Origin of the sequence: Erwinia sp. E_sp_B01_1 (assembly GCF_036865545.1) — a bacterium.
Taxonomy (GTDB): domain Bacteria; phylum Pseudomonadota; class Gammaproteobacteria; order Enterobacterales; family Enterobacteriaceae; genus Erwinia.
In genome coordinates this window covers 2,986,012-3,908,757 of sequence record NZ_CP142208.1, presented here as the reverse complement: position 1 = coordinate 3,908,757, position 922,746 = coordinate 2,986,012, and the positions used below count along the sequence as shown (strand labels likewise).

Here is a 922,746-nt window from a genome sequence, read left to right as displayed (position 1 = left end):
ATGCTGGCCGGTGCGAAACTCAACAAAGAGTGGCACTTCCCGGCCACGCCGTCAGGTTTACCGTCCGACCTGCTGACCCGTCGCCCGGACATTCTCTCGGCAGAACATGAGCTGAAAGCGGCGAATGCCAATATTGGTGCGGCGCGTGCGGCCTTTTTCCCCAGCATCAGCCTCACCGCATCCGGTGGTTCCACTTCCAGCAGCCTTGGGCATTTGCTTGAAGGGGGCACAGCAGCCTGGTCATTCGGTCCCAGCATTAACCTGCCCATTTTTGATGGCGGCGTAAACTCGGCAAATCTGGATATCGCTCATCTGCAAAAGCGCATTGAAATAGCCGACTATGAGAAGGCGATTCAGACCGCCTTTAAAGAAGTGGGGGATGCGCTGGCGGGCCAGGATACTTACAAAGAGGAGCTGACGGCGCGCGAGCTGGATGAAAAAGCGAATCAGCGCAACTACGATTTTGCGCACATCCGTTATCAGCAGGGGGTGGATAACTACCTCAACGTGCTGGTGGCGCAGAGATCGCTGTATACGGCGCAGCAATCCCTGATAACCACTCAGTTAGGCCGGTTAAACCAGCAAATTACCCTGTATAAAGCGCTTGGAGGGGGATGGAAATCATGATTTTCCGGAATTCCTTACGCAATCCTTACGCGCTGAGGATGGAATGTAATCAGCCCACTCGCTCATAATAGCGGCAGGCCAGCGACCCTGGCCTGATTCTTTTCCAGGCGAGGGCAAAAGCCCCCGTTGAACCCTTTGTCCGATTTGATTCCACAGAGCCCCATGACCCCAACGACTAATAAAGCGGCATCCTCCCGACGTAAAAAATTCCTTTTAGCGATCCTGGTCATTCTCGTTGCGCTGCTGGTCTGGCGCTTCTGGCCCCAGGGTGCCGGGCCCGCGGGTGGCCCCGGAGGCATGGGGGGACCTGGCGGGCCGGGGATGATGTCGGGGGCTGTCACGCCGGTTCATGCCGGAAAGGTGACCACGGCTGACGTGCCGGTCTATCTGACCGCGCTGGGGACGGTTATTCCCAACGCTACGGTGACGGTCACCAGCAGGGTCGACGGACAGCTGACTAAAGTTATGTTCACCGAAGGGCAAAAAGTCGAAGCGGGGCAGGTACTGGCGCAGATCGATCCGCGCAGCTATCAGGCGACGCTGGCGCAGTATCAGGGCGATCTTAATCAGAACCAGGCGCTGCTGAAAAGTGCCCAGCTGACGCTGGCCCGTTACCGCACACTCTTTGCTCAGGACTCGCTGTCGCGTCAGGACCTGGACAGCCAGGTGGCCACCGTGGGTCAGTACAGTGGTGCTGTTAAAGGCGATGAGGCGCAGATTGCCTCCGCAAAACTGAACATTGAGTTTTCGAAGATTACCTCGCCGATTGCGGGTCGCGCCGGGTTACGCCTGGTGGATGCCGGCAACATGGTTCACAGCACCGACACCACCGGTATCGTCACCATTACCCAGACACAGCCTGCTGCCGTAACCTTCAGCGTGCCACAGAATAATATTCCCACGCTGCTGAAAGCGCTGCACAACGGCCAGAGCCTTCCGGCTACCGCCTTCGATCAGAACGGTGACAGCCAGCTGGCGCAGGGTGACGTGCAGTTTATCAGTAACCAGATCGACACCAGCACCGGCTCGGTAGAGCTGAAAGCGCTGTTTGCTAACCAGGATGAGGCGCTCTATCCGAATCAGTTCGTTAACCTGCGTTTGCAGACCGGCACGCTGAAACAGGCCACGGTTATCCCTGCTCAGGCGCTGCAGCTCAGCAGCGATGGCAGCTTTGTCTATGTGATCAATCAGGATAAAACCGTCACGCGTAAACAGGTGAAAACCGGCCCGACGCTGGGTGAAACGCTGCAGGCCATTCTCTCCGGCGTGAGCGCAGGCGAGCAGGTGGTGACCGAAGGCATTGACCGTCTCAGCAATGGCAGCAAAGTTTCCGTTGTCAGCGACTCTGATACCAAAGCAGCCAGCGGGAGCGCGAAAGCGCAATGAATCCTTCGCGCATCTTTATCGAACGTCCGGTAGCCACCATCCTGCTGATGGTCGCCGTTTTGCTCTCCGGGATCTTCGCTTACCGCTTTCTCTCCACTTCGGCGCTGCCGCAGGTGGACTATCCGACCATTCAGGTCAGCACCCTCTATCCCGGCGCCAGCCCGGATGTGATGGCCTCCTCGGTAACCGCGCCGCTGGAACGCCAGCTGGGACAGATGGCCGGCCTGAGCCAGATGGCGTCCAGCAGCTCAAGCGGCTCTTCGGTTATCACCCTGAAGTTCTCTCTCGATCTGTCGCTGGATGTGGCCGAGCAGGAAGTGCAGGCGGCGATCAATGCCGCTGACAGCCTGCTTCCAACAGATTTACCCAATCCGCCAACCTACAAAAAGGTCAATCCAGCGGATACCGCAGTGATTACTCTGGCAGCGAGTTCCGACACCCTGCCGCTGATCAAAGTGCAGGATCTGGTTAACACCCGTATCGCGCTGAAGCTGTCGCAAATATCCGGTGTGGGAATGGTGACGCTGGCGGGCGGGCATCAGCCTGCCATCCGCGTGCAGATGGACCCCAAAGCGCTGGCGGCCCACGGTTTAACCCTGGAAGACGTCAACACCCTGATCGGCAACAGCAACGTCAACGGCTCGAAAGGGGGCTTTGACGGCCAGTATCACTCGGTGACCATTGATGCCAACGATCAGCTTCGCACCGCCGAAGAGTACGGTAACCTGATCCTCACTTATCAGAACGGCGCGGCGCTGAGGCTGCACGATATCGCCCATATTCAGGAGGCGGCGGAAAACACTTACCAGTCCGCCTGGGCCAATAACGCCCCGGCGATTGTGATCGGCGTGCAGCGCCAGCCCGGCGCTAATGTGATTTCGGTGGTGGATGCGATCAAAGCCCAGCTGCCGACCCTGCAGGCGGCTTTGCCGGACGGCGTCAAAGTGCAGATCCTCTCAGACCGCACGCAAACCATCCGCGCCTCAATCAGCGATGTACAGTTTGAGCTGATGCTGTCGATTGCGCTGGTAGTGATGGTGACATTCCTGTTCCTGCGAAACGTGGCGGCGACCCTGATCCCCAGCATTGCCGTTCCGCTCTCGCTGGTGGGAACCTTTGGCGTGATGTACCTCGCTGACTTCAGCCTTAACAACCTGTCGCTGATGGCGCTGACCATCGCCACCGGGTTCGTTATTGATGATGCCATTGTGGTAGTGGAGAACATTTCGCGCAGGCTGGAGCAGGGTGAAACGCCGATGCAGGCGGCGCTGAAAGGATCGGCACAGATCGGTTTTACCATCATCTCCCTGACCTTCTCGCTGATTGCCGTGCTGATCCCGCTGCTGTTTATGGGCGATGTGGTGGGGCGGCTGTTCCGCGAATTTGCGATCACCCTGGCGGTGTCGATACTGGTGTCGATGGTGGTATCGCTGACCCTGACGCCGATGCTGTGTGCTTATCTGCTGCGCCATATTCCCGAAGAGCGCCAGAGCCGTTTTTACCGTAAAGGTGGAGAGTTTTTCGACAGGCTGGTGGCCGGTTACGATCGCCTGCTGACGATAGTCCTGAATCATCAACGGCTGACCCTGCTGGTGGCACTGGCCACGCTGGTGTTTACCGGCCTGCTCTACGTGGTGATCCCTAAAGGATTCTTTCCGTCGCAGGATACCGGGCTGATCCAGGGCGTGACCGTGGCGTCTCAGGATGTCTCCTTCAGCGAAATGGCGAAACGGCAGCAGCAGCTGGCGGAAATCGTGCTGAAGAATCCGGCCGTGGAGAGCCTCTCTTCCACTATCGGTATTGATGGTACTAATACCAGCCTGAACAGCGGGCGATTACAGATTAACCTTAAGTCGTTCGATGAGCGTGATGAACGGGCAGCTTCGGTGATTTCCGAACTGAAGCAGGCCACGCAAAATGTGCCGGGCATTCAGCTCTATATGCAGGCCTCGCAGGACCTGACGGTCAACGATCAGGTTACGCCGGATCAGTACCAGTTCTCACTGGATGACGCCGACAGTGAAAATCTGGTCACCTGGTCACCCAAACTGGTGGATGCCCTGAAAAAACGGCCTGAGTTCAGTTCGGTGGTGAGCAATCTTCAGGATCAGGGGCAGGTGGCCTACGTTGAACTTAACCGGGATGCGGCGGCGCGCTATGGCATTACCGCCTCAGATGTCGATACCGCGCTGTATAACGCTTTTGGTCAGCGGCTGGTTTCCACCATTTTCACCCAGTCCAATCAGTACCGTGTGGTGCTGGAAGTGGCACCAAAGTATCAGCAGTCTCCGGCCTCGTTTGATGATATTTATCTGGCGCCTTCCGGCAGCACGGCCTCCACGTCGGATTCAACCTCCGGCAGCTCTTCGGACAGCAGCACTTCCACCGACAGCAGCACAACAGGCATGGTCAGGCTGACCTCAATCGCGAAAATCCATCAGCGCATCGGTTCGCTGACGCATATGCGGCTGAATCAGTTCCCGGCGGTAACGGTCTCCTTTAACCTCGCTGACGGTTACTCGCTGGACGATGCGCAAAAAGCGATTACTGAAACTCAGGAAAGCCTGACGTTGCCTTCAAGTATCACGCTGCGTTACCAGGGCGAAACCGCCGCGTTCCAGAGCGCTACCAGCAATACGCTGTGGTTGATCCTCGCAGCCCTGCTGACCATGTATGTGGTGCTGGGGATCCTCTACGAGAGCTTTATTCACCCGGTGACTATTCTCTCCACCTTGCCTTCAGCGGCAGTGGGCGCACTCCTGACCCTGCTGCTGGCGGGTACGGAGTTCAGCCTGATAGCGCTGATTGGGGTGATTTTGCTGATCGGCATCGTGAAAAAGAACGCCATTATGATGATCGACTTTGCGCTGGAGGCGGAAAAAAACCAGCATCTCAGCCCGCGCGAAGCGATACATCAGGCCTGTCTGCTGCGCTTCCGGCCAATTATGATGACCACCATGGCCGCGCTGCTGGGCGCATTGCCGCTGATGCTGGCCTCGGGTTCCGGCGCTGAACTGCGTCAGCCGCTGGGGCTGGTCATCGTCGGAGGACTCATTTTCAGTCAGGTGCTGACGCTGTTCTCCACGCCGGTGATCTACCTGCTGTTTGACCGGCTGGCAGAACGGGGCCGCCGCAGATTGCGTAAGGCTCGTGGATGAATATTACCCGTCTGTTTATCTTCCGGCCGGTGACCACCCTGCTGCTGACGTTTGCGCTGCTGTTGCTGGGCGCGCTGGGCTATCGCCTGCTGCCGGTAGCCCCGCTGCCGCAGGTGGATTTCCCCACCATCATGGTTTCCGCCAGCCTGGCCGGTGCCAGCCCGGAAACTATGGCGGCTACGGTTGCCACCCCGCTGGAACGCTCGCTGGGGCAGATCGCCGGCATCACCGAAATGACCTCCAGCAGTTCACAGGGGTCGAGCAACATCATCCTGCAGTTTGACCTGAACCGCGATATCAACGGCGCGGCCCGTGATGTGCAGGCGGCGATCAACGCCGCACGGAGCCTGTTGCCCAGCAGCATGGCGTCGCTGCCTACCTACCGTAAGGCGAACCCTTCGGACGCGCCAATTGTGATGCTGGCGCTGACCTCCACCACCCGTTCCAAGGGGGAACTCTACGATATTGCCGAGAGCAAAATCGATCAGAAGATTGCTCAGGTGCAGGGGGTAGGGGATGTTTCGCTGCGGGGCAGTGCACTGCCAGCGGTGCGTATCGATCTGCAACCGCAGATGCTGACCCACTTTGGCGTGTCGCTGGATACCGTCCGGGAAGCGATTGCCAACAGCACCACCAATCTGCCCAAAGGCCTGTTACAGGGAGAGCATCAGTCGTGGGTAGTGGACAGCAACGGCCAGCTTGAACAGGCCAGCCAGTACCGCAATCTGGTGGTGAGTTATCAGGATGGCAAAGCGATCCATCTCAGTGATGTGGCTACGGTTTATGACTCTGTTGAGGACAAGTACAACGTCGGCTACTTCAATCAGACGCCTTCAGTGATGATCGGTGTAACCCGTCAGGCGGGCGCCAACATGCTGGAAACCATTGATGCGATCAAAGCCACGTTGCCCGCGCTGGAGAAAGATCTGCCTGCCGATGTGGCGCTGAAAATCGTGGTCGACCGTTCACCCAATGTCCGCTCTTCACTTTACGACACCGAAGAGACGTTGCTGATTGCCGTCCTGCTGGTAATAGCCGTGGTGTTTGTCTTCCTGCGGAATATTCAGGCGGTGCTAATCCCCGCGCTGGCGCTGCCGGTGTCGCTGATTGGCACCTGCGCGGTGATGTACCTGCTGGGATACAGCCTGGATAATCTGTCGCTGATGGCGCTGATTATCGCCACCGGGTTTGTGGTGGATGATGCGATCGTGGTGCTGGAAAACATCACACGCTATATCGAAGAGGGGCTTAGCCCGGTGCGGGCCTCGCTGAAGGGCGCGCATGAGGTCAGTTTTACCGTGCTGTCTATGACCCTGTCGCTGGTGGCGGTGTTCATTCCGATCCTGCTGATGGGCAGTATCGTGGGCCGCCTGTTCCGTGAGTTTGCCGTCACGCTGACGGTATCGCTGATCATTTCGATGCTGGTTTCGCTGAGCCTTACGCCGATGCTTTGCTCGCGTTTGCTCAGGCGTAAACCCAAAGTCACCACCCGTCCGCACCCGGTCTATCAGTGGATTGAAAATGGCCTCAACTGTTTGCTGGCGGCTTATGCTTCGGCGCTGAACTGGGTGATGCGCCATCAGCGGCTGACGCTGTTCAGCCTGATCCTGACGGTGATCCTCAATCTGTTTCTCTATTCGGTGGTGCAGAAGGGCTTCTTCCCGAACCAGGATACCGGACTGTTGATGGGCATGCTGCGTGCCGATCAGAACGTCTCCTTCCAGGCAATGGAGCCGAAACTGCAGCAGTTTGCCAAAATGATTGAGCAGGATCCGGCGGTCGATGGAGTGATGTCTTCAATGGGCAGCGGAGCGTTTGGATCCCGCAACACCGCGAACTTCTTTGTGCACCTGAAAGATCTCGATCGGCGTGATGCCACGGCAACAGAAGTGGCCAACCGGCTCAGTGGCAAAACCCGCGATATTCCCGGTGTGGAGCTGTTTCTGATGGCGGCCCAGGATATTCATATCGGGGGCCGCAGCGCCAATGCCTCTTATCAGTACAGCCTGCAGGCCGACGATCTGGATACCCTGCGGATCTGGACGCCTAAGGTGAAGGCGGCGCTGGAGGCGATCCCGCAGCTGACCAGCGTGGATTCGGATGCCCAGACCGGCGGCCAGGAAGTGATGATCGACATCGATCGCGACCGGGCGAAGCAGCTCGGTGTGGATGTGAATATGCTGGATACGCTGCTGAACAATGCCTTTGCTCAGCGTCAGGTAGCCACCCTGTATAAAACGTTGAATCAGTATCATGTGGTGATGTCGCTACAGGATGCCTATACCCGCGATCCGGCGATGCTGCAAAAAATGTACGTGGTGAACGATCAGGGCGCTCAGGTCCCCATTTCGGCCTTTGCCCGTTTCAGCGGCGCTAACGCGCCTCTTTCTGTAGCTCATCAGGGGCAGTCGGCCACCAGCACTGTAGCCTTTAACCTGGCCGATGGCGTGTCGCTGGAGCAGGCGCAGGCGCTGATTAAAACGGCAATGGCGAAGATCGCCCTGCCGGATACCATTCAGGCAGGCTTCCAGGGCACCGCGAAAGCTTTTGCCGATCTCTCCGCCTCCATGCCGTGGCTGATCCTTGCCGCGCTTGCCGCCGTCTATATCGTGTTGGGCATGCTGTATGAAAGCTATATCCATCCGCTGACTATCCTCTCCACGCTGCCTTCTGCCGGAGTTGGGGCGTTGCTGCTGCTGTTGCTGACCAATACTCAACTCACGGTGATCGCCCTGATTGGCATCCTGCTGTTGATTGGCATTGTGAAAAAGAACGCGATTATGATGATCGATTTTGCGCTGGCCGCCGAGCGTAATCAGGGCATGACGCCCCAGCAGGCGATCACCCAGGCCTGCCTGATGCGTTTCCGTCCGATTATGATGACCACGCTGGCGGCCTTCTTTGGCGCCTTGCCGCTGGCGCTGGGCAGCGGGGGGATGCCGACCTGCGCAGTCCGCTCGGGCTGGCCATTGCCGGTGGCCTGGCACTGAGCCAGCTTTTAACCTTATTCACCACGCCGGTGGTGTACCTCTATCTTGATCGCGTCAGCCGTGCCACGAAACGCCAGTGGGCACGCCTGCGTCATGCTGAATAAATGTGATAAAAATGATTAAACTGACACCCGTTTTGCTGGCGCTGTTGATCGCCGGTTGTGCCGTTGGGCCTGACTACCATCGTCCTGCGACCAGCGTGCCTGCCCAGTACAAAGAAGCCAAAGGCTGGCAGCAGGCTAAGCCGCAGGATGCGGTAAGCAAAGGAGAGTGGTGGGCGGTCTACCATGACGAGACGCTCTCCGGGCTGTTGCGGCAGGTGTCCATCTCTAACCAGAACGTCGCGCAGTATGAAGCTCAGTACCGTCAGGCAAAAGCCCTTGTCTCTGGATCCCGCGCCGATCTGTTCCCGAGCGTAACCGGAACCGGCTCCTCCACGCGCAGTGGCAGTGCAGGCAGCACCACGGCTGGCACAGGCCGCACCACCAGTAACAGCCAGTCGCTGCAGGCCAGTGCCAGCTGGGAGCTGGATATCTGGGGCAAGCTGCGCCGCACGCTGGAAGAGAACAACGCCAGCGCCCAGGCCAGTGCGGCAGAGTTGGCGAATATCACGCTCAGCGCGCAGTCTGAACTGGCGCAGGACTATTTTCAGCTGCGGATTATGGATCAGCAGATCGCCCTGTATCAGCAGAGCGTCGATGCCTATCAGCGTTATCTGACCGTCATCACCAATAAATATCAGGCCGGCAGTGAGTCACGCGGCACGCTGGCTCAGGCCCAGGCGCAACTGGAAAGCGCCCGCGCTTCAGCGCTGGATCTCAGCTGGCAGCGCGCACAGACGGAGCACGCCATCGCCATGCTGATGGGAAAAACGCCCGCTGAATTCAGCCTTCCTGCTGCAACGATGACGGCTACCCTGCCAGCCATCCCCCCTCGCTGCCTTCAGAGCTGCTCCAGCGCCGCCCTGATATCGCCTGGGCCGAACGCACCCTGGCTTCGGCAAACGCCGCCGTGGGCGTCGCCATTGCCGGTTACTATCCTGACCTGACGCTCAGCGCCACCGGTGGCTTCTCCAGCTCCACGCTGCATAACCTGATCTCACTGCCGAACCGCGTCTGGTCGCTGGGGCCGGAACTCAGTGGCACATTACTGGATTTCGGCGCGACCTCTGCCAAAGTTGAACAGGCCCGCGCGGCCTATGATGCGGATGTTGCCAGCTACCGTCAGTCGGTTCTGGAAGGCTTCCAGGAAGTGGAAGACTATCTGGTTGAGCTGAATACCCTGCAACAGGAGATGCTGGCGCAGCAGCGGGCGACGGAGGCGGCGAAGGAGTCTGCCCGGGTCACCTATAACCAGTATCAGGCGGGCATGATTGACTATCTGGATGTGGCCACCACCGAGAACACCAGCCTCAGTTCACAGCAGAGCCTGCTGTCACTGCAAAGCACCCAGTGGACCGCCAGCGTTGCGCTGATAGCCGCACTGGGTGGCGGCTGGCAGGCAACCTCGCTTTAGCGGCTGGCCGTCACTGGAGAACGAGCCAGATCGCATTTCTGCGGTGAAACGCAGAAATGCAGCGGCGAAGGCGACTAAAATCAAGGCTATTTCCTTCATCAGCATTGAGTTGTTGCGCCATATCCTGCATCGTTATAGCCAACTTTTTTATGCTAAGGAGTTGGCATGTTATTTTCCATTTTACGACTACTGTTTCAGGGCTGCTTCCGCACGCGACTGAAGGGCGATCTTTCTGGTTTATACAAAGAAAAAGTGCTGATCGTCCCAAACCATATGTCGTTTATCGACGGGATATTGCTGGCGGTGTTTTTGCCCGTTAAGCCGGTATTTGCCGTCTACTCCTCCATCAGCGACCAGTGGTACATGCGCTGGGTCAGTAAAGTGGTCGACTTTGTTCCCCTGGATCCGACCAAACCGATGTCCGTGAAGCATCTGGTGAAGCTGATCGGTCAGGGCCGCCCGGTGGTGATTTTCCCGGAAGGGCGCATCACCGTCACTGGCTCGCTGATGAAAATTTATGACGGGGCGGGTTTTGTCGCGGCCAAATCTGGCGCGACCCTTGTGCCCGTGCGCATTGAAGGGGCGGAATTTTCCCCCTACGGCCGTCTGGCCGGGGTCTTCAAGCGTCGCCTGTTCCCGCGTATCAGCCTGACCGTGCTGCCTGCCACGCATATCCCGATGCCCGAAGCGCCAAAAGCGCGCGACCGCCGCAAGCTGGCGGGTGAGCACCTGCACCATATTATGATGGAAGCCCGCATGGCGGTGCGCCCGCGGGAAACGCTCTATCAGGCGTTTCTGGCTGCGCGCACGCGTTACGGCCTGTTCAAACCCTGTATTGAAGATGTGAATTTCAAACCCGACAGCTACACCGGCCTGCTGAAAAAATCACTGGGCGTCGGCAGGATCCTGGAACGCTACACCGCACCTGGCGAATATATCGGCCTGCTGCTGCCCAATGCCACGGTCACGGCGGCGGCTATTCTGGGTGCATCAATGCGCGGGCGTATCCCGGCGATGCTGAACTACACCGCAGGGGTAAAAGGCGTCAGAAGCGCATTAAAAGCTGCCCAGGTTAAAACGGTCTTTACCTCGCGTCAGTTTCTGGACAAGGGCAAGCTCTGGCATCTGCCGGAAGAAGTCACCCAGGTTAAATGGATCTTCCTTGAGGATCTGAAAGAGACGGTAACCACCCAGGACAAGCTCTGGATCCTGGGGCATCTTCTGCTGCCGCGCCTTGCGGAAGTCCGCCAGCAACCCGAAGATGCCGCGATGGTGTTGTTTACCTCAGGGTCGGAAGGCAATCCCAAAGGTGTGGTGCACTCCCATAAGAGCCTGATGGCCAACGTTGAGCAGATCAGAACGGTGGCCGACTTCACCCCGCGCGATCGCTTTATGTCTGCGCTGCCGCTGTTCCACGCTTTTGGTCTGACTGTGGGGCTGTTCACGCCGCTGATGACCGGTGCGCAGGTCTTTCTTTATCCAAGTCCGCTGCATTACCGTATCGTGCCGGAGCTGGTTTATGACCGGAACTGCACCGTGCTGTTTGGTACCTCTACTTTCCTCGGTAACTATGCCCGGTTTGCCAACCCTTATGATTTTGGCCGCCTGCGCTACGTCGTGGCCGGGGCGGAGAAATTACAGGAGGCCACGCGACAGACCTGGATGGACAAGTTTGGTATCCGCATCCTTGAGGGCTACGGCGTCACCGAGTGTGCGCCCGTGGTCGCTATCAATGTGCCGATGGCCGCCAGGAACCATACCGTTGGCCGCATTCTGCCGGGAATGGATTCACGCCTTATTTCGGTACCCGGCATTGAACAGGGCGGCCTGCTGCAACTGCGTGGTCCGAACATCATGAAAGGCTATCTGCGTGTTGAAAACCCGGGCGTGCTTGAAGCGCCGCAGGCGGACAATGGGGAAGGACAGATGGAGGCGGGCTGGTATGACACCGGGGATATCGTCAGCTTCGATGACCAGGGGTTCTGCCAGATACAGGGTCGCGTGAAGCGCTTTGCCAAAATTGCCGGTGAAATGGTGTCGCTGGAAACGGTAGAGCAAATCGCCCTTACAGCGTCGGCAGAGAAGCAACATGCCGCCTCAATAAAGCCCGACGGCAACCGGGGCGAGGCGCTGGTGCTGTTTACCACCGACAGCGAGCTGACCCGTGACCAGTTGCAGAAAGCGGCCCGCGAACTGGGGAGCCCTGAGCTGGCCATACCCCGGGCTATTCGTTTTATGAAGCAACTGCCTCTGCTGGGCAGCGGCAAACCGGATTTTGTTACCTTACGCAGTCTGGCTGAAAATCCGGAGAAAACTGATGAATAATTCTGCCAGCCCTCAGGGGCTGTTATCCCGGGGGATGCTGGCGGTTATTGCCGCACAGTTCCTCTCGGCATTTGGTGACAATGCGCTGCTGTTTGCTACCCTGGCGGTCCTGAAGCAGCAGGTTTATCCCGACTGGAGCCAGCCGGTACTGCAGATGGTGTTCGTTGCCACCTATATCATTCTGGCCCCCTTTGTCGGGCAGGTTGCCGACAGCTTTGCCAAAGGCCGGGTGATGATGTTTGCCAACGGCCTGAAGCTGCTGGGCGCGCTGACCATCTGTTTTGGCTTCAATCCTTTTATCGGCTACAGCCTGGTAGGGGTGGGAGCCGCAGCTTACTCGCCAGCGAAATATGGCATCCTGGGGGAAATCTCGGGGGGTGACACGCTGGTGAAAGCCAATGGTTTGATGGAGGCCTCCACCATCGCTGCGATCCTTTTAGGCTCGGTTGCCGGTGGGGTGCTGGCAGACTGGAATCTGCTGGCAGCGCTGATCGCCTGCGTGGTGGCTTACGGGCTGGCGGTGGGCGCCAATGTGCTGATCCCTAAGCTTGCTGCGGCAAGGCCGGGACAGCCGTGGCATCCGGGCAAAATGTCAGCCAGCTTCTTCAGTGCGTGCCGCGTATTGTGGCGGGATGGAGAAACCCGCTTCTCACTGGTCGGCACCAGCCTGTTCTGGGGCGCAGGCGTCACGCTGCGCTTCCTGCTGGTGCTCTGGGTACCGGTTGCGCTGGGCATCACCGATAACAAAACGCCCACCTTGCTGAATGCGATGGTAGCGATCGGGATTGTATTTGGAGCAGGTGCTGCGGCTAAGCTGGTCACGCTGAAAACGGTGGGCCGCTGTATGCCTGCTGGCGTGCTGATTGGCATCGCCGTGGTGTTCTTCTCGTTACAGCACACCACCACGGGCGCTTATGCGTTACTGATAGCCATCGGTATGCTTGGCGGTTTCTTTGTGGTGCCGCTGAATGCCCTGCTGCAAATGCGGGGCAAAGAGAGCGTCGGGGCTGGGAATGCGATAGCGGTTCAGAACCTGGGCGAAAATGGCGCAATGCTGTTGATGCTGGGGCTCTATTCGCTGGCCATCAAACTAGGGGCGCCACCGGTTGCCACTGGTGTGGGGTTTGGCGCATTGTTTGCCCTGGCGATAGCGATTCTGTGGGGCTGGCAGCTGGCGCAAAAACGCAGCCGGGCCTTGAGCTAAGCCTCTTCAGGCATGAAACGACGCGGCCGCGTCGTTTCTCACCACTATTAAGGTGCAGGGAAAGTGTAGCGACGATGAATCGCTTCCAGCCCCTGCATCACTTCTTCATCCAGCGTCAGGTTATAGCTGTCGATATTGATCTGTAGCTGCTCCAGCGTGGTGGCACCCAGCAGGGTACTGGCTACAAAGGGCTGCTGTCGCACAAAGGCCAGCGCCATTTGTGACGGATCCAGACCGTGTTTCTGGGCCAGCGCCACATATTCCGCAATCGCCAGCTGAGCCTGTTCGCCACTGTAACGGGTAAAGCGGCTGAACAGCGTATTACGCGCGCCCTCCGGCTTCGCCCCGTTCAGGTATTTCCCGCTCAGCGTACCGAAAGCCAGGCTTGAATAGGCCAGCAACTCCACGCCTTCAAGATGACTGATCTCCGCCAGACCAACTTCAAAACTGCGGTTCAGCAGGCTGTAGGGATTCTGGATGCTGACAATGCGGGGCAGTTCGTGCTTTTCTGCCAGTTGCAGATAGCGCATCACGCCGTAAGGGGTTTCGTTTGAGACGCCAATGTAACGAATTTTACCGGCACGAACCTGCTCATTCAGCGCTTCCAGCGTCTCCAGCAGCGTCACTGCGGCGGTCGTTTCGGCGTATTCGTAATTCAGCTTGCCGAAATAGTTAGTCTGGCGCTGTGGCCAGTGGAGCTGATAGAGATCGAGATAATCGGTATTCAGACGTTTCAGGCTGGCATCCAGCGCTTCACGAATGTTTTTACGATCCAGCGCCTGATTAGGGCGGATAGAAGCGTCCGCGCCCCGAACCGGGCCGGCGATTTTGGAAGCAAGAATGATTTTTTCACGATTGCCGCGGGCTTTCAGCCAGCTGCCAATGTATTTTTCGGTTAATCCCTGGGTTTCCGGACGTGGAGGCACCGGATACATTTCTGCGGTATCAATGAGGTTAATACCGGAACGAAGTGCTAAATCCAACTGTGCATGGGCGTCGGCTTCGCTGTTTTGCTCACCAAACGTCATGGTTCCCAGCCCCAGACTGCTGACTTCCAGGGTGCTGTGGGGGATACGGTGATAGTGCATTTGCCGGCTTCCTTTATCGTTTTTAAAAGGTCTGGAACCTGTAGGACGCCCTGCAATGAGGTGCATAGCCCCGCGGTGCGTGCTCAGGTCCGGCATTTGACTATAGCTGTCGATTGCAGCAGGGGGAAGAGGGGATTTATCGGGAAATGCGGACTTAGCCACCCGCTGACTGCTAAAGGGTGGCCTGCGTCATTTTAGCGCTCAACGATGGAGGAAACATCATCACCGTTGATTTGAATCTCATGGCCAGAACGGTCGGTATATTTCACCAGTCCTGTCTCTTTATCAACCTCAGGTTTGCCCTGAGTCATGATCATTTTGCCTTCTTTGGTCGCCATTACATAATCACTGCTGCACCCACTGACCAGCGTGGCCAACATAAGCGCCGCTGCGCCCAACACATACTTCATACTCTGCTCCCTTAAAATGGCCGGATACTGGTATGACTAGTAATAACCCATTTCGCCTGGAGCGTCAGCAGTAGAAATCCTAAAATGTGGAGCAAGCACGTCGGGCCATTGACATTATTGGTAAGTTGATATTACAGCGGGAGGAACTGGCCGGCGATGCCGGCCAGAACAGAGTCAGGCGGTTGTCTTTTTACTGCGCATCAGATTGAGGCATTCCACGGCCATTGAGAAGAACATGGCGAAATAGATATAGCCTTTAGGAACGTGCACATTAAAGCTTTCCAGGATCAGCGTGAAGCCGACCAGAATAAGGAAAGCCAGCGCCAGCATTTTCACTGACGGATGACGTTCAACAAATTCGCCAATCGATCTGGCTGCAAACATCATCACGCCCACGGAGATCACTACTGCCGCCATCATAATAATCAGATGATCGGAGAGCCCTACCGCGGTGATAACCGAGTCCAGACTGAAAATAATATCCAGCAGCATGATCTGCACGATGGCGCCAAGAAAGGAGTGCACATTGCTGCTGTGCTCCTCACTGCCACCTTCAATGGTTTCGTGGATCTCCATACTGGATTTCCAGAGCAGGAACAGGCCACCAAACAGCAGGATCAGGTCACGTGCCGAGAAGCTGTGATCCATCAGGGTAAACAGCGGGGTGGTCAGACGAATAACCCAGGCAATCGACGCCAACAGCCCCAGACGCATCAACATGGCACCTGCCAGCCCAATACGCCTCGCACTATGTTGCTGATTTTTAGGGAGTTTGGCGACTACCAGAGAGAGGAAAATAATATTATCTATACCCAGCACGATCTCCAGAATCGTCAGCGTGCCCAGGGCAAGCCACGCATTGGGATCTGCAATCCAGTCAAACATACGAACATCGCATCCTAAACGAAAAGTAAACGAGGAGTATACGCAACCGGCCGCGAACCTGCTATCTCCAGTTCCGGCTAATCTTATCTGTAGTAAAGGACTAGAGTAAAAAGTGGCGGGCGAGCAGGGGGCCGGTAAAGGTCTTCTTCAGATAGAAGCCGCGCGGCAGGGTCATAATCGGCTGGCCGTTTATCCCAATACCCTGCGTCAGGGCTTTACTGTTGGCTGCTTTGGGGCGGATTTGCAGGACCTGACCGTGACGGGCGGTAATGCGTTCCACCTGACCCAACACAATCATATCCATCAGCTCTTCCCAGTCATGTTGTAGCAGCGCTTCTTCTTCTTCACTGGCACTCCACAGCAGGGGAGCGCCCACCCGGCGTTCAGCCAGCGGAATGGCCCGATCGCCCTCTACAGGAACCCAAAGCACTCTGGCCAGTTTGTGACGTACATGGCTGGTCTGCCAGACAAGGCCGCTGTTGCCTGTCAGGGGAGCTACGCAAACAAAGGTGGTTTCCAACGGACGGCCCTGCGCATCTACCGGAATGGTTTTCAGCTCCACGCCAATCTCTGCGAAATCCTGCTCGGGCTTACTGCCGGCACTGGCACCCAGATAGCGTTCCAGCAACATCCCCACCCACCCTTTATCTCTCCTCAGATCCTGCGGGATCCTCAGGTTGGCATTTTCAGCAAGTTCGCCCAGCGTAAAACCCGCGAGCTGTTGGGCGCGCCTGAGCAGGACGTTCTCATTTTCAGGAGGCGGGACAAATTCAGGACACATGAAACCCTCTGTTGCTGTACAAAAAATAACCACTCTGGTGCCGGCCATATCCGCTGGCTAAAAAGATTGTGCACAACAGCAATAATAGCATGATAAATCATGATTTTTTATGCGCAGTTTTACCGGTGCAGCGGGCGCTCTGAAAGGTTATGCCCGACTTGTCACCGGCAATGAACAGGTTCTCACCCCCTGTTATCCACAGAAAAATGGGATAAGTCGACTTCCGGGCGAACACTGTTTCCATTTACAGGCTTGACTGAGCGAGTTATACCAATTTCTGCACGATTTTTGCCTGTCTTACCAGCATATCCTGTGGATAAAAAGCCTGTTGCTTGATCTTTCACCAGTGGCTGAACAAAGGCTTGTGACAGGAAGATGAAAGCCACATTTAAATGCTGATATCAGGATAATTCCTATTAGTAACAGGCAATTAATCAGAGGGTATAAAATGCGGTTCAACGGGCCCAAAAAAGTTTTCCCCAAATGTTAATCGAGTTCTGCACAAAGCTATCCACAGAAAAGGTGAATAAGATCGCCCTTTTATGGCCAATTCTGTTTATAACTTCTGCCAGACCTGAGAGTTATCCCGCATTTACCGCGTGCAGAGGGCGAAAAGGAGTGGTTTACCACCTGTAAGGAGTATGAAACAATCAGAACATCCGAGTTTTAGTTTGAGGTAGTCCAGTGATCGATGATGATGGCTACCGCCCGAATGTTGGTATCGTAATTTGTAACAGGCAGGGACAAGTGCTGTGGGCCAGAAGGTTTGGCCAGCACTCCTGGCAGTTTCCTCAGGGGGGAATTAATCCTGGTGAAACGCCGGAACAGGCAATGTACCGAGAACTTTTCGAAGAAGTCGGTTTGCACCGCAAAGATGTGCGCATCCTTGCCTCTACCCGTAACTGGTTACGCTACAAGTTGCCAAAACGTTTGGTGCGTTGGGACACAAAGCCGGTTTGTATCGGCCAGAAACAGAAGTGGTTTCTTCTGCAATTATTGTGCAATGACGCGGATATCAATATGCAAACCAGCAGCACGCCGGAATTTGACGGCTGGCGCTGGGTCAGCTTCTGGTATCCGGTTCGCCAGGTAGTCTCGTTCAAGCGCGATGTTTATCGTCGTGTAATGAAAGAGTTTGCCAGCGTGGTAATGCCACTGCAGGAGAGCAGCGTACAGCGAAATATGCCTGCTTATCGACGGAAGAGAGGTTAAGCTACCTGGATTATGCTTATACAGCTGCGCGAAATAGTGGAAAAAGTGGCAGGAGCGCCCCGGCTCACCGAGGCGCTTGATATTCTTGTCAATGAAATCTGCCTGGCAATGGATACCGAAGTTTGTTCGGTCTACCTTGCCGATCACGATCGCCGCTGCTATTACCTGATGGCGACCCGCGGTCTGAAAAAACCGCGTGGTCGTACCGTCGCGCTAGCTTTTGACGAAGGCATTGTCGGGCTGGTGGGGCGGCTGGCTGAGCCAATCAACCTGGCTGATGCGCAAAGTCACCCCAGTTTTAAATACATCCCTTCGGTAAAAGAAGAGCGCTTCCGCTCTTTCATGGGCGTTCCCATCATCAGCCGGCGTCAGCTCCTTGGCGTGCTGGTTGTACAACAGCGTGAACACCGCCAGTTCGACGAAAGCGAAGAGTCTTTCCTGGTTACCCTGGCTACCCAGATGGCGACCATACTGTCGCAATCCCAGCTTAATGCCCTGTTCGGCCAGTATCGTCAGACACGTATCCGTGCGCTGGCGGCGGCACCAGGCGTGGCCGTGGCTGAGGGATGGGTCGATACCACCCAGCCGTCACTGGAAAACATTTTTGCTGCCTCCACGCTGGATACGTTCCGGGAACGGGAGCGCCTTTCTCTGGCAATGGATGAAGCCTCCAGCGAGTTTCGCCGTTACAGCAAACGCTTCACCGCCAGCGTGCATAAAGAAAGCGCAGCCATTTTCGATCTTTACTCCCACCTGCTCAGTGATAACCGGCTGAAGAAAGATCTCTATGAAGAGATTGACGCCGGATCGGTAGCCGAGTGGGCAGTAAAAAAAGTGATTGAGAAGTTTGCCGCTCAGTTTGCCAGCCTGCAGGACAGCTATCTGCGTGAGCGTTCCGGCGATCTACGCGTGCTGGGGCAGCGCCTGCTGTTCCACCTCGACGATACCGTGCAGGGCACCAATACCTGGCCCGAGCGGTTTGTGCTGGTGGCCGATGAGCTGACGGCAACCACGCTTGCCGAGTTACCGCACGACAGATTATCCGGTGTGGTGGTCAGAGACGGCGCGGCTAACTCCCATGCCGCCATTATGGTCCGCGCGATGGGCATCCCGACGGTAATGGGCGCGGATATCCAGCCGGAGCTGCTGAATGGTCGTTTACTGATTGTGGACGGCTATCGCGGTGAGTTACTGGTAGATCCTGAACCGGTGCTGGTGCAGGAATATCAGCGGCTGATTAGTGAAGAAAACGAGCTGAGCAAACTGGCCGAGGATGTGGTCGATCAGCCTGCCGCACTGAAAAGCGGCGAGCCGGTTAAAGTGATGCTTAATGCGGGTCTCAGCGCAGAACATGAGAAAACGCTGGGTACCAGGGTTGATGGCGTGGGGCTTTACCGCACCGAAATTCCTTTTATGCTGCAAAATGGCTTCCCTTCAGAAGAGGAGCAGGTGGCGCAATATCAGGGCATGCTGCAGCTGTTCCTGGACAAGCCGGTCACGCTGCGAACCCTGGATATAGGCGCAGATAAGCAGCTGCCCTATATGCCGATCAGCGAGGAAAATCCCTGTCTGGGCTGGCGAGGCATTCGCCTGACTCTGGATCAGCCGGAAATCTTTCTGGTGCAGGTGCGCGCCATGCTTCGTGCCAACGTTGCCAGCGATAACCTCAGCATCCTGCTGCCAATGATCACCAGCATCGACGAGATTGATGAAGCTAAGCGGCTGATCGATCGTGCCGGACGCGAAGTCGAAGAGATGTTGGGTTATCCCATTCCCAAACCCAGGATCGGGGTGATGATTGAGGTGCCTTCGATGATCTTTATGATCGGGCATCTTGCAGAGCGTGTCGATTTCATCTCGGTGGGCACCAACGATCTCACGCAATATTTGCTGGCTGTGGATCGCAATAATACGCGGGTTGCTAACTTGTATGACAGCCTGCATCCGGCTGTCTTGCGTGGACTGAAAACCATTGCCCTGGAAGCTGAACGGGCGGGTATTGAACTTTGTCTGTGCGGTGAGATGGCTGGCGATCCGATTTGCGTAGCGGTGCTGATTGGGCTGGGCTACCACCATCTGAGCATGAACGGGCGTAACGTGGCGCGGGTGAAATACCTGTTGCATCATATTGATTATGAAGAAGCCACCCGCCTTGCCGATCAAAGCCTTCAGGCCATGCTGGCTACCGACGTTCGTCAACTCGTTGCCTCCTTTATGGAGCGACGAGGCCTGGGCGGTTTGATCCGCGGCGGACGCTAAGGCTCTATAACAAAGTTTACAGTTCCTCCAGGTCGCAACAATTCGGGCTGTGCTATTATGCGCGCCTTAATGCAGCGCCCTGCGCGCACTGGTTTACTCATTCCGTCGCCTGCTAACCAGCACCGACTTTAAAAATGGTGAAAGATGAACAACGGCTATCTGGCTTTCCCTCAATTTGATCCGGTAATTTTCTCCATCGGGCCAATCTCGCTGCACTGGTACGGTCTGATGTATCTGGTCGGCTTTATTTTTGCCATGTGGCTGGCGGTTCGTCGCGCCAACAAGCCGGGCAGTGGCTGGAAAAAAGAAGAAGTTGAGAACCTGTTATATGCAGGTTTCCTCGGTGTCTTCCTGGGTGGGCGTATTGGCTATGTGCTGTTTTACAACCTCCCCCTGTTCCTCGATAACCCTCTCTACCTGTTCAAAGTCTGGGATGGCGGCATGTCATTCCACGGTGGGTTGATCGGGGTGATCTGTGTGATGCTGTGGTTTGCCCGACGCACTAAACGTAACTTCTTCCAGGTTTCTGATTTTATTGCCCCACTGATCCCGTTTGGCCTGGGTGCCGGGCGTCTGGGCAACTTTATCAACGGCGAGCTGTGGGGGCGTGTGGCACCCGATTTATCATGGGCGATGCTGTTCCCTGGCTCACGCAGCGAAGATGTGGCGCTGGCAGCGACTCACCCGGAATGGCAGTCACTGCTGGCCACCTACGGCGTGTTGCCGCGTCACCCTTCGCAGGTTTATGAGCTGCTGCTGGAAGGTGTGGTGCTGTTCATCATTCTCAATGTCTTTATCCGCAAAAATCGCCCGATGGGTGCGGTTTCCGGCCTGTTCCTGATTGGTTACGGCGCCTTCCGCATCATCGTTGAATTCTTCCGCCAGCCCGATGCGCAGCTCGGCCTGTTCGACAATGCCATCAGCATGGGACAGATCCTGTCGCTGCCGATGATCCTGGCGGGAGTGATTATGATGGTTTGGGCTTATCGTCGCCAAAACACGCAGCAATTACGTGAGGGAAAATGAAACAGTATCTGGAGTTAATGAACAAAGTGCTGAAGGAAGGCACGCCGAAGAATGACCGTACCGGCACCGGTACGCTGTCGATTTTTGGCCATCAGATGCGTTTCAATCTGCAGGATGGTTTTCCGTTAGTCACCACCAAAAAGTGTCATCTGCGCTCCATTATTCATGAGCTGCTCTGGTTCCTGAATGGCGATACCAATACGGCTTATCTGCGGGAAAACAAAGTCTCTATCTGGGACGAGTGGGCAGATGAAAATGGCGATCTCGGCCCGGTATATGGCAAGCAGTGGCGTAGCTGGGGGGCGGCTGATGGTCGCGAAATCGACCAGCTCAGCAATGTTCTGAAGCAGCTGAAAAGCGATCCGGATTCCCGCCGTATTATTGTCTCCGCCTGGAACGTGGGTGAGCTGGATCAGATGGCGCTGGCGCCTTGCCACGCTTTCTTCCAGTTCTACGTGGCAGACGGCAAACTCTCCTGTCAGCTTTACCAGCGCTCGTGCGATATCTTCCTGGGCCTGCCGTTTAACATCGCCAGCTATGCCCTGCTGGTGCACATGGTGGCGCAGCAGTGTGACCTGGAAGTGGGAGACTTTGTCTGGACGGGCGGTGACACGCATCTCTACAGCAACCACCTTGAGCAGACCGAACTGCAACTGACTCGCGATCCGCGTCCGTTACCCAAATTGATTATCAAACGTAAGCCTGATTCCCTGTTTGATTATCGCTTTGAAGATTTCGAGATCGAAGGATATGACCCGCATCCGCCTATTAAGGCACCGGTCGCTATCTGAGTGTTATCAGGAGCGGATCTCTCCGCTCCTGCGCTTCCTGCCATTCTGATTTACGAGCCTCTTCTCAAAAAAAGTCCTTTCACCGCAACAGCTGAATCGTGCTGGAAAATGCTTCACGCTCTGCTGATCCCTCGCTGGACGTCATCTCTTCAGGTAGCAAAATAGCTGCCATGAACAGGATGCGCGGATTTACCTTAACTGAACTTTTAATCGTGATGATGATTGCCAGTATGCTTACGCTGGGCGCTTTTAGCGGCTGGCAAAGCTGGCAACAACTGCAACGATTGAATGACAGCGCACGCCAGATCCAGCATTTTTTGTTGAGGCTGCGGGGGAAGCCAATGAGCATAATAGCTCGCTGCTGTTGTGGTACAGCAAGGATCAACTGTGGTGCATTGGCAGCGGCGCGCCCTCGCACTGTGCCCCTCAATCCCGCCGGATGCTTCCGGCACCCTGGCCGGAGATTGTTCTGCTGTCGCTGACGGAGGGAATGGGTTTTTATGGCCGGCACAACGTGGCCAGACCCGGCCGCATCGTGATTGCCGGCAAGGCGGGAGAGCGTCATATCATTGTCTCATCGCGGGGCCGCGTGCGGATTTGTGAGGATGCATGTCCATGAGGCAGGCAGGGTTCAGCCTGCCGGAAATGCTGATAGCGCTGGCAATTGGCAGCGTGCTGCTGCTGGGGGCTGCCAGAATGCTTCCTTTGCTGCAATACAATAACCTGCAGACTCTGATGCGGTTTCAACTGCAGGAGGAGCTTCAGTTGATCGCCACCACGCTGGAGAAAGCTGTTCGTCGGGCAGGATACTGTAAGGGGGAGTGTGCCGGAAAAGCATTGAGTATCGGAGAAAGCGGGCACTGTCTGCTGGTGCGCTGGGACGGGAACAACAACGGCAGGTGGGAAGGGGGGAGAATGCGGAGAGCGATCTTTATGGCTACCGGCTTCGCGAAGGAAGCCTTGAAATACAGCGCGGCGTGGATAGCTGTTCCGGAGGCGGCTGGGAGAAAGTCAGCGATCCCGCTACGGTGCTGGTTGAAGATTTTCTGGTGACCCGCAATGAAAAGCAGATCAGGCTGAGGATCGCCGCTTCGGCCAAGGCTTTTCCGCAACAGAAAATCGCCCTGGAACGCTGGATAACGGCAGGAAATTTATGAGCCAGGTGAAGAATAACCCACCCCTTACTCAACACCGCCAGTGGGGCCAGAGCCTTTCAGCGTTAACGCTCTCTTCCGGTTTAAGGCTGGCACGACAACGCGGTAGCGGGGCACTGATTATGGTGATCCTCCTGCTGGCTTTATCCGCTGCTTTGCTCAATGCGACCCGTAAACAACTGGATGATGGGTTGAGCCGGGTTGCTGACGAAAAGGTGTTCCTGCAACAGACCAGTCTGGCCATGTCTGCCCTGAGTTGGGGGGTCCGACAAGCATGGCCAGTCACCAAAGGGTGGCAGTGTAAGCATGACGTGCTGGCGGGGTGGCGAGCCTGCCTGACTGCGGTTGACAGTGTGGGCGTATTGCTCCGCGGTGACAGTGGTGAAGGGACGGTAGCCCATTATCAATGGGGGGTAAGAAGTGGAGAAAGGACAAAAATTAATGTGCAGCCTCATGGCTGGCTGGATTACTGCCCGCTGGCGGAGGAGCAACAGTGCGGGGCCGGGGAAGCTACAGCAGGGTTTTAGCCTGCCGGAGATGCTGGTTGCGCTGGCGTTGTTCAGCAGCAGCTTAACGGCGCTGATGCAGTATCATCTGGCGCTGGCTGAGGGATTCCAGCGGCAGGCGCAGCAGCGTGAGGCCTGGCATTATGCGCTGCAACGTTTTGAAGGATACCAGCCCGCGGGGTGGCTGACGACGCTTGTGCAACTGCCCGGCGCGGCGGGGTGTCCGTTGTTTACCGCCACGGTAAAAAGTCCGCTGGGGCGTAAGGCGCAGTTGACGCTGTTACGCTGCCCATCAGAGATCCCCTGAAAAGTGCTACGATGTGCAACAGCCTCAGGACCGGGTAAAGTGTCCGCGCAACGCGATATTCCGCAACAGGAGCAGACATGTTTACCGTTTACCACTCAAATCAGCTGGATTTATTAAAGACGCTGGCGGCCTGGCAGATTGAAAATCAACCGCTGCGCGATCCTTTCCAGTCTGAAGTGGTGCTGGTGCAAAGCCCGGGCATGGCTCAGTGGTTACAGATGTCCCTGGCGGAGCAGTTCGGTATCGCGGCCAATATTACGTTCCCACTCCCTGCCTCCTTTATCTGGGATATGTTTGTTCGCGTTTTGCCAGGGATCCCGAAGGAGAGTGCTTTTAACAAAGCGAGCATGAGCTGGAAGCTGATGGCGCTGCTGCCTGAAATGCTTCCCCGTGAGGAATTCACCCTGCTGCAGAATTATCTGACGGATGATGAGGACAAGCGAAAGCTGTTTCAGCTGGCGTCCAGAGTGGCGGATCTCTTTGACCAGTATCTGGTCTATCGTTCTGAATGGCTTAATTCCTGGGAGCAAGGCCAGCCTGTAGAAGGCCTGGGGGAGGCGCAGCGCTGGCAGGCACCTCTGTGGGCCGCGCTGGTGAAATACACGCGCGAACTGGGACAGCCAGAGTGGCACCGTGCCAATCTTTATGCCCGCTTTATTCATACGCTGGAGAAGAGCAGCGAGCGTCCGCCAAACCTGCCAGACAGGGTGTTTATCTGTGGCATCTCAGCCCTGCCACCCGTTTATCTTCAGGCTTTGCAGGCGCTGGGCAGGCACATTGATATTCATCTGTTATTTACCAATCCCTGCCGTCATTACTGGGGCGATATTCAGGACTATGCGTTCCTGGCAAAGCTCCAGAGCCGCCGCCGGCAACATTATGAGCACCAGCGGGAGAGCTCGCTGTTTCGTCATGAGGATGCTTCGGGTTTATTCAACGACGTGGGAGAGCAGCAGCTGAGTAATCCTCTGCTGGCCTCGTGGGGGAAACTGGGCCGGGATAATCTGTTCCTGCTGGCGCAGATGGAGTGTCGGGAAATTGATGCGTTTGTTGATATTGAGCCTGGCACGCTGTTGCAAACCTTGCAGCGTGACCTGCTGGAGCTGGAAGATAATGCCGTATTAGGCCTGCAGCAGCAGGAGTGGGAAACCAGCGTCGGTAAGCGATTGCTGGATCCCGCAGACAGGTCCGTCAGTATCCATCTTTGCCACAGTCCTCAGCGTGAGGTTGAAGTGTTGCAGGATCGGCTGCTGCAAATGATGGCGAGCGATCCGACGCTTTCCCCACGCGACATCATTGTGATGGTGGCGGATATTGATGCCTATACGCCCTTTATCCAGGCGGTATTTGGCAATGCGCCTTCAGACCGCTATCTGCCTTTCTCTATTTCTGACCGCCGTGCCAGCCAGGCCCATCCTGCGCTGCAGGCGTTTATTTCCCTGTTGAGCTTGCCCGACAGCCGCTTCACCTCCGAAGAGGTGCTGGCACTGCTCGAGGTGCCAGCACTGGCTAACCGGTTTGCCATAGACGAAGAAGGGCTGAAACGCCTGCGCCACTGGGTGGAAGAGTCCGGGATCCGCTGGGGGCTGGACGATGAGACCCTCCGCGATCTGGATCTTCCGCCCACCGGGCAGCATACCTGGCATTTTGGCCTGACAAGGATGCTGCTGGGTTATGCCATGACCAGCGACAGCGGGCACTGGCAGGGCGTTCTACCCTATGACGAATCCAGCGGGCTGATAGCCGAACTGGCGGGTAATCTGGCTGAACTGTTGATGCGCCTGCGTCACTGGCGGGCACTGTTAACCTCTGTCAGACCGCTGGAGGAGTGGCTGCCTCTTTGTCGGGCACTGCTTAATGATTTCTTTGCCGGGGATGCCGATACCGAAGCCGCGATGGCATTGATTGAGGAGCAGTGGAACCAGGCAATTAACCACGGCATTCAGGCGCAGTATCAGCAGGCGATCCCGCTTTCACTCCTGCGTGATGAACTGGCATCGCGTCTGGATCAGGAGAGGATCAGCCAGCGCTTTCTTGCCGGCCCGGTAAACTTTTGTACATTAATGCCGATGCGTTCTGTCCCTTTTAAAGTGGTTTGTCTGCTGGGGATGAATGACGGGGTTTACCCACGAACGCTTCCGCCGCTGGGCTTTGACCTGATGAGCCTGCAACCCAAAAAAGGCGATCGTAGCCGTCGTGATGACGACCGCTATCTGTTCCTGGAAGCCATTAACTCGGCGCAGCAGCAGCTCTATATCAGCTATATCGGGCGCACTATTCAGGATAACTCGGAACGATTTCCTTCCGTGCTGGTCAGTGAACTGGTGGAATACATCAGTCAGAGCTTCTGCCTGCCGGACGACCGGCTGCGGGATGTGGACAGCAGCGCGGAAGGGGTGTTAAAGCATATTCACCATCTGCACAGCCGCATGCCTTTTGCCGCCGAGAATTTCTCGTCGCTGTCGGAGTACCGAAGTTTTGCCAGTGAGTGGTTACCCGCTGCCAGCGCCAGCGGCGTACCGCATCCTGCCTTTATGCAGCCGCTGCCGTTACAGGAGCTGGAGGAGCTTAACTTTGATCAGCTGGTGCGCTTCTGGCGGCATCCGGTCCGCGCCTTCTTCAGTCAGCGGCTTGGCGTGAGCTTTATGCTGGAAGAGACAGGTCTGCCTGATGCGGAGCCGTTCGCGCTGGATAATCTCAGCCGTTATCAGGTAAACATGCAGTTGCTCAATACGCTGATTGATGAACAGCCCAGCGAGCCTCTGTATGACAGACAGCGCGCGGCGGGAAATCTTCCCTTTGGGGCTTATGGCGAACTTTTTTGGCAGGAGCAGCAGGATGAGATGGCGGAGCTGGCCAGCCGCGTGCGTGAACAGCGTAAAGAGTCCGTCAGCCGCGAAATTAACCTGCATGTGGCGGGTATTCAGCTCAGCGGCTGGTTGCCACAGGTGCAGGACGATGGCTTGCTACGCTGGCGACCAGGACATTTGAACTACACCGACGGGCTCTCTTTGTGGCTTGAGCATCTGGTTTACTGCATGCTGGGCGGGCAGGGTGAAAGCAGGATGTACGGGCGGAAAGAGAGTCAGTGGCGCTTCCCGCCCCTGCCGGGTGAGCAGGCCAGAGAATGGCTTGAGCGCTACATTGAGGGTTACAGGCAGGGGATGTGTTCGCCACTGCTGCTGCTGTTGCGGAGCGGGGGGCCTGGCTTGAGGCCTCCTATGATAAAAAATCCGGGCTGGTGTTGCAGGATGACAGCACTCAGGGCAAAGCCCGTATTAAATTGTTGCAGGCCTGGCAGGGAAATATGCAGATTGAGGGGGAAGTAAGCGATCCCTATCTGGCGCGTCTGTTCCGCACGCTCGACGACGAAACAATGCAGCAAATCGCGCAGAACGCAGAGATCTGGTTACTGCCGCTGCTGCAGATGAATGACATGCAGTAAGACATCCTGTAGTGTTACTTTATAACCCTTTGCCGTTTTTTAGATTTTTGCTCCCTTTCGTCCACAGCCGGAAGGGGAACTATCCAGGTTAAACCTCTGTTGCTGAACGTTAAGTCTCTGTCAGCCAGAAGATTAGATCGTCGAGGAGTATGAATGCGTCGTTATGCAGTCTGGTTCACCCCGCTTTTCCTGCTGTTTACCTTCTGGAGTTCACTGACTCAGGCGCAACCAGGATGGAAGCTTATCCCTGACGCTATCCGCAAAAGTGAAAAAGATCCCCGTGAGTATCAGGCGATCAAACTGGACAATGGCATGACGGTGCTGCTGGTGTCCGATCCTCAGGCGACAAAATCGCTTTCGGCGCTGACGATCCCGGTGGGCTCTCTGGATAACCCCCGCAACCAGCAGGGGCTGGCGCACTACCTTGAACACATGCTGCTGATGGGTTCAAAACGCTACCCTTCGCCTGATAATCTGGCGGAGTATCTTAAGCGTCACGGTGGCAGCCATAACGCCAGTACCGCCTCCTATCGCACCGCTTTCTACCTTGAAGTGGAAAATGATGCGCTGGAACCCGCCGTGGATCGGCTGGCCGATGCTATTGCGGAACCTCTGCTCGACCCGGTCAATGCCGAGCGCGAACGTCATGCGGTGAATGCTGAACTGACTATGGCCCGCTCACGCGACGGGTTACGCATGGCGCAGGTTGGGGCCGAAACGCTGAACCCTGACCACCCCAGCTCCCTGTTCTCCGGCGGCAATCTTGAGACGTTGAAAGACAAACCTGACAGCAAGTTGCACGATGCGCTGACCGCGTTCTATCAGCGCTACTACTCTGCCAACCTGATGAAAGCGGTGATTTACAGCAACAAGCCGCTGGGTGAGTTGCAGACCCTTGCGGCTAAAACCTTTGGTCGGGTGGAGAATCGCAATGCCACAGTGCCTGCTATCACTGCGCCGGTGGTGACTGACAAGCAGAAAGGTATTCTGATCCACTACGTGCCGGCACAGCCCCGCAAGCAGTTAAAAATTGAATTCCGTATCGACAACAACAGCGACAAATTCCGCAGCAAAACCGATACGCTGATTGCTTATCTGATCGGCAACCGCAGTAAAAACACCCTGTCAGACTGGCTGCAAAGTCAGGGGCTGGCGGATTCCATCACTGCCGGCGCGGACCCGATGGTTGACCGCAACGGCGGCGTGTTCTCAATTTCCGTGTCACTGACCGATAAAGGGCAGGCAAACCGGGATGAGGTGATAGCCGCAATCTTCAGCTATCTCAATAAACTGCGTAACGGCGGCATCGATAAACGCTATTTCGATGAAGTGGCTAACGTGCTGAATCTTGATTTCCGCTATCCGTCGATCACCAGGGATATGGATTATATCGAATGGCTGGCCGACACCATGCTGCGCGTACCTGTAGCCGACACGCTGGATGCTTCTTATATTGCCGATCGTTACGATCCGCAGGCCATCAAAGATCGCCTTGAAGGGATGACGCTGCAGAATGCCCGTATCTGGTATATCAGTCCCGATGAGCCACACAATAAAATGGCTTACTTTGTAGACGCGCCTTACCAGGTCGATACCCTGACTGCGGCGCAATTTACCCGCTGGCAGGCAGCCAGCGAAAAAATCGATCTGTCGCTGCCGGTGCTGAATCCCTATATCCCGGATGATTTCACCTTAATTAAGCCTGAGCACAAATACGAACATCCTGCTGAAGTGATTAACCAGTCAGGCCTGCGGGTGTTCTATATGCCCAGCCAGTTCTATGCCGACGATCCTAAAGCCAGCATCACTCTGGCCTTGCGTAACAAAGAGGCGATGAGCACGGCAAAAAACCAGGTGCTTTACGGCCTGAACGATTACCTCTCCGGGCTGGCGCTGGATGAGCTGAACTCCCAGGCGTCGGTGGCGGGGATCAGCTTCTCCACGGGCGAAGACGATGGCGTGACCTTTAACGCCAGTGGCTTTACGCAGCATCTGCCGGAACTGATGAAACAGCTACTGAAGAACTATGCCAGCTATCAGCCCGATCAACAGTTGCTGGATCAGGCGAAGTCCTGGTATCTGGAGCGTCTGGCTTCCGCGGAGAAGGGCAAAGCTTTTGAACTGGCGATTCAACCTGCCCAGATGCTTTCACAGTTGCCTTACACTCAGCGCAGCGAACGTCGGGCGCTGGTGGCGGGTATCACGCTTGAAGATTTGGCTGCCTATCGCAAAATGCTGCTGGAGAAATCCACGCCAGAGCTGATGGTGGTGGGTAACATCAGCGAAGAGAACGCCAAATCACTGGCGACGGATCTTCACTCCCAGCTAAGTTGTGAAGGTCAGAGCTGGTGGCACAGCCAGTATCTGGTTATCGACAAAAAAACGTCCGCTAATCTGCAGCAGGCCGGAAGCAGCACCGATTCGGCTCTCGCCGCGCTGTATGTCCCGCTGGGATATCCGGAATATGAAAGTATCGCCAGCAGCGCGCTGCTCAGCCAGATCATCCAGCCCTGGTTCTATAACCAACTGCGTACCGAAGAGCAGCTTGGTTATGCGGTCTTCACCTTCCAGATGCCAGTGGGCAGACAGTGGGGGATCGGTTTCCTGCTGCAAAGTAATGTGAAGCAACCGGCTTATCTGTTAACCCGTTTTCAGGCTTTCTATCCGACAGCGGAAAAAAGGCTGCGGGAGATGAGCAAAGAGGATTTTGCTCAGTATCAGATGGCGATGATCAACGAGCTGAAACAGCGCCCTCAAACCCTGGATGAAGAGGCCGGACGCTTCAGTAAAGATTTCAACCGGGAAAACTATAAGTTTGATACCCGTGAGAAAGTGATTGCGCAGATCCAGGCACTGACGCCCGCCAAAATGGCGACGTTTTTCCATGATGCGGTAATGCAACCGCAGGGGCTGGCGCTGTTATCACAAATTTCAGGCAGCCAGCATGAGAAAGCAGATTATGCGAAGCCGGAAGGCTTTACCAACTGGGAAGAAGTGTCCAGACTGCAGCAATCCTTCCCGGTAAAAAGCGATAAACCATGATGCAATATGCCCAGCCTCTTGATCCCTTAACGCTGCCTTTGCAGGGCGAAAGGCTTATTGAGGCCTCGGCAGGCACGGGTAAAACGTTCACTATCGGGCTGCTTTACCTGCGCCTGCTGCTGGGGCTGGGGGGCGAAGCGGCTTATTCCCGTCCCCTTCCGGTGGAAGAAATTCTGGTGGTGACTTTTACCGAAGCCGCCACAGCAGAACTGCGTGGCCGCATCCGCGAGAATATCCACAGGCTGCGTATTGCCTGCGTCCGGGGTCAGACTTCCGATCCGATGCTTGCCCGGTTGCTGGATCAAATCCCTGATAAGACTCAGGCGGCTGCCCGGTTGCTGGCGGCTGAGAGGCAAATGGATGATGCAGGCATTTTCACCATCCACGGTTTTTGCCAGCGAATGCTCAACCTCAACGCCTTCGAGTCCGGCATGTTGTTTGAACAGCAACTGATCGAGGATGAGCTCCCGCTGCGCCGTCAGGCAGCGGCGGACTTCTGGCGTCGTCATTGCCATCCTTTGCCACTGCCGATCGCCAGGGTGATGTCTCAGCTCTGGCAGGGGCCGGAACCCTTACTGACCACGCTCTCTCCGTGGCTCAGCGGTGAAGCGCCTGCGCTGAAGAACCCGCCCAACCTGGAAGAAACCTTCACCGAACGGCACGAAAAAATCATCGCCGAAATTCTGCGGATAAAAGCCGCGTGGCTTGCTGCCGGAAATTTGCACGATCTCATCGCGCAGTCCGGTGTGGATAAGCGCAGTTACAGCAGTAAGCATTTACCAGCCTGGCTGGATAAACTGACGCAGTGGGCTTCAGAAGAGACCGAAGATTACAGTTTTCCCAAAGAGCTTGAACGCTTTGGGCAGAACGTCTTACTGGATAAAACCAAAAAAGGCGAGGCGCCTCAGCATCCGCTGTTTACTGAAATTGACCGCTTTCTGGCGGAACCGCTCTCGCTGCGTGAGCTGGTGATAGCGCGGGCGTTGAGCGAAATCCGTTTCGTCACGCAGAAAGAGAAGCGGTTGAATGCGCTGCTGGGCTTTGATGACCTGCTGGGCGGGCTGGATGCCGCATTGCAGCAACCTACCGGTGAGGCGCTGGCGCTGGCGATTCGATCCCGCTATCCGGTTGCGCTGATTGATGAATTCCAGGACACCGATCCTCAGCAATACCGTATTTTCCGCACGCTGTATGTCGGGCAACCGGAGCACGCGTTGCTGCTGATTGGCGATCCCAAACAGGCGATCTACGCTTTTCGCGGGGCGGATATTTTCACCTATATGAAGGCGCGTAACGAAGTCAGCGCCCACTATACGCTGGATACTAACTGGCGCTCTTCCCCTGGCATGGTGAACAGCGTAAATCAGCTGTTTTCGCAGCAGCAGCACCCTTTTCTGTTCAGTGATATTCCTTTTCTGGCCGTACAGCCTGCGGCCCCCAATGCGGCGCTCAGCTTTACCCTGGAGGGGCAAGAGCAGCCCGCCTTACGCTTCTGGCTACAGCCGGGGGACGGCGTTGGCGTGACGGATTATCAACAGTTTATGGCACGTCAGTGCGCTGCCGATATCTGCCACTGGCTGACCGCAGGTCAGCAGGGCACCGCGCTGCTGGGTAAGGGTGAACAACAGCGCCCCGTGCAGGCTTCGGATATCACTATTCTGGTTCGTAGCCGCGGGGAAGCCGCGGTAATGAGGGAAGCCCTGAACAGCCTGGCTATTCCCTCCGTTTACCTCTCAAACCGTGACAGCGTTTTCACCACGCCCGAAGCCCGTGAAATGCTATGGCTGCTGCAGGCCGTTCTGGCGCCTGAACAGGAGCGGGTGCTGCGCAGTGCGCTGGCGACCAGTATTTTTGGTCTGGATGCGCCCACGCTGGATGCCCTGAACCAGGATGAGCGCGCCTGGGATGCGTTGGTGGATGAGTTTGACCGCTACCGCCAGCGCTGGCTTAAACGTGGCGTTCTGCCGATGCTGCGTGAGCTGATGGTGAACCGGCATATTGCAGAAAACCTGCTGGCCTCAGAGAGCGGCGAACGGCGGCTGACCGACCTTCTTCATCTTGGCGAACTGTTGCAGGAAGCCTCAGCCCAACTGGACAGCGAATATGCGCTGGTCCGCTGGCTGGCGCAGGAAGTCGCGCAGCCCAACGGACAGTCTTCCAGCCAGCAGCTAAGGCTGGAGAGCGATCGTCACCTGGTGCAGATTGTCACTATTCACAAATCCAAAGGGCTACAGTATCCGCTGGTCTGGCTGCCGTTTGCCGCTAATTATCGTGAGGCAGGCCAGGGCATCTACCACGATCGCGAAAGTTTTCAGGCGTTTCTTGACCTGTACAACGATGAAGAGAGCGTGGAACTGGCGGAACAGGAGCGTCTGGCTGAGGATCTGCGGCTGCTCTATGTTGCCCTGACCCGCTCAGTCTGGCATTGCAGCGTCGGCATTGCACCGCTGGTGAAAGGCAACCGCAAGAAAGAGGGCAGCAGCGACCTGCACCACAGCGCACTGGGCTATCTGGTGCAAAAGGGGGAAGCGGCGGATGCCAGCCAACTGCGTGACCAGCTTCAGGCTTTGAAAAGTGCTGCTTCGGATATCGTCATTGCCGGAGCACCGGATACCACCCCGTGGCGGCCTCAGCAGGCGGCAGAGCAAACGCTCACCAGCCAGCAAATCACCCGTTCGCTGCGTGATGAATGGCGCGTTACCAGCTATTCCGGGCTCCAGCAGCATGGCCACTCGGCCGCCTTTGATCTTCTTCCCCGGCTGGATGTGGACGCAGCAGGCGAAAGCCAGGCTCAGAGGGTGGCGGAACTCACGCCGCACAGCTTCCCCCGTGGGGCTGCGCCGGGCACATTTCTGCACAGCTTGTTTGAGGGGCTGGATTTCACTCAGCCGGTTGATGAGGAGTGGTTGAGTGAGCAGTTGCTGGCTCAGGGGCATGATATTGCCTGGCTGCCGGTAATGAAGCAGTGGCTGGAGTGTATTCTGCAAACGCCGCTGGATGAAACGGGTGTCAGCCTGAGCCAGCTGCCCGCCGACAAACGCCAGGTAGAATTACAGTTTTACCTTCCCATCAGGCAGATGCTTTCAGCCAGCAGCCTGGACTCCCTGATCCGTCAGCATGATGAGCTGTCGGCAACCTGCCCGCCGCTGAATTTTCAGCAGGTGCAGGGGATGCTTAAAGGCTTTATTGACCTGGTATTCTGCTGGCAGGGGAAATACTACCTGCTGGATTATAAATCTAACTGGCTGGGTGCCTCGGCAGAGGATTACACCCCGCAAGCGATGGCCCACGCAATGCAGGCCCATCGTTATGACCTGCAGTACCAGCTTTACAGCCTGGCGCTTCACCGTTATCTGTGCCACCGACTGGCTGATTATGACTATCAGCAGCACTTTGGTGGCGTATTCTATCTGTTTTTACGCGGTATCGACGGTTCAGCCGGCGGGAACGGGATCTACCGGACCCGGCCAGATGCGGCCTTCATCGCATCGCTGGATGCCCTGTTTGCCGGGAAAGAGCATGAGGATTTATGTCAGGAATAATTGCCCTGCTGCAGCAGGGCTGCGAACAACGGCTGTTTCGTTCTCTGGACGTTCAGTTTGCCGGTATGGTGGCCAGCGAAGAGCAGCCCTGGCTGATGCTGGCGGCGGCCTGTGTCAGTGCAGAAGCGGGGGAAGGACACGTTTGCCTGCCGCTGGTGCAGCTTACCGAGCAGTCGCTGTTTGATGGACGCCATCCTGAATTTGCCCGTCAACTCTGGCAGGCAGCCGGAGAGCCGGACTGGCTGGCTCTGCTGCAGGGCTCCCATGCGGTAGGTGATGGAACAACGGCCACGCCGCTGGTGCTGCATCAACAGCGTCTCTACCTGCACCGTATGTGGCAGTCTGAGGGCCATGTGGCGCAGTTTATTGTCCGTGAGTCTCCTGTTGCTGCGTTTGATCGTTCGCTGGTGCGGGCCGCGCTGGATAAGCAGTTTGGTCTGCAGCCGGATAACTGGCAGAAAATTGCGGCGGCGGTCGCCATCACCCGGCAAATCGCGGTGATCTCTGGCGGACCGGGAACCGGGAAAACCACGACGGTAGCAAAATTACTGGCGACAATGCTGGCGCTGTCTGAAGGTGCGATGCGTATCCGCCTCGCCGCCCCTACGGGCAAAGCTGCCGCAAGGCTGACCGAATCACTGGGGAAAGCGCTGCAACAGCTGGATGTCAGCGACGAAGAGAAACAGCGCTTCCCGGCCGAAGCGACCACGCTGCACCGACTGATGGGCGCGGTACCTGGCAGCCAGAGAATGCGCTATCACGCCGGTAATCCTTTGCACCTGGATTTGTTGGTGGTCGATGAAGCCTCAATGGTGGATTTGCCGATGATGGCGAACCTGATTGCTGCTTTACCGCCACACGCGAGGGTCATTTTCCTTGGCGATCGCGATCAACTGGCTTCAGTAGAAGCCGGGGCCGTGCTGGGCGATATCTGCCGCTGTGCGGAAGCGGGCTACAGCCCTGAACGGGCGGCGGAGCTCTCTGAACTCACCGGCTACGCAGTCGAAGGAAATAATGACGCTCAGGCTCCTCTGGTGCGCGACAGTATTTGCCTGCTGCGTAAAAGCTACCGTTTTGATGCCTCTTCCGGTATTGGTCAGCTTGCACTGGCGGTGAATGCCGGGGAAACGCGGCAGGTGGAAAAGGTTTTTGATAGCGGATTTACCGATATCGAGCGCTTCTCACTGAACAGCAGCGAGGCTTATCAGCATCTTCTTTCTGCGGGCGTTGTGGGCTACCGGCACTACCTTAGCTGCCTGGCAGAGGGCGCTGAACCTCAGGAAGTGTTAAAAGCTTTTGGCCGTTTCCAGCTGCTGTGCGCCCTACGCGAAGGGCCATTTGGCGTGATGGGGCTTAACGAGCGCATCGAAGTTTCTCTGCTCAGGGCGGGACTGATTCGCCGCTCACCAGGACCGGCCGGGAAATGGTATGTGGGCCGTCCGGTGATGATTGCCCGCAACGACAGCACGCTGGGGCTGTTTAACGGCGATATTGGTATCGCCATGCCGGATGAGGAAGGGGCACTTAAGGTCTTCTTCCCGTTGCCCGATGGCAGTATCAAAGCGGTGCTGCCCAGCCGGTTGCCGCCGCATGATACAGCCTGGGCCATGACCGTACACAAATCGCAGGGTTCAGAGTTTGAGCATACGCTGCTGGTCCTGCCCGTACAGTACACCCCGGTACTGACCCGTGAGCTGGTCTATACCGCCATCACCAGGGCCAAACAGCGTCTGACGCTTTATGCAGAAACACCTGTGCTGCACAGCGCGGTTAAAATGCGCACCCTGAGGCGAAGTGGGCTGGTAGAGAGGCTGGTGGAGTAACCGCCCGGCAGTTTTTTCAGTCGGGGCAGGGATAAGCGCGCAGGTGAGCCACGTCAGTTGAGGCGAGAACGCAAAAACGCCCGGTGATCTTCACCGGGCGTTTTGCTTTTTATCGGGCAGCAATAGTTCGTTAAGCTTTTTCCTGTCCCTCAACAGCAGCGGTAGGACAGTTTTCTTCCACGCGTCAGGCCATCAGGCGGGCGTGGCGCAGATCGGCCATCAGCACTTTGGAACGGCGCTGATAGTTGTACATCTCTTTTTTACTTTCCGGCAGCACTTCAATATCCACCGGCGTAAAGCCACGCTCCTGGAACCAGTGGATGCTGCGGGTAGTCAGCACGAACAATTTATTCAGCCCCATCTGACGAGCCTGTAACGCTACTCGCTCCAGCAGCGCCTCGCCGCGGGATGAGCTGCGGTAATCCGGATGAACGGCGACGCAGGCCATTTCACCAATCTGTTCTTCCGGGAAGGGGTAGAGCGCCGCACAGCCGATAGTCAGGTTGTCACGCTCAATAATGGTGAACTTATCGATTTCCATCTCCAGTTGCTCACGCGAGCGGCGAACCAGAATACCCTGTTGCTCAAGCGGCCGGATCAACTCCAGAATGCCGCCAATGTCGTTGATGGTGGCGCGACGGATCTGCTCTGCACTTTCCATCACAATCTGCGTGCCTATACCGTCACGAGAGAAGAGCTCCTGCAGCAGGGCCCCATCCTCCTGATAACTGATCAGGTGACTGCGCCGGACGCCGCTGCGGCAGGCTTTTACTGCACCGCGCAGGAAACGAACCGTACCCGACAGGTAATCATCTTCTTTTTCCAGATCTTCAATACGCTGTTGGGCATCGTTGGGGAACAGTTCAGAGATAACGTTGCCTTCGCTGTTCGTCACGCCCTGCTCTGAACAGAAGCCGATCATTTTTTCCGCTTTAAGCTTGATAGCCAGCTGCGTGGCGACTTCTTCAGAGGTGAGGTTAAAGCTCTCGCCAGTGACGGAAACGGCCACCGGCCCCATCAGTACGATGGCACCGCTGTCGAGTTGCCGGTGGATCGCCTCTTCATCAATGCGCCGGATGCGTCCACTGTGACAGTAGTCAACGCCATCATCCACGCCCAGCGGCTGAGCAATGATGAAGTTGCCGCTGACCACATTGATATGCGCACCCTGCAGCGGCGTGTTATTCAGGCTCATAGAGAGGCGGGCAGTAATATCTAACTGCAGACGACCGGCAGCTTGCTTGACCAGTTCAAGCGATTGCGCGTCCGTGACTCGTGTATGCTTGTGATAAATGGGTTCCAGCTGATGTTCAGCCAGATTAGCGTCAATCTGAGGCCGGGCGCCGTACACCACCACCAGGCGAATGCCGAGGCTGTGCAGCAGGCCAATATCATTGACGATGCTTGAGAAGTTCTCGTGTTCAATGGCTTCGCCACCGAGCATGATGACAAACGTTTTACCACGGTGGGCATTGATATAGGGGACGGTATGACGAAATCCCTGAACCAGCTCGGTACTACGTTCCTTCACGGCAAACCCTCTATGAATTATTATTCGCTAAAAGTGTATTTTTATTCTTTTAGAGGCCAGGCGCAAGGGGCAATTTTGCCGGGTTTTTCCGCTTTAGTGGCCACCCGAACGGCTAATGCACTGCATTATATCGATTTTTTCGGGTGACACTGCCAAAGGGATTCGCTAAAGTTTTTGCACCTTGTAGTCATTTGGCTTTTTTTCAGACACAAAACAGTAATGGAAGTGGAGCAGCATGTCCGATTTACCCTCTCCTGGCAGACGCCGGTTGTTAAAAAGCGCAGGAGCCGTCTTGCTGCTCAGCGTCAGTAAGGTGGGCCTGGCTGCCAGCAGTCATGCGGTGGCTATCCGTATCTGGCCTTCTTCTACCTACTCCCGCTTAACGCTGGAATCTGACCGGCCCCTTAAATATAAACAGTTTGCGCTCAGCCATCCTGAACGGGTGGTTGTGGATATTAAAAATATCCATCTCAATCATGTTCTGAAAGGGGTGGGTAATCTGGTCCGCAGCGACGATCCCTATATTAAAAATGCGCGTGTAGGCCAGTTTGATGCCCACACTGTACGGCTGGTGCTGGAACTTAAGCAGAACGTCACGCCGCGTGTTTTCACCCTGGATCCGGTGGCGGGGATTAAAAACCGGCTGGTGATGGATCTCTATCCCGCCAAAGGCAGCAGCTACGATCATGCCGACGACCCCCTGCTGGCGTTAATGGAGGATTACAACAAAGGTAATCTGGAGAGCAGCCAGCCTGCGACGGCTCCTTTACCCGGTAAAGCGGGAAGGGACCGTCCAATAGTGATCATGCTTGATCCGGGGCATGGCGGGGAAGATACCGGGGCGATTGGCAAACACAAAACCCGTGAAAAAGATATCGTACTGAAGATTGCCCGGCGGCTGAAATCGCTGATCGATAAAGAGCCCAATATGCGTGCCCATATGACCCGCAATGAGGATGTCTTTATTCCCCTGAAAGTCAGGGTCGCTAAAGCGCGTAAACAACGTGCGGATCTGTTTGTGTCGATTCATGCGGATGCCTTCACCAGCCGTGCTGCCCGGGGCTCTTCGGTGTTTGCCCTGTCCACCAAAGGGGCGACCAGTACCGCTGCCCGCTATCTTGCACAGACTCAGAACGAATCGGATCTGATTGGGGGTGTCAGTATGAGCGGGGACCGCTATCTCGATCACACCATGTTCGATATGGTGCAAAGCCTGACGGTTAATGACAGCCTTAAATTTGGTAAAGAGGTGCTGTCCCGCATGGGCAAAGTCAATCACCTGCATAAGAAGACGGTAGATCAGGCTGGGTTTGCGGTACTTAAAGCGCCAGATATCCCTTCTATCCTGGTAGAGACGGCGTTTATCAGTAATCTGGAAGAAGAGCGTAAGCTGCGCACCACGCGGTTCCAGCATCAGGTTGCGGATTCCATTCTGGCGGGGATAAAAGCTTACTTCGCAAGCGGGGCATCATTAGCACCAAGGAAATAGTCAGTAGAGCGGGGTGGGGTAGTGCTCACCCTGAAAATCAGGTTTGAAAGAAAAGGGAGAGTTTACAGGGGAAGAAAAAGGATTTTCAAAAGCCAGAAACAAAAAAACACCCGTTAAGGTGTTAAATTGGTTGCGGGAGCCGGATTTGAACCGACGACCTTCGGGTTATGAGCCCGACGAGCTACCAGGCTGCTCCATCCCGCGTCCGATATGCTGTTGCTTCCGTCACAACAGGTCTTACTGTACTGCACACTTCCGTGAAGAAGTGGTTGCGGGAGCCGGATTTGAACCGACGACCTTCGGGTTATGAGCCCGACGAGCTACCAGGCTGCTCCATCCCGCGTCCGATATACTGTTGCTTCCGTCACAACAGGTCCTGCTGTTCACAGACATTTCAGAAGAAATGGTTGCGGGAGCCGGATTTGAACCGACGACCTTCGGGTTATGAGCCCGACGAGCTACCAGGCTGCTCCATCCCGCGTCTGTGGAAGCGCACTATACTCTGAGTGAGTCTGGTTGCAACCCCTTTTTGCAACAAACCCATCAATTTAACGCTTCCTGCTTAATTCTTCCCCATCTTCTGTAGAGTTATCCATCAAACCCCTATCTTTACCCTTGTCCCGTTTAATTCTCCCGGTGCCTTTGCTATCTTCGGCGAGGAATTCCGCTGAATGGGCAACAAGATAATGAAAGGTAGTTGGGCTAAGTATGCAGTAACCGGGGCGTTGATTGCCCTGCTGGCGGGATGTTCTTCCAAACCGACGGATCGTGGCCAGCAATATAAAGATGGCAAGCTTGAGCAGCCACTGGGTCTGGTGAATCAGCCCAATGCCAAAGGGCGGCCTGTCAATGGTAAAGATTTTGGCGATCAGGTCAGCGAAATTCAGTTCGCTTCACCCGCCATATATTCGCGCCAGACCAACACCTTCAGTTCTGTTAAGGCCTGGCTGATGGCAGGAGGCGATACCCGTCAGCTACGCCAGTTCGGCCTGGATGCTTACCAGATGGAAGGCACAGACAATTACGGCAACGTGCAGTTTACGGGCTACTATACGCCGGTGATCCATGCGCGTTATACCCGTCAGGGCGAGTTCCAGTACCCTCTTTATCGTATGCCGCCGCGCCCTAAAGGCCGCCGTCTGCCAAGCCGTGCCGAGATTTACAGCGGCGCGCTGAGCGATCGCTATGTTGTGGGCTACAGCAACTCCCTGATGGATAACTTCATTATGGATGTACAGGGCAGCGGCTACGTGGACTATGGCGATGGCCGTCCGTTGACCTTCTTTGGTTACGGTGGCAAGAACGGTCATGGTTATTACAGCATCGGTAAAGTGCTGATCGATCGTGGCGAAGTGAAGCGTGAAGATATGTCGATGCAGGCGATCCGCAAGTGGGGTGAGGAACACAGCCCGGCTGAGGTGCGTGAGCTGCTGGAGCAGAATCCTTCCTTTGTTTTCTTCAAGCCGGAAAACTTTGCTCCTGTTCGCGGTGCGAGCGCGGTGCCGCTGGTGGCTAAAGCCTCGGTAGCCTCTGACCGCTCCCTGATCCCACCTGGCACCGCGCTGCTGGCTGAAGTTCCGGTACTGGACAACAACGGTAAATTTACCGGAAAATATGAGATGCGCATGATGGTCTCGCTGGATGTGGGCGGGGCTATTAAAGGCCAGCACTTTGATATCTATCAGGGCATCGGTGAGCAGGCCGGTCATATGGCAGGATGGTTTAACCACTATGGTCGCGTTTGGGTGCTGAAAGCGGCACCTGGCGCGGGCACTCCTCTGTTCTCTTCTGCACAAAATAGCACTGGCGGCTCCGCACTGGTCACCCAGTAGCCGCCCCTTTACGGGCTGGTTCGCCAGCCCGTTACTGATTCTGAGGTAATGCATGACTTCTCTTTCTGACGCCTGGCTGCAACGCTTTGGCGGCACAGCGCGTTTGTATGGGCAGCCAGCGCTACAGCTGTTTGCCGAAGCGCATATTTGCGTGGTAGGGATTGGCGGCGTGGGATCCTGGGCCGCCGAAGCACTGGCGCGCACCGGAATAGGCGCGATCACGCTGATTGATATGGATGATGTCTGCATCACCAATACCAACAGACAGATTCATGCGTTAAAACAGACGGTGGGTCAGGCAAAAACGGAGGTGATGGCGGAACGCATTCTGGCGATCAACCCGGAGTGTAAAGTCACCTGCGTGGATGACTTTATTACCGCTGAAAACACCGCTGAGCTGATGAGTCCGGGTTTTACCTACGTGATTGATGCTATCGACAGCGTGCGGCCAAAAGCGGCGCTGCTGGCCTGGTGTCGCCGCAATAAAATTCCGCTGGTCACCACCGGTGGCGCTGGCGGGCAAATCGATCCCACTCAGATCCAGGTTGCCGATCTGGCAAAGACTATTCAGGATCCGCTGGCGGCTAAATTACGTGAGCGTCTGAAAAGTGATTTTAAAATTGTTAAAAACAGCAAAGGCAAGCTGGGGATTGACTGCGTATTTTCTACCGAAGCCCTGATGTACCCGCAGCCTGATGGCTCCGTATGTGCTTCCCGCAGTACGGCAGAAGGACCCAAGAAAATGGACTGCGCGTCAGGATTTGGCGCGGCGACCATGGTGACCGCCACCTTTGGTTTTATCGCTGTTTCACATGTGCTGAAAAAAATGATGGCGAAGGCTTCACGTACCTGAAGGATCGCCGGGCACCTTCCCGGCGCTTCCCGGAGAAAAGATCAGTCCGCTTTTCCAGCGGCTTTCAACACCGCGTCAGCCAGCGCGCTTAACCCGGCACTGCGTGAGGAACTGAGCTGCGAGCGCAGGCCAAGTTCGTCAAATAATGCCAGCGGATCGCTGTTGCGCAGGGTTTCGGGCTGTTGACCCTCCACTGCGGTTAACAAGACCGCCAGTAAACCACGTACGATCCTTCCTTCACTGTCGCCGTAGAAATGCAGGCTGCCATCCGCCAGGGTTTGATGCCCCAGCCAGACACGATTTTCGCAGCCGGCAAGTTCAATCTCAGCCGTTTTCAGCTCATCGGGCAGCGCGGGAAGCTGTTTCCCCATCAGGATAAGCTGACGATAGCGATCCTCCCACTGGGTAAAAGCAGCAAATTTATGTTTTAGCCCGTCAACGGTAATCAGGTCGCCAAACGGGTGAGGTGCCAATAAAGTCGTCATGATCAATCTGCCAGTAGCTCCAGGGCGGTGGTCATCCCTCTGACCAGCGCATCCACATCGTTAAGGGTATTATAGGGCGCAAATGAGGCGCGCAAAGTGCCGCTGAGCCCTAAAGCCTGTAATAAAGGCTGGGCGCAATGCTGACCGGCTCGCAGCGCAATGCCGCTCTCCGCCAGCAGAGTGACCACATCGCTGTGATGCACACCGGCAATGTCAAATGAAAGCAGGCTTGAACGACTTGCCCGGTAGCTGCGGAACCCCGGCAGGGCAGAAAGGCGCTCTTCAGCCACATCTGCCAGACCACAACTCCAGCGTTCAGCGGCTTGCAGATCCACGCTTTCCAGCCAGCTCAGCGCGGCGCTCAACCCAATCACACCGGCCACGTTGGGGGTGCCCGCCTCAAAACGCCAGGGCACAGGCTGAGGAGTAAAACCGTCAAAGTTCACGTTGCTCAGCATTTTGCCGCCACCCTGCCAGGGCTGCATCTCTTCCAGCAGGCTGGTTTTGCCATACAGCGCCCCGATGCCCATCGGGCCATAAAGTTTATGTGCGGAAAAAGCATAGAAATCGATGTCGAGCTTCTGCACATTTGCCGGGGCATGAACCACGCCCTGGGCGCCATCAATCATCACTTTCGCCCCCATCGCGTGGGCCAGCTTAATGGTCTGAGCCAGTTCGGGGCAGCCTCCGGTAACGTTGGACATCTGCCCCAGTGCCAGCACTTTGGTCTGCGGAGAAAGCAGGCCGGGTAATAAAGCACAGTCTGGTAGCAAATCACTGCCCAGGGGCCATTTCACCACTTTTGCCCCGGTCTGCGAGGCGACCATCAGCCAGGGAACCAGATTGGCATGATGCTCTGCTTCACTGACCAGGATCTCGTCACCGGGCTGTAATCGGGGCCGGAAATAGCTCTGGGCCACCAGGTTGATCGCTTCAGTAGTGCCTTTCGTCCAGACAATATTATGCGCGTCTGGCGCCTGTAACAGGCGTGCCACCTGGCCGCGTGCCTCTTCATATCTCTCCGTCAACCGACGTGCGGCGGCAAACTGACTGCGGTGCACGGTACCTGCGCTCAGACTGTAAAATTGCTGAGTTGCCTCAATGACCGCCGCCGGTTTCAGCGTGGTGGCCGCGCTGTCCAGATAGACACCAGCATCAGCCAGCGCCGGAAAATGCTGGCGAAAGTGGGCGGGGGAGAAAGTCATAGGATCCTCGGGATTTTGATGAATTGGTGCGGTTCCTGTCAGGGCCAGTCTGAATTCAGGGCATTTACCTGGCAATGTTTAAAAAGCGGGTTATGCTGATTTATGCAAGGTTTAAACTATTACCCGCATTTAAGCGACGCTGAGGCAGGCAATTTACCCGCTTTTTTTCTCAGGTCCTGCTCATCGGGTGGTTTATCGCATTACAGTCTGCAATGGAGAGATAAAGATGAAAAAATTTGCTGCAATTATGGCTGCCTGTGCCATGACTTTTACCCTGGCCGCTTGTTCAAGCAATTACGTTATGCACACTAATGATGGTCGCACTATTGTCGCCGATGGTAAACCTGTGGTTGATGACGATACAGGCATGATCAGCTATCAGGATGCGAATGGCAACAAGCAGCAGATTAACCGCTCTGATGTGAAAGAAATGGTTGAGATGGGTCAGTAAGCTGCAGGCAAAAAAAAGCACCGCAATTTGCGGTGCTACTAATCACTATGGACAGACAGGGTAAATCTACAGGAATAAAAAGGTAGCCAGGCTACCAGATCTGAAAAAGTCAGATCAATTGCAAACACAACATCACGACCACAAGCCAAAAGCCTTTCAAAACTCTGCGTTTCCGCCTGAATTTCAACCTGCTTTTCGTTCCGGCTCAGGAAGTGCGGCAACTATAGGTATTTGCTGGTGCATCCTCAACGGACAAATTATAATGTCTCGGATAAAAAAAACTAATACGTAAAGCTCCGTCAGGAGTGTTACTTCCGATGTTGTCATAATCTATCCGGTAATCATGTCAAAACGTCTTCCACCGTTAAACGCGCTGCGTGTTTTTGATGCCGCTGCCCGTCATCTCAGTTTCACCAAAGCCGCTGAAGAATTGTTCGTGACTCAGGCCGCCGTCAGCCATCAGATTAAGTCATTAGAGGACTTTCTGGGCCTCAAGCTGTTCCGGCGTCGTAATCGCTCGTTGCTATTGACCGAAGAGGGTCAGAGTTATTACCTCGACATTAAAGAGATTTTCACCGCGCTCAATGACGCCACGCGTAAGCTCCAGGCACGTAGTGCAAAAGGTGCCCTGACGGTCAGTTTGTTGCCCAGTTTTGCCATTCAGTGGCTGGTGCCGAGACTGACCAGCTTTAACTCAGCTTATCCGGGCATCGATGTGCGCATCCAGGCGGTGGACCGTGAAGAAGAGAAACTGGCAGACGATGTGGACGTGGCGATATTTTATGGTCGCGGCAACTGGCCGGGGCTGAGAGTGGAGAAACTCTACGCCGAATATCTGCTGCCGGTGTGTTCACCTTTATTGCTGACCGGCGAGAAAGCGCTAAAAAAACCTGAAGACCTGATAAATCACACGCTGCTGCATGATGCTTCCCGGCGGGACTGGCAGGCCTACACCCGCCAGCTGGGCGTGGGGCATATTAATGTTCAGCAGGGGCCGATCTTCAGCCACAGTGCGATGGTGCTGCAGGCGGCTATCCACGGTCAGGGCGTGGCGCTGGCCAACAACGTGATGGCGCAAACCGAGATTGAAGCCGGGCGACTGGCCTGCCCGTTCAATGATGTTTTAGTCAGTAAAAATGCTTTTTATCTGGTTTGTCATGACAGCCAGGCAGAACTGGGTAAAATAGCCGCCTTCCGGCAGTGGATCCTGGCAAAAGCTGCCAGCGAGCAGGAAAAATTTCGTTTTCGTTATGAAAGCTGAGAGAGATGAAACTTATTTCGACGCGTGGCCTGAGGGCGGCGCGTGTTACCCCTGAGGATAAAGGAAATGTCGAGTCGTGCGATGCTGATTTTTTCAGCAATAAGCGGGTTTGTCTATGTCATGCTGGGTGCCTTTGGCGCCCACGTGCTGAGTAAGTCGCTGGGGCCGGGCGAAATGGCGTGGATGAAAACCGGCCTGGATTATCAGGCTTTTCACACGCTGGCGATCCTGGGTATGGCCGCCGCGATGCTGCGCCGGGCCAATATCTGGTTTTACTGGAGCAGTGCGCTGATGGCGCTGGGAACGGTGTTGTTCAGCGGCAGTCTGTATTGCCTTGCGCTCTCCCACCTTAAGCTGTGGGTTTATATAACGCCGGTGGGAGGCACCTGCTTCCTTGCTGGCTGGGTTTTGATGTTGATTGGCGCGCTGCGTCTGAAAAAAGGGCAGAACGCCATGAATAAAGTATTACTCTATTGCCGCCAGGGATTTGAGAAAGAGTGTGCGGCAGAGATTACCGCTAAAGCCGCAGCCCGCGAAGTGTTCGGGTTTGCGCGCGTTAAAGAGGACTCAGGCTATGTGCTTTTTGAGTGCTATCAGGCGGAAGAAGCGGAGAAGCTGATCGCTGAGCTGCCTTTCAGCGAGTTGATTTTCTCACGCCAGATGATCGTGGTGGGCGAACTACTGCGCGATCTTCCACAGGAAGACCGCGTAACGCCGGTAACGGGCATGCTGACCGGCTTCGTTGAGAAGGGCGGCGAGCTGCGTGTTGAAGTACCGGACACCAACGAGAGCAAAGAGCTGCTTAAGTTCTGCCGAAAATTCACCGTGCCGCTGCGGTCAAGCCTGCGCTCGGCAGGTATTCTGCTGAAATACGAGACTAACAAGCGTCCTGTGGTGCATGTGTTCTTTATTGCGCCGGGCTACTGCTACGTTGGCTACTCTCTGCCGCAGAACAACTCGCCGTTCTTTATGGGCATTCCCCGCCTGAAATTTCCTTCCGATGCGCCAAGCCGCTCAACGCTTAAACTGGAAGAGGCATTCCATGTCTTTATTCCTGCGGAGGAGTGGGATGAGCGTCTGGGCAGCGGCATGTTTGCCGTCGATCTGGGAGCCTGTCCGGGAGGATGGACGTATCAGCTGGTGCAACGCAGCATGATGGTTCACGCCGTGGACAATGGCCCTATGGCCCCAAGCCTGATGGATACCGGGCAGGTTTTCCACCACCGTGAAGATGGCTTTAAATACCGTCCTACGCGCAGCAATATCTACTGGGTAGTCTGCGATATGGTAGAAAAACCGGTAAGGGTGGCAAACCTGATGGCAGACTGGCTGGTGAATGGCTGGGCACGAGAGGCGATCTTTAACCTCAAGCTGCCGATGAAAAAGCGTTATGAGGAAGTGTCGCAGAACCTGGCGATGATTGATGAAAAGCTCAAGGCTAACGGCATCAATGCTCAGATTCAGGCGCGCCAGCTCTACCACGATCGTGAGGAAGTCACGGTGCACATCCGCCGGATCTGGAGTGCAACGCCAGGACGCCGCGACGAACGCTAGTCAGCCGCTTAAACCGGGTATGCCTTCAGGGACGATCGGGCAGCCTTAACTCCCTGAGGTTGCCCTCCAGCAGCAGGTCTGTCTTCAGCGTGGCGACCTGCCTGCAAATCTGCGCCATCTCCCGATGCTCGCTGAGCTTCTTCTGCCACTTCGGTGGCACCGCAGCGAGCTGCTGATAAATGGCCTCAAGCGAGCCAAATTCCTGCAGTAATTCTGCCGCGCTTTTGGCGCCAATTCCGGCAACGCCGGGAATTTTACTGCTGCTAATCCCCGCCAGCCCCCAGTAATCCGTCAGTTGTGATGGCTTAACGCCAAATTCGGCCTCAATAAAGGGCATATCCAGCCAGCGTTTCTGAAAGTAGTCGCGGATTTGAATCGACGGTGCCAGTAGCTGGCAGTAACCCTTATCGGTAGAGACGATGGTAGCCTGGTGGCCACCAGCGGCCACTTTGGCGGCCAGCGTTGCGGCAAGATCGTCCGCTTCTTCTCCGGCTGCCTGCCAGCAGGCCACGCCAGCCGCTTCAAACGCGGTCCGCAGCAACGGCATTTCGTCATGCAGATTCTCCGGCATCGGCGAGCGCCCCGCTTTGTAACCCGGTAACAGTTGATGTCGCCAGCCTTCGTGGCGTTCATCATCGTCAAAGACCGCCACGGCATGAGTGGGGGTACTGTGGCGGATGAGTTGCTGGAGCGCGTGGACGCAGGTTTCCTGGCAGGGGGAACCCTGCACAGCGTGGATACGGCGGATCAGATTGAGGGCATCAACAATCAGTAAATGAATAGTCATAATTACCACGAAAGCGGAGCGACACGGGAGCCGCTCCGGCTGAAGATTATTTTATGATTTCGTAGCAGGGGATGTAAGCCGTTCCCGGCAGCTTCATACGGTGTTGAGCCACAAATCCCTGTAACAAGTCATCCATGCGGCGCATTATTTCCGGATCGCCGTGCAGTTTGTATGGACCTTTCTCTTTGATCGCTTTGATCCCCACATCCTTAACATTACCGGCGACAATACCTGAGAAGGCCCGGCGCAGCGAGGCAGCCAGCTTTTCGGCAGGCTGGTCAGGATGAAGATTAAGGTTTGCCATATTTTCGTGAGTGGGCATAAACGGCACCTGCAGATCCTTATCGATGCGAATCGACCAGTTGAAACTGTAGGCATCGCCGGTTTCACGCCGGTACTCTTTCACCTGAGGCATGGCTTTTTTCATCTGGCGCGCCACTTCCGCTGCATCATCAATAATGATGGTGTAGTGCTGGCGTGCAGCTTCACCCAGCGTGCTGACGATGAACTCATCCAGCACATGGAAATAGTCGGCGCTCTCTTTGGGGCCGGTCAGGATTAGCGGCAACACCTGATCCTGATTGTGCGGACTCATCAGAATGCCCAGCAGGTAGAGCAGTTCTTCAGCCGTACCCACACCGCCAGGGAAGATAATGATGCCGTGCGCGATACGCACAAAGGCTTCCAGGCGCTTTTCGATATCCGGCATGATGATCAGTTCATTGACCAGCGGATTAGGCGGCTCAGCAGCGATGATCGACGGCTCTGTCAGCCCGATAAACCGGCCTTCTTTATACCGTTGCTGCGCGTGGCCTACGGCAGCGCCTTTCATTGGTGCTTCCATAACGCCTGGCCCGCATCCTGTGCAGATGTTCAGCTCACGCAGGCCAAGTTGCGATCCAACGTTGCGGCAATACTGATATTCCACAGCATTGATTGAGTGACCGCCCCAGCACACTACGGTGTTCGGCTCTTCACCAATGTGCAGCGCACGGGCGTTACGCAGAATGGAGAATACCAGGTTGCTGATATGTACGGAGTCTTCGATGTTCAGGTGCTGAAAGCGCCCGGCACTGTCAATCTGGCCGTTAACAAACAGAATATCGCGCAGCACCGCAAACAGGTTGGCCTGCAGGGAGCGAATGATCCGGCCATCAACAAAAGCTTCTTCCGGCGGATTAATCAGCTCCAGCTTTACGCCACGCTCACGGCGCAGCACGTTGATAGCAAAATTTTCAAAGCGGGAGAGCAGTTCCTGGCTACTGTCGGTCTGACTTCCGGAGTTAAGTACGGCAAGAGAACAGTTGCGAAACAGCTGGTAAAGGTCGCTGCTGGCGGTCTGCTTCAGCATATCGACTTCCAGTTGAGACAGCAGGTCCATTGAGCCTAAGGGGCTGACATGTGTAATCAAATTAACTCCTTTACACCCATCCGGGTGGTAGTCACTCCTGGGCAGGCCCGCTGCGGGGCAACTTACCTGCCGGGGAGAGGAAATTCCCTGGGCCAGGTGGTTACCTGCGCCCACACCAGAGTAGCCTTGTCTGCGGGGATTTAACAAGGCCTCCCGCTTTGCTTATGCGGCGTGACGCGCAAAAGAGGGGATTACTGACGGACGAGGCGGGAATGGCCAGGTCTGAAATTACCGTTGCTGCGCCAGGGATTAATATCCAGCCCTCCCCGACGAGTGTAGCGCGCATAAACGCTCAACTGCTCTGGCTTACAGAAGCGCAGGATGTCGTTGAAGATACGCTCCACGCACTGCTCATGGAATTCGTTGTGGTGGCGGAAAGAGACCAGATAACGTAGCAGAGCTTCCCGCTGGATGCGCGGGCCACGGTAGCTAATCTGTACGGAGCCCCAGTCCGGCTGATTGGTGATCAGGCAGTTGGATTTCAACAGGTGGCTGACCAACTGCTCTTCCACAATTTCAGCCTGTGTGGCATTTTCCAGATAATCGGTAGTGAACTGGTAGTTATCGATTTCGATATCCTGTTCATCAATGCAGTAACCGGCAAAATGGCCAATCGGCTGGCCTTCCACTTCCTGAAGCCGGAACAGCGCAACGCTGACTTCACCCTGGGCACAGGCGCTGAGGTCGCGCTCCAGCGTGGCCCGGACATCGCCCCAGTCAGTGAATTTCGTCTGGTTAAAACTGTTGAGATAAAGCTTAAAGCTTTTGGATTCAATCAGATTATGGCTGTTCGCATTCAGGGTAACTTCACCGACAGCGACCTGAGGCAACCCTTTTTCATTCAGCCATGAGAGCTCGTAGAGCGTCCAGATATCGCCGCCGTGAAAAGGCAGGTTATCAGGAAAAAGCCCCAGCGGTTCCCGGTTCATGCTGCGCGGAACGGCTTGCAGTAAAGAGGGTTGATACTTATCGTGGTACTCTGTGGGTTTTCCCAGTGTCAGGTCAGTTAATGCCTGATGCGGATCCTTCGAAGACATCGTAATTACCTTATGGCCTGCAATGGCCGACAGTACATAGTGCAGATAGCCCTAGTGTAACTCAGGCTACAGAGAGTGAAAAAAGAATGATTGAAGAAACCACCCGTGCATTGACGGATTTTACCCAAAAATATTGTGACGACTGGATCCGCGAATGCGGCCACCCCCCGGCCAGCCGCGAGCTGCTCGGTGTCCCGTCCCCCTGCGTACAGGAAAGTGGGGAGGACGAGGTCTTCTGGCTGCCACAACCTTTCACCCTTGCGCAAAACCTGGAAGCGGTAGAGCGTGCGATCGAATTTCGTATCCAGCCCTCTGTCGTAGCCTGGTACAGCACGCAGTTCGCTGGCGATATGACAGCAACCTTTGGTGGCCAGGCCTGTACGCTGCTGCAAACGTGGAGTGAGGAAGACTTTCTACGCGTACAGGAAAATCTCATTGGTCATCTGGTGATGAAACGCCGGTTAAAACAGTCGCCAACTCTGTTTATCGCCACCACAGAATCTGAACTGGAAGTGATTTCGGTCTGCAATTTAAGCGGAGAAGTGGTTCTGGAGCAGTTGGGTACAAAAAAACGCACCGTGCTGGCACCAGACCTTGAACAATTTATCGGTGAGCTTCAGGTATCGCTGCCGGTAGAGTACAGACGCTGATATCGCTGTGAGAGATGTCGTACAAAAGCTGTAGGAGATCGCCAGAAAGTAACCTTTAATAAGATAAGGTTATTTTTATGCTCTTTTTAAAATCAATAAGTTGCATACAGAGAATCCGCTTTGCTGGCTTTTAAGACTCACTTTTCAGTCTTCGCCATATTGTTTGCTTATGATAATCCTGCAGAATACCTGCATCGGAACGGATTCTGTGGCTTATGGAATGAGTCAGGACACCTCGGGACGAGGATGCAGGGAAAGTCTTCAGGATGAAGATCAGGGATGTCTCAGGATGAGATAAGGGACACCTCCAGGATGGAGAAAGACAGCCGTCATTGAAGACAGCGAGCAGGACGCCAGGGACAACACCAGTAAGGTGATTTGAAGGGAAAACTCCAGGACAAAGTTATCACGGACGAGCAGGGAGCATAAGCGTGGCGGGATAGCTGCAAACGAACCGGGAGCACTGTTTATACAGTGCTCCTTTTTTTATGCATACTTTTCCCAGGACCGCGTGCCGGTGGTATGCTTGCGGACTTTTGAAAACGGCATAACGGGGATTTTCAATGAGCCGCGAAACACAGGTTTTGCATCGCCTTCAGGCGATTGAACAACAAGTCAGGAAGGCAGGGCTGTGGCAGTCCTGCGCACCAGACAGCGAAGCGTTTAACAGCCAGGAACCGTTCTGCATGAATACCCTGGCCCCGCTGGAATGGCTGCAGTGGGTCTTCCTGCCCCGAATGCAGGCCTTGCTGGATGCGGGTGCGCCCTTGCCGGTAAAGCTGGCCATCGCCCCCTATTATGAAATCGCGCTTGAAGCGGACCTGCCCGGACGCGAGCCCTTGCTGCAGGCCCTGAAGCAGTTTGACGATCTGTTTGAGCATGACAATTAATGCTGGAAATTATTTATCAGGACCAGTGGCTGATAGCCGTCAATAAACCTGCCGGATGGCTGGTGCACCGTAGCTGGCTCGATCGCCATGAAACCGTCTTTGTGATGCAAACGCTGCGCGATCAGATTGGCCAGCATGTTTTTACCGTGCATCGTCTCGATCGCCCCACTTCAGGCGTGCTGCTGCTGGCCTTATCAAGCGAAGTTGCCCGGCTGCTGTCGCAGCAGTTTGAACAGCATGCTCTGCAAAAAACCTATCATGCGGTGGTCAGGGGCTGGCTGGAAGGGGAAGATACCCTGGACTATGCGCTGACCGAGGAGCTGGATAAGATCGCTGATAAATTCAGCAATCCGGAAAAAGCGGCACAACCTGCGGTAACGCACTGGAAAGCCCTGGCCAAAGCTGAACTGCCGGTGGCGGTAAGTCGCTATGAAAGTTCACGTTTCAGTCTGGTTGAGCTGAAGCCCGAAACCGGCCGTAAACACCAGTTGCGCAGGCACCTGCGCCATCTTCGCCATCCTATTATTGGCGACAGCGCCCACGGCGATCTCAAGCAGAACCGCAGTGCAGCAGCCCATTTCGGCATGAAGCGCCTGATGCTCCATGCCAGCGAACTGACCCTGTCGCATCCCATGACTGGCGAACCTTTAACGCTGCGGGCCGGCCTGGATCCGATCTGGCAGGGCTGTATGACGACCTTTGGCTGGGAGCAGTCTCTCCCTGATATTCCCAGGGTTGAGTTTGTCGCGGCGAACCCTCAGGATAGGGCTTCAGATTAAGCGCCAGGAATGGAGAAAAGCATGGCTCAGGTGGGAATTTTTGTTGGCACCGTTTACGGAAACGCGCTGTTAGTGGCAGAAGAGGCAGAGCCTTTACTGGCCGATCTGGGGCACCAGGTCAAAATCTTCGAAGATCCAACGCTGGATGACTGGCAACGCTATGCTGACCAGGTGGCTCTGATCATCACCTCCACGACCGGGCAGGGCGATTTACCGGACAGCATCGCGCCGCTGTTTCATGCCATTAAGGATAAGCTCGGCCACCAGCCAGCGCTGCATTACGGCGTGATTGCGCTGGGCGACAGTAGCTATGATGATTTTTGTGGCGGAGGCAAAAAGTTTGATGCCCTGCTTCAGGAGCACAGCGCGCAACGGATTGGCGAGGTATTGATGATTGATGCTGCCGAAAACCCGGAGCCTGAAGAGATCGCGTCTCCCTGGGTAGAGGAGTGGGCTAAGAATCTCAGCTGAGCGCGTCGCTTTTTCCGTCGGCAGGCGCAGCGCTGGCTCGAGGTGGTTTCATTCATTCAGCCAGTTTGCTGAACAGGCAGGCGCGATCTGGTCTCAGCCTGTTTGCTGGTTTAGCGATGGCACGAGCGCATCTCAGCATTATGCTTGCTTCTGAGGTGCGCTCGCCTGGCGGTGACAGGTGAGGATCAGGTTACCGGGGCAGGATTAAAAACAGCCAGCGCATTGTGGATGCCCCAGCGATCTGACCAGGTCTGCTTCTCTCCGCTGGCAATGTCCAGAATCAGTTCAAACAACCTCCAGCCAACCTGTTCGATACTCTCTTCACCGGTAGCGATGGTGCCCGCATTGATATCCATCAGATCGTGCCAGCGGTCAGCCAGCGCGTTACGGGTTGCCATCTTAATCACCGGAATGGCGGCCAGGCCATAAGGTGTTCCCCGTCCCGTGGTGAAAACCTGGAGCGTAATCCCGGAAGCCATTTGCTGCGTACCGCAGACAAAATCACTGGCCGGAGTAGCGGCATAAATCAGCCCGCGTTTTGTGGGACGCTGGCCCGGAGAGAGCACTTCAACAATCGCGCTGCGGCCTGATTTGGCTATTGAACCCAGTGCTTTTTCCACCACGTTAGCCAGACCCCCCTTTTTGTTGCCGGGCGAAGGATTGGCGCTGCGGTCCGTTTTCCCCATGTTCAGGTAATCATCATACCAGGCCATTTCTTCCAGCAGGCGTTTTCCCACGGCTTCGCTGGCAACGCGAGGCGTAAGCAAATGCACGGCATCACGCACCTCGGTGACTTCAGAAAACATCACCGTTGCCCCACAGCGTACCAGCAGATCGGAAGCAAAGCCCACTGCCGGGTTTGCCGTCACGCCGGAAAAAGCATCACTGCCCCCGCACTGCATACCCACAATAAGTTCGGCAGCCGGTACGGTTTCGCGCTGGCGCTGGTTCAGACGCTGCAAATGCCTTTCCGCAACCTGCAGGATATCGCTGACCATCGATTCAAAACCGACGTGCTTCTCATCCTGAAGCCGTACGACATCTTCTTCGCCAAGAGAGATAGTCTGCACATCAGGTGTGCCTTCAAGTAAGCGTTCCGGCTGAAGCTTTTCGCAGCCAAGCCCGACCACCATCACCTCTCCGCCAAAATTCGCGTTCAGCGCCAGATTGTGGATGGTGCGAATGGGCACCACGGCGGCGGGTGCGTTGATCGCCACGCCACAGCCATACAAATGATTCAGCGCCACAACGCCATCGACGTTCGGGTACTTCGGTAACAGCTCGCGCTCAATAATCCGCACCACGTAATCAACCACGCCTGCCACGCAGTGAACGCTGGTGGTAATGGCGAGCAGATTACGGGTGCCAACGCTGCCATCGGCATTGCGGTAACCCTTGAAGGTATACCCTTCCAGCGGGGGTAAATCTGGCGGGATATTGCTGGCAAGTGGCAGGCTGGAAAGCTCCGGGGCTTCGGGTAGCACAACCAGAGATTCATCAATCCAGCTACCGCGTAAAATATCACGCAGTGCATAACCAATAACTTCACCATAGCGAACAATATCTTCGCCTTTCGCAATATCACTGAGGGCAACTTTATGCCCCTGAGGGATATGTTCTTTTAATACCAGTCCGCACGGAAATTCGGTTCCCGCCACCAGACCATTATTATTAACCACAATGGCCACGTTATCGTTTTCATGCACTTTTATATAAAGAGCTGGGTCGTTCACGGGTTTGTTCATTGCTCGACAAGTCCTGAAAGTGGGAATGAAAAGGCATTTTGGCGCTGCCTGAGAAATGATGAGTCCGGCTGTGGGTAATAAGTATTCTGCTGCGGACCAGTATAAAAGCCCGCTTCAGGAAAAACATTATGCAGATGTCTGACATAGTGCGCCGTTAAGCCGCTTGTTTTAAGGCATACGTACAGATATCAGTGAGAACGCTCACAAAGGCAAGGGGTAACGCACCGGACTGTGATGGCCTCCGCAGAACGGTGATGTTCCGTGAGCCAGAGCGCAGGCGGTTGTGCATACGCCATAAGAATGCGTGTTATTAAGTTATTTTCCAGGGCTGATGACCGATGTGTTCTGCCCGCGCTGTTCCTATAATTTTTACCGAACAGAACGATAATGTTTCCACGCTGCCTGTTAAGTCTTCTGCAAAATAATCGCTGTGTTTAACTTAACGTCATTCTGATACCCAACGCGATGTGTATGCATTTCAGAGTGAGTTTGCCTGACCGCAATATTTCAGGAGTGCATCATGAATTCAATCAGCAGTACTGTGAGCGACGTGCAAAAAAGAACTAAAGCTCGCTACTGGATAGTGGTGATGTTATTTATCGTCACCTCTTTCAACTACGGGGACCGCGCCACCATAGCGATTGCCGGTTCTGCAATGTCCAAAGATATTGGCCTGGATGCGGTAGGGTTGGGCTATATCTTCTCCGCGTTCTCCTGGGCCTATGTGATTGGCCAAATTCCCGGCGGCTGGCTGTTGGACCGCTTCGGATCCAAACGTGTCTACTTCTGGAGTATTTTCCTCTGGTCGCTGTTTACGCTGCTGCAGGGTTTTGTGGATGTGTTCAGCGGCGCAGCCGTTATCGTCACGCTGTTTATGCTGCGCTTTATGGTCGGGCTGGCAGAAGCGCCCTCTTTCCCGGGTAACAGTCGCATTGTCGCCGCCTGGTTCCCCGCGCAGGAGCGTGGTACTGCGGTGGCTATCTTTAACTCCGCACAGTATTTCGCCACGGTTATCTTCGCGCCAATTATGGGCTGGCTGGTATCGGAAGTGGGCTGGGCTCACGTGTTCTGGTTTATGGGCGGGCTGGGGATCATCATCAGCTTTATCTGGCTGAAAGTGATCCACGATCCCAACGATCATCCGGGCGTGAACAAAGCTGAACTGGAATACATGGAACAGGGCGGCGCGCTGATCAACATGGATCAGAAGAAATCAGAGCGAAAAGTCAGCTGGGCTGAGAAAAAATTCCAGATCAAACAGTTAGTCACGTCACGAATGATGCTGGGGATCTATCTGGGGCAGTACTGCATCAACGCTTTAACCTACTTCTTTATTACCTGGTTCCCGGTTTATCTGGTTCAGGCCAGGGGGATGTCCATTCTCAAGGCGGGCATCATCGCCTCTGTTCCGGCGATCTGCGGCTTCCTCGGCGGCGTGCTGGGCGGGATTATCTCTGACTGGCTGATGCGTAAAACCGGCTCACTGAATATCGCCCGTAAAACCCCGATCGTACTGGGTATGCTGCTCTCCATCTCTATGGTGTTCTGTAATTACACCGAAACCGAATGGGTGGTGGTGTTCTTTATGGCGCTGGCGTTCTTCGGCAAAGGCGTGGGTGCGCTGGGCTGGGCAGTCATGGCCGATACCGCACCGAAAGAGATCAGTGGGCTGAGCGGGGGACTGTTCAATATGTTCGGCAACATCTCCGGCATCGTAACGCCTATCGCCATCGGCTACATCATCGCCTCCACGGGCTCCTATAACGGCGCGCTGATTTATGTCGGTATCCATGCCTTTGTAGCCGTGCTCAGCTACCTGGTGCTGGTTAAAGATATCAAACGCATTGAACTGAAACATCTGTAAGGACGAGATATGACGACGCAAAGCAGTCCGGTCATTACTGATATGAAAGTTATCCCTGTGGCAGGCCATGACAGCATGTTGCTGAATATTGGCGGCGCACATGGTGCCTACTTCACCCGGAACATTGTTGTGCTGACCGACAGCGCCGGGCATACCGGCGTGGGGGAAGCGCCGGGCGGCGAGACCATTTATCAGACGCTGATGGATGCCATCCCTCAGGTTAAAGGTCGGGAAGTGGCGAGGATGAACCGCCTGGTGCAGGAAGTGCACCAGGGGAATCAGTCCGCCGACTTCGATACTTTTGGTAAAGGGGCCTGGACGTTTGAGCTGCGGGTTAATGCAGTGGCCGCACTGGAAGCCGCGCTGCTGGATCTGCTCGGCCAGTGTCTGAATGTGCCGGTAGCGGAACTGCTGGGGCCGGGTAAACAGCGCGATGAAGTCACCGTGCTGGGCTACCTGTTTTATATCGGCGACCGTGAAAAAACCGATCTTCCTTACCTGACGGGTGAGAAGGCCGGGCACGACTGGTATCACCTGCGCCATCAGAAAGCGATGGACAGTGCTGCCGTGGTTCGCCTGGCGGAAGCCGCCCAGGATAAATATGGCTTCAAAGACTTCAAGCTCAAAGGCGGCGTTCTGCCCGGCGAGCAGGAGATTGAGGCCATCAGGGAGATGAAGAAGCGATTCCCTGACGCCAGGATAACCGTCGATCCCAACGGGGCCTGGTTGCTGGATGAAGCCATCGCACTGTGCAAAGACATGCAGGGCATTCTGACCTATGCCGAAGACCCCTGTGGCGCAGAGCAGGGCTATTCAGGCCGCGAAGTGATGGCCGAATTCCGGCGCGCGACTGGCCTGCCCGTGGCGACCAATATGATCGCCACTAACTGGCGCGAGATGAATCATGCAGTGATGCTTAATGCTGTCGATATCCCGCTGGCAGACCCGCATTTCTGGACCCTCAGTGGCGCTGTTCGTGTGGCGCAACTCTGTGACGACTGGGGGCTGACCTGGGGCTGTCACTCCAACAATCACTTCGATATTTCTCTGGCGATGTTCACCCACGTTGGCGCAGCGGCACCGGGTAAACCCACCGCGATTGATACGCACTGGATCTGGCAGGAAGGCGATCAGCGTCTGACCAAAAATCCGCTGCAAATCCGTAACGGCAAAATTGCCGTGCCGGATGCGCCAGGCCTGGGTGTCGAGCTGGACTGGGCACAGATTGAAAAAGCCCACGCGCTCTATAAATCGCTGCCGGGTGGCTCCCGTAATGACGCCGCTTCAATGCAATACCTGGTCCCCGGCTGGACTTTCGATCGTAAACGCCCGGCCTTTGGACGCTGAACCCTAATCCGGTAGAAGGAAGACGTATGACTTCGATTACAGGCACCCCCGTAGTGACGGAAATGCAGGTTATCCCTGTGGCTGGTCACGACAGCATGTTGCTTAATCTCAGCGGTGCCCATGCGCCGTTTTTCACCCGCAACATTGTCATCATCAAAGACAATTCCGGGCATACCGGCGTCGGTGAAATTCCCGGCGGCGAAAAAATTCGCAAGACGCTGGAAGAGGCGGCTTCGCTGATTACCGGCCATGGGCTGGGCGAGTATAAAAACCTGCTGAGCCTGGTTCGCCAGACATTTGCTGACCGCGACGCAACTGGCCGGGGAAACCAGACCTTTGATTTACGCACCACTATTCATGTCGTCACCGGCATTGAAGCGGCGCTGCTGGATCTGCTGGGCCAGCATCTGGGTGTGAACGTGGCATCGCTGCTGGGCGATGGCCAACAGCGCGATCGGGTCGAGATGCTGGGCTACCTGTTTTACGTTGGCGACCGTCGCAAGACGGATTTGCCCTATCAGAGCCAGCCGGATGAAAGCTGCGACTGGTATCGCCTGCGCCATGAAGAGGCGTTAACACCTGATGCGGTAGTCCGCCTGGCTGAAGCTGCTTACGAAAAATATGGTTTTAACGACTTCAAACTCAAAGGCGGCGTGCTGGCGGGCAGTGAAGAAGCCGAAGCGGTCACTGCCCTGCATAAACGTTTCCCGGAAGCCCGAATTACCCTGGATCCTAACGGTGCCTGGTCGCTGAACGAAGCCATCGGGCTGGGCAAACAGCTGAAAGGCGTGCTCGCTTACGCTGAGGATCCCTGTGGTGCAGAGCAGGGATATTCTGGCCGTGAAGTGATGGCCGAATTCCGCCGGGCGACCGGCCTGCCTACCGCGACCAATATGATTGCCACTGACTGGCGACAGATGGGCCATACTTTGTCTTTGCAATCGGTCGATATCCCGCTGGCCGACCCGCACTTCTGGACCATGCAGGGCTCTGTCCGCGTGGCGCAGATGTGCCATGACTTTGGCCTCACCTGGGGTTCACACTCCAATAACCATTTCGATATTTCGCTGGCGATGTTCACCCATGTGGCCGCCGCTGCGCCTGGCAAAATCACCGCCATTGATACCCACTGGATCTGGCAGGAAGGCAATCAGGGGCTGAGCCGTGAACCGCTGCAAATCAAAGGTGGCATGGTACAGGTTCCGCAGACGCCGGGACTGGGTGTGGAGCTGGATATGGACAAAGTGATGCGGGCCCACGAGCTCTATCTTAAGCACGGACTGGGCGCGCGCGATGATGCGCAGGCCATGCAGTTCCTGATCCCGAACTGGACTTTTGATAACAAACGCCCCTGCCTGGTGCGCTGATTCTACTTCACAGGAGTTTATGATGAGCTATCTGAATAACCCCAACAGCTTTCGTCAGCGCCTGCTGGCCGGAGAAACGTTGATTGGCAGCTGGTGCGCCCTGGCTAACCCGCTGACCACCGAAGTCCTGGGACTGGCAGGCTTTGACTGGCTGGTGCTGGACGGCGAGCACGCCCCTAATGACATCACCACTTTTGTGCCGCAGCTGATGGCACTGAAAGGCAGCGTCAGCGCGCCGGTCGTTCGTCCACCCACCAATGAGCCGGTGATCATCAAGCGCCTGCTGGACATTGGCTTCTCGAATTTCCTGGTGCCTTTCGTAGAGACCGAAGCAGAAGCGATCCGCGCGGTGGCTTCAACCCGTTATCCTCCTGCGGGCATCCGCGGGGTGTCCGTTTCACATCGCAGCAACATGTACGGCACGGTCCCTGACTACAACAACACCGTTAACGACAACATCACGGTGTTGGTGCAGATCGAAACGCAGCAGGGCGTCGACAATATTGATGCCATAGCCGCTGTTGATGGTGTGGACGGGATATTTGTCGGGCCAGGCGATTTGTCTGCGGCCCTGGGCTATCTCGGCCAGCCCGCCCATCCGGAAGTGCTCAAAGTGATCAAATACCTGTTCGAGCGGGCAAAAGCCGCAGGAAAACCCAGCGGTATTCTGGCTCCGGTGGAAGCCGATGCCCGTCGCTATCTGGAGTGGGGTGCCGGATTTGTTGCCGTCGGCAGCGATCTGGGCGTTTTCCGGGGTGCCACTCAGGCACTGTGCGACCGCTTCAAAAATAACCCACCTGAACTGGAGAATTTAAAATGAAAATTGGCTTTATTGGTCTGGGCATCATGGGCAAACCCATGAGCAAAAATCTGGTTAAAGCGGGTTACACCCTGATTGTGCGCGATCACAATCAGGAAAACGAAGCCGAGCTGGTCAGCGTGGGTGCCACGGTTGCGGGCAGTGCAAAAGAGGTGGCGGAGCAGAGTGATGTGATCATCACCATGCTGCCTAACTCCCCCCAGGTAAAAGAGGCATTGCTGGGTGAGAACAGCGTGATTCAGGGCGCGAAGCCTGGCACCATCGTGATTGATATGAGTTCCATCGCCCCCCTGGCCAGCCGCGAAATTCATGATGAGCTGGCGAAGAAAGATATCGCCCTGCTGGATGCCCCGGTCAGCGGCGGGGAGCCTAAAGCTATCGAAGGCACGCTGTCGGTGATGGTGGGCGGTGATAAAGAGTTGTTTGATAAGTGTTTCGACATCATGAAAGCGATGGCCGGATCGGTGGTCCATACCGGTGACATCGGTGCCGGTAACGTGACCAAGCTGGCGAATCAGGTCATTGTGGCGCTGAACATTGCCGCGATGTCAGAAGCGCTGACCCTGGCAACCAAAGCCGGCGTCAATCCCGACCTGGTTTATCAGGCTATCCGTGGCGGGCTGGCGGGCAGCACGGTGCTGGATGCCAAAGCGCCAATGGTGATGGATCGTAATTTCAAACCGGGCTTCCGCATCGATCTGCATATCAAAGATTTAGCTAACGCGCTGGACACCTCACACGGTGTGGGTGCGCAGTTGCCACTAACGGCGGCGGTGATGGAGATGATGCAGGCACTGCGAGCCGATGGGCTGGGCACGGCCGACCACAGCGCGCTGGCTTGCTATTATGAGAAGTTAGCGCAGGTGGAAATCCGCAAATAGCTTTGTGTTCCGGCTTGTCCGCAGGCCGGCATCTGCACATTTGGTTGAGGCCAGATCAACGCGCCGGGATACCGTATGAAAATAGTAATCGCACCGGATTCATATAAAGAGAGCCTGTCGGCTCAGCAGGTCGCCACACAGATCGAGCTGGGATTTCGCGAGATTTTTCCCGACGCGCACTACGTCAAGCTGCCGGTGGCAGATGGCGGAGAGGGAACTGTTGAAGCGATGGTGGCGGCTACCGATGGCAAAATTGTCAGGCTTGATGTCACCGGCCCGCTGGGCGACACCGTTAACGCCTTTTATGGCCTGTCAGGCGATGAAAGCTGTGCCTATATCGAAATGGCGGCAGCCAGCGGACTGGAACTGGTGCCTGCTGCACAGCGCGATCCTTTGATCACCACCTCTTACGGCACCGGAGAACTGATCCGTAATGCCCTGGATAAAGGTGTGGAGCATTTCATCATCGGTATTGGCGGCAGCGCCACCAACGATGGCGGCTCAGGGATGGTTCAGGCGCTGGGCGCTCAACTGCTGAATAAAGAAGGCAGGCAGATTGGCTATGGCGGTGGACAATTGCCAGAATTGGCCAGCATTGATATGAGCCAGTTCGATCCGCGTATTAAACACTGTCGCTTTGAAGTGGCCTGTGATGTGACCAATCCACTGCTGGGCGAGGAGGGGGCTTCTGCGGTATTCGGGCCGCAAAAAGGGGCTACTGCTGAGCTGGTTAAGCAACTTGATAATGCGCTGGCCCACTATGCTGAAGTGATCCGTCGCGATCTGGATATTGATGTGCTTTCGATCGCCGGTGGCGGAGCGGCTGGCGGTATGGGCGTGGCTTTACATGCTTTTTGCCAGGCTGAACTGCGTCGGGGGATTGAGATTGTCACGGAGGCGCTGGGGCTGGACGAACTGGTCAAAGATGCGACGCTGGTTATTACCGGCGAAGGCCGGATTGACAGTCAGACCATTCACGGCAAAGTGCCGATTGGCGTGGCTAAAGTGGCTAAGCGCTACAACAAACCGGTTATTGGCATTGCTGGCAGCCTGACAAAGGATGTGGGGGTGGTGCATCAGCACGGTCTGGATGCGGTGTTCAGCGTGCTTTATACCATCTGCACGCTGGAAGAGGCGCTGGATAACGCCGCAGAAAATGTTCGCCTCAGCGCGCGCAATATTGCTGCAACCCTGGCGATGGGGCAATCTCTCCACTCTTCCTGAAGGCTGGCCTGTTCTTCGCCGCTCTCCCGGCGGCGAAGCGCCCGGTTTGTGACCGCTCAGGATCTCTGGCCAGCCAAAAACATCCGCATTATTCGTCAGCATCCTTAGCGGATTAACGGCAGTCAGCCACGTTGCCGGATAACCTGCCATCTTCCACATCGCCGGATTCTCATCCATCAACAGCCGGTGTCCGTTATAACTCCAGCCTGATTTTTGCCAGTTTCGCGACGTTTTCCATCTCGTCCAGCAGCTCAAACAGCTCCGGCTCGACGGCAGCAATGCTGTTCTCACTGCGCAGCCCCTGCTCCAGTTGCTGGCAAAGCTGCTTCAGCCTTGGCACGCCGCTGTAACTGGCGCTGCCGTGCAGTTTGTGAATAATATCGCGCAGCGCCAGGGTATTACCGGAAGCGATGTGGCTCTCCACCAGCGTATGCACTTCCGGCAGGAAGTCGACCAGCATCTGCAGCAGGTCCCGCGCCAGGTCTGGCTTGTTCGCCGCCTGACGCAGCGCCAGTTGCCAGTCCAGCGAGGCCGGGACATCCTGTAGTTTTGCCGCTACCGCCTGCAAGCCCGGCGTGTAGCGCGCCAGCAGATGACGCAGGCGGGTCTCGTCAATTGGCTTGGCGAGATAGTCGGTCATTCCCGCTTTGATCAGGTGCTCCCGCTCGCCATCCAGCGCATGAGCCGTTACCGCTACTATCGGGGTGGCGTTATGCTGCGGGTAGGTACGGATAATCTCGCTGGCGCGGATGCCGTCGATATCCGGCATCTGGATATCCATCAGAATAATATCCAGCTCACGGGCCTTTGCCTGCTGAATTGCCGCCTGACCGCTGTCGCACAGAACAATACTGTCCACCTGCTCTTCCAGCAGGGCACCAATCAGTTTGAGATTCGCCGGATTATCATCCACGGCCATCACCGTCAGGGGCAGCCGGTGATGAGCCGGGCGATAATCTGTCTCACGCGTGTGGTTTTCAATCAGCACCGGTAACAGGCGGGTGAGGCTGACCGGTTTGATCAGGCAGGCACTGACACCGCGTGACTTCAACTCTTCCGCATAAATCTGCATCTGGCAGGGGAGCGCCATAATCAGGCTGTCTGCCCGCTTAAGCGCTGGCAGCAGCAGTTCGGAAGATATCTCCTGGTCGGTGGCTTTGGTGACCGGCAGGCCCATCAGCAGCGCGTCATAATGCTGTTCTGGTAATCCATCCAGCGTGGTGCTGTAGCTGACATCCATCTGCGTCGCGCCCAGCATCTCCAGCGTGGCTTTCGCCGCACCGCTGTTTGCCTCCACATAAGCCAGGCGTTTGCCCGTGAGGCACTCTGCCGCCAGTGGATAGCTGGCCGCATTGGGGTTCAGGGACAGATTGACGTTGAACCAGAAAGTTGAACCTTCGTTCAGGCGGCTGTGAAGGGATATTTCTCCCCCCATTTCATTGACCAGTTTCTGGGTGATGACCAGCCCCAAACCGGTGCCACCGTGACGGCGGGAGATGCTGGCATCCGCCTGACGGAAAGCCTGAAAAAGCTGTGACTGCTGCTTGCCGGAGATACCAATGCCGGTGTCGTGGATCTGCACCTCCAGATTGACGCGATTGGTACTCAGCGAACGCATCTCAATACGCACATCAATATTGCCGCGTTCGGTAAATTTGATCGCATTGCCCAGCAGGTTAATGATGATTTGCTGAATACGTAGCGGATCGCCAATCGCATTATCCGGCACGTCCGGCTGGATACAGAGCGTCAGTTCAAGCCCTTTTTCATGTGCGGACTGGGCCAGCAACACGGCCACTTCATCCAGCGTGGCACGAAGCGGGAAGGGAATGTTTTCCAGCACCAGCTTGCCCGCTTCCAGCTTGGAGAAGTCCAGTACGTCGTTGATGATGCTTAACAGATTGTTGGCCGACCGTTCGATGGTATGCAGGTAGTCGCGTTGAGTAATATTCAGTGAGGTCTTCAGCGTCTGACGGGTAAAGCCAATGACCCCGTTCAGCGGCGTGCGCAGCTCGTGGGACATATTGGCAAGGAATTCGGATTTAATCCTGGCGGCTTCCTGCGCGCGTTTTTTGGCTAAATCCAGCTCTACGTTCTGGATCTCCATCTGCTCAAGAGTTTCGCGCAGGTCGGAAGTCGCCTGATCGATATTCTGCTGCATCTCTTCGTGGTAGGCCGTTAACGACATCGCCATCGAGTTGATGCCGTTTTTGAGCATGTCCAGCTCGCCCAGCATATGGCCGGTGACCCGGCTGTCGAGCTGGCCTCGCCGGATGCGGTCAACCGTGCTGACCATATCCCGGATGGGGCCGGTCACATCACGCATCAGGCGGTAAGCAAATACCATCGCCAGACAGAGACAGAACAGCAGCAGCAGAGTGGAAATAAAGACTTCTTTATACTGCTGCAACCGGACGGATTGCAGATCTAATTCTATCGCCACATAGCCCAGCGGATTGCCATTGGGTTTGGCATCTTCCCCCGGCGACTCATCCGGATAATAGCTTTCGGAAACAATCGGCGTGCGCAGGATCACCGAATTGCCTTCGCGTTGATAGGTGAAGGAGACAGGCAGTTTCTGGCCCGTCGGCATCTGCAGTTTTTCGGCGTTGATATGATAGTTCGAGGTGACGAAAAGCTGGTTCTGCGCATCAAAAATAGAGATGGAGCGCACAATATCAGAGTGGCGGCGGTGCAGGAGACTGACCAGCTGGCGAACCGACTCTTTGCTGTGGAAAGTCATGCCATATTCACTGGAGACGGCCAGAGGTTCAATGATATTGGCGCCGGCATCCACCAGCTGGCGTTGCAGTTCGTTATAGCGGTGCACGATAAAAAAGGTGCTCAGCATCAGTCCAATCATCAGCGTGGGAGCCAGAATCAAAATCATCATACGCGCCCGCAGGCTGTATTTGGTCATAATCTTCCTGTAACGAATCGCTCTGTGGCGCGGGTCGAAATAATGCGGGTGCTGATGCAGACCACGCAGATTGACGGGTTGCTGACACCCTGACTACTTTTGGGGAGTTCCGGATTACGGCGCAATTCTACCCTGCAAAACGGCGCATGACGACCCGGCTTTTATCGCTCCCTTGCCCTGTATTGAAGCCCGAACTTAATGCGTTGCCCCCGATCAGCATTCGTTACTGTTTATAAAACAGGCAGTTGTCAGTTGGGGCAGGATAAGCAGATCCTGACCCTTCAAGGCTGGCTGCTGATATTATGCTACTTGCCTTTTAATTTCTGAGAAGAGAAAAAACTGGAACGCTTTTCGCATAAGCATCAGTTGAAATTATATTTTAATCGCCGAATCTGTTTTTCAGCCTGTAAAGCTTCACACTTTTATTAAGAAAATGCGTAGAAAAATGTAACAGGTGCGGAGGCAATAACGCATTAACGTTAAAGGATGCGTATAATGCCGCTCTGAATAATCTTAATAACGCAGCGTTTTTCCGACACGGCTTTGCGCAAGGCGTTGCGTGGCAGACTTTGCTGCATAAGGGTTTAACAAGGTGTTACTGGATTCGGCCCGCGCCGGGGCCGCAGGAGTAATGGCTCAGGCTGGTAAACTTGCACCAAAACGCGTGGTCTATCTTTCCTGTAACCCGACTACACTTGCCCAGGACAGTCAGAAACGTCTGACATCCGGCTACCAATTGGAAAGGGTAATGCTGCCTGATGTGTTTCGCATTTCAGGCTCGTGGGATCCAGGGTGTTATTTAGCCGAAAACGGGCTTCCTGAAGGGAGCCGAGCCAGGAGAGGATATGGTTGCGGTAAGAAGTGCACATTTGAATACGGCTGGCGAGTTTGCTCTCGACCAATGGATCACCAGTTTGGGGATCTCAAACCAGCAGTCATGTGAACGTCTGGCCGCGACCTGGCGCTACTGTGAGGAAGCGACCAGGGACCACCCTGACGCCGCGCTTTTGCTGTGGCGAGGGGTGGAGATGGTCGAAATCCTCTCAATGCTCAGCATGGACAGCGAAAGTCTGCGTGCCGCCCTGCTTTTCCCGCTGGCTAATGCCAACGTGGTCTCCGAAGCGGTTCTGGAAGAGCAATATGGCAAAGCCATCGTCTCGCTGGTTCATGGCGTGCGCGATATGGATGCCATACGCCAGCTGAAAGCCACGCACAATGACTCTATGGCCTCCGAACAGGTCGATAACGTTCGCCGTATGCTGCTGGCAATGGTGGAAGATTTCCGCTGTGTGGTGATCAAGCTGGCCGAGCGTATTGCTCACCTGCGTGAAGTGAAAGACGCGCCGGAAGATGAGCGCGTTCTGGCGGCCAAAGAGTGTACCAATATCTATGCTCCGCTGGCCAACCGCCTGGGGATTGGTCAGCTCAAGTGGGAGCTGGAAGATTTCTGCTTCCGCTATCTGCACCCTGATGAATACAAACATATTGCAAAATTGCTGCATGAGCGGCGTATCGATCGTGAACAGTACATCGATACCTTTGTGCAATCGCTGCGCACCGAAATTGTCAAAGAGGGCGTTAAGGCCGAGGTGTATGGCCGTCCCAAGCATATCTACAGCATCTGGCGCAAAATGCAGAAGAAGGCACTGACCTTTGATGAGCTGTTTGACGTGCGTGCCGTGCGTATCGTTGCCGAGCGTCTGCAGGATTGCTACGGTGCCCTGGGCATTGTGCATACGCTTTATCGCCATCTGCCCAGCGAATTCGATGACTACGTCGCCAACCCCAAACCCAATGGTTATCAGTCGATCCACACGGTGGTGCTGGGGCCAAAAGGGAAAACCGTAGAGATTCAAATCCGTACCCGCCAGATGCATGAAGATGCCGAACTGGGCGTAGCCGCGCACTGGAAATACAAAGAGGGCGGACCCACAGGCAGCGCGCGGGGTGCTTCAGGCCATGAAGAGCGGATTGCCTGGCTGCGTAAGCTGATTGCCTGGCAGGAAGAGATGGCGGATTCCGGCGACATGCTGGATGAAGTGCGTAGCCAGGTGTTCGATGACCGGGTTTATGTCTTTACGCCAAAAGGCGATGTGGTTGACCTGCCAGCCGGTTCCACGCCGCTGGATTTTGCCTATCACATTCACAGTGATATCGGACACCGCTGCATCGGCGCCAAAATTGGTGGCCGTATTGTGCCCTTTACCTATCAGCTGCAAATGGGCGACCAGATCGACATCATTACCCAGAAGCAGCCAAACCCAAGCCGCGACTGGCTGAACCCGAATCTGGGCTACGTGAATACCAGCCGGGGTCGCTCGAAAATCAACGCCTGGTTCCGCAAGCAGGATCGCGACAAAAATATCGTTGCCGGGCGTCAGATCCTCGACAGTGAGCTGGATCATCTGGATATCAGCCTCAGGGAAGCGGAGAAATTGCTGCTGCCGCGCTACAACGTCAATACGCTGGAAGAGTTGCTGGCGTCTATTGGCGGCGGGGACATTCGTCTGAATCAGATGAGCAACTTCCTGCAGTCGAAGCTTAACAAGCCGAGTGCAGAAGAAGAAGATCGAGAGGCATTACGCCAGCTGACGCAGAAGTCTGCCGCACCCCGCAGCAAAGAGAGTGGCCGCGTGGTGGTCGAGGGCGTAGGCAATCTGATGCACCATATCGCCCGCTGCTGCCAGCCGATACCGGGCGACGAAATCGTTGGATTTATCACCCAGGGACGCGGTATTTCCATCCACCGTGCGGACTGCGATCAGCTTACCGAGCTGATGTCACATGCGCCGGAACGTATTGTGGATGCGGTCTGGGGCGAGAGTTATTCCAGCGGCTATTCGCTGGTGGTGCGGGTGACGGCCAACGATCGCAGCGGTTTGCTGCGCGACATCACCACCATTCTGGCCAACGAAAAAGTCAACGTGCTTGGCGTCTCCAGCCGGAGCGACACCAAAAAGCAGTTGGCCACCATTGATATGGATATTGAGATCTACAATCAGCAGGTGCTGGGCAGGGTGATAGCGAGGCTGAATCAGGTGCCGGACATCATCGATGCCAGACGTTTACACTAGTTCACTTAAAGGCCGCGAGAGCGGCCTTTAAAACAATTCTGCATGAGTACCGATATCTATTATTTCTCAAATTTATTGTGCAGTTCTTATATAAAAGCCCCTATTTGCAAATTTCAGGATTCAACTATGTCCGCAGTTCAGCGTCTGATAACCATCATGAAAACCCTGCGCGATCCCCAGAACGGATGCCCGTGGGATCGCGAGCAGACTTACGCCACTATTGCGCCTTACACCCTCGAAGAAACCTATGAAGTACTGGATGCCATCAGCCGGGAAGATTTTGACGATCTCCGGGGTGAACTGGGTGATTTGCTGTTTCAGGTGGTGTTCTACGCGCAGATGGCTGACGAGGAAGGGCGCTTTAATTTTGACGATGTCTGTAACGCCATCAGTGACAAGCTGGAGCGTCGTCATCCCCACATTTTTGATGACGTAAAAGTCAGCGGCAGCAAGGAAGTGCTGGCAAACTGGGAGCAGATTAAAACCAGCGAGCGGGCTGAAAAAGCTCAGCACTCCGCGCTTGATGATATCCCGCGTGCGATGCCAGCGCTGATGCGCTCACACAAGATTCAGAAGCGTTGCAGCAGCGTGGGGTTTGACTGGCACACGCTGGGGCCGGTGCTGGACAAAGTGTATGAAGAGATTGATGAGGTCATGCACGAAGCAAAGCAGGCTGTGATTGATCAACAGAAGCTGGAAGAGGAAATTGGCGATCTGCTGTTTGCCACCGTGAACCTTTCACGCCATCTCGGCAGCAAAGCCGAAGTGGCCCTGCAAAAAGCCAACGACAAATTCGAACGTCGCTTCCGCCAGGTTGAGCAGATTATTGCCAGCCAAGGGTTGGAAATGCAGGACGCCACCCTCGATCAGATGGAAGCCGCCTGGCAACAAATCAAGGCAAAGGAATAGCTGACTCGATTCAACAAAAGTGTGACACACGTCAACCTCCATCGCCGTCAGATCGGGTAAGATTTTGGCGGTCAACACGATGGCAGAGAGATAACCAGAAACGTTTAATTGTGGCACTGCAGGGATTCGGGTAGACTGTTTTCCCGTCCTGGTTATTCCATCGTCTTTAAACCTACTTTCTCAGGTTCAGCATGACAACGAACTATATTTTTGTGACCGGCGGGGTCGTATCCTCTCTGGGTAAAGGCATTGCCGCAGCCTCCCTGGCCGCCATTCTCGAAGCACGTGGTCTTAATGTGACCATCATGAAACTGGACCCGTACATCAACGTGGATCCGGGTACCATGAGTCCTACTCAGCACGGCGAAGTGTACGTCACCGATGACGGCGCTGAAACCGATCTGGATTTGGGTCATTACGAACGTTTCATCCGTACCAAGATGAGCCGTCGTAACAACTTCACCACGGGTCGTATCTACTCAGAAGTCCTGCGCAAAGAGCGCCGTGGCGACTATCTGGGTGCCACCATCCAGGTTATTCCGCACATTACCAACGCCATCAAAGAGCGCATCATCGAAGGCGGCGAAGGCCACGATGTTGTGCTGGTTGAAATCGGCGGAACTGTGGGTGATATCGAATCCCTGCCGTTCCTCGAAGCTATACGCCAGATGGCGGTTCAGGTTGGTCGCGAGCATACCCTGTATATGCACCTGACGCTGGTGCCGTACATGGCTGCAGCGGGTGAAGTGAAAACCAAACCTACTCAGCACTCCGTTAAAGAACTGCTTTCCATCGGTATTCAGCCTGATGTGCTGATTTGCCGTTCCGATCGCGCGGTTCCGGCCAACGAGCGGGCGAAAATTGCCCTGTTCTGTAACGTGCCAGAAAAAGCCGTTATCTCGCTGAAAGACGTTGATTCCATTTATAAGATTCCTGGCATGTTGAAATCTCAGGGTCTGGATGATTTTATCTGCAAGCGTTTCAACCTCAATGCTCCGGAAGCGAACCTGGCCGAATGGGAACAGGTCATCTACGAAGAAGCCAATCCTGGCGGCGAAATCACCATTGGTATGGTGGGCAAGTATGTTGAACTGCCGGATGCCTATAAGTCAGTGATTGAAGCATTGAAACACGGCGGCCTGAAAAACCGTGTGACGGTCAATATCAAGCTGATCGACTCGCAGGATGTGGAAACACGCGGCGTCGAATTGCTGAAAGATTTGGATGCTATTCTTATCCCTGGCGGCTTCGGTTACCGTGGTGTGGAAGGCAAGCTGATGACCGCCCGTTACGCGCGTGAGAACAAAGTGCCTTATCTGGGTATCTGCCTGGGTATGCAGGTTGCGCTGATGGAATTCGCCCGTAACGTAGCCGGTATGGAAGACGCAAACTCCACGGAATTTGTGCCAGACTGTAAGTATCCGGTTGTGGCGTTGATCACCGAATGGCGTGATGAAGAAGGCAATGTTGAACAGCGCACCGAGCAGAGCGATCTGGGCGGCACCATGCGTCTGGGCAGCCAGCAGTGCCAGCTGACCACCGACAGCCTGGTTCATCAGCTGTATGGCTCAGAGACCATTGTTGAGCGTCATCGCCATCGCTATGAAGTCAACAATATGCTGTTGAAGCAGATTGAAGCGGCTGGATTACGTGTGGCAGGCCGCTCCGGGGATGACCAGCTGGTGGAGATCATTGAGATCCCTAACCACCCATGGTTTGTTGCGTGTCAGTTCCATCCGGAATTCACCTCAACCCCTCGTGACGGTCACCCGCTGTTTGCTGGCTTTGTAAAAGCCGCCAGCGACTACCAGAAGCGTTTGGCAAACTAAGTATTTTCATAACCACGCCCGAACTTATCGGGCGTTGTTTGTCTGAGTTTAAGTTAACTTGTACTGAGGAAAAACTAATGTCCAAAATCGTTAAAGTCATCGGTCGCGAAATCATCGACTCACGCGGAAACCCGACCGTTGAAGCTGAAGTGCACCTGGAAGGCGGTTTCGTCGGTATGGCTGCTGCACCATCAGGCGCTTCTACCGGTTCCCGCGAAGCGCTGGAACTGCGTGACGGTGACAAAGCTCGTTTCCTGGGTAAAGGCGTGACCAAAGCAGTGGCTGCGGTTAACGGCCCTATCGCTGACGCGGTAACTGGTAAAGATGCGAAAGACCAGGCAAACATCGACAAGGTCATGATCGATCTTGATGGCACCGAGAACAAATCCAAGTTTGGCGCAAACGCCATCCTGGCCGTCTCTCTGGCTGCTGCTAAAGCTGCTGCTGCTTCAAAAGGCATGCCTCTGTATGAGCACATCGCTGAGCTGAACGGCACCCCTGGCAAATTCTCTATGCCACTGCCTATGATGAACATCATCAACGGTGGTGAGCACGCCGACAACAACGTCGACATCCAGGAATTCATGATCCAGCCTGTGGGCGCTAAAACCCTGAAAGAAGCCATCCGTATGGGTTCTGAAGTGTTCCACACCCTGGCAAAAGTGCTGAAATCCAAAGGTATGGGTACTGCAGTCGGTGACGAAGGTGGCTATGCGCCTAACCTGGGTTCCAACGCAGAAGCACTGGCTGTTATCGCTGAAGCGGTAAAAGCAGCAGGCTACGAGCTGGGCAAAGACATCACCCTGGCGATGGACTGTGCAGCTTCTGAATTCTACAAAGACGGCAAATATGTGCTGGCTGGCGAAGGCAACAAAGCCTTTACCTCTGAAGAGTTCACTCACTTCCTGGAAGACCTGACCAAAGAATACCCAATCGTCTCTATCGAAGACGGTCTGGACGAATCTGACTGGGATGGCTTTGCTTACCAGACCAAAGTGCTGGGCGACAAAATCCAGCTGGTGGGTGACGATCTGTTCGTAACCAACACCAAAATCCTGAAAGAAGGTATCGACAAAGGCATCGCTAACTCCATCCTGATCAAATTCAACCAGATCGGTTCTCTGACCGAAACCCTGGCTGCGATCAAAATGGCGAAAGATGCTGGTTATACCGCAGTGATCTCTCACCGTTCAGGTGAAACCGAAGATGCTACTATCGCAGACCTGGCGGTAGGTACTGCAGCGGGCCAGATCAAAACCGGTTCTATGAGCCGTTCTGACCGTGTTGCCAAGTACAACCAGCTGATCCGTATCGAAGAAGCGCTGGGAAGCCGTGCGCCATTCAACGGTCTGAAAGAAGTTAAAGGTCAGTAATGATCTGACTTCCCCGCCCCTGCGGGCTGAGGATTTTCAGCTGAATAAGAGCCGGGCCTGTGTCATACAGGCCCGGTTTTTTTATGCAGGCAGCACAAGCCTGCAGGTGGGATGCGCGCTTATATTTTTCTGACCCCACCCGCTACCAGCCTGCCCTGATGGAAGGTGGCACTCACCTCCGGAACGCGCGCTACCGCTTCGGCTGAACAGCTTGCCGCAACCAGAATCATCTCTGCGGCATCATTCACGGCAGGCCACTGGCGCTCCCCCTTAGCACTTAATGGCAGAATATTGCCTGTAGCAATCGCCAGCGAACGGGTCAGGCCAAACTCGTCGGAATTGCCATAAAGCTGAGCATAAAGATTGGCTTTCTCCAGCATGCTTCCGGTACCAAAAGGCGACCAGTGATCGATAACGCTGTCGGTCCCGGTCATTACGAAAACGCCTTTATCACTCAACTGCGGCAAAGGCATTGAGCGTTTGCCAATCGGTACGGTAGAGGCCACCGTAAATTGCTGCGCTGCCAGACCGTTGATCACCTCTTCCAGCTCATTCCCTTCCATTACCGAGAGTGCAAAGCCGTGGCTCAGGGTCACTTTGCCAACCAGCTGTGGATTCTGCTCTACGGTTTTGATCATATATTTCACGGCAGCGATACCAGCCGGGGTGGTTTCGTGCAGATGAATATCCACGCCCTTATGGCTGTCCAGCGCAATCTGAAACATCGTATCAAGCGATTTCTCCATCGCACCGTCGACGTTGGTCGGGTCCAGGCCGCCGACATACTGCACGCCCATCTGCATCGCTTCTCGCATCAGACCCTCAACTTTTGAGTGCAGCAGGCCGTGCTGTGGGAAGGCGACAATCTCGCAACTGAAATCCTGCTGGTGTTTCTGCAGGGCGGTTTGCAGATGCTCCAGGCTTTTCAGGCCGCTGACCGGATCGATATTGCAGTGGCTGCGGGCAACGGTGGTGCCTTTGGCCTGCAGCAGCGCGATGATCGCTTCCGCATGTTGAACAGAGTGCGGCAGCAGACGGGGAATAATGGTTTGCTCGCGGGCAATCATATCCATAATGGTTTTGCCTTTACGGGGGCGGGGCGCTTCCCACGGGCCGCCGTAAAAGGTTTTATCCAGATGGATATGCATATCGCGGGTGGCAGGCAGCAGCAGCAGTCCGTTAGCATCAAAGGCCTGAAGTGGGCTGGGGGAACGATTTTTCGCTGGCTGTATGGCGGTAATTTTACCCTTGTTGATTTCCAGGTCGTACAGCATAGTTTTTGTACCGACCACGATGCCGCCTTGCTGCTCAAAGCCTTCCTCCAGACGAACGTTGCGTAACTGATAGTGGGTCGCCGTGATGGACTTCGTCACTGAATCCTCCTCGCAGGAGAGTTTACTTGAAGCAGGGGCGGTCGTAGCGGCTCCAGCCATGCCAGAGGCAAGAAGAGCGCCACCGGCAGTCATTCTGGCGCTGTGGGAAAGAAAGTGTCTGCGACTTTGATGAGAGTGCACTGCGGTTTCCTTGTTCCTGTGACTGAAGCGAATCATAACCAATTATAGATTGCTAGCAATCTTCACCTTGTCTGTTTGCGGGCTGACCGACAATTTTTTCACAGAGATGCCTGCATAAAGCGATTTAGTTAACCTTGTGAACGAAGAAGGTGAGACGTGAAAAGAGGGGGAGAGAACGGAGAAGACAGCATGGCCCCCAACCGGGGACCATTAACGGACAGTTATTCTTTACCAACCGATGCACGGAGAAGGTGAGAGAAGATTGTGTTCACCCAAATATTGCCAGTAAATATTGCTGTTTGCGCCGGATGGGTAAGCTTTTCTCCAGGAGTCGGCCTGCTTCGCTTTAAAAAAGCGGACGTTTTCGGGCGATTTCCGTGTCCAGCCCTGGCTGACTTTCCAGGCTTTATACTGGTTGAACATTTCATACCCTGGAGTGGTGTACAGACGATTGCCATTGCCATCAAGGACGCGATTAGTTGCGCGATTAACCAGCATCATTTCTCCCCGCTCAGTTTTGATCGGACGCCATTGCTGATAATAGTTATTTGCGGTGGCGGGCTTGGTGTAGACAGCCCCACTGGCATTACTGTCCAGCACCCGTCCTGTCGCTCTTTGACGGATCAGGTACCAGGCGTTGTATTCCGGCATCTCATTTCCGTACATCCTCTCAAAAGCCCACATCTGGTAAGGGTTGCCCGCATTCCAGGGGCGCATATAACCACTTCCTGACTTGCTGGCATCAACATTGTTTCCGGACCTTAATACCTGGTTAAGATTCCACTCCGCTTTTGCCGGCATAAAGGGACTCATATAGATATCTCCTTTGTAACCGAATATGCCTGTCATTTTACAAACCGGCGTGGGGGTGGGCACTTTCTCGGTATAAGTCTTCAGCTCTACGGGCGTCCCTGTTATGCCATCCATCTCCCTGATAGTTAACGTCCGGGATACTTCGTTAAAGTTAACCTGATGGAATTTTCCGTCAAAAGCGGCTCCTGTAGTGTAAACAGGCGTGTTACCGTAAAAAGGGTGGTTACTGTGGGCGTCACGATCAAACATGTGCGTGTGGCCAACAAAAACGGCCAGAGGCTTATAGGTCAACATAATTGCCTGAAACTGCCTGCGGGCATAGTCACTTGAGTTTCTGCGGAAATCGTCACCCTCCTCATGCATATTAAGAATGACATTACTCACTCCTCTGAATCTGGCCTTCCGGAGATCGTCACCCAGCCAGGTTAGCGAGGGGATAATGTCATATTTCGGCTTTTGCAACGAAGAGTTCAGCTTAACTGAATAGTCAGGGTGGAGATTTAACTGCACAAAGTGGACATGTTTATAATCCCAGGAGTAGGCCAGACTGCCTTTATCAGCGGTCATATCACTGGAGAAATTTGTGATCCCCTGCTGTTTTTTTATGACCGATCCAAAAGCAGACTGATTCAGTCGGGAGGAAAGTTCTATTGCAGCCTGATGTTTTATAAGTTTCTGCACCGAGTCGATGGCACATCCGTCCATGGAGAACCAGTAAGCTGTCCAGCAGTCATTTTTATTATTTTGATAATCGTGATTCCCCAGCCCGAAATAATAAGGAAACCTGAGCTTATCAAAGATGCCAGACACAGCATCCCATGAGGAAGTTCGCCCAAACTCCGTTATGTCTCCGTTGATAATACCAAAGGAAATGTCAGGTACTTTATTCGCCGCAGAAACTAAATTTTTGTTAATCCTGTGCCATTCAGCGCCATTTTGGCTTTTGCTATTGGGATCGCCCCCTTTTTTTAAACGAAATGCCTGAGGGTCTGCGAAAACGGCAAAGGAAAAATTTTCTTTAGTGGGGATTGATGAAGTCCCAGGCGAGATGGGCGCTGTGTAAGCACACTGTGACATAAGTGAAGTGAATAAAGTTATATTGAGTATGAATGTTGTCTTTTTCATTATTTGATTTGTCCCTTTGTAATCCATCTGTGAAAATCCATGTAAGAAATCAAATTTAATATTCCGATTATTCCTAATTAAGCGAAAGGTTAATTTCGTAATGAATGAATGTCAATTTGATCAATACGCTCTTAAATGTTTGCAGAGTTTTTAAAGCACAAAGTTGTTTGCCATTAGCACAAAGCGATTTGGCTATGCAGAGCCAATCTGCCATACTCTGCGCCCTTAAATTCACAGAGAGTCGAGATGGTAATGCAGTACCCGATTAATGAAATGTTCCAGACGTTGCAGGGCGAAGGTTTTTATACCGGCGTTCCGGCAATTTTTATCCGCCTGCAGGGATGCCCGGTGGGCTGCAGCTGGTGTGATACCAAACACACCTGGGATAAGCTGGCCGATCGGGAAACCTCGCTGGGTGATATCCTGCTGAAAACCATAGAGACGGATGCCTGGGGGGCAGCGGATGCGCAGGCATTGCTGGCGGTGATTGCCAGCCACGGCTGGACTGCACGCCATGTGGTGATCACCGGCGGAGAACCCTGCATCCATGATCTGACACCGCTGACAGAAACGCTGGAGCAGCACGGATTCAGTTGCCAGATTGAAACCAGCGGCACGCACGAAGTCCATTGCAGCGAAAAAACCTGGGTAACCGTTTCACCGAAAGTGAATATGCGTGGGGGATATGATGTGCTGAACCAGGCGCTGGTGCGGGCAGATGAAGTGAAGCACCCGGTAGCCCGTCAGCGGGATGTTGAAGCTTTGCAGGCTCTGCTGGCAACGCTGAGCGATGACAAGGCCCGGATCATCGCGTTGCAGCCAATCAGCCAGAAAGATGATGCCACCAAACTCTGTATTGAAACCTGTATCCGTTATAACTGGCGATTGTCGATGCAGACGCATAAATACCTGAATATCGCCTGACAGGTTGCCAGAGGCTGTTTCATTCAGAACAGGCTGATTCGGGCGGCATGATCGCCGCCCGAGAGTGACCGCTATGAAAGAGAGGGAGCCTCTCCGGTCAGGGCATGAAGTTTACTCTGCTTTGGCAGGCTTAGATTTCCATGCCTCGAAGGCGGATTTGATCTCCGTCTTAGCCGCTGCCGCATCGCCAAAACCATTCAGTTCGACCTTCTTACGCCCATCCGGCAACTGCTTATAAACGCGGAAGAACGCTTCCAGGCGTTTCACTTCCATTTTTGGCAGATCGTCCATCGAGTGAATATCATCATAAGTTGGATCGATTTTACTGGCCGGAACGGCCACGATCTTGTCATCTGATTCCCCGCCATCGATCATCTTCAGTACGCCAATCGGACGCAGTTTGATCAGCGTACCCGGTGCCATTGGCGCACGGGTGTAAAAAATTACATCCAGCGGATCGTTATCCCCACCCAGAGACTGGGTCAGGGAGCCATAGTTTGCGGGGTAGGCCACCGGCATGGACTGGAAACGATCGGCGACAATAAAGCCGGTTTTCGCATCAGTTTCATATTTGATCATGCTGCCTGCCGGAATTTCGGTCAGCGCATAGAATTCGTCAGGGTTATTTTCAGGTTGGGGAAAGTCCAGGATATTCATGGCACTGGCCTGGGAGCAGGCAACCACAAGTACGGCAACAGCAGACAATTTTTTGACCAGATTCATTGTTGATTCTCTCGATCTTTAATGAAGGAGCCAACAACGTAGAGAAGCGGGGTGACAGAAAGATGACAGTGGATAAGAACGGATCGGCCAGAGCCGATCCGGACAGGCATTAACCTTTGTAGACGCAGCCTGCTGTACAGGTCTCTTTGATCATCACCGCGCTCAGTTGCGGAAGCACAGGCTTCATCTGATCCCAGATCCATCTGGAGAGCACTTCACTGGTCGGGTTTTCAAGACCAGGAATATCATTGAGATAATAGTGATCCAGACGATCGTAGACAGGTTTGAAAGCGGCTTTCAGCTCGGAGAAGTCCATGATCCAGCCGGTATGCGCGTCCACTTCGCCGGTAATTTCGAGCCGCACCATGAAGGAGTGGCCATGCAGGCGGCCGCATTTGTGCCCGGCCGGTACGTTAGGCAGATGGTGAGCAGCCTCGAAGATGAAATCTTTAAACAGCGTGGTAGGCATTTGACAGTCTCAGTATGCATTTCTTGAAAAAACCGGCCAAGTCTACCCGAAAAAGCCTTTTTTCGCATCCGTTTCCCGGCTGATTCATCTGGCTCCGTGTGCGGGGCAGAACGACATTTAGTAACCTGCTGATTAGTAATGATTTAATTAACCTGTTTTGCCACTATCCCTTACCCGTAAAACCGTTTAGTCATTTTGGTTATTTATTATTACCAACCCTTATTTAATGGTTATTATGCTTGTCGTTAACCTACTCTCATCTTGCTGTTTTTACGGCCCGGACCACCGATACTGGAACCTTCAACCCAATGACGACTCAGGCACCTTCAAGCTCTCTGCTTCCGTTGAATCCGGAACAACTCGCCCGTTTGCAGGCGGCCACCGGGGATTTCTCCACCACGCAGATGGCGTGGCTCTCCGGCTATTTCTGGGGCATGGTCAATCAGACCCCCGGAGCGGCTGCTGTCAGCGCGCCTGCGCCAGCCGACGTGCCGACCATCACGCTGCTCTCCGCTTCCCAGACCGGCAATGCCCGCCGCCTCTCTGAGCAACTTCGCGATGATCTGCTGGCGGCGAAGCTGAATGTGAATCTGGTCAATGCGGGTGACTACAAGTTTAAGCAGATAGCTCAGGAAAAACTGCTGATTGTGATGACTTCGACGCAGGGAGAGGGTGAACCACCGGAAGAAGCTGTCGCGCTGCATAAATTCCTGATGTCGAAGAAGGCGCCGAAACTCGACAATACCGCTTTTGCGGTCTTTGGGCTTGGCGATACCTCCTACGAATTTTTCAGCCAGGCCGGTAAAGATTTCGATGGCAAGCTGGCTGAAATGGGCGGTGAGCGCCTGCTTGATCGCGTGGATGCCGATGTGGAATATGCGGCTGAAGCCGAAAAATGGCGTAAGCAGATTGTTGAAGTGCTGAAAGCACGGGTACCTGCTGAAGCGCCAGCCGCCGCGGCGGTGACGGCAACAGGTGTGGTCAACGAAGTCTTCAGCAGTCCTTACACTAAAGAAGAGCCGCTGACCGCCAGCTTTGCGGTCAATCAGAAAATCACCGGGCGCAATTCTGATAAAGATGTGCGCCACATCGAGATCGATCTGGGTGATTCTGGTCTGCGTTATCAGCCGGGCGATGCGCTGGGCGTCTGGTTCGAGAATGATCCGGCTCTGGTGCAGGAACTGGTTGAGCTGCTGTGGCTGAAGGGCGATGAGAGCGTGACGGTCAATGGTCAGACGCTGACGCTGACGGAAGCGCTGCAAAAGCATTTTGAACTGACGGTGAACACCCCACAGATCGTGGAGCAGTACGGTAAACTTTGCCGCGATGAGACGCTGCTGGGCCTGATCGGTGAGAAGCCGAAGCTGCAGCATTACGCGCAGAGCACGCCGATTGTGGATATGGTACGCCGGGCGCCGGTAGAAGTGACTGCCGATCAGCTGATCGCCATACTGCGTCCACTGACGCCGCGTCTTTACTCGATCGCCTCTTCGCAGGCCGAGAGTGAAAGCGAAGTGCATATCACCGTGGGGGCGGTGCGCTACGACATTGACGGCCGTGAGCGGGCTGGCGGCGCATCCAGCTTCCTGGCCGACAGGCTGGAAGAAGATGGCGAGATCCGCGTGTTTATCGAACACAACGATAACTTCCGGTTACCGGAAAATCCGCAAACGCCAGTCATTATGATTGGCCCAGGCACCGGTATTGCCCCGTTCCGCGCCTTTATGCAGCAGCGTGACAACGACGGCGCAGAAGGTAAAAACTGGCTGTTCTTTGGCAACCCGCACTTTACCGAAGATTTTCTTTATCAGGTCGAATGGCAGCGTTACGTGAAAGATGGGCTGCTGACCAACATCGACCTGGCCTGGTCCCGCGACCAGCAGCAGAAGGTCTATGTGCAGGATAAGATCCGCGCTAAGGGCGCTGAAGTGTGGAGCTGGATCCAACAGGGCGCGCATATTTATGTCTGTGGCGACGCTAATCGCATGGCGAAGGATGTGGAGCAGGTGCTGCTGGAGCTGGTGGCCGAGCACGGTGGAATGGATACCGAGACCGCCGACGAATATTTGAGTGAGCTGCGCATTGAGCGCCGTTATCAGCGGGATGTTTACTAGGCTGCCTGAATAATAAGAGCCAGAATAACCCCGCGCCTTGCCGGTGGGACATCTCCCTCCGGCGGCACAAACAAACATTTGAGAGATACTGCCTCATGAGCAATGAAAAACATCCCGGACCGCTGGTCGTTGAAGGCAAACTCACCGACGCAGAGCGCCTGAAAAAAGAGAGTAATTATCTCCGTGGCACCATCACTGAAGATCTGCAGGATGGTCTGACCGGCGGATTTACCGGCGATAACTTTTTGCTGATCCGCTTTCACGGCATGTATCAGCAGGATGACCGCGATATCCGTGCTGAGCGTGCAGAGCAGAAGCTGGAGCCGCGCCATGCCATGATGCTGCGTTGCCGTCTGCCTGGCGGCATCATGACGCCAAAGCAGTGGCTGGGCATCGACAAATTTGCGGAACAGAACACCCTTTATGGCAGCATCCGTCTGACTAACCGTCAGACCTTCCAGTTCCACGGCATTCTGAAAGGCAACGTGAAGCCTGCGCACCAGATGCTGAGTGAAGTGGGTCTGGATGCACTGGCCACGGCTAACGATGTCAACCGTAACGTTTTGTGCAGCTCAAACCCGGTTGAGTCGGAACTGCATCAGGAAGCTTACGAGTGGGCGAAGAAACTTTCCGAGCATCTGCTGCCGCAAACGCGCGCTTATGCTGAGATCTGGTTAGATCAGGAGAAAGTAGCCACCACTGATAAAGAGCCGATTCTGGGCGAAACTTATCTGCCGCGTAAGTTCAAAACCACCGTAGTGGTGCCGCCGCATAATGATGTGGATTTGCACGCCAACGATATGAACTTTATTGCTATCGCTGAGAACGGCAAGCTGATCGGCTTTAACCTGCTGGTAGGGGGCGGACTCTCCATCGATCACGGCAATAAAGCGACCTATGCACGTCTGGCCAGCGAGTTTGGCTTCCTGCCGCTGGATAAAACGCTGGCCGTTGCGGAAGCGGTAGTCACTACCCAGCGCGACTGGGGCAACCGTACCGATCGTAAAAATGCCAAAACCAAATATACCCTTGAGCGCGTAGGCGTTGAGACGTTTAAAGCGGAAGTTGAGCGCCGTGCGGGGATCACATTTGAGCCGATTCGCCCCTATGAATTCACCACCCGTGGCGATCGTATTGGCTGGGTGAAAGGCATTGATGATAAATGGCACCTGACGCTGTTTATTGAGAATGGTCGTCTGCTGGATTATCCGGGCCGTCCGCTGAAAACCGGCCTGGCTGAGATTGCCAAAATTCATCAGGGTGATTTCCGCCTGACGGCTAACCAGAATCTGATTGTGGCTGGCGTGCCGGAAGCGGAGAAACCGCGGATTGAAGCGCTGGCTCGTGAGCACGGTTTGATGGAGAGCGTCACCGCACAGCGTGAAAATTCCATGGCCTGCGTCGCTTTCCCGACCTGTCCACTGGCGATGGCCGAAGCCGAACGCTTCCTGCCAGAATTTGTGACCCGCGTGGAGGAGCTGATGACGTCGCACGGCGTGGGCGATGAGCACATTGTGCTGCGCGTGACCGGTTGCCCGAACGGCTGTGGCCGCGCGCTGCTGGCTGAGATAGGGTTGGTGGGCAAGGCTCCAGGCCGTTATAACCTGCATCTGGGCGGTAACCGGATTGGAACGCGCATCCCAAGGATGTACCGTGAGAACATCACTGAAGATGAAATTTTGTCTACCCTTGATGCTTTACTGGGTCGCTGGTCAAAAGAGCGTGAAGCCGGTGAAGGCTTTGGTGATTTCACTATCCGTATGGGTGTGGTGAAGCCGGTTGTTGATCCGGCCCGTGATTTTTGGGCATAAAGGAGGCGTGATATGTCTGTACTCGATCTCTCAGCACTGAATGATTTACCGAAAGTAGAGCGCGTGATGGCGCTCGCCGAGATTAATACCAAACTGGACAAGCTTTCTGCGCAGGAGCGCGTGCTCTGGGCGCTGGAGAATTTGCCCGGTGAGGCGGTGCTCTCTTCCAGCTTTGGCATTCAGGCGGCGGTCAGTCTGCATCTGGTGACGCAGGCTAAGCCGGATATTCCGGTGATCCTGACCGATACCGGCTATCTGTTCCCGGAGACCTATCAGTTTATCGATCGGCTCACTGATAAGCTGAAGCTTAACCTGCAGGTGTACCGTGCGGAGCAAAGCGCGGCCTGGCAGGAGGCGCGTTACGGCAAGCTGTGGGAGCAGGGCGTTGAGGGTATTGAGCGCTACAACGAGATCAACAAAGTAGAGCCGATGAACCGGGCAATGGAGAGTTTGCAGGCGCAGACCTGGTTTGCCGGTTTGCGCCGCGATCAGTCCAGCAGTCGGGCTCATCTTCCGGTGCTGGCTATTCAGCGCGGGGTCTTTAAAGTTCTGCCGATCATCGACTGGGATAACCGTCAGGTGCATCAGTATTTGCAGGACAACGATCTGGACTATCACCCGCTGCGTGAGCAGGGTTATCTTTCAGTAGGGGATACGCACACTACCCGTAAATGGGAGCCAGGCATGGCGGAAGAAGAGACGCGTTTCTTCGGGCTGAAGCGCGAGTGCGGTTTGCACGAATAGCTACGGCTGAGGTGGGGTCTTTACACTAAAGCATCCCCTGTGCAGGCTGTACTCTGCGCAGGGGATAGAGATTAAAAACAGGCGTTGCAGATTAAAAAACAGGTGGCCTGTATGTCATGTATTCTGCGCAGGGATAGAGATTAAAAAACAGGTGTGGCCTGTATGTCATGTATTCCGCGCAGGGGATACAGGCCGCTCAGAAAGACGCAAAAAGCCTCATCCATGACAGCTCGGCTCGCACCGTCCATGGCGCGAGACGCTTTCCGATCGGCCTGCATCCCCCACGCCTCAATGGTTAGTGTTGTCTGAATGAATCAAGTTCAGCATTATCTGTCTTCCTCACACCCTGAACCTTTACTCTTTTCTGGGTAATTCATCTTCTGAATTTCAGCGTTGTCTGTCTGAATCAAGCTTCAGCTATCAGATCCCAACCAGCGCGTTAAACTCATTGGTGCTGCGGGTTACGTTCACCTTTGTCACTTCATACTCTGCCACGGCCTGGAAAGGATCTTCCGACAGGATGACGTTCAGCCGTTCACGGTCGATATCTTTCACCATCACCATACCGCCGGTACGGGGATCTTTTCGGCCTGCCGCAATAAAGACGCCAGCGTCAAAATATTTGTTCAGCCAGAGAACGTGCGCATCCAGCACGGCTTCAACCTCTTCCATAGGGCGGCTATATTTCAGATAAACGATATACATGGCAATAACTCCTGTTTCAGCTTGTGGGGTTCGCCAGCCCGGAAATCAGCGGCAGTAGAATCTTTACGGTAGTACGTGTGCGTTGGGTGATGCGTCCGGGTAGCCAGCGATCGAGATAAGTCAGATTATCCAGTGAGGCCTGATAACGGCTGGTTCCCTGTGGAAAATGGTGGCTGAGCGTGCGCTGTTGCTGCCCATCCTTTTTTCCCAGATCCCAGTTGGTGGCACGAATGCTCAGCAGCGGAAAACCGGCTTTATCAAATTCATCATCCGCAGGGTGTTTTTTTACCGCTTTACCGTTGGTGGCGGCGGCCAGCCCATGCTGACGGGCAATGGCCAGCGCACGGTCCCTGGTCTGGCGTGCCACGGCATCCGGCGTGTTGCTGCCGCTGTCAAAATAAAGTTTATCGCCAACTATCAGGCTGTCCAGGTTGATCACCAGCAGCGTGTTTTTCTTCTCTTCCGGTTTCATTCTGGCGAGATAATCTTTTTCACCCTGATGGCCGCTCTCTTCACCGCTCAGTGCCACGAAGCGCAGGCTGTAGTGCAGGGGAACTTTGCTTAACCGTTGGGCCAGTTCCAGCATGACGCCGAGGCCGGAAGCGTTATCGTCCGCCCCCTGAAGCGTCAGGCCACCCAGGTTTTTTTGCCGATCGCCATCGCTTACCGGCATATAGGTATCCGCATGGGTGACGATCAAAATCTGTTGGGGAACTTCTCCGGCACGGGCGGCAATAACGGATGTGGCCGTGACGTTATGCGGTGTAGTGTGGCCGTCCTGCGACTGATAAGGGTAGTCTGCGGAGAAATTCCGCTTGTTGGTTTCATAGCCCAGCTCGCTGAACTGATGGTGCAGATAATCTGCCGTCAGCATCTCGGCAGGGCTGCCAGCCATACGGCCTGGAAAATAGGTGGCAATGTGGCGAAGCTGCTGCTCAGCAAAATGCCCCATCTGCTGGCTGGCTGCCTGCAGGGGGAAAACAGCACCGCAACTGAGTAAAGCGGCCAGCGCGCTCAGGCGGAGTCGGGAAAACATGTCAGATCCTTAGTCGTCATCAATGACAATCTTACGAGGTTTTTTTACCCGCACAGTATGAAAGTGTGACGCGGATTGCACAATTTCATTCTCTCTGAAATGCCCTAATTATCATCCGTTAAGCACATTTTGTGCGGAGCTATGCCAGAACGTTATTCCATTCAGTAACTACTCATTCCAATTAGTAATTTCATAAGCCTCAAGCCAGGGCCGTATAGTCGCGTTAACTTTGTGTAAATAACGAAAAAGGCCGACGTGGACTATCTCCCGATTTTTGCTGACATCCGAAACAAACCGGTGCTGATTGTGGGCGGCGGAGACGTTGCTGCCCGCAAAATTGATCTGCTGCGTCGTGCGGGTGCCGATGTGCAAATCGCCGCGCATGCGTTGTGTGAGGAGTTAACGGAGCTGGAAAGCAACGGCGCCGTGCGTTGGATCGCCAGAGAGTATCAGAGCACCCAGCTCGACAGCGTCTTTCTGGTGATCGCCGCCACCGATAACGTGGAGCTTAACGCCCGCGTGTTCACCGATGCGCATGAGCGTCACCTGTTTGCCAACGTGGTGGACGATCAGCCTAAGTGCTCCTTTATCTTCCCTTCTATCGTTGACCGCTCTCCGCTGGTGGTGGCTATCTCTTCCAGCGGCACGGCGCCGGTTCTGGCCAGGCTGCTGCGTGAGAAGCTGGAAGCCTTGTTGCCAGCAAATCTTGGGCAGATGGCTGAGATCGCCGGACAGTGGCGTAATAAAGTCAAACAGCGCTTCAGCAAGATGTCTGAGCGTCGCCGCTTCTGGGAGGCCGCCTTCAATGGCCTGTTCGCCAGCCAGGTCGCTTCCGGTAACGTTGAAGGGGCAAAACGCACGCTGGATCAGCAGCTCGACGATCCGGATGCCGGTGAGGGCGAAATCATTCTGGTCGGTGCAGGCCCCGGCGATCCCGGCTTGCTGACGCTGCGTGGCTTGCAGGTCATGCAGCAGGCCGACGTGGTGCTCTATGACCATCTGGTCAGTGATGAAGTTCTGGATCTGGTGCGCCGTGATGCAGACCGCATCTGCGTAGGCAAGCGTGCCAATGCTCACTCTATCCCGCAGGAAGAGACCAACCGCATGCTGGTGGAGCTCGCTAAAAAGGGTAAACGTGTGGTGCGCCTCAAGGGCGGCGATCCCTTTATTTTTGGTCGCGGCGGCGAAGAGCTACAGGCAGCCGTGGAGGCGGGCATTCCTTTTCAGGTGGTGCCTGGCGTTACCGCAGCAGCAGGCGCAACTGCCTATGCCGGTATTCCGCTGACTCACCGCGATTATGCGCAAAGCGCGATGTTCATTACCGGCCATTGCCGGGCTGACGGCGAGGGAATGGACTGGGCTTCACTGGCCCGCGCCCGTCAGACACTGGCTATCTATATGGGCACTATGAAAGCTGGCGAAATTTCCGCGCAGCTCATCGCTCATGGCCGCGATTCACAAACGCCTGTGGCCGTTATTGGCCGTGGGACCAGACAGGATCAGCAGGTGCTGACTGGCACCCTGGAAGAATTAGAAGTATTAGCGCAACGCGCACCGACGCCGGCATTGCTGGTGATAGGGGAAGTAGTCAACCTGCATCAGCAACTGGCATGGTTTCAACATTCAGCGCAGCGGGCGTCCACCGTTGTAAATTTGGCTTGAGGAAAAGTTATGGATCAAAAACGACTCACTCACCTGCGTCAACTGGAAGCGGAAAGTATCCATATCATCCGTGAAGTGGCAGCAGAGTTTGGCAACCCGGTGATGATGTACTCCATCGGCAAGGACTCCTCTGTGATGCTGCACCTGGCGCGCAAGGCGTTCTATCCGGGAACGCTGCCGTTCCCGCTGCTGCATGTGGACACCGGCTGGAAATTCCGTGAAATGTACGAGTTCCGCGATCGCACGGTGAAAAACATCGGTGCTGAGCTGCTGGTGCACAAAAACCCGGAAGGCGTGGCGATGGGCATCAACCCCTTTGTTCACGGCAGTGCCAAACACACCGACATCATGAAAACCGAAGGCCTGAAGCAGGCACTGAACAAGTACGGCTTTGATGCCGCGTTCGGGGGTGCCCGTCGTGATGAAGAAAAATCCCGTGCCAAAGAGCGTATCTACTCCTTCCGCGACCGTTTCCATCGCTGGGATCCAAAAAACCAGCGCCCTGAGCTGTGGCATAACTACAACGGCCAGATCAACAAAGGCGAAAGCATCCGCGTATTCCCGCTTTCCAACTGGACCGAACTGGATATCTGGCAGTATATCTTCCTGGAAAACATCGACATTGTTCCTCTGTATCTGGCCGCACCGCGTCCGGTACTGGAACGTGACGGCATGCTGATGATGATCGACGATGATCGTATCGACCTGCAGCCTGGCGAAGTGATTAAGCAGAAAATGGTGCGCTTCCGTACGCTTGGCTGCTGGCCGCTGACCGGCGCAGTGGAATCCGAAGCGCAGACGCTGCCGGAAATCATTGAAGAGATGCTGGTTTCCACCACCAGCGAACGTCAGGGCCGCGTGATTGACCGCGACCAGTCAGGCTCGATGGAGCTGAAAAAACGCCAGGGTTACTTCTAAGGAGCCAGCATGAATACCGTTATTGCACAACAAATTGCTGAACAGGGTGGCGTTGAAGCCTGGCTGCACGCCCAGCAACACAAAAGCCTGCTGCGTTTCCTGACCTGCGGCAGCGTCGACGATGGCAAGAGCACGCTGATTGGTCGCCTGCTTCATGACACCCGTCAGATTTATGAAGATCAGCTCTCCTCGCTGCACAACGACAGCAAACGTCACGGCACCCAGGGCGAGAAACTGGACCTGGCGCTGCTGGTGGATGGCTTGCAGGCCGAGCGTGAGCAGGGCATCACCATTGATGTGGCTTACCGCTATTTCTCTACCGAGAAGCGCAAATTTATTATCGCCGATACGCCGGGACACGAGCAGTACACCCGCAATATGGCTACCGGCGCGTCAACCTGTGACCTGGCCATTCTGCTGATCGATGCGCGTAAAGGCGTGCTGGATCAGACCCGTCGTCACAGCTTTATCTCCACGCTGTTGGGCATTAAACACCTGATCGTGGCGATCAATAAAATGGATCTGGTTGAATACAGCCAGGAGACGTTTGAGCAGATCAAACAGGACTACCTGGATTTTGCCGGCCAGCTGCCTGCGGATCTGGATATCCGCTTTGTTCCTCTTTCCGCGCTGGAAGGCGAGAACGTTGCTTCCCCAAGCGAAGCGATGAACTGGTACAGCGGCCCGACGCTGCTGGACGTGCTGGAAACGGTGGAGGTGAAACGTATCGTTGAGCAGCAGCCAATGCGTTTCCCGGTGCAATACGTTAACCGTCCTAACCTGGATTTCCGTGGCTATGCGGGAACCCTGGCGTCCGGTTCCGTCACCGTGGGGCAGCGTGTGAAAGTGCTTCCCTCTGGCGTGGAATCTTCTGTGGCTCGCATCGTTACCTTTGATGGCGACCTGGAAGTTGCACAGGCGGGCGAAGCGATCACTCTGGTGCTGAAAGATGAGATTGATATCAGCCGTGGCGATCTGCTGGTGGCGGTTGATGCCACGCTGAAGCCGGTTCAGGCTGCTTCTGTTGATGTGGTCTGGATGGCGGAACAACCGCTGGTGCCGGGTCAGAGCTTCGATATTAAAATCGCCGGTAAGAAAACCCGTGCCCGCGTTGAGAAGATTGAGTATCAGGTTGAAATTAACAGCCTTGCTAAACACGATGTGGACACCCTGCCGCTGAACGGCATTGGGCTGGTTGATCTGACCTTTGATGAGCCGATGGTGCTGGATAACTACCAGCAGAATCCGGTTACAGGCGGGATGATCTTTATCGATCGCCTGAGCAACGTCACCGTGGGCGCAGGGATGATCCGCGAGCCGCTGGAAGATGTGGTGAAAAATCAGGGCGATTTCAGCGCGTTTGAGCTGGAACTGAACGCGCTGGTTCGTCGTCATTTCCCACACTGGGGCGCACGCGATCTGCTGGGCGGCAAATAATATGGCCGCAGAGCATGATGAAAACGTCATCTGGCATTCGCACGCGGTAACGCGTGCGGAACGTGAGCAGCAGCATGGCCATCAGGGCGTGCTGTTATGGTTTACCGGCCTTTCGGGGTCGGGGAAATCCACGGTAGCCGGTGCGGTGGAGCAGGCGCTTCACCAGCTCGGGGTCAGCACTTATCTGCTGGATGGCGACAATGTTCGTCACGGATTGTGTCGCGATCTGGGATTCAGCGATGAGGATCGTAAAGAGAATATCCGTCGGGTGGGTGAAGTAGCCAGACTGATGGTGGATGCCGGGCTTATCGTACTCAGCGCCTTTATCTCTCCGCACCGTGCTGAACGCCAGATGGTACGCGACATGCTGGGGGAAGGGCGCTTTATCGAAGTGTTCGTGGATACCCCGCTCGCTATCTGTGAAGCCCGCGATCCTAAAGGACTCTATAAGAAAGCCCGTGCTGGTGAACTGCGTAATTTCACCGGCATTGATGCGGTTTACGAAGCGCCAGAACAGGCTGAAATCCATCTTGATGGAGAACAATTGGTAACAAAATTACTGGTTCAAGTGTTAGATCTGCTGCGCGACCGCGATATCATCAAGCCCTGAGATAGTTACGGCAAAACGCCTGAGAGCGGGCCGTATTACGCGTCAACAGGATACTTATGCATAACGTTACGCCCATATCAGTCCGTAAAGATGATCGGGACCAGGAAGAGCCCTCCTGGTCATTCCCCGGTGGAGTCATCGGCTTCGTTGCCTGGTGGCTCGCACTGGCGATCCCTTTTGTGCTGTATGGTTCTAATACGCTGTTCTTCTTCCTCTACACCTGGCCTTTCTTCCTGGCGCTGTTGCCGGTTTCCGTGCTGGCTGGTATCGCCACCAATGTGATGATGCGCGGTAAACTGATCTGGACTATCCTGGTAACGATTGTGGTCGTCGTCTGCCTGTTCTGGCTGCTTTACACGCTGTTGACCGGTTGGTAACCGGCCTCTTACTCAGAGTTCAGCCCGGAGTACTGGCTGGATCTGATGTCTGAATCCCCACTGCGGTTACAAAATTTTGCTTACAAACCCTGATTTCAGGGTGAAGAACGGTCACTGTTCCACCAATGCGGGGTTAAATCACCGCTAAAGTGGAGTCAGATGAAAAGTTATGGGATGATTGAGCCGTTTTTCAGGGGGCGGGGATGGGTAAACTTACGCTGCTGTTACTTGTGTTACTCGGCTGGCTGCAATATTCGCTCTGGCTGGGCAAGAACGGCATACATGACTATACGCGCGTTAACGACGATGTTGCTGTGCAACAGGGCGGTAATGCCAAACTAAAAGCGCGAAACGATCAGCTGTTTGCAGAAATCGACGACCTTAACGGCGGTTCTGAAGCAATTGAGGAACGCGCACGCAACGAACTGGGGATGATTAAACCCGGTGAGACCTTCTATCGCCTTGTGCCGGATCAGAACAAACGAAACGCGCAGCAGGGTGCATACACCAGTCAGCAACGATAACTCATGAACATTGCACGGCCCTTTCCGGACGTCATTGCTGTCGTTCCTGCTGCCGGCATCGGCAGTCGGATGCAATCAGAGTGTCCAAAACAATATCTTTCCATAGGCGGTAAAACGCTGCTGGAGCATGCGCTCAACAGCTTGGTGGCGCACCCGGCGGTCAGCCGCATCATTGTCGCTATCAGCCCCGAAGACCCTTACTTTTCCACGCTTCCCATAGCCAGCGATCCCCGGATAATGGTGGTGAAGGGCGGGAAAGAGCGTGCAGATTCGGTGCTCGCCGGGCTTAAAGCCGTCTCCTCCGCCCGTTGGGTGCTGGTGCATGATGCGGCGCGCCCCTGTCTGCACATTGACGACCTCAGCCGTCTGTTAGCGATCGCCGCCACCAGCACGGTGGGCGGGATTCTGGCTGCGCCGGTGCGTGACACCATGAAGCGGGCAGAGCCAGGCAAACAGGCAATTGCACATACCGTCGATCGTGAAGCGTTGTGGCATGCCCTGACGCCCCAGTTGTTCCCGCTGGAATTATTGCGCAACTGTCTGGTACGGGCATTAAATGAAGGGGCCACCATCACCGACGAAGCTTCGGCGCTGGAGTACTGTGGTTTTCATCCTGAGCTTGTCATGGGCCGCAGCGACAATATCAAGGTAACCAGACCAGAAGATCTCGCACTGGCGGCATTTTACCTGACTCAATCATCTAATAAGGAGAGCGCATAATGCGTATCGGCCACGGTTTTGATGTTCACGCGTTTGGCGGCGAAGGCCCGCTGATTATTGGCGGCGTGCGGATCCCTTATGAAAAAGGATTACTGGCCCATTCCGATGGCGATGTGGCCCTGCATGCCCTGACCGATGCCCTGCTGGGCGCGGCGGCACTGGGCGATATCGGCAAACTCTTCCCGGACACGGATGCTGCTTATAAAGGGGCAGACAGCCGCGAACTGCTGCGGGAAGCCTGGCGTCAGATTCAGAAAAAAGGCTATCGCCTGGGAAATGTGGACGTCACTATTATTGCTCAGGCACCGAAAATGCTGCCGCATGTTCCGCAGATGCGCATCAACATCGCAGAAGATCTGGGCATTCATATGGATGACGTCAATGTCAAAGCGACCACTACCGAAAAGCTGGGCTTTACCGGGCGCGGTGAAGGTATTGCCTGTGAAGCCGTGGCGCTGATCTTTAAGGCGGACGCGTAATGGCAGTGGAAGAGCTGAGCTGGCTGCACGGTAAACCCACCGCTACTGGCGTGGTGAAAGCCAGCCCGGAAGATTTTGTGGTGATTGAAGACCTGGGTTACCGGCCGGATGGCGACGGTGAGCAGGTGCTGGTCCGGATCCGCAAAACGGGCTGCAATACCCGCTTTGTAGCCGAGGCGCTGGCAAAATTTGCCGGCATTCATCCGCGTGATGTCAGCTTTGCCGGCATGAAAGATCGCCATGCGGTAACCGAACAGTGGTTCTGCCTGCGCATTCCCGGCAAAGAGACGCCAGATTTATCTGCATTTGCGCTTGAAGGCTGCGAGGTACTGGAAAGTGCCCGCCATCGTCGTAAACTGCGTACTGGTGCTTTGCAGGGCAACGCCTTTACCCTGATTTTGCGGCAGATTTCCGATCGTGAAGCGGTTGAGCAACGGCTTCAGCAGATCGCCCTGTCTGGCGTACCCAATTATTTCGGCGAGCAGCGTTTTGGCCATGAAGGCAATAACCTGCTGATGGCCCGTCGCTGGGCAGCCAATGACATCCGCGTGAAAGAGCGTAACAAACGCAGCTTCCTGCTTTCGGCTGCCCGCAGCGCGATGTTTAATCAGGTGGCGAGTGACCGACTGGCGCAGAGTGGTCTGACTACAGTGATGGCCGGTGACGCTTTACAGCTCACCGGGCGCGGTAGCTGGTTTGTGGCTGAAGAGGCAGAGCTGGCGACGTTGCAGGCCCGTGTCGACAATGACGAGCTGCGAGTGACCGCACCGCTGCCCGGCAGCGGTGCCTGGGGAACTCAGGGCAGCGCGCTGGCTTTTGAACAACAAAGCCTGGCAGCCGAAGCAGAATTGATTACACTGCTTGAGCGTGAAAAAGTCGATGCGGCCCGTCGTGCGCTGCTGGTGAAACCGCGAGATCTGCGCTGGAACTGGTGGGATGACGCCACCGTAGAGCTGAATTTCTGGCTTCCGGCAGGCAGTTTTGCCACCACTCTGGTGCGCGAAGTTCTTCAACAAGAAGGTGATGATGCGAATATTGCTGAGTAACGATGACGGTATTCATGCGCCTGGCATTCAGACGCTGGCCACCGCGCTGCGTGAGTTTGCTGAAGTGCAGGTTGTTGCTCCCGATCGCAATCGCAGTGGGGCGTCAAATTCCCTGTCGCTGGAAACCCCATTACGTACCTTCACCTATCCCAATGGCGATATCGCTGTGCAGATGGGCACCCCGACCGACTGTGTCTATCTGGGCGTCAACGCATTGATGAAACCCAAGCCCGATATTGTGGTTTCCGGCATCAACGCCGGCCCCAACCTGGGTGATGACGTTATTTACTCGGGTACCGTAGCTGCCGCGATGGAGGGCCGCCATCTGGGGCTGCCAGCGCTGGCCGTTTCGCTGGATGGGCACAAACATTATGACACCGCTGCGGCAGTGACCTGCTCCCTGCTGCGCGCTTTGCTGCGTGAACCGCTGCGCACCGGACGTATCCTCAACGTTAACGTTCCGGATTTACCGCTGTCAGAAATCAAAGGCATTCGCGTCACCCGTTGCGGCAGTCGGCATCCCAGCGACCAGGCTATACCGCAGCAGGATCCGCGCGGCAATACGCTCTACTGGATTGGCCCGCCCGGCGACAAACTGGATGCCGGCCCGGATACCGACTTTGCCGCCGTGGACCAGGGCTACGTTTCTGTCACCGCGCTGCACGTCGACTTAACAGCCCATGCCGCGCAGGACGTGGTGGCGTCATGGCTCACAAGCGTTGAGGTCAGTAGCGAATGGTGATCCGCCGCATTGATACGCTTCTGGCGCAGTTGCGCCAGCAGGGCATTGACGATGAACGGTTGCTGAAAGCGATTGAAGATGTGCCGCGCGAGCGGTTTGTGGATGAAGCGTTCGAACATAAAGCCTGGGAAAATACGGCGTTGCCTATCGGCTCCGGCCAGACCATCTCCCAGCCTTATATTGTGGCGAAAATGACCTCGCTGCTTGAGCTGACGCCAGCTTCACGCGTATTAGAGATTGGCACAGGATCGGGCTATCAGACCGCCATCCTGGCCCATCTGGTAGAGCATGTTTACTCGGTTGAGCGGATTAAAGGGCTGCAATGGCAGGCCAAGCGTCGACTGAAACAGCTTGATTTGCATAATGTTTCGACGCGTCACGGCGATGGCTGGCAGGGCTGGCCTTCACGTGGCCCGTTTGATGCGATCATCGTCACCGCCGCACCGCCTGAAATTCCTGTAGAGCTGATGTCTCAGCTTGATGAAGGCGGGATTCTGGTGTTACCGGTGGGTGAGGAGCATCAGGAATTAAAACGTATCCGCCGTAAGGGTGGGGAGTTTGTGGTTGAGATTGTAGAGCCAGTGCGTTTTGTTCCGCTGGTCAAAGGCGATTTAGCCTGAGACGTTAGTATTTACACACATCTGTAAATGGCACCGGAGTAACGATATTGTTACTATTCCGGTGAATCAATGATTTAGTCTTGCTGGAAAGCCAGGGGCATCCCGGCACCAGACACAGTTTTGCCGTCACGGGGGATATAAATGAGCACAGGAAGCCCAGTATTTAAGTTGCGCCGGATTGCGGCCGTTTCACTTGTCAGTTTTTGGTTAGCTGGCTGTTCCAGCGATAATACACAGGCTCCTATCAGCTCCGTTGGCGGCGGTGGCGGTGGTAACAACTCTGGCATGCTCAGTGGTGGTCAGGTCAGCAGCAACGCCGGGAATGCCAATAGCGGTAACGGCGGCTACGTCTCGCCTCCTTCGTCTATCTCTGCAAATTCCCAGAATGTGGTGAGCGCGCCGCAGAACATTAGTACGACAAGTAACACGGCTGACAGCAACGTGGTAACCGAGAATGGCCATATCGTCTACAACCGTTCGTATGGGAATATTCCTAAAGGTAGCTACAGCGGTGAAACGTATACCGTTAAAAGAGGCGATACGCTGTTCTATATTGCCTGGATTACGGGCAATGATTTCCGTGATTTAGCCCAACGAAATAACGTTGCTGCACCTTACGGCCTCAATGTGGGCCAGCAGTTGCAGGTTAGTAACTCCTCCGGTGGCACCTTAACGGGTGGCAATGCGATCACCGCTGCAGATGCCAGTGCAGGGGGCGTTCCGGCTCAACCTGCTGCTACACAAATCAAAGGCGGAGCGGTTGCACAGCAGCCGGTTATTACGTATTCTGAGGATTCAGGTAAACCAAGTGAAGGCAAAATGTTGCCATCATCCGGTACTAATACCGTTGCAACGACAACGGCACCGGTTACTGCTCCGACCGTCAGCAGCACAACAAACAGCGCTACCCCTGTGGGAAACTGGCGCTGGCCAACTGACGGTAAGATTATCGATAACTTCTCTGCTTCCGAAGGGGGCAATAAAGGCGTCGATATCGCGGGATCGCGAGGACAACCCGTCATTTCAACCGCTTCCGGGCGTGTTGTGTATGCAGGGAATGCACTCCGCGGTTACGGTAACTTGATTATCATCAAACATAATGATGACTACCTGAGTGCATATGCCCATAACGATACGATGCTGGTCCGCGAGCAACAAGAAGTTAAAGCGGGGCAGAAGATAGCTACCATGGGTAGTACCGGCACAAGTTCGGTTAGATTGCATTTTGAAATTCGTTACAAGGGGAAATCCGTAAACCCGCTGCGTTATTTACCGCAGCGATAAATCCGGCAGAACCTTGGTGTTCTGCCCTGGGATCACGGGTAGGAGCCGCTAATGAGCCAGAATACGCTGAAAGTTAATGAGTTACATGAAGACGCGGAATTCGACGAAAACGGAGCTGAAGTTTTTGATGAGAAGGCTCTCGTCGGAAATGAACCTGCTGATAACGAAATAGCTGAAGATGAGCTGTTGTCACAAGGCGCTACGCAACGAGTTTTGGACGCGACGCAGCTCTACCTGGGAGAGATTGGTTATTCTCCCCTGTTAACGGCAGAGGAAGAGGTCTTCTTCGCTCGTCGTGCCCTGCGTGGTGATGTTCCATCCCGTCGCCGCATGATTGAAAGTAACTTACGCCTGGTAGTAAAGATTGCCCGCCGTTACAGCAATCGTGGTCTGGCTTTGCTGGATCTGATTGAGGAAGGTAACCTTGGGTTAATCCGCGCGGTAGAGAAATTTGACCCTGAAAGAGGGTTCCGCTTCTCTACTTACGCTACCTGGTGGATTCGTCAAACGATTGAACGGGCTATCATGAACCAAACCCGTACCATCCGTTTGCCAATCCACATTGTTAAAGAGCTGAACGTTTATCTGCGTACGGCACGTGAACTGACCCACAAGTTAGATCATGAGCCAAGTGCAGAAGAAATTGCCGAGCAGCTTGATAAACCCGTTGAAGATGTCAGCCGTATGCTGCGCCTCAACGAACGCATTACGTCAGTTGATACGCCACTAGGCGGTGATTCTGAGAAAGCGCTGCTGGATATCCTGGCCGACGAAAAAGATAACGGTCCGGAAGATACTACCCAGGACGATGACATGAAGCAGAGCATCGTCAAATGGCTGTTCGAACTGAACGCCAAACAGCGTGAAGTGCTGGCGCGTCGTTTCGGCCTGTTAGGCTATGAAGCGGCCACGTTAGAAGATGTGGGTCGCGAAATTGGTCTGACCCGTGAACGTGTTCGCCAGATTCAGGTTGAAGGTCTTCGTCGTCTGCGTGAAATTCTGCAGACACAGGGACTGAATATTGAAGCCTTGTTTCGCGAGTAACTCAGGCACTTAAGATGTGAATGCGAAAAGCGGTGGTGAAAACCACCGCTTTTTTATTGCCTGTCGATCAGACGATGTCCTTGATTTTGTCTTTGGTATCAGACTTCACATCCTGCATGGCATAGGTATCCATCGCTGCGCCTTTATAGGCACTCAGCAGCATCTGGACTGGGTTAAGCCTTCCTTTGCCTAGTCCCTCCACCACGCCTTTTATCGCATCCACAGCCGTTTTAACGCCGCCTTCTATCCCGCCTTTGATCACATCCCACGGATTGGTGCTTTCAGATTTGCCCATGCCCATCAGCACGTTGCTCAGCCCTGGAATAAAGGCCAGAGCACGGCCCACTTTCAGGCAGATCCCCTGAAAGCCGCTTTTGTTGGTCCCGTTCATATTGACCATTTCATCGTTGGTCTGAGTCAGCTTACCGTCTTTCGGGAACATCTTATCCAGCCCCTGTTCCGCAACATCTTTGACGATGGCGGCTTCCGTGCCGTGACGGGCATCACCGCTTTTAGTCAGCCCTTCGATTTTGCCGTTGGTTGAGATATCGCCACGATCGCCCCCTTCGCGGTTATCCAGTGCTTTGACGTTATTAAGGAAGTACGACATGTTTTTTGCCGCCAGCGCGCGGCTCTTTTCGTCAGGGTTGTTGGAGGTCCAGTCACCGAACTGCTTCTTCAGATCTTCCTGTTTGATATCCTTCTGATTGCCCAGGTTTTTCAACACCGGATTGTCATTGATAATCTGATCCGCTGAGCGGTTGTCACCGTCCATACTTTTGAACAGGGTATCGCTGGAAGGGGCAACGCTGGTGTCTTTCTCATCTTTTGGCATCGCCGGGCCGGTGGATGCCGCATCACCTGTAGTGGGGGCTCCCGCGGCACCGGAAGTAGCCTGACTACCCAGTGAGCCAAGCAACTCTTTAAGCTGCGACATAACATTACTAAGCTGGGCATCAGTTGAGCTGTTGCCGGATGAAGAGGATTGCTGGCTCTGCTGGCTCTGTTTAAGCAGCTTAGTAATGCTGTCGAGCAGCATCTGCAACTGCGACATCTGTGAGCTGGATGAGGAGGTAGAGGTTCCCTGATTTCCGGTAGAGGTGGAAGAGGACTGTTGCGCCAGTTGTTCCTTTAATTTTGATAATTCAGCCTGACCCTGTTTGATCAGCGAGTCGATAGTAGCTTTATAATCACTGCTGAGGGAAGAGGTGGACATTTTTTCACTGGTAGTGCCTGCCGCGCCGCCATACTGCAAGGGAGTGGATTTGCCCGCCAGAGCACTGGCATCGCCACTTTTCCCCGCCTGGCTGATATTGAAGCGGGAGGTAAGCTGCGCGGAATTCTTCACCGCTTCGTTTACCATCCCTCCGGGATTGACTCTCATATTCATGATTTTCTCCACTGTACCGGGTTAACAGACATGGATAAAACGGCCGGATGCTGTGCTTAATCGGGCGACAGCATGACCTGAATGAACGCTTTATCTCAGTCATTACGTGGCTGAACGGTGGGGATAGTTCCATTGATGGCCGGAGGGGAGGGGCTGGCCTGCTGTGAAAGCAGGCCAGACTGGCATCAGAGCATGGTTTTCAGACGATAAATCCACTCCAGCGCCTGACGAGGCGAGAGCGAGTCTGCGTCCAGCGCCTCAAGGGCTTCCACCGCTGGGGACGTTTCTTCCACTAACAGCGGAAGCTGCGGGCCATCGGCTGTGGTATTGGCTGCGCTGCCTGACAGCGTTTCCAGCTCCCTGAGTTTTTGGCGCGCGCGCTTAATCACATCTTTAGGCACGCCAGCCAGGGCAGCCACGGCGAGACCGTAACTTTTGCTTGCGGCACCTTCCTGAACGCTGTGCATAAAGGCGATGGTGTCGCCGTGTTCAATGGCGTCCAGATGAACATTAGCCACGCCTTCCATTTTCTCGGGTAGCGTTGTCAGCTCAAAGTAGTGTGTGGCAAACAGCGTCATGGCTTTGATGCGGCTTGCCAGGCTTTCTGCGCAGGCCCAGGCCAGTGAAAGCCCGTCATAGGTTGAGGTGCCACGTCCAATTTCATCCATCAGCACCAGGCTTTGTTCCGTGGCATTGTGCAGGATATTGGCCGTTTCGGTCATCTCGACCATAAAGGTCGATCGGCCAGAGGCCAGATCGTCCGCAGCCCCTACGCGGGTAAAGATGCGGTCTACCGGACCGATGATGGCCTGTTCAGCCGGGACGTAACTGCCAATATAAGCCAGCAGGGTAATCAATGCCGCCTGACGCATATAGGTACTTTTACCGCCCATGTTCGGGCCAGTGATCACCAGCATGCGGCGCTGCGGAGAGAGTGCAAGAGGGTTGGCAATAAAAGGCTCTTTAAGCACCTGCTCAACGACCGGATGGCGGGCACCGGTCAGTTTAATGCCCGGCTTGTCGGTCAGCATCGGGCAGTTATAGTTCAGCGTCCAGGCGCGTTCCGCAAGGTTAACCAATACGTCCAGTTCAGCCAGCGCAGCGGCGCTGAGCTGTAACGCCTCAAGATGAGGCAGTAACAGATCGAATAACTGCTCGTAAAGCGACTTCTCCAGCGCCAGCGCTTTCCCTTTCGAGGTCAGCACTTTGTCTTCGTACTCTTTCAGTTCGGGAATAATGTAACGCTCGACGTTTTTCAGCGTCTGACGACGGACATAGTTGATAGGGACGCGATGACTTTGCCCACGGCTGACCTGAATGTAATAACCATGAACGGCGTTGAACCCCACCTTCAGCGTATCCAGCCCCAGATTCTCGCGCTCGCGTATTTCCAGTCGGTCCAGATAATCCGTAGCGCCGTCCGCCAGCGCACGCCACTCGTCCAGCTCTGCGTGGTAACCCGGGGCGATCACGCCGCCATCTCGTACCAGCACCGGCGGTGACTCGATAATGGCTTTCTCCAGCAGCTCGCGCAGCTCGTCAAACTGCCCCATATTTTTGCGCAGGGTCTGAAGGTGCGGCGTGTCGACATCCGCCAGCAGCGCATCAAGCTCAGGCAGTTGCTGGAAGGCATGTCGCATACGGGCCAGATCGCGGGGACGGGCGGTTCTCAATGCCAGACGGGCAAGAATACGTTCAAGATCGCCGACCTGACGAAGCAGAGGGGAGACCTCAGCGGTGAAATCCTGCAGCACGCCAATAGATTGCTGGCGGTTTTCCAGAGTTTTAATTTCACGCACCGGCATGTGCAGCCAGCGCTTAAGCATACGGCTGCCCATCGGAGTCACGGTTTTATCCAGTACCGAGGCCAGCGTGTTTTCAATGCCTCCCGCCAGGTTTTGTGTGATCTCAAGGTTACGGCGGGTGGCCGCATCCATGATGATGCCATCCTGCTGGCGCTCCATAGTCAGCGAGCGTATGTGAGGCAGAGAAGTGCGCTGGGTGTCCTTAACATATTGCAGCAGGCAGCCGGCGGCACGCAGTGCATGGTGAGCCTGGTCTACGCCAAATCCACTGAGATCGCGGGTGCCAAACTGCATGTTGAGCTGCTGGCGGGCGGTTTCAACCTCAAACTCCCACAGAGGGCGACGGCGAAGGCCACGCCGGTTTTCAATCAGCGACATCGCTGAGAAATCTTCGGAATAGAGGAGTTCAGCAGGATTGGAACGGGTCAGCTCGGCGGCCATGGTCTCCAGGTCTGTCGGCTCAGCCAGACGGAAGCGGCCGGAGCTGATATCCAGCGTGGCAAATCCGAAGCCACGCGGCCCCTGCCAGGCAGCAGCCAGCAGGTTATCCTGGCGCTCATTCAGCAGGGCTTCATCACTGATGGTGCCCGGTGTGACAATACGGACCACTTTACGCTCGACCGGTCCTTTGCTCAGCGCCGGATCGCCAATCTGTTCGCAGATAGCGACAGATTCACCGAGGCTGACCAGCTTAGCCAGGTAGTTTTCTACCGCATGATAAGGCACGCCAGCCATTGGGATAGGTTCACCGGCGGAAGCGCCACGTTTGGTCAGTGAAATTTCCAGCAGCTGCGAGGCACGTTTCGCATCGTCATAGAACAACTCATAGAAATCCCCCATCCGGTAGAACAGCAGAATTTCCGGATGATCTGCCTTCAGGCGAAGGTACTGCTGCATCATCGGGGTGTGGCCTGATAGGTCCCTGTCAATTGACTGATTCATATTGATTTTACTCATTTTTTAATTCTTTCAAGTGCTTATGTGGCCCGAAGTGAAACCCCTTTAAACCCACATTAACCGATAAATTTGTCGCTCATTTGTAGTCAGGAACGTGGCAGGTTGCCCTCTAAACACTAACGGACTCCAAATGGGGTGTTACTTTGAAAACAACTCTCATGGAGTCTTTTATTATCAATAAGTTAACTATCAATGTTTAGCCAGAACTCAGGCGTTCTGGAAAAGTTGTTTTCGAACCTCACCCACAGCAGAAACCCTGGGTTGTTTTTAACCATCACCGCGATTCACGAGTTGGCTTCAGTGTGAAGGCAGTTTGACGAAAAAAACCTCTCTGATCCAGCGAAGAGTAGCTTTGTCAGATCCTAATGTCAGCAGGGTAAGAAGCCAAGCCTGTGCTGAAAGTAAAAGTTAGAAATGTGTCGGGTTTTCCAGATATCGATGAAGCAAGCAAAGGCACCCGACAGTTAATTCAGATGACGATCGCAACAAAGAGAAATCCCCCCAGGATAAAAAATTTTAGAGGAAAATGCTGTTGAGAAAGCGAAACTAACTCGTTTTTTATAAGGGGAAAGTAAAGGTATTTATAAATAAGCTAACTCCTTTTTTTGATAAATAATATTTTAATGACAGCTTTCTCTTTATAAGCTGTTAATAATATCATGATTTAATCATTTTGATGTAATTTTACCATCAGATGAAAACTGTTAGATCTTTAAAGAACGAACCATATAATGATGATTTGGTATCTGAATGTCTGAGAATCGCAAAGGTTTCAGACGTTAGCGACAGGCAAAGTAAAAACAATTAGCAAGGTAATCATCCTGAGATGTCACTTTTATGCAAAATAAAATTAACTGTAATGAAAGCAGCCAGACCAGGCTTCCTCGATGAATTGATTAAAAATAAAGCTAAAGCGGGTCATTAAAGTTAATTTTCCCTCTTAATTAAGCGCGGATTAATTGTAAGGGAAGTTGTTTTGGCTACTATAACTGCCTGTCCGGTAAGAGAGTAGTAGAGTTATTTATTAGGGTGTTGTGTTAATTTTCACTCATAACCAAAATCGCCAGATTATTTTACATAATTTATCATAAAAAATTAACTAACGAATTGTAAAACATAACTATCGCTTCTCATAATAATTGTGACGCTAATAATTTACGCCGAAAGAGAATCTTCAGGATGTTTATAAATAGGTGGGATCTCTTTCTAAGAAGTCCGTGCGGTGATTTTCTGACGTCAGTCACCGCATGCCTGCCAAAGCCAGACGCATTCATCAAACAGGATGATTAAGCTACTGGTTTTTGAAACGTTATAAAATGTAAAGGGAGTCTTACATTGAAAAAATCATTTTTAGCCTTACTGGTCGGTTCGGCATTATTCACGCAGCCCATTCTGGCTGCTGATACCCCTGCCGCCAACCAAACGGTCAGCTATCTGACCTCCTGGGGTTTAACTGACGGTGATGCCGCAGTTATACAAAATTCTAAAATAGATACTTTCCTGCTGGCTTTTGCGAAATGGGATGCCAATGGCGTTATTGAAACCTCAGATGGCATTGCCACAGTGCCCGACTATGACCCCTGGTGGATGCCAACATCTTATATCACCTGGACTCAGGCCAAACATGCCAACCCTAAAAAGAAAATGATGTTAGCTTTTGGCGGGCAAAGTTATGAGGAGATGTGGTCACACATTGATACGCCTGAAAAACGCGAGAAAGTGGCACAGAATTTAGTCAAACTGCTGGATATACCTTTCCCCGTTTATAAGAAGAATTTAAAGCCCTATGAAAAAATTGGCGAATGCCTGAACTATAACTGGAACCATACCGTCTGTGATATGACCACTTATCAACAGGCCGGGATTGTTTTCCTTGATGGGATCGATTTCGACTTTGAAAAAGGCGCGCGTCTGACGGAAAAAGAGAGTGACGATCTCCTTAAGCTGGTTACCCGTATCCGTGAACTTACAGCCCATGAAAAAGTTGAATATTATAAGTTAAGTCTGACCACCTATCACGTCGGGGCCGATCCAAAAGAATGTTCTGACAATACCGTGTTCGAAGGCTGTTCCTTCACGGAGAGTAAGCGTTCGGAACACAATGGTGAAGTCACCGAACTGCTGAAAAAAGGGAAAAATCTTTTTGATTCCTTTAACGTCATGACCTATGACGCAGGCCCGAATTTTAAATATCAGACTGCAATGGCCAATTATGCTAAAGCAGTAGGGGATGCCTCAAAAGTTTTGCTGGGTAATACCATTAACTCGCAATGGGGGCCGGATGCCAACTTTGTTGAAACATGGAGGAATAACATCAGCAGAAGTGAGTGGCAGGCTCAGAAGGGGTATGGTGGCCTCTTTGTCTGGACTGTAGGGGCAAATTCTGAGCAAAAGAGTGTGGCTGAACAAGTTACCTATATTGAGCAGATGCGTGAAGCGGCCCAGCGTGCCGCTGAGGGCGGGGCGATCATCAGCAGCCTCTCCGTTACTCCCGGTACGGTAATGGTCAATATTCCAGATGAAGTCTTTAAAAGTGAAAATCGCATTATTGTTAAAAAGAACGGTAACTACCTGGGCGAAATTTATGCCGGCAAAAGTTACTATTCGGCTAAAACCACTAATGCTGCGGAAGCTGCTGCAGGGGATGTTGCAATCAGTTTCACCACTGACCTCAAAGCAAGGGATGTGATAACCGTTGACCTCCATAAGGGGCAACCGGGAAACACGATAGTAATGAATACCCTTCGTAACCTGGCCAAATTGACAGTCACTGAGAAGATGATAAAAGTGCCGGATATCAATCTGAACAGTGTGAAAGTCACTGCAGAAGGCGTGACGGTCACGCTGCCTGAATCCGTGTATAAAGGGAAAAACCGCATCATTATCAGGAAGAATGATACCTATATTGGTGAATCCTATAACGGTGTGCATTACTACTCTTATAATGTGAACACTACCGCCGGACAAAAAGCCTTTATGATGAAAACGCCAGTGAAGAGTGGCGACAAAATTGAGGTCAGTCTGGTTAGTGGTGCACCTGGTACCAGTTACGGTAATCAGCTTAAGCAACTTTATCTGAAGAAAGCCGCATTTTAATCAGTTAGTTTGATCTGGCAGGAGGCCTCATCGCAGACCTCCTGCTATTTTATTGCCGGGATGAAAGTTATTGATGTTACAGGGAGGTCAATTGAATAAGCGTAACTTTAATATTGTGTTCTGTTTGTTGATCTCTTTAGTGGTAACGCTGACAGGAGCGATCTTTTTTCGCCCTTTCAGCACCCTTATAAAGGATCAACCAGAAAGTCATATGTCAAAGGCGCAAAAGGCCGTGGCGACAGGTCACTCTGTTAACCTGAGTGAACTCAGGGTAATCAAAGAGGCAACAATAAAAGTCCCCAGCCCGTGGAAAGTTGGCGCAGAAGTCCCCGCAGAGCAGATTCTGATTCAGGCTCCGGAAAGTCATTCAGCCGATCGGCTGATGGGGACATTAAGTGGGGAAGGGTGTAAAAACGCGATTGCCGTGGTCATGGTGGATAATCAGCAGCAGAGTTATCGTTGTGGTGATTACATTGAGCAAAACAAGATAAAAATAGTTAAGATTTTTCGCGATGTGGTCGTTATTAATAACAGTGGCTATTACGAAACCTTGCATATTAAAGAATAGCTAATATTTCACCTGACCCGGATGGGGCAGGTGAATCAGGGAAATGAACTCAGGATGAGGGCGTGTAGTTGAACTTTTGTGTTGGTTTATTAAAGATAAAATACCCTTTCAGAGTGCTGACGCTCGTGTCAACGCTGACCTTTTCACTGTTTTCACCAGCCGTTTCCGCGGAAGGCCTTTCAGCGAACTTTAAAAATACCGACATCCAGGAGTTTATTGATACCGTAAGTAAAAACCTCGATAAAACAATCATTCTCGATCCTTCGGTAACGGGCGCCATTAGCGTCCGGAGCTATGAAGAGATGGATAACGAGCAGTACTACCAGTTTTTTCTCAGCGTTCTGAATGTTTATGGTTATGCGGTGATGACGACGCCGGGTGGCGCACTCAAAGTGATCCCCGAACATAATGCCAAATCCGCCGGGATGCATCTGGCCACCGGTAATGACGTTCCCGACGGTGATGAGATCATTGTCAGAATTACTCCCCTGCATAATGTTTCAGGTCGTGAGCTGGCCCCCTTGTTACGCCAACTCAACAACGCGGCTGAAGGCAGTATTATTCACTACGATCCCGCCAACGTTATCCTGATGACCGGCCGCGCTGCCGTTGTTAATCAACTGGTCGCGCTTATCGAAAATGTGGACGCCCAGGCGGATTTTCAGGTTGAAACCCTCCATCTTAACAATGCTTCCGCTGCTGAAGTGGCTAACCTGGCTTCATCGTTACAGGGCAATAATTCTGGCGGTGGGAATACTCAGGGTGGGCGAATTTATGCAACTGCGGTGGCAGATGAAAGAACCAACTCGATCCTGGTCACCGGCGACGATCAGTCCAGAGCCAGAATGATCAAAACGCTGAAAAAGCTGGATCAGCAACGAGGCGCATCTCAATCAGGTAACACCCGCGTTATCTATCTTGAATATGCTAAAGCAAAGAACCTGTTAAATGTTCTCACCGGGATTACCAGCAGCAAACCGGTAACGCCCAATGAAAACTCTCCCGTGGTTATCAATTCGGTGGCCAGTAGCGAGCTGACAATCAAAGCTGATGAAGAGACTAACGCACTGATTATCACCGGTCCCCAGCACCTTTTAAAAGATATGGAGTCCGTTATCGCCAAACTGGATATCCGGCGGGCACAGGTTCTGGTGGAAGCGGTGATTGTTGAAGTTTCAGATGCTGAAGGGCTGAACTTTGGTATTCAGTGGATGAATACGCACGGCGGTGGGACTAATTTCGCGGCTACCGGCAGCTCAGTGACCACCATTCCCGGCAAGGGAATGGTCAACGCCCTCTCGGGGATGTCAGGACTGGCAGCCGGTTTTTATCGCGGAAACTGGGCCGGATTGCTTTCGGCTCTGCAAACCAACAGCCAGAATAATATCCTGGCCACCCCCAGTATTGTGACGCTGGATAATATTGAAGCGGAATTCACCGTCGGCCAGGAAGTGCCGGTGCTCACCGGCTCTCAGACCACCTCCGGCGATAATGTTTACAACACCGTTGAAAGGAAGAGCGTCGGGATTAAGTTAAAAGTGACGCCCCAAATTAACAAGGGTGACTCTGTGATGCTGAATATCGAACAGGAGGTTTCCAGCGTTTCTGAAACCGGGATCAGCAGCGACCTGGGCCCGACATTTGATACCCGTGTAGTGCGAAATGCGGTGCTGGTGGGGACGGGCAATACCGTTGTGGTGGGCGGTTTACTGGATACCAGTAACAACAATTCAAATAATAAAGTCCCGGTTTTGGGCAATATTCCCATTTTGAAATATCTGTTTGGCGCGACGACTAAAAAGGTCTCCAAACGTAATCTGATGCTGTTTATTCGCCCGACCATTATCCGTGAGCAAGGGGAATACAGCCGCATAAGTCAGCAATCCCGCAGTAAATTCAATCAGCAGGATTTGAAGTCGGTAGCCGACCAAAAAATTCAGCAGTCGGTTGATGAAGAAACGGGGCTGATGGGCGACGGAGCAGGGCTTGAGCAGATCCTGGCAAATATCGACGACTTTTATGCCGGACGGCCACAATGAGTGCCGGGCTGTTTCCCTTTGCTCAGGTACAAAGATCCGGGGTTTTTTACTCACCTGAAAACGGAGGCTGGCTCTTTTTTCGCCAGCAGGCCAGCGCCCGGGCGATAGAAGAAGCGGTAAGAATCGCGCCATCCTGTTCACTGCAACGGTTAACGGATGAAGAATTTACCCGGCGGATTATTGAGGCCTATCAGCAGGATGCTTCACAGACACGGCAGATGATTGAAAATCTCGGCAATGATGTGGATTTCTTCCAGCTTGCTGAATCCCTGCCGGAGGATGAAGATCTGCTCGACTGTGATGATGGTGCCCCGGTGATTCGCTTTATCAATGCCATGCTGGGTGAAGCGATTAAAGAGGGGGCCTCAGATATTCACGTTGAGCCTGGTGAACGTAAGTTGACGATCCGTTTTCGGGTCGATGGTGTTTTACGGCCTGTCCTGACGCCTCCCCGCCAGCTAACTGCGGTGCTGATCTCAAGGATCAAGGTTATGGCCAGACTGGACATTGCCGAGAAACGCCTGCCGCAGGACGGACGTATCGCCTTGCGTATCGGGGGGCGTTCCGTCGATGTCCGTGTTTCCACTTTGCCTTCACGGCATGGCGAACGGCTGGTGCTGCGAGTCCTGGATAAAAATGCCGTTCAGCTTGAACTGGCTCAGCTTGGCATGGACGCGCCGAAGCGCGAAAGCATGGCTGACTTACTTAAGAGCCCCCACGGCATACTCCTGGTCACTGGCCCTACCGGGTCGGGAAAAAGCACCACGCTCTATGCCGCATTAAGCCAGATTAACTCCCAGGATCGCAACATTATGACCGTTGAAGATCCGATCGAATATGAGCTCGAAGGGATCGGGCAGACTCAGGTGAATACTAAAGTGGATATGACCTTTGCCCGCGGGTTAAGGGCCATTTTACGGCAGGATCCTGACGTAGTGATGATTGGCGAAATCCGCGATACCGAAACAGCCAAAATTGCCGTACAGGCTTCCCTGACCGGACATCTGGTGTTATCCACGCTGCACACCAACACCGCCATTGGGGCTATTGGCCGACTGCGGGATATGGGCGTGGAGTCTTTTCTGCTGGCCAGTTCACTCTCCGGGATTCTGGCACAGCGTCTGGTCAGAACATTATGCCCCCACTGCCGGCAGCCGGTTGACCTTACCCCTGAACAGATCCATCAGTTGGGGTTCCCCTGCCATACAGACGGGCTCGTGCGGGTTTATCAGCCGGCAGGCTGTGAAGCCTGTAATCAGGGAGGGTATCGGGGACGAACGGGCATTCACGAGCTGGTGCTGATCGATACCAAACTCCGGCAGGCCATTGCGCAGGAAAAAAGTGAGGATTGCCTCGAAGTGCTTCTTCGTGATTCAACATCCCCGATCCGGCACGACGGCTGGCAGAAGGTGCTGGCCGGGATCACTTCGCTGGAAGAAGTGAGCCGCGTTACGAGGCTGGATTAAGCGATGAAATACCGCTATGTCGCTGTAGATCATCAGGGGAAAAAAACGCGGGGCTACCTTGAGGGCCAGTCGCAACGCGCGGCGCGTCAGGCGTTGCAGGAACGCAATCTGGTGGTGACGGCGATAAAAGAGGTGCGCGAGCCTCGCCCCCGACCCTTCTGTACCAGGGGAGCCGCCTTGCGGGGAAGCGATTTAGTCCTGATCACCCGACAGCTGGCTACTCTGCTGGGAGCCTCATTGCCGCTGGAAGATGCTTTACTGGCGCTTTCACAACAGTGTGAAAAGCCCTCCCACAGCAGGATCGTTCAGCAGCTCCGCCAGCATGTGCTGGAAGGACTCTCCTTTTACGAGGCGCTGAAATTTCAGCCAAAGACCTTCAGCGCCTTTTTCTGCGCGCTGGTGGCAGCGGGGGAGTCGTCAGGAAAACTCCCGCTGGTGCTGGCGCGCCTCGCGGATCACGCGGAACAAAGCCAGAAAATCAAAAGCAAATTAACTCAGGCGCTGATCTATCCGCTGATGCTGACCCTGGTCGCTATGGGGGTTATCGCCATTTTGCTGACCTCGGTGGTGCCCAAAGTCATTGAGCAATTCGTTTATCTGCAGTCTGAATTACCTCTGACCACCCGTATTTTGATGTGCATAAGTGAAGGTGTGCAGGCAGGAGGCGGCTGGTTCCTGGCGATTGCTGCAACGCTTGGGCTGGTGGCTAAACACCTGCTCAAAGATCCTGAATACCGCGAGCGCTGGGATCGTGCCTCTCTGCGTATTCCGCTAATGGGAAAAATTGCGCTGAGTCTGAATATGGCCCGCTATGCCAAAACGCTCAGCATACTCAGCGCCAGTGCGGTGCCCCTGCTTGAGGCGATGCAGATCAGCGCCAGCGTGGTCGGCAACCGTTATGCCAGCAGGCAGTTACAACAGGCAGAAGCGCGCGTGCGGGAGGGATCGGATTTATCAGGCTCGCTTTCACAGACGGGCCTGCTGTCGCCCATGATGCGGCATATGATCGCTTCAGGTGAGAGCAGCGGCGAACTGGATGCGATGCTGGGGCATGCGGCCGATATTCAGGAGCAGGCATTACTGACGCAGATAACCACTCTGGTCAGTCTGTTAACTCCGCTGCTGGTTATCACTATGGCAGGGATGGTTTTTTTTATCGTACTGTCGATTTTGCAACCAATAATGCAGTTAAACAGTTTAATGGGATAGTTTTTTCAAAGGATGAAGAGATGCAGCAGAGAAAGCAAAATCAGAGAGGCTTCACGCTTCTTGAAATAATGATCGTCGTAGTGATTTTAGGCGTGCTGGCCAGCCTGATGCTTCCCAGCTTAATGGGGAATAAGGACAAAGCCGACAGGCAAAAAGCGCTCAGCGACATTGTCACGCTGGAAAATGCCCTGGAGATGTACCGGCTGGACAATAATATCTATCCCTCCACTGCGCAGGGCTTGAAGGCGTTGGTGAAAAAACCTGAGATTGCCCCCATTCCGCGGAATTACCGCGATGACGGCTATGTTCGTCGCCTGCCTAAAGATCCCTGGGGAAATCCTTACCAACTCAAAAGCCCGGGACAGCACGGCACGCTGGATATTTACTCTTTTGGGCCTGGGGGCGTTGAAGGTGAGGATAACATCGCCAACTGGCAGCTGGATGAGTAACAGCCCTGTAGCGATGGACCGCAGGGGCAAAGGCTTCACGCTACTGGAGCTGATGCTGGTGATGCTGCTGCTCGCCGGCGTCGCCTCCCTGGTCATGCTCACCCGTCCGGGCCTGAATCCTCACCGTACGGGGGACAAGCTGGCGCTGGAATTGCGATCGATATCCCAGCGCGCCGTGCTGGAAGGGCGGGTGTATGCCGCAGTGGTTTACAGCAACGGCCTGCGGATGGTGGAGCTGGCCCGGAACGCGCCGCAGGGCGTGCAGAGCGAAATATGGCCAGGCTATGCGTGGCACCAGGTCAGCTATCTGAAGCGCAGGCTGTTCTTTACTCTGCCAGAGGAAATAAGCCTGCGGCTTAGCGTGGAAAACAATGCGCTGATGCTGAATCCGGTGGAGGCCAGTCGTGGTGAGGAGCCTCAGCTTATTTTTCTTCCCGGCGGGGAAAAGAGTGATTTCACCCTTGGCCTATTTTATCGCGGGGAGAAAAGCGGTGCGGTTATTTACCGGCACGGAAAAACTGAATTTGTCCCGGCGGGAAAAGGAGATAAGTCACCATGAACTCGCGTGGGATGACCCTGCTTGAAACGATGATCGCAATGGTGATTCTGGCGGTGGCAGGCATCGCTTTACTGAACAGCGGCACAGAAAAACTCCGTAACCTTAGCCGACTGGAAGAGCAACAGTTCGCAGCATGGATGGCGGAGAATCTTGCTGTGCAAATCAGAATGGGATCGCTGCAATCAAAGGGATCAGCACAGGAAAAAATCAGTGAGGCTGGAAACCGACAGTTTTCTCTGCGCTGGCAGAGTTATGCCACCAGCTATGAAGGCATTCAGCGGGTGCAGATTGACGTTTCGCCGGTGGAAAAGCGGCAAACAATCCTCTTCTCACTGAATTTTTTGCAGGTTTCTTTATGAGCAATCAACAGCATAAAGGATTCACCCTGCTTGAAATGATGGTGGCGCTGATGGTCTTTTCGTTGATTGCGATCGCCGGCATTGAGCTGATTCAGGGGGGCTGCGGGGGAAAGAGCAACTGCAGGAAAAGGCGGAAGCCTTCACTGCATTACAACGGGCAGTAGCATTGCTGGATCAGGATTTCGGCCAGGCCATAGCCCGCAGGCGGGCAGGTGAGAACCGCAATCCGCCGGCAGAATTCAGCAGTGGCCCACAGAGGGGGAGCAACAGCTTTATCACGCTGTTACGGGCAAACAAAATTAATCCGGGAGGTTATCTTGCCCGTTCCTCGCTGGAGTGGGTTGCCTGGCAGGTGAAAAACAACAAATTACTGCGTACAACTTCCGCTTTTGAACGCCAGGTGGGGACAGCACAGCCTTTCAGCGAGGAGATCATCTTTGAACCTGTCAGCGAATTTAATCTGAGATTCGGCAGTAACAGGGAATGGCATACCGGCTGGTCTTCTGCGGATACTTTGCCTGAAGCGGTGGAAATCACCCTGGTCACGCCACAGTACGGCAGGCTGCAACGCATTATTCCGATCGCGGGGGAGAGGTGAAAACAAGGAAACAGCAGGGGATGGCACTCTTAATGGTGCTGCTGATGATAGCGACCCTGGCCACGATAGTCGTGGCCACCCAGGAGCAGTGGTTCCACGTTTTCAGCCGCAGCCGCACCCTGCAACAGCAATTAAAGGACAAATGGCTGCTGCTGAGTGCGGAATCCGTCATGGTGCACCATTATTCCGCGCTGCTTTCTGCCCCGGTGATGGCTCCTTCACTGGCAGGAAGACAGCCCGATTTACAGTCTGATGGCCACACATTCACCGTTGTGATCCGGGATCTGCAGGCCTGTTTTAATCTCAATTCGCTGTTTTATCTTGCTGAGAAAAAAGAAGCGCGAGAAAAAGAGAGGAGGGGGAGGCGCAGGATGCCGACCAGCCCCCCGGCCTTTTCCGGAACAGATCTTCCTGCGTTTACTGATCGCTACCGGCAGTGATGAAACCGTAGCGGAGCAAATTCTCAGTGAGATCAAAGAGAGTGCGCAAATCAGCGGGCGAATGTTTGCCGATATCAGCGAGCTACGGGCAATGAAATCCCTTAATCGTCAGCAGTGGCAGGCTTTAGCCGGTCAGCTTTGCGCGCTGCCCGATACCCGCCTGCGGATCAACGTCAACGGCCTTCAGCCTTCTCAGGCACTGCTGCTTTCCGCCCTGCTTAACCTTCCACTGAGCGCTGAGGAAGTGAAAAACCTGCTGGATACCCGGCCAAAGGCGGGATGGGCGACGCTGGAAGCGCTGAAAAAAGGTCAGTCACCCCAGGGGGTAGGCGCTCAGATGGTAAAAGCACAAGCGTATCTCGCTCTGAACACCGAATTCTTTGAAATAAAAATTGAGCGCCACGGCAGGCAACTTTACCCACTACGCAGTTGGGTACGCCGTTCTGAAGAGAAATTTAACGTCTTCCGACGTCAGTTCGGCATGAGTGATTAAAGGAGAGAATTCCAAATTGAGTAAAACAAACCTTAAGGGAAGTCTTGTTTTAAGGGCGGCCCATGAGAAAGGTGTGGCCTTCTCATGGGCTTATCGTTCCCGTTCCGGCCACTATTCACAGGGCCGGATGGGCACAGACACGTTGCCGCTGGCGACGGAGCATTGCCAGATCACTTTTCTTATTCCGGCAAGCCGCGTGCTGTTCGCGCGGATAGTGCCAGCCACCAGATTAAAAAAGCCCTCTGCTCACACCTTACTCTGGCAGATTGAAGGGGAGTTATTCACCGAGGTGGAGTCCCTTCATGCCGTTATCCTGTCCCAGGATGAAGAGGGATACAGCGTTGCTGCGGTGGATAAATCACTGCTGGCTGACTGGCTGCAGCAGCTACAGGCGGCGGGAATAATGCCTGATGCTGTTCACCCTGATGTGATGGCCATTCCCTGCCGGACAGCGGTAAAGTTTGAGCATGAATGGCTGGTCAGACACCGCACTGGCGCGGGTTTTTGTGCCCGCGAAGAGAACCTGGAAGTGATATGGCAGGCCGTTGCCAGCGGGGAATCGGTGCACTGTTGCAGCGCTCCGGTGCCGGACATTGCAGGCTGGCAGGCGGCGCCTGAAAAACCTGTGATGGCTCTTCTGCTGGACAATCCGCCCCAGTCACCCTCTTTTCTGAGCGGAAGCTTTCAACCCAGAGTGGTGGTCACGGGCTTATTAGGGTTTAAAGCCCTGGTGATGACTTCACTGGTCTCCCTGCTGCTGCTCACCGGTTTGCCATTTTTTCAAGGCTATTATCAGCAGTTACAGGCGCAAAATTTAACGGCCATCAGCCGTCAGCTGATTCGTGAATATCTTCTTGATATCCCTGATGATGCGCCCCCCAGCGCTGGCTGCAGGAGAGGCTTTCCGGCACATTTCCCGCTTCATCATCCCGCGGGCTATCCGCCATTCTGGAAGAGAGTCATGCCTTTCTGAAGGGGATTCAGCAGGGCAATATTACCCGTTTCAACTGGGATGGAAATCGGCAGCAATTATCACTGATTATTGAAAATGCCCCTGAGAATCTGAGGATGCTTGCTGATGAATATGCTACGGAAAGTCTGATCATTACTGCAGAGCAGGGTGACGAAATAAACACCGTACAGGTGGTTATCACAAGGAGGGAAAATGAATAATAAACCCGTCAGAGTCTGGTGGCACTCACGTAATAAGCGGGAAAAAGCGCTGTTAATTATGCTGGTTATCATCCTTCTGGCGTTGACAGGAAAATGGGGGGTATTTGAACCTCTGGTTAACTATCAAATGCAAAGCCAGCAGAAACTGTTTAAAGCAGAACGGGAGTTGCGTTGGGTGGAGAGCCGTCGTCCGGATCTTGAGGCGACGGGTTTCAGGCAGAGCAAAAAAGAAGGTTCGCTGATTCAGCGCATTCAGACCCAACTTCCGGAGCCGCTCTCAATCATTGCCAGTCAGGATCTCGGGGCGGGACGGCTGGCACTGACAACGGGCGAACAATCTTTATATCCGCTGATCGCCTGGCTGGTGGGGCTGGAAACTCAGCAGAACATTTTGGTTGAGAAAGTGGTGTTTAATCCGGAAGAGAAAAATATTCAGATCTTGCTGCGGGAAACAGACTAATGGAAGACTGGTGGTATTTCCCGGTGAATACTTTCGCCCTGAGTTATCTACTGGTCGCTTTTTTGGGTGCCAGTATCGGCAGTTTTCTCACGGTTCTCATTCACCGTGTGCCGCTGATGGTTATCAATGATAATCATCATCAGTACAATCTTTTCCTGCCCCATTCGCAGTGTCCGGAATGTCATACATCCCTGCGCTGGTATCATAACGTCCCCGTTATCAGCTGGCTGGCGCTGCGAGGGAGGTGTCATTTTTGCCAGGCTGAAATCAGCTGCCGCTATCCGCTTACTGAAACCCTGTTTATGCTGTTGGCGGTAGTGATGGCATATTTTAATGCAGATTTATTCACCCTCTGCTTCTCGCTGTTTTTCTGTGGGATGCTGTTTGCGCTTACGCTGATTGACCTGCGTTATATGCTGCTGCCAGATATGCTGACTCTGTCCCTGCTCTGGGGCGGCCTGCTGTTTCATGCCCTTGCCGGAGAAGGAGAGCAGGGCCTGAAAGAGGCCCTCTATGGCGCGATGGCGGGTTACCTTTCTCTGTGGGTGCTTTACTGGGTTTTTTATGGCCTTACGGGGCGGGAGGGGCTGGGCGGCGGAGATTTAAAACTGCTGGCGGCACTGGGTGCCTGGTCCGGATGGTCTCAACTACCCGCTATTTTACTGCTGTCCGCCAGCCTTGGCATTCTGGGAACCCTGGCAGTCAGGCTGATCGGGAAAAAATCGCTCAGTGATGAGCTGCCATTTGGCCCCTGTCTGGCAGTGGCGGGTCTGATCTTCCATTTTGTCTGACTGCCGGGCTCCCCCTTAGGGGAACCCGATCTCTTCAGGAGCGTTGCTGGGAGCCGGCAACGAACCTGGCTAATGCAGCCTGCAATTTCTGACATTTCTCGCGGGGTTGCGTGCGGTCATTTACGATCAGCGCTTTCTTTTGCCCGATTGCCACCATGAGTTCTTTATATTCCGGCGCCCGAGTATTCCAGCCTTTTTTACCGGCCTGGCTGAAGGCATTCGAAAGTAATATTCCATCCGCAGGAATATCATTTCTTCCACACTCTTCCCGCAGATAATGACTGCCCGCAACCAGCGAAGATATCTGATCAATCTGTGTTGCGGGATCCGGATCTTTTCTTGATGTTTGCTGACATCCACTGAGTAGGGTGGCGAGCGTAATAAGGATTATTGTGGGGAGAGTCCCTGGCTGAATTTTCATAATGATCTTCCTGATCTGAATATATTTTATCGCCCGATGCGCGGGGTAATAGTAATTTATTACTCTGAAAAACTAAAAGCTTTTTCCATTAATGCCCGCTCTGTAAAGCCCAGACCGCCGCTTCCACCCGCGATTTCAGTTTCATTTTCTTCAGCAGGTGTTTTACGTGAACTTTTACGGTGCTTTCGGTAATAGAAAGCTTACGGGCGATCGCTTTATTGGTCATTCCCTGCGTGATTAATTTAAGAATATCGCGCTCGCGGCGGGTGAGTTGCTCAATATCGCGCTCCTCGGCCGGACGGTTTTCCCGCAGGCTGGCGACCAGCACATTGGTCAGCGTTTCACTGAGCACCATCTGCCCGGCAGCGGCCTGATGCAGCGATTTAAGTAACTCTTCAGGCTCCATATCTTTCAGCAGATAACCATCAGCGCCGCGCTTGAGGGCGTTCACCACATCATCTTCATGGTTTGAGACGCTGAATACCACGATACGGCCCGACAGCTCGATGGTGCGTAGCTGCACCAGCGTATCCAGCCCGTTCATACCCGGCATATTCAAATCCAGCAGAATCAAATCAGGATCATGCTCCTCTGCCAGTGCCACACCCAGGGTGCCATTGCCTGCTTCCGCAACGACCTCTAACCGATCGTCCAGCTCAATCAGTTGTTTCACGCCGTTGCGCAGCATCGGGTGATCATCAATCAGGAGTATGGTGGCGGCTGTTTCATTCACGGCTGAGATCCTTTCTGTATCGGTAACGGAGTAGGGAGTGCAGTATCAGGCCGGTATTTTACGGATGGAATAAATTATCCCTATACCACTTAAGGGGTAACTCCTAATTTCCCACCGCAATAACTGGTTAAGTATAGTGCAGATCAAAGGGGCCAAAAACGATGATTAACAGCAGGTTATTTTCGGATAAAGTCCTACCTCTTTTGGAGACGCCAGGCTCAAAGTCTTAAGAACTACCTGATGACTCGTTGATTTGCATCAACCTCACGAAGAGAGGGGATAAGCAGGATGTCCGAAATTTTCCCTCTGATGACGAGAATATTATGTCGCAAATCACTTCTTTGCCCCCCGTTAAAGGCGGCGGGGTTATTCAGGACTGGCAGCCTGAGGATGCCGAATTCTGGCAGCAGCGTGGCCGGCGTATTGCCAGCCGCAATCTGTGGATTTCCGTGTTCTGTCTGCTGCTCGCTTTCTGCGTCTGGATGCTGTTCAGTGCCATCACCGTTAACCTGAATAAGGTGGGCTTTCATTTTACCACCGAACAGCTGTTTCTTCTGACGGCTGTGCCTTCCATAGCCTGTGCGCTGCTGCGGGTGCCTTACTCTTTTGTTATCCCGATCTTTGGTGGCCGTCGCTGGACAGCATTCAGTACCGCTATTCTGCTGGTTCCCTGCCTGTGGCTGGGCTTTGCCGTACAGGATCCGGCAACGTCATTTTCCACTTTCATCGTGATCGCGCTGCTGTGCGGGTGTGCCGGGGCAAACTTTGCTTCCAGCATGGGCAATATCAGCTTCTTTTTCCCAAAGGCTAAGCAGGGAAGTGCGCTGGGTATCAACGGCGGGTTAGGTAACCTGGGCGTCAGCGTGATGCAGTTCTTTGCCCCGCTGGCCGTCTCTTTCGGCATCTTCAGCCTGTTCGGCGGTGGCTCTCAGGTTACGGCCAACGGTGAAGCTATCTGGCTGGAGAATGCTGCCTGGATCTGGGTGCCCTTCCTGATTGCCGGAACGCTGTTAGCCTGGTTCGGGATGAATGACCTGGCCTCTTCAAAATCCTCCCTGCGTGAGCAGTTGCCGGTGCTTAAACGCGGCCATCTGTGGATTCTGGCAGTGTTGTACCTGGCGACCTTTGGCTCTTTTATCGGCTTTTCCGCCGGTTTTGCCATGCTCTCCAAAACCCAGTTCCCGGATGTGGTGATCCTGAAATATGCCTTCTTTGGTCCTTTCCTGGGGGCGCTGGCCCGTTCAGTTGGCGGCATGCTTTCGGACCGGTTTGGTGGCGTACGCGTCACGCTGATCAATTTCGTGGTGATGGCGATCTTCAGCGGCCTGCTGTTTATGACTCTGCCAGGCGAAGGCCAGCCAGGCTCGTTTATCGCCTTCTACAGCATTTTCATGGTGCTGTTTGTCAATGCCGGGCTGGGTAGCGGATCGACTTTCCAGATGATCGCGGTGATCTTCCGCAAAAACACGCTGGAACGGGTAAAAGCGCAGGGCGGCAGTGACGAGCTGGCGCAGCGCGAAGCCGTTACTGAAACCTCTGCCGCGCTGGGGTTCATTTCAGCCATTGGTGCCGCTGGCGGTTTCTTTATCCCACAGATGTTTGGCATGTCGCTGGCAATGACCGGTTCACCCGCTGGCGCGATGAAAATGTTCCTGGCGTTTTACGTGCTTTGCGTGGTGATCACCTGGGTGGTGTATGGGCGCAGAAAGGCGGGCTGAGAGCAGGTAACGCGACTTTTAAGAGAGCTCTGAAGCGGTTTCAGGCGTTTCTACTCCTAAAGAGCCGGGTAATGCTGAGTAAGGCAGGAAAGTTGTCAGGGAAGACGATTTTTCTGTTTCAAAACAAACAATTGCCTGGCAGTTTTTCACTCCTCCTTTAGGGGTATTCCGACTAAAACACTCAGGTTCAGGACCGTTATCTGTTGATCGTTATCAATCTGCGGCTGGTCGGGCCTCAGTACCCTGCTCGCAGATTAAGCAATGTCGTGGTTTCACACCTAATAATAGTAAGCCTTCAGGAGAATTCCGGATGAGCAAGTTTCTGGATCGGTTCCGCTACTTCAAACAGGTAGCAGAACCATTTGCTGGCACTCATGGCCAGACACTCAACACCAACCGTGACTGGGAAGATGGCTACCGCAGCCGCTGGCAGCATGACAAAATTGTGCGCTCCACGCACGGCGTGAACTGCACCGGCTCCTGTAGCTGGAAGATTTACGTGAAAAATGGTCTGGTCACCTGGGAAACCCAGCAGACAGACTATCCCCGCACCCGCCCGGATTTACCCAACCATGAGCCACGCGGCTGCCCACGCGGCGCCAGCTACTCCTGGTATCTCTACAGCGCCAACCGCCTGAAGTATCCGCTGATGCGTAAAAAGCTGATCAAACTCTGGCGCGAAGCGAAGACGCAGCACAGCGATCCGGTTGATGCATGGGGTTCAATCGTCAGCAATCCAGAGAAAGCGAAAAGCTACAAGGTGGCTCGTGGCCGCGGCGGTTTTGTCCGCTCCAGCTGGCAGGAAGTCAATGAGCTGATCGCCGCTTCAAACATCTACACCGCCAAAACCTTTGGTCCGGACCGTATCATGGGCTTCTCGCCGATCCCGGCGATGTCGATGGTTTCCTACGCCGCAGGTGCCCGCTACCTTTCGCTGATTGGCGGGGCCTGCCTGAGCTTCTATGACTGGTATTGCGACCTGCCGCCCGCTTCCCCGATGACCTGGGGTGAGCAGACGGACGTGCCGGAGTCGGCAGACTGGTACAACTCCTCCTACATTATTGCCTGGGGTTCTAACGTGCCTCAGACCCGTACGCCGGATGCCCACTTCTTTACGGAAGTGCGCTACAAAGGCACGAAAACGGTAGCGATCACCCCGGACTATGCGGAAGTCGCCAAGCTTTGTGACCAGTGGCTGAATCCGAAACAGGGCACGGACAGCGCTATGGCGCTGGCGATGGGCCATGTGATGCTGAAAGAGTTCCACCTTGACCGTGAAGTGGGCTATTTCCGCGACTACGTCAGGCGCTACACCGATATGCCAATGCTGGTATTGCTGGAACCGCGTGAAGGAGGCCATTACGCCGCCGGTCGCCAGTTACGCGCCAGTGATTTGGTGGATGGTCTGGGTCAGGAAAATAACCCTGAATGGAAAACCATCGCCATAAATCAGGCGGATGGCGAGCTGGTGGCCCCGCAGGGATCGATTGGCTTCCGCTGGGGCGAAAAAGGCAAATGGAACCTGGAGTCCCGCGAAGGCAAAATGCAGCAGGAAGTCGAGCTGCAGCTCAGCCTGCTGGGCAGCCACGATGAGGTGGTCGAGGTGGGCTTCCCGTACTTCGGCGGCATCACCAGTGAGAATTTCAACAGCGTGGCGCTGGAAGAGATCCTGCTGCACAAGCTGCCGGTTAAACGGCTGCAGCTGGCCGACGGCAGTGAAGGACTGGTCACCAGCGTTTACGATCTGACGCTGGCGAACTACGGGCTGGATCGCGGCCTGAACGACGACAATTGCGCGAACAGTTATGACGAAGTGAAAGCTTACAGCCCGGCCTGGGCAGAGCAGATCACCGGCGTGTCGCGCCAGAACATCATCCGTATTGCCCGTGAGTTTGCCGAAAACGCCGAAAAAACCCGTGGTCGTTCGATGATCATCGTCGGTGCCGGGATGAACCACTGGTATCACATGGACATGAACTACCGGGGTCTGATCAACATGCTGGTGTTCTGCGGTTGCGTAGGGCAGAGCGGCGGCGGCTGGGCGCACTATGTGGGCCAGGAAAAGCTGCGACCGCAAACCGGCTGGACGCCGCTGGCGTTTGCGCTGGACTGGCAGCGTCCCCCGCGCCATATGAACAGCACCTCCTTCTTCTATAACCACTCCAGCCAGTGGCGTTATGAAACGGTCACCACCGATGAGCTGCTTTCTCCGCTGGCGGATAAAACCCGCTACAGCGGCAGCCTGATTGATTTCAACGTTCGCTCCGAACGGATGGGCTGGCTGCCTTCCGCCCCTCAGCTGGACACTAACCCGCTGCACATTGCTGCTCAGGCGAAAGCTGCAGGCCTGTCTCCGGTTGATTACACCGTCGAAAACCTGAAGCAGGGTACGCTGCGCTTTGCCGCAGAGCAGCCGGACGATCCGAAAAACTTCCCAAGAAACCTGTTTGTCTGGCGCTCCAACCTGCTCGGCTCCTCCGGTAAAGGGCATGAGTACATGCTGAAATACCTGCTGGGCACCGAGAATGGCATTCAGGGTAAAGACCTGGGTGCGCAGGGGAGCGTGAAGCCGGAAGAAGTGGAGTGGCAGGATCAGGGCGGTGAAGGAAAACTGGATCTGGTCGTGACGCTGGATTTCCGTATGTCCAGCACCTGTCTCTACTCCGATATCGTGCTGCCTACCGCCACCTGGTATGAAAAAGACGATATGAATACCTCGGATATGCATCCGTTTATTCATCCGCTCTCCGCTGCGGTTGATCCAGCCTGGGAGTCAAAAAGCGACTGGGAAATCTATAAAGGGATTGCCAAAACCTTCTCTGAACTGTGCGTGGGTCATCTGGGGCAGGAAACCGATGTGGTGACGCTGCCGGTGCAGCATGACTCTCCGGCGGAACTCGCTCAGGCTTTTGATGTGAAAGACTGGAAGAAAGGCGAATGTGAGCTGATCCCGGGGAAAACCGCGCCGCACATTATCGTGGTTGAGCGTGACTATCCGGCCACCTATGAGCGCTTCACCTCTCTGGGGCCTTTAATGGACAAGCTGGGCAACGGCGGGAAAGGCATCGGCTGGAATACCCAGACCGAAGTCGACTTCCTGAAGCAGCTTAACTACGTCAAAGCCGATGGCCCGGCAGCCGGACGCCCTAATATCGACAGCGCCATTGATGCGGCCGAAGTGATCCTTTCTCTGGCCCCGGAAACTAATGGTCAGGTAGCGGTGAAAGCCTGGCAGGCCCTGAGCGAAATTACCGGGCGCGACCACACTCATCTGGCACTGAATAAAGAAGATGAAAAAATCCGCTTCCGCGATATTCAGGCGCAGCCACGCAAAATCATCTCAAGCCCGACCTGGTCTGGCCTGGAAGATGAACACGTCTCCTATAACGCCTGCTACACCAACGTGCACGAGCTGATCCCCTGGCGCACGCTGAGCGGCCGCCAGCAGCTTTATCAGGATCACGAATGGATGCGTGCCTTCGGCGAAAGCCTGCTGGTGTACCGTCCACCGATTGATACCCGCGCGGCAAAACCGCTGCTGAATCAGAAGCCCAACGGCAATCCTGAGAAGGCGCTGAACTTCCTGACGCCGCACCAGAAATGGGGCATCCACTCAACCTACAGCGACAACCTGCTGATGCTGACGCTGTCGCGTGGTGGGCCGATTGTCTGGATGAGTGAAGATGATGCGAAAGAGCTGGGGATTGAGGACAACGACTGGATTGAAGCCTTCAACGCCAACGGCGCACTGACGGCTCGTGCGGTGGTCAGCCAGCGTGTTCCCGCCGGGATGACGATGATGTATCACGCCCAGGAACGTATTGTGAATATTCCGGGATCGGAAATCACCAGCCAGCGCGGCGGCATCCATAACTCGGTGACGCGCACCTGTCCTAAACCGACCCATATGATCGGCGGCTATGCGCAGCAGTCCTATGGCTTCAACTATTACGGCACCGTAGGGTCCAACCGCGACGAGTTCGTGGTGGTCAGAAAAATGAACAACATCGACTGGTTAGACGGTGAAGGCACCGACGATTGCCAGGGCAGCCAGCAGGAGAGTAAGGCATGAAAATTCGTTCGCAAGTCGGCATGGTGCTGAACCTGGACAAATGCATCGGATGCCACACCTGTTCGGTCACCTGTAAAAACGTCTGGACCAGTCGTGAAGGCATGGAATATGCCTGGTTCAACAACGTAGAAAGCAAGCCTGGCGTGGGTTATCCCCATGCCTGGGAAGACCAGCAGAAGTGGAAAGGCGGCTGGATCCGCAAGATCAACGGCAAGCTGGAGCCGCGTATGGGCAGCCGCATCGGCCTGTTGTCCAAAATCTTTGCTAACCCCGATGTCCCGGCGCTGGATGACTATTACGAGCCGTTTGATTTTGATTACCAGAATCTGCACACGGCACCGGCAGGGAAACACCAGCCGATCGCCCGTCCCCGGTCGTTGATCACCGGTAAGCGGATGAAGAAGATCGAAAACGGCCCCAACTGGGAAGAGATCCTGGGCGGTGAGTTCTCCAAACGCTCCGCAGACAAGAATTTCGATAATATCCAGAAAGAGATGTACGGCCAGTTTGAAAACACTTTCATGATGTATCTGCCGCGCCTTTGCGAGCATTGCCTTAATCCGGCGTGCGTGGCGACCTGTCCAAGTGGCGCTATCTACAAGCGTGGCGAAGATGGCATCGTGCTGATCGATCAGGACAAATGCCGTGGCTGGCGGATGTGCCTGACCGGCTGCCCGTATAAAAAAATCTACTTTAACTGGAAGAGCGGCAAGTCTGAGAAATGCATCTTCTGCTATCCCCGCATTGAAGCAGGCCAGCCAACGGTCTGTTCCGAAACCTGCGTGGGCCGTATTCGTTATCTGGGCGTGCTGCTGTATGACGCCGATCGTATCGAGCAGGCGGCTTCGGCAGAGAACGAGAAAGATCTCTATCAGCGCCAGCTGGATATCTTCCTGGATCCCAACGATCCGGCGGTGATTGAGCAGGCGCTGGCCGACGGTATCCCGCACAGCGTGATTGATGCCGCTCAGCGTTCGCCGGTGTACAAAATGGCGATGGACTGGAAGCTGGCGCTGCCGCTGCATCCTGAATACCGCACGCTGCCAATGGTGTGGTACGTGCCACCGCTGTCGCCAATTCAGTCCGTGGCCGATGCGGGTGAGCTGGGGCACAGCGGTGTGCTGCCAGACGTCGGGAGCCTGCGTATTCCGGTGCAGTATCTGGCGAACCTGCTGACCGCTGGCGATACCGCCCCGGTGCTGCTGGCTCTGAAACGTATGCTGGCGATGCGTCACTACAAACGTGCGGAAACTGTCGACGGCGAAGTGGATACCCGCGCGCTGGAACAGGTAGGGCTGACAGAGGCACAGGCGCAGGAGATGTACCGCTATCTGGCCATTGCTAACTACGAAGATCGCTTCGTGGTGCCTTCCAGCCACCGTGAACTGGCCCGTGAAGCCTTCCCGGAAAGCAAGAGCTGCGGCTTCAGCTTCGGCGACGGCTGCCACGGCAGCGACAGCAAATTCAACCTGTTCAACAGCCGCCGTATTGATGCCATCGATGTGGGCCGTAAAACGCCGCCGCAGGAGGATCGCTCATGATCACCTTACGCGCAATCGGTCGCCTGCTGGATTATCCGGATCGGGATCTGTTCGATCATTATCAGGATGTCATTGAGGCGCTGGAGCAGGCGGCGGAACTGGATCAGCCACACCTTTCAGGGCTGGTAAAGTTCATTACCGATTTCTGCACCCGTCCGTTGCTGGATGTGCAGGCGGACTACTGCGAGCTGTTCGATCGTGGCCGGGCTACCTCGCTGCTGCTGTTTGAACATGTGCACGGCGAGTCACGCGATCGCGGCCAGGCAATGGTTGATCTGCTGGACCAGTACCGGGCGGATGGCCTGGAGCTGGATTCAAAAGAGCTGCCGGATTATCTGCCGCTCTACCTGGAGTATCTGGGGAATGGTTCCACCGAACGTGCCCGCGGTGGGTTGCAGGATATTGCGCCGATTCTGGCCCTGCTGGCCGCGCGCTTACTCCAGCGCGAAAGCCCTTATGCGCTGTTATTTGACGCGTTGCTGTCGCTTTCCCACTCCGGTATCAGGGCAGAAGCCCTTGAGTCTCAGGTTGGGAAAGAAGCCCGCGATGATACCCCCGCCGCGCTGGATGCCGTCTGGGAAGAGGAGCAGGTCAGGTTCCTTGGTGAGCAGGGATGCGCCTCTGCACAGCAGTCTGCGCACCAGCGACGTTTTGCCGGGGCGGTAGCACCCCAGTATCTGGATGTGGCGCAGGCCACTTCACGATCCACAGGACATTAATCATGCACTATTTATCTCAGTTCTTTTTCGACATCTATCCCTATCTGGCGGGAGCCGTTTTCCTGATCGGTAGCTGGCTGCGTTACGACTACGGTCAGTACAGCTGGCGGGCAGGTTCAAGCCAGATGCTGGATAAAAAAGGGATGCGCCTGGCCTCGAATCTGTTCCATATCGGCATCATTGGCATCTTCTTCGGGCACATTGTGGGCATGCTGACGCCACACTGGATGTACCAAGCCTTCCTGCCGATTGATGTGAAACAGAAGCTGGCGATGATCGCCGGTGGAATTTGTGGCTTGCTGACGCTGGTGGGTGGGGCTTTGTTGTTAAAACGTCGCCTGTTTAATCCCCGCATCAGAGCCACCAGTAGCTTCGGCGATATTTTGATTATGACGCTGCTGGTGGTTCAGGTCACTCTGGGACTGCTGACCATCCCGTTCTCCGCCCAGCATCTGGACGGCAGCGAGATGATGAAGCTGGTGGCCTGGGCGCAGGCGGTGGTGACTTTCCACGGCGGTGCTTCTCAGCATCTTGAAGGCGTGGCACCAATATTTCGCCTGCATATGGTACTGGGCATGACGCTGTTCCTGCTGTTCCCGTTCTGCCGTCTGGTGCATATCTGGAGCGCGCCGGTGGAATATCTGACCCGCCGTTATCAGCTGGTGCGTAACCGCCGCTAGGTGACCGCTGAAAAACATCACGATCGGTCGTACAGTATTTCGCTGGTGATACATAAAGTCTGAACAGCCGGAGAATGAAGGCGTGCTTTGAGCGTGCAGGACAGAGCCTGTCACGCCAGGCAGGGGGATTACCTGTCATGCGCCGCACTCATTTTTCCGGCTATTTTTTATCCCCGCCCGAAAATCTCAATCACTGCATCCAGGTGATCCTTCATCGCTTTTTTAGCCGCTCGCGGATCGCGGGCTTTCAGCGCCTGCAGGATCGCCAGATGTTCGGTTTCAGAACGGTGGGGCATATCCTGCGGGGTGTAATGCTGTTGCAGGCTGCGGAACATGCTGCCATAGCGGTGGCCCAGCAGATGCGCAATCACAAAAGCATAGGCTGGATTGCCGCTGGCCTGCGCAATACGAATATGGAAAAGCCTGTCACCCGGATGCGTCGCTGAACCCTGACGGTTATCCCTGCAGTTCTGCTGATAAGCCTGTTCAATCAACGCCAGTTCAGCTTCTGAAGCGTGGCGCGCAGCCAGGGCAGCAGTTTCAGGTTCAATCAGTCTGCGGGTTTGCAGCAGAGAAAAGGGCGGCAGCTCCGCACTGAAATCCAGCTGGATATCCAGTTCATCATCCACATCTGCCCACTGATCGCGGCCTGCCTGCATCATCACCGGCTCTTCTGAAGGCGGTGAAGCGATATCGCAGACAATCACGCCGTTGCCTACCCGCACATCCACCAGCCCTATCACCTCCAGCGCAATTAAAGCTTCGCGCACCGAAGCCCGGCTGACCTGTAACTGACTGGCCAGATCGCGTTCTGCCGGAAGCTTGCTGCCGGGAGGGAATTCACCGCTGGCAATCAGCATTTTTAGCTGATCGGCAATCTGTCGGTAAATTCTTGGATTTTCTAATTTTTTTATCGGCATGGGTCAGCAGATGCCCTTTTAGGTTAAGCGATTCAGCCAGCACTTACGGGAAATTGCTCTTGCTGCTTTGTTTTTAAAATGTGAAAAACTAGTTAACAAGAATGCGTTTTAAGCTCTGTATGCCCTGAATGATAGCAAAAGGGCCCCGCTTAAAACGTTTTTTTTCACCGTTAATGGCCTGACCATTAGTCCTTTGAAACCAGGGAGACGTTATGGATCTTGAGGGTAAAAAAGTCCTGATCACCGCTGCAGGGCAGGGGATTGGGCTTAATACGGCCCAACTTTTTGCCAGCGCAGGGGCAGAAGTGATAGCGACCGATATCAATGTTGCAAATTTGCAGGGTATTTCCGGCGTAACGGCACGGATTCTGGATGTGACCGATGCGCAGGCGATCCACGCGCTGGCAGAAGAGATCGGCACCCTTGATGTGTTGTTCAACTGTGCAGGCGTGGTGCACAGCGGGGATATCCTGAGCTGCACTGAACAGGAGTGGCAATTTGCCCTGGATCTGAACGTCACGGCGATGTTCCACACCATCCGGGCTTTTCTTCCTGCCATGCTGGCGCAGCAAAAAGGGTCGATCATCAATATGTCTTCGGTCGCATCCAGCATTAAAGGGGTGCCCAACCGTTTTGCCTACAGCGCCTCCAAGGCGGCGGTGATTGGCCTGACCCGTTCCGTAGCGGCGGATTACGTCGCAAAAGGGATCCGCTGCAATGCTATCTGCCCTGGCACCGTTGAATCTCCCTCTTTGCATCAGCGCATCGCCGAACAGGCACTCGCTGAAGGGCGCAGCGTGGAAGAGGTTTATCAGGCTTTCGTGGCCCGCCAGCCGATCGGGCGCATTGGTAAAACTCAGGAGATCGCCCAGCTGGCGTTATACCTGGCTTCAGATGCCAGCGCCTACACCACAGGCACGGTACAGATTATTGATGGTGGCTGGAGCAACTGAGCCGCCACTTTTAACCAAAAGGATCAGAGATGAAATTATTACGTTATGGTCAGCCCGGAGAAGAGCGTCCGGCCATGCTGGATGCGCAGGGCAAACTCCGCGATCTCTCCGGGGTGATTGAAGATCTTTCTGATAATGCCCTGCTCCCGGCCTCGCTGGATAAGCTTCGCAAGCTCAATACTGACGCTTTACCGCTGGTGGAAGGCAATCCAAGAATTGCAGCCTGTGTGGGCAATGTGGGCAAGTTTATCTGCATCGGCCTGAATTATGCCGATCACGCCGCAGAGACCGGGGCTGAAATTCCAAAGCAACCGGTGGTATTCAGTAAATGGACCAGCGCTATCGTGGGGCCGAATGACGCGGTCGAAATTCCCCGTGACTCACAAAAGACCGACTGGGAAGTGGAGCTTGGCGTGGTGATTGGCAAAGGGGGCCGCTATATCAGCGAGGCGGAGGCACTTTCCCATGTTGCCGGTTATTGCGTGATCAACGATGTCTCTGAACGTGAGTTTCAGATCGAGCGGGGCGGCACCTGGGATAAAGGCAAAGGTTGCGACACCTTTGGGCCACTCGGGCCGTGGCTGGTGACGACCGATGAGATAGCGGATCCGAATCAGCTGCATCTCTGGCTGGAGGTGGACGGCAAACGCTATCAGGACGGTAACACCAGCACCATGATCTTTAAAATTCCGGAAATCATCAGTTATCTCAGCCGTTTTATGAGCCTGCAACCCGGCGATGTTATCTCTACCGGCACGCCGCCAGGCGTGGGTATGGGCCAGAAGCCACCGGTCTACTTACGGGCCGGGCAAGAGATTCGTCTGGGGATTGAAGGGCTGGGCGAACAGTGTCAAATCACCACTCAGGCATAAGTCAGCACTGAAAAGGAAGCTCGTATGACCACGATTACGGCACTGCGCGTTGAAGATATCCGTTTCCCGACCTCTCTCTCGCTGGATGGATCGGACGCCATGAATCCGGACCCGGATTATTCAGCGGCTTATGTGATTTTAGAAACGGACAACCCGGCTCTTAGCGGACACGGGCTGACATTTACTATTGGCCGGGGGAATGAAATTTGTTGTGCAGCGATCCGCGCGCTTGAGCATCTGGTAACGGGGCGTGAACTGGCAGCCATTACTGCCGATATGGGCGCATTCTGGCGCTCCTTTACCAGCGACAGCCAGCTACGCTGGATTGGGCCGGATAAGGGCGCGATCCACCTGGCGACCGGGGCGGTGATCAACGCCGTGTGGGATCTGTGGAGTAAGGCAGAGGGGAAACCGCTGTGGCGACTGGTAGCGGAAATGTCGCCAGAGGAGCTGGTGCGCTGTGTGGATTTCCGCTACATCACCGACTGTATAACCCCGGAGGAGGCGCTGACTCTGCTTCGTCAGCAGGCGGATAACAAAGAGCAGCGTCTGCAAACGCTGATGAAAGAGGGCTATCCCTGCTACACCACTTCTGCGGGCTGGCTGGGCTATCCCGATGACAAACTTCGCCGCCTGTGTCAGGAAGCGGTGGATGCCGGGTTCGACTATCTGAAGCTGAAAGTAGGCCGGGATCTGGAAGATGATATTCGTCGGGTCACCATCGCGCGTGAAGTGATCGGCCCGGATCGTAAGCTGATGATTGATGCTAATCAGGTCTGGGAAACCAATGAGGCTATTCCCTGGGTCAATAAACTGGCCTTTGCTAATCCGTGGTTCATTGAAGAGCCCACCAGCCCGGATGACATCGAGGGCCACCGTCGTATCCGCGAGGGGATTGCCCCGGTCAAAGTCGCTACCGGAGAGATGTGCCAGAACCGCATTATGTTCAAACAGTTCATTATGCGGGGTGCCATCGATGTGGTGCAGATTGATGCCTGCCGCATGGGCGGCGTAAATGAAATCCTCGCCGTGATGCTGATGGCCGCGAAATACAATCTGCCAGTCTGCCCCCATGCGGGAGGAGTAGGGCTGTGTGAATACGTGCAGCATCTGTCGATGATTGATTTTCTCTGTATAGCCGGAACGCACGAGGGCCGGGTCATTGAATATGTGGACCATCTGCACGAACACTTTGTCCATCCCTGCGTGATCAAAGGAGCGGCCTATATGCCACCGGAGCACGCTGGTTTTTCCATCGAAATGTTCCCGGCTTCGATCGAACAGTACCGTTTTCGTGCCCGTGACCTGGAGCCAGCCTGATGACGCGGCGAATTGATGCCCATCAGCACTTCTGGCGCTATCAGCCGCAGCAGTATGGCTGGATCGGCGAAGAGATGGGGCGGCTGAAACAGGATTTTATGCCGGAGCATCTGACCGGGAAGCTGGCCTCTGAAGGCATTGCGGGCAGCGTGCTGGTGCAGGCGCGACAAACGGCGGAAGAGACCCGCTGGCTGCTTGAGGTGGCAAAACAGACACCGGAGGTGAAAGCGGTGGTGGGCTGGATCGATATGCAGAGCAACGATATTGGACAGCAACTGGAGGCTTTTCAGGATCGGCCAGAGCTACGCGGATTCCGCCATCAGATTCAGGATGAAGCCGCACCGGCTCACTGGATGGAACTGCAAAGCGTCAGTCACTCAATGCATCTTGTTCAACAGCGGGGCTATGTCTGGGATCTGCTGGTGACGCACCGCCATCTGGCTGAAGCCGCCGGGTTTGCCGCACGCCACGACCGGCATCACCTGGTGCTGGATCATCTTGGCAAGCCTGACCTGGCTTTGGGAGCGCGACACTGGGCAAAACAGATTGCCCCGCTCGCCGCCTTACCGCATGTCAGCTGCAAACTTTCCGGGCTGTTAACGGAGCCTCGTCCGGCGGGGTTTACCCTCAACGACCTGCTGCCCTTTATCGATGCCGCGCTGGAGGCGTTTGGCAGCGACAGGCTTATGGCGGGGTCGGACTGGCCAGTGTGTTTGCTGGCGGGCGAGTATGAGGATGCCTGGCAGGGGGTTCAGCGGGCTATTTCCAGTCTGTCTGTGAGCGAGCAGCAAGCCATCTCCGGTGGCAATGCCTGCCGGATTTACCGAATAGAGGACGTTGAAGCATGAATCTGCATCTGCAAAACAAAGTGGTGATTGTCACCGGTGGCGGCTCAGGTATCGGTGCGGCTATTTCCCTGACGCTGGCGGAGGAGGGCGCCATTCCAGTGATTATCAGCAACAGCGAACCTTCAGCAGAGTTAATGGAGCAGCTTAAACAGTCACAGCCTGCCACCCTTTTTGTACTGGCAGAGTTGCAGGACGAAGCCAGCTGTGTTCAGGCGGTGGAGCAGGTGAAGCAGCAGTTTGGCCGTATTGACGGCCTGGTTAACAACGCCGGCGTAAATGACAGCGTGGGGCTTGAGGCGGGCAGAGAAGCCTTTGTACGCTCCCTGGAGAAAAACCTGATCCATTACTATCTGATGGCACACCTGTGCCTGGACGCTCTGCGGGCGACGCAAGGAGCCATCGTCAATATCAGCTCTAAAACGGCGCTTACCGGGCAGGGTAATACCAGCGGGTATGCCTCTGCAAAAGGCGGCGTGCTGGCGCTGACCCGCGAATGGGCTGCCTCGCTTTTAAAGGATGGCATCCGCGTTAATGCAGTGATCCCGGCAGAAGTGATGACCCCGCTGTATGAACGCTGGATCAAAAGCTTCTCCCAGCCCGACGAAAAGCTGCAACAGATCACCCGGCATATTCCTCTGGGGCAGAGAATGACCACCCCACAGGAAATCGCTGATACCGCGGTGTTTCTTCTTTCAACGCGGGCATCCCATACCACCGGACAATGGCTGTCGGTAGACGGAGGCTATTCGCATCTGGACAGGGCACTGACATGACCGGTTCTCAACGTTATTGCCAGGCGCTGGACCTGGCGGACGATCCTCAACTGATCGCCGAATACTGTCAGCTTCATCAACAGATCTGGCCCGAGATTGCGCAGCACCTGCGCCGGTATGGCATTACCAGTATGGAGATCTTCCTGCTGGGTACCCGCCTGGTGATGATCGTGGAAACAGGACCTGAATTTGACGCGGAGCAGTTTGCCCGGCAGAGCGCGCAGGATCCTAAAGTGGGCGAATGGGAAGCCCTGATGTGGAAGTATCAACGGCCCACACCCTGGACGCCGCCGGGAGAAAAATGGGTCAGGATGGCAAGGATTTTTTCTCTGCAGGAGCAGCACTGAGTTCACCGACGGGGCCTTTCCGGTACCCACCCTATATGCTGCCGGTGTTTTTCGCTGTACTGGCCACAGTTACCAGGAACGACAACATGTTAATCAATAAAACTACTGTCCCGGCTTATCGCGATCGGCAGGCGGCATCACATTACCGGATGGCTTTTATTCTGGTGACCGCATTGTTCTTTATGTGGGGGCTCTCCTATGGCCTGCTGGACGTGCTGAACAAGCATTTTCAGGAGGTTCTGCATGTGAGTAAGGCGCAGTCCGGCCTGCTCCAGGCTGCCTATTTTGGCGCTTACTTTGTGGTGGCGTTGCCTGCAGGCTTCTTTATGGATCGTTTCGGCTATAAAGCCGGTGTGCTGGTTGGCCTGTGCCTTTATGCGCTGGGTGCCCTGCTGTTTGTACCTGCGGCAGGTGCAGGCAGTTTTGAGATGTTCCTCCTCGCGCTGTTTGTGATTGCGCTGGGGCTGGGGTGCCTTGAGACAGCAGCTAATCCTTACGCGACGGTGCTGGGCGATCCCGCTGGAGCTGAACGTCGTCTGAATCTCTCTCAATCTTTTAATGGCCTGGGGCAGTTTGTCGGGCCGGTGATTGGCGGCTCGCTGTTCTTTTCTGCCACTCAGGGCACCACCACTGACGGCCTGGCTTCGGTAAAAATGACCTATGTGGCGCTTGCGGCACTGGTGCTGGTGATCGCTTTTATCTTCTGGCGAACCCGCATGCCGGACATCAAAGCCCAGGAAGAACAGCAAAGCAGCGGGGATAGCAGAAGCCTCTGGCAACATGGGCATTTTACCGGTGGCGTGATTGCGCAGTTCTTTTACGTGGCGGCGCAGGTAGGCGTGGGCGCCTTCTTCATCAACTATGTTACCGAACACTGGGCAAACATCTCTAACCAGAGCGCTTCTTATCTGCTCTCCGTAGGCATGATCAGCTTTATGCTGGGCCGCTTTTTCAGCACCTGGCTGATGGGGCGCGTTCGTCCGGTGACCTTGCTGATGGTCTATGCCGCCATCAATATTTTCCTCTGTGGCGTGGTAGTCTCGGGCGTTGAAACGCTCTCTGTAATTGCGCTGGTTGCGGTGTTTTTCTTTATGTCGATTATGTTCCCTACGCTGTTTGCCATGGGCGTAAAGAATATGGGCAAGCAGACCCGAAGGGCGAGTTCACTGATGATTATGGCCATTGTGGGCGGCGCAATTATGCCGTATCTGATGGGGGCGGTGGCTGACCATTACAGCACTGCCACTGCGTACACTTTACCTTTGCTCTGTTTTGCTGTGGTGCTGGTCTATGCGCTGCGTCAGCGGGCTAAGGCCTCCCCGGTTTAAGGTGAACCAGGATTTTAAAAGTCGCTAAACAGGGGCCATCTCCGCGCGGGATGGCCTTTTCTTTACATAACATCTGCTTTTCTTCGCGCCAGCCAATGCTTTACCATGTTGCAACTCCTTCGCATCATACTATGGATACTCAATGCGTTATCTGGCCACACTTCTTCCCGCTCTGGTGTTACTGACCGCCTGTAGCAGCCACAAACAGCCTGAAGCAGTTGAACCACAGGGAAATCCTTTTGGCGGCGGTTTCAAGCTGGAACCTTCGCATGATTATCATCCGCTGATGGGTGATTTTGCCAACAATGCCGCTACCGAGCGCTTCGTGGATAAAATGGTCCGTGAGCATGGCTTCCAGCGTCAGCAACTGCATGATGTGCTGGCCCAGGCAAAAAATCTGGATTGGGTGGTACGGCTGATGGATCGTCAGGCGCCCGTCTCGCAAGGGCCGACCGGACCCAATGGCGCGTGGGTACGTTATCGCGCCAAATTTATTACCCCTTCGAATGTGCAGAACGGTGTGGCCTTCTGGGATCAATATCAGGACGCCCTTCAGCGTGCTTACCAGACTTACGGCGTGCCGCCGGAAATTATCGTAGGCATTATTGGGGTGGAAACCCGCTGGGGCAGAGTGATGGGGAAAACCCGCATCATTGACGCACTCGCCACGCTGGCCTTTAACTATCCCCGCCGGGCAGATTTTTTCAGCGCTGAACTCGAAACCTTCCTGCTGATGGCAAGAGAAGAGGGGGATGATCCGCTGGATCTGCGCGGTTCTTATGCTGGGGCGATGGGCTACGGCCAGTTCATGCCTTCATCCTTTAAAAGCTATGCGGTCGATTTCAACGGCGATGGCCACATCAACCTGTGGGATCCGGTGGATGCTATTGGCAGCGTTGCTCACTACTTCAATGCGCACGGCTGGGTGAAAAATGGCACTGTAGCGGTACCGGCAACCGGGCCTTCAACCACGTGGGAAACCGGGTTTAAAACCCGTTATTCGGTCTCCTCGCTGGCCGCAGCTGGCTTCCAGCCGCAGATCAGGCTGGACGGCGATCAAAAAGTCAGCCTGCTGCGTTTTGACATGGGCACCAGCTACCAGTATTGGTATGGGTTACCCAACTTCTATGCCATCACCCGCTATAATCATAGCAACCACTATGCTATGGCAGTCTGGCAGCTGGGGCTGGCGGTACGTGATGCCCGCTAAAGGGCAGTAGCGAAAAGAGGCCTGAATCCGGGCCTCCCGCCAGCCCGGTCAGAGCCGATCGTTTTGATGAGGAAGAGATGAAAGACTGGAACCCGGATCTTTACCGCCAGTTCGAAGCTGAGCGGACGCGTCCCGCCACCGAACTGCTCTCCCGAATCCCCCTTCGTCAGGTCAGCCGCGCCACCGATCTGGGCTGCGGACCGGGTAACAGTACCGAATTGCTCTGTCAGGCCTGGCCTGACGCCCACATCACCGGTCTGGACAGCTCTCAGGCGATGCTTGAACAGGCATTAAAACGTCTGCCGCACTGCCAGTTTATTCAGGCTGATATCCGTCTCTGGCAGGCCGAAATCCCGCAGCATGTGATTTACGCCAATGCTTCATTACAGTGGCTGACCGATCATCAGCAGCTGTTGCCGCATCTGGCCGATCAACTTGCCGCTGGTGGCGTGCTTGCGATACAGATGCCCGATAATCTTGATCAGCCAACTCATAGCCTGATGCGTAAAGTGGCAGAGCGTGCGCAGTGGTCAGCAAAGATTGGCCCAGGCGCGGCGGAGCGTAAAAAATTACTCAGCACTGAAGCTTATTATGACCTGCTGAGCGGGGTGGGGTGCAGAGTCGATATCTGGCGCACCACTTACTTTCACGTTATGCCTTGCCATCAGGCGATGGTGGACTGGCTTAAAGCAACGGGACTGCGGCCTTTTCTTGCGCCGTTAGATGAGCAGGAGCAGCAGGATTATTTGTCACAGTATCTGGAGGAGCTGACCGGAGCCTGTTCTGTCCGACAGGATGGCAATGTGCTGATGGCCTTCCCAAGACTGTTTATAGTGGCGCAGAAGGCCTGATCTTCAACGATTTCCTGTTGGAATACCGCTCGCAAACCGGCATTTTTCAACTTTCGTACTGGCGAATCAATGCTACTCTTCTGCACTGTAATCCGGGAAGGAGAAGGTTACGATGACTGATGTTGAGTTAATGCAATTGAGTACGGAAGTGGGCCAGCATTTGTCCAGGCTTAAGGCCACTGTCACCACCGCAGAGTCCTGTACCGGCGGCTGGATTGCTAAAGTGCTTACCGATATTTCCGGCAGTTCCCAGTGGTTTGAGCGGGGGTTCGTTACCTACAGCAATCAGGCTAAACAGGAATTAGTAGGCGTCACGGCTTCCTCTCTGGAAAATTACGGCGCAGTCAGTGAACAAGTGGTGCGGGAAATGGCAGAGGGCGCTCTTCTGCAGGCTAAAGCTGATTTTGCTGTTTCGGTAAGCGGCATTGCCGGGCCGGATGGCGGAACAGCTGAAAAGCCGGTGGGCACGGTGTGGTTTGGTTTTGCTGTTTCGGGAAAGGAGACGCTGGCTGTACGGCAGGTTTTCTCTGGTGACAGGGAGGCGGTACGTCGTCAGGCTACAGCCTGGGCGTTGCTCCGTCTGCGCGATCATTTTATCTAAAATTAAGCTTGATACTGTATGAGCATACAGTATAATCAGCCCCAGTGAATTAATGCAGAGCCGCGTTTACGTGTGCTTTACCCCGCGTGATTAGGAGTAGAAATGGCTATTGACGAAAACAAGCAAAAAGCACTGGCAGCAGCGCTGGGCCAGATTGAAAAGCAATTTGGTAAAGGTTCCATCATGCGCCTGGGTGAAGACCGTACCATGGACGTGGAGACCATCTCTACCGGTTCCCTGTCGCTGGATATCGCACTGGGTGCGGGCGGCCTGCCGATGGGACGTATTGTTGAAATATATGGCCCGGAATCTTCAGGTAAAACCACGCTGACTCTGCAGGTGATTGCTTCAGCTCAGCGTAAAGGTAAAACCTGTGCGTTTATCGATGCTGAGCATGCGCTTGATCCTGTGTATGCCAAGAAACTTGGCGTGGACATCGACAACCTGCTTTGCTCGCAGCCGGATACCGGTGAGCAGGCGCTGGAAATCTGTGATGCGTTAGCCCGTTCAGGCGCTGTAGACGTGATCATCGTGGATTCCGTGGCGGCACTGACGCCTAAAGCGGAAATCGAAGGTGAGATTGGTGATTCTCATATGGGCCTCGCGGCACGTATGATGAGCCAGGCGATGCGTAAGCTGGCCGGTAACCTGAAAAACTCCAATACCCTGCTGATCTTCATTAACCAGATCCGTATGAAAATTGGTGTGATGTTTGGTAACCCGGAAACCACTACCGGCGGTAACGCACTGAAATTCTACGCCTCCGTTCGTCTTGATATCCGCCGTATCGGTGCGATTAAAGAAGGTGACGAAGTGGTAGGTAGCGAAACCCGCGTGAAAGTGGTGAAGAACAAAATCGCTGCGCCATTTAAGCAGGCCGAGTTCCAGATCATGTACGGTGAAGGCATCAACATCTACGGTGAGCTGGTGGATCTGGGCGTGAAGCACAAGCTGATTGAAAAAGCGGGTGCCTGGTACAGCTACAACGGCGACAAAATTGGTCAGGGTAAAGCGAACTCAGGTAACTTCCTGAAAGAGAACCCGGCAATTGCCAACGAAATTGAAGCGAAACTGCGCGCCACGCTGATGAGCACCGGCGACAGCAAGCCTGATTTTGTAGCCACGGCAGAAGAAATTGACGAAGGCAGCGAAACCAGCGATAAATTCTGATATCGCGCCTGATAGTGAATCAATGCTGTCAAAAGGATAAAAAAGGAATGGGATAAAACCCGTTCCTTTTTTCATTTCTGCCGCCTGAACATTTCTCTGATGCAGGACGTTGCCGGAAGCACACCGACACCGCTGACAGGAGAAACAGCCTTTGTATCTCCTGATAATCCTCGCTACCTTTAACCTCTGTCCTTTCTGTAAATGGGGAGTCAAGATGTCTGACGCAACCGAACGAAGCCAGTTTACCCGCCTGCTGGATCGCGCCATGCGCATCCTGGCGATGCGCGATCACAGCGAGGTTGAGTTTCGTCGCAAACTGGCATTGTCTGCCGAGCGCGCGGCGATGTTCGCAAAAAGTAAATCACAGGAGCCGGAAACGGTCTCGCCCGAACAGATCGATCGGGTGGTAGCCTGGTGTTACGAAAATCGTTATCTCGATGATGCACATTTTGCCGAACGCTTTGTAGCCAGCCGCAGCCGTAAGGGTTATGGCCCTCAACGTATCCGTATGGAGCTGGGGCAAAAGGGCATTGAAAAAGCGCTTATTGACGAAGTGATGAGCAGTACAGAAATCGACTGGACGCAAAAAGCCTTTGAGGTGGCAGAGCGTAAATTTGGCCTGCCGCTGCCCACTGAATGGAAAGAGAAATCTAAAGTACAACGCTATCTGATGACGAAAGGCTTCTTTTCCGAAGATATTCGCGCCATTTTTACAAATTTTGATGAATGACCCCCGATGGGATTTTACTTCGCATCGAAGAAATTTTATCTTATTCACCACTTTTTGTTCGTGAGGAGTCAGCAGGGAGGATCCCTCTGACACAGTAAAGCTCACGAGACATTCGCCAGCATAAGTTCAGGACAATTATGAGCAAGAGCACTGCGGAGATTCGCCAGGCGTTTCTCGACTTTTTCCAGAGCAAGGGACACCAGGTTGTAGCCAGTAGCTCCCTCGTCCCGAATAACGACCCTACGTTGCTGTTTACCAACGCGGGGATGAACCAGTTTAAAGATGTTTTCCTGGGCCAGGATAAACGTAACTATTCGCGTGCCACTACCTCCCAGCGCTGCGTTCGTGCAGGCGGCAAGCATAACGATCTGGAAAACGTCGGTTATACCGCCCGTCACCACACGTTCTTCGAAATGTTGGGTAACTTCAGCTTCGGTGACTATTTCAAGCGTGAGGCCATTGGCTTTGCATGGGAACTGCTGACCGGTAAGCAGTGGTTTAACCTGCCTGAAGAAAAGCTGTGGGTGACCGTTTACGAGACGGATGACGAAGCCTTCGACATCTGGGAGAAAGAAATAGGGGTGCCGCGCGAGCGCATTATCCGTATCGGTGACAACAAGGGCAGTGCTTACGCTTCTGATAACTTCTGGCAGATGGGCGATACCGGCCCTTGCGGTCCCTGCTCCGAGATTTTCTTCGATCATGGCGATCATATCTGGGGTGGGCCTCCGGGCAGCCCAGAAGAAGACGGCGATCGCTACATTGAGATCTGGAACATCGTCTTTATGCAGTTCAACCGTCAGCCTGACGGCACCATGCTGCCATTGCCTAAGCCTTCTGTAGATACGGGTATGGGGCTTGAGCGTATTACGGCGGTGCTGCAACACGTTAATTCAAACTACGAAATCGATCTGTTCGACAAACTGATCAAGTCCGTGGCTGAAGTCACTGGCGCAACCGATCTGAACAGCAAATCACTGCGCGTCATTGCCGACCATATTCGCTCCTGTGCCTTCCTGATTGCCGATGGTGTTATCCCGTCGAATGAGAACCGTGGCTACGTGCTGCGTCGTATCATCCGCCGCGCTATCCGTCATGGCAACATGCTGGGCGCGCAGGGAACCTTCTTCTGGAAACTGGTTGGGCCTTTGATCTCCGTGATGGATGCGGCTGGCGATGAGCTTAAAAAACAGCAATCCCAGGTTGAGCAGGTGCTGAAAACGGAAGAAGAGCAGTTTGCCAAAACGCTTGAGCGTGGCCTGGCTCTGCTGGATGAAGAGCTTGAAAATTTGCAGGGCGATACGCTGGACGGTGAAACGGTTTTCCGTCTGTATGATACCTTCGGCTTCCCGGCTGACCTGACGGCTGATGTCTGCCGTGAGCGCAATTTGAAAATCGATGAGGCGGGCTTCGAAAAAGCCATGGAGCAGCAGCGTCAGCGTGCGCGTGAAGCCAGTGGCTTCGGTGCCGATTATACCAACGTCATTCAGATTGATGCTGCTTCATCCTTCAAAGGCTATGAGCAGCTTGAACTCAATGCTGAGGTCACTGCCATCTTCGTTGAAGGTAAACCTGCTGGTGAAATCACTGCCGGCCAGGAAGGGGTGATTGTGCTGAATGAGACGCCATTCTATGGCGAGTCTGGCGGTCAGGTGGGCGATACCGGTGAACTCAAAGGCGAAAATGCGCTGTTCAGCGTTACAGACACCCAGAAATATGGTCAGGCAATTGGTCACACAGGCAAGCTGAGTACAGGCCAGATCCGCATTGGCGATCGTCTGGCGGCGCAGGTTGATCAAGCCCGCCGTGCCCGTATTCGTCTGAATCACTCAGCAACACACCTGCTGCATGCTGCATTACGTCAGGTTCTGGGGCATCATGTAGCTCAGAAAGGTTCACTGGTGAATGACAAATACCTGCGCTTTGACTTCTCACATTTTGAAGCGATGAAGCCGCAGGAAATTCGTCAGGTTGAAGAGATTGTGAATGCTCAAATCCGTCGCAATCTGGCGGTAGAGACCAATATCATGGAGCTGGAGGCGGCAAAAGCCCACGGGGCCATGGCGCTGTTTGGTGAGAAGTATGACGATCATGTTCGCGTGTTGAGCATGGGCGACTTCTCAACCGAGCTGTGTGGCGGTACGCACGCCAGCCGCACCGGTGACATTGGCCTGTTCCGTATTCTTTCGGAGTCGGGCACTGCTGCAGGCGTTCGTCGTATTGAAGCGGTGACTGGCGAAGGCGCATTGGGTCAGATGTATGCCCAGAGCGAGCAGCTGCAGGATATTGCTCACCTGATCAAAGCCAACAACAGTAATCTGAATGAAAAAGTGCGGGCAATGATTGACCATGTGCGCGGTCTTGAAAAGGAGCTTCAGCAGCTGAAAGATCAGCAGGCCGCACAGGAGAGCGCATCACTGAGCAGCAAGGCCATTGAGATCAAAGGCACGCGGCTGCTGGTGAGCGAGCTGAGCAATGTTGAGCCTAAGATGCTGCGGACAATGGTTGATGATTTGAAGAATCAGCTAAAGTCAGCGGTTATCGTACTGGCTACCGTGGTGGATGGGAAAGTCTCCCTGATTGCCGGGGTAACCAAAGATTTGACCGATCGGGTTAAAGCCGGTGAGCTGGTGGGTGAACTGGCCCAACAGGTTGGCGGGAAGGGCGGTGGACGTCCTGATATGGCTCAGGCTGGCGGCAGTGATGCTCAGGCGCTGCCAGCGGCACTGGCTGGCGTTGAGTCATGGGTTTCTGCAAAACTGTAACACTATAAAAAATGCACGCTGAAGGCGCTATGGGGCTTAACCCGTAGCGTTTTCCAATCGGTGCGCGCTTAAAAAACACAAAGTCAGGTTAGCAGTGGGTATTTCGGCTAAACTAAGTATCAGCAGAATGTATTGGTATGAGCGTGCACTTTACGTGTATTTGTCATAGTCTACATTTAGCGTTATATGATGGATAATGCCGGGGACAGTTAACCCGACTCTTTTAATCTTTCAAGGAGCAAAGAATGCTTATTCTAACTCGTCGAGTTGGTGAAACCCTCATGATTGGCGATGAGGTGACTGTAACGGTGCTGGGAGTTAAAGGGAACCAGGTTCGCATTGGTGTGAACGCCCCTAAAGAAGTTTCGGTTCATCGCGAAGAGATCTATCAGCGAATCCAGGCCGAAAAAACTCAGCAAACGAGTTACTAACGGATCCAGCGTCTCGCTCTATAGCGAGGCGCTACCGATTTCCTGCCTGCCTCGTACCCCTCTTTTGCTTCTCCTCCATTCCGACCTTCTTAATGACCCTTTGTATCACTTGCTGTCTACCGCTTCTTCTCTCTGTTTGCTGACTCCGCAACTGGCTGTTATCGCGTCTGCGTCCTGCTCTGATCTGCTTTATGATGGCTACTCAAAGCTGTTTTATCCTTTCTGTATCCCGATCTGACCTGCTCCATAACTGCTGCACTGAGCTTTTATTATCACTTCCGTTATCTGCAAGCCCATTTTGACCTGCGTTTTGACGGCAGGAACCTTCTTTTATCCTGCCTCAATCTTCTGATTTACCTGTGAACGACCTGTTTTCAGCGCTCCGGCTGCCGTTTATTGCATCCTTCCGCAATTTTCCTCAGCAACGTTAATGCGGCAGGTCACCTGAATCGCTGTTGATAATTCAACCTTTTTGTCGTCAAATTGCCCGGATTGCGTGTGAAGTGTGCAATTAAACACGCAGGGGGAAAAATTGTTTGACTTATAAGTCCGCCAAAGTAATATGTGCGCCACGCAGTGCCGATGAGCGGTTATCAAGTTCTGAAGCACAACTCGCAAGAGTGCGTATGGTGAGGTGGCCGAGAGGCTGAAGGCGCTCCCCTGCTAAGGGAGTATGCGGTCAAAAGCTGCATCCGGGGTTCGAATCCCCGCCTCACCGCCATTTGCATCCATAGCTCAGCTGGATAGAGTACTCGGCTACGAACCGAGCGGTCGGAGGTTCGAATCCTCCTGGATGCACCATTTTCGAAGAGGTTGGTCGCAACACAATTCTGGCAAGGCAGTAAGATATCAACGCCAGCACTAAGGATGATAACGTTGCTTTAGCAGCGGCCCGTAAGGGTGAGGCAGTAGCCGAATAATCCTCCTGGATGCACCATCTTTAGCAGAATGAGGGTACCACTGGTTTCAGGGGTTCCTTGTTTTGTAAGTAGTGATACAGTGTTGCAGCCTGTATTAAAGGTGAGTCGTTAGCACCCTGCGTTATACCAGAATTTGAAATGCATCCATAGCTCAGCTGGATAGAGTACTCGGCTACGAACCGAGCGGTCGGAGGTTCGAATCCTCCTGGATGCACCATTTTCTGAGAAGTTGGTAGTGTCGCAATTCCGGAGAAAAATCAGTGATTTTTTCCGGCATGTAAGTGAACGTCATCATCCTCTACAGTATCTCCTCAGGTTTCTCGCGTTATCCCCAAAAGTTTTCCAATGCATCCATAGCTCAGCTGGATAGAGTACTCGGCTACGAACCGAGCGGTCGGAGGTTCGAATCCTCCTGGATGCACCATATTTTGAAAATCTGATAGCTATCCAGTACTGGCAAATAAATACGTTGTTACCGCCAGCACCAGGGATGATAACGTTGCTTCAGCAACGGCCCGACAGGGTGAAGCATAGCTTCATAATCCTCCTGGATGCACCATATTTTGGAATCTGGTCGTTTTAATCCTGACAGTTGCTGATTTGTCCTCTCACATTTCAGTCTGCATCAGAGATAATCAAAGCAGCACACCTAAGCTTTAAAGCACTTCCCAATGCATCCATAGCTCAGCTGGATAGAGTACTCGGCTACGAACCGAGCGGTCGGAGGTTCGAATCCTCCTGGATGCACCATATTTTGAAAATCTGATAGCTATCCAGTACTGGCAAATAAATACGTTGTTACCGCCAGCACCAGGGATGATAACGTTGCTTCAGCAACGGCCCGACAGGGTGAAGCATGGCTTCATAATCCTCCTGGATGCACCATATTTAAAACATCCTTCAGTCATTTCTGTCTTGCATAGCACTCCTTTGCTCCAGCCAGCACAAAGGATGATAACCTGTGCTCCACGGCCCCCCCTGTTTTATAAATCCTCCTTAATGCATCATTCTTTCTGAAGTCTGTCTGAATTATCCTTCGTCTGGCATTCCTTCTATCCTGTCGTACCCTGATTATTAACCTGCTGTTTATACAGATAAAAACATTTTATTTGTGCGAAAAATCATCCTGAGCTTATTCTCACGCCTTATTCTGATAATAAAAATCCCTATATAATTCAAGGCATTTGCTGATCCATGCTGACAGCGACAAGTGCACGGCTTTAAGCTAAAGTAATTGCTCGTCTTAACAGGGATGGAGAGAAGAATGTACGACGGATATCAGGGCTTAATATTCGATATGGATGGCACCATTTTGGATACTGAACCCACGCACCGTAAAGCCTGGCATGAAGTGCTGGCGCGTTATGGTATGCAGTTTGATGAAAGTGCGGTCATTGGCCTGAATGGCTCACCAACATGGCGAATTGCCGAGGTGATCATTGCCAGTCATCAGAGCAACCTGGATCCTTTTGTGCTGTCGCAGGAAAAAACTGCCGTGCTGAAGGAGATGCTGTTTGATACTGTGCGTCCTCTTCCGCTGATCGAGGTGGTTAAAGCGTACAAAGGGCGCCGACCTATGGCAGTGGGAACCGGCAGTGAACATGCGATGGCAGAAGCCTTGCTGCAGCATCTGGGGCTGAGAGATCACTTTGATGCCATCGTAGGCGCTGATGACGTTACACGGCATAAACCGGAGCCCGATACTTTTCTCCGCTGTGCAGCGCTGCTGAATGTGGCCCCTGCGCGATGCGTGGTCTTTGAAGACGCTGATTTTGGCATTCAGGCGGCCGTTGCTGCTGGAATGGATTTTGTAGATGTACGCCTGCTGTGAGTGACTGGCTTGCTTATGGGTCAATGTTTGCCAGCAGTTTTCTCAGTGCGACCTTGCTGCCAGGCAGTTCAGAAGTGTTACTGGCGGGCCTGCTGATAGCAGGAAAGGTCTCATTGAGTGGAATTATCGCTATTGCCGCACTTGGGAACACGCTGGGCGGCATCACTAACATTATCATTGGTCGCTGCCTGCCGGTAAAACAGCAGGGGCGATGGCATTACACAGCAACGGCGTGGTTACACCGGTTGGGGCCGGCTGCGCTGCTATTTAGCTGGTTGCCAGTGATTGGCGACCTGCTATGCGTTCTCGCTGGCTGGCTTCGTTTTGCCTGGCTCCCCACGGTGTTCTTTCTCGCCGTTGGTAAGACCTTGCGCTATGTGGCGCTGGCGTACGCAACACTACAGGGCATGGAATGGTGGCATTGATTCGTGAATAATCTACGCTACGGTTAACATTATGCTAAACAATAATAAATTTTTCTCCGAGCGGGAGGTCAATTTGATCCCGGACGTATCACAGGCGCTTTCCTGGCTGGAAGCTAATCCTGACGCTTTAAAAGGTATTGGTCGCGGTATTGAACGCGAAACGCTGCGTGTCAAACCTGATGGGCATCTGGCCACCACCGGGCACCCTGAGTCTCTTGGGTCAGCATTAACGCATAAGTGGATCACCACCGATTTTGCGGAGACGCTGCTCGAATTCATTACGCCTGTAGAACAGAACATCGACAATCTGCTGGCATTCCTGCGTGATATCCATCGTCATGTCTCTCGCGATCTTGGCGATGAGCGCATGTGGCCCATGAGTATGCCCTGTCTGATTGAAGACAGTCAGGCTATCGAACTGGCGCAGTACGGCAGCTCTAACATTGGTAAGATGAAAACGCTGTACCGTGAAGGCCTGAAAAACCGCTACGGTGCGCTGATGCAGGTTATCTCTGGCGTGCATTACAACTTCTCTCTGCCGCTGTCATTCTGGCAGGCATGGGCAGAGGTAAAAGATGAGAAAAGTGGTCAGGAAGCGATTTCAGAAGGGTACTTACGGCTGATTCGTAACTATTACCGCTTTGGCTGGATCATTCCTTATCTGTTCGGTGCCTCTCCGGCGATCTGTTCCTCTTTCCTGCAGGGTAAAGAGACTAAATTGCCTTTCGAACGCACGGAAACAGGCATGCTTTATCTGCCTTATGCCACCTCATTACGTTTAAGCGATCTGGGTTACACCAATAAATCGCAGAACGGACTTGGCATCACCTTCAATAATCTGCCGGATTATGTCACGGCTCTGAAAGCGGCAATTAAAACGCCTTCTGAAGAGTATGCCCGCATGGGTGTGAAGGATGAGCAGGATAACTGGCTGCAACTCAACACTAACGTGCTGCAGATTGAGAATGAGCTCTATGCGCCCATTCGTCCTAAACGTGTTACCCGTTCCGGAGAGAACCCCTCGGATGCGCTGCTGCGTGGTGGGATTGAGTATATCGAAGTGCGGTCGCTGGATATTAACCCGTTCTCGCCGATTGGCGTGGACGAGAATCAGGTACGCTTCCTCGATCTGTTCCTGATCTGGTGTACGCTGGCCGATGCGCCGGAGATGAGCAGTGATGAACTGCTGTGTACACGGACCAACTGGAACAGAGTCATTCTCGAAGGTCGTAAGCCTGGCCTGAAGTTAGGTATGGGCTGCGGTGAAGCTGAGCACCTTCTGGCCGACGTAGGCAAAACGCTGTTTGCAGATCTCCGTCGTGTTGCTGAAACGCTGGACAGCCAGCAGGGCAATCATCTGTATCAGGAAGTGTGCGACCGTCTGGTAGCCTCTTTCGACGATCCGGATTTGACCTATTCGGCACGCTTCCTTACGGCTCTAAAAGAAAATGGGATTGCAGGGACAGGACTGGCGCTTGCCGAGCAGTATCGTCATCAGTTAGCGGATGAGCATCTGGAGATTTTGACTGAGACTAAGTTTGAGCAGGAAGCTATACGTTCAAACGATAAACAGCGGGAAATCGAAGATAGTGATACGCTTAGCTTCGAAGACTTTTTGAAAGGTCGGAGTTAGAAAAAGAAAATGGCCACATTGCTGTGGCCAAAATAACATCTCTGTTGTCAGGGATGATGATAACAAAATGCGCGTCTTTCAAAGATTCAGACCGGGCATGACAGAGAAAGTTTCACTGTTTTAAAAAATAAATTCATTTGTTGAGGTAACAATATGCCATTGCTGGATAGCTTTACCGTCGATCACACCATCATGGCGGCTCCTGCGGTTCGTGTCGCTAAGACCATGAACACTCCTCATGGCGACACCATTACCGTTTTTGACCTGCGCTTCTGCAAGCCAAATAAAGAAGTGATGCCTGAGCGTGGGATCCACACCCTTGAGCACCTGTTTGCTGGTTTCATGCGTAACCACCTGAACGGTGATGGCGTTGAAATTATCGACATCTCGCCAATGGGCTGCCGCACAGGATTCTATATGAGCCTGATCGGAACGCCTGACGAGCAGCGCGTAGCAACAGCCTGGAAAGGGGCAATGCAGGACGTACTTAAAGTCACTGACCAGCGCAAAATCCCTGAGCTGAACGAATATCAGTGCGGCACGTATGAGATGCACTCATTAGATGAAGCGCAGGACATTGCGCGTCATATTATCGACAACGACATTCGCGTGAACCATAACGACGAACTGGCGCTGCCGAAAGACAAACTGCAGGAACTGCACATCTAGTTTGTCTGAGGGGCGAAGCGATTCGCCCCTTAATCTTTAGCCGGGAAGAAAACGCTTCCGCCCGTCATCAACCCTTTAAGAACCGACAGATTCCTTCAATGACTGACGTGGTGTAATCCGCACCTGCTTAATCATATTCTCCTGAACATCAAGAATATCAACCGCATAAAGTCCTACCTGCACTGTGGTGTTGGGCAGAGGGATATCCTGTATGGCTTCCAGGATCATGCCGTTAACGGTGCGGGCTTCATCTTCTGGCAATGACCAGTTAAAGACCTTGTTCAGTTCACGAATGTTGGCGCTGCCTTCGATAAGCACGGAGCCATCGTTCTGCGGCACCACTTCCTCGGCAAGCGTAGGTGACATTGAGGTAGTGAAATCGCCTACGATCTCTTCAAGGATATCCTCAATGGTGACCAGCCCCTTGATATCACCGTACTCGTCAACAACCATGCCCACCTTCTTCTTGTTTCGCTGAAACTTAACCAGCTGAACATTGAGCGGAGTGCCTTCCGGAACGTAATAAATCTCATCTGCTGCCCGCAGCATCACCTCTTTAGTGAACTCTTTTTTCTCGGTCATCAGGCGGTAGGCTTCGCGTACGCGCAACATACTGATGGTGTCATCCAGTGAGTCACGGTACAGCACGATGCGGCCATGCGGGGAGTGGGTTAACTGACGGACAATCGATTTCCAGTCATCATTGATATTGATACCCACAATCTCGTTACGCGGCACCATGATGTCATCAACGTTGACCTTTTCCAGATCCAGAACGGAGAGCAGCATATCCTGATTACGTCGTGACATCAGCGAGCGGGATTCATAAACGATGGTACGCAGCTCCTCCTTGCTCAGCGCTGAGTTAGCTGAACTTTCGGTTTTCATACCAACCAGCCGCATCAGGAGACGGGTGATCGTATTCAGCAACCAGACCAGCGGCATCATCACTATCTGCAAGGGACCCAGCAGAATGCTGCTCGGGAAGGCGACTTTTTCCGGATAGAGCGCTGCGATAGTTTTGGGTAAAACTTCGGCAAAGACCAGCACGCAGAAGGTCAGAATACCCGTCGCAATCGCCACGCCTTCATCACCATGCAGGCGCATCCCAACGATGGTTGCCAGCGCTGAAGCCAAAATATTGACAAGGTTATTGCCGATCAGCACCAGGCTGAGTAAACGGTCGGGGCGGCGCAGCAGTTTTTCCACGCGGCGGGCTGCCCGGTTGCCGTGCTTGGCCTGATGGCGCAATTTATAGCGGTTAAGCGTCATCATGCCGGTTTCGGAACCTGCGAACCAGGCCGAAACCAGAATCATAATGACCAGCGTGATGATTAACGAGGTAGTTGAAACACTTTCCAACAGAAGAATTCCTTGTAGTGAAGGGTCATGAGGTCAGGAAGTGCTGCAACATCCGGCTACCGAAGTAGGCCATGGTCAGCAGAAATGCCCCACCGCAGTTGAACCAGGCCACGCGGCGACCGCGCCATCCTTCGTGATAATGACCCCAGAGCAAAACGATATAAACAAACCAGGCGAGAATTGATAAAACAGCTTTATCAATATTCTCACGGCTGAAAAGATCGTCCATATAAAACAGGCCGGTACAGAGCACCAGCGTCAGAAGCACCACACCAACCTGAGTGATGTGGAACATTTTACGTTCAATAGTCATCAGGGGAGGGATGTCGTTATTGAACGCCAGCTTCTTGTTCTTTAGCAGATAGTCTATCCACGCCAGCTGCAACGCATACAGCGCGGCAATAATCAGGGTGGCATAGGCAAATAGCGCAAGGCCAATATGCACCATCATCCCGGGTGTGGTTTCAAGGTGAGTGATGAACGCATTGGGCACGAACGTGGCGAAGGCCAGGTTAATCAGCGCAAAGCTGTAGACAATCGGCAGCAGCATCCACCCCCGATTGCGCGAGGCCACAATAGTCATAATGGCGCAAATCAGCAGGCTGACCAGCGAGCCAATATTCAGCAGGCTGAGATTCTGACCGCTGTCGATGGCAAAAATACGCTGTTGCAGGGCCACAGCGTGACAAACCAGCGCAATAACCGCAGAAATCACCGCCAGACGACGCCAGGCACTTTGTTTGCGCAGCAGGCTGGGAATGATTAAAGCAAGGCTGAAGGAGTAGGCGAGTAGCGCCAGGATCGCAAAAACGGACATAAATGTTGTCAGGTACCAGCCAGAGAAGGAAAAAATCAGTATAGCGCCAGCGGCTGCTGGCTCCAAACGATCTCAACGCAGATGGCTGAGATCGCAGCGGCTTCATGTTATAATCCGTCCCATTGTGTCGCCTGGCGACCTCTCATTACGTTGAGCGAGAGACGATGTTTGATAATTTAACCGACAGATTGTCGCAATCCCTGCGCAATATCAGTGGCCGTGGACGGCTGACAGAAGACAACATTAAGGACACCCTGCGTGAAGTGCGCATGGCGCTGCTTGAGGCAGACGTTGCGCTGCCGGTGGTGCGTGACTTTATCAACCGCGTAAAAGAGCGGGCGGTAGGGCAGGATGTGAACAAGAGTCTGACCCCGGGTCAGGAGTTCGTTAAGATTGTGCAGAACGAACTGGTTGTGGCAATGGGGGCGGAAAATAATACGCTCAACCTGGCCGCTCAACCTCCTGCTGTAGTTCTGATGGCGGGTCTGCAGGGTGCAGGTAAAACCACCAGCGTTGGTAAGCTGGGTAAATTCCTGCGTGAAAAGCACAAGAAAAAAGTTCTGGTGGTCTCTGCGGACGTTTATCGCCCGGCAGCGATTAAACAGCTGGAAACCCTCGCGGAACAGGTTGGAGTGGATTTCTGCCCGTCCGATCTCAGCCAGAAACCCGTTGATATAGTAAAAAATGCCTTACAGATGGCAAAGCTGAAGTTCTACGATGTGCTGCTGGTGGATACCGCCGGTCGTCTGCACGTAGACGAAGCGATGATGGACGAAATCAAACAGGTTCATGCCGCGATCAATCCGGTTGAAACGCTGTTTGTAGTGGATGCCATGACCGGTCAGGATGCCGCAAATACTGCGAAGGCGTTCAACGAAGCGCTGCCGCTGACAGGTGTGGTGCTGACCAAAGTGGATGGTGATGCCCGTGGCGGTGCTGCGTTGTCGATTCGCCATATCACCGGTAAGCCAATTAAATTTATGGGCGTCGGTGAAAAAACCGAAGCCCTGGAGCCGTTTTACCCGGACCGTATTGCTTCCCGTATCTTAGGCATGGGCGATGTCCTGTCGCTGATCGAAGATATTGAGAGCAAAGTTGACCGTGCTCAGGCCGAAAAGCTGGCCAGCAAGCTCAAGAAAGGTGACGGCTTTGATCTCAATGACTTCCTGGATCAGCTGAAGCAGATGCGCAACATGGGTGGCATGGCCAGCCTGATGGGTAAACTGCCGGGTATGGGTCAGTTACCCGATAACGTGAAGTCGCAGATGGACGATAAAGTGCTGGTGCGGATGGAAGCGATGATCAACTCCATGACGCGCAAAGAGCGCGAAAAGCCGGAGATCATCAAAGGCTCGCGCAAGCGCCGCATTGCAACAGGTTCTGGCATGCAGGTGCAGGACGTTAACCGCTTACTCAAGCAGTTTGACGACATGCAGCGCATGATGAAGAAGATGAAGAAGGGCGGTATGGCGAAGATGATGCGCGGCATGAAAGGTATGATGCCGCCGGGCTTCCCTGGCCGTTAAGCCAGTCCGGAAAGCGTTTGGCGAATTAGATTGCTTTTTGCGCCAAAATGAGTAAAATTTTCGGGCTTTTTATATTGCAGCCGGGGCCCGTTCCCTCAATGGGACCCGGCTGTTTTATTAACTAAAGAGGATGTTATGGTAACAATTCGTTTGGCACGTCACGGCGCTAAAAAGCGTCCGTTCTATCAGGTAGTCGTAACTGACAGCCGTAATGCTCGCAACGGTCGCTTCATCGAGCGCGTTGGTTTCTTCAACCCGATCGCATCTGGTCAGGCTGAAGCACTGCGTCTGGATCTGGATCGCATTGAGCACTGGGTTGGCCAGGGCGCTACTGTTTCTGACCGCGTTAGCGCGCTGGTCAAAGAAGCTAAGAAAGCAGCTTAATCTGTCACGGTGGTCAACATGAGCAAGCAACACGCCGCGCAGCCTCCTGCTAACCCGTTAATTCTGGGTAAGATGGGATCGGCCTACGGTATCCGTGGTTGGCTCAAAGTGTTTTCCTCCACCGAAGATGCCGAAAGCATTTTTGACTATCAGCCGTGGTTAATTCAACGCGCGGGTCAATGGCAGCTTGTCGAGCTGGAAGGCTGGAAGCGCCACAATCAGGACATGATCATCAAAGTCAAAGGCATTGACGATCGTGATGCTGCCGGTCTGCTGACTAATTGCGAAATTGTCGTGGACTCAGAGCAGTTGCCAGTCCTTGAAGGCGGTGATTACTACTGGAAAGACCTTATTGGTTGCCAGGTTGTCACCACTGAAGGATATGAGCTGGGGAAAGTCACTGAGATGATGGAAACCGGTTCAAACGACGTTCTCGTCGTCAGGGCAAACCTGAAGGATGCATTCGGTGCGAAGGAGCGGCTGGTTCCGTTCCTTGATGGACAGGTTATCAAGAATGTCGATCTCACTACCGGCACTATTGAAGTAGATTGGGATCCTGGTTTTTGAGCTCCGGACAAGACGGTATGACCCCAGCGTCATCGATGTGGATTGGCATTATCAGCCTGTTCCCTGAGATGTTTAGCGCGATTACCGATTACGGAGTAACCGGCCGGGCAGTAAAAAGTGGCCTGCTCAGCATTCAGAGCTGGAGTCCTCGTGACTTCGCTCATGACCGGCACCGTACCGTGGATGAACGTCCTTACGGCGGCGGACCGGGAATGCTAATGATGGTTCAACCCTTACGGGATGCCATCCACGCAGCAAAAGCAGCGGCAGGAGAAGGCGTTAAGGTGATTTATCTTTCACCTCAGGGCCGCAAACTCGATCAAGATGGAGTTTGCGAGCTGGCGACTAATCAGAAAATTATTCTGGTATGTGGTCGCTATGAAGGGATAGATGAGCGCGTAATCAAAACCGAAATCGATGAAGAATGGTCGATAGGCGATTACGTTCTCAGCGGTGGGGAGCTGCCAGCGATGACGCTGATTGACTCTGTCTCCAGGTTTATCCCTGGTGTACTGGGCAAGCAGGCGTCGGCTGAAGAAGATTCGTTTTCTGATGGCCTGCTGGACTGCCCGCACTACACCCGCCCTGAAGTGTTAGAAGGGATGGAAGTTCCGCCAGTTTTGCTGTCGGGCAACCATGCCGAAATTCGCCGTTGGCGTTTGAAACAGTCGCTGGGCCGTACCTGGCTAAGAAGACCTGAACTTCTGGAAAACCTGGCTCTGACTGAAGAGCAAGCAAAGTTGCTCAGAGAATTCCAAAAGGAATTCAACCAGCAACATAACGATGATGGGCATGCACGGCTGTAGCCGGCGCCTGAATATCAGTTTACCCAGGATAAGAGATTTAATTATGAGCAACATTATTAAGCAAATTGAACAAGAGCAGATGAAACAGGACGTACCTTCATTCCGTCCGGGTGATTCCGTGGAAGTGAAAGTATGGGTCGTTGAAGGTTCTAAGAAACGTCTGCAGGCATTCGAGGGCGTGGTTATCGCTATTCGTAACCGCGGTCTGCACTCTGCATTCACTGTTCGTAAAATTTCTAACGGCGAAGGTGTTGAGCGTGTATTCCAGACTCACTCACCAGTAATTGACAGCATTGCTGTTAAACGTCGTGGTGCCGTACGTAAGGCCAAACTGTACTACCTGCGTGAGCGTACCGGTAAGTCTGCACGTATCAAAGAACGTCTGGGCGCTAAAGCAGCATCCTAAGTTAATAGTGAATAAGGGGCTGACCGAAAGGTTAGCCCCTTTTTTTGCCTGCTATCGCCTTTGCTACCCCAGGCAGCGGACTTAACAAATTAACAGCGCGATCGGACCGTTATTGTGGCCGCAGGAAGTGATAGACCGCCGTATTAACCGGACCGCTGTCCAGGACGATCAGTCCATACTGAATCCCCATAAAATCAGCGCCACATTTTACTGCCACACCACGGCTGGCGATATTTTCCTCCACGGCAAGAATTTCTACCCTGTTTCTGCCCGGGCTTTGCCATGCCAGTTCAACCAGGTGCCTGACGGCAGCGCTGGCAATCCCCTGACGTTGTTCACTGCTGCGAACCCAATAGCCTATTGAGCAGTGGTCAGGCTGATCCCGTGAAAAGCGTAAGCCCGCTCCGCCCAACAATCTGCCATCTTCGGCAAACAATCCCAGTTCAGTGGCGTCCCTTGTTATGCGCTGCAAATGCGTGATGGCAAACCACTGGCGTGCATCAGCTTCAGTAAAATCCTGATGTGCCCAAAGTAACCAGGGAAGCAGCGTATCCAGAGAGTCGTTAACAGCTGCAGCAAAGGCGGGCGCATCGCCATTGTGCCAGGGGCGGAAAGTGATTTGCATGTTGTTTCTCCATGATCATGCCGTTTGGACTAAAAAGGGAAGCGGGTCTGAAGGGTTTTAACAATGGTCAGCAGCCTGGCAGAGTAAAATCAGTCCCGGTTCACCTCATCACTTTTATAGCAGGATCTTACTTAAACTGGCACCCGGAAAGTTTATCTGTGGAATCAGTGTCATAAGCTGAGCCGAATCAACCTGAGATGAAAGAGCACTGTCACAATCAGAGGGTTACCTTGCAATGATTACACTTTTTTGGAGTAGATAGTGCATTGCATATGTAAATTTATATGTACACTTTAGGTTTGCAGTTAAGGTCAGTTTCTTATCATTAAGAGTATTTATATCAATGTATTATGTTTTATTTTTGGCGTTACTTACCTGTAGTGGTAATAAATATGTACAGTGGTATTTGAGTTCTGTACCACTTCTGATACATTAATTGCCTACCCGCAGAGGGCGGACTTTAGCAAAACGAGAGATACAGAGAGACCATCATGCAAAAAGACGCGCTGAACAATGTCCATATCGCTGGCGAACAGATTCTGATCACGCCGGAAGAGTTGAAAAAACAGTTTCCGCTGAATGCAGCCCTGGAAGCCCAGATCGCCGCTTCCCGTCAGACTATTGCCGATATCACCAGTGGGAAAGATCACCGCCTGCTGGTCGTTTGTGGTCCCTGTTCAATTCACGATACTGAAGCCGCTCTTGAATATGCCCGCCATCTTAAGGCTCTCTCTGATCAACTGAAGGATCAGTTGTATATCGTTATGCGCGTCTATTTTGAAAAACCCCGCACTACCGTAGGCTGGAAAGGGTTGATCAACGATCCTTACATGGATAATTCTTTTGATATGGAAGCCGGTTTGCATATCGCACGCCGTCTTCTGCTGGACCTGGTTGAAATGGGCCTCCCGCTGGCTACTGAAGCGCTGGACCCTAACAGTCCGCAATACCTGGGCGACCTGTTCAGCTGGTCAGCGATTGGTGCACGGACTACAGAATCCCAGACTCACCGTGAGATGGCCTCAGGTTTGTCCATGCCGGTAGGGTTTAAAAACGGCACGGATGGCAGCCTGGGTACCGCCATCAATGCGATGCGCGCTGCTGCTATGCCTCACCGCTTTGTGGGGATTAATCAGAGTGGCCAGGTTTGCCTGCTGCAGACCCAGGGAAATCCTGATGGACACGTGATTTTGCGTGGCGGTAAAAGTCCAAATTACGGCCCGGAAGACGTTGCGCAGTGTGAAAAAGAGATGCTTAAGGCAGGACTCCGTCCCTCCTTGATGATAGATTGCAGCCATGGCAATTCTAACAAAGATTTTCGTCGTCAGTCCGGCGTGGCTGAATCTGCAGTAGCGCAGATCAAAGACGGCAACCGTTCTATTATGGGTCTGATGCTGGAAAGCAATATTCATGAAGGCAACCAGACTTCCGAGCAGCCGCGCAGTGAGATGCGCTACGGTGTTTCTGTGACTGATGCCTGCATCAACTGGGAAACAACCGAAACCCTGCTGCGTGAAATCCATCAGGACCTGAACGGAGTGCTGGCGGCGCGACTGTCGCAAGAGGATTAATTATGGTGGCTGAACTAACCGCGCTTCGCGATCAAATAGATGAAGTCGATAAAGCGTTGCTCGATTTGCTGGCCAAACGTCTTAACCTCGTCGCTGAAGTCGGCGAGGTCAAGAGCCGTTATGGATTACCGATTTATGTGCCTGAGCGCGAAGCTTCAATGCTGGCTTCACGGCGGAAAGAAGCGGAACTGCTCGGCGTCCCGCCAGATTTGATCGAAGACGTGCTTCGCCGGGTAATGCGGGAATCTTACTCCAGTGAAAATGATAAAGGCTTCAAAACGCTGAATCCTGACCTTCGTCCAGTGGTCATTGTCGGTGGTAAAGGCCAGATGGGGCGTCTGTTTGAGAAGATGCTGACCTTGTCTGGTTACCAGGTGAAAATCCTTGATAAAGAGGACTGGGAACAGGCTGGAAGTCTGTTGTCTGATGCTGGCATGGTGATTATCAGCGTGCCTATTCATCTGACGGAAAAGGTGATAGCGGAACTGCCGCCGTTACCTGATGACTGTATTCTGGTCGATCTGGCCTCGGTTAAAAACAGCCCGCTTCAGGCGATGCTGGCTGCGCACAACGGCCCGGTTCTGGGGCTGCATCCCATGTTTGGTCCGGACAGCGGCAGCCTGGCGAAGCAGGTTGTGGTCTGGTGTGATGGCCGTCAGCCAGAAGCTTATCAATGGCTGCTGGAACAGATTCAGGTCTGGGGGGCAAGACTGCACCGCATCAGCGCGGTTGAGCATGATCAGAATATGGCCTTTATCCAGGCACTGCGACATTTTGCTACTTTTGCCTATGGCCTGCATCTGGCGGAAGAGAACGTCCAGCTTGAACAGTTACTGGCGCTCTCATCGCCCATTTACCGTCTGGAACTGGCGATGGTGGGCAGGCTGTTTGCTCAGGATCCCCAGTTGTACGCAGACATCATCATGTCCTCTGAGAGTAATCTTGCGCTTATCAAACGGTATTATCAGCGGTTTGGTGAGGCGATAAAGCTACTGGAACAGGGTGACAAGCAGGCGTTTATTGACAGTTTCCGTAAAGTTGAGCACTGGTTTGGCGATTATGCCCAGCGCTTTATGCTGGAGAGCAGAACCTTACTCCGGCAGGCTAACGACAACAGACAGTAAGTTTTTAAAGGCCGGAAACGGCCTTTTTCATTAGCGGCTGAAACCCGCCTCCTGCAATATCCTCTGAGCCTTTGCTGATAACAAAAATCCAGCCAGCGGCCTGGCACTTGCTGTACAGCAGGCAAATGCATAGTCAGCCTGAACCTGCCACGGAGCAGCGATGGGCAACGCCACCACTCTTCCTGTAGCATTAAGCAATGAGGCATAACTTTGATAGCCGATAAACATATCGGCCTGACCCGAGTTAAGCAACCAGCTTGCAGCAAGCTCCCCGGCCGGGACAGTAAGCGTTTCAGGCCCACCGACCAGCGGCATTGCGCGTCGTTTCAAAGCTTCCCCCTCTCTGTGATGGGAGGCTTCTATGCGATCAAACAACTGCCAGGTATAGTCACCGGAAGGATCGCTTAAGGGCGTAGAAGTGGCAAGGCGTAATGTGGGATCAAGCAGCAATTCCAACCAGCTGCGATTTTGCTTCGCCAGTTCAGGCGTAATGCTCAGGCAAAGCTGGTTGCGCGTAAAAATCCCCATGCTCTGAGCGACACCTTTATTCAGCAAGGCTTGAGGATGACTTGTGTTGGCTGAGGCAAAAAGGTCGCAGCGTTCACCCTGCTGAATACGTTGCAGAAGCAGCCCGGCAGGAGCGAAATCTGTTTTAACGGGATCCCCACCCTGTTGTTCAAATGCCGCCATCAAAGCTGGCCAGACAATCCGCAGGCTACCTGCTGCCAGTACCGTTATCCCCTGCATCAGTTATTGCCCTTGTAATGCGTACGGTAGAAACGCTGATACCAGCTATCTGCTTTTTTCTGCATATCCACATCGCTGAATTTCTCAGGATATAACTTTTTCGCCATCCACAATTCACCCAGCGCCAGCGCTTCCGGCATCGGATAACCCCATGCTTTGGCATATTCCGGCATCAAATAAACCCGATGGTTTTTTACGGCATCAACCGCCTGCCAGGCTGGCTGCTGGTTAATCTCATCAATAACGCGGGGGTATCGATCCTGCACAAAAATAACCTGCGGATTCCAGGCAATAATCTGCTCCATTGAGACTTGTTTATAGCCTTTCACCGTTGCGGCTGCGACATTCAGCGCACCGGCATGGGCCATCATCAGTCCGGTGTATTTACCGGAGCCATAGGTGGTCAGATCGGGATTTGCCATATAGGCGCGTATGCGTTGCCCTGCAGGGATCTCGTTAAGCCGTGCCGCTGTTTGCTGACGCTCTTCGAAGGTTGCTTTGATCAGGGCATCGGCCTGTTTCTGATGATTTACCACCTCGCCAATCAGCCTGATCCCCTGCTGCAGGCCCTGGCTATAAGCCTGGTCTTCGTTCAGCAAGTCCGGGTTCAGTTTACCCTGCTGTTTCTCATCACCGCTGCGAAGAGAGATCGCAATGACGGCAATACCCAGATTTTGGATCTGGTCGATCATTTCCTGAGGCGCGTAGTTAGTGACAAAAACCACCTGTGGATGCAGCGCGACAAGTTTTTCCAGATCCACATGGGTCAAATCGCCCAGGGCAGGGATTCGGGTCAGTTCTGGCGCCAGCCGCTGATAGCCATCGCCCAACTGCTGTTTCCAGTTCCCCAGAATCCCCACCATCGTGCTGGTGGCATCCAACTGCACCAAAAGGTTGAGGGTTTGATGCTGCAATACCACCACGCGGTCGACCCGATCCGGAATTGTGACCTGACGGTCAAGCTGATCGGTCACCTGACGGGCAGCCTGAGAGCTAAAGGGCAGAAGGCCGAGTAAAACAGTTAAGGCGGAAAGTCTGAGAAGGCGGAGCATAGGGAGTCCTGAATTTCGTTGTATACGTAATGATATAGCGATAATGGCACAGCAGTAAATGATCCTGAGCAGGTAAGAGAGGCCAAAATCAGGTGTTTCCGGGTTTTGATATAAGGGAAAGGGAGAGGGGGAGGGTGGAAAACTCACTGTTGATGTCAGCCGCCCAAATGGCGGCTGACGGAAAAACCAGGGTCAGTTATTGAGGTTCGACCGGAATGACATTCTCGCTTGGGTAGCAGCCCAGAACTTTAAGCGAGCGGGTGATAAGCGTCAGCTCTTTCACTGCCTGCTGAACATCATCGGAACGCAAATTCCCCTGAAAATCGATATAAAACATCTCTTGCCATGGATTGCCATTAATCGGGCGGGATTCCAGTTTGCTCATCACCAGATTGTGTTTGCGCAGCACCAGTAAAGCCTCAACCAATGCACCAGCCTGCTGGCCTGTAGCCATAATCAGCGTGGTTTTAGCAGGAACCTGCTCCGTCACTTCAACAGCTTTACGTGCAAGGATGACAAACCGGGTAATGTTCTGTTTCTGATTGGCAAGATTGCGTTCAAGTACCTGAAGCCCGTAAAGGTCGCCGCCAGCTTCGCTGCCAATTGCCGCCACTTTAGGAGAGTTCATTGCCGCGACTCTCTCCATGGCTGCAGCTGTACTTTCGGTGTATTCAATCTTCCAGTGTGGATAGCGGTTAATGAACTGGCTGCATTGCTGGAAAGGTTGAGGATGGCTGTAGACCGTTTCGATTTGCTGCAAATCAGTGCTGCCATTGACCAGTACGCAGTGGTCGATAGGGATAGTCATCTCCCCCACGATCGAAAGGCTGGTGGACTGCAACAGATCATATACATCATTGATAGAACCAGAACTGGTGTTCTCAATCGGCAGCACGGCGTAATCCGCCTGGCCGGTCTCAACCTGATTGAAGATGTCCTGAAACTTCAGGCAGCCGCTCTCAATAAAAGTCTCAAAATGCCGTGCGGCGTAATTACGGGCAGCCAGGTGAGAGTAAGAGCCTTTCGGGCCGAGGAACGCAATCCGGGCTGACTGTGCAGTGGTATTGTTCAGATGCTTTTGCAACAGCGCCTGCTGGGTAAGCACCGAGTCTTCAATGATTAGCTGAAAGAGCCGCGTTATATAGTGAGCATCGAGCTTATGGTTTTTGCCCAGCGTAATCAGATGCTCAAGAAGATCGCGCTCGCGATCTATGTCGCGGATCGGACGATGAGTTGCCATTTTTGCTGTGGCAACCTCTGTTGCCAGAGCGCGGCGTTGTGCCAGCAGGTTCAGTAACTCTTCATCTAACGCACTGATCTTAGTGCGAAGGCCCAGCAGGGGATTTTCAGCGGTCATCGGGTTACCTGTCAGATGGTGATAAAAAAAAGCCTCCCGGTGGGGGAGGCCTGGTAGTTCGTCTTCGCATTCATTCTCACACGACGAATTGCCTCCCAGTCAGGGGAAGGTAAAAAAGAAGGCGAAGAAAAACGGTACGGTTGTCATTTGGGATGTCCGAAATCAGCAAGCTAGTAAAGTAACCGCTGTAATTAATTGCTGTCAACGTAAAATGCGCCGGCAGCAGGAAACACAAGGTAGTAAATCCAGTCAGTTCCTTAGTGCGTTCCCTTTTGCTACATCAACCACCAGGCTTCAAACATCAAACATCAAACATCAAACATCAAACATCAAACGCCAGATACAAAAAACGCGCCCGGTGGGCGCGTCAGAAACAAACTTAATAATTCACTTACTCTTCATCAACCACGCTTAGATCTTTCACACTGGCATTAGCGCGACGGGCTTCACCCTTGTGCTGAACTTTATTCAGCTGGCGCTCCAGTTTTGCAATAAGGTCGTTGATGGCGGTGTACATATCATCATGCTTTGCGCTGGCTACCAAAGGGCCATTTGGCGTATGGATGGTGGCATCAGCGACAAATTCCTTCGGCTCCTTTGAAAGAACGATATGGGGTTTTATCAGGTCAGTTTGCCATTTTTCGAGCTTGGCGAGACGGTCTTCGACATGTTGGCGGATAGCCGGAGTGATGTCCATGTGCTTGCTGGTAATGTTCAGAACCATAGTGCTTACCTCTCTGTCATTTCCGTCGAATGTAGATCCAGCATACCTCTAAAAAGGGGTTGTTGCGTGATTCAAATCACGTTTTTTTGTCACTTTTTGTCAAGGCTAACAAATTTGTGAGATGGGGGGATAAATGTTCAAAAGGGGGTTGAAGAGGGAAAATTTAGCGGGCATGATTGACTGGATAACTCAGAACACATCGCGCCACAACGCTGCGATTCTGAGCAAAAAAATGGCAGCCCATCGGCTGCCATTTTTCGTTTTTAACGCTTAAGCCTGATTTGCGGCAATCAGTTTCGCGACTTTATCTGCTTCAGCTGTTAACTGGAGATGACGGTATGCATTCTCCATCAGCGGCAGAGCGGTACGGGTAGCCTGAGTGTCCGGATAATCTTTCATCATTTGCTCAACGCGGTTAACTACTGCGACATATGCTTCGCGCTTAGTGTAGAATTGAGCAACGGATAATTCATATTTCGCCAGACGATCTTTCAGATACACCAGACGCTTTCTTGCATCTGTTGCGTACTGGCTGTTCGGGTAACCGCGCAGCAGCTGAGAGAAGTCATGGAAGGCGTCACGCGCATGCGTGGGATCGCGGTCAGAGCGGTCGATGCCGAAAAAGCCCTGCAGTGCGCTGTCGTCCAGCGCCATATCCGTCAGACCACGCATATAAATCACGTAATCAATATTCGGGTGGGTTGGATTCAGACGCATGAAGCGGTCAATCGCGGCCTGCGCCAGCGGCAAATCGGCATTTTTGTAGTAAGCGTAGATCAGGTCCAACTGAACTTGCTGGGAGTAAGGCCCGAACGGATAGCGGTTATCAAGCGCTTCCAGTTGCGTTATCGCTCCTTTAAAGTTACCGTCCTGCAGTTTTTGCTGGGCTGTGGCATAGATCTCAGCAGGCGGATTGTCGGGCACCGTCTCCTTCGAGCCGGAACAACCCGCCAATGCCAGGCTCAACGTGGCTGCAGCCACCAGATATTTCATACGCGTCATGACGATTTGATTATCCTCAGAGTGTTATTCAGGAAGCTGTCCATGTAGCTCCCGATAGTGACCAGGTACAATAGCACATTATATTAAACGGCATCGCCGTGAAAACCCAACGTTAACGAAGAAGCTGTTTATGGCACAACAAGTAAAACTCAACGCAACGGTATCCGAATCACAACTCGGACAACGCTTAGATCAGGCTTTGGCCGAATTGTTCCCTGATTATTCTCGATCTCGCATAAAAGAGTGGATTCTCGACCGTCGCGTCACCGTCAATGGCGTAATCATCGACAAACCGAAAGAAAAAGTGCTTGGCAGCGAACAAATCGCTATTGATGCAGAAATTGAAGAAGAAGCGCGCTGGGAAGCGCAGGATATCCCGCTAGACATTGTCTATGAGGATGACGATATTCTGGTGATCAACAAACCGCGCGGTTTGGTTGTCCACCCTGGCGCCGGCAATCCGGATGGAACGGTATTAAATGCGCTGCTGCATCATTTCCCGGCCATCATTGATGTACCGCGTGCGGGGATTGTTCACCGTCTGGACAAAGACACTACTGGTTTAATGGTAGTGGCTAAAACTGTACCGGCTCAGACGCACCTGGTTGAATCTCTGCAATTAAGAGAGATTACCCGTGAGTATGAAGCGGTAGCCATCGGCAGAATGACCGCGGGCGGAACAGTGGATGAGCCTATCAGCCGTCACTCTACCAAACGCACGCATATGGCTGTGCACCCAATGGGGAAACCTGCCACTACGCACTACCGCATCATGGAGCATTTCCGTGCCCATACGCGTATGCGTCTGCGTCTGGAAACGGGCCGTACACACCAAATCCGTGTGCATATGTCTTACATCAACCATCCGCTGGTGGGGGATCCTTTATACGGTGGCCGTCCACGTCCGCCTAAAGGTGCCTCAGAGGCCTTCATTTCTACCCTGCGCCAGTTTGATCGCCAGGCTCTGCATGCCACCATGCTGCGCCTGTACCATCCGATCAGTGGTATTGAGATGGAATGGCATGCGCCGCTGCCTCAGGATATGGTCGATCTGATCGCCGCTATGAAAGCGGACACGGAAGAGTTTAAAGACCAGATGGACTGGTAATGAGCTTTATTAAGCCGGACTGGACGCTGCCAAAGAGTGTGCGGGCAGTGAGTTCGACCAGAGTGGGTGGCGTCAGCTGCCCGCCCTGGGATTCACTGAATCTGGGGGCGCATGTGGGTGATGACTCCTGTCATGTGTTGGCAAATCGTCAACATCTGGTTGAACAGGGTGATTTACCGGCTATGCCGTACTGGCTTGAGCAGGTACATGGTACTGAGGTGCTTCAGCTTGACGGCAACCGGCCTGTAACGTTGCGCGCCGATGCTGCATACACTCGCCAGCGTGGGGTTCCCTGCGCAATCATGACGGCGGATTGTCTGCCTGTTCTTTTTTGCTCTGTGGATGGTAAAGAAGTTGCTGCTGCTCATGCAGGCTGGCGGGGTCTTTGTCAGGGGATACTTGAGGCGACTCTCGCTGCATTTCTTGCCCCTCCGGAAGAGATACTGGTGTGGCTGGGACCGGCAATTGGTCCGGATGCTTTTGAGATCGGTCCTGAGGTTCGCGAGGCCTTTTTAGCGCAAAGTTTGCACAATGATGCAGCTTTTCGTCCCGCAGGTGAAAAATTTTATGCGGATATTTGGCAACTGGCCCGACAGCGTTTAGTCCACAGCGGAGTGCGCCACATCACGGGTGGCGAGCTTTGTACCCATTCCGATCCTGCCCAATTCTTCTCTTTTCGACGAGATGGGGTAACAGGCCGTATGGCAAGTTTGATCTGGCTGATATAACCTAGCGCCATAAGACGGTCCAGATTGATGTATTTTTCACCAAAATATTTGGGTCATTAAACTTGAAAATTTGAGGGATGACCTCATTTAATCTCCAGTAGCAATTTGACCTGAATGGGGGAATTATGCGTCTGGATCGTCTTACTAACAAATTCCAATTAGCTCTCGCCGATGCCCAGTCTTTAGCCCTGGGACGCGATAATCAATTCATCGAACCTCTCCACTTAATGAGCGCCTTGCTGACTCAGGAAGGGGGATCCGTTCGTCCTTTACTGACCACCGCCGGTGTTGATGTTGCTGCATTACGCAGTAGCGTTGAACAGGCTATCGGCCGTCTGCCGCAGGTCGAAGGCACAGAGGGCGATGTTCAGCCTTCTGCCGACCTTGTCCGTGTCCTGAACCTCTGTGACAAGCTGGCACAAAAACGCGCTGATAATTTCATCTCATCCGAACTGTTTGTTCTGGCTGCTCTCGATTCACGTGGGTCACTGGCTGATTTAATGAAATCCGCCGGAGCGACCAGTGAAAAGCTGAGTAAAGCAATTGACCAGATGCGTGGAGGCGAAAACGTGAACGATCAAGGGGCTGAAGATCAGCGCCAGGCATTGAAGAAATACACCATCGATCTTACTGAGCGTGCAGAGTCAGGCAAATTAGATCCGGTAATTGGCCGTGATGAAGAGATTCGTCGCACCATTCAGGTCTTGCAGCGCCGGACCAAGAATAACCCTGTACTGATCGGTGAACCCGGCGTAGGTAAAACGGCTATTGTTGAAGGACTGGCTCAGCGGATTATCAATGGAGAAGTGCCGGAAGGTCTTAAAGGCCGCCGTGTCCTTGCCCTTGATATGGGTGCGCTGGTGGCTGGAGCAAAATATCGGGGCGAGTTTGAAGAGCGTCTGAAAGCCGTTCTGAACGATCTCTCCAAACAGGAAGGCAATGTCATTCTGTTTATCGATGAGCTGCACACTATGGTCGGCGCAGGTAAAGCTGACGGCGCAATGGATGCGGGTAACATGCTTAAACCCGCTCTGGCGCGTGGGGAACTGCACTGCGTAGGGGCGACCACGCTGGATGAGTATCGCCAGTACATTGAAAAAGATGCTGCGCTTGAGCGTCGTTTTCAGAAGGTGTTGGTGGCTGAACCGAGCGTGGAAGATACCATCGCTATACTGCGTGGCCTTAAAGAACGCTATGAGCTTCATCACCATGTGCAGATCACTGACCCGGCAATTGTTGCAGCATCAACACTGTCTCACCGCTACATTGCCGATCGTCAGCTTCCGGATAAAGCCATCGACCTTATAGATGAAGCGGCTTCCAGTATCCGTATGCAGATAGATTCCAAACCAGAATCGCTGGATCGTCTGGAGCGTCGCATCATTCAGTTAAAGCTGGAACAGCAGGCGCTGAAAAAAGAGTCTGACGATGCCAGCATCAAGCGGCTGGAGATGCTGGAAGACGAGCTGAATCAAAAAGAGCGTGATTACTCGGTTCTGGAAGAGGAGTGGAAAGCAGAGAAAGCTTCCCTTTCAGGTACGCAGACTATTAAGGCGGAGCTGGAACAGGCCAAGCTCTCAATGGAACAGGCACGTCGTCTTGGTGACCTGGCACAAATGTCGGAGCTGCAATATGGCAAGATTCCCGAGCTGGAAAAACAGCTTGAGATAGCTACGCAGTCTGAAGGTAAGACCATGCGTCTGCTACGCAACCGCGTGACGGAAGTTGAGATTGCTGACGTGCTGGCACGCTGGACCGGGATCCCTGTCGCCAGGATGATGGAAGGGGAGCGGGAAAAACTGCTGCGCATGGAGCAAGACCTTCATCAGCGCGTTATCGGACAGAATGAAGCTGTGGAAGCAGTATCGAATGCCATCCGGCGTAGCCGGGCAGGCCTGGCCGATCCGAATCGCCCGATTGGTTCATTCCTGTTCCTTGGACCTACCGGGGTAGGTAAGACCGAGTTGTGTAAAGCGTTGGCCAACTTTATGTTCGACAGCGATGACGCGATGGTTCGCCTTGATATGTCCGAATTCATGGAGAAGCATTCGGTCTCACGGCTGGTCGGTGCGCCTCCGGGCTATGTAGGTTATGAAGAAGGGGGATATCTGACTGAAGCGGTCCGTCGTCGTCCTTATTCTGTAATCCTGCTGGATGAGGTGGAAAAAGCGCATCCGGATGTGTTCAACATTTTACTGCAGGTGCTGGACGATGGTCGTCTGACCGACGGACAGGGCAGGACAGTCGATTTCCGTAATACGGTAGTGATCATGACTTCCAACCTTGGCTCTGATTTGATTCAGGAACGGTTTGGCGCCCTGAGCTATCCGGAAATGAAAGAAGTGGTCATGACTGTTGTAGGACAGCATTTCCGTCCCGAGTTCATCAACCGTATAGATGAGCTGGTGGTCTTCCATCCATTGGGCGAGAAACATATTGCTTCTATTGCGAAGATTCAGCTGCAGCGTCTTTATGACCGCCTTGCCGATCGTGGGTTTGAACTGAACATTTCGGAAGCGGCATTACAGTTGCTGGGTGAAAATGGTTACGACCCGGTTTACGGTGCAAGGCCGCTTAAACGTGCAATCCAGCAACAGATTGAAAATCCGCTGGCTCAACAGATACTCTCTGGCGCACTAATACCCGGAAAAATGATTGAAATGGATGTAAAAGACGGAAGGATTGTTGCTCAGCAATAATATTCTGCATAGAAAAATGGGCCTTCGGGCCCATTTTTGTTTATTAAAGCGGCAGAAAGAGGCCCTTTTCAGGTCTTTGGGTTAAAATGTGAGCGGTTGAGCGGATTTTTGCATTTTGGGGGTTGCGGGCTTCCAAAAATTCCCTATAATGCGCCTCCACTGACCCGGAACAACGACTTAACGGTCGCCGCATCAGAGGTTCAGGAAGCTGAACCGCCGGAGAAAAACTTCTGAAAAAGACGTTGACTCTGAAGGAGGATAGCGTAGTATACGCCACCTCGCAGTAAGTCGCCACGGCGCTTACCGCACCGCTCTTTAACAATTTATCAGACAATCTGTGTGGGCACTCGCAGGATTGATATCAGCGTCTTTGGACGCAAAAAAATATCAAGCCTTAAGAGTGAACACATAATGAAATTCATTATGACGTTTTACACTTGAGCATCGCTGCACTTGTTGCAGCAAATCGAACTTTTAATTGAAGAGTTTGATCATGGCTCAGATTGAACGCTGGCGGCAGGCCTAACACATGCAAGTCGAACGGTAGCACAGAGAGCTTGCTCTTGGGTGACGAGTGGCGGACGGGTGAGTAATGTCTGGGAAACTGCCTGATGGAGGGGGATAACTACTGGAAACGGTAGCTAATACCGCATAACGTCTTCGGACCAAAGTGGGGGACCTTCGGGCCTCACGCCATCGGATGTGCCCAGATGGGATTAGCTAGTAGGTGGGGTAATGGCTCACCTAGGCGACGATCCCTAGCTGGTCTGAGAGGATGACCAGCCACACTGGAACTGAGACACGGTCCAGACTCCTACGGGAGGCAGCAGTGGGGAATATTGCACAATGGGCGCAAGCCTGATGCAGCCATGCCGCGTGTATGAAGAAGGCCTTCGGGTTGTAAAGTACTTTCAGCGGGGAGGAAGGCGATAAGGTTAATAACCTTGTTGATTGACGTTACCCGCAAAAGAAGCACCGGCTAACTCCGTGCCAGCAGCCGCGGTAATACGGAGGGTGCAAGCGTTAATCGGAATTACTGGGCGTAAAGCGCACGCAGGCGGTCTGTCAAGTCAGATGTGAAATCCCCGGGCTTAACCTGGGAACTGCATTTGAAACTGGCAGGCTAGAGTCTTGTAGAGGGGGGTAGAATTCCAGGTGTAGCGGTGAAATGCGTAGAGATCTGGAGGAATACCGGTGGCGAAGGCGGCCCCCTGGACAAAGACTGACGCTCAGGTGCGAAAGCGTGGGGAGCAAACAGGATTAGATACCCTGGTAGTCCACGCCGTAAACGATGTCGACTTGGAGGTTGTGCCCTTGAGGCGTGGCTTCCGGAGCTAACGCGTTAAGTCGACCGCCTGGGGAGTACGGCCGCAAGGTTAAAACTCAAATGAATTGACGGGGGCCCGCACAAGCGGTGGAGCATGTGGTTTAATTCGATGCAACGCGAAGAACCTTACCTGGCCTTGACATCCACGGAATTTGGCAGAGATGCCTTAGTGCCTTCGGGAACCGTGAGACAGGTGCTGCATGGCTGTCGTCAGCTCGTGTTGTGAAATGTTGGGTTAAGTCCCGCAACGAGCGCAACCCTTATCCTTTGTTGCCAGCGAGTAATGTCGGGAACTCAAAGGAGACTGCCGGTGACAAACCGGAGGAAGGTGGGGATGACGTCAAGTCATCATGGCCCTTACGGCCAGGGCTACACACGTGCTACAATGGCGCATACAAAGAGAAGCGACCTCGCGAGAGCAAGCGGACCTCATAAAGTGCGTCGTAGTCCGGATCGGAGTCTGCAACTCGACTCCGTGAAGTCGGAATCGCTAGTAATCGTAGATCAGAATGCTACGGTGAATACGTTCCCGGGCCTTGTACACACCGCCCGTCACACCATGGGAGTGGGTTGCAAAAGAAGTAGGTAGCTTAACCTTCGGGAGGGCGCTTACCACTTTGTGATTCATGACTGGGGTGAAGTCGTAACAAGGTAACCGTAGGGGAACCTGCGGTTGGATCACCTCCTTACCTGAAGATACTTTCCCGCGTAGTGTCCACACAGATTGTCTGATAGAAGTAATGAGCAAAGAACGAACCAGAGTCCCCATCGTCTAGAGGCCCAGGACACTGCCCTTTCACGGCTGTAACAGGGGTTCGAATCCCCTTGGGGACGCCATCTCCTGATAATGAGTGAAAGACATTATCAACCAGTATCTCAAAACTGATTATGCCGCGAGGCGAGTCACGTTTGAGATATTTGCTCTTTAACAATCCGGAACAAGCTGAAAATTGAAACGACGCGTCGTTTTCATTCTCCGTAATAAGAATGAAATTTACGACGCGGTCGAGTCTCTCAAATGCTCGCAACAGCTCGTGTCCTCCGGGACGCTTGTGGGTTGTGAGGTTAAGTGACTAAGCGTACACGGTGGATGCCTAGGCAGTCAGAGGCGATGAAGGGCGTGCTAATCTGCGATAAGCGTCGGTAAGGTGATATGAACCGTTATAACCGACGATACCCGAATGGGGAAACCCGGTGCACCTTGGTGCATCATTGCATGGTGAATACATAGCCATGCAAGGCGAACCTGGGGAACTGAAACATCTAAGTACCCAGAGGAAAAGAAATCAACCGAGATTCCCCCAGTAGCGGCGAGCGAACGGGGAACAGCCCAGAACCTGAATCAGTTTGTGCATCAGTGGAAGCGTCTGGAAAGTCGCAGGGTACAGGGTGATACTCCCGTACACGAAGATGCACTTGCTGTGAGTTCGATGAGTAGGGCGGGACACGTGACATCCTGTCTGAATATGGGGGGACCATCCTCCAAGGCTAAATACTCCTGACTGACCGATAGTGAACCAGTACCGTGAGGGAAAGGCGAAAAGAACCCCGGCGAGGGGAGTGAAACAGAACCTGAAACCGTGTACGTACAAGCAGTGGGAGCACCTTCGTGGTGTGACTGCGTACCTTTTGTATAATGGGTCAGCGACTTATATTCTGTAGCAAGGTTAACCGTATAGGGGAGCCGCAGGGAAACCGAGTCTTAACTGGGCGTTAAGTTGCAGGGTATAGACCCGAAACCCGGTGATCTAGCCATGGGCAGGTTGAAGGTTGGGTAACACTAACTGGAGGACCGAACCGACTAATGTTGAAAAATTAGCGGATGACTTGTGGCTGGGGGTGAAAGGCCAATCAAACCGGGAGATAGCTGGTTCTCCCCGAAAGCTATTTAGGTAGCGCCTCGTGAATTCATCTCCGGGGGTAGAGCACTGTTTCGGCTAGGGGGCCATCCCGGCTTACCAACCCGATGCAAACTGCGAATACCGGAGAATGTTATCACGGGAGACACACGGCGGGTGCTAACGTCCGTCGTGAAGAGGGAAACAACCCAGACCGCCAGCTAAGGTCCCAAAGTCATGGTTAAGTGGGAAACGATGTGGGAAGGCACAGACAGCCAGGATGTTGGCTTAGAAGCAGCCATCATTTAAAGAAAGCGTAATAGCTCACTGGTCGAGTCGGCCTGCGCGGAAGATGTAACGGGGCTAAACCATGCACCGAAGCTGCGGCAGCGACGCGTATGCGTTGTTGGGTAGGGGAGCGTTCTGTAAGCCGTCGAAGGTGGACTGTGAGGTCTGCTGGAGGTATCAGAAGTGCGAATGCTGACATAAGTAACGATAAAGCGGGTGAAAAGCCCGCTCGCCGGAAGACCAAGGGTTCCTGTCCAACGTTAATCGGGGCAGGGTGAGTCGACCCCTAAGGCGAGGCCGAAAGGCGTAGTCGATGGGAAACAGGTTAATATTCCTGTACTCGGTGTTACTGCGAAGGGGGGACGGAGAAGGCTATGTTGGCCGGGCGACGGTTGTCCCGGTTTAAGCGTGTAGGCTTGAGTTCCAGGCAAATCCGGAACTCTTTAAGGCTGAGGCGTGATGACGAGGCACCACGGTGCTGAAGCAACAAATGCCCTGCTTCCAGGAAAAGCCTCTAAGCATCAGGTAACACAGAATCGTACCCCAAACCGACACAGGTGGTCAGGTAGAGAATACCAAGGCGCTTGAGAGAACTCGGGTGAAGGAACTAGGCAAAATGGTGCCGTAACTTCGGGAGAAGGCACGCTGGCGCGTAGGTGATGGGACTTGCTCCCGGAGCTGAAGCCAGTCGAAGATACCAGCTGGCTGCAACTGTTTATTAAAAACACAGCACTGTGCAAACACGAAAGTGGACGTATACGGTGTGACGCCTGCCCGGTGCCGGAAGGTTAATTGATGGGGTTATCCGCAAGGAGAAGCTCTTGATCGAAGCCCCGGTAAACGGCGGCCGTAACTATAACGGTCCTAAGGTAGCGAAATTCCTTGTCGGGTAAGTTCCGACCTGCACGAATGGCGTAATGATGGCCAGGCTGTCTCCACCCGAGACTCAGTGAAATTGAACTCGCTGTGAAGATGCAGTGTACCCGCGGCAAGACGGAAAGACCCCGTGAACCTTTACTACAGCTTGACACTGAACATTGAGCCTTGATGTGTAGGATAGGTGGGAGGCTTTGAAGCGTGGACGCCAGTCTGCGTGGAGCCAACCTTGAAATACCACCCTTTAACGTTTGATGTTCTAACCTGGCGCCGTAATCCGGCGTGGGGACAGTGTCTGGTGGGTAGTTTGACTGGGGCGGTCTCCTCCTAAAGAGTAACGGAGGAGCACGAAGGTTAGCTAATCACGGTCGGACATCGTGAGGTTAGTGCAATGGCATAAGCTAGCTTGACTGCGAGAGTGACGGCTCGAGCAGGTGCGAAAGCAGGTCATAGTGATCCGGTGGTTCTGAATGGAAGGGCCATCGCTCAACGGATAAAAGGTACTCCGGGGATAACAGGCTGATACCGCCCAAGAGTTCATATCGACGGCGGTGTTTGGCACCTCGATGTCGGCTCATCACATCCTGGGGCTGAAGTAGGTCCCAAGGGTACGGCTGTTCGCCGTTTAAAGTGGTACGCGAGCTGGGTTTAGAACGTCGTGAGACAGTTCGGTCCCTATCTGCCGTGGGCGCTGGAAGATTGAGAGGGGTTGCTCCTAGTACGAGAGGACCGGAGTGAACGCACCACTGGTGTTCGGGTTGTCATGCCAATGGCATTGCCCGGTAGCTAAGTGCGGAAAAGATAAGCGCTGAAAGCATCTAAGCGCGAAACTTGCCTCGAGATGAATCTTCCCTGGGCCTTTAAGGCCCCTGAAGGGACGTTGAAGACTACGACGTTGATAGGCCGGGTGTGTAAGCGCAGCGATGCGTTGAGCTAACCGGTACTAATGACCCGTGAGGCTTAACCTTACAACACCAGAAGCGTTCTGGTGGGCGTCTGAGAGACGCAACGATTTTCAGCCTGTTCGATAACGGATTGATTTGCGTGGCCTGCGAGGGCGGCGTGAACAACAGAATTTGCCTGGCGGCTTTAGCGCGGTGGTCCCACCTGACCCCATGCCGAACTCAGAAGTGAAACGCCGTAGCGCCGATGGTAGTGTGGGGTCTCCCCATGCGAGAGTAGGGAACTGCCAGGCATCAAACAAGCAATAACCCCGACCGCAAGGCCGGGGTTTTTTGCGTCTGCAGGATATGAAAAAACACCGTATTTTTGGGCTGAATGCTCGCTTTGCCAGTGAAGATCGGCATCATTTTTGAGAAAAACACCCTCTGGCGTTCCTGTAAACATCCTCTATAATCCACTCTGCTTCATAGTTCAGTAACATCAAAGCTAAAAATAATTCAATAAGTTCTGGCCGGTGAGGTTTACTGCTGGTTATTGTTTCACTTCTGAGGCTAATTATTAGCAAGGAAAAAATTAAGAGGTTAATTCTATGACAGATGCCACATCAGAACGGCAGCCTGAGGCTACGGCCGAGACGATCACCACCCGTCAGCGGATCTGGGCGATTGTTGGCGCATCATCCGGCAATCTGGTCGAATGGTTTGATTTTTATGTTTATTCCTTCTGCTCACTCTATTTCGCGCATGTCTTTTTCCCCAGCGGAAATCCCACAACTCAACTTCTGCAAACCGCAGGCGTATTCGCAGCCGGTTTTTTGATGCGTCCTATTGGCGGCTGGATGTTTGGCTATATCGGCGATAAGCATGGTCGTAAAAAATCCATGCTGATTTCAGTGTGCATGATGTGTTTTGGCTCCCTGGTAATTGCCTGCCTTCCGGGTTATGAAACTATCGGTGTCTGGGCACCCGCGCTGTTACTGTTGGCACGCCTGTTCCAGGGATTATCGGTAGGCGGAGAATATGGCACCAGTGCAACCTATATGAGTGAAGTGGCTGTGGAAGGCAAAAAGGGTTTTTACGCTTCCTTCCAGTATGTCACCCTGATTGGTGGCCAGCTGATGGCACTGCTTACGGTTGTAGTTTTACAACAGATTCTGAGTGATGAAGAACTTCGCGCATGGGGCTGGCGCATTCCTTTTGCGCTGGGTGCGGTATTAGCTGTCGTCGCTCTTTATCTTCGACGCTCGCTGAATGAAACTTCAGATCGTAAAACTCGCGAACATAAAGATGCAGGATCCCTGAGAGGGCTGTGGAAGCATCGCCGCGCCTTTATCATGGTGCTGGGTTTCACTGCGGGTGGTTCGCTGAGCTTTTATACCTTCACAACCTATATGCAAAAGTATCTGGTCAACACTTCAGGTATGGATACCCGAACAGCAAGCATATTGATGACAGCCGCGCTGTTTATTTTTATGCTGATTCAACCATTAGTCGGGGCTCTGTCCGATAAAATAGGCCGTCGCAGTTCAATGCTTATTTTTGGGGGATTAGCTGCGATCTGTACTGTTCCCGTACTGACAATGCTGCAAAACGTCACCAGCCCGTGGATCGCCTTTATCCTGGTGATGATCTCGTTGCTGATCACCAGCTTCTATACGTCGATCAGTGGGATCCTTAAAGCAGAAATGTTCCCGCCGGAAGTACGGGCATTAGGGGTTGGATTATCTTACGCGGTAGCCAATGCCCTGTTTGGTGGATCGGCTGAATATGTGGCGCTTTCACTGAAGGCTGCCGGAAGTGAAACCAGCTTCTTCTGGTATGTCTCCGCGATGGGAGCTGTGGCATTCGCTGTGTCACTGATGCTGCATCGCAGAGGGAACGGTATCAGGCTTTAACTGAACAGCCGGTGGCGACACCGGCTAAATTTCGACATTCATCCTTTTCTTTTCCCCGGTTTCCTTCCCGTTCCAGTCAAAATTTTCCACATCAATTACAACTCGCACTTTCGTTCTAACTCCAGTCCGCTGCTTCCTGTCGGCGACTCCCCCGGAATGGCAGAAAACCGCGAGCGGTGGGGTTGTGAACAACCTGCTTTACAGAATGCGGCTAATCAGCCTGTCGATACGGATACGACGAAGGCGACGTATCAGCTTACGCACCTTCTGCGGATAATCAGCGATGCTTTCCAAATCCCGGTAGTGCTGGACCACCGTAGTGTTCTGGCGGATCAAATCTAGCTCGTGGCGGCTTTGATCAACCAGCTGCTGGAGAGGATCGTGGATCAGGATCGCATTCTCCAGATCCAGACGCCAGGCGCGTGGATTGAGGTTATTACCGGTAATCAGCATCCATTCTTCATCCACCCACATGCCTTTGAGGTGATAGCTGTTTTCGCCATCTTTCCACAGGCGCACCGTCAGCTGACCGTTAGTGACATAGTATTGCAGCCGACTGAGGAAGCGACGAAGATTGATTTCATAGAGATAAGGTAGCGCGCCGATGATTTTAAACGGCTGATCTTCAGGGATATAGAAATCGTTGGCCGTTTTATCACCGACAATGATTTCCACTTCTCTTCCCTGACGCAGTAACCAGATGATGTTACGTACCAGGATGGCCGGCATATTAAAATAGGGCGTGCAAAGCGTCAGCTTTTGCTCAGCGCAGGGCATCAGATGAAAGATGGTTTTGTTCAGCAGACTGCGTTTACCCAAACCTACTAACGGCGTAACGGAGAGCTGTTCATTGTTGGCATCGCCTTTGAATTCATAATCAAATCCACGCAAATCCTGACGGAACTGACGGGTTTCATTTTTGATTTCCGGACTTTTAGGCCGCTGATGCTGGTCCAGACGATGCACGGCTTCAGCCTGGATAAGGTTGGTTTCTATCCAGGTAAACATTGTGTCAGCCAGGGTGGCGTTGTTGATCAGCTGGTAGCGGTCATAACGGTATCTGTCGTGCTGATGCAGGTAAACATCATTGAGGCTGGCACCGGTATAGAAAACGGTGTCATCAATAATCGAGCCTTTGAGGTGCAAAACACCCAGGGCCTCGCGGGTGTTAACCGGCACGCCGTAAACGGTGATGTTAATCTCAGGGTGATTATCTGCCAGTTCGCAGTACCAGTCCGCATTGGTTGCCCCACGGGCTCCGCCGATACGACCTCGCTGGGCGCGATGCCAGTCGACAAGGATGCGGACATCCAGCTCAGGGCGTAAACGCTTTGCTTCATAAAGCGCATTGAGTACGCTGCGACCGCCGTCATCATTCTCCAGATAGAGTGCCACAATACAGATGCGCCGTGTGGCATCTGCTATTTTCTGCAGCAAAGTCTGACGGAAATCAGCCGCTGAATAGAGCGTGGTGAAATCAGCAGCTGACTGAGACAATTTTGGCAGTTGCGCAAGGTGCTGTTGGTGTTTATTACGTTTGAATTTAGACAACATCACAGTGCGTTTCTTCTCTGTTCATGGAATGGCCTTTTGCCATAAAATCATCACCCTAACCCCGAATAATACCAAAAGTTTACGGCGATGGTTTTAGTTTTACGTTTCCAGACGTTTTCAGGGGGCCAGCAGGGGCAGTGAAAGCGTGACAATGCCGTCTTCTAATTGCACATCTACTGTAAACCCCAGCTTTCGTGCCAGGGTTACCATTCCCTGGTTGCCTGGCATAGTAATGCCGTTTAGCTGCTGCAACCCATGTTGACGGGTATAGATAATCATCTTCTCAAGCAGCCTCCGACCCAGGCCCAGCCCTTTGAGATCGGAACGTACCAGCACGGAAAACTCCGCGTCGATGTTGTCGGCATCTGAAATAGCCCGCGTTACGCCAATAATCTCGTCGCGTCCGTTATGCTTACGCACAGCAACTATCGCCATCTCTCGATCGTAGTCGATTTGCGTCATGTTAGCCAAATCATCGTGAGTGAACTCATTGATCTCACTGAAATAGCGATAGTAAAGATCCTCTTTAGTCACCTGCTCAATAAATTGCCTTAATAACGGCTCATCTTCAGGCAGGATAGGACGGAACAGGCAACTCTCGTTATTTTTGAGCGCCACATGTTCTTCTAATGCGTGAGGATAGGGACGGATAGCAAGCCGTGCTTCAGGGTCGCCCACAAAATCTGCCAGTTGCAGGGTGACATCCAGCAGCGAAAATTCATTGCCTGCTGCCAGCAATGGGTGAACGTCCAGCCTGACAATCTCCGGACAATCTACTATCAGGTTCGATACCTTGACCAGCACTTCGCTGACGCCGGCGATATCCAGAGGCTGAAGGGCACTGCGGCTGCGAATTTTTCCACTCTTTATGGCCTGGATCACCAGATAGCGGGCCAGGGTCATATTCAGTGGAGGCAGGGCGACCACCGCCTGTTTATCCGCCTGCCATTCGATGCCGCCTTCCCCCAGCATAATCATCGGGCCAAAGACCGGATCCTGCTCTACCACAATGCGTAATTCCTGTGCGCCGGCCCGGTTAGCCATGCTCTGAACCAGCAGGCCATGAATCCGCGCCTGCGGCCAGGCTGATTTTACCCGATCGAAAATGGCTTCAGCCGCCTGCTGGACCTCACTGGCCGTGCGGAGGTAGAGCATCACCCCCTGAACTTCAGATTTATGGGGAATATCGGGAGAGCGTAATTTCAGGGCGACAGGATAGCCAATCTGACCGGCGATATGCACGGCCTCTGCACTGTCGCTGGCGATCCAGGTGGGTAGGGTGTTGAGCTCGTAAGCACGCAAAATAGCCTGAACTTCATGGGTGTCCAGACTGGTGGCGCCCTCATCCAGCGCCTGGCGAATAAGGTCATGCGCCTCGCCGGTATTTGCCGATAAATTTGGCGGCAGCGCCGGGGTTTCGCGCAGCTGCTTTTGATTTCGCCGATATTCCACCATATGCATAAAGGCGGTTACCGTTCCCTCAGGCGTCCGGTAAGTAGGGATGCCAGCCTCACTGAACAGTCGTCGGGCATCAGCAGATGAAAACTCTCCACACCAGTTTGTCAGCAGCGAGAGCTGTCTGGCTCGCGGATGTTTTAAGATCGTCTCAATCAGGCGTTGTGCGGTCAGGGTTGCAGGCGCAACGGCACTGGGCGCATGGATAATCATTAATGCATCAATATCCGTACTGTCCATCAGGCGCGAGACGACCTGCAGATAACGCTCAGGCGTGGCATCATCTTTTAAATCCAGCGGATTCCCTGCAACACTCTCTTCCGGCAGCAGGCTTTGCAGGTCAGTAAGTAACCCCTCACTTACTTTCGCAAGCTTGCCATTCCTGGCTTCCAGCGCATCCAGTGCCAGCGCTGCCGGGGCGGCACCGTTGCTGACTATCATTAACCTTTCCCCACGTAGTGGGCGCATATGGCTTAGTGTCTCTACGGCGGAAAATAACTCGTGTGTATCCTGCACTCGCAGCAGACCGGCTCGCTGGATAGCGGCATCCCAGGCAGCATCCAGCCCCGCATGGGTTTTCAGTAATTGTTGTGCCTGCTGACTGCGGCCACTTTTGATCACCAGAATGGGCTTATTTCGTGAAGCACTTCGCGCCGCCGAGACAAACCGGCGGGCATCACTCAGATGTTCCAGATAAAGAAGGATGGCGCTGGTCTTGCCATCCCTGGCCAGAAAATCCAGCAGATCGTCAGCATCAATATCCAGACTGTCGCCCAGGGCGATAAACCACGAGAATCCAAGCTGTCTTTGTTGTGCCCAGTCCAGAATAGTATTAGAGACCGCCGCGGACTGGGAGATAAAGGCCAGCTTGCCCTGCTGAATCGGCACCGGTGAAAAGCTGGCGTTCAGCCCCTGCCACGGGGCAAGCAGCCCAAGGCTGTTAGGGCCGAGCAGACGGATCTGCCACTCGCTCGCACACTGTTTAAGTTCATCGGCCTGGCTGGCCGGTGAAGAGAGAATGATGCAGGCTTTACAGCCTCGTTCGCCCAATGCGCGCAGAAGTTCGGGGTTGCGGCTGGCATGGGTGCAGAGAATAGCGAGGTCCGGGGAGAGGGGCAGGCTGGCGATATCCGGCCAGGTCAGTACGCCGCAAACGGCTTTATACTTCGGGTTCACCGGCAGGACCGGGCCGTTGAATCCGCCCGCAAGCAGGTTGCGCATCATCAGATAGCCCGCGCGTTCCGGCCGCGAGGAGGCACCAATAACCGCGATCGATTTTGGGCGTAACAGGGCTTCTAATCCGCGCTGGCTCATTTCCACTCCCTTCGAAAGATTCATCCTGATTCTAACGCGTTCTGAATAATTTGCAGAACACCTGGGGTCTTAAGAATACGCGCTCAGGGAAGAAGTTCTTCGAACGGTGCCGCATTTTGGTGAACTGGATGGTGCGGTTTACCAGCCAGATAGCGGTGACGGAAGAGATCGAAATGCCGGAACAAAGCCTCACCTGCCGCGGTATCACCGGCCTGTAAAAGCAATTCAGCAGCCACTTCTGCCGTACAGTGCTGGCCCTCTGCGTGTACTTCCCGCAGCTGATAGTTCGACGGCCTGGTCAGGGTCAGTGACATTACGGGGAGCTGATCCAGCCAGGGACTTTTACGAAACATTTTACGTGCTTCAGTCCAGGTGCCATCAAGCATGATAAACAAAGGGGGTTTGCCGCTTTGGGGCGGCACATTGATCACCGGACGACCCGGATCGGCATAAGATTCGGGAAAAACCACCACAGGCTGCAATGCCGGATTTTGCACGGCGGCCAGTAATGCCGGGTCGGGTTCCGTCCGCGACCAGCCAAAGGCCTGGGTATCCGGCAGAATATCGGCAATCAGTCGGCCCGTGTTGCTGGGCTTCATCGGCTCGGTGTCAAACATTACCAGACAGAAACGGCTGCGGGCCTGCTGCGGTTGCAGTGTCGCGCACAAACAGTTTTTGCCGGGAAGCAGGCAGCGCTGACAGCGGGAAATACGGTTGCCTCTGGCCAGGAAAGGGCGTGTGGCACGGGCAAGACGTTCGGCGCGCAGGCGCAGGACAGCGTTTTCAGTCATGAGTAATGGTCTGGGAAAAATGCCAGTCTAACGGAAACGGCTCCACAGAAGTAGGGGGCAGATGAGCCTGCCCCTGCGGGGATCAGATATTTTCGTCCAGCCACTCATTGAAGGGGGCTTTGGGCATAGCACCGCTAAGCATATCGACCATCTTGCCCTGCTTAAACACCATAATGGTTGGAATACTGCGGATGCGAAAACGCGCGCTGAGCTCAGGTTCAGCTTCTGTGTTTACCTTAATGAAGCGCACTTTATCACTGCGTTCTTCAGCCACGTTTTCATAAACCGGGGCAAAGTTGACGCACGGACCACACCAGGGCGCCCAGAAGTCGATGACTACGGGAAGGTCATCCTGCAGATATTTATCCAGCGTTTCAGCAGTGGCATTGATCACTTCACCGCTAAACAATCCGGTGCCGCAACGGCCGCATTTTGCGCCGTCAGTGATACGTTCTGGCGGAAGGCGGTTGGTCGCCTGGCATGAAGCACAAACCGTATTCATTGATTCACCTCGGTCATGATTGAGGGTAAGTGTTTACTTACCGCATTCCTGAGTAAAACTGCGAATAATTATGCGTGCCCTTCACCCGGGCAACAAAATGATTTATTCAATGGGTATAATAGGCTGTAACTTGCAGCATTTTTATACCGGGTAAAACTACCGGCTACCCGGATAACATGCTTAACGCGGTTTTAGTGGAAGTTAATAGCTAAGCGCCGCCACATCAGGTACTCTGCGCGCTTCGCGCTCAGCCGGGTGGAGGGAAAATGAACGACGAATTTAAAGGTAAAAGCGGAAAAGTCAAAGTGATGTATGTCCGTGGTGAAGAAGAGAGTAACAAAGGCGGACAAAATCCGCGCACTGGTAAAGGTGGGCCTCGTCCCGACAGCCGTCGTCCATCACGCGATGGTGACAGCAAACCGCGTGGACGCGATGCCGACAACAGGCCGCGTGGACGTGACGGTGACAGCAAGCCACGTGGCGGGCGCGATCGCGACGTAGCACCAGGTGAATCGCCATGGCGTACGGTTTCACGCGCGCCATCTGCAACCGATGAGAGCAAACCGGATCACGGCGGCATCAGCGGTAAAAGCTATATCGACCCGGAGCAGATCCGTCGTCAGCGTAATGAAGAGACGCGTGTGTATGGCGAAAACGCCTGCCAGGCGCTGTTCCAGAGCCGTCCGGATTGCATCGTGCGTGCATGGTTCATTCAGGAAGTTACCCCGCGTTTCCGCGAGGCGCTGAAATGGATGGCCGCTAACCGTAAAGCTTATCATGTGGTCGATGAAGACGAACTGATCAAAGCGTCTGGCACTGAGCATCATGGCGGCGTCTGCTTCCTGATCAAAAAGCGTGTGGGAATGCCGGTCACCGAATGGCTTGCCAACGCGGGCGAGAAAGATTGCGTGGTAGCGCTGGAACAGATTGGTAACCCACACAACCTGGGCGGCATGATGCGCAGCTGTGCGCATTTTGGTGCGAAAGGGTTGCTGGTGGATGATGCTTCTTTGCTGGAGTCCGGTGCCGCAGTGCGCACGGCAGAAGGCGGAGCAGAGCATGTTCAGGCGATCAGCGGCGAAAGTTTTGCAGCCGGCCTGAACGCTTTCCGTAAAGCGGGCTACACCATCGTGACGACCTCAAGCCACAAAGGAACCCCTCTGGCGCAGGCAGAATTGCCGGCCAAAACGGTTCTGGTTCTGGGACAGGAACGCGATGGTTTGTCAGACAGCACCTGGCAACAGGGCGATCTGAGCGTTTCCATCGGCGGTACCGGCAATGTTGAAAGCCTCAACGTTTCGGTTGCCACCGGCATTCTGCTTGCAGAGTGGTGGCGTCAGAACGCGTAATCTGTTGCTGATATAAAAAACGGGCCTCTCAGAGGCCCGTTTTTTTTGGCTAAAACCGGTCAGTGCGCACCGCCGCCACCGCCGCCAGCCCCAAACGGAGGGCGGGCAAACCAGATCAACACCAGCAGGAACAGGAACACCCCAGCGGATGCCCAGAAGATCTCATTGGCGGAGATAATCAGCCCCTGATTAGTGATCTGCTGAGCTATCCATGAGGAGGCCTGGTCATGCGTCATGCCCATCTGTTCCAGCTTGTTGTACATCTCCTGCGAGTTAACATTGTAAGCGTTCACTGACTCGCTAAGGTAGCTGTGGTGCATCGATTCCCTGTTTGTCCACATAGTGGTGGTGATCGATGTGCCGATTGAACCGGCCAGCGTTCGCGTAAAGTTCGACAGGCTGGACGCGGCCGCCATACGTTCCGGTGGCAGACCAGACAGGGTGATAGTGGTGAGTGGCATAAAGAAGCAGGCCACCGCAAACCCCTGGATAAACTGCGGCCAGGCAGAAGCCCCAAAATCCATCCCCGGCTCAAACGTGTAGGCTCGCCAGTAGAAGCAGACGGCGTACATGATAAAGCTGAAGGTCACCAGCTTTCGCATATCCAGCTTATGGGCAAACCGGCCGATAATGGGCGACAGGATCACCGGTAATATTCCTACCGGTGCGGAAGCCAGCCCGGCCCAGGTGGCGGTATAGCCATAGACCTCCTGCAGCAACTGCGGCAGCAGGACTATTGAGCCAAAGTAGAGCATATAGGCCAGGCTTATCGACAGGCAGCCGATGGTGAAGTTTCGCGATTTAAACAGCGACAGATCCACTATCGGATGGTCGTCCGTTAACTCCCACACCAGCAGTACAAGGAGCGAGATGACGGCCACCACCATCAACACCACAATTTCAGGCGAACTGAACCAGTCCAGCTCTTTACCCCGATCCAGCATTACCTGCAGACAACCTATCCCGACCACCAGCAGTACCAGTCCGACAGTGTCAATCGGTCTGATTACGGTAGGCGTTTCCCTGTTACGCAGCGTCTGAAGCGTCAGCATCACGACCACAACGCCAATCGGCACGTTGATGAAGAAGATCCAGCCCCAGTGATAATTATCACTGATCCAGCCGCCAAGGATGGGCCCACAGATCGGCGCAACGATCACCGTCATCGCCCATAACGACAGGGCGACACTTCGCTTGGCTGGTGGGTAATTGTTGAGCAGTAAGCTTTGCGAGAGCGGAATAAGCGGGCCTGCCACCACACCCTGAACCACGCGGAAGAAGATCAGCATAGTCAGGCTGTCGGACATGCCGCACAGCCATGAGGCCACGGCAAACGCCGCCGTGGACCACAGGAACAGCTTAACTTCGCCTACGCGCTTAGCCAGCCAGCCGGTTATCGGGATTGAAATGGCGTTAGCCACCCCAAATGAGGTGATAACCCAGGTGCCCTGGGAGTTTGAAGCCCCAAGATTCCCGGCGATAGTCGGAATAGCCACGTTAGCGATGGTGGAGTCCAGCACCTGCATAAACGTGGCCAGCGACAGCGCGATGGTCATCAGAACAAGCTGGGTACCCTCAAGCGGTTTTTGTGCCATAACAGCCTCCCGCGTTATCAGCCTGCATTGGCGCGGATGATTTCGGCGATCATCTGGTTAGCCGGGGCTAAATCCAGCGCCAGCGCATCGGTTTCATAAGCCGGAGCAGAACGGACGCTGGTAGCCAGGACGCCGCCATCGGTGTTGTCCGTGTCAATACTTACCAGCGTTGAGAGGCCGATACGCAGCGGATGCTTAGCCACTTCCTGCGGATCCAGTTCAATACGCACCGGCAGGCGCTGTACGACTTTGATCCAGTTGCCCGTGGCATTCTGAGCCGGAAGCAGAGAAAACGCGCTGCCGGTGCCCATATCCAGCCCGACGACTTTGCCGTGATAAACCACGTCGTCACCGTAGATGTCACTGGTCACCGTTGCTGGCTGGCCAATGCGCACGCCGGCAAGCTGTGTCTCTTTGAAGTTGGCATCAACCCACAGATTAGTCGAGGGGACGATGGCCAGCAGCGGGGTAGTGGAGGTGATTTGCGAACCCACCTGCACGCTGCGGCGGGAGACAAACCCGTCTACAGGGCTGACCACTTCGGTACGCTGAAGCGCAAGCCAGGCATCACGCAGTTCAGCCGCGCTTTGTTTTACCGCAGGCTGGTTTTCCAGCGAGGTATTGAGGACCATCGCCTGGTTAGCGTTGTATTGTTGCAGAGCGACATCCAGTTGGGCTTTTGCGGTCGCGACAGCATCACGTGCGTGTTGCAAATCTTCACGGCCAATCAAATTAGCGGCGCCCAAAGGCTCACGGCGTTTGAGATCGGACTGAGCCTGTTCAAGCGCTGTTTTTTGCAGATCAATCGTGGCCTGATATTGCCGGCCATTGATGATCAGCTGATGGGTCTGACGAACGGTGGTGGCAAGTGCCGTTTGCGCCTTTTCAAACGCCTGTTCTGCGTCTGTTTTATCCAGCGTTACCAGCACATCGCCTTTTTTGACAAAATCAGTGTCGTCGAACCACACCTTATTGACGCTGCCAGAGACCTGCGCCATGACCTGCGCCTGGTTTCCTGCCACGTAAGCATCGTCGGTTTCCTGATAGTGGCGCAGCACCATAAACCAGTACACCAGATACGCAATCCCGATAAGAATGAACAGCACAGCCAGAAAAATTAACGCTGTTTTACGTTTTTTCTTTTTATTAGCTGGCGGTTGCGGGTTTTGGATCTCCGCATTTGCACTCATGATTTCTCCACTTATCCATGCCAACCGGGCATGACTGAAATAGCCAGGCCCGGAGTCTAAAATGCCAGCGGGTTAGCGCTGGCATAAGTCAAAATTTGCGGACTAAAATAGCGGTTACTGGCAGGCAGGTTGTCGCACAATATGCTATTGCTCAAAAGGTCAGCGTGAAAGTGCAGTAACCACTTCCTCTTCGTCCATTTGATCCAGACGAGTCAGTAACTTACGTGTAATGCCTTCCAGCTGACTTTTTTCAGATGCGCTCAGTGCAGACCACAGCAGTTGCAGGCACTGATGCTGAGGTGGGAGCAGCTGGCGCAGAAACTCATGACCTTTATCTGTCAGATGCAGATGCAGGCAGCGGCGGTCGTGATCGCTTTCGCGGCGTTCAATCCAGCCACGTTTTTCCAGCTCATCGGCGATGCGGGTAGCGTTGGTACGGGATGAACCCAGCGCAGCGCTAAGTTCAGAAGGCTGAATGCTGTGATTTTCCTGAGCATCAAGCGTGATCAATGCCATGAATAACGTCTCGTTAATCCCCTGAGCCTTGAGCATTTTGTTGCGATTTTCCAGCAGCTTGCTCTGCATATGCATGCACAGACGTGTCAGCATGATTTCCTGCAAAGGGAAATCCTTCTGGCGGTTAGCACGGAAATTTAGCATCTGTTCAATGGGGGTAAACGAACTTTCCATCTGGGAACCTCTTAAGTTGCAACTGGTATCGTAACGATGGTGATAAGTAAAAAGGTCATCCCTGCCGGCAGGGTCAAATCACACTCCGGCGGACACCATCAGTAATTTCCAGGTCACTCCATAACCCAGGGCGCTCAGCAGCGTTGAAAGAATGATGCTGCTGGTTTTATAAAAGGTAATACCTAATAAGCCAAAGCCCATAAGGGTAGGCCAAAGTCGTTCATGATGCTGAAGAATCTCCGGTACGCTCGACACCACCAGCAGTGCGCAGATGGAGGCGAGGCCGATGCTGTCCAGCAACAGACCGGTAATACCCCGCTTAACCGGCGGGATAGCTTTATTGGCGTGCAATCGTAATGGCAGATAGCGAAACAAAAAGTTAACGCCCCCTACCAGCACACCCAGTAACAAGACTTGCGTGTTCATTGTGGCTGCTTCTGTTTTGGTGGCGGGATAAGGGCAGCCAGGCAACCTGCAGCGATACCTGCCAGAATAGCCACAGGGATCGAGAATAAGGTGAGCCCGAGCAGCGCGCCCGCCAGCGCAGCAACAACGGTGTAACTTTGACGGCGCTGACAGGAAGCGAGCAAAAAACTCAGGAACAGGGCAGGCAACATAAAGGTCAGCGCTGCTTCCACTGCCGGATAATTCTCCAGCAGGCCATTGCCGGACCAGGCGCCTGCCGCGGTTCCAATGACCCACGAGAGCCAGGAGCTGGCAGCGATACCCAGCATCCAGTTTTCACTCCAGCTTCGCCGATCGCGATTGAGCTTTGCGGTGGCGGCAGCGAAGACTTCATCAGTGAGTCCGAAAGCCCAGAAAGGGGTTTTACGCGGGTTTAAAGCCTGCAGGCAGCGTTGGCGCAGTGATGGGCCATAGAGAACATGGCGCACATCCATAGCCATTACGGTCAGTGCGGCCACCCAGAGTGAGGCACCAGCGCTGAGTAAAGCCGTGATGACAAACTGGCTGGCTCCGGCATAAATCACGCAGGAAAAGAAGATCGCTTCCAGAGGGGTAAAGCCGAGCCTGGTTGCATTCAGGCCAAAAGCGAAAGCAACAGGCAGATAACCTATGACAATCGGCAGACTGTCAACCAGGCCTTCGCCCCAGGTTGCCTGCCGTTGGTTGGAGGCGATCTCTTCGTTTGAGTGCTCAGTCATTCTGAACCCGTTCCTGCCTGTTACTTAATAGTTTCATGCGAAAAAATAACCAACCTGAATAAGTACAGGCTTACCATACCAGACTGTGTAAACGCTTAACAGGCCAGTGGCGCTGAAATGTCCTTAATTTACTATTTGCAGGCTAAGGAACAGACAACTCATTGCGCGCGCCCCGCCACCAGTTCAACAGATTAAGTAAAGTTAAGATAGCCCCGGCAATACACACGCCATGCCAGCCAGCGTGTTGATAAGCCGTTGCGGAGAGTAGTGAACCTAAAGCGCCACCAATAAAGTAACTGGTCATATAACCTGAGGTGAGTCGGTTACGGGCTTCAGGCAGGCTGCGATAGATAACGCTCTGATTTGTAATGTGAACGCCCTGAACCGCCAGATCCAGCAGAAGGATACCGACGATCAGTGCAATCAGCGAATGGCTCCCCATTGCGGTGATGCCCCAGGAGACCAGCATGATCAGTAAACCGGCGGTAGTGGTAAGCCGTGCTTTTCCTTTATCGGCCAGCGAACCCGCCTGTCGGGCAGCCAGCGCACCGGCAGCACCCACCAGACCCAGCAGACCGATGGTGCCTTCAGAATAACCGTAAGGCGGCGAGGCCAGTAAAAAGGCCATTGATGTCCAGAGCACGCTGAAATTAGCAAAAGCGAGGCAGCCAGTGATTGCCCGCGTTCTGAGCACCGGCGTGGTGGCATAGAGGCTGAAAATGGATTTAAGAAGCTGGCCATAGTTCAGCGAAACTGATTGCTTATAGCGCGGTAGCAACCGCCACAGCGCGACAGCCATTAGTACCATCAGCACGCTGGCAACCCAGTAAACGGTTCGCCAGCCACCCAGTTGCGCCAGACCGCCAGCAACGGTACGGGCTAACAGGATCCCAAGCAGCAGACCGCTCATCACGGTCCCCACCACTTTGCCGCGTTTTTCCGGGGCTGCAAGCGTGGCAGCCAGCGGCACCAGAATTTGCGCCACCACCGAGAACAGGCCGGTTAACACCGTGCCGAGCAGCATGACCGGAAGGGTGGGCGAGAGGGCCGTGATGACCATGCCACCCGCTGCCAGCAGGCTCATGATGACGATCAGGCCACGGCGCTCAAGCATGTCGCCTAATGGCACCAGTAACAGCAGTCCGGCGGCATAGCCAAGTTGGGCCGTCGTAACGATAAAACCGGCCTGATTGACCGAGAGATGGAAGGTGCGGGCGACCGTTTCCAGCAGCGGCTGTACGTAATAGTTACAGGCTACAGAAAGGCCCGTTGCCACGGACATCAGGGCAACCAGGAAAGGAGTGAGGCCAGCTTGCGGGGATTTCATCGCGCTCAGTAAAGTTATCTGTTTGTTTAACAGAGGGTAACCTGAATGATTATCTCACTCACTATTTAATTGCCTGACAAAGGCAGACAAAAAAAGGATGACGCCAGCGCCATCCTTTAAAGTTATTGACTAAGTGCAGGCTCAGGGAGCATATGCCTCTCACAAAGAAGCGAAAAGCGCTATCCGTGGCAGCTCAGCACGGGCCGTCCATGGCCCGTGATGCTTTGTTCAAGGCATTTGCTCCCATCGCTTCAGGTTCGTTAGCCTCAAACCGTCAATTATTTAGCGGCGGCCATGGCATCTTTTACCCAGCCATCAAACTGAGCCTGGTGGGCTTTGATCCAGCCATCAACGTGAGCGTTGATATCGGCTTCTGAAGACTGACCATCATGCATACGGGAGTTCTGGGCATTGATATCCGCAATCGGCAGTTTCATCTCTGAGAACAGTTTAGCGGCTGCCGGGTTTTTCTCAGCCCAGGCTTTGTTAGCCACGATATGCATGGTGTTCACCGGGAAACCATAGTTCGCGCCGTTAGGCAGTTTGGTTTCGACATCCTTCTGTGCGCCAGGCATAGAAGTGAACGGCACCTGCAGCCAGACCACATCACGGCCCGGAACCAGCACATCACTCACCCAGTAAGGGGTCCAGGTGTAATAGAGGATCGGTTTGCCTTCTTTAAAGCGGGTGATGGTATCGGCAATCATTGCCGAGTAGTTACCCTGGTTATGCTCAACTGTTTTACTCAGGTCGAACGCTTTCAGCTGGTGGTTGATCACCGCTTCACAGCCCCAGCCTGGCGTACAGCCCGTCATGTCAGCTTTACCGTCATCGTTGGTGTCGAACAGCTTCGCCAGCTTGGGATCTTTCAGCTGGTCGATACGGGTGATGTGATATTTCTCAGCCGTTTTTTTGTCGATCAGGTAACCCTGAGCCGCGCCCTGAACATAGGTTCCTTCGCGGTAAAACTTCTTGTCGCCACCGGCCGCGTTGTACATGTCATCGTGCAGAGGCTTCCAGTTAGCCGCGACAAACGTGCCGTCACCAGAAGCGATTGAGGTATAAGCCACGTTGTAATCGACTTCGCTTGGGTCTTCAACGGTATAACCCAGTTTTTCCAGCGCGCGGCTGACCAGCAGGGTCTGGAAAGTTTCTTCGGTAATGGTGCTCTGAACCGGCTTAACGGTGATGCCTTTACCCGGCAAATCGGCAGCGGAAACCTGAGTGATGGCCAGTGTAGTGAATGCAGCGGCTAACAATGCTGTCTTACGCATGGAATATCCTCTTTTTGATTATCTTATTTTGGCGGCTGGCAGCGCTCAACACGCCCCAGCCGCAGAAAGGTGTTACTTGATAAACGGACGGGTAAACAGGCCCAGAGGGCCGGTGGCGTACCAGTGACGGTTACCACGGCTGCGGCTGTCACGGCCCAGTGACTGCGTCAGACGATCCAGGATGATGGCAAGGATGACAATCCCCACTCCCCCCACGGTCGCCAGGCCCATATCCAGGCGGCCAATCCCGCGCAGTACCATCTGGCCCAGACCGCCCACGGCAATCATCGAGGCGATAACCACCATCGACAGCGCCAGCATCAGTGTCTGGTTTACACCGGCCATAATGGTCGGCATCGCCAGCGGTAACTGAACTTTGAACAGCATCTGGCGCGGGCTGGCACCGAAGGACTCACCGGCTTCGATAAGATCTGCGGGAACCTGCTTAATGCCCAGAATGGTCAGGCGGACAATCGGTGGCAGGGCAAAGATAATTGTCACCACCACGCCCGGCACGTTACCGATACCAAACAGCATCACGATAGGAACCAGATAGACGAAGGCTGGCGTGGTCTGCATTGCATCCAGCAGCGGACGGATAATTTTGGCGGCGCGTTGGGATCTTGCCAGCCAGATGCCTAGCGGCAGGCCTATCAGGATACAGAACAGCAGGGCCGTCAGTACCAGAGCCAGCGTAACCATCGCCTGTGACCAGGCACCGATGGCACCGATGATAATCAGCGAGACCAGCGTGGCGACTCCCATGCTCAGGCTGGACATCTGCCAGGCAATCAGCGCAAACACCAGGATCGCTACCGGCGCAGGCATCCCCAACAGTAACTGCTGGAAAGCGCTGAGGATGTAATCCACCGGCACGCGAATGCCCTGGAACAGCGGCCTGAAGTGAGAGACGATCCAGTCGATACCGGTAGTCACCCAGCTGTCCAGTGGGATCAGCGTTTTATGGAACGGGTCCAGAATGGAGAAGTGCTCTGCCTGCGGTGCTGGCGCGCTGTTTAACCAGTCGCTGCCGCTGGCCGCTGCGGCATCATGGCCACCCGCAGGAGAACCCCATGCATCACCACCGCTCGCAGGCGCAGCATCCGCTGGCGCAGCAGAGGTGCCGCCGTCAGCCGGGGCAGCGGAAGTTGACCAGGGATCGCTGCTTCCGGCTGCTGGCGTAGTGGTTGCTGACTGCGCACTGTCTGTTGCAGGTGCACTGGTGGACTGGCTTGAGGCCGCCCATGGATCGGTTGCGGTTGTCTGTTCACTCACTGGTAGCCCCCTCGCGGTCTAATGCCTGTAATAACGTGCCTTTGGAAATAATCCCGATGTACTGATTGTCTTCACCGATAACCGGCACGGCACAAGGTGCCTGCGCAACGTGAGACAACAAATCGTTCAGCGAGGTATCGCCAGGCATGGCGACAGGAGAAGAGAGAAGAGCACCATCAAGACCTTCACCGGAAGCCAAAGCAGCCTTCAGTGAGTCAGTGGATACCACCCCAATAAACCGTTGTTTCTCCAGAATGTAGCCATATTCGCGGTCATCATCCTGCAGCAGCTTCAGTGCAGAGCGCGGGCCAAAACCTGGTGCTTTACGCATCAGTGAACCGGCACCACGGCGGGCAATATCTTTCGCGCTGAATACGTGGCTGATATCCACGCCCCGGAAGAAGGTGCGCACATAATCATTGGCCGGATTATTCAGGATCTCATCTGGCGTACCCACCTGAATAACTTCACCGCCCTGCATGATGGCAATGCGATCGCCGATACGCATGGCTTCATCCAGATCGTGGGAAATAAATACGATGGTGCGCTGATGACGGGATTGCAGCTTAACCAGTTCGTCCTGCATTTCGGTACGAATTAAAGGATCAAGTGCTGAGAATGCTTCATCCATCAATAATATGTCCGGATTAATGGCCAGTGCGCGGGCTAATCCAACGCGCTGACGCATCCCGCCAGATAATTCATCCGGATAAGCGTGGGCATAATTATCGAGGCCAACCTGGCGCAGCGCATCCAGCGCTTTTTCCTGACGTTCCTGTAGTGGAATTCCCGCTAATTCCATGCCGAAAGCGGCATTATTTAATACCGTCATATGCGGCATTAATGCGAAGGACTGGAACACCATGCTGATTTTATTTCTGCGGACTTCACGCAGTTCGCTGTCAGATATTTTGGCTATATCAACGCCATCAATAATAACCTGACCACGAGTAGGTTCTATCAGACGATTGAGAAGGCGAACCATGGTGGATTTTCCTGAGCCGGACAACCCCATGATCACAAATATCTCGCCTTCTTCAATGGCCAGACTGGCATCTTTCACCCCGAGAGAGAGTCCTGTTTTCTCGAGCAGCGCCTCTTTACCGATCCCTTTCTCGATATGCTTAAAAGCACGATCGGGATTTTCCCCAAATACTTTATATAAGTTCTTCACTTCAAGTTTAATTGCCATGCAATTATTGTCTTCCTTATTAGTGGTTATTTTTTATTATTCTTCTTTACCCAGATTAAATATTAGCGGCACATACCCTCGCACATTTACCTGACTGAGACAACCCTTGGGGCGCCTTGAGAAAATTACACCTGAGACAGGGATCTCCGGAAATTCCAGTGAGGGTAAGGGATTGCAGGGAATTTCACCCTGTGAAAAAAAATGAATATTTCGCCCGGAATTAGTCAGAAAAGCGCTGAATTATTGCTTCAGGAAGGGAGGTTTTAGCCAAAATAAGGCACAATAAACTGTCAGAAAAAGGCCAGATATTTTTTATTGAACGACTGATTAATAAAAAAATATTGGCGGGGCCTTGCATGAAAGGTGGCTGCCGTCAGCAGCCACCAGAAAAGCGGTCAAAAATTCCAGTCTTCGTCTTCGGTATCGACCGCTTTCCCCATTACATACGAAGAGCCAGAGCCGGAAAAGAAATCGTGGTTTTCATCCGCGTTGGGGGATAACGCGGAGAGGATCGCCGGATTGACGTCAGTGAGTTCTGCCGGAAACAGCGCGTCATACCCCAGGTTCATCAGCGCTTTGTTGGCGTTATAGTGAAGGAACTTCGTCACTTCTTCGCCCCAGCCCACCTCATCATACAGGGCCGCCGTGTAGGCCAGTTCATTCTCGTAAAGCGCCAGTAACAGCTCCACTGCAAACTGCTGAAGTTCCTCCCTGCGAGCCTGGCTCTCTTTTTCCAGCGCCTTCTGGTATTTGTAGCCAATGTAATAGCCATGTACCGCCTCATCTTTGATGATCAGACGGATTAAATCGGCGGTATTGGTCAGCTTGCCACGGCTGGACCAGTACATCGGCAGATAAAAGCCGGAATAGAAAAGGAAAGATTCCAGGAACACGCTGGCGATTTTCTTTTTCAGCGGATCGTCATGATGATAGTGCTCAAGGATAATCTCTGCTTTACGCTGTAACGGCTGATTATCTTCGCTCCAGGCATAGGCCGCATCCACATCCGTGGTATGACAAAGCGTGGAGAATATAGAGCTGTAGGAGCGGGCATGAACAGCTTCCATAAAGCTGATATTAGACATTACCGCTTCTTCATGGGGCGTGACGGCATCCGCCATCAGCGCGGGCGCTCCAACACTGTTCTGAATGGTATCAAGCAGGGTCAGCCCGGTGAAAACACGGATTGTCAGACGTTGTTCTTCAGCATTCAGGCTGTTCCACGCGGGGATATCATTAGAGAGGGGAATCTTCTCCGGCAGCCAGAAATTGGCTGTAAGGCGGTTCCAGACTTCCAGATCTTTATCATCTTCAATCTGGTTCCAGTTAATAGCGTGCACACGTTTTAGTTTCATCATTTTCTTTATCCGGGGGCGTAATTTCCGCCCCGCGTTGTGAGCTTACAGCGAGCAGGAAACGCAGCCTTCCACTTCAGTGCCCAGAAGGGCCATCTGGCGCAGGCGAATGTAATAGAGGGTTTTGATCCCTTTCTTCCAGGCATAAATCTGCGCCTTATTGATATCGCGAGTGGTGGCGGTATCGCGGAAGAACAGCGTCAGAGAAAGCCCCTGATCGACATGGCGCGTGGCTTCGGCATAGGTATTGATGATCGCTTCCGGCCCGATATCATAGGCGTCGCGGTAGAACTCCTGATTCACGTTATTCATAAACGGCGCAGGGTAATAGACGCGGCCCGTTTTCCCCTCTTTGCGGATCTCAATCCGGGAAACGATAGGGTGAATACTGGATGTCGCATGGTTGATGTAGGAGATGGAGCCGGTTGGGGGGATCGCCTGCAAATTCTGATTATAAATCCCGTGCTTCATCACCGCATCGCGCAGATCTTTCCAGGCCTGCCGATCGGGTAACGCAATACCGGCGCCTGCAAACAGCGCAGCCACTTCAGCCGTGCGGGGCTGCCAGTTTTGCTCCACATATTGGGTAAAATACTCGCCGGTGGCATAACGCGACGCTTCAAAACCGGCAAAACGTTCTCCACGCTCCTGCGCAATCAGGTTCGATGTGCGCAATGCATGATAGGTGATGGCATAGAAATAGAGGTTGGTGAAATCCAGGGCCGCCTCAGAACCATAATGAATGCCTTCGCGCGCCAGATAGCCATGCAGGTTCATCTGCCCCAGGCCGATAGCGTGTGACTGAGCATTGCCTCTCTCAATGGAAGGAACAGAGTGGATATGACTCTGATCGGATACCGCTGTCAGCCCTCTGACGGCAATTTCTACCGAGCGGGCGAAATCAGGCGAATCCATAGTATGAGCAATATTCAGCGAGCCCAGATTGCAGGAGATATCCTTGCCGATCCGGTTGTAGCTCAGATCATCGTTGTATTCAGTGGGGGTATTGACCTGCAGGATCTCTGAGCAGAGGTTGCTCATGTTGATCCGTCCCTGAATCGGATTAGCGCGGTTCACCGTATCTTCAAACATGATGTAGGGATAGCCAGACTCAAACTGGATTTCTGCCAGCGTCTGGAAAAACTCGCGTGGATTAATAAAGGTCCGTGTTATGCGCTCATCTGCCAGCATCTCATGATATTTTTCACTGATGCTGATATCGGCAAACGGCAGACCGTAAATGCGTTCCACATCGTAGGGTGAAAACAACGCCATGGGCTGATGGGTTTTAGCCAGCTGGAAAGTGATATCCGGAATGACCACGCCCAGCGACAGCGTTTTGATGCGAATTTTTTCATCCGCGTTTTCACGCTTGGTATCCAGGAAACGCAGGATATCCGGATGATGCGCATGCAGATAAACGGCACCGGCTCCCTGGCGCGCGCCGAGCTGATTGGCATAGGAAAAGGCATCTTCCAGCATTTTCATCACCGGGATCACCCCGGAAGACTGGTTTTCAATGCGCTTAATCGGCGCACCGGCTTCACGCAGATTCGACAGCAGAAACGCCACGCCGCCGCCGCGCTTGGAGAGCTGAAGGGCGGAGTTCACCGAGCGGCCGATGGATTCCATATTGTCTTCAATACGCAGCAGGAAACATGACACCAGCTCGCCACGTTGCTGTTTCCCACAGTTGAGGAAAGTGGGGGTGGCAGGCTGGAAGCGTCCGGAAAGCATCTCTTCCATCAGCGACAGGGCTAAAGCCTGATCTCCTTTGGCCAGCGTCAGCGCCACCATACAGACACGTTCAGTAAAGCCTTCAAGATAGCGTTTGCCGTCAAAGGTTTTCAGCGTGTAGCTGGTATAAAACTTCCACGCGCCCAGGAAGGTCTGAAAGCGAAAGCGGCGTTGATAAGCCTGCTCAAACAGCGTGGTGACAAAAGCAAACGGATAGGCGTTCAGTACCTCTGCTTCGTAATAGCCTTCGGACACCAGATATTGTAAGCGCTCACCCACTGAATCAAACTTCACCGTATTGGGCAGGACATGCTGCAGGAAGTACTGGCGTGTCGCTTCCTTATCTTTCTCAAACTGAATATTGCCTTCAGCATCATAGAGATTCAGCATCGCATTCAGCGAATGATAATCCAGACAGGCTGTGGGGGTTAAGAGGGTACTCTCTGTCGCTGCCAAAATTGGGTTACTCCCTGATAAACGTTGGCGATGTCGTCGGCGGTGCCCAGTAATTCAAACCGGTAGAGGCAGGGCACCTGGCATTTCTGCGCAATGATGCTGCCTGCCAGGCAGTACGCCTCGCCAAAATTGCGGTTACCTGAGGCGATAACACCCCGGATAAGCTGGCGGTTACTGACATCGTTCAAAAACTGGATGACTTGCTTAGGCACCGCACCCCTGCTGGTGCCGCCGCCGTAGCTGGGTACCACCAGGATATAAGGCTGGTCGACCTGCAAACGCTGCGCGATATCCAGCGGGATACGACGGGCGGGCAGGCCGGTTCGCATAACAAAGCGGTGAGTGTTTTCAGACTGGCTGGAGAAATAGACCAGTGTGAACATCCTCTCAGCCCTGCATCGCCGTAAGCTGACCGAGAGCGGATATTTTATCCGGACGGAAACCGCTCCAGTGATCTTCTTCCGCCATCACCACCGGCACCTGACGGTAGCCCAGAGATTTCAGGGTCTCGATCGCGGCCGGTTCCTGGTCGAGGTTAACCAGCTTGTAATCGATCCCCTGCTTATCCATCGCGTTTTTAGTTGCATTGCACTGGACACAGTTGTTCTTTGTGTAAATAATAATGCGCATGATTCGTATTTACCTTATAGGCTGGTTTTCGTCTCATCTGGCACGCATCTTGCTGGTGTCTGGTGCCGGTGAATAACCACATATTGTGTTTGTGTTGATGCATTAATACTAGATATAGCGTTGTGAGAATGCAACCACGCATTGTGCAAGCCTATGTGCGTTTTTCGGATAATCGCGGCTGGAAGCCTTGTCAGTCAGGGAATGCGGGGAAAAGGGCGGGGCAAAAAAATCCCTGCGGCGCAAACAGCAGGGATTTGGATGAAGATGATAAATTAGTTACGTGGCGTTGTAGTCGTTGCAATCAGGGCCCCAACCAAAATACCTACCGCTGCACCGATGCCCACGCCGTGCCAGGGTTTATCACGAACATAGGAGTCCACCTGCACACCGGCATCCTTTGCCACCTGAGTGACACGGTTTTTGCCGTTAAGCTTAGCGCGGGTCTCTTTCAGTAAAGCCTCTGCGCGTGAGCGGGCACCATCCACTTCATCTTTGGTTTTGCTACCGTAAGATTTCAGCAAATCGTCGAGAGTATCGGCCAGTTGAGACACGTCCTGATTAATATCAATGTCATCATTTTTTGTTTTCCGGTTAAACATATTTATCTCCCTTAGAAATGAAATGTACTATTAACTGTAGACCATCACGCAGATTTTTAGTGACCCGGACCCCGAACCCGCGCCTTTATGGATTATTCCGAAAGCGCTCAACCTTCACGCTGATGTAAAGTTGCAGGGTTGGCACGATTAGAGGAATCAGCATGTACTTACGCCCTGATGAGGTCGCTCGCGTACTGGAAGGTGCGGGATTTGAAATGGACGCGGTGACACCAAAAGCCTATGGTTATCGCCGCGGCGATAACTATGTTTATGTTAATCGTGAAGCGCGTATGGGTCGTACCGCACTGGTTATTCACCCTACGCTGAAAGAGAAAAGCCACGGCTATGCCCACCCGGCTTCAGAGATGAAGTCCTGTGATGAATATGTGCAGTTCCCAATGTATCTGGCGGGAGAGAATCAGGATCACTACGGCATCCCTCATGGATTCAGCTCCCGGGCTGCCCTGGAACGTTATATTGTGAATATGTTTGGTTAATCATTCCGTCCTGTGAGTTTTCGGCGCGCGCCAGCGCTGAAAACCCTGCCTCCCGGCCCATCCCCCACATTCAGTAACGTTGCTTTCAGAAGCCAGAATCGGTATAACGCTGACCCCATGTGGAAGTTTAGACGTCTATATGGATAAGTCCGTGATGCAGCAAAGTAACCCCGACACAACGCAACAATTTAAGCGCAGCATGAAAGCCCGCCACCTGGTGATGCTCTCCTTAGGCGGCGTAATTGGCACCGGCCTGTTCTTCAACACCGGCTATATCATCTCCACTACTGGCGCGGCAGGCACGCTTTTGGCCTATCTGATCGGTGCGCTGGTGGTTTATCTGGTGATGCTCAGCCTGGGGGAACTCTCTGTTGCGATGCCGGAAACCGGTGCTTTTCATGTTTATGCTGCACGCTATCTCGGCCCTGCGACAGGCTATACGGTGGCCTGGCTCTACTGGCTGACCTGGACAGTGGCGCTGGGATCCAGCCTGACAGCCGCCGGATTCTGTATGCAATACTGGTTCCCGGACTCGCCCGTCTGGCTATGGTGCTCACTGTTCTGCGGGCTAATCTTTCTGCTGAATGTGGTCTCCTCGCGCTTCTTCGCGGAGGGGGAGTTCTGGTTCTCTGTGATCAAAGTGATCACCATCCTGGCTTTTATTATTCTGGGCGGTGCAGCCATGTTCGGCTTTATCCCGCTGAAAGATGGCAGCAGCGCCCCGTTTTTCCACAATCTGACGGCTTCGGGCTGGTTGCCGCACGGTGGGCTGCCTATTCTGATGACCATGGTTGCCGTGAACTTCGCTTTCTCCGGCACTGAGCTGATTGGCATTGCCGCCGGTGAAACGGAAAACCCGCATAAGGTTCTGCCACTGGCGATCCGGACTACCGTAGCCCGCCTGATCATCTTCTTTATTGGCACCGTGCTGATCCTGGCGGCGCTGATCCCGATGGATCAGGCCGGGATCGTCAAAAGCCCGTTTGTACTGGTCTTTGAAAAGATCGGTATTCCCTATGCAGCCGACATTTTCAACTTTGTGATCCTGACGGCGATCCTTTCTGCGGCAAACTCCGGGCTTTATGCTTCTGGCCGCATGCTCTGGTCGCTCTCTAATCAGCAAACGTTGCCACGCTGTTTCGCAAGGCTGACCCCTCGCGGTATCCCGTTGATGGCCATTTCGGTCAGCATGCTGGGTGGTTTGCTGGCGCTTTTTTCCAGCGTGATCGCGCCGGATACCGTATTTGTGGCGCTTTCAGCCATCTCCGGTTTTGCGGTAGTGGCTGTCTGGCTGAGTATCTGCGCCTCACACTTTTTCTTCCGTCGTGCACATCTGCGTGCAGGTAAACCGCTTTCGGAACTCAAATATCGCGCTCCGTGGTTCCCTGTCACCCCGATTGTGGGCTTCCTGCTCTGTCTGCTGGCCTGTGTAGGGCTGGCCTTCGATCCTGAACAACGCATTGCGTTATACTGCGGCCTGCCCTTTGTAGCGCTGTGCTACGGGGCTTTCTATCTGACTCAGCTGCTGAAAAAGCGCGAAAAGGCTAAGGAGGCTTTGCGTGTTACCGAATAATATCCCTGTTGAAAAACGGGTTGCCGCAGGTCTGGTACTGGATGGCGCGATGGCTACCGAACTGGAAGCACGCGGCTGTGATCTGACCGATGCTTTATGGTCAGCGAAAGTGCTGATTGAAAACCCTGAGCTTATTTACCAGGTGCATTACGACTATTTCAACGCTGGCGCTCAGGTTGCCATTACCGCCAGCTATCAGGCTACCCCGCAGGGATTTGCAAAACGGGGGCTGGATGAACCAAAGTCGCTGGCACTGATTGCCAGAAGCGTGGAGCTGGCAAGTCGTGCCAGAGCCGATTATCAGGCAGCGAATCCGCAGGCAGTTAATCTGTTGATTGCAGGATCTGTCGGGCCCTACGGCGCGTATCTGGCGGATGGCTCGGAATACCGGGGTGATTACTCCCTGCCGCAACCAGCAATGATGGATTTCCATCGTCCCCGCATTCGGGCGCTGGTGGAGGCCGGGGCGGATATCCTGGCCTGTGAAACGCTGCCCTCCTTTGCTGAAATTCAGGCTCTGGTCGCTGTGCTGGCTGAATTCCCCGACACCCCCGCCTGGTTTTCCTTCACGCTGCGTGATAGTGAGCACCTCAGCGACGGTACGTCACTGAGCGAAGTCGTGGCCCTGCTGGATAACTGCCCTCAGGCCGTGGCGCTGGGCCTTAACTGTATCGCTCTGGATCAGGTCACTGCGGCTCTTCAGGCGCTCTCCGCCCTGACCAGCAAGCCGCTGGTGGTTTACCCAAACTCAGGCGAGCAGTACGACGCCACCAGCAAAACCTGGCACAGTGATGCCTCTGGCTGCACGCTAACCGACAATCTCTCCGCCTGGCAGGCTGCCGGAGCAAAACTGATTGGAGGCTGCTGCCGGACCACGCCTGCAGATATCTCAGCCATCGCAAAACGGCATTCAAGATAACCCCCTGAAAATTTCCCTTATTACGCCCGTATTCGCCGGGCGTTATTAATGAAAACCCGGCAGACTCCGCTTAGACTATTCTGAATATTTACTCTGGCAGGAACATTTATGACAAGGCTTTTACTGGCGCTGACTGCAGCGTGGTTACTGAGTGGCTGTGCCACAATCGTGGGTGACAAAGCCCAGGACGTCTCAATTCAGACCTGGCCTCAGGGCGTCAAATTTGTGGTGCAGGATGAAACAGGGCGGGCAGTGGCAGAAGGCGTGACGCCGCAAACGGTTTCTCTGCTGAAATCGGATGGCAGCTATTTCGGTAAGAAAAAGTACCGACTGATGCTGGAGCGGGCAGGCTACGTGCCGCAGACCATTCCGCTGGAAGAGAGGCCAAACCTCTGGTACATCCTGGGGAATATTCCACTGGGCGGCTTCCCTGGCTGGCTGCTTGTCGATCCTTTCAACGGTGGGATGTATAACATCGAGCCGGAAAGAGTGCATACCATCATGAATCCGGTAGGCGCGCGCGGGTAATATAGTCCCGGACGCTGCGATTCAGGGGCAGAAACAACAACGCCAGCGCTGTTTAAGGCGCTGGCGTTGAGAGAGCGCGTTCAACGCATCAGAAGTTGTAACCCACCACCAGGTAGTAACCCCAGCCGGTCGATTTCACTTCAAACGGACCGTTACCAAAGTTCAGCTCCTGGCCATCGGCCCACTGTCCGCCGTTGTGGAAATAACGCGCCACAACCGAGTAGTGCCAGTGATCATAGCCCAGAGAGAGGATATGGCTGGAGGCGATAGAGTTGCTGGTACGGGATGCATCAGACTTATCACGCAGGTCGGAACCCCAGTCAAAGTTAGTGAAACCAACATAGCCCAGATTACCGCCCCACAGGGTGGTAATAGGCACGAAGTATTTCACCTTGAAGCGGTAACCATCCCAGCTGTTTTCATTGGCTGCGCCGTAGTTTTCCCACTGGTATTTGGCATAAACGTTCAGCGAGAGTCCGATATCAGAATGCGTATCGATATCGGTGCCCAGACCCATATACCAGGTGTTCTGACGGTTATCACTGTTGTGACCCATATCGTAGATATAGTTGTTCGCGAAGTACCACTCTTTGAACGGACCAAAGCTCAAATCGGTATTGGTCAGCTTGTCGATGGAGAAGCGGGGTTCGATCTCCATAAACAGCGGGGAGCCGTGATCGAAAATACCGTTGGCGTTGGAGTTGCCCACGCCAAAGAAGTTGGTGGCATCCAGGTAGCCGTAGAAATCGAACCAGTCTTTTTTAGCAAAGGCTTCGTATTCGAGATAGACGTCATTATTGAACTGAGGTCCGAAACGGGTGTGGGTGCTGCCCACCACGTTAACGCTCTGGTGCCACCAGTCGGAAACGTATTCCGGTGCATCAGTAGCCGCCGTTGAAGAGACACTATAAGAGAGCGCCGCAAGTGCGCCAGCCATCAGAATTTTATATTTCATTATATTACCACATGCTTAATGACCATTTTCTGCAGCCACTGCGATGGTCTTGTTAAGTCGTCGACAGCCAGGAGAAGGGTGGCTGTATTCACAGCAAAAAACACCCGTATTGAATGCTGCGGCAGTGTGCCGCTATCCGGGCTTAAGGAAATAGAGATTGCTCACACTTGTCAAACTCTGTTTCATTTCACTTTAATTAAAGTGTGATGTGCATCACAAAATAATTCCAGTGCAGGGTTTTTGACCGGCAGGCAGGCTGCAATGGACATTATTGGGGGAGTAATCGTTTGCCTCGCGATTTAAAGCCTGATGGCATGACAGTCCCCTCCATCTGGCCATGATTATGTCTTCCGGTTGGGGGTGAGTGTGATAAGGGAAACTTATGATTCAGGCCCCCTGACAGGGGCCGATTTTATAAGCGTCCCGGTTAAAAGCGGGTTACATCAGGCGTCGATAGCCTCAGCATGCTTTAACAAATATTGCTCGGCCTCGGCTGACCATAATCCCTGATGGCGGTCCAGGATGGCGCGCAGTTCAGGATTTTCAATTTTTTTCAACGAAGTCAGCGGCAGATTTTTACCGGTGTAAACCAGTTTTTTACCGCCTACGATGGCCGGAAGATCAAGGGTGGCTTCACCTGCTGCGTTCAGCCCGAGAATATGCGTCACTACCTTTGCAGCCTGAACTTTTTTCTCCTCAATCAGCTTCACGGCGTTGAGCATATCCTCTGTATTGCCACCAGAAGTGCCAACATAGTGGGTGAAAGAGTAATGCACGTCATAGAAATTGATGGGCGCGCTGAACTGCCTGTTCTGGGGGCCGGCAAAGAAATTGACACAGCCATCCGGGGCAAGCAGCGAGGAAGCCTGGGTCACCAGCGCTTCATTCGGAACAAACACAAAAATATCGTCATAGCCTTCACCATCGCTCAATGCCATCAGATTTTCATCAGAGGCCTCCAGTTTGTTCAGGTAATGAATCTTCGTCTGAGGCCCGGAAGGATAGTGCAGACGCGCGTAATTGAGCTTTTCGTCATGGTTATCGGTGACAACCAGCAGGGCGGGATTGACGGGACCATGAAGGGCGTAATCTGTCGCCAGTAATCCCATTGGACCAGTCCCGCCAAGGATCAGGGTGCGTCCCTGTGGGCGGATCCCCATTTTGTGGTTATAGCTACCCTCCTGAAGATGGTAATTCGCATTAAAAGCGCCAATCACGCAGGAAAGCGGTTCAACCAGCGAGCCTTCAAAATAGGTCTCACCCTTATAAGCCAGCAGGCAATTCTGCTCCATCACCTCATTGGGAATGACAATATGCGTGGCTTCACCGCCGATCCAGGGGAAAGAGTAACCGGGGCAGTCAGGGCGATCCGGCAGTTGCAGATTGGCCTGAATCACATAGCGTTGCCCGGCCTGAAACTGATGCTGCCATTTTTTTCCAACGGCAAGAATATCTCCGCAGAATTCATGGCCGATGATCACCGGATGGGTGGCAACATCATCAGGCACCTTCTTGTGATCCTTACCCTGATTCGCCTCTTTCCAGGAGGAGAGGCACAGGCTGTCCGTGACCACCGTTGCCAGAATTTCATCTTCCTTCATCGGTGGAAGGTCAAAGGTTTCCAGGCGTAAATCACGTTTACCATACAGACGCAGAGCTGTTGTTTTCATAGTTAACCCCCTCATAATAGTGAGTAACCCCGGTCTGAACCGGGGCGGAAGATCAGGACAGGAAGCCTGATGCGTTACCGATAATCCCCAGACCAAACAGGCCAAAAATCAGCCAGACGGGATTAATCTTCTTATTCAGCAGACGTACCATCAGCAGGGTCAGGCCCAGCGCCAGCAAGCCAGGGCAGAGCTGATCGAGAATGTTTTGCACGGTCATGGTGACGGTGGTGCCCTCCGCCCCCGGAGTGTGTGAAATGACCAAGGGCACGTTGATACGGGTCCATTTGGTAACCAGCACGCCCATGACAAACAGCCCCAGGATGGAAGCGCCTTCGGTGAGTTTTTGCAGCACATTTCCACCCATATCGCTGACAATATTCACTCCTTTCTTAAACCCGTACTGCAGGCCATACCATTTCAGCGCCAGACGCGCGGCATTGAAGAGGATGAAGAAAAGCAGCGGGCCCAGTATATTTCCGGACAAGGCCAGAGAAGCCCCCAGCGCCGCAGTGACCGGTCGCAGGGTTCCCCAGACCAGCGGGTCGCCCACACCTGCCAGTGGCCCCATCAGACCGACCTTAATACTGTTGATCGCGCCATCGTCGATCTCTGCGCCGTTAGCCCGCGCCTCTTCCATCGCGGCAGTGACGCCCAGAACCGGGCCGCACACCGCAGGCGTGGTGTTGAAGAACACCAGATGACGCTTCAGTGCCGCAATCTGATCTTCCTTGCGTGGATACAAACGTTTGATCGCGGGGATCATGTCGTAACAAAAACCCAGCGCATGAATGCGTTCGTAATTAAACGAGGCCTGTTGCAGATTTGACCGGACAAACATACTGAACAGGTCGGATCGGGTAAGTTTCTTCTGTTCCATGAAAGGCTCCATTAATCATCAAGTTGATCGAGGGCAGAGGCGGAGTGAACCTGGGCACCGGGTTTACGCCATTGCGGATTCAGCTGGACATACACCAGGGCGATGATCATGCCCACGCAACCAAAAGCCAGCAGGCTGAAATTGAGGTAGCCGCCAACAAGGAAACCGAGGAAAAAGAAGGGCATCAGGTACTTCACGCCCATCATGCGCAGCACCATGGCATAGCCCACCACCACGATGAACCCTCCGGCAATTTGCAGGCCCTGGGTCACGAATACCGGAATGGCATTAAGCATATGGCTGACCATATCCGCGCTGACGAACAGGGAGACAACCAGAGCGGGTACAGCAACGCGCAATGCCTGAACGCCAAGAGCGGAAACATGCAGGATATCGATAGTGCGGAATCTCGCCTGTTCTGCGGCTTTGTCCGCTGCGTGCTGGAAGACTACGGTGAGGGTACGGGCAAGAACGGTCAGTACCTGACCTGCTGCGGCCACAGGAAGGGCAATGGCGATACCCGTGGCAATACTTTGCTGTCCTACTATGACCAGAATGGCGGAAATAATACTGGCGAGGGCGGAATCCGGAGATTGCGCCGCACCGACATTCATCCATCCCAGCGCAATAAGCTCCAGCGTTCCCCCGAGCATAATTCCGGTCTTCAGGTCACCGAGTATTAAACCAATCAGAGTACAGGCGATTAATGGCCGATGAGTCTGAAATTCATCCAGAACACTGCCCATGCCCGCGATACAGGAAAAGATAAATATGGCTATTATTTGTAGCGTACTGATTTCCATGAGTGTCACCTTTAGAGTATAAATATCCCTGCCGGTAAAGGCATTAAACTGCTGGTGAGGCTTTTTAATTAAAACGAGGTTTTTATTTTATCAATTATATTCACTGAAGGATCTGAAGCGACGACCCGCAAATCCAGTTTTACGCCAATTTCATCCAGAGCCTTAAAGGCCGTAATATCTTCATCAGCTAAAGAGACAGCTTTAGTTAACTGTTGTCTGCCTGGCCGCCATGCCATACCGCCTATGTTAACGGTGTCTATTTTTACACCGAGGTTAACCATTTTTAATACATCCTGCGGGTTAGTAAACAGATAAAATACATTTTCTCCCTGATATTGTGGGTTGTGATAAACCGCAACGGCTTTTTCAATATTCACCACATTGACTTTGATGCCCGGCGGGGCTGCCTGGCGTAATAAAGTGCGACGAACTTCATCATTAAATACTTCATCATTACAGATAATAATGCGCTGTGCGTTGGCGATTTTAGACCAGACTGTCGTGACCTGGCCGTGAATCAGCCTGTCATCTATTCGGGCGAGCGTAATGTTCATCAGAAATCCTCCTCAGCGATTTCCAGAGGTTGCCAGACCACACAGGTTTGAAGTGCGATCTTAGTGAGATGATTACAGAGCTCATCAATATTCATACTGTTCTGGTTATCCACTAACTCCAGCGCCAGGGGTAATGAAAGCCCACTGATGACTCTTAGACGTGCATTATGCATTGCCAGCGAGGCGGCGGCATTCCAGGGGCTTCCGCACTGTAAATCCACTGCAATTAACCACTCTGCTTCCCTGTTCAGGCTGATTAACTGTTCCAGCTTTGCCACAATATCGCTGGCGTTTTCACCGGGGACAAACTCCACTGCCTGTACGCTGGTGGTGCCATAAACCATCTGCACCGACTCCAGCATGGCACTGGCGAGTTTGCCGTGCGCGCAAAATAGTGCATTAACCATAGAGGCTCCTCAGCCGCGGGTTTTACCGCCTGCAATATTCGTGGTTACACCGGTTATGTAGCTGGCCCGTTCTGAAAGCAGAAAACTGACGTAATCAGCCACTTCTGTCAGGCGGCCCGCACGACCAATCGGGATTGAATTTTTGGTGTAACCTTCACGTAGCTGCTCAACGGTTATATTGCGTGTCCATGCCAGCGCCTCTTCATATTCCGGCGTGCGCAGCCCGGTTTTTTCCAGGATGCCAGGCGCCACGCCCACGACCCGGATGCCATGTTTGCCCAATTCTTTGGACCATGAGCGGGTAAAACTGTTGAGTGCGGCCTTGGTTGCGGCATAACAACTCTGACCTTCTGAGCCTTCCAGGCCGCTTTCCGAAGAGACATTAACAATCGTGCCGCTGCGCTGTTTTACCATCTGGCGTGCTACAGCTTGCGACATCATAAAGACGCCTTTCTGATTAATATTGACCATCTTCTCAAAAACGGCTTCATTTAATTCATACCGTCCCGAAGGGGACTTCTCATCAACCAGCAAACGGGGGAGGTTAACTCCAGCATTATTGACCAGACCATCAATACGGCCAAAGTGTTGAATAATCTCTTCAACAGTGTTTTTAACCTGACTGAAACTGGAAATATCCGTTGGCCAGAATCGGTAAAGACGGCCATCCCGATGTTCACTCTTGTCGCCGCTGATGTCTGCCATCTGGACATTCGCGCCTTGTTCAAGTAATTCCTCTACTATTGCCAGACCTATTCCTGAGGCGCCGCCGGTGACAATAATGATCTTGTCCTGTAAGTTTAACCATGTTTTCATTATCAACTCCTGATTTTGATACAAGGAGGTCTGAACAATGAATATTGCCCAATTCTCCTTTATGGATAAAAATAATGTGTTTAATTTCAGTATGTGTGTTTTGTTTTTATGGCTCCTGAATTCCCGGTTATCTCCTTATGAACTTTGGTTTAGTAGTAATTCAGCTATTTCCCGGTTACTGATCAGGCAATTGATATATTTCCCCTTCAATGCGCCCAGAATGCCGCTGTATTTATTTTCCCCCAGGGCGATTCCGACTGAATAACGGGCCCGTTTTAACTTGTGCATTTCAATGGAAAGTGTTTTTTCACTCATGCTGGTTTCCATCGCCTTGCCCTCAATATCGTAAAATCGTGAGCAGATATCTCCTGCGACCTTGCGGGCGTGCAAATCCTCACTGGCTTCATCGCCATAGAAGGCGTGCCAGTTTGCCCCATTGCTGATGGCGGGAGAGCCAATCCCCACCAATGCAATGTCCAGATTTTCCCAGTACCCGGAAATCGATTTGAAGTGGCCTGACTGCATAATACCGTTACGGATTAACGGGTTATCCAGCAGGGCGGGAAAGTCAGCAAGATAAGATTCAGCTTTCAGTTTTGCTGCCGCGGCATAAGCCAAAGTGTTCACGTGGTAACGACTTTCCAGCTTGCCTGAAGGTCCACCAATCACAGGGACACAGATAAGCTGGCGAGACTGGCTGAACTGTGGCAGGTTTTCGACCAGTGCATGAACCGCACGCCCCCATGAAAAACCAATAATGTCGCCAGGCTTGAGTAACCGCTCCAGCATCTGAGCACCCTGTAAACCCATAAGATTGAGCTGTACCTCTTCCGGAGCGTTTTTACCGCTGATCACCACGGCCTCTTTCAGATCGAACTTCTGCTTAAGCTGCTGCTCCAGCCACAGGTTATCGTTGTAATCGTAGTTGATGGCAATAGTGACGATGCCCTGCTCACGACTCCGCTTCAAAAGCCGACTGATGGTGGTACGATAAATCCCCAGTTCCCGCGCAATCTGTGCCTGGGTCATATCTTGCTCATAATAGAGTTGTGCGATTTTTACCATCAGCCGAAGGTCGTCGCTGTTATCTGTGGTCATCTTTTTCCTCTGAATCGTACCGGGCAATCTCATTGGCCGGAGAGAGCGTGATGGACCTGAACACTCACCCTCTGCACATTTGTGCAAACTCCATTGCTCCGTTCATGTGCTGATTTACGCCTATCCAGACCGATTTTCAAAGTAATAATCTGCTGAATCATCAGGCAGAATTCCGCGATTATCTTGCACAATTGTCCATAAGATGTGCGTGCTGTGGCACATTTGTGCATCCGGACGTAACACATTGATTAGTGAGTTATTAATAAGGAAAAGTTGCGGCTTTAAAGGCAGCGCACTTTTGTAGTGAAATGATAAGGGGATCACACAAGATTGAGGAGTGGGGCATCAGGCGAATGGCTGGAGGAATAAAAAAACAGAAGGTAACTGAAAAGTTGGGAAGTAAAAAAGCAGAGGCGTCACGGGAAAAATGTGCAGGTGAAAATAACTGAACGCCCGGAGCCAGCAGGACACAAAAAAGCCCACCAGTGTTCTGCAAGTGGGCTTCCAGCTTTCCTGAAGAGGACGGAGAACTGTCGTAATTCTAAAGATACTGAACTGATTTACGCTCCCCGAGGCGGGAAACCTTTCTGACAGGTTCCCTGTGTCGAAAATATCCTGTTAATGACTTATCCCGGTCCGGCATTTACTCATCGTCGCGCTCTTTAATGGCCCGCTGGCGATCATAATATTCATCTTCTGCTGAAATGATTTCATCCATCAGCGAGCCCATATCCACTTCATGGTTATCTTCTACAAACAGACCGGTCAGCGGCGTTTCTGGCGTTAATTTTCCATCTTCATATAACAGCCAGATCTCTTTTGCATAACGTGTCTGCAAGAGTTGCGGGGCAAACTGACCGTAGTAAGCCGTGATGTTATTAACGTCACGTTCAAACATGGAAGCGGCAAGATTATTGGCGGCAGCATCTACAGCCTGTGGCAGGTCGATAATCACCGGTCCCTGCGCATCAAGCAGCACGTTAAACTCTGACAAATCACCATGGACAATGCCGGCACATAACATGCGTACGATATTGCGGATCATCGTATGGAAATCAGCAACGGCACTTTCTTCGGATAAGATCACATCACCAAGGCGTGGAGCAACCGCGCCATCAGCGTCCGTGACCAGCTCCATCAGCAACACACCATCAACACAGATGTAAGGCTGGGGCACGCGGACTCCGGCATCAGCCAGACGGAACAACGCGTTGACTTCCGCCATTTGCCAGGACTCTTCCTGTTGCTTGCGTCCAAATTTCGAGCCTTTTTGCATCGCACGGGTGTTGCGGGAATTACGGTTTTTACGTCCTTCCTGATACTGCACCGCCTGCTTGAAGCTGCGCTGCGTAGCTTCTTTGTACACCTTGGCACACTGGATCTTGTCGCCACATAAAACGGTGTACACATCTGCTTCTTTACCGCTTTTGAGTCGCTGAAGCACTTCATCTATCAGGCCATCGTCGACCAGAGGCTGGATTCTGTTTGGGATTTTCATGCGGCTTTTATACCTTATTTCAGCCGCTTTTCGTATCAATACCAGAGAGGACGATAGTGAAAAAATTGGCAGAGTTTGAACAATGGAAGCAATCTTACCGAAAAATTGCGGGGATTTTCGAGAAATTACAGGCATAAAAAACCCCGCCAGGTTTTCACCCTGTGCGCCAGAAAGGCCTGACTGTATGGGGGTGAGGGGAATAGCGGTGGCAAAGTCCGTGTTGATTTTTTAATTTATTGTTTATAGGGACTTTTTTAGAGCGAAACTTGTTTTTATCCCTGAGTTTGTATCAATACCCTGGCGTCTTGCAGCTTTGCCGCCTGTTCTGGCGATATGAAATAAGTCTGTAGATTGCCTTAACGACTATCATTTGCTCTGGCTGGTGGAGGGTTAGCGGAGATATCGATGTATTTTCTTAATCCCACTGGACGGCTTACACCGCGAGGATCGGAGAAGGGTAGCCGTAACGATGGGGTTGGCAAGACTCTCACGGTCCAGGTTGTATCGCCGATAAAGCTGAAGCTTGCTAAATGGGGCAGGACCTTTAAATCTTCAAAGCAGCCTGAATTGTAAGCACTTCCGATAACCAATTTATCTACTATGCCTCGAGAAAGATCGAGTAGCAGGATCGTCAGCATCTCTTCATAAATAATGTCATCAGTAACAAACATCAGAAAGCGGCGCTCATCGACTCTTAGCGCGGCTTCAAGCAACACTCCGTCAATCACGAAGCCTGTTGGATTTCCTTCAAAAAAGATGGCTGCCTGAGCCGGGGCGTTACCTACCTGGGCCTTAACCGGTGAGAGCGATAGTTCAAGCGTTTTATCCATCAACTGTTACACCTGTTCAGTTTTTTCTATGCCTTTAAGTATGCGCAGGAGCAATTTGTACATCTGCTATCGTTTAAGTAATTAGGCAGTTATAAACAATAGACGGAAATTTTAGCACGGCAAAGTTCACTGATTGTATGGTTGACCTGCTCCCTAATGATTAGTACACCGTGATGTTAGTAATGTCTTCATTATCAAAGTGAGGGAATCCCATGAAGAAGTGTTTCTCTGACGATCAAATCATCAGTATTATCCGCGAAGCCTAAACGAGTATTTTCGCTCGCGAACTTTGCCGTAAAAATGCGATCTCTGATGTTACCCTTCGGGGCATTAAGTGGTCGCAGTGAGCAGCGGATCCAACCACGTAAATCAACATTATGGAAGGTAACAAGATATGGATAAGGGTATCGATATCCTGCTGTATGTGGCTCTAAGCGAGGAGTTTGATGTTGTCATAGAGATGCTAGGGCCTGATTTTAAATCACAAGAGCAGATAGATGTTGCTCTGACAGGTTTCTTTGGCAAAATCGCCTCGCCTACTCTTAACAGAAACTTCGAAGTGGCAGTGTTCGCAGCTGGGAAGATGGGCAACACCCGATCCGCTAGTCTTACTTCAGCACTTATCGAGAAGCTGAATCCTGCCAATATCGTGGTGCTGGGCATAGCAGGATCACTGGTAAACGACATGGAGCCCGGCGATGTATTTATTCCGGACACTGTGAATGAGTACATGGCAAATTCTGCAACCCTTGGGGAGGGTAAGAACTGGAGCTTTACCACTTCAGGTAACCAATTTCAAAGCTCGTTGAGGCTACTCAATAGGTTTCAATTCTTCGCACACACTAACAGAGACTATTACAAGCGGTGGCAGCAAGACACGCAAAATTTCAGGGCTGAGCTCATCTCAGAAGAGATAAAGCTCGCCCTTGCTAGTAAAGACCTGATCCTGCGCGGTAGCTGCAAGCTATTTGCCGGTGATGATCGCAAGTTGGCCAGCGGCCCAGTAGTAGGTAAGGGCACAGGGTTTGTGGATTGGATCATCCGCGAACATGATCGTAAGGTTGCGGCGCTAGAAATGGAGTCGGCAGGAGTGCATGATGCTGCGACTGTTCGTACTCCAGCCCCGCGGGCCGTGGCCATTCGCGGCATTTCTGACTACGCGGACACAAGAAAAGAAAAAATTGAGGACGCCGCGAAAGGTAAGTTTCGAGATTTGTCCGCAAGGAACGCTGTTTCGTTTTTTATTCACACGGTTCGAGCTGGATTGTTCGGATCAGAGGCAGAATTGGTGCAAGTCGCGCCTTCTTCAGAGTCGGATGTTCCGCTTGATTCTCGGGTGAAATCTGTATTCGTCATAGGTGGTCACACCGGTGAGACCGCTGATGCTGATGCTGAACTTCCACGTTTGCACAAGGTGTCGTTGACCCTTGGCCATGTTCTCGCGAAAGCAGGAGTGCAGCTACTTATATGTAGCCCGTTTCCTGATTCGGTCGACTACTACGCAGCAATGGGCTATGCGGACGCTAAGTGTGGTGGTGTAATCCAGTTCCATAGTCCCACCCATTCAACGGTTGAGGAAAAGCGATGCCTTCTACGCAAAACACTCGGACGGCCTGGGCTCGTAATCCAGGATTGGAACTACCCTGGCCCAGAGGGCAATGAGGAAGATGTATGGTTCCAGTCTTGGTTTTTGGCCCAGATTCAGGCACTGGAGAAGGCTGACGTGGTTGTTGCTCTTGGAGGGAAGGTTTCGCAAACGGCTAGTACACTTTTGCATCTTGCTGAGGCCAAAGGTCTTCCAATCATTCCGTTCGCATTTCTTGGTGGAGTGGCGCAGCGCTCATACGAGCGCCGGGATTGGTCGCGACTTAATCCGGGATTTGACTCAAGCATTTTGTGCGACATTGATGGCGTTGAACATACGATTGAGATCGCTAATAGGCTTATGTTAGATCGAATGCAGTCGAGTCCCTGCCCAGAGAGACCGAAAGTGGTCTTCGTAAGTTTTGCTCATCAGGACTCAGCAATGGCGAATGCACTGCGTGCTGCCCTATTAAAAGAGGGTATTGAGGTCTTGGTTGGTGACGAGGAAATCAGGCCAGATCAGATGATCACAGCAACCATCGAGCAAGCGGTTCTCCGCAGCGATGTTTGTGCTATTCTTTGGAGCCGCCAGTATGCCCAGAGTCCGTGGTGCTATGACGAAATGAGTCTAGCAATAAACCAGCAGGAATATGGCAAGATCAAGGTATGGCTTTTTAATCTAGACGATTCTCCGATTGTCCCGGCTCAGGCGCGCAAGCTGCCTGCTATCTCTGTTAGGAGCGGTCATGCGATGCACCATTGTGTGGGTGAGCTTTTGGGCAAGTCGTAGGTGGGCTGGCAGATGGCGAGCTGATATTTTTCGCCACATCCACCATCGGTACCACCGCCAGCAATCGCGCAGGCTTCCAAGTGGAGGCCACCCTTGGTTTCGATTGCACGCATCAGCTTTATCAGTATCTCTTAACCAGGTTCGAGAGAAATCTCTATTTCCTAGTTACATTGGTGAACGTTGTTCACGGCGGGAAGTTTAGCGCCCCCCGGCAAGTCGGCCTATATTTCGTGGGAATATGTAGCTGTTAAGCTAAGGTGGTTGTTTTATGGAGGATAATGGTGCTATGACGGTTTCTGTCATTCCGCAGTACAAACCTTTAATCGCGGAATTTAAAGACATTGATAATCTTTCCTCTTCGGACTTTGAAATTTTCGTTCGCGATTTGTTTGTTGCATCGGGATGGACCGATGCCGAAATTACCCAAACAGGCAAAGAATTCAAACACGGTGATGGCGGGGTCGATATTTTCGCCTGGAAAGGGAGGCGAAAGTTTGCCATTGAGGTGAAACAGCGCCAACTGGGTACGACAGTAGATGTGAAGGCTCTTAATCAACTAGTTACCGGCGCCACGCTGGCAAATGTTACCTATAAAATTTTAGTTACCAACTCCTGGTTTACCTCTGAAGTGAAGGCGCGGGCGTTACGACTCGGCGTTGAGTTGATAGACAGGGATGAGTTGCAAAATCTGTGGGTCATTAAGCATTCCGAGATTGGCCGTGACATTAAGCCACGAACTTACCAGCAGGATGTGATTAACGAAGCCCTTGCACTTCATGCGGCAGGAAAGTCAAAACTGCTGATTGAAATGGCGACGGGATTAGGCAAAACCTATACCGTTGCCCACTTAATTAAGCGCTTAATCCAACAAAATAGCCGCAGGCCAAGAGTGCTATTTCTGGCACATCAGGTCGAGATTTTACTGCAATCTGTTACCGCATTTAAAAACGTTTTGGGCATTGGTAACTACAGTTTTTCTGCCTGTTTCGGCGGCACACATCCCGAAGAGACAGATTTCGTCTTTGCGTCATTTGATACGCTCTATAGCAAACTCGATGCGTTATCTGCAGGGGCATTTGATTACGTCATTGTCGATGAAGCCCACCATACGCTGGCAAAAACCTATTCTGCGGTGGTGTCGCTTTTCCAGCCGCAACTCCTGATTGGCCTAACCGCGACCCCGTACCGGACGGATAATCGCGATGTAGTGAGTTTCTTTGGTGGCGCCGATGGGCATATCGGTAAATTCGATCTGGTTTGGGCACTCAAAAATAAAAAACTGGCATTCCCCAAATATCTTGTCCTGCTTGACGATCTGGATCAGGATAAGATCGACCAGCTTGAGAGCGGTCTTTCTCTATCCGATATCGATAAACTGCTTTTTTTGCATAAAAAAGATCATGAGATTGTCCGCCTCATCGACAAAACAGTGACTGAGCAGGGGATAGAGGACGTAAAAGGGATCATCTTTTGCCGGAATATCCAGCATATGAATCATCTTATTGCGTTCTTTGAGCCCGGCACGGCTACCCTTGTACACTCAAAAATGTATGACCAGGAACGGCGAGAAAATATTCGATTGTTCAGGGAAGGGGATTATAAATACATTTTGGTTTGCGACCTTTTCAATGAAGGTATTGATATTCCCGAAACCAACCTATTGATCTTTATGCGTTATACCGGGTCACGTACAATCTGGTTACAGCAGTTAGGACGTGGGTTGCGCAAAACGCCAAATAAAGAGTTTGTTCATGTCTTAGATTTTGTTGGATCCCTTGAGCGGTTGAATGAGATTAAGGGCCTAGCAAAAGAGATTGAACAGCAGCCAAGGTATCACGACAGCACTATTGATGATCCGGAGGAGATGGACGCGCCCGGGGTTTACCATGATACTTCACTGGAGGTGCAATTCAGCGCAGAGGCGGCGAAAGTACTGGCTCTGCTGGAAGACATGAAAATGCAGCTTAATAGCCGCGATGTACTGCTGGATAAGTTGCGCCGATATCGCGAAAAAAATGACGAGTTGCCCTCCATTGCAGAACTGGAACAAGAGTTAGATGACGTTAGCTTTGATCAAATTGCCACCCATTTCGGCTCATATTTGAGCTACCTGACAGCCGCATTCAATGAAGACGTGGATATTCCTTCCATGCGCACGAGACTGATTGAATTTCTCGATACCTTTATCGGGGAGAACAATATGGCACCAAGTTTTTACACGATTTCATTGAATTTCGGCGTGAACCCGTTGTACGAATTCAGCGAAAAAGAGACTCAACAGCTTCTGCCAGATTACGACAACCTTGTCAGTGCCCGAATTAAAGTGACAGCCCCGCAGGACGTGAGTGATATGCCGGTGAAGGAAGTGGAAGTTTGCCCGTGGATCGAAACGTACCGGGGACAGCCTTTGAACCTTGTCAGCTTTAAGCAATTACCGTCGGATGTGCAGGAACAGATTAAGAACAAATATCAATCGGCATTCGTGTTTCTCAAAAAGCTAAAAGACGCGCTTTAATATGGAAAAAATTGACATCGTTGCAGATCAACTTCAGCTCGACCGAGCTCTCAATAAACTCATCCATAACCTGGTCGAAGAAAGTCAGCTCACGCCCGGAGAAACGCTCAGTGCCTGGGAGCTCTGTGAAAAACTCAGCATGCAGCAATTCATGGCATTGAAGAAAAATGTCTATTTTGCGGATTTGCTGCGAGCAGTAGAGATTTCGCTCCCCCTCGGGCAGACGCCTCACGTATATGGCGCGGAAATCAGGCAGGTTGAAACTGAGTTTGAGGAAAAGCCCGAGGTAGCACGTGATGAACCGATGATGGAATGCCTGCGGATCCCCGCCTTATCCACCTCGCTGGAGACGATTCAATTGCCTGAACGATTTATGAAATTAATCAAGCGATTGAAAAACATTCAACTGATAAACCCAGATTTTGTGCCTGGTGAAACCTTCGGAGAACTCATCACGTTGTCAGTCAACGAGCTGGCTGAACAGCCTGGCGTCGGTGTGCTGTATATTGATACTTTTAAAGAATTGCAACAGTTGGCTCAGTCTGCACCTGCCGTTGAGGCTATCGACACTGCTAATATGGGCATTGATTTCGCGAAGGTGGATATCAGCCAGATGCGGTTGAGCCTTGCGGGCGTGGAAACCAAATATACGAAAGCACTGGAAAAATTTGGTCGCTATCTTAAAACGGAAGATATGGGCGAGATGTTGCAGGCTATTCTGCATGCCGAATATGAGCAATTAGTAGCCATTCCGACCTGGGGAAAAGGAAGTATCACACAGTTATTGGCATTCAGAGACAGGTTACGGGAAGAGATCATCGCCATTCAGAATGGTGACATTGACTACCTAGCGCTTGAATCCGTCTTGATCGTTCCAAAACGGCTTATAAACTGCCCATTGAATAAACTTGAAGCCGTTTTACTGGAAGATATCGAATCTTACTTCGATAAAAGCAGTGAAATGAAGGTCGACATTGCCCAACGCCGCTGGGGGTTCGTCGAAGAAAAAAGACCCTCGAAGAGATCGGGGCCGATTACGTCGTATCGAGAGAGCGCATTCGCCAGATTCAGGCCGATATAAGACAAGAATTTCTTGGGCATATGCGGGTCAGTCAACCATTGGTTTGGGAGGCACTGGAGCCTGAGATATCGCCGGACCTTAGTGTGAAAATGCAGACGCTTTTTTCCTGTTTCTCCTCTGAACGTAACTTCTTCGAATTTCTGGATATGGTGTCAGGGCAGACAGAGCTTATCGCTCATGTCTATCCCGAGATTGATAAAGCGATCCTGAATACCTACTTTGCCGAGAATGGCGCACCAATCCACCTTGACGACATCCGGGAGTTTATTCCCTCCGTCTGCAGCATCGAAATACCCTACGTTGACAATGCGATTCGTCATCTTGCGCACCAAGGCGTCATCCAGCTTAAAGATGAGAACGTCTACCCCCTGCAACTGAAGAAAGCTGAAGCCAGCGCCTGCGTGCTGATTAAACACGAAAAAGGTCTGCCTTGGCTGGATATTGCGAAATTAATCAATGGGAATAATTATTCGCGCAGCCCTGTTTACGAGGACCGTCTGGATCACGAAGCGTTTAACCAGCCTGAATATATCTACCTGTCCGGCAAGGGTACCTATAAGCACACCTGTTTTATCGATGTCGATGCAGCGCTGATAGACGACATTTTTCTGGAAATGATGGAATACGCCGAGAAAAATTCCCGTCCGGTGTTCCACCTGAATGAGTGTTACCAGGCCTCGCGCAATCTGAAAAAGCATGATTACTATGTCATTCGCCATTTTGTGAAACATTTCGGCGAGGATTACGGTTTTTACTTCGACGGAAAATCTCAGGCGGATTCGATCGGGCTGGAGAAAGGCTTTAAGAACATCACGCAAAAGGACGTCATTGTCGAAGCGATGAACAACAGTGATAAACCGCTAACGAAACCTGAAATTGCCAACTTGCTGAAGAGTAAAAGCCGAGCACATGCGTCGTTTTATCTGGATGACCTGATTGAGCGAGGAAGTGTTGTTCAGGTGGACCACATGCTATACACCACACCTGCCTGCGCCTATAAAAATATCGTCATCGACGACTATGTCGCGGCCCTTCATGCATTGCTTCTGCATTTTGGAAAGCCAGTAGAGCCCTCCATTTTTAAAGCACAACTGAACATGCAATTTGAGCGAAGCTACTCGAAATTTTTCTATGCTTCTCTTGCCCGGTTGAATGCCAAAGCACAGGGCTGGCACCGAAAACATGGCCTATATTCGGCCACGGAGATTCCTTTTAACAATATATCATCGGCAATGGACATGCTCTGCGATTCTGGGGCTCCCTTGCAGCAGAATATTGATGCCCTGCAAGAAAATATCGCCATTACACGTGAAACGGCTGCTATTGCCATTCAAAACTGGCGCATAGTACGATCTATGGTCAACGGCTAACAAAGCGAGAGGGGCCTAGGGTATCCTTCCTGTTCAGGATACCTGTTGTATATTTCGGTAAAACAAATTGCCACAGACTTAACAGTAGTGGCGATCAACTTGGCTAGGGGCTCAAAAGTGCGTGAAACTAAAAGGGAGACTATTTAAAATTCCAGATGGATTAGAACGACGGGGATAATGCGGATATTAGCATCAGCCTGCAGCTCATCGCGCGCGCATGTCAGGGATGAACACAGCACGCTGTACGTCAGCTATGCTCCTGAGCCGCTATTGCTAGTACCAGTGGCACGACCGACTATGCTGTATATCAATGGCGAGCTGGTGAGCAAATGGGATGAATGACTTTAACCCTTCTGACGATAAGCTGGCTGGGTTGATTGGGGCGCTGTCACCGGCGAGGCGGCGACAGCAAAAAATGCCTTATGGGACGCCCTATCAGGTGCGAAAGCGCCATCCTCTCAGGGCAAAAAAGGGCCAATCAAAACGGCGATGTTTCAGAAGCTGCAAACTATAATCAGGGTGTGAATTCATCAAGATCCGAGAAGACCGTAACAGATTTAGCCCCCCTGGAGAGCGCAACATACAAATCACTTGCCCCCATATTGCCCACATTCAGTATCAGCGCATGATCACATTCCAGTCCTTTAAGAAGAAGAGTTGAACCTATTGAACGGTGCGATACGCGTCCTTCACCCTGATATCTGCGTTGTTCACGAATGACAGAAGCTGACTTACGAATGCTTTTTTCGGGTGAGCTAATGGACAGGTTTATTGCATCTTTTAGAACCTGTAAAGCACCGGCCCTGAATACGCGAGTCTCGTCCTTCTCTTCGAGCAAGAGAAGCGTTGTTCGCATATTATGTCGGGTAGGTACCAAAGCAAGCTCTACTAATGCATTTTCAAGCGAAGAAGGGAGTGTTCTGTTTCGCCCGGCCTGAATAGAAGCAATTCTGCGTAGGGTTGCGCTAATACCAACATTTGTCATCAGCTCAGCTGCAGCCTGCAATAGATTTGGCATTACGTTGGCAGCATTAGCCTCATCAAGGGATGTGGCCATTCTCATCACGTCACTCAGATCCACGGGTTCGACAACATCAAGTCCATTGATTCGTTGTGCAAATTGATGCCTAGATGACGCTCTTCGTGAATCACCCATGACTAAGACTGAATCGTCGGGAAACTGGCGCAGCAGCGAGTAATATTCGCGCTGCTGGCGCTGGATATTGTCATTGTGATTTCGTGAAAGAGGATGAAAACGGACATAGTCAGGACAGGATCTCAAGTCGATACGCTCCCGGCGAAGTAAGCGATGTCTTTGTTCAAGGATCCATTGACCCAAATCTGGCGTTTGTGCATTGTTCCAGCGCCAGGGCGTTTGTAAGGTTGCCAGAGTAGGGAAAAAAGTTTCAACTGTCCGGTTCCAGTCTGGCATAGGGCCGCTGAAGCTGAAGATACACTGCATCGGGTCACCAAAGACTATCGTTGGTAGCAAACGTGAAAGCGCACAAGTCAGTTCATGTTGCTCGCTATTGCAGTCCTGGTATTCATCGACCAGCAAACGCGAATAAGTAGCTGTGATGATTTCGCTAATATTACCGTTAACAACCAGATTCCGTACGGCACGGCGAAGAGAAGGGTAGAAAACGGTTGGATTTTCAGAACCCACATCAAGCGGACACAATCCCGGAAAGCAGCCGGCTATTTTCAGAGCCCATCCATCGATTGTTGTCACAACATAGTTCCGCGGAGGAATTGCAAAACGGCTCAGTCGCTTTTTGAGTGCCGTTACACCTGCGGTTGTGTGAGTCAGCACGAGATACGGCTTACTTTGCGCAAAACCAAGAGCTTCAATAATCAGGTGGGTTTTGCCGCATCCCGCTGGCGCTACAATCAGACCTTTACTGGCGTTTAAAACGGCATCCACACTCATCGTGGGTCACCGTTTTCCGCAGCCCATGCCAGCAGATCTCTTATAATTGTTTTGAATGGTAGCGAAAACTGATTGATGACCGGACCCACGATATTCTCCGCTAGATCCTCAGCCTTCCCGATCGTTTTAAACCAGCCATATTTGCCTGCAGCGTGAGCCACTGGCGTTCTCATTTCTTCTGTTGGTTCACCTGTGCATGTGTCAAAGTTATAAGCCCCCTGGGAGCAGTTCTGAATGTGCTGATCCACCTGTTGTTGGCTGTTCAGAGCCGCAGCAAGAAGAACGATGTCACGGATAGTCTCAGCAGGGCACCAGGCTAGCAGGGCACCCTCTGTTGAAAAATCATTACCCCATTCAAAAATGGTCACGCCACTGGCCCGGCAGTGTTCTGTCTGTTGCCTGTGTGCAGGTGTGGTGATATCTGAATCTTTTAATAAGGCAGTACGATATCCCAGTTGTGCAAAAACCTCGGCGCGTTTGAAATAATTGTCCCCGCCGCCACCATCTGTAGCAAAGGCCCCCTGATCCTGAAAGCCTGTTCTTCTCCTGCATTGTCTGGACAAGTCCAGCCCTCTGATAAAACCAACCTCAGTTCCACCTTCGCCCACAATTACGGCTTTGCTGAAAAAGGCTTCAGCGCAGGCCCTTAAGGTAGCTTGTTCCTGATCGTCTCCACTTAGTGTCAGAAAATTGTGTGAAGGCTCTGGGGCTGGTTGTTCTAGTTTTCGCAACACACAGAGCTGGGTTGCCTTGAGTTCCCTGAGAACATATGGGGAATGGGTGGTGATGAACACCTGCGAAGCGGGTTCATCATCACGAGACCCCAGTTGATGCAAGAGTCGGCTGATTCTGTAAGGCTCCAGCCCGTACTCTGCTTCATCAACCAGTATGATCCCCGGACTTCCGACAGCTTTTTGTAAGCCGCTCACCAGCAATCGGGTTGATCCTGTTCCAAGCATTCTCAGTGGCGTGTTATCACTGTTATGCAGGCTGATTGCGCTGTTAGAAAGGGAGACGCCATTCACGTCCAGCAACGCTTTAAGTTCTCCGACCTGAACGCCTAACTCATTTGCAATGGTTCTGACCTCGGTCAGGATGTTATCCAACTGCGGTAGTTGCCGGGCAGCAAAGTTGTGTCGCGTCTGTCGGGACAGTTCTGCCAACGTTGAACTGATATCAAAATCTTCTGCAGATAATTTATTCAGCACTGAGCGGTTGCCCCATGCCAGATGATGATGCGAGGTAGCCCCAAGACGAGTAGGGCTTAACTGCTCCCGGTGCTTCCACAGTAATCTCTTCTCCAGCCCTTCCGCTGTTGCTCGTTCTGAAAATAAGCACCAGTCTGGTTCGAGATCTGCACCGACGACCATTCTCAATGTGAGTACCGTTTCATCTCCTCCCTGAGGTTCATCATGGATTTCCTTCGTTTCGCTGTTGAAGCCACGAAGATAACGCCCATAGGTCTCGAGATTCCGAAGTCCGTCATCAAGCTGTCCGAGAGTTACACTGATGCAGACTGGTATGGCCGAATTCATGAGATGAAAATCGGCATCACTGAATGTGAACGATCTTCGCGCTCCGAGCACCAAGTCAATAGCGTCAACGAGGGTCGATTTTCCAGAATCTCCGGGGCCAATCAGGCAGTTCAGTCCTGGACCAGGAAACCATTCAGCCTGCCGTATGGCGCGAAAATTTTGAATGCTGATGTGGCGGATAACAGCCATGTGTCGTTCCCTCGTAATCCACTAATGTTGTATTTGCGTCGAAATGGCAGGAATTATGATACACCCTTTCTGATTTAATTGTGATGCAGTGGGTATCCTGGTTTGGTTGAAGAAACATTAAGATGAGGTACGCAAGCCTCTCCACCTGACTGCCCACATGGTGAATGACAATCAACCTGGAGGCGATGGGCTTGGTGCATCCATGAGCAACAACACGAGGTACCACTAAATGAGCTGCGAACATTCTCAGGAACTGTGCGAGAAATACGTTATCCGGGCACCAGATCAACTACGAAAAGCAATTCGTATTGCCAGAAACGCTGAATGAAGGAACGCTGTCCGAAATTGAAACGACAAATGGCTGGAATCAATATAGCTTCCACGAGTGTGCTGAGAAGATGGTGTGGGGCGATATAGTTGATTATCATTTCGTATGTAACTATTGCCGAACTCAGTTCGTTCTTGCCGCAGAAACCTATCATGGCAGCGGTGGCTACTGGTCACCCGAAAATGAAAAGCCATCTGAAATAATAGACTGCTCGCAATAACAGTAAGCAGATACACCAGCGAGTACGGAAGACAAAAAACCATGAATCCATCACTTTTGACTCATTTTACCGAAAATCATTGTCCGAACTGGGCATGTCCATCCTGTCACTCAACTTCTCTGGCCATACAGGAAGGTACTTTTCATTACGCAGCGCTTCCGGAGTCTGTCGCTCGTTGGAAAGAACCTGAGGGGGAATACGAGGACATTTATCTTGTCTTCAGCTGCCTGCTGAAATGTGAACGTGCCCGTTGTGAAACGGTTGTCGCTGTCAGTGGCAGCGGTGGTGTTCATCAAAATTACGGAGAAGACGGTGATGAGCCACATTACGAGCTATTCCAGGCCAGACATTTTATTCCGCCGCTACCGGCCTTTGCTGTTCCGCCACATTGTCCGGAAAATGTGGCTCAGCCCTTGATGCAGTCATTCGGGTTGTTTCTGAGCGCTCCTAATGCGGCTGCAAATGCGATACGCATTGCTCTCGAAGAGTTGATGACTGCGTTAGGTGTACCGGTAATGCGTTCGCTCCACAGAAGGATTGAAGCACTCCCTGAACAGTTCAGTGAACATAAAGCGGCTCTGATGGCGATTAAATGGCTGGGTAATGCGGGAAGTCATGAGCTGGACCGCGTCAATGCTTTTGATATCGACCAAGCCTATCGGATTATTGAGTTTGTTCTCAGTAAGCTTTACGCAGGTTCAACGAAGAGTATTAAACAGCTGGCGGCCGATCTGGATAAGCGTTTTCGTCCGGAGCAAGGGAACTGAATCGGGTCAGGTCATTGGCCGCAAATAGACTGTAACATCTGTATCATCCGGCGCTGTCTTTTATTTGTATTCATAAATCGGGAGTATAAGAAGAAATGTATGTGAATCAACCGGTCTCAGCTTGGCAGTCACTGACGAAAAGCTGGTGCCTTGGACCAACTTAATGGTTCTATTCTTTCGATGGCTATTATCCAGATTGGGTAAATATGATGTTCTGATCCTCGGTTGGGCACCGATAGCAGAAATTCATAATGATTTTTTTAAATATTAAAATCAATGAATTAGTGGTGTTTTTGGTGGGGGCGCTGAAGAAGTCGTGATAAACGGATGGGCGCTCAGTGAGCCGATGTCTCCGCCAGTTCTCATGTTGTGGTCTCAGGACGAGCGAGATGAAATCGTTTTGGCCTGTGGAAATCACCGGTTTAATGTTGCTATTTTCTAGCTGGAGGAAAACATATTCTCTTCCTGGCCATAAATAGTCATAAAGCGGGTCTTACAGCACTCTTGCCGTCGGTCGTGTGGTTGCCTTAAGCTGACAGAATGATTTGGTAGAGAAAATATTGTGGCGCTTCCCGCTAATCCAGAGTTGCAGGAGTTGCATTAGCTAGTCTTCTCAATGAGAGGACAATTATCGGCAATCCTGGGATGTTTTTTCATTACGAATTTTTCGTGAAAGGCACGCACTGTGTTGGCTTATGGATTAAAACCTAGTTTTAAGTCATGATTTGAAACACCTTTGTAAGTTAATCTGAAAACACACACCATCGTTGGGAACTCTGCTATGGCTGGCGTTAACAAAACTCATCTGACCGAAACGGACATCATCACAAGATTCATCCTGCCTGCAATTCAACAAGCGGGTTGGGATGTGATGACGCAGATTCGCCAGGAGGTAAAACTTCGCGATGGGAAAGTCGTGGTGCGCGGAAAGCTGGCGGCACGCCTGACTGTGAAGTCCGCTGATATCGTGCTTTACCACAAGCCCGGATTGCCGCTTGCGGTTGTAGAAGCTAAGGCCAATAAGTATGAGATGGGTAAAGGCATGCAGCAAGGGCTGAATTACGCTCGTTTGCTTGATGTGCCTTTTGTGTTTGCTTCCAACGGCGATGGTTTTATTTTTCACGACAAAACCAATCCCTCACAGCTTGAGTCTGAAATATCGCTCGCCGATTTCCCGGCACCACAACAGCTTTGGGAAAAATATTGCGTATGGAAAGGATTTACCGCTGAGCAACTACCGGTCATTAGTCAGGATTATTACGATGACAGCACCGGTAAATCACCGCGTTATTATCAGCTTCAGGCCATCAACAAAACGATTGCTGCCGTCTCTGCCGGACAAAAGCGGGTACTGCTGGTGATGGCGACCGGTACCGGTAAAACCTACACCGCGTTTCAAATTATCTGGCGTTTATGGAAGGCAAAAAATAAGAAACGCATTTTGTTCCTTGCCGACCGTAATATCCTCGTCGATCAGTCAAAGAATAATGATTTCCAGCCTTTTGGCACCGCGATGGCAAAAGTTACCGGAAGGAATATCGATCCGGCATATGAAATTCAGCTGGCGCTTTATCAGGCCATTACCGGGCCGGAAGAACATCAGAAAGCTTACAAACAGGTCGCTCCTGATTTCTTCGATTTGATTGTCATTGACGAATGTCATCGTGGCAGCGCGTCGGAAGACAGCGCCTGGCGCGAAATTCTTGATTATTTCAGCAGCGCCACGCAGATCGGCCTGACGGCAACCCCGAAAGAAACAGATGAGGTCTCCAACACCGATTATTTCGGCGAACCGGTTTATACCTATTCTCTAAAAGAAGGGATTGAAGACGGGTTTCTGGCGCCCTACAAAGTGGTCCGTGTGGATATCAATGTGGACGTACAGGGCTGGCGGCCTATTAAAGGGCAGTTGGATAAATATGGTCAAGCCATTGAGGATCGTATTTATAACATCAAGGATTTTGACCGTAACTTGGTCATTGAAGAACGCACAATGCTGGTGGCGCAAACTATCACCGACTACTTAAAACGCACTAACCCGATGGATAAAACTATCGTTTTTTGTAACGACATCGACCACGCGGACAGGATGCGCCACGCGCTGGTGATCCTCAACGCGGAGCGGGTGTTGGAAAATGAAAAGTATGTAATGAAAATTACGGGTGATGATGCTATTGGCAAGGCACAGCTGGATAACTTCATCAATCCGAAAAAGCCGTATCCGGTTATCGCCACCACCTCCGAGCTAATGAGTACTGGAGTCGATGCCCAAACCTGCAAGCTGGTAGTGCTGGACCAAAACATTCAGTCCATGACCAAATTCAAACAGATCATCGGGCGCGGTACGCGTATCAACGAGAAATTTGGCAAACTGTGGTTCACCATTCTCGACTTCAAAAAAGCCACGGAACTGTTTGCCGATGAACGTTTTGATGGCGTGCCGGAAAAAGTGATCCGCACCACGCCGGAGGATATCTCCGATCCGGATTCTGAGTTTGATGAAATGCTGGAAGATGAATCTACGGATGAAACACCGCTTCCTGATGTCTTCGCAGCACACGAAACACCGGGGGAATATAACGTTACGCCCGATCCGGATTTCGCGCCTTTTGAAGAAGATGAAGAACGTCCAATCCGTAAATTCTACGTGAATGGCGTGACGGTTAAAGTGCTGGCAAAACGCGTTCAGTATTACGATGCGGACGGGAAACTGGTCACCGAATCCTTCCAGGATTACACCCGCAAAACCCTGCTGAAAGACAAAGACTACGCATCACTTGATGATTTTACCCGTAAGTGGCAGTCTGCCACCCGCAAACAGGTGATCATCGATGAACTGAAGGAACTGGGCATTTTGTGGGAAGTACTGGCGGAAGAAGTGGGTAAAGATCTCGACCCGTTTGATCTACTCTGCCACGTGGTTTACGGCCAGCCACCGCTGACGCGTCGTGAACGCGCGGACAACGTGCGTAAGCGTAATTATTTCACCAAATATTCCGCCCCCGCACAGAACGTTTTGAATACGCTGCTGGACAAATATGCCGATCAGGGTGTACACGAAATTGAAGATATTCAGGTGCTAAAACTGAAACCTTTCGATACTCTTGGCCGCCCGTTAGAGATCATCAAAAACAGCTTTGGCGATAAAAAATCCTATGAGAACGCCGTGAACGAACTGGAAAACGAAATCTACCAGCCGTCGCCACGCTCCGCCTGATTGCACGACACTTTTCTGCCACCGGGAGCTAAGGCTTCCGGTGGCATCATTTTTTGAAGTATGGAAACCACTATGTCTATTAGCTCCGTCATTAAATCCCTGCAGGACATCATGCGTAAAGACGCCGGTGTCGATGGTGATGCTCAACGTCTTGGTCAGCTTTCATGGCTGCTGTTCCTGAAGATTTTCGATACCCAGGAAGAAGAGCTGGAACTGGAGCAGGATGATTACCGTCTGCCGATCCCACAGCGTTATCTGTGGCGCACCTGGGCGGCCAATAATGAAGGGATCACCGGCGATGCGTTGATGGAGTTTGTTAACGACGATCTGTTCCCGGCACTGAAAAACCTGACTGCGCCGCTCGATATTAATCCGCGCGGTTTTGTGGTGAAGCAGGCCTTCAGTGATGCCTACAACTACATGAAAAACGGTACGTTGCTGCGTCAGGTGATCAATAAACTGAATGAAATTGATTTTAGCAACAGCAATGAACGCCACCTGTTTGGGGATATCTACGAACAAATCCTGCGTGATTTACAAAGCGCCGGTAACGCCGGTGAGTTCTATACCCCGCGCGCCGTAACGCGTTTTATGGTCAACCGCATCGACCCGAAACTGGGCGAATCGATTATGGACCCGGCCTGCGGCACCGGCGGTTTTCTGGCCTGTGCCTTTGACCACGTCAAAGAGCATTACGTCAAAACCACCGAAGACCATCAGATACTACAAAAGCAGATTTTCGGCGTCGAAAAAAAGCAGCTTCCACATCTGTTGTGTACCACCAACATGTTGCTGCACGGTATAGAAGTGCCGGTGCAAATCCGCCACGACAACACGCTGAGTAAGCCGCTCTCCTCATGGGATGAGCAGCTAGACGTGATTGTTACCAACCCGCCGTTTGGTGGCACCGAAGAAGACGGCATCGAGAAGAATTTCCCGGCCGAAATGCAGACCCGCGAGACTGCCGATCTGTTCCTGCAACTGATCGTCGAAGTGCTGGCTGATAAAGGTCGCGCCGCCGTGGTACTGCCTGACGGCACCTTATTTGGTGAAGGTGTAAAAACCAAAATCAAAAAGATGCTGACCGAAGAGTGTAACTTGCACACCATCGTGCGCCTGCCGAACGGCGTGTTTAGCCCGTACACCGGCATTAAAACCAATATTCTGTTCTTCACCAAAGGCCAGCCGACCAAAGACATCTGGTTCTACGAACATCCGTATCCGGCAGGAGTGAAGAACTACAACAAAACCCGCCCGATGAAATTTGAAGAATTCCAGACAGAAATCGACTGGTGGGGCGATGAAGCCGATGGTTTTGCCAGCCGCGAAGAAAGCCATCAGGCCTGGAAAGTGGGCATCGACGAGATCATTACCCGCAACTTCAACCTCGACATTAAAAACCCGTATCAGGGCGAAACCATCAGCCATGATCCGGATGAACTGCTAAGTCAGTATCAGCAGCAACAAACAGAAATCAGCGTATTGCGCAACCAGCTGCGCGACATCCTCGGCGCTGCGCTGGCCGGTAAAGGAGCGAACTGATGGCTGTCGAACAACTGATCACCCATCATATCGATACCTGGACGTCTGCCCTGCGTACCCGCTCCACTGCCGGGCGCGGAACTTCTGGCAAGATTGAGCTGTACGGCATTAAAAAGCTGCGCGAGCTGATCCTCGAACTGGCTGTGCGCGGCAAACTGGTACGGCAGGATCCGAATGATGAACCGGCTTCTGAATTGCTGAAACGTATTGCGGCTGAAAAAGCGGAGCTGGTGAAGCAGGGGAAAATTAAAAAGCAGAAGCCTTTGCCGGAAATTAGCGAGGATGAGAAGCCGTTCGAATTGCCGCAGGGGTGGGAGTGGGCAAGAATTTCTGAAATAGGCCACGATTGGGGCCAAAAAACACCCGATTGTGAATTTACCTACATTGATGTTGGATCAATTAATAAAGAATTAGGGATCATTCAAGAACCTGAAACCATTTTCGCAAAAGATGCACCTTCGCGAGCAAAAAAAATTGTAAAAAAAGGGACGGTTATCTACTCAACTGTAAGACCGTATTTATTAAACATTGCAATAATTGAGCAAGAATTTTCCCCAGAGCCCATTGCCAGCACTGCATTTGCTATTATTAATCCGTTTTCTGGGATGTTTTCAAACTACATTTATTATTATCTTCGCTCTCCAACGTTTATAAAATATGTAGAAGGTTGCCAAACCGGTATTGCTTATCCAGCAATTAATGATAAACAATTTTTCACAGGTCTAATTGCTATACCACCTTCTGGTGAGCAAGATCTCATTGTAAATAAGGTTGGCGAACTCATGTCCCTCTGCGATCAACTTGAACAGCAATCCCTGACCAGTCTGGAAGCGCATTCTCAATTGGTTGAAACGCTACTGTCCACGCTGACCGCCAGCCAAAATGCCGAAGATCTCGCCGAAAACTGGGCACGAATCAGCCAGTATTTCGACACGCTGTTTACCACCGAAGCCAGTATCGACGCGCTTAAGCAAACTATTCTGCAACTGGCGGTGATGGGTAAACTGGTGCCGCAAGATCCGAACGATGAGCCCGCTAATATTCTTCTGTCACGATTACGTTTATCACGACAGTCAAAACTCGAGGAATTAAAATCTAAAGATAAAGAGGCTGAAACCATGCTTCGAAAATTAGGTAAGCTACCAAACACTAAAGAACCCTTCAAAATTCCTGAATCTTGGGATGTTGCACATTTAATCGATCTTTCCGAAGTGCTGGTGGATTGTCACAATAAAACAGCTCCGTATCAGGAACATGGGATTCCAATTATCAGGACAACTAATATTCGTGATCGAGCGTTCATTTCATCAGATTTGAAATTTGTGGATCAAAAGACATATGAATTTTGGTCAAAAAGATGTCCTCCGCAACAGGGAGATATAATTTTTACCCGTGAGGCACCAATGGGAGAAGCGTTAATTATTCCTGAGGATGCTAAATGGTGTTTAGGTCAGAGGACAATGCTTATTCGGGTGATGAATGAGTTTATAAGCAATGAGTACATCCTTCTTGCACTTACGGAACCACATTTGCTGGCTCGTGCGGCGGAAACAGCCGTAGGATTAACAGTTAAGCATCTTAGGGTCGGTGATGTAGAAAATCTGAACATTCCAGTTCCTCCTTTATACGAACAAATGCAGATCGTTTCAAAAGTTAAAAACCTTTTCGCCCTCTGCGAACAACTCAAATCCCGCCTGCAATCAGCCCAGCAAACCCAACTTCACTTGGCGGACGCCCTCACAGACGCAGCATTAAACTAAGGAACAGACGATGCCGGTTCATCATGCTATCTGGCGGGTGGGGGACAACCCTCAGCCATTGACCATCAGCAAACTGGTCAGTGAGCAGTTGCTCGAGAGGATGATCTTAAATGATCCTACCATCCTCTCTGACCAGTGGATGATTATTGGTCATCAGGAAAATACACTCGATAAAGGGCGTATCGACCTGCTGGCGATTGCGCCGGATGCCTCGCTGATTCTGATTGAGCTTAAACGCGACCGCACACCGCGCGAAGTGGTGGCGCAGGCACTGGATTACGCTTCGTGGGTGGATGATTTAACCGCAGAACGCCTGTCACAGATTTATGAAAAATTCTCCGGCGGCGGCAATCTGGGTGACGCGTTTAAGCAACGTTTCAATACCGAGCTGGAAGAAGAGTCCATCAACCAGTCGCATCAAATCATCATTGTGGCAGCTGAACTTGATCCTTCAACGGAACGCATCGTGGACTATCTGAGTAAGAATGGTATTTCGATCAACGTTCTGTTCTTTAAAGTATTTCAGCACGGTGAAGAACAGTTCTTAAGCCGTGCCTGGCTTATTGACCCAAGCGAAACGCAAACCAACGCCGTACAAGCCACCGCAGGGGCAAGTGCCAAAACCAAGGAACCCTGGAACGGGGAGTTCTATGTCTCTTTTGGTGATCCAAACAGCCGGAACTGGGAAGAGGCCCGCCGCTATGGTTTCATCAACGCAGGCGGTGGAAGCTGGTACAGCCAGACCTTAAAACAGCTTCAGCCGGGTGATCGTGTTTGGGTAAAAATCCCGGCAACGGGTTATGTCGGCGTCGGCATTGTGCAGAGCGCCGTTGAGCCTGCCAGCAGTTTTACGCTTAACACTGAAGACGGCGAAAAACTCGCGTTGGACGTGCTTAAGCATGGCGAACTGTATCGTCAGAACGCGGATGATCCCGATAAGTCAGAGTATTTCGTCCCGGTGAAATGGCTTGAAACCCGCAGCGAACATGAAGCTGTGAATGAGGTTGGATTCTTCGGTAACCAAAACACCGTCTGCAAACCTACTACGCCAAAATGGCGACATACGGTTGAAAAATTGATGCGTCATTTCAAAAACTGGGATACGGAACTGTAAGATCCCGTTATAGCTAAAAGGCCTGGCATGGCCTTTTAGCATATTTATGATTACTGAATGAATTGTATCGAGACGCGCAAGGGACTATCGCGCCAGTCGATTACAGTCATTCACAGTGGTAGCGGTGAGGCTTGAACATAAAGCACGGGGGTTGCTCAATGAAGAGCTGACTCATGAACGGGCGCTTATTCATGACCAGATGCCTAAATGTACAACGCTTGTAAAACTAGAAAGTGCCTATCAGATCAACCCTGAAAATGATATCAGAACTGCTGAACAGGCATTAGAAAAAACGATTCCAATGTTAAATTTACCCTACGAAAAAGTTAGCTAGAGTCACGCCGCAACGTTTTTGCCTCAATAATTTTATTTTTAGCCGCGTTCAAATTACCACCTTCACACCTTTGATAAAAATATGAGTGAAGGTGGTAATTATTAAGTTCCAACGAGCCGTAATCCTTTAATACCACCTTCAATTATACTTCCGCTATCAGCCGCACTTATAAAATCAGCCCACCATTGCATCATGGGACGGCGTTGCTCCAGGTAGTCACTGCGGTTATAGGCGCGGCGTACCTCATTTTTGTCCACATGAGCTAGCGCGGCCTCTATGACATCCGGTGAAAAACCTTGTTCATTAAGTGCTGTGCTGGCAATAGACCGCAGACCATGCGAGACCAGTACCCCGCCTAATCCGGCACGTTTAAGCGCCGCATTCACCGTTTGGCTGTTCATTGACTGAGTTGGTTTGATGCGACTTGGGAATACATACTCCCTAGCACCGTTCAGAGACTTCATCATCTCCAGAATGGCTAAAGCCTCATCTGATAAGGGGACGATATGTTCCCTGTTCATCTTCATTCTTGCAGCAGGGATTTTCCATTCTTTGGTGTCGAGGTTAATTTCATCCCAGCGGGCTTCTGAGGCCTCGGCAGGACGCGTTATGGTGAGTAACTGCCACATGAACAGGCAGCGTGTTGAAAGTCCAATGTTAGCCGTGCGCATTGTCTGCATTAGCTGGGGCAATTGGTCAGGACGAATACTTGGCATATTCTTCTTTTGAGGCTTTTCAAAGGCTTTACCGATATTAACGCTCGGAACGGCGTCAATGAGCCCGGTATTTTGGGCGTATACCATCACCTCATTGATGCGCTGGCATAAGCGCCTGACCGTTTCCAGGGCCCCTCTCGCTTGAACCGGCTGTATGGCTTTGACCAGAGTATGAGCTTTGATGTCGGTAATGCAGATTTCACCAATAACAGGAAAAACGTCTCTCTCCAAAGATCGCCAGATATCTTCAGCATAATTTTCAGTCACGCTGGTTTTCTTCACGTTCCACCAACGTTCGGCAATCAATTTGAAAGTATTGGTTTTGGCTTCTTGTGAAGACCGGAGCTGCTCTTTCTGATGTTCAAGAGGATCGATCTGCTTTGCAAGTAACACACGCGATTCTGCTCTCAGTTTCCGTGCGTCAGAAAGCGTGACCGAGGGGTAGGCTCCAAAACTCTGCTTAGTACGTTGTTTGGTAAAAGGGCGATAGTAGCGAAATTGCCAGAGTTTACTGCCGCTCGATTTGATTAGCAGTGAGAGGCCATCTCCGTCATAGAGAAGGTAATCTGCGTCTTTGGATTTTGCTGCTTTGATTTCCGTATCGGTCAACGGCTTGGTTTGTCTTGCCATGATCAGTCTCCTCTCTTGTAGGCCCAACGAAAGCCATAATAGTTTTCATTGGGCCTATCAATGGGCCCAAAAGGATTGGATTTAATTAGGTGACTTCAGACTCGAGAGGATACAAAAAAGCCCGCAGGGCTTGCGCCATGCGGGCTTCTAGGACTTCGTTGGATGGCTCTGGTAACCATCAACCAAGAATTTGGTGGAGCTGGCGGGAGTTGAACCCGCGTCCAGAATTACTACACCGTCGGCACTACATGCTTAGTCCAGTCTTTACATTCGCCGGTTAGCTGCGAACGGACACGCCACTAACCAACTAGCCTGATTGGATTTAATGCTTCAGCCCCAGGCAGGACATCCACACGATCTCTTTTGTGTTTGACCTCTCTTGATCCCCGTCCTAAGAGCGGAGGCTAGGGAGAGAGGGCTCTGAGCAGGTTATTAAGCTGCTAAAGCGTAGTTTTCGTCGTTTGCAACTATTTTTTTGCGGCTTTTAACGAGGCAAACCGCCCCTCGGCATGCTCCTAGGGCTTCGCAAATCCTGTCGAATCCAGAATCAGCCCCAAGTACTGTTCAGCAGTATATCAGAAAAACCCGTCGCTGCGCCAGAGGCTTAGCGATTAGCGTGTTTCATAATACGTGCTTTGTCGGTCTTCCATTCACGATCTTTAATGTCATCGCGCTTGTCGTGCTCTCTCTTACCTTTAGCTACGCCAATTTTCAGTTTAGCCCAGGCATTTTTCCAGTACATGGAAAGCGCCACGATGGTGTAACCATCACGGTTAGCTTTACCAAACAGGGTCGACAGCTCACGCTCTTTGAGTAAAAGCTTGCGAGTACGGGTGGGATCACAGACTACATGCGTAGAAGCACCGATCAGCGGCTGGAAGGTGGCACCAAACAGGAAAGCTTCACCATCGCGCAGCATAATATAGCTTTCGCTGATGTTGGCTTTACCTGCACGGAGAGCTTTGACTTCCCATCCCTGGAGCGACAGTCCCGCTTCGAATTCCTCTTCAATGGAGTATTCATGGCGGGCCCGTTTGTTCATGGCAATGGTAGCGGAACCGGGTTTATGTGCTTTTTTCTTAGTCATAGTGCCACTTAGTTTACATGAAGCAGTGATTGAAGGCATCCCCTGTAACAAACGAGACGGGGAAAAGCGCTATTTTAGCAGAAGGCTCGCGGCTGAGAATTTTTGTTTGCCTGCCTGCGATGTTATTATTGGAAAGTTGAAGATTAACAGGAAACGTTATGTCCCAGATTAGCCGCTCTGCGCTGGTGCCCTACAGTGCTGAGCAGATGTTCCGGTTGGTAAACGATGTGGATGCCTATCCGGAATTTCTTCCAGGGTGTACCGGCAGCCGTATTTTGGATGCCACTGAACAACAGATGACCGCTTCGGTCGATGTCTCCAAAGCTGGGATCAGCAAAACGTTCGTCACGCGTAATACGCTGACTGACAATCAGAGCATTCATATGCAACTGGTCGATGGTCCGTTCCGTAAGCTTACCGGTGGCTGGCAGTTTATCCCGCTCGGTGATGATGCCTGTAAGGTTGAACTGAATCTGGATTTTGAATTCACCAATATGCTGGTGGAACTGGCTTTTGGTCGTATCTTCAAAGAGCTGGCAAGCAGTATGGTTCAGGCATTTACCAAACGTGCGAAAGAGGTCTACAGTGCCTGATATCGCTGTTGAAGTGGTCTATGCGCTACCGGAAAAACAGTATCTCTATACCGTCAGTGTGGCAGAGGGCTGTACTGTGGAAGAGGCGATTAAGGCATCCGGCATTTTGGAAATAAGAAGTGATATCGATCTCGCCAGCAATAAAGTTGGCGTTTTCAGTCGCCCGGTTAAGTTGGGTGATGAGGTACATAGCGGTGACAGGATTGAGATTTACCGTCCTTTGCTGGCCGATCCCAAAGAGCTTCGTCGTCAGCGTGCTGAACGGGCAGCAAAAAAATAAGGCGCCTCAGCGCCTTAGGATGCAGAACAAACCTGAAATTAATCGCTTTTCTTGCTGGTCAGATTCGGTTTGTTATCAATATTGGTCAGTGTGCCGTTGCTGTCAAAGGTCAGCGTCAGCGTCTGCTGGGTCACCGGCTCATGGCCTGGCTCCTGACGGAACACGTAATACCAGACGTTACTGCCAAACGGGTCGCGCATCATTGGCGTGCCCAGAGTGTAAGCCACCTGCTGTTGCGTCATGCCGGTGTGAATTTTAGAAACGTCATTCGCAACCAGATAGTTACCCTGGTTGATATCCGGCCGGTAAACCACTCGCTCCAGAGTGGAACATCCAGCGGTCGTCATCAAGAGAACCACCGCAGCAGCAGTCAGCGTTTTACAGCGCATAAGTATCTTTATTCCTTTTCGGGCCAACAATCTGGCTGCATCGAACACTTGCGACGATTACAGCGTAAGAAGACGATGATAATAAACCTTTCCGCAGTTTGAAACCTCTACGAAGCAAGGATATGACCACAGCAGGCCAAAAAAGTGCGGCAATCAGGCAGCTAATAGCTCCTTTGCGTTGGCCAGCGTATTGCGGGTTACTTCACTACCGCCCAGCAGACGGGCCAGCTCCTGCAGGCGCGCACGTTTATCCAGTGGCTGCATATGCGTTTCAGTCATTTCGCCATCGGTCTCTTTACTGACGTAGAAGTGATGATTACCACAACCTGCCACCTGCGGCAGGTGAGTCACACACATAACCTGTGTGGATTCCCCTAACTGACGCAGCATCTTGCCTACTACAGCAGCTGTTGGTCCGCTGATACCGACATCAACCTCATCGAAAATCAGCGCCGGCGTATCCATTTTACGGGCGGTAATCACCTGAATGGCCAGCGCGATACGCGAAAGTTCACCACCAGAGGCCACTTTTGAGAGCGGTTGCAGGGGCTGACCAGGGTTAGTAGTGACACGGAAATCGATGCGATCCGCCCCTTCAGCTGTCAGGTGGTCGCCATTGAACTGTACTTCAATACCCAGGCGGCCATGCGGCATCGAAAGTGCGTGCATGCTCTCACCAATAAGGTGGCTCAGCTCTTCAGCAAAATGTACACGGCGCTGGTGAAGCTGTTCCGCCGTGGTCATTGCAGCGCGGTGGTGGCGGGAAACGGTCAGGGCCAGCTCATCCTGATCGCTCTCCTGCTGGTCCAGCAACCTTTGCTCTTCAAGCAGTTGTTGATGAAATACCGGCAGTTCTTCAGGAGAAATATGGTGTTTACGGGCCAGCGCAATCTGGCGGGATAAACGCTGTTCCAGTTCATACAGGCGGTTAGGATCAAGATCCAGACGCTCACAGTAGTGACGGAGTTCATCACTGGCTTCGCTGATCTGAATAGAGGCTTCTTCCAGCAATTTGTAGATGCCGGTAAGTTTATCATCCATGGTCAGCAGTTCAGTGAGGAGCTGTTGCGCGGTATAGAGCTGATTTTGCAGCGTAGTGTCTTCACCATCCGCCAGCAGCATCAACGCCTGCTGACTGGTAGAGAGCAGCTGACCGCTGTTAGCCAGACGTTTGTACTCTTCATCAATCGCTTCATATTCGCCCGTTACAGGAGCAAATTCGTTGAGCTCTTTAAGTTGATACTGCAGCAGCTCACGGCGCGCTTCACGCTCCTGAGAAAGCTGTTGATGATGTGCCAGCACGCGGCAGCTTTGATGCCATGCACGATAGTGAGTAGCCATCTCCTGCATCAGTCCCGTTTCACCTGCATAGCCATCAAGCAGGGATTTCTGATGGTCTGACTTAAGCAGGAGTTGATGGGCATGCTGACCGTGGATTTGAATCAGCAACTGACCGAGATCCCGTAACTGGGACAAAGGCACGGCAGTACCATTGATAAAGCCGCGTGAGCGACCGTCGCTGCTGATAACGCGACGCAGCAGGCACTCATTGCCTTCATCGAGCTGATTAGTCTCCAGCCAGGCTCGGGCAGAAGGGGTGTCTTTCAGGGAGAAGCGGGCGCAGATATCCGCGCGGGCAGCTCCCTGTCGGATCATATCAGCTTCTGCACGACCGCCCAGGCACAAGCCAAGCGCATCAATAGCAATGGATTTACCCGCGCCGGTTTCCCCGGTGATGGCGGTCATTCCGCGTTGAAAATCGATTTCAAGTTCACGAACAATCGCAAAGTTACTGATGGTCAGTTGTGCCAGCATAATTAACGTTCCTGTATGAAAACACAGATATGGTTTTTCATACAGTATATACTGGTTTTATAACCAGTAAAGTAGCTGGCGCTGGAAATTAAAACAATTTTTTCGACCAGGCGAGCTTTGAACTCAATGTATTGAAGTAATTATAGTTTTGCGGATGAATCAGATTGAGGTGATCGTCATTGCGTCGGATCAGGACATCCTCCCCCTCCTGAATAGGTAGTGCAATCTGGCTGTCGCAACTCACTTCCAGATCGCCGCGCATATGGGAAAAACGCAGGCGGATAGTGCTGCTGCTGTTGATCACCAAAGGGCGGGCAGAGAGGGTATGCGGGAACATAGGCACTATGGCAATAGCATCCAGCGAAGGCGTGAGAATAGGGCCACCCGCAGAGAGTGAGTAGGCTGTTGATCCGGTAGGTGTGGAAATGATCAGCCCGTCTGAACGTTGGGAAAAGGCAAACGTCTCATCAATATAGACTTCAAATTCAATCATATGGGCCACTTTACCCGGATGCAGCACCACTTCATTGATTGCCGTTCCAATACGGGGTTCACGACCCTGTCGGCAAACCTGCGCCTCCAGCAAAAAACGGCTTTCGGTAATATATTTGCCTTCAAGCACATCGGCTAATTGCTGCTGAGCGTTATCCGGATCCAGATCGGTCAGAAAGCCCAGGTTACCACGGTTTATCCCAATCACTTTGATATCGTAACGGGCAAGGACGCGGGCGGCACCCAGCATGTTGCCATCACCGCCGACCACTACCGCCAGATCGGCCCGCTGTCCGATTTCGGACATTGACCCGGTTTCGACATCAGAGAGATTCAGCTCGCGTGCAATCTGCTGCTCGATAATCACCTCATAGCCTTTTGCCGTCAGCCAGCGATAGAGCATCTCGTGCGTCGTCAGCGCGGTAGGATGGCGCGGATGGCCTACAATACCGATGCAGTTGAAATGTTTGTTCATGATGCTGGCGTTCCTCATGAGGTAAACTACCTCAGACAATGTGACGGGTTCCCTTGAAACCGCAATTCTGATCCCCATAATAAGCGAACCAGCGAAATGAATGTGCATAAACGCGGAGAAATTCATGAGTAGTAAAGAGCAGAACACCCCAAACGAGCAAGTCTCAGACGATATCGAGATGGAACAGGCCCAAACCCAGGACGCAGATACCGCTGAAGAAGTGGATGCGCGTGATGAGCGTATTGCCGAGCTGGAAGTCCAGCTGGCACAGTCTCAGGGTGGCGTACGTGAAGCGCAAATCCGTGCTCAGGCAGAAATTGAAAACATCCGTCGTCGTGCAGAACAGGACGTGGAAAAAGCGCATAAATTTGCGCTGGAAAAGTTTACCAATGAACTGCTGCCAGTGATTGACAGCCTTGAGCGCGCACTGGAAGTGGCTGATAAATCCAATCCTGAGCTGACCTCAATGGTTGAAGGGATTGAGTTGACCCTGAAGTCCCTGCTGGGTGCCGTGCGTAAATTCGGCGTGGAAGTGATTGGCGACGTGAACGTGCCCTTCAATCCTGAACTGCATCAGGCGATGTCGATGATGGAATCTGAGGATGTGGCGCCTAACCACGTTATGATGGTGATGCAGCGTGGTTATACGTTGAATGGCCGTCTGCTTCGTCCGGCGATGGTTGCTGTAGCGAAAGCCAAAGCCTGACAGTCAGGTAATAAAAAAAGCACCTCAGGGTGCTTTTTTTATGCGTTTATTCCGGCAATACCGGCTGCCAGTCAATCGGCCTGTCGCCCTGTTTTTCAAGCAACTCATTGGTGCGTGAAAAATGGCTGCAACCAAAAAATCCCCGATGGGCAGAAAGAGGGGAAGGGTGGGGTGCCTGTAATACATGGTGGCGATTGCGGTCAATAATAGTGCCTTTCTTCTGCGCGTGAGAGCCCCAGAGCAGGAAAACCACCCCTTCGCGATGCTCGTTGATCGCCGCAATTACCCGATCGGTAAAAGTTTCCCAGCCAAATTTTGCATGAGAGTGGGCATTGCCTGCGGTGACAGTTAACACCGTGTTCAGCAGCATAACGCCCTGACGTGCCCAACTTTCCAGGAAGCCATGAGCAGGACGCTGAAACCCCGGAATATCCGTCACCAGCTCTTTGTACATATTGACCAGCGAAGGCGGCACGGCTACGCCGGGCAGTACAGAGAATGCCAGACCATGAGCCTGATTGGGCCCGTGGTAGGGATCCTGTCCAAGGATAACGACCTTTACATCGCCCAGCTCTGTCAGACGGAACGCATTGAAGACATCTTTTTGAGGCGGATACACAGTCTTGCCTGACGCACGTTCGTTAGCCACTTTCGTGAGCGTTTCGATAAAATAGGGCTTCTCTTTTTCCTCTGCCAGCACATCGTGCCAGGTCAATGCATTGACCATATTCGCCTCCTTTAAAGTTGTGTCACGTAGCTTAACGCGGATCCGTGGTGGGTAAAACTTAAAATATTGTTGATATTTGACGAAAAGATATGAAATCACGGTGAGCTAAAATTGAGCTAAATCATAAAGTTGCTCAGGGGTGTATTTCCGGCGAAAGACGATTATTGATTCTGGTCAAAGAACGGGCGACTCGGGGCTGTTATACCAGCCAGATACGTTTTAAGAGTCTTAGCTTATTTTCCGCTGATGAATATCAGCCCGTACTGCCTGGAGGCAACACCATGATTACCGGAATTCAAATTACTAAAGCAGCTAACGCCGGATTGCTGAACTCATTCTGGCTGTTAGACGACGAAAAAGCGGAAGCACGCTGCGTATGTGCGCATGAAGGTTACAGTGAAGATCAGATTGTACCGGTAAGCGCTCTGGGTCAGATTGAATACCGCGAAATTCCACTGGAAGTGCAGCCCCAGGTGCGGGTTGAAGGGGGGCAGCATCTTAACGTTAATGTCCTTCGTCGTGAGACATTGCAGGATGCAGTTGAACATCCTGAAAAATATCCACAGTTGACTATCAGGGTTTCAGGCTACGCTGTGCGTTTTAACTCTTTGACGCCAGAACAGCAGCGCGATGTTATTGCCCGTACCTTTACTGAAAGTCTGTGATTGCAGTGAAATACTGCCCTGTAAATCCTGAGATAAACGAGTGAGCGTTGAAAAGTGCATCACTCGCTGTCTCTCTTCAATGCGATGAAAGTAAAAGGAAATATTAATTTGTTGCGTGAAGGTTAATTTAGATTTTACAGGAAACCCGTATTTCAACCCGAAACAGCTTCAGATGGCTAACTTTTCTGAAGAATCGGCATAAAAAAACCGCCTGATGCAGGCGGTTTTTTGTAGTGCGGTGCAATTATTCAGCACCGTCCGTTTTGGTCACGCTCGCCTTGCGTCGTTTACCAATATTTTTGGTATCACGATGACGCTCTTTCGCGCGTGGCTTACTCTCTTTCTGCTCGTTCTCTTTTTTCTCCTGGCGTTTAGCCAGCACTTTCTTCGACGGTTTGCCGCTCAGCTTCTCGCTGGGCGCACGAGTTGTCGGGCGCAGCTCATCAATGGTGCGCGATTTCAATGGCTCTTTGATGTAACGGGTAACTTTACCCAGCAGCACATTGTCGTGCGCTTCAACCAGCGAGATCGCCACGCCTTTTTTGCCTGCACGGCCTGTACGGCCAATACGGTGCAGATAGGTATCAGAAGTCCGCGGCATGTCGAAGTTAAACACGTGGCTGACGTCATCAATATCAATACCACGGGCGGCAACGTCGGTAGCCACCAGCACGTTTACCCGGCCCTCAACCACGCGTTTGATCGCTTCATTACGTTTGAACTGCTCAAGCTCGCCTTCAAGATAGCTGGTATTGATACCGGCTTCACGCAACCAGCCACACAGCTCGTGCACACGCTCGCGCTTGCGAACAAATACCACTGACCGGGTTACTTCAGGCTGTTTCAGCATGTGGATCAGCAGGGCAGTTTTATGTTTCACATCATCAGCACGGTAGTACCACTGCTGAATTTTTTTACGCTCTCGACGCGCCGGGTCAGCTTCAATTTCTTCCGGCTCGTTCAGCAGGCGTTCAGAGAAGTCTTTAATGGCATCGCCTTCCAGCGTGGCGGAGAACAGTAAGGTCTGATTGCGCCAGCGTGTTTCAGCCGCAATGGTTTCGATATCCTGGGCAAAGCCCATATCCAGCATACGGTCAGCTTCATCAAGGATCAGCGATTCAACCGCGCGGCAGTCAAAGTTCTCTTCTTTGATGTACTGCAGCAGGCGACCGGTAGTGGCTACCACCAGGTCCTGATTCTCGCTGAAGACTTCCGCGTGGTTCATATAGGCCACGCCGCCGGTGATGGTGGCGATATCCAGATGCGTATATTTCGCCAGCTCACGTGCCTGGTCAGCTACCTGCATCGCCAGTTCACGGGTCGGGGTCAGGATAAGCACACGCGGCGGGCCGGATTTCTTACGGGGAAAGTCGAGCAAATGCTGAAGCACGGGCAGCAGATAAGCCGCCGTTTTGCCTGTACCGGTTGGTGCCGAACCCAGAACGTCACGACCCTCCAGTGCAGGCGGGATCGCAGCGGCCTGGATAGCCGTAGGGCGTGTATAGCCCTTTTCCTGCAAGGCTTTCAGCAGGCTTTCATCTAGTTCGAGTTCGGAAAATGTGGTTACAGTCATGGTCTACCTCAGTTTGGGGCGCTGATTATAGACAGATTGAACATGATCTTCATCTGTTTGTGTGGTCTGAATGACTTTTCCTCAGCTCTTTATTGCCCTATGCTAGCGCCGTTTCCCTTTCAGGTCAGTCAAATGTCTCAACAAAAACCGGTTCTGCGTGCCAATGGATTCACCTTTAAGCAGTTTTTTATTGCTCACGATCGCTGTGCGATGAAGGTGGGGACCGACGGCGTTTTGCTGGGGGCCTGGGCGCCGGTTGCCAGCGCACAACGGGTGCTGGATATTGGCACAGGAAGCGGGCTGATTGCGCTGATGCTCGCACAGCGGACCGGGCAGGACGTTCAGGTCGATGCTGTAGAACTGGATGAGCAGGCTGCTGGCCAGGCGAAGGAAAATGCCGCCGCTTCCCCCTGGGCTGACCGAATTCATATCTGGCAGGATGATATTTGTCGCTGGTCTGAAAAGGCAAAACAGCGTTACTCTCTGATCGTCAGCAATCCCCCCTATTTTACCCCCGGCGTGGAGTGTGCCAGCCCGGAGCGTGCTTCCGCCCGCTATACCTCTGGGTTAACTCACGATGTGCTGCTTGCCTGCGCGGAAGAGTTGATCACCGAAGAGGGTTTCTTCTGCGTGGTCTTGCCTGCCGCGGCAGGGGACAAACTGATTGAGCTGGCCTTACAGCGGGGCTGGCATCTGCATTACCGCACGGATATCTCCGATACGGAGGTGCGTCCTCCTAATCGTGTTCTGTTGGCACTCTCGCCGACAGCAGGCGAACTCTTTGTCGATCGTATGACCATCCGTGGGCCAGATCACAATTATTCTGAAGCGCATTGCAGCCTCACCCGCGAATTTTACCTTTTCCGCTAACTACGGCTTAAGAATGGTCGGTTGCGGATCCTCAATTTGCTCTGGATAGTCGAGCGTAAAATGCAGGCCGCGGCTCTCTTTTCTCTCCATGGCGCAGCGCACAATCAACTCGGCCACCTGCACCAGATTACGCAGCTCAAGCAGGTTATTAGAGATGCGGAAATTGGCATAATACTCATCGATTTCCTGCTGAAGCATGGTGATACGTCGCCGCGCCCGTTCAAGCCGTTTCGTGGTGCGGACGATGCCCACATAGTCCCACATCAGCAGTCGCAGTTCGTGCCAGTTATGCTGAATGACCACGCGTTCGTCTGAATCATCCACCCGGCTTTCATCCCATTGCGGCAATGTGTCCGGCATGGTGGCTTGCTGCAAATGAAGATGGATATCCTCTGCTGCCGACCAGCCATAAACCAGGCACTCCAGCAGGGAGTTAGAAGCCAGGCGATTGGCACCATGCAGCCCGGTATAGCTGACTTCACCGATGGCATAAAGTCCGGGGATATCCGTACGTCCCTGCCGGTCAACCACCACGCCGCCACAGGTGTAGTGGGCAGCCGGGACGACAGGGATCGCCTCTTTGGTCAGATCAAAACCCAGCGTCTGCAATTTCTCATCAATCATGGGAAAATGTGCGTGGATAAAATCAGCCGGCTTGTGGCTGATATCCAGATACATGCAGTCGGCCCCGAGACGTTTCATCTCGTGATCGATGGCGCGAGCCACTATATCTCTTGGAGCCAGTTCAGCACGCTCGTCGAAATCGGGCATGAAACGGCTGCCATCAGGACGCCGGAGGATTGCGCCTTCACCCCGTAAGGCTTCAGTCAGCAAGAAATTTCGTGCATCAGGATGAAAAAGGCAGGTCGGGTGGAACTGATTGAACTCGAGGTTGGCCACCCGGCAGCCTGCACGCCAGGCCATAGCGATCCCATCGCCAGAGGCCACGTCCGGATTGGTCGTGTACTGATACACTTTAGCTGCCCCACCGGTAGCCAGAACCACCGAGCGTGCACGGCAGGTTTCCACCTTTTCCCGTTTGCGATTCCAGATATAAGCGCCAACCACACGTCGTTCGCCAGGAAGCCCTATTTTATCAGAGACAATCAAATCGACGGCGTTGCTGCGTTCAATGATGCGGATATTTGGATGACTTAATGCCTGGCTGACCAGCGTAGTTTCAACCGCGCGGCCTGTGGCATCGGCGCTGTGCAGGATCCTCCGGTGGCTGTGCCCCCTTCACGCGTCAAATGATAACGCGCTTCAGTAGCCTCCGGGTTTTCTTTGTCAAACAACATCCCATTATCAATAAGCCACTGTACGCAATGCCGGGCATTACTGGCGATAAACGAAACCGCCTCGCGATCGCAAAGCCCGCCGCCTGCAATCAGAGTGTCTTCTACATGAGATTCAATGCTGTCAGCCTCATCGAATACGGCGGCAATCCCGCCCTGAGCGTAGAAGGTTGATCCTTCGCTAACCGGTCCCTTACTTAATACGGTGACCTGATGCTTTTCAGCCAGGCGTAAAGCAAGGGTCAATCCTGCAGCGCCGCTACCGATAATCAGAACGTCACAGCTGTACTCGGAGGATGAAGTCATTGTGTTTAATTTACTAAACAGGTTGTTTGCTGAGCATAACACTCAATTTGATGACAAAAAAAGCAATTTTGGTCGTTAACAGACAGAGTGTGACCTGCCAGAGTTTTCTGGGGTGATGCTTAAGGCAAGCCCTGAAGATAAAATCTGAAAAGGTTTAATATGGCGAACAGCTCCGGATTCCCACGATTTAAAGGTGTAAAAACGGCCTTCATGCGTTACTCTGCGGCGTTGACGGGACTCTTTTGCCAACAGGCCTGAGAGTAAAGGGGGCAGTGGCTGCTTTAATCAGTCAGAAATCATAAAAATGATCGCTGATTATCCTTTCCGTCATGACATCACAAATATAACGACGCAACGGAACTTTACTCATGATGACCACTCAAAGCGCATGCTTGCTCAAACAGGAGTTATTGCGGGTAGTTCAGATATGCGTGGAAACAGATTTGGGGAGACATTACCTCGGATGAGCGAGCAGTTAACGGATCAGGTTCTCGTTGAACGAGTACAGAAGGGAGATCAGAAGGCGTTTAACTTGCTGGTGGTTCGCTATCAGCACAAAGTGGCGAGTCTGGTTTCACGCTATGTTCCTTCAGGAGATGTCCCTGACGTAGTGCAGGAGTCTTTTATAAAAGCCTATCGCGCGCTGGAGTCTTTCCGCGGTGACAGTGCTTTTTATACCTGGCTCTACAGGATCGCCGTCAATACGGCCAAAAATTACTTAGTTGCTCAGGGGCGTCGTCCGCCAGCCAGCGATGTGGATGCGATCGACGCAGAAAACTTCGAAAGTGCCGGTGCGTTGAAAGAAATTTCGAACCCTGAGAACTTAATGTTGTCTGAAGAACTGAAACAAATCGTTTTTCGTACCATAGAAACGCTTCCGGAAGATCTCCGTATGGCGATTACGCTAAGGGAGCTGGATGGTTTAAGCTATGAAGAGATAGCCGCCATCATGGAGTGCCCGGTGGGGACAGTTCGTTCCCGTATTTTCCGCGCACGAGAAGCAATAGATAATAAAATTCAACCGCTTATCCAGCGCTAGTTACAGCGCATACAGGAAGGGTACTGAGGCATGCAGAAAGAACAACTTTCCGCTTTAATGGATGGTGAGACTTTAGATAATGAAGTTTTGTCCGCATTGTCTGAAGACGCTATGCTGCAAAAAGATTGGGAAAGCTATCACCTGATCCGCGATACCCTGCGTGGTGATGTCGGTCAGGTTATGCATTTCGATATTGCCGCGCGCGTTGCTGCCGCCATTAAACTTGAGCCGGTTTACAATACATCGCCGCTGATCCCTGAAGCACAGCCAAAACCAGAGCGCTACGAAACTATGCCATTCTGGCAAAAAGTGCGTCCCTGGGCGGCACAGATTACTCAGGTTGGTGTTGCAGCCTGTGTGTCGCTGGCAGTGATTGTCGGTGTACAGCATTACAACCAACCACAACCAGGCGAAACCCAGTCTGATTCGCCGGTCTTTAACACATTACCGATGATGGGCCAGGCTTCACCAGTGAGCCTTGGCGTGCCTTCTGAAAATGCGACAACGACAACCAACGCCACTCAACAGGTGCAGGATTCCCGTCGTCGCGTAAATGCCATGCTGCAGGATTATGAATTGCAGCGTCGTTTGCATTCCGATCAGCTCCAGTTTGAACAGGCTCCCGATCAGCAGGCAGCCGTTCAGGTTCCGGGCAATCAGTCGTTAGGAATTCAGCAGCAGTAATGAAGCAACTTTGGTGCGCCGTCAGCCTTATGGCTGGCAGCCTGATGTACTCCAGTGTCGCCCCGGCGGAAACAACCACCTCCGGGGCGCTGTTGCAACAGATGGAGCAGGCCAGCCAGTCCCTCAGTTATGAACTTGCCTATATCAACGTTTCAAGGCTGGGGATCGAGTCCCTGCGCTATCGTCATGCCCTGCTGGATAACAAAGTGTTTGCCCAGCTGTTGCAGATGGATGGCCCACGCCGTGAGATCATTCAGCGAGGGAGCGAAGTCAGTTACTTTGAACCGGGTCTGGAGCCATTTACTCTGGCCGGGGATCATATTGTCGATTCTCTTCCTTCTCTGGTTTATGCAGACTTCGGCAAGCTGGCAGAAAACTATGATTTTGTGCCTGTAGGGCGAACCCGTATTGCCGACCAAATGTGCGAAGTTATCCGCATTGTGGCCCGCGACGGGACGCGTTACAGCTACATAGTCTGGCTGGATAACGAGACGAAGTTGCCGCTAAGGATCGATTTACTGGACCGTGATGGCGAGACGCTGGAGCAGTACAGAGTGATCAGCTTTGCTGTGGATGATGGGGTGCGTAACATCATGCAGGGCCTGGTAAAAGCGACTTTGCCACCTTCATTATCCGTGCCCAAAAGCGGAAAAGCCGCCCTCAAGTGGCAGGCGGGTTGGTTACCTTCGGGTATGAAACAAGTCACTGAGAGTCGCCGACAAATCCCTTCGCTGAACAAACCGGTCGAATCAAGACTTTACTCAGATGGCCTGTTCAGCTTCTCCATCAACGTCAGTGCGGCTGATAAAAACAGTGTGCATCAGCTAATGCGCACTGGGCGTCGTACGGTGCAGACAGAAATACGTGATAATACGGAAATTACTGTGGTGGGCGAATTGCCTCCCTCAACCGCCAAGCGTATTGCAGACGCGATCAATTTAGGATCGACACCATGATGAGAGAATGGGCCACGGTGGTTTCATGGCAAAACGGCGTAGCAACGCTGCATTCAGAAATGAAAACTTCCTGCAGTAGTTGCTCTGCTCGTAAGGGCTGTGGCAGCCATATGCTCAACAAGCTCGGGCCAAAAAATTCACATGTGATGAAAGTGGCGAGTGCACAACCGCTTGAAGCCGGTCAGCGTATTGAGCTGGGTATTGCAGAGAAAAGCCTGCTGAGTTCTGCACTGCTGGTCTATATGACCCCGCTGCTGGGCCTGTTTATCGTGGCTGGTCTGTTTCAGATGCTGTTCCACAGCGATCTTGCGGCTGCATCCGGCGCGCTGCTGGGGGGCATTGGAGGCTTCATTGTAGCGAAAGGTATTTCGGCGTTTCTGGGTAAGTCGGCTTCTTTCCAGCCCGTTATCTTAAGCGTTGGATTGCCGGCAGATGCTCTTCGTGTAGAAACTGACGCCTGATCGGCGCTGAAGGTCGCTGAGACCTGCTACTGAACACCGTAAAACCATCCTGAGAGGCCGCTGAGCGGCCTTTTTTATTACCTGAACCGGTAAGGCCTTTTACCGAAATAAACAGAGCATAATCGGTGGCGATTTTGCAGCGAAATGACATCCCTCGTTGCGAATTTGATGCCTGGCTATGTATGTGAATTCTTTCGTGCAGAGGGCTAACAGTGTAAGATGCGTGCTCATTGATGGCGGGTAGATTGCAGTTAGTGTTGATAGCGCTGTCCCCCGCGAGAGTTAAACCGAACGTTTAAGCGAAAAAATTCATATAAATGAAGCATATAAGAAACTTTTCTGTCATCGCTCATATCGACCACGGCAAATCAACGCTGTCAGACCGGCTGATTCAGATTTGTGGTGGCCTGACTGAACGTGAAATGGCTGCGCAGGTACTGGATTCAATGGATCTGGAACGCGAACGTGGCATTACTATCAAGGCGCAGAGCGTAACGCTCGCCTACCATGCGCCGGACGGTGAAACTTACCAGCTCAATTTTATCGACACCCCAGGCCATGTGGACTTCTCTTATGAGGTCTCCCGCTCGCTGGCGGCTTGTGAAGGTGCATTGCTGGTGGTGGATGCCGGGCAGGGCGTTGAAGCTCAGACCCTGGCAAACTGCTATACCGCGATGGAAATGGATCTGGAAGTGGTACCGGTGCTGAACAAGATCGATCTCCCTGCGGCGGATCCGGATCGTGTTGCTCAGGAAATTGAAGACATCGTCGGCATTGATGCCACTGATGCCGTGCGCTGCTCGGCTAAAACGGGCGTTGGCGTACCGGATGTTCTTGAACGTTTAGTGCGGGATATTCCCCCACCAGAAGGCGATCCGGAAGGCCCCCTGCAGGCGCTGATCATCGACTCCTGGTTCGATAACTACCTTGGCGTAGTTTCTCTGATAAGGGTGAAAAACGGCACGCTGCGCAAAGGCGAGAAAGTCAAAGTCATGAGCACCGGTCAGACCTATAACGCTGACCGTCTGGGTATCTTCACGCCCAAGCGTGTGGATCGTGATGCACTGCATTGCGGCGAAGTGGGCTGGCTGGTTTGTGCCATCAAAGACATTCTGGGCGCGCCGGTTGGCGATACCCTGACGCTTTCCCGTAATCCGGCTGATAAAGCGCTGCCGGGCTTTAAAAAAGTGAAGCCTCAGGTTTATGCCGGGCTGTTCCCAATCAGCTCCGACGATTACGAAGCCTTCCGCGATGCATTGGGCAAGCTGAGCCTGAACGATGCTTCCCTGTTCTATGAGCCAGAAAGTTCGACGGCGCTGGGCTTCGGCTTCCGCTGTGGCTTCCTGGGTCTGCTGCACATGGAGATTATTCAGGAGCGTCTGGAGCGTGAATACGATCTGGAGCTGATCACCACGGCACCAACGGTAGTGTACGAAGTGATCACCACCTCAGCTGAAACCGTCTATGTAGACAGCCCAGGCAAACTGCCTGCGCTGAACAACATTGAAGAGCTGCGTGAGCCTATCGCCGAGTGTCACATGCTGTTGCCACAGGAATATCTGGGTAACGTGATCACGCTGTGCATCGAGAAACGTGGCGTGCAGACCAACATGGTTTACCACGGTAATCAGGTTGCGCTGACTTACGAAATCCCGATGGCTGAAGTGGTCCTCGACTTCTTCGACCGTCTGAAGTCTACCTCTCGTGGCTACGCCTCGCTGGATTACAACTTCAAACGCTTCCAGACTTCCGACATGGTGCGCGTGGACGTGCTGATTAATGCCGAGCGGGTTGATGCGCTTGCCCTGATCACTCACCGTGATAATGCGCCGTACCGTGGTCGCGATCTGGTCGAGAAGATGAAAGAACTGATCCCTCGTCAGCAGTTTGATATTGCTATTCAGGCGGCGATTGGAACCCATATCATTGCCCGTTCTACCGTGAAACAGCTGCGTAAAAACGTCCTGGCGAAATGCTACGGCGGTGACGTCAGCCGTAAGAAGAAACTGTTGCAGAAACAGAAAGACGGTAAGAAACGTATGAAGCAGGTGGGTAACGTTGAGCTACCACAGGAAGCGTTCCTTGCCATTCTCCATGTTGGTAAAGACAGTAAATAAAGCCTGAAGGCTAAGAGGGAACTGGAATGGCTAATATGTTCGCCCTGATTTTGGTGATAGCGACGCTACTCACCGGGATTATCTGGTGTATTGATAAATTCAAATGGGCACCGGCCCGCAAAGCCAGACTGGCAGAAGCGGACGCACAGGCGGGCAATACTGTTCAGTCTGAAAAAGCGGCCAAACAACCAGGCTGGGTCGAAACTGCGGCATCAGTCTTTCCTGTGTTGCTGTTGGTGCTGGTGGTGCGTTCATTTATCTACGAACCTTTCCAGATCCCTTCTGGTTCAATGATGCCAACGCTGCTGATCGGTGATTTCATCCTGGTGGAGAAATTTGCCTATGGAATTAAAGATCCGATCACCCAGACCACGCTGATCCCAACCGGCCATCCAAAGCGCGGCGATATCGTGGTATTTAAATACCCGAAAGATCCAAGCATGGATTATATCAAGCGTGCTGTCGGCTTGCCGGGCGACCGGGTGACTTACGATCCTCAGAGCAAAACGGTCACAATCAATCCGGGCTGCAGCGGTCAGACCTGCGATAAAGCGCTGCCAGTGACTTACACTGATGTTCAGCCAAGCGACTTTATCCAGACTTTCAGCGGCTTTGATGGCAATGAAGTGGGCAACGGCTTCTATCAGATGCCGCAGAGTGACTCTATGCGCGGTGGCCTGCGTCTGGCGACCCGTAATGAAACGCTGGGTGATGTCACTCACTCGATTCTGCTGGTCACTCAGGCACAAAGTCAGGCCAGCTCGTACTATCAGCAGCCTGGTCAGCCTCAGTCCAGCTGGGTTGTGCCTGCCGGAATGTATTTCATGATGGGCGATAACCGTGATAACAGCGCTGACAGCCGTTACTGGGGATTTGTGCCTGAAAGAAATCTGGTTGGTAAGGCCACTGCCATCTGGATGAGTTTTGAAAAGCAGGAAGGGCAATGGCCAACCGGCGTTCGCCTGAGCCGCATCGGCGGTATTCACTGACAGCCCCGGCGGGCTGAAGTGATAAAACGGATGGTTGCCCTAAGGGGCAGCCACTGCACACGAAACAGTTCCGTGTTGGCCTGGCCAGCCCTGTTCCCTGTGCAGAATACTTGACGCATTCAGATATTGGTAACACATGAACCCCATAGTAATAACCAGGCTCCAGCGAAAGTTGGGCTACACTTTTACCCATCAGGAACTGTTGCAGCAGGCGCTCACTCATCGCAGCGCCAGCAGTAAACATAACGAAAGACTGGAATTTCTGGGCGACTCGATCCTCAGCTACGTGATTGCCAATGCGCTCTATCATCGTTTTCCTCGTGTTGACGAAGGGGATATGAGCCGTATGCGCGCCACGCTGGTTCGCGGTAATACGCTGGCAGAGATGGCCCGGGAATTTGATTTAGGCGAATGTCTGCGTCTTGGACCGGGCGAGCTGAAAAGCGGCGGTTATCGTCGTGAATCGATCCTTGCCGATACCGTTGAAGCGCTGATTGGTGGCGTTTTCCTGGATAGCGATATCCAGACGGTAGAAAAACTGATCCTTGACTGGTACGCCAGCCGCCTTGAGCAGATCAGCCCGGGCGACAAACAGAAAGATCCAAAAACGCGTCTGCAGGAGTATCTGCAGGGTCGCCATTTGCCGCTGCCCTCCTATCTGGTGGTGCAGGTGCGTGGTGAAGCGCATGACCAGGAATTTACTATTCACTGCCAGGTAAGCGGCATGGCAGAACCGGTTGTTGGAACCGGCTCCAGCCGTCGTAAAGCTGAGCAGGCGGCTGCCGAACAGGCGCTGATTAAGCTAGGACTTGAATGAGCGAACAAACTACCCATTGCGGCTTTATTGCTATTGTAGGCCGCCCGAACGTCGGGAAATCCACCTTACTGAACCAGCTTCTGGGACAGAAGATCTCGATCACCTCGCGCAAGCCACAAACTACGCGTCACCGCATTATGGGCATCCATACCGAAGGTCCTTATCAGGCCATTTACGTGGATACCCCGGGCCTGCACATGGAAGAGAAGCGGGCGATCAACCGTCTGATGAACCGTGCAGCCAGCAGCTCTATCGGCGATGTTGAGCTGGTCATCTTTGTGGTTGAAGGAACTAAGTGGACCGCTGACGATGAGATGGTCGTCAACAAGCTGAAGGATAACCGGGTGCCGGTTCTGCTGGCCATCAATAAAGTGGACAACATCACTGACAAAAGTATCCTGCTGCCGCATATGCAGTTCCTCAGCGAACAGATGAACTTTATGGATGTGGTGCCAATCTCTGCCGAAAGCGGCAAGAATGTGGATACCATCGCCAGCATAGTGCGTAAGCGCCTGCCTGAAGCCGTGCACCACTTCCCGGAAGATCATATCACTGACCGTTCTCAGCGCTTTATGGCGTCAGAGATCATCCGTGAAAAACTGATGCGTTTCTTGGGCGCGGAATTGCCTTACTCGGTAACGGTTGAGATTGAGCAATTCGTGACTAACGAGCGCGGTGGCTACAACATTCATGGTCTGATCCTTGTTGAACGTGAAGGGCAGAAGAAGATGGTGATTGGCAACAAAGGGGCCAAGATCAAAGTCATCGGCACTGAAGCACGTAAAGACATGGAAGAGATGTTCGAAATGAAAGTGCATCTTGAGCTGTGGGTTAAAGTGAAGTCTGGCTGGGCAGATGATGAACGTGCTCTGCGTAGCCTGGGCTACACTGACGACCTCTGATCCCTATGGAAGGCTGGCAGCGCGCATTCGTCCTGCATGGACGCCCCTACAGCGAAACCAGTCTTCTGCTCGACCTGTTTTCTGAGAATTATGGCCGTATCCGGGTGCTGGCAAAAGGTGCCCGTGGCAAACGTTCCAGCCTGAAAGGCGCTCTGCAACCTTTCACTCCCTTACTGGTACGTTGGGGCGGGCGTGGCGAAGTAAAAACCCTTCGCAGCGCTGAGCCCATCTCCCTGGCACTTCCCCTCTCCGGTATCACGCTCTACTGTGGGCTCTACGTTAATGAGTTGCTTTCCCGCGTGCTGGAACAGGAAACGGCTTTCACCGAACTCTTCTTTGATTACCTCTATTGTATTCAGGCGCTTGCAGGAGTGGAAGGTTCACCTGAACCGGTACTGAGACGTTTTGAGCTGGCGATGCTGGGCCACCTGGGTTATGGGGTGGATTTTCTTCATTGCGCAGGCAGCGGCGAAGAAGTGGCGGATGAGATGACCTATACCTATCGTCAGGAAAAGGGGTTTATCGCCAGTCTGGTGATGAACAACAATACCTTTACCGGGCGCCAGATGCGGGCGCTGGAAGAGCGACAATTCCCGGATATCGATACCCTGCGTGCGGCCAAACGCTTCACGCGTATTGCACTGAAACCCTATCTGGGCGGAAAGCCGTTAAAAAGTCAGGAACTGTTTCGCCAGTTTGTGCCGAAAAAACGCGCAGACGTGCCGCCGGAAGCAGAGTAAAGCGACCCGACCGTTCCAGTCAGCGTGCTGAACGTTGTACACTGCTGTCACTCTTTGCAAAATTCCGGGGAATGTCATGGCTGAATTATTGTTAGGCGTCAATATCGATCACGTTGCGACCGTGCGTAATGCGCGGGGCACCAATTATCCCGATCCGGTTCAGGCGGCGTTCGTCTCCGAGCAGGCCGGAGCCGATGGCATTACGGTACATCTGCGTGAGGATCGCCGTCATATTACCGATCGTGACGTGCGTATTCTGCGGCAGACCATTCAGACCCGCATGAATCTGGAAATGGCCGTGACCGATGAGATGGTCGATATCGCCTGCGAGATCAAACCGCATTTCTGTTGTCTGGTGCCGGAAAAACGTGAAGAGGTAACCACCGAAGGTGGCCTGGACGTAGCCGGCCAGCTTGAGAAAATCACCTACGCGGTGACCCGACTCACTGAAGCGGGCATTCTGGTGTCGCTGTTTATCGATGCCGACCACCGTCAGATTGATGCCGCTATGGCAGCCGGCGCGCCCTATATTGAAATTCATACCGGTGCCTATGCTGAGGCGGAAGAGGGGCGTGAGCGTCATGCCGAGTTTGTCCGGATCAGGGATGCGGCGGCGTATGCTGCGGGTAAAGGGCTGAAGGTGAATGCAGGGCATGGCCTCACTTACCATAACGTCCAGCCCATTGCGGCACTGCCTCAGATGCACGAATTGAACATCGGCCACGCCATTATTGGACGTGCCGTGATGAGCGGTCTGGCGGATGCGGTAAAAGAGATGAAAGAGCTGATGCGGGAAGCGCGTCGCTAATGGCTATTCTTGGCCTCGGTACCGACATCGTGGAGATTGCCCGTATAGAAGGGGTGATTTCCCGCTCTGGCGACAGGCTGGCAAAACGCGTGCTGAGTGAAAATGAGTGGGCACAGTATCAGGCGCATCAGCAGCCGGTGCGTTTCCTGGCCAAACGTTTCGCCGTGAAGGAAGCGGCGGCAAAAGCTTTTGGCACCGGTATTCGCGGTGGTCTGGCTTTTAATCAGTTTGAAGTTTACAACGACGAACTGGGTAAACCGGGGCTGCGCTTCTTCCAGCATGCAAAGGAAGTGGCCAACCAGCTTGGTGTGTTATATGTGCATGTCACCCTGGCTGATGAGCGGCATTACGCCTGTGCCACGGTGATTATCGAGAAGTGATCGGGTCGGGCAGGCGTCTCGCTGCCCGGCACTTTTTATGCCTGTTGCCCGTAGTGAATGACAGTTCCCCCTCTTTAACGCCTGTTTTCTATCTTCATACCTGTTCGTGATGCATCACGACAAACTTCTCCCACAGCATCTCTTTGCTTTCAACATGCGCAGGATCGGTAATGATGGTATTCACAATCGGGCAGACCTGCTGACAGGTAGGTGTCTCGTAGTGCCCCACGCATTCGGTGCAGCGCCCGGCATCAATCTCGTAAAAGGCTTCGCCCATTGAGATCGCCTGGTTGGGGCATTCAGGCTCGCACATATCGCAATTGATACATTTCGTTGTGATAAGCAGGGCCATAGGGTCTCAATCAGTAACAGGATAAAGTGCGCGGGTATTATACGCTTCCCGGTGGGTGAAACCAGACCTTTCAGGGGAGTGGCCTGCACAAGATTGATTTTCAGTCTACCCTGTGCCAGCCCAGCCAGTGTGGGAGGGTGGCAACCCTGGCGTTAGCCGGGTACACTAACGAAGAGCAGGAATAGAGAATATTTTTTCAGCATATGCAGACAAAGCCATAGAGTGGCAGTAAAAGGGATTCTGAATTGAATAGTGTCTTGAAAAAAACCTTCCCGTCGATGAAAGCCTTTCATTACCTGACGATATTAATGCTGGTACTAATATTACCCGCCTCCTTCCTTCATGAAAAAACAGCCAGGGTTATTTTCTACTGGTGCGGTTATATATCCCTGCTTGGCTGCCTGATTGAATGGAGAGGGATAAAATCAGCTGGCAGGCAATTCGAATTATATTATCCTCTTTTATTGATCGGTCTGGTCTATCTTCTCTGGTCGTTCTATGCAAAGTCGCAATTGCCTGAAGGAATGAAAAGTGAATTTCTTTTCACCTCAGCAAAAAGATTTATATTGTCTTTTGTGGTGTGCTTATACGCTTTCTATGTTTTTAATGCAGGGCTGGTAAGTAAGAGAGGGGTAAAAAAACTGGCTCAGGCTTCCATTGCGTGCGCCTTCGTGTTTGCCACTCTTTTTGCTCTCTTTCAGGAGTTTACCTCCACCGAGCGCGTAGTGCTTGGAATCAATCGCGCTACAATGACGGCCTATGCTTATTCTGCTCTGACCATGTGTCTGTTAATCATCATGTTGAATACGGAAACCTTTAAGCTGAAGGGCGTATTGATTTTTCTGATCCCCCCCGTTTCCCTTTATGTGATTTTGTTGACGGAAACCAGAGCGGCGATGGCCATCCATCTCTTTCTTCTTGCTGCAATTTTAGTGAAGTGCCTCAGAAGCCATCACCAGCTCAAACTTGTCTATCTGATCCCGGCTATTGTCGCCTTCGTCATGTGCCTCTTTTTTGCAAAGAAGATCATCGAAGTGCGTGTTTCTTCCACGGTGAATGAGATTCATCTCTACCAGAAAGGCAACGATCACAGCTCTCTGGGTTCCAGATTCACCATGTGGAAAACGGGGTTGATTGCCTTCAAACATGCGCCATTCGGAGAGACTGAACAAGCCAGAAATACTTATATCAAAAAATACCTGGCAGAGCATGGAATGCCCCGGTCTTATGCCATTAGTTTTCTGGATGTCCATCTTCATAATGAAATGATTCAGTATGCCTCCATCTTTGGTGTGGCCGGTATTGTGGTGCTGCTGTATTTTTATATCACTATGATTTTCAGTAACGGATTAAAAGGTTATGTGCTCAATCCGGTATCGATGATTGTTATCTCAACACTGTTATATGGCCTGACGGATGTTTTACTGACCTCAGTAGAATACATAGTCATGCTGGCGGTGATGATTGTGTTATCAAAAATGATCATGCAGCCTGACGAAGAGAGGGAAGCCTTAGTGGTTTCCTGAGGGACTATTTTTCGGCTTGTGTTGAGTGAATAAATTCAGGTCAATGGGCTGGCAACCATTGACCTTATCAAACTGGGGTAATCCTTTCTCACTTCCACCGGCGTAAAAAGATTCAGACCAGCTTTTTCACCAGCGCTTCGCTGTGGCGGATATGGCTGGATGCCCGCTCCGGATCCCGTTGAATCATCGCCATAAACAGCAGGTCGGTCAGCGTCAGTTGCGCCGCCGTGGATGAGATGGCCGCGCTACGCGTAGTTTGTTCTTCGGCTACGGTGTAGAGGCAATGGGTGGCACATTGTTGCAGCGTATTCGGGGTAAAACCGGTAAACGCCAGCACATTGGCCCCTGCGCGTTGTGCTTCCTGAGCGGCAAGATTAATTTCACGACGCTCGCCGGTATAGGAAATGGCTAACAGCAGATCGCCGGGATGTAATGCCTGCACGCTGGCCAGCAGCGCGTGCATATCCTGTTCTGCCACGGCATTAATGCCAATCTTCATCAGCTTCCATGAAAAGTCTTTGGCTACCAGCCCTGAAGCGCCGATACCCACCAATACGATACGATTGGCAGAGCGAATCAGCCGCAGCGTTTCCAGCAGCATCTCTTCGCTGTTGATATCCAGCGTTGCGCGGATAGCGGAGTGCTTTTCGGAAAGCAATTTTTCACCGACGATTTTCAACGGATCATCACTGAGGATCTGGTTATGCACGGTGATGGCATCTTTATCCGCCAGCGACTCGCTTAGCGCCAGCTTAAGGGCGGGAAACCCTTTGTAACCCAGTTTCTGCGCAAACTTCACCACGCTGGACTGGCTGACGCCAGACTCTTCAGCCAGTTTTTGCGAACTGAGGTGGCGGGCACGGTCTGGCTGAGATAACAGAAAATCGGCCAGTCGGCGTTCATTCATTGCCAGTGCCGGGTATAACTGACGAATGCGCAGCAGTGAACTCATCGTTCTCTCTCCAGTTGTCGAGCCAACAGCTTGAATTATCAGGACAGATAATAGCTTGCTGCGCGACAGGCAGTAAGTTTATCGCCGCATTTATCACATTCCATGATTAAAATTAGGTAAATTCTGGTTCGCTGGGAATATAATATTCTCAAATTTATCTATTGATAAGAATTAAAAATTCAAAGACGAGGATGATATGGATCTGGGTGCACTGGTTTCAGAAACGCGAAATGGCGACACAATGGATCTGGACAATTTGTCCACCCTTGAGATGGTAACGAAGTTCAACCAGCAGGATGCGACGGTAGCGGAAGCTGTCCGCCTGACGCTGCCCGAGGTGGCCAGAGCCGTTGATGCCGCTGCCGCCTCACTGATGGCGGGTGGCAGGCTGATTTATATGGGAGCAGGCACCAGCGGACGGCTTGGCGTGCTGGATGCTTCAGAATGTCCTCCCACTTTTGGTGTGCCGCACGGTGTCGTGGTGGGACTGATTGCTGGTGGGCCTGGCGCGCTGCTGAAAGCCGTGGAAGGAGCTGAAGACAATCAGGAACTCGGCATCAGCGATCTGCGGGCGATAAACCTGAAACCCGAAGATATGGTTGTGGGCATTGCTGCTTCAGGCCGAACCCCTTACGTTATCGGTGCTTTGCGCTTTGCCCGGCAGTTGGGGTGCCGTACAGCTGCTCTCTCCTGTAATCCCGGCTCACCCATTGCGCATGAAGCTGAAATCGCTATCTCTCCTGTTGTGGGACCCGAAGCGCTGACCGGTTCAACGCGGCTCAAGTCTGGCACCGCGCAAAAGCTGGTGCTGAATATGATTTCAACCGGTGCCATGGTCAGGACTGGCAAGGTTTATCAGAATCTGATGGTGGATATGCAGGCAACCAACATTAAGCTGGTGGATCGCGCCTGCAGAATGGTTTGTCAGGCTACAGGCTGTCTGCCTGAGGAAGCGGAAACGGCATTAAAGCAGACCCACTATGAGGTCAAAACGGCCATTCTGATGGTATTGAGTGGTTATACGGCTGAGAAAGCTAAAGAAAAACTGGCTGAACATCAGGGATTTTTGCGCGCAGCGCTTGAAGACAGAGGGTAATCCATGGAAAAGGCGAACCGGCTTGCTGGCGAATTATTACAGGGTATAGGCGGGGCGGAAAATATTGTCCGTCTGGAAAATTGTATGACCCGGGTGCGGGTAGAGGTCAATGACGATGATCGACTTGTCCCTGGCCAGCTACGCCAGCTTGAGGGGATAAAGGGGTACGTCAGGCAGGGAAACCAGCACCAGTTTATTGTCGGACCGGGAGCCGCAGCTAAAGTGGTCGAAGCCATGCGTACGCTTCTTGCCTCGCCCGCTACAGCTTCACCCTCCATCAGCCAGATGAGATCGCAGACTAAACAGAAATACAAAGCGCCAATGAGCGATGCCCTGCGCCAGTTAGCTAACGTATTTATTCCCCTCATCCCGGCTTTTATCGCTTCCGGGCTGATTACCGGGATCATCAATATTCTCAAGCGTCCTGATATCGTCGGTGACTTTGCCACTCAGTACCCCAATCTTCTTGGGCTGGCAGCCATTTTTGGTAGCGCTATTTTTACTATCATGAATATTCTGGTGGGGGTGAATACGGCGCGAGTTTTTGGCGGGTCGATCGCCCTGGGCGGGGTGATGGCTGGCATTCTTTCCAGTCCGGCGCTGGCGCAAATCACCCTGTTTGGTGAAAAGCTGCAGCCGGGAAGAGGTGGCGTTATTGCGGTGCTGCTGGTGGTCGTGTTGATGTGCTGGATTGAAAAAAGGCTGCGTCAGTGGCTGCCAGAGTCAGTTGAGCTGATCCTTAACCCGCTTCTGACTACACTTATAACTGCTTCGCTTGCCATAGTGGCGTTGCAACCTCTGGGCGGCCTCATATCGGAGGCCATTGCACAGGGGGCAACGCTGGCAATCGATCGGGGTGGAATGGTGGTGGGGGCCGTGCTTGCGGGGACGTTTTTGCCACTGGTATTAACGGGGTTGCATCAGGGGATGGTGCCTATTCACGTCGAGTTGGTGCAGGCACATGGTAATAACGCGCTGCTGCCCATTCTGGCGATGGCTGGCGTGGGGCAGGTCGGCGCTTCGCTGGCGGTATTGCTGAAAACGCGCAATGCCCGTCTGAAAAAGTTGGTGAAGGGAGCACTGCCCGTGGGTATCCTGGGCGTTGGCGAACCGCTGATATTCGGCGTAACGCTGCCGCTGGGACGGCCTTTTATTGCAGCCTGCCTTGGTGGGGCAGTGGGTGGGGCGGTAATCGGATACGCAAAAGTGGCCACCGTGATCACTTTTGGCATTTCCGGACTGCCGCTGGCGCTCACTATCATCTCTGGTAAGGTAATGCTCTATCTGGCAGGGTGGCTGACTGCGGTAGTCTGCGGTTTTCTCTTTGCCTGGTTTATGGGATTCAATGACCCTGAGGAGTAATTTTTGATAACTGGTCAGGAACGACGCGTGGTGTTTTTCGATCTGGACGGCACGCTGCATCAGCAGGATATGTTCGGCACTTTTATGCGCTATTTACTGTGGCGTCAGCCGCTGAACCTGCTTTTAGTGGTGCCGTTGCTGCCGGTGATTGGCGCAGGTTTACTGATTAAAGGCAGGGCCGCCAGGTGGCCGATGAGCCTGCTGTTATGGTCCATCACCTTTGGTCACAGCGAAAACAGCCTGAGGGCGCGCGAGAAAAACTTTGCCGAATGGTTCCGCAAGCGGGTCACCGCATTCCCTGTGGTTCAGCAACGCCTTACGGACTACCTGAACAGTTCGGATGCTGACGTCTGGTTAATTACCGGATCGCCTGAATCACTGGTTCAGCAGGTCTATTTTGATTCGGCATTTTTGCCCAAGGTAAAACTGATCGCCAGCCAGATGAGCCGGGGTTACGGTGGAAGAGTGCTGGCTATGCGCTGCCTGGGACATGAGAAAGTCGCCCGTCTGGAAGAGCAGATTGGCACGCCTCTTCAGCTTTACAGCGGTTACAGCGACAGTAAGCAGGATAACCCGCTGCTCTTTTTCTGCCAGCATCGCTGGCGCGTCACGCCACAGGGCGAACTGCAACAGCTTGAGTAACAGGGTATACTGTGCCGCTTTTTTTGGCTGGAGACTCAGGTGATAGCAAGTGATGAATTCTGGATGCGCCACGCTCTGATGCTGGCGCGTCGGGCCTGGGAAGAGGGTGAGGTCCCCGTGGGTGCCGTGCTGGTTCAGGGTGACAGAGTGATTGGTGAGGGGTGGAACCGCCCTATTGGTCATCATGATCCTACCGCTCATGCTGAAATTATGGCGCTGCGGCAGGGAGGAAAAGTGCTGGAGAATTATCGCCTGCTGGATACCACACTTTATGTCACGCTGGAGCCTTGTGTGATGTGTGCCGGAGCGATGATCCACGGGCGTATCGACCGTCTGGTCTTTGGCGCTAAAGATGAGAAAACCGGTGCTGCCGGTTCCCTGATCGATGTACTGGGTCATCCGGGCATGAATCATCAGGTGAAGATTGAGCAGGGCGTGCTGGCAGAAGAGTGCGCAGGCATCATCAGTGATTTCTTCCGTCACCGCCGTGCTGAAAAAAAGGCGTTGCGCGATCTGCTGCGTGGGCATGCAGAAGAGAAGTAGATCTGAGCGGGCGAAAGCGAAAGGCTTCCGCCCGTTTTTATTGCATTAATTCAGGGCAATTTTTGGCGCCACGACCGGATAGCCTTCACCCATCTCAGCTTCATACGCCGCACGCTGGGCCAGTTTACGTTCCTGGTCCTGCAGATAGCCAACCAGGCTCATCTGATAGAGGCGGATATTCTCCACGTAGTTATAGGCTTCCTGACCCCGTGCATAGCCGTAGTTGGTCTGGCTGTAGTAACGCTTCTGGCTCAGCATCGGCAGACGCTGCTTCACATCCGCCCAGCTGTCCGGGTTGCCTTTTTGCTTCTCTGTCAGCTTGCGGGCATCCAGCATATGGGCATAACCCATGTTGTACGCCGCCAGCGCAAACCAGATACGCTCATCTTCCGGGATGGTTGGTGGCACTTTTTCCATCATTCGCGTCAGGTACTGGCTGCCGCCACGGATACTCTGCTCAGGATCGGTTCTGTCGCTGACGTTGAGGCTTTCCGCAGTATTGCGCGTCAGCATCATCATGCCCCGTACCCCGGTCGGCGACGTTGCCTGAGGATTCCAGTGCGACTCCTGATAGGAAATTGCCGCCAGCAACCGCCAGTCTATCTCGCTGGCATATTTTTCAAACAGAGGGCGAATATCCGGCAACGTCCCATCAATTGCCCGCAGGAAAGTGCGCGTATCGACATAATCAAAGGTGCCCACATGACCGAGATACTTCTCGTCCAGCCGTGCCATCGCCCCTTCTTCACCCATCTGGTTGAAGTAGTCGAGCAGAGCCGCGTTCAGGCTGTCATCCTGATCGCGCTGCATATACCAGGTGATGGGCTCTTCATCGGTGATATCAAAAGCCACGGCCAGCTGTGGGTGGATGCGTTGCAGCAGGGCTATGGAAACTGAATCACCCACGGTGTAGTCCAGTTTTCCATCGGCCACAGCTTCAAGCAGCGAGGTAGGGCTCTGATCGGTGGAAATAGCCCAGTCCAGGTCGGGATACTGGTTCTGCTTGATACCGCGCAGCGTGGCGAGATAGGCAGAATCAGAAGCCACGGTCAGGCGGCCATGAATATCCCCCAGGCTTTTAGGCCGGGGTTTCCCCATCCGGTAAACCAGCTGTTGGGAGACAGAGTAATAAGTAGGGCCAGTGCGGAAATGAGAAAAGCGATCGTTGTTGTAAATTAATCCTGCTGCCAGAACGTCCGCCTTATCATCTTCCAGATCGTCAAACAGGTCGCTGAGGTTCTGGCGCACGGTGATTTTCAGTTTCACCCCCAGATAATCGGCGAAGCGTTTCGCCAGCTCATAATCCATTCCCGCTGGGGCTTTATTGATTGTGTAGTAAGTCAGCGGGGAGTTCAGGGTGCTGACACGTAGCACTCCCCGTGATTTTATCTGTTCTATCTGGTCCTGCTGTCCCCCATACCAGGGGATGGCAGGCCACAGTGCCAGCGCAAGCAGCACGGTAACCAGACCGATAAACAGATAATTAAATTTAAGGCGTTTCAAATGGTTATCTCTCGATGTCTCTCAGGTTCTGTCTGTAACGGCAGTATTTGATGTCTATAATGGATCCTGAGCCTGAGGCATTCTGCGCAACTCGGTGGTCCTGCGCAACTGAATTCAAAGTGGATTGGGTGAAATTCATCCAATTGCCTGGACCGATAAATTCTGCGCAAACGGTTTCGTAATGGGTGGGGATTCTCTATAATACCGCCCGTTTTCCCTGTTGCGCCCAAAGAAGCGTCGCCCGGCGCTTCCAGACGAGAGATCTTTATTGATGGAAATTCTGCGTGGTTCGCCCGCTCTGTCGGCATTTCGTATTACCAAACTGCTGGCTCGCTTTCAGGACGCTCACCTGCCGGTGAGTGATATTTACGCTGAGTACGTCCATTTCGCCGACGTCAGCACGCCTCTTAACGCGGATGAAAAAGCCCGTTTACAGCGCCTGCTGAAATACGGTCCCTCTCTCGCCGAACATACTCCGGAAGGGCGCCTGATTCTGGTCACGCCTCGTCCTGGAACGATTTCGCCGTGGTCTTCTAAAGCGACCGACATCGCACACAACTGCGATTTACCTCAGGTACTTCGTCTTGAGCGTGGTCTGGCCTTCTATGTAAAAGCGCCACAGCTGACTGAAGCACAGTGGTCACAGCTGGCCGCTCTGCTGCACGATCGCATGATGGAAATCGTTCTCAGTGAACTCAGCCAGGCTGAGCAATTATTTGCTCACCACCAGCCCGCTCCGCTGCAGAGTGTTGATGTGCTGGGCGAAGGCCGTGAAGCGCTGGATAAAGCCAACCGTAAACTGGGTCTGGCGCTGGCCGATGATGAGATCGACTATCTGCTGGCAGCGTTTGAAAAACTGGGGCGCAACCCGAACGACATTGAGCTGTACATGTTTGCTCAGGCCAACTCTGAGCACTGCCGCCACAAGATCTTCAACGCCGACTGGGTGATTGATGGCGAGCAACAGCCTAAATCGCTGTTCAAAATGATCAAAAACACCTTTGAGAAAACGCCGGACCACGTGCTGTCTGCCTATAAAGACAACGCCGCGGTAATGGAAGGCTCTCAGGTTGGTCGCTTCTACGCTGACGCAGAGAAGGGCCAGTATGATTTCCATCAGGAAGAAGCGCATATCCTGATGAAAGTTGAAACGCACAACCACCCAACGGCAATCTCCCCCTGGCCGGGTGCGGCTACCGGTTCAGGTGGCGAAATCCGTGATGAGGGTGCAACCGGTCGCGGCGCAAAACCTAAAGCGGGCCTGGTGGGTTTCTCCGTTTCTAACCTGCGTATTCCTGGCTTTGAACAGCCGTGGGAAGAAGATTTTGGGAAGCCAGACCGCATTGTTACCGCGCTGGATATCATGACCGAAGGTCCACTGGGCGGAGCAGCCTTTAACAACGAATTTGGCCGTCCTGCCCTGAATGGCTACTTCCGTACCTACGAAGAGCAGGTCAACAGCCACAATGGCGTTGAGCTACGTGGCTACCACAAGCCGATCATGCTGGCAGGCGGGATTGGCAACATCCGTGCCGATCACGTGCAGAAAGGTGAAATCACCGTCGGCGCCAAACTGATTGTGCTGGGTGGCCCGGCGATGAATATCGGTCTGGGCGGCGGCGCAGCTTCTTCAATGGCCTCCGGCCAGTCCGATGCCGATCTGGATTTCGCTTCAGTACAGCGTGACAACCCGGAAATGGAGCGTCGCTGTCAGGAAGTGATTGACCGTTGCTGGGAGCTGGGCCAGGACAACCCGATTCTGTTCATCCATGACGTAGGTGCGGGCGGGCTCTCTAACGCCATGCCGGAACTGGTCAGTGATGGCGAGCGCGGTGGCCGTTTCAACCTGCGTGATATCCTGAACGATGAGCAGGGCATGAGCCCGCTGGAAGTCTGGTGTAATGAATCTCAGGAACGTTACGTCATGGCCGTGGCTCCCGAGAAGCTGGCACAGTTCGATGCACTCTGTAAGCGTGAACGTGCGCCTTATGCGGTGATCGGCGAAGCTACTGAAGAGATGCACCTGTCCCTTTCTGACAGCCACTTCGATAACAAACCTATTGATATGCCGCTGGACGTGCTGCTGGGTAAAACGCCTAAAATGACCCGCGATGTCACCACGCTTAAGGCGCAGGGTGAGGCTCTGGTCCGTGAAGGCATTACCGTCGCTGACGCCGTGAATCGCGTACTGCACCTGCCTGCTGTGGCGGAAAAAACGTTCCTCGTGACCATCGGCGACCGTTCCGTTACCGGGATGGTCGCTCGTGACCAGATGGTCGGACCCTGGCAGATCCCGGTAGCTAACTGTGCAGTGACCACTGCCAGCCTCGACAGCTACTACGGCGAAGCGATGGCGCTGGGCGAACGTGCACCGGTTGCCCTGCTGGACTTCGCAGCCTCTGGCCGTCTGGCCGTGGGCGAAGCGATCACCAACATCGCGGCAACGCAGATTGGATCGCTCAAGCGTATCAAGCTCTCTGCTAACTGGATGGCCGCTGCCGGTCACCCTGGTGAAGATGCTGGCTTATATGAAGCGGTTAAAGCCGTGGGTGAAGAGCTTTGTCCGGCGCTGGGGATTACTATCCCGGTCGGCAAAGATTCCATGTCGATGAAAACCCGCTGGCAGCACGGCACCGAACAGCGCGAGATGACCTCTCCGATGTCGCTGGTGATCACCGCCTTTGCCCGTGTTGAAGATGTTCGCCGCACGGTAATTCCTCAGCTGCAACCTCAGCAGGACAATGCGCTGTTGCTGATCGACCTCGGCCAGGGCGTAAATGCGCTGGGCGCGACCGCTCTGTCACAGGTTTACCGTCAGTTGGGTGACAAGCCTGCCGATGTGCGTGATGCGCAGCAGCTGGCTGGCTTCTTCAACGCCATGCAGGCGCTGGTTGCCGAAGGCAAACTGCTGGCCTATCACGACCGTTCAGACGGTGGACTGCTGGTCACGCTGGCCGAGATGGCCTTCACCGGGCATTGCGGCATCGAAGCGGATATCGCCTCGCTGGGCAGCGATGCTCTTGCTGCCCTGTTTAATGAAGAACTGGGTGCAGTGATTCAGGTCGCTGCTGCCGACCGTGCTCACGTTGAGCAGGTGTTTGCAGATCAGGGTCTGGGTAAATGTGTTCACTTCCTGGGCAAGGCGCTGCAGGGCGACCGTTTTGTCATCACTTCGGGTGACTCAGCAGTCTACAGCGAAAGCCGTACCACACTGCGTACCTGGTGGGCTGAAACCACCTGGCAGATGCAGCGTCTGCGCGACAACCCTGAATGTGCCGATCAGGAACATGAAGCCAAGAAGAACGACCTTGATCCGGGCCTGAACGTAGATCTGACGTTTAAGCCGGAAGAAGATATCGCGGCACCTTACATTGCTACCGGCGCACGTCCTAAAGTTGCCGTGCTGCGTGAGCAGGGCGTGAACTCTCACATTGAAATGGCCGCGGCATTCCATCGCGCCGGTTTCGATGCGGTAGATGTGCATATGAGCGATCTGCTGGCAGGACGTCGTGGCCTGGAAGATTTCCAGACGCTGGTGGCCTGTGGCGGCTTCTCCTACGGTGACGTGCTGGGCGCTGGGGAAGGCTGGGCGAAATCCATTCTCTTCAATACCCGCGTGCGTGATGAGTTTGAAACCTTCTTCCACCGTCCGCAAACGCTGGCGCTGGGCGTCTGTAACGGTTGCCAGATGATGTCGAATCTGCGTGAACTGATCCCTGGCAGCGAAGCCTGGCCACGCTTTGTGCGCAACCAGTCCGAGCGTTTCGAAGCGCGCTTCAGCCTGGTGGAAGTGGCCGCAAGCCCTTCACTGATGCTGGATGGCATGGTGGGATCGCGGATGCCAATCGCCGTTTCTCACGGGGAAGGTTTTGTTGAGGTGCGTGATAATTCGCATCTGGCCACGCTGGAGAGTAAAGGTCTGGTGGCGCTGCGTTTCGTTGACCACTTCGGCAAGGTTACCCAGCACTATCCGGCGAACCCTAACGGTTCACCGAATGGTATCACCGCCGTAACCAACGAAAGTGGTCGTGTGACCATCATGATGCCGCATCCGGAACGTGTGTTCCGTACCGTCAGCAACTCCTGGCATCCGGCAGAGTGGGGCGAAGACAGCCCGTGGATGCGTATCTTCCGCAATGCGCGTAAACAGCTTGGTTAAGTAGTTCAAAGGGCAACCCTGATACGGTTGCCCTTTTATCTTTAAAGGTGTGTTGCAATATTGCGACAGAAGCGCTCAGAAGGTGTCGCCGATAGGTGACATATAACCTGTTGATTTAGTTGCACCAATGCGATTTATCCTAAGACCGTTTCCAATTGGCGACAGTTCTTTTGACCAGCCAGTCCGAAACGCATACCCCTGTTAAAACCACGTCTAAATAAATTCTTTTTATTCATGCAGTTAAAAAAAATTTAAACATCTGGCACGCTTGTTGCTATAGTCTCTGCAGTGGCTCATTCACCTGGTTACGACAGCCCTGCGAAAGCGGACAAGCGCTTCATAACAACCCGAATGACGCACAATACGGTGCCTGCCGTCCACCAAACCGATAACAGACCACTTTGTGGCTTTATCAAACTTCGGACGCAACGTTGAGTTAGGCACCACCTATTTTCTGTGATGATCACTTCGTCACAGCGGCAATGGCAGATTCCTGGAATCTGCCATTTTTCGTTTGGGATACAGGGCTTTCCTCAGGGGCGTTACTCAGCTAGCATCGAAACAGCGCGTAACCTGAGAGACTCTTGTGAAAAAATGGCGTTTATTCCCCCGTTCCCTGCGTCAGCTTGTACTGATGGCCTTCCTGCTGGTATTACTGCCGCTGCTAGTGCTTGCCTGGCAGGCGTGGGAGAGTCTTTCAGCCCTCAGTGAACGAGCGGCCGATACCAACCGCACAACCCTGACCGACGTCCGTCGCAGCGAAGCTATGGCGCGAACTGCGCTGGAGCTGGAACGCAGCTACCGGCAATACTGTGTGCTTGACGATGCCATGCTGGCCAATCTCTATCAGACTCAGCGTACCAAATACAGCCAGATGCTTGATGAACAAGCTTCCGTACTGCCTGGCAGTCAAATCACTGATACCCTCCACCGTTCACTCAGCCAGCTGAACAAAATCAGCTGTGATAACAGTAGTCCTGTTAAAACCTCCGCCGCCGCACTGGAAGCGTTCTCGCAGGCAAATGCCCAACTGGTGCAGTCCACCCGTGAAGTGGTGTTTTCACGCGGTCTTCAACTTCAGCGTGAAATAGCCGAGCGCGGCCAGTATTTTGGCTGGCAGGCGCTGATCCTCTTCCTGCTCAGCCTGGGTCTGGTTCTGCTGTTTACCCGGATGATTATCGGGCCAGTGAAAGCGGTGGAGAAGATGATCAACCGGTTAGGGGAGGGCAGGCCGCTGAGCCATAATCTGGCCTATAAAGGCCCGCGTGAGTTACGCTCCCTCGGGCAACGGATCCTCTGGCTCAGTGAGCGACTGGCGTGGCTGGAATCCCAGCGCCATGAGTTTCTGCGTCATATCTCCCATGAGCTGAAAACGCCGCTCGCCAGTATGCGTGAAGGAACGGCACTGCTGGCGGATGAGGTGGTAGGCAAGCTGACGCCCGATCAGCAGGAAGTGGTCAGCATCCTGGATCAAAGCAGCCGGCATCTGCAGCGGCTGATTGAACAGCTGCTGGATTACAACCGCAAACTCTCCGAAGCGCCCGTGGCTATGGGCGAGGTGCAGCTTGAGCCGCTGATAAACAGCATTGTCAGCTCCCACAGCCTGACGGCACGCGCTAAAATGATGCAGACGGAAGTGACGCTTCCGGTCAGTGCCTGTCGGGCCGATGCCACGCTTCTGACGCGGGCCATCGATAATCTCTATTCGAATGCGATACACTATGGCGGCGAATCCGGTACCATCTGGATCCGCAGTCGCCAGCAGGGGCGGAAAGTGCTGATTGAGGTAGCCAATACCGGTACGCCAATTCCTGAAACTGAGAAAAAAATGATTTTTGAGCCTTTCTTTCAGGGCAACCAGCAGCGCAAGGGTGCCGTGAAAGGTAGCGGGCTTGGCCTCAGCATAGCCAGAGACTGTATTCATCGTCTGCAGGGCGATCTGCAACTGGTGAGCAGTGAAAAGGCCGACGTCTGTTTTCGTATCGAACTCAACGCCATAGTCGGGAAGGCATAATAATGAGAACGCTCCCCTTTTCCGCTGCTTTGACCGTGCTGGCCATGATGCTGGCGGCCTGTAGCAGTAAACATCCCGACCCGGCAATGACCGTCAACGGTAAACCCCTGGCTGAACCTGAAATTAAAATTGTCGATTTTCAACTGGTGGACTGTGGCCATGTCTGGGACATCGACAATGACAAAGCGATGACCAATTCGCTCTACTGGCTGCGGGCCATGGATTGCGCGTTACGTCTCTCGCCTGCCGAGGCGCGTGCCGAAGCACGACGCTGGCCTGCGGTTAACTGGGAAAATGCGTTTAAACAGGGCGTATTGCTGGCGAACGGCAACGTCACTCCCGTTGAGCGGCGACAATTTATGCTGCGGCTGGATGCCTTCAGCTCAGACTTTCCCTCCTCAGCAAGGCCATTAATTCAGCTGTGGCGCGACGATCAGATGGGGCTGCTGCAGCTTTCTGAAGAGCGCACGCGCTATCATCATTTGCAGCAGAGCCACGATGCGGAGCTGGATGCCCTGCGTCATCAGCAGGTCAACCTGACCAAAGAGCTCAGCGTCACCCGCCGTAAGCTGGAGTCCCTGACCGATATCGAAAGGCAGCTCTCTTCCCGCCGCTCTCCGGATGCCTCCGATTCCGGCCACGCTGAAAAAAACGGTCAGCCAGAGAGTAAGGCACCGGCTACAGACCCAGAGGAAACAGCCCAGCCATGATCAAAAAATCCGCTAATTTACTGCTGGTGGATGACGATCCCAGCCTGTTAAAGCTGTTAGGCATGCGTCTGAGCAGCGAAGGTTTCAGCGTTCAGACCGCCGGTAGTGGGCCGGAAGCGCTGCGTCTGTTGCAGCGTGAGAAGATCGATCTGGTGATCAGCGATCTGCGGATGGATGAAATGAATGGCCTTGCGCTGTTCAGCGAAGTGCAGAAACAGCAGCCTGGAATGCCGGTAATTATTCTGACGGCGCATGGCTCAATCCCTGAGGCCGTCTCCGCTACCCAGCAGGGCGTCTTCAGCTTTCTGACCAAACCCGTTGACCGCGATGCCTTATACAGCGCTATCGATCAGGCCCTTGCGCACCGTGCTCCGGCCAGTGATGACGCCTGGCGTGAAAGTATTGTCACCCGTAGCCCGATCATGCTGCGCCTGCTGGAGCAGGCAAGGATGGTGGCGCAGTCTGACGTCAGCGTACTGATCAACGGGCAGAGCGGGACGGGGAAGGAAATTCTGGCGCAGGCCATCCATGCTGCCAGCCCTCGCGCAGACCATGCGTTTATTGCCATTAACTGCGGCGCGTTGCCTGAACAACTGCTTGAATCAGAACTGTTTGGTCATGCCAGGGGCGCTTTTACCGGCGCCGTGAGCCATCGTGAAGGGTTGTTCCAGGCGGCAGAAGGAGGAACCCTGTTCCTCGATGAGATTGGCGATATGCCTCAGGCGCTTCAGGTCAAGCTGCTACGCGTGTTGCAGGAGCGTAAAGTTCGTCCGTTAGGCAGCAACCACGACCAGGATATCAATGTTCGTATCCTCTCTGCTACCCATCGCGATCTGCCTAAAGCTATGGAGAAGAAAGAGTTTCGCGAAGATCTTTTCTACCGCCTGAACGTGGTCAATCTGAAGATCCCGGCGCTGCATGAACGGGCAGAAGACATTCCTTTGCTGGCCAACCATCTGCTGAAGCAGTCGGCCGAGCGGCATAAACCCTTTGTCCGCAGTTTTTCTACCGACGCCATGAAGCGTCTGATAGCGGCGAGCTGGCCGGGAAATGTTCGTCAACTGGTTAACGTGATTGAGCAGTGTGTGGCACTGAGTTCCGCTCCGGTGATTGGCGAGGCGCTGGTGGAGCAAGCGCTGGTAGGGGAAAACACCGCATTGCCGACATTTGTGGAAGCCCGTAATCAGTTTGAACTCAACTATTTACGCAAGCTGTTACAGATGACCAAAGGCAACGTGACCCATGCCGCACGCCTTGCCGGACGTAACCGCACGGAATTCTATAAGCTACTTTCACGCCACGAGCTGGATGCGTCTGATTTTAAAGAGTAGTTTTCTGTGCCGCTTCGGTGCCGGGATATGATAGCTTAGCAAGCTGAAAAAGAGTCATACCGCACAGCGGGGCCTCACTTATACTGAACAGAGAAGACTCTCCGGCCACGGAGGGAATAAAAAGGGTCTGCCATGAAAAAAATCGATGCGATTATCAAACCGTTCAAGCTGGACGACGTGCGTGAAGCGCTGGCCGAAGTCGGCATTACCGGGATGACCGTAACCGAAGTAAAAGGCTTTGGTCGTCAGAAAGGGCACACCGAACTTTACCGTGGCGCTGAGTACATGGTGGATTTTCTGCCGAAGGTAAAGATTGAGCTGGTGATAGCTGACGATATCGTTGATACTTGTGTGGAAGCTATCATGCGCACCGCGCAAACCGGTAAAATTGGCGATGGCAAAATTTTCGTCTTTGATGTGGCACGCGTAGTGCGCATCCGTACCGGTGAGGAAGACGAAGAGGCGATCTGAGTTCCTGCCCCTTCTCCTGCCGGTCAATATCGCCGTCCTTTACAGGGCGGCGATAGCATTTCTGGCCCGGTTACAACACCTTGTGTGGGCCAAAAACTTCATAATGAATACGGTCATCCTCAATGCCCACCTTCACCAACTGCGCGGCAATCTGCTGCATAAAGCCCAGCGGGCCACACAGATAGTAGTGCGTCGCCGGGTCACTTAGCTGGCTCTCCAGCGGCAGCAAATCCATCAGTCCTTTACTGTCATAGTGCCCATCATCCTGCTCAAGAGGTTCGCGGTACCAGATATGTTGTGAAAAGAGCGGCAGTTTTTTCGCCGACGTCACCACTTCTTCGCGGAAGGCATGGCGCTTGCCGTTGTCTGCGGCGTGGAACCATTGCACGCGTGAAGGGTGCGGTTGAGCAGCCAGCACATCCAGCATAGCCAGCATCGGCGTCTGGCCCACCCCAGCCGAAATCAAAGTGACCGGAGTTTCCGGGTTCAGGGTCAGGAAAAAGTCCCCGGCCGGTGCTGCAAGCTGAATTTCATCACCCACCTGTGCGTGCTGATGCAGCCAGCCTGAGACGGTGCCGCCCGGCTCGTGGCGTACGGCAATGCGATAATCTTTTTTGTTTGGCGCGCGCGTCAGTGAATACTGGCGGATCTCCTGATTAGCGAAGGTTTTATTACGCACCCAGACGCCCAGATACTGCCCCGGCTGATAATCCGCCACGGGCTGGCCATCTGTAGGGGTAAGAATAAAGCTTTTGATGATTTCACTTTGTGAGGCGATCTCGCTGATACGAAACGTTCTCGGGGTACGCCATCCTCCCGCCTTTTGTTCCGCCTGCTCATACAACTGCTCTTCACGCTGGATAAAAACACCGGCCAGCACGCCGTAAGCTTTGCCCCAGGCATCCAGAACTTCCTGACCAGGGCTGAGTAATTCATCCAGCGTGGCCAGCAGGTGGGTACCGACAACCTGATATTGCTCAGGCTTTACAGCAAAGCTGGTATGTTTTTGGGCGATTTTTTCTACGGCGGGTAACAGGGCGGCCAGATTTTCAATATTGCTGGCATAAGCGCAAATGGCATTAAACAACGCTTCGCGCTGATTGCCGTTACGCTGATTACTCATATTGAAAATGTCTTTCAGCTCTGGATTATGGGCAAACATCCGATCGTAAAAATGGGCGGTAAGTCTGGGACCAGTAGCAACAAGGGCAGGGATAGAAGCTTTTACGGTGGCGATAGTTTTTGCGTCTAACATAGGTGACTCCTGGAGGATGCTTAAAGTTGCATTTTAAATGCATCTTATAACCCCTTCTGCGGCGTGTAAATAGACCCTTCAGGCGCAGGGGCATTTTTTGGTAACGCTTTCACTCACAACCTGGCAATTCTGCTGCGCCAGAATCAGAAGATTTACAGGATTAACCGCTTGCAAAAACTGTAATCAACCCTTGCCACTGCTGTAGCCAATCGTTTGCGGAAAAAGCGCGCTTTGTGGCTACCCCTCAGCAGGCAAAACAGTTTACACTGTTGGCCTTCGCCCATACGGGTCGTTAAATATCGATTATTTGTTAGCTGAGTCAGGAGATGCGGATGTTAAAGCGTGATATGAATATTGCCGATTATGATGCCGAGTTATGGCAGGCAATGGAGCAGGAAAAAGTGCGTCAGGAAGAGCACATTGAACTGATTGCTTCTGAAAACTACACCAGTCCGCGCGTCATGCAGGCACAGGGATCTCAGCTGACTAACAAATATGCTGAAGGCTATCCGGGCAAGCGTTACTACGGCGGCTGTGAGTATGTGGACATCGTTGAGCAACTGGCTATCGACCGTGCAAAAGAGCTGTTCGGCGCAGATTACGCTAACGTGCAGCCTCACTCAGGTTCTCAGGCTAACTTCGCTGTTTACACCGCGCTGCTGCAACCGGGCGACACCATTCTGGGGATGAACCTGGCGCACGGTGGTCACCTGACCCACGGTTCTCCAGTCAACCTGTCCGGTAAACTCTACAATGTCGTGCCTTATGGTATTGATGAGACCGGTAAAATTGATTACGAAGATCTGGCGGCACAGGCTCAGAAGCACAAGCCTAAAATGATCATCGGCGGTTTCTCTGCTTATTCCGGCATCTGTGACTGGGCTAAAATGCGTGAAATCGCTGACAGCATCGGGGCTTACCTGTTTGTTGATATGGCGCACGTGGCAGGTTTGATCGCGGCTGACGTCTATCCAAACCCGGTTCCTCATGCCCATATCGTTACCACCACCACCCACAAAACCCTGGCAGGTCCGCGTGGCGGCCTGATCCTGGCAAAAGGCGGTGATGAAGATCTCTATAAAAAGCTGAATTCTGCGGTGTTCCCTGGCGGCCAGGGCGGCCCGCTGATGCACGTGATTGCCGGTAAAGCGGTAGCGCTGAAAGAAGCGATGGAGCCTGAGTTCAAGGTGTACCAGCAGCAGGTTGCTAAAAACGCCAAAGCGATGGTGGAAGTGTTCCTGGAGCGCGGCTACAAAGTGGTTTCCGGTGGCACCCATAACCACCTGTTCCTGCTGGATCTGGTTGATAAAAACCTGACCGGTAAAGAAGCAGACGCAGCACTGGGTCGCGCTAACATTACCGTGAATAAAAACAGCGTACCTAACGATCCTAAGAGCCCGTTTGTGACTTCTGGCATCCGTATCGGTTCTCCGGCTGTTACCCGTCGTGGTTTCAAAGAAGCTGAAGTTCGCGAGCTGGCTGGCTGGATCAGCGATATTCTCGACAATATCGCTGATGAAGGCACGCAGGAACGCGTGAAGAAGCAGGTGCTGGAAATCTGCGCCCGCTTCCCGGTATACGCATAATATTGCGTAGCTCCTCCGGTTAAAAGAGGGGCTGGAAGCAAACAGCCGGGATGCATATCCTGTTATGCTGGCTAAAGAACCCCACGTTTTCACGTGGGGTTTTTCTTTTTTAAGGCGGGGCTTATTCTTGCGTCTATTTAAACCACTGAAATCTCAACTTAAACCCTGAGTAGTGGCATTCAGCGACTCAGGACTCCAGCAGCATACGGATGCGGTGCTGTTGATGAGACTGCAGTGGTAACTCAGCATGGATTAATGGCGGAGAGTAGAGCGGCAGGGGGGTGGCGTAGGGGGTGATGACCAGGGCGATGCCTTTAGGTGCGCTGTGGTGCTGATACTCGGCCACATCCAGATATTTGATATTGAGTGGCAGTAATGTCAGCTCACGGACCTGTTGCTCGACTTCCTGCTCAAGCTGCGGATTTTTTCCGGTCAGTAGCAGCACCTGCTTCTCCTGCAGGGCATTTTCCTGCATCAGCCAGCCACCGAAAATAATCGCAATAAGGCCCATTTCCTCCTCAGAAAAGGTCAGCGCATACTCTTGCTCAAAATCAGACACGGCTGCTTTAGTCGTGCGCAATAATTTTGGATAGAGGCGGGTCACTTCTTCCGTCAGATTATTATCGATCCCGACCCCAAACAGAGAGCGTTCCAGCGCCTGAGCCAGATGGGTATAGAGCTGGCTGCACAGCCCCTGTTCGTTACTGAAACGCATGCCGGAAAGCAACTGAAAGCGCGTAATCATCAACTGCACGGCCTGCAACAACTGGTGTTCGTAATCATGCCGGACATCCTGCGCATTGGGCGCGTGCATCTGGCAGAACAGCAGGGCGAAAAGCAGCGACTCACTGCTGTCAGGCGCGTTTTTGCAGCGTTTTTGCCAGTGCCGGACCACCTCTTCAGCTACCCGATGTTCCGTTCTGGCGAGTAGCCATTCCCTTTGTGATTCGGTGAAAGTGGTGCTGGCCTGTCGGCACAATGAGTGCTGCATAAACAGCTGCAGGAAATGCCGATCTCTCTGGGTAAAGTCGCGGGCCAGCCCCAGTGCACAATGTTGCACCAGCGCATGAAGATTACGCTCATCATAGAGCGCTTTTTCAATCTGCCTGGTCTTAAGCTGTTGCTTAACCTGCGGCGCAAAATGCTGCTGCACAAAATCAGGCGCCAGCCGCAACGCACGGCGCAGCCAGTAGAACAGGCACAGCCTCTGATCCAGTTCCGCTCCGCTAATCCGGTAGTTCCCTTCAGTATCCTGCTGCAGGGCAAGCCGGTGATAGCGCTGGATTTCTGCCTCCACCTCCGCTATATCTTGCCGGGTAACCGACCGATCAACCCTGTTAATCTGAGACATACTGTCGAGGGTCACGGAAAGCTCAGGGAGATAAAGTAGCAAAAGCAGATGGCAATGACGCTGCGGACTGGAGAGGGCAGAAGGCTCTGGTGAGGATAAACTCATCGTCTGCAATCTCAGTGAAAAGTAACCTCGCTAAGCATAGCGTGCCTGGCTTTCGGGCAGTTAAAAGAGGCCAGATTTATTTATAGCTTTCAGGGCAGGTCACAGAATTTTTGATCAAAAAAGGGAAGGGAACTGAATTTGTTACGTTATAACATGTCTGTTAAGCTATTGTTGCTGGCGTCAACGCTGACGTTATCACCGGTAGCCTGGTCCCATCCGCACAGCTTTATTGATATGCAGGCGACGCTGGTGCACAAAGACAATCAGATCACCGGGCTGAAAATGCACTGGGTGATGGATGAAATCACCTCAGCCGATCTGCTTTACGATGCCGGTGATGCAAAACCCGATTCCGTTGTCTGGAAAAAGCTGGCGGCTGAAGTGATGGCAAACGTGCTGGGGCAACACTACTTTAGTGAGTTCTGGCACCAGGGAAAGCCGGTAAAGTTCGATAATTTACCCCCTGAGTACCATCTTTCACGTCAGGGGCATCAGGCAGTGCTGGATTTTGTTTTACCCCTGGGGGAGCCGCAGCCTCTGGCGGGTCAGCGCTATGTATTCTCCACTTTCGATCCAACTTATTTTGTTGATATGTATTACGATTCTGAAAAATCACTGCACATACCGGCTGAACTGGCTCAGCAATGCAAATTCACGCTGAAAACGCCGAAGCCGGATTCATCCATGCAGGCTTATGCGCTGTCGCTGGATAAAGCCGACGCGCCACCGGAAGATATGGATCTGGGCCGGCAGTTTGCTCAAACGGTAACCCTGACATGTCAGTAAATTCTTTTCCACGTCGTTCAGGACGCAGCTGGCTCCAGGCCTGGCCGCTGTATGTGATGGTCCTGCTGTTTGCCGCCGCCGGGAGTGCGGTCTGGCAGCACTGGCCGCAGATCCTGCTGCAAAGTATTCTCTGGCAGAAAACCCTGCATCAGCAGATGACGGTGTTGCTTCAGCAGGTTGCCACGCATCCTCATAAGGCAGGCCTGACTCTGATGGGCTTTAGTCTGCTTTATGGCGTGCTGCACGCACTGGGGCCCGGCCACGGTAAAGTGGTGATCGCGACTTTTCTGGCAACTCATCCGACGAAAGTCAGAACCAGTCTGCAACTGACGCTGGCTGCGTCCGTGGTGCAGGGGGGCGTGGCCATTTTGCTGGTGACGCTGATGCTGGTGGTGCTTGGCCTCTCATCCCGACAACTGCACCTCAGCAGTTACTGGCTGGAGAAGGGGAGTTACCTGCTGGTGGTGGGTCTGGGACTCTGGCTCTGCTGGCGCGCTATACGTAACATTGTGCAGGCGCTGCGTCCTGCACCGGCAATGAAAATCCTGCGGATTGCACCCGACCATCAGCACAGTGAAAACTGTGGTTGTGGGCATCAACACGTGCCGGATAATCAGATGCTGGAGACGGCGGTTAGCGGCAAAACCAAAGCGATGGTGGTGCTGTCAATGGGGCTTCGGCCCTGTTCCGGAGCGATCATGATGCTGCTGTTTTCGAAAGTGATCGGTGTTTATGGTTGGGGAGTGCTTTCGGCGCTGGCAATGGCAGTGGGGACGGCGATGACCGTTTCGGCCATGGCTTTGCTGGTTCAGCTTTCCCGCGCGCTGGCGTTGAAACTAAGCAAAGGAACCTCTCCGGCCGGTTGGCAGAAAGTAGGCTGGTCAGGATTATCGCTGACAGGGGGAGTGCTGCTGGTAGCCGTCGGGCTGATGTTATGGTTCAGCGCCCAGCCGGCGATGTCCGGAGGGATAAGACCGATGTTTCTGCGGTAAGCAGTCCGGAGGGATAATACCGATGTTTCTGCGGTAAGCAGTCCGGAAGGATAAGCTCGATATTTCTGCGGTAAGCAGAACGAATAAAGGCGGAGTGATAAACTCCGCCTTTATTTATCTGAATGACCCGCGAGGGATTAGCGCTTCAGCGCTTCACTCAGTTCTTCACGCATGCTAGCCAGCATGGCTTTTACCACACGTGGATTGCCGGCAACGATATTACCTGAAGTCAGATAGCCATGTGCGCCCACAAAGTCGGTCACCAGGCCGCCAGCTTCACGCACCAGCAGTTCACCGGCAGCGAAATCCCAGGGTTTCAGACCAATTTCAAAGTAGCCATCAACGCGGCCAGCAGCGACATAAGCCAGGTCCAGCGCAGCGGAACCGGTGCGGCGGAAATCAGCACACTGAGTAAACAGTTTGCCTACGATGTTGATGTAAGGGGTAGCGTGCTGCTTGAGTTTGAACGGGAAGCCGGTAGCCAGGATGGTGCCATCCAGGTCGCGGGCAGTGCTGCCGCGCAGACGGTAACCATTCAGCTGGGTACCCTGACCACGAACCGCGCTGAACAGCTCATTGCGCATTGGATCGTAAACCACAGCGACTTCAGTACGGCCTTTGATGCGCACGGCGATAGAAACGGAGAAGTGAGGCAGACGCTTGATGAAGTTAGTGGTGCCATCCAGTGGATCGATAACCCATTGTACATCCTGGTCTTCTCCGGGTAATTCACCACTCTCTTCGGTAATAATGGTGTGCTTCGGATAGGACTTACGAATCACCTCAATAATCAGGCGCTCGGCGTCGCGGTCAACATTAGTTACGAAGTCGTTGCTGCCTTTCTGGCTGGCTTCGACGGCGTCCGGGGTTTCATAATTCTTGGCAATTAAATTTCCGGCCTTGCGCGCAGCGCGCACGGCAATGTTGAGCATTGGATGCATCGTTATCTCTCACTGGATGTTAAAGAACAGGAAAACGGCGCGGATTATAGCAGGGAGATCGTAAAATGTCCTGAAAATATGATAGCATCCACAAATAATCTCACAGACCTGAATCCTTATGCTGCAAAACATCCGTATTGTGCTGGTTGAAACCTCTCACACCGGCAACATGGGTTCCGTCGCTCGCGCGATGAAAACCATGGGCCTGACCAACCTTTATCTGGTTAACCCTCTGGTTAAGCCTGACTCTCAGGCCATCGCTCTGGCTGCGGGCGCCAGCGATGTCATTGGTGAAGCGAAGATTGTCGATACCCTCGATGAAGCCCTGACAGGTTGTAGTCTGGTGGTGGGAACAAGTGCCCGCTCCCGTTCACTGCCCTGGCCGATGCTCGATCCTCGCGAGTGCGGGATCAAGAGCGTGCAGGAAGGGCAGCAGGCGCCAGTTGCACTGGTGTTTGGCCGCGAGCGCGTGGGGCTGACTAACGAAGAACTGCAGAAGTGTCATTATCATGTGGCAATCGCTGCTAACCCGGAATACAGCTCGCTGAACCTGGCGATGGCGGTTCAGATTATCGCTTATGAAGTGCGTATGGCGTTTCTGCAGTCGCAGGAGACCGCGCAGCAGGACTACGAAGAGTCACCTTATCCCCTGGTTGACGATCTCGAGCGCTTCTACCAGCACATGGAACAGATGATGGTAAACAGCGGCTTTATCCGTGAAGGCAGCCCGGGGCAGGTGATGAGCAAAATGCGCCGCCTTTACACCCGGGCACGTCCGGAGCGTGATGAACTGAACATTCTGCGTGGAATGCTCTCTTCGCTGGAAAAGCCCAAAGGCGAAAAGTAACCCCATTCAGCCCGTTCGATAAGGTTAATACTTGAGTAAAACACTTGGTTAAATAGTTGAGTGTTTTACTAGGTTAAATACTTGACCAATTTACTCGGGAATGTCAGACTTGCGACCATCTTTTTGTTAACACCCACCCAGGGTTCTACTGAGGTCGTTTACGCCATGAGACTGACATCCAAAGGCCGTTATGCTGTTACTGCTATGCTCGACGTTGCACTTCACTCTCACGAAGGGCCGGTGCCGTTAGCTGATATTTCAGAGCGCCAGGGCATCTCTCTCTCTTATCTGGAGCAGCTGTTCTCACGCCTGCGTAAAAACGGTCTAGTAGCCAGCGTTCGTGGTCCGGGTGGTGGTTATCTGTTGGGTAAAAGCTCTGATGCGATTGCTGTCGGCGCGGTAATTACCGCTGTTGATGAGTCTGTGGATGCGACTAAATGTCAGGGCAAAGAAGGCTGCCAGGGCGGCGAGCGCTGCCTGACGCACGTGCTGTGGCGTGACCTGAGTGAGCGTATCAGCGACTTCCTGAATAACATTACGCTGGCAGAGCTGGTGAACAACCAGGAGATCCTGGATGTGGCCGACCGTCAGAACAATACTGAGAAAGCCCGCGTCTCTTCTGGCCGCGTGCATGAAACCATTAACGTCAATCTGCGTGCCTGATTGTCGCTAACCGTTGCCCACTGGCTCAGCGTGCCATAAGCCGGTGGTGGCAGGATAATTTAAGATCGGTACGCATTGAATGACTTACATTTTGCTGATGTATGGAGTTCGAGAGCAATGAAAGTACCGATCTACTTCGATTACGCCGCAACAACTCCTGCCGATCCTCGCGTAGCCGCGCAAATGATCAAGTGCCTGACCTTGGACGGCACCTTTGGCAATCCCGCTTCCCGCTCACACCGGTTTGGCTGGCAGGCCGAAGAAGCTGTGGATATTGCCCGTAATCAGGTCGCTGAGCTTATCGGGGCCGATCCCCGTGAAATAGTGTTTACCTCCGGCGCAACCGAATCCGATAATCTCGCCATAAAAGGCGCTGCCCACTTCTACCGTGAGAAGGGCAGGCATATCATCACCAGTCAGACTGAACATAAAGCGGTTCTGGATACCTGTATTCAGCTGGAGCGTGAAGGCTTTGAGGTAACTTACCTTGCGCCGCAAAGCAACGGCGTCATTGACCTTGATAAATTGCAGGCCGCCATGCGCGACGACACGATTCTGGTTTCCATCATGCATGTGAACAATGAAACGGGTGTGGTGCAGGATATCGCTAAAATTGCGGAAATCTGCCAGTCGCGCGGGATCCTCTTCCATGTTGATGCCACGCAAAGCGTCGGAAAATTACCCTTTGATGTCAGTCAACTGCCGGTAGATCTCGCCTCTTTTTCCGCCCACAAAATTTACGGCCCCAAAGGGATTGGTGGATTATATGTGCGTCGTAAGCCGCGGATCCGTCTGGAAGCTCAGATTCACGGTGGCGGGCACGAGCGCGGCATGCGTTCCGGCACGCTGCCGGTGCATCAGATTGTCGGGATGGGCGAAGCCTTTCGTATAGCAAAAGCAGAGATGGCGGAAGAAATGGCCAGGCTTAGTGCGCTGCGAAATAAGCTGTGGACCGGCTTCAGTGCTATTGAGGAAGTCTACCTTAATGGCGATCTTGTGGCAGGCGCGCCCAATATTCTTAACATCAGCTTCAACTACGTTGACGGTGAATCCCTGATCATGACGCTGAAGGATCTGGCTCTCTCCTCCGGGTCTGCCTGTACCTCCGCCAGTCTTGAACCCTCCTACGTCCTGCGGGCATTGGGGCTGAACGATGAGCTGGCACACAGTTCTTTGCGTTTCTCTTTAGGGCGTTTTACCACCGAAGAGGAGATCGATTACGCCATTCAACTGGTACAGAAGTCGATTGCCCGTCTGCGCGAGCTCTCCCCGGAATGGCTGGCGTTCAAAAAATCCGGTCTTAAAGCCGCCACCCATTCCTGAGCCTTCGGGCTTATGACCGCAGAATGACCCCACGGGCTGAATCCACATTCAGCCCGTTTTACATGATTTCTGTTAGTCTGGTTAGACGAAAGCCAATAAAGGTTTATTGTAGTGACCGACCGTTTTCAGGACGGAGCACTTTTTTACCTACTAAAGGAGCCAGTCGATGACAACCACACCAATGAAAATAACGCTGTCAACGGCAGCGGCAGACGCACGTTGGGGCGAAAAAGCGACCCTGACCAGCAACAACAGCGGCATGACTATTCATCTGACCGGCGGCGATGCTTTGACCACTATTCAGCGTGCCGCGCGAAAAATTGATGCACAAGGCATCCGTCATGTCAGCCTGAGCGGCGACTGGGACTTAGAAAAAAGCTGGGCATTCTGGCAGGGCTATCGCAGCCCGAAAGGCGAGCGCACCGTGGAGTGGGCACCTTTGAATGACAGCGACCGCGCTGAGTTCGACAGCCGGATGAAGATCATCAACTGGGTGCGCGACACCATCAACCTTCCGGCAGAAGATCTGAGCCCGGAACAACTGGCGCAGCGTGCGGTAGATTTGCTGAGTGGCGTGGGCAGTAACAACGTCAGCTACCGTATCACCAAAGGCGAAGATCTGCGTAAGCAGGGCTATATGGGCCTGCATACCGTTGGCCGGGGTTCAACCCGCAGCCCGGCTCTGCTCGCGCTGGATTTCAACCCTACCGGAGATGAAAAAGCGCCGGTGTTTGCCTGCCTTGTTGGCAAAGGCATCACCTTCGATACCGGTGGTTACAGCCTGAAACCCAGCGGCTCAATGGACTCCATGAAGTCAGATATGGGCGGTGCCGCCACGCTGACCGGCTCCCTGGCTCTGGCTATCAGCCGTGGACTGACCAAACGCGTTAAACTGTACCTCTGCTGCGCCGACAATATGGTCAGCGGCAATGCTTTCCGTCTGGGCGATATCATCAGCTACCGTAATGGCAAAACCGTGGAAGTGATGAACACGGATGCGGAAGGCCGCCTGGTGCTGGCTGATGGTCTGATTGATGCCAGCGAGCAGAACCCTGAGCTGCTGATTGATGCGGCCACTCTGACCGGTGCGGCTAAAACGGCACTGGGGAATGATTACCATGCGCTGTTCAGTTTTGATGACGAACTGGCCCAGTCGCTGATGAGCAGTGCCACCGGTGAAAACGAACCTTTCTGGCGTCTGCCACTGGCGGAATTCCACCGCAGCTATCTGCCGTCGAATTTTGCCGATCTGAACAACATCGCTGCGCCTTCCCACACCGCCGGAGCCAGTTCCGCAGCAGCCTTCCTCTCCCATTTTGTGAAAAATTATCAGAAGGGCTGGCTGCATATCGACTGCTCTGCGACCTACCGTAAAGGCGCTGTGGATCAGTGGTCTGCCGGGGCTACAGGCCTGGGAGTGCGTACCGTAGCCAATATGCTGCTGAAATAGCAGCAGAATTATGTCGGGGGCAGATGGTGCGATTGTCCTCAGAGGCGGGGTAAGCCCGCCTGATTTTGTGAAGCGGATCGAGCTGATGAACGAAACCAACCAGCGCCTTGAAGAGGTGCTAAAACTGGCGGCCACTGAGCCTGCCCATCGTCCTGAATTTTTCACTCTGCTGCTGGAATCCAGCGTTTGGGTGCCGGGTGAAAGCCCTGAACAACAGCCGGTAACGGCAGAAACCCAGGTAGATTTACAGCACTGGGAGAAAGATGATGGCACCAGCATCATCCCTTTCTTTACCTCTTTCACTGCGCTGGAACAGGCAGTTACCGGGGAACAACCCTTCCTTGTTATGCCCGTGCGCACTTTGTTTGAAATGACGATGGGAGAAACGCTGTTTCTGAACCCTAAACTTGAGTCAGGTAAAGAGTTCTCACCGCGTGAAATAACCAGTCTGTTAGGCGAAGGAGCCAGTGCATTGAGCCAGCAGACGGTACTGGAAGGGGGAACGTCACTCCTGCTGTCAGAAATTGCAGAGCCACCTGCTCAGATGATCGCTTCGCTGACCCAATTGTTTGCCAAATACAAGCAGGTTCGCCGGGCTTATGTTGCGCATATCAAAGAATCCGCTGAAGAGCAGCCCAACCTGCTGATAGGCATAGAGGCTGACAGTGATATTGATGCAATCATTCAGGCGGCAGGCAGCGTGGCTACGGATACGCTACTGGAAGATGAACCGGTGGATATTTGCGAAGTGGTGGAAAACGACAAGGGCATCAGCCACTTTTTTACCGCTCATATCACCCCGTTTTACGAGCGTAAGTGGGGCAGTTTCCTGCGAGAGTTCAAGGCTACGGATAAGCCTTCCTGAATTTAGCCAGGCAGCAAAACCTCTGTAAGCCTGGATACTCTTCACAAAGCCACGTAGCTGGTTAAATCTACGCCCCGGATGTCAGACTTTGCCCTGACATCCGGAGGCGCAGACAACGGGGGATCACGAAGCCCTGAAGCAGCCCGGCATGACTTTGTTTTGCCTGCCTTTCTCAGCCCACCGCAATCGGCAAATCATCACGACTTCCCCATTCTCCCCATGAGCCGTCATACAGCCTGACGTTTTCAATTCCCAACGTGGTCAGCGCCAGAATTACCACCACCGCAGTGACGCCAGAGCCACAACTGGTCACGATCGGTTTGGTCAGATCAACACCTTGTGCGCTGAATATAGCTTTTAGCTGTTCAGACGATTTAAGCTGGCCCTCATCCACCAGCGTATTCCAGGGCACATTCAGGCTGCCAGGAATACGTCCACGATGTAAGCCCGGGCGTGGCTCATCGACTTCTCCTTTAAAGCGGTTAGCCGCTCTGGCATCTACAATCTGCGCGCCACCTTCGTGGCTGATCAGCAGAACATCCGTCAGGCGTTTGACGACCTGCGTATCAAAATGCGCTTCAAACTCGGCTTCCGGCAGCGTTACCGCACCACTTTCCAGCTCAAACCCTGCCTCTTCCCACCCTTTCAGGCCGCCAGCAAGAATAGAAACCTTTGCCGCGCCAAACTCGCGCAGCATCCACCAGGCTCGTGGGGCAGAGAACAGATTGCCTTCGTCATAAACCACCAGATGTTTATCGCTGCTGATACCCAGTTCACGCATCGCTACGGCAAATGTCTCTGCCCTGGGCAGCATATGGGGGTAAGCGCTGGTGTGGTCGGACAGCGCTTCGATATCAAAAAAGGGTGCGCCTGGTAGATGTTTTGCCTGGTATTCCGCCTGGATGTCACGCTGATTTTCCTGACCTGGCGGCAACATGCGGGCATCCACAACCTGCAAATCTGGATCGGAGAGATGCTCTGCCAGCCAGTCGGCAGTAACGAAAAAAGAGGAAGTCATAACGGCCTCGCTAGGGGCAATAAAGGATCTGAAGTTCAGTGTAACGCGCTCTCCAGCCATCACAAGATGTTCTGCACTATGCAAATGATATTACGTGAGATTCTGAAGACGTTTCGCAGTGGAATGTAACGTCATGAACGAAGCTTAAAAAGATTGCGAAACGTTACCAGAAATGAATGCAGAGGCTTTTTTTACAGCTATTCCCGTCATACTATGCTGCATAATTTTCTGGCACTGGCCATGGAGTGATAATGAACGTTAACAGGACGCTATTCAGCCTTGCGGCGCTATTTTCGCTGATTTTGCTGAGCGGTTGCGATGATAAAGATAAAATTTCGTCTGCAAAACCCAGCCAGAGCGCTTCCGCTCCCGCCAGCGCCAGCAAACCCCCGGCACTCACTGAAGCGCAGCGTTCAGCAGCGGCAAAGCGGGATGCCGGCAAACCCGTAACCATTCTTGATGCTTCCGAAGTTCAGTTGGACGGCGCAGCAACGCTGGTACTGACCTTTTCTGTGGCGCTGGATGATCAGCAAAACTATGCCAGTCAGCTGCATCTTATTGACAGTAAAAGCGGGGCTGTTGAAGGGGGATGGGAGCTGTCAGCCAATCGCAGAGAACTTCGTTTTCGTCATCTTGAGCCTGCCCGTGAGCTGATTGTCTCGGTGGACAGTGGCCTGAAGGCAGCAAATGGCGCCACGCTGGAACAAAGCTTTCAGCAAAAAATCGACACGCGTGATATCCAGCCGATGGTGGGATTTGCCAGTCGGGGTTCTTTACTGCCTGCGCGAATCACTCAGGGTTTGCCTGTCCTGGCCCTGAATATTAACAGCATCGATGTCGACTTTTTCCGGGTTAAACCGGCCTCGCTGCCTTCATTTCTCGCCTCGTGGCAGTACAGCACTCAGCTCTCTACCTGGCAGTCAACCGAAGTGATGAGCAAAGCTGAGCTGGTATATAGCGGCCGTTTTGATCTCAATCCCCAGCGCAATACACGTGAAAAATTGCAGTTGCCAATCGGCACTGTTGAGGCGCTTAAGCAGCCTGGTGTTTATCTGGCGGTGATGAAGCAGGCTGGCTCCTATAATTACAGCAACCCTGCGACCCTGTTTACGCTGAGCGATATTGGTCTCTCCCTGCACCAGTTCCCTGAAAAACTCTCACTGTTTGCGCAAAGTCTGGAGAACGGTTCGGCCCTGTCCGGCACCCTGCTTTCACTACTGGATGAAAAAGGCCAGATACTGGCAGAAACCCGTACGGATGCTCAGGGGCATGCTGATTTTGCCGCGTTTTCCAAAGCCAGATTAGTGCTCGCAAAGCAGGGTGAACAAACCACACTCCTTGATCTGACCCGTCCGGCACTGGATCTGGCTGAATTTGCCGTCGCCGGGCCGGAAGGTTATGACAAACAGGTATTTATATTTGGCCCACGCGATCTCTACCGGCCAGGTGAAACAGTGGTGATAAATGCCCTGATGCGTGATGCCGATGGTCAGCCTTTGCCGCCGCAACCCGTGAAGCTGGAAGTGGTTAAACCAGATGGTGAAGTTGCGCGTACGCTGGTCTTGCAGCCCGAAAACGGCCTGTATCAATATCGTTTCGCCCTGCCTGAATCCGCTTCAACCGGGAAATGGTCTTTCCGTATGGACACGGGCGATGGCCATAAACGGAGCTGGGCTTTCAATGTAGAAGACTTCATGCCAGAGCGGATGGCATTGAGCCTGAAAACCGTCCCAACACCTCTGGCAATGGATGAGGATGCCACCTTCCAGGTTAATGGCCGCTATCTCTACGGCGCTCCTGCCGCCGGAAATAGCTTACAGGGCCAGCTGTTCATTCGTCCCCTCAGAGAGGCCGTAGCCAGTTTGCCAGGCTACCAGTTTGGCGACATTAATGAGGCCGATCTCAAACGCAACCTGGATGAAGTTGACCTCAAGCTGGATGCTAAGGGTAACAGCAGTTTAATCGCTGAATCTTCCTGGAAAGATGCGCATTCCCCACTGAATGTCATCCTTCAGGCCAGCCTGCTGGAAACCGGTGGGCGACCCGTCACTCGTCGCGCCACACAGGCTGTCTGGCCAGCAGAAGCCCTGGCCGGGATTCGTCCTTTGTTTGGCAACAAGGAGGTGTATGACTACCGCAGCGACAGTTATCACAGTCAGCCAATGGTTGAAGAGGGCAGTACAGCCGCTTTTGACCTGATCTTCACCAACAGCAAGGGAAAAAAGCTGGCGGCAGAAAACCTTGATGTGCGTCTGATCCATGAGCGGCGGGATTACTACTGGAGTTTCTCAGACAGCGAAGGCTGGCAGTCTCGTTTTGAGCAGAAAGATCTGGTTGAGGACGAGCGTAGCGTGTCGATTACCGCAGAGGGTACGGCGCGGGTTGAGTATCCGGTGGACTGGGGCTCTTACCGCCTGGAAGTCCGTTCTAAGGAAAACAGCGCCGTCAGCAGCGTGCGATTCTGGGCCGGATACAGCTGGCAGGATAATACCGACGGCTCGGGAGCATTGCGCCCCGACCAGGTGAAGCTGAAGCTGAACAAGCCCTCGTATCAGCCCGGAGAAAAAGCTACCGTTCACGTTGAATCACCTGCGCCAGGTAAAGGCTATCTGATGGTGGAATCCAGCAACGGCCCACTGTGGTGGAAAGAAATTACGGTTCCCGAAGGTGGGGTCGACGTTGACGTTCCGGTGGAGAGTGACTGGAAACGTCACGATCTCTATCTCAGTGCTTTGGTTATCCGCCCCGGAGATAAATCGCAGGCGAGCACGCCGAAACGTGCCGTAGGATTATTGCATCTGCCTTTGGCGCAGGAAAACCGCCGTCTGACTCTTAGCCTTGAGGCCACTGACAAAGTCCGGCCACAGCAGACGCTGAAAGTGAAGGTTAAGGCCGCGACAGAGAATGGGCCGGTTCCGGCAAAAATCACGGTGCTGCTCTCCGCAGTAGACAGCGGCGTATTGAGTATTACTGATTATAAAACGCCCGATCCCTGGGGGGCGTTCTTTGGCCGTAAGCGCTATAACGCCGATCAGTACGATGTCTATGGGCAACTGATCGAAGGCAGTGGACGGTTAGCAACGCTACGTTATGGCGGTGACGGTGATGAAGATCCCCTGGCCCGGGGCGGTAAAAAACCGGTGACGCAGGTCAATATTGTGGCGCAGCAGCTTCAGGCCGTGACGCTTGATGCTAACGGGGAAGGAACGCTCGACCTGCAGGTACCCGAGTTTAATGGCGAATTGCGACTGATGGCGCAGGCCTGGAGTGACAGCAGCTTTGGCTCGGCGGAGAAAAAAGTGGTGGTGGCCGCCCCGCTGGTCAGTGAACTCGCCACGCCGCGCTTTATGGCTGGCGGTGACAGTGCAAGGCTGGCAATGGATGTGACTAACCTGACGCCTCAACCACAAACTCTGCAAATTGCCGCCAGGGCTTCCGGCCTGGTTAATCTGGTTGATGCGCAGACGCATTCTCTGATCCTGCAGGCCGGGGAGCGTAAAACCCTGTTCCTGCCAATCGAGGCAGCGGAAGGGTTTGGCGAGGGAGAGATCGGCACGGAAATCACCGGCCTCTCACTGCCGGGTGAAACCCTGCCGCCACTGAAACAGCAGTGGAAAATTGGGGTACGGCCTGCCTGGCCGGCAGAGACCAGAAGCTTTACGCCGGTACTCCATACAAACCTTCCCTGGAGCCTGCCAGGTGAAGCTGTAAACGGCCTTGTGCCGCAGACGTTGCAAGGCCAGCTGGTGCTCAGCAATAAGCCCCCGTTGAATATAGCCCGCTATATCTCCGGGCTGTATGCCTATCCCTATGGTTGCCTTGAGCAGACAACCAGCGGCCTCTATCCTTCGCTGTTCACCAATCAGATGCAGCTGAAAGCGCTGGGCATCAGGAGCAGTACGGATGCTGCACGACGGGCATCCATTGATGTTGGCATCGACAGACTGGCAGGAATGCAGCGAGCGAACGGCGGCTTTGGCCTGTGGAGTAAAGAGAGTCCGGAAGAGTTCTGGCTGACCGCTTATGTCACGGACTTCCTGGTGCGCGCCAACGAGCAGGGTTATGGCGTCGAAAAATCCGTGATTGAGAATGCCAGTCAACGGTTGCTGCGTTATTTGCAGGATCCCAGCCAGATCGATGTTTATTACGGCGAACCCACGGCTGTGCGTTTTGGCGTTCAGGCCTATGCCGGTCTGGTGCTGGCCCGCCAGCAAAAGGCCCCGCTGGGGGCACTGCGCGCGTTGTTCGACAAAAACGACCAGGCTAAAACCGGCCTCTCGCTGGTGCAACTCGGCGTAGCGCTGAAACTGATGGGGGATGAGCCTCGGGCAAATCAGGCGCTGGCTAAAGGAGTGGCAACTGCCCGCAGCGCGCAGGCAGCGGGGCTTGAAGACTATGGCAGCGTAATCCGTGATAAGGCGATGATGTACGTATTGCTGTCAGAAAATCACCTGCTCCCAGAGGCTCAGGATCGGTTGCTGTTGAGTCTGACACAGCAGCTTAACGGTCAGCGCTGGCTCTCGACGCAGGAAAATAATGCGTTGTTCCTGGTAGCAAGAACGTTGAATGAGGCCACAGGCAGTGAGTGGCAGGTAGATACGAACGAGGGCATGGGCCCACTTCGTGGAAAGGGTCCGGTCACAACGCCACTGACTCCGCAGCAGTTATCGAACGGTTTCCAGCTGCAAAACAATGGGGTGGATGCAGTATACGGACGAGTGGATGTGGTGGGTTATCCCGCTACAACGCCCGAGCCTTACAACCATGTTCTGCAGATTTCACGTAAATACATGGACATTCAGGGCAAAGAGATCTCTCTGATGAACCTGAAAAGCGGTGATCTGGTGCTGGTCAGTCTCAAAGTCTGGGCCGATCGACGTGTACCGGATGCGCTGGTGGTCGATCTGCTTCCTGCAGGGCTGGAGCTGGAAAATCAGAATCTGGCTAACAGCAGCGCCAGCCTGCAGGAGAGTGCCGCAGCCGTTCAGGAGCTGATGGGGGATATGCAGCAGGCTAACATCAAACATATCGAGTTCCGGGACGACCGTTTTGTAGCCGCCGTAGATGTTGATGGCTACCGTCCCGTGAGCCTGTTGTATCTGGCCAGGGCGGTCACGCCAGGGCAATACCGGATGCCACCCCCGCAGGTGGAATCGATGTATGTTCCTGACTGGCGGGCGCTGGGGATTACGCCTGCCAGCCTGACTATTCACTGAGTGAATGTGCCCGGTGGCCGGGCACAACTGAATGATGATGACTCTATGGCGTTATGCCCGTTGGCTGTCTATCCCGCTTTTTATGGCGCTGCTTTTATTGCTGGCAGACCGCCAGTGGCCGCTGCCCCTTAGAGAGTTGCAGCCAGCGCGTGTGGTGGTAGCCGAAGATGGCACCCCACTGTGGCGGTTTGCGGATGCGCAGGGGGTCTGGCGCTATCCTGTTACGCCTGAAGAGGTTTCCCCATCTTACCTCCAGGCTTTGCTGACTTATGAGGATCGCTGGTTCTGGTATCACCCAGGCATCAATCCTCTCTCGATTGTTCGCGCTGCCTGGCAGGATTTGTGGGGTAGAGAGATTGTTTCAGGGGGCAGCACCTTAACTATGCAGGTTGCCCGCCTTATCGATCCCCGGCCAAGAACCTTTACCGCCAAGCTCTGGCAGGCATGGCGTGCTGTCCAGCTTGAATGGCACCTCTCCAAGCGCGAAATCCTGACGCTCTATCTGAACCGTGCCCCTTTTGGCGGAACGGTAGAAGGGGTGGGAGCAGCAAGCTGGACCTGGCTGGGGAAACCGCCTTCACAGCTGACGCGGAGTGAAGCCGCCTTGCTGGCCGTGCTGCCTCAGGCGCCCAGTTGGTTACGGCCAGATCGCTGGCCGGAGAGGGCGCAGGCTGCGCGGAATAAAGTGCTTGAACGCATGGTCTCTCTGGGCGTCTGGCCTGAAGAGCAGGTTAAAGAAATCTATCAGGAACCTGTCTGGCTGGCTCCCCGGCAGATGCCGCAGCTGGCGCCACTGTTTTCCCGGCGGCTGCTGACTATGTCCGGTCAGCAGAAAGTGGTTTCAACCCTGGATGCCTCAATGCAACGCCAGATTGAGGCGCTGGCCGCTGGCTGGAAAAACCAGCTACCTCCCCGAACATCAATGGCCATTCTGGTTGTGGATCACGCCACCATGAAAGTCAGGGCTTATCTGGGGTCAGTAGATCTTGATGATGACTCCCGGTTTGGTCATGTAGATATGATCGGCAGTATCCGTTCTCCCGGCTCGATACTAAAACCCTTCGTCTACGGCATGGCTCTGGATCAGGGGCTGATCGCTGCTGAATCCTTGCTGCAGGATGTTCCGCGTCGCTTTGGAGATTACCGTCCCGGCAACTTTGATTCCGGTTTTCACGGGCCTGTCAGCGCCAGCGAAGCCTTAACCCGTTCGCTTAATCTTCCTGCTGTACAGCTGCTGGAAGCTCTGGGGCCAAAATATTTAACCGCCAGACTGCGCAATGTCGGGTTGAGGTTACGTTTCCCACCGGCCGCAGAGCCTAATCTTTCTCTGGTGCTGGGAGGAACCGGCGCAAGAATGGATGAAATTGTCGCGGCCTACAGTGCTTTTGCCCGTAAAGGGCAGGCTACTGGTTTGCGTTTTATGCCGCAGCAACCGCTGATGGAAAGGCCCTTACTTTCGCCCGGCTCGGCATGGATTATTCGCCGCATTCTGGCCGGTGAGGCAAAACCCGTGAGTGATGACCTTTTACCTGGCGTAGCGCCACTGGCGGTGAAAACGGGCACCAGTTATGGCTATCGTGATGCCTGGGCGGTAGGTATTACGCCCCGGTATGTCATTGGTGTCTGGGTCGGAAGGCCTGATGGAACGCCGGTTGCCGGGCAGTATGGTTTTGCAAGCGCCGTCCCCGTGCTTAATCAAATCAATAACATGGTAGCGACATCTCCGGGTGTTCGGGGCAACTGGCTTCCGGCCGATCCACGTCCTGCTTCGGTAACGGCTGCTTCTTTGTGCTGGCCAGGCGGGCAGGCTCTGGAGCAGGGGGACAACAACTGCCGTCAGCGGAGAAAAAGCTGGCTGTTGGAGGGCACAGCACCCCCTACATTACTGGCAACGGGCCAGGAGAATCTCGCGGGTTTGCGTCAGCCTGTCTGGGTTAATAAGGCGGGATTGCGGGTTGCTGCGGATTGCCCGCAGGCCAGGTTAGAAAGCCGCGTCCTGTGGCCTCTGCCACTCGAACCCTGGCTTCCCCGTGCGGAAAGAAGAGCCCAGCGGTTACCCGCAGTTGATCCAGAGTGTCCGCCGCTGGAAATTGGCAATGCGGTACCGCTGGTTTTAACCGGTGTGCGTGAGGGACAACTCTTTCACCGGCTACCGGGTAAAAGCGCGCTCGAAACTGAGGCCAGTGTTCAGGGAGGCCAGGGAACTCAACGCTGGTGGTTCCTTGACGGCAAACCGCTTGCGTCTGAAAAGTCCCAAAACAGGATGAGTTTATCGCTGTCCAAAGCCGGAAGTTACCAGTTAACGGTGCTGGATGAAGGTGGGCAAGTCGCCGCAGCCACTTTTACTTTGGAGTGATTGTGAGTTTGGTAAACAAAACCGCTGTAAAATTGTGGATTTAAAGATCGGCTTTTTTTAGTAATTTGTTGAATCTCCGATAGGCAAGGGCGGCGATGCCCCCTATAATCGGCGCCATTTTCCAGGCCGGGGAGCCTTTCCACCGGCCAAATTCGACATCAAACAGGGGTCCATATGACTATCGAACGTACTTTTTCTATCGTAAAACCGAACGCGGTGGCAAAAAACGTTATTGGTGCCATCTTCAACCGTTTTGAAAGCGCTGGCTTCAAAATTGTAGGCAGCAAAATGCTGCACCTGAGCAAAGAGCAGGCTGAAGGTTTCTACGCTGAGCACCAGGGCAAGCCGTTCTTCGACGGTCTGGTAGAGTTCATGACTTCTGGCCCGGTTGTAGTTTCCGTACTGGAAGGCGAGAACGCCGTTCAGCGTCACCGTGACCTGATGGGCGCAACTAACCCGGCTAACGCTCTGGCGGGTACTCTGCGTGCAGATTACGCTGACAGCTTCACCGAGAACGCGACCCACGGTTCTGACTCTGCTGAGTCTGCTGCCCGTGAAATCGCTTACTTCTTCGGCGAAGGCGAAGTTTGCCCACGCACCCGTTAATACCCGGCACGGGAAGCAGGGCGTTTACAATTTATTTCCGTAACGCACTTTAACCTGCTGCCTCACGCTAGTATTATAATGCGCCCCTGATATGAGCCTGCTCATCAGGGGCGCTTCTTTACCTGAGGTCGTTCAATTTGCCGGTGAGTTGGTTGCGCTCACTTACCCAAAGGTTTACTAAACTTATTGGGAGCCACACCGTTGCCAATGCCATGCAGTCTGATGTCCCAAGGGTAACTACTTTTCGTCCCCCAGAGCCATAACGTGTAATAACGAGGCCAGAGAATATTATGTCTGAACAAATTTTGACTCCGTCGTCCGCATCACCCGTCATCACCACGCCAAACAAAGAAAAAATCAACCTGCTCGATCTGAATCGTCAGCAAATGCGCGAGTTTTTTGCCAGTCTGGGCGAGAAACCTTTCCGTGCCGATCAGGTGATGAAGTGGATGTATCATTACTGCAGTGATGATTTTGATGAGATGACCGACATCAATAAAGTTTTCCGCGGCAAGCTGAAAGAGCTGGCCGAAATCCGCGCACCGGAAGTGTCTGAAGAACATCGCTCAACCGATGGCACCATCAAATGGGTCATTAACGTGGGCGGTCAACAGGTTGAAACCGTATACATCCCTGAGAAAGATCGTGCCACTCTCTGCGTCTCTTCGCAGGTTGGCTGCGCACTGGAATGTAAGTTCTGTTCCACGGCTCAGCAAGGATTTAACCGTAACCTGCGTGTTTCCGAAATTATTGGTCAGGTCTGGCGTGCAGCAAAAATCATAGGGGCTTCTAAAGTCACTGGTCAGCGGCCAATCACTAACGTGGTCATGATGGGCATGGGCGAGCCTCTGCTCAATCTGAAGAATGTTGTACCAGCGATGGAAATCATGCTGGATGACTTTGGGTTTGGCCTGTCTAAACGCCGAGTTACGCTTTCAACTTCTGGCGTGGTCCCTGCGCTGGATAAACTGGGCGACATGATTGACGTTGCGCTGGCAATCTCACTGCATGCACCGAATGACGCGATCCGTGACGAAATTGTGCCGATCAATAAAAAGTACAATATCGAGACGTTCCTGGGCGCGGTCAGCCGTTACATTGCAAAATCTAACGCCAATCAGGGCCGGGTTACGATTGAGTACGTTATGCTGGATCATGTGAATGACAGCACGGACAATGCTCATGAGCTCGCGGAACTGTTAAAGAACACCCCGTGCAAAATCAACCTGATCCCGTGGAACCCCTTCCCGGGGGCACCTTATGGTCGCAGTTCGAACAGTCGCATCGACCGCTTTTCTAAAGTGTTGATGGATTACGGTTTTACCACTATTGTGCGTAAGACGCGTGGCGACGATATCGATGCCGCCTGTGGGCAGCTGGCCGGGGAAGTGATTGACCGTACCAAACGGACATTGCGTAAAAAAATGGCCGGTGAATCCATTTCTGTGAAAGCGCTCTGAAACCTGAGCGTCAACGCTGGCAGTCGCTGTCAGCCCTGATTTGAAAGGCGTACTATATCGCCTGACGCAAATCAGGAGGCAACATGGGCAAAGGATTCCCACTCTGGCTGGCACTTCTGTTACTCACAGGTTGCCAGCAGACTCAGTACCCTGGCGAACTGACTCAGATCCGGCTGCAGCTGGGGCTTGATTATCTGGCAAGGGATAATTTGCCCGCCGCTCAGCGTAATCTGCAGCAGGCAGTGACCTTATCGCCGCAGGATTATCGTACTCATCTGGCGTTGGCGCGGTTTTACCAGCGTTCAGAGGACAGAGGGGCTGCCAGCGAGCATTACCGGAAGGCGCTGCTGCTGGCGGGACAAAACCGCGACGTAATCAATAATTACGGTGCGTTTCTCTGTAGTTTAGGGCAGTATGATGCGGCTCAACAGCAGTTCAGCAAAGCCGCTGAACTCCCTGAAAACGGCGTACGTGCCGATGCAAGGGAAAATGCCGGCTACTGTTATCTGCAGGCCGGAGAGCAGGATAAGGCACGTATCGCGCTGACTGAGGCGACACAAAACGCTGTGGACAAAGGCAGAGTTTTGCTGGCAGAAGCCGAAAGGCGATTTGGAAAGAATGAGCACGAAATATCGCGGCTCCTTTTAGATGTTTATCACCATAATTTTTCTGCTTCGGCAGAGAGTCTGTGGTTAGAGATTCGCTTCGCCGCGCTGGCGCAGCACCCCGAACGCATTAAGCAGGCGGGGCAGCAGCTGGCGCGAAATTTTCCACAATCGAAACAGCATCTGCATTATTTAGCTAATGAATACTGAAGCCACTCAAGATAAATCAGCAGTAAATTCAACAGGCGAGCGCCTGCGCAGTGCCCGTGAGCAAATGGGACTGACCCAGCAGAATGTTGCTGAGCGCCTCTGCCTGAAACTTTCCACCGTCCGGGATCTCGAAGAGGACAAGGCGCCTGCCGATCTGGCATCGACCTTCCTGCGTGGTTATATCCGTTCTTATGCCCGTCTGGTGCATGTGCCAGAAGAGGAACTGCTGCCGATGATGGCTAAGCAGGCGCCTGTTCGTGCCGCAAAAGTGGAGCCGATGCAGAGCTTTTCACTGGGAAAACGCCGTAAAAAGCGTGACGGCTGGTTAATGATCTTCACCTGGCTGGTACTGTTCGTCGTAGTTGGACTGACAGGCGCCTGGTGGTGGCAAAACCACAAGGCGGCTCAGGATGACCTGGTATCAATGGCCGATCAAAACTCGGTCTCCAGCGGGGATAACAGCCAGTCTATCCCGCTGGGTGATAACAGCAATGACAGCACGCCGGCAGACAATACGTCTGCCCAGAGCGTGCCGGTTGATACAGGTGCTCAGGCACCTGTTGAAAATTCTGCTCCTGTGGCGTCGAACACCCCAGCAGCGCCATCGGCCCCGGCGACTAATGCCGCAGCTAACACGCAGCCCGTAGCCGTGTCGCCTTCACAGGCGCCCGTGGACAATACGGCTAACAGCCAGATGCCTACCGGTTCTGCAGGCGTTAGCGCGCCTGCCGTTGACCCTAATGCGCTGGTGATGAATTTTAATAAAGATTGCTGGCTGGAAGTTACCGATGCTACAGGTAAAAAACTGTTCAGCGGAATGCAGCGCAGCGGTGGTAAGCTCAGTCTGGCCGGCACAGCCCCTTACCGCCTGAAAATTGGCGCGCCGGGCGCAGTACAAATCCAGTACCAGGGACAGCCAGTAGATCTGAGCCGTTTCATTCGTTCCAACCAGGTTGCTCGCCTGTCAGTCGGTGCGCAATAACGCATTCGATCGCGAGGAATTGTGGAGAAAGACTATGCATAACCAAGCACCCATTACCCGTCGCAAATCAACGCGCATTTACGTCGGCAAGGTGCCAGTGGGCGACGGCGCACCAATAGCCGTGCAGTCCATGACGAATACGCGAACTACAGATGTGGCCGCGACCGTCAATCAAATCAAAGCGCTTGAGCGTGTCGGTGTCGATATTGTTCGCGTTTCCGTTCCTACCATGGATGCCGCAGAAGCTTTCCGCCTGATCAAGCAGCAGGTCGATGTTCCGCTGGTGGCTGATATCCATTTCGATTACCGCATTGCACTGAAAGTTGCCGAGTACGGCGTTGACTGCCTGCGTATCAACCCCGGTAATATCGGCAATGAAGAACGTATCCGCCAGGTGGTGGATTGCGCGCGTCATTACAATATTCCTATCCGCATCGGCGTTAACGCCGGATCGCTGGAAAAAGATCTGCAGGAAAAATTCGGCGAGCCTACTCCTCAGGCGCTGCTGGAATCCGCTATGCGCCATGTGGATCATCTCGATCGTCTCAACTTCGATCAGTTCAAAGTCAGCGTAAAGGCTTCCGATGTCTTCCTGGCCGTGGAATCTTATCGCCTGCTGGCTAAGCAGATCGATCAACCTCTGCACCTCGGGATCACTGAAGCTGGTGGCGCGCGCGCGGGATCGGTTAAATCTGCCATCGGGCTGGGTCTGCTGCTTTCTGAAGGCATCGGCGATACCCTGCGTATCTCACTGGCCGCCGATCCGGTAGAAGAAGTGAAGGTCGGCTTTGATATCCTGAAGTCGTTGCGCATTCGCTCACGCGGCATCAACTTTATTGCCTGTCCAACCTGTTCACGTCAGGAATTTGATGTGATCGGAACAGTCAACGCGCTGGAGCAGCGTCTGGAGGATATTGTCACCCCGATGGATATTTCCATTATCGGCTGCGTGGTCAATGGTCCCGGTGAAGCGCTGGTTTCCACCTTAGGTGTGACCGGAAGCAATAAGAAAAGCGGTTTCTATGAAGACGGTGTGCGCCTGCGCGAGCGTCTGGATAATGACGACATGATCGACCAGCTTGAGGCCCGTATTCGTGCCAAAGCGTCAATGATGGACGAAAGCCGCCGTATTGAAATTCAGCAGGTTGAAAAATAAATCGTATTTTGGGCTGGTATAACGGCTACTGTGATGACCGCTGTCAGGTTATCGGGCGGGCATTTATCCAGCCCCTGAGTTAATAAGAGAATAAAAAGTGGCGAAGAATATCCAGGCTATCCGCGGTATGAATGATTACCTTCCTGCGGAAACCGTAGTATGGCAACGCATTGAGCAGATCCTCAAACAGGTGCTGGCCAGCTATGGCTACAGTGAAATCCGCCTGCCGATTGTAGAGCAGACCCCGTTATTCAAACGCGCTATCGGTGAAGTCACCGACGTGGTTGAAAAAGAGATGTACACCTTTGACGACCGTAACGGCGAAAGCCTGACGCTGCGTCCGGAAGGAACGGCAGGCTGCGTGCGTGCCGGTATCGAACACGGTCTGCTGTACAATCAGGAACAGCGTCTCTGGTACGTTGGCCCCATGTTCCGCTACGAGCGTCCGCAGAAAGGGCGCTATCGCCAGTTCCATCAGATGGGTGTTGAAGTGTTTGGCCTGCAGGGGCCGGACATCGATGCTGAACTGATCATGATGACTGCCCGCTGGTGGAAGGCGCTGGGCATTGCCGACCACGTAAGCCTGGAATTGAACTCCATCGGCTCACTGGAAGCGCGTGCAAATTACCGTGATGCGCTGATCGCCTTCCTTGAGCAGCATCAGGATGTGCTGGACGAAGATTGCAAGCGTCGCATGTACACCAATCCGCTGCGGGTGCTGGACAGCAAAAATCCTGAGGTTCAGGCGCTGCTGAATTCTGCGCCGGAACTCAGTGACTATCTGGACACCGAGTCGCGTGAACATTTTGCGGGCATGTGTCAGTTGCTGGATGCGGCGGGTATCGCTTACAAAGTTAATCAGCGCCTGGTGCGCGGTCTGGATTATTACAACCGTACGGTCTTTGAGTGGGTAACCACCAGCCTGGGTTCACAGGGCACCGTATGTGGCGGAGGCCGTTACGATGGTCTGGTTGAGCAACTCGGTGGCCGTGCCACGCCAGGCGTTGGTTTCGCCATGGGCCTCGAACGTCTGGTGCTGCTGGTTCAGGCAGTTAACCCGGAATTTGAACCGACGCGCATTGTCGATGTCTATGTTATCGCTTCGGGGCAGGGCGTGCAGTCTGCGGCCATGTTGCTGGCCGAACAGGTTCGCGATATGGACCCCTCACTGAAACTGATGACCAACTTTGGCGGCGGTAACTTCAAGAAGCAGTTTGCCCGTGCAGACAAGTGGGGCGCTCGCGTGGCACTGATGCTGGGTGAAGATGAAGTGGCCAAAGACCAGGTAACAATTAAAGATTTGCGCAATGGCGAGCAACAGACGCTGGCGCAGCGTGATGCTGCAGCAACACTGGCAGCGATGTTGAAATAAGCCTTAGCGGTATCGCGGTTTTAAAGGAGAAGGTTTGCGTGGAAGTCTATAGCAACGAAAACGAACAGGTAGATGCGTTACGCGGCTTTTTTGCCCAGAACGGTAAAGCGCTGGTGGTCGGCGTGATTATTGGGATTGGCGCACTGACGGGCTGGCACTACTGGAGCAGCCATCAGGATGGCAGCAGCCGTGAAGCCTCTGCGGCTTATCAGCAAGTCTCAGGCGCGCTGGACAGCAGCAAGCCAGCCACGCTGGAAGCAGCGGCGAAATTTGCCAGTGAAAACAGCAACACCTATGGTGCGCTGGCTTCTCTGGATTTGGCTAAGCGTTATGTCGACAGCAACCAGCTCGATAAAGCGGCCAGCCAGCTGCAAAGCGGTCTGAAAGATACTAAAGACGCTAACCTGCAAGCCGTACTGAATCTGCGCCTGGCGCGTATTCAGGTTCAGCAGAAAAAAGCTGACGAGGCGGTGAAAACCCTCGATGCCATCAAAGGTGATGGCTGGACGGCAATCGTAGCGGACGTACGCGGAGAAGCCCTGCTCAGCAAGGGCGACGCGAAGGGCGCGCGCGAGGCCTGGAGTAAAGGCATCGCTTCTGACGCGTCTCCGGCGCTGAAAGAGATGCTGCAGATGAAAATGAATAATCTACCCGGTTAAATTCCGCGGTATAAAATTGCCTCCACAGGCTCAAGAGGGATTTCATGGAATTGCGTAAGATACTTCTGCCGGGACTGATTTCAGTCACTTTACTCAGCGGATGTTCATGGTTCAGCGGCGAAGAAGACGTGGTTAAAATGTCACCGCTGCCAAAAGTCGAAAATCAGTTTACCCCGGAAAAAGTCTGGAGCACCTCAGTAGGGGATGGTGTGGGTGATTACTACTCAAACCTGCATCCGGCCTGGGCAGAAAGTACCGTTTATGCCGCCGATCGTCATGGCATCGTGAAAGCCCTGAATGCGGGCGACGGGAAAGAGCAGTGGAAAGTGGATCTCTCTGAGAAAACGGGCTTCTTCTCCCGCAACCGTCCTGCGCTGCTTTCGGGTGGCGTAACCGTTGATGCAAGTCAGATCTACATTGGCAGCGAACGTGGTCAGGTTTATGCATTGAGCACCAGTGATGGTTCCGTTACCTGGCAGACTAAAGCTGCCGGTGAAGTGCTTTCCCGTCCGGTCGTCAGCGATGGCCTGGTGCTGGTTCATACCAGTAACGGCATGCTGCAGGGTCTGGATCAAACCAGCGGCGTGGTGAAGTGGTCGGTAAATCTGGATGTGCCTGCGCTGTCACTGCGTGGCGAATCGGCCCCTACCGCAGCCTTTGGTGCCGCTATTGTGGGTGGTGATAATGGCCGCGTCAGTGCGGTAATGATGAACCAGGGCCAGATTATCTGGCAGCAGCGTATTTCTCAGCCTAGCGGCGCAACAGAGATCGATCGCCTCTCGGACGTGGATACCACGCCGGTAGTGGTTAACGGTGTTGTTTATGCCCTGGCTTACAATGGCAACCTGACCGCGATGGATCTGCGTTCTGGTCAGATTCTGTGGAAGCGTGAAATCGGTTCTGTTCACGATCTGATCGTAGACGGTGGACGTATCTACCTGATCGATCAGGATGACCGCGTAGTGGCCCTGAATACGGAAGGTGGCGTGACCATCTGGCGCCAGAGCGATCTGCTGCACCGTAACCTGACTTCACCGGTGCTTTATAATGGCTACCTGGTTGTAGGTGATGCCGAAGGTTATCTGCACTGGATCAATACTGACGATGGTCGCTTTGTTGCTCAGCAGGATGTGGACAGCTCAGGCTTCCAGACCGAGCCAGTGGTAGCCAGTGACAAGTTGTTAATTCAGGCAAAGGGTGGCGAAGTTTACGCGTTCACCCGCTAATTTCACCGCTCTGACTTTGCTCTGCAACGGCTCCTGATTCGTCAGGGGCCGTTTCGTTTTTCTCCGGGCGTGGTATTCTTACGCCTTCAGCGCGTGCATCAGCACTTTATTTGTCATACATGTCTATTCTGTATGAGGCGCTTAATTTTTTGTAATGAGGCTTCAATATGGTACCTGTGGTCGCGCTTGTCGGGCGTCCCAATGTGGGAAAATCCACCCTGTTTAACCGTTTAACGCGCACCCGAGATGCGCTGGTGGCGGATTTTCCTGGGCTAACGCGTGACCGCAAGTATGGTCGTGCGGAAGTTGAAGGGCAGGAGTTTATTTGCATCGATACCGGCGGTATTGATGGCAACGAAGAAGGCGTGGAAACGCGCATGGCTACCCAGTCTCTGCTGGCAATTGAAGAAGCGGATATTGTGCTGTTTATGGTCGATGCCCGTGCCGGCCTGATGCCTGCTGATAAAGCTATTGCCCAGCATCTGCGCTCGCGTGAGAAACCCACCTTCCTGGTGGCGAATAAAACCGACGGCATGGATCCTGATTCTGCCGTAGTCGATTTTTATTCCCTGGGCCTGGGCGAGATTCATGCGATTGCTGCTTCTCATGGCCGTGGCGTCACCAGCCTGCTGGAAGAAGTTCTACTGCCATATCGGGAAGATGAAGCAGAAGCGGTACCTCTCACAGATGAAGAAGCTAACGCGGCCTACTGGGCTGAGTTAGAGGCGGAAGAGAAGGACGAAGCAGAAGCGGCGCAAGCCGAAGATGACTTCAACCCGCTGGATCTGCCGATCAAACTGGCGATTGTGGGTCGTCCAAATGTGGGTAAATCCACGCTGACCAACCGCATTCTGGGTGAAGATCGTGTGGTGGTATTTGATGCCCCCGGCACCACCCGTGACAGTATCTATATCCCGATGGAACGCGACGATCGCGAGTACATCCTGATTGATACGGCCGGTGTGCGTAAGCGCGGCAAGGTTACCGAAACCGTTGAAAAATTCTCGGTGATCAAAACGCTGCAGGCTATTGAAGATGCAAACGTGGTGATGCTGGTGATTGATGCCCGTGAAGGCATCTCCGATCAGGATCTGTCACTGCTGGGCTTTATCCTCAACAGCGGACGTTCGCTGGTGATTGTGGTTAACAAATGGGATGGCCTGTCGCAGGAAGTACGTGACGAAGTGAAAGAGACGCTGGACTTCCGTCTGGGCTTTATCGACTTCGCCCGTATTCACTTCATCTCTGCCCTGCATGGCAGCGGCGTGGGTAATCTGTTTGAATCGGTAACCGAAGCTTATGACTGCTCAACGCGTCGTGTCAGCACCTCTCTGTTGACCCGCATCATGCACATGGCCGCGGATGACCATCAGCCGCCGCTGGTTCGTGGTCGCCGCGTGAAGCTGAAATATGCCCACGCTGGTGGATACAACCCACCTATCGTGGTTATCCATGGTAATCAGGTGAAAGATTTGGCGGATTCTTACAAACGCTACCTGATGAACTATTTCCGTCGTTCACTGGAAGTGATGGGTACGCCTATCCGCATCCAGTTTAAGGAAGGGGATAACCCGTATGAAGGGAAACGCAACCTGCTGACCCCGAACCAGCAGCGTAAGCGCCAGCGTTTGATGAGTCATTTAAAGAAAAACAAACGTTAATACCTGAGGGGCCTGATGGCCCCTTTTGTTTATTCCATTCATGCAGATATAAGCCGCTTTATTTATTCCTTCTATTATTATTACTCCTGCTCTTTGACGTTTTTCTTCGCGTTTTACCTCTCTTTTTTCATCGTTAAATTCCTTTCTTTGTATCAGCTACAATGAATAATTGTGAACCTGAACTATTCACAGGCGTTTTTACCCTGCCCGGTAAAAAGGCTGGAAGTGTGAAGTTTGTTAAGTTTGTGTTTATTTATTTACGAACCACATGGTACACTTTTTCGGTTATCTGCGGGCCTCAGTCGCGTTAAAGTGGCGTCAGCCCTGGCCTAAGGTGACAAATGACGGGAGCAGCCCGTATCGAATTGTTAATGAGTGTAGTGACTTAAGTAGATTGATCATTTCTCTCAGATCCAGAAGCCAGCCGGTTTCAGGGGGCAGAGAAAATGAAGTTCGTGCTTAAGCCCTATTTTATTCAGGAGTATTTTTACCATGTCTCAAACGAATGCCCGGCCGTCAAAATGGCTGAGCTTGTGGTGCGTTGTGCTGGGCTTAGTATTACTGGCGACCGGCCTTTTCTTTGTGATTGGTGGTGGGAAACTGGTTTCACTGGGCGGCAGCTGGTATTTCGTGATTGCCGGCGTGTTCACCGTCCTTTCCGCTATTCAATTCTTCCGCCGCAAATCCTCCGCCGTGATTATTTTTGCGCTGGTGTTTATCGGCTCGGCCATCTGGGCCGTGCAGGATGCCGGCATCGATTTCTGGCCGCTGGTATCACGTCTGATGACCCTGGCAGGTTTACTGCTGCTGGCGCTGATTACCCTGCCTGCCTTGCGCAAGCGTGAAGGTAAATCTTCTGCTGCCAAACCCGCTTACGCCGTTTCCGTGGTACTGGTTGCTGGCCTGCTGGTGACGCTGTTCCAGATGTTCCAGCCTCACCCAACCGTGGCTGACGGTCAGGAATTGCCTCTGGTGCCGGTTGCAAAAGACCAGCAGCAGAAAAACTGGGATAACTACGGCAACACGCCGGAAGGTAGCCGTTTTGTGGCACTGGATCAGATTACCCGCGATAACGTGAAAGATCTGAAAGTAGCCTGGACTTTCCATACCGGAGACATTCCTGAAAGCCCAACCGGCAACGGTGCGGAAGATCAGCAAACGCCTTTGCAAATTGGCAACGTGCTCTATCTGTGTACGCCGCACAATAACGTGATCGCGGTTCAAGCCGATACGGGTAAAAAGATTTGGGAACACGTGGTCAATGCACAGGCAGAAGTCTGGAACCGTTGTCGTGGTCTGGCCTATTTCGATGCCACTAAACCGCTGACTCAGCCTTCCGCTCCTGGTTCTACACCAGTGCCGCAGGCGACGCTGGCCGCTGGTGACACCTGTCAGCGCCGTTTGCTGATGAATACCATCGATGCGCGCCTGATGGCGATCAATGCCGATAATGGCGAGCTGTGCCAGAACTTCGGCGACCACGGCGTGGTTGACCTGAAAGCGGGCCTGGGCGAAGCGCAGGATCCAAAATATCAGCTGACCTCTGCGCCAACCCTGGCTGGAACTACCGTGGTAATTGGTGGCCGCGTAGCGGATAACGTCCAGACCGATATGCCTGGCGGCGTGATTCGCGGTTTCGACGTGATCACCGGACAGATGCGTTGGGCATTTGATACGGGCAACGACGATCCGAATGCAAAATTGCAGCCGGGCCAGGACTATGCCCGCAGTACGCCTAACTCCTGGGCTCCGATGTCCTACGATCCATCCATGAACACCGTGTTTATGCCAATGGGAAGCTCTTCGGTAGACCTGTATGGCGCAACGCGTACCGCGCTGAACCATAAATATGGCGCTTCTGTCCTGGCTGTTGATGCGACTACCGGTAAAGAGAAGTGGGTTTATCAGACCGTCCATAACGATCTGTGGGACTTTGACCTGCCGATGCAGCCAAGTCTGATCGACTTCCCGATGAAAGACGGCACCAGCAAGCCAGCCGTGGTCATCGGCACCAAAGCGGGGCAGATTTTCGTGCTGGATCGTATGACCGGCAAGCCGCTGACCGAAGTCAAAGAAGTTCCGGTCAAAAAAGGCAACATCCCGGACGAGCAGTACACCCCAACGCAGCCTAAGTCTGTAGGTATGCCGCAGATTGGCGCAGAAACGCTGAAAGAGTCTGATATGTGGGGCGCGACGCCGTTCGATCAGCTCGCCTGCCGTGTGGCCTTTAAATCGATGCGTTATGACGGTTTGTATACCGTACCGGGCACTGATAAGGCGCTGAGTTTCCCAGGCTCGCTGGGTGGTATGAACTGGGGCAGCCTCTCTACCGATCCGAACAATCACTATATCTTCGTTAACGATATGCGTCTTGGCCTGTGGGTGCAGATGATCCCGGCTAATACTGGCGCTATCGCACGCGGCAGTAATGGTGGTGAAGCTATCAATACCGGTATGGGCGCTGTGCCGTTAAAAGGGACGCCTTTTGCCGTCAACAAAAACCGCTTTATGTCTCCGCTGGGCATCCCTTGCCAGAAGCCGCCGTTTGGTACGCTTTCTGCCATCGATCTGAAAACGCAGAAGATGGTGTGGCAGGTTCCGGTTGGCACCGTGCAGGATACCGGTCCTTTTGGTATCAAAATGCGTGCGCAGATGCCGGTTGGTATGCCTACGCTGGGCGGTACGCTGGCAACTCAGGGCGGACTGGTGTTTATCGCGGGAACGCAGGACTACTACCTGCGCGCCTTCGATACCTCTACCGGTAAAGAAGTCTGGAAAGCCCGTCTGCCAGTAGGTAGCCAGGGCGGCCCAATCAGCTACGTTTCTCCAAAAAATGGTAAGCAGTACATCCTGATCAGTGCTGGCGGCGCACGTCAGTCACCGGATCGTGGTGACTACGTGATTGCTTTCTCACTGGATAAATAAGCTTTGAGGGGAAACCCTGACGTCTGACAGCTAAGCCCCTCAGCAACGGAGGGGCTTAGATTACTGACAAAGTGCAGACTCCCACCGCTTCGGAGTTTGTAAATAGTCTGAGCCCCTTCGGCAATGAAGGGGCTTTTTTTATGGTTTGTTCCCGCCGGGTGACAGGGCAGGTGATGCTAATGATTCAGGATGCGTCTGATGCAGAAGGCGCTACTGCCCCTCCTTCCACAACTCAACCAGCTCTGGTGGAGCCTGCTCCTCAGGAATAATCAGCACGATATTGCCCACCTGCTGCGAGGTGGCATAGCTGATCTCAATACGAAAATAACGTTGATCGCCCTGGCCTGCGCGGTTATCCGCTCCTGGAGGTTCGCCCAGTGAGATCGCCTGACGCAACACGCTACAGACATGTTCACGCTGAGGCAGGCTGAGCTGCGCCAGGGCGATCCTTCTGGGGCCAGAGAGTTTGGGGATATAGGCAAACCCACCTTCGCGCGCCACGTCGATAACCGCATCGTCGCTGAGTTCCGGTAATGCGTTCATGATAATACGCCGACCTCTCTCCAGGCATCCTCTATGGCCTGTCCAACCGCCTTATTAAACCGCTTCTGTCCGTGTTGTATCGTAAACCCGGCAAAGGTTTTGAAGTCGGCATCCTGCGGCAGCGTTTTATCGCAAACGGTGTCGTACCAGGCGTAGCCCGCCAGTTCCCAGGCATAACCGCCCAGCGCTTTCGCAGCGAGATAAAAGGCATGATTGGGAATACCAGAATTGAGGTGAACGCCGCCATTATCTTCGCGGGTCTGGATATAGTCCTGCATAGTCGCAGGTTGAGGATCTTTGCCCAGCAGGGGATCGTCGTAAGCGGTGCCGGGGGCTGACATCGAACGCAGCCCTATACCGTTGATGCCTTCAGCCAGCAGCCCTTCACCAATGATCCAGTCAGCCTGGTCGGCAGTCTGTTTCAGGTGGAACTGCTTCACCAGTGAGCCAAAGACATCCGACAGCGATTCATTGAGCGCGCCAGCCTGTTCGAAGTAGATAAGTCCCGCTTCGGTCTCTGTGACGCCATGCGCCAGCTCATGGCCCACCACATCCATCGCAATGGTAAAGCGGTTAAAGATTTCGCCATCGCCATCCCCGAAGACCATCTGCTGACCGTTCCAGAAAGCATTCTGATACTCCTTGCCGTAATGCACTGTTCCTTTCAGCGGCAAGCCTTTGTTGTCCAGGGAGTTGCGTTGGTATACCTGCCAGAAGAGATCGTAAGTGAAGCCTAAATAGTCATAGGCTTCGGTGACTGCCACATCGTTATTGTCGGGCTGGCCTTCACTGCGCACCAGCGTTCCCGGCAGGTTCTGGGTCTGAGCCGAGTCGTAAATTTCCCGCTGCACAACACCCGGCACGGTGGTTGGGGCGGCTTCGGGTTTTATCAAGCTCTCAGCCATCAGCGACTGGACATGCGTCAGGGTTTGCAGCGCACAACTTTGCTGATGGCCGGAACCGTTATCAACAATATTGCGCAGTATATAGGGGGGAATGATGCCATAGCGCATAACAGGCTCCCTGGTCTTGGGTAAGTGTCAGGGAAGTATAGTCGCCATCAAGCGGAAGGGCAGGGATTAAACCCTTACTTTCCAGGTGGTCAAATTGTCATTCAGAGTTGCCATACTTCGGCCTGACGGGGAGGGAGAGGATCGTCAGGCCGTGAGGAGTTAATCAGAGCTCTTTTTACTCGCGCGTGTTTTTTTAACTGGCGTGATCGCGGTCACTTCACTCTCTACCCAGCCATCGTCCAGACGGGTTTTCAGCGTATCCCCGGTCTGCAACTGACGGGTCTTTTTCACCACCTGACCATCTGCCGCCGTAGTCACGCTGAATCCTCGTGCCAGGGTAGCCAAAGGACTGACGCCTTCCAGCTGGGCGGTCAGGGTGGAAAATTGCTGTTTACCGCCGTTGAGCTGCGTCTGCATTGCCTGCTGCAAACGATATTGCCATTGCTGCAGTTGCTGCTGTGAGCGGTGAATGCGGGTCTGCGGCTGAATCGCGCTCAGACGCTGCTCAGCGCGTTCCTGCCGATGAGTAGCCTGACGCACCCTTAGCTGGATTGCGTCGTCCAGGCGGCGTTGCAGGCGCATCAGCGAGGTCTGCTGCCGTGCCAGGCGTAACTGAGGGTGTTGCTGCTGAAGGCGATGCTGCAAACGGGTGTAAATGCGGTTCTTCTGGGCGAGGAAATAATCCATCGCCATCTCCAGCCGGGTTTGCTGTGACTGCAACTGGCGCAGCAGCTCAATCTGGTTGCGGCTGACCAGTTCCGCAGCGGCTGAGGGGGTAGGCGCACGCAGATCGGCAACAAAATCGGCAATGGTCACATCCGTCTCATGCCCTACGGCGCTGACGATGGGGATGCGGCTGGCATAAATGGCGCGGGCGACGCGCTCATCGTTAAAGCTCCAGAGATCTTCCAGCGAACCACCGCCACGGCCTACAATCAGCACGTCGCACTCGCCACGGGCGTTAGCCACTTCAATTGCGCGGACAATGCTTGCCGGAGCATCAACACCCTGAACCGGGGTAGGGTAAATAATGACAGGCAATGAGGGATCGCGGCGGTGCAATACGCGCAGCACGTCATGCAGGGCTGCACCGGTGGAGGAGGTGATGACCCCAACCTGATGCGCCGGATCGGGAAGCGCCTGCTTGTGACTCTGTTCAAAAAGACCTTCACCCTGCAACTTCTGCTTGAGCTGCTCAAACTGCTGTTGCAGCAACCCTTCACCAGCCGGGTGCATACTCTCGGCAATCAGCTGGTAATCCCCCCGCGGTTCGTACAGCGTAATGGTCGCCCTGACCAGAATCTGCTGCCCGTTTTGCGGACGGAAAGAGACCCGGCGATTGCTGTTGCGGAACATCGCGCAACGCACCTGGGCGCCGTCATCTTTTAAGGTGAAATACCAGTGGCCGGAAGAGGGCTGGGAGAAGTTGGAGATTTCAGCACTCAGCCAGACCTGGCCCATTTCCATCTCCAGCAGCTTTCGCACTGTGGTGTTCAGACGGCTGACGGTAAAAATATTGGCATTTGGCGGTAGCGACATGTGATGAAGATCAAACTTTAAATCAGAGGGTTAATTGACCGATACTACAGTCCTTACTGGAGGGATCAAGAACTTTTCGTAAATAATGCTGGGCGCAATCGATTACGGCCTGTATAATGCCGCGGCAATATTTTACAAGTTCTCATTCACCCTGAGGTTGAGATATTGCCATGCTAAGAATCGCTAAAGAAGCCCTGACATTTGACGACGTTCTGCTCGTTCCTGCACATTCCACTGTGTTACCCAACACGGCTGACCTCAGCACCCAGCTTACCAAAAACATCCGACTGAACATTCCTATGCTCTCTGCTGCCATGGATACCGTGACCGATTCACGCCTGGCTATCGCACTGGCGCAGGAAGGCGGCATGGGCTTTATCCACAAAAACATGTCTATCGAACACCAGGCAGAAGAAGTTCGCCGGGTGAAGAAGCATGAAAGTGGAGTGGTTACCGATCCGCAGACCGTTCTGCCGACCACCGCCCTGAGCGATGTGAAAGCGCTGACCGAACGTAACGGCTTTGCCGGTTACCCGGTCGTTAACGGCGAAAACGAACTGGTCGGGATCATCACCGGCCGTGACGTGCGCTTTGTGACCGACCTGAGCCTGCCTGTTTCTGCCGTAATGACGCCTAAAGATCGTCTGGTTACCGTGCGTGAAGGTGAAGCCCGCGAAGTCGTGCTGCACAAGATGCACGAAAAGCGTGTGGAAAAAGCGCTGGTGGTGGATGACAGTTTCCATCTGCTGGGCATGATCACCGTTAAAGACTTCCAGAAAGCCGAGCGTAAACCTAACGCCTGTAAAGACGAGCATGGCCGTCTGCGTGTGGGTGCTGCTGTAGGCGCTGGCGCGGGTAACGAAACGCGTGTGGATGCGCTGGTCGCTGCGGGCGTTGACGTGCTGTTGATCGACTCTTCACATGGCCATTCCGAAGGCGTTCTGCAACGTATTCGTGAAACCCGTGCTAAATATCCTGACCTGCAAATCGTGGGCGGCAACGTCGCTACTGGCGCTGGTGCTCTGGCACTGGTTGAAGCGGGCGTGAGCGCAGTGAAAGTCGGTATCGGCCCAGGCTCAATCTGTACTACCCGTATCGTAACTGGCGTTGGTGTTCCACAAATCACCGCAGTCTCTGATGCAGTAGCGGCGCTGGAAGGCACCGGTATCCCGGTTATCGCTGATGGCGGCATCCGCTTCTCTGGCGATATCGCTAAAGCTATCGCGGCTGGTGCTTCCGCCGTGATGGTCGGTTCTATGCTGGCTGGTACCGATGAATCTCCTGGCGAAATCGAACTCTACCAGGGTCGCTCTTTCAAATCCTACCGTGGCATGGGTTCTCTGGGCGCGATGTCCAAAGGCTCTTCAGACCGCTACTTCCAGACCGATAACGCAGCAGACAAACTGGTGCCGGAAGGGATTGAAGGTCGCGTGGCTTACAAAGGCCTGCTGAAAGAGATTGTTCACCAGCAGATGGGCGGCCTGCGCTCCTGTATGGGTCTGACCGGCTGTGCTACTATCGACGACCTGCGCACCAAAGCGGAATTTGTCCGCATCAGCGGCGCCGGTATTTCGGAAAGTCACGTTCACGATGTGACCATCACTAAAGAATCCCCGAACTACCGCATGGGTTCGTAATACCCCAGCATTATCCGCCCGGCTCAGCCGGGCGTTTTACTCCTTCTCCCTGAATTTGATATATCGCTCTGGAATAGCCCAATGACGACGGAAAATATTCATAAACATCGCATTCTGATCCTTGATTTCGGCTCGCAGTATACGCAGCTGGTGGCACGCCGCGTGCGTGAACTGGGCGTCTACTGTGAACTCTGGGCGTGGGATGTCACCGAAGAGCAGATCCGTGGGTTCAACCCGAACGGCATCATCCTGTCAGGTGGCCCGGAAAGTACCACTGAACACGCCAGCCCGCGTGCGCCAGATTACGTCTTTAACGCCGGTGTTCCAGTGCTGGGTGTGTGCTACGGTATGCAGACTATGGCTATGCAGCTGGGCGGCAAAGTGGAAGGCTCTAACGAGCGTGAATTCGGTTATGCGCAGGTTGAAGTGGCAGTGAAAAGTGCCCTGACCCGCGATATCGAAGACTCACTGAGTGCAGAGGGTAAACCCTTGCTGGATGTGTGGATGAGCCACGGCGACAAAGTGTCGGCTATCCCGTCTGACTTTGTTACCGTAGCCAGCACCGAAAGCTGCCCGTTTGCGATTATCGCCAATGAAGAAAAACGTTTCTACGGCGTGCAGTTCCACCCGGAAGTGACCCACACCCGTCAGGGTCTGCGTCTGCTTGAGCGTTTTATCCGTGATATCTGCCAGTGCGAAGCGCTGTGGACGCCTGCGAAAATCATTGAAGATACCGTTGAACGTCTGCGTGAGCAGGTAGGCAACGACAAAGTGATTCTGGGCCTCTCTGGCGGCGTGGACTCTTCCGTGACCGCGATGCTGCTGCACCGTGCAATTGGCGACCGTCTGACCTGCGTATTTGTGGACAACGGCCTGCTGCGTCTGAACGAAGCTACCCAGGTTATGGACATGTTTGGCGACCACTTCGGCCTGAACATCATCCATGTGGAAGCGGAAGCTCGTTTCCTGGATGCGCTGGCGGGTGAAGCAGAGCCGGAAGCAAAACGTAAAATCATTGGTCGCGTCTTTGTGGAAGTGTTCGACGAGCACGCTACGGCTCTGCCAGGCGTGAAATGGCTGGCACAGGGCACCATCTATCCGGATGTGATTGAATCTGCCGCTTCTGCCACCGGCAAAGCGCACGTGATCAAATCACACCACAACGTGGGTGGCCTGCCGAAAGAGATGAAGCTGGGTCTGGTTGAGCCGCTGAAAGAGCTGTTCAAAGACGAAGTGCGTAAAATCGGTCTGGAACTGGGTCTGCCGCACGACATGCTGTTCCGTCACCCGTTCCCGGGTCCGGGTCTGGGCGTGCGCGTACTGGGTGAAGTGAAGAAAGAGTACTGCGATCTGCTGCGCCGTGCTGATGCAATCTTCATTGAAGAACTGCACAAAGCCGACCTGTACAACAAAGTCAGCCAGGCCTTCACCGTGTTCCTGCCAGTGCGTTCTGTAGGCGTGATGGGCGATGGCCGTAAATACGACTGGGTTGTTTCACTGCGTGCAGTGGAAACCATCGACTTTATGACCGCACACTGGGCGCACCTGCCATATGAATTCCTGGGCCGCGTCTCTAACCGCATCATCAACGAGATCAACGGCATCTCCCGCGTGGTTTACGATATCTCCGGTAAACCACCAGCGACGATTGAGTGGGAATGATTTTGCTGCCGGGTTAGCCTGGCAGTAATAGGTTCAGGGTGGAAACAATCAGGCTGGCCCGGTATGAACCAGTAAGTCACCTTCTGAAGCCCGCTTTAAGAACTGTACCCCAAAAGTTGGAAACCCAACTGAGTAAGGTGCAGTTTTTTTGGGGTGGTATTGGCTATAAGCAATTGGGAACGGCAGGCTGGTAGGTCACGGCGGTCAGTTATTAGCTTCTCAAGTAATAGCAACAACCATCGTGAAACATGCCAGGGGCACCTATGCATGGAGAACATTATATGGTGCAAGAGCCAGTTTCACACTCAGTGCCGGGATGTGGCAGGGATTAATTGAAGAAGCCGCATTAGCAAGCCGCAGGATGAAGAATCATTACCCGGTAATCTACTGGAAAGTGCAGCGCGAAGGACTGGACATGGTTTACTTTGTTGTAGAAGACCAGCTAAAACCCTATCTGGAATTCATCAGCAGCCAACCAGAAATGTGCAAAAGGATTAATAATGAAATTTGTAACATGGCTGAGTAAAGCCCTTGGTTGGTTTTTTGCTCATGCATTACAAGGAACTGTAACAGTAGTAATGAGCTTTATTGCGATTTTTTCTTTATTTATATTCGACAATATTGCTTTGAAGTTTACTGCTTTTATCGGATCTTTCGCCATTGTATATCTCGTAAGTTACTTTTTGGGAAAGGTTCGAGGTGAACACAAGTAATGCCTCCTCTCAAAGAACCCTTCGATATGATTAGTCCTGAAGAGCAGGTGGAACTGCACCCCAAAAGTTGGAAACCCAACTGAGTAAGGTGCAGTTTTTTTATTTCAGTTTAAAACCGCGCGATTCTACTGTGTCACGCAGCTTTTCCCTGCCGCCCATGTAATCCATGCTGGTGGCCGATTCATGGACAGCATCCTGCCAGGTCCTGGGATTCATATTCTGTGTGGTGCGGAAATCGAGAAAAGCTTGTTCAAAACCTGCCAGATAATCACGATAACGCCTGGGATCGTACTGATTGTAATGCAGAACCACAGGCTGAGCCGGACGGGGGCGAATGCTGCTGGTACGGGTACTGTCGGGTTTTCCTACCACCATACCAAAAGTGACAAAGCTGTGTTGTGGCAGATTGATCAGCTCTGCCACTTCTCTTGCAGCATTTCGCATCAGTCCCATATAGACAATCCCAAGCCCCATAGACTCAGCGGCCAAGGCTGCGTTTTGTGAGGCAAGGGACGCATCTACTGACGCCATTAAAAAGGAATCGAGGTAGTCAAATACGATCGGTTCTTCACCTCTCTCCCTGGTGATATCCGCTCCACGGGATAAGTCTGCAACCCAGAGCAGCAGCACGGGGGCTTCCTCAAGATAGGGGATACGGTCAGTAGGTACGGTACGTGCAACGGTATCAGCAATTTTCTGTTTCAGTTGCTTATCCGTTACCGCTACCAGGCTCCACTGATGAAGTCCCGATGAATTAGATGCAGACTGCGCTGCGGCAACCATCGTTTCGATCGCACCATCCGGAAGGGCATCCGGCAGAAAGGTACGAACGGATTTATGCCTCAGCATGGCTTCTACCTGAGGGGTAAGGATAATATTTTCGGGCTTTTGCTGGGCTGCACCGTAACGTTGGTCAAGCAGCGCTGCCAGCTTATCTTCAGACAGGGGCATAGATCTTATCTCCAGAGTTGTGGCTTAATGACTGAAGAATACCGGGGATTCGCAGCCAGATAATCCCCGCTTTTCTGCCTTCTGTTTCCATACAGATGCACAATAACCAAGAAGGAGATGCAGAGGTATGGATCATCTAATTGCTATACGTACGTTTCAGCGCATTGTTGAAACGCGCTCTTTTACAAAGGCTGCGGCTCACCTCGGTATGCCTCGCTCAACCGTCAGTAAAGCTTTACGGGATCTTGAGGCCCATCTGGGCATCAGGCTGATACAGCGAACAACCCGATCCGTGATCCTGACGACGGAAGGCGCGGAGTATTACCGCCGGATAAGCAGGCTTGTTACAAAAATTGATGAAACCGAAGCGGCGATGCGCGATATGGGCACAGCCGCAAAAGGGCGGCTGCGCATAGATCTGCATTCTTCAATGGCGAGCTTCGTATTAATCCCCATGCTGGGAGAGTTCCGGGAACGTTATCCGGATATACAATTGGCATTCGGCGTCGGTGACAGGCCGGTCAATCTTATTAAAGAGGGCGTTGATTGCGTGATACGTGCCGGAGAATTGGCTGACTCTTCGCTGAAAGCAAAAACGCTCTACAAGGATCGGCTGATAACCTGTGCAAGTCCGGGTTATCTTGAACGTTATGGCATTCCAGAAAGTCTGACAGATCTTGAGAGCAACCATAAAATCATAGGTTATTTCAGCGCTGCAACGGGGGAGGTCTGGCCGCTCCGTTTCCGTAACCGGGGCGCGGAAAAATTTCTGGTTCGCTTTGATATAGCCGCCAATGACAGCGCATCGCAGATAAATATGCTCGTCAACGGTCTGGGCGTTGGACAAACGCACGCATCAGTGGCCGCCCGGTTCATCCGGTCAGGGGAGCTGGTTACCGTAATGGATGATATGACCAACTTACGCATCCCGATTTCTGTTATCTATCCCCCCACCAGGCAGCTTAATGTCCGGCTCAGGCTGTTTATCGACTGGCTCGCTGAACGGTTTTCTGAATACCAGGAGCCTTAAATATTCAACGGGAAGGTGAGTCATTCTGGAAGCGCGCTTTCAAGCATTTTTCAGCTGGATCATTGTCGCCCGATCATGAGTATCATCTGTCACCTCAAATCAGACCATTAATCCAGATCCATAAAGGGAGCGTAGCCATCGACAGCAGGGTGGTAAGGCAGATGGCTGAACTGGTTCTCTGGGTGTCCTGCAGCGAGCGGGAAAAACCCAGCACGTTGATGCCAGAGGGATTGGCCGCCATCAGGACCAGGATCGCGCGCGGCATCCCGTCGATCTCCAGTAGCAGGCAGGCCAGCAAAACCAGCAGCGGCATCACGGCCAGCTTGGCGACAGTAACAGCCACTACATATCCGTCCGGACGCAGTTTGTAACCGGAGAGATTCGCCCCCAAAACAATCAGCGCGCAGGGCAGTGCGGCCTGTGCCAGCCAGGTGGCCAGTTTCATACTCCAGTCCGGCAGGCCAATTCCCGCAAGATTCACCGCTGTACCCAGCAGCAGCCCGATAATCATGGGATTAGCCAGGCTTGCCAGTAATACGCTGGGTTTGAAGGGTTCGCTACTGGTCAGGCAGCTATACAGACTCTGGAAGCTGAACAACATCAGGCTGTGTACCGCCAGCACGGTAAACAGCAGCACTAATCCCGCATCCCCGTACAGCCCGGCAACCATAGCCAGACCGATCAGCACGTTGTTAGAAAACGAAGCGGTCAGGCCAAAGGGAGTGGGGTGCTTCAGGCTGCGGTGGGTGAAAAAGTTCACTACGGCAAAAATGATCAGCGCGGGAACAAAGTAGGCCACCAGATTGCGTATGTTCAATCCGTTGTGCAGCGGCGCATTCACCATTCCCGTAAACAATACCATCGGCATAAACAGCTTAAATGCCAGACCTCCCAGCGCTTTGTTGGCGTGTGGATCCAGTGCACCCCGTCGGGCCAGAACATAACCCAGAATGATCAACAGGAAAATGGGCAGGATGGTTTGGGGAACGCTCACGATGACAACTCCGGCATTAACAGGCGAATTTCATTATTACTGAAGCCTTGCCCTCTGTCAGGGGGAATTTGCCCACGCGGAACGGCCTGGGGGACATGATGAAAATCAAAATCCAGCGTGATGCCCTCAGCATTTTTTTTGTCTCCCTCCTCACAATTCTTCTTCAAATATCACGGGAACAGCTATCAATTACATAGGGTGATTCAAATGTGACCCGCACGGTTCTGCGTATAAAGTAGCTGTCAAACTACATAACAGGAGTGTGAGCATGAGCAGTTCTATTGATGAAGAAGCAAACGATGCAAGACCTATAGTGGAAGCAGACAGAGAAGCCGATGTGGCTAAATGTCCTTTCCATAGGGGAAGCAGCAACAAAGCGTCTGGTGGCGGTCGGGGTAACCGGGACTGGTGGCCTAACCAACTGAGAGTTGATCTGCTGAATCAGCATTCGGCACGCTCCAATCCGCTGGGCGAAGCTTTTGATTATCGCAAAGAATTCGCCAAACTTGACTACTCTGCACTCAAAGCCGATCTGAAAGCCTTGCTCACTGAATCGCAGCCCTGGTGGCCAGCCGACTGGGGCAGCTACATTGGCCTGTTCATCCGTATGGCGTGGCACAGCGCCGGGACTTACCGCTCTGTTGATGGCCGTGGTGGATCGGGTCGCGGTCAGCAACGTTTCGCTCCTCTGAATTCCTGGCCAGATAACGTCAGCCTTGATAAGGCACGCCGTTTATTGTGGCCGGTGAAACAGCAATATGGTCAGAAAATTTCCTGGGCTGACCTGTATATTCTTGCAGGCAACGTTGCGCTGGAAAATGCCGGCTTCCGCACCTTTGGTTTTGGCGCCGGGCGTGAAGACGTCTGGGAACCTGACCTGGACGTGAACTGGGGCGATGAGGCCACCTGGCTGGAACACCGTCACCCTGAATCTCTGGCGGAGTCACCGTTAGGTGCCACTGAAATGGGGCTGATCTACGTCAACCCTGAAGGCCCCGAACACAGCGGTGACCCGGCTTCGGCCGCCCCGGCTATCCGTGCCACCTTCGGCAACATGGGGATGAACGATGAAGAGATCGTTGCGTTAATTGCCGGCGGCCATACGCTGGGGAAAACGCATGGGGCTGGGCCCGCCAGCCATGTGGGCGTTGATCCTGAAACCGCGCCGCTTGAAGCGCAGGGGCTGGGCTGGGCGAGCAGTCACGGAACCGGTGTGGGCGCTGATTCCATCACCTCCGGGCTTGAAGTCATCTGGTCACAGACGCCGACCCAGTGGAGCAATTATTTCTTCGAAAACCTGTTCAAATATGAGTGGGTTCAGACACGCAGCCCTGCCGGAGCGATCCAGTTTGAGGCGGTCAATGCACCGGACATTATTCCCGATCCATTTGATGCTGCGAAAAAACGCAAGCCGACCATGCTGGTTACCGATCTGACGCTGCGTTTCGACCCGGAATTTGAAAAAATCTCGCGTCGTTTCCATAACGATCCTCAGGCTTTTAACGAAGCCTTTGCCAGAGCCTGGTACAAACTGACCCACAGAGATATGGGGCCAAAAGCGCGTTATATCGGCCCGGAAGTGCCAAAAGAAGATTTAATCTGGCAGGACCCCTTGCCGGTGCCGGTTTATCACCCGACGGTGGCTGATATTGCCCAATTGAAAGAAAAAATCCTGGCTATCGGACTGACGGTTGGCGAACTGACTTCCGTGGCCTGGGCTTCGGCTTCCACCTTCCGTGGGGGTGACAAACGTGGTGGCGCAAACGGTGCACGTCTGGCGTTGCAACCGCAAAGAGGCTGGGAAGTGAACGCCATTGCCGCCCGCGTGTTGCCAACCCTGGAATCTGTTCAGCAATCCTTCCCGAAAGCCTCTCTTGCAGATGTGATTGTGCTGGCTGGCGTGGTGGGCGTTGAGCAGGCGGCGAAAGCGGTCGGTGCAGAGATTGAGGTGCCTTTCACACCGGGGCGTGTTGATGCACGTCAGGATCAGACGGACAGCGACTCTTTTGAATGGCTGAAGCCTGAAGCAGACGGATTCCGTAACTATCGCGGGGCTTCTGCCAGAACCTCGACAGAAAATCTTCTGATCGACAAAGCTCAGCAACTGACGCTCACCGTGCCGGAGTTAACGGTACTGGTCGGCGGGTTACGCGCTTTGGGTGCAAATTACGACAGCGGTCAGCAGGGCGTTCTCACGGACAAAGTTGGGGAACTCAACACCGACTTCTTCGTTAATCTGCTTGATATGCGCACGGAATGGAAAGCAACAGATCCTTCCGGAGAACGCTTTGAAGGACGGGACCGGATAACAGGCGAAGTTAAATTCACCGCTACCCGTGCCGACCTGGTGTTTGGTTCAAACGCCGTACTGCGCGCCAGCGCTGAGGTGTATGCCAGCGGCGACGCCAAAGAGAAGTTTGTGAAAGACTTTGTGGCAGCCTGGACCAAAGTCATGAACCTGGACAGGTTTGATCTCTGACAGGTTTTAGCCGCTGTTACGGGCGGCTGAAAATTTTGAGTTCGGAAACCTGAAACCTGAAACCTGATATTCAGAGTTCTGAAAGTAAAAAGCCCGCTCAGGAAACTGAGCGGGCTTTTTTTATCGACAAAGTGCAGGCTCAGGGAGCAGGGTGGAGCACCTGTTATTTCTTCTTATTAAGCATCGACTTTAAATCGGCGAACGGGTTATAGGTTGCTTCACCAACATCTTTTTGCGCATCCTCACCCGCCACAACGTTTGTGCCGTACTGGTCAGCTTCAGTGTACTTCGAGTGTTCGTGATCATGGCAATAGAGACACAACAGCTCCCAGTTACTGCCATCTGCCGGGTTATTGGTGTGGTCATGATCGATGTGGTGGACCGTTAATTCACGCAGGTTTGAATAAACAAACTCCCGCGAGCAGCGTCCACATACCCACGGATAGATTTTGAGTGCTTTCTCACGGTAGCCGCTTTCCAGCCGCGCATAGTTTTTCGGGATCAGAGCCATTGCCGTTGTTACCTGTTACAAAGAGAAAATTTGACGATAATGCCCTTAATATATCCCATATTGGAACAGAAGGAGAGATGAAACAGGGGCATCCGCAACAGCGGACTTTTGTGCCGGAAAGCGGGTGTACAACGCCTGCTCACTCTCTGTTTTGTGCCAGAAGTGGACGTTGATCACAAAGATGCTATTGCAACGTCGACCTGATGTGCGCCCTGAGCAACCTTCATTCATTTAAGAATGAATTAACCGCGGTGGAAAATTTTTCTGGCTGATCAAGCATAACAAAGTGAAAACTATTATCGATCCGCGTGAAATGGATATCCGGTGCAGAGGCATAGGCTTGACGATACATCGCCTCAACGTTGGCTAAAGGTACCCCGAATAAATAATCATACGCGTACACGACCTCAATCGGCGCTCTGATGTGGCTAAGATCGGGACGCAAATCGGTAATCATCAATTCATAAACTGCATCAGCCACGGTTTTGCGATCGGAATTGATCCCTGCAGCCACCAGAGCAGGTCTTACCGCCTCGGTCTTGGCTAAACGGTCTACGGATGTCTTCTGAAACTCTACAAATTGCTCCTGCGACTGTCCCAGTAGCCAGTCCCGCATGGTAGTAGCGCGCCGGGCAGCAGTTTTGCTGGTCGCCGCAGGGTCAATCATCAGCGTATAGAACGGCAAAGCATCGACGATCATCAAGCGACCGACCTGGTCGGGATGACGTGCCCCAAGCATCAATGCAATCTCCCCCCCAAGAGAATGGCCAATGATCACGGGTGCCTTGATGTGCTGGTTGCGGATATATTCAGCGATGGCGTCAACTGCCGGAGCGATGACCCTCCCGTCCGGGTTGGAGATGGCAGGTGTACTCGCAAAGCCGGCAAGTTCTATAAGATGAATGCGGTGGCTCTTACGTAAACCTGATGCTAAATCGACCCAAACTTCGCGAGACGACGCCAGCCCGGGAATCAAAATGACATCCGTTCCTGAGCCTTGCGTCTGTACAGAGATACGCTGCGAGTTCGGATGTTCTGAAGGTACAGACTGAGCTGCGAACGCCGGGACTAAGACTGACATTAATAAAAGAGTCCCTCTAATCAACGCACGGATATTTTCGGTATGCATCAGATTTCCTTGCTTAAGCTGAGCGGTTTGAGATTAGCGTTCGGTCGCGAGAATAGAAAGTGATGCGCTTACCCACGAATTAACAACAAAAAATCTGCCGCATCCCTTTCAAGAATAATCGGCCTGTACCCGACCAGAATGAAATAATAGTTTGATGGATATTTTAACAGTCCACTATTCGCTCCTGGCGGATCATCTGCTTGTGTCTGATTTTTTTGTCCCAAAAGCAGAAACTATGCATCCCCTGGTGGCTAAGGAAGCTCAAAAACACCGGCTCCCCAATATCCTTTTCCGGCACGGGTGCGCTCTTTCCAACCCAGCGATGTTAACTCTTTTGCTATGAGCCGGTTCATAATGCCATGTCCCATCATGAGCACGGGCCCATTATGCTCTCTGGCATTTTTTAACAGTATGCCTGCAGCTCGTCGGGCACGACTTTTTGCCATCGTAAAAGACTCAGTTTTTTTCGACATGCCGCAAAGCCACATCAGACGAAATAAAATAACCCAGCTGAAGGGGGATAACTTAACGACAGGGATAAGATATACCGGCAGCTCCGCCTCTCTGAATACCCTGTCAATTATTTCTGGCTCCAGATTAAGATTGCGTGCAGACGAAATTGCTCTGGGCAGGGGGCTGCTTATAACCATCAGCACACTGCGCGCCAGCTCCCGGCTGGCTTCAGGTGGTTGGTCATCGCCAATACCAGACAGATCATATTGGTTAATCCAACCCGCCATTTCATGAGCAGCGACTTTTTGCGCACCAGCAAAGCCCGGTTTACCGTGGCGCATCAGAATAATTTCCATATTTTGGCTTGTCCTCCTTATTCACTTCTGGTCAGAGCATACTGTTTTTACAGGTGAATCTTGATGTTAAACCCTTCGGGCAGCAACTTTATCGTGCGCAGCCATATTATCTGCAGATGACGTGGCTAACGACTTACTGTGATTTTACTTCACTATTCAGTCCGGCAGCCGCGTTTAACGCGTCTTCATCCATAACGTAAGGTATCCACTTACTATCAGGACAACCGCCATGCTTTTTGTAAAAGGTCTCCGCTTTCTGATTTCCGGCCAGCACGTCCCATTTTAGTCGTCCGCCGCCTTCAGAGAGAGCCCAGGCAACCACGTGGCGAAAAAGCGCAGAACCGACGCCTTGTCCCCGGTAACCTGAATCCACAAAAAACTCTTTTAAGACCAGCGTATTTTTTAAATCGTAAGTGAAGGGAATAACCAACCCTACTGCATAACCAATAATGCCATCGCTGCACTCTGCGACAAAAATATGGCATTCAGGCTGAGGCCCAAATGCGCGCGCTAACAGCGATTTTTCATCGACAGTAAAGTCGTTAATATAATGCTCGAAATCCGCCAGTGAACGCATATGCCTGAGCAAATCAGGCACATCTCCGGGCAACGCTGCCCGGAGAGTAATGGCGGGATTTAACATTCGCAGGAGAATCCATTGGCAGGGGCGGGAACATGTTCTCCCTGCAGGGGAAGCCCTTCGTCAACCCAGCCGGTCAGGCCCCCAATCATCTCTTTAACCGAAAAACCCAGACCCGCCAGACGGACTGCGGCACGGTGTACGCCGTTACAGTGGGGGCCGGCACAGTAAACCACAAACAGTGTATCGCGTGGGTACGCGGACATCCGCTCTTCGGTGATAGAGCGCGTCGGGAGAGTGATCGCCCCAGGGACATGCACTTTTGAATAAGCCTCACTGCTCCTGACATCCACTAACACATAGTCTGCATGGCCTGTTTTCTGGCTCTGGTAAACATCGGAGCAATCGGTCTCAAAAGCTAAACGGCGGCTGAAGTGCTGCAGGGATTCAGCAGGGGATGCCGGTGGAATGTCTCTGATTAAACTTGGCATGAGTACCATCTCCTTTGTAAGTGTCTGATGATTGTAAGAAGCAGCATCAAACTGATAAAGTGGCGGCCCTGACAATAACTGGTAGTTTTCCGCCAATGTTAAAACATCCGGGTCTGGTCGCCATTCTGGCTTATGACGGGCTGTGTGCATTTGAATTTGGGATCGCTATGGAGGTTTTTGGCCTTTATCGCCCTGAGTTTGATTTCCCCTGGTATCAGCACCGGATAGTGTCGGTCGATCCTTCCCCAATACAGGTGTCAGAGGGGATCCAGATTGTTTCACATTATGGGCTGGCATCGCTCAGCGAGGCGCAGACCATCATTATCCCCGGCTGGCGTAACCGCGATGAAAAGCCACCCCAGGCACTGCTGGACGCATTGTGTGATGCCTCTGACCGCGGGGCGCGCTTACTCTCTATCTGTTCAGGCGTGTTTGTCCTTGCGGCGGCAGGGCTACTGAACGGGAAACGTGCGACAACCCACTGGCGTTATACCAGCGAGCTTGCGGCGCGTTATGCCGAAATCACGGTTGACCCGAATGTGCTTTATGTCGATAACGGGCAAATCATTACCTCAGCGGGAAGCGCGGCGGGAATTGATGCCTGTCTTCATCTGATTTCCCGTGATTATGGCGTGCATATCGCCAACATCGTGGCGAGACGTTTAGTGATGGCGCCGCAACGTTCTGGCGGACAAATTCAGTTTATTCCTTCTCCTGTGGCACAGAAGCCGCGTGATGAGATTGCTCCGGTGGTTGAGTGGGCGCTTCAGAATCTTGGCAGTGCGCTGTCAGTCGGGCAACTGGCCGGCCGGGCGTTAATGTCAGAGCGGACGTTTTTGAGGCGTTTCAGGGAGGCAATGGGGACAACACCCAAAGCCTGGTTGCTTCAGGCCAGAATGAATCTTGCCCGCGAGTTACTTGAAGATAATCACCTGCTTAACGAACAGGTGATGGAGTATTGTGGGTTCTCGTCCATAGAGAGTTTCCGGGCCGCATTCCGTAAATCTGTGGGAATCTCACTCTCATCCTACCGTAAGATGTTTGGCAGTAAGACTTCGGCAAGTGCAAACACTGGCGCATTCGGCTGATAACAACGATGCGCCAGGAACCCGGATGGGTATACCGTCTCTTGATCAGAATCCATTACCGGGAGAGTTAGCCGATAAATTCCAGGCTACAGAGGCGGTGGCTTGTTCCGGTATATGTGACAAGATTATCTGACACGGCGAAGGTCCGTTATTTAATCAGCAATACCCAAAAGCTGTTTAACCAGATAGCGCAAATCGTCTTTCGCCTCCAGAAAGCCCCTCTCTGTGGGACTGACGCTAAGAATATCTGCATAGCCATTCACAGCGCCGCCAATAATGCGGGCGATGCGCGCAACATCGACTTGCCGGTAAAGCCCCTGGCTAATGCCAGACGCAACGATACTTTCTAAAAGGCTGAACCATCTGTTCATATTGTTGATTGCCAAATCGGCATAGGCCCGATCGTGCTGAGCCTGCGTCCAGACCGAATTATATAACAGCCAGTCAGCATCATTGGTTGCCGGCAGACTGGTAATAAAAGTATCAAGCGCCACATCAGGAGTTAAATCGGCGATAGCGTTTTTAAAAGCATCAAGATCGGCCTGCATGAACCGTTCAACCGCCTCCAGTCTGAGCGCTCCCCAGTCGCGGAAATAATGATAGATGTGGCTACGTGAAATACCGACATGTTCGGTCAGTTCCCGGGTGGTCACCTTATCAATGCCCTTATCAATAAAGAGCGCTATTGCACCGTCAAGGATTTTTGCCCGAAGGTTTTCAGCTGGCATAGTTTTCATCAGTTCCCTGCATTGACTTTGAGCAACCGCTCAAATAGACTCATTTCGATCTTGAGCAACCGCTCAAGAACCTTATAACCAGAAGTTAAACATGCATATATTCAAAACGCCAGCGGCACCTGTGCCTGCCCGCAGCGCCCTTCAGACCCTGAAAATGCTGGGGCGCCGGCATTATAAAAAACTGCTGCTCACTTTTGTGCTGGTGATTGCCGAGAACGTCATGTATCTGCTCTACCCGCTACTGGCGGGATTTGCTATCAATGCCATTCTTTCGGGGCAGGCGCTGCACGCTATGTTATACGCCGGCATGGTGTTGATCATGTGGGCGATTGGCGCTGCGCGCCGCAGCGTTGATACCCGCACTTTTGCCCGTATTTACGCCGAACTGGCGGTACCGGTCATTCTGACTCAGCGCAGCGAAAATCATGGCGCATCAACCATTGTGGCGCGCGTGACGCTGTCGCGCGAATTCGTGGATTTTTTCGAAAAGCATCTGCCGGTGCTTATCACCTCCGTGGCGTCTATCACGGGGGCTGCCGTGATGCTGCTGGCAATTGAGTTCTGGACCGGCATAACCTGTATCGCCATCCTTGTTTTCTTCGGCTGTTTTCTGCCCGGCTTCACGCGTAAAAACGAAGCGCTGTTTGTGCGGCTGAATAACCGGCTCGAAAGGGAAGTGGGCCTTGTCAGCACGGCCAGAGCACCTTCGCTGGCGAAGCATTACGGCGTGCTGGCAGGTTTGCGTATCCGCCTTTCCGATCGTGAAGCAACAGGTTATCTGGCAATTGGGTGCGTGACCGCGATGCTGTTCGCCATGACCATTCTCTCCATGACGCTAAACGGTGTTCGCGATGCCGGTCATATCTATTCGGTCATGACCTATATGTGGATGTTTGCCATGAGCCTGGATGACGGTCCGCAGCTGCTGGAAAAATACTCTCAGCTGAAAGATATCGGCCGCCGCGTCAACACCGGGCAAATCTGAGCTTAACGCACCTGTTTAATCTTCCCGTTTAACCACCGGGCCGCGTTATGCTGATTTATGCAGCCTATTCGGCGTGGAAGCTCAAATTGACGTCCGGATTGCAGACACACCACCACGGACGTTGACGTTTCCGCTATTTAATGGATGCGCAGTTGAACATTTATTCTAAAGGTAAGGGGGGAGCAGTGGTGCCTGCAACCTGGTACATCCCTGCAAATTACAGGTATAATCACCCAAATTTTTAACTGGTTCAGAAACGAAAATGACAAAACTTACCTTACAAGAGCAGATGCTGAAAGCTGGATTAGTCACCAGCAAAAAGATGGACAAGGTTCAGAGAACGGCTAAAAAATCACGTGTCCAGGCTCGTGAGGCAAGGGCGGCTGTGGAAGAAAATAAAAAAGCCCAGCTTGAGCGTGATAAGCAGTTGAGCGAACAACAAAAACAGGCGGCCTTATCTAAAGAGTACAGGGCTCAGGTAAAGCAACTTATCGAGATGAACAGAATCGATATTACAAGAGGAAATATTGATTTCAATTTCACTGATAATAATCTAATCAAAAAAATAGCCGTGGATAAGGCTACGCAATCTCAGCTGATTAATGGCCGTCTTGCTATTGCTCGTCTGGTTGATGATAACAATGGCGAAAGTAAATACGCTATTATCCCCGCAAGCGTGGCCGATAAGATCGCGCAGCGAGATGCGAACAGTATTGTATTAAACAGTACGCTCAGTCAGGAAGAGCAGGATGAAGAAGATCCCTATGCCGATTTCAAAGTGCCCGATGATTTGATGTGGTAATTAAGTCAGCAGAGAGATTCTGAGCTGTCAGAACGGGCTGGCATGATGAGCTTTGATCCGTTCTTCACTGACCGGATGCACAAAATGCAGCTCACTGGCGTGCAGCATCAACCGTGGAGTCCGTTCGGTGCCAGGCCTCAGGCGACCGCCATACAGGTCGCAGCCCAAAATGGGGTGGCCCAGATGCTGACAGTGGATACGAAGTTGATGAGTGCGCCCGGTTTCCGGCGTCAGCTCTACCCTTGTCACCGGCAACAGCTTCCCGTCTTCTGACTCACGATAAAAGCGCTCAACCACACGATAGTGGGAGCGAGCAGGCTTGCCGTTGATGGCGCAAATCGACATCAGTGGAAACAACGCCGGGTCTTTGGCAATCGCTGCGTCTGTAACCCCACTCTCCTGATCCAGATGCCCGCAGAGCAGGGCGCTGTACACTTTGGTCACCGTGCGCTGGCTGAACTGCTGGCAGAGTGCGGCATTGATCGCCTTATTGCGGGCAATCACCATCAGTCCGGAGGTGCCGAAATCCAGGCGGTGGATCAGGGTGCAGCCGGGGAATATTTGCACCAGCCGGTGATGCACCGAATCCAGATTGAGCGGATTTTTTCCCGAGAGGCTTAGCAGCCCGCCCGGCTTATTGATAATTGCCAGGTGATCGTCCTGATAGAGAATTTCGATCTTTTCATGGCACGGCGGAGCGATAAAGGTATCGATAATCACAGACATCAGGCTATCCGGGTAGAGAAGGGGAGCGGATGATAACGAATTTCAAACCAGCTGGCGAATCTGCTACTTCGCCGCATCAAGCGACTTAACGCAGCATGTCATTCTCCCTGGCTATTGCCTGCATCCAATCGCCATCTTCTCGCGTACCAGGGATTTATCACCCAGACTTAAACCAAAGGCGTAGTTTGCGCAGGCATTGTGCTTTACACTGCGCGCTGCAAAAATTGAGCAAATACACTAGCAGGCGGTAATGGCGATGAACGGAACGATCACAACCTGGTTTAAAGATAAAGGTTTTGGATTTATCAAAGATGAAAACGGTGATAACCGGTATTTTCATGTGATTAAGGTCGCCAACCCTGAGCTGATCAAGAAAGATGCGGCGGTGACTTTCGAACCCACCACCAACAACAAGGGCTTGTCCGCTTTTGATGTGAAAGTCGCACCGGAAAGTAAATACATCTATATCGCGGGCGAACGCCTTAAGCTGACTTCGATCAGGTCTTTCCTGGTCTACAGCGAAGAAGTGCCTGCCGAAACCCGCATTGATAAAGAAAATGCGGTGCTGTCTGTAGGGGTACTGATGAGCAGCATCAGACCAAAAACCTCCGTTGAGCCCGGTGAAATGCGCTCGCTGAAAAAACTGGCGATCACCACCTTCCAGGGGACGACGCTCATCTTCTCGGAAGATGAGATAGACGTGGAAGCCACGGTGAAACTGCTCAAAGTCTGATCATCCCGAGCCAGAATCCTGCACTGTTTACAGGCAGGAGCCAGGCATCGCTTACTGACATCAGCGTGCTGTGCTTTTTCATAAATTTAGCCAGCAAGGCCCTGAAGCAAACATTAACCCCCGGGGGAAAATTATGAACAACGAGATACCACTTAAATATTATGACATGGTGGATGAGTACACGACGGAAACTGCACAGCCGGTAGCTGAGGCAGAACGTGATCCCCTGGCGCTTTATTTCCAGCTGCTGCTCACCCGCTTAATGAACAATGAAGAAATCAGTGAAGAGGCGCAGAAAGAGATGGCCAGCGAGGCCGGTATCAGCGAACTGCGTATTGATGATGTCGCAAATTTCCTGAACCAGTGGGGCAATGAGTAACGTCTGACGTTAAATGCTGCCCACATTCAGGGCGGCATCCTCAGGCATAAAAAAAGAGCGAAAAAATTCGCTCTTTGATCCCACCCGGTCAATTCACTCTTCAGTGCAGCAGGAAGATTGTGGCCAGCCCCAGGAAAATAAAGAATCCACCGGTATCGGTTAATGCCGTTATCAGCACGCTTGATCCCACTGCCGGATCCCGTTTCATTTTGGTCATAATCAGCGGGATTAACACCCCCATCAATGCGGCAAGCAGCAGGTTGAGTACCATCGCCAGCATCATCACGCCACCCAGTGCGGGATTGCCATACATCGCCCAGGTAATGCCACCCATTATGCCGCCCCAGCAAAGTCCGTTAATCAGCGCAACGCCAAGCTCACGGCCTATCAGGAAGGAGAAGTTGCCCGGTTCAACCTGATGCAGCGCCAGAGCGCGAACAATCATAGTGATGGTCTGGTTCCCGGTATTCCCGCCAATGCCGGCAACGATAGGCATAAGTGCGGCCAGGGCCACAATCTGCGAGATAGTTCCTTCAAATAATCCAATCACGCGTGACGCCACAAACGCAGTACACAGGTTAACCGCCAGCCATGTCCAGCGTGTACGTACCGCTTTTCTGACCGGGGCAAACACATCCTCGTCCGGGTTTACGCCGCCCATTTTACGGATGTTGCTGTCGTTCTCTTCGTTAACCAGATCGATGACATCTTCAATGGTCACACGGCCCATCAGTTTGCCTTTGGCATCAATAACGGCAGCGGATATCAGGTTATAACGTTCGAACGCTCCGGCCGCATCTTCCGCTTTATCATCAATGCGGAAAGTTGTTGGCTTGTCATTCATTACCTCAAAAACCATTCTTTTGGGTTTGTTCAGCAGAATATCGGTCAGGGTTAGCTCACCCAGAAGCGTATTATTTTCATCGGTGATAAAAAGTTTATCTGTGCCCTCGGGAATCGCTTTTTTACGTCTGAGATAGCGCTGTACGGTGGCAAGCGTAACGTCAGCCGGCATGGTGATCAGCTTAAAGTCCATGATCCGACCCACACGATCGCGGTCGAAATCCATCACTTCCAGCACGCGGGAGCGCTGTGCAGGATCCAGCGAGGTCAGCAGGCGTCCGGTCAAATCCCGTGAAAGGTATTTTGCCAGGTGAACCTGATCATCAATATCCAGCGGTTCGATGGCGCGCAACAGGTCGCGATCGCTCATCTCCTCGATCAGGCTCTCCCAGACGCTCTCGGAAGCTTCAACCAGCACCATCCCGCGACGGTCTGTATCGATCAGGTGCCACAGCGCCAGACGTTCATCTTCGGGCAGGGCTTCCAGCAAATCCGCAATATCCGCGGCGTGCATCAGAGGGACGTAGTCTCTGATCTCCTTCGCCTGTTCCTGGTGCGCTCTGGCTTCGGCGGGCGTTTCATTCAGTGGGCGTTCAAGAAGCGTATCCACCAGATCGCCATCATTAAGCAGCAGATTCAGGATACGACTACGAATTTCAGCAAGTTGCTGAGCATGTGATAAGGCTACAGACATAAAAATTCCCTTGTGTCTGGCAAAAGAGGGGCAATCCGTTAAGTATTGCTCAAATCAGGCAAAAGAGGGAGGTAAGTCGCATATTTCAGGCAACTGTCTGGAGGAACACGCCCTGAGTTCAGATTATTTAGTGACAACCGTCGGTACAGCAACGTCCTGTTTTTTCTGTTGATGGTGCTCGATTGCGCCGGGGACGACGTAGATCAAGCGGCCCACTAAGATAATAAAACTCACCAGCAGCACAATACGGGTCATACGGCTGGTTTTCTGACGTTTTCTAAATGACATAGCGCTGTTCACGCAGAGTATCCTGAGGTAAGCCCGAAGGCGATGGTGCAATTTTAGACACAGCAAGGTTAGCAGGTCAATGCCTGTACTCTGTGAACCTGTCTTTGCCCGGAAATACGGTTATCGGGAGTTTTGATTTAATGGCGGGAAATGATTTTTAATCAATACCGTAAATTTGAATGAAGTTGATGCATATCAAACCATCAAAAACAGTTATGCATACTATGGCGTGAATTTCCCCTCTGCATCGGGCAGTGCCTGAAGCAGCAGCTCACAGCCACTGCAAAACGATTAAGCCTCATGAGACTCATAACCTGCTTTGCCCGCTTTCGCCAAAGCCCCTTCAGTGCGCTGGTATTGCCGGTTATATTGCCCTTTCTGCTGATGCCTCTTGCTACTGAATTATCTGTCCGTCTGTTAAGAGAAGAGGGATACGTCTATCTGATCTATCTGCCGCTGGCGATGTATATTGGCATGCTGCTGGTGTTTGACTGGCTGGCAATACCCGGTATTTTTCTGGTGCTGTGTCTGTACTATTTCCCGCGATACGATCATTTTCAGGCGGTGGTGATTATCAGTGCGACCCTGCTTGCAGTGTCACTCGGGTGGAAAGGGTACAAAGTGCATGCCGGGAAGCGCTGGCGGGCCAACTACGGTGGGCTGAGCCTGATGCAGGTTCGCCTGTTATGGCTGGCTTTTCTGACCTCAACAATCTTCATTTTGATCATGCAGCTGGTCGCCTGGTCCGGGATAATTGCCAGTGAGGGAACCGTATTTCCCTCCGGGCTTTTTACCCTCAACACACTGCTGAATTTTCAGTCGCTGTTTCTGTCCTGCGTCACCATGATTCAGGTCTTTTACTACGCCATCCGCTGCATGCGTAAACCCCGTTTTGCCAGAGTAGTCTGGAGCAGAATGAAAAAGCAGGCGGCGGCGGTAAGCGGATATGAGCTGATGGTCTGGTCAGTATTGCTGATTACGTTGTTGGTCGTGCTGACGATTTCCCATAAAGATAAAGAAAGTCTGCTGGTCAGTGACTACGGTATGCCGCTGATGTTGCCCCTGATGCTCTGGTCGGCGATGCGCTTTGGCCATCTTTTTACCTCTTTTTTCTGGGCTCTGCTGCTGATCCTGCTTTATCAGCTTCGCGATCGCTTTCTGAGCCCCGGTATCGAGCCTCACCATCTGGCCATCATATCGGCAAACCTGCTGGTGTTCAGCCTGACCATTCTGATGATGGCGGCGATCAGTACCCGCCAGCGGCGAACGCTGTTCAAGGCGAAACTGGCAGCGCTTAGCGATCCTGTTTTTCATCTGCCTAATCTGCGCGCCCTGAGTGCGGATCTGAGTGAAACGCCGTTGACGATCCTCTGCTTCCTGAGCATTCCGGATCTGGATCGTCTCAGCCGGATCTATGGCTTACGCCTGCGTATCCAGTACAAGCGCAGTCTTGCGCTGCATCTGGTGCCGGATCTCGAACCGGGGGAAGAGGTCTATCAGCTGCCGGGCTTTGATCTGGCTATCAGGCTCAACTACGTGGGACATCAGGCCAGAATTGAAAACATAGCCGCCAGGCTAAAAGATTACCATCTTCACTGGGACGGGCTTCCCCTCCATCCGGGCATTGGGCTGAGTTACTGTAGCGTGCGGCGGCCGGTCACCCATCTGTATGAATTGCTTGGCGAGATGAGCGCCATGGCCGATCGGTCGCTAAAGACGGGTCTGACAGTCAATTCGCAAAAGAACCACAGCCTGCCCGTTCAGCGCCGGGTGGCGGAGAAGGTTGCCATGCTGAATGAAATCAGAGCCACACTGCGTGAGCAGGGCTATCCGCTTTGGGTACAGCGGGTGAAAGGGGTCAGGGGCGACGATTACTTTGAAATTCAGCTGAAGATGCATGAGGGTACAGGTGAACCGCTGCCGGAAGAGAGGCTGGAAGAGCTGGGGTTAACCTGGGAAGTGGATCGCTGGATGATTGAGAAGACGCTGGAGTTTGTCAGTCAGCATTTACCCGGTAGCCGGTTTGCGCTGACGTTATGTAACTCCAGCCTTTGTCGCCCGAAGCTGGCTGATGAAATTGCAGCCTGCCTGGCCCTGTACGATCTCGAAACCTGGCAACTGATCGTTCAGGTGCCGGATTCGCCCGCGATTGGTCACTCCAGTTGGGGAAATCGTTCCATCCTGCAGCTTCTTCAGCTGGGTTGCAGGGTAACGATCACTGATTTCGGCAGTGAGTTCGCCAGCTACGCCCGGCTGGACAAGCTGCATGGCGATATGTTGAAGATCGATCGCCGGTATATCGATAAGATGCTGCATTCCAGCCTGGATTATCAGATTGTTGCGGCGGTCTGTGCGCTGGCCAGCAGTAAGCGGATGCGGGTGGTAGCCTGCGGTGTGGATTCTGTTGAGGTTGAGGAGGCGCTGCGCCTGTCAGGCGTGGACTATCTTCAGGGCGAGCTGAGCGGGGCCGCTCAGCCGCTTGAGCATCTGATTAAGGCCAGGGGACAGCCTTAATCATGCTAATCCTTAGTGATCTCTTTCTGCGCCAGCAGGGTGGCGAAGCGCAGAGAGATACGATTTCCCTGCTCGTCGGTACGGTGTAGCTGACCAACATGCTCGTTGTATTTCAGAATATGCCATTTACGGTAGTAATCGCTGAGCTCGCCTGACTTAAAGGCAAAAGGGAACCCCTGGTCACAGGGATAATCTTCCGTATCCATAGCCGCGACAATCAGGTTATAACCGCCTTTAACCGTACTGGCCTGCATATCGGCAATCAGTTGCGGAATGGTTTCCGGCTGCAGAAACATCATCACTACGGTCGACAGCACGAAATCCCAGGCACCGTTGAAGCGCAGATCGTTGAGATCTTTCTCCGCCGTTTCGATCCCTTTCAGTCCCTCGTCGGAGATAATCTGGTTGAGCCGGGCCAGGCTGGCGGGATTGTTATCCCAGCCTGTGACCTCAAACCCTTTCAGATTCAGAAACAGCGAGTTCCTGCCATTGCCGCACCCCACGTCCAACGCCCGGCCGGGTGCGATCAGCTTTGCAGCTTCCACCACCTCAGAATGGGTGGCGGAAAGCTGGTATTTTTCAGTGTAAAAATTGTCGGGTCTGATAATCATTGCCTGGTTTCTTCCTGAATGTTGAGCTGCCAGCCAGTCACCTCTTTCCAGTAGCTTTGCTCACGTTCCAAATCGAGCTGGACCAGGGTGTTCTGGCTGAAATAATCAACCGGGAAAGTCAGCGTCCAGTGGCCATCATCGGTTTCAAGCTTGAGCAAATCAGGCATGTTAGTGGCCTGGCGCTGATTATTCAGCAGTGCGGCAAGGCGCAACAGGAACACTAAGGGCAGGAATTGTTTCTTCTTAAACAGCGTCAGGCGCGGCAGGTCATCTACTTTTACGGCTTTGCGGTGGAAGCGTACCAGCGTGGCCAGCAGCGTTTGTTGATCCTGATTAAACCCCGGCAAATTGGTGTTTTGCAGGATATAAGAGGAGTGCCGCTGCATGCCGCTGTGGTTAATGGTCAGCCCCACTTCGTGCAGCATCGCCGCCCATTTCAACATCGCTGAAAGCTGAGGATTGGTCAGCTTGGGATTCTGATCGCGCCATTGCAGGTAAAGCTGCTCTGTGGTCTCCAGCACGCGGCGGGCCTGATCGCTGTCGATGGCATAGTGATTGGCCAGGCTTTGCGCTGTGCGGCTGCGGATATCCTGATGGCGGAACCGGCCTTCCATCTCATACAGCACGCCCTCACGCAGCGCACCGTCAGAGAGACGCAGTTCACGGATAGCCAGCGCATCAAAGACCCCACACAGGATAGCCAGCCCCGGCACAAATACCGCTTTGCGCTCTTCAGAGAGACCAGGCAGGCTCAGGGCATCAAAAGATTTATGTTTGATCACCTCGTCATAAAGCATCTCCAGACGCTCCGGGGTGATCAGCTTCTCCTTCTCGCCCATCGCCAGCAGCACTTCACAGGCGGCTTTGATACTGCCTGAAGCCCCGAGGGCATACTGCCAGCCGGTCAGCCGATATTGCCAGGCCATGGTTTCCAGCTTTTGCGCGGCCGCCAGGCGGGCACGACGGAAATTCTCTTTGCTGATGATGCGGCCAGGGAAGTAGAGATTGGCAAAGCTGACGCAGCCCATGCGGCGGCTCTCTACCAGCTTTGGCTCGAAATCCTCGCCGATCACCATCTCTGTTGAGCCGCCGCCAATGTCGATCACCAGCTTGCGGCCTTTTTCAGGCTGCGTGTGCTCCACGCCCATAAAAATCAGACGGGCTTCTTCGTTGCCCGAAATCACTTCGATAGGGTAGGGGATGACATCAGCAGCCCGGCGCAGAAAATCTTCCGCATTCACTGCTTCGCGTAGGGTGTGAGTCCCCACAATGGTGACGTTGGCGGGGCTGAAGCCCTGCAGGCGTTCTGCAAACAGCGCCAGACAACCCAGTCCCCGTTGAATGGCGTCTTCACCCAGCACATTATTGTGATCCAGACCGTCAGCAAGATGGACGCGCTGTTTCAACCTGCCGAGCACCTGCATGGCGCCATCCACCACGCGGGCAATCACCATATGAAAACTGTTTGAGCCCAGGTCAATGGCAGCAAACTCCTGCGGTTTGGGCGTATTTTTATGGGAAATTGGCATAGTGAGTTAGTCAGGTTGTTCCAGAGATTTAATGTAATCGTAGATAGACAGTTGGGCGCGCACTTTGCGGCGATTGCCGCGCGGAACATACCGGTTACTGAGCTCTTTGTCTACGAAGCGCGCCTTAAGCGTATCACTGAACAGGATGCCAATAATATCCAGCACCCGCTGTTTCAGAATAGGGTCAAGAATGGAGACGGCAACCTCGATACGATAATCAATATTACGGGTCATCCAGTCTGCGGATGAGAGGAACACTTTTTTATCGCCGCCGTTATCAAAAATATAGACGCGATCGTGCTCAAGATAACGGTCAACAATGCTGATGACGCGAATATTTTCGCTGATCCCTTCAAGATTAGGGATCAGGGAACACATACCGCGTACTAACAGGTTCACCTTTACGCCCACGCTGGAGGCGGTATAAAGCCTGTCTACCAGCCCCTTATCCACCAGATTATTGATTTTAAGCGTGATACCGGCAGGTATGCCGTTTTGCGCATTGGCGATCTCATTATCAATCAGCTGATAAAGCATCTGACGGGAGTTCTGCGGTGACACCATCAGGTGTTCGAAGCTCACCGGGCGATAGGGGTTTTCAATAAAGTTAAAGACCCGACGCACCTCATTAGTAATGCGCGCATCAGCGGTTAAGAGAGAATAATCGGTATAGATACGGGCGGTTTTCTCGTTGAAATTGCCGGTGCCGATATGGGCATACCTGGCAATCTCGCCGTTTTCCCGGCGCGAGATCAAAAACAGCTTGGCGTGGATCTTGAGTCCAGGTGCAGAGAAAATAACATGCACGCCAGCTTCCGTAAGCCGCTTGGCCCAGTGAATGTTCGCCGCTTCATCAAAGCGTGCCTGCAACTCCACCACCACGGTGACTTTTTTACCGTTGTAGGCGGCGTGGATCATCGCATCAATGATGCGGGAGTTTTTGGCCACCCGATAAATATTGATTTTGATAGCCAGTACGGCCGGGTCGAACGAGGCCTGACGCAGTAACTCAAGCACATGCTCAAAGGTGTGATAAGGGTAATAGAGCAGCACATCACGATTGCGGATGGCGTCAAACCCATTACGGAAACGGTCAAACCAGATGTGACGTAGCTGCGGCAGCGGTTTGTTAACCAGATTTGCCTTGCCGACGTTAGGGAAGCCAATAAAATCTTTAAAGTTATGGTAACGCCCGCCGGGAACGATGGAGTCATAGTTGGTGATGTTGAGCTTTTTACCCAGCATCTCCACCATCGCATCTGGCATGTCGCGTTGATAGACAAACCGCACCGGTTCAGCCGTTAGTCGCTGCTTAAGGCTGGAGGACATCAGTTCCAGCAGGCTGGATTCCATCTCCGTGACCAGATCATATTCTGCATCACGGGTCATCTTCATCGAGTAGGCATTCAGCGCATCGTAATCAAAGAAGCCACGGAAAATATCGCCCAGGCAGTAACGCAGGATATTGTCCAGCAGGATCATCGGCTTGCGGCGGCGCGGCGTTTCCGGTGGCAGATTTACAAAGCGCGGCACCTTGTCGGAGGGGATCTCCAGCAGGGCGTAGCTGATTTGAGCGCCACGAATAATCTCCACCGCCAGGTAGGTGTAATCATCCTTCAGGAATTCAATCAGGTCGGTGTCGTGGTTCACCAGAATCGGCGTGATGTGCTGGCGCAGCTGGTGTTTGAAATAGTGACGAAGCCAGCTTTGCTGGTTAGGGGAGAGTTGACGCTCGTTAATCAGGAAAATCTGGTTACGCGCCATCTCCAACAGCAAATCGTTATACAGACCATCAAACTCCTGATCTGCCTTTAATACCCGTGCCTGAATTTTTTTTAAAAGGTGGCGTGGGGTGGAAGGCGAACCTTGCTCTTCACCGATCAGAATACGGCGTTTTAAGTCGGCAAAGCGTACTTTATAGAACTCTTCCAGATTATTAGAGTAAATTCCCAGAAAACGCATGCGTTCAATCAGGGGATTGGTCTTATCCGCCGCTTCCTGAAGGACACGTTCGTTGAACGATAACCAGCTTAGTTCTTTCTCTATATAGAGCTTTTCCTGACCCATTTTTACTCCGTCTTAAGATCCTGCCTGTGACCGGCCATTGTCTCACCTCATTATGGCGAGAGTATGGCAGCAAAGTCCAACGGACATTGTTGATTGTCTTATTAATCACATAAGGGCAACATAGCGACTTCAATGCCACTGGAAAACCGATAAAGCATGAGTTCAACCCCCATCCCAGCCCAGTTTAATGACCGGCGCCGTCAATTTATTGACCGGCTGACTCGCCGTGTGGTCAGGGTTTGCGGGCTGGCGATCCTGCTGGTGATGCTGCTGCTTTTTGTCTGGTTGCTGTGGGTAGTGGTACCGCTATTTTCCTCGCCCTCGTTGCGCAGCGGCCAGATGATTGAACTGCCCGCTTCTCAGCCCGCGGTGGCACTGGGTATGGATGCACAGCAAAAATGGGGCTGGCGTATCGACGACCAGGGGAAAGGCTTCTTTATTCCGCTTAATGCTCAACCGGTTTCTGCGCCTTACCCACTGACCAAAGAGCCGGTCACTGCCGTCTCAACCTCCGATAACGTCAGCATCCTGCTGCACAGCAGCAGCGGGATCACCCTGGTTCAGCCCAGGTTCAATGGCTCAGAAGGCGAGCCGGACTGGAAATTCCCGCTGGGCGATAAGCCGCTGGCGGGCAGTGATGATGCCGCCACCGTCATGAGCATTGCCCAGGTGAATGACCGGCACTGGCTCGTGGCTCAGGCCAGCCCCGGGGGTATCACCCTGCTGAATTACCAGGCCGGTAACGTGCCTGAAGCCTTTACCCTGGAAATGCCGGACGTGAATTTGCTGCAACTCTCGCCGGATGGGCAACTGCTCTTCGGCGTGTCGGGTTCGATTCTTCGGGTGTGGCGCATCACCGCCTCCGGCCCCGTGCTGCGCGATACGCAGACCTTAACCTCAGCGCCAACCCGCCTCGCCCTGATGAGCGGAGGCAGTTCGCTGCTGGTGGCAGATGATAAGGGGATTGCGCAGTGGTTTGATATCGCCAGTGAATCCGGGCCGCATCTGCGCTATATCCGCCAGTTTGACGGGGCAAGCGCGCAGGCAGTGCTGATCGCTGAGGCTCATCGCCGCGTGTTCGCCACCCTCAGCGCTTCAGGTGAACTGATGCTGTTTGCCAGCAAACAGCAGGGCGCAATTTTAACCCATCAGCTCCCGTCGGGCGTCCGGAGTGCAGCTTTTGCGCCTCAGGGGGATGGTCTGGTGACGGAAAGCGACGGGCAGTGGATGCACTTCAGGATCGATAACCCCTGGCCCGACATCAGCTGGCGCAATCTCTGGCAAAAAGTCTGGTATGAACACTACCCCTCACCGGACTATGTCTGGCAGTCCACTTCGGCTAACGACGAGTATCAGGGGAAATTCAGCCTGGTGCCGATGGTGGCAGGCACGCTGAAAGCGGCCGGGCTGGCTATGCTGTTTGCCACTCCGCTGGCGCTGGCGGCGGCGATGTACACGGCCTGGTTTATGGCACCGGGTCTGCGGCGCTGGGTGAAACCGGCCATCGAAATGATGGGCGCGCTGCCCAGCGTGGTAATAGGCCTGATTGCCGGATTGTGGCTGGCACCGCAACTGGCGGACCGCTTACTGGGCGTGCTTTTACTGCCGCTGATGCTGGCAGGCGTTTTACTGTTATGCAGTTGGGGGACGCTGAAATTGCCCCCGGCCTGGCGCAAGCGTCTGTGTGGCGAAGGGCGTGAAATCTGGATGTTGCTGCCGCTGCTGCTGCTGACCCTGGTCTTTTGTCTCTGGCTGGTGCCGGTCATTGAACACCGGCTGGGTACAGGCCTGGCCGAACGCTTCAGCGAGGGGTATCAGCAGCGTAATTTACTGATTGCCGGGGTGGCAATGGGCTTTGCTCTGGTGCCGCTGATCTTTACCCTGGCAGAAGATGCCATTTTCAGCGTGCCGGCCTCGCTGGGGCAGGGATCGCTGGCGTTAGGTGCCACGCCGTGGCAAACGCTGACCCGCGTGGTGGTGCCTGGCGCCTCATCCGGCATTTTTGCCGCGCTGATGATCGGCTTTGGTCGGGCACTGGGGGAAACCATGATTGTGTTGATGGCCACGGGAAATACTCCGGTAACAGAGGGCGGCCTGCTTCAGGGGGTGCGAAGCCTGGCGGCCAACGTAGCGATTGAGATGCCGGAAGCGGCGGCGGGCAGCGGGCATTACCGTATTCTGTTCCTGAGCGCGCTGGTGCTGCTGGTCTTCACCCTGATTGTGAACACCTTTGCTGAACTGATCCGTCAGCGATTACGCCAGCGTTACAGTCAGCAGGAGGGGCAGTCATGAGTGCCGTGATGAGTAACCACCGCTGGCGCTGGTTAACCGGTGGGGCGGTGGCGGTGAGTCTGCTGGCCTTTATCCTGCTTATTGCTCTTCTCGCCTGGCAGGGATTACGCTACTTCTGGCCGCAGCCCGTCACCTTGTATACCGTTCAGCAAACCCTGGGCACCACGCAGATACTGGGGGAAGTCGCCCAGTCGCAAACCGTCTCACGGCAGCAGCTTGAGGCAAGCGGAAGGAAAATACCGGACAACCTGCCGGAGGAAGTGACGCGCTATCTGATTAAAACCGGCAACCGCGATTTCTCCGCTTCAGATTTTCAAAACATTCTGAGCAGCCAGATCGTCTCCAGTGAGGCGCCAACAGGGGTGATTGCCCTGCAACGCAGGACGGGCGGCATGGCTTACGGCTGGTTTGACGGACTGCTGGAGAACGGCCAGCCGCTGGTGGCGCGCAATATGATGCGCACTCTGCAACAGCGGATAAAACAGTCTCAGCAGCATATGTCCCAGGCAGAAAGCCTGCGCCGGGTCAGTATGGCGAAGCTCAACAGCGAGCTGGAGAGGCTGGCCCAGCGGCAGCGCCGTTTACAGCAGGATAACAGGTACACCGCTCAGGCTCAGTCCATCCATCAGGCCGACAGCGCGGAACTCCAGCGCCAGTTCTCACTGAAAGCGCAGCAGCTCGGTGAACTGACCAGCGAAAGCAACAGTACAGTGTTGATCCTGCGTGATGCGCAGGGGCAACAGCACCGCATCCCGATGAACCAGATCCTTTCGGCCTGGTATCCTAACGCCATGACTTACGGTGAAAAATGGCTGCAATTTGGCTGGCAGGTGTGGCATTTTGTCAGCGGTACTCAGGGCGATACCCTGGGCGAGGGGGGCGTTTTCCCGGCAATATTTGGCACCGTTTTAATGGTGCTGTTGATGTCGGTGGTCGTGATGCCGCTCGGCGTTATTGCGGCAATCTGGCTGCATGAATATGCCGGAAACAGCCTGATGACCCGGCTGGTCCGCATCGCCGTGGTTAATCTCGCCGGTGTACCCTCAATTGTTTACGGCGTGTTCGGGCTCGGCTTTTTTGTCTGGCTGGTGGGCGGAAGTCTCGATAAAGTGCTTTTCGCCGATGCCCTGCCCGCACCGACCTTTGGCACGCCAGGCCTGCTCTGGGCTTCCCTGACGCTGGCCCTGCTGACGCTGCCGGTGGTGATTGTAGCCACGGAAGAGGGGCTGTCACGCATTCCTGCGTCCCTGCGACAGGGTTCGCTGGCCCTGGGGGCGACACAAGCCGAAACCCTGTGGCATGTGACCCTGCCGCTGGCCGTTCCGGCTATGCTGACCGGGCTGATTCTGGCAGTAGCGCGGGCAGCAGGCGAAACCGCGCCGTTGATGCTGGTTGGCGTAGTGAAGATGGTGCCGGAGTTGCCCATTGATGCCGTGTTCCCTTATCTGCACCTGGATCGTAAATTTATGCACCTTGGCTTCCAGATTTACGATCTGGCTTTCCAGAGCCCCAATGCCCAGGCCGATCGCCCGCTGGTCTTTGCCACCGCCCTGTTGCTGGTGACCATTATCCTGGCGCTGAATGTGCTGGCAATGGCTTTACGCCACCGCCTGCGTGAACGCTATCGCGCGCTGATGAACTGATTGTGAGAGAAAAATTGTGATGGCTGATGAGCTGGAAACCACGCTTGAGCTGGAAAATTTTTCGCTGTGGTATGGCGAAAAACAGGCGTTGAATGAGATCGCCCTGCGCATTCCTAAAAATCGCATTACCGCCCTGATTGGCCCCTCCGGCTGCGGCAAATCCACGCTGCTGCGGAGCCTAAACCGGATGAACGAGCTGATCGACGGCTGTCGTACCGAAGGCGATATCCGGATCAACCAGCAGTCGATTTTATCGGGCAGTCAGGATCTCTCCGCGCTGCGCAGAAGAGTTGGCATGGTGTTCCAGCGACCGAACCCGTTTCCTAAAACTATCTATGAAAATGTGGTTTATGGACTGCGCCTGCAGGGCGTGCGCGATCGTCGGGTGCTGGATGAGGCGGTAGAGCGGGCGCTGCGTGCTGCTGCGCTGTGGAGCGAAGTCAAAGATAACCTCTGGCAGAACGCGCTGACGCTCTCCAGCGGTCAGCAGCAGCGGCTGGTGATTGCCCGCGCGATCGCTATTGAGCCGGAGATACTGCTGCTGGATGAACCTACCTCGGCGCTGGACCCCATCTCCACGCTGGTCATCGAAGAGCTGATGAGCACGCTCCGGCAGCACTTCACGCTGATCCTCGTCACCCATAACATGCAGCAGGCCGCGCGTGTCTCTGACTTCACGGCCTTTATGCATCAGGGAAGCGTGGTGGAGTTTGGTGAAACGGACGAACTTTTCACAACGCCGCGCCAGCGTCGTACCGAGGATTATATTACCGGGCGCTACGGCTGAGTTTTCTGAATTCTGCCCGGCAAAAAGGGGCTTTCGCCCCTTTTGATATTCAGCTTCGCGCACCTGTCCGGTCAGTCGAACGCGTGACCTTCCAGCGGTAACTTCTCGCCATCCAGCCAGGCTGCGTCATCCTTCATCTCCAGACGACCCTCAACAAACCAGCTCACCACCAACGGATAAATGGCGTGTTCCTGATGCTGAACGCGTGCATTTACCTCATCCTCAGTATCGCCAGCAAAAACCGGCACCTTCGCCTGAAGGATCACCGGGCCGCCATCCAACTGTTCAGTGACAAAATGCACCGATGTTCCGTGCTCTTCATCACCGTTCTCAATGGCCTGGCGATGCGTATGCAATCCGGGATATTTAGGCAGCAGGGAGGGGTGGATATTCAGCATTCGTCCGGCATAGTGCTGAACAAACTGCGGACTGAGAATGCGCATATAACCGGCCAGCACTACCAGATCGGGTGCATAAGCGTCGATTTCCAGCATCAGCTGATTATCAAACGCCTCACGATCGGCAAACTGAGAGGCCGCCAGCGCATGGGCAGGCACCCCGGCCTCACGCGCTCGCGTCAGACCGTAAGCTTCCGATTTGTTGCTGAACACGGCAGCCACGCTGCCGTGGATCTGGCCCTGCTGACAGCCATCCAGGATTGCCTGAAGATTGCTCCCCTGGCCGGATACCAGCACGACTAGCCGTTTCATGCGTTAATGACCACACGTTCTTCAGAATCGGAAGCCTTGATCACCCCGATTTTCCAGGCTTTCTCGCCCGCATCGGTCATCAACTGCACCGCTTTGTCCGCTTCTTCTGCGCTCAGGGCAATCAACATGCCTACGCCACAGTTAAAGGTGCGGTACATCTCAAAGCGGCTCACGTTGCCCGCTTCCTGCATCCAGCCAAACACAGCAGGCCACTGCCAGCTTGACTCATCAATCACCGCCTGGGTGTTGTCAGGCAGCACGCGTGGGATATTTTCCCAGAAGCCGCCGCCGGTCAGGTGAGCAACAGCATGAACATCAACCTGTTCAATCAGGCTCAGGATGTTCTTCACGTAGATGCGGGTTGGGGCCAGCAGATGATCGGCCAGAGGCTTGCCTTCCAGCTGAGTGGTTTCCGGATCGGTGTTGCTGTGTTCCAGAATCTTACGCACCAGCGAATAGCCGTTGGAGTGCGGGCCGCTGGAACCGAGAGCAATCAGCACGTCGCCGTCCTGAACTTTGCTGCCGTCGATAATTTCTGATTTTTCGACCACGCCGACACAGAAGCCAGCCACGTCGTAATCTTCGCCATGATACATGCCCGGCATTTCAGCGGTCTCGCCGCCTACCAATGCACAGCCTGACTGTGAACAGCCTTCAGCAATCCCGGTGATCACACTGGCTGCGATCTCCACATCCAGTTTGCCGGTGGCATAGTAATCCAGGAAGAACAGGGGTTCGGCTCCCGAAACCACCAAATCATTCACGCACATCGCGACCAGATCGATTCCGATGGAATCGTGGCGTTTAAGGTCCATCGCCAGACGCAGCTTGGTGCCGACGCCGTCAGTGCCGGAAACCAGAATCGGTTCGCGGTATTTTTGCGGCAGTGCACAAAGGGCACCGAAACCGCCCAGCCCACCCATGACTTCCGGGCGACGGGTCTTTTTCACTACGCCTTTAATACGATCGACTAAAGCATTACCAGCATCGATATCTACGCCGGCGTCTTTATAGCTGAGAGAGGTTTTGTCGGTCACTGCGAATCCCCACGCGGTTTGCGGTTGGTGGTTGGAAAATAAAGCGCGGCAATTCTAACAGCGCAGGCAAACGTTTGCGAGTGCCATCTTCGACGCGTTGCGGATATCTGAATTTTAGCCAATTCTTAACAGAGCGCGAAGGAATTGGCAGAAGTTGCATTAAGTCATATGGCGCAGCGCGTAAATGGCGCTATAATCTCGCGATTTTTTTTGCAGCTTAACACTCCGGGAGTACAACAATGAAGATCGTGGAAGTCAAACACCCGCTGGTCAAACATAAACTGGGTCTGATGCGTGAACATGACGTAAGCACCAAACGTTTTCGTGAACTCGCCTCAGAAGTGGGAAGTCTGCTGACTTATGAAGCCACCTCTGATTTAGCCACCGAAACGGTCACTATCGAAGGCTGGAATGGCCCGGTTGAGATCGAGCAAATCAAAGGCAAAAAAATTACCGTGGTGCCGATCCTGCGTGCAGGTCTTGGCATGATGGAAGGGGTGCTTGAACATGTTCCCAGCGCCCGTATCAGCGTTGTGGGCGTCTACCGCGATGAAGAAACGCTGGAGCCGGTGCCTTATTTCCAGAAGCTGGTCTCCAACATTGAAGAGCGTATGGCACTGGTTGTTGACCCGATGCTGGCAACCGGCGGTTCCATGATCGCCACCATCGACCTGCTGAAAAAAGCGGGCTGCACCAGTATCAAAGTGCTGGTGCTGGTTGCCGCCCCAGAAGGCCTCGCGGCGCTGGAGAAAGCACACCCGGATGTTGAGCTGTATACCGCGTCAGTGGATCAGGGACTGAACGAGAAGGGCTATATCATTCCAGGCCTGGGCGACGCAGGCGATAAGATTTTTGGTACCAAATAGCTAAAAGATAATTTCCAAGCCGACCGCAGAGTCGGCTTTTTATTGGGTAAAACAAAGGGTATCACTATGACTCGTCGTGCAATTGGCGTCAGCGAGCGGCCACCGCTGCTGCAAACCATTCCCCTCAGCTTCCAGCACCTGTTCGCGATGTTTGGCGCCACGGTACTGGTACCGATCCTGTTCCATATCAATCCGGCCACCGTGCTGCTGTTTAACGGTCTGGGTACCTTGCTCTATCTCTTTATCTGTAAGGGAAAAATCCCGGCTTATCTGGGATCGAGCTTTGCGTTTATCTCACCGGTGCTGCTGCTGCTGCCGCTGGGGTATGAAGTGGCGCTGGGCGGATTTATTTTGTGCGGCGTGCTGTTTTGTCTGGTGGCGTTGATCGTCAAAAAAGCCGGAACCGGCTGGCTGGATGTGATGTTTCCTCCGGCGGCAATGGGGGCGATAGTTGCGGTCATTGGTCTGGAGCTGGCTGGCGTGGCGGCGAACATGGCCGGGCTGCTGCCTGCCAACGGCGCTTCAGTCGACAGCAAAACCATTATCATCTCCATGGTGACGCTGGCCGTAACGGTATTCGGGTCAGTCCTGTTTCGTGGCTTTATGGCGATCATCCCGATTCTGATTGGCGTGATCGTTGGCTATGCGCTCTCATCCGCGATGGGCATCGTTAACTGGGCTCCCGTCGAAGCGGCTCCGTGGTTCGCGCTGCCAACCTTCTACACCCCGCGTTTCGAATGGTATGCGATGCTGACCATCCTGCCTGCCGCGCTGGTGGTGATTGCCGAACACGTTGGACATCTGGTGGTAACGGCCAATATCGTGAAAAAGGATTTGCTGAAAGATCCAGGACTGCATCGCTCAATGTTTGCCAACGGTATTTCCACGGTCTTCTCTGGCTTCTTTGGCTCCACGCCCAATACCACCTACGGCGAAAATATTGGCGTGATGGCTATCACCCGTGTCTACAGCACCTGGGTGATCGGCGGGGCGGCAATCCTGGCGATCCTGCTCTCCTGCGTGGGTAAACTGGCAGCGATTATTCAGGCTATCCCCGTGCCGGTAATGGGCGGCGTTTCGCTGCTGCTTTACGGCGTGATTGGAGCCTCGGGTATCCGCGTGCTGATTGAGTCAAAAGTGGATTACAACAAAGCGCAGAACCTGATCCTGACCTCGGTGATCCTGATTATCGGCGTCAGTGGCGCCACCGTGCATATTGGCGCGGCGGAGCTGAAAGGCATGGCGCTGGCGACCATTGTCGGCATTCTGCTGAGCCTGATCTTCAAACTTATCAGCGTGGTTCGTCCTGAAGAAGTGATCCTGGATCCGCAGGACAGCGATCGTCCATAAGCCAGGAGAGATCCGGCTGCGTTTATTAACAGAAGAAAGTTGTGATAAACTCCAGCCGGATTTTGCCCGATCAACACGAGGTGCTTCTGAACACACCGGCACAGCTCTCATTGCCACTCTATTTGCCCGATGACGAAACTTTCGCCAGCTTCTGGCCGGGAGAGAACCCGTCGCTGATTGCCGCGCTGCAAAGTGCGCTGCAACAGGAGCATGGCAGCTATTTCTATTTCTGGTCGCGTGAAGGGGGAGGCCGCAGTCATTTACTGCACGCCGCCTGTGCTGAACTCTCCGCCCGTGGTGAGGCCGTCGGCTATGTGCCGCTGGATAAGCGAACCTGGTTTGTGCCGGAAGTGCTGGACGGTATGGAGCAGTTACCGCTGATCTGTATCGACAATATCGAATGCATTGCCGGGGATGAACCCTGGGAAATGGCGATTTTCGATCTCTATAACCGCATTCTCGAAACGGGCAGAACCCGTCTGCTGATCACCGCCGATCGTCCTCCAAGACAGTTAAACCTCAAGCTGGCCGATCTCGCTTCACGTCTCGACTGGGGGCAGATTTACCGGCTCCAGCCGTTGTCTGATGAAGACAAGGTTCAGGCGCTGCAGCTGCGTGCAAAGCTGCGCGGATTTGAGCTGCCGGAAGACGTGGGCCGTTTTCTGCTGAAAAGGCTGGATCGTGAAATGCGGACGCTGTTTGTTACCCTGGATAAGCTGGATCGTGCTTCCATCAGCGCCCAGCGCAAGTTAACCATTCCCTTTGTGAAGGAAGCGCTGGGGCTGTGAAGCTTTGGCGCGGCTCCTGCTGCCCTGTGCCTGCCGGTATCTGTACTGACTCCCCAATACCCTTAAGATTTTTGATACTTACGGAAACGTTCCTGTAACTGGCGTAGCTGATCGATGCGTGCATCGTATCTCGCCTGCTTAAGGCTGCCTAACGGTACGCCCGCGCTGGCACTGCTCAGGCTGCGAATGGCCTGATCGAGCTGGCCATTCAGCGCCAGGCTTTCCGCTCTCGCCGCCTGCTCTTCATCCGTCAGCCCCTGATCGGCACTGGCCTGCGCCAGCAAATCCCAGCCGTTGGGATCATCTTTATGGGCCCAGGTATACTTGTAGAGGATTTTGCTGGCGTTAGCGGGCTGTCTGGCTTCCACGTAGGCATTCGCCAGGTTCAGCTGCACCACCGGGCTTGCCGCGGATTTTTTCGCTGCCAGCAGCAGGCTAATCGCCTGTTGTGGCCGATCCAGCCCGATATCAATATCGCTCATAATATCCAGATACCAGACGTTATCAGGCTGCTTATCGAGCAGTGGTGCGATGATTTTTTGGGCGTTGGCAAAGCTTTTAGCCTGAAGAAACTGCACGGCTTTTCCATACTGAGCTGCCGCCTGTTCGCGGTTATTCCCTTTAGTCAGCGCATCCAGAATGTCATCAGTCAGCTGGTTTTTTCCCGTAGAGTACATGCCCAGCGCACGCACTTTTGCCATGTAGTAGTCCTGAGAGGATTGCACCACCACCGGTTTCATCTGGTTGGCACGGTTACGGGAATCAGAGAGACGGCTGTCGGGTAAGGGGTGAGTTAACAAAATTTCCGGCGGTTTTGAAGAGAAGCGCGACTGGTCGGCCAGCTTTTGCAGGAAATTGGGCATCGCTTCCGGATCGAAGCCTGCCCGTTGCAGCACCTGAATGCCGATACGATCGGCTTCCTGCTCGTTCTGTTGGGTAAAGCTGATCACGCCCTGTTGCGTACCGGCCAGCGTGCCGCTAAGGGCGGCCATTCCGGCCTGGGGATTGGCCATTGCCAGCAGAATTGACCCCAGCGCGCCCACCCAGGTCAGCGGCGCATTACGCTGCTGCTCTTCCATGGCGCGTGCCAGATGGCGCTGAGTGACGTGAGAAATTTCATGCGCCATCACCGAGGCCAGCTGGCTTTCGTTTTCTGTGTAGCGGAACAGGGCGGAATGCAGCACCACATTTCCGCCGAAGAAGGCGAAGGCATTGATCTCATCATTACGAATTAAATAGAAGTGAAACGGGGTTTTTACCGACCAGGCATGGTTAACCAGGCGCTGGCCCAGCTGATTGATGTAATCATTCAGCAAAGGATCGTTGATCAGAGGGGCGCTGGCCCGCAGCTGCCTGACGTAAAAATCGCCCATCGCCAGTTCCTGATTGATGGACAATGTGTTCCCCGCTGTTGTGCCAATATCGGGCAGGGTATCGGTAATGTCTGCCTTCGCTGGCAGCGACGTCGCTGTCAGTGTGATGATAAGCGATGCCAGTGCACACTTCTTCATTTGTTTAATCATGCTGAGTCCCATTCTGATGATATCCCTTTCGACCGGAAGACAGACAAAATGTTCTGCCTGGTTTGGCTGTCCACGCATTCTGGCAGGATATAGTAATCAGAATCATCAGAGAAGAAAAAGGCCCTGTCCGGCTCAACGTGAAAGAAATTCTGCATAATGACCCTGTTTGACTTAAAAAACTGAACGTCCGTAAATACTCTGACAGGCAGCAATGAGACGCTAATAAAACAGATAAAGCCATGAAACAGCATTTTAGTGAAAGATTATCTCTCTGAACGGCTACCGATCCTTTGTCTCCTGTTACCAGTGTTAATTAAAGTTAAGTAAATTTATTCAATTAAACTGATGATGGCATGGAATTTGGCTGGGTTTAATCTTAAAAACAGGGGATTACCGATGATGGAAAATGAGGGTGAAGGTTAAGTTTTCTTTTTAATAACGTAATGTTATTTGTTTTTAACAGGTCCGGTAATTATTTTATTAATGACATAATCAGAGCCAATTTATTTTATGGTTTATTTTGTTTAGACCTGACTAACCAATAATCATAATTTAGTTAAAAATTTAAAGGCTCACTAATGGATGGGATGTATTTCTGTTATGTGCGGATTGCAATTATGCAAAATAAATGAATACTGATTTATTACAATGATTTTGCTGCTAAATTAATAAGGCATTCCTCATTTTTTCCCTCCGGATCATTTCCGCAAAGCTATGGTATATCTCATTCGCTCGCCACGATGTGTGAGCCTCTAAACATTTTTCGTGTTCCCTCTGACTCATTGCCCTGTTGCGGAGAGCATTCTATGCGTCCAGTAGTCTCTTATCTATTAATCGCCGTAGTAGCGGGTTTTGTGGGGGCCAGTTTTTCTCAGGCTCCCGATATTGTCGCTAAAGTCAGCGAGCGTTTCGGTAATAAAGCCAGCGATCCTGAAGGTTTCTGGTCCACCCCCGCTATCGAAGGCTATGGCAAAATGCATTACGAGCCGAACGTGGCTTACCGGCCAGCCGTCGGCGACAGTAATAAAATTGTTTTTCAGATTACCAAAGCTGAAAACAGCCCCAAAGATCCTAATCTGGGCCTGGAACGTGTGGCCCGCGTGGTGAACTTGTATGTGGCTTCAGGGGTGCCGGTTGATCAGTTAAAATTTGTGGTTTCCGTCACGGGTGATGGCACACCAGCGATGTTGAATAACGAGCAGTATAAAAAAATGTTTGGCATCGATAACCCCAGCCTGAAGCTGATCGGCCAGCTGCGGGCGAAAGGTGTGGATGTGTCAGTATGCGATCAGTCCGTTGCTTTCCACCATTTCCAGCATGACTGGATTGATCAATCCGTTACCCACGCCCTGTCCAGCTCCACTACGGTTTCCACCCTGGAAAACCAGGGATATGCTTTCCTCGCTATGTAATCTGCAGTGCCTTTAGTGTGCGGGTCACTGACCCGCTTACCTGAGCGTTCACTGATGCGTCAGACGCTGAACATGGCCGCTGTGGCGTTCCCCCCGCAGGGTAGCCATTTTTGACACTTCTTATCCCTTCTGCGATCCCCACGCACTCACCGATTAAATCAAATTTTTATTGGTCTCATTCCTTCCGAATTATTCCCAAAATGCACAGGACGTGTACAATCAGCGCGTGCTTCACCAGGGCACATCACGCACTTATTAAACGCGCACATAAAATTATAAGGCGCTACAAGATGAAACGTCGCACCAAGGTGGGTCCATGTTGAGGCTACGTCGCCCCAAAACGGACCTGCGCACGCTTATTACATTATTAGCCGTGGCCAGCATTGTGATTACGCTGGCTAACTCCCTGTACGCCACCTGGCGGGTACAGCGTGAGGTGCTGATCGCTAACACGCTGGAATCCAATCGCGTTTACGCCACCAAACTCGCCTCCACCACGGAAATGTTCTTCCAGCTGGCGCAGTCACAGCTGGGGTACAGCGCCAAAGTGCTGAGCGAAGGCATGGATAATGAAACCGCGCTACAGAGTGAAGTGGAGCGCCTTCGCGAACAGACCAACAGCTTTAACTCTGTGGTGATTGTCGATGCCAACGGCTGGGTAAAGGCGATCTCGCCAGAATCGCTGATGCTCAAGGGGATGCACCTGACCACCAGTTCCACCAGGCAGGCCCTGGCAGAGCGCAAGCCGCTGATCGGCAAGCCGGGTATTTCTGCTGCTAATAATCTGATGGTGTTTGTCTCTTATCCTGTCTGGTCGAAAACCGGCAGCTATCTGGGCTTTGTCGGCGGCACTATCTACCTTAAGAAGAAAAGTATCCTCAATGAATTGCTCGGCGAGCAGTTCTACCGCGACGGCTCTTCTCTGTATGTGGTGGACAGCGATAACCGGGTTCTCTATCACCAGAACGGCAAACTGGTCGGGCAAAAAATTACTCCTCTCATCGGCGAAGACGCCAGGAAGAATAAAAACAACGGGTATCAGCAAGTCCCGGCACAGAACGGTGAGCCGATGCTGGCAGGTTATGCCACTGTGGCAACGCCTGGCTGGACTATCGTTGCCCTGAAACCGACTCAGACCACCCTGGAACCGCTGACCAGCCTGTTACTTAAAGTGCTTCAACACTCGGTGCCTTTTGCGCTGCTGACGCTGATTTTTGCCTGGATCCTTGCGCGGCTGATTGCGTTACCGCTCTGGCAACTGGCCCGTAAGGCCAGCCAGATGGATGCACCCGGCGTGTCGAAAGAGCTCAATGGCATCCACTCCTGGTATTATGAAGCTCTGCAGATCAAACGCGCCATGCTCAGCGGCATCGCGCTGCTACAGGATAAAATTGGCCGGCTGAATTTTGAAGTACAGACCGATCCGCTGACCGAATTGCTCAATCGCCGTGGCCTGAATGCCGTGCTGGAGTATTTTCTGGCTACCCGTCAGCCTTTTGCGGTGCTGGCGCTGGATATTGACCACTTCAAACGGGTCAATGACACCTGGGGCCACGACGTGGGCGACAGCGTGATCAAAACCGTGGCGCATCAGTTGGGGAAAAGCTCCCGCCAGACTGATGTGGTCTGCCGCAACGGCGGGGAGGAGTTTCTGATGATCCTGCCGGGAGCCGAACGTGATGTCGCGGTAGCCATTGCTGAGCGCGTACGTAAAAAGATCGAACAGCAGGAGCTTCCTGTGGTGGGGCATATCTCTATTTCCATAGGTGTAGCCTTCTGGTCTGCCGATGAAATGCCGATGGAGAAGGTCTTCAAGCAGGCTGATGACGCGTTGTATCAGGCGAAAAATGCCGGACGTAACCGGGTCGTGACCACCCCGCCTGATGCCGCTGTGCCTCTGCAACCCCAACGCCATACCGGCTGATTTTATGCTGTCCGGCGCGACGTAATGTCGGGCCGGGCAGTCACGCGACAGCAGCTTATCCTTTCAGGTAGACTGGTTTCCCCCTTTGCACCAAGGAAGTTTTTCATGTTGGACCTCTTGATACAGTGGTATCGCCGCCGCTTCAGCGATCCTCAGGCAATTGCCCTGCTGGCCATCCTGCTTGCAGCCTTCTGTATTCTCTTTTTCTTTAATGGTCTGCTGGCGCCGCTGCTGGTGGCTCTGGTGGTCGCCTATCTGCTGGAGTGGCCCACCGTAAGGCTGGAGCGTCTGGGGTGTTCACGTACCTGGGCCACCACCATTATCCTGATCCTCTTCGCTTCTTTATTACTGGTATTAGTGCTGGTGGTGGCGCCTGTTGCCTGGCAGCAGGGGATCAATCTGGCCCATGAGCTGCCCACCATGCTCAACAGGCTCTATCAATTTGCCACCCGTCTGCCGGAGCGCTTCCCTACGTTAATGGATGTGGGCATCGTGGATATCGTGGTGGAGAATCTGCGCAGCAGGCTTAGCGGCATGGGCGATCAGCTGGTGAAATACTCTCTGGCTTCGCTGGTGGGCATTATGACGCTGGCGATCTATCTGGTGCTGGTGCCGTTGATGGTGTTCTTCCTGCTGAAGGACAAAGCGCAGATGCTGGCTGCCATCAGTCGCGTCCTGCCACGCAATCGCGGCCTGGCAGGGCAGGTATGGGTGGAGATGAATCAGCAGGTCTCTAACTACATTCGCGGCAAGGTGCTGGAGATGGTAGTGGTAGGCATTGCCACCTGGATCGGTTTCTGGGCAATCGGCATGAACTATGCGCTGTTGCTGGCAGTGCTGGTGGGCTTTTCTGTGCTGATCCCCTATGTTGGCGCGCTGGCGGTGACTATCCCGGTTATTGGAGTAGGCCTGGCGCAGTGGGGGTTAGGCGGCGATTTCTGGACGATGATTATCGTTTACCTGATTATTCAGGGGCTGGACGGCAATATTCTGGTGCCGGTGCTGTTTTCAGAGGCGGTTAATCTTCACCCGCTGGTGATCATTCTTTCCGTGGTGATTTTTGGTGGGCTGTGGGGCTTCTGGGGCGTGTTCTTTGCTATCCCGCTGGCCACGCTGATCAAAGCGGTGGTCCATGCCTGGCCGGATGAACTGAATCTGGAGCAGAAGAGGCTGAAATAGCGGCGGGCAGGGAGAGCTTCGGGCCTGAATACGAGAGAATAAACCCTGAAAAACTGCACCTCAACATGGCATAACAATCGCCAACCTTTGAGGTGCAGTTCAGAATGTCAGATCCTGTCCACCCTGATTTCTGGCGATCAGGCTGACTTCAGGTAATCCATCACGATGTCATGGTGGTTTGCCGTTTTGAAGTCGTCAAACACCTTCTCAACCTTGCCATCCGTGCCAATCAGGAAGCTGATGCGGTGAATACCGTCATAGGTTTTGCCCATGAAGGATTTTTCTCCCCAGATACCAAATTGCTCACAAACCTGATGGTCTTCATCAGAGAGCAGCGTAAAGTTCAGCAGCTCTTTCTCAACAAATCGCGACAGTTTCTCAGGTTTATCAGTACTGACACCCAGCACCTCAACGCCTGCTTTTTTCAGCTCATCCATGCTGTCACGCAAACCGCAAGCCTGTACGGTGCAGCCTGGTGTCATCGCTTTCGGGTAGAAATAAACCAGAACGCGCTGTCCCTGGAAGTCGGTCAAATTTACTTGCTCGCCATCCTGATCGGGCAGACTAAATTTCGGTGCTGTATCACCGGCTTTCAGTGGATTCATCACTACTCTCCATTTTTTCATCATGCTGTGGATACTGGACGACGTTAATAGTGCCCTGCGCCTGCAATTCTGTACAGAGCCGGTTGAAGGCCTGAGTGATAAATGATTCATCCTGGCTGGCGGGGCTGTGCGCGGTAATCTGAATATAGAGCAACGTGGGCTGATTTTCTTGCGCGGGCTGCGTGCGGGACACCAGTTCGGCAATATTCATCTGATGAGAATCAAACAGATCGGTGAAACGCTCAACGATATGGGGGGAGTCCTTGACCTCAACCTGGACCCATACGGTGGCAGGCATGGGAGGACGCTCACGGAAGGTTGTGCGTTTCATTACGATCAGCAATTCCAGTTCCGCGCCCTTAAGGGGCAGGGTAGATTCAATCAGCGTGATCGCATTCCAACTGCCGGAAAGCAGCATTATAAAGCTGAATTCTTCCCCCAGCATGGCCAGGCGGCTATCTTCGATATTGCAACCGCAGCTGCTTACGTGACGGGTGATGGTGTTAACGATCCCCGGACGGTCAACCCCCAGTGCGGTGATAACCAGATGATGTTGCTGTGACTGCGGCAAAATGATGCTTCCTGTGCGTCTCAGTGATTAGCAATTGTGATAACTCTAAGGTAAACATAAAAAAACCCTCTGCCAAGGGGCTGGAGGCCTTGCCCGCTTGCTTTTAGAGTGTCGTAAACCTTACCATGAAGCACTTGTTTGGGGAGGGGATGGCTAATGTTCACGGGAAGTATTGTTGCACTCATCACGCCGATGGATGACAAAGGGTATGTCTGCCGTGCGAGTTTAAAAAAACTGATTGATTATCACGTTGCCAGCGGAACAGCGGCAATTGTCTCGGTAGGGACTACCGGCGAATCAGCCACGCTGAGCCATGATGAACATGGGGATGTGGTGATGATGACCCTGGAGCTGGCCGACGGACGCATTCCGGTGATCGCCGGAACCGGTGCCAACGCGACTGCGGAAGGCATCGCGCTGACCAGACGCTTTGAGAAATCTGGCGTGGTGGGTTGCCTGACCGTCACCCCTTACTACAACCGTCCAACTCAGGAAGGGCTTTATCAGCACTTTAAGGCCATTGCTGAAAGCACTGACCTGCCGCAAATGCTGTATAATGTGCCGTCCCGTACTGGCTGTGACATGCTGCCAGAAACGGTGGGTCGCCTGGCGAAAATAAAAAATATTATCGGAATCAAAGAGGCGACCGGGAACTTATCGCGGGTAAGTCAGATCCAAGAGCTGGTTGATGAAGATTTCATTCTGGTCAGTGGCGATGATGCCACTTCCCTCGACTTCATGCAGCTGGGCGGACAGGGAGTGATCTCTGTGACGGCAAATATTGCCGCGCGCGAAATGGTGGAACTCTGCAATCTTGCCAAACAGGGTAATTTTGCAGAAGCGCGACGCCTTAATCAGCGCCTGATGCACCTGCATCAGAAGCTATTCATTGAGCCTAATCCTGTCCCGGTCAAATGGGCTGCCAAACAGTTAGGATTAATTGCAACCGACACGCTGCGTCTGCCAATGACGCCGATGACTGATGCCGGTCGTCCGGTTGTTGAGCAGGCACTGAAAAATGCAGGTCTGCTGTAAATTTAGGGAGTTTTAATGGCTTATTCAGTACAAAAGTCCAGGGTAGCAACAGTGGTGGGGCTTTCTCTGGTGATGCTGCTGTCAGCATGTTCCAGCGATCAGCGCTATAAGCGTCAGGTCAGCGGCGATGAGTCTTATCTGCAGGCGGCTGATGTCAGCGATCTGCATGCACCAGCAGGGATGGTGCTGCCGCTGCAGAATGGCGATTATGATATCCCATCCGCCAGCAGCAAAGGTGCCGTGGGCAAGCAGCTGGACATCCGTCCACCGGCTCAGCCGCTGGCATTAATGAACGGGACCCGTACCCAGTTCGCCGGTAACTCAGGCGTGCTGCTGCTGGATAACGCTCGTGCCGGTACCCTGTGGCCGCAGGTTGTTGATGTGGTGCAGGCGAAGAACTTCCCGGTTGCCAGCCGCAATGATGCTAACCAGACGCTGACCACCGACTGGGTCCAGTGGAACCGTGCTGATGAAGATCACCAGTACCGTGGCCGCTACCAGATCAGCGTTCAGCAGCAGGGCTATCAGCAGGCGCTCTCTGTAAAACTGCTGGAATTGCAGCAGGAAAACACCGGCGTGAACTCGCCTGTTCAGCTGCAGCGTTACACTGCACAGATGCTGAATGAGCTGAGCAGCGGTCTGGATAAAATCGAAACCACCCGTGAAAATGCCGCGGCACAACGCAGCGCGACACAGATCGATGTGCAGAGCGGGGCTGATGATACCGGCCTGCCAGATCTGATCGTACGTGCGCCGTTCAACACTGTCTGGGATCGTCTGCCAGCAGCCCTTGAGCGCGTAGGCATGAAAGTTACGGATAAAAACCGTTCTCAGGGCAGCCTGAACGTGACCTATAAAGCCCCGGGCAGCAGTGACTGGGATGAAATAGGCGCGAAAGATCCGGGCCTGGCAAATGGCGATTATAAAATTCAGGTCGGCGATCTGGATAACCGCAGTAGCCTGCAGCTCCTGGATCCTAAAGGCCACACGCTGACCCAGTCGCAAAACGACTCGCTGGTTGCCGTGTTTAACGCCGCTTTCAGTAAGTAATACCTTAAGGCCGGACCCTTCCGGCCTTTTTTATTTTCCGCGACGAAAACGATTGCTTCGATTTTTTCGTCACAGCGAATAAACTGGTCACAGCACAAAAATTTTTCCGTTCTATTTCTGGAGTTAAACAAGATGCAAAAGCAAGCTGAGTTGTATCGCGGCAAAGCGAAAACCGTTTACAGCACCGAAAACCCGGATCTGTTGGTACTCGAATTCCGCAATGATACGTCAGCACTGGACGGTGAGCGTATCGAACAGTTTGATCGCAAGGGCATGATTAACAATAAGTTCAATCATTTCATTATGACTAAATTGCAGGAAGCGGGCATCCCAACCCAGCTGGAAGCGCTGCTGTCTGATAATGAATCTCTGGTGAAAAAGCTGGATATGGTGCCGGTTGAGTGTGTGGTGCGTAACCGTGCGGCAGGCTCACTGGTGAAGCGTCTGGGCGTGGAAGAGGGCATGATCCTCAATCCACCGCTGTTTGACCTGTTCCTGAAAGATGATGCCAAACATGATCCTATGGTCAACGAATCCTACTGCGAAACCTTTGGCTGGGTAAATAAAGAGAATCTGGCCCGTATGCGTGAGCTGACTTACAAAGCCAACGACGTACTGAGCAAGCTGTTCTCCGATGCCGGGCTGATTCTGGTGGACTTCAAGCTGGAGTTTGGCCTGTTCAACGGCGAAGTGGTGCTGGGCGATGAGTTTTCGCCAGACGGTGCCCGCCTGTGGGACAAAGAAACCCTGGAAAAGATGGACAAAGATCGTTACCGCCAGAGCATGGGCGGCCTGATCGAAGCCTATGAAGAAGTGGCTAATCGTCTTGGCGTTAAGCTGGACTGATTTTTCGGGCTGCGGCACGCTGTCGCAGCCTTCTCTCTTTAAGTTTTCTCCTGCCCTGGTTAAACCCGTCTCTGCCTGCTGTGCCTCACTTTTCTGTTCTGCCCAATCTTTGCTCACTGACTCCGCATAATCCCCTGAATGCTGGTGTTACCCGTGACAGCCGACTAAAATCAATGCATCAGCCGCGAAGTGATAATAACGAGAGGTAATTTATGCGTTGGCAAGGGCGCCGTGAGAGCGACAATGTGGACGATCGCCGTAATGAATCCGGTACTGTTGGCAGCGGCAGAATGCGTATTCCAAGGGGCAAAGGGGGCATCATCCTGCTGATTGTGGTGGTGGTCGCCAGCTACTATGGCTATGACCTCAGCCCGCTGCTGACGGGGGAATCGACCTCTGTCAGCCAGCCAGCTTCACAACGTCAGGGTATCAATCCTGAACAGGATGAAGCCGCCAAATTTACCTCGGTGATTCTGGCAACGACTGAAGATACCTGGCAGCAGCTGTTCCAGAAAATGGGCAAAACCTATACTGCACCCAAAATGGTGATGTACCGGGGTGCCACCCGCACAGGATGTGGCACAGGCCAGTCGGTGATGGGGCCGTTTTACTGCCCGGCAGACAGCACGGTCTATATCGACCTCTCTTTCTATGACGAAATGAAAAACAAGCTGGGCGCGGATGGCGACTTTGCTCAGGGCTATGTTATTGCCCATGAGGTGGGCCACCACGTGCAGAAACTGCTGGGGATTGAGCCTAAGGTTCGCCAGATGCAGCAGGGCGCAAGCGAGGCGCAGGTGAATCAGCTGTCGGTAAAAATGGAGTTGCAGGCCGACTGTTTTGCAGGCGTGTGGGGCTACTACATGCAAAAACAGAATGTACTTGAGCCTGGCGACCTGCAGGAGGCCCTGAATGCGGCAGAAGCCATAGGTGACGATCGTTTGCAGCAACGCAGTCAGGGGCGGGTAGTGCCGGACAGCTTTACGCACGGTACTTCTGAGCAGCGTTACAGCTGGTTTAAAAAAGGGTTTGATGGCGGTAATCCGGGCCAGTGCGACACCTTCAGTCGCTGATCATGGCAGAGACAGAGGCGCTCCTCAGGCACAGCGAACAGCTTAAGCGCCAGGGACAACGGCAGATTCTGGTCGTAAGCGGCGAGGCAGGCTGGTGTCAGCAGCAGGCAGAGCAGTGGATGGCGTGGCTTCCCGGCGACTGGATGTGGCTTGGCGATGCGCCCGGTAGCCCGTTGAACTGTGCACCCGCCGCGGCCAGAACTTTGCTGGGCCGGGAGTTTCTTCACGCGGTGTTTGACGCCCGTAGCGGTTTTCATGCTGAGGCGCTGGCGGCGCTTTCCGGTACGCTTAAGGCGGGAAGCTGGCTGCTGATGCTGGTGCCCGACTGGGATAGCTGGTCAATGCTGCCGGATACCGACACCCTGCGCTGGAGTGAGCAGCCTTCGGCTATAGCTTCTGGTCATTTTATTCTGCGTCTTCAGCAGCTTATTCAGCAGGACAAAGAGGTTGCGGTGCTTCGGCAGCAGCAGCCTTTTACGCTTCCCCTGCTGGCAGAGCTACCCGAATGGCAACCCGCAGAGAGTGCGGAACAGCAGGCGGTGCTGGATGCGCTATTAATCAGCAAGCCGGGTATTTCAGTGCTGACAGCCCCAAGAGGAAGGGGAAAGTCAGCCCTGGCCGGAAAGCTGGCCGCGCGCTGGCCCGGTCGCTGCCTGATCACCGCACCGGCAAAAATGGCCACGGATGTGCTGGCAGAGTTTGCTGGCGAGGCATTCGACTTTATTTCTCCGGACAGGCTACTGGCCCTTGATCCGGAGCAGCGCCCTCAGAACGTTGACTGGCTGCTGATTGATGAAGCTGCCGCAATCCCGACGCCAATCCTTCATCAACTGGTCACTCTCTGTCCCCGTGTGCTGCTGACCTCCACGCTACAGGGCTATGAGGGAACCGGGCGGGGATTTATGCTCAAGTTCTGCGCCAGTTTGCCAGAGGTCACTCTGCTCAAGCTGGATCGACCGCTACGCTGGTCGGCACGGGACCCGCTGGAGCGGTTTATCAATCAGGCGCTGCTGTTTGCAGAGGCTGAGCCCGAACGCAGCGACCGGCCTTTGCAGTTCGCTTTTCCCGAACAGTCTGCGTGGCTGGACCAGCCTGAACGCTTGTCGGCCATGTACCAGTTGCTGACCAGCGCGCATTACCGCACTTCACCGCTGGATTTACGGCGGATGATGGATGCGCCAGGGATGCATTTCAGTCTGGCCTTGCAGGGGGAAGTGGTGCAGGGCGCAGCATGGCTGGTGGATGAAGGTGGCCTCTCTGCCGAACTCGCCAGTGCCGTGTGGGCCGGGTTTCGTCGTCCCAGAGGCAACCTGGTGGCTCAGTCACTGGCTGCCCACGGCGGCTGGCCTGAAGCTGCGCAAATGCACTCCCGTAGGATTAGCCGCATCGCTATTGCCCCGGCCTGCCGCCGCAAGGGCGTGGGGCGTCATATGGTGGAACAGAGTCTGGCAGCGGCCGGGGGGCTGGATTTTCTGTCGGTGAGTTTTGGCTATACTGAAGATCTGTGGCGCTTCTGGCAGGCCTGTGGTTTCAGGCTGGTGCGTTTTGGCAGCCAGCGTGAAGCAAGCAGCGGATGCTATACCGCGATGGCTGTTCTGCCGCTCAGCGAGCAGGCTGAGGCGCTGGCTCAACGCGCATCCCGACAAATGCAGCGGGACTGGCCGTGGTTACAGCGGCTGATCCCGGATGCCGGGCTTGCTATTCCTGCCAGCGAAGAGCAGAAACTGGAAGATGATGACTGGCGGGAACTGGCGGGTTATGCCTGGGGACATCGCCCGTTTGAATCCAGCGTTGGTGCCCTGGCCCGGCTGCTCAGGGAAGCTACGGGTGAATATCCTCTTCTGAACGGGGCCATCTTTGGCGGGCTGTCTGCCGCAGAGCTCTGCCAGCAATTTGGGTTAACAGGCCGGAAAGCGGTGCAGGCAGGCTGGCGTCAGGAAGCCCAACGGGCGATGACCATGCTGGATCACCTGCGTAGCGCCAGCTGGCAGGCTTACCTCAAGTCATTGAATTAAATCCACCGTGCAGGTCAAACATTCTCAATATTCTTCGGCGGGCGCATTGCCTGTAGTCGGAGCTGTCTGTTGTGAGGAAGAAATCATGAAACACGAGCACTTTGTCGTCCGTCAACCTTCTGGCATTCCCGCCCAGTTGTTTTTGCTGTTCCACGGCGCAGGCGATAACCCGGTTGCTATGGGACAAATTGGCAACTGGTTTGCCGACTCATTTCCGCAGGCGCTGGTGGTCAGCATTGGCGCACCGGATGCCGGTGGCGAGCAGGGCCGTCAGTGGTACCCGACAGAGGATCTCACCGAAGAGAACCAACAGTCCCGGATCGATGCGGTCATGGCAAACTTTGTTGGCACCATCAATCACTGGCAGCAGCAGAGTGGAATCAAAGCAGAAGCCACGGCGCTGATTGGATTCTCTCAGGGTAGCATCATGGCGCTGGAGGCGAGCAAAGCTCAGCCTGGGCTGGCGGGCAGAGTGGTCGCTTTTGCCGGGCGATTTGCCACGCTACCTGAAAAGGCGACCCGCCAGACTACAATCCATCTGATCCACGGCGATGAGGACGATCGTGTTCCGCTGGGGCACTCGGTGGAAGCCGAAGAGGCGTTAATGGCACTGGGAGGGGATGTGACGCTGAATATTGTGGAGGGTCTGCCCCATGCAATTGATGACCGTGCCATGCAGGCCGCGCTGGATCATCTGCACTACACCGTTCCGTGCCGCTATTTTGACGAAGCGCTGAGCGGGAGTAAACCGGGTGATGACGTGATCGCTCTGATGTAAAACGAAGCAGGGGCGGGTGCCCCTGCTGAAACTCATTTCTTTTTCGGCATATCGTCTTCGTCATCCCACTTATCGTTAAAATCACGATGCGGGGGCAGTTCCGGTTTGTTGTCGAGAAACTTTTTATGATCGATGCGCTTCAGGTCTTTATAGACGTTCATCAACACGCCCACCATCAGCACAATCACCAACAGCCACCAGTAATCTTTAAGCCATTCCATTTTCTTTCCTTATTAAGCGATCAGCTGTTCCATAATCCGCTGGTACATGCGGCTCAACAGCTGCAGGTCGGCGGCCTTAACACACTCATTGATTTTATGAATGGTGGCGTTCACCGGGCCTAATTCCACCACCTGGGCTCCCATGCGGGCGATAAACCGTCCGTCTGAAGTGCCGCCGGTAGTTAACAGCTGCGGTTTTATTTCATTATAGTGCGCAACGGCATTCACTACCGCATCCACCAGCTTACCGCGTGACGTCAGGAAAGGCTGGCCGGAAATTTTCCATTCCAGCGTGTAGCGTAACTGATGGCGGTCCAGCAGTTCCTGAACCTGCTGCTGGATCATCTGGTCAGTGAGTTCCGTGCTGAAACGGAAGTTAAACTGCACAAAGAACTCGCCGGGAATAACATTGTTGCTCCCCGTTCCAGCCTGAACGTTAGCGATTTGCATACTGGTAGGCGGGAAGAATTCGTTGCCCTGATCCCACTCTCTCGCCACCAGTTCATTCAGGGCTGGCAGGGCGCGATGCACCGGATTATCAGCCAGGTGAGGATAGGCGACATGGCCCTGGACCCCATGCAGGGTCAGATTGGCGGTCATGGAGCCACGGCGGCCATTTTTTACCACATCCCCAACAATTTCAGTGCTGGAAGGTTCGCCGACCAGACAGTAATCCATCCGCTCGTTGCGCGCCATCAGCGCTTCCACCACTTTTACCGTGCCGTTTGTGGCGTTGGCTTCTTCGTCTGAGGTGATCAGAAAAGCCAGACGGCCTTTATGGTTGGGATTGCTGATAACAAAGCGCTCAGCGGCGACAATCATCGCCGCCAGAGAGCCTTTCATATCAGCCGCACCGCGACCATAAAGCATGCCGTCACGAATGGTGGGTTCAAAGGGCGGGTTGATCCAGCGGCTTGCATCGCCAGTAGGCACCACATCGGTATGCCCGGCAAAGGCCAGCGTTTCGCCCTGGCCGCGCCAGGCCCAGAAATTCAGGGTATCGCCAATGTGCATCGGCTCAATGGTAAAGCCCAGCGCCTTCAGACGATCGATCATAATAGCCTGACAACCGGCATCATCCGGGCTGAGGGAAGGACGACGTATAAGCTGCTGCGTCAGCTCAATGACCGGACAAAACATAATCAGGACTTCTCCGCAATAAATGGCTGGTAAGTAGTTTCACTAAAGCCCAGCAGCATAGAGCCGTCGGCGCTGCAGAGCAACGGGCGTTTGATAATTGCAGGCTGTTCCAGCATTAATTTATGTGCGGCAGCGGCGGTATTAACCTCATTACGCGTCTCTTCACTGAGTTTACGCCAGGTGGTACCGCGGGTGTTCAGCAGCGCTTCCCATCCCAGTTGATCAATAAATTTTTGCAGCAGGGCACCGTCCAGTCCGTCCGCACGGTAGTCATGGAACTGATAAACCACGTCGTTCGCTTCCAGATACCTGCGCGCTTTCTTAATAGTGTCGCAATTTTTAATGCCGTACAGGGTAAACTGGCGATCTGTCTTATTTTTCATGGGGTTTCCTGAATTTTTCCTGATGGTTTGTAGCATACCTGCTATTTCAATACTTGAAAATAATGGGGCGATTTGTCGTGGTCATACCCTTTACGGTCAAAAGGATTCTATCTCTCAAAATCAAATAGACAATCTGGATAGCCTGAAAAGCAACCTGTACCATAACCACACATCATAAAAGGATATTGGGTGGTTTATGGCTCTACATGGAAAGTTTGTAATCAACGACGCGCATTACTCTCCGTTATCGTTCCCTGGAGTAGGCACGTTTTTAGCGTTCTCTGGAGATGGGGTTTATCGCAATCGGGGGGCTTGTGGAATGAAGCCAACTGTCGGCCCGATTCCGGCTGGTACGTATTGGATTGTTGACCGTCCAGAAGGTGGACTAAGATCGCAAGTTAATGCAGGTGTCCGGGATATTTATAACAACATAGTTAAAGGCGCGACGTTCAGACATAACGAATGGTTTGCCCTGTGGCGGGACGACTGGGGAATTGACGATTACACCTGGATTGAGGGCATCAAGCGCGGTAATTTCCGTTTGCATCCAGGCACTCTGTCAGAAGGTTGTATCACTCTTCCGCATGATTCAGATTTTGCCATGTTACGTAATGCACTTCTGAGAACGCCGCAAATGGATGTTCCTTGCATGAGGAACTTAAAGGCATACGGCACTATTGAGGTGATCGCCAATGGTAAAATGTGTCCTTAGTTTGGTGCTCAAGATTACTTTGTTCGCTGCGATTATGCTGATGGTGGCAAAAACACTGAATTATGATGATTTAGTAGGTAGTTTCGTAAGCCAACATGTCAGCTTTGAGGATGCGGATAAAATCGGGAGAATGGTATCAGGTGAGCCTGATCCTGAACCCACTGAGTCAATTCGTTTCTATATTAGTATTCTAATCAACACTCTGATCAGTGTTCCAATCCTTAGCGCAATATTTACCGCTTATAAAGGTGTTACACACAAATTGAGCCCTGCTTCTCTCCATAAAGAATGGGCTTTCTCCTCATTGAGACGATTTGCAAAAATATTCGTTTTCACCTTTCTGTTTTGGGCGCTGTTCCGCTTTCTGCCTTATCAACTCGTGTTTTCGGGCAATCAAACATATTCAGCTTTCGCTATGGCGGCGATTGTGGGTTTTATCCTACTAATAACGATTTTTTGTTATTGGTTAATCACGAAGAAAATCATAATCAAAAGGAGTTTGTAAAATGCCCATTCCAGCATACATGTGGCTTAAAGACGATGGTGGCGCAGACATCAAGGGATCGGTAGACGTCCGGGATCGTGAAGGGAGTATTGAAATTATAGGTTTTAGTCACGGTTTGAATATCCCGGTAGACAGTGCCAACGGTAAGATCACCGGCAAACGTTCGCACTCCCCAATGATGATTGAAAAAGAGTTTGATAGTTCCAGCCCGTATCTCTATAAAGCTGTTGCCACTGGGCAGACGCTGAAAAGTGCGGAGATTCGCTGGTACCGAATCGACTACGCTGGGCAAGAAGAATGCTACTTCGTTATGACCATTGAGGGTGTGAAGATTACAGGTGTAAATCCTGGAATGCCAAACGCTAAAATGGCTGGAAACTCGCAGATCAATCACATGGAATCCATCGCTCTTATGTACGAGAGAATCACATGGCGATATGTCGATGGTAACGTGCAGTATTCAGACGACTGGAATGTAAGAGCGTAACCAACAGAAAGGGGGCATTACGCCCCTTTAGGGTAGAAGGCCCAGTAAATCGTTAAGAGTGGAAATACTCAAGCCACCATATCAAAGCCTCTTTATCAAAGCCCCCAAAATGCTGTTAAGGTTCTTATAACAAAAACAGCTCGCAATTTTTAATGCCGTACAGGGTCATCATCTCAGGTTCCCTTCTGTTTTCTGTGGGTTTCAACTATATTCGATACTGTTCAGGCGGTTAGTCTACAACGGAAGCGCCTGCGAGGCAGCAGGGAAGGCTATAAGATCACTATCCAGACAAAGACTTAGCATAAGGAGGGACAATATGAACTATATGAAAGCGTCTTCCGCTCATACGGTTGAAGAGACACAATCGATGATTGTGATCCTCAGGAAGAAAAACAGTCGTTGTGACGAATTCAATCACGTTGTTGAGGCGGTTCTGGCCGAACACCCCGATGCCAAAACGCATATCGACAGTGAAAGCGGCGGTTACGATAAAGTGATAGTACTGAAATAACCAGGCTGTGTCCGGGGGGCGGCCCGCCCCCAGGGATGCACCGGCAAACTTCTTCCGGTCAATATCCGCGCCCGCTTATTTTTGTGAAACTCTTTCCAGCCAGCCAGCCAGCCACTCACTCACTCACTCACTCACTCACTCACTCATTCATTTATTCAGCTACTCAACCAGTCACCCAGCTATCCGGTCATCCCCTCTGTCCGCTGGCTATTTATCGCTGAATTCCGGGTTTGGCTTTCAAATGATAATCACGCCAACGGTTACGGGCGGGATTATCACTAAAGAACTGTGGCCTGCCACGCAAAACCGGGTTTTGAATGAAATCGTGGTACTTTAAGTGAGCGAAAGCTGTTCACTTTTCCTTAGGATTAATCCTATAATGCAGCCACAAGAACAGCGAGGTGATATATGATCGAATTAGAACTGGGGAACTGGAAAGACTTTATTGAAGCGATGTTATCTCGTAAATAACAGATTCTTAAAGAATAAGTTTTGAGATTTCCTTAACAGCGCCATCCACAGCTTCACCCTTTTAAAAGGCAGCCCTCCGGGCTGCCTTTATTCGTTATGTGACAGGCTTCTCATTTACCGGGAAGCGGCGTCGTACCAGCACAAAGAACAGGGGCACAAAGAAGATCGCCAGAATAGTGGCTGAAATCATCCCGCCCATCACGCCGGTACCCACCGCGTGCTGGCTACTTGAACCTGCGCCATTACTGATCACCATAGGCAGCACGCCAAAAATAAACGCCAGTGAGGTCATCAGAATCGGGCGCAGGCGCTGCCGGGAAGCCTCCAGCGTCGCTTCCATCAAATCCCGTCCTTTGCTGTTGATTTCATTGGCAAACTCGACAATCAGAATGGCATTTTTCGCCGACAGGCCAATCACCGTTAACAGCCCGACCTGGAAATAAACATCGTTTTCCAGCCCGCGCATCCAGGTGGCAATCAGGGCGCCAATCACCCCCAGCGGTACTACCAGCATCACTGAGAACGGGATCGACCAGCTTTCATAAAGCGCCGCCAGGCACAGGAACACCACCAGCAATGAGATGGCATAAAGCGCCGGTGCCTGCGATCCGGTCAGCCGCTCCTGATAGGAAGCCCCGGTCCATTGCAGCCCGAAGCCCGTAGGGAGTTTACTGACCAGATTTTCCATCACGTCCATGGCGGTGCCGGTACTGACGCCCTGAGCGGCTTCACCCACAATCTCTACCGCTGAATAACCGTTATAGCGTTCAAGTCGTGGAGAACCCGTCTCCCAATGGGTGCTGGCAAAGGCGGTAAAGGGCACCATGCCTCCGCTGCTGTTACGGACGTACCACTTGCTGATGTCATCCGGCAGCATACGGAACTGGGCGGCGGCCTGAACATAAACTTTTTTAACCCGCCCCCGATCCAGGAAATCATTCACATAGGTCGATCCCCATCCCGTTTGCAGCGTGTTGTTAATGTCGTCGATTGAGACGCCCAGCGCCTGGGCCTTATGCTGATCAACGTCAATACGCAACTGAGGCGTATCGTCCAGGCCGTTATGCCGCACCCTCGCCAGCGAAGCATTACCCTCTGTCGCGGCCAGCAGCTGGTCACGGGCCTGCATCAGCGCATCGTGGCCCTGTCCGGCATGATCCTGTAACTCCATATCAAAACCGGCTGAATTACCCATACCCGTGATGGCCGGAGGGCTGCTGGCTATAACACGCCCCTCTTTAATTGAGCGGAACGCTTTGGTGGCCCGTTCGATAATGGCAAACGAGGTATTACCGGAACCCGGACGATCCTGCCAGTCCTTAAGCCGCACAAACATACGGGCCACGTTCTGCCCGTTACCACCAGGACCTGCACCAATGGTGGAGAAGACCGACAGCACGTTGTTTTTCTCTTTGGTCAGGTAATACTGCTCGACCTGGTTGACGACTTTATTGGTTTGTTGCAGCGTCGATCCCGGAGGAAGCTGAACCTGAGTGGTGAATACCCCCCGATCCTCCAGCGGCAGAAAAGAGGTCGGCAGACGCATAAACAGCACTGCCATCGCGGCAATCAGCAGCATATAAAGCACCAGCCAGCGCCCGGCCTTCGCCAGAATTTTACCCACACCCCGTTCGTACCGTTCGGCGTTGCTGTTGAACATCCGGTTAAACCAGCCGAAGAAGCCCCGGCGGTCATGATGATGCCCTTGCTGAACCGGCTTCAGAAGCGTGGCGCACAGGGCAGGGGTCAGGATCATGGCTACCAGCACCGAGAGCACCATTGCGGAGACGATGGTGACTGAGAACTGGCGATAGATAGCACCGGTAGTCCCGCCGAAAAAGGCCATCGGGATAAACACCGCAGAGAGCACCAGCGCAATACCCACCAGGGCACCCTGGATCTGCCCCATCGATTTTCGCGTTGCGTCTCTGGGTGAAAGCCCTTCCTCACTCATTATTCGCTCAACGTTTTCCACCACCACAATGGCATCGTCTACCAGCAGCCCGATAGCCAGCACCATGGCAAACATGGTCAGGGTATTGATGCTGAATCCACAGGCAGAGAGAACGGTAAAGGTGCCCAGCAACACAACCGGCACGGCGAGGGTGGGGATTAAGGTGGCGCGGAAGTTCTGCATAAACAGATACATCACCACAAACACCAGCAGGATGGCTTCCAGCAGCGTCTTGACCACGTCCTCAATTGAAGCTTTAACAAAAGGGGTGGTCTCGTAGGCAATCTCGGCTTTCAGTCCCCGGGGGAAATAGTGTGAAAGCTCATCAATACGCGCGCGTACCAGCTGGTCGGTTTGCAGCTCGTTGGCGCCGGACGCCAGCTTTATTCCCAGACCCGAAGCGGGCTGACCGTTGTACTGGCTCAGGAAGTCATATTTTTCGGCACCAAGAGCGATATCCGCCACATCCCCAAGTCTGACCTCTGAGCCATCCTGATTGACCCGCAGCGTAATATTGCGGAACTGTGCCGGCGTAGTCAGCAGAGACTGGGAATTGATAGTGGCATTCAGTGCCTGACGGTCCACCGAGGGCAGGCCGCCCAGTTGTCCCACCGCCACCTGGCTGTTTTGAGACTCAATCGCGGTAACAATATCGGCAGTGGTCAGGGCGTAATTGATCATTTTGTTCGGGTCGAGCCAGATACGCATAGCATACTGCGATCCGTAAGCATCCACCTGGCCCACGCCATCAATACGGCTCAGGGGATCCTGCACGTTACTGGCCACGTAGTCAGAAATATCCTGCTTATCCATACTGCCATCGGTCGACACGAACGCCACCATCAGGATATTGGTATCGCCGGTTTTGGTCACCGTCACCCCCTGAGACTGAACATCCTGAGGCAGTTTTCGCAAGGCGGATTGCAGCTGATTCTGCACCTGCTGGCGCGCTTCATCAGGATTAGTGCCGGCGACAAAAGTCAGGGTGATGGTGGCCTGGCCGGTATTACTGCTCTGGGAGGACATATACATCAGGTTATCGATACCCGTCATATTCTGTTCGATAACCTGGGTAACCGTATTCTCCAGCGTTTCAGCGGAGGCGCCAGGGTAGTTGGCAGTAATACGGACATTGGGGGGAGCAAGTTCAGGGTACTGCTCAACGGGAAGGGAAAAGATCGCCAGTGTGCCGGTCAGGCAAAGTAAAATCGCTATCACCCAGGCAAAAATGGGGCGATCGATAAAAAAATTCGCCATTGAAAAGCGCTCCAGGCAAGTAAACAGGTGAGGTGCGCCTGCCTTTTCCCTGGGGCGCGGGATTGTCCAGCCCGTCGCAAATTTTATAATTGATTCAATAAGCTTTGGCCTGTCTTCACTTTACCCTCCGGCTTGTGAAGAATCGTGGAGAAAATGAGGAGAAAGTGTAAATTATCGTGCGAAATCGTCCGCTAAAGTGAGCCTGCAGGCCGGGTGTATTCAGGCTTTTGACTGGCGGTGGGCTTATGTGGGGAATTGCAGCGAGACTGTAGTGCCGCTGTCAGCCGAAGAGAGAATAGTCAGCCGCCCCTGCAGACTGTTAGCCCGTTCCTGCATGATGGACAAACCATAGTGCCCCGGCGGCGAGGTTTCCCCGTCCAGGCCAACGCCGTCATCCTGAATTTCAATCAGATTTTCGCCTGGCCCGGGACTGCTGCAGCGGATTTCAATATGGGATGCCTGCGCATGACGAATCGCATTCAGTAAGGCTTCACGCACTATCTGCAGGACATGAACCTGCTTCTGGACTTCAAGGTGGCGTTCAAAGGGCTCGCTTTTGAGCCGGATCTCCGCCGTGGTTTGATTGCACAAAGTGGCAACCACCTGGCGAAGCGCCGTGGCCAAATCGGCTGGCTCTATGGTCAGCCGGAAGGTGGTCAGCAGTTCGCGGAGCTGAAGATTGGCGTCGGTCAGGGCTAAATCAATCTCGCTGACGATCGCCTGGGCTGACGTAGCGTTGCTGTCTACCGTGCGTCTTAACCGGGCAAGCTGAATACGCAGATAGGCCAGCGACTGGGCAAGCGAATCATGGAGCTCACGGGCAATGGTGGCACGCTCTTCCATCACCAGCAGATGGCGAACTTTTTGCTGAGCACGATCCAGTTGCAGCGCCCGGTCCAGCATAGTTGCCACGCCCAGCATCAGCTGCGGCTCACTCTCCTGCGCCTGCCAGCGCAATTCGGCAGGGTGCAGGTCAGCCACCGCATCCAGTGAAAGCGTTAACCAGGGCAGATCGGCCTGCGGCTCCCCCTTGCTGATTTTTCCGTGAGACGGGGCTGAAAGCTCAATGGCGCAAAAATTTTCATGTTCAGAGATTTTTTGCAGAACTTCCGGCAGTGCCTCAGAGAGATCGGTATGACGGTTCAGCACGGCTGAGCAGTCATAAAGCACGGCGAGGCGCCGATTAGCCTGACGCAGGTCACTGGTTTTCTCTTTTACCCTCAGTTCCAGGCTGAGGTACTGTTTCTCCAGTTCAGTCGACATGCGGGTAAACGCCCGGGCCAGCACGCCCAGTTCGTTGGGCAGGTCTGTATTCAGCGGAGCATAGTGAAAATGAGCGTGTTCGATCTCGTTACTGGCCCTGACCAGCTGATTCAGCGGTGAGACCACCTGGCGCTTAACCTGTCGTAAGGTCCAGAAGACCACCAGAGCGATGGCGAGAAATCCCAGCAGGCTGGCCCCGGCTGCCAGTTTCATTTTCAGCTCGGCCCAGTGCTGGAGTGCCAGGACAAAACGGTCAATCTGCGCCACATAGAGGGAGAGGTTTTGCTGATAGTGACGGGTATTGCCAGCCAGCAGCTCGGGCTGCAGAGTGCGCCAGGATAGCAGGAGTTCGTGATATCGGGCTCTGACAGCTTCAGGGACCCAGGCCCGGTCCAGAGCCTCCAGCGCAGGCGCATAAACGGATTGCTGATAAGCTTGAATATCTTTGGTGAAACCGGAGGAGAGGCTGGTGGCATCCCTGGCCAGCCGGTAGCTCTGCATCCGCAGCGAACCGGCAATATTAATGGCTTCGGCATCACGTAAGCTGGTGGAGAGCGTCAGCAGGGCCAGACCGGAAGAGAGCACTGACAGTAACACGATAGCAAACAGGGAACGGGCCAGGCTGCTGGTGACAGAACGTGTAAACATCCATCGCTTCCTTATCAAAAGAGGACCGCAGTATAACGTCAAAATCGGGCTGAAAAACTGACCTGCACGGGGATAAAATCCGAATGTTCAAAACGTGCGGTATATCGCTTGCCGCGTGGCAGCATCCCGGATACAGTGAATTCAGCACGAAAAAAAATGTTCAAAATGTATCAGCCAGCGGTTTTAAGAAATATTATTTTACACCGGCTGTAAAGTGTCACTCTTATTGACGCTTCTTTGGATAAATTCGTACTCCTTCCAAAATCCTTAAGCCATTTTACTGTGCGCACACCCTGATTTTCATTAGCTTGTTCATAATTTATCCCGTTGCAACTATCACTTCTGACGAATGATGACTTTCGACGAGGAAAAAAATATGAACATGAAATTACCGACTCTGATCGCTGTCACGCTCTTTGCCGCCACCTCATTTTCAGCGCTGGCTGCCACTCAGGTAGATGAAGCTCAGAGCCAGAATTTACAGCCAATGGGCAACGTTTCGGTGTCCGGAGTTAACGGGACGCTGGACGATGCCAGCCGCCAGCTCTCACAGAAAGCCAGTGAGATGGGCGCCTCCCATTACCGGATTATTGGTGCTCAAAACCCTGGTGATTCCAGCAAGTGGAGCGGAAACGCAGAGATTTACCGTTAAGTTTTACCCTTCCCGTGTAGCCTTAGTGACCTCACTGAACCGACCGCCGATTGCGGTCGGTTTTTTTTGCGTTACCCTTCAAAAATTACAAAAGCTCACGATTTCCCGATCGGATCTTTTGCGTCAGCTTTGCAGAACGGTTAGGATGCATCGCCGCAAATTTCCCGCTTCCGTCAAGAATATAACTACAGGAACCCGGGTTTTGCCCAGACTTTTATGCTGTGTACGCAATCGTTTGGTTGGCGACAGACATCAGGATACCTGGGACGGGTATCCGTAATACTGTGGACAGGATAACAGGATAAAAAATGAAAGCTGATAAAACAGCGGTTGCAGACAAGCGCGCCGCAAGAAGACGTTGGTTAAATTCTCATGATTCCGGCTATCACAAAGCCATGGACAATCGTCACGTTCAGATGATTGCGATTGGGGGAGCGATTGGAACGGGGCTGTTTCTTGGTGCGGGGGCGCGTCTGCAGATTGCCGGGCCTGCGCTGGCAATAGTCTATTTAGTGTGTGGCATCTTCTCCTTCTTTATCCTGCGAGCGCTGGGTGAGTTGGTTCTTCACCGTCCCTCCAGCGGCAGCTTTGTCTCCTATGCCCGTGAATTTCTGGGTGAGAAAGCCTCCTACGTGGCGGGCTGGATGTACTTCGTTAACTGGGCGATGACCGGTATCGTGGATATCACCGCAGTCGCGCTCTATATGCATTACTGGGGCGCGTTTGGCGATGTTCCGCAGTGGGTGTTCGCGCTGGGGGCGCTGGCAATTGTCGGCACCATGAACATGATCGGCGTGAAGTGGTTTGCGGAGATGGAGTTCTGGTTTGCGCTGATTAAAGTGCTGGCGATCGCCATCTTCCTGATTGTCGGCGTGGTGTTTTTGGGCACCGGAAAACCGCTGGATGGCAATGCTACCGGCTTCCATCTGATCAGTGATAACGGCGGCTTCTTCCCGCACGGTTTGTTACCGGCCCTGGTGCTGGTGCAGGGGGTGGTATTCGCCTTCGCCTCTATCGAACTGGTAGGCACGGCGGCAGGCGAGTGTAAAGACCCTAAAACGATGCTGCCTAAAGCGATCAACAGCGTGATCTGGCGTATCGGCCTGTTCTACGTGGGTTCGGTGGTGCTGCTGGTTCTGTTACTGCCGTGGAACGCGTATCAGGCAGGGCAGAGTCCGTTTGTGACCTTCTTCTCAAAGCTGGGCGTCCCTTACGTCGGCAGCATTATGAACATCGTGGTACTGAGCGCGGCGCTTTCCAGCCTTAACTCCGGTCTTTACTCCACGGGTCGTATTCTGCGGTCAATGTCGATGGGTGGGTCCGCGCCGAAATTCATGTCAAAAATGAGTGGTCAGCAGGTGCCTTATATGGGGATCCTGGTCACTATCGGCGTCTATATCATCGGGGTTTACCTCAACTACATTGTGCCTTCACGGGTGTTTGAGATTGTGCTGAACATCGCTTCACTGGGCATCATCTCTTCATGGGGCTTTATCGTGGTCTGCCAGATGCGTCTGCGTAAAGCGATCAGGGAAGGTAAAGCGGAAGAAGTGAACTTCAAGCTGCCGTGGGCACCTTTCACCTCATGGCTGACGCTGCTGTTCCTCGCCAGCGTGCTGGTACTGATGGCGTTTGATTATCCTAACGGGACTTACACCATTGCCGCTGTTCCACTGATTGCGGTAATTCTGGTGCTGGGCTGGTTTGGCGTACGCAAACGCGTGCATGCCGTCGCCCAGACTGAACATGCTCCGGAGACAGAAAACAACGCAGGCTAATCCCCGCTGATTTTCTGAAAGGCGGCCTGTTTAAGGCCGCCTTTTTTATGGTATGAACAGGCACCTGCCGATTGCAGTCTGAAGCCATGATGCAGGCGATGACCTGCCGGAGCTGCGCGCAACAGGCTCAGAATTAAGATAGTTTTCTGACCGGGGTGGCTTTATGATGACAGGCTCCCGAGAATCGCAACGGAGCCTGTATGTCAGCCAAAATCGACGTTATCAAGAATAAAATCCTGTCAGAAAACTGGTTCGTCCTGCGTAATTTTACTTACGATCTTACCGCCAGTGATGGCTCAACGATCCGCCACAAGCGCGAAGTCTACGATCGCGGCAATGGCGCGACAATCCTGTTATACAACCGTGAAAAAAACAGCGTAATCCTGACCCGTCAGTTTCGCATCGCCACCTGGGTGAACGGTAACGAGAGCGGGCAACTGATAGAAGCCTGCGCCGGGCTGCTGGATAACGACTCCCCGGAAGATTGCATCCGTAAGGAAGCCATCGAAGAGACGGGCTATGCGGTGGGCAAAGTCGAAAAACTCTATGAGATGTATATGTCTCCGGGCGGCGTGACAGAGTTGATCCACTTCTTTGCCGCAGAATATAACGACTCGCTGCGCGCCAATGCGGGCGGCGGCGTCGAGGACGAAGATATCGCCGTGCTGGAAATTCCCTTCCCTCAGGCGTGGGCGATGATCAAAGAGGGCCGCATCAAAGATGGCAAAACGGTGATGCTGCTTCAGCACGCCCTGCTGGAAGGCTGGCTGAAGCTCTGATCATGTCAACCGCTCAGGCTGTAGCGTCCTGATAGCCACTTCCGGAAAAGCCTGCATACGTTCAATGGCCTCCGCATAAAGCGGCATTGAATGGGCGGCTCCGGCACGTTCAACGCAGAGGGAAGCATAGGCCGCTGCGAACAACGCGGCCTGCTCCAGCGTTTCTCCTGCCCCCAGCCTTGCCGCCAGCGCCCCGTTAAACGCATCTCCCGCGCCAGTGCTGTCTTTGGGCTGCGCCGGGTAAACCGGGATCAATGAAAACTGTTCCCCATCAGAGAGCAGCGCACCCTGGGTGCCCAGCGTGATAATCAGTTGCCGCACGCCTTTACGGTGCAGAATCTCCGCTGCCTGCCTCGCGCTGGCCATATCCCTGACCTGCACGCCGCTGAGCAGTGAAGCTTCGGTGCTGTTGGGCGTCAGCAGGTCGACTTTACTCAACAGCGCATCGCTGACTTTCTGCCAGGGGGCCGGGTTAAGGATCAGAAAAGTGCCTGAAGCCCGTGCGCTCTCCATCATGCGCTGGATGGCGCTGAGATTATTCTCCAGCTGCATCAGCATGATATCCGCAGCCGCAACGGTGGGCTGGCAACGGGCCACTTCCTGAGCGGTCACCGTGAGGTTGGCGCCGGGATAAACAGAGATCATGTTCTCGGCCTCATCGCCCGCCACGTAAATCAACGCATTGCCGGTGGGTTTCTCTTTACAGGTGAAAAGGGTGATGGCATCAAAGCCGGTTTTTTCCAGATGACGACGGGCAAAGCTGCCAAAATCATCGCTGCCAATCTTGCCGATGTAATGGACTCTGGCCCCGGCCCGCAACGCGGCGGTGGCCTGGTTCGCTCCCTTGCCGCCCGGCCCCATCATGCTGCTTTGCGCAATCAGCGACTCTCCCGGCAGCGGGAAGCGGGTCATTTTTGAAACGATGTCCAGGTTAAAAGAGCCAAATACGCACACCTTTCCTTTCATGCTGTTTCTCCAAAATGGCGTTCGGCAGCCAGACAGGCCCCGCGACAGCCAGTGCGGTCGGTGGCCTCGCTGAAAACAATCTTCAGCCCGCTGCGGGTCACCGGAGACCTGAGATGCTGCTGAATAAGCTGGCGCAGTTCAGCCAGGGGGAAATCCGCCATCGCCAGCACGCCGCCGCCGAGGATCAATATCTCCGGATCGAGAATGTTCATTTCGGTAGCGATGGTTTTCGCCAGCCGATGGACAAAGGCCTGTAGCTCCGGATCGGCGTGATGACGGGTAAACAGATGGGACATCGGCGTCTCCGGCTGCTCGCTCGCCGCCCAACCGCTGAGCCAGTGGCCGGAAACCAGCGTCTCTGCGCAGCCAAGATTGCCACAGGGGCAGGGCAGGGCATTATCAGCCAGTGGAATATGCCCAAGCTCGCCTGCGCCGCCATGCTCACCATGATAAAACTCACCGTTAAGCCAGAGGCTGTTGCCCATCCCGGTACCCAGATAGAGGCCCACGGCATTGCGCGGCAGCACCGGCAGTTGCCGGAGGTCCCACAGCATCAGATGGTTAACATCTTTGTCCATTGCTACCGGCACGCCGAGTTTCTCCGTCAGGATCTGCGCCACCGGCTGGTTATCCAGCGCCTGAATAAACGGCAGGGATAAAACCTGCTGGCGATCGCGGCTTAAAATGCCGGGTAACCCCAGCATAATGCCGTCGACCGGCTGTTTCTCCAGCACCTGGTCAATCAGCGCTGCCAGCGAGGCCAGCGCATCCGGCGTCTCTGCCCAGCTTGCCGTTGCCACCTTGTGAAAATCCAGCCACTGGCCCTGCCGCAATGTCATCAGCCGGGTGCTGGTCCCGCCTGTATCCACACCCAGCCATGTCATGCGGATGCCCTCGCCCGGTCCGCAATGTTCTGCGTCATCCTGTCCCAGGCTTTTGCCAGGTCATCATCCAGGTTAAACAGGCCGGAGGTGCCGACAATCAGCACTTCTGCACCCGCATCCAGCAGGGTGGAATAGGTGTTCTGATTACAGGAGCCATCGATCTCAATCAGATAGTGATAGCCATGCTGCTGCTTAAGCGCCTGAAGTTCGGCAATCTTCTTTACCATCTCCGGAATAAAAGGCTGCCCGGCGTAGCCCGGATCCACGGTCATCACCGTGATCTTATCCAGCAGATGAATGTAATGATGAATAAAGGAAACCGGGGTGGCCGGATTCAACACCACGCCAACTTTTTTATGCAGCGAGCGGATTTGATTTATAACGCGAAACGCATCCCGGTTAATGGTTTCGGCATGTGGGCAAATATAATCGGCCCCGGCTTTTGCTACGGCCTCAATAAAATGCGTGGGCTCTTCCACCATTAAATGCACATCAATAGCCACCGGCGTGTAAGGGCGGATTTGCTCAATAAAGAATGGCGAAAGGGTAATATTTTTCACGTAGTGGCCATCCATAATGTCCACGTGGAGAAAATCAGCGCGGGTATTCAGTACCGCCAGTTGCTGCTTGATTTCCATCAGGTTCATGCACATCAGCGAAGGGGAGATTTTAGGGCGCATCAGATTTCCTTTTTAGTTAAATTGGCGCGCAGGGCGCTAAGGCGAACGGCGCAGTATTCCGCATGTCGGGCGTTAAAGAATTTCACAGCCAGCACGATAATCAGCACGGCACCCCACATCGCCAGGCTGAAATGCTGGCTGATGTTCATCAGATTGAAGCCGGTGGAGAGGGTTTGCAGCGCGATCAGCGAGAGCACCACGCCGCTGACGCGACCAAAGCCGCCGTTGGGATCGGTGCCGCCCAGAATGATCGCCAGCACGGTTAACAGCAGATAGGAGTCGCCATAGCCGATGCGGGCAGAATTAAAGCGGGCCATCATCACCAGGCCGGCCAGCACGCAGAGCAGGCTGGAGAGGATATAGACCAGCATCAGCATACGGTGGGTATTGATGCCGCTGAACCAGGTGGCATTGATATTGCTGCCGCCCATATAGATGCATTTTCCTGCGCGGGTTTTGCCCAGGAAGAGTGCCATACCGGCAGCGGCGGCTAAAAATACCCACATAGGCAACGGCACGCCAAGCAGCGTTCCGGAACCAAGAACCCTCAGTACCTCCGGCATGCCGCTGACGGCGGAACCGTGCGTCAGCCAGATGCCAATCCCGTTCACCGTCATCATTGTCGCCAGCGTCACCAGAATCGGATGGGCACCAACCCTGGTCACCATCAGGCCGGTGATGGCCCCGATCACCACTGCGATAGCTGCCGCACCCAACAGACCCAGTGCCAGCCAGAAAAGCTGTAAAGCAATGCCCGCTCCCGCCGGCAGGAAATGCAGCAGCAGCCAGGCGATAAACAGGCTGGTGAGGTTAGCGGTGGCGATAATGCACAGGTTAAGGCCACCGCTGAGAATGGCGATAAACATCGCCAGCGTCAGCAGGCCCAGCTCCGGAAGCTGAAAGGCCATGCTCATAAAAGTGCCGCCGGTGAGAAAGCGCCCCGGCATCAGCCAGGAGAAGAGGGCGACAGCCAGCAGGATCAGCGTCAGCAGTCCGCTGGTCACGCCGTCCGGTTTAGCCCATTGCAGTGATTTCATCATCTCTCCTCGCGTCAGACGAAGCTGACGTCGGTCTCTTTGCGTTTTTTGTAATGGGTCACGGCGATAGCCACCATGATCACCGCGCCAATCACGATATTCATGAAGTAGTCCGACACCCCTAGCAGGTTGAGGCCGTTTTTCAGGATGGCGATCAGAAAGACGCCCATCAGCGTACCGGTAACCGTGCCTTTGCCGCCCATCAGGCTGGCGCCCCCCAGTACCGTGGCGGCGAGCACATCCAGTTCCCGGCCTACCAGCGCATTCGGCACCACTTCGCCCATCCGGTAGACCTGTACCAGACCACCGATTGCGGCCAGCGCGCCCAGGTAGCCATAGGCCAGCAGATGGATCAGCCCCACGCGGATGCCCATCCGGCGGGCAGATTCCTGATCCCCGCCCGTGGCGTAGAGCTGCCGGCCAAGGTGGGTTTTGTTCAGCAGCAGCCAGGTGATAACCGCCAGAACCAGCATCACCGCCAGCGGCAGGCCAATCTGGAAAGGCTGACCCTGCCACTCAAATGGCAGCACGCTGCGGAGCTGTATCCACCAGTCGGGCAGGTTGTAGAGGCTTTTGCCGTTGGTCAGCCACATCAGCAGGCCGAACAGCAGCGACTGCATGCTGATGGTGATGATGATCGAGACGATCCGCAGCGAGTAGATCAGCACCGCGTTGATCATCCCAAACAGCGTGCCGCAGGCGATGGCTAACAGAATGCTTAACAGCGCGTTGTCGAACTGGAACTGGATAAACAGCGTGGCGATCAGGTATTGCACCACCGACGCTACCGCAGCGAAGGAGATATCAATGCCCCCGGTCACCAGCACCACAAACAGCCCAAGCGCGAAGATGCCGGTAACGGCGTAGCTTTCTGCCAGATCTAACAAATTCTGTACGCTGAGGAACTGCTCGCTGCTGACGGCGAAAATCGTCACGCTGAACAGCAGCACCCAGGCCAGCCAGCCCTGGCTGGAGTGGGGTTTAAACCAGGATAAATCAGGCATTGATCACCTCCGCCAGCGCCTGCTGTTCAACCGCTGCAGGCTGATATTCAGCATAAATTTGCCCGTCCCGGAAATGCAGGATGCGGTCGCAGTTGTAGTACACCTCCGGCACCTCGTCCGAAATCAAAATGATCGCCAGACCTTCTTCCGCCAGCTGGTGGATCAGCCGGTAAATACTGGCTTTGGCCCCGACATCCACGCCAACCGTCGGCGAGTCGAGGATCAGGATTTTTGGCTGGGTGAGGACCCATTTCGCCAGCACAATTTTTTGCTGATTGCCGCCGGAAAGGGTGGAGATGGCCTGATCGGGGTTGGCTACGCGCACGCCAAGCTGGTTGATCCACTGATGAATCAGCCTGGTCTTGCGATAGTTATCTATCAGATGGAAGCGATTACTGAGCTTGTCGAGGATCGGCAGCACCATGTTGTCCGCCACCGATTGCTGCTGCACCAGGCCCAGCGTCAGCCGGTCTTCGGAGACGTAGCCAATACCGGCTTTGATCGCATCCTGATGGCTGCGAAAACGCACGGGTTTACTGTCCAGCCAGATCTTTCCGCTGTCAGGCCGGGTCATACCGAACAGGGATAACGCCAGTTCCGTGCGTCCTGATCCCAGCAGCCCGCACAGGCCCAACACTTCACCTTCCCATAGCCTGAAGCTGACATCCTGATACTGACCGGCACGGGAGAGCTTTTCGACCTCCAGCAGCGTGCGGGCATCCTCTCTGAAAGGCGGTTTAAGCTGATAGTCGAGCTTGAGTCCGGTCATCAGTTCCGTCAGGTGATGGCTGTCGATTTCGCTGGCGGGCCAGGTGCCCATTTTGCGGCCATCGCGGATCACCGTCACGCGGTCAGAAATCTCCAGCACCTCATCCAGACGGTGGCTGACGAACACCACGCAGAGGTTTTTCTCTTTCAGATAGCGAACCGTTTTCAGGAGCTGATTGACTTCGGTACGGGTCAGGGATGCGGTTGGCTCATCCATAATCACCAGTCGCGCCTCGCCGACCAGCGCACGACAAATTGCCACCTGCTGACGTTGGGCGATAGAGAGCGAGGCCACTTTGTCATCCAGTCGCAGGGAGAAATTCAGCTCGCTGATAATCCGCTGCGCCGTCTTGCGCAGCTTGCCTGCGCTGTACCAGCCCATCAGCCCGTGGAGGTTATGTTCAAAGGCGATATTCTCGGCCACGCTGAGATTAGGAAACAGCGACAGATCCTGGTAGATCACCTGAATGCCAAACTGCCGGGCCTGCTCTGGCGTCAGACGGGGAAAAGTCTCCCCGTTTTCCAGCGTGATGGTGCTGCCGCTGTCCGGCGCATGGACGCCGGAGATCACTTTGATCAGCGTGCTCTTGCCACAGCCGTTAGTGCCAGCGAGGCAGTGAACTTCGCCTGCCATCAGCGACAGCGAAATTTCACTGAGTGCGCGGTTACCGCCAAAGGTTTTCGACAGGTTAGCCAGCTCAATCAGCCGGTGTGGTTCGATTAGCTTCATGATTACAGCCCCAGTTTGACCAGCTTCGGCAGGTTAGCCTTGTCCAGGCTTTCGGTGTTGTTGCCCAGCAGGGTGTGGTTCTGCTCGTCAACGTTGACTTTACCCAGGCCTTCAATGGTCATGCCGTTGGTGAAGGGTTCATTCTTCTCCATCATGTCCGCGACGCGGACAAATACTTCGCCTGCGGTCATCGGGTTCCAGATATAGCCGCCTTTGATAGCGCCCCGGTTAACCAGCGATGCCCCCTGGCCGGGACTGAAGGCGCCAATCACGCAAATCTGGCTGCTTTTCTGTCGGTTCATCACCGCGCGTCCCGCCCCGATCGGCCCCTGCGAACCGAAAGCCATGATCCCTTTCAGATCGGGGTATTTCGACATCAGCTCGTTGGTGGTGCGGATGGAATCATCCAGCGATTCACCCACGCCAAATCTGTCAGAGACTATCTGCATCTTTGGGTAGTGCGCTTTTTGATAGTTAAGGGCGGCGTCGGTCCATTGCTGGTGTAAAGGCACGGTCAGACTGCCGACGTACATCGCATATTTGCCCTCTTCATGCATGCACTGGGCGAGGGCTTTCATATGGTTAATACCGTGTGTGTCCGCATCCACCAGCTCGAAATCCCAGTTGGCGTATTGCTGCCCCGGGGATTCGTGAGTGATTACTTTGATCCCGGCTTCACGGGCGCGCTTCAGCACCGGCTCAAGCACTTTCGGGTCGTTCGGCACCACGCCGATGATGTCGACCTTCTGAGCAATCAAATCTTCAATAGCGCGTACCTGCAGTGCCGGGTCAGCCGAAGTCGGCCCCACCTGCCAGGCATCAATGCCGCGTTTGGCCGCCTCACTTTTAATCCCGGCCTCCATGGCATTAAACCAGGGAATTCCTCCTACCTTGACCACAATACCCATCCGAATCTTGTCGGCGGCGTGCAGGGAATGGCTGGTTAACAGCGCAAAAAGGGTACAGGCGATAAATGTCTTTTTCATTTTCACTCCGTGATTTATTTCCCTGCTAATTCGGGCTGCATTTGCGTTGACGGCAATCCGAATTATTTGGGTTTTTTTAAAGTTAAAAGTTTATTAATTGCATCGCGCTCTGCCGCTGAGAACAGTCAATAATATTGACGCCGTTCCACGCGAGTTCCTGCTGCAATTCTTTATCTTTAAGCGTGTCGGTAATTAAAATATCCACGTCCCTGTAATGACAAATACGGGCAAAAGAAGGTTTCAGAAATTTACTGGCATCCATCAGTAAAAACTTTCTTTCTGAAGCCAGCAGCATTTGCTGTTTCAGGTGAGCGTGATTTTCATTTCCTTCCCGCAGATAGCCATCATTTCCCAGGCTGCTACAGGAGAAGAAAATCTTATTAATAAGGAACTCCTTTAACGGTTGTTCTGCCACCACCCCTTTAAAATCTTCATAGCGCGAAGAGTATTCACCGCCCAGACAGATGGTGCGGATGTTTCCTCTGGCTGCCAGAGTTTGTACCGTTCTCAGCGAATTAGTGATCACCGTTAATTCGATATCCGGTAACTGCCTGGCTAAAAACCAACAGGTGCTGCTGCTGTCGAGCAAGACACAGTCACCAGGGGTGATAAACTCCAGCGCCCGCTTGGCAATCAACATCTTTTGCGTCACGTTCTCGTTAATTCGCTGACTGAATGCCAGTTCATGTTCGCTCAGGTCCGCTTTGCCGGTGGAGGATGCCCCTGGGCTGCGGGGGGTAATTACTGCACCTCCGTGACTGCGTTGTAAAATCCCTTTCTTTTCCAGCGCGCTTAAGTCGCGGCGAATTGTTTCCTGGGATACCTGACATAAATTAACCAGCTCCGTGACTAAAACCCGACCCTGGTGAGTTAATTGCTCGATAATTTGCCGCTGGCGTTCAATCGGCATCATGATGACCTCCGGTGTTTATAAAAGTAATGGATAGCAGGATCGCAAAATGTGCCCTGGACGAGGGTCCAGGACCTGAAAGGGCACGCTGCTGATTAAAGCGATCCTGATCAAATATCTGATTGGAGATGTAAGTCGTTACATTGATTAATTTGAGCTAAGTCACATTAATACGGCTTTTTACCGGCGGGTTATTCAATATTGGCTGCACTAACCTTTACCGGGAAATCAGAATAACATGCCCGTTTTTGACCGAATGTGGGGATTTGACTGATTTAACGTTTTATTAACCTTGTCCGACTAATCTGATTGAGCTGATTACCTGTCGGGGTCATAATAATGGCTAAAGTGTTATTACGTTAATCCGCTGGGAATCAGGGATTTCATGGTGAAATAGTGCGTTAAAATTAACTCTTCGCTGATAAAACTCTGCCGAAGGTCAACCTTTACGCTATTCTTACAATACAAGTGACCCTGGGATAACCGTTTTCAATGCCTTACTGGATGAAATTACCTTTTGCCCTGCTGCTGTTTGCCGCTTCGCTTCACGCTGAGCCGCTGCAAAAAGTCTTTTCTGACTGGCAGATAACCTGCAATAACCTCAACAGTTGTGTGGTGCGTAATTTTCCGGGCGATAACGGTCTGGTGATGAGTGTCAGCCGTAATGCCGGCGTCAGCGATCGTCCGCTGCTGCGGATTGATTACGGCAACCGTTATACCGGCGAGCTTAAAGGCGGCCCACTGAAGGACAATTTATTGCTCGACGGTCAGCGCCTGAAACCCGATCTCAAACACTGGGAGGTTGAGCCTCACCATCTCACCACGGACAACTCAATTTCCATTGATGAGTTTCTGGCGCAGGTGATGGATGCCGACAATATCCAACTGCTCTACAAGCCCTCTGCCACGCTCTCGCTGCACGGTCTGAAAGCGGCGCTGTTGCTGATGGATGAAGTGCAGGGCAGGGTTAACAACATGAGTGCCTGGGTGAAACGCGGCAGCCGCGCAGCGATGGATGTGCCACCTGAACCCGCCGTGCCGCTGATCACGCCACCCCAAACGCCGCCTTCGCCGCTGACACGCGATGAAACTACCGGGCTGATCGATTTTGGCACCTGGCGGGTTAATACCGACGAGTGTTCATTAGACCCGCAACGCCGGGAAGTCAGCGTGGCTCCTCTCTCGGATGATAAGGCGTTGCTGTTAATCAGCTGTGAAATGGGTGCCTATAACGTCATTGACCTCGCCTTTGAGGTCAGCCGCACGCAGCCCTACGTGGCGAAGGGACTGTCACTGGCTCTGCCGTTTGTTCCCCCCGGGCACGGTGATAAACAGCTTGAACTGATCAATGCCGAATATGATGCCAACACCGGTGAGCTGATGACCTACAGCAAAGGCCGTGGGCTTGGCGACTGTGGCAATGCCAGCCGCTGGCAGTTTACCGGCAACCAGTTTGTGCTGGCGGATTATGCCGAAGAGGGCACCTGCGATGCCTGGCACGGCAGCGATGACTGGCCTGCGCTGTGGACCAGTCATACTCTGTCCACGCCCTCCAACGCCAGCGTTGAAATGACTGCGCAATAATATCCGCATGACTTCAGGCATAAAAAAGCCCGGCAATGGCCGGGCTTTTTGCTCTCTGCGGTAACCCCGCCGGTCAGGCGGGGAGTAACGCATCAGGCTTAGTGAGGTTTCAGCAGGGACTCTGCGTGGCTGACGATATTCTCAACCGTGAAGCCAAACTCGTTGAACAGCTTATCGGCTGGTGCTGACTCACCAAAGGTAGTCATCCCCACGATAGCACCGTTCAGGCCAACATATTTATACCAGTAGTCGGCGATACCAGCTTCCACGGCCACACGGGCGGTAACGGTAGAAGGCAGAACCGATTCACGGTAGGCAACATCCTGCTTATCAAACAGATCGGTTGACGGCATGGAAACCACGCGAACCTTGTGAGCGCTGCGGGTCAGCTTCTCAGCGGCGCCCAGGGTGATTTCCAGTTCAGAACCGGTAGCAATCAGAATCACATCTGGCGTGCCGTCACAGTCTTTAAGTACATAAGCGCCGCGGGAGATATTATCCAGCTGCTCTTTAGTACGCTCAGGCTGCATCAGGTTCTGGCGGGAGAGGATCAGCGCCGTTGGGCCATTATGACGCTCAACAGCATGTTTCCACGCTACCGCGGTCTCAACCTGGTCACACGGACGCCATACGCTCATGTTTGGCGTAACGCGCAGGCTGGCAAGCTGCTCAACCGGCTGGTGCGTCGGGCCATCTTCGCCCAGACCGATGGAGTCATGGGTATAGACCATGATCTGACGGGCTTTCATCAGCGCCGCCATACGTACCGCATTACGCGCGTATTCCACAAACATCAGGAATGTCGCGGTGTAAGGCACGAAGCCGCCGTGATGGGCGATACCGTTAGCAATGGCCGTCATGCCAAATTCGCGCACGCCATAGTGGATATAGTTACCGGCCAGATCCTCTTTAATCGATTTGGAACCAGACCAGATGGTGAGGTTACTCGGCGCGAGGTCGGCAGAGCCGCCCAGGAATTCCGGCAGGATTTTACCCCAGGCTTCCAGCGTGTTTTGCGACGCTTTACGGCTGGCGATTTTTTGTGGATTAGCCTGCAGTTGCTCAATAAACTTCTGCGTTTCCTGCTCCCAGTTCTCCGGCATACCGCCATTCATACGGCGGCTGTACTCTTTAGCCAGTTCCGGATGGGCGGCTTTATAAGCGGTGAACTTCTCGTTCCACTCCTGCTCGTACTTATTACCGGCTTCTTTGGCATCCCACTGAGCATAGATATCATCAGGGATTTCAAACGCCGGATAGTTCCAGTTCAGCTGCTTGCGGGTCAGGGCGATTTCATCCGCACCCAGCGCGGCACCATGAGCTTCTTCTTTACCTGCTTTATTTGGCGAGCCAAAACCGATGATGGTTTTGCAGATCAGCAGAGAAGGCTTATCGGTAACGCTTTGTGCTTCTTTGATAGCTTTGGAGACCGCTTCTGCATCGTGACCGTCAATGTCACGGATCACATGCCAGTTATAGGCTTCGAAACGCTTCGCCGTATCATCGCTGAACCAGCCTTCCACTTCGCCATCAATCGAGATGCCGTTGTGGTCATAGAAGCCGATCAGTTTACCCAGACCCAGGGTTCCAGCCAGCGAACAGACTTCGTGCGAAATCCCTTCCATCAGGCAGCCATCGCCCATAAAGACATAGGTATGGTGATCGACGATGTCGTGGCCAGGACGGTTAAACTGCGCGCCCAGCGTGCGTTCGGCAATCGCCAGACCCACGGCGTTAGCCAGGCCCTGACCCAGCGGACCGGTAGTGGTTTCCACGCCCGGCGTGTAACCAATTTCCGGGTGGCCAGGCGTTTTCGAGTGCAGCTGGCGGAAGTTTTTCAGCTCTTCAATCGGTAAGTCATAGCCGGAAAGGTGCAGCAGGCTGTACAACAGCATGGAGCCGTGACCGTTAGAAAGGATAAAACGGTCACGATCGGCCCAGGCGGGATTCGTCGGGTTGTGATGCAGGTAGTCGCGCCACAACACTTCAGCAATATCTGCCATGCCCATTGGGGCACCCGGGTGACCGGAATTGGCTTTCTGCACCGCATCCATACTCAATGCACGGATGGCATTAGCCAGTTCTCTACGTGAAGACATGTTTTTCTCCCTGATTGTTGGGGGGATGAAATGGGCGGATAAAATATGAAAGGGCGAAGGTTCTGAGGTCGGGGTTTCCCCGGCGGTCAGAACCTCTCGCCCATTTTAATTACAGTCTTGCAGACAGTACGTCTTCCAGTTCCTGCTGATCTTTAGCAAACTGACGGATACCTTCGGCCAGTTTTTCAACCGCCATCGCATCCTGGTTGTGCTCCCAGCGGAACTCCTGCTCAGACAGCGGAGCTGGCTGATGGAAAGCTTCGGTAGAAGGGGCCAGCTTGCGTTCTACAGGGGCATCGCTGGCCTGCAACTCTTCCAGCAGGTTAGGGGAAATGGTCAGACGATCGCAGCCTGCCAGCGCCAGGATCTGTTCCGTTTTACGGAAGCTGGCCCCCATGATCACCGTGTTATAACGGTGCTGTTTGTAGTATTCGTAGATGTTGCGAACAGACACCACGCCCGGATCCTGATCCACTACATAAGGGTCCATAGGTTTGCGGGTGTTGTACCAGTCATAGATACGTCCTACGAACGGAGAAACCAGGAAGACGCCCGCTTCGGCACAGGCGCGGGCCTGAGCAAAGGAGAACAGCAGGGTCAGATTGCAGTTGATGCCATTCTTCTCAAGTTCTTCCGCTGCGCGGATACCTTCCCAGGTGGACGCCAGTTTGATCAAAATGCGTGAACGGTCGATACCGTGATCTTCATACATTCTGACCAGCTTTTCTGCTTTGGTCACACACATGCCGCGGTCGAACGAGAGGCGGGCATCCACTTCGGTGGAAACGCGTCCGGGAACGCTTTTCAGAATTTCCATTCCGAGGTTAACGGCGACTTTATCGCTGGCATTGATAATTTGGGTTTCTTTGCTGCCGCCCTGTTTTTTGGCGTAGTCGATAGCGTCGGTAATCAGGTGCTTGTAAGAGTCGAGGCTGGAGGCTTTCAGGATCAGAGACGGGTTGGTGGTGGCATCTTCCGGGTGATAGTTACGGATGGATTCAATATCGCCACTGTCAGCCACCACGGTGGTGTATTGTTTCAGTGCGTCTAGCTGGTTCATCTCTTGGCTCCTTGATGTGCAATCTGCATAACGAAGTTAACCTGACGGGCAGAGGGGCTCGAGGCCAACGATGCAGCCTTGAATCTTCTCTAAGGGGAATTTTCAGGGGGGCTAACATCGAGTCTACCCGACATGGCTTTCTGTTCTCAGGCCAAACATTGCATCAGACGTCCTGTAATGAAAATGCGTTTTCTCTGATTGTTGCAATGGGTTCGCCCAATGGTTGGGTCGCGGGCACCTAAAAAATGCCGCACTTTTCAGTGTAGCACCTCTGCAGAATTCTGTGATGGCGCGCAGGGGTGCGCGCCACGAATGGCTTATTTCCCGCCGGCATTCTGCTCGTAATAGCTGATCTTATCGACTTTCGCCGATGAGCCGCCCGCTTCAAATTCTGACTCCAGCCAGCTGTTCACTATCGAACGCGCCAGTTCAGGACCGATAACCCGTGCGCCCATAGTCATAACCTGTGCGTTGTTACTTTTACGGGCACGCTCTGCGGAATAAGTGTCGTGACATTGAGCGGCACGAATGCCGGTGACTTTATTCGCCACAATCGCCATGCCAATGCCCGTGCCGCAGATCAGGATACCGCGTTCATGCTGGCCATCTTTAATGGCGTTCGCCAGGGACCAGGCAATGTCCGGATAGAGCGGACGATCGTTTTGCGCGTCATTACTGTAGTCGGTGACTTCGATATTTTTGTCCTGAAGATGCTGTTTAATCAGGTTTTTTAATTCCAGTGCCGCGTCATCGGCACCAATCGCGATAGAAGACATAGGTTTCTCCACAGGTAAGAGGGCCGAGAGGCATCCCGATGTCAGGAAGCCGGTCTGCGGCGAACTGTCACTACCCTCGCATAAAGTCGTACATATGTTCAAGTGGTGTTCTTTTGTTTTTTTTAACCTCCTCACAAATTGTACAGGTATGGTGATGAAGGTCGCTTTATTGCGTCTTTATGACCGCAATTCATAAAAAATGAAAGGTTTTGAGATCGGTCACACTTTTATGATTGGGGCATGGGCAATGAACATTGTTGCAGGTAATGTTCATATGTTCACGCATTGATGCAATGCCCGGGAAGACCCACAGAGGACTCAAACCATGCGTCAAATTGACTTTCAACCAGGTCCATCGCCCTACAAGCTGGCCGTTTTCACTTCTGAACCTACCGAAGAGGAAAGGGTATGAGTACGCACCTGCAATCCGCCGTCGAAAAATCAGCTATCCGCAAGGTTTCCCTGCGCTTAGTCCCCTTTGTTGCCCTGATGTTCTTTATCAACTTCCTCGACCGCACGGCGATCTCTTTCGCCGGTCCTAACGGGATGAGCGAAGACCTGGGGCTACAGGCCGCGCAGTTTGGTCTGGCCTCAGGCATCTTCTTTATTGGTTATATCCTGCTGGAAGTTCCCAGCAACCTTGCCCTGCATCGCTTTGGTGCCCGTAAATGGCTGGCAAGGATCATGGTCAGCTGGGGCATTGTCTCGCTGCTCTTTACCTGGGTCAGCAGTGTGGAAGGGCTTTATACCCTGCGCCTGTTGCTGGGTGTGGCAGAAGCCGGCTTCTTCCCCGGGGCGATCCTGTTCCTGAGCATGTGGGTTCCGGCACGCCATCGCAGCAAGGTGCTGTCGCTGTTCTACCTGGCGCAGCCGCTGACCGTCGTTTTTGGTGCCCCTCTGGCCGCCGCACTGATCGAACAGCACGGGCTTTTTGGACTTTCAGGCTGGCGCGTTATGTTCCTCGGCGTCTCTATTCCAGCCATCGTGGTCGGCATCATCACCTGGTTCTACCTGGCAGATTCACCGCGTGAGGCCAAATGGCTGAACGAAGAGGAGAAACAGTGGCTCAGCACCGAGCTGGAAAAAGAGCGCGACCAGAAGCAGGGCAACATGCATCCGGGCCTGCGTACCGTGATGTTTAATGGCCGTGTCTGGATGCTGTGCCTGATCTATTTCGGTTTCATCTACGGTCTGTATGCGCTGGCCTTCTTCCTGCCTACCATCATTGCCGGCTTCCAGCAGCAGTTCGGCACCTCCTTTAATGTGATTGAGAAGGGGCTGATTACCGGTGTGCCTTACCTCTTCGCCGCCGTAGTGATGTTCTTCTGGTCACGGGATGCCTCGCGCCGGGGCTGCAAAACCTGGCACATCGCGCTGCCAGCCCTGACCGGGGCAGTCAGCGTGCCGCTGGCCCTTTATATGGACTCGCCAATGGCTACCATCCTGGTGATCTCCATTACCGCCAGCTCCATTTTTGCTGCCTTACCTAACTTCTGGACTTTACCTACGCAGTTCCTGACCGGCGCTTCTGCCGCGGCGGCTATTGCGCTGATCAATACGCTGGGTAACGTCGCCGGCTTCTCGGCAGGCTACCTGACCGGCATGCTGAAAGACGCCACCGGAGGCTACACCGTTTCAATGATGGTGGTGGGGGGCTTCATGTTGCTCTCCGCAATACTGATGCTGTTACTCAACGCCAGACGTCCAGGAATCCAGTCTGGCCGCCTTCCTAAGGAGCACACGCAATGACCTATTTATTCAACCAACCTTCAGCCTTCGCCAGCGAACTGATTGAAGGGTTTGTAGCGGCCAACGCGGATAAAGTGCGTCAGGTGCCGGGCGGCGTGGTACGCAGTACCCGCAGCGCACCAGGCAGCGTGGCGATTGTTATTGGCGGCGGCTCCGGCCACTACCCGGCTTTCTCCGGTTTAGTCGGGCAGGGGATGGCTCACGGTGCCGCGATGGGCAATCTGTTTGCCTCGCCTTCTGCCCAGCAAATTTATAACGTGGCCCGTGCGGCAGAAAACGGCGGCGGTGTGCTGCTGGCCTTTGGTAACTATGCCGGGGATGTGCTGCATTTTGGTCAGGCCTGCGAGCGCCTGAAATCCGAAGGGATCCCCTGTGAAGTGCTGGCCGTCACCGACGATATCTCCAGCGCTTCGCTCGCGGAACAGGAAAAACGCCGCGGCGTTGCGGGAGATTTAGCGGTGTTCAAAGCGGCCTCTGCGGCGGCAGAAGCGGGATATTCGCTGGAGGAGGTGGTCCGTCTTGCCCGTCATGCCAATCATCGCACCCGTTCTCTGGGCGTCGCTTTCTCCGGTTGTACGCTGCCCGGAGCCACCCATCCTCTGTTTGAGGTGGCGCACGGCACTATGGCGCTGGGTATGGGCATCCACGGCGAGCCGGGGATCAGCGAATGCGCCATTCCCCCTGCGGATGCGCTGGCCGATCTGTTTGTGGAAAGCCTGCTGAAAGAGTGCCCGCAGGAGATTAGCCAGCCTCGCGGTCAGCGGGTAGCGGCGATCCTCAACGGCCTGGGCTCGGTGAAATATGAAGAGCTGTTTGTGGTCTATCGCCGCGTGGCACAACGTCTGCAGGAGGCCGGGCTGGAAGTGGTGGACCCGGAAGTCGGTGAATTCGTTACCAGCTTCAACATGGCTGGAGCTTCCCTGACCCTGATGTGGCTGGATGAGGAGCTGGAAAGTTTCTGGCGTGCTCCGGCTAATGCGCCGGCCTTCCGTAAAGGGAGCGTCATCGTGGCTGAAGCCCTGAGCGAGGCTGAGCTGATCGTGCCGGAAGTGGATGAGGTTCCCGCTGCCACTAAAGCTTCGCAACATTCTGCAGGCTGCGTGCTGGCTGTAGTCAACGCCATTGCACAGGTTATTGAAGAAAACGAAGAAGAACTGGGCCGTATTGATGCGGTTGCCGGTGACGGCGACCACGGCATCGGCATGGCTCGCGGAGTGAAAGGCGCGCAGGAAAAAGCGCTGGAAATGCAGCAGCGTCAGGCTGGGGCAGGCACCTTGCTGTGCCGGGCCGCCGATGCCTGGGCTGACAAAGCCGGTGGCACTTCGGGCGCATTATGGGGCGTGGCGTTAACCGCCATCGGCACCGCGCTGGGGGACAGTGAAGCGCCTGATGCTCAGCGCGTGGCTCTCGGCGTACAGCATGCCAAAGAGGGCATCATGCACTTTGGCAAAGCCAGACCGGGCGACAAAACCATGGTCGACGTGCTGGTGCCATTCAGTGAAACGCTGAGCGCCCGCGTGCAGGCCGGGGATTCGCTGGTGGAAGCCTGGGCAGCGGCTGCACAGCAGGCTACGCTGAGTGCTGAAGCCACGGCTAACCTGGTGCCAAAAATGGGCCGTGCCCGTCCGCTGGCCGAAAAGAGCATGGGCACCCCGGATGCGGGCGCTGTCTCTCTGGCGCTGATCGTTAATAAAGTGCTGGAGCAGCTTCGCCAGACGGCCCCGGCCACTGAAAATCGCCTGCAGGAGACAAACTGATGACACAGCCGCGGATTACGCTGGGCGTTAGCCTGAAAATGTATTTCAGCTATCAGCAAACGCTGGCATGGAGTAAGGAAGTCGCTGCTATAGCCCGGTCTCATCCGGCCATCGTCAGTGGCGAGGTGGGGCTGTTTGTCCTGCCCTCGTTTCCCACGCTGCCGCGGGTGCTGGAGGCTTTTGCCGACACTAACGCGGTGGTGGGCGCGCAGGATCTTTGCCCGGAAGATAACGGAGCATGGACCGGAGAGGTCAGCGGCACTCTGCTGGCAGAGATGGGCTGTGGCTATGCGGAAGTCGGCCATGCCGAACGCCGCCGCTATTTTCACGAAGACGACGAAATGATTGCCCGCAAGCTGGCCGCTTCGCTGCGCAACGGCCTGACACCGGTGCTTTGTCTGGGGGAGCCAGAACAGGGCGAAAGTCAGGACGCCATTGCGTTGTGCCGTCAGCAGCTGGATGCCTCGTTGCAGGTGGCTCGTCAGCAACAGCTTTCCGGCCACATTATCCTGGCCTATGAACCGCAGTGGGCTATCGGCGCGGCGACCTCTGCACCGGACGATTTCATTGCTGAAGTCTGTCACGGGCTGCGTCAGATTCACGGGCTGGGTAATTTCACCTTCAGCGTGATTTATGGCGGCAGCGCAGGTCCCGGCCTGCTTAACCGCCTGGGCAACCGCGTCGGCGGACTGTTCCTGGGGCGCTTTGCCCATCAGCCTTCCGCGCTGGCGGCAATCATTGATGAAGCCGCAGCACTGGCTAAAGCGCAGGGGGCCGTATGAGCACAGGGTTAAGCACTTACGCTTATTTCTGGCGCATGTCAGAAAAGGTTCCTGCGCCGATGAGCCTGCAACAGGTGCTGCAGCACACGGCGGAGATGGGCGTTTCTGTTTTCCAGATTTGCGATTATCCGCAGATTGAGGGCTGGAGTTCATTACAACTTCAGGCCTTGCGTCAGCAGGCTGACCAGTTGGGTATGAGCCTGGAGCTGGGTACCCGTGGCCTGATGGCAGAACACCTCCAGCGTTATCTTGAGCTTGCAGACGCGCTCGAAGTGACGGTGCTGCGTTCGATGTTTAACAGCGCCACCTCGCGCCCGACGCTTGATGAAGCGTCATCGATGATTGAAAGGGTGCTGCCAAAATTTGAACAGCAGCAGCTTAAGCTGTGCCTGGAAACTTATGAGCAGGTTCGCAGCGCTGACATGATGTCGGTGATTAACCGGTTTGACTCTCCGTCACTGGGCGTTTGCCTGGATCCGGCTAACTGCGTGGCGGCGCTGGAGTTGCCTGAGCAGGTAATTGAAAACACTGTGGATCGCGTCCTCAATCTGCACATCAAAGATTTCGCGTTTTCCCGTCAGGATGGCTGGGTTGGCTTTACGCTGGCTGGCGCACCTATGGGGGAAGGCTTACTCAATTATGACCTGTTGATCGACCGGGTTCAGCCTGATCTTAAAGGCATAAACCAGATTGTCGAACACTGGCTGCCCTGGCAGCAGGAGGCTGAACGCACCTGCCAGCTCGAACAGCAGTGGACTCAACAAAGCGTCGACTATTTACGTAAACATCAATTTCAGGAGTGATTTATGAGCACACAATTAAAAACAATTACCGTTATCGGCGCAGGCGGCAAAATGGGCATGCGTATCTCTGCCAACCTGCAAAAAAGTGACTATCAGGTCTTTTATTGTGAAAGCGCCCCTCAGGCTCAGGCCCAGGTGACCGCGCAGGGCCGTGAACTCTCTGACGCTGCCTCCGTGGTGCCAGCCAGTGACGTGGTGATCCTGGCCGTGCCGGATATCGTTCTGGGTAAAGTTTCTGAAATTGTTGTGCCACAGATGAAAACCGGAGCGATCCTGTTAACGCTGGACCCGGCTGCGGCCTACGCCAACCTCATCGCCCTGCGCGACGGCATTGAGTATGCCGTGGCTCACCCTTGCCATCCTTCGGTATTCCTTGAGCGCTACACCAAAGAAGAGCATGCCGATGCCTTTGGTGGCGTGGCTGCGGTTCAGCACATCGCCGCTTCTTATGAAACCGGCAGCGATGAGCAGAAAGCCGAGCTGAGCAAAGTCGTCAGCGTGATGTACGGTCCGGTTGAAGCAGTGCACTGGGTGACCGTGAAGCAGCTGGCCTACCTGGAACCCACCCTGGTGGAAACCGTGGCCTGTATGGTCGGTGCTTTTATGAAGGAAGCGCTGGACGAAACCGTTAAACACTCCGGCGTGCCGGAAGAAGCGGCTAAAGCGATGCTTTATGGCCATATTCAGATTGCCCTTGCCGTGGCTTTCCGCGCGACCAACCCCTTCTCGGATGCCTGCATGATCGCTATGGAATATGGCCGTGAGAAAATCGTTAAGCCGGACTGGAAGCAAATTTTCGACGAGAAAGAGCTGGATATCGTCATCGCCCGCATGCTGAAAATCGACAAAATCCGCCGTTAATTTGACCGGCCTCCGGCCCAGGGTGGGCAATCATTGGCCCACCCTGGGGGAAAATGGTATAAATCCGGTATTGCCGTGCCGGCGGTCATCAGACCGCCCTGCACGCACCGACTTATCTCCAGCTCAAGAGAACCCGGATGGAAAAGAGTACGCCTTCTCAGGACACCGAACTGCTGACGGAAATTGCCGTCGCCTATTATCAGGATGAAATTACCCAGGAAGAGATCGCGCGCAAGTTTGGCATTTCCCGTATCAAAGTAGGACGGCTGCTGAAAAGAGCCAAAGAGGAGGGCATCGTTGAGATCAACGTACGCTATCATCCGGTCTTCAGTACCCGTCTTGAACAGCAACTGCTGGCGCGTTTTCCCCTGCAGCGGGCGCTGATAGCGCTGGATTATCAGGACGAGGATGAGCAGCGACGTCAGGTCGCTTCGCTGGTGGCCACGCATCTCGCGCAGACGCTGAAAGACAATGCCGTGGTGGCCGTAGGGCAGGGCAGAAACATCGCTGCAGTAGCCGATCATCCCGGTAATGTTCCCCTGCGTAACTGCCATTTTATCAGCGGCATTGGGGGGACTCACCGCCCCGGTGATGCGATCAACGCTGACCATATCAGCCGCCGCCTGGCGAGAAAGTTTGGCGGCATCAGCGAAACGCTCTATGCCCCGGCCTATGTTGAGAACCGGGCGTTGAAAGAGTCTTTCATGCAAAACGGCACCATTAAGGAGACGCTCGATCGCGCGCGTAAAGCCGATGTGGCGCTGGTGGGCATCGGGGATATGAATGAGAACAGCTACATGGTGAAGCTGGGCTGGTTTACGCCTCATGAGATCATTGATGCCAGCCTGAATCAGGGCGTAACCGGCGACGTGGCCGGGTATGATTTTTTTAATGCGCAGGGCCAGCATGTGGACACGGTGATGAATGACCGGGTCATTGGCCTGAGCATTGATGAGCTGCGCAAAATCCCCTGCGTCATCGCCATTGCCTCAGAAAATACCAAGGCGATGGCGATCCTCGGTGCGCTCCGGACCGGCGCAATAGATATTATTGCCAGCTCCGCACAGAACATCCGCACGCTGTTAAATATGACCAAATAACGTCGGAGAAGGGTGCGGATCTTCGCCGCGCTCTTGAGGTTATTCTCTCTGTTTTATGGTTTGCTTCAAGTTTTTCTCTTCTCTGCCCCTTTTATACTGATGCGTTTGACCCCGCTGAAAAATGAAAGGACCCTGATAATGGACGACCAACTGAAGCAGAGTGCGCTCGATTTTCATCAGTTCCCGATCCCGGGAAAAATTCAGGTTTCACCCACCAAACCCCTGGCAACCCAACGCGATCTTGCCCTGGCCTATTCGCCAGGCGTGGCTGCTCCCTGTCTGGAGATTGCCGCCGATCCGCTGGCTGCCCATAAATACACGGCACGAGGCAACCTTGTGGCGGTGATCTCCAACGGCACGGCGGTGCTGGGATTGGGAAACATCGGCGCGCTGGCGGGAAAGCCAGTGATGGAAGGCAAAGGCGTACTGTTCAAAAAATTTGCCGGAATCGACGTGTTTGATATCGAAATAGATGAGAGCGACCCCGACAAATTGATCAATGTCATCGCGGCGCTGGAGCCGACGTTTGGCGGCATTAATCTGGAAGACATCAAGGCACCGGAGTGTTTCTACATCGAGAAAACGCTGCGTGAACGCATGAACATTCCGGTGTTCCACGACGATCAGCACGGCACCGCAATCATCTGTACCGCGGCGGTGTTAAACGGTTTAAGAGTGGTGGAAAAAGCCATTTCTGATGTCCGGCTGGTGGTTTCCGGGGCCGGTGCTTCGGCTATCGCCTGTATGAATCTGCTGGTGGCGCTCGGTATGCAGAAGCACAACATCGTGGTCTGCGATTCGAAAGGGGTGATTTATCAGGGCCGCGAGGAGAACATGGCCGAAACCAAAGCCGCCTATGCGGTGCAGGACAGCGGCAAACGGACGCTGGATGAGGTGATAGCCGGTGCCGATATTTTCCTCGGCTGTTCCGGGCCTGGCGTGATGAAGCCGGAGATGGTGAAAAAAATGGCGCGCGATCCGCTGATCCTCGCGCTTGCCAACCCGGAACCGGAAATTCTGCCGCCGCTGGCGAAAGAGGTTCGCCCGGATGCGATTATCTGTACCGGCCGATCCGATTACCCCAACCAGGTTAACAATGTCCTCTGCTTCCCGTTTATCTTTCGTGGCGCGCTGGATGTGGGGGCCACGGCGATCAATGAAGAGATGAAACTGGCCGCGGTGCACGCCATCGCAGAGCTGGCGCTGGCGGAACAGAGTGACGTGGTGGCCTCCGCCTATGGCGATCAGGAACTCACTTTCGGCCCCGATTACCTGATCCCTAAACCTTTCGATCCGCGCCTGATCGTACAGATCGCGCCAGCGGTAGCTAAGGCCGCTATGGATTCCGGTGTGGCTACCCGGCCCATTGAGGATCTGGATGCCTACCGCGAAAAGCTGACCGAATTCGTCTATAAAACCAACCTGTTTATGAAGCCGATCTTCTCGCAGGCGCGCAAAGATCCCAAACGCATCGTGATGGCTGAAGGGGAAGAGGCGCGAGTGCTTCATGCCACGCAGGAGCTGATTTCGCTGGGCCTGGCAAAGCCGATCCTGATTGGCCGCCCCAGCGTAATAGAGATGCGGCTGAAAAAGCTGGGGCTGAAAATCGAGGCGGGTAAAGATTTTGAGGTGGTCAATAATGAATCGGATCCGCGCTTTAAAGCCTACTGGGGAGAGTATTACCAGATCATGAAGCGCCGTGGCGTTTCGCCTGAACAGGCACAGCGTGCGGTGATCGGCAACCCGACGCTGATTGGCGCAATCATGGTGCATCGCGGTGAGGCTGACGCCTTAATCTGCGGCACCATCGGCGATTACAAAGAGCATTACGAGGTGATCGAAAAGCTGTTTGGCTTCCGGGAGGATGTGAAGGTGGCTGGAGCGATGAATGCGTTGCTGCTGCCCAGCGGCAACACCTTTATTGCGGATACCTATGTCAACGAAGATCCCACGCCGGATCAGCTGGCCGAGCTGACGCTGATGGCTGCAGAAACCGTACGGCGCTTTGGTATTGAACCGAAAGTAGCGCTGCTTTCCCATTCCAGTTTTGGCACCTCAAACGCCCCGGCAGCCCGTAAAATGCGGGAAACGCTGGCGCTGGTGAAGGCCCGCGCGCCGGATTTGGAAATCGACGGCGAGATGCACGGTGATGCCGCGCTGGTGGAGAGTATCCGTCAGGATTTGATGCCTGACAGCCCGCTGAAAGGCTCAGCCAATATCCTGATCATGCCCAATGTAGAGGCTGCGAGGATCAGCTATAACCTGCTGCGCGTCTCCTGTTCGGAAGGGGTCACCGTGGGGCCGGTACTGATGGGCATTGCAAAGCCGGTACATGTTCTGACGCCGGTTGCTTCGGTCAGACGCATCGTCAATATGGTGGCGCTGGCGGTAGTGGAGGCGCAAACGGCACCGCTGTAACCCTCTGCGGTTTGGCAAGGGCAATGGCAATGAAGAGCTGCTCTTGAGGTTAATGACACAGTGCAGGCTCAGGGAGCCTGTGCCTCTCACAAAGACGCAAAAAGCGCCGTCCGTGGCAGCTCAGCACGGGCCATCCGTGGCCCGTGATGCTTTGTTCAGGGCACAGGCTCCCATCGCTTTGGGTTCGTTAGCCGTCTGAAGGGATGGATTTAAATCCACTCCCTGACCGGCAGGAAATCGGTATAGAGTGCGGCTTCCGGCGAGCCAGGCTGCGGGCTGTAATCATATTCCCAGCGCACCAGCGGCGGCATCGACATCAGAATGGATTCGGTACGGCCACCGGTTTGCAGCCCGAACAGGGTTCCGCGATCCCACACCAGATTGAATTCCACATAACGCCCACGACGATAGAGCTGGAAATCGCGTTCACGCTCGCCCCACGGCAAGGCTTTACGGCGTTCGATGATCGGCAGATAAGCTTTCAGGAAGCCTTCCCCCACGGCCTGGGTGAACCGGAAACAGTGGTCGAAATCTGGCGTATTCAGATCGTCAAAAAACAGGCCGCCGATGCCACGCTGTTCGTTACGGTGTTTGATAAAGAAGTAGTCGTCGCACCATTTTTTATAGCGCGGATAAACCTCTTCGCCAAAGGGCTGACAGAGGTCTGAAGCGGTCTGGTGCCAGTGCACCGCATCTTCGGCAAAGCCGTAGTAGGGGGTCATATCAAACCCACCGCCAAACCACCATACGGGATCGGCACCCGGTTTTTCAGCGATAAAAAAGCGCACGTTGGCATGACTGGTCGGCAGATAAGGGTTTTCCGGGTGGATCACCAGCGAAACGCCCATCGCCTCAAAGCTGCGGCCCGCCAGTTCCGGCCGGTGCGCGGTGGCGGAGGCAGGCATCATATCGCCATGAACATGGGAGAAGTTAACCCCGGCCTGCTCAAAAATAGCGCCTTTACGCAGTACGCGACTACGGCCACCCCCACCGCCTTCGCGGGTCCAGCTGTCTTCTTCAAAGCTTGCTCCGCCGTCAGCCTGGGCTAACTGCTGGCAAATGGAGTCCTGCAGGGTGAGCAAAAACTGCTTCACTTTGGCGAGGTCGGGTGCGTTCATGGCTTACCTTACTGACGAAAAATGACGCGCGGAGTATACGCCAAAAATCAGCTGTTGCGCCGGTTATTGGCATCGAACTCGTCAAAGTAGCTGACCACGCCGCCCACAATGGCGGTGGCAATCTTCTTTCTGAAGGCGGTGGTACCCAGCAAACGCTCTTCCGATGGATTGGTAATAAAGGAGGTTTCCACCAGCACGGAGGGAATAGAAGGGGATTTCAGCACGGCGAACGCCGCCTGTTCCGTATGCTGGCTGTGCAGGTGATGAACAGGGCGGATCTGGCTCAGGAGATGCTTGCCCAGCGTCAGGCTGTTTTTGATGGTATCGGTCTGCACCAGATCGAACAGCACCTGTTGCAGATAGTGATCTTTCTGCGCGGCTTTCACGCCGCCCACATCATCAGCGGCGTTTTCGCGTTGAGAAAGATATCGCGCCATGCTGCTGCTTGCCCCACGATTTGAGAGCGCAAATACCGATGCGCCGTTGGCATCCGGGCTGGTGAAGCCGTCAGCATGAATCGACATAAACAGGCTGGCACCGTGCTGATGGGCAATCTCAACCCGCTCGCCCAGCGGAATAAAGTGATCCGTCTCGCGCGTCAGTCGCGCCTCAATATGCGGATGTTCACTGAGCATATCGCGAATATGGCCGGCAATTTCCAGCACTACATGCTTCTCCTCTGAGCCCTCTTCGCCGACCGCGCCGGAATCAATCCCACCGTGACCGGGATCGATCATCACGATTTTTTTACCGCCGGACGAAGGTTGGGGTGGCGTCATGGCTTTTTTGCGCAGGGAGGCGATCTCCGGCGTGGCCTGCTCCTGTTTAGCCCGCACGGGTTTACTGGCCAGAAACGCCAGCGCCAGACCAGAAAGCAGTAGCTGGCGGCGGGTTGTTAACGGGGTCATGCGGCCAAACTTTTTCATCAAATCCTCCTCAGGGCACAAAGTGCTTAGTGTTATATCGTAACAACGGGGGCAGTGCGAGGAGGGAACTATTTCAACGTCTTACTTTTTATTTCAGCAGGCTAACAGGGTATCGTACTGTTTTTTCCAGTTTAATCCCTGATGAAGCTTGCACCGGCGAAAGAAAGCGTGATAATCAGCAAATTGTGGTTAACATCAGGGGCAACGCCGTGGAAATTCGCGTTTTTAGCCAGACCGATTTTGAAGAAGTGATCACCTTATGGGAGCGTTGCGATTTGTTACGCCCCTGGAACGATCCGGAAATGGATATTGAACGTAAGCTGAATCATGACCCGGACCTGTTTCTGGTCGCGGTAGTGGGCGGAGAAATTGTTGGCACCCTGATGGGCGGCTACGATGGGCACCGTGGATCGGCTTATTATCTGGGCGTGCATCCTGATTATCAGGGACGCGGATTCGCTAACGCGCTGATCAACCGCCTGGAGAAAAAACTTATTGCACGCGGCTGTCCTAAAATTAATGTGATGGTGCGTGAAGAGAATTATGCGGTACTCGGCTTTTATGAAAAGCTCGATTATGAAATGCAGGACAGTGCCTTGTTGGGTAAACGCCTGATCGAAGATCGCGAATATTAATAAATTGGGTGGCGCTGTGCCGCCCATCGCTCCCGCCAGTGATGTGATGAATCTGATATTTTCCCCTGATGATTACGACGCCAAAGGCCAGCTGAAATTACCGCTGTGCTTCTGGGCTGTTTTGCTGTTGCAGGCCCGGACCTGGGTGCTGTTTGTCATGGCCGGGGCGTCGCGGCAGCAGGGAACCTCGCTGCTGGAGTTGTTCTACCCCGATACTCAGGCTTTCTGGATTGGCCTGGGGCTGGGGGTTCCTGCGGCGCTGGGCTTTCTGCTGACCGGCTATCGCCAGCGCCTTCCCCGGTTGTGGCAGGCGTGGCGCTGGGTTTTGATGCTGATGCTGGTGGCCATGCTGCTGTTGCAGACATTTACCCTGTGGCAGGGCGACGACCAGGCTTCCCCGGTAGCGATCCTGTTTACCGGTTTCGACCTGCTGGCGCTGGGCTGGCTGGGCTTAAGTCGCCGCCTGCGGGCCTGTTTTGATCCTGCCCGCAACGCCGGATAAAACTTTTTCGCGGATTGGCACTCCAATCTGTCTGGTTGTCTTTAGTTAATCAGGAGTTGCAATGAAATCTGTTCGCCCGGCACTGATTGCCGTCGCTTTACTGCTGACCGGCTGTGCCAGTTCCGGCCCCTCAACAGAAGCCAGCAGTGGAGCCACCTGGTGGAATCCGCTGACTTATTCCTGGTCCAGCCTCTCGCCGTGGCACTGGTTTGGTTCCTCCCTGACCGTGTCTGAACAGGGCGTGGGAGAGTTGAACAACGGCACGGCCATGAACGAAAGCGCCATTGATGATGCCCTGAAGGGTGACTATCAGGTGCGAAAAGGGATGCGAAGCGAGAACGGCGGCGTGGTGACCTTCTTCCAGGCGGTGAAGGATAAGCAGGTTAAAGTGGAAGTCACCGGGCAGACCACCGTGGATCGCATTGACGTCATGGACAGCGAAATTCCCGCAGCAAACGGTGTCAAACTGGGCACGCCGTTCAGCGATCTCTACAGCAAAGCATTTGGTGCCTGTCAGAAAGCCACCGGCAGCGACAGCGAGGGCGTGGAGTGCAAGGCACCGGGAAGCCAGCATATCAGCTACGTCTTCAGCGGCGACTGGCACGGCCCCGAAGGTCTGCTGCCTTCCGACGAAACGCTGAAAAAATGGACTCTGAGCAAGATCATCTGGCGTAAATAATAGTTTTCAGGCCGCCGTTCTGGCGGCCTCTTTAGAGCCTGGGCTCCCATTATATTTTGGTGGTATGTAAATCATGATTGAATATGAACATCTCAGCGCGACACAGGCCCGTCAACTCCTTCCCGATTTAGGTAACGTATTACAGGCGTGTGTCCAGGATGGCGCAAGCGTAGGTTTTACCGACCCTGCCGATCGTCTGGCGATTGATAACTTCTGGAAAGATAAAATCCACAGTCTTGCCAGTCAGGATAGTGATTTGCTCATAGCTCGCGATCGTGGTGTTTTGGTTGCAACCATTATGATTAATTATTGCGGCATACCTAATGGTCGCCATCGTGCTGAGATTTCTAAATTACTTGTCCACCCACAGGCGCGCCGTCAGGGTATTGCCAGGCAATTAATGAATCAGGCTGAACAAACGGCCTGGAAAAAGGGGATCGCCTTACTCGTGCTTGATACCAGGAGCGGCGACGTTGCCAGCGACCTGTATCTCTCTCTGGGCTGGCAGATAGCGGGATCTATTCCGTTTTACGCCCGGTCGATTGAAAATAAGTTAGATGCCACGACGTATATGTACAAAGCCAATAGTGCATCAACTTAGTGACACTGACAGGGATAACTGAAATTAGTTTTTCGTCAGTTCTCTAAAAATGAAGGTTTTGGATTACAGGAAAATTAGTTTTCAAGTGCAGCAAGAATTGCGGCTTCCATTTTCTCCGGGGTGGAAATCGGTGCAAAACGTTTGAGCGGTTTGCCGTCGCGTCCGATCAGGAACTTAGTGAAGTTCCATTTGATCCGCCCACCCAGCGCACCCGGCAATTCGTGTTTCAGATAACGAAACACCGGGTGCGCTGCGGTTCCGTTGACCTCCACTTTTCCGAACATCGGGAAGCTCACACCGTAGTTGATGTGACAGGTTCGCGCGATTTCGTCGGCGCCGCCGGGTTCCTGCTTACCAAACTGGTTGCACGGGAAACCCAACACCACCAGACCCCGGGCGCTGTACTTTTTGTAGAGCGCTTCAAGGCCTGCGTATTGTGGCGTGAAACCACAATGGCTGGCGGTATTAACCACCAGAACCAGCTTGCCAGCGTAGTCGGCCATAGAGATAAGCTGGCCATCCAGGCTGGTAGCCGTAAGTTGATGAAAGGTCGTCATATCAGAATCCTTAAAGCAGAGCCAGTTTGAAATCGACATTGCCACGTTGCGATACGTTTGAACTTACTGGGTGATTTCGTTCGGTTAAGCTCCCCAGGATTTCGTGCATGGCCAGACGTATCCACCCGGAACGAACGGCATTTCGTTTTTCAGATAACGAAACGCCGGGGCGGTGTGCTTCCTGTAGAATGTTTAATTACTTAACTTCCGGACTTTCAGAACCGGTATCGGTAAGCGTAGCTCTTACGTGAGGAAGGCACTGAGGATAATTTTTCTGAATAAACTCAATCATTTTTTCCCGCACGTGACAGCGCAAATCCCATGCAATAGGGGAATTCTGTGCCGTCATCAGTAATCTGATAGTCATGGTTTTTTCAGTGGTATCGGTAACCTGAAGTACCTGGGTTTGTTGATCCCAGAGTTTTGTTTCACTGAGGACTTTTTCAAAATGCTCACGCAGAGGATCTAATGGCATGGAATAATCAAGGTAAAGAAAAACAGAACCTAAAATTTGCGCATTATTACGCGTCCAGTTTTGGAACGGATTTTCTGTAAAGTAAGTAATAGGCAAGACCAGCCTGCGCAGGTCCCAGATACGCACCACAACATAAGTCAGGTTTATCTCCTCAATCCAGCCCCATTCCTTTTCAACGACGACAGCATCATCAATTTTTATCGGTTGCGTAAAGGCTATCTGAATGCCGGCAAACAAGTTGACAAGCGACTTCTGTAGAGCAAATCCAATTATTATTCCGGCAACACCGGCACCTGCCAGGATAGTCGTACCGAATTTTCGGACACCAGGGAAACTCAGAAGGATCAGAGAAAGGCAGAATGTCACAAGTACTACGATAGCGACTTTTTTTACATACATGATCTGAGTGCGAATTTTGCGGGCACGCAAATTATTGGAGAGATTAATGTCATAGCGTATAAAAAGCATATCCTGGACAACATTAGTCAATCGAATTAAAATCGAGCAGATTGATAATATAATAAATACATTAATAGTTGTTGTAATAAACTCAAGGGATTCAGGTTGAACATTGACATAATTAACCCCTAAACTCATAAACATTAAGGGGATAAAAAGAAACATTGATCCACGAAGGTGCTTTTCAAGGGATTTGAACAGCTTTCTGTCACGACTCTGCCAGTAGCGGATAAATCTGATAATGATAAATCGCGTCAGAAAACCCAGTGCGAGTGAAAGAGTGACGAGCAATACAGCAGGTACCCACGATGGAGCGCCAGATAACTCACCAAATATCAATGGCATTATTTTTCCTTATATTCAGCCAACAACCTTTAGTTGTCAGGCAAATCAAAAAATCAGTAACCTCTATCTTACAGGTTAGCTGCGGATTACCTAATTTACGTCCATTAGTATATGAAAAATGATATGAATTGAGTTTTTCAGGAGGTAAAAAACATCTGGAAATGTTGAGTGAACTCTTTCTGCATCCAGCACGATGTGCTGATCCACATTCACTTTTTCCGCCATGATGTCAAGAGCTGCTGAGCATGTTTAGCGAGTTGGAAAACAAGTTTGATGCCATGCTGCGCTTTGCCAAACCCGTCAGGCTGGCTATTTCTACGCGCCTCACTCAGGCAACTTCGCAACATCTGCGCCTGAATAATGCCTGCCATCACAGCAGGCTGGTCCTGAGGCCTGATTTTTCAGGCTGGCGACACAATCCGGTTACTCATCAGACATCAAAGGCTTCAGGGCCTGATAAAGTTGCCGGAACTTTACTCTGCCTGCGGCATAATCCTGATGGCGTTGCTCGTTGGGAAGGTGCCGTTGCTCCAGCGGCAATTCGGGTAACAGTTCGCTTAACGGCTTTTCAGGATTGAGGGCAATCTGTGCCAGTCTGGCAGCCCCTAATGCTGGACCCACATCTCCTCCCGTGCGGTACTCAAGCGTTTGCCCACTGATATCCGCCAACATTTGCCGCCAGTAAGCGCTCCTTGCGCCACCGCCAATCAGGATGATGCTTTGCGGTTTTACGCCGCTGGCATGCAGCGCATCCATGCCGTCAGCCAGAGCAAAACCTACCCCTTCAAGCACCGCCTGAGCAAGATGTCCGGCGTCATGCTGGTGGTTAAGCCCGAAAAATACCCCTTTGGCATGAGGATTGTTGTGCGGTGTGCGTTCACCGGAAAGATAGGGCAGGAACAGCACCGGGCTCTCTGCCGGTGTAGCCTGTTCTGCCTGGCGTAACAGGTCTGGCACATCGGCCATATTCGTCAGTTTGCAGGCCCACTCCAGACAGGATGCAGCGCTGAGTATCACCGACATCACATGCCAGCTTTGCGGTAAGGCGTGGCAGAAACTGTGAACGGCACTTTCTGTATTGCTGTGGAAACCGTCACTAACCGCGAAGTAAACGCCTGAAGTGCCCAGCGACAGCATCGCCTGACCGGTCTGATAAAGCCCGACGCCGACAGCCCCTGCGGCGTTATCGCCTCCACCCGCCACCACGGCCACATTTTCCGGCAATCCCCAACGCTGCGCCAGCGACGGCTTGAGGCTGCCGGTAATCTGATTGCCCTCAAACAGTGTTGGCATCTGGCTGCGGCCCAGGCCACAGGCCGCAAGCAGTGTATCGCTCCAGTCACGCCGTCCCACATCCAGCCACATCGTGCCTGCTGCATCCGACATATCACTGGCAAACTCGCCGGTCAGACACCAGCGCAGGTAATCTTTCGGCAGCAGCACCTTGTCGATCTGGCTGAAAATGTCGGGCTCATGCTGCTTCACCCACAGCAGTTTGGGGGCAGTGAATCCAGGCATCATCACGTTACCGGTGATGGCACGGGAATCCGGCACGTTCTCTTCCAGAGTGCGGCATTGCTCTGCGCTGCGACCGTCGTTCCACAGAATGGCCGGGCGTAAAACCTTCTGTTGGCTGTCCAGCAGCGTTGCGCCATGCATCTGTCCAGTCAGGCCCATTGCCCTGACCTCCTTCAGGCTCTGTTTTTCAGCCAGCGCCAGCAGGGCTTTATCGGTGGCCTGCCACCACTCAAACGGCGATTGCTCAGACCATAGTGGATGAGGGCGGGACAGGGTAAGCGGTTCACTGTGACTGGCAACGGGATGCCCGTTTTCACTCAGCAAAACGACTTTTACCCCGGAAGTCCCCAGATCAATGCCGATATACATAGGCGCTTTTCCTTTCTCTTGTGCGGAGGGATCACCAGCCAGGCGGCAAGCTTCCGGCCGCCCGGGGCGTTTAGCCAAATAAATAGCGATTCACCAGATTTTCCAGTTTCTCCTGATGCCCGCTTTGATGAACCGGCGCCAGGTTATGCTGCTGAGCATAGTTTGCCAGCGCTTCCAGTGACAGCTTGCCCTGCAGGATCTGCTGGCCAAACTCGCTGTTCCAGTCGGCATAGCGCTGCGCTACCGACTGCTGCATTTCGCCCTGTTCCAGCATCTTTGCTGCCACTTTCAGCGCCAGCGCCATCGTATCCATGCCGCCGATATGACCATAGAAGAGATCGTATTTATCGGTGCTCTGACGCCGTACTTTGGCATCAAAGTTCAGACCGCCGGTAGTGAAACCGCCCGCCTTAAGGATCTCAAACATCACTAAAGCATTCTCTTCCACGCTGTTAGGGAACTGATCGGTATCCCAACCCAGTTGTGGATCGCCCCGGTTAGCATCCACCGAACCGAAGATGCCCAGGGCAATCGCGGTGGCAATTTCATGGTGGAAAGAGTGGCCGCCCAGGGTGGCGTGGTTGGCTTCAATATTCACTTTGATCTCTTTTTCCAGACCAAACTGTTTCAGGAAGCCATAAACGGTGGCTACATCATAATCATACTGGTGCTTGGTGGGTTCCTGCGGTTTAGGTTCGATCAGCAGCGAGCCCTGAAAACCAATTTTATGTTTGTGTTCCACTACCATCTGCATAAACCGGCCAATTTGCTCGCGTTCCTGACGTAAATCGGTATTGAGCAGGGTTTCATACCCTTCGCGGCCGCCCCACAGGACATAGTTCTCACCCCCCAGTTTTTGCGTGGCGTTCATGGCGGTAAAGACCTGAGTAGCAGCCCAGCTAAAGACCTCAGGATCCGGACTTGTGGCGGCGCCTGCGCCATAACGTGGATGGGTGAAGCAGTTTGCGGTGCCCCACAAGAGTTTTACGCCCGTGGTCTGCTGTTTCTCCGCCAGCACATCGCTCATTACCGCGAAATTATTCAGGTACTCTTTGAGTGAGGCCCCTTCCGGCGACACATCCACATCGTGGAAGCAGTAGTAGGGTACATTCAGTTTCTGGAAAAATTCGAACGCAACATCCGCTTTGCGTTTGGCCAGCGCCAGTTCGTCTCCCGCCTGTTGCCAGGGGCGTTCAAAAGCCCCCACGCCAAACATATCCGCCCCGGTCCAGCAGAAGGTGTGCCAGTAGCAGGCGGCGAACCGCAGATGCTCCTCCATGCGTTTGCCAAGGATGATTTCATCAGGATTGTAATGGCGAAACGCCAGCGGGTTTTTACTGCCGGTCCCTTCATAACGAACTTGCTCAAGCTGATCAAAATAGGGTTGCATTGTCGACTCCTTAATAGCTGGCCCGATTGTCGGGATACCCCCTATTTTCAAATTTTGGAAAGCAAGGCTCAATTACGTTATTTCACACTCAAACTCAGAGAATTATTATTTGTGCGCGGGATCTCATTATTAACCCGCGAAAAGTCTGAATGCATAGCGCATTTAATATTTCCGCAAATGATGTTGCAAATGGAAAGCATGATCGCGGTCATAAAATCAAAATTAAACAAAAAAACGTAATGAATCGGTTAAATTCTGTAATTGCCGTACCCTGAATAATTGACAACAATTCGCCGGACGTTTCGCTATTTATATTGCCACTGAATGTTTAATGAAAAAGGGATATAAAATGAAATTAAAGCCACTCTTTCTCACTGCCTGCGCGCTGTTAATGCTGACCAGCCACAGCGGCTTCAGTAAAGAAATCAAAATCGGCATGGCTATCGACGATCTGCGTCTGGAGCGCTGGCAAAAAGATCGCGATATTTTCGTCAAAAAAGCCAAAGAGCTCGGTGCCGATGTCTTTGTGCAGTCTGCCAACGGCAACGAAGAAACCCAGATGGCCCAGATCGAAAATATGATCAATCGGGGCGTGGATGTGCTGGTGATCATCCCTTACAACGGTGAGGTGTTAAGTAACGTCATCGCGGAAGCAAAGCGCGAAGGGATTAAAGTGCTGGCTTACGATCGTATGATCAATAACGCCGATATCGATTTTTATATCTCATTCGATAACGAAAAAGTGGGCGAAATGCAGGCCGAAAGCCTGGTGCAGCGGGTGCCTCAGGGCAACTACTTCCTGATGGGGGGCTCGCCGGTAGATAACAACGCAAAATTGTTCCGGGCCGGGCAGATGAAAGTCCTTAATCCTCTGATTAAAGAGGGCAAAATTAAAGTGGTTGGCGATCAATGGGCGGACGGCTGGCTGCCAGAAAACGCCCTGAAAATCATGGAGAACGCGCTGACAGCCAATAACAACCACATTGATGCCGTTGTCGCCTCCAATGATGCCACCGCCGGTGGGGCAATTCAGGCATTAGCGGCTCAGGGCCTGGCCGGAAAAGTGGCTATATCCGGCCAGGATGCGGATCTGGCGGCCGTGAAGCGTATCAACGCAGGCACGCAAACCATGACCGTCTACAAACCCATTACTAAACTGGCCGACGAAGCGGCAAAAATTGCCGTGCAGTTAGGCTCGGATCAACAGCCTGAATCCAATGCCACATTAAATAATGGCACTAAAGACGTTAAATCATGGCTGTTAACACCCGTTCAGGTCGATAAAGCGAATATCGACAGCACCATTGTGGCTGATGGTTTCCATAAAAAAAGCGAGATTAATTAATCGCCCGGAGTTAACGATGCCCAGCCTGTTGGAAATGCGAAATATCACCAAGCTATTTGGCTCGGTCACTGCGGTGGATAATATCAGCCTGTCCCTGGAAGCGGGGCAGGTTGTCTCACTGTGTGGCGAAAATGGCTCAGGAAAATCAACGCTGATGAAAGTGCTTTGCGGCATTTATCCACACGGCACTTATCAGGGTGAAATCTATTTTTCGGGCGATCTTATTACCGCCAGAACTATCCGCGATACCGAACAAAAAGGCATTGCCATTATTCATCAGGAGCTGGCGCTGGTGAAACAAATGACCGTGCTGGAAAACCTGTTTCTGGGCAATGAATGGCAACGTTTTGGCCTGCTGGACTATGAGGCGATGTATCTGCGCTGCCAGACCATGCTGGCGCAGGTCAGGTTGAATGTCGATCCCAATACGCCTGTTGGCGAGCTGGGGCTGGGTCAGCAGCAGCTGGTTGAAATCGCCAAGGCGCTGAACAAACAGGTGCGCCTGCTGGTGCTGGATGAACCCACGGCTTCGCTGACCGAAAGTGAGACAGGAACCTTGCTGGAGATCATCGCCGATCTTCGCGATCACGGTATTGCCTGCATCTATATTTCGCACAAGCTCAATGAAGTGAAAGCAATATCCGATTTGATCTGTGTGATCCGCGATGGACAGCATATCGCCACGCGTGCCGCAGAAGAGGTCAGCGAAGAAGATATTATCGCCATGATGGTGGGGCGGGAGCTGACTGAGCTTTACCCGAATGCCCCCCATCAGCCCGGCGAAGTCCTTCTTCAGGTAGAAAATCTTACCGCCTGGCATCCGGTTAACCGGCATATCCGCCGGGTAGACGATGTCTCATTTACCTTACGAAAGGGGGAAATCCTCGGTGTGGCCGGGCTGGTAGGATCGGGAAGAACGGAAACCATGCAGTGTATTTTTGGCGTCTATCCCGGACGCTGGCAGGGACGCCTGATGCTGAATAACAAGGAGGTAACGTTCAGACACTGCCGTGACGCCATGACTCATGGGCTGGCGATGGTGCCAGAAGATCGCAAACGTGATGGCATCGTGCCGGTAATGAGTGTGGGAGCCAATATTACGCTGGCGTCACTCGATAACTACGCCGGGCCCTTAAGCCTGTTAGATGAAGCAGGGGAACAGTCAGGCATCCGGCAGGCGCTGGCCAGGTTAAAAGTGAAAACTTCTTCACCTTCTCTGGCTATTGGTCGCCTCAGCGGCGGCAATCAGCAAAAAGCTATCCTGGCCCGCTGCCTGCTGCTGAACCCACAAATCCTGATTCTGGATGAACCTACCCGTGGCATTGATATTGGCGCGAAACAGGAAATTTACAGGCTGATCAATCAGCTGGTTCAGCAGGGAATTGCCGTGATTGTGGTCTCCTCTGAACTGCCCGAAGTGTTAGGGCTCAGCGATCGGGTGCTGGTGATGCATGAAGGGCGGATCAAGGCCGATCTGGTGAACAAGAACCTGACTCAGGAACAGATAATGGAAGCGGCGTTAAGGAGTGAAACCCATGCTTAAAAACTCGCAGTCTGAAATAAGTTTATCCCCGCCCGGGCCTGTTAAGAAGCGGTTTTCTGGCGAATCATTCAACCTGCAAATGCTGGTGATGCTTGCTGCCATCCTGGTGATCATGCTCTTTTTCACCTTCAGTACCGAAGGGGCTTACCTCAGCCCACGCAATATCTCCAACCTGCTGAGGCAGACTTCCATCACCGGCATTCTGGCCGTGGGTATGGTGTTTGTCATTATCTCTGCGGAGATCGATCTCTCGGTGGGCTCAATGATGGGGCTGCTGGGCGGCGCAGCGGCAATTTTTGATGTCTGGCTTGGCTGGCCTTTGCCTCTGACTATTGTGGTTACCCTGCTGGGCGGTCTGCTGTTGGGGGCCTGGAACGGATGGTGGGTTGCCTATCGCAAGGTGCCTTCGTTTATTGTTACCCTGGCAGGCATGCTGGCCTTTCGTGGCATTTTAATTGGCATCACTAATGGCACCACCGTGGCGCCCACCAGCAGCTCAATGTCGCTGATCGGGCAAAGTTACCTGCCTGGCAGCGCCGGATTTACCCTGGGGGCTGTGGGGCTGATGGTATTTATTGGCTGGCAATGGAAGCGCCGTGCCCGTCGTGCGGAGCTGGGCCTGCCGGTGGCCAGGGCTGGCGGTGATGTGGTGCGGCAAAGCATCACGGCGGTGCTGGTGCTGGGGGCGGTATACCTGCTGAACGATTATCGTGGTGTGCCAACGCCGGTGCTGGTGCTGACGGCGCTGATGCTTGCCGGTATTTTTATGGCTTCCCGCACCGCTTTTGGCCGGCGCATTTACGCCATCGGCGGCAACATCGATGCGGCACGCCTCTCTGGCGTAAACGTGGAGCGGACTAAGCTGGCAGTATTTGCCATCAACGGCCTGATGGTGGCGATTGCGGGTTTGATCCTCAGTTCAAGATTAGGCGCAGGATCCCCTTCTGCGGGCAATATTGCTGAGCTGGATGCTATTGCCGCTTGTGTTATTGGCGGTACCAGCCTTGCGGGCGGAACAGGCCGGGTAGCGGGGGCGGTAATGGGAGCCTTTATCATGGCTTCGCTGGATAACGGCATGAGCATGCTGGATGTGCCCACTTTCTGGCAATACATCGTTAAGGGCGGGATCCTGCTGCTGGCAGTATGGATGGACTCGGCAACCAGACGCAGAAGCTGAGGCGTGAAGACCGCAAAGGCTGAGGCTTAACGGAGGCGAAGGCTGGCGATTTTCAGGCGCAGCGGCCGGGGCGTAACACACGAAGCAGGCCCGGTATCTCAGCAGGTTAAGCGCCATATCACAGAATCAGCTCTATTTTTCCTGCTCTCCTGACGGCTGTGCTATCAGGAGAGCAGTGTCATTTCAGGGGATCCTCTATGTCCGGCAAACGTTACCGCATCACGTTGTTGTTCAATGCCAACAAAGTTTATGACCGTCAGGTGGTGGAAGGGGTGGGGGAATACCTCCAGGCCTCGCAGTGTGACTGGGATATTTTTATTGAGGACGATTTCCGCTGCCGGATTGATAACATTAAAAATTCACTGGGCGACGGCGTTATTGCTGATTTCGATGACGGTGAAATTGAACAATCACTGAGTCACGTCACGGTGCCGATAGTGGGCGTCGGCGGCTCTTACCTCAACAGTCATGATTATCCTGGGGTGCATTACATTGCCACCGATAACCATGCGCTGGTTGAAGCGGCCTTTTTGCACCTCAAGGAAAAAGGGCTGAACCGCTTTGCCTTTTATGGTCTGCCACCGGAAGGAGGAAAACGCTGGGCGCAGGAGCGTGAACAGGCTTTCCGGCAACTGGTGTCGGCAGAGCAGTATCAGGGCGTGGTCTATCAGGGGCTGGAGACGGCGCCGGAAAACTGGCAGTACGCGCAGAACCGTCTGGCAGACTGGGTGCAGACGCTGCCGCATCAGACCGGGATTATCGCCGTCACCGACGCCCGCGCCCGCCATCTTTTGCAGGTCTGTGAGCATCTGGACATTGCGGTGCCGGATAAGCTCAGCATCATTGGCATTGATAATGAAGAGTTAACGCGCTACTTATCACGGGTAGCCCTATCTTCCGTGGCACAGGGCACCCGGCAAATGGGATACCGTGCAGCAAAATTACTGCATCAGGTGCTGGATCAGCGGGTTATGCCTCTGCAACGTATCCTGGTGCCACCGGTGAAAGTGGTGGCCCGGCGCTCAACAGATTTTCGTTCACTGCGTGATCCTTCAGTGATTCAGGCTATGCATTACATCCGGCATCATGCCTGTCGCGGCATCAAGGTCGAGCAGGTTCTCGAGGCGGTGGGGATGTCACGTTCAAATCTTGAGAAGCGCTTTAAAGATGAAACCGGGCAGACCATCCATAACGCAATTCACAGCGAGAAGCTGGAGAGAGCCAGCAATTTACTGATTTCCAGCTCTTTGTCGGTCAATGAAATTTCGCAGATGTGTGGCTATCCTTCGATCCAATATTTCTATTCGGTGTTTCGCAAAGACTACGATATGACGCCTAAAGAGCACCGGGAGAAGTATGGTGAAGCGCTTTACTGACGCTTCATCGGGCCAGCCGATTTAATGGCGTTGGGATGCTAAAGAGTGCCCGCTGTTCCTGCCAGCGGGCAGACCCTTATCCCTGAAAGATACGTATCCGGGCCTGATTTACCGAGCCCTGACAACAGTGTGGTACTGTTTTTATCTGGGGCGGCTACCTCAGCCTGTCCTCTTTCCCACCTTCTGCATAAACAATTCCATTCGCTTATAGCGTTTTAAACTTCCAAAGCACCAAACGGTATATAAAACCGTTACTGCTTTTAGTGTGGTTATAAATAAACTGGGAACAATTCAGGGCGCGAGCCGGGCTGTATCCAGGGTGCAAAATGACGTTACCGACAGTAAAAAAAATAATCAGCGGTGCCGCTTTCTCGTTGCTGGTAGCCGGGTCAGCCCAGGCTACCGGGCTACTGAACAGCTCCTACGACGTGTCTCGCGAGCTGTTTGTCGCCCTGAATCCGCCTTTTGAGAAACAGTGGGCAGAGCAGAACAACGGCGACAAGCTGACCATTAAGCAGTCGCATGCCGGTTCTTCAAAGCAGGCGCTGGCCATCTTGCAGGGTCTGAAAGCCGATGTGGTGACTTATAACCAGGTGACTGACGTGCAGATTCTGCACGATCGCGGCAATCTGATCCCGGCTGACTGGCAAAAACGACTGCCCAATAACAGCTCGCCATTCTATTCCACTATGGGCTTCCTGGTGCGTAAGGGTAATCCAAAGAACATTCACGACTGGAGCGATCTGGTCAGAAGTGATGTGAAGCTGGTGTTCCCTAACCCGAAAACCTCTGGCAATGGCCGTTATACCTACCTGGCTGCCTGGGGCGCTGCGGATAAAGCGGACGGCAAGGATCGGGCTAAAACCGAAAAGTTTATGACTCAGTTCCTGAAAAACGTCGAAGTATTTGATACCGGCGGGCGGGGTGCCACCACCACGTTTGTGGAGCGTGGGCTGGGCGACGTGCTGATCAGCTTTGAATCTGAAGTGAATAACATCCGTAATCAGTACCCTAAAGACGGCTACGAAGTTGTGGTGCCAAAAACCAATATTCTGGCTGAATTTCCGGTGACCTGGGTGGACAAAAGTGTGCAGGCCAATGACACCGAAAAAGCGGCTAAAGCCTATCTGAATTACCTCTATACGCCACAGGCGCAGAAAATTATTACTCAGTATTACTACCGGGTGAACAATCCTGAGCTGATGGTGCAGCAGAAAGACCGTTTCCCTTCCACCGAGCTGTTCCGGGTTGAAGATGCCTTTGGCGGCTGGGAGCAGGTGATGAAAACCCAGTTTGCCAGCGGTGGCGAGCTGGATAAATTGTTAGCAGCAGGACATCAGTAATGTTTGCCACTAAAAGTAAGCGCGTGCTCCCCGGCTTTGGTATCAGTCTTGGTAGCAGCCTGTTTTTCACCTGCCTGATCCTGTTGTTGCCGATCAGTGCGTTGCTGATGCAACTCTCGCAGATGACGCTGGGCCAGTACTGGGAAGTGGTGACTAACCCTCAGGTGATGGCAGCCTATAAAGTGACGCTGATTTCAGCCGGTGTGGCCTCTCTGTTTAATGCCGTTTTTGGCATGCTGATGGCGTGGATCCTGACCCGTTACCGTTTCCCCGGACGCACCCTGTTAGACGGACTGATGGATCTGCCGTTTGCTTTGCCGACCGCCGTAGCGGGCCTGACGCTGGCTGGTCTGTTCTCAGTCAACGGCTGGTATGGTCAGTGGCTGGCGCAGTTTGATATCAAAGTGTCTTACACCTGGCTCGGCATTGCTGTTGCCATGGCGTTTACCAGCATTCCGTTTGTAGTGCGCACCGTGCAGCCGGTCCTTGAAGAGCTGGGGCCGGAATATGAAGAAGCGGCTAAAACCCTGGGGGCCAGCCCGTGGCAGAGTTTCCGTCGCGTGGTGCTGCCAGAGGTGGCTCCGGCTCTGCTGGCAGGCACGGCACTGTCGTTTACCCGTAGTCTGGGCGAGTTTGGCGCGGTAATTTTCATTGCCGGTAATATCGCCTGGAAAACGGAAGTGACCTCGCTGATGATTTTTGTGAAATTGCAGGAGTTTGATTATCCCGCCGCCAGTGCCATCGCCTCGGTGATTTTAGCGGCTTCCCTGCTGTTACTGTTTGCGATTAACACCCTACAGAGCCGCTTTGGCCGTCGTATTGGAGGTCACTAATGGCTGATGTAACCACTTTGAACGGTGTCGGACGCAGCCGCGTCAACTGGGGAAAATGGGTGCTGATTGCCCTGGGGATAGCGATCTCCATCGGGCTGCTGGTGGTGCCAATGATCGCCATTTTCGCCAGCGCTTTAGAGAACGGTGTTGTGGCGATGTTCAGCAACCTGAAAGATGGCGATATGCTCCACTCCATATGGCTGACGGTGCTGATGGCGTTGATTACCGTGCCGGTGAACCTGGTGTTCGGTACGCTGCTGGCCTGGCTGGTGACGCGTTTTGAGTTCCCGGGCCGTCAGCTGCTGCTGACCCTGTTCGATATTCCTTTTGCCGTGTCGCCGGTGGTGGCAGGGCTGATGTATCTGCTGTTCTGGGGCGTGAATGGCCCGGCAGGCGGCTGGCTGGATGCGCATAACATCCAGCTGATGTTCTCCTGGCCAGGCATGGCGATGGTCACCATCTTCGTTACCTGTCCGTTTGTGGTGCGCGAGCTGGTGCCGGTGATGCTGAGCCAGGGCAGCAATGAAGATGAAGCAGCGGTGCTGCTGGGTGCCTCAGGCTGGAAAATGTTCTGGCGTGTCACCCTGCCAAATATCCGCTGGGCGCTGTTGTACGGGCTGGTGCTGACCAACGCCCGTGCCATTGGCGAGTTTGGTGCGGTCTCGGTGGTATCGGGATCGATTCGCGGCGAGACCTACACGCTGCCATTACAAGTCGAATTACTGCATCAGGATTACAACACCGTCGGCGCGTTTACCGCAGCCGGCCTGCTGACCCTGATGGCAATAGTCACGCTGTTTCTGAAAAGCGCGCTGCAGTGGCGGTTAGAGCACCAGCAGAAGCGTTTGCAACAGGAGGGGAACCATGAGCATTGATATCAGCAGCATCAACAAATCTTTCGGCCGGACTAAGGTCCTGAACGATATTTCACTGGATATCCCTTCCGGACAGATGGTGGCGCTGCTTGGGCCTTCCGGCTCGGGAAAAACCACGCTTCTGCGTATTATTGCCGGGCTGGAAAGCCAGAGCAGCGGGAACCTGAGCTTCCACGGCAAAGATGTGACGCAGTTGCATGCCCGCGATCGCCAGGTTGGTTTTGTGTTCCAGCACTACGCGCTGTTCCGTCATATGACGGTGTTCGATAACATCGCTTTTGGTCTGACCGTGCTGCCACGCCGTGAACGTCCTTCTGCTGCGGCTATCAAACAAAAGGTCACCAAACTGCTGGAGATGGTGCAGCTGAGCCACCTTGCCGCGCGTTTCCCCGCCCAGTTGTCCGGCGGTCAGAAACAGCGTGTGGCGCTGGCCCGTGCGCTGGCGGTTGAGCCGCAAATCCTGCTGCTGGATGAGCCTTTTGGCGCGCTGGATGCCCAGGTACGTAAAGAGTTGCGCCGCTGGCTGCGTCAGCTGCATGAAGAGCTGAAATTCACCAGCGTTTTCGTGACGCACGATCAGGAAGAAGCCATGGAAGTGGCGGACAGCGTGGTGGTGATGAGCCAGGGGAATATTGAACAGGTAGGCACGCCGGATGAAGTCTGGCGCGATCCGGCTACGCGCTTCGTGCTGGAGTTTCTTGGCGAAGTGAACCGTTTTGATGCTGAAGTCCACGGTTCACAGTTCCACGTGGGCGCGCACCACTGGCCGCTGGGATATACCCCGGCGCATCAGGGTGCCGTTGAGCTTTTCCTGCGTCCATGGGAAATCGACGTCAGCCGCCAGAGCAGCCTGGCAACACCGCTGCCGGTTCAGGTTGTGGAAGTCAGCCCTCGTGGGCACTACTGGCAGCTGGTTGCTCAGCCAGCAGGCTGGAGCCACGACCCGATCACCCTGGTGGTTGAAGGAGACCAGGTTGCTCCGGTTCGCGGTGAATCCCTGTTTGTTGGCCTGCAGCAGGCCCGCCTCTATAAAGGGGACACGCCGCTGCGGCAGGTTGCCTTTGCCCAAAGCGCCTGATATTTTCTTCTGAAGCAGGGTCAGGTCAGCCTGACCCTTTTTTTGCCTGCTTTTCTGGCTTCCTCCCGGGACTCGCACAGTGACTACTTTAGAAAATACCATCGGTAATACGCCGCTGATTAAGTTACAGCGGCTGACGCCAGATAATGGCAGCGAAATCTGGCTGAAGCTGGAAGGAAACAATCCGGCTGGCTCGGTAAAGGATCGTGCGGCTTACTCCATGATCCAACGGGCTGAACAGCGGGGTGACATTGTTCCCGGCGACGTGCTGATAGAGGCGACCAGCGGCAACACCGGTATTGCGCTGGCGATGATCGCCGCGATGAAAGGCTATGCGCTGAAACTGCTGATGCCGGAAAACATGAGCGTTGAACGCCAGGCGGCAATGCAGGCCTATGGTGCAGAGTTAATTCTCATCAGCCGCGAACTGGGAATGGAAGGCGCACGCGATCTGGCGAAAGAGATGGAAGCCAGGGGCGAAGGGAAAGTGCTGGACCAGTTCAACAATCCCGACAATCCGCTGGGCCATTACACCACTACCGGGCCGGAAATCTGGCAGCAGTCTGCCGGACGACTGACACATTTCGTCTCCAGCATGGGGACCACCGGCACCATTACCGGGGTAGGGCGCTTTTTGAAAGAGCAGAACAGGCAGGTTGAGATTGTCGGCCTGCAACCGGCGGAAGGCAGCAGTATCCCGGGTATCCGCCGCTGGCCTGAGGCCTATATGCCGGGCATTTATCAGCCCGAACTGGTGGACAGGGTAATGGACATGTCGCAGCAGGAAGCTGAACAAACCATGCGCTTGCTGGCGAGACGTGAAGGGATCTTTTGCGGCGTCAGTTCTGGTGGTGCGGTTGCCGGTGCGCTGCGAATTGCAGAGGAACAGCCAGGCAGCATCGTTGTGGCTATCATCTGCGACCGTGGCGATCGCTATTTATCCACCGGGGTTTATTAATCTGGCCTGCACGCCGCTTCCATCGGGCCGATTCTTTTCGGCCCTCGCTTTCAAGAGCTTATCTTTCCCGCCATTTCCTCCGCGCTATTTTTAAGCTGATACACTGTAAGGATTGGGTAAAACCTGCTGCTATTGTTTTGCCAACAGGTGAAAATAGCGGCTGATTCTTTGAGAGACGCAGCATGAAAATTTTACTGGTCGACGATGACCTCGAACTGGGCACCATGCTCAGTCAGTATCTGATAGCGGAAGGATTTGATGCCTCGCTGGTTCTTACCGGCAAGGCTGGGGTCGAAGGCGCCCTGTCCGGCGACTACAACGCGATGATTCTGGATATTATGCTGCCCGATATGAGCGGCATTGATGTGCTCCGCCAGGTGCGGCAGAACAGCCGTTTACCGGTAATTATGCTCACGGCCAAAGGCGATAACATCGATCGGGTGATCGGGCTGGAGATGGGCGCGGATGACTATGTGCCCAAGCCCTGCTACCCGCGTGAGCTGGTCGCCAGGCTGCGTGCCGTGCTGCGGCGTGTGGAAGAGCAACCTGTAGTCATCGAGAGCAAAGAGCTGGCGACCTGGGGTGAACTGACGCTTAACCCGGCCACGCGCGTCAGCGAATGGAAAAAAGAGGCGTTTGATTTAACCGCTTCAGAATTCAATCTTCTCGATCTGCTGTTACGCTCGCCCGAACGCGTCGTTTCCAAAGATGAACTGTCAGAAAAAGGGTTGGGGCGTCCTCGTGAAGCTTACGATCGCAGCGTGGATGTGCATATCAGTAATATCCGGCAAAAGCTTGCGGCCTTAACCAACGAGACGATCAATATCGAAACCGTGCGCAGCATAGGCTACCGAATCCGATGAAAGCCGGGTTTCGTGGGCTGTTGTTCTGGAAGATTTTACTGGGTTTCTGGCTTACCTTTCTGTTTATGAGCCAGCTGCTCTGGCTGAGCTTTTCTCTTTACGGCAAACATCACGAACCACCGGAAAACCTGGCAGCGCGGCGTATCGTTAATCTGCAAATGACCTCCGCCGTATCGGTGCTGCAACGTGGAGGGCTGGACGCCCTCAACGATATGATGGCTGACTGGTCAGACAGCGACCGGCGCTTCTTCTCTGTACAGATGATGCAAAAACCTCCTCAGGAGATCCCTCGTGGCGATTTAAGTCGTGACCTGCGCCCCGGTGAGTTCCCGAAAGAAGTGATTGAGTGGGTTACCGGCGCAGACGGCAAGCAGTATCAGCTCCGTTATGATGTGCAGGGGCTGCGTGAAGACAGCAGAATGGGCCATCCCCGCAGCTTCCTGAACGTGCCGGAACCCATGCTCTTTATGGCTGGCGGTGGCGGTTTGCTTTTCAGTCTGCTGCTTGCCTGGAATCTGACGCGCCCGATGCGCCAGCTTCGTGCCGGCTTTACCCGCGTCTCGAAAGGCGACCTCTCAGTGCGGCTTTATCCTGTGATGCGCCGCCGGCACGATGAACTCTCCGTGGTGGCAAAGGATTTTGATGCCATGGTCGAACGCCTGTCTGTGCTGGTTAAGGCGCGAGAAGAGTTGCTGCATGATGTCTCGCATGAACTGCGTTCTCCTCTCGCCAGGCTGCAACTGGCAACCGGGCTGGCTCGTCAGACGCCAGAATCCGTCGGGCAGTCGCTGGATCGCATTGATGAAGAAGCGCGACGTCTGGACAAGATGATTGGTGAACTGTTGACACTCTCCCGCGCTGAGAAGGAGAGCTTGCAGGACGAACAGTATTTCGATCTGCTGGGCCTGTTGGAAGCTGTAGCTAACGATGCGCGCTATGAAGCGCAAATCCCAGGCGTGGAGATCCTGCTGTTTGCTGACAAGGCCGGGGATTATACGGTGAAAGGGGATGCCAAGCTGATCCGCTCGGCGGTGGAAAATGTGATCCGTAATGCACTGCGCTTCTCATTGCAGGGGCAGCGGGTCACTATAAATCTGCGGCAGGAGCAGGATTGGCTGACCCTCAGCGTGGCCGATCAGGGGCCTGGTGTGGACGCCAGTAAGCTTTCCAGCATCTTTGATCCCTTTGTCCGGGTCAATTCACCGCTGTCGGGTAAGGGCTACGGACTGGGGTTATCCATCGTCCGCAAAGTGCTGATTGCTCATCAGGGTGAAGTGAGTGCTGTGAATGGCAAAAACGGCGGGCTGGAACTGACGCTTCGCCTGCCACACTGGGTAGTTTAAGTACGCCGCAGGGTGCTATGATTGTCGACCAGAATCGTTAGCGATCACGTTATGAGGTAAGGGATGAGTAAAGTTGCGACCAGCAAGCAACAGGAAGTTCAGCGTATCGTTGACGCGCTGTCTGTTGCCATCGCCCAGCACCGGTTAAAGCCGGGAATGCGGCTGGTGGAGGCGCAAATTGTTGATGTGCTGGAGGCTAACCGTAATCACGTGCAGTCTGCTTTACAACGGATGGCGCTCCAGCACATTGTGACTATCGAGCCTAACCGGGGTGCCATGGTGGCGCAGCCGGAAGCCCGCGAAGCCCGCGAAATTTTTACCGCCCGCCGTGCCATCGAAAGCGCCATTATTGCCTGCATCACGCCAGAGAAGATGGCCGCCCATCGGGCCGAACTTGAAGCGCAGCAGCAGGCTGAACAAACTGCCGCCAGTGATGACGATCGTCGTGAGATTATCCGCGAGCTGAGCGAGTTTCATCTGCTGTTGGGCAAAATCAGCGACAACATCGTGCTGAGTGAAATCCTCGCCAACCTGATGGTGCGCAGTTCACTGATAGTGGCACTCTACCAGCGTAACGACGTCCCCTCCTGCCAGTGCAATGAGCATTCGGCTATTGTTTCTGCGTTGAAACAGGGTGATGTGAACCGTGCTCAGACGATCATGGCCGGGCACCTGGACGAACTTGAGCAGCAGTTAGATCTTAATGAGGCCCCGGCCGACACCCTCAGCCTTCGTCAGGCGTTGATTCTTTCCTCATAGTCATCTTTCATCAGGCATAAAAAAAGCCCCCTGAACAGCTCAGGGGGCTTTATTACAGACGCAATGGCCGGTTATTTACGGATACGAATTACAGGTGTTTCACCCACAACTACAGAACCCGTCAGCTTAACCAGCTCCTTGATCTCATCCATGTTGGAGATGACGACCGGCGTCAGCGTGGATTTCGCTTTTTCTTCCAGCAGTGGCAGGTCGAACTCAATAACGACGTCGCCTTTCTTCACTTTCTGGCCTTCTTCAGCGATGCGCTTGAAGCCTTCACCTTTCAGTTCGACCGTATCAATTCCGAAGTGGACGAACAGCTCGATGCCGTTGTCCGACTCAATGGAAAATGCATGATTGGTTTCGAAAATCTTACCGATGGTGCCATCAACCGGCGCTACCATTTTATTGCCAGTAGGTTTGATAGCGATACCGTCGCCAACAATTTTCTCCGCAAACACCACGTCCGGCACGTCTTCGATATTGACGATTTCACCTGACAAGGGTGCTACGATCTCAATGGCTCCAGATGCGGTATCTGACTTATCGCCAAAAAGTTTTGAAAACAAACCCATGATCTTCTCCTAAGCAGTAATATTTGGCCAGCGTCTCAAGGTCTCTCAGCAGAGTGTTTTTTCTTCAATGAACTTGTTGACCAGGTTCATCAACTCGTCCGCTGTCGGTTGAGCCAGAGCCTGCTCTGCTAATGCCTTCGCATCTTCAAAATTCGTATTACGAATAATTTTTTTGATGCGCGGGATAGAAATGGCACTCATGCTGAATTCATCCAGCCCCATTCCCAGTAACAACAGTGTAGCACGTTCATCGCCAGCCAGCTCACCACACATCCCGGTCCATTTGCCTTCAGCATGAGACGCATCAATAACTTGCTTAATAAGCGTCAGTACGGAAGGGGTCATCGGATTGTAGAGATGAGAAATCAGATCGTTACCACGGTCCACCGCTAACGTGTACTGCGTAAGGTCATTGGTGCCGATACTGAAGAAATCGACTTCTTTAGCCAGATGGTGAGCAATTGCGGCTGAAGCTGGTGTTTCCACCATAATGCCGGTCTCAATAGTCTCATCAAAGGCTTTGCCTTCTTCACGCAGCTGCGCTTTCAGCTTGTCCAGTTCGGCATTCAGCGTCCGGACTTCTTCTACTGAGATGATCATCGGGAACATGATGCGCAGCTTACCGAACGCCGAGGCGCGCAGGATGGCGCGTAGCTGGGCATGCAGAATTTCAGGACGGTCCATCGCGATACGGATCGCGCGCCAGCCCAGGAATGGGTTGTCTTCTTTAGGCAGATTCATGTACGGCAGGTCTTTATCGCCGCCGATGTCCATGGTCCGCACGATCACCGCCTGTGCGCCTACTGCTTCAGCCACGGCTTTATAAGCCTGGAATTGCTCTTCTTCGCTTGGCAGAGAGTCACGGTCCATAAACAGGAACTCGGTGCGGTACAGACCAACGCCTTCAGCACCATTACGCTCTGCACCAGCCACGTCACGCACCGTACCGATGTTGGCACAGACTTCAACCTGATGACCATCAAGAGTGATGGCAGGCAGGTCTTTCAGCTTGGCCAGATCGTTCTTTTCGGTGACATACTGATTGTGAATCGCCTTAAGCTCTTCAATCTGTTCTGCCGTCGGGTTCACGTAGATCTGGTTGTTCACGCCGTCCAGAATCAGATAATCATCATTTTTCACCAGCGTGGTCACGTTGCCGGTTCCGACGATGGCTGGCAGCTCCAGAGAGCGCGCCATGATCGAGGTGTGGGATGTGCGTCCACCCAGATCGGTAATAAAGCCCAGCACTTTGTTGAGGTTCAGCTGTGCCGTTTCTGACGGGGTCAGATCTTTGGCGACCAGCAGCACTTCATCAGCGATAGCGCTGAGATCAACAATATGCAGACCCAGAATATTCTGCAGCAGACGTTTACCAATGTCGCGCACGTCAGCCGCACGCTCTTTCAGGTACTCGTCATCCAGCTCTTCTAACGCTTTAGCCTGGCCCTCAATCACCGAGAATGCAGCTGCATCAGCAGAAGCCAGATCGTCTTTAATCAGGGCTATGATTTCCTGCTCCAGCTCTTCATCTTCCAGCAACATAATGTGGCCTTCGAAGATCGCTTCTTTCTCTTCACCGAATGTCTCACCGGCTTTGATTTTGATCGCTTCCAGCTGAGTGGCTGCCTTGGTGCGACCATCAAGAAAACGCTGAACTTCCTGCTCAACCTGGTCGGCAGCGATTTTTTTCCGGTTGATGACTATCTCATCTTCTTTCAGCAGAAGCGCTTTGCCAAAAGCGATACCCGGTGATGCTAAAATACCTGAAATCATAACCCTACCTTTTTAATATCTAGTTATCACCCGGGAGGGTTAATCCGGTAACTGTGGATTAACCTCCTCAGCGAGCCAGCATTGGACAACAGCGGAAGTACGCTGGGGCCCCTCGTTGGACTGGGGGGACTTTACGAAAGCAACAACGCGGACATGCTGTCCGCGATCAAAATGTTTGCAATCATCGTGCTGGCCCGGCGTTAAATCAGGCGCTTATTCGAGCTCTGCCATCAGCTTAACCAGATGCTCAACCGCTTTCTGCTCATCTTCACCTTCAGCAGCCAGGATCACTACAGTCCCCTGGGTCAGACCCAGCGTCTGCAATTTGAACAGGCTTTTAGCGCTGGCTGATTTACCGTTGGAAGTAACAGTGATATCTGAAACAAAGGCTTTTGCTTCTTTTACGAACTGTGCTGCAGGGCGGGTATGAAGGCCGTTAGGTGCTGTGATAGTAACTTCTTGCTGGAACATTCGTTTTCCCCAATTCGATTTAGTTAGATGTTATCGACCTAAAGTCTAGCCTGGCGACAGAACTTTAGCCTGGATGAGTCGCGCTGGCTTGCGTACGAAGACGCGCCACAAAATGCGCTGTTAAGGGTAGGGAGGAGGTGGGAGCCAGTCAGTCACTCTCGTCTCGCTTTCCTTCCCCCATTATGCCGTGAATTCCCCTGTCGCGCCAAACCAGTAAATCGATTCAGCTTGATCCATCTCACGCGCATGATTAATTTTGTGGATCGAAATAATGGCAGCTTAGATACCAGACACTCAAGGGTAAAAGCAATCTACAGGGTGGCAAAAGTTTGACGTGCTCCACAAAAAAGCACCCGTCCGGGTGCTTTTTTAGACAAATCCGCCGCTGTGACCTTACTACTGCAACTCTTTCTCGGTGAAGAGATCGGCAAACAGCGCGGTACTTAAATAACGCTCGCCGGAAGAGGGCAGGATCACCACGATATTCTTGTTGGCGTAGGCTTCTTCTTCCTGCAATTTCAGCGCGGCAGCAACCGCAGCACCGGAGGAGATCCCCGCCAGAATACCTTCTTCTTCCATCAAACGACGGGCTGTAGAGATAGATTCTTCATTGGTGATGGCGACCACGCGGTCAATCAGGCTCAGTTCAAGATTGCCTGGAATAAAGCCTGCGCCGATACCCTGGATTTTATGCGGGCCCGGTTTGAGCTCTTCGCCAGCCAGCGCCTGAGCGATAACCGGAGAATCAGTAGGTTCAACGGCGACGGTAATTAACTCTTTTTTACCTTTGGTGTTTTTCAGATAACGGCTAACGCCGGTCAGCGTTCCACCGGTGCCCACACCTGAGATAAAGACATCCACGTTGCCATCTGTATCTTCCCAAATCTCCGGGCCAGTGGTCTTTTCATGGATTTCCGGGTTCGCCGGGTTGCTGAACTGCTGAAGCAGCACAAATTTATCAGGATTGCTGGCAACAACTTCTTCTGCCTTAGCAATCGCGCCTTTCATGCCTTTGGCGCCTTCGGTCAGAATCAGATTAGCGCCCAGAGCCTTCAGCAGCTTGCGGCGTTCCACGCTCATGGTTTCAGGCATGGTCAGCGTCAGTTTGTAGCCGCGAGCCGCCGCTACATACGCCAGGGCGATCCCGGTGTTACCGCTGGTGGGTTCAACCAGCTCCACGCCCGGCTTCAGGATGCCGCGTTTTTCCGCGTCCCAAATCATATTGGCACCGATACGGCATTTGACGCTGAAGCTTGGGTTACGGGACTCCACTTTTGCCAGAATGCGACCGTTACCGATGCGGTTCAGTCGAACCAACGGCGTATGACCGATAGTCAGCGAGTTGTCTTCATAGATCTTACTCATAGCCCGTCCTTAACTGTATGAAATATTGGGAACGCTGAAAGCATACCCGGTTCAGTTTCTCAAGGAAGTGATGAAATCGTATATATATATGTTAAGCAGCAATAAGGCCTGTGAAAAATGCATAAGGCGTTAATTTACCCGCCCCAGAGCCGCGCGATAGCGGTCAACCCACATTGCTGTTGCGCCGCAAACGGCTACCGGCATGATCGCTAAATTCAGAACAGGGACCATAGTGAACAGGCTTACCAGCGCACCGAATTGCATATTGTCCGTCTTGTTCCGGCGCAGCGCTGAGCGCATATTCGCAAAACTCACTTTGTGATTATCAAAGGGGTAATCGCAGTACTGGATGGAGAGCATCCAGGCGCTGAACAGGAACCACAGCACTGGCGCTACAGTCTGACCAAAGCCAGGCACGAAGTAGAGGATCAGCAGCACTATTGCGCGCGGGAGATAGTAAGCCAGCTTTTGCCACTCACGTTTCATGATGCGTGGCAGGTCTTTAATCATCCCGGCCCAACCACTGTCAGGCAGCGGTTTTCCGGTCAACCGGGCTTCGAGCTGTTCTGCCAGCAGGCCACAGAAGGGCGCCGCTATCCAGTTAGCTATCGTGGAGAAGAAGTAGCTGAAAACCAGCAAAATGGAAATGACCGTCAGGGGCCACAAAAGGTAGCTTAACCACTGAAGCCAGTCAGGGACTTTTGCCATCAGAGCCGGCAGCCACTGGCCCAGTTGCCAGAAAAGCCAGACAAAAGCGCCACCCATCAGTAAAAAATTAACCAGCAGGGGAATAATCACAAAGCGCCGGATCCCTGGAAGCCGGATCAGTCTCCAGCCTTGTGCAAAATAGTGTATTCCATTGCCTGGCTTACCGGTGTTATTGAGGGACATGAGGTAAATTTCTCCTTACAGACTCTGTTGCAGCGCGATCATAACCTGGCTGTTTGCGCTGACCAGTGCACTTTTGATTGAAAAAACAGCAAAAAACCGTGCTGATGTACGCTTATTTGTCAGAAAATACTGCACGGACTTGCACTTGTTATCCTGGGCAAATACAGTTAGAGGATAAAGTTTGCCGCGGTGGCAAGGTATTGGAACAACAGAGAATACAATGATGCAGGATTTGCGTCTGATATTAATCGTTGTTGGCGCGATCGCCATAATAGCCCTCTTACTTCACGGTCTCTGGACTAGCCGTAAAGAGCGTTCATCCGTTTTTCGCGATCGCCCTCACAAGCGTTTAAAACAGCAAAGAGAAGAAGAACTCGATGACGCCGATGATGGCGTTGGCGAAGTGCGCGTAAAACGGTCCCAGGCTGAGGATGAAGAGGAAAATGCTTCTCCTCTCTTTGGTACTGATCAAGCGCCGCCGCGTCCAGTTCGCGCCCAGCCTGAACCGGTGCGTCATCAGACGCCCGTCGATGAACAGCCGGAGTTGGATCCGCTGTTTGGTGGAGAGCTGCCACACGCGCCTGAACCTGAATTTGATTACGATGATCAACCAGCCGCTGAGCCGGAAGCTCCTCGTCAGCCAGAAGCGCCACGTCAGCAGGAAGCACCACGTCAGCCTGTGCAACCGGCAGCGACCAGGCCAGAAACAGCCGCACCAGCTTCTCCTGCAACTCCGGCAGCCCGTGAAGAGGCCCCTGTTGCAGCGCCAAAACCGGAACGTGTTAAAGAGACGGTGCTGGTTCTGAATGTGGGTGCCCATGCGGGCGGCGTGCTGAATGGTGAAGCCCTGCTGCAGGGGGTGCTTCAGGCGGGCTTCCAGTTTGGTGAAATGAACATTTTCCACCGTCATCTCAGCCCGGCAGGCAGCGGCCCTGTGCTGTTCAGCCTCGCGAACATGGTTAAGCCAGGATCGTTTAATCCGGACAATATGTCCGATTTCTCCACTCCCGGGATCACCATCTTTATGATGGTGCCTTCCTACGGTGACGCGAATCAGAACTTCAAACTGATGCTGCAGTCGGCTCAGCGTATTGCTGATGACGTAGGTGGAGTGGTGCTGGATGATGAGCGCCGTATGATGACGCCGCAAAAGCTGGAAACTTATAAGAACCGAATCCGTGACGTCATTGAGGCAAACTCCTGACGCTAAGGCTCCCGGCCTGATTCTTCGTTGACCAGAACCCCCGCCAGTCGGGGGTTTTTTATCGCTATGGTGCCGCTATGGAATCCGTACAAGAAAAAATTATTCAGCTGCAAACCACCCTTCGTCATCATGAATTTCAGTATCACGTCATGGACGCACCCGAAGTGCCGGATGCGGAATATGACCGGCTGATGCGCGAGCTACGCGAACTTGAGCAGGCTCATCCGGAGCTGATCACACCTGATTCACCTACCCAACGCGTTGGTGCTGCGCCGTTAAGCGCTTTCGAACAGGTACGCCATGAAGTGCCGATGCTCTCGCTGGATAACGCTTTTGATGAAGAGAGCTACCTGGCGTTTTATAAGCGCGTGAAGGACAGGCTCAAAAACAGTGATGACATCACCTTCTGCTGCGAGCTTAAGCTGGATGGCCTGGCGGTCAGCCTGCTTTATGAGGAGGGCCTGCTGGTTCGGGCGGCAACACGAGGTGACGGAACCACGGGTGAAAATATCACCGTCAACGTACGCACTATCCGGGCCATTCCGCTGAAACTTAAGGGTGACAATATTCCTTCGCGGGTGGAAATCCGTGGGGAAGTCTTTATGCCTCAGGCGGGATTTGAAGCACTGAATGAAGAAGCTCGCCGTACGGGCAGTAAAGTCTTTGCCAATCCCCGTAATGCTGCGGCTGGCTCACTTCGTCAGCTTGATCCCCGTATCACTGCTAAACGTCCGCTGACCTTCTTCTGCTACGGTTCAGGCCTGCTGGAAGGGGGGAACTGCCACCCAGCCATATGGCACGCCTGCAGCAGTTTAAAGCCTGGGGTCTGCCCGTCAGCGACCGGATCCGTCTTTGTCATACTGCCGATGAAGTGCTGGCCTTCTACCGCCAGGTTGAACAGGACCGTGCGACTCTGGGCTTTGATATTGATGGCGTGGTAATCAAAGTTGATTCACAGGAATTGCAGGAGCGGCTCGGCTTTGTTGCCCGTGCGCCTCGTTGGGCAGTGGCCTACAAGTTCCCGGCCCAGGAGCAGATGACCACCGTTCGCGACGTTGAGTTTCAGGTCGGACGTACCGGCGCTATTACGCCGGTTGCCAGACTGGAACCGGTGCAGGTTGCTGGCGTGGTGGTCAGTAATGCCACGCTGCACAATGCCGATGAGATAGAACGGCTGGGGCTGCGTATAGGTGACCGTGTGGTGATTCGTCGTGCGGGAGACGTTATCCCTCAGGTTGTTGGCGTGGTGGAGTCAGAACGTCCTGAGAATGCCAGAGAAGTCGTTTTTCCGACTCACTGCCCCGTCTGTGGTTCCGATGTGGAACGCGTGGAAGGGGAAGTGGTGGCACGCTGTACCGGCGGGTTGATTTGCGGTGCCCAGCGAAAAGGGGCACTCAAGCACTTTGTCTCACGTCGTGCGATGGATGTGGACGGCATGGGCGACAAGATTATCGATCAGCTGGTGGAAAAAGAGTACGTCAAAACTCCGGCAGATCTCTTCACCCTTACCGCAGGTAAACTCACCGGTCTGGACCGCATGGGGCCAAAATCGGCGGTGAATGTGGTGAACGCGCTGGAAAAAGCTAAAAAGACTACGCTGGCCCGTTTCCTCTACTCGCTGGGCATTTCCGAAGTCGGCGAGGCTACGGCGGCTAACCTGGCTGCGCATTTTGGCTCGCTGGACAACATCATTAAAGCCGACCTGAACGCATTGATTGCGGTGCAGGACGTGGGCACGGTGGTCGCAAGCCATGTGCGTAACTTTATGGATGAAGAGAGCAACCGCGAAGTCATTCGCCAGCTGGTTGAGGAAGCTGGTATTACCTGGCCTGCGGTGGAAGTGGTCAACGTCGAAGAAATTGACAGCCCGTTTGCCGGCAAGACGGTAGTCCTGACCGGCTCGCTGACTATTCTGTCGCGTGATGAAGCTAAAGACCGTCTGACGGCGCTTGGAGCAAAAGTCAGCGGCAGCGTATCAAAGAAAACCGATCTGGTGATTGCTGGTGAAGCCGCAGGTTCGAAGCTGGCGAAAGCCCAGGAGCTGGGCATTGACGTTATTGATGAAGCGGAGATGATCCGTTTACTGGGTGACTGAGATGGAAAAAGAGCACCTGGTTGAGATCGCTAATACTGTGATGCCCTTTGGTAAGTACAAAGGGCTGGTGCTGATCGATTTACCGGAACCTTATCTGTTGTGGTTCGCCCGCAAGGGGGAGTTTCCCGCAGGCCATTTGGGTGAGCTGTTGCAGCTCACCCTGGCGATCAAAGTTGAAGGGCTTGAGGGCCTGGTTAAACCGCTGAAGCGGAGCTAAGCCGGGGCTATTTCTGTGATTCAACCACCGCTGTTTTAGCTTCCTGCTGCTGTTTTAACGCCCGCTTCTCGCCCGCTTTTTTATAGCGCTGGGCCAGCATCGAACAGACCATCAGCTGCACCTGATGGAAAATCATCAGCGGCAGCACAATGATCCCGACCGAGGCCGAAGGGAACAGAATGTTTGCCATCGGCACGCCGTTCGCCAGGCTCTTCTTCGAACCGCAGAACAGGATGGTGATCTCGTCAGGACGGTTAAAGCCGAACAGGCGTGCAGCCAGCAGATTGATAAGCAGTGCCACAAACAAAATCCCCAGGCTACCGGCCACGATGTAGAGCAGGGTGGAAGCGCCCACACGATGCCAGATCCCATTCACTACCGCTTCACTGAAGGCCGAGTACACCACCAGCAGGATGGAGGCCTGGTCAGTTTTGCCGATTAGCCCACGGTGTCTTTCTACCCAGCCCGCAATCCAGCGACGGGACAGATGTCCCAGCACAAATGGCACCAGCAGTTGCAGCATAATTTTGCCGATCTGCTCGAAGTTACCGCTGGCAGCATCGTTGTGCACATTCATCACCAGACCCACCAGCAGCGGGGAGATAAAGACCCCTAACAGGCTGGACGCCGAGGCGCTGCAAACCGCAGCAGCAACGTTACCCCCAGCCAGCGAAGTCAGCGCAATAGCGGACTGCACGGTGGCTGGAAGAATGCAGAGATAGAGGAAACCGGTATAAATTTCCGCGCTGACCGGCAGCGGGTGCCACCAGACAAACAGCAAGCCCAGGAGGGGAAACAGCACAAATGTACTGCACATCACCCAGAGGTGCAGACGCCAGTGGCCGCCCCCGGCAATAATCTTCTCTTTAGAGAGTTTGGCCCCGTGCATAAAGAACAGCAGCGCAATGGCCGCAGTGGTCAGCCATTCAAAAAACTCCACGAAATGACCGCGCGCAGGCAGAAAAGTCGCCAGCAGGACGGTAATAATCAGTTTTAACATCAAAGGATCGATACGGAAAAAACGCATTGTTAATGCCTGGTTAAAAAAATGATGGGGCTATTGTGCGCCGGACGGGTTTAGAAATAAAATTGATTTATTGAATGCATATATGAATTGGACAAATGAATTATACCCTTCGTCAACTCCGTGTGTTTGTCGCCGTTACCCAGCAGGGGAGCTTTAGTCAGGCAGGTCAGGTGATTGGGCTGAGCCAGTCTGCTGTCAGCCACAGTATCAAAGAGCTTGAGGGGGAGATGGGTATCCGTCTGCTCGACCGCACTACGCGGGAAGTGCAGTTGACGGAAGCCGGTGAACAGCTTGCCAGTCGACTTGAGCGCCTGCTGGAGGAGCTGAATACAACCTTGCTGGACGTGCGCAGCTACGGTAAACAGCGAAGCGGGACGGTACGGGTGGCGGCAAGCCAGACCATCTCGGCGCATCTGATGCCACAATGCCTGGCTTCTGGTCAGCTGAATTTTCCGGAGATCAAAGTGATGTTGCGCGATCGCGCGCAGCAGTGGGTGTTGCAGAGCGTCCGCAATGCAGAGGTCGACTTTGGCATTGTTGTCGGCCCGCTGCCGGTGGACGATCTGGAGTGTGAAGCCATTCTGGATGAGCCATTTTTGCTGCTGTGTCGTCAGGATGATCCGCTGGCCACGCAGCAAAAAGTGAGCTGGCACATGTTAAACCACCGGCAGCTGGTTCTTCAGGATTACTCTTCCGGTAGCCGGGCGCTGATTGATGAGGCCTTGCGGGTACAGCAGGTTAACGCAGAAATTGTGCAGGAAATTGGTCATCCCGTAACGCTTTACCCGATGGTGGAGGCGGGGATTGGCATCAGCATTCTGCCCGCGCTGGCATTGCCGTTGCCGCAGGGAAGGCCATTGCTGGTCAAACGTATGGAGCCGGAGATAAACCGGACTATCGTGCTGGTAAGGCGAAAAAACCGTTCGCTGACGCCTGCCGCAGAGGCTATCTGGCAGGAGGTGCGCCAGCAGGCAGCCCTGCTGACGCAACAACGGCAAACTACCCCTGAATTTTAGATATAAACATTCAGTTTGTTGCTTTCTGTCGGGCGGTTCACGCCATCGGCAACCTTAGTCGATTGCTGTTGTTCATCAGTTTTGGCCTGCTGTTCTTTCTTGGCCTGTGCCTGCTCAAGTTGAGCAAGCTGAGCCTGAAGAAGCTTAATCTGGTTCTGAATCGACTCTTCCTGTTTTGCGGTGTCCTCGGAAGAAGAGGAGTCACCTGAAGTCAGTTTTTTCAAATCCTCCTGCAGGCTGGCGATTTGCTTGGTGATGCTGGCAATACTTGCAGAACTGCTGTCTGAACCTGATGAACTGCCTGAACTTACTGAACTCGTGCTGGTGCTGATCGTTGTCATCGCTGTCTCCTTAGTAATTAACATAACGGTTATCGGAGCCAGAGCTGAATAGCTTGACGATAAAAAGCGTAAAAGAAGTGATAAGAAATCGAAAAGAGAAGGGGCAGGGCAGAAGAAGGTTTAAATCCGAACCTGCTGCAGGTTCAAATCCTTCACAAATTGCGCATAGCAAAAAGGCGCCTTTAGGGCGCCTTCTTAACATTGGTGGGTCGTGCAGGATAACCCGGCAATGCCTCGCCCTGACGGGTCGTTGCTTCTGGCAACGCTGTCTCACTTCGTTCGACCCGAACCTGCTGCAGGTTCAAATCCTTCACAAATTGCGCATAGCAAAAAGGCGCCTTTAGGGCGCCTTCTTAACATTGGTGGGTCGTGCAGGATTCGAACCTGCGACCAATTGATTAAAAGTCAACTGCTCTACCAACTGAGCTAACGACCCGAAGTGGTGGGTGATGACGGGCTCGAACCGCCGACCCCCTCCGTGTAAAGGAGATGCTCTACCAACTGAGCTAATCACCCACTTCGGTACTTCACAACAATTCTCTGAGATGGTGGGTGATGACGGGCTCGAACCGCCGACCCCCTCCGTGTAAAGGAGATGCTCTACCAACTGAGCTAATCACCCATCTCTGAGTCTGTCTTACTTCCCACTGCGGAGCCACCGTTTAGAGTGGTGGGTGATGACGGGCTCGAACCGCCGACCCCCTCCGTGTAAAGGAGATGCTCTACCAACTGAGCTAATCACCCCCGCTGTGTGGAGTCGCATTATAGGGATCGCGGGAAATGAGTCAACGCTTTTTAAAACGAAAATGTGCGTTCGTCTTAAAATTAATCAAGATGTTGGCCTTTTAGACAAAAAACCTTCCGGGGCGCTGACTTTTCCGGCAAAGGCCTCTGAGCGACGTGGGAATGCCGTTGAGGAATCGCCCTCAGATGATAGAATGTTGCCCACTTTCTGTTGGTCTCTTCAGACCTCACCCGGCAATGGCCGGATTTGATAGCGTAATAAGGCAGCTGTTAATGAAAATCAAAACTCGCTTCGCTCCCAGCCCTACTGGCTACCTGCATGTTGGCGGCGCTCGTACCGCGCTTTATTCCTGGCTGTTTGCCCGCCATCAGGAGGGCGAGTTTGTGCTGCGCATCGAAGATACCGATCTCGAACGCTCAACGCAGCAGGCTATCGACGCGATTATGGATGGCATGAACTGGCTGAACCTCGACTGGGATGAAGGCCCGTATTACCAGACCAAACGTTTTGATCGCTATAACGCCGTGATCGACCAGATGCTGGAAGCGGGTACGGCCTATAAATGCTACTGCTCCAGAGAGCGCCTGGATGCGCTGCGTGAAAAGCAGATGGAAAATCATGAAAAGCCACGTTATGACGGTCATTGCCGCGACAGCCACGAACATCATGCTGATGATGAACCTTGTGTGGTGCGTTTCCGTAATCCGCTTGAGGGATCGGTGATCTTTGATGACCAGATCCGCGGGCCGATTGAATTCAGCAATCAGGAACTGGACGATCTGATCATTCGCCGTACCGACGGCGCGCCGACCTATAACTTCTGCGTAGTGATCGACGACTGGGATATGGAAATCACCCACGTAATCCGTGGTGAAGACCACATCAATAATACCCCGCGTCAGATCAACATTCTGAAAGCGATTGGCGCTCACGTGCCTGTGTATGCCCATGTATCGATGATCCTGGGTGACGACGGTAAAAAACTCTCTAAACGCCACGGTGCAGTAGGCGTTATGCAGTACCGTGATGATGGCTATCTGCCGGAAGCGCTGCTGAACTACCTGGTGCGTCTGGGCTGGTCCCATGGCGATCAGGAGATCTTCTCTATTGATGAGATGAAGAAACTGTTCGATCTGGCTGCCGTTAACAAATCTGCCAGCGCCTTTAACACCGAGAAGCTGCAGTGGCTGAATCATCATTACATCACCACGCTGGCCCCGGAATATGTGGCAACGCACCTGCAATGGCATATCGAGCAGGAAAACATTGATACCCGCACCGGTCCGGAACTGGCTCAGCTGGTGAAACTGTTAGGCGAGCGCTGCAAAACGCTGAAAGAGATGGCGGCTTCCTGCCGTTACTTCTATGAAGATTTTGCTGAGTTCGATGCGGATGCGGCGAAAAAGCATCTGCGTCCGGTTGCCCGCCAGCCGCTGGAAGTGGTGCGAGACAAACTGGCCGCCCTGACTGACTGGACGGCAGAGAGCGTGCATCAGGCTATTCAGGCAACTGCCGATGAGCTGGAAGTGGGTATGGGCAAGGTAGGTATGCCACTGCGCGTTGCCGTGACCGGCGCGGGTCAGTCACCTGCACTGGACGTGACCGTTCAGGCCATTGGCAAATCCCGTTCTGTGGCTCGTATCGACCAGGCGCTGGGTTATATTGCAGAGCGTGAAGCCCAGCAGTAATCCTCGCTCCTGATGACAAAAAACCGGCCAGCGGCCGGTTTTTTTATGCCTGACTGGAGCTGATATCCAGTCGGCGCAGGACACCTTGTATCCCTTCACGTAACAGCATCGCGTAAAGCTGATCCTGCTCATCGTTATTCATCTGTTGCATTGATGTCATCAGCAGAGAAAAGAGAGAGTTCGGGGGAACACGATACGTTGCCGTAGGTTCAGCGGCATGTCGGGTTGACTTGAGGAAGGCTTTGACGCGCTCATCCACATGGATCATCCGGGCCTTACCGCCTTGTACACCGGGCTTCGGCTTGGTGGTCCACGCTTCTTTTTTCACCCATTTGTTGATGGTCTGCCGACTGAAACCTGTGTCTCTGGCCAGCTCTTCAGGTGTTAACCATTCCTTTTTCATTCTGCAATTCCTCTTTGCGTGGTTAGATTGGGTCAATATATTACAGGATTCTGATGCGTGAACAACTAACGGGAACCGGTAATAGAAAGGGGAATAAGCCGCCATTGCCTGAAATGAGAAGCGTTATGCAGAATTAAGCTTCCACGATCGGCCCGCTTAAAATCAGAAATCGTGATGTTCCAGGCTGGGAGCAGGGCGGGAAAGGAGGCACCCTCTGCCACAGGGACAGAGGGAAAAAATCCGTAGAGTCTTAAGCTTTGGCAGATTCGGTTTGTGGGCGGTAAGCCATGTAATAAGCGAGGCCTACAAACACAGCACCTCCCACCGTATTGCCAAGGAACACGGCAACAAAGTTAGGCAGGTACTCAATCCAGCTCAGCTGACCGGCAAAAATGGCCGCAGGGACAATAAACATATTGGCTACCACGTGCTGGAAACCGATCGCCACAAAGGCCATAACCGGGAACCACATACCAAAGATTTTGCCGACCACATCTTTACTGGCAAATGCCAGCCAGGTTGCCAGGCAGACCAGCCAGTTACAGCCGATGCCGGAGATAAAAGCATGGGTGAAATCGGCATTAACCTTAGCGGTAGCAATAGCGACGGTCTTCTTCAGGTAGTCGCCTTCGGTCATGCCCAGCATATGGCCAAAGAACCAGGCCACGGCGATGCTGCCAATGAAGTTGGCAATAGTGACCCAGAACCAGTTACGCAGCACGCTGTAACCGCTGATCTGACGCGCAAACCACGCCACAGGCATGGTCATCATGTTGCCCGTCAGCAGTTCCCCACCGGCCAGCACGGTCAGGATAATCCCCACAGGGAATACTGCCGCACCCAACAAACCGCTGAACGAACCCCATTCAGCAGGCAGGGAGTTAATGACATGGATATCCAGCAGGAAGCCCAGGGCAATAAATGCGCCGGCCAGGAAGCCAAGGATCAGTAAAGTGGAGACGGAAGAATGGCTTTTAGCCACGCCGGATTGAATAGCAACCGCTGCGATTTCTTTAGGTGAATGCAAGGACATAATAGCTCTGAGTCTGGTGTAGTTAAGGAAATATGGCCGGATCCGCCGCGTCGGGAAACGCGCGCATCCAGCGCTGAAAGGGGTCCGGTCTTCGAAAGCGCGGGCAGTTTTGCACGAGAAATTAACAAAAACAAGAACAATTAGGTGGCTAATTAACGCGTTGTTTACATGATTGGCTGAGCAAAACAGTGACTGCAGAAAGAACAGCAGGAAATTGCACTCTCTGCATTATATTGTGGCCCTGAGGGTATATTTGGCGGCGATTTCTGCTGGGTAAACCGGACGTCAACAAGGTGTTTATTAAGCAGGTTGACGGCTTTTTCAGCGATCAACCACATAATGGCAATTTGCCGTTGACACCATCAGCGCTGTTTCATATCATCCCCGCCGTTGAGACGACATGGTTGTCCAACGAGGTTATCCGGTTTGGGGGTATAGCTCAGCTGGGAGAGCGCTTGCATGGCATGCAAGAGGTCAGCGGTTCGATCCCGCTTATCTCCACCAAATCTACACCAGCAGATTTGGCACCGGTTAACAGATTGAATGTAGTGGGGGTATAGCTCAGCTGGGAGAGCGCTTGCATGGCATGCAAGAGGTCAGCGGTTCGATCCCGCTTATCTCCACCAATCAATCTACTCACTTCAGAACATCCCTGTTCAATATCTGCTTTTATTATCTCGCTCTGATTTCTGCCTCCGCATCATATTTCGTTGTTTCCAGCTCCAGCACCCTGAATCCGTGGGTTCCGTCGCGATCCAACTGCGCAATCAGACCAAATTCCCAGTCGAGATAGGCCTGCATCGCTTCGGGTGAGTTATCTGTTCCTTCATAAGGACGGCGATAGCGATCGTTTCTCGGCTGCAAAAGCAGGCTCTCTCCCTGGGCCACAGGTAATCCCGCGGCTCTCCATGCGGCGTTACCCCCCTTCAGGACGCTGACCGGTTTTCCGGTGAGTTCCCGCAGTTCAGCCACAGCGTAGCGGGCCAGCAGGCTACTGCCGCAGGTCACCACATAATGTTGTGCTTCCGGCAGCGCATATTTTCCTTCCAGCGACAGCAAACTGCGCTGAAGCCAGGCCGCACCGGGAATGTGGCCGGCAACGTAATTGGCGCTGGTCGTGAAATCCAGTACCTGCACATCGTCACCGTTAAGCCACTCTGCTAGCTGATCTGGTGAAACGCTCTCAAGCTCTGGCAGTTCAGGGACTCTCGCGACCCAGGGGCCTTTTTCACTGAAATCACGTTCGTTAAGATCGTCCAGCACCGAGACATGCCATCCCATCTGTGCCAGCCAGGAGGCGCTCATATTGGCCCGCGCGCCGTCATTATCCACCAGTACGATGCGTGCTCCACGCACGCTGGCGTAATGGTCCGTCTCCTGTACCAGTTGCCCGCCAGGCACATGGCGTGCACCCGGAAGATGCCCGGCGACATACTCATCCTGCTCACGCACGTCGAAAAGATAGACCGTGTGCTCCAGATATTCCTTCTGCAACTGCGCCAGCGTAACGCGCTTAACACCGGCCCGGTCAGCCACATTACGGGCGCTGCGTGCGGCCTGAATTTTTGCCGTTTCACTGCTTTCAACATAGCGACGGGATTGCCCATGCTCCAGCTCAAGCCCGGCCAGCGTCCAGCCGATGGTGCCGTTTCTCAACGCATAAACGGGATTACGGATCCCGGCATTCACCAGCGACTGCGTACCGATGATGCTGCGGGTTCTGCCTGCGCAGTTAACAATCACTGTAGTGGTGGGCGAGGGGACTAAATCACGCACCCGCAGCACCAGTTCTGCGCCAGGTACGCTGATTCCGCCAGGAATACTCATGGTCTGATATTCATCAAACCGCCGGCTGTCCAGCACCACCACTGGCTCGCCACTTTTCAACAGCGCCCGGACTTCTTCCGCCGGTAAGGAGGGCGTATGGGCACGGCTCTCCACCAGCTCACCAAAAGCCTTGCCCGGCGAATTTACATCGATAAACAGCTCGCCTCCGGCTTGCTGCCACCCCTCCAGCCCCCCTTCAAGAAGTGCCACGTCCGAATACCCCAACGTTTTTAAACGCCCGGCGGCAAGTGCAGCCAGACCCTCACCGTTATCATAAAGAGTCACGGCCGTATCGAAACGGGGAACCCGGTTAAGAATTTCTATTTCCAGTTTTGAAAGCGGAATGTTCACCGCAAACAGCGGATGACCTTCGGCATAGGCTGCTTCTTCGCGCACATCTATCAGTGCCAGTTCCTGCTGCTGTAACAGCGCCTGGCGGATGTCACCATAGCGACGGCTGTGGGTATGATTAACCATGTGAGAGATCCCAGATGTTGGGTAAAAATGCGTTGTTATAGCCGGAGATAAACGGTTTTTCTTCGCCAGTTTCGCTGTAGACTGCGCGCCTGACTGCACCGATATTCCCACCATAAACATGAATACTGATTGAGGTCTGGTCGCTAAAGGCATTGCTGACCCGGTGAATATCCCCGACCTGAGGAGAAACAGCCTCAACGGTGCCGGGGTCAAGCCGGATGGGGTCGCCTTCTGGCTGCAAAATACCCGTATCAAGCCGGTAGTTTTGTGAAACTTCTGCGCCCCGCAGCATCCCTATCAGCCCCCAGACACGGTGATCGTGAACCGGAGTAGACTGTCCCGGCCCCCAGACAAAGCTCACTACCGAGAATTGCTGCCGGGCATCGGCATGCAGCAGATATTGCTGATAGCGTGCCGGGTCAGGCTGGGCAAACTCGTCGGGCAGCCAGTCGTCATGCCGGATCAGTTCCTGCAACAACAGGCTGCCACGGCTGAGAATTTCAGCCTCAGGGGGCTGACTGTGCAGCAAACCTGCCAGCTCACCGACGAAATGGCGCAGGCGATGGTGCTGTATTTCACTCATGGGCTTTTCCCTCGCTGAGAGCCACCTGATTGGCCTGATTTGCCAGGCTGTAGTCAAAGGCTTTGTGAACATCGACCGACTTTGGCAGTACATGATTTTTGTAGAAAAAATCTGCGGACTGCTGTAGCGCATCGGCCAGTTTCGGAGTGAATTCCACCGGTTGGATCTGTGCGCTGGCTATCCAGCGTTGAGTGATTTTTTCCGGCATGCCGAGCGAACCAGAGAGGGCTTTGGCAAACTGCTCAGGATGCTGCTGTGCCCAGATTTGTGCCTTTGCCAGGCGGGCCTGGAGATCGGCAATCGCTTCACGTTTAGCCGGATCTTTCAGCGCTTCTTCACGCGCCAGAGAATAGGAGTAGCCAGAGAGGATCGCTTTGCCGCCGCCCTGAGGCACCAGCACATCCTGATCCACCACCAGCGCAGAAGAGACATAAGGTTCCCAGGTCGCCCAGGCATCAACGGAATGGCTGGCGAGCGCGGCGCGGCCATCAACCGGCCCCAGAAAACGCAGCGTCACATCGGAAGGTTTCAGTCCTGCCCGATCCAGCAGGCCAAGGATCAGATAATGTCCCCAGCCGCCCCGGTTCACCGCAATCTGCTTGCCCTTCAAATCTTTCAGGCTGTGAATACCGGTATCCGCACGGGTCAACAACGCAATACTGTCCGGGTTGTTCTGCCAGGCGCCCACAGCCTTAACCGGTGCGCCTGCCGCGTAAACAAACAGAAAGGGCAGGTCGCCGGTAAATCCGACATCCAGCGCACCGGCATTCAGCGCTTCCTGCACTGGCGCACCTGATTCAAAGGAGGTCAGCTTCAGATCGTAAGGCAGGTCTTTCAGCTGGCCTGACTCACGCAATGAGATAAAACGGTCGCCCTTTACATCACCTAATCGCAACGTCACTTTGTCTGCTGCCAGCGCAGAGGTGGCGATGGCCGACAGCATCACGGCCAGTAAAAGTGAAAACCGCATCAGGCACTCCTTGCGATCTTGCGGGAAGCCACTTTCTCACGCGTCAGCGGGATCAGCTCTTTGCCATACTCCAGCGCATCGTTCAGCGGATCAAAACCCCGGATCAATACGCTTTCAATGCCCAGATCGTAATACTTCAATAAAGCGTCCGAGACCTGATCCGGTGTCCCCACCAGTGAGGTGGAGTTGTAGCCCCCACCGACCAGCTTAGCGATGCCGGTCCACAGGGATTTGTCCAGGCGTTCTCCCTCATTGGCGGCGGCCAGTAAACGCGCTGCCCCTACGCTCTGAGGTTTAGGCAAGCCGAAGTCATGACCGGACTCAACCAATTTTGTGCGGGCAATCTCGCGAATATGTTCGGCTTTCTCCCACGCTTCTTTCTCAGTGGCGGCGATGATCGGGCGGAAGGAGATATTAAAACCTATCTGGCGACCATGTCTGGCGGCCTCAGCGCGAACGGTGCGGACTGTCTCTGCCGCACCAGCCAGTGGCTCTCCCCACAGGGCGAACACATCAGCATGACGCCCGGCGACGCTAATGGCCTCTGGCGAGGAGCCGCCAAAATAGACCGGCAGGGTGCGCTGAACGGGTTTCACCGCCGAGAATGCCTGTTCGGCCTGATAGTACTCGCCCTGATGATCGTAGGGAGTGTCCGAAGAGAGGCTCTGGCGCAACACGCTGAGGAAATCATCAGTGCGTTCATAGCGCTGCGTCTTGTTCAGAAAGTCACCGTCGCGTCGCTGCTCAACATCGCTGCCGCCACTGATGATATGCACCGCCAGGCGGCCATCGGTAAGCTGATCGAGCGTGGCAAGCTTGCGGGCAGCAAGCGTAGGAGAAACAAACCCCGGACGATGTGCCAGCAGGAATTTCAGGGTAGAGGTGTTAGCCGCCGCATGCGCCGTGACCAGAAAGCCGTCCGGTTGATCTGACCAGTAGCCCACCAGCACCCGATCAAAACCAGCCTGCTCATGAGCCCGGGCAAAATCTGCGATGTACTGTTTGTTAAAAAGCGGGCCGCTGGCAGGAATGATTTCAGACGCAAGGCGATGACCAATCATGCCGAGGAATTGAATGCTCATGAGTCTCTCTCCGTGGTGAGGGCCGGAAAATGCCGGCAGAAAGAAAACCCTATAGTCGAAAGCGGGGGCTGTGAAATTCATAAATCTGCGAAGCTATGCGCAAATTCTGCATTCAAACGCCTGAAATCAGCGAGGTTGCTTATGTATTTATTGCATAAATATCACGCAATATACGCATTTAAATTCTAAAAACCCCAGTGCTAGTCTCAGGTTTTCTCCTTATTGAGACACCAGATGAAAACCTCTCCTTTATCCTCTTTCGCTTTATTGATTGCCGCTTTCGCTTCCCCTGTCTGGGCGACATCTACGCTCTCCGTGGGCGATCAGCGCGGCAATGCCCGTGCCATCCTTGAAGCCTCAGGCGAACTGAACAACCTCCCTTACACGCTCAGCTGGCATGAGTTTGCTAACGCTGCGCCGTTGCTGGAAGCGATGCGCGCCGGGTCGATTGATGCCGGATCGGTAGGGGATGCACCACTGACGTTTGCCGTTGCGGCGGGGCTGGATGCCAAAGGGATTCTGGCGACCCGCTATGCCGGGAACGCCATCATTGTTAAAAAAGGCAGCCCAATCCACAGCGTCAGAGAGCTGGCAGGCAAGCGCATTGCCACTGTTAAAGGATCTTCCGGCCACAATCTGGCTTTGCAGGCGCTGCAAAAAGCTGGGGTAGATCCTAAAGAGGTGAATTTTGTTTTTACCACACCAGCTGAAGCCACGCTGGTTCTGGATCAGGGCGGCGTGGATGCCGTATCCACCTGGGAACCCTACGTCTCTTTCGCCACGCATCAGTCCGGCGCGGAAATTCTGGCCGATGGCAAAGCTTACCCGGCACTGAATTATCTGGTTGCCAGCAATGTTGCGATAAGCAGTAAACAATCGGAGCTGGCGGATTTTACTCAGCGACTGACGCGTGCCAGGGCCTGGGGCGAGCAGCATCCGGAAGCTTATGCGGCTTCGATCGGCAAGCTGCTGCGTATTCCACAGGATGTGGCGTTGGCGAAGGTGAAGCGTGAAATCAACACCGTGGATAGCAATTCGCAGGAAGTGCTGGCTATCCAGCAAAACACCGCAGATTTTTACGTGAAAAACGGTCTGATCCCCAAACCGCTGAAGGCCGCCTCGTTTATCGATCTCAGCCTGTCACAGGGGAAATAGCATGCATCTGGCCCTTTACCTGAGTGATACCGGGCTGCATGCCGGGGGATGGCGACATCCTGAGGCGCAGAACCACGATCCTATGCTGGTGGAAACCTGGCTGAGGCTGGTGAAAAAAGCGGAGGAAGCGAAATTCGACTTTGCCTTTATTGCCGACAAGCTGTCGGTTGATGATATTTACGGTAACGACATAGCCACCACGGTGCAGTACAGGCCTGGCTATGCCCGACCGGAGCCTATGGCTTTACTGACCGCATTAAGTTTGCTGACTGAACGCATCGGGCTTGGGGGAACGCTCTCCACTACCTATAGCGAACCTTTCCACGCGGCCCGCACCATCGCCACCATTGATCATTTCAGCGCCGGAAGAATGGCCTGGAACGCGGTGACCTCTACTAACGACGGTGAAGCCCGTAATTTCAGCAAGCTGCAGCATCCCGGGCATTATCAACGCTATCAGCGCGCAGGGGAGTTTATTGATGCTGTCCATGCCTTGCTGGCAAGCTGGCAGCCGGGTGCGCTGGTGGCCGACAAAGCGAGCGGCGTTTATGTCGATCCGGCAAAGGTCAGCTATACCCATTTTCAGGGCGAGCATTTTCAGATTAAAGGTCCGCTGACCGTGGCCGCCTCGCCGCAGGGCAGGCCGGTGCAGATACTGGCCGGCGTCTCTGAGGATTTTAAACAGGTCGCAGCCAGGGTAGGGGAAGTGATCTTCACCGTCCAGCCTGACCGAAAGCGGGCTAAGCATTTTTATCAACAGTTTAAACAGGAAATGGCTGGGTTTGGTCGTGCGCCTCAGGCCTGCAAAGTGCTGCCAGGCATTATGCCGATTGTAGGGGCGACTCAGCAGGAAGCAGAGGAGAAGCGCAGGCAGCTTGATGCCCTGGTAGATCATCAGGCGGGGCTGAGCTTTATGTCGGCCAGCATGAATTATGACCTGTCGCAGCATGAGCCGGATGAACTTTTCCCGGATATCTTTGATCGGATCAGTGGCAGTAAAGGGCGCTTTGAGTATGTCATCTCGCAGGCGAGAAAAGAGGGGAAAACGCTGGCTCAGGTAGCGAAAGCCTATGCTGCCAGCGCCTCGTTTCTGGTGATTGCCGGAACAGCAGAACAGATTGCCGATGAGATGGTCGCCTGGGTGGAAGATAAAGCCTGTGACGGTTTTGTGTTAATGCCTGCCGATATGCCAGCCTCGCTGAACAACTTTGCCGACTACGTGATCCCGGAACTGCAAAAACGCGGCGTTTTCAGAAAGGAGTACAGTGGCAGGACGTTGCGGGAGCATCTGGGAATATCCGTAGAAGACTGATTAAAAGTTGTTTATCAGGAGCGATGGTTATTACAGCGTTCCTGATAATTTATTGCGCGGGGATATGCTTCATTTAGGATAAGTCATAGAAGTGCGTTGATGAAGTGGTTTTTTTGCCAGAACTTCCGGCGCTGATAGTGCAGATGATTATTTGCCATGCAGCCCGCAAAATTACAAAAAAACAATAAAGCTTATTGCTGATATTTTTCGGGAGAAGATTGTTTAATATTCTTTGCCAGGGTTTTGCAAGGTTGATATTTGTTTGTGTTAAATATGAGTGGATGAATCTTAAGTGATGCGTATTACTTTCTTAAAAAAACGCAATGAAGTGCCAGGCTGGCACCATTATCCGGAATCTGTACATTAATATCATGTTAATGTATGGTTTCTTTTTAGCATTGAATCACCCTTAGTTTTCAAATCCTGAAGATGTATTTTAACCCTCATTTCTTTCGCGTTACTATCACCTCCAATCCTTTAGTAACATTTGTTTACATAGATCTCCTTTATTTTCATTTTTTCTGGTCAGATATTGGCAAGGGATTTTAAAGGTGGTTTTTCAGGAATGGTTAAAGGGGTTGTAGGTGGCGCTATAACCGGGCAATGTTTATCTGGTGGTGGAAATAATGGTGGGAATAGTAATGCTGCTGGCTCCAGTCATTGCTCTGGTAATAGTGCTACAGGAAGTTGTCATCGATAAAATAAAATAATCAATCCACGGAGGGTTCCATCGTGTTAGCAAATGCTATATTTGGTATAGCAAAGTTAATTATTAGCTTTGTTTGTATTATGGCCGGTTATGCGTTGTTGAGTGGCGCCTCCGTAATTGAAACCTTTTATTTTTCTTTTCCTGAAAACTTCTCGAAATTTACAGTTTTGATTTTAGTGATTGGTTTATTCGCCAGGTTGTCTCATAAAATTAATTGTCTTCTTTTTAAGAAAAACAGGCGTACTTTATGAAAGAAGCTACTTTAATCCATTTTTCACATAAAAAAAGAGATGCCTGGTTACTTTTATTTTTCTGGTGCAAATTTTTTCCCTTCTGTCGAGAATTGATGTTGTTCGCTCTCACACGTTACCCTTTAGTCCAGGGCTGATACTGATCCTTGTCATTATCGTTCCATTTTATGAAGAAGTATTCTTCAGAGGGTGTCTCTTTGGTGGCATATGCTCGTTTTACAAGAAAGGGATTCTTTTTCCATCTGCCTCCGCAGATCGGGTTTTATGCCTTGAAAACGGAAGTCTTAGAGAATTGAACCGGCCTCCAGAGCCCGTGAACAAGTAAATAATCTTTCCATACGCTAATTAAGGTCAAGGTCGACGTACTTATAGAGACACCTCTAAAAAAAACGCATAAAAAAAGGCGAACCCGCAGGTTCGCCTTTCTGATTCTGACTGGTGCCGGAAGCCTTAAGCCAGCACTAAACCTGCAATAGATGCCGACAGAACGCTAACCAGCGTTGAGCCGTACAGCAGTTTCAGGCCGAAGCGCGACACTACGTTACCTTGCTCTTCGTGCAGCCCTTTAATGGCGCCCGCTACAATCCCGATTGAGGAGAAGTTAGCAAAGGAGACCAGGAACACAGAGAGGATGCCCACACCGCGCGGTGAGAGTTCACCGGCCACTTTCTGCAGATCCATCATCGCGACAAACTCATTGGAGACCAGTTTAGTTGCCATGATGCTGCCCACCTGTAACGCCTCATTAGCTGGCACGCCCATCACCCAGGCAAACGGGTAGAAGACATAGCCCAGCACGCCCTGGAAGCTGATACCGAAGACAAAATCAAACAGGGCGTTAATGGCAGAGATCAGCGCGATAAAGCCGATCAGCATCGCCGCCACGATCACCGCGACTTTGAAACCGGCCAGGATATATTCACCCAGCATTTCAAAGAAGCTCTGGCCCTTGTGCAGATCGTTCAGCGTCAGTTCTTCTTCGTGCTCAACGTTATAAGGGTTGATCAGCGACAGCACGATAAAGGTACTGAACATATTCAGCACTAAAGCGGCTACCACATATTTCGGGTCAATCATGGTCATATAAGCGCCGACGATGGACATCGACACGGTAGACATCGCCGTAGCAGCCATGGTGTACATGCGACGCTGGGACATCCTGCCGAGGATATCTTTGTAGGCAATAAAGTTTTCAGACTGGCCCAGAATCAGCGAGCTGACGGCGTTAAACGACTCCAGCTTGCCCATACCGTTGACTTTGGAGAGCACGGTTCCGATAGCGCGAATGACAATTGGCAGAATGCGGAAGTGCTGCAAAATCCCGATCAGTGCGGAGATAAACACGATAGGGCAGAGAACGTTCAGCCAGAAGAAAGCCAATCCTTTGTCGCTCATGTTGCCAAACACGAAGCTGGTTCCCTGCCCGGCATAGCTCAGCAGTTTGTCGAACAGACCAGCAAAGCCTTTAACAAATCCCAGGCCGGCTTCAGAGTTAAGGAAGAACCACGCAAGCAGTACCTCTATGACCAGAAGCTGTATAATAAAACGTACGCGGATGTTTTTCCGATCTGTACTCACCAGCAAGGCCAGCACGGTTACCATCACCAGCGCCAAAGCAAAATGGAAAATGCCTGACATGTCTGCTCCAATTTGAAGGATGTTATATTTCGCTGCACATTCTATGTAACAAGAAGCCGAAAAACGAGATCTGGAACACAATATAACAATTACCTATCACCCATTCCGACAGAATCCTCTTCCTGGTCACATACTGACACTGTTTAAAAAAACACCCCAGCAAAATGATGGGTATTCTTTAACGGGTTTCCAACAGCTTTCCAACAACCGCACAAATTGTGATTGCTCATTTTTTAGCTATGGCGTAATTTGTGTTCAAGTATAGCCTTTGCTATATTTCTTAGTACGGGCTATCACAGCGATAACGAAAACCCATTCAAATGCGCTTGATAATCATTATCATTTAAAAGAAAATGACCTTTTCAGGTGCTTAGCAGGGGATAACTATGTTTGAAGGCCGCACAGCAGAGCAAACCGTCCGGGGTGCACGCAAAATTAAATTTGCGTTGATGGGGCCTGCCTTTATTGCGGCTATCGGCTATATCGACCCCGGCAACTTCGCCACCAATATTCAGGCTGGTGCCTCCTATGGCTACCAGCTGTTGTGGGTTGTGGTCTGGGCGAACATTATGGCAATGGTCATCCAACTAATGTCAGCCAAGCTGGGCATTGCAACCGGCAAGAACCTGGCTGAACACATCCGTGACCGCTTCCCCCGTCCTGCCGTCTGGTTCTACTGGGTACAGGCAGAAATCATTGCGATGGCGACCGATCTGGCGGAGTTCATTGGCGCCGCGATTGGCTTTAAGCTGATTTTTGGCGTCAGCCTGTTGCAGGGAGCCGTGCTTACCGGGGTGGTAACTTTCCTGATCCTGATGCTGCAAAGCCGCGGGCAGAAACCGCTGGAGCTGGTGATTGGCGGGCTGCTGCTGTTTGTGGCGGCGGCATATGTGATTGAGCTCTTTTTCTCACAGCCTAAAATTGCCGATCTGGTTCAGGGCATTTCTGTACCTTCCCTGCCTACCGCCGATGCCGTATTGCTGGCTGCCGGTGTGCTGGGGGCAACCATTATGCCGCACGTCATCTATCTGCACTCCTCTCTGACACAAAGCCCGGACGGCGGCACTCGTGAGCAGCGCTACTCTTCAACCAAGCTGGATGTGGCCATTGCCATGACCATCGCCGGTTTCGTCAACCTGGCGATGATGGCGACGGCAGCAGCAGCCTTCCACTTCAGCGGACATACCGGCATCGCCGATCTCGACCAGGCTTATCTGACGCTTGACCCTCTGCTGGGCCGTGCGGCTGCGCTGGTGTTTGGCCTGAGCCTGCTGGCAGCAGGACTCTCCTCTACCGTGGTGGGAACCATGGCCGGACAGGTGGTGATGCAGGGCTTTATTCACGTCCACATTCCGCTGCTGGTGCGTCGGGTGATCACCATGCTCCCTTCTTTTATTGTCATTATGGCCGGATGGGAACCTACCCGGATTCTGGTGATGAGCCAGGTCCTGCTCAGCTTTGGTATTGCCCTGGCGCTGGTGCCGTTGCTGACCTTCACCGGCAACCGCGAGCTGATGGGAGATATGGTTAACTCCCGTGGGATGCAGTGGGCAGGCAAAGTGATAGTAGTGATTGTGGTGGCGCTGAACCTCTATTTGCTGGTTGCGATGGCGATGGGAATATAGGGCTCGCACCTGAAGCTTCTGTCACGGGCAACAAGATAGCTGCCTGGCTGCAAGCCGCATAAAAAAGCCGACCTTCTGGTCGGCTTTTTTGATCAGTGACGATCGTGGTCGTGATGACGTTCTCGTTCATGATGGCGTTCGCGTTCGTGGTGACGCCATTCGCGTTGACGTTCACGGTCATGCCAGCGTCGTTCACGCTCCCATTCATGACGTCGGCGCATCTCCTGATGCCTGCGCCACTGTTCGTGACGCCACCAGCGGCCCTCATCGTAACGATAGTTGTTGTGCCAGTAACGGTCATCGCGCCAGCGACCGCCATCCCAGTAGTTTCCGCGACGATCGCGGTCTCCAAGATGCAGCGAAACGCCAGGTGCTAAGGTAATGGTGGCGCTGTCGGCCTGCGCTGTGTGCATCGCCAACGGGGATAAACTTGCCAGTAAAGTGGCAACAAGCAATAAACGTTTCATTGGATCTCCTTATCAACGGTTCTGCTGCTCCGTTGTTGGCCAAGATTATAAAGAGTTTGCTGCGGTTACGCCTGGGAGATTCTGAAAAATGGCCTGAAAAGGAGATTTGAGATTTATCCGGGAATATCCCGCCGCAGGGCGCGGCGGGACAGGGTTTAGCCAAGAATAGCGTCAATTTTTTCCAGCTCGGCCGCGCTGAATTCACGCGTTTGCAGCATGCCCACCGCATCGTCGATCTGAGCCGTTTTACTGGCCCCAATCAGCACGGAAGTTACGCGGTTTCCGCGTAATACCCAGGCCAGCGCCATCTGTGAAAGCTTCTGCCCTCGTTGCTGCGCAATGGCATTAAGCTGACGAACTTTATCCATTTTTTCCGGCGTCAGCTGGTCGCTGTTCAGGAACTGGCTGCCGCTTGCCGCACGCGAATCCTCAGGAATACCGTTCAGGTAGCGATCGGTCAGCACGCCGCCCGCTAAAGGCGAGAAAGCGATGCTGCCCACTCCCTCTTTAGCCAGCACATCCAGCAGCCCCCGATCCGGTGCCCGTTCAAACATGGAGTATTTAGGCTGGTGGATCAGGCATGGGGTGCCGAGCTGTTTCAGAATAGCGATAGCTTCTGCCGCAAGGTCAGCCGGGTAGTTGGAGAGCGCGATATAGAGCGCTTTACCCTGACGGACAATATGATCCAGGGCGGTCATGGTCTCTTCCAGCGGCGTTTCCGGATCCGGGCGGTGATGATAGAAGATATCCACATAATCCAGGCCCATGCGTTTCAGGCTCTGATTCAGGCTGGCAACCAGGTATTTGCGGGAACCCCAGTCGCCGTACGGGCCATCCCACATGGTGTAGCCAGCTTTGGAAGAGATGATCAACTCATCGCGGTAAGGAGCAAAATCCTCACGCAGGATACGGCCAAAGTTCTCTTCAGCCGAGCCGGGAGGTGGGCCATAGTTGTTGGCGAGATCGAAATGGGTGATCCCGTTATCAAAAGCATGGCGCAGCAGTGCCCGGCTGTTATCCACGCGCGTGCTGTCACCAAAGTTATGCCAGAGCCCTAAAGAGATGGCGGGCAATTTCAGCCCGCTGCGCCCGCAACGGTGGTAGGTCATTTTCTGATAACGTTCTGCATCTGCCTGATAAACCATGAGTTAATCCTGTTAGATTGGGTCAGTGTCCGGAAAAGCATAACAGTGTATACGGTTACACCGAACCGGTAAGCGCGGCAGATCCCAACTTGCAGATAATTCCGGAGCGTAACGCTGGCTTGCCACCCGTCGGCGAAATCTTCGCTAATGTGGTGAAAAATATCGGCAATACTCAGGTAAGGACTCATGAGGAGAAAACCATGCAAAGTCTTACCGTTGGGCAGTATCTGCTGTGTCGTTTACATGAGGCCGGAATTGGACATCTGTTCGGCGTTCCGGGCGATTACAATTTGCAGTTTCTTGATGAGGTGATTAACAGTCCTGATATTGGCTGGACAGGCTGCGCCAATGAGTTAAATGCGGCCTATGCCGCGGACGGTTATGCACGTTGCCGGGGTGCGGCAGCGCTGTTAACGACTTTCGGCGTGGGAGAACTCAGCGCGCTGAACGGAATTGCAGGCAGCTATGCTGAGTATCTGCCGGTGTTCCATATCGTGGGGGCGCCCTCCAGCTCCGCGCAGCGCGAAGGGCTGCTGCTTCATCACACGCTGGGGGACGGGGACTATCATCACTTTCTGCGCATGTCACAGGAAGTGACCGTAGCCCAGGCAGTGCTGACTCCGGAGAATGCCGCAGGGGAAATTGATCGTCTGCTGGTGACTGCGCTGCGGGAACATCGCCCGGTTTATCTCTATCTCCCGACAGATGTGGCGGTTGCCAAAATCTCACCACCCGCCGCACCTTTAAATACCCAACACACTTATGATGCCGGATCAAAGTCAGCCTTTGCCGATGCGGCTGGACACCTGCTTTCATCGGCGGGCAGCGTGGCTTTGCTGGCGGATTTTCTGGCTGACCGGGCGCGGCAGCACGCCACTTTGCAGCGGCTGCTGGAAGAAGCCCCGATGCCGTTTGCCACCTTACTGATGGGTAAAAGCGTGCTGCCGGAGCAGCTTGATGGGTTTGCAGGAACCTATGCCGGTGCGGCAAGCGCAGGCGATACGCAGCAGACTATTGAACAGAGTGAAGTGATTATCACCGTTGGCGTGCTGTACACCGACACTATTACTGCCGGTTTTACGCAAAATATCAACAGCCAGAAGACGCTCGCTATCGGGCTGCACAGCAGCTGTATCGGCGGAAAAGTTTTCCCGCAGTTACCGATGGAGGAGGCCCTCGATGCCTTACTACCGTTAATGAAACGTTATGCCCCACAGTGGAGCCAAAAGCGGGCTTCTGCTCCGGCGCTGAAAGAGGAGCCCTCAGACTCCCTGACACAGAATACTTTCTGGCAGGCGATACAGGATTTTCTGCAGCCCGGCGACATTGTGCTGGCAGATCAGGGCACCGCGGCCTTTGGTGCTGCGGCCCTGAGGTTACCGGCAGGCGTCACCTTTATCAGCCAGCCTCTGTGGGGATCGATTGGCTTTACCCTGCCTGCGGCCTACGGCGCGCAGATTGCCTGTCCGGAGCGTCGCGTGGTGCTGCTGAGCGGAGACGGTTCTGCTCAGTTGACCATTCAGGAACTGGGTTCGATGCTGCGCGATGGCATGAAGCCGGTAATATTTGTGTTGAATAATGCAGGTTATACTGTCGAACGTGCGATCCACGGTGAACATCAGCGCTACAATGATATTGCAGCCTGGAACTGGACACTGTTGCCTCAGGCGCTGAGCCTGAACTGTCAGGCACAGAGCTGGCAGGTCTCTGAAACCGTCCAACTCACTGAAGTCATGAAACTAATTGGGCAAACCAGCCGCCTGTCGCTGGTGGAAGTCATACTGCCCCGGCTGGATGTTCCACCGCTGTTGCAGGCGGTCTGCGCCGCGCTTAACCAGCGAAATTCCGCATAATGTTACAGAATTCAGATTGATGCCCGTGGGCAAGGACGCCGCGTGCAGGTAAGGTAGGCGATTAGCGTGATTCGCGTGCCCCTTTCGACGGGCGGGCGTTGTTGTTTGAGTGGGGGAAATTTATAGTGTGTATAAATGACGTAAGCGGAGCAAAACAATAATGACTAAGTATGCTTTGGTAGGTGATGTTGGCGGTACAAATGCCCGCCTGGCGCTGTGTGAAGTAGAAAACGGTGCCATTTCACAAGCCAAAACTTTCTCCACAGCAGATTACGACAGCCTTGAAGCGGTGATCCGCTTTTATCTGGATGAGCAGCAGCAGGAGATTACCGATGGCTGTATCGCCATTGCCTGCCCAATCACCGACGACTGGGTTGAGATGACCAACCATGACTGGGCTTTCTCCACCAGCAAAATGAAAGCCAGCCTGGGTTTTGAGCACCTTGAGATCATCAATGATTTCACTGCGGTTTCCATGGCTATCCCCATGCTGACGGACCAGGATGTCATGCAGTTCGGCGGTGGCTCAGCGGTGAAAGATAAACCTGTTGCTGTCTACGGAGCCGGAACTGGCCTGGGCGTTGCGCATCTGGTGCATGTGGATAAACGTTGGGTAAGCCTGCCGGGCGAGGGCGGTCATGTTGATTTTGCCGCCAACAGCGAAGAAGAAGATCTTATCCTTGAAGTGCTGCGTGCCGAACTGGGCCATGTTTCTGCGGAACGCGTGCTCTCCGGCGCTGGCCTGGTAAACCTTTATCGGGCGATTGTTAAATCAGATGACCGGGAACCGGAAAACCTGAAGCCGAAGGATGTCTCTCAGCGTGCGCTGGAGGACAGCTGCACCGATTGCCGCCGGGCGCTGGCGATGTTCTGCGTGATCATGGGCCGCTTTGGCGGTAACCTGGCGCTGAACATGGGCACCTTTGGTGGCGTCTATATCGCGGGTGGCATAGTGCCGCGCTTCCTGGAGTTCTTCAAATCCTCCGGTTTCCGCGCTGCGTTCGAAGATAAAGGCCGCTTCAAAGATTACGTTCAGGGCATTCCTGTCTATCTGATCACCCACGACAAGCCTGGCCTGCTGGGTGCCGGTGCGCATCTTCGCCAGACGCTGGGCAGCATCCTTTAAGCTCTCTTAACGGGGCCGGGATTCCGGCCCTGTTCTTTCCCCTTCTGCTATAACCTCATCAACTGACGAAACTCTTTTACTTTACTCCGGCTCACCGGCACCTGGAATTCCAGATCCCGCAGCTTGAGCATATAAGTATTGTTAAACCAGGGTTCGATCTCGCGGATTTTATTCAGGTTGACGCAATAAGAGCGGTGGCAGCGGAAAAAATACTCATCCGGCAACCGGCTACAGAATTCGGTAATGTTCATCGACATCACATACTCTTCGCGCCGGGTATAGACAAAAGTCATCTTCTCATGGGCTTCGGCATAATAAATATCGTTGATATCAGTAACGATGATCCGTTCATCTTTCACCAGGTTGATGGTGTGCACCGGATGGCGCGGCGACTCCGGATTTTCCGCCTGAGGAGCCTGCTGCAGCGTATTTTCAACTTTACGCAGCATGGTGATAATGCGCATCTCATGATAAGGCTTGAGTATGTAGTCGAAAGCTTCCAGCTCAAAGGCATCCACCGCGTGCTCCTTACAGGCGGTGATAAACACGATCAGCGGCTTTTGCGCAAACTTGCTGATGTTTTGCGCCAGCAACACGCCATCCAGCGAGGGGATATTGATATCCAGAAAGATCACATCCACCTGATGAGTTTGCAGATATTTCAGCACGTCCAGACCGTCATCAAAGGTGGCTTCAATGGTTAGCTGACTGTGCTGTCGGATCAGCCAGCTCAGCTCCTGCTGTGCCAGAAATTCATCTTCTACAATTATCGCTTTCACAGCATTTTCCCGGAGTTAGCAGGGGGTTAAACCCTTAAAGAGACGCTTTCACTGGCCGGCAGCGCAGACCCGTTTTTACTGATATAAAACGCGATTTCCGTGCCAGGATTGCGCCGGTGGATATGCAGGCCTTCGCCGTAAAGCAGTTTTACCCGGTGATGAACGTTAAGCAGGCCAATTTTATTGCCCGGCATCTCATTGTTTTCGACCCTGGCCATCACCTCTTCGCTGATGCCGTTGCCGGTATCCCGCACCGCAATCCTTATTCTGTCGCCCTGATCCTTCAGGCTCAGCGTCACCACGCCTTTCCCCCGGCAGGGATGAATACCATGCACGATAGCGTTCTCCACCAGCGGCTGGATCAGCAGGCTGGGCAGCGAGCAGTTCACCTCTTCGTCAATGTCATAGATAACGGTCAGCTTATCGCCAAAGCGGGCCTGCTCAATCGCAATGTAATCCTTGATTTGATACAGCTCTTTTTTGATATCAATGATCTCATCGTCATTCAGCTCTAGGTTGTAGCGCAGATAGCGCGCCAGATTGGTGATCAACTGGCGGGCAGTGTCCGGATTGATGCGAATGGAAGAGGAGATAGCGTTCAGCGCGTTAAACAAAAAATGGGGGTTAATTTTACTCTGCAGGGCACGTAACTCCGCTTTGTTTGCCATTTCGCGCAGTTGTTCAGCACGGGAAACCTCAAGCTGGGTGGAGATAATCTGCGAAAGGCCCACCGCCATCTCTTTCAGCGACCAGGTGATGCGGTGCGCATGGCGATAGTAAATCTTCAGCGTGCCGGTGACTTCCCCTTTCTCCCACAGCGGGATCACTATCATTGAGTGAATCTCCGGCGTCCGGTGCGCTTCATCGTTATTCTTGATGATGATTTCGCCGTTGGCGATCGAGCGGGCGGTGGTTGGGCTGATATCATCATCGCCATGCTGATAATTCGTTTCCCCCACGCCAACATAGGCGAGGATCTGATTTTTATTGGTAATGGCTACGGCATCTGCGTTGATATCACTGCGGATAATGTTGCAGACCTGCCGCAACGACTGGCTGTTAACCTGCCTGAACAGGGGCAAGGTTTTATTGGCGATATCCAGCGCCAGCTTGGCTTGTCTGGCCGCAATGGCCTCTTTTTCCCCCTCCACGCTCTGGATCAGCAGCACAATCAGGCCGATGCTCACCGCGCCCAGAATCATCGGTACGGCAATCTCCGAGACAATATCCAGCCCCAGCGCCGTGGGTTTGGCCCAGACCAGAATCAGCACCATGGTCAGGGATTCACACAGCATGCCGCCGATGATCCCCACGCTCCAGCGTTTCTCTTTCACTACTTTGAGATTGATATAGCCAGAGACAACACCCGCAATAATGCTGGTAATCAGGCAGGGCACTGAGGTTACGCCGTGCACATCAATCAGGAAGCGGTGCAGGCCCGCCACGCCACCGGTGATGATGCCTACCCAGGGGCCAAACAGAATGCCGCCGGACATAATGGCAATGGTGCGCACGTTAACCAGTGAGCCATCAACGTTAATGCCGCTCCAGGTGCCGAACAGCGCAAACAGGGAAAAAATCACCGTCACCGCTATCAGTTCCTGACGGGAGTGCTCATCTTTTTGCAGTAGCTGGCGGAAGTGACGCGTGCGGGTCATGAAAAACAGGCAGATCAGCATCAGCGCAGCGCGATCCAGCACGGCCAGCAACATATCAAACATCGAGTGCACGGGCGCCTCGGCAACAGTCAGGAGGAAAGCGTTATGATAGGGAAAGCGGACGGGATGTGCCAGGCATCGACGCAATGATTTGTGCCGGTGCCTGTTCAGATCAATTTTTCATTAAAAGCGCCATAAGTGACTTTTCCGTTGCAGAGCAATTCCTCAGCAAGGATTACTGCATCTGCGATTTGCCGAGCGGGGTCAGTGAGGCTTCTGTTGCCCGACCCTGAAAGTCGACTTCAAAATCATCGGCGGCAAAATCTGGCGGAGAACGCCCCTCAACAAAAGCGGGCCACTGGCGCTGAAGGTAGGCGGCATTTTTTTCACACCAGGGGGCGGAGGAGATGTACATCACGTTGCTGTCAAACTCACCCTGATGTTCATTTTCTACCGAATGAATCACATCACAGTGCCAGAACACCGCATCTCCCGCTTCCATATCGGGTATTGCGGAAATCCCTTCCAGTAAAAGGGGATGCCACTGCTCGCTGATGGACAAGGCCCGACCCGGTGCGGCTCCGCAAAGATCGTCTTCAGGCACGTCGTCCTGCAAGGCGCGTAACAGTATCCATGCCATCACGTTAGCAATGGGTAGCAGCTTCAGCGTGCCGGCATTTTTGCGCTGCGGGGAGAGCGCCGTCCAGCCCTGAAAAGTCCGGAACATTGAGCACACGGCGGGTGAGGCGAACTCCCGCACCTCTGTGCGCATCTCGCCATCGAATGGGTTATATTGCTGCCAGTTACCACTGAAAACATGACGATAGACGTGGCGGAAATTGTTATCCAGCCAGCGCTCCAGCGAGCCGCCATCAATGTGTGGCGAAAGCCCCAGCGATCCCGAATTGGGCGGGCGACGACGGGTACGGTCGGCATAACTGACTATCCGGCTGGGATCGAAATGCTGTTTGCCCTGACTTTCGTTTTGCCACAGGGTATTAAGGAAAACCTGCACCGCGTTCATGCGCTGATGCTGGCGGGCTTCGACCTGAGGCCCGGACCAGTAAATACCGTATATCTGTGGTTTACCCTGTTTCAGATCGCCAAAGTAGTTGTCTTCTGCCGCATTTTTCAGGCGCTCAACGAAGTTATTTCGCGCCAGATAATGGCCGATTTCTTCGTTCCATGCGCGGGCAGTCTCCTGCGGGAACACGCCGTGGATCACACAGCAGCCGCGTTGCAGTATCTGCGCTTTTTGCTGTGCGGTAACCTTGTTCTGCAGGATCTCTTCGGCGTGAAGTTGAGGAACCGGATTGACCCCTTGCTGTTGCAAAGCGTTGAGGCCGGCAATCTGCTGGCGGATGTCCGCATCCACCTCCTGAAACACTGCAGCGTAGTCAGGTAGCGCTTCGCGGAGCTGATATTTGATCTGGCGGATCGCCTCAGGGATATTTTCGATATTCAGGGAAGACATAGGGTGACTCCTGTAACTATATCGTTGTGTTTATGTAGGGTGCGTGTTAATTAAAACCTTCAAAAGCGGAAATAAAAAGGGGCGAAGATTGGACAAGCGTTCCCCTTTTGTGAGGAGACTATGCAACTGACTACCGAACGGCTGCAGCTGAAAAGTTTGCAGGCTGAGGACTGGCCGCTTTTTCATAAGGTTCATACTGATATCACCAGCATGGAATTTATCAGCGCTGTGCCGCAGCTGGCCGATATCCGCCAGCGGTTTAACGATCGTCTGGCTCCCTGGCAGGTCACCAGCTTCCATATGCTCTGCCTGACGGTGAAACTGAAAAGCAGCGGCGAAACCATAGGGCTGATCGGGGCGAACGCAGAGTGGGCGCCCTATCGCCAGGCGGAGGTTGGCTACTCTTTTCTCAGCGGTTACTTCGGTAAGGGGTATGCCAGCGAGGCACTGGACGCGCTGGCAACCTGGCTTTTTGAGCATTGTGAGTTTCATAAGCTCAAGGCGCAGGTGGTGGAGGGGAACTGGGCATCAAGGCGCGTGCTGGAGAAAAACGGTTTCAGGCTGGAGGGCACGTTACGTGATAATTATCTGCTGCGCGGGCAGTGGGTGAACGATTGGGTGTTCGGACGGCTGAAAAACGACGCGTAAAAAATATCTGTGCCCCCCTCGACAGGTCCGGGGACTCTACGTTATGTTCATTGTTCGACCAGTTTCTGGTCAGCGTCGCTCGGACGGTCCGGGCGCTAACGTAAATCAGAGGATCCTATGGCTGACATCAGCTCCGCACGTCGTTTTTCGCGCATTGAACGTCTTCCCCCGTACGTATTCAACATCACCGCCGAACTCAAAATGGCTGCACGCCGCCGTGGTGAAGATATTATTGATTTCAGCATGGGTAACCCGGACGGCCCGACACCGCCACATATTGTGGAAAAACTCTGTGCCGTGGCACAGCGTGATGACACGCACGGCTACTCCACCTCGCGCGGCATTCCACGCCTGCGTCGGGCAATTTCCCGCTGGTATGCCGACCGCTATCAGGTGGAGATCGATCCGGAATCCGAAGCCATCGTCACCATAGGTTCTAAAGAGGGGCTGGCGCACCTGATGCTGGCTACGCTGGATCATGGCGATACGGTGCTGGTGCCCAATCCCAGCTATCCGATTCATATTTACGGCGCGGTGATTGCCGGGGCGCAGGTCCGTTCTGTTCCGCTGGTTGCGGGTGTTGATTTCTTTAATGAGCTGGAGCGGGCGATCCGCGAAAGCTATCCCAAACCCAAGATGATGATCCTCGGCTTCCCCTCCAATCCTACAGCGCAGTGCGTGGAGCTGGACTTTTTCGAGCGGGTGATTGCGCTGGCGAAGCAGTACAACATCCTGGTTATCCACGATCTGGCCTATGCCGATATCGTTTATGACGGCTGGAAAGCCCCGTCAATTATGGAAGTGCCGGGCGCGCGCGATGTGGCGGTAGAGTTTTTCACCCTCTCTAAAAGCTACAATATGGCTGGCTGGCGCATCGGCTTTATGGTCGGGAATAAAGAGTTAGTAGCGGCACTGGCGCGAATCAAAAGCTATCACGATTACGGGACCTTTACGCCGTTGCAGGTGGCGGCCATCGCCGCGCTGGAAGGCGATCAGCAGTGCGTAAGGGATATTGCTGAGCAGTATAAACGTCGTCGTGATGTGCTGGTAAAAGGGCTGCATGAAGCGGGCTGGATGGTGGACATCCCTAAAGCCTCAATGTATGTCTGGGCCAAAATCCCGGACCACTATGCACCGATGGGGTCGCTGGAGTTTGCCAAACATATGCTGCAGGAAGCTAAGGTTTGTGTTTCTCCCGGCATCGGCTTTGGCGACTATGGTGATACGCATGTTCGCTTTGCGCTGATTGAGAACAGCGATCGTATTCGTCAGGCAGTCAGAGGGATTAAATCGATGTTCCGTGCGGACGGTATTTTGCCGGGGTCGGCTAAACTCAACGAAGAAGAAGTGTGAAGAACGGGGTCAGGCCGCCAGGCCTGACCCACTGAATTTTGTCTGGCGGGCTACAGCATCAGATAGAAGGTGCCAATCCAAAGGACCATGAAAAAAGAGATTCCCATCAAAGCATATTTCACCGGACAACTCCTCTGAGCACCAGAGAGTGGAGCGCTCCCGGGGCTGTGTAATACTAACGAATGTGAAACGGCACGCCTTGCCGAATCAGGTAGCCATAAAATGCTTATGGCAGGATCGTCCGCTAATTTACCCGCTCTGTCCGGCAAAATAAAGCCGCTAACGCTAAGAATTTACTGAGTTAAGGTGTTTCTATCTCTGGCACTACCGACATACCCACCCGCAGGCGAGCCAGATCGGTCTGGCCTGGCTCAAGCACAATTTTCACCGGCAAACGCTGCACCACTTTGGTGTAATTGCCCGTGGCATTGTCGGCGGTAATGGCGGCAAATGTTGAACCGGTTGCCGGGGCAATGCTGTCCACGTGGCCGTGTAGCGTCACGCCGGGTAAGGCATCCACTTCCACAGTGACACCCTGACCCGGTTTCACGTTTGCCAGCTGCGTCTCCAGGAAATTTGCCACTACATAGGTTTGATGTAACGGCACAACAGCCAGCAGACGAGTTCCGGCAGCCACCCAGGCGCCTTCACGCACTGAACGTTGCCCGACTGAACCAGCGATCGGCGCTTTAATAATGGTGTAAGAGAGATTCAGGCGCGCCTGATCCACGCTGGCGGTTGAAGCAGCAATATCGGCCTGCGCCTGTTTGATGCTCGCCTCAAGGATCCCGACCTGCTTACGCGCGGAGAGGGCCGCGGCCTGGCTCTGACGAAGCTGGGCAGAAGCTTCACGCATGGAAGCGTTGGTTTTTTGCTGTTCATCGGCAGTGGTGGTGCCCGTTTTCAGCAGGCGGCGATAACGCTCAGCATTTTGTCCGGCATAGTTCAGGGTGGCTTCGCTGGCACTCACTGCCGCATCAGACTGCGCGATGGAGGCCTGCTGTTGATCAAGCTGCGCTTCAGCACTGGTAAGTTTGGCCTTGCTGACCTGGAGATTGGCTTCGGCAGTCTCCAGCGCAACCCGGTAATCACGGTCGTCGATAACAGCCAGCGTGTCACCCGCTTTCACCAGCTGGTTATCACTGACGTTCACGGTGCGAATATAGCCGGACACTTTAGGGGCAACCAGCGTGTAGTCTGCCGTGACCACGGCATCATCCGTGCGGGCCTGATGGCGTCCCATCGCTGACCAGACAAAGAAGGCTATCCCCAGCAGGATCAATAACAGCACCACTAACATTAACGTTCTTTTTGCAGGTGTGAAGCTCATAGTCTTATCTCGTTGCTTTTACGGCGTGTTGAAGAAGAGTTTGTGGCGGATAAACGCGTTTTGGCAGCCAGGCTGTCAGCAATACCAGCAGCAGAGCAAAGCCAACGATCAGCATATAGGCATCGCTGATGCTCAGAATGACTGCCTGATGCTTAAGCAGCGTGGCAAAGTGGCTCAGATTTTCTGTAGAGCTGGCGCTGCCATCTGGCAGAAGAGGGGTCAGGCTGCTGGCACTGGCCGACGTATCGGCGGTCATCAGCCAGGGACGGTTTCCAAGGTTATCCACCAGCGTATGGGAATGAAATTTCTCGCGGTGGGTGAGAAAGTTCTCCACCAGACAACCGGCAGCCACGCTGGAAAAGCCGCGTACGGTATTAAACATGGCCGAGGCATACGGGCCTTCGGGGGCTGCACCACGCTGGTCGCACTCATCAGTACCGGCAGGATCAGCATGGGCTGACCAAAAGCCTGCAACAGCTGAATGATCCAGAAGTTTTGCCGCGCCCACTCTCCGGTCAGCTGCATGCCCATCAGGCAGCTGACGCAAAGTAACCCGGCCCCACAGGTCAGCATCCAGCGGCAGTCGATCCAGCGGATATTCAGCAGGGCAGCCATCAAAGGCGCGATTATCAGTTGAGGCAGGCCAATCGTCAGCGCCAGAGGCGCAAACTGCAGGGTGCGGAATCCTTCCACCTGACCGAAATAGGCAGAGGGCAGGGCAGAACCCGAGAGGCCAACCATCAGTACGCCGGCGAGCACCAGTAAACCATGGGTAAGATTCTTACGCTCAAGCATCTGTAATTTGAACAGCGGCAGCGGGTGAAACCACTCGTTAATAAAGAAGACCGTCAGCAGGGCAAAAGAGGCCAGCAACATGCCAGCAATCAGTGGCGAAGCAAACCAGTCCAGCCGCTCGCCCTGGGTAAGCCCAAGAATTAACAGGGCAATTCCGCTACAGCCCGTCAGCATGCCAAAAAGATCGATCTGTCTGAACCGCTCGAAACGCGTCGGATCCTGAGGGATCCCCCAGCCAATCAGCAGGGTAGCTATCAGGATCAGCGGCACCACCTGCCAGAAAACAAACTGCCAGCCAACAGAGTCGGTCCAGAAGGCGGCCAGCGAAGCTGCAATATTGGGGCCGAACGTCGCCGTCAGGGCGTAGGCGGCCAGGCCATAAAGTTTTATGGTCGGTGGCAGAAAACGTAGCGCAACCGTCATCAACATCGGCGGCATCGCCCCCCCAAAGATCCCCTGAATCACTCGCAGCGCGATAAACAGCGAAGGCGTAGCAGCAAAAGGTTGCAGGGCACCCGCCACGGCAAAACCTGTGGCGACAGTTAAGGTAAAACGCCGCAGTGAAAAGGTGACGGCAAACCAGGGGGCAATCATCATGGCGGCCACTTCAGCCGCCTGGTAAGCGGAGGTAATCCAACTCGCCTGGTCAAAGCTAAAGCCTGTTGCCGCCCGCACGTCAGACAGCGCTAAATCGGTTACACGATCGTTTAATCCCGAGGTCAGCGCAGCAATCAGCACGCCCACCAGTCCCAGCGCCAGGCGCAGGGTAAAAGGATGGGCAGCAGGTGGGGCTGCGGGGGGAACAGTCATAGCGGGGCTCCGTAAAATGCCAGGAATAAATCGTGATGCACTGTATTGCATTGTGGTACATTTCCCGGCGATATTACAGGGTGATTAGGTGTATTGCAATGTGATACAGCCTGCCGGTAACAGTAAAAAAGTGCTAAAGTATCGACATCCAGCAAGGAGCAAAAGCTTATGTCTGACCCTACACTGCGTGAAGATGAGCGAACGGGTGGAATCCAGGTGATCTCACGTGCAGCAAAGATTTTGAATGCCCTGGGCGACAGGCCTGATGGCATGAGCCTGGGCGAAATTGCTCAGGTGGTCGATTTGCCCCGTTCGACGGTACAACGCATTGTCGCTGCTCTGGATTCGGTGCAGCTGGTGCGCAGCCCCGGAGCGGGCGGGGTGCGGTTGGGGCCAGCCTTACTGCGGCTGATTGCTACCCTGCATACCGATGTGGTGGCGATTGCTCAACCCTGGCTACAGGCGTTGTGCGATGCCACCGGCGAAACGGTCTCGCTGGCCCGTGCCAGCGGTGTACAGCTGGCCATCGTCCATTATGTTGTGGCAGATCGTGAGCTACGGGTGGTACCCCGCATCGGCCTGAATTTGCCGCTGTACAGCACATCCGGTGGCAAAGCGCTGCTGGCGCTTGAGAGTGATGAAATGGCCCGGGCGCTGGTAGGCGATGCCTATGAAGCGATGACCGATCTGACCGTAAAGGCGTTTCCTGAGCTGCTTGAACGATTAAAGGAGATCCGCCGTACCGGTCTCTCTTACGATCGCGGCGAAACGCTGGAAGGGATCTCCACCATGGCGGTGGCGATTGATACCATTCTGGGACGCTTTTCCATCAGCTTGCTGGTTCCTTCTACCCGTTTTCAGAAGCATGAGGCGCTCTACCGACAGGAGATCCTCAAATGCAAAGAAGCGCTGGTGGATGAGATAGGCAAAGCGGCCTTACGTGACTGACAGGAGAGGGAAATGAAAACGCTTTTAGTCGCTGTTGATAATTCAGCTATTGCCCGCAAAGTGATCTCGCTGGCGGCCGAACAGGCCCGCGCGCAGGATGCTGATGTGGTGGTGTTGTGTTGTGTCGATGCCAGTTACGCCAGCACGGTGGGGACTTACGTTATTGAAGCCGGGGAAGATCCCAGCGACTTTGGCTGCGCGCTGGATGAGCAAAATACCGCCGAAGGTGCTGTACGTCAGGCACTGGCGGAACTGCATCGCGCCGGAGTCCGTTCTACAGGGCGTGTGGTAGCCGGTGAGTCCGCTGAAACCATCGTCTCTCAGGCTAACGATCTGCAGGCGGCAATGATTATCATGGGTCGCCGCCATCTCTCTTCCTTTAACCGACTGTTAAAAGGTTCGGTCAGCGCTGCCGTTATTGAACGGGCCAGCTGTCCGGTACTGGTCGACGTCCGCATTGACTGACTCTGCTTTTCGGGGCCGCTGAATGCGGCCCGCTCATTCAGGTACGTATTTACATGTCTTACGCCACGCTTATTTCACTTCTTGCAGGCCTCGCGGTCATTTTTCTCTCTCCTGGCTGAACAAACGCGGCAAGATCGGTAACGGAACGGCTGTGCTTGCCAGTTTTGTCCTGATTGCTGCCGGTAATTTCTACTACTTTGGCTATGTGGCTCCCCTGCAACAGCAGCAGGCCCGCCTGGCAGAGGCGGAACAAAGGCTGGCTACGATGCCCGTCTACCGCACCATCAAAATTCAGCAGCCGGTACTCTATCAGAAGCTTCATCAGGAATTTATGCATGCGCTGGAGCAGGGCAGCAATGAGTCTCAGGCTCTGGAGCATCTGCGCCCGATGCTGGCCGATCTGCTTAATCAGCGTATCAGCCGGGCAGGTAATCAGCAGCTACATGACTACATGGCCGTGGCGCTGGAAGAGATGAAAGTGTTGAGGCAAAAAGACGCTGAGCTCTGTTTCAGATACCTGTTTCCACAGATTGAAGGCGGCGTGAATACCGCAGAATTTCTGCCCAGGGCGTTGACCGACAGAGAGATGGCCACGCTGGATGACTTTCTGCTGCACAGCCATGGAGCGGAGCAGCCGGTGAATGTGGCTAAAGGGCGGGAAGAGTTACAGGCCATTGTGCGAACGTTGTATGGCAAGTGGGGGAGCGCCCTGCAGACGCTGAATGCCCCGACAGAACCGGATGCCGATAAAGGCAAACTGTGCGATATGACGATTGACCTGTATCAGTCCGTTCTGGCACTCCCGGTTAATAATTCGGCGGAAGTCCTGCGTATAATTCTTGACGGTAATGCCAGTTAAGGCAAAAAAAAGCCCGCTCGCCGCGGGCATAACATATTGTTATTCTAAGTAATACAGGTGTTGGCAGACATCAAATGGTGTCCGGGTTGATCATCGCACCCCTTTACAATTAGTGCCAGAAGGCTTTCCTAATCGAATCAATTGGTAAAAGAGTGCAATTGCCGGGTAAATAAAGTGCAAATGCAGGCTTTTCCGATGGTGATGGAAAGCCGGGCTGGTATTATGCCGCACCAACGGAAGGAGCTAAAAATGAACAAAATTGTCACTGGCGCACTATTTGTCGCCCTGTTTGCCCTGGCTGGATGTACTTCCAGTAAGCCCGGAGCCTATGAAAAAATTGATGAGGATCCTGCGGTCAATGCTGTGCAGTATCGCTTCAATCCCACTACCGTAAATAGAACCGCGCTGGATGAGGATGTGGAACATTACTGTTCAGAGCGTGGGTTTGATAAAGTTGAGCCTATTAAACCGCAGGAGAGCCGGCTGCCGGGATTAATGAAGGCCTGGTATCAGTGCAACTACAGCATTAAAAGCTAAATGAAAAAAGGGCGGAGAAAAATTCCCGCCCAATATTTTTCACTATTTTCTTTTTTTATTGCCGTGTGCAGGCTTTGCCCGCTTGAGGGTAAATAATTTTACCCTCTTATAATTCTTAGTTACCAGCCTCTGTGGTGGCCACGATCGTGGTGACCGCCGCCATGATAGCCGCCGCCGTGATGTCCCCCACGATAGCCGTCATGTACTATACAGCCATTCAGCATCAACATCACGCCCAGAACCGTTATTACTTTCATCATTGTTTTCATTATGAATACTCCTTCACTTTTCCTTGAAGACAACTTTACGGGATAAAAGTGGAGGAATGATGCCACTATTGTAGAGTTATTTAGGCAAATATTTCAAAATAATTCCATCACATAAAGCATGGCATCTGTAAAATAATCATAAATAAGATAAGCCCTAAAAAAAGCTTTTCGTTCAGGAATGCTCTCAATTTAATCTTTGAGCATCATAACCTTAATAAGAATCAATTTCACCTTAATGCTCGCTCAGCCCGGATTATGCAGTAGACTTAAGGCAAACCCCTATTAAGGAAATACTATGCGATATCAGGTTGAAAACGTACTGTCAGCTCAGGCAGAACTGGGAGAATGCCCGGTGTGGTCGGTCAGCGAACAGGTACTCTATTTTGTGGATATTCTCGCGCCAGCGCTGCACCGTTTTAATCCGCAAACGGGGGAACACCGTGTCTTTCCCGTAGCTGAACATATCGGTTGTTATGGCCTGAATGCTCAGGGCGGGTTTATCGCTGCACTGCGTAGCGGAGTCTGTATGCTGGACAATCAGGGGCAGATCGTTGAACGCATCGCACCGAATCCGGGCGAGGCCGAACTCAGCCGTTTCAATGACGGACGTGTGGACCGGCACGGCCGCTTCTGGTGTGGTTCCTTATGGGAGCCACAGGACCGCAACGGCGGACTGCTCTGCCGCGTTGATGAACATCTGAACCTTACCGTGCAGGCCGATGACATCAAGATTTCAAACGGCCTGGCGTTCTCGCCGGACAACCGCTGGATGTATCAGACCGACACCCCTAATGGCCTTCTCTGGCGCTATCCCATGGATGAACAGGGCGAAATCGGTCCCCGTGAAGTGCTGCAGAGGTTTGTACAGGAAGAGGGCGGGTTACCGGATGGCGCAGCGGTAGACAGTGAAGGGTTCTACTGGGCAGCCATGTTTGATGGTTCGCGAATTATTCGCCTCGATCCTTCTGACGGCCGGATAGTTGATGAAATCCCGCTACCGGTGCGCTGGCCGACGATGGTGGCTTTTGGCGGTGAAGATCTGAAAACACTTTATATCACCAGCTCACGCGAAGACCGCACGCCAGAGGAACTGGCGCAGTATCCGCAGTCAGGGGATCTCTTTGCAGTAAGAGTAGAGGTGGCGGGAATTGCCGAACCGCTGTTTCAGGCAGTCGCTGGCCGGTAAAAAAAGGGCGGGAATTCTCCCGCCCTACAGACTGCTAACAAGACCTGAAGCGATGGGAGCCTGGGCCTTGAACAAAGCATCACGGGCCCTGGACGGCCCGTGATGCGCTGCTACACGGAGGGCGGTTTTTGCGTCTTTGTGAGAGGCATAGGCTCCCTGAGCCTGCACTTTGTCAATACCCTCAGGGCGGCTCAACCCTGGCTTTTTTATCAGGCGTGCTGCAATCTTTTCTCTTCTTCCAGCGGACGATGCGGTAACCGGATAGTGGCTGACATAATCAGTGAAATTACCAGCAGCGCCATAATCAGGCTGAAGGTAATGGTGAAGCCACCAAACAGTGATGCAATCAGCGACCCCATCACGCTGCCAATACCAAAGCCGAGATAAATCAGGCCGTAGTTTTTGGTGAGATTGTTCAGCCCGAAGAAATCGCTGACCAGTGAAGGGTAGACGGTGATGGTGCCGCCGAAGCTGAAGGCAACGCAGGCAATGGAGATAAAGAAGGTGGTTTCATTCATATGGGTAAACAGCAGGATGCTCATCCCGACCAGTGAGACAACCTGAGCCAGAGTAATCACCCGGATACGGGCCATTTTATCGGACATCACGCCCAGGATGAGGCGACCACTCAGGTTAGCGATGGCAATGATTGTCACGGCATTGGCGGCCGTCTGGGTCGACAGGTTTACCAGGCCTTCACCGATATCTTTTGCCACGCCAATCACATACAGGCCGCTCATACAGGCGGTCAGGAACATCAGGGCCAGCATCCAGTATTGTGGCATGCGCACCGCTTCAGCCAGCGAGAAATCCCGCGTTGCAGTTTTGCTTGTCCCGGCATTCGCCTGCCGGACTGGCGCTTCCTTCATAAACAGCGCTCCGGTGATGATCATCACCATCGCCAGCCCCCCAAATCATAAAGGTATTTTCCAGGCTGTAGACGCTCAACAGGTAGCCGCAAATAAACTTGAAGCCCAGGCTGCCCAGACCATAAGCCCCAATTGCGCAGGCTGAGATTAATCCTTTGCGCTCCGGGAACCACTTCACGCAGTTAGACAGCGTCATCAGATAACCTGCCCCATCCGCCAGACCTACCAGCACCCCGGCACTCAGATAAAGCATAAAGAGATTGCTGGAGTGAGCGGTCAGATAGAAGCCGATCGCCATCAGCACGCCTGCACCGATAGTGACATTACGGACACCAAACTTTTCCTGCAGTTTGCCAGCCAACGAAGAGGCAACGGCCAGCCCCAGGCTCAGTAAACCAAAGGAGAAGGCGACCTGGCCGATCGGAGCATCCAGCTTATGCGATAACTGCCCGTTGAACAGGCTCCAGGTATAGACGGAACCCAGCGCAAACTGAGTAATGATGGTACCAAAGAGGGTTAACCAGCGGGTACGGTTAACGCTTTTGTTGGCGGGTTGTGTGCTCATCAGAAGCTCCCGGGGGAAAGTTAAGAAATTAAGCACATCATAAAACGGGTCTTTCGCGCGCGGGGAGATAAGGGCATGAACTGCCGTCAGTGCGGAATGAAATGCCTGTCAGGGGGTATGAATGGCGGCAACGGCTGGAGAAAAAACAGTCCTCAGGGCGATTTCATATCCACGGAATATCACACCTCTCTGCCACGACTCCTGCCTCCGGCTAAGGTTTCCCTGTACCAGGTCGATAACACTTACAGATGATGGTTAACAATCATCGGGTGTCATTTCTTACCCCTGATTATCTCTGCAATTACTACCGCCTGTTTCATATATGAAGGAATTCACTATGCCGGGGATCCCAGTTCGTCTGTCAGGGAAATTGACGCTAGGTGGCATTTCGATGCTGCTGCTTATTACATTAATTGTCTGGCTCGCGATCTCTTTGCGTGGTCAACCCAGGGTTATCGAAGCCAGTAACAGCCTGATCCAGCAAACCGGGGAGAATATCGTCGGTCAGCTTAATCAACAACTTACACGTATTGAAGGGGAAGTGGTGAGCATGGCCCGCCTGGCCGAAGTGCTGCCTCATCAGGACGATCTGTTTAAAAGCGTGCTGCCGCAGATTATCGACAGCAAAGGTGACAAAAGTATTGCAGGCGGTGGCATCTGGCCGGAACCGAATGCCTTTACAGAGGGGGTGGCTCGCCGCAGCTTCTTCTGGTCACGCGGCGCCAGTGGTTCACTGGACTACTCTGATGGCTATAATGATGCCAACGGGGCGGGGTATCACAATGAAAGCTGGTATACCTCCAGTAAAGAGGCTTCCCGCAGCAAATGTAGCTGGTCAGAAGTTTACCAGGATCCTGTTTCTAACGTGAATATGGTGACCTGTAGCGTGCCTTATACCCAGGGTGACAAGTTTGCGGGCGTGGCCACCTTTGATGTTCTGCTGGATAACCTTTCCGGCTTTATGGTGAAGAATGGCAACCTGACCGGAGGTTACGCCTTTGCGCTGGACCAGGCTGGCAACGTGCTCTATTTCCCGGGCAGTAAAGATAAAACCCTGAAGAAATTCACCGCACTGGCGGCTGAGCAGAAGTGGCTTGAACCGGTGGCAAAGGGGATTGCTGCCGCCTCAACGCAGCCGGGGAGCGTCACGCTGAACGATGTGCAGGATGAGTATCTGCATACTGCTGCTCAGGTAACATTGTTCGAAATGCCGGATACTGGCTGGGTGATTGGCCTGGTCACACCGCAAGCCAGAGTAACCGCGCTGGCCAGTAATATCATGCAGGATATTTTTGTGGTACTGATCCCGGCACTGTTAATCCTGTTGTCAGGCGCCTGGCTCTTTACCCGAAGTATGACGGCGCGTCTGGAATCCACCCGTGCGGCGCTGGATGAGATAGCCAATGGCGATGGCGACCTGACCCGTCGACTGGATGCTACAGGCAAAGATGAGATCTCTGACATTGCAGTGTCGTTTAATCAGTTTGTCGACAAGATTGCCGGTGTTATCACCAGCGTTCAGGCCAGCGGCGTGAACGTCGCGGCTAACGCTTCCTACCTCGCGGAAGGCAATCAGGCATTGTCTGCAAAAATAGGCGATCAGGCTGCGGCGCTGGAACAGAGTGCCGCCGCTATGGAGCAGTTAAACGCCACCGTGCAGCAGAATGCGGAAAATACTCGCCTTGCCGATGCCTTTACCGAGCAGACGGCACAGATTGCCCGAAGCAGCAGTGAAGTAATGCATAAGGTGATTGATACCATGGCGACAATCAAAACCTCATCAAGCCGTGTGGGCGAGATCCTCAGCGTGATTGATGGTATCGCCTTCCAGACCAATATCCTTGCGCTTAACGCCGCAGTTGAAGCGGCAAGAGCGGGTGAGCAGGGACGCGGCTTCGCGGTGGTGGCTTCTGAAGTGCGGGCGCTGGCACAGCGCAGCGCCAATGCGGCCCAGGAGATCAAAACCCTGATTAGCCAGTCTGATACTACCGTTCTGGCCGGCAGCAAGCTGGTGGAAGGGGCGGGTGAACAGCTGGAAAGTCTGGTGAATGACGTGCTGAAAGTGAAGCAGGTTGTTGGTGAGATTCGGGTCGCCGGTGATGAGCAGAGTAAAGGCATTGGTGAAGTGACGCTGGCGGTTTCGCAGATGGAACGCAGTATTCAGCAAAACCTGTTGCTGGTAAACCAGACCGCTGAAAATACCCAGGCTCTGCGTGCGGAAGCTTCGCAGCTGGCTAAGGATATCTCTTCGTTCAAGGTGGCTGCTTCTTAAAGAAGCCGCCTCTGAATCATCGGGGGACAGCCGAAAAATAAACAAGGGGACAGCTGGCTGTCCCCTTTGTTTTTACTGCTTCACGTAACTGCGGATGGCGTCGGCAATCGCCTTATTGGCGTGACGGTCATCGCGGTGCTCGGCATCATCGGCCACTTTCAGCAGATATTTATTCAGTTTTCCGCCGGTAGGTACGTTGCCGTAAGCAATCAGCATCTGCACGATATGCCTCAGGGCAAGCACTTCCACGGTGAGACGCTCAACAATAGGATCTTTTTCTGACATCGGGTACTCCAACCTGCTCTTAATTGACCTTTCGCCAGCATAGCGACAAGGGCAAAAATCAATCAGCGGAATACAACCCTCTTAGGGCGGTAAATCACCAGCCGGACTGCTCACGACCGGCCGCGACCCCAGGAAGGATGCCGTTTGGTTCTACCGGAGGAGTCATCAGATGGGCAGCTTGAGTCCGCCAGCAACCTCAGGAAAGATGCAGTACGGCTCCGGGCATCTTCAGCAGAGTAAATAATTCTGTGGAAGGGCTGGCGGTCAGATCTTTATGCAGGCAGGGATTGTGGTAATCGATCCGGACGATCTTTTTTAACTGGTGCCAGACCATAATGGCTGAGAGGGCCAGCGAGCAGGTCTCATCACTTTGCTGGCAGAGCAGGGTGTAATGCCACTCTTCATCCAGCTCATTGCAGAAAAATTGCAACGACTCTGACGGAAGCAGCGCCTTGAGATCCGCCAGCAAAACATCACTGACGGGATGCGTCATACGCAGTGTAAAGATGGCTGATATCAAATCTTTCTCCTTGTTTTGATTAACCCCGGTCTTCACTTGTGTGGAACTTATCCCGCTGAATCATACCAGCCTGGCTATCGATATGCTTACCCTGCATACTCAGTAAACAGGTAAAGCCTGAGCCATCAGGAACGGTTTTTACCCCTTTACAGATTTATTTATCGTTCTCTTTCAACCCTGAACAGGTTTCCATCATGATGAGAAAAATTTTGGCGTTATCAGCAATGATGGCAGTGACCACGCCGGTTCTGGCCGCTGTGCAATGTGGCCCTTTCCATCTGGAAAAACACCAGGATGGCACGCTCTATGTTAATGAAGCCAGACCCAAAACGCAGAAAGTCACTTTTACCGGTAAAAAAGGCGATTACGATAATGTGAAGTACCATCTGGTGGTGAAAAATACCCGAGCGCCAGGAATGCTGGCCATGGATAACCTCTATCAGGACGGCAAAGCCAGTTTAAAGGTTGAAGTTGTCCGGACTTCCGCCAGCCAGATTCGGTTATCCGGTTCTTATGATTGCGATAAAGTGGATTAATGCGTCACGGCCCCCCAGCTCAGGTGTTTATAAATGAAAAGTAAAATGATGTTATCTGCAGGCCTGCTGCTGATCCTTGCGGGCTGCACCTCCTCCTCAGGCGAGAACTTTGATGATGCCAGCCTGGCAAAAATCCATTACGGCCAGACCACCCGACAGCAACTGATCTCACTGTTTGGCCAACCCACTACTGAAACCCCCTATCCGGAAGGCCATCTTCTGATGATGTGGAGCTACAGCCAGGCCAATGCACTTAGCACCACCGAAGGGAAAACTCTGACGGTGCAACTGGATGACAACAAAGTGAAAAGTTATACCCTGAATAAAACCTGAGACTAGGGTAATACCCCGCCATCCTGCTCGCTATCGCGCTGATCATCTGGCGCTGGCGACAAAAAAAACGGCTTGGGCTTAAAACGACTAATCCTGCTTAGCAGGTCAGCAGGTCAGCAGGTCAGCAGGTCAGCAGGTCAGCAGGTCAGCAGGTCAGCAAAACTGCTGATTAAACTATCAGATTATCTTTACATCAGTAGTGTGAAGCTGAGCATCTTTTAAACATTTCCAGCTTCTATCCTTAGTGGACCCACATGGGTGAATGGAGGTGCATATGTCTGAACGTCCTGATGACCTGGAACCACTCCCTGATGATGCAGAATTTCCCGAAAGTGAAGATGACGATGAGGATGTCAATGATTTGCCTTTAGGTTCTGATGAGGATGCAATTCCCCTCGATGAAGACGAAGATGAAGATGATATAGACAGGCCTCTCTGATCCACAGCAAGCTAAACATTGTTCTAACCGCCTACGGGCGGTTTTTTTCTGTCCGCTAATAATTTTGTCAGTGAGTTAATTTTAAGCTGGGCCAGCTAAACAGTGTCCCTGATCCAGACTGGTAGCCTGATGAGCAGTAAGGAGCAGAATAGCAATCTTGTCCATTTTATTTGTAGGTGTATTATTCGCTGTGAATGAGCACAGTTTAAGCATTGAAAAGGAATGATTCATATGAAAGGAAGCTCTTACCTCATGAAGGACAGATAACCTTTGATGCCTAAGGATCGGAATATATCACCGCCGTCGAACCTTTCCGGCAGCACCGGCACCCCCATTTTTCCCGCATTCTGCACTGGCCTGAAGGGTTATCCGGTGTCACGCTGGGCAGTTTGTCAGGGTATACGGACCCCCTTGTGGAAGAAATCACCCATCAGCATAAAAATAAAAACAGTGTTTCTGAGATCAATCGCTATCTTTGTGTTTACCCATTCGTGGATAAATTCTCATTTTACAAAAAATTAAAAAAATAATATTTTCTATACAACCTGTCGCGTTTTGGATGATTTTTAGCTTTAAGTCAAATTGATGATTCCAGGTACACCCCTATCCCATAAGGCCTGTGTGGTTTTTTAGGAAAAGTTCTTAAAAATCATATCTGTGATGCATTTTTGTTAAATTTGCCTATTGTAATATTAAGTTACATATTACCATTTCCAATGGCCTGCCTGAGGTTTCTACACTGCGCCCACAGGCACTTATCCGAAATTTCTAACTTCGGAAAAATGCCCGAAAAAAGTGTCAGTCGGCTGGTGAAGGGAATGTGCTCGCTTTTGACTCCGGTATTTCAATTCACATTGGATGATGTGAACAGGAAAGTTTTTCTGGCAGGGTAAGCCGTTCTTATTAATTTCTCACTGGCATTGACCGTTTCTATTACTCCATAGAACAGGGACAGCCATGTCTAATTCTTATCAGTCCGAAATTCCCAAGGCCCGTATTAATCTAAAATTAGATCTACATACGGGGGGAGCTACCAAGAAAACCGAGCTTCCCCTGAAACTGATGGTGGCGGGCAATTACAGCAACGGGGCCGAACAGCGTCCTGTGTCAGAGCGTGAGCCAGTCAGCGTCAATAAAAATAATTTTGATGCAGTGTTAGCCGAATTTTCTCCCTCCGTAAACCTGTCCGTCGAAAATACCCTGGCCGGCGACGGCAGTGCAGACAATATCAATCTGACATTCCAGAGCATGAAAGATTTTTCGCCAGAACAAGTGGCGGCCAGCATACCGCAACTGAAGGCGATGCTCGCCATGCGTAACCTGCTCCGTGACCTCAAGGCCAACCTTCTGGACAACCAGACCTTCCGTAAATCGCTGGAACACATTTTGCTCGATTCGGCATTAAGCGCAGAACTCAGAGCCGAATTGTCAGCTCTGGCTCCTAAACAGCCATAACGGTCACGATGATTTAACGGATTAATAAGGAAGATGTTGATGTCTGTAAAAAATGAGAATGCCGCGGGTGGCGAGAGTGTGGTGCTTGAACGTCCTGCAGCAGGTGGAGTTTACGCGTCCCTGTTTAAAAAAATCAATCTGAACCCGGTGTCTGAGCTGAGCGCACTGGATATCTGGCAGGACGCGCAGGCGATGTCAGATGCGACCGCTGATGAACGTTTAACTGCCGGGATGCAGGTATTTCTGGAATGCCTGACCAAATCGGATTCTAAAGTCGAAAAACTCGATAAGACGCTGATTGACCATCATATCGCTGAACTGGACTACCAGATTAGTCGCCAACTGGATGCGGTGATGCACCATGAGGAGTTTCAGGCGGTAGAGAGTTTGTGGTGTGGGCTGAAGTCGCTGGTTGATAAAACCGATTTCCGTCAGAACGTCAAAATCGAGTTGCTTGACCTGTCGAAGGACGACCTACGTCAGGATTTTGAAGACGCGCCGGAGATTATTCAGAGCGGATTATACCAGCATACGTACACGGCAGAATACGATTCTCCGGGTGGAGAGCCGATTGCCGCGCTCATTTCCGCTTACGAGTTTGATGCCTCTGCGCAGGATGTTGCCCTGCTGCGTAATATTTCAAAAGTGTCTGCCGCAGCGCACATGCCGTTTATCGGCTCAGCAGGCCCGAAATTCTTCCTGAAAGAGAGCATGGAGGATGTGGCGGCCATCAAAGATATCGGCAACTATTTCGATCGTGCTGAATATATCAAGTGGAAATCCTTCCGTGAAACGGACGACTCCCGTTATATCGGTCTGGTCATGCCGCGCGTACTGGGCCGCCTGCCGTATGGCCCGGACACCGTGCCGGTGCGCAGCTTCAACTATGTCGAAGAAGTTAAAGGCCCGGATCACGATAAATACCTGTGGACTAACGCGTCCTTTGCCTTTGCGGCCAATATGGTGCGCAGCTTCATCAACAACGGCTGGTGCGTACAAATCCGTGGCCCGCAGGCCGGCGGTGCCGTTCAGGACCTGCCTATCCATTTGTACGACCTCGGCACCGGTAATCAGGTGAAGATCCCGTCTGAGGTGATGATCCCCGAAACCCGCGAGTTTGAATTTGCCAATCTGGGCTTTATTCCACTGTCGTACTACAAGAATCGTGACTTTGCAGCGTTCTTCAGCGCTAACTCTACCCAGAAACCGGCGATTTACGACACCGCCGATGCCACTGCTAACAGCCGTATCAACTCACGTCTACCTTACATCTTCCTGCTGTCACGTATTGCCCATTACCTGAAGCTTATACAGCGTGAAAATATCGGGACCACTAAAGACCGTCGTTTGCTCGAGCTCGAGCTCAACACCTGGGTGCGCGGTCTGGTGACAGAAATGACCGATCCGGGCGATGAACTGCAGGCGTCACACCCGCTTCGCGATGCGAAAGTGATTGTGGAAGATATCGAAGACAACCCGGGCTTCTTCCGCGTGAAACTCTATGCCGTGCCGCACTTCCAGGTGGAAGGGATGGACGTCAACCTGTCACTGGTTTCCCAGATGCCGAAAGCCAAATCCTAAGGCGAGGGGAAATCAGGGATGAAAATTTTTCGCCCACTTTGGGAAGACGGCGCCGCGCTGGCCCCGCAACAGTTTCAGCAGCAGGTCCGTTGGGGAGAACATCTGACCAGTACGCTTGCCGGGATGGGGGTTGCACATACCTGGGGGCTTGCGGTCGCCGAGTTTGATGATGCGGCGCTTGCGCTGTCCCGCCTGAATGCAACTCGCCTGGTCGTGTGTTTTCAGGATGGCACGCTGGTCGATACCGATCTCGCCGATACCCTCCCGCCAGTCTGTGACCTGTCATCGGCATCAGGCAATGATGCCGTGGAGGTGATGGTGGCGCTCCCGCTGCTGAATGCCGGCGGGGGAAATCTGGATAATGGTCAGGACAACGAACGGCCACGGCGCTGGAAAATGGAGAGAGTGACCGTACAGGAGCTGGCGGGTCATGAAAGCGGTGAGCTTGCCATCCTGCGTCACGCCATCACACTGCGCCTGTCCACGCAGGAGAATACCGCTTATCTGACCTGTCCGGTTGCCCGTCTGGTACGTAATGCCCAGGGCCAGTGGAGCCGCGATGCATCATTTATTCCGCCGATGCTCGCAGTGTCTGCCAGCCCGCTTCTGGTCAAGGAAACCGCTGACCTGCTGGTTCGTTTGCAGGCCCGGCGGCGCCGTCTGATGGCGATGCGTCGTGAAAGCAATGAGCGGATGGCTGATTTTGCCGTCGCGGATGTGTCCCTTTTTTGGCTGCTTAACGCCCTGAACAGCGCCGAACCTGTGCTAACAGAACTGTTGCTGACACCTTCCCGACATCCGGAACTGCTGTACCGCGAACTGGCACGTCTTGCTGGCAGTCTGATGACGTTCTCACTGGAACATGATGCCGCTGATATTCCTGTTTACCGGCATGAAGCGCCGGAGCAGGTATTCCCGCCGTTGCTGACGCTGCTCGATAAGCTGCTGGAGGCCAGTCTGCCATCACGGGTGGTCAGCATTGCGCTCGAGCATGCCGATCAGATCTGGAAAGGCTCTCTGCACGATGCGCGTCTGCGCGAAGGGGCGGATTTCTATCTCTCAGTGCGTTCCTCCATGCCAAACCATGAGCTGCAAATTAAATTTCCTCAGCTCTGTAAGGCGGGCAGCTTTGACGATGTCTCAGACGTGGTGAACGTTGCGTTAAGTGGCATGGTCATTAAACCGCTGACCCATGTGCCTGCAGCGATCCCGTTGCGTCTGGAGAACCAGTATTTTTCACTGGATCTGAGTTCAGATGCCGCACGGGAGATGCTGGAAATGGGCAACTGTACGTTCTACACCCCACGTTCACTGGGAGAGGTGAAACTTGAACTCTTTGCGGTGCTGCGGACATGAATAAAGCCGAAACCAGCAATATCGAACGTATCTTTTATCCCGGCTGGCTGATGGCAAGCCAGCTACGGGGCGGCCAGGAAGTCCGGGACGGGAAAGGGCTTTATCGTCGTGCCTGTCGTCTGGTGCAGGATGCACGTTCCGCACTGACCGGGGCGGGTTACAGTGATACCAGCCGTGATCACATGGTGTACGCCCTGTGTGCATTGCTGGATGAGAGTGTGATGAACCGGGGAAGCACAGATGATGGTTATCTGACCTGGCGTCGTGATCCGTTGCAGGCGCATTTTTTTGGCACCCTGAATGCCGGTGAGGAGCTTTGGGAGCGCATCCGCAACCTGTTGAAAGAAACTGCTCCGGATCCTGCGGTGCTGACCTGTCTGTATCGTACCCTGCAACTGGGGTTTGTGGGCCAGTACCGCGCACAGGATGATGAGCGCCGCGAGGATGTGGTCAGGACGCTGGGAGAAAGAGTGCCCGCGTTTCAGCTCGCTCAGGAGGCATCGGTTATCGCGAGGGCATCACGCCTGCGCAGTGGCCGACGCGGGTACTGGTTATCCTGGATTGCCGGTGCTGCGGTGCTGGTGGTTCTGTGGTTCTTCCTTTCATCTTCCCTCACCGACCTGGTGAGCCAGATCGTCAGGCCGGAGTAAGCCATGCGTGATGTTTACCGGAGTCTGTTAACGGCTTTCGGGGCGCTTCTGGCGCTGTGGCTCATCCTGGGGTTCTGGCCGTTGTCGGTAACCAGTTGTGTCGTGCTCTGCCTGCTGATTGTCCTGGTGTCTGTTTTTTTACTCTGGCGGCAGTGGCGGGTAGTGCATGCGCGTACCGAAGCCGTCAGAGAGATAGTGGATGACAGCCTGCCGCCGGAGGATTTTCAGGGAGCCCTCATTCTGGTCTGTGGCGATAACACCGCTCTGTTCCCACCACAAACCCGCCATCGTGAAACCCGCCAGGGCTGGTATCTGTGGGTGAAAGATGCAGAGCAGCTGCCGTTACTGGTGCAATTCCTGGGGCAGGTGCGTCCGGCGCTGGTCTCTCAGCTCTCGGTGTTGCTGGCGGTTTTACCTGAGTCCCACACCTCCGCAGACGATTTTACCCAGCGTCTGCGGGGCTGGCAGCGTGGGATCGTACAGTGCCGTTCCACCCCTGGCTGTCTTCTCCCAATGTGGACGGTGACCTGGGTGTCTCCGCCTGCGGCCTGCACGACGGCTGAGCCTGTCTGGTTTACCACGGTCAGCCAGCGTACGGGTATGCAGGTTCACCAGCCTGGGCAGGGTAGCCTGTCACTGGCTGAGTGGGCCTGTGAACCGGATGCAGGTGAACGTCTCTTCCGTCTGAGTCAGGGGCTGTGGCTTGACAGTGTGCTTGCCTGGCAGGATGCCGCGGTCAACAGCCTGTTGTCGGTCCGCCACGGTGAGTTGCCCGAAATGAAACCCTGCGCATTGGGGGTCTGTATGGTGCCGGTGAGGGGTCAGCCAGATAATCTCTGGCAGCAGTATATTGGCTCCGTGACCGCATTGCCGCCTGACGCGGCCTGTACCGATGAGCCCTTACCGCTGCCAGAACTGCTGTTGTCGGCGCTGCCGCGCCGCCGGGGAGTCAGCAGTCGGATGGTATTCTGGCGTTATGCCGGCCTGCTGGGCGGGGTATTTCTGGCCCTGGCGATGCTGGCTTCCTGGGTCAATAACCAGCGCCTCATTCGCAATGTCAGTGACCACCTTGCACAGTATCACCACCTGTCGGGCCAGCCAGCCGCCCCCAGGCTTCGGGCGCAACAGCGCCTCAGGGCCGATGGTGCTCTGCTGGATGACTGGGCGCGCCGGGGTGAACCACTGCGCTACCGGCTGGGGCTTTATCAGGGGCTGCGTCTGGTGCCGCCGGTGGAAGCGGCCGTCAGTGACTGGGCTCCACCTCCGCCACCTCCTCCGGTTATCAAAAAAATCATTCAGGGACCGAAGACCCTTCGCCTCGACAGCATGTCGCTGTTTGATTCCGGAAAATCTGACCTGAAGGCCGGCTCCACGAAAATGCTCATTAATTCTCTTGTTGGCATCAAGGCGAAGCCGGGCTGGCTGATTGTGGTCAGTGGACATACCGACAATACCGGCAACCTGAAACTCAATCAGACGCTCTCCCTGAAACGTGCTGAAGCGGTACGTGACTGGATGAGGGATACCGGTGATGTACCGGAAAGCTGTTTTGCGGTGCAGGGCTATGGCGCAGGCCGCCCGGTCGCAACCAACGATACGCCGGTTGGCCGTGCGCAGAACCGCCGTGTCGAAATCAGTCTGGTACCGCAGGCCGACGCCTGTCAGATACCGGGTAACACTCAGGCGTCATCGGATGATGGCGCAGATACCAATGAAATGGAGTAAATCATGGCAATTCCTGTTTATCTTTGGCTGAAAGACGATGGCGGCGCGGACATTAAAGGGTCTGTGGACGTTCAGGATCGTGAAGGCAGCATCGAACTGGTGGCGCAGGAGCATAACCTGTACATCCCGACCGATAACAACACCGGCAAACTGACCGGCACGCGTATTCACACGCCGTTCAAATTCACCAAGGAAATCGACTCCTCCAGCCCGTATCTGTACAAAGCGGTCACCACCGGTCAGACCCTGAAGTCTGCTGAATTCAAGTGGTACAAAATCGACGACGCCGGTCAGGAAGTAGAGTACTTCAACACCAAACTTGAGAACGTGAAGGTGGTGAAGGTGAACCCGGTGATGCACGACATCAAGGATCCTTCTTTCGAGAAGCATAACCACCTTGAGCAGATTGAACTGCGCTACGAAAAAATCACCTGGACTTACAAAGACGGCAACATCATTCATTCCGATTCCTGGAACGAACGCGCCACCGCGTAAGTCACAAGCGGGCAGAGCTTCTCTGTCCGCTTTTTTTTGCTAAGTATCTGTTATTACGGGCGCTCAGCAAAAACACACACAATCTGCTTGCCCGGCCATATACGCTTTGGTCCCCTTAATGGGAAACAGCGAAGGGCGGTAGCGTGCCCGGAAGCCATCAAGAGAGAGAAAAATGGAAAACCCAGCCATCCTGTTACGTCGTCTGAATCCGTACTGTGCCCGCGCGATGGAAGGGGCAGCCTCGCTCTGTCTGACCCGCGCCCATGCGGAAATTCTTCCGGAGCACTGGCTGCTGAAACTACTGGAGCAGGGCGAAGGTGACCTGACTGTGCTGGCGCGTCGTTACGAGTGGGATATGGACAGCATCTGGCAGGATTTGCTCGGCTGGCTCGATAAACAACCGCGCTCAGTACGCCACCGTCCACAGCTCTCGGAAAACATCCAGATGCTGATGCAGGAAGCCTGGCTGATTGCCTCGCTTACGGGTGAAGAACAGATCCGAAGTCATCATCTGCTGATGGCGCTGGTCGGGAAACAAAACCTGGTGCGCTGTGATGGCCTATGGCCTTTGCTGACACTGGGGCAGAGCCAACTGGAACGCCTGCGTCCGTTACTGGATGCCCAGTCAGACGAACGGCCGGAAGTACAGCAGGAAGCCGAACTGGCGCAGAACCATGGCGGAAAAGTGGAGTTTGTCGGTCGCCCGGTTGGTGCAGAGCTGAAAGAGGGTGAGCTGACCCCGGCGCTGCAGAACGCACTGGATAAATTCACCCTCGACGTCACCGCCAAAGCGAAAGAGGGCAACATCGATCCGGTGTTTGGTCGTGACACGGAAATCCGTCAGATGGTGGACATTCTCTCCCGTCGTCGTAAGAACAACCCGATTCTGGTCGGTGAACCAGGAGTCGGTAAAACGGCACTGGTCGAAGGTCTGGCGTTGCGTATTACTGAAGGTAACGTACCAGAATCTCTCAAGCCTGTTGTTCTGCGCACACTCGACCTCGGTCTGTTACAGGCAGGCGCAGGCGTGAAAGGTGAGTTCGAACAGCGGCTGAAAAACGTTATTGATGCGGTACAGCAGTCACCTGTCCCTATTCTGCTGTTTATCGATGAAGCGCACACTATTATCGGGGCTGGTAACTCTGCGGGCGGCGCAGATGCAGCCAACCTTCTAAAGCCCGCGCTGGCGCGTGGCGAACTGCGCACCATCGCCGCCACCACCTGGAGCGAGTACAAACAGTATTTTGAACGCGATGCGGCACTTGAGCGCCGTTTCCAGATGGTGAAAGTCGACGAACCGGACGACGACACTGCCTGCCTGATGCTGCGCGGTTTAAAATCCCGCTACGCCGAACACCACAGCGTGCACATCACCGACGATGCGGTTCGCGCGGCGGTCACCCTGTCCCGACGCTACCTCACCGGACGCCAGCTGCCGGATAAAGCTGTCGACCTGCTTGATACCGCTGCGGCCCGCGTACGCATGAGCCTCGACACCGTGCCTGAAGCGCTGACCGAGTTTCGGGCGAAACTCACCGCGTTCGATTTTGAAAAACAGGCGCTGCTGGAAGATATCGCGCTGGGCGGCCGCGAGCACGGCGAACGACTGGCGGTCATTGAGCAACAGCAGATTGCGCTGGTTGTTGAGCTGGACGAGCGGGAAACCCAATACGCTCAGGAGCTGGCGCTGACGAGACAGCTGCTGGACGTGCGTCAGGACATCAGCCGTCAGGAGGAGATCGCGGTACTGCAACAGCAACTCTCCAGTCTACAGGGCAACGCGCCGCTGCTGACCGCGGACGTCGATACTCGCACGGTGGCCAACGTGATTGCCGACTGGACCGGCGTACCACTCTCCTCATTAATGAAGGACGAACAGACCGAGTTGCTGAATATAGAAGGTGAAATTGGCAAGCGCGTCGTAGGCCAGGATGTGGCGCTCAACGCCATCGCCCAGCGCCTGCGAGCGGCGAAAACGGGTCTCACCTCCGAGAACGGCCCGCAGGGTGTATTTCTGTTGGTTGGCCCGAGTGGCGTGGGAAAAACCGAAACCGCACTGGCGCTGGCTGATGTGCTGTACGGTGGCGAAAAATCGCTCATCACCATCAACCTGTCCGAGTACCAGGAGCCGCACACCGTATCACAGCTGAAGGGCTCCCCGCCGGGCTATGTCGGCTATGGTCAGGGCGGGATCCTCACCGAAGCTGTGCGCAAGCGCCCGTACAGCGTGGTGCTGCTGGATGAAGTGGAAAAAGCGCACCGTGACGTCATGAACCTGTTCTATCAGGTCTTCGACCGCGGCTTTATGCGTGACGGCGAAGGGCGCGAAATCGACTTCCGCAATACGGTAATTCTGATGACCTCCAATCTTGGTAGCGATCCTCTCATGCAATTGCTGGGTGAGCAGCCGGAGGCCAGCGAAAGCGATTTGCAGGAATTGCTGCGCCCTGTCCTGCGTGACCACTTCCAGCCGGCACTGCTGGCCCGCTTTCAGACCGTGATTTACCGCCCGCTGGCGGAAGCTGCGATGCGTACCATCGTGGAAATGAAACTCAACCAGGTGGGCAAGCGCTTACAACGCCACTACGGCCTGAGCACCCACATTGACGAGAGCCTGTACGACACCCTGACCGCAGCCTGCCTGCTGCCGGATACCGGCGCACGTAACGTCGATAGCCTGCTCAATCAGCAAATCCTGCCAGTACTGAGTCAGCAGTTGCTTACTCACATGGCCGCCAAACAGAAACCACAGTTGTTACGCCTTAGCTGGAGTGAGGAAGAGGGCATAGGGCTGGAGTTTGCACATGACTGAAGAAACTCAGGAACAACTGAAAATTAAAGAAGGCGGACTCAGATTGCTGACGACAGGTGAAATAAAACTGGCGCAATCTGTTTTTTTATCAACTATTGATTATTCGAAGGTATGGATCCACAGAGAAAGTTATCTTCCTTTCAATTTACAGGATAATAATACGGCGATGACACCAAACGGAGAGATTTATTTTCGCGATCAATACAGTGATGATTTCTCCCGGGAAACAGATAATGTTCAGCATATGTTTATCCATGAAATGGGGCATGTCTGGCAACGTGAAAAAGGAATGAATGTACTCTTTAGAGGACTGGTTAGCTGGATGGTAAGTTATCGTTACACGCTTGATGGTCGTTTGTTGAGTGAATATCCGATGGAACAACAGGCACAGATTATTGCAGATGATTTTGTCCTCCAGGTATTTGGATATGATGCATGGAATTATCTTGAAATTAAAAAATACCCCGTTATTACGCTTGATGGCAATACATCGGAATCGTTAATAAGAGAACAATATCGAAATGCATTGCGGGGATTTCCATGGTGAGGAAACTATCGATAATGCTTTTACTCTGTGGGTGCCTGATGATGCTTACAGGATGTCCTGGCCCAGGAGACAGAATGGTACCGGACGAAACCTCGTTAGCCACCTGGAAGGGAGATAAGGTATGTGTTGAGATCAAGGATGCGCAGGATTATCAACCTGTTGCTATTGCCATCAATTTGCGCGGAACACCCTCGAAGGAAAAAAAATATAACTTCTCTCCTAATCTCATCGTGTTAGATGGAGAGCTCTGTATTCCGTCTTCTTATTATGAATTTATAAATGGCAATAAATATGTTGTCGAGTTTATATTGCATTCGACCAGAAGTGATAATAGCTCAAGGGGGTTTGTTGTTGGTGTGGGGGTTAATAATAATCAAGTGTATAATTTCCCTTTGACCGACCGAGAGTTTGCAAGGCCATATGGCTCAATTGAAGTTTCTGAATAGTGTCCAGATATAAAGTAATAAAAGTTTTTGTTTTTATAACTTTATTTATGTCGGGAGTGTCATTTTTTTCGGATGCCTGTTTTTACACATTCGTTAAGCACTTTATCCCCATTAGTGGTGATAGTGAATACGGCATGAGCAATTTTGAAATGACCGTGTTGCTGATTAAAAGCCTCGCCTGCGCCCCCGGAGTTGCAGCCGTAATCACTCTTTTTCGTACTTGCTGAGCACCCTGATTAAGCCTGTTATTTGCCCGTCGGCAAGAAAGTCATGGACAGCAGGTCATCCCTTGGAGTCAATATCATGAGTCTGACAGATACGCTTAAGAACACCCTGTCTGCGCTAACTGAAAGCGGATTGAACCGCTACCGCCTGAATATTCCGTCCTGTACCGCCTCGCTGGATGTGGAGACGTTCAGCGGTAAAGAGTTTATGAGTGAGCTTTATTACTACCAGGTTATTTTTACCAGCAGCGATCAGAATATCAGTTCAGCGCAACTGTTGACCAGGCCTGCCACGCTGACTATGGGAACAGGGCCGCTGATGGGGCAGAACGGGCAGAAAGTGGTGCATGGCGTGGTGACGCATTTTAAGCGTATCAGTGGTTCACGCGACCAGGCGATGTACCAGATTATTATTGAGCCGTTCCTGTCTCTGCTACGCAGGCAATTCCGTACCCACCGCTTTTTTGTCAATAAGTCGGTACCGGAAGTCGTCACTGAAGTATTGCAGGAGCATGGCCTGAAAGGCTGGGAGTATGAGTTTACTCTTAAAGCTGACTATCCAAAGCGTGAACAGATTAACCAGTACAAGGAAAATGACCTCGCCTTCATTGAGCGTCTGCTGGCCGAAGTGGGGATTTTCTACTTCTTTACCCTGCAGCCCGACACCCGGACCGAAGTGGTGCATTTCGCAGACAGGCAGAGTGCATGGACGTTCGGTAAGTCTCTGCCGCTCAGCAGCCCATCGGGAATGAGTGATAATGCAGCGGACTCGGTATGGGGGGTTAACGTCCGACAGAACGTGGTTGAGCGCACTGTCACCGCCAGTGATTACAATCACCGTGAAGCTCAGAATATCCTGACCTCTGTACCGGCGGACATGACCCGTGGCGACGGTGACGGTTTTACCTACGGTGAGGTTTATCATTACCTGCCACGTCATCTTGAGCGTGGCGACAAAATCACGCCTTCAGCGGAAACTGGCAACTTCTGGGCGCGCCTTGAGCATGAACGTTTTCTGTCCGGACAGACGACTATCAGTGGCAGCAGTAATGATGCCCTGCTTTCTCCGGCACAGGTGCTGACCATAAGTGAACTGGCTGTACCGCCGACCCTGCCGTCAGAAACAGAAAACGGCGTTATCATTACCCGCACGGGCTATATCGCCAGCCGCAGGAATGCCCTGGTCGTGATGTGGGAGGCAATGCCTTATTACGAAAATCGCTGTTGGCGCCCGGCGGCTAAAAAGCGTCCGGTGGTCAGCGGTACGCTGATGGCCCGCGTCACCAGCGCCAAAGACAACGACATCTACGCCTGGCAGGATGCTTCTGGCCAGTACCGGGTGAAGTTCGACGCCGACCGGGACGACAAGCGTCAGGGTATGGAAAGTATGCCGGTGCGCTTTGCCAAACCTTACGGCGGAGACAAATACGGCTTCCACTTCCCATTGATACAGGGGACTGAAGTGGCGATTGCCTTCCATGAAGGTGACCCCGACCGGCCGTATATCGCGCACGCGTTGCATGACTCCCGCCACGTTGACCACGTTACCGAACTGAACAGCACACGCAATGTCATGCGCACAGCGGGTCTGAACAAACTGCGGATGGAAGACAAGCGCGGCGAGGAGCACGTTAAGCTCAGTACCGAATACGGAGGCAAGACGCAGCTTAATCTGGGTCACAATGTCGACGCATCCAGAGCGCTGCGTGGTGAAGGTGCTGAACTACGTACTGACAAACACGTCGTGATTCGCGGCGGTGACGGGGTCTTCATCACGGCAGATAAGCAGCCCGCAGCTGGTGACAAAATGCTCTCGATGCAGGAAGCGATCGCTCAGCTGGAAAATGCACTGAGTATTGCCCGCAGCCTGTCTGAAGCGTCAGAAAGTGCACAGGCCCTGCCTGTTGATCTCCAGAGTCAGGTACAACTGACTGACGCACTGAAAGAACTGATCAAACCCGGGATGGTACTGAATGCACCTGAAGGTGTAAGCATCTCCAGTCCTCAGGCTGTCCGGGTCTCCTCCGGCAGCGCCAGTGTGGGCATTATGTCACAGCAAAACACCGACATTGGTGCGCTGAAGCGCTTTACAGTGGCGGCGGGGGAAGCCATCAGTATGCTGGCCCAGAAGGCCGGTATGAAACTCTTTGCCGCAAAAGGGAAGGTGGAAATCCAGGCGCAGGGTGATGCGCTGGAGATGCTGGCCAAACAGGATGTTACCGTGACCAGCACGGAAGGGCGGATGGAACTGACCGCCGCCAAAGATATCGTTCTGAAAAATAACGATGGCTCATTTATCCAGCTACAGGGCAAAAATATCATTCTGGGCTGCGAAGGTAATGTTCTGTGGAAATGTGCCAATGCCCAGAAGATGGGACCTGCCACGTTAAGTTCACCGCCTCATACCTTCCCGAAAGGATATGGCGGTGTTTATACACTGCAAGATAATGAAGGGAAACTCATCCCGAAGACGGAATATAAAGTAACCACTGCCGATGGTCAGATATTTAGCGGTATTTCGGATGAGAATGGAAAAACACTACCTATTTATACTTCAATGCCCGGTAAGCTAAATATTGAAATTCTGGGAACCGGTAACTCATCCACAGGGAATAACTAAGCATGACCGACTATCACGCATGGGAAGCCAGTGACTGTGAACATTTCACTGATGTCAATATTTCCGAAAAAACTATTATCTGTAAACGCAAACCTGTTCCGGGGATAACTATCACCATTGGTATGTTTTTTGATGGTACAGGGAATAATGCGTTTAATACCCAGAACCGCCTTTTGGAATCCTGTACTCATCTTGATGTAGGAATGAAGACGGAAGACGCCGAAGCCTGTGCAAAAAAAATAGGGAAAAAACTTGATGATGCAGGAAGCTATATTGGATATTATTCTAACATCCACTGGCTCAATACACTTTATGTAACCAATGATCAAGTAATTGAGGGACAAACAGTTTATCAACGCGCAGCCTATGTACAGGGAATTGGTACCGATAAAGGTAATGGCGATAGCACGATAAGTATGGGGACGGGCGGCTGGTTTTACGGCGTCGTTGATAAATCTGATGAAGGCGTCGGTCTTATTGCTGAACAAATATCGCAATTCTTGGCTCTTAACCAGGGAATAAATTTTGCAATTGAGAAAATTCAGTTCGATGTTTTTGGATTTAGCCGTGGAGCGGCAGCAGCTCGCCACTTTGTTAACCGTGTAAGAAATAATGATAAAGCCATACAGCAGGCCATAACTAAAGGGCTTGGTGGACGAAATCAACATGGTAAACCTGCAGGTGCAACCCGCTTTCTTGGGTTATTTGATACGGTGTGTGCGGTAGGTACAGTAAGTAATTTATTTGATGTTCATAGTGGTGTGAACCCTGGTGTTGAGCTGGATCTCCCACTTGATATTGCACAGAAAGTCTTTCAGATAGCGGCAATGCATGAGTGCCGATACAACTTCAGCCTGAACAGTATCAAGGAATCCTGGCCGGAATTGCCTCTACCGGGAGCACATTCCGATATCGGCGGTGGCTATAATCCTAAGGAAAAGGAGTATCTTTTCCTGACCCAGCCCCAAAATGAAACTGTTAGTGAAAGTATTCCTTCTGAAGTGACCGACATCTACCGACGTTCAGCGGCGGAAATTCCTGACCTAAAGAGTCTGCCAGCGTTAAGTACGATAATTCCGAGCGGCGAAATAAAGACAGAGACCTGGTATGACTATCTGGTTAACGATGATAAAAAACGTGGTGGCATCACACAAAAACGTGTTGGGGCGGCAGTAACTATTGAGAGAGTGGTGACTAATGATTGGAGCAAAGTTAGTTTACGGGTAATGCTGGATGCGGCTCAGGAGGCTGGAGGGTTATTTAATGAGATTCTCCCCAAGGATGAGAATTTATCTTTACCGCCTGAGCTGGAATCTTTATGTCAAAAAGTAATTGACCAGGGAAAGGCGGTGAGAAGTGGTGGTGTGCCGGCGCCTTTTATCTCACCGGAATTACAGTTGATTGGCAAATATATTCACTGCTCCGCTCACTGGAATCCTGTGGTAGTTAAAGAGGTCTGGCTGGATGGGGATAAAGTGAAAACTATTTATGGGGCAGTCAAATCGTCTAATTTGCTTTGTTTTATCAATCGCCCAAACCCCGGTTGGATTCGTGCTGTCTGGAATATGCAAGGAGGAAAATCATGACAACAATCACCAGAATTATTTCACTTTTATTACTTGTGGGCTCTGTTAGTGCCCGTGCCAGTGAGCAACTAGACAGTTTCAAAACTCCCTGGGACAAATGGTACTTTGCTTTTACTACCCCCAAAGCTTTGCCTGCTCAGGTTACATTGTTAAAACTGTTGGATGTAGATGGTTATGGATCGATATATCGGACTATTGATCAGCCACAAGGCATAAGTGTAGGGCGATGGAGTGAACGGAACTCAGCAGGGAATACACAGTTTAATAAAGCTGACAGGTTGCCGCAAATAATGATATTTTGCTGGGACTCAATCATTGATAAAAAAATTTATCAGTCCACTTTATTCTTCACTCAAGATACGTGGAATAAAATGATTAGCCCTTACCCTGATGTCTTAGAACCTGGAAAAAATGCATACCGACAAACCATGCTGATAGGTCTAGCTCCTGAAGGGAAGGTAAAAATCTGGCTAAGACAATATGGTCATTCAGATATTCCATTAAATGATGCAAGAATAACGACAGTATCAGGGAAGGAACTGGATATGTGTAAAAATGAAACTAACTTTCCTAATGGATATGAATATAGTGAGGGGATGAAAAAGTTCATAAAAGATAAGAAATATCCTTATGGAACTTGGTGAGTCATTATATTTTAAAGTCGGCCGCCAGAAAATATCCAAATTTCTTGTGATTTTTCTGCAATAGAGGGTTTTATGAAATCACTGTTCTACTTATTTTTGCTGTCTATCTCTATCCCTGCTTTTTCTCAAAAAATCGTTATCGATCCTACGTCAACAACTAAAGCGGATGATGCAAACACAATAGCCAATATGTACCGTATGGGCATGGGGGTTCCGAAGGATATGAAAAAAGCATTTGAACTCTATCAGATCGCTGCTGAACTCGGAAACACGGATGCTCAGGTCGATTTAGGTGATATGTATTATTCCGGAAAAGAAACTGCGCAAAGCTACGAAAAGGCCAATTACTGGTATGAGAAGGCAGCGAATAAAAGCAATGCCAAGGCGCAAATGTATCTAGGCTATGCATATTTGTATGGTAAAGGAGTTACTGTCGATTACAGTAAAGCAAAATACTGGCTCGAGCTTGCGGTTAAACAAAGTGAGCCTTCGGCAATGAATCATTTGGCCACAATGTATTTTGACGGCAAAGGCGTACCTAAAGATGAAGTTAAAGCAAAGGCGCTATATCAAAAAAGCTGCTCCGAAGGTGAGCCTAATGCGTGTGAGAAGCTAAAGGAAATTGCACATAAAAAATAGTAACGCCATAGGAATATTTCTGTAAATATTTTTATATGAATTCAGGAAGGGATTATGTCTAAAGGTTTTGTATTGCTCGGTGATAAAACTACACATGGCGGTGAGGTCATATCTGCCTCATCCACAATGATAGTTAACGGCAAAAAAGTAGCATTGATTGGCGACGAAATTAATTGCCCGGTAGAAGGTCACGGGATCAATGCCATCATTGAGGGCTCATCTGAGTGGATCTCTGATGGTAAAGAAGTTGTCGTGGATGGTTGTCATTGTGAATGTGGTTGCCAGGTGATCTCCAGTGCACCGGATTGTTCAGTAGGATAAATGATGAGCTGGGAGCGACAGAAATCAACAATATCTGAAGAGCCGGAAGAGCCTTCATCCACTCTGTGGTTAATGCTGGGCGTCGTTTCTTTAGTCGTGAGCGTATTGCTGTTTGTCATTCACGCCAACAAGCTGGCGGGACCATTGCAGGAATTCAATATCTGGATCGTCGCAGCAGCTCCGCTTGTGGCCTGGTTTATTTTCCTCTGTTTAAGGGGTTGGTTGTACAACGAAGCGTGCGACAAACATCAGTTCGATTCAGACGAAGCGGACTATGCGCAGCAGAAATGGACGACCTGGGCCGGGCGACATATTGCGGTTCTTCACAGTGGTGTCATGTTACCGGATAGCCTGGCACCGGCTTTATTGCTGACAGCGCCTCCGGTCCTTGAACAGAATATCCGTCTGACAAAGCGCATCAGATTGCCTGCCGGTAAAGACCCTTTCTCGGTTTTGCTGACCGGGATGGGTAATGTTCTGGCAAAGTTACCTGCAGATCTTCCTTTTACTGTCACTCTGCTGACAGACACTGGTGAAGATCCTGCAACATTACAAACAACATTTGCAAAAGTCTGGCAGGCTAACATTTCGCTTCGCCCGGTTCCTGCTCTTATCTGTTGTGATTCAAAATCGTTTCTTTCTGTTGAAGAGCGAATCAAATTCCCGACCCTGAATGTTGAACTGCTGCTGGTTCATCAGATGCAGGGAGGAGAAATCTATAGCGATGCGCTCGCGGCCTTACTGCTGACATCTGATGATGTGGCGACAAAATACCAGTTAGGCCATCGTGCCCGGTTGCTTCGCCCAATGTTACTCGATCCGACACAAGAACTGCACACAGAGCTCGACACCTTTTTCTCCACCCAGTCACAGGCCAATACAACCGATGCCATTGTGGGAGACGCTATGGCATGGGGAAATCTGTTTTCCACTCTGTTGGCCAGCACCAAAGAATATAACGGCAACTGGAAACCGGAGCAGTGCCACTGGCTGGAAAAATATGCGGGACTGAGCGGGCCTTTTTCACCGTGGATAATGGCGGCTGTCGTTAGCGACATCGTTGCGCTGACGCAGTCAGATTGCCTGATGCTTTCTGAAGACAACGATCATCGATTTATTAATACCATAACAACAGGGGATCCGGTTAATGGCCAAGGATAGTTCAAGGTGGCGTGGTAACTGGGGACGCCTCAGTATCACCGGACTGATTGCTGCTGCAGTTGCATTGGCCATCTGGAAAAAGGGTGATGCCATCGGGCTGGATAGCAAAGGACTGAAGGTGCTGGGGTTTGTGGTGGCAATGATTTTGTTGCTGCTTTTCCGCCACGGCAAAGCCATAGGACTTGCGATTAATCAACGCTGGTCACGTTTTAAGGCACAGCGAAAAAATGAACTGCCGAATGACGAAGGGCGCCTCAAACAGACCGCCCCCCGCAATGTCACAGTCACCTCTATTCGTGAAGCTATGCGTAATCTGTACGGTCGCCGCTGGGGCCGCAATGTCCGTATCCTGCTGGTCACCGGGACGGTTGCGGAGGTTGAACAACTGACCCCTGGCCTGACCGGGCAGTTCTGGCAGGAAGACCAGGGAACGTTGTTGTTGTGGGGCGGCGACCTTAATTCGCCCACAGACAATGCCTGGCTAACGGCGCTGCGCAAACTGCGCCGCCGTCCGGTAGATGGTCCGGTGTGGGTGACCTCCGCTTTCGATCGGTTATCTGTTCCCTGGCAGGAGCAGCCGCTGCCGTCTGAAAGCACCACGGATCCCCTGTCTCATGCCATCAGCACTCGTATGAACACGCTGGATTGGAAACTCCCTCTGTATGTCTGGTCCCTGCATCCGTGTGCCTGTAAGCCGGAAGGTCGCATCGCTGACGCTCGGCTGGGATGATGAAGAAGAAATTGTGAGAGAATTTACTTATGGTTAAGAAAAACACGGATAAGGCGGATAAGTACAACGTAAAAGAAGGTGGCCTCCGATTGCTCACTGCAGGCGAAATACAGCTGGCACAGTCAGTTTTTGCTTCGACCATTGAATATTCCAAAGTCTGGATCCACAGAGACAGCTACCTGCCGTTTAATCTACAGTATGAAGATACGGCGATGACGCCAAATGGTGAGCTTTATTTTCGTAATACTTACCGTGATGATTTTTCGCAGTCGACAGATAACTTCCAGTATCTGTTCATTCATGAAATGAGCCACGTTTGGCAACGGGAAAGAGGAATGAATGTTATTGGGAGAGGGCTTGTTAGCTGGCTTGTTAGCTATCGCTATACGCTTGATGGTCGTCTGCTGCATGAATATCAGATGGAACAGCAGGCGCAAATTATTGCCGATAATTTTGTTTTACAGACATTTGGTTATGAAATCTGGTGCCACCTTGAAAATAAAAAATATCCCGACATTACACTTGATGGTGACACTTCTGAGGCAGTAATACGGGAGGGGTATAAAAATTCTCTGAGAGGTTTCCCATGGTGAGCGTGAACCATTTTCGAAAAATTTTCTTTATCATTCCATTAGGCATTTCATCGTTGGTCCTGACAGGCTGCCCGGGGCCTGGCGACAGAATAAACTTGGATGAAACTGCGCAGGTCAACAGGAAAGGTAATGATATTTGTATGAGTATTAATGATGCGCAAGATTATCAGCCTGTAGACATGGGTATTAATCTTCGGGGAACGCCACCTAAAGAGAAAAAATTCAACTTCTCGCCGGGTCTTAAGATTGTTGATGGCGCATTGTGTATTCCTTCTTCTTACTACCATTTCATGGATGGTAATAAATATATTGTTGAATTCGTACTTCATTCAGCCACCAACAATAACGCCCCCCGGAGTTTTGTTTCCGGAATAGGTGTTGATAATAATCAGGTGTATAACTTCCCTTTGACTGATCGCGAAATGTCAAGGCCTTATGGTTCAATTGAGATTTCTGAATAGCATCCCGGTATAAAGTATTGGGGTTTTTATCTTTATATTTTTAGTTATAGCGGGAGTGCTGTTTCTTCCTGATGCTTATTTTTACAGATTTGTTAATCGCTTTATCTACATTAGCGGCGATAGTGAATACGGCATGAGCAATTTTAAATAACCCTATTGCTGAATTGCTGATTAAAACTCTTGTCTGTGCCCCCGTTGCTGGAGCTGTAATCACTCTTTTTCGTACTTGCTGAGTACCCTGATTAAGCCTGTTATTTGCCCGTCGGCAAGAAAGTCATGGACAGCAGGTCATCCCATGGAGTCAATATCATGAGTCTGACCGATACGCTTAAAAATACATTGTCTGCGCTAACTGAAGGCGGGTTGAACCGCTATCGTCTGGATATTCCGTCCTGTACGGCATCGCTGGATGTGGAAGAATTCAGCGGTCAAGAGTTTATGAGCGAGCTGTACCACTACACTGTGTTGTTCACCAGTGGTGACAGAAACATTGATGCTACACAGCTGCTGAGCAAACCCGCCACCTTTACCATGGGAACCGGCCCGTTGATGGGCCTGACCGGGCAGAAAGTGGTACATGGTGTGGTGACGCATTTTAAGCGTATCAGCGGCTCGAATGACCAGGCGACATACCAGATTATTATCGAACCGTTTCTGTCTCTGCTGCGCAAGCAATTCCGCACCCACCGCTTTTTTGTCAATAAGTCGGTGCCGGAAGTCGTGACTGAGGTCCTTCAGGACCATGGTCTGAAAGGCTGGGAATATGAGTTCACTCTTAAGGCTGATTATCCGAAACGTGAACAAATTAACCAGTATCAGGAAAGTGATCTGGCATTTATTGAACGTCTGCTCTCTGAAGTGGGGATATTTTATTTCTTCACCCTGCAGCCTGACACCCAGACTGAAGTGGTGCACTTCGCGGACAAGCAGAGTGCCTGGACATTCGGTAAAACCCTGCCACTCAACAGCCCGTCGGGCATGAGTGATAATGCAGCGGACTCGGTGTGGGGGGTTAACGTCCGACAAAACGTGGTTGAGCGCTCTGTCATCGCCAGTGATTACAATCACCGCGAAGCGCAAAACATCCTGACCTCGGTACCGGCGGATATGACCCGGGGCGACGGAGAGGGGACGACGTACGGTGATGTGTATCACTACCGCCCGCGGCACCTTGAGCGTGGTGACAAAATTACACCGTCAGCAGAAACCGGGAACTTCTGGGCGCGCCTTGAGCATGAACGTTTTCTGTCCGGACAGACGACTATCAGTGGCAGCAGTAATGATGCCCTGCTTTCTCCGGCACAGGTGCTGACCATAAGTGAACTGGCTGTACCGCCGACCCTGCCGTCAGAAACAGAAAACGGCGTTATCATTACCCGCACGGGCTATATCGCCAGCCGCAGGAATGCCCTGGTCGTGATGTGGGAGGCAATGCCTTATTACGAAAATCGCTGCTGGCGCCCGGCGGCTAAAAAGCGTCCGGTGGTCAGCGGCACGCTGATGGCCCGCGTCACCAGCGCCAAAGACAACGATATCTACGCCTGGCAGGATGCATCCGGCCAGTATCGGGTCAAGTTTGATGCTGACCGGGACGACAAGCGTCAGGGCATGGAAAGTATGCCGGTACGCTTTGCCAAACCTTACGGGGGAGACAAATACGGCTTCCACTTTCCACTGATACAGGGTACTGAAGTCGCCATTGCGTTCCACGAAGGGGATCCGGACCGCCCGTATATAGCCCACGCGCTGCATGACTCCCGCCACGTTGACCACGTTACCGAACTGAACAGCACTCGCAATGTGATGCGCACAGCAGGTCTGAACAAACTGCGGATGGAAGACAAGCGCGGCGAGGAGCACGTTAAGCTCAGTACGGAGTACGGAGGCAAGACGCAGCTTAATTTAGGACACAATGTCAATGCTTCCAGGGCACTTCGTGGTGAAGGTGCGGAACTGCGTACTGATCGACACGTTTCCATTCGCGGTGGGGCCGGTGTATTTATCACAGCAGATAAGCAAACGCTCGCCGGGGACAAGATGCTCTCGATGAAAGAGGCTATTGCCCAGCTGGAAAATGCTCTGACGATAGCAAAAAGTTTGTCATCTGCTGCTGAAGGGGCTGATGCCCTACCAGCAGATACTGCAAGCCAGCAGACGCTTAACGCAGCTCTCAAAGAGCTTGCTAAACCAGGGATCATATTGAATGCACCTGAAGGCGTGAGCATCACCAGCCCACAGGCGGTTCGCATGGCGTCGGGTAGTGCCAGCGTAGGGATCATGTCCCAGCAAAATACTGATATCAGCGCGCTTAAGCGTTTTACTGTGGCTGCGGGTGAAGCTGTGAGTGTGCTGGCCCGAAAGGCCGGAATGAAACTTTTTGCCGCTAAGGGAAAAGTTGAAATTCAGGCACAGGATGATGCGCTTGAGGCTATTGCGAAAAAAGACGTCACGGTGACCAGTGTGGAAGGCAAAGTAGTCATCACGGGTGCAACAGAGCTGGTTGTTAACTGTGACGGTGCATTTATGAAGCTGGCAGGTGGAAATATGGAGCTTGGGGCCCCGGGAAATATTTTACTGAAGTGTGCCAACGTTCAGAAAATGGGAAGTGCGGACTATGACGCACCTAAACCGAAACTTCCGCAAGGGTATAGTGAGAACTTTATTGCACAGGATAAGGAGTCTGGCGATATCCTGGCTAACACGCGATACCGGATAACTACTGCTGATGGTTCTGTTTATGAAGGACGCACTGACAGTGAAGGTAAGACAGCAGAAATATTCGGTGCGGCAAAAAGCAAAATCAATATTGAACTGCTCGGTGGTTAATTCAGGGAGTTAGATAATGACTAAAGGTACACAGCAAAGTAGTCTGGATAATGTGAGTAAAAACACTGTCGTCAACGGAGAGCATGGCCCTCAGGTTTATTTTCACCCGGGCAGTGCAACGTTACTTTGCGTTGATGCAAAAGATAACCGTTTACTCATACAGGAACAGCTGAAAATGACAGCGTTACTGGAAAATCAGAAGAAAGCGCAGATTGCTCTGGATGAACTCAATTTCGAAATGTTGACTCAGGCAGGTAAGCAACCACAACGTGTTTATGACAGCAAACTTCAGAGTACCTATCAACAACTCAATGATGCTAATAAACAATTAAAGGCAGAACTTAAAACACTTACTGCAAAGATTCCCGAGGGGGAACTGCTTGATGAGAACTCCAAGGGCTCCGCGATAGGCCTTATGGAGTTGATTCCTCTCCAGAAGACTGCCGGGTTTAAGAGTACTTATGTCCGCTCCGACAAAATTCGCAGCCACTGGCGGAAGTACAAACTTAGTGAGGTAGATAAGGAAAGCGGTGAGGCCAGCTTCATTAAATATACAGATAAAGAAGTTACGGATGTTGATGCTAATGGGAATGAAACGAAAAAAAAGTTCGATCGGGAAAGGTTGATGCCGAAGAGTTAATAAAACAATTAAAAGAAGCGTCAGCCAGCCTTAAGTTTGAAGATGAATTATTAGAAGACAGTAATGTTGTTCTTACTGACTGGGCGAAAAAAATGAATAAAGGGCTTACCTGGCCCAAAGAAAATGATAAGCCTGACGATGAGTCTACTTATCATCAGTACGTCGACATCAGCGCACAGGCACAGCTGATGCGCTATAGCCAGGGGGCCGGGCTGTCTGCTGAATTTAACCCTTTAGAAAAGAAAGCCTCCGCGAAGATGGAAGGCCACTCAAGTTTTGCACTGGGTGAGGCGAAAGCATCGACTGAACTATTTATTCCCGATCGACTTGGTATTGCATTGTTGTTTCCTGCCAAAGCATCTGCGGGGTTAGCGGGTGATGTCTGTAACATGGGTGCTATCCGCTACACGATAAATGCGGTGTTATCCGGTAATGTCGGGGCAAGCCTGGGGATTGAGCTGGGTGTGGAAGCTGATTTTAGTGGAGAAATGGCAAAGGGCTATGGGATTAAGGGAAGGCCTGCGAAACTTGCACCTCCGCCACCTCCAGGTCAGAGGAAGATTAATTTGACGATTCCGCTGCCGGATGTCCGGGCTGGTGGAGAAATTGGCGCTTTTGCTGGCGTTCAGGCGGGTGGCAATGTCAGCGGTGCTATTGAATGGTTTGATCCGCATCCTGATGACGACAAGCAAATTGCCCACGATAGTAACAAGAAAATTGTTGCTAAAGAGAAAAAATTCACAGCGATTGCCAAACTGTCTCTTGGTGTAACTGCTCAGGCTGGGGCTGGCGGATCCGCAGTTTTTTACGTGACGTATATTAACAGTCGCTTCAGAATTTATTGTAAGGCAGCACTTTGCTGGGGTGTTGGTGCCAAGGGGTCTTTAGGCTTTGAAGTTGACGGTAATTCATTTTCTGCATTTATGAAGAGTTTTATGTATATGCTCAGAAATGTGGACTATCAGAAGCTTGAACAAATGATGGCTGGAGACTCTTTTCGTTCTTTGTGTGCGATACCTTTGATCATGGCTGCTCAAGGTGTACAGGCCGTAGATGCGATGTATGCCGAAACGCTTGATGTATTAAATGCACTTAAACAAGAACTTCTGAATGAAAATTCACGAGTAAAATTAATGAATAGTATTTTGAGCAATCCTGATCAACTCAAATATACACCTCCTGAAACAAAAGGGGCATTAATTGCAATGCTTATTGATAATACTTGGGTTGATTGGGCAGATCCAAGAAATCAAAATAATGATTTTTTCTCGATAAATAGCTGGAAGATTGGCCCTTTAAAAAAGCGAAAACAAGCTGTATTTATGGCAATGAAGTGGATACAAAGCCAGGCTGATTATCGAAATGTGATGCAGCATTTAAGTTCATTACCTGGTGGCAAGAAAGGAAATGAACAGCTTAATGAACAGAGAGTCATTAAGTTTCTTTCTTTAGGTGAGCATGAGTTTCCCTTTTTTACCAATTATGGGGAAAAACTTACATTGTTGCATGATAACTTACCCCTCTCTGTCGATCCTGATGATCCCTTTGTCTCAATATCTGACCATCAAATGGCTCAGTACCTCGCTATGGTTGATGAGCAACACCCAACAAACACAATGACGGCTTGATTAATAATTGAGTGTTAAAATGAATAAAATATTTATTATTATCTCCACCGCTCCATTCTTACTGATAGGTTGTGACCAGAAAATTTCATCCGCGAATGAACAGCTTGCAAAAACTCTTGTTGATGAGTCCATATCAAATATGGTTCCTGTGCAAGGTGGGGAATTCTTAATGGGGGATTTTGGCCCATTGGTAGGTGAGAAACTTCCATTTAGCATTAACCAAGATGATAAAAAATTACATAAGGTTGTTTTAGGTGACTTTTCAATTTCAAAATTCAAGGTCACGAATGCTAATTATCTTGTCTATTTGAATGCGACTGGGAAAGAAAAACCACCAGTTAACATTTTTGTTAAGGATTATCCCTCTTTAGCTGGAGGTGATTATTCTGCCAGTGTCACTTGGCAACAGGCCAAAGATTATTGCCAATGGTTAGGCCATACGTCAGGTAAGAATATTGATTTACCTACGGAAGCTCAATGGGAGTATGCCGCGAGATCTCGAGGCCAATATCTGCCGTTTGCAACCAATAATGGTAAGTTTGAGAAAGGTAAAAATATACCAAGCGATGATGAGCTAGATAAGTTTACTGATGGGTTTGGTTTTCCATTTTACCCCATAGGTAAATTTCCACCAAATCCTCTTGGTCTTTATGATATGGGGCTAAGTGGCTCAGAGTGGACTAATGATTGGTATTCGGCTGATTACTATGAACATTCTTCTGAGAAGGATCCGCAAGGACCGGAGACTGGGACAAAAAAAGTGCTGAGAGGAGCTGTTGGAAGTAACCCCCAATATTCATTAACTATGTTCAGACAATCGAAATTACCCATTCCAAAAATCAATGCTAATGATGATTATGAAAAATACGGTGTGGGTCCGCAGTATGTTTTTCGTTGTGTTATGAACAAGTAATATATTTTGGTTGTTGCACCGTATATCAAAAAATATTTTTAACGAGAACAGTATATGTCTAAAGGATTCGTATTGCTCGGTGATAAAACTACACATGGGGGACAGGTGCTTTCTGCATCCTCGACCATGATTGTTAATGGCAAAAAGGTTGCTCTGATCGGAGATAAAGTTAGCTGTCCGAAAGAAGGTCATGGTGTTAATGCCATTATTGAAGGTTCGCCTGAATGGTCCTCAGACGGTAAAGTGATTGCTGTGGATGGTTGCCGCTGTGAATGTGGTTGTCAGCTGATATCCAGCGCACCGGATTGTGTAATAGGATAATTAATGAGCTGGGAGCGTGAGAAATCAACGGTATCCAAGAAGCCTGAAGAGCCTTCTTTTGTTCTTTGGCTTATGTTGGGAGTTGTCGCAGTTGTAGGGAGTGTGGTGCTGTTCGTCCTGCATGCTAATAAGCTTTCAGGGCCTTTACAGGCATTTAATATTTGGGTCGTCACAGCAAGCCCCATAGTTATCTGGTTTTTCTTCCTGTGCCTGCGGGGTTGGCTCTTCAATAGTGCATTTGATAAGCACGAGTTCGAGGCTAATGAGGCTGATTACGCCCAGCAACAATGGACTGAATGGGCCGGCAGAAACATTGCAGTGCTCCATAGCAGTGTCATTTTTCCGGAAGCCCTGACGCCATTTCGTTTTTTGCAGGCCTCAACTGAGCAGATGCAGCGCACAACATTGACGCAGTATTTTGATCACTCAACTCCAGAAAACTGTTTTTCACAACTACTTGAATGTGTCAGTGATGCCCTGGTCTGGGTTCCATCAGACTTACCCCTTAGTGCCACTTTGCTGACGGATTGGCAGGAAGATCCTCTGATACTTCAGGACGAATTTGCAAAGGTCTGGCAGGACACTGTTCCTTTTCGGCCAGTCCCTGTTTTGAATATACAGACCGCGAAGAACTTTATCTGGCTGGAAGAACGAATCAAATCGCCAACGCTGGATGTGGGTTTTATTCTGGTGCATCAGACCCAAGGGAAAGGGTGTTATAGCGACGCTCTGGCCTCTTTGTTGCTGACATCAGATGATGTCGCCACAAAATATCAACTTACACATGATGCCTGCCTGCTACGGCCAATGTCGTTAGATATGGGTGATATCAATAAATCACTGGATACGTTTTTCTCAACGCAAACTCAGGCCTGTTCCACAGAAAATATCATAGGCGATCAGGCTGCCTGGGGCGATTCATTTGCTGACCTGCTTGAAGCAGCTGCCGTATACACAGGGCACTGGAAACCTGAACAGCTCCACTGGCTGGAAAAATATGCCGGGCTCAGTGGCCCCTTCTCTCCATGGATAATGGCCGCAGTAGCCAGCGATATCGTGAATATACAAAAAGCAGACTGTCTGATGCTTTCTACAGATGGCGAGCAGAAATTTATTAATACAGTGCAAACAGGGAACAGAAATAATGACAACAGGTAATTTGTCATGGCGTGGAAGGTGGGGGCGGCTGGGGTTCTCTGCCCTCATAGCAGGGGGGATTGCCTGGTTAATCTGGCATTTTGGCGATCAGATTGGGCTGCACACTACGCTCACGAAAAGCCTGGCGTTTGCCGGTGCTTTATTCCTGTTACTGATGTTTCGTCATGGCAAAACAATTAGCCTTGCCATCAGGCAGGGCTGGCATCGTTTCCAGTCCAGGAGAACGAATGTCCTGCCTGCCGATGAAGGCCGCGTCAAACAGACCGCCCCCCGCAATGTCACCGTCACCTCTATTCGTGAAGCGATGCGTAATCTGTACGGTCGCCGCTGGGGCCGCAATGTCCGTATCCTGCTGGTCACCGGGACGGTTGCGGAGGTTGAACAACTGACCCCTGGCCTGACCGGGCAGTTCTGGCAGGAAGACCAGGGAACGTTGTTGTTGTGGGGCGGCGACCTTAATTCGACCACAGACAATGCCTGGCTAACGGCGCTGCGCAAACTGCGCCGCCGTCCCGTGGACGGTATGGTTTGGGTGACCTCAGCCTTCGACCAGCTTTCTGCTCCGGGTTTGTCTGAGCCGCTGCCTGTTCCATCTTCCAGCACAATGGACGCACTCGCGCATGCCATCAGCGGCCGTATGTCGTCGCTGGGCTGGAAACTGCCACTCTACGTCTGGTCCCTGCACCTTCGTGCCGGTAAACCGGAAGCTCGCGCTGTCCGGGCAACAGGCTGTCTGCTGCCGGCAAAATGCCGTGCTGAACAGCTGACAGAACAGCTGGCAGCCCTGACGCCTTCGCTGATCACACAGGGGGTACTGCAAACCTGTGATGACATAAAACACAATTTTCTGCTGGCCCTGGCTGACCAGCTTATCCGTGAGCCGCAAAGCGTGGCAGAGCCGCTGTCGGTGATGCTCAATCCCTACCGCCCGCTGCCGCTGGCGGGCGTGGTGTTCAGCCAGCCATCGGCGGGTACGGAGCGCAGCGTTCAGCATCACTGGGGCATGGACCGGCGCTGGGAGGTGTTACCCGATTCTGTACGCTCCCTGCCTGCGGCACTGCGCCCGCATAAACCGGGCCTTCCGTGGGGCAAAATGTTCGCCTCCGTTGCCGCACTGCTGATGGTGGCGTGGGCGGTCTGGATGGGAGTGGCGTATGTCACTAACCGCAGCCAGATTGACAGTGCCAATGCGCAGGCCCGACTTGCCACCCGGCAAAACCAGCCACTGGCTGCACGCCTGCATGCGTTGTCAGAACTGCAGAAAACCCTGGCCCGTCTGCAGTACCGCTCTGAACATGGTGTGCCGTGGTATGAGCGCGCCGGGCTGAGCCAGAATAACGCCCTGCTGGTGGCTCTCTGGCCTCGTTACCAGGACAGTGCATTGCCTCTGCTGCGTGATGCGGCAGCCGGTCATTTACAGCGCCAACTGAATACCTTTAATGCCCTGCCGCCGGGTAGCCCGCTGCGTGAACAGATGGCCAAAGCCACCTATGGCCAGCTGAAGCTCTACCTGATGCTGGCCCGTCCCGGGCATATGGACGCGGCCTGGTTCAGTACCGCACTGATAAAGGACTGGTCGAAACGTGACGGGATTAAAGACGCTGAGTGGCAGGGTATAGCCCCGTCACTGCTTGATTTTTATGCCGCCAGCCTGACCACTCATCCGCAGTGGTGTCTGCCAGACGATGAGAATATGGTCAGCCAGTCCCGCTCACTGCTGGTCCGACTGATGGGGATGCGCAACAGTGAATCCACTCTGTACCAGAAGATGCTCTCTCAGGTGGCCCATCTGTATGTCGATATGCGCCTGGAAGACATGACCGGGGATACCGATGCTTCCCGCCTGTTCACCACCACCGAAATCGTGCCGGGGATGTTCACCCGCCAGGCCTGGGAACAGTCGATACAGCCCGCGATTGAGAAAGTGGTGAAAGAGCGTCGCGATGAGCTCGACTGGGTGCTGACGGACAGCAAGCGTCAGACGCAGCCACAGGATGACACCTCACCGGAAGCGCTGAAAAAGCGGCTGACGGAGCGTTACTTCGCTGACTTTGGTGGGGCGTGGCTGGAATTTCTCAACAGTCTGCGCTGGAATCGTGCAGCTACCCTGTCCGATTCCATTGACCAGTTGACCTTGATGGCCGATGTGCGCCAGTCGCCCCTGGTGGCGCTGATGAATACGCTTAACGTGCAGGGGCGTACCGGCCAGACTGGCGAGGCAATCTCTGACTCTCTGGTGAAATCGGCGAAAAATCTGCTCGGTGGTGACAACAAAGATGCCATTGACCAGAGTGCCGGCGTTCACGGTCCGCTGGATGCGACCTTTGGTCCGGTGCTGGCACTGATGCACATAAACCGTACCGGGACACAGGCCCAGAGCCTGCAGTCATATCTGACCCGGGTGACCCAGGTCCGTCTGCGTCTGCAGCAGGTGACCAACGCCGCCGACCCGCAGGCGATGACCCAGACCATCGCCCAGACGGTATTCCAGGGCAAAGCCGTGGACCTGACAGAAACCCGCGATTACGGCAGCCTGATGGCCGCCGGCCTTGGTCAGGAGTGGAGTGGTTTTGGCCGGACGGTGTTTGTTCAGCCGATGGAACAGGCCTGGCAACAGGTGCTGACACCGGCAGCCGAGAGCTTCAATACCCAGTGGCAACAGGCCGTGGTTGCTGAGTGGAACTCCGCCTTTGGCGGTCGTTATCCGTTTAACAACTCCAACAGTGATGTGTCCCTGCCGTTGCTTGCCAAATACCTTAATGCCGATTCCGGGCGTATTTCGCAGTTCCTGCAGACCCGCCTGAAAGGGGTTCTGCACAAGGAAGGCAATCACTGGGTGCCGGACAGCATTAACTCACAGGGACTGGTTTTTAACCCGGCGTTCCTCAATGCCATCAATAGTCTGAGCCTCATTTCGGATGTGGCCTTTACCGAAGGCAATGCGGGCATCAGCTTCGAGCTGCGTCCGGGTACCGCCGACGGCGTGATGCAGACCGACATGATTATCGATAGCCAGAAGCTGACCTACGTCAACCAGCTACCGGCATGGAAACGCTTCACCTGGCCTGCCGATACCGAAGCCCCGGGTGCGAACCTGAGCTGGATAAGCACCCAGGCCGGCACCCGTCAGTATGCGGATATTCCGGGTAGCTGGGGTCTGATACGCCTGCTCGATAAAGCTACGGTGAAAGCCTATCCGGGCGTGGGCAGCAGCTACAGCCTGAGCTGGAAGGCACAGGATGGTCGTGCACTGAACTATACCCTGCGTACCGAAGCGGGAGAGGGGCCTCTTGTGCTGCTGAAGCTGCGTAATTTCCGGCTACCGGAAACCATCTTCAGTACCAGCGTTGCGTCTTCTGACCTGACCTCAGCCGACAATGCAGACACTGCGGAGGTGTATTGATGAGTACGCTTGATGCCTTACTCAACACCTGTCAGGTCGAAAGAGAAACGCTCTCTGCTTCCACCCGTACACGCGTAGCGCTTTGGGATAGCTGGTTACAGCCCGTCTCAGCAGACGCGCCGGCAGGTGATGACCCGGGCTATGATGATGACTTCCAGCAGATGCGCGAAGAGGTCAACAAACTCTCCGGAGCAGACACCGGGCTTATCTGCCATCTGGCGGAGAAGTTGCTGACCACTACCGCCAAAGATATCCGTACGGTGACGTACTACTGCTGGGCAAAGTTGCACCGCGAGGGTGAGCAGGGGCTGGCAGAAGGCCTTGAATTGCTGGCTGGTCTGCTTGAACGTTTCGGTTCGCAGCTGCATCCACAGCGTGACCGCAGCCGCAAGGCGGCGCTGGAGTGGCTGGCTGGTTCGCGCATGACCGATTCACTCTCACTGTATCCGGAAGTGGTCAGGGAAGACGCGATGCGTACCGCCGGGGCGCTGCTGCTGATAGCCGGGCTTACCGAAAACGAGCCGGATGAAACCCGTCCAGAGCTGAACGCGCTGTATGGCGCTTTGGAAAGCCGTCTGCAGAAAGCGGGTGGTGTGGATGCAGTCGTTCCGCAGAACGCAAGTACCAGCGAAATACCTTCGACTGCCAGTCACAACGATGCCCCGGTTATCGGACGCATCACCTCCGGTCAGGATTTGCTGACCCAGGCCCGCATTCTGGCCGATTATCTGCGTGAGCAGCCAGGAGGCTGGCTGCCCGCTCATCATTTGATGAAAAGCCTGCGTCACGACACTTTGCGGGCCATCCCGGGCCCGGATGCGCAGGGCCGTACCCGCATCGAACCGCCAAGGGCAGATCAGCGTGCGTTACTCAAACGCCTCTACCTGCAGCAGAACTGGACTGAGATGCGGGAAACGGCAGACAGCACCTTCTCCCGCGGTGCCAATCACCTGTGGCTGGATTTGCAGTGGTACATCCACCAGTCCCTTGTAAAATCCGGGCAGGACGCACTGGCCGACATTATTGCCGCCGACCTGAAAGGACTGCTGACGCGTCTGTCCGGCCTCGAAACCCTGGCGTTCAGCGACGGGACCCCCTTTGCAGATGAAGTAACCCTGAACTGGATCCGACAGCATGTTCTGGACACGGCCAATGGGTGGGGCGATAAAACACCTGCAGCACAAATGGCAGGACAGGATGATGACATTCTCACACTTGAGCCGGAAGCGGTCGCGCTGGCGGATAGCGAAGGCCCGGATGTCGCACTGAACTGGTTACAGAGTCGTTCCGATGTCACGACGACGCGTCAGCGATGGCTGCTGCGTCTGCTGATGGGGCGGATTGCAGAGCAGTACGGAAAAAATGAGCTGGCGGTGCATCTGTTTGCAGAGCTGGGCGAACGGGCCAGCAGCGTTACGCTGAACGACTGGGAGCCGGAACTGTTGTTTGAAGTCAGGGCCCGCCATCTGAAATTGCTCAGAGTCAAAGCCGGGCGCAGCGAGGCTGATAAAGCACGCCTCAGCCCGCTAATGGACCAGCTGCTGGCCGGGCTGATAGGCCTTAACCCGGCCCGTGCTGCCGTGTTGTGCGGCTGATATTCACAGGAAGATGATAACAAATGGACGATTTAACCCTGCGCCATTACGAGGCGGAATTACGCTACCTCCGTGAAGCCGCAAAAGAGTTTGCCCAGACCCACCCTGACCGGGCGGCGATGCTCGATCTGGATAAAGCCGGGACACCTGACCCGTATGTGGAACGCCTGTTCGAAGGGTTTGCCTTCTCGATGGGACGCCTGCGTGAAAAAATTGACGACGACCTGCCGGAGCTGACTGAAGGGCTGGTCAGTATGCTCTGGCCACATTATCTGCAGACCATTCCGTCACTCTCCGTCGTCGCCTTCACCCCGGGGCTGCATGCGGTGAAAATGGCCGAGCGGGTACCCGCAGGCCTTGAGGTCTGGTCCCGTCCGGTGGGACCGAAACATACCGTCTGCCGCTACCGTACCACCCGGGATATGATGCTTAACCCGCTGAATATTTCCGGTATCACCATGACCACCGAGCCAGATGGCCGCTCGTTATTGCGCATGCGTTTTGCCTGCAGCAGCCAGGCGGACTGGTCACAGGCCGACCTCAGTCGCCTGAGCCTCTACCTGGGGGCCGATGCTCCGGTCAGCAGCCAGTTGCACCTGATGCTGACGAAGCGTCAGGCTGCCCTGTCTATGCGCCTGCCCGGGCAGACCGACCGCATCCGGCTGGACGGGCATTTTTCGCCGGGTGGATTTCGTGACGAAGACAGCCTGTGGCCCAAAGGGGGCACCGCGTTCAGTGGCTACCAGCTGTTGCTGGAATACTTCACCTTCCGCGAAAAGTTTATGTTTGTTCACCTCAACGGCCTTGAGGGCATTACACCGCCGGCAGGGGCTGAGTATTTTGATATTGAAGTGGTATTCAGCAGCGTCTGGCCATCCGACCTGCCGGTGACGAATGGCGACATTCGCCTCCACTGTGTGCCGGTGATAAACCTGTTTACCCTGGAGGCCGACCCGCTCACCATTTCAGGTCTTGAAAGTGAATACCTGTTACGCCCCAAACGTCTGCAGGACGGTCATACTGAGATTTATGCTGTGGATTCGGTAACCGGTTCAAACCGCACTCATGATGCAGAGTACGTGCCGTTCAGCAGCTTCCGTCACAAGGGCGGGATGATGCGCCGCCAGGCACCACCGCGTTACTACCACACTCGCGTGAAACGGGGCGTCACCGGGCTGTATGACACCTGGCTTATTCTCGGGGGGCATCAGTGGGAAGACGATCGGCTCATCGAACGTGAAGCGGTATCGCTGCAAATTACCGGTACTAACGGTCAGCTACCGCGCCGGGCGCTCCAGAGTACGCTGCTTGACCGCTGCGAACAGGTGGTACAGACCGGGCTGTCGGTGAAAAACCTCTGCAAACCCACGCTGCCGGTGTACCCGCCTGCGGAAGACCGGTTTCACTGGCGTGTACTGGGCCATCTGGGGACCCGTTTTCTGAACATGATGGACAACGCTGAAGTGCTGCGTAACACCCTGGCTCTCTACAACTGGCTGGAGGACGAACTCAATACCCGCCGTCTGGAGGCCATCTTGCAGGTGGAGCACCATCGTCTTCACCGTTTTGAGCAGGGATTTCTGCTGCAGGGGCTCGATATTGAGGTCACTCTCGACAGTAACGGATTCACGGGCGAGGGCGATATCCATCTGTTCGGTGAGATGCTGAACCGCTTCTTTGCCCTGTATGCCGACATGAACCAGTTTAACCAGCTCACGTTTATCGTTCAGCCAGAAGGAAAATGCATCCGGTGGAAAGAGAATCACAGTCCGCGCCTGCCAGGTTGATGGCGCAGCTGGGTGACCGGCTACCGTATATCAATTTTTACCGCTTCTGCCAGCTCCTGGATCAGTGTGAGCCTGATAAACCTGTCACAGGCAGCAGCTGGCAGGTTCGTCATGAACCGGTACGCTTCCGACCGCATCCGGGGATGGGCTTTCCAGCTTCAGAAATCAAATGCCTGGAGCCGCCTGAACACCCGCATCTACCGCCCACTGTCCGCATCACCTTTACGGGGCTCTATGGCGTGGAGTCGCCGCTGCCCACGCACTTTATCGATGACATCACCCAGCGCCGGGAAGGGTATGAAGCGACGGCCGATTTTCTGGATATCTTCAACCACCGGCTGATTAGCCAGTATTACCTTATCTGGCGGAAATATAACTGGCCGGGTTCGTTTGAAGCAGGAGGTAAGGACAATATTTCTCAGTACCTGCTGGGGCTGGCAGGGCTCGGTATTGACGGCTGTGCGGAGAATATTGCCACCCCGGCCTCACGTTTTCTGGCACTGCTGCCGGTGATGCTGTTGCCGGGACGCACCGCAGAGGGACTGGCCTCGCTGGTTCATCTGCTGGCCCCCAGTACAGGGGCAAAAATCTGGCACCACGACAAACGTCGTGTCCCGCTCAAAAAGCCTCTGACCATCAGCGTCAGTCAGCCGGTCACCCTGAATAATCGACCGGTGATGGGCAACTATGCCACGGAGGCGAACAGTCAGGTACTGATGCAATTGACCACCAACGATCCGCAGGATGTGCAGGGCTGGCTCCCCGGTGGCGAACTGCACGGCGATTTACTGGCGCTGCTGCATGTGTATCTCGGCTCACATCTGAGCGTGCGTCTGCAGTTGTGTGTGGAGCGTCGTTTTCTTCCCGATGCGACAATGAGCAGCCAGCCCCGGGCAGGGGCCGTGCAACTGGGACGAACCGCCGTGATGCGACCGCTGAACCCGGCCAGCACCACGACACACTCCAAAATTATTACCATCAGTCTGGGCCGCTATGAGCGGGTTCAGGAAAATATTCATCGTAGGGAGACGGATGAACATGGCGACTACCGCGACTAAAACCTCACTGGCCACGCTGGCCGTGGTTATCCCGATGCTGCTGGGTGGCTGCGGGCTGATCCAGAGCGTTGCAGATGGCACAAAGTCTGTGACCAAATCGATTTTTTACAAGCAGGTGAAGACCCTGCATCTGGATATTCGGGCCCGTGAGGCCATCAATAAAAATGCCGGCGGCGTGGCATTGTCCACGGTAGTACGGGTCTGTCAGCTTAAAGACCGTAAGACGTTCGACAGTACGGACTATCCGTCGCTGTTTGCGAATGACAGCCAGGCCATCAAAGCTGACCTGCTGGCAGAGAAAGATTTTCGCCTGCAGCCGGGTGGCGCGGTGACGGTGGACATGCCGATGGACGAAAATGCGCAATATGTGGCGGTGACGGGGATGTTTATGTCACCAGACCAGGTGAACAATACCTGGCGGGTAGTGCTGAGTCGTGACGATTTGGATCCGGATAAGGCACGCGTTATTGAGGCCGCCAATAACCGGCTGACACTGAAGGCGCTGAAAGATGAATAATAATACGCCGCGCTCGTCGCTGTACGAAACCCTGTTTGGCAACTTTAGCGGCGGTCTGGACCTGCATCAGGTCAGTGAAGAAAATCAGGCCATCCTTTCGGTGCTGGATAATATGCAGCGTATTCTTAACTGCCGTGCGGGCACGCTCGCACACTTGCCGGACTATGGTCTGCCTGATATGACGACGATTATTCAGGGGTTACCCGGTACCGGGCACACTCTGATTGAAACCCTCGCGGCCGTGCTGCTGAAGTACGAACCCCGTCTGAAAAGTATTCAGGTAGTACTGCTTGATCAGACGATACCTGGCGAACTGCGCTACGCCATCGACGCAGAACTCAAGGGTATGGGTCTGGTCCGCTACGGTACCGAGTTTATGCCGGAAGGGAAAATCCTTATCCGGCACCTCAAACAGCAGCAGTACCTTGAGGCGCTGGCGGCAATATAACGCCCACGCCAGCGCTGTTTTACTCCCCCTTTTACAGAAATCATCATGACGACAACTTCTTCCAAACGCCATCTGAAAACAGGTGGTGATCCGCGCACGCTGCCAGATTATGCCGCCCTGTGCGAAGAACTGAGTAAACTGACACACCCGGCTCGTCCGGATGTGAACTGGCGTTATGCCGAAAAACTTTGTCTTTCGCTGTTTGAGCAAAATGGTGTGGAGCTGCAGACGGTGGCCTGGTATACGCTGGCACGTACCCAAGTGGCCGGGTTGTTTGGTCTGAATGAAGGATTATCCCTGCTGGAGGCCATGATAAGCCATCAGTGGGGCGCGCTGTGGCCGCAGCCGGTACATGCCCGCATAGAAATCCTCAGTGCTCTGAGCCAGCGCCTGCAACAACGGATGCGCACTCTTCGCCTGAATTACAGCGAGCTCAGTCAGATTTACCTTGCAGAACAGCAGCTTGTCAGCCTGGGCGCGGTGTTACAGCGTCTGGAGCTTAAACACCTGAGCCAGTTTGACACGTTATGTACCCTGATGCATAACAGTGCCGTCCGGCTTGAGAACAGTGAGGGTGCATTGGATGCTGGTGCGGTAATTCAATCCGGCATGGTGCTGCCCGCTACGGTAATGCATGGTGTGGCAACATCAACTGATGCCTTAGAGGGTATCAGGGCTGCAGAGAAAAACGTGCTGAACAACGCGGTGAAGTGGGTATATGTAGTGCAGCCGGAACATCAGCCGGATGTGGAAGTATTGTCGGCAATAACTGCACCGCAAAAAAAGTGGAAATCCTTTACTGCAGGAATGGTCACCATGCTGGTGATAAGCGTGTCCGCAGTGTGGGGCTGGCAGTATCTGCACCGTACGGACCCGCTACAGACTCAGCTTGTTGCATCTCTGGCCCCGTTACCCTCTACAATCTCCCTGGGCAGATGGAAACATTGCGTCAACAATCTCCTTTACCACAAACCTTTATTACACAAACACAGCAGCAGCTTGCCCGCCTGGAACAGTTACCACCTGACTGGAATATTGATTATGGTCGTCAACTGGTCGAACAGGCTAAGGTGCTGTGGCCAGAGCAGACCAACTCCCTGATACTTGCCTGGAAGCAACGACTTAACGCTACCGCGATGCCAGCAGAAAACCTGAATGGCTGGCATCAGGGGATGACCAGGCTACAACAACTGAGCGACCAGCTGAGTGGGTTGGATGAGCAGAAGGGAAAGTACATGACGATCAGTGAACTGAAATCGGTAGTTTTTTCCACCATGCAGTCATTTAATCAGACCATACCAGTTGAAGAACAACTGCGAGTACTGTCGCAACACCCGGACGGAAAGCCTTTACCTGCCGGTGCAAGAGCCCAGACGCAAATGCATCTGAAACAGCTTACCGCCCGTTACGCTTTACTGACTCAGTATGGAGAGCGGGACTCACTGATCCAGCAAAAGAAAATTGTAGTGGCACGCTGAATGCGTCCACCTGAACAGTTCATGTTAACCGGGTAACTCAGAGTAAATTGTTCAGTGCTTAGATTTCCGTTGCGCCATCAGCCAGCTTATAAGGCTTATCTTTTTGCGCTGATAGTACTGGGGTTTGGCGAACTATTGCGGAGGGTGGCGAACTGGATAATGGTGTCCCCTGCAGGAATCGAACCTGCAACTAGCCCTTAGGAGGGGCTCGTTATATCCATTTAACTAAGGAGACAGCGGCGGGGAGTATAGCGCGATTTAAGCCGCAGATTAAGCACTTACCCATCCGACTGCTGGTTTTGTCGCCAGTCAGCGATTTTTAACAGGCTCATCAGCGGCCAGAATTGATGTAAACGTGCTGAATGCAGCTTGAATCTTTCCAGTAAAATGCCAGAAGTTGCGTTGGATCAAGATCTGCCCCGGCGCGGGGGACTAGTGTAAAGCAAAGTAAATCCACTGCTGTTGCTTATCTCCTGAAGAGGTACGACTATGTCTCTTAAACTTTCCCTTGGGGTTGTTTCACTGATTTGGCTGGCTTATGTCATATTCGCTGGAAGCTTTTATGCAAATACCTGGGCACTGTTCAGTTAGTGCCAGATAAGGCAGCAGAAATCCCTCTTTGCTGCCTTAGTTTCATCAGGCCTCCCGGAACCACTATCTCAGTTCTTCCAGACCCCATAACCTTGCTCCATTAAATTGCGTGCAGAGGTTCATCGCGTGACAGATAGCCTCGTTTCCGGACCGGCTTATCAGAGCTTACTCAACATGCCGCTCTTTCTCGTTCTCACTCTCTTCTCCGCCTTTTTTCTCTTTCTTTTCTCTGGCTTTTGCCTCGGCTTTGGCCCTGGCTTTTGCTTCAGTATTCATGTCATTGCGGATTTGCGCATGACTGATTAGCGCGAAGATAAAGGTGCCGCCGATGATATTACCCGCCAGCGTTGGCAGGGCGAACGGCCAGAGGAACTCCTGCCAGCTGACGACGCCGTTAAAGACCAGATAAAGTATCTCGACCGAACCCACGACGATATGCGCCAGATCGCCCAGCGCGACCAGCCAGGTCATCAGGATGATCACCCAGATTTTCGCTGCACCGGAGGAAGGGAACATCCATACCATAGTGGCGATAATCCAGCCTGAGATCACGGCATTGGCAAACATTTCGCCCGGCGTGTTCTCCATCACTTTTTGACTGATAGCAACAAAGGCTTCCCTGGTGGCATCGTCAAAAATGGGCATATGAGTAAAGGCCAGCGAAGCCATGCCTGTGCCAATCAGGTTGCCCAGCAGCACCAGTCCCCACAGGCGCAGTAGCAGTAACAAATTACTGCCGGTTGGCTTGTGCATAATGGGCAATACGGCTGTTACCGTGTTTTCTGTAAATAGCTGCTGTCGCGCCATAATGACGATGATAAAGCCGAAGGTATAACCCAGGTTTTCCAGAAGAAATGCACCCGGCACGCCCTCAAGATTGACCTGAAAAATGCCCTTGGCCATTAAAGAAGCCCCCATCGACAGGCCCGCAGCGATGGCAGAAAACAGCAGAGCCAGGCCGTCACGCTCCAGCTCTTTTTCACCTTCCTGACGGATTTGCTCATGGACGGCAGCAGCGCGGGAAGGCAATACCTCCTCGTCTACTTCAATCTCTTTGTCCTGCTCGCTCTCTTCGCTTTCTACTTCGCCATCATCATGTTTCTTATTCATTATTGTCGTTCCCAGTGGTGTGATCTCCTTAAGCGTAGCGGGTTTTTTGCGGGATGAAATGTAACGAAATATCAGGAGAAGCGTAACAAACCTTTAACCGCAAGGTTTTTTTACGCAAAATGTGAGGTGTAACAGGCATAATGCTGTTCGCTGGCACTCTGCCGGCTGAGTGCAGGCTGCGATGAACTGATTGCCTGTGGTACTATTTCGCCCCCTTGACTAAGCGCGACTTTATCAGATGCTGGAAGCCAACAACCTGACCTGCGTACGCGACGAACGCACGCTGTTCAGCGACCTCTGTTTTACCGTTTCAGCGGGCGATATTGTCCAGATTGAAGGGGCCAATGGCGCAGGAAAAACGTCACTGCTGCGTATTCTTGCCGGGCTGAGCCGGGCAGAGCAGGGGGATGTTCTGTGGCAGCAGCAACCGATCCACCGCCAGCGTGAAACCTGGCACAGGGCCCTGCTTTATCTTGGGCATCAGCCCGGTGTAAAAGCGGTGCTGACCGCGCGTGAAAATTTGCATTTTTATCATGCCAGTCAGTCCGAAGCTTCGCTGATGGCGGCGCTGGAAGAAGTGGATCTGGTGGGATTTGAGGATGTTGCCGTGGCCCAACTCTCCGCGGGACAGCAGCGGCGGGTGGCGCTGGCGCGGTTATGGTTGAGCCGCTCGCCGCTATGGATCCTTGATGAGCCATTAACCGCCATAGATAAATCTGGCGTAGCGAAATTAATGGCGCTGTTCAGCCACCATGCTGAGAATGGCGGCGCGGTGATCCTCACCACCCATCAGGAATTACCGGAAGCACAGCGCACAGTTCGCAAACTTCGTCTTACCTCTCAGGAGGTAATCTGATGTTCTGGCGTGTGCTTAAACGCGAACTGCGCATCGCATTCCGCAGCGGTTCGGAAATTATCAATCCGCTGTGGTTTTTTCTGATTGTTATCACTCTGTTTCCGCTGGGAATAGGTCCGGAACCTGGATTGCTGGCGCGCATTGCCCCCGGAATTGTCTGGGTCGCCGCTTTGCTCTCTTCGTTGCTGGCGCTTGAGCGCCTGTTCCGTGATGACTTTCTCGACGGCTCGCTGGAGCAACTTCTGTTGTTACCCACGCCGCTGCCGATAACGGTATTAGGCAAAGTGGCCGCTCACTGGGTTGTAACCGGATTGCCGCTGTTGCTGCTTTCTCCTCTGGCTGCCTTGCTGCTTTCGCTGGACTTTGCGAGCTGGCGCGCCATTGCCCTGACATTATTGCTGGGCACTCCAACCCTGAGTTTCCTGGGGGCGATTGGGGTAGGGCTGACGGTAGGGTTGCGCCGGGGCGGTGTGTTACTGAGTTTACTGGTGTTGCCACTGGCAGTGCCGGTACTGATTTTTGCCAGCGCAGCCATAGATGCTGCCGGCATGGGATTACCGATTGACGGCTACCTGGCAATTTTAGGTGCCCTGTTAGCAGGCAGCGCGACCCTTGCGCCGTTCGCCACTGCCGCCGCGTTGCGGGTCAGCGTGCACTAAATATTTTAATAAAAACACCAGAACGCTTTTTCTATTTATGTGAGCAAAATAATAATGTGGAAATGGTTACATCAACTCGGTAAGCCCGACCGGCTCTACCGGTTATGCGGTCGCTGGATACCCTGGTTAGCCGTACCGGGCATCGCCAGCCTGATCCTGGGCTGGGTCTGGGGATTTGGTTTCGCTCCTGCCGATTATCAGCAGGGAGACAGCTACCGCATCATGTATATCCATGTCCCGGCCGCCATGTGGTCTATGGGCATTTATGGATCGATGGCCATTGCGGCCTTTATTGGCCTTGTCTGGCAGTGGAAATCAGCCGATTTGGCCGCCGCAGCAATGGCTCCCGTCGGAGCGGTATTTACCTTTATCGCGCTGATCACCGGGTCTGCCTGGGGCAAGCCGATGTGGGGAACCTGGTGGATATGGGATGCCCGTCTGACCTCAGAACTGGTGCTTCTCTTCCTCTATATGGGGGTTATCGCCCTCTATAACGCTTTTGACGATCGCAGAATGGCGGGACGCGCCGCCGGGATACTGATCCTGGTGGGCGTGGTCAATCTGCCGATTATCCATTACTCGGTGCAGTGGTGGAATACCCTGCATCAGGGCTCATCCGGGATGCTACAACAGGCTATCGACCCCAGCATGCGTAGCCCGCTGCGCTGGTCAATCCTTGGTTATCTGTTGATATTCCTCTCCCTGACGCTGATGCGTCTGCGCAATCTGATCCTGTTCACAGAGCGCCACCGTCCCTGGGTGGCAGAACTTGCAGCCAAAGGAGGGCGCAAAGCATGAAGCCCGCTTTCTCATCCTGGCCGGATTTTTTCGCCATGGGCGGATACGCCTTTTATGTCTGGCTGGCAGTAGCCTGCACGCTGATCCCGCTTGCCGGGCTGGTGCTGCATACGCTCATCCAGCGCCATCGTCTGCTGAATGATATTCGTCAGCGTCAGTCTCGCGAACGTCGCATTCTGACAGCCAAACAAAAAAAAGCTGCCAGTGAAGCCGCAGGAGAAATGCAGTGAATCCGCGTCGTAAGAGTCGCCTGATCATGGTGACAGTCATACTGGCAGGTCTCGGCCTGGCCACCGCCCTGGTGATGTACGCGCTGCGTTCCAACATCGACCTTTTTTACACGCCCAGCGAAATTCTTGATGGTAAAGGTGAAGCACACGTAAAACCTGAACCGGGCCAGCGATTGCGGGTTGGCGGCATGGTGATGCCGGGAAGCGTAAAGCGCGATCCCGATACCCTGCAGGTCTCCTTCAAACTGTATGACGCCCGTGGCGTGATTGGGGTCAGCTACCTCGGTATCCTGCCCGACCTGTTCCGCGAAGGGCAGGGCGTAGTCGCCCAGGGCGTGCTGGAAGATGGCAACCTGGTCAATGCGAAAGAGGTGCTGGCGAAGCACGATGAGAAATATACGCCGCCAGAAATTGAGGATGCGATGAAAACCAATCATAAAGAGGCACAGGCCTGGCAGACTTCCGGGAAAGGGGGCCAGTCATGATGCCGGAAATCGGCAGTTTTCTGCTCTGTCTGGCGCTGGCAATCTCTCTGCTGTTGAGCATTTATCCGCTCTGGGGGGCGGCACGTCAGGATCGTCGTCTGATGGGGCTGGCACGGCCGCTCAGCTATGCGCTCTTTGTCTGCATTCTTGGTGCCTTTGTGGTGCTGGTCCATGCGTTTGTAGTGAATGATTTTAGCGTGGCCTATGTGGCCACCAACTCCAATACGCTGCTGCCGGTCTACTACCGTATCGCCGCCACCTGGGGGGCACACGAAGGTTCGCTGCTGCTCTGGCTGCTGCTGTTAAGCACCTGGACGCTGGCCGTGGCGCTGTTCAGCCGGGGAATGCCGCAGGATTCCATCGCCCGTGTGCTGGCGGTGATGGGGATGATTAACCTGGGCTTTCTGCTGTTTATCACCCTGACCTCCAATCCCTTTACCCGGACGCTGCCGGACTTCCCGATAGACGGCAGCGATCTTAATCCGATGCTGCAGGACATTGGCCTGATTTTCCATCCGCCGTTGTTATATATGGGATATGTGGGCTTTTCTGTCGCCTTCGCCTTTGCGATCGCCTCGTTGATGGCCGGCAGGCTGGATACGGCCTGGGCGCGCTGGTCGCGTCCCTGGACCACCGCTGCCTGGGTTTTCCTGACCATCGGCATCGTGCTCGGTTCGGCCTGGGCCTATTATGAACTGGGCTGGGGCGGCTGGTGGTTCTGGGATCCGGTAGAAAACGCTTCCTTTATGCCGTGGCTTGCAGGGACAGCGCTGATCCACTCGCTGGCCGTGACCGAAAAACGCGGTACTTTCAAAGCCTGGACCGTGCTGCTGGCGATTACCGCCTTCTCGCTGAGCCTGCTGGGGACGTTCCTGGTGCGTTCCGGCGTGCTGGTTTCGGTTCACTCATTCGCTTCCGATCCGGCGCGCGGCATGTTTATCCTCGCTTTCCTGGTGATCGTCATCGGCAGCTCGCTGCTGCTGTATGCGGTGAAGGGCAGCAAAGTGCGCAGCCGGGTGCAGAACGAAGTCTGGTCGCGTGAATCTTTCCTGCTGGGCAACAACGTGCTGCTGATTGCCGCGATGCTGGTGGTATTGCTGGGCACGTTGCTGCCCCTGGTACACAAGCAGCTTGGCCTGGGCAGCATCTCGATTGGCGAACCCTTCTTTAATACGCTGTTTACCTGGCTGATGGCTCCGCTGGCGCTGATGCTCGGTATCGGGCCGCTGGTTCGCTGGCGTCGTGATGAACCGCAGAAGCTCTGGAAACGTCTGGCAATCGCCGTGGTTGGCACTCTGGTGCTCTCTGTCCTGCTGCCGTGGCTGATGCAGGATCGCATCGAAGCGATGGCGGTAGTTGGTTTGCTGATGTCGATCTGGGTGATCTTCCTGACGCTGATGGAACTGCACGAGCGCGCCACCCATCGTCATGGCTTCTTTAAAGGACTGACGCATCTCTCCCGCAGCCACTGGGGCATGGTGCTGGGGCATCTGGGCGTGGCCGTCACGGTGATCGGTATCGCCTTCAGCCAGAATTACAGCGTGGAACGTGATGTGCGGATGCGCGCCGGGGATACGGTCGATATCCACGATTATCATTTTACCTTCCGTGATGTTCACAACCTGCAGGGCCCCAATTTTACCGGTGGCGTGGGGATTATTGATGTGACCCGCAACGGCAGACATGAGGCGACGCTGCGTGCTGAGAAACGCTACTACAGCGTGGCCCGCACCATGATGACCGAGGCGGCGATAAACGGTGGATTCACCCGCGATCTCTATGCGGCGCTGGGTGAAGAGCTGGGCGATAACTCCTGGGCCGTGCGCATCTACTACAAACCTTTTGTTCGCTGGATCTGGTTTGGCGGCTTGTTTATGGCTGTGGGCGGCATCTTCTGCCTGTGCGATCCCCGTTACCGTTCGCGCAAAAAAGCGCAGAAGGAGCTGGCATGAGTAAGAAAGTGCTTTATATCCCGCTGGTGCTGTTCCTGCTGCTGGCAGCCGCGCTGATGTGGCAGTTGAACCGCAATGCGAATGGAGACGATCCCACGCTGCTGGAATCGGCCCTGGTGGGGAAACCCGTACCGGTGTTTAAGCTGGAGTCGCTGGATAAACCGGGTAAAACGTACGATCAGTCGGTACTGACGGATGGCAAACCTGTTCTGCTCAATGTCTGGGCTACCTGGTGTCCTACCTGCCGTGCTGAGCATCAGTATCTCAACACGCTGGCCGCTAAAGGCGTGCGCGTGGTGGGACTGAACTACAAAGACGATCGCGGGAAAGCGGTCAACTGGCTGAATACGCTGGGCAACCCCTATGCGCTGAGCCTGTACGACGGCAATGGCATGCTGGGTCTGGATTTAGGCGTGTATGGCGCGCCAGAAACCTTTCTGATCGATGGCAAAGGGATCATCCGCTATCGCCATGCCGGCGATTTGAACGACGACGTATGGATGCGTGAAGTGAAACCCTTATGGGAAAAATACAGCAAGGAGGCTGGAGCATGAAACAGTGGATTTTACTTCTGGCGCTGTTTATCAGCGCCGGAGCGCTGGCAGACAATATTGATACTTATAAATTCTCGTCGGTGGATCAGGAGCAGCAATATCGTCACCTGACCGAGTCGCTGCGCTGTCCGAAATGCCAGAATAACAGCATTGCGGACTCCAACGCGATGATCGCCAGCGACATGAGGCTGAAGGTTTATGAGCTGCTGAAAAACGGGCAAACGCCCGAACAGGTTAAGCAGTATATGGTCGCGCGCTACGGCAATTTTGTCACCTATCAGCCTCCCGTAATGCCCTCCACCATTATCCTGTGGGCTGGCCCGGCACTGTTTGTCCTTATCGGCGCGCTGGTGATTGTGTTACGCAGCAGAAAACGCTCTCCTGATAATGAGATGGACGCAGAACAGCAACAGCGCCTGAATGCGCTTTTAAAGACTAACAGGAAGCAATAATGGCTGGATTCTGGTTAACCCTTCTGGGACTGCTGATTGCGTCAGTTGCGCTGCTGCTGATTGCCGGAGGCCGTAAACATCGCCCGGTGGCTATCGAGCGGGATGCACTGAATAAAGCTTTTTATCATCAGCGGCTGAAAGAGCTGGAAGAAGATGAAGAGCAGGGCGTCGTGGGCGAACGGCCAGAAATGGTCCGTGAACTGCAACAGACCCTGCTGCTTGATATCCCGAATGATGAGCAGATTGTCGAGCGCAGCGTCAGCCGCTGGGTGCTGCTGCCGGGCGTGCTGGTGCTGATCTTCGTCAGTCTGGGCTTTTATTTTAAAACCGGGGGCTTTGCGCAGGTGATGTCGTGGCAACAGGTGCAGAACGATCTGCCTGCACTGCGGGCCCAGGTAATGAACCCTGACGCCAAACCGCTAACGATGGAAGAGCTGGCCCGACTGGGACTGGGGATCCGCACCTCACTGCAACAGGATCCGCAAAACGTGAATGACTGGCTGATGCTGGGACGCATCGGTATGGTGCTGAACAATGCCACTACCGCTACGCAGGCATTCCAGCATGCGATGCAGCTGGCGCCAGAGAACCAGGAAGTCAAACTCAGCTATGCCGATGTGCTGACCCGCTCACCGGATCCGCAGGATAACCGTCAGGCCGGAGAAATGCTCAATGAGATGCTTAAAACGGATAGCAACAATTTGCGGATACTGAGCCTGTTGGCATTTAATGCTTTCAGCCAGCAACACTACCCTGAGGCGATAGCCAGCTGGCAAAAGATGTTACAATTGTTACCGGCTGACGATCAACGCAGGGTAATGATCCAGCGCAGTATTGAGCAGGCGAAAACGGAATCTGGTAAGCAAAACAGCCAGCTGGCGCTGTCAGTAACCCTGACGCCGGCCGCAGAAAAAATGTTACCGGCTGACGGAGTGTTGTATATTTCCGTGGCAGATGGTGTTTCTCCCGTCCCGGTGGCGGTGAAAAAAATGCCTTTAAGCCGTTTTCCTTTATCGCTGACGCTGGATGACAGCAATGCCATGATGCCGGAGCGTTTACTATCTGCTCAGCATCAGGTTCAGGTACGCGTGCGTATCTCGCGTGATGGCAGCGCCAATCCGCAGCCGGGCGACTGGTTCGGTAGCAGTGCCGTGACGCCCTTTACAGGTCACCAGCAACTGGCTGTTGAGATCGACCGGCAGCAGCCTTAAAAGCGGTATTCTATTGATAACAGGGAGAAAGATATGAGCTACCGCGTGACGGGCGTAGCGCTGGCCAGCGTGCTACTGTTGGGATGTGCAAGTTCCAAAACGGCGGACCAGCCTCAGCAAAGATCGGATCCGTTTGAAGGATTCAACCGGACCATGTTCAACTTCAACTACAATGTGTTGGATCCCTACGTGGTACGCCCTGCGGCGGTAGCCTGGCGTGATTACGTCCCCATGCCTGCCCGCACCGGACTCAGCAACTTTTTGGGTAACCTCAGTGAACCCTCAACGATGGTGAACTACTTTATTGAGGGCAAACCTTATAAAGCGATGATCCACTTCAACCGCTTCTTCCTGAACACCGTTCTGGGAATGGGGGGCTTCATTGATGTGGCCGGTATGGCTAACCCAAAACTTGCGAAAGAAGAGCCGCGTGGGTTTGGCAGCACCTTAGGCAATTATGGTGTGGGTTACGGACCCTACGTTGAAGTACCTGCCTATGGCAGCTTTACGCCGCGTGAGGATATTGGCGGGCTAGTGGATGATCTCTATGCGCCACTGAGCTGGCTGACCTGGTGGATGACTGCCGGCAAGTGGGTTGTGGAAGGGGTTGAAACACGAGCGCAGCTGCTGGACTCAGATGCGATCCTGCATAATTCACAGGATCCTTATGCCTTTATCAGAGCAGCCTATTTCCAGCGTCATGACTTCCTGGCCAGCGATGGCAAATTGATCCCGCAGGAAAACCCGAATGCGTCGGCGATCCAGGACGAGCTGAACGATATCGATGCAAACTAGTTTCTGCAGCCATAAAAAAGGCCTGTCATGCGACAGGCCTTTTTTGTTTCTGGCAGAGGATCAGAACTTATAGTTAAAGTTCGCGCCATACAGCCAGGCTTTACCGGTTGAGTTAAAGGTGTAATCACCTTCCTGAATGGTCACGTGCTGACCATGCATATAGGAAACACCTACGTCGACAGAGGCATCCTGGTTAAATGCATAGGAGGCACCGGCGCTCAGCCACAGACGATCCTGGTCCGGGATAGAGATGGAACGGTTTTCAGCTGGAACCGGGCTGTCATCAAAGGCGATACCGGTACGGAAAGTCCAGTTCTCATCATAGAAGTAGGAGGTTCCCAGCGCGATGCGGTAGGCATCTTTGAAGCTTTCATCTTTCTGGAACAGCGTCTGACCATTACTGCCCGTGGCTTTCAGCTCCTGGAACTGGCTCCAGCTGGTATAGGCCAGGCTGTAGTGGACAGCCCACTGCGGTGCCACTTTATGGTAGCCGGAGAGTTCCCACATTTCAGGCAGGTTCAGGGTCAGTGCACCCGGAATGGTGTTGCCATCGGTACCGTACGGCAGGCCAAGATTGGCTGCCTGATTAATCGGGTTAATATAGCCCGGTATGCTGCTCTTATAGTCGCCGTCAAAGTCGATTTTTACTTCAGAACGATAGGAGAGGCCGAAGCGGTTGTTCTCATCCACCTCGTACAGGATACCGGCGTTCCAGCCATAGCCCCACTCATCCCCTTTCAGGTGAGCAATCTGGGTATCTGCCGGCAGGCCCAGCGCCTGACCGGATTCACCCGCATAACGTTCAATTTTGGCACGGGCATAAACGGCATCAAACCCAACACCAAAACTGAAATGCTGATTAAGACGGTAGGCCGTACTTAAATTAAGGTTGAGGGTTTGCAGATCGGTTTTACCGGCATAAGGTCCAGCGGCATAGCTGTTATTAAACTCAGTAGCCAGACCATAATTTGAGGTTGCCGATGCGCCAAGCCACCACTGGTCGTTAATTGGCTGGACGTAATGAATATTGGGCACCCACTCAGCGGGCGCAATATTATTCGCATCCAGACTCTGGCCAGACGGACTGTCACCGCTGATATCCACGTCAGGGTCGATAAATACTGCACCAACAGAGAACATCGGGCGATCCATCAACGCCATAGTGGCAGGGTTGCGGCTGGCAGAAGCCGCCGTATCACCCATCGCACCTTCACCGGAATAGGCACGGCCCAGTCCGATAGAGGAAAATTCATTAAGCTGAAAGCCGGCCGCATAAACGTTCGAAGAGACAATCGCCACTGCAACAGCAAGTGCAGACTTCGCAAACAGGTTCTTATGGTTCATGACCACAACCTCATCTATCTGATTATTATTAAACTCTGTTACATAACGTAACCAGGGATCGCGGATATTAGGGACCGATCTACGGCTAACAAATCAGACCAGTGGCCCCAGTATAGGTCTGACCTGTGATGGTGTTGCAATATTGTTTTATAAATATTTCCGAATTGATCCACAAAAAGAGATCTGCTTAACAAAAACCTGTGGGTATCAAATCACCGCCCTGAGTCTGGCCTGTTTCAGATCAATTTTAACTGTGATTTTCATCACTTAATGGCCCTTTTTCGGTGAATTGACGGACAACGTTTTACGGTAAGCGTAGAGTAGTTGCCAGACATTTCACCTTCTTCCGCCTTCCACAGGCTAACCGGAGACCCCCATGACCCATGCCATTAAAAAATGCAGCGCCACTGAAACGGCCGCCTGCTGCTGTGTAGATGTTGGTACCATCATGGATAACACCGACTGTACCGCAAGCTGGAGCCAGCTGTATGAAACCCGCCAACAGGCAGAAGCGATGCTGGCGCAGCTCACCGAAAAAGCCCGTCAGGTTGAATCCGATCCCTGCGTGATTGATGCCCGCTACAGCGAACAGCCTGATGGCGTGCTGCTGGCAGCGGACTTCACCTTCAGCTGCCAGGCTGAAACGATGATTTTCCAGCTCGGCCTGCGTTAATCTTCCGTGCCGGACAATGAGTGGCAAATCACCGCTCATTGTTCCTTAAAGCGTGTGTGCTCTCGCAATTTTTCTTCAATTCCCGTGCAGATTCATCGAATCCGGTTAACCTTAGAGGTCTGACCTCTTTGGCAATGATGCCGCACAGGATTTTAAGGGTGACCAGAATGAGCACAGCGCTTCCCTTGCTGACGCGTCAGGGCGATCGCATCGCGATCGCTCACGGACTCCGCACACCTTTTGCCCGCCAGGCTACCGCGCTGCACGGCGTTCCGGCCATTGAGCTGGGACGAATGGTCGTCAGCGAACTGCTGGCACGCAGTGAATTGCCACCGGAAGCCATAGAGCAACTGATATTTGGTCAGGTGATACAAATGCCTGAAGCGCCGAATATCGCCCGTGAAATCGTGCTGGGCAGCGGCCTGAGTGTGCATACCGATGCCTATAGCGTCAGCCGGGCCTGTGCCACCAGTTTCCAGGCGGTGGCTAATCTGGCGGAGAGTCTGATGGCCGGAACGGTGCAGGCTGGCATTGCAGGTGGGGCTGACTCCTCCTCAGTTCTGCCGATTGGCGTCAGTAAAAAGCTCGGACGGGTGCTGGTCGATCTCAATAAAGCCAAAACCTTCTCGCAGAAAATGAAGCTGTTCAGCCAGCTTCGCCCGCGAGATTTGCTGCCTGTGCCTCCCGCCGTGGCAGAATATTCCACCGGCCTGCGGATGGGCGACACGGCAGAGCAAATGGCGAAAAGCCACGGTATCTCACGCCTGCAACAGGATGCTTTCGCGCATCGCTCCCATCAGCGTGCTGCCAGAGCCTGGGAATCCGGCAAGCTGACCGGAGAGGTGATGACCGCTTTTGTGCCTCCGTGGCGTAAAGCTTTTGAGCAGGACAACACTATCCGCCTGCAATCCACCCTGGAAGATTACGCCCGGCTTCGTCCGGCGTTCGATCGTAAGCATGGCACAGTAACCGCTGCTAACAGCACGCCTCTGACCGACGGAGCCGCCGCGGTGGTATTGATGACGGAATCGCGTGCCAGAGAGTTGGGGATCGTGCCGCTGGGCTACCTCAGGAGCTACGCCTTCACGGCCATTGATGTCTGGCAGGATATGCTGCTCGGCCCCTCTTATGCATCGCCGCTGGCGCTGGATCGGGCCGGGATTACCCTTAACGATCTGACGCTGATAGATATGCATGAAGCCTTTGCCTCGCAGACGCTGGCCAACCTCAAGATGTTTGCCAGTGAGCGTTTTGCCCGTGAGGTGCTGAACCGGCCCCATGCGCTGGGTGAGGTAAATGAAGAAAAATTCAACGTGCTGGGCGGCTCCATAGCCTACGGGCACCCTTTTGCCGCGACCGGGGCGAGGATGATCACCCAGACGCTCAATGAACTGCGACGCCGCGGCGGTGGGCTGGGCCTGGTTACCGCCTGCGCCGCAGGTGGTTTAGGGGCTGCAATGGTTCTGGAGGCGGAATAAGATGGAAAACACCACGGCTTTTACCCTGGCGATGAGGCTGGATAACGTTGGCGTCATAACTATTAATGTGCCTGGCGAGAAGATGAACACGCTGAAGGCGGAGTTTGCCGACCAGATTCGGGAGGTGATTGCCAAAGCACGAAGTCATCAGCGTCTTGCCGGGCTGGTGTTGATTTCAGGCAAACCGGACTCCTTTATAGCCGGAGCGGATATTTCGATGATTGCCGCCTGCAAAACGGCGGCGGAAGCGGAAGCCCTGGCGCTACAGGGACAAAAAGTCATGGCCGAAATCGCCTCGTTGTCAGTCCCGGTAGTGGCAGCCATTCACGGAGCCTGCCTCGGTGGTGGGCTTGAGCTGGCGTTAGCCTGCAATCAGCGGGTCTGCACGCTGGATGATAAAACCCGCCTGGGGCTGCCGGAAGTGCAGCTGGGCCTGCTGCCGGGGTCCGGTGGCACTCAACGTTTGCCGCGTCTGATTGGCGCCTCCCGCGCGCTGGATCTGATACTGACCGGTAAAACGCTGCGCGCGAAGCAGGCGCTGAAACTGGGCCTGGTGGAAGAAGCTGTTCCGGAAACAATTTTACTGGAAACGGCGGTAAAAATGGCGCTGAATGGCCGTAAGCCCCGCAAAACGCTGCCGCTGCGCGAGCGTCTGCTTAATGCCCCTGCCGGGCGGGCGCTGTTATTTGCCCTGGCTGCCCGGCAGACCCAGACTAAAACCCAGGGAAATTATCCCGCCACCCGCAAAATTCTCTCAGTTGTACGAACCGGCCTGCAGCAGGGCAGCAGCAGCGGTTATGCCGCTGAAGCAAAAGCGTTTGGTGAACTGGCAATGACGCCCCAGTCTGTCGCGCTGCGCAGCATTTTCTTTGCCACCACAGAGATGAAGAAAGACCGGGGGGCGAATGCTGATCCTCATGACATTAAATCCGTCGGTGTACTGGGGGGCGGTTTGATGGGCGGTGGCATCGCCTTTGTTACGGCCAGCCGCGGCGGGCTACCGGTGCGGATCAAAGACATCAAACCGGATGGCATCAACCATGCGATGAAATACAGCTGGGATCTGCTGAGTAAAAGCGTTAACCGGCGTCATATGCGTCCGGCTGAACGCCAACGTCAAATGGCGCTGATTGGCGGCGGCACCGACTATCAGGGTTTCCATCATCGTGAGGTGATTATTGAGGCCGTGTTTGAAGATCTGGTGCTGAAACAGAAGATGGTGGCCGAAGTTGAAGCCAACACTTCATCAGCCACTATTTTTGCCTCAAATACCTCCTCGCTGCCGATTGGCGATATTGCGGCTAACGCCCTGCGTCCGGAAAACGTTATCGGGCTGCACTATTTCAGTCCGGTCGACAAAATGCCCCTGGTGGAAGTGATCCCTCATGCGACCACCTCTGATGAAACTATCGCCACGGTAGTGGCACTGGCGAAGAAGCAGGGCAAAACACCGATTGTGGTGGCAGACCGTGCCGGATTCTTTGTAAACCGCATTCTGGCGCCCTATATAAATGAAGCGATGCGCTGCCTGCTGGAAGGCGAGCCCATTGAGCATATCGACCGGGCGCTGGTGAAATTCGGTTTTCCGGTCGGGCCGATTCAACTGCTGGATGAGGTGGGCATAGATGTGGGGACACATATTATGCCCGTGCTGGAGAAAGCCTGGGGGGAACGTTTCAAAGCGCCTGAGGAATTTGAAGCAGTACTGAATGACAACCGTAAAGGCCGCAAAAATGGCCGGGGGTTTTATCAGTATGGCCGGAAAAACTTCCTCAGCGGTAAAACCGTGGATAAGAGCCTCTACAAGCTTCTTAATCTGACGCCAAAAGCGCACCAGAGCGCAGAGTCGATTGCGGACCGTTGCGTCATGATGATGTTGAATGAAGCAGCCCGAACGCTGGATGAAGGCGTGATACGCTCGGCGAAAGAGGGCGATATTGGCGCAGTATTTGGCATAGGTTTTCCGCCATTTTTAGGCGGACCTTTCCGCTATATCGATCGCCTGGGCGCCATCACGGTGGTCAACACATTAGAGCGACTGAAGCAGGCGCATGGCGAACGTTTTGCGCCTTGCGAAGCTTTACAATGGCAGGCCAGCTCCGGGGAAAAGTTCTTTGACAGCAAGGTGAAATTGAATAGCCATGCGGATTCAGCGGGTTAGATTTTTGCCTCAGAATCGCGCCTTCTGGCACTGTTCTGGAAAGCGCTCATTTAGTAAACAATCGGTTGACTATACTCAAGGCATTAGGGTACAACACAGCGTTCATTCACTGAATGAAGAGTCGGGAAGCGGTTTTTTTCCGGCGTTTATGTTTAACAACAGCGGTGCATTATGCAAGTTTTCATTATGCGTCACGGCGATGCGGCATTAGATGCAGCTAGTGATTCTGTAAGACCCCTGACTCATTGCGGATGTGATGAATCACGCCAGATGGCGAACTGGCTTAACAGCCAGAAAGTGGATATCGAACGTGTATTAGTCAGCCCGTATCTGCGTGCTGAACAGACGCTTTCAACGGTACGTGAAGGCCTGACGCTGCCGGAAGGGCAGGAAGTGCTGCCTGAACTGACTCCTGGCGGCGATCCCGCGCTGGTGGCCTGCTATCTGCAGGTGCTGGCTAAAGAAGGGGTGAAGTCCGTGCTGGTGATTTCCCACCTGCCTCTGGTGGGTTACCTGGTGTCTGAACTCTGCCCGCAGGAAGCGCCGCCGATGTTTGCCACCTCTGCCATTGCCCGTATCGAATTTGATGCTGACAACAGTAGCGGCACGCTGGAGTGGCAGGTCAGCCCGTCCAGGTTGAAAAAAGCGATATAATATTGATGGGGCAGTGCTGTCCCGTCTGCCCGGAAAGGTGGTAACCCACTGGAAAGGGATATTCTGGAAGGCCGTGATCAACGGCCTTTCGCGATCTCAGGGCAGTTCAGGCGGCTGCCACTCTTCAACCTCAATCAGCACCAGCAGCGCGGCATCCCCGCCAAACAGCTTGGGCGCCTGATGAAACGCCATCACCACAGGATGCTGTGCCAGCCATAATGGCGTCTGCTGTTTCAGCACATGCTTGCCGTGCCCGTGCATCACGCTGGCGCAAAAAATATGTTCACGGCGGCAGGCTGCAATCAATGCACCCAGCTCCTCTTTTGCCTGCTTCTGCGTCAGCCCGTGCAAATCGAGAAAAATGTCCGGCGTGTAATCGCCACGGCGCAGCTTTTTCAACTCGTAATGACTGACATCACTGCGCACATAGCGCGTCGGGCCTTCTTCCGCCAGCAGCGGCTGGAACTCATCAGAAAAATAGTGGCTGGCGTCCATCTGCTCAGAAATCAGCTTTTTCTGCGGCACTTCGGTGATCTTTTTACGCGGCGGTTTGTGCACGATGGTGTCCTGTGCCAGTTTCCGGGTGCCGGTCATCAATCCGCGAAACAGCGCCTGATCTTCGGCGCTGAGGGGCTGTTTTTTACTCATCTGATTCTCATTGTCGGGCTTTAATGACGCAAAACGCCACGCATTGTCGTCTTGATTGCCCACAGTCTACCCTGAGTTGTGCACTCAAAAAACAAATGTCAGCTTTTTCACCCCGCCGCGCTGAATTATCGCCAGCTTCATGGCAAACTAGCTGCCGAGTTTTAGTAAGGCCTGTGGAGGGCACATTGGACAAAATTTTCGTTGATGAAGCAGTCAGTGAGTTGCATACCATTCAGGATATGATCCGCTGGTCGGTCAGCCGCTTTTCCGCCGCTGAGCTATGGTATGGACACGGCACCGACAATCCCTGGGACGAAGCTGTTCAGCTGGTGTTGCCCACCCTCTGGCTGCCGCTGGATATTCCTGAAGATATGCGCAGTGCGCGCCTGACTTCCAGCGAACGTCACCGTATTGTCGAGCGAGTCATTCGCCGCATCAACGAACGTATCCCGGTCGCTTACCTGACCAATAAAGCCTGGTTCTGTGGTCATGAGTTTTACGTTGATGAGCGCGTGCTGGTGCCCCGTTCCCCCATTGGTGAACTGATTAACGATCGTTTTGAAGCCCTGATCCCCCACGAGCCAAAGTACATTCTGGATATGTGTACCGGCAGCGGATGTATCGCTGTTGCCTGCGCCTATGCCTTCCCGGATGCGGAAGTGGACGCGGTGGATATCTCGTTTGATGCACTGGCGGTTGCTGAGCAAAACATTGAGGCCCACGGTCTGGTGCATAACGTCACGCCTATTCGCGCCGATCTGTTCCGCGAGCTGCCAAAAACCCCTTACGACCTGATTGTCACCAATCCCCCTTATGTGGATGAAGAGGATATGGACGATCTGCCGAACGAATACCAGCATGAGCCGGAGCTTGGCCTGGCCGCGGGCCGTGATGGGCTGAAGCTGGCGCGTCGCATTCTGGCCAATGCGCCGGATTATCTGAGCGAGCAGGGCGTACTGATTTGTGAAGTGGGCAACAGCATGGTGCATATGATCGAGCAGTACCCTGACGTGCCGTTCACCTGGCTGGAATTTGCCAACGGCGGCGACGGCGTCTTCATGCTTACCCGTCAGCAGATTGTTGATGCACAGCACCACTTTGGTATTTTCAAAGATTAAAGAAGAATAAAGAGGGCATCATGGCTGGTAACACTATTGGACAACTCTTTCGCGTCACCACTTTCGGTGAGTCTCACGGACTGGCGCTCGGCTGTATTGTTGACGGCGTGCCTCCGGGGATCCCGCTGACGGAGGTCGATTTGCAGCACGATCTGGATCGTCGTCGTCCGGGGACTTCCCGCTATACGACGCAGCGTCGCGAACCGGATCGGGTAAAAATCCTCTCAGGTGTTTTTGAAGGGGTGACCACCGGTACCAGTATCGGCCTGCTGATTGAAAATACTGACCAGCGTTCGCAGGATTACAGCGCTATCAAAGACGTGTTTCGTCCTGGTCACGCTGACTACACCTATGAGCAGAAATATGGCCTGCGGGACTATCGTGGTGGCGGGCGCTCTTCCGCCCGTGAAACCGCGATGCGCGTGGCTGCCGGAGCGATTGCTAAAAAGTATCTCGCCCTGAAGTACGGCATTAAAGTGCGTGGCTATCTGGCGCAGATTGGTGATGTTGCCTGCGAGCTGAAAGACTGGGATCAGGTAGAACAAAATCCGTTCTTCTGTCCGGATCCCGATAAAATCGAGGCGCTGGATGAACTGATGCGCGCTCTGAAAAAAGAGGGAGACTCGATTGGTGCGAAGGTTTCAGTCATGGCTGAAAACGTGCCGGTCGGTCTGGGTGAGCCGGTGTTCGATCGTCTGGATGCCGATCTGGCCCACGCGCTGATGAGCATCAACGCGGTGAAAGGCGTGGAGATTGGGGATGGTTTCGCGGTTGTCAGCCAGCGTGGCAGCGAGCACCGGGATGAGATCCGTGCCGGGGGTTTCCAGAGCAACCATGCGGGCGGTATTCTCGGTGGTATCAGCAGCGGGCAGCCGATTCTGGCTAACCTGGCGATGAAACCGACCTCAAGCATTACCGTACCGGGTAAAACCATTAACCGCTTTGGTGAAGAAGTGGAGATGATCACCAAAGGCCGTCACGATCCCTGCGTAGGGATCCGCGCAGTGCCGATCGCCGAAGCGATGATGGCGATCGTCCTGATGGATCATTTACTGCGTCAGCGCGCTCAGAACGCTGATGTCCATACGGATATCCCCCGCTGGTAACCCGATGAAAAAGACGCTGATTGCTCTTTGCGCGCTGCTGGTCAGCGCGTCCAGTTTCGCCGTAACGCCCTGGCAGTCCATTCGCCAGCCGATAAGCGGTGCACCCCAGTCTATCGGGCAGTTTGCCAATGGCTGTATTGTGGGCGCACAGGCACTGCCGCTTGAGGCGCCTGAGTATCAGGTGATGCGACAGGATCAGCGTCGTTATTACGGCCATCCGGATTTAATTCTGTTTATTCAGCGCCTGAGTACCCAGGTTCATAACCTGCAGCTTGGCGAAGTGCTGATTGGCGATATGGGCATGGCTGCGGGCGGGCGTTTCAGTAGCGGTCACGCCAGTCATCAGTCCGGCCTGGATGTGGATATCTGGCTTCAGCTCCCTGCCACGCGCTGGACGTCCCAAATGTTGTTGAAGCCACAGCCGCTGGATTTAGTCGCGGCGAATGGAAAAAATGTGGTGGCACGCCACTGGCAGCCTGAGATTGACAGCCTGATTAAGTTGGCGGCGAAAGACAACGACGTCACGCGTATCTTCGTCAATCCTGCAATTAAAAAGCAGCTTTGTGCTGATGCGGGTGTGGATCGTGACTGGCTGCGTAAAGTCCGGCCCTGGTTTGGTCATCGCGCCCATATGCACGTGCGTCTGCGTTGCCCTACAGGCAGCATGGAGTGTCAGGACCAGCCTGCGCCTCCGGCCGGTGATGGCTGTGGTGCTGAGCTGGAAAGCTGGTTCCTGCCTGCAAAACCAGGCACGGGCGCGCCAGTGAAGCGTGAGCCACCACCGTTACCGCCTTCCTGTCAGGCACTGCTGGATAAACATTTGCTCTAGGGATCAAAGATGGATTGGTTTGTAATCAGCCCGCTGCTGGTTGGGCTGCTGTTTTTTGTTGCCATGCTGGCAGGTTTTATCGATTCGATTGCGGGCGGTGGGGGATTGTTAACGGTTCCTGCGCTGATGTCTGTTGGCCTCTCTCCGGCTCAGGCTATTGCCACCAACAAATTGCAGTCGGTAGGCGGATCCTTTTCCGCCAGCCTCTATTTTGTCCGCCGAAAAGCGGTCAATCTTGCTGAGCAGAAGCTCAACATTGCCATGACCTTTATCGGTGCGGTGACCGGGGCGATTCTGATCCAGCATATTCAGGCTGAGATCCTGCGCCAGGTTCTGCCGCTGCTGCTGATTACTATCGGGCTCTATTTTCTGCTGATGCCGAAAATCGGCGAAGAAGATCGTCAGCGCCGGCTTCACGGTCTGCCTTTTGCGCTGGTGGCCGGGGGCTGCGTCGGATTTTATGACGGCTTCTTTGGCCCCGGTGCCGGCTCTTTTTATGCGCTGGCCTTTGTCACCCTGTGCGGCTTTAATCTGGCGAAATCCACCGCGCACGCCAAAGTGCTGAACTTCACGTCCAATTTTGGCGGCCTGCTGTTCTTTATGTTCGGCGGCAAAGTGGTGTGGGGAACCGGTCTGGTGATGCTGGTAGGCGCAATTTGCGGCGCGCGGATGGGCGCACGCATGGTCCTGAGCCGTGGCCAGACGCTGATCCGCCCGATGGTGGTCATCGTCTCAGCGGTAATGAGTGCCAAACTGCTGTACGACAGCCACGGTGCGGCAATTGCCGCCTGGTGTCGCCATCTCTTTGGCTGACGGTGGCTGGCAGAAGGATCTGCCCAATTTCTCTGGTGCAGGCAGGTAAAACGAGTCAGAACTCTCAGAAGATAAGTAAAATGAACGCGACCCACCACTATCCCCAGCTGATCGACATCTTCGATCGCTGCTTTTTTAATGATTTTCAGACACGCCTGATTAAAGGCGATGACGAACCCATCTATCTTCCTGCCGATGAAGAAGTGGATTACCACCGCGTGGTGTTTGCCCACGGTTATTACGCCAGCGCGCTGCATGAAATTTCGCACTGGTGTATTGCCGGAGCAGAGCGGCGTAAGCAGGTCGATTTTGGCTACTGGTATTGCCCGGACGGGCGCGATGCCATGACGCAAAACCAGTTCGAAGCGGTGGAAGTGAAACCGCAATCGCTGGAGTGGATGTTTTGTGTTGCGGCGGGGTTTCCCTTCAATGTAAGTTGTGACAATCTCAACGGGGATTGTGAGCCGGATCGCATCGCGTTTCAGCGTAAAGTCCATGCTCAGGTAATGACGCATCTGGAACAGGGCCTTGCTGCCCGTCCAGCCCGTTTTATTGCTGAACTCTGCTCGTATTACTCAACGCCCCCGCTGACGGCGGCACAGTTTCCCTGGCCGGAAGATCTGTGACGGACGGGGAAGGAACGGATAAGGAATTGTATGATCGATGAATTTGAGGCGCGTATCCTGGCCCTGATCGACGACATGGTGGAAAGCGCCAGTGACGACGAGCTGTTTGCCAGTGGTTATCTGCGTGGGCACCTGACGCTGGCCGTGGCGGAAATCGAGCTGACGGGCGAACACACGGCAGAAGCTTTGCAGATTCAGGTGCAGAAAAGCCTGCAAAATGCCATTCAGGCGGGTGAACTCTCACCGCGTGACCAGGCGCTGGTAATCGGTATGTGGGACAACCTGTTCCTGCAGGCCCGTCAGTCAGCCTGAAAACCAGGCGGCCATCGTGTCGCCTGGCTTTATTTCACCGGCTTATTTCACCGCTTTTCCCTTGAGTAACTTTCTGACCCAGTAACGATTTGGATGCATCGCGCCCAGCGTATCAGCATCAAGCGGGATCGGTTCGCCACACAGTTCTGCCGCCAGCACTTCTGCTGCCAGCGGGCCACTGCATAATCCCCTTGAACCCAGAGCACCCAGCACAAACACGCCTCTGTGCACCGGGGCAGGCTGCGCGCCCTCTTTTTCCTGTGAGAGGCTGGCATACTGTTCCAGCGTTTGCTGATAATCCGGCAGCGGGCCAAACATCGGCAAATGATCGCGGGAAGCACAACGAACGCCACAGCGGGCATCCCCGGCGCTGACATCCACCTCTTTCGCCCAGTCTGCATCCGGCAGGCAGCGTATCAGCCGCTCACGGTTCTCCTGCTGATCCTCTTCGCGGTAAGCCGCAGAGCTGTCAGCACGGTGATAGCTGGCGCCGATACAGTGATGCAGATTGTGGGGATTGACCGGCGTCAGGTAACCGTCATAGCACAGCACCTGCTTAAGCTGTCCCAGCGCTGGCGCTGTAGGAATATGGCTGACCTGACCGCCGACCGCATAGGCCGGCAGTTTTTCACTCTGCGCAAACGAGGCCAGCGTATGGCCGGTGGCCAGCACAACATTGGCATGTTCACGGCTGGGCTGCCCCTCGAACAGCAATTGCCAGCGATGATTCAACTCAACGTTGGGTGACGTTCCCCGCGCCTCTTCAGGCAGGTCGCCTGAAGGCAACATTGACTCTGATTCCCCTTCAGGCAGATCGCCTGAAGGCAATGTTGCTTCTGATTCCCCTTCAGTCTGAACCTGTAGAGGAACATCAGCGGGCTCAAACGCAGTCAATTTGTGCGACCAGTGGATCTCCAGCCCCTGCTGACAGGCCAGTTCAAACAGCGCAGGGGTCAACTGGCCCGGAGAGAGCCAGCCGCCCAGCGGATAGGTTATACCGCCACAGCCCGTTTCAACCCCACACAGGGCTTCTGCTTCCGCCGTCGACACTTCACGGGCTATCGCTTCCGGCAGGCCCATCGCCAGCAGGCGGCCAATTTTTTCGCTGCTTTTCTCATCCCAGCCCAGCTGGGTCACGCCGCACCAGTCATGGTCAAATTTCACGGTCAGGCTGTCATAAAGCCGGCGGGCAAAGGTAAATGCGCTGGGGAAAAAACGCGCCAGCGCCGGATCGTGCTGATTAATCAGCGGATAGAGCGCGCCCTGGCGGTTGCCCGAAGCGCCTTGCGCAGGCTGAGCATCCGCACAATATAAGGTCACTTTTTTGCCGCGACGCAGTAATGCCAGCGCCAGAAGGGCGCTGGCAATGCCTCCGCCAATCAGGGCAATATCCTCACCCTGAGCTGCGGGACGGGAATACCAGGGCATATGTGCCGGGTTGTTGATCTCGTCGTCCAGCGAGCCGCACAGCATCTCGCGCTTAGGACCAAAGCCTTTACTACGGATCACGGTAAAGCCCGCTTCTTTTAGCCCACGACGAACAAAACCGGCAGCGGTGAAGGTTGCAAAGGTGCAACCTTTACGGGCGAGCTTTGCCATACAGGCGAAAAGTTCCGGCGTCCACATGTCGGGATTTTTTGAAGGGGCGAAACCATCCAGGAACCAGGCATCCACCTGGTGGCGCAGAGTGTCATCAAAAGTGTGGATCAGCTGATTAATATCGCCAAACCACAGGTCGAGCGTAATACGACCCCCGTCGAGCAATACCCTGTGACAGCCGGGCAGGGCAACCGGCCACTGCGCCTGTAACGCCGCTGCATAATCCGCCAGTTCAGGCCAGTGGGCCTGGGCGCTGGCTAAATCCGTGACATTTAAAGGATATTTCTCACAGCTGATAAAGTGTAAACGCTGTAACTTAGCTTCGGGGTGTGTTTCACGAAAACGATCAAACGTCTGCCACAGGGTTAAAAAATTCAGCCCGGTGCCAAATCCCGTCTCGGCGACGATAAATAAATCGCGCGGATGGTGAGCAAAACGATCGGGCAGTTGATTGCCGCCCAGGAACACATGGCGGGTTTCTTCCAGCCCATTCTCGTTTGAAAAATAGACGTCGCCAAAAGCTCGGGATACAGGTGTACCCTGTTCATTCCAGCTTAGTTCGGCATGCTCGATCGGGGTCGTTTTCAAGGTAAAAGCTCAGTTATCAGGGATGACGCGATTGTAACGGTGTGAGCTGGCCCACGCAAATTTACAAAAGTTAAGCGCTGATCGGACTTGTTCGGCGTACAACTGTAAGCTAAAGTGCCTGTCGAATCCTAATATAAGCAGTGAATGAGGTATTGAATGAAACGTGCAGTGATTACTGGCCTGGGTATCGTTTCCAGCATAGGTAATAACCAGGAAGAAGTTCTGGCGTCTTTGCGTGAAGGTCGTTCCGGCATTACCTTTTCTCAGGAGCTGAAAGATTCCGGTATGCGTAGTCACGTCTGGGGTAACGTCAAGCTGACTAAAGACGAAATCTCCAGTGTCATCGATCGCAAAATTTTGCGTTTTATGAGCGATGCGTCCATTTATGCCTACATCTCTATGCTGGAAGCGGTTAAAGATTCCGGCCTGACCGTTGAGCAGTATCAGAACAACCCACGCGTGGGTCTGGTAGCAGGTTCCGGCGGCGGTTCACCTTTCTATCAGGCTGCCAGCGTTGACGGAATGCGTGCAAAAGGTCTGCGCGGCGTTGGCCCTTATATGGTCACCAAAGCTATGGCTTCTGGCGTTTCTGCCTGCCTGGCAACTCCGTTTAAAATTCACGGCGTGAACTACTCCATCAGCTCCGCCTGTGCGACTTCCGCTCACTGTATCGGTAACGCAGTAGAGCAGATCCAGCTTGGCAAACAGGATGTGGTGTTTGCTGGCGGCGGCGAAGAGCTGTGCTGGGAAATGTCCTGTGAGTTCGACGCGATGGGCGCGCTGTCCACCAAGTATAATGAATCACCGGAAAAAGCTTCCCGTACTTACGATACCAGCCGTGACGGCTTTGTTATCGCTGGCGGCGGCGGCATGGTGGTGGTTGAAGAGCTGGAACACGCTCTGGCACGTGGCGCACACATCTATGCAGAAGTGGTTGGCTACGGCGCAACGTCTGACGGCGCGGACATGGTTGCACCATCGGGCGAAGGTGCCATGCGCTGTATGCGTCTGGCTATGGCCGATGTGGACACCCCAATCGACTACCTGAACACCCACGGCACCTCCACGCCGGTGGGCGATGTGAAGGAGCTGGGTGCTATCCGTGAAGTGTTCAAAGACACCACTCCGGCAATGTCTGCTACCAAAGCCATGACCGGTCACTCTCTGGGTGCCGCTGGCGTGCAGGAAGCCATCTACTCACTGCTGATGCTGGAGCATGGATTTATCGCCCCAAGCATCAACATCGATGAGCTGGATGCGGCTGCAGAAGGGCTGAACATCGTGACCAAACCGACCGAGCAGAAGCTGACTACTGTGATGTCTAACAGCTTCGGTTTCGGCGGCACCAACGCCACGCTGGTGATGCGCAAGCTGGCTTAACGGCTGATTGCTGCTGTTGCCTGTGGTTCAAACGCCTGATGATTTTCATCAGGCGTTTTTGTTTTTGGCAGCGTTAAAAAAACGGTGGATTTGCCATACAGCAGGCGCTGTTGCCAACGGCTTCATCCGGAAAATTTATTTGCTGGTTTCTTCGCGCTTATGCATTGGCCGCCGCTTTTTCGGCAACCCGGCGACCACCAGATCGTAAGACTCTTCCACCAGCTGCCGCACCAGTCCTTCGGTGATTTGCTCACCTGCATAGATTGAGATCCAGTGGCGCTTATTCATATGGTATGCCGCGTGAATACTGTCGTAGATCACCCGGTGCAGTTCGCCATCCTGAGGGCGGCATTTAAGGTTAACTATCCTCTCGCCGCGCACCTGCGCCAGCAGCGCAAACATTTTGCCACGCACCTTAAACACCTCATACTCCGGCCCGAACGGATAGCAAAGTTCCGCTGCCGGTAACGCCGCAGCGATCTTAATTGCTGCCTGCTGAATCTGTTTTCCGTCCATCGTCGTCCTCTCTTAATTGTTTCCCTACATTTCCACCCGGATGCACCTTCAGCAATATATCAGTGTTAAAGCCGCTGTGGGTCATCAGTGCCGCGATCATAGCGTCGAACACCGCCAGCACGCTGATAATTGAGGTGGTGGCCAGCATTTTTAGTGGATCGATCTCCTGAGTTTTCGGCATCAGCAGCAGCAGGTCTGCGGCCTGCGCAATGGCGGAAGCCGCATTTTCGGTGACGCTGACAAGCGTGGTGCCTTTGCTTTTCAGCGTCGGCAGCAGCCGCGTAAGCTCGTCGGAGTTGCCGCCGCGTGACAGCATAATCAGCACATCGTCAGCCCGCAGAAAGCCGATATCCCCGTGGGCGGCATCGGCCGCGCTGAGCCAGATGGCGGGATGCTCAATACAGGCCAGCATATGAGCAATTTTTCGCGCCGCGATACCAGAAGTGCCGATGCCGGTAACGGCAATTTTTCCCCGACAGGTTGCCAGCACGTTGAGGATCGCCAGCCACTGCTGGCGGTCGAGCTGGCGCTCCAGGTCACTCAACGCCCGGCGATAAACTTCCCAGCCGCCGGTGGCCTGTTGCCAGCTCTGTTCCGCGTCCATCAGGCCTCCTGCATCATATGGCGATATTTCATATGGTCGTGGTACATCTCGCGGAATACCCGGTACTTCTGATCGTAATAGCGCTTGATCTCATTGGTTTGCGGCGTGACGGTTTTACCGATGCGGCTCATGGCATTCATCGCTTCAGGCAGAGAGTCATAGGCTCCGGCAGCCACGGTACCCATCATGGCGCTACCCAGCAGCATAGCTTCGCTCTCTTCCGGTAGCAGCATGGCGCAGCCGGTCGCATTGGCATGTTCCTGCACAAACAGCGGATTTTTAGTGCCGCCGCCGCTGGCCATGATGGTATCAATGCTGTAACCGGTCTGATTCATGGTTTCAATGATGTGCCTTGCGCCCAGCGCGATGGCCTGAAGGGTAGCCAGATAATGCAGTGCCATATCTTCAGGCGTGCGGGAAAGCTTAAGCCCGGTGAGGATCCCGGTCAGATTGGGATTCGCCCTTGGCGAGCGGTTGCCGTGGAAGTAGGGCAGCATATGAATATCCCGGGTCAGGAAAGCAATCTTCTCCGGTTCGCCCGCCATTTTTCTCAGCAGGTTGTTCAGCACTTCATAGATCGTTTTGCCCTGTGCTGTGCCCCGATCGCGTAGCGTGGCGTAGCAGGGATGAGACTGGATCATATGATCTATCAGCGCACCCGTGGCCGACTGTCCGCCTTCATTCAGCCAGAAGTCCGGCAGAATGGCCGAGTAGTAGGGGCCCCAGACGCCTTTAATGAACCTTGGCTCTTTTGAGATAGCCATATGGCCGGTGGAGGTACCGCCAATCAGCGCGATCCTCCGGTCAAAATCGGCATGTTCTCCGGAAGCACCTGCCGCGCCCAGCGTGCCCAGGCTTCCTGCATGGGCATCAATTATCGACACGCTGACGGCGGTGCCGGGCAGCAGGCCCAGCTCGGTGGCGGCGCGCTGCGTCAGACCCTGACCCAGGGGTTCGCCCATGGTTTTCACGTCGCGGCCAATCTTTGCCGCATCATGTTCAAGCAGATCTTCCAGACCAGCCTGGCGGAAGTAGCTCTCATCCCAGCGATTTTCATGGCCCATGTAGGTCCATTTACAGACCAGGGAACAGAGCGAGCGGGTTTCATCCTGCGTGGCGCGCCAGGTCAGGAAGTCCGGCAAATCAAACAGGTGGCCGATATTCTGCCAGCTGTTTGGCATATGCTGCTTCAGCCAGAGTAGCTTTGGGGTCTGCATCTCAGGGGAGATTACGCCGCCCACATAATCGAGCACCCGGTGTTGCAGCGCATTGAGCCGTTCAGCCTGAGAAATGGCGCGGTGATCCATCCAGACAATAATATTTTGTTCACTGCGTCCGGAAGGACTGACCGTCAGCGGCTTGCCCTCTTTATCCAGCACCACCAGCGAGCAGGTGGCATCAAAACCGATCCCTTTAATCTGCACCGGATTGATGTTGCTCTGATTCACGGCGTCCCGTACCGCCTGGCAAACCGCCTGCCAGATATTGTCTGAAGACTGCTCCACAAAGTCGGCCTGCGGGCGAAAAAGTTCAATCTCCCGGCTGGCCTGACCCATCATCCTGCCCCTGAGATCGAAAATACCCGCTCTCGCGCTGCCGGTCCCCACATCCACACCCAGATAGTAACTTGTCATTGTCAGCCTCGGCCTCTGCGATTCTGTAACGCAATAAACAGGATAAGTACGCCGCCCCAGAGCGCCATCGTCAGATAGCTGCTCACGCCCAGCAGATTCAGCCCACTTTCCAGCATTTGTAAGACGATCAGCGCCAGCACCAGCCCGATCACCCGGCCAAATCCGCCCTCCGGATTCACGCCGCCCAGCACCGAAGCCAGGATGGTCACCAGCAGCCAGGATTCGCCATAGCCCGCTTTGGCGGAGTTAAACATCGACATCATCAGTAAAGCCGCCCCCCAGCTTAAAAGAGCGGAGAAAATGTAGACAATGATCTGCACCTTTGCGGTGTTCACTCCGCTGAAGCGCGTGGCCTGTTCGTTAGATCCCAGCAGGTAGATGCTGCGGCCCAGCGTAGTCTGCTCCAGTAAAACCCACAGCCCGAAAGCCACCAGCAGGAACAGCAGCAGGGCAAAGGGCACGCCAAAAATATCCCCGTTGCCGAGAAACTGAATCAGCGGGGGGAAGCCTGAAATCACCGCGCCGTTGGACAGCAGAATATTCAGCCCGGCGATCAGCGTCATGGTGCCCAGCGTGGCAAGAATAGGCGACACGCCGACTACCGCGATCAGCAGGCCGTTCAGCGTGCCTATCAGCACCGCCAGCAGCGCACCGGCAATCAGCGCCAGCAGCAGAAACAGCGGCTGGCCGGGATGCGCAACGATAATTGCCCCCATCAACAGCGAACAGGCATTGGCGCTGGCGATGATCGACAAATTAATCCCACCGGTCAGCATGGTCAGTCCCATACCCAGTGCCAGCAGGCCCAGCACCGGCAACTGCGTGGCGATCGACTGGAAGTTGCCGGTGCTGAAGAACCGGCCACCAAGCGTGAAGGAGAACAGGACCAGCACTATCACCATCATCAACAGTTGCAGGCGAATAATGCGGTCACCGGGTAACATTTTGTTCAGGGTGTTCATATCAGATCCCCTTCGCCAGTTTGCGCTTTTCGTTCCACGCGGTGGCGCTGACGCTGACCAGAATAATCAGGCCGCTGAATACCATATGCCAGTAGGAAGAGACGGCCAGCAAGGTCAGGCCATTTTGCAGGAAGGCCAACAGCAAAACCCCCAGCAGCGTCCCGATCAGCGTACCGCGCCCTCCGGTCATGCTGGTGCCTCCAAGCACTACGGCTGCCAGTACGGTCAGCTCATAACCGACCAGTGAATTAGGCGCCACGGATTGGGTCGTCTGCGCCTGAACCACGGCTGCCACACCAGCCAGCAGGCCCATATAGCCATAGACGTAAAAATGCAGCGTCAGCAGGTTCATTCCAAGACGGGAGGCAGACTCACGGTTTCCCCCCATCGCGTAGATTTGCCTGCCGAGCCGCGTATAACGCATCAGCACACCGGTCAGCACAAACACCGCCAGCAGGCAGAGCAGCGGTAACGTCAGCCCATATTCATAGCCGTCAGCAGCGGTAAAGGAGAACCAGTTAATACCGTTCATAAACCAGTCAGGGAAACCGTAGAGCCAGGTGCCGTTGGTGAACCAGACCAGCAGGCCGTAGAACAGGTTCAGGGTGGCGATGGTGATAATAATGGCGGGTACACGCAGGAAATAAACCAGCGCGCCATTGATCAGGCCCAGCACCAGCCCGCAGCCCGTGGCGACAGCAAAAATCATCAGGAAGTTGCCGCCGTGTGCCAGCAGCGTGCTGGCCATCACATACTGTGCAATCGCCGTCATCGCCGGGAAGGAGATATCGATGCCTCCGGCGATCAGCACCACAAACAGCCCACAGGCAAGAATGCCCAGAATGGCATAGCTGGTGGCCACATCGGTCAGGTTACCCAGGGTTAAAAATTCGCTGGTACGCAGGCTCAGACCCAGGCCCAGCAGCAGGATTAGCATCCCCAGCCAGAACTCATGGTGGCCGATAAGATGACGCAATTTGTTATTCATTCACCACCTCTGCAATCTCCTCTTCCCGGCACTGATGTGGTGCGAAACTGGCGACCAGTTCCCCTTTGCGCATCACTAACACGCGATGGCTGTTGTAATAGGCTTCCGGGATTTCATCGCAAATCATCAGCACCGCCATCCCGGACTCCGCCAGGTCGCGGGCAATACGGTAAATTCCCTCTTTATTGGCGATATCCACGCCCACGGTAGGGGAGTCCAGAATCAGTACCCTGGGTTCAGTAGCGACCCATTTGGCAATGGCAACACGCTGCGCGTTGCCACCGGAAAGCGTCTGGACCGGCAGCTGGCTGTCTGAGACTTTGATATTCAGTTTACGGATCAGACTGGCGACCTGATGGCGGGCTTTGGCTTTATCCATCAGCCCGGCCCGGTTGTGAAGGCGATTAAAAACGGGCACCAGCATGTTGTCGAAAATCGACTGCTGCATCACCAGGCCCTGGCTCTGACGGTCTTCTGAGACATAAGCAATGCCCTGACGGATCGCTTCCCGGTTGCTGTGCAGCCTGACGGTCTGGCCCTCAACGCTGATCTCGCCGCTGTCCGGCTGAGTCATGCCAAACAGCGACAGGCAAAGTTCTGTCCGTCCCGCGCCCAGCAGCCCCACGATGGAGGTAATCTCACCGCGGCGCAGGCTAAGGTTGATGGCGTGATACTGGCCTTTACGCGACAGATTGCGCACTTCCAGCAGCGGCGTTTCGCTTTTGTCTGCCCGCTCCGGCAGGTGGCTGAAGGCAAAGCGCTGGCCGGTCATCAGGAACGCCAGCTCATCGCTGTTGAGATCCTGGGCTTGCCAGGTGCCAACCAGCTTGCCGTCGCGCATCACGCTGATGCGATCGGCCACTTCCATCACTTCATCCAGCTTGTGGCTGACAAAGACCACACAGATGCCGGCAGCCTTCAGTTCACTGACTACCCGCAGCAGGCCATTGACCTCATGACGGGTCAGCGAGGCGGTAGGTTCATCCATGATCACCAGGCTGGCATCCGCAGCCAGCGCCCGGCAGATAGCCACTAACTGACGATCGGCAATCGAGAGCTTCTCCACTTTTCTGTCCGGATCCAGCGTCACGCCGATGCGTTTAAGGGTATCCACGGCCAGCTTGCGCATCGCCCCACGGTTAACCCAGAATCCGCCGCCGGGCAGATAGCGGTGAACGGCAATGTTCTCCGCCACCGTGAGATTGGGGAACAGCGACAGGTCCTGGTAAATGACCTGCACGCCGTAAAAAGCAGAAAGTGAAGGGGTGAGATGGCCGAACAGCTTGCCATCAATCCCAATGTGCGATCCTTTGTCGGGATGGTAGACCCCGGAGATCACTTTGATCAGCGTACTTTTTCCACAGCCGTTTTGCCCGGCCAGGCAGTGAACTTCGCCTTTATTCAGGGTCAGGCTGACGCTATCCAGTGCCCGGACGCCGGGAAAGGATTTGCTGATTTTTTCAAGCGAGAGAAAGGTTTGCGACATAGATTACCCCAGGAATATCACCAGGCAGTCTGGTTGCCGGTCAGCGCATGACCGGCAGGACAGGACTCTCAGAAGCCAAGCGTTTTGGCGTTATCTTTGGTCACTTCCAGAATGCGGTTAAAGCGGATCACATGGGTTTTCATATCCACATCGGCTTTCCCCAGGCCATCAATGGTCAAGTCGCTGGTGACCTGTTTGCCGTCAAGAAGTTGATCGGCAAGGCTGACCAGCGCAAAACCGGCATCTTTCGGATCCCACAACAGCACTTTCTTGATATCACCGGTAGCCAGGTAAGGCGCAGCCTGAGCAGGCATGGCGATGCCGACCACGGCAATTTTGTTTTTCGCCCGTTTGCTTTTCACTGCCTGACCGGCACCAACAGGGCCAAGGGAACCGAAGCCGATAATGCCTTTCAGATCCGGATAGGTACGCATCAGGTCGAGGGTGGTGGCGTAGGATTTATCGATGCTCTCGGCCACCGGCAGGCGCGAGGTGACTTCATGCATTTCCGGATATTTTGTTTTCTGGTATTTGATGGCGGCATCAGCCCAGGCGTTATGCAGGGGCACAGTCAGCGAACCAACGTAAATGGCATAACCACCTTTTCCACCCATGGCGCTGGCCAGCTCATCCATGTTCTTCTCGGCATATTTCTGGCTGTCGATGGTTTCCACATCCCACTGGGCAATCTGCTGATCCGGTGATTCATGGCTCAGCACCACGATACCCTGAGCGCGGGCCTTCTTCAGCACGGGTTCCAGCACTTTGGCATCGTTGGGCACCACAATAATGGCATCCACTTTTTTGGCGATCAGGTCTTCAATCACCTTGACCTGCTGGGCCGGATCGGGCGTGGAGCCGCCCACCTGGTAGGCGTTTACGTCCAGTTTGGTCGCCGCCTCTTTCACACCCACTTCCATACGGGTAAACCACGGAATACCGGTTACTTTAGCCACCACGGCAATATCATGTTTTTCAGCGGAAAAAGAGGGTGTTGTAAACAGCATGCAGGCAGAAACAACACATGCATTGAGTAATGCGACGTTGAATTTCATAGCAATACCTTATTGTAGGGGCGGATTGTCCGCTGATTGCCCGCCTGGCGCAGGCTTATAATGGCCGGATGTCACTGACACCACGAAAGCAAGATAGCAAGCAGCCAGGCCGGATCGGGCAAGCCGCAGCTGGAAATGTGATCGGCGATGTTTTTAGTTAAATTTTATCTGCTTTTATGTTAATTTAAGGTTAATTAAATTATTTTGTAGTAAAAGTACGATTTTTTTATGTTTATTAATTGTTAATTATTGGTTTATTTTTATCTAATATTTAACATCAAAAGAGGCTTGCTGCGGTAAAGCCTCCAAAAACTTCACAAATGGCAGAACCGGCAAAACTGGCATATCAAATTTGTGAAGAGTCCCGCAACTGAGTGGTCCTGAAGCCGCCCCGCAAGGGAATATGTCAGGTAATAAGCAACGTAACCTGGTTACAAAGGGCGGGTTTACGTTATTGACGGCGGCCCGGCAATGATCCAAACTTTTGCCACAAATTCCCTTTCAACGTCGTCATGATGTTGCGTAAGCGTTCAACGTTAATCAACGCGTCCTGACCCTGCTCCGGCAAGGGTCCCATCGGGCGCGCGCAGTAAGACGTGCCCTTACGTAGTCACAAGGAGAACCTGACGTCATGTCGACAACTCTTGAAGGTCGCCAGAGCAATCCAACTGCCTCACTGGCGAGCATCTCATTTGCCGTGTTTTTAACTTATCTGACTGCCGGCCTGGCGCTGCCCGTTATCCCCTTGTTTGTTCATCAGGAATTGGGGTTGAACAATGTCATGGTCGGGATTGCGGTCGGGATTCAGTTTTTCGCCACCTTACTGACTCGTGGCTATGCCGGGCGTCTGGCCGATCGGCACGGTGCAAAGCGTTCGGTGCTTCAGGGCATGCTGGCCTGCACGCTGGTGGGGCTGGCCTATGTGCTTGCGGCGCTGCTTCCCCTGCCGGTGATGGGCAAATTTGCCTTGCTGGTGGTGGGGCGTCTGCTGCTGGGCTTTGGCGAAAGTCAGCTTCTGACTGGAAATCTTACCTGGGGAATGGGGCTGGTGGGGCCGAAACGATCCGGACAGGTGATGTCCTGGAACGGTATGGCCATTTATGGCGCGCTGGCCGCCGGGGCGCCTCTGGGGCTGATGCTGCATAACCAGTGGGGCTTTATGGCGATGGGGATTACCACCATGATCCTGCCGGTATTTGCCCTGTTGTTTAATTTCTGGGTTAAACCGGTTCCCACGCATGATGGGGAGCGTCCTTCGTTATGGAAAGTGGTGGGACAAATCCTTTCACCCGGTTGTGGGCTGGCGTTGCAGGGCGTCGGCTTTGCGGTAATCGGAACCTTCACTTCCCTCTATTTTGCCAGCCAGCAATGGGGTAACGCCGGTTTTGCCATGACCGCTTTTGGGCTCTCCTTCGTGCTGATGCGTATCCTGTTTGGCTGGATGCCTGACCGGTTAGGCGGCATCAAAGTGGCGCTGGTTTCGCTGGCGGTGGAAGCCGTGGGTTTGCTGGTGCTGGGTTTTTCCACCTCCGGCTGGATGGCGCTGGCTGGCGCCGCGCTGACCGGGTGCGGCTGCTCGCTGATTTTTCCTGCGCTGGGCGTGGAGGTGGTCAAACGTGTTGCTCCACAGGTGCGCGGCACGGCACTGGGCGGGTTCTCCGCATTTCAGGACATTGCCTACGGAGCCAGCGGCCCGCTCACCGGTATCCTCGCCACCTCGCTGGGTTATGGATCGGTTTATCTCGCCGGAGCCGTCTGTGCCGTGCTGGGTATCGCCGTCACCTTTAACTTCGCCAGAAGTCAGTAGGGAAAGGCTGACGCCGGTGGACTGGATTTCTGGCTTCGCGACGGTCACCCGGTCATTCAGGGGGGAAAGCAGGCGAATGGCCTGCCCGGAGGAAACCGGAAGAGTGTGGCTGTTAAGGCCTCAGAGGAAAATCCACATCAGGAAACCGAGCAGGACCAGCACCGCAAAAGTGGTGAAGACGGGACGGTTAACCACAGGCTGCAGTACAGGCGGCACATAGCCAAACAGCGGAGCCACAATGGGTTGCGGATGGATTTCGCTGTCGGCAACCTGTTGTTCGCGTAAGCGCTCCGCACGGCGGGCAAACAGCAGGTTCATCAGATCCTGCGCCTGAGCGGCAGTCAGAACCGCCAGGGGCGGCTGCTGGAAGCGTTGCTGGCTGGCGTCTTCCAGCATACGCTGCTCTGCCGGCTCCGGCGGAACTTTCAACGAAGCGAGCAGCATCGGCAGTGTTGGCGCCGTGTGCTGGCTCAGCGTATGGCTGACCTGAAGATACTGCGTTAACAGCGGATAAAGCCTGGAGGGGATAGGATCGCCGCTGTGCAGATTCACCATCTTCATGACGGAAGCCCAGAGCTTAACAGGCTGTTCTCCCGTTGCTGCTGCAAGCCGGGAGATCTGCTGATTCAGCGTGTGGTGCTCTGCAGGAAGCAGCGTCCGGTCGGAAATACGGTTCTGCTGTGGCTGTGGGATCGCCATCTGACCGTTTTGTAACATGGTCAGCACCTGGCGCAACTGGTCCGGATTCAGGGAGCTGAGCACCGTATGACCAAATTGCTGACGGATAAAGTCGCTCACTGCCTGGCGGTTATTGCCCTGAGGCAGCAGGTCGGTCAGCTGCTGGAAAAGCTGGCGGGTAGCGTGAGTATTCTGCACCTGAGACAGGCGGTTATTCAGAAACTGTTCAGCAGCAGGAAAATGGCGCGCCAGCAGACCCCCGTCGTTTTTCACCCCCACCTCATGACGCATCCCGGCCCACAGTTCAGGCGACTTCAGCGAACTCAGCGACATGATTTTAACGATCAGCCTTTCCAGCGTGGTGCGCTGAGCAGGTGTCAGCGGTTGATCTCCCGGGCCAGGGCGGGTGGTGCCAGTTTTGGCATCGACCGTCGTACGATCGCCAGGGATCGGCGCACCGGGGCCGCTAAGAGGTTGCATGACAAAATCCTTAACTCAATCAATATCCGGGGCCGCCGGAGAAAGGGGGATTCACTATGATAACAATCCCGCCCTGCGATAGGTAGTGGCGCAGGCCGGGTGGGGGGAAATATATTGCTCTCAGCCCGGGTTTCAGGTGGAACTGAAGTTTATGCTGCCGATCCTGTCTCTTTTTTGGGCGTTTTTTTTAACCGCAGGGGCGTGCGAAGACGCTGCGCAAGGAAAACCCCCAGCAGGGTGATGCCGCCGCCGATAAAATGATAGCTGTGCAGGGTTTCATGCAGAAACAGCACGGCGATAATGGCGGTGAAGATCGGTGCAAGGTTCATAAAGATGGTCGCAGTATTGGCTCCCATCCTCATCACGCCCTGAATCCACAGGAAGGGGGCAATAATTGAAGCCGGGATCCCGGCGAACAGCACCAGCGGAATATTATGCGCGTTAAGCGAGACATCCTGCGCCAGTAAAAAGTTGGGTAACAGCAGCAGAACGCCAAAAACAATCTGCACATAGAGACTCTGCCAGTTGGGCAGTGGGATCGCCCAGCGTTTGGTCAGTACGCCATACAGCGCGTAGGAGGTTGAAGCGGCAAACATCATCAGCTCGCCTTTCCCCATGCCCTGTGACAACAGCTGCTGCGGATTGCCCTGGCTCACCAGCCAGACCAGCCCGCAGAATGACATCAGGCTGCCGATCACAATGCCCAGCGTCGGTGCCAGTCGCAATACCACGAGGCTTATCAGCACGGTCAGCAGCGGGATCAGAGCGTTCAGGATACCCATAAACAGTGCGGTCACGCTGTGGGCGGCGTAGTAAGCCAGGCTCTGATAAAGCACCATCCCCAGCAGTCCCAGAATCAGCAGTTTCCACCATACCCTGCCAATTTGCTGACGATTGCGCCAGACGGCTGGCAACACAAAGGGTGTCAGAGTCAGCAGAGCCAGAAGCCAGCGGTAAAAAGAGATAGCGGCAGGATCGATTGCCCCGGCAGAGACTTTGCTGACAATGGCATTCACTGACCAGATCAGCACGGCCATCAGGGGAAACATAAAATTCATCGGGAAGCCAGATTAGGAAAAACGTGAAGATAGCTTACGCCTCTCCTGGCAAAGACCGCCAGGGATTATCAGACGGGTAATGATTCGTCCAGGCGGTTTGTGGCAGAATGTCGCCCACAAGTTATCTGGCAGGAACACCATTGTGAAAATCCTTGTTGATGAAAATATGCCTTATGCCCGCGAGCTGTTCAGCCGCACAGGCGATGTGGTTGCGGTTCCCGGACGGCCAGTACCTCAGGCAGAGCTGGACAATGCCGATGGTCTGATGGTTCGGTCGGTCACTAAAGTGAATGCGGAACTGCTCAGCGGCAAACCGGTAAAATTCGTTGGCACGGCCACGGCCGGAACCGATCATATTGATGAAGATTATCTGCGGGAGCAGGGGATCGCCTTCTCAGCCGCGCCAGGCTGTAACGCTATCGCGGTGGTGGAGTATGTCTTCTCTTCGCTGCTGCTGCTGGCCGAGCGTGATAGTTTCCTGTTAACAGACCGCACCGTCGGCATCGTGGGCGTGGGTAACGTAGGCGGACGCCTGCAGGCGCGGCTGGAAGCTTTGGGTATCAAAACCCTGCTTTGCGATCCCCCGCGTGCCGATCGGGGCGATGAAGGCGAGTTCCTGCCGTTGTCCAGGCTGGTGGCGGAAGCGGATATCCTGACGTTCCACACGCCGCTGTTTAAACAGGGCGAGTATAAAACGTTGCATCTGGCCGATGAAGCGCTGCTGATGGCGCTGAAGCCCGGCACCATTCTGATCAACGCCTGCCGTGGCGCGGTGGTGGATAATGCCGCGCTGCTTAACGTGCTGCAAAAGCGCGATGACCTGAGCGTGGTGCTGGACGTCTGGGAGCCGGAACCCGAGCTTTCCCTGCCGCTGCTGGATAAAGTGGATATCGCTACCGCACACATTGCGGGCTACACCCTGGAGGGCAAAGCACGCGGCACCACCCAGGTATTTGAAGCCTGGACGCAATTTCTGGGACAGCCGCAGCAGGTAGCATTAGATACGCTGCTTCCCGCCCCGGAATTTGGGCGAATTACCCTGCACGGTGAGCTGGATCAGCCAACGCTGAAAAGACTGGTGCATCTGGTGTATGATGTGCGCCGCGATGATGCCCCGCTGCGTGCGGTGGCCGCGGTGCCTGGCGAATTTGACCGCCTGCGCAAGAATTATCTGGAGCGTCGCGAATGGTCTTCACTGCTGGTGCAGTGCGATTCGGAACAGGCGGCGACCCTGCTGAAAAAACTAGGATTTAACGCCGTTTTTCATCCGGCCTCCTGAGGGTAAGATACGCCCCGGTTGATAATCTGCTTCCCCGGGCGGTGCGATAGCCGCCTTCTTTTTTTGTAGTCTTTTCTGGAGTTAACCAACATGTCTGACGGCTGGAACATTGCGCTATTAGGCGCGACAGGCGCAGTAGGGCAAGCTGTACTGGAACTGCTGGCAGAACGTCAGTTCCCGGTTGGTGATTTATATGCGCTGGCGAGCGAACGCAGCGCGGGTGAAACCCTGCGTTTTGATGGCAAATCGGTGCTGGTTACCGATGCGAGTACCTTCGACTGGTCTCAGGTGCAGCTGGCATTCTTCACCGCCGGGCGTGAAGCCTCTGCGCGCTATGCCGACGAGGCTGCCAACTCCGGCTGCCTGGTCATCGACAGCAGCGATCTGTTCGCGCTGGAGCCGGACGTGCCTCTGGTCGTGCCGGACGTTAATCCGCAGGCACTGGGTGATTACCGTAACCGCAATATCATCAGCGTGGCGGACAGCGTCACCAGCCAGCTGCTTTGCGCCATCAAGCCGCTGGTCGATCAGGCTGGCCTTGGTCGCCTGCAGGTCACCAGTCTGATTGCCGCATCCGCACACGGCAAAGCTGCCGTGGACTCTCTGGCCGGTGAAAGCGCACGTCTGCTTAACGGCCTGCCGGCGGAAAAGGGCTTCTTTGACCGCCAGCTGGCGTTCAACATGCTGCCGCTCCTGGCGGATGCTGAAGGCAGCGTGCTGCAGGAGCGTCGTCTGGTGGATCAGGTCCGTAAAGTGCTGCAGGACGAAGGATTGCCGATTTCTGTCTCAACCGTGCAGGCCCCGGTGTTCTATGGCAATGCGCAGATCGTGCATATCGAGAATCTGCGTCCGATGTCAGCAGAAGAAGCGCGAGAAGTGTTCTTGCAGACCGAAGATATCCGCCTCTCTGACGAAGACGATTACCCCACTCAGGTTGGCGACGCGTCGGGCAACGATGTGCTGAGCCTGGGCTGCGTGCGCACCGACTATGGCGTGCCTGAGATGTTGCAGTTCTGGTCGGTGGCCGACAACGTTCGCTTTGGCGGCGCGTTGATGGCGGTGAAAACCGCTGAGAAGCTGATCCAGGAGTATATGTACTGATGTCTGAAGTGGGTTTGCCTGAGCAAAAGCAGAAGCTGGCGCTCGGCATTGAATATGATGGCAGCCGTTACTATGGCTGGCAGCGTCAGCAGGAAGTGCGCAGCGTACAGGAAAAGCTTGAAAAAGCGTTGTCGAAAGTCGCTAACCATCCGGTCAGCGTCTATTGCGCAGGCAGGACTGATGCCGGGGTTCACGGTACCGGTCAGGTGGTGCATTTTGAGACCACTTCCCTGCGTAAGGATGCCGCCTGGACGCTGGGGGTTAATGCTAATTTACCCGATGATATCGCGGTGCGCTGGGTGAAACCTGTCGCGGATGATTTTCATGCCCGTTTTAGCGCCACCGCGCGCCGCTACCGGTATGTTATCTATAACCGCCGCCTGCGCCCGGCGATTTTGCATGGTGGCGTTACGCACTTTTATCATCCGCTGGATGTGGAAAAAATGCAGCGTGCAGGACAGCTTCTGTTGGGTGAGAACGACTTTACGTCGTTCCGCGCCGTACAGTGCCAGTCCCGTACGCCCTGGCGCAACGTGATCCATCTCAACGTCAGCCGCTTCGGCGCTTACGTGATTGTGGACATCAAGGCCAATGCGTTTGTCCACCATATGGTACGCAACATTGTAGGGAGCCTGATGGAAGTAGGCTGTGGCAATCAGCAGGAAAGCTGGATCGCAGAGCTGCTGGCGGCGAAAGATCGCACGCTGGCAGCAGCCACTGCACGGGCCGAAGGACTGTACCTGGTCTCGGTCGATTATCCGCAACACTATGATTTACCACGTCCGCCGATGGGACCACTGTTCCTCGAGGATTAAATGAAGCCTGGAGAATTAAGGAAACGTGTATGGAACTGATTCGTTTTGTTGTCGACTTCATCCTGCATATTGATGTCCATCTGGCGGAGCTGGTAGCGCAGTATGGCATGTGGGTTTATGCCATTCTGTTTCTGATCCTGTTTTGCGAAACCGGACTGGTAGTGACCCCGTTCCTGCCGGGGGATTCCCTGCTGTTTGTGGCCGGTGCGCTGGCTGCTTTGCCCACTAACGATCTGAATATTCATGTGATGGTCACCCTGATGTCGGTGGCAGCCATCGTGGGGGATGCGGTGAACTACACCATCGGGCGGCTTTTTGGCGACAAATTGTTCAGCAACCCGAATTCGAAGATCTTCCGTCGCAGCCACCTCGATAAAACCCATCAATTTTACGAGCGTCACGGCGGGAAAACGATTATTCTTGCGCGCTTCGTGCCGATCGTCCGGACTTTTGCGCCGTTTGTCGCCGGGATGGGGAAAATGTCCTACCGCCACTTTGCCCTGTATAACATTTCGGGCGGGTTGCTGTGGGTACTGCTGTTCTCCTACGCGGGCTACCTGTTTGGCGACTTGCCGGTAGTGCAGGAGAATCTGAAACTGCTGATCGTGGCGATTATCTTACTTTCAATTCTGCCTGGCATCATTGAAGTCTGGCGCCATCGCCGCGCCGCGCGTCAGCAGAAATCGCAGTAAAACCTCGCTAAACTGCCGCCTGATGACCAGATTTTTATCCACAGCATCGGGCGGTTATGGTTTAATGAGCGACATTATGGTCTGCGCTGCCGTGCGGCGTGGTAAAAGAAAACTGGTTTCACCAGGTTCAAACAGAAAGGTCCTCAATGAGCTGGATTGAACGAATTCTCAATAAAAGCACCATCACTCCCTCGCGCAAAGCCAGTATCCCTGAAGGGGTCTGGACCAAGTGCGACAGCTGCGGCCAGGTTCTGTACCGCGCCGAGCTGGAGCGCAATCTGGAAGTTTGCCCGAAATGCGATCACCACATGCGTATGCATGGCCGTGAGCGTCTGCACAGCGTGCTGGACGAAGGCTCGTTAATCGAGCTGGGCAGCGAGCTGGAGCCAAAAGATCTGCTGAAGTTTAAAGACTCCAAAAAATACAAAGATCGTCTGGTGGCTGCGCAAAAAGAGACCGACGAAAAAGACGCGCTGATCGTGATGAAAGGCACGCTGCACGGTATGCCTGTTGTGGCTGCGGCCTTTGAGTTCTCCTTTATGGGCGGCTCTATGGGCTCCGTCGTGGGCGCGCGCTTCGTTCGTGCTGTTGAGCAGGCGCTGGAAGACAACTGTCCGATGATCTGCTTCTCCGCTTCTGGTGGTGCCCGTATGCAGGAAGCGCTGATGTCGCTGATGCAGATGGCGAAAACCAGTGCGGCACTGGCTAAAATGCAGGAACGCGGTCTGCCTTATATCTCCGTGCTGACTGACCCTACCATGGGCGGCGTTTCCGCCAGCTTCGCCATGCTGGGCGATCTGAACATTGCTGAACCTAAAGCGTTGATCGGCTTTGCCGGCCCACGCGTTATCGAGCAGACAGTGCGTGAGAAACTGCCACCGGGCTTCCAGCGCAGTGAATTCCTGATTGAGAAGGGCGCGATCGACATGATCATCCGTCGCCCGGTCATGCGCTTTAAGCTGGCAAGCATTCTGGCCAAAATGATGAATCTGCCTGCACCGCAGGAAGAGGCTCAGGCAGAAGTTGCCGGGGACGAACCCCAGGGCGAAGAAGCCTGACTGATGACAGAAAGGGGCGTAATGCCCCTTTTACCAATGAACCGTAACGCTGTGAACGGGACAAATGGATAATCTTCCTCAAGCCACGTCACCTCTGGTCACGTGGCTTCATTATCTTGAGAATCTCCACTCTCAGGCTATTGAACTCGGACTGGCACGCGTACAACGCGTGGCTACTTCGCTCGACCTGTTAACCCCTGCTCCCGTCGTGTTTACCGTCGCGGGGACCAACGGCAAGGGCACTACCTGCAGAACGCTTGAAACCCTGCTGATTGCAGCGGGCTACCGGGTTGGTGTCTTCAGCTCTCCCCATTTGTTGCGCTATACCGAACGGGTGCGCATTCAGGGTGAAGAGTTGCCGGAAGCGGATCACACAGCCTCCTTTGCCGATATTGAAGCCGGAAGGGGCGATACCTCACTGACCTATTTTGAATACGGCACGCTCTCTGCGCTGTGGCTGTTTAAACGCGCGAAGCTTGATGTGGTTATTCTGGAAGTGGGGCTTGGCGGGCGTCTGGATGCCACTAATATTGTGGATGCCGACGTTGCCGTGATAACCAGTATTGCCCTGGACCATACCGACTGGCTGGGGCCCGATCGTGAAAGCATTGGCCGTGAAAAAGCCGGGGTATTTCGTGGCGGCAAACCGGCGGTCGTCGGTGAGCCTGATATGCCCCACACCATAGCTGAAGTGGCGGATAATCTGGGTGCCCATCTGCTTAAGTGCGGGCGTGACTGGCACTACAGCGTCTCTGAGGAGAGCTGGTCATTTACTGATGCTCAGGGTGCGCTTCAGGGCCTGCCGTTGCCGCAGGTGCCGATGCCCAATGCGGCCACTGCACTTGCTGCGCTGCGTGCCTCACCGCTACACGTTGATGAAGCGATCGTTTATCAGTGGCTGGATAAGGCAATTCTGCCTGGCCGTTTTCAGACAGTTGCCGAAGCCCCGCGAGTGATTCTTGATGTGGCGCATAATCCCCACGCCGCCAGCTATCTGGCAGGGCGCCTGCGCGATCTGCCGAAAACCGGTAAGGTTCACGCCGTAGTAGGGATGCTGCATGACAAAGATATCGCCGGCACCCTGGCCTGTCTGAAACCTGAGGTTGACTACTGGTACTGCGCGCCACTTGAAGGGCCGCGCGGCGCAAACGCCGGGGAGTTGCAGGCACATTTGCCTGAGGCTCAGGCCTTTGTCTCCGTCGCTGATGCTTATCATCAGGCGCTTAAGCAGGCAGCAGAGCAGGATATTGTGCTGGTGTGTGGCTCTTTCCACACCGTGGCACACGTAATGGAAACGAGGGAAGCGGAGAACGGCAGTGGCCAGTAAGTTTCAAAACCGTTTAGTCGGGACCGTCATTATAGTAGCACTGGGCGTCATCATTCTGCCGGGTTTGCTCGACGGCAAAAAAAAGCACTATAAAGAAGAGTTTGCGGCGATACCGCTGGTGCCGAAACCTGGCGATCAGCAGGAGAATGACCTGGTACCGCCAGTCACTCAACCGCTGCCTTCGCAGCCGCCGGAAGGGGCAACGGCGGAAGGTAAAGCCGCCAGCAACACTTCACAGGCCGAAAGCGGCTCCACAGCGCCGCAATCCAGCAATCATCCAAGCGTCGTGGCTCCTCCACCTGTGGTGGAATCAAAGCCGGTGACCAGACCGGTAGAGAAGCCTAAGCCTAAACCGGTAGAGAAACCGGCGGAAAAACCGGTTGAAAAGCCTAAGCCACAACCTAAACCAGAAGCTCAGCCTGCCGAACCTGCGCAGCAGAGCGCACCTTCCGGTCAGGCTTATGTTGTTCAGCTGGGCGCGTTGAAAAACGCCAGCAAGGTCAATGAAGTTGTCGCGCAGCTCCGTCTTTCTGGTTATCGCGCCTTTACCGTGCCATCCACACCGGTACAGGGCGAGATAACCCGAATCTACGTCGGACCGGACGCCTCTAAAGCGAAGATGCAGGCGGCGGTTAGCGAACTGAAAGGCATTTCCGGACTCGGTGGGGTAGTTAAACCTTACAGTGCCCGTTAGGTTTTTCAGGGGATGTACTGCGGCCGCCGGGCCACTTAACAGGGTGGAGTGATTCCACCCTGTATTACGTTAGTCTGGCGCTATTAATGTAAGAGCCTGAGCCTTTTAAAATCGCAGGATTTCTGCCGTTTCGCTGTTTGCTGACGCCGTGGTAATTGTCTTTAAGTGGTTAAAAGTCAGTCTGTTACATAAGCAGGCTTGCCGGGTGTGACCGCAAGCCGCCAGCAGGCATGATGGCTGGTTTTTTTACACATGGCATTAATTAAACTGGCACAGGAAAACGCTACGCAAACGTTTTCTTTTTCTGTTAGAATTCGCCCCGAACTGGATGCAGGGGCACAGTCGCTGGAAGAGTTCATGGTCTGGATAGATTACGTCATTATTGCGGTTATTGGTTTTTCGGCTCTTGTCAGCCTGATCCGTGGGTTTGTTCGGGAAGCCTTATCTCTCGTCACCTGGGGTTGCGCATTTTTTGTCGCCAGTCATTACTACTCCTACCTTGCCGTCTGGTTTACCGGTTTTGAAGACGAACTGGTTCGAAATGGAATCGCCATTGGGGTGTTGTTCGTGGCCACGCTGTTAGTGGGAGCCATCGTCAACTTCGTCATTGGTTCGCTGGTTGAAAAAACCGGCCTGTCGGGTACCGACAGAGTGTTGGGCGTCTGTTTCGGGGCATTACGTGGTGTGCTGATCGTGTCAGCTATTCTGTTTTTCCTCGATACCTTCACCGGCTTTTCAAAAAGCCCTGACTGGCAACAGTCCCAGCTGGTTCCCCAGTTTAGTTACGTCATCAGGTGGTTCTTTGATTACCTGAAGAGTACGTCGAGTTTTTTGCCCCGGTAATAGAACCGGGGTTACGGCTTATGAGGAAATAACCACATGTGCGGTATTGTCGGGATCGCCGGATTCATGCCGGTCAACCAGTCGATTTATGACGCGTTAACGGTGCTCCAGCACCGTGGGCAGGATGCCGCAGGCATCGTAACCATTGATGCATTAAAATGCTTCCGCCTGCGTAAAGCAAACGGCCTGGTCAGCGATGTATTTGAAGCCCGCCATATGCAGCGTCTGCAGGGCAACATGGGTATCGGCCACGTCCGTTATCCGACAGCGGGAAGCTCCAGCGCTTCTGAAGCTCAGCCTTTCTACGTGAACTCGCCTTACGGCATCACGCTTGCGCACAATGGTAACCTGACCAACGCTCACGAACTGCGTAAGCAGCTGTTTGAAAGCGGTCGTCGTCACGTTAACACCACCTCAGATTCTGAGATCCTGCTGAACATTTTTGCTCAGGAGCTGGATCGTTTTCAGCACTATCCGCTGGAAGCCGATAACATCTTTGCCGCTGTGACTGCCGTGCACAAGAGCGTCCGTGGCGCCTATGCCTGTGTGGCAATGATCATCGGTCATGGCCTTGTCGCTTTCCGCGATCCCAACGGGATTCGCCCACTGGTGATCGGCAAGCGCAGTATGCCGGATGGCCGTAACGAATATATGGTCGCCTCCGAAAGCGTGGCAATGGATACCCTGGGCTTCGAATTCCTGCGGGATGTGGCGCCAGGTGAAGCGGTTTATGTCACTGATAAAGGTCAGTTGTTTACCCGTCAGTGTGCAGAGAACCCGAAATTCAATCCTTGCCTGTTCGAATACGTCTATTTTGCCCGCCCGGACTCGTTCCTGGACAAAATCTCTGTCTACAGCGCCCGTGTTCGTATGGGCACCAAGCTGGGTGAGAAAATTGCCCGTGAGTGGGAAGACCTGGACATCGATGTGGTCATTCCCATCCCGGAAACATCATGTGATATCGCGCTGGAAATGGCCCGTATCCTGGATAAGCCGTATCGCCAGGGGTTTGTGAAAAACCGCTACGTAGGCCGTACGTTTATTATGCCAGGTCAGCATCAGCGTCGCAGTGCGGTTCGCCGTAAGCTGAACGCTAACCGGGCTGAATTCCGCGGCAAAAACGTGCTGCTGGTAGATGACTCTATTGTTCGCGGTACCACCTGCGAACAGATCATCGAAATGGCCCGTGAAGCGGGCGCGAAGAAAGTCTACCTGGCTTCTGCGGCACCGGAAATCCGTTTCCCGAACGTCTATGGCATCGATATGCCGAGCGCGACGGAGCTGATTGCTCATGGCCGTGAAGTGGAAGAGATCCGCCAGCTGATTGGTGCTGATGGCCTGATCTTCCAGGACCTGGACGATCTGATTGAAGCCGTAAGGGAAGAAAACCCGGATATCGCGCAGTTCGAGTGCTCGGTATTTAACGGAATCTACGTCACCAAAGATGTCGATCAGCAATATCTGGAGTACCTCCAGTCGCTGCGTAATGATGATGCCAAAGCCATGGCCCGTCAGAACGAAGTGGAAAACCTGGAAATGCACAACGAAGGCTAATACCCTGAGTAGTGACAGCAGGTAAAAGTGGGCCGGAAGCGATTCCGGCCCATTTCTTTTTTGGCGCTCAGGTGTCATACTTTGATTTTCAGCCCGGCAGGATATTTATGAAAAGACTCATTATTGGCATTTCAGGTGCCAGCGGCGTGATTTATGGCGTCCGTGCGCTGCAGATTTTGCAGCAGGTCAGCGAGGTGGAAACCCATCTGGTGATGAGTCAGGCTGCCCGGCAGACGCTGGCACTGGAAAGCGACTATTCGGTACGCGATGTTCAGGCACTGGCCGATGTGGTGCATGACGTGCGGGATATTGCTGCCAGCATCTCTTCCGGTTCGTTTAAAACCGATGGCATGGTCATCCTGCCCTGTTCGATGAAAACCCTTTCAGGGATTGTCCACAGCTACACCGATGGCCTGCTGACGCGTGCGGCCGATGTAGTGCTGAAAGAGCGCCGTAAACTGGTTCTCTGCGTACGTGAAACCCCCCTACATCTTGGCCACCTGCGGATGATGACCACGGCGGCTGAACTGGGGGCAATTATTATGCCACCGGTACCGGCCTTCTATCATCGCCCTGAAAATATTATGGATATTGTTGATCAGACGGTGAATCGCGTTCTCGATCAATTTGATATCACGCTTGATAAAGATCTCTTCACGCGCTGGCAGGGTGCATAACCCTGCTTTTATGCACCATTTGAGTGCGTAGCCAGGTGCTGAATCGCTTTTTGTGCATTCAGTGCACCAAAATGCAACATTGTTCGCCCTGTCTTTCCACAAACCTGTTATATATTTCCCCACAATCAAGGCGTTTGCGCTGTTATACGGCGAAACAAGCTGATTGCGCAGCAATGGGGCAGGTGAAGGCAAAACTGGCATGAAATCTGCAAAAGAGATGTGTTCTGACTGCGCTAACAACATCACGATCGACATAATAAAAGACCATATTCGAGGGTAATCTATGAAAAAGCAGGTCCTGGCTCTTTCTCTTCTGCTGGCTCTTTCCAGCGCCAGCAGCGCGTTTGCTGCCGCGCCGAAGACGCTGCGCATTGGCACCGATCCAACCTACGCGCCTTTTGAATCTAAAAATGCACAAGGTCAACTGGCTGGCTTCGATATCGATCTGGCTAATGAAATCTGTAAACGTATGGCGACTAAATGTACCTACGTTGAAAGCGATTTCGATGCGTTAATCCCCTCGCTGAAAGCGAAGAAAATTGATGCCATCATCTCTTCGCTCTCCATTACCGAAAAGCGTCAGCAGGAGATCGCTTTCTCGGAAAAACTCTACGCAGCTAACGCCCGTCTGATTGCGCCAAAAGGCTCAAAAATCCTGCCTACCCTTGAGTCGCTGAAAGGCAAAACCATCGGTCTGCTGCAGGGCACCACCCAGGAAACCTACGCCAATGAAAACTGGCGTCCAAAAGGCATCAACGTGACGCCTTATGCCAATCAGGATCTGGTTTATCAGGATCTGACTGCCGGCCGTATCGATGCAGCCTTCCAGGATGAAGTCGCTGCCAGCGAAGGTTTCCTGAAACAGCCAGCCGGGAAAGATTACGCTTTCGCTGGTCCTGCGGTGAAAGATGAAAAAATCTTTGGTGTGGGTACCGGTATGGGCATGCGTAAAGATGATACCGAGCTGAAAGCGGCCATCGACAAAGCGTTTGATGAAATTCGCAAAGATGGCACCTACGACAAGTTAGCTAAAAAATATTTCGACTTTGACGTGTACGGCGGTTAAGTAAAACCTGTCATGGGGGCCCGCCAGTCTGCGGACTGCGGCCCCTGTTTTGTACGCCACAGGCGGATGAAACGCGAAGTTAAAACAAAGGCAGGCCTATGCTGTATGGATATTCTGAAGTAATTTTTAAAGGGGCGCTGGTCACGCTTGAGCTGGCACTCAGCTCGGTGTTGCTTGCCGTTATCCTTGGTTTAGTTGGCGCCGGGGCCAAACTTTCTCATAATCGTCTGTTGCGGATGATTTTCGAAGGCTATACCACGCTGATCCGTGGCGTGCCCGATCTGGTATTGATGCTGCTGATTTTCTACGGTCTGCAGATAGCCCTGAACCAGTTTACCGATATGCTTGGCGTCGATCAGTTCGATATTGATCCTATGGTTGCCGGTATCATCACTCTTGGCTTTATCTATGGCGCATACTTCACTGAAACTTTTCGGGGTGCCTATATGGCGGTGCCGAGAGGGCAGATTGAAGCTGCGACAGCGTTCGGCTTTACCTCCTCACAGACCTTTCGCCGCATTCTTTTCCCGGGCATGATGCGCTTTGCGCTGCCGGGCATTGGCAATAACTGGCAGGTTATCCTCAAGGCAACCGCGCTGGTTTCGCTACTGGGGCTGGAAGATGTGGTTAAAGCGACCCAGCTGGCCGGGAAAAGTACCTGGCAACCTTTCTATTTTGCGGTTGTCGCCGGGGTGATCTACCTGGTGTTTACCACGCTTTCCAACGGCGTGCTGATGTGGCTTGAGCGCCGTTATTCGGTGGGCGTAAGAAGGGCTGATTTATGATTGATATTATTCAGGAATACTGGAAAGCCCTGTTGTGGACGGACGGTTATCGTTTCTCTGGCGTAGCCATCACTCTCTGGCTGCTGGTGATTTCCGTGGTGCTGGGCGGCTGCCTGGCCGTGCTGCTCTCCATCGCCCGCGTTTCCTCCATCACCGCTGTGCGTTTCCCTGTATGGCTGTTTACTTACGTCTTCCGTGGCACGCCGCTGTATGTTCAGCTGCTGATCTTCTACTCCGGGATGTACACGCTGGAAATCGTCAAGGGCAACGATTTGCTGAATGCGTTCTTCCGCAGCGGCCTTAACTGTACGCTGCTGGCGCTGACGCTGAATACCTGTGCTTACACCACGGAAATTTTCGCCGGTGCCATCCGGTCGGTTCCTCACGGTGAAATTGAAGCCGCACGCGCTTATGGATTTTCCACCTTCAAACTTTACCGGTGCATCATCATGCCTTCGGCTTTGCGCACGGCACTGCCTGCCTACAGCAATGAAGTGATTTTGATGCTGCACTCTACGGCGCTGGCCTTTACCGCAACGGTGCCGGATCTGTTGAAAGTCGCCCGCGATATCAACTCCGCCACCTATCAGCCCTTTATCGCTTTTGGCATTGCGGCGGTGCTCTACCTGATAATCTCGTATGTGTTGATTAGTCTGTTCCGCAAGGCGGAAAAACGCTGGCTGGCGCACGTTAAACCTTCATCAACTCATTGAGCAGAATTATGGCCGACAATAAATTAAACGTAACTGAACTGCATAAACGTTATGGCGAACATGAGGTGCTGAAGGGCGTGTCACTGCAGGCAAATGCCGGTGACGTGATCAGCATCATAGGGTCTTCCGGATCGGGAAAAAGCACCTTCCTGCGCTGTATCAACTTCCTTGAGAAGCCGAGCGAAGGCACGATTTCGGTCAACAACCAGAATATTCATCTGGTGCGTGATACCGATGGCCAGCTCAAGGTGTCCGATAAAGAGCAACTGCGAGCGCTGCGTACCAGCCTGACTATGGTGTTCCAGCACTTCAACCTGTGGAGCCACCTGACGGTTTTACAGAATGTGATGGAGGCGCCCATTCAGGTGCTGGGGCTCAGCAAAGCGGAAGCTCAGGCTCGTGCGGTGAAATATCTGGATAAAGTGGGCATTGATGAGCGTGCCCGCGGCAAATATCCGGTAAACCTGTCCGGTGGTCAGCAGCAGCGTGTTTCTATTGCCCGTGCGCTGGCGATGGAGCCTGAGGTACTGCTGTTTGATGAACCGACTTCAGCGCTGGATCCAGAGCTGGTGGGTGAAGTGCTGAAGATCATGCAGAAGCTGGCGGAAGAGGGCAAAACTATGGTGGTGGTTACCCACGAGATGGAGTTCGCCCGCCATGTCTCCAGCCATGTGATTTTCCTGCATCAGGGTAAAATTGAGGAAGAGGGGCGTCCTGAAGATGTGTTCACTAATCCGAAAAGTACCCGCCTGCAGCAGTTCCTTTCAGGCGCGCTGAAATAATTTTGACGGCGGTCAGGAGATTTCTGCCCGCTAAAGCGTTTACTGTTTTCAGCAAGGGCCAGATTCGTTCTGCCCTTGCTGAGAGCTCATTGCCTGATTCCCTGCTTTTGTTCTCCTTCTGAAGCACCATGCTGGTTTAACCGCATACTGCTAAACCACATCCTGCAGCGCTTCATCCAGCTGATACCAGCGGAAAGCGAACCCGGACTCTTCCAGCCGCTTAGGCAGCACATGCTGACCGCCCAGCACCAGAACCGAGGATTCCCCCATCATCAGCTTAATGGCCGCCGCAGGCGTGCGCATAAAGGCCGGACGGTGCATGGCGTGCCCAAGCGTGGCGGCAAACTGCTCGTTGCGAACTGCATAGGGCGCAACCAGATTGAAAGGCCCGCTCAGCGTTGGCCCATCCAGCAGCCACAGAATCGCGCTGAGCATGTCGTCAAGATGGATCCACGGCATATATTGCTTGCCGCTGCCAATGGGGCCGCCAATCCCCAGCTTAAACGGCAGCTTCATTTTGCTCAGTGCGCCGCCTTCTTTCGCCAGCACAACGCCAGTGCGTATCAGGCAGACCCGCGTTTGCTCGCTTTCTGCTGCTTTTGCCAGGGTTTCCCAGTGGGCGCAGAGCTGGTGGGTAAATTCATCCTGCCCGGGATCGTCTTCGGTGAGCACCAGATCGCCCGTATCACCGTAAAAGCCGGTAGCCGATCCTGAAATCAGCACCGAGGGTGGGGTGGCGCTGGCATTGATCAGCGTCGCCAGCTGCTCGGTGATCCGCCACCGGCTTTCACAAAGGTGACGCTTTTGCTGCTCCGTCCAGCGTTTATCCGCAATAGGTTCGCCCGCCAGGTTAATGACCGCATCCACTTCGTTCAGATTGCGTTGCTGATCCAGCCCTGACCAGAAGTTTACCGCCTCGCCAAGCTTGCTGCGCGCGGCAGCCACATCGCGGGTCACTACGCTTACCTGGTAGCCCCTTTGCAGCAGAAGGGGGATCAGGTGGCTGCCAATCAGGCCGGTGCCGCCCGTCAGTAAAATATGCATGCTGTCTGTCCTTAATCTGAGAAATAAAATATCCAACAGCCTGCTTTCAGCTTAGGTGAAGTTTGGGGGATTGCCTTTCTGCAAAAAAATGGGTAAACAGGATGCAGACGCCGACTAGTAAGGATCTCAGGATGAATTACCCCACAGTTACGCTCTGGTCTGATGCCTGTTTTTTTAGTCCCTATGTGATGTCTGTCTTTGTTTCTCTGACGGAGAAAGGTGTGCCGTTTTCCCTGCAGCATATCGACCTCTCCAGCAGCGAACACCTGCAGAAAGCCTACGGGGAGATCTCCCTGACCCGCCGCGTGCCAACGTTACAGGTCGGGGATTTCCTGCTTTCTGAATCTTCTGCCATCGCCGAGTATCTTGAGGAACGGTTTGCTCCTCCGGAATATGAGCGTCTTTATCCCCGCGATATTGAGAAACGGGCGAAGGCGAGGGAGGTTCAGGCATGGTTGCGAAGTGATTTTATGCCGCTGCGTCAGGAACGTCCCACTGAAGTGTTGTTTGCCGGTGAAAAATTCCTGCCCTTAAGCGAGCACGCGCAGGCCTCGGCTGAGAAGCTGTTTAACGGTGTCGATCGGCTGCTTAAACTGGGTCAACAGAATCTGTTTGGCGAGTGGTCGATTGCCGATACCGATCTGGCCGTGATGATCAATCGTCTGGCGCTGCATGGCGATGCTGTGCCGGAGCGCATCGCAGATTATGCGCATTTTCAGTGGCAGCGTGCCTCTGTACAGTTGTGGCTCTCAGAAACCTCCAGGACCGCCTGTTAATAACACGGGTGGGTTATAATTTTTCAGCGGTCCGTGGCAAACTGTGCGGGCAAGAGTCAACGTGCGCTGATGCGCCAGAACAAATAAGGGTTACGGATGGTGGAGCAAGAGAGCGGCACGGAGTGGGTGGATATCGTTAACGAGGATAACGAGGTCGTCGCACAGTCCAGCCGTGCGCAAATGCGGGCACAGTGTTTGCGCCATCGCGCAACCTACATCGTGGTTCACGATGGCAGGGGTAAAATTCTGGTACAGCGTCGTACCACGACCAAAGACTTTATGCCCGGCATGCTGGATGCCACCGCCGGAGGCGTGGTGCAAAGCGGTGAGGATTTACTCGAATCAGCCCGCCGGGAAGCGGAAGAAGAGCTGGGCATTGCCGCCGTGCCTTTTGCCGAACACGGGCTGTTTTACTTTGAAGATCAGCACTGCCGTGTCTGGGGCGGGCTGTTCAGCTGCCTTTCGCACGGCCCGTTTGCCATGCAGGAAGAAGAAGTGGATGAAGTGTTCTGGATGACCCCGGAAGAGATCACCGCCCGTTGTGATGAGTTTACCGACGACTCCCTGAAGGCGCTCTCACTTTGGCTCAGCCGTAATAATGAGCAGTCGCGTTTAACCGCTTCCCAGGCTTAGCCCGGTATGAATAACGGATTGCTGCCACCCTTATCATCAGGGCACCCGGCTGATACCCGTTATTGAAAATGCACTGTCCGGGCTACGGATAGCCCGAAAAAAATAAGGCCGCTTCCGCGGCCTTAGTCTTATTTTCAAGCCTTAACCATTAACGAACAACTTTCTGTACGGGCTGAGTTTTGCGGCCTAATTTGCCCATCGCGCCAGCGATAGCGGCTTCAACCAGCAGCACGACCAGCAGCATCCAGCTGGCTTTAGCAGTAGCCGCAGCGGCCTGTTCAGCAGCTTCACGGGCTTTCTGCTCGGCTTCAGCTTTCAACTGTTGATATTGCTTGCGTGCCTCATCATAACTTTTCTGCGTCTGGGCAACGATCTGGTCAACTTCCTGATCGCTTTTACCGGTACGCGCTTTGATGATATTTTTCAGGGCATCCATATCGGCAGCCTGCAGCGTATCCTGATTGCGTGACAGTACGCCTTTGAACCAGTTTGCCAGATCTGTATCAGCTGACTGAGGATTACTGGCGGTATTTTGCGCCTGATTTTTGGCGTTGTCGGTTTCTTTATTGGCATCATTTTGCAGATTCTGCGGTTGCAGTTCTGGCTTACCGGTCTGACGCAGCGTCGTCTCCAGTTCATTCTGCATGTTGCCCAAATCGATATTATTTTCCTTGAGTTTCTCTTTCGCCGTATCCGCCAGCGAGGGAGCAACTGCGGAAATGCCATTGCCCAGCATGCTGAAACCAGAACCTATTACACTGGCTGTGCCGCTGACAGCGCTGCTGATAATCATAATCGCCAGCCACAGGCAGATAAGCGTATTCACTGCCCACATCAGTAATCCATGCAGGGCGCCTTCACGCTGAGCCAGACGGCCGGTGATAAATGCGCCGGCGGCAACAGAAATCAACATGCTCAGCCCTGTCCAGATAGCGGCACCTGTCCCCAGTCCGTCCACGGGATTTTGTTCTTTCAACGGATCAATGGTGGTGGCACCAATCGCCGTGCCCAGAATAGCGAGCAGCAAATAAATAACGGTGGAAATAATGACGCCTGCAAATACGGCGCTCCAGGAAATGCGCTTCAGAGGAAGACCATTATTTATTTCACTGTAAACCGGATGAATGTGATTATCGCTCATGGGGGTTCTCCCTTTACCTGTTTATTTATCGCCACTGCAAAGCAGCATAATTATTAAGAACATACTCACTCTTTGTTCCTTGCCTGTCTAAGACTAGTCTCAGACTCCCGTTTATTCCATAAAATAATAAACCAGTAAAATGGTGCATTAATTTCAATGGATTAGCGGTTCCTGATGGCAAGGCTTATATAAAAAAAGTCGGGTAGAATAGAATCTGCGTAAAGTCATTATTCAGAGCAAAAAAATGCTTTATGCAGGGTTATTTATTCAGGCTGTGAGAGAGATAAAAGAAATAAAAAAAAGGCGAATCCTGAGATTCGCCTTTTTAGCCGGATGATGTCTTAACTTTCCGCTTGTTTAGACTGAATAGCCGTCAGAGCGATGGTGTAAACGATGTCGTCAACTAATGCACCACGTGACAGATCGTTCACCGGTTTGCGCATACCCTGCAGCATAGGCCCGATTGAGATCAGGTCAGCAGAGCGCTGTACGGCTTTGTAGGTGGTGTTACCGGTGTTCAGGTCCGGGAAGATGAACACGGTGGCGCGGCCCGCAACCGGGGAGTCTGGGGCTTTAGACTTGGCCACGTCGGCCATGATCGCGGCGTCATACTGCAGCGGGCCATCGATAACCAGATCCGGACGCTTTTCCTTGGCGATACGGGTCGCTTCACGCACTTTTTCGACATCACTACCGGCACCGGACGTGCCGGTTGAGTAGGAGATCATCGCTACGCGAGGCTCAATACCAAACGCCGTGGCCGAATCCGCAGACTGGATTGCAATTTCTGCCAGCTGCTCCGGATTCGGATCCGGGTTGATGGCGCAGTCACCGTAAACCAGCACCTGCTCAGGCAGCAGCATAAAGAACACGGAGGAGACCAGCGAACTGTTTGGCGCCGTTTTGATCAGCTGTAACGGGGGACGAATGGTGTTGGCAGTGGTGTGAACCGCACCCGAAACCAGGCCGTCGACTTCGCCACGCTCCAGCATCATAGTGCCCAGCATCACGTTATCTTCCAGCTGCTCCTTCGCCACCACTTCGGTCATGCCTTTGCTCTTACGCAGTTCAACCAAACGGGCAACATAGTTTTCGCGGGCCACTTCCGGATCCACAATCTCAATGCCTTTACCCAGCTCAACGCCCTGAACCGCTGCAACACGCTGGATTTCGTCAGGATTGCCCAACAGGATACAGGTGGCAATGCCACGCTCAGCACAGATAGCAGCTGCTTTGATGGTGCGGGGCTCATCACCTTCCGGCAGTACGATGCGCTTACCAGCTTTGCGCGCCAGTTCTGTCAGCTGATAGCGGAAGGCTGGTGGTGACAGGCGGCGGCTGCGTTCTGATGCCGCGGTCAGGGATTCAACCCAGTCAGAGTCGATATAACTGGCCACGTATTCCTGGACGCGCTCAATACGCTGGGTATCGTCGCTGGGGACTTCCAGATTGAAGCTCTGCAGGCTTAACGAGGTTTGCCAGGTATTGGTTTTCACCATAAATACCGGCAGGCCGGTAGCAAAAGCACGTTCGCACAGCTTGCGGATAGGCTCATCGATCTGATAACCGCCGGTCAGCAGTACGGCACCAATCTCCACGCCGTTCATTGCAGCCAGACAGGCCGCCACGATGACATCCGGACGGTCGGCTGAGGTGACCAGCAACGACCCCGGACGGAAATGCTCCAGCATATGGGGAATGCTGCGCGCGCAGAAGGTCACAGACTTCACGCGGCGGGTATTGATATCCCCTTCGTTGATCACTTCAGCATTCAGGTGGCGACACATATCGATGGCGCGGGTAGCAATCAGCTCAAAGCTCCACGGCACACAACCCAGCACCGGCAGCGGGCTGTTGGCAAAGAGCTGCTTGGGATCAATATTGGCAACATTAGCTTTAGTGGAGTCATCGAAGATTTCTGACAAATCCGGACGGGTGCGGCCCTGTTCGTCTACCGGTGCGTTCAGTTTGTTAATGATTACGCCGGTGATATTTTTATTTTTGCTGCCGCCGAAGCTGCTCTGGGTCAGCTCAATACGCTCTTTCAACTGAGCCGGTGAGTCCATCCCCAGCGAGGTGACGAAGACGATTTCGGCATTCAGCGTTTTGGCAATTTCGTAGTTCAGCGCGGAAGCAAACTGGTGCTTGCGGGTAGGGACCAGGCCCTCTACCAGCACCACTTCAGCATCTTTGGTGTTTTCGTGGTAGCGCGCGATGATCTCTTCCATCAGCACATCCTGCTGGTTGGCTCCCAGCAGAGATTCCACACGGCTCATTTGCAGCGGCTCGGCGGCTGGAATGGAGGAGTTCTTACGGATGATAGTGGTGGTCTGATCCGGCGAATCGCCACCGGCACGCGGCTGAGCAATAGGTTTGAAGACGCTGAGACGCACGCCTTTACGCTCCATGGCGCGGATCACACCCAGGCTGATACTGGTCAGGCCGACGCTGGTGCCGGTAGGAATTAACATAATAGTACGGGACACGGTTAACCTCTCAAAAGCTACTGGTGTCAGAAACAACTTCGCCAGCCGGGGCTGACGGAGGAAAAGACTCAGGCGGTCAGGCGGCTGGCGTCCTGCGCAATGACCAACTCTTCGTTGGTTGGAATGACCAGAGCCGGGCGGGTGCCCTCTTTATTGATATAGCCGGATTTGCCAAAGCGGGCGGCCAGGTTGCGTTCATGGTCGACTTCAAAGCCCAGCAGGGCCAGTTTGCCCAGAGAGAGTTCACGGACCATCGCCGCATTCTCGCCAATGCCACCGGTGAAAATCACGGCGTCAAGACGGCCATCCATCAGTGCGGTATAGGAGGCGATGTATTTTGCCAGGCGGTGGCAATAAACATCCATCGCGCGTTTGGCATCTTCTTTAGTGGTGTAGTTGTCTTCAACGTAACGGCAGTCGCTGGTGACGCCGGTCAGGCCCAGCAGGCCGGACTCTTTGGTCAACATTTTATTGATCGCATCCACGCTCATGCCCAGGGTGTCATGCAGGAAGAACACCACCGCAGGGTCGATATCGCCTGAACGGGTGCCCATCACCAGACCTTCCAGCGGCGTCAGCCCCATAGAAGTATCCACACACTCTCCATTACGGATAGCGGCAACCGAGCCACCGTTGCCCAGATGGCAGGTGATGATATTCAGCTCTTCCACCGGCTTATTCAGCACTTTGGCGGCTTCGTGGGTGACATAGAAGTGGCTGGTACCGTGCGCGCCATAGCGACGAACGCCATGCTCACGGTAAAGTTTGTACGGCAGAGCATAAAGATATGACTCTTCCGGCATAGTCTGATGGAAAGCCGTGTCGAAAACCGCCACATTCTTATCAGACAGGTGAGGGAAGTTTTTCATCGCTTCATCAATGCCGATCAGGTGCGCCGGGTTATGCAGCGGAGCGAAAGAGGAGGCATCCTTGATGCCCTGAATCACATCCTGATTGATAATGACTGACTGGGTCAGCTTCTCGCCACCGTGAACAATGCGATGACCAATTGAAGTGATAAGTGCAGACAGCTCTGGTTTTTGTGCCAGAATAGTTTTAACGATGAAGTTAAGAGCTTCGCTGTGTGCGGAACCGGCTCCTAATGCCTCTTCGTGTTTAGCCCCTTCCATTTTCCACTTGATACGTGCTTCAGGCAGGTGGAAACATTCGGCTAAACCGGAGAGGTATTCTTCGCCGTTTGCCGGATCGATAATGGCAAATTTCAGGGAAGAACTGCCGCAGTTCAGAACCAAAACTAACTTACTCGACATGGAAGGTCCTATTGGTTAAAAGTGGCGAAAAAAAACTCAATCCGACTATCAGCGTAGCGCATGAAAGCTGGTACATTAATGATGAACGTCATGCTCACGGTAAATTTTGTTCAAAAGCAAAAAAACTTTATAAATTTTACGTGATTTTTTGAATTATACGCGATTAACACAGGTCTACATGCAGAGTGATAGCAACCCTGTAACAGCCATTCAACAAACGCGCACAGGATAACCAGAGTGTTGCGTAAAGACAAAATATTTTGAAAGATGTCAGGTAAAGTTGGTGAGTTGTACGTTCTTTTTAATTTTTATATATGAAGTTGAGGTCTGCCATGTCTGATGAATCCGGCACCGTCGGTTGGTTTAAACTGTTCCAGCGTGGACAGCACTATATGAAGACATGGCCTGTCGATAAGCGTCTGGCACCCATGTTCCCGGAAAATCGTGTCTCCAGAGCCACGCGTTTTGCTATCCGTTTTATGCCGCCACTGGCCGTCTTCTCGCTGACCTGGCAAATTGCGCTGGGTGGGCAACTCGGCCCGGCAGTAGCAACAGCGCTGTTTGCCTGTAGCCTGCCGATGCAGGGATTATGGTGGCTCGGCAAGCGTTCAGTAACGCCGTTGCCTCCCACGCTGCTTGACTGGTTCCATGAAGTGCGTGAAAAGCTACAGGCAGCAGGCCAGGCGATAGCGCCGGTAGAAGGTAAACCTACCTATCAGTCGCTGGCTGACGTGCTGAAGCGCGCCTTCAGTCAGCTTGATAAAACCTTCCTGGACGATCTTTAATCCTCTGGCCGGGGGGCTGCTCAGGCAAAACCCGGCCTGGATCAAAGAAGCGTCTGCTTGTCATTCCGCGCTGTAACGGCTTATGCCATCCTCAGTCATCCCCTTCAGGTTTCATTATGCCCACCGCGGCACAGGAGTGAATGATGGAAATGACCAATGCCCAGCGTCTGATCCTCTCTAACCAGTATCGAATGATGACGATGCTCGATCCCGATAATGCCGAACGCTATCGCCGTCAGCAGACCATTATTGAGCGCGGTTATGGCTTGCAGATGCGTGAACTGGATCGTGAATTTGGCGAGCTGACCGAAGAAGTCTGTCGGTCAATTATTGATGTGATGGAGCTGCACCACGCGCTGCACGTCTCCTGGACCAACCTGAAAGAACCCTGTGCCATTGAAGAGCGTCGCCTGACATTTCTGGGATTTGATGCCGCTACAGAAGCGCGTTATCTTGGCTACGTGCGGTTTATGGTTAATGTGGAAGGGCGCTACACCCACTTTGATTCCGGCACGCACGGTTTTAATGCGCAGACCCCGATGTGGGAAAAGTATCAACGCATGCTGACTGTGTGGCACACTTGCCCCAGGCAGTACCATCTGAGTGCGAATGAGATCGCGCAAATTATCAACGCCTGAGAAGGAAAAGCGTAGTGAAGTGTAAAGGTTTTCTGTTTGATCTGGACGGCACGCTGGTAGATTCTTTACCGGTGGTCGAACGCGCCTGGGCGAACTGGGCATCACGACACGGCATTGCCGCCGATGAAGTGCTGAACTTCATTCACGGTAAGCAGGCTATTACCTCACTGCGTCATTTTATGGCTGGTTCCTCTGAAGAGGAGATCCAGCAGGAGTTCCTGGCTCTGGAAAAGATTGAAGCAGAGGATACCGACGGGATTGTGGCTTTGCCCGGTGCGCTGCAGCTGCTTGCCACTCTCGATGAACTGAATATCCCCTGGGCGATTGTGACCTCGGGATCATTCCCTGTAGCTTCAGCTCGTCGTAAAACAGGCGGTTTGCCGGAGCCAGAAGTGATGGTAACTGCGGAACGCGTGCAAAATGGTAAGCCAGAGCCGGATGCTTATCTGCTCGGCGCGCAGCTGCTGGAACTTGAGCCGGAAGAGTGCGTGGTGGTTGAAGATGCCGCCGCCGGGATCCTCTCTGGCCTGGCGGCTGGTTGCCACGTAGTGGCGGTCAATGCTCCTGCGGGTTCATCAAGACTGGACGATGTGGATATGCTGCTCAACTCCCTTGAGGAGCTGATCGTCCATAAAAATCCTGATGGCACCCTTGATGTGCACCGAAAGCATTAAGATATGATTTGACCCCGCTATAGCGGGGTTTATTTTATGCGATGATCTGTACGGTCTTTCCCCTGAGTACAGAGTTCCACGTGAATAAAGAGCTTATCTGGGTTATCTCCCTCCTGCTGATTACCATCCTGTTGTTTATCTCCGGCAAGTTACGTATGGACGTAATTGCGCTGCTGGTGATTATTCTCTTTGTGCTCAGCGGAACCCTGACTCTGCAGGAAGCCACCCTCGGCTTCAGCGATCCTAACGTTATTCTGATTGCGGCTTTATTTGTCATCGGCGAAGGGCTGGTACGCACCGGCGTGGCGCTGAGCATGGGAGAGTGGCTGATCAGGATGGCGGGCAGCAGCGAAACCAAAATGCTGGTGTTGCTGATGTTAACGGTAGCGGGTCTGGGCGCTTTTATGAGCTCCACCGGCGTGGTGGCCATTTTTATTCCCGTGGTGCTCAGCGTGGCGGCGAAAATGGGCAGTTCACCGGGGCGGCTGATGATGCCATTGAGCTTTGCCGGGCTGATCAGCGGCATGATGACCCTGGTAGCCACGCCGCCCAATCTGGTGGTTAACAGTGAACTTCTGCGAGAGGGGCTGAAAGGCTTCAGTTTTTTTGACGTAACGCCGGTAGGGATCGTCGCGCTGATTTCAGGGATTGGCTATATGCTGGTGGCGCGCTTCTGGCTGGTTACGCCAGAGGGAGAGCAGGGGAGCAAACAACCGCGACGCAGAACCTATCGCGATCTGATCCGAGACTACAGGCTGAGCGGCAGGGCCAGGCGTCTGGGGCTCAGAGCGGGATCACCGCTGATTGGCAAGCGACTGGACGATCTGCAACTCCGCGAGCGTTTTGGCATCAACGTGGTCGGGCTTGAGCGCTGGCGCAAGTTTCGCCGGGTGATGGTGCCGGTGACCGGGACAACGGAGTTCCGCGTACGGGATGTGCTGCTGATAGATATGTCCGCTGCGGGCGTAGATTTACGCAAATTTTGCAGTCAGCATCTGCTGGAGCCGATGATCCTGCGGGGGGAATATTTTTCCGATCGCGCGCGGGACGTGGGAATGGCAGAAGCGGTGATCATCCCGGATTCTGAATTGCTGGGGAAAACGCTGCGGGAAATCGCCTTTCGTACACGTTTCGACACCAGCGTTGTGGGTATCCGGCGGCGCGGCGAAGTGCTGGAAGGGGTGTTAACTGACCCGCCGCTGGAAATGGGCGATACGCTGCTGGTGATTGGCGACTGGAAAAAAATTCGCGCCATGCAGCAGCAGAAACGCGATCTGATTTTACTGAATCTGCCTGCCGAAGTGGATGATGTGGCCCCCGCGACCAGTCAGGCTCCTCACGCAATTTTTTGTCTGGCCCTGATGGTGGCGATGATGCTCACTAATGCCATCCCCAATCCGGTAGCCGCGTTAATTGCCTGCCTGTTAATGGGCAAGTTTCGCTGTATCGATATGGAAAGCGCTTACCGTGCCATCCACTGGCCGGGTCTGATACTGATTGTCGGGATGATGCCGTTTGCTCTGGCTTTGCAGAAGACAGGCGGGGTGGATCTTATTGTCAGCGGACTGATGGATGTGGCGGGGGAAGAAGTCCGCACGTCATGCTGCTCTGCCTGTTTATTCTGTGCGCCACCATTGGCCTGTTTATATCCAATACGGCCACGGCAGTACTGATGGCGCCGATTGGCGTGGCCGCCGCCCATCAGATGGGCCTGTCGCCTTACCCCTTTACCATGATTGTGGCAGTGGCGGCTTCAGCGGCCTTTATGACGCCGGTCTCTTCACCGGTTAACACACTGGTACTGGGCCCCGGAGGCTACCGGTTCAGTGACTTTGTGAAAATTGGCGTGCCGTTCACGCTGATTATCATGGTAGTCAGCGTGCTGCTGGTGCCGGTGCTGTTTCCGTTCTGAGGCTACAGCGACTGCTGACTGATTTCATCCAGTGACAGGCTGAAGCTGGGCACAAATACCTCAACAAAGTAGTCCATCTCAGGGCTGTGGCGCTCGGTCAGGGTTTTTTCCAGCCGGACTTTAGCCAGTTGAAACTCATGGTTTCCGGCGGAGAGTTCTTCCAGGCATTTCAGGTAGGCGCACAGCGCATCGGCTTGTTTAACGATCGCCTTTTCGCCTTCATCATGCATCTGCTCATCAATCAACGGACGCCAGGCACTGCGTAACTCTTCCGGCAGCATGTCGATGAGCTTTGACTGCGCAATCTTCTCAATCTTTTTATATTCATGCGCAATCTGGGCATTGTAGTACTTTACCGGCGTAGGCAAATCGCCGGTCAGCACTTCACTGGCATCATGGTACATCGCCATCAGGGCGATGCGCTCAGCATTGAGGTTGCCATTGAATTTTTGATTTTTGATCACTGCAAGCGCATGGGCAACCATTGCAACCTGCAAACTGTGCTCTGACACATTTTCGGTGCGCACGTTGCGCATCAATGGCCAGCGGTTGATCAGCTTAAGGCGGGAGAGGTGGGCGAAGAAATGACTCTGATTCATGGGATGCTTTTCCTGTAACCTGGCCACGGGGAACGGACGGCTCCGCTCCCCCAGGCCCCACAGTATAGCCCTATCCTGGCGCTATTCCTGTGCTGTTTTGCTACAGACTACTGACGGTAACCTTCAAGGAAGCGGCCAAACTTGCCGATTGCCATTTCCAGTTCATTAACGTGGGGCAGGGTGACGATGCGTACATGGTCCGGATAAGGCCAGTTAAACGCCGATCCCTGCACCAGCAGCACTTTCTCCTGCAGCAGGAAGTCGAGCACCATTTTCTGGTCATCCTGCAGATTGAATTTTTTGGCGTCAATCTTAGGGAACATATAGAGCGCGCCGTCCGGCTTCACGCAGCTGACGCCGGGAATATCGTTGATCAATTCCCAGGCGCGGTTGCGCTGTTCATACAGCCTGCCGCCCGGTGCGATAAACTCGCTGATGCTTTGATAGCCACCCAGCGCGGTCTGAATGGCATGCTGAGCCGGTACATTGGCACACAGGCGCATAGAGGCGAGCATTTCCAGCCCCTCAATATAGCCTTTAGCATGTTTTTTCGGGCCATTAAGCACCATCCATCCCTGACGGAAACCGGCCACGCGGTAGGTTTTGGAGAGCCCGTTAAAGGTGATGGTCAGCAGATCCGGCGCCAGCGCGGCAATGGAGTGATGCTGAGCTGCGTCATAAAGGATCTTGTCGTAGATTTCATCAGCGAAAATAATCAAATTATGCTGGCGGGCCAGCTCAACCACTTCCAGCAGCAGCTCTTTGCTGTAGACCGCGCCGGTCGGGTTGTTAGGATTGATAATCACGATGCCGCGAGTGCGCGGGGTGATTTTACTGCGAATGTCGTCCAGATCCGGGAACCAGCCTGCCGACTCATCGCAGAGATAATGCACCGCTTTACCGCTGGACAGGGAAACGGCAGCGGTCCACAGGGGGTAATCCGGAGCCGGCACCAGCATCTCATCGCCCATGTTCAGTAACGCCTGCATGGACTGCACGATCAGTTCGGATACGCCATTGCCGATATAAACATCTTCCACGGTCATGTCACGCATGCCGCGGGCCTGATAATGCTGAACAATCGCTTTACGCGCAGAGTACAGGCCTTTGGAGTCGCAATAGCCCTGCGCGCTGGGCAGGTTACGGATCACGTCTACCAGAATTTCATCCGGGGCTTCAAAACCAAACGGAGCCGGATTGCCGATGTTCAGCTTGAGAACTTTATTACCTTCTTCCTCAAGACGCTTTGCTTCTTTTAACACCGGGCCACGAATGTCGTAACATACGTTATCCAGTTTGCCTGATTTTTCAATTGGATTCATTTTTCGCCTTTGACTTTCCTGCCATGGAAAACTAACCCGCACAATGTACTCCTCTCTGATGCACTTTTGAAGAGCCACGTCGGGCTTTGAAAAGGCGCTGCAACGCACTTTCTTGTAAGCATTTGGTAAATTCAGATGGATTGATGAACTCTGGAACTGTCAAAAATGTCTTATTTGAGTGGTGGGAAAATAACCGGTTTGAGTTAGGGCCAACAGCAGGGTATTCCCCCCGGAATCCCCCCTTTACCAGGGCGATGACGGCAGACGTGACACGGAATGATAAATTTTCGTGGCGAAACACTGACTGGGCGGGGGTTAGCCAATAAAATGTTACTTTACTGATAAGAATTACAGGATTAGGGCTTAAAAAATAATCGACAGTATGTCAGGATAATAGCCAGAGGACTTTGTGCCCCGCGCGCAAGTTTCTCAGGTGATATTAAGCACCATACTCTCACCGGCAAGCTTAAATGATTCTTATCATTATTCCGCTGTTCCCACAGCGTTCTGGTCGTTCAATTTTACATGGTTGTAACACGTTATCAGCACCCTAGTCAGACAATATAGTCAGGCTTGCGGCGTTGATATACCAGATAAGCGCCGCTCTCTGCCCCTTATGAGTTAGTGCTGCGTGCAGTAGTGATATATCAGACGGAACACTTTGTCATCAGTTCCACCTGCGGTGAAAGCCGGGGATATTTGGGCTGTGGAGAGGTTCAGGTCTGCAAAGAAAAGTAATGCAGAGCGCCTTTTCGCTCAAAGCATTACGCATTGGTTATCGCGGTGTCCTTTTGATACGGCGGTAATAACACCAGGGTAGCTGTTCTTAAAAATCTTATAAAGTGAAGAAAACATGACTAATGCAAATCGTCCGATTCTTAATCTAGACCTCGATCTGCTGAGAACATTTGTTGCGGTTGCCGATCTGAACACCTTTGCTGCCGCAGCAGCAGCGGTATGCAGAACGCAATCGGCTGTAAGCCAGCAGATGCAGCGTCTCGAACAATTGGTAGGCAAAGAGCTGTTTGCCAGACATGGACGCAACAAGTTATTGACGGAGCATGGTATTCAGCTGCTCGGCTATGCCAGAAAAATTCTGCGCTTCAATGACGAAGCCTGTACTTCTCTGATGTACAGCAATATCCAGGGCGTGCTGACTATTGGCGCTTCTGATGACACGTCCGACACTATTTTGCCTTTCCTGCTGAACCGGGTCACGTCTGTTTATCCCAAGCTGGCAATTGATGTACGCGTGAAACGCAATCCTTTCATGATGGAGATGTTGAATCAGGGAGAAGTGGATTTAGTTGTCACCACCTCCAGCCCGATGAACTTCACCTGGCAGGTATTGCGTACTTCTCCAACGCTTTGGTATTGCGCGGCGGATTACATCTTCCAGCGCGGGGAAGCGATTCCTCTGGTGCTGTTGGATGAGCCGAGCCCTTATCGCGATATGGCTATTGACCACCTCAACGAGGCGGGCATTCCATGGCGCATCTCCTACGTGGCTTCCACCCTTGCAGCGGTTCGTGCAGCGGTTAAAGCGGGTCTGGGTGTCACTGCCCGTCCGGTAGAGATGATGAGCCCTGAGCTTCGCGTGATGGGTGCGGCTGAAGGTCTGCCGGTATTACCAGATACGGAATACCTGCTGTGCCGTAATCCGGAAAGCGACAATGAGCTCGCCCTGGCGATCTTTAACGCGATGGAATCAAGCAACGATCCTTATAACCTGACGGCATCAGGTCAGGACAGCACTTCATTCCCGGATGAAGACGAATAAAATTAAGTTTCTTTACTGCTGAACTTATTTGTTAATTTTTAACGAATAATAAGAGCAGATTTAATGAAATAAGCCCTTCAATGCAATCAGGCATTGAGGGGCTTTTTTATTGGATTTTTCTCAGGAAAATGATGCCTTTTTTTGCCGGGAAATTTCTCTGGCGATGAATAATGCTCCAGACCTGAATCGACGGTTAAAGTTAACAATCTGTGCGGTGTAATGGTCTTATCGTAATGATTTTGCGAAGAGAAAGTTGCTGGTTTTTGCATCAAAAAACATGAAACTGTGCGCTGGATCAAAAAAATAGCCCCATAAAGGGGAAGGAAAGCAGGGCGATTCCTGCCAAAATAGAGATTGTTAAATCCGCGATCCGTACAGGGAATTACCCGCTACACTTGATCAGGCACCCCGGACTGACTCGATTTAGCTCATTTTCTGCGCATAAAATGTTAAAAAAATGATGCGGGTGTAAATTAATGTGCGGATACTTTTGTCAAAGTTGACAGAAGGTTATAGAAAGGAGTAAAAAACCACATAAAATCGCTGCCTAATCAAAAAAGACAGCAAAATTTATAAGGTTTTTTATTTTTCCCCTGAATCGATGGGGTAGGTTAACTGCCGGTTACAGAGCAGAACGCCTGACACCCCTTGTTGAGTAAAGCAGAGCGTATGTCTACAACTACAGAAGTTATCGCCCATAACTGGGCATTTGCTGTATTCCTGATCGTCGCTATCGGCCTTTGTTGTGCAATGCTGGCCGGAGCATGGTTTTTAGGCGGGAAAGCCCGTGGAAGATACACTAACACCCCTTTCGAATCCGGTGCGCCTGCGGTAGGAACAACCCATCTTCGGATGTCCGCCAAGTTCTATCTGGTGGCCATGTTCTTCGTCATCTTCGACGTTGAAGCCCTCTATTTATACGCCTGGTCGACCGCAATCCGCGAAAGCGGCTGGGTCGGCTTCGTGGAAGCCACCATTTTCATTTTGGTACTGCTTGCTGGACTGGTTTATCTGGTGCGTATTCGCGCGCTGGACTGGGCGCCTGCACCTCGTCGTGTCGTCGTCAAGCCAACCACTATCTCGCATTCCAACCGTCATACGCAGTAAAAGCGAGGCTTAAAGATGGACTATACGCTCACCCGCGCGGACCCGAACGGCGAGAATGACCGTTACCCATTACAGAAACAGGAGATCGTGACCGATCCCCTGGAAAAGCACGTTCACCAGAATGTCTATATGGGCAAGCTGGAGCATGCCATGCACGATATGGTGAACTGGGGGCGCAAAAACTCTTTATGGCCGTTTAACTTCGGCCTTTCCTGCTGCTACGTAGAGATGACCACCTCGTTCACTTCGGTGCACGACGTGGCTCGTTTTGGGTCGGAAGTTATCCGTGCCTCGCCTCGCCAGGCGGATTTCATGGTGGTGGCCGGAACCTGTTTCACCAAGATGGCGCCGGTTATTCAGCGTTTGTATGACCAGATGCTGGAGCCGAAATGGGTGATCTCCATGGGTGCCTGCGCTAACTCCGGCGGGATGTATGACATCTATTCGGTGGTGCAGGGCGTGGATAAATTCCTGCCTGTTGACGTCTATATCCCTGGCTGCCCACCGCGTCCGGAAGCCTATATGCAGGCGCTGCTGCTGCTGCAGGAATCGATCGGTAAAGAGCGTCGTCCGCTCTCATGGGTCGTAGGCGATCAGGGTGTCTATCGCGCCAATATGCAGTCAGAGCGCGAAAGAAAGCAGGGTGAACGCATTGCCGTTACTAACCTGCGCACCCCGGACGAAATTTAACCGCTACCCGCGATAATGGCGTTGCTTCCGGTCGCACGACAGGGGCAGCGTCAGAGAAAAGAACAGGTAGAACAGTTTATGGATGGCCTGACTGACAGCGCATAAAAAACAGAACACGCGCAGGCCCCGCCAATACTGAGTGCCTGCCTGCAGGCCCACATGGTGAACAACTTATGACAGATTTGACCACGCAAGATCTCGCTCAGCCAGAATGGCAAACCCGTGATCACCAGGATGACCCGGTGATCGGCGAGCTGCGTAACCGTTTTGGGCCAGATGCCTTTACCGTTCAACCGACCCGTACCGGCGTACCGGTTGTCTGGGTGAGGCGTGAACAGCTTCTTGAGATTACTGAGTTCCTGCGCAAGCTGCCTAAACCTTACGTGATGCTCTACGACCTTCACGGAATGGATGAGCGTCTGCGTACTCACCGCGACGGTTTACCCGCTGCGGATTTTTCCGTTTTCTATCACTTTATCTCTATTGAACGTAACCGCGACATTATGCTCAAGGTGGCGTTATCTGAAAAAGATCTGCACGTCCCCACCGTCACCAAAATTTTCGCCAATGCCAACTGGTATGAGCGCGAGACCTGGGAGATGTTCGGTATCACCTTCGATGGTCACCCGCACCTGACGCGCATTATGATGCCGCAGGACTGGGAAGGGCACCCGCTGCGCAAAGATTACCCGGCGCGTGCTACCGAGTTCGACCCGTTTGAGCTGACCAAAAAAACCGAAGATCTGGCGATGGAGCAGATGACCTTCAAGCCTGAAGACTGGGGCATGAAGCGCGGCACCTCCACCGAGGACTTTATGTTCCTCAACCTCGGGCCTAACCACCCCTCGGCGCACGGTGCTTTCCGCATCATTCTGCAGCTGGACGGTGAAGAGATTGTCGACTGCGTGCCGGATGTGGGTTACCACCACCGTGGTGCGGAGAAGATGGGCGAGCGTCAGTCCTGGCACAGCTACATTCCGTACACCGACCGCATCGAATACCTTGGCGGCTGCGTTAACGAAATGCCTTACGTGCTGGCCGTTGAAAAACTGGCCGGTATCAAGGTGCCAGAGCGCGTTGACGTTATCCGCGTGATGCTGTCAGAGCTGTTCCGTATTAACAGCCACCTGCTCTATATCTCCACCTTTATTCAGGACGTTGGGGCGATGTCCCCGGTGTTCTTTGCCTTTACCGACCGCCAGAAAATTTACGATGTGGTTGAAGCGATCACCGGTTTCCGTATGCACCCGGCCTGGTTCCGCATTGGCGGCGTGGCGCATGACCTGCCGAGAGGCTGGGATGGATTGCTGCGTGATTTCATCAACTGGCTGCCAAAACGTCTGAAAGCTTATGAGCAAACGGCGCTGAAAAACTCGGTGCTGGTAGGCCGTTCGAAAGGCGTCTCCGCCTATAACCTGGAAGAGGCGCTGGCATGGGGAACCACCGGTGCCGGCCTGCGCGCTACCGGACTGGATTTTGACGTGCGTAAATGGCGTCCGTACTCCGGCTATGAAAACTTCGATTTTGAGATCCCGATTGGTGATGGCATCAGCTGTGCTTACACCCGTGTGATGCTGAAGATGGAAGAGATGCGCCAGAGTCTGCGTATTCTTGAGCAGTGTCTGAACAACATGCCGGAAGGCCCGTTCAAGGCGGATCACCCGCTGACCACGCCGCCGCCAAAAGAGCGCACGCTGCAGCATATCGAAACGCTGATCACTCACTTCCTGCAGGTCTCGTGGGGCCCGGTTATGCCGGCTAACGAATCTTTCCAGATGATTGAGGCGACCAAAGGGATCAACAGTTACTACCTGACCAGCGATGGCAGCACCATGAGCTACCGCACCCGTGTGCGTACGCCAAGCTTCCCACACCTGCAGCAGATTCCGTCAGTGATCAACGGCAGCCTGGTATCCGACCTGATCGTATACCTCGGTAGTATCGATTTTGTTATGTCAGACGTGGACCGCTAATTATGCACGATCAACGAATTGCGATCGAAACGATCGAAGAGACCAAAGCTTTTGAGCTGAGCGCGTTTGAACATGACGCTATCGAGCATGAAAAGCACCACTACGAAGATGCCCGTGCGGCGTCAATCGAAGCACTGAAAATTGTGCAGAAACAGCGTGGCTGGGTGCCGGATGGCGCGATCAATGCTATCGCGGACGTGCTGGGGATCCCGGCCAGCGATGTGGAAGGGGTGGCAACATTTTACAGCCAGATCTTCCGTCAGCCGGTTGGCCGTCATGTGATCCGCTACTGCGACAGCGTGGTCTGTCACATCACCGGTTTCCAGGGGATTCAGGCTGCATTAGAAGAGAATCTCAACATCAAACCAGGCCAGACCACGCCGGATGGCCGCTTCACGCTGCTGCCAACCTGCTGCCTTGGTAACTGTGACAAAGGGCCGACCATGATGGTGGACGAAGATACTCACGTACACCTGACGCCGGAAAATGTCGTCAATTTACTGGAGCAGTATCAATGACAATCAAACAGATCATTCGTACTGCTGAAATGCATCCGCTGACCTGGCGTATGCGTGATGATAAGCAGCCGGTGTTCTTTGATGAATACCGCAGCACCGGCGGCTATGCCGGTGCGGACAAAGCCCTGAAAACGATGTCGCAGGACGAAATTGTCGCAGCCGTTAAAGATTCGGGTCTGAAAGGGCGCGGCGGTGCGGGCTTCTCGACAGGCCTGAAGTGGAGCCTGATGCCAAAAGACGAATCCATGAACATCCGTTACCTGCTGTGTAACGCCGATGAGATGGAGCCGGGCACCTATAAAGACCGCCTGTTGATGGAGCAGATGCCTCATCAGCTGGTGGAAGGCATGTTGATCAGCGCCTTTGCGCTGAAAGCCTACCGTGGCTACATCTTCCTGCGCGGCGAATACATTGAGGCCGCCGTGAACCTGCGCCGGGCAATTGTCGAAGCTACTGAAGCGGGTTACCTGGGAAAAAATATCCTGGGTACGGGCTTTGACTTCGAACTGATTGTTCACACCGGCGCGGGCCGCTACATCTGTGGTGAAGAGACCGCGTTGATTAACTCGCTGGAAGGACGCCGTGCTAACCCACGCTCCAAGCCGCCGTTCCCTGCTTCCGCAGGCGCATGGGGCAAGCCGACCTGCGTGAACAACGTGGAAACCCTGTCGAACGTTCCGGCAATTCTGGCGAACGGCGTCGACTGGTACAAAGGCATCTCCACCAGTGATGACACCGGCACCAAAATGATGGGCTTCTCCGGTCGCGTTAAAAACCCTGGCGTCTGGGAACTGCCTTTTGGTACTACGGCCCGCGAAATCCTGGAAGATTATGCCGGTGGTATGCGTGACGGACTGAAATTTAAAGCCTGGCAGCCGGGCGGTGCGGGAACAGATTTCCTGACCGAATCACACCTCGATTTGCCGATGGAGTTCGCCAGCATCGGTAAGGCCGGCAGTCGTCTTGGTACCGCACTGGCTATGGCTGTGGATCATGAAATCGGAATGGTTTCGCTGGTGCGCAACCTGGAAGAGTTCTTTTCCCGAGAATCCTGCGGCTGGTGTACGCCATGCCGTGATGGCCTGCCGTGGAGTGTGAAAATCCTCCGCGCGCTGGAGCGCAAAGAGGGGCAGCCGGGCGATATTGAAACCCTGCTGCAGCTTTGCCGCCAGCTTGGTCCGGGTAAAACTTTCTGTGCACACGCGCCGGGAGCAGTAGAGCCACTGCAGAGCGCCATTAAATATTTCCGTGAAGAGTTTGAGGCCGGTATTGCGCCTCAGGTCTTCAGCAACGCGCACGCAATTGCCGGTATCCAGCCAAACCTGTTAAAGGCCCGCTGGTAAAGCTTCGGATAAAATCCGGAAAAAAATTTAATAATTTATCCAGTAAATTTCGGGCCGTTGTTAACGCGGCGGTCAGGAAGATAAAGGATGAACTTACGGAAGCATGTTCACTATGGCTACAATTCATGTAGACGGTAAAGAATATGATGTTGATGGTGCGGACAACCTGCTGCAGGCCTGCCTCTCCCTCGGCTTAGATATTCCTTATTTTTGCTGGCACCCGGCGCTCGGTAGCGTAGGTGCCTGCCGCCAGTGTGCGGTGAAGCAATTCCAGAATGCCGAAGATACCCGTGGCCGCCTGGTGATGTCCTGTATGACACCAGCGTCTGACGGCACCTTTATCTCTATTGATGATGGTGAAGCGAAAGAGTTCCGTGAAAGCGTGGTGGAGTGGCTGATGACCAACCACCCGCACGATTGTCCGGTCTGTGAAGAGGGCGGTAACTGCCATCTGCAGGATATGACCGTGATGACCGGCCACAGCTTCCGCCGTTATCGCTTCACCAAACGTACTCACCGTAATCAGGATCTCGGGCCTTTCATCTCTCACGAAATGAACCGCTGTATCGCCTGCTATCGTTGCGTGCGTTACTACAAAGATTATGCGGACGGTACCGACCTGGGTGTTTACGGTGCGCACGACAACGTCTACTTCGGTCGCCCGGAAGATGGCACGCTGGAAAGCGAATTCTCCGGTAACCTGGTAGAAGTTTGCCCGACGGGCGTGTTCACCGATAAAACGCACTCCGAGCGCTATAACCGTAAATGGGACATGCAGTATGCGCCAAGCATCTGCCAGCAGTGCAGCATCGGCTGTAACACCAGTCCTGGTGAGCGTTATGGTGAAATCCGTCGTATCGAGAACCGTTATAACGGCGAGATCAACCACTACTTCCTGTGTGACCGTGGCCGCTTTGGTTATGGCTACGTCAACCTCAAGGATCGTCCGCGCCAGCCAATGCAGCGCCGTGGCAATGACTGGATCGCGTTGAACGCGGATCAGGCTATGCAGGGTGCCGCAGACGTCTTGCGTCAGGCGAAAAAAGTGATCGGGATTGGTTCTCCGCGCGCCAGCGTGGAAAGCAACTTTGCCCTGCGTGACCTGGTAGGTGCGGAAAACTTTTCAACCGGGATCCCGGCGGCCGAGCAGGCGCGTCTGGAGCTGATGCTGAGCGTACTGCGTGACAGTGGTGTCCACACCCCGGCGCTGCGCGAAATTGAAAGCTACGATGCCGTGCTGGTGCTGGGCGAAGATCTGACCCAGGTCGGCGCACGCGTTGCGCTCTCTGTGCGTCAGGCGGTAAAAGGCAAATCCCGCGAAATGGCTGCCGCCCAGAAAGTGGCAGACTGGCAGATTGCGGCGATCCTCAATATCGGTCAGAACGCCAAACATCCGCTGTTCATCACCAACGTCGATAAAACCCGTATGGATGATATCGCCGCCTGGAGCTATCGCGCTCCGGTTGAAGATCAGGCGCGTTTAGGTTTCGCCATCGCTAATGCGCTGGATGAAACCGCGCCAGCCGTTGAAGGTATCGATCGTGCGCTGGCAGGCAAAATTGATGTGATCGTTCAGGCGCTGGCCGGTGCAAGAAAGCCGCTGATTATTTCCGGCGTGCATGCGGGCAGCGAAGCGATGATTCAGGCTGCGGCTAACGTAGCGAAAGCCCTGAAAGGACGCGGATCTGATGTGGGTATTACCCTGCTGGCCGGTGCGGCTAACAGCGTGGGGCTGGGAATGATTGGCGGACATCCGCTGGAAACCGCCCTGGACGAGCTGGAAAGCGGCAAAGCCGATGCGGTGATCGTGCTGGAAAACGATCTCTATCGTCACGCCCCGAAAGCCAAAGTGGATGCGGCGCTGAGCAATGCTTCCAACGTGATTGTTATCGATCACCAGCGTACAGCCACCACCGAAAAAGCCGGTCTGATCCTCTCCACCGCCAGCTTTGCTGAAAGTGATGGCACACTGGTGAACCAGGAAGGTCGCGCACAGCGTTTCTTCCAGGTTTACGATCCGGCTTACTACGACCAAAACGTTGAAATGCTGGAAAGCTGGCGCTGGCTGCACTCCTTGTCCAGCACCATCACCAGCCGTGAGCCAGACTGGACCCAGCTTGATCATGTCATCGACGCCTGTATTGCGGCCCTGCCACAGTTAGCGGGGATTAAAGAGGCGGCACCGGATGCCAGCTTCCGTATTCGCGGTCAGAAACTGGCGCGTTCTCCCATTCGCTCCAGTGGACGCACCGCCATGCGCGCCAACATCAGCGTACATGAACCGCGTCAGCCTCAGGATAAAGACACCATGTTTGCCTTCTCTATGGAAGGGAACAACCAGCCGTCGGCAGCGCGTTCGCAGATTCCATTTGCCTGGGCACCAGGCTGGAACTCCCCACAGGCGTGGAACAAATTCCAGGATGAAGTGGGCGGTAAACTGCGCAACGGCGATCCTGGCGTGCGTCTGTTTGAAGCGGGTGATGCGCAACTGGGCTGGTTTGACGTCGTTCCGGCAGCCTTTGCCAGTGAGAGCGGTTACCGTGTGGCGCCTTACTTCCACCTGTTCGGCAGCGAAGAGATGACTCAACGCTCAGCCGTGATTCAGCAGCGTATGCCTGAGCCTTACGTCATGGTTAACCCGGCGGATGCGGCGAAACTGGGCGTGAATGCCGGAAGCGTGGTGGCCTTCAGCTGTAAAGGCGAAACGCTCCGTCTGCCGGTGCGCTTCTCTGACACCTTGCAGGCAGGGCAGGTCGGTCTGCCGCTGGGCCTGCCTGGTATCCCACCGTTCCTGCTGGGTGCCAACATTGACAATCTGCAGGAGGCGGCACAATGAGCTGGCTGACACCGGAAGTTATCGATGTTCTGATTGCCGTAGGTAAAGCGTTGGTGATCCTGTTGGTGGTAGTGGGCTGTGGCGCGTTTATGAGCTTTGGCGAACGTCGTCTGCTGGGCCTGTTCCAGAACCGCTACGGACCAAACCGCGTAGGCTGGGGCGGCTCGCTCCAGCTGGTGGCGGACATGATCAAAATGTTCTTCAAAGAGGACTGGACGCCACCCTTCACTGACCGCGTGATCTTTACGCTGGCCCCGATGATCGCTTTCACCTCGCTGCTGCTGGCGATGGCCATCGTGCCTGTGACCTCCACCTGGATGGGCGCTGACCTGAACATCGGTCTGCTGTTTTTCCTGATGATGGCGGGTCTGGCCGTGTATGCGGTGCTGTTTGCTGGCTGGTCCAGTAACAACAAATACTCCCTGCTGGGTGCGATGCGTGCCTCGGCTCAGACCCTGAGCTACGAAGTGTTCCTTGGCCTGTCGCTGATGGGCGTGGTGGCACAGGCTGGCTCGTTCAATATGGTCGATATCGTCAACAGCCAGCAGCACATGTGGAACATCATTCCACAGTTCCTGGGCTTTTTGACCTTTGCCATTGCGGGCGTTGCGGTCTGTCACCGTCATCCCTTTGACCAGCCGGAAGCGGAGCAGGAACTGGCCGACGGTTATCACATTGAATATGCCGGGATGAAATTCGGGCTGTTCTTCGTGGGGGAATATGTCGGCATCGTGACCGTTTCTTCACTGATTGTGACGCTGTTCTTCGGCGGCTGGAACGGCCCGTGGTTGCCACCGATTTTCTGGTTCGCGATCAAAACGGCGTTCTTTATGATGATGTTCATTCTGATTCGTGCTGCGTTACCGCGCCCACGCTATGACCAGGTGATGTCGTTCGGCTGGAAAGTATGTCTGCCGTTGACGCTGTTGAACCTGCTGGCTACTGCCGCAGTGATTCTCTACAACGCGCCGCAGTAAGGGGAAGACCATGACATTAAAAGACATCGCGGTAGGGTTTGGCACCACCGTTCGCAGTATCTTCCTGATTGGCATGAACGCCTTTGCTAAGCGTGAAACCATGATGTACCCGGAAGAGCCGGTTTATCTGCCGCCGCGTTACCGTGGACGTATCGTGCTGACGCGCGATCCGGACGGTCAGGAGCGCTGCGTAGCCTGTAACCTGTGCGCCGTTGCCTGCCCGGTTGGCTGTATCTCCCTGCAAAAAGCGGAGATGCAGGATGGCCGCTGGTATCCGGAATTTTTCCGCATCAACTTCTCGCGCTGCATTTTCTGTGGCCTGTGTGAAGAGGCGTGCCCGACCACGGCAATTCAGCTTACCCCGGATTTCGAGCTGGGTGAGTTCAAGCGTCAGGATCTGGTGTATGAGAAAGAGGATCTGCTGATTTCCGGTCCCGGAAAATATCCGGAATATAACTTTTACCGGATGGCGGGTATGGCGGTCGACGGGAAAGACAAGGGCGACGCTGAAAACGAAGCCAAACCTATCGACGTCAAGGGCTTGTTACCTTAAGGAGCCAGGCATGGAATTTGCTTTTTATCTTTGCGGACTGGTGTCGGTGCTGACCACGTTGCGTGTTATCACCCACACCAACCCGGTCCACGCACTGTTATACCTGATCATCTCTCTGCTGGCCGTGGCCGGGGTGTTTTTCTCGCTGGGGGCTTACTTTGCCGGTGCGCTGGAAATCATCGTTTACGCCGGGGCGATCATGGTGCTGTTTGTGTTTGTGGTGATGATGCTGAACCTGGGCGAAAGTACCGAGGGGCAGGAGCGGGAATGGCTGAAGCCGGCCGTCTGGATTGGTCCGGGGCTGCTGTCGCTGGTGCTGCTGGTGGTGATGGTCTACGCCATCCTCTCCGTTAACGATCAGGGCATCGACGGCACGATGATCGACGCTAAAGCCGTGGGTATCAGCCTGTTTGGCCCTTACGTTCTGGCCGTCGAGCTGGCTTCAATGCTGCTGCTGGCGGGTCTGGTAGTGGCTTACCATATTGGACGTGAACAGCGTAAGGGCGAAGTCCTGAGCAACCGTCCGGGTGATGCGCCGAAAAGCAAAAAGGAGGAACACGCATGATCCCTTTGCAACACGGCCTGATTCTGGCGGCCATTCTGTTTGTTCTTGGACTGACCGGGGTGGTTATCCGCCGCAACCTGCTGTTTATGTTGATTAGCCTCGAAATCATGATCAACGCCGCGGCACTGGCGTTCGTGGTGGCCGGGAGCTACTGGGGGCAGGCCGACGGACAGGTGATGTATATCCTGGCGATCAGCCTTGCCGCTGCCGAGGCCAGTATTGGTCTGGCACTGCTGCTGCAGCTTCATCGCCGCAGCCAGAACCTCAACATTGATAAAGTGAGCGAGATGCGCGGATGAATCTTCTCTATTTAACCGTTCTTTTTCCGCTGATTGGTTTCCTGCTGCTGGCATTTTCCCGTGGTCGCTGGTCAGAAAATCTCTCTGCTGCCGTAGGGATGGGCTCAGTCGGCCTCGCGGCGCTGGTCACCCTGTATGCCGGTATGGATTTCTTCAGTCAGGGACAGGCTCCCATCACCCAGGCGCTCTGGACCTGGATGCAGGTGGGCAACTTTAAGATGGACGTCAACCTGACGCTGGATGGTCTCTCGCTGACCATGCTGTCAGTGGTGACGGGCGTGGGCTTCTTAATCCACATGTTCGCCTCCTGGTATATGCGTGGGGAAGAGGGCTACTCCCGCTTCTTCGCCTACACCAACCTGTTTATCGCCAGCATGGTGGTTCTGGTTCTGGCCGACAACCTGATGCTGATGTATCTGGGCTGGGAAGGGGTGGGCCTTTGCTCATACCTGCTGATTGGCTTCTACTACACCAATCCTGATAACGGTGCGGCGGCGATGAAAGCCTTTATCATCACCCGCGTCGGTGACGTGTTCCTGGCTTTCGGTCTGTTCATTCTTTACAACGAACTGGGCACGCTGAACTTCCGCGAAATGGTGGAGCTGGCTCCTGCGCACTTTGCTGCTGATAATCACATGCTGCAATGGGCTACGCTGGCGTTGCTGGGTGGTGCTGTCGGTAAATCTGCACAGCTGCCGCTGCAAACCTGGCTGGCGGATGCGATGGCGGGTCCAACACCGGTTTCCGCACTGATCCACGCGGCGACGATGGTGACGGCGGGTGTTTACCTGATTGCCCGAAGCCACGGCCTCTTCCTGCTGACGCCTGATGTGCTGCATCTGGTGGGCATCGTTGGTGCCATCACGCTGGTGCTGGCAGGCTTTGCTGCGCTGGTGCAGACCGATATCAAACGCGTACTCGCTTATTCAACCATGAGTCAGATTGGCTATATGTTCCTCGCACTGGGCGTTCAGGCCTGGGATGCGGCGATCTTCCACCTGATGACCCATGCGTTCTTTAAAGCGCTGCTGTTCCTCTCTTCCGGTTCGGTGATCCTGGCCTGCCACCACGAGCAGAATATCTTCAAGATGGGCGGCCTGCGTAAAAGCATTCCGCTGGTCTATGCCTGCTTCCTGGTGGGGGGCGCGGCGTTGTCCGCTCTGCCACTGATTACCGCTGGCTTCTTCAGTAAGGATGAAATCCTGGCGGGTGCGCTGGCTAACGGGCATCTCAACCTGATGGTCGCGGGTCTGGTGGGGGCGTTTATGACCTCGCTGTACACCTTCAGGATGATCTTCATCACCTTCCACGGCGAAGAGAAAATTCACGCACACGCAGGCAAAGGCATTACGCATCATCTGCCTTTAATCGTGCTGCTTATCCTCTCAACCTTTATTGGCGCAATGATCGTGCCTCCGCTGAAAGGCGTCCTGCCGGACACCCTTGAACTGGCGCATGGCAGCGTACTGACGCTGGAGATCACCTCTGGCGTGGTGGCCATTGTCGGTATTCTGCTGGCAGCCATGCTCTGGCTGGGCAAACGCACGCTGGTCACCAGCATTGCGCAAAGCGCACCGGGCCGGTTCTTCTCGACCTGGTGGTTCGCGGCCTGGGGCTTCGACTGGCTGTATGACAAAGTGTTCGTTAAGCCTTACCTGTTTGTCGCGTGGGCACTGCAGCGCGATCCGCTGAATGGCATGATGAACCTCCCGGCTCTGTTCTCCCGTCTGGCGAACAAAGGCCTGGTAGTCAGCGAAAACGGCTATCTGCGTTGGTATGTCGCCTCAATGAGCGTGGGGGCCGTGGTGGTCCTGGCGCTGCTGATGACGATCTAAAGGTTAGTGAGCGGGGTAGGGCTGCGTGCCTTACCCCAACAAAGAATTATGAAAATATTCCCCTGACCGGGGAACAAGAGAAGGGAAAAACCCGCCATGTTATTACCTTGGCTTATTTTAATCCCGTTCATCGGTGGCCTGCTTTGCTGGCAGCTTGAGCGCTTTGGCGCAAAAGTGCCGCGCTGGATTGCGCTGATCTCGATGGGATTGACGCTGGCGCTTTCACTGCAACTCTGGTTGCAGGGTGGCTATTCACTGACTCAGGCAGCGGGCATTCCGCAGTGGCAGTCTGAATTCCTGGTCTCCTGGATCCCACGCTTCGGCATTAACGTGCACCTTGCGCTGGACGGCCTCTCACTGCTGATGGTGGTGCTGACCGGCCTGCTGGGCGTGATGGCGATCCTCTGTTCCTGGAATGAAATTGAAAAATGGCAGGGCTTCTTCCACCTGAACCTGCTGTGGATCCTGGGCGGCGTGATCGGCGTGTTCCTTGCCATCGACATGTTCCTGTTCTTCTTCTTCTGGGAAATGATGCTGGTACCGATGTACTTCCTGATCGCCTTGTGGGGTCATAAAGCATCGGACGGGAAAACGCGTATCACCGCAGCGACCAAATTCTTCATCTATACCCAGTCCAGCGGTCTGGTGATGTTGATTGCGATTCTGGCGCTGGTGTTTGTGCATTACAACGCCACGGGCGTCTGGACCTTCAATTACGAAGATCTGCTGAAAACGCCAATGTCGCACACCGTTGAATATCTGCTGATGCTGGGCTTCTTTATCGCCTTCGCGGTAAAAATGCCGGTGGTACCCCTGCACGGCTGGTTGCCAGACGCGCACAGTCAGGCGCCTACCGCAGGTTCTGTTGACCTGGCAGGGATCCTGTTAAAAACCGCCGCTTATGGTTTGCTGCGGTTTGCACTTCCGCTGTTCCCGAACGCCTCGGCTGAGTTTGCTCCGATTGCTATGTGGCTGGGGATTATCGGCATCTTCTACGGTGCGTGGATGGCCTTCTCGCAGTACGATATCAAGCGTCTGGTTGCTTACACCTCTATTTCGCACATGGGCTTCGTGCTGATTGCCATCTACACCGGCAGCCAGCTGGCGTTCCAGGGCGCGGTGATCCAGATGATTGCTCACGGCCTGTCAGCCGCGGCGCTGTTCATCCTGTGCGGCCAACTCTATGAACGTCTGCACACCCGTGATATGCGTCAGATGGGTGGTCTGTGGTCACGCATTAAGTGGCTGCCAGGCATGTCACTGTTCTTCGCGGTTGCTAACCTGGGGATGCCAGGCACCGGTAACTTCGTCGGAGAATTTATGATCCTGACAGGCAGCTTCCAGACTGTACCGGTAATTATTGTTATCGCTACCTTCGGTCTGGTATTTGCTTCCGTTTACTCACTGGTCATGATGCAACGTGCTTACTACGGCGCACCAAAATCAGACACTCCTCTACGCGGCATGTCCGCTCGTGAGTTCCTGATGATTATGGTGCTGGTGGTTCTGCTGGTGCTGCTGGGTATTTATCCACAGCCGATTCTGGACACCTCACATGCTGCGATGAGTAATATTCAGCAGTGGTATACCGCTTCAATTCCAACTACAAGGCCGTAATTCGCCATGACAATAACTCCTCAACAATTGATCGCGCTTCTGCCGCTGCTGATCGTCGGATTGGCGGTGGTGGTTGTGATGCTGTCCATTGCGTGGCGACGCAACCATTTCGTCAATGCCACGCTGGCGGTGATTGGCCTGAACATTGCGCTGTTCTCGCTGTTCTTTGTGGGCCAGGCGGGGCCGATGGATGTCACTCCGCTGATGCGTGTGGATGGCTATTCGATGCTCTACACCGGGCTGGTTATTCTTGCCAGTCTGGCTACCTGCACCTTTGCTTATCCCTGGCTGGCGGGTTACCCGGACAACCGCGAAGAGTTTTACCTGCTGGTACTGATTGCCGCCCTGGGCGGGATCGTGCTGGCAAGTGCCAACCATCTGGCTTCGCTGTTTATTGGTATTGAACTGATCTCCCTGCCGCTGTTTGGGCTGGTGGGCTATGCCTTCCAGCAAAAACGCTCGCTGGAAGCCAGTATCAAATACACCATTATGTCTGCCGTGGCCTCTTCCTTCCTGCTGTTCGGGATGGCGCTGGTCTATGCCGATTCCGGCAACCTGAGCTTCATCGCTCTGGGTAAAAGTTTGAATGACGGCATCCTGCATCAGCCGTTGCTGCTGGCAGGTCTGGGCATGATGATTGTCGGTCTGGGCTTCAAGCTGTCGCTGGTGCCTTTCCACCTCTGGACGCCGGATGTTTATCAGGGTGCACCTGCACCTGTATCAACGTTCCTGGCCACCGCCAGCAAAATCGCCATCTTTGGGGTGGTAATGCGTCTGTTCCTCTATGCGCCAGTGGCGGACAGTGAAGCGGTGCGTCTGGTGTTGTCCATTATCGCCGTGGCGTCGATTCTGTTCGGTAACCTGATGGCTATCTCGCAGAGCAATATCAAGCGTCTGCTGGGCTACTCCTCTATCGCTCACCTGGGCTATCTGCTGGTGGCGTTGATCGCCATCCAGACGCATCAGCTGTCGCTGGAAACCGTGGGCGTTTATCTGGCCGGTTATCTCTTCAGCAGCCTGGGCGCATTTGGCGTGGTCAGTCTGATGTCCAGCCCTTATCGCGGTCCGGATGCCGACTCGCTCTACTCTTACCGTGGCCTGTTCTGGCACCGTCCAATTTTGTCAGCAGTAATGACCGTGATGATGCTGTCGCTGGCCGGTATCCCGATGACGCTGGGCTTTATTGGTAAGTTCTACGTGATCGCGGTGGGTGTGGGTGCGCATCTGTGGTGGCTGACGGGTGCAGTGGTGTTGGGGAGTGCAATTGGCCTCTACTACTATCTGCGCGTCACTGTCAGCCTCTACCTCACCCCGCCAGAGCTTTTACAGCGTGATACCCCGGCTAACTGGGCCTTCACTGCGGGCGGCGTTGTGGTGCTGATCTCGGCCATCATGGTTCTGCTGCTGGGTATCTATCCTCAGCCGTTGATCTCACTGGTACAGATGGCTCAGCCCCTGATGTAATCCGGGAGTGTGACCAGAAACGGGTTCCTTTTCAGGAGCCCGTTTTTTTTGGCGTGTTTCAGCAGATAACGCCAGCACCGCCGCCATAAAACCTGATGCCCTGCTCAGGAAAAAATCTTGCGGCTGTACCCTTTCGGGTAAACGTGTAGAGTAATAAAACGATTGTTTACCGGAGCAGAAGAATGGAAGTGTACTGGCAGGATTTACACCACAGCGAACTGAGTGTCGCGCAACTCTATCAGGTGTTGGCTCTGCGTAATGCGGTATTCGTCGTCGAGCAGAATTGCCCCTATCAGGATCTGGATGGCGCCGATTTGTCAGGTGAAAACCGTCACCTGCTGGCGATATTCGATCGGCAAATAGTGGCTTATGCGCGGATCCTTGCGCCAGAGGCGGCAGACAAACCGGTGAAAATTGGCCGGGTGATCGTTTCCAGCGAGGCACGCGGATTAAGCCTGGGTAACAGGCTGATGGAGCAGGCGATCGCCACCTGTGAACACTTCTGGCCGCAGCATAAAATCTTCCTTTCGGCCCAGGCCCATCTGCAGAATTTCTATGGCCGGTTTGGCTTTGAAACGGTCAGTAACGAGTATCTGGAAGACAATATTCCGCACATTGATATGCAACGCTGAGGATCTACAGGCTGTCGGTCTGAGGGCAGACGTAAACTGATGCAGAGTGCGCTATCGGCTGGCCGTCAGTTCAGTGGCAGAGATAGCCGACGATAATGCCATCAGCATCAGCCACCGACCGATGCTGATGGATCAAGCTGCTACTTTTTCTTATAGACGTCTGCAGTACCATGCATTTTGTTGTTGGTATTGCCCGATGTCAGCACAAAGATGTCGCCGCCTTTCTCATCAGCCATTTTGGAGAGCTCGGCTTTGGCGTCAGCGGCACTGGTCTCGCCCGATGTCGAAATATTGCCTACCTTTACGTACTGATCCTGCACTTTTTCGAAATCCCTTTTCTGCATCATTTCTGCAGAAAAGACGCTGGAGGCGAACGTGCAGGCGACTATAGCTAACAGGATCTTCTTCATAATTATTTCCTTTTAACAGCCGGTCAGGATATACCATCCTGGTACATATATAGTTTGCGCCAGGTAAGTTGTCTATTTAACGCCTGAGAAATTGCGGCAATCTGTGAGGGCGGATTCTATTTTTATAAAGGCTGGGTAGGTAATTTTAAATTACCTATTAAGGGGTAAATCAAAGTCCGTCACTATTTAGTTCGCAAACTATATAAAAGGCTGGTAACCAAATAAATGGATAAATGTTTTTATAATCTGAGAGCTGCGGGTGGGGTTAATAGTGGCCTCGTTCAGAATTTATGATTTACATTATCTGTGTTCAATTTTTTTGTGAGTTACTCCGGTTTTTGATTAAAAAATACTGCCGTTAACCGTGGAGCAACTTCAGGTGTTTTATAATCATTGCTGAAGTGTTGTGCCTCGTCATAATTGATAAATTCCCGGGAGGGATAAAATGATTATCTCGCAAAGACTTCCTGTCAGGCTGGGCGTAATTATGCTTTTTTACGCTCGTGGGGTGTTCATCAAAAACCGTTGAACCACACCAGTATTCGGGTTTTATGACCGATTACTCAGATTTAAAACCCGTTGAAACCTCTTCTGGCCATCAGGTATTACGCTGGATATCCCCAGGCTTCCATCTGAATCAGTACCAGGATATCTATTTCGCTCCGCTGGTTTATTATCCGCCTCCGGTGCCAAACAGCCGGGTCAGCGCCAGTACACTTGAAAAAGTCCGTCTCTATGCGGAACAGCGTCTCAAAAGTGCCGTGGGGGCAAAATTACGTTTAACCAGTCAGCCCCATGCTGGTGGACTCAGGCTCAATACTGCAATCACTGCCGTTTCTGCTGAAAATAAAGATATTCGTGTCTATGAATTCCTGCCGGTGACGGCCGTTTTAGCCGGAACCATGGCAGCAACAGGCCAGCGTTCACAAAACAGTTACTTCTTTATCGAAGCGGTTTTGACCGATGTGTCAACCAATAAGCCGGTGATTAAAGTGGTGAGGAAAGCCTATGGGGGCGCAGTAACGAACAGTAACGCTGAAATTACTCAGGCCGATCTGAAAAGTGCGATCGATGACATGGTGGTCGATGTGGCGCAATTTCCAGACCGGTAGTCCAAAAAGAGAGGGAGGCGATCCTGTCCTCCCTGCATTACTGAACAGGTTAGTGGTCAAGGTAGAGGTAATGCATCCAGCTCGTCATGCGTAACAACACTTTACGCATGACCGAAACGTGAGAAAAATGGTCGGAATAGATAGCGACCTGGGCTGCAATTCCATCCGGTAATGCATCCACCTCCTTATTGGCATCCAGCTCAACAATGGCCAGAACGCTGTCGGCACCGTCAATGCTGTTCAGCGACTGCAACGTTCCCTGAGCCTGATAGGTCCCTCCCGGAACCACAGGCAGAATTCTGGTCAGTTTGCCCTGAAAGACCTGACCCGGTAGCGCATTAAATACCACTTCAGCCTGATCGCCTCCTTCCAGGCGCAGCAGCGAATTTTCCCTGAATTGAGCGATAATCTGTCGCTTCTGCTCCGGAATGAAAATCATCACCGGGCGCAGCGGTAAGGCTGCTGCATAGGTTCCGGGGCGGATCAAAACCTGGGTAACATAGCCATTACTGGGGGCGCGAACCACCGTCTGTTCAAGATTGTACCGGGCTTCAGCAAGCTGGGCTCTGAGACTGACAATCTGTGACTGTTCGCCGTTTACTACGCTCTCCAGCTGACTTTTGATTTGTGCCTGTTCTGCCAGCGAACCTTTTACCAGCGCATCCTGAGCCAGAAAGTTATGCCGCGCATTATCAATGTCCCTCTCTGAAAAAGGATTGACCTTAGCCTGACTCCCTTTGAGATAACGTTGATAATCTTCGTAGAGGCGGTCACGCTCAGCCGATACGTGCGAGGTGTTGGCTATCGCTTCATCCAGCTGCCCCTTCAATACCTGAGTGTTATGGACTGCGGTGATGAGATCGGCCTGAACCCGGTCAACCCGTGCCTGAAAACGGGTTTTGTCTAATTCAAACAGCATTTCTCCTTTCTGAATACGGACGTTTTGTTTGTCGGTGACTTTACTGACCACGCCGGTAACCTGAGGTGTCACAGGAAGGGAGATCACCGCCTTTTGCGCCAGCGAGGTATAGGGATGGTTGTAATTCATCAAAAGGATAAGTCCGCTGACCAGGAAAACACCCCCTAATGCAGCAGTGGGTACCGTCCATTTATTCACCGGTATTTTAAAAATCTTAAAAATGCTCCAGGCCAGCGCAACATAGGTCAGAATAATCAGCAAATCCATAATATTACTCCGGTGGCAGGACGTTGCCCTTAGCCTGCTGTTGTTCCAGTGCCGTTACACGCTGCTTGAGCTGTTGCAGAGTCTCATGGTCATTCTGCATCCCCCAACCCACGCCGGGACGATAGAGGGTCGCCCAGATCCACAGAAACGGCCAGATGACGTGCAGGGTGAACAGGCTCACCCATCCGGCAACATGAATGGCGTCAGCATGAGGATGGTTACGCGATTTGGCGATAAGGTAGGGAATGTCATGAAGGATAATAACCCCGTAAAAAATCACGAGAAAAACAAATATCAGCACCCCAAGTGCAAAGTAGTCCAGGAACATACCCGCCTCGAATAAAATAAGTAGCCTGAATTTGAATATAGTCGCAAGCCAGATTTACAGCAATTAACCCTGTAAAGATGTCTGGGAAGTTGTGGATGATAATTAAATAGGGAATGGTACTGCCAGATAAATAAAAATTATCTCTTTAAACAGGCTCACACCCTGTTTTTAAAAGTCACACTATACTGAGGTTTCCCGAAATGGGACTTGCCTCTATTCAGGTGGCTCTAAATCGTGGCACTGTTTTTTAAATAGCAGCAGTAACTTTTCATTCTCTCATTCTTCAGACCCGGTTCAGGACGGAAGTCTTAAGGAGTTATGCCTTGACGAAAGATTATCATGGCATTGCCACAGTTGATGAAATCAAACGCTGGTCGCCGGTGTGGATCATTCCTGTCGTCACTTTACTGATTGGCGGCTGGATTTTATATTATCACTTCAGTCATCTGGGGCCGGAAGTCACTCTGATCACGGAAAACGCGGAGGGGATTCAGGCGGGCAAAACCACCATCAGAAGCCGCAGTATTGAGATAGGGCACATTGAGAGTGCGACGCTGACCGACGATCTTCATCATGTCGAAATCAAAGCGCGGCTGAATACGGGAATGGAAAAACTGCTGTTTGCGGATACCCTTTTCTGGGTGGTGAAACCGCAGGTGGGGCGTGAAGGGGTTACGGGACTCGGCACGCTGCTGTCAGGCGCCTATATTAATTTGCAGCCCGGCAGTCAGGGCAAACAGCCGCAACACTACACGTTGTCAGATGCGCCACCACGGGCAGCGGCTAACGCCAAAGGTATCCGCATCACCCTCGGAAGCAATAAAGCCGGGCAGCTAAGTCCGGGCGATCCGGTGCTTTTCAGAGGATACCGCGTCGGGACGGTTGAAAGCAGTCTGTTAGATACAGACAAACGTATGATGGTCTATCAGCTATTTATCTCTGCTCCCTATGATCAGTTGGTCACTACCCATGTCCGGTTCTGGAAAGAGAGCGGCATAGCCGTTGATATGTCCGCTTCCGGGATGCGGGTAGAAATGGGATCCCTGACCACCTTGTTTAGCGGAGGGGTGAGTTTCGACATCCCTGAGGGGTGGACGGCGGGCGAAAAAGCCGTGAACAGAGCGGAATATCGCCTGTTTGATGACCGGGGCAGTATCCAGGATTCGCTTTATACTGCCCATATCGATTTTCTGCTGTTCTTCTCCAGCTCCGTGCGTGGCCTGCAGGCTGGTGCGCCTGTCGAGTTTCGCGGTATACGCCTTGGTACAGTAGCGAAGATGCCTTTCTTCCTGCCGGATGTCCCCCAGGATCTGAAAACGCACTATCGCGTTCCGGTACTGATACATATTGAACCCGAGCGTTTTATCAGTGGAATGAATCAGGGCTTTCAGGTTGAACAACGTTTGAAAGAAGCCATAAAGCGCGGCCTGCGTGCGACGCTGAAAACCGGCAACCTGCTTACCGGATCGCTGTATGTGGAACTGGACTTTTATGACAATGCGGAACCTTATCAGGGCGCGTTACAGGTCGCCGGGTATGAAGTTATTCCGACTTTAAACAGTGGCCTGGGGCAGGTTCAGCAAAAACTCATCGCCGTGCTGGATAAAATCAATGACCTGCCGCTCAATCCGGTGCTGACCGAAGCCACAGGGACATTAAAACAGAGTCATCGCACGCTACGGGAATTGCAGGTAACGTTGAAAAATGTTAACAAGTTGATTGCCAGTCCGGGGATGAAAAAATTGCCCGATGAGACGCAGCAAACGTTACGCGAGCTGAACCGCAGTTTAAAAGGCCTGCAACCCGGCTCGCCTGCCTATATCAGGCTGGTGGCCAATATGCAGAAACTGGATCAGGTATTGCGGGAACTCCAACCCGTACTTAAGACCCTGAACAGCAAAAGTAATGCCCTGATTCTGCAAGCCCCGCCGGGCGAAGATCCTCAGCCTGAAAAGGCGAAGCGATGAATAAGGAAACGCTTGCCCAGTGAGTTCTCCTGCAGGGAATATCCCCTGTGTGACCAGGTTCTGTCTTAGCAAAGGATAATAATGATGCTGGAATTGTTTGAAGCGATAGGATTGGGGCTGGTGGTACTGCTTCCGCTCGCCAATCCTCTGACCACCGTAGTGCTGTTTTTGGGCCTTGGTGGCCAGATGAGCAGCGCTGTTCGCAACCGTGAAGCGATGATGGCCTCAATCTATGTTTTCATCATTTTGATGGTGGCCTGGTATGCCGGACAGTGGGTGATGAACACCTTTGGGATCTCGATTCCCGGACTGAGGATTGCAGGTGGCCTGATTGTCTCTTTCATCGGCTTCCGCATGCTCTTCCCGCCGCAAAAAGGCCACGCTGCCCCAGAGGTGGAAAGTAAAACTCAGGCGCTGGCGCAGGAGCCTGAAACCAGTATCGCTTTTGTACCGCTGGCGATGCCGGGTACAGCTGGCCCCGGTACCATCGCGATGGTTATCAGCTCGGCCTCTACGTTACGTAACACCGTTGCTTTCCCCTCCTGGGTCATTATGGTGGCTCCGCCGCTTATCTTTCTGGCGATCGGTTTGATTTTATGGGGTTGTCTGCGCAGTTCCGGCGCGCTGGTACGGGTGCTGGGGCAGAGTGGAATTGAGGCAATCTCCCGGCTGATGGGGTTTCTGCTGGTCTGTATGGGGGTGCAGTTCATCATTAATGGCGTACTGGAGATTGTCACTACGGTGACAGGCAGCACCGCCTGAAGGATAAGCGAGTGGTAAGCCTGTAAAAAAGGGCGGGGATAGTTTCCCCGCCCTCAGGTCTTAACCGGAGGTCATCTGACGGTCATCGACATATTTGCGCTTATCTGGCGCAGGTGGGAAGTACTGATAAAGCCAGGTTTCGCTCAGCGTCTCATCTTTCGTCCGCAGGAACAGACGCAGATTTACCGGCTCCGTGGAGTCGCTGTTCGGATACCAGTCAAACAGAATGCGGTAGCCGTCAATCGGTTCAACGTAGAGGATCTCCACCTGCTTCAGTGTACCGGAAGTGGTGGTGATCACCGGCTCAATGCCTTTCGGCGCAGCCGCTTTCAGATCGCCGCCCACAAAGTCCACTGCGAAACGGCGCGCCCAGACATCCGGATAGTGTTCACCCGGTGCCCAGCCTTCCGGGAAGCCGCCCATACCGGTACGGGTTGCGTTCACGCGGGACAAGCCGCTGCGTACCGGCGGTAAGCCGCTCCAGTAGAGTTTGTAGCTGAAGCTGTGTTCGCTACCGGCTTTGATCGCCTCTTCGGGGCGCCAGAAACAGACGATGTTATCCAGCGTTTCACCGGTGGTCGGGATTTCCATCAGATTGATAGCTCCTTTACCCCATTTCCCTACCGGTTCCACCCACAGGCTCGGGCGCTTGTTGTACCAGCCAATCACATCCTGATAATCCTGGAAGTCATGATTAAGCTGCAACATGCCAAAGCCACGAGGATTTTCATCCTTATAGGCGTTATAGGTCAGGCGCTGGGGATTATTCAGCGGGCGGCAAATCCACTCGCCCACGCCGGTCCACATCGCCAGGCGATCGGAGTCGTGGATCTGCGGGTGAATGGTGTCGCACATGCGGCGTTCATTATTACCGCAGCTGAACATGGTGGTCATGGGGGCTATGCCAAGCTGGTCGATATCTTTACGCGCATAAAGGTGGTTTTCCACCTCCATCACCACACGTTTATCTTCACAGTGAACAGTGAATTTAAATGCGCCGGTGCAGCTCTCGCCATCCAGCAGGGTATAGACGGTAAAGGTGGTGTCGTCCGCTTTTGGCGTTTCGAACCAGAAGGCGGTGAAGTCAGGGAACTCTTCTTTACCGCTGCTGAAGGTATTGACAGCCACGCCGCGCGCCGAAAGGCCATACTGGTAAGTTTCATCTACCGCACGGAAATAGCTCGCGCCCAGGAAGGAGACGATATCCTTGCTGGCCAGCTCGGGTTTTTTGAACGCGCGGAAACCTGCAAAGCCCAGATCGGTTTTGCCTTCCAGCTGCTTAGTGTCCACGTTAGCGTTGTTATAGTTAAACAACTCCGGACGGAAGTGAATTTCACGCGCTTCACGGCTTGCTGCGTCAACGGAGAACATCCGCAGACGGCGCTTAAAGCCCATTCCCACGTGGAAGAACTGCACGTCAAGCTCGCGGTCAGGAATGTCATTCCACAGCGAGTGATTGGCGTCGTACTGAATTTCGTTATAGGCCTGCGGCGTCATTGTCGCCAGCGTTTCTGGCAGCGGAGCTGGCGCGCCACCGTAAGGTTTTTTCGCCAGATCGGCGGCCATCTGCTTCAGCACACCAAAATCAAAGCGCTTTGCGGAGCCATCAGCGATATCGGTATCAGCCCAGGCAGCCTGCGCGAATAACGAAGATAAGCCGGACATCCCGCTTACCGTAGCGAAAGCCATGGACGCTTTCATAAACATTCTTCGATTCATGCCAGAAATCATTCCCATTGCTGAACGGTGTTTGTAGAGACTGTCGTGTGAGTGCACGCTCACAGCCATGCCTTACCCGGATGTGAACAGGTCACAGGGGGTTACGACAGCCCGTAAGGTCAAAGATTCAGTCAGCAAAAAATTTATCAGAATAATCTAACAAAAGCAGCGTTTTCCTGGAAAGAGCACGCTTTTCAGAGCCTTCTGCGTTGTTCATAATCAGCCAATTCCTGGAAGGGTTATCAGGCAGGCTCAAAAAAAGTGTCTATAGTTAGTTGATAACTTTATTCGCACAAGGAGATGTTATGGCTACAACGATTGCACCTGAAGAGAATCGCCTGGACGACGACCTGGCCCTGCTGACTAAAACTCTGGAAGATGTTCTTAAGTCTTCCGGCGATCCGGCTGACCAGAAGTATGTCGAGCTGAAAGCCAGAGCTGAAGAGTCGCTTAATGACGTAAAATCACGCGTCAGCAACGCTTCAGACACCTATTACGTTCGTGCGAAACAAGCTGTAGATCGTGCCGATGAATATGTGCACGAAAAGCCGTGGCAGGGAATTGGCGTTGGCGCCACCCTGGGGCTGGTTGTAGGTTTGCTGCTGGCGCGTCGTTAAGATAGCGTTATCAGGCAAAAATAACGGGCGTCCTTCGGGGCGCCCGTTTTGCTTTCTGCCTGGCAGGACTGGAGAGCGGTTCAGATCAAAAGGCCCGGCCCACCAGCCAGGTACACTGTGACGACGTTGATTTGTCTGGAATGCTCAATGGCTCTCAGTTCTGCCCTGCAACATTTGCAACAGCAGCTCCTTGCTGTCACCCGCCGCCAAACCGGTTTTTTGCACCTCACCGCGTCGATTGTGGGCGAAGTTGACGGGTTGCAATGGCTGGCCTCACAAACCCTCTGGCCGCAGTTTTACTGGCAACAGCGCGAAGGCGAGCCGCAGCTGATGGCGATTGGCGAAGTTCGCCGCGCTGAAACGCTGCCGGAGGCAGAGGTGCTGCTGCAACAGTTACCTGAAGAAGCTTGCCTGGTGGGGGCAAACGCCTTTGCGCTGGATAAGAGCTGGCTATTTTTGCCCAGGCTGCTGTGGCGCGGCAATACCCTGAGCATTTTCCTCTGGGGCGGGTTACAGGATGAAGCCCGGAAGGCGCTGGATTTATTGGCGCAACTGCGTCCTGTGACAGCGCTGCCTGCGCTTCCACAGCATCTGACGCACTGTCAGCACTATCCCGATAAACAGGGCTGGGCCCGGCAGGTTGAAGCCGCGCTGCAGAGCATCGATCAGGGCGGCCTGGAGAAAGTGGTACTGGCCCGCGCCACCGACCTACGCTTCCGGCAGGCGCTCTCTGCTGTTTCGCTGCTCGCTGCCAGCCACAAGGTCAATCACCGCTGTTATCATTTTCTGCTGGCTTTTAGTGCGGAGCAGGCGTTTCTCGGCTCCAGCCCGGAACGGCTTTATCATCGTCACGCTCTGGCACTGAGCAGTGAAGCGCTGGCGGGCACCTGCGCCAACGCTGACAGCCCGCAACAGGCCAGGAAAATGGCTGAGGCTTTGCTGAACGACGGGAAAAATCTGCACGAAAACGCCCTGGTGGTGGAGGATATTTGCCAGCGCCTGCAAGCCGTTACCAGCGAACTGGACGTTGCACCGGTCAGCATTCTGGCACTGCGTAAGGTCCAGCATCTGCGTCGGACTATCGCAGCCCGGCTTCATCAGCCGCATGACATCCCCTTGCTGCAACGGTTACAGCCCACGGCTGCCGTCGCCGGGCTACCCCGCGAGCCTGCCCTGAAGTTTATTGAACAACACGACGTTTTCTCACGGGAGTGGTATGCCGGTTCGGTTGGCTGGCTTTCTGCCAGCGAAAGTGAATTTACTGTGGCGTTGCGTTCTGCGCTGGTCAGCGGCAACAGCGTGCGTTTGTATGCCGGTGCGGGGATTGTGTCCGGCTCTGAAGCTTCGCTGGAGTGGCAGGAGATCAATCAGAAAGCGTCGGGGCTGGCGAGCCTGTTAGCGGTCGAAATAGCGAACGGATCCTGCCCCAAATCAAGTTGAGGTTTTTTTGCCTCTTTTATACTGCTACCTGCTTTGATCAGGAGTGGGTTATGTCACAAAGTACCTTTAACCGTCGCTGGGCAGGGGTTGTTGTTGAAGCGTTAACCCGCCACCGGGTAGCGCATATCTGCATTGCTCCCGGTTCACGTTCTGCTCCCCTGACGCTGGCTGCCGCCAGCCATCCCCGGCTGATTTGCCATACCCACTTTGATGAGCGGGGCCTGGGACATCTGGCGCTGGGATTAGCCAAATCCACCGGCCAGCCCGTAGCCATTATCGTCACTTCCGGCACGGCAGTAGCCAATCTTTATCCTGCGGTGATTGAAGCCCGGCTGACCGGAGAACGCCTGATTATCCTCAGTGCAGACCGGCCAGCTGAATTGATTGACTGCGGAGCCAATCAGGCCATCGATCAACAAGGGGTGTTTGCCAGCCATGCCATGTCGCTTTCGCTTCCCCGGCCCACCGCGGATATTTCTGCCCGCTGGCTGGTTTCGGCGATTGATTCGCTGCTGGCGCAGAATGAATCCGGTGCGGTACAGATTAATTGTCCTTTTGCTGAACCGCTTTACGGCGGCGATCCGGCTGCATTTCAGGCCTGGCATGCGGCACTGGGGAGCTGGTGGCAGGATAGCCAGCCCTGGCTGCAACAGATGGCTGAGAGGGCAACGCCGCTGCATCCTGAATGGTCCCGCTGGCGGCAAAGGCGTGGCGTGGTGGTTGCCGGGAAAATCACCGCAGAGGAGGGCGTGGCAGTTGCCCGATGGGCCAGTGAACTGGGCTGGCCGTTGATAGGAGACGTGCAGTCGCACTGCGGTCAGCCACTGCCTTCAGCCACGCTCTGGTTGCAGGATCCCCGCACCCTTGCGTTACTTTTCTCTGTGGAAATTGTGGTGCAGTTTGGCAGCCATCTCACCGGCAAGCCTCTCTCCGCCTGGCTGGCAGCCTGTCAGCCCGAAACCTTCTGGCTGATTGAACCTATGCCACAAAGGCGCGACCCGGCACAGCATCGCGGTTGCCGTATCCTGGCCGAAATCCTCCCCTGGCTGGCAGCGCATCCGGCTCAAGTCCGGACTGACTGGTGCCCTGCGCTCAGAACGCTGGTGGCCGGGATCAATGCCGCTTCAGCAGCCCGGGCACATTCTTTACCAGACCAGCTACCAACCTCAGGGGGAGCTTTCAGGGGGCAGCTACCGGCGTTAAGTGAAGCCCCCGGGGCACATTCCTCATCACAACAGCAGCCTGTATTGAGCGAAGTGACTCTGGCCCGGCATCTGCCCGGCTTCCTGCCCGCATCAGGCGCGCTGTTCCTTGGCAACAGCCTCACCATTCGTCTGGTGGATGCCTTCGCTCAACTTCCTGCCGGGTATCCGGTGTTTGCCAACCGGGGAGCCAGCGGAATTGATGGCCTGATTGCCACGGCGGCTGGCGTACAGCGCGGTCTTGCCACGCCTCTGCTGGTGGTGCTGGGGGATATCTCTGCCCTTTACGATGTGAACAGTCTGGCACTGTTTCAGTCGTCGGCCGCGCCGGTGGTGATCATTGTGGTAAACAATAACGGCGGCCAGATCTTTTCAATGCTGCCGACGCCAGAAGCCGAAAGAGAGCGCTATTTTGCGATGCCGCAAAGGGTGGACTTTGCCGCCGCCGCTGAGCTGTTCGGGCTGAAGTTTCAACGGCCAACACGCTGGCAGGCGCTGACGGATGCCATTGAGCTCGGCTGGCGGGGTGGCGTAACCCTGATTGAACTCCAGGTTTCAGAAGATGAGGGCGCGCGCAGCCTGGTAGCGGCCCAGGCAGGGGATGAGGGTGCACACCGTTTAATGGCAGTAAAAGCAGGTGATGCATGATCCTGCATGCCTGCTGGCAGGGCAATCATCACAGTCGTAAACCGGTGCTGGTCTGGCTGCATGGTTTTCTTGGCAGCAATGCCGACTGGTTGCCTGTTCAGGCGGCATTTTCAGACTGGCCGCAGCTCAGCGTCGATCTTCCCGGACATGGCGGCTCCCAGGCGCAGCCGACCACGGGGTTTGATGCCCTCTCCGCGAGTCTGAATGCGACATTACGCGTCCATCGCGTGCAGCGTTACTGGCTGATCGGCTATTCACTGGGTGGCCGCGTGGCTTTGTACCACGCCTGCCGTCATGCGCTGCCCGGACTGATGGGGTTGGTTGTTGAGGGTGGGCATTACGGCCTTGCACTGGCAGAACAACGGACCCGTCGTCTTGCCCATGATGGGCGCTGGGCCAGCCGTTTTCGTCATCATCCTCTGCAATCAACGCTTGCGGCCTGGTATCAGCAGCCGGTTTTCAGCGATCTCACCGCTTCACAGCGTGTCGGGCTGATCCGGCTGCGTTTGCATAATCATCGCGCTGCCCTGGCCGATATGCTGCTTGCCACTTCGCTTGGCAGACAACCCTGGCTGCTGCCGGAGCTGCATCAGCTGCGGGTCCCGTTGCACTATTTCTGCGGCGAGTGGGACAGCAAATTTCAGCGGCTGGCAGCTCAGGCCTCACTTCCCTGCGTGCTAATCCCTTCAGCGGGACATAACGCCCACCGTGCTAATCCCGCCGTTTTTGCCGACAGGCTGGCGCAACGGCTTACTTCTCAGGAGTTAAAATGATCTATCCCGATGAACAGCTGCTTTCTGCCCCGGCAGACTGGCAGGACTCAGGTCACCCCTTCAGTGATATTCGCTACCATAAAACCGGTGATGGCATTGCAAAAATCACCCTGAACCGGCCGGAAGTTCGCAACGCCTTCCGGCCACAGACGGTAAAAGAGATGCTGATCGCCCTGAATGATGCGCGTCATGATGAGCAGGTTGGGGTGATAGTGCTGACCGGCGAAGGTCATGAAGCTTTTTGCGCCGGGGGCGATCAGAAAGTACGGGGCGACTACGGCGGCTATCAGGATGAGTCCGGGGTGCATCACCTCAACGTGCTGGATTTTCAACGGCAGATTCGTACCTGTCCGAAACCCGTGGTGGCGATGGTGGCAGGCTATGCTGTGGGCGGCGGCCATGTGCTGCATCTGCTTTGCGACCTGACGATAGCCGCAGATAACGCGCAGTTTGGTCAGACCGGGCCGAAAGTCGGCTCTTTCGATGGTGGCTGGGGAGCAGCCTACATGGCGAGAATAGTCGGGCAGAAAAAGGCCCGGGAGATCTGGTTCCTCTGCCGGATGTACAACGCCCGTCAGGCGCTGGAGATGGGTCTGGTGAATACCGTAGTGCCCCTGGCAGATCTGGAAAAAGAGACGGTGCGCTGGTGCCGTGAGATGTTGCAAAACAGCCCGATGGCGCTGCGCTGCCTGAAGGCCGCGCTGAACGCAGACTGCGACGGTCAGGCTGGGCTGCAGGAGCTGGCGGGCAATGCCACCATGCTGTTTTATATGACCGAAGAGGGGCAGGAGGGGCGCAACGCTTTTAATCAGAAACGTCAGCCCGATTTCAGCAAATTCAGGCGAAATCCATGATGCGTCATGCCACGATTTTTCGCTGGGAGTTGCCGCTGGAAGCGGGTGTGGTGCTGCGGGACAGGCGCATAAAAACCCGCAGCGGGCTGCTGGTCAGGCTTAGGCAAAACGGCCGGCAAGGGTGGGGAGAAATCTCGCCCCTGCCGGGTTTCAGCGCGGAAAGTCTGGCAGAGGCTCAGGCGGCAGCGCAGCGCTGGTTACAGCTCTGGTGCTCTGGCATAACGCCCGCTGAGTGTGATTTACCTTCAGTGGCCTTTGGCCTGAGCTGTGCCCTGACGGAGCTTAAGGGAGAACTGCCTGAAGAGGGCAACTACAACAGTGCGATCCTCTGTAAAGGCGATCCGGATAGCTTGTTCGCGTTACTACAGCAGCAGGCAAGGCCGCTGGCAAAAATGAAGGTCGGTCTGTATGAGCCAGTACGCGACGGCATGATGGTGAATCTGCTGCTGGAAGCACTACCAGACCTCACCCTCCGGCTGGATGCAAACCGTCAGTGGAGCCTGGAAAAAGCGCTGAATTTTGCCCGCTTTGTCCCGGTCGGACTACGTCCCCGCATCGCTTTTCTGGAAGAACCCTGCCGCAGCCAGCAGGACTCACGCACTTTTGCCCGCGAAACCGGCATTGCCCTCGGCTGGGATGAAAGCACGCGCGAGCCCGGCTTTCAGCCCCTGGCAGAACCCCATCTCACTGCCATCGTGATCAAACCCACGCTGATCGGCAGCCTGACCAACGTTCGGCAACTTATTGCTCAGGCCGAGCGCGCAGGGCTGAGCGTGGTTATCAGCTCTTCTCTGGAGTCCAGCCTTGGCCTGAGCCAGCTGGCACGGCTCGCTCACTGGTTAACGCCTGGCATGACGCCGGGGCTGGATACGCTGGAGTTGATGTCGCACCAGCTGGTGCGAAGCTGGCCGCAATGCACTCTGCCGCTGATCCAGACTGACAAACTGGCGATCTTATGGTCGCAGTAATGCGCGCTTTCACCCGGCTACTGACTCCGGCACCAGAGAATGAAGCCGGAGAGGAGTTGCGCCTGCTCTCTGAGGAGATCTTATGGTCATGTTAAGCGACTGGCCGTGGCGGCACTGGGCGAAAATAACGCCTGACCGGCAGGCTTTAGTGGCCGGTAAGCAGCGGCTGAGCTGGTTCCGGCTGGCGCAAAAGGTTGAATCCCTTGCCTCGGGGTTTTCCTGCCAGGGCGTTCATCCTGGCAGCGGCGTGGTGCTCAAAGCCCGTAACAGCGAACAGGCGGTGATCGCTTATCTGGCGCTGCTGCAGTGCGGCGGCAGGCTGCTGCCCCTTAATCCTCAGCTTCCTGTGGAGCAAAACCAAGCGCTGCTCCCCCGGTTGAATATTGATTACGTCCTGACGCTGTCAGGCGAGCCCATACCTGGATTTACTGCACTGGCGCTTCAGCCCCTGTCGGGGCTTATCCGTCATGAGTGGGAACCCGAAGCCATCGCCACCTTAACGCTGACCTCCGGTTCGGGCGGGCTGCCTAAAGCGGCTGCCCACAGCTTCAGGGCGCATCTGGCCAGTGCCAGAGGGGTTATGGAGAAGATGCAGTTCACCGCTGACGACTGCTGGCTGCTTTCGCTGCCGCTTTTTCACGTGTCGGGACAGGGGATACTCTGGCGGTGGTTATCCGCAGGCGCAGGTCTGGCGATCCCTGGCGATCTGCCCCTGCATCAGGCGCTGGAAAACTGCTCTTTTGCCTCGCTGGTTCCGACGCAGTTATGGCGTTTATTACAGCAACCCCGGTTGCCTCTGCGCCTGCAAAATATCCTTCTTGGTGGCACGGCAATCCCGGAACCCTTAACCAGAGAGGCAGAGAAGCAGGGGATCGCCTGCTGGTGTGGTTATGGCATGACGGAAACGGCGTCCACCGTCGCCGCCAAAAGGGCCGATAGCCGTCCGGGAGTGGGGCAGGCGCTGGCAGGTCATCAAATCCGGCTGAGGGCGGGGGAGGTGCAGTTGAAATCAGAGGCGCTAGCCAGTGGGTACTGGCAACAGGGCGAGCTGTTACCCTTAGCCGTGGATCGGGGCTGGTTTACCACGCGGGATGGAGGTTGCTGGATGCAGGATGAGTTAGCGCTGACCGGCAGGCTGGATAATCAGTTCTTCTCCGGGGGAGAGGGGGTCCAGCCCGAACAGGTTGAAGCCATACTGCTGACCCATCCCGATGTGGCGCAGGCCTTTATCATTCCGGCTGAGGATGAAGAGTATGGTCACCGGCCGGTGGCGCTGGTTAAGCTGAAAACAGAGCTTTCGCTGGTGGCGCTGGCTGAATGGGCCAGGGAGAAGCTGGCGGGATTTCAGCGGCCCGTGGGCTGGTATCTGTTGCCGGATATTGACAGCGGTGGCATTAAAGTTTCCCGTCACCGGTTAACGGAGTGGGTGGCAGAACAGCGGCAAAGCAAAGAGGGATAAACCCTTGCTCCTTTGAAACAAAACTTAAAACGACATTGTTTTTCTCAGGCTCTCTTCATACAGTTAATCCACGCTGCCGAACCGGAGAAAAAAATGATAAGAGTGGAGATGCTCGCAACTGGCGATGAAGTGCTGCACGGTCAGATTGTGGATACCAATGCGGCCTGGCTGGCCGGGGTGCTGTTCCAGCATGGCCTGCCGATGACCAGCCGCCAGACGGTAGGGGACAATATTGATCAGCTGATTACCGTACTGACCGAGCGCAGTAAAGTGGCCGATGTGCTGATCGTCAACGGCGGCCTGGGGCCAACCAGTGATGACCTCAGCGCGCTGGCTGCTGCGAAAGCCGCTGGCGTAAAACTGGAGATGCAGCCGGAGTGGCTGGCGAAGATGGAAGCCTTCTTTGCCAGCAGAGGCCGTAAAATGGCTGACAGTAACCGCAAACAGGCTGAAATTCCGGCCGGTGCCGAGATGCTGGATAATCCGGTGGGCACCGCCTGTGGGTTTGCGATGCAGTTGAACCGCTGCTGGATTTTCTTCACGCCTGGCGTGCCATCCGAGTACAAAGTGATGGTGGAACAGCAGATCCTGCCGCGGCTGAAAGCCCGCTTTGACCTGCCCGAACCGCCAGTCGTCCTGCGGATGACCACCTTTGGGCGCGGAGAGAGCGACCTTGCCGCAGAAATTGAGCCCCTGCCTCTGCCTGAAGGCGTGGTGATGGGCTATCGCGCCTCTATGCCAATCATTGAACTCAAACTCAACGGCCCGGCTTCCAAGCTGGCGGAAATGGAACAATTCTGGCAACAGGTTCGCGACATCGCGGGTGAAAGCACCATTTTTGAAGGCACGGAAGGGCTGCCCGACCAGATTGCACGGCGGTTAAAAGAGCAGGGGTATACGCTGGCAGTGAGTGAACAGTTCACCGGTGGGCTGCTGCAATGGCAGCTCACTTCAGTTGACGCGCCGCTGGCTGCCGGAAACGTTCTGCCCTCGCAGCAGGAGTCGTTAACGGCGCTGATGGAGCGCAGTAAACGGCTGGCTGGTGACGCTTCCGCTTCGCTGGTGCTGATTGTTGGCGGACTGCAGGATGAGCATCTTGGCTTTGCGTTGCACACGCCTGAGGGCACCTGGGGGCAGAAGGTGAAGTTCAATATCAACCGCCACGGCCTCAAATCCCGCCAGGATGTGGTGGCAATGATGGCGCTGAATATGCTGCGTCGCTGGCTGAACGGCATGGACGTGTCGACCGGTCATGGCTGGATCGATGTGGTTGAAACGCTTAAAGGCTGACAGCAAAAAGGGCAGAAATTTTCTGCCCTTTTTTCATCGATGTCTGGCGCGAACCCCAGGCTGTGTTCCGCCTTACATCTCCAGTTCGATATCGCCACTGGCCTTGCAGCAGCAGGGCAAAATTTCATCTTCCTGCACGAAAGCCAGCGGTTTGGCGGTATAGCTCACCTCACCTTTCAGTAACCGGGTGCGGCAGGAGCCGCAGTAGCCTTCCCGACACTGATACTCCACGCAGACCTGATGGGCCTCCAGCGCGTGCAGTAACGAAGGATGTTCGTTATGGCAGTGAAGCTGCGTGCCAGATGCCCGCAGCAGAATGATCGAACCGGCCATCTTACAGCTGGAAGTCGTCGAAATCGTTTTCACCCACTTCTGAGTCAATCTGACCCACCAGATAGGAGCTGACTTCCACTTCCTGAGGAGCCACCTGCACGTTATCAGACACCAGCCAGGAGTTAATCCACGGAATTGGGTTTGAACGGGTCTTGAACGGCAGCTCCAGGCCAACGGCATGCATACGGATGTTGGTGATGTACTCGATATACTGGCAAAGAATGTCTTTGTTAAGGCCGATCATGGAGCCGTCACGGAACAGATATTCTGCCCACTCTTTTTCCTGTTGAGCGGCCAGCACAAACAGGTCATAACACTCCTGACGGCTCTCAAGGGCAATCTCTGCCATTTCAGGATCGTCCTCACCGCTGCGCAGCAGGTTCAGCATATGCTGAGTACCGGTCAGGTGCAGGGCTTCATCGCGGGCGATCAGCTTGATGATTTTCGCATTACCTTCCATCAGCTCACGCTCGGCAAAGGCGAAAGAGCAGGCGAAACTGACGTAGAAGCGAATGGCTTCCAGGGCGTTTACGCTCATCAGGCAGATATAGAGCTGCTTCTTCAGCGCACGCAGGTTCACGGTGATGCTTTTGCCGTTAACCTCATGGGTGCCTTCACCCAGCAGATGCCAGTAGTTGGTCATTTCGATCAGATCGTCGTAGTAACCGGAGATATCTTTGGCACGGGACAGGATCTGTTCGTTGGTCACGATATCGTCAAACACGATCGCCGGATCGTTAACGATATTACGGATGATATGGGTGTAGGAGCGGGAGTGAATAGTCTCAGAGAACGCCCAGGTTTCAATCCAGGTTTCCAGCTCAGGGATGGAGATCAGCGGCAGCAGCGCCACATTCGGGCTACGGCCCTGAATGGAATCCAGCAGCGTCTGATATTTCAGGTTGCTGATAAAAATGTGCTTTTCGTGGTCCGGCAGACCCTGGTAATCGATACGGTCGCGTGAAACGTCCACCTCTTCCGGACGCCAGAAGAAGGAGAGCTGCTTTTCGATCAGCTTTTCAAAGATCTCATATTTCTGCTGATCGAAGCGGGCGACGTTAACCGGCTGGCCGAAAAACATCGGTTCATCCAGCTGATTGTTTTTATTTTGCGAGAACGTGGTGTAAGCCATGAATAATCATCCAGTGAGGCCCGGCCATAAGCCGGGACAGGACAGAAAGTGGGGGGCACCGAGCGTGCTCAGTGACCTGTAAACCCGGAATAATTCGCGTTGCAGAAAAGCAGCTGGCGCGCCCCGGCAGCTCAATCAGATAAGCTGTCGGCGCGCGCGCCGGTGTTGCAAATATTAAATCTTGCAGGCACCACTTTCGCAGCCGTCATCCTGAATGGAGGGCACCAGGTCTTCCTGCGTGTCTTCCGCACCGTCACGGGTGTTCTGGTAGTACAGCGTTTTAACGCCAAACTTGTATGCGGTCAGCAGGTCTTTAAGCAGCTGCTTCATCGGCACACGACCATTAGCGAAACGCGTTGGATCGTAGTTGGTGTTGGACGAAATAGCCTGGTCGATAAATTTCTGCATCAACCCTACCAGCTGCAGATAGCCGTCGTTGTTTGGCATATCCCACAGCAGCTCGTAGCTATCTTTCAGGCGCTCATACTCTGGCACGACCTGACGCAGGATGCCGTCTTTGGAAGCCTTGATACTGATATGGCCGCGCGGCGGTTCAATACCGTTGGTGGCGTTGGAAATCTGCGAAGAGGTTTCTGACGGCATCAGGGCAGAGAGCGTGGAGTTACGCAGGCCGTGGGTTTTGATCTGCTCACGCAGCATTTCCCAGTCCAGGTGCAGCGGCTCGTTGCTGATCGCATCCAAATCTTTCTTGTAGGTGTCGATCGGCAGAATACCCTGTGCATAGGTGGTTTCGTTGAACCAGGCGCAGGCGCCTTGCTCTTTAGCCAACTCGTTAGAGGCTTTCAGCAGGTAGAACTGGATAGCCTCGAAGGTTCTGTGCGTCAGGTTGTTGGCGCTGCCATCAGAGTAACGAACGCCATGCTTCGCCAGATAGTAAGCGAAGTTGATTACGCCTATACCCAGAGTACGGCGGCCCATCGCGCCACGTTGAGCGGCAGGGATTGGGTAATCCTGATAATCCAGCAGGGCATCCAGCGCGCGGACGGCCAGGGTCGCCAGCTCTTCCAGCTCATCCAGACTGTTAATCGCACCCAGGTTGAACGCAGAGAGCGTACACAGGGCAATTTCGCCGTTCTCATCGTTGACATCCATCATCGGTTTGGTGGGCAGCGCAATCTCCAGGCAGAGGTTGGACTGGCGAACCGGAGCGATGGTCGGGTCAAACGGGCTGTGGGTGTTGCAGTGATCGACGTTCTGAATGTAGATGCGGCCGGTAGAAGCACGTTCCTGCATCATCAGAGAGAAGAGATCGACCGCTTTCACACGCTGTTTGCGGATGCTGTCGTCCTGTTCGTATTTGGTGTACAGGCGCTCAAATTCTTCCTGATCGGCAAAGAATGCGTCGTACAGGCCCGGCACGTCAGACGGGCTGAACAGGGTAATCTCCTGGCCTTTCAACAGACGCTGGTACATCAGTTTGTTGATCTGCACGCCGTAATCCATATGGCGGACACGGTTGCCTTCCACGCCACGGTTGTTTTTCAGAACCAGCAGGCTTTCAACTTCCAGATGCCACATTGGGTAGAACAGCGTGGCCGCACCGCCACGTACGCCGCCCTGAGAACAGGATTTAACCGCCGTCTGGAAATGCTTGTAGAACGGGATACAGCCGGTGTGGAAAGCTTCACCGCCACGGATTGGGCTGCCCAGCGCACGAATGCGGCCAGCGTTGATGCCGATACCGGCACGCTGGGAGACGTATTTCACAATGGCGCTGGAGGTGGCGTTGATGGAATCCAGGCTGTCGCCACATTCGATCAGCACGCAGGAGCTGAACTGACGGGTTGGCGTACGTACGCCAGACATGATTGGCGTAGGCAGTGAAATCTTGAAGGTGGAGATCGCATCGTAGAAACGCTTTACGTAGTCGAGGCGAGTCTCACGCGGATAACCAGAGAACAGGCAGGCGGCTACCAGGATATAGAGGAACTGTGCGCTTTCATAAATATCACCGGTGACGCGGTTCTGCGCCAGATATTTGCCTTCCAGTTGCTTCACGGCAGCATAGGAGAAGTTCATATCACGCCAGTGATCGATAAAGCCGTCCATCTGCTCAAACTCTTCGGCACTGTAGTCTTCCAGCAGGTGGCTGTCGTACTTGCCCATATCAACCATGCGCTTCACCTGATCGTAAAGCTTCGGCGGCTCGAACTGGCCATAGGCTTTTTTACGCAGGTGGAAGATCGCCAGGCGGGCGGCCATGTACTGATAATCAGGCGCGTCGCGGGAGATCAGGTCAGCGGCGGATTTGATTACGGTTTCATGAATATCAGAGGTTCTGATGCCTTCGTAAAACTGAATATGTGAACGAAGCTCTACCTGAGAGACAGAGACGTTTTGCAGACCTTCTGCAGCCCAGTCCAGCACGCGGTGGATTTTATCGAGGTTAATGCGTTCGGTGCGGCCATCGCGTTTGGTGACAAGCAGGCTCTGATTCATGTCGCGTAATATCCTGTCCGTGAGGGAAAAAACAAACATATCCCCCGCTTATACACAGATCTCACGAATGTGAGTAACTCTGTGGATAAACACTATATATAGGGGGTAAAAGAAGTTTGGGTAACAATATGATGAGTATTCTAGTAATTTCTCAGCGCTTAACAAGGCTTGATTTTCACTTCGATTTACTGAACCGGGGCTGGCATTTTTCCTAAGTCCGCGTTTCTCAAGGCCCCGCAGCCATGTCAACTCATTAAGATTTTTTTTTGAAATTTTCTTAAGCGCGGGATTCTTGTTCGACGCCAAAAAACGCCCCTTTTTTTGCGCAAAAAAAGGCCTGAAGCGGCGGGTTATCGTCGCTTAAGGCCAGCACAAATCGGGGGGATTTTTGCGCCGGGAGTTATCCTGCCGATATTGGACCGCTCTGTCTAAGAGGAAAACGCTATGACGGCGACGCTAAACTAAGGGATTTTTGTTACAGGCGGGTGACTCAAAACAGGCTTTGAGAAACGGAGAGGCAGAACAGCGGAAACGTTCTGCCTCTCCGTCAGGCTGGTGGCAGAATTACTCTGCCAGCGAGTGGGTATGCACCATGTAATTAACATCCACGCCCGGCGCGAGCTTGAAACTGTTGGTCAGCGGATTGTAGTGCAGACCAATCATATGGCGTTCACGCAGCGGGGTTTCATCAACCCAGTTCAGCAATTCAGCCGGGCGAATAAATTTCTTAATATCATGGGTGCCACGCGGCACCATGCGCAGCACATACTCCGCACCTATAATCGCCATCAGCCAGGATTTGCTGTTACGGTTCAGGGTTGAGAAGAACACTTCACCGCCTGGTTTCACCAGCTTCGCACAGGCGTGCACCACAGAGCGGGGGTCCGGCACGTGCTCCAGCATCTCCATACAGGTCACCACATCATACTGGCCGGCAAACTGCTCAGCATGTTCTTCCACGGTCTGCTGCACGTAATCCACTTTTACACCGCTTTCCAGCGCGTGCAGGCGGGCAATCTCCAGCGGTTCTGCGCCCATGTCCAGACCGGTAACGTTGGCCCCTTCACGCGCCATGCTCTCCGCCAGAATGCCGCCGCCGCAGCCGACGTCCAGCACTTTCTTACCAAACAGGCCATCGCTGTGCTGGGCAATGTACCCCAGGCGCAGTGGATTGATGCGGTGCAGAGGCTTAAATTCGCCTTCCAGATCCCACCAGCGGGATGCGACCGCTTCAAATTTGGCAATTTCTTTATGATCCACGTTAGCCGTGGTGGCGTTTTGCTCAGCCTTCACAGGTCTCTCCCTCGCTAAAAGTTTGCAGGCAGTATACCTGTTTCCTCAGAGGAATGTGCAGCACCCGGCGTTCCACCTGGCGGAGGCGGATTAAAGCAGCCAAAAAGACGCTTTCCATTCACCACCTGGCCTAAAGGTGATATACTTTCGCACCTTTGAATCCGGGTATAACGTAGAGGGATAGCGGCTCCATGAGCGATCTTGCAAGAGAAATCACACCGGTCAATATTGAAGAAGAGTTAAAGAACTCTTATCTCGATTATGCCATGTCGGTCATCGTTGGCCGCGCATTGCCAGATGTTCGCGATGGCCTTAAGCCTGTACACCGTCGGGTGCTCTACGCCATGAACGTGTTGGGCAACGACTGGAATAAACCTTATAAAAAGTCTGCCCGTGTAGTCGGCGACGTTATCGGTAAATACCACCCTCACGGTGACACCGCCGTGTATGACACCATCGTCCGTATGGCCCAGCCTTTCTCGCTGCGCTATATGCTGGTGGATGGTCAGGGTAACTTCGGTTCCGTTGATGGCGACTCCGCTGCCGCCATGCGTTACACCGAAGTGCGCATGTCTAAGATTGCCCATGAACTGCTGTCGGATCTTGAAAAAGAGACCGTTGATTTTGTGCCGAACTACGACGGCACCGAGCAGATCCCGGAAGTTATGCCGACTAAAATCCCTAACCTGCTGGTTAACGGATCGTCGGGTATCGCCGTGGGAATGGCAACCAATATTCCTCCGCATAACCTGACGGAAGTGATCAACGGCTGCCTGGCCTATATCGAAGATGAGAACATCAGCATCGAAGGGCTGATGGAGCACATTCCGGGGCCAGACTTCCCGACTGCCGCCATCATCAACGGTCGCCGTGGAATTGAAGAGGCCTATCGTACCGGTCGCGGAAAGATTTATATCCGTGCGCGTGGCGAAGTCGAAGTGGATGCCAAAACCGGCCGCGAAACCATCATCATTCATGAAATTCCCTATCAGGTGAACAAAGCTCGCCTGATTGAGAAAATGGCTGAACTGGTGAAAGAGAAGCGTCTGGAAGGGATCAGCGCCCTGCGCGATGAGTCTGATAAAGACGGCATGCGCATTGTGATTGAGATCAAACGCGATGCGGTTGGCGAAGTGGTGCTGAATAACCTCTATTCACTCACTCAGCTGCAAACCTCGTTTGGTATCAATATGGTTGCCCTGCATCAGGGACAGCCAAAAATTATGCCGCTGAAGGATATTCTTGAAGCCTTCGTGCGTCACCGCCGCGAAGTGGTTACGCGCCGTACCATCTTTGAGCTGCGTAAAGCCCGTGACCGTGCCCATATCCTGGAAGCGCTGGCGATTGCTCTGGCAAACATCGATCCGATTATCGAACTGATTCGCCACGCGGCAAACCCGGCAGAAGCGAAAGCGGGCCTGGTTGCACGTGCGTGGGAGCTGGGCAACGTCTCTGCCATGCTGGAACGCGCCGGTGATAACGCTGCGCGTCCTGAGTGGCTGGAAGATGAGTTCGGTATTCGCGACGGTCAATATTACCTGACCGAGCAGCAGGCACAGGCAATTCTGGATCTGCGTCTGCAGAAACTGACCGGTCTTGAGCATGAAAAACTGCTGGATGAGTACAAAGAGCTGCTGGCGCAGATTGCAGAACTGATCTTCATTCTGGAAAATGCCGACCGCCTGATGGAAGTGATCCGCGAAGAACTGGAACTGATCCGCGATCAGTTCGGTGACAAGCGTCGCACTGAAATCACGGCTAACACAGCAGACATCAACATCGAAGACCTGATCAACCAGGAAGACGTTGTGGTGACCCTGTCTCATCAGGGCTACGTGAAGTATCAGCCTCTGACCGATTACGAAGCTCAGCGTCGTGGTGGGAAAGGCAAATCTGCGGCACGTATTAAAGAAGAAGACTTTATCGATCGCCTGCTGGTGGCTAACACCCATGACACCATCCTCTGCTTCTCCAGCCGGGGCCGTCTGTACTGGATGAAAGTCTATCAGCTGCCTGAAGCGAGCCGTGGCGCACGTGGACGTCCTATCGTCAACCTGCTGCCGCTGGAAGCGAACGAACGTATCACCGCGATCCTGCCGGTACGTGAATACGCCGAAGGCTGGAACATCTTTATGGCTACCGCCAGCGGTACCGTGAAGAAAACCGCACTGACTGAGTTCAGCCGCCCGCGCAGCGCCGGTATTATCGCCGTCAACCTGCGTGACGAAGATGAACTGATCGGCGTATCGCTGACCAACGGTGCTGACGAAGCTATGCTGTTCTCGGCGGCGGGTAAAGTGGTTCGCTTTGCCGAGAGTGCCGTACGTGCCATGGGCCGTACCGCTTCCGGCGTTCGTGGTATCAAACTGGCCGAAAACGACCGCGTTGTGTCGCTGATTGTTCCTCGTGAAGAGGGGGCGATCATGACCGTGACGCAAAACGGCTACGGTAAGCGTACCAGCACCAGCGAGTACCCAACCAAATCCCGTGCTACTCAGGGCGTTATCTCGATCAAAGTCACCGATCGTAACGGTCCGGTGATTGGTGCGGTGCAGGTTACCGATACCGACCAGATCATGATGATCACCGATGCCGGTACTTTAGTCCGTACCCGCGTTTCTGAAGTGAGTGTGGTGGGGCGTAACACCCAGGGTGTTATTCTGATCCGTACCGCTGAAGATGAGAACGTGGTGGGTCTGCAGCGTGTTGCTGAACCGGTTGCTGAAGAAGAGCTGGATGCTATCGACGGCAGCGTAGCGGAAGGGGATGAGGATATCGCCCCGGAAGTGGAAGCCGATGATGCGCCTGAAGCAGATGCTGAAGATGATGCACCTGAAGCCGACGAAGACGAATAATCGTCAGCGCTTTTAGTGCCAGAGGCCGGTTCACTGAACCGGCCTTTTTTTATGCCTGTTTCCCACCCCGAAATAGTCTGGAAGGCGCTACGCAATCTTAACAACAGCATCTGACACAGCAGGTATGCCCTGATATAAATCGGCCACCCAGGGAAGAGGTGGCTATGAAAATCAAGGTTATTCGCTACATATCAGGATCGGGAAGAACAACGCAGAGCTACCTGATAGCGGCAAAGAAGCGCAACGGTAACGAGAGGGAATATATTGTGCAGTTTGATCCAGTTCATCCGGCAATGTATTCAGTGTTGAAGAGTGGGTGGACGCAAAATTATGTGGAAAATTTCGCCTGGATGGTTAGTTTTTATCCTTTCAATGCGTTACTCTCGCTGAATCAGTCCGGCAGGTTCAGCCCGGACAGTTCGATGAGGTATACCAGAATTGAGCTTGAGCAGTTGATGGTGGAAGGGGTTGGTGAAGCGATCCATGATTTGATGTTCCGTCATGACACCGTGCTGCTGATTGCTGCCGCTATCCGTGAGAATCTGGGCAAGCTGTATCATCGCGTTCTTATCCGGCATGCTGAGGCTGCCGGGTATCATTACCATCAGGCATACAGGCAGGAGGCGCTCTATGTTCTCGAAAAAAAGGAAGACCCCAGCACGCAGAAACCGTCCAGCGGGAAATTATCCCGGGACCAAGTTATCGCCCTCTCTTTGGCCTGCATGAATCAGCAGGCTGATGCGTTTGCAGAGCAGGTGCGTGAGAAGGGGGGATGGCCCGGATTCCCTCCACAGAACCGGGCAACCCGGTCATAAACACTCTCCGTTGAAACCCGATAACAGGCCGGTTGGGTAAACCGGCTTTTTTTATGCTGTTCGTCACCGGGCGTAACTGGCTTTTTTCCTGTTCTGACGGTACTGTAACGGGATCTTTTTTTGCCATCTGACCAGCCGCCATCATTAGGGTTTCGCTTGAAATATCTTGTCTCGTTCAGAACCACGTTAAGGATTTCCCGCTATCTGTTCCGGGCGCTGGCACTTATGCTCTGGACGCTGGGTGCGCTGCTGACCACGTTTTACATTATTAACGTGCTGCATGAGAAAGAATCCCAGGTCCGTCAGGAGCTCAGCGCCAACTTTGAGCAGGCTCAGTGGTACGTTCGCCACTCTTCAGATGTCACCCGTGAACTGAAATATATTGCTGAAAACCGCCTTAACTCCTCCGCAAACGGCATGGATATGCTGAATGGCGTCTTCCCGGGCAAAACCACACTGCCGCAGTTCTACCCGCTGTACTCCGATTCCGATTGCAGTTCGATGAGCAATACCTGGCGTAATTCGCTGGAGTCACTCAGCTATTTTCTGCACTACTGGAAAGAGAATTTCACCTCCGCTTATGAACTGAATCGGGTATTTTTCGTCGGGGGAGAAAGTCTGTGTATGGCGGACTTCGGTGTGGGGAACACGCCAGCCAACCGCGAACGGGCGCTGAAATCTCTTCACGAACGGATTATGAAGTACCGCAACGGCAATGACGAAGAGCGTAAAAGCAGTATTGTCTGGATTACGCCATCCGGTCAGCCGGGCGTGGGATATTACTATCTGGTTACGCCAGTCTACATCGCCAGTAAAATGGCGGCGCTGTTAGGCATTGAACAGACAATTCGCCTGGAAGATTTTATTACGCCGGGCAGCTTCCCGGTGACGGCTACCCTGATTGATGGCAACAAGCAGCGGATGATGTCCACTTCGCGCACTGGTGGGGGGATCTCGTTTGAAGACCTGCCAGACGATCAGAGCTGGTTCGGCTATATGAACGGCTATAAGCAGCTGGTGATGAAGAAAAACCTGATGCCTTCCCAGCTGGATGTGGTCTATTCAGTCGATACTGACGTGCTGATTGCCCGGCTCAAGATGCTGATTATCAACGCCCTGCTGCTTAACGTCATCAGTGCAATCATTCTGTTTACCCTTGCCTGGCTGTTTGAGCGCCGCATGTTCTTACCGGCGGAAGATAATGCACACCGTCTTGAAGAACATGAACAGTTTAACCGTAAGATTGTGGCTTCCGCACCGGTGGGGATCTGCATTCTGCGAACCAGTGACGGAACCAATATTCTCAGTAACGAACTGGCGCACAACTACCTCAGCATGCTGACCCAGGAAGACCGGCAAAGGCTGACGGAAATCATCTGCGGACAGCAGGTTAACTTCGTTGACGTGCTGACCGGCAGTAATACAAACCTGCAAATCAGCTTTGTTCATTCGCGCTACCGCAATGAAAACGTGGCAATTTGCGTGCTGGTGGATGTCAGCGCCCGCGTGAAGATGGAAGAGTCGCTGCAGGAAATGGCCCATGCTGCGGAGCAGGCCAGCCAGTCCAAATCGATGTTCCTCGCCACCGTCAGCCACGAGCTGCGCACGCCGCTGTACGGTATTATCGGTAACCTGGATCTGCTTCAGACCAAGTCACTGCCGCAGGGGGTGGAGTCGCTGGTCACGGCGATGAATAACTCCTCCAGCCTGCTGTTGAAAATCATCAGCGATATTCTCGACTTCTCGAAAATTGAGTCTGAGCAGTTACGCATTGAGCCGAGAGAGTTTTCACCGCGTGAAGTCGTCACCCATATCGCTTCTAACTATCTGGCGATGGTGGTGAAAAAACGCCTTACGCTCTGGTGCTTTATCGACAGCGACGTGCCGGTCTCGCTGGATGGCGATCCATTGCGTTTACAGCAGGTCATTTCCAACCTGTTAAACAACGCCATCAAATTTACCCATACCGGTGGCATCATCCTGCAGGTCTATGTGCGTGATGGTTATCTGGCTTTCCGGGTGCGTGATACGGGCGTGGGCATCCCGGCGAAAGAGTTGACGCGGCTGTTTGATCCTTTCTTCCAGGTTGGCAATGGCGTGCAGCGTAACTTCCAGGGAACCGGTCTGGGGCTGGCGATTTGTGAAAAGCTGATCAATATGATGGATGGCGACATAGAGGTCGATTCCGAACCGGGTATGGGCAGCCAGTTTATCGTGCGTATTCCTCTCTATAACAGTCAGGTGATGATGCCGGTGCTGCACGACGGTTTACAGGGAAAAAAATGCTGGCTGGAGCTGCATAACGACGGTCTGGCTGCTTTCCTGGAAAAACTGCTGCTGGCGCATGGCCTGGTAGTGCAACGTTTGCAGGAGGGCAGTTGCGGCCCGGACGATGTGATAGTGACGGATTATGATTTTCAGGTCCAGCAGCCGCTCAGGGCGGTGATCCGCTTTGATGGCAGCCATAACGATGGCCCGCTGGAACTCTCTCCGGGGCGTTGGGTGTATGGCACCACCACGCCGCATGAACTTCCGGCGTTGCTGGGCAGGATCTACCGTGTGGAGGTAGCCATGCCTGATGGCGTGCCTGGCCTGCCGGAAGCGGAAGACAAAAGCGAAAGCAATGAAGACATCATGATCCTGGTGGTGGACGATCATCCGGTCAACCGCATGCTGCTATCCGATCAGTTGGGATCGCTGGGCTATCGGGTCAAGACTGCGCAGGATGGGGTGGATGCCCTGAATGTGCTGAGCCGTAACGAGATTGATATTGTGCTGACGGACGTGAACATGCCGAATATGGATGGCTATCGTCTGACTCAGCGCCTTCGCCAGTTAGGGCTGACCTTCCCGGTGGTGGGCGTAACGGCTAATGCTCTGGCTGAAGAGAAGCAGCGCTGTATGGAAGCGGGTATGGATAACTGTCTCTCTAAACCGGTGACGATGGACACGCTGAATAAGTCGCTGGCATTCTACGCAGAGCGGGTCAGGAAGGGCAGGGAGTAACTGGCAGCCATAAAAAAAGGCGGACATTGTCCGCCTTTTTGCTGAAGCATGAATGCTTAGCCTTTATCAACCGGCATGCTGCTGACGGATGAGAGGTAGTTAAGCAGCGCAATATCGTTATCCACGCCCAGTTTCATCATTGCTGATTTCTTCTGGCTACTGATGGTTTTGATGCTGCGGTTAAGCTTCTTGGCAATTTCCGTTACCAGGAAACCTTCTGCGAACAGACGCAGAACTTCGCTCTCTTTAGGAGAAAGACGCTTGTCGCCGTAGCCACCCGCGCTGATTTTCTCCAGCAGTTTTGCCACGCTGTCCGGCGTATACTTTTTGCCTTTCTGCAGGGCTGCCAGTGCTTTAGGCAGGTCGGTAGGTGCACCCTGCTTCAACACAATCCCTTCAATATCCAGATCCAGAACCGCGCTGAGAATAGCCGGGTTGTTGTTCATGGTCAGGACGATAATCGACAAATCCGGATAGTGGCGCTTGATGTACTTGATCAGCGTAATGCCGTCGCCATACTTTTCACCCGGCATCGACAGATCGGTGATCAAGACATTGGCATCCAGTTTTGACAGGCTGTTGATCAATGCTGTGGAATCTTCGAACTCACCAACTACGTTTACCCATTCAATCTGCTCGAGAGACTTACGAATACCAAACAGGACAATGGGATGATCATCGGCAATAATTACATTCAAGTTGTTCATTTTATTGGTTACCTTGCTGCAGCAGTTTACTGACGTAAAGGTCAATTTCACTGGTGGTATTTTTAATGTTTGAATCGTCACACTCGGTAATGTGTTGTTCTAACGTTTCACAAAGCTGCTTGCCCGGTGTCAGGTAAAGCATGGCAAACACGCCTTTCAGGCGATGCGCAGTCTGAGCAAGAGAACTCAAGTCCCCTTCCGCCGCCTCATTATACAGTCTCTTTACATCATCTGGTACTGTATCGACAAAGAGCTGAAAGTAGCCAGGGGCGAAAAGTTGAGCCGTATCCTGCTGTTGTTCGGCTTCTTCTTCTGATTCCCGGGCCAACTGATGCTCAATAAGTTGAAGCAGGGCATCCTGCATCGCACTACTGATATTAAAGTTGACCCGATAACGATCGCGAGAAAGTGCGCTGAAGCCTGTTTCATCATCCGTAAGCAGTAACGACCACGGCGTCAAGCGCGTCGGATCGTCAGTCACCAGAACATCATGATCCTGGCCCGAAAAGCGTTCATCAGGGGTAATGCAGCTTGCTCCCCAGTTTTCGAGTTGATGAACCACTATTTTTCTTACCTCATCCACGGTGATATCCACCAGGGTGGTTAAACCTTCCAGCAATTTTTCTTCCTGCGCGTGCTGCTGTTCCTCTGGCGCATGAATCTGGATGTTATAGCGGGTGCCAATATCAGGCCGCGCAACGATCTCCAGATGTCCGCCAAGCTGCTTACAGAGCTGTTTGCAGAGGAAGAAAGCCAGACCGGAGGCCTGACCGAAGCGATCCTGGCTGGTTTCACCCAGGAACGGGAAATCGGTGTTGCCCAGTTCATCGACTCTTAAACCTGCGCCGGTATCGATAATTTCGATAGCCAGGCGGTCAGGGCGCTCGGCAGGATGAGTTACCTCAATGCTGATTCGGCCCCAGGTGGTGCTGGTGATAGAATAGTGCAGCAGCATGGTCAGAATTTTGTAGAGTGCGCGCCGGTCGCCGTAGCGTATTTCATCGCTGTTCAGCCGGTTATTGACGACCAGATTCAGCCCTTTGCGACGCAGGGAGGGCAGCGCTTCAAGCACCAGTTCATCCAGCAGACTTTGCAGGTTGAATGAGCCGGCATCCGGTGCCCAGTCATGGGTTTCCAGCCGGTTCAGCAGCACAATATCATCCACCAGACGGCTCAGGGCCTGCGACTCTTCCAGAGTCTCACTGAGATCGTCAGCAGGATGCGCTTCGCTGAGGGTGTGAAGCTGGGCGATCACTTTCTCCAGCGGACGGTTCAGCGCCTGGCCAAGGTTTTGCAACAGCTGCTGGCGGGTCTGGTGATTCTTATCCAGTACCTGCTGCGCTTTTTGCAGCTTCTTGTTCACCAGCAGCTCCCTGTCCTGGTCGCGCATCATGAAAATCTGGGTGTGCGGAGAAAGAACGCTGCGGGCATGGCGGATTTCATACACTTCGTTATTCACCGTTGCCTGCAATACGCCCTGATGCTGATCCGACATATTAATGATTTTCTGCAGGTTCAGATGGGGTAGCAAATGCTCGGCGATTTTGTTGCTGATAATGGTACGGTTACTGGCAAAATCATAGACCAGCAGCCCCACAGGCAGGCTACCCACAATCTCTTCATTCAGAACGCGCAAGGAATCCAGCTCGGCGCTCTGGTTTTCGCTGGGCCGCAGAGATTGCTGACGCAGCATAAACAGGCCGGCCAGCGACAGTAACAGCAGGCTGAGATTCGCCAGCAGGGGCCACATCAGGTTATGCAGCGTATCAACGATCAGACCCATCAGCGGCACTTTATAGACCAACTGCAATGGCGTGCTGGTCAGCGAGGCGGCAATCTCAATATTAGGATTTTCCAGCGTCACTTTAGTGCTGAGGGTCTGATCGTCCGGATCGCTGCTGTCAGAAGCGGTGGGAGCGGCATCCTGCTTAAGCTGAAAATATTCCAGCGGCATATTAAGCGGGATCAGATCGTTAATCGGCAGGTCGAATGCCACTACCGTGGCCAGATGGCCCGGCTGATTGAAGGTGGTGCGGACGGTAAAGTAGTGATCGTTCTGCCAGGTAAAACGGCGCAAAGGCGAGAAGCTTTCACGCTCATCAAGGGCGTTTGCCTGCTGCAGCATTTCAGCCCGGCGGGAGTCGACAATATTGCTGATGGCGCTCTCTTTATAGCGCGTTGCCATATCTTTCAACGGCAGGGTAGAGATCAGAATCAGGCTGTTATCCTGACCGTTGAGGAAATACATCGACCAGGTGCTGTTTTCAGCGCCCCAAAGCGTATCCAGATAATTGGACATCCGCAGGGTCATATCCAGCGTGCTGCTGTCATGCGATCCAAAAATCAGCGCTTCGGTTTTACGCCGGGTTTTCTCAAGGTAGTAAACATCCGGGCGCAGTCTGGTTTCCTGCAGGCTGTTGGGGGGAGAACCCGCGGCATTGGCGGCCAGATTCTCGTAGATTTGCCAGGTAGCAAAACGATAGGTATCGATGCGTTTTTGCATCGCATGAGCAATATCCGCCATCGCATAGCGTTTATCAGTCAGCCAGGCATTGACCGCGTTGTGGATCATAAATCCCGACGCCAGCAACAGCACCAGGATAAACATCACAAAAAAACGCGTGACGTTGCCTGAGGTAAGAGGAAATTTGTATGGCAGCATAGTGTAGCGGGACACCCCAGTTAACGTGTTATCAGCCGTGCGCTGGCGGCCACAACCAGCAGCAACAGGGCAATAGCGCTAAACGCCGTCGCCAGACTGTACCATTGCGAGATAAATCCAATCAGTGCCGGACCTGCCAGAATACCTGCATAACCAATCGTTGTCATGGAGGAAATGGCCAGATTTAACGGCATGGTTTTCTGGTTACCGGCGGCACTGAACATAATAGGGACTGCGTTTGACGCGCCAAAGCCCACCAGCAGAAAACCGGCCAGCGTTACCAGGCTGTTGGGAACAAATACCGCCAGCAGCAAGCCCACAGAAGCGCAAACTGTGCCGCCAAACAGCGTTTTAAAGCGGCCCAGATAATTGACGATACGGTCGCCGGTGAGTCTTCCAACGGTCATGGCGACAGAAAACAGCACATAGCCCAGACCAGCCTGCGAGTGGGGCAGGTCGCGCGAATGGGTAAGGAACAGGGCGCCCCAGTCCAGTATTGACCCTTCGGTCAGAAACAGAATAAAGCACATCATGCCCAGAAACAGTACCCAGCCGTGAGGCATGACAAACAGGGGCGCGTCATCCTGATGGACGCGATCGCTGAGTAAATGGCGTTGGCAAAAGAGATACAGGGCTACGATCATCAATCCGACCACGCCCACGGCCAGCAGGGGAGTTAACCCCAGAGCCAGACCGGCGCTGACGGCACCTGCACCCGCAATGCCGCCTACGCTGAAAAAGCCATGGAAACCGGACATCATTGCCCGATCTGAAGCCTTCTCAACTTCCACAGCCTGAATATTCATCGCCACATCGACCATGCCAATGGCGGCGCCAAAAATCATCAGCGCCAGGCCCAGACCCACAGAAGTGGAAAGGGTGGCCAGCAACGGCAGGGCAACCAGGATAAACAGACTGCCAAAGGTCATAATGCGCTTACAGCCGAAACGGCTTACCAGCATCCCTGTCAGCGGCATCGCCACCAGCGATCCCAGACCCAGAAAAAGCAACAGCGTGCCCAGTGCGCCGTCGGTTAACTGCGCCCGATCTTTCGCATAAGGTACCAGGGGAGCCCATGCCGCCATGCCTATACCGGCTATAAAGAAGATGGCACGGGTTGCGTGCTGAGTTGCCACTGCGCTGGCATTGGCGGGTTGAGCATCCAGTGTCGTCATGATATCCGTCAGATTTCTGCCATGAATAGCGCTACTTTTTACCACATATAGCCTGGTTAAAGAAGATTTCTGACGTAAAGAGCACGTTAAGCCAGCGGGAGAAAATGAGGGATTGGTGAGGTCCTGAAGGTTTTAATCTGAAAAAACAGGGCTGTTAATCAGATTAGTCGGCTAAATGCAGATTTTCAGACAACTCTGGAAATAAAAGTTAAAAATCACGCCTTAACTCAAATCATTGGCGCGGCTGGAAAAAGGCGTTTTTTTCGCCAACAAACTTTCCTCAGGATTGTTTAAATTTCGCCCAGGTTTCGCCGGGTTAACCTGTGCTGATTGTCACGATTTTTTCAGGAATTTCCAGCTTTTTTGTTGCTTAAAGCTTCCATAAAAATCCCGTTTCAGGGTTTTATCCAGACAAAAGTGCGATAAAGCGTAAAGATTTTCCCTACGGCAAATCAAGAAATTAGGGTCAATACTCAATCAATATTGAGCATTTATCCGTAACGGCTATTGTTAAGAAAGTGTTTATTTGATTAAATAATTTCATCTTTTCGATAAATATTAATCAAGTAGCGATCGCGGATTTTTCTTACTATGTGTAAGGAAAAGCTGGAAAAAAATAACATATCAGCCCCAAAGGTTCCTTTCGGAACCCCCTTTCGTTCCTCATGGGAACGGTTATGCACCAGGTAAAAACCAGACCCTGCATGGGTACTGGTCACCCCTTGCTTTGCGCGAGAAAGTGAAGATTTTCTTCATTTTTTCGCGCGAAACACATAACGATAATTTCTGGTGCATATCGAGGTTACCCATGGCACAGCTCAATGATGGCCGCGTTGAAATTCTCTCGCGCGATGATGGTAAAATCCTGTCACAGGCCAGTGTGGGCACGTCCCATAACGTTCTTCTGAATCAACCAAGCGTGGTAAAAATTCACGGCACCCGTGACATGGTGTCGGAGTTTGAACGTCAGGGTAATGACCTGATTTTGCACATGCGCGATGGTAGCGTGGTGCGCTATCAGCAGTTCTTCTTCGACGATGTCGATGGCGATCACAGCGAACTGGTTTTTGACGACGGTGTAAATCCTGCTGAACATGCTCTGTTCCCGGTGACCAACGAGTTTGCCGATGCGCAAACCGCAATGATGGTCACGCCGGAATACGAATCTCTTGGCTCCATAGAACCCTTACTGCTGGCTGACACCGGCGCAACCACCGGCGTAATGACCGCAGCCGGTATCGGTGCTTTGGGTCTGGTTGGTCTGGGCGTTGGCGCACTCGCGGGCGGTGGCGGCGGCGGCGGTGGTGGTGATGACGATAACAATGGCGGCGGAACAACCCCCTTAACGCCCACCATCACCCTCAATGCGTTTACCGGTGATGATGTTCTGACCCCGGCAGAAAAAGGCAGTAATCAAACGCTGAGTGGTACCACTACCAACGCTGAAGTGGGCAGCACCGTGACCATTGTGCTTAACGGCAAAACCTACACCACTACGGTTGGGGCTGAGGGCGTCTGGAGTATCTCAGTGCCGGCAGCGGACCTGGCAAACCTGCCAGAGGGCAGCAACACTGTCCGCGTCAGCGTGACTAACAGTGACGGCCTCAGCGCCTCATCAAATGAGGCGTTCACCGTGCAGGGTGACGTCATTGTGCCGCCGGGCGCACCGGGTATCACCATCGCCACTTTCGCCGATAATGATGTGCTGGACGGGGCTGAAAAGCAGATTTCACAGACCATCAGCGGCAGCACCACTAACGTTCAGCAGGGGCAGACCGTCACCGTGACGCTGGGTGGGCAGAGCTACACCACAACGGTCGGCGCTAACGGGAGCTGGAGCCTTTCCGTCCCCGCCAGCGCGCTGCAGAATCTTGCAGATGGCACCAGCACCATCAGTGCGAGGGTCAGCAATACCTCCGGCACCTCCGCCGCCTCAACCCACAATTTCACCGTTCAGCCCGACACGGTCAGCAGCATCAGCATTGGACAACTCAGCGGTGACGGACAGCTCAATGCCACAGAAGCCGGGCAATCGCTGACCATTTCCGGTATCACCACCGGAGTTCCCGCCAACTCGGTGGTTAGTATCACCCTGAATGGCCACGTTTACAGCGCCAGAGTAGGGGCTGACGGGAGCTGGAGCACGACCGTACCGGCCGCCGATTTGCAGCTGCTCAATCAGGGGCCAAACCTGGTTACCGCTACGGTAACGCTGGCGGATGGTACCCTGGTCCGGAGTTCCGGCGCTTCGCTGGATGTGCACACCACGCTGCCTGATGCCACCCTGGCGCCGCCGTTCGGCGATGGCGTCCTCAGCGGCAATGAAACCAACTCGCCTCAGACTCTCAGCGGCAATACCGGCACCACCGGCGCCGGACAGACGGTTACCGTCACGCTGGGCGGGACAACCTATACCGGGACGGTGAACGCAAACGGTAGCTGGACGGTTAACGTCCCGGCTGCGGCATTACAAAATCTGCCTCAGGGCAGCAACAATATCACCGTAGTGGTCACTGACTCCGCAGGGAACAGCGCAACCTCGACCACGCCGTTTAACGTCGTCACCACGCCTCCGGGCTTAAACGTTGAATTCTCCGATGCCCTTCTTAATCAGACCGATGTCACCCAGCCGCTGACCGTCAGTGGACAGAGCACTGGCGGCCAGACGGTCACAGTGACGCTGAATGGCGTCACCTATACCACAGCCGTGAATCCCAATGGTTCGTGGAGCGTCAATGTGCCAGCTTCCGTGCTGCAACAGTTGCCCGACGGCCCCTATACCGTTTCGGTAACTTCTACGGACGCTTATGGCAACAGCCGTACTTCGACCGGACAACTGGCGGTGGATACCACACCACCGAATGTCTCTGTCGCCCCGATCTCAGGAGATGGCTATGTCAACGCTGGCGAAATGGCCGGTGTGGTGCAGATTACCGGTCAGGTGGAGCCAGGCAGCACCGTGCTGGTACGGATCAACGGCGTTGATCTGACCGCAACGGTAAATCCCACTACCGGCGCCTGGTCAGCGGAGCTTTCCGCCGATGACAAAGCCGCGCTGAGGGATGGCCTCTATACGGTGACGGTGACCGCCACCGATGCTGCAGGCAACCGCAGTGAAGCGTTCACCAGCGTCACTTTTGTCACCGAGTCAGCTAATCTGCCAACCATTACGGTCAATCCGTTGACCGGCGATGGGGTCCTCAATGGTGCTGAGGTCGCCCAGAATCAATCGCTGACCGGCACCACGACCAATGCGCCGGCGGGCAGCGTTGTGACTCTGACGCTGGAAGATGGCAGAACGTTTGAAGGCCAGGTTGTGGCTGGAGGTAACTGGACCATTATCCTGCCTGCCGATGTGTTGCAGGCGCTGGGCAACGGCAATCAGCCCTTCAGCGTGACCGTAGAGGATTTAGCGGGTAACAGTAACAATGTCACCGGCAGTTTCCTGGTGGACGTTGACGTCAACGCAGGATCTCTGAACATCACGCCTGTTACCGGCGATAACGCCCTGAATGCCACCGAAGCACAGTCCGATCTTCTTATCAGCGGCACCAGTGAAGGACTGGCTGCAAACACCGCGCTGACCGTGACCTTCAATGGGAATACTTATACTGCCACCACCGGTGCGGACGGTAGCTGGACGGCGACAGTACCAGCCGCAGATCTGGTGGGGATCGCCAACAACAACTACACCGTGACGGTGAGCGGCACCGATGGAAACGGCGATCCTGTCAGCAACAGCACCAGCCTGACCGTGCGTACCACTTTCCCGAATGCCATCGAACTTACTCCTCCGTTTGGCGACGCTATTCTGAATGCGGACGAAACGACTGCTCCGCAGACCCTGACCGGTAATTCCGGCGTGACATTCCCGGATCAAACCGTCACCGTCACCCTGGGCGGCGTGAATTACCCTGCCACCGTGAATGCTGCTACCGGTGAGTGGAGCCTGACGTTATTACCTGAAGTGCTGCAGACGCTGCCGGATGGCCCGACAAATGTCGTGGTCACCGTCAGTGATTCGCTGGGCAACAGCATTTCCACCACCACTCCGGTGACGGTCGATACCCTTGATCCAGCGCTCGATGTCACCGATCTGGTGAACAACGGCACGATCAACGCCCTGACGCAGAACCAGCCGCTGGCCGTAAGCGGCACTGCTGAAGCAGGCACCTCCGTCAGCGTCACCCTTAACGGTGAAACTTATACCGCTGTGACCAGCCCGCAAGGCAACTGGAGCCTGAACATTTCGGCCTCCACCCTGCAAACGCTGCCTGACGGTAATTATGACCTTGTAGTCACCGCTACTGACACCGGGGGGAATTCCACCACAACACTGACGCCGGTGTTCAAAGATACAGCTCCGCCTGAAGTCACGCTGACACCGGTTTCAGGCGATGGCTATCTCAATGCGGTTGAACATGAAGCTGCGCTGAATTTATCGGGAACGACGGAGTTGGGCTCCACTGTTGTTGTCACGCTGAACGGGGCGGATTATCCGGCCACCGTGGATCAGGCAGGCAACTGGAGCGTTAGCGTACCCGCTACTGCCGTTACCGCGCTGGACGACGGTACTTACACCGTCAGCGTGCAGGCTACCGATACGGCGGGCAACACCAACACCTCAACCCAGCCGCTGGTTGTGGTGGCAAGTGACCTCAATCTGCCCACCATCAGTGTTTCACCCTTTACCGGTGATGACACCGTGGATGGCGCAGAGAAAGGCCTCGCGCAGCTGATGACCGGCACCACCTCCAACGTTCAGGCCGGTCAGGTTGTGACCCTGAGCTTTAACGGGGAAACTTATACCGGTTCGGTTGACGCAGATGGCAGCTGGAGCGTACTGGTTCCGGCTACCGCCTTAAATGAACTGGCCAACGGTAGCCAGGATTTCAGCGTTGCCGTCAGTGATGTGGCGGGCAACCCTGCCACCACCACTAACAGCTTCTCGGTAGACAACAGTTTCAGTGCTATCGCCATCGGCATCATCAGCGATGACAATATGCTCAACGCGGTGGAAGCGCAGAATGACCTGGTGATCCACGGCAGCAGCCGCTTTCTCGCCTTTGGTGCGCGCATCCTGGTTCGCTTCAACAGCGCTGATTACGAAACCACCACCAACTCTGACGGCAGCTGGAGCGTTACCGTCCCTTCGGCAGCGTTAGCGGCGTTGCCAAATGGTGACGTTACCATCACGGCCACCGGCACCGATGTGAACGGCAACGTGATTACCACCACGCAAAGCCTGAACTCGGATGTAAACCCTGACTTTGGGGTGACGCTGAATACGCCCTTTGTTGATGGTGCGCTCAACGGCATGGAATCGCTGAGCGATCAGAACCTTACCGGCACCACCGGGGTAACCGGAGCAGGGCAGACCGTCTCCGTGGTGCTGGGTGGGATCACCTATACCGGCACGGTGGATGCGCAGGGCAACTGGTCGGTGACCTTACCTGCCGCCATCCTTCAGGCGCTGCCTCAGGGGGAGAATCCGCTCAATATTACGGTCACGGATCCGGTGGGCAACAGCGCCTCGCTGGCTGGCAACTTTACCGTCGATACGGGAGTGCCGACGCTTTCACTGGATGCAGTCTCAGACGATAACCGCCTGAGCCTGGCAGAGCAGGGGCAACCTCTGACCCTCAGCGGCAGTGGCGATCGGGGGGACACCATTACCGTGACCCTGAACGGTCAGAGCTACACCGCCACGGTGGACGGTACCGGCAGCTGGAGTATTGACGTGCCGCCAGCGGCGCTGCTGGCACTGACCGAAGGCAGCTATGATGTTCAGGTTTCCACCACGGATACCGCCGGAAATACCGCCGCGCTCATCCGCACGCTGGAAGTGGATCTGACGCCGCCACCGGTAACGGTTGAGAGGGTTTCGGATGGGTATATCAGTGCGGCAGAGAGCAATCAGCCGCTGGTGGTCAGCGGCACCGGTGAAGAAGGCAGTGCCATCCGCGTTGAGTTAAACGATCAAATTTATACGGCTGTGGTAGGGCCGGACGGGCAGTGGACGTTGAGCATTCCTGCCGATGTGGTAAGCGGATTGAACAACGGTGACTACACGCTGAACGTCACGGCCAGCGATCTGGCCGGAAACACCACGCTTACCAGCACCACGCTGACAGTGGATACCACGCCGCCGGCGATCTTCGTTTCAGATATCACTGCCAATAATATTCTGGATGGAGCAGAGCAGCAGGTTGATCAATTGATCTCCGGTACCACCACTAACGTGGAGGCTGGCCAGCAATTAACCGTCACGCTGAACGGCGTGGCGTACCAGACCACCGTTCTGGCCGGAGGCGCCTGGCAGGTCACGGTACCTGGCGGAGATTTGGCGGCACTGGCGAACGGTTCCCAAACGCTCAGCGTCTCGGTAACCGATGCTGCGGGGAACACCGGCACCACAGAGAAAACCTTCTCGGTTGATAATACCCTCAGCAGCATCGCCTTTAACCCGCTGAGCGGGGATGGCTATCTCAATGCCCAGGAATCTGGCACTGCCCTGACGGTCAGCGGCAGCTCCGCCAATATTCCGGCGGACAGCGAGGTCAGCTTTACGCTGGGCGGAAATACCTACACCGCAACGGTCACAGCCGATGGCACCTGGAGCCTGATCGTGCCTGCCGGTGATGTGGCGGCGCTGGCTGAAGGCGTGCAGAACGCCACAGTCAGCGTGGTGGCTGGCAATGGCGCAACGGTGACGGGTTCAGGCTCGCTGAATGTGATCACTGAAACGTCGCTGGCCCCTACGCTGGCTCCGCCGTTCACTGACAGTGTCCTGACTAACGCGGAAGCGGCGACGACTCAGACCCTGAGCGGCGTAACCGGCACCGCAGGCGATGGACAGACCGTAACGGTAAACATTGGCGGAGAGGCCTATAACGCCACTGTTAACAGTTCCGGCGTCTGGTCGCTGGATCTCACGCCTGACATCCTTCAGGGGCTCCCTCAGGGAACCTCAGCGGTGACGGTCACCGCTACCGATATTGCCGGTAATACGGCGAGTATTACCCCGGCACCCAGCATCACGGTTGCCACCACGCTGCCAGCGCTGTCGCTGGGAGAAGTCGCCGGTGGGGATAACATTCTGAATGCGCAAGAGCAGGGGGAGCCGCTGGTGCTGAGCGGGACCGTCACGGCTGGCGATACGGTTGATGTGATCTTCAATGGCACCACCTTGTCAGCCACCGTAGACGACCAGGGCAACTGGACCGCCACCATTCCTGCCGCTGATTTGGCGGCGCTGGACGATGGCCCGTATGCGCTGCAAATTGTTGCAGCCGACAGTTTTGGTAACGTCACTACGCAAAACGTACCGCTGGCAATTGACACCGCTCTGCCAACCTTTACCGTCAACCCGATAGCCGGGGACAACATCATCGATCGCAGTGAGCAGAGTCAGCCGCTGGCGATCACCGGCACAGCAAGCCAGGGCGACAGCGTTACGGTTACCCTCGGTGGCCAGAGCTATACCACCACGGCAGGCACAAACGGGGAGTGGAGCGTTTCCGTCCCGGCCACCACGCTGGGCAGCCTGACTGAAGGCGCAAATACCGTCGCGGTGGAAGTGACCTCAGCAGCAGGCAACAGCGATACCCAGACCTCGACCGTAACGGTTGATACCTTCATCGATCCTGCGGTCATCGTGAACACTCTGGCGGGCGATGATATCGTCAATGCCGCTGAAGCCCTTGCGGGCCTGAACGTCACCGGCAGCGTGGCCGAAAGCACTACCACGGTGGTGGTGAACTTTAATGGCACCGGCTACCCGGCCACCGTCGGGACTGACGGGCTGTGGACTGCCGCTATCCCGGCAAGCGCGCTGGCTGGCCTGACCGATGGCAACTATGCGCTTTCTGTCACCGCCACGCCTGCAACGGGTGCCGGCGTGACGGTTCAGCATCCCATTACGCTTGAAACTTCAGCGCCGGTATTTACGCTTGCACCGCTTTCCGGCGACGGGCTGCTTAACCTCACAGAACATGGCCAGCCCCTGGCCGTCAGCGGTACCGGTGACACAGGAGACAGCGTTCGCGTCACGCTGAATGGCAACGTCTATACAGCAAGTGTGGATGGTGACGGTAACTGGTCGGTTACCGTGCCTGCGGCAGATGTCGGGGTGCTGGCTGAGGGCCCTGCATCCGTCACCGTTACGGTGACGGATACGGTGGGTAACAGCACTTCGCAGAGCAGCAATCTGTTGGTCGATTTGACCCCTCCGGCCCTGACTCTGGATCCGGTTGCCGGAGACGGCATACTGAATGCGGCTGAACAGCAGCTCCCGCTGACCCTTAACGGCACCGCCGGGAATGGCGCGGATATTACCGTCACGTTCCAGGGCAACGACTACACCACTACCGTGGGTGAAAACGGCCAGTGGACGCTGGATATTCCTGCCAGTGCGCTGGCCGGGCTGACGAACGATGATTACACCTTAACGGTGGTGGCAACCGATCCTGCAGGCAACAGCACCACACAGCAGGGCACGTTCACTGTGGTAGCCGATGTGGCCACACTGCCAACGCTTTCACTGAATGACTTTGCCGGCAATAACATCGTGGACGGTGCAGAGCAGCGGGTGGATCAGCTGCTGAGCGGCACCACCACCAATGTTCAGGAAGGGCAAGCGATCACCGTTGCCCTGGGGGGACAGAGCTACACCGGCATTGTGCAGGCCAGCGGGGCCTGGAGCGTGACGGTTCCGGCCGCTGCGCTGGCAGGCCTGAGTGAGGGTAGCCAGAGCTACAGCGTAACCACCAGCGATACGGCGGGTAACCCGGTTACTCAGAATGGCAGCTTTACGGTCAACACCACGCTGAGTGGTGTGGCGGTGGATCCGGTCAGCGGAGATGGATTCCTCAACCTGGCAGAAGCGGGGCAGCCTCTGACGCTCAGCGGAACCTCGGTCAATGTGGCAGAAGGTACCACGCTGGACGTGACGCTGAACGCGGTGACTTATCCTGCCATCGTGGGTGCAGACGGTAGCTGGAGTGTGGTTGTTCCCTCCGCCGATCTGCTGGCGCTGCCGGACGGAGAACTCACCGTCACCGTTACCGGCACGGATGCTGCCGGCAATGCGGTAGCCAGCGAAGCGCCACTGACGGTTGCCATTACCAGCCTGCCAATTATCGCGCCGGATGCTCCCTTTGGTGAAGGCACCCTGAACGCGGATGAAGCTACTAATCCGCAAACCTTAACCGGCTCGACGGGCGTTACCGGCGACGGCCAGACCGTTAACGTAGTGATCAATGGCACAACTTATCCCGGAACAGTAGATACCGACGGCACTTACAGCGTCACCATTCCGGCGGAGGTGCTGCAGGCGCTGCCGCAGGATGCAACCGTAGCAACGGTTAACGTCAGCGATGCCGCGGGCAACACGGCCACCACAGACATTACGCTGAATGTGGATACCCTGCCGCCAGCGGTGACGATTGGGGAACTGGCAGGCGATAATATCCTTAATGCTGCCGAGCAGGGCGTCGCGCTGCCTGTCAGCGGGACGGGCGAACCTGCGGCTGACATAGTGGTCACGCTGAATGGCCGCGAGTACACCACCACCGTAGGAGATAACGGCCAGTGGACCCTGGATGTCCCTGCAGCCGACCTGGCCCTGCTCACTGACGGGAACTACATCGTCAGCGTGACGGCCACCGATCAGGCTGGTAACAGCACGCCGGTGCAGAGCACGCTGGCAGTGAAAGCGGATGTGGACACGCTGCCGACGCTGACCGTCAATACTTTTGCAGGCAATGACGTCCTCGACGGAGCCGAGCAGCGAACCGATCAGCAGTTAACGGGTTCAACCACCAATGTGGAGCCCGGACAGCTGGTCACCGTCACGCTGAACGGTCAGGTTTATACCAGTCCGGTGCAGGCTGATGGCCGCTGGAGTGTCACGCTGCCCTCAACCGCGCTGGCAGCGCTGGATGACGGCACCACCACCTTTACCCTGGCGGTGAGCGACGCTGCAGGGAACCCGGTGACCACCACTTATGAGGTGGAGGTTAACAGTGCAGCTTCAGGTATCAGTCTGGATCCGCTTAGCGACGATGGCTATCTCAATGCTGATGAAGCACAGGATGCGCTGATTGTGTCAGGCACCACGGCGAATGTGGCTGAGGGCAGCACCATCACGCTGAACTTCAACGGCCAGACCTTCACCACTCTGGTCGGGGCTAATGGCGTCTGGAATGCCATTATTCCGGCTACCGCCCTGGCGGGCCTGCCGGACGGCACAGCTACGATGACCGCCACCGTGGTCGATAACACCGGCACAACCATCACCGGCAATGGCACACTGAATGTCCACGTCAGCCAGCTGCCGCTGGCAACGGCGGATGCACCGTTCACTGACGGCACGCTGAACGGTAATGAAGCCGCCCTGACGCAAACCCTCACCGGCACCACCGGCGTGGCGGGCAACGGACAGACCGTCACTCTGGCAGTAGGCAACGACACTTACACCGGCGTGGTGGATGCAAATGGTAACTGGTCGGTAGATATTCCTGCCACCGCGTTGCAAACCCTGCCACAGGGCGCATCAACTCTTCCGGTAACCGTTACCGATGTGGCCGGCAACAGCAACACGCTGGCGATTCCGGTCAATGTCGATACCGTTGCGCCAACCCTCACGCTGAATACCATTGCGGGTGATGGCGTGGTGAACACCAGCGAAGCGGCGGGTGAGATTACCGTCAGCGGCGGCAGTACCGGCGCTCAGGAAGGCCAGCTGGTGACCGTTACCCTCAACGGCCAGAGTTACACCACGCCGGTTGATGCAGCGGGCGACTGGACGGTGCAACTGCCAGCCGGTCTGTTGCAGGTTGCGCCAGACGGCAGCTATCCGCTGACCGTCAGCCTCAGCGATGCGGCCGGGAATACCGCCACGGCCACCACCAGCGTGACGGTGGCAACCGAGACCCTTCAGCCGACCATTAACACCCCGTTTGGCGATGGTTATCTGAACATCACTGAAGCGGGTACGGATCAGACATTAAGCGGCACTACCGGTGTGGCTGGCGCAGGCCAGGCGGTGGTAGTCAATATCAATGGCGTGAACTATGACGCCACCGTAGACGCCAACGGCATCTGGACAGTACCGGTCACCAGCGCGACCCTGCAGGGATTAGGCAACGGGCCACAGACGCTGATCGTCACGGCTACCGATGTTCAGGGCAATACCGGCGAAATCAGCACCACTATCGCTGTGGACCTGCTTGCGCCAACGCTGACCGTGACGCCGGTCGCCGGGGATAACATCATCAATGCGGCTGAAATTTTGCAGCCAGTGTCGATTGCCGGCACGGCCTCAGCCAGCGAGGCGGGTCAGCAGGTCACCATCACCTTCAACGGTCAGAGTTATCAGCAAACCGTGCAGAGCGACGGTAGCTGGCAGCTGGATCTGCCTTCCGGCGTGACGCAAAACCTGGCGGATGCAACCTATCCGGTGACCGTCACCCTGACTGACATTGCCGGCAACAGCACCAGCCAGACGCTGAACGTCACGGTAGATGCCTCAGCGGCCAATCTGCCCACCATCAGCGTGGGTGTGGTCTCTGGCGATGACTACATTAATCAGGATGAAGCCACCAGGGATCTGACCCTGGCGGGTAGCACCACCAACGTCAATGCCGGTCAGACGGTGACGGTCACGCTGAACGGCCAGACTTACACGGCCCTCGTGCAGGCTGACGGTAGCTGGAACACTACCGTACCGGCAGCGGATCTCGCTGCACTGGCGGATGGAGCCCAATCCTTTACCGCTTCCGTTACCGACAGCTCCGGAAATCCTGCCAGCACCACGCATCAGGTGACAGTGATTGCTCAGGCTGCCGATCTGCCGACGATCACCATAGATCCGGTCACCAGTGACGATGTGGTGAATTTCCAGGAATCCCGCAACGATGTGCAAATCACCGGCACCAGCCAGCACATTCCGGCCGGGGATAACGTTACGGTTACCCTGAACGGCAACAGCTACACCGCTACTGTGGATGCTAACGGTAACTGGACTGCCAGTGTTCCGGCGGCCGATATTCAGGCTCTGGATCAGGGAATCAACAGTGTGACCGCCAGCGGCAATGACGTGGCCGGGAACATCGCAACCGCAACGGGAGACTTCAGGGTAGATACTAATGCGCCAGTGCTGGACGTGACGCTGGGAGCAGGGGCTGATGGCATCCTGAATCTGGCAGAGGCGTTAGCAGGGCTGGTGGTCAGCGGGACTTCTGAAGCGGGCCTGAGCGTGAACGTCACGCTCAACGGTAAAATCTACACCACTACCGTTGGCGAGAATGGCACATGGTCGCTGACTGTCCCGGGCAGCGATCTGCTGCTGCTGCCGGACGTGACTACCCAGGTTGGCGTTTCGGTGACGGATACCGCAGGCAATACCACCACGGATCTGCTTGATCTTGGGGTGGCAATCAATACTTTACCGGCCCTGACGCTGGCTACGCCGTTTGTCGATGGCCTGCTGAACGCTACGGAAGCGGCCGCTGAGCAGGTGCTGACCGGCTCGGCGACCAACCTTGCTGTGGGCACGGCGGTGCAGGTGACCGTGGGGGCGGTGACCGTCACCGGTGCGGTGCTGGCTGATGGTACCTGGGCGGCAACGCTGCCCGCCGGTGCGCTTGCCGGTCAGGCGGACGGGGCGTTGCAGGTTTCGGTTACGGCTGTTGATGCGGCGGGCAACCCGGCCAGTACCAGCGGCAGCGTGGAAGTGCTGCTGAATACCCTGCCGGATGCCACTATCGTTACGCCATTTGTTGACGGCGCGCTGAATGCCGCTGAGGCGGGGGTCAATCAGACGCTCACCGGGACTACGGGGATTGTGGGCACAGGCCAGACCGTCTCAGTCACTGTAGATGGCAACGCGCTTGACGCAACGGTCAGCGACAACGGCAACTGGAGCGCCATTCTGACGCCAGACCTGGCAGCGACGCTGGGGAATGGCACCCACACCATCACGGTCACCGTGGGTGACCGTGCCGGCAACAGCAATACCGAAACCCTGGGCTTCAACGCGATTATTACCGGCCTGCCAGCCCCGACGCTGGTCGTCCCCTTTGCGGATGGCGTGCTGAATGCGGCAGAAGCAGCGGCTGGCGGTGCGCTGACCGGCGTGACCGGCATTGCCGGGCCGCAAACGGTCAGTGTGAATATCAACGGCACGGTGTATCAGGCTGCGGTGGATACGGCAACGGGTAGCTGGAGCCTGGCACTGCCAGCTTCGGTGTTGGTTACGCTGCCGGATGGCAACTGGCCAATTACCGTTACGGCGACCGACAGTGTGGGTAACAGCGGCAGCACCCCTGGCAGCCTGCTGGTGGCGATCAACGATCTGCCTGACGTCAGTATTAACCTGCCGTTTGGCGATGGTTTGCTGAGCATTAACGAAGCAACCGCGAGTCAGTTACTCAGCGGCTCAACCGGGAAAATTGAGGCTGGTCAGACCGTAACGGTTTCTGTCAGCGGGTTTAACAATGGGGTGGCGGTGCCTGCTACGGTTGATGCCAGCGGCAACTGGTCGCTGACGTTAACGCCAGCTGAGCTGACCGCTATCGGCAACGGCACGCATACCGTTACTGTGACGGCCACGGATACTGCGGGTAACAGCGATTCCGCCACGCTGGACTATACAGCTGTGCTGACGGCTCCAGATCCAACTATCAATACGCCGTTCGGTGATGGCATCCTGAATATCAGCGAGGCGGCTGGCGCGATAACGCTGACCGGGACCACCGGCGCAGCAGGGGCCAATCAGGGCGTACAGCTGAGGATTGATCTGGCTGGCGTAACTTACACCGGCACGGTGGATGCCAGTGGCGCCTGGACGGTGAACCTGCCTGCTGGCGCGTTGTCGGCCCTGACTTCCGGAGCCCATACTGTCAACGTAACGGTCACCGATCCGGCGGGTAACAGCACCACTGAGGGGCTGAACTTCACTGCCGCTCTGGCTGCCCCAGTGCCAACCCTGAACACGCCGTTTGTTGACGGATTCCTCAACGGCACTGAAGCCGCGGCTGGCGCAACACTGACCGGCACCACCGGCGTGACCGGCGCAGATCAGGCGGTCAGGGTGACCCTTGGCGGCACTAACTACGACGCAACGGTAGCCACCAACGGGACCTGGACGCTGGATCTGACCCCGGCGCAGTTAGGCGCTCTGCCGCAGACTGCCCAGACAGTGACCGTGGTAGCCAGCGATGCAGCAGGTAACACGGCTACGGTGGCCGGTAACTTCACGGTGGATACCCAGGCACCAACCATCACCCTGCAGCCTTTCGCTGGCGACAATGCGCTGAACTATGTGGAAAGCCTGACCAGTCAGACGCTGTCAGGCACCACCACCGGGGCCGATGCGGGACGTGTGGTCACGGTGACTATTGGCACCTCCACGCTGACCGGCGTGGTCCAGGCCGATGGCAGCTGGTCGGTTAACGTGACGCCAGTGGCTCTGCAACAGTTAGGAACGAGCGGCACCGGCACCATTGCGGTCTCGGTCTCTGACTTGGCAGGCAATACCGGCACGGCCAGCGCCACCATCGCGGTTGACCTTACGCCACCGGCCACGCCGCTGCTTACTCTGGCACCGGTGTCGGACGATAACATCGTCAACGCCAGCGATGGTGCAACGCTGACCGTAGGCGGGACTTTCGCTAACCTGCCAGATCTGGCAGGTGGGGAAGGGACGGTCACGCTGACCATTGATGGCAGGGAAGTGGGTACTTATCCGGTCACCACCACTGATGGCAACTGGTCGATCACCGTGCCCAACACGGCAGCAGACCTGGCTGACGGCACGCATACCATTTCGGCCACGCTGGTTTCCACCGGGGATATCGCCCTCAGCTCAAGCGGGCAGTTCCTGGTGGATCGTACGCCGCCAACGTTGACCATCGGTGCCTTTGCCGGAGATGACGTGCTCAACGGCAGCGAAGCAGCAGTTTCGCAGACTATCAGCGGCACCGCCTCAGTCAGTGAAGCAGGCAGAGCGGTGACGGTTACGCTGGAAGGCAAAACTTACACCGCTGTGGTACAGCCTGACGGCACCTGGTCTACCACTGTGCCTTCCGGAGATTTGCAGGCTCTCTCTCAGGCCGGGTATACGATCTCCGCCAGCCTCAGCGATGCGGCCGGGAATGTCACCACGCAAACCCTGCCCATCACGGTAGACACCGGTGCGCCTCTGCTCCAGGTCAATGCGCTACTGGGCGATAACCTGCTCAACGCCACGGATATTCTTGCCACCCAATTGCTGACAGGGACCGCTTCTGGTGCTGAAGGCCAGACTATTGGCCTCTACCTGGGTGACAGCTCGCCAATTGCCACTGCGGTAGTGGCCGCAGATGGCACCTTCAGTATCGCTCTGACTCCGCAAGTGCTTGGCAGCCTGACTGACGGCACCCTGGTCTTTGGGCTGCGGGTCAGCGATGCTTCGGGCAACCAGACGGATGCCACGCTTACAGTGAATAAAGTGGTTAACCAGCTGCTGAACTTCACCGTAGACAGCCTGCTTGGCGACGGCTTCCTGAATGCGGCTGATACTGCCGTGGCGCAGACCATCACCGGTCTGGCAACGTCAGCAGGGATCGGCGCCACCGTCTCTCTGGATATTGGTGGCACAACGCTCTCCGCAAGGGTTGGCCAGGACGGTAAGTTTGCGATTATTGTGCCACCAGACGTGCTGGGGCTGCTGGAGCCGGGCGAAACCAACCTGAATCTGGTGCTGACGGATGCCGCAGGCAACACGCGCTCTCTGGCCGAAACGGTAACGACAATCCTGGACGTGCCGGTAATTGGTGCGCTGAGCAACCTGTTGGGCACGGACAACCTGCTGAATATTGCTGAAGCGGCCGTTACCCAGACGGTGGGCGGCACGATCAATGCGGTGACCGGCTCTGTCGTCACCGTGACGCTGGGCGCGAAATCCTATGTCACCACCCTGCAGGCTGGCGGGCAGTGGAGCGTAAATATTCCGCCTGTGGATCTCGCTGCGCTGACCAGTGGCAATCTTTCCCTGGGGGTGAAAGTCGTGGATCCGGCAGGGAACACCAGCTCAACCTCCACCACGGTTGGCATCTTCACAGCGCAGCCAACCATCTCTCTCAGCTCGATCTTCGGTGACGGCATTCTGAATATTGCTGATGCGCTGACTAATCAGACCATCAGCGGCGTGGTCAACAATGTGGCGGCGGGAACCGTCATTAACCTGAACGTCGGTAATACCACGGTTACCGCCACCGTCGGCACCAACGGGGCCTTCACTGCCACCGTCAGTCCGGATATCCTGGGCACGCTGACCAGCGGTAATCTCACTATTGGTGCCAGCCTGACCGATGCGGCAGGCAATACGGCCTCTGCAACGGCCGGTGCGGTCGTCAAACTCACGGCACCTTCAATCACCATCAATCCGCTGTTTGGCGATGGACTGCTGAACCTGGCCGATGCGCTGCTGGGCCAGAACATTGGCGGCACCATCACCGGGGCGGATGCAGGGTCCCGCGTGGTGGTATCCATTGGTGGCACGCAGTTTATTACCACTACGGCCGCCAATGGCAGCTTCAGTCTGGCGCTCTCTCCGGCCATTCTTCAGGGACTGGCCAACGGGGATCTTACCGTGGGCGTCAGCGTCACGGACACTGCCGGTAACACCACTTCGGTCAACGCCGGGGCAGTCGTTGGATTGACGCTGCCAACCATCTCACTGAATCCACTGTTTGGTGATGGCGTGCTGAACCTGCTGGAATCGCTGGTGACGCAAACCATCAGCGGTACGGTGGGAGGAAACGTCGCCGTGGGTTCTGCTGTGACCATCAATCTCGGCAACACCACGGTGACCGGAACAGTAGGCCAGGGCGGAGTGTTCAGTGCGCAGGTGACCCCGGCCATTCTCAGCACCTTGCTGGACGGGAACCTCACGGTAGGCGTTTCGGTGACGGATGCGGTAGGTAACGTCTCCAGTACCAGTGCTGGCCTGAAGGTGGGTCTCCATATCCCGCCATCCCTGAGCCTGAATACGGTATTCGGCGATGGCGTCCTCAGCGTGGGTGATTTGGCGACGGCACAAACCATCAGCGGCGGGTCATTCAACCTGCCTGCCGGCTCCACGGTCAGCGTGGTGCTGAATGGCAAAACCTATACCACGACCGTTGGTTTTGGCCTCGGCGGCCCCTGGAGCCTGAACGTGCCTAAAGCGGATCTGGCCGCGCTGGCTAACGGCACGACTACGGTTACCGTCTCGGCTACGGATGCTTATGGCAATACCGGCACCACCTCAGGTTCACTGAGTGTCACCGCTCAAACCCCACCGACGGTGACCATCACCAGCGTCTTTGGTGATGGCCTGCTCAGTGCAGCGGATTCACTCAGCGCCCAGACCATCGCCGGTACTTCAACCGACGCTGTAGGGTCCACTATTACCGTTCGTATTGGTGCCACGGCGCTGACGGCGGTGGTGGGAGCCAACGGCGCCTGGAGTGTCTCTGTCCCGGCGGCGGTACTGGCTGCCTTGCCGGATGGAAACGATACGGTTACCGCTTCGCTGACCAATGCGGCAGGCAATGCCGGTACAGGGACTTCTACCGTCCTGGTGGGTACCCATACGTTGCCTGTCGTCGCCCTGAACAGCAGTACGTTATTTGGCGGCGACCACTATCTGAATCTCAGCGAGGCAAATGTTGCTGAGACCATTAGCGGGACCTCTACTAATGCGGTGGGAAGCCGGGTATCGGTCAATATTGCGGGGAATATCCTGACCACCACGGTGGGGGCCAACGGCGCATGGAGCGTGACTGTGCCTTCAGCGACGCTGAAATCGATCAATGATGGCAGTCAGACCCTGACGGTCACCCTTACCGATGCCGCGGGCAACACCTCTGTAGTCAGCGATACCTTTAAGGCAGTGACTCATAATCTGCCCGCTATTGGTGTTGACCCGATCCTCAGCGTGGTCAGTGTGTTGCTTACTGGCCTGACGGTATCGGGTGGCACGCTGAATCTGGCTCCGGGCACGCGGCTTAACGTGACGCTGAACGGGGCTACGGTGCAGACCACTACCGATATTCTGGGGCGGTACAGCGCCAAGTTTGCCGGAGGATTGCTTACTTCACTGAGCCTCGCCAGCATTGTCACCGTCACCGCCGTGGATGCGGCGGGTAATCCGGCGTCCACCAGTAACACCCTGCTGCTGGGCTCCCTGTTGCCGGTGGCCACACCTGTTGCTACTGCCGCCGTGATGATGGCTGTGGCATCAGATGACGCTATTGCCACCACGTCAACGCACGCCGCTGTAGCGACTGAAAGCACCACAACGACGGCACATGCCGCCACGGCGGACTCAACGCTTATAACCGGCAGCGATACCGCCAGCACAGACGCCAGCACCACTGCCGCTTCGGCCGACAGCACTACGGCCACGGCGGCAGCGTCAACGGCAGCCACCTCTGATGACAGCGCCTATACCATTGGTGGGGTGGTCATCACCCTGGCGGATGGTCAGACGGTGGAAGGGGCTTCCGTCACCGGCAGCAGCGGTGATGACACCGTTACGCTTAACTCGCTGAACTTTACCCATATTGATGGAGGAGCAGGTACCGATACGCTGGTGCTGAACGGTGAGCATATGACCCTGGACCTTACCTCGCTGGGCCTGAAAGTGGAGCACATCGAGATCATCGACCTGGGCAAAGCCGGTAGCAACAGCGTGAAACTGGATCTCAATGAAGCGCTGAACCTCACCGACAGTCAGGCCAACGATCTGATCATCAAGGGAACCCTGGGCGACCAGGTAACCCTGGCAAACACCGATGGCGGCGTCTGGGCAACGGCAGGTCAGCGCACGGTTGAAGGACAAACGTTTGACGTTTATCACAACTCTGCGCTCTCTGCAGCTAACACGCTGGGGGATGTGCTGGTGCAACATAATCTGCAGGTTCACGTGGTGTAACAAAGACTTTCCCTGCACGGGGAGGAAATTCCCGTGCAGGGCGTCTAAGGTTAAGAGGAGGTTAACTGTTATTGCGCTGAAAGAAATTATCACCCAAAATCAGACAGACCTCGCAAAGCGTCAGCTTTGTGTAAAGAACCACCTTTAAAATTACTCTAAGAAGAGGGCGATACTTCGCCTTTTTCCCTTTATAAGGGGGAGAACCCCTTTTTAAAGCAATGTGATATGGCTGCGAAGTTAACCATTTCTCTTGTTGCGGATTACGCTGTAATCCATCGGACACCGGGTCAGGCTCAGTTCCCTTTTCGGCGCTGGCCAGCATTTGCTAATGAAAAATAAAGCGCCGCTTTATCTTTCAGGGCATCTCTTTAGCTTTTTATCCGGTGCACAAGGGAATTTCGATGGTGTATTCAGGCAGTAAAATCAGAAAAGTGTGGCTGACACTTTGTATCAGTTCGCTCTGCGCGTCGTTTTGCCATGCCGCGTTCGCTGCAAAAGAGCCCAAGGCTGAATTTAACTGGCGGGCCGCTCCAACAGAGGAGCAAATCTCAACGTTAACCCTGCGGGATGCGATTCTCCGGGCCTTTGCCCGTAACCCCAAAATTTCCGAAGCCGCCGCGCAGATCCGCGTCGGTGAAGCCGATCTGGATGCGGCTAAAAGCGCATGGTTTCCGCAAATCTCCCTGCAGGCCTCTGGTGGACGTTCCCATCAGACAGATTCTGCGGGCAGCCTGAACAACAACGGTTCCGGCGGCATAACGCTCAGCCAGCTGCTGTATGACTTTGGCCGCACCGGCGGGGCTATCGACGAGCAGCACAAACTCTCGGAAGCCTACCGGTACGCCCTCTATGACACCATGACCACCGTGGCGCAGGACACCCTTCAGGCCTATCTGGAAGTAAAGCGCTATCGCGCCCTGGTGGAAGCCTCGCGTAACAATGTCGCTTCGCTGCAACGGGTCAGGGATATTGCGAAGCTGCGCGCCGATGCCGGATTGAGCTCGCAGTCTGATGTGTTGCAGGCTGAAACGCGGATCGCCGGGATGCATGCCACGCTGGAGCAGTACCGGGCGCAGGAGCGATCGGCGCAGGCACAGCTCACCGTACTGACCGGCGTGGTCTCCGGCGATCTGCCTGAACTGCCTCAGTCCCTGCTGAATCAGCAAATTACCCTCGACAAAATTGCCTACGAAAACAGCTCCTCCGTGCGCAGCGCGCAGGCCAAACAGGAAGCGGCGCTGGAGCGGGTTCGTCAGTCTCAGTCCAACCACTGGCCCACTATCAAGGTTCAGGCGGGCCGCACCCGCTATGAAAACGACAGCCGATCCTACTGGGATGATGAACTGCAATTGCAGGTTGAAGCGCCGCTGTATCAGGGCGGGCTGGTCAACGCCAAAACCCGGGCGGCAGAGGGCGATCGTGAAGCGGCTGAAGCGGCTATCCAGCAGTCGAAACTCGATATCAATCAGCACGCCTCCACCGCCTATGCCGACATGATTGGGGCTCAGCAGCGACAGACGGCGGGCGAAGCGCAATTAGGCAGCGCCGATCATACCCGGTCGGTCTATGCCGATGAGTACAAGCTGAACAAGCGCAGCCTCAACGATCTGTTAAGTGTGGAACAGGATGTTTTTCAGGCCGACAGCAGTCGTCTGATGGCGCTCTATGACGGCTGGGATGCCACGGTTCGCTACGCCGCAGCGGTGGACAATCTGCTGGACATTATGGGGATTGATCGCGAAGCCAACAGTGGACAAACCCTGCCGTCACTCTGACGCCGCAAGCACAAGCAACCTATTTAAGGCAGTAAGAATGATGAAACAGACCCCAAGTACCGAAAACTGGATTGATGCCATGCTGCGCGTGGCCGCCCGCTTTGGCAAACCCGCGGATGGCTCCACGTTACGTCAGCAGATGCGCTGGTTCGAACATCTGACGCCGGCTCAGCAGCTGGAAAGGCTGGCAGGCCTGCTGGGCCTACATATGACCATGATGCCAAAGGATAAAATTCGCTGGCGACAGGAAGTGACGCCGGTGATTCTGATCATGGAAAACGGCAACGTAGTGGTGGTTGAGAACATTGATGCCGGGGGCAAGGCGCGATACTGGCTGAGTGACGGCGGCGATGTGGTGCGGGAAAGCGAGCTGGCCTCGCTGCTGGCGCAGAGTGAGCAGCAGGTGGGTATCATTGGCGTGGCGGCGCGGGGTCGTGATGCGCGCATTGATGAATTCGTTAAGCCCTACAAGAAGCACTGGTTCTGGGAGAACTTCCGGGGCATGGGGCGCAAGATCATGGAGATCTCTCTGGCCTCGGTGGTGGGTAACGTGCTGGCGCTGGCCGGTATTCTGTTTTCGATGCAAATTTACGACAGGGTGATCCCCGCGCAGTCTGAAGCCACGCTCTGGGTGTTGTTCACCGGCGTGCTGGTGGCGGCAGCTTTTGAATACCTGATCAGACTGATGCGCACCCAGGTCTCCGATCTGATGGGCAAGCGTATCGATCTGAAAGTCTCCTCCATGCTGTTTGCCCGCGCCATGAATATCCGTAATGAAGCCCGGCCAAAATCCACCGGCTCCTTTATCTCGCAATTACGTGAAATCGATCAGGTGCGTGAACTGCTGACCTCCACCACGGTGGGTGCCGCAGCGGATATGCCTTTTGTGATCCTCTTTCTGTTTATCATGGCCTTTATCGGAGGCCCGCTGGTGATCATTCCTCTGCTGGCTATCCCGCTGATTGTGATCCCGGGCCTGCTGGTGCAAATTCCGATGGCAAAGCTGGCGAAAGAGGGGCTGCGCGAAGGAGCCCTGCGCAATGCGGTGCTGGTGGAAACCATCGAGGGCATTGAAGACATCAAATCCCTGCAGGCGGAGCCCTATTTTCAGCGTCAGTGGGAACAGACCCATGAGGTCAGTGCAGCGGTAGGGATGCAGCAACGTTTGTGGGGCGCGCGCCTGACAGGCTGGGCCTCCACCGTCCAGCAACTGACCTATGCCAGTATGCTGGTATTCGGCGTCTATCTGGTGCTGAGCGGCGATATCACCACCGGTACCCTGGTGGCGAGCAGTATGCTCTCCTCCCGGACCATTGCCCCACTGATGCAGCTCACTATGGTGTTCTCCCGCTGGCAGCATGCAAAAAGCGCCATGACCGGGCTGGATGAGCTGTTGAAAAAGCCGCTGGATCAGGTGGAAGAAGGGGAGATGGCGCACTGTCCGACCCTGACCGGCCATTACGACCTTAAAGGCGTGCAGTACAGCTATGATGAGGAGAGCGTCAAAAACGTGATTACCGTCGGGCAACTGCAAATCAAACCGGGCGAACGGATTGCGATTCTTGGCAAAGTTGGCGCCGGGAAATCAACGCTGCTCAGGCTGCTGGCCGGGCAGGCGGTAGCGACGCAGGGCAAGGTTATCGTCGATGGGGTGGATATCCGTCGCATTGACCCGGTCGACTTACGCCGCCAGCTGGGCTGGCTCTCTCAGGATTCCCGTCTGTTCTTCGGCACATTGCGGCAGAATCTGATGCTTGGGAATCCCCATGCCAGCGAGCAGGAGATGTTGCAGGCGCTGCGCATCAGCGGCGCGCTCAGTCTGGTACAGCAGGATGCGGCCAGTCTGGATCGCATTATTAACGAAGGCGGGCGTGGGCTTTCAGGCGGCCAGCGGCAGATGGTGATGCTCAGCCGCATGATCCTGCGGCAGCCGCAGGTGGTATTGATGGATGAGCCTACGGCCTCAATGGATGAACAGCTTGAAGAGCACGTCATCCGGCAGATGCAGGGCTGGCTTTCCGGGCGCACGCTGGTGCTGGTCACCCACCGCCCGGCGTTGCTGAAGCTGGTGGACAGGATTGTGGTAATGGACAATGGCCGGATCATCGCCGATGGCGCCAGGGATGACATTATCCGCAGCGCCTCGGCGCAAACGGCCAAAAGCGCGCGGGGGGATGCAGCATGAGCCTGTTAATAATCGACCGCAGCCTTAAACGCGATGAACGTAAAACTTCGGCGGTGATCTGGATTTGTACCGCCGCGCTGGTGATTTTCTTTATCTGGGCGCACTTCGCCATTCTGGACGAGGTCACTGTGGGCACAGGCAAGGTCACGCCTTACAGCCGTGCGCAGGTTATTGAGACGCTGGATGGCGGTATCGTCAAGCAGCTGAACGTGCATGAAGGCGATATTGTGGAGAAGGGGCAGGTGCTGGCGATGCTGGATCCTACCCGGTTCCAGTCGAACTTTGGTGAAGCGGCGTCTAAAGCGCGCACGCTGCGTGCCTCGGCAGAGCGTTTGCAGGCAGAATTGAGCGGCAGCCCGCTGGTGTTCAGCGCGGCAACCCGGCAGGAGCCTGAACTTGTTGCGCGGGAAACGCAGCTCTATCAGTCCCGCCGCCGCAATCTTTCCGAGACGGTCAGTAACCTGGAGCAATCAAAAAAACTGGTTCAGGATGAGCTGCGGATGACCCAGCCTCTGGTGGCGAAGGGGGCTGCAGGGGAGGTCGAAGTGATCCGCCTGCGCCGCCAGGTCAGTGACCTGCAGGGCAAAATTGATGAAGCGAAAAATGATTATGCAGTACGGGCACGAGAGGAGCAGGTGAAGAACAACGCCGATCTGGATGCGCAACTGCAGGTGGTGACCGGTAAAGAAGATCAGCTTACCCGGGCAACGCTGCATTCGCCGGTGCGCGGTATCGTCAAAGATATCCAGGTCACCACTGTGGGAGGGGTATTACAACCGGGCGGTAAACTGATGGAGATTGTGCCGCTGGAAGATCAGTTACTGATTGAGACCCGGATCAACCCCCGTGATATCGCCTATATCCGCCCCGGACTGCCCGCCACGGTTAAGGTCACCGCTTATGACTCGTCGATCTACGGCAATCTGAGTGGTGAAGTTGAAACGGTCTCGCCGGATACCCTTCAGGATGAGGTGAAACGCGATCAGTACTATTACCGCGTTTATGTCCGCACGCAGAAAGCGGAACTGACTAACAAAGCCGGGCGAAAATTCCCGATTGTCCCCGGTATGGTGGCCAATGTTGAAATTAAAACGGGACAGAAATCGGTGATGGATTATCTGATTAAACCGCTGAATAAAGTTAAAGAATCCCTGCGGGAACGCTAAATAATAACGCCACTGAATAATCCATAAGAGATACTTTTGGAGAAATATTAACATTAATATCAGTGGCGTTTTTTTGTTTATTTGTGCTTATTTTAGTGCTGGAAAGGTGGGGCGGAAGCGGAGTTAATATCCTGGCGAAATAATCTTTACTCAGCTTGACGCTATGCTGAAAAAAGAATAAAAAAATGCCGGACACAAGGCCCGGCGGGAAATAGGGTAAAACATCTCATTCGGGGTGAATGAAGGTAATTTTTCAATAAAATGATGATAGCGGGGCTATTGTATAACCTGATGACCGATTTTTTTTATCATTCAGTGCTCAGCCCTGAATCCCTCCCTAAACCCATGAAAAACATCATTTACAGAAATATATTGCCTGTTTGTGCCATATTTTTTATCAATGCGTGCTGATTGAAAGTTCCCCAATGTTTACATTTAGCAATAAACATTTTACCTCCTGCAACACATTCGGAAATTCAGTATCATTTTCTTTATAGATTATTACTCACGCCGAACTAACATGAGTTTGCCGGCTGAATATTCGACGTTCAGCACGCAGTGGCAAAATAAGGCATATAACTAGAGGGTAATAAAAATGAAACTTCGAGTTCTCTCCCTGATGGTCCCAGCGATGCTGATCGCCGGTTCAGCGGGTGCAGCTGAAATCTACAACAAAGACGGTAATAAACTCGATCTCTTTGGTAAAGTGGATGGCCTGCACTATTTTTCCGATAACGACGGTTCTGACGGCGATCAGTCGTACGTTCGCTTTGGTTTTAAAGGTGAAACCCAGATCAGTGACCAGCTCACCGGCTACGGCCAGTGGGAATACCAGGCTGCACTGAACAACTCAGAAGCGCAGGGCACCGCAGACAGTTTTACCCGTGTGGGCTTTGCAGGTGTGAAGTTTGGCGATGCCGGTTCTTTCGACTACGGTCGTAACTACGGTGTGGCTTACGACATCGGCGCATGGACTGACGTTCTGCCAGAGTTCGGTGGTGATACCTATGGCGCGGACAACTTTATGTTCCAGCGTTCCAACGGCCTGGCTACCTACCGTAACTCCAACTTCTTTGGTCTGGTGGATGGCCTGAACTTCGCCGTTCAGTATCAGGGCAAAAATGACAGCGCAACGGAAGCGGGCGGACGTGATGTTCTGGCAGGTAACGGTGATGGCTGGGGTATTTCCACAACTTACGATCTGGGCGAAGGCTTTGGTCTGGGTGCAGCCATGTTCAGTTCTGACCGTACCAATGAGCAGAACGGTGGCTCGGCAGGCACTGCGGATATTTTGGGTCGTGGCGATAAAGCAACTGCCTACACCGGCGGTCTGAAGTATGATGCGAACAACATCTATCTGGCCGCAATGTATACCCGCTCTCAGAACGCAACCCGCTTTGGTTCAAGCGACTCTGCGGCATACGGTTATGCCAATACTGCGGATAACTGGGAACTGGTTGCCCAGTATCAGTTCGACTTCGGCCTGCGTCCGTCTCTGGCCTTCGTCACATCGCGCGGCAGCGATATCGAAGGTTACGGCACTCAGAACCTGAAAAAATATATCGATGTGGGCGCGACCTACTACTTCAACAAAAACATGTCTACCTATGTTGATTACCAGATCAACATGCTGGATGACAATGAGTTCACCGACGCAACCGGTATCAATACCGATGATGTCGTGGCACTGGGTCTGGTTTACCAGTTCTAAGTTGTCCGGGAGCGCAGGCCATCTGTGCTCCCTTGTTTACCTCTCCCTCCCCATGTAATCCCTCTTCTTATTCCATAACCCGTCGAGATGATGAACGGTGACGTGGACGATTGAGCTGTTTGGTGTTGGTGTGCTTGTAATGCTTAAAGCCTGAAAAGATAATCAGCCCCAGGCAAACGGCAAGGAGTACGAAATAAATCATGCAGGATCTCCCTTAAATTAATGGTTATGCAGCCTTTTGTGGCGTGCCTTCAGATACTATCCTGGTGAGCTATTCGGGGAAGATCAAGTCCATTTCTCCGGCAGTAATCCCCCTTTTTGCCGTTTTTCGGACCAATATTTAATACAGGTAGTCAGATTGTCATGAAGAAGAAATGGCTGTATTCCCCCATTCTGGCAGCATTTACCCTGCTTTCAGGCTGTGACCGTCATAACCAGAGTCCGGAAGATTCGGCGATGATCCTTGAAGGTCGCACTATGGGAACATTCTGGAGGATTAGCCTCGCTGGCGTGGCTCCGGAACGCAAAGAGAGCCTGCAAAAAGCCGTGCAGCAGAGACTGGATGAGGACGATCGTCAGCTCTCTACCTGGAAGAAAGATTCCGTGCTTTCCCGCTTCAACCAGTATTCTGGCAGTGACCCGCAGCCGGTCAGCGATAATATGGCGGACATCGTTACGCTCTCGCTGCGTATCGGCAAGAAAACGGCCGGGGCAATGGATATCACCGTCGGACCTCTGGTCAATCTGTGGGGATTTGGCCCCGATAAGCAGCCGGTGACCTCCCCGAACCAGGCGCAAATTAACAGCGCAAAAGCACTGACCGGTCTGCAACATTTGCAGGTGATCCAGCGGGCTGAAGGGGCCTACCTGCAAAAAGATCTGCCCGGTCTCTATGTTGATCTCTCGACCGTAGGGGAAGGCTTTGCCACCGATCATCTTGCCCGGCTGATGGAGCAGGAGGGGATCAACAGCTACCTCGTTTCGGTAGGCGGTGCCGTGCTGACCCGGGGTAAAAATGCCCAGGGAGACCCCTGGAAAGTCGCGATCCAGAAACCCACCGACAAAGAGAACGCGGTTCAGGCCGTGGTCGATTTACAGGGGCATGGGATCAGCACGTCCGGCAGCTATCGCAACTACTATGAGCTGGACGGCAAGCGCATCTCGCATGTGATCGACCCGACCACCGGACGCCCGATCCAGCACAAACTGGTTTCTGCTACTGTTATCGCAACTACCGCGCTTGAAGCTGACGGATGGGATACCGGATTGATGGTGCTGGGCGGGGAGAAAGCCAAAGCGCTGGCGCTGCGGGAACATCTGGCAGTCTACCTGATTGAGAAACAGGGGGAGGGTTTCACGACCTGGATGTCGCCGCAGTTCCGGGCATTCTTAGTGCAGCAGTAGGTTTTCAGAGGTTCAAACCTGTCACAGTAAGGCACCGCGCCTGAGGAGTTATCATGCTGGATTTGTTTAGTGACGAGGCCCCGTGGGCCGAACCCTGGCAGAGGGGGCAGTGATCCTCCGGCGGCGTGCCAGAGATCGGGCGGGAGAATTGATGAAGCTGGTGGAGGAAATCTCCGCCCTCAATCCTTTTCATCATCGCATCACGCCCGGCGGCCACCGTATGTCAGTCGCCATGACCAACTGTGGTGACTTTGGCTGGTCAACCGATTCGCGGGGTTATCAGTACAGCGAGCGCGACAGCGTTAGCGGCCAGCGCTGGCCTGCCATGCCGGCGCTTTTCCGCCAGCTTGCCAGAGCCTGTGCTTCAGAAGCGGGTTTTCCACAGTTCAGCCCTGATGCCTGTCTGATTAACCGCTACGAGCCCGGGGCAAAACTGACGCTGCATCAGGATAAAGATGAGCAGGATTTGAAGCAGCCGATCGTTTCGGTCTCGCTGGGTTTGCCAGCCGTGTTTCAGTTCGGTGGATTTGAACGGGGTGACGCCACCCAGCGCGTTCTGCTGGAGCACGGTGATATCGTCGTCTGGGGCGGTCCTTCGCGTTTGCGTTACCACGGTATCCTGCCCCTGAAGCCCGGTATTCATCCACTGACCGGCGCATTTCGCTTTAATCTGACCTTCCGGCGCGCTTTCCGCTAAAGGGAGCGCTTTCAGATGAGAATTATTATTGATATCGTCCGGCTTCTCATTAAACTGCACACTGCTTTGTTCTGACCCGGATGGTGTTATGGAGTTGCTTCGCGTTGTATACCGGCAGTATCGCTGGCCTTTTGTCATGGTTATTGCTCTCAGCCTGCTTAGTGCGGCACTGGGGATAGGGCTGATCGCCTTTATCAACCGGGAGCTGATTGTTGCCCTGAATTCCTCTGTGATGGTGTTACCTGAATTTCTGGGGCTGCTGCTGCTTTTAATGGCGGTGACGCTGGCTTCGCAGCTCGCTTTGACCCTGCTGGGACACCATTTTGTCTACCGCCTGCGCGGTGAGTTTATCAAACGTATTCTGGATACCCAGGTTGAACGTATTGAGCAGATTGGCAGTGCCCAACTGCTTGCCGGGCTGACCAGCGATGTCCGCAACATCACGATTGCCTTTGTCCGCCTGCCGGAACTGATTCAGGGGATTATCCTGACAATAGGCTCGGCGGCCTATCTGGCCTGGCTCTCTGCTGAAATGCTGCTGGTCACCTCGGTCTGGGTTGCCGTGACCATCGTTGGGGGCTGGCTGCTGGTTTCCAGGGTTTACAGGCATATGGCTAAACTGCGCGAAATTGAAGATAACCTCTATAGCGACTTCCAGACCATCATTGAGGGGCGCAAAGAGCTGGCGCTTAATCGCCAGCGCGCCCAGCTGATTTTTGACACGGTATATCAGGAAGATGCCCGCAACTATCGTCACCACATTGTCCGGGCAGATACGTTTCACCTCAGTGCGGTGAACTGGTCCAACATTATGATGCTGGGTGCCATTGGTCTGGTGTTCTATATGGCTAACAGCCTGGGCTGGGCGGATACCGCCGTAGCTGCGACCTATTCCCTGACGCTGCTGTTCCTGCGCACGCCGCTGCTCTCAGCGGTGGGAGCATTGCCTACGCTGCTCACCGCTCAGGTCGCTTTTGATAAGCTCAACACCTTTAAGCTGGCCGACTATCACCCTGAATTCAGTGCGCCTGCCGCCTCCGGAAACTGGAAAACGCTGGAATTGCGTAATCTTGTTTTCCACTATGGCGATCGGGGCTTTGCTGTGGGTCCGGTAAATATGACCCTGAAAAGAGGGGAACTGGTGTTTCTGATTGGCGGCAACGGTAGCGGGAAATCTACTCTGGCCATGTTGCTGACCGGGCTTTATCAGCCGGTATCCGGGCAGATCCTGCTGGATGGTAAAGAGATTGACAGCGGCAGCATGGCCAGTTACCGCAGCCTGTTTTCGGCGGTGTTTACCGACGTTCACCTGTTTGACCGCCTGATTGATAACCGGGGTGAAGCGGCCGATCCGGCGAAAGTGCAGGCCTGGCTTAAGCGCCTGCAGATGCAGGATAAAATCCAGCTCGAAGGCAATAAAGTGCTGAACCTGAAGCTGTCGAAAGGGCAGAGCAAGCGCCTGGCGCTGCTGATGGCGACGGCAGAACAGCGCGACATTCTGCTGCTGGACGAATGGGCCGCCGATCAGGACCCGCATTTCCGCCGCATCTTTTATCGCGAACTGTTGCCGTGGTTGCAGGAGATGGGTAAAACCGTCTTTGCTATCAGCCATGACGATCACTATTTCCTGCATGCGGATCGCCTGCTGGAGATGCGTGAAGGCAAGCTCAGTGAACTGACCGGTGAAGAGAGGGAACAGGCCACGCTGGATGCCGTTAAGCGTACAGACATCGTCAGTTAACGGCCCGTCCTGGTAAGATAACTTTCAGGAAGCTGAAGGCGGGCACTGGTAGCGGGCGGGTAAGAGCGAGGCCATTGGTCTGAGAAAGATGGCAGGCTGCTGCCTGTGGTTCATCAAAGCCAATATCGCCATTAATCTATGGATGGACGAGCAATTACCCAGCTCAGCACTTCAGTCGGGGTCAGCCTGACCCGGCCAGTGAATTCCCTGCCTGCGGGGAACTCACTGGAAAAGGATGCCGTCAGACGCAGTCGAACTTCGCCCGTATCGGGCTGGCAGGCAATAATCTCAGCGCAGCCGAAATCCATAAACTGCCTGAGCTGCGGATAAAGGGCCTTGTACAGGCTCTCCTTCAGGGAAAAAGCCAGGGTCAGGGCGGTGGCAAAAGGCAAACCACTCTCCAGCAGTCTCCGTTTCTCTTCCTCCGTAATAATCGCAGCGTACATCTCCTCCGCCGTCTCCAGCTTCATTATCCTTTCGCAATCCACGCCTGCAAGCTTGCCGCTTTCGGTGTGGAGCAGTAGCAAGGCGATCCGCTGATGGCTGTGAGAGAGCGACCCCGCAAATCCCTGTGGCCACACCGGCGCTCTGTCAGCATCGTTTATCAGCAACCAGGGTTCCGCTCCCAGACGGCTCAGCGCATGGCGCACCAGCACTCTGCTGGCGAGATATTCCGCACGGCGTTTAGCCGCGGCTTTATTCAGATGGGTGGGAGCGGGGATGTCCAGCGAGGAAAAAAGCGGTTCACTGAAGCAGGCATAATCCCAGCAGGCCTGAATCAGACACACATCAGGATGTTCTGCTGGTGAGCTGAACTGCACATCCCTGAGAAACCCGTGAGAGACGGGGAGGGGGATATCCGTCAGCTTTCTGCCCGTGGGGGTGAGAGTGGAGTTGAAGCGTTTATTTACCGGCATGGTGCCTCCCTGACCTGCTTATCCTGTTGAAGGGTAATTTAAGCAGGTCAGGGTCGTGATAGCAAAAGGAGGTCAGTCGTTACGGGGAATAGCGAATTTTTTGAGTGACACTACAAAGTGATCATCGCCCCGGGAGATTTTCGCTCCACGGTCACACCAGTGGCTGGCAAGCCGGAAAAAATCATCACAGTCAATATCATACGCCAGCTCTACTTTATTTATCCCGGCATGCAGCATCTCATCTGCATCCTTGAAGTTCTTCGCTTTGTTTATCGCCATTTTCGGTCACCTGATGTAATGGTGTTGTTTTTGCCAGAAAAGTGTAGCGACAGCGTATGATGATCTTGTGACAGTTTTGTTGCAGCGTGTGGGTTTGAGACTTTCGCCACGTTGTTTGCGGCGAAAGTTCAAAGTAATCAAGGGGAGCTACTTTTTGATGAACTGAGTGAAGCTATCCTGATGATTGACCAGATACTCTGGAAATTCAGGCAGAGTAAGGGGCTGAACGACCAGATTACGGTCTCTTCCCCAAATATCTTCAGCCTGTTCAATCACCCGGGTGATATGTTCAGCGTTGTTGAATTCAGGAAGATCATACTCTGTATGAGAGATTGCGGACATTTTCTCAGCAATACGCTGTGGCGTCATGATCCAGGAGAAATGCCAGCCGCCGTCATGAATGATTCTGGTGTTCCATTTTAACCACTGCCATTTAAACCAGTTGCTTTTGATCGCACTTCGCTTCACGTTGCGCAACGTTTCGGGCTGCCCTGCAAAAAAATTCACCAGGTTTCTGTAGTTTACGGCTTTAGGTAACGTGCATTGACGAGGTGAACCATTGGTATTGAAAACCTGCAAATTGAACTGATAATTGTAGAAATTCTGATAAAAAATCGTGCAGAGCTGACTGGACTTTATCTTCGGAATAACGCGAGGATTGAAAATTTCATCGACGTCTGAAATCAGGATAGTATCCTCGCTGTTTGCCTCTTTCAGGCCATTCATAATAGCGTTGCGCGTATCAGCTTCGTTCTGCCATGCATCGGTATGCGGAGGTTGATCGAATATCACATAGATGATTTTATCGCTGAATGCCTGGTAATTTTCGGGCTTGAAATTAAGCGGCTTAGGCTTACCTGTGAAGGTATGGGTGGATTCTACAATGACAAATTTGTCGACCACGTCAGATAACGTGTTCAGGCGAAGACTTAACAGCATGTCCTCATCGTAATACAAAAAACAGTCATAAATCATCAGTATTCTCAGCGGCAGGGATTTAAATTTTTAGTAAAATCAAAGTAATGATGGGTATAAATCCTGAGCCACATCATGATTTGAATAAATAAGGTCGCTAAACGTAGCACCTTAAAAAATAACGTCTTTTAACTAGCAGCCTGAATATTTGAACATCAGTTAACTAAAAAAGCCTACAAGAAGTATGCCATAAAAAAGAAATCTTCAGGCAACCATCAAAGGTCGGACATCTCAAATTTTAATATCTATCGGTTTGTGATCTTTAAGCCACTCACAGTGTTGAGATTACCTCCAGTTACGTATAATATTTTATACGTAACGACAGGAGTGTTCAAGGATGGATACATTTTACGGATTAGAAAAGAGAATTGAATGGATTGGTAATTCTAAAGAGCAACTTCTTGAATTTCCTTCAGAAGTTATCAAAAATGCGGGTTTTGAACTTGGAAAAGTCCAAAATGGTGACGATCCAACTGACTTCAAGCCCATTTCTGACTGGGGTTCAGGGGTGATCGAAATCCGGTTGGAAGAAGAGACTAATGCGTACCGCGTTATCTATGTCGCAAAATTTGAAGAAGCTGTTTATGTCCTTCACAGCTTTCAGAAAAAGTCACAGCAAACCAGTCAGCCGGATGTAGCGATTATTAAAGCTCGTTATAAGGGTGTGGTTGCTGAAAGGAGAAAAAATGGCCACTAAAATTGATACTAAAACACGGCATATCACCCCCGCTGGCGGCAACATCTTTGCCGATCTCGGCTTTGAACCCACTGAAGCGGCTGTGCTGCTTGCCCGGTCTAAAGCTGATATTGCCCGGACAAAAGCCCTTAAAGCCCAACTCATGGAAGAAATTACCCTTTGGATGGAAGAGAGTGGAAATAAGCAATTGGAAGCGGCGAAACTTATGCATGTATCCCGTCCGCGTGTATCTGATGTGGTAAATCAAAAAACTGAAAAATTTACCCTCGATTCACTGGTAGGCATGCTTGGTCATATCGGTAAATCAGTAAGCCTGGTAGTTAAGTAAATGGCGCTGATTACAGTCGCTGTATACCGCCGGTTATTTTACCCAGCTTCTCTTGCGATTTTTTCCCATAAAAAAAGCAGCCTCAGGGGCTGCTTTTTTTGGGATTTTTGGTCGGCACGAGAGGATTTGAACCTCCGACCCCGGACACCCCATGACCGTGCGCTACCAGGCTGCGCTACGTGCCGACACGTGGAAGCTAATACTACGCAAAAAAGCGGTGATTGCAATACCTAACACGTTGACTGCTATGAAAATAACCAACTCATCAGTTTGCGATAAAGCGTTTTTCTTCCGTTAAGACCTGTAGCAGCAGGCCAAGCTGCGGCTTATGGTCTTTCAGGCGGTTGCCATTTTTATCCCACGCGGTATAGCTGCCGTTGTTATCCAGCACCAGCGTCACTTCCGGCGTGGTGATCACCAGCTGCCGATCGGTACTGCTGGCCACCCAATTGTGTTTACGCTGGGCGGCAAACAAATCTTCGCCCTGAGAATAGTCCACGGCAGGCGTGCTGACGTGCAGCAGGCGCTGCATCAGCGTGGTCATGATGTCCTGATGATCGGTGAGTTTACTGACCTGCTGCGCTGGCGTATTCGGCCAGTGCACAATCAGCGGCACCTTCAGGTTGGCGCGATTACCCATGCTGCTGTCGCCATCCAGCGCCACCCCATGCTCTGCGGTAATCACCACCACTGTTTTCTCCAGTAACCCTTTTTCTTCCAGAGTCGTCAGTACGGTTTCAATCTGCTTATCCACATCTGCCGCAGTACGGTTATACCGACGGGCGAGGTTTTTGCTGCTGCCATCAGCGGCGTCGTTACCGCCCAGAGAGAGATAAGAGAACCACGGCGCGCTCTGAGATTTCTGGGTTTCAAGCCAGCGCTGCCACTGTGCAGTAGTCTGCGAATTACTCTGCGTCTGCGAAGGCGGCAGCGAGAAGTCTGCCAGCAGCGCCTGACGATAAAGCGGAGACGCGAAACCGTCCGAAGCAAACAGTCCAAACTGATAGCCCTGTTTCCCCAGAGAATCGACCAGCACGGAAGGCATCCGGGAAGAAAGTACGCCATCCATATAGCTGGGAGAGATGCCATAGAACAGGCCAAACAAGCCGCTGTCAGCCCGGTTCCCTGCGCTGAAATGCTGGGTGAAGCTGACGTTCTGCCGGGCAAACTGGGCCAAATGCGGCAGCGATTTGGCCAGGGTGGCTTCATTCAGCCCGTCAACGGTGATAACCAGTAAATTACTACGGGTGCCTTTATCGCGGAAAGTAATGTCGTTCAGCGGGTAAGCAACGGACACCGCTTCCGGATTTCCCTGCTGTACCAGGCGGCGCTGATACTCCTGCGCATCCAGCAGACCATGCTTCTCAAGAAAGCGACGGGCTGTCATAGGATAGGATAAAGGCAGATTTGAGCGCTGCATGGTTATCGGGCGATAGAAATTGGCATCCGCCCAGATATAGAGCAGATGGCCGGCAAAAAACGCCACGATAAACAGCACGGCAAGCGGCTTGCCAAAGCTGCGCCGGTTAAGGCTGCGTAACTTCTGCCAGCTCCAGGTCGCAAACAGCATCTCCACCAGGAAGATCGCTGGCACGCTGATAAACATCAGTTGCCAGTCGCGCGCCATCTCACTCTGATCGGGATTGACCACCAGCTGCCAGACCACCGGATTCAGGTGCAGGTGGAACCGGTTAAAGACCGCGCTGTCCACCAGGATTAGCGTGAGTCCTGCGGTGGCTATAATCGCCGAGAGGAACCGCAGCAGCCGCTGCGACATCACCACAAAGGTGAGAGGGAAGATAATCAGCAGATAGGCGGCAAAAACAATAAAGCTGAAATGGCCTATCCAGCTGGAGAACGCATAAATACGCCCGGCCAGCGAGGCTGGCCAGTCGGAAACAAACAGGTAACGACTACCCAGAACAAAAGCCAGGATGATATTAAAGAGGGCGAACCAGTGCCCCCAACTGATCATCTGGGAGACTTTTTCACGGTAGCGCTGCCGATTGGTTACCATTACACAGCCATCACATTAATGGGCTTTATCATCGCGCACGGAAGCCTGTAAAGCTTCGGCGAATGAACGAGCCAGCGAATGGCGCTGAGCGGGTGCCACGCTGGTATTCAGCAAATTGGTCACCATATTTCCCAGTACCATCAGGGAAAGATCGGTAGGGGCCTTGTCTTTTTCAAGCACATGGGCCAGTTCTGCGAGGAGTTTTTCCACGCGGTCGTCACTGTAGCGGGATGATTGTGGCATAACGTCGAATTTTATGAGTATTAAAGGGCGGCATCTTACCGTAAAAGCGCGATTTTTTCTGCACTTTTCTCGTAAGCAGCAGGTTAATGTTGTTGCCTGTTGATTGCGGGGGCGCTCGGTGATTGAATACGCGCCTACATGAAAAGGAGAGTCTACCATGAGTCTGGATATCGAGCAGATTGCCCTCCACCAGTTGATTAAGCGTGACGAGCAGACGCTGGAGGTGGTGCTGCGCGAATCATTGCTGCCTGCCAACGCCCCCGTCACCGCGATGATGGAAGAGCTGCACCGTGTTTACAGCGCCAAGAGCAAGGCTTATGGCCTGTTTAATGAAGAGAGCGAACTGGCCGATGCGCTGCGTAACTGCCGCAAAGGGGAAGATGATTTCCTGGCCTTCAGCCGTGCTGCCACCGGACGGTTGCGTGATGAGCTGGCTAAATACCCGTTTGCTGAAGGCGGTATAGTCCTGTTCGGTCACTACCGCTACCTGGCGGTTGAATATTTGCTGGTTGCCGTGCTGAACAGCCAGAACAGTATGCGCGTCAACGACGAGCTGGATATCAGCAGTACTCACTATCTGGATATCAACCATGCTGACATTGTGGCGCGCATCGATCTGACCGAATGGGAAACCAATCCGGAATCCACGCGCTACCTGACTTTCCTGCGTGGCCGTGTAGGCCGTAAAGTCTCGGATTTCTTTATGGATTTCCTGGGAGCCAGCGTAGGTCTGGATACCAAAGCGCAAAACCGTGGCCTGCTGCAGGCAGTGGATGATTACTGTTCAGAGGCCAGCCTCGATAAAAATGAACGGCAGAACTACCGTCAGCAGGTCTACAGCTACTGCAATGAGCAGTTGCAGTCCGGTGAAGAAATTGAGCTGGCCGGGCTGTCCAGCGAGCTGGCACCGGTAGGCGAGAAAACCTTCCAGGCTTTCACTCAGGAGCAGGGCTATGAGCTGGAGGAGAGTTTTCCGGCCGATCGCAGCACGCTGCGTCAGCTGACTAAATTTGCCGGAAGCGGGGGAGGGATGACGCTGAACTTTGATGCGCTGCTGCTGGGGGAACGCATTTTCTGGGATCCGGCCACGGACACGCTGACCATTAAAGGCACGCCACCCAATCTGCGGGATCAGCTGCAGCGTCGTAGCGGCGGAAAATAAGGGCGCTTCGCGGGGGAAACCTCGCGGAAAACGCAGGCAAAAAAAACGCCGCATAAGCGGCGTTTTCTTCACAACGATGTCGAAAGGCTGTTAAGCGCGAACGAAGTCGATGTGGTGCAGTTTTGGCTTGAACGGGTGACGCTGAACAGCCTGCACTTTCACTTTTTCTTCTTTACCAGCAACAACAACTGTCAGAACGTCAGTGTAGAAGCCAGGCTTAGCCTGCATGTTCATCACTGAGTCGTGGTCCAGTTCGATAGCTACAGCTGCAGCTTCACCGCCATAAATGATGGCCGGGAATTTGTTAGCTGTACGCAGGCGGCGGCTCGCACCCTTGCCCTGCTCTTTACGTTCTTCTGCATTGATAGTGAACATTGTTCAATCTCTTTATCTGATTATCCTGCTACAGGCGACCCAGCAACAGGTTGGAGTGTTCAACTTTTGCTACAGCAAAAGCGGGGCGCATTATACCCAACTCCGGCTATCCGGGCAATGTATTAAAAAACGGCGCTAGCGGAGTTCATTGGCGCGCCGGTATCGCCCCTGGTAATCGAACATTTTTTCGCGGATTTGCCAGTAGTGGCGCTGCTTACGGGCTACCACAAAGTCCGGATGGCGCAGCAGTGGCTGAAGAGCCACAATATCGGCAGCGCTCTTCCAGCCCAGCGGCACGCCTGGGGCACGCTGATGGGGGCGTAAAAAAATCTGCTCGAAGGCGGTACGCTGCGCGGGTGTGCTGAGCCGGAATCGCTCGCTGACTTCAGTAGCGTCTTCATCGTAGTAACGCGCCTTGAGCCATTCCCCTTTCTCATCTGAGCCGCTTTCCAGCACCATGGCGGCACAGCGCAGTACCAGCGCATCTTTCAGCTTCAGCGCGGCCTTCAGCATATCGTCCGGATCCACCAGAATGGCATCACAGTCGTGGCATCGCCGGGCAGCAATATCATTTTCAGCATTGCAGTGCGGACAGCTTTTAAAGCGGAAACGAAAATCGCACTGTTCCCGTTCGCCTTCATCATCTTCCATCACGCCCTGACAGCGGCGGCCAAAGTGCTCGATGATCGTGCCATCGGCGGTGGTTTTCCCCCAGAAAGTATTGGCAAACCCGCAGGCCGGACAGAAAACCTGCACCGGCTTATTGTCGCTTTTGCCCTTGGGAGAGCCCACTTCCGGGGTGAAAATATCGTGCGGGTTGCCCGCGTAGTCCAGGATCAGGCAGTCGGTTTTTCCCGGAGAGAGGCGCAGCCCCCTGCCGACGATTTGCTGGTAAAGACTGACAGATTCAGTGGGGCGAAGGATGGCAATCAGATCCACATGCGGCGCATCAAACCCGGTGGTCAGTACCGCGACGTTGACCATATAACGCAGCTCCCGCGCTTTAAAGGCGGTAATCAGCGCATCCCGTTCAGGTCCCGGCGTTCCGGCACTGATCATCGCCTTACTGCCGGGCAGCAGGCCCAGCACCTCTTTAGCGTGCTCCACGGTAGAGGCGAAAATCATCACCCCTTCGCGATCCTGAGAAAACTCGACGATTTGCTGGACAATATGCGGGGTAATGCGCTGCTGCTGTTTCAGTTCACGGTTGAGATCCGCTTCGCTGAACAGGCCACTTTCGTTAGCGGTCAGTCGGCTGAAATCATACTGCACCACCGGCATGTCCAGCCTTTCCGGCGGCACAAGGAAACCGTGTTTAATCATATAGCGCAGCGGCAATTCATAAATACAATCACGAAACAGCGCTTTCTCATCGCCGCGCACCATACCGTGATAGTGAAACTGATAAATCCAGCCTTTCCCAAGACGATAGGGGGTGGCCGTCAGCCCCAGCAGGCGAAGATGAGGATTACGCAGGCGCAGGTGGCTGAGGATCTGCTGATACTGGCTGTCATCGGCATCGCTAATCCGGTGGCATTCATCAACAATCAGCAGGGTAAACTCGCTGTCAAACTGCGCCAGATTACGCGCGACAGATTGCACGCTGCCGAAAACGACTTTGCTGCGGCTCTCTTTTCGTTGCAGCCCCGCGGCGAAAATATCCGCTTCCAGCCCGTAAGCCTGATATTTGCTGTGATTCTGCGCCACCAGCTCCTTCACGTGGGCCAGCACCAGTACCCGGCCTCTTGCCAGCCGTGCCAGCTCAGCGATCACCAGGCTTTTGCCCGCGCCGGTAGGCAGCACGATGACCGCGGGCTGATGCGAACGGCGGAAGTAGCTGAGCGTGGCATCAACGGCTTCCTGTTGGTACGGACGTAGGGTAAACGACATGAATTTTTGAGGGATCTGAGAGCAAAACCGCATTATGCCACGAAAGCCGCAATCGTGCGCCTCAGCCTCTGTGCCTGAGGGCTAACTCCCGATATACTGTGGGTTCATTTCGAGATTCTTTCTCTAAACGTGCCGTTAGCGGCTACGTCGGTTTCATTTTTAACTCAAACAGGCAGTGCAGATTTAATGCGACTTGATAAATTTTTAGCTCAGCAACTGGAAGTCAGCCGGGCGATTGCCGCTCGTGAGCTGCGGGCACGTAAAGTCACCGTTGATGGGGAAGTGGTCAGAGATATCGCGTTCAAGCTGACCCCGGAAAACCAGGTTGAATACGACGGTAATCCTCTGCAACAGCAGTTTGGCCCGCGCTATTTCATGCTGAACAAACCGCAGGGCTATGTCTGCTCTACAGACGATCCGGATCATCCTACCGTGCTCTATTTCCTGCAGGAGCCTACCGCTTATAAACTGCATGCGGCAGGGCGTCTGGATATTGATACCACCGGCCTGGTGCTGATGACTGACGATGGGCAGTGGTCTCACCGCATCACCTCTCCACGCCACCATTGTGAAAAAACCTATCTGGTGACGCTGGAAAATCCGTTAGCGGACGATACCGCGGAGCAGTTCGCCAGAGGTGTACAGCTGCACAATGAAAAAGATCTCACCAAACCTGCCACGCTGGAAGTCGTCAGTGAAAATCAGGTGCGGCTGACTATCAGTGAAGGGCGCTACCATCAGGTAAAACGGATGTTTGCCGCCGTGGGTAACCACGTTGTGGCACTGCACCGGGAACGCATCGGCGAGATCGCGATGGATGAAGATCTGGAGCCGGGTGAATACCGTCCACTGACCGAAGAAGAAATTGCCAGCGTGGTTGTTCCCCGCTAACGGCAGGTTAACTAAACAGGAAAGGAGCAATGAGGGTGCGTAAGGACAAGAACTCATCGGTAGGACTGGTGGTGATTTTGGGCCTGTTGGCCATGTTAATGCCGTTGTCGATTGATATGTATTTGCCTGCGCTACCGCAAATTGCCCGTGAATTTGGCGTGTCGGCAGGCAGCGTGCAGATGACGCTGAATATCTACATTCTGGGATTTGCGCTGGGCCAGCTCTTTTATGGCCCCCTGGCGGACAGTTTTGGTCGTAAGCCGGTCATTGCCGCAGGAACGCTGATTTTTGCGGTTGCCGCAGCAGCCTGCGCCATGTCGCAGACTATCGACCAGCTGATCTTTATGCGTCTGCTGCACGGTTTATCGGCGGCGGCGGGCAGTGTGGTGATCAGCGCGTTGATGCGTGACAGCTACTCGAAAGAGGAGTTTTCCCGCATGATGTCCTTTGTCATGCTGGTCACGACTATTGCGCCTTTACTGGCCCCGATTGTCGGTGGCTGGCTGCTGCTGATCTGGAGCTGGCATGCCATTTTCTGGGCCATCTCTGGCGCGGCGGTGATCACCACTGTGCTGGTGGTCACGCAGATTAAAGAGACGCTGCCAAAAGATAAGCGGCAGAAATTTCATCTGCGAACCACGCTGCGTAACTTTCTTTCGCTGTTCCGCCATAAGCGCGTGTTCAGTTACATGCTTGCCAGCGGCTTCTCCTTTGCCGGCTTGTTCTCTTTTCTGAATGCCGGGCCCTTTGTCTATATTGAGCTGAACCACATCTCACCCCAGGATTTTGGTTACTACTTCGCGCTTAACGTGGTGTTCCTGTTCCTGATGACGCTGCTTAACAGCCGCTCGGTGCGCCGTTTTGGCCCGCTGGCGATGTTCCGCTTCGGTCTGCTGATACAGTTCACTATGGGCGTCTGGATGGTGATAGTCAGCGCGCTGAATCTGGGCTTTCTGCCGCTGGTGTTCGGCGTGGCGATGTTTATTGGCTGCGTGGCGATGGTGTCGTCAAATGCGATGGCGGTGATTTTAGAAGAGTTCCCGCATATGGCGGGGACAGCCTCTTCACTCGCCGGGACGCTGCGGTTTGGTGTAGGTGCGCTGGTGGGCGCTCTGTTATCCACCCTCTCATTTAACAGCGCCTGGCCTATGGTGGGGTCTATTTTTATCTGCGCCACGCTTTCCATCCTGCTGTTTATTCACGCAACACGTCCGCGTCATACTGTGGCCAGCTGAATCATGTTGCGCGCCGGACAGGCGCGCAGCTTCCTTCCGGCAAAGCTTTCTCGTTGCACTGCAACATACTTTCCGCATAACACCTGAGTTCCTGCCCGCATAACACCGGAATTTCCTGCCCGCATAACACCAAAATTCCCTGCCCGCATGACACCGAAATTTCCTGCCCGCATATCACCTGAGTTTCTTGCCCGCATAACACCTGAGTTCCTGCTCTCAAACGACGCTGTTTTTATCCAGCGCTGCAATTCCCTTTGCGCAGACCAATTCTTTTTTATGCATAATGTTATTCATTTGTGAAAATAACCAAGCGGAAAAGTTACCGTTATGCAACATAATGGTTGTTATCCCGCCGTTAACGCGGTAAACATAAGATTAAAATGAGAGTTAGTTCGCAAAAAATAACTCCTTTTCACTGCCGGGGCAGGAGCACAAACCGGTGATGGCTTTGCATCAGTTTAAAAATGCCGGGTAGCCACTTCAGCGCTACCTCTACCGGTCTGGGGAGTTCGGGTGAATACGTTACAAAATTCTGTGGTACACCGTTTGCCGCAAAGTTACCGTTGGGGGGCAGGGCCAGTCGGCACTTGTGTCGAACCTCTGATCCTGAACGGAGTGCTTGCAGACGATGATTTGATCGGGCTTACGCTGCTCAGCCATCAGGGCAGGCAGGCGTGGGACATTATGCAGATGATCAAGGACGCGCTGGCCGAAATCCAGCTCGATTGTGCCGTGGTGGAGTGGGCAGGGGAGCCTTGTCTGTTTGTTTCCCGTGAGGATGAATGCACCACGACCTGCCGCCTGAAAAACTTTGGGGTAGGCATTGCTGAAACTTTCCGGGATGCTTCTGCCTGAGCCTGAGCCTGAGCCTGAGCCTGAGTATCTGACTGGCTTACTCAGGCCGCGAGCTTGTCAGGCCAGCGAAAGAAGTTGCCTGGTGTACTCCGCCGCAGGCGCGGCAAAGAGTTGTTCACACTCCCCCTGTTCCACAACTTCCCCTTCGCGCAGCACCACAACCTGATGACACAGCGAACGCACCACCTGCAAATCGTGGCTGATAAAGATATAGGCCAGCCGGTGGCTCTGCTGAAGCTTCTTCAGCAGAGCCAGGATCTGCTTCTGCACGGAACGGTCAAGGGATGAGGTTGGCTCGTCCAGAATAATCAGCTGAGGCTGCAAAATCAGCGCCCTGGCGATAGCAATACGCTGGCGCTGACCGCCGGAAAACTCCGCCGGATAACGGTGACGCGTTGCGGCATCCAGACCCACTTCCTCCATCGCCTCAATCACTTTAGCTTCACGCTCTGCCGCCGTCAGGTCAGGATGGTGCACCTGCAACCCCTCTGCGATGATCTGTAAAACGTTAAGGCGTGGATTCAGGGAAGAGTTGGGATCCTGGAAAACGACCTGCACCTGACGGCGAACCGGCAGCATCTGGCGGCGATCCCACTGATGAAGCGGCTGATCTCTGAACCAGATCTCACCCCGGGAGGGGATCAGACGCAGCAGGGCCAGCCCGGTAGTGCTTTTGCCAGACCCCGACTCGCCAACCAGCCCCAGAGTTTCGCCGGGCCGCAGCGTAAAACTCAGCGATTTAAGCGCATGGTGGTAGCCAGTTATCCGCCGTAATAATCCCTGTTTGATCGGAAAGGCGACCTGAAGATTTTCCACCCGCAGCAAAGGCGGGGCTTCATTCTCTGCCGGTTCAGGACGACCTTCAGGCTCAGCATTTAACAGCGCCTGAGTATAAGGATGCTGCGGAGCGCTGAATAACGGCAGGGTAGTATTGCTCTCAACGGCCCTGCCATGCCGCATTACCACCACGTTGTCTGCCAGCTGGCGCACAATATTGAGGTTATGGGTGATAAACAGCAGCCCCATATTCATCTCCTGCTTCAGCTCCCTGAGCAGGGTCAGAATTTGCGCCTGCACCGTCACGTCCAGTGCGGTCGTGGGCTCATCGGCAATCAGCAACTCCGGCTGCGTCAGCAACGCCATAGCTATCATCACCCGCTGACGCTCGCCGCCGGAAAGCTGATGCGGAAAATCGTTGAGACGTTTTGCCGCCTGACGGATCCCCACGCGATCCAGACAGCTGAGCATTTCTGCTTTAGCCGCCTCTTTACGCATTCCCCGATGCAGCGACAGCACTTCATACAGCTGCTTTTCAATGCTGTGCAGCGGATTGAGCGAGACCATAGGTTCCTGAAAAATCATCGCCATCCGGTTGCCGCGCAGGCCACGCAGCGTGCGTTCATCGGCCCGCAATACATCCTGACCGGCAAACAGAATTTCGCCCTGGGGATAGACTACCGGCGGCGTTGGCAGCAGACGCATCATCGAAAGCGCGGTGACGCTTTTCCCGGAACCGGATTCGCCGACCAGCGCCAGCGTTTCGCCAGCTTCTACAGAGAGCGACAGGTCGGTCACCACCTGCCGCTCCACGCCCGCCTGACGGAAGGCAATGCTCAGATTTTTAACGGTCAGCAGTGACATCAGTACACCTTACTGGGATCAAAGGCGTCGCGTACCGCCTCACCAATGAAGATCAACAGCGACAGCAGGATCGCCAGTGAGAAAAAGGCCGTGATCCCCAGCCAGGGGGCCTGCAGGTTGTTTTTGCCCTGCAACAGCAGCTCTCCGAGCGAAGGGGAGCCCAGCGGCAGCCCAAACCCCAGAAAATCCAGCGAGGTCAGCGTAGTGATTGAGCCGCATAAAATAAACGGCAGATAGGTGAGGGTGGCGACCATCGCATTGGGCAGCATGTGGCGCGACATAATTTTGCTGTCGCTGACGCCCAGCGCCTGGGCAGCACGGATATAGTCAAAGTTGCGTGTGCGCAGAAATTCCGCCCTGACCACGCCCACCAGCTGCATCCAGCCAAACACCACGGTTATCGCCAGCAGCCACCAGAATCCCGGCTGGATCACGCTCGACAGCAGAATGATCAGAAACAGCGTGGGCATCCCGGACCAGACCTCAATAAACCGCTGGCCCCACAAATCGACTTTGCCGCCGTAATAGCCCTGAGTCGCCCCCACCACAATTCCGATGATGCTGGAGATCAGCGTCAGCATCAGGCCAAACAGCAGCGAAATCCGCATGCCATACAGGATCCTCGCCAGCACATCCCCGCCGTTGGCATCGGTCCCCAGCCAGTTTTGCGCTGAAGGAGGAGAGGGGAAAGGCACGGCTGTGGCAAAATTGATCGTGCCGTCACCAAAGCGGATCGGTGCCCAGATTGCCCAGCCCTCTTTATCGATGCGCGATTTAAGCCAGGGATCCTGATAGTCAGCCGCCGTTGCCAGCGGCCCACCAAAATCACTCTCTTCATAATTGATCAGCAGGGGGAAATAGGTACGGTCGTGATAATGCACCAGCAGCGGTTTTTCATTGGCCAGCAGCTCGGCACCAAGACAAAGTACAAACAGCATGGCGAAGATCCACAGTGACCAGTAACCACGGCGGTTATGGCGGAATCGCGCCCAGCGCGCCTGATTTACGGGGCTTAAACGGCTCATCAGCGTCCCTCAAAATCGATACGCGGATCGACCAGCGTATAGGTGATGTCGCTGAGGATGTTCAGCAGCAGGCCAATCAGGGTGAAGATATAGAGGGTGCCAAACATCACCGGATAGTCCCGCTGAATGGTGGCATCGTAGCCCAGCAGCCCAAGGCCATTGAGTGAGAACATCACCTCAATCAGCAGCGATCCGGTGAAGAACATGCTGATAAACGTGGCCGGAAAACCGGCGATAACCAGCAGCATCGCGTTACGAAAAACGTGCCGATAGAGAATTTTGCTCTCATCCAGCCCTTTAGCCCGCGCGGTCACAACGTACTGCTTGCGGATTTCATCCATAAAGGCGTTTTTGGTCAGCATCGTCAAAGTGGCAAAGCCGCCAATCACGGTGGCAATCACCGGCAGAGTAATGTGCCAGAGGTAATCGGTGATTTTGCCATACCACGGCAGCGAGTCGAACTGTGCAGAGACCAGCCCCCGCAGCGGAAACCAGTCCAGATAACTGCCGCCAGCGAACAGCACGATCAGCAGGATACCAAACAGGAAAGAGGGGATGGCGTAGCCAACGATGATCAGCGTGCTGCTCCAGATATCAAAAGCACTGCCGTTGCGCACCGCCTTTTTAATCCCAAGCGGGATCGACACCAGATAGATGATGAGCGTGCTCCAGAGCCCCAGAGTGACAGAGACCGGCAGGCTCTCTTTAATCAGCTGGATAACCGAGCTGCTGCGAAACAGGCTGTCGCCGAAATCAAAGCGGATGTAGTTCCACAGCATGGTGAAATAGCGCTCATGCAGGGGTTTATCAAAGCCGTAACGTTTGGTTATCTCGGCTATCACTTCCGGGTCCAGCCCGCGTGAACCCCGATACTGGCTGTCGCCTGGGTTGGCATTCAGGCTGGCTCTGCCGTGGCTTTCACCGGCGTTCCCGCCGCCAGGCATACCGGTAGTCTGGCCAAATTCAACGTTCGCCAGCGCCTGATCGACCGGGCCTCCTGGCGCAATTTGCACGATGAAGAAATTGATAGTGATGATCGCCCACAGGGTAGGGACGATCAGCAGCAGTCTGCGTAGTAAATAGGCGCCCAAACTTTACCCCTTAACGACGTTGGGCCGGCAGCAGCGCGGCTTTATTGGCATCATACCACCAGTTATCAAAGCCCTGAGCGTAAGTGGGCCGGGTGGCTGGCATCGAAAACTTGTTCCAGTAAGCAGACCTGTCGTTGGCGTTATACCACATCGGGATCATGTAATAGTTCCAGGTCAGCACCCGATCCAGCGCCCGCCCCAGCGGCAGAAGCGCAGCCTGATCGCCCTGGTGCTGATTGATCCTGGCGATCAAACCATCCAGCACCGGATCCGCCACCCGAGGGCGGTTGTAGCTGGAGTCGATAAAAGAGGAGGCCCAGTAAATCTGCAGATTGCTGTCCGGGAAGGGCATCGCCGGATAGGGCGAAGGCAGCATATCAAAATCCCCCTTACGCAGGCGGGCGAGATACTGGGAACTGTCAACCTGACGGATGTTCAGGGTGATGCCTAACCGGCTCAGGTTATGCTGGAAGGGCAGCACCCATTGATCGTTTCCTCCGCTGCGCAGTAACAGCTCAAACTGAAAGGTTTGGCCCGTTTTGACATTGGTGAGCCGCTGGTTTTTGATTTCCCAGCCTGCCTGCTTCAGCAACGCCAGCGCCTGAAGCATATTTTTCCTGTCATAGCCGCTGCCATCCGTTCTGGAGGGCTGGTAGATCTTGGAAAAAACCTCGTCGGGAATTTTGCCCTTCAGCGGCGCCAGAATTTCCAGCTCTTTCGCATCCGGATAATCTCTCGCTGCATAGTCGGTATTCTGGAAATAACTTTGGGTGCGTTTATAAGCCCCATAAAACAGCGCCTTGTTCATCCATTCAAAATCAAATGCCAGCGAAAGGGCTTCCCTTACCCGGCGATCGTTGAACTGCGGCCGCTGTACATTAAAGGCCAGCCAGGTGGTCTGGGTGGTCACGGTATTGGGCTGTTCATCTTTGGTGATGTAATGATTTTCAAAGTTCTTACCGCGATATTGCGTGGCCCATTTCTTTGCCGAACCCTCACTGCGAAAATCAAAGGCGCCTGCCTTAAAGGCTTCAAAGGCGACGTTATCGTCAAGGTAATAATCGTAGCGCAGCGTATCGAAGTTAAAACGGCCTTTATTGACCGGCAAACTGGCTGCCCAGTAATCTTTCACGCGGGAATAAGTGATGAACTGGCCCACTTTATAAGCGGTGATGCGGTAAGGACCGCTGGATAAAGGCGGAGAGGAAAGCGGTTCGCCGAGATTATGATCCTTCCAGAATTTCTCCGGGAATACCGGAGTGGAAAGCAGCGACAGCATTTTGTCACGATCGCTTTCAGGGAGGTCGAAACGCACGGTCAGTCGGGAGATCGCTTTTACGGTCACGCCTTTGTAAAACACGCGATACTGCGGTACGCCTTCGGTCATAAACTTGTGAAAGGTAAAGGCGACATCTGCTGCTGTCATCGCTGAGCCGTCCTGAAAACGGGCGTTGGGGTTCAGCGTCACTTCAATCCAGCGGCTGGAGTCCGGGTAGCGGGCAAACTGCGCAATCAGCGGGTAGTAACTGCCGGTCTCATCTTCAGAGTTGGCAAACAGCGTGTCATAAAGGGTATCTGTTCTGGCGCCAGGATTACCCCGCATGGCAAACCGGTTGAAATTATCGAAGGTGCCAATGGCCGACAGGGTGGCACTCCCGCCTTTTGGCGCAGCAGGACTGGCATAATCAAAGTGAGTGAAATTTGGGCTGTATCTGGGTTGGCCGAGCTGCGCGAAGGCATAACTTTTATGAATAATTTCCGCCTGAGCGGCAACAGCAATCACGCTGAAGAAAAGTCCGGTAAACCAGCGCAGGATCATAATGTTATTCGGCTCCCTGAGAAATACGGCCCGTGCAAGATTAGCAGCAGCTGAACCGGCGAGGCAATGCGTATTATCGGCACTTTACGCTTGTGGACATTGCGTCTGCACAGTCTCTGGCCTGCATTGTGGCTCTTCACGGTAATACTCAATCAGCTGTTCAACCGTGCGGGGGCGACTGAAGTAAAAGCCCTGCATATGGGTGACGCCACGCTGTTGCAGCCAGTCGGCCTGCTCAGGGGTTTCGACGCCTTCGGCCACGGTGCGCAGATTGAGTTTTCTGGCCAGGGTTAAGACCGTATCCAGCACCGGTGAGGTCACGGTTTCCAGACCGATACTTTGTACGAAGCCACGATCGATCTTCAGGTAGTCGAACCTGAATTTTTCCAGATAGATCAGCGCGCTGTGCCCGGTGCCAAAATCATCGATGGCGATCCGAATGCCCCTGTTCTGGATCCACGCAAAAACCTCGCAGGCATTCTGCCTTTCTACCATGGTGCGCTCGGTGATTTCAAAAACGTAGGTATAGTGCGCGGCCGGCATGGCCCTGAGCCAGTTTTCCACGTCCTGATAAAAACAGGGGTCGGTCAGATGTTTAGGCGAGAGATTCAGACCCAGGCTGGTTCCTGCCGGAACAACCTGTTGTAGCTGGTGGGCATCCCGGGCAACCAGATCAAACAGATGGCGGGTCAGGGGAACAATCAGATTTTTGCCTTCAGCATAGCTGATAAAAGTATCGGGGCTGATGCGCCCGGCAGTGGGGTGAGTCCAGCGCAACAGAGCTTCCATACCGTAAGCCCTGCCGGTTGAAACTTCAATCACCGGCTGATATTCAACGTGAAATTCTCCACGCTTAATCCCCAGCAGGATCTCTTTACCCGGGTGAATGCGTAAGGAAATTATCAGGAAGCAGCCGCCGCCACTTAACAGAGCCAGTAACAGACCCGCCAGCAGAACAAGGTTGATGTCGCGGGAAGGTAAGGTTTCGCCATAGAGCATCAGCTTCATCGGGTAACCGGGGATAAGAATGGTTTTCAGTGGGGAAGGGGGCAGGGATGAGAGCGTCACCACTCGCTGTTGCCAGGTCGTCAGCGCTTTGTTTCCAGCAACGATCGCCATCCCGCTCAATTCCTGCTGGTGCGCGGCCATCAGCAGGTAATCCGTCAGGTTGATGTTCAGGGTGGTGAGCACGCCGCTTCCGCTGCCTGATTTCAGCCACAAGGCAATGGCGGGTTTACCGGGCACCATGGGGGTTTCCGCCAGAAGCTGAATATCAATCTCTTTGCTGGTTTGGGTATCGGGCGAAAGTTGGGCTACGGCATTATACATGGAGCCGGTGGCCGAAGAGCAAAAGGCGATATTCTGCGAAACCAGTAAAATAGCGCGAATATTCCCGGCAAATGCCGCTTTCTGCGTCAGTTGTTGTTGTATTGCGGGGCAGGTCCCCTGGGTAGCGGAACGCAAAGGGGCCAGCGTGCGCTTAAGTTCATTGATGCCTTCCACCACATAAGCCTGGCTATGTCTGGCCAGTTGGTCGTGGTTAGCGGATCGCTGATGCCAGACCAGCGTCAGGGTAATGACGGTAAACAGGATAAAGACAACTAACCCACTCAATGCACTGAGACGGGCAATCTTGCGCGGATCGTTGACGTGCCGCGAGATTGTTTTAGAAAGTGGCATTCAGGGGATCTCCCGTTGGCGCCTGTGATTTCCTGTAGATCAAAAAAAACGCTGCATAAGCAGCGTTTATTATCTCGTTTTTCGCAGACTTCAGGGATCTGAAATCAGCTTGGCGTGTGGCTCAGGACCCGGCGAGCTTCGCGGTAACGCTTCTTCCAGTAGTTGTCGTTGAGATTCGAAATCATAACGCCACTACTGGTAGAGGCGTGAACAAAATTATCGTTACCGAGATAGATGCCGACATGGCGACCGGTGGAACCGGCGCGGAACAGCACTAAATCTCCCGCACGTAACTTGCCACGGTTAATACTTTTTCCGGTGTCTTCCTGCTCATAGGTCGAGCGGGGCAGATCGAGGCCAAACTGTTCACGAAAAGTGGTCTGTACAAATGCCGAACAATCAATGCCGCGCTTGCTGGTACCGCCGAGACGGTAACGAACGCCTTTCCAGTCTGCATACTGATCCATCAGGCGGGATTTAATATCCACGTTCTGGACCATCTGTTCGAATTCATCCTGAGACGCTTGAAGTAAAAAACCGTTCTGGCTTTTAACTGCATGAGTATCAGTTTGTGCATTATTGCTGGTATTTGTCGAGCTACATGCTGATAACACTGTCGCTAAGGCGACCGCGGGTAAAACCCGCCAGATATATCTCAGTATTGGTTGAGACTTGACCATTATGTTTGTGATCCCTTGAGGTCCTTAACGACGAAGTCGTTAGATAAAGTGCGAAACGGAACGAGATTAATTAGCGCGACAGGGTAAGACAATTCCTGAAAGCCCGAAATGTGCAAGGGAGCACAGTTTTAAGCATAAAACCGGGAAATAGTTTACTTGTTAAGCCTAATTGGAAATGAGGTTACCCGATTAAAAGCCGCATGGCGAGGGGTTTTGGCGACTTTTTTTCAGATTTTTATCATAAGAAACAGGAATGTCACAACAAGGCGACTTTATCGGCAATCATGGAGAAAACTTGAGGAATAAAGTGCAGAAAGTGTTTAAAAAAAATACGCTGGCAGCAAATTGAGATTAATCATGCTGGACAATCCCCCCAGGTCACTGATTTTCACTGGCAGTAACCTTAATGAAATGTTCAGAGTGTTATTTAAAAGCGGTGTTGCGCTACAGGCCTCAGAACAGCGGGTGGCTGTTTCTGGCTACCTGCAGCGCAGAAATGAAAAGCTTACTTAACGGGTTTATATTTCCCCGGCAAATAGCGATCTAAAGCATTGACCAGCAGATCGCTTAGCGGCGTCAGCAGGCACCAGCTCATCCCCACCAGCACGACCGAAAGCGATCCCACCACCACGTCGGTAAACCAGTGTGCGCCAATCATGATGCGCGGCGCGGCAAAGATCAGCACTATGGCTACGGCAATCATAAAGGCACGACGGGTAAAATAGCGCAGCATAAAGCAGGCAAAGATCATCAGCATCATGCCGTGGTCGCCAGGGAAACTGTCTGCCGAAGCGTCTTTGGCTGGGATACCTGTCAAATCGGTCACATGATTAACATCCGGGAAAAATTTGGTCGGGCTGGGGTGTGAGACCGGAATCAAATGACCCAGCTGATTCAGCACCACCGCACAAATCAGCATAGCGATACCGATAGCCAGCAGCCTGCGTCGTCCCTGAGGCGTCTCACGGCGCCAGAAGTGCAGGTAAAGCGCGCCCATCGCCAGCAGGGATATGCCGTCGAAAGCACGGAAGTTAGTGATCGCCAGCAGCCACAGCAGCGGCTTGTTGGTCAGCAACCTGTCGTTGAACCAGTAGAAGATCTCTTTATCTATCGGGAACCAGAAGCCATGGTTCGCTGGCAGATACCAGGACAGGAACAGGGCTATTCCCAGCGCATTCAGCACCAGGATAGTCAGTAAACGGTTTAGGGTCATTTGTGTTAAGGATAAATTAAGAAATCGTAACGGCGCAGATTATACCTCAGGAGTTAAACGAAGTTTCAACAAAGAAGTTTGCAGGCTGTTCCAGTCAGCTTCGGTTTCATTAATCATCTCTATCCGGCTGTCTGGTGGCGAGGATTGTCGCGTTTCAATATGGAAATCTTCTCCCTGGCGATTGACGCTGACCAGCCCCTCTTTGATGCGCATGACTCCCTTCACCCGTGAGACTGGCGCAAGCCGCACCCATTCCAGCAGCCCGACGGTGTCAAATACCGTCTCCTGATCAAAGATCCAGCCACAGGCGTGATATCCCTGTCCCTGCTGCAGTGAACGCCGCCAGCGGGTGCCGTTGTTGAGTGACAAAGCGGCCAGTCCGGATTTCGGATGCGGGTGGGCATGGTGCAGTGCATCGGGAAGCATCCGGACGTTCCTGCGGGGGAGTTCCAGCAACGCATTATCAATTTTGCCAAAGCTGACGCCGATCACGGGCCGCTGAAGTTGATCATTGTTCTGCCACTCTAATAAAGCCTGCCGATCGGTTTCCTGCCAACGATCTTCTTTATTCGCCACAATAATATCGGCAGCGGCCAGCTGATCGCGGAAATTTTCATTCTCCACCACACGCCGATCGGAAAGCTGACGCGGATCCATTACGCAGATTGAGGCGTCCAGCGTCAGCCAGGGACGATAAACTTCGGCGGAAAGCATATCCAGAATCTGTTTGGGGTGGCCTAAACCTGTGGGTTCAATCAGCAGTCGGTCCGGCTTTGCCTGTTTCAGCAACATATTCAGACCAACCTGCATCGGCAGCCCGTTTACGCAGCACATACAGCCGCCGGGGATCTCTTTGACCGTCGCGCCGCTTTTCGCCAGCAGGGCACCATCTATACCGACTTCGCCAAATTCATTGACCAGCACCGCCCATTTTTCCTCTTCAGGCTTGTTGGCCAGTAAATGCAGCAGCGTGGTGGTTTTCCCGCTGCCCAGAAAGCCGGTGATTAAATTTACCCGCGTCATCTCTTCCTCACTTACTACGAAAATTGAAGTTTTTCCTGCCGGAGCCGATCTGTTTACTGCAGAGTCATCGGGTTGTAATCAAAGCGTGATTCTCCTGACAAATCGAAGATTTGTTTCAGGTCATCCAACCACTGACGGCTAGGCTACAGTATGTAGCCAACCTGTTAATGAGGTATTTATGAACGGCATCAAGTCAGCGTTACTGGGCGTGGTTTTAACCTCATGGACGAGTTATGCACTGGCAGACAACACGTCAGGCAGCATCGGCTCAGGAGTGATCCATTTTCAGGGGGCTATTGTTGAAGCTGGCTGCGATATCACTTTTCAACAAAGTCTGGTCAGCACGGCCTGCTTCCGTCAGGGGAAAAATACGCGCACCACCTCGGATGTCACGGCAAATAAGGCCATACCTGCCGCACTGGGAACCTCTGAAGTGAAGTGGCTGAATCCACAACATACGCAGGGCGTAGTGACCCTTAGCTATAACTGATGAATTTGTTATAACATAACAAAACCGGCGATGCACGGGGCCTCGCCGGATAGCAGATTAGTCTGCGCGTCCCATATAGCGACGTTCAGGGATGTGAATGCGGATCTTATCGCCGCTGCTCAGATATTCCGGTACCTGAATCACCAGACCGGTGCTCATGGTGGCAGGCTTGGTTCTGGCACTGGCTGAAGCCCCTTTGATGCCTGGGGTGGTTTCAACAATCTCCATATCTACGGTTTGTGGCAGTTCCAGCGCCAGAATCTGACCATCCATCGTTAATACCTGAATGCCCGGAATACCGCCCTCAGGCAGGAACAGTAGCTCTTCTTCGATCTGCTCACCCTTGAAGACGTAAGGCGTATAGTCTTCATCATCCATAAAGACATACTCATCACCGTCTATATAAGAGAAGGTCACCTGACGGCGGCTGAGAGAGATGGTCTCGATAATGTCATCGCCTTTAAAACGCTCTTCAACTTTCAGGCCGGTGCGGATATCGGTGAAGCGCATTTTATAGAGTGTGGATGCGCCACGAGCGCTGGGGCTCTGAACATCAATGTCTTTTACTAACAACAGCTTGCCGTTGAAACTGACGGCCATACCTTTTTTAATTTCATTTGCTCTTGGCATAAAAATATCCCGATAAAAAGGGCCACAAAAAATTCTCGCCACAACTTACTCTGGCTGACAGATTCAGGCAAGTGCTGACCCGATAAGCCCGGAAGAAAGGTCCGCAAAGCTGATTAATAATCCACCTGAAGTAAAGAATAGCCTTCCTTGCTGGCGCCTGCTATTGTCGCGCTTTATTGCCCGTGGGGATGAGTGTGATGGAGTGCCGTGCTGCCTGTGGGGCCTGTTGTACTGCGCCCTCAATTTCAACGCCTATCCCCGGCATGCCGCTCGGCAAACCGGCCAACACACCCTGTATTCAACTCGATGAGCTACAGCGCTGCAAAATCTTTACTTCGCCGCTCAGGCCTGCGGTTTGTGCCGGATTGAAACCGGACTTTGAGATGTGCCACAGCAGCAGGCAGGAAGCGATGATCTGGCTTCTTGACCTGGAGCGACAGACGGCTCCCTGAATGCTTGATAGCTTCATGACTTTACAGCCTGAAAGCCCCACAGCTTAATGGCTTATTAAGCGCTTAACGGCCTTTCTTCCAGTTAACATTGATAGCCTGTGACAAACCTCATAAAAATCCCCATCTGTTTCCCCGACAGCTAGCCTGGCAGACACCAAATCACCAGCAGAGTTTGATTCCGGGGATTTCGTCAGCAACCTTCAGCAAGCGCAACGGCATCAGCCTGTTTTTTCTTAAAAGCGTCAGCAAAATGTGCGTGGCATCAAAAATCTGCTACGCCGTTAACGGTAAAACTTGCAACCGGTTGAGGAACAGGACCAAACTCATTGAAACGTTTCAGCGTTGTCTGTTCAGCTTGTTATCAAACAGTCAGCGCTTTTTTTCTCACATTAGCTGAAACGATTCAAACTCAGCAGAGAGGAGAACTATGTTCCAGTTAGCATTAAACGCCATCCATCCCGGTGCCTCCGCCGGGAATAAAGATGAAGCCATCCGCCAGGTTGCCGCTGCGCTGACGTCAGCCGGTAACGTTGGGGAAGGGTATGTGAACGGGATGCTTGCCCGTGAGCAGCAAACCTCCACCTATCTGGGCAACGGCATCGCCATTCCGCATGGCACCACCGATACCCGCGATCTGGTTCTGCAGACCGGCGTACAGGTGTTTCAGTTTCCACAGGGCATTGCCTGGGGTGACGATCAGACTGCGTTTGTGGTGATTGGTATCGCCGCCAAGTCTGATGAGCATCTTGCGCTGCTGCGTCAGCTCACGCATGTTCTGAGCGACGACAGCGTGGCTGAACAACTGAAAACCACTGACTCTGCTGAAACCCTGCGCAGCCTGCTGATGGGCGAAAAGCAGGGCACCGAATTCAAATTTGATACTTCGTTGATTGCCACCGACGTGGCCGCCAGCGATTTAATGACGTTACAGGCGCTGAACGCTGGCCGTTTGCAGCAGGCGGGCGCGGCGGATGCCCGTTTTGTCAGCAGCGTAATCACCGGTAAGCCGGTCAGTCTGGGGCAGGGCATCTGGCTCAGTGACAGCACCGAAGGCAATCTCGGCAGCGCTGTGGCGGTAAGCCGCGCAGCCACCCCCTTTGACGTCAATGGCGAGAAAGCGGCTTTGCTGCTGACCGTTGCAGTGGCCGATGACCAGCCAATGAGCGTGCTTAACTACCTCAGCGATCTGATCATTCAGCAAAAAGCTGAACGTCTGCTGACCGCCGATGCGGCTGGCATTCTGGCCTTGCTGACCAGCGAAGTCTCTGAACAGGCGGATGTGCTGACAGAAGAGTTCACCATCCGTAACGAACATGGTCTGCATGCCCGTCCGGGCACCGCACTGGTGACCGTAATTAAACAGTTTAACTGCGATGTCACCGTGACCAACCTGGACGGCAGCGGCAAACCAGCCAATGGCCGTAGCCTGATGAAAGTGGTGGCGCTTGGCGTGAAAAAAGGTCACCGCTTACGCTTTACCGCCAGCGGCCAGGACGCACGCGCGGCGCTGGATGCCATCGGTGAGGCTATCTCTGGTGGTCTGGGAGAGGGGCAGCATGAGCAGGCGCGTAGCAACTATCACCCTGAACCCGGCTTATGATCTGGTGGGCTACACCCCGGAAATTGAGCGGGGCGAAGTCAACCTGGTGAAAACTACCGGGCTTCACGCAGCGGGCAAAGGCATCAACGTCGCTAAAGTGCTTAAAGACCTGGGCATTGATGTGACCGTTGGCGGATTCCTGGGCAAAGAGAACCAGGATGGCTTTCAGCTGCTGTTCAGCGATTTAGGCATCGCTAACCGCTTCCAGGTAGTGGAAGGCCGTACCCGTATTAACGTCAAACTCACGGAGAAAGAGGGTGAGGTCACCGATCTTAACTTCTCCGGATTTGAAGTCACGCCGCAGGACTGGGAGCGCTTCACCACCGACTCGTTAACCTGGCTGGGCCAGTTTGATATGGTTTGCGTCAGCGGCAGTCTGCCTGCGGGCGTGGATCCGGATGCCTTTACCGAGTGGATGAAAGCGTTACGCACCCACTGTCCGTGCATCATTTTTGACAGCAGCCGCGAAGCGCTGGTGGCCGGTCTTAAAGCTGCGCCCTGGCTGGTGAAACCGAATCGCCGTGAACTGGAAATCTGGGCCGGCCGTAAGCTTCCCACTATGCAGGACGTGATTGAAGCGGCCCATGCACTGCGCGAGCAGGGCATTGCTCACGTGGTGATCTCGCTGGGTGCCGAAGGCGCTTTGTGGGTCAATGCTTCAGGCGAATGGATCGCCAAACCACCAGCTTGTGAAGTGGTCAGCACCGTGGGTGCCGGGGATTCAATGGTTGGCGGGCTGATATATGGCCTGCTGATGCGTGAATCCAGCGAGCATACCCTGCGTCTTGCTACCGCTGTGGCGGCCATGGCCGTCAGCCAGAGCAATGTGGGCGTGACCGATCGTACCCAGTTGGCCGCGATGATGGCGCGTGTCGACCTACAACCTTTTAACTGACAGCAGGAGACGCATAATGAAAACGCTGCTGATAATTGATTCCTCGCTGGGGCTGGCAACGGGCCATCTGGCAAAAAATATCATCACCGCGGCGGCAGCCAGTAAAGGGCTGACGCTGACCGACAACCTGGCAGAAGCAGACCAGGTGATTGTGGCGGGTAAAAACATTCCTGCAGACGGCAAGCTCGACGGTAAAGCTGTTTATCTGGCCGATATTGAAGAGCTGCTGCGTCAGCCGGATGCCGTGCTGGCGAAAGCCCAGACCGATGCAAAACCCTGGCATGCGCCAGCGGCGGCTGCGGTGCCTGCGGCGGCGGTTACTGCGCAGGGGCCAAAACGCATCGTGGCCGTGACAGCCTGTCCTACCGGTGTGGCGCACACCTTTATGGCAGCAGAAGCGATCGATACCGAAGCGAAAAAGCGCGGCTGGTGGGTGAAGGTGGAAACCCGGGGTTCCGTAGGTGCCGGTAATGCCATCACTCCGGAAGAAGTGGCCGCAGCGGATCTGGTGATTGTGGCGGCGGATATTGAAGTGGATCTGGCGAAATTTGCCGGTAAGCCGATGTACCGCACCTCTACCGGCCTGGCGCTGAAGAAAACCGCCCAGGAGCTGGATAAAGCCGTGGCGGAAGCCAAACCCTATCAGCCTCAGGGGGGCGGCCAGTCTTCTTCCCAGGGTGAGGAGAAAAAACAGGGCGCCGGTGCATACCGTCACCTGCTGACCGGTGTCTCCTATATGCTGCCGATGGTGGTGGCAGGGGGCCTGAGTATTGCTCTCTCCTTCGCCTTTGGTATCACTGCGTTTAAAGAGCAGGGAACGCTTGCAGCCGCACTGATGCAGATCGGTGGCGGCAGCGCCTTCGCCCTGATGGTGCCGGTGCTGGCAGGCTTTATCGCCTTCTCGATTGCTGACCGTCCTGGCCTGACGCCGGGTCTGATTGGCGGGATGCTTGCCACCAGTATCAACGCCGGTTTCCTTGGCGGGATTATCGCCGGTTTCATTGCCGGTTACGCCGCGAAGTTCCTCAGCTCGAAGGTGAAACTGCCGCAGAGTATGGAGGCACTGAAACCGATCCTGATCATTCCGCTGGTGGCGAGTCTGATTACCGGTCTGCTGATGATCTACGTGGTGGGAACGCCGGTTGCCAGTATCATGGCAGGCCTGACGCACTGGCTGGCTAACATGGGTACAGCAAATGCGGTGCTGCTGGGTGCCATCCTCGGTGGCATGATGTGTACCGATATGGGCGGCCCGGTGAATAAAGTGGCCTATGCCTTTGGGGTGGGATTACTGAGTTCTCAGACCTACGCACCTATGGCAGCGATCATGGCGGCAGGCATGGTGCCACCGCTGGCGATGGGGATTGCCACGCTGGTGGCCCGTAAGAAATTCAACAAGGGTCAGCAGGAAGGGGGCAAAGCGGCGCTGGTTCTGGGCCTGTGCTTTATCTCTGAAGGCGCAATCCCGTTTGCCGCCCGTGACCCGATGCGCGTTCTGCCATGCTGTATCGTCGGCGGCGCGCTGACAGGAGCCATTTCGATGGCGGTGGGCGCCAAACTCATGGCCCCGCACGGTGGTCTGTTTGTACTGCTGATCCCTGGAGCGATCACCCCGGTGTTGGGTTACCTGATGGCAATCATCATCGGTACTCTGGTAGCGGGTCTCTCTTATGCGGTGCTGAAACGCCCGGAGGCTGAATTAGCCAAAGCCTGATAGTCAGGCACGAAAAAAGCGCGGGCGACCGCGCTTTTTTTATGCTCAGGATCCGGGGCTGATAGCGGCATGAGCCTGTTGCTGTCAGAGCGGAAGAAGGCGTTGTTTTATGCCCTCAAACGGATTTTTCAGGCGTCCTGATCCTGCATAGGATCTCAGACCTGTTCTGATTTCAGCCAGGCGATCTCATCTTTCCAGATATCCGGATTCACGGTTTCCAGAATCATCGGGATGCCGTCAAAGCGCGGGTCTTTCATCATCCAGCTGAACGGGGTCTTACCGATTTTACCTTCACCCAGGCTGTGATGACGGTCAACGCGGCTGGCAAACTCGCTTTTGGCATCGTTCAGGTGCATACCACGAAGGTATTTAAAGCCAACAACCTGTTCAAATTCGGCAAAGGTCTTCACGCACTCTTCTTCGGTACGCAGATCGTATCCGGCCGCGAAAGCATGGCAGGTATCGATGCATACGCCGATGCGGGACTTATCTTCCACGGCATCAATGATCGCCGCCAGATGCTCAAAACGGAAACCGAGATTGCTGCCCTGACCGGCGGTGTTTTCAATCACTGCGGTCACGCCTTCACTCTTATCGAGCGCGATATTCACCGACTCAGCGATACGTTTCAGGCAGGCATCTTCGTCAATCTGATGCAGGTGGCTGCCGGGGTGGAAATTCAGCAGTGACAGACCCAGCTGCTCACAGCGCTGCAACTCATCCAGAAACGCGGCGCGGGATTTCTCCAGCGCTTCAGCAACCGGATGCCCAAGGTTAATCAGGAAGCTGTCGTGAGGCAGGATCTGGGCGGAGGAGTAGTTGTACTTTTCACAGGCGCTACGGAAGGCGGAAATGACTTCATCAGTCAGCGGAGCGGCCCGCCACTGGCGCTGATTTTTGGTAAAAAGCGCAAAGGCCGTGGCTTCAATTTCATGTGCGCGCTGCACCGCCTGATCCACGCCGCCTGCGGCACTGACGTGGGCACCGATATATTTCATGCCGTTTCTCCTGTTAGGTTTGCTGCATCACGGGACGCAGGCGGGCAATGATAACCGGAAACGACCTCAAGTCATGACAACAAATGCTGGATCCCGAGGTTAATCAGGCCGCCACCCACTATCAGCCAGATAAACACCACCAGCCCCAGCAGCAGCGGCTTGAGGCCAGCCTGCTTCAGCGAGCGGAACTGAGTGGTTAATCCCAGCGCGGCCATAGCGGTAGCCAGCACCATATTGTCCAGCTGATTCAGGGTATGCACCAGAGACTGCGGCAGCACATTCAGCGAGTTAAACAGCGCAACAGCAATAAAAATCAGCGCAAACCAGGGGAAATTCAGTCTGCCCTGGCCGCCCGTAGAGGCTGACTGACGGACACGGGCGCTCAGCAGCAGTAAGAAGGGGGCAAGCATCATCACCCGCAGCATTTTGGCGATCACCGCCGCGTTTTCCGTTTCCGGGCTGACCGCGTGCCCGGCGGCCACGACCTGCGCCACTTCATGCATTGTCGAGCCGGTAAAAATTCCCCAGCTTGTTGGCGTCACCGCCGGAAGATGTGCGGCAGCCAGGGGATAAAGGAAAGGATAAAGAAAGATCGCCAGGGTGCCAAAAATGACCACCGTAGCAATGGCCACTGCCACCTTAGAGGCGTCGGCTTTAAGTACCGGTTCAGTTGCCAGAATAGCCGCAGCCCCACAGATACTGCTTCCCGCCCCAATCAACCAGACCGTATCGCGGTCCAGTCCAAACACCCGGCGACCCAGCCAGCAGGCGAGCAGAAAGGTTGAGCCAAGCGTCAGCATATCAATGACCACGCCGCTGACCCCCACATCGGCAATTTGCTGGAAGGTCAGCCGGAAGCCGTAAAGAATAATCCCCACGCGCAGTAATTGTTGCTTAGCCAGCATCACACCCGGATTGCACATCCCGGCGAAGCGGGAATAAAAGGTGTTGCCCGCAACGATCCCGGCGATGATTGCCAGGGTCAGCGCGCCCAGCCCCAGGGCTGCCACCGAAGGCAGGTTACCCAACCAGGTCGCCGCTGCAGCCAGCAGCAGGGCCAGTACTAACCCAGGGACAAAGCGGGTAAGGTGAATTTTTGGGTGTTGCAGAATCAGCGTGGTCATAGCAAGCTCCTTATCATCAGAGCCAGCATGGAGAAAAGTGGCTTAAAAGAGAAATTGATTATATATTTATAATTAACCAGAATAAGTGTTATAGCGGAGTGACTGTGTTCGGACAATTGCGAAGATGGGCAAGGATCATAAAAAAAGATCTGTTGGTGTTATGGTTTGCCTGCCGCGATCCCCGCACGCCGGCAAAGTTCAAACTGCTGACAGGGGCTCTGGCGGCCTATGCTTTAAGTCCGATAGATTTTATCCCCGACTTTATTCCGTTCGTTGGCTTGCTGGATGATGCGGTTATCGTGCCGCTGGGCGTGATGCTGATTATGCGTCTGCTGCCGAAAGAGGTGAAGGCCGCCAGTCTGGCAAAAGCGGAAAGCAGGCGGGCAAAAGGGAAAAGCATCACGGGCTGGGTAGCGGTGCTCCTGCTGGTCTGGGCGATCGTTTATCTTGTCTACCGCTACAGCGTATAGGGAGCAGCCATGCACATTACATTAAGACAGCTGGAGGTCTTTGCGGAGGTGCTGAAGAGTGGCTCCACCACGCAGGCTTCTCAGGTACTGGCCTTGTCCCAGTCAGCCGTCAGCGCTGCGCTGGCCGATCTGGAAAGTCAGCTCAGCGTCCAGCTCTTTGACCGGGTAGGTAAGCGGCTGGTGTTGAACGAGCATGGTCGCCTGCTTTACCCCCGGACGGTGGCCTTGCTCGAACAGGCCACTGAAATAGAGCAACTGTTCCGTGAAGACAATGGCGCATTGCGGGTCTATGCGAGCAGCACCATTGGTAACTACCTGCTGCCGGGAATGCTGGCAGGCTGGCGACGGGATTATCCCGACCTGCCTTTAGAGCTGAGCGTCGGCAACAGTCAGGATGCGATTACAGCCGTGGCGGATTTCCGGGTTGATATCGGCCTGATTGAAGGGCCGTGCCACATGTCCGAGATCATCAGTGAACCCTGGCTGGAAGATGAGCTGGTGGTGTTTGCCGCACCGGAAGCGGAAATTTTTCAGCAGCCGGTAACGCTGGAAACCCTGGCCGCCGCGCCGTGGATCCTGCGTGAACATGGCTCCGGCACCCGCGAAATTGTTGACTATCTGCTGCTGTCGCATCTGCCTCAGTTCCGGCTGGCGCTCGAACTGGGTAACTCTGAAGCAATCAAACATGCTGTGCGCCACGGCATGGGGATCAGCTGCCTGTCACGGCGGGTTATCGCTGAACAGTTGACGGTGGGAACCCTGAAAGAGGTGATCATCCCCCTGCCAAAACTCAAACGAACACTGTACCGCATCCACCACCGTCAGAAGCATCTGTCAAAAGCTTTGCTGCGTTTTTTGAGCTATTGCACTGAATAATTTGTCTTTTTATCGCCTCGTTCCCATGGGGCAACCCCTGAAAGGCCGCCAGTTTCTGGGGGGATTCTGCTCAAGCTAATAATTCAGCGGCAATCATGAAGCTATCTTATAACGTGGCAGAATCACTAGGCGTTCAGGGTGAGTTTGCTACAATCGCGCCTTATTTTTATTGGGACGTAGCATTTCAAGATGGTTCAGGACACAAAAACAACACAACAACCTGCGTTAAGGCGTGAGTTAAAGGCACGTCATCTGACGATGATTGCTATTGGCGGTTCAATCGGGACCGGCTTATTTGTTGCCTCTGGCGCAACGATTTCACAGGCGGGCCCCGGCGGCGCGCTGCTCTCCTATATCCTGATTGGTCTGATGGTCTATTTCCTGATGACCAGCCTCGGTGAGCTGGCCGCTTATATGCCGGTATCAGGTTCCTTCTCCACTTACGGTGCTAATTACGTGGAAGAGGGCTTTGGTTTCGCGCTGGGCTGGAACTACTGGTACAACTGGGCGGTGACTATCGCCGTTGACCTGGTGGCCTCGCAGCTGGTGATGACTTACTGGTTCCCTGACACCCCCGGCTGGATCTGGAGCGCGTTATTCCTCTGCATCATTTTCCTGCTGAATTACATCTCCGTAAAAGGCTTTGGTGAAGCGGAATACTGGTTCTCGCTGATCAAAGTGGTGACGGTGATTGTATTTATCGTGGTCGGCGTGCTGATGATTGTCGGCATCCTGCGCGGCGGCGAAACGGCTGGCTGGCATAACTGGCAGACTGGCGATGCGCCTTTTGCAGGCGGTTTCTCTGCCATGATTGGCGTGGCGATGATTGTCGGCTTCTCCTTCCAGGGCACTGAGCTGATAGGGATAGCGGCAGGGGAGTCTGAGGATCCGGCAAAAAATATCCCGCGTGCGGTGCGTCAGGTGTTCTGGCGTATTCTGCTGTTCTACGTCTTTGCCATTCTGGTTATCAGCCTGATCATTCCTTATACCGATCCAAGCCTGCTGCGTAATGATGTTACCGACATCAGCGTCAGTCCGTTCACGCTGGTCTTTACCCACGCTGGTTTGCTCTCTGCCGCTGCGGTAATGAACGCGGTGATCCTGACGGCGGTGCTGTCGGCGGGGAATTCCGGTATGTACGCCTCCACCCGCATGCTGTTTACCCTGGCGCGTGACGGTAAAGCCCCGCGCATCTTCGGCAAACTGTCCAAAGGTGGTGTGCCGCGTAACGCATTATATGCCACTACGGTAGTCGCCGGGCTGTGCTTCCTGACCTCGCTGTTTGGCAATCAGAGCGTCTATCTCTGGCTGCTGAACACCTCGGGCATGACCGGCTTTATTGCCTGGCTCGGCATTGCCATCAGCCACTACCGTTTCCGCCGTGGCTATGTGGCGCAGGGGCTGGATTTGGCCGATCTGCCTTACCGTTCCGGCTTCTTCCCGCTGGGACCGATCTTTGCCTTTGTACTCTGCCTGATCATCACATTGGGGCAGAACTACCAGGCTTTCCTGGCCGATCGCATTGACTGGTACGGCGTAACCGCCACCTATATCGGGATCCCGCTGTTCCTGATTATCTGGTTTGGCTACAGGCTGACCAAAAAGTCGCGCTTTGTGAAATACAGCGAGATGAAATTCCCGGGCTTCGATAAGTAAGCTTCAGCAGCAGTAAAAGGCGCGGCAGCGATCGCTTCCCGGATGATCCCATCTGAGAAGCCTTTCACTGCCGCGCTTTTTTGTGTGTAAGCTGATGTTACAAATATCATTGATAACTATTATCATTTGCTTTATTGTTACCGCCGTTATCTTTGCAGTCGCGCCGCCGCCTGCCTCGCCAGCCGGGCGAGCAGGAGTAAGAGGATGAAACAGACGTTATCAGGCCCGGTTACTGAACGGGGCAGTATTTTTACATTTTTCTCTTTATCATTGCGGCACGACTGACTCCAGGAATCACAGGTATTAAGAATGAGTGTGAGCCACGAAGCCGTGCAATACGCCGGTAAGCAACAACCTCAGGGCGTGATGGGCCGTTACCATCATATGCTGCGCCACCGTCTGATGATGATGAGTGTACTGGTGCTGGCGATCCTGGCCTCTCTGGTGCTGGATTTTACCCTTGGCCCCTCCGGCCTGTCGCTTGACGCCCTGTGGCAGACGCTGCTTTCCCCGGAATCTGTGGATGCGGGGACGCGGGTGATTGTCTGGGATATCCGCCTGCCTTATGCGCTGATGGCGGTGGTAGTGGGGCTGGCTTTAGGCCTGGCCGGTGCAGAAATGCAGACCATCCTGAATAACCCCCTCGCCAGCCCCTTCACGCTTGGCGTTTCTTCGGCGGCGGCTTTTGGCGCGGCGCTGGCGATTGTGCTGGGCATCGGCATTCCTGGCATTCCAGACCAGTGGTTTATCTCCGCCAATGCCTTTGTCTTTGCGCTGTTTGCCGCACTGATGCTGGATGGCGTGACCCGCTGGACGCGGGTAGCGACCTCAGGCGTGGTGCTGTTTGGTATCGCACTGGTGTTTACCTTTAATGCGCTGGTCTCAATGATGCAGTTTATCGCCAGTGAAGATACGCTGCAGGGCCTGGTCTTCTGGACCATGGGCAGCCTGGCAAGAGCCTCCTGGGAAAAACTGGGCGTACTGACGCTGGCCTTAGCCATCCTGGTGCCGTTCTCCATGATGAGCGCCTGGAAACTCACCGCACTGCGCCTGGGCGAAGATCGCGCGGTCAGCTTTGGTATTGATGTGCGCCGTCTGCGTCTCGGTACGCTGCTGCGCATCAGCATCCTTTCTGCACTGGCGGTGGCCTTTGTCGGCCCGATTGGCTTTATCGGCCTGGTCGCCCCGCATATCGCCAGAATGATTTTTGGTGAAGATCACCGCTTCTATCTGCCGGCCAGTGCGCTGACCGGTGCGCTGGTGCTGTCGATGGCTTCGGTGGTGTCCAAAAACCTGATCCCCGGCGTGATCATTCCTGTCGGCATCGTGACCTCGCTGGTGGGCGTGCCGTTCTTCCTGAGTATTATTCTGCGCCACCGGGGGACTGTGTGATGGAAGGTCTGCGCATCAGCGGCTTCCACGCCGGCTATCCGAAACGCAAAATTATCAGCAATCTGCATGTGCCGCTGCTGCCTCGTGGCAAAATCACCGTGCTGCTGGGGCCAAATGGCTGTGGTAAATCGACGCTGCTGCGCTCGCTGGCCGGTCTGAACCGCGCTGAAGGCGAAATCTGGCTCAACGGCACGGAACTGATGTCGCAGCCTTTTGCCCGTCGTGCAGAGAAAGTGGTTTATCTGCCGCAGTCGCTGCCTGCCGGTGTGCATCTGCATGTGCTCGAATCAATTATCGTTGCCCAGCGCGCTTCCGGTGGCCGCAGCAGCAGCGCCAGCGAAGCGGAAGTGATGGCCGTGCTCGAACAGCTCGGCATTGCGCACCTGGCTTTAAGCTACCTGGATCAATTATCCGGCGGACAGAAACAGCTGGTTGGTCTGGCCCAATCCCTAATCCGGCGTCCTGAGCTGTTATTACTGGATGAACCCCTTAGCGCCCTGGATTTAAATTATCAGTTCCACGTTATGGATCTGGTTCGCAGAGAAACGAAAAAGCGCAATATTATTACGGTAGTGGTGGTTCACGATATTAATATCGCGCTGCGCCACGGGGAACACGTATTAATGTTGCAGAACGGTGAGTTAATTGCCGATGGCCCGCCGGAAGAGGTAATAACCCCGGAAAGCCTGGCAAGGGTCTATGGTGTGAAGGGCCGGATCGAGCGCTGCACGCAGGGGACGCCGCAGGTGCTGATAGATGGCCTGGTTAACGAACTGGTATAAATTAGTCTGGCAAGGCAAACAATTCAGGGCGGGACACACCGCCCGCAATAATAAGACCGACATTAAAACCGGAAGATAACCGGAATAATAAAGCAGGGGGAAACTCTGCATTTTAAGTGTGAGCAAAAGGTATTGATAACGCTTTTTTAATTGCGCCTCATGGAGAATAGCATGTTCAGGTTGAACCCCCTTGTTCGTAGCGGACTGTGCGCGTCTGCACTGGCCTTCACTTTTCCGGTTGATGCTGACGAACCGGAAAAAAAGATGAAACGATGGTCGTTACGGCCTCAGCCGTAGAAGTAAATCTTAAAGATGCCCCCGCCAGTATCAGCGTCATCACCGCTGAAGAGATTAAACGCAAGCCCGTGCAGAACCTTAAAGATGTGCTGCGTGATGTGCCCGGCGTGCAGTTGACCGATGAAGGCGACAACCGTAAAGGCGTCAGCCTGCGTGGTCTGGACAGTAGCTACACGCTAATCCTGATTGACGGCAAACGCGTAAACTCCCGCAACGCCGTGTTCCGCCATAATGATTTTGACCTCAACTGGATCCCGGCGGATGCCATTGAACGTATAGAAGTGGTCCGCGGACCCATGTCTTCGCTGTATGGCTCCGATGCCCTGGGCGGCGTGGTGAATATCATCACCCGTAAAGTCGGCAAGGCCTGGCACGGCACGCTCAGCGCCGACACCACGGTGCAGGAGCACCGCGACCGTGGCGACAGCTACAACGGTAACTTCTTCACCAGCGGCCCCCTTATCGACGATCTGCTGGGCGTAAAGGTCTACGGCAGCCTTGGCAAGCGTGAAAAAGACGCTCAGCAGGACTCTTCGACATCGGCCACCGGCCTCAGCCCGCGTATTGAGGGCTACACCGCCCGCGACGGCAACGTTGAGTTCTCTCTGACGCCCACTGATAAACAGGACATGACGTTTGGCTACGGTTTCGATCGCCAGGATCGTGACTCCGACTCGCTGGACAAGAATCGCCTGGAGCGCCAGAACTATGCTGTGGGTCACGATGGCCGGTGGGGATGGGGCAATACCGAGCTGCGTTTCTACGGTGATGAGGTCGATAATTATACCGGCGGCGATAACATCGTCGCCAAAAATAACTCGCTTGATGGCAAGCTGATCCTGCCGTTAGGCGATCTGAATCAGTTACTGACTTTTGGCGGCGAAGTGCGTCACGACAAGCTGGAAGATCCGGTGAACCTGACCGGTAGCGGATCCACCTCTGCCAGCCAGTACGCGCTGTTTGTGGAGGATGAGTGGCGAATTTTTGATTCGCTGGCCCTGACCACCGGTGTGCGGATGGACGATCACCAGACCTATGGCGATCACTGGAGCCCCCGTGCTTATCTGGTTTACACCGCCACCGATACCATTACGGTGAAAGGGGGCTGGGCCAATGCGTTTAAAGCCCCTTCACTGCTGCAGCTCAGCCCGGACTGGCAGACCAACTCCTGCCGCGGTGGTTGCGCCATTGTCGGCAGCCCGGAGCTGAAACCGGAAACCAGCGAAAGCTTCGAGCTGGGCATTTACTACGCCGGGGATGAGGGTCTGCTGGATGGCGTCACGGGCAGCATTACCGCCTTCCAGAACAATGTGGATGATATGATCAACATTGCGCGCACTTCTTCCCTCACGGAAGCGCCAGGCTACAGCAACTTTGTCGGCTTTGATGCCAGCGGTCATCCGGTGTTCCGTTACTACAACGTCAACAAGGCACGGATCACCGGGCTGGAAACGGAAGTAAAAATCCCGTTCGATGCGCACTGGAAACTGACGCTGAACTATACCTACACCGACGGGCGTGATTTAAGCGATGGCGGTAACAAACCGCTGCAGGAGCTGCCGCTGCATACCGCCAACGGTACCCTGGACTGGACGCCACTGCAGGACTGGTCACTCTATCTTCAGGCTAATTATTCCGGCGAACGCCGTACGCTGAGTGATGATGGCGCAACGCCTGGCGGATATGTGCTGTGGAACACCGGTGCGTCCTGGCAGGCGACTAAAGCGGTGAAGCTGCGGGCTGGGGTGCTGAATCTGGGCGATAAAGATTTGAATCGCGACAGCTACAGTTATAACGAAGATGGCCGCCGTTACTTTGCCGCGGTGGATTACACCTTCTGATAAAGTCAGGGCAGAAAACTGCCCGACTGAGGTTATTGACAAAGTGCAGGCTCAGGGAGCATTTGCCTCTCACAAAGACGCAAAAAGCGCCTTCCCTGGCAGCTCAGCACGGGCCGTCCATGGCCCGTGATGCTTTGCTCAAGGCATATGCTCCCATCGCTTTGGGGTTTGTCAGCGGTCTGAGCCGGGCAGAAAACTGCCCGGCTTTCTGCTTTTATGCCAGCAGGTACTGAGCGTGGAAGCGCAGATGATCTTCCACAAAGCTGGCGATAAAGTAGTAGCTGTGATCGTAGCCGGGTTGAATGCGCACGGAGAGCGGGAAGCCTTTCTCGCGGGCAATCTCTTCCAGACGTTCCTGATGCAGTTGATCGGCCAGGAACTGATCGTTATCCCCCTGATCAATCAGCATCGGCACCTTCGCCGTGGTGTTTCGCATCAGCCAGCAGCTGTCATACTGACACCAGGCCTGGCGATCCTCGCCCAGATAGGCACCGAACGCTTTTTGCCCCCACGGCACTTCTGCCGGGTTAACAATAGGGGCGAAAGCTGAAGCCGAAGTGAACTTCTGCGGATTGCGCAGCGCAAGCATGATCGCGCCGTGGCCGCCCATCGAATGCCCCATAATCGCCTGACGATCGCTTACGTGGAAATTATCCGCTATCAGTTTGGGCAGCTCTTCGTTGATGTAATCATACATGCGGAAGTGGCTGTTCCACGGTGCCTGGGTGGCATTGAGATAGAATCCTGCCCCCTGGCCCAGATCGTAACCTTCATCATCAGGCACACCTTCACCGCGCGGGCTGGTATCGGGCATAACCAGTACAATACCCAGTTCGGATGCCATACGCTGGGCGCCTGACTTGGCCGAAAAGTTGTCGTCAGTGCAGGTCAGCCCGGCCAGAAAGTACAGCACCGGTGGCGGCGCATCGCGTTTCGGCCCCGGCAGGAAGATGCTGAAGGTCATGGCGCAGTTCAGCGACGTTGACGGATGGCGGTAACGCTGCTGCCAGCCGCCAAACATCCGGTGTTCTTCAAGAAGCTCCAGAGTGGATGGCATCAATCCTCCTGATTATTTGCGGAAATGCACCACGGAACGGATCGATTTGCCTTCATGCATCAGGTCAAAGGCGTCGTTGATCTCTTCCAGAGGCATATTATGGGTAATAAAGTCGTTGAGCTGGAACTCGCCGTCCAGATAACGCTGAACAATGCCCGGCAGCTGCGAACGGCCTTTTACGCCGCCGAAAGCGGAGCCACGCCAGACGCGTCCGGTGACCAGTTGGAAAGGTCGGGTGGAGATCTCTTCCCCGGCACCGGCTACGCCGATAATGACCGACTCGCCCCAGCCTTTATGGCAGCACTCAAGCGCTGAACGCATCACGTTAACGTTGCCGATACACTCAAAGGAGAAGTCCACGCCGCCATCGGTCATCTCAACGATCGCTTCCTGAATCGGCTTATCGTAATCCTTCGGGTTAACCAAATCGGTTGCGCCCAGTTTGGTCGCCAGATCGAATTTGCTGGTATTGATATCGATAGCGATAATGCGGCCTGCTTTCGCCATTTTAGCGCCGATAATCGCCGATAAACCGATGCCGCCCAGGCCGAAGATGGCAACGGTATCGCCTTCTTTCACTTTGGCGGTATTCATCACCGCACCCATACCGGTAGTCACGCCGCAGCCCAGCAGGCAGACTTCTTCCAGTGGCGCTTCTTTGCTGATTTTCGCCAGGGAAATTTCCGGGATCACGGTGTATTCAGAGAAGGTCGAGGTGCCCATGTAGTGGAAAATAGGCTTGCCGTCTTTGAAGAAGCGGGTGGTGCCATCAGGCATCAGACCTTTGCCCTGAGTGGCGCGAATGGCCTGGCAGAGGTTAGTTTTACCGGACAGACAATATTTACACTTGCCGCATTCCGGGGTGTAAAGCGGGATCACATGGTCGCCCACTTCAACGCTGGTCACGCCTTCGCCTACCGCTTCCACCACGCCGCCACCTTCATGGCCCAGAATGGCCGGGAACACGCCCTCAGGATCTTTACCGGAGAGGGTATAGGCATCGGTGTGGCACACGCCGGTAGCTACGATGCGTACCAGAACTTCGCCTTTTTGCGGTGGCATCAGGTCCACTTCTTCGATCGAAAGGGGTTCACCAGCAGCCCAGGCTACAGCGGCGCGAGTCTTAATCATTTGCATACATTGTCTCTCCAAAAGAAAACTATCAGGTAATTATGGACGAATTTCATCGCCCCGAGGGGCATCGTCAATCTGTTCAATAATCAGGTACTTCAGCGCTTCAACATTGGGAGTGAAGGCATCGCGTCGCCACACCAGCCAGGTGGCGGCATCGCGCACCTCATCGGGTAGCGCATGTCGGCTCACCCGATCCTGGGCGGGCATCTGTTCCAGAACGGATTCTGGCAGCAGCGCCAGACCGGCTCCGCTGGCGACACAGGCCAGCATCGCGTGGTAAGACTGAATTTCCATAAAGGTGCCGGGCTGGACATCGGCGCTGCGGAACCAGTTTTCAAAGCGCAGCCGGTAAGAACAGCTGGGACGGAAGGCGAAGAGGGTATCGCCAGCGGCATCCGCAGGTTCAAGAATGGGTTGATGCTCCAGGCTGGAGATCAACACCATGCGTTCGCGGAAGGCGATACAGCTGTTAAGCTCATCGACCTGAATTGGGCCGTCGGCCAGCGCAGCAGCCAGCGTGCCTTCGCGAACCCGCTCAATAATTTCTCCGGAGGTGCCGGTAATCAGCGACAGCGCCACGGTGGGGAAACGTTGATGATAAAGGGCAAGCAAAGAGGGAAGTCGGGTAGCGGCGGTGCTTTCCATCGACCCCAGGGCAAAATTGCCGCCGGGCTCGCCACTATGGGCCATACTCATCGCTTCTTCGCTCAGCGCCAGAATGCGTTGCGCATAGCCAAGAAAATTGTGGCCCATTGGAGAGAGGCGCAGCCGCTGCTTCTCGCGGATAAAGAGATCGGTTCCCAGCTCCTGTTCCAGCTGGCGCAGGCGGGTTGTCAGGTTAGATGGCACCCGGTGCAGCAGCTCGGCAGCGCGCGCCAGCGAGCCGGTTTCGGCCACCGAACAGAACATTTTAAGCTGGGTTAAATCCATGCGTTCTTTTCCCGTGAGCAACTTGGTGATTATTATTCACTTTTCGTGAGTATAGTCATCCGTTACTCTGCTGGCAACACTTTCCCGGCACTGATGCCGGCTTTGAACTGAAAACAAGGGAGTCACTATGGCTTTTCGCGTGGCGTTAAGCGCTTTTCTGTCGCTGGTGGTGGCAATGGGGATTGGTCGTTTTGCCTTTACTCCCCAGGTGCCACTGATGATTGGTGAGCATCAGTTATCGCTCACCAGTGCGGCGGTAGTTGCCGCCTTTAACTATCTCGGTTATCTCTGCGGTTCGTGGAATGCCATGCGCGCCACCCGGCAGGTGGAGCTGCGCCTGAAGGTGGGGATTTGGGGGGCCGTGGTGCTGACCCTGCTTTCTGCCTGCGTCACCGGGCCGTGGCTGCACGGCATCATCCGCTTCTTTATCGGTTGGGCCAGCGGCTGGGCTATGGTGCTGATCGCGGCCTGGAGCAATGAGCAGTTGCACAAGCTGGGAAGGCCGGGGCTGAGTGCGGCAGTCTTTGCGGGGCCGGGCACCGGCATCTTTTTAAGCGGGATGCTGGCCGTGGTGCTGCACTCGCAAAACGTCAGCGCTGCCTGGGCCTGGTTCGCTTATGGCGTGCTGGCACTGATTCTGGTCGCGCTGATCGCCCGCAACCTGCCGCGTCGCGGGGAATTACACCGCCCTGAAAGCGCGCCTGAACCGCTGGTGCTGACCACCGGGCTGAAAAAACTGGTGTGGAGTTACAGCCTGGCCGGTTTTGGCTACATCCTGCCCGCCACCTTCCTGTCACAGATGGCCGCAGCCCGCTTCCCCGGCAGCCACTTTGCGCAGTTTGTCTGGCCGATTTTCGGCGGCGCAGCGGTGGTTGGTATTGGTCTGGGCATACTTACCCGGCAATACGGCAAGGCAAATACCCGTCTGGCGATAGCGTTGTGGGCGCAGGCGGCCGGCGTGTTTTGTTCCGGCATCCTGCCTGGCCTCAGCGGCCTGGTGCTCGGCTCGGTGCTGATTGGCGGCGGCTTCCTGTGCGTGGTGCAACTCTCTCTCCAGTACGGTCGCGAGCTTGCGCCACTTCATACGCGTTATCTGGCGGGGTTGCTGACCACCGGTTATGCCGTAGGGCAGTTAGTCGGGCCGCTGCTTTCAGCGATTTCCACCGCGTTGCTGCATCAGCTGGAGCCCGCGCTTTATGTGGCCGGGGCAGGGCTGTTAGTGGCTGGAGCACTGGTCTGGCGACGCGATCCGGCGGCTGCATGAAACAGTTTCACGGCTGTTTAAATTGATTCACTGGATTAACGGCGCATTGTGTACCAAAATACCGCCTCAGAATTTATGCCGGCCCCGCACGGGGGCCGGAGTTTCACCTGCCGGAGAAGAATCACCATGGCTGCGTTAAGTCAGGAAGCCGCACTCGTTCACCAGGCCTTGCTTGCCCGTGGACTGGAAACCCCGTTACGCCCACCTGCGCGTGAAATGGATGACGAAACCCGTAAGCGCCTGATTGCCGGGCATATGACCGAAATCATGCAGTTGCTGAATCTGGATCTGGAAGATGACAGCCTGATGGAAACCCCGCACCGCATTGCGAAAATGTATGTGGATGAAGTGTTTTCAGGTCTGGATTACGCCAATTTCCCGAAGATCACCGTCATTGAAAACAAGATGAAGGTTGATGAGATGGTGACCGTGCGTGATATCACGCTGACCAGCACCTGCGAGCATCACTTTGTGATCATTGATGGCAAGGCCACCGTGGCCTATATCCCGAAAGATAAAGTGATCGGCCTGTCGAAGATTAACCGCATCGTGCAGTTCTTCTCCTCACGCCCCCAGGTGCAGGAACGTCTGACGCAGCAGATTCTGGTGGCGCTGCAAACGCTGCTGGGCACCACCAATGTCGCCGTCTCCATTGATGCGGTGCATTATTGCGTGAAAGCGCGCGGTATCCGTGATGCCACCAGCGCAACCACCACCACCTCGCTGGGTGGGCTGTTCAAATCGAGTCAGAATACCCGCCAGGAGTTTTTGCGCGCGGTTCGTCACAGCTGATCCACTGACAGGAACCCCGCATGCCACGCATTCAGACGCTGGATTTTATTCGTGGTCTGGCCATTCTGGGGATCCTGTTACTCAATATCGTCGCTTTCGGGCTGCCTTCGGCAGCCTATCTCAATCCCGCCTGGCAGGGTACGGCTTCCTTCAGTGATGCCCTGACCTGGGCGGCGATGGATCTGTTTGCTCAGGTTAAATTCCTCAGTCTGTTTGCGCTGCTGTTCGGTGCCAGCCTGCAACTTTTGCTGCCTCGCGGTAAAAAGTGGTTGCAGTCACGCCTGGTCTGGCTGATGGCTGTCGGGATAATTCACAACATTTTCTTCTGGGATGGCGACATCCTGCTCGACTACGGCCTGGTTGGGCTGGTGGTGTGGAGAATGATCCGCGACGTGCCCACTTCCCGACAGTTACTGAACACCGGCATCATGCTCTATATCGCGGGCAGCGCGGTGCTGATCGTGCTGGGGATGGGCACCGGCCCGGAGCCAAACAGCTCATGGCTGCCGGGAATTGCCAGCGTACAGTATGAAACCTTCTGGCATACCCAGGGCGGCTGGCAGGCGGTGCAGGGAAGGCTGGACAGATTCTCCTCCAGCCTGATGGCGCTGGCTGCGCAGTATGGCTGGCAGCTTGCCGGATTGATGATGGTCGGCGGCGCGCTGATGAGGAATGGCTGGTTACAGGGCAACCGCAGCCTGACGCACTATCGCCGCACCGGCCTGACGCTGATTGCCCTAGCCTGGATGCTGGAACTTCCCGCTATCTACCTGCAGTGGGCGACAGGCTGGGAATTCCGCTGGGCCGCCTTCTTTTTACAGGTGCCGCGGGAACTCGGCGCGCCGCTTCAGGCCACAGGCTATGCTGCGCTTTGCTACGGCTTCTGGCCTGTGCTGGCTCCGCTGAAAATCACTCATGCCATCAGTTGCGTGGGGCGGATGGCGTTATCCAATTACCTGTTACAGACGCTGATCTGCACCACCCTGTTCGATCGCCTGGGCTGGTTCAATCAGCTCGACCGTCTGCAACTCCTTGCGGTGGTGCCTGCCGTCTGGCTGGTTAACCTGCTGTTCTCCGTTATCTGGCTGCGAACCTTCCGCCAGGGGCCGGTTGAAGCACTCTGGCGCAAACTCACCGTCCTGACCGGCGGGGAGCCACAGCAAAAAAGCCTGCGCGAAGGATGACAGCCGTCACAAAGGTTGCAGAATTGTATGTAACCGTTTTCATCCTTGTGACGAGATTCACGTAGCCTCACCGCAACCCCTGCCAGAATAGCCCTCAGAACACAGTGTCAGGAAGGGCTATGCAAAACTTATTCTCCCAGGGCGATCGCCCATGATTACCATCCGTGATGTGGCCCGTGAGGCCGGAGTATCCGTAGCAACAGTGTCACGGGTGCTGAACAACAGCGCCGCTGTCACTCCTGAAACACGCGACATGGTTCTGCATATCGTGGAAAAACTTGGCTACCGTCCGAACGCCAATGCACAGGCTCTGGCCACCCAGGTCAGTGACACCATCGGAGTGGTGGTGATGGACGTGTCAGATCCTTTTTTTGGTGCGCTGGTGAAAGCGGTGGATACCGTTGCACAACGTATGCAAAAACATGTGCTTATCAACAATTCCTATCATGAAGCCGACAAAGAGAGACATGCCATTGAGGTGCTGATCCGACAGCGTTGCAATGCGCTGGTGGTGCATGCCAAAGCCCTTGGGGATGAGGAACTCTGCTCGCTGATGGATCAGGTGCCGGGCATGGTACTGATCAACCGCCTGATACCTGGTTACGCGCATCGCTGTGTCTGTCTGGACAATATCAGCGGGGCACTGATGGCCACCCGGATGCTGCAACAGCAGGGGCATCAGCGTATTGGCTATCTGGGCTCCTGCCACCCTATCGAAGACGTTGAACAGCGCCGGGATGGCTGGCAGCAGGCGCTGGCAGAGCAGGGGATAACCGCGCCGGAGAGCTGGGTAGCCAGCGCCGAGCCGGATATGCAGGGAGGAGAGGCGGCGATGGTGGAGTTGCTGGGGCGTAATCTGCATCTGACCGCCGTTTTTACCTATAACGACAGCATGGCGGCTGGCGCACTGGCGGCCCTGAAAGACAACGGCATTGCCGTGCCACAGCATATTTCAGTGGTGGGGTTTGACGACATCCCGATCTCCCGTTATACCGATCCTCAGCTAACGACGGTACGGTATCCCATTGTTTCAATGGCAAAACTTGCGACAGAGCTGGCGCTGAAAGGCGCAGCAGGCGAGCTGGATGAAACGGCACAGCATTGCTTTATGCCGACGCTGGTTCGCCGCCATTCGGTCGCGACGCGTCAAAATGTGGCCCCGGTCACTAACTCGAGCGATTCTGCGGTGTAACCGTTTTCAATTTGTGAGTAAATTCACAGTTAATTAACATCGCCTTCTCTATGATGGCAGCAGCTTACGGGGAGTGAAACATTATGTAACGTGGCCGGTTCCCCTGTTACCGGTCATCGTACTCCCGCTGAAACAGTTCATTACACAGCTTTCTGGAGCCTTACCGAACAAGGAAGTCGGGTTTTGTATAAACAAATAAGCGGCTTTGCTTAACGTTTAAATAACATTATGCCTGGCCGGAAAATTAACGTGCTGCCATCCCCGACGGGTTCGGACGGTACGTTGAGTAAGACCCTACAAAAAAAACCGGAGATACCATGAATAAGAAGGCTTTCACGCTCACTGCCCTGGTTGCCAGCATGATGTTTGGTGCAACAGCTCAAGCTGCCGACACCCGTATCGGTGTGACCATTTATAAATACGATGACAACTTCATGTCCGTCGTACGTAAAGACATTGAGAAAGAAGCGAAAAACAGCCCCGGTATTCAGCTGTTGATGAACGACTCCCAGAACAGCCAGTCAACCCAGAACGATCAGGTTGACGTACTGGTGGCTAAAGGCGTTAAAGCGCTGGCGATTAACCTGGTTGACCCGGCTGCGGCTGCGGTAGTGATCAGCAAAGCCAAGTCCAACGATATTCCCATTGTGTTCTTCAACAAAGAACCTACCGCGAAAGCGCTGGCCAGCTATGACAAAGCCTATTACGTCGGTACCGATTCTAAAGAGTCAGGCGTGAAGCAGGGCGAGCTGATTGAGAAGCACTGGAAAGCCTCACCGGGCTGGGATCTGAACAAAGATGGCGTGATCCAGTTTGTGCTGCTGAAAGGCGAGCCAGGCCACCCGGATGCCGAAGCCCGTACCAAATATGTTATCGATACGCTGAATAAAGATGGCGTGAAAACCCAGCAGCTGCATCTTGATACCGCTATGTGGGATACCGCTCAGGCGAAAGATAAGATGGATGCCTGGTTGTCCGGCCCTAACGGTAACAAAATTGAAGTGGTTATCGCTAACAACGATGCGATGGCAATGGGTGCAGTAGAAGCGCTGAAATCCCATAACAAAGCTTCCGTGCCGGTATTCGGTGTGGATGCCCTGCCAGAAGCGCTGGCGATGGTGAAATCTGGCGCAATGGCCGGTACCGTACTGAACGATGCGGAAAACCAGGCTAAGGCCACCTTTGAGATGGCGAAAAACCTGGCGGATGGCAAACCTGCTACTGAAGGCACCAATTATAAGCTGGAAGGCAAAGTTGTCCGCGTAGCTTATGTGCCGGTTGATAAAGAAAATCTGGCTCAGTTCTCTAAATAATCTGGATCTGTACCGGGCGCAGCCTGCTGCGCCCACTCCCAGGCTTGCGATTGGGCTTGCCTGATTTCACGCCACTTTCAGCCGGGTAGAATTATGGGCAGTGATAAAGTGCAAACACAGCGCGACTATTTGCTGGAGATGACTGACGTCAGTAAGTCATTTCCGGGCGTTAAAGCGCTGGACAACGTGAATTTGAAAATTCGCCCTCATTCCGTGCATGCCCTGATGGGTGAGAACGGGGCGGGTAAATCCACGTTATTAAAATGCCTGTTTGGCATTTACAGTAAAGATACGGGGAGTATCCTTTTCCAGGGCAAGGAAATCGATTTTAAAAGTTCGAAAGAGGCGCTGGAAAACGGCGTGTCGATGGTCCATCAGGAATTAAACCTGGTGTTGCAGCGCACGGTAATGGACAACATGTGGCTGGGGCGTTACCCGCGCAAAGGGTTTTTCGTCGATCACGATAAAATGTACCGTGATACTAAAGCTATTTTTGACGAGCTGGATATCGATATCGATCCGCGCGACAAAGTGATCACTTTGTCAGTTTCGCAGATGCAGATGGTCGAAATAGCCAAAGCGTTTTCCTATGATGCCAAAATTGTCATTATGGATGAGCCAACCTCTTCCTTAACGGAAAAAGAAGTGAACCACCTGTTCACTATTATCCGTAAATTGAAAGATCGCGGCTGTGGAATAGTGTATATCTCCCACAAAATGGAAGAGATTTTCCAGTTATGTGATGAAATTACGATTCTGCGCGACGGACAGTGGATCGCCACCCAGCCGCTGGAAGGGCTGGATATGGATAAGATCATCGCCATGATGGTCGGGCGTTCACTGAATCAGCGTTTCCCGGATAAAACCAACGTACCGGGCGAGACTATTCTTGAGGTACGTAATCTGACCTCACTGCGTCAGCCTTCAATCCGGGATATTTCCTTTGACCTGCGCAAAGGCGAGATTCTGGGGGTGGCGGGGCTGGTAGGCGCCAAGCGTACCGATATCGTTGAGACGCTGTTTGGGATCCGCGAGAAGTCAGGCGGGACGATTAAACTGCACGGCAAACAAATTAATAACCACAGCGCTAACGAAGCGATCAATCATGGCTTTGCCCTGGTGACCGAAGAGCGTCGCGCAACCGGCATCTATGCTTTCCTGGATATCGGTTTTAACTCGCTGATCTCCAATATCCGTAAATACAAGAACAGTATCGGATTGCTGGATAACAGCCGGATGAAGAGCGATACCCAGTGGGTGATCGATTCGATGCGCGTTAAAACGCCCGGCCATCATACTTCTATTGGTTCGCTGTCCGGGGGCAATCAGCAGAAAGTCATTATTGGCCGCTGGTTATTAACGCAGCCAGAAATATTGATGCTGGACGAACCTACACGCGGCATTGACGTAGGGGCGAAGTTTGAGATTTATCAGCTTATTTCAGAGCTGGCGAAGAAAGACAAGGGTATTATTATTATCTCCTCTGAGATGCCAGAGCTTATAGGGATTACCGACAGGATTTTGGTAATGAGTAACGGCATGGTTGCGGGCATAGTAGAAACAAAATCGACAACGCAAAACGAAATTTTACGTTTAGCATCGTTGCACCTTTAATAGGGTAGGGCTGTTACCATGAAAGCAGTAAATAAAAAAAGTGCGCTCACCTGGTTAAAAGAGGGTGGGATCTACGTTGTGTTGCTGGTATTGCTGGCGATCATTATTTTCCAGGATCCGACATTTTTAAGTTTGATGAACCTGAGTAACATTTTAACCCAGTCTTCCGTGCGTATCATTATTGCGCTGGGTGTTGCCGGGTTAATCGTCACCCAGGGTACTGATCTGTCAGCAGGACGTCAGGTTGGTCTGGCAGCGGTTGTCGCGGCAACGCTGTTGCAGGCGATGGACAATGCCAACAAAGTGTTTCCGCATATGGACACGGTGCCAATCCCTCTGGTGATTCTGGCGGTCTGTTTCATTGGTGGCATCATTGGTCTGGTGAACGGTCTGATCATTGCCTACCTGAAGGTGACGCCCTTTATCACCACGCTGGGCACGATGATTATCGTTTACGGGATTAACTCCCTGTATTACGACTACGTGGGTGCCTCACCGATTGCGGGCTTTGACGAGAAGTTTTCGACCTTTGCGCAGGGCTTTATTCGTTTAGGTGATTTTAAGCTGTCGTACATTACTTTCTACGCGGCCATCGCCATCTTCTTTGTCTGGGTGCTGTGGAACAAGACCCGCTTTGGTAAGAACATTTTTGCCATCGGCGGTAACCCGGAAGCGGCAAGAGTGTCAGGCGTAAACGTTAACTTTAACCTGATTCTGATTTATGCGTTGTCGGGTGTGTTTTATGCCTTCGGCGGGATGCTGGAAGCGGGCCGTATCGGTTCGGCGACCAACAACCTCGGCTTTATGTATGAGCTGGATGCGATTGCAGCCTGTGTGGTGGGCGGCGTGTCGTTTGCGGGTGGTGTGGGTACAGTCGCAGGCGTGGTAACCGGCGTGTTGATTTTCACCGTAATCAACTACGGTCTGACCTATATCGGCGTTAACCCGTACTGGCAGTACATTATCAAGGGCGGGATCATTATCTTCGCCGTAGCGCTGGATTCCCTGAAGTACGCTCGTAAGAAATAACGTTCAGTTCGGGAAGGCAGTGTTTAAAGCGCATCGGATGAGAATCCGGTGCGTTTTTTTTGCGGGTGGCCGGTAAGGGCAAAATCAGGGACGAGGACAACACCGGGTTCAGATGTATGGCGTCACCGCAGAGCACTTTATCTGAGGCGGCGTAAATACATCCCTGTAGCCTTGGCAGCCGCATCCATGCGGCTGACACTCAGCTAAAGTGCTCTGTGGTGCCACCCGCAGATATCAGTGGTATCGGTAAGTTGGTGGATACACAGGTCAAAAGCCTGATGCCACCCGCAGGTACCGGTGTTGCTGAGGAAAGCATTTCCTGCTTTCGTGAAAGGACTTTTATCCTTTATAAGGTTGCACACTACATGGCTATTGCGTAAATTTGTCTGACAGTTGGTCAATGCCTGAACAGTTTTATCGTTGCACATACTCGTAGCTTTTGGATCTCCCTGATGGGGAGGTCGCCGGACACGTTCAGTGAGCAACTGGCTAAGGTGGAAATATGCATGCGCTTAATACGTCCCGCTCAGTACAGACGATCAGAGATTGCACCGAGACGATCGCAACGATACCGCTGCGTCACTGGGATGATATGCTCCAGATCCGTCATCTGAAAAGTGAGGGTGCGCTCAGAGATCAGCACTTTATTATTACAATTAAAAGTGTTGTGGACGACGCTGAATTTTCCGTAAAGCCTTTTGCTGAACTGATAGTCCTGAACAATCATCTTCGCTTTACCCTTTCGCCGGAATCACAATATCCGGAAATTGCTGACCGGGAAGGTGAAATCTATTCAGAAATTGAGCGAAGCCTCGCAGAATTTTTGAAAAATAAATACAGTGTTGATGTTAGTCTGGTGCGCAATAAATCCTCAGTTCAGAGGCGTATCGCTAAACAATGGCTCCATCAATAGTTTCAGGTTATAGCAAAAACCTCGATATCTTTCCTGACTGTATATCCCGACAAAAAAATCGGGTAGGTTATTTAGTCTCCCCTGTTTATGACGTATTGCGCCTTATTGAATGGAAGCTTACCGGTTCTCCCTACGCTTATTGTGTTACGGTTTCTATCGTTGGTGGAGAAGATAATGGCTGGTTGCGTGAACTTGCACTTGATCGCAGTCTGGAAGGAGATACTGAAGAAGAGATCGTTCATTACATTCGCGTTACGGTGGGCGAAGATGAAGATGATGAAGATAAGCAAGTCGCCCGTTTTGTTTACAGAAACTTCCTTTTCCGCACTAAGGCTGGCAATGATGCCGGTATTCAGATTAAAGGCGCATTTGTAGAGCCAGCTAAAGAGAAAAGGGCAATGGCTCGTACCGTGTATGCTTTTCTTCTGAACTGGCATCGTCACGTAATCAGTGATGATCACCAAACGGTCTTCGGCGCCAAAATCTGGGCAAACGGAATGATTCAGTCAGGCCGCGTCCAGGTTTATGATGCCAGCCAGAAGCACTTCGTAGACATTTTAACGCAAGGTGGTGAGGGTATTGGTGGTTTCAAACCCTGGGATGCTTTGCTACTTAGTGAGCAGCAAATATCTCACTGGAATCCTTACGCGCTCAGCATCGATCCGGCAGACCAGATATTGGCAATCGTGTCGGCGACAGATCGTTACCACAATATCGGTATTACAACGTTCGACGCTACTCTTCCTCGCTTGATAATCCATTAGGTTAAAACCAGTTCTGTAGTGAGGCTTTACCCCGGAGCACGTTTTCCGGGGCTGTGTAAATCTTAAGGTCAACACCGGGTTCAGATGTATGGCGTCACCACAGATATCAGTGATGGCGGGAATTTCGGTGGCTGCACAGGTCAAAAACTCAGGTCAACACCGGGTTCAAATGTCAGGCGTCACCACAGAGCACGTTTTCCGGGACGCCGTAAATACGTCCATGTAGGCTTGGATGCCGCATCCATGCGGCATACACTCAGCTAAAGTGCTCTGTGGTGCCGCCCGCAGATATCGGTGATGTCGGTAAGTTGGTGGATACACAGTTCAAAAACGCAGGTTAAATCATTGTCGATGTTGAAGCGCATTATCTGATGTTCCCATTATTTTAAAAATTTTAACCCTGAAGTTAGAGGTTTAATAAGGGTTAGTATTATTTTTGGTATTAATTCATTGGGTGTAATTAAATTCGCCAGTTTCTTTTAAAACTATTTAATGTTTGTTAATTAAATCGGCAGATTAACACTATTCAGAAGAAAATTTTTTTGGTTTATCTGGAAGCAGCGTCAATAAATACCGTCCGTTTTGCAACGTGTTTCATTCTTTTTCGAGCTGTCCTCCATAAAAATATCCCGACTCAATTAATTGAAGAAAAAGAGCTTTATACAGTATTGACGGTCTTTATCAGCCGGATATAAAGTGGTTAGGCGCCGATTTAAAAGGCGCTGATAAAAGCGAAGCTCGCCAGTGTTGAAGCACCGACGAGCCTCTGACCACAATGTTAAAGGAGGTAACATCATGGCTGATAAACAGTTTACTCAAACTCGCTCTGAATTTATACATCTTTCCCATTTAACGCCGGTAATGGATTTTCTGGATCTGGCGGAATATAACGAGCGTCTGGTTTCCGTTTTGGTTGAATCTGATAATAATGAGGAGCGCCTCGCAATTTGTTTGCAAATGGCGGCTTGTCTGGCGCAATTACAGACAGCATTAAATGAACCTGTACCTGAATCCCGCATCGCTCAGTTGACCACTGAGGATGAAACGGTTTTCTGGAGCAGTTCTTTTATCGCCGAGCCGGAAACAGTGACGTTGTATTGCCGTGCGCTGACTCAGGCTTTGCTGAGTCGTGTATTAAGCCCGGAGATTGAGGAAGCCTTCAGAGGTTTGCTGTTCGATCTTGTCTCCTTTCAGGTTGACGATCTGAAAGCGCCGCGTTTTGTGCAGACAGAAAGCGGATTAGAACATATCAGGTAAGGGCAGGAGATAGCAGACAGGAAGCTCTGGCGAGAGTCAGAGCTTTTTCAGAAACATTTATTCGTGTTCAGTTTTCACCTGTTCTTCGGGCTGGGCTTGCTGTGCGGATTTTCCCTGCTGCTCAGACTCTGTCTGTTGTTTTTGCCGGGCCTTTTGTTCAGCCTGTGTTTGTTGCCCGGGTTCTGACTGTTGAGCAGTTTTCACCTGTTCTTCGGGCTGGGCCCGCTGCGCGGACTTCGATTGTTTTTCCAGCTTCTGTTGCAGTTCCAGCAGCTGTTCTGGCGTAACGGCTGGGTAGCTTTGTGCATCATCCGGGATTTCATGACGGGCGGGGATCGGCACCATCGGGCCGAGGAAGTGCGGTTCGCGCTTCATCAGATACAAATCGGCCAGCGCGCCAAGCCGTGCGGCAACTTCTCTGGCCCGAATATTCAGCATATTTTTCGGCGAGGGAACGGCGTAGCACTGCGCCTGAATCCCCATATGCAGGGCGATATACAACGCGCGTTCGCAGTGGAAGCGCTGGGTGATAATAATAAAGTCGTTGGTGTCGAAAACTTTACGGGTCCGCACGATGGAATCCAGCGTCCGGAAACCTGCGTAATCCAGCACGATATCCGAAGGATCAACGCCTGCGGCGATCAAATCACGACGCATGGTCATAGGTTCGTTATAGCTTTGCTGCGCATTATCGCCGCTCAGCAGCAGATAATTCACCTTGCCGCTGTTATAGGCATTCAGCGCGCCCTGCATGCGGTAAAGGTAATACTGATTGATCACGCCGGTGCGGTAATACTTAGCTGTGCCCAGCACTACGCCTACCTGACGGTGCGGCAGTGACTTTAAATTGTCGTAAACGTAAGGGGCGGTTTTCCAGCTGATCCAGCGATCCAGGCCGAGCGCAGTCATTACCATCAGTGCAATGATGATAATAAGACTATATATCAAGCGTTTTACCATGCCGGACGGTGCTCAGACTTGCAGAAATAGAATCATTCAAGGCTACTTGACCCGGCGGGGTGAAGCAAGCAACAGCGCACCGGTTGGCGGCTTTTCGCACGATTCAGCGGCAGAAAAGTGATGTGGCGCAGGCCGGGTGCAAAACACCCGGCCTTTTCGTCAGATTGAGGTCCGGCGATAGTTACGGTATTGCGGCAGCCAGAAGTTGGCTGCGATAGCTTTCGAAAGTACATCTTCAGAAGTGACGACGGCAACGCCTGCCAACTGCGCGGCTTTACCCACGGCCATAGCGATCACTTTTGACACGCCCTGAATATCTTTCACTTCAGGCAGTACCGGGCCAACGCCATCATTTACCAGTGGCGAGCAGTCGGCCAGCGCGCGGCTGGCAGCCATCAGCATACTGTCCGTGACGCGGGTGGCGCCAGAGGCGATGACGCCAAGGCCGATCCCCGGGAAGATATAGGAGTTATTGCACTGGGCAATAGGGTAGGTTTTCTCTTTCCACATCACCGGCGAGAACGGGCTACCGGTGGCTACCAGCGCTGCGCCGTCGGTCCAGGCCATGATGTCCTGCGGCGTGGCTTCAACGCGTGAGGTAGGGTTAGAGAGCGGCATCACGATAGGGCGATTGCAGTGCTTATGCATCTCGCGGATGATCTCTTCGCTGAACAGGCCCGGCTGGCCGGAAACGCCAATCAGAATATCAGGACGGGCATTGCGCACCACGTCCAGCAGCGAAATCGAGTCAGAGCCGGTGTGCCATTCTGCCAGCTTCTCGCTTTTCTGCACCAGCTTGCTCTGGAAGTTCAGCAGGTTCGGCAGCTTGTCAGTCAGCAGGCCGAAACGGTCAACCATAAAGACCCGCGAGCGTGCTTCTTCGTCGCTCAGACCTTCTGACTTCATCTGCGCGATGATCTGCTCAGCGATGCCGCAACCGGCGGAACCGGCACCGAGGAACACCACCTTCTGCTCGCTCATCTTACTGCCTGCCGCACGACTTGCGGCGATCAGCGTTCCCAGCGTGACCGCCGCAGTTCCCTGAATATCATCATTAAAGCAGCAGACTTCGTCGCGATAGCGTTCCAGTAAAGGCATGGCATTTTTTTGCGCGAAATCTTCGAACTGCAACACCACGTTTGGCCAGCGGCTCTTCACGGCCAGAATAAATTCATGGACGAAGTTATCGTACTCTTCGCCCGTAATGCGCGGATGACGCCAGCCCATGTACAGCGGGTCATTGAGCAACTGCTGATTGTTGGTGCCCACATCCAGCACGATTGGCAGGGTATAAGCCGGGCTGATGCCGCCACAGGCGGTATAAAGGGAGAGCTTACCAATAGGAATACCCATTCCGCCGATGCCCTGGTCGCCCAGACCCAGAATGCGCTCGCCGTCGGTAACGACGATCACTTTTACATTCTGCTTGGTGGCGTTTTGCAGCATATCTTCAATGTTGCCGCGGTTCGGGTAGGAGATGAATACGCCACGCGCACGACGATAGATTTCCGAGAAGTGCTCACAGGCTGCGCCGACGGTTGGGGTGTAGATGATCGGCATCATCTCTTCAAGATGGTTGTCCAGCAGGCGATAGAACAGGGTTTCGTTGGTGTCCTGGATGTTACGCAGGTAGACGTGTTTATCGTTATCGTTTTTGAAATCCTGGAACTGACGCCACGCACGTTTTGCCTGTTCTTCGATCGTTTCCACTGTTTCGGGCAGCAGGCCACGGAGGTTGAATTCGTTGCGCTCCTCAACAGAGAAAGCGCTTCCCTTATTTAACAGTGGGAATTCCAGCAAGATAGGGCCGGCATAAGGGATATACAGCGGTCGTTTACTTTCGTATTCGAGTTCCATGCAATCAATACTCATTCGGATCAAAATGTTGTGGGGGCAATCCTAAAATAACTGGTCTGAAAGTACAGCTTTTGTTAACCGGATATAACAAAAGGTGCGAAATTTACGTAATTTTGAGGGACAAAGCGCAGGATGCCGCGAAGAGCAGCATCCTGAAAGGCGGGTGGTCAGGCCAGAGGAATAGTGGTGATATTGGTGCAGCCCAGCGCCTGAAGTGTAGCCACAGTGGCCTGACGCTGAATGACTTTGGCTTCCGGCGCTTCGGCCAGAACGGCACGCTGGATATTCAGCACGTCGTGTCCCGAAAGACTCAGTAAATTCAGGGCAGCCTGCAGGGGAGGAAGGCTGGGGTTGAATGCCGCATTTTCAGCATACCGCCCGGCAAAAATCGCGCCTTCTGCGGTTTGCAACGCCACGCCGCTCCATGCCTGCGTATAAGGCGCGTGGCTACGGTTAGCCGCCTGAAGTGCCGCCTGAGCAAGGGGATCCCCCTGAATTTGCAGACCATGATCGACTTCATCCATCAGCAGCGTTTTGATCTCCAGATCGCGTGGGCCAAAAGCATCCGGCAGATAATCCCCCAGCGTGGAGGGCGCGCGCCCCGGCAGATGAATGGCCAGTGCCGTGCCGCTGTTCAGCTCATTCATAAACTGGCGGCAGTGACCACAGGGCGTGTAGTTCACGGTAATGGCTTCCAGCGCTGACTCGCCACGCAGCCAGGCGTGGGTCACCGCGCTCTGCTCTGCATGCACCGTTTGCTGCATAGTGGCCCCGACAAATTCCATGTTCGCACCAAAATAGAGATGCCCGCTTTCGCCCCTTGCCAGCGCCCCCACATTGAAGTTGGAGAGCGGGGCCACGGCGCAGGCCGCCGCCAGCGGCAGCAGGGCAAAAGCCAGTTCCCGATCGTCCAGTCCGGTTGCGGCTTTGATCTCTGTAACCTGTGACGGGGTCAGGAAAGCCTGAAAGTCAGCGGCAGAAATAATGGGCTGCAGGGCGGTCTGCAAAGGTGACGGCAGCGTGGCAAACGCGGCAAGGAATCTTGGGTGCATATCAGGCCTCTCTGGCAAATTTGGCTGCTAATTTTAGCGGTCAGTTGCAAGGTTATATGTGATTGATATCACGCAAGCAATGCAATTTATGAAACCTGATTACAAAATGCGGGATCTCTCGCAAATTAACCCCAGACCGGGCCAGGCTATCCCCAGAAGGCCATCAGCAGCGGAAACAGGAAAGGGGCCAGCAGTGAGGTGATAATTCCACAGATCACCAGCGCCAGCGAGCTGTAAGCGCCTTCCTGATAGTCCAGTTCGGCACAACGGGCGGTGCCCAGCGCATGGGAAGCGTTGCCTATGGCTAATCCGCGGGAAGGTTTTCCGGAAATTTTCAGCAGGTTCAGAATCATATGCCCGAATACAGCACCCAGAACCCCGGCAATCAGCACGCAGATGGCGCTTATCGCTGGAATTCCCCCCAGCGTCCCGGAAACCGCCATTGCAATAGGTGTGGTGACGGATTTTGGCATGATAGTGGCGGCGATTTGTGGCGTAGCGCCCATCCACAGTGCGATTGCGGTGCCGGAAATCATCGCCGTCATGCTGCCCATAAAGCAGACGCCAATGATCGATTTCCAGCGGGCGCGGATTTGATTCATCTGCTCATAAAGGGGGATAGCCAGCGCCACGACAGAGGGTTGTAGCAGGTGATTAAGCACCGAACTGCCCTGGAAATAGCGGGCATAGGGCATCTGGATCAGCAGCAGCAGGGGAATTATAACCGCCATCGAAAGCAGCAGCGGATTAACCAGTGAGATCTTCACTTTTGCAGCAACCCGGCGGGCGGCAAAAAAGACCAGCACGGTCAGCGGTAGCGACCACCAGATATCACTCATCTTTTGCTCCCGGCCCGACCAGAGGACGGCTGTGTAATTTATGGGAAGCCAGCCCGACGGTAATCAGGACGACAAAGGTGCTGAGGACACAGGAGACGACAATCGGACCAAACTGGGCGGTGAGGATGTCGGTATAACTCATGATACCCACGCTGATCGGCACAAACAGCAGGCCCATATAGCGGATCAACAGCGTACTGCCGGGTTTAACCCACTTCACCGGAAGGATTTGCGTTGCCAGCAGAACAAAGAGGATAAGCATGCCAATGATACTGCCCGGAATGGTCACGGGGAGCAGGGCAGCGAGGCCGTTACCGGCATAAAGGCAGAGGTAAATGATCACAAAGGCGCGAAGGTATCGCCAGCCCACAGACAGCGCGGTGCGCATGATAAGCTCCTGTTTAATGAAACTGAATCATACGTTGAAATGAGAAAACGTGCTACGGGTCACACCGATGCAGCAAGCAGATGTGAAAAAGGGACGAAATCTCTTTCGCCCCTTTCAGTCGTCACCGCATCACGCAGGATTATTTGACCTGCATACCCGGCTGAGCGCCGCTGTCGGCACCCAGGATAAACAGGTCTTTACCGCCAGGGCCTGCTGAAAGCACCATGCCTTCTGACACGCCAAAGCGCATCTTGCGGGGAGCCAGGTTAGCCACCACCACTGTCATACGGCCTTCCAGTACGGAAGGGTCCGGATAAGCAGCGCGGATACCGGAGAAGATCTGACGGGTCTCACCGCCCATATCCAGCACCAGACGCAGCAATTTGTCAGAGCCGTCGACCAGTTCCGCCGTTTTGATCAGCGCCACACGCATATCCACTTTGGCGAAATCATCAAAGTTGATGGTGTCGGCCACTGCATCATCACCTGCTGCACTGTTAGCTGCAGGCTTGCCCGCTGCCTTATCTTTTCCTGCACCCGCAACAGCCGTTTTACTCGCTGCCGCATCAGTGCCGGAACCGTTAGCGGCGGGCTGGTTAGCGACTGCCGCATCTTCTTTGGAAGCTTCGATCAGCGCATTCACTTTGTCCATCTCAATACGGCTGTAAAGCGCTTTGAAGGCGGTGATGGGGTGATCGAGCAGCGGCTGTTGGATGCCATCCCAGCTCAGTTCCACATTCAGGAACGCTTCAGTGCGTTCGGTCAGGGAAGGCAGGACCGGCTTCAGCCAGGTCATCAGCACGCGGAACATGTTGATGCCCATTGAGCAGATAGCCTGCAGGTCGGCGTCACGGCCTTCCTGTTTTGCCACCACCCAGGGAGCTTGTTCATCAACGTAGCGGTTTGCCACATCGGCCAGCGCCATGATTTCACGCACCGCACGCCCAAACTCACGGCTGCTCCAGGCTTCGCCAATGCTGGCTGACGCATCGGTGAAGGTTTTATACAGCGCAGGATCGGCCAGCTCAGCAGAGAGTTTGCCGTCGAAGCGCTTGTTGATAAACCCGGCGTTACGTGAGGCGAGGTTAACCACTTTGTTAACGATGTCGGCATTCACGCGCTGTACGAAATCTTCCAGATTCAGGTCGATGTCGTCGATGCGCGAAGAGAGCTTGGCAGCGTAGTAGTAGCGCAGGCTGTCGGCATCCAGATGCTGTAACCAGGTGCTGGCTTTGATGAAGGTGCCGCGCGATTTGGACATTTTCGCGCCGTTAACCGTGACATAACCATGCACGAACAGGTTGGTCGGCTTACGGAAGTTGCTGCCTTCCAGCATTGCTGGCCAGAACAGACTGTGGAAATAGACGATGTCTTTGCCAATGAAGTGGTAAAGGTCGGCGTCTGAATCTTTTTTCCAGAAATCATCGAAATTGATGTCGCCACGCTTGTCGCACAGGTTCTTGAACGAGCCCATATAACCGATAGGCGCATCCAGCCAGACGTAGAAATATTTGCCGGGCGCACCTGGAATTTCAAAGCCGAAGTAAGGCGCATCACGGGAGATATCCCACTGATTCAGGCCTGATTCAAACCACTCCTGCATCTTATTGGCAACCTGCTCCTGAAGCGCACCAGAACGGGTCCAGGCCCTGAGCATTTCACTGAACTCAGGCAGGTCGAAGAAGAAGTGCTCAGAGTCACGCATTACCGGCGTGGCGCCTGATACCACGGACTGAGGATTGATCAGCTCGGTCGGGCTGTAGGTTGCGCCACACACTTCACAGTTGTCACCGTACTGGTCAGGCGACTTACATTTCGGGCAGGTGCCTTTAACAAAACGATCCGGCAGGAACATGCCTTTTTCCGGGTCGTACAGCTGAGAAATGGTGCGGTTCTTGATGAAGCCATTCTCTTTCAGACGGGTATAGATCAGCTCGGAAAGCTCGCGGTTCTCATCGCTGTGCGTGGAGTGATAGTTGTCATAGCTGATGTCAAAACCGGCAAAGTCGGTCTGATGTTCCTGACTCATCTCAGCAATCATCTGCTCGGGAGCCACGCCCATCTGCTGAGCTTTCAGCATGATTGGCGTACCGTGTGCATCGTCCGCACAGATGAAGTAAACCTGATTGCCGCGCATTCGCTGGTAACGGACCCAAATATCTGCCTGGATATGCTCGAGCATGTGGCCGAGATGAATGGAACCGTTGGCGTACGGCAGTGCGCACGTTACCAATATTTTTTTCGCGACTTGAGTCATAGTGAGACTTGCTATACCTGTTTAAATAGGGGGAATAGATGGTAACCGAAAGGCTGTCCCTGCGTAAACATTCCCGCGATCTCACCCCCGTTTTTACCGTGCATTTCACGCAGCTCCAGCCACATCTGGTATGCTTTACCTCATCAGATCCCACAATGAAAACAAGGAGCCGGGATGAGATCACCCTCCCAAAGTCACCATTCACCGGAAGCGCTGCGTGCGATGGTAATGGGCGTTTTGACCACATTTGAACACCCGACACTGCAGCATAATCTCACCACCCTGAAGGCGATGCACCACTGCGCGATGATGGATAACACGCTGCACATCGACCTGATTATGCCATTTGCCTGGGTTAGCGGGTTCGAAGCGCTGAAGGAAGCGGCCAGCGCTGAGTTGCTTCGCCTGACCGGGGCCACGGCTATCAGCTGGCGGCTGAGCCATGATATCGCGACGCTGAAGCGCGTGAAAAATCATCCGGGCGTCAGCGGAGTAAAAAATATTATTGCCGTCAGTTCCGGTAAGGGTGGGGTAGGGAAATCCAGCACCGCAGTGAATATGGCGCTGGCGCTGGTGGCTGAAGGAGCGAAAGTTGGGCTGCTGGATGCGGATATTTATGGCCCGTCGATCCCCGATATGCTGGGCACGCGTGATGAGCGCCCCACGTCGCCGGATGGCACTCATATGGCACCGATTATGGCTCATGGCCTGGCAACGAACTCAATCGGCTACCTTGTCACCGAGGATAATGCCATGGTCTGGCGCGGGCCGATGGCCAGCAAGGCGCTGATGCAGTTACTGAATGAGACGATGTGGCCTGAGCTGGATTATCTGGTGCTGGATATGCCGCCCGGAACCGGAGATATTCAGCTAACGCTGGCGCAAAGCGTGCCGGTAACCGGTGCCGTTGTGGTGACCACCCCGCAGGACATCGCGCTGGCTGATGCCCGCAAAGGGATTGTGATGTTTGAGAAAGTGAACGTACCGGTGCTGGGCGTGGTGGAAAATATGAGCATGCATATTTGCAGCCATTGTGGTCATCTTGAAGCGATTTTTGGCAGCGGTGGGGCGGAGAAGCTGGCAGAACAGTACCATACCCGTCTGCTGAGCCAGCTTCCGTTGCATATTACGCTGCGTGAAGACCTGGATGATGGCCAGCCTACGGTTGTGCGTCGTCCGGAGAGTGAATTCACTGATATGTACCGCCAGCTGGCTGGAGCAGTGGCTGCAGAGCTCTACTGGCAGGGCGAGGTCATTCCTGACGATATCGCCTTCCGCGCAGTATAATTTTGCTTTTCTCCCGGTGTCACCGCCGGGAGAGTGGCTGCTCAGCGCACCAGATGCATCAGCCAGTACTCGCCGTGTTCGCTTTCGCCGTCGGAAATGATCTTCCAGCCATGCTGTTGATAAAACGCCACGGCCTGTTTATTGGCCTTCATGCATTTCAGGGCGCCGGTAGACGTAAAGTCTGCCTGCACGGCTTTCAGTAACAGACTGCCAACACCTTTTCCCTGCCAGTCAGGATCAACAAACAGGCTGTGAAGGAAGTTGTCGTTGGGCAAAACGGCGGCGAACCCGACGCGGTGTCCGTCATCTTCAGCTACCAGAACGCGCTCACCCAGCGTAACCCGATCGAAATCCTCCAGCCTCCAGCTTTCGCTCTCCAGCCAGTGCCAGTTAGCTTTTCGGCAGGCCAGGAACAGCGTGCGCAGGAAAGGGCGATCGGCTTCGGTAAATGGCCGGACTTTCATGTATTTTCCCCACTGGCTTTTAAGACCGTTTTTGAAGCCTCTGAGGCTGTTACTGCAATAATGTCAGCGCTTTTTATCCGTAAGGCTTCGGCTGTTTTAACCTTTCCGGCTGGCGGTAGCTTTACCAAACCGGTTTAACATGGCGTTCGCCATCCAGGCCTGTCCCCCGGTAATCGTAGTCAATCTTTCCGGCTTCAAACAGCTGATCAAGCAGTCTGAAGTTATCGGGTGGGGTGACGTTGCAGCGGTGGTTAAGCGTGGTGTCCTGGATTGAAAACCCTTTGTCCCCGCGTGATATCTGTTTCAGGTATTGCAGCATCTTAAGTGCCGGCACACTGATGCCGTACTGTTCATTAAGCGGTCTGGTCATTCTCTGCCTTTTCTCCAACTGCGGGCACGCTCGCCCGATGACGCTATGCCCGGACTTTAGCAAAAAGCAGAAGAAGGGCAAGTCACAGCGTACCCAATTCAGCAACAAGGGGGACGAGCGTGTTATCACTGAGTTTGCGCAGGATTATTTCATATCGTCTGGATAGTCGTTGGCGTTCCCCTACATGGAGGACATTAATCAACGGTCAATGGGCAAGAACGGCGAGTTTAGGGGGGCTTATAGGAAGGTGGATACCCTGGATAGGGGTTGCAATCTCCTTATATGATGTGACTATGATCTCCCATAAAACTATCTGGCACTATAACCTTATTGTCCGGCCCGAGGACAGAATATGAAACCAATTGATGTTGCCATCCTTGAATTTGCGAGGGAGGAACTACGCTGTAAAGATTTGGAGAGAGATTCATCGCTTAGCACAGGTGAGCACCTTACAGTGAGTGAGGATGTCTATGAGCTCACCGATAAGTACGCGCAACATTTTAATGTTGATTGCAGCGCCATAAATTGGAGGCTGTATTTTCCCCTCCAGATATTACCTTTCTTACCTAACGGAATATTACCTGCCAGGTTGAAATCCGATCGACACAAAGCCGCCCCATTTACCATAAGGATGCTTATTGAGTCAGCTAAAGCAGGTCGATGGTTGTATGATTGACGCCGGGCAGATACTGAATTTGTAAGCGGACTTTAGCAAAAAACAGAAGAAGGGCAAGTCACAGCGTACAGGAGGGAAGATATCCGGCCTGTTGTGGTAGATATTTACAAGCCCTGTCTCTCTCTATAGTATGGCCGGCAGACATAAGGGACTCAGTCCCTTGTGCGTAAGCGTTAACGTCAACCAACGCACTTTTTTGCAGGCTTTTCCTGCTTATTGTGCGGTGTATTTAATGACTCAGCTTCACACGCCTCTGGCGCGTACCTCATTGGCTTCCAATACCTGGTTTTTTCTTTTCATCATCCTTTTGACCGCCGCAAATCTGCGGGCACCGATCACGTCCACGGGTCCCGTGCTCAGGGATATCTGCGCGACCTTTGATCTCAACCCCTCCGCTGCTGGTTTGCTTAACTTCATTCCTTTAATGCTTTTTGCCGCTGTTGCTCCATTAGCTTCGTGGGGCGGTAACAAAATTGGCCTGGAAAAAGGGTTGTGGGGCGCTGTGTGTCTGGTGACTACAGGTTCCATACTCCGTATTTTGCCTTATGAGGCTGGATTATGGGCAGGCACAATCATACTCAGCACGGGTATCGCTGCAGCTAACGTATTGCTTCCCCCCTTGATAAAGCGTGATTTCAAAAACCACACCGCCAAATATATTGGGCTTTACGCCTCGACAATGGCGATTACGGCCAGTATTGCCTCAGGAGTGGCTGTACCGCTCCAGCAAATCAGTCCGGCTGGCTGGTCTCTGTCACTTGGCATCTGGATTGTGCCGGCATTTGTTGCAGCAATCGCGTGGATACCTTTACTTAAAAGCACGCCATCCGGGCATCTGAACGGGCATTCATCTTCTTCCGGAAAGTTAAAATCGCCCTGGAAGTCTCTGCTGGGCTGGCAGGTTTCCTTATTTATGGCTCTTCAGTCGATGGCATTTTACACCCTGATCGACTGGTTTACTCCCTACGCTCAGTCTGAAGGGATAAGTCAGGAAAGCGCGGGCTGGCTTCTGTTTGTCTATCAGGCCGTCGCTGTTATTTCCAATATGGTCAGTATTGCCGTTCTGAAGAAGCTTAATGACCAGCGGCTTATCAGTTTTATTGCCTCTCTGGCCATCTTTATCGGGCTGCTGGGCCTGCTGGTCTCTCCTGCCATGTCATTGCTCTGGCTTGTCATCGCGGGTTCAGGTGCCGGAGCCTCAATGGTCACCTGTCTGTCACTTTTCAATTTGCGTGCCGCAGATCATCGTCAGGCGGCTCAGCTTTCAGGCATGGCGCAATGCGTTGGCTATGGCGTTGCGGCATTGGGACCCCTGCTTTTTGGTATGCTGCATCAATACAGCCAAAGCTGGTCGCTGCCTTTAGCCATGCTGCTGGGGGCAAACGCTTTGCAGTTGATTGTGGCACCGCTGGCGGGCAGAGCGAGGCAGATTGGCTGATATCGCCAGTTAACGGAAAATGAACGGAATTTCATTACTCTTTATGCAGGCGGAATTATCCAGCCTGCAGGTCGGTGAACCGCAACCCGACGGTTTCTTTGATTAATGAACAGCGCTTAAATGTCACGCGGATACAAATACCATCTTTCCAGTTTGACTGGTGCTTCCCTTGCCGTTGATAGAGTTTTGACAGAACAGATTGTCAATGATGAGCATAAGCTTGTTACCCGTGCTGAGCTTGATAAAATCTTGTATAAGTTCCGGAACGGTGATTATGAGGAAGCTACACGCATCCCTAAAATTGCGCCGATTGTACGCAGACTTGCGGGACAAGCCGTCAACGGTAAGGAACAAGCATTCCCGGCCCGCTCTGGTTTTGATTTTTACACCAATTAAGCAGGTCATGGAGGCAGTAGAGGGGCTTCCTAAGCGTGTTGTGCAGCCGCACCGTTCTATGACTATTGAGCACCTGTTAGCTTGTAACGATATCCCTGAGGATCAGCTACTGGGAATGGAAGCCATCCACAAACATTTGAAAATTTAAAAGGGTCTTTTCAAGGTCTATTTGATCGACGATATGGATATTCTTTCCAAATTACCTACAAATGGTGTTTCTGCTATTGCTCATTTGCAGCAGGTCATAGGGCATGAAAAATCAGGCTCTGGCATCACTTAACGTTATATGCACACTTTTCCGTTATCAAGTGTGTGCTACATCATTGATGGTCTGAATTGGCTTTAACTTAAAGCCGGAGTAAGTATGTAGTAAGAAAATGTTTAAACTTGCTTTTTAGGGCATGTTTAATCTTGATGATTCAGCCTCGCTCGTAGGCGTTACGTTTAATGGGCGTTATGGATTCTATGGGATCTCACCAACTTGCTTGAAAACAAAAAAAGCCATCATAAGCTGGCTTAACCAATCAAAGGGACATTGGCATGGATACGACTGAAGAGCTTAACGAGACATACTTCTATGCGGGAAGGCCCAACCTGGAAGCTAATGAACTGTTATTTATGATTTTCTGTGAAGAGTTTGCCGAACAAGTTGGTGTAAATGACTTTGGATCTATTGTTGCCATTATTTCAGGACTCAATATCCTCTCAACAAGAGGGAAATTTGCAAGAGCAACCCCAGGAACTTCTCTTGCCTCTCGTGGTGCGCGAAAAGCATTTCCTAAAGCAAAATTTCCCTGGGGAATAGAACTTCCTTCAGTCGTCGGTGGCTATCCTCCACGGACTCTTAGGGTTGTCATGACCCATAAGGTTAGTACTTTTATTGGTCGTGCTATCCCGGTAGTAGGTTGGCTCCTTCTTTCAAAGGACGTCGCTGAAATAACTTATCGTACAATTACACATTACAATTCTGTTGCTCGTGGGATGGATAAAATATGGTGACGGAAACCGACGTATTAGAATTTTTCAGAGCGGAATTATCTGTACCTGTTTCGTGGAAAAATGGAAGAATTATACTCGAGATGGATACAGTCCTACAGGACTATTCCGAGTTAGATGAACTTCCATATGCCATAGACGATTACAGCGAGAAATTCAGCGTTGATATTTCGACAATGAATATCCAGGCATACTATCCCTCAGTAGAAGCTTCACTATTCCGTAGGTTGTTCAAAAGAAGCCAGATTAATGAAGAGATAAATCAGATCAGAAAGCCGCTGACTGTAAGGATGTTTGCTGAGTCCGCCAAGTCTGGCAAATGGCTGTATGATTAATTCTCATCGGTATCAAATTGGACAATCCCGGCTGGCTGGCACCTCAATTGACCTGCTCCCCGTTGATTAGTACACCTGAGTGAGGATTTGAGGATCGGAATAGGGAAACTCTCTTCATGAATTTTTATGATTTCCTAAATGTCAGAAGAGTACGTTTCTGACGAGACATGAGCATCCTGGTAAGGTGTGCTCATTCTGGACAGTGATGAAGTCGTGCTCTTCATTTGTTGGTGGTATCCCCAATGGGGCTAAATAGCGGTTATTATAAAAAAATAGTTCAATAAGATTTATCCTGGTAGTAGGATGGAAGCATACAAACACAAACGAAAAAAATCATGAAAAGACTACTGATAGCATTGGCCCTAATTGGGAGTTCATTCAGCGCATCTGCCACTGACGGCAACGAGTTATACAAGTGGAGATTGTCTTACCAAGACAAAAGTGGGAGTAATTTCGAAGCGGGTATGTATATTGGATTCATAGGTGGAGTAACTGGCATCTTCACTGACGAAATATTTTGTATTCCAGAAGGAACTTTAAATCGCCAAGTTTACGACATTGTACTTTTGTATCTACAAAATAACCCAAAAGATAGGACGAAGTCAGGAAGTTCCTTGGTGCTTACCGCACTTCATAACGCCTACCCTTGTCAAAAAAACAAATAATTAACTAATAATTCCATTAAAAATCTTGGTCTGAGGCAAAGAACAGACATAATCCCCTTTTGCTTGAGGTATTTATGATAGATAAGTGCAAATTATGCTTGAAACTAAATAACTTACGGCAATCACACATTATCCCAAGAAGTTATTTTAAGCGGTTAAAGCAGAATGGAAAGCTAATATTGGTACGAAATGGTAAGCATTCTGTAGAAGGAAATCTTGATCCTAAAGAACCTATGCTTTGCCATGATTGTGAACAGTATCTATGTAATACTTTCGAAAAATACGGGATTGATGTCTTAAGAAATAGAAAAGAAGTGAGAAAAAATAGTGACCACATAATAATACGTTCTTTCAACTATGAAAAATATTACCTCTACCTTCTTAGTATACTATGGCGCGCTTCTATAGCTGAACACCTGCATTATAGAAATGTTGTAGGAGAGCGAAATCTTGATGATGCATTGCGACATTGCATACTGAAAAACTCATTAAGATTCAATAAGTTAATTAGGTTGAGGATTGATCATTTTATCAAGATTTGCTTGTTTCGGATTGTCGATAAAACAAATACCTTCAACGATGAACTCATTCGAGCCATTTTAAGTAATTTTTCTCAAACGAATGAGGAAAGTATAGATGGCATAATTTGGCATTTTATCGCAGATGGTTTTTTAATTATTTATGCTTTCGCGCCAGGCAAAGATGTTTATGATATGATGACTAAAAGATTTAATTCACAGTTAGTCAAAGGTAGTCATCAAAAAGTAATGAAAATGGAAATCATGGATAATCAGATATTGCTAAGTGCGTTTGGTAATTTGGTCAAAGCTGTAGATGATAAAATTAAGAGTCAGTGTTAAAAGTCATCGTGTTGAGGCAGGGAGCTGACTTTGCCACTTTTACATGCTCACTTCTTCTAGCGTTTTCATACACACAAATCTTACCATCTGGCACTTCTGACCTGCCCCCAGGATTAGATACAAGGCTCAGTTAGTAATGTCGGATCCTTCACTCTCAGAATTACCCTTTCTCCAGCCCGCTGCAAATTCAGACGGCGTCTGATAATTCAGCGTGGAGTGCGGGCGATATTCGTTATAATCCTGACGCCATTCACTGATGGTTTTCATGGCATGACTGACGTCACTGAACCAGTGTTCATTCAGGCATTCATCGCGAAAGCGTCCGTTAAAACTCTCAATAAATCCGTTCTGTGTCGGCTTGCCGGGCTGGATAAGTCGCAGCTCCACGCCATGCTCAAAGGCCCATTGATCGAGCGCGCGGCAGGTAAATTTCGGGCCCTGATCGGTTCTTATCGTAGCCGGATAGCCACGAAACAGCGCAATACTGTCCAGAATATGCGTGACCTGCACACCTGAAATCCCAAAGGCAACAGTGACCGTCAGGCATTCCTTCGTGAAGTCATCCACGCAAGTAAGGCACTTGATCCTGCGACCGGTGGCCAGTGCGTCCATGACGAAATCCATCGACCAGGTCAGATTGGGCGCCGCCGGGCGGAGCAGCGGCAGACGTTCTGCTGCCAGCCCTTTACGACGTCGTCTGCGTTTTACGCCCAGCCCGCTCAGATGATAAAGGCGGTACACGCGCTTGTGATTAACATGAAGCCCTTCACGGCGCAGCAGCTGCCAGATGCGGCGGTAGCCAAAACGCCTGCGCTCCAGGGCCAGCTCAGTGATGCGCCCTGATAAATGCGCATCAGCAAGTGAACGATGAGCGTCATAGCGGCAGGTCGACAGGGACAAACCTGTGAGTCTGCAGGCTCGACGTTGCGACAGACCGGTCGCATCACACATCAACACCACAGCTTCCCGCTTCTGGTCTGTCGTCAGTACTTTCGCCCAAGAGCCATCTGTAGCGCCTCCTTATCCAGCATGGCTTCGGCAAGCAGCTTCTTGAGTCTGGCGTTTTCTTCCTCAAGCGACTTCAGGCGCTTAACCTCAGGCACCTCCATACCGCCATACTTCTTACGCCATGTGTAAAAAGTGGCGTCGGAAATGGCATGCCTGCGGCAGAGTTCACGGGCAGAAACCCCGGCTTCAGCCTCGCGGAGAATACTGATGATCTGTTGGTCGGAAAAACGCTTCTTCATGGGGATGTCCTCATGTGGCTTATGAAGACATTACTAACATCGGGGTGTGTTAATCAACGGGGAGCAGGTCAAGTCTGAACAAGTACACAGCAGACGTTACTGGAATTAAATAAGGCGGGTTTCCCCGCCTTAAGATCACTTACGGCTTTTGTTGGATTGTGCAAGAACACTAGCAGCAAGCTGTTTTGTTAACGCAGCAGAGTTTGGGTTTTTAAGTGCAGCAGATGCTATATGTTCCATGGGGCCACTAGTTTGGTTTGTAGAGCTAGCCTGTGACAACGCAGAACCTGCAAGAGCTTTTTGTATAGCTGATGCGTTAGGGTTATGTAGAGTTTTAGCAGCCACTGAAGCCAAGCTACCACCGGTTTTTTTTGTATTGTTGCTTATGATAAAACTCCTTTGTAGAGGTATTGAATTTTACACATATAGTGCCGATAACCTTCGGTAAACACTACATGTAGTGTTAATGCTAGATTTTTAATCAGTGAACGGCAATGCCTTTTTGCTTTAAGGGTGTATAAATTCACAGTGGATTTGTCTTAAGGTTATTTCATCTTAGATAAGTGAACTAAACAGAATGTTATCTGGACAATTAACCCGCTGCGTGCGGGTTTTTTATTGCATGCTGGATAATCCCTCTGTGAGGTTAAAGGTGGGGTAAAGAGTGAGGTAAGTGGTGGGGTATACAGGCATTATCTTTTCCGGCGATCAAGAAGGCGATGCGGTCAGGCGAGCTTGCTTTGCAAGCACCACTTCCCTATGCTGCTGGCTTGAGAGTATGACTCGGGGTGCCCTTCCTTCCAAAGAAAGGGCTGAGAAAAACCCGTTGAACCTGAACTGGATAATGCCAGCGGAGGGAAGTCAGATGCCTGACCGCATCGCCTTCTTGATCGCCGGTTGGGAGCCTTACCATGAACCAACCTCACCCCTTTACGGCCGCTGATGCCGCTGTTTCTCTTCAATCCTTTCGTGAAAAATCTCCCCTGATCCATTGCATGACCAACGATGTGGTACAGACCTTTACTGCTAATGTCCTGTTGGCACTTGGCGCTTCTCCTGCGATGGTTATTGATACGCAGGAAGCGGAGCAGTTCAGTACGATAGCCGATGCGCTATTGATTAACGTAGGAACGCTGACCCGATCGCGCAGTCAGGCGATGCTGGCGGCAGTTAAATCTGCCAGTCTTTCACAGCGCCCCTGGACTCTGGATCCCGTTGCCGTAGGGCCACTGACTTTCCGCACTGAATTCTGCCAGCAGCTGCTCGAACAGCGTCCTGCGGCGATACGCGGCAATGCTTCGGAGATTATGGCGCTGGCAAGGCAGTCCGCTTCAGGCCGTGGCGTGGACAGCCTGCACGACTCTTCGGCAGCGCTGGAAGCCGCCAACATTCTGGCAAAATCTACGGGCGCTGTTGTTGCCGTCACCGGGGAAACGGATTATGTCACTGATGGCCATCGAACGCTGGCGATCCCCGGAGGCTCAGAGTTAATGACGCGCGTGGTCGGAACCGGCTGCGCACTTTCTGCGGTTGTGGCTGGTTTTGCTGCGCTACCCGGTGACAGATTAGTGCATGTTGCCAGCGCCTGTCGGGTGATGAGCCTGGCAGGAGAGAGAGCGGCAAACGTGGCGGCGGGACCAGGCAGTTTTGTAGCGCTGTTCCTTGATGCGCTCTTTAATGGGGGGGCTAAGGCATGAAGCGCATCAACGCACTGACCATTGCCGGTACCGATCCAAGTGGCGGGGCCGGTATCCAGGCCGATCTGAAAACTTTCTCCGCCCTGGGCGCATACGGTACCAGCGTGATTACCGCGCTGGTGGCGCAGAACACCACAGGCGTGCAGTCGGTATACCGGATTGAGCCTGATTTTGTCGCGGCACAGTTAACCTCCGTTCTGAGTGATGTGCGTATCGACAGCGTGAAAATCGGTATGCTGGCAGAGAGCGACATTGTTGAAGCTGTGGCGGCAGGCCTGAAGCAGGCACAGGTGCCCTGGATCGTGCTTGATACGGTGATGCTGGCAAAAAGTGGCGATCCTCTCCTCTCACCACAAGCCGTAGCGACACTTCGTGAACGTCTGCTTCCACAAGTGTCGCTGATTACCCCTAATCTGCCGGAAGCGGCAGCGCTGCTGGAGTGTGATATGGCCGACAGCGAAGAGGAGATGCGCCGTCAGGGAAGGGCTTTACTGCAGTTGGGCTGCAAGGCGGTGCTGATGAAAGGCGGCCATCTCAGCGACGTGGAAAGCCCGGACTGGTTGTTAACGTCACGGCTTGAGCAACGTTTCACTGCGCCCAGGGTACCAACCAGAAATACCCACGGCACTGGTTGTACACTTTCCGCTGCGCTGGCAGCACTCCGTCCCCGGCAGGATAACTGGGTGGCAACGGTGCAGGAAGCGAAAAGCTGGTTACAGGGAGCACTTGAGCAGGCGGATTCGCTGGAAGTCGGTCACGGGCACGGCCCGGTGCACCATTTTCACCAGTGGTGGTGAAATCGTAAAATGAACCGGTCTGGCGATGAGTCATCGCCAGAAAAAGGGGCATAACGGGTCTCTACGCCCGCAATCTCAAAAAGTGCAACGTGATAAATTTGGGCATACTCATAGTGATTTTTAACCGGTGGTGTGCTTTGCATCCTGAATCGATCTTTCTAAGCCAGTTCAAATCTATCGCGCAACAGACAGGGGCAGAACCCCGTGAAAAGATTAATGAGCTGGCGATACTGCTTTCTGAAAACAACGCTTTCCTTGATGACAGCAGCGAAACGGTTGAGATGATAAACTCGCTTTCTGATTCGATTGAAAACGATTTCTCACCTGCTTCTCTTCTTTCACTAAAACCAGGCCTGTTTAATTTCTGGAAAAAGCTGTTGCTGAGCAAGAAAATGGACGTTTTCTTTATTGGCAGTGAAGAACATGCCTCTTACTTCTTTGAGATGCTGGATAAGGAGAGTCTGGGGGATATCTTTTATATAAAGGTTGAGAAAGGGCAGAAGATTAACGTTGAAAGTTTTCTGCAGCCGTTAAATAACAGCAGTCATCCGGTGATCGTTTACGATCATGGCGCAGAGTCGGTCAGGGAGCTGGTGGAAACGAAGCATGTGGTGTTAATGGCTGACTTCCAGCAGGTTATGATGTTAAAGGCTTTGCCCTTCTCTGACAGGCAGGATGCTTTAATTTCGTTTTTACAGCATAAGCATAACCAGACCCTCGCAAAAAAATCTCCCACGTTGATTATGGGAAGTTCATACGGTTATTACGCATTCCCGCAACAATGTCTGAATAAAGCCGTGAATCTATCAATGCACAGCCTGGATCTGCGTCAGGCACAGGCAATGATGAATCATTATGCCAGTAATAAAAAAACCAAAACCATTGTTCTGATGTCAGGTTACTTCGATCTGTTCTATGAGTTATATAAAACTCATGATCAGGATAATATCCTTGCTTTGCATATTCTGAATCATTATAACCACAAAAATGATATCACCCCCTGTAATGCTATAACTGCAGATTTTCTGACCGGGAGTGATGAAGCCTTACTGGCCTATTTTTTGCCAGTGATAAAAAATAACGCGCGACTGACAGCGTTCTATCGGGTTCTGGATAATGTGGATAGTCTCAAACGCGTAAGTGAAAACCTGGAAGGACAAATTGTTGATGCTTCTTCAATGGAACCATCATTATATGTCGAGACTTCCAAAGCTCGTGCGTTGCGCCACAGCAAATCTTATAAGTACAAAAGCAGTAAAGAGGTGAATGAAACTCTTCTGCGTGAAATGTGTGACGTTGCCCGGGAAAAAGGGATCCGTATCCACTATGTTATCCCGCCGTTCCCTCAGGCCTATATGCAGGGGATCGAACCGGGCATGGTTGCTGAGAGCCGTGCTTTCCTGAAAAGCCTGGAAAATTACCATTTCACTTTGCATGATTTTAATGAGGATAAACCCTTTAACCGCACAGAGTTTCGTGATGGAGACCATCTCAACTATCACGGAGCGGTAAAAGTCGTTAAAGCTTTGAAGAAAAAGGGACTGATGCTTTAGCGCACGAAAATGCCAGTCTGACAAGGTGAAAAGGCACCATCACCCAACGGGAATGCCGGTTTTTTTATGCACTTTTTACTGGGATCGTTCTGAAAAATGGAGTCAGCAATTTGCCTTAATGTTGGGAAAGGGTCCACGCTGTGGGGGTCAGAAATCTTTCATAGCAGGCGTTACTGCCTGCTGGTTTCACCTCATACAGGAGTTAACATGACGGACATCGTACAGTTATTGGGCGACGAAGCGGCCACTCTTCTGCAACATCGCTGCATGACCATTCCAGCGGAAAGCCTTTACTTACCGGGCGCGGATTATGTCGATCGGGTGATGATCGATAACAACCGTTCTCCTGCCGTGTTACGCAATATGCAAACGCTCTATAACACCGGGCGTCTGGCTGGCACCGGGTATCTCTCTATTCTTCCGGTGGATCAGGGCGTGGAACACTCCGCAGGCGCTTCTTTTGCCGCTAATCCGCTCTACTTTGATCCGAAGAATATTGTCGAGCTGGCTATCGAGTCCGGCTGTAACTGTGTCGCTTCCACCTATGGCGTGCTGGCTTCCGTTTCCCGCCGCTATGCTCACCGCATTCCCTTCATGGTCAAACTGAACCATAACGAAACCCTCAGCTATCCCACGCAGTACGATCAGACGATGTACGCCAGCGTGGAGCAGGCCTTTAATCTGGGCGCGGTTGCGGTAGGTGCAACAATCTATTTCGGTTCTGAACAGTCCCGCCGTCAGTTGGAAGAGATCTCCGCTGCTTTTGAGCGGGCGCACGAACTGGGGATGGTGACTGTTCTGTGGGCTTATCTACGCAATAACGACTTCAAAAAAGAGGGCGTTGACTATCATGCCAGCGCCGATCTGACCGGTCAGGCTAATCATCTGGCAGCGACCATTGGTGCAGATATTGTTAAGCAGAAAATGGCGGAGAATAACGGCGGTTATAATGCGGTGAAATTTGGCTCCACGGATGAGCGCGTTTACAGCAAGCTGACCACCGACAATCCCATCGATCTGGTCCGTTATCAGCTGGCAAACTGCTATATGGGCAGGGCAGGGCTGATCAATTCCGGTGGCGCATCTGCCGGCGAAACCGACACGGCTGAATCTGTCCGTACCGCCGTAATCAACAAGCGTGCTGGTGGAATGGGCCTGATTCTGGGACGTAAAGCCTTTAAGAAATCGATGAAGGAGGGCGTGGCTTTGATTAATTCGGTACAGGATGTTTATCTGGCGAAAGAGGTCACTATCGCCTGACTGATAACTCTGAAGCAGGAGGCTGTTCGTTCTCCTGCCTGTAACGGATTCCAACAACCTTAACGGGTTGGGGGGATCCCCTGAACCAGGTCATCTAACTTTTTATGGATTAAATGCATTTGCTGAGAATTGTGCTTTGCGGCCCCTTTCGCACCAAACATATCCGCATGATCAATCATGGTAAGGATGACCAGAGCCGGAAATTCTTCGTTATCACGGGGCTCAAAAGAAACAACCAGCAAAGGGTCGTGTTCGTTTATATCATCGAGAACACGAGTATGATGGAGACCTATATACAATGGAACAAGGCTTCCATCGCTTTTAAAATGGGACTCTTTAATCCAGCCGTAATGATGAGGCTCACCCTGAGAATAAACCCAGACTTCTCCCGTTTTTGTCCATATTTGTTGAAGTTCGTCGATATCCTGAAAATAGGAAAGGACAACCTCACTGTTGAAACCATACTCAGCACTGATAGTTGTAAACAAGGCACTGGTTTCAACGCACGAAATCCTTTCCCTTCTGGCCATGGTTTTTTCCTTCAACCTTACGATTGTCATCCATTCCTAAAACATCTTTCATAAATTGTGTACGGCGCTGATCGTAAGAATCCCCTACAATTCGCACTGTTCCAGCTTTGCGGGCTTTTTCCAACATGCCTGACAGATTTTCAGCATTTACCGGGGTAGGTTTCATACATCCTCCTGTGTATTTACTGTTCAATAATACCATATGAACAAACCTCTGTAAGAGACTTAGTTTCATCAGCTGATTATGGTAAAGAGCAATTGAAACCCGGCAGTGGGCATATTTTCCCCTATGTGATTATTTTGTTACAAACTATACTCATGCTAACTACTTTCCCCACGCGTTACAACAGATAAAATACCCTTCTTTGCACACCCTAAAGCCCCAGAATTCAACATGAAGTGGTTATCCAAAAATGCGTTGATGTTTGCCGTGAAAACCTGCGTGGCAGCATTTTTAGCGCTCTATATCGCACTGGAACTGAACCTGGATAAGCCGGCCTGGGCTATGGTGTCGGTGTACGTTATCTCCCAGCTTTACTCGGCCTCAACCCTGTCAAAAGCGCTGTTCCGCTTTCTGGGTACGGTGCTGGGCGGCATATTCATCTTTCTGATTTATCCCGTCACCGTCACGCATCCCATGCTGTTCAGCCTGTGCGTGTCGCTTTGGGTTGCTGGCTGCCTCTCTCTTTCCCTGCATGACCGCACGCCCAAAAGCTACATATTTATGCTGGCAGGCTACAGCGCGGCCATTATGGGCTTTGCCGATGTCACCACGCCGCTCTCGATCACCTATACGGTTATTTCCCGTATTGAGGAGATCACCGTGGCGATCGTCTGTAGCAGTCTGGTGCATATGCTGGTCTTCCCGGTCCGGATGCGTAATCTGCTGGAGAACAGCGTCGGAAACTGGTTTGAAAGCGCGAAAAACGTTTGTAACGAACTGCTGACCGCCGAATCCAAAGCAAGCACGCCGGAGCGCGATCAGATCCTGGTGCAGATGGCTAATTATCCCACCGCTGTGGAAGCGCTGATTACCCACTGTGTCTACGAGGGGGATGCCGCGCGAAAACTGATCCGGCTGGTCAGTGCTCAGTACCAGCACCTCTCCTATCTGATCCCTACGCTGACGGCGATTGAAAAGCGTCTGAGCCTGCTAGCAGAGCAGGGTATCCCTTTCCCCGATTTTGTTGCTGACGCTTTCAGCCGCTTCCTGGTCTGGCTCAACAGCCCGGAGCAAAGCGGACAGGCACAGGCAACTGAAGCTGATATCAGCGCTTCGCAGGAAAAAATTAAATCCCTTTATGCCAGCGGGGAAATGAGTGCGGAAGAGGGGCTGCTGCTGATTGGCCTGCTGGAGCGGTTACTCAATTTTATCCGCATTGCGGACTCTTATTTCGGAGCCAGGGAGCGTGTCAGCCTGCTGGGGCCGGAAAAGAAACGCGGCACGCTCAGGCTAATCAGAAAACATGCGGACAGAGGGCTGATCCTGCTCTCCGCGTTTACGGCTTTTACCGCCACTATGCTGGGCTGTCTGTTCTGGATCGGCACGGGCTGGAAAGATGGTTCCTCAACACCGATGATTGCCGCCGTAGTCTGTTCATTTTTTGCCGCGCTGGACAGCCCGGTTGCCTCGATGAAAGTCTTTCTGAAAGGCGTGCTGATCGCCATCCTGATCAGCATTCTTTATGTCGGGCTGCTGATCCCGATGACGGTGAGTTTTGAATCGCTGATTATCTGCCTGGCGCCAGGCCTGTTAGCGTTAGGGCTGGTGATTGCCAACCCTTCAACCAACTTTATCGGACTGATTATTTCGACCCAGATCCCGGGATTCATCGGCATGACTCACGATCTCAAGCCGGATCTGCTGACCATTATTAATGCTTCGATCGCTACCATAGTAGGAGTCTTGCTGGCGGTGATCGTCACGGCGATTTTGCGTAATAAAAGACCAGCCTGGTCAGCCCGGCGCGTTTTACGTAAGGGAATCAAAGAGCTGTTACAGTTTACCGGTGAAATAAAAATCAATGCTTCTTCACTTCTGTCGCGCCAGCAGTATGTTGCCAGGATGATCGATAAAATTAATATTATTCTGCCGCGCAACAAAATAGATCCAACGCCGGGCGTGGCGCTGGGGGGGAATTTGATTACGGAAATCTGGCTTGGCGTGAACTGTTACGACTTTTTCGCCCGGCACCAGGCGGTGATTAAAGATCACCGTCTGGAGACGGATGCAGTCATGTTTGAGATAAATTCGTACTTTAAAAAGCGGCTGAAGAATATTTATCTGGAGCCGCCCGCATCACTGCTCAGCGAGCTGGATCGCTTACTGCTGGCGACTGAAACCTTGTGTCGCGGAGATATGGCCCTGTTCAGGCCACTTTTTTATCTGTTCAACATTCGCATGGCGCTCTACCCGGCGCAGAGATGGCCGGATCTATAGCGGTTTTTCAAACCATTCGCTGTTCTGTTCGGCGATTGGCGTGATGGAGAAAATCATCTCCTGCAGATGGCGGCGCAGGGCTTTCTCTGCACGCTCCACATCGCGGGCTACCAGAGCCTGATAGATCTCGCGATGCTGCTCGATCAGACTTTCAGGCGGAGAAACTTTGCTCAGGGTCAGGAACCGTACGCGATCCATCGCCGCCTTGATATTTTCTACCGTCTCCCAGGCTAACTCACAGTTGATGCTCTGGGCAATCAGCCGGTGGAACTCATCATCCAGCAGCAGAAAGGCCTGGCTGTCATGGCGGTCAGCCGCCATTTTTTGCAGTTGAAGATTATGCTCAAGCTGGGCAAGAGAGTCTGCCGGGGCTTCCAGTGCGGCACGACGGATAACGGCCACTTCCACGGCTTCACGGATAAAACGGCCATCTGCGACCCGCTGGGCAGAGATTTTGCGGACAAAAGTTCCGCGCTGCGGTAAAACCTGAACCAGACCGGCTTCGGCTAATTTAATGAAAGCTTCACGGACCGGCTGCCGGGAGACGCTGAAGCGAGCGGAGACCTCTTTTTCAGACAGCAGCGAACCTGGCGGGATCGCACAGGTCACAATATCCTGACGCAGAAAGCGATAAATCTGCTGATTTACCGGCTCGCTGGCCGTAATGATGTAGGCTGTAGACATTCAGTATTATCCCTATACCCTTCATACTTCGTCTGTGGAAGCCTCAGTCTAAACAGGGCGCTGACGGTTCGCCAGCGCTTATTCACTCGGCCAGCGCCAGTTTCACCGTCTCTTTTGCACCTTTTACCAGTAAAAGCTGATAAAAGTGGGTTACCTGGGCAACAAAGGCGGGTTCCGCAGCCAGATCCTCACCAAACACCGCTTTGATTGACAGCAGGGCAGCAACGCGCGCTTCCCCTTCCGGCGTTTCTGCAACACGTTGAGCAAGTTGCTCACGCATCGGATCGCGAATCTCAATCGCTTCTCCCTGTTCATCCACGCCGCCAACATAGCGCATCCAGCCCGCCACGCCCAGCGCCAGTAATCTGTAGCTGCCGCCATGTTGCAGATGCCAGCGAATGCTGTCCAGCCAGCGCTGGGGCAGCTTCTGGGTGCCGTCATTAGCAATCTGTCCGGTACGGTGTTTGATCGCCAGATTCTCATAGCGCGCAATCAGCGAATCAGCATAGGCAGCCAGATCCACATTAGCGTGCAGCGTGGGGGCCTGCTCCTCCATCATCAGTTGCCGTGCGGCCTGGCGGTAGTGCTCATCGGCCATGCAGTCGCTGATATGCTGGTAACCGGCCAGATAGCCAAGATAGGCCAGGAAGGAGTGGCTGCCGTTGAGCATACGCAGCTTCATCTCTTCAAACGGCAGGACATCGCTGACCAGCTCTGCCCCGGCTTTTTCCCATTCCGGACGGCCGCTGACAAAGTTATCTTCAATCACCCACTGCAGGAAAGGTTCACAGGCCACGCTGACCGGATCGTCACAGCCCAGTTTTTCACGCAGTGCGGCGTGGGTTTCAGCGGTCATTGCCGGGACAATACGGTCCACCATAGTGGAAGGGAAGGTCACATTTTCGGTAATCCAGCCAGCCAGATCGCTGTCCAGCTTTTCAGCCAGGCCAGTCACGACATTGCGCGTCACGCGGCCATTTTCAGGCATGTTATCGCAGGACATGACGCTGAAGGGGGCTAAGCCGCGTTCGCGACGGCGTACAATCCCGGCAAGGATAATGCCAGGCAGGGAAGAGGGCGCTTCGGGGTTAGCGATGTCATGCACAATGGCCGGGTGGTGCAGATCCAGCCTGCCGCTGGAAGGCTCATAGCAGTAGCCTTTTTCGGTAACGGTCATTGAAACGATAGCCACATCCGGCTGGGCCAGCGCCTCAATCACCGCATCAATGCCGTCAGACTTTCCGTGCAGGGCTTCTTTCACTACGCCAATGACCCGCAGCGACATCCGATCGCCGCTCATCTCCGCCACGGAATAGCAGCAGTCCTGCTGCTTCAGCGCCTGAATCAGTTCACCGCTGTTAAGGTTTACTTCGCAATAGCCCCAGTCGCTGCCCTGCTCGCTGGCAAGCCTGTCGCTGCATACTGCCTGATGTGCCCGATGGAAAGCGCCAAATCCAATATGAACCATACGGGTGCGGAGCTTCTCACGAGGGTAATCAGGACGGACAACGTCCGGGGAGAGAGAATCAAACGAAAGCATAGACAATCCTTTCTTTTAAATGGCGCGCACCTGGTGCGCGCTTTGTTTCACACTGAAACCGCTTTGTTTTGCGTCTTCGGACTTTTAATAACAAAGAACACCAGCAGCGCACCCAGTGCGGCCACACCCCCCGCCAGCACAAAGGCGCTGTCGAATTTGCCGGTGTGATGCACGATATAGCCAGTGACAATCGGGCCGACAATCCCTGAAAGGCTGCCGATCAGATGGATAAACCCGCTGATGCCACCCACGCGGCTTTTATGCACCACGTCCTGAATAATGGCCCAGTAAATGGCGCCGGTGATATACAGGAAGAAAATCGAAACGGACATCAGAGCAACTGCCGGATAGACCCCTTTTACCGAACCTGCCAGCGCAACACAAATAGCGGCGGCGAGTAGCGAGACCACCAGCACAATTTTTCGTGAAAGCAGCAGCTTACCGGTAATGTTGAAAATCTTATCCGAAATCCATCCCCCCAGCGCCAGACCCACAAAGCCGACGATCCACGGGATCATGGTGGTAATACTCATCGATTTGATATCGAGGTTGTGCGCCTGAACCAGATAGGCCGGGAACCAGCTCAGGAAGAAGAACAGAATATAGTTGTAGCAGAAGAAGGCGAAGGCGGTGACCAGGATAATCGGCTGGCGCAGATAGAAGCCCAGCCCGTGCGAGGCCTGTGCCAGCTCTTCATCCGGCGTGGTCTGCTCTTCTTTCAGGCGGGCGATCAGCAGGCGCTCTTCTTCACTGACGCGACGGCTTTTCAGCGGGTTGTCAGAGGCGATAAAGAACCAGACCACCATCCAGACGATACCCACAGAACAGATGATCACAAACGCCGGACGCCAGCCAAATGCCAGGGCCAGATAGCCGATGATTGGGCCAGCAACAGCGCCGCCTAAAGGAGAACCGGCACTCAGGAAGCCCATAGCGGTAGCGGCCTGTTTTTTGGGGAACCAGCCGTTGATGGCTTTGTTAGCGGAGGCGCAGATGGGGCCTTCGGCCATGCCGAACAGCACGCGTAAAATCAGCATCGACCAGAAACCTGTCGCTACCGCAGTCAGGCCGCAGAACAGGGACCACATTCCCACGGCGATGCCCATCACCAGTGTCGGACCATATTTGTCCGTCGCCAGGCCGCCAAGGAAGTTAAAGATGGCGTAGCCAAAGAAGAAGCTGCCGAAGATCAGGCCAAACTGCTCGGCGTTCAGCATCAGATCTTTTTCGATCATCGGTACGGTCAGCGAGAGGGCAACACGATCGAGATAGTTGATCATGTAGACCATAAACAGCAGAAGTACGATAGTCCAACGCAGATTTTTGAACATAGTAATTCCTTGATTACATTTATAATAAGTAGGGTATTGCCTGCCAGTATTACCCTGGCAGCGGTCAGTTATTCCCTGGCCGGAAGGCCCTGGCAGTAGTACGTTATCCGGCGGCAAGTGTGGCCCTGGCAGGGAAAAGTTATGCCACGGCCAGAATGACCTTACAGCAGCTTCGTGGATCTTTTTCGAACAGTGTCATCGCCTGCTCAATGTCGCTGAGCGGCAGGTAGTGGGTCACCAGTTTCTCCGGGTGGATTAGCCCCTGTTCCATCCAGCTGATGACTTCAGGGAAGCGGTGGCTGTTCAGGCGTGAGGTAAACAGGGAGAGCTCCTTGCTGGTAAGGCTTTGTTGCGTCAGCGTGCAGGGCTCGCCCGAGAAGCCAAGCAGGCCGATACGCCCGGCAGGTGAGGCCAGTACAGCGGCTTCAGCCAGAATTGACGGGTGGCAGGCAGCATCAATGATCAGCGTCGGCATCTCCCCTTCAAGCTGTGCCGCCAGCGGGATCTCACTGTTATCCAGCACCACATCCGCCCCGCTGGCTTTGGCCATTGCAAGGCGTTCAGGCAGACGGTCAGCCACAATAACTTTGCGTACGTTATAGACGCCTTTCAGCACCTGAATGGCGGTCAGCCCCATCGGGCCGGAGCCGTAAATCAGCGCCACATCTTCAGGCTGAGGCTTCAGAAAAGCGGTGATATTGGCTGCGATGGTAAAAGGCTCGACCAGGCTTGCCAGCTTGTCCGGGATGGATTCCGGCAGGTGATAAGCATTGGCAGCTGGTGCTACCGCGTACTGGCTGAATCCGCCATCACGATGCACGCCAATAACCTGCAACTCACTACAAACGTTAGGGCGGCCAATCGAACAGGGATAGCAGTGACCGCAGCTTACCACCGGATCAACAGCAACACGTTCACCTATGCGGGCTGCATCCACGCCTTCACCTACTGCGTCAATCCGGCCAAAAAACTCATGGCCGATCACGCGGGGATAGCGGGCAAAGGGGTTATGGCCGTGCCAGATATGCACGTCAGATCCGCAGATGCTGGCATACTGAACTTTCACGCGAACTTCGCCTGCCTCTGGGGTCAGTTCCGGGCGCTCCTGTACCTGCAATTCTCCGGGACGTTCAATCACGACGCTTTTCATTCTTTTCTCCTGGTCGCCCTGAACAGGGCCTTAAACAAACCTGATGCTCAAAAAATACGCCTTGGCGTACTACCATACAAGTTGATTGCGGCGAATGTTCGACCCGGATCACATTTGTATTAGAGGTTATGGGGTTGTTAAGGATGTGTATAGGAGAAGTTGAACACCAGGTTCATAGGTAAGGCGTCAGCATGGAGCACGTTATCCGGGACGCCGTAAATACGTCCATGTAGGCTTAGCTGCCGCATCCGTGCGGCAGATACCCGGCTAACGTGCTCCATTCTGCCACCCAAAAGTTTCTGTGATGCTGGTGGGTTCAGTGGATACACAGGTCAAGGGAGCAGGGCAACAGATTCTGTGCTGCCACCCCATTATCAGGTGAGGATATTGGAAGGAGTTGAGGGTAAAGGGTGCAAACCCAGATTACCTGCACCTGGATTTTGACCTGTGTGACCCCCACGAAAACAGGCGACGCAGAAGCTAGCGGGAAGGGAGAGAGGGCTGATAAGCAAAGCGTCCCGGCACATGGACGTGCCGGGCCGAGCTGTCAGGGACGACGCTTTTTGCGTCTTTGTGTTCAGCCCACTCTTCCTGACCAGGCACCGGAATTAAAGACAAAACACTCTGACCAGGCACCAGATTCAAAGACAATATGCCTTCCAAACACTCTGACCAGGCACCAGAACATGCAGAGAGCTTACTGGCCTTCCAGTCCATATTCCTGTGAGATTAAGCCAGCAACGCACATGAAGGCGGTAACCGACAGCTCAGAGCATTCGGGAGAATCTCAATCCGGAAAGAAGTGCCGCTCAGCGGTTCGCCATCAAGATTAAACGTCATCTCATGCGGTGCGGTGATTTCCAGCCACGGCAGGGAAGCGCGGGTGATATTTGGATTTTCATCATCGCCACCAATCACGGAATTCAACAATGTAGGCAGGATCTCATTGGAGGTGACAATGCTCAGCTCAAGCATGCCATCATTGATCAGCGCCGTCGGACAAAGCCGCTGTCCGCCACCTGCCTGACGCCCGTTGCCAATTCCGATGACCAGCGCATCACCCTTCCAGCTGAAATCGGGGCCTTTCAGCTCGCAGCTGTCGGCCTTCAGCGTATCCATGCGCATCAGCCCGTGAATAAAGTAAGAAACGCCACCCAGCGCTGACTTCAGCTTTTCCGGCGTTTCGGTAGTGATACGGGTACCAAAACCGCCGGTCGCCATATTAATAAAATAACGATCCTGATTCACACGGGCGATATCAACAGGTGTGGCTTTACCAACAATCGCCAGGCGCAGCGCATTTTCCATCTCTTCCGGAATGCCGGCGCTGGTGGCGAAATCATTGGCAGTGCCCAGCGGCACAATACCCAGCACCGGACGATGAGCCTCGTCCAGCACCGCAAGGGCCGTGGCTATCTCATTAATGGTGCCATCGCCACCCCCAGCCACCACGGTTGCAGCCTGTAACTCAACGGCTTCTTTCACGTAACGCTCGCCATCGCCCTGTTCCCAGGTGACGCGCACTTCTATCGGATAACCTTCCTCACGCAGCTTGAAGATGGCTTCCCGCAGGGCTTCATTACCCGCCCCTTTACCGTTAAGAATCGCCAGCGTAATTGGCCGTGTGTCCATATCTCTGTTCCCGTGAGTTCTGGCCCGTTCAGGCCGAAAGTGGTTCTGTTATAGCATATCCTGCCGCAGGGAGAAGAAGACAGGGGGAAGAGTCGGAAAAGAAAAGCCCGTCCGGGGGAGCCGGGCGGGCCAAGGAGGTGGTTCCTGATAATGATTGCCGTTTCGAATTCTCGTTTTTAGCAAGGCAGATTTTAACCAGAAAACGCACAAGGTTATGTGATCAAATTCTAATTACGCCTGGAAAATACGCCCGGCGTAAATTATTCACGTTTAAATCGCTAAAGCATTTTCACTGGCCCGGGCCGGAGGGGCATCCGGGAAGTTGCGCATCAGTAAGGCGAAGCTGAGATCGATCTCTTCCGGCACCGGGATCCAGACAAAATGGCCGTTGCCAGGCGCGACCTCAGTGGGCTGACATTTGATGTTTTCCATGCTCAGCAGGTCAAAATTGATGTTGCCTGCTGGCGTCATCAGCTCCAGGTTATCTCCTTTGCTGAATTTATTTTTCACATCAACCAGCGCCAGTCCATCACGGCGCTCCCCGGTAAACTCGCCAACAAACTGCTGACGATCGGAAGCAGAATGTCCGTAATCGTAGTTCTGATAGCTGTCGTGCGTGTGGCGGCGTAAGAAACCTTCGGTATAACCCCGGTGGGCCAGGCACTCCAGCGTGTCCAGCAGGCTGGCATCAAAAGGTTTGCCTGCCGCCGCATCATCAATGGCACGGCGATAGACCTGAGCAGTGCGCGCGCAGTAGTAGAAGGATTTGGTGCGGCCTTCAATTTTTAGCGAATGCACCCCCATCTGCGTCAGACGTTCAACGTGCGCCACGGCCCGCAGATCTTTCGAGTTCATGATGTAGGTGCCGTGCTCGTCTTCGAAGGCCGACATATATTCGCCCGGGCGCTGTGCCTCTTCGATCAGATACATCTTGTCCGAAGGAGCACCGGCACCCAGCGTGGGTTCAACGTTTTTCACCGGAATGGGCTGATGCTGGTGGACAATGTTGCCCACGTCATCCTGTTTGCCTTCCTCCACCTTATACTCCCAGCGGCAGGCATTGGTGCAGGTACCCTGATTCGGATCGCGTTTATTGATGTAGCCGGAAAGCAGGCAGCGGCCTGAATAGGCCATACAGAGCGCGCCATGAACAAAAATTTCCAGCTCCATCTCCGGCACCTGCTGACGGATTTCGGCGATCTCTTCCAGCGATAACTCGCGGGAAAGAATTACCCTGGTCAGCCCCATCTGCTGCCAGAACTTCACCGTGGCCCAGTTCACCGCGTTCGCCTGCACCGACAGATGCACATCCATCTGCGGGAAGGCTTCCCTCACCATCATAATCAGACCGGGATCGGACATGATCAGCGCGTCCGGCCCCATTTCCACCACCGGACGGAGATCGCGAATAAAGGTCTTCAGCTTGGCGTTATGCGGAGCGATATTGACCACCACATAAAATTTCTTGCCGAGTGCATGAGCTTCATTGATGCCCAGCGCCAGATTCTCGTGGTTGAATTCGTTATTACGCACCCGGAGGCTGTAACGGGGCTGGCCGGCATACACCGCATCTGCACCGTAAGCGAAGGCGTAACGCATATTTTTCAGCGTACCGGCAGGGGAGAGAAGTTCGGGTTTAAACATGATCGGGCAGATTCCTGATGTCAGGTCAGATCACCGTAGCCTCTGATGGTGCCGCCTGGCGACAATCCTCGGGTCATCCGGTGTGGAATAAGATAAGGCCGTCACGGAGACGGCCTTACAAAGTGTGGGGATTGTAGAAGCTGAGGCGGGGAATGTAAATTGCGCTAGATCAAACGGCAGAGATCGGCTTCCCAGCGATAACCCATGCCGTACACCGCGCGGATAAAGGGCTGGTCGGAATCCAGCAGCTCCAGCTTGCGGCGCAGGTTCTTGATGTGGCTGTCAATGGTCCGGTCGGTGACCACCCGGTAGTCATCATAAAGATGGTTCAGCAGCATTTCGCGGGAGAAGACTTTACCCGGCTCCTGAGCCAGCGTTTTCAACAGCCGGAATTCTGCCGGGGTCAGATCCAGCGGGGCCTGGTCCCAGGTGGCCTGGAAGCGGCCTTCATCAATCACCAGCAGGGAGGCTTTTTGCGCCTCTTCCGGCGTGCGCTGGCAGCGCTTGAGGATTGTCTTCACCCTGGCGACCACTTCACGCGGGCTGAAAGGTTTGCAGATGTAGTCATCCGCCCCTATCTCCAGCCCCAGCAGGCGATCGATCTCTTCGGTTTTGGCGGTCACCATCATCACCGGCACCTCGGAGAAGCGACGAATTTCGCGGCACACCGTCAGGCCGTCCATGCCTGGCAGCATCAGGTCCAGCAGGATCATATCCGGCGGGCTGTTTTTCACCCACTCCAGCACTTCATCCCCGCGCAGCAGGTGATGGGTACGGTAGTTGGCAGCCTGGAGATAATCCACCAGCAGCTGGCCAAGTTTGGGTTCGTCTTCAACCACCAAAATCAGTGGGGCAAGCGTTTCCTGATCCATAACACTCTTCTGCTTAACAAGAGGTGACGCACCTCTTTAGTGAGTTTTGCAGGGTAAGTGTACTGTAATTTTCAGGCCACCGGCATCGGAGTGATCCGCAACGATGGTGCCATCGTGGGCTTCAACAATGTTCTGGCAGATCGCCAGCCCAAGCCCGGAGCCGCCGCTGGCGCGATTACGGGAACTTTCAGCGCGATAGAAACGCTCAAAAATTTGCTGGCGCTGATCGTCAGTAATGCCCGGACTGGTATCTTCGAACTGTAAAATCTGCCGGTCGGGCTGCGAAAGAAGCGTCACCGTCAGGCCGCCCCCCGCATCGGTGTAGCGCAGGCTGTTTTCCATCAGATTGGTGAACAACTGCATCAGACGGTCGGGATCGCCAAACAAGGGTGCCTGCTCTGGCAGACGCAAATCCAGCGACAGGCCACGGCTTTGATAGCGTCCGGCAAAATTGCCGGCAACCAGCTCCAGCAGCGGTACCAAATCGGTTTTACTTTTACGGTAGGCAAGGGCACCTTCATCAGAGAGCGAGAGCTGGTGTACATCATCCACCAGTTTGGTCAGCGTGCTGACTTCCCCCTGTAGCGATACGATGGATTCCGGCGTCAGCTTACGGACGCCATCCTGAATCGCTTCCAGCTCCCCCGCAGGATCGCCAGCGGCGTGCGTAACTCATGGGAGATATCCGCCATAAAAGCCCGGCGCATACTCTCATTCTTCTCCAGCGTGCTGGCAAGACGGTTAAAGTCCTGCCCCAGCCGCCCCAGCTCATCGCGGCTGTCAGCCTGCACGCGGCTGGTAAAATCCCCGGCGGCCAGATGGTGGGTGCCTTCAACCAGACGTTTCACTGGTGCCAGCAGGCCGCGCGACATCAGCCAGGTCACCAGCGCCGCCAGCAGCATGGTCAGGCCAACGATGATCCAACTGGTGCGTCTCTGCTGCTGGTCAAAATTGATGTCCGCGCTGCGCGTCAACCGCTCAGGCGGTGAACCGATCACCCAGCCGACGATATGCCCGTTGCTGGTGACGATACTCCGGCGGGACCCCTCAGGAGGCACCGGGCCACGGGGACCGATCATCACATGATACTGCTGGTCAATGATCCAGAACTGGGTGCGCCAGCCATGCGGGGGAAGCTGCGAGTTGGCGTCTGGATTCTGTTCCAGCGAATGCAGGATCTGAAAAACCAGCCGGTTATTGTGGCGCAGAAAATCCCAGTTGCCGTGCTGTTCATACTGATCGGAGAGCGCATCGCTGAGCATCACCAGCCGCTGTTCGTTGCCTTTTTTGATGTAATCAATAAAGCCGTGTTCAAAGCTGAGCCGGACACCCCAGTGCATGGTGATCAGCACCAGCATGCAGGTGGAGAAGATGGCCGCGAACAGCTTGGCGGTAATGCCGATACGCATTTTAGCAAACATTAAGACTTCCTCTTGCGGCTCAACACTACGTTTTTACTGACGTCCTTCGGCACGCGCCAGAACACCAGGGCAGGCAGGATAATCACCACCGCCATGCACAGATAGGTATAAATAAAGGCCTGATGTACCGCCGCGCTGTCGGCCAGCGCCTGCTGACCAAAGGTGCCCAGCATCAGGCCCGCAACGGTGACGCCAATACTCATCGACAGCTGCATAATCATCGACAGCAGGCTGTTGCCGCTGCTGGCTAACTCATCAGGCAGCTCTTTCAGCGTCAGGGTATTCATCGAAGAGAAGCGGATCGCATTGACCATGCCCTGCAGGAACAGCACCACCGGCAGCAGCGCAAACCAGCCCATCAACGCCACGGCAGGGAAAAGCAGCACTACCAGCGCCAGGCCAACGGTGGATCCCACCAGCACGTTGCGGTAGCCGAAGCGGTTGACGATCTGCACCACGATGCGCTTCATGCCCATGTTGCCCAACACCATCGGGATCATCATCAGCCCGGCATGGAAGGGCGTATAGCCCATCCCCACCTGCAAAAATATCGGCGTCATAAACGGCAGCATTCCGCTACCAATACGCCCGGTAAAACTGCCCAGCAGCCCGATGGAGTAAATGCGGTTATCAAACAGTTTCAGGCTGAACAACGCACGATCGTTACCCCGTGCATGCATCAGGTAAAACAGCAGTGAGAACACGCCCACAAGGATAAACAGACAGAGCAGCAGCGGGGAGATCCCCAGTCCTCGCTGACCATCCAGCGCCAGGGTCAGCGTGGCCATCCCGGCTGCCAGCAGGATATAGCCCATAAAATCGAAACGCCGGGGAGGCAGGCTCAGGTTTGGCATCAGCATCAGGGTGGCGATGGCCCCCACGATGCCGACCGGGATGTTGATCAGGAAGATCCAGTGCCAGCTTGCATACTGCACCAGCACGCCGCCCAGCGCCGGGCCAAGCAGCGGCCCCACCTGGCCGGGCAGGGTGACAAAGGTCATCGCCGCCATATATTGCTCGCGCGGCACCAGCTTCATCACCGTCAGACGGCCAACGGGCACCATCATCGCGCCGCCAATTCCCTGCACCACACGGGCCGCAATCAGCTGGTCCAGCGTGCCCGCCATCGAGCAAAACAGCGAGCCGAGACTGAACAGGATGATGGCGCTGAAGAACACATTTCGCACCCCAAAGCGGTCAGCAAGCCAGCCGCTCACCGGCAGCATCACCGCCACCGTCAGCACATAGGAGACAATCACCGAATGCATATGCAGCGGGTTTTCGTTCAGGCTGACCGCCATAGAGGGCAGGGCGGTGTTGACGATAGTGGTATCCAGCGCCTGCATAAAGAAGCCAAAGGCGACGATCCACAGTTGCCAGCGCACGGTTGAGGGCAGCGTATTCATGACCGGACGAGCTCCTGACGAGGTTTGCGTCGAAGTTTATCCATATAGAGGAAGACTACCGGCGTGGTGTACAGCGTCAGCAGCTGGCTCATCACCAGCCCACCCACAATGGTAATCCCCAACGGCTGCCTCAGCTCCGCGCCGTCTCCGGAGGTTAAAACCAGCGGCAATGCACCCAACAGAGCAGCCAGCGTGGTCATCATGATGGGCCGGAAGCGCAGCAGGCTGGCCTGGAAAATCGCCTCCCTGGCCGTAAGATTGCCGTTGCGCTGCGCCTCCAGCGCAAAATCCACCATCATGATGGCGTTCTTTTTCACGATACCGATCAGCAGCAGGATGCCAATCAGCGCAATAAGGCTGAAAGGTGCATCAAACAACTCCAGCGCCAGCAAGGCGCCCACGCCTGCAGAAGGCAGGGTGGAGAGGATAGTCAGCGGGTGAACGTAGCTTTCGTAAAGTATCCCCAGCACGATATAGACGGTGGCGATAGCGGCCAGGATTAACCAAAGCTGGCTGCTCTGGCTCTGCTGGAAAGCCTGCGCTGTGCCTGCGAAACTGCCGCGCACCGTAGTGGGCACGCCCAGCGTGGTCATACTGCGATCGATAGCCTCCGAAGCCTGAGAAAGCGACACGCCCTCCGGCAGGTTAAAGGAGATAGTCGAGGAGGCAGACAGCCCCTCATGGTTAACCGAAAGCGGAGAGTTAGCGGGCAGCCAGCGGGCAAAATAAGAGAGCGGAATGGCTTTGCCGTCGCTGTTCACCACATACATTTTATCCAGCGAGCTGATGTCCTGGGTATAACGGGGATCGACCTCCATCACCACTTTATACTGGTTCAGCGGCTGATAGATGGTGGAGATCTGCCGCTGACCAAAGGCGTTGTTCAGCAGATTATTGGCATCGGAGACATCAATCCCCAGCCGCGCCATGCTCTCGCGATCGTAGGTCAGGGCCATTTCCGATCCCTTGTCCTGCTGATCGGAGTTGACGTCAGCCAGCTCCGGAAGCGCTGCAAAAGCCTTGCGGATTTTGGGTTCCCACTCGCGCAGATCGTCCAGGCTGTCCGACAGCAGGCTGTACTGATAACCGGCATTGGATTCGCGTCCCCCCATTCTCAGATCCTGCACCGCCATCAGATAGAGGCTGGCCCCCGGCTCTTTAGCCAGCTTGATGCGCAGACGGGAGATGACTTCCTGGGCGCTTTCGCTGCGCTCGCTCAGCGGCTTCAGGGAGATAAACATTGAGCCGCTGTTGGTTCTGGAACCGCCGGTAAAACCCACCACGCTATCCACCGCCGGGTCATCACGGACGGTTTTCATAAAGTCTTCCAGCTTGCCGCGCATCGACTGGAACGAGATGCTCTGGTCGGCCTGGATAAAGCCCATCAGCCTGCCGGTATCCTGTTCAGGCATGAAGGTTTTCGGGATAGAGATATAGAGCCAGACCGTCAGCCCGATGGTGGCGAGAAACACCAGCAGCATCCAGCGTGAGTAGTTAAGCACCCAGTGCAGCGACCGGCCATAACCCTGCTGAATGGCGTTCAGCACTTTGCCAAACCCACGGATCCTCGGCTGTTCCCGCCCGGCATGAGCACGCAGCAGGCGGGCACACATCATCGGCGTCAGCGTTATGGAGATCAGCAGTGAGATAGCGATCGACACCGACAGCGTCAGGGCAAACTCGGTGAAGAAGCGGCCAATTAACCCGCCCAGCATCAGCAACGGCAGGAAGACCGCAATCAGCGAGACGCTCATCGACACCACGGTGAATCCCACCTCGCGCACGCCCTGCAGTGAGGCCTGTAACGGCTTCATTCCCGCCTCAACGTGACGGGAAATGTTCTCCAGCACCACAATGGCATCGTCCACCACAAAGCCGGTGGCGACGGTCAGTGCCATCAGCGAGAGATTATTCAGGCTGAAGCCGCAAAGGTACATGGCGGCAAAGGTGCCAATCAGCGATACCGGTACGGCTGCAGCCGGGATCAGCGTGGCGCGACCAGAGCGTAAAAATGCAAAGACCACCAGGATCACCAGCCCGACGGAGATCACCAGCGACTGCTCCACTTCCCTTAGCGAGGCGCGGATAGTCGGGGAGCGATCCTGAGCCACATCCAGATGAATCGAGGCCGGAATGATGTTGTTCAGTTCCGTCACCTGGCCGCGGATGCGATCGACGGTATCAATGATATTGGCTTCAGGAAGCTTGCGGATCAGCAGCAGAATAGCCGGTTTCGCATTCGCCATCCCGGCGTTGCGCACGTCCTGTACGGAATCGGTAACGCTGGCCACATCCTGCAACCTTACCGCCGCACCTTCGTTGTAATGCACCACCAGCGGCATATATTCCGCGGCCGTTTTCAGTTCGTCGTTGGTCTTAAGCTGCCAGCGCTGGTTCTGATCTTCAATTGCCCCCTGCGGTCTGCGCTGGTTGGCATTTGAAATGGTCTGACGCACATCGTCCAGGGAAACGCCCTGATTAAATAATGCCTGAGGATTCAGCGCCACCCGCACCGCAGGCAGTGAACTGCCGCCCACTGTAACGTCACCGACGCCATCAATCTGCGAGAGCTTTTGGGAAAGCTGGGTGGAAGCATAGTCATAGAGCTGGCCCGGCGAATAAGTATCGGAGGTCAGCGTCATGATCATGATCGGCGCATCCGAAGGGTTGACCTTACGGTACGTCGGGCGGCTCGGCATCCCTGTTGGCAGCAGGCTTTGCGCGGCGTTGATCGCTCCCTGCACATCCCTGGCCGCGCCGTTGATATCCCGGTCGTAATCAAATACCAGAATAATACGCGTGCTGCCCAGCGAGCTGGTGGAGGTCATCTCGCTGACCCCGGCGATACGCCCCAGCGACCTTTCCAGCGGCGTGGCCACCGAAGAGGCCATGGTTTCTGGCGAGGCGCCGGGCAGCGAGGCGCTGATCACGATAACCGGGAAATCGACCTGCGGCAGGGGAGCCACGGGCAACAGACGAAAACCCATTATCCCGGCCAGCAGGATCGCCACGGTCAGTAAAATCGTCGCCACAGGGCGGTGGATAAACAGCGCAAAAAACTTCACTGCGCTTCCTCCGGCTTCAGACGGCGGCGTGAGGCATGGGCCAGGCGATCAAACAGCAGATAGATCACCGGCGTGGTGAACAGCGTCAGCACCTGGCTGACCACTAATCCACCCACCATCGCCACACCCAGCGGACGACGTAACTCTGCCCCCACACCGGTGCTGAGCATCAGCGGCAGCGCGCCTAACAGTGCGGCAAGCGTTGTCATCAGGATCGGCCTGAAACGCAGCAGGCACGCCTGATAAATCGCGTCGTAAGGCGTCATTCCCTGTTCACGTTCCGCTGCCAGCGCAAAGTCGATCATCATGATGGCGTTCTTCTTCACGATGCCGATTAGCAGGATGATGCCGATGATGGCAATCACATCCAGCTCGTGCCCGCTGAGCATCAACGCCAGCAGCGCACCGACACCCGCCGTAGGCAGGGTAGAGAGAATGGTGATCGGATGGATAAAGCTTTCATACAGCACGCCCAGCACGATATACATCGCCACGACAGCCGCCACAATCAGCCACACCGTGCTCGACAGAGCAGCCTGGAAAGCCAGCGTGCTACCCTGGAACTGGGTCATGATCTCCGCAGGCATCTCCAGAGTTTTTTCCGCTTCGCTGATGGCATTCACTGCCTGCTCCAGCGAGTAGCCTTCGCTGACGTTGAACGACAGTGTGGTGGAAGGGAACTGATCCAGATGATTGATGCTCAGTGCGCCGTGACGTTGCTCAACCGAGGCGATGGCGCTCAGCGGCACTACTCCCCCGGAGCTGCTGTTCAGGCGGATGCCATCCAGCGCGGCCAGGCCCGGCGTGGCGGAGGTGTCATTCTCCAGCACCACGCGGTACTGATTGGCCTGGGTGTAAATGGTGGAGATCAAACGCTGACCAAAGGCGTTATAAAGCGCGTTATCGACGTCGGCCATGCTGATGCCCAGGCGGCTGGCGTTATCACGATCTACTTTGATATAGGCTTCAAGCCCCTTGTCCTGCCAGTCGCTGCTGACATCCTTAAGTTCCGGCAGCGTGGCCAGTTGCGTCATCAGCTTCGGCACCCACAGGCTCAGGGAATCCAGCGATCCCGCCTGCAGGGTAAACTGATACTGAGTGCGGCTTACCGTGGTATCAATCGTCAAGTCCTGTACCGGCTGAAGGTAGAGGTTCACGCCTGGCAGCTTAGCGATCTCTGCCTGTAAACGCTCAATCACTGCCGGGATGCGGTCGTCACGCTGATCCAGCGGTTTAAGGTTGATTTGCAGCCGTCCGCTGTTCAGCGCCGGGTTGGTCCCGTCCACGCCCACAAACGAGGTCAGACTTTGCACCGCCGGATCTTTCATGATAATTGAGGCCACTTCCTGCTGTCGCTGCGCCATGTTGGCGTAAGAAACCGACTGAGGAGCCTGGATCGTACCCTGAATAATGCCGTTATCCTGCACCGGGAAGAAGCCTTTGGGAATGGTGATCCACAACAGCACGGTGATCGCCAGCGTCCCCAGCGCCACGCCCAGGGTAAGCCAGGGATGGTTCAGAACCCGGCGCAGAAAATGGCCGTAGCCAGCAATGACCCGATCGAACATCGCTTCACTGGCGCGTGAGAACCGGTTCTGCTTGCGCAGGGATTCTGCGCTGAGCATCCGGGCGCACATCATCGGCGTCAGCGTCAGAGAAACCACCGCGGAAATCAGTATCGACACCGCCAGGGTTACCGCAAATTCCCGGAACAGGCGGCCAACGATATCGCCCATAAACAGCAGCGGGATCAGTACCGCAATCAGCGAGAAGGTCAGTGAGATAATGGTAAAGCCTATCTCACCGGCCCCTTTCAGCGCGGCGGCCAGCGGCTTTTCCCCTTTCTCTATATAGCGGGAGATATTCTCGATCACCACAATCGCATCATCCACCACAAAGCCGGTGGCGATGGTCAGCGCCATCAGCGTCAGGTTATTGATTGAGAACCCCAGGAAGTAGATCACCGCGAAGGTGCCGACCAGCGACAGGGGAACGGCCACGGCAGGAATAATGGTCGCCGGCACGTTTCGCAGGAACAGATAGATAATCATCACCACCAGCGCAATTGCCAGCATCAGTTCAAACTGCACGTCATGAACGGAGGCGCGAATGTTGGTGGTGCGGTCGGTCAGGACTTTTACCGCCACCGACTTCGGCAGGGAAGCGGTCAGCGCCGGGAGCATCTGACGGATGCTGTCTGCCGTGGTGATGATGTTGGCACCAGGCTGACGCTGAATATTCAGCACGATCGCCGGCTGACGGTTAGCCCAGGCACCCAGCCAGCTGTTTTCGGCCCCCTGTTCCACGGTGGCAACATCACGCAACCGCACCGCTGAGCCGTTCTGGTAAGAGACAATCAGCTGACGGTAATCCTCTGCGGATTTCATCTGGTCGTTGGCGGAAAGGGTGATGGAACGTTCCGGGCCATCCAGGCTGCCTTTGGCAGAATTGACGTTGGCGTTACTGATGGCAGTGCGTACCGTTTCGCTGTCCAGATTCAGTGCAGCCAGCGCCTGGGCATTGAGTTTTACCCGGACCGCAGGACGCTGTCCCCCGGCTAAGGTCACCAGACCGACACCTGAAACCTGAGAGATTTTCTGCGCAACGCGCGTCTCCACCATATCTTCCACCTGCGTCATCGGCATGCTGGTGGTGGTAACGGCGAGCGTCATAATTGGCGGATCAGCCGGGTTTACCTTGCTGTAGACTGGCGGGTTAGGCAGATCGGAGGGCAGCAGGTTGGTTGCGGCGTTGATTGCCGCCTGCACTTCCTGCTCGGCCACATCCAGCGGCAGCGTGAGCTGGAATTGCAGGGTAACAACAGAGGCACCGCCGGAGCTCTGCGAGGACATCTGTTTCAGCCCGGACATCTGACCAAACTGACGCTCAAGCGGCGCGGTGATAGAGGAGGTCACCACATCCGGGCTGGCGCCGGGATAGAGGGTTACCACCTGAATGGTTGGGTAATCCACCTCCGGCAGCGCGGAGACGGGCAGGGCACGGTAGCCCAGGATCCCGGCAAGCAGGATCGCCACCATCAGCAGGGTGGTGGCAACCGGGCGAAGAATAAACTGGCGGGACGGGCCGCCGCTGGCGCTGGGTGGCATAACCTGCATCAGGAGGCGGCTCCTTTAGAGGGTAGCGCGTTTTGGTCGGAGGGCAGCGGGGTGGACTGAGGCGCTACGACTTCCACTTTGGCGCCTTCGGTCAGACGGTCAATCCCGTCTGTTACTACCCGTTCACCGGCATTCAGGCCGGCGGTAACCACCACTTTCTGGCTGTCCTGCAGGCCCGCGGTGATCAGCTTTTTACTGACCTGATTCTCACTGTTGACCACCCAGACGAAGTTGCCTTCATTGCCCATCTGCAGGGCCGCCGGGGGGATCACAATCGCATCCTGCAGGGTACTGACTTTCAGCCGCGCGTTGACAAACTGGTTGGGAAACAGGCTGTCGTCGCCGTTAGTGAAGCGCGCTTTCAGCTTTACGGTGCCGGTGGTGGCATCGATCTGATTATCCATGCTCAGCAAGGTACCGCTGGTCAGCAGGGTTTTATTGCTGCGATCCCAGGCTTCCACCGGGATGGGCTGGCCGCTTTTCTGGGCCGTCAGCACGGTACTGATGCTGTTTTCGGGCAGGCTGAACACCAGATCGATCGGGTGCGTCTGGGTAATCACCACAATGCCATTGGTGTCGCCGCTGGTGATGTAATTGCCGACATCAACCTGCTTAAGACCGACGCGGCCAGCAATGGGCGAGGTCACGCGGCTGTAGGTCAGATTAAGTTGCGCACTGGCAACGCCGCCCTCATCGGCCTTGAGGGTGCCCAGCGTTTCATTCACCAGCGAACGCTGGGTATCCATTTCCTGCTGAGACACCAGATTGGTTTTTGCCAGTTTCTCAAAGCGGGCCAGATCGCGGCGGGCATTCGCCAGCGTTGCCCGATCTTTTGCCAATTGCCCCTGCGCCTGAGTCAGGGCAACCTGATAGGGACGGGGATCGATCTCGGCAATCAGCTGCCCCGCTTCAACCTGCTGACCTTCAGTAAAGTGCAGGGCCTTCAGGTCACCGTCTACCCGACTCCGCAGAGTCACGGTACTGGCGGCGGTGACGGTACCCAAGCCGGAAAGATAGTGGGGCACGCTCTGGCGCACGGCTTCTGCTGCCTGAACCGGTGCCAGCGCCCCTGTTCCACCCCGACGCCCACCGCCTTTGCCCGCACCAGCATTGTGCTGCTGGGCGGTTTTCTCCGGCGTACTGTTGTGGCTGTGCCACCAGTACCCTCCGCCTGTGGCAAGGGCGGCAATAATCAGGATCGGCAGGATTTTTGAGGCACGGCGCTGGGCTTTCATCGTTTAATCAGCTCTCCAGTAGCAAAAGAATGTCCACAGGGCCAAAAAAAGAGAGGCCCAGAATTTATCTATGTTAGCGAATTTTTCCACCGCAAAAGTGAAGGAATTAAGGATAACCGTTCAGGGCGTGTAAGTATTCCTGACCTGCACATCTTTTGCCACAAATCAGCGAAGCCGGGCCGGTGAGGTTTGCTACGCTAAAAGTCACGCGATAAAAACAGGAGAAGAATATGAGTCTGTCAGAACAGCGTTCGTTAGGTCGTACCGGCATTCAGGTTCCCACGCTGACCTTTGGTGGCAACGTGTTTGGCTGGACAGTGGATGAAAAAACCTCGTTTTCACTGCTGGATGCGCTGGTAGAGAAAGGGCTCTGGTTCATCGATACCGCGGATGTCTATTCCCGCTGGGCGCCCGGAAATCAGGGAGGCGAATCAGAAACCATCATCGGTAACTGGCTGAAGCAGAGCGGCAAGCGTGACAAAATCGTGCTGGCTACCAAGGTCGGCATCGAGATGGGGCCGGATAAAACGGGCCTGTCACCGAAGTATATCCGTCAGGCAATTGAAGATTCGCTTCGTCGTCTGCAAACCGACACCATCGATTTGTATCAGGCACACCGTGATGACAGCGATACGCCGTTGCAGGAGACGCTGGCCACCTTTGATGCCCTGATTAAGGAAGGCAAGGTGCGGGCTATTGGCGCATCAAACTACTCTGCAGAACGCCTGAGCGAAGCATTGAAAGTGAGTGAAGAGCAGGGGCTGGCACGCTATGAAACGCTGCAACCAGAATACAATCTCTACGATCGTGAAGAGTATGAAAGCGGTCTGGAGCAGGTTACTCAGGAGAACGGCCTGTCGGTGATTAACTACTATTCCCTGGCGAGCGGCTTTCTCAGCGGCAAATACCGTAAACCGGAAGATGCCAGCAAAAGTAAGCGCGGCGAGGGTGTGGTAGAGAAGTATCTCAACGAGCGGGGGTTACGTATTCTCAGCGCGCTGGATCAGGTGGCAGAATCCACTAACGCCACACCTACTCAGGTCGCTCTGGCGTGGCAGATTGCCCGCCCCAGCATAACCGCACCCATTGTCAGCGTCACCTCGCTGGCGCAGCTGGATGAGCTGACCAAAGCAGCCTCCCTGAAATTAAGCGATGACGATATTCGCGAGCTGTCAGAAGCCAGCAGCTACTGAGCCTCGATCGCTGCGCCTTGTGAAAAGGCGCAGCACCAGGGAAAAGCTAGCGGAACATCACCTGTGCCCAGCGGGCCAGACCTGCGGTAACGGAGCCAAAATCATCGCCGCTGGTCAGGGGGATATCCGGCAGCTGCTGTTTCAGCGCCTGACGCAGCACCGGAGAACGGGCGCTGCCGCCGGTCAGGAAGATGACATCAGGGCGGGTGCCGCTGGCTTCCAGCGCCAGTTTAACCTGTTCCTGAATGCGCTCCAGCGGCTGTGAAATAGCCGTCTGCAACGCCCCCACGCTAATGGAGGTATCCAGCGCCTGTTCGATAAAGCCCAGGGCTGTGGTCACTTCGGCCCGATCAGAGAGCGCAATCTTGCTCTCTTCCGCCGCACGAACCAGCCGGTAGCCCAGACGCTGTTGCCAGACTTTCAGCAGGCGCTTCACTTTTTCCGGTTCCCGGGCGTCACGGATCAGATCCATCAGCTGCTTCCTGCTTGCCGTGGCATAGAAGTCACTTTGTGCCGGCACATCATTGATCGCCACCGCGTTCCACCAGGGCAATGCAGGCAGGGCGATGCCCCTTTCCGTTGCCCCCCCAGACCCAACAGCGGCATCAGCTCTTTAAATGCCAGCATGATATCCAGATCGTTTCCGCCTACGCGGCATCCGCTGTGACCCAGCAGGCTCTCATTACGATCGGATCGGTCATGCCATTTCGGCCCCATCAGCAGCATTGAGCAGTCTGTGGTTCCCCCGCCGATATCCACTACCAGCACGCGGGTTTCCGCCTTAAGCGTGGCTTCAAAATCCAGCCCTGCGGCAACCGGCTCAAACTGGAACTCTACATCCTTAAATCCGGCACGGCTGGCTGCACGAGCCAGAATTCCCTGAGCCTGACGGTTGGCTTCATCTCCGCCCAGTCCCTGGAAGTTAACAGGACGGCCAATCACTGCCTGAGTGATGCTCTCATTAAGATGGGCTTCCGCTTTCTGCCGGATATGCAGCATCATTGCGCAGACCAGATCTTCAAAGAAAGCGACCTGCTGCGGTTTGAGGCCGCTTGCCCCGAGGAAGGATTTAGGCGATTTAACAAACCAGACATCTTCCGGATCGGCCATGTACTGGGCGAGGGAAGCCAGGCCAAACTGTACGCTGGCAGGAGTGACCTCAATATCTTCTTCGCGGTTCAGCGCCAGGGCACGACGCAGGATCGCCTGGTTCTCTGCTTCAGGCGTCGGAACCTGATGATGGCGGAACAGCCATTCGCTGACCGCATCACGCGTGGGAGCAGAGAGCATAGAGGGTAATAAGGTGGAGCCTTGCTCCAGTGGCAGCAGCGTGGGCGCGCCTTCATTCATAACGGCGACCGAGCAATTTGCTGTCCCGTAATCAAAGCCAATAAACATTTATCCCCCTAAGCTGGAAAAAAGGGGGCGACTTTAGCCCAGGGCCGGGTGGAGAGCAAGAACCCCGGGCTATTTAATCGCAAAGTAGCTGTTAATCAGGAGGGTGCTTAAAGGCTCCTGCCCGGAGATCGCCTCCCCCCAGACATAATCCACCCCGATGTTCGACAGGGTGGTCAGCGCTGCGGGCAAGCCGACCGGCCCGGCCAGCGTGGCGATATTCAGGCGCTGCGCATGGCCCTGCAGAATAGAAACCATCATCTCATCCATCAGATTGCAGTGAACATTCGCCGTCAATTCAGGGCTGAGCATCAGGTAGTCGATCAGGTCGGCTGGCAGTTGATTAAAGGCGTCCAGATTGCGGCCAAAATCACGCAGGACAATCCTGCCTCCCGTGGCGCGCAGACGCGCCACGTTATTCAGCACCCGATCGTCCTGGCCAGTAAAAGCATCGGCAGGTACCGAGAAGAACAGCAGGCTGGCCGGAAGGGAAAACCGCGCCATCTGGGCCAGCACTTCGGTAATAAAGGCTTCGCTGCGCACGCCCTGTTCCGACAGGGGCAGCACCAGGGTCAATCCCTTACTCGCCACGCCCTGAGCATAATTCTGGAAGAATTCGCCGATCAGTTTACGATCCAGCGCCAGGATCAAATCCTCATCCACCAGCCCGGTGCGGAAACTGACCTCGTCAATTTCCTGCCCATCAGGAGTATAAAGTTGGATCCCGGTCAGATAAAAACTGACTGCGGAGGGTTTGCGCGAGGGAGTCGCAGCCGAAACCAGCAACCGCATCGGTTGATGAGAAAGGATCTGTTCTTTGTCCCGGCGGCTCAGCAGAGGTTTAAGCGTGCGCAACAGATGAGGATCGTAAAGGGACAACTGGCCCCGGCCATTGTGTTTGGCGTTGTAGCAGGCCAGGTCAGCCTGTGCCACCACTTCGCTGGCGCTGTGATTCTCTTTGTTCAGCAGGGTGATGCCTGCGCTGGCGCCCACCCGATGCAGACGGCCTTCCCACACAAAACGATAGTCGTTCACCGCTTTAACCAGGCGTTCGATAACTTCGGTGGCTTTTTCCAGCGGGCAGTCCTGCAGCATGACGCCAAATTCATCGCCGCCAAGTCGGGCCAGGAAATCACTACTGCGCAGATGATGCTGCATCACGCTGGAAATTTCACGCAGCAGGGCATCCCCTGCCGCATGTCCGGCTGTGTCGTTAACCGCTTTGAAGCGATCCAGATCGATAAACACCAGCGCATGCTGTTTATGCTGTTCAGCCGCAGTCTGGAGCAGCGTCCTGAGGGTGTTTTCAAAGCTGACACGGTTGGGCAGGCTGGTCAGCATATCGTGTGAGGCGCTGTAGCTCAGACGTCGCATCATCTCTCGCGAATCACTGACGTCCTGGATCACCATCACGCTGCCAATATTGTCGCCCTCCAGCGTTTTCAGCGGCGTGATGCTGTAATGGATATCGAACTGAGAGCCGGCGCTGTTGTGCAGCACCAGCTCATTATCAGGCGTGGAGCGGGTATGCGGCAGTTCGCACAGCAGCAGGCTCTCCATCTCCGGCCCTTTCCGGCCATGGGTGATATGCAGAATATCGCTCAGCGGCTCGCCCACAGCATTATCCTGCGTCCAGCCGGACATCGTCTCCGCCACCGGGTTCATAAAGATCACCCGCATCTCTTCGTCCGTGCTGATAACCGCCTCACCTATCGCATCCAGGGTGATGTGCATGCGCTCTTTTTCCTCGTAGAGCGCTTCACTGAGCTGACGCATAGCGGTCACATCCTGATTGATACCCAGCATACGTTCCACATTGCCTTTTTCATCAAGCACCAGGTTGCCCTGGCTGCGGATATAACGAATGCCCTGAACCGTCTCGATTCTGAACTGGATATCAATGGGCGTGGAGGTCTTTACCGCAACGTCAAAAGCATCAATGGCCATCTGCCTGTCGGCTGCCAGCAGGCTGTTTGCCCAGGTGAGATAGGTGGCCTGACCATCTTCAGGCAGCTCATAAATCTGGAACATTCGTTTGTCCCAGCTCATCTTGCCGGTCGTCAGGCTCCAGTCCCAGACACCAATCCCGCCGGCCTCATTAGCCAGGGTGATGCGGTGCATCAGGCGTCGGTTAACCTCTTCGGTTTTCTTAAGCTCCGAAATATCTTCAATCTGTGAAATAAAGTAGAGCGGAAGCCGATCGTTGTTGCATACCAGAGAGACCGTCAGCAGCGCCCAGACGATTTCACCGTCCTTGCGAAGATAACGCTTCTCCATAGTGTAAGATTCGAGTTCACCCAGCAGTAATGCTTTAACCTGCATCAGATCGGCATGCAGATCGTCAGGATGGGTAAGTTGCTGGAAATTAAGTTTTTTCAGCTCATTTTCCTGATAACCCAGCAGGCGGCACAGCGATTTATTCACCTGTAACCAGTCGCCTTCAGGCGAAACCAGCGCCATGCCGATCGCCGAATATTCCATGGCATGACGAAAACGGGTTTCACTTTCAGAAATATGCTTTTTCTCTTTGCGGAACGAATGCATTACCAGCGCCATCATATGGCTGGGGATCAGCGCCATCAAAAAAGGCAGCCAGACGGCATTGGATAAAGCCCCGCCGCGGCTGGTGTGCACGTTAAGCAGTCCCAGCGCCAGCATCAGCGTCATCATCGACATGGTGGCCAGAAACACCACAAAGGCTTCAAAGCGGGGCAGGCGCACAGCGCTGTAAAACAGCACTAACACCACAAAAGTAAAAGGCCACGGCAGATAACGCAGCGAGAAGTAACTCAGCACCAGGGTGACAATCAGCGTCAGCAGCGTTTCAAACAGGGCATTATGCTGGCGCGCATTCCTGAAGTAGTCATTTCTCCACAGCAGGCATACCGGGCCAAGGGCCAGCATACCGATAACTTCGGAAATCACCCAGGTAGAGAAAAAACGGAAGCTGGCATGGCCAGACATGGCTGCTGTCCAGGCGGCGAGCAATCCTCCCAGCAGGGGAGTAAACAGCCCCACCGCGACCATCATTTTGCTCCAGCTCAGTAACGAGCCAAGCGGCGACTGCCGGTCCAGCATCACCCGCAGCAGTGAGCCACCCATAATCGCCTGCAGCAGATTGATTAAGGGATACTTCACGCTGGCGATTGTTAAGCCCAGCACCAACCCGTTTGCCAGGACAATGCCGGTAAAACAGCTCAACAGGATCAGCGGCAGTGAAGCCAGAGGCAGGCGGAAAACCAGCACCGTCATTAATGCCGTGGAGAACCACAACGGCGAGATGTGACCACTGACTTTAATCAGCTCTAAACAGAACAGCGTCAACGCAAAACTTACGCAGCCCAGCAGCAGCGCCCGGAACCACTCAGTGGTGCGTTTAGACGGAACAAGGATTTCAGTTGTCATACACAAATCCAGCACGGCGCCGGTGATCTGTGCTGACCAGGGGCGCAATCTACGTTACTTCAACGATGCTAACATAACCATTTGTGAATGCTTAGGGTAATTCAAAAGTGGGCGTTATTCGGACGATTGACCGGCGGCAATCGCCCTTTTTTTGCAGCAAAAAACGTTACTGACGTAATTTCAACAGCTCGGCTCGCGTCCAGGCATGGTCGATGCCCGCAATCTGCACCGAAAGCCGCTGCAGAAATTGCTGGGTTGTGGCAAGGCGCCCTTGTCCCAGCAGCAAAAGGGGCAGCAGCAGGGCGATACAGAGCTGCCCGGTTGAGAACCCTTTGAGTTCAGAACGCCGCTGGCTTACGAGGAAGGCGGTACTCAGAGTGAAGCCCAGAATCAGCCCGCAAATCACTTCACTGGTCGAGTGATAGTTAAGCACAAGGCGGGAAGCGCCAACCATCAGGGGGATCAGATAGCCAATCGCTACGGCAACAGTCCGGCCCTTATCCTTAAGGCGGCCGCTAAGCAACCACAGCATCACTGGCCACAGGGTGGCGGACATGGCGCTGTGACCACTGAACCCGGTGAAATTAAACCGTGCGCTGCCGATGCCAAACCCCAGAAAGGCGATTTTGGAGAGGCTGACAATAGCCCCGGCGGCGCAGAATGCCAGCGCCCAGTACCAGACGGCACGGCGGTCGCTGTTTTTCCAGGTGATCAGAATAGCCATAATCACCGCAGTGGGGATCAACAACATGCTGTCGCCAAAATAGGTCAAAATATGCAAAATATGCCAGGACACCTTGTTTCCTTCTTATTGTGTTTGAGTCAGGCCAGCGATAAAAAGGGCGCTGCAACGGAGAGTAAAATCTCAGTCACGTCCCGCTTCGCAGAATTTCCCTGACTCATTATGCGAGTCTGGTCTCATTAAAACCAGTTTACCGGGCCAGGCGAACCGCGCCTAACGGGAAAGTCCTAAAAGCAAAGCCGCGCTTTTCACTGGCATCAACCCCCCGAAATCCCTATAATTACGCGCGAAATCGTCCTCTCCTTTGTCTCAGACAACCAGTAATCAGGTCTTTAATTTTATGACTGACAAGTCGCACCAGTGCGTCATCGTAGGTATCGCCGGCGCATCTGCCTCGGGTAAAAGTCTCATTGCCAGTACGCTCTATCGCGAAGTGCGCGAACGGGTAGGTGATGAAAATATTGGCGTTATCCCCGAGGATGCGTATTACAAAGACCAAAGCCATCTGACCATGGATGAGCGGGTTAAAACCAACTACGATCACCCCAGCGCGATGGATCATAACCTGCTGCTGCAACATTTGCAGAAGGTCAAAGCGGGTGAAGCCATCGATCTCCCGGTTTACAGCTACGTTGAACACACGCGTACAGCGCAAACTATTCAGCTGAAACCGAAAAAGGTGATTATCCTTGAAGGGATCCTGCTGCTGACCGATGCCCGTTTACGTCAGGAGATGAACTTCTCCATCTTCGTCGATACGCCGCTGGATATCTGCCTGATGCGCCGTATGAAACGGGATGTCAACGAACGTGGACGTTCGATGGATTCCGTTATGGCACAGTATCAGAAAACTGTCCGTCCGATGTTTCTACAATTTATCGAGCCTTCCAAGCAGTACGCTGACATTATCGTGCCTCGCGGCGGTAAAAACCGTATCGCCATCGATATTCTCAAGGCCAAAATCAATCAGTTCTTCGAATAGCTGACCTCCCCAGCCCCGTCTCAACCGGACAGGGGCTGGCGGATTGCGCAGGCAGAGCAGGGATCTCGCGCTGCCTGAAACCCAATTTGTACCAGACTTATAGGGAGTTTTATCCATGAGATTATGCGACCGCGATATCGAAGCCTGGCTGGATAATGGCCAGCTTGACATTTCTCCCCGCCCGCCGGTTGAACGCATCAATGGCGCCACCGTTGACGTGCGACTGGGCAATCAGTTCCGAACGTTCAGCGGCCATACGGCGGCATTTATTGACCTCAGCGGCCCGAAAGCGGAAGTCAGCGCGGCTCTTGACCGGGTGATGAGCGATGAAATTGTGCTGCCAGAAGGGGAAGCATTCTTCCTGCATCCTGGCGAACTGGCCCTGGCCGTGACCTTTGAATCCGTGACCCTGCCGGATAATCTGGTTGGCTGGCTGGATGGGCGCTCCTCGCTGGCCCGTCTCGGACTGATGGTTCACGTCACGGCGCACCGTATCGATCCGGGCTGGCAGGGCCGGATTGTGCTTGAGTTCTATAATTCAGGTAAGCTGCCACTGGCATTGCGTCCGGGGATGTTGATCGGCGCTTTGAGTTTTGAGCCGCTTTCCGGGCCTGCTGCGCGTCCTTACAACAGCCGCAGTGATGCTAAATACAAAGGGCAGCAGGGCGCGGACGCCAGCCGGATAGATAAAGATTAGAATAATCAGCCCCGTGTGGTTCAGTCAGCGCGACGGGGATAAGGGGAAGGCATGAGACGATTTATTACCACGCTGGCCATTTTGCTGGTGGTAATTGTGGCCGGAATGACCGCACTGGTGTTGTTGGTTAACCCCAACGATTTTCGCGGCTACATGGCTCAGCAGGTCGAGAAGCGCAGCGGTTACCGCCTGGCGCTCAACGGCGATCTCCGCTGGCACGTCTGGCCGCAGCTCAGTATTCTTTCCGGCCAGATGACCCTGACCGCGCCGGGGGCAAAACAGCCGGTTGTCAGTGCCAGTAATATGCGTCTGGACGTTGAACTGCTTCCCCTGATTTCTCATCAGCTGTCGGTGAAACAGGTGATGCTGAAAGGGGCTGTGATCAATCTGACCCCGGACAGTGAAGCTCAGCGTCCTGCCGATGCGCCTGTTGGCCCCGATGACGCCTCTCAGCCAGAAGAGGTTACCCAGGGATGGAAGTTTGATATCGCTGAACTTCGCATTGCCGACAGTTTACTTATCTGGCAGCAGAACAATGACGAGCAGCTCAATCTGCGCGATCTCAACCTTCAGCTTTCCCAGGATAAAAAACGTCAGGCGCACATTGAACTGAGTAGCCGGATCAGCCGCGACCAGCGCGAACTGCTGCTTTCGCTCAACAGTGATATGGATGTCAGCCAGTATCCCCAGCGCCTGAGTGCCGCAATCAACCAGCTTGATTACCAGATGACCGGTGCGGACCTGCCGCAGGAAGGGCTCAGGGGCCAGATGAAGATGCAGGCTGAATGGACGGCGGCCAGCCAGGCTTTCACTCTGAAAAACCTGTCGCTTACGGCCAATGAAAGTCAGCTGGATGGCAGCGCCAGCGGTACGCTGGGTATACGGCCACAGTTAGCGCTTGCCCTGCACTCGCCCTCACTGAATATGGACGCTTTGCTGGGTCTTGAGCCTGACCACGATGAGGCTGGGCAGACGCTTCAGGTCCAGCGTTCAGCGCCTGGCCCGGTAATTTCTCAGCCAGCAGAGCACGATAATGCCAACTCTCCGTTAAATGCGATGGACGGCAAAGTTGCGCTGGTCGTGGATAAATTACGCTGGAGAGGCATGGATTTTGGCGAGGTCAGGATGAACGCCTCCAGCCAGGATGGCTTATTACAGCTGGCGACGCTGAGTGGCAAAGCCGGAAATGGTCAGTTCTCGCTGCCGGGCAGTGTGGATGTCCGCCGCGAGCAGACCCAGGTGACGCTGCAACCCGCACTGGAAAATATTGCGATTGCGCCTTTGCTCAAAGCTTTTGATCTTCCTGCCTCGCTGAGTGGCGATCTCTCCCTCTCGGGAGACTTTAAGGGAACCGGGCTGACGGTGCCTGCTTTCAAACGCGCCTGGCAAGGCACGGCGGAAGTGAGCCTGAGTAATGCGCAGATGGCCGGACTGAATTTCCAGCAGATGATCCAGCGGGCAGTTGAACGTAACAGCAACCGGGTCAGCGGATCTGAAGAGGTGGCCAAAAGCAGTAATCTCCAGCAGATCAAAGGCAGGGCCACCCTGGACAATGGCCTGCTCACCTTCCCGGGGCTTAAAGGCCGCTCCTCAATGCTGGATTACAGCGGAAAAGGGCAGGTGAATCTGGCTAACAAACAGACCGACCTGACCTTTGGTGTGACGGTTACCCAGGGCTGGAAAGGAGATGACCAGCTGGTTAAACGCCTGCAGAATACCCCGGTTCCGTTACGCATTTATGGGCCCTGGTCAGGGCTGAACTACTCATTGCAGGTTGATCAGGTGCTGCGCCAGCAGTTACAGGACGAGGCGAAAAAGCGTCTGCAACAGTGGTCCGATCGCAATCAGAAAAGCGACAAGAACAGCTCGGTGCAGAAACTGATCAAAGATTTGTAGGGCAGGGGAGTGAACTGAACGGGCTGAGGATTCGGCCCGTTGTTATTTATAGCGGCAGGACAGCGGAGCGTTCCGCCCCTGACATCGGGGCGCCAGCAGAACAACCGGACGCCGGGCTACACTTCGTAATCTGGCTCTTCAGCCGCCGCCTGCGGAACAATCTGCACTTTCTGTACGCGATGGCTTTCCACTTGCAGAGTCCGGAACAGGAAGTCGCCGATCTGAATCTCTTCCCCTTCCTTTGGCACCCGCTGCATATGCTCCATCAGTAACCCTGCCAGCGTGTGGTATTCCCGTTTTTCATTCAAAGGCAGTTCCAGATACATCACCAGATCTTCCAGCGGCATATGCCCGTTGGCCGTCCAGCTGCCGTCACTGTTTTGCAGAATGTCGTAGCGGGGGTCGATAGCTTCGCCCTCGTTGGGCAGATTGCCTGCAATGGTCTCCATCACGTCACTCAGGGTGACCACCCCTTCAACCGAACCAAATTCATCGACTACAAAAGCAAAGTGGGTACGTGCGCTACGGAACTGCTCCAGCGCGGGCAGCAGCGTTAACTGTTCAGGGAAGACCAGCGGCTGACGGATCAACGCCCGGATATCCAGGCTGTCACTGTGCAGGGCTTGCTGAAGCAGATCGATAACATGTACCACTCCCTGAGGATCGTCACTGTTATCGGTCACCACAATCCGCGTGTGCTGATTCTGGTCGATCAGCGACATAATCTTTTCTGGCGATTCACTGAGGTCCACATGCTCCACGTCATGGCGTGAAGTCATGATGCTGCTGACGGTGCGCTGACCCATGCCCAGCACCCGCGCAATCATCATGCGTTCCTGCTTATTAAAAACCGCCTGACTCTCTATATGGTCCGCCACCATAGAGGACGTTTGTGCATCCAGCTCGGCGTGTTCATGATTGCCGCGTAATAAACGCAGCACGGCTTCTGCGGTTCGTTTACGCAGCGGCGATTTAGCCGAAAGGAAACGGCGACGGTTGAACTGAGCAAGCTGATTAAGGCCTTCAATAATGATTGAAAAGCCGATAGCCGCATAAAGGTAGCCTTTAGGAATGTGATAGCCAAAGCCATCGGCCACCAGGCTGAAGCCAATCATCAGCAGGAAGCTCAGACAAAGGATAACGATGGTGGGGTGTTCGTTAACAAACCGGGTCAAAGGCTTGCTGGCCAGCAGCATCAGGCAGATGGCAATAATCACCGCCGCCATCATGACCGGCAGGTCATCCACCATTCCTACAGCGGTGATCACCGAGTCCAGCGAGAAGACGGCATCCAGGACCACGATTTGCGCGACTACCGGCCAGAATTTAGCACCACGCTTTTGTGGGTTTTCGTCCTCATCTTTTCCTTCCAGCCGCTCATTCAGTTCCATCGTGGCTTTGAACAGTAAAAAGACGCCGCCCACCAGCATGATCAGGTCACGGGCACTGAAAGGGTGTCCGATTAAGGTGAAAAACGGTGACGTAAGGGAAGAGAGCCAGGATATAGAGGCCAGCAGCAATAAACGCATCACCAGCGCCAGCATCAGGCCGGTTACACGCGCCCTGTCGCGCAGGGCAGGGGGGAGTTTTTCCGCCAGAATGGCTATAAAGACAAGGTTATCAATGCCCAGGACCAGTTCTAAAACGATAAGGGTCACCAAACCGGCCCAGACAGAAGGATCGACGATCCACTCAAACATTGTCACTCACCTGTAAAGATTTAAAGAATTGCCCTGATGATAGTGAATCGCAGGCCATTCCACAAATAAACGGGAAGCAGCACAAACTAACGCTCAGATTATCGCCACTCACGGGATAGTCAGCAAAGTAAATTACTAAGAAAAATCCTGAGTATTAACGTGCCAGAGATTTCAAGACTATTCGCATAGGTAAGTGAAATGATTCAGGCGATACTTAGCGTGTTCCGACAATCCGTTCAGGATTAATCTTATGCCGATCGAATTAATCTGATTTTTAACCGGAGATAAATGTGGAAATGCAAGGTAAAGACTGGAACGAAAGGTAGTCTTAATCCTAAAAGACAGCGCGGGCGGGGGCAGCCTCTTGTAAACAGGCCAGTAATAACTAGTATAGCAACGTGTAAGTAAATGTCTGCGTTAATGTAACAAATAGCGCAGCTGAGGCGTCCTGATGTCCTTTTTTGTGAACTGGGACATGTTAAGACGGCAAACACGGAAGCCTGGGCCCGGAGAGGACAGGATAAAAACAACAAGGTAAGACAGCGTTACAGCGCATTGGCAGCTACAAGCCAGGGGCGGTAGCGTGTTTGAGCGGGCGAGGAAGCCTGCCGGACGAGGTGCTCTACTGTTGTTGTTGATTTTACATGTCTATTCTCCTGCCGCGCTGACGATGGCTTTAACACGACTCCCAAATACGTTTCCTGTGTAATAAATGACGTGACTGAAAAACACGCAGTTATTTTCAGTGGTGGAAATTAATAAATCACAGGCTTTCGAAGAATAAATAAGAGTTAATTATGCGCGATATAGAGTTCACCTTTAAAGGGTTATTGATAAAACTTTCACTGGCTCTTTCAGATTTGGTTTTATTTAATGCCTCTTTGTTTATTGCAATCTTGCTGATTAATGCTTTGCCCGGAAATCTTCTGGATGATATTACTGCGCAGGATTTGCAATTAAAAATAGCAGCACACATCGTATTATCTGTAATTTGCGTCGGTTGGTTCTGGGTTCGTCAGCGCCACTATACTTATCGCAAACCATTCTGGTTTGAATTAAAAGAGATCTTCAGGACTATCCTGATTTTTTCCGTGATCGACCTGTCTATTACCGCACTCTCCAAGTGGGAACTCTCCCGCTGGATTTGGCTTATGACCTGGCTGCTGGCGATGATCGTTATTCCGATCGGCCGCGCAATAGTGAAACGAGTGCTTAATCACTACGGTCTGTGGAAAAAACAATCCATTATTATCGGCAGCGGCAAAAATGCTGAAGAGGCCTACCTGGCGTTGCAGAGTGAAGAGGTGATGGGGTTTGATGTCGTGGCATTTTACGATGTTGATGGTACTACCCCTGCACCGGCGCTGTTCGGTATTCCTGTGCTGCGTGAAGAGGGCTCACTGTGGCAGTTGGTCAACAGCGAAACCCAGTTCATTGTTGCCGTGGAATATGAGCAGAGTCAGCACCGCGATGAGTGGTTGAAAAATCTGGCTAAACATAACTGCCGCTCCGTTTCCGTGATACCTTCTCTGCGCGGCGTGCCTTTGTATGGCACCGACATGGCCTACATCTTCAGCCATGAAGTAATGATTCTGCGCGTCAGCAACAATCTGGCGAAGCGTACTTCACGCATCCTGAAGCGTGCTTTCGATATTGTCGGCGCGTTGAGCATTATCATTATGCTGTTCCCCGCCCTGGCAGTGCTGATCTTTATGGTCAGCCGTGACGGCGGCAAGCCGATTTACGGTCATGAGCGTGTTGGCATGTACGGCCGTAAGTTCAAATGTCTGAAATTCCGCTCGATGGTAGTGAACTCCAAAGAGGTGCTGGAGGAGGTACTGGCAACCGACCCGGTAGCGCGTGCTGAGTGGGATCTGGACTTCAAGCTGAAAAACGATCCGCGTATTACCCGAATTGGTCACTTTATTCGTAAAACCAGTCTCGATGAGCTGCCGCAGTTGTGGAACGTTGTGCGCGGTGAGATGAGTCTGGTTGGCCCGCGTCCGGTTATCGAAGATGAACTGGAGCGTTACGCCGGTGATGTCGACTACTACTACATGGCCAAGCCCGGTATGACTGGCTTGTGGCAGGTAAGTGGCCGTAATGATGTGAGTTACGAGACTCGTGTTTACTTTGACTCCTGGTATGTAAAAAACTGGTCACTGTGGAACGATATCGCCATTCTTTTCAAAACGGTTGGCGTGGTTTTGAAACGCGATGGCGCTTATTGACAGGTAAGGTTGTCCTGTTTAAACGGAGTAACTTCAGGTTACTCCGGTATTAAAAGCGTCTTTTGACTGTTAACTGTCATTGACTTGCGAGCTGAACAAACTTTTTTTGACGAATGTTAAGCGTCGGCTTTAATCAATCCGGCAAGACATAAAAAAGGATAGGGAGTTAATGAAAATGACTGACAGTTACAGTGCTTGAACAGTTGATTCACCTTATTAATTTTGCATGACGCTACACAGCGGCGGACTCGCCACTATCAATCAATTTACTGATAGCGAAGAACCAGATGATTACAATCAAAACGAAATTGATACCCCTGTTGGTATCGGCAGCACTCCTTTCCGGCTGTACTATTACACCGGGTAGTTCTCTCTCCACCAGCGGAAAAGATGTCATTAAGCAGCAGGATAGCGACTTTGATATTGATAAGTACGTGAATGTCTTCCCAATGACGCCAGGTCTGGTTGAGCAAATGCGACCAAAACCGAACGTCGCGCAGCAAAACCCACAGCTGCAGAATGAGTTGCAGAGCTATGAATACCATATTGGTATTGGCGATGTGCTGACCGTCACCGTCTGGGATCACCCTGAACTGACCACGCCAGCCGGTCAGTACCGTAGCGCCAGCGATACCGGTAACTGGGTACACTCTGACGGCACCATCTTTTATCCTTACATCGGACGCGTCCGTGTAGCGGGCCGTACCGTGCAGGAAGTTCGCAACGAGATTGCTAACCGCCTGGCTCAGTATATTGAAACGCCACAGGTCGATGTCAGCGTGGCTTCCTTTAAATCTCAGAAAGCCTATGTCACGGGTGAGGTGACCACCTCCGGTCAGCAGCCTATTACTAACGTTCCTCTGACTATTCTTGATGCCGTAAACGCCGCTGGCGGTCTGACAGCTGACGCCGACTGGCGGAATGTTGTGCTGACCCACAACGGTAGCGAAATGCCTATCTCACTGCAGGCGCTGATGCAAAATGGCGACCTGTCCCAGAACCACCTGCTCTACCCGGGCGATATTCTCTACGTTCCTCGTAACGACGATCTGAAAATCTTCGTTATGGGCGAAGTGAAACAGCCAGCCACCATGAAAATGGACCGCAGCGGCATGACGCTGGCGGAAGCGCTGGGGAATGCTCAGGGCATGGATCAGACTGTGGCCGATGCAACCGGTGTCTTCGTAATCCGTCCGATCAAAGGACAGAATCGCTCTAAGATTGCGAACATTTATCAGCTGAATACCAAAGACGCTTCGGCGATGGTTATGGGCTCAGAATTCCAGCTGCAGCCTTATGACATCGTTTACGTTACGGCTACGCCTCTGGCCCGTTGGAACCGCGTGATTTCGCAGCTGGTCCCAACCATCAGTGGTGTCTACGATGCAACGCGTAACGTTCAGGCAATTCATAACTGGTAATGACTGGAGAACATTATGATTAATTCAATCCTAGTGGTCTGTGTCGGAAACATCTGCCGCTCTCCCACCGGGGAGCGGTTACTCAAATCGGCGCTGCCAGATAAAAAAGTCGAGTCCGCCGGGCTTGGTGCTCTTGTCGGCAAAGAAGCCGATGGGACAGCAAGCAGCGTGGCTGATAAACACGGGGTTTCGCTGGATGGGCATGTCGCCCAGCAGCTGACCTCAGACATGTGCCAGGAATACGATCTGATCCTGGTGATGGAAAAAAGGCATGTCGATTCAGTCAATCGCATCAACCCTTCCGTACGTGGCAAGACCATGTTATTTGGCCACTGGCTCAATCAACAGGAAATAGCGGATCCTTACAAGAAAAGCCGCGATGCCTTTGAAGCCGTGTACGGAACACTCGAAAACGCTGCCCAGAAATGGGTCAACGCATTAAGCCGATAGTTGAGAATATCCATGAAAATACAAAGTAAGGCACCGTCAGCGCTAAAAGACGATTCCAGTGGATGGGATCTGGCGCACCTTGTGGGACAACTTGTAGACCATCGTTGGGTAATTGTTGCAGTCACAGCGCTGTTCATGCTGCTGGGCACGCTCTACAGCCTGTTCGCTACGCCGATTTACAGTGCGGATGCGATGGTGCAGGTAGAAAGTAAGAACCCTAACACGGTGCTGAACGACCTGACCCAAATGATGCCAAACTCGCAGCCAACTTCTGACACTGAAGTGCAGATTGTGACCTCGCGTCTGGTTATCGGAAAAACGGTCAAGGACCTCGGCCTGGATGTTCTGGTAGAGCAAAACTACTTCCCGGTGATCGGTGAAGGCCTTTCCCGCATGTTCGGCAACAAGCCGGGCAGGCTGGATATTCCTTTACTGACCGTGCCGATGGAGTGGGAAAAACGCAATGTAGAAGTGGAAGTGACTGGCCCTGACAGCTACACCGTAAGCAAAGACGGCGATGAGTTGTTCAAAGGTAAAGTCGGCGAAGTGGAAAACCAGAAAGGCGTGACCATCATGGTTAAATCCATTGAGGGTATCGATGCTGGCACCGACTTCACAGCTACTAAACTTTCTGAACTGCAGGCGATCAAGATGGTTGTAGCTAACCTGAATGTCGCAGACAAAGGCAAAGACACCGGTGTTCTGGGTCTGGTCTATACCGGTGAAGACCCGGTACTGATTAGCCAGGTGCTGAATCAGATCATCACTAACTATGTTGGTCAGAACGTTGAGCGCAAATCTGAAGAAGCGCAGAAAAGCCTGATCTTCCTGCAGAAACAGCTGCCGGACGTGCGTGGCAAGCTGGATTCCGCTGAAGACAAGCTCAACACCTATCGCCGTCAGAATGACTCTGTAGATATGTCGCTGGAAGCGAAATCTGCGCTGGACTCTTCCGTCAGCATTCAGAGCCAGCTGAACGAACTGACCTTCCGCGAAGCTGAAGTTTCTCAGCTGTTCAAAAAGGATCACCCGACTTACCGTGCGCTGTTAGAAAAACGCCAGACGCTGGAAAACGAGCAGAAAAAGCTGAACCAGAAAATCAGCAATATGCCTCAGACCCAGCAGGATATCGTGCGTCTGACGCGTGATGTGCAGGCAGGTCAGGAAATCTACATGCAGCTGCTGAATCGCCAGCAGGAACTGGATATCAGTAAAGCCAGCACCGTGGGTGACGTTCGCATCGTGGACAACGCCGAAACGGCAGGCAGCCCGGTAGCACCGAAGAAACTGCTGCTGATCGCCGCCAGCATGATTCTGGGCCTGTTCGTCTCAGTGGGTTATATCCTGTTGAAAGCGCTGTTCCACCACGGAATTGACCGTCCGGATCAGCTGGAAGAGCTGGGTATGAGCGTTTACGCCAGCGTGCCGCTGTCAGAATGGCAGCGTAAGAAAGATGCTGAAGCTCTGGCCAAACGTAACGTGCAGGGTAAAACCGATCCGCATAACACGCTGCTGGCGCTGGGCAACCCAACTGACCTCTCCATTGAAGCGATTCGTAGTCTGCGTACCAGCCTGCACTTTGCGATGATGGAAGCTAAAAACAACATCCTGATGATCACCGGTGCCAGCCCGGGTATTGGTAAAACCTTTATCTGTTCTAATCTGGCAACGCTGGTGGCTAACGCGGGTCAGAAAGTGCTGTTCATCGATGGTGACATGCGCCGTGGCTATACGCATGAGCTGTTGGGTGCGAGTGGCAAAGTGGGCCTCTCTAACGTGCTGTCCGGTAAAACGGCCTTCACTCCGGCGATGATCCAGCGCGGTGAATACGGTTTCGATTTCATTGCACGCGGTCAGGTTCCGCCAAACCCTTCAGAACTGTTGATGCACAACCGCATGAACGAGCTGCTGGAGTGGGCAAGCAAGAACTACGACCTGGTCCTGATCGATACCCCACCTATTCTGGCGGTCACCGATGCTTCCATTATTGGTAAGCTGGCAGGAACCTCGCTGATGGTTGCGCGCTTCGAGACCAATACCCTGAAAGAAGTGGATATCAGTTACAAACGCTTCGCCCAGAACGGTATCGAAATCAAAGGCGTCATCCTCAATGCTGTAGTCCGTAAAGCGACCAACGCCTATGGCTACGGTTATGACTACTACGACTACCAGTACAAGCAGGAAGCAAAAGGCTAAACAGTACTGAAGAACCTTTTCGCCTTGACCGGAAAAGGTTCTTTTAATTTCCTCCCTGCCTGAACGCCCGTTCAGCGCAGGGCAGGGATTGCCCGTTAGGACGTTTAAAAGGTGCCTGAAATGAAGGATATTTTCTTTTCGATTGTCATTCCTGCATACAATGCATCCGAATCCATTGTGACCACGCTGGACTGCGTGGCTGCACAGACGTATCAGAATTTCGAAGTAATCATCATTGATGATAAATCAGCGGATGCCGACAAACTGGCCGCCGTGGTTGGATCTGAAAAGTACAGCAAACTCAAGATTAACCTGGTACTGTCGCAGGAAAAACTCAACGGTTCCGGTGCGCGTAATAAAGGCATCGAACTGGCGACCGGCGATTACATCAGCTTCCTGGATGCGGATGATGAGTGGCATCAGGATAAGCTGCTGACGTCGCTGCAGGAGATCCAGAAGCTGGAAGCTCAGGGTAAGCAGAAGTTTATTATTTTCAGCCAGGTAAACATTATCCAGGATGGCCAGTTCCTCAAGGTCATGCCGATGCAGCCTGTCGCCCGCACCGAGACTGTCGCTGAGTATCTTTTCGGCTGCTACGGTTTCATCCAGACCAGTACGCTGGTGATGAAACGCGAATATGCGCAGGATATTAAGTTCGACCCTAAGTACATCCGTCATCAGGATTACGACTTCTGTATCCGTGCAGATAAAAAGGGCTACGAGTTTGTGATGATTGCCCAGCCGCTGGCTAACTATCATCTGATCACGAAATTCGGCTCCAAACACAAAGGCGAATCCGTAAAGTATTCGCAGTTCTGGCTGGACAACATGAAGCCCTACCTGACGCAGCGTGATATCAACACTTATAAGGCCTATAAATTGCCTTTGCGCTACAAGATGGACGGTAAATCCTTACAGGCCAGCGTCAGTTTTGCGCGCTACTTTTTCCTGACCAACAAAGACAACCGCACCTACTTCATCAACCGCCTGAAAGATAAATTTAAAGAGCGGATGGGAAGCAAGTCACGGTAGTAATAACAGAAACAGATTGTTTGTGGGCAGCTTTACCCTGTTGGGATGCACAACTACACACTGCAAGTTTTACCCATAAGTTCGAAGAAAGAATGAATATTAAGCTGGAAAATATAAGGAAAGCTTAAATGTCTCCATACTGGTATATTTCAGGGTTTATCGCATTAATTTCCATACTGGAAGTTATTACGAAGGAGGATAACAAGACTCAAAAAATCTCCACTTACCTGTTTTTGATGTGCGTTCTGGTTCTGATTGTCTTTGGCGGTATCCGCGGACTCGGAACGGGAATGGATGACTATCAATATCGCAGCTTTTATCAGGACTTCCTGCAACGAATTGAAGTGAATGGCGTCGCGAAGACGATAGCCTTCTTCCGTTACGAGCCGATGACCTTCCTGATCGCCTTTCTCTCCAGTGTGGTGTCGAAGAATGCCGACATCCTGATCTTTATCTATTGTACCATTGCCGTTTCGATTAATGCGTTCTTCTTTAAGAAGCTCTCTCCTTTTCCAATCCTGACTCTGGCGCTCTATTCAGCGCACGTTTATATCAATAAAGATATGAACCAGATTCGATTTGGTCTGAGCTCGGCATTTTTCCTCGGCTTTGTTTATTATCTGTTCCAGGGTGAAAAACTTTGGGCCTTTGCCTTCTTCCTGCTGTCGTTCTTCAGCCATAACACGGCTGTTATCGCGGTAACCATTATTCCGTTCCTCTATATCAGAAAGTCACCTCTGATTCCGATCGCTATTATTATATTGAGCGTGCCGCTTTCTAAAATAGGGGGGAACAACTTCGTTCTGCTGATCTCCTCGCACCTTGGTTCGCTGGGGGAACGAGCGGCAGGCTACAGTAACGGGGATACAGCCGGGGAACCGACTTCGGTATTCTCGATTGCTAACTTCAAAAACATTATTCTGGTCTGCGTCTTCTGCTACTTCATGCTCTCAAGAAAGCTGAAAGAGACGGACTGGCAGGCGTACAGCTTTAACTACCTGATCATCTTAATCTTCGCGATTGGTGGTGCGGTGAGGATCTTCTTCTACAACTATCCATCGGGTGCACGTCTGTCGAACTATCTGCTGCAGATCGAACCGGTAGTCCTGGCCACTTTGTTGCTCTATTCCAAAAAAATTCTCAGGCTGCCAATGTATACGATGATCCTCTTCATTCTGGTTTATTACCTCTACTACAACACCATTCAGGTGAAACAGGCCGTAGTGGGATACACCGTTTCCGACACGTTCAGATTGACCCGATAGCACTTTCCCGCCGGTTTTAGCGGCGGGCTTTCAGTTGCACACTTCACAGGCCATATAACAAATGGCCTTTTTTCTTTCTAAATTTACGCTTCAGCGGTTCAGATTCAGGAAATCAGATGACTAATCAAATTGGCACAGTGGGCATTATCATCCCTATGTACAACGCGCGGAATACGGTTCTGCGGGCAGTACAATCGGTACTTGATCAAACCTGGACAGACTGGCACATCTATCTGATTAACGATAAATCCACTGATGACTCGCTGGCCTTTGTGCAGGAGCACTGCCGCGATCCCCGGATCACCGTGCTTAACAACGCGGTCAATATGGGCGCGGCTGAAACCCGCAACGTCGGATTAAAAGCGGCTAAAGAAGAGATCATTGCTTTTCTGGACAGTGATGATGAGTGGGAAAAAGATAAACTGATGTTGCAGGTTCAGGCGCTGGCCGCCGGCGACGATCTGGTGATTTCCCATTACGGCTACAAATCCCGCACCAAAGCCTATGATGTGACCTACGGCAAGCCTTACCTGATGAAAGAGAACTTCGTGAAAAAGCAGTTCCGCATCTGCTTCTCTTCGGTTTGCTATCGTCGTCCATCCCGCAACCTTATGTTCCAGAAAAAGGGGCATGAGGACTTTTTGTTCCTCTATGAACTGTTCGATCAGTACAAACAGGCCAGGGTAATAAATCAGAATCTTGTTATTTACTATGAGCTGGGTGATTCGCTTTCGCGCAACAAAAACAAAGCGGCGAAGTGGCACCTCGATTTATTAAGATTTATCTATAAAAACAATCCACTAAAAGTGTATTACTATTACGTCTGGTACATGGTCAATGGCGTTTTGTTTACGCTTAAGCACAGATGATCGCCGCAACCTGAAACGTTTCAGTTTTGCCATGATGAAAAGAGTAGCCTTACCTGATGACCTGAGCGTTTTTTAACAGGCCAGGTTTTTAACATTGATGTGATTGAGGTGGTTAGTCCGCGATGAAAAAAATAGTGCTGGTGATTAAAGACGCCTATTCCTACGCCGGAACCGAAAATATTTGTAACTTCATGTCCGAATGCCTGGGCGACGAACATGAAGTGGTGATCTACTCGCTTGAAGGCTCAGGTAAGCCCTTCTATCCGTTTGAGAAAGTGAAGCAAATTGTCAGCTTCGCGGGCGAGAAGAACCCGATTCGCAGCGCGGTAAAACGCATTAATCAGCAGAACTTTGATGCGGTATTTCTGATCAGCATGGGTCGCCTCAGCGTGATGTTCGCCCTGTGGAACATCCTGTCGCTGAAAAAGAAAAGGGCTAAGACCTACGCCTGCGAACACATTGCCATTAACTCCTTCAGCAAGCCGATTAAATTCCTCAAATATCTCATGCTGCGCTATTACGATCGCGTCATTGTGCTGACCGATAAAGACGACAGCGTCTTTACGCAGTGGGGGATCCCCAGCAAAACCATTCCCAATCCTGTGGTATTCAAAAACTATCAGCGAACTGAGCGCCACCGTCAGGCGCTGGCTGTGGGCCGTCTGGACCACCAGAAAGGGTTCGATCTGCTGCTGGACGTCTGGCAGGGGTTTGTGGCGACTAACCCGGACTGGAAACTGGTGATTGCCGGCGACGGAGAGCTGAAGGATGAGCTGATCGCCAAAGCCGGCGCGTTGAAAATCACCAACAGCGTCTCCTTTGTGGGCAAAGTGTCCAACATCAATGACTACTATCGCGACAGTGATATGGCACTGATGACCTCACGTTACGAAGGCTTGCCGCTGGTCTTGCTGGAAGCAAAATCCTGGTCATTACCGGTCATCGCTTACGACTGCCCAACCGGCCCGCAGGAAATTATCAATAACAATGAAGATGGCTTCCTGGTGAAGATGAATGACCGTGCCACCTTTATTGAAAAAATGAACCAGCTCGCGCACAACGACGAGCTGTTCTATGCCATGAGTGAGAAGACCAAAACCACGTCGCTGAAGTTTGACGGCAGGGTGATTAAAGAAAACTGGCTCTCACTGGTTTAACGCTTAAGCCTTACCTGTAGCCGGTGCCCTGACAGCGCCGGCCAGCCGGGAAGTGCCTCTGGAAATCAAATTCACGCTACGCCACAACCGGCAATTGACCATGGGATTTCATGAATGAAAAGAAGAGAACTGATAACCGCCTTCTCATCGATTCTTGCAGCCCTTTCTGTGAGCTCGTTTTCCAGCCAGGCGGCTGACAAAAAGGCCGCTGTTTCGCTTAAAGATGTCCCGGCAGGGGATGTGCCGAAACAGGATGTGCCAATCCTGACGCCAGAAAATATCTACACCATGCCAGACCGCTTCTGGAAGAATTTCAACGGTAAGCTTTACATCGGCAAGGCCGGAACAGATCCCACTCAGGCAGGCAACCTGATCGATGTGTTCCTGAAAAATGCTAATGGTAAATTGTCGAAAATTGAGCAGCCGATTGCGCTTAATAAAGGCAATTTCCAGCAATTTATTGACGACAATGCGGCGCTGATTGCTAATCCTGCACACTCAATGGCAGTCGTGGATGACAGTGGCAAAGCGTTGTTTAACATCGCTGACGTTACGCGTCCTGGTGCCAGCAATTTCAGCCAGCGTTTATCCCAGCCAGCCGGGTATCAGCTGATCGGTGAGATCGCCTCTGCGGATGACCTGCGGAAAACGCGTCCGCTGTTTACCGGCGCCAAGGTCAAGCTGAGCAGCTGGCATGAAGGTCAGGAAGAGGGCGGCGGCGAGTTTGTCGGCACGCTTGAGGCGGCGACGGATGACGGCGGCGTTATCTTTGCCGGTGAGGGTTTCCACTGGCGCCGTGTGGTGGAAGACTTCAATCGCCTGACGCTGTTTGATTTTGGCGCTATCGACGACGGTAAAACCGATACGGCTCCGGCGATCAAAGCCATGTACAACTGGTCGCAGAAAGCCAATCAGCAGATCTGCATTCAGTTCCCGGCGGGCACTTTCTTTGTCAGCGCCTGTGATTTTTCAGCGGCGGAAACCCGCTTCTTCCGTCTCTCTGGCGCGATGGTGAACTTTGGCTATTTCCCGGCCACCACGCTTGTTTCAGACGGGCAGTCTGATTTTATCTTTAAGGTAAATACCCGCTGGGTGGAAGTCAGTAACCTGATCGTTAACGGCAGAACTGACAGCCAGCCGAACAAGCAGGGCTTTTTCCTCAATAAATGTGAAGGCGGCCAGTTCTTCCGTGGCGCGTCGTTGCGTTTCTCCCGCCTGGGTGGCACTTCGCTGAGCCTGATGGATACGCTGGATTGTAAAATCGATCAGTGGTACGCCACGCATTGTACCGGCGATGTAATCAAATCCGTCTGGTCTAACCGGCCGAAAGGCAAATGGGATCACAGCACGGCGATCGAACTCTCTAACTTTAACGCGCAGTACTGTACTGAAGGAATGGTACTGAATCTGGAGCGTTGCGGTCAGTCCCTGATCCATAACGGCTGGATTGAACACTGCGAACATCCGGGCAACATCTCCAATGGTCAGTGGATCATGGATGCAATGAGCCTGGAAGGGTGTAAAAACCCGCTGATTGCCCACAACACGCGTCTGAACACCCGTCAGACCAATCTGCAATCCGGTAGCTCGATTGATAACTCCTCGCAGGGCAAGCCGTGGCTGAGCGCGTGGGAGAGAGGCTCCACCCGCGTGGAATCCTACGGCATCGCGGCCGATGGCAGTATGAAATACAACTACCTGACCTCGCGTTACCGCATCAATAACAGCAGTAATCAGGAAAAATGGTACGAACTCGGCAACATTTATACCCCGGAAGTGGGCGATAACTGGGAAATCGAGATTTTTGGCCAGTCTTCCTTCAGTAACGGCACGGACAAAAGCCCGCTCGATAAAGTGGTGGACGGTAAGACCACCGGCGGCAAAGCGATCATCAGTCTGCAGCGTAAAACGCATAAATTTGAGGCCAGCTGGCATGCCGAAGGGGCAAGTCCGATTGTGGATGTGATGTATGTCACGCCACACGACACGGACACGCGCGTTTTCGTTAAGCTGGCGGGCTGGATGGCTTCTGCCGGTGTGTTGATGAAAACCACCGCAAAAGACCGCTTCCTGACCGGCAAATGTGCCCGTTTCGACAGCAAGATGGATTTTGCCAGTGCGCCAACGGGTGATGACGCGCACCGGGCCGTACAGCGTTTTACCCTGCATAACGGTAAAGCGGGAATTGGCGCGAATGAGCAGGGCGATCTGTTACTGGAATCACGGCTTTTAAAACCGGAACAGGTGGATACCAGTAAAGCCGCAGGCTACATCTCAATGGTTATTAACGGTAAACAGGTAGCGATGCCTTATTTCGATCTCAAAGGATAAGGACAATTTTGTCCGGGAATGCCCGCCGGCTGGACTTCTGACAGGGAGGAACGCGGCGGGAAGTTAGGTGGTTCAGGCAGTATTGATGAGGGTTCAGCGGTTTTTTGAACAATAAGACTTATTAAACAACCACTTATGGTTAGTGATAGCCTGTAAAATTACAAGAATTTATTTCTGGAGCTTTTATGAAGATTTTGTTAGTTGGCAATCATACGTGTGGTAATCGTGGTGATGGCGCTATTTTACGCGGGCTTATTGATTCGCTTAACCTCGCAAGGAAGGATCTGGAAATTGATGTAATCAGCCGCTATCCGACCAGCTCAGGCTATTTGCTGCAGCAGGAAATATTGCCGGACGAACTTTTTCTTGAGACCAAAAAAGGAAAAAATAAGCTGACTGATAAGGTCAAACGTCGCCTGATGCCAAAAATTATGATGGCGCATATCAGCGGCAAGGGGATTTTCAAATCTTTTGCTATCCCCAAATACCTGCAGGACTTTACCGATAAGCTGAAGCAGTACGATGCGGTAATCCAGGTCGGCGGCTCGTTCTTTGTTGACCTCTATGGTCCATTACAGTTTGAGCACGCGTTGTGTGCGCTGCTGGCGAAGAAGCCTGTCTACATGGTTGGTCACAGCGTTGGGCCATTCCAGAAACCAAGATTCAATGAAATTGCTAACTTTGTCTTTGCACGGGTCAACAGCCTGGTGCTGCGCGAAAGCGTCAGCCTGGAGATGATGAAGCAGGGCAACATCACCACCGAAAAAGTGGCGAAGGGAGCTGATACCGCTTTCCTGGTCCGTGCCCGTTCGGTGGATGAACCCAGCCACAACCTGATGCACTGGCAGAATCTGATCGCCTCAACAAAAACTATCGCCATAACCGTGCGTGTACTGGCTCCTTTCGACAAGCGTCTTGGGGTTACGCAGCAGGAATATGAGATGGCGTTTGGTAAGGTGATCAATGCGATGATCGACAGAGGGTATCAGGTAGTCGCCCTGTCTACCTGTACCGGCATCGACAGCTATGATAAAGATGACCGTATGGTGGCGATGACGCTGCGCGATCATGTGGTTCAGAAAGATAAGTATCACGTCATCATGGATGAATTTAATGACCTTGAACTGGGTATTCTGTTGGCACAAAGCCATTTAACCATTGGTACTCGTCTGCACTCTGCGATCATTTCCATGAACTTCGGAACGCCAGCCGTGGCGATCAATTATGAACACAAATCACTCGGCGTCATGAACCAGCTCGGCCTGCCAGAGATGGCCACGGATGTGAAGAGCCTGATGGATGGCAGCCTGATCGCTAAAGTGCATGGTATCCTGGATAATTATGATGCTGTGAAACAACAGGTTGATAGCGCGGTTGAGCTGGAGAGGGTATTGGGGAACAAAATCACCGAAGATGTCGTCAAGATTTTAGGGTGAACCGATGAAAATAACTTTTTTCACAATGCGATTTCCGGTCTCGTCTGAAACATTCGTGCTGAATCAGGTCACCTATTTTATCGACAGTGGGTATGACGTTGAGATCATCTCGGTGTTTCCTGGCGACCTGGTTAACCGTCATGGTGCGTTCGACCGTTACAATCTGGCAGAGAAAACGCACTATCTTCTGCCAGAAGAGAAGAAGACCAACGGTGAAAAACTCAAACAGCGCCTGCAGATCGTGCTGCCGAAAATCCTGAGTAAAACCACCCTCAAATCGTTCAACGTTTTGCGTTATGGCGATCAATCCAGCAAATTACTGCTGCCGGCCATTGTAGCCAATGCGAAACAGACTTTTGAGGCTGATGTTTTCCTGGTGCACTTTGGCTATGCCGGGGCGCTGGCTAATAAGCTGCGTGAACTCAACGTGTTGAAAGGGAAACAGGCGACCGTTTTCCACGGGGCGGATATCTCCCGTCACCATATTCTGGACGAGCACAAACAGGATTATAAAAACCTGTTCCGGCAGACCGAACTGCTGCTGCCGATCAGCCATTTGTGGGAAAACAAGCTGATATCTATGGGCTGCCCGGCGGAGAAGATCCATGTCACCCGTATGGGCATTGAACCTGAAAAATTCAGTCTGAAAGTCCGCGAAGAACTTCATGCCCCGCTGCGTATTGTCTCGGTAGCCAGACTCACCGAGAAAAAAGGGCTGGGCGTGGCGGTGGAAGCCTGTAAGTACCTTAAAGCGCAGGGCGCCTTTTTCGAATACACCATCATCGGTAACGGTGATATGGAAGAGGAGCTGCGTAACACCATCCGCACTGCCAACCTGGAAGATTGCGTGAAGATGGTTGGCTTCAAGCCGCAGGAAGAGATTAAACGCTATCTGGATGAAGCGGACATTTTCCTTCTGCCTTCGCTGACTGCGGCTGATGGCGATATGGAAGGCATACCTGTCGCGCTGATGGAAGCGATGGCCGTAGGCCTGCCGGTAGTCTCGAGTGACCACAGCGGCATTCCCGAACTGATTGAGAACAATGTCTCTGGCTGGCTCGCGCCAGAAGGGGATGCCAAAGCTTTAAGTGAAATTTTACTCAAGCTGGCGCAGGGGAATGTGGATGTGGCACCGGTAGTGTCGGCTGCCAGGGCGAAAGTTGAAACGGAATTTAATCAGCACATAGCCTATCGGGAACTGGCACAACTGTTGGAGCGTCTTGCGTGAGTAGTTTGAAGAACCAGGCCGCATGGCTGTTTGGAGGCACTTGCTTTGCGGCGGTGCTACAGGTAGTCCAGCTGGGCGTGCTGGCGCGTAAACTTGAAACGCATGAGCTGGGTATCCTGGCCATCATCAACGCCATCCTGGCGGTGGCGATGGTGCTGCAGGATATGGGGATGAGCAGCTACATCGTGCATCGTCAGAACATTACCCGTAAAGAGCAAAGCACCATCTACTGGGTAAACGTTCTGCTCAGCCTGCTGACCGGTTTACTGCTGATCGCCATCGCCTGGCCCATTGCGCACTTCTATCACCTGCCGCAACTGACCGGGCTGATTATGCTGACCAGCCTGAACTTTCTGGTGCTGGGTTCGCTGTCGCAATATCAGGCGCATTTTATTAAAGCCAAGCGAATGGTATTGCTGGCGAAAATAGAAATGATCACCAAGTTCCTGGCCTTTGCTTTAACCGTCGGACTGCTTTATTTCTCTCCTTTAAATGTTTCCGCCGTTATTCTTGGATTATTTGCCAATGCCGCCATGCGCATTCTGTGCATGATTTGGTTTGGTGAGAAATCCTGGCGGCCTACGCTGGAGTTCGATAAAGCGACTTTCTTCAGCTCAATGAAATATGGCGTTTATCAGCTCGGCTCGCAGACAATTAATCAGTTACGTACTCAGGCTGACTCACTGATTGTGGGCAAGGTGATGGGCGCGGATATGCTGGGTGTCTACTCGCTGGCTAAAGAACTGGTGCTGCAACCACTGAAACTGGTGACGCCGGTCATCAACCGTCTGGCGCTGCCTCGCTTTGCAGAAAAGCAGCATGAGCCTGCTCAGTTGCAGAAGCTGTTCCTGAAGGGCACGCTGGTTATTATGTTGTTCAGCAGCCTGATGTATCTCTCGATCGGTATCCTCTCTCCGGTGATTGTTCGCGTACTCTACGGTTCGGCACATGAAGCGGTGGCGCATCTGATCCCGCTGATGCTGCTGTTCGGTATGCTGCGCCCTATGGGCGGCCTGACCGGCGCAATCTCGCAGGCTAACGGAAGAACCAACGTTGAGTTCTACTGGAATGTAGTGGCAAGTGTCATTGTCCTGATGGTACTGGCAACCACCTGGCTCTATCCAAACGTCTGGTATGTGGCGCTCACGCTGTCGATTTCGCAGGTTCTGATTTCGGCCTTTGCGCATCCGTTCTTCATCAAGCCGGTGATAGGTATCCCGTTCCTGCCTTATGCACGTCAATGGGTTTCCGTCTCCATCGTGTTTGTCGGCATCATGGCGCTGGTAAACTATTTCAATTTATTTGTTATGCCGGAATGGTTCGCAGGCTGGCTTTAATCAGAAATGGTGCAGTAATACAACAAGGTGACCGCTTCGGCGGTTGCCTTTTTTATTTCAGCTTCAGGCGGAATTTCTTAAAATGCAGCCCTATTTAAGACCAGTCACTGCTTAATTTTCAGATTAAGATTATACTTGTGAATCATCTCTTTAATGCATAATCGTTCAACGTTTTTTACTTCATTTATATGGAAAAAATATGACCAAGCTTAAAGCAGTTATCCCCGTTGCGGGTCTGGGTATGCATATGCTCCCTGCTACAAAAGCCATTCCTAAAGAGATGTTGCCCATTGTCGACAAGCCGATGATTCAGTACATCATCGATGAGTGCGTGGCAGCAGGCATCAAGGAAATTGTTCTGGTCACCCACGCGTCCAAGAATGCGGTTGAAAACCATTTTGACACTTCTTACGAACTGGAAGCGCTGCTGGAAGCCCGCGTTAAGCGTTCGCTGCTCAGCGAAGTCCAGTCCATCTGCCCTCCGGGCGTTACCATTATGAACGTGCGTCAGCCTCAGCCGCTGGGCCTGGCGAACTCCATCCTGTGCGCGCGTCCAATGCTGCACGACGAAGCTTTTGTCGTGGTATTGCCGGACATCCTGCTGGATGACTCTACCGCTGATCCACTGCGTTACAACCTGGCCGCTATGGTTGCCCGTTTTGAAGAGACGCAGCGTAGCCAAGTATTGGTTCACCATATGCCTGAAGCCGATCTGTCTGAGTACTCTGTGATCAAAACGCAGGAAACCATGGATAATCCAGGCCAGGTAAGCCAGATTATCGACTTCGTTGAAAAACCAGAAAATCCACAGACGCTGGAATCCGATCTGGCAGCCGTGGGCCGTTACGTGCTCTCTGCCGATATCTGGGCTGAACTGGAAAACCTGGAGCCAGGTGCCTGGGGCCGTTATCAGCTGACCGACGCCATCTCTAACCTGGCTAAAAAACAGCCTGTGGATGCGCATCAGCTCTCCGGTACAAGCTTTGACTGCGGTCGTAAACTGGGTTATATGAAAGCCTTCGTTTCCTGGGGTCTGAGAAACAACGCGCAGGGACGTGAGTTCCGCGACTCAATCAAAGAAATCCTGGCGAAATAATCCGCAACCCGAACGTGGCCACGCTCTGCGTGGTTGCAAGGAGTCAACATGGCTATTTTAGTAACGGGCGGAGCTGGTTATATCGGTTCCCACACGGTGCTGACGCTTCTTGAGCGCGGCGACGACGTTGTCATACTGGATAACCTGAGCAATGCTTCACGTGAATCTGTCAACCGGGTAGAGAAACTGGCAGGGAAGACGGCGACGTTTTGCGAAGGCGATATCCTGGATCGTGCCTGTCTGCGCGATCTGTTTGCGCAGCACGAAATCTCAGCGGTCATTCATTTTGCTGGTCTTAAGGCGGTAGGGGAGTCCACCCGTATGCCGCTGGAGTATTACCAGAATAATGTCACCGGAACGCTGGTGCTGCTTGAAGAGATGCGTGCAGCGGGCGTGAACAAATTTATCTTCAGTTCATCCGCTACCGTTTACGGCGCTGATGCACCGGTTCCCTATGTGGAAACCACGCCAATTGGCGGCACAACCAGCCCTTACGGCACATCAAAGCTGATGGTTGAGTTCATCCTGCGCGACTACGCCAAAGCAAACCCGGACTTCAAAACCATCGCCCTGCGTTACTTCAATCCGGTTGGCGCACATGAGTCCGGCCAGATTGGTGAAGATCCTAACGGCATTCCTAACAACCTGCTGCCCTATATTGCTCAGGTTGCGATTGGTCGTCTGGAGAAGCTGGGCATCTTTGGTGGCGATTACCCAACCAAAGACGGCACCGGCGAGCGCGACTATATTCACGTGATGGATTTAGCCGAAGGCCACCTGAAGGCGCTGGACCATATCGACGCTGTTAGCGGTTATAAAGCTTATAACCTGGGCGCTGGAGTAGGGTACTCGGTACTGGAGATGGTCAAGGCGTTTGAGAAAGCCGCTGGCCGTGAAATCCCTTACCAGATCTCCCCACGTCGTGACGGCGACCTGGCCGCGTTCTGGGCCGATGCTTCACTGGCCGATAACGAGCTGGACTGGCGTGTTTCCCGTGGTATCGATGAGATGATGCGCGATACCTGGAACTGGCAGAGTAAGAATCCTAACGGCTACCGTTAAGTATTCATGCTGACCGCTTTTCTACTAAACTCCCTCAGGGGAGTTTTTTGCATTTATCTGATGCATAAAATATGACCAACCCCCCAGCACAAGACAAATATTCCGTCGAAAATCTTGTTTCGATGTCAGGTAAGTATGAGAATCAGGACGGATTTTGATATCCTTCTGTGCGCTTAAGTTAGCTTTACTTCAGTTTTCTTAAGCGGTGAAGCAGGCAGTTAAAAGTAGCATGAGTTATTCAACGCGACTGGTAGCGATAGCCAGGGGCGGTAGCGTGGAATAACTTTCCTCAAAATGATAAAGAGAGAAACACTGCGTGAAAATTCTGGTAACTGGCGGGGCAGGATTTATAGGTTCTGCTGTGGTGCGTCATATTATTTCTCAAACCTCTGACAGCGTAATCAACGTTGATAAACTCACTTATGCTGGCAATCTGGAGTCCCTGGCAGACGTCAGTGGTGATTCGCGTTACGCCTTCGTACAGGCAGATATCTGCGATCCGGCTGCCATGACTGCTGTGTTTGCACAGCATCAGCCAGACGCCGTTATGCATCTGGCTGCAGAAAGCCATGTGGATCGCTCTATTACGGGACCAGCCGACTTTATTGAAACCAATATTGTCGGCACTTATGTGCTGCTAGAAGCCGCACGTGGTTACTGGAATAGTCTGGAGGGAGAGCGCAAGGCGGCTTTCCGCTTCCATCATATTTCTACGGATGAAGTGTACGGTGATCTGCCGCATCCGGATGAAGTAGAAGATCAGACGGCATTAACGCTGTTTACTGAAACTACCCCTTACGCCCCAAGCAGTCCTTACTCAGCGTCAAAAGCATCAAGTGACCACCTGGTTCGTGCCTGGTTACGCACCTATGGATTCCCGACGCTGGTAACGAACTGCTCCAATAACTATGGCCCGTACCACTTCCCGGAAAAGCTGATACCTCTGGTGATTCTGAACGCATTGGATGGCAAAACCCTGCCGGTGTATGGCAAAGGGGATCAAATCCGTGACTGGCTCTATGTTGAAGACCATGCCCGCGCACTTTATACCGTTCTGACCAAAGGTCAGACTGGCGAGACTTACAATATTGGTGGGCATAACGAGAAACAAAATCTGGAGGTTGTGCAGACTATCTGTGACCTGCTGGATGAGATCGTGCCGAAAGATCAGAGCTACCGTGAACAGATTGCCTACGTTGCTGACCGTCCGGGCCACGATCGCCGTTATGCAATTGATGCAGATAAAATCAGTAAAGAATTAGGCTGGAAGCCGCAGGAAACCTTTGAAAGCGGTATTCGCAAAACCGTTCAATGGTATCTGGATAATACCCAATGGGTAAGCAACGTGAAAAGTGGGGCTTACCAGTCATGGATTGAACAAAACTATACTGGTCGCAAACCATGAATATCCTGTTATTTGGTAAAAATGGTCAGGTAGGCTGGGAATTGCAACGTGCTCTGGCCCCTCTGGGCCATGTTACCGCTCTGGCTACCCATTCCACCGACTATTGCGGTGATTTCAGTAACACTGCCGGTATCATTGAAACGGTGCGTAGCCTGCGTCCGGATGTCATCGTAAATGCCTCAGCTTATACCGCTGTGGATAAAGCAGAATCAGAGAGTGATTTGGCACAGCAGATTAATGCCATCGCTGTTGAAGCTGTCGCCAAAGAAGCTCAGCAACTCGGTGCCTGGTTAATTCATTACTCTACAGACTATGTTTTCCCTGGAACCGGAAGCGACGCCTGGTTGGAAACTGATGCTACTGCCCCTTTGAATGTCTACGGCGAAAGCAAACTGGCCGGAGAAGAAGCTATTCAGCGTTATTGTGAAAAGCACTTAATCTTCCGCACCAGTTGGGTTTATGCCAGTAAAGGCAATAACTTTGCTAAAACGATGTTGCGGCTTGCTAAAGAGCGCAGCGAATTGTCGGTAATTAGCGATCAGCAGGGCGCGCCAACCAGTGCCGAATTATTGGCTGACTGTACCGCTCACGCCATAGTCACAGCCTGCAATAACAATGATGTCGCTGGGGTATACCATCTGGCTGCATCGGGTACGACTTCATGGTATGACTACGCCTGCCTGGTGTTTGCAGAAGCTCAGAAAGCCGGTGTGCCACTGGCGCTCAATGCAACTCATCCGATCCCGACCAGTAGCTATCCAACACCTGCTAAGCGCCCGCTGAATTCAAGGCTGAATACGCAAAAATTCCAGCACACCTTTGCGCTGACGCTACCGGTATGGCAGCAGGGTGTTAAGCGGATGCTGGATGAGTTAATTGCCTTTAAAGCAATCTGAACCCCGCAACTTATGCCTGAATAATCAGATTAAAATAGAGAGAAATGATGAAGCGCAAAGGAATTATTCTGGCCGGTGGCTCCGGTACACGTCTTTACCCGGTGACCATGGCTGTCAGCAAACAACTGCTCCCTATCTATGACAAGCCAATGATCTATTACCCGATCAGCACGCTGATGCTGGCGGGGATCCGCGATATTCTGATTATCAGCACGCCGCAGGATACGCCTCGCTTTGAGCAATTGCTCGGTGATGGCAGCCAGTGGGGACTGAACCTGCAATATAAAGTGCAGGAGAGTCCGGACGGTTTAGCTCAGGCATTTATTATTGGCGAAGAGTTCTTGGGTGAAGACAGTTGTGCTTTGGTGCTGGGCGACAATATTTTCTATGGTCATGATCTGCCTAAACAACTGGAAGCAGCCGTCAGCCAGACTTCCGGCGCGACAGTATTTGCTTACCATGTCAATGACCCTGAGCGTTATGGCGTTGTGGAATTCGACAAAGAAGGCATTGCTGTATCTTTAGAAGAGAAACCGCTGGAGCCTAAAAGTAATTATGCCGTTACCGGGTTATATTTTTATGACAACAGCGTGATTGAGATGGCGAAGAACCTAAAACCTTCGCATCGCGGCGAATTAGAAATCACCGATATCAATCGTCTCTATATGGAAAAGGGTACGCTCTCTGTAGCGATGATGGGTCGTGGTTATGCCTGGCTTGATACCGGAACCCACCACAGCCTGATTGAGGCAAGTAACTTTATCCAGACTATTGAAGAACGTCAGGGCCTTAAAGTCTCTTGTCCTGAAGAAATTGCCTATCGAAAAGGTTTCATCGATGCTGAGCAGGTTAAAAAGCTTGCAGCACCACTCTCTAAAAATGCTTATGGGCAATACTTGTTAAAAATGATCAAAGGACAGTTTTAATATGAAAATAACTAAAACCTCAATTCCTGACGTTATGATTTTCGAACCTACTGTATATGGCGACAAGCGAGGTTTTTTCTTTGAAAGTTTTAATAAGAAAATATTTGAAGAAGCAATAGGCCGTAACATTGATTTTGTGCAGGATAATCATTCTAAATCCTCTAAAGGGGTTTTAAGGGGGCTGCATTATCAGGTCGCACCTCACGCACAAGGCAAATTGGTTAGATGTACTCAGGGTGCCGTTTTTGACGTTGCTGTGGATATACGTAAAGGATCTGATACTTTTGCAAAATGGGTTGGAATCGAGCTTTCATCAGAAAATAAGAAACAAATGTGGATCCCCGAAGGGTTTGCCCATGGATTTATCACATTAAGTGATACAGCAGAGTTTTTATATAAAACAAATGAATTTTATAATCCAGTAAGTGAAAGATGTTTGCAATGGGATGATGGAGATTTAGATATCAGCTGGCCTAATCTCGGGGAAATTATCGTTTCCGAGAAAGATAAACTGGGGAATAAGTTATCAGAAATTTAAGGTTGATCTTCTCGTGAGTTTAATAAAAAACACTATTTGGAACCTAAGTGGTTATATAATACCTTCAATGATTGCAATTCCTTCATTAGGCTTACTTGCAAGGAGTTTGGGACCGGAACGGTTTGGTCTGTTTACTCTGGCTGTGGCTGTAATTGGTTATGCAAGCATATTTGACGCAGGCCTTACCAGAGCGGTAATCAGAGAGATTTCAATACATAAGAATAATATAGAAGAAAGAAACAAAATTATTGCAAACTCTTCGCTGATCTTGTTGTGTTTAGGATTTTTGGGGGGTATGACTATATACTTACTTGGAGATAATATAGTATCCTTACTCAATGTGGATGAGCGTTATTACAACGAAACTCACAAAGCTATTTCATTGATTTCTTTATCGTTACCTTTTTTCCTTTTGAATCAAGTATGGCTTGCTATATTGGAGGGTAAAGAAGAGTTCAAAAAAGTAAATCTCGTCAAGTCTTTTAATAGTTCATTCATTGCCGGTATGCCAGCTCTGTTTGTTTTTTTCAACTCTTCGTTATCATATGCTGTTTTAGGACTTGTTTTTGCCCGCTTTCTGTCTGTAGCAACTACATTTTATGTTTGTAAGAACTATGTAATTTCATCAGGATTTATAGTTAATCGGACAACGGCATTAAGATTAATGAAATACGGTGGATGGATTACTGTAAGTAATATAATTAGCCCCCTGATGGCATATTTTGACAGGTTTATTATTGCTCATATGATGGGAGCATCTCACGTTGCATACTATACAGCTCCCGCGGAAGGTGTTCAAAGATTAACTATTTTCCCCGGCGCTTTATCGAGGGCAGTCTTTCCTCGATTATGTGGTATGTATGCAAAAGAAGAGAAGCAGAAACAAGAGAAAATTGCTCTTATACTTATGGTAATAGCTGTACTACCTGTTACTTTACTCGGTATTGTTTACTCGAATGAAATAATGACTTTATGGATGGGACAAGCTTATTCAGGATTGGCTGGTAACATTCTAAAGATATTATTAATTGGTTTCTTGTTTAATGCAGTTGCGCAGATTCCATTTTCAAGCATACAAGCTGCTGGTTTGTCAAAAGTAACAGCCATTATACATTTGTGTGAATTATTTCCGTACCTGATGGTATTATATTCATTTATTAATCACTGGGGCGTTATGGGTGCTGCTATTGCATGGACTCTGCGAGTAACAGTTGATTGTTTTATACTTATATTTATAAGCAAAAAAATAAATAACAGATAAAGAATAATTGATTTTTGATTATTTTCAATGTTTTTTAGAGGAGGTGTTTTACTATGAGTGATTTTAAATCATACCATGAGTTTCTAAATGAATAAGACCAAAAAAAATGTATACACACTAATTATTTTTATTATTACGTGTATTGCTATGATTTTGATTGCTGGATTCAGGCCTGTTGGTATTGACAATGATTCATATGCATATGAAAGTGCATTAAATGCATTTTTCAATAATGAGTATGAAATAAAAGAGCCAGCATTTATTTTATTTTCAGAGTTAACTGAAGTTCTTTTTAATAAAGATGTTACCGCTTTATTTCTGATGTACGCAATTTCGGCAATTACATTAAAGTCATATTGTATTTATCGATATGCCGACCTGCCATTAATGTCATTAATGATTTACATTGGAATGTATTTTATTCTTCATGATATGACTCAAATAAGAGTTGGCGTTGCCGCAGCATTTTTCTTATTAGCAATACCTGATCTTATAACAGGAAGTAATAAAAGGTATGTAATTAAGATTAGCTTAGCAATATTTTTTCATTACAGCGCTTTCCTCCTATTACCTTTGATTTTTCTAAAAAACAAAAAAATATCCATTTACTTTTATTTCCTTCTCCCGTTTATAACTTTAGCTTCAGTGATTTTAATCGGAGATATGCATCCGATTTTAATAAAACTCTTTAGCTTTTTCCCTGCGCCTTTAGGGCCCAAAGCAGTAAACTATATAATTAATCTTGAACTATATGGCCGTTTTGATAATATAAATATTTTCAGCAAGTCAACGTTGTTCGTATTAAGCATATTTATGCTTTATACAATAGTGATGCTTAAAATGGAGCACAAAGAACATAACCATATCATTTTTTATAAGATAATGAGTTTGATGTTGACGCTATTTTATTTATGCTCTTCAGTTCCAGTATTGGCATCAAGGGCATTCGAATTGCTGGGAGTATCTATGATTTTTTCGCTTCCGGCTCTATGCTTGAAAATACACCAAAAAAAAATAATGTTAAGTATGTTAACGATATGGGTAGTAGCTTATTTTTGTGTGGTTTGCTTAAAATTATTAGATTTTAGCCTCGTGTGAGATTTATGCTATGAATGCAAAAGAAATGTTTAGGGAAAAATGCTTAATTGTTATTTTAAATTGGAATGGATCATCTGATACACTTTCCTGTTGCGAAAGCTTAATGCAGTCAGAAGGTAACTTTGATGTTTTGATTATTGATAACAGCTCTAGTGCAGAGCAATATAAAACACTTATAGATGGATTAAATAAACAGGCTTTTGAAAATAAATTAAATATTACTTATCCAGATAATATTATTAAAAATTATAATATTGACTTAATAAGTACTTTTTACGCCAATAAAAGTAATTACTACGTATTCCATTCTACTATTAATCATGGCTTCGCAAAAGGTTGTAACTTAGGAGCAGAGTTCTCAAGTTATTGCGGTTACGAAAGCGTGCTTTTTCTGAATAATGATACTGTTGTAGAACCCGATTTTTTAGAATTACTTATAAAAAAATTAGACGTTGCGACCGCAGTGATTCCTCAAATTAGATTTTATTCTAATAAAGAAATTATTTGGAACTGTGGAGGGGACATTAATAAGTATGGTAAACGTAAATATTTCTTCTCTAATGTTAATGGCGAACATGTAAACTTTTCATCAGGTACATTCGACATTACTTTTGCTACGGGTTGCTGCCTATTATTTAAAGTTAACAGCTTCATAGAAATAGGTATGTTCACTGAAGATTTCTTTTTTGGTGAAGAAGATATTGATTTATCTCTCAGAATGAAAGAAAGAAAATTGAAAATGATATGTGAGCCTGCATCTATTATTTATCACAAGGTCGGTGCAAGTCTTGCTGGTGATCAAAGAAGGTTAATTAATAAATCTTATATCCATTACCTGAACCGATATATAAATATAAGAAAACATTTGGGTATTAAGTGGTATATATGGTTAATTCCTTCGACTTTGAAGGTTCTGATTAATAATAAGAAAATCAGTAAGATGCCTTTAAGTGAAAATATCAGTTTCACTTTTTCACTATTGAATGATGCTTTTATATTGAAAAGAGTTACTAAAGAAAAGTTTGAAGACACTATGATGAACGGATTCAAATAATATTTTAATAACATATTGGTTATCTGATGAATATTGCGATTGTAATTCCTACGCTAACGATAGGGGGAGCTGAAAGGCTAGCTCTGGATACAGCACTTTCCCTTCAACAGATGGGTGAAAATGTTATCGTTATATCCCTTTCAAATGATAGTAAAATTGATTTACCATTAAACTTAAAAATTGTTTTTTTGAACAAAAAAAATAAATTTAGCAATTTATCTCAAGTTTTTAAGCTTTATGATATAAATGCCTGCATAAGTTATTTAGAAAGAGCCAATCTAATTTGCTCACTAGTTTGCTATTTTACTAATACTCTTTTTACTGCTTCAGTACACACAGCACCTAAGGCTGCATTTAAGAAAAGGAATTTTTTAAATAGAATTGTTATATATCTAACTTATAAGTTCATTAGTATTATAAAAGCTAAAGTTTTTTGTGTAACTGAAGGTATAAAAGACGATTTATATAATATGTATGGCATCAAAAATTCACGCGTTATCAGCAACTTTATCGATCACTCTGAGATAGATAGTAGAATTAGAGGAACGGAAGGTTGTAATGAGGACATATATAAAGATATAGATATTCTGTTTGTCGGGCGATTAAGTAAAGTAAAAGGATGCGATATACTAATTGACGCACTTTGTGAAATGAAACAATTCATTATTGAACATGATGTTAATGCAGTTATTGTAGGTGATGGAACTGAAAGGAAGTCACTTGAAATGCATGTATCATCTTCAGGTCTATCTGAACATATTGAATTCATCGGTTCATCTACCAATCCATATGAATTCATGCAAAGAGCTCGCTACCTGGTTGTACCTTCTTATGCCGAAGGGTTTGGTTTAGTTGTGCTGGAGGGGCTGTATTTAGGGTGTGATATAATCTTCTCAAAATGCGACTTTGGACCTCGTGAAATTATCGGGAAGTACTTTAAAGAACAAATACAATTAGGTTTTTCTGATCCCTCAAAAAGTCGCACTACTGCAATTAATGAATTATCATCCCTCATAGCTAAAATATTGCCTGAATCTAAATCATTATTGCCTTTAAATGTTAAGAAAGAAAGAGTTAAAGAGTTCTTTAATAAAAAGAAAGTTGCCTTAGATATTTTATTATTTTTAAGTAAGTAGAGGTTTAAAAGTGATTATGGGACATCTGATTTCAATCGTTATGCCAACGTATAATTCTTTAGAAACAATTCAACAAACTATTGAATCCATCCAGTCCCAATCAATCAAAAATTGGGAGCTGTTAGTTACAGATGACCACTCTACTGATGGTACATATGAGGCCCTTATTGATTTATCTAAGAATGATGATCGAATTAAAGTTTACAGAAATAAAACAAATTCAGGGGCAGCAGTTTCAAGGAATAACTCTTTAAGTAGAGCCATGGGTACATTTATAGCTTTTCTGGATAGCGATGATTTATGGGAGCCTACGAAATTAAAGGATCAAATTAACTTCATGGGTAATGATATCAATTTTTCTTTTACTTCTTACCAACTTATTACATTGGATGGGCACCCATTAAATAAAATTGTTGATAAAAATCAAATTGCGCCGTTAAGTTATCATGACATGTTAAAGAAAAAAGCTACTCTTGGTTGCTCTACTGTTATGCTTCGTCGCTCAGCCTTTACTGATTTATCAATGCCTTTGATTCGCACCGGTCAGGATTATGGATTATGGTTAAAGTTATTAAGAAATGGTGCTATAGCATACCCACTTAATAAAGTGCTCACAAAATACCGTATAGTTCCAAACTCCATATCAAGAAATAAATTTAAGAAGGCCAAAAGGCAATGGGAAATTTACCGAAGTATTGAAGGGCTTTCAATCGCTTATTCAGCATATTGCTTTATGTTTTATGCATGGCGGGCGACATTTAGAAAGTAAAATAAAGCTAATTTTGTGAAGCATACTTTTTATATTTTATAATGGTAGTAATGTTACCAACCTAAAAATAAAGTGACCTTTTACATGAATTGCTTATTTTTTAGCTACAAAATTATTTAAACTATCGCACCAATCACTACCTTCATCACATAAACTTGAGTTAACATGTTTAGAACATTGACCGCAGTCACAAAGCTGCAGGAAACATCACGTAGACAGGAGTAGGTATGTCCAAGCAACAGATCGGCGTTGTAGGTATGGCTGTCATGGGCCGTAATCTGGCACTCAACATTGAGAGCCGTGGCTACACAGTTTCTATCTTCAATCGCTCGCGTGAAAAAACCGATGAAGTCGTAGCTGAGAATCCAGGGAAAAAACTGGCTCCGCATTACTCTATCGAAGAGTTTGTTGATTCACTTGAGAAACCTCGTCGTATCCTTCTGATGGTTCAGGCCGGTGAAGCAACCGATAAAACTATTGCGTCACTTACTCCACACCTGGATAAAGGCGATATTCTGATCGATGGCGGTAACACTTTCTACAAAGACACTATTCGTCGTAACCGTGAATTGTCTGAGCAAGGTTTCAACTTCATTGGTACCGGTGTTTCCGGTGGTGAAGAGGGCGCTTTGAAGGGGCCGTCAATCATGCCTGGTGGCCAGAAAGAAGCTTACGAACTGGTTGCGCCTATCCTTACTGAGATTGCTGCACGTGCTGAAGGCGAAGCCTGTGTTGCTTACATGGGTCCGGATGGTGCTGGTCACTATGTGAAGATGGTGCATAACGGTATTGAGTATGGCGATATGCAGCTTATTGCAGAAGCTTACTCCTTACTGAAAAACGCTCTGAACCTTAGTAATGACGACTTGGCTAAAACCTTCAGCGAGTGGAACGAAGGTGAGTTGAGCAGCTACCTGATCGACATCACTAAAGATATCTTCACTAAGAAAGATGAAGACGGTAAATATCTTGTCGATGTGATCCTGGATGAAGCGGCTAATAAGGGTACTGGTAAGTGGACCAGTCAGAGCTCTCTGGATCTTGGTGAGCCACTGTCACTGATTACAGAATCTGTATTTGCCCGTTACCTGTCCTCTCTTAAAACACAGCGTGTAGCAGCTTCTAAAGTGCTGAGCGGTCCTGCAGTGCAGACCATTACTGGTGATAAAGCCGAGTTCGTTGAAAAGGTACGTCGTGCCCTGTATCTGGGTAAAATCGTATCTTATGCACAAGGTTTTTCTCAGCTGAAAGCCGCTTCTGATGAGAACAAATGGGATCTGCATTACGGTGAGATTGCTAAAATCTTCCGTGCTGGTTGTATCATCCGTGCTCAGTTCCTGCAGAAAATTACCGATGCTTATGCTGACAATGCAGAAATTGCTAACCTGTTACTGGCACCGTACTTCAAAAACATCGCTGATGAATATCAGCAGGCACTGCGTGACGTGGTGGCTTACGCTGTTCAGAACGGTATCCCAACGCCTACCTTCTCCGCTGCCATTGCCTATTACGACAGCTACCGTTCTGCCGTACTGCCAGCGAACCTGATTCAGGCACAGCGCGATTACTTTGGTGCGCATACTTATAAGCGTACTGATAAAGAAGGAGTGTTCCACACCGAGTGGATGGACTAAGTAAGAAAAAAACCTTCCGTCTTCGACGGAAGGTTTGATAATACATGGTTATTATAGATATCTCTTTTCTGTAACATTATAAATCATCTCACATATTTTCCTGTATCATCTTTAAGAGTCAATATAATTTATGAGCAATGAGAATCAATCCATTCGCGCAGGAAGTACTACGTCGCTTCATTCTGGAAATAGCACTAAAGAAGGGGAATTAGATCTTCTTGATGTGGTGTATCAAATCTGGAATGGGAGAAAAACAATTATTATTTCAATTTTAGTTGCTTTAATTATAGCTGCTTTGTATTTGCTTTTTGCTAAGGAGAAATGGACATCTGAGACGATAATTTCTCAACCTGCAGCCGGCCAGGTAGCAACTTATAATAATGCTTTGTCTATACTTTACACACAAAATATTGAGGATAAAGTAACTCTTCCTGATTTACAAAGGCAGATATTCGGTCGATATATTGCTTCTGCATATGCCCTTTCCGGCACTCTACAAAATCTGGAAGAACCATTGGATCTTAAAGTAAACCAAATTAATAAGGGGAGAGATGATCCTCTTGGCATCAGTTTCACAGCACCATCAGCCAAAGAGGCTCAGCAACAGTTAACTCATTATATTAATCAGCTAAATACTGAAGTTGCTGATGATCTGGCTGTTGATATGAGAAACAATATTTTTGTAAAAATAAATGGGCTGAAAGAATCACTGGCTGGACAAGAAAAAATCGCTCAGGATAAAAAAGATCATCGGATTGAAGTTATTAAGCAAGCTTTAAAAATTGCAGATTCAGCAAAAATATCCTCAACCAATTTAAGTCAGGCTGAATTCCTTTCAGATGATACCCTTTATCTGTTAGGGACATCGGCATTGACCTCGATGATAACTAATGAAAGCACTAAACCATTAGATCTTAATGCTTATTATTATGAAACACAAAGAACACTCCTGGCATTGACCAAGCTCAGAATAGATTTTGCGAGAATACAGAACTTCCAATTTATAATGAAACCTGATCTTCCTATAAAGCGTGACAGCCCTAAAAAAGTGATAACTGTTGCGTTAGCTATTGTCCTCGGTGGAATAGTGGGCGCATTTATTGTGATTGCCCGCAATATGTCACAAAACTATCGTCGAAAAACATTAGTCTGATTAAGGTTTTCTAGCATTGCTTCAACTCTTCAACTGAATACTTGAAAACAATAAAGGCTTCCCATGGAAGCCTTTTTTACGGCCAAAATCCCTCAGGTTCAGGAAACCTACTAATTCCCATCCCTGATAGCATTGTTCCTCGCTAACCGTGTGTCCAGCATCCCGTACTAGCAAATCTCACTCAGTACAAAGCGAAGCGGTTATCAGCTCGGAAAGCGGGAACCTAGAATTACGAGAGAGAGAGGGAAAGGGTATACACATATTTAATGTAGCAGTAAAAAGGCCGGTTTCCCGGCCCTCTGACACAGTAAGAAACTTATTTATGACGTTCGCGAAGGTTATTGATAATTGTACTCAGGTTCAGATCCTGATCCTGCAACAGCACCAGCAGGTGATAAATCAGGTCGGAAGCTTCGTTGGTCAGCTCTTCACGATCGTTAACGGTGGCCGCCAGTGCGGTTTCCACACCTTCTTCACCCACTTTCTGCGCAATACGCTTGGTACCACTGGCGTACAGGCTGGCCGTGTAGGAGCTTTTCGGATCGGCGTGCTTACGCTCTGCCAGCAGTTGCTCCAGCTGGTACAGGAATGTCCAGTCTGGCGCGGCCGGTGAGAAGCAGCTTGAGGTGCCCAGATGGCAGGTAGGGCCGACCGGATTAGCCAGGATCAGCAACGTATCGTTGTCACAATCCGGAGTAATGCTGACGACGTTGAGGAAATGCTCAGAAGATTCCCCTTTGGTCCACAGACGCTGTTTGGTGCGGGACCAGAATGTCACCTTGCCAGTTTCCAGCGTTTTAGTCAGCGCTGCCTGGTTCATATAGCCATGCATCAACACTTCGCCAGAGACGGCATGCTGGACGATGGCAGGCATCATGCCTTCCGTTTTTGCCCAATCCAGTTGGGCCAGTTGTTGTTCTGTTAACACGCGCGGATCTCCACACCTTTTTGTATCAGGAACGTTTTCAGCTCACCGATATTAATGATTTGCTTATGGAACACCGAAGCCGCCAGCGCACCATCGACATCCGCATCGCGGAAGGCCTCATGGAAGTGCTCCATAGTGCCTGCACCACCAGAAGCGATTAACGGCACTTTACAGACTTCACGTACCTTCTGCAGTTGGGTCAGGTCGTATCCGTTACGCACGCCGTCCTGATTCATCATATTCAGGACAATTTCACCGGCACCGCGCTTCTGAACTTCCTGCACCCACTCCAGGGTTTCCCAGGTGGTGACTTTGGTACGGCTCTCATCGCCGGTGTACTGATTGACGTGATATTTGCCGGTTTCGCTGTCATACCAGGTATCAATCCCCACCACGATGCACTGCACGCCAAAGCGATCGGCCAGACGAGTGATTAACTCTGGATCGGCCAGAGCAGGGGAGTTGATGGAAATTTTATCCGCACCGAAAGAGAGAATCTGCGCGGCTTCTTCAACCGACTTAATGCCGCCAGCCACGCAGAAAGGGATATCAATCACTTCTGCCACACGGGAGACCCAGCTTTTATCGACCACGCGGCCATCGGATGAAGCGGTAATATCGTAAAAGACCAGCTCATCAGCCCCTTCCTGAGCGTAGCGCTGCGCCAGCGGCACGATGTCGCCAATAATTTCATGATTGCGAAACTGCACGCCTTTAACCACCTGACCGTCACGGACGTCCAGGCAGGGGATTATCCTTTTTGCCAGCATGAGATAGCCTCTTTAACGGTGAATTTACCTTCCAGTAGGGCGCGTCCGACAATCACGCCTTTGGCACCGCTGCCGTTCAGCGCGGCAACGTCGTCCAGCGAACCTATGCCGCCAGAGGACTGGAACGCAATGGTGGGGAAGCGGGCCGATACTTCACGATAGAGCTCAACGTTGGAGCCGCTGAGCGTCCCATCGCGGGAAATATCGGTGCAAAGCACATGCTTCAGGCCTACAGGCAGAAACTGCTCAATCACTTCTTCAAGCGTCACGCCTGCGGCTTCCTGCCAGCCGCTGATCGCCACTTCCTTACGGTTGTTGGCATCAATACGGACATCCAGCGCCAGCACAATGGCTTCCGGGCCGTACTGCTCAAACCAGCTTTTCACTTCGGCAGGATCTTTTACCGCCGTGGAACCCACCACAACGCGGGTTGCGCCTGCGGCCAGTAACGCTTCCACATCCTGACGGGTACGGATACCGCCACCCACCTGAACCGGTACGTTGACGCCAGCCAGCAATTTCGTCAGCAGCGGGATCTGGCGGGCTGCGGGGTCTTTCGCGCCGGTGAGATCAACCAGGTGCAGCACTTCCGCGCCCTGAACTTCATAATCCTGCAGGCGGGGCAGCGGATCGCTACCGTAATCACGTTGCTGGCCGTAGTCACCCTGATGCAGACGAACCACTTTGCCTTCAATCAAATCTAATGCGGGGATAATCATGCCCGTTACATCTCCAGGAAGTTTTTCAACAACTGCGCACCAGCCGCACCGGAACGCTCCGGGTGGAACTGCACGCCGAAGAAATTCTCTTTCTGCACGGCAGCCGTAAAGGCTTCGCCATAACTGCACTGTGCAATGGTGTATTCATTCACCGGCATCGCATAGCCGTGCACGAAGTAGAAGTACGAACCATCAGGAATGCCACGGAACAGGTGATTGCCAGCCTGGGCGGTGATCTGATTCCAGCCCATATGGGGCAAAGGCAGGCCGACATCCGTCATCTTCTGTACCGGATATTCCACAATGCCCAGCGTTTTGATCCCGCCGCTTTCATCGCTCTCCGATCCCAGTAACTGCATACCCAGGCAGATCCCCAGCACGGGCTGGGTGCAGGCTTTGATCAGTTCGATCAGTTCGCGTTCACGCAGTTGATCCATCGCCGCCTGTGCGGTTCCCACCCCTGGCAGCAGCAGCTTGTCTGCCTGCAATACCGTATCAGCATCGCGGCTCACCACCGGCTCGTAACCCAGGCGTTGTATCGCCCATTTTACCGAAGAGAGGTTGGCACAGCCCGTATCCAGGATGACCACGTTCATTACAGCACTCCTTTTGAGCTGGGCAGGGTATTGCCCTCAACGCGGATTGCCTGGCGCAGCGTACGGCCAAAGGCTTTGAACAGGCTCTCAACGCGGTGATGGTCGTTTTTGCCTTTGGTTTTCAGATGCAGCGTACTGGCCATGGTGTAAGAGAGCGAACTGAAGAAGTGCTCGACCATTTCAGTGCTCAGATCGCCCACGCGCTGATAGCTGAACTCGGCTTTGTATTCGAGGTGCGGACGGCCAGAGATATCCAGCGCGCAGCGCGCCAGGCATTCGTCCATCGGCAGCACAAAGCCAAACCGGCCAATGCCGCGTTTGTCGCCCAGCGCTTTCAGCAGCGCTTCGCCCAGTGCCAGACCGGTATCTTCCACGGTGTGGTGATCGTCAATGTAGAGATCGCCTTTGACCTCGATGTTCATGCGGAAACCGCCGTGCGTGGCGATCTGATCCAGCATATGATCGAAGAAGCCGACGCCGGTATTGAATTTGCTGTTGCCTTCACGATCCAGCCAGACTTCAACGCTGACCTGGGTCTCTTTGGTATTGCGCTGAACCAGAGCATGGCGATCGCGTTTAGTGAGCTGCTGCTCAATAGCCTGCCAGGTCAGACCGTTCTGCGCATAGTGCAGACCGGTAATCCCCATGTTGTTAGCCAGCACCACATCTGTTGTGCGGTCACCAATGACATAGCTGTTCGCCACGTCCAGTGCGCCATCGGCCAGCCAGGCTTCAACCATTTTGGTTTTCGGTTTACGGCAGTCGCAGTTATCGGCAGGCAGATGGGGGCAGATCAGCACATCATCAAACTGCACGCCCTGAGAAGTCAGGATCTGCATCATCAGATTATGCGGGCCATCAAACTCAGCCTGCGGGAAACTGTCGGTACCCAGGCCATCCTGGTTGGTGATCATCACCAGCTTATAGCCCGCCCGTTGCAGGGAGAGCAGCGCAGGGATGACATCCGGCTCGAACGCCAGCTTGTCCATACGGTCCACCTGAAAATCTTCCGGTGGCTCAGAGATAATCGTACCGTCACGATCGATAAAAAGGACTTTCTGGCTCATGCTTGCTCCCTGGGGTCGGACGCGCCGGGTAAGTTTTTCAGCGCGGAGATTACGCGGTCACACTCTTCACGGGTGCCGACAGAGATGCGCAGGCATCCTGACAGCCCCGGCTGTTTGTTCTGGTCACGCAGAATAATGCCCCGATCCCACAGCGTTTTAAAGACCTGGCTGGAGGCGGTAAAGCGGGCAAGAACATAGTTAGTCTCGCTGGGGAAAACCTGCTCCACACAGGCAGCGTCCTGCAAAGCGGCAACCAGCATAGCGCGGGTGGCGACCAGTTCGCTGACGTGCTGCTTCATCAGAGCCACACCTTGTTCGCTCAAGGCCTGGGCGGCGATGTCTGCAACCGGCGTGGAGAGCGGATAGGGAGCAATCACTTTCATCAGCAGCGCGATAACTTCGGCGTTCGCCAGCGTAAAGCCACAGCGTAAACCGGCCAGCGCAAAAGCTTTGGAGAGCGTACGCAGGATCACCAGGTGAGGATACTCTTTCAGCCAGCCGGTCAGTGTCGCCTGTGGGCAAAACTCAATATAGGCCTCATCGGCAACCACCAGCGCTTTATCGCGGGTCATCTCCAGCAGCTGGCGGATGTCATCCGGGTTGACGATATTGCCGGTAGGGTTGTTCGGGCTACAAACGTACACCACCTTCACGCCGTCTAACTGGTCGGCAATCGCCGGCAGATTCAACTGCCAGTCATCCCGTGCTTCCACCGTGCGGGTTTCCACACCGATGGTTTCGGCGCTGACGCTGTACATACCGTAAGTCGGCGGACAGAACAGCACTGCGTCCTGGCCCGGTTCGCAGAAAGCACGGATCAGCAGTTCAATGCCTTCGTCGGCCCCGCGTGAGACCAGCACCTGATCTTTCTCCAGACCGGCATAAGCCGCATAGCGTTCAATCACCAGCGCTGGCTGACACTCTGGATAGCGGTTAAGCGTGTTCTGGCTCAGCTCAAAAGGCACCGGCAGGGGATATTCGTTGGCATTCAGCCAGACGTCACCGTTTCCCCCAGGCGGCGCGCAGACTGGTACGGCGTCAGGGCGCGGACATTGGCGCGGGCCAGCTCTTCAATCCTGTTGCTCATGACTTCTCCTTCAGCGCAGCGACGCGCAAAGTAACGGCATTTTTATGGGCGGTGAGCTGTTCTGCAGCGGCCAGAATTTCGATAGTGGGCGCCAGATTCAAAAAGCCCTGCGGCGTCAGCTCCTGCACGGTCATGCGCTTCTGGAAATCGGCCAGGCCCAGGCTTGAGCAGGTGGCCGTGTAGCCATAAGTAGGCAGAACATGGTTGGTGCCGGAAGCGTAATCACCGGCTGATTCTGGCGACCAGTCTCCGAGGAACACCGAGCCTGCGCTGGTGATGCTGTCGACCAGATCGCGGGCCTGGCGGGTCTGAATAATCAGATGCTCAGGGCCGTAACGGTTGCTGATCTCCACGCACTGTTGCAGATCCTTCGCCACTATCAGTCGGCTGCTTTCCAGTGCTTTCCGGGCTGTTTCAGCCCGTGGCAGGGCTGCAAGCTGAGTTTCCACAGCTTCCGCCACCGCATTAGCCATTTCCAGCGACGGCGTCAGTAAAATGACCTGAGAATCCGGGCCGTGTTCGGCTTGAGAAAGCAGATCGGAGGCGACAAAAGCGGGCGTGGCTTCTGCATCCGCAATCACCAGCACTTCTGATGGTCCGGCAGGCATATCAATTCCCGCACCATCCAGACGCTGGCTGATCTGGCGTTTGGCTTCGGTTACATAAGCATTACCCGGACCAAAAATTTTGTCGACCTTAGGCACTGAATCGGTGCCTAGTCCCATAGCGGCAATGGCCTGCGCGCCCCCAACCTGAAAGACTTCCTGCACGCCACACAGCTTAGCCGCATAAAGAATTTCATCGGCAATCGGCGGTGGTGAGCAGAGGATCACACGCTGGCAACCGGCTATGCGGGCCGGAGTGGCCAGCATCAGCACGGTTGAGAACAGCGGGGCAGAGCCACCAGGGATATACAAACCTACAGAAGCCACCGGACGGGTGATCTGCTGGCAGCGTACGCCTGGCTGCGTCTCGATATCCACCACGGGCAACTGCTGCGCCACATGGAAGGTTTCGATATTGGCCACGGCCACGGCCATCGCCTGTTTGATCTCCTCACCCAGACGGGCCGAAGCCGCATCAATCTGTTCAGCGGTGACACGCAACGCATCCACCTGCGTCTTGTCAAACATGGCGCTGTAAAAACGCAGCGCCTGATCGCCTTCGGCCTTCACTTTATCCAGAATACCGCGCACGGTGAGACTGATATTTTCTGAGGCAGAGATGGCCGGACGGGTCAGCAAATTTTGTTGCTGTTCTTCGCCGCAGGTCTGCCAGTCGATTGGGGTCGCGAAGTTCATCGGTTACTCCATCATCTTCTCAATAGGCAGCACAAGAATGGAGCTGGCGCCCAGCGCTTTCAGCTTTTCCATTGTTTCCCAGAACAGCGTTTCGCTGCTGACCATGTGCATCGCCACGCGGCTCTTGTCACCGGCCAGCGGCAGAACGGTCGGGCGCTCTGCGCCAGGCAGCAGAGAGATGATGTCTTCCAGGCGCTCGCTCGGCGCGTGCAGCATAATGTACTTGGATTCACGAGCCTGAATCACACCCTGAATACGGGTCATCAGTTTGTCGATCAGCTCCTGCTTGGCTCCCGGCATTTCGCCATCGCGCTGGATCAGGCAGGCTTTGGAACGGTAGATAACCTCAACTTCACGCAGGCCGTTGGCTTCCAGCGTGGCGCCTGTGGAGACCAGGTCGCAAATTGCATCGGCCAGACCGGCACGCGGGGCAACCTCTACAGAACCGTTGAGCAGGCAGGATTTGAACGCCACGCCCTGCTTGTCGAGATACTTCTTCAGCAGGTGAGGGTAAGAGGTGGCGATACGGGAGTTTTGTAAACACTGTGGACCGGTGTACTCATCATCTACCGGCATAGCCAGGGAGAGACGGCAGCCGCCGAAATCCAGACGGCGCAGGGTGAAGTAGCGCGGATCTTCGCCCTGAGCACGGCGGGTCAGCAGCTCTTCTTCCAGCACGTTCTCGCCAATGATCCCAAGGTCGACCACGCCATCCATCACCAGGCCGGGGATATCGTCATCACGAACGCGCAGGATATCAATCGGCATGTTCTCGGCGAAGGCGATCAAACGCTGCTGTTGCAGATTAATTTTGATGCCGCAGCGGGCGAGTAATTCGCGTGATTCATCGCTTAAACGGCCTGATTTCTGCATAGCTATGCGTAAACGGGAGTTATCTAACATCGGTACCTTTCCTCTTTTCCTGTCTGCGTCGACTTGAGTTAATTAGCAGTTCGTTCAGTTTGTCCCGGATTACGCCCATAAAAAAAGCCCCCGGAAGGCGATCTTCCGGGGGCTTCTCTTGCGTTCTGCACCACTGGAAGATCCTGAATGTCTTCCAGCACACATCGCCTGAAAGACTAGTCAGGGTGATGGTGATGATGGTGGTTAAACTGAACGCTGCTCATAAAATTTTCCTGGATGAATGAATATTCATTTCGTGACAAATAACCTAACGCAGGTGACGCGCCAGGCGCAACCCTTTTTTGTCAATAATGTAAGATTCTCTCATCAACTCACCATTGTCACTAACATCAGGCTGGCGTAATTTGAGGGGATTGAACAAGCCTCTTCACGGGAGTCAGAGGATGAAAAAAGTAGCCATTGTAGGACTGGGCTGGCTGGGTATGCCGCTGGGGCTGTCGCTGACCGCCCAGGGCTGGCAGGTCACCGGCAGTAAAACCACCCTGGACGGCGTTGAAGCGGCGCGGATGTGCGGTATTGAAGCTTATCAGCTTGAGCTGACGCCTGACCTGATTTGCGACGCGGATGACCTGGAAGCCTTGCTCAGCGTGGATGCACTGGTCATTACCTTGCCCGCGAGCAGAACGGCGCAGGGGGGCGAAAATTATCTGCTGGCGGTGCAGCAGATAGTCGACAGTGCGCTGGCTCGTGCTGTGCCGAGGATTATTTTCACCAGCTCCACCTCCGTGTATGGCCGGGGCGCCGGGGTAATGAAGGAGAGTTCGCCGCTGGAACCGGAAACTGTAGCCGGTAAGACCCTGAAAGAGTTAGAAGAGTGGCTGCACCACCTGCCTGGCACTTCTGTGGATATTCTGCGGCTCTCCGGGCTGGTGGGGCCGGAGCGACATCCGGGACGCTTCCTGGCAGGAAAAACAGATTTAACCGACGGGACTCACCGGGTCAACCTGGTGCATCTGGAGGATGTCACTGCCGCCATCTCTCTGCTGCTGAAAACGCCTAAAGGCGGGCACATTTATAACCTCAGCGCGCCGGAGCATCCTCCGCGCGAGACTTTTTATCCCGCCGTGGCGCATCAGCTGGGCCTGACGCCGCCAACCTTCCTGCGGGAAGAGGGCAGGGGCGAAGGGAAAGTTATTGATGGCAGTAAGATTTGCAGCGAACTGGGCTTTGAATACAGCTACCCCGATCCGGCCAGAATGCCTTTGCTGTGAATAAAGGCCTTACAGGCTGCTGATGAACCCCAAAGCGATGGGAGCATATGCCTTGAACAAAGCATCACGGGCCACGGACGGCCCGTGCTGAGCTGCCACGGATGGCGCTTTTTGCGTCTTTGTGAGAGGCATATGCTCCCTGAGCCTGCACATTGACAATAATCTCAAACGCCCAGCCTGTCTCGTAACGAATACCAGGCCGCGCCGATGGCGGTCAGCGGCACGCGAAAGCGGTGGCCGCCAGGGAAGGGCAGATGAGGCAGTTTAGCAAATGCATCAAAGCGCTGTGGCTTACCGCTCAGCGCTTCGCTCACCAGTTTTCCTGCCAGATGCGTAAAGGTCACACCATGCCCGCTGTCGCCCTGAATATAGAACACGCCGTTTTCCAGCCGGCCAATCTGCGGCATGCGGGAGAGCGTCAGCAGGAAATTACCGCTCCAGCTGTAGTCGAATTTTATCCCGGCAAGCTGCGGAAAAGTTTTCAGCATCTTTGGCCTGATCAGCGCCTCAATATCCTCCGGCTCGCGCGCGCCGTACACCACGCCACCGCCGTACAGCAGACGGTTATCAGCCGTCAGCCGGAAGTAATCCAGCAGGTAATTACAGTCCTCCACGCAGCGATTGTTGGGCAGTAACGTCAGGGCTTTGTCTGCCGACAGCGGCTCGGTAGTGACAATCTGAGAACCGCAGGGGATGCTCAGCCGGGTCAGGCGGGGTTCAAGATGCGGGGCGAGGTAGGCGTTTCCGGCGAAAATAACAAATTTTGCTGTTACCTGACCTTTAGCGGTTTTGATCTGATGGGGATTGCCATAAGTCACCGAGGTGACTTCCGACTCTTCATAAATACGCCCGCCATGACGACGAACAGCTTCGGCTTCGCCCAGCGCTAAATTCAACGGGTGGATGTGGCCACCACTCTGGTCCAGCAGGCCGCCGACATAACGATCGCTGGCAACTTCGCGGCGGATCCCGGTTTCATCCAGCAGCGTCAGTTCGCTGTTGCCATACTGCTGCCAGCGTTTGTGCTGCGCTTTTAAGTGTTGAAACTGGCGCTTATTAAGAGCAGCAAAAATGCCTCCCCGACGGTAATCACAGTCGATGGCATAACGGTCGATACGATCGCGGATCACTTCCGCGCCCTCAAACATCATGCTGCCAAGCAGTTGAGCGCTCTCCTTACCGTAGCGTTGTTCAATCACATCCACATCACGGCTGTAAGAGTTCACCACCTGACCGCCATTGCGCCCGCTGGCGCCAAATCCCACTTTAGCCGCCTCAAGCACCACCACATCGTAACCCGCTTCAGTGAGGTAAAGCGCGGAAGAAAGCCCGGTAAATCCGCCACCAATCACACAGACATCGCACTGAATACTGTCGTTAAGCTGCGGCCAGGGCTCATGAGGATTGGCCGTTGCGGCATAGTAACTCTTTACATGGTCCATAATGCCCTCCTTGTATAACGACACTGCCTAAAACGTGGCCGGGGTATGCGCACTGATTATCCGGCATGGCTGGGCAGAGGAATTGGTAAAGCTGTGCGGATGGCTGGTATTAATCACGTAGCTCTGGCCAGCCTGTAACTGATAACTTTGTCCGCTGATAGTCAGGGTAATTTGTCCCTCCAGCAGGGTGCCGGTCTCCTCCCCCTGATGACGGATTTTCTCACCCGTAGTGGCGCCTGGGGCATAGGTCTCCAGCAGCATGGCCAGGGTACGCGCCGGATTGCCGTTATGGATCAACTTCAGCGACACGCCCTGACTGCCGATATCAATCAGTTCATCGGCATCGATCACCACTTTAGGGGCTTCATCTGTGACAGTTTCCGAAAAAAACTCAGAAAGGGAGAGGCCGTAGACCTTTAACAGTTTTTGCAGCGTGCTGACGGCAGGGCTGACTTTGTCCTGTTCAATGGTGCTGATAGCACTGTGCGTCAGGCCGGAAAGTTCGGCGACGCGACGCTGAGACATGCCCATCTGCAGGCGGATTTCCGATAAACGTCGTCCGGGAGCGACTTCGCTCATAGCCTTTTGTCCTCGTGATAACGCAGGCATGCGTGAATAAACCCCTCAAACAGCAGGCGTGAAAAAGAGGACGTTTCACTTTGCCATTCAGGGTGCCATTGCACCGCCAGAGCAAAAGGATGGTCATGCAGGCTGACAGCTTCAATCAGGCCATCTCCGGCTCGCGCCTCGATACGAAGGGCAGGGCCCGGAGAGCGGATCCCCTGTTGATGCAGAGAGTTAACCCGAAATTTACCCGCTTCCGTCAGGCGCGAAAGCAATCCATCCGGCTCAACAAAAACGTAGTGTGCGGGCGCATATTGCAGCTCAAGCGCCAGCGCTTCATCTTCGCGGTGCTCCTGAAAGCTGGAAAGGATATGAAGTTGGCGATGCAGCGTCCCGCCGGTGGCGACGACCAGTTCCTGAAGTCCACGACAGATAGCCAGTAAAGGTATTCGCTTGGCGGTGGCCTGAGCGATCAGCGCAAAAGCCAGCTGGTCGCGGCCCGGATCGGCGTAAGCTTCCTTACCGGGTTCGCCATAGTGATGAGGCTCGATATTGCTGGGGCTACCCGTCAGTAAAAGGCCATCCAGCGGAGCCATAGCAATTTCTAATAGATCGGGAGAAGCCATTAAGCCGTGGGGTAAAGCCAGTGGCACGCCGCCAGCCTGAATCACCGCCTCAAGATATTTGTTATGCACCATCTGCGTGGGGTGGCCCCCTTTGTCAATCTGGCACATCACTACGCCAATCAATGGTTTGTTAAATATAATGCCCATCTTTCCCCTTACCCACCTGTTCAATATATCAACCGGAAAAGGCACCTGAGACGCATTTTTGTGCAATATATTTTCAATCTAGCAACCGACTGCACAATATTCAAACGGAATTGGTCGCAAAATAAACTTGAATGTAACATTTGCACACTTTTTGTGTTGGCGCTATGTTAGGAATGTGGCTGTTATTTTGAGCAACGCTCATCACTAACCGGACAAAGGCGGGCAGTATCATGACAAATATTGTCGAAGTAGAAGACTTCACGAGACACAGTGAAGAGAAACGAACCAGCGCGTTCCAGCATGAAGTGCACGCTTATCTGGAACGCCATCCTGAAACGCAATATGTCGACATCCTGCTTAACGATCTCAATGGTGTCTTTCGCGGTAAACGTATCCCCTTCGGCAGTCTGCTAAAACTCCAAAAAGGCTGTTATTTCCCCGCTTCAGTGTATGCAATGGACATCCTCGGCAATACCGTAGAAGAAGCGGGTTTAGGCCAGGCACTGGGAGAGCCTGACAACATTTGTTATCCCATAGAAGGAACCCTGATACCCTCAGCAGCAGACCCTCAACATCTGGCGCAGGTGCTTCTGACCATGCGCAATCAAGATGGTACTCCCTTTGACGTTGAACCCCGGAACGTACTCAATCACCTCTGGCAACAGTTGCGTAATCGAGGGCTGTTCCCTGTGGTAGCGGTAGAGCTGGAGTTCTATCTGGTCGATAAAAAGCGTGATGCAGAGGGCTATATTCAGCCACCGTGCGCGCCGGGCAGCGACGAGCGTAATATGCAAAGCCAGGTCTATTCGGTGGATAATCTCGATCGCTTCTCTGAGGTGCTGAGCGAGATTGACCGGCTGGCGAAACTGCAGGGCATCCCTGCCGACGGGGCGCTGGCTGAAGCTTCTCCGGGCCAGTTTGAGATCAATCTCCACCATACCCGTAACGTCCTCAGCGCCTGCGACCATGCCATCCAGCTCAAGCGTCTGGTGCGGCAGGTGGCGGAAAATCACGGCATGACCGCCACCTTTATGGCCAAGCCTTATGAAGAGTACGCCGGAAGCGGTATGCATGTGCATATCAGTATGCTGGATGCCGCAGACCACAACGCTTTTGCCTGCGATGATGGCAGCGATTCGCCGTTACTTAAGCGAACGCTGGCGGGCATGATCAACCTGATGCCGGCTTCCATGGCGCTGCTGGCGCCCAACGTGAATGCCTACCGCCGTTTTTTACCGGATGCCTTTGTGCCGCTCCAGGCATCGTGGGGACATAACAACCGCACGGTTGCCCTGCGTATTCCCTGTGGCGACATCGATAACCATCGCATTGAATACCGGGTTGCGGGCGCCGATGCGAATCCCTACCTGGTGATGTCAGCGATTCTTGCGGGAATGCTGCACGGTATGGATAACCAGCTGCCCTTGCCGCCTGCGGTAAAAGGTAACGGCCATGAAGCGGAGGGGAACCCGCTGCCCATCCGCCAGAGCGATGCTCTGTATGAGTTTGAGCAGAGTTATGCATTACAGAAACTCCTTGGCGAGCGGTTTGGCTTCGTCTGGCATAGCTGTAAACACCATGAGCTGATGCATTTCGAGCGCCTTATTACCGCTACAGAAATCGACTGGATGCTGAAAAACGCCTGAGGGAGGCCACAATGACGCAAACTAACCAGCAATGGCAGGCGAGACGTGAAGCTGCCGTCACGCCAGGCGTGGGCAGTTCACTCCAGGTTTATGTGCAGAAAGCACTGAACGCGGAACTCTGGGATGTGGAAGGCAAACGCTATATTGATTTTGCTTCCGGCATTGCCGTAGTTAACACCGGGCATAATCATCCGAAAGTGATCCAGGCGGTGGCCGCCCAGCTGGAGTGTTTCACCCATCCCTGTTTTCAGGTCACCCCTTACGGGGGGTACGTGGAGCTGGCGGAAAAACTCAACGCGCTGGTGCCCATTGCCGAACCCACACAAACCCTACTGATGTCTACCGGAGCAGAAGCGGTTGAAAATGCCATTAAAGTCGCGCGTATCGCCACTGGACGCAGCGCAATCATCGCTTTTCGTGGGGGTTTTCATGGGCGGACCTTGCTGGGAATGGCACTGACCGGCAAAGTCCAGCCCTATAAAAAAGGCTATGGTCCTTTCCCGGCAGGCATCTTTCATGCGCCTTATCCTTCAGACTATCTGGGGATCGGTGAAACGCAGTCGCTGGCTTCGCTACAGGGAATTTTTGCTGCAGATGTCTCACCGGATGATGTGGCCGCCATAATTATCGAGCCGGTGCAGGGAGAAGGGGGCTTTTATGCGGCGCCAGCCTCCTTCCTGCGCCAGTTGCGTAAAGTCTGTGATGAGCATGGCATTGTGCTGATTGCCGATGAGATTCAGAGTGGCTTTTGCCGCACGGGGAAAACGTTCGCCATTGAGCACAGTGGCGTTGAACCCGATCTGATCACTATGGCGAAGAGTCTGGCGGGGGGATTCCCGCTGTCGGCGCTGGTTGGACGTAAATCCCTGATGCAACGTGCCCAGGCTGGCGGCCTGGGGGGCACCTATGCCGGATCGCCCATTGGCATTGCCGCCGCGCTGGCCGTATTAGCGATTATCGAAGAAGAGCAGCTCAACGAAAAAGCCTGCCAGCAGGGAGAGTGGCTGAAAACGGCGCTGGCACAACTGGCCGAAGAGTTCGACTGCATTGGTGATATCCGCGGCACTGGAGCGATGGTGGCAATGGAGCTGGTGGAAGCACGCGATCGTACCCGACCCGACAAAGCGCTGACTCAGGCGCTGGTGCAGGAAGCGGGCCGCCAGGGGCTGGTTTTACTCTCCTGCGGCGTGCGGGCAAATGTGATCCGTTTCCTTATCCCATTGACCGCAAGCAAAGAAATTGTCACTGAAGGCCTTAACCTCTTGTCTTCCTCCCTCGGTTTGGTGCAAAATATGCGCCCTGCAAAATGAGAGAACTAACCGTCGCTAACGCGCCGGTTATTTTTTTGCAGCAAACACATTCGCATTTAAGAGGCCGGTCCAGAACCGGATAGATACACGCTTTTAGCACGCACGGACGTGCTATGTTGAGGATTACAACGATGGGGCAACACTTTATCACTCCAGTGCACGCGGGTATTCGCCAGCGTGATGACTACGGCGCCACTGCGGGTAATACCCTCACGCCTGCCTGCCTGTCCTTTACTACCCCCAAAAAGAAAAACGTTCGCATCATGCGAAGTTTCCCTGTGGTTCAACCCAGATCGGTTGACGCTATGGGGAGGCTGAATCATGTCGCATAATCCTCAAGTTGCTCGTCCGCATCTGAAAAAATCGCTGACACTTCTGCCTGTGGTCATGATGGGCCTGGCTTATATGCAGCCAATGACCCTGTTTGATACCTTTGGCATTGTCTCTGGCCTGACCGATGGTCACGTAGCTACAGCTTATGCCTTTGCATTGGTCGCGATCCTGTTTACAGCGCTGAGTTATGGCAAGCTGGTCCGTCGCTTCCCCTCTGCGGGTTCGGCCTATACCTATGCTCAGAAAGCCATCAGCCCGCACGTAGGCTTTATGGTTGGCTGGTCATCACTGCTGGACTACCTGTTCATGCCGATGATCAACATTCTGCTGGCAAAAATTTATTTTGAAGCTTTGGTGCCGGGCATCCCTTCCTGGATCTTTGTCGTTCTGCTGGTCGGGTTTATGACCCTCTCCAACCTGAAAGGCATTAAAACCGTGGCTAACTTCAACAGCGTGATCGTCGTGCTGCAGGTTGCAGTGATGGTGGTGATCATGGGGATGGTGGTGTATGGCGTGGCGCACGGCGAAGGTGCCGGTACCCTGGTCAGCAGCAAGCCATTCTGGTCTGAGAATGCTCACGTAGTGCCGATGATAACCGGTGCGACGATCCTCTGCTTCTCGTTCCTCGGCTTCGATGGCATCAGCTCGCTGTCGGAAGAGACCAAAGACGCTGAACGCGTTATTCCTAAAGCAATCTTCCTGACGGCGCTGATCGGCGGGGTGATTTTTGTGGTGGTTTCTTACTTCCTGCAGCTTTACTTCCCGGACATCTCACGCTTTAAAGATCCGGATGCATCACAGCCAGAAATCATGCTTTACGTGGCGGGCAAAGCCTTCCAGTTTGGCATTCTGATCTTCTCCTGTGTGACCGTACTGGCATCAGGAATGGCAGCGCACGCTGGCGTTTCCCGTCTGATGTATGTGATGGGCCGTGATGGCGTGTTCCCGGAGCGTTTCTTCGGCTACATCCATCCGAAGTGGCGTACCCCGGCACTGAACGTGGTGCTGGTGGGCGTGATTGCGCTCTCCTCTATTACCATGGATCTGGTTACCGCTACTGCGTTGATTAACTTCGGCGCGCTGGTGGCCTTTACCTTCGTGAACCTGTCGGTTATCTCGCAGTTCTGGATCCGTGAAGGGCGTAACAAGTCGCTTAAAGACAACATCAACTTCCTGCTGTTGCCGCTGTGTGGCGCGCTGACCGTGGGAGCCTTGTGGATCAACCTGGAAGAGAGTTCGATGATTCTGGGTCTGGTCTGGGGAACAATTGGTCTGATCTATCTGGCCTTTGTAACCCGTAGCTTCCGCAATCCGGTTCCGCAGTGTACTGAAGAACCGATGTAATGCCGCTGGCTGCAAAAGAAAAGGGCGCTCCGGCGCCCTTTTTTGATCTCAGGAAACCAGCTCGCGAGCGTAATCGAACAGTGCCTTCAGCTGATTCATTTTCGCCTGGTCCCCTTCATACTGATTGAACAGCATCTCCAGCTCCTGCACATAGCTCTGTACCCGTTCAGGGTTCAGAACGTCGCGACGGTGTTGCAGCCAGCGCTTCTGCTCTACTTCGTCCAGCGTGCCAGGGAAGTTGCGGGCACGATAGCGGAACAGTAACTTCTCAATACGGGCATCGTTGTAGGTCAGCCCCAGGGCCGGTAAATTCTCAGGAATGGTCTGCTGAATAATGTTCATAGCATTGCGGTCAGCATCGCTGAAAAAGCCATCATAGAGCTGAGCATCAACGTCGTCGGAACCGGCAAAAGGTTCGGCTTCGGCAAACACCGCCACCACTTTCTCCCGCACTTCCGGATGCTGACGCAGCAGAGCCAGATTATCCAGGCAGCGCTGACGGTCGATTCCCAGACGTTCGGCATCTTCCGGACGAAGCGTACTGGCAGGCGCAACCACCGGGCACTTGTTGATGTGCATTAATTTCACCGGCACTGGCGCGTTATCACCCAGTTCATCGCGACGGGTATAAAGACGTTCACGCAGGGTATCCGCATCCAGCTCAAGCAGGGGAGAGATATCACCGGCTAAATCACAGGTAATCACGGCATTCTTGTTTACCGGATGCCACGCCAGCGGTGCAATCCAGCTGGTATTACCCCGCAGCGCGCCGAACATGCCGGAGATATGCACCAGCGGTTTCATCTGGGGAATATCAATCAGCGTGGTGATTTTCTGTTTGTTGCGATGGCTGAACAGGAAGTCATACAGCCGTGGCTGCTTCTCTTTCACCAGTTTTGCCATCGCGATGGTGGCATAAACGTCAGACATCGCATCGTGAGCATTTTCATGCGAGACGCCGTTGGCCCTGGTCAGATGCTCCAGGCGGAAGCTCGGCAAGCCGTCATCATTCTCTGGCCACTCAATCCCCTCTGGCCGCAGGGCATAACAGGCCCGCATCACATCCAGCAAATCCCAGCGGCTGTTGCCGTTTTGCCAGCTCCAGCCGTAAGGATCGTAGAAATTGCGGTACAGCAAATTGCGCGTGACCTCATCATCAAACCGCACATTGTTGTAACCCACCACGCAGGTATTGGGTTCGCTAAACAACGCGTGGATACGCTTAATAAAAGCCGTTTCACTGACCCCCTTCGCCTGAGCAAGCTGAGGCGTAATCCCGGTGATCATTACCGCTTCCGGCTGGGGCAGATAGTCATCCGCCAGCTTGCAGTAGAACACTTCCGGTTCGCCAATAATGTTGAAATCCATATCAGTACGAATCCCGGCAAACTGCGCGGGCCGGTCCAGCGAAGGACTCTTCCCAAAGGTTTCGTAGTCATGGAACAGGAAGGTGGGTTGCGGCTTGTTATCTTTCACTGGCGATTTTATCCACGGCTGAGTTAGCTGTCTGGAGGGAAACACATGTGACTATGGTAAACCATTATGAGGGAGGGATGAAGTTTGTGATTGGGGCAGGCGATGTGCTTACCCCGGATGAAAATATTCTGTAAAGCGTTTAACCGGTTTTGCTGCCATCAACCCATAGATTTACTAACGGCCACAGGCGCCAGAACCCGTTTCCCAATCAGCACCCCAGGTTTCTCCACAAAGCGATACAGCAGCGAAGCGAGGGCATAGGTCACCGGGATACTCACCACGCATACCGTGGCAAAGCGGACCAAATCGCTCTTAGCGCCCAGGCCTGTATGCGTTAGCAGCAAAGCGATAGCCGGAATGACGATCAGCAGGTGCAGCAGATAGACTGAGAACGACACGTCACCCAGCCAGGTGCTGAAGCGATTGTTCAGTACCTTACGCGGTAGCGCGATCAAACCCGCCATCAGGCTGCCTTCGGCGTACTGCCACAGGATCGCGGCCATCCCCAAAATCATCAGCACTTCCATCGCGATTTGCAGCGGGATGGCTTCGAGCCCAATCACAACGCTGGCTACCGGTCCCAGCAGGGCAAAGGCGATATAAAGCAGGGATTTTTTCCTGACCGCTTCGGCCAGTAACATGCCTGACAGGAAGATGTTCAGCTTGATCAGGATCATTGAAGGCATTTCAAAGGCTTCATAGTAATCCGCCAGCACATAACGTCCCACACAGCACAACGCCATGATACCAATCAGCGAAGCGGCATAGCCGAAACGCATTGTTATCAGCATGATGAACGGGAACAGCAGATAGAACTGCATCTCCAGCCCGATACTCCAGTCTGGTAATACCGTGTTGAATCCAAACTCAGGCAGCACACCAAACAGGAAGCTGAAGTGGGTCAGGATATTTGCCAGTGAATGGTCGGTATAGCGTGAGGATTCAGTTGCCGTGCCGGAATAGAAGTGGGCGATGGTATCGCGCATCTCACCGAACCAGGGGCCATAAAACAGCGCGATGATCAGTAGCAGGTAGTACAAAGGCGCAATACGGAAGAAGCGACGTATCCAGAACTTCTTAACGGTTGTGGCACTTTCCCACGGCTCCTTGTGCTGGCGCTCAATGTAGTTTTTCGCCATGAGGTAACCGGAAAGTAATATAAAGAGATCCACACCTATACCCGGTGAAGAGAGCAGGGGAATGTGGCAGTGGATCAGTAAGCTGATATGGCCGAGCAGTACCCAAAGCGAAGCGAGTCCTCGTAATCCTTCCAGTTCCGTAGACCAACCTCTTGTGGCTGACATAATCAAACTTCCTCCATACGTAAATTTTTGTCAGCCAAGACTAAAGCACTAAACAGGGGGAACAAGGTTTAGAGTTCCTAAAGTAAAATTTTCAGGATTATTCTTTACCTGTCCGGCTCTGTTTCACAGCAAAACAGGCAAAACCCTGCCTGGCTAATCAGCTGAAAATTAATATTTTCTTGCAATTTAGTCACGCACATCATCGCCGGATCCCGTACAACAGGCAGGTTTTTTTTCACAGCAGATTATTGAGGGTGTTCCGTTGAAGAAGCGTCAGCTTGCAAGTATTAGTGTGGTTTTGGCTTTTGCCTCCGTGGCGCAGGCCGATGAGAATCCGATGGCCTTTCCGATGACGGCACCTGCTATTGATGCCGCGTCATGGGTATTGATGGATGCCACCACCGGCCAGGTGCTGACTCAGGGCAATGCCGATGAGCGTCGCAACCCTGCCAGCCTTACCAAGCTGATGACCGGCTATGTGGTTGACCGTGCGATTGATGCAAAGCGCATCACGCGCGATGACATGGTAACCATTGGGCAGGATGCATGGGGAGCGGGTAACCCGGTATTTAAAGGCTCTTCGCTGATGTTCCTTAAGCCGGGTGAGAAAGTTTCCGTGCGGGATTTGAGCCGTGGCGTGATTATCGATTCCGGTAATGATGCCTGCGTGGCGCTGGCCGACTATGTGGCCGGGAGCCAGTCTGCTTTTGTCGAACAGATGAACCAGTACGTACAGAAACTCAACCTGACCAATACCCATTTTGAAACCGTCCACGGCCTTGATGCGCCGGGTCAGTACACTACGGCAGGCGATCTGGCGAAGTTGTCCCGCGCTATCATTTCCGGCGAGCCAGATTTTTATCAGATGTACAGTGAGAAATCCCTGACCTGGAACGGTATTACCCAGCAGAATCGTAACGGTTTGTTATGGGACAAGACTTTACATGTGGACGGGCTGAAAACGGGCCATACTGAAAGTGCCGGTTTTAACATTATCGCCTCCAGCGTGGACGGGCAGCGTCGCCTGATTGCCGTAGTCATGGGCGGTAAAAGTACTAAAGGGCGTGAAGAACAGGCTCGCAAACTGCTGACCTGGGGTCAGAACAATTTCGATACCGTGCAGCTCTTCCATGCCGGAAAAGAGATCGGTCATGAAAATGTCTGGTATGGCAATCCTCACCAGGTCTCCGTTGGCAGCGACAAAGACGTTTATCTCTCACTGCCGCGTGAGGAAGTGAAAAAGATTAAAGCGAAATATGTCATTGATCGTAAAAGCCTGGAAGCCCCGCTCAGGCAGCATGAACAGGTGGGATCTATCCAGCTGATCGACGGTGATAAGGAGCTTGCTTCTTATCCGCTGGTTGCCCTGCAGGATGTCAACGAGGCCGGTTTTGTCACCCGTATTGGCGATTACCTGAAGCAGAAATTTTAAGCGGGACCGGCCAGGCGCTTTTGCAGGCGATCTCGCAAAACTGAATTAAGGCTTTTTAACTTCTCGATCTCTCAATCTGATGACTCTATGTTTTTATCGGGTCATCACCAAAAGGAGTATGCAGATGAATGTTGAAGTAGAGCAGCGCGAGGCCAGCAAGGTCGCCGGTTTTCATCTTGTCGGTCCGTTTGAAAAGACCGCCCCGGAAGGCTTTGATAAATTATCCGCCTGGACTGATAAGCACCAGCTGATGGGGCCGTGGATGAGCGTTTATCACGGCAACCCGCGTGAGATGCCTGAAGACGAGCTGGAAATTGATACGGTTATCGGTGTGCCGACAGATTTTGAACTGCCCGATGACAGCGAAGGCGTGTTAATTTCTGAAATCCCTGCCGGAACCTATGCCATGGTAAGGGTCCACGTCACTGACGGTGATTTCACCAAACCCTGGTATCAGTTTTATGATGAGTGGCTACCTGATAGCGGTCATGTACCGGCAGAGGGGCCAGCTTTCGATCACTATCTGAATGACGGCTCGGAAAGCGGCGAGTGGGATATTGAACTCTATATCCCGGTCGATAAGCGTGAATAACGCTCCGCGAGACAAGTTTCTCTGAGAAGGGAAATCTCCCTCTCCGCTGCAGGAGAGGGAGAACATTCAGGCTGAACTACTTCCTTAACTCCTCTTTCAACTCTTTTATCTCTCCGGCGCTGATGGGTGATGCCGCATTGCCCCAACTGTTGCGGATATAAGTAATGACATCGGCCATATCATCCTCACTTAATGTGCCTGCAAAAGAGGGCATCGCCGGTGCCGTTGGCCGGGTATCCGTATCCACGCCACGACTCCCGGCCACCACCACATGGATCAGCGAGGTGGCGTTCGGTGCATTGACCAGCGGATTGTTAGCCAGCTGTGGGAAGATATTCTTACCGCCCTGGCCCTGAGGCGCATGGCAGGCTGAACATTTGGCTTCATAAATAAGGGCACCGGTTTTCATCCTGCTGTCGTCGGCAGCCAGCGGAGCAGGCTTGTCATCGCCCTGCCTGGCGGTGGCTTTCAGATAGGTGGCCACCGCTTTAAGATCCGCATCACGCCAGTACTGGGTTGAGTTCTTCACCGCATCAGCCATCGGCCCGGAGGCAATGTCATAGCGGTTAACGCCGGTGCGCAGATAGCTGACAACATCTTCCTGCGTCCATTTCCCAAGTCCGGTGTGTTCATCACTGGTGAGATTAGGCGCCCACCAGCCTTCAACCACCGCCCCGGTGATAAACTTGCTGCTTTCGTCGCCGCCCAGCATATTTTTAGGCGTATGACAGGTGCCACAGTGGCCCAGCCCCTCCACCAGATAGGCACCCCGGTTCCATTCCGCCGATTTACTCATATCCGGCCTGAATTCGCCTTTATCAAAGTTCATCCAGTTCCAGACAATCAGGCTGGTGCGGATATTGAACGGGAAGGGCAGCTGGTTAGACTCTATCTGCTGATGAACAGGCTGCAGGCTTTGCAGATAGGCCCAGAGATCGGCATTGTCCTGACGGGAAACTTTGGTATAGGCGGTAAAAGGCATGGCGCCATAGAGACGCTTACCGCCGTGGCCAACACCTTCTGACATGGCGCGCTGGAAATCGTCAAAACTCCAGTTACCAATGCCGGTATCACGGTCTGGGGTGATATTCGCCCCTACCAGAGCCCCGAAAGGCGTATTCAGCTGAACGCCACCGGCAAAAGGCTTAGCCGGATTGGCTGTATGGCAGGCCGTACAGTCACCGAGGATGGCCACATAACGCCCCCGTTCGATCTGATCGTATTCCGGCTGGGCCGACGCCTCAGAGATGCCGAGCACGGCGAGGGAGAGTGCAGCGAGTACGAAGAGCGTGCGCTTTTTCATGCGGTAATCATCTCCCCTGGACGTTTCAGGTAGTACTGGCGGATATCGTGTGCCGCTTTAAAAGCCAGCGCGCCGACGGTACCGGTAGGGTTGTAGCCAGGATTCTGCGGGAAGGCTGAAGCGCCCACCACAAACAGATTAGGCACATCCCAGACCTGCAAATGCTTGTTCACCGAACTGTTGGAAGGATCGGCACCCATCACAAAGCCGCCGCAGACGTGAGAAGACTGGTAGGGCACGCTGTTCCAGTGGCCGCTGGTAGGTTTGGAAACGATTTCGCGCGGGTTCATGCTTTTGGCTATTTCCGCCACTTTGCCGGTGCAGTACTGCGCCATACGCAGATCGTTCTCCGGGAAGTCGAAAGTAATTCGCAGCAACGGACGACCGTGGGGATCTTTATAATTAGGATCCAGCGACAGATAGTTGGTGCGTTGCGTGTAGCTGCTGGCTTCGCAGCCGATAGACATAGTGCTGAGGTAATTTTTCACCACCGCCTGCTTCCACTTCGAGCCCCACTTGGGCGTGCCAGGCGGAACCGGACGGCTGTTGATTGGCGCGGCACCGATTGGCGTCACGCGGATGCTGCCGCCGCCAAAGAAGCCCAGCCCGCTGTGGTCAAAGTTATCGTTGTTGAAATCATCAATCCCCATGCCCACCGCACCGGCACCGATAAACGGATTAAAGTTCTTGTCGTCAAAGAACAGCGTCACGCCGTTGGCGGTCTGATAGGCGTAGTTGCGGCCAGTGGTGCCCGAATTGGTTACCGGGTCGTAAGCCTTACCGATGTTGGAAAGCAGCATCAGGCGCACGTTCTCAAAGGTATAAGCCGCCACGATCACCAGATCGGCAGGCTGTTCCCATTCGTCCCCGCTGGAATCGATGTAAGTCACGCCGGTCGCTTTCTTCCCTGTGGAGTCGGTCAGCACCTGCAACACTTCACAGCTGGTCTGGGCGGTGAAATTCGGTTTGCGCATCAGGGCGGGCAGCACGGTAGTAATAGCGCTGGCTTTCGAATAGTTAGCGCAACCATAGTTGGTGCAGAAACCGCAGAAGGTGCAGGGGCCCATGGTCACGCCGTAAGGATTGGTGTAAGCCTCGGAGACCAGTGAGGAGGGCACGGGGAAGGCGTTGTAACCCATATTACGGGCCGCTTCGGCAAACAGCGTCGGGCCATAAGGCTGCTTAAGCGGTGGAGTAGGGTATTCACCAGAGCGGGTTCCCTCAAACTGATTGCCGCCTTGCTGCTTCACGCCATTCAGCACGCCCGCTTTACCGGAGGTTCCGGCCACGCGTTCGAACTGCATGTAGTGTTGCTCAATTTCATTCCAGTCCATGCCCCAGTCCTGTAAAGAGAGGTCGGGGGAAACAGCACTGGCACCGTAACGTTCGGTCAGATGGCTGCGTAAGCGAAACTCTTCCGGCTGAAAACGGAAAGTGATACCCGCCCAGTGATTGCCCGCGCCACCTGTGCCGTTACCGGGGTGAAAAGAACCCCAGCTGCGCATGGGTAGTGCGGTTTGCGATGGATTATTACGCATGGTGCAGGTGTTCTGTCGGGTGCGCAGCATCAGCTCTTCGCGCTGAACGTAACGCAGCTCGTCGGTCACGGTTGCCACGTTGAAGTCACGGGCGGTATCGCGCCACGGGCCACGCTCAATGCCGATCACGCTCAGCCCCTCATCCGCCAGCTCATTGGCGATGATCGCACCGGCCCAGCCCAGGCCAATCACCACCACGTCGGTTTTTGGAAGTTTCTTCGCCATATCAGGATCCTTTCTTATGGGGGGAGAGGTCAGCAATGCTTACCGGTTGCAGCTTGAGATCTTCGTTATGACGGCTGATTTCGTCGCGGTAGTCATAACGCGCGCCCGGAAAGCCGAGCATCTTCCAGGAGACCATCTCTTTGTTGCCGCCATAAATGGGGTCGGCGAAGAAACCTTCCATCGCGTTGATCAGTACCTGAGCGAAAAAAGTGGCGCTGTCATAGCCCTCCAGCGCAATCTTCCCTTCCTCCAGGCCGTGAAGGATTTCGTCCTGCCGATCGGCGGGCAGATCTTTAAACAGTTTCTGATGGGTGGACTGGGTGTATTTGTTCAGGGCCGCAATACCGAGGCGGTAACGCTGTCGGGGAACCAGTGGGGATTGATCGCCCTGTTCCGGAACGCCCTGCTCAAAGGGGCCTTCCATATAGAGACGTTCAAAAGTGCCGTAAAAGCCGTGTAGCTGCCGGTCAATAAACACCGTGCAGCCTGCCTCTTTGCCACCCATGCTCAGTTCATCAGCCGGGATCAACCGGTCAACGATGGCATCAAGGGTCTCTGCTTCCTCCTGGGTCAAAAAGAGCAGGCCCTGATTATCAAAACTTTCAGGCGGGTTATCTGAAAAAGGGGTCCAGCCGGGGGTGCCGGTCAGAGTGACAGCTTTGGCCATGCCGGTAGCAGTTGCGGCAATCGCTCCGGTCGACCAGGTCAAAACCTGCCGCCGCGTCACGCCGGGCTGCGTTGGAGTGGGTTTGCGCATAAAGCTTCCTGTTATTCCAGTTTGTAAAGTTACACCAAAATTTTGTAAAAATATGAACAAGACGAGAGTATTATGTATAACAGGTGTTGTTGTTTTGTTAATAAGTGTTATTCCATAAAATATGTAAGGAATTTCTCAGCAAAAAATCAGGCCAGAATCAATGACGGTGCATTTTTCGATCGGGTATCATGCCCAGCTTCATTTATCGTCAGGAGATCGCTTTGCGCCCGGACAAGCCGTTATCGGCCTTCGAATTTACCCTTTACCGTAACTACCGCACGGTGCATGGCATCCGTATAGCGCTGGCCTTTGTGCTGACGTTTCTGCTGGTGCGCCTGCTGGATATCCCGGAAGGGAGCTGGCCGCTGATTACGCTGGTGGTGGTGATGGGGCCGATCTCCTCCTGGGGCAACGTTTTCCCTCGTGCGGTTCAGCGAATTGGCGGCACCATTTTTGGCTCGGTGTCGGGGCTGATCGCCCTGAAGCTTGAACTGATCTCACTGCCGGTCATGCTTGCCTGGTGTACGGTGGTGATGTTCCTGTGCGGGTTCCTGACGCTGGGTAAACATCCCTATATGGCGTTGCTGATCGGGATTACCCTGGCGGTGATTTGCGGTGCGCCTCCCGGTGATATGGTCACGGCGTTATGGCGGGGAGGCGACGTGATTCTGGGGTCCTTACTGGCGTTGCTCTTCTCCAGCATCTACCCGCAGAAGGCCTATACCCACTGGCGGATCAAACTGTCGGATTCGCTGCTGGAAACCGCCAAAATCTACCATGCCGGTTTCTCACCTAATCTGGTGGAGAAACCCCGTCTGACGCGCCCTTTACAGCGGCTGTTAACCGGCGTGGTGAAAATGCGTGCGCTGATTGAACCCTCCAGTAAGGAGACCAAAATTCCGCGCTCGGTATTTGAAGGGATCCAGACGCTGAACCGCAATATGGTCTGTACTCTTGAGTTACAGCTCAACGCATGGTGGACCCGGCGGGAAAGCCATCTGATTATGCTGAACGCACCGGCTCTGCGGCGAACCCAGGAAATGACAGAAAACACCCTGCGCCAGCTGTCGAAAGCGATCGTCGAAGGTAACACGGAGAAAATCGCCGCCAACAGCGGTGAGCTGGCGGAAATCAGCCGGGAGCTGCGGCAACTGATCAAAGAATCCAACAGCGACGAATGGGTGGAAACACCGATCCACGGCTACGTCTGGCTGAGCCTGGAGATGGCGGGGCAGCTTGAAAGGCTCTCCGATCTGATGCGGCTGGTGCTACGTAAATAAGCGATTTGCAACAACTTACTGCGGGAATCAGTGGTTCGCGCTAAGATAGGCCCCAGTCTACAATTTGAAAATTGCCTTCGGCTGCGGTGTGCCGCTAAGCTGAGCGCTACGATAATGACGCCTGTGCGAACAGGCCTAAACGAAAGGTGTCTTCATGGAAAATGCTAAGCAATCATTTCAGGACGTGCTGGAGTTCGTGCGTATGTTCCGTCGTAAGAACAAGCTGCAGCGCGAGATTCACGACAACGAAAAGAAAATTCGTGATAACCAGAAGCGCGTCCTGCTGCTCGATAACCTCAGCGAATACATCAAACCGGGCATGAGCGTCGAAGCCATCCAGGAGATCATTGGCAGCATGCGCAGCGATTACGAAGATCGCGTTGATGACTACATCATCAAAAATGCCGATCTCTCGAAAGAGCGTCGCGACCTCTCCAAAAAACTGAAATCAATGGGCGAGCCAAAACCTCAGTAAGGCCATTGAACTGAATACCTGAAGGGCGATCACCGATCGCCCTTTTTCACGTCTGCACGATCCTGAAACCGCCTTTTTGTGCAGCGTGAAGAAAAAGACTTTGCATATTTGTCAGGCTTTTACCATCATCAATTAAGCCTACTTACCTCTTTCCAGTTGGAACAATCTTGCAAAACTTCAGGGTCACTCTGCAGCAGGCGATCAGGCAGACGGCGTGGTATCCCAAAAGGCGTTCCTACCGGGTTTTATTCTGGCGTGAGATCACTCCGCTGGCGGTGCCGATATTCTTCGAGAACCTTTGTGTCCTGCTGATGGGGGTGCTCAGCACCTTCCTGGTCAGCTGGTTAGGCAAGGAGGCGATGGCCGGCGTCGGGCTGGCAGACAGCTTCAACATGGTCATTATCTCCTTCTTTGCCGCTATCGACCTTGGCACCACGGTGGTGGTGGCTTTCAGTCTCGGTAAACTCAATCGCGAAAGGGCCGAAGCTGCCGCCAGACAGTCACTGGTGCTGATGACGGTATTTGCCGTGCTGCTTGCGCTACTGATCGAGTTTTTCGGCGAGCAGATTATCGATGTCATCGCTGGCAGTGCTGAACCCGAGGTAAAAACCCTGGCGCTGAGTTATCTCACCATCAGTGCCTGGAGCTATCCCGCGGCGGCAATCGCGCTGATTGGCTGCGGCGCGCTGCGGGGGGCAGGTAATACCAAAATTCCAATGTTGATCAACGGCGGAATGAACATACTGAATATCGTCATCAGCACCGTGCTGATTTATGGCTGCCTCGGCTGGAAAGGGCTGGGTTTCGACGGTGCGGCAATAGGGTTAACCGTCACCCGTTATATTGGTGCGGTGGCGGTGATCTACGTGCTGATGACGGGCTTCAATCCCCGTTTAAAAATCACCCTGAAAAGCTACTTCACGCGTTTAAATACCAGCATTTTGATGGAAGTGCTGGGTATTGGCGTGCCCGCGAGCATTGAATCGGTGCTGTTTAACGGTGGGAAACTGCTGACGCAAATCTTTGTGGCAGGGATGGGAACCGACGTGATTGCCGGTAACTTTATCGCCTTCTCCATCGCCTCGATGATTAACCTGCCGGGCAACTCGCTGGGGTCTGCCGCGACGATCATCGTGGGTACCCGCCTGGGTAAAGGTCAGTTGTTGCAGCCGGAACGCCAGCTCAGGCATATCTTCTGGCTCTCCACCATTGGCCTGTGTGCGCTGGCCGCGATTACGGTGCCCTTTGCCGGCATCCTGGCCGCGTTCTACACCAGCGAAGATGATGTTATCCATGTGGTGAAAATTCTGGTGTGGCTTAACGCGGCATTTATGCCTTTCTGGGCTGCCTCCTGGGTGTTACCTGCCGGCCTGAAAGGCGCGCGGGATGCGAGATTCACCATGTGGGTTTCGCTGCTGGGCATGTGGGGCTGCCGGATAGTCGCCGGCTACACCCTGGGCGTGCTGCTCGGCTTTGGCGTGGTGGGGATCTGGCTGGGGATGTTCCTGGACTGGATAGTGCGGGGGCTCTTCTTCTTCCGCCGCCTTAATAGTGGCCGTTGGCTGTGGAAATACCGCAAAAGTCCGTCATCTTAATCAGGAATAGTTATGCGTTCTTCTTCACCTGCAGGGACAGAGTCCCTGCTGCAACATCGCTCGTTTGTCGCTTTCTGGCTGGCCCGCACCACCTCCAGCTTTGGCTTTCAGATGCTCTCTATCGCCGTGGGCTGGCAGATTTATTCCATCACCGGGCGCGCATGGGATCTGGGCCTGATTGGCCTGGTCCAGTTTCTGCCTGCGGTGCTGCTGGCCTTACCCGCTGGCCACGTTGCCGACCAGTTTGACCGCCGCCGCGTGGTGCTGTTCGGGCAGGTTACCGAGTGCCTCGCCATTGCCTTGCTGGCAGGGCTGACGCTGGCTCATCTTACTGATGAAGTGATGATCCTTGGGCTGATTTTCATTATCTCTGTCGCCAGAACCCTGGAAGCGCCTTCGCTACAGTCAATGCTTCCGGCGCTGGTGCCTCCCTCCATGCTGGCAAGAGCCACAGCTGCCAACGGTGCATCGATGCAGACGGCCTCGATGCTGGGTCCGGCGCTGGGCGGTTTTCTTTATGTTGCCGGGCCTGGCGTGGTGTATGCCACCACGGGCGTGCTCTATCTGATTTCGATCGTTATGGTCAGCCGCCTGCGTTATGAACATGCCCCGCCGAAACGCACGCCAGCGACCTTTGCCAGCGTCTTTGCCGGGGTAAAATTTATCCGTAATCGCCCCGATGTGCTGGGAGTGATTTCACTGGATCTGTTTGCTGTGCTGCTTGGCGGAGCCACGGCACTGCTGCCGATTTTTGCCAAAGATATCCTGCATACCGGGCCGTGGGGGCTGGGTTTACTGCGCGGTGCGCCAGCGGTGGGCGGCCTGCTGGTCGGTTTCTGGCTCAGCCGTCGCTCGCTTGAGCGCAACGTCGGGATGATTATGTTCGGCTCCGTGGCTGGCTTTGGCGTGGCTACGCTAATCTTTGCTCTCTCTGAACAGTTGTGGCTGTCGATTGTGGCGCTGTTTGCACTGGGCGGATTCGATATGGTCAGCGTGGTGATCCGTGGATCGCTGGTACAGCTGGATACGCCGGATGAGATGCGGGGACGGGTCAGCGCGGTCAACTCCATCTTTATCAATACCTCTAATCAACTCGGCGAGTTTGAGTCCGGCATGCTGGCCGCCTGGCTGGGGGCGGCTCCGGCGGCGGCAGTCGGCGGCATTGGTACCCTGATTGTGGTTGGCTTGTGGATGGCCTGGTTCCCTGGCTTACGTCGACGCCAGCGGTTGCACAACGGCTGATAAAGGGGACCTGTCTGACGGCTCTGTAAGGAAAGGGGAGGGGATGCGAGTAATTTCATCTTTTAAATGATAATTATTATCGCTATATTGCCGGGGTGATAACCGCCGAGGCGGCGACCCTTTTTCTCACAGGAGCAATAATATGGCCGCGGGCTATCGTATTTTTAATGTCACGCTGAAACAGCGTATTCAGGTCACACCCTCATTATTGCGCTGTGTTTTTACCGGTGACGATGTGGCTGAGATGAAACTTGAATCCCCCGATCAGCGCATAAAATTACTGTTTGCTGGTGAGGATGGTTCCTGCAAAACAATGCCGGTCAGCGATGGCTGGTATCAGGATTTTCTGGCGCTGCCTAAAGAGCAACGTCCGGTGATGCGCACCTATACCCTGCGTGCATTGCGTCAGGAAGCGAAAGAAGCGGATGTGGAATTTGTGCTGCACGGTGAAACCGGCCCCGCCTCACGCTGGGCGATGCACGCCACCCCGGGGACAAAAATGCAGATAGTTGCCCCTAACGGTGCCTCGCTGGAAGACAGCGGGGGCTATGAGTGGATCTGGCATGAAGGCATCAGGCAGGCGCTGCTGATTGCCGATGAAACGGCGGTGCCTGCCGCAGTGGGCATTCTTGAACAACTGGCGAAGTTGCCCGCGCCGCCAGAAGTGCAGGCTTTTTTTGAAGTACCGCAGCTGGCTGATGCCCAGACTGGCGATTTCCCCTTTGCCGAAATTCACTGGCTGGGGCGTGACGATCGTGCTCCTCACGGGGAAAGGCTGCTGGCAGCGATCAGAGAAAATCTGGCCCTTCCGGACTGCGCCCGCGTGGCGGAGCAGTCTCTGGAGGAGAAAAGTTTGGCCGAAGACACTATCTGGGAGCGGGCGGAAGGTAAACATGCTTTCAGTGCCTGGGTTGCGGCGGAATCCGGCGTGGTCAAAAAAGTGCGTCACTGCCTGATTGATGAGTACCAGCTTGACCGTGAAGTGGTGAACTTTATGGCTTACTGGACCCAGGGGCGGGGCCGCTGAGTCTGGTTAGTGAACTGATGAGTCTGAGGTGAGGCATACATCAGACAAGCCAGGTCCGTGCTGTACAGACTGATTACCTTTATGAACTGGAAGAGTATGCGAGCGAACCTCCGCTGGAAAAACTTGCCGCCCTGAGCTTTGCCGTGGGCGGATTGCAATATCTGCTGGCTGAGAAAGTCGCCGCGCTGGCCTGGTCGCAGCCTGCCTATCTTTACAGCCGGAATTACATCAGCGATCTGGGCATTCCCCACTGCGGCGTTATTGCAGATGGCCGGGAGATTTGCTCCCCCTTGCATGCGGTAATGAACGCAGGGTTTGCAGTTGAAGGGCTGCTGTTCTTTATCGCCTGCCTGTTGATGCGTCCGCTGTTCAGCGGGGCAGGGAGAAACCTGTTCCTGTTCACTGGCCTGCTGCACGGTATGGGCGGCGTAATGATTGCGCTGTACCACAGCGGTACGGCAGCCAGCGGGTTTACGCTTCATCAGGCTGGGGCCGTGATGGCGATAGGCGGCGGCAATTTGTGCCTGATTACCGTGGGCGGCTTATTGCGAAACAGCAATGGCGCGAAAGCATACAGCCGGTTAAGCCTGATACTGGGCTGTTTGGGTTTGCTCAGCATGGTCGCCATCCCGCTCGATCTGTTGCCAACAGGGATCGTGGAGCGGGCTTCGGTTTACCCCATTACTTTCTGGCAGATTTTAACCGGATTTCTGCTGCTGAGCGTCAGAAACGTGGCCGTTCTGTCCGAAACCCCATCCCGATAATCCAGCCGAAAACGTAGGGCAGGAAGGGGAAACGCCTGACCAGGCCTGGGATCGGGCTGCCCCGGCTCTCCTTACGCTTTTTACCACTCATCTTGATTTGAATAAACTGGGTAGCGCAGGTCGGAAACTGTCGCCGTTTCTGCACTTTTTTCAGCTGGCGCAGGGTTAGCTTGCCTTTCAGTAAAGGCGTCGCCAGCAGGTTAGCGGTGGCAACCGCATCCTGAATCGCCAGATTCACGCCAACCCCACCAATGGGTGACATAGCGTGGGCGGCATCGCCAATGCAGAGCAGGCCTTCTCTGGCCCAGTTATCCAGCCGGTCAATACGGATGACCAGCAGCTTAAAGTCATCCCATTCGGCCAGCTCATCCAACCGCTCCGCCGGAAAGGGAGCCACGGCAGCAACCTGATCTTTCAGCAGCGGCAAACCCCTGTCGATCATCGCCGGATATTCATCTTTCGGAATTGAAAGGCCACACTGCCAGAAATCCCCCCGATCTATCATAATGAAATTCTGCTTCGGCCCCTGATGGCCGGAACTCCATTCAGGATCTTCCGGGCGCTTTACCAGCCGGAACCACAGAACATCGCGCGGCGAACCAAACGCCCGTCCGCTAAGACCTGCCTCCTCACGAACCTGAGAACGTCGGCCATCGGCTCCAACGACCAGCTGAGCACGGATTTCAATTTGAGTATCGCCACCAGTAGCCCGTACTCCACAGACCTGGTCATTTCTGCTGTCACCCAGGGATGCACGGACCACACTCTCTTTTTTACCGTTGAGATCGTCTGAGAAGGGATGGACTTCACTGCCCTTGTCCTGCTGATAAATCAGGCTGTCGAAGCGGGTCGATTTTAGCAGGGTAAAGTTTGGTAGCGCGGCAGCTTTGGCCGCCATGAAATTCAGGAAATCCCACTGCGGCATAAATGCAATAAACCGGCACTTCACCGGCAGCCGGGAGAAATCGGCCAGCGTCACTGTTTCACCCCCCGCCTCTGACTGAAGCTTCTCTGCCCGTTGATGGGGAAGGGTAAGAAATTCATCCAGTAATCCCAGATGATGCAGGATTTGCAGCGTGGAGGGGTGAATGGTATCGCCCCGAAAATCCCGGAGAAAATCAGCGTGTTTCTCCAACACCACCACGCGAACACCTGCCAGCGCCAGCAGATAGCCCAGCATCAACCCCGCCGGGCCGCCGCCAGCAATACAGCAATCAGTGGAAATTTTTTCAGGTGATGCCGTCTGCATATCAGGGGCCCCATAATCATCAAAAGTGAATGTATGATAATAGTTCTCATTTGAAGTGTTTGCCGGAGAATTTATGGGGGGCGGGAAGGGAGAACGCGAAACATTCCTGTCAGGAAAATAGCATTTATTAAGAGCCGGCAGAATGAGTAATAATGCACTTCCCTGCTCTAATGGTAAGTCTGTTTATAACGGCTTCACACTATAATTTCAGCTGGCTTCCTAAGATAATATCTGCTTCCTGAAGCGTGACGTCCAGTCCCGCTGAAGGGGTGAAGGTCAGTTCGCCAAAAATAACGTCACCGTTCAGAAGGTAAAAGTCAGCCCGGACGAATTTAAAGTCAGACGCTAACTTAATAGCATAGCTTCTCATTTTTTTGAAACCTTCCGGCATCTTTGGGTAACTATTTTTATCTATTAATTCAATGGTATCCTCGAAAGGAAGCGGGTTCCAGTTCATATCAAAATAATAAAATTTTGGTGTGCCTTTCTCTCGTCCAGAGCAAACCATTACCGCATAGGGTTTTCCGTTAAAACAATAAAATTTATAGTCTTCAGGAAAACCACCCTGCTCATTTTCAATGTATTTTTCACATAAGATTTTTCGTTCAATTTTTTTATACTGTGGTTCAATAAAAAGCGTGGAGAAATCCTGATTTAACCATTTGTTCAGTTTTTTGTTGGTTTTTTCAATGTCTAAGGCTGCTTTATCATCGCAAATTATGTTATAGCCTGCGCCGTGGTTGCATTTAAGCGCAAACTTTTCAGGTAATGCATCATAGTCAATGTCCTGAGGGTCATCGTACACGCCGTACAGTTCATTAAGGATCTCACCACAGCCTTTTGATGAAATGTATTCCCGGACCTTATATTTATCAGCGCATATAGTGTAAATATCATTACTGAATTCATTAAACTTAAGCCACTGAATTTTTTCATTGAAATTAGTGGGTTTTCTTAAGTCGAGTTTTCTCTTGAATTTAATAAAGTAGTGGGCTTTAGCACAGGACTGAGGGAAAACGTTGGCGCTGATTTGTAGGGCTAACTTAACTGTATTTTTTATCATTTTAATTTAAGCTCTCTTGGTTTAAAGATATTAAGGTGCATTTTGATGATGGTTTTATTTCTGAAGAAGTAATTAAGCAAGGTGCAGGATAGAATCTCTACAATCAAAAAACAGTATGCAGCCCCATTAATCCCAAAGGTATTAATCATTACCCAGGATAATGGTATGGTTAATATACAACACAACAACATCTTTTTAGCCAGGTAGGTATACCCGGATTCTTTTATCATATACCTGTAACAAATGGTCCCCAACGAAGAGAACATCGTTCCCATAATGATGAAAGGAATGATATTGACGGAAGCCATATAGTTATCGCCATATAATAAATGTATAAAGAAGTCGCCAAAAAGATAGAACCCTCCCAAAGCAATCAGGGAGAACATGATGACCAGTCGATTGACTTTAATAAGGAGTTTTTCAACGGTAATTTCATTTTTTTCACTGTATATCTTTGAGAAAAAACTGGTTATCAGCGCCAGGACAATAAATGACCAGGCGCCGCCCATGGTCAGAGCCACGCTATAAATACCCAGCGTTGAATAAGAAAGCACCTTAGCCAAAAAAATTCCAGATATCTGCGTATAAATGTCAGCTGATAAACTGGATAAAATTAAAGCTCCTCCGGTATAGAGCATATGTCGGTTATATAATCCAAATCCCTTGTTGTTTTCTTTTAGGGTGGTTGTGTTTTTGAAGTAAATCAGGCGCAGGATGTAAGGTACGAGAGGGATGATGATAATAGGTATTGTGAAGCAGTATACTGGCAACTTGAAGTAAGATATGCAGTATCGGATTGCCAGAGCTAAAAATAGCCCAATAACATTTGTTATGGTGTTTATTTTTGATTTTAGCTGAGTGTTATTGTAAATAGAAAAGTAGTCCATCACGATATAATATGTGGCAATACAGTTGGCAACGCCAAAGAGAAACACAATAAAATCAGTAAAGAGGTATAAATAAATTAACACTGCACTTGATGACAGAAGAAAGAAAATACGCCGTTGATGTTGAGTATGCATCGCCATTGCGATACCGGATTTTGCATTTTCACTCATGCGTTTGAATATGATACTCTGGCCGCCAAACCATGACAGTGTTTGCACAAATATAAAAAGCGAAGTTGAGATATTAATTTTACCAAAGTTATCAGGACCAACATACTTTGCCATAAGCGAATTAACATAGATCAAACCAATAATATTGATCGACTTTTCCAGCATGATCCATATTGCGTTAGAGTACATTTCATTTCTCACATGGACTTGATTTTGATGACAGGGTTATGTTTGATTCAGGATTTTCCTTCATAATCGCTGATTTTTTAAAAGTGAATGCTGTATAAATCGGGTAAGTGATTGTCGGTCTGAATAACCAGTCACCCTAATCCATTTGTACATACGTTCACTCATTCATACATTTAATTGCCCTGATCCATTCTTTTATTAAGTTTTACGATCATTTAATTGCGTTTTTATTGTGGCTGCTGGAATAAAAATAGTGAAGGTTTTTTTTAGTGAATCAGAATAGTTGCAAGACTTTTCGGGCAACTTATTAATAGTGTTTTATGGCCAGGGTAATTATCATGTAGTTCCACCTGTTTGAATAAATACAGAGGTTTACGCATCCTGCATGCCAGAGGGTTTTTCAGATCCAGATGATATTATTCCTTAAGCTGTATATTTCGCTTACTTATTACATTAACTGACTATTCATTCAGATCCAGATGATATTATTTTTTTATGTTGTATATATCGATTGCTGAGGGAATCAACTAACGTTTCAATAGCACCAGTACATTATTGAGTGCGCATTTGAGCTGTCATATTTCTACAGGAATAAGGGAATAGGTGTAGGCACCCTGAAGAAGGATATCTTTGCTGCGGAAAGAGGTCAAACGCCAGAAAGCAAAAAGCCCGCTCAGGTTTCCCTGAGCGGGCTTTTCTAAATATGGCTCCTCTGACTGGACTCGAACCAGTGACATACGGATTAACAGTCCGCCGTTCTACCGACTGAACTACAGAGGAATCGTTTGAACGGGGCGCATAGTATCCAGAGGGCCGGTGGATGTCAAAGCCTGTTTCCAACTTTTTAACTGACTGCTGAATAAAGCAGCATTTTGCTGCAAATTCCTCAGGTTGACCGCGTTTAACCGCCTGCGCGGCTTGCGAAACGCCCCGCATCACCGCTCCTCGTTTCAACATGCGTTACAACAACTTTCGTCAGAATGATCACGTTTATTTCATTTCAGGATTGTTACTGATGATTTTGAAATATACATTCCATGCATTCATCCCGCTAACCTGCAAGGAACTTCAATGGAAAAGGTCAGAATAGGACTGATTGGTACCGGCTATATCGGACGCTGTCACGCGATTGCTTATGCTCAGGCCTCCACGGTCTTTGCACTGAAAGGTGAAATCGTGCGTGAAATGGTGGCAGAGGTAACCCCCGAGGTGGCGAAGAAGCAGGCTGCTCTGTTGGGGTTCAACCGTTCCACCGGAGACTGGCGGGCGCTGGTGGCAGACCCGGATATCGACGTGGTGGACATCTGTGCGCCTAATTTCCTGCATAAGGAGATGGCGCTGGAGGCCATTCGTCATGGCAAACATGTCTATTCTGAAAAACCGCTGGCGCTGGATGTGGCTGATGCCGAAGAGATGACGCGAGCGGCAGAGGCTGCCGGAGTAAAAACACTGGTTGGCTTTAACTACATGAAAAATCCCACCAGCCAGCTGGCGAAAGAGATTATTGCCCGCGGTGAGATAGGCGAGGTGGTGCATTTTTATGGCACCCATAACGAAGATTATTTGGCTAATCCCACCACGCCGCTGGACTGGCACTGCCAGAAGGCGCTTGCCGGGCTGGGTGCATTAGGCGATTTGGGTGCGCATATCGTGAATATGGCTCATTACCTGGTGGGGAATATCAGCGAAGTTTCCGGCGATATGCTGACGGCGATCGGGCAGCGTCCAGACCCCAAAGATCCTTCCCGGCTTCGCGATGTGGAAAACGAAGATCAGGCCAGCGCGCTGCTGCGCTTTAGCTGTGGCGCGCATGGCGTGATTGAAACCTCACGCATTGCCTGTGGCAGTAAAATGGGGCTGACCTATGTCGTGACCGGCACCAAAGGGACGCTGCGTTACACCCAGGAGCGGATGGCCGAACTGGAGCTGTACATTCATGACGACCCGGCAGGGCGTCAGGGCTTTAAAACCCTTCTCACCGGCCCTGCGCACCCGGATTACGCCAACTTCTGTATTTCTGCCGGGCATGGCATTGGGTTCAACGACCAGAAAACCGTTGAGATCCGCGACCTGATTAACGGCATCGCCGCCGGTGATCCAATGTGGCCCGACTTTGCTGAAGGCTTGCAGGTTTCCAGAGTGCTGGAAGCGATAGCCGTCTCAGCGCTGGAACGCCGCTGGATGCCGGTGTAATCCTCAGCCAGGCTCCGTATGCCCGTTTTCAGTACGGCTGGCAGATAGTGGATTGCCAGCTCCCTCACACTGCTCAAAAATAATTGCTGATTGTGTTGATCCCTGCCGCAAATTTGCACCAGTGCAGTGCGCAGCCTGCTCCGGGTGCGGCTATGTTTACGATTCTGGCCGGTCCGGATACCGCGCGTCCCAGTCTGCCATGTGATGGCCGAACACCTCCTGACATTGCTGAAAGTGCGCCTGAACAGTGGCCCGGTAACGCTTGATTGCCTCCTGTAACCGCCGGTCACCGTAAGAAACAGGTGTTTTTCAACGTAGTGGCGGGATTTTTGCTTAATCATTACCAGCCGCTCGCGGCCTGCTCGCTTATCAGGTTAATAACCCCCATCAATGATGTTTCCAGCGCCGTTGTCTGGCGTTTGAATCTGAACAGTGCTGAGGAATACCGAATGTCTCTGAAATTGATCAAGTTACCCCTACAGGTTGTGATTGCAGGATGTTTAAGTACCGCGCTGTATGCTCATGCGGATGTGAAGATTGGCGTCGCCGGGCCGTTTACCGGGCCTAATGCGACTTACGGTGCACAGTATTGGAAAGGGGCTTCGCAGGCGGTGGCGGATATCAATGCCGCTGGCGGTATCAAGGGTGAGAAAATTGTACTGGTGCAGGGTGATGATGCCTGCGAACCCAAACAGGCTGTCTCAGTGGCAAACCGGCTGGTGGATGAATCTAAAGTCTCTGCCGTAGTCGGTCATTTCTGTTCATCTTCTACTATGCCAGCCTCCGAAGTGTATGACGAAGCGGGCGTGCTCACCATAACGCCCGGCTCCACTAACCCTAAAATCACCGAGCGGGGCATGAAAGATATGTTCCGCATGTGCGGCCGTGACGATCAGCAGGGCACGGTGGCGGCCAACTATATGCTTGACGTGCTGAAGGCGAAAAAAATCGCGGTGATCCACGACAAGGATACCTATGGCCAGGGCCTGGCTGATGCGACCAAAGCAGCACTGGAAAAACGCGGCACCAAAGAGGTGCTGTATGAGGGGCTGTCACGCGGTGAGAAAGACTTCAATGCGCTGGTCACCAAAATCGGTGCTCTGAAGCCTGATGTGGTCTATTTCGGCGGCTGTCATCCGGAAGCTGGCCCGCTGGTCCGTCAGATGCGTGAGCAGGGCGTGCAGGCGAAATTCTTCTCCGGTGACTGCATAGTGACTGAAGAGATGGTAACGGCTGCTGGCGGCCCGCAGTACACCAACGGCGTGCTGATGACCTTTGGTAACGATCCGCGCACCATCCCGGCCGGGAAATCAGTGATTGAGAAATTCCGTGCGGGCGGCTTTGAGCCTGAGGGCTACACCCTGTATGCCTATGCCTCTATCCAGGCGATTGCAGCAGCTTACAACGGCGCGGGCAAAGACAATGCCAAAGCCAGTGAGTGGCTGAAGTCCCACAGTGTGGACACGGTGATGGGGGCAAAATCCTGGGACGGAAAGGGCGATCTGAAAGTCTCGGATTACGTGGTTTACCAGTGGGATGACAAAGGCAAATATCACCAGCTTTGATCCTGGCCCATCGTCCTGCCTGACGGGCAGGACGTCGTATCCAAAAGCCAGCCACGGCATAACCGCCAGCGGCTGGCTTATCACTGCTGGGACGGTACACAATGGAAGCATTCTTTCTGCAACAGCTGATCAACGGGCTGACGCTGGGGGCGGTCTATGGTCTGATTGCCATCGGCTACACCATGGTTTACGGCATCATCGGCATGATCAACTTCGCCCACGGTGAAGTTTATATGATCTCCGCTTATCTCTGCGCAATCGGCCTCGCGCTGCTCTCGTACTTTGGCATTCACTCATTTCCGCTGCTGATCTTCGGCACGCTGATCTTCACTATCGTGGTCACCGGCGTGTATGGCTTTGCCATCGAGCGCATAGCTTACCGGCCCTTACGTAACTCAACCCGCCTCGCTCCGCTGATCTCAGCCATCGGCATGTCACTGATTTTGCAAAACTACGCTCAAATCAGCCAGGGGCCAAACCAGCAGGGGATCCCAACCTTGCTGACCGGCGTGCTGCGGTTTGAGGTCGGCGATGGTGTGGTACAGATTACCTGGACCAAAGTCTTTATCCTGGTCGCTGCGCTGGCGGGCATGTTGCTGCTGACGTGGATTATCCAGTACACCAGGCTGGGAAGGATTTGCCGTGCCACGCAGCAGGACAGGCGAATGGCCTCCATTCTTGGCATCAACACAGATCGGGTGATCTCAATTGTGTTCGTCATTGGCGCCTCTATGGCCGGGCTGGCCGGGGTGCTGGTGACCATGAACTACGGTACCTTTGATTTTTACGCCGGTTTTATTATTGGCATCAAAGCCTTCACTGCTGCCGTGCTGGGCGGGATAGGGTCATTACCGGGTGCGATGCTTGGCGGTCTGCTGTTGGGTATTGCCGAAGCGCAGTTCGCCGGGATGGTGAATTCCGATTACAAAGATGTGTTCTCGTTTTCGCTGCTGGTGGTGATCCTGATCTTCCGGCCACAAGGCTTACTGGGTCGACCTCTGGTCACCAAGGTGTAAGGAGTAAAAGATGACGGATGCTTCCCTGAAGCCGGGGCTGGATATCAAAAAAAGCCTGATCGATACGGTGTTAGCCGGGCTGATTGCGCTGGTGGTGTTTGGGCCAATCGTTGGCATAGTGTTAAAAGGCTACAGCTTTGAACTCTCCTGGCAGCGGGTGGCGGTGCTGGTGATGGTGGTGATGGCGGGCAGGCTGCTGCTGAGCCTGATGTTACAGAGCACGGCTGGCCGAAAGCTGGTCGCCCGTTTTGAGGGAGCAGATGACGGTGTTTACGTGCGGCCACCTGATTATCGTAGCCGGCTGCGCTGGATAATGCCTTTGCTGCTGGTGCTGGCGCTCATCTTTCCGTTTATGGCCACCAAGTATCTGCTGACCGTCGCTATCCTTGGGCTGATCTATGTGCTGCTCGGGCTGGGGCTGAATATTGTGGTGGGGCTTGCCGGGCTGCTGGACCTGGGCTACGTGGCGTTTTATGCCATTGGTGCTTACGGTCTGGCGCTTGGCTATCAGTATCTGGGGCTGGGATTTTGGGTGATGCTGCCACTGGGGGCAGTTCTGGCGGCGCTGGCCGGTGCGCTGCTGGGTTTTCCGGTGCTGCGGATGCACGGCGACTATCTGGCAATTGTTACCCTGGGATTTGGTGAAATCATCCGCCTGGTGTTGACCAACTGGGTGAGTTTCACCGGTGGCCCTAACGGTGTTTCAGTGCCCGCCCCGACCTTTTTCGGACTGGAGTTTGCGCGCCGTGCGAAGGAAGGCGGGGTGCCAGTCCACGAGTTTCTTAACACGACCTACAACCCTAACCTGAAATTTATCTTCATCTACACGATATTGGTGCTGGTAGTGCTGCTGGTGTTGTATATCAAACACCGCCTGACCCGGATGCCGATTGGCCGTGCCTGGGAAGCCCTGCGGGAGGATGAAATTGCCTGCCGGGCGATGGGGCTGAATCATGTGCTGGTCAAGCTTTCTGCGTTTATGCTTGGCGCATCCACGGCTGGTATTGCCGGGGTGTTTTTCGCCACTTATCAGGGGTTCGTCAATCCCACCTCCTTCACCTTCTTTGAGTCGGCACTGATTCTGGCGATTGTGGTGCTTGGTGGAATGGGCTCGACGCTGGGCGTGGTGCTGGCAGCATTTGTGCTGACCGTGGCACCGGAACTGTTACGCAGCTTTGCAGAATATCGCGTGCTGCTGTTTGGCGTACTGATGGTCCTGATGATGATCTGGCGACCCAGAGGGCTGGTGCGCACCAGCCGGGTTGGCGTCCCCACGCGAAAAGGGGTAGCACCATGAGCGACAGCATTCTCGAAGTAAAGCATCTGAAGATGCACTTTGGCGGTATCAAGGCGCTGAATGACGTCAATCTGGAGGTTGAGCGCGGCTCCATTACCGCACTGATTGGCCCGAACGGCGCAGGTAAAACCACGGTTTTTAACTGTCTGACCGGATTTTATCAGGCGACAGATGGCTCGATTTTGCTTAATGCCCAGTCCCGGATGACCGATGTGATTCAGGTGCTGGGCCAGAAAATCCGGCCTGGCGATCTCCTTAATCCTGCCCGGCTGGGTTCGCGTATCTGGTACAAAATGTTCGGCGGCACGCACCTGGTGAACCGGGCCGGGCTGGCGCGCACCTTCCAGAATATCCGCCTGTTTCGCGAGATGTCGGTGGTAGAGAATCTGCTGGTGGCGCAGCACATGCAGGCTAACCGCAATATGATCGCCGGAATACTGAACACGCCGGGCTACCGGAAAGCGGAGAATCAGGCGCTGGACCGGGTTTTCTACTGGCTGGAAGTGGTGGACCTGGTGGACTGCGCCAACCGGCTGGCTGGCACGCTCTCTTACGGTCAGCAGCGCAGGCTGGAGATAGCCCGCGCCATGTGTACCGGGCCGGAGATGATCTGCCTGGATGAGCCTGCCGCAGGCCTCAACCCGGTGGAAACTCAGGCGCTGAGCCGCATCGTCCGCTTTCTGCGGCAGACCCACGGCATAACGGTACTGCTGATCGAGCATGATATGGGCATGGTGATGGAGATTTCAGACCACGTAATCGTGCTGGATCACGGCGATGTGATTGCGCGCGGAACCCCCAGGGAGATCCAGAACAATGTCAGTGTGATCGCCGCCTATCTGGGTGCGGAAGAAGAGGAGATAGCCGAATGAGTCAGCCTCTGCTGGAATTCCGCGATGTGAACGTTTTTTATGGCCCCATCCAGGCGCTGAAGGCGATCTCTCTGACCGTTAATGAGGGCGAAACCGTGTCGCTGATTGGTGCAAACGGGGCCGGGAAATCGACCCTGCTGATGTCGATATTTGGTCAGCCGCGTATTGCCGCCGGGCAAATTCTCTACCGGGGCAGCGACATCAGCCACAAATCGACCCACTTTATTGCCAGCAATGGCATCGCTCAGGCGCCGGAAGGCCGCCGGATTTTCCCGGATATGACCGTGGAAGAGAATCTGTTGATGGGCACCATCCCGATTGGCAACCGTTACCAGAATGAGGATAAGGCCAGAATGTACGGGCTGTTTCCCCGCCTTGAAGAGCGGCGGAGCCAGCGGGCGATGACTCTCTCCGGTGGTGAACAGCAAATGCTGGCGATCGCCAGAGCACTGATGAGCCGCCCGGCCTTGCTGTTGCTGGACGAGCCCAGCCTGGGGCTGGCACCGATTGTGGTGAAGCAGATTTATCAGATCCTGCGGGAACTGACGCAGGGCGGTATGACGCTGTTTCTGGTGGAGCAAAATGCTAACCATGCGCTGAAACTCTCCGACCGGGCGTACGTCATGGTAAACGGGCAGATCCGCCTGAGCGGGACGGGCAGGGAGCTGCTGGTGAATCCGGAGGTGAGAAGCGCTTATCTGGGGGGCACCTGATCAGAGGCAGCAACATTCTGCTGCTGCCTCTGACTGCTGACAAAGCCCGAAGCGATGGGAGCCTGCACTATGTCAGAAATCTGAAGCAGCAGCCTTACTGTTGCCTTTGCTGCACAGCTACCTTATCTGAACGGTGGCTCGTTGAAGGTACGCAATTTACGCGAATGCAGTTTATCGCCTTCGGCCCGCAGCAAATCGATGGCGCAAATGCCAATCTGCAGGTGTTCGGAAATCGCCCCTTCATAGAAACGGTTAGCCTGGCCTGGCAGTTTGATCTCACCATGCAAAGGCTTATCCGACACGCACAGCAGCGTGCCATAAGGCACCCGGAAACGGTAACCCTGAGCGGCGATGGTGGCGCTTTCCATATCCACCGCGACCGCGCGGCTGAGGTTGAAGCGCAGGGCGGAAGCCGAATAGCGTAACTCCCAGTTGCGGTCATCGGTGGTCACTACCGTGCCGGTTCTCAGCCGCTGTTTAACCTGATCGCCCGGCATACCGCTGACCTGTTTGGTGGCGTCATAAAGCGCACGCTGGACTTCAGCAATGCTTGGGATCGGGATATCTGGTGGGAGTACGGCATCCAGCACATGGTCATCACGCAGATAAGCATGCGCCAGCACGTAATCGCCAATGGTCTGGCTTTCGCGCAGGCCGCCACAGTGACCAATCATCAGCCAGGTGTGCGGGCGCAGCACCGCCAGATGATCGCAGATCGTTTTGGCGTTGGAAGGGCCTACTCCGATGTTGATCAGCGTGATGCCCTGACCATTTTTGGCGATCAGGTGCCAGGCAGGCATCTGATGATTTTTCCACGCCAGGCCAGAGAGCGCCTGCTGCGGGTCTGAGGTTTCTGCCGTTACAAAAATGCTGCCTGCGCAGGAGAGGGCTTCGTAAGGCGAAGCCGGATCGGCGATCTGCTCACAGCCCCAGCGCACAAACTCGTCCACATAACGCGTGTAGTTGGTGAACAGCACGTAAGACTGGAAATGTTCCACCGGCGTTCCAGTGTAGTGACGCAGCCTGGCTAACGAAAAGTCGGTGCGCAGCGCATCAAAATGCGACAGCGGGAAAGCTTCGCCAGGCTGGTAAAGGCCATCGGCATTTTCATCGCCGATCTGCGCCAGTTCGGTGGTAGGGAAATGTTTTGCCAGCCCGGCACTCATGGTGCGATCCAGCCCCAGATTGGAGCCATCGATCACATAAGGGAAAGGGATTTCCTGTGCGGAAGGTTTCACTTCCAGCGTCACCGGATACTCACCGGCCAACATCTCCAGCTGTTCGGAGAGGTAATGGCGGGCCAGCGCCGGGCGGGTCACCGTAGTAGCGTAGCTGCCGGGGCGCGTAAAACGGCCAAAGGCGCGGGTCAGGCGGTGAGCGGATTCATCCCCTTGCCAGCTGACGCGAAGTTCAGGATAGACAAACAGACCACGGGCACGGGCAGCCTCATCCGGCAGTTTACCGCTGCTGATATAGGTGGTAATCGCCTCCCGCAGGGCGGTCACCGCCTCTTCATAGAAAGTTTCAAGCTTGTCCAGTGCTTCGTTAACAGATAAGCCTTTAGCGGCTGAAGGCTGAGTCATAGTATCTCCCTGTTCGATGTTTAACATTCTCTTCACAGCATGGTAGCCGATCTGTCTGTCTGGCGCATGACAAGGTGAGCGTTAAGAATTCTGATTTTGTGGATTACACCAGGGTAATGAAATTTAACTGGAAGCGATTGCGCACCGTCTGTCGTCGGTGATTGGAATGGACAGAATTATAGTGCTGCAGAAAGGACTTATTAAGGAAGAGGGCACGCATAATGAGCTGGTCCAGCAGGAAGGTAGCTATTATACCCTATGGAAAGAGCAGGCCCACTTATGACACAACGCTCATTTACTCTCGCACATAAGCCACTCGAAACTTCCTGCTTGTAAGAGTAGCATCTGCACGGACGAACCAGGGACGGGCAACGCTGTCATTCAGTTAAAACTGTACAGGCGTGGTGCCTTTTGAATAGCTATAGCTGCGAAGATATCGTTATCGGGTTTCTGTGTGGGGGATGTGTAACAGCATCCCCACTGTTTACGCAGGCGAGTTAAGTTTCACTGCGGGAAAAGAGTTTGATCCCCGCTGCGCGGGTAACCTCAGTTAAGGTGGTAATAGTGGGATTGCCCTTATCTGAAAGCGTTTTATAAAGCTGTTCGCGTGACAGGCCAGACTTTGCTGAGATTTCGCCAATGCCACCACGGGCGTCCACTACGCGCCGGAGTGCCGTTAAGAACGCACCTATACCGCCTTCCTCGTAAATATCTTCCAGCGCTGTTTGCAGATACATTTCCGCGTATCCGGGCGTTTCACGAATGAACTCAATAACCGCATCATCGTGAGACACAGATTTTGGAAATTTTTTCATCGTCTTCCCCTTGATTGATAGATTTTCCAGTTGCTTACAGCATTATTTATATCGTCGTCCTGACTTTTTTTGTCACCACCCCCCAGCAATATCACCATCTCTTTCTGCTCAAAGGCATAATAGAGCCGGTAACCGGGACCGTAATCAATACGCATTGCCCAAATGCCTTCCCGCAGATATTTATGATCGCCGAAATTACCCTCTTCGGCCCGGTCAAGCCGGGTATCGATCTTTGTGACAGCTTTGAGATCCTTTAATCCTTTTATCCATTGTGTGTAGGGGATATTGCCCTGGTCATCACAAAAACGGCTGAGCGTATATTTCATGATCCTCATCTTCCTTAATGTGCGGCAGTGTATTTTATAAAATACATTCTGACCATGCTTTTTTCGGTTGTTTGTGAAGCAGAACCGTTTTAACAGAAGATGATTGAGGGCGCAGAGACAGGGAGAAAAGCTGCGAGGCGTCCCGGAAAATGTTACTCCAGCCACACCGCCTCGCGGATCTTAATCGCTCTGGGTAATAAACCCAGGGCATAGAAGCGGTCCGCTATTGCCTGCTGCTGGCGAATAATGGTCAGATCCATACGCTGGGTCTGATGGCTGCGGCGCGAAAGGGCGTGTGACAGGGAATCAGTGGAGAGCCCCAGTTCGGCTGAGAGCAGCGTGGCGGCTTCAGTACGTTGAGTATCAATATAGCGTCCGGTTTGCTCCAGCGCCGTCAGCAGCGTGGGCAGCAAATCGCCGGAGCGGGCAGCGAATTCACGGTGGGCGAGATAGAACTGATGGTTACTGACGCGCCCGACACCGTTGGCGATCACCCGCAGTTGCCCCCCTTGCTCGGCGTCGCTGAGCAACGGATCCCACATCATCCAGGCGTCCACCGCATGCAGGTCACTGGGCGTCAGCGGATATTTTGGCGGAGCATACACCACGCGCACATCGTCCAGCGTCATACCGGCCTCATCCAGGATCTGCACCAGCAGATAATGCACGTTCGAACCTTTGTTTACCGCGATACGCTTGCCGCGCAGATCGGCAATGGTGTGAACCTGGCTGTGCCCTGGCACCAGCAGAGCCACGCTTTGCGGCGCGGCGGGTTCCCAGGCAACGTAAAGCAGACCGTTTTTATCGGCCTGGGAGAATATCGGCGGCACTTCGCCGGTAGTGCCAAAATCAATCTCGCGATTAGCCAGCGCATGTAACAGTTGGGGGCCAGCAGGAAATTCACTCCACAGCACGCTGATCCCGCGATCGGCAAATTCTGCTTCCAGCGACTGACGTGCTTTCAGAATGCCAAGATTGCCAAACTTCTGATAACCAATACGCAATTCACGCTCCGGCGGCACTCTGGCGCTGGCACCGGGCGGGATGGCGCTCACCAGACTGCGGCGCGGCTTAATCAGACCCAGATAGCCGAGCTGGGTGCGCAGCGTATTACGGCTGATCCCCAGCAGCGCCGCCGCCTGGATCTGATTACCCTGACTCAGTTCAAGAGCATTGCGCACCAGTGCGCCAGTAATACGTTGCCAGCTTTGCCCGTGGTTGCTCTGAAGCTGCTGGCGCATAAAGTCATCCAGCGCACCATCCCCTTCTGCCAGCCGCTCATGACTTAAGGTACTCAGCCGCAGCTGGTCTGGCGCGATCAACGGCTCCTTACTCAGCAATACCGCATTATGCAGAGTGTTCTCCAGCTCGCGGATATTCCCCGGCCAGGGATAAGCCATCAGCGTTGCCAGCGTATCTTCACCCAGCCGCAACTGTGGACGCCCAAGGCGGCGTGCATAAAGCGTCAGAAAATGTTCAGCCAGCAGCGGAATATCTTCCCGCCGCTGACGCAATGGCGGCAGGGTCACCGCCGCCACATTGAGCCGGTAATAGAGGTCTTCGCGGAAACGCCGTTCACGGATCGCCAGAGCCAGATCGACATGGGTGGCGGCGATCACCCGCACGTTAACTTTCACCGGGCGGCGCGAGCCAACGCGGGTCACTTCCCGCTCCTGCAAAACACGCAGCAGTTTGACCTGTAACGGCAGGCTCAGCTCGCCAATCTCATCCAGCAGCAGGGTGCCGCCTTCCGCCGCTTCAAACCAGCCCTGATGACGTTCGGCTGCGCCGGTAAATGCGCCTTTTTCATGGCCAAACAGCTCGGATTCGGCAAGGCTTTCGGTCAGTGCGCCGCAGTTCACCGCCAGAAAAGGCTGCTGGCGACGTGGGCTGTGGTGATGCAGATAGCGTGCCACGCCCTCTTTGCCGGTGCCGGTTTCACCGACGATTAGCACGGTGGCATCGGTCGGGGCCAGCCGATCCAGCACGCTCTGAAAGGCGATCGATGCCGGGTCGATCAGGGTGGGGCCATAATTCTGCATCGCGTTACCTGCAAGGAGATAAAACCTGACGCCACAATAACGCCAGAAAATGGCACCGGCGAGAGGAGTAAACGCGATTTCCTGCTGCAAATGCAGCACAGGGCGCACAAGGTTGCTGCATTTGCAGCAGGCGTGCTGGTAGTTATATCAATATAAGATATTGATAGTTAACATTAAAAATGAATTTTCTGTTCTGGCACATTTCCTGCTGTGAGGTTTATAACCAAAGTCTTACTTTGTATCCAATAAATTCATATATCGTTATATAGGAAAATGATAATGAGCGAGAAAGCACAGGAAAATATCAATCTCTTCTGGTTTTTGCCCACCCACGGCGACGGGCGCTATCTCGGCACCACTGAAGGGGGGCGCGCGGTGGATCTCCCCTATTTACAACAGATTGCCCTGGCTGCGGATAACCTTGGCTACTACGGCGTGCTGATCCCAACCGGCAAGAGTTGCGAAGACTCCTGGCTGGTGGCCTCCGCGCTGGCACCCATTACGAAAAAATTACGTTATCTGGTGGCGGTACGGCCCGGATTGCAGCCGCCAAGCCTGGCCGCACGGATGGCGGCAACGCTGGATCGCCTTTCGGAAGGTCGCCTGCTGATCAATGTGGTTACCGGCGGCGATCCGGTTGAAAACAAAGGCGATGGCATCTTCCTCACGCATGCTGAACGCTATCAGGTGACGCGGGAATTTCTTGAGGTCTACTCCCGTCTGCTGAAAGGCGAGAAGGTAGATTTCCACGGCGAACATATCCGCGTCGAAGGGGCGGAAGTGCTGTTCCCGCCGGTGCAGGAAGAGGGCCCGCCGCTCTATTTTGGCGGCTCTTCTGAGGAAGCCATCGAGGTTGCTGCGGGTCAGATCGATACGTATCTCACCTGGGGCGAGCCGGTGGCTCAGGTTGCAGAAAAAATTGCCGTGGTCCGTCAACGCGCTGAAGAACGTGGCCGCACGCTGAGTTATGGTATTCGTCTGCATGTTATTGTGCGCGAAACCGAAGAAGAGGCCTGGGCAGCAGCGGACCGTCTGATTGCTCATGTGGATGAAGAGACCATTGCCGCCGCGCAGAAGATTTTCGCGCGGATGGATTCCACCGGTCAGGCCCGCATGAGCGCGCTGCATGGGGGTTCGCGCGACGGACTGCGTATCGCGCCCAATCTGTGGGCGGGTGTTGGCCTGGTGCGCGGCGGTGCCGGTACTGCGCTGGTCGGCAGCCCGGAGCAGGTGGCGGAACGTATCCGCGAATATCAGGCGCTGGGTATTGAGAACTTCATCTTCTCCGGCTATCCCCATCTGGAAGAGGCGCATCGCTTCGCCGAACTGGTAATGCCGCTGCTGCCGCTGGCATCGAATGCTGAAAAGCGTCAGCGCACGATTAATACCGGGCCATTTGGTGAAACCATCGGGGGCGATCGCCGTCCGGATAAACGCACCAGCTGAAGAGAGCGGAGCAAAAGTATGGCTGACAGGCATATTGTGATTATCGGCGGAGGATTTACCGGCACTGCGCTGGCCATTCATCTTGCGCGTCAGGGCGGGGCCGGGCTGCGCGTGACGGTGATTGAGCCGCGCGAGCAGCTGGCCGCCGGAGTCGCCTACAGCACCCGCGATCCGGCGCACCGCATCAATGTACCGGCCAGCCGTATGCAGCTTTCAGCGGCGGAGGAAGGGGATTTCGATCGCTGGTTTCGCGCCGCACCGGCATTTAAAAGCGATCCTGCTGCGCAATGGGAAGATGGCAGGGTCTATCCTCAGCGGGGCCAGTTTGCCGCTTATATCCGCGAACAGTATCGCCTTGCCGGTGAACACTCGGCGGTGCAGCTTAGCCATGTGCGGGACAGGGCGGTGGCTTTACATGATGGCAAGGTGCTGACCGCCTCAGGCGAAACATATCAGGCTGATGAGGTGGTGCTGGCGATCAGCCATCCGCCTCCGGCGCTCCCGGCAATCCTGGCGCGCACGCTAAGCGATCATCCCGCGCTGATTGCCAATCCCTGGCTGGATGATGCGCTGGTAAAAGTGGCGGCAGACGATCGGGTGGCGATTATCGGCACCGGGCTGACCATGTCTGATGTTGTGGCTTCGTTGCACCACCAGGGGCATCGCGGGCTGGTAGTGGCTTTTTCCCGTCGGGGGCAACTGCCACGCGACAATCTCAGCGGGGATTATCAGCCGCTGACGCTGGACTACCGCCGTCCGCAGCTTACTACGGCCCGCGGCTGGCTGCGCCGTATCCGGCAGGAAGTGGCGCTGGCTGCTGAACAGAATCTGCCCTGGCAGCTGGTGCTGGATGATATCCGGCTGAATGGTCAGCGCCTGTGGCAGCAGCTCTCACTGGATGAGCAGCGGCGTTTTCTGCGCCATCTGCGTCCGTGGTGGGATGTGCATCGTTACCGCATTGCGCCGCAGGTCAGCGCGGTTCTGCAACAGTGGCAGGCCAGCGGTCAGCTGACTGTGCAGGCGGCAAGACTGACTGGCGTGACTGCTGAAGGGACAAAGATCGCGCTGGGGTTGCAGCTACGTGGAGGTGCAGCGGAAACCCTGAGGGTGGATAAGCTGATCGTCACCACCGGTCCGGCACACGGGGCGCTGCTGAACAGCGACGACCTGCTGCGGCAGCTAGCCGGTGAAGGCGTGATCCAGGCGGATCCGCTGGCGCTGGGGATTCTGGTGAACCCGCAGTCTCAAACCCTGAATATTGAAGGCATCGCCAACCGCCATCTGTATGTGGTTGGTCCGGCGGCACGCGCCCGCTTTGGCGAGCTGATGGGGCTGCCGCAGGTGGCGGAACATGCCGAATCGCTTGCGCGGCTGTTACTTTCGACCCCCCAGGTGCCCGCCGATCCCGGGCGATGTCCTGGTTCACTGAATACTTATTAATTTATTTAGCCCTGATTAAAACAATTACCGCTCAGGGTATTTAAATTAATAAAATCCTGGCGCGGGAAATATGCGCCGGAATTTTGTTTTCCTGTCAGCTTATCCATTTATCGTACTGATAATGTGGTGTTTTTTATCGCCTGCTTAACGGCGGTTCTTTAGCAAAATATAAGCTATGCGATGCCGTATATGTCATAAGACAGAGTGGTTTTTTATTATTATCATCAGCTAAATTTATCCGCTTTTCCGGTTATTGGCCTGTGCCATAACTGATTTCGCCTGCCTGTTTATCAAGGGAAATATATGAGCGACATTGCCAGTGTTATACCGCAACTTTTGCAGCCTGCTGAACCCGCACAGGTTATCTCCAGCCATGATCAAGCGATCCGCGCTGCCCATGCCGTCGCTGAGCTGGCGACAGGTGATGCCGCACTCCGCGACCGCGATCGCATCTACCCGCTGGAAGCCTTGTCGCTGTTCAGCCGCTCGGGTCTGGGCAGTATTTCGGTACCGCGCGCCTTTGGAGGCGGTGGGCTGAGTTATCAGACGGTGGCGGAAGTGTTCCGCATTATCTCCGCTGCCGATCCTTCGCTGGGGCAAATCCCGCAAAACCATTTCGGCATTATTCAGTTTGTGCGGGATGAAGGCACGCCGGCGCAACAACAGACGCTGTTTAGCGCAGTGGTGGCGGGGCAGCGTCTGGGCAATGGCGGACCAGAGAAAAATACCCGTCATACCCGTGAAGTGCTGGCGCGTCTGCACAGCACTGAACAGGGTTTGCGGCTCACCGGCGAAAAGTTCTACTCCACCGGAGCGCTGTTCGCCAACATTGTAGTCACCACCGCCGTTGACGACAGCGGGCAGGCGGTAATGGCTTTTGTCCCGCGTCTGGCCGCCGGTCTGGAAATTATTGATGACTGGTCGGGGATCGGTCAGCGCACCACCGCCAGCGGCACCGTGCGCTTACAGGCGGTCGCCGTGGACGCCGGGCTGGTGGTGCCTTTACCCGCGCCGGAGAAACCTGCGTTGCGCGGTCCGGTTTCACAGCTGATTCAGGCCGCCATTGATGCCGGGATAGCGCGCGGTGCTTTTGATGAAGCCTGTGCGTTTGTCCGTCAGCATTCGCGCCCCTGGGTGGATGCTGGCGTGGATCGCAACAGTGACGATCCCCATTTACAGGCGGATCTTGGCCGGGTGTACGTGGAGTTGAGCGCCGCCGATGCGCTGTTAAGGCGAGCCGCCAGAATCCTTGATGGCATCAATGCCGCCAGCCTGGATGCGGAAAGTGCCGCTCGTGCCTCCATTGCCGTCGCTGAAGCGAAAGTGCTGACCACCCAGGTGGCGCTGAAAGCCAGCGAAAAGCTGCTGGAGTGGGGCGGTAGCCGCGCGACGCTGAGTGAGCACGGTCTTGATCGTCACTGGCGTAATGCCCGCACCCACACGCTGCACGATCCGGTGCGCTGGAAATATCACGCCATCGGTAACTACTACCTCAACGGAATTTTCCCGGCGCGTCACGCCTGGATTTAAGGAACCCCCTATGACCCAGAGCCAGGTGAAAGCCAAAACCCCTGCCAGCGTAATTTCCTCACCGGAGCAGGCGCTGAATGTCGCGCGTGAACTGGCGCAGAGCTTTCGTGCTGAGTCCGCTCAGCGTGACCGCCTGCGTGAACTGCCTTTTAAACAGCTGGAGGCGCTGTTCGCTTCCGGTCTTGGCGCGATTACCGTGCCGGCAGTGTTTGGTGGCGTGGCCGTACCCACAGCCGTGCTGGCGCAGGTAATGACAATTCTCAGTGAGGCGGATGCGGCCATTGGTCAGATCCCGCAAAACCATTTCTATGCGCTGGAAGTGCTGCGCGTAAACGGCAGTGAGGCTCAACAGCGTCGCCTTTATCAGGAGGTGCTTGAGGGTGTTCATCTGGGCAATGCGCTGGCCGAGTTTGGTTCCGCAGCGGCCCATTACCGCACCACTTCAGTGCTGCCTGATGGCGACAGTTATCTGCTGCAGGGCAAAAAGTTTTATGCCACCGGTGCGCTGTTTGCTGACCGGATCCCCACCGCTGCCCGCGATGCCGGGGGCAGGGAGCAGCTGGTGTTTGTGCCGCGTTATCAGGCCAACGTTACGGTGATTGATGACTGGTCAGGCTTTGGTCAGCGTACCACCGGCAGCGGAACGGTGGTTTTTGATCGCGTCCGGGTTAACGCTGAGGATATCGTGCCGTTTCAGAGCGCTTTTGAGCGCCCGACCACCGTCGGGCCTTTTGCGCAGATTATGCATGCAGCTATCGATCAGGGTATTGCCCGTGCGGCGTTCAGCGATATGCTCAACTTTATCAATACGCGCGCGCGGCCCTGGCCCGACTCCGGCGTTGAACGCGCTAACGAGGATCCCCTGACTGTCGATCGTGTCGGGCAACTGGCGGCCCGTTTGCAAGCCGGAGATGCCCTGCTGACTGAGGCGGGCGACACTGTCGATGCGGCCCAGCGCCATCCCGATGCCAGCCATGTCGCTGAGGCATCAGTACAGGTTGCCATCGCACGAGCCTGGACCACGGAAGTGGCGCTGGAAGCGGCAAACCTGCTGTTTGAACTCTCCGGCACCCGTTCCGCGCTGCGTGAACATAATCTTGACCGTCACTGGCGTAATGCCCGCACCCATACGCTGCACGATCCGGTGCGCTGGAAGTATCCGGTGATTGGCAACTATGTGCTTAACGGTGTGCTGCCGCCACGCAGGGGGACGCTATGAGCCAGCCGGGCAAAAAAATCCTGCTCAACGCGTTCAACATGAACTGCGTCGGCCATATTCACCACGGCATGTGGACCCATCCGCTGGATCGCTCCACGGAGTTTAACAATTTACATTACTGGCTGGATCTGGCGCGTACGCTGGAGCGCGGGCTGTTTGATGGTCTGTTTATCGCCGATATTCTCGGCGTTTACGACGTCTATCAGCAGGGGATTAACTTAACCGCCAGCGAGGCGATCCAGCTGCCGGTTAACGATCCGCTGATGCTGGTGTCGGCAATGGCCAGCGTGACCGAACATCTTGGCTTTGGTCTGACCGCCAACCTCAGTTATGAAGCGCCTTATCCTTTTGCCCGCCGTTTTTCCACCCTCGACCATCTGACCAAAGGACGGGTGGGCTGGAATATTGTCACCGGCTATCTCGACAGTGCCGCCCGCGCGATGGGGCAGACGCAGCTGCTGGGGCATGACCAGCGCTACGATCAGGCCGATGAGTTTCTTGATGTCAGCTACAAGCTGTGGGAAGGGAGCTGGCAGGACGATGCGGTGATTAACAACCCTCAACAGCGTCGCTATGCCGATGCCAGCAGGATCCACCCGGTGCGCCATCAGGGTGACTATTATCAGGTCGAAGGTTATCACCTCTCGTCACCCTCTCCTCAACGCACGCCCCTGCTGTTTCAGGCAGGCAGTTCAGCGCGCGGCATCCGCTTTGCTGCCCGTCATGCGGAATGCACCTTTGTTAACGGCAGTACGCCCCAGGCGATGCGCGCGCAGGCCGATAAGCTGCGTCAGGCGGCACACGATGCTGGAAGAGAACCAGAGGATCTGAAGATTTTTATGGGCATCTCGGTGATTGTTGCGCCGACCGAAAAACAGGCAAGAGAGAAGCATCAGGAATATCTGCGCTACGCCAGCCCGGAAGCCGGTATTGCCCATTTCTCCAGCTCCACGGGTCTGGATCTGGCGCAGTTCGGGCTGGATGAGCCGATCCACAGCGGTGCCACCAGGGCGATCCAGTCAGTCAGCCAGGCCTATAACGGCTGGACCCGTCGGCAACTGCTGGAACAGCATGCGCTGGGTGGGCGCTATGCGCTGATTGTCGGGGATCCGTCGCAGGTGGCAGAGGCGTTGATCGGCTGGATCGATGAGGCCGGTATTGATGGTTTTAATCTGACGCGCATCGTTAATCCGCAAAGCTATATCGACTTTATCGATCTGGTGGTGCCGGAACTGCAACAGCGGGGCCGTTATAAAACCGCTTATTACTCCGGTTCACTGCGAAAAAAATTATTCGGTCACGACCGGTTACCGTCGCGTCATCCGGCTGCCCGCTGGCGAATCGCCGACCAGATTACTCAAAAATAAATGCTAATTACTTTTAAGGAATACTCATGTCTTTAAGCAAAAATTTAATACTCGCCGGGATGCTGATCGCTTCATCCGTCGCTTCTGCGGCAAATTATCAGGGGCCGTTAAAGGTCGGCACCACTTCGGCATTTGCTCCGCCGCTGGAAACCACAGTAGCTGAGGCGAAAAAGCAGGGGCTGAACGTCGATCTTATTGAGTTCTCAGACTGGACGGCCCCTAACGTCAGCCTGGAGAACGGCGATATTGATGTAAATCTGTTCCAGCATCAGCCGTTTCTCGACAATGCCAATCAGCAGGGCGGTTTTCATCTGGTGAAGTATGCCCCGGCGATCATCAATAACGTCGGACTCTATTCAAAGAAGCACAGCAGTCTGGATCAGATCCCGCAAGGGGGAACAGTGGCGATTGCCAACGATCCAATCAATGGCGGGCGTGGCCTGCTGTTACTGCAAAAAGCCGGGCTGATCAAACTCAAGCCGGGAGCGGGGCTTAAATCCACCCTGGATGACATTGTAGATAACCCAAAAAAGCTGAAGATTATTGAGGTGGAAGCGGTACAGCTGTCGCGGTCGCTGGAGGAAGTGGATCTGGCGCAGGGTTATCCGCACTATCTGCGCGCCTCCGGGGTGATTGATCCCAATAACGCGCTGCTGTTTGACGGCCTGGAACATCCGGAATATGTGATTCAGTTTGTGATCCGCGACGGCCATCAGGACGATCCGCGCCTGAAGAAATTTGTCGATATTTATCAGCATTCACCGGTGGTGCGCGCCAGCCTCGATAAATTCTATGGCAAGCTTTATCAGCCTGGCTGGAGTCAGTAATTATGGTGAGTATGCCGTGGCCAGAGAGCCAGGAAAGCAGCGTGGAACTGAGCCTGGCGCAGGCGGGGCCGGAACATATCTCGATAAGCGGGCTGTGCAAACGCTATGCCGGTCAGCAGGTTGATGCGCTGCATAATATTGACCTGCAGATTGCCCGTGGCGAAATCTTCGGCATCATCGGGCGCAGCGGTGCAGGCAAGTCTTCGCTGATCCGCTGCCTGAACCGGCTGGAGAGTCCAGGTGCTGGCAGCGTGGTGATTGATGGTGTGGATATCGGCACGCTGTCATCCACGGAACTGGTGGAGTGGCGGCGCACCACGGGGATGATCTTCCAACACTTTAATTTGCTGTCAGCCAAAACCGTACGCGAAAACATCGAGCTGCCGATGCGGGTGGCGGGTGTTGCCCCTGGACCGCGCCAACGCAAGGTGGATGAGCTGCTGGCGCTGGTGGGGCTGGAAGATCGTCAGCACGCTTATCCGGCGCAGCTTTCCGGCGGGCAGAAGCAGCGGGTAGGGATTGCCCGCGCGCTGGTTCATGAACCGAAACTGCTGCTGTGCGATGAGGCCACTTCGGCACTGGACCCGGAAACGACCCGCGCCATTCTTACGTTACTGCGCGAGATTAACCGCCAGCAGGGGATCACCATAGTGCTGATTACCCATGAAATGCAGGTGATACACGATCTCTGCCATCAGGTGGCGGTGCTGGAGCAGGGAAGGGTGATTGAACGCGGCCCGGTCTGGCAGGTTTATGGCGATCCGCAACATGAAACCACCCAGCTGCTGCTCAATCCACAGCATGACAGTTTGCCTGAGCCGCTGAAAAACCGGCTGATTGCCCACCCCGTGACGGACGACGTCAGGCCACTGATCTGCCTGAGCTATACCGGGCAGGGCGCGGTGCCGCAGCTGGCAAAACTCAGCGCGCTGCTTGGCGATGATATTACGCTGGTGCAGAGTGCGCTGGAGTGGGTGCAGCAGAGGCAGATAGGTCAGATCCTGCTGCTGGCGGCACCTGGGGCGCAGCTATTCCATAAAGAAATTATCCCGGCAGAGCTAGCCGATCGCGTGGAGGTGCTGGGCTATGTCACTACAGCTTGATCGTTTATGGCAGGGGTTGCTGGATACGCTGATGATGGTTGGCGTTTCCTCACTGGCGGCGCTGCTGCTGGGACTGCCGCTGGCGGTGATTCTGGTCATTACCGACCGGGAAAATTTGTTTGCCAGCCCGCTGCTGAATCGCCTGCTTGGCTGGCTGGTTAATCTGTTCCGCTCGATCCCGTTTTTAATCCTGATGGTGGCGCTGATCCCCTTTACCCGGCTGATAGTCGGCACCACTTACGGCGTCTGGGCCGCTATTGTGCCGCTGACGCTGGCCGCCACACCCTTTTTTGCCCGTATTGCCGAGGTCAGCCTGCGTGAAGTGGATAAGGGGCTGGTGGAAGCGGCTCAGGCGATGGGTTTCCACCGGCGGCATATCATCTGGCATGTTCTGCTGCCGGAAGCGCGGCCGGGGATTGTCAGCGGCTTTACCATTACCCTGGTCACCATGATTAATGCTTCCGCAATGGCCGGGGCGATAGGTGCAGGAGGACTGGGCGATCTCGCCTATCGCTACGGCTATCAGCGTTTTGATACCCAGGTGATGATCACCGTGATTGTGGTGCTGGTGGCGCTGGTTACTCTGTTGCAGCTTTCTGGCGACCGTTTGTCACGGCGTCTGAATCACCGCTGATCCACGCAGGGTCTGCGAGCTGGTTTGAGACTGTGGAGTTGCGCGTCGGAAAGGGGGCGAAAAGTTGGAAGCAAAAAGCCCGCTCAGGTAACCCTGAGCGGGCTTTTCTATGTATGGCTCCTCTGACTGGACTCGAACCAGTGACATACGGATTAACAGTCCGCCGTTCTACCGACTGAACTACAGAGGAATTGTTTCAACGGGGCGCATGTTATCGGCGGTGCGACTCAATGTCAAAGGGCGAATGCAAAATTCGCGACTGATTGCTGGCAAAACCAGCGATACGGTGCTTTTCCCACCCATCTGCCTGAATTGCAATCTCTTGCGCCAGATCCCACTTTAATCGTAATCCCTGACGGATGTTAGAGGTGTGTCAAATTTTTGTTGTTTGATGATTTTAAAACAGGCGTTTCGGTGCTTTCATATTGAAAATTTCATATGACGTAATTATGAAACAAATGAACTGAATTATGTGATGTCGGTCATTGTGTAAAAAAACGAAACGATATTTTAAAAATAACTTAATGATTTAAAACAAATAATATCAAGGAGTGCGTCAGCCAGTCAGGTCAGACCAGACCCCCTGTTTCCCCTGTATTTTAATCAAGCCGCCGGTGAAGTTGCGTGAGTGCAAAAGAAATTTTCATTCGATGTCACAGCCAGCCTGCGCATACTAACGATAAAAAGGGCTTAGCCATGAACGTGAAAAAAACGATTTTAGCGTCGCTGTTAGTGTGTATGTTGCCGGTCTCTGTGTTTGCTAAAGATGTGCAGGTCGGTGTTTCGATGGCGCTGTTTGATGACAACTTCCTGACTATTCTGCGCAATTCAATGCAGAAAGAGATGCAGAAAGAGAACGTGAAAGGGCAGGTGGAAGACGCAAAAGGGGATGTTTCTCAGCAGCTTTCTCAGGTGCAAAGTTTTATCAGCCAGGGCGTCGACGCCATCATCGTTAACCCTGTCGACACCAATGCGGTGAAACCGATTATGGATCTGACCAGCAAAGCGGGCATCCCGCTGATTTTTGTCAACCGCCAACCCGCCCAGACACTGACGGATAAAATGGCCTATGTCGGCTCGGATTCAGAACTTGCAGGCCGTTTGCAAATGGAAGCTCTGGCAAAAAATATGAACTATAAGGGCAACATTGCCATCCTGCTTGGTGACCTGGCTAATGAATCAACCCGCAAACGCACCGCCGGGGTTAAAGCCGTGATCGCGAAATATCCAGGGATGAAAGTCACCAAAGAACAAACTGCAAAGTTTATGCGTAACGACGCAGTAGACGTGGTCAGCAACTGGTTAACTGCCGGCGATGATATTCAGGCTATCGCCGCCAACAACGATGAGATGGCGATCGGTGCTTTACAGGCTTTAGGCAAGAATGATGCAAAAATCCAGGTCGCCGGGGTTGATGGCACACCAGATGCTCTACAGATGATCAAAAACGGCAAGATGGTTGCCACTGTCTTCCAGGATGCCAAAGGCCAGGGAGAGGGCGCTGTACAGACCGCAGTGAAACTGGCAAACGGCGAGAAAGTTCAGAAGGTTGTGGATATCCCGTTCCAGCTGATTACTAAAGAGAACTACGAAAAATTCACCAGCATGAATCAAAAATAACCCCGCCGTACGGAGGTGACAAATGGCCGCATATGCGCTTGAAGCCGAAGGCATCAGCAAGTTTTTTCCGGGCGTAAAAGCATTAAGTAATGTCTCTTTACGCGTGAAGGCTGGAACAGTCCATGCGCTGATGGGCGAAAATGGCGCGGGTAAATCCACTTTAATGAAATGCCTCATCGGGATTTACCGTCCCGATGACGGTGTTATCAAGGTTAAAGGGGAGCCGGTGCAGTTTCAGGATACGATGGATGCGCTGCGTTCAGGTATCTCGATGATCCATCAGGAGTTGAACTTAGTTCCTCATATGACCGTGGCCGAAAATATCTGGCTGGGTCGCGAACCGATGAAGTTTGGCTTTGTGGATCACGGCAAGCTGAACAGCCTGACCAAAGCGCTGTTGAGCAAGCTGAATATTCGTCTGTCACCTGAAAAGATGGTGGGGGATTTAAGTATCGCCTCTCAGCAGATGGTGGAAATTGCCAAAGCGGTTTCGTGGAATGCGGATGTGGTGATCATGGACGAACCGACGTCTGCGCTGACTGAAACAGAAGTGACCCACCTGTTTGCCATCATTCGTGACCTGCGTGAGCAGGGTAAAGCGATCATCTATATCAGCCACAAGATGGATGAAATCTTTGCCATTACCGATGAAGTCAGCGTATTTCGCGACGGGGCATGGGTTGGCAGCGACAGCACCGCCAGTTACTCACGCCAGTCGCTGATTACTCAGATGGTGGGCCGTGAGCTGACGCAGCTGTTCCCGAAATTTAATAACGACATTGGGCAGGACGTGCTGACGGTGCGCTCGTTGTACCGCAAGGATGTGTTCCATGACATTAATTTCAGCGTCCGGCGCGGCGAAATCCTGGGCGTGGCGGGGCTGGTTGGGGCTGGCCGCAGTGAGGTCATGGAAAGCCTGTTTGGCATGACCAGCATCGACGGTGGAGAAATTCTGATCGATGGCGTGCCGGTGAAGATTGACTCCCCCTCAACGGCGATCGAAAAGGGTCTGGCGTTTCTTACCGAGGATCGCAAAAAGTCCGGGCTGTTTCTGGTGCTGTCGGTGATGGAAAACATGAGCATCGTCAATATGCCGGAATACAGCAGCAAAGGCGGTTTCGTCAGCCATGTGCAGATGGCAAAGGATTGCATGGAGCAGATCCGGCGGCTGAACATTAAAACGCCGACCATGGACCAAATCATCAATAACCTGAGTGGTGGGAACCAGCAGAAGGTACTGATTGCACGCTGGCTGCTGGGGCAGCCAAAAGTCCTGATCCTCGATGAACCAACACGCGGCATTGATGTGGGCGCCAAGGCGGAAATCTATCGCCTGATAAGCGAACTGGCGAACCGGGGCGTGGCCATCATCATGGTCTCTTCTGAACTGCCTGAAATTCTGGGCATGAGTGACCGGGTCATGGTGATGCACGGCGGTCGTATCACCGGCATCCTCGATAAAGAAGAGGCTGACCAGGAAACCATTCTGTCGTTGGCGTCCGAATAAGGACGAAAGGTAACCCTATGAGTGACGTAAAAATGAGTACTCAACAGCCAGCATCCTCGCCCTCGTTCTTCGGCAACCTGAAAAACAAGCTGCCTAAAGACACCGGTATATTCATTGTCATGGTCGGCATCGCGCTGATCTTTGAAATCTTCGGTTGGTATGTCCGCGATCAGTCATTCCTGATGAACCCTAATCGTCTGGTGCTGATCGTCCTGCAGGTGGCAATTATCGGGATTATTGCCGTGGGGGTGACGCAGGTCATTATCACCACGGGGATTGACCTTTCATCCGGTTCGGTCATTGCGCTGACGGCGGTGGTGGCGGCCAGCCTGGCGCAGACCTCAGACAGCCTGTCACCGATGTATCCTTCACTGGTGAACATGCCGGCGGTGGTGCCGATAGTGGCCGGGATCGGGGTGGGTTTCCTGGCCGGGGTTATCAACGGCGTGTTAATCACCCGCACCGGCATTCCTCCTTTTATTGCCACGCTGGGAATGATGGTTTCTGCCCGTGGCCTGGCACAGTATTACACTCAGGGTAACCCCATCAGCTTCCTCTCCGACGGCTTCACCGCCATTGGCCAGGGCGCGATGCCGGTCATTATCTTCCTGGTAGTGGCGGTGATCTTCCATATCGCTCTGAAGCACACCCGCTATGGGAAATATGTGTACGCCATCGGCGGCAACATGACCTCGGCGAAAGTCTCCGGGATCAACGTTAACAAATACCTGATCATCGTTTACACCATTGCTGGCGGCCTTTCTGGCCTGGCGGGTGTGGTACTGGCAGCGCGAGTCAGTAGCGGCCAGTCCAGTATGGGGATGTCTTACGAGCTGGATGCGATTGCTGCTGCGGTTATCGGTGGCAGTAGCCTGATGGGCGGAGTGGGGCGCATCACCGGGACGTTGATCGGCGCTGTGATTCTGGGTTTGATCAAAAGTGGCTTCACCTTTGTTGGTGTGGATGCCTACGTTCAGGACATCATCAAGGGCATAATTATCGTCGCGGCTGTCTCTATCGATATGTACCGCAACCGTAAAAAACGCTGAGGCTCCGCCTCTCGATGCGGGCCGGGAAACGTCTTCCCCGGCCCGTTTTCACTGTTGTGGTATCGCTTCCATGCACAGCCACACAGCATTTTTTGCACCATTCCAGTGCGCCCAGCCTGCCTGTCAGACCCGCTGTAAGATGAAAATTTATGATTAACCCTTTAGGGGTAATCAGATTCTCTTATTTTACCGCCTGTTAGCCATAAGCCGTGGCTGATATCCCGCCTTTAAAAATTTCTGGCACGACGCTTGCAATTATCCCTGTGCATCAGAGTGAATACTTATTTCTCATCGCCAGTGACAATGGCACCCGGGGATCCGTGACGGAGGCAACATGAACTTAAGACGACTAAAATATTTCGTAAAAATCGTCGATATCGGCAGTCTGACTCAGGCAGCAGAAGTCCTGCATATTGCACAACCGGCACTCAGCCAGCAGGTTGCTACGCTGGAGAACGAGTTGGACCAGCAATTGTTGATCCGCACCAAGCGGGGCGTGACGCCAACCGAAGCCGGGAAGATCCTTTATGCCCATGCCCGTACCATTTTGCGCCAGTGTGAACAGGCTCAAACGGCGGTGATTAATGCCGGACAGGCGCTGAACGGACAGGTCTCAATTGGCCTGGCACCGGGCACCGCAGCCTCGTCCCTGACCATGCCATTACTGCAAACCGTGCGTGAGCAGTTCCCCGACGTGCTGGTCTATCTGCATGAAAACAGCGGCGCTTCATTAAACGAAAAAGTGATGAATGGCCAGCTTGACATAGCGGTTCTCTACGATCGTGCACCCACGGCTGGCATCACCAGTATGCCGCTGATGAAAGAAGAACTTTATCTGGTGGGTGCAACCCACTGTCCCGGCCAGAGTGTTGACCTGACCGATGTGGCACTGATGAACCTCTTCCTGCCACGCGACTACAGCGCCGTACGCAAACGCGTTGATGAAGCTTTCTCTCTGCGCCGTCTCAGCGCCCGTATCATCGGTGAAATTGAATCAATCGCCACGCTGACCGCCGCGGTGTCCAGCGGAATGGGCGTTACCGTCTTACCGGAATCAGCGGCCCGTTCGCTGGTGGCATCCACCAATGCCTGGATGGCGCGTATCACCAGCCCGACGCTGAATCTGCCGTTGTCGCTGAATGTTTCCGCGCGCCTGCCGCTGTCGCCTTCTGCTCAGGCGGTGAAAAACATTCTGCTGTCGCTGCTCAATAAGCCAGTAGTGGAAGACCGTGAATTGATGTTAGTGAGTTAATCCCTTGTGCCGGGCGCGCTCAAGCGCGCCTCACTCCTTAGTACTAAAAAGCATATTAAACCTTTTTTTATTATTTGTTGATATGGATTTGCATCCTTAACATGATGGAAACCAACAGATAACAGAGGGAGGTGGCGCGTGAATTTTCAGCAACTTAAAATTATCAGGGAAGCCGCACGCTGCGACTTTAATCTTACCGAAGTGGCTAATACGCTGTTCACCTCTCAATCTGGCGTCAGTCGCCATATACGGGATCTGGAAGATGAATTAGGGGTGGAGATTTTTATCCGCCGTGGCAAGCGTCTGCTGGGCATGACCGAGCCGGGGAAAGAGCTGCTGACCATTTCAGAACGAATTCTTGATGAAGCAGGCAAAGTCCGCCGTCTGGCCGATGTTTTTACTAACGAATCGACCGGCGTGCTGACTATCGCCACCACCCACACCCAAGCCCGTTACAGTCTGCCAAAAGTGATTAAAGCTTTTCGCGCGCTGTATCCCAACGTCCGGCTGGAACTTAACCAGGGATCGCCACAGGAGATCGTGACGATGCTGGCGGCGGGCGAGGCGGATATAGGAATTGCCAGTGAACAGGTCGTTAATAATCCGGCGCTTGCCGCTTTTCCCTGGTTCAGCTGGCATCATGCGCTGCTGGTCCCTAAAGGGCACGAGCTTGAGCAGCAGCAGCCGGTAAGCCTGGCCGCCTTAAGCCGTTACCCGCTGATCACTTACCGTCAGGGCATTACGGGACGTTCGCGTGTTGACCGCGCGTTTCAAACTGCCAGCCTGAAGCCGGATATCGTGCTGAGTGCTCAGGATTCCGACGTGGTCAAAACCTATGTGGAGCTTGGGCTGGGCGTGGGCGTGCTGGCAGATCAGGCGTGCCAGCTTGATGAGCACTCCGCTTTAACCCGCCTTGAAGCCAAACATCTGTTTGAATCCAATACAGTCTGGCTTGGGCTTAAACGTGGGCAACTGCAACGCAACTATGTCTGGCAATTCCTGGAACTTTGCAACGCTAACCTGTCGCTGGAAGAGATCAAACGTCAGGCCCTGTCGGTGACTATAGAAGAGCCGGCGATCGATTTTCAAATCTGAACGGCGGATTTTGTTTGCTGACAAAGCCTGGTCCCAGAGGGGGAGGGACTCCCCCGTACTGAAGATTCAGGCTATTAAAATGGGCGTGCGCATCAAAGCTCACCACACAGGCATCATGAATCCAGGTATTGGGTGGTTGAGGGCTTAAGGGAGTGATGAGGTGAGTGATACCAGTAGGGGATAGCCGGGGGATAATGCTTAATCAGTTCCGCCATTTTCAGCACGGGTTTGATAAATTCCGATCCCTGCCTGTCTTTGATCAGCCGTAGCGAATGACCCAGCAGGGAGGCCACACATCGGGCTTTTAAATCAGCTCTTTGTTCGTGACAGAGCCACCCTGTCAGCGGTGTCAGCACAAAAGCTAAAACATCATCCGGACTGTAACGGGTATAGAGTTTCCACAGATAACGGGCCCGGGTTTCATCCGTGCCGAACTGAAGATGGATGATAAATTCCTGTCGGCGCAGTTCCCATCCGCTGGGGCGGTACTCCCAGGGATGGTTAAGAAGCGTACGGATTTCACTGAGCGTATCACCGGACGAAGTAAGAGCACGGATAACCCTGATTTGCGCGATTTGTGACTCGCTGTAACCTTTCGCGCAGGGTGGTTTAATGAGTGCGGCAGTTTGCCAGGAGGTGAGGGTGGCCGGCAGAATACCAGCCATACGGCAGACGGTTGATGCGGATGTAAACAAAGCAGAACTCTCCATAAGTCAAATTATGGTGCTGAGACTGCCTTAATGCCGCTCAAATAAAATTGATATAGCTCAAAAAAGATTACTCACGGTGATTTACTAATGTCAATTAAGAATAATCTTAAGGTGGGACCCTGGTAATCTGAGGCCAACCAGCTCTGAGCTGTTTGCCAGTCATTTTCGCACTTTCGTGCTGCCAAAACCCTTTCTATACCGTTCTGTCCACAGCCTTTCCACTTTTTCTGTGGATAACTTTGGCTCAGGGAAGCGCCGGAAATACCGTCTCTGACTAAAAGTGCCAGAATCGGGCGTCTGATAAACTTCTGACGACATGTCTTCTACATTTTCTTTCGCCATTATACGTGCATCGCCAGGCTCGAGCGCAGAATTATTCTGCAAAATTCGGGGCATCCTTCTATGGGAAACAGGAGGGTTTGGCAGGCTTTGCAGGCTCGAAAAACTGATATGAACCATCACGTCGGGCTTTCGCCTGGTACATCGCTTTATCGGCGTGTTCAAATAACATTTTGGCCGATGCCGTCCCAAATCGTGCGAGGCTGATACCAATCGCCGCCCCGATCCGGACCTCCATATTATTGAAAGCAAAGGGCTCCTCCAGGCTGTCAATCAGGCGCTGGGCGATGCTGGACGCCGCTTTGCGATTGCTGCACTTCGCTGCTACCACAAACTCGTCTCCCCCCAGGCGTGCCACCGAGTCGCCCGGACGCATGCAGCGTTGTAGCCGCTCGCTTACCTGCTGTAGCAGGGCATCCCCGGCCGCGTGTCCCATCGAATCATTGACTGCCTTGAACCCATTCAGATCGATAAACAGCACGGTGGTGAACGCCATATCTTCATCCTGTGAGAGCATGCAGCCCACCCGGTCGTTGATCCAGGCCCGGTTAGGTAAACCGGTCAGGGTATCGTGGGTTGCCAGTTTCTCGAGCTTGCGGATCTTTTCCTTGTCACGCGTAATGTCGCGAGAAATCAGCACTGCACCGATGTTGATACCTGTGGAAGGATCGCTGACGCTACAGGCCTTGGTGCCAAGCGTAATGTAGTGGCCATCGCGATGCAGCTTGCGCACCTCAACGACGTCCGGCTGCGCGCCACCATTGAACAGATGTGTCAGTACCTCCGTGGCGGGCGCACGGTCGTCCGGATGCAGGAAATCTACCACCGGTTGGCCTGTCATCTCATCGGCTGACCAGCCGATCATTTTGCTGTAAGAAGGCGAGATCGAAACGTATCTGCCGTCCGAGTCGCAATGGGCGATCAGATCGGTGCTGTTTTCAATTAACAGACGGTATTCCGCTGCCTTGCGCAGCGCGTCTTCAAGGGCTTTGCGCTGCCCGGTAATATCAAGAATGAAGCCGCTGTACTGCAGGCGGGGAGCATCAGGCTGGGGATCCGGCAGGCCTGAAACAATCACACGGCGGGTCGTCCCGTCCAGACAATGGATCGGCACTTCGAGATGAAAAGGGGTGACGAATTCTAACGCCGCAGTAAGTTGCAGCGCGATCTTCGCATCATCATCAGCCTGTGCGAGTTTCAGCCATGCACCCAGCGTTACGCCTTTAAGTGCGGGGATCAGGCCTGCCGGGCTTTCCTGACTGGCGATACATATGCCCTGGGCGTCCATGGACCAAACGGCAGAAAGAGTAGGTTTGATCACAGTGTTCATGGTGGTCGGATCCGTTGTTTGCTGACGATACTGAACAAGTCCGATACTGATCGTTACAGACCGCCTGACCGCCGTAATTGCCGCCCCAGAATCCGGGAGAGGCTTCAGAGGTGTTCAGTTACGCGAATGTCAGTGATGAGCGGTGGCTGATGCTGCAGCCTGTTCAGCAGCCGTTTCTGCGGTGTCATTTTGTCCACAGAAATGCGCGGGGAATTATCTGTGACGAGTTCAGGTTCAGAAGTATTCATCGGTATTTATCGGCTGGTTTGCCCATAACCTTTAATGAAACCTGCATTACACCACCGATCCGGACCTGGCAATCCCTGCCAATTGTGATTTGTCGTGCGTTTATTGTACAGGACTATTACATGTGCCTGACTGCCCACCCGCCGCAAACCGGGAGATCTGCTGGCCATAATTGCGTACTCATTCAACGGTTCCGGTTTTCCCGATGGGGCATTCAGACAGAATATGTAGCGGAGTTTTAACGTTCTTCACTCTTCATAGAGATGATTTTTAAACGTGAGGGCAGCGCCCGCTCTATCTTCTGCCGGTGAAAGGGGGTGAGCTTACGCCATTCGCGTGCTTCCTGAAGCGTCCGGCCACAGCCCTGACACCACCCTTTGGCGTTACTGAAGATGCAGACATCGGTACAAGGTGACTTAACGGACATTATTGCTCCTGATATGAAATTTGATAATGAGGTTCTGAAATTGCTGTCGACCGTCATAGCCATGTAAAAGGGGCGGCTGAGTCCCCAAAAAATTTATAACTGTATTCATCTGGATACGGGGTATTACGGCGCTCTTATTTCAGGCGTACTGAATGTTCATGTAGCCCTGTTCGGTTCGGTTAATCATCGCATCTACCTGCCACGTTGAATGGATCAGTTCCGGAGTCAATACGGCATCAGGTTCCCCTGTTGCCACGACCTTACCTTCACGCAGCACGACCAGATGATGGCAATATTTCGCGGCGAGGTTCAAATCGTGCAGGGCCACTATTACCGTCACCGGCAGCGATGAAATAATGCGCATTAACTCCAGCTGAAACTGTATATCCAGATGGTTGATGGGTTCATCCAGCAGCAGGATATCGGGCTGCTGAGTCAGCGCGCGGGCTATCTGACACCGCTGACGCTCACCGCCTGATAACCGTTGCCACGGTCTGTCAGCCAGGGCATTAAGCTTCATCATGGCAAGCGCCTGCTGCACGGCCTCCTGATCTGAGTGCCGCCAGGGGCTGAATGCCCCCCGATATGGCGATCGCCCGAGGCGAACTATTTCTGCGACCGTCATCTCTGCCTCTGACTCCGTATGCTGCGGCACAAAAGCCAGCGTGCGGGAAAGCTGTTGCCGGCTCAGATTGTGGGTGGGCTTACCGCCAATCTTCATGCTCAGGTTGGCGCAAGGGAGAACACCCGCCATGGCGCGAATCAGCGTCGACTTACCCGATCCATTTGGGCCGAGCAAGCCTACCGTTTGCGCCCGCTGTGCGACAAAACTGATTTCAGATAATACGCTGCGGGCCTGAAGCGCCACGCTGAGCTTATTGACAATCACGTGCATTATTATTTCTCCCGGTTGCGGTAAAGAATGGCGGCAAAGACCGGTGCGCCGGCCAGGGCGGTTACCACCCCAATTGGCAGAACCTGATGGCTGATTAACGTGCGGGATAGCAGATCGGCAAGGATCATAAAATGGCATCCGGCGAGAAAAGTGACCGGGATACTGATCATATGACGATGCCCGACCATCATGCGTGTTATGTGCGGGATCACCAGCCCGACAAAACCAACGGCACCAATGGTACTGACGATTGATGCCGTCATCAGCGCGGTGACCAGCAGCAGGATAATACGCACCAGCAGGACCCGCGTACCCAGCGTCGCGGACACCTCGGCACCAAATGTGAAGGTATCCAGCGCGCGGGCATAACAGATGACCACCAGGAACCCGATGGCCGTTACGACAGTGCATAACAACGCATCGGGCCAGCGCACGCCGCTCAGGCTGCCCAGCAACCAGAACATCACGCTGCGGGACTGCTCGGCATTGGCCGCGGTGCTGACAATGTAGGATGTGAGCGCGTTAAAAAGCTGCGTACCGGCAATGCCGGCAAGAATGATGCGTGCAGTATTCTCCCGCATGCCCCCAGACAACAGGATAATCAGAACAAAAGCGACACAGGCACCGGTAAACGCGCCGACTCCGGTCGTGAGCGCGCCACCCCCGATGCCAAGCAGCATCACGCAGACGGCTCCGGTCGAGGCGCCCGCTGAAATTCCCAGCAGATAGGGGTCGGCAAGGGGATTACGTAAAAGCGATTGCAGCACAAGCCCGCACAACGCCAGACCACCACCACTGCTGGCCGCCATCAGCGCACGGCTCATACGGTACTGCCAGACAATTCCGGCTTCCACTGCAGGCAGATCGTAGTGCGTAATACCGAGACCATTGGTTATCGCCCGTGCTGTATTGGCAAAGGTGACGGGCATATCGCCCGTTGCAGAGGACAGCACCATCATCAGCGGCAGACTGGCCAGACAAACCAGCATTATCAGGCCTGTCTGCAAGTTAAAAGGAGAGCGGATTACCCTCACTGGTTTTCTATTGCGCCGATCTGCTTGCCGATAAGCTCAACGGCTTCGACATTACGCAGGGAAGGATTTAGCGACATGGCTGGAACCACCACTATCTGGCGTTTTTTGACGGCTGGCATGTCGCGGGTAACAGGATCGTTTATGAGGAACTCTTTTTTAACTGCAACATCATCAGCGGGGTAAAGCCTTCTGTCCATGCTGGCAATGACAATGATGTCTGGCTGAGACTGCACAATGTGTTCCCAGGTTACGGCTGGCCACTCTTCGGCAGAATCAATGATATTGGTCAGACCCAACACATTATTCACCCAGCCCGGCGCACCTTTGCTTCCAGCCACCCAGGGATCGCCTTTCAGGCGGGTACTGGAAAACCAGTAAACCACTTTTAAGGGATGTTGCTGGTGCGTTTTCACATTCTGGCTGGCCGCTGTAATACGTGCAGAGAGGTTTTGTTTCAGATCTTCACCACGGGCCGGCACGTTAAAAATAGTTGCCAGCGCTGAAATCTCATCAAAAATGACGTTGATGGAATAGGGGGCTGAGCGCGCACCGTCACCGTTTGATGCATCGGTGACCGATTTTTCCGTGCAGTCTGCCGGAGAAATCCAGGTTCGGATGCCAAGCTGTTCAAACTGCTGGCGCGTAGCAACCTCGCCCTTTGGCCCAACATGCCAGCTGTACTGAGCAAGAACCATTTCAGGTCTCAGGGCGGCTACAGCTTCAAAGCCGGGGGCATTTTCCGTCAGCCGCTTCAGTTTCTCTCCTTTTTGTTTTAACTCTGCAGGTAATGCTCCGAACCAGACCGAGGTACCCACAACTTTTGCTTCAAGCCCCAGTGCCAGCATGAGCTCTGTTTCATGCTGGCCTACAGTGACGACGCGCGCAGGTGCATGCCTGAACGTTTCCTCAACTCCGCAGTTTTTAACCGTCAGGGGATAGGGCGCAGCCTGTGCGGATAACAGGGGAAGCGACAGCACGGCAGAAATGGCCAAAATAACAGGAAGTTTCATTATTGGTGTTCATGTTGTTACGTTATAACATAACACAATAAGCGTTGAGCCTTTTCCTGTCAATGGCCGAACAGATTTGTCGGGTTATGGCCCTTTACTACCCTGTTCGCTATTGGCTTGCATACCCGGTTTTTTATACGTAGGGGTCTCCGTGCTGATATCTGCCGGGCTGGTCAGCCAGGTGCGACAGGGTCGGACCGTCACCGCTGCGGGTCCGGCAAAATGTCCAGAACCGTTTCTGAAGGGCGGCAGAGCTTCGTACCGAGCGGCGTCACCACCACCGGGCGGTTAATGAGGATGGGATGGTCCAGCATGGCATCCAGCAGCTCGTCATCACTGCACCGCTCTTCCGCCAGACCCAGCTGCTCATACGGCACGGTATTTTTGCGCAGCAGGGCGCGCACGCCGATCCCCATGTCCGCAATCAGTTTTTTCAGCTCGTCGCGAGCCGGTGGCGTCTCCAGATACAGAATAACAGTGGGTTCGGTGCCGCTGTTGCGGATAAGCGCCAGGGTATTACGGGACGTCCCGCAGGCCGGGTTGTGGTAAATGGTAATGTCAGTCATAAGCGGTTCTCCGGTAAGGGGCTGCACAGGCGCAGCTCCGGGGTTAAATTTAAACAGACAGGCGCAGCGCCAGCGCGGCCAGCGTCACAAAAAGCACTGGCAGGGTCATCACGATACCCACGCGGAAATAATAGCCCCAGCTGACGGTGATATTTTTCCGGGCCAGTACATGCAGCCACAGCAGGGTAGCGAGGCTGCCGATGGGGGTGATTTTCGGGCCAAGGTCGCAGCCAATGATGTTGGCGTAAATCATCGCCTCCTTCACCACGCCCTGAGCGGAACTGCCATCAATCGATAGTGCACCGACCAGCACGGTAGGCATGTTGTTCATCACCGAAGAAAGTGCCGCCGTCAGGAAGCCGGTGCCGAGCGTGGCAGCCCATATGCCGTGCTCTGCAAAGCGGTTCAGGGCGGCAGAAAGGTAATCCGTCAAACCGGCGTTGCGCAGGCCATAAACCACCAGGTACATACCCAGTGAGAAGATAACTATCTGCCAGGGCGCGCCTTTCAGTACCTTGCCGGTATCAATCACCTCTCCTTTCCGGGCAACCAGCCAGAGAACAAACGCCGCCACCGCTGCCACCAGGCTGACCGGTACGCCGAGCGGTTCGAGGGCGAAAAAGCCGACAAGCAGCAGGACCAGCACAACCCCGCCGGTTTTAAAGGTGCGCACATCGCGAATGGCCTCACGCGGTGCCCTCAGCTTCGCCAGATCGTAAGTAACCGGGATATCCCTGCGAAAAAACAGATGCAGCATGGTCAGAGTGGCTGCAACCGAGGCGAAATTGACCGGCACCATGACTGAAGCATACTCGCTGAAACCCAGTTTAAAAAAGTCAGCCGTGACGATATTCACCAGGTTTGAGACGATGAGTGGCAGGCTGGAGGTGTCAGCGATGAAGCCTGCCGCCATCACAAACGCCAGCGTGGCACCGGGGCTGAAGCCCAGCGCCAGCAGCATGGCAATAACGATCGGCGTCAGAATTAAAGCCGCGCCGTCATTGGCAAACAGTGCCGCCACCGCAGCCCCCAGCAGAACAATATACGTGAACAGCAGCCTGCCTTTACCGCCTCCCCAGCGGGAAACGTGCAGCGCGGCCCACTCAAAAAAGCCGGACTCATCCAGCAGCAGGCTGATGATAATGACAGCAATGAACGTGGCCGTGGCGTTCCAGACAATCTGCCAGACCACTGGAATATCCCCCATGTGTACCACCCCGGTAAGCAGCGCCAGAGCCGCACCGATAACGGCACTCCAGCCAATGCTCAGCCCTTTCGGCTGCCAGATCACCAGCACCAGGGTCAGGACGAAAATCGCACCCGCCAGAAACATACCTACTCCTTTTAACAGACAAACGCCCGGTAAACCGGACAGATAAAGATCAGACATAAAACACATTTGATAAATCGTATGTGTTACGGCAAATTTTTTAAATGCAGACTGGCTTGCCGCTGGTGGTTGCGTTATCACGTTCTGCCTGCTGGCTGAGCTGCAGAATATCATCCCGCTGGCAAAGGTAAGCCTGCTCAATGACCGCCGCTGCCCAGGCGGGCATGTGGGGTGACAGACGATAGTGGATCCATTTTCCATCACGCCTGTCGATGAGAAGGCCACTTTCTCTCAAAAGGGCCAGATGCCGGGAGATTTTTGGCTGTGTTTCTTTCAGGGTGGATGAAAGCTCACAGACGCAGAGCTCCCCTTTTTCACGCAACAACAACACCAGACTGAGCCGGGTTTCGTCAGACAAATTTTTGAAAAGTTGAAGGGGCAGTAGTTGCGGCATGATAATTCCTGAAAATGGGATTAAGACAAGCATCGTCTTTTGCAAACATTGAGTCAACAACGTATTCATAATTTCATATGTGTTTATCTGGAAGGCAGTGATTTTTTGGAGCCGAATGTTTGTGATACCGACACAGTTTAAAAGAGTGGCTCTGTTTCCCTTCAGGGTATCTCCTGTCCGCTGACACATCCTGCAAACCCGGTCCCTGTCAGCGTCATTACCACTTTGCGACAGGCTTCTTTGACACGCTGTGATGCAGCTTAGTTGAACTGATAAGTGTAAGAAATCAGGAAGCGTTTATCGGGATCGGCCAGATAGGTATTGTTATCCATCAGGAAAGTGAACAGGTTAAATGAGTTGTGTTTATTGAGTGAGTACCCCAACCCCAGCCCGCCGAAATAGCCTTTGTAATGCTCGCCATTGTCATTTTTCGAACCGTAAGAACCGGCTGCAAAGGCGATGACTCTCACATCAGGTGTAAGCGGTTTTAAGGTGAACAGGCCGAGATAGCCGCTGCTGCCGGAGGTGGTGATGGTGTCCAGACCCAGATCAGGAGACCCGGAAGCGATGATTTCCGGTGAAGGACATTTTGAGTTGCCGTCGGTTTTACAGCCCAGGGTTTCGCCGGTGTTATAGGTATACCCGGCCATAGGAAAGAGTTGAAAACCCGCAGGTTCGATACCGAAATAGCTTAATGGAATAAAAGTCCCGACCGAATAGTTAGTCTGGGACGCGCCATTAGTATATTCATTTTTTCCAAAGTTAAAATTGACAATACCCACAGGGAAAAGCCAGGAACCCCCTATACGCCACTCGCTGGCGTCGCTGTTGATACGGGCGTTGAGTTTTCGGGCCGCATCCAGCGCCACGGAACCCGAAAACGAGAGGTTGCTGTCATCAAGATCATAGTTATCTGACCAGGACGCGCCCACTTTGGTCGTGACTTTGGTTGGGTCATCATCCAGCTTCTCTTTCTCTCCTTTGACCTGACCAGATTGCGCAAGAACCTGGCCGGTCAGCAATAAAAGAAGGGAAAGCACATTTATTTTTTTCATCGCATGATCCTTATAACAAAAGGGCCGTTAACGCTGTTCAGTTAATTTGCGGACACTGCACCTCTTCGATAGATTCGCTGTAGGTTTTGCTGTCCTCCGCCCTTAATGCTGTAACTGCTTTAATAATCTGCGGCTCAGCGCTTTTAGTGTGCAGGAAGGTCGTTTTGATTTTTTCATCGGTGATGGCTTTATCAATCTGACAATGGCTGCGCAGATCATTAATGATTTTCTGTTGTCTCAGCGCAAAAGAGAGGTTGTCATAAGGGGACGCCACAGCGGAGGTGGTCATCAGCAATAAGAGCGTTGGCAGAATCGATTTTTTGCAGCTCATGGTTGACTCCTGTTGGTTGCCGGGAGGTTACTTAAGGGGAGGGATTTCGGTTGCCCGACACCGATCCGGGTCAAAGACCGTCTTCCAGTCTTTTTTCATATCGACTACAGTCCAGCCATATTTCCCCGCAAGCGTTAAGCCGTTCACTAACTTGCCGCTGGCAGGCGGATGGGCATCATAGGCATACTCGCGCTGGCTGTCGGTATGGTGTACCAGTAAGCCAAAGGTCTTGATGTCTGGACTGGCCGCCGTGTATTGCAGCATGGGCACATCCCCGTCACTGTTACCAAAAGCGGCCACTGGCCTGTGCCCCATAAAGAGATGGATCGCTACAGGCTTGGCAGCAGCATCATCGTAAAAGGCGCTGTTCATGGTTTTACGCAGCGTTGTGCCCTCTTCAGTCAGAGAGAACTCAGATAAAGAGAAGGAACCCACAACCTGTTCCGGCGGGATACCGTACATTTTCTCCGCCAGGACACGCATGAAATCGATGCCCCCACCGGAAATAATCCAGGTTTTAAAACCGTGGCTTCGCAGGTAACTCAGCAACTGGCGCATCGGCAAATAACCCATTTGATCGTACCGGCAGTCAAAGCGGGGGTCTTTGTGGCTGCTTACCCAGTCAGTGACGCGCTTATCAAACTCCTCTGTGGTCATATTGCTGTGGGTCAGGGCAATCAGCTTCATCAGGCCTTTTGTTCCTGAACCTGCGAGCGTTTTGAGGTCATTGTTCAGTGCCGCAGTGACCAGCGGATCTGTTTTCCATTCCGGATGTGACGGCGCAAGCCGCCTGATTTCATCCAGTGCAAATTGCAGCTGAAAAGTCACCGGCGCTTCCGGCCACAAGGTGCCGTCATTATCAAACACGACATAACGCTGCTTCTCCGGAATAAAGGCGCTGTCTCCGGGCGTTGTGGCATGTTCAACCCACTGTTCGATAGCCGTTTTAGCGGGTGTTTCATTCCAGGCTGACAGCGCGGTGTTTTCTGCCGCCTGGCAAGTACCCGCGCTGCATAACAGAGCCAAAGCACAGATTTCTACCTTCATCTCTTTTTCCTTTTCCTGGGGGAAAGTTCAGGCAGCGGCACAATGCGCCAGACCTGCAACCAACGTTGGATGACGAAACGCAAGGCACGCCACAACCGATGACGCAGCCACCAGGCAAGCAACGCCAGTACCATGATGACCGCTGAGAACAGGATTAAATGCCGTAGCGGATCGGGGCCTGCGGCGCGAAGTGCACTTTCGCTGCCCTCTGCTCTGGCAGGCGCGATGGTATAGGTGGCTGCGGGTAATGTCGCAAGCTGCCATTGCTGATGCCGGGTATCCCACCACCGGAGACGTACCTCCGGTAAGGTGAGTTTGCCGGGCTGAGCAGGCAGATAACGTAATCGCTCCACTCTCCGGGCACCTGTCACTTCATTCCGCCCGCTGGTCAGTAGGCTGTTAACCGGGGTCAGGCGTTGAGAGCCGGTGCCAGGAATTGAAAAAAGAATTTGGGGGATCTGTGCGGGGATCACATCATGAGCTTCCACCGTAATCTGCCGCTCGATAACGTCGCCGACATGCACAGTGGAGGAGCCTTCTGCACGCCAGATTTGCCATTTCTGTTGCAGGCTCAGCGCGCTGGCAGGCAGAAAACGGTCCGGCTGCTGAACATCAGCGGGCCATGTGACCTTTTGTTCAATAGCAGGCAGCGTGACGGTTTGTGGGGGCTGCCCGGCTGATTGAAGGGTGACGTCCATTGCCGGTAGCCGAAGCATACCTTTGTCCCAGGCCATCAGCTGCCGCTCCATTCTGATCCCACTCCAGCTTGTTTCTCCCTCAAGGCGGGAAACCAGCTGATTGGGAAGGGCCGTGGTGAGCAACGTCCCGTTTTCCACGCTCATCACAGGCCAGGCCGGGGGCGGGTTGAACCAGCTGTCGGTCCAGAAGGTGACCGCCACTCGCGCAGGCTGCCCGGGAACAAGATGATCCGGGGCTATCAGTTCGCGGGTCATCGTCATTGCCGCGCTGGCGAGACTGGAGAACAGCAAAAGCATCAGCAGAAAATGTCTCATTTTTCCTCCGCTGGCGCTGAATGATAGAGATTTTCCAGCAATCCACCGGGGGAGAGCGTCAGATTGTCATACCATTGATTGACCTGGGGGGAATCACCAGATTTCGCCTGCATAACCTGCTGCTTCGCACCCTGATCTTTACTGAGATCCTGCTTGATCTGGTCAGGATCGTAATTCATTTCATCGCTCTGAGAATCCTGACGGTCGCGCTCCTTTTTCCGCAGTTCTGACACGATTTGGGCGATTTTACTGCGGTTCTCCTTAGCCAGCGGCCAGTCAGGTCGCAGGCTAAGTGCCTGGTCATAGCTGGTGAGCGCCTGCTGCCATTTCTTTTGCTGCGCGTAACTGTTTCCGGTCCAGAGCAGCGCCTCTGGTGTGGCCGGTGCCTGTCTGAAAGCCGCGGTGGCAGCCACAAAATCCCCGGCGTTATACAGAGCAATGCCGCGCCAGAGTGGATCGGTGAAATGACTTGCTGCCTCTGCATATTCTCCCCGGTCAAAAGCCCGTTGCCCCTGTCTGTCCGGGCTGATAAATGCCTCCAGCCAGGCAGCGGAAGCAGGCGGGGTGAATGTCATCAAAGGAAGCGTAACAAGCAACAGAAAAATCATCTGTTGGCGCCAGACCAGCAGCAATACGAGCATCGGGATAATCAGCAGGTAGCCGCTGTTCTTCCAGTGCAGGTCGTTGCGGGAATTTTGCTGGGCAATCACCGACTGCTGAATGTTTTGCGTGATGGCGGGGAGGTCGCCATCATCGACGGTAGCAAGCGTCACGGGGATACCCTGTTGACGTAATTGTTCAAAGCGCGGCACGTTAAGGCGGGTATCTGTGCCACGGGCAGCCAGCGCTTCAGGCAATGCACCGCCACGGGCTGTGCCCGGCACCCAAAGTTGTAAAGGCAGTTTTTGTTCAGCCAGCCAGCGCGCATCCTCTGCGGTAAGATTATCGGCAACCAGCAGCAGGCTGTGCGGCACCTTGTCTGAGTCCGGCAGGTTTTTCATTGCCAGTGCCACGGCGGCCTGCAATCCGGAGCCTTCCCCTCCGGGGAGTTGCCCGGGCTGCTGGGCCTCCAGAAAAAGCCTGAAAAAGGCGGGGTCGTCCGTCATCGGTGTGGTTAAAAAAGCCCGGGTATTGTAGACCACCAGTCCCATATGGCTGCCGGGAAACGAGTTCAGCAGAGACGCTATTTTGAACTGCATGCGTTGATGACGATTAGGGGGCAAATCCTGGGCCAGCATCGCCGGGTCCTGTTGCAGAATGACCATGACCTGTGTCTGAGTTGTCATGCCTGCGGGCTGCTCTTTTTGCCAGCTGGGCCCGGCCAGGGCAATAAAGCCGAGGGCGAACAGCCACGGAAGCACCTGAAACAGCGAGCGCCGTTGCCCACGAATCAGCGCATCGGCCAGCGGTTTGGTCATGATGCGATGCCATGCGCTGCGGGAGCCTCTGGCGAGGAACCAGAGCAGGGGGCAAATCAGCAACGCCAACAGTCGCCAGGGATAGAGAAAATGAAAATCAGTCATGCTGTCCGCTCCCTGAAAATCCTTACCAGACTGAACGCTAACAGCAGTAGCATCGCCATCAGTAATGGCCAGTGGAACAGCGGCTGATGCCAGGAGAACCCGGTGGTTTTCACCTGCGCAGGCGTCATGGCATCTATCTGCTGCCAGACCTTCTCCAGGGCATTTCCAGACGTTGCCGCCTGCAGGGCTTCCCCGCCCGTGAGTTGGGCTATCTGTTTAAGCAGTGCGCCGTCGACTTTATCTTCGCCACTGCTGTTTTCATCACCAAAGGCGATGGTATGGACCTGCACATGGTGACTCGCCGCCAGCTGAGCGGCCAGCGTTGGCGAAAGCTGTGAGGCGGTGTCATTGCCATCGGTCAGCAGGATCGCCAGCTTGCTGGCATCCTTATCCAGGCTGCTGTCGAGCAACTTCACCGCCACGCCCAGCGCATCTCCTACGGCGGTTTGCTGCCCCGTCATACCGGGTGCCAGCTGATCGATACGCGTCAGAAGCGCCTGTTTGTCTTCACTTAATGGCGCAAAAGGCCAGGCGCTACTGGCGAAAATGACCAGTCCGATCCGGTCCGTTTTACGCTGCGTGACAAAAGCGCGTACTGAACGCTGGACGGCCTGTAGCCGGGTCATGCCATCCTGAGCATCGTTTTTATCCATCGAACCCGATACGTCCAGGATTAAAACCATGTTGCGCATTGGCTTGATGATTTGCTGGGGCGGCATCAGATACTCAGGCCGGGCAAGCGCACAGACCATCAGCGTCCAGCTCAGCCAGAATATCAGCCTGGCTGGCCAGCGCATTCCGGGTGGGGGCGTGTGCAGCTTAAGCTCCTCAGCCAGTTCCGGTAAAAAGGGCACCCGTACCTGTTCTTCCTGCTGGCGTTCTTTTGGCTGAATAAAACGGCTGCACAGCGGAAGCAGCAGAAGCAGCCATGCCAGCGGCCAGGCAAAGTCGATTCGGGTCAACAGGTCAGACATCTGGTAGCGTCTCCAGCCAGCGGGAGAGCTGCTGTTGCAGTCGCGCATTTTGCTGCTGTTCCAGCTGGTTGTCCGGTTGGCAGTAACGGCTGAGTAACGCCTGTCGCACGGGTTCATCCAGCGGCAATGTGGCCAGCAGCTCCCCGGCGCTGCTCAGCCTGCTTATCTCAGGACGCGAATGGTGCACCAGTAAAATCCGCTTAATGATGTCGAGCCAGCCATCCGCATTTTGCTCAAGCCGGATGCCGCGCCGGGCCTCACGCCGCCAGAGATTGCGACGCCAGCGGAGCAGACGCAAAAACAGAAAGAACAACAAGGCCGTTGCCAGCAGTGCGCCAAGCACGTACCAGCCCGGCGGCAAGGGAAACCAGGGGATCTCCGCAGGCAGGGCGGGAGTGTGCAGATCGGGAACGGAAAAGCCTTTAGCCAGCATTCAAAGCCCCTTTTGTAATTGCGACAGCAGATCTTCGCCAACCAGGATCTGATTGACCCTGATGCCCAGCCGGTTAAGCCTGTTTTCCTGACCGGCCAGCCTGGCTGTCACGCTGTCCTGAATACGGTTGCGCAACGCTGGCGAAAGAGAAAAAGTGGATTGCTGCTGTTGATACCAGGCTGCCAGTTGGCCCTGTGCAGGCAAACGTACGTGCAAATCGTCCAGCGTCACGAATGCACTGATTTCGCAGCGCCGGCGAAGCGTGGCCAGCAGTGCTTCACTGCGGGCGTCCAGGTCATGAAAGTCGCTGATCACTGCCAGCCAGCTGCCCGTGGGAATAGTGGTGCCGAGCCGTTGCAGGCTATCAGACAGCGAGACTTTCGCCGGGCTTTCCTGCCGGTAGCGTTCTGGTAACAGCTGATTGTAATGTTCAAGTCCGGACAACAGAGGAGTGAGGCTGGTTTTGGGAGAACGGCAGGGCGTCATTGTCATGGATTCATCGTTGAAAACCAGACCGCCCAGGCGATCGCCATCATGCCAGCTCCGCCAGGCCAGCAGGCCCGCAATCCTGGCTGCAACAACAGATTTACTCTGGCCACGGGTAGCGAAATACATATCCAGCCGTTGATCTACCAGCAGAAAAACGGGACGTTCGCGTTCTTCGTTATAAAGCCTGATCCAGGGAGAGCGCAGCCTGGCCGTGGCCTGCCAGTCAATCAGCCTGACATCGTCTCCCGGTTGATAGCGCCGCAGGCTGTCAAAGTTCAGCCCACGTCCCTGCTGGCGGGACACCCGCTCGCCGGCCATTGCACCAGGCGGCAGTTGTCCCGGTGGATTTTGCAGACGCCGGGCTTGCCCAGCCAGCGCCATCAGGGCTGCCCGATCGATGACTAAGGGGCTGTTCATCACGCCACCACGGCATCAAGCAACATTTGCACGGCCTGGTCAGCCGTGCAGTTATCCGCATTGGCCTGATAGCTCAACAGCAGGCGGTGACGTAACACCGCCGGAGCAACGCGCCGGATATCTTCTGGCAATACCGCATCACGGCCTTCAAGCCAGGCCAGCGCCCGTCCACAGCGGTCCAGAGCCAGCGTACCTCGAGGGCTGACGCCCAGGGTGATATAGCTGGCAAAAGTTTCACTAACCGAAGCGGGTTGGCGGGTCATCTCGACCAGGTTAACGATGTAATTCTCAATCGTTGGCGCAACATAAACACGGGCTATTTCCCGCCAGCAGCCTGCGATTTCAGCCTGGCTTAACTGAACGTTGGCTCTCGTTACAGTTTCCGCCTCTGGCTGTGCAGTCTGGTACTTAGCCTGTTGCTCTGCCCGCACAAGCTGCATAACTTTTTGCTCGTTCTCTTTCGAAGGATAAGAGACGAGGATCTTCATCAGAAAACGATCTAACTGGGCCTCAGGCAGAGGCCAGGTTCCTTCCTGATCGATGGGGTTTTGCGTAGCCAGTACCATAAAAACGCCGGGCAGCGGCCAGGTTTTCCCGGCAACGGTGACATGCCGCTCTTCCATGGCCTCCAGCAACGCCGACTGAACGCGGGCCGAGGCGCGGTTGATTTCATCCGCGAGAATAATATTTCCAAACACCGGACCCGGGCGAAAACGAAACTGGTCTTCTTCCCGCGTGGCATTTTGCTGATAAATCTCGCTGCCAGTAATATCTGATGGCAACAGATCGGGGGTGAACTGGATACGACAAAAATCGCCTTCAAGATGCTCAGCCAGTTCCCGTACGGCGCGGGTTTTTGCCAGCCCCGGCAATCCTTCGAGCAGCACATGCCCGTCACAAAGCAGCGCCACAATCAGCATTCTGACCAGTTCTTCCTGGCCCAACACCTGGCCATTCATGGCGGTTTCCAGCGCCAGCAGTTTTTCCCTGTTAGTCATAGCTGCTCCACGGGTTGACGTTGCAGAAGGGTAGCGATGCCAACCAGTATTGGCTGGGAATAACTGAAGAAGGCTTTAATGCCGGGGCAGAGATAGTTGAGGCCCGTTTCTCCTTCCTCACTGCGGACGATGCGATTTTTGGGGCATTCACCGTAGCAGAGCTTCAGATAAGGGCAGGTTTTGCAGGCCCTGGGCAAGGTTTCGCGTTTGCCATAACCAAAGGCTTTCTGTCGTTCAGAAAAAGCCAGATGGGCCAGTTTGGTTTGCCGGATATTTCCCAGTTGATATTCGGGATAGACGTAGTGGTCGCAGGAGTAGATATCACCATTTTTTTCAATGGCCAGACCCTTGCCACAGAACTCAGAGGTCACGCAAATCTGCGCGGGCATTCCCATAGTCTGCGCTACGGCCGTTTCGAAGAGGTTAACCTGCACACGACCCAGGTCGTTATTCACCCACTCCTCGAAAACAGCAATCAGAAAGGTGCCCCAGTCATCCGGATCTACCGACCAGTCGGTAACTATGGAATCCAGATCGCCGGGTTTTGCCCGCCGGGTACCGGTAACTGGAATGGTGTCGTCACGCCAGAATTGTGGCGCGGTACTTTTGAAATCCACCGGCTCTACGCAGGGGTTGAACTGGATATAGGTTGCCCCCAGCTCGCGCGTCAGGAAGCGATACACTTCCAGCGGAAATTTTGCGTTGGTGCGGTTGACGGTGACGAGCGCATTAAAAGGAACCTCATGGCGCTTAAGTGCCGCGACGCCCTTCATCACCATCTCAAAAGTGGGTTTGCCACTGCGTGTCACACGGTAACGGTCGTGAAGTTCAGCCGGCCCGTCAATTGAGAGGCCGACCAGAAAACGGTGCTCTTTAAGGAATCTGGCCCACTTGTCATTCAGTAATATGCCATTGGTCTGCAGATCGTTTTCAATTCGCTGGCCTGGCTTCTGGTAGCGCTTTTGCAGCGCAACGATTTTCTCAAAATAACCCAGTCCCATCAGCGTGGGCTCACCGCCCTGCCAGGAAAAGACCACCTGGTCCCCATCCTGACTGTCAATGTAATCGCGGATAAAGGTCTCAAGAACCTCATCGCTCATCCCGCTGTGATCCTGTTGCAGCAGCTGCTCTTTATGCAGGTAAAAACAGTAGTTACAGTCAATGTTGCAACGGGAGCCGGTGGGTTTGGCCATTACATGAAAACGGCGCTTATATTCAGGCCCTTTACCGTTGTACTTTTCTGCCGTGGGCAGTGCCTTCGCTGGAAGTGTCGTACTGTATTTCATGTCAGCCTCCGGAAACCGGGTGGATAACCACCCGGATGGTGGGTCATCACATCAGTTAGTTGCCGGGCTGCCTTGCTCAATCAACGCTGAAACATCAGACACGGTAAACGAGCCTGGTTTCTGACGTGGCGGGAAATCTTTAAAGCTCTGAATCATCTCCGTGGCGTATTTCTGCGCTCCGCCAAGCAGGAAGAGACGGTCATAGAACCAGTGGTTGTAATCCATTCCGTCACTGCCTTTTTCGAGCGGATCAATTTCCAGATCGAAAAGCAGTGGCGTGCGCAATTTAACAAACGGATATTTCCATAAATCCAGACCTGTATGTTCCTGAATCATAAAGTGCGCCTTCCAGCGGCCATAACGCATGGCCAGCAAATCGCCGTCATCGCTCCAGTAGAAGAACTCTTTGCGGGGATCTTCCTGCGTTTTACCGGTCAGGAAATCGAGTTGGTTGTAGCCGTCGAGGTGAACTTTGTAAGTCATTGCGCTGGTTTTGTAGCCTTTTAACAGCTGTTGCTTGATATCAGGCACGCCAGCCGCCGCTACCAGGGTCGGGAACCAGTCATTACTGCCGAATATATCGTTGACCATAGTGCCCGGCTTGATATGCCCCGGCCATTTAACCATTGCCGGTACGCGGAAACCGCCTTCCCAACCGGTGTTTTTCTCACCACGGAACGGCGTCATACCCGAGTCAGGCCAGGTGGCGATCATCGGGCCGTTATCCGTGGTATAGAGAACGATAGTGTTATCTTCGATGCCAAGGTCTTTGATTTTCTTGAGAACTTCCCCAACCATTTTGTCATGCTCAACCATGCCATCGGCGTAGTCACCCAGACCCGTTATCCCCTTACTTGCGGGCTTAATGTGGGTTTTATTGTGCATCCGGGTGGTGTTAAACCAGGTAAAGAAGGGCTTATTGGCTTTTACCTGACGCTCCATAAAATCATTATTGGCCGCCAGCGTTTCCTCATCTACTGTCTCCATGCGTTTCTTGTTGAGTGGTCCGGTGTCTTCAATTTTTCCATCGGCAGAGGATTTGATGACGCCACGCGGGCCAAATTGTTTACGGAACGCAGGATCTTTCGGATAGTCTTCGTTTTCCGGCTCTTCTTCCGCATTCAGATGGTAGAGGTTACCCATAAACTCATCGAATCCGTGGGCGGTAGGCAGGAACTCATCTCTGTCGCCAAGATGATTTTTACCAAACTGTCCTGTGGCATAACCCAGTTGCTTGAGAACGGACGCAATGGTCGGGTCTTCTTTCTGCAGGCCCTGCGGTGCGCCCGGCATCCCGACCTTACTCATCCCGGTACGGAAGGGCATCTGGCCGGTGATAAAAGAGGAGCGGCCGGCAGTAGAACTTTGTTCAGCATAATAAGAAGTGAACTTAGCGCCTTCCGCCGCGATGCTGTCGATATTGGGCGTTTTGTAGCCCATGGTCCCCTGGTTGTAGGTACTCAGGTTCCAGTAGCCGATATCATCACCAAAAATGACGACGATATTGGGTTTACCATTATTTTTTTCGGGGGCGGTAGTGGCGGTATTGCTGTCCGGTGCCGCCTGCGCACTGAATGAACAGCAGGCAACGGAAAGCATCGAGGCGAGCAATGTTTTGCAAAAAGGCATTCGTGACATTTTGCGCTCCAATGGAGTTGAGCTTCGGGTTTACCACTGCCGGCAAGACGTTGACGACAATGAGCATGCACTACTTAGGCGATATTTCTCCTGTACAGATAAAACCGGTTTAAAATGCGCGGTTGTAATTCACACCAAAGAAATAGAGGGCTGGCGTGTCATAGCCTCCCTCAAGCAGTGGCGATGCAACGTGAGAAGAGTCGATATGGGCATATTCAAATGCTGCGCCGATGCTGCTGGTTTTATCCAACTGATAACGCGTGCCCACTCCCCAGCGCCAGGTATCCCCTGAGGGCATGGTCAGAGAAGTGTCGTTCTGGTTACGGTAAAAGCTGCTGTCAAAAGCTACGCCCGTGTTAAAAGTCCATTCGTCAGTCGCACGAAACTGCGTTCCCAGCGCCAGATGCCAGGTATCACGCAGGCGGTCATGACCTGAGACCGGCCTCCCGCTTACCCGAATCTCACTGTTGCTGTATTCGCTCCAGTCCTGCCAGCCAATATCTCCCATGATCGCCCAGCGATCGTTGAAGTCGTGATACAGGCTGGCCATCACCTGTTGCGGGGTATTGACGGTAGCGGCAATGGGCAGAGTGTAAGAAAGGGAGTTATTTAGCTGAGATAATTGAAGCGTTGAATTTATATTGAAATGATAATCCGTGCGGCTGGTATAAGTAATCCCGGCGCGGGTTTGTTTATTAAATTGATATAATGCGCCAACTTTGGCATTTAACGCCCAGTCATGATCTGACTGTTCCTGAGTATCCCCCTGAACATTCTGTCGCTTCAGGGATAATATGCCGTAGTTAATGCCCAGCCCGGCACCGAATGAGAGCGCATCGTTATATTGCCAGGCGACAGCTGGCATTAACGTTAATGCCAGTAAAGTGCTGTCTTTGACTAGGTTCTCACCCGCCCAGTCACCGAAGTGCAGACCCAGTCCATAGTTGCCGTACAGACCAATACCGGCAGTAATATCCGGCGCAATTTTTTGCGTGTAGAAAGCACTGCCGCCAGGAAACCAGCCGATCACGTTGCCAGGGCTTTTACCCTTTAATTGGGCGTCATCACTAAGCCTGTAGGGCGCATCGCCATACAGTGCCTGGCCACCCAGAGAGAGTGAGCGGTCCGGGAGAAGCGTCATCCCGGCAGGGTTGGTGAAAAGGGTAGCAGCATCCTGCGCACGAGCAGCCTGACCGGCACCCGCCAGACCAAGATCGTCAGTGCCAATTTCATAAAGATATAAGCCGCCTGCAAAGGTGTGACCAGAGAATAAGACTACACTGCTTAGCCAAAATAAATGCTTCATGTTTCACCTGAGAAAGTGATCTAAAAAGTATATTTTCAGTGCCAGCTAATGATGAGTTCTTTATAAAAAATCACACTGTATAACGATAATTATTGGGGGGCGTGGTTTTCAAAAAACCATTGTAAATAGGGTGTTACAAGTGACGTTTTCTCACTATAGATGTTTTTTTACATAAGGCAAATTTCTGCAATGTTTTTTAAAAGGGTCATCACAAAACGTTTGCGCTTATATTTTTAAATTATCTCTGAATACAGGTGCTTATAATATTAAAGTTGCTCTGCTAATTATTAATAAGGCTATGAGTTCAGAAAATATTTTTTAGATTTATTTGCAGAAATAATACTTAAGACAATGGATTATAAGAATATATTCTGGTGTGACCTTCAGACCTCAGACCTGAACAGTCTTTTGTGGTTCGACGGATGCCGGCCAGCCTGATACAGGACGAACCGGCAACGGAATTTTGCTGAACGTTTAAGGCCTTCGTTTAGCGGCGATTTTTCCCGGCGGGCAACCTACAGTCCTTTTAAACGCTTTTGCGAATGCGCTTTCGGACTCATACCCGGATGCTGCGGCAATCTGTGCGATCGTCTGGTCTGAATAATTTAGTTGCTCACAGGCAAGCATCATTCTCCACTGTGTAAGGTATTCAACAGGAGCTGTGCCTATGGTCTGCTTGAAGTGTTTTGCAAATGCTGCACGCGACATCCCAGCCTGACCGGCGAGCTGAGCCAGCGTCCACTTGTATTCGGGGTTCTGGTGCATACTGGCCAGCGCAGCGCTGAGTTTTTTGTCCCTGAGAGCAAAAAGCCAGCCCGCGTTGACCTTCTGATTATCATTTGCATAGAGCCGCAGGGCTTGTATCAGCAGCATAAAGGCCAGTTGCTGCACAATCAGCCCGCTGCCTGGCTGCGGCTCCCGGATCTCCTGAACCATCCTCTCCAGTGCCCATTGCATCGCTGCCTTGTCCGAAGGATCCCGGATATGTACAACGGGCGGCAACGCCTCTAAAAGCATATTCGCAGCTCGCCCGGCCAGAAGAAAATGGCCACCAACCAGCAAACAGCCTGGCTTTTCGCCCGCTGCTTCGGCTGAAGCTGAAACCATCGCAGTGCGGACTGTCGTAAAATCTACCGCCTTAGCGGACAATTCTGTCGCCAGCCTGAAAGCGGGGCCGGGTGGCAGCAGGAAGCAGTCCCCCTTCTGAAGCAGCAACGGATGCGGGCTACCTTCCACAGACAGCCAGCACTCGCCAGATACAATGGCATAGCACTTAACGCCGTCATGAGATGGCCATTGCACCGACGATTCGGGCGCAAGCATCACACCGCCTGATACATAACTTTCGGGCCTGAGAAGTGAGAGTAGCTGTGACAGTAAATCCATGTAGATTCCAGACTATCAGACATAAAAAAGCGACTTTACCACATAGATAGTATTGCTGACCGCGCTTAAAGTGATGATGCCGGATTGATGATGCAATCCTCATTACTGACAGGGTGAACACAATGCGTATATTTCTCACAGGGGCTACTGGATTTATTGGTTCTGCGGTTGCAGCAAAACTGATCGCTGAGGGATGCAAAGTAACAGGGCTTACCAGAAGCCAGCAGGGAGCAGAAGCGCTGACCGCCTCAGGCATTGAGCCTTACTTCGGCGACATGACCGATCTGGAAAGCCTGCGGCGCGGCGCAATGGCAAGTGATGCCGTCATACACACCGCATTCAATCACGATTTTACAACCTTCACTACAAACTGCGAAATGGACCGGCTGGCGATTGAAGAAATGGCCGGGGTGTTAAAAGGCACGCCAAAACCGCTGCTTATTACTTCTGTTGTAGGATTGGGTTCACAGAAACCGGGTGCTATGGCTGTCGAGACCCACTTTAATCCTGAACATATGAACCCTCGTAAAGCATCGGAGCTGGCTGGCGTCGCTGCGCTAAGCAATGGCACCAATGTGTCTGTTATCCGATTATCACAGGTTCACAACACTTTAAAACAGGGGCTGATTACGCCGCTGGTTGAACTTGCCCGCGAGAAAGGCGTATCGGCGTATATAGCCGGAGGTGAAAATCGCTGGTCAGCTGTACATGTCAGTGATGCGGCATCCCTTTATATCCTGGCCCTGAAACGAGCGGTACCGGGCAGTCGATATCATGCTGTGGCGGAACAAGGTATTACATTAAAAGCCATCGCCGGGACCATCGGGCGTACTCTTAATGTGCCGGTTAAAAGTATTGATTCGTCTGAAGCCTCAGAACATTTTGGCTGGCTGAGTAAATTTGTTGCTGAGGATATGTCTGCATCAAGCGCAATTACACAGGAGCAGCTGAAATGGCATCCCAAAGGAGCGAGCTTACTTACCGATCTTGAGCAGATACGTCCTTAACTGAAAAAGAATAAAGTCCGCTGATCGCTTAAAGCGGACATAAGACTGACGTTAGTCCGCTTTGTGCCAGAAGCGGAAGTTCGACTTTTTGTACATATCCTCAACACGACATTTTATCCATGCCAAAAACTTTTTGAAAATATCGAATGGGGAGGCGTTGCACAAGTGTCAGACAGGCAGCGCGCGATCTTTCACAACCGTTTTCATAACCAGTGTTGAGGTAAGCCGCTGCACACCTGAGATACCAGAGAGTTTTTCATCATACAGCTCCTGAAAAGCCGGCAGGTCACGGGTGATAACATGAAGCAGATAATCCGGATCGCCAAACAGTCGCTGCGCCTGAATAATTTGCGGTATCTCCTCTACTGCCGCCTCGAAGGCGGCGACCGCCTGTCGGTCTCCATCGCGCAGTGTGACGAAAACTATGGCTGAAAAGTTCAGCCCGAATCTGGCCGGATCCAGATGCGCCCGGTAGCCGCTGATTACCCCTTCCTGCTCAAGGGCTCTGACCCGGCGCTGGCATGATGACAGGCTGATCCCCACCCGTTCCGCCAGGTCAGTGAGCGAAAGCCGCCCGTCCTTCTGAAGCTCTGCAAGAATATTGCAGTCTGTTCTGTCCATTCCTGAAAATCTCCCGTCTTGACTCATTTTTTAAGCTGTAAATGAAAGCACATTCCGCTTACAAAGCGATATTCTTTCTTCAACTTTTAACGTATCAGTCAGGTAAAGGTTTCCCTGGATGCAGCTTTCTAACACTGATCAATGCCCGGTCAGCGATGGGGTCGATAAGGATTACGCCACATGTCACTGAGTATGTTCGCCGCCTTCTGGGCTGTTTCCGTGCTTTTCGTAATCACGCCCGGCGCCGACTGGGCTTACGCCATTTCAGCCGGCATCCAGGGACGCCGGGTTGTGCCGGCAGTTGCCGGCATGCTGAGCGGCCATCTTGTTGCAACGCTCATAGTGGCAGCGGGGGTCGGCTCAGTCATTGCAGGCACGCCGGGCGTACTGACGTTCCTGACCGTAGCCGGGGCGGCCTATCTGCTCTGGCTCGGCCTCGGCATGTTGCGCCATCCGACAGCGCCGGCGGCGGAGCAGAATGATGATGCAGGTTTGCCACTGAAATGGGCGCTCAAGGGCTTTTGCATCAGCGGGCTAAATCCGAAGGTTTTTCTGCTGTTTCTGGCCCTGCTGCCCCAGTTCACTGACGTCCACGCTGCCTGGCCGCTTCCACTGCAGATGATCGCGCTGGGGCTGGTGCATGTGGTTAGCTGCGGCGTGGTCTACCTGCTTGTGGGGTATGGCTCCGGTAGGGTGCTTGGGACGCGACCGCGCGCCGCACAGAATGTCAGCCGGATGTCGGGCGCCCTGATGATCATTATTGCGGCCCTGCTGCTGGCAGAGCAGCTTCTCTGACGCATGAGCATGAAGGCTTATAACAACGCATCATGCAGCAGGGACTCTATGAATACACTCAACGTCAGCCCGAGCTTTAGGGTTTCTTGCAAACCGAGCAATACAATTAGCGTTGCGAAAGCTGGTATTATCGCCCCCGCAACATCCTTCATCAACGTAACGAATTAGCAGAGAACACCATGTCATCAGTCACACTGACACATCTGAAAAACCTCAAGCAGCGCGGCGAGAAAATCACCATGCTCACCTGCTACGACGCCACGTTTGCACACGAGCTGAGCACGGCAGGCGTTGAGATGCTTCTTATCGGCGATACGCTGGGAATGATCCTGCAGGGCCATGACAGCACCCTGCCGGTCAGGCTGGAAGATATGGTTTATCACACGGCCTGCGTTAAGCGCGGAAACAACGGCGGCTTCATCATAGCCGACCTTTCATTCATGACCTGTTCTTCGCCTGAGCAGGCACTGCACAGCTCCGCGCAGTTAATGCAGGCCGGTGCGCAGATGGTCAAGATTGAAGGTGGAGAGTGGCTGTGCGACACAGTGCGTCAGCTGACGCGTAACGGTATACCAGTTTGCGCCCATATTGGACTCACCCCTCAGTCGGTTAACGTCTTTGGCGGTTTTAAAGTGCAGGGACGTGACAGCCTTCAGGCGGCCGCACTGGTCGACACCGCGAAAAAGCTTGAAGAAGCCGGCGCGGCAATGGTGCTGGTTGAAGCCGTCCCCGCTTCGCTGGGCAGAGCGCTGAGCGGGGCTGTGTCCGTACCAGTCATCGGCATTGGCGCTGGCCCGGATACAGATGGACAGGTTTTAGTGCTGCACGACATGCTCGGCCTGAGCATCACCGGCAGGGCCCCGAAATTCGTCAAAAACTTTATGAAAGGACAGCACGACATTCAGGGCGCGTTAAAAAGTTACATTGCCGCCGTCAAAGACGGCAGCTTCCCGTCGGCGGAGCACTGCTACTCAGAATAAGTTACAGATGCAGCCGCTTATATTAGCGGCTCATACCTGTAATCTGGCTAAAGAGCCTAATCACCGACGTCCGCTGTTCGCTCTCAGCAGACGTAAGAGCTATCACACTCACTTAAATCTTTCCGTTGTTGCGTATCCATATCTGACACAAGCGTGAAGTCCCGCCGCTCTTAAGGCCGCTTCGCACAGGAATAGTTACCCCCTTTTTGAGATAACGCGCCAGCTTCATTTCCCATTAACTTTAAAGTTGGGTGCCAGTCCAGGTTGTAGCTTAAGTGTAATGTTCAACACTAAAGGTTCACCGGACCTAAAACTTTACCGTCAGAAGGAAACTGCCGACGTCAGGGGTCCGGAAATTATGCATTTCACACAGGCATCCGCCATAAAGCCGGCTCACCGAACTGGAAAGAAATTATATAGACAACTTCTTTTCTGACAGAGTGTTTGGCTAATAAGAAAAGGACTAAATTGATATTTCCTGTAGCACTGCCACCGGCTATACCGACACCATATGGGCAATTCACCGTGTGGCATACACCACACCGGGAGCCTTCATGGCGATAAATAAACATATTCGGTAGTTAAACGCTCAGAATAGACACTGCCAGTTGTGCGGCTAAATCATGTATAAAGATTTTACTCAAGCTATCATATGAACGATAATTTATGGCACATTAGCTGAGGTTTAAGGTTTAATATAGCTCATACAGGGAGGAGAGATACGTGATGTTTTTGTAGATACAATATATCAAGGTAACAGAACAGCACCAGAAATGGTGAAAATTATGGCGCGAGGAGAGGGTCGAAATGAAATTATTAAATACCTCAGGAACGACCCAATTTTAAGTGGGGACAGAAGAAGAAATGAAATCAGAATAAGGGGGCTAAGTAAATGAATAAATTCAACCCATTGAGTGTATTTTTTGCTCTGACTTTATCCTTCTCATTAAATTCATATGCAGAATCTAATGCGCAGAGCATTGTGGAAAATAAAGATGTTACCGCCTGCACAGAAAAATATGGCGATAATAATAGTGAGTGTTTGACTTCCGTGAGTGAATCTGCAGAAAGAAAACTAAATGCAGCCTACCAGGATAAGTTAAATGAAATCTCCAATTACGATTTCAGCCAGTGGTGGATGGGTGATAAAAATCAAAGGGAAGACATGAAAAATGCCTTTATCCGAAGCCAGGAACTATGGTTGAAATATCGTCAGGATTACTGCAATGCGGCCAGCGCTGGTGCTGAAGGGATTGATGGTTACAGTTCAGTAATGCTAAGTTGTCAGATGAATCTGGGGTTAAGACGAATTGAAGAAATTAAGATGGTACATCCAAATCTTTCAGACGGTTAAAATTAGTCAAAAAAGTCTCTTATGAATGTTTACTATTAATAATTTTTAAAATTAATGGTCATAAGGTTCAGTAAGTGCTCAATGTCCGCTCCTCGCTCACAGCAGACTTCATTCTGCCGTCTTATGCCAGGAGCGGCAGTTTGAGCTTAAAACGTCAAACAATGGAAGCACGATGCAACTTTTGCCGCATCGCAGGTGAAAAGTTTTGTGGGATTGAGGATGGTGCTTATAGCAGGTAATACCAGAAGGGGCACAGTACAGTGCATGCTTTAAAATTTAATAAATAATGCCCTGAGACAAACAATACCGGGCATTGATTTATGCTTAAGCTGATTTGTAACGTGCTTCCAGCTTATCCAGGAACCCAAAAAGCACCTGATTCATTTCGCTGTAATCGTGCGCACGAAGTTCATCAGGCGTGTTAACAAAGCGGTATTCTGCTGCACGGCTCAGGTCTTTCTCTGAATGGGCAATCAGCAGCTCAACAACGTCCAGCGTCAGTTCCATATGGCACTGGAAGCCAAACACGCGATCTGAGTATGAAACGATCTGACGCGGGCAACCTTCGCTGTAAGCAATGATTTTTGCACCAGGGGTCAGGCCCGGCATGTCATTATGCCAGTGACCTACTTCCAGCGTCCGGGCAAAGTGAGAGAACATCTCATCCTTGCTGCCATCTTCTGTCAGCGTGATCGGAAATTTACCAATCTCTTTTTCAGGGCTGTGCGCGAACGGCGCGCCCAGCGCTTCACCGATCAGCTGTGAGCCCAGGCAAATACCGATCACGGCTTTACCGGTTTTCACCGCCGAAGCAATCAGTACCTGCTCACCTTTAGCATCGAAGTGCGGGCACTCTTCCTGTGTAGTGACGGGATCCTGCGGGCCGCCCATCACGATCAGGAAATCAATACCTTCAGCGTCCGCTGGCAGCTTATCACCTGCGTAAACGCGTGAGTAAGTCACGTCATGGCCGTGATTTCTGGCCCAGGTTTCGTAGGCGCCAGGTGCTTCAAATTCTTCATGTACGATGAAATGTACGCGCATTGCAGAGAACTCCATTAGTGATGTTCTGGCCAGCTCAGGCCATGTTTTTGGCTTGAATCTGACGCTGCTGTGCCAGAATCCCGGCCAGGGATTTTGCGATTAATTCAGTTTCCGGTGCATCAAGATCAGAGATGGTGATCCGCACCCCAGAACAGGCATTGTCCAGGATAAAACCTTCTCCGCCCCGAACCAGCCAGCCCCTCTGCGCCATTTGCATAACTGTTGTCGCGCTATGCCGGGCGAGCGGAACCCACACGTTCAGGCCATCGTGATGGCCAGACACCGTGACACCGTGCTTTTTTAACGTAGTGACCAGCAGCTCCCGCTGCCCGAGATAACGATCGCGTGCGGTTAGAATTGATTGCTGAAAGTCTGGCGAACGCATATGACCCACAGCCATATCCTGCAGAATGTGACTTACCCAGTTAGTCCCGGCATTCAGGCGCTGGCGTAAACGCTGTGAGGTTTCCGCATCGCTCGCGACAAAGGCCATACGCAAATCTGGCCCAAGAAACTTGGACATTGAGCGGATAAGCACCCAGTTACGGGAATTCGCCGGAACAATGTGGTGATAATCCTGTGTTGAAAGCAGCGAAAAGTGGTCATCTACTATCACCAGAACCTGAGGATAGCTTGCCAGCAATGTACGAATGCCTTCTGCCCGACCAGCGCTGAGGCCAAAGCCGGTTGGGTTGTGGGCTCGGGGCGTGATGATCACTGCCTGTACACCTGCAGATAGCTGGCGTGAAAGCGCCTCAATCTGCATACCTTCCGCATCCATTGCCACAGGCGCGGCCTGGAGGCGGCTGTATCTCAGGGTACTGATGCTGCTCAGGAAACAGGGATCTTCAACCGCCACGCGATCGCCTGCTATCAGGTAGCTGGCAAGTACCCTTTCAACGGCATCAACAGCACCGTTAGTCAGATTTAAATCAAAAGGCGTTTTGAGATCGGGCTGAAGCCATTCCAGACCCGCTGTCTCAAATTCCGGGCGGATCACGGGTTCGCCATACAGCCCCGGTGTTTTTCGGATATGCGCGGCAAGCTGGCTGACTGAGGGCAGAACAGAAGCTGAAGGATTGCCGCTGGCAAGATCACGGAGTACCAAATCAGGTGCGCTACCTTCGATATCAGTGGCCGTGATGGACTCGCGCACAAGGGTGCCGTTTCTTCCTCTTGATATGACAAAACCGGCGTCCGTCAGGCGCTTATATGCAAGGGCTACCGTATTACGATTAATGCCCAATTCACCCGCCAACTCGCGCAGCGTAGGGAGCGGGGTTCCGGGAGCAAGTTCGCCAGCCTGAATCATTGCGCGGATCCGATCGAATACTTCACCTGCTGTTTTGCCACTTATTTTCATTGATCTGGTTCAAATAAAATTTTAGCCTAGGTCAATGTTAAATGAGTGCCAGGCTCTTGTCTATACGCCATGAAAAATGCCCAAATCTTAAACTCTGACACTCAGCCTCGCCACGAAATGCATCATCGCTGGCCACATGCAGAAAGCGTACAGGCTTTCATCGACAACCTGACCGCCGAGCTCAGATGCCGATCGCGTGCAGGCCTGCCAGGGTCATCTGCGTCACTGCCAACGCTGTATACGTCGTAGAACACCAAGCACATAAGAACGCGTCAAAGGGCACAGGCGATCTGTTTATTGCGGAACTCACAGCAGGTTTACTTCGTGGGTTGCCGCTTGACCAGGCTGAAGCGCTCATCACAAAGCTCCAGAACGTACTTTTTGTTGAGGAAGGGGGTCTTGAGTCAGATGGGGTTCGGATCAGGAAAGATGCCTTCCTGAGAGCAGCCCTACGGGTATCAAAATTATCAGCAGTGAAAAGCTCTTCCGCAATGTATGAAATTATTTAACTCAATTATCGTGAGAGAGAACCATGAGCGACAATCAGACTATCCGTATCGCCTCTGCCATTATTACTGACGCATTGGGGCGCTGTCTTCTGGTCAGAAAACGTGGCACAACGCACTTTATTCAGCCTGGCGGGAAAATGGAACCCGATGAATCACCGGTAGCGGCCTTAACTCGTGAATTGCAGGAAGAACTGAATCTCAACCTGACCGGTCAAAATATCAGTTATGTTGGGCGGTTTACGGATGAAGCGATAAACGAGCCGGCTCGCGTCGTTATTGCTGAGATTTATCAGAGCGTTATTGGGGCAACCGATTTGAAGCCTGCAGCGGAAATTGAAGAGGTTATATGGTATTACCCTGACAGTCCGCAATCGATATTGCTGGCCCCGCTTACAGAAAATCAGCTGATGCCACTGATAGCAACTTTGCACCAGAATATTTCAACACCGCTTCGGGAATAGCGTTCCGTTTATTCGAGATCCCTGCGCAAAAAAAACCGGCTATGCTAGCCGGCCTAAGTAAAACAAACTTAATCTCGTACCACACGCATAATCATTTCCATGTGTAGTTCAGGAATTTTACCACGGTTATATAACCAGTCATGTAAGGTAAGTAAAAGGTGATGGAAATCACATTTTTATGCGGTCCATTGCGGTTACGGGGGACAAAAGCATTAATAAATTCAGATAAAAAAACCCGGCCATCACAGCCGGGAAGAGGATCAGTATTACTCTTGAACTACATACACGCAATCAACTGCATGTGTAGATTATTCAGCCTACTAAGCAGCAATGGTAATGGCTGTAGGGGGAGTCTTAGGTTTTAAACTTCAGGATTTTTCTGGTTGGAAGAAAGGTGAGGTTTTAGTGTCATCCGCGTGCAGACATAAAATGACCAGCATGCCTTGACGGTCGACCAGTTACTAACCGTCGCAATTTTCACCCCAAACATAATGCTCTGCATTATCCTTTGAAATCATCATCATTCACTTGTTTAGGCCCATCCCTGCACCTGAGCTTAAGTCATTTTCTGGCGTCCTCCGTTGAGGACAATAACTTAAACTGCTGTCTTAAATCGTTGAGTTACTATACTGACTAATGAAGTGGTAAGTCACATACGAGGCCGCACAGGTTTGATTACTTAAACCGGCCTTGTCTATGCCTCTCAGGAGAACAAAATGCAAAAGAGTCAATCCCTGAAAAGATTGCTAGCCTTATCGGCAGTAGCAGTGATGTTCGGTACCGCTGGCGTGCAAGCCCAGACGCCGGTGAGCACCGCGCAGAGCAGTGCCACAGGCCAGACCGGATCGAGTACCAGGCTCAGCTCCGGCGATGAAAAAGCGCTGAAGGACATGGCACAGGCCAATATCAATGAAATCGCTGCCGCCAGGATTGCGCTGAGCAAGGCTCAAAGCACCGAAGTCAAAACATTTGCTCAGCAGATGGTTGATGACCACGGTAGTGCCCTGACTAAGGTACAGGCGGTCGCCCGGCAAAAGGGCGTGGCACTGCCCACAGAGCCGGACGCCATGCACAAGGAGATGGCCGCCATGCTGGAAAAGCAGAGCGGCGGCGCATTTGACAAGATGTATATGGAAAACGCTGGCACCAAAGACCATATGATGGTGCTGTCGAAGCTGAAGAGTGACTCGAAGATGATCAAGGATCCGGATGTGAAGGCTCTGGCCGACGCGCATACGCCGGTCGTTGAGCAGCATCTCAAGTCCGCCCGGCAGATGTCAATGTAACCGGGCATGTCAGCAGATAAGCCACCCGTTCTTTCGGTGGGCACAGGGTTATATGGACCGGGCACCTTTATCTATGTGTCAGAAGCCAGTGATGGCACCCTCGCACGCTACGCGCTAAGCGAGCAAACCGGAGTGCTGCAACTGCTGGGGCACACCAAAGCCAACTAAGCGGCCCCTTTTATCGCCAGTCATCTCACCATGACCGATGTGAATACGCTAATCCTCGTGACCAACAGCTACAGCAGCCTGCCGGAGTCGCCCATACAAGATGTGGCGCTGCATGAGACTCCAAAATTAGTGAACGTTCATCTGTGCAGGCATTTTCAAAATCTCGCGGGCTTTTTCCACTTCCTCTGGTTTAACCGGAGGCGCGGCATTGCCCCAACTGTTACGTAAATAGGTTGCTGCAGCAGCGACCTGTTCGTCAGAGAGCTTCCAGGCAAAGGCGGGCATAGCGCCACTGGTTGGGTTTCCCTGCGTTACAGCTCCACGTCCACCCTGCAAAATGGTGGTAATGATGGTTGAAGAGTCAACGGCCATCAGTCCCGGATTTCCTGCCAGGCTTGCAGCCAGATTGGGAATGCCTTTACCGTCGCTGTTATGGCACGCCGTGCAGTTGGCTGAGTAGACATTTTCACCCATTCTCATCTGCGCAGTCTCCCTGGCCACCGGCTGCGGTTTTTGCGTGCCTGAATCAGGTTGGGATTTCAGGTATACAGCAATAGCACGTAAATCCTCATCCGTCAGATACTGGGTAGAATTGGTCACCGCTTCAGCCATCGGGCCCGATGCAACGGCAACATGGTTGCTCCCCAGTTTCAGATAATCAACAATCTGCTGCTGATTCCAGCTTCCGATCCCTGTGTAACTGTTTGAGGTAATATCCGGTGCATGCCACTCTGCCAGGTTGCTCCCCTGTAGCCATGCACCCGTATCACCGCCAAGAAGGTTTTTGGGTGTATGGCAGGCGCTGCAATGCTCGAGGCCCTCAACGAGGTAGGCCCCGCGATTCCACTCTTCAGACTGAGAAGTATCAGCATTGTAACCGCTGTTTTTAAAGAACAGCAGATTCCAGCCCATCATCGCCAGACGGATGTTATAAGGAAAACCGAGATTAGTGTCCGGCACTTTATAATGAACGGGCTCGACCGAGCGCATATACATCCAGAGGTCATGCATATCTTGATCGCTGACTTTGACATAAGCATTGTAAGGCATTGCCGGATAGAGGTTCTCTCCCTCTTTTCCTTTGCCATGACGCACCGCACGATAGAAATCATGCTCTGTCCAGTTACCTATGCCGGTTTGCGGATCCGGGGTAATGTTGCTGGCAAAGATCCCGCCAAACGGCGTACTTATTGAGTAGCCACCGGCAAATACATTTTTGCTCCCGGGTGCTGTATGGCAGGCTACACAATCCCCGGCCATGGCAATATACTTGCCCCGGGCTACGGCTTCAGCATCTGCCGGTGCTGGCTTTTGACTGGTCAGAATGGTGGTATCTGCAATGTCATCAGCGCTGGTATCTCCGTTTTCCCAAAGCAGCCCAGCTGCAACAGCCGCTGCGATGAAGGCAACACTGCCTAAAACTGTGGTTTTTTTCATATCACACCTTCACCAGTGGGCCGGGGTTTTTCATGTATTGCTCAATAATGGCTTTTGCCGTCCAGAGACTGAGCGCGCCTATAGTGCCAGTGGGGTTGTAACCGGCATTATTGGGAAACGATGAAGCCCCAAGCACAAAGAGATTGTGCATATCCCAGCTCTGCTGATACCGGTTCAGGACGCTGGTTTGCGGATCGGTTCCCATCACAGCCCCACCAATGGTGTGATCGCTGGCAAAATTGTAGGGGGAGTAGTGACCTGCGGCAGAGTTGGTGCCAATAACGGTTTTAGCTCCCATTGCCCTGCCAATCTCCACGCTTTTCTCTTCTATAAACTTAGCGGAGAGACGATCATTTTCGTTGTAATCAAAGGTGACCCGCAGCAGAGGATTGCCATTGTCATCGTTATATTCCGGGTCCAGATCCAGGTAGTAATCCTCATGAGAGAAACTGGTACCCTGACCAAAAATAAAGGTGCCGTTCTGGAAAGCGTGGGTATAAGCTTTTTTCCACTCTTTGCCCCAGCGAGGCGTGCCTGGAGGAACAGCATCGGCATTGCCAATAGGACGGGCACCCCTGGCGACCACGAGGATCCCCGCACCACCAATGAAGCCCATGCCGGTGTGGTCAAAGTTATCGCCATTAAAGTCATCAACCTGCTGGGAAAGGGCGCCAGCGCCGATGAACTGGTTTAGGTACTCATTTTCAAAGAACAGACTTGCACCTGACACTGTCTGGAAACTGTAGGCTCTTCCCACCACGCCCGTCTTGCTTACCGGGTCATAAGGCTTGCCGATTTTCGAGAGCAGCAGCAGGCGGACGTTCTGCATCTGGAAAGCGGACAGCACCACAATGTCGGCTGGCTGGATCCACTCTTTTTTATTGCGGTCAAGATAGGTCACGCCAGTGGCTGTTTTACCATCTTCAGCCTTATTGACTTTCACTACGGCAGAGTCAGTGAGTACGGTGAAGTTTTCACGCTGCATCAGCGCCGGGATAACACAGGCATTGGGGCTGGATTTAGAAAAGTTGCCACATCCGTAATAGAGACAATATCCGCAATAGGTACAGGGCCCCATCCGTACGCCCAGAGGATTGACGTATGCGCGTGAAGCCTGGCCTGCGGGCACCATAAAGGGATGCTGCCCCAGTGATTTTGCCGCATCCCTGAACAGATCGGTAAGGCGCATGCCTTCCAGTGGCGGCAGTGGATATTCGTGGCTGCGATTACCTTCAAAGGGATTACCCTCCGGCATCACTTCGCCATTTAGTTTTCCGGCTTTACCGGAAACACCGGCAATTTTTTCAAAGCGATCGTAAAAGGGCTCCAGTTCGTCATAGGTCACGCCCCAGTCCTGCAGAATCAACCCTTTGGATATCTGTTGTTTGCCATAACGTTCCACTGTTTGTGTGTAAGGCTGAAGGTCGAAAGGGGTAAAACGCCAGGCCATTCCAGCCCAGTGCGTACCGGAACCGCCAACGTTGTAACCTAATTCGTTCAGATTCCAGTCCCGGCTGGGTAAAGCTTTCTGCGTAATATTATTGCGGAAGGTGGTGGTTTCGACAGCAGGGGGAGCAGCATACTGCGGCGGGTATCCCAGCGCAGTTCATCGGTATCTATTGACGGGGGAAAATCCGTGGCTGTTTCAAACCAGGGACCACGTTCAATGGCTACAACATTCAGACCGGCACGGGTTAACTCTTCGGCAATTAACGATCCACACCATCCCAGACCGACGATCACCACATCCGCTTTTGGACGTACATTATTCATGATGACAACTCTTGCTCAATTAAAAATATAACCGCCCGTCAGAGCGTGTTATCAATAAGGCTGGTGGGAATGATCGTCAGCTTCTGCCCTTTTTTACTCAGCAGATCGCGAAAGTCGTACCGTGCGCCAGGGAAGCCCAACATTTTCCAGCTGGCCATCTCTTTATTTCCTCCATAAAGCGGATCGGAAAGGAAACCTTCCCGCACGTTTTGCAGCAACAGTTCGAAGAAAACTTTTGTTTCCACCCCGGGACCAAGATCAAACTTGTCAGCTTCCATCAAATGCAGGATCTGTTCCTGCCGGGAGGCGTCCAGTTCAACAAAGGTTTTGCCATACTGCTGAAGAGTGGCGTTATCCAGAGCAGCCAGACCATGCCGGTAACGTTCAGCCGGCGTCTGTATTGACTGCTGTCCCTGTTCTGGCGTGCCTTTCACAAACCGCCCCAGACGATAGACCGCAACCGCATTGCCATAATCACCGGCCAGTTGCCGATCGATAAAGGTGGCGCATCCGGCTTCTTTACCGCTGATGCTGAGGTTGTCGGCCGGAATAAAGTGTTCTGCAATGCTACCCACAGTGTCGAATTCATGCCGGGTAAGATATTGCAGTCCACCTTTTCTTGGAGGGGACGGGGGTGTGTTTACTTTTCCTGCTTCCCATGGCTGTCCGCCATTTATCACTTCTGCCTGGGCGGCAGGTAGTGACGTAGCCACGCCCAATGCCGCCATTGAGGTGAGGAACTCTCTGCGTTTCATAATTTCCCTGCGGATTAATTGTTCACATTGTTTGATTATTATTGTTTTGTTGACTGCGTTTTTAAGGCGAATGTAAAGGTACGCCTGAGCGGTATATTTACATCAATGCAAATTAATTAATAATATGTTAACAAGCTGGGCAGGATAATTTGCCATTTAAAAACAGGGAAGATTTTCTGTGATGGTTTTACATCATTTGCCTGCAATTGCTGAAATAGTAACCTTTTTTGTGGGGTAATAAATCGCAATAAACTTTCACTGACAATGCGCTTGCAACAAGGTAAACACGGCCCATAATGCCTGGCATTAACAATGATATTACAATCAGCAAAACCAGCATGCTCATGGCGGGCATCATGCTGGCAGATGATTAATACCGGAGCCTGTATGAAAAAGTTAACCCTGCAAATGCTGGCTGAAATGGCAGGCGTAGGCGTGGCTACCGTGGACAGGGTGCTCAACGATCGGGGTGGGGTTTCCCCTGTAACGGTCCGAAAAGTGTTGCAGGTTGCCAGAACGGCCGGATTAAAACGTGCATTACCCGATGAGTATCGTCATCCCTGGCAAATTGAGGTTTTCCTCAGCAGCAATCCGTCCTCTTTTTTCACCCGGCTGAATAACGACTTAGGTGCAGTGGCAAATAGTCTGGGATATCAACGACTCACCCTGCACAGAACTTTTATTGCGGAATCACAACCTGAGGTGCTTGCGCGGCGAATTATAGAGAGCAGCGAGAAACGGGATGGCCTGATCGTATTTGGTCACGACTATCCGGTTATCCATCAGGCACTGGCATACTGCCACCATAAAGGGTTACCGGTCATTACTTTTGTGACAGATATCCCTGAGGCAAAAAGACTTTGCCATGTTGGTGTCAACCAGTATCAGGCAGGCAGGACTGCCGGGTTGTTAATGAGTCAGACCCTTGGTATGAAAGGGGACGTCATCATGGTGAGTGGCAGGATCGATTACCGGGCGCACCGGCAGCGTATCGAAGGATTCAAAGATGCTATGACGAGCAGATCGCCAGAAATAACGCTGCGCGAAGTGCTTGCCGGCCAGGATCAGAGGGACATGATACGAACACTCCTGAATTCTACTCTCTCTTTATCTGGTCAGGTTGCCGGGGTCTACAACACAGGTGTTGGCAACAGTCAGATTAAAGAGATATTACAGCGGCATGGTTTGTTGGGGAGGAGTCGGTTTATTACCCATGAGCTTTATTCCGTGACAAAAGCCCTGTTGAATGAAGACCATGCCCTGTTCACGCTCGATCAAAATCCGCATCAACATGCCAGATTATCCATTGATTTGATGCTCAACCACCTCGATACCGGTGATTTACCCGATTTGTATGATGATGGCAAAGTTGAACTGAAAATTGTCACGGCTGAAAACCTGAACTAACCGGCTTTAATCCTCATTCATAATTTTCCTGTGTATAGAGCATAAAAGTCACCTTACCTGTATCCAGGTCGTCCGGCTCTTCACCGGCTTCCAGATACCGCAGCAGAATATCAACTGCAAGCTGTGCATGACGCCCGGTATTTTGATCCAGCGTCAGTGCCAGCACTTTACGGGCAAACAGGGCTCTGGTCGTTGCGTAAAGTTCATGGGTGATCAACGTGCAGGAGTCGGTCAGACGGTGGCGTGCCAGTGCCTGACTGATTTCGGTATTACCCAGCCCGGTATTATATAAACCAACGACTTGTCCGGACTGTATTAACTGTTTTTCCAGCAGCTTGCTGATGGTGATCCGGCTCTCCTGACCTGCCAGCACCTCGCGCAGCCTTATCGCCGGAAAGCGCTGTTCCAGCACATCGCGAAAACCCTGTACACGCTGCTGATGCGCACGGTATTCAAACCGCCCGCTAACCACGATCACCTCGCCTTCCTGTTTCACCATACTGCCCATCATCAGCCCGGCAGTCCTTCCTGCCTGTAACTGGTTGATGCCTACGTGACATAACCTGTCGGCTCCCTGCAAATCAGTTACCAGAGTGATCACCGGCACCTCGCGCTGTTTACAAAGCTGCAAAGCCTCGTAGATCGCCGGATGTTCATAGGCAAAAACAATCAGCCCGTCGCGCTTTTTACTGCGTTCAACGATCAGTGCCGCAAGCTTGTCTGGACGGGATTCAGGGACAAAAGTCCGGTGCAGGACAAGGCGTCGATAACCCAGCGCCGTGGCTACCGCCGCAAAATCATTGGCGAGCTGTTTGAAGAAAAAGGAGTCGTTACCGCTCAGCAGCACCTCCACCTGCCAGGCCTGACGGTGTTCTTCCGGCAGAATGCGGTTCAACCCAGCCTCGCGCGCCGCCTGCAACACTTTCTGCATGGTGCGGGGTGAGACACCGCCGCGCTCGTTGAGCACACGATCCACCGTGGCGACGCCCACGCCAGCCTTTTCAGCCAGCCTCTCCAGAGTCATGTTTTTCACTGCCACTCCTGTTGAGGGAAATCCATCAAAACACGCGTTCCTCAGCCTAAGCGAGCAGGCTATTTTGGCAACGACTTTATCGCTGAACTTTGACCTGCAGACAGGAATTCACCATGACAGATAAAAAACGTTTTGCCCTGATTGGCTGTGGATTTATCGGCCAGGTCCACGCTGCTAACCTGGCGGCACACCCCGGCGTTGAGCTGGCAATGGTGGCTGATACGGAGAGCGCCCGTGCTAAAACGCTGGCAGATCGCTTTCACTGCCAGGTGGGTGACGTCAGTGATGTTATCAACAGCGACAATATAGAGGCGGTGTTGATTGCCAGCGCCACCCCTTCACATGCCGGGCTACTGGAATCCGCAGCGAGGGCAGGGAAGGCCGTTTACTGCGAGAAACCGATCGATTTATCTCTTGAGCGGGCAAACAGCGTGGTTGAGAACGTGCTGCCACTGAATGCCCGCATCACCGTGGGTTTCAATCGTCGTTTTGACAGCAGTCATCAACAGCTTAAACAGCAGATCCTGCAGGGAACCGTGGGCCGTCCGGAGCTCATCCAGATGGTGTGCCGTGCTTCAGAAATGCCGCCGATCGGCTATCTGCAATCCTCGGGCGGGCAGATGCGTGACCAGGCAATTCACTTTTTCGATTTGCTGCGCTGGCTGACCGGCGACGAGGTGACATCCGTGGGCGCTATGGGAGCGGCGCTGGCACTGCCCGCCATCAGTGAATTCGGGGACGTGGACACCTCGGTGTTGATCATGCAGCTACAACAGGGAGGGTTGGCACAGCTGGATAATACGCGGCGTACCGGTTATGGCTATGACGAAAGAATTAGCGTGATGGGCGAAAAGGGGCTGGTGGAGTCCGGCCCACAGAGCCCGCAGGGGATAACGCTTTATCAGGGAGGCACTCTCGCAAAACCGGGGCTTTATCCTGACTGGTTCAGCCGTGTGCAGGCGACTTACTATCACCATCTGGATGCTTTTGTCCGTTATCTGAGGGGTGAGCAGGTAGCCGATTTGCCGGGCCTGCTGGACGGCATTCAGGCGCAGGCCATAGCGGAGGCAGCGGTAAAATCACTGCAAACCAGAACTTTCTGTGCTGTTGGCCTGATGAAGTAATGCCTCAGGCGCCCGCTCTCTTTACCTTCGCTTTTCAAGGCTAAACCCAGGAGTAGCACAGGCCATTCCCGGATGGGGGCTGACCTGTGCATTCACTTTACCGTTCTTCGTTAAACACAATGCCCAACTGGCCCCGCACGGTATCCATGGCCGCTAAGGTCATCAACGACGTGGCAAGAGGGCGCACCGGCGATTGCTGCAGTCCCTGGCCGACACACCAGGCAAAATGCTGCACTTCATGGAACAGCTGATTGTAGCGGTTCAACGGCTCTTCCCAGCGGAGTGATTTGTTGCCCTGGCTTGAGGTCAGAACAAATCCGCCGGGTGCGTAGAATTGCCCATCCAGCACAAGGCTGGCATCCCGACCGGCTATGATGGCTTTACCCGGCGTATTGCTGAATAAGGTGGTATTGAGAACCGAATGCATGCCGTTAGCATGCTCAAACAGCATTGAAGCCTGGCCGTTTACGCCACTTTCTGCTGCCTGACCGCTTGACTGGATGCGTGAAGGGGCACCTGCGACCATTACGCTCAGTGAGACCAGATAGCTGCCTAAATCCAGCATGGGGCCACCGGCAAGATCGGCATTGAAAATCCGGTGGTCAGGAGTGAAAAATTCGCCATGATCGGCGATAAGTGTATGAAGATCGCCAAGTACACCCTCTTCCAGAAGCTGGCGCAGAACGTCATATTTAGGGGTATAGTCGCACCACATCGCTTCCATACAAAGCACGCCCTGACGTTGTGCCTCCGCCTGTAAGTCAGCACCTTCTGATGCATTCAGTGCCAGGGGTTTTTCAATCAGCACATGCTTACCAGCTTTTAACACCCGCAGGCCATCCGGGTAATGATGATTGTGAGGTGTGGCGATATAGACGGCATCCAAATCTTTCATCGCCAGCATCTCGTTGACGTCAGTAAAGGCGGCTGGGATCGCCCATTCTTCGGCGAACGCCCGGGCTTTATCCGCGTTACGTGCTGTTACCGCCACCAGTTTCTGACTGGTATGCTCTTTTAACGCCCTGGCAAAATGCGCGGCGATCCAGCCGGGACCAATAATGCCCCAGCGCAAAACAGGAACTGACTGCGCGGCAGGCAGGCGGGGGACTGGCAGAGATGAGGGAAACATAGGGACTCCTTATGGGTAAATGTTGTCATGACAGCAATTCAGCGGCGTTCCGTTACGCTGACCCACTGATGTGACGCCATTGACTCTTCAATGGCAGTGAGGATTTGCTGGTTTTGCAGGCCGAAGGCAAAATCAGGATAACAACCGCTATCGCTGCAAATGCCCTGTACCAGATCGTGCACTTCTATAACTTTCACATCGAAATAGCCCAGACCGCCGCCGCCAAAATCAAAGCCGAAAAAGCCCGAGTAGGCAGGGATCTGGCTGCCCGCGTATAAGGTTTTGAAGCCACGATCGTGCTTGTCATCATTGAAACGGTAAACCTGAAGTTCGTTAAAACGTTCACCATCCATATAAAGGGTTCCTTCGGTACCGGACACCTCCCAGAACACACCAAATATGCGGCCCGCAGCAATACGCGAAGCTTCAATCACGCCGGAAGCGCCGCTGGTAAAACTCACCAGACACTGAACCTGATCGTCATTCTCTACCTCACGCCATTCCGCGTGTTCACCTGCGCGGCTGGCATAACCCGCATCCACCTGAGGAACGGGACGCTGCCGCAGAAAGGTCTGCGCACTGGCGGTGACTTCACTGACCCCGCCCATAAGAAATTGCGCCACTGAAAGCGTATGTGCTCCTAAATCGCCCAGTGAACCGCTGCCACCCAGCTGTTTTGAACAGCGCCATGACCACGGCAGTTCGGGATCGTTATAAAATCCCTGGTCGAAAGTGCCGCGAAAACGGACTGGCGTACCGATATCACCCCGCCCGATAATCTGTTTGGCCAGTAGCGCGGCGGGCGTTTTGATGTTGTTAAAAGCCACCATCGTTTTTACCCCCGCCTGTTCAGCAGCCAGAGTCATTGCCAGTGCCTGCTCTGTGGTGACGGCCAGGGGTTTTTCACAATAGACATGCTTGCCTGCAGCAATAGCCGCCAGCGCCATTTCATAATGCAGATGATTAGGGGAGGTAATATCCACCACATCCACAGCGGGATCCTTTACTAAATCGCGCCAGTCACCGTAAGCTTTTTCTGCGCCAAAGCGGCGGGCGTTTTCCCCGGCCAGCATTTGATTCTGATCGGCCAGCGCATACAGATGTGGGCGTTTAGGCAGGTTAGGGTAGATCATCGCCGCCCGGCGATAAGCATCTGCATGTGCCTGGCCCATAAAACCGGACCCTATCAGGCCAATATTCAGCATCTCTTTCATGACAGGGTTACCTCTGGCCTGACGGCTAACGGGAAGGTATTGCGTGCCCAGCGGGCCGCACGTGACACGGCGGCGAACGGTTCTTCCTTCTGTGGATCCTGTTCGGCTTCCACGATCAGCCAGCCCCGCCAGTCGGAGGTGGTGACAAACTCAATTAAAGGGGAGTAGTTAATGCAACCTTCACCGGGCACGGTAAAGAGCCCTTCCCGTACGGCGTCATTGAAGCTGAGATCGTGTTCCTGTACCCGTTGAAGCACATCAGGACGCACATCCTTGAGATGAATATGCACAATGCGGTGGCCAAATTTTTTCACCGTTTGCGCCAAATCCACGCCAGCGGCAAAGGCGTGGCCAGAATCCAGCACCAGCCCGACGCTGTTACTGGTCAGGGTAAGAAACGCCTCCAGCTCTTCGGGGCGTTCAACCAGCATCATCAGGTGGTGGTGATAGGCCAGCCTCAGGCCGTAATCGCGCTTTAAAACGTCGGCAAAAGCACTGACTTTGTTGGCATAGTCTGCAACATCAATGCTGTTTAGAGCAGGCGAAAGGGACAGGGGCTGGTCAAGGGGGGCGTCCCCCGGCAGGTTGCCGCATTCGCCGTATACCAACACGCCGGCACCCAGCGCTTTTAACAGTGCGGCATGGGGTGCCACTGCCTCGACTTCCTCCTCAAGCGATCGTTCAGCCAGAAAACCGCTGTGCCAACCTGAAGCGAGTTGCAGGCTTACCGCCTGCAGCAAGGGCGCCAGAGTTTCAGGATTGCGGGGAAACTTTCTTCCCAGCTCAATGCCCTGATAACCGGCAGCTGCGGCCTGCTGCAGGCAGGTTTTCAGCGGAATATTATCACCCAAATCGTGCAAAACATCGTTGGTCCAGCTCAGGGGGCTGACCCCTAACTGAAGAGTTGAATTCATCGGCATGGCTCCATACAGGTCAGGATATTGACACTATATCCAGCGCTTTGAGGGAGCTGTTACCGCTTAAATGATGGAATTCCATCAAGATGTTTGGGGGGCATCCATGAATGAGAGGGATAAAACAGGTGAAAACCGTTCAGGTTGTGCCAGGCTCATGTTAAAGATATCTGATTGTTTCTGGAGGAAAAATGAACGCACACGGCATCGAACACATTGGCATTACTGTTTCCGATCTCCCGACAGCCGAGCAGTTTTTTATTAATGCCCTGGGCGCCACCACGCTCTATCATATTGTGCCGCCTGACCGGCAGGACAAGGAGATAGGGGGTGAAAGTATGCATCCCCTGAATGGATTTCCTGCTTCAATGAACGTGACCGGGCTGGTGATGATGCGTCTGGGTAATGGCTGCAATGTTGAGTTGTTTGAGATCGCTCCTCCAGTGAAGCACGCTAAAGGCAATATCTGCACTCAGGGTGTTAACCATTTTTCAGTATATGTTGACGATATTTATGAGGCGGGCAAGACAATGAGGGCTAATGGGGCCCGAATGTTTGAAGGGCCATCCGACTGCTTTGCTCAGGAAGAAGGAAAGGGCAATAAGACCTGGTTTTGTATGACTCCTTTTGGCGTATTGATTGAGTTGATAACACTTCCTTCCGGCGTTACCTGCGATAGTGAGGCTACTCAGAAAAGATGGATCCCTACCTCTCAGTAAGATATTTACATAATCGCTCAGAAGGGTGCAGTAGAGTGCATGCTTTAAAATTTAATAAATAATGCCCTGAGACAAACAATACCGGGCATTGATTTATGCTTAAGCTGATTTGTAACTCTGAATGGGCAATCTAACTTAACTGCCAAATGTGTTAACAAAAAAATATCGCTATTACAGTCTTAAAAGGGCAGTTTGATCAAACAGATCGCCCGCCTGCAGGCGATCTGTTGATTAAGGCTTACTGCTTATCCCTGGCCTCTCCCATCCAGGGTTTGGCCTTCAGTTCTTTTCGCGCTTGTGTCACCGTATCTGCGCTGACAGGCGGTGCGGCATTCCCCCAACTGTTACGGATATAGGTCATCACATCCGCGATGTTATCGTCTGACAGCTTCCAGGCAAAATCAGGCATACCTGCAGAAGTAGGGTTCGCATGGGTAAATGGTCCCTGGCTGCCTTTTAACACCACGTTCAGCAAACTCGAGGTATCGTCCGCATTGATTTGCGGATTGTTCGCGAGTGTTGGGATCATATTACGGATCCCCGATCCATCTGAAACGTGACAAGCCTGACACTGAGATTCAAAGACTTTCTTCCCGACGATCATTGCATTGTCCCTGGCGCTCACCGGCGAAGGTTTTGTTACAGGGGAGGCGGGCAATGTATGCAGATAGCTTGCTATTGCTTGAAGATCGGAAGCTGACATGTATTGCGTTGAGTTTTCAACTGCCTCTGACATAGGCCCTGACGCGGCCCCCATCCTGTTGGTTCCGGTACGCAGATAGGTGACCACATCATCTTTACTCCATGAACCGAGTCCTGTGTGCGGATTCTGCGTGAGGTCGGGTGCGTGCCATCCCTCTAACTGACCACCCTGCAGATAGGCTGAACTGTCACCACCAAGAAAGTTTTTGGCAGTATGGCACGAAGCACAATGCCCGGGGCCCTCAACCAGATACTGGCCACGATTAATCTCATCACTGTTGCTGGTTGTCGGTTTAAATATCTGGTCTTTGAAAAAGAGCAGATTCCACCCAGCAAGCGTCCAGCGCTGGTTAAACGGAAAAGGTAATTGATTCTCAACGACGCTGTTTTTCACTGCGGGAATAGTCCGGACGTACGCCCAGAGGTCGGTCAGATCTTGATCGGTAAGTTTTGCATAAGCGTTATAGGGCATTGCCGCATACATATGTCCATGCGAGCCAATACCATGACGCACCGCACGGTCAAATTGCTCTTGCGTCCAGTTGCCTATACCGGTTTCTTTATCCGGGGTAATGTTCGATGAGAATATGCTACCAAAGGGTGTTTCCAGCCGGTAACCGCCGGCGAAAGGTTTGCCACCCTGTGCGGTATGACAAGCGGTACAGTCTGATAGGCGGGCGACATACTCGCCTCGCTTGATCTGCTCAGGCAATGCCGCCCCCGTTTCAGGCTTCAGGGTCTGTGGATAGCTTTTGTGTTCGTCATATTTCACCAGTGCGGTATAACCGAGGGCACCCAGCACTGCGATATACACCACGCCAAGCGCACCACGTCTTAATTTATTCGCCATTTTTTTCTCCTTACCCCACCAGTGAACCCGGATTTTTCAGGTATTCATTTACGATGGCATGTGCCGTCCATAAAGTGAGCGCACTTAACGTAATGGTTGGGTTATAGCCTGCATTATTAGGGAACGAAGAGGCCCCAAGTACAAACAGGTTATGTGCATCCCAATGCTGCTGGTAACGGTTAAGGACTGAGGTTTTGGGATCCAGACCCATCACCGCACCACCTATGGTGTGCGAGCTGTCGTAAGGGGTATATGGCGAATTATGTTTGTCCGGAATAGAAACAATTTCCCAGGATTTGGCACCCGAATTTTTACAAATCTCTTCCATACGATCGCGAATAAAATTGGCCATACGCTTATCGTTTTCATTGTAATCAAACGTCATCCGCATCAGCGGCTGTCCATTAGCATCTTTGTAATTCGGATCCAGTGAAAGATATGAATCACGGTGCGAGTATGAAGTACCCTGTCCCTGAATTTTGCCAAAGTTCTGATAACTTTGCTGGTAGGCTTTTTTCCATTTCGAACCCCATAGTTTGGTGCCTGGCGGTACGCGATCTGCCAGACTCAGAGGTGTACCCTGATCAGACAGTGCCTGAATGCCTGCCCCACCCAGGAAACCAAGTCCGGTGTGATCGAAGTTGTCCCCATTATAATCATCAATTTGTGTTGATAACGCGCCGGTAGAGATATACGGATTCATCTGTTCGTTTTCAAAATAGAGGAATGCGTTAATCATGGTCTGATAATTATAAGCGCGACCAAGCGTGCCTTTACCTGTTGCAGGATCGTAAGCTGTACCAATTTCTGATAACAATAGCAGTCTTACATTGTCCAGTTGATAAGCTGACACACACACGATGCCCGCGGGCTGGAAACCGGTATTGCCATCAGAATCCAGGAAGGTCACGCCGGTGACCGTTTTACCATCATCCGCTTTATTGACCCGTAATACGGTACATTCCGTAAGCATTGTAAGATTATTACGATCCATGAGCGCAGGGATGACGCAGGCATTAGGTGAAGACTTTGACCAGTTACCGCAACCATATAACCCACAAAAGCCACAATAGGTGCAGGGTGCGAGATTAACGCCTAATGGATTGGTATAAGCGGCACCGATTGTTCCACCAGGGATCGGAAACGGGTGGTAGCCCATTTTTTCAGTGACTTTGTGGTAGATATCATTCCAGTGCGATCGGATCAAAGGTGGTGTTGGGTATTCGCTGGTGCGGTTGCCCTCAAAAGGATTTCCCCCTGCTGTTTGACGCCGTTAATCACGCCCGCTTTACCGGAAATCCCGGCGATTTTTTCTACGCGGTCGTAAAATGGCTCAAGTTCATCATAGGTGACCCCCCAATCCTGAACGATCAGACCATCGGCCAGTTTCATATTGTGATAACGCTCGCGCAGACGGGTTTCCATCTCAAAATCAGATGGATTGAAGCGCCAGGCGTTGGCTGCCCAGTGCTTGCCTGCGCCACCAACACTGTTGCCCATCATGAAAATATTCTGGTCACGCGCGGGCAGGGCTTTTTGATCGGATGAGTTCCGGAAAGTGAGGGCTTCAATTCGTGGCGGCTTCAGGATTTCCCGACGGACGCCATAGCGCAATTCATCTGCAGCAATGGCTGGCGAAAAGTTGGTTTGGGTCTGTTCCCATGCGCCGCGTTCGATAACGACAACATTAAGTCCTGCACGGGTAAGTTCTTCAGCCATCAGAGAACCGGCCCATCCGAGGCCGACAATAACTGCGTCAGCCTTAGGTCTGGTGTAATTCATTGGTATTCCTTACGTCTTATTATGCTTTCAAATGTTCAATAATGCTGATCGGCTCAAGGGAGATTTTTTGTCCTTTAAGCTTGGCTACATCACGGTAGTCATACCGTGCGCCCGGAAAACCAATCATTTTCCAGCCGACCATATTGCGGTTGCCACCATATATTGGATCGGCCAGGAAACCTTCCATCACATTGGAAAGGAACTGGCCAAAAAGCGCATTTGAAGACGTAAAGCCCGGATAGGTGTATTTGGACGCTTCCATCTGTTCGAGATAGTTGTCTTTATCATCATCGGATAAAACGACGAAGGACTTCCCAAACGCTTTTGTACAGTGAATATCCATCTCTGAAAGCCCTTTACGATAAATTTCGCGAGGCGTTAATGGACTTTGATTCCCTTGTGATTCCGTTCCCTGCTCATACGGACCCCCTTTATAACGCCAACTGGCCTCCCCGTAAGGACCGGCGAGTTGATTATCAATAAACACAACACAGCCCGCATCTGATGCACCAATACTTAATTCATCAGCGGGAATGAGTCTGTCAAAGATAGCTTTAACTAATGCTTCTTCCTGCTCCGTGAAAAAGTACCTTTTGGTGGGATCTGCAGGCGTTGGAGGCTGAGTTGCTTTGGCACGCCATAATTCGCCACCCTTAAAAACTCTCTCAGCGGCTCCTGCAGGTTTGAATATTGAGGCAGCTGTACCGGTACTTGCTAAAACTAACCCTGCCTGAATAAAACTTCTTCTTTTCACATGATGCTCCAATAAAACTCAAACTTACCATTCTTAACAGTAATAAAATCCAGCTTAAGACTTACAGTTTTAATTAGAATAATAACTGCCTTACAGTAGAATCAGGCTGGTTAAATTAATCAAACTGATTGTTTTTACCTGTACCTGACAACTATGTTCATCTCGTAGCTCTGCCGATTGTTATCAACAAATCAAAACTAAACATTGCTGCAGGACAGATTTCCACTCCCGGGAACCAGGCTTTAACCCCACAATGTTGCGATTATGTGTACTTTTGCCATCGATGGCAACTGCAATTTGCCATCGATGGCAAAGAAAAATTTACAAAACAGAAAGCGAGGTTAAGTGACTTTTTGTATATAAAACAATGATGTATAAAAATTTGCAAGAGGGCGATAGGGGTTATCAAAAAGTGCTATTTACGATGAGTATGTATTAATGAGGTTGTGGCTTGTGGTGTATGGAAGGGCATTATGTGAGCAAACACTGCTGGTTTGCCCAATATTTTACATGATGTTTACATTTGAAATAATAGCTAACATATCAGGGCTTCAGATGCGATTTTCGGATCTTTATTTCACCGGTTCGCCAACTACCGCTTTCATCGGCAATACCGTCTAAAAGACGATTGATGGCCTCAGTAATCTGTAAATCAGCCCGTTGCGACCATGTTGTCAATTGCCAGGTGGTTGTGCGCGCTTCATTAATATCATCAAAGCCTACTATTCCCATATGCGCACCCTGACCGAAGTCTCTTACAGCCTGAATGGCGCCTATAGCCAGAACATCATTTTCACAAAACAAAGCATCAACCCTTTCACTTTGAGGTGTTTGTTGTAAATAATCCATTATCAAAGTATAGGATCGCTCACGGTCATAATGTCCCGCAATAAAGAGTTTACTTATATTCTGACCGATTGCTTTCAGGCTTTCCTCATATCCCTGTATACGCATTAACTGTGACGAAGGTGTATCATGACCTTTCATATAAGCGTATTTTTTATAACCCTGCCGTATAAGTAAATTTCCAAGCGCTTTAGAAGCATTGAAACCATCTATATTTACAACATTCACGTCTGGATTTTCGGTGCTACGACAAATATGGAATGAAGGCACGTGATAAATTTCTTTTGCTGTAACAATCAGCTCATCACGTAAGATGGTCGCGGCGAATATCATGCCATCGACCTGCATCTGTCCAGCCATCTTTAATACGGATATGTATTTATCGTCAGAGCTGACATTAAGTAATATGGTCATATAGCCCCGCGCACCCAACTGCTTACTGACTTCGTCCAGCACCATCAAGGTATGTGGATTTTGGAACTCATCAACCAGAACTGCAATCAGTTTAGTTTTCTTATTTTTTAAACTACGGGCTAACAGGTTTGGGCTAAATCCTAACTTATCAGCCGCTGCCATTACTGCTTCGCGGGCATGAGGTGAAATCGAAGCCCCCTCTTTAAAGGCACGCAAAACGGTATATTTCGAGACGCCCGCAAGTTCAGCAACTTCATTCGCGGTCGCCTTTTTACTGTTTGATTTTTCTTCCATTTTTATAACCCACGTAACAAAACAATCTGGCTGATTTTCAGGCAGGATGTTTGAACCTATTCCGCCGGTTTCAGCCCGTAACAAGTGAAAGTATCGGCTTAGCGGCCCGATTGCCAGAGAAATACTAATGTAATTATTTCCCTGGAGAACCTTTCAGAAACTGCATCGGTGCAGCATTACACCATGCATTTCAGATTATAACGAATGAGACTTTATCCATTCTGATGCCCCTGCAGGGTGCTGACTCTTGTTCTTACATGCTATGAGAAAGTCTGCACTTTGAGTCTCATTCATCCTCCTCCAACGTCTGTAGGGGAAATAATTCCAAAATTAAATTATATGAAACATACGTTCTTGATTTTTAGGTCTTTTTGCAAAAAAATGTAGGATATGGTACTGATTTTTCTCTAAATTTCTGAAAAAAACATATTCACAACAATGTAGTCTTTCAGTATATTGAAATTTAAATTTCATTTACTCACTTCGTGGAACATCAAATGACACCTGAAGAAATGCTACAACAGGAAAATGAAGCCCGACTGGCGCAGTTTGATTTCACTCTTGCCTGGCGACTGGGCCAACTTCTGTATGAGCGTGCAGTAGTGCTTGCGGCGCCCGTATCGCTGGAGGTCTATGCTTTTGGTCAGGAATTATTTGTTGCGGCATTACCTGGCTCAAGCGCAGATAACCTGGAATGGATGCGTCGCAAACGCAACACAGTCCTGCGTTGTGCGCACTCATCATTGTATGTAGGAATCGATAACGCATCCCGGGGAGAATCGATGAGCATGCAGAAACACATCGATCATGCGAGGTATACGGATCATGGAGGCTCATTTCCCCTTCTGAACCTGACCGGTCAGGTTATCGGCGCAGTAAGCGTAAGCGGTTTACCTTCTGAAGACGATCATGCGCTTGCATTTTGGGGTATACAGCAACTTCAACAGACACTTTGATAACAATCTGTTTATCACCAGGCTTTCTGTTTCCTCACCGGCGCGACCCTGATGCGCTCGCGCTGATGAGGAAATATGTGGGCATTTTCCTGCTGTAAAGCTATGACCGCCACATCCTCACTGCGCTTGTACTTCAGGAACATGCTCACTGAGGCCTGCGCCTTTGATTTTCATATTAAGACGAATATTCCGATGTAAAACAATGCTGAATGCGGCAAGCAGTGCTGGCAGTGCAAGAATGAAGAATATGGCTGACTGTCCCGGAAAGGCGCCCATCAACACGCCACCCAATGATGAACTCAGGATGGCGCCGATGCGTCCAATACCGTGCATCCAGCTCACGCCAGTGGCGCGGATCTCTGTGGGGTAAAAAGCCGGAGAGTAGACCTGAAGGCCATTCTGCGCGCCATTAATACACATACCAGTGATAAAAATAATAATCCCCAGCGCCACGCCACTCAGGCTAAACAGGCCCTGGATAATCAAACAGACAGAACCGATAAAATAAACTACGCCGATTACCCATTTAGCGCGTAGCTTATCCATCAGTGTGCCGACGATGATACCCCCCAGCGGACCGCCCAGCTGAAACAGGCCGGCAATAATGGCAGCTTGCTCCAGCGAAATGCCACCTGACCGCATAATGGTGGGCAGCCAGCCGTTCAGCAGATAAATCACAAAAAGACCCATAAAATAGGTCATCCAGAGAATGATGGTGCCGCGTGCAAAGCCATGACGAAACAGCTCCGAAATGGTGTTGTGACGTTTGACGCGGGGAGAATCAAGAATGAAGGCATTATCACTGCCAAAACTTCCCCCCATACGATTGAGCAATGCGGCTATCTGAGCACGTGGTGCTTTACGTATCACCAGATTAAGGGCCGATTCTGGTAACAACCAGGCTATAACCGGCAACATCAAAAGTGGTACCGCACCGCCAAAAATCAGTACCGCGGGCCAGCTATACTGTGTCAGCAACCCTGCGGCAATAAATCCTCCCAGTCCCGAACCAATATTGAAGCCACTGAACATCAGGGTAATCATGACGCCTTTACGGCGTTCAGGCATATATTCAGACAGTAAGGTTACGCAGTTTGGCATCACCGCGCCTAATCCTAATCCGGCTATAAAGCGCAGCACCATCATCTGTACTGGCGTAGTAGCAAACGCACAGGCAAGGCTGAACGCGGCAAAGATCAGCACTGCCAGTAAAATGATTCGCTTGCGGCCATAACGATCGGACAGCGGTCCGGCGATCAGCGCACCCAGCGCCACACCAAACATCGCCGCACCCAGAATGGAGCCCATCGCTGCACGGCTGATGCCCCAGTGTTCAATCAGGGCCGGCGCAATAAAGCCCATCACGGCGGCATCATAGCCGTCAAACATAATGATAATCAGGCACAGCACCAGCAGGCGCCACTGAAAAGATGAGATGGGTCGCGCATCTATCCACGCTTTCACGTTAACCAGGTTATTTGCTGTCATCGGGTACACTCTCTTCTCTGCTGTCTGCGGCAGTTGGGGGTGGATATGAGAAAGGTAACAATCTGGTAACACGTTAAGCGGGGGAAACAACCCTGTCTGTCAAAAAAGGCTTTTAGAGGTATGAGTTGGGTTTATATTGTGACGAATTTAACATTGTCTTTAGAAGTTAAAAATGGCGTCAGAGGCCTTAAATATGCAGTTCTGACGCTGTAAATATTATGTTCTTATATGATTTTATTTTAGACGGAGTGAGTCTGCGCCTCATCGATACAGCTCAATAACGCTTTTGCCGCAGGTGAATGCAGCGCCCCCCGACGGAAAGTTAAACCAATCTCACGACACGTATCAGGCAGATCGAACGTCAGCGACGTCAGAATCCCGGCACGTAACTCATATTCAAGCTGATGCGAAGAGACGGCCGCGACCATATCTGAATGCAGCAGCAGCCCACGCACTATCGCCAGATCCCCACTTTCCACTAAAGGTTGTGGGGCGGGCATGCCTGATGCCTGAAATGCGCGATCTAATAAATGGCGTGCCGGAGTGTTATCACGGGGGAGGATCCACTGCGTCAGGGCCAGCTCGTCTGGCGTAAGCAACCGTCCGGTAAGCGGATGCTCAGGGCGCGCCACTAAAATAAGTTCTTCATCGAATAAAAACTGGTTATGGATATCCGTCACCGTGTCGTTCTGCCGCAAAGCGCCGAGAATGAAATCAATATCACCCGCCCTTAACTCTGTCACCAGCGCGCTAAAGGCGCTTTCATTGGTTACTACTTTGATACCGGGATAACGCGTCACCAGGTGAGCAATGGCACGAGGCAGTAAACTGCTTCGGCACAGGGGCAGGGCTCCCACGTGCACAGTGCCGGTTAGCACGCCCTGCTGCGCCGCAAGCTCTTCAGGAATATGCCGGATCTCATTCAGTGCGCGACTAATGAAAGGTGCTATTTCCCGCCCGGCGGGCGTTGGCATCATGCCTTTTGGCGTGCGTTGGAACAGCGTCAATCCTGCTCCCTTTTCCAGCACCTTTAACGCTGCGCTGACAGCAGGCTGGCTGATACCCAGTGAAGTCGCCACGCTTTGCGTGTGATGAAGCCGGTGCAGCGCCAGGAAAATTTGCAGACGTCGCAGGTTAAATAACCAGACAGGTTCAGCCTCTTCACGTCCGTTGTCGCGCTGTTTGAGTTTGCTGAGCAATGAGGGGATCAGCTGCAGCTCCTGGATAGCGCGGCGGGCACGTGGCAAAACACATTTTCCCATTTCCGTCAGCATCATGCCGCTCGCGTGACGTTCGAACAGCGGCGTGGCTAAAGTGTGTTCAAGATCACGGATTGAACGGGTGATTGCCGACTGAGTGCGAAACAATTTGTTGGCGGCTTCTGACACGGTGCCACGATCTGCAATCATACAGAATGCTCGTATTTGCATGATTTTTAATTGAAATTCTTGCGGGTTTATTTTCATGTCGTCGTAAAAAGTTTAAAGGTTTTATCCCAACATAAATAAAAGTCATAGCTCACGCAATGAAAGGCATTATCCGTGCGTTAAACAGCATGCCAGGATGAAAAAAACAGCAAAACGCAGGATGAGATGATGGAAAAGATAGCTAAAAAGAGCGCTTTAGTGGTCAGTGCACACTCCGCTGATTTTGTCTGGCGTGCGGGCGGCGCGATTGCGTTGCATACCTCACGAGGATATGACGTGCATGTGGTCTGTCTCTCCTACGGCGAACGAGGTGAATCAGCAAAGCTGTGGCGCAAAGGTAACATGACCGAAACTATCGTGAAGCAAAACCGACAGGGTGAGGCCGAAGCTGCGGCCAAAATCCTCGGAGCCAGCATTGAGTTCTTCGATATGGGTGACTATCCGCTTCGCTCAGACAAAGAGACGCTGTTTCGCCTTGCTGACGTGTTCCGTCGGGTACAGCCACACTTCGTTTTGACCCATTCGGTGAACGATCCCTATAACTATGACCATCCGCTGGCCGCTAATCTGACGCAGGAAGCACGTATCATCGCGCAGGCTGAAGGTTATCGTCCCGGTGAAACCATCATCGGTGCGCCGCCGGTTTATTGTTTTGAACCACACCAGCCCGAGCAGTGCAACTGGAAGCCGGACGTCCTTCTGGATATCACCCCGGTATGGGATAAGAAATACGCGGCAATACAGTGCATGGCTGGGCAGGAGCACCTGTGGGAATACTATACGCGCGTCGCTTTGCAGCGTGGTGTTCAGGCCAAACGTAACGTGGGCATCGCTTCACCAAAAGTTATCAGCCATGGCGAAGGTTATCAGAGCCTGTTCCCGCGCGTGACGGAGGATTTGTCATGAGTCTGCTGAATAAGAAAGGCGTTGTCGTGCGAAACATTGAGCGTGCCGAACCCGGTCTGGTCACAGGGTTTGCGGGTTACGGCGTGGCGACCACGCATGAAGCACAGGGACGTACAGGCCTGCTTGATGTTCGCGTGCGTCCGATTCAGCAGAAATGCGCTGTCGCGGGCAGCGCAGTAACCGTGCTGGTATCGCCGGGTGATAACTGGATGTTTCACGTGGCGGTAGAACAATGCCAGCCGGGTGATGTGTTGCTGGTGGCGATGACGTCTGACTGTCACGACGGCTTTTTTGGTGACCTGTTAGCGACATCACTGAAAGCGCGTGGCGTAGTGGGCCTCGTGGGCGACATTGGTATACGCGACAGCCAGACGTTGCGCGAGATGCACTTCCCCGTCTGGTCACGAGCTGTCTATGCGCAGGGAACGGTAAAAGAGACCCTGGGTTCTGTTAATGTTCCGGTGATCTGTGCCGGTCAGCTGGTCAATCCGGGCGACATCGTGGTAGCCGATGATGATGGTGTGGTCATTGTGCCTCGTGAACAGGCCACCACCGTGGATGCTGCTGCAAAAAAACGCGTTGATGCTGAGGAAGGTAAACGCCAGCGACTCGCAGCGGGAGAGCTGGGGCTGGATATTTATCAGATGCGGCCCACCTTAGCTGAAAAAGGGCTGCGCTACGTTGATTCCCTGGATGAGCTGAAGAATAGCTGACGATGAAACAGACCTTTCTCCCCTGCGTCTTAATGCGTGGCGGCACCTCCAAAGCCGCCTGTTTTCTGGCGGCGGATCTGCCACAAGATAACGCCACTCGCGACCGCGTGCTGCTGGCAGTGATGGGGTCGCCTGACGCACGTCAGATTGACGGGATTGGTGGGGCCGACCCACTGACCAGCAAAGTTGCGATTATCTCCCCCTCAACGCGCCCGGACGCGGATGTGGATTACCTGTTTGCGCAGGTTAACGTCACTGAAGCCGTGGTGGATTACGGGCAAAACTGCGGCAACATCCTGGCCGCCGTCGGACCTTTCGCCATTGAAAAAGAGCTGGTAAAGGTGCAGGGCGCGGTCACGCTGGTGCGTATTTTTATGGTAAACACCGGGCAAATCGCCGAAGCACAAATCGCCACGCCTGACGGTGCGATAGAGTATGAAGGTGACGCACACATTGACGGCGTGCCGGGTTTCGCAGCAGAACAGATACTGAATTTTGAAGATATCGCCGGTTCCAGCTGTGGTGCCTTACTGCCGACGGGCAACGCACGCGACCGCTTTGAGGGTATTGAGGTTACCTGTATTGATAATGGCATGCCGGTGGTGCTGATACGGGCAGCCGATTTGCAGCGCAGCGGGCTGGAAACACGCGAGCAGCTGGATAATGACCACGAATTGAAAGCGCGCCTGGAAGCCATCCGCTTGCAGGCTGGCCCACGCATGAATCTGGGCGATGTGACGCAACGCACGGTGCCAAAAATGACCCTGATTGCTGCCCCAACCCAGGGCGGGACGCTGACCACCCGCACCTTTATCCCACACCGCTGCCATGCATCCATTGGCGTATTAGGCGCTGTGAGTGTGGCAACCGCCTGTCTCATCCCCGGTTCAGTGACACAAGGAGTGGCAAATGTCAGCGAGGCTGGTGAGCAGCGGCTGGCGGTGGAACATCCCACCGGCGAGTTTAGCGTGATGCTGACACGCGATGCGACGGGTAACGTCATCAACAGCGGATTGATTCGTACCGCACGTCTGCTGTTTGAAGGTCGGGTTGCTGTTCCGGGTTCAGTGTGGTCAGGCAGTTAAGGAGAGCAGAATGGTACGTATTGCGGTTGTAGGTTTCGGTGAGGCCGGAAAGATTTATGCGCAGGATATGGCGGGAGCAGCGGATGTGCGTGTCTGGGATAAAAAGTTTCCCGGCCTGCAAACTGACTCTTTACAGGCGCTGGCAGTTGAAGCGGGTATACAAACAGCCAGTTCTCTGGCTGATGCGCTGGATGGCGCAGATTTAGTGTTATCGCTGGTGACAGCGGGCAGCGCGCTCGACGTAGCTGTGCAGGCTGCGCCGCTGTTGTATACCGGTCAGACTTTTCTCGACTTCAATTCCGTTTCGCCTGACACCAAGCGCGCCGCTGCTAAAGCGGTAACCGCGGGTGCCGGGCATTATCTGGATGTTGCGGTAATGGCGCCGGTGCCTCCTGAGCGCCTTGCCACGCCGCTGCTGATTGGCGGGCCATCAGCAAATCGTGTTGCGGACATCTTAATTGCGCTGGGATGCAACGCAAGGGCAACCAGTGAGCGTGTTGGTGATGTGTCTGCGATTAAGATGTGCCGCAGCGTGATGATTAAAGGTCTGGAAGCATTAACCACTGAATGTCTCAGCGCGGCACGGCAATACGGTGTGGAAGAGGCCGTTTTGGCTTCATTGCATACCAGTTTCCCGTCACTTGGATGGAACGATCGGCTGCCGCATTATCTTATCAGTCGTGTTGCTGAACACGGCATCAGACGCGCTGAAGAGATGAGCGAAGTGGTTAAAACTTTGCAGGATGTGGGTGTCGCCGCACTGATGAGCCAGGCAATACAGCAGGTACAGGCAGCATTACCGGCAAGAATGGCGAAAGTGGGTGTGTCTTACAGCGATTCAACCTCGTTCGACTGGCAGAAGGCGGTAGATCAGCTTAACCAGACTGGTTAAACATCTTTCCTGAGTAATTAATTCAGCCAACAGGTGTCATCGTCACTCTTTTGTCTGAAAATGAGATAGAAAACCTTTGCTATTTAATTCGGTGATCTTTCAGGCAATATTTTACTACAAATCCATCGCTGCCGATCTTTGCTCATTCCGGGGCGTTACCAATGTCACAGTATAAAAAAACTCATGACTTCAGAACTAAAACCATCTGACCTGACAGGCGTAAGGCGGATAACTTATCTCAGAGATTATGAATAAAAACCGGCCGCTTAAACCACTAAGGAGGTATGCATGACAAATCATTCATCAGAACCCTGCCATGATATTGCACATTTAGCACATGTTGAGCTTTATACTGATAAATTTGAGGAGAGTCTTTTTTTCTTCGTTAATGTATATGGTCTGACAGTCTCGGAGCAGGATGAAAATCATGCCTGGTTGCGCGCCTGGGATGACTATGAATTTCATACCCTGAAGTTAACGCGTCATCACACGACTGGTGTGGGCCACATTGCTTATCGCGCCAGCTCAGAAGCGGCGCTAATGCGACGTGTGGCTGTGATTGAGGCCAGCAAATATGAAGTCATTGGCTGGGTGAAAGAGGAACAGGGGCAGGGTCGTGCTTTCCGCTTTGCTGACCCTTTTGGCCATATATTTGAGATCTATTATGATACCGTCCGCTATCAGGCTGAAGCAGGCGAACGTCCATCGTTGAAAAATCTGGCTCAGCGCTATCACGGCCGTGGTGCTTCTCCCCGCCGTCTCGATCACCTTAACCTGCTGGCAGCAGACGTGCGTGAGTTCAAACAATTTATGGAAACCTGTCTGGGCTCGCGAGTTACCGAAATGATAGAGCTTGATAATGGCCGTATAGGTGGCTGCTGGTTTACCATCAACAATAAAACTTACGACCTGGCATGTACGGAAGAGCAGGGTGGAGGAAAAGGACGTCTGCATCACGTGACCTATGCAACAGATACTCGTGAGGACATATTGCGCGCAGCAGATATTTTTTTAGAAAATGGCGTACACATCGAAACCGGGCCGCATAAACATGCTATTCAGGGGACATTTTTTCTGTATGTCTGGGAACCTGCGGGCAACCGGGTGGAATTAGCCAACTCAGGTGCTCGCCTGATTCTCGCCCCGGACTGGCAGACCATAGTATGGACAGAAACCGAGCGAAAAAAAGGACAAGCCTGGGGATTGAAGACCATCGATACCTTCCATACGCATGGCACGCCGCCGGTACCAAAGGATCTGGAAAAATGATCTCTACCTGTGTCAACTGCTGTTGGATGGCAAATAAAAAGTCTTTCCTGCTCGCTGCGTGATTTTAAGATTTCCAACCCGTACTCTCACCGGACAGGCAGAATAGCCCCGTAAGGCTTTACGTTAAATTCTGACTATGAATCATCTCTGCTATCAGTTATATCCTTCCGGCAGGCTGAACGTGTAGCAGCTTGCCTGGCTTCTCTGCCAAGCCTCTTCTGGTCGTAACGGCGTGCAATATGGACTGACCGTCTCCGTTATCAATAGCGTTTCTTCTTTGGATCCTGACGCTTTGAATAGCAGGGATGCCAGCATAATTCCCGGTGTAAGTAAAAATACGTTTTCAGCCCGTCCCCTTACTGACTCCTGCAACCCAGGACAGGCCCCTGTAAATTGAATCCGTCTTAAAAATAATATCAGGAAACTCGAACTCCATCCGGTGAAGTTTAAGATGCAAGCAATAATTCAACGTATGATAAAAATTCCTATAAATAGAAATCATAGCTCTATAAATATTATTGATTGGATTTAAATAAACATTTATCCGAAAAATAATCGAATTAAATTAATTATAATCCCTACGAGATAGAGATCACAAAATAACGCTAAAGCTCTGTTAGTCATACTGCTTATAATATAATTTTATTTTTAATAATATTAAAACAGCGCGCTCTGAACAGGGGGCGAATATTTTGTAGCTAACAACAGGTGAAAAATGAAAATCGGATGGTACAGTGAGCTCACTCCAAAAGAGAAAAAACCTGGTGGGCATGTCTGGGAGGGTTTACCCTGGACTCGATGGACAGCACAATTTATTCATTGGTCATGCCGATTTTACTCAGTATGGCAATACTGACTAAATCTGAGGCTGGAATTTTGGGGTCGGCTTCATTAATCGGAAGCGCTCTGGGCGGCTGGAGCGCTGGGATGCTGGCCGACCGCTGGGGACGCATACGCGTTATGCAGTTAACTGTATTATGGGTAGCCTGTTTTACCGGTTTAACCGCACTCTGCGGAGATTTTTGGCAGTTTCTTATTGTGCGCTTCTTACAGGGGCTCGGTTATGGTGGTGAAGTCGTCGTTGGCGGTGTCTTGATCAGTGAAGTAATTCGTGCAAGTTATCGTGGTCGCGTTGGTGCATCAATTCAAAGCGGATACGCACTTGGCTACGCTATTTCATTGGGCGTATTGCCGGTGTTACTTAACTTTTTCCCACAAGAGCTTGCCTGGAAGCTTTTTTTCCTTATTGGTATAATTCCGGCCATTTTGGTATGGTTCATTCGTCGTTTAGTCCCTGAATCACCCGTTTTCTCATCAACCTCTCAAAGTAAAAAACCTAATAAAATCACGGAAATATTTCAGGGGAAGCATCGGCGCATTACTGTAACGGCAACCATTTTATCTGGCGGTATATTTGGAGGGGCTTATATAATGATAACCTGGCTCCCCACCTATTTGCGTATGGAACTGGGGTTACCAGTAGTTTCCATGTCTGGATATTTAGCAATAAACATTTTAGGCTCTCTTCTGGGACCCTTCATTTATGGCAGGTTAAGTGATAAGTTTGGCAGGTGGAAGACAGTCATATTTTTCCTGCTTTGTCAGATGATTGTTGTAAGCGTGTATATGTTTGCAAACGTCAGTATGGATATTACCCTGGTTCTGGGCTTTTTCCTCGGCGCATTACAAGGCGGACTGGCCTCCGGTTTAACACCTGCTTTTTCAGAATTATATCCCACCCATATCAGAGGTAACGGCGCAGGTTTTTGTGCCAGCTTTGGACGCGGATTTGGCTCGTTAATGCCGGCACTGGTAGGTATCTTATCAAGCCACATTCATCTGGGCTATGCAATGGGAAGTCTGGCAATTACTTCTTATTGTGTTGGTATTCTTGCGGCGCTCTGCCTTCCAAATGCAACCGGCGTCAATCTTGCTGAGGTTAATTAATAGTAATACTCTAAAAACAACTGTGACCATTAATTAATTGTCTCTTGTCAGCCAATGCTAAGGTAGAAATATGTGGTTTGAAAAATGCTCCGCTTTGTGCCAGAAGCGGACACGAAGGCCATGCCTTATCTCACCTTTGCTAAGATGGCTCTAAATAGTTCGATGCTCTTCCAGATATCATCCTGTGTATCACCATCCCAGTCAGAAACTGTGGCCAATTCAGCTTTGAGCTGTTTTATCAGGATATGTGCATCGGCAACTTCATCCTTTCGACATTTTGATGCGATACAAGATATAGCTGTCGAAGAGAGGCTGAAAGAGGGTGAGGAAAGAGTATTTTCGGCTGCAATAAGTTTTTGTAATTTACGCATATGATCGATATATCCAGAGCAGCGGTTAAGTTATTGAAAGTTATGCTTCATGGTAATTTTTCCTGAACCAGTAAGCTAAGAAAAAATTCAAATCTTAAACGTCCGCTTCTGGCACAAAGCGGACAAACTGGCTGAGCTGAGGTCCCCTGTGAGCGAAAATCGGATCTGGTATTGGCTGACGATTACCCATTGGTAACCTGACCCTCAGTGATTTAATTTCGCTTGTTCTGGTAAAGATCCCAACGGTTGCCGTAGATGTCCTCAAACACAACGACCATCCCGTACTCCTCCTCTCGCGGCTCCTGGCAGAAGTGGACGCCCTTCGCTTTCATGGCGTTATAGTCGCGACAGAAGTCGTCGGTCTGCAGGAACAGGAATATCCGCCCGCCGGAGTGGTTGCTGATGAAGCCTTCCTGTCGCTCGTTTGAAGCACGGGCCAGGAGAAGATTACAGTCGCTTTCCGGATTCGGCGTCACTATTGGTGGCGTGGTCAGGCTGAGTGGCACGGACGCTTCCCGATGAGGCAGAGAGCGCGGCAGGCCAGGCGGCGGCCTTTCTGGACGTGGTACCTGTCGGGAAGCGTTGGGGTACTTCAGGAAATAAAGTCCTCTTTCATCGATAAAGAAGGGGAAGGGGCCGTACTCATCTGCGTTGAAATCAGGTGAGCATGTATATCACACATCAGATAACCTCATTTAATATATGAGGTTCTACCAGTCAATAATTTCATCTTCATTTGTTATAAAAATGTCACATAAAAGTGTAAAGTTAACAAATCACTTTTTTTGCAGATTTTTATCTTCCGAGTGGTTGAAAATTGATCATAATTTTATTACCTATCGTCATTCCTGCTTCTATGGTTAATTATTCTTAACAACACCCCATTTAGTAGCATTATCTGTGTAATTATCATTTTACAAATAGAAATTCTACCGGGATTAAATTGTTCTTTTCGTAAACAGAATATCTGGAAGAATTGATTGCTATTCGTACGGTTAGTTCATATTCTATTGATTTTTATGCTATTTTAAATTTAATGGAGGGTTATTTAGCTGGAGGCTGTATAGCACTATGATTACATAAGATAAATTGATATTTATAAGCTGTTTTGATAGTTTGATTGCTCTTTAGAACTTAAGCTAATTTTGATTATGAACCGAGTGTATTTATATCTTGTAATGGCTGCATCTGTGTCAGCTCTGGCTACCGACATGATTGTTCCGGCTCTGCCAAATCTGCAAAAAGTTTTTCAGGTTGATTATTCTCTTATTCAGCTTTCGGTCAGCGGGTTTCTTATCGTTTATGCTATCAGTCAATTATGTGTAGGCTTTGTAAGTGAAAGGTTAGGAAAAATAAAAACAATAACGGCAGGTTTTATCGTTTTTTCAGCGGGTAGTTTGCTGTGCTATATGGCGGAAGATATCTATTTACTTATGGCAGGAAGATTTATACAGGCCGTAGGCGCTGGCGCAGGACCGGTATTATCCAGAGCTATCGCAAAAGATAGTTTTCCAGCTGAAAGCTTAAAAAAAGCCCTATCTGATATTTCCTCTGCCAGTGCGGTAGTTCCTCTGATCGCACCGCTCGCGGGTGGTGTTATGCTTGGTTATGTAAGCTGGAACTACATATTCTTAACGATGTTCATTTTTGGAATGATCACAGTCATTCTTGCCCCAAAAAGTTTACCTGGTTCTGGAGAAAAGTCTGAAGAATATAATGGCAGCTTTATGACAACCGAATTTTTTCGGGGACGGCTTTGGTTTCCTTGATCCTGAGTTCGCTTTTTTGTTTCATTACGCTGACGCCTGTGATTTTTATAGAAAATTTAAAATTTACGCCTTTTCAATACTCACTGGTCTTCTCATTTTCTGTTCTTTTTTTCATAGCAGGAAATCAGGCTTCAAAGCTTAACGCATTCACAAACCCATTTTTACTTTTTGGAATCAATGCACTGTCATTAGTTCCTTTTATTATAGGAAACTATGATCCTATTTTATATCTACTCTCTGCTATTGTGTTCAATTTTACATTAGGTGCATATTACCCAGTCGCTCATTTCACCGCATTGCAGATTAAAGGTAATAAAACGGGAGTAGCTTCATCATTGACCGGGTTTACGCAAACTGTCTGTGCAGGTGTTATTAGTTATTGTGTAACAAAATCCACTTCTTTAGGGATTGGGTTTGAAAAAGTGATGGGGATAAGTGGATTATCTCTGGCGATTTTATCATTACTGGTAGTTAGCTATTTAAGGAGAGCGAAGTGCAGAACTGGCAAAGAAACAAAATTGAAAAATCCGTAAAATATCAAACACGTGTTTTTTCGGAAAACATCAATGAGTTGATTGTCACTGAAAGAGAGGGAAAAAAATCAGACTCGATGATGGCAGGGAAATGATCGAGTTTGTGTCCTGCTCTTATCTTGGTATTGAAACGCACAAAAAACTTAAAGTGGCTGTATATGAAGCAATGGAGCGCTTTGGTGTACAACTTTCGGTGGCAAGAACGCGAATTAAACCAGACATTTTTAGGGACATTGAAAGTAAACTAAGCGCCATAATGAAAGGTGCATGCACCCTTACTTTCAATGCGGTGACGCCTTGTCATATCGCGGTTTTGCCATTACTGGCATCAGGAATATTGCCAAAATACACTTTTATCAATAAACCTTACTTCATACTTGAGAAAACAGCGCACGCTACCTTACAAATTAATCGGGGCCTGTTGCAGCAATTTGGCGATGTGGTGCGTATAGATTTCCAAGATCACAAAAAAATAGAAGATGCATTTAAGTTTGCCTTTGATAATGGCCTTACGCCGATATCTATCTCTGATAGTGTAGGCTCTATGGGCGGCGTGGCACCGGTTAAGTTTCTGACGCAGTTAATCAGTAAGTATAATGGTTATGCTTATATTGATGATGCTCATGGAACCTCTATCTTCGGTGAAAACGGCTCCGGTTATGTAATGGAATGCCTCGACAACAAGTTGGACGACAGAATTATTATTGCGGGATCGCTGTCTAAATATGGGTGTGGTTGATAAGGCCACCTTTGCAGAAATCAAGCGTTCCGGCGGTAATATAGGTCCTTTTATCAGAATGATTGAAGGAGCGAAAGCGGTAGCATCAATGGAAGTAATTCTGGTTTTTTTCGCAATGTTTGCCATATTATCTTCTTTGCTCTCAGCTTCGTTAGGTTTGTGTGATTACTTTCGTGACTTATTGAAAAACCGGATGGCGAAGAAAAATGAAATGTTACCTGTTCTTTTGACGTATTTACCTCCGGCTCTGTTTTGTATTATCAAGCCTGATGGTTTTCTGCTTGCCATTTCCTATGCTGGCATAGCACTTGTTATATGGGCAGTGTTGCTACCGCCGGTTTTACTTCTTGTCGCCCGAAAAAGAGGCCTGGCTGCGACCTATCATTTTCCTTTGAGCGATAATATATTAAAGTTATTTTTGATGGTGGGTACTTTAATGTGGATTTTCATGGTGGCAGAAGTTTTTATCAACTGACAGCATACGCTGCTATTAACACTGGTGAGCTGTCTCCGGAATTAAACACAACATCTATCACAACACCTCGATTCACAAATGTCCGCTTCTGGCACAAAGCGGACTTCATTCGACCGCTTTGTGCCAGAAGCAAACATACTGCCCGAGTGAGCCAGCGCACAAACCAGCACGAAACTCTACGACGTAAATTTACATAACCTCATGAAATTTAATAACTGTATGGCATTTGCCTAAGTGTTCCAGGGCAAAAACACATAACTGCTATCCAACTGTGCTGCGTATACCTATAGCGGTGTTTTTCTCCCCTAAAGGTGACGCATGACACAACAACTCCATGAATTATCAGCCGATCACGAGGCGCATATCGCTTCTGCCATCGGCAAATTTTTCCGCCGCATTATTCCGATGCTGGCGCTGATGCTTATCGTTAATCAGATTGACCGCGCCAACATTGGCTTCGTCAAAGCCGAACTGCAAACCGATGCCGGTATCAGCGCCGCTGCTTTCGGCTTAGGCGCGGGGCTGTTCTTTATTGGCTATGCGCTGTTTGAAGTGCCCAGCAATATGATGCTGAAAAAACTCGGCGCACGCGTCTGGCTCACGCGCATTATGATCACCTGGGGAATGGTGGTGGTGCTTACCGGTTTTGTTAGCACGCCGCTGCATTTCTATCTGCTGCGTTTCCTGCTCGGCGTAGCTGAGGCGGGCTTCTTCCCTGGCGTTCTGTTCTATTTCCGTCAATGGGTGCCAAATGCCTGGCGGGGACGCGCCACCGCAATGGTGTTGAGTGCAACCGCCAGCGCTTTTCTGTTCTCTGGCCCGCTCACGGGCGCAATCCTGATGATGCATGATGTGGGCGGTCTCGCGGGGTGGAAATGGGTAATGTTTCTGGAAGGCGGCGGATCGATAGCGATCGGCTTGCTGGCGGCGATGGTGCTGGTATCGAAGCCAGAAGGGGCGAAATGGCTCAGCGATGCGGAAAAACAGGCGCTGGCGCAGCAACTGGCTCTGGAAGAGACTGCCCGTGACGGGCGTGCCGTAACGCAGGGGCGCTGGGGGTTGATCACAGATCGCCGCCTTATATCCTACTGCCTGATCTTCTTCACCATGACCATGACCGGCTACACCCTGGTGTTCTGGTTACCGCAAATCATCCAGCGTATTCAGGGGTTCAACAGTTTCGAAACCGGACTGCTGACCGCCATCCCCTGGCTGTTCGCCATCGTTGCTCTGTTTCTGCTGGGTAAAGCCACCGATCGTTATCGCGATAAGCTGGACAGAGGGCTCGGCATCGCCATGTTGATCGCCGCCTGCGGTACCTTTATGGCCACCCTGGGCACGCCGTGGTCAGGTTTTGTGGCGATGATTGTGGCTTGTGTGGGTTCCAAAGTCAGCGCCGCATTCTTCTGGCCGATGCCGCAAAGCGAACTGCCCGCATCGATAGCTGCACCAGGCATCGCGATGATCAACTCCATTGGCAACCTTGGCGGATTCTTTGCGCCTACGGTGTTCGGCTATCTTGAAATGCACACCGGGAGCACCACCGGCGGACTCTACGCGCTCACCAGCGTGTCAGTGGTTACCGGCCTGTGGCTGCTGCTGCGTAGCAAACCTGTTCCCCCCGCTTTAGGTCACAAGGAGAGACACGATGTCAGACAGTCCAGTCATTAACTCCATGCGCATCATACCGGTTGCTGGTTACGACAGCATGCTTCTGAATATTGGGGGTGCCCATAACTGCTTCTTCACGCGCATTATCGTGATCCTGACCGATTCTGCCGGGCATACCGGCGTTGGCGAAACGCCCTGTCATGCCTCCACCCTGCAGCTGCTGGAGCAGTTTCGCCCGCTGATTGAAGGCAGCCCGCTGCTGCGCCTGAATGCCACGCTGAGCCAGCTCTTCAACAGCGAGGCGCGCCAGCAACAAACCTCACACACCAACGACATTCATATTCCGCAGATGAATCCGGAGAAGTTTTATAACGCCGCTGCTGCCATTGAAGCCGCGCTGCTGGATCTGCAAGGCAAGCTGTTTAACCTGCCGGTAGCCGATCTGCTTGCCAGCGGTAAACAGCGGGAGCGAATCCCGGTGCTGGGCTATTTGTTCTACATCGCCGATCGCAGGCTTACCACTATGAAGTATCGCTCGGGAGATAAGGCGCCGGATGGCTGGTTCCGTCTGCGTCATGAGGCGGCGATGGACAGCGCCGGAGTACAACGGCTGGCCGAAGCGGCAGTTGAGCAGTACGGCTTTCGTGACTTCAAGCTGAAAGGCGGAGTGCTGGCAGGCGAAGTGGAAGTTGAAACGGTTGAAGCGCTGCTGGCGCGATTTCCTGATGCGCGCGTTACCGTCGATCCCAACGCCAGCTGGTCGCTGGATGAAGCGATTCGCTTTGGTAAACAGCTGGCGGGAAGGGTGCCGTATCTGGAAGATCCCTGCGGTGCGGAGCAGGGCTATTCAGGCAGGGAAACGCTTGCCGAATTCCGTCGCGCCACGGGCGTGCCGGTCGCTACCAATATGATCGCTAACGACTGGCGCCAACTGCATCATGCGCTGCAACTTAACGCCATCGATATTCCGCTCGCCGATCCGCACTTCTGGACGATGCGTAACGCCAACGTGGTGGCGCAGTTGTGCAACGAATGGGGGCTGACCACCGGCTGCCACTCCAATAATCATTTTGATATCTCCCTGGCAATGGTGGCGCACCTGGGCGCAGCGGCGCCGGGCGATCGTCAGACCGCCTTTGATACCCACTGGATTTGGCAGGATGGTCAGCAACTGACGCATCAACCGCCGCAGATCCGCGATGGCTATCTGGAATTGCCGCCGGGTCCAGGGTTGGGCATCGAGCTGAATATGGAACGCGTCGAACAGGCGCATGCGCTTTACAACGCGCTGCCGGATAAGAACCGAAACGATGCGTTGGGGATGCAATTTTTAATCGATAACTGGCGCTATGACGCCAAACGTCCGTCACTGGTTCGCTAAGGAAGCAATATGAAGAAAATATTACGTGCGGCGACGCTACTGGCATCAATTGCCGCCAGCGCGCCACTGCTGGCACAAACCTTTGTCTACGTGTCAGAAGCCAGTGATGGCACCATCGCACGCTACGCGCTGAACGAGCAAACCGGAGCGCTGCAACTGCTGGGGCACACCAAAGCCAACGGAAAAGTGATGCCGATGGCGCTGAGCGCCGATCATAAATATCTGTATGCGGCGATCCGCAGTAAACCGTTGCAACTGGTGAGCTGGAGCATCGACAGCAAAACCGGCGACCTCAGCCAGCCCAGTGCCGTTGCCGCAGCAGCCAGTTATCCCTATATCAGCACTGACAAACAGGGGCGCTTCCTGCTTGGCGCGTCATATGACGGCGACGTGGTGCACGTCTACCGACTTGCCAGCGATGGCAAAGTGATTGCACCGCCAGTCGGGAGTTACAAAACCGGACACGCCGCGCATTCGGTGATTGTTGATGCCAGCGGGAAAGAGGCCTATGTCGGCAACCTGGGTACCGACCGCGTGCTTCAGCTGAAGCTGAGCGCCGGGGGTGAACTGAAGGCGCTGGGTAACGGTTATGTCAACACTGCTGCAGAAAACGGACCCCGCCATTCGGTGCTCTCACCGGATAATCGCTATCTTTATAATATTGGCGAGATGGGCGGCATCATCACGCAGTTCCGTCGTGAGGCCAGCGGCGAGCTGGTAAAAGTTGCGGAGACACCGAATGCCGTTGCTGAAAAATACAAGCTGGAACACGGGAAAGAGCGTCCCGCTGACTACAGCGATCCCACACCGCGTATCTGGGCAGCCGATATTGGCCTGACTCCCGATGGACGTTTTCTCTATGTCAGCGAACGGACCAGCAGCACCGTTAGCGGGTATCAGGTGAATAAGGCGGACGGCAAACTGACGCTCATTGGTAGCTGGCAAGTTGAGAAACAGCCGCGCGGCATAGCGATTTCGCCTGATGGTCGCTGGCTGATTGCCAGCGGTGAGAAGAGCGCAGTGACCGGTAGCTATGAAATCAATGCTAAAAGCGGGGCGCTCAGGAAGGTGAGTGAAGCGCCTGTCGGAGGTGATGCGAATTGGGTGACGGTGGTGACGTATTAAGGCCGCCTCAGAGCATGAAGCTGGCACTGGTCGCCCTGACTGACGGCTCTACAATTGTCTAATCTGTTGAGGATGCATGAATAAATCTCTGATGACTCTGGTCTGCTGCGTTTCTTTTTCGTCCTGTATAGCGCAAGCCGCCTCTTCAGCCTGTCTCCCCCAGAATTTTGGGGGTAAAGCTGATGGAAAAACCCTGAATACACATGCTATTCAACAGGCTATCCAGCAATGTAGTCAGCGCGGAGGGGGGACGGTTCAACTGTCGCCGGGGCTCTGGTTAAGCGGGCCGCTGCAATTACAGAGTAATATCAGGCTACAGATTGAAAAAGGGGCAACGCTGAAAGCCAGCAACCAGGAAGGAAAATTCATCTCAGCCTTTATCGGGCATCCAGCCAAAGTGAATGAAGCCTTTATCTTCGCCAGTAACGTAAACAATGTGGCCATTACGGGGGGAGGCACACTGGATGGCGATGGAGAGAAAAGCTGGTGGCCTGAAGCATTGAAAATTCGTGGCGAAGTGAGAGGGGGAAATAAAAAAGCCTTCACCGACCGTTTCCCTGGAATTCCCCTGGCGAACGGTGTTCCCCGCCCCTGGTTTGTAGAATTTAATGAGGTCACTAAGGGTAAGATTGAACAACTGCACCTGACTAATTCGCCAATGTGGAACATTGTTATTCGCAATAGCACCGATATTGATGTGAACCACGTAAAGATTACCAATCCTGTCACCTCGCCGAATACTGACGGGATGGACATTGTCTCTTCCCGGAATATTACGGTTGCAAACATGGATATTCATACCGGTGATGACAATATTGCTATCAAGTCCGGGTTGGTTAACGGCACGGCAGCAGCATCGAAGGATATCACCATCCACGACTCCATTATGCGTGATGGCCACGGTATCTCTGTGGGCAGTGAAACCGCTAACGGTATCGGCAAAGTGACTCTCAGTCGCGTCACATTTCTGAATACGGAAAATGGCGTGCGCATTAAATCAGCCAGAGACAGAGGCAATACCATAGGCCCTCTAATCGCCAGTCATCTCACCATGACCAATGTGAATACGCCAATCCTCGTGACTAATAGCTACAGCGGCCAGGCAGGAGCACAAGGCCACACGCTTCAGCCGATAGAAACGGCCCCGGTGACGGCATCAACGCCAAAAATCAAAGGGATAATCATATCAGATCTGATGGCGACCAAAGCGACCTGTGCCATGATTTTCAGCGGCCTGCCGGAGTCCCCCATACAAGATGTGGTGCTGCATAACATCAGGATTGATGCCAGTTATGGCGTGCAGGCAAGATATGTCGCAGGGAAGGGGGATAACGTGCGCGTTTCCGTGAAGCAAGGACCGACGTTGGAAAAAGGTCCGGATGCAACACTGCAACTGAATCCCGGAACAGATTAACGGAATGAACGGGGATATTTCTGATTAACCCTGCTGCTTTCGATGTCCGCTTTGTGCCAGAGGCGGGCTTCAGTGAATTAGATTATATAATCAGTCTGCTGAACTGTAGCAGACCTGACCTTCACAACTAATGCAGTCACTTATAAGGTACGGGGGAGTTTAGTCCAGGGTGGAATGTTCTGTATCGCATATGTTAGGTTAGCTCATTCAACTGAATAGAATATTGATGGCAGGAAAAATTTCTCACCATCAACCTTCAAAAGGGGATGAGTAAAAACGAGTCTTCAAATCCCCCTCTTCTAACCAACGATACTATCCCGCTCTATTGGCTCAAATCCCTGCCAATACCGCAGGGTCTCCACTCCGCCAGATATTATCAACCGTAATGCAGCTGATGAGCCATTGTCCGTTATGTCTTTCCAGCTCAACATCGTACCGATTTTTCATTAAGTAATGACGCGATGCATCTGATTTCGGTACATGCTGTGCTTCGACCAGTGCGTCAATTTTTGCTTTATCTCCTTCAATGAAGACGCGGGAATTGTTTACCGAATGCGTCGTCAAAAGCGAGCCGAGAGAATTCATCAAGGCCGAAGTAATTGTCTCCCTTCCTTTCAAAACGGGATAATCAAAACCCGCTTTTGCGGCAGCTGGCCTGAAATCAGATATCGCATCCGGTGTAAAAACCGAAGCAATCAGAACCGGGTTTTTCATATCAATTCCTGCAGCGTATTGATACAGGGATTCCGTGATCGCAGCTTTACTTTCATTCTCAGTCAATATTTTCGATGGCATAGTTAACTCCTTAGTTAATGGAGTCATGATGGTATACAATGGATACTTAGTGTCAATCAGGCACTAATTTTCAACCAGGTATACTGAGGTAAACTGCATGTCACCGTTAAAAAGTAAACAAACAGACTCAAATGTACCCTCTGGTTTGCTATGTGAAGATCAGATTTCCAGCCGTCTTTTGCTTGATCAAATTACCGATAAATGGTCCATTCTCATTCTCTCATTACTTTGCAAAGAACCCCTTCGCTTCAATGAGATAAAAAGAAACATGGACGGGATAACGCAAAAATCGTTAACGCAATGTTTGCGTCGACTTGAACGCAACGGCATTGTCGGTCGTCGGGTCATCCCGACATCTCAGGTCGGCGTTGAATACAGCATTACTCCTCTGGGCCGAACGCTTGAAATACCTTTTCAGGCTTTATATAACTGGACTGTTGAATACAGCCCGGCTGTTACAGATGCTCAAGCTGAATATGACAGCCGTAACCTGGAGTAAACTTTTCCAGATAACAACTTCAGTGGTTTTTAAAACCTCACTCCGGTTTACTGCCGCGAAACAGATAGCGAATATCGGCTGTGGGCGAGCGGCCAAACTGGCGCGCATATTCCCGGCTGAACTGGGTATGGCTCTGATATCCCACGGATAAAGCAATTGTCGTTACACTTTCACCTGAGGAGGAAAGTCTGAGCCGGGCCTGCATCAGGCGCATTCTTTTTTGATATTGCACCGGGCTTAACGCCGTTACCGAACGGAAATGCCGGTGAAATGCAGAAACACTCATCGCAGCCATTTCTGCCAGTTCTTCAACCCGAACCGACTGCATATAGTTCTGCTTTAACCAGTTAATCGCTTTGTGGATGCGGGCAAGACAGGTATCCGGTGTTGCGATATCACGCAGCATCCAGCCCAGCGGTCCCTGAAGAACCCGGAACAGAATCTCGCGTTCATAAACCGGGGCCAGAGCGGTAATTTCGTCCGGCTTATTCATCAGGCTGAGCATTCGTAACCATGCATCCAGTAATTCTGGCGTTACTGGCGCGACCGAAAATCCGGTATGACTGTGATGTGAGATAGCAGAATCAGGAACACCTGTCAGCAAAGTCGCGAGTATCTCCGGTTCAGGGGTCAGGCTGACGGCAAGATAGGGCGCATGGGTGTGTTCATCGGCAAATACCTGGCCTACCGCCGGTAAATCCACTGACATGACAAAGTAAGTCGCGGGATCATAACGGAGGGTGCTGTCCCCAACCGTCATGCTTTTAGAGCCCGTCAGAATGAGATTAATCATCGGTTCATAAACGGCAGACAATCGGTGTTCAGGGATCTCTCCCTGCACCATTGCCACCCGTGGAATGCCGGTCTCAGTGCGCTGATTATCCGCGCCGGAAGCCAGTAAACGTAATTGCTGTAATTGTGTTTCCATGACCGATTGATAACACGTCCCCCCTGTTACAACAAGAGACAGGCAGGATTAGGCAGCTTTGAAAGAGGATTGCATCAGCCAGACACTCTACATATGCGTAACCTGTACTTCGACATCCTGACATCGAAGAGGTTTGTATGAAAAATATTCTGATTACCGGCGGCAGTCGCGGGATTGGCGCCAGTACCGCCTTAGCCTGTGCCCGTCGTGGTTACCGGGTAATTTTGACCTGGAACAGCCAGCCGGAATCCGCTGACAAGGTTGTTGAACGAATCAAAGCAGAAGGTGGAGAAGCCATCGCGTTAAAGTTGGACGTGGGCGATTCAGGCAGCTTTGCAGGTTTCTGTTCAGATCTAAAACAGACCATGCTAAACCGCTGGGGTGATGCGGGTCTCGACGGTCTGGTTAATAATGCCGGATATGGCCTGTATGCTCCGATTGAGAACGTTACTGAAGCGCAGTTCGACAATCTGATGAATGTGCATCTTAAAGGACCATTCTTCCTCACGCAGACATTACTTCCTTTACTGCGTCACGATTCCGCCATCGTCAATATCACCAGTGCTACCACACGCGTAGCCACTGCCGGTGTTGCACCTTACGCCACTTTTAAAGGCGGCCTTGAAGTGCTGACCCGCTATATGGCGAAAGAATTTGGGGAGCGCGGCATTCGGGTTAATGCCATTTCGCCGGGGGCAATTCGCACTGAGTTGGGTGGCGGATTAAATGATGAGTTTGAAAACCTACTCGCCTCACAAACCGCACTGGGACGGGTTGGCGAACCTGAAGAGGTCGCGCGAGCGATCGTATCCCTGCTTTCTTCTGACAGCGGCTGGATCAATGCGCAAAGCATTGAAGTGGCCGGCGGCTATAACATCTGATCGCGGAGTGTTACATGCTTGACCACATCTTTATTACCGTAAGTGACATTAATCGTTCAATTACCTTCTACAACACAGTGCTTCCTGTTCTGGGCATCATCAACCGCCACGACTATCAAGGCAGCGAAGGGCCCTCGGGTCATCCTGACTTAAAGGGATTCGGCGCCAACGGACGCATTTTTTTCTGGCTCAGATCGGGTACACCCTCACCGGATACTGTTCATATTGGGTTCGTGGCGGATTCCGAACTCATGGTGAATCAGGCTTATAAAGAGGCTATCGCGGCGGGCGCTACAGAAATTCATCCGCCGGGTGCGCAGTTGCACTATGACCCACGTTATTACGCAACTCAGGTCAGGGATCCTGATGGTTACAGCCTCGAGTTTGTCTATAAAAGCTGGCAGCACGGGCAGTGACAGCAACCGCTAATGAGAAATGCTTATAGCCTTCAAGACCCTCATATTTTGTCACCTCAGTCAGGAAAAATGATTACATGAAAAAACTGATGATTTATGGCGCAACAGGTTATACCGGCAGCATGATCGTCCAGCACGCATTAGACGCCGGACTGCAGATAATCATTGCCGGACGTAACCAGCAAAAACTGGCAGCAATGACATCAGAGAAGAATGTCCCCTTCCGCGCATTCGGGCTGGATGATCCTGACCTCACTGATAAGGCGCTGGCCGATATTCACGTCGTCATCAACTGTGCCGGTCCGTACAGGTATACCGCACGGCCGTTGATGGAAGCCGCAATCCGTCAAAAGATTCATTATATGGATGTGGCGGCTGAACTGGACAGCTATCAGCTTGCAGAAACACTGGACAAGCAGGCCATTGAAGCAGGCGTGATGCTGTTACCCGGCTGTGGTGGGAGCGTGGCGATGCTGGGATGTCTGGCTGCTCATGCCGCAGCAAGGATCAATGCACCTCTCCACCTTTCACTCGCATTGAATGTCACCGGAACGATGTCACGCGGATCTGTGGTGAGTGCAACCGGGAATCTCTCAACTGAGTGTCTGATTCGCCGGAACGGCCATTTGATGCAACGCGAGTCCACTGAGTTAAAAGAGATCGATTTTGGCCAGGGGCCACAAGCCTGTTTTCCCGTTACACTGCCTGATCTCATCACTGTCTGGAAAGCAACAGGCATCGCTGATATCGAAACCTTTGTGCATATCACGGGCGAAGGTTTCCCGCAAGGAGAACCGGCAAACCTGCCGGACGGCCCGACCGTTCAGGAGCTTGAAAGGAATCGTTATCAGGCCGTCGCGGAAATTATGAATGCTGAAGGCAACACCTTGCGCCTCCTGCTGGATACAGTAAATGGCTACAGTTTTACTGCAATGGCTGCCGCTGAAGCGGCACGCCGGATCTTAGCCGGAGAATCGTCCCCCGGTTTCCAGACACCAGTCGGGTTATTTGGAAAAGACTTTGCAGAAACCATTGCTGATACGCGAGTCACGGAGATGTAGAAAGGCCGTTTAAAGACGATAAGTTAAAGCTCACCTGCCTGAAATGTCTGCTCTTCGCTCACAGCGGACCTTGCCTTGCGCGCATGTCCGCTTTGTGCCAGAAGCGGACATTGAAAGATATATAACATTGTTACGCAGTGAAACAGATGACGCGAGGAATCTATCTCTTGTAATGTAACTGAGGATTATGGATAAGAATTTTGAGCAGTCATGGGCAGCTCGCAAGGACATCGCATACTTGCCGATGGTATTGCCCGATTATGTTCAAATGAAAGAGATGTGCATATGGATGCCCCAAACGTTAAATTGGGAAAATACTATTAATCTTTTCTAAGTTGTTACAGACCGGAGCAATAAGCGCTGACTGTGTGGGGAAAGAAAATGTCATCGAATGTACAAGCCCTGATTTGGTGTATTGGGGAAATAGGGCTACCTTATAAACGTCACAATGTAGGCCACAAGTATGGGGAACAGACTCTGACGAGTTTTACAACATTGACCCTAATTGTACCGTACCCGTATTGCAGGATGGCTCTAATACACCACTTTGGGAAACAGGCGCAATATTACGTTATCTCGCCAATCGGTATGGGAGTGAAAGCTTCTGGCCTGCTGAGCTGTTAGCTAAAACCGAAGTTGATCGATGGGCGGAGTGGTCGAAGCTTAATATCGCTCAGGCATTTACTGCGCCAGTCTTCTGGCGAGTCGTTCGCACTCCTGGGATAAGCGGGATGCTGAGGCTATCAGCTCAGCTGTGGAGTCTTCGAAATAAAGCTTCAGATTGCAGAAGAGTGCCTGGAAGAACACAGCTTTTTAGTCGGGGAATCCCTCACCCTGGCCGACATTCAGTTTGGTCACGTATTATACCGTTTTTACGATATCAATATTGACCGCCATCCCCTTCCCAATTTGCGGGCATACTATATGCGACTGACTTCCCGTCAGCCTTTCCTTGAACATTTCATGATTTCTTATGATGAACTCAGGGCTTAGCCATTGAAAAATAATGACAATATCTGGTCATTAGACTGGCAGGGTAAGACACTATAAATATTTAGGACGTATTTCAATGAGTAATGGAAAGCATGTGTTGGGCGTATCCGGTAGTCTTCGTTCCGCTTCGTTGAACACCCTATTTTTACGGGCTATGGCTTTGATTTGTCCTGCAGGAATCACATTTGAAATATATGATTCTCTGAACAAAATCCCCCTTTTTAATGTTGATGATGAAGCTGAACAGAACACTGCAGTTGACCGCTGGAGAAATGCGCTTTCCAGGGCAGACTTGGTTATATTTGCCAGCCCGGAATATGCACATGGTGTCACCGGCGTCATAAAAAATGCTCTCGACTGGATTGTCAGCAGTGGGGAATTGCTGGATAAGCCGCTGTCATTGCCCAATCTGTCTGTCCGGGCCCATATGGCACACTTCCAGCTCGCAGAAACACTAAACGTTATGGGCGCAGTGCTGATAGAAGAGTGCTGCCCCAGAGCAACGCCTGATGCGCCTTATACACTTCCTGATGCGACAGAGTTTGAACTTGTTGAAAACACGGAAATATGCCCAAGAATGAATGATTTATGGAAAAGCATTGAACAGGCAGTCACAAAAACACAGAAATTTTCAAATATTTAAAATAAGGAGATTCATTTATTCCCAGACTGACAGTCATCGTAACCGGGCTGCCAATGTCCGTTTTTTTGCTTACTGCGGACCATATGCCCCTTTCGAACCGGTAAGTGCATATCGCAGACATCGTGTTATGTTGTAAACGGAAACGCTTCACAGTGGTGCGGAACACGCACCGAGAGGACTGAATGACATTTTGCATGGATGGAGTATAGATATGACAATTGATTTGGTTGCACTTTCCGCTATTAGCCTTGCCATCCTTTTTGGCGCAATGAGCCCGGGAGCCAGTTTTCTTCTCGTTGCCCGTACAGCTATGTCCAGTTCAAGAGGTGCGGCAATATCGGTGGCTGCAGGTATGGGATTTGGCGCGCTAATCTTTGCAGTCATCGCATTAGCCGGACTTAACGCACTGCTGACGTTGGTTCCATCGCTCTATACAAGCCTGAAGATTGCCGGCGGCTTTTACCTTTTGTGGCTGGCGCTAAAAATGTTTCGTCGTCCTTCGAAGGATTTTACTCAATCGGGTGTTACTGAGGAATTAAGTGCCTCCAGAGGTTTCGTTACAGGGGTCTTAACCCAAATCAGTAACCCCCAAACCGCACTTGTATTTGCCAGTATTTTTTCCGCAGCGCTCACCAATAATATTCAGCCTGCCATGTACATTATTCTTCCCCTGATGGCGTTCGCGATTGATGTTGTCTGGTATGCGCTCGTCGCATGTTTACTGTCAACAGGTGGGCCGCGTCAGGCTTACATTCGTTATCGCAAATTCATTGATAAATTAAGCGGTGGAGTAATGGCCCTGCTGGGATTGCGATTGCTTTTAAAGTGACTGAGTCGATTAAAATCCGGTCTAAGTGAGGAAGGCTTTGAGGTCAGTCCTTTCAGATCAGGCAAAGAAGTAACGTTCACTCTCAATACCTGAAATGTCCTTTAAAATCGTCCCGGCTTTACATTCGGCCAGTCTGGATGGCGTTGACCCAGTCTGGCCTGTTGTTTCTAATCGCTGCCGCTGCTGCTAACTCCCAGTCATATTCAATCGCTTTGAGCTCAACAGTCCAAACTTTATTGATCTGCTGCAGAATCGCGTAGCGTGCATGGGGAGAACCGCTTTCCATTTTATGCACGAAAGGCTGATCATCATCATATGCCTGAAGACCAACGCTGCCGGGGTTAACAATCAACCGGCCATCGCTCAGGCGTAATTTTCGGGGGATGTGAGTATGGCCACACAGGATCAGGGATGCGTTGGTGCTAGCAATAAGCGATAAAACGCGCGCCTCAGAAGACGGCTGGACACCTGTACGAGAAACGTCTTCAAGAAGATAAATGAGATCATCACCCGGAACGCCATGCACCATAAGTACGTCACTGTACAGTGTTAATTCTGCTGGAAGGTTTTTTAACCACTGCCAGTGCTCAGCACGAAGGTTATCGAAGGCATGCCTGTCGGAAAGACTCATGCTGGAGGGGCAGGTCTCAAGGAGTTGCCTCTCATGATTGCCTTTAATGGTTGGAATGTTTAGCTGCATCAGCCTGTCTGCGGTTTCCGCCGGAAATAGCCCACCCGAGACGATATCACCCAGATTCAGGATTTGATCGACGCCCTGAGACCTTATATCCGCCAGCACAGCATTCAGTGCCGGCAGATTGCCATGAATATCAGAAATTACGGCCAGTTTCATATGAAAAACCCTTTTATTTATTTTGTTCTCATACATTTTACCCGGTAGTGCTCACCCCGAGACAACAGATTACCTTCCTGCAGAGAGAGCTTTAGCTCTTATACCTGGAGCCTGCCCTGGAGGTAGAATACCTGTCCTGCTCGAGGACTGATAAGAAGCAATTGCCAACATTTCACACGAGTCTTACAAACTGGCGCATACGATGGATGTGTGCACAGAAAATCTTTGATGAAAAGGTACTTCTATCCAGTGGAGCGATGCCATAAAGGCAATTGTTTTAATGATTATCATTAAGTTGAGTGAGTGATTTTACGCCATCTCATTTATATCACCAATCACACAACACATGTTTCGGGAATGACAAGCATTCTAATGTCCGCTTTGTGCCAGAAGTGGACGTATAACTGAAGCTAAATTCAGCTGATTTTTGATGATATGGTGCTTTTGAATCTATTAGCACCATATTTTCGCTATCAGGTAACAGCCCTGTAGAACTGCTCGGATATCAGCATCAGAGCAATAATGATCATCAGAATGCCAGACACTCGGCTGACCCCTCTTGCCAGACGGGGACGGCTTTTGAGCACTATGCGCGCGCCATATCCAACCAGCAGGTAAACAGCGCCGCAGCTGATAAGATGAACCATCCCCATAGCCATCATCTGCACTGGCAAAGGCCAGCTGGCATGCGTATCAGTAAACTGCGGAAGCAGGGCCAGAAACAGCAGAAATACCTTTGGGTTCAGTCCGCTGATGCACAGCCCTTTGACCGCCCATCCTGCGCGGCTCGTAATATCATTTTCTTCGCTGGCAGCCGGTATCGACGGTCTCCGGATAACGCCTGTGCCCAGCCAGGCGAGATACAGCGCACCCGCAAGCGTCAATATATGCATCAGCTGCGGCTGAGCGGTGATGACACTCCCGATCCCTGCGGCAACAATCAGAATGGCAAGCAGATGGCCGAAAAGCATCCCCGCAACGGCAGGCATAACGCCTTTTCCGCGGATACCGGCTGAAATTGCATAGGCCCAGTCAGCACCCGGTGTGATAACAAATAAAACCGACACGGCCCAGAATGCGGCAAAAAGACTCAGTGGCATGCTTTCCCCCCTTGCTTCTCCAGTGCGACAGGCAGGGCGGAAGTGAAGCACTCACGCTTGTTCAGTTGCATATTTTATTTTTCCTCTGCGGCATGCGGGCCGGTGCCCGCACTCACCGGATAAATCGAGTAAAAAGAATATGCTCATGCAGTTAGAATGTGCTTTCATAGATACCTAAATATGAGCTTATTTTAGGGAGAATCTTCCATATGGACCGTATGGACAGAAGAATTCTTGCTGAACTTCAGGCGGACGGACGTCTGTCAGTCACGGAGCTAGCTGACAAAGTCGGCCTGAGCCTGTCTCCCTGTCATCGCAGGGTAAAAACACTTGAGCAGAACGGCGTGATTACGGGTTACCGGGCGAATCTGGACCCCGCCAGTATGGGCTACAGCTTTTCAGCCATCGTGTTCGTAACGCTGAGCGTGGCGAACAGACCGGCAGTCAGTGAATTTGAAGAAGCAGTGAAGGATGTGCCGCAGATAATTACGGCGCAGCGGCTGTTTGGTGACCCGGACTACATGCTGCAGGTAGTCTCACGCGACCTGAAGTCTTTCCAGGTCCTGTACGATGAAAAGCTTTCAGGAATGCCTGGCGTGCAGCGGTTAAATACCACGCTGGTTATGAAGACGGTTGTTCAGGACAGGCCACTGCCGTTGCATATCGATCCGGCAGGATAAAACTGCCCGGAAATCAGGCCGCAGAGTCAGCCTGCACTCAGTACTGCAAATATCAAATGACTGAATACAGGCTTACCTGATGAATGACTTTACTATCAGAATAAGATACAGAACCGCGACGACGGCAACCGTGGCCACTACGATTCTGCTGCCTTTTTTTACACTTGAACCCACACGTTTTCCCTCAGTCAGGTCACAGTTGATGACGCAACTCACCGGGACCGCCCGGAGTAAAGTCAGGCGGCCCCGTACAGATTAGTTCCCGAGTTCGTACTGAACGGAAAGCTGACCTTTTTTCTCTTTTACTTTAATGATACGTATCTCACCGATTTCCGTGGTTTTCTTCACGTGCGTCCCGCCACACGCGTAAGGCGTCAGATCGCCCCAGGTTACCATGCGTCTGCCTTCCTCTTCGCTCAGAATCAGCTCCAGGTTGCGTGCCATCATCTCCGCCGCATCTGCAGCAAAGTTTTCTGCAGTGACCGGGCTGGTCAGCCGGATTGCATCAAACACCACACGCCCTTCTCCCGGGCGATGATTGCCTTTATTACCGTGCCAGCCATATTTCTCCCCCGCCACGCCAATAATGTGGCCTGCAGAATGATAGCGGGTGTGGATACGGCGAAGGTCCGCATCTACAGAGATATGAACGGGACCTTCTGCGACAGGTGCATCAGTAATGTGAATGATGTTGTCACCTTCCTGTACGGCCTGAACCATATTCACGTTTCCGATGGTGCCCTTATCGGAAGGCTGACCGCCGCCCTGCGGATGAAACAGGGTTGCTGAAAGGATGATACGGAAACGACCGTCCTCATGTGGAATACAGCTGTCCACCTGTGATTCCATTTCAAGTGCGTCACTGTTGTAGTAGGTTCTTTCTGTCATGCTGGTTATCCTGGTTTACCTGTGTTTCGAAAAATTAAATGTGGTTATTCGGCAATGCTTTCTGTTACCGCGCCGCTGCGCTTCTTCATTGCAAGCCAGATCCCCGTAAGAATGGCGGCCATGCCTGCCGCATGGTAGGCATGCAGCGACTCATGGAGGAACAGCACGGCAAGAATGGCCCCAAATACCGGAATAAGGTGGATGCTCAGACCGGCCTGGGCCGCACCAAAACGCGCCACGCCATGATTAAACAGCAGGTAGGCGAGAACGGACGGGAAGATGCCCAGATAGAGCAGAGCCAGCAGCGATGGCGTATCCCAGACCGCAACGATCCCTCTGGCATACTCTGTCAGCCAGAGGGGGATCAGAAAGATGAACGCCACCGCTATCTGTACGGCCATCAGGCCAAGGCGGTCAATCTGAGAGGGAACGCTTCGCAGCCAGAGCGTGTAAAACGCGAAGGAAACCATTGCGCAGAACACGATCAAATCGCCGTGAGAAAATGAAAGAGCCGCCAGCGTATGCCAGTCACCGTGAGAGATAATGATCACAACGCCCGCACAGGAAATCAGCAGCCCGCCTGCCTGTAAGCCACCCAGGCGTTCGCGAAAAAACATCGCGCCAAACAGGGCGATCAGCACGGGTATAAATGAGTTCAGAAGCAGCGCATTAGCCGCCGTTGTCTCATGAAGCCCCATGTAAACAAGCGAATTAAACGCCACCACGCCGGTGAGCGACAGTCTGACAACAAGCCAGCGATTTGCCATATACAGCGGAAAATCCCTGCGAACAGATTTCCATGCAAAAGGCAGAATGAAAAACATCGCCAGTACCCATCGCCAGAGCGACAGCGTCATAGGAGGAACCGTACCGTGCACCGCTCTGCCTATAATAAAGTTGCCTGCCCAGAACAGAGGAGGCAGCACGATTAAAAGAAGGGCGGGTGAGAACAACCGCTTACGCAAACGGGGGTCCATGCTGAATTCCTTGTGAGGTACGAACGCAGAAAAACACAACAGACCGGATATGGGCTGTCAGGATAAGGGCGCAATGCGCCCTGCTGTGGATTTCCCGGGTATAACCTCCCTGAGCGGGAGGGCTGCAGTTTTAGGCTTTAAAAGTGCTGAGCGAGTTCACCGTTGCCGTTGAACCACCACAGACGATGACCAGTACATTTTTGTAATTACTGA

The 922,746-nt window shown here is 53.4% G+C and carries 761 protein-coding genes, 19 tRNA genes, 3 rRNA genes, 2 other RNA genes, 29 pseudogenes, 1 riboswitch and 2 other annotated features (2 of these 817 cut by a window edge); of the genes and pseudogenes, 503 read left to right on the top strand and 311 right to left on the bottom strand.

Annotation, left to right across the window (positions count from 1 at the left end; all coding sequences use genetic code 11):
- The 7 genes and pseudogenes from VRC33_RS18220 to lplT all read left to right on the top strand — a co-directional run.
- On the top strand, positions 1-627 hold the final stretch of the coding sequence (locus tag VRC33_RS18220) for an efflux transporter outer membrane subunit (protein ID WP_338557950.1). 780 nt of this gene lie to the left of the window's left edge; 627 of the gene's 1,407 nt are visible here — the last part of the coding sequence; the start codon falls outside the window, past its left edge; it ends in the stop codon at positions 625-627.
- 162 nt (positions 628-789) lie between these two features.
- Positions 790-2,013 (top strand): MdtA/MuxA family multidrug efflux RND transporter periplasmic adaptor subunit, encoded by a 1,224-nt coding sequence (locus VRC33_RS18215; protein WP_338557946.1) that lies wholly within the window; start codon positions 790-792, stop codon positions 2,011-2,013.
- A complete protein-coding gene (locus VRC33_RS18210) occupies positions 2,010-5,171 on the top strand; it encodes an MdtB/MuxB family multidrug efflux RND transporter permease subunit (RefSeq protein ID WP_338557939.1) in 3,162 nt (1,053 codons plus the stop codon). Before VRC33_RS18215 ends, VRC33_RS18210 begins: the two co-directional genes overlap by 4 nt.
- Positions 5,168-8,265, top strand: a pseudogene (locus VRC33_RS18205) (efflux RND transporter permease subunit). Before VRC33_RS18210 ends, VRC33_RS18205 begins: the two are co-directional and overlap by 4 nt.
- An 11-nt stretch (positions 8,266-8,276) precedes the next feature.
- A pseudogene (locus VRC33_RS18200) lies at positions 8,277-9,676 on the top strand (efflux transporter outer membrane subunit).
- Positions 9,677-9,841: 165 nt separating this feature from the next.
- A complete protein-coding gene (gene aas / locus VRC33_RS18195; protein ID WP_338557932.1) occupies positions 9,842-12,001 on the top strand; it encodes a bifunctional acyl-ACP--phospholipid O-acyltransferase/long-chain-fatty-acid--ACP ligase in 2,160 nt (719 codons plus the stop codon).
- The gene (gene lplT, locus VRC33_RS18190; protein WP_338557928.1) at positions 11,994-13,205 is read left to right on the top strand and encodes a lysophospholipid transporter LplT; all 1,212 of its coding nucleotides are present in this window, start codon (positions 11,994-11,996) and stop codon (positions 13,203-13,205) included. The genes aas and lplT overlap by 8 nt, the downstream gene beginning before the upstream one ends.
- Positions 13,206-13,252: 47 nt before the next feature.
- On the opposite strand, the gene VRC33_RS18185 is transcribed toward lplT, so the two are convergent.
- From VRC33_RS18185 to mutH, 4 genes are all read right to left on the bottom strand, one after another.
- Positions 13,253-14,293 carry an NADP(H)-dependent aldo-keto reductase gene (locus tag VRC33_RS18185; RefSeq protein WP_338557922.1) on the bottom strand — a complete coding sequence of 347 codons (1,041 nt, stop codon included), beginning with the start codon at positions 14,291-14,293 and terminating at the stop codon, positions 13,253-13,255.
- 194 nt (positions 14,294-14,487) lie between these two features.
- Entirely contained in the window at positions 14,488-14,703 is a 216-nt protein-coding gene (locus VRC33_RS18180) for a YgdI/YgdR family lipoprotein (RefSeq protein WP_338557917.1), read from the bottom strand.
- A 174-nt stretch (positions 14,704-14,877) separates the two neighbouring features.
- On the bottom strand, positions 14,878-15,588 hold the full coding sequence (locus VRC33_RS18175; RefSeq protein ID WP_338557914.1) for a TerC family protein: 711 nt from the start codon (positions 15,586-15,588) through the stop codon (positions 14,878-14,880).
- A 100-nt stretch (positions 15,589-15,688) separates the two neighbouring features.
- Entirely contained in the window at positions 15,689-16,369 is a 681-nt protein-coding gene (gene mutH / locus VRC33_RS18170) for a DNA mismatch repair endonuclease MutH (RefSeq protein WP_338557911.1), read from the bottom strand.
- Between the two features lie 684 nt (positions 16,370-17,053).
- On the opposite strand from mutH, the gene rppH reads away from it, so the two are divergent.
- The 12 genes and pseudogenes from rppH (at position 17,054) to recD (ending at position 35,476) form a co-directional block, all read left to right on the top strand.
- Positions 17,054-17,581 carry an RNA pyrophosphohydrolase gene (gene rppH, locus VRC33_RS18165; protein ID WP_338576808.1) on the top strand — a complete coding sequence of 176 codons (528 nt, stop codon included), beginning with the start codon at positions 17,054-17,056 and terminating at the stop codon, positions 17,579-17,581.
- 12 nt (positions 17,582-17,593) lie between these two features.
- Positions 17,594-19,840 (top strand): phosphoenolpyruvate--protein phosphotransferase, encoded by a 2,247-nt coding sequence (gene ptsP / locus VRC33_RS18160; protein ID WP_338557908.1) that lies wholly within the window; start codon positions 17,594-17,596, stop codon positions 19,838-19,840.
- Positions 19,841-19,984: 144 nt separating this feature from the next.
- Positions 19,985-20,866, top strand: a complete 882-nt coding sequence (lgt, locus tag VRC33_RS18155; RefSeq protein WP_338557905.1) for a prolipoprotein diacylglyceryl transferase — start codon at positions 19,985-19,987, stop codon at positions 20,864-20,866.
- Positions 20,863-21,657 carry a thymidylate synthase gene (gene thyA / locus VRC33_RS18150; RefSeq protein ID WP_338557900.1) on the top strand — a complete coding sequence of 265 codons (795 nt, stop codon included), beginning with the start codon at positions 20,863-20,865 and terminating at the stop codon, positions 21,655-21,657. The genes lgt and thyA overlap by 4 nt, the downstream gene beginning before the upstream one ends.
- A gap of 170 nt (positions 21,658-21,827) precedes the next feature.
- A pseudogene (locus VRC33_RS18145) lies at positions 21,828-22,276 on the top strand (prepilin-type N-terminal cleavage/methylation domain-containing protein).
- Positions 22,267-22,814: pseudogene (locus tag VRC33_RS18140) on the top strand (prepilin peptidase-dependent protein). Before VRC33_RS18145 ends, VRC33_RS18140 begins: the two co-directional pseudogenes overlap by 10 nt.
- On the top strand, positions 22,811-23,338 hold the full coding sequence (locus VRC33_RS18135) for a DUF2509 family protein (protein ID WP_338557895.1): 528 nt from the start codon (positions 22,811-22,813) through the stop codon (positions 23,336-23,338). The pseudogene VRC33_RS18140 and the gene VRC33_RS18135 overlap by 4 nt, the downstream one beginning before the upstream one ends.
- Positions 23,265-23,624 (top strand): prepilin-type N-terminal cleavage/methylation domain-containing protein, encoded by a 360-nt coding sequence (locus VRC33_RS18130; protein WP_338557889.1) that lies wholly within the window; start codon positions 23,265-23,267, stop codon positions 23,622-23,624. The genes VRC33_RS18135 and VRC33_RS18130 overlap by 74 nt, the downstream gene beginning before the upstream one ends.
- Positions 23,625-23,701: 77 nt before the next feature.
- Positions 23,702-27,069, top strand: a pseudogene (gene recC, locus VRC33_RS18125) (exodeoxyribonuclease V subunit gamma).
- A 153-nt stretch (positions 27,070-27,222) separates the two neighbouring features.
- The gene (ptrA, locus tag VRC33_RS18120) at positions 27,223-30,111 is read left to right on the top strand and encodes a pitrilysin (RefSeq protein WP_338557885.1); all 2,889 of its coding nucleotides are present in this window, start codon (positions 27,223-27,225) and stop codon (positions 30,109-30,111) included.
- A complete protein-coding gene (recB, locus tag VRC33_RS18115; RefSeq protein WP_338576805.1) occupies positions 30,108-33,653 on the top strand; it encodes an exodeoxyribonuclease V subunit beta in 3,546 nt (1,181 codons plus the stop codon). Before ptrA ends, recB begins: the two co-directional genes overlap by 4 nt.
- Positions 33,641-35,476 carry an exodeoxyribonuclease V subunit alpha gene (recD, locus tag VRC33_RS18110; protein WP_338557881.1) on the top strand — a complete coding sequence of 612 codons (1,836 nt, stop codon included), beginning with the start codon at positions 33,641-33,643 and terminating at the stop codon, positions 35,474-35,476. Before recB ends, recD begins: the two co-directional genes overlap by 13 nt.
- 184 nt (positions 35,477-35,660) lie before the next feature.
- Here the strand turns inward: recD and argA are convergent, their stop codons facing one another.
- Positions 35,661-37,007, bottom strand: a complete 1,347-nt coding sequence (argA, locus tag VRC33_RS18105) for an amino-acid N-acetyltransferase (protein ID WP_338557876.1) — start codon at positions 37,005-37,007, stop codon at positions 35,661-35,663.
- Positions 37,008-37,242: 235 nt separating this feature from the next.
- Here argA and amiC point away from each other — a divergent pair, with 235 nt between their 5' ends.
- Complete coding sequence (amiC, locus tag VRC33_RS18100) at positions 37,243-38,496, top strand: N-acetylmuramoyl-L-alanine amidase AmiC (RefSeq protein WP_338557870.1); 1,254 nt, start codon at positions 37,243-37,245, stop codon at positions 38,494-38,496.
- Positions 38,497-38,623: 127 nt separating this feature from the next.
- On the opposite strand, the gene VRC33_RS18095 is transcribed toward amiC, so the two are convergent.
- The 3 genes from VRC33_RS18095 to VRC33_RS18085 all read right to left on the bottom strand — a co-directional run bounded on the left by VRC33_RS18095 (position 38,624) and on the right by VRC33_RS18085 (position 38,977).
- Positions 38,624-38,700 (bottom strand) — tRNA-Met (locus VRC33_RS18095).
- A 62-nt stretch (positions 38,701-38,762) separates the two neighbouring features.
- A tRNA-Met gene (locus VRC33_RS18090) sits at positions 38,763-38,839 on the bottom strand.
- Between the two features lie 61 nt (positions 38,840-38,900).
- Positions 38,901-38,977, bottom strand: a tRNA-Met gene (locus VRC33_RS18085).
- A gap of 205 nt (positions 38,978-39,182) precedes the next feature.
- On the opposite strand from VRC33_RS18085, the gene mltA reads away from it, so the two are divergent.
- Both mltA and tcdA read left to right on the top strand, forming a co-directional pair.
- Positions 39,183-40,328: a murein transglycosylase A gene (gene mltA / locus VRC33_RS18080; protein WP_338564348.1), complete on the top strand. Its 1,146-nt coding sequence runs from the start codon at positions 39,183-39,185 to the stop codon at positions 40,326-40,328.
- A 52-nt stretch (positions 40,329-40,380) separates the two neighbouring features.
- Positions 40,381-41,181: a tRNA cyclic N6-threonylcarbamoyladenosine(37) synthase TcdA gene (gene tcdA, locus VRC33_RS18075; RefSeq protein ID WP_338557849.1), complete on the top strand. Its 801-nt coding sequence runs from the start codon at positions 40,381-40,383 to the stop codon at positions 41,179-41,181.
- 41 nt (positions 41,182-41,222) lie between these two features.
- Here the strand turns inward: tcdA and csdE are convergent, their stop codons facing one another.
- Positions 41,223-41,669: a cysteine desulfurase sulfur acceptor subunit CsdE gene (gene csdE / locus VRC33_RS18070; protein WP_338564347.1), complete on the bottom strand. Its 447-nt coding sequence runs from the start codon at positions 41,667-41,669 to the stop codon at positions 41,223-41,225.
- A complete protein-coding gene (gene csdA / locus VRC33_RS18065) occupies positions 41,669-42,871 on the bottom strand; it encodes a cysteine desulfurase CsdA (RefSeq protein ID WP_338564553.1) in 1,203 nt (400 codons plus the stop codon). The genes csdE and csdA overlap by 1 nt, the downstream gene beginning before the upstream one ends.
- A 226-nt stretch (positions 42,872-43,097) precedes the next feature.
- On the opposite strand from csdA, the gene VRC33_RS18060 reads away from it, so the two are divergent.
- The 4 genes and pseudogenes from VRC33_RS18060 to rlmM all read left to right on the top strand — a co-directional run bounded on the left by VRC33_RS18060 (position 43,098) and on the right by rlmM (position 46,137).
- Entirely contained in the window at positions 43,098-43,322 is a 225-nt protein-coding gene (locus tag VRC33_RS18060) for a YgdI/YgdR family lipoprotein (RefSeq protein ID WP_338557844.1), read from the top strand.
- A gap of 343 nt (positions 43,323-43,665) precedes the next feature.
- A complete protein-coding gene (locus tag VRC33_RS18055) occupies positions 43,666-44,583 on the top strand; it encodes a transcriptional regulator GcvA (RefSeq protein ID WP_338557838.1) in 918 nt (305 codons plus the stop codon).
- Positions 44,584-44,649: 66 nt separating this feature from the next.
- Positions 44,650-44,967 (top strand): annotated as a pseudogene (locus VRC33_RS18050) (DUF423 domain-containing protein); the annotation flags it as partial.
- A gap of 69 nt (positions 44,968-45,036) precedes the next feature.
- Entirely contained in the window at positions 45,037-46,137 is a 1,101-nt protein-coding gene (gene rlmM, locus VRC33_RS18045) for a 23S rRNA (cytidine(2498)-2'-O)-methyltransferase RlmM (protein ID WP_338564345.1), read from the top strand.
- 25 nt (positions 46,138-46,162) lie between these two features.
- On the opposite strand, the gene xni is transcribed toward rlmM, so the two are convergent.
- The 3 genes from xni to queF all read right to left on the bottom strand — a co-directional run bounded on the left by xni (position 46,163) and on the right by queF (position 49,372).
- Positions 46,163-46,924 (bottom strand): flap endonuclease Xni, encoded by a 762-nt coding sequence (gene xni / locus VRC33_RS18040; protein ID WP_338557831.1) that lies wholly within the window; start codon positions 46,922-46,924, stop codon positions 46,163-46,165.
- A 46-nt stretch (positions 46,925-46,970) separates the two neighbouring features.
- The gene (ppnN, locus tag VRC33_RS18035) at positions 46,971-48,335 is read right to left on the bottom strand and encodes a nucleotide 5'-monophosphate nucleosidase PpnN (protein WP_338557826.1); all 1,365 of its coding nucleotides are present in this window, start codon (positions 48,333-48,335) and stop codon (positions 46,971-46,973) included.
- A gap of 191 nt (positions 48,336-48,526) precedes the next feature.
- The gene (gene queF / locus VRC33_RS18030; protein WP_338557822.1) at positions 48,527-49,372 is read right to left on the bottom strand and encodes an NADPH-dependent 7-cyano-7-deazaguanine reductase QueF; all 846 of its coding nucleotides are present in this window, start codon (positions 49,370-49,372) and stop codon (positions 48,527-48,529) included.
- Between the two features lie 86 nt (positions 49,373-49,458).
- On the opposite strand from queF, the gene syd reads away from it, so the two are divergent.
- The 4 genes from syd (at position 49,459) to VRC33_RS18010 (ending at position 52,162) form a co-directional block, all read left to right on the top strand.
- Positions 49,459-50,022 carry a SecY-interacting protein gene (syd, locus tag VRC33_RS18025; RefSeq protein ID WP_338557817.1) on the top strand — a complete coding sequence of 188 codons (564 nt, stop codon included), beginning with the start codon at positions 49,459-49,461 and terminating at the stop codon, positions 50,020-50,022.
- Positions 50,023-50,585: 563 nt separating this feature from the next.
- Positions 50,586-50,912 carry a YqcC family protein gene (locus VRC33_RS18020; protein WP_338557811.1) on the top strand — a complete coding sequence of 109 codons (327 nt, stop codon included), beginning with the start codon at positions 50,586-50,588 and terminating at the stop codon, positions 50,910-50,912.
- On the top strand, positions 50,912-51,691 hold the full coding sequence (truC, locus tag VRC33_RS18015; RefSeq protein WP_338557805.1) for a tRNA pseudouridine(65) synthase TruC: 780 nt from the start codon (positions 50,912-50,914) through the stop codon (positions 51,689-51,691). The genes VRC33_RS18020 and truC overlap by 1 nt, the downstream gene beginning before the upstream one ends.
- A 21-nt stretch (positions 51,692-51,712) precedes the next feature.
- On the top strand, positions 51,713-52,162 hold the full coding sequence (locus tag VRC33_RS18010) for a flavodoxin (RefSeq protein ID WP_338557801.1): 450 nt from the start codon (positions 51,713-51,715) through the stop codon (positions 52,160-52,162).
- A 185-nt stretch (positions 52,163-52,347) separates the two neighbouring features.
- Here VRC33_RS18010 and garD read toward each other — a convergent pair whose 3' ends face one another.
- Entirely contained in the window at positions 52,348-53,907 is a 1,560-nt protein-coding gene (gene garD / locus VRC33_RS18005) for a galactarate dehydratase (RefSeq protein ID WP_338576802.1), read from the bottom strand.
- Positions 53,908-54,427: 520 nt separating this feature from the next.
- Here garD and VRC33_RS18000 point away from each other — a divergent pair.
- The 6 genes from VRC33_RS18000 to VRC33_RS17975 all read left to right on the top strand — a co-directional run bounded on the left by VRC33_RS18000 (position 54,428) and on the right by VRC33_RS17975 (position 61,410).
- Positions 54,428-55,771, top strand: coding sequence for an MFS transporter (locus VRC33_RS18000; RefSeq protein WP_338557798.1), 1,344 nt, complete (start codon positions 54,428-54,430; stop codon positions 55,769-55,771).
- A 9-nt stretch (positions 55,772-55,780) separates the two neighbouring features.
- Entirely contained in the window at positions 55,781-57,118 is a 1,338-nt protein-coding gene (locus VRC33_RS17995; RefSeq protein ID WP_338557794.1) for an enolase C-terminal domain-like protein, read from the top strand.
- A 26-nt stretch (positions 57,119-57,144) separates the two neighbouring features.
- Positions 57,145-58,485, top strand: a complete 1,341-nt coding sequence (gene gudD, locus VRC33_RS17990; RefSeq protein WP_338557790.1) for a glucarate dehydratase — start codon at positions 57,145-57,147, stop codon at positions 58,483-58,485.
- 22 nt (positions 58,486-58,507) lie between these two features.
- Positions 58,508-59,305, top strand: coding sequence for a 2-dehydro-3-deoxyglucarate aldolase (gene garL / locus VRC33_RS17985; RefSeq protein WP_338564343.1), 798 nt, complete (start codon positions 58,508-58,510; stop codon positions 59,303-59,305).
- On the top strand, positions 59,302-60,186 hold the full coding sequence (gene garR / locus VRC33_RS17980; protein WP_338557786.1) for a 2-hydroxy-3-oxopropionate reductase: 885 nt from the start codon (positions 59,302-59,304) through the stop codon (positions 60,184-60,186). The genes garL and garR overlap by 4 nt, the downstream gene beginning before the upstream one ends.
- Before the next feature lie 75 nt (positions 60,187-60,261).
- Positions 60,262-61,410 (top strand): glycerate kinase, encoded by a 1,149-nt coding sequence (locus VRC33_RS17975; protein ID WP_338557784.1) that lies wholly within the window; start codon positions 60,262-60,264, stop codon positions 61,408-61,410.
- Between the two features lie 193 nt (positions 61,411-61,603).
- Here VRC33_RS17975 and barA read toward each other — a convergent pair whose 3' ends face one another.
- A complete protein-coding gene (gene barA / locus VRC33_RS17970) occupies positions 61,604-64,330 on the bottom strand; it encodes a two-component sensor histidine kinase BarA (protein WP_338557781.1) in 2,727 nt (908 codons plus the stop codon).
- Positions 64,331-65,175: 845 nt separating this feature from the next.
- Here barA and relA point away from each other — a divergent pair.
- From relA to eno, 4 genes are all read left to right on the top strand, one after another.
- The gene (gene relA / locus VRC33_RS17965) at positions 65,176-67,404 is read left to right on the top strand and encodes a GTP diphosphokinase (protein WP_338557779.1); all 2,229 of its coding nucleotides are present in this window, start codon (positions 65,176-65,178) and stop codon (positions 67,402-67,404) included.
- A 126-nt stretch (positions 67,405-67,530) separates the two neighbouring features.
- Positions 67,531-68,313, top strand: coding sequence for a nucleoside triphosphate pyrophosphohydrolase (mazG, locus tag VRC33_RS17960; RefSeq protein WP_338557775.1), 783 nt, complete (start codon positions 67,531-67,533; stop codon positions 68,311-68,313).
- A 191-nt stretch (positions 68,314-68,504) separates the two neighbouring features.
- Positions 68,505-70,142: a CTP synthase (glutamine hydrolyzing) gene (gene pyrG, locus VRC33_RS17955; protein ID WP_338557772.1), complete on the top strand. Its 1,638-nt coding sequence runs from the start codon at positions 68,505-68,507 to the stop codon at positions 70,140-70,142.
- Positions 70,143-70,219: 77 nt separating this feature from the next.
- Positions 70,220-71,515, top strand: a complete 1,296-nt coding sequence (gene eno / locus VRC33_RS17950) for a phosphopyruvate hydratase (protein ID WP_338557768.1) — start codon at positions 70,220-70,222, stop codon at positions 71,513-71,515.
- Between the two features lie 119 nt (positions 71,516-71,634).
- On the opposite strand, the gene VRC33_RS17945 is transcribed toward eno, so the two are convergent.
- Together VRC33_RS17945 and VRC33_RS17940 are read right to left on the bottom strand one after the other, a co-directional pair.
- A complete protein-coding gene (locus VRC33_RS17945) occupies positions 71,635-73,065 on the bottom strand; it encodes an amidohydrolase family protein (protein ID WP_338557764.1) in 1,431 nt (476 codons plus the stop codon).
- A gap of 192 nt (positions 73,066-73,257) precedes the next feature.
- Positions 73,258-74,967, bottom strand: coding sequence for a metallophosphoesterase (locus VRC33_RS17940; protein ID WP_338557759.1), 1,710 nt, complete (start codon positions 74,965-74,967; stop codon positions 73,258-73,260).
- A 252-nt stretch (positions 74,968-75,219) separates the two neighbouring features.
- Between VRC33_RS17940 and queE the strand changes: the two genes are divergently transcribed.
- A complete protein-coding gene (queE, locus tag VRC33_RS17935; RefSeq protein WP_338564342.1) occupies positions 75,220-75,891 on the top strand; it encodes a 7-carboxy-7-deazaguanine synthase QueE in 672 nt (223 codons plus the stop codon).
- Positions 75,892-76,002: 111 nt separating this feature from the next.
- On the opposite strand, the gene VRC33_RS17930 is transcribed toward queE, so the two are convergent.
- Both VRC33_RS17930 and queD read right to left on the bottom strand, forming a co-directional pair.
- Positions 76,003-76,614, bottom strand: coding sequence for an inorganic diphosphatase (locus tag VRC33_RS17930; RefSeq protein WP_338557757.1), 612 nt, complete (start codon positions 76,612-76,614; stop codon positions 76,003-76,005).
- A gap of 109 nt (positions 76,615-76,723) precedes the next feature.
- A complete protein-coding gene (queD, locus tag VRC33_RS17925; RefSeq protein WP_338557754.1) occupies positions 76,724-77,083 on the bottom strand; it encodes a 6-carboxytetrahydropterin synthase QueD in 360 nt (119 codons plus the stop codon).
- Positions 77,084-77,391: 308 nt separating this feature from the next.
- On the opposite strand from queD, the gene cysJ reads away from it, so the two are divergent.
- The 3 genes from cysJ to VRC33_RS17910 all read left to right on the top strand — a co-directional run bounded on the left by cysJ (position 77,392) and on the right by VRC33_RS17910 (position 81,752).
- On the top strand, positions 77,392-79,197 hold the full coding sequence (cysJ, locus tag VRC33_RS17920) for an NADPH-dependent assimilatory sulfite reductase flavoprotein subunit (RefSeq protein WP_338557753.1): 1,806 nt from the start codon (positions 77,392-77,394) through the stop codon (positions 79,195-79,197).
- A 95-nt stretch (positions 79,198-79,292) separates the two neighbouring features.
- Positions 79,293-81,008 carry an assimilatory sulfite reductase (NADPH) hemoprotein subunit gene (cysI, locus tag VRC33_RS17915; RefSeq protein WP_338557752.1) on the top strand — a complete coding sequence of 572 codons (1,716 nt, stop codon included), beginning with the start codon at positions 79,293-79,295 and terminating at the stop codon, positions 81,006-81,008.
- A gap of 12 nt (positions 81,009-81,020) precedes the next feature.
- Positions 81,021-81,752, top strand: coding sequence for a phosphoadenylyl-sulfate reductase (locus VRC33_RS17910; RefSeq protein ID WP_338557751.1), 732 nt, complete (start codon positions 81,021-81,023; stop codon positions 81,750-81,752).
- Between the two features lie 420 nt (positions 81,753-82,172).
- On the opposite strand, the gene VRC33_RS17905 is transcribed toward VRC33_RS17910, so the two are convergent.
- Both VRC33_RS17905 and VRC33_RS17900 read right to left on the bottom strand, forming a co-directional pair.
- Positions 82,173-82,457 carry a YciI family protein gene (locus tag VRC33_RS17905; protein WP_338557750.1) on the bottom strand — a complete coding sequence of 95 codons (285 nt, stop codon included), beginning with the start codon at positions 82,455-82,457 and terminating at the stop codon, positions 82,173-82,175.
- Between the two features lie 16 nt (positions 82,458-82,473).
- Positions 82,474-83,493 (bottom strand): aminopeptidase, encoded by a 1,020-nt coding sequence (locus VRC33_RS17900; RefSeq protein WP_338567402.1) that lies wholly within the window; start codon positions 83,491-83,493, stop codon positions 82,474-82,476.
- A 255-nt stretch (positions 83,494-83,748) separates the two neighbouring features.
- On the opposite strand from VRC33_RS17900, the gene cysG reads away from it, so the two are divergent.
- The 13 genes from cysG (at position 83,749) to rpoS (ending at position 94,956) form a co-directional block, all read left to right on the top strand.
- The gene (gene cysG / locus VRC33_RS17895; RefSeq protein ID WP_338557748.1) at positions 83,749-85,155 is read left to right on the top strand and encodes a siroheme synthase CysG; all 1,407 of its coding nucleotides are present in this window, start codon (positions 83,749-83,751) and stop codon (positions 85,153-85,155) included.
- 9 nt (positions 85,156-85,164) lie between these two features.
- Positions 85,165-86,073, top strand: coding sequence for a sulfate adenylyltransferase subunit CysD (gene cysD / locus VRC33_RS17890; RefSeq protein WP_338567400.1), 909 nt, complete (start codon positions 85,165-85,167; stop codon positions 86,071-86,073).
- A gap of 9 nt (positions 86,074-86,082) precedes the next feature.
- Positions 86,083-87,510: a sulfate adenylyltransferase subunit CysN gene (cysN, locus tag VRC33_RS17885; protein WP_338557746.1), complete on the top strand. Its 1,428-nt coding sequence runs from the start codon at positions 86,083-86,085 to the stop codon at positions 87,508-87,510.
- 1 nt (position 87,511) lies between these two features.
- On the top strand, positions 87,512-88,120 hold the full coding sequence (gene cysC / locus VRC33_RS17880) for an adenylyl-sulfate kinase (RefSeq protein WP_338557745.1): 609 nt from the start codon (positions 87,512-87,514) through the stop codon (positions 88,118-88,120).
- A 56-nt stretch (positions 88,121-88,176) separates the two neighbouring features.
- Positions 88,177-88,497 (top strand): DUF3561 family protein, encoded by a 321-nt coding sequence (locus VRC33_RS17875; protein WP_338557744.1) that lies wholly within the window; start codon positions 88,177-88,179, stop codon positions 88,495-88,497.
- Positions 88,498-88,700: 203 nt separating this feature from the next.
- Positions 88,701-89,021, top strand: coding sequence for a cell division protein FtsB (gene ftsB, locus VRC33_RS17870; RefSeq protein ID WP_338557743.1), 321 nt, complete (start codon positions 88,701-88,703; stop codon positions 89,019-89,021).
- 9 nt (positions 89,022-89,030) lie between these two features.
- Entirely contained in the window at positions 89,031-89,741 is a 711-nt protein-coding gene (gene ispD / locus VRC33_RS17865) for a 2-C-methyl-D-erythritol 4-phosphate cytidylyltransferase (RefSeq protein ID WP_338564341.1), read from the top strand.
- On the top strand, positions 89,741-90,220 hold the full coding sequence (gene ispF / locus VRC33_RS17860) for a 2-C-methyl-D-erythritol 2,4-cyclodiphosphate synthase (RefSeq protein ID WP_013203542.1): 480 nt from the start codon (positions 89,741-89,743) through the stop codon (positions 90,218-90,220). Before ispD ends, ispF begins: the two co-directional genes overlap by 1 nt.
- On the top strand, positions 90,220-91,266 hold the full coding sequence (truD, locus tag VRC33_RS17855; protein WP_338557742.1) for a tRNA pseudouridine(13) synthase TruD: 1,047 nt from the start codon (positions 90,220-90,222) through the stop codon (positions 91,264-91,266). The genes ispF and truD overlap by 1 nt, the downstream gene beginning before the upstream one ends.
- Positions 91,247-92,008 carry a 5'/3'-nucleotidase SurE gene (gene surE, locus VRC33_RS17850; RefSeq protein ID WP_338564340.1) on the top strand — a complete coding sequence of 254 codons (762 nt, stop codon included), beginning with the start codon at positions 91,247-91,249 and terminating at the stop codon, positions 92,006-92,008. Before truD ends, surE begins: the two co-directional genes overlap by 20 nt.
- Positions 92,002-92,628, top strand: a complete 627-nt coding sequence (locus tag VRC33_RS17845; RefSeq protein ID WP_338557741.1) for a protein-L-isoaspartate(D-aspartate) O-methyltransferase — start codon at positions 92,002-92,004, stop codon at positions 92,626-92,628. Before surE ends, VRC33_RS17845 begins: the two co-directional genes overlap by 7 nt.
- 141 nt (positions 92,629-92,769) lie before the next feature.
- Complete coding sequence (nlpD, locus tag VRC33_RS17840; protein ID WP_338557740.1) at positions 92,770-93,912, top strand: murein hydrolase activator NlpD; 1,143 nt, start codon at positions 92,770-92,772, stop codon at positions 93,910-93,912.
- Between the two features lie 51 nt (positions 93,913-93,963).
- Complete coding sequence (gene rpoS / locus VRC33_RS17835; protein WP_338557738.1) at positions 93,964-94,956, top strand: RNA polymerase sigma factor RpoS; 993 nt, start codon at positions 93,964-93,966, stop codon at positions 94,954-94,956.
- Positions 94,957-95,023: 67 nt separating this feature from the next.
- On the opposite strand, the gene VRC33_RS17830 is transcribed toward rpoS, so the two are convergent.
- Together VRC33_RS17830 and mutS are read right to left on the bottom strand one after the other, a co-directional pair.
- Positions 95,024-96,346, bottom strand: coding sequence for a hypothetical protein (locus VRC33_RS17830; protein ID WP_338557737.1), 1,323 nt, complete (start codon positions 96,344-96,346; stop codon positions 95,024-95,026).
- A gap of 185 nt (positions 96,347-96,531) precedes the next feature.
- Positions 96,532-99,093, bottom strand: coding sequence for a DNA mismatch repair protein MutS (gene mutS, locus VRC33_RS17825; RefSeq protein WP_338564339.1), 2,562 nt, complete (start codon positions 99,091-99,093; stop codon positions 96,532-96,534).
- Between the two features lie 1,350 nt (positions 99,094-100,443).
- On the opposite strand from mutS, the gene VRC33_RS17820 reads away from it, so the two are divergent.
- From VRC33_RS17820 to VRC33_RS17750, 15 genes are all read left to right on the top strand, one after another.
- Positions 100,444-102,204 (top strand): glycoside hydrolase family 18 protein, encoded by a 1,761-nt coding sequence (locus tag VRC33_RS17820; RefSeq protein WP_338557736.1) that lies wholly within the window; start codon positions 100,444-100,446, stop codon positions 102,202-102,204.
- Between the two features lie 73 nt (positions 102,205-102,277).
- Positions 102,278-102,772, top strand: a complete 495-nt coding sequence (locus VRC33_RS17815) for a type II secretion system protein N (protein ID WP_338557735.1) — start codon at positions 102,278-102,280, stop codon at positions 102,770-102,772.
- A 95-nt stretch (positions 102,773-102,867) separates the two neighbouring features.
- Positions 102,868-104,811 (top strand): type II secretion system secretin GspD, encoded by a 1,944-nt coding sequence (gene gspD / locus VRC33_RS17810; protein ID WP_338564338.1) that lies wholly within the window; start codon positions 102,868-102,870, stop codon positions 104,809-104,811.
- Positions 104,808-106,277: a type II secretion system ATPase GspE gene (gene gspE / locus VRC33_RS17805; protein ID WP_338557734.1), complete on the top strand. Its 1,470-nt coding sequence runs from the start codon at positions 104,808-104,810 to the stop codon at positions 106,275-106,277. Before gspD ends, gspE begins: the two co-directional genes overlap by 4 nt.
- Before the next feature lie 3 nt (positions 106,278-106,280).
- Positions 106,281-107,486 (top strand): type II secretion system inner membrane protein GspF, encoded by a 1,206-nt coding sequence (gspF, locus tag VRC33_RS17800; protein WP_338576800.1) that lies wholly within the window; start codon positions 106,281-106,283, stop codon positions 107,484-107,486.
- 20 nt (positions 107,487-107,506) lie between these two features.
- A complete protein-coding gene (gene gspG / locus VRC33_RS17795) occupies positions 107,507-107,935 on the top strand; it encodes a type II secretion system major pseudopilin GspG (RefSeq protein WP_338557733.1) in 429 nt (142 codons plus the stop codon).
- A complete protein-coding gene (locus tag VRC33_RS17790) occupies positions 107,928-108,494 on the top strand; it encodes a prepilin-type N-terminal cleavage/methylation domain-containing protein (RefSeq protein ID WP_338557732.1) in 567 nt (188 codons plus the stop codon). Before gspG ends, VRC33_RS17790 begins: the two co-directional genes overlap by 8 nt.
- Positions 108,491-108,853: a type II secretion system minor pseudopilin GspI gene (gene gspI / locus VRC33_RS17785; protein ID WP_338557731.1), complete on the top strand. Its 363-nt coding sequence runs from the start codon at positions 108,491-108,493 to the stop codon at positions 108,851-108,853. The genes VRC33_RS17790 and gspI overlap by 4 nt, the downstream gene beginning before the upstream one ends.
- Positions 108,850-109,017: a prepilin-type N-terminal cleavage/methylation domain-containing protein gene (locus VRC33_RS17780; protein ID WP_338557730.1), complete on the top strand. Its 168-nt coding sequence runs from the start codon at positions 108,850-108,852 to the stop codon at positions 109,015-109,017. The genes gspI and VRC33_RS17780 overlap by 4 nt, the downstream gene beginning before the upstream one ends.
- Positions 109,018-109,019: 2 nt before the next feature.
- A complete protein-coding gene (locus VRC33_RS17775) occupies positions 109,020-109,451 on the top strand; it encodes a type II secretion system protein GspJ (RefSeq protein ID WP_338557729.1) in 432 nt (143 codons plus the stop codon).
- Positions 109,452-109,471: 20 nt separating this feature from the next.
- On the top strand, positions 109,472-109,891 hold the full coding sequence (locus VRC33_RS17770) for a hypothetical protein (RefSeq protein ID WP_338557728.1): 420 nt from the start codon (positions 109,472-109,474) through the stop codon (positions 109,889-109,891).
- A gap of 61 nt (positions 109,892-109,952) precedes the next feature.
- Positions 109,953-110,384, top strand: a complete 432-nt coding sequence (locus VRC33_RS17765; protein ID WP_338557725.1) for a type II secretion system protein GspK — start codon at positions 109,953-109,955, stop codon at positions 110,382-110,384.
- Between the two features lie 16 nt (positions 110,385-110,400).
- A complete protein-coding gene (gspL, locus tag VRC33_RS17760) occupies positions 110,401-111,357 on the top strand; it encodes a type II secretion system protein GspL (protein ID WP_338557723.1) in 957 nt (318 codons plus the stop codon).
- A gap of 192 nt (positions 111,358-111,549) precedes the next feature.
- Entirely contained in the window at positions 111,550-112,017 is a 468-nt protein-coding gene (gene gspM, locus VRC33_RS17755; protein ID WP_338557721.1) for a type II secretion system protein GspM, read from the top strand.
- The gene (locus tag VRC33_RS17750; protein ID WP_338557720.1) at positions 112,017-112,808 is read left to right on the top strand and encodes a prepilin peptidase; all 792 of its coding nucleotides are present in this window, start codon (positions 112,017-112,019) and stop codon (positions 112,806-112,808) included. Before gspM ends, VRC33_RS17750 begins: the two co-directional genes overlap by 1 nt.
- 34 nt (positions 112,809-112,842) lie before the next feature.
- Here the strand turns inward: VRC33_RS17750 and gspS are convergent, their stop codons facing one another.
- Both gspS and narL read right to left on the bottom strand, forming a co-directional pair.
- Positions 112,843-113,229 carry a type II secretion system pilot lipoprotein GspS gene (gspS, locus tag VRC33_RS17745; protein WP_338557718.1) on the bottom strand — a complete coding sequence of 129 codons (387 nt, stop codon included), beginning with the start codon at positions 113,227-113,229 and terminating at the stop codon, positions 112,843-112,845.
- 88 nt (positions 113,230-113,317) lie between these two features.
- Positions 113,318-113,917, bottom strand: a complete 600-nt coding sequence (gene narL, locus VRC33_RS17740; RefSeq protein WP_338564336.1) for a two-component system response regulator NarL — start codon at positions 113,915-113,917, stop codon at positions 113,318-113,320.
- A 368-nt stretch (positions 113,918-114,285) separates the two neighbouring features.
- Here narL and VRC33_RS17735 point away from each other — a divergent pair, with 368 nt between their 5' ends.
- The 5 genes from VRC33_RS17735 to narI all read left to right on the top strand — a co-directional run bounded on the left by VRC33_RS17735 (position 114,286) and on the right by narI (position 122,692).
- Positions 114,286-115,680, top strand: a complete 1,395-nt coding sequence (locus VRC33_RS17735) for a NarK family nitrate/nitrite MFS transporter (protein WP_338557714.1) — start codon at positions 114,286-114,288, stop codon at positions 115,678-115,680.
- 310 nt (positions 115,681-115,990) lie between these two features.
- Positions 115,991-119,752: a nitrate reductase subunit alpha gene (locus VRC33_RS17730; RefSeq protein WP_338557712.1), complete on the top strand. Its 3,762-nt coding sequence runs from the start codon at positions 115,991-115,993 to the stop codon at positions 119,750-119,752.
- Positions 119,749-121,293 (top strand): nitrate reductase subunit beta, encoded by a 1,545-nt coding sequence (gene narH, locus VRC33_RS17725; RefSeq protein ID WP_338557709.1) that lies wholly within the window; start codon positions 119,749-119,751, stop codon positions 121,291-121,293. Before VRC33_RS17730 ends, narH begins: the two co-directional genes overlap by 4 nt.
- Positions 121,290-122,012, top strand: a complete 723-nt coding sequence (gene narJ / locus VRC33_RS17720) for a nitrate reductase molybdenum cofactor assembly chaperone (RefSeq protein ID WP_338557708.1) — start codon at positions 121,290-121,292, stop codon at positions 122,010-122,012. Before narH ends, narJ begins: the two co-directional genes overlap by 4 nt.
- A 2-nt stretch (positions 122,013-122,014) precedes the next feature.
- Positions 122,015-122,692 (top strand): respiratory nitrate reductase subunit gamma, encoded by a 678-nt coding sequence (narI, locus tag VRC33_RS17715; protein WP_338557707.1) that lies wholly within the window; start codon positions 122,015-122,017, stop codon positions 122,690-122,692.
- 167 nt (positions 122,693-122,859) lie between these two features.
- Here narI and VRC33_RS17710 read toward each other — a convergent pair whose 3' ends face one another.
- Positions 122,860-123,612, bottom strand: coding sequence for a FadR/GntR family transcriptional regulator (locus VRC33_RS17710; RefSeq protein ID WP_338557704.1), 753 nt, complete (start codon positions 123,610-123,612; stop codon positions 122,860-122,862).
- 212 nt (positions 123,613-123,824) lie between these two features.
- On the opposite strand from VRC33_RS17710, the gene VRC33_RS17705 reads away from it, so the two are divergent.
- The 23 genes from VRC33_RS17705 to luxS all read left to right on the top strand — a co-directional run bounded on the left by VRC33_RS17705 (position 123,825) and on the right by luxS (position 143,289).
- Positions 123,825-124,565, top strand: a complete 741-nt coding sequence (locus VRC33_RS17705) for an SDR family oxidoreductase (RefSeq protein ID WP_338557702.1) — start codon at positions 123,825-123,827, stop codon at positions 124,563-124,565.
- 29 nt (positions 124,566-124,594) lie between these two features.
- Entirely contained in the window at positions 124,595-125,437 is an 843-nt protein-coding gene (locus VRC33_RS17700; protein ID WP_338557699.1) for a fumarylacetoacetate hydrolase family protein, read from the top strand.
- Between the two features lie 24 nt (positions 125,438-125,461).
- The gene (locus VRC33_RS17695; RefSeq protein ID WP_338557697.1) at positions 125,462-126,757 is read left to right on the top strand and encodes an L-fuconate dehydratase; all 1,296 of its coding nucleotides are present in this window, start codon (positions 125,462-125,464) and stop codon (positions 126,755-126,757) included.
- Complete coding sequence (locus VRC33_RS17690) at positions 126,757-127,605, top strand: amidohydrolase family protein (RefSeq protein ID WP_338557695.1); 849 nt, start codon at positions 126,757-126,759, stop codon at positions 127,603-127,605. Before VRC33_RS17695 ends, VRC33_RS17690 begins: the two co-directional genes overlap by 1 nt.
- On the top strand, positions 127,602-128,378 hold the full coding sequence (locus VRC33_RS17685; protein ID WP_338557694.1) for an SDR family oxidoreductase: 777 nt from the start codon (positions 127,602-127,604) through the stop codon (positions 128,376-128,378). Before VRC33_RS17690 ends, VRC33_RS17685 begins: the two co-directional genes overlap by 4 nt.
- Entirely contained in the window at positions 128,375-128,725 is a 351-nt protein-coding gene (locus VRC33_RS17680; protein ID WP_338567394.1) for an L-rhamnose mutarotase, read from the top strand. Before VRC33_RS17685 ends, VRC33_RS17680 begins: the two co-directional genes overlap by 4 nt.
- Positions 128,726-128,811: 86 nt before the next feature.
- Positions 128,812-130,053 carry an L-fucose:H+ symporter permease gene (gene fucP / locus VRC33_RS17675; protein ID WP_338557691.1) on the top strand — a complete coding sequence of 414 codons (1,242 nt, stop codon included), beginning with the start codon at positions 128,812-128,814 and terminating at the stop codon, positions 130,051-130,053.
- Positions 130,054-130,195: 142 nt separating this feature from the next.
- On the top strand, positions 130,196-131,263 hold the full coding sequence (gene mltB / locus VRC33_RS17670) for a lytic murein transglycosylase B (RefSeq protein ID WP_338557688.1): 1,068 nt from the start codon (positions 130,196-130,198) through the stop codon (positions 131,261-131,263).
- A 77-nt stretch (positions 131,264-131,340) separates the two neighbouring features.
- A complete protein-coding gene (gene tam, locus VRC33_RS17665; protein WP_338557686.1) occupies positions 131,341-132,114 on the top strand; it encodes a trans-aconitate 2-methyltransferase in 774 nt (257 codons plus the stop codon).
- Positions 132,115-132,226: 112 nt separating this feature from the next.
- Entirely contained in the window at positions 132,227-132,715 is a 489-nt protein-coding gene (gene pncC, locus VRC33_RS17660; protein WP_338557685.1) for a nicotinamide-nucleotide amidase, read from the top strand.
- Positions 132,716-132,817: 102 nt separating this feature from the next.
- Positions 132,818-133,885 (top strand): recombinase RecA, encoded by a 1,068-nt coding sequence (gene recA, locus VRC33_RS17655; protein ID WP_338557684.1) that lies wholly within the window; start codon positions 132,818-132,820, stop codon positions 133,883-133,885.
- Between the two features lie 214 nt (positions 133,886-134,099).
- Positions 134,100-134,615: a regulatory protein RecX gene (locus tag VRC33_RS17650; RefSeq protein WP_338557682.1), complete on the top strand. Its 516-nt coding sequence runs from the start codon at positions 134,100-134,102 to the stop codon at positions 134,613-134,615.
- 137 nt (positions 134,616-134,752) lie between these two features.
- The gene (gene alaS / locus VRC33_RS17645) at positions 134,753-137,380 is read left to right on the top strand and encodes an alanine--tRNA ligase (RefSeq protein ID WP_338557680.1); all 2,628 of its coding nucleotides are present in this window, start codon (positions 134,753-134,755) and stop codon (positions 137,378-137,380) included.
- A 245-nt stretch (positions 137,381-137,625) separates the two neighbouring features.
- A complete protein-coding gene (gene csrA / locus VRC33_RS17640) occupies positions 137,626-137,811 on the top strand; it encodes a carbon storage regulator CsrA (RefSeq protein ID WP_004155916.1) in 186 nt (61 codons plus the stop codon).
- 628 nt (positions 137,812-138,439) lie between these two features.
- Positions 138,440-138,532, top strand: a tRNA-Ser gene (locus VRC33_RS17635).
- A gap of 3 nt (positions 138,533-138,535) precedes the next feature.
- Positions 138,536-138,612, top strand: a tRNA-Arg gene (locus VRC33_RS17630).
- Between the two features lie 259 nt (positions 138,613-138,871).
- A tRNA-Arg gene (locus VRC33_RS17625) sits at positions 138,872-138,948 on the top strand.
- 130 nt (positions 138,949-139,078) lie between these two features.
- Positions 139,079-139,155, top strand: a tRNA-Arg gene (locus VRC33_RS17620).
- 249 nt (positions 139,156-139,404) lie between these two features.
- Positions 139,405-139,481 (top strand) — tRNA-Arg (locus tag VRC33_RS17615).
- A gap of 514 nt (positions 139,482-139,995) precedes the next feature.
- The gene (gene yqaB / locus VRC33_RS17610) at positions 139,996-140,562 is read left to right on the top strand and encodes a fructose-1-phosphate/6-phosphogluconate phosphatase (RefSeq protein ID WP_338557677.1); all 567 of its coding nucleotides are present in this window, start codon (positions 139,996-139,998) and stop codon (positions 140,560-140,562) included.
- On the top strand, positions 140,559-140,987 hold the full coding sequence (locus VRC33_RS17605) for a YqaA family protein (protein WP_338557675.1): 429 nt from the start codon (positions 140,559-140,561) through the stop codon (positions 140,985-140,987). The genes yqaB and VRC33_RS17605 overlap by 4 nt, the downstream gene beginning before the upstream one ends.
- Positions 140,988-141,018: 31 nt before the next feature.
- Entirely contained in the window at positions 141,019-142,620 is a 1,602-nt protein-coding gene (gshA, locus tag VRC33_RS17600) for a glutamate--cysteine ligase (RefSeq protein WP_338557673.1), read from the top strand.
- 153 nt (positions 142,621-142,773) lie between these two features.
- Positions 142,774-143,289 (top strand): S-ribosylhomocysteine lyase, encoded by a 516-nt coding sequence (luxS, locus tag VRC33_RS17595; RefSeq protein WP_338557672.1) that lies wholly within the window; start codon positions 142,774-142,776, stop codon positions 143,287-143,289.
- Positions 143,290-143,364: 75 nt separating this feature from the next.
- Here the strand turns inward: luxS and VRC33_RS17590 are convergent, their stop codons facing one another.
- Both VRC33_RS17590 and VRC33_RS17585 read right to left on the bottom strand, forming a co-directional pair.
- Positions 143,365-144,651: an HlyC/CorC family transporter gene (locus VRC33_RS17590; RefSeq protein WP_338557669.1), complete on the bottom strand. Its 1,287-nt coding sequence runs from the start codon at positions 144,649-144,651 to the stop codon at positions 143,365-143,367.
- A 25-nt stretch (positions 144,652-144,676) separates the two neighbouring features.
- Positions 144,677-145,468 (bottom strand): inner membrane protein YpjD, encoded by a 792-nt coding sequence (locus VRC33_RS17585; protein WP_338557668.1) that lies wholly within the window; start codon positions 145,466-145,468, stop codon positions 144,677-144,679.
- Positions 145,469-145,632: 164 nt separating this feature from the next.
- Here VRC33_RS17585 and ffh point away from each other — a divergent pair, with 164 nt between their 5' ends.
- The 5 genes from ffh to rplS all read left to right on the top strand — a co-directional run bounded on the left by ffh (position 145,633) and on the right by rplS (position 149,157).
- Positions 145,633-146,994 (top strand): signal recognition particle protein, encoded by a 1,362-nt coding sequence (ffh, locus tag VRC33_RS17580; protein WP_338557667.1) that lies wholly within the window; start codon positions 145,633-145,635, stop codon positions 146,992-146,994.
- Between the two features lie 135 nt (positions 146,995-147,129).
- Positions 147,130-147,378, top strand: a complete 249-nt coding sequence (rpsP, locus tag VRC33_RS17575; RefSeq protein WP_338557665.1) for a 30S ribosomal protein S16 — start codon at positions 147,130-147,132, stop codon at positions 147,376-147,378.
- An 18-nt stretch (positions 147,379-147,396) separates the two neighbouring features.
- The gene (gene rimM, locus VRC33_RS17570) at positions 147,397-147,945 is read left to right on the top strand and encodes a ribosome maturation factor RimM (protein WP_338557662.1); all 549 of its coding nucleotides are present in this window, start codon (positions 147,397-147,399) and stop codon (positions 147,943-147,945) included.
- A gap of 35 nt (positions 147,946-147,980) precedes the next feature.
- Positions 147,981-148,751, top strand: coding sequence for a tRNA (guanosine(37)-N1)-methyltransferase TrmD (gene trmD / locus VRC33_RS17565; protein WP_338564335.1), 771 nt, complete (start codon positions 147,981-147,983; stop codon positions 148,749-148,751).
- Positions 148,752-148,794: 43 nt separating this feature from the next.
- The gene (gene rplS / locus VRC33_RS17560; protein ID WP_024965502.1) at positions 148,795-149,157 is read left to right on the top strand and encodes a 50S ribosomal protein L19; all 363 of its coding nucleotides are present in this window, start codon (positions 148,795-148,797) and stop codon (positions 149,155-149,157) included.
- Between the two features lie 109 nt (positions 149,158-149,266).
- Here rplS and VRC33_RS17555 read toward each other — a convergent pair whose 3' ends face one another.
- Positions 149,267-149,782, bottom strand: coding sequence for a GNAT family N-acetyltransferase (locus tag VRC33_RS17555; protein WP_338557658.1), 516 nt, complete (start codon positions 149,780-149,782; stop codon positions 149,267-149,269).
- Positions 149,783-150,273: 491 nt separating this feature from the next.
- Here VRC33_RS17555 and VRC33_RS17550 point away from each other — a divergent pair, with 491 nt between their 5' ends.
- Together VRC33_RS17550 and tyrA are read left to right on the top strand one after the other, a co-directional pair.
- Complete coding sequence (locus VRC33_RS17550) at positions 150,274-151,353, top strand: 3-deoxy-7-phosphoheptulonate synthase (RefSeq protein ID WP_338557657.1); 1,080 nt, start codon at positions 150,274-150,276, stop codon at positions 151,351-151,353.
- Between the two features lie 2 nt (positions 151,354-151,355).
- The gene (gene tyrA, locus VRC33_RS17545) at positions 151,356-152,477 is read left to right on the top strand and encodes a bifunctional chorismate mutase/prephenate dehydrogenase (protein WP_338557655.1); all 1,122 of its coding nucleotides are present in this window, start codon (positions 151,356-151,358) and stop codon (positions 152,475-152,477) included.
- Positions 152,478-152,507: 30 nt separating this feature from the next.
- Here the strand turns inward: tyrA and VRC33_RS17540 are convergent, their stop codons facing one another.
- The 6 genes from VRC33_RS17540 to bamD all read right to left on the bottom strand — a co-directional run bounded on the left by VRC33_RS17540 (position 152,508) and on the right by bamD (position 157,359).
- On the bottom strand, positions 152,508-153,224 hold the full coding sequence (locus VRC33_RS17540; RefSeq protein WP_338557653.1) for a substrate-binding domain-containing protein: 717 nt from the start codon (positions 153,222-153,224) through the stop codon (positions 152,508-152,510).
- Entirely contained in the window at positions 153,224-154,276 is a 1,053-nt protein-coding gene (locus VRC33_RS17535) for an ABC transporter substrate-binding protein (protein WP_338557651.1), read from the bottom strand. Before VRC33_RS17535 ends, VRC33_RS17540 begins: the two co-directional genes overlap by 1 nt.
- 196 nt (positions 154,277-154,472) lie before the next feature.
- On the bottom strand, positions 154,473-155,633 hold the full coding sequence (pheA, locus tag VRC33_RS17530; protein WP_338557649.1) for a bifunctional chorismate mutase/prephenate dehydratase: 1,161 nt from the start codon (positions 155,631-155,633) through the stop codon (positions 154,473-154,475).
- 22 nt (positions 155,634-155,655) lie between these two features.
- Positions 155,656-155,781 (bottom strand) — a sequence feature (Phe leader region).
- Positions 155,733-155,780 carry a hypothetical protein gene (locus tag VRC33_RS17525; protein WP_338564334.1) on the bottom strand — a complete coding sequence of 16 codons (48 nt, stop codon included), beginning with the start codon at positions 155,778-155,780 and terminating at the stop codon, positions 155,733-155,735. Its footprint overlaps the feature before it by 48 nt.
- Before the next feature lie 243 nt (positions 155,782-156,024).
- Entirely contained in the window at positions 156,025-156,357 is a 333-nt protein-coding gene (raiA, locus tag VRC33_RS17520) for a ribosome-associated translation inhibitor RaiA (protein ID WP_338557647.1), read from the bottom strand.
- A 270-nt stretch (positions 156,358-156,627) separates the two neighbouring features.
- Entirely contained in the window at positions 156,628-157,359 is a 732-nt protein-coding gene (gene bamD, locus VRC33_RS17515) for an outer membrane protein assembly factor BamD (protein WP_338557645.1), read from the bottom strand.
- A 130-nt stretch (positions 157,360-157,489) separates the two neighbouring features.
- Between bamD and rluD the strand changes: the two genes are divergently transcribed.
- From rluD to VRC33_RS17475, 8 genes are all read left to right on the top strand, one after another.
- Positions 157,490-158,467, top strand: a complete 978-nt coding sequence (gene rluD / locus VRC33_RS17510) for a 23S rRNA pseudouridine(1911/1915/1917) synthase RluD (protein ID WP_338557642.1) — start codon at positions 157,490-157,492, stop codon at positions 158,465-158,467.
- Positions 158,467-159,195 (top strand): purine nucleoside phosphorylase YfiH, encoded by a 729-nt coding sequence (gene yfiH, locus VRC33_RS17505; protein ID WP_338557641.1) that lies wholly within the window; start codon positions 158,467-158,469, stop codon positions 159,193-159,195. The genes rluD and yfiH overlap by 1 nt, the downstream gene beginning before the upstream one ends.
- Before the next feature lie 125 nt (positions 159,196-159,320).
- Positions 159,321-161,894: an ATP-dependent chaperone ClpB gene (gene clpB / locus VRC33_RS17500; protein ID WP_338557640.1), complete on the top strand. Its 2,574-nt coding sequence runs from the start codon at positions 159,321-159,323 to the stop codon at positions 161,892-161,894.
- A gap of 475 nt (positions 161,895-162,369) precedes the next feature.
- Positions 162,370-163,910: ribosomal RNA gene (locus tag VRC33_RS17495) — 16S ribosomal RNA — on the top strand.
- A 72-nt stretch (positions 163,911-163,982) separates the two neighbouring features.
- Positions 163,983-164,058 (top strand) — tRNA-Glu (locus VRC33_RS17490).
- Between the two features lie 226 nt (positions 164,059-164,284).
- Positions 164,285-167,191 (top strand): 23S ribosomal RNA (locus VRC33_RS17485).
- 111 nt (positions 167,192-167,302) lie between these two features.
- Positions 167,303-167,418 (top strand): 5S ribosomal RNA (gene rrf, locus VRC33_RS17480).
- Together the 16S, 23S and 5S rRNA genes with 1 tRNA gene alongside form the textbook arrangement of a ribosomal RNA operon.
- Before the next feature lie 297 nt (positions 167,419-167,715).
- Positions 167,716-169,020, top strand: coding sequence for an MFS transporter (locus tag VRC33_RS17475; RefSeq protein ID WP_338557638.1), 1,305 nt, complete (start codon positions 167,716-167,718; stop codon positions 169,018-169,020).
- Between the two features lie 198 nt (positions 169,021-169,218).
- Here the strand turns inward: VRC33_RS17475 and pssA are convergent, their stop codons facing one another.
- The 5 genes and pseudogenes from pssA to trxC all read right to left on the bottom strand — a co-directional run bounded on the left by pssA (position 169,219) and on the right by trxC (position 174,636).
- Positions 169,219-170,574 (bottom strand): CDP-diacylglycerol--serine O-phosphatidyltransferase, encoded by a 1,356-nt coding sequence (gene pssA, locus VRC33_RS17470; protein WP_338564333.1) that lies wholly within the window; start codon positions 170,572-170,574, stop codon positions 169,219-169,221.
- Positions 170,564-170,599 (bottom strand): annotated as a pseudogene (locus tag VRC33_RS17465) (hypothetical protein). Before VRC33_RS17465 ends, pssA begins: the two are co-directional and overlap by 11 nt.
- A 92-nt stretch (positions 170,600-170,691) precedes the next feature.
- Positions 170,692-173,343, bottom strand: coding sequence for a bifunctional acetate--CoA ligase family protein/GNAT family N-acetyltransferase (locus VRC33_RS17460; RefSeq protein WP_338557636.1), 2,652 nt, complete (start codon positions 173,341-173,343; stop codon positions 170,692-170,694).
- An 83-nt stretch (positions 173,344-173,426) separates the two neighbouring features.
- Positions 173,427-174,134, bottom strand: a complete 708-nt coding sequence (locus tag VRC33_RS17455; protein WP_338557634.1) for a tRNA-uridine aminocarboxypropyltransferase — start codon at positions 174,132-174,134, stop codon at positions 173,427-173,429.
- Between the two features lie 82 nt (positions 174,135-174,216).
- On the bottom strand, positions 174,217-174,636 hold the full coding sequence (gene trxC, locus VRC33_RS17450) for a thioredoxin TrxC (RefSeq protein WP_338557633.1): 420 nt from the start codon (positions 174,634-174,636) through the stop codon (positions 174,217-174,219).
- A 266-nt stretch (positions 174,637-174,902) separates the two neighbouring features.
- On the opposite strand from trxC, the gene VRC33_RS17445 reads away from it, so the two are divergent.
- The gene (locus VRC33_RS17445) at positions 174,903-175,985 is read left to right on the top strand and encodes a tRNA/rRNA methyltransferase (RefSeq protein ID WP_338557631.1); all 1,083 of its coding nucleotides are present in this window, start codon (positions 174,903-174,905) and stop codon (positions 175,983-175,985) included.
- A 59-nt stretch (positions 175,986-176,044) separates the two neighbouring features.
- On the opposite strand, the gene emrB is transcribed toward VRC33_RS17445, so the two are convergent.
- The 14 genes from emrB to VRC33_RS17375 all read right to left on the bottom strand — a co-directional run bounded on the left by emrB (position 176,045) and on the right by VRC33_RS17375 (position 190,468).
- The gene (gene emrB, locus VRC33_RS17440) at positions 176,045-177,580 is read right to left on the bottom strand and encodes a multidrug efflux MFS transporter permease subunit EmrB (RefSeq protein WP_338557629.1); all 1,536 of its coding nucleotides are present in this window, start codon (positions 177,578-177,580) and stop codon (positions 176,045-176,047) included.
- A gap of 17 nt (positions 177,581-177,597) precedes the next feature.
- Positions 177,598-178,770: a multidrug efflux MFS transporter periplasmic adaptor subunit EmrA gene (gene emrA / locus VRC33_RS17435; protein WP_338557626.1), complete on the bottom strand. Its 1,173-nt coding sequence runs from the start codon at positions 178,768-178,770 to the stop codon at positions 177,598-177,600.
- A 159-nt stretch (positions 178,771-178,929) separates the two neighbouring features.
- The gene (gene mprA, locus VRC33_RS17430) at positions 178,930-179,460 is read right to left on the bottom strand and encodes a transcriptional repressor MprA (protein WP_338557625.1); all 531 of its coding nucleotides are present in this window, start codon (positions 179,458-179,460) and stop codon (positions 178,930-178,932) included.
- 78 nt (positions 179,461-179,538) lie between these two features.
- Positions 179,539-179,886 carry an L-valine transporter subunit YgaH gene (gene ygaH, locus VRC33_RS17425; protein WP_338557624.1) on the bottom strand — a complete coding sequence of 116 codons (348 nt, stop codon included), beginning with the start codon at positions 179,884-179,886 and terminating at the stop codon, positions 179,539-179,541.
- Positions 179,883-180,623, bottom strand: a complete 741-nt coding sequence (locus tag VRC33_RS17420) for an AzlC family ABC transporter permease (protein WP_338557622.1) — start codon at positions 180,621-180,623, stop codon at positions 179,883-179,885. The genes ygaH and VRC33_RS17420 overlap by 4 nt, the downstream gene beginning before the upstream one ends.
- Before the next feature lie 142 nt (positions 180,624-180,765).
- A complete protein-coding gene (locus VRC33_RS17415; protein WP_338557621.1) occupies positions 180,766-181,950 on the bottom strand; it encodes an MFS transporter in 1,185 nt (394 codons plus the stop codon).
- A gap of 278 nt (positions 181,951-182,228) precedes the next feature.
- The gene (proX, locus tag VRC33_RS17410) at positions 182,229-183,224 is read right to left on the bottom strand and encodes a glycine betaine/L-proline ABC transporter substrate-binding protein ProX (RefSeq protein ID WP_338557619.1); all 996 of its coding nucleotides are present in this window, start codon (positions 183,222-183,224) and stop codon (positions 182,229-182,231) included.
- A 72-nt stretch (positions 183,225-183,296) separates the two neighbouring features.
- On the bottom strand, positions 183,297-184,499 hold the full coding sequence (gene proW / locus VRC33_RS17405) for a glycine betaine/L-proline ABC transporter permease ProW (protein WP_338557615.1): 1,203 nt from the start codon (positions 184,497-184,499) through the stop codon (positions 183,297-183,299).
- The gene (proV, locus tag VRC33_RS17400) at positions 184,492-185,691 is read right to left on the bottom strand and encodes a glycine betaine/L-proline ABC transporter ATP-binding protein ProV (RefSeq protein ID WP_338557613.1); all 1,200 of its coding nucleotides are present in this window, start codon (positions 185,689-185,691) and stop codon (positions 184,492-184,494) included. The genes proW and proV overlap by 8 nt, the downstream gene beginning before the upstream one ends.
- 395 nt (positions 185,692-186,086) lie before the next feature.
- Positions 186,087-187,046, bottom strand: coding sequence for a class 1b ribonucleoside-diphosphate reductase subunit beta (gene nrdF, locus VRC33_RS17395; RefSeq protein ID WP_338564332.1), 960 nt, complete (start codon positions 187,044-187,046; stop codon positions 186,087-186,089).
- A gap of 45 nt (positions 187,047-187,091) precedes the next feature.
- Positions 187,092-189,173 carry a class 1b ribonucleoside-diphosphate reductase subunit alpha gene (nrdE, locus tag VRC33_RS17390; protein ID WP_338564331.1) on the bottom strand — a complete coding sequence of 694 codons (2,082 nt, stop codon included), beginning with the start codon at positions 189,171-189,173 and terminating at the stop codon, positions 187,092-187,094.
- Between the two features lie 38 nt (positions 189,174-189,211).
- Positions 189,212-189,622 carry a class Ib ribonucleoside-diphosphate reductase assembly flavoprotein NrdI gene (gene nrdI / locus VRC33_RS17385; protein WP_338557609.1) on the bottom strand — a complete coding sequence of 137 codons (411 nt, stop codon included), beginning with the start codon at positions 189,620-189,622 and terminating at the stop codon, positions 189,212-189,214.
- 4 nt (positions 189,623-189,626) lie between these two features.
- The gene (gene nrdH / locus VRC33_RS17380; protein ID WP_338557608.1) at positions 189,627-189,869 is read right to left on the bottom strand and encodes a glutaredoxin-like protein NrdH; all 243 of its coding nucleotides are present in this window, start codon (positions 189,867-189,869) and stop codon (positions 189,627-189,629) included.
- Between the two features lie 272 nt (positions 189,870-190,141).
- The gene (locus VRC33_RS17375) at positions 190,142-190,468 is read right to left on the bottom strand and encodes a DUF883 family protein (RefSeq protein WP_338557607.1); all 327 of its coding nucleotides are present in this window, start codon (positions 190,466-190,468) and stop codon (positions 190,142-190,144) included.
- A gap of 161 nt (positions 190,469-190,629) precedes the next feature.
- Here VRC33_RS17375 and VRC33_RS17370 point away from each other — a divergent pair, with 161 nt between their 5' ends.
- The 4 genes from VRC33_RS17370 to VRC33_RS17355 all read left to right on the top strand — a co-directional run bounded on the left by VRC33_RS17370 (position 190,630) and on the right by VRC33_RS17355 (position 193,985).
- Positions 190,630-190,965 carry a DUF2002 family protein gene (locus tag VRC33_RS17370; RefSeq protein WP_338557606.1) on the top strand — a complete coding sequence of 112 codons (336 nt, stop codon included), beginning with the start codon at positions 190,630-190,632 and terminating at the stop codon, positions 190,963-190,965.
- A gap of 154 nt (positions 190,966-191,119) precedes the next feature.
- On the top strand, positions 191,120-192,538 hold the full coding sequence (gene mmuP / locus VRC33_RS17365) for an S-methylmethionine permease (protein WP_338564330.1): 1,419 nt from the start codon (positions 191,120-191,122) through the stop codon (positions 192,536-192,538).
- A 49-nt stretch (positions 192,539-192,587) separates the two neighbouring features.
- Complete coding sequence (mmuM, locus tag VRC33_RS17360; protein ID WP_338564329.1) at positions 192,588-193,457, top strand: homocysteine S-methyltransferase; 870 nt, start codon at positions 192,588-192,590, stop codon at positions 193,455-193,457.
- A 108-nt stretch (positions 193,458-193,565) separates the two neighbouring features.
- Complete coding sequence (locus VRC33_RS17355) at positions 193,566-193,985, top strand: hypothetical protein (protein ID WP_338557605.1); 420 nt, start codon at positions 193,566-193,568, stop codon at positions 193,983-193,985.
- 88 nt (positions 193,986-194,073) lie between these two features.
- Here the strand turns inward: VRC33_RS17355 and VRC33_RS17350 are convergent, their stop codons facing one another.
- From VRC33_RS17350 to VRC33_RS17305, 10 genes are all read right to left on the bottom strand, one after another.
- Entirely contained in the window at positions 194,074-194,940 is an 867-nt protein-coding gene (locus tag VRC33_RS17350; protein ID WP_338557604.1) for a nucleoside-specific channel-forming protein Tsx, read from the bottom strand.
- Positions 194,941-195,383: 443 nt separating this feature from the next.
- Positions 195,384-196,610: an L-sorbose 1-phosphate reductase gene (gene sorE, locus VRC33_RS17345; protein ID WP_338557602.1), complete on the bottom strand. Its 1,227-nt coding sequence runs from the start codon at positions 196,608-196,610 to the stop codon at positions 195,384-195,386.
- A 52-nt stretch (positions 196,611-196,662) separates the two neighbouring features.
- Entirely contained in the window at positions 196,663-197,487 is an 825-nt protein-coding gene (locus tag VRC33_RS17340; RefSeq protein ID WP_338557598.1) for a PTS system mannose/fructose/sorbose family transporter subunit IID, read from the bottom strand.
- Between the two features lie 11 nt (positions 197,488-197,498).
- The gene (locus VRC33_RS17335; RefSeq protein WP_338557596.1) at positions 197,499-198,290 is read right to left on the bottom strand and encodes a PTS mannose/fructose/sorbose transporter subunit IIC; all 792 of its coding nucleotides are present in this window, start codon (positions 198,288-198,290) and stop codon (positions 197,499-197,501) included.
- Between the two features lie 68 nt (positions 198,291-198,358).
- A complete protein-coding gene (locus tag VRC33_RS17330) occupies positions 198,359-198,844 on the bottom strand; it encodes a mannose/fructose/sorbose PTS transporter subunit IIB (RefSeq protein WP_338557595.1) in 486 nt (161 codons plus the stop codon).
- Positions 198,844-199,251 (bottom strand): mannose/fructose/sorbose PTS transporter subunit IIA, encoded by a 408-nt coding sequence (locus tag VRC33_RS17325; protein WP_338557592.1) that lies wholly within the window; start codon positions 199,249-199,251, stop codon positions 198,844-198,846. Before VRC33_RS17325 ends, VRC33_RS17330 begins: the two co-directional genes overlap by 1 nt.
- Before the next feature lie 9 nt (positions 199,252-199,260).
- Positions 199,261-200,067, bottom strand: a complete 807-nt coding sequence (locus tag VRC33_RS17320) for an SDR family oxidoreductase (protein WP_338557589.1) — start codon at positions 200,065-200,067, stop codon at positions 199,261-199,263.
- Positions 200,068-200,202: 135 nt separating this feature from the next.
- A complete protein-coding gene (locus tag VRC33_RS17315; RefSeq protein WP_338557586.1) occupies positions 200,203-201,165 on the bottom strand; it encodes a sugar-binding transcriptional regulator in 963 nt (320 codons plus the stop codon).
- Between the two features lie 643 nt (positions 201,166-201,808).
- Positions 201,809-202,663 carry a PA4780 family RIO1-like protein kinase gene (locus VRC33_RS17310; protein WP_338557585.1) on the bottom strand — a complete coding sequence of 285 codons (855 nt, stop codon included), beginning with the start codon at positions 202,661-202,663 and terminating at the stop codon, positions 201,809-201,811.
- Between the two features lie 356 nt (positions 202,664-203,019).
- Complete coding sequence (locus tag VRC33_RS17305; RefSeq protein WP_338557583.1) at positions 203,020-203,493, bottom strand: hypothetical protein; 474 nt, start codon at positions 203,491-203,493, stop codon at positions 203,020-203,022.
- A gap of 394 nt (positions 203,494-203,887) precedes the next feature.
- On the opposite strand from VRC33_RS17305, the gene VRC33_RS17300 reads away from it, so the two are divergent.
- The 5 genes and pseudogenes from VRC33_RS17300 to VRC33_RS17280 all read left to right on the top strand — a co-directional run.
- Positions 203,888-205,867: a TIR domain-containing protein gene (locus tag VRC33_RS17300; protein ID WP_338557581.1), complete on the top strand. Its 1,980-nt coding sequence runs from the start codon at positions 203,888-203,890 to the stop codon at positions 205,865-205,867.
- A 286-nt stretch (positions 205,868-206,153) separates the two neighbouring features.
- Positions 206,154-208,382: a DEAD/DEAH box helicase family protein gene (locus VRC33_RS17295; protein ID WP_338564327.1), complete on the top strand. Its 2,229-nt coding sequence runs from the start codon at positions 206,154-206,156 to the stop codon at positions 208,380-208,382.
- 1 nt (position 208,383) lies between these two features.
- A pseudogene (locus VRC33_RS17290) lies at positions 208,384-210,833 on the top strand (RNA polymerase subunit sigma-70).
- 146 nt (positions 210,834-210,979) lie between these two features.
- A pseudogene (locus VRC33_RS17285) lies at positions 210,980-211,175 on the top strand (phage tail protein); the annotation flags it as partial.
- A pseudogene (locus tag VRC33_RS17280) lies at positions 211,168-211,332 on the top strand (phage virion morphogenesis protein); the annotation flags it as partial. The pseudogenes VRC33_RS17285 and VRC33_RS17280, both read left to right, overlap by 8 nt.
- 15 nt (positions 211,333-211,347) lie before the next feature.
- On the opposite strand, the gene VRC33_RS17275 reads toward VRC33_RS17280, so the two are convergent.
- Positions 211,348-212,763 (bottom strand): UvrD-helicase domain-containing protein, encoded by a 1,416-nt coding sequence (locus VRC33_RS17275; protein WP_338557578.1) that lies wholly within the window; start codon positions 212,761-212,763, stop codon positions 211,348-211,350.
- Positions 212,760-214,487, bottom strand: coding sequence for an AAA family ATPase (locus VRC33_RS17270; protein ID WP_338557575.1), 1,728 nt, complete (start codon positions 214,485-214,487; stop codon positions 212,760-212,762). Before VRC33_RS17270 ends, VRC33_RS17275 begins: the two co-directional genes overlap by 4 nt.
- 308 nt (positions 214,488-214,795) lie before the next feature.
- Here VRC33_RS17270 and VRC33_RS17265 point away from each other — a divergent pair, with 308 nt between their 5' ends.
- The 7 genes from VRC33_RS17265 to VRC33_RS17235 all read left to right on the top strand — a co-directional run bounded on the left by VRC33_RS17265 (position 214,796) and on the right by VRC33_RS17235 (position 223,769).
- Positions 214,796-215,035, top strand: a complete 240-nt coding sequence (locus VRC33_RS17265; RefSeq protein ID WP_338557571.1) for a hypothetical protein — start codon at positions 214,796-214,798, stop codon at positions 215,033-215,035.
- A gap of 41 nt (positions 215,036-215,076) precedes the next feature.
- The gene (locus VRC33_RS17260; protein ID WP_338557568.1) at positions 215,077-215,802 is read left to right on the top strand and encodes a DUF4145 domain-containing protein; all 726 of its coding nucleotides are present in this window, start codon (positions 215,077-215,079) and stop codon (positions 215,800-215,802) included.
- Positions 215,803-216,583: 781 nt separating this feature from the next.
- Entirely contained in the window at positions 216,584-219,019 is a 2,436-nt protein-coding gene (locus VRC33_RS17255; protein WP_338557567.1) for a DEAD/DEAH box helicase family protein, read from the top strand.
- A gap of 72 nt (positions 219,020-219,091) precedes the next feature.
- Complete coding sequence (locus VRC33_RS17250; protein ID WP_338567388.1) at positions 219,092-220,561, top strand: N-6 DNA methylase; 1,470 nt, start codon at positions 219,092-219,094, stop codon at positions 220,559-220,561.
- The gene (locus tag VRC33_RS17245) at positions 220,561-222,321 is read left to right on the top strand and encodes a restriction endonuclease subunit S (RefSeq protein WP_338557566.1); all 1,761 of its coding nucleotides are present in this window, start codon (positions 220,561-220,563) and stop codon (positions 222,319-222,321) included. Before VRC33_RS17250 ends, VRC33_RS17245 begins: the two co-directional genes overlap by 1 nt.
- A 10-nt stretch (positions 222,322-222,331) precedes the next feature.
- Complete coding sequence (locus tag VRC33_RS17240; protein WP_338557564.1) at positions 222,332-223,435, top strand: nuclease; 1,104 nt, start codon at positions 222,332-222,334, stop codon at positions 223,433-223,435.
- A 124-nt stretch (positions 223,436-223,559) separates the two neighbouring features.
- The gene (locus VRC33_RS17235) at positions 223,560-223,769 is read left to right on the top strand and encodes a hypothetical protein (RefSeq protein ID WP_338557562.1); all 210 of its coding nucleotides are present in this window, start codon (positions 223,560-223,562) and stop codon (positions 223,767-223,769) included.
- 101 nt (positions 223,770-223,870) lie between these two features.
- On the opposite strand, the gene VRC33_RS17230 is transcribed toward VRC33_RS17235, so the two are convergent.
- The 3 genes from VRC33_RS17230 to smpB form a co-directional block, all read right to left on the bottom strand.
- Positions 223,871-225,115: an integrase gene (locus VRC33_RS17230; protein ID WP_338557560.1), complete on the bottom strand. Its 1,245-nt coding sequence runs from the start codon at positions 225,113-225,115 to the stop codon at positions 223,871-223,873.
- 191 nt (positions 225,116-225,306) lie between these two features.
- Positions 225,307-225,670, bottom strand: a transfer-messenger RNA (tmRNA) gene (gene ssrA / locus VRC33_RS17225).
- A gap of 49 nt (positions 225,671-225,719) precedes the next feature.
- A complete protein-coding gene (smpB, locus tag VRC33_RS17220; protein WP_338557559.1) occupies positions 225,720-226,202 on the bottom strand; it encodes an SsrA-binding protein SmpB in 483 nt (160 codons plus the stop codon).
- A gap of 158 nt (positions 226,203-226,360) precedes the next feature.
- On the opposite strand from smpB, the gene VRC33_RS17215 reads away from it, so the two are divergent.
- Positions 226,361-226,795: a type II toxin-antitoxin system RatA family toxin gene (locus tag VRC33_RS17215; protein ID WP_338557558.1), complete on the top strand. Its 435-nt coding sequence runs from the start codon at positions 226,361-226,363 to the stop codon at positions 226,793-226,795.
- Positions 226,788-227,075, top strand: a complete 288-nt coding sequence (locus tag VRC33_RS17210; protein WP_338557557.1) for an RnfH family protein — start codon at positions 226,788-226,790, stop codon at positions 227,073-227,075. Before VRC33_RS17215 ends, VRC33_RS17210 begins: the two co-directional genes overlap by 8 nt.
- Positions 227,076-227,113: 38 nt before the next feature.
- Here VRC33_RS17210 and bamE read toward each other — a convergent pair whose 3' ends face one another.
- The 3 genes from bamE to nadK form a co-directional block, all read right to left on the bottom strand.
- Positions 227,114-227,464: an outer membrane protein assembly factor BamE gene (bamE, locus tag VRC33_RS17205; protein WP_338557556.1), complete on the bottom strand. Its 351-nt coding sequence runs from the start codon at positions 227,462-227,464 to the stop codon at positions 227,114-227,116.
- 153 nt (positions 227,465-227,617) lie between these two features.
- On the bottom strand, positions 227,618-229,279 hold the full coding sequence (gene recN / locus VRC33_RS17200; protein ID WP_338557555.1) for a DNA repair protein RecN: 1,662 nt from the start codon (positions 229,277-229,279) through the stop codon (positions 227,618-227,620).
- 88 nt (positions 229,280-229,367) lie between these two features.
- Complete coding sequence (gene nadK / locus VRC33_RS17195; RefSeq protein ID WP_338557554.1) at positions 229,368-230,246, bottom strand: NAD(+) kinase; 879 nt, start codon at positions 230,244-230,246, stop codon at positions 229,368-229,370.
- A 124-nt stretch (positions 230,247-230,370) separates the two neighbouring features.
- Between nadK and grpE the strand changes: the two genes are divergently transcribed.
- On the top strand, positions 230,371-230,952 hold the full coding sequence (gene grpE / locus VRC33_RS17190) for a nucleotide exchange factor GrpE (protein ID WP_338557553.1): 582 nt from the start codon (positions 230,371-230,373) through the stop codon (positions 230,950-230,952).
- A gap of 46 nt (positions 230,953-230,998) precedes the next feature.
- On the opposite strand, the gene ung is transcribed toward grpE, so the two are convergent.
- Positions 230,999-231,679 carry a uracil-DNA glycosylase gene (gene ung, locus VRC33_RS17185; protein ID WP_338557552.1) on the bottom strand — a complete coding sequence of 227 codons (681 nt, stop codon included), beginning with the start codon at positions 231,677-231,679 and terminating at the stop codon, positions 230,999-231,001.
- 281 nt (positions 231,680-231,960) lie between these two features.
- On the opposite strand from ung, the gene grcA reads away from it, so the two are divergent.
- Positions 231,961-232,344 carry an autonomous glycyl radical cofactor GrcA gene (gene grcA / locus VRC33_RS17180; RefSeq protein ID WP_338557551.1) on the top strand — a complete coding sequence of 128 codons (384 nt, stop codon included), beginning with the start codon at positions 231,961-231,963 and terminating at the stop codon, positions 232,342-232,344.
- A gap of 244 nt (positions 232,345-232,588) precedes the next feature.
- Here grcA and srmB read toward each other — a convergent pair whose 3' ends face one another.
- Complete coding sequence (srmB, locus tag VRC33_RS17175) at positions 232,589-233,917, bottom strand: ATP-dependent RNA helicase SrmB (RefSeq protein ID WP_338557550.1); 1,329 nt, start codon at positions 233,915-233,917, stop codon at positions 232,589-232,591.
- A 132-nt stretch (positions 233,918-234,049) separates the two neighbouring features.
- Here srmB and VRC33_RS17170 point away from each other — a divergent pair, with 132 nt between their 5' ends.
- Entirely contained in the window at positions 234,050-234,787 is a 738-nt protein-coding gene (locus VRC33_RS17170; protein WP_338557549.1) for a tRNA1(Val) (adenine(37)-N6)-methyltransferase, read from the top strand.
- On the opposite strand, the pseudogene nadB reads toward VRC33_RS17170, so the two are convergent.
- Positions 234,788-236,388, bottom strand: a pseudogene (gene nadB, locus VRC33_RS17165) (L-aspartate oxidase).
- A gap of 463 nt (positions 236,389-236,851) precedes the next feature.
- On the opposite strand from nadB, the gene rpoE reads away from it, so the two are divergent.
- The 11 genes from rpoE (at position 236,852) to acpS (ending at position 246,281) form a co-directional block, all read left to right on the top strand.
- Positions 236,852-237,427: an RNA polymerase sigma factor RpoE gene (gene rpoE, locus VRC33_RS17160; protein ID WP_338564326.1), complete on the top strand. Its 576-nt coding sequence runs from the start codon at positions 236,852-236,854 to the stop codon at positions 237,425-237,427.
- A gap of 30 nt (positions 237,428-237,457) precedes the next feature.
- Complete coding sequence (gene rseA / locus VRC33_RS17155; RefSeq protein WP_338557546.1) at positions 237,458-238,111, top strand: anti-sigma-E factor RseA; 654 nt, start codon at positions 237,458-237,460, stop codon at positions 238,109-238,111.
- Entirely contained in the window at positions 238,111-239,067 is a 957-nt protein-coding gene (rseB, locus tag VRC33_RS17150) for a sigma-E factor regulatory protein RseB (protein ID WP_338557544.1), read from the top strand. Before rseA ends, rseB begins: the two co-directional genes overlap by 1 nt.
- Positions 239,064-239,528, top strand: coding sequence for a SoxR-reducing system protein RseC (gene rseC / locus VRC33_RS17145; RefSeq protein WP_338557543.1), 465 nt, complete (start codon positions 239,064-239,066; stop codon positions 239,526-239,528). Before rseB ends, rseC begins: the two co-directional genes overlap by 4 nt.
- 317 nt (positions 239,529-239,845) lie before the next feature.
- On the top strand, positions 239,846-241,645 hold the full coding sequence (lepA, locus tag VRC33_RS17140) for a translation elongation factor 4 (RefSeq protein ID WP_338557541.1): 1,800 nt from the start codon (positions 239,846-239,848) through the stop codon (positions 241,643-241,645).
- Positions 241,646-241,671: 26 nt separating this feature from the next.
- The gene (lepB, locus tag VRC33_RS17135; protein ID WP_338557540.1) at positions 241,672-242,634 is read left to right on the top strand and encodes a signal peptidase I; all 963 of its coding nucleotides are present in this window, start codon (positions 241,672-241,674) and stop codon (positions 242,632-242,634) included.
- Positions 242,635-242,770: 136 nt separating this feature from the next.
- Positions 242,771-243,451, top strand: a complete 681-nt coding sequence (gene rnc, locus VRC33_RS17130; protein WP_338567386.1) for a ribonuclease III — start codon at positions 242,771-242,773, stop codon at positions 243,449-243,451.
- Positions 243,448-244,353: a GTPase Era gene (gene era / locus VRC33_RS17125; RefSeq protein WP_338557538.1), complete on the top strand. Its 906-nt coding sequence runs from the start codon at positions 243,448-243,450 to the stop codon at positions 244,351-244,353. Before rnc ends, era begins: the two co-directional genes overlap by 4 nt.
- Positions 244,354-244,358: 5 nt before the next feature.
- A complete protein-coding gene (gene recO / locus VRC33_RS17120; RefSeq protein ID WP_338557537.1) occupies positions 244,359-245,093 on the top strand; it encodes a DNA repair protein RecO in 735 nt (244 codons plus the stop codon).
- Positions 245,094-245,169: 76 nt separating this feature from the next.
- Positions 245,170-245,901 (top strand): pyridoxine 5'-phosphate synthase, encoded by a 732-nt coding sequence (gene pdxJ, locus VRC33_RS17115; protein WP_338557536.1) that lies wholly within the window; start codon positions 245,170-245,172, stop codon positions 245,899-245,901.
- Complete coding sequence (gene acpS / locus VRC33_RS17110; RefSeq protein ID WP_338557534.1) at positions 245,901-246,281, top strand: holo-ACP synthase; 381 nt, start codon at positions 245,901-245,903, stop codon at positions 246,279-246,281. The genes pdxJ and acpS overlap by 1 nt, the downstream gene beginning before the upstream one ends.
- Before the next feature lie 94 nt (positions 246,282-246,375).
- Here the strand turns inward: acpS and VRC33_RS17105 are convergent, their stop codons facing one another.
- Positions 246,376-246,633 (bottom strand): YfhL family 4Fe-4S dicluster ferredoxin, encoded by a 258-nt coding sequence (locus VRC33_RS17105; RefSeq protein WP_338557530.1) that lies wholly within the window; start codon positions 246,631-246,633, stop codon positions 246,376-246,378.
- A gap of 245 nt (positions 246,634-246,878) precedes the next feature.
- On the opposite strand from VRC33_RS17105, the gene VRC33_RS17100 reads away from it, so the two are divergent.
- Positions 246,879-248,159, top strand: coding sequence for an O-antigen ligase family protein (locus tag VRC33_RS17100; protein WP_338576795.1), 1,281 nt, complete (start codon positions 246,879-246,881; stop codon positions 248,157-248,159).
- Between the two features lie 112 nt (positions 248,160-248,271).
- Here the strand turns inward: VRC33_RS17100 and VRC33_RS17095 are convergent, their stop codons facing one another.
- Entirely contained in the window at positions 248,272-249,111 is an 840-nt protein-coding gene (locus tag VRC33_RS17095; RefSeq protein ID WP_338557527.1) for a MurR/RpiR family transcriptional regulator, read from the bottom strand.
- Between the two features lie 196 nt (positions 249,112-249,307).
- Between VRC33_RS17095 and murQ the strand changes: the two genes are divergently transcribed.
- From murQ to tadA, 4 genes are read left to right on the top strand one after another with little or no spacing between them, the layout of a single operon-like run.
- A complete protein-coding gene (murQ, locus tag VRC33_RS17090; RefSeq protein WP_338557526.1) occupies positions 249,308-250,207 on the top strand; it encodes an N-acetylmuramic acid 6-phosphate etherase in 900 nt (299 codons plus the stop codon).
- A 3-nt stretch (positions 250,208-250,210) separates the two neighbouring features.
- Positions 250,211-251,569: a PTS transporter subunit EIIC gene (locus tag VRC33_RS17085; RefSeq protein ID WP_338557525.1), complete on the top strand. Its 1,359-nt coding sequence runs from the start codon at positions 250,211-250,213 to the stop codon at positions 251,567-251,569.
- A 3-nt stretch (positions 251,570-251,572) separates the two neighbouring features.
- Positions 251,573-252,211 (top strand): phosphatidylglycerophosphatase C, encoded by a 639-nt coding sequence (gene yfhb, locus VRC33_RS17080; protein ID WP_338557524.1) that lies wholly within the window; start codon positions 251,573-251,575, stop codon positions 252,209-252,211.
- Positions 252,212-252,250: 39 nt separating this feature from the next.
- Positions 252,251-252,754 carry a tRNA adenosine(34) deaminase TadA gene (gene tadA, locus VRC33_RS17075; protein ID WP_338576792.1) on the top strand — a complete coding sequence of 168 codons (504 nt, stop codon included), beginning with the start codon at positions 252,251-252,253 and terminating at the stop codon, positions 252,752-252,754.
- Positions 252,755-252,799: 45 nt separating this feature from the next.
- Here the strand turns inward: tadA and mltF are convergent, their stop codons facing one another.
- On the bottom strand, positions 252,800-254,257 hold the full coding sequence (gene mltF / locus VRC33_RS17070) for a membrane-bound lytic murein transglycosylase MltF (protein ID WP_338557520.1): 1,458 nt from the start codon (positions 254,255-254,257) through the stop codon (positions 252,800-252,802).
- Positions 254,258-254,525: 268 nt separating this feature from the next.
- Here mltF and purL point away from each other — a divergent pair, with 268 nt between their 5' ends.
- The 5 genes from purL to glnB all read left to right on the top strand — a co-directional run bounded on the left by purL (position 254,526) and on the right by glnB (position 262,942).
- Positions 254,526-258,416 carry a phosphoribosylformylglycinamidine synthase gene (gene purL / locus VRC33_RS17065; RefSeq protein ID WP_338557518.1) on the top strand — a complete coding sequence of 1,297 codons (3,891 nt, stop codon included), beginning with the start codon at positions 254,526-254,528 and terminating at the stop codon, positions 258,414-258,416.
- Positions 258,417-259,002: 586 nt separating this feature from the next.
- Positions 259,003-260,430, top strand: coding sequence for a HAMP domain-containing sensor histidine kinase (locus tag VRC33_RS17060; protein WP_338557516.1), 1,428 nt, complete (start codon positions 259,003-259,005; stop codon positions 260,428-260,430).
- 2 nt (positions 260,431-260,432) lie between these two features.
- Positions 260,433-261,140 (top strand): two-component system QseEF-associated lipoprotein QseG, encoded by a 708-nt coding sequence (gene qseG, locus VRC33_RS17055; protein WP_338557515.1) that lies wholly within the window; start codon positions 260,433-260,435, stop codon positions 261,138-261,140.
- Complete coding sequence (gene glrR, locus VRC33_RS17050; RefSeq protein WP_338557514.1) at positions 261,137-262,471, top strand: two-component system response regulator GlrR; 1,335 nt, start codon at positions 261,137-261,139, stop codon at positions 262,469-262,471. The genes qseG and glrR overlap by 4 nt, the downstream gene beginning before the upstream one ends.
- Before the next feature lie 132 nt (positions 262,472-262,603).
- On the top strand, positions 262,604-262,942 hold the full coding sequence (gene glnB / locus VRC33_RS17045; RefSeq protein ID WP_013203412.1) for a nitrogen regulatory protein P-II: 339 nt from the start codon (positions 262,604-262,606) through the stop codon (positions 262,940-262,942).
- Between the two features lie 70 nt (positions 262,943-263,012).
- Here the strand turns inward: glnB and hmpA are convergent, their stop codons facing one another.
- Positions 263,013-264,197 (bottom strand): NO-inducible flavohemoprotein, encoded by a 1,185-nt coding sequence (gene hmpA / locus VRC33_RS17040; RefSeq protein ID WP_338557513.1) that lies wholly within the window; start codon positions 264,195-264,197, stop codon positions 263,013-263,015.
- 332 nt (positions 264,198-264,529) lie between these two features.
- Here hmpA and glyA point away from each other — a divergent pair, with 332 nt between their 5' ends.
- On the top strand, positions 264,530-265,783 hold the full coding sequence (gene glyA, locus VRC33_RS17035) for a serine hydroxymethyltransferase (protein WP_338557512.1): 1,254 nt from the start codon (positions 264,530-264,532) through the stop codon (positions 265,781-265,783).
- Positions 265,784-265,970: 187 nt separating this feature from the next.
- On the opposite strand, the gene csiE is transcribed toward glyA, so the two are convergent.
- Positions 265,971-267,239 carry a stationary phase inducible protein CsiE gene (csiE, locus tag VRC33_RS17030; RefSeq protein ID WP_338557511.1) on the bottom strand — a complete coding sequence of 423 codons (1,269 nt, stop codon included), beginning with the start codon at positions 267,237-267,239 and terminating at the stop codon, positions 265,971-265,973.
- A gap of 153 nt (positions 267,240-267,392) precedes the next feature.
- Between csiE and VRC33_RS17025 the strand changes: the two genes are divergently transcribed.
- Entirely contained in the window at positions 267,393-268,025 is a 633-nt protein-coding gene (locus VRC33_RS17025; RefSeq protein ID WP_338564325.1) for a DUF1007 family protein, read from the top strand.
- Positions 268,016-269,017, top strand: coding sequence for a nickel/cobalt transporter (locus VRC33_RS17020; RefSeq protein ID WP_338557510.1), 1,002 nt, complete (start codon positions 268,016-268,018; stop codon positions 269,015-269,017). The genes VRC33_RS17025 and VRC33_RS17020 overlap by 10 nt, the downstream gene beginning before the upstream one ends.
- A gap of 137 nt (positions 269,018-269,154) precedes the next feature.
- Here the strand turns inward: VRC33_RS17020 and suhB are convergent, their stop codons facing one another.
- On the bottom strand, positions 269,155-269,958 hold the full coding sequence (gene suhB, locus VRC33_RS17015; protein WP_338557509.1) for an inositol-1-monophosphatase: 804 nt from the start codon (positions 269,956-269,958) through the stop codon (positions 269,155-269,157).
- Positions 269,959-270,076: 118 nt separating this feature from the next.
- Here suhB and trmJ point away from each other — a divergent pair, with 118 nt between their 5' ends.
- The 5 genes from trmJ to sseB all read left to right on the top strand — a co-directional run bounded on the left by trmJ (position 270,077) and on the right by sseB (position 275,106).
- Positions 270,077-270,805 (top strand): tRNA (cytosine(32)/uridine(32)-2'-O)-methyltransferase TrmJ, encoded by a 729-nt coding sequence (gene trmJ / locus VRC33_RS17010; protein ID WP_338557508.1) that lies wholly within the window; start codon positions 270,077-270,079, stop codon positions 270,803-270,805.
- Positions 270,806-270,970: 165 nt separating this feature from the next.
- Positions 270,971-271,468, top strand: a complete 498-nt coding sequence (iscR, locus tag VRC33_RS17005) for a Fe-S cluster assembly transcriptional regulator IscR (protein ID WP_338576789.1) — start codon at positions 270,971-270,973, stop codon at positions 271,466-271,468.
- 117 nt (positions 271,469-271,585) lie between these two features.
- Positions 271,586-272,791 carry an IscS subfamily cysteine desulfurase gene (locus tag VRC33_RS17000; protein WP_338557507.1) on the top strand — a complete coding sequence of 402 codons (1,206 nt, stop codon included), beginning with the start codon at positions 271,586-271,588 and terminating at the stop codon, positions 272,789-272,791.
- A 166-nt stretch (positions 272,792-272,957) separates the two neighbouring features.
- On the top strand, positions 272,958-274,241 hold the full coding sequence (gene pepB, locus VRC33_RS16995; protein WP_338557506.1) for an aminopeptidase PepB: 1,284 nt from the start codon (positions 272,958-272,960) through the stop codon (positions 274,239-274,241).
- Positions 274,242-274,326: 85 nt separating this feature from the next.
- On the top strand, positions 274,327-275,106 hold the full coding sequence (gene sseB, locus VRC33_RS16990; RefSeq protein ID WP_338557505.1) for an enhanced serine sensitivity protein SseB: 780 nt from the start codon (positions 274,327-274,329) through the stop codon (positions 275,104-275,106).
- Positions 275,107-275,278: 172 nt separating this feature from the next.
- Here the strand turns inward: sseB and sseA are convergent, their stop codons facing one another.
- Positions 275,279-276,124: a 3-mercaptopyruvate sulfurtransferase gene (gene sseA, locus VRC33_RS16985; protein ID WP_338557504.1), complete on the bottom strand. Its 846-nt coding sequence runs from the start codon at positions 276,122-276,124 to the stop codon at positions 275,279-275,281.
- A gap of 251 nt (positions 276,125-276,375) precedes the next feature.
- Between sseA and VRC33_RS16980 the strand changes: the two genes are divergently transcribed.
- From VRC33_RS16980 to VRC33_RS16925, 12 genes are all read left to right on the top strand, one after another.
- On the top strand, positions 276,376-281,340 hold the full coding sequence (locus VRC33_RS16980) for an alpha-2-macroglobulin (protein ID WP_338557503.1): 4,965 nt from the start codon (positions 276,376-276,378) through the stop codon (positions 281,338-281,340).
- Between the two features lie 34 nt (positions 281,341-281,374).
- Positions 281,375-283,696 (top strand): peptidoglycan glycosyltransferase PbpC, encoded by a 2,322-nt coding sequence (gene pbpC / locus VRC33_RS16975; protein WP_338564324.1) that lies wholly within the window; start codon positions 281,375-281,377, stop codon positions 283,694-283,696.
- Positions 283,697-283,870: 174 nt separating this feature from the next.
- Positions 283,871-284,302, top strand: coding sequence for a nucleoside-diphosphate kinase (gene ndk / locus VRC33_RS16970; protein WP_013203396.1), 432 nt, complete (start codon positions 283,871-283,873; stop codon positions 284,300-284,302).
- A 290-nt stretch (positions 284,303-284,592) separates the two neighbouring features.
- Positions 284,593-285,762 carry a bifunctional tRNA (adenosine(37)-C2)-methyltransferase TrmG/ribosomal RNA large subunit methyltransferase RlmN gene (locus VRC33_RS16965; protein WP_338557502.1) on the top strand — a complete coding sequence of 390 codons (1,170 nt, stop codon included), beginning with the start codon at positions 284,593-284,595 and terminating at the stop codon, positions 285,760-285,762.
- An 83-nt stretch (positions 285,763-285,845) separates the two neighbouring features.
- Positions 285,846-286,577, top strand: coding sequence for a type IV pilus biogenesis/stability protein PilW (gene pilW / locus VRC33_RS16960; RefSeq protein WP_338557501.1), 732 nt, complete (start codon positions 285,846-285,848; stop codon positions 286,575-286,577).
- Complete coding sequence (rodZ, locus tag VRC33_RS16955) at positions 286,567-287,559, top strand: cytoskeleton protein RodZ (RefSeq protein WP_338557500.1); 993 nt, start codon at positions 286,567-286,569, stop codon at positions 287,557-287,559. The genes pilW and rodZ overlap by 11 nt, the downstream gene beginning before the upstream one ends.
- Before the next feature lie 34 nt (positions 287,560-287,593).
- Positions 287,594-288,715: a flavodoxin-dependent (E)-4-hydroxy-3-methylbut-2-enyl-diphosphate synthase gene (ispG, locus tag VRC33_RS16950; protein WP_338557499.1), complete on the top strand. Its 1,122-nt coding sequence runs from the start codon at positions 287,594-287,596 to the stop codon at positions 288,713-288,715.
- A 97-nt stretch (positions 288,716-288,812) separates the two neighbouring features.
- On the top strand, positions 288,813-290,087 hold the full coding sequence (hisS, locus tag VRC33_RS16945) for a histidine--tRNA ligase (RefSeq protein ID WP_338557498.1): 1,275 nt from the start codon (positions 288,813-288,815) through the stop codon (positions 290,085-290,087).
- Between the two features lie 38 nt (positions 290,088-290,125).
- A complete protein-coding gene (locus VRC33_RS16940; protein WP_338557497.1) occupies positions 290,126-290,746 on the top strand; it encodes a YfgM family protein in 621 nt (206 codons plus the stop codon).
- Positions 290,747-290,790: 44 nt separating this feature from the next.
- Positions 290,791-291,972 (top strand): outer membrane protein assembly factor BamB, encoded by a 1,182-nt coding sequence (gene bamB / locus VRC33_RS16935; protein WP_338557496.1) that lies wholly within the window; start codon positions 290,791-290,793, stop codon positions 291,970-291,972.
- A 167-nt stretch (positions 291,973-292,139) separates the two neighbouring features.
- Complete coding sequence (gene der / locus VRC33_RS16930) at positions 292,140-293,633, top strand: ribosome biogenesis GTPase Der (protein ID WP_338557495.1); 1,494 nt, start codon at positions 292,140-292,142, stop codon at positions 293,631-293,633.
- Between the two features lie 492 nt (positions 293,634-294,125).
- Positions 294,126-296,558, top strand: coding sequence for a membrane-bound PQQ-dependent dehydrogenase, glucose/quinate/shikimate family (locus VRC33_RS16925; protein ID WP_338557494.1), 2,433 nt, complete (start codon positions 294,126-294,128; stop codon positions 296,556-296,558).
- A gap of 210 nt (positions 296,559-296,768) precedes the next feature.
- Here the strand turns inward: VRC33_RS16925 and VRC33_RS16920 are convergent, their stop codons facing one another.
- The 3 genes from VRC33_RS16920 to xseA all read right to left on the bottom strand — a co-directional run bounded on the left by VRC33_RS16920 (position 296,769) and on the right by xseA (position 299,653).
- Positions 296,769-297,101, bottom strand: a complete 333-nt coding sequence (locus tag VRC33_RS16920) for a protealysin inhibitor emfourin (RefSeq protein WP_338557493.1) — start codon at positions 297,099-297,101, stop codon at positions 296,769-296,771.
- A complete protein-coding gene (locus tag VRC33_RS16915; protein ID WP_338557492.1) occupies positions 297,098-298,114 on the bottom strand; it encodes a M4 family metallopeptidase in 1,017 nt (338 codons plus the stop codon). Before VRC33_RS16915 ends, VRC33_RS16920 begins: the two co-directional genes overlap by 4 nt.
- A gap of 159 nt (positions 298,115-298,273) precedes the next feature.
- The gene (gene xseA, locus VRC33_RS16910) at positions 298,274-299,653 is read right to left on the bottom strand and encodes an exodeoxyribonuclease VII large subunit (protein ID WP_338557491.1); all 1,380 of its coding nucleotides are present in this window, start codon (positions 299,651-299,653) and stop codon (positions 298,274-298,276) included.
- A 170-nt stretch (positions 299,654-299,823) separates the two neighbouring features.
- Between xseA and guaB the strand changes: the two genes are divergently transcribed.
- The 3 genes from guaB (at position 299,824) to VRC33_RS16895 (ending at position 303,665) form a co-directional block, all read left to right on the top strand.
- Positions 299,824-301,290: an IMP dehydrogenase gene (guaB, locus tag VRC33_RS16905; RefSeq protein ID WP_338557490.1), complete on the top strand. Its 1,467-nt coding sequence runs from the start codon at positions 299,824-299,826 to the stop codon at positions 301,288-301,290.
- An 81-nt stretch (positions 301,291-301,371) separates the two neighbouring features.
- Positions 301,372-302,952 carry a glutamine-hydrolyzing GMP synthase gene (gene guaA, locus VRC33_RS16900; RefSeq protein WP_338557489.1) on the top strand — a complete coding sequence of 527 codons (1,581 nt, stop codon included), beginning with the start codon at positions 301,372-301,374 and terminating at the stop codon, positions 302,950-302,952.
- A gap of 500 nt (positions 302,953-303,452) precedes the next feature.
- Positions 303,453-303,665 (top strand): hypothetical protein, encoded by a 213-nt coding sequence (locus tag VRC33_RS16895; protein WP_338557488.1) that lies wholly within the window; start codon positions 303,453-303,455, stop codon positions 303,663-303,665.
- Positions 303,666-303,764: 99 nt separating this feature from the next.
- Here the strand turns inward: VRC33_RS16895 and VRC33_RS16890 are convergent, their stop codons facing one another.
- On the bottom strand, positions 303,765-304,616 hold the full coding sequence (locus VRC33_RS16890) for a nitroreductase family protein (protein WP_338557487.1): 852 nt from the start codon (positions 304,614-304,616) through the stop codon (positions 303,765-303,767).
- A gap of 127 nt (positions 304,617-304,743) precedes the next feature.
- Here VRC33_RS16890 and VRC33_RS16885 point away from each other — a divergent pair, with 127 nt between their 5' ends.
- On the top strand, positions 304,744-305,646 hold the full coding sequence (locus VRC33_RS16885) for a LysR family transcriptional regulator (RefSeq protein WP_338557486.1): 903 nt from the start codon (positions 304,744-304,746) through the stop codon (positions 305,644-305,646).
- Positions 305,647-305,740: 94 nt separating this feature from the next.
- On the opposite strand, the gene VRC33_RS16880 is transcribed toward VRC33_RS16885, so the two are convergent.
- Positions 305,741-306,640 carry an AEC family transporter gene (locus VRC33_RS16880; RefSeq protein ID WP_338557485.1) on the bottom strand — a complete coding sequence of 300 codons (900 nt, stop codon included), beginning with the start codon at positions 306,638-306,640 and terminating at the stop codon, positions 305,741-305,743.
- Between the two features lie 268 nt (positions 306,641-306,908).
- Here VRC33_RS16880 and katG point away from each other — a divergent pair, with 268 nt between their 5' ends.
- Positions 306,909-309,119, top strand: coding sequence for a catalase/peroxidase HPI (gene katG / locus VRC33_RS16875; RefSeq protein WP_338557484.1), 2,211 nt, complete (start codon positions 306,909-306,911; stop codon positions 309,117-309,119).
- 163 nt (positions 309,120-309,282) lie between these two features.
- Here the strand turns inward: katG and yajD are convergent, their stop codons facing one another.
- The 5 genes from yajD to VRC33_RS16850 all read right to left on the bottom strand — a co-directional run bounded on the left by yajD (position 309,283) and on the right by VRC33_RS16850 (position 312,639).
- Entirely contained in the window at positions 309,283-309,630 is a 348-nt protein-coding gene (gene yajD, locus VRC33_RS16870) for an HNH nuclease YajD (protein WP_338557483.1), read from the bottom strand.
- A 223-nt stretch (positions 309,631-309,853) separates the two neighbouring features.
- Positions 309,854-310,759: an alpha/beta hydrolase gene (locus tag VRC33_RS16865; protein ID WP_338576785.1), complete on the bottom strand. Its 906-nt coding sequence runs from the start codon at positions 310,757-310,759 to the stop codon at positions 309,854-309,856.
- A gap of 251 nt (positions 310,760-311,010) precedes the next feature.
- The gene (locus VRC33_RS16860; RefSeq protein ID WP_338564536.1) at positions 311,011-311,568 is read right to left on the bottom strand and encodes a histidine phosphatase family protein; all 558 of its coding nucleotides are present in this window, start codon (positions 311,566-311,568) and stop codon (positions 311,011-311,013) included.
- A gap of 133 nt (positions 311,569-311,701) precedes the next feature.
- The gene (locus VRC33_RS16855; RefSeq protein WP_338557479.1) at positions 311,702-312,211 is read right to left on the bottom strand and encodes a GNAT family N-acetyltransferase; all 510 of its coding nucleotides are present in this window, start codon (positions 312,209-312,211) and stop codon (positions 311,702-311,704) included.
- Positions 312,205-312,639 (bottom strand): rhodanese-like domain-containing protein, encoded by a 435-nt coding sequence (locus VRC33_RS16850; protein WP_338557478.1) that lies wholly within the window; start codon positions 312,637-312,639, stop codon positions 312,205-312,207. Before VRC33_RS16850 ends, VRC33_RS16855 begins: the two co-directional genes overlap by 7 nt.
- A 95-nt stretch (positions 312,640-312,734) precedes the next feature.
- Here VRC33_RS16850 and ftrA point away from each other — a divergent pair, with 95 nt between their 5' ends.
- Positions 312,735-313,727 (top strand): transcriptional regulator FtrA, encoded by a 993-nt coding sequence (gene ftrA / locus VRC33_RS16845; RefSeq protein ID WP_338567379.1) that lies wholly within the window; start codon positions 312,735-312,737, stop codon positions 313,725-313,727.
- A 152-nt stretch (positions 313,728-313,879) separates the two neighbouring features.
- Here ftrA and VRC33_RS16840 read toward each other — a convergent pair whose 3' ends face one another.
- Positions 313,880-314,464, bottom strand: coding sequence for a TetR/AcrR family transcriptional regulator (locus tag VRC33_RS16840; RefSeq protein WP_338557475.1), 585 nt, complete (start codon positions 314,462-314,464; stop codon positions 313,880-313,882).
- A gap of 91 nt (positions 314,465-314,555) precedes the next feature.
- On the opposite strand from VRC33_RS16840, the gene VRC33_RS16835 reads away from it, so the two are divergent.
- Both VRC33_RS16835 and VRC33_RS16830 read left to right on the top strand, forming a co-directional pair.
- A complete protein-coding gene (locus tag VRC33_RS16835) occupies positions 314,556-315,449 on the top strand; it encodes an ABC transporter six-transmembrane domain-containing protein (RefSeq protein WP_338557474.1) in 894 nt (297 codons plus the stop codon).
- Positions 315,450-315,711: 262 nt separating this feature from the next.
- Positions 315,712-316,251 carry a DUF2058 domain-containing protein gene (locus VRC33_RS16830; RefSeq protein WP_338557473.1) on the top strand — a complete coding sequence of 180 codons (540 nt, stop codon included), beginning with the start codon at positions 315,712-315,714 and terminating at the stop codon, positions 316,249-316,251.
- A 27-nt stretch (positions 316,252-316,278) separates the two neighbouring features.
- On the opposite strand, the gene VRC33_RS16825 is transcribed toward VRC33_RS16830, so the two are convergent.
- The gene (locus VRC33_RS16825) at positions 316,279-316,977 is read right to left on the bottom strand and encodes an RluA family pseudouridine synthase (protein ID WP_338557472.1); all 699 of its coding nucleotides are present in this window, start codon (positions 316,975-316,977) and stop codon (positions 316,279-316,281) included.
- A gap of 250 nt (positions 316,978-317,227) precedes the next feature.
- On the opposite strand from VRC33_RS16825, the gene VRC33_RS16820 reads away from it, so the two are divergent.
- Positions 317,228-317,710 carry a cold shock domain-containing protein gene (locus VRC33_RS16820; RefSeq protein WP_338557471.1) on the top strand — a complete coding sequence of 161 codons (483 nt, stop codon included), beginning with the start codon at positions 317,228-317,230 and terminating at the stop codon, positions 317,708-317,710.
- Between the two features lie 133 nt (positions 317,711-317,843).
- On the top strand, positions 317,844-318,089 hold the full coding sequence (locus VRC33_RS16815; protein WP_338557470.1) for a YmjA family protein: 246 nt from the start codon (positions 317,844-317,846) through the stop codon (positions 318,087-318,089).
- A 100-nt stretch (positions 318,090-318,189) separates the two neighbouring features.
- Here the strand turns inward: VRC33_RS16815 and mgtE are convergent, their stop codons facing one another.
- Positions 318,190-319,626, bottom strand: a complete 1,437-nt coding sequence (gene mgtE / locus VRC33_RS16810; RefSeq protein ID WP_338557469.1) for a magnesium transporter — start codon at positions 319,624-319,626, stop codon at positions 318,190-318,192.
- Between the two features lie 123 nt (positions 319,627-319,749).
- Positions 319,750-319,926, bottom strand: coding sequence for a YfgG family protein (locus VRC33_RS16805; protein WP_338557468.1), 177 nt, complete (start codon positions 319,924-319,926; stop codon positions 319,750-319,752).
- 288 nt (positions 319,927-320,214) lie between these two features.
- Here VRC33_RS16805 and VRC33_RS16800 point away from each other — a divergent pair, with 288 nt between their 5' ends.
- Positions 320,215-322,428: an EAL domain-containing protein gene (locus tag VRC33_RS16800; protein ID WP_338557467.1), complete on the top strand. Its 2,214-nt coding sequence runs from the start codon at positions 320,215-320,217 to the stop codon at positions 322,426-322,428.
- A gap of 5 nt (positions 322,429-322,433) precedes the next feature.
- Here VRC33_RS16800 and tehB read toward each other — a convergent pair whose 3' ends face one another.
- From tehB to ppk1, 3 genes are read right to left on the bottom strand one after another with little or no spacing between them, the layout of a single operon-like run.
- Positions 322,434-323,039, bottom strand: coding sequence for a tellurite resistance methyltransferase TehB (gene tehB / locus VRC33_RS16795; protein WP_338557466.1), 606 nt, complete (start codon positions 323,037-323,039; stop codon positions 322,434-322,436).
- Positions 323,036-324,568: an exopolyphosphatase gene (gene ppx / locus VRC33_RS16790; protein ID WP_338557465.1), complete on the bottom strand. Its 1,533-nt coding sequence runs from the start codon at positions 324,566-324,568 to the stop codon at positions 323,036-323,038. The genes tehB and ppx overlap by 4 nt, the downstream gene beginning before the upstream one ends.
- A 6-nt stretch (positions 324,569-324,574) precedes the next feature.
- Entirely contained in the window at positions 324,575-326,635 is a 2,061-nt protein-coding gene (gene ppk1, locus VRC33_RS16785; RefSeq protein WP_338576782.1) for a polyphosphate kinase 1, read from the bottom strand.
- A gap of 156 nt (positions 326,636-326,791) precedes the next feature.
- On the opposite strand from ppk1, the gene VRC33_RS16780 reads away from it, so the two are divergent.
- Genes VRC33_RS16780 through pstB form a run of 3 tightly spaced genes read left to right on the top strand, consistent with a single transcriptional unit; the run spans position 326,792 to position 331,357 of the window.
- The gene (locus VRC33_RS16780; RefSeq protein ID WP_338557463.1) at positions 326,792-328,927 is read left to right on the top strand and encodes an ABC transporter permease subunit; all 2,136 of its coding nucleotides are present in this window, start codon (positions 326,792-326,794) and stop codon (positions 328,925-328,927) included.
- Positions 328,924-330,570: a phosphate ABC transporter permease PstA gene (pstA, locus tag VRC33_RS16775; RefSeq protein WP_338557462.1), complete on the top strand. Its 1,647-nt coding sequence runs from the start codon at positions 328,924-328,926 to the stop codon at positions 330,568-330,570. The genes VRC33_RS16780 and pstA overlap by 4 nt, the downstream gene beginning before the upstream one ends.
- Positions 330,571-330,589: 19 nt before the next feature.
- On the top strand, positions 330,590-331,357 hold the full coding sequence (gene pstB, locus VRC33_RS16770; RefSeq protein ID WP_338557461.1) for a phosphate ABC transporter ATP-binding protein PstB: 768 nt from the start codon (positions 330,590-330,592) through the stop codon (positions 331,355-331,357).
- Positions 331,358-331,428: 71 nt separating this feature from the next.
- Here the strand turns inward: pstB and purN are convergent, their stop codons facing one another.
- The gene (gene purN, locus VRC33_RS16765; protein ID WP_338557460.1) at positions 331,429-332,067 is read right to left on the bottom strand and encodes a phosphoribosylglycinamide formyltransferase; all 639 of its coding nucleotides are present in this window, start codon (positions 332,065-332,067) and stop codon (positions 331,429-331,431) included.
- Positions 332,064-333,104, bottom strand: a complete 1,041-nt coding sequence (gene purM, locus VRC33_RS16760) for a phosphoribosylformylglycinamidine cyclo-ligase (RefSeq protein WP_338557459.1) — start codon at positions 333,102-333,104, stop codon at positions 332,064-332,066. The genes purN and purM overlap by 4 nt, the downstream gene beginning before the upstream one ends.
- 239 nt (positions 333,105-333,343) lie before the next feature.
- Here purM and upp point away from each other — a divergent pair, with 239 nt between their 5' ends.
- The 3 genes from upp to hda all read left to right on the top strand — a co-directional run bounded on the left by upp (position 333,344) and on the right by hda (position 336,108).
- Positions 333,344-333,970 carry a uracil phosphoribosyltransferase gene (upp, locus tag VRC33_RS16755; protein ID WP_338557458.1) on the top strand — a complete coding sequence of 209 codons (627 nt, stop codon included), beginning with the start codon at positions 333,344-333,346 and terminating at the stop codon, positions 333,968-333,970.
- A gap of 66 nt (positions 333,971-334,036) precedes the next feature.
- Positions 334,037-335,320, top strand: a complete 1,284-nt coding sequence (gene uraA, locus VRC33_RS16750; protein WP_338557457.1) for a uracil permease — start codon at positions 334,037-334,039, stop codon at positions 335,318-335,320.
- Positions 335,321-335,406: 86 nt separating this feature from the next.
- Complete coding sequence (hda, locus tag VRC33_RS16745) at positions 335,407-336,108, top strand: DnaA inactivator Hda (RefSeq protein ID WP_338564323.1); 702 nt, start codon at positions 335,407-335,409, stop codon at positions 336,106-336,108.
- Between the two features lie 62 nt (positions 336,109-336,170).
- Here hda and VRC33_RS16740 read toward each other — a convergent pair whose 3' ends face one another.
- Positions 336,171-337,631 (bottom strand): M48 family metallopeptidase, encoded by a 1,461-nt coding sequence (locus VRC33_RS16740; protein WP_338557456.1) that lies wholly within the window; start codon positions 337,629-337,631, stop codon positions 336,171-336,173.
- A gap of 806 nt (positions 337,632-338,437) precedes the next feature.
- Between VRC33_RS16740 and VRC33_RS16735 the strand changes: the two genes are divergently transcribed.
- The 3 genes from VRC33_RS16735 (at position 338,438) to VRC33_RS16725 (ending at position 342,146) form a co-directional block, all read left to right on the top strand.
- Positions 338,438-339,043 carry a DsrE family protein gene (locus VRC33_RS16735; protein WP_338557454.1) on the top strand — a complete coding sequence of 202 codons (606 nt, stop codon included), beginning with the start codon at positions 338,438-338,440 and terminating at the stop codon, positions 339,041-339,043.
- 316 nt (positions 339,044-339,359) lie between these two features.
- Positions 339,360-340,967 carry a sensor domain-containing diguanylate cyclase gene (locus tag VRC33_RS16730; RefSeq protein ID WP_338557453.1) on the top strand — a complete coding sequence of 536 codons (1,608 nt, stop codon included), beginning with the start codon at positions 339,360-339,362 and terminating at the stop codon, positions 340,965-340,967.
- A 105-nt stretch (positions 340,968-341,072) separates the two neighbouring features.
- Complete coding sequence (locus tag VRC33_RS16725; RefSeq protein ID WP_338557452.1) at positions 341,073-342,146, top strand: AI-2E family transporter; 1,074 nt, start codon at positions 341,073-341,075, stop codon at positions 342,144-342,146.
- Positions 342,147-342,283: 137 nt separating this feature from the next.
- On the opposite strand, the gene bcp is transcribed toward VRC33_RS16725, so the two are convergent.
- Positions 342,284-342,751, bottom strand: a complete 468-nt coding sequence (gene bcp / locus VRC33_RS16720; RefSeq protein ID WP_338557451.1) for a thioredoxin-dependent thiol peroxidase — start codon at positions 342,749-342,751, stop codon at positions 342,284-342,286.
- Positions 342,729-343,322, bottom strand: coding sequence for a glycine cleavage system transcriptional repressor (locus VRC33_RS16715; RefSeq protein ID WP_338557449.1), 594 nt, complete (start codon positions 343,320-343,322; stop codon positions 342,729-342,731). The genes bcp and VRC33_RS16715 overlap by 23 nt, the downstream gene beginning before the upstream one ends.
- A gap of 156 nt (positions 343,323-343,478) precedes the next feature.
- On the opposite strand from VRC33_RS16715, the gene dapA reads away from it, so the two are divergent.
- From dapA to ypfH, 6 genes are all read left to right on the top strand, one after another.
- Positions 343,479-344,357, top strand: coding sequence for a 4-hydroxy-tetrahydrodipicolinate synthase (dapA, locus tag VRC33_RS16710; RefSeq protein WP_338557448.1), 879 nt, complete (start codon positions 343,479-343,481; stop codon positions 344,355-344,357).
- 15 nt (positions 344,358-344,372) lie between these two features.
- The gene (gene bamC / locus VRC33_RS16705; RefSeq protein ID WP_338557447.1) at positions 344,373-345,407 is read left to right on the top strand and encodes an outer membrane protein assembly factor BamC; all 1,035 of its coding nucleotides are present in this window, start codon (positions 344,373-344,375) and stop codon (positions 345,405-345,407) included.
- 132 nt (positions 345,408-345,539) lie between these two features.
- Positions 345,540-346,253: a phosphoribosylaminoimidazolesuccinocarboxamide synthase gene (purC, locus tag VRC33_RS16700; protein WP_338557446.1), complete on the top strand. Its 714-nt coding sequence runs from the start codon at positions 345,540-345,542 to the stop codon at positions 346,251-346,253.
- A gap of 212 nt (positions 346,254-346,465) precedes the next feature.
- Positions 346,466-347,326 (top strand): neutral zinc metallopeptidase, encoded by an 861-nt coding sequence (locus tag VRC33_RS16695; protein ID WP_338557444.1) that lies wholly within the window; start codon positions 346,466-346,468, stop codon positions 347,324-347,326.
- Between the two features lie 2 nt (positions 347,327-347,328).
- The gene (locus VRC33_RS16690; RefSeq protein WP_338557442.1) at positions 347,329-349,341 is read left to right on the top strand and encodes a GNAT family N-acetyltransferase; all 2,013 of its coding nucleotides are present in this window, start codon (positions 347,329-347,331) and stop codon (positions 349,339-349,341) included.
- Between the two features lie 85 nt (positions 349,342-349,426).
- On the top strand, positions 349,427-350,119 hold the full coding sequence (gene ypfH, locus VRC33_RS16685; RefSeq protein ID WP_338557440.1) for an esterase: 693 nt from the start codon (positions 349,427-349,429) through the stop codon (positions 350,117-350,119).
- A gap of 32 nt (positions 350,120-350,151) precedes the next feature.
- Here the strand turns inward: ypfH and VRC33_RS16680 are convergent, their stop codons facing one another.
- From VRC33_RS16680 to VRC33_RS16670, 3 genes are read right to left on the bottom strand one after another with little or no spacing between them, the layout of a single operon-like run.
- On the bottom strand, positions 350,152-350,340 hold the full coding sequence (locus VRC33_RS16680) for a YpfN family protein (protein ID WP_338557439.1): 189 nt from the start codon (positions 350,338-350,340) through the stop codon (positions 350,152-350,154).
- A gap of 12 nt (positions 350,341-350,352) precedes the next feature.
- Complete coding sequence (gene dapE, locus VRC33_RS16675; protein WP_338557438.1) at positions 350,353-351,480, bottom strand: succinyl-diaminopimelate desuccinylase; 1,128 nt, start codon at positions 351,478-351,480, stop codon at positions 350,353-350,355.
- Between the two features lie 2 nt (positions 351,481-351,482).
- Complete coding sequence (locus tag VRC33_RS16670; RefSeq protein ID WP_338557437.1) at positions 351,483-351,863, bottom strand: ArsC family reductase; 381 nt, start codon at positions 351,861-351,863, stop codon at positions 351,483-351,485.
- Positions 351,864-352,059: 196 nt separating this feature from the next.
- Here VRC33_RS16670 and VRC33_RS16665 point away from each other — a divergent pair, with 196 nt between their 5' ends.
- The 4 genes from VRC33_RS16665 to VRC33_RS16650 all read left to right on the top strand — a co-directional run bounded on the left by VRC33_RS16665 (position 352,060) and on the right by VRC33_RS16650 (position 354,078).
- Positions 352,060-352,575: a DUF2778 domain-containing protein gene (locus VRC33_RS16665; protein ID WP_338557435.1), complete on the top strand. Its 516-nt coding sequence runs from the start codon at positions 352,060-352,062 to the stop codon at positions 352,573-352,575.
- Positions 352,556-353,080 carry a hypothetical protein gene (locus VRC33_RS16660; protein ID WP_338557434.1) on the top strand — a complete coding sequence of 175 codons (525 nt, stop codon included), beginning with the start codon at positions 352,556-352,558 and terminating at the stop codon, positions 353,078-353,080. Before VRC33_RS16665 ends, VRC33_RS16660 begins: the two co-directional genes overlap by 20 nt.
- A gap of 1 nt (position 353,081) precedes the next feature.
- Positions 353,082-353,567, top strand: a complete 486-nt coding sequence (locus VRC33_RS16655) for an Hcp family type VI secretion system effector (protein WP_338557432.1) — start codon at positions 353,082-353,084, stop codon at positions 353,565-353,567.
- 316 nt (positions 353,568-353,883) lie between these two features.
- Positions 353,884-354,078 carry a hypothetical protein gene (locus VRC33_RS16650; protein WP_338557431.1) on the top strand — a complete coding sequence of 65 codons (195 nt, stop codon included), beginning with the start codon at positions 353,884-353,886 and terminating at the stop codon, positions 354,076-354,078.
- A 565-nt stretch (positions 354,079-354,643) separates the two neighbouring features.
- Here the strand turns inward: VRC33_RS16650 and acrD are convergent.
- Positions 354,644-357,760, bottom strand: a complete 3,117-nt coding sequence (gene acrD, locus VRC33_RS16645; RefSeq protein WP_338557430.1) for a multidrug efflux RND transporter permease AcrD — start codon at positions 357,758-357,760, stop codon at positions 354,644-354,646.
- A 243-nt stretch (positions 357,761-358,003) separates the two neighbouring features.
- On the bottom strand, positions 358,004-359,671 hold the full coding sequence (narQ, locus tag VRC33_RS16640; protein WP_338576778.1) for a nitrate/nitrite two-component system sensor histidine kinase NarQ: 1,668 nt from the start codon (positions 359,669-359,671) through the stop codon (positions 358,004-358,006).
- A gap of 376 nt (positions 359,672-360,047) precedes the next feature.
- Here narQ and VRC33_RS16635 point away from each other — a divergent pair, with 376 nt between their 5' ends.
- The 3 genes from VRC33_RS16635 to nudK all read left to right on the top strand — a co-directional run bounded on the left by VRC33_RS16635 (position 360,048) and on the right by nudK (position 362,880).
- Positions 360,048-360,323 (top strand): YdgH/BhsA/McbA-like domain containing protein, encoded by a 276-nt coding sequence (locus VRC33_RS16635; protein WP_338557425.1) that lies wholly within the window; start codon positions 360,048-360,050, stop codon positions 360,321-360,323.
- 308 nt (positions 360,324-360,631) lie between these two features.
- Positions 360,632-362,101: an L-asparagine permease gene (gene ansP / locus VRC33_RS16630; protein ID WP_338557424.1), complete on the top strand. Its 1,470-nt coding sequence runs from the start codon at positions 360,632-360,634 to the stop codon at positions 362,099-362,101.
- Between the two features lie 200 nt (positions 362,102-362,301).
- Positions 362,302-362,880 (top strand): GDP-mannose pyrophosphatase NudK, encoded by a 579-nt coding sequence (gene nudK, locus VRC33_RS16625; RefSeq protein ID WP_338557423.1) that lies wholly within the window; start codon positions 362,302-362,304, stop codon positions 362,878-362,880.
- Here the strand turns inward: nudK and VRC33_RS16620 are convergent, their stop codons facing one another.
- The 8 genes from VRC33_RS16620 to VRC33_RS16585 form a co-directional block, all read right to left on the bottom strand.
- Complete coding sequence (locus VRC33_RS16620; RefSeq protein WP_338557422.1) at positions 362,881-363,846, bottom strand: ribokinase; 966 nt, start codon at positions 363,844-363,846, stop codon at positions 362,881-362,883.
- Entirely contained in the window at positions 363,843-364,736 is an 894-nt protein-coding gene (gene alsK / locus VRC33_RS16615) for an allose kinase (protein WP_338564322.1), read from the bottom strand. Before alsK ends, VRC33_RS16620 begins: the two co-directional genes overlap by 4 nt.
- A complete protein-coding gene (gene alsE / locus VRC33_RS16610) occupies positions 364,727-365,410 on the bottom strand; it encodes a D-allulose 6-phosphate 3-epimerase (protein WP_338557421.1) in 684 nt (227 codons plus the stop codon). Before alsE ends, alsK begins: the two co-directional genes overlap by 10 nt.
- The gene (locus tag VRC33_RS16605) at positions 365,410-366,447 is read right to left on the bottom strand and encodes an ABC transporter permease (protein ID WP_338564321.1); all 1,038 of its coding nucleotides are present in this window, start codon (positions 366,445-366,447) and stop codon (positions 365,410-365,412) included. The genes alsE and VRC33_RS16605 overlap by 1 nt, the downstream gene beginning before the upstream one ends.
- 14 nt (positions 366,448-366,461) lie before the next feature.
- Complete coding sequence (locus tag VRC33_RS16600) at positions 366,462-367,451, bottom strand: ABC transporter permease (protein WP_338557420.1); 990 nt, start codon at positions 367,449-367,451, stop codon at positions 366,462-366,464.
- Positions 367,444-368,949: a sugar ABC transporter ATP-binding protein gene (locus VRC33_RS16595; RefSeq protein ID WP_338557418.1), complete on the bottom strand. Its 1,506-nt coding sequence runs from the start codon at positions 368,947-368,949 to the stop codon at positions 367,444-367,446. Before VRC33_RS16595 ends, VRC33_RS16600 begins: the two co-directional genes overlap by 8 nt.
- Positions 368,950-368,951: 2 nt before the next feature.
- Entirely contained in the window at positions 368,952-369,935 is a 984-nt protein-coding gene (locus VRC33_RS16590; RefSeq protein WP_338557417.1) for a substrate-binding domain-containing protein, read from the bottom strand.
- A gap of 82 nt (positions 369,936-370,017) precedes the next feature.
- Positions 370,018-370,848: a DeoR/GlpR family DNA-binding transcription regulator gene (locus VRC33_RS16585; protein WP_338557416.1), complete on the bottom strand. Its 831-nt coding sequence runs from the start codon at positions 370,846-370,848 to the stop codon at positions 370,018-370,020.
- 489 nt (positions 370,849-371,337) lie between these two features.
- On the opposite strand from VRC33_RS16585, the gene VRC33_RS16580 reads away from it, so the two are divergent.
- On the top strand, positions 371,338-372,429 hold the full coding sequence (locus VRC33_RS16580) for a DUF1176 domain-containing protein (RefSeq protein WP_338557415.1): 1,092 nt from the start codon (positions 371,338-371,340) through the stop codon (positions 372,427-372,429).
- 98 nt (positions 372,430-372,527) lie between these two features.
- On the opposite strand, the gene tkt is transcribed toward VRC33_RS16580, so the two are convergent.
- The 3 genes from tkt to rpiB all read right to left on the bottom strand — a co-directional run bounded on the left by tkt (position 372,528) and on the right by rpiB (position 376,364).
- Entirely contained in the window at positions 372,528-374,528 is a 2,001-nt protein-coding gene (gene tkt, locus VRC33_RS16575) for a transketolase (RefSeq protein WP_338557414.1), read from the bottom strand.
- 109 nt (positions 374,529-374,637) lie between these two features.
- A complete protein-coding gene (tal, locus tag VRC33_RS16570) occupies positions 374,638-375,588 on the bottom strand; it encodes a transaldolase (RefSeq protein WP_338557413.1) in 951 nt (316 codons plus the stop codon).
- Between the two features lie 317 nt (positions 375,589-375,905).
- Positions 375,906-376,364, bottom strand: a complete 459-nt coding sequence (rpiB, locus tag VRC33_RS16565) for a ribose 5-phosphate isomerase B (protein ID WP_338557411.1) — start codon at positions 376,362-376,364, stop codon at positions 375,906-375,908.
- A 408-nt stretch (positions 376,365-376,772) separates the two neighbouring features.
- Between rpiB and VRC33_RS16560 the strand changes: the two genes are divergently transcribed.
- The 7 genes from VRC33_RS16560 (at position 376,773) to maeB (ending at position 385,834) form a co-directional block, all read left to right on the top strand.
- On the top strand, positions 376,773-378,113 hold the full coding sequence (locus tag VRC33_RS16560; protein ID WP_338557410.1) for an MFS transporter: 1,341 nt from the start codon (positions 376,773-376,775) through the stop codon (positions 378,111-378,113).
- Positions 378,110-379,870, top strand: a complete 1,761-nt coding sequence (locus VRC33_RS16555; RefSeq protein WP_338557409.1) for a dihydroxyacetone kinase family protein — start codon at positions 378,110-378,112, stop codon at positions 379,868-379,870. The genes VRC33_RS16560 and VRC33_RS16555 overlap by 4 nt, the downstream gene beginning before the upstream one ends.
- Positions 379,870-380,652 (top strand): triose-phosphate isomerase family protein, encoded by a 783-nt coding sequence (locus VRC33_RS16550; protein ID WP_338557408.1) that lies wholly within the window; start codon positions 379,870-379,872, stop codon positions 380,650-380,652. The genes VRC33_RS16555 and VRC33_RS16550 overlap by 1 nt, the downstream gene beginning before the upstream one ends.
- On the top strand, positions 380,649-381,455 hold the full coding sequence (locus VRC33_RS16545; protein ID WP_338557407.1) for a sugar phosphate isomerase/epimerase family protein: 807 nt from the start codon (positions 380,649-380,651) through the stop codon (positions 381,453-381,455). Before VRC33_RS16550 ends, VRC33_RS16545 begins: the two co-directional genes overlap by 4 nt.
- Before the next feature lie 3 nt (positions 381,456-381,458).
- Positions 381,459-382,316, top strand: a complete 858-nt coding sequence (locus tag VRC33_RS16540; protein ID WP_338557405.1) for a phosphogluconate dehydrogenase C-terminal domain-containing protein — start codon at positions 381,459-381,461, stop codon at positions 382,314-382,316.
- A 137-nt stretch (positions 382,317-382,453) separates the two neighbouring features.
- On the top strand, positions 382,454-383,416 hold the full coding sequence (locus VRC33_RS16535) for a sugar-binding transcriptional regulator (RefSeq protein WP_338557404.1): 963 nt from the start codon (positions 382,454-382,456) through the stop codon (positions 383,414-383,416).
- 138 nt (positions 383,417-383,554) lie between these two features.
- On the top strand, positions 383,555-385,834 hold the full coding sequence (gene maeB, locus VRC33_RS16530) for an NADP-dependent oxaloacetate-decarboxylating malate dehydrogenase (RefSeq protein WP_338557403.1): 2,280 nt from the start codon (positions 383,555-383,557) through the stop codon (positions 385,832-385,834).
- Positions 385,835-386,043: 209 nt separating this feature from the next.
- On the opposite strand, the gene hemF is transcribed toward maeB, so the two are convergent.
- Together hemF and amiA are read right to left on the bottom strand one after the other, a co-directional pair.
- The gene (gene hemF, locus VRC33_RS16525) at positions 386,044-386,952 is read right to left on the bottom strand and encodes an oxygen-dependent coproporphyrinogen oxidase (RefSeq protein ID WP_338557402.1); all 909 of its coding nucleotides are present in this window, start codon (positions 386,950-386,952) and stop codon (positions 386,044-386,046) included.
- 47 nt (positions 386,953-386,999) lie between these two features.
- A complete protein-coding gene (gene amiA / locus VRC33_RS16520) occupies positions 387,000-387,878 on the bottom strand; it encodes an N-acetylmuramoyl-L-alanine amidase AmiA (protein WP_338557400.1) in 879 nt (292 codons plus the stop codon).
- Between the two features lie 209 nt (positions 387,879-388,087).
- Between amiA and VRC33_RS16515 the strand changes: the two genes are divergently transcribed.
- The 4 genes from VRC33_RS16515 to VRC33_RS16500 all read left to right on the top strand — a co-directional run bounded on the left by VRC33_RS16515 (position 388,088) and on the right by VRC33_RS16500 (position 390,295).
- Positions 388,088-388,513, top strand: a complete 426-nt coding sequence (locus tag VRC33_RS16515) for a GNAT family acetyltransferase (protein WP_338557398.1) — start codon at positions 388,088-388,090, stop codon at positions 388,511-388,513.
- Between the two features lie 46 nt (positions 388,514-388,559).
- Entirely contained in the window at positions 388,560-389,015 is a 456-nt protein-coding gene (locus VRC33_RS16510; RefSeq protein ID WP_338557397.1) for a DUF2919 domain-containing protein, read from the top strand.
- Positions 389,016-389,076: 61 nt separating this feature from the next.
- Positions 389,077-389,694, top strand: coding sequence for an RpoE-regulated lipoprotein (locus VRC33_RS16505; RefSeq protein WP_338557396.1), 618 nt, complete (start codon positions 389,077-389,079; stop codon positions 389,692-389,694).
- Positions 389,695-389,767: 73 nt separating this feature from the next.
- Positions 389,768-390,295 (top strand): GNAT family N-acetyltransferase, encoded by a 528-nt coding sequence (locus VRC33_RS16500; protein WP_338557395.1) that lies wholly within the window; start codon positions 389,768-389,770, stop codon positions 390,293-390,295.
- 74 nt (positions 390,296-390,369) lie between these two features.
- Here VRC33_RS16500 and VRC33_RS16495 read toward each other — a convergent pair whose 3' ends face one another.
- From VRC33_RS16495 to xylA, 4 genes are all read right to left on the bottom strand, one after another.
- The gene (locus VRC33_RS16495) at positions 390,370-390,852 is read right to left on the bottom strand and encodes a glutathione peroxidase (protein ID WP_338557394.1); all 483 of its coding nucleotides are present in this window, start codon (positions 390,850-390,852) and stop codon (positions 390,370-390,372) included.
- Positions 390,853-391,048: 196 nt separating this feature from the next.
- On the bottom strand, positions 391,049-392,131 hold the full coding sequence (locus VRC33_RS16490; RefSeq protein ID WP_338557393.1) for a mechanosensitive ion channel family protein: 1,083 nt from the start codon (positions 392,129-392,131) through the stop codon (positions 391,049-391,051).
- Between the two features lie 423 nt (positions 392,132-392,554).
- Entirely contained in the window at positions 392,555-394,018 is a 1,464-nt protein-coding gene (gene xylB / locus VRC33_RS16485) for a xylulokinase (protein ID WP_338557392.1), read from the bottom strand.
- A 70-nt stretch (positions 394,019-394,088) separates the two neighbouring features.
- On the bottom strand, positions 394,089-395,408 hold the full coding sequence (gene xylA, locus VRC33_RS16480) for a xylose isomerase (protein WP_338557391.1): 1,320 nt from the start codon (positions 395,406-395,408) through the stop codon (positions 394,089-394,091).
- Positions 395,409-395,757: 349 nt separating this feature from the next.
- On the opposite strand from xylA, the gene xylF reads away from it, so the two are divergent.
- The 12 genes from xylF to VRC33_RS16420 all read left to right on the top strand — a co-directional run bounded on the left by xylF (position 395,758) and on the right by VRC33_RS16420 (position 408,901).
- On the top strand, positions 395,758-396,753 hold the full coding sequence (gene xylF, locus VRC33_RS16475) for a D-xylose ABC transporter substrate-binding protein (protein ID WP_338564528.1): 996 nt from the start codon (positions 395,758-395,760) through the stop codon (positions 396,751-396,753).
- A 16-nt stretch (positions 396,754-396,769) separates the two neighbouring features.
- A complete protein-coding gene (locus VRC33_RS16470; protein ID WP_338564320.1) occupies positions 396,770-398,296 on the top strand; it encodes a xylose ABC transporter ATP-binding protein in 1,527 nt (508 codons plus the stop codon).
- Positions 398,289-399,473, top strand: coding sequence for a sugar ABC transporter permease (locus VRC33_RS16465; RefSeq protein ID WP_338557390.1), 1,185 nt, complete (start codon positions 398,289-398,291; stop codon positions 399,471-399,473). The genes VRC33_RS16470 and VRC33_RS16465 overlap by 8 nt, the downstream gene beginning before the upstream one ends.
- 197 nt (positions 399,474-399,670) lie before the next feature.
- A complete protein-coding gene (gene xylR, locus VRC33_RS16460; RefSeq protein ID WP_338557389.1) occupies positions 399,671-400,849 on the top strand; it encodes a D-xylose utilization transcriptional activator XylR in 1,179 nt (392 codons plus the stop codon).
- Between the two features lie 326 nt (positions 400,850-401,175).
- Positions 401,176-402,192, top strand: a complete 1,017-nt coding sequence (locus tag VRC33_RS16455) for a sulfate ABC transporter substrate-binding protein (RefSeq protein WP_338557388.1) — start codon at positions 401,176-401,178, stop codon at positions 402,190-402,192.
- A complete protein-coding gene (gene cysT, locus VRC33_RS16450; protein WP_338557387.1) occupies positions 402,192-403,025 on the top strand; it encodes a sulfate/thiosulfate ABC transporter permease CysT in 834 nt (277 codons plus the stop codon). Before VRC33_RS16455 ends, cysT begins: the two co-directional genes overlap by 1 nt.
- Complete coding sequence (cysW, locus tag VRC33_RS16445; protein ID WP_338557385.1) at positions 403,025-403,900, top strand: sulfate/thiosulfate ABC transporter permease CysW; 876 nt, start codon at positions 403,025-403,027, stop codon at positions 403,898-403,900. The genes cysT and cysW overlap by 1 nt, the downstream gene beginning before the upstream one ends.
- Complete coding sequence (gene cysA / locus VRC33_RS16440; RefSeq protein WP_338557384.1) at positions 403,890-404,978, top strand: sulfate/thiosulfate ABC transporter ATP-binding protein CysA; 1,089 nt, start codon at positions 403,890-403,892, stop codon at positions 404,976-404,978. Before cysW ends, cysA begins: the two co-directional genes overlap by 11 nt.
- Positions 404,979-405,057: 79 nt before the next feature.
- Complete coding sequence (gene cysM, locus VRC33_RS16435; RefSeq protein WP_338557383.1) at positions 405,058-405,936, top strand: cysteine synthase CysM; 879 nt, start codon at positions 405,058-405,060, stop codon at positions 405,934-405,936.
- A 182-nt stretch (positions 405,937-406,118) separates the two neighbouring features.
- Positions 406,119-406,799, top strand: coding sequence for a response regulator transcription factor (locus VRC33_RS16430; protein WP_338557381.1), 681 nt, complete (start codon positions 406,119-406,121; stop codon positions 406,797-406,799).
- A complete protein-coding gene (locus tag VRC33_RS16425) occupies positions 406,796-408,142 on the top strand; it encodes an ATP-binding protein (protein ID WP_338557380.1) in 1,347 nt (448 codons plus the stop codon). The genes VRC33_RS16430 and VRC33_RS16425 overlap by 4 nt, the downstream gene beginning before the upstream one ends.
- 63 nt (positions 408,143-408,205) lie before the next feature.
- Positions 408,206-408,901, top strand: a complete 696-nt coding sequence (locus tag VRC33_RS16420; RefSeq protein ID WP_338557379.1) for a GntR family transcriptional regulator — start codon at positions 408,206-408,208, stop codon at positions 408,899-408,901.
- 71 nt (positions 408,902-408,972) lie between these two features.
- Here the strand turns inward: VRC33_RS16420 and crr are convergent, their stop codons facing one another.
- The 5 genes from crr to cysZ form a co-directional block, all read right to left on the bottom strand.
- A complete protein-coding gene (gene crr, locus VRC33_RS16415; protein ID WP_338557378.1) occupies positions 408,973-409,476 on the bottom strand; it encodes a PTS glucose transporter subunit IIA in 504 nt (167 codons plus the stop codon).
- A 45-nt stretch (positions 409,477-409,521) separates the two neighbouring features.
- Complete coding sequence (gene ptsI / locus VRC33_RS16410) at positions 409,522-411,249, bottom strand: phosphoenolpyruvate-protein phosphotransferase PtsI (RefSeq protein ID WP_338557377.1); 1,728 nt, start codon at positions 411,247-411,249, stop codon at positions 409,522-409,524.
- A gap of 213 nt (positions 411,250-411,462) precedes the next feature.
- The gene (gene ptsH / locus VRC33_RS16405; protein WP_338557376.1) at positions 411,463-411,720 is read right to left on the bottom strand and encodes a phosphocarrier protein Hpr; all 258 of its coding nucleotides are present in this window, start codon (positions 411,718-411,720) and stop codon (positions 411,463-411,465) included.
- A 396-nt stretch (positions 411,721-412,116) separates the two neighbouring features.
- Positions 412,117-413,085, bottom strand: coding sequence for a cysteine synthase A (cysK, locus tag VRC33_RS16400; protein WP_338557375.1), 969 nt, complete (start codon positions 413,083-413,085; stop codon positions 412,117-412,119).
- Positions 413,086-413,214: 129 nt separating this feature from the next.
- The gene (gene cysZ, locus VRC33_RS16395; protein WP_338557374.1) at positions 413,215-413,976 is read right to left on the bottom strand and encodes a sulfate transporter CysZ; all 762 of its coding nucleotides are present in this window, start codon (positions 413,974-413,976) and stop codon (positions 413,215-413,217) included.
- A 220-nt stretch (positions 413,977-414,196) separates the two neighbouring features.
- Between cysZ and zipA the strand changes: the two genes are divergently transcribed.
- From zipA to VRC33_RS16380, 3 genes and pseudogenes are all read left to right on the top strand, one after another.
- The gene (zipA, locus tag VRC33_RS16390; protein WP_338557373.1) at positions 414,197-415,180 is read left to right on the top strand and encodes a cell division protein ZipA; all 984 of its coding nucleotides are present in this window, start codon (positions 414,197-414,199) and stop codon (positions 415,178-415,180) included.
- A gap of 77 nt (positions 415,181-415,257) precedes the next feature.
- Positions 415,258-417,275, top strand: a pseudogene (gene ligA, locus VRC33_RS16385) (NAD-dependent DNA ligase LigA).
- Between the two features lies 1 nt (position 417,276).
- Entirely contained in the window at positions 417,277-417,492 is a 216-nt protein-coding gene (locus tag VRC33_RS16380) for a DUF3820 family protein (protein ID WP_338557372.1), read from the top strand.
- Positions 417,493-417,499: 7 nt separating this feature from the next.
- On the opposite strand, the gene VRC33_RS16375 is transcribed toward VRC33_RS16380, so the two are convergent.
- Complete coding sequence (locus tag VRC33_RS16375; protein WP_338557370.1) at positions 417,500-418,519, bottom strand: bile acid:sodium symporter family protein; 1,020 nt, start codon at positions 418,517-418,519, stop codon at positions 417,500-417,502.
- Between the two features lie 95 nt (positions 418,520-418,614).
- Between VRC33_RS16375 and VRC33_RS16370 the strand changes: the two genes are divergently transcribed.
- The gene (locus VRC33_RS16370; protein ID WP_338557369.1) at positions 418,615-419,535 is read left to right on the top strand and encodes a LysR family transcriptional regulator; all 921 of its coding nucleotides are present in this window, start codon (positions 418,615-418,617) and stop codon (positions 419,533-419,535) included.
- On the opposite strand, the gene VRC33_RS16365 is transcribed toward VRC33_RS16370, so the two are convergent.
- The 6 genes from VRC33_RS16365 to VRC33_RS16340 form a co-directional block, all read right to left on the bottom strand.
- Entirely contained in the window at positions 419,532-419,876 is a 345-nt protein-coding gene (locus VRC33_RS16365) for a FlxA-like family protein (protein ID WP_338557368.1), read from the bottom strand. The two genes, VRC33_RS16370 and VRC33_RS16365, sit on opposite strands and share 4 nt — an antisense overlap.
- A gap of 202 nt (positions 419,877-420,078) precedes the next feature.
- Positions 420,079-420,204, bottom strand: a non-coding RNA gene (locus tag VRC33_RS16360) — RtT sRNA.
- Positions 420,205-420,236: 32 nt separating this feature from the next.
- Positions 420,237-420,312, bottom strand: a tRNA-Lys gene (locus VRC33_RS16355).
- Positions 420,313-420,316: 4 nt separating this feature from the next.
- Positions 420,317-420,392 (bottom strand) — tRNA-Val (locus tag VRC33_RS16350).
- A 30-nt stretch (positions 420,393-420,422) separates the two neighbouring features.
- Positions 420,423-420,498 (bottom strand) — tRNA-Val (locus VRC33_RS16345).
- 46 nt (positions 420,499-420,544) lie between these two features.
- Positions 420,545-420,620, bottom strand: a tRNA-Val gene (locus VRC33_RS16340).
- Between the two features lie 273 nt (positions 420,621-420,893).
- Here VRC33_RS16340 and gltX point away from each other — a divergent pair.
- Positions 420,894-422,309 carry a glutamate--tRNA ligase gene (gltX, locus tag VRC33_RS16335; protein ID WP_338557367.1) on the top strand — a complete coding sequence of 472 codons (1,416 nt, stop codon included), beginning with the start codon at positions 420,894-420,896 and terminating at the stop codon, positions 422,307-422,309.
- 43 nt (positions 422,310-422,352) lie between these two features.
- On the opposite strand, the gene VRC33_RS16330 is transcribed toward gltX, so the two are convergent.
- Together VRC33_RS16330 and VRC33_RS16325 are read right to left on the bottom strand one after the other, a co-directional pair.
- On the bottom strand, positions 422,353-422,712 hold the full coding sequence (locus tag VRC33_RS16330; RefSeq protein ID WP_338557365.1) for a YfeC-like transcriptional regulator: 360 nt from the start codon (positions 422,710-422,712) through the stop codon (positions 422,353-422,355).
- 250 nt (positions 422,713-422,962) lie between these two features.
- Positions 422,963-423,745, bottom strand: coding sequence for a formate/nitrite transporter family protein (locus tag VRC33_RS16325; RefSeq protein WP_338557364.1), 783 nt, complete (start codon positions 423,743-423,745; stop codon positions 422,963-422,965).
- Between the two features lie 428 nt (positions 423,746-424,173).
- On the opposite strand from VRC33_RS16325, the gene VRC33_RS16320 reads away from it, so the two are divergent.
- A tRNA-Ala gene (locus VRC33_RS16320) sits at positions 424,174-424,249 on the top strand.
- A gap of 46 nt (positions 424,250-424,295) precedes the next feature.
- Positions 424,296-424,371: transfer RNA gene (locus VRC33_RS16315), tRNA-Ala, on the top strand.
- A gap of 46 nt (positions 424,372-424,417) precedes the next feature.
- On the opposite strand, the gene VRC33_RS16310 is transcribed toward VRC33_RS16315, so the two are convergent.
- From VRC33_RS16310 to VRC33_RS16295, 4 genes are read right to left on the bottom strand one after another with little or no spacing between them, the layout of a single operon-like run.
- Entirely contained in the window at positions 424,418-426,049 is a 1,632-nt protein-coding gene (locus tag VRC33_RS16310; RefSeq protein WP_338564526.1) for a rhodanese homology domain-containing protein, read from the bottom strand.
- Positions 426,042-426,632: a cysteine dioxygenase gene (locus VRC33_RS16305; protein WP_338557363.1), complete on the bottom strand. Its 591-nt coding sequence runs from the start codon at positions 426,630-426,632 to the stop codon at positions 426,042-426,044. The genes VRC33_RS16310 and VRC33_RS16305 overlap by 8 nt, the downstream gene beginning before the upstream one ends.
- The gene (locus VRC33_RS16300; protein ID WP_338557362.1) at positions 426,625-427,602 is read right to left on the bottom strand and encodes an ABC transporter substrate-binding protein; all 978 of its coding nucleotides are present in this window, start codon (positions 427,600-427,602) and stop codon (positions 426,625-426,627) included. The genes VRC33_RS16305 and VRC33_RS16300 overlap by 8 nt, the downstream gene beginning before the upstream one ends.
- A complete protein-coding gene (locus tag VRC33_RS16295; RefSeq protein WP_338557361.1) occupies positions 427,602-428,684 on the bottom strand; it encodes an LLM class flavin-dependent oxidoreductase in 1,083 nt (360 codons plus the stop codon). The genes VRC33_RS16300 and VRC33_RS16295 overlap by 1 nt, the downstream gene beginning before the upstream one ends.
- A 234-nt stretch (positions 428,685-428,918) precedes the next feature.
- Here VRC33_RS16295 and VRC33_RS16290 point away from each other — a divergent pair, with 234 nt between their 5' ends.
- Positions 428,919-429,839 (top strand): ABC transporter substrate-binding protein, encoded by a 921-nt coding sequence (locus VRC33_RS16290; protein WP_338557359.1) that lies wholly within the window; start codon positions 428,919-428,921, stop codon positions 429,837-429,839.
- Position 429,840: 1 nt separating this feature from the next.
- Positions 429,841-431,151 (top strand): NtaA/DmoA family FMN-dependent monooxygenase, encoded by a 1,311-nt coding sequence (locus tag VRC33_RS16285; protein ID WP_338557358.1) that lies wholly within the window; start codon positions 429,841-429,843, stop codon positions 431,149-431,151.
- Positions 431,152-432,561: 1,410 nt separating this feature from the next.
- On the opposite strand, the gene VRC33_RS16280 is transcribed toward VRC33_RS16285, so the two are convergent.
- Entirely contained in the window at positions 432,562-433,749 is a 1,188-nt protein-coding gene (locus tag VRC33_RS16280; RefSeq protein ID WP_338557357.1) for a NupC/NupG family nucleoside CNT transporter, read from the bottom strand.
- Between the two features lie 386 nt (positions 433,750-434,135).
- Here VRC33_RS16280 and VRC33_RS16275 point away from each other — a divergent pair, with 386 nt between their 5' ends.
- The gene (locus VRC33_RS16275; RefSeq protein ID WP_338557355.1) at positions 434,136-435,374 is read left to right on the top strand and encodes an Nramp family divalent metal transporter; all 1,239 of its coding nucleotides are present in this window, start codon (positions 434,136-434,138) and stop codon (positions 435,372-435,374) included.
- 92 nt (positions 435,375-435,466) lie between these two features.
- Here the strand turns inward: VRC33_RS16275 and VRC33_RS16270 are convergent, their stop codons facing one another.
- Positions 435,467-435,841: a DUF2502 domain-containing protein gene (locus VRC33_RS16270; RefSeq protein ID WP_338557354.1), complete on the bottom strand. Its 375-nt coding sequence runs from the start codon at positions 435,839-435,841 to the stop codon at positions 435,467-435,469.
- A gap of 155 nt (positions 435,842-435,996) precedes the next feature.
- Positions 435,997-436,986 carry an L-glyceraldehyde 3-phosphate reductase gene (gene mgrA / locus VRC33_RS16265; RefSeq protein ID WP_338557353.1) on the bottom strand — a complete coding sequence of 330 codons (990 nt, stop codon included), beginning with the start codon at positions 436,984-436,986 and terminating at the stop codon, positions 435,997-435,999.
- A gap of 200 nt (positions 436,987-437,186) precedes the next feature.
- Between mgrA and VRC33_RS16260 the strand changes: the two genes are divergently transcribed.
- Entirely contained in the window at positions 437,187-438,839 is a 1,653-nt protein-coding gene (locus VRC33_RS16260) for an alpha-keto acid decarboxylase family protein (RefSeq protein WP_338557352.1), read from the top strand.
- Between the two features lie 160 nt (positions 438,840-438,999).
- Positions 439,000-439,965: a glucokinase gene (gene glk, locus VRC33_RS16255; protein ID WP_338557351.1), complete on the top strand. Its 966-nt coding sequence runs from the start codon at positions 439,000-439,002 to the stop codon at positions 439,963-439,965.
- A 47-nt stretch (positions 439,966-440,012) separates the two neighbouring features.
- Here glk and VRC33_RS16250 read toward each other — a convergent pair whose 3' ends face one another.
- From VRC33_RS16250 to VRC33_RS16240, 3 genes are all read right to left on the bottom strand, one after another.
- Positions 440,013-440,744: a LytTR family DNA-binding domain-containing protein gene (locus VRC33_RS16250; protein WP_338557350.1), complete on the bottom strand. Its 732-nt coding sequence runs from the start codon at positions 440,742-440,744 to the stop codon at positions 440,013-440,015.
- Between the two features lie 26 nt (positions 440,745-440,770).
- Positions 440,771-442,456, bottom strand: a complete 1,686-nt coding sequence (locus VRC33_RS16245) for a sensor histidine kinase (RefSeq protein ID WP_338564319.1) — start codon at positions 442,454-442,456, stop codon at positions 440,771-440,773.
- 181 nt (positions 442,457-442,637) lie between these two features.
- Complete coding sequence (locus tag VRC33_RS16240; RefSeq protein WP_338557349.1) at positions 442,638-443,876, bottom strand: DUF1479 domain-containing protein; 1,239 nt, start codon at positions 443,874-443,876, stop codon at positions 442,638-442,640.
- A 120-nt stretch (positions 443,877-443,996) separates the two neighbouring features.
- On the opposite strand from VRC33_RS16240, the gene VRC33_RS16235 reads away from it, so the two are divergent.
- Both VRC33_RS16235 and alaC read left to right on the top strand, forming a co-directional pair.
- Positions 443,997-444,524, top strand: coding sequence for a GNAT family N-acetyltransferase (locus VRC33_RS16235; protein WP_338557347.1), 528 nt, complete (start codon positions 443,997-443,999; stop codon positions 444,522-444,524).
- 117 nt (positions 444,525-444,641) lie between these two features.
- Positions 444,642-445,877, top strand: a complete 1,236-nt coding sequence (alaC, locus tag VRC33_RS16230) for an alanine transaminase (protein WP_338557345.1) — start codon at positions 444,642-444,644, stop codon at positions 445,875-445,877.
- A gap of 50 nt (positions 445,878-445,927) precedes the next feature.
- Here the strand turns inward: alaC and ypdK are convergent, their stop codons facing one another.
- The 3 genes and pseudogenes from ypdK to VRC33_RS16215 all read right to left on the bottom strand — a co-directional run bounded on the left by ypdK (position 445,928) and on the right by VRC33_RS16215 (position 448,812).
- Positions 445,928-445,999 carry a membrane protein YpdK gene (gene ypdK / locus VRC33_RS16225; protein ID WP_338564318.1) on the bottom strand — a complete coding sequence of 24 codons (72 nt, stop codon included), beginning with the start codon at positions 445,997-445,999 and terminating at the stop codon, positions 445,928-445,930.
- A gap of 179 nt (positions 446,000-446,178) precedes the next feature.
- A complete protein-coding gene (locus VRC33_RS16220) occupies positions 446,179-447,207 on the bottom strand; it encodes an HlyD family secretion protein (RefSeq protein WP_338557344.1) in 1,029 nt (342 codons plus the stop codon).
- A gap of 4 nt (positions 447,208-447,211) precedes the next feature.
- Positions 447,212-448,812 (bottom strand): annotated as a pseudogene (locus VRC33_RS16215) (MFS transporter).
- 168 nt (positions 448,813-448,980) lie between these two features.
- Here VRC33_RS16215 and VRC33_RS16210 point away from each other — a divergent pair.
- The 4 genes from VRC33_RS16210 (at position 448,981) to VRC33_RS16195 (ending at position 451,621) form a co-directional block, all read left to right on the top strand.
- Positions 448,981-449,760, top strand: a complete 780-nt coding sequence (locus tag VRC33_RS16210) for an IclR family transcriptional regulator (protein ID WP_338557342.1) — start codon at positions 448,981-448,983, stop codon at positions 449,758-449,760.
- Between the two features lie 12 nt (positions 449,761-449,772).
- Positions 449,773-450,225, top strand: a complete 453-nt coding sequence (locus VRC33_RS16205) for a universal stress protein (RefSeq protein WP_338557340.1) — start codon at positions 449,773-449,775, stop codon at positions 450,223-450,225.
- Positions 450,226-450,376: 151 nt separating this feature from the next.
- Positions 450,377-451,084 (top strand): hypothetical protein, encoded by a 708-nt coding sequence (locus VRC33_RS16200; protein ID WP_338564525.1) that lies wholly within the window; start codon positions 450,377-450,379, stop codon positions 451,082-451,084.
- A 249-nt stretch (positions 451,085-451,333) separates the two neighbouring features.
- Positions 451,334-451,621, top strand: coding sequence for a hypothetical protein (locus tag VRC33_RS16195; protein WP_338557338.1), 288 nt, complete (start codon positions 451,334-451,336; stop codon positions 451,619-451,621).
- 119 nt (positions 451,622-451,740) lie between these two features.
- Here VRC33_RS16195 and VRC33_RS16190 read toward each other — a convergent pair whose 3' ends face one another.
- Positions 451,741-451,890 carry a hypothetical protein gene (locus VRC33_RS16190; RefSeq protein ID WP_338557336.1) on the bottom strand — a complete coding sequence of 50 codons (150 nt, stop codon included), beginning with the start codon at positions 451,888-451,890 and terminating at the stop codon, positions 451,741-451,743.
- Between the two features lie 295 nt (positions 451,891-452,185).
- Here VRC33_RS16190 and VRC33_RS16185 point away from each other — a divergent pair, with 295 nt between their 5' ends.
- Positions 452,186-453,076: an SMP-30/gluconolactonase/LRE family protein gene (locus VRC33_RS16185; protein ID WP_338557334.1), complete on the top strand. Its 891-nt coding sequence runs from the start codon at positions 452,186-452,188 to the stop codon at positions 453,074-453,076.
- Between the two features lie 209 nt (positions 453,077-453,285).
- Here the strand turns inward: VRC33_RS16185 and VRC33_RS16180 are convergent.
- Positions 453,286-454,510, bottom strand: a pseudogene (locus tag VRC33_RS16180) (MFS transporter).
- A gap of 337 nt (positions 454,511-454,847) precedes the next feature.
- Between VRC33_RS16180 and VRC33_RS16175 the strand changes: the two are divergent.
- The gene (locus VRC33_RS16175) at positions 454,848-456,782 is read left to right on the top strand and encodes a methyl-accepting chemotaxis protein (RefSeq protein WP_338557333.1); all 1,935 of its coding nucleotides are present in this window, start codon (positions 454,848-454,850) and stop codon (positions 456,780-456,782) included.
- Positions 456,783-456,854: 72 nt separating this feature from the next.
- Here the strand turns inward: VRC33_RS16175 and VRC33_RS16170 are convergent, their stop codons facing one another.
- Both VRC33_RS16170 and VRC33_RS16165 read right to left on the bottom strand, forming a co-directional pair.
- Positions 456,855-457,067, bottom strand: a complete 213-nt coding sequence (locus VRC33_RS16170; protein WP_338557332.1) for a hypothetical protein — start codon at positions 457,065-457,067, stop codon at positions 456,855-456,857.
- 196 nt (positions 457,068-457,263) lie between these two features.
- Positions 457,264-457,587 carry a hypothetical protein gene (locus VRC33_RS16165; RefSeq protein ID WP_338557331.1) on the bottom strand — a complete coding sequence of 108 codons (324 nt, stop codon included), beginning with the start codon at positions 457,585-457,587 and terminating at the stop codon, positions 457,264-457,266.
- Between the two features lie 194 nt (positions 457,588-457,781).
- Between VRC33_RS16165 and VRC33_RS16160 the strand changes: the two genes are divergently transcribed.
- The 35 genes and pseudogenes from VRC33_RS16160 (at position 457,782) to VRC33_RS15990 (ending at position 496,713) form a co-directional block, all read left to right on the top strand.
- A complete protein-coding gene (locus VRC33_RS16160) occupies positions 457,782-458,123 on the top strand; it encodes a hypothetical protein (RefSeq protein WP_338557330.1) in 342 nt (113 codons plus the stop codon).
- A 33-nt stretch (positions 458,124-458,156) separates the two neighbouring features.
- On the top strand, positions 458,157-458,456 hold the full coding sequence (locus VRC33_RS16155) for a hypothetical protein (RefSeq protein ID WP_338557329.1): 300 nt from the start codon (positions 458,157-458,159) through the stop codon (positions 458,454-458,456).
- 274 nt (positions 458,457-458,730) lie between these two features.
- A complete protein-coding gene (locus tag VRC33_RS16150) occupies positions 458,731-458,895 on the top strand; it encodes a hypothetical protein (protein ID WP_338557328.1) in 165 nt (54 codons plus the stop codon).
- A 254-nt stretch (positions 458,896-459,149) separates the two neighbouring features.
- Positions 459,150-459,281 (top strand): annotated as a pseudogene (locus VRC33_RS16145) (peptidoglycan-binding protein); the annotation flags it as partial.
- Positions 459,282-459,852: 571 nt separating this feature from the next.
- Positions 459,853-460,350, top strand: a complete 498-nt coding sequence (tssB, locus tag VRC33_RS16140) for a type VI secretion system contractile sheath small subunit (protein WP_338557327.1) — start codon at positions 459,853-459,855, stop codon at positions 460,348-460,350.
- Positions 460,351-460,383: 33 nt separating this feature from the next.
- Entirely contained in the window at positions 460,384-461,931 is a 1,548-nt protein-coding gene (gene tssC, locus VRC33_RS16135; RefSeq protein ID WP_338557326.1) for a type VI secretion system contractile sheath large subunit, read from the top strand.
- Positions 461,932-461,949: 18 nt separating this feature from the next.
- Positions 461,950-463,287 (top strand): type VI secretion system baseplate subunit TssK, encoded by a 1,338-nt coding sequence (tssK, locus tag VRC33_RS16130; protein WP_338557325.1) that lies wholly within the window; start codon positions 461,950-461,952, stop codon positions 463,285-463,287.
- Positions 463,284-463,937: a type VI secretion system protein TssL, short form gene (tssL, locus tag VRC33_RS16125; protein WP_338557324.1), complete on the top strand. Its 654-nt coding sequence runs from the start codon at positions 463,284-463,286 to the stop codon at positions 463,935-463,937. Before tssK ends, tssL begins: the two co-directional genes overlap by 4 nt.
- 3 nt (positions 463,938-463,940) lie before the next feature.
- Positions 463,941-465,662: an OmpA family protein gene (locus tag VRC33_RS16120; protein ID WP_338557322.1), complete on the top strand. Its 1,722-nt coding sequence runs from the start codon at positions 463,941-463,943 to the stop codon at positions 465,660-465,662.
- Positions 465,663-465,665: 3 nt separating this feature from the next.
- The gene (gene hcp, locus VRC33_RS16115) at positions 465,666-466,157 is read left to right on the top strand and encodes a type VI secretion system effector Hcp (RefSeq protein WP_338557320.1); all 492 of its coding nucleotides are present in this window, start codon (positions 465,666-465,668) and stop codon (positions 466,155-466,157) included.
- Between the two features lie 172 nt (positions 466,158-466,329).
- On the top strand, positions 466,330-468,969 hold the full coding sequence (tssH, locus tag VRC33_RS16110; protein ID WP_338557319.1) for a type VI secretion system ATPase TssH: 2,640 nt from the start codon (positions 466,330-466,332) through the stop codon (positions 468,967-468,969).
- Positions 468,962-469,516 carry a type IV secretion protein Rhs gene (locus tag VRC33_RS16105; RefSeq protein ID WP_338557318.1) on the top strand — a complete coding sequence of 185 codons (555 nt, stop codon included), beginning with the start codon at positions 468,962-468,964 and terminating at the stop codon, positions 469,514-469,516. The genes tssH and VRC33_RS16105 overlap by 8 nt, the downstream gene beginning before the upstream one ends.
- A 74-nt stretch (positions 469,517-469,590) precedes the next feature.
- Entirely contained in the window at positions 469,591-469,962 is a 372-nt protein-coding gene (locus tag VRC33_RS16100; protein ID WP_338576774.1) for a putative T6SS immunity periplasmic lipoprotein, read from the top strand.
- A gap of 303 nt (positions 469,963-470,265) precedes the next feature.
- A complete protein-coding gene (gene vgrG, locus VRC33_RS16095) occupies positions 470,266-472,806 on the top strand; it encodes a type VI secretion system tip protein VgrG (protein WP_338557316.1) in 2,541 nt (846 codons plus the stop codon).
- Positions 472,807-472,808: 2 nt separating this feature from the next.
- Positions 472,809-474,392, top strand: coding sequence for a DUF2235 domain-containing protein (locus VRC33_RS16090; RefSeq protein ID WP_338557315.1), 1,584 nt, complete (start codon positions 472,809-472,811; stop codon positions 474,390-474,392).
- Complete coding sequence (locus tag VRC33_RS16085; RefSeq protein ID WP_338557314.1) at positions 474,389-475,036, top strand: DUF2931 family protein; 648 nt, start codon at positions 474,389-474,391, stop codon at positions 475,034-475,036. The genes VRC33_RS16090 and VRC33_RS16085 overlap by 4 nt, the downstream gene beginning before the upstream one ends.
- Positions 475,037-475,108: 72 nt before the next feature.
- Positions 475,109-475,675, top strand: a complete 567-nt coding sequence (locus VRC33_RS16080; protein ID WP_338557313.1) for a tetratricopeptide repeat protein — start codon at positions 475,109-475,111, stop codon at positions 475,673-475,675.
- A 54-nt stretch (positions 475,676-475,729) separates the two neighbouring features.
- A complete protein-coding gene (locus VRC33_RS16075; RefSeq protein ID WP_338557312.1) occupies positions 475,730-475,996 on the top strand; it encodes a PAAR domain-containing protein in 267 nt (88 codons plus the stop codon).
- Positions 475,997-477,157, top strand: coding sequence for a hypothetical protein (locus VRC33_RS16070; protein WP_338557311.1), 1,161 nt, complete (start codon positions 475,997-475,999; stop codon positions 477,155-477,157). It abuts the gene before it with no gap.
- Positions 477,144-477,866: pseudogene (locus VRC33_RS16065) on the top strand (type VI secretion protein VasK); the annotation flags it as partial. The gene VRC33_RS16070 and the pseudogene VRC33_RS16065, both read left to right, overlap by 14 nt.
- A 50-nt stretch (positions 477,867-477,916) precedes the next feature.
- Positions 477,917-478,480: a type IV secretion protein Rhs gene (locus VRC33_RS16060; protein ID WP_338557310.1), complete on the top strand. Its 564-nt coding sequence runs from the start codon at positions 477,917-477,919 to the stop codon at positions 478,478-478,480.
- Positions 478,474-478,941, top strand: coding sequence for a putative T6SS immunity periplasmic lipoprotein (locus VRC33_RS16055; protein ID WP_338576772.1), 468 nt, complete (start codon positions 478,474-478,476; stop codon positions 478,939-478,941). The genes VRC33_RS16060 and VRC33_RS16055 overlap by 7 nt, the downstream gene beginning before the upstream one ends.
- 309 nt (positions 478,942-479,250) lie before the next feature.
- Positions 479,251-481,767, top strand: coding sequence for a type VI secretion system tip protein VgrG (gene vgrG / locus VRC33_RS16050; protein ID WP_338557308.1), 2,517 nt, complete (start codon positions 479,251-479,253; stop codon positions 481,765-481,767).
- A 16-nt stretch (positions 481,768-481,783) separates the two neighbouring features.
- On the top strand, positions 481,784-482,407 hold the full coding sequence (locus VRC33_RS16045) for a hypothetical protein (protein ID WP_338557307.1): 624 nt from the start codon (positions 481,784-481,786) through the stop codon (positions 482,405-482,407).
- A gap of 188 nt (positions 482,408-482,595) precedes the next feature.
- The gene (locus tag VRC33_RS16040; protein ID WP_338564317.1) at positions 482,596-484,035 is read left to right on the top strand and encodes a hypothetical protein; all 1,440 of its coding nucleotides are present in this window, start codon (positions 482,596-482,598) and stop codon (positions 484,033-484,035) included.
- A 19-nt stretch (positions 484,036-484,054) separates the two neighbouring features.
- On the top strand, positions 484,055-484,948 hold the full coding sequence (locus VRC33_RS16035) for an SUMF1/EgtB/PvdO family nonheme iron enzyme (protein WP_338557306.1): 894 nt from the start codon (positions 484,055-484,057) through the stop codon (positions 484,946-484,948).
- Between the two features lie 54 nt (positions 484,949-485,002).
- Positions 485,003-485,269: a PAAR domain-containing protein gene (locus tag VRC33_RS16030; protein WP_338557305.1), complete on the top strand. Its 267-nt coding sequence runs from the start codon at positions 485,003-485,005 to the stop codon at positions 485,267-485,269.
- Between the two features lie 3 nt (positions 485,270-485,272).
- Positions 485,273-486,427 (top strand): hypothetical protein, encoded by a 1,155-nt coding sequence (locus VRC33_RS16025; RefSeq protein ID WP_338557304.1) that lies wholly within the window; start codon positions 485,273-485,275, stop codon positions 486,425-486,427.
- Positions 486,414-489,830, top strand: a complete 3,417-nt coding sequence (locus VRC33_RS16020; RefSeq protein WP_338557303.1) for an ImcF-related family protein — start codon at positions 486,414-486,416, stop codon at positions 489,828-489,830. The genes VRC33_RS16025 and VRC33_RS16020 overlap by 14 nt, the downstream gene beginning before the upstream one ends.
- Complete coding sequence (gene tssA, locus VRC33_RS16015) at positions 489,830-491,425, top strand: type VI secretion system protein TssA (RefSeq protein WP_338557302.1); 1,596 nt, start codon at positions 489,830-489,832, stop codon at positions 491,423-491,425. The genes VRC33_RS16020 and tssA overlap by 1 nt, the downstream gene beginning before the upstream one ends.
- Positions 491,426-491,448: 23 nt before the next feature.
- Positions 491,449-493,212 (top strand): type VI secretion system baseplate subunit TssF, encoded by a 1,764-nt coding sequence (gene tssF / locus VRC33_RS16010; protein ID WP_338557301.1) that lies wholly within the window; start codon positions 491,449-491,451, stop codon positions 493,210-493,212.
- Positions 493,167-494,270 carry a type VI secretion system baseplate subunit TssG gene (gene tssG, locus VRC33_RS16005; RefSeq protein ID WP_338557300.1) on the top strand — a complete coding sequence of 368 codons (1,104 nt, stop codon included), beginning with the start codon at positions 493,167-493,169 and terminating at the stop codon, positions 494,268-494,270. The genes tssF and tssG overlap by 46 nt, the downstream gene beginning before the upstream one ends.
- A complete protein-coding gene (tssJ, locus tag VRC33_RS16000) occupies positions 494,245-494,787 on the top strand; it encodes a type VI secretion system lipoprotein TssJ (protein ID WP_338557299.1) in 543 nt (180 codons plus the stop codon). The genes tssG and tssJ overlap by 26 nt, the downstream gene beginning before the upstream one ends.
- Positions 494,780-495,235 (top strand): type VI secretion system baseplate subunit TssE, encoded by a 456-nt coding sequence (gene tssE, locus VRC33_RS15995; RefSeq protein ID WP_338557298.1) that lies wholly within the window; start codon positions 494,780-494,782, stop codon positions 495,233-495,235. Before tssJ ends, tssE begins: the two co-directional genes overlap by 8 nt.
- Positions 495,236-495,280: 45 nt before the next feature.
- Positions 495,281-496,713, top strand: a pseudogene (locus tag VRC33_RS15990) (VasL domain-containing protein).
- 160 nt (positions 496,714-496,873) lie between these two features.
- On the opposite strand, the gene VRC33_RS15985 reads toward VRC33_RS15990, so the two are convergent.
- Both VRC33_RS15985 and VRC33_RS15980 read right to left on the bottom strand, forming a co-directional pair.
- Positions 496,874-496,948, bottom strand: a tRNA-Arg gene (locus VRC33_RS15985).
- A gap of 521 nt (positions 496,949-497,469) precedes the next feature.
- The gene (locus tag VRC33_RS15980; RefSeq protein ID WP_338557296.1) at positions 497,470-498,414 is read right to left on the bottom strand and encodes a formate/nitrite transporter family protein; all 945 of its coding nucleotides are present in this window, start codon (positions 498,412-498,414) and stop codon (positions 497,470-497,472) included.
- 238 nt (positions 498,415-498,652) lie between these two features.
- Between VRC33_RS15980 and ccmA the strand changes: the two genes are divergently transcribed.
- The 10 genes from ccmA to mlaA are packed head-to-tail and all read left to right on the top strand — an operon-like array spanning position 498,653 to position 506,406.
- A complete protein-coding gene (gene ccmA, locus VRC33_RS15975; RefSeq protein ID WP_338557295.1) occupies positions 498,653-499,270 on the top strand; it encodes a cytochrome c biogenesis heme-transporting ATPase CcmA in 618 nt (205 codons plus the stop codon).
- Complete coding sequence (gene ccmB / locus VRC33_RS15970) at positions 499,270-499,929, top strand: heme exporter protein CcmB (RefSeq protein WP_338557294.1); 660 nt, start codon at positions 499,270-499,272, stop codon at positions 499,927-499,929. The genes ccmA and ccmB overlap by 1 nt, the downstream gene beginning before the upstream one ends.
- Positions 499,930-499,983: 54 nt before the next feature.
- Positions 499,984-500,727 carry a heme ABC transporter permease gene (locus tag VRC33_RS15965; RefSeq protein WP_338557293.1) on the top strand — a complete coding sequence of 248 codons (744 nt, stop codon included), beginning with the start codon at positions 499,984-499,986 and terminating at the stop codon, positions 500,725-500,727.
- On the top strand, positions 500,724-500,957 hold the full coding sequence (ccmD, locus tag VRC33_RS15960; protein ID WP_338576770.1) for a heme exporter protein CcmD: 234 nt from the start codon (positions 500,724-500,726) through the stop codon (positions 500,955-500,957). The genes VRC33_RS15965 and ccmD overlap by 4 nt, the downstream gene beginning before the upstream one ends.
- The gene (gene ccmE, locus VRC33_RS15955) at positions 500,954-501,442 is read left to right on the top strand and encodes a cytochrome c maturation protein CcmE (protein ID WP_338557292.1); all 489 of its coding nucleotides are present in this window, start codon (positions 500,954-500,956) and stop codon (positions 501,440-501,442) included. Before ccmD ends, ccmE begins: the two co-directional genes overlap by 4 nt.
- Entirely contained in the window at positions 501,439-503,394 is a 1,956-nt protein-coding gene (locus tag VRC33_RS15950; protein ID WP_338557291.1) for a heme lyase CcmF/NrfE family subunit, read from the top strand. Before ccmE ends, VRC33_RS15950 begins: the two co-directional genes overlap by 4 nt.
- Entirely contained in the window at positions 503,391-503,948 is a 558-nt protein-coding gene (locus tag VRC33_RS15945) for a DsbE family thiol:disulfide interchange protein (protein WP_338557290.1), read from the top strand. Before VRC33_RS15950 ends, VRC33_RS15945 begins: the two co-directional genes overlap by 4 nt.
- On the top strand, positions 503,945-504,400 hold the full coding sequence (locus VRC33_RS15940; RefSeq protein ID WP_338557289.1) for a cytochrome c-type biogenesis protein: 456 nt from the start codon (positions 503,945-503,947) through the stop codon (positions 504,398-504,400). The genes VRC33_RS15945 and VRC33_RS15940 overlap by 4 nt, the downstream gene beginning before the upstream one ends.
- The gene (gene ccmI, locus VRC33_RS15935; protein WP_338557288.1) at positions 504,400-505,611 is read left to right on the top strand and encodes a c-type cytochrome biogenesis protein CcmI; all 1,212 of its coding nucleotides are present in this window, start codon (positions 504,400-504,402) and stop codon (positions 505,609-505,611) included. The genes VRC33_RS15940 and ccmI overlap by 1 nt, the downstream gene beginning before the upstream one ends.
- Before the next feature lie 33 nt (positions 505,612-505,644).
- Positions 505,645-506,406, top strand: coding sequence for a phospholipid-binding lipoprotein MlaA (gene mlaA / locus VRC33_RS15930; RefSeq protein WP_338557287.1), 762 nt, complete (start codon positions 505,645-505,647; stop codon positions 506,404-506,406).
- Between the two features lie 60 nt (positions 506,407-506,466).
- Here the strand turns inward: mlaA and fadL are convergent, their stop codons facing one another.
- Positions 506,467-507,750, bottom strand: a complete 1,284-nt coding sequence (gene fadL, locus VRC33_RS15925; RefSeq protein ID WP_338557286.1) for a long-chain fatty acid transporter FadL — start codon at positions 507,748-507,750, stop codon at positions 506,467-506,469.
- A gap of 376 nt (positions 507,751-508,126) precedes the next feature.
- Here fadL and VRC33_RS15920 point away from each other — a divergent pair, with 376 nt between their 5' ends.
- From VRC33_RS15920 to sixA, 4 genes are all read left to right on the top strand, one after another.
- The gene (locus VRC33_RS15920) at positions 508,127-508,423 is read left to right on the top strand and encodes a YfcZ/YiiS family protein (protein WP_338557285.1); all 297 of its coding nucleotides are present in this window, start codon (positions 508,127-508,129) and stop codon (positions 508,421-508,423) included.
- A 167-nt stretch (positions 508,424-508,590) separates the two neighbouring features.
- On the top strand, positions 508,591-509,901 hold the full coding sequence (fadI, locus tag VRC33_RS15915; protein ID WP_338557284.1) for an acetyl-CoA C-acyltransferase FadI: 1,311 nt from the start codon (positions 508,591-508,593) through the stop codon (positions 509,899-509,901).
- A 1-nt stretch (position 509,902) separates the two neighbouring features.
- On the top strand, positions 509,903-512,062 hold the full coding sequence (fadJ, locus tag VRC33_RS15910) for a fatty acid oxidation complex subunit alpha FadJ (protein ID WP_338557283.1): 2,160 nt from the start codon (positions 509,903-509,905) through the stop codon (positions 512,060-512,062).
- Positions 512,063-512,233: 171 nt separating this feature from the next.
- The gene (gene sixA, locus VRC33_RS15905; protein ID WP_338557282.1) at positions 512,234-512,716 is read left to right on the top strand and encodes a phosphohistidine phosphatase SixA; all 483 of its coding nucleotides are present in this window, start codon (positions 512,234-512,236) and stop codon (positions 512,714-512,716) included.
- Between the two features lie 96 nt (positions 512,717-512,812).
- Here sixA and smrB read toward each other — a convergent pair whose 3' ends face one another.
- Positions 512,813-513,364 (bottom strand): endonuclease SmrB, encoded by a 552-nt coding sequence (gene smrB, locus VRC33_RS15900; protein WP_338557281.1) that lies wholly within the window; start codon positions 513,362-513,364, stop codon positions 512,813-512,815.
- Between the two features lie 185 nt (positions 513,365-513,549).
- On the opposite strand from smrB, the gene prmB reads away from it, so the two are divergent.
- The 6 genes from prmB (at position 513,550) to VRC33_RS15870 (ending at position 518,168) form a co-directional block, all read left to right on the top strand.
- Complete coding sequence (prmB, locus tag VRC33_RS15895) at positions 513,550-514,482, top strand: 50S ribosomal protein L3 N(5)-glutamine methyltransferase (protein WP_338557280.1); 933 nt, start codon at positions 513,550-513,552, stop codon at positions 514,480-514,482.
- A gap of 20 nt (positions 514,483-514,502) precedes the next feature.
- Positions 514,503-515,588 carry a chorismate synthase gene (gene aroC, locus VRC33_RS15890; protein WP_338557279.1) on the top strand — a complete coding sequence of 362 codons (1,086 nt, stop codon included), beginning with the start codon at positions 514,503-514,505 and terminating at the stop codon, positions 515,586-515,588.
- A 4-nt stretch (positions 515,589-515,592) separates the two neighbouring features.
- Positions 515,593-516,417, top strand: coding sequence for a penicillin-insensitive murein endopeptidase (mepA, locus tag VRC33_RS15885; RefSeq protein WP_338557278.1), 825 nt, complete (start codon positions 515,593-515,595; stop codon positions 516,415-516,417).
- Positions 516,418-516,426: 9 nt separating this feature from the next.
- On the top strand, positions 516,427-517,230 hold the full coding sequence (locus VRC33_RS15880) for a sulfite exporter TauE/SafE family protein (protein ID WP_338557277.1): 804 nt from the start codon (positions 516,427-516,429) through the stop codon (positions 517,228-517,230).
- A gap of 80 nt (positions 517,231-517,310) precedes the next feature.
- Entirely contained in the window at positions 517,311-517,856 is a 546-nt protein-coding gene (locus VRC33_RS15875) for an elongation factor P hydroxylase (RefSeq protein ID WP_338557276.1), read from the top strand.
- 30 nt (positions 517,857-517,886) lie between these two features.
- On the top strand, positions 517,887-518,168 hold the full coding sequence (locus VRC33_RS15870; protein WP_338557275.1) for a YfcL family protein: 282 nt from the start codon (positions 517,887-517,889) through the stop codon (positions 518,166-518,168).
- Between the two features lie 42 nt (positions 518,169-518,210).
- Here the strand turns inward: VRC33_RS15870 and mnmC are convergent, their stop codons facing one another.
- The gene (gene mnmC, locus VRC33_RS15865; RefSeq protein ID WP_338557274.1) at positions 518,211-520,355 is read right to left on the bottom strand and encodes an FAD-dependent 5-carboxymethylaminomethyl-2-thiouridine(34) oxidoreductase MnmC; all 2,145 of its coding nucleotides are present in this window, start codon (positions 520,353-520,355) and stop codon (positions 518,211-518,213) included.
- 156 nt (positions 520,356-520,511) lie between these two features.
- On the opposite strand from mnmC, the gene fabB reads away from it, so the two are divergent.
- Positions 520,512-521,735 carry a beta-ketoacyl-ACP synthase I gene (gene fabB, locus VRC33_RS15860; protein WP_338557273.1) on the top strand — a complete coding sequence of 408 codons (1,224 nt, stop codon included), beginning with the start codon at positions 520,512-520,514 and terminating at the stop codon, positions 521,733-521,735.
- A gap of 135 nt (positions 521,736-521,870) precedes the next feature.
- Here the strand turns inward: fabB and VRC33_RS15855 are convergent, their stop codons facing one another.
- The 7 genes from VRC33_RS15855 to VRC33_RS15825 all read right to left on the bottom strand — a co-directional run bounded on the left by VRC33_RS15855 (position 521,871) and on the right by VRC33_RS15825 (position 528,980).
- Positions 521,871-522,251 carry an MmcQ/YjbR family DNA-binding protein gene (locus VRC33_RS15855; RefSeq protein ID WP_338557272.1) on the bottom strand — a complete coding sequence of 127 codons (381 nt, stop codon included), beginning with the start codon at positions 522,249-522,251 and terminating at the stop codon, positions 521,871-521,873.
- Complete coding sequence (locus VRC33_RS15850) at positions 522,217-522,855, bottom strand: SIS domain-containing protein (protein WP_338557271.1); 639 nt, start codon at positions 522,853-522,855, stop codon at positions 522,217-522,219. The genes VRC33_RS15855 and VRC33_RS15850 overlap by 35 nt, the downstream gene beginning before the upstream one ends.
- On the bottom strand, positions 522,855-524,489 hold the full coding sequence (locus VRC33_RS15845; RefSeq protein WP_338557270.1) for an FGGY-family carbohydrate kinase: 1,635 nt from the start codon (positions 524,487-524,489) through the stop codon (positions 522,855-522,857). The genes VRC33_RS15850 and VRC33_RS15845 overlap by 1 nt, the downstream gene beginning before the upstream one ends.
- A 2-nt stretch (positions 524,490-524,491) precedes the next feature.
- Entirely contained in the window at positions 524,492-525,451 is a 960-nt protein-coding gene (locus VRC33_RS15840) for an ABC transporter permease (protein ID WP_338557269.1), read from the bottom strand.
- Between the two features lies 1 nt (position 525,452).
- Positions 525,453-526,439 (bottom strand): ABC transporter permease, encoded by a 987-nt coding sequence (locus tag VRC33_RS15835; protein ID WP_338557268.1) that lies wholly within the window; start codon positions 526,437-526,439, stop codon positions 525,453-525,455.
- Positions 526,432-527,925 (bottom strand): sugar ABC transporter ATP-binding protein, encoded by a 1,494-nt coding sequence (locus VRC33_RS15830; protein ID WP_338557267.1) that lies wholly within the window; start codon positions 527,923-527,925, stop codon positions 526,432-526,434. The genes VRC33_RS15835 and VRC33_RS15830 overlap by 8 nt, the downstream gene beginning before the upstream one ends.
- A gap of 68 nt (positions 527,926-527,993) precedes the next feature.
- Positions 527,994-528,980 carry an autoinducer 2 ABC transporter substrate-binding protein gene (locus tag VRC33_RS15825; protein ID WP_338557266.1) on the bottom strand — a complete coding sequence of 329 codons (987 nt, stop codon included), beginning with the start codon at positions 528,978-528,980 and terminating at the stop codon, positions 527,994-527,996.
- A 631-nt stretch (positions 528,981-529,611) separates the two neighbouring features.
- Between VRC33_RS15825 and VRC33_RS15820 the strand changes: the two genes are divergently transcribed.
- Positions 529,612-530,787: an MFS transporter gene (locus VRC33_RS15820; protein ID WP_338557265.1), complete on the top strand. Its 1,176-nt coding sequence runs from the start codon at positions 529,612-529,614 to the stop codon at positions 530,785-530,787.
- Positions 530,788-530,907: 120 nt separating this feature from the next.
- On the opposite strand, the gene flk is transcribed toward VRC33_RS15820, so the two are convergent.
- Both flk and VRC33_RS15810 read right to left on the bottom strand, forming a co-directional pair.
- A complete protein-coding gene (gene flk / locus VRC33_RS15815) occupies positions 530,908-531,945 on the bottom strand; it encodes a flagella biosynthesis regulator Flk (RefSeq protein WP_338557264.1) in 1,038 nt (345 codons plus the stop codon).
- 149 nt (positions 531,946-532,094) lie between these two features.
- Positions 532,095-533,003 carry a DMT family transporter gene (locus VRC33_RS15810; RefSeq protein ID WP_338576767.1) on the bottom strand — a complete coding sequence of 303 codons (909 nt, stop codon included), beginning with the start codon at positions 533,001-533,003 and terminating at the stop codon, positions 532,095-532,097.
- Between the two features lie 142 nt (positions 533,004-533,145).
- Between VRC33_RS15810 and pdxB the strand changes: the two genes are divergently transcribed.
- From pdxB to hisP, 14 genes are all read left to right on the top strand, one after another.
- A complete protein-coding gene (gene pdxB, locus VRC33_RS15805) occupies positions 533,146-534,282 on the top strand; it encodes a 4-phosphoerythronate dehydrogenase PdxB (RefSeq protein ID WP_338557262.1) in 1,137 nt (378 codons plus the stop codon).
- A 90-nt stretch (positions 534,283-534,372) separates the two neighbouring features.
- Positions 534,373-535,383, top strand: coding sequence for an aspartate-semialdehyde dehydrogenase (locus tag VRC33_RS15800; RefSeq protein WP_338557261.1), 1,011 nt, complete (start codon positions 534,373-534,375; stop codon positions 535,381-535,383).
- A 14-nt stretch (positions 535,384-535,397) separates the two neighbouring features.
- Positions 535,398-536,198: a tRNA pseudouridine(38-40) synthase TruA gene (gene truA / locus VRC33_RS15795; protein ID WP_338564316.1), complete on the top strand. Its 801-nt coding sequence runs from the start codon at positions 535,398-535,400 to the stop codon at positions 536,196-536,198.
- A gap of 29 nt (positions 536,199-536,227) precedes the next feature.
- A complete protein-coding gene (locus VRC33_RS15790; RefSeq protein WP_338557260.1) occupies positions 536,228-536,890 on the top strand; it encodes a DedA family protein in 663 nt (220 codons plus the stop codon).
- A 146-nt stretch (positions 536,891-537,036) separates the two neighbouring features.
- Positions 537,037-537,948 carry an acetyl-CoA carboxylase, carboxyltransferase subunit beta gene (accD, locus tag VRC33_RS15785; protein WP_338564515.1) on the top strand — a complete coding sequence of 304 codons (912 nt, stop codon included), beginning with the start codon at positions 537,037-537,039 and terminating at the stop codon, positions 537,946-537,948.
- A 64-nt stretch (positions 537,949-538,012) separates the two neighbouring features.
- The gene (gene folC, locus VRC33_RS15780; protein WP_338557259.1) at positions 538,013-539,275 is read left to right on the top strand and encodes a bifunctional tetrahydrofolate synthase/dihydrofolate synthase; all 1,263 of its coding nucleotides are present in this window, start codon (positions 538,013-538,015) and stop codon (positions 539,273-539,275) included.
- On the top strand, positions 539,265-539,969 hold the full coding sequence (gene dedD, locus VRC33_RS15775; protein WP_338557258.1) for a cell division protein DedD: 705 nt from the start codon (positions 539,265-539,267) through the stop codon (positions 539,967-539,969). The genes folC and dedD overlap by 11 nt, the downstream gene beginning before the upstream one ends.
- Positions 539,970-540,326: 357 nt before the next feature.
- The gene (cvpA, locus tag VRC33_RS15770) at positions 540,327-540,812 is read left to right on the top strand and encodes a colicin V production protein (RefSeq protein ID WP_338564315.1); all 486 of its coding nucleotides are present in this window, start codon (positions 540,327-540,329) and stop codon (positions 540,810-540,812) included.
- A gap of 36 nt (positions 540,813-540,848) precedes the next feature.
- Positions 540,849-542,366, top strand: coding sequence for an amidophosphoribosyltransferase (purF, locus tag VRC33_RS15765; RefSeq protein WP_338557257.1), 1,518 nt, complete (start codon positions 540,849-540,851; stop codon positions 542,364-542,366).
- A gap of 107 nt (positions 542,367-542,473) precedes the next feature.
- On the top strand, positions 542,474-543,043 hold the full coding sequence (locus VRC33_RS15760) for a UbiX family flavin prenyltransferase (protein ID WP_338557256.1): 570 nt from the start codon (positions 542,474-542,476) through the stop codon (positions 543,041-543,043).
- Between the two features lie 283 nt (positions 543,044-543,326).
- On the top strand, positions 543,327-544,109 hold the full coding sequence (gene argT, locus VRC33_RS15755) for a lysine/arginine/ornithine ABC transporter substrate-binding protein ArgT (RefSeq protein ID WP_338557255.1): 783 nt from the start codon (positions 543,327-543,329) through the stop codon (positions 544,107-544,109).
- 98 nt (positions 544,110-544,207) lie between these two features.
- A complete protein-coding gene (locus VRC33_RS15750) occupies positions 544,208-544,894 on the top strand; it encodes a histidine ABC transporter permease HisQ (RefSeq protein ID WP_338557254.1) in 687 nt (228 codons plus the stop codon).
- A complete protein-coding gene (locus VRC33_RS15745) occupies positions 544,891-545,607 on the top strand; it encodes an ABC transporter permease (protein ID WP_338557253.1) in 717 nt (238 codons plus the stop codon). Before VRC33_RS15750 ends, VRC33_RS15745 begins: the two co-directional genes overlap by 4 nt.
- Positions 545,608-545,615: 8 nt before the next feature.
- Entirely contained in the window at positions 545,616-546,389 is a 774-nt protein-coding gene (gene hisP / locus VRC33_RS15740) for a histidine ABC transporter ATP-binding protein HisP (protein ID WP_338557252.1), read from the top strand.
- Positions 546,390-546,539: 150 nt separating this feature from the next.
- Here hisP and VRC33_RS15735 read toward each other — a convergent pair whose 3' ends face one another.
- Positions 546,540-547,433, bottom strand: coding sequence for a TIGR01777 family oxidoreductase (locus VRC33_RS15735; protein ID WP_338557251.1), 894 nt, complete (start codon positions 547,431-547,433; stop codon positions 546,540-546,542).
- A gap of 131 nt (positions 547,434-547,564) precedes the next feature.
- On the opposite strand from VRC33_RS15735, the gene yfcF reads away from it, so the two are divergent.
- Together yfcF and yfcD are read left to right on the top strand one after the other, a co-directional pair.
- Positions 547,565-548,209: a glutathione transferase gene (yfcF, locus tag VRC33_RS15730; RefSeq protein ID WP_338557250.1), complete on the top strand. Its 645-nt coding sequence runs from the start codon at positions 547,565-547,567 to the stop codon at positions 548,207-548,209.
- A gap of 96 nt (positions 548,210-548,305) precedes the next feature.
- A complete protein-coding gene (yfcD, locus tag VRC33_RS15725) occupies positions 548,306-548,842 on the top strand; it encodes an NUDIX hydrolase YfcD (protein ID WP_338557249.1) in 537 nt (178 codons plus the stop codon).
- Between the two features lie 148 nt (positions 548,843-548,990).
- Here yfcD and VRC33_RS15720 read toward each other — a convergent pair whose 3' ends face one another.
- The 3 genes from VRC33_RS15720 to ackA form a co-directional block, all read right to left on the bottom strand.
- Positions 548,991-549,983 carry a TIGR04086 family membrane protein gene (locus VRC33_RS15720; RefSeq protein WP_338557248.1) on the bottom strand — a complete coding sequence of 331 codons (993 nt, stop codon included), beginning with the start codon at positions 549,981-549,983 and terminating at the stop codon, positions 548,991-548,993.
- Between the two features lie 341 nt (positions 549,984-550,324).
- The gene (gene pta, locus VRC33_RS15715; RefSeq protein WP_338557247.1) at positions 550,325-552,469 is read right to left on the bottom strand and encodes a phosphate acetyltransferase; all 2,145 of its coding nucleotides are present in this window, start codon (positions 552,467-552,469) and stop codon (positions 550,325-550,327) included.
- Positions 552,470-552,537: 68 nt separating this feature from the next.
- Positions 552,538-553,740, bottom strand: coding sequence for an acetate kinase (gene ackA, locus VRC33_RS15710; protein WP_338557246.1), 1,203 nt, complete (start codon positions 553,738-553,740; stop codon positions 552,538-552,540).
- A gap of 332 nt (positions 553,741-554,072) precedes the next feature.
- Here ackA and yfbV point away from each other — a divergent pair, with 332 nt between their 5' ends.
- The 4 genes and pseudogenes from yfbV to VRC33_RS15690 all read left to right on the top strand — a co-directional run bounded on the left by yfbV (position 554,073) and on the right by VRC33_RS15690 (position 557,749).
- Entirely contained in the window at positions 554,073-554,525 is a 453-nt protein-coding gene (gene yfbV, locus VRC33_RS15705) for a terminus macrodomain insulation protein YfbV (RefSeq protein ID WP_338557245.1), read from the top strand.
- 143 nt (positions 554,526-554,668) lie between these two features.
- Positions 554,669-555,163: a YfbU family protein gene (locus VRC33_RS15700; protein WP_338564314.1), complete on the top strand. Its 495-nt coding sequence runs from the start codon at positions 554,669-554,671 to the stop codon at positions 555,161-555,163.
- 14 nt (positions 555,164-555,177) lie between these two features.
- A complete protein-coding gene (locus VRC33_RS15695) occupies positions 555,178-555,837 on the top strand; it encodes a sugar phosphatase (protein ID WP_338557244.1) in 660 nt (219 codons plus the stop codon).
- 80 nt (positions 555,838-555,917) lie between these two features.
- Positions 555,918-557,749: pseudogene (locus tag VRC33_RS15690) on the top strand (SLC13 family permease).
- Between the two features lie 2 nt (positions 557,750-557,751).
- Here VRC33_RS15690 and yfbR read toward each other — a convergent pair.
- Both yfbR and VRC33_RS15680 read right to left on the bottom strand, forming a co-directional pair.
- Positions 557,752-558,348: a 5'-deoxynucleotidase gene (gene yfbR, locus VRC33_RS15685; protein WP_338557243.1), complete on the bottom strand. Its 597-nt coding sequence runs from the start codon at positions 558,346-558,348 to the stop codon at positions 557,752-557,754.
- Positions 558,349-558,455: 107 nt separating this feature from the next.
- Entirely contained in the window at positions 558,456-559,670 is a 1,215-nt protein-coding gene (locus tag VRC33_RS15680) for a pyridoxal phosphate-dependent aminotransferase (RefSeq protein ID WP_338557242.1), read from the bottom strand.
- 853 nt (positions 559,671-560,523) lie between these two features.
- On the opposite strand from VRC33_RS15680, the gene lrhA reads away from it, so the two are divergent.
- The 15 genes from lrhA (at position 560,524) to VRC33_RS15605 (ending at position 577,859) form a co-directional block, all read left to right on the top strand.
- The gene (gene lrhA / locus VRC33_RS15675; protein ID WP_338557241.1) at positions 560,524-561,450 is read left to right on the top strand and encodes a transcriptional regulator LrhA; all 927 of its coding nucleotides are present in this window, start codon (positions 560,524-560,526) and stop codon (positions 561,448-561,450) included.
- A gap of 669 nt (positions 561,451-562,119) precedes the next feature.
- Positions 562,120-562,557: an NADH-quinone oxidoreductase subunit A gene (locus VRC33_RS15670; protein ID WP_338557240.1), complete on the top strand. Its 438-nt coding sequence runs from the start codon at positions 562,120-562,122 to the stop codon at positions 562,555-562,557.
- Positions 562,558-562,572: 15 nt separating this feature from the next.
- On the top strand, positions 562,573-563,247 hold the full coding sequence (locus VRC33_RS15665) for an NADH-quinone oxidoreductase subunit B (RefSeq protein WP_338557239.1): 675 nt from the start codon (positions 562,573-562,575) through the stop codon (positions 563,245-563,247).
- Between the two features lie 173 nt (positions 563,248-563,420).
- Positions 563,421-565,220 (top strand): NADH-quinone oxidoreductase subunit C/D, encoded by a 1,800-nt coding sequence (gene nuoC, locus VRC33_RS15660; protein ID WP_338557238.1) that lies wholly within the window; start codon positions 563,421-563,423, stop codon positions 565,218-565,220.
- Positions 565,221-565,222: 2 nt separating this feature from the next.
- A complete protein-coding gene (gene nuoE / locus VRC33_RS15655) occupies positions 565,223-565,738 on the top strand; it encodes an NADH-quinone oxidoreductase subunit NuoE (protein WP_338557237.1) in 516 nt (171 codons plus the stop codon).
- Positions 565,735-567,081: an NADH-quinone oxidoreductase subunit NuoF gene (nuoF, locus tag VRC33_RS15650; protein WP_338557236.1), complete on the top strand. Its 1,347-nt coding sequence runs from the start codon at positions 565,735-565,737 to the stop codon at positions 567,079-567,081. The genes nuoE and nuoF overlap by 4 nt, the downstream gene beginning before the upstream one ends.
- 112 nt (positions 567,082-567,193) lie before the next feature.
- A complete protein-coding gene (gene nuoG / locus VRC33_RS15645; RefSeq protein ID WP_338557235.1) occupies positions 567,194-569,917 on the top strand; it encodes an NADH-quinone oxidoreductase subunit NuoG in 2,724 nt (907 codons plus the stop codon).
- The gene (nuoH, locus tag VRC33_RS15640; protein ID WP_338557234.1) at positions 569,914-570,894 is read left to right on the top strand and encodes an NADH-quinone oxidoreductase subunit NuoH; all 981 of its coding nucleotides are present in this window, start codon (positions 569,914-569,916) and stop codon (positions 570,892-570,894) included. Before nuoG ends, nuoH begins: the two co-directional genes overlap by 4 nt.
- Positions 570,895-570,904: 10 nt before the next feature.
- Positions 570,905-571,447 carry an NADH-quinone oxidoreductase subunit NuoI gene (gene nuoI / locus VRC33_RS15635; RefSeq protein ID WP_338557233.1) on the top strand — a complete coding sequence of 181 codons (543 nt, stop codon included), beginning with the start codon at positions 570,905-570,907 and terminating at the stop codon, positions 571,445-571,447.
- Between the two features lie 10 nt (positions 571,448-571,457).
- On the top strand, positions 571,458-572,012 hold the full coding sequence (gene nuoJ, locus VRC33_RS15630; protein WP_338557232.1) for an NADH-quinone oxidoreductase subunit J: 555 nt from the start codon (positions 571,458-571,460) through the stop codon (positions 572,010-572,012).
- Positions 572,009-572,311 carry an NADH-quinone oxidoreductase subunit NuoK gene (gene nuoK / locus VRC33_RS15625; RefSeq protein ID WP_034894855.1) on the top strand — a complete coding sequence of 101 codons (303 nt, stop codon included), beginning with the start codon at positions 572,009-572,011 and terminating at the stop codon, positions 572,309-572,311. The genes nuoJ and nuoK overlap by 4 nt, the downstream gene beginning before the upstream one ends.
- Positions 572,308-574,146, top strand: a complete 1,839-nt coding sequence (gene nuoL, locus VRC33_RS15620; RefSeq protein ID WP_338557231.1) for an NADH-quinone oxidoreductase subunit L — start codon at positions 572,308-572,310, stop codon at positions 574,144-574,146. The genes nuoK and nuoL overlap by 4 nt, the downstream gene beginning before the upstream one ends.
- A gap of 96 nt (positions 574,147-574,242) precedes the next feature.
- Positions 574,243-575,763, top strand: coding sequence for an NADH-quinone oxidoreductase subunit M (gene nuoM, locus VRC33_RS15615; protein ID WP_338557230.1), 1,521 nt, complete (start codon positions 574,243-574,245; stop codon positions 575,761-575,763).
- Between the two features lie 6 nt (positions 575,764-575,769).
- On the top strand, positions 575,770-577,227 hold the full coding sequence (gene nuoN / locus VRC33_RS15610; protein ID WP_338557229.1) for an NADH-quinone oxidoreductase subunit NuoN: 1,458 nt from the start codon (positions 575,770-575,772) through the stop codon (positions 577,225-577,227).
- Positions 577,228-577,409: 182 nt separating this feature from the next.
- Positions 577,410-577,859: a GNAT family N-acetyltransferase gene (locus VRC33_RS15605; protein ID WP_338557228.1), complete on the top strand. Its 450-nt coding sequence runs from the start codon at positions 577,410-577,412 to the stop codon at positions 577,857-577,859.
- A gap of 140 nt (positions 577,860-577,999) precedes the next feature.
- On the opposite strand, the gene yahO is transcribed toward VRC33_RS15605, so the two are convergent.
- Positions 578,000-578,269 carry a DUF1471 family periplasmic protein YahO gene (gene yahO / locus VRC33_RS15600; protein ID WP_338557227.1) on the bottom strand — a complete coding sequence of 90 codons (270 nt, stop codon included), beginning with the start codon at positions 578,267-578,269 and terminating at the stop codon, positions 578,000-578,002.
- Positions 578,270-578,820: 551 nt separating this feature from the next.
- Here yahO and VRC33_RS15595 point away from each other — a divergent pair.
- On the top strand, positions 578,821-579,381 hold the full coding sequence (locus VRC33_RS15595; RefSeq protein WP_338557226.1) for a DUF3313 domain-containing protein: 561 nt from the start codon (positions 578,821-578,823) through the stop codon (positions 579,379-579,381).
- 49 nt (positions 579,382-579,430) lie between these two features.
- Here VRC33_RS15595 and VRC33_RS15590 read toward each other — a convergent pair whose 3' ends face one another.
- Complete coding sequence (locus VRC33_RS15590; protein WP_338557225.1) at positions 579,431-580,567, bottom strand: HlyD family secretion protein; 1,137 nt, start codon at positions 580,565-580,567, stop codon at positions 579,431-579,433.
- 4 nt (positions 580,568-580,571) lie between these two features.
- Positions 580,572-580,895: a DUF3302 domain-containing protein gene (locus tag VRC33_RS15585; protein ID WP_338557224.1), complete on the bottom strand. Its 324-nt coding sequence runs from the start codon at positions 580,893-580,895 to the stop codon at positions 580,572-580,574.
- Between the two features lie 323 nt (positions 580,896-581,218).
- On the opposite strand from VRC33_RS15585, the gene pqiB reads away from it, so the two are divergent.
- Both pqiB and VRC33_RS15575 read left to right on the top strand, forming a co-directional pair.
- Positions 581,219-582,862: an intermembrane transport protein PqiB gene (gene pqiB / locus VRC33_RS15580; protein WP_338557223.1), complete on the top strand. Its 1,644-nt coding sequence runs from the start codon at positions 581,219-581,221 to the stop codon at positions 582,860-582,862.
- A gap of 84 nt (positions 582,863-582,946) precedes the next feature.
- Positions 582,947-583,624 carry a MarC family NAAT transporter gene (locus VRC33_RS15575; RefSeq protein ID WP_338564313.1) on the top strand — a complete coding sequence of 226 codons (678 nt, stop codon included), beginning with the start codon at positions 582,947-582,949 and terminating at the stop codon, positions 583,622-583,624.
- A 60-nt stretch (positions 583,625-583,684) separates the two neighbouring features.
- Here the strand turns inward: VRC33_RS15575 and VRC33_RS15570 are convergent, their stop codons facing one another.
- Positions 583,685-585,343, bottom strand: a complete 1,659-nt coding sequence (locus tag VRC33_RS15570; protein ID WP_338564312.1) for a glucan biosynthesis protein D — start codon at positions 585,341-585,343, stop codon at positions 583,685-583,687.
- Positions 585,344-585,648: 305 nt separating this feature from the next.
- On the opposite strand from VRC33_RS15570, the gene elaB reads away from it, so the two are divergent.
- The 8 genes from elaB (at position 585,649) to VRC33_RS15530 (ending at position 594,594) form a co-directional block, all read left to right on the top strand.
- Positions 585,649-585,960, top strand: coding sequence for a stress response protein ElaB (elaB, locus tag VRC33_RS15565; RefSeq protein WP_338557222.1), 312 nt, complete (start codon positions 585,649-585,651; stop codon positions 585,958-585,960).
- A gap of 147 nt (positions 585,961-586,107) precedes the next feature.
- A complete protein-coding gene (locus tag VRC33_RS15560; protein ID WP_338557221.1) occupies positions 586,108-587,400 on the top strand; it encodes an isochorismate synthase in 1,293 nt (430 codons plus the stop codon).
- Between the two features lie 50 nt (positions 587,401-587,450).
- Positions 587,451-589,250, top strand: coding sequence for a 2-succinyl-5-enolpyruvyl-6-hydroxy-3-cyclohexene-1-carboxylic-acid synthase (gene menD, locus VRC33_RS15555; protein WP_338557220.1), 1,800 nt, complete (start codon positions 587,451-587,453; stop codon positions 589,248-589,250).
- The gene (gene menH, locus VRC33_RS15550; RefSeq protein WP_338557219.1) at positions 589,247-590,023 is read left to right on the top strand and encodes a 2-succinyl-6-hydroxy-2,4-cyclohexadiene-1-carboxylate synthase; all 777 of its coding nucleotides are present in this window, start codon (positions 589,247-589,249) and stop codon (positions 590,021-590,023) included. The genes menD and menH overlap by 4 nt, the downstream gene beginning before the upstream one ends.
- Positions 590,020-590,877, top strand: coding sequence for a 1,4-dihydroxy-2-naphthoyl-CoA synthase (menB, locus tag VRC33_RS15545; protein WP_338557218.1), 858 nt, complete (start codon positions 590,020-590,022; stop codon positions 590,875-590,877). The genes menH and menB overlap by 4 nt, the downstream gene beginning before the upstream one ends.
- A complete protein-coding gene (menC, locus tag VRC33_RS15540) occupies positions 590,877-591,845 on the top strand; it encodes an o-succinylbenzoate synthase (protein WP_338564311.1) in 969 nt (322 codons plus the stop codon). The genes menB and menC overlap by 1 nt, the downstream gene beginning before the upstream one ends.
- An 82-nt stretch (positions 591,846-591,927) precedes the next feature.
- Entirely contained in the window at positions 591,928-593,304 is a 1,377-nt protein-coding gene (menE, locus tag VRC33_RS15535) for an o-succinylbenzoate--CoA ligase (RefSeq protein ID WP_338557217.1), read from the top strand.
- A gap of 93 nt (positions 593,305-593,397) precedes the next feature.
- Positions 593,398-594,594, top strand: coding sequence for a nicotinamide mononucleotide deamidase-related protein YfaY (locus VRC33_RS15530; protein WP_338557216.1), 1,197 nt, complete (start codon positions 593,398-593,400; stop codon positions 594,592-594,594).
- Positions 594,595-594,666: 72 nt separating this feature from the next.
- Here VRC33_RS15530 and yfaE read toward each other — a convergent pair whose 3' ends face one another.
- From yfaE to ubiG, 4 genes are all read right to left on the bottom strand, one after another.
- Positions 594,667-594,927, bottom strand: coding sequence for a class I ribonucleotide reductase maintenance protein YfaE (gene yfaE / locus VRC33_RS15525; protein ID WP_338564310.1), 261 nt, complete (start codon positions 594,925-594,927; stop codon positions 594,667-594,669).
- Position 594,928: 1 nt separating this feature from the next.
- Positions 594,929-596,059: a class Ia ribonucleoside-diphosphate reductase subunit beta gene (nrdB, locus tag VRC33_RS15520; protein WP_338557215.1), complete on the bottom strand. Its 1,131-nt coding sequence runs from the start codon at positions 596,057-596,059 to the stop codon at positions 594,929-594,931.
- 174 nt (positions 596,060-596,233) lie between these two features.
- A complete protein-coding gene (gene nrdA / locus VRC33_RS15515; RefSeq protein ID WP_338557214.1) occupies positions 596,234-598,519 on the bottom strand; it encodes a class 1a ribonucleoside-diphosphate reductase subunit alpha in 2,286 nt (761 codons plus the stop codon).
- 564 nt (positions 598,520-599,083) lie between these two features.
- Positions 599,084-599,812, bottom strand: coding sequence for a bifunctional 2-polyprenyl-6-hydroxyphenol methylase/3-demethylubiquinol 3-O-methyltransferase UbiG (ubiG, locus tag VRC33_RS15510; protein WP_338557213.1), 729 nt, complete (start codon positions 599,810-599,812; stop codon positions 599,084-599,086).
- 191 nt (positions 599,813-600,003) lie between these two features.
- Between ubiG and gyrA the strand changes: the two genes are divergently transcribed.
- From gyrA to rcsC, 3 genes are all read left to right on the top strand, one after another.
- Positions 600,004-602,667 (top strand): DNA topoisomerase (ATP-hydrolyzing) subunit A, encoded by a 2,664-nt coding sequence (gene gyrA / locus VRC33_RS15505; RefSeq protein WP_338557212.1) that lies wholly within the window; start codon positions 600,004-600,006, stop codon positions 602,665-602,667.
- A 164-nt stretch (positions 602,668-602,831) separates the two neighbouring features.
- Positions 602,832-603,482 carry a hypothetical protein gene (locus VRC33_RS15500; RefSeq protein ID WP_338567374.1) on the top strand — a complete coding sequence of 217 codons (651 nt, stop codon included), beginning with the start codon at positions 602,832-602,834 and terminating at the stop codon, positions 603,480-603,482.
- Positions 603,483-603,638: 156 nt separating this feature from the next.
- Positions 603,639-606,488 carry a two-component system sensor histidine kinase RcsC gene (rcsC, locus tag VRC33_RS15495; protein WP_338557210.1) on the top strand — a complete coding sequence of 950 codons (2,850 nt, stop codon included), beginning with the start codon at positions 603,639-603,641 and terminating at the stop codon, positions 606,486-606,488.
- A 56-nt stretch (positions 606,489-606,544) separates the two neighbouring features.
- Here rcsC and rcsB read toward each other — a convergent pair whose 3' ends face one another.
- Genes rcsB through VRC33_RS15480 form a run of 3 tightly spaced genes read right to left on the bottom strand, consistent with a single transcriptional unit; the run spans position 606,545 to position 611,032 of the window.
- Positions 606,545-607,195: a response regulator transcription factor RcsB gene (rcsB, locus tag VRC33_RS15490; RefSeq protein WP_338557209.1), complete on the bottom strand. Its 651-nt coding sequence runs from the start codon at positions 607,193-607,195 to the stop codon at positions 606,545-606,547.
- Position 607,196: 1 nt separating this feature from the next.
- A complete protein-coding gene (gene rcsD, locus VRC33_RS15485; protein WP_338557208.1) occupies positions 607,197-609,857 on the bottom strand; it encodes a phosphotransferase RcsD in 2,661 nt (886 codons plus the stop codon).
- 20 nt (positions 609,858-609,877) lie between these two features.
- A complete protein-coding gene (locus tag VRC33_RS15480; protein ID WP_338557207.1) occupies positions 609,878-611,032 on the bottom strand; it encodes an MFS transporter in 1,155 nt (384 codons plus the stop codon).
- An 808-nt stretch (positions 611,033-611,840) separates the two neighbouring features.
- On the opposite strand from VRC33_RS15480, the gene VRC33_RS15475 reads away from it, so the two are divergent.
- The 8 genes and pseudogenes from VRC33_RS15475 (at position 611,841) to VRC33_RS15440 (ending at position 640,675) form a co-directional block, all read left to right on the top strand.
- The gene (locus VRC33_RS15475; RefSeq protein WP_338557206.1) at positions 611,841-629,996 is read left to right on the top strand and encodes an Ig-like domain-containing protein; all 18,156 of its coding nucleotides are present in this window, start codon (positions 611,841-611,843) and stop codon (positions 629,994-629,996) included.
- Positions 629,997-630,397: 401 nt separating this feature from the next.
- Complete coding sequence (locus tag VRC33_RS15470) at positions 630,398-631,771, top strand: TolC family outer membrane protein (protein ID WP_338557205.1); 1,374 nt, start codon at positions 630,398-630,400, stop codon at positions 631,769-631,771.
- 37 nt (positions 631,772-631,808) lie between these two features.
- The gene (locus VRC33_RS15465) at positions 631,809-633,956 is read left to right on the top strand and encodes a type I secretion system permease/ATPase (protein WP_338576765.1); all 2,148 of its coding nucleotides are present in this window, start codon (positions 631,809-631,811) and stop codon (positions 633,954-633,956) included.
- Complete coding sequence (locus VRC33_RS15460) at positions 633,953-635,122, top strand: HlyD family efflux transporter periplasmic adaptor subunit (protein WP_338557203.1); 1,170 nt, start codon at positions 633,953-633,955, stop codon at positions 635,120-635,122. The genes VRC33_RS15465 and VRC33_RS15460 overlap by 4 nt, the downstream gene beginning before the upstream one ends.
- Before the next feature lie 595 nt (positions 635,123-635,717).
- On the top strand, positions 635,718-636,833 hold the full coding sequence (gene ompC, locus VRC33_RS15455; protein ID WP_338557202.1) for a porin OmpC: 1,116 nt from the start codon (positions 635,718-635,720) through the stop codon (positions 636,831-636,833).
- A 363-nt stretch (positions 636,834-637,196) separates the two neighbouring features.
- A complete protein-coding gene (gene apbE / locus VRC33_RS15450; RefSeq protein ID WP_338557201.1) occupies positions 637,197-638,237 on the top strand; it encodes an FAD:protein FMN transferase ApbE in 1,041 nt (346 codons plus the stop codon).
- 53 nt (positions 638,238-638,290) lie between these two features.
- Positions 638,291-638,934 (top strand): annotated as a pseudogene (gene alkB / locus VRC33_RS15445) (DNA oxidative demethylase AlkB).
- 88 nt (positions 638,935-639,022) lie between these two features.
- A complete protein-coding gene (locus VRC33_RS15440) occupies positions 639,023-640,675 on the top strand; it encodes a multidrug ABC transporter permease/ATP-binding protein (RefSeq protein WP_338557199.1) in 1,653 nt (550 codons plus the stop codon).
- A gap of 131 nt (positions 640,676-640,806) precedes the next feature.
- On the opposite strand, the gene VRC33_RS15435 is transcribed toward VRC33_RS15440, so the two are convergent.
- The 3 genes from VRC33_RS15435 to VRC33_RS15425 all read right to left on the bottom strand — a co-directional run bounded on the left by VRC33_RS15435 (position 640,807) and on the right by VRC33_RS15425 (position 642,846).
- A complete protein-coding gene (locus tag VRC33_RS15435) occupies positions 640,807-641,592 on the bottom strand; it encodes a 4'-phosphopantetheinyl transferase superfamily protein (RefSeq protein ID WP_338557198.1) in 786 nt (261 codons plus the stop codon).
- A gap of 72 nt (positions 641,593-641,664) precedes the next feature.
- Entirely contained in the window at positions 641,665-641,871 is a 207-nt protein-coding gene (locus VRC33_RS15430) for a hypothetical protein (RefSeq protein WP_338557197.1), read from the bottom strand.
- 147 nt (positions 641,872-642,018) lie between these two features.
- On the bottom strand, positions 642,019-642,846 hold the full coding sequence (locus tag VRC33_RS15425; protein ID WP_338557196.1) for a benzoate transporter: 828 nt from the start codon (positions 642,844-642,846) through the stop codon (positions 642,019-642,021).
- Between the two features lie 337 nt (positions 642,847-643,183).
- On the opposite strand from VRC33_RS15425, the gene VRC33_RS15420 reads away from it, so the two are divergent.
- Entirely contained in the window at positions 643,184-643,543 is a 360-nt protein-coding gene (locus VRC33_RS15420) for a type II toxin-antitoxin system RelE/ParE family toxin (protein ID WP_338557195.1), read from the top strand.
- Positions 643,533-643,871, top strand: a complete 339-nt coding sequence (locus tag VRC33_RS15415; protein WP_338557194.1) for an XRE family transcriptional regulator — start codon at positions 643,533-643,535, stop codon at positions 643,869-643,871. The genes VRC33_RS15420 and VRC33_RS15415 overlap by 11 nt, the downstream gene beginning before the upstream one ends.
- Before the next feature lie 108 nt (positions 643,872-643,979).
- Here VRC33_RS15415 and VRC33_RS15410 read toward each other — a convergent pair.
- From VRC33_RS15410 to VRC33_RS15400, 3 genes are all read right to left on the bottom strand, one after another.
- Positions 643,980-644,056, bottom strand: a tRNA-Pro gene (locus tag VRC33_RS15410).
- An 80-nt stretch (positions 644,057-644,136) separates the two neighbouring features.
- Positions 644,137-645,888, bottom strand: coding sequence for an LPS biosynthesis-modulating metalloenzyme YejM (gene yejM / locus VRC33_RS15405; RefSeq protein WP_338557193.1), 1,752 nt, complete (start codon positions 645,886-645,888; stop codon positions 644,137-644,139).
- A 15-nt stretch (positions 645,889-645,903) separates the two neighbouring features.
- Positions 645,904-646,131 (bottom strand): YejL family protein, encoded by a 228-nt coding sequence (locus tag VRC33_RS15400; protein WP_338557192.1) that lies wholly within the window; start codon positions 646,129-646,131, stop codon positions 645,904-645,906.
- Positions 646,132-646,288: 157 nt separating this feature from the next.
- Between VRC33_RS15400 and yejK the strand changes: the two genes are divergently transcribed.
- On the top strand, positions 646,289-647,293 hold the full coding sequence (yejK, locus tag VRC33_RS15395) for a nucleoid-associated protein YejK (protein ID WP_338557191.1): 1,005 nt from the start codon (positions 646,289-646,291) through the stop codon (positions 647,291-647,293).
- Between the two features lie 90 nt (positions 647,294-647,383).
- Here the strand turns inward: yejK and rplY are convergent, their stop codons facing one another.
- Positions 647,384-647,668: a 50S ribosomal protein L25 gene (gene rplY, locus VRC33_RS15390; protein WP_338557190.1), complete on the bottom strand. Its 285-nt coding sequence runs from the start codon at positions 647,666-647,668 to the stop codon at positions 647,384-647,386.
- Between the two features lie 135 nt (positions 647,669-647,803).
- Positions 647,804-649,558, bottom strand: coding sequence for a DEAD/DEAH box helicase (locus VRC33_RS15385; RefSeq protein ID WP_338564505.1), 1,755 nt, complete (start codon positions 649,556-649,558; stop codon positions 647,804-647,806).
- Between the two features lie 186 nt (positions 649,559-649,744).
- Here VRC33_RS15385 and rsuA point away from each other — a divergent pair, with 186 nt between their 5' ends.
- From rsuA to VRC33_RS15370, 3 genes are all read left to right on the top strand, one after another.
- Entirely contained in the window at positions 649,745-650,449 is a 705-nt protein-coding gene (gene rsuA, locus VRC33_RS15380; RefSeq protein WP_338557189.1) for a 16S rRNA pseudouridine(516) synthase RsuA, read from the top strand.
- Positions 650,450-650,484: 35 nt separating this feature from the next.
- Entirely contained in the window at positions 650,485-651,684 is a 1,200-nt protein-coding gene (locus VRC33_RS15375; RefSeq protein WP_338564309.1) for a Bcr/CflA family multidrug efflux MFS transporter, read from the top strand.
- Positions 651,685-652,197: 513 nt separating this feature from the next.
- Positions 652,198-652,539, top strand: a complete 342-nt coding sequence (locus tag VRC33_RS15370; RefSeq protein WP_338557188.1) for a YejG family protein — start codon at positions 652,198-652,200, stop codon at positions 652,537-652,539.
- Between the two features lie 57 nt (positions 652,540-652,596).
- Here VRC33_RS15370 and yejF read toward each other — a convergent pair whose 3' ends face one another.
- From yejF to VRC33_RS15330, 8 genes are all read right to left on the bottom strand, one after another.
- Positions 652,597-654,180, bottom strand: a complete 1,584-nt coding sequence (gene yejF / locus VRC33_RS15365) for a microcin C ABC transporter ATP-binding protein YejF (RefSeq protein WP_338557187.1) — start codon at positions 654,178-654,180, stop codon at positions 652,597-652,599.
- Positions 654,180-655,205, bottom strand: coding sequence for a microcin C ABC transporter permease (locus VRC33_RS15360; RefSeq protein WP_338557186.1), 1,026 nt, complete (start codon positions 655,203-655,205; stop codon positions 654,180-654,182). The genes yejF and VRC33_RS15360 overlap by 1 nt, the downstream gene beginning before the upstream one ends.
- Positions 655,205-656,296 carry a microcin C ABC transporter permease YejB gene (locus VRC33_RS15355; RefSeq protein ID WP_338557185.1) on the bottom strand — a complete coding sequence of 364 codons (1,092 nt, stop codon included), beginning with the start codon at positions 656,294-656,296 and terminating at the stop codon, positions 655,205-655,207. The genes VRC33_RS15360 and VRC33_RS15355 overlap by 1 nt, the downstream gene beginning before the upstream one ends.
- A 10-nt stretch (positions 656,297-656,306) precedes the next feature.
- The gene (locus tag VRC33_RS15350) at positions 656,307-658,115 is read right to left on the bottom strand and encodes an extracellular solute-binding protein (protein WP_338557184.1); all 1,809 of its coding nucleotides are present in this window, start codon (positions 658,113-658,115) and stop codon (positions 656,307-656,309) included.
- 84 nt (positions 658,116-658,199) lie between these two features.
- Entirely contained in the window at positions 658,200-659,795 is a 1,596-nt protein-coding gene (locus VRC33_RS15345) for a cyclic di-GMP phosphodiesterase (protein WP_338557183.1), read from the bottom strand.
- Between the two features lie 104 nt (positions 659,796-659,899).
- Positions 659,900-660,475 carry a bifunctional murein DD-endopeptidase/murein LD-carboxypeptidase gene (mepS, locus tag VRC33_RS15340; protein ID WP_338557182.1) on the bottom strand — a complete coding sequence of 192 codons (576 nt, stop codon included), beginning with the start codon at positions 660,473-660,475 and terminating at the stop codon, positions 659,900-659,902.
- A 505-nt stretch (positions 660,476-660,980) separates the two neighbouring features.
- On the bottom strand, positions 660,981-661,688 hold the full coding sequence (locus VRC33_RS15335) for a phosphatase PAP2 family protein (RefSeq protein ID WP_338557181.1): 708 nt from the start codon (positions 661,686-661,688) through the stop codon (positions 660,981-660,983).
- 39 nt (positions 661,689-661,727) lie between these two features.
- A complete protein-coding gene (locus tag VRC33_RS15330) occupies positions 661,728-662,711 on the bottom strand; it encodes a GTP-binding protein (protein WP_338576763.1) in 984 nt (327 codons plus the stop codon).
- A gap of 178 nt (positions 662,712-662,889) precedes the next feature.
- Here VRC33_RS15330 and VRC33_RS15325 point away from each other — a divergent pair, with 178 nt between their 5' ends.
- A complete protein-coding gene (locus VRC33_RS15325; protein ID WP_338557180.1) occupies positions 662,890-663,201 on the top strand; it encodes a hypothetical protein in 312 nt (103 codons plus the stop codon).
- A 57-nt stretch (positions 663,202-663,258) separates the two neighbouring features.
- Here the strand turns inward: VRC33_RS15325 and yeiP are convergent, their stop codons facing one another.
- Positions 663,259-663,831, bottom strand: a complete 573-nt coding sequence (gene yeiP / locus VRC33_RS15320; protein WP_338557179.1) for an elongation factor P-like protein YeiP — start codon at positions 663,829-663,831, stop codon at positions 663,259-663,261.
- Between the two features lie 197 nt (positions 663,832-664,028).
- On the opposite strand from yeiP, the gene VRC33_RS15315 reads away from it, so the two are divergent.
- From VRC33_RS15315 to fruA, 4 genes are all read left to right on the top strand, one after another.
- Positions 664,029-664,283 (top strand): YkgJ family cysteine cluster protein, encoded by a 255-nt coding sequence (locus tag VRC33_RS15315; RefSeq protein WP_338564308.1) that lies wholly within the window; start codon positions 664,029-664,031, stop codon positions 664,281-664,283.
- Between the two features lie 427 nt (positions 664,284-664,710).
- On the top strand, positions 664,711-665,883 hold the full coding sequence (fruB, locus tag VRC33_RS15310) for a fused PTS fructose transporter subunit IIA/HPr protein (RefSeq protein ID WP_338557178.1): 1,173 nt from the start codon (positions 664,711-664,713) through the stop codon (positions 665,881-665,883).
- Positions 665,840-666,778 carry a 1-phosphofructokinase gene (gene fruK / locus VRC33_RS15305; RefSeq protein WP_338557177.1) on the top strand — a complete coding sequence of 313 codons (939 nt, stop codon included), beginning with the start codon at positions 665,840-665,842 and terminating at the stop codon, positions 666,776-666,778. Before fruB ends, fruK begins: the two co-directional genes overlap by 44 nt.
- Before the next feature lie 16 nt (positions 666,779-666,794).
- Positions 666,795-668,492 (top strand): PTS fructose transporter subunit IIBC, encoded by a 1,698-nt coding sequence (gene fruA, locus VRC33_RS15300; RefSeq protein ID WP_338557176.1) that lies wholly within the window; start codon positions 666,795-666,797, stop codon positions 668,490-668,492.
- Between the two features lie 155 nt (positions 668,493-668,647).
- On the opposite strand, the gene nfo is transcribed toward fruA, so the two are convergent.
- Both nfo and VRC33_RS15290 read right to left on the bottom strand, forming a co-directional pair.
- Entirely contained in the window at positions 668,648-669,490 is an 843-nt protein-coding gene (gene nfo / locus VRC33_RS15295) for a deoxyribonuclease IV (RefSeq protein WP_338557175.1), read from the bottom strand.
- 71 nt (positions 669,491-669,561) lie between these two features.
- A complete protein-coding gene (locus tag VRC33_RS15290; RefSeq protein WP_338557174.1) occupies positions 669,562-670,614 on the bottom strand; it encodes a YeiH family putative sulfate export transporter in 1,053 nt (350 codons plus the stop codon).
- Positions 670,615-670,769: 155 nt separating this feature from the next.
- Between VRC33_RS15290 and VRC33_RS15285 the strand changes: the two genes are divergently transcribed.
- From VRC33_RS15285 to cirA, 6 genes and pseudogenes are all read left to right on the top strand, one after another.
- Positions 670,770-671,084 carry a YkvA family protein gene (locus VRC33_RS15285; RefSeq protein WP_338557173.1) on the top strand — a complete coding sequence of 105 codons (315 nt, stop codon included), beginning with the start codon at positions 670,770-670,772 and terminating at the stop codon, positions 671,082-671,084.
- 9 nt (positions 671,085-671,093) lie between these two features.
- The gene (gene yieE, locus VRC33_RS15280; protein ID WP_338557172.1) at positions 671,094-671,960 is read left to right on the top strand and encodes a DNA-binding transcriptional regulator YeiE; all 867 of its coding nucleotides are present in this window, start codon (positions 671,094-671,096) and stop codon (positions 671,958-671,960) included.
- Between the two features lie 189 nt (positions 671,961-672,149).
- The gene (locus VRC33_RS15275; RefSeq protein WP_338557171.1) at positions 672,150-673,616 is read left to right on the top strand and encodes an amino acid permease; all 1,467 of its coding nucleotides are present in this window, start codon (positions 672,150-672,152) and stop codon (positions 673,614-673,616) included.
- Positions 673,617-673,925: 309 nt separating this feature from the next.
- Complete coding sequence (locus tag VRC33_RS15270) at positions 673,926-675,008, top strand: iron ABC transporter permease (RefSeq protein WP_338557170.1); 1,083 nt, start codon at positions 673,926-673,928, stop codon at positions 675,006-675,008.
- Positions 675,005-675,790 carry an ABC transporter ATP-binding protein gene (locus tag VRC33_RS15265; RefSeq protein WP_338557169.1) on the top strand — a complete coding sequence of 262 codons (786 nt, stop codon included), beginning with the start codon at positions 675,005-675,007 and terminating at the stop codon, positions 675,788-675,790. Before VRC33_RS15270 ends, VRC33_RS15265 begins: the two co-directional genes overlap by 4 nt.
- Before the next feature lie 171 nt (positions 675,791-675,961).
- A pseudogene (gene cirA, locus VRC33_RS15260) lies at positions 675,962-677,928 on the top strand (catecholate siderophore receptor CirA).
- A gap of 214 nt (positions 677,929-678,142) precedes the next feature.
- Here cirA and fghA read toward each other — a convergent pair.
- From fghA to VRC33_RS15245, 3 genes are read right to left on the bottom strand one after another with little or no spacing between them, the layout of a single operon-like run.
- On the bottom strand, positions 678,143-678,985 hold the full coding sequence (fghA, locus tag VRC33_RS15255) for an S-formylglutathione hydrolase (protein WP_338557168.1): 843 nt from the start codon (positions 678,983-678,985) through the stop codon (positions 678,143-678,145).
- 12 nt (positions 678,986-678,997) lie between these two features.
- Positions 678,998-680,122, bottom strand: coding sequence for an S-(hydroxymethyl)glutathione dehydrogenase/class III alcohol dehydrogenase (locus VRC33_RS15250; protein WP_338557167.1), 1,125 nt, complete (start codon positions 680,120-680,122; stop codon positions 678,998-679,000).
- Between the two features lie 33 nt (positions 680,123-680,155).
- Entirely contained in the window at positions 680,156-681,049 is an 894-nt protein-coding gene (locus tag VRC33_RS15245) for a LysR family transcriptional regulator (RefSeq protein WP_338557166.1), read from the bottom strand.
- 127 nt (positions 681,050-681,176) lie between these two features.
- On the opposite strand from VRC33_RS15245, the gene VRC33_RS15240 reads away from it, so the two are divergent.
- The 10 genes from VRC33_RS15240 to VRC33_RS15195 all read left to right on the top strand — a co-directional run bounded on the left by VRC33_RS15240 (position 681,177) and on the right by VRC33_RS15195 (position 692,371).
- Positions 681,177-682,313, top strand: coding sequence for a YbfB/YjiJ family MFS transporter (locus VRC33_RS15240; protein ID WP_338557165.1), 1,137 nt, complete (start codon positions 681,177-681,179; stop codon positions 682,311-682,313).
- Positions 682,314-682,439: 126 nt separating this feature from the next.
- Complete coding sequence (gene folE, locus VRC33_RS15235) at positions 682,440-683,105, top strand: GTP cyclohydrolase I FolE (protein WP_338557164.1); 666 nt, start codon at positions 682,440-682,442, stop codon at positions 683,103-683,105.
- A 20-nt stretch (positions 683,106-683,125) separates the two neighbouring features.
- A complete protein-coding gene (yeiB, locus tag VRC33_RS15230; RefSeq protein WP_338557163.1) occupies positions 683,126-684,289 on the top strand; it encodes a DUF418 domain-containing protein YeiB in 1,164 nt (387 codons plus the stop codon).
- Between the two features lie 151 nt (positions 684,290-684,440).
- Positions 684,441-685,481 carry an HTH-type transcriptional regulator GalS gene (galS, locus tag VRC33_RS15225; RefSeq protein WP_338557162.1) on the top strand — a complete coding sequence of 347 codons (1,041 nt, stop codon included), beginning with the start codon at positions 684,441-684,443 and terminating at the stop codon, positions 685,479-685,481.
- Between the two features lie 317 nt (positions 685,482-685,798).
- On the top strand, positions 685,799-686,794 hold the full coding sequence (gene mglB, locus VRC33_RS15220) for a galactose/glucose ABC transporter substrate-binding protein MglB (RefSeq protein ID WP_338557161.1): 996 nt from the start codon (positions 685,799-685,801) through the stop codon (positions 686,792-686,794).
- Between the two features lie 93 nt (positions 686,795-686,887).
- A complete protein-coding gene (gene mglA, locus VRC33_RS15215) occupies positions 686,888-688,408 on the top strand; it encodes a galactose/methyl galactoside ABC transporter ATP-binding protein MglA (RefSeq protein ID WP_338557160.1) in 1,521 nt (506 codons plus the stop codon).
- Between the two features lie 18 nt (positions 688,409-688,426).
- Complete coding sequence (gene mglC / locus VRC33_RS15210) at positions 688,427-689,437, top strand: galactose/methyl galactoside ABC transporter permease MglC (RefSeq protein WP_338557159.1); 1,011 nt, start codon at positions 688,427-688,429, stop codon at positions 689,435-689,437.
- A gap of 502 nt (positions 689,438-689,939) precedes the next feature.
- On the top strand, positions 689,940-690,350 hold the full coding sequence (locus VRC33_RS15205; RefSeq protein ID WP_338557158.1) for a hypothetical protein: 411 nt from the start codon (positions 689,940-689,942) through the stop codon (positions 690,348-690,350).
- Positions 690,335-691,114, top strand: a complete 780-nt coding sequence (locus VRC33_RS15200; RefSeq protein WP_338557157.1) for a hypothetical protein — start codon at positions 690,335-690,337, stop codon at positions 691,112-691,114. Before VRC33_RS15205 ends, VRC33_RS15200 begins: the two co-directional genes overlap by 16 nt.
- Before the next feature lie 795 nt (positions 691,115-691,909).
- Entirely contained in the window at positions 691,910-692,371 is a 462-nt protein-coding gene (locus VRC33_RS15195; RefSeq protein WP_338557156.1) for a hypothetical protein, read from the top strand.
- Between the two features lie 252 nt (positions 692,372-692,623).
- Here VRC33_RS15195 and sanA read toward each other — a convergent pair.
- The 6 genes and pseudogenes from sanA to metG all read right to left on the bottom strand — a co-directional run.
- Positions 692,624-693,331 (bottom strand): annotated as a pseudogene (sanA, locus tag VRC33_RS15190) (outer membrane permeability protein SanA); the annotation flags it as partial.
- Positions 693,332-693,490: 159 nt separating this feature from the next.
- A complete protein-coding gene (locus tag VRC33_RS15185) occupies positions 693,491-695,188 on the bottom strand; it encodes an NAD-dependent malic enzyme (RefSeq protein ID WP_338557155.1) in 1,698 nt (565 codons plus the stop codon).
- Between the two features lie 167 nt (positions 695,189-695,355).
- Positions 695,356-696,240 (bottom strand): cytidine deaminase, encoded by an 885-nt coding sequence (cdd, locus tag VRC33_RS15180; RefSeq protein ID WP_338557154.1) that lies wholly within the window; start codon positions 696,238-696,240, stop codon positions 695,356-695,358.
- A gap of 146 nt (positions 696,241-696,386) precedes the next feature.
- Positions 696,387-697,079: a CidB/LrgB family autolysis modulator gene (locus tag VRC33_RS15175; protein WP_338567366.1), complete on the bottom strand. Its 693-nt coding sequence runs from the start codon at positions 697,077-697,079 to the stop codon at positions 696,387-696,389.
- A complete protein-coding gene (locus VRC33_RS15170; protein WP_338557153.1) occupies positions 697,072-697,467 on the bottom strand; it encodes a CidA/LrgA family protein in 396 nt (131 codons plus the stop codon). The genes VRC33_RS15175 and VRC33_RS15170 overlap by 8 nt, the downstream gene beginning before the upstream one ends.
- A 139-nt stretch (positions 697,468-697,606) precedes the next feature.
- Positions 697,607-699,724: a methionine--tRNA ligase gene (gene metG / locus VRC33_RS15165; RefSeq protein WP_338576760.1), complete on the bottom strand. Its 2,118-nt coding sequence runs from the start codon at positions 699,722-699,724 to the stop codon at positions 697,607-697,609.
- A 174-nt stretch (positions 699,725-699,898) separates the two neighbouring features.
- Between metG and apbC the strand changes: the two genes are divergently transcribed.
- Positions 699,899-701,011 (top strand): iron-sulfur cluster carrier protein ApbC, encoded by a 1,113-nt coding sequence (gene apbC / locus VRC33_RS15160; protein ID WP_338557152.1) that lies wholly within the window; start codon positions 699,899-699,901, stop codon positions 701,009-701,011.
- A gap of 41 nt (positions 701,012-701,052) precedes the next feature.
- Here the strand turns inward: apbC and VRC33_RS15155 are convergent, their stop codons facing one another.
- A complete protein-coding gene (locus VRC33_RS15155) occupies positions 701,053-701,475 on the bottom strand; it encodes a GNAT family N-acetyltransferase (protein ID WP_338557151.1) in 423 nt (140 codons plus the stop codon).
- Between the two features lie 121 nt (positions 701,476-701,596).
- Positions 701,597-701,845: a hypothetical protein gene (locus tag VRC33_RS15150; RefSeq protein WP_338557150.1), complete on the bottom strand. Its 249-nt coding sequence runs from the start codon at positions 701,843-701,845 to the stop codon at positions 701,597-701,599.
- Between the two features lie 352 nt (positions 701,846-702,197).
- Here VRC33_RS15150 and VRC33_RS15145 point away from each other — a divergent pair, with 352 nt between their 5' ends.
- The 7 genes and pseudogenes from VRC33_RS15145 to VRC33_RS15115 all read left to right on the top strand — a co-directional run bounded on the left by VRC33_RS15145 (position 702,198) and on the right by VRC33_RS15115 (position 707,211).
- Positions 702,198-702,521: a DUF1493 family protein gene (locus VRC33_RS15145; protein WP_338557149.1), complete on the top strand. Its 324-nt coding sequence runs from the start codon at positions 702,198-702,200 to the stop codon at positions 702,519-702,521.
- Between the two features lie 232 nt (positions 702,522-702,753).
- Positions 702,754-703,959, top strand: coding sequence for an MFS transporter (locus VRC33_RS15140; RefSeq protein WP_338557148.1), 1,206 nt, complete (start codon positions 702,754-702,756; stop codon positions 703,957-703,959).
- A gap of 120 nt (positions 703,960-704,079) precedes the next feature.
- A complete protein-coding gene (locus tag VRC33_RS15135) occupies positions 704,080-704,355 on the top strand; it encodes a hypothetical protein (protein WP_338557147.1) in 276 nt (91 codons plus the stop codon).
- A pseudogene (locus tag VRC33_RS15130) lies at positions 704,351-704,701 on the top strand (hypothetical protein); the annotation flags it as partial. The gene VRC33_RS15135 and the pseudogene VRC33_RS15130, both read left to right, overlap by 5 nt.
- Positions 704,702-704,895: 194 nt before the next feature.
- A complete protein-coding gene (locus VRC33_RS15125) occupies positions 704,896-705,354 on the top strand; it encodes a hypothetical protein (protein ID WP_338557146.1) in 459 nt (152 codons plus the stop codon).
- Positions 705,348-705,686 carry a DUF1493 family protein gene (locus tag VRC33_RS15120; protein WP_338557145.1) on the top strand — a complete coding sequence of 113 codons (339 nt, stop codon included), beginning with the start codon at positions 705,348-705,350 and terminating at the stop codon, positions 705,684-705,686. The genes VRC33_RS15125 and VRC33_RS15120 overlap by 7 nt, the downstream gene beginning before the upstream one ends.
- A gap of 844 nt (positions 705,687-706,530) precedes the next feature.
- Complete coding sequence (locus VRC33_RS15115; RefSeq protein ID WP_338557144.1) at positions 706,531-707,211, top strand: hypothetical protein; 681 nt, start codon at positions 706,531-706,533, stop codon at positions 707,209-707,211.
- Between the two features lie 126 nt (positions 707,212-707,337).
- On the opposite strand, the gene VRC33_RS15110 is transcribed toward VRC33_RS15115, so the two are convergent.
- Together VRC33_RS15110 and VRC33_RS15105 are read right to left on the bottom strand one after the other, a co-directional pair.
- Positions 707,338-708,458 (bottom strand): IS3 family transposase gene (locus VRC33_RS15110; protein WP_338557143.1). Its coding sequence is split into 2 segments (ribosomal slippage): positions 707,338-708,200 and positions 708,200-708,458, totalling 1,122 coding nucleotides; the frame shifts between segments, so codons are not numbered across the junction.
- A 135-nt stretch (positions 708,459-708,593) separates the two neighbouring features.
- Positions 708,594-708,845: a hypothetical protein gene (locus VRC33_RS15105; RefSeq protein WP_338564307.1), complete on the bottom strand. Its 252-nt coding sequence runs from the start codon at positions 708,843-708,845 to the stop codon at positions 708,594-708,596.
- 387 nt (positions 708,846-709,232) lie between these two features.
- A riboswitch (TPP riboswitch) is annotated at positions 709,233-709,334 on the top strand.
- A 35-nt stretch (positions 709,335-709,369) separates the two neighbouring features.
- Here VRC33_RS15105 and thiM point away from each other — a divergent pair.
- The 4 genes from thiM (at position 709,370) to fbaB (ending at position 713,765) form a co-directional block, all read left to right on the top strand.
- Positions 709,370-710,155 (top strand): hydroxyethylthiazole kinase, encoded by a 786-nt coding sequence (gene thiM, locus VRC33_RS15100; RefSeq protein WP_338557142.1) that lies wholly within the window; start codon positions 709,370-709,372, stop codon positions 710,153-710,155.
- A complete protein-coding gene (gene thiD / locus VRC33_RS15095; RefSeq protein ID WP_338557141.1) occupies positions 710,152-710,952 on the top strand; it encodes a bifunctional hydroxymethylpyrimidine kinase/phosphomethylpyrimidine kinase in 801 nt (266 codons plus the stop codon). The genes thiM and thiD overlap by 4 nt, the downstream gene beginning before the upstream one ends.
- A 137-nt stretch (positions 710,953-711,089) precedes the next feature.
- The gene (locus VRC33_RS15090; RefSeq protein ID WP_338557140.1) at positions 711,090-712,505 is read left to right on the top strand and encodes a hypothetical protein; all 1,416 of its coding nucleotides are present in this window, start codon (positions 711,090-711,092) and stop codon (positions 712,503-712,505) included.
- Between the two features lie 207 nt (positions 712,506-712,712).
- Entirely contained in the window at positions 712,713-713,765 is a 1,053-nt protein-coding gene (gene fbaB / locus VRC33_RS15085) for a class I fructose-bisphosphate aldolase (RefSeq protein ID WP_338557139.1), read from the top strand.
- Positions 713,766-713,824: 59 nt separating this feature from the next.
- Here the strand turns inward: fbaB and VRC33_RS15080 are convergent, their stop codons facing one another.
- A complete protein-coding gene (locus VRC33_RS15080; protein ID WP_338557138.1) occupies positions 713,825-714,295 on the bottom strand; it encodes a hypothetical protein in 471 nt (156 codons plus the stop codon).
- Positions 714,264-714,461 carry a hypothetical protein gene (locus VRC33_RS15075; protein ID WP_338557137.1) on the bottom strand — a complete coding sequence of 66 codons (198 nt, stop codon included), beginning with the start codon at positions 714,459-714,461 and terminating at the stop codon, positions 714,264-714,266. Before VRC33_RS15075 ends, VRC33_RS15080 begins: the two co-directional genes overlap by 32 nt.
- Before the next feature lie 228 nt (positions 714,462-714,689).
- Between VRC33_RS15075 and VRC33_RS15070 the strand changes: the two genes are divergently transcribed.
- Positions 714,690-716,735: an FUSC family protein gene (locus VRC33_RS15070; RefSeq protein WP_338567365.1), complete on the top strand. Its 2,046-nt coding sequence runs from the start codon at positions 714,690-714,692 to the stop codon at positions 716,733-716,735.
- Here the strand turns inward: VRC33_RS15070 and VRC33_RS15065 are convergent.
- The 12 genes and pseudogenes from VRC33_RS15065 to VRC33_RS15010 form a co-directional block, all read right to left on the bottom strand.
- Complete coding sequence (locus VRC33_RS15065) at positions 716,730-717,419, bottom strand: GntR family transcriptional regulator (protein ID WP_338557136.1); 690 nt, start codon at positions 717,417-717,419, stop codon at positions 716,730-716,732. The genes VRC33_RS15070 and VRC33_RS15065 overlap by 6 nt on opposite strands.
- Before the next feature lie 82 nt (positions 717,420-717,501).
- Positions 717,502-718,959 (bottom strand): mannitol dehydrogenase family protein, encoded by a 1,458-nt coding sequence (locus VRC33_RS15060; RefSeq protein ID WP_338557135.1) that lies wholly within the window; start codon positions 718,957-718,959, stop codon positions 717,502-717,504.
- 47 nt (positions 718,960-719,006) lie between these two features.
- Positions 719,007-720,290 carry an MFS transporter gene (locus VRC33_RS15055; protein WP_338557134.1) on the bottom strand — a complete coding sequence of 428 codons (1,284 nt, stop codon included), beginning with the start codon at positions 720,288-720,290 and terminating at the stop codon, positions 719,007-719,009.
- Positions 720,291-720,429: 139 nt separating this feature from the next.
- Positions 720,430-721,440, bottom strand: a complete 1,011-nt coding sequence (locus VRC33_RS15050; RefSeq protein ID WP_338557133.1) for a Zn-dependent oxidoreductase — start codon at positions 721,438-721,440, stop codon at positions 720,430-720,432.
- Between the two features lie 729 nt (positions 721,441-722,169).
- A complete protein-coding gene (yegS, locus tag VRC33_RS15045) occupies positions 722,170-723,072 on the bottom strand; it encodes a lipid kinase YegS (protein WP_338557132.1) in 903 nt (300 codons plus the stop codon).
- A gap of 270 nt (positions 723,073-723,342) precedes the next feature.
- The gene (gene yegQ / locus VRC33_RS15040; protein WP_338557131.1) at positions 723,343-724,716 is read right to left on the bottom strand and encodes a tRNA 5-hydroxyuridine modification protein YegQ; all 1,374 of its coding nucleotides are present in this window, start codon (positions 724,714-724,716) and stop codon (positions 723,343-723,345) included.
- Between the two features lie 164 nt (positions 724,717-724,880).
- Positions 724,881-725,588 (bottom strand): two-component system response regulator BaeR, encoded by a 708-nt coding sequence (baeR, locus tag VRC33_RS15035; RefSeq protein ID WP_338557130.1) that lies wholly within the window; start codon positions 725,586-725,588, stop codon positions 724,881-724,883.
- A 36-nt stretch (positions 725,589-725,624) separates the two neighbouring features.
- Positions 725,625-727,009: pseudogene (baeS, locus tag VRC33_RS15030) on the bottom strand (two-component system sensor histidine kinase BaeS).
- Positions 727,009-728,415 carry an MFS transporter gene (locus tag VRC33_RS15025; protein WP_338557128.1) on the bottom strand — a complete coding sequence of 469 codons (1,407 nt, stop codon included), beginning with the start codon at positions 728,413-728,415 and terminating at the stop codon, positions 727,009-727,011. Before VRC33_RS15025 ends, baeS begins: the two are co-directional and overlap by 1 nt.
- Positions 728,412-731,480 (bottom strand): multidrug efflux RND transporter permease subunit MdtC, encoded by a 3,069-nt coding sequence (gene mdtC / locus VRC33_RS15020; RefSeq protein ID WP_338557127.1) that lies wholly within the window; start codon positions 731,478-731,480, stop codon positions 728,412-728,414. Before mdtC ends, VRC33_RS15025 begins: the two co-directional genes overlap by 4 nt.
- Complete coding sequence (locus VRC33_RS15015) at positions 731,477-734,596, bottom strand: MdtB/MuxB family multidrug efflux RND transporter permease subunit (protein WP_338557126.1); 3,120 nt, start codon at positions 734,594-734,596, stop codon at positions 731,477-731,479. Before VRC33_RS15015 ends, mdtC begins: the two co-directional genes overlap by 4 nt.
- Positions 734,596-735,831 (bottom strand): MdtA/MuxA family multidrug efflux RND transporter periplasmic adaptor subunit, encoded by a 1,236-nt coding sequence (locus VRC33_RS15010; protein ID WP_338557125.1) that lies wholly within the window; start codon positions 735,829-735,831, stop codon positions 734,596-734,598. Before VRC33_RS15010 ends, VRC33_RS15015 begins: the two co-directional genes overlap by 1 nt.
- Positions 735,832-736,061: 230 nt before the next feature.
- Between VRC33_RS15010 and VRC33_RS15005 the strand changes: the two genes are divergently transcribed.
- Complete coding sequence (locus VRC33_RS15005; RefSeq protein ID WP_338557124.1) at positions 736,062-737,024, top strand: aldo/keto reductase; 963 nt, start codon at positions 736,062-736,064, stop codon at positions 737,022-737,024.
- A 46-nt stretch (positions 737,025-737,070) separates the two neighbouring features.
- On the opposite strand, the pseudogene yegD reads toward VRC33_RS15005, so the two are convergent.
- From yegD to VRC33_RS14990, 3 genes and pseudogenes are all read right to left on the bottom strand, one after another.
- Positions 737,071-738,422: pseudogene (gene yegD, locus VRC33_RS15000) on the bottom strand (molecular chaperone).
- A gap of 69 nt (positions 738,423-738,491) precedes the next feature.
- On the bottom strand, positions 738,492-741,824 hold the full coding sequence (locus tag VRC33_RS14995) for a diguanylate cyclase (protein WP_338576756.1): 3,333 nt from the start codon (positions 741,822-741,824) through the stop codon (positions 738,492-738,494).
- A gap of 166 nt (positions 741,825-741,990) precedes the next feature.
- A complete protein-coding gene (locus VRC33_RS14990; protein WP_338557122.1) occupies positions 741,991-742,620 on the bottom strand; it encodes a phosphatase PAP2 family protein in 630 nt (209 codons plus the stop codon).
- Between the two features lie 286 nt (positions 742,621-742,906).
- Between VRC33_RS14990 and udk the strand changes: the two genes are divergently transcribed.
- The 3 genes from udk to asmA all read left to right on the top strand — a co-directional run bounded on the left by udk (position 742,907) and on the right by asmA (position 746,141).
- Entirely contained in the window at positions 742,907-743,548 is a 642-nt protein-coding gene (gene udk, locus VRC33_RS14985) for a uridine kinase (RefSeq protein ID WP_338557121.1), read from the top strand.
- A gap of 115 nt (positions 743,549-743,663) precedes the next feature.
- Complete coding sequence (gene dcd / locus VRC33_RS14980; protein WP_338557120.1) at positions 743,664-744,245, top strand: dCTP deaminase; 582 nt, start codon at positions 743,664-743,666, stop codon at positions 744,243-744,245.
- 51 nt (positions 744,246-744,296) lie between these two features.
- Positions 744,297-746,141 carry an outer membrane assembly protein AsmA gene (gene asmA, locus VRC33_RS14975; protein WP_338564499.1) on the top strand — a complete coding sequence of 615 codons (1,845 nt, stop codon included), beginning with the start codon at positions 744,297-744,299 and terminating at the stop codon, positions 746,139-746,141.
- 116 nt (positions 746,142-746,257) lie between these two features.
- On the opposite strand, the gene VRC33_RS14970 is transcribed toward asmA, so the two are convergent.
- On the bottom strand, positions 746,258-747,841 hold the full coding sequence (locus VRC33_RS14970; protein ID WP_338557119.1) for a TerC family protein: 1,584 nt from the start codon (positions 747,839-747,841) through the stop codon (positions 746,258-746,260).
- Positions 747,842-748,638: 797 nt separating this feature from the next.
- On the opposite strand from VRC33_RS14970, the gene wbaP reads away from it, so the two are divergent.
- The 25 genes from wbaP to wzzB all read left to right on the top strand — a co-directional run bounded on the left by wbaP (position 748,639) and on the right by wzzB (position 778,822).
- Entirely contained in the window at positions 748,639-750,072 is a 1,434-nt protein-coding gene (gene wbaP, locus VRC33_RS14965) for an undecaprenyl-phosphate galactose phosphotransferase WbaP (protein ID WP_338557118.1), read from the top strand.
- 287 nt (positions 750,073-750,359) lie between these two features.
- Positions 750,360-751,493, top strand: a complete 1,134-nt coding sequence (locus VRC33_RS14960) for a polysaccharide export protein (RefSeq protein ID WP_338557117.1) — start codon at positions 750,360-750,362, stop codon at positions 751,491-751,493.
- A gap of 15 nt (positions 751,494-751,508) precedes the next feature.
- Positions 751,509-751,943 (top strand): protein tyrosine phosphatase, encoded by a 435-nt coding sequence (locus tag VRC33_RS14955; protein WP_338557116.1) that lies wholly within the window; start codon positions 751,509-751,511, stop codon positions 751,941-751,943.
- A 12-nt stretch (positions 751,944-751,955) separates the two neighbouring features.
- Positions 751,956-754,139, top strand: coding sequence for a polysaccharide biosynthesis tyrosine autokinase (locus VRC33_RS14950; RefSeq protein WP_338557115.1), 2,184 nt, complete (start codon positions 751,956-751,958; stop codon positions 754,137-754,139).
- Between the two features lie 120 nt (positions 754,140-754,259).
- A complete protein-coding gene (locus VRC33_RS14945) occupies positions 754,260-755,171 on the top strand; it encodes a glycosyltransferase family 2 protein (protein WP_338557114.1) in 912 nt (303 codons plus the stop codon).
- A 128-nt stretch (positions 755,172-755,299) separates the two neighbouring features.
- Entirely contained in the window at positions 755,300-756,436 is a 1,137-nt protein-coding gene (locus VRC33_RS14940) for an EpsG family protein (protein WP_338557113.1), read from the top strand.
- Between the two features lie 116 nt (positions 756,437-756,552).
- A complete protein-coding gene (locus VRC33_RS14935) occupies positions 756,553-757,305 on the top strand; it encodes a glycosyltransferase family 2 protein (RefSeq protein WP_338557112.1) in 753 nt (250 codons plus the stop codon).
- A gap of 122 nt (positions 757,306-757,427) precedes the next feature.
- Positions 757,428-758,462: a glycosyltransferase family 4 protein gene (locus tag VRC33_RS14930; protein WP_338557111.1), complete on the top strand. Its 1,035-nt coding sequence runs from the start codon at positions 757,428-757,430 to the stop codon at positions 758,460-758,462.
- A gap of 114 nt (positions 758,463-758,576) precedes the next feature.
- Positions 758,577-760,793 carry a phage tailspike protein gene (locus VRC33_RS14925; protein ID WP_338557110.1) on the top strand — a complete coding sequence of 739 codons (2,217 nt, stop codon included), beginning with the start codon at positions 758,577-758,579 and terminating at the stop codon, positions 760,791-760,793.
- A 185-nt stretch (positions 760,794-760,978) separates the two neighbouring features.
- Positions 760,979-762,229, top strand: coding sequence for a colanic acid biosynthesis pyruvyl transferase WcaK (wcaK, locus tag VRC33_RS14920; protein ID WP_338557109.1), 1,251 nt, complete (start codon positions 760,979-760,981; stop codon positions 762,227-762,229).
- A 4-nt stretch (positions 762,230-762,233) separates the two neighbouring features.
- Positions 762,234-763,457 (top strand): glycosyltransferase, encoded by a 1,224-nt coding sequence (locus VRC33_RS14915; RefSeq protein ID WP_338557108.1) that lies wholly within the window; start codon positions 762,234-762,236, stop codon positions 763,455-763,457.
- Positions 763,454-764,794, top strand: a complete 1,341-nt coding sequence (locus tag VRC33_RS14910) for a lipopolysaccharide biosynthesis protein (protein ID WP_338557107.1) — start codon at positions 763,454-763,456, stop codon at positions 764,792-764,794. The genes VRC33_RS14915 and VRC33_RS14910 overlap by 4 nt, the downstream gene beginning before the upstream one ends.
- A 199-nt stretch (positions 764,795-764,993) precedes the next feature.
- Positions 764,994-765,890: a UTP--glucose-1-phosphate uridylyltransferase GalF gene (galF, locus tag VRC33_RS14905; protein ID WP_338557106.1), complete on the top strand. Its 897-nt coding sequence runs from the start codon at positions 764,994-764,996 to the stop codon at positions 765,888-765,890.
- Between the two features lie 48 nt (positions 765,891-765,938).
- The gene (gene galE, locus VRC33_RS14900) at positions 765,939-766,952 is read left to right on the top strand and encodes a UDP-glucose 4-epimerase GalE (RefSeq protein WP_338557105.1); all 1,014 of its coding nucleotides are present in this window, start codon (positions 765,939-765,941) and stop codon (positions 766,950-766,952) included.
- Between the two features lie 316 nt (positions 766,953-767,268).
- Entirely contained in the window at positions 767,269-768,357 is a 1,089-nt protein-coding gene (gene rfbB, locus VRC33_RS14895) for a dTDP-glucose 4,6-dehydratase (protein WP_338557104.1), read from the top strand.
- Entirely contained in the window at positions 768,354-769,253 is a 900-nt protein-coding gene (rfbD, locus tag VRC33_RS14890) for a dTDP-4-dehydrorhamnose reductase (protein WP_338557103.1), read from the top strand. The genes rfbB and rfbD overlap by 4 nt, the downstream gene beginning before the upstream one ends.
- Positions 769,254-769,297: 44 nt before the next feature.
- Positions 769,298-770,179: a glucose-1-phosphate thymidylyltransferase RfbA gene (gene rfbA / locus VRC33_RS14885; protein ID WP_338557102.1), complete on the top strand. Its 882-nt coding sequence runs from the start codon at positions 769,298-769,300 to the stop codon at positions 770,177-770,179.
- 1 nt (position 770,180) lies between these two features.
- Positions 770,181-770,717, top strand: coding sequence for a dTDP-4-dehydrorhamnose 3,5-epimerase (gene rfbC, locus VRC33_RS14880; RefSeq protein ID WP_338557101.1), 537 nt, complete (start codon positions 770,181-770,183; stop codon positions 770,715-770,717).
- A 13-nt stretch (positions 770,718-770,730) separates the two neighbouring features.
- Positions 770,731-771,978 carry a flippase gene (locus VRC33_RS14875; protein ID WP_338557100.1) on the top strand — a complete coding sequence of 416 codons (1,248 nt, stop codon included), beginning with the start codon at positions 770,731-770,733 and terminating at the stop codon, positions 771,976-771,978.
- Positions 771,979-772,065: 87 nt separating this feature from the next.
- A complete protein-coding gene (locus VRC33_RS14870; RefSeq protein WP_338557099.1) occupies positions 772,066-773,076 on the top strand; it encodes an EpsG family protein in 1,011 nt (336 codons plus the stop codon).
- Between the two features lie 10 nt (positions 773,077-773,086).
- Positions 773,087-774,130 (top strand): glycosyltransferase family 2 protein, encoded by a 1,044-nt coding sequence (locus tag VRC33_RS14865; protein ID WP_338557098.1) that lies wholly within the window; start codon positions 773,087-773,089, stop codon positions 774,128-774,130.
- A 26-nt stretch (positions 774,131-774,156) separates the two neighbouring features.
- Complete coding sequence (locus VRC33_RS14860) at positions 774,157-775,266, top strand: glycosyltransferase (RefSeq protein WP_338557097.1); 1,110 nt, start codon at positions 774,157-774,159, stop codon at positions 775,264-775,266.
- 16 nt (positions 775,267-775,282) lie between these two features.
- Positions 775,283-776,035: a glycosyltransferase family 2 protein gene (locus VRC33_RS14855; protein WP_338557096.1), complete on the top strand. Its 753-nt coding sequence runs from the start codon at positions 775,283-775,285 to the stop codon at positions 776,033-776,035.
- 227 nt (positions 776,036-776,262) lie between these two features.
- Complete coding sequence (gene gndA, locus VRC33_RS14850; RefSeq protein WP_338557094.1) at positions 776,263-777,669, top strand: NADP-dependent phosphogluconate dehydrogenase; 1,407 nt, start codon at positions 776,263-776,265, stop codon at positions 777,667-777,669.
- Positions 777,670-777,799: 130 nt separating this feature from the next.
- On the top strand, positions 777,800-778,822 hold the full coding sequence (gene wzzB, locus VRC33_RS14845; protein WP_338557092.1) for an LPS O-antigen chain length determinant protein WzzB: 1,023 nt from the start codon (positions 777,800-777,802) through the stop codon (positions 778,820-778,822).
- Between the two features lie 316 nt (positions 778,823-779,138).
- On the opposite strand, the gene hisIE is transcribed toward wzzB, so the two are convergent.
- From hisIE to hisL, 9 genes and pseudogenes are all read right to left on the bottom strand, one after another.
- Positions 779,139-779,750, bottom strand: a complete 612-nt coding sequence (hisIE, locus tag VRC33_RS14840) for a bifunctional phosphoribosyl-AMP cyclohydrolase/phosphoribosyl-ATP diphosphatase HisIE (protein WP_338557090.1) — start codon at positions 779,748-779,750, stop codon at positions 779,139-779,141.
- On the bottom strand, positions 779,744-780,520 hold the full coding sequence (gene hisF, locus VRC33_RS14835) for an imidazole glycerol phosphate synthase subunit HisF (RefSeq protein ID WP_338557088.1): 777 nt from the start codon (positions 780,518-780,520) through the stop codon (positions 779,744-779,746). The genes hisIE and hisF overlap by 7 nt, the downstream gene beginning before the upstream one ends.
- Positions 780,502-781,239, bottom strand: a complete 738-nt coding sequence (gene hisA, locus VRC33_RS14830) for a 1-(5-phosphoribosyl)-5-[(5-phosphoribosylamino)methylideneamino]imidazole-4-carboxamide isomerase (RefSeq protein ID WP_338557086.1) — start codon at positions 781,237-781,239, stop codon at positions 780,502-780,504. Before hisA ends, hisF begins: the two co-directional genes overlap by 19 nt.
- Positions 781,240-781,244: 5 nt before the next feature.
- Positions 781,245-781,835 (bottom strand): imidazole glycerol phosphate synthase subunit HisH, encoded by a 591-nt coding sequence (hisH, locus tag VRC33_RS14825; protein ID WP_338557085.1) that lies wholly within the window; start codon positions 781,833-781,835, stop codon positions 781,245-781,247.
- Positions 781,835-782,902: a bifunctional histidinol-phosphatase/imidazoleglycerol-phosphate dehydratase HisB gene (gene hisB / locus VRC33_RS14820; RefSeq protein ID WP_338557083.1), complete on the bottom strand. Its 1,068-nt coding sequence runs from the start codon at positions 782,900-782,902 to the stop codon at positions 781,835-781,837. Before hisB ends, hisH begins: the two co-directional genes overlap by 1 nt.
- Positions 782,899-783,989 (bottom strand): annotated as a pseudogene (gene hisC, locus VRC33_RS14815) (histidinol-phosphate transaminase). Before hisC ends, hisB begins: the two are co-directional and overlap by 4 nt.
- Positions 783,986-785,290, bottom strand: coding sequence for a histidinol dehydrogenase (hisD, locus tag VRC33_RS14810; protein ID WP_338557081.1), 1,305 nt, complete (start codon positions 785,288-785,290; stop codon positions 783,986-783,988). Before hisD ends, hisC begins: the two are co-directional and overlap by 4 nt.
- Positions 785,291-785,293: 3 nt before the next feature.
- Positions 785,294-786,193 carry an ATP phosphoribosyltransferase gene (hisG, locus tag VRC33_RS14805; RefSeq protein ID WP_338557079.1) on the bottom strand — a complete coding sequence of 300 codons (900 nt, stop codon included), beginning with the start codon at positions 786,191-786,193 and terminating at the stop codon, positions 785,294-785,296.
- A gap of 79 nt (positions 786,194-786,272) precedes the next feature.
- Positions 786,273-786,394 (bottom strand) — a sequence feature (His leader region).
- Positions 786,370-786,417 (bottom strand): his operon leader peptide, encoded by a 48-nt coding sequence (hisL, locus tag VRC33_RS14800; protein WP_338564306.1) that lies wholly within the window; start codon positions 786,415-786,417, stop codon positions 786,370-786,372. (Overlaps the previous feature by 25 nt.)
- A gap of 180 nt (positions 786,418-786,597) precedes the next feature.
- On the opposite strand from hisL, the gene VRC33_RS14795 reads away from it, so the two are divergent.
- Positions 786,598-787,425 carry an SDR family oxidoreductase gene (locus tag VRC33_RS14795; RefSeq protein ID WP_338557077.1) on the top strand — a complete coding sequence of 276 codons (828 nt, stop codon included), beginning with the start codon at positions 786,598-786,600 and terminating at the stop codon, positions 787,423-787,425.
- A 164-nt stretch (positions 787,426-787,589) separates the two neighbouring features.
- On the opposite strand, the gene VRC33_RS14790 is transcribed toward VRC33_RS14795, so the two are convergent.
- Genes VRC33_RS14790 through puuD form a run of 3 tightly spaced genes read right to left on the bottom strand, consistent with a single transcriptional unit; the run spans position 787,590 to position 790,204 of the window.
- Positions 787,590-788,867 (bottom strand): FAD-binding oxidoreductase, encoded by a 1,278-nt coding sequence (locus VRC33_RS14790; protein ID WP_338557075.1) that lies wholly within the window; start codon positions 788,865-788,867, stop codon positions 787,590-787,592.
- Between the two features lie 27 nt (positions 788,868-788,894).
- Positions 788,895-789,446, bottom strand: a complete 552-nt coding sequence (gene puuR / locus VRC33_RS14785) for an HTH-type transcriptional regulator PuuR (RefSeq protein ID WP_338557073.1) — start codon at positions 789,444-789,446, stop codon at positions 788,895-788,897.
- Positions 789,443-790,204, bottom strand: a complete 762-nt coding sequence (puuD, locus tag VRC33_RS14780; RefSeq protein ID WP_338557071.1) for a gamma-glutamyl-gamma-aminobutyrate hydrolase — start codon at positions 790,202-790,204, stop codon at positions 789,443-789,445. The genes puuR and puuD overlap by 4 nt, the downstream gene beginning before the upstream one ends.
- A gap of 227 nt (positions 790,205-790,431) precedes the next feature.
- Here puuD and VRC33_RS14775 point away from each other — a divergent pair, with 227 nt between their 5' ends.
- The 4 genes from VRC33_RS14775 to VRC33_RS14760 all read left to right on the top strand — a co-directional run bounded on the left by VRC33_RS14775 (position 790,432) and on the right by VRC33_RS14760 (position 794,837).
- The gene (locus tag VRC33_RS14775) at positions 790,432-791,850 is read left to right on the top strand and encodes a glutamine synthetase family protein (protein WP_338564305.1); all 1,419 of its coding nucleotides are present in this window, start codon (positions 790,432-790,434) and stop codon (positions 791,848-791,850) included.
- 11 nt (positions 791,851-791,861) lie between these two features.
- On the top strand, positions 791,862-793,160 hold the full coding sequence (gene gabT / locus VRC33_RS14770) for a 4-aminobutyrate--2-oxoglutarate transaminase (protein WP_338557069.1): 1,299 nt from the start codon (positions 791,862-791,864) through the stop codon (positions 793,158-793,160).
- Positions 793,161-793,273: 113 nt separating this feature from the next.
- Complete coding sequence (locus tag VRC33_RS14765; RefSeq protein ID WP_338557068.1) at positions 793,274-793,492, top strand: hypothetical protein; 219 nt, start codon at positions 793,274-793,276, stop codon at positions 793,490-793,492.
- Positions 793,482-794,837 carry an APC family permease gene (locus VRC33_RS14760; protein ID WP_338557066.1) on the top strand — a complete coding sequence of 452 codons (1,356 nt, stop codon included), beginning with the start codon at positions 793,482-793,484 and terminating at the stop codon, positions 794,835-794,837. Before VRC33_RS14765 ends, VRC33_RS14760 begins: the two co-directional genes overlap by 11 nt.
- A gap of 48 nt (positions 794,838-794,885) precedes the next feature.
- On the opposite strand, the gene sbcB is transcribed toward VRC33_RS14760, so the two are convergent.
- Entirely contained in the window at positions 794,886-796,313 is a 1,428-nt protein-coding gene (gene sbcB, locus VRC33_RS14755; RefSeq protein ID WP_338557064.1) for an exodeoxyribonuclease I, read from the bottom strand.
- A 158-nt stretch (positions 796,314-796,471) separates the two neighbouring features.
- The gene (locus VRC33_RS14750; protein ID WP_338557062.1) at positions 796,472-797,617 is read right to left on the bottom strand and encodes an acyltransferase; all 1,146 of its coding nucleotides are present in this window, start codon (positions 797,615-797,617) and stop codon (positions 796,472-796,474) included.
- 262 nt (positions 797,618-797,879) lie between these two features.
- On the opposite strand from VRC33_RS14750, the gene dacD reads away from it, so the two are divergent.
- Positions 797,880-799,049 (top strand): serine-type D-Ala-D-Ala carboxypeptidase DacD, encoded by a 1,170-nt coding sequence (gene dacD / locus VRC33_RS14745; RefSeq protein WP_338557060.1) that lies wholly within the window; start codon positions 797,880-797,882, stop codon positions 799,047-799,049.
- Between the two features lie 124 nt (positions 799,050-799,173).
- Entirely contained in the window at positions 799,174-799,641 is a 468-nt protein-coding gene (gene sbmC / locus VRC33_RS14740) for a DNA gyrase inhibitor SbmC (RefSeq protein ID WP_338557058.1), read from the top strand.
- 76 nt (positions 799,642-799,717) lie between these two features.
- On the opposite strand, the gene VRC33_RS14735 is transcribed toward sbmC, so the two are convergent.
- From VRC33_RS14735 to VRC33_RS14725, 3 genes are read right to left on the bottom strand one after another with little or no spacing between them, the layout of a single operon-like run.
- Positions 799,718-800,944 carry a cytochrome c gene (locus tag VRC33_RS14735; RefSeq protein WP_338557056.1) on the bottom strand — a complete coding sequence of 409 codons (1,227 nt, stop codon included), beginning with the start codon at positions 800,942-800,944 and terminating at the stop codon, positions 799,718-799,720.
- Complete coding sequence (locus tag VRC33_RS14730) at positions 800,941-802,707, bottom strand: GMC family oxidoreductase (protein ID WP_338557054.1); 1,767 nt, start codon at positions 802,705-802,707, stop codon at positions 800,941-800,943. Before VRC33_RS14730 ends, VRC33_RS14735 begins: the two co-directional genes overlap by 4 nt.
- A 1-nt stretch (position 802,708) precedes the next feature.
- Complete coding sequence (locus VRC33_RS14725; protein WP_338557052.1) at positions 802,709-803,464, bottom strand: gluconate 2-dehydrogenase subunit 3 family protein; 756 nt, start codon at positions 803,462-803,464, stop codon at positions 802,709-802,711.
- Between the two features lie 221 nt (positions 803,465-803,685).
- Between VRC33_RS14725 and VRC33_RS14720 the strand changes: the two genes are divergently transcribed.
- The 6 genes from VRC33_RS14720 to VRC33_RS14695 all read left to right on the top strand — a co-directional run bounded on the left by VRC33_RS14720 (position 803,686) and on the right by VRC33_RS14695 (position 809,847).
- Complete coding sequence (locus VRC33_RS14720; RefSeq protein WP_338564304.1) at positions 803,686-804,744, top strand: FUSC family protein; 1,059 nt, start codon at positions 803,686-803,688, stop codon at positions 804,742-804,744.
- A gap of 154 nt (positions 804,745-804,898) precedes the next feature.
- Positions 804,899-805,219, top strand: a complete 321-nt coding sequence (locus VRC33_RS14715; protein WP_338557050.1) for a DUF496 family protein — start codon at positions 804,899-804,901, stop codon at positions 805,217-805,219.
- Between the two features lie 167 nt (positions 805,220-805,386).
- On the top strand, positions 805,387-806,814 hold the full coding sequence (locus VRC33_RS14710; RefSeq protein ID WP_338557048.1) for an EmmdR/YeeO family multidrug/toxin efflux MATE transporter: 1,428 nt from the start codon (positions 805,387-805,389) through the stop codon (positions 806,812-806,814).
- Between the two features lie 12 nt (positions 806,815-806,826).
- The gene (locus VRC33_RS14705) at positions 806,827-808,056 is read left to right on the top strand and encodes an MFS transporter (protein ID WP_338557046.1); all 1,230 of its coding nucleotides are present in this window, start codon (positions 806,827-806,829) and stop codon (positions 808,054-808,056) included.
- Between the two features lie 142 nt (positions 808,057-808,198).
- Positions 808,199-809,083: a siderophore-interacting protein gene (locus VRC33_RS14700; protein WP_338564488.1), complete on the top strand. Its 885-nt coding sequence runs from the start codon at positions 808,199-808,201 to the stop codon at positions 809,081-809,083.
- A gap of 143 nt (positions 809,084-809,226) precedes the next feature.
- A complete protein-coding gene (locus VRC33_RS14695; RefSeq protein WP_338557045.1) occupies positions 809,227-809,847 on the top strand; it encodes a DUF998 domain-containing protein in 621 nt (206 codons plus the stop codon).
- On the opposite strand, the gene VRC33_RS14690 is transcribed toward VRC33_RS14695, so the two are convergent.
- From VRC33_RS14690 to VRC33_RS14675, 4 genes are all read right to left on the bottom strand, one after another.
- Entirely contained in the window at positions 809,807-811,096 is a 1,290-nt protein-coding gene (locus tag VRC33_RS14690) for an FAD-dependent oxidoreductase (RefSeq protein WP_338557043.1), read from the bottom strand. The genes VRC33_RS14695 and VRC33_RS14690 overlap by 41 nt on opposite strands.
- 199 nt (positions 811,097-811,295) lie before the next feature.
- Positions 811,296-812,159, bottom strand: a complete 864-nt coding sequence (locus tag VRC33_RS14685) for an ATP-grasp fold amidoligase family protein (protein ID WP_338557042.1) — start codon at positions 812,157-812,159, stop codon at positions 811,296-811,298.
- Positions 812,156-813,406, bottom strand: coding sequence for a polysaccharide biosynthesis C-terminal domain-containing protein (locus tag VRC33_RS14680; protein WP_338557040.1), 1,251 nt, complete (start codon positions 813,404-813,406; stop codon positions 812,156-812,158). The genes VRC33_RS14685 and VRC33_RS14680 overlap by 4 nt, the downstream gene beginning before the upstream one ends.
- Before the next feature lie 704 nt (positions 813,407-814,110).
- Positions 814,111-814,186, bottom strand: a tRNA-Asn gene (locus VRC33_RS14675).
- Positions 814,187-814,477: 291 nt separating this feature from the next.
- On the opposite strand from VRC33_RS14675, the gene VRC33_RS14670 reads away from it, so the two are divergent.
- From VRC33_RS14670 to VRC33_RS14645, 6 genes are all read left to right on the top strand, one after another.
- On the top strand, positions 814,478-815,599 hold the full coding sequence (locus tag VRC33_RS14670) for a Gfo/Idh/MocA family oxidoreductase (RefSeq protein ID WP_338557038.1): 1,122 nt from the start codon (positions 814,478-814,480) through the stop codon (positions 815,597-815,599).
- Between the two features lie 449 nt (positions 815,600-816,048).
- Entirely contained in the window at positions 816,049-817,164 is a 1,116-nt protein-coding gene (locus tag VRC33_RS14665) for a branched-chain amino acid ABC transporter substrate-binding protein (protein WP_338557036.1), read from the top strand.
- A gap of 101 nt (positions 817,165-817,265) precedes the next feature.
- Positions 817,266-818,180 (top strand): branched-chain amino acid ABC transporter permease LivH, encoded by a 915-nt coding sequence (locus VRC33_RS14660; RefSeq protein ID WP_338557034.1) that lies wholly within the window; start codon positions 817,266-817,268, stop codon positions 818,178-818,180.
- A gap of 10 nt (positions 818,181-818,190) precedes the next feature.
- On the top strand, positions 818,191-819,477 hold the full coding sequence (gene livM, locus VRC33_RS14655) for a high-affinity branched-chain amino acid ABC transporter permease LivM (protein WP_338576752.1): 1,287 nt from the start codon (positions 818,191-818,193) through the stop codon (positions 819,475-819,477).
- Positions 819,474-820,349, top strand: coding sequence for an ATP-binding cassette domain-containing protein (locus VRC33_RS14650; RefSeq protein ID WP_338557032.1), 876 nt, complete (start codon positions 819,474-819,476; stop codon positions 820,347-820,349). The genes livM and VRC33_RS14650 overlap by 4 nt, the downstream gene beginning before the upstream one ends.
- Positions 820,346-821,062 carry an ABC transporter ATP-binding protein gene (locus VRC33_RS14645; RefSeq protein ID WP_338557030.1) on the top strand — a complete coding sequence of 239 codons (717 nt, stop codon included), beginning with the start codon at positions 820,346-820,348 and terminating at the stop codon, positions 821,060-821,062. The genes VRC33_RS14650 and VRC33_RS14645 overlap by 4 nt, the downstream gene beginning before the upstream one ends.
- A gap of 122 nt (positions 821,063-821,184) precedes the next feature.
- Here VRC33_RS14645 and VRC33_RS14640 read toward each other — a convergent pair whose 3' ends face one another.
- From VRC33_RS14640 to VRC33_RS14625, 4 genes are all read right to left on the bottom strand, one after another.
- Positions 821,185-822,645: an AMP nucleosidase gene (locus VRC33_RS14640; protein WP_338557028.1), complete on the bottom strand. Its 1,461-nt coding sequence runs from the start codon at positions 822,643-822,645 to the stop codon at positions 821,185-821,187.
- 497 nt (positions 822,646-823,142) lie between these two features.
- Positions 823,143-823,460 carry an addiction module antidote protein gene (locus VRC33_RS14635; RefSeq protein WP_338557026.1) on the bottom strand — a complete coding sequence of 106 codons (318 nt, stop codon included), beginning with the start codon at positions 823,458-823,460 and terminating at the stop codon, positions 823,143-823,145.
- A complete protein-coding gene (locus tag VRC33_RS14630; RefSeq protein WP_338557025.1) occupies positions 823,457-823,786 on the bottom strand; it encodes a type II toxin-antitoxin system RelE/ParE family toxin in 330 nt (109 codons plus the stop codon). The genes VRC33_RS14635 and VRC33_RS14630 overlap by 4 nt, the downstream gene beginning before the upstream one ends.
- A 152-nt stretch (positions 823,787-823,938) precedes the next feature.
- A complete protein-coding gene (locus VRC33_RS14625) occupies positions 823,939-825,828 on the bottom strand; it encodes an aliphatic sulfonate ABC transporter substrate-binding protein (protein WP_338564904.1) in 1,890 nt (629 codons plus the stop codon).
- 279 nt (positions 825,829-826,107) lie between these two features.
- On the opposite strand from VRC33_RS14625, the gene ssuD reads away from it, so the two are divergent.
- From ssuD to VRC33_RS14585, 8 genes are all read left to right on the top strand, one after another.
- Positions 826,108-827,274, top strand: a complete 1,167-nt coding sequence (ssuD, locus tag VRC33_RS14620; protein WP_338557023.1) for an FMNH2-dependent alkanesulfonate monooxygenase — start codon at positions 826,108-826,110, stop codon at positions 827,272-827,274.
- Between the two features lie 18 nt (positions 827,275-827,292).
- Positions 827,293-828,714: an FAD-dependent oxidoreductase gene (locus VRC33_RS14615; protein WP_338567355.1), complete on the top strand. Its 1,422-nt coding sequence runs from the start codon at positions 827,293-827,295 to the stop codon at positions 828,712-828,714.
- A gap of 303 nt (positions 828,715-829,017) precedes the next feature.
- Positions 829,018-830,244, top strand: coding sequence for an SfnB family sulfur acquisition oxidoreductase (locus tag VRC33_RS14610; RefSeq protein ID WP_338557019.1), 1,227 nt, complete (start codon positions 829,018-829,020; stop codon positions 830,242-830,244).
- 10 nt (positions 830,245-830,254) lie between these two features.
- Positions 830,255-831,463, top strand: a complete 1,209-nt coding sequence (locus tag VRC33_RS14605; RefSeq protein ID WP_338557017.1) for an SfnB family sulfur acquisition oxidoreductase — start codon at positions 830,255-830,257, stop codon at positions 831,461-831,463.
- On the top strand, positions 831,460-832,830 hold the full coding sequence (locus VRC33_RS14600; RefSeq protein ID WP_338557016.1) for an LLM class flavin-dependent oxidoreductase: 1,371 nt from the start codon (positions 831,460-831,462) through the stop codon (positions 832,828-832,830). The genes VRC33_RS14605 and VRC33_RS14600 overlap by 4 nt, the downstream gene beginning before the upstream one ends.
- Positions 832,831-832,856: 26 nt before the next feature.
- Positions 832,857-833,657, top strand: coding sequence for a MetQ/NlpA family ABC transporter substrate-binding protein (locus VRC33_RS14595; RefSeq protein WP_338557014.1), 801 nt, complete (start codon positions 832,857-832,859; stop codon positions 833,655-833,657).
- A 2-nt stretch (positions 833,658-833,659) separates the two neighbouring features.
- A complete protein-coding gene (locus VRC33_RS14590; protein ID WP_338557012.1) occupies positions 833,660-834,760 on the top strand; it encodes an ATP-binding cassette domain-containing protein in 1,101 nt (366 codons plus the stop codon).
- Positions 834,744-835,394, top strand: a complete 651-nt coding sequence (locus VRC33_RS14585) for a methionine ABC transporter permease (protein ID WP_338557010.1) — start codon at positions 834,744-834,746, stop codon at positions 835,392-835,394. Before VRC33_RS14590 ends, VRC33_RS14585 begins: the two co-directional genes overlap by 17 nt.
- 114 nt (positions 835,395-835,508) lie before the next feature.
- Here the strand turns inward: VRC33_RS14585 and VRC33_RS14580 are convergent.
- A tRNA-Asn gene (locus VRC33_RS14580) sits at positions 835,509-835,584 on the bottom strand.
- Between the two features lie 506 nt (positions 835,585-836,090).
- Here VRC33_RS14580 and VRC33_RS14575 point away from each other — a divergent pair.
- The 5 genes from VRC33_RS14575 (at position 836,091) to cbl (ending at position 841,917) form a co-directional block, all read left to right on the top strand.
- Positions 836,091-837,014: a sugar ABC transporter substrate-binding protein gene (locus VRC33_RS14575; RefSeq protein ID WP_338557008.1), complete on the top strand. Its 924-nt coding sequence runs from the start codon at positions 836,091-836,093 to the stop codon at positions 837,012-837,014.
- Positions 837,015-837,036: 22 nt separating this feature from the next.
- On the top strand, positions 837,037-838,521 hold the full coding sequence (locus VRC33_RS14570; protein WP_338557007.1) for a sugar ABC transporter ATP-binding protein: 1,485 nt from the start codon (positions 837,037-837,039) through the stop codon (positions 838,519-838,521).
- A gap of 17 nt (positions 838,522-838,538) precedes the next feature.
- On the top strand, positions 838,539-839,570 hold the full coding sequence (locus VRC33_RS14565) for an ABC transporter permease (RefSeq protein ID WP_338557005.1): 1,032 nt from the start codon (positions 838,539-838,541) through the stop codon (positions 839,568-839,570).
- Between the two features lie 334 nt (positions 839,571-839,904).
- Positions 839,905-840,822 carry a nitrogen assimilation transcriptional regulator NAC gene (gene nac, locus VRC33_RS14560; RefSeq protein ID WP_338557003.1) on the top strand — a complete coding sequence of 306 codons (918 nt, stop codon included), beginning with the start codon at positions 839,905-839,907 and terminating at the stop codon, positions 840,820-840,822.
- Between the two features lie 138 nt (positions 840,823-840,960).
- Positions 840,961-841,917, top strand: coding sequence for an HTH-type transcriptional regulator Cbl (gene cbl, locus VRC33_RS14555; RefSeq protein ID WP_338557001.1), 957 nt, complete (start codon positions 840,961-840,963; stop codon positions 841,915-841,917).
- A 113-nt stretch (positions 841,918-842,030) separates the two neighbouring features.
- Here cbl and VRC33_RS14550 read toward each other — a convergent pair whose 3' ends face one another.
- The 22 genes from VRC33_RS14550 to VRC33_RS14445 all read right to left on the bottom strand — a co-directional run bounded on the left by VRC33_RS14550 (position 842,031) and on the right by VRC33_RS14445 (position 864,154).
- On the bottom strand, positions 842,031-842,612 hold the full coding sequence (locus tag VRC33_RS14550; protein ID WP_338556999.1) for a MerR family transcriptional regulator: 582 nt from the start codon (positions 842,610-842,612) through the stop codon (positions 842,031-842,033).
- Positions 842,613-843,027: 415 nt separating this feature from the next.
- Complete coding sequence (locus VRC33_RS14545) at positions 843,028-844,296, bottom strand: diguanylate cyclase (RefSeq protein WP_338556997.1); 1,269 nt, start codon at positions 844,294-844,296, stop codon at positions 843,028-843,030.
- 484 nt (positions 844,297-844,780) lie between these two features.
- On the bottom strand, positions 844,781-844,969 hold the full coding sequence (locus VRC33_RS14540; RefSeq protein ID WP_338556995.1) for a DUF1289 domain-containing protein: 189 nt from the start codon (positions 844,967-844,969) through the stop codon (positions 844,781-844,783).
- A 139-nt stretch (positions 844,970-845,108) separates the two neighbouring features.
- Positions 845,109-845,864 carry an ABC transporter ATP-binding protein gene (locus VRC33_RS14535; RefSeq protein ID WP_338556993.1) on the bottom strand — a complete coding sequence of 252 codons (756 nt, stop codon included), beginning with the start codon at positions 845,862-845,864 and terminating at the stop codon, positions 845,109-845,111.
- Between the two features lie 2 nt (positions 845,865-845,866).
- The gene (locus VRC33_RS14530) at positions 845,867-846,853 is read right to left on the bottom strand and encodes an iron chelate uptake ABC transporter family permease subunit (protein WP_338556991.1); all 987 of its coding nucleotides are present in this window, start codon (positions 846,851-846,853) and stop codon (positions 845,867-845,869) included.
- Positions 846,854-846,894: 41 nt separating this feature from the next.
- Positions 846,895-847,908 (bottom strand): ABC transporter substrate-binding protein, encoded by a 1,014-nt coding sequence (locus VRC33_RS14525; RefSeq protein ID WP_338556989.1) that lies wholly within the window; start codon positions 847,906-847,908, stop codon positions 846,895-846,897.
- A 200-nt stretch (positions 847,909-848,108) separates the two neighbouring features.
- Positions 848,109-848,474 (bottom strand): arsenate reductase (glutaredoxin), encoded by a 366-nt coding sequence (arsC, locus tag VRC33_RS14520; RefSeq protein ID WP_338556988.1) that lies wholly within the window; start codon positions 848,472-848,474, stop codon positions 848,109-848,111.
- A gap of 49 nt (positions 848,475-848,523) precedes the next feature.
- Entirely contained in the window at positions 848,524-849,807 is a 1,284-nt protein-coding gene (locus VRC33_RS14515) for an arsenic transporter (RefSeq protein WP_338556986.1), read from the bottom strand.
- 97 nt (positions 849,808-849,904) lie between these two features.
- Positions 849,905-850,258, bottom strand: coding sequence for a metalloregulator ArsR/SmtB family transcription factor (locus VRC33_RS14510; RefSeq protein WP_338556984.1), 354 nt, complete (start codon positions 850,256-850,258; stop codon positions 849,905-849,907).
- Positions 850,259-850,518: 260 nt separating this feature from the next.
- Positions 850,519-851,313, bottom strand: coding sequence for a hypothetical protein (locus tag VRC33_RS14505; protein WP_338556982.1), 795 nt, complete (start codon positions 851,311-851,313; stop codon positions 850,519-850,521).
- 37 nt (positions 851,314-851,350) lie between these two features.
- Entirely contained in the window at positions 851,351-851,644 is a 294-nt protein-coding gene (locus VRC33_RS14500; protein WP_338556981.1) for a YicS family protein, read from the bottom strand.
- Between the two features lie 27 nt (positions 851,645-851,671).
- Positions 851,672-852,691, bottom strand: coding sequence for an HAD family hydrolase (locus VRC33_RS14495; RefSeq protein WP_338556979.1), 1,020 nt, complete (start codon positions 852,689-852,691; stop codon positions 851,672-851,674).
- Positions 852,688-853,704: an oxygen tolerance domain protein gene (locus VRC33_RS14490; protein WP_338576748.1), complete on the bottom strand. Its 1,017-nt coding sequence runs from the start codon at positions 853,702-853,704 to the stop codon at positions 852,688-852,690. The genes VRC33_RS14495 and VRC33_RS14490 overlap by 4 nt, the downstream gene beginning before the upstream one ends.
- Entirely contained in the window at positions 853,701-855,227 is a 1,527-nt protein-coding gene (locus tag VRC33_RS14485) for a tetratricopeptide repeat protein (RefSeq protein ID WP_338556974.1), read from the bottom strand. Before VRC33_RS14485 ends, VRC33_RS14490 begins: the two co-directional genes overlap by 4 nt.
- Entirely contained in the window at positions 855,224-856,201 is a 978-nt protein-coding gene (locus VRC33_RS14480; protein ID WP_338556972.1) for a VWA domain-containing protein, read from the bottom strand. The genes VRC33_RS14485 and VRC33_RS14480 overlap by 4 nt, the downstream gene beginning before the upstream one ends.
- Entirely contained in the window at positions 856,194-856,634 is a 441-nt protein-coding gene (locus VRC33_RS14475) for a DUF4381 family protein (protein WP_338556970.1), read from the bottom strand. Before VRC33_RS14475 ends, VRC33_RS14480 begins: the two co-directional genes overlap by 8 nt.
- A complete protein-coding gene (locus VRC33_RS14470) occupies positions 856,635-857,540 on the bottom strand; it encodes a DUF58 domain-containing protein (RefSeq protein WP_338556968.1) in 906 nt (301 codons plus the stop codon).
- The gene (locus VRC33_RS14465; protein WP_338556966.1) at positions 857,540-858,538 is read right to left on the bottom strand and encodes a MoxR family ATPase; all 999 of its coding nucleotides are present in this window, start codon (positions 858,536-858,538) and stop codon (positions 857,540-857,542) included. Before VRC33_RS14465 ends, VRC33_RS14470 begins: the two co-directional genes overlap by 1 nt.
- The gene (locus VRC33_RS14460; RefSeq protein ID WP_338556964.1) at positions 858,535-859,824 is read right to left on the bottom strand and encodes an anaerobic sulfatase maturase; all 1,290 of its coding nucleotides are present in this window, start codon (positions 859,822-859,824) and stop codon (positions 858,535-858,537) included. The genes VRC33_RS14465 and VRC33_RS14460 overlap by 4 nt, the downstream gene beginning before the upstream one ends.
- A gap of 51 nt (positions 859,825-859,875) precedes the next feature.
- Positions 859,876-861,462 (bottom strand): arylsulfatase, encoded by a 1,587-nt coding sequence (locus VRC33_RS14455; RefSeq protein WP_338556962.1) that lies wholly within the window; start codon positions 861,460-861,462, stop codon positions 859,876-859,878.
- A gap of 109 nt (positions 861,463-861,571) precedes the next feature.
- On the bottom strand, positions 861,572-862,768 hold the full coding sequence (locus VRC33_RS14450) for an outer membrane protein transport protein (RefSeq protein ID WP_338556960.1): 1,197 nt from the start codon (positions 862,766-862,768) through the stop codon (positions 861,572-861,574).
- Between the two features lie 474 nt (positions 862,769-863,242).
- A complete protein-coding gene (locus VRC33_RS14445; protein WP_338556958.1) occupies positions 863,243-864,154 on the bottom strand; it encodes an AraC family transcriptional regulator in 912 nt (303 codons plus the stop codon).
- A gap of 122 nt (positions 864,155-864,276) precedes the next feature.
- Here VRC33_RS14445 and VRC33_RS14440 point away from each other — a divergent pair, with 122 nt between their 5' ends.
- Complete coding sequence (locus VRC33_RS14440; protein ID WP_338564303.1) at positions 864,277-865,161, top strand: SDR family oxidoreductase; 885 nt, start codon at positions 864,277-864,279, stop codon at positions 865,159-865,161.
- 168 nt (positions 865,162-865,329) lie between these two features.
- Here the strand turns inward: VRC33_RS14440 and VRC33_RS14435 are convergent, their stop codons facing one another.
- The gene (locus tag VRC33_RS14435; protein ID WP_338556957.1) at positions 865,330-865,782 is read right to left on the bottom strand and encodes an Lrp/AsnC family transcriptional regulator; all 453 of its coding nucleotides are present in this window, start codon (positions 865,780-865,782) and stop codon (positions 865,330-865,332) included.
- 180 nt (positions 865,783-865,962) lie between these two features.
- On the opposite strand from VRC33_RS14435, the gene VRC33_RS14430 reads away from it, so the two are divergent.
- The 3 genes from VRC33_RS14430 (at position 865,963) to VRC33_RS14420 (ending at position 868,911) form a co-directional block, all read left to right on the top strand.
- The gene (locus VRC33_RS14430) at positions 865,963-866,577 is read left to right on the top strand and encodes a LysE family translocator (protein WP_338556955.1); all 615 of its coding nucleotides are present in this window, start codon (positions 865,963-865,965) and stop codon (positions 866,575-866,577) included.
- A 179-nt stretch (positions 866,578-866,756) separates the two neighbouring features.
- Complete coding sequence (panB, locus tag VRC33_RS14425; protein WP_338556953.1) at positions 866,757-867,557, top strand: 3-methyl-2-oxobutanoate hydroxymethyltransferase; 801 nt, start codon at positions 866,757-866,759, stop codon at positions 867,555-867,557.
- An 892-nt stretch (positions 867,558-868,449) separates the two neighbouring features.
- Positions 868,450-868,911, top strand: coding sequence for a lysozyme inhibitor LprI family protein (locus tag VRC33_RS14420; protein ID WP_338556951.1), 462 nt, complete (start codon positions 868,450-868,452; stop codon positions 868,909-868,911).
- 324 nt (positions 868,912-869,235) lie between these two features.
- On the opposite strand, the gene VRC33_RS14415 is transcribed toward VRC33_RS14420, so the two are convergent.
- A complete protein-coding gene (locus tag VRC33_RS14415) occupies positions 869,236-869,955 on the bottom strand; it encodes a type 1 glutamine amidotransferase (RefSeq protein WP_338556949.1) in 720 nt (239 codons plus the stop codon).
- Positions 869,956-869,989: 34 nt separating this feature from the next.
- Positions 869,990-871,318: a transcriptional regulator PtsJ gene (ptsJ, locus tag VRC33_RS14410; RefSeq protein WP_338556948.1), complete on the bottom strand. Its 1,329-nt coding sequence runs from the start codon at positions 871,316-871,318 to the stop codon at positions 869,990-869,992.
- A gap of 532 nt (positions 871,319-871,850) precedes the next feature.
- Between ptsJ and VRC33_RS14405 the strand changes: the two genes are divergently transcribed.
- The 3 genes from VRC33_RS14405 to VRC33_RS14395 all read left to right on the top strand — a co-directional run bounded on the left by VRC33_RS14405 (position 871,851) and on the right by VRC33_RS14395 (position 873,742).
- A complete protein-coding gene (locus VRC33_RS14405; RefSeq protein ID WP_338556947.1) occupies positions 871,851-872,288 on the top strand; it encodes an NUDIX domain-containing protein in 438 nt (145 codons plus the stop codon).
- 716 nt (positions 872,289-873,004) lie between these two features.
- Entirely contained in the window at positions 873,005-873,574 is a 570-nt protein-coding gene (locus tag VRC33_RS14400) for a DUF4142 domain-containing protein (RefSeq protein WP_338556946.1), read from the top strand.
- 6 nt (positions 873,575-873,580) lie between these two features.
- Entirely contained in the window at positions 873,581-873,742 is a 162-nt protein-coding gene (locus tag VRC33_RS14395; protein ID WP_338556944.1) for a hypothetical protein, read from the top strand.
- A 126-nt stretch (positions 873,743-873,868) separates the two neighbouring features.
- On the opposite strand, the gene VRC33_RS14390 is transcribed toward VRC33_RS14395, so the two are convergent.
- From VRC33_RS14390 to VRC33_RS14380, 3 genes and pseudogenes are all read right to left on the bottom strand, one after another.
- Positions 873,869-875,179, bottom strand: coding sequence for a cytochrome c (locus VRC33_RS14390; protein WP_338556942.1), 1,311 nt, complete (start codon positions 875,177-875,179; stop codon positions 873,869-873,871).
- Position 875,180: 1 nt separating this feature from the next.
- Positions 875,181-876,952, bottom strand: a pseudogene (locus tag VRC33_RS14385) (GMC family oxidoreductase).
- Between the two features lie 38 nt (positions 876,953-876,990).
- On the bottom strand, positions 876,991-877,707 hold the full coding sequence (locus tag VRC33_RS14380; protein WP_338556940.1) for a gluconate 2-dehydrogenase subunit 3 family protein: 717 nt from the start codon (positions 877,705-877,707) through the stop codon (positions 876,991-876,993).
- A gap of 387 nt (positions 877,708-878,094) precedes the next feature.
- On the opposite strand from VRC33_RS14380, the gene VRC33_RS14375 reads away from it, so the two are divergent.
- Positions 878,095-879,114: a LacI family DNA-binding transcriptional regulator gene (locus tag VRC33_RS14375; RefSeq protein ID WP_338556938.1), complete on the top strand. Its 1,020-nt coding sequence runs from the start codon at positions 878,095-878,097 to the stop codon at positions 879,112-879,114.
- Positions 879,115-879,127: 13 nt separating this feature from the next.
- Here the strand turns inward: VRC33_RS14375 and VRC33_RS14370 are convergent, their stop codons facing one another.
- Positions 879,128-880,147 (bottom strand): LacI family DNA-binding transcriptional regulator, encoded by a 1,020-nt coding sequence (locus VRC33_RS14370; RefSeq protein WP_338556936.1) that lies wholly within the window; start codon positions 880,145-880,147, stop codon positions 879,128-879,130.
- Between the two features lie 113 nt (positions 880,148-880,260).
- On the opposite strand from VRC33_RS14370, the gene VRC33_RS14365 reads away from it, so the two are divergent.
- Entirely contained in the window at positions 880,261-881,271 is a 1,011-nt protein-coding gene (locus VRC33_RS14365; RefSeq protein WP_338556934.1) for a Gfo/Idh/MocA family oxidoreductase, read from the top strand.
- 97 nt (positions 881,272-881,368) lie between these two features.
- Here the strand turns inward: VRC33_RS14365 and VRC33_RS14360 are convergent, their stop codons facing one another.
- From VRC33_RS14360 to iolE, 3 genes are read right to left on the bottom strand one after another with little or no spacing between them, the layout of a single operon-like run.
- Positions 881,369-882,400: a Gfo/Idh/MocA family oxidoreductase gene (locus tag VRC33_RS14360; RefSeq protein WP_338556933.1), complete on the bottom strand. Its 1,032-nt coding sequence runs from the start codon at positions 882,398-882,400 to the stop codon at positions 881,369-881,371.
- Positions 882,401-882,438: 38 nt separating this feature from the next.
- Positions 882,439-883,614 (bottom strand): Gfo/Idh/MocA family oxidoreductase, encoded by a 1,176-nt coding sequence (locus tag VRC33_RS14355; RefSeq protein ID WP_338556931.1) that lies wholly within the window; start codon positions 883,612-883,614, stop codon positions 882,439-882,441.
- Complete coding sequence (gene iolE, locus VRC33_RS14350) at positions 883,611-884,528, bottom strand: myo-inosose-2 dehydratase (RefSeq protein ID WP_338556929.1); 918 nt, start codon at positions 884,526-884,528, stop codon at positions 883,611-883,613. The genes VRC33_RS14355 and iolE overlap by 4 nt, the downstream gene beginning before the upstream one ends.
- A gap of 191 nt (positions 884,529-884,719) precedes the next feature.
- Between iolE and VRC33_RS14345 the strand changes: the two genes are divergently transcribed.
- A complete protein-coding gene (locus tag VRC33_RS14345; RefSeq protein ID WP_338556927.1) occupies positions 884,720-885,247 on the top strand; it encodes a VOC family protein in 528 nt (175 codons plus the stop codon).
- A gap of 238 nt (positions 885,248-885,485) precedes the next feature.
- On the opposite strand, the gene VRC33_RS14340 is transcribed toward VRC33_RS14345, so the two are convergent.
- From VRC33_RS14340 to VRC33_RS14325, 4 genes and pseudogenes are all read right to left on the bottom strand, one after another.
- A complete protein-coding gene (locus tag VRC33_RS14340; protein WP_338556925.1) occupies positions 885,486-886,799 on the bottom strand; it encodes a cytochrome c in 1,314 nt (437 codons plus the stop codon).
- A 10-nt stretch (positions 886,800-886,809) separates the two neighbouring features.
- A pseudogene (locus tag VRC33_RS14335) lies at positions 886,810-888,581 on the bottom strand (GMC family oxidoreductase).
- A gap of 19 nt (positions 888,582-888,600) precedes the next feature.
- Entirely contained in the window at positions 888,601-889,335 is a 735-nt protein-coding gene (locus VRC33_RS14330) for a gluconate 2-dehydrogenase subunit 3 family protein (protein ID WP_338556923.1), read from the bottom strand.
- 543 nt (positions 889,336-889,878) lie between these two features.
- Entirely contained in the window at positions 889,879-890,889 is a 1,011-nt protein-coding gene (locus tag VRC33_RS14325; RefSeq protein ID WP_338556921.1) for a LacI family DNA-binding transcriptional regulator, read from the bottom strand.
- Positions 890,890-891,386: 497 nt separating this feature from the next.
- Here VRC33_RS14325 and VRC33_RS14320 point away from each other — a divergent pair, with 497 nt between their 5' ends.
- Positions 891,387-891,845: a heme-binding protein gene (locus VRC33_RS14320; protein ID WP_338556919.1), complete on the top strand. Its 459-nt coding sequence runs from the start codon at positions 891,387-891,389 to the stop codon at positions 891,843-891,845.
- Between the two features lie 117 nt (positions 891,846-891,962).
- On the opposite strand, the gene VRC33_RS14315 is transcribed toward VRC33_RS14320, so the two are convergent.
- A complete protein-coding gene (locus tag VRC33_RS14315) occupies positions 891,963-893,333 on the bottom strand; it encodes an aromatic acid/H+ symport family MFS transporter (protein WP_338556917.1) in 1,371 nt (456 codons plus the stop codon).
- A 239-nt stretch (positions 893,334-893,572) separates the two neighbouring features.
- The gene (locus VRC33_RS14310; protein WP_338556916.1) at positions 893,573-894,799 is read right to left on the bottom strand and encodes a LysR family transcriptional regulator; all 1,227 of its coding nucleotides are present in this window, start codon (positions 894,797-894,799) and stop codon (positions 893,573-893,575) included.
- Positions 894,800-894,928: 129 nt separating this feature from the next.
- Here VRC33_RS14310 and VRC33_RS14305 point away from each other — a divergent pair, with 129 nt between their 5' ends.
- The 6 genes from VRC33_RS14305 (at position 894,929) to VRC33_RS14280 (ending at position 901,572) form a co-directional block, all read left to right on the top strand.
- Entirely contained in the window at positions 894,929-895,666 is a 738-nt protein-coding gene (locus VRC33_RS14305) for a PIG-L deacetylase family protein (RefSeq protein ID WP_338564302.1), read from the top strand.
- The gene (locus VRC33_RS14300; RefSeq protein WP_338556914.1) at positions 895,663-896,379 is read left to right on the top strand and encodes a 4-carboxy-4-hydroxy-2-oxoadipate aldolase/oxaloacetate decarboxylase; all 717 of its coding nucleotides are present in this window, start codon (positions 895,663-895,665) and stop codon (positions 896,377-896,379) included. The genes VRC33_RS14305 and VRC33_RS14300 overlap by 4 nt, the downstream gene beginning before the upstream one ends.
- Before the next feature lie 2 nt (positions 896,380-896,381).
- A complete protein-coding gene (locus VRC33_RS14295; protein WP_338556912.1) occupies positions 896,382-897,464 on the top strand; it encodes a 4-oxalomesaconate tautomerase in 1,083 nt (360 codons plus the stop codon).
- A gap of 10 nt (positions 897,465-897,474) precedes the next feature.
- Entirely contained in the window at positions 897,475-898,356 is an 882-nt protein-coding gene (locus VRC33_RS14290; protein ID WP_338556910.1) for a DUF1932 domain-containing protein, read from the top strand.
- Positions 898,357-898,644: 288 nt separating this feature from the next.
- On the top strand, positions 898,645-899,625 hold the full coding sequence (locus VRC33_RS14285) for a VOC family protein (protein WP_338556908.1): 981 nt from the start codon (positions 898,645-898,647) through the stop codon (positions 899,623-899,625).
- 798 nt (positions 899,626-900,423) lie between these two features.
- On the top strand, positions 900,424-901,572 hold the full coding sequence (locus VRC33_RS14280) for an MFS transporter (protein WP_338576744.1): 1,149 nt from the start codon (positions 900,424-900,426) through the stop codon (positions 901,570-901,572).
- A gap of 125 nt (positions 901,573-901,697) precedes the next feature.
- Here VRC33_RS14280 and VRC33_RS14275 read toward each other — a convergent pair whose 3' ends face one another.
- Entirely contained in the window at positions 901,698-901,943 is a 246-nt protein-coding gene (locus VRC33_RS14275; RefSeq protein ID WP_338556903.1) for a hypothetical protein, read from the bottom strand.
- A gap of 212 nt (positions 901,944-902,155) precedes the next feature.
- Positions 902,156-902,422 (bottom strand): annotated as a pseudogene (locus VRC33_RS14270) (VOC family protein); the annotation flags it as partial.
- Positions 902,423-903,133: 711 nt separating this feature from the next.
- On the opposite strand from VRC33_RS14270, the gene VRC33_RS14265 reads away from it, so the two are divergent.
- The 8 genes from VRC33_RS14265 to VRC33_RS14230 all read left to right on the top strand — a co-directional run bounded on the left by VRC33_RS14265 (position 903,134) and on the right by VRC33_RS14230 (position 910,990).
- Complete coding sequence (locus tag VRC33_RS14265; protein WP_338564471.1) at positions 903,134-903,712, top strand: MFS transporter; 579 nt, start codon at positions 903,134-903,136, stop codon at positions 903,710-903,712.
- Entirely contained in the window at positions 903,700-904,245 is a 546-nt protein-coding gene (locus VRC33_RS14260; RefSeq protein WP_338576741.1) for a hypothetical protein, read from the top strand. Before VRC33_RS14265 ends, VRC33_RS14260 begins: the two co-directional genes overlap by 13 nt.
- Positions 904,246-904,336: 91 nt before the next feature.
- A complete protein-coding gene (locus VRC33_RS14255; RefSeq protein WP_338556899.1) occupies positions 904,337-904,984 on the top strand; it encodes a hypothetical protein in 648 nt (215 codons plus the stop codon).
- On the top strand, positions 904,971-905,459 hold the full coding sequence (locus tag VRC33_RS14250) for an aromatic amino acid transport family protein (RefSeq protein ID WP_338556897.1): 489 nt from the start codon (positions 904,971-904,973) through the stop codon (positions 905,457-905,459). The genes VRC33_RS14255 and VRC33_RS14250 overlap by 14 nt, the downstream gene beginning before the upstream one ends.
- Positions 905,460-905,777: 318 nt before the next feature.
- Positions 905,778-907,130 (top strand): MFS transporter, encoded by a 1,353-nt coding sequence (locus tag VRC33_RS14245; RefSeq protein WP_338556895.1) that lies wholly within the window; start codon positions 905,778-905,780, stop codon positions 907,128-907,130.
- Positions 907,108-908,451 (top strand): enolase C-terminal domain-like protein, encoded by a 1,344-nt coding sequence (locus VRC33_RS14240; RefSeq protein ID WP_338556894.1) that lies wholly within the window; start codon positions 907,108-907,110, stop codon positions 908,449-908,451. The genes VRC33_RS14245 and VRC33_RS14240 overlap by 23 nt, the downstream gene beginning before the upstream one ends.
- A 9-nt stretch (positions 908,452-908,460) precedes the next feature.
- Entirely contained in the window at positions 908,461-909,576 is a 1,116-nt protein-coding gene (locus VRC33_RS14235; RefSeq protein WP_338556892.1) for a beta-propeller fold lactonase family protein, read from the top strand.
- 76 nt (positions 909,577-909,652) lie between these two features.
- The gene (locus VRC33_RS14230) at positions 909,653-910,990 is read left to right on the top strand and encodes a glycosyl hydrolase family 28 protein (RefSeq protein ID WP_338556890.1); all 1,338 of its coding nucleotides are present in this window, start codon (positions 909,653-909,655) and stop codon (positions 910,988-910,990) included.
- Between the two features lie 330 nt (positions 910,991-911,320).
- Here VRC33_RS14230 and VRC33_RS14225 read toward each other — a convergent pair whose 3' ends face one another.
- On the bottom strand, positions 911,321-911,785 hold the full coding sequence (locus VRC33_RS14225) for a nuclear transport factor 2 family protein (RefSeq protein WP_338556888.1): 465 nt from the start codon (positions 911,783-911,785) through the stop codon (positions 911,321-911,323).
- 97 nt (positions 911,786-911,882) lie between these two features.
- Here VRC33_RS14225 and VRC33_RS14220 point away from each other — a divergent pair, with 97 nt between their 5' ends.
- On the top strand, positions 911,883-912,284 hold the full coding sequence (locus VRC33_RS14220) for a helix-turn-helix domain-containing protein (RefSeq protein WP_338556886.1): 402 nt from the start codon (positions 911,883-911,885) through the stop codon (positions 912,282-912,284).
- A gap of 37 nt (positions 912,285-912,321) precedes the next feature.
- On the opposite strand, the gene VRC33_RS14215 is transcribed toward VRC33_RS14220, so the two are convergent.
- Complete coding sequence (locus VRC33_RS14215) at positions 912,322-913,212, bottom strand: AraC family transcriptional regulator (RefSeq protein ID WP_338556884.1); 891 nt, start codon at positions 913,210-913,212, stop codon at positions 912,322-912,324.
- Positions 913,213-913,349: 137 nt separating this feature from the next.
- On the opposite strand from VRC33_RS14215, the gene VRC33_RS14210 reads away from it, so the two are divergent.
- The 6 genes and pseudogenes from VRC33_RS14210 to VRC33_RS14185 all read left to right on the top strand — a co-directional run bounded on the left by VRC33_RS14210 (position 913,350) and on the right by VRC33_RS14185 (position 918,035).
- The gene (locus VRC33_RS14210) at positions 913,350-914,093 is read left to right on the top strand and encodes an SDR family oxidoreductase (protein ID WP_338556882.1); all 744 of its coding nucleotides are present in this window, start codon (positions 913,350-913,352) and stop codon (positions 914,091-914,093) included.
- A gap of 14 nt (positions 914,094-914,107) precedes the next feature.
- Positions 914,108-914,509 (top strand): VOC family protein, encoded by a 402-nt coding sequence (locus VRC33_RS14205; protein ID WP_338564467.1) that lies wholly within the window; start codon positions 914,108-914,110, stop codon positions 914,507-914,509.
- A 77-nt stretch (positions 914,510-914,586) separates the two neighbouring features.
- A complete protein-coding gene (locus VRC33_RS14200) occupies positions 914,587-915,570 on the top strand; it encodes a saccharopine dehydrogenase NADP-binding domain-containing protein (protein WP_338556880.1) in 984 nt (327 codons plus the stop codon).
- Between the two features lie 381 nt (positions 915,571-915,951).
- Positions 915,952-916,563 (top strand): annotated as a pseudogene (locus VRC33_RS14195) (glutathione S-transferase family protein).
- Positions 916,564-916,639: 76 nt separating this feature from the next.
- The gene (locus VRC33_RS14190; RefSeq protein WP_338556878.1) at positions 916,640-917,206 is read left to right on the top strand and encodes an NADPH-dependent FMN reductase; all 567 of its coding nucleotides are present in this window, start codon (positions 916,640-916,642) and stop codon (positions 917,204-917,206) included.
- 211 nt (positions 917,207-917,417) lie between these two features.
- Positions 917,418-918,035 (top strand): LysE family transporter, encoded by a 618-nt coding sequence (locus VRC33_RS14185; RefSeq protein ID WP_338556876.1) that lies wholly within the window; start codon positions 917,418-917,420, stop codon positions 918,033-918,035.
- A gap of 118 nt (positions 918,036-918,153) precedes the next feature.
- Here the strand turns inward: VRC33_RS14185 and VRC33_RS14180 are convergent, their stop codons facing one another.
- A complete protein-coding gene (locus VRC33_RS14180; protein ID WP_338556874.1) occupies positions 918,154-918,888 on the bottom strand; it encodes a metallophosphoesterase family protein in 735 nt (244 codons plus the stop codon).
- A 473-nt stretch (positions 918,889-919,361) separates the two neighbouring features.
- The gene (locus tag VRC33_RS14175; RefSeq protein WP_338556872.1) at positions 919,362-919,988 is read right to left on the bottom strand and encodes a LysE family translocator; all 627 of its coding nucleotides are present in this window, start codon (positions 919,986-919,988) and stop codon (positions 919,362-919,364) included.
- Between the two features lie 209 nt (positions 919,989-920,197).
- On the opposite strand from VRC33_RS14175, the gene VRC33_RS14170 reads away from it, so the two are divergent.
- Positions 920,198-920,668: an Lrp/AsnC family transcriptional regulator gene (locus VRC33_RS14170; protein ID WP_338556870.1), complete on the top strand. Its 471-nt coding sequence runs from the start codon at positions 920,198-920,200 to the stop codon at positions 920,666-920,668.
- Between the two features lie 255 nt (positions 920,669-920,923).
- On the opposite strand, the gene VRC33_RS14165 is transcribed toward VRC33_RS14170, so the two are convergent.
- From VRC33_RS14165 to VRC33_RS14155, 3 genes are all read right to left on the bottom strand, one after another.
- On the bottom strand, positions 920,924-921,556 hold the full coding sequence (locus tag VRC33_RS14165) for an alanyl-tRNA editing protein (RefSeq protein ID WP_338556869.1): 633 nt from the start codon (positions 921,554-921,556) through the stop codon (positions 920,924-920,926).
- A 44-nt stretch (positions 921,557-921,600) separates the two neighbouring features.
- Positions 921,601-922,533, bottom strand: coding sequence for a DMT family transporter (locus VRC33_RS14160; protein WP_338556867.1), 933 nt, complete (start codon positions 922,531-922,533; stop codon positions 921,601-921,603).
- 130 nt (positions 922,534-922,663) lie between these two features.
- Positions 922,664-922,746: the end of a pyridoxal-phosphate dependent enzyme gene (locus tag VRC33_RS14155; protein ID WP_338576738.1), read on the bottom strand. Its footprint extends 778 nt past the window's final position; the window shows 83 of its 861 coding nt (coding positions 779-861); the start codon falls outside the window, past its right edge; it ends in the stop codon at positions 922,664-922,666.

What these genes read in the sequence shown, in the direction of transcription:
- VRC33_RS18215 (WP_338557946.1), top strand. Translation starts at nt 790, where the DNA reads ATGACCCCAACGACTAATAAAGCGGCATCCTCCCGACGTAAAAAATTC.
- VRC33_RS18210 (WP_338557939.1), top strand. Translation starts at nt 2,010, where the DNA reads ATGAATCCTTCGCGCATCTTTATCGAACGTCCGGTAGCCACCATCCTG.
- aas (WP_338557932.1), top strand. Translation starts at nt 9,842, where the DNA reads ATGTTATTTTCCATTTTACGACTACTGTTTCAGGGCTGCTTCCGCACG.
- lplT (WP_338557928.1), top strand. Translation starts at nt 11,994, where the DNA reads ATGAATAATTCTGCCAGCCCTCAGGGGCTGTTATCCCGGGGGATGCTG.
- VRC33_RS18185 (WP_338557922.1), bottom strand. Translation starts at nt 14,293, where the DNA reads ATGCACTATCACCGTATCCCCCACAGCACCCTGGAAGTCAGCAGTCTG.
- VRC33_RS18180 (WP_338557917.1), bottom strand. Translation starts at nt 14,703, where the DNA reads ATGAAGTATGTGTTGGGCGCAGCGGCGCTTATGTTGGCCACGCTGGTC.
- VRC33_RS18175 (WP_338557914.1), bottom strand. Translation starts at nt 15,588, where the DNA reads ATGTTTGACTGGATTGCAGATCCCAATGCGTGGCTTGCCCTGGGCACG.
- mutH (WP_338557911.1), bottom strand. Translation starts at nt 16,369, where the DNA reads ATGTGTCCTGAATTTGTCCCGCCTCCTGAAAATGAGAACGTCCTGCTC.
- ptsP (WP_338557908.1), top strand. Translation starts at nt 17,594, where the DNA reads ATGCTTATACAGCTGCGCGAAATAGTGGAAAAAGTGGCAGGAGCGCCC.
- lgt (WP_338557905.1), top strand. Translation starts at nt 19,985, where the DNA reads ATGAACAACGGCTATCTGGCTTTCCCTCAATTTGATCCGGTAATTTTC.
- thyA (WP_338557900.1), top strand. Translation starts at nt 20,863, where the DNA reads ATGAAACAGTATCTGGAGTTAATGAACAAAGTGCTGAAGGAAGGCACG.
- VRC33_RS18135 (WP_338557895.1), top strand. Translation starts at nt 22,811, where the DNA reads ATGAGCCAGGTGAAGAATAACCCACCCCTTACTCAACACCGCCAGTGG.
- VRC33_RS18130 (WP_338557889.1), top strand. Translation starts at nt 23,265, where the DNA reads ATGGCTGGCTGGATTACTGCCCGCTGGCGGAGGAGCAACAGTGCGGGG.
- ptrA (WP_338557885.1), top strand. Translation starts at nt 27,223, where the DNA reads ATGCGTCGTTATGCAGTCTGGTTCACCCCGCTTTTCCTGCTGTTTACC.
- recB (WP_338576805.1), top strand. Translation starts at nt 30,108, where the DNA reads ATGATGCAATATGCCCAGCCTCTTGATCCCTTAACGCTGCCTTTGCAG.
- recD (WP_338557881.1), top strand. Translation starts at nt 33,641, where the DNA reads ATGTCAGGAATAATTGCCCTGCTGCAGCAGGGCTGCGAACAACGGCTG.
- amiC (WP_338557870.1), top strand. Translation starts at nt 37,243, where the DNA reads ATGTCCGATTTACCCTCTCCTGGCAGACGCCGGTTGTTAAAAAGCGCA.
- mltA (WP_338564348.1), top strand. Translation starts at nt 39,183, where the DNA reads ATGAAAGGTAGTTGGGCTAAGTATGCAGTAACCGGGGCGTTGATTGCC.
- tcdA (WP_338557849.1), top strand. Translation starts at nt 40,381, where the DNA reads ATGACTTCTCTTTCTGACGCCTGGCTGCAACGCTTTGGCGGCACAGCG.
- csdA (WP_338564553.1), bottom strand. Translation starts at nt 42,871, where the DNA reads ATGACTTTCTCCCCCGCCCACTTTCGCCAGCATTTTCCGGCGCTGGCT.
- VRC33_RS18060 (WP_338557844.1), top strand. Translation starts at nt 43,098, where the DNA reads ATGAAAAAATTTGCTGCAATTATGGCTGCCTGTGCCATGACTTTTACC.
- VRC33_RS18055 (WP_338557838.1), top strand. Translation starts at nt 43,666, where the DNA reads ATGTCAAAACGTCTTCCACCGTTAAACGCGCTGCGTGTTTTTGATGCC.
- rlmM (WP_338564345.1), top strand. Translation starts at nt 45,037, where the DNA reads ATGAATAAAGTATTACTCTATTGCCGCCAGGGATTTGAGAAAGAGTGT.
- xni (WP_338557831.1), bottom strand. Translation starts at nt 46,924, where the DNA reads ATGACTATTCATTTACTGATTGTTGATGCCCTCAATCTGATCCGCCGT.
- queF (WP_338557822.1), bottom strand. Translation starts at nt 49,372, where the DNA reads ATGTCTTCGAAGGATCCGCATCAGGCATTAACTGACCTGACACTGGGA.
- syd (WP_338557817.1), top strand. Translation starts at nt 49,459, where the DNA reads ATGATTGAAGAAACCACCCGTGCATTGACGGATTTTACCCAAAAATAT.
- VRC33_RS18020 (WP_338557811.1), top strand. Translation starts at nt 50,586, where the DNA reads ATGAGCCGCGAAACACAGGTTTTGCATCGCCTTCAGGCGATTGAACAA.
- truC (WP_338557805.1), top strand. Translation starts at nt 50,912, where the DNA reads ATGCTGGAAATTATTTATCAGGACCAGTGGCTGATAGCCGTCAATAAA.
- VRC33_RS18010 (WP_338557801.1), top strand. Translation starts at nt 51,713, where the DNA reads ATGGCTCAGGTGGGAATTTTTGTTGGCACCGTTTACGGAAACGCGCTG.
- garD (WP_338576802.1), bottom strand. Translation starts at nt 53,907, where the DNA reads ATGAACAAACCCGTGAACGACCCAGCTCTTTATATAAAAGTGCATGAA.
- VRC33_RS18000 (WP_338557798.1), top strand. Translation starts at nt 54,428, where the DNA reads ATGAATTCAATCAGCAGTACTGTGAGCGACGTGCAAAAAAGAACTAAA.
- VRC33_RS17995 (WP_338557794.1), top strand. Translation starts at nt 55,781, where the DNA reads ATGACGACGCAAAGCAGTCCGGTCATTACTGATATGAAAGTTATCCCT.
- gudD (WP_338557790.1), top strand. Translation starts at nt 57,145, where the DNA reads ATGACTTCGATTACAGGCACCCCCGTAGTGACGGAAATGCAGGTTATC.
- garL (WP_338564343.1), top strand. Translation starts at nt 58,508, where the DNA reads ATGAGCTATCTGAATAACCCCAACAGCTTTCGTCAGCGCCTGCTGGCC.
- garR (WP_338557786.1), top strand. Translation starts at nt 59,302, where the DNA reads ATGAAAATTGGCTTTATTGGTCTGGGCATCATGGGCAAACCCATGAGC.
- VRC33_RS17975 (WP_338557784.1), top strand. Translation starts at nt 60,262, where the DNA reads ATGAAAATAGTAATCGCACCGGATTCATATAAAGAGAGCCTGTCGGCT.
- barA (WP_338557781.1), bottom strand. Translation starts at nt 64,330, where the DNA reads ATGACCAAATACAGCCTGCGGGCGCGTATGATGATTTTGATTCTGGCT.
- relA (WP_338557779.1), top strand. Translation starts at nt 65,176, where the DNA reads ATGGTTGCGGTAAGAAGTGCACATTTGAATACGGCTGGCGAGTTTGCT.
- mazG (WP_338557775.1), top strand. Translation starts at nt 67,531, where the DNA reads ATGTCCGCAGTTCAGCGTCTGATAACCATCATGAAAACCCTGCGCGAT.
- pyrG (WP_338557772.1), top strand. Translation starts at nt 68,505, where the DNA reads ATGACAACGAACTATATTTTTGTGACCGGCGGGGTCGTATCCTCTCTG.
- eno (WP_338557768.1), top strand. Translation starts at nt 70,220, where the DNA reads ATGTCCAAAATCGTTAAAGTCATCGGTCGCGAAATCATCGACTCACGC.
- VRC33_RS17945 (WP_338557764.1), bottom strand. Translation starts at nt 73,065, where the DNA reads ATGATTCGCTTCAGTCACAGGAACAAGGAAACCGCAGTGCACTCTCAT.
- VRC33_RS17940 (WP_338557759.1), bottom strand. Translation starts at nt 74,967, where the DNA reads ATGAAAAAGACAACATTCATACTCAATATAACTTTATTCACTTCACTT.
- queE (WP_338564342.1), top strand. Translation starts at nt 75,220, where the DNA reads ATGCAGTACCCGATTAATGAAATGTTCCAGACGTTGCAGGGCGAAGGT.
- VRC33_RS17930 (WP_338557757.1), bottom strand. Translation starts at nt 76,614, where the DNA reads ATGAATCTGGTCAAAAAATTGTCTGCTGTTGCCGTACTTGTGGTTGCC.
- queD (WP_338557754.1), bottom strand. Translation starts at nt 77,083, where the DNA reads ATGCCTACCACGCTGTTTAAAGATTTCATCTTCGAGGCTGCTCACCAT.
- cysJ (WP_338557753.1), top strand. Translation starts at nt 77,392, where the DNA reads ATGACGACTCAGGCACCTTCAAGCTCTCTGCTTCCGTTGAATCCGGAA.
- cysI (WP_338557752.1), top strand. Translation starts at nt 79,293, where the DNA reads ATGAGCAATGAAAAACATCCCGGACCGCTGGTCGTTGAAGGCAAACTC.
- VRC33_RS17910 (WP_338557751.1), top strand. Translation starts at nt 81,021, where the DNA reads ATGTCTGTACTCGATCTCTCAGCACTGAATGATTTACCGAAAGTAGAG.
- VRC33_RS17905 (WP_338557750.1), bottom strand. Translation starts at nt 82,457, where the DNA reads ATGTATATCGTTTATCTGAAATATAGCCGCCCTATGGAAGAGGTTGAA.
- VRC33_RS17900 (WP_338567402.1), bottom strand. Translation starts at nt 83,493, where the DNA reads ATGTTTTCCCGACTCCGCCTGAGCGCGCTGGCCGCTTTACTCAGTTGC.
- cysD (WP_338567400.1), top strand. Translation starts at nt 85,165, where the DNA reads ATGGATCAAAAACGACTCACTCACCTGCGTCAACTGGAAGCGGAAAGT.
- cysN (WP_338557746.1), top strand. Translation starts at nt 86,083, where the DNA reads ATGAATACCGTTATTGCACAACAAATTGCTGAACAGGGTGGCGTTGAA.
- cysC (WP_338557745.1), top strand. Translation starts at nt 87,512, where the DNA reads ATGGCCGCAGAGCATGATGAAAACGTCATCTGGCATTCGCACGCGGTA.
- VRC33_RS17875 (WP_338557744.1), top strand. Translation starts at nt 88,177, where the DNA reads ATGCATAACGTTACGCCCATATCAGTCCGTAAAGATGATCGGGACCAG.
- ftsB (WP_338557743.1), top strand. Translation starts at nt 88,701, where the DNA reads ATGGGTAAACTTACGCTGCTGTTACTTGTGTTACTCGGCTGGCTGCAA.
- ispF (WP_013203542.1), top strand. Translation starts at nt 89,741, where the DNA reads ATGCGTATCGGCCACGGTTTTGATGTTCACGCGTTTGGCGGCGAAGGC.
- truD (WP_338557742.1), top strand. Translation starts at nt 90,220, where the DNA reads ATGGCAGTGGAAGAGCTGAGCTGGCTGCACGGTAAACCCACCGCTACT.
- surE (WP_338564340.1), top strand. Translation starts at nt 91,247, where the DNA reads ATGCGAATATTGCTGAGTAACGATGACGGTATTCATGCGCCTGGCATT.
- VRC33_RS17845 (WP_338557741.1), top strand. Translation starts at nt 92,002, where the DNA reads ATGGTGATCCGCCGCATTGATACGCTTCTGGCGCAGTTGCGCCAGCAG.
- nlpD (WP_338557740.1), top strand. Translation starts at nt 92,770, where the DNA reads ATGAGCACAGGAAGCCCAGTATTTAAGTTGCGCCGGATTGCGGCCGTT.
- rpoS (WP_338557738.1), top strand. Translation starts at nt 93,964, where the DNA reads ATGAGCCAGAATACGCTGAAAGTTAATGAGTTACATGAAGACGCGGAA.
- VRC33_RS17830 (WP_338557737.1), bottom strand. Translation starts at nt 96,346, where the DNA reads ATGAATATGAGAGTCAATCCCGGAGGGATGGTAAACGAAGCGGTGAAG.
- mutS (WP_338564339.1), bottom strand. Translation starts at nt 99,093, where the DNA reads ATGAATCAGTCAATTGACAGGGACCTATCAGGCCACACCCCGATGATG.
- VRC33_RS17815 (WP_338557735.1), top strand. Translation starts at nt 102,278, where the DNA reads ATGTTACAGGGAGGTCAATTGAATAAGCGTAACTTTAATATTGTGTTC.
- gspE (WP_338557734.1), top strand. Translation starts at nt 104,808, where the DNA reads ATGAGTGCCGGGCTGTTTCCCTTTGCTCAGGTACAAAGATCCGGGGTT.
- gspF (WP_338576800.1), top strand. Translation starts at nt 106,281, where the DNA reads ATGAAATACCGCTATGTCGCTGTAGATCATCAGGGGAAAAAAACGCGG.
- gspG (WP_338557733.1), top strand. Translation starts at nt 107,507, where the DNA reads ATGCAGCAGAGAAAGCAAAATCAGAGAGGCTTCACGCTTCTTGAAATA.
- VRC33_RS17790 (WP_338557732.1), top strand. Translation starts at nt 107,928, where the DNA reads ATGAGTAACAGCCCTGTAGCGATGGACCGCAGGGGCAAAGGCTTCACG.
- gspI (WP_338557731.1), top strand. Translation starts at nt 108,491, where the DNA reads ATGAACTCGCGTGGGATGACCCTGCTTGAAACGATGATCGCAATGGTG.
- VRC33_RS17780 (WP_338557730.1), top strand. Translation starts at nt 108,850, where the DNA reads ATGAGCAATCAACAGCATAAAGGATTCACCCTGCTTGAAATGATGGTG.
- VRC33_RS17770 (WP_338557728.1), top strand. Translation starts at nt 109,472, where the DNA reads ATGGCACTCTTAATGGTGCTGCTGATGATAGCGACCCTGGCCACGATA.
- VRC33_RS17765 (WP_338557725.1), top strand. Translation starts at nt 109,953, where the DNA reads ATGTTTGCCGATATCAGCGAGCTACGGGCAATGAAATCCCTTAATCGT.
- gspM (WP_338557721.1), top strand. Translation starts at nt 111,550, where the DNA reads ATGAATAATAAACCCGTCAGAGTCTGGTGGCACTCACGTAATAAGCGG.
- VRC33_RS17750 (WP_338557720.1), top strand. Translation starts at nt 112,017, where the DNA reads ATGGAAGACTGGTGGTATTTCCCGGTGAATACTTTCGCCCTGAGTTAT.
- gspS (WP_338557718.1), bottom strand. Translation starts at nt 113,229, where the DNA reads ATGAAAATTCAGCCAGGGACTCTCCCCACAATAATCCTTATTACGCTC.
- narL (WP_338564336.1), bottom strand. Translation starts at nt 113,917, where the DNA reads ATGCTGCGCAACGGCGTGAAACAACTGATTGAGCTGGACGATCGGTTA.
- VRC33_RS17735 (WP_338557714.1), top strand. Translation starts at nt 114,286, where the DNA reads ATGTCGCAAATCACTTCTTTGCCCCCCGTTAAAGGCGGCGGGGTTATT.
- VRC33_RS17730 (WP_338557712.1), top strand. Translation starts at nt 115,991, where the DNA reads ATGAGCAAGTTTCTGGATCGGTTCCGCTACTTCAAACAGGTAGCAGAA.
- narH (WP_338557709.1), top strand. Translation starts at nt 119,749, where the DNA reads ATGAAAATTCGTTCGCAAGTCGGCATGGTGCTGAACCTGGACAAATGC.
- narJ (WP_338557708.1), top strand. Translation starts at nt 121,290, where the DNA reads ATGATCACCTTACGCGCAATCGGTCGCCTGCTGGATTATCCGGATCGG.
- narI (WP_338557707.1), top strand. Translation starts at nt 122,015, where the DNA reads ATGCACTATTTATCTCAGTTCTTTTTCGACATCTATCCCTATCTGGCG.
- VRC33_RS17710 (WP_338557704.1), bottom strand. Translation starts at nt 123,612, where the DNA reads ATGCCGATAAAAAAATTAGAAAATCCAAGAATTTACCGACAGATTGCC.
- VRC33_RS17705 (WP_338557702.1), top strand. Translation starts at nt 123,825, where the DNA reads ATGGATCTTGAGGGTAAAAAAGTCCTGATCACCGCTGCAGGGCAGGGG.
- VRC33_RS17700 (WP_338557699.1), top strand. Translation starts at nt 124,595, where the DNA reads ATGAAATTATTACGTTATGGTCAGCCCGGAGAAGAGCGTCCGGCCATG.
- VRC33_RS17695 (WP_338557697.1), top strand. Translation starts at nt 125,462, where the DNA reads ATGACCACGATTACGGCACTGCGCGTTGAAGATATCCGTTTCCCGACC.
- VRC33_RS17690 (WP_338557695.1), top strand. Translation starts at nt 126,757, where the DNA reads ATGACGCGGCGAATTGATGCCCATCAGCACTTCTGGCGCTATCAGCCG.
- VRC33_RS17685 (WP_338557694.1), top strand. Translation starts at nt 127,602, where the DNA reads ATGAATCTGCATCTGCAAAACAAAGTGGTGATTGTCACCGGTGGCGGC.
- VRC33_RS17680 (WP_338567394.1), top strand. Translation starts at nt 128,375, where the DNA reads ATGACCGGTTCTCAACGTTATTGCCAGGCGCTGGACCTGGCGGACGAT.
- fucP (WP_338557691.1), top strand. Translation starts at nt 128,812, where the DNA reads ATGTTAATCAATAAAACTACTGTCCCGGCTTATCGCGATCGGCAGGCG.
- mltB (WP_338557688.1), top strand. Translation starts at nt 130,196, where the DNA reads ATGCGTTATCTGGCCACACTTCTTCCCGCTCTGGTGTTACTGACCGCC.
- tam (WP_338557686.1), top strand. Translation starts at nt 131,341, where the DNA reads ATGAAAGACTGGAACCCGGATCTTTACCGCCAGTTCGAAGCTGAGCGG.
- pncC (WP_338557685.1), top strand. Translation starts at nt 132,227, where the DNA reads ATGACTGATGTTGAGTTAATGCAATTGAGTACGGAAGTGGGCCAGCAT.
- recA (WP_338557684.1), top strand. Translation starts at nt 132,818, where the DNA reads ATGGCTATTGACGAAAACAAGCAAAAAGCACTGGCAGCAGCGCTGGGC.
- VRC33_RS17650 (WP_338557682.1), top strand. Translation starts at nt 134,100, where the DNA reads ATGTCTGACGCAACCGAACGAAGCCAGTTTACCCGCCTGCTGGATCGC.
- alaS (WP_338557680.1), top strand. Translation starts at nt 134,753, where the DNA reads ATGAGCAAGAGCACTGCGGAGATTCGCCAGGCGTTTCTCGACTTTTTC.
- csrA (WP_004155916.1), top strand. Translation starts at nt 137,626, where the DNA reads ATGCTTATTCTAACTCGTCGAGTTGGTGAAACCCTCATGATTGGCGAT.
- yqaB (WP_338557677.1), top strand. Translation starts at nt 139,996, where the DNA reads ATGTACGACGGATATCAGGGCTTAATATTCGATATGGATGGCACCATT.
- gshA (WP_338557673.1), top strand. Translation starts at nt 141,019, where the DNA reads ATGCTAAACAATAATAAATTTTTCTCCGAGCGGGAGGTCAATTTGATC.
- luxS (WP_338557672.1), top strand. Translation starts at nt 142,774, where the DNA reads ATGCCATTGCTGGATAGCTTTACCGTCGATCACACCATCATGGCGGCT.
- VRC33_RS17585 (WP_338557668.1), bottom strand. Translation starts at nt 145,468, where the DNA reads ATGTCCGTTTTTGCGATCCTGGCGCTACTCGCCTACTCCTTCAGCCTT.
- ffh (WP_338557667.1), top strand. Translation starts at nt 145,633, where the DNA reads ATGTTTGATAATTTAACCGACAGATTGTCGCAATCCCTGCGCAATATC.
- rpsP (WP_338557665.1), top strand. Translation starts at nt 147,130, where the DNA reads ATGGTAACAATTCGTTTGGCACGTCACGGCGCTAAAAAGCGTCCGTTC.
- rimM (WP_338557662.1), top strand. Translation starts at nt 147,397, where the DNA reads ATGAGCAAGCAACACGCCGCGCAGCCTCCTGCTAACCCGTTAATTCTG.
- trmD (WP_338564335.1), top strand. Translation starts at nt 147,981, where the DNA reads ATGTGGATTGGCATTATCAGCCTGTTCCCTGAGATGTTTAGCGCGATT.
- rplS (WP_024965502.1), top strand. Translation starts at nt 148,795, where the DNA reads ATGAGCAACATTATTAAGCAAATTGAACAAGAGCAGATGAAACAGGAC.
- VRC33_RS17555 (WP_338557658.1), bottom strand. Translation starts at nt 149,782, where the DNA reads ATGCAAATCACTTTCCGCCCCTGGCACAATGGCGATGCGCCCGCCTTT.
- VRC33_RS17550 (WP_338557657.1), top strand. Translation starts at nt 150,274, where the DNA reads ATGCAAAAAGACGCGCTGAACAATGTCCATATCGCTGGCGAACAGATT.
- tyrA (WP_338557655.1), top strand. Translation starts at nt 151,356, where the DNA reads ATGGTGGCTGAACTAACCGCGCTTCGCGATCAAATAGATGAAGTCGAT.
- VRC33_RS17540 (WP_338557653.1), bottom strand. Translation starts at nt 153,224, where the DNA reads ATGCAGGGGATAACGGTACTGGCAGCAGGTAGCCTGCGGATTGTCTGG.
- VRC33_RS17535 (WP_338557651.1), bottom strand. Translation starts at nt 154,276, where the DNA reads ATGCTCCGCCTTCTCAGACTTTCCGCCTTAACTGTTTTACTCGGCCTT.
- pheA (WP_338557649.1), bottom strand. Translation starts at nt 155,633, where the DNA reads ATGACCGCTGAAAATCCCCTGCTGGGCCTTCGCACTAAGATCAGTGCG.
- raiA (WP_338557647.1), bottom strand. Translation starts at nt 156,357, where the DNA reads ATGGTTCTGAACATTACCAGCAAGCACATGGACATCACTCCGGCTATC.
- bamD (WP_338557645.1), bottom strand. Translation starts at nt 157,359, where the DNA reads ATGACGCGTATGAAATATCTGGTGGCTGCAGCCACGTTGAGCCTGGCA.
- rluD (WP_338557642.1), top strand. Translation starts at nt 157,490, where the DNA reads ATGGCACAACAAGTAAAACTCAACGCAACGGTATCCGAATCACAACTC.
- yfiH (WP_338557641.1), top strand. Translation starts at nt 158,467, where the DNA reads ATGAGCTTTATTAAGCCGGACTGGACGCTGCCAAAGAGTGTGCGGGCA.
- clpB (WP_338557640.1), top strand. Translation starts at nt 159,321, where the DNA reads ATGCGTCTGGATCGTCTTACTAACAAATTCCAATTAGCTCTCGCCGAT.
- VRC33_RS17475 (WP_338557638.1), top strand. Translation starts at nt 167,716, where the DNA reads ATGACAGATGCCACATCAGAACGGCAGCCTGAGGCTACGGCCGAGACG.
- pssA (WP_338564333.1), bottom strand. Translation starts at nt 170,574, where the DNA reads ATGTTGTCTAAATTCAAACGTAATAAACACCAACAGCACCTTGCGCAA.
- VRC33_RS17460 (WP_338557636.1), bottom strand. Translation starts at nt 173,343, where the DNA reads ATGAGCCAGCGCGGATTAGAAGCCCTGTTACGCCCAAAATCGATCGCG.
- VRC33_RS17455 (WP_338557634.1), bottom strand. Translation starts at nt 174,134, where the DNA reads ATGACTGAAAACGCTGTCCTGCGCCTGCGCGCCGAACGTCTTGCCCGT.
- trxC (WP_338557633.1), bottom strand. Translation starts at nt 174,636, where the DNA reads ATGAATACGGTTTGTGCTTCATGCCAGGCGACCAACCGCCTTCCGCCA.
- VRC33_RS17445 (WP_338557631.1), top strand. Translation starts at nt 174,903, where the DNA reads ATGAACGACGAATTTAAAGGTAAAAGCGGAAAAGTCAAAGTGATGTAT.
- emrB (WP_338557629.1), bottom strand. Translation starts at nt 177,580, where the DNA reads ATGGCACAAAAACCGCTTGAGGGTACCCAGCTTGTTCTGATGACCATC.
- emrA (WP_338557626.1), bottom strand. Translation starts at nt 178,770, where the DNA reads ATGAGTGCAAATGCGGAGATCCAAAACCCGCAACCGCCAGCTAATAAA.
- mprA (WP_338557625.1), bottom strand. Translation starts at nt 179,460, where the DNA reads ATGGAAAGTTCGTTTACCCCCATTGAACAGATGCTAAATTTCCGTGCT.
- ygaH (WP_338557624.1), bottom strand. Translation starts at nt 179,886, where the DNA reads ATGAACACGCAAGTCTTGTTACTGGGTGTGCTGGTAGGGGGCGTTAAC.
- VRC33_RS17420 (WP_338557622.1), bottom strand. Translation starts at nt 180,623, where the DNA reads ATGACTGAGCACTCAAACGAAGAGATCGCCTCCAACCAACGGCAGGCA.
- VRC33_RS17415 (WP_338557621.1), bottom strand. Translation starts at nt 181,950, where the DNA reads ATGAAATCCCCGCAAGCTGGCCTCACTCCTTTCCTGGTTGCCCTGATG.
- proX (WP_338557619.1), bottom strand. Translation starts at nt 183,224, where the DNA reads ATGCGTAAGACAGCATTGTTAGCCGCTGCATTCACTACACTGGCCATC.
- proV (WP_338557613.1), bottom strand. Translation starts at nt 185,691, where the DNA reads ATGGCAATTAAACTTGAAGTGAAGAACTTATATAAAGTATTTGGGGAA.
- nrdF (WP_338564332.1), bottom strand. Translation starts at nt 187,046, where the DNA reads ATGAAACTAAAACGTGTGCACGCTATTAACTGGAACCAGATTGAAGAT.
- nrdE (WP_338564331.1), bottom strand. Translation starts at nt 189,173, where the DNA reads ATGCTGAATCTCTATGATGCTGAAGGCAATATTCAGTTTGAGAAAGAT.
- nrdI (WP_338557609.1), bottom strand. Translation starts at nt 189,622, where the DNA reads ATGTTCACACTGGTCTATTTCTCCAGCCAGTCTGAAAACACTCACCGC.
- nrdH (WP_338557608.1), bottom strand. Translation starts at nt 189,869, where the DNA reads ATGCGCATTATTATTTACACAAAGAACAACTGTGTCCAGTGCAATGCA.
- VRC33_RS17375 (WP_338557607.1), bottom strand. Translation starts at nt 190,468, where the DNA reads ATGTTTAACCGGAAAACAAAAAATGATGACATTGATATTAATCAGGAC.
- VRC33_RS17370 (WP_338557606.1), top strand. Translation starts at nt 190,630, where the DNA reads ATGTACTTACGCCCTGATGAGGTCGCTCGCGTACTGGAAGGTGCGGGA.
- mmuP (WP_338564330.1), top strand. Translation starts at nt 191,120, where the DNA reads ATGCAGCAAAGTAACCCCGACACAACGCAACAATTTAAGCGCAGCATG.
- mmuM (WP_338564329.1), top strand. Translation starts at nt 192,588, where the DNA reads ATGGCTACCGAACTGGAAGCACGCGGCTGTGATCTGACCGATGCTTTA.
- VRC33_RS17355 (WP_338557605.1), top strand. Translation starts at nt 193,566, where the DNA reads ATGACAAGGCTTTTACTGGCGCTGACTGCAGCGTGGTTACTGAGTGGC.
- VRC33_RS17350 (WP_338557604.1), bottom strand. Translation starts at nt 194,940, where the DNA reads ATGAAATATAAAATTCTGATGGCTGGCGCACTTGCGGCGCTCTCTTAT.
- sorE (WP_338557602.1), bottom strand. Translation starts at nt 196,610, where the DNA reads ATGAAAACAACAGCTCTGCGTCTGTATGGTAAACGTGATTTACGCCTG.
- VRC33_RS17340 (WP_338557598.1), bottom strand. Translation starts at nt 197,487, where the DNA reads ATGGAACAGAAGAAACTTACCCGATCCGACCTGTTCAGTATGTTTGTC.
- VRC33_RS17335 (WP_338557596.1), bottom strand. Translation starts at nt 198,290, where the DNA reads ATGGAAATCAGTACGCTACAAATAATAGCCATATTTATCTTTTCCTGT.
- VRC33_RS17330 (WP_338557595.1), bottom strand. Translation starts at nt 198,844, where the DNA reads ATGAACATTACGCTCGCCCGAATAGATGACAGGCTGATTCACGGCCAG.
- VRC33_RS17325 (WP_338557592.1), bottom strand. Translation starts at nt 199,251, where the DNA reads ATGGTTAATGCACTATTTTGCGCGCACGGCAAACTCGCCAGTGCCATG.
- VRC33_RS17320 (WP_338557589.1), bottom strand. Translation starts at nt 200,067, where the DNA reads ATGAAAACATGGTTAAACTTACAGGACAAGATCATTATTGTCACCGGC.
- VRC33_RS17315 (WP_338557586.1), bottom strand. Translation starts at nt 201,165, where the DNA reads ATGACCACAGATAACAGCGACGACCTTCGGCTGATGGTAAAAATCGCA.
- VRC33_RS17310 (WP_338557585.1), bottom strand. Translation starts at nt 202,663, where the DNA reads ATGAAAATCCCAAACAGAATCCAGCCTCTGGTCGACGATGGCCTGATA.
- VRC33_RS17305 (WP_338557583.1), bottom strand. Translation starts at nt 203,493, where the DNA reads ATGGATAAAACGCTTGAACTATCGCTCTCACCGGTTAAGGCCCAGGTA.
- VRC33_RS17300 (WP_338557581.1), top strand. Translation starts at nt 203,888, where the DNA reads ATGGATAAGGGTATCGATATCCTGCTGTATGTGGCTCTAAGCGAGGAG.
- VRC33_RS17295 (WP_338564327.1), top strand. Translation starts at nt 206,154, where the DNA reads ATGACGGTTTCTGTCATTCCGCAGTACAAACCTTTAATCGCGGAATTT.
- VRC33_RS17275 (WP_338557578.1), bottom strand. Translation starts at nt 212,763, where the DNA reads ATGAGTGTGGATGCCGTTTTAAACGCCAGTAAAGGTCTGATTGTAGCG.
- VRC33_RS17270 (WP_338557575.1), bottom strand. Translation starts at nt 214,487, where the DNA reads ATGGCTGTTATCCGCCACATCAGCATTCAAAATTTTCGCGCCATACGG.
- VRC33_RS17260 (WP_338557568.1), top strand. Translation starts at nt 215,077, where the DNA reads ATGAATCCATCACTTTTGACTCATTTTACCGAAAATCATTGTCCGAAC.
- VRC33_RS17255 (WP_338557567.1), top strand. Translation starts at nt 216,584, where the DNA reads ATGGCTGGCGTTAACAAAACTCATCTGACCGAAACGGACATCATCACA.
- VRC33_RS17250 (WP_338567388.1), top strand. Translation starts at nt 219,092, where the DNA reads ATGTCTATTAGCTCCGTCATTAAATCCCTGCAGGACATCATGCGTAAA.
- VRC33_RS17245 (WP_338557566.1), top strand. Translation starts at nt 220,561, where the DNA reads ATGGCTGTCGAACAACTGATCACCCATCATATCGATACCTGGACGTCT.
- VRC33_RS17240 (WP_338557564.1), top strand. Translation starts at nt 222,332, where the DNA reads ATGCCGGTTCATCATGCTATCTGGCGGGTGGGGGACAACCCTCAGCCA.
- VRC33_RS17230 (WP_338557560.1), bottom strand. Translation starts at nt 225,115, where the DNA reads ATGGCAAGACAAACCAAGCCGTTGACCGATACGGAAATCAAAGCAGCA.
- smpB (WP_338557559.1), bottom strand. Translation starts at nt 226,202, where the DNA reads ATGACTAAGAAAAAAGCACATAAACCCGGTTCCGCTACCATTGCCATG.
- VRC33_RS17215 (WP_338557558.1), top strand. Translation starts at nt 226,361, where the DNA reads ATGTCCCAGATTAGCCGCTCTGCGCTGGTGCCCTACAGTGCTGAGCAG.
- bamE (WP_338557556.1), bottom strand. Translation starts at nt 227,464, where the DNA reads ATGCGCTGTAAAACGCTGACTGCTGCTGCGGTGGTTCTCTTGATGACG.
- recN (WP_338557555.1), bottom strand. Translation starts at nt 229,279, where the DNA reads ATGCTGGCACAACTGACCATCAGTAACTTTGCGATTGTTCGTGAACTT.
- nadK (WP_338557554.1), bottom strand. Translation starts at nt 230,246, where the DNA reads ATGAACAAACATTTCAACTGCATCGGTATTGTAGGCCATCCGCGCCAT.
- grpE (WP_338557553.1), top strand. Translation starts at nt 230,371, where the DNA reads ATGAGTAGTAAAGAGCAGAACACCCCAAACGAGCAAGTCTCAGACGAT.
- ung (WP_338557552.1), bottom strand. Translation starts at nt 231,679, where the DNA reads ATGGTCAATGCATTGACCTGGCACGATGTGCTGGCAGAGGAAAAAGAG.
- grcA (WP_338557551.1), top strand. Translation starts at nt 231,961, where the DNA reads ATGATTACCGGAATTCAAATTACTAAAGCAGCTAACGCCGGATTGCTG.
- srmB (WP_338557550.1), bottom strand. Translation starts at nt 233,917, where the DNA reads ATGACTGTAACCACATTTTCCGAACTCGAACTAGATGAAAGCCTGCTG.
- VRC33_RS17170 (WP_338557549.1), top strand. Translation starts at nt 234,050, where the DNA reads ATGTCTCAACAAAAACCGGTTCTGCGTGCCAATGGATTCACCTTTAAG.
- rpoE (WP_338564326.1), top strand. Translation starts at nt 236,852, where the DNA reads ATGAGCGAGCAGTTAACGGATCAGGTTCTCGTTGAACGAGTACAGAAG.
- rseA (WP_338557546.1), top strand. Translation starts at nt 237,458, where the DNA reads ATGCAGAAAGAACAACTTTCCGCTTTAATGGATGGTGAGACTTTAGAT.
- rseB (WP_338557544.1), top strand. Translation starts at nt 238,111, where the DNA reads ATGAAGCAACTTTGGTGCGCCGTCAGCCTTATGGCTGGCAGCCTGATG.
- rseC (WP_338557543.1), top strand. Translation starts at nt 239,064, where the DNA reads ATGATGAGAGAATGGGCCACGGTGGTTTCATGGCAAAACGGCGTAGCA.
- lepA (WP_338557541.1), top strand. Translation starts at nt 239,846, where the DNA reads ATGAAGCATATAAGAAACTTTTCTGTCATCGCTCATATCGACCACGGC.
- lepB (WP_338557540.1), top strand. Translation starts at nt 241,672, where the DNA reads ATGGCTAATATGTTCGCCCTGATTTTGGTGATAGCGACGCTACTCACC.
- rnc (WP_338567386.1), top strand. Translation starts at nt 242,771, where the DNA reads ATGAACCCCATAGTAATAACCAGGCTCCAGCGAAAGTTGGGCTACACT.
- era (WP_338557538.1), top strand. Translation starts at nt 243,448, where the DNA reads ATGAGCGAACAAACTACCCATTGCGGCTTTATTGCTATTGTAGGCCGC.
- recO (WP_338557537.1), top strand. Translation starts at nt 244,359, where the DNA reads ATGGAAGGCTGGCAGCGCGCATTCGTCCTGCATGGACGCCCCTACAGC.
- pdxJ (WP_338557536.1), top strand. Translation starts at nt 245,170, where the DNA reads ATGGCTGAATTATTGTTAGGCGTCAATATCGATCACGTTGCGACCGTG.
- acpS (WP_338557534.1), top strand. Translation starts at nt 245,901, where the DNA reads ATGGCTATTCTTGGCCTCGGTACCGACATCGTGGAGATTGCCCGTATA.
- VRC33_RS17105 (WP_338557530.1), bottom strand. Translation starts at nt 246,633, where the DNA reads ATGGCCCTGCTTATCACAACGAAATGTATCAATTGCGATATGTGCGAG.
- VRC33_RS17095 (WP_338557527.1), bottom strand. Translation starts at nt 249,111, where the DNA reads ATGAGTTCACTGCTGCGCATTCGTCAGTTATACCCGGCACTGGCAATG.
- murQ (WP_338557526.1), top strand. Translation starts at nt 249,308, where the DNA reads ATGGATCTGGGTGCACTGGTTTCAGAAACGCGAAATGGCGACACAATG.
- VRC33_RS17085 (WP_338557525.1), top strand. Translation starts at nt 250,211, where the DNA reads ATGGAAAAGGCGAACCGGCTTGCTGGCGAATTATTACAGGGTATAGGC.
- qseG (WP_338557515.1), top strand. Translation starts at nt 260,433, where the DNA reads ATGAGAACGCTCCCCTTTTCCGCTGCTTTGACCGTGCTGGCCATGATG.
- glrR (WP_338557514.1), top strand. Translation starts at nt 261,137, where the DNA reads ATGATCAAAAAATCCGCTAATTTACTGCTGGTGGATGACGATCCCAGC.
- glnB (WP_013203412.1), top strand. Translation starts at nt 262,604, where the DNA reads ATGAAAAAAATCGATGCGATTATCAAACCGTTCAAGCTGGACGACGTG.
- hmpA (WP_338557513.1), bottom strand. Translation starts at nt 264,197, where the DNA reads ATGTTAGACGCAAAAACTATCGCCACCGTAAAAGCTTCTATCCCTGCC.
- glyA (WP_338557512.1), top strand. Translation starts at nt 264,530, where the DNA reads ATGTTAAAGCGTGATATGAATATTGCCGATTATGATGCCGAGTTATGG.
- csiE (WP_338557511.1), bottom strand. Translation starts at nt 267,239, where the DNA reads ATGAGTTTATCCTCACCAGAGCCTTCTGCCCTCTCCAGTCCGCAGCGT.
- VRC33_RS17025 (WP_338564325.1), top strand. Translation starts at nt 267,393, where the DNA reads ATGTCTGTTAAGCTATTGTTGCTGGCGTCAACGCTGACGTTATCACCG.
- VRC33_RS17020 (WP_338557510.1), top strand. Translation starts at nt 268,016, where the DNA reads ATGTCAGTAAATTCTTTTCCACGTCGTTCAGGACGCAGCTGGCTCCAG.
- suhB (WP_338557509.1), bottom strand. Translation starts at nt 269,958, where the DNA reads ATGCATCCAATGCTCAACATTGCCGTGCGCGCTGCGCGCAAGGCCGGA.
- trmJ (WP_338557508.1), top strand. Translation starts at nt 270,077, where the DNA reads ATGCTGCAAAACATCCGTATTGTGCTGGTTGAAACCTCTCACACCGGC.
- iscR (WP_338576789.1), top strand. Translation starts at nt 270,971, where the DNA reads ATGAGACTGACATCCAAAGGCCGTTATGCTGTTACTGCTATGCTCGAC.
- VRC33_RS17000 (WP_338557507.1), top strand. Translation starts at nt 271,586, where the DNA reads ATGAAAGTACCGATCTACTTCGATTACGCCGCAACAACTCCTGCCGAT.
- pepB (WP_338557506.1), top strand. Translation starts at nt 272,958, where the DNA reads ATGACAACCACACCAATGAAAATAACGCTGTCAACGGCAGCGGCAGAC.
- sseB (WP_338557505.1), top strand. Translation starts at nt 274,327, where the DNA reads ATGAACGAAACCAACCAGCGCCTTGAAGAGGTGCTAAAACTGGCGGCC.
- sseA (WP_338557504.1), bottom strand. Translation starts at nt 276,124, where the DNA reads ATGACTTCCTCTTTTTTCGTTACTGCCGACTGGCTGGCAGAGCATCTC.
- VRC33_RS16980 (WP_338557503.1), top strand. Translation starts at nt 276,376, where the DNA reads ATGAACGTTAACAGGACGCTATTCAGCCTTGCGGCGCTATTTTCGCTG.
- pbpC (WP_338564324.1), top strand. Translation starts at nt 281,375, where the DNA reads ATGATGACTCTATGGCGTTATGCCCGTTGGCTGTCTATCCCGCTTTTT.
- ndk (WP_013203396.1), top strand. Translation starts at nt 283,871, where the DNA reads ATGACTATCGAACGTACTTTTTCTATCGTAAAACCGAACGCGGTGGCA.
- VRC33_RS16965 (WP_338557502.1), top strand. Translation starts at nt 284,593, where the DNA reads ATGTCTGAACAAATTTTGACTCCGTCGTCCGCATCACCCGTCATCACC.
- pilW (WP_338557501.1), top strand. Translation starts at nt 285,846, where the DNA reads ATGGGCAAAGGATTCCCACTCTGGCTGGCACTTCTGTTACTCACAGGT.
- rodZ (WP_338557500.1), top strand. Translation starts at nt 286,567, where the DNA reads ATGAATACTGAAGCCACTCAAGATAAATCAGCAGTAAATTCAACAGGC.
- ispG (WP_338557499.1), top strand. Translation starts at nt 287,594, where the DNA reads ATGCATAACCAAGCACCCATTACCCGTCGCAAATCAACGCGCATTTAC.
- bamB (WP_338557496.1), top strand. Translation starts at nt 290,791, where the DNA reads ATGGAATTGCGTAAGATACTTCTGCCGGGACTGATTTCAGTCACTTTA.
- der (WP_338557495.1), top strand. Translation starts at nt 292,140, where the DNA reads ATGGTACCTGTGGTCGCGCTTGTCGGGCGTCCCAATGTGGGAAAATCC.
- VRC33_RS16925 (WP_338557494.1), top strand. Translation starts at nt 294,126, where the DNA reads ATGTCTCAAACGAATGCCCGGCCGTCAAAATGGCTGAGCTTGTGGTGC.
- VRC33_RS16920 (WP_338557493.1), bottom strand. Translation starts at nt 297,101, where the DNA reads ATGAACGCATTACCGGAACTCAGCGACGATGCGGTTATCGACGTGGCG.
- VRC33_RS16915 (WP_338557492.1), bottom strand. Translation starts at nt 298,114, where the DNA reads ATGCGCTATGGCATCATTCCCCCCTATATACTGCGCAATATTGTTGAT.
- xseA (WP_338557491.1), bottom strand. Translation starts at nt 299,653, where the DNA reads ATGTCGCTACCGCCAAATGCCAATATTTTTACCGTCAGCCGTCTGAAC.
- guaB (WP_338557490.1), top strand. Translation starts at nt 299,824, where the DNA reads ATGCTAAGAATCGCTAAAGAAGCCCTGACATTTGACGACGTTCTGCTC.
- guaA (WP_338557489.1), top strand. Translation starts at nt 301,372, where the DNA reads ATGACGACGGAAAATATTCATAAACATCGCATTCTGATCCTTGATTTC.
- VRC33_RS16895 (WP_338557488.1), top strand. Translation starts at nt 303,453, where the DNA reads ATGAAATTTGTAACATGGCTGAGTAAAGCCCTTGGTTGGTTTTTTGCT.
- VRC33_RS16890 (WP_338557487.1), bottom strand. Translation starts at nt 304,616, where the DNA reads ATGCCCCTGTCTGAAGATAAGCTGGCAGCGCTGCTTGACCAACGTTAC.
- VRC33_RS16885 (WP_338557486.1), top strand. Translation starts at nt 304,744, where the DNA reads ATGGATCATCTAATTGCTATACGTACGTTTCAGCGCATTGTTGAAACG.
- katG (WP_338557484.1), top strand. Translation starts at nt 306,909, where the DNA reads ATGAGCAGTTCTATTGATGAAGAAGCAAACGATGCAAGACCTATAGTG.
- yajD (WP_338557483.1), bottom strand. Translation starts at nt 309,630, where the DNA reads ATGGCTCTGATCCCGAAAAACTATGCGCGGCTGGAAAGCGGCTACCGT.
- VRC33_RS16865 (WP_338576785.1), bottom strand. Translation starts at nt 310,759, where the DNA reads ATGCATACCGAAAATATCCGTGCGTTGATTAGAGGGACTCTTTTATTA.
- VRC33_RS16860 (WP_338564536.1), bottom strand. Translation starts at nt 311,568, where the DNA reads ATGGAAATTATTCTGATGCGCCACGGTAAACCGGGCTTTGCTGGTGCG.
- VRC33_RS16855 (WP_338557479.1), bottom strand. Translation starts at nt 312,211, where the DNA reads ATGTTAAATCCCGCCATTACTCTCCGGGCAGCGTTGCCCGGAGATGTG.
- VRC33_RS16850 (WP_338557478.1), bottom strand. Translation starts at nt 312,639, where the DNA reads ATGCCAAGTTTAATCAGAGACATTCCACCGGCATCCCCTGCTGAATCC.
- ftrA (WP_338567379.1), top strand. Translation starts at nt 312,735, where the DNA reads ATGTTAAAACATCCGGGTCTGGTCGCCATTCTGGCTTATGACGGGCTG.
- VRC33_RS16840 (WP_338557475.1), bottom strand. Translation starts at nt 314,464, where the DNA reads ATGAAAACTATGCCAGCTGAAAACCTTCGGGCAAAAATCCTTGACGGT.
- VRC33_RS16835 (WP_338557474.1), top strand. Translation starts at nt 314,556, where the DNA reads ATGCATATATTCAAAACGCCAGCGGCACCTGTGCCTGCCCGCAGCGCC.
- VRC33_RS16830 (WP_338557473.1), top strand. Translation starts at nt 315,712, where the DNA reads ATGACAAAACTTACCTTACAAGAGCAGATGCTGAAAGCTGGATTAGTC.
- VRC33_RS16825 (WP_338557472.1), bottom strand. Translation starts at nt 316,977, where the DNA reads ATGTCTGTGATTATCGATACCTTTATCGCTCCGCCGTGCCATGAAAAG.
- VRC33_RS16820 (WP_338557471.1), top strand. Translation starts at nt 317,228, where the DNA reads ATGGCGATGAACGGAACGATCACAACCTGGTTTAAAGATAAAGGTTTT.
- VRC33_RS16815 (WP_338557470.1), top strand. Translation starts at nt 317,844, where the DNA reads ATGAACAACGAGATACCACTTAAATATTATGACATGGTGGATGAGTAC.
- mgtE (WP_338557469.1), bottom strand. Translation starts at nt 319,626, where the DNA reads ATGTCTGTAGCCTTATCACATGCTCAGCAACTTGCTGAAATTCGTAGT.
- VRC33_RS16800 (WP_338557467.1), top strand. Translation starts at nt 320,215, where the DNA reads ATGAGACTCATAACCTGCTTTGCCCGCTTTCGCCAAAGCCCCTTCAGT.
- tehB (WP_338557466.1), bottom strand. Translation starts at nt 323,039, where the DNA reads ATGATTATCAGACCCGACAATTTTTACACTGAAAAATACCAGCTTTCC.
- ppx (WP_338557465.1), bottom strand. Translation starts at nt 324,568, where the DNA reads ATGCCAATTTCCCATAAAAATACGCCCAAACCGCAGGAGTTTGCTGCC.
- ppk1 (WP_338576782.1), bottom strand. Translation starts at nt 326,635, where the DNA reads ATGGGTCAGGAAAAGCTCTATATAGAGAAAGAACTAAGCTGGTTATCG.
- VRC33_RS16780 (WP_338557463.1), top strand. Translation starts at nt 326,792, where the DNA reads ATGAGTTCAACCCCCATCCCAGCCCAGTTTAATGACCGGCGCCGTCAA.
- pstA (WP_338557462.1), top strand. Translation starts at nt 328,924, where the DNA reads ATGAGTGCCGTGATGAGTAACCACCGCTGGCGCTGGTTAACCGGTGGG.
- pstB (WP_338557461.1), top strand. Translation starts at nt 330,590, where the DNA reads ATGGCTGATGAGCTGGAAACCACGCTTGAGCTGGAAAATTTTTCGCTG.
- purN (WP_338557460.1), bottom strand. Translation starts at nt 332,067, where the DNA reads ATGAAACGGCTAGTCGTGCTGGTATCCGGCCAGGGGAGCAATCTTCAG.
- upp (WP_338557458.1), top strand. Translation starts at nt 333,344, where the DNA reads ATGAAGATCGTGGAAGTCAAACACCCGCTGGTCAAACATAAACTGGGT.
- uraA (WP_338557457.1), top strand. Translation starts at nt 334,037, where the DNA reads ATGACTCGTCGTGCAATTGGCGTCAGCGAGCGGCCACCGCTGCTGCAA.
- VRC33_RS16740 (WP_338557456.1), bottom strand. Translation starts at nt 337,631, where the DNA reads ATGATTAAACAAATGAAGAAGTGTGCACTGGCATCGCTTATCATCACA.
- VRC33_RS16735 (WP_338557454.1), top strand. Translation starts at nt 338,438, where the DNA reads ATGCGTCCAGTAGTCTCTTATCTATTAATCGCCGTAGTAGCGGGTTTT.
- VRC33_RS16730 (WP_338557453.1), top strand. Translation starts at nt 339,360, where the DNA reads ATGTTGAGGCTACGTCGCCCCAAAACGGACCTGCGCACGCTTATTACA.
- VRC33_RS16725 (WP_338557452.1), top strand. Translation starts at nt 341,073, where the DNA reads ATGTTGGACCTCTTGATACAGTGGTATCGCCGCCGCTTCAGCGATCCT.
- bcp (WP_338557451.1), bottom strand. Translation starts at nt 342,751, where the DNA reads ATGAATCCACTGAAAGCCGGTGATACAGCACCGAAATTTAGTCTGCCC.
- dapA (WP_338557448.1), top strand. Translation starts at nt 343,479, where the DNA reads ATGTTCACGGGAAGTATTGTTGCACTCATCACGCCGATGGATGACAAA.
- bamC (WP_338557447.1), top strand. Translation starts at nt 344,373, where the DNA reads ATGGCTTATTCAGTACAAAAGTCCAGGGTAGCAACAGTGGTGGGGCTT.
- purC (WP_338557446.1), top strand. Translation starts at nt 345,540, where the DNA reads ATGCAAAAGCAAGCTGAGTTGTATCGCGGCAAAGCGAAAACCGTTTAC.
- VRC33_RS16695 (WP_338557444.1), top strand. Translation starts at nt 346,466, where the DNA reads ATGCGTTGGCAAGGGCGCCGTGAGAGCGACAATGTGGACGATCGCCGT.
- VRC33_RS16690 (WP_338557442.1), top strand. Translation starts at nt 347,329, where the DNA reads ATGGCAGAGACAGAGGCGCTCCTCAGGCACAGCGAACAGCTTAAGCGC.
- ypfH (WP_338557440.1), top strand. Translation starts at nt 349,427, where the DNA reads ATGAAACACGAGCACTTTGTCGTCCGTCAACCTTCTGGCATTCCCGCC.
- VRC33_RS16680 (WP_338557439.1), bottom strand. Translation starts at nt 350,340, where the DNA reads ATGGAATGGCTTAAAGATTACTGGTGGCTGTTGGTGATTGTGCTGATG.
- dapE (WP_338557438.1), bottom strand. Translation starts at nt 351,480, where the DNA reads ATGTTTTGTCCGGTCATTGAGCTGACGCAGCAGCTTATACGTCGTCCT.
- VRC33_RS16670 (WP_338557437.1), bottom strand. Translation starts at nt 351,863, where the DNA reads ATGAAAAATAAGACAGATCGCCAGTTTACCCTGTACGGCATTAAAAAT.
- VRC33_RS16665 (WP_338557435.1), top strand. Translation starts at nt 352,060, where the DNA reads ATGGCTCTACATGGAAAGTTTGTAATCAACGACGCGCATTACTCTCCG.
- VRC33_RS16660 (WP_338557434.1), top strand. Translation starts at nt 352,556, where the DNA reads ATGGTAAAATGTGTCCTTAGTTTGGTGCTCAAGATTACTTTGTTCGCT.
- VRC33_RS16655 (WP_338557432.1), top strand. Translation starts at nt 353,082, where the DNA reads ATGCCCATTCCAGCATACATGTGGCTTAAAGACGATGGTGGCGCAGAC.
- VRC33_RS16650 (WP_338557431.1), top strand. Translation starts at nt 353,884, where the DNA reads ATGAACTATATGAAAGCGTCTTCCGCTCATACGGTTGAAGAGACACAA.
- acrD (WP_338557430.1), bottom strand. Translation starts at nt 357,760, where the DNA reads ATGGCGAATTTTTTTATCGATCGCCCCATTTTTGCCTGGGTGATAGCG.
- narQ (WP_338576778.1), bottom strand. Translation starts at nt 359,671, where the DNA reads ATGTTTACACGTTCTGTCACCAGCAGCCTGGCCCGTTCCCTGTTTGCT.
- VRC33_RS16635 (WP_338557425.1), top strand. Translation starts at nt 360,048, where the DNA reads ATGAACATGAAATTACCGACTCTGATCGCTGTCACGCTCTTTGCCGCC.
- ansP (WP_338557424.1), top strand. Translation starts at nt 360,632, where the DNA reads ATGAAAGCTGATAAAACAGCGGTTGCAGACAAGCGCGCCGCAAGAAGA.
- nudK (WP_338557423.1), top strand. Translation starts at nt 362,302, where the DNA reads ATGTCAGCCAAAATCGACGTTATCAAGAATAAAATCCTGTCAGAAAAC.
- VRC33_RS16620 (WP_338557422.1), bottom strand. Translation starts at nt 363,846, where the DNA reads ATGAAAGGAAAGGTGTGCGTATTTGGCTCTTTTAACCTGGACATCGTT.
- alsE (WP_338557421.1), bottom strand. Translation starts at nt 365,410, where the DNA reads ATGCGCCCTAAAATCTCCCCTTCGCTGATGTGCATGAACCTGATGGAA.
- VRC33_RS16605 (WP_338564321.1), bottom strand. Translation starts at nt 366,447, where the DNA reads ATGAAATCACTGCAATGGGCTAAACCGGACGGCGTGACCAGCGGACTG.
- VRC33_RS16600 (WP_338557420.1), bottom strand. Translation starts at nt 367,451, where the DNA reads ATGCCTGATTTATCCTGGTTTAAACCCCACTCCAGCCAGGGCTGGCTG.
- VRC33_RS16595 (WP_338557418.1), bottom strand. Translation starts at nt 368,949, where the DNA reads ATGAAGCTAATCGAACCACACCGGCTGATTGAGCTGGCTAACCTGTCG.
- VRC33_RS16590 (WP_338557417.1), bottom strand. Translation starts at nt 369,935, where the DNA reads ATGAAAAAGACATTTATCGCCTGTACCCTTTTTGCGCTGTTAACCAGC.
- VRC33_RS16585 (WP_338557416.1), bottom strand. Translation starts at nt 370,848, where the DNA reads ATGATGCCGATTGAACGCCAGCGGCAAATTATCGAGCAATTAACTCAC.
- VRC33_RS16580 (WP_338557415.1), top strand. Translation starts at nt 371,338, where the DNA reads ATGCCTTACTGGATGAAATTACCTTTTGCCCTGCTGCTGTTTGCCGCT.
- tkt (WP_338557414.1), bottom strand. Translation starts at nt 374,528, where the DNA reads ATGTCTTCACGTAGAGAACTGGCTAATGCCATCCGTGCATTGAGTATG.
- tal (WP_338557413.1), bottom strand. Translation starts at nt 375,588, where the DNA reads ATGAACCAGCTAGACGCACTGAAACAATACACCACCGTGGTGGCTGAC.
- rpiB (WP_338557411.1), bottom strand. Translation starts at nt 376,364, where the DNA reads ATGTCTTCTATCGCGATTGGTGCCGATGACGCGGCACTGGAATTAAAA.
- VRC33_RS16560 (WP_338557410.1), top strand. Translation starts at nt 376,773, where the DNA reads ATGAGTACGCACCTGCAATCCGCCGTCGAAAAATCAGCTATCCGCAAG.
- VRC33_RS16555 (WP_338557409.1), top strand. Translation starts at nt 378,110, where the DNA reads ATGACCTATTTATTCAACCAACCTTCAGCCTTCGCCAGCGAACTGATT.
- VRC33_RS16550 (WP_338557408.1), top strand. Translation starts at nt 379,870, where the DNA reads ATGACACAGCCGCGGATTACGCTGGGCGTTAGCCTGAAAATGTATTTC.
- VRC33_RS16545 (WP_338557407.1), top strand. Translation starts at nt 380,649, where the DNA reads ATGAGCACAGGGTTAAGCACTTACGCTTATTTCTGGCGCATGTCAGAA.
- VRC33_RS16540 (WP_338557405.1), top strand. Translation starts at nt 381,459, where the DNA reads ATGAGCACACAATTAAAAACAATTACCGTTATCGGCGCAGGCGGCAAA.
- VRC33_RS16535 (WP_338557404.1), top strand. Translation starts at nt 382,454, where the DNA reads ATGGAAAAGAGTACGCCTTCTCAGGACACCGAACTGCTGACGGAAATT.
- maeB (WP_338557403.1), top strand. Translation starts at nt 383,555, where the DNA reads ATGGACGACCAACTGAAGCAGAGTGCGCTCGATTTTCATCAGTTCCCG.
- hemF (WP_338557402.1), bottom strand. Translation starts at nt 386,952, where the DNA reads ATGAACGCACCCGACCTCGCCAAAGTGAAGCAGTTTTTGCTCACCCTG.
- amiA (WP_338557400.1), bottom strand. Translation starts at nt 387,878, where the DNA reads ATGAAAAAGTTTGGCCGCATGACCCCGTTAACAACCCGCCGCCAGCTA.
- VRC33_RS16510 (WP_338557397.1), top strand. Translation starts at nt 388,560, where the DNA reads ATGAATCTGATATTTTCCCCTGATGATTACGACGCCAAAGGCCAGCTG.
- VRC33_RS16505 (WP_338557396.1), top strand. Translation starts at nt 389,077, where the DNA reads ATGAAATCTGTTCGCCCGGCACTGATTGCCGTCGCTTTACTGCTGACC.
- VRC33_RS16500 (WP_338557395.1), top strand. Translation starts at nt 389,768, where the DNA reads ATGATTGAATATGAACATCTCAGCGCGACACAGGCCCGTCAACTCCTT.
- VRC33_RS16495 (WP_338557394.1), bottom strand. Translation starts at nt 390,852, where the DNA reads ATGACGACCTTTCATCAACTTACGGCTACCAGCCTGGATGGCCAGCTT.
- VRC33_RS16490 (WP_338557393.1), bottom strand. Translation starts at nt 392,131, where the DNA reads ATGCCATTGATATTTGGTGAGTTATCTGGCGCTCCATCGTGGGTACCT.
- xylB (WP_338557392.1), bottom strand. Translation starts at nt 394,018, where the DNA reads ATGTATATCGGCATTGATCTGGGGACTTCCGGGGTAAAAGTCGTTTTG.
- xylA (WP_338557391.1), bottom strand. Translation starts at nt 395,408, where the DNA reads ATGCAACCCTATTTTGATCAGCTTGAGCAAGTTCGTTATGAAGGGACC.
- xylF (WP_338564528.1), top strand. Translation starts at nt 395,758, where the DNA reads ATGAAATTAAAGCCACTCTTTCTCACTGCCTGCGCGCTGTTAATGCTG.
- VRC33_RS16470 (WP_338564320.1), top strand. Translation starts at nt 396,770, where the DNA reads ATGCCCAGCCTGTTGGAAATGCGAAATATCACCAAGCTATTTGGCTCG.
- VRC33_RS16465 (WP_338557390.1), top strand. Translation starts at nt 398,289, where the DNA reads ATGCTTAAAAACTCGCAGTCTGAAATAAGTTTATCCCCGCCCGGGCCT.
- xylR (WP_338557389.1), top strand. Translation starts at nt 399,671, where the DNA reads ATGTCCGGCAAACGTTACCGCATCACGTTGTTGTTCAATGCCAACAAA.
- VRC33_RS16455 (WP_338557388.1), top strand. Translation starts at nt 401,176, where the DNA reads ATGACGTTACCGACAGTAAAAAAAATAATCAGCGGTGCCGCTTTCTCG.
- cysT (WP_338557387.1), top strand. Translation starts at nt 402,192, where the DNA reads ATGTTTGCCACTAAAAGTAAGCGCGTGCTCCCCGGCTTTGGTATCAGT.
- cysW (WP_338557385.1), top strand. Translation starts at nt 403,025, where the DNA reads ATGGCTGATGTAACCACTTTGAACGGTGTCGGACGCAGCCGCGTCAAC.
- cysA (WP_338557384.1), top strand. Translation starts at nt 403,890, where the DNA reads ATGAGCATTGATATCAGCAGCATCAACAAATCTTTCGGCCGGACTAAG.
- VRC33_RS16430 (WP_338557381.1), top strand. Translation starts at nt 406,119, where the DNA reads ATGAAAATTTTACTGGTCGACGATGACCTCGAACTGGGCACCATGCTC.
- VRC33_RS16425 (WP_338557380.1), top strand. Translation starts at nt 406,796, where the DNA reads ATGAAAGCCGGGTTTCGTGGGCTGTTGTTCTGGAAGATTTTACTGGGT.
- VRC33_RS16420 (WP_338557379.1), top strand. Translation starts at nt 408,206, where the DNA reads ATGAGTAAAGTTGCGACCAGCAAGCAACAGGAAGTTCAGCGTATCGTT.
- crr (WP_338557378.1), bottom strand. Translation starts at nt 409,476, where the DNA reads ATGGGTTTGTTTTCAAAACTTTTTGGCGATAAGTCAGATACCGCATCT.
- ptsI (WP_338557377.1), bottom strand. Translation starts at nt 411,249, where the DNA reads ATGATTTCAGGTATTTTAGCATCACCGGGTATCGCTTTTGGCAAAGCG.
- ptsH (WP_338557376.1), bottom strand. Translation starts at nt 411,720, where the DNA reads ATGTTCCAGCAAGAAGTTACTATCACAGCACCTAACGGCCTTCATACC.
- cysK (WP_338557375.1), bottom strand. Translation starts at nt 413,085, where the DNA reads ATGAGTAAGATCTATGAAGACAACTCGCTGACTATCGGTCATACGCCG.
- cysZ (WP_338557374.1), bottom strand. Translation starts at nt 413,976, where the DNA reads ATGTCCCTCAATAACACCGGTAAGCCAGGCAATGGAATACACTATTTT.
- zipA (WP_338557373.1), top strand. Translation starts at nt 414,197, where the DNA reads ATGATGCAGGATTTGCGTCTGATATTAATCGTTGTTGGCGCGATCGCC.
- VRC33_RS16380 (WP_338557372.1), top strand. Translation starts at nt 417,277, where the DNA reads ATGGAAAAAGAGCACCTGGTTGAGATCGCTAATACTGTGATGCCCTTT.
- VRC33_RS16375 (WP_338557370.1), bottom strand. Translation starts at nt 418,519, where the DNA reads ATGCGTTTTTTCCGTATCGATCCTTTGATGTTAAAACTGATTATTACC.
- VRC33_RS16370 (WP_338557369.1), top strand. Translation starts at nt 418,615, where the DNA reads ATGAATTATACCCTTCGTCAACTCCGTGTGTTTGTCGCCGTTACCCAG.
- VRC33_RS16365 (WP_338557368.1), bottom strand. Translation starts at nt 419,876, where the DNA reads ATGACAACGATCAGCACCAGCACGAGTTCAGTAAGTTCAGGCAGTTCA.
- gltX (WP_338557367.1), top strand. Translation starts at nt 420,894, where the DNA reads ATGAAAATCAAAACTCGCTTCGCTCCCAGCCCTACTGGCTACCTGCAT.
- VRC33_RS16330 (WP_338557365.1), bottom strand. Translation starts at nt 422,712, where the DNA reads ATGAAAAAGGAATGGTTAACACCTGAAGAGCTGGCCAGAGACACAGGT.
- VRC33_RS16325 (WP_338557364.1), bottom strand. Translation starts at nt 423,745, where the DNA reads ATGTCCTTGCATTCACCTAAAGAAATCGCAGCGGTTGCTATTCAATCC.
- VRC33_RS16310 (WP_338564526.1), bottom strand. Translation starts at nt 426,049, where the DNA reads ATGGTTAATCATACCCACAGCCGTCGCTATGGTGACATCCGCCAGGCG.
- VRC33_RS16305 (WP_338557363.1), bottom strand. Translation starts at nt 426,632, where the DNA reads ATGAGTGAAATACAGCACCATCGCCTGCGCCATTTCGTCGGTGAGCTG.
- VRC33_RS16300 (WP_338557362.1), bottom strand. Translation starts at nt 427,602, where the DNA reads ATGCGGTTTTCACTTTTACTGGCCGTGATGCTGTCGGCCATCGCCACC.
- VRC33_RS16295 (WP_338557361.1), bottom strand. Translation starts at nt 428,684, where the DNA reads ATGAGCATTCAATTCCTCGGCATGATTGGTCATCGCCTTGCGTCTGAA.
- VRC33_RS16290 (WP_338557359.1), top strand. Translation starts at nt 428,919, where the DNA reads ATGAAAACCTCTCCTTTATCCTCTTTCGCTTTATTGATTGCCGCTTTC.
- VRC33_RS16285 (WP_338557358.1), top strand. Translation starts at nt 429,841, where the DNA reads ATGCATCTGGCCCTTTACCTGAGTGATACCGGGCTGCATGCCGGGGGA.
- VRC33_RS16280 (WP_338557357.1), bottom strand. Translation starts at nt 433,749, where the DNA reads ATGTCAGGCATTTTCCATTTTGCTTTGGCGCTGGTGATGGTAACCGTG.
- VRC33_RS16275 (WP_338557355.1), top strand. Translation starts at nt 434,136, where the DNA reads ATGTTTGAAGGCCGCACAGCAGAGCAAACCGTCCGGGGTGCACGCAAA.
- VRC33_RS16270 (WP_338557354.1), bottom strand. Translation starts at nt 435,841, where the DNA reads ATGAAACGTTTATTGCTTGTTGCCACTTTACTGGCAAGTTTATCCCCG.
- mgrA (WP_338557353.1), bottom strand. Translation starts at nt 436,986, where the DNA reads ATGGTTTATCAGGCAGATGCAGAACGTTATCAGAAAATGACCTACCAC.
- VRC33_RS16260 (WP_338557352.1), top strand. Translation starts at nt 437,187, where the DNA reads ATGCAAAGTCTTACCGTTGGGCAGTATCTGCTGTGTCGTTTACATGAG.
- glk (WP_338557351.1), top strand. Translation starts at nt 439,000, where the DNA reads ATGACTAAGTATGCTTTGGTAGGTGATGTTGGCGGTACAAATGCCCGC.
- VRC33_RS16245 (WP_338564319.1), bottom strand. Translation starts at nt 442,456, where the DNA reads ATGTTGCTGGCCGTGCTGGATCGCGCTGCGCTGATGCTGATCTGCCTG.
- VRC33_RS16240 (WP_338557349.1), bottom strand. Translation starts at nt 443,876, where the DNA reads ATGTCTTCCCTGAATATCGAAAATATCCCTGAGGCGATCCGCCAGATC.
- VRC33_RS16235 (WP_338557347.1), top strand. Translation starts at nt 443,997, where the DNA reads ATGCAACTGACTACCGAACGGCTGCAGCTGAAAAGTTTGCAGGCTGAG.
- alaC (WP_338557345.1), top strand. Translation starts at nt 444,642, where the DNA reads ATGGCTGACATCAGCTCCGCACGTCGTTTTTCGCGCATTGAACGTCTT.
- VRC33_RS16220 (WP_338557344.1), bottom strand. Translation starts at nt 447,207, where the DNA reads ATGAGCTTCACACCTGCAAAAAGAACGTTAATGTTAGTGGTGCTGTTA.
- VRC33_RS16210 (WP_338557342.1), top strand. Translation starts at nt 448,981, where the DNA reads ATGTCTGACCCTACACTGCGTGAAGATGAGCGAACGGGTGGAATCCAG.
- VRC33_RS16205 (WP_338557340.1), top strand. Translation starts at nt 449,773, where the DNA reads ATGAAAACGCTTTTAGTCGCTGTTGATAATTCAGCTATTGCCCGCAAA.
- VRC33_RS16195 (WP_338557338.1), top strand. Translation starts at nt 451,334, where the DNA reads ATGAACAAAATTGTCACTGGCGCACTATTTGTCGCCCTGTTTGCCCTG.
- VRC33_RS16190 (WP_338557336.1), bottom strand. Translation starts at nt 451,890, where the DNA reads ATGAAAACAATGATGAAAGTAATAACGGTTCTGGGCGTGATGTTGATG.
- VRC33_RS16185 (WP_338557334.1), top strand. Translation starts at nt 452,186, where the DNA reads ATGCGATATCAGGTTGAAAACGTACTGTCAGCTCAGGCAGAACTGGGA.
- VRC33_RS16175 (WP_338557333.1), top strand. Translation starts at nt 454,848, where the DNA reads ATGCCGGGGATCCCAGTTCGTCTGTCAGGGAAATTGACGCTAGGTGGC.
- VRC33_RS16170 (WP_338557332.1), bottom strand. Translation starts at nt 457,067, where the DNA reads ATGTCAGAAAAAGATCCTATTGTTGAGCGTCTCACCGTGGAAGTGCTT.
- VRC33_RS16160 (WP_338557330.1), top strand. Translation starts at nt 457,782, where the DNA reads ATGATGAGAAAAATTTTGGCGTTATCAGCAATGATGGCAGTGACCACG.
- VRC33_RS16155 (WP_338557329.1), top strand. Translation starts at nt 458,157, where the DNA reads ATGAAAAGTAAAATGATGTTATCTGCAGGCCTGCTGCTGATCCTTGCG.
- VRC33_RS16150 (WP_338557328.1), top strand. Translation starts at nt 458,731, where the DNA reads ATGTCTGAACGTCCTGATGACCTGGAACCACTCCCTGATGATGCAGAA.
- tssB (WP_338557327.1), top strand. Translation starts at nt 459,853, where the DNA reads ATGTCTAATTCTTATCAGTCCGAAATTCCCAAGGCCCGTATTAATCTA.
- tssC (WP_338557326.1), top strand. Translation starts at nt 460,384, where the DNA reads ATGTTGATGTCTGTAAAAAATGAGAATGCCGCGGGTGGCGAGAGTGTG.
- tssK (WP_338557325.1), top strand. Translation starts at nt 461,950, where the DNA reads ATGAAAATTTTTCGCCCACTTTGGGAAGACGGCGCCGCGCTGGCCCCG.
- tssL (WP_338557324.1), top strand. Translation starts at nt 463,284, where the DNA reads ATGAATAAAGCCGAAACCAGCAATATCGAACGTATCTTTTATCCCGGC.
- VRC33_RS16120 (WP_338557322.1), top strand. Translation starts at nt 463,941, where the DNA reads ATGCGTGATGTTTACCGGAGTCTGTTAACGGCTTTCGGGGCGCTTCTG.
- hcp (WP_338557320.1), top strand. Translation starts at nt 465,666, where the DNA reads ATGGCAATTCCTGTTTATCTTTGGCTGAAAGACGATGGCGGCGCGGAC.
- tssH (WP_338557319.1), top strand. Translation starts at nt 466,330, where the DNA reads ATGGAAAACCCAGCCATCCTGTTACGTCGTCTGAATCCGTACTGTGCC.
- VRC33_RS16105 (WP_338557318.1), top strand. Translation starts at nt 468,962, where the DNA reads ATGACTGAAGAAACTCAGGAACAACTGAAAATTAAAGAAGGCGGACTC.
- VRC33_RS16100 (WP_338576774.1), top strand. Translation starts at nt 469,591, where the DNA reads ATGGTACCGGACGAAACCTCGTTAGCCACCTGGAAGGGAGATAAGGTA.
- vgrG (WP_338557316.1), top strand. Translation starts at nt 470,266, where the DNA reads ATGAGTCTGACAGATACGCTTAAGAACACCCTGTCTGCGCTAACTGAA.
- VRC33_RS16090 (WP_338557315.1), top strand. Translation starts at nt 472,809, where the DNA reads ATGACCGACTATCACGCATGGGAAGCCAGTGACTGTGAACATTTCACT.
- VRC33_RS16085 (WP_338557314.1), top strand. Translation starts at nt 474,389, where the DNA reads ATGACAACAATCACCAGAATTATTTCACTTTTATTACTTGTGGGCTCT.
- VRC33_RS16080 (WP_338557313.1), top strand. Translation starts at nt 475,109, where the DNA reads ATGAAATCACTGTTCTACTTATTTTTGCTGTCTATCTCTATCCCTGCT.
- VRC33_RS16075 (WP_338557312.1), top strand. Translation starts at nt 475,730, where the DNA reads ATGTCTAAAGGTTTTGTATTGCTCGGTGATAAAACTACACATGGCGGT.
- VRC33_RS16070 (WP_338557311.1), top strand. Translation starts at nt 475,997, where the DNA reads ATGATGAGCTGGGAGCGACAGAAATCAACAATATCTGAAGAGCCGGAA.
- VRC33_RS16060 (WP_338557310.1), top strand. Translation starts at nt 477,917, where the DNA reads ATGGTTAAGAAAAACACGGATAAGGCGGATAAGTACAACGTAAAAGAA.
- VRC33_RS16055 (WP_338576772.1), top strand. Translation starts at nt 478,474, where the DNA reads ATGGTGAGCGTGAACCATTTTCGAAAAATTTTCTTTATCATTCCATTA.
- vgrG (WP_338557308.1), top strand. Translation starts at nt 479,251, where the DNA reads ATGAGTCTGACCGATACGCTTAAAAATACATTGTCTGCGCTAACTGAA.
- VRC33_RS16045 (WP_338557307.1), top strand. Translation starts at nt 481,784, where the DNA reads ATGACTAAAGGTACACAGCAAAGTAGTCTGGATAATGTGAGTAAAAAC.
- VRC33_RS16040 (WP_338564317.1), top strand. Translation starts at nt 482,596, where the DNA reads ATGCGCTATAGCCAGGGGGCCGGGCTGTCTGCTGAATTTAACCCTTTA.
- VRC33_RS16035 (WP_338557306.1), top strand. Translation starts at nt 484,055, where the DNA reads ATGAATAAAATATTTATTATTATCTCCACCGCTCCATTCTTACTGATA.
- VRC33_RS16030 (WP_338557305.1), top strand. Translation starts at nt 485,003, where the DNA reads ATGTCTAAAGGATTCGTATTGCTCGGTGATAAAACTACACATGGGGGA.
- VRC33_RS16025 (WP_338557304.1), top strand. Translation starts at nt 485,273, where the DNA reads ATGAGCTGGGAGCGTGAGAAATCAACGGTATCCAAGAAGCCTGAAGAG.
- VRC33_RS16020 (WP_338557303.1), top strand. Translation starts at nt 486,414, where the DNA reads ATGACAACAGGTAATTTGTCATGGCGTGGAAGGTGGGGGCGGCTGGGG.
- tssA (WP_338557302.1), top strand. Translation starts at nt 489,830, where the DNA reads ATGAGTACGCTTGATGCCTTACTCAACACCTGTCAGGTCGAAAGAGAA.
- tssF (WP_338557301.1), top strand. Translation starts at nt 491,449, where the DNA reads ATGGACGATTTAACCCTGCGCCATTACGAGGCGGAATTACGCTACCTC.
- tssG (WP_338557300.1), top strand. Translation starts at nt 493,167, where the DNA reads ATGCATCCGGTGGAAAGAGAATCACAGTCCGCGCCTGCCAGGTTGATG.
- tssJ (WP_338557299.1), top strand. Translation starts at nt 494,245, where the DNA reads ATGAACATGGCGACTACCGCGACTAAAACCTCACTGGCCACGCTGGCC.
- tssE (WP_338557298.1), top strand. Translation starts at nt 494,780, where the DNA reads ATGAATAATAATACGCCGCGCTCGTCGCTGTACGAAACCCTGTTTGGC.
- VRC33_RS15980 (WP_338557296.1), bottom strand. Translation starts at nt 498,414, where the DNA reads ATGAATAAGAAACATGATGATGGCGAAGTAGAAAGCGAAGAGAGCGAG.
- ccmA (WP_338557295.1), top strand. Translation starts at nt 498,653, where the DNA reads ATGCTGGAAGCCAACAACCTGACCTGCGTACGCGACGAACGCACGCTG.
- ccmB (WP_338557294.1), top strand. Translation starts at nt 499,270, where the DNA reads ATGTTCTGGCGTGTGCTTAAACGCGAACTGCGCATCGCATTCCGCAGC.
- VRC33_RS15965 (WP_338557293.1), top strand. Translation starts at nt 499,984, where the DNA reads ATGTGGAAATGGTTACATCAACTCGGTAAGCCCGACCGGCTCTACCGG.
- ccmD (WP_338576770.1), top strand. Translation starts at nt 500,724, where the DNA reads ATGAAGCCCGCTTTCTCATCCTGGCCGGATTTTTTCGCCATGGGCGGA.
- VRC33_RS15950 (WP_338557291.1), top strand. Translation starts at nt 501,439, where the DNA reads ATGATGCCGGAAATCGGCAGTTTTCTGCTCTGTCTGGCGCTGGCAATC.
- VRC33_RS15945 (WP_338557290.1), top strand. Translation starts at nt 503,391, where the DNA reads ATGAGTAAGAAAGTGCTTTATATCCCGCTGGTGCTGTTCCTGCTGCTG.
- VRC33_RS15940 (WP_338557289.1), top strand. Translation starts at nt 503,945, where the DNA reads ATGAAACAGTGGATTTTACTTCTGGCGCTGTTTATCAGCGCCGGAGCG.
- ccmI (WP_338557288.1), top strand. Translation starts at nt 504,400, where the DNA reads ATGGCTGGATTCTGGTTAACCCTTCTGGGACTGCTGATTGCGTCAGTT.
- mlaA (WP_338557287.1), top strand. Translation starts at nt 505,645, where the DNA reads ATGAGCTACCGCGTGACGGGCGTAGCGCTGGCCAGCGTGCTACTGTTG.
- fadL (WP_338557286.1), bottom strand. Translation starts at nt 507,750, where the DNA reads ATGAACCATAAGAACCTGTTTGCGAAGTCTGCACTTGCTGTTGCAGTG.
- VRC33_RS15920 (WP_338557285.1), top strand. Translation starts at nt 508,127, where the DNA reads ATGACCCATGCCATTAAAAAATGCAGCGCCACTGAAACGGCCGCCTGC.
- fadI (WP_338557284.1), top strand. Translation starts at nt 508,591, where the DNA reads ATGAGCACAGCGCTTCCCTTGCTGACGCGTCAGGGCGATCGCATCGCG.
- fadJ (WP_338557283.1), top strand. Translation starts at nt 509,903, where the DNA reads ATGGAAAACACCACGGCTTTTACCCTGGCGATGAGGCTGGATAACGTT.
- sixA (WP_338557282.1), top strand. Translation starts at nt 512,234, where the DNA reads ATGCAAGTTTTCATTATGCGTCACGGCGATGCGGCATTAGATGCAGCT.
- smrB (WP_338557281.1), bottom strand. Translation starts at nt 513,364, where the DNA reads ATGAGTAAAAAACAGCCCCTCAGCGCCGAAGATCAGGCGCTGTTTCGC.
- aroC (WP_338557279.1), top strand. Translation starts at nt 514,503, where the DNA reads ATGGCTGGTAACACTATTGGACAACTCTTTCGCGTCACCACTTTCGGT.
- mepA (WP_338557278.1), top strand. Translation starts at nt 515,593, where the DNA reads ATGAAAAAGACGCTGATTGCTCTTTGCGCGCTGCTGGTCAGCGCGTCC.
- VRC33_RS15880 (WP_338557277.1), top strand. Translation starts at nt 516,427, where the DNA reads ATGGATTGGTTTGTAATCAGCCCGCTGCTGGTTGGGCTGCTGTTTTTT.
- VRC33_RS15875 (WP_338557276.1), top strand. Translation starts at nt 517,311, where the DNA reads ATGAACGCGACCCACCACTATCCCCAGCTGATCGACATCTTCGATCGC.
- VRC33_RS15870 (WP_338557275.1), top strand. Translation starts at nt 517,887, where the DNA reads ATGATCGATGAATTTGAGGCGCGTATCCTGGCCCTGATCGACGACATG.
- fabB (WP_338557273.1), top strand. Translation starts at nt 520,512, where the DNA reads ATGAAACGTGCAGTGATTACTGGCCTGGGTATCGTTTCCAGCATAGGT.
- VRC33_RS15855 (WP_338557272.1), bottom strand. Translation starts at nt 522,251, where the DNA reads ATGGACGGAAAACAGATTCAGCAGGCAGCAATTAAGATCGCTGCGGCG.
- VRC33_RS15850 (WP_338557271.1), bottom strand. Translation starts at nt 522,855, where the DNA reads ATGGACGCGGAACAGAGCTGGCAACAGGCCACCGGCGGCTGGGAAGTT.
- VRC33_RS15845 (WP_338557270.1), bottom strand. Translation starts at nt 524,489, where the DNA reads ATGACAAGTTACTATCTGGGTGTGGATGTGGGGACCGGCAGCGCGAGA.
- VRC33_RS15840 (WP_338557269.1), bottom strand. Translation starts at nt 525,451, where the DNA reads ATGAACACCCTGAACAAAATGTTACCCGGTGACCGCATTATTCGCCTG.
- VRC33_RS15835 (WP_338557268.1), bottom strand. Translation starts at nt 526,439, where the DNA reads ATGAATAACAAATTGCGTCATCTTATCGGCCACCATGAGTTCTGGCTG.
- VRC33_RS15830 (WP_338557267.1), bottom strand. Translation starts at nt 527,925, where the DNA reads ATGTCGCAAACCTTTCTCTCGCTTGAAAAAATCAGCAAATCCTTTCCC.
- VRC33_RS15825 (WP_338557266.1), bottom strand. Translation starts at nt 528,980, where the DNA reads ATGAAATTCAACGTCGCATTACTCAATGCATGTGTTGTTTCTGCCTGC.
- VRC33_RS15820 (WP_338557265.1), top strand. Translation starts at nt 529,612, where the DNA reads ATGTCGACAACTCTTGAAGGTCGCCAGAGCAATCCAACTGCCTCACTG.
- flk (WP_338557264.1), bottom strand. Translation starts at nt 531,945, where the DNA reads ATGCAACCTCTTAGCGGCCCCGGTGCGCCGATCCCTGGCGATCGTACG.
- VRC33_RS15810 (WP_338576767.1), bottom strand. Translation starts at nt 533,003, where the DNA reads ATGAATTTTATGTTTCCCCTGATGGCCGTGCTGATCTGGTCAGTGAAT.
- VRC33_RS15800 (WP_338557261.1), top strand. Translation starts at nt 534,373, where the DNA reads ATGTCTGACGGCTGGAACATTGCGCTATTAGGCGCGACAGGCGCAGTA.
- VRC33_RS15790 (WP_338557260.1), top strand. Translation starts at nt 536,228, where the DNA reads ATGGAACTGATTCGTTTTGTTGTCGACTTCATCCTGCATATTGATGTC.
- accD (WP_338564515.1), top strand. Translation starts at nt 537,037, where the DNA reads ATGAGCTGGATTGAACGAATTCTCAATAAAAGCACCATCACTCCCTCG.
- folC (WP_338557259.1), top strand. Translation starts at nt 538,013, where the DNA reads ATGGATAATCTTCCTCAAGCCACGTCACCTCTGGTCACGTGGCTTCAT.
- cvpA (WP_338564315.1), top strand. Translation starts at nt 540,327, where the DNA reads ATGGTCTGGATAGATTACGTCATTATTGCGGTTATTGGTTTTTCGGCT.
- purF (WP_338557257.1), top strand. Translation starts at nt 540,849, where the DNA reads ATGTGCGGTATTGTCGGGATCGCCGGATTCATGCCGGTCAACCAGTCG.
- VRC33_RS15760 (WP_338557256.1), top strand. Translation starts at nt 542,474, where the DNA reads ATGAAAAGACTCATTATTGGCATTTCAGGTGCCAGCGGCGTGATTTAT.
- argT (WP_338557255.1), top strand. Translation starts at nt 543,327, where the DNA reads ATGAAAAAGCAGGTCCTGGCTCTTTCTCTTCTGCTGGCTCTTTCCAGC.
- VRC33_RS15750 (WP_338557254.1), top strand. Translation starts at nt 544,208, where the DNA reads ATGCTGTATGGATATTCTGAAGTAATTTTTAAAGGGGCGCTGGTCACG.
- VRC33_RS15745 (WP_338557253.1), top strand. Translation starts at nt 544,891, where the DNA reads ATGATTGATATTATTCAGGAATACTGGAAAGCCCTGTTGTGGACGGAC.
- hisP (WP_338557252.1), top strand. Translation starts at nt 545,616, where the DNA reads ATGGCCGACAATAAATTAAACGTAACTGAACTGCATAAACGTTATGGC.
- VRC33_RS15735 (WP_338557251.1), bottom strand. Translation starts at nt 547,433, where the DNA reads ATGCATATTTTACTGACGGGCGGCACCGGCCTGATTGGCAGCCACCTG.
- yfcF (WP_338557250.1), top strand. Translation starts at nt 547,565, where the DNA reads ATGAATTACCCCACAGTTACGCTCTGGTCTGATGCCTGTTTTTTTAGT.
- yfcD (WP_338557249.1), top strand. Translation starts at nt 548,306, where the DNA reads ATGGTGGAGCAAGAGAGCGGCACGGAGTGGGTGGATATCGTTAACGAG.
- VRC33_RS15720 (WP_338557248.1), bottom strand. Translation starts at nt 549,983, where the DNA reads ATGAGCGATAATCACATTCATCCGGTTTACAGTGAAATAAATAATGGT.
- ackA (WP_338557246.1), bottom strand. Translation starts at nt 553,740, where the DNA reads ATGTCGAGTAAGTTAGTTTTGGTTCTGAACTGCGGCAGTTCTTCCCTG.
- yfbV (WP_338557245.1), top strand. Translation starts at nt 554,073, where the DNA reads ATGTCTGATGAATCCGGCACCGTCGGTTGGTTTAAACTGTTCCAGCGT.
- VRC33_RS15700 (WP_338564314.1), top strand. Translation starts at nt 554,669, where the DNA reads ATGGAAATGACCAATGCCCAGCGTCTGATCCTCTCTAACCAGTATCGA.
- yfbR (WP_338557243.1), bottom strand. Translation starts at nt 558,348, where the DNA reads ATGAATCAGAGTCATTTCTTCGCCCACCTCTCCCGCCTTAAGCTGATC.
- VRC33_RS15680 (WP_338557242.1), bottom strand. Translation starts at nt 559,670, where the DNA reads ATGAATCCAATTGAAAAATCAGGCAAACTGGATAACGTATGTTACGAC.
- lrhA (WP_338557241.1), top strand. Translation starts at nt 560,524, where the DNA reads ATGACTAATGCAAATCGTCCGATTCTTAATCTAGACCTCGATCTGCTG.
- VRC33_RS15670 (WP_338557240.1), top strand. Translation starts at nt 562,120, where the DNA reads ATGTCTACAACTACAGAAGTTATCGCCCATAACTGGGCATTTGCTGTA.
- VRC33_RS15665 (WP_338557239.1), top strand. Translation starts at nt 562,573, where the DNA reads ATGGACTATACGCTCACCCGCGCGGACCCGAACGGCGAGAATGACCGT.
- nuoC (WP_338557238.1), top strand. Translation starts at nt 563,421, where the DNA reads ATGACAGATTTGACCACGCAAGATCTCGCTCAGCCAGAATGGCAAACC.
- nuoE (WP_338557237.1), top strand. Translation starts at nt 565,223, where the DNA reads ATGCACGATCAACGAATTGCGATCGAAACGATCGAAGAGACCAAAGCT.
- nuoF (WP_338557236.1), top strand. Translation starts at nt 565,735, where the DNA reads ATGACAATCAAACAGATCATTCGTACTGCTGAAATGCATCCGCTGACC.
- nuoG (WP_338557235.1), top strand. Translation starts at nt 567,194, where the DNA reads ATGGCTACAATTCATGTAGACGGTAAAGAATATGATGTTGATGGTGCG.
- nuoH (WP_338557234.1), top strand. Translation starts at nt 569,914, where the DNA reads ATGAGCTGGCTGACACCGGAAGTTATCGATGTTCTGATTGCCGTAGGT.
- nuoI (WP_338557233.1), top strand. Translation starts at nt 570,905, where the DNA reads ATGACATTAAAAGACATCGCGGTAGGGTTTGGCACCACCGTTCGCAGT.
- nuoJ (WP_338557232.1), top strand. Translation starts at nt 571,458, where the DNA reads ATGGAATTTGCTTTTTATCTTTGCGGACTGGTGTCGGTGCTGACCACG.
- nuoK (WP_034894855.1), top strand. Translation starts at nt 572,009, where the DNA reads ATGATCCCTTTGCAACACGGCCTGATTCTGGCGGCCATTCTGTTTGTT.
- nuoL (WP_338557231.1), top strand. Translation starts at nt 572,308, where the DNA reads ATGAATCTTCTCTATTTAACCGTTCTTTTTCCGCTGATTGGTTTCCTG.
- nuoM (WP_338557230.1), top strand. Translation starts at nt 574,243, where the DNA reads ATGTTATTACCTTGGCTTATTTTAATCCCGTTCATCGGTGGCCTGCTT.
- nuoN (WP_338557229.1), top strand. Translation starts at nt 575,770, where the DNA reads ATGACAATAACTCCTCAACAATTGATCGCGCTTCTGCCGCTGCTGATC.
- VRC33_RS15605 (WP_338557228.1), top strand. Translation starts at nt 577,410, where the DNA reads ATGGAAGTGTACTGGCAGGATTTACACCACAGCGAACTGAGTGTCGCG.
- yahO (WP_338557227.1), bottom strand. Translation starts at nt 578,269, where the DNA reads ATGAAGAAGATCCTGTTAGCTATAGTCGCCTGCACGTTCGCCTCCAGC.
- VRC33_RS15595 (WP_338557226.1), top strand. Translation starts at nt 578,821, where the DNA reads ATGACCGATTACTCAGATTTAAAACCCGTTGAAACCTCTTCTGGCCAT.
- VRC33_RS15590 (WP_338557225.1), bottom strand. Translation starts at nt 580,567, where the DNA reads ATGGATTTGCTGATTATTCTGACCTATGTTGCGCTGGCCTGGAGCATT.
- VRC33_RS15585 (WP_338557224.1), bottom strand. Translation starts at nt 580,895, where the DNA reads ATGTTCCTGGACTACTTTGCACTTGGGGTGCTGATATTTGTTTTTCTC.
- VRC33_RS15575 (WP_338564313.1), top strand. Translation starts at nt 582,947, where the DNA reads ATGCTGGAATTGTTTGAAGCGATAGGATTGGGGCTGGTGGTACTGCTT.
- VRC33_RS15570 (WP_338564312.1), bottom strand. Translation starts at nt 585,343, where the DNA reads ATGAATCGAAGAATGTTTATGAAAGCGTCCATGGCTTTCGCTACGGTA.
- elaB (WP_338557222.1), top strand. Translation starts at nt 585,649, where the DNA reads ATGGCTACAACGATTGCACCTGAAGAGAATCGCCTGGACGACGACCTG.
- VRC33_RS15560 (WP_338557221.1), top strand. Translation starts at nt 586,108, where the DNA reads ATGGCTCTCAGTTCTGCCCTGCAACATTTGCAACAGCAGCTCCTTGCT.
- menD (WP_338557220.1), top strand. Translation starts at nt 587,451, where the DNA reads ATGTCACAAAGTACCTTTAACCGTCGCTGGGCAGGGGTTGTTGTTGAA.
- menH (WP_338557219.1), top strand. Translation starts at nt 589,247, where the DNA reads ATGATCCTGCATGCCTGCTGGCAGGGCAATCATCACAGTCGTAAACCG.
- menB (WP_338557218.1), top strand. Translation starts at nt 590,020, where the DNA reads ATGATCTATCCCGATGAACAGCTGCTTTCTGCCCCGGCAGACTGGCAG.
- menC (WP_338564311.1), top strand. Translation starts at nt 590,877, where the DNA reads ATGCGTCATGCCACGATTTTTCGCTGGGAGTTGCCGCTGGAAGCGGGT.
- menE (WP_338557217.1), top strand. Translation starts at nt 591,928, where the DNA reads ATGGTCATGTTAAGCGACTGGCCGTGGCGGCACTGGGCGAAAATAACG.
- VRC33_RS15530 (WP_338557216.1), top strand. Translation starts at nt 593,398, where the DNA reads ATGATAAGAGTGGAGATGCTCGCAACTGGCGATGAAGTGCTGCACGGT.
- yfaE (WP_338564310.1), bottom strand. Translation starts at nt 594,927, where the DNA reads ATGGCCGGTTCGATCATTCTGCTGCGGGCATCTGGCACGCAGCTTCAC.
- nrdB (WP_338557215.1), bottom strand. Translation starts at nt 596,059, where the DNA reads ATGGCTTACACCACGTTCTCGCAAAATAAAAACAATCAGCTGGATGAA.
- nrdA (WP_338557214.1), bottom strand. Translation starts at nt 598,519, where the DNA reads ATGAATCAGAGCCTGCTTGTCACCAAACGCGATGGCCGCACCGAACGC.
- gyrA (WP_338557212.1), top strand. Translation starts at nt 600,004, where the DNA reads ATGAGCGATCTTGCAAGAGAAATCACACCGGTCAATATTGAAGAAGAG.
- VRC33_RS15500 (WP_338567374.1), top strand. Translation starts at nt 602,832, where the DNA reads ATGAAAATCAAGGTTATTCGCTACATATCAGGATCGGGAAGAACAACG.
- rcsB (WP_338557209.1), bottom strand. Translation starts at nt 607,195, where the DNA reads ATGAACAACTTGAATGTAATTATTGCCGATGATCATCCCATTGTCCTG.
- rcsD (WP_338557208.1), bottom strand. Translation starts at nt 609,857, where the DNA reads ATGCTGCCATACAAATTTCCTCTTACCTCAGGCAACGTCACGCGTTTT.
- VRC33_RS15480 (WP_338557207.1), bottom strand. Translation starts at nt 611,032, where the DNA reads ATGACGACACTGGATGCTCAACCCGCCAATGCCAGCGCAGTGGCAACT.
- VRC33_RS15475 (WP_338557206.1), top strand. Translation starts at nt 611,841, where the DNA reads ATGGCACAGCTCAATGATGGCCGCGTTGAAATTCTCTCGCGCGATGAT.
- VRC33_RS15470 (WP_338557205.1), top strand. Translation starts at nt 630,398, where the DNA reads ATGGTGTATTCAGGCAGTAAAATCAGAAAAGTGTGGCTGACACTTTGT.
- VRC33_RS15465 (WP_338576765.1), top strand. Translation starts at nt 631,809, where the DNA reads ATGATGAAACAGACCCCAAGTACCGAAAACTGGATTGATGCCATGCTG.
- VRC33_RS15460 (WP_338557203.1), top strand. Translation starts at nt 633,953, where the DNA reads ATGAGCCTGTTAATAATCGACCGCAGCCTTAAACGCGATGAACGTAAA.
- ompC (WP_338557202.1), top strand. Translation starts at nt 635,718, where the DNA reads ATGAAACTTCGAGTTCTCTCCCTGATGGTCCCAGCGATGCTGATCGCC.
- apbE (WP_338557201.1), top strand. Translation starts at nt 637,197, where the DNA reads ATGAAGAAGAAATGGCTGTATTCCCCCATTCTGGCAGCATTTACCCTG.
- VRC33_RS15440 (WP_338557199.1), top strand. Translation starts at nt 639,023, where the DNA reads ATGGAGTTGCTTCGCGTTGTATACCGGCAGTATCGCTGGCCTTTTGTC.
- VRC33_RS15435 (WP_338557198.1), bottom strand. Translation starts at nt 641,592, where the DNA reads ATGCCGGTAAATAAACGCTTCAACTCCACTCTCACCCCCACGGGCAGA.
- VRC33_RS15430 (WP_338557197.1), bottom strand. Translation starts at nt 641,871, where the DNA reads ATGGCGATAAACAAAGCGAAGAACTTCAAGGATGCAGATGAGATGCTG.
- VRC33_RS15425 (WP_338557196.1), bottom strand. Translation starts at nt 642,846, where the DNA reads ATGATTTATGACTGTTTTTTGTATTACGATGAGGACATGCTGTTAAGT.
- VRC33_RS15420 (WP_338557195.1), top strand. Translation starts at nt 643,184, where the DNA reads ATGGATACATTTTACGGATTAGAAAAGAGAATTGAATGGATTGGTAAT.
- VRC33_RS15415 (WP_338557194.1), top strand. Translation starts at nt 643,533, where the DNA reads ATGGCCACTAAAATTGATACTAAAACACGGCATATCACCCCCGCTGGC.
- yejM (WP_338557193.1), bottom strand. Translation starts at nt 645,888, where the DNA reads ATGGTAACCAATCGGCAGCGCTACCGTGAAAAAGTCTCCCAGATGATC.
- VRC33_RS15400 (WP_338557192.1), bottom strand. Translation starts at nt 646,131, where the DNA reads ATGCCACAATCATCCCGCTACAGTGACGACCGCGTGGAAAAACTCCTC.
- yejK (WP_338557191.1), top strand. Translation starts at nt 646,289, where the DNA reads ATGAGTCTGGATATCGAGCAGATTGCCCTCCACCAGTTGATTAAGCGT.
- rplY (WP_338557190.1), bottom strand. Translation starts at nt 647,668, where the DNA reads ATGTTCACTATCAATGCAGAAGAACGTAAAGAGCAGGGCAAGGGTGCG.
- VRC33_RS15385 (WP_338564505.1), bottom strand. Translation starts at nt 649,558, where the DNA reads ATGTCGTTTACCCTACGTCCGTACCAACAGGAAGCCGTTGATGCCACG.
- rsuA (WP_338557189.1), top strand. Translation starts at nt 649,745, where the DNA reads ATGCGACTTGATAAATTTTTAGCTCAGCAACTGGAAGTCAGCCGGGCG.
- yejF (WP_338557187.1), bottom strand. Translation starts at nt 654,180, where the DNA reads ATGTCACTGCTGACCGTTAAAAATCTGAGCATTGCCTTCCGTCAGGCG.
- VRC33_RS15360 (WP_338557186.1), bottom strand. Translation starts at nt 655,205, where the DNA reads ATGAGCCGTTTAAGCCCCGTAAATCAGGCGCGCTGGGCGCGATTCCGC.
- VRC33_RS15350 (WP_338557184.1), bottom strand. Translation starts at nt 658,115, where the DNA reads ATGATCCTGCGCTGGTTTACCGGACTTTTCTTCAGCGTGATTGCTGTT.
- VRC33_RS15345 (WP_338557183.1), bottom strand. Translation starts at nt 659,795, where the DNA reads ATGCCACTTTCTAAAACAATCTCGCGGCACGTCAACGATCCGCGCAAG.
- mepS (WP_338557182.1), bottom strand. Translation starts at nt 660,475, where the DNA reads ATGGTCAAGTCTCAACCAATACTGAGATATATCTGGCGGGTTTTACCC.
- VRC33_RS15335 (WP_338557181.1), bottom strand. Translation starts at nt 661,688, where the DNA reads ATGACCCTAAACCGTTTACTGACTATCCTGGTGCTGAATGCGCTGGGA.
- VRC33_RS15330 (WP_338576763.1), bottom strand. Translation starts at nt 662,711, where the DNA reads ATGACGCGGGTAAATTTAATCACCGGCTTTCTGGGCAGCGGGAAAACC.
- VRC33_RS15325 (WP_338557180.1), top strand. Translation starts at nt 662,890, where the DNA reads ATGAACGGCATCAAGTCAGCGTTACTGGGCGTGGTTTTAACCTCATGG.
- yeiP (WP_338557179.1), bottom strand. Translation starts at nt 663,831, where the DNA reads ATGCCAAGAGCAAATGAAATTAAAAAAGGTATGGCCGTCAGTTTCAAC.
- VRC33_RS15315 (WP_338564308.1), top strand. Translation starts at nt 664,029, where the DNA reads ATGGAGTGCCGTGCTGCCTGTGGGGCCTGTTGTACTGCGCCCTCAATT.
- fruB (WP_338557178.1), top strand. Translation starts at nt 664,711, where the DNA reads ATGTTCCAGTTAGCATTAAACGCCATCCATCCCGGTGCCTCCGCCGGG.
- fruK (WP_338557177.1), top strand. Translation starts at nt 665,840, where the DNA reads ATGAGCAGGCGCGTAGCAACTATCACCCTGAACCCGGCTTATGATCTG.
- fruA (WP_338557176.1), top strand. Translation starts at nt 666,795, where the DNA reads ATGAAAACGCTGCTGATAATTGATTCCTCGCTGGGGCTGGCAACGGGC.
- nfo (WP_338557175.1), bottom strand. Translation starts at nt 669,490, where the DNA reads ATGAAATATATCGGTGCCCACGTCAGTGCCGCAGGCGGCGTGGATCAG.
- VRC33_RS15290 (WP_338557174.1), bottom strand. Translation starts at nt 670,614, where the DNA reads ATGACCACGCTGATTCTGCAACACCCAAAAATTCACCTTACCCGCTTT.
- yieE (WP_338557172.1), top strand. Translation starts at nt 671,094, where the DNA reads ATGCACATTACATTAAGACAGCTGGAGGTCTTTGCGGAGGTGCTGAAG.
- VRC33_RS15275 (WP_338557171.1), top strand. Translation starts at nt 672,150, where the DNA reads ATGGTTCAGGACACAAAAACAACACAACAACCTGCGTTAAGGCGTGAG.
- VRC33_RS15270 (WP_338557170.1), top strand. Translation starts at nt 673,926, where the DNA reads ATGAGTGTGAGCCACGAAGCCGTGCAATACGCCGGTAAGCAACAACCT.
- fghA (WP_338557168.1), bottom strand. Translation starts at nt 678,985, where the DNA reads ATGCCATCCACTCTGGAGCTTCTTGAAGAACACCGGATGTTTGGCGGC.
- VRC33_RS15250 (WP_338557167.1), bottom strand. Translation starts at nt 680,122, where the DNA reads ATGCAAATGATTAAGACTCGCGCCGCTGTAGCCTGGGCTGCTGGTGAA.
- VRC33_RS15245 (WP_338557166.1), bottom strand. Translation starts at nt 681,049, where the DNA reads ATGGATTTAACCCAGCTTAAAATGTTCTGTTCGGTGGCCGAAACCGGC.
- VRC33_RS15240 (WP_338557165.1), top strand. Translation starts at nt 681,177, where the DNA reads ATGGCTTTTCGCGTGGCGTTAAGCGCTTTTCTGTCGCTGGTGGTGGCA.
- folE (WP_338557164.1), top strand. Translation starts at nt 682,440, where the DNA reads ATGGCTGCGTTAAGTCAGGAAGCCGCACTCGTTCACCAGGCCTTGCTT.
- yeiB (WP_338557163.1), top strand. Translation starts at nt 683,126, where the DNA reads ATGCCACGCATTCAGACGCTGGATTTTATTCGTGGTCTGGCCATTCTG.
- galS (WP_338557162.1), top strand. Translation starts at nt 684,441, where the DNA reads ATGATTACCATCCGTGATGTGGCCCGTGAGGCCGGAGTATCCGTAGCA.
- mglB (WP_338557161.1), top strand. Translation starts at nt 685,799, where the DNA reads ATGAATAAGAAGGCTTTCACGCTCACTGCCCTGGTTGCCAGCATGATG.
- mglA (WP_338557160.1), top strand. Translation starts at nt 686,888, where the DNA reads ATGGGCAGTGATAAAGTGCAAACACAGCGCGACTATTTGCTGGAGATG.
- mglC (WP_338557159.1), top strand. Translation starts at nt 688,427, where the DNA reads ATGAAAGCAGTAAATAAAAAAAGTGCGCTCACCTGGTTAAAAGAGGGT.
- VRC33_RS15205 (WP_338557158.1), top strand. Translation starts at nt 689,940, where the DNA reads ATGCATGCGCTTAATACGTCCCGCTCAGTACAGACGATCAGAGATTGC.
- VRC33_RS15200 (WP_338557157.1), top strand. Translation starts at nt 690,335, where the DNA reads ATGGCTCCATCAATAGTTTCAGGTTATAGCAAAAACCTCGATATCTTT.
- VRC33_RS15195 (WP_338557156.1), top strand. Translation starts at nt 691,910, where the DNA reads ATGGCTGATAAACAGTTTACTCAAACTCGCTCTGAATTTATACATCTT.
- VRC33_RS15185 (WP_338557155.1), bottom strand. Translation starts at nt 695,188, where the DNA reads ATGGAACTCGAATACGAAAGTAAACGACCGCTGTATATCCCTTATGCC.
- cdd (WP_338557154.1), bottom strand. Translation starts at nt 696,240, where the DNA reads ATGCACCCAAGATTCCTTGCCGCGTTTGCCACGCTGCCGTCACCTTTG.
- VRC33_RS15175 (WP_338567366.1), bottom strand. Translation starts at nt 697,079, where the DNA reads ATGAGTGATATCTGGTGGTCGCTACCGCTGACCGTGCTGGTCTTTTTT.
- VRC33_RS15170 (WP_338557153.1), bottom strand. Translation starts at nt 697,467, where the DNA reads ATGCGCACCGCGCTGTCTGTGGGCTGGCGATACCTTCGCGCCTTTGTG.
- metG (WP_338576760.1), bottom strand. Translation starts at nt 699,724, where the DNA reads ATGACTCAAGTCGCGAAAAAAATATTGGTAACGTGCGCACTGCCGTAC.
- apbC (WP_338557152.1), top strand. Translation starts at nt 699,899, where the DNA reads ATGAGATCACCCTCCCAAAGTCACCATTCACCGGAAGCGCTGCGTGCG.
- VRC33_RS15155 (WP_338557151.1), bottom strand. Translation starts at nt 701,475, where the DNA reads ATGAAAGTCCGGCCATTTACCGAAGCCGATCGCCCTTTCCTGCGCACG.
- VRC33_RS15150 (WP_338557150.1), bottom strand. Translation starts at nt 701,845, where the DNA reads ATGACCAGACCGCTTAATGAACAGTACGGCATCAGTGTGCCGGCACTT.
- VRC33_RS15145 (WP_338557149.1), top strand. Translation starts at nt 702,198, where the DNA reads ATGAAACCAATTGATGTTGCCATCCTTGAATTTGCGAGGGAGGAACTA.
- VRC33_RS15140 (WP_338557148.1), top strand. Translation starts at nt 702,754, where the DNA reads ATGACTCAGCTTCACACGCCTCTGGCGCGTACCTCATTGGCTTCCAAT.
- VRC33_RS15135 (WP_338557147.1), top strand. Translation starts at nt 704,080, where the DNA reads ATGTCACGCGGATACAAATACCATCTTTCCAGTTTGACTGGTGCTTCC.
- VRC33_RS15125 (WP_338557146.1), top strand. Translation starts at nt 704,896, where the DNA reads ATGGATACGACTGAAGAGCTTAACGAGACATACTTCTATGCGGGAAGG.
- VRC33_RS15120 (WP_338557145.1), top strand. Translation starts at nt 705,348, where the DNA reads ATGGTGACGGAAACCGACGTATTAGAATTTTTCAGAGCGGAATTATCT.
- thiM (WP_338557142.1), top strand. Translation starts at nt 709,370, where the DNA reads ATGAACCAACCTCACCCCTTTACGGCCGCTGATGCCGCTGTTTCTCTT.
- thiD (WP_338557141.1), top strand. Translation starts at nt 710,152, where the DNA reads ATGAAGCGCATCAACGCACTGACCATTGCCGGTACCGATCCAAGTGGC.
- fbaB (WP_338557139.1), top strand. Translation starts at nt 712,713, where the DNA reads ATGACGGACATCGTACAGTTATTGGGCGACGAAGCGGCCACTCTTCTG.
- VRC33_RS15080 (WP_338557138.1), bottom strand. Translation starts at nt 714,295, where the DNA reads ATGGCCAGAAGGGAAAGGATTTCGTGCGTTGAAACCAGTGCCTTGTTT.
- VRC33_RS15075 (WP_338557137.1), bottom strand. Translation starts at nt 714,461, where the DNA reads ATGAAACCTACCCCGGTAAATGCTGAAAATCTGTCAGGCATGTTGGAA.
- VRC33_RS15070 (WP_338567365.1), top strand. Translation starts at nt 714,690, where the DNA reads ATGAAGTGGTTATCCAAAAATGCGTTGATGTTTGCCGTGAAAACCTGC.
- VRC33_RS15065 (WP_338557136.1), bottom strand. Translation starts at nt 717,419, where the DNA reads ATGTCTACAGCCTACATCATTACGGCCAGCGAGCCGGTAAATCAGCAG.
- VRC33_RS15060 (WP_338557135.1), bottom strand. Translation starts at nt 718,959, where the DNA reads ATGCTTTCGTTTGATTCTCTCTCCCCGGACGTTGTCCGTCCTGATTAC.
- VRC33_RS15055 (WP_338557134.1), bottom strand. Translation starts at nt 720,290, where the DNA reads ATGTTCAAAAATCTGCGTTGGACTATCGTACTTCTGCTGTTTATGGTC.
- VRC33_RS15050 (WP_338557133.1), bottom strand. Translation starts at nt 721,440, where the DNA reads ATGAAAAGCGTCGTGATTGAACGTCCCGGAGAATTGCAGGTACAGGAG.
- yegS (WP_338557132.1), bottom strand. Translation starts at nt 723,072, where the DNA reads ATGGACACACGGCCAATTACGCTGGCGATTCTTAACGGTAAAGGGGCG.
- yegQ (WP_338557131.1), bottom strand. Translation starts at nt 724,716, where the DNA reads ATGTTTAAACCCGAACTTCTCTCCCCTGCCGGTACGCTGAAAAATATG.
- baeR (WP_338557130.1), bottom strand. Translation starts at nt 725,588, where the DNA reads ATGGATCAGGAAACGCTTGCCCCACTGATTTTGGTGGTTGAAGACGAA.
- VRC33_RS15025 (WP_338557128.1), bottom strand. Translation starts at nt 728,415, where the DNA reads ATGAATACGCTGCCCTCAACCGTGCGCTGGCAACTGTGGATCGTCGCC.
- VRC33_RS15015 (WP_338557126.1), bottom strand. Translation starts at nt 734,596, where the DNA reads ATGCAGGTTATGCCACCCAGCGCCAGCGGCGGCCCGTCCCGCCAGTTT.
- VRC33_RS15010 (WP_338557125.1), bottom strand. Translation starts at nt 735,831, where the DNA reads ATGAAAGCCCAGCGCCGTGCCTCAAAAATCCTGCCGATCCTGATTATT.
- VRC33_RS15005 (WP_338557124.1), top strand. Translation starts at nt 736,062, where the DNA reads ATGAGTCTGTCAGAACAGCGTTCGTTAGGTCGTACCGGCATTCAGGTT.
- VRC33_RS14995 (WP_338576756.1), bottom strand. Translation starts at nt 741,824, where the DNA reads ATGACAACTGAAATCCTTGTTCCGTCTAAACGCACCACTGAGTGGTTC.
- udk (WP_338557121.1), top strand. Translation starts at nt 742,907, where the DNA reads ATGACTGACAAGTCGCACCAGTGCGTCATCGTAGGTATCGCCGGCGCA.
- dcd (WP_338557120.1), top strand. Translation starts at nt 743,664, where the DNA reads ATGAGATTATGCGACCGCGATATCGAAGCCTGGCTGGATAATGGCCAG.
- asmA (WP_338564499.1), top strand. Translation starts at nt 744,297, where the DNA reads ATGAGACGATTTATTACCACGCTGGCCATTTTGCTGGTGGTAATTGTG.
- VRC33_RS14970 (WP_338557119.1), bottom strand. Translation starts at nt 747,841, where the DNA reads ATGTTTGAGTGGATCGTCGATCCTTCTGTCTGGGCCGGTTTGGTGACC.
- wbaP (WP_338557118.1), top strand. Translation starts at nt 748,639, where the DNA reads ATGCGCGATATAGAGTTCACCTTTAAAGGGTTATTGATAAAACTTTCA.
- VRC33_RS14960 (WP_338557117.1), top strand. Translation starts at nt 750,360, where the DNA reads ATGATTACAATCAAAACGAAATTGATACCCCTGTTGGTATCGGCAGCA.
- VRC33_RS14955 (WP_338557116.1), top strand. Translation starts at nt 751,509, where the DNA reads ATGATTAATTCAATCCTAGTGGTCTGTGTCGGAAACATCTGCCGCTCT.
- VRC33_RS14950 (WP_338557115.1), top strand. Translation starts at nt 751,956, where the DNA reads ATGAAAATACAAAGTAAGGCACCGTCAGCGCTAAAAGACGATTCCAGT.
- VRC33_RS14945 (WP_338557114.1), top strand. Translation starts at nt 754,260, where the DNA reads ATGAAGGATATTTTCTTTTCGATTGTCATTCCTGCATACAATGCATCC.
- VRC33_RS14940 (WP_338557113.1), top strand. Translation starts at nt 755,300, where the DNA reads ATGTCTCCATACTGGTATATTTCAGGGTTTATCGCATTAATTTCCATA.
- VRC33_RS14935 (WP_338557112.1), top strand. Translation starts at nt 756,553, where the DNA reads ATGACTAATCAAATTGGCACAGTGGGCATTATCATCCCTATGTACAAC.
- VRC33_RS14930 (WP_338557111.1), top strand. Translation starts at nt 757,428, where the DNA reads ATGAAAAAAATAGTGCTGGTGATTAAAGACGCCTATTCCTACGCCGGA.
- VRC33_RS14925 (WP_338557110.1), top strand. Translation starts at nt 758,577, where the DNA reads ATGAAAAGAAGAGAACTGATAACCGCCTTCTCATCGATTCTTGCAGCC.
- wcaK (WP_338557109.1), top strand. Translation starts at nt 760,979, where the DNA reads ATGAAGATTTTGTTAGTTGGCAATCATACGTGTGGTAATCGTGGTGAT.
- VRC33_RS14915 (WP_338557108.1), top strand. Translation starts at nt 762,234, where the DNA reads ATGAAAATAACTTTTTTCACAATGCGATTTCCGGTCTCGTCTGAAACA.
- galF (WP_338557106.1), top strand. Translation starts at nt 764,994, where the DNA reads ATGACCAAGCTTAAAGCAGTTATCCCCGTTGCGGGTCTGGGTATGCAT.
- galE (WP_338557105.1), top strand. Translation starts at nt 765,939, where the DNA reads ATGGCTATTTTAGTAACGGGCGGAGCTGGTTATATCGGTTCCCACACG.
- rfbD (WP_338557103.1), top strand. Translation starts at nt 768,354, where the DNA reads ATGAATATCCTGTTATTTGGTAAAAATGGTCAGGTAGGCTGGGAATTG.
- rfbA (WP_338557102.1), top strand. Translation starts at nt 769,298, where the DNA reads ATGATGAAGCGCAAAGGAATTATTCTGGCCGGTGGCTCCGGTACACGT.
- rfbC (WP_338557101.1), top strand. Translation starts at nt 770,181, where the DNA reads ATGAAAATAACTAAAACCTCAATTCCTGACGTTATGATTTTCGAACCT.
- VRC33_RS14870 (WP_338557099.1), top strand. Translation starts at nt 772,066, where the DNA reads ATGAATAAGACCAAAAAAAATGTATACACACTAATTATTTTTATTATT.
- VRC33_RS14865 (WP_338557098.1), top strand. Translation starts at nt 773,087, where the DNA reads ATGAATGCAAAAGAAATGTTTAGGGAAAAATGCTTAATTGTTATTTTA.
- VRC33_RS14860 (WP_338557097.1), top strand. Translation starts at nt 774,157, where the DNA reads ATGAATATTGCGATTGTAATTCCTACGCTAACGATAGGGGGAGCTGAA.
- VRC33_RS14855 (WP_338557096.1), top strand. Translation starts at nt 775,283, where the DNA reads ATGGGACATCTGATTTCAATCGTTATGCCAACGTATAATTCTTTAGAA.
- gndA (WP_338557094.1), top strand. Translation starts at nt 776,263, where the DNA reads ATGTCCAAGCAACAGATCGGCGTTGTAGGTATGGCTGTCATGGGCCGT.
- wzzB (WP_338557092.1), top strand. Translation starts at nt 777,800, where the DNA reads ATGAGCAATGAGAATCAATCCATTCGCGCAGGAAGTACTACGTCGCTT.
- hisF (WP_338557088.1), bottom strand. Translation starts at nt 780,520, where the DNA reads ATGCTGGCAAAAAGGATAATCCCCTGCCTGGACGTCCGTGACGGTCAG.
- hisA (WP_338557086.1), bottom strand. Translation starts at nt 781,239, where the DNA reads ATGATTATCCCCGCATTAGATTTGATTGAAGGCAAAGTGGTTCGTCTG.
- hisH (WP_338557085.1), bottom strand. Translation starts at nt 781,835, where the DNA reads ATGAACGTGGTCATCCTGGATACGGGCTGTGCCAACCTCTCTTCGGTA.
- hisB (WP_338557083.1), bottom strand. Translation starts at nt 782,902, where the DNA reads ATGAGCCAGAAAGTCCTTTTTATCGATCGTGACGGTACGATTATCTCT.
- hisD (WP_338557081.1), bottom strand. Translation starts at nt 785,290, where the DNA reads ATGAACTTCGCGACCCCAATCGACTGGCAGACCTGCGGCGAAGAACAG.
- hisG (WP_338557079.1), bottom strand. Translation starts at nt 786,193, where the DNA reads ATGTTAGATAACTCCCGTTTACGCATAGCTATGCAGAAATCAGGCCGT.
- VRC33_RS14795 (WP_338557077.1), top strand. Translation starts at nt 786,598, where the DNA reads ATGAAAAAAGTAGCCATTGTAGGACTGGGCTGGCTGGGTATGCCGCTG.
- VRC33_RS14790 (WP_338557075.1), bottom strand. Translation starts at nt 788,867, where the DNA reads ATGGACCATGTAAAGAGTTACTATGCCGCAACGGCCAATCCTCATGAG.
- puuR (WP_338557073.1), bottom strand. Translation starts at nt 789,446, where the DNA reads ATGAGCGAAGTCGCTCCCGGACGACGTTTATCGGAAATCCGCCTGCAG.
- puuD (WP_338557071.1), bottom strand. Translation starts at nt 790,204, where the DNA reads ATGGGCATTATATTTAACAAACCATTGATTGGCGTAGTGATGTGCCAG.
- gabT (WP_338557069.1), top strand. Translation starts at nt 791,862, where the DNA reads ATGACGCAAACTAACCAGCAATGGCAGGCGAGACGTGAAGCTGCCGTC.
- VRC33_RS14765 (WP_338557068.1), top strand. Translation starts at nt 793,274, where the DNA reads ATGTTGAGGATTACAACGATGGGGCAACACTTTATCACTCCAGTGCAC.
- VRC33_RS14760 (WP_338557066.1), top strand. Translation starts at nt 793,482, where the DNA reads ATGTCGCATAATCCTCAAGTTGCTCGTCCGCATCTGAAAAAATCGCTG.
- VRC33_RS14750 (WP_338557062.1), bottom strand. Translation starts at nt 797,617, where the DNA reads ATGTCAGCCACAAGAGGTTGGTCTACGGAACTGGAAGGATTACGAGGA.
- sbmC (WP_338557058.1), top strand. Translation starts at nt 799,174, where the DNA reads ATGAATGTTGAAGTAGAGCAGCGCGAGGCCAGCAAGGTCGCCGGTTTT.
- VRC33_RS14735 (WP_338557056.1), bottom strand. Translation starts at nt 800,944, where the DNA reads ATGAAAAAGCGCACGCTCTTCGTACTCGCTGCACTCTCCCTCGCCGTG.
- VRC33_RS14730 (WP_338557054.1), bottom strand. Translation starts at nt 802,707, where the DNA reads ATGGCGAAGAAACTTCCAAAAACCGACGTGGTGGTGATTGGCCTGGGC.
- VRC33_RS14725 (WP_338557052.1), bottom strand. Translation starts at nt 803,464, where the DNA reads ATGCGCAAACCCACTCCAACGCAGCCCGGCGTGACGCGGCGGCAGGTT.
- VRC33_RS14715 (WP_338557050.1), top strand. Translation starts at nt 804,899, where the DNA reads ATGGAAAATGCTAAGCAATCATTTCAGGACGTGCTGGAGTTCGTGCGT.
- VRC33_RS14705 (WP_338557046.1), top strand. Translation starts at nt 806,827, where the DNA reads ATGCGTTCTTCTTCACCTGCAGGGACAGAGTCCCTGCTGCAACATCGC.
- VRC33_RS14700 (WP_338564488.1), top strand. Translation starts at nt 808,199, where the DNA reads ATGGCCGCGGGCTATCGTATTTTTAATGTCACGCTGAAACAGCGTATT.
- VRC33_RS14690 (WP_338557043.1), bottom strand. Translation starts at nt 811,096, where the DNA reads ATGCAGACGGCATCACCTGAAAAAATTTCCACTGATTGCTGTATTGCT.
- VRC33_RS14685 (WP_338557042.1), bottom strand. Translation starts at nt 812,159, where the DNA reads ATGATAAAAAATACAGTTAAGTTAGCCCTACAAATCAGCGCCAACGTT.
- VRC33_RS14680 (WP_338557040.1), bottom strand. Translation starts at nt 813,406, where the DNA reads ATGTACTCTAACGCAATATGGATCATGCTGGAAAAGTCGATCAATATT.
- VRC33_RS14670 (WP_338557038.1), top strand. Translation starts at nt 814,478, where the DNA reads ATGGAAAAGGTCAGAATAGGACTGATTGGTACCGGCTATATCGGACGC.
- VRC33_RS14665 (WP_338557036.1), top strand. Translation starts at nt 816,049, where the DNA reads ATGTCTCTGAAATTGATCAAGTTACCCCTACAGGTTGTGATTGCAGGA.
- VRC33_RS14660 (WP_338557034.1), top strand. Translation starts at nt 817,266, where the DNA reads ATGGAAGCATTCTTTCTGCAACAGCTGATCAACGGGCTGACGCTGGGG.
- livM (WP_338576752.1), top strand. Translation starts at nt 818,191, where the DNA reads ATGACGGATGCTTCCCTGAAGCCGGGGCTGGATATCAAAAAAAGCCTG.
- VRC33_RS14650 (WP_338557032.1), top strand. Translation starts at nt 819,474, where the DNA reads ATGAGCGACAGCATTCTCGAAGTAAAGCATCTGAAGATGCACTTTGGC.
- VRC33_RS14645 (WP_338557030.1), top strand. Translation starts at nt 820,346, where the DNA reads ATGAGTCAGCCTCTGCTGGAATTCCGCGATGTGAACGTTTTTTATGGC.
- VRC33_RS14640 (WP_338557028.1), bottom strand. Translation starts at nt 822,645, where the DNA reads ATGACTCAGCCTTCAGCCGCTAAAGGCTTATCTGTTAACGAAGCACTG.
- VRC33_RS14635 (WP_338557026.1), bottom strand. Translation starts at nt 823,460, where the DNA reads ATGAAAAAATTTCCAAAATCTGTGTCTCACGATGATGCGGTTATTGAG.
- VRC33_RS14630 (WP_338557025.1), bottom strand. Translation starts at nt 823,786, where the DNA reads ATGAAATATACGCTCAGCCGTTTTTGTGATGACCAGGGCAATATCCCC.
- VRC33_RS14625 (WP_338564904.1), bottom strand. Translation starts at nt 825,828, where the DNA reads ATGCAGAATTATGGCCCCACCCTGATCGACCCGGCATCGATCGCCTTT.
- ssuD (WP_338557023.1), top strand. Translation starts at nt 826,108, where the DNA reads ATGAGCGAGAAAGCACAGGAAAATATCAATCTCTTCTGGTTTTTGCCC.
- VRC33_RS14615 (WP_338567355.1), top strand. Translation starts at nt 827,293, where the DNA reads ATGGCTGACAGGCATATTGTGATTATCGGCGGAGGATTTACCGGCACT.
- VRC33_RS14610 (WP_338557019.1), top strand. Translation starts at nt 829,018, where the DNA reads ATGAGCGACATTGCCAGTGTTATACCGCAACTTTTGCAGCCTGCTGAA.
- VRC33_RS14605 (WP_338557017.1), top strand. Translation starts at nt 830,255, where the DNA reads ATGACCCAGAGCCAGGTGAAAGCCAAAACCCCTGCCAGCGTAATTTCC.
- VRC33_RS14600 (WP_338557016.1), top strand. Translation starts at nt 831,460, where the DNA reads ATGAGCCAGCCGGGCAAAAAAATCCTGCTCAACGCGTTCAACATGAAC.
- VRC33_RS14595 (WP_338557014.1), top strand. Translation starts at nt 832,857, where the DNA reads ATGTCTTTAAGCAAAAATTTAATACTCGCCGGGATGCTGATCGCTTCA.
- VRC33_RS14590 (WP_338557012.1), top strand. Translation starts at nt 833,660, where the DNA reads ATGGTGAGTATGCCGTGGCCAGAGAGCCAGGAAAGCAGCGTGGAACTG.
- VRC33_RS14585 (WP_338557010.1), top strand. Translation starts at nt 834,744, where the DNA reads ATGTCACTACAGCTTGATCGTTTATGGCAGGGGTTGCTGGATACGCTG.
- VRC33_RS14575 (WP_338557008.1), top strand. Translation starts at nt 836,091, where the DNA reads ATGAACGTGAAAAAAACGATTTTAGCGTCGCTGTTAGTGTGTATGTTG.
- VRC33_RS14570 (WP_338557007.1), top strand. Translation starts at nt 837,037, where the DNA reads ATGGCCGCATATGCGCTTGAAGCCGAAGGCATCAGCAAGTTTTTTCCG.
- VRC33_RS14565 (WP_338557005.1), top strand. Translation starts at nt 838,539, where the DNA reads ATGAGTGACGTAAAAATGAGTACTCAACAGCCAGCATCCTCGCCCTCG.
- nac (WP_338557003.1), top strand. Translation starts at nt 839,905, where the DNA reads ATGAACTTAAGACGACTAAAATATTTCGTAAAAATCGTCGATATCGGC.
- VRC33_RS14545 (WP_338556997.1), bottom strand. Translation starts at nt 844,296, where the DNA reads ATGAACACTGTGATCAAACCTACTCTTTCTGCCGTTTGGTCCATGGAC.
- VRC33_RS14540 (WP_338556995.1), bottom strand. Translation starts at nt 844,969, where the DNA reads ATGTCCGTTAAGTCACCTTGTACCGATGTCTGCATCTTCAGTAACGCC.
- VRC33_RS14535 (WP_338556993.1), bottom strand. Translation starts at nt 845,864, where the DNA reads ATGCACGTGATTGTCAATAAGCTCAGCGTGGCGCTTCAGGCCCGCAGC.
- VRC33_RS14530 (WP_338556991.1), bottom strand. Translation starts at nt 846,853, where the DNA reads ATGCTGGTTTGTCTGGCCAGTCTGCCGCTGATGATGGTGCTGTCCTCT.
- VRC33_RS14525 (WP_338556989.1), bottom strand. Translation starts at nt 847,908, where the DNA reads ATGAAACTTCCTGTTATTTTGGCCATTTCTGCCGTGCTGTCGCTTCCC.
- arsC (WP_338556988.1), bottom strand. Translation starts at nt 848,474, where the DNA reads ATGACTGACATTACCATTTACCACAACCCGGCCTGCGGGACGTCCCGT.
- VRC33_RS14515 (WP_338556986.1), bottom strand. Translation starts at nt 849,807, where the DNA reads ATGTTTCTGGCGGGTGCGATTTTCGTCCTGACCCTGGTGCTGGTGATC.
- VRC33_RS14510 (WP_338556984.1), bottom strand. Translation starts at nt 850,258, where the DNA reads ATGCCGCAACTACTGCCCCTTCAACTTTTCAAAAATTTGTCTGACGAA.
- VRC33_RS14505 (WP_338556982.1), bottom strand. Translation starts at nt 851,313, where the DNA reads ATGAAAAAAATAAATGTGCTTTCCCTTCTTTTATTGCTGACCGGCCAG.
- VRC33_RS14500 (WP_338556981.1), bottom strand. Translation starts at nt 851,644, where the DNA reads ATGAGCTGCAAAAAATCGATTCTGCCAACGCTCTTATTGCTGATGACC.
- VRC33_RS14495 (WP_338556979.1), bottom strand. Translation starts at nt 852,691, where the DNA reads ATGAAGGTAGAAATCTGTGCTTTGGCTCTGTTATGCAGCGCGGGTACT.
- VRC33_RS14490 (WP_338576748.1), bottom strand. Translation starts at nt 853,704, where the DNA reads ATGAGACATTTTCTGCTGATGCTTTTGCTGTTCTCCAGTCTCGCCAGC.
- VRC33_RS14485 (WP_338556974.1), bottom strand. Translation starts at nt 855,227, where the DNA reads ATGACTGATTTTCATTTTCTCTATCCCTGGCGACTGTTGGCGTTGCTG.
- VRC33_RS14480 (WP_338556972.1), bottom strand. Translation starts at nt 856,201, where the DNA reads ATGTCTGACCTGTTGACCCGAATCGACTTTGCCTGGCCGCTGGCATGG.
- VRC33_RS14475 (WP_338556970.1), bottom strand. Translation starts at nt 856,634, where the DNA reads ATGCTGGCTAAAGGCTTTTCCGTTCCCGATCTGCACACTCCCGCCCTG.
- VRC33_RS14470 (WP_338556968.1), bottom strand. Translation starts at nt 857,540, where the DNA reads ATGAACAGCCCCTTAGTCATCGATCGGGCAGCCCTGATGGCGCTGGCT.
- VRC33_RS14465 (WP_338556966.1), bottom strand. Translation starts at nt 858,538, where the DNA reads ATGACTAACAGGGAAAAACTGCTGGCGCTGGAAACCGCCATGAATGGC.
- VRC33_RS14460 (WP_338556964.1), bottom strand. Translation starts at nt 859,824, where the DNA reads ATGAAATACAGTACGACACTTCCAGCGAAGGCACTGCCCACGGCAGAA.
- VRC33_RS14455 (WP_338556962.1), bottom strand. Translation starts at nt 861,462, where the DNA reads ATGTCACGAATGCCTTTTTGCAAAACATTGCTCGCCTCGATGCTTTCC.
- VRC33_RS14450 (WP_338556960.1), bottom strand. Translation starts at nt 862,768, where the DNA reads ATGAAGCATTTATTTTGGCTAAGCAGTGTAGTCTTATTCTCTGGTCAC.
- VRC33_RS14445 (WP_338556958.1), bottom strand. Translation starts at nt 864,154, where the DNA reads ATGGATTTACTGTCACAGCTACTCTCACTTCTCAGGCCCGAAAGTTAT.
- VRC33_RS14440 (WP_338564303.1), top strand. Translation starts at nt 864,277, where the DNA reads ATGCGTATATTTCTCACAGGGGCTACTGGATTTATTGGTTCTGCGGTT.
- VRC33_RS14435 (WP_338556957.1), bottom strand. Translation starts at nt 865,782, where the DNA reads ATGGACAGAACAGACTGCAATATTCTTGCAGAGCTTCAGAAGGACGGG.
- VRC33_RS14430 (WP_338556955.1), top strand. Translation starts at nt 865,963, where the DNA reads ATGTCACTGAGTATGTTCGCCGCCTTCTGGGCTGTTTCCGTGCTTTTC.
- panB (WP_338556953.1), top strand. Translation starts at nt 866,757, where the DNA reads ATGTCATCAGTCACACTGACACATCTGAAAAACCTCAAGCAGCGCGGC.
- VRC33_RS14420 (WP_338556951.1), top strand. Translation starts at nt 868,450, where the DNA reads ATGAATAAATTCAACCCATTGAGTGTATTTTTTGCTCTGACTTTATCC.
- VRC33_RS14415 (WP_338556949.1), bottom strand. Translation starts at nt 869,955, where the DNA reads ATGCGCGTACATTTCATCGTACATGAAGAATTTGAAGCACCTGGCGCC.
- ptsJ (WP_338556948.1), bottom strand. Translation starts at nt 871,318, where the DNA reads ATGAAAATAAGTGGCAAAACAGCAGGTGAAGTATTCGATCGGATCCGC.
- VRC33_RS14405 (WP_338556947.1), top strand. Translation starts at nt 871,851, where the DNA reads ATGAGCGACAATCAGACTATCCGTATCGCCTCTGCCATTATTACTGAC.
- VRC33_RS14400 (WP_338556946.1), top strand. Translation starts at nt 873,005, where the DNA reads ATGCAAAAGAGTCAATCCCTGAAAAGATTGCTAGCCTTATCGGCAGTA.
- VRC33_RS14395 (WP_338556944.1), top strand. Translation starts at nt 873,581, where the DNA reads ATGTCAGCAGATAAGCCACCCGTTCTTTCGGTGGGCACAGGGTTATAT.
- VRC33_RS14390 (WP_338556942.1), bottom strand. Translation starts at nt 875,179, where the DNA reads ATGAAAAAAACCACAGTTTTAGGCAGTGTTGCCTTCATCGCAGCGGCT.
- VRC33_RS14380 (WP_338556940.1), bottom strand. Translation starts at nt 877,707, where the DNA reads ATGAAACGCAGAGAGTTCCTCACCTCAATGGCGGCATTGGGCGTGGCT.
- VRC33_RS14375 (WP_338556938.1), top strand. Translation starts at nt 878,095, where the DNA reads ATGAAAAAGTTAACCCTGCAAATGCTGGCTGAAATGGCAGGCGTAGGC.
- VRC33_RS14365 (WP_338556934.1), top strand. Translation starts at nt 880,261, where the DNA reads ATGACAGATAAAAAACGTTTTGCCCTGATTGGCTGTGGATTTATCGGC.
- VRC33_RS14360 (WP_338556933.1), bottom strand. Translation starts at nt 882,400, where the DNA reads ATGTTTCCCTCATCTCTGCCAGTCCCCCGCCTGCCTGCCGCGCAGTCA.
- VRC33_RS14355 (WP_338556931.1), bottom strand. Translation starts at nt 883,614, where the DNA reads ATGAAAGAGATGCTGAATATTGGCCTGATAGGGTCCGGTTTTATGGGC.
- iolE (WP_338556929.1), bottom strand. Translation starts at nt 884,528, where the DNA reads ATGAATTCAACTCTTCAGTTAGGGGTCAGCCCCCTGAGCTGGACCAAC.
- VRC33_RS14345 (WP_338556927.1), top strand. Translation starts at nt 884,720, where the DNA reads ATGAACGCACACGGCATCGAACACATTGGCATTACTGTTTCCGATCTC.
- VRC33_RS14340 (WP_338556925.1), bottom strand. Translation starts at nt 886,799, where the DNA reads ATGGCGAATAAATTAAGACGTGGTGCGCTTGGCGTGGTGTATATCGCA.
- VRC33_RS14325 (WP_338556921.1), bottom strand. Translation starts at nt 890,889, where the DNA reads ATGGAAGAAAAATCAAACAGTAAAAAGGCGACCGCGAATGAAGTTGCT.
- VRC33_RS14320 (WP_338556919.1), top strand. Translation starts at nt 891,387, where the DNA reads ATGACACCTGAAGAAATGCTACAACAGGAAAATGAAGCCCGACTGGCG.
- VRC33_RS14315 (WP_338556917.1), bottom strand. Translation starts at nt 893,333, where the DNA reads ATGACAGCAAATAACCTGGTTAACGTGAAAGCGTGGATAGATGCGCGA.
- VRC33_RS14310 (WP_338556916.1), bottom strand. Translation starts at nt 894,799, where the DNA reads ATGAAAATAAACCCGCAAGAATTTCAATTAAAAATCATGCAAATACGA.
- VRC33_RS14305 (WP_338564302.1), top strand. Translation starts at nt 894,929, where the DNA reads ATGGAAAAGATAGCTAAAAAGAGCGCTTTAGTGGTCAGTGCACACTCC.
- VRC33_RS14300 (WP_338556914.1), top strand. Translation starts at nt 895,663, where the DNA reads ATGAGTCTGCTGAATAAGAAAGGCGTTGTCGTGCGAAACATTGAGCGT.
- VRC33_RS14295 (WP_338556912.1), top strand. Translation starts at nt 896,382, where the DNA reads ATGAAACAGACCTTTCTCCCCTGCGTCTTAATGCGTGGCGGCACCTCC.
- VRC33_RS14290 (WP_338556910.1), top strand. Translation starts at nt 897,475, where the DNA reads ATGGTACGTATTGCGGTTGTAGGTTTCGGTGAGGCCGGAAAGATTTAT.
- VRC33_RS14285 (WP_338556908.1), top strand. Translation starts at nt 898,645, where the DNA reads ATGACAAATCATTCATCAGAACCCTGCCATGATATTGCACATTTAGCA.
- VRC33_RS14280 (WP_338576744.1), top strand. Translation starts at nt 900,424, where the DNA reads ATGGACAGCACAATTTATTCATTGGTCATGCCGATTTTACTCAGTATG.
- VRC33_RS14275 (WP_338556903.1), bottom strand. Translation starts at nt 901,943, where the DNA reads ATGCGTAAATTACAAAAACTTATTGCAGCCGAAAATACTCTTTCCTCA.
- VRC33_RS14255 (WP_338556899.1), top strand. Translation starts at nt 904,337, where the DNA reads ATGATCGAGTTTGTGTCCTGCTCTTATCTTGGTATTGAAACGCACAAA.
- VRC33_RS14250 (WP_338556897.1), top strand. Translation starts at nt 904,971, where the DNA reads ATGGGTGTGGTTGATAAGGCCACCTTTGCAGAAATCAAGCGTTCCGGC.
- VRC33_RS14245 (WP_338556895.1), top strand. Translation starts at nt 905,778, where the DNA reads ATGACACAACAACTCCATGAATTATCAGCCGATCACGAGGCGCATATC.
- VRC33_RS14240 (WP_338556894.1), top strand. Translation starts at nt 907,108, where the DNA reads ATGTCAGACAGTCCAGTCATTAACTCCATGCGCATCATACCGGTTGCT.
- VRC33_RS14235 (WP_338556892.1), top strand. Translation starts at nt 908,461, where the DNA reads ATGAAGAAAATATTACGTGCGGCGACGCTACTGGCATCAATTGCCGCC.
- VRC33_RS14230 (WP_338556890.1), top strand. Translation starts at nt 909,653, where the DNA reads ATGAATAAATCTCTGATGACTCTGGTCTGCTGCGTTTCTTTTTCGTCC.
- VRC33_RS14225 (WP_338556888.1), bottom strand. Translation starts at nt 911,785, where the DNA reads ATGCCATCGAAAATATTGACTGAGAATGAAAGTAAAGCTGCGATCACG.
- VRC33_RS14220 (WP_338556886.1), top strand. Translation starts at nt 911,883, where the DNA reads ATGTCACCGTTAAAAAGTAAACAAACAGACTCAAATGTACCCTCTGGT.
- VRC33_RS14215 (WP_338556884.1), bottom strand. Translation starts at nt 913,212, where the DNA reads ATGGAAACACAATTACAGCAATTACGTTTACTGGCTTCCGGCGCGGAT.
- VRC33_RS14210 (WP_338556882.1), top strand. Translation starts at nt 913,350, where the DNA reads ATGAAAAATATTCTGATTACCGGCGGCAGTCGCGGGATTGGCGCCAGT.
- VRC33_RS14205 (WP_338564467.1), top strand. Translation starts at nt 914,108, where the DNA reads ATGCTTGACCACATCTTTATTACCGTAAGTGACATTAATCGTTCAATT.
- VRC33_RS14200 (WP_338556880.1), top strand. Translation starts at nt 914,587, where the DNA reads ATGAAAAAACTGATGATTTATGGCGCAACAGGTTATACCGGCAGCATG.
- VRC33_RS14190 (WP_338556878.1), top strand. Translation starts at nt 916,640, where the DNA reads ATGAGTAATGGAAAGCATGTGTTGGGCGTATCCGGTAGTCTTCGTTCC.
- VRC33_RS14185 (WP_338556876.1), top strand. Translation starts at nt 917,418, where the DNA reads ATGACAATTGATTTGGTTGCACTTTCCGCTATTAGCCTTGCCATCCTT.
- VRC33_RS14180 (WP_338556874.1), bottom strand. Translation starts at nt 918,888, where the DNA reads ATGAAACTGGCCGTAATTTCTGATATTCATGGCAATCTGCCGGCACTG.
- VRC33_RS14175 (WP_338556872.1), bottom strand. Translation starts at nt 919,988, where the DNA reads ATGCCACTGAGTCTTTTTGCCGCATTCTGGGCCGTGTCGGTTTTATTT.
- VRC33_RS14170 (WP_338556870.1), top strand. Translation starts at nt 920,198, where the DNA reads ATGGACCGTATGGACAGAAGAATTCTTGCTGAACTTCAGGCGGACGGA.
- VRC33_RS14165 (WP_338556869.1), bottom strand. Translation starts at nt 921,556, where the DNA reads ATGACAGAAAGAACCTACTACAACAGTGACGCACTTGAAATGGAATCA.
- VRC33_RS14160 (WP_338556867.1), bottom strand. Translation starts at nt 922,533, where the DNA reads ATGGACCCCCGTTTGCGTAAGCGGTTGTTCTCACCCGCCCTTCTTTTA.